This window comes from Pseudomonas sp. B21-040 (assembly GCF_024748695.1).
GTDB lineage: Bacteria > Pseudomonadota > Gammaproteobacteria > Pseudomonadales > Pseudomonadaceae > Aquipseudomonas.
This window is the reverse complement of record NZ_CP087176.1, coordinates 4081992-5004737: the sequence shown is the minus strand read 5'-3', so window position 1 is coordinate 5004737 and position 922746 is coordinate 4081992. Positions and strand designations below refer to the sequence as shown.

806 protein-coding genes, 11 tRNA genes, 3 rRNA genes and 24 pseudogenes (2 of these 844 running past the window's edge) are annotated in these 922746 nt (G+C 58.6%); 473 read left to right on the top strand and 371 right to left on the bottom strand.

From position 1 onward, the window contains the following. Together mazG and LOY55_RS22915 are read left to right on the top strand one after the other, a co-directional pair. Nucleotides 1–601, top strand: the 3' portion of a protein-coding gene (mazG, locus tag LOY55_RS22920; RefSeq protein ID WP_046031628.1) for a nucleoside triphosphate pyrophosphohydrolase. The gene continues 233 nt to the left of window position 1, outside the view; 601 of the gene's 834 nt are visible here — the last part of the coding sequence; its start codon lies off the left edge, out of view; the stop codon is at nt 599–601. Nucleotides 602–629: 28 nt separating this feature from the next. Then, nucleotides 630–1172 carry a DUF2058 domain-containing protein gene (locus tag LOY55_RS22915; RefSeq protein WP_109785180.1) on the top strand — a complete coding sequence of 181 codons (543 nt, stop codon included), beginning with the start codon at nt 630–632 and terminating at the stop codon, nt 1170–1172. Between the two features lie 83 nt (nt 1173–1255). Here LOY55_RS22915 and LOY55_RS22910 read toward each other — a convergent pair whose 3' ends face one another. From LOY55_RS22910 to LOY55_RS22885, 6 genes are all read right to left on the bottom strand, one after another. Continuing rightward, nucleotides 1256–1444 (bottom strand): hypothetical protein, encoded by a 189-nt coding sequence (locus LOY55_RS22910; RefSeq protein WP_046031630.1) that lies wholly within the window; start codon nt 1442–1444, stop codon nt 1256–1258. Between the two features lie 405 nt (nt 1445–1849). Continuing rightward, nucleotides 1850–3070, bottom strand: coding sequence for a beta-ketoacyl-ACP synthase I (gene fabB / locus LOY55_RS22905; RefSeq protein ID WP_046031631.1), 1221 nt, complete (start codon nt 3068–3070; stop codon nt 1850–1852). A gap of 11 nt (nt 3071–3081) precedes the next feature. Further along, nucleotides 3082–3597: a 3-hydroxyacyl-[acyl-carrier-protein] dehydratase FabA gene (gene fabA / locus LOY55_RS22900; protein WP_003227150.1), complete on the bottom strand. Its 516-nt coding sequence runs from the start codon at nt 3595–3597 to the stop codon at nt 3082–3084. 247 nt (nt 3598–3844) lie between these two features. Continuing rightward, entirely contained in the window at nt 3845–5746 is a 1902-nt protein-coding gene (locus LOY55_RS22895) for an ATP-binding protein (RefSeq protein WP_077431474.1), read from the bottom strand. Beyond that, complete coding sequence (locus LOY55_RS22890) at nt 5743–6675, bottom strand: ABC transporter substrate-binding protein (protein ID WP_258666868.1); 933 nt, start codon at nt 6673–6675, stop codon at nt 5743–5745. The genes LOY55_RS22895 and LOY55_RS22890 overlap by 4 nt, the downstream gene beginning before the upstream one ends. Further along, nucleotides 6676–8799 carry a TonB-dependent siderophore receptor gene (locus LOY55_RS22885; protein WP_077431478.1) on the bottom strand — a complete coding sequence of 708 codons (2124 nt, stop codon included), beginning with the start codon at nt 8797–8799 and terminating at the stop codon, nt 6676–6678. A gap of 196 nt (nt 8800–8995) precedes the next feature. On the opposite strand from LOY55_RS22885, the gene LOY55_RS22880 reads away from it, so the two are divergent. The 5 genes and pseudogenes from LOY55_RS22880 to LOY55_RS22860 all read left to right on the top strand — a co-directional run bounded on the left by LOY55_RS22880 (nt 8996) and on the right by LOY55_RS22860 (nt 13094). Continuing rightward, nucleotides 8996–10021: an NAD(P)H-dependent glycerol-3-phosphate dehydrogenase gene (locus LOY55_RS22880; protein ID WP_046031635.1), complete on the top strand. Its 1026-nt coding sequence runs from the start codon at nt 8996–8998 to the stop codon at nt 10019–10021. 32 nt (nt 10022–10053) lie between these two features. Next, nucleotides 10054–10401, top strand: coding sequence for a DUF4389 domain-containing protein (locus LOY55_RS22875; protein WP_046031636.1), 348 nt, complete (start codon nt 10054–10056; stop codon nt 10399–10401). After that, entirely contained in the window at nt 10398–10850 is a 453-nt protein-coding gene (gene sixA / locus LOY55_RS22870; RefSeq protein ID WP_223522242.1) for a phosphohistidine phosphatase SixA, read from the top strand. The genes LOY55_RS22875 and sixA overlap by 4 nt, the downstream gene beginning before the upstream one ends. 96 nt (nt 10851–10946) lie before the next feature. After that, a pseudogene (locus LOY55_RS22865) lies at nt 10947–12615 on the top strand (AMP-binding protein). Between the two features lie 32 nt (nt 12616–12647). After that, nucleotides 12648–13094, top strand: a complete 447-nt coding sequence (locus tag LOY55_RS22860; protein ID WP_046031639.1) for a hotdog fold thioesterase — start codon at nt 12648–12650, stop codon at nt 13092–13094. A 16-nt stretch (nt 13095–13110) separates the two neighbouring features. Here the strand turns inward: LOY55_RS22860 and LOY55_RS22855 are convergent, their stop codons facing one another. Beyond that, on the bottom strand, nt 13111–16131 hold the full coding sequence (locus LOY55_RS22855) for an RHS repeat-associated core domain-containing protein (protein WP_258666866.1): 3021 nt from the start codon (nt 16129–16131) through the stop codon (nt 13111–13113). Between the two features lie 224 nt (nt 16132–16355). Here LOY55_RS22855 and LOY55_RS22850 point away from each other — a divergent pair, with 224 nt between their 5' ends. From LOY55_RS22850 to LOY55_RS22830, 5 genes are all read left to right on the top strand, one after another. Further along, a complete protein-coding gene (locus LOY55_RS22850) occupies nt 16356–17162 on the top strand; it encodes an alpha/beta fold hydrolase (protein ID WP_046031641.1) in 807 nt (268 codons plus the stop codon). Further along, entirely contained in the window at nt 17159–18013 is an 855-nt protein-coding gene (locus LOY55_RS22845; protein ID WP_046031642.1) for an alpha/beta hydrolase, read from the top strand. The genes LOY55_RS22850 and LOY55_RS22845 overlap by 4 nt, the downstream gene beginning before the upstream one ends. 50 nt (nt 18014–18063) lie before the next feature. Next, a complete protein-coding gene (locus LOY55_RS22840) occupies nt 18064–18723 on the top strand; it encodes a glutathione S-transferase family protein (protein ID WP_223522243.1) in 660 nt (219 codons plus the stop codon). 8 nt (nt 18724–18731) lie between these two features. Next, nucleotides 18732–19538 (top strand): DUF4892 domain-containing protein, encoded by an 807-nt coding sequence (locus tag LOY55_RS22835; protein WP_258666864.1) that lies wholly within the window; start codon nt 18732–18734, stop codon nt 19536–19538. A gap of 69 nt (nt 19539–19607) precedes the next feature. Then, nucleotides 19608–20663, top strand: coding sequence for an AI-2E family transporter (locus LOY55_RS22830; RefSeq protein WP_046031645.1), 1056 nt, complete (start codon nt 19608–19610; stop codon nt 20661–20663). 60 nt (nt 20664–20723) lie between these two features. Here LOY55_RS22830 and xopAW read toward each other — a convergent pair whose 3' ends face one another. From xopAW to LOY55_RS22815, 3 genes are all read right to left on the bottom strand, one after another. Beyond that, nucleotides 20724–21599, bottom strand: coding sequence for a XopAW family type III secretion system calcium-binding effector (gene xopAW, locus LOY55_RS22825; RefSeq protein ID WP_258666862.1), 876 nt, complete (start codon nt 21597–21599; stop codon nt 20724–20726). Nucleotides 21600–21820: 221 nt separating this feature from the next. Further along, a complete protein-coding gene (locus tag LOY55_RS22820; protein WP_258666860.1) occupies nt 21821–22873 on the bottom strand; it encodes a HAMP domain-containing sensor histidine kinase in 1053 nt (350 codons plus the stop codon). Then, nucleotides 22873–23631, bottom strand: a complete 759-nt coding sequence (locus tag LOY55_RS22815) for a response regulator (protein ID WP_046031648.1) — start codon at nt 23629–23631, stop codon at nt 22873–22875. Before LOY55_RS22815 ends, LOY55_RS22820 begins: the two co-directional genes overlap by 1 nt. A gap of 293 nt (nt 23632–23924) precedes the next feature. On the opposite strand from LOY55_RS22815, the gene pyrF reads away from it, so the two are divergent. After that, a complete protein-coding gene (gene pyrF, locus LOY55_RS22810) occupies nt 23925–24623 on the top strand; it encodes an orotidine-5'-phosphate decarboxylase (RefSeq protein WP_027924005.1) in 699 nt (232 codons plus the stop codon). Between the two features lie 130 nt (nt 24624–24753). Here pyrF and LOY55_RS22805 read toward each other — a convergent pair whose 3' ends face one another. Next, entirely contained in the window at nt 24754–25758 is a 1005-nt protein-coding gene (locus LOY55_RS22805; protein WP_223522246.1) for an NADP-dependent oxidoreductase, read from the bottom strand. Nucleotides 25759–25994: 236 nt separating this feature from the next. On the opposite strand from LOY55_RS22805, the gene LOY55_RS22800 reads away from it, so the two are divergent. From LOY55_RS22800 to LOY55_RS31270, 4 genes and pseudogenes are all read left to right on the top strand, one after another. Then, on the top strand, nt 25995–26756 hold the full coding sequence (locus LOY55_RS22800) for an SDR family oxidoreductase (protein WP_258666858.1): 762 nt from the start codon (nt 25995–25997) through the stop codon (nt 26754–26756). 183 nt (nt 26757–26939) lie between these two features. After that, nucleotides 26940–28331: a PLP-dependent aminotransferase family protein gene (locus tag LOY55_RS22795; RefSeq protein WP_223522247.1), complete on the top strand. Its 1392-nt coding sequence runs from the start codon at nt 26940–26942 to the stop codon at nt 28329–28331. Nucleotides 28332–28439: 108 nt separating this feature from the next. Next, a pseudogene (locus tag LOY55_RS31275) lies at nt 28440–29543 on the top strand (HAMP domain-containing protein); the annotation flags it as partial. Next, nucleotides 29523–30404 (top strand): methyl-accepting chemotaxis protein, encoded by an 882-nt coding sequence (locus LOY55_RS31270; protein ID WP_408981004.1) that lies wholly within the window; start codon nt 29523–29525, stop codon nt 30402–30404. The pseudogene LOY55_RS31275 and the gene LOY55_RS31270, both read left to right, overlap by 21 nt. 75 nt (nt 30405–30479) lie before the next feature. On the opposite strand, the gene LOY55_RS22785 is transcribed toward LOY55_RS31270, so the two are convergent. Then, nucleotides 30480–31250, bottom strand: a complete 771-nt coding sequence (locus LOY55_RS22785) for a hypothetical protein (RefSeq protein ID WP_109785193.1) — start codon at nt 31248–31250, stop codon at nt 30480–30482. A gap of 378 nt (nt 31251–31628) precedes the next feature. Here LOY55_RS22785 and LOY55_RS22780 point away from each other — a divergent pair. From LOY55_RS22780 to LOY55_RS22765, 4 genes are all read left to right on the top strand, one after another. Further along, nucleotides 31629–31704: transfer RNA gene (locus LOY55_RS22780), tRNA-Glu, on the top strand. Nucleotides 31705–31706: 2 nt separating this feature from the next. Beyond that, nucleotides 31707–31782: transfer RNA gene (locus LOY55_RS22775), tRNA-Gly, on the top strand. A 105-nt stretch (nt 31783–31887) separates the two neighbouring features. Beyond that, nucleotides 31888–31963: transfer RNA gene (locus tag LOY55_RS22770), tRNA-Glu, on the top strand. Between the two features lie 3 nt (nt 31964–31966). After that, nucleotides 31967–32042: transfer RNA gene (locus LOY55_RS22765), tRNA-Gly, on the top strand. Between the two features lie 275 nt (nt 32043–32317). Here the strand turns inward: LOY55_RS22765 and LOY55_RS22760 are convergent. The 4 genes from LOY55_RS22760 to LOY55_RS22745 form a co-directional block, all read right to left on the bottom strand. Continuing rightward, nucleotides 32318–34057 (bottom strand): dipeptidase, encoded by a 1740-nt coding sequence (locus LOY55_RS22760; RefSeq protein ID WP_258666855.1) that lies wholly within the window; start codon nt 34055–34057, stop codon nt 32318–32320. A 195-nt stretch (nt 34058–34252) separates the two neighbouring features. Beyond that, a complete protein-coding gene (locus LOY55_RS22755; RefSeq protein WP_109785195.1) occupies nt 34253–34891 on the bottom strand; it encodes a LysE family translocator in 639 nt (212 codons plus the stop codon). A gap of 1 nt (nt 34892) precedes the next feature. Beyond that, nucleotides 34893–35663, bottom strand: coding sequence for a 2OG-Fe(II) oxygenase (locus LOY55_RS22750; RefSeq protein ID WP_046031657.1), 771 nt, complete (start codon nt 35661–35663; stop codon nt 34893–34895). Nucleotides 35664–35755: 92 nt separating this feature from the next. Then, a complete protein-coding gene (locus LOY55_RS22745; protein ID WP_109785196.1) occupies nt 35756–36382 on the bottom strand; it encodes a hypothetical protein in 627 nt (208 codons plus the stop codon). A gap of 89 nt (nt 36383–36471) precedes the next feature. Between LOY55_RS22745 and LOY55_RS22740 the strand changes: the two genes are divergently transcribed. Further along, entirely contained in the window at nt 36472–37470 is a 999-nt protein-coding gene (locus LOY55_RS22740; RefSeq protein ID WP_109785197.1) for a LysR family transcriptional regulator, read from the top strand. A 57-nt stretch (nt 37471–37527) separates the two neighbouring features. Here the strand turns inward: LOY55_RS22740 and LOY55_RS22735 are convergent, their stop codons facing one another. Continuing rightward, the gene (locus tag LOY55_RS22735; RefSeq protein WP_258666852.1) at nt 37528–37935 is read right to left on the bottom strand and encodes a PA2817 family protein; all 408 of its coding nucleotides are present in this window, start codon (nt 37933–37935) and stop codon (nt 37528–37530) included. Between the two features lie 83 nt (nt 37936–38018). Then, the gene (locus LOY55_RS22730; protein WP_258666850.1) at nt 38019–40466 is read right to left on the bottom strand and encodes an acyl-CoA dehydrogenase; all 2448 of its coding nucleotides are present in this window, start codon (nt 40464–40466) and stop codon (nt 38019–38021) included. A 248-nt stretch (nt 40467–40714) separates the two neighbouring features. Between LOY55_RS22730 and LOY55_RS22725 the strand changes: the two genes are divergently transcribed. The 4 genes from LOY55_RS22725 (at nt 40715) to LOY55_RS22710 (ending at nt 43881) form a co-directional block, all read left to right on the top strand. Continuing rightward, nucleotides 40715–41374 carry a transglutaminase family protein gene (locus tag LOY55_RS22725; protein ID WP_109785199.1) on the top strand — a complete coding sequence of 220 codons (660 nt, stop codon included), beginning with the start codon at nt 40715–40717 and terminating at the stop codon, nt 41372–41374. A 43-nt stretch (nt 41375–41417) separates the two neighbouring features. Then, nucleotides 41418–42041: a glutathione S-transferase family protein gene (locus LOY55_RS22720; protein ID WP_046031663.1), complete on the top strand. Its 624-nt coding sequence runs from the start codon at nt 41418–41420 to the stop codon at nt 42039–42041. 131 nt (nt 42042–42172) lie between these two features. After that, nucleotides 42173–43105, top strand: coding sequence for an ABC transporter ATP-binding protein (locus tag LOY55_RS22715; protein WP_046031664.1), 933 nt, complete (start codon nt 42173–42175; stop codon nt 43103–43105). Further along, complete coding sequence (locus LOY55_RS22710; protein WP_223522253.1) at nt 43102–43881, top strand: ABC transporter permease; 780 nt, start codon at nt 43102–43104, stop codon at nt 43879–43881. Before LOY55_RS22715 ends, LOY55_RS22710 begins: the two co-directional genes overlap by 4 nt. A gap of 72 nt (nt 43882–43953) precedes the next feature. Here LOY55_RS22710 and LOY55_RS22705 read toward each other — a convergent pair whose 3' ends face one another. Beyond that, the gene (locus LOY55_RS22705) at nt 43954–44469 is read right to left on the bottom strand and encodes a DUF2062 domain-containing protein (protein WP_046031666.1); all 516 of its coding nucleotides are present in this window, start codon (nt 44467–44469) and stop codon (nt 43954–43956) included. A gap of 135 nt (nt 44470–44604) precedes the next feature. Here LOY55_RS22705 and LOY55_RS22700 point away from each other — a divergent pair, with 135 nt between their 5' ends. The 12 genes from LOY55_RS22700 (at nt 44605) to LOY55_RS22645 (ending at nt 56072) form a co-directional block, all read left to right on the top strand. Then, complete coding sequence (locus LOY55_RS22700; protein ID WP_258666846.1) at nt 44605–46839, top strand: DNA internalization-related competence protein ComEC/Rec2; 2235 nt, start codon at nt 44605–44607, stop codon at nt 46837–46839. A gap of 98 nt (nt 46840–46937) precedes the next feature. After that, nucleotides 46938–47573 carry a MotA/TolQ/ExbB proton channel family protein gene (locus tag LOY55_RS22695; RefSeq protein WP_046031667.1) on the top strand — a complete coding sequence of 212 codons (636 nt, stop codon included), beginning with the start codon at nt 46938–46940 and terminating at the stop codon, nt 47571–47573. Next, nucleotides 47570–47998 (top strand): biopolymer transporter ExbD, encoded by a 429-nt coding sequence (locus LOY55_RS22690; protein WP_077431504.1) that lies wholly within the window; start codon nt 47570–47572, stop codon nt 47996–47998. Before LOY55_RS22695 ends, LOY55_RS22690 begins: the two co-directional genes overlap by 4 nt. Further along, complete coding sequence (gene lpxK / locus LOY55_RS22685) at nt 47998–49008, top strand: tetraacyldisaccharide 4'-kinase (protein WP_258666844.1); 1011 nt, start codon at nt 47998–48000, stop codon at nt 49006–49008. The genes LOY55_RS22690 and lpxK overlap by 1 nt, the downstream gene beginning before the upstream one ends. A gap of 25 nt (nt 49009–49033) precedes the next feature. Further along, nucleotides 49034–49219, top strand: a complete 186-nt coding sequence (locus LOY55_RS22680; RefSeq protein WP_007945752.1) for a Trm112 family protein — start codon at nt 49034–49036, stop codon at nt 49217–49219. Then, nucleotides 49216–49980, top strand: a complete 765-nt coding sequence (kdsB, locus tag LOY55_RS22675) for a 3-deoxy-manno-octulosonate cytidylyltransferase (RefSeq protein ID WP_077431507.1) — start codon at nt 49216–49218, stop codon at nt 49978–49980. Before LOY55_RS22680 ends, kdsB begins: the two co-directional genes overlap by 4 nt. Beyond that, nucleotides 49980–50444, top strand: coding sequence for a low molecular weight protein-tyrosine-phosphatase (locus LOY55_RS22670; protein WP_027924028.1), 465 nt, complete (start codon nt 49980–49982; stop codon nt 50442–50444). Before kdsB ends, LOY55_RS22670 begins: the two co-directional genes overlap by 1 nt. After that, nucleotides 50441–51460: a UDP-N-acetylmuramate dehydrogenase gene (gene murB / locus LOY55_RS22665; protein WP_258666838.1), complete on the top strand. Its 1020-nt coding sequence runs from the start codon at nt 50441–50443 to the stop codon at nt 51458–51460. Before LOY55_RS22670 ends, murB begins: the two co-directional genes overlap by 4 nt. 238 nt (nt 51461–51698) lie before the next feature. Then, a complete protein-coding gene (locus tag LOY55_RS22660) occupies nt 51699–52172 on the top strand; it encodes a (2Fe-2S)-binding protein (RefSeq protein ID WP_046031673.1) in 474 nt (157 codons plus the stop codon). Further along, nucleotides 52169–54496 (top strand): xanthine dehydrogenase family protein molybdopterin-binding subunit, encoded by a 2328-nt coding sequence (locus LOY55_RS22655; protein WP_258666835.1) that lies wholly within the window; start codon nt 52169–52171, stop codon nt 54494–54496. Before LOY55_RS22660 ends, LOY55_RS22655 begins: the two co-directional genes overlap by 4 nt. Continuing rightward, the gene (locus tag LOY55_RS22650) at nt 54496–55479 is read left to right on the top strand and encodes an XdhC family protein (protein ID WP_109785205.1); all 984 of its coding nucleotides are present in this window, start codon (nt 54496–54498) and stop codon (nt 55477–55479) included. Before LOY55_RS22655 ends, LOY55_RS22650 begins: the two co-directional genes overlap by 1 nt. Then, complete coding sequence (locus tag LOY55_RS22645; protein ID WP_109785206.1) at nt 55476–56072, top strand: NTP transferase domain-containing protein; 597 nt, start codon at nt 55476–55478, stop codon at nt 56070–56072. Before LOY55_RS22650 ends, LOY55_RS22645 begins: the two co-directional genes overlap by 4 nt. A gap of 80 nt (nt 56073–56152) precedes the next feature. On the opposite strand, the gene rne is transcribed toward LOY55_RS22645, so the two are convergent. Beyond that, nucleotides 56153–59362, bottom strand: coding sequence for a ribonuclease E (gene rne, locus LOY55_RS22640; RefSeq protein WP_258666832.1), 3210 nt, complete (start codon nt 59360–59362; stop codon nt 56153–56155). A 700-nt stretch (nt 59363–60062) separates the two neighbouring features. Here rne and rluC point away from each other — a divergent pair. The 3 genes from rluC to sppA are packed head-to-tail and all read left to right on the top strand — an operon-like array spanning nt 60063 to nt 62688. Further along, the gene (gene rluC, locus LOY55_RS22635) at nt 60063–61025 is read left to right on the top strand and encodes a 23S rRNA pseudouridine(955/2504/2580) synthase RluC (RefSeq protein ID WP_046031678.1); all 963 of its coding nucleotides are present in this window, start codon (nt 60063–60065) and stop codon (nt 61023–61025) included. Beyond that, on the top strand, nt 61012–61674 hold the full coding sequence (locus LOY55_RS22630; protein WP_109785208.1) for an HAD-IA family hydrolase: 663 nt from the start codon (nt 61012–61014) through the stop codon (nt 61672–61674). The genes rluC and LOY55_RS22630 overlap by 14 nt, the downstream gene beginning before the upstream one ends. A 24-nt stretch (nt 61675–61698) precedes the next feature. After that, the gene (gene sppA / locus LOY55_RS22625) at nt 61699–62688 is read left to right on the top strand and encodes a signal peptide peptidase SppA (RefSeq protein WP_258666828.1); all 990 of its coding nucleotides are present in this window, start codon (nt 61699–61701) and stop codon (nt 62686–62688) included. Between the two features lie 204 nt (nt 62689–62892). On the opposite strand, the gene LOY55_RS22620 is transcribed toward sppA, so the two are convergent. Next, on the bottom strand, nt 62893–63471 hold the full coding sequence (locus LOY55_RS22620; RefSeq protein WP_046031681.1) for a nucleoside triphosphate pyrophosphatase: 579 nt from the start codon (nt 63469–63471) through the stop codon (nt 62893–62895). A 106-nt stretch (nt 63472–63577) separates the two neighbouring features. On the opposite strand from LOY55_RS22620, the gene LOY55_RS22615 reads away from it, so the two are divergent. The 27 genes and pseudogenes from LOY55_RS22615 to LOY55_RS22485 all read left to right on the top strand — a co-directional run bounded on the left by LOY55_RS22615 (nt 63578) and on the right by LOY55_RS22485 (nt 88199). After that, entirely contained in the window at nt 63578–64105 is a 528-nt protein-coding gene (locus tag LOY55_RS22615; RefSeq protein WP_004371317.1) for a YceD family protein, read from the top strand. A 13-nt stretch (nt 64106–64118) separates the two neighbouring features. Further along, on the top strand, nt 64119–64301 hold the full coding sequence (gene rpmF / locus LOY55_RS22610; RefSeq protein ID WP_003179396.1) for a 50S ribosomal protein L32: 183 nt from the start codon (nt 64119–64121) through the stop codon (nt 64299–64301). A 3-nt stretch (nt 64302–64304) separates the two neighbouring features. After that, complete coding sequence (gene plsX / locus LOY55_RS22605) at nt 64305–65315, top strand: phosphate acyltransferase PlsX (RefSeq protein WP_077431523.1); 1011 nt, start codon at nt 64305–64307, stop codon at nt 65313–65315. Nucleotides 65316–65441: 126 nt separating this feature from the next. Next, complete coding sequence (fabD, locus tag LOY55_RS22600) at nt 65442–66380, top strand: ACP S-malonyltransferase (RefSeq protein ID WP_046031683.1); 939 nt, start codon at nt 65442–65444, stop codon at nt 66378–66380. A gap of 16 nt (nt 66381–66396) precedes the next feature. After that, on the top strand, nt 66397–67140 hold the full coding sequence (gene fabG, locus LOY55_RS22595; RefSeq protein WP_046031684.1) for a 3-oxoacyl-ACP reductase FabG: 744 nt from the start codon (nt 66397–66399) through the stop codon (nt 67138–67140). Between the two features lie 191 nt (nt 67141–67331). Next, nucleotides 67332–67568, top strand: a complete 237-nt coding sequence (gene acpP, locus LOY55_RS22590) for an acyl carrier protein (protein ID WP_003442511.1) — start codon at nt 67332–67334, stop codon at nt 67566–67568. Nucleotides 67569–67677: 109 nt separating this feature from the next. Continuing rightward, complete coding sequence (fabF, locus tag LOY55_RS22585; RefSeq protein WP_046031685.1) at nt 67678–68922, top strand: beta-ketoacyl-ACP synthase II; 1245 nt, start codon at nt 67678–67680, stop codon at nt 68920–68922. Next, nucleotides 68922–69737, top strand: coding sequence for an aminodeoxychorismate lyase (gene pabC / locus LOY55_RS22580; RefSeq protein ID WP_258666824.1), 816 nt, complete (start codon nt 68922–68924; stop codon nt 69735–69737). Before fabF (LOY55_RS22585) ends, pabC begins: the two co-directional genes overlap by 1 nt. A gap of 3 nt (nt 69738–69740) precedes the next feature. Beyond that, nucleotides 69741–70976 (top strand): endolytic transglycosylase MltG, encoded by a 1236-nt coding sequence (gene mltG / locus LOY55_RS22575; RefSeq protein ID WP_109785211.1) that lies wholly within the window; start codon nt 69741–69743, stop codon nt 70974–70976. A 19-nt stretch (nt 70977–70995) separates the two neighbouring features. After that, nucleotides 70996–71628 carry a dTMP kinase gene (tmk, locus tag LOY55_RS22570; RefSeq protein ID WP_046031688.1) on the top strand — a complete coding sequence of 211 codons (633 nt, stop codon included), beginning with the start codon at nt 70996–70998 and terminating at the stop codon, nt 71626–71628. After that, the gene (locus LOY55_RS22565) at nt 71621–72607 is read left to right on the top strand and encodes a DNA polymerase III subunit delta' (protein ID WP_077431531.1); all 987 of its coding nucleotides are present in this window, start codon (nt 71621–71623) and stop codon (nt 72605–72607) included. Before tmk ends, LOY55_RS22565 begins: the two co-directional genes overlap by 8 nt. Nucleotides 72608–72649: 42 nt before the next feature. Next, on the top strand, nt 72650–73006 hold the full coding sequence (locus tag LOY55_RS22560; RefSeq protein WP_046031690.1) for a PilZ domain-containing protein: 357 nt from the start codon (nt 72650–72652) through the stop codon (nt 73004–73006). A gap of 14 nt (nt 73007–73020) precedes the next feature. After that, nucleotides 73021–73806, top strand: a complete 786-nt coding sequence (locus LOY55_RS22555) for a TatD family hydrolase (protein ID WP_077431535.1) — start codon at nt 73021–73023, stop codon at nt 73804–73806. A 342-nt stretch (nt 73807–74148) separates the two neighbouring features. Beyond that, entirely contained in the window at nt 74149–74787 is a 639-nt protein-coding gene (locus LOY55_RS22550) for a TetR/AcrR family transcriptional regulator (RefSeq protein WP_008152317.1), read from the top strand. 137 nt (nt 74788–74924) lie between these two features. Continuing rightward, nucleotides 74925–75893 (top strand): GTP 3',8-cyclase MoaA, encoded by a 969-nt coding sequence (locus tag LOY55_RS22545; RefSeq protein WP_077431537.1) that lies wholly within the window; start codon nt 74925–74927, stop codon nt 75891–75893. A 228-nt stretch (nt 75894–76121) separates the two neighbouring features. Then, a complete protein-coding gene (locus LOY55_RS22540; protein WP_077431539.1) occupies nt 76122–76727 on the top strand; it encodes a DUF4823 domain-containing protein in 606 nt (201 codons plus the stop codon). Nucleotides 76728–76742: 15 nt separating this feature from the next. Then, the gene (locus tag LOY55_RS22535; RefSeq protein WP_046031694.1) at nt 76743–77303 is read left to right on the top strand and encodes a DUF1285 domain-containing protein; all 561 of its coding nucleotides are present in this window, start codon (nt 76743–76745) and stop codon (nt 77301–77303) included. A gap of 89 nt (nt 77304–77392) precedes the next feature. Next, complete coding sequence (locus tag LOY55_RS22530; protein ID WP_046031695.1) at nt 77393–78109, top strand: FadR/GntR family transcriptional regulator; 717 nt, start codon at nt 77393–77395, stop codon at nt 78107–78109. Nucleotides 78110–78139: 30 nt separating this feature from the next. Beyond that, entirely contained in the window at nt 78140–79015 is an 876-nt protein-coding gene (locus LOY55_RS22525; RefSeq protein WP_046031696.1) for an SMP-30/gluconolactonase/LRE family protein, read from the top strand. Nucleotides 79016–79210: 195 nt separating this feature from the next. Next, entirely contained in the window at nt 79211–80029 is an 819-nt protein-coding gene (locus LOY55_RS22520) for an SDR family oxidoreductase (protein WP_258666815.1), read from the top strand. 123 nt (nt 80030–80152) lie between these two features. Next, complete coding sequence (locus tag LOY55_RS22515; protein ID WP_046031698.1) at nt 80153–81157, top strand: substrate-binding domain-containing protein; 1005 nt, start codon at nt 80153–80155, stop codon at nt 81155–81157. Between the two features lie 66 nt (nt 81158–81223). Further along, nucleotides 81224–82768: an L-arabinose ABC transporter ATP-binding protein AraG gene (araG, locus tag LOY55_RS22510; RefSeq protein ID WP_046031699.1), complete on the top strand. Its 1545-nt coding sequence runs from the start codon at nt 81224–81226 to the stop codon at nt 82766–82768. 12 nt (nt 82769–82780) lie between these two features. Beyond that, nucleotides 82781–83749, top strand: a complete 969-nt coding sequence (gene araH, locus LOY55_RS22505) for an L-arabinose ABC transporter permease AraH (protein WP_046031830.1) — start codon at nt 82781–82783, stop codon at nt 83747–83749. A 195-nt stretch (nt 83750–83944) separates the two neighbouring features. Then, the gene (locus LOY55_RS22500) at nt 83945–84658 is read left to right on the top strand and encodes a GntR family transcriptional regulator (protein ID WP_046031700.1); all 714 of its coding nucleotides are present in this window, start codon (nt 83945–83947) and stop codon (nt 84656–84658) included. Beyond that, nucleotides 84655–85653, top strand: coding sequence for an ADP-ribosylglycohydrolase family protein (locus tag LOY55_RS22495; RefSeq protein WP_258666809.1), 999 nt, complete (start codon nt 84655–84657; stop codon nt 85651–85653). Before LOY55_RS22500 ends, LOY55_RS22495 begins: the two co-directional genes overlap by 4 nt. 157 nt (nt 85654–85810) lie before the next feature. Then, nucleotides 85811–87277: pseudogene (locus LOY55_RS22490) on the top strand (purine-cytosine permease family protein). Next, nucleotides 87270–88199, top strand: a complete 930-nt coding sequence (locus LOY55_RS22485) for a PfkB family carbohydrate kinase (RefSeq protein ID WP_258666806.1) — start codon at nt 87270–87272, stop codon at nt 88197–88199. Before LOY55_RS22490 ends, LOY55_RS22485 begins: the two are co-directional and overlap by 8 nt. Before the next feature lie 218 nt (nt 88200–88417). On the opposite strand, the gene LOY55_RS22480 is transcribed toward LOY55_RS22485, so the two are convergent. The 3 genes from LOY55_RS22480 to LOY55_RS22470 form a co-directional block, all read right to left on the bottom strand. Next, complete coding sequence (locus tag LOY55_RS22480) at nt 88418–88741, bottom strand: hypothetical protein (RefSeq protein ID WP_077431553.1); 324 nt, start codon at nt 88739–88741, stop codon at nt 88418–88420. An 82-nt stretch (nt 88742–88823) separates the two neighbouring features. Beyond that, nucleotides 88824–90029, bottom strand: a complete 1206-nt coding sequence (locus LOY55_RS22475) for an MFS transporter (protein WP_223522266.1) — start codon at nt 90027–90029, stop codon at nt 88824–88826. 112 nt (nt 90030–90141) lie between these two features. Continuing rightward, on the bottom strand, nt 90142–90795 hold the full coding sequence (locus tag LOY55_RS22470) for an HD domain-containing protein (protein ID WP_109785220.1): 654 nt from the start codon (nt 90793–90795) through the stop codon (nt 90142–90144). A gap of 251 nt (nt 90796–91046) precedes the next feature. Here LOY55_RS22470 and LOY55_RS22465 point away from each other — a divergent pair, with 251 nt between their 5' ends. From LOY55_RS22465 to LOY55_RS22440, 6 genes are all read left to right on the top strand, one after another. Next, nucleotides 91047–91529: a GNAT family N-acetyltransferase gene (locus LOY55_RS22465; protein ID WP_109785221.1), complete on the top strand. Its 483-nt coding sequence runs from the start codon at nt 91047–91049 to the stop codon at nt 91527–91529. A gap of 156 nt (nt 91530–91685) precedes the next feature. Continuing rightward, nucleotides 91686–92678, top strand: a complete 993-nt coding sequence (locus LOY55_RS22460; protein WP_223522267.1) for a 2-dehydro-3-deoxygalactonokinase — start codon at nt 91686–91688, stop codon at nt 92676–92678. A gap of 19 nt (nt 92679–92697) precedes the next feature. Then, entirely contained in the window at nt 92698–93318 is a 621-nt protein-coding gene (locus tag LOY55_RS22455) for a 2-dehydro-3-deoxy-6-phosphogalactonate aldolase (protein ID WP_046031710.1), read from the top strand. Nucleotides 93319–93381: 63 nt separating this feature from the next. After that, the gene (gene dgoD, locus LOY55_RS22450; RefSeq protein WP_007903915.1) at nt 93382–94530 is read left to right on the top strand and encodes a galactonate dehydratase; all 1149 of its coding nucleotides are present in this window, start codon (nt 93382–93384) and stop codon (nt 94528–94530) included. Nucleotides 94531–94705: 175 nt separating this feature from the next. After that, nucleotides 94706–96016, top strand: a complete 1311-nt coding sequence (locus tag LOY55_RS22445) for an MFS transporter (RefSeq protein ID WP_046031711.1) — start codon at nt 94706–94708, stop codon at nt 96014–96016. Between the two features lie 60 nt (nt 96017–96076). Next, on the top strand, nt 96077–96880 hold the full coding sequence (locus LOY55_RS22440; protein WP_046031712.1) for an IclR family transcriptional regulator: 804 nt from the start codon (nt 96077–96079) through the stop codon (nt 96878–96880). Here the strand turns inward: LOY55_RS22440 and LOY55_RS22435 are convergent. Next, the gene (locus tag LOY55_RS22435) at nt 96877–97929 is read right to left on the bottom strand and encodes an NAD(P)-dependent alcohol dehydrogenase (protein ID WP_223522268.1); all 1053 of its coding nucleotides are present in this window, start codon (nt 97927–97929) and stop codon (nt 96877–96879) included. The two genes, LOY55_RS22440 and LOY55_RS22435, sit on opposite strands and share 4 nt — an antisense overlap. Before the next feature lie 190 nt (nt 97930–98119). Here LOY55_RS22435 and LOY55_RS22430 point away from each other — a divergent pair, with 190 nt between their 5' ends. After that, nucleotides 98120–99010, top strand: coding sequence for an AraC family transcriptional regulator (locus LOY55_RS22430; RefSeq protein ID WP_223522269.1), 891 nt, complete (start codon nt 98120–98122; stop codon nt 99008–99010). A 168-nt stretch (nt 99011–99178) separates the two neighbouring features. Here LOY55_RS22430 and LOY55_RS22425 read toward each other — a convergent pair whose 3' ends face one another. After that, nucleotides 99179–100843, bottom strand: a complete 1665-nt coding sequence (locus LOY55_RS22425; protein WP_046031715.1) for an electron transfer flavoprotein-ubiquinone oxidoreductase — start codon at nt 100841–100843, stop codon at nt 99179–99181. Nucleotides 100844–101390: 547 nt separating this feature from the next. Here LOY55_RS22425 and LOY55_RS22420 point away from each other — a divergent pair. The 10 genes from LOY55_RS22420 (at nt 101391) to LOY55_RS22375 (ending at nt 110931) form a co-directional block, all read left to right on the top strand. Next, on the top strand, nt 101391–102140 hold the full coding sequence (locus LOY55_RS22420) for an electron transfer flavoprotein subunit beta/FixA family protein (RefSeq protein WP_007945693.1): 750 nt from the start codon (nt 101391–101393) through the stop codon (nt 102138–102140). Beyond that, complete coding sequence (locus LOY55_RS22415; protein ID WP_109785225.1) at nt 102141–103070, top strand: electron transfer flavoprotein subunit alpha/FixB family protein; 930 nt, start codon at nt 102141–102143, stop codon at nt 103068–103070. A gap of 196 nt (nt 103071–103266) precedes the next feature. Next, the gene (locus tag LOY55_RS22410; protein WP_223522270.1) at nt 103267–104094 is read left to right on the top strand and encodes an ABC transporter substrate-binding protein; all 828 of its coding nucleotides are present in this window, start codon (nt 103267–103269) and stop codon (nt 104092–104094) included. A 9-nt stretch (nt 104095–104103) separates the two neighbouring features. Next, on the top strand, nt 104104–104460 hold the full coding sequence (locus tag LOY55_RS22405) for a DUF4398 domain-containing protein (RefSeq protein ID WP_046031718.1): 357 nt from the start codon (nt 104104–104106) through the stop codon (nt 104458–104460). Beyond that, a complete protein-coding gene (locus LOY55_RS22400) occupies nt 104457–105269 on the top strand; it encodes an OmpA family protein (RefSeq protein WP_109785227.1) in 813 nt (270 codons plus the stop codon). Before LOY55_RS22405 ends, LOY55_RS22400 begins: the two co-directional genes overlap by 4 nt. A 211-nt stretch (nt 105270–105480) precedes the next feature. After that, nucleotides 105481–106920, top strand: a complete 1440-nt coding sequence (locus LOY55_RS22395; RefSeq protein ID WP_046031720.1) for a PLP-dependent aminotransferase family protein — start codon at nt 105481–105483, stop codon at nt 106918–106920. 88 nt (nt 106921–107008) lie between these two features. Continuing rightward, complete coding sequence (locus LOY55_RS22390; protein ID WP_046031721.1) at nt 107009–107485, top strand: hypothetical protein; 477 nt, start codon at nt 107009–107011, stop codon at nt 107483–107485. Between the two features lie 165 nt (nt 107486–107650). Next, nucleotides 107651–107905, top strand: coding sequence for a YkgJ family cysteine cluster protein (locus LOY55_RS22385; protein ID WP_258666802.1), 255 nt, complete (start codon nt 107651–107653; stop codon nt 107903–107905). Between the two features lie 41 nt (nt 107906–107946). Continuing rightward, entirely contained in the window at nt 107947–108552 is a 606-nt protein-coding gene (locus LOY55_RS22380; protein WP_223522271.1) for an START domain-containing protein, read from the top strand. A gap of 285 nt (nt 108553–108837) precedes the next feature. Beyond that, nucleotides 108838–110931 carry an LTA synthase family protein gene (locus LOY55_RS22375; RefSeq protein ID WP_258666801.1) on the top strand — a complete coding sequence of 698 codons (2094 nt, stop codon included), beginning with the start codon at nt 108838–108840 and terminating at the stop codon, nt 110929–110931. Between the two features lie 60 nt (nt 110932–110991). Here LOY55_RS22375 and LOY55_RS22370 read toward each other — a convergent pair whose 3' ends face one another. Then, nucleotides 110992–111150, bottom strand: coding sequence for a DUF3309 family protein (locus LOY55_RS22370; RefSeq protein WP_172825980.1), 159 nt, complete (start codon nt 111148–111150; stop codon nt 110992–110994). Nucleotides 111151–111429: 279 nt separating this feature from the next. Between LOY55_RS22370 and LOY55_RS22365 the strand changes: the two genes are divergently transcribed. From LOY55_RS22365 to csrA, 3 genes are all read left to right on the top strand, one after another. After that, nucleotides 111430–112245 (top strand): SDR family oxidoreductase, encoded by an 816-nt coding sequence (locus LOY55_RS22365; protein WP_046031725.1) that lies wholly within the window; start codon nt 111430–111432, stop codon nt 112243–112245. Nucleotides 112246–112309: 64 nt separating this feature from the next. After that, nucleotides 112310–112642, top strand: coding sequence for a YnfA family protein (locus LOY55_RS22360; protein ID WP_077431565.1), 333 nt, complete (start codon nt 112310–112312; stop codon nt 112640–112642). Between the two features lie 153 nt (nt 112643–112795). Continuing rightward, on the top strand, nt 112796–112981 hold the full coding sequence (gene csrA / locus LOY55_RS22355) for a carbon storage regulator CsrA (protein WP_077431567.1): 186 nt from the start codon (nt 112796–112798) through the stop codon (nt 112979–112981). A 5-nt stretch (nt 112982–112986) separates the two neighbouring features. Here csrA and LOY55_RS22350 read toward each other — a convergent pair whose 3' ends face one another. The 5 genes from LOY55_RS22350 to mnmC all read right to left on the bottom strand — a co-directional run bounded on the left by LOY55_RS22350 (nt 112987) and on the right by mnmC (nt 120481). Next, the gene (locus LOY55_RS22350; RefSeq protein ID WP_003199186.1) at nt 112987–113214 is read right to left on the bottom strand and encodes a YheU family protein; all 228 of its coding nucleotides are present in this window, start codon (nt 113212–113214) and stop codon (nt 112987–112989) included. Nucleotides 113215–113380: 166 nt separating this feature from the next. Beyond that, on the bottom strand, nt 113381–114571 hold the full coding sequence (locus LOY55_RS22345) for an osmoprotectant NAGGN system M42 family peptidase (protein WP_109785230.1): 1191 nt from the start codon (nt 114569–114571) through the stop codon (nt 113381–113383). A 143-nt stretch (nt 114572–114714) separates the two neighbouring features. Then, nucleotides 114715–116460 carry an N-acetylglutaminylglutamine synthetase gene (gene ngg, locus LOY55_RS22340; RefSeq protein ID WP_258666796.1) on the bottom strand — a complete coding sequence of 582 codons (1746 nt, stop codon included), beginning with the start codon at nt 116458–116460 and terminating at the stop codon, nt 114715–114717. 3 nt (nt 116461–116463) lie between these two features. Then, the gene (locus LOY55_RS22335) at nt 116464–118236 is read right to left on the bottom strand and encodes an N-acetylglutaminylglutamine amidotransferase (protein WP_077431570.1); all 1773 of its coding nucleotides are present in this window, start codon (nt 118234–118236) and stop codon (nt 116464–116466) included. A 265-nt stretch (nt 118237–118501) separates the two neighbouring features. After that, nucleotides 118502–120481 (bottom strand): bifunctional tRNA (5-methylaminomethyl-2-thiouridine)(34)-methyltransferase MnmD/FAD-dependent 5-carboxymethylaminomethyl-2-thiouridine(34) oxidoreductase MnmC, encoded by a 1980-nt coding sequence (mnmC, locus tag LOY55_RS22330; protein ID WP_258666793.1) that lies wholly within the window; start codon nt 120479–120481, stop codon nt 118502–118504. 160 nt (nt 120482–120641) lie between these two features. Here mnmC and pap point away from each other — a divergent pair, with 160 nt between their 5' ends. After that, nucleotides 120642–122156 (top strand): polyphosphate:AMP phosphotransferase, encoded by a 1515-nt coding sequence (pap, locus tag LOY55_RS22325; RefSeq protein WP_046031732.1) that lies wholly within the window; start codon nt 120642–120644, stop codon nt 122154–122156. Nucleotides 122157–122258: 102 nt separating this feature from the next. Then, nucleotides 122259–123443 carry a thiolase family protein gene (locus LOY55_RS22320; RefSeq protein WP_258666790.1) on the top strand — a complete coding sequence of 395 codons (1185 nt, stop codon included), beginning with the start codon at nt 122259–122261 and terminating at the stop codon, nt 123441–123443. A gap of 110 nt (nt 123444–123553) precedes the next feature. Here LOY55_RS22320 and LOY55_RS22315 read toward each other — a convergent pair whose 3' ends face one another. Then, nucleotides 123554–123748, bottom strand: a complete 195-nt coding sequence (locus tag LOY55_RS22315) for a DUF6316 family protein (RefSeq protein WP_046031734.1) — start codon at nt 123746–123748, stop codon at nt 123554–123556. Nucleotides 123749–123946: 198 nt separating this feature from the next. On the opposite strand from LOY55_RS22315, the gene LOY55_RS22310 reads away from it, so the two are divergent. Then, the gene (locus LOY55_RS22310) at nt 123947–124906 is read left to right on the top strand and encodes a DMT family transporter (protein ID WP_258666787.1); all 960 of its coding nucleotides are present in this window, start codon (nt 123947–123949) and stop codon (nt 124904–124906) included. Between the two features lie 131 nt (nt 124907–125037). Here the strand turns inward: LOY55_RS22310 and LOY55_RS22305 are convergent, their stop codons facing one another. Beyond that, nucleotides 125038–126432 (bottom strand): class II fumarate hydratase, encoded by a 1395-nt coding sequence (locus LOY55_RS22305; protein ID WP_258666784.1) that lies wholly within the window; start codon nt 126430–126432, stop codon nt 125038–125040. 192 nt (nt 126433–126624) lie between these two features. Between LOY55_RS22305 and LOY55_RS22300 the strand changes: the two genes are divergently transcribed. The 5 genes from LOY55_RS22300 to LOY55_RS22280 all read left to right on the top strand — a co-directional run bounded on the left by LOY55_RS22300 (nt 126625) and on the right by LOY55_RS22280 (nt 130956). Beyond that, nucleotides 126625–127149, top strand: a complete 525-nt coding sequence (locus tag LOY55_RS22300) for a DUF2059 domain-containing protein (RefSeq protein ID WP_046031737.1) — start codon at nt 126625–126627, stop codon at nt 127147–127149. Between the two features lie 12 nt (nt 127150–127161). Then, nucleotides 127162–127461 carry a BolA family transcriptional regulator gene (locus tag LOY55_RS22295; protein ID WP_008151216.1) on the top strand — a complete coding sequence of 100 codons (300 nt, stop codon included), beginning with the start codon at nt 127162–127164 and terminating at the stop codon, nt 127459–127461. Nucleotides 127462–127562: 101 nt separating this feature from the next. Then, nucleotides 127563–128504: a rhodanese-related sulfurtransferase gene (locus LOY55_RS22290; protein ID WP_046031738.1), complete on the top strand. Its 942-nt coding sequence runs from the start codon at nt 127563–127565 to the stop codon at nt 128502–128504. Between the two features lie 39 nt (nt 128505–128543). Beyond that, nucleotides 128544–129146: a DsbA family protein gene (locus LOY55_RS22285; protein WP_175649043.1), complete on the top strand. Its 603-nt coding sequence runs from the start codon at nt 128544–128546 to the stop codon at nt 129144–129146. After that, nucleotides 129139–130956: an ABC transporter ATP-binding protein gene (locus LOY55_RS22280; RefSeq protein WP_046031740.1), complete on the top strand. Its 1818-nt coding sequence runs from the start codon at nt 129139–129141 to the stop codon at nt 130954–130956. The genes LOY55_RS22285 and LOY55_RS22280 overlap by 8 nt, the downstream gene beginning before the upstream one ends. Before the next feature lie 13 nt (nt 130957–130969). Here the strand turns inward: LOY55_RS22280 and LOY55_RS22275 are convergent, their stop codons facing one another. Then, nucleotides 130970–135442, bottom strand: coding sequence for a deaminase domain-containing protein (locus LOY55_RS22275; protein WP_258666778.1), 4473 nt, complete (start codon nt 135440–135442; stop codon nt 130970–130972). Nucleotides 135443–135795: 353 nt separating this feature from the next. Here LOY55_RS22275 and LOY55_RS22270 point away from each other — a divergent pair, with 353 nt between their 5' ends. Next, the gene (locus LOY55_RS22270; protein ID WP_046031741.1) at nt 135796–138255 is read left to right on the top strand and encodes an EAL domain-containing protein; all 2460 of its coding nucleotides are present in this window, start codon (nt 135796–135798) and stop codon (nt 138253–138255) included. A gap of 78 nt (nt 138256–138333) precedes the next feature. Continuing rightward, a complete protein-coding gene (locus tag LOY55_RS22265; RefSeq protein WP_263295453.1) occupies nt 138334–139095 on the top strand; it encodes an iron-containing redox enzyme family protein in 762 nt (253 codons plus the stop codon). 62 nt (nt 139096–139157) lie between these two features. Here LOY55_RS22265 and LOY55_RS22260 read toward each other — a convergent pair whose 3' ends face one another. The 5 genes from LOY55_RS22260 to LOY55_RS22240 form a co-directional block, all read right to left on the bottom strand. Beyond that, nucleotides 139158–140084 (bottom strand): GGDEF domain-containing protein, encoded by a 927-nt coding sequence (locus LOY55_RS22260; protein WP_258666772.1) that lies wholly within the window; start codon nt 140082–140084, stop codon nt 139158–139160. A 376-nt stretch (nt 140085–140460) separates the two neighbouring features. After that, entirely contained in the window at nt 140461–141201 is a 741-nt protein-coding gene (locus tag LOY55_RS22255) for a YciK family oxidoreductase (RefSeq protein WP_046031744.1), read from the bottom strand. A gap of 75 nt (nt 141202–141276) precedes the next feature. Further along, the gene (mupP, locus tag LOY55_RS22250; protein ID WP_046031745.1) at nt 141277–141948 is read right to left on the bottom strand and encodes an N-acetylmuramic acid 6-phosphate phosphatase MupP; all 672 of its coding nucleotides are present in this window, start codon (nt 141946–141948) and stop codon (nt 141277–141279) included. Between the two features lie 4 nt (nt 141949–141952). Further along, nucleotides 141953–142651, bottom strand: a complete 699-nt coding sequence (ubiG, locus tag LOY55_RS22245) for a bifunctional 2-polyprenyl-6-hydroxyphenol methylase/3-demethylubiquinol 3-O-methyltransferase UbiG (RefSeq protein ID WP_046031746.1) — start codon at nt 142649–142651, stop codon at nt 141953–141955. Between the two features lie 56 nt (nt 142652–142707). Then, nucleotides 142708–144042 (bottom strand): TRZ/ATZ family hydrolase, encoded by a 1335-nt coding sequence (locus tag LOY55_RS22240; protein WP_109785240.1) that lies wholly within the window; start codon nt 144040–144042, stop codon nt 142708–142710. 108 nt (nt 144043–144150) lie between these two features. On the opposite strand from LOY55_RS22240, the gene mtnA reads away from it, so the two are divergent. The 31 genes from mtnA (at nt 144151) to LOY55_RS22085 (ending at nt 181407) form a co-directional block, all read left to right on the top strand. Continuing rightward, entirely contained in the window at nt 144151–145227 is a 1077-nt protein-coding gene (gene mtnA / locus LOY55_RS22235; protein ID WP_077431579.1) for an S-methyl-5-thioribose-1-phosphate isomerase, read from the top strand. A gap of 413 nt (nt 145228–145640) precedes the next feature. Further along, nucleotides 145641–148304 (top strand): DNA gyrase subunit A, encoded by a 2664-nt coding sequence (gene gyrA / locus LOY55_RS22230; protein ID WP_046031749.1) that lies wholly within the window; start codon nt 145641–145643, stop codon nt 148302–148304. 65 nt (nt 148305–148369) lie between these two features. After that, nucleotides 148370–149455, top strand: a complete 1086-nt coding sequence (serC, locus tag LOY55_RS22225) for a 3-phosphoserine/phosphohydroxythreonine transaminase (protein WP_046031750.1) — start codon at nt 148370–148372, stop codon at nt 149453–149455. Beyond that, the gene (gene pheA, locus LOY55_RS22220; RefSeq protein ID WP_007899727.1) at nt 149455–150549 is read left to right on the top strand and encodes a prephenate dehydratase; all 1095 of its coding nucleotides are present in this window, start codon (nt 149455–149457) and stop codon (nt 150547–150549) included. Before serC ends, pheA begins: the two co-directional genes overlap by 1 nt. Nucleotides 150550–150559: 10 nt before the next feature. Then, a complete protein-coding gene (hisC, locus tag LOY55_RS22215; RefSeq protein WP_223522277.1) occupies nt 150560–151672 on the top strand; it encodes a histidinol-phosphate transaminase in 1113 nt (370 codons plus the stop codon). Between the two features lie 28 nt (nt 151673–151700). Then, nucleotides 151701–153908, top strand: a complete 2208-nt coding sequence (locus LOY55_RS22210; RefSeq protein ID WP_258668362.1) for a bifunctional prephenate dehydrogenase/3-phosphoshikimate 1-carboxyvinyltransferase — start codon at nt 151701–151703, stop codon at nt 153906–153908. After that, entirely contained in the window at nt 153905–154594 is a 690-nt protein-coding gene (gene cmk / locus LOY55_RS22205) for a (d)CMP kinase (protein WP_027924112.1), read from the top strand. Before LOY55_RS22210 ends, cmk begins: the two co-directional genes overlap by 4 nt. A 120-nt stretch (nt 154595–154714) precedes the next feature. Then, complete coding sequence (gene rpsA, locus LOY55_RS22200; protein ID WP_046031753.1) at nt 154715–156406, top strand: 30S ribosomal protein S1; 1692 nt, start codon at nt 154715–154717, stop codon at nt 156404–156406. Between the two features lie 224 nt (nt 156407–156630). Next, complete coding sequence (locus LOY55_RS22195; protein WP_109785243.1) at nt 156631–156909, top strand: hypothetical protein; 279 nt, start codon at nt 156631–156633, stop codon at nt 156907–156909. Nucleotides 156910–157051: 142 nt separating this feature from the next. Further along, a complete protein-coding gene (gene ihfB, locus LOY55_RS22190; protein WP_003369729.1) occupies nt 157052–157348 on the top strand; it encodes an integration host factor subunit beta in 297 nt (98 codons plus the stop codon). Nucleotides 157349–157375: 27 nt separating this feature from the next. Further along, complete coding sequence (locus LOY55_RS22185; RefSeq protein WP_258666757.1) at nt 157376–157615, top strand: lipopolysaccharide assembly protein LapA domain-containing protein; 240 nt, start codon at nt 157376–157378, stop codon at nt 157613–157615. A 229-nt stretch (nt 157616–157844) separates the two neighbouring features. Next, complete coding sequence (rfbB, locus tag LOY55_RS22180; protein ID WP_258666754.1) at nt 157845–158921, top strand: dTDP-glucose 4,6-dehydratase; 1077 nt, start codon at nt 157845–157847, stop codon at nt 158919–158921. Next, nucleotides 158918–159811, top strand: a complete 894-nt coding sequence (gene rfbD / locus LOY55_RS22175) for a dTDP-4-dehydrorhamnose reductase (RefSeq protein ID WP_258666752.1) — start codon at nt 158918–158920, stop codon at nt 159809–159811. The genes rfbB and rfbD overlap by 4 nt, the downstream gene beginning before the upstream one ends. After that, a complete protein-coding gene (rfbA, locus tag LOY55_RS22170; RefSeq protein WP_258666750.1) occupies nt 159808–160698 on the top strand; it encodes a glucose-1-phosphate thymidylyltransferase RfbA in 891 nt (296 codons plus the stop codon). The genes rfbD and rfbA overlap by 4 nt, the downstream gene beginning before the upstream one ends. Nucleotides 160699–160733: 35 nt before the next feature. Then, nucleotides 160734–161666, top strand: coding sequence for a glycosyltransferase (locus LOY55_RS22165; protein WP_258666748.1), 933 nt, complete (start codon nt 160734–160736; stop codon nt 161664–161666). Between the two features lie 348 nt (nt 161667–162014). Continuing rightward, a complete protein-coding gene (locus tag LOY55_RS22160) occupies nt 162015–162974 on the top strand; it encodes a glycosyltransferase family 2 protein (protein ID WP_258666746.1) in 960 nt (319 codons plus the stop codon). Nucleotides 162975–163043: 69 nt separating this feature from the next. Beyond that, nucleotides 163044–163898, top strand: coding sequence for an ABC transporter permease (locus LOY55_RS22155; protein WP_258666744.1), 855 nt, complete (start codon nt 163044–163046; stop codon nt 163896–163898). Then, on the top strand, nt 163888–165258 hold the full coding sequence (locus LOY55_RS22150; RefSeq protein WP_258666741.1) for an ABC transporter ATP-binding protein: 1371 nt from the start codon (nt 163888–163890) through the stop codon (nt 165256–165258). Before LOY55_RS22155 ends, LOY55_RS22150 begins: the two co-directional genes overlap by 11 nt. 6 nt (nt 165259–165264) lie before the next feature. Then, the gene (locus tag LOY55_RS22145) at nt 165265–167781 is read left to right on the top strand and encodes an FkbM family methyltransferase (protein ID WP_258666739.1); all 2517 of its coding nucleotides are present in this window, start codon (nt 165265–165267) and stop codon (nt 167779–167781) included. A gap of 3 nt (nt 167782–167784) precedes the next feature. After that, nucleotides 167785–168972, top strand: a complete 1188-nt coding sequence (locus LOY55_RS22140) for a glycosyl transferase (RefSeq protein WP_258666737.1) — start codon at nt 167785–167787, stop codon at nt 168970–168972. Nucleotides 168973–169097: 125 nt separating this feature from the next. After that, nucleotides 169098–170063, top strand: a complete 966-nt coding sequence (locus tag LOY55_RS22135) for an SDR family oxidoreductase (RefSeq protein WP_258666734.1) — start codon at nt 169098–169100, stop codon at nt 170061–170063. Continuing rightward, nucleotides 170063–171088 carry a glycosyltransferase family 4 protein gene (locus LOY55_RS22130; protein ID WP_258668361.1) on the top strand — a complete coding sequence of 342 codons (1026 nt, stop codon included), beginning with the start codon at nt 170063–170065 and terminating at the stop codon, nt 171086–171088. The genes LOY55_RS22135 and LOY55_RS22130 overlap by 1 nt, the downstream gene beginning before the upstream one ends. 448 nt (nt 171089–171536) lie before the next feature. Beyond that, nucleotides 171537–172559, top strand: coding sequence for a glycosyltransferase (locus LOY55_RS22125; RefSeq protein ID WP_258666731.1), 1023 nt, complete (start codon nt 171537–171539; stop codon nt 172557–172559). Next, nucleotides 172559–173722 carry an FAD-binding oxidoreductase gene (locus tag LOY55_RS22120; RefSeq protein ID WP_258666729.1) on the top strand — a complete coding sequence of 388 codons (1164 nt, stop codon included), beginning with the start codon at nt 172559–172561 and terminating at the stop codon, nt 173720–173722. The genes LOY55_RS22125 and LOY55_RS22120 overlap by 1 nt, the downstream gene beginning before the upstream one ends. Further along, nucleotides 173719–174507: a pyridine nucleotide transhydrogenase gene (locus tag LOY55_RS22115; RefSeq protein ID WP_258666726.1), complete on the top strand. Its 789-nt coding sequence runs from the start codon at nt 173719–173721 to the stop codon at nt 174505–174507. The genes LOY55_RS22120 and LOY55_RS22115 overlap by 4 nt, the downstream gene beginning before the upstream one ends. Beyond that, nucleotides 174507–175343: a sugar phosphate isomerase/epimerase gene (locus LOY55_RS22110; RefSeq protein WP_258666723.1), complete on the top strand. Its 837-nt coding sequence runs from the start codon at nt 174507–174509 to the stop codon at nt 175341–175343. The genes LOY55_RS22115 and LOY55_RS22110 overlap by 1 nt, the downstream gene beginning before the upstream one ends. Then, nucleotides 175340–175696: an EamA family transporter gene (locus tag LOY55_RS22105; RefSeq protein ID WP_258666722.1), complete on the top strand. Its 357-nt coding sequence runs from the start codon at nt 175340–175342 to the stop codon at nt 175694–175696. Before LOY55_RS22110 ends, LOY55_RS22105 begins: the two co-directional genes overlap by 4 nt. An 18-nt stretch (nt 175697–175714) precedes the next feature. Further along, nucleotides 175715–176542 carry a glycosyltransferase family 2 protein gene (locus tag LOY55_RS22100; protein WP_258666718.1) on the top strand — a complete coding sequence of 276 codons (828 nt, stop codon included), beginning with the start codon at nt 175715–175717 and terminating at the stop codon, nt 176540–176542. Between the two features lie 5 nt (nt 176543–176547). Then, the gene (locus LOY55_RS22095) at nt 176548–178356 is read left to right on the top strand and encodes a hypothetical protein (protein WP_258666715.1); all 1809 of its coding nucleotides are present in this window, start codon (nt 176548–176550) and stop codon (nt 178354–178356) included. Between the two features lie 608 nt (nt 178357–178964). Next, nucleotides 178965–180959 (top strand): nucleoside-diphosphate sugar epimerase/dehydratase, encoded by a 1995-nt coding sequence (locus tag LOY55_RS22090; RefSeq protein ID WP_258666712.1) that lies wholly within the window; start codon nt 178965–178967, stop codon nt 180957–180959. A 112-nt stretch (nt 180960–181071) separates the two neighbouring features. Then, nucleotides 181072–181407: a helix-hairpin-helix domain-containing protein gene (locus LOY55_RS22085; RefSeq protein ID WP_258666709.1), complete on the top strand. Its 336-nt coding sequence runs from the start codon at nt 181072–181074 to the stop codon at nt 181405–181407. A gap of 191 nt (nt 181408–181598) precedes the next feature. Here LOY55_RS22085 and LOY55_RS22080 read toward each other — a convergent pair whose 3' ends face one another. The 4 genes and pseudogenes from LOY55_RS22080 to LOY55_RS22065 form a co-directional block, all read right to left on the bottom strand. Further along, the gene (locus LOY55_RS22080; protein WP_046027818.1) at nt 181599–181859 is read right to left on the bottom strand and encodes a DUF6429 family protein; all 261 of its coding nucleotides are present in this window, start codon (nt 181857–181859) and stop codon (nt 181599–181601) included. A gap of 69 nt (nt 181860–181928) precedes the next feature. Beyond that, entirely contained in the window at nt 181929–183440 is a 1512-nt protein-coding gene (gene tnpC / locus LOY55_RS22075; RefSeq protein WP_258666707.1) for an IS66 family transposase, read from the bottom strand. Nucleotides 183441–183458: 18 nt separating this feature from the next. Then, a complete protein-coding gene (gene tnpB / locus LOY55_RS22070; RefSeq protein WP_052966798.1) occupies nt 183459–183818 on the bottom strand; it encodes an IS66 family insertion sequence element accessory protein TnpB in 360 nt (119 codons plus the stop codon). Between the two features lie 64 nt (nt 183819–183882). Next, nucleotides 183883–185142, bottom strand: a pseudogene (locus LOY55_RS22065) (IS4 family transposase); the annotation flags it as partial. A 534-nt stretch (nt 185143–185676) separates the two neighbouring features. Between LOY55_RS22065 and LOY55_RS22060 the strand changes: the two are divergent. The 3 genes and pseudogenes from LOY55_RS22060 to fabF (LOY55_RS22050) all read left to right on the top strand — a co-directional run. Continuing rightward, nucleotides 185677–186147: pseudogene (locus LOY55_RS22060) on the top strand (group II intron reverse transcriptase/maturase); the annotation flags it as partial. Nucleotides 186148–186294: 147 nt separating this feature from the next. Beyond that, nucleotides 186295–187089, top strand: coding sequence for an SDR family oxidoreductase (locus LOY55_RS22055; RefSeq protein ID WP_258666702.1), 795 nt, complete (start codon nt 186295–186297; stop codon nt 187087–187089). A gap of 32 nt (nt 187090–187121) precedes the next feature. Further along, nucleotides 187122–188396: a beta-ketoacyl-ACP synthase II gene (fabF, locus tag LOY55_RS22050; RefSeq protein ID WP_258666698.1), complete on the top strand. Its 1275-nt coding sequence runs from the start codon at nt 187122–187124 to the stop codon at nt 188394–188396. On the opposite strand, the gene LOY55_RS22045 is transcribed toward fabF (LOY55_RS22050), so the two are convergent. Then, entirely contained in the window at nt 188393–188950 is a 558-nt protein-coding gene (locus tag LOY55_RS22045; RefSeq protein ID WP_077431588.1) for a TetR/AcrR family transcriptional regulator, read from the bottom strand. The two genes, fabF (LOY55_RS22050) and LOY55_RS22045, sit on opposite strands and share 4 nt — an antisense overlap. Nucleotides 188951–189125: 175 nt before the next feature. Between LOY55_RS22045 and LOY55_RS22040 the strand changes: the two genes are divergently transcribed. Both LOY55_RS22040 and LOY55_RS22035 read left to right on the top strand, forming a co-directional pair. After that, entirely contained in the window at nt 189126–189779 is a 654-nt protein-coding gene (locus LOY55_RS22040; RefSeq protein WP_046031774.1) for a GntR family transcriptional regulator, read from the top strand. Nucleotides 189780–189794: 15 nt separating this feature from the next. Next, complete coding sequence (locus LOY55_RS22035; protein WP_046031775.1) at nt 189795–190646, top strand: DUF1989 domain-containing protein; 852 nt, start codon at nt 189795–189797, stop codon at nt 190644–190646. Between the two features lie 45 nt (nt 190647–190691). On the opposite strand, the gene LOY55_RS22030 is transcribed toward LOY55_RS22035, so the two are convergent. Together LOY55_RS22030 and eat are read right to left on the bottom strand one after the other, a co-directional pair. Next, entirely contained in the window at nt 190692–190859 is a 168-nt protein-coding gene (locus LOY55_RS22030) for a DUF2897 family protein (RefSeq protein ID WP_080943056.1), read from the bottom strand. Nucleotides 190860–190983: 124 nt separating this feature from the next. Beyond that, nucleotides 190984–192348 carry an ethanolamine permease gene (eat, locus tag LOY55_RS22025; protein WP_077431590.1) on the bottom strand — a complete coding sequence of 455 codons (1365 nt, stop codon included), beginning with the start codon at nt 192346–192348 and terminating at the stop codon, nt 190984–190986. Nucleotides 192349–192772: 424 nt separating this feature from the next. Between eat and kdpF the strand changes: the two genes are divergently transcribed. The 6 genes from kdpF (at nt 192773) to LOY55_RS21995 (ending at nt 200841) form a co-directional block, all read left to right on the top strand. After that, nucleotides 192773–192862: a K(+)-transporting ATPase subunit F gene (gene kdpF / locus LOY55_RS22020; protein WP_007899818.1), complete on the top strand. Its 90-nt coding sequence runs from the start codon at nt 192773–192775 to the stop codon at nt 192860–192862. 8 nt (nt 192863–192870) lie between these two features. Next, nucleotides 192871–194565: a potassium-transporting ATPase subunit KdpA gene (gene kdpA / locus LOY55_RS22015; protein ID WP_258666694.1), complete on the top strand. Its 1695-nt coding sequence runs from the start codon at nt 192871–192873 to the stop codon at nt 194563–194565. Nucleotides 194566–194575: 10 nt separating this feature from the next. Then, nucleotides 194576–196633, top strand: a complete 2058-nt coding sequence (gene kdpB / locus LOY55_RS22010) for a potassium-transporting ATPase subunit KdpB (protein WP_046031778.1) — start codon at nt 194576–194578, stop codon at nt 196631–196633. Nucleotides 196634–196776: 143 nt separating this feature from the next. Continuing rightward, on the top strand, nt 196777–197322 hold the full coding sequence (gene kdpC / locus LOY55_RS22005) for a potassium-transporting ATPase subunit KdpC (RefSeq protein ID WP_046031779.1): 546 nt from the start codon (nt 196777–196779) through the stop codon (nt 197320–197322). 128 nt (nt 197323–197450) lie between these two features. Continuing rightward, nucleotides 197451–200102 carry a sensor histidine kinase KdpD gene (locus tag LOY55_RS22000; RefSeq protein WP_258666690.1) on the top strand — a complete coding sequence of 884 codons (2652 nt, stop codon included), beginning with the start codon at nt 197451–197453 and terminating at the stop codon, nt 200100–200102. A 49-nt stretch (nt 200103–200151) separates the two neighbouring features. Continuing rightward, on the top strand, nt 200152–200841 hold the full coding sequence (locus LOY55_RS21995; RefSeq protein WP_046031781.1) for a response regulator: 690 nt from the start codon (nt 200152–200154) through the stop codon (nt 200839–200841). Nucleotides 200842–200886: 45 nt separating this feature from the next. On the opposite strand, the gene LOY55_RS21990 is transcribed toward LOY55_RS21995, so the two are convergent. Next, complete coding sequence (locus LOY55_RS21990) at nt 200887–201927, bottom strand: patatin-like phospholipase family protein (protein ID WP_046031782.1); 1041 nt, start codon at nt 201925–201927, stop codon at nt 200887–200889. A 225-nt stretch (nt 201928–202152) separates the two neighbouring features. On the opposite strand from LOY55_RS21990, the gene LOY55_RS21985 reads away from it, so the two are divergent. The 3 genes from LOY55_RS21985 to LOY55_RS21975 all read left to right on the top strand — a co-directional run bounded on the left by LOY55_RS21985 (nt 202153) and on the right by LOY55_RS21975 (nt 204291). After that, nucleotides 202153–202431, top strand: coding sequence for a hypothetical protein (locus tag LOY55_RS21985; protein WP_046031783.1), 279 nt, complete (start codon nt 202153–202155; stop codon nt 202429–202431). A gap of 46 nt (nt 202432–202477) precedes the next feature. Continuing rightward, a complete protein-coding gene (locus LOY55_RS21980) occupies nt 202478–203245 on the top strand; it encodes a CHAD domain-containing protein (protein ID WP_046031784.1) in 768 nt (255 codons plus the stop codon). A 248-nt stretch (nt 203246–203493) separates the two neighbouring features. Beyond that, nucleotides 203494–204291, top strand: coding sequence for an acyl-CoA thioesterase II (locus LOY55_RS21975; protein WP_077431592.1), 798 nt, complete (start codon nt 203494–203496; stop codon nt 204289–204291). Here the strand turns inward: LOY55_RS21975 and LOY55_RS21970 are convergent, their stop codons facing one another. The 3 genes from LOY55_RS21970 to LOY55_RS21960 all read right to left on the bottom strand — a co-directional run bounded on the left by LOY55_RS21970 (nt 204292) and on the right by LOY55_RS21960 (nt 207309). Continuing rightward, on the bottom strand, nt 204292–204657 hold the full coding sequence (locus tag LOY55_RS21970; RefSeq protein WP_223522760.1) for an Mpo1-like protein: 366 nt from the start codon (nt 204655–204657) through the stop codon (nt 204292–204294). Nucleotides 204658–204899: 242 nt separating this feature from the next. Then, a complete protein-coding gene (locus LOY55_RS21965; protein ID WP_109787136.1) occupies nt 204900–206381 on the bottom strand; it encodes a methyl-accepting chemotaxis protein in 1482 nt (493 codons plus the stop codon). 118 nt (nt 206382–206499) lie between these two features. Beyond that, nucleotides 206500–207309, bottom strand: coding sequence for a TatD family hydrolase (locus LOY55_RS21960; RefSeq protein ID WP_046031788.1), 810 nt, complete (start codon nt 207307–207309; stop codon nt 206500–206502). A 234-nt stretch (nt 207310–207543) separates the two neighbouring features. Between LOY55_RS21960 and LOY55_RS21955 the strand changes: the two genes are divergently transcribed. The 3 genes from LOY55_RS21955 to LOY55_RS21945 all read left to right on the top strand — a co-directional run bounded on the left by LOY55_RS21955 (nt 207544) and on the right by LOY55_RS21945 (nt 210060). After that, nucleotides 207544–208965, top strand: a complete 1422-nt coding sequence (locus LOY55_RS21955) for a transglycosylase SLT domain-containing protein (RefSeq protein WP_046031789.1) — start codon at nt 207544–207546, stop codon at nt 208963–208965. Nucleotides 208966–209068: 103 nt separating this feature from the next. After that, nucleotides 209069–209503: a DoxX family protein gene (locus tag LOY55_RS21950; RefSeq protein ID WP_109787135.1), complete on the top strand. Its 435-nt coding sequence runs from the start codon at nt 209069–209071 to the stop codon at nt 209501–209503. A gap of 248 nt (nt 209504–209751) precedes the next feature. Beyond that, entirely contained in the window at nt 209752–210060 is a 309-nt protein-coding gene (locus tag LOY55_RS21945; RefSeq protein WP_046031791.1) for a hypothetical protein, read from the top strand. A 3-nt stretch (nt 210061–210063) separates the two neighbouring features. Here the strand turns inward: LOY55_RS21945 and greB are convergent, their stop codons facing one another. The 3 genes from greB to LOY55_RS21930 are packed head-to-tail and all read right to left on the bottom strand — an operon-like array spanning nt 210064 to nt 213783. After that, nucleotides 210064–210561 (bottom strand): transcription elongation factor GreB, encoded by a 498-nt coding sequence (gene greB, locus LOY55_RS21940; RefSeq protein WP_033057207.1) that lies wholly within the window; start codon nt 210559–210561, stop codon nt 210064–210066. A gap of 34 nt (nt 210562–210595) precedes the next feature. Next, nucleotides 210596–213100, bottom strand: coding sequence for an ABC transporter permease (locus LOY55_RS21935; protein WP_258666681.1), 2505 nt, complete (start codon nt 213098–213100; stop codon nt 210596–210598). After that, the gene (locus LOY55_RS21930; protein ID WP_046031793.1) at nt 213100–213783 is read right to left on the bottom strand and encodes an ABC transporter ATP-binding protein; all 684 of its coding nucleotides are present in this window, start codon (nt 213781–213783) and stop codon (nt 213100–213102) included. Before LOY55_RS21930 ends, LOY55_RS21935 begins: the two co-directional genes overlap by 1 nt. 10 nt (nt 213784–213793) lie before the next feature. Here LOY55_RS21930 and LOY55_RS21925 point away from each other — a divergent pair, with 10 nt between their 5' ends. The 3 genes from LOY55_RS21925 to LOY55_RS21915 all read left to right on the top strand — a co-directional run bounded on the left by LOY55_RS21925 (nt 213794) and on the right by LOY55_RS21915 (nt 215820). Beyond that, entirely contained in the window at nt 213794–214399 is a 606-nt protein-coding gene (locus LOY55_RS21925; protein ID WP_258666677.1) for an arylesterase, read from the top strand. 56 nt (nt 214400–214455) lie between these two features. Beyond that, entirely contained in the window at nt 214456–214749 is a 294-nt protein-coding gene (locus LOY55_RS21920; protein ID WP_003226812.1) for a hypothetical protein, read from the top strand. Nucleotides 214750–214848: 99 nt separating this feature from the next. Beyond that, entirely contained in the window at nt 214849–215820 is a 972-nt protein-coding gene (locus LOY55_RS21915) for a L,D-transpeptidase family protein (RefSeq protein WP_046031795.1), read from the top strand. 124 nt (nt 215821–215944) lie between these two features. Here LOY55_RS21915 and oprI read toward each other — a convergent pair whose 3' ends face one another. Continuing rightward, nucleotides 215945–216196, bottom strand: a complete 252-nt coding sequence (oprI, locus tag LOY55_RS21910; RefSeq protein WP_003199355.1) for an outer membrane lipoprotei OprI — start codon at nt 216194–216196, stop codon at nt 215945–215947. A gap of 640 nt (nt 216197–216836) precedes the next feature. Here oprI and LOY55_RS21905 point away from each other — a divergent pair. Next, complete coding sequence (locus LOY55_RS21905; protein ID WP_046031797.1) at nt 216837–217118, top strand: GNAT family N-acetyltransferase; 282 nt, start codon at nt 216837–216839, stop codon at nt 217116–217118. A 65-nt stretch (nt 217119–217183) separates the two neighbouring features. Here LOY55_RS21905 and LOY55_RS21900 read toward each other — a convergent pair whose 3' ends face one another. Continuing rightward, a complete protein-coding gene (locus tag LOY55_RS21900; RefSeq protein WP_046031798.1) occupies nt 217184–218260 on the bottom strand; it encodes a 3-deoxy-7-phosphoheptulonate synthase in 1077 nt (358 codons plus the stop codon). A 118-nt stretch (nt 218261–218378) separates the two neighbouring features. Continuing rightward, the gene (locus LOY55_RS21895; RefSeq protein WP_046031799.1) at nt 218379–218822 is read right to left on the bottom strand and encodes a PilZ domain-containing protein; all 444 of its coding nucleotides are present in this window, start codon (nt 218820–218822) and stop codon (nt 218379–218381) included. Here LOY55_RS21895 and LOY55_RS21890 point away from each other — a divergent pair. The 5 genes from LOY55_RS21890 (at nt 218821) to cysB (ending at nt 222776) form a co-directional block, all read left to right on the top strand. Then, nucleotides 218821–219207: a thioredoxin family protein gene (locus tag LOY55_RS21890; protein ID WP_046031800.1), complete on the top strand. Its 387-nt coding sequence runs from the start codon at nt 218821–218823 to the stop codon at nt 219205–219207. The genes LOY55_RS21895 and LOY55_RS21890 overlap by 2 nt on opposite strands. Continuing rightward, on the top strand, nt 219204–220160 hold the full coding sequence (locus tag LOY55_RS21885; RefSeq protein WP_109787133.1) for a putative 2-dehydropantoate 2-reductase: 957 nt from the start codon (nt 219204–219206) through the stop codon (nt 220158–220160). Before LOY55_RS21890 ends, LOY55_RS21885 begins: the two co-directional genes overlap by 4 nt. A 24-nt stretch (nt 220161–220184) precedes the next feature. Then, nucleotides 220185–221090: a 5'-nucleotidase gene (locus tag LOY55_RS21880; protein ID WP_109787132.1), complete on the top strand. Its 906-nt coding sequence runs from the start codon at nt 220185–220187 to the stop codon at nt 221088–221090. Between the two features lie 94 nt (nt 221091–221184). Next, a complete protein-coding gene (locus LOY55_RS21875; RefSeq protein ID WP_109787131.1) occupies nt 221185–221688 on the top strand; it encodes a universal stress protein in 504 nt (167 codons plus the stop codon). Nucleotides 221689–221801: 113 nt separating this feature from the next. After that, a complete protein-coding gene (gene cysB / locus LOY55_RS21870) occupies nt 221802–222776 on the top strand; it encodes an HTH-type transcriptional regulator CysB (RefSeq protein ID WP_046031804.1) in 975 nt (324 codons plus the stop codon). Here the strand turns inward: cysB and LOY55_RS21865 are convergent. Both LOY55_RS21865 and LOY55_RS21860 read right to left on the bottom strand, forming a co-directional pair. After that, the gene (locus LOY55_RS21865) at nt 222773–223255 is read right to left on the bottom strand and encodes a GreA/GreB family elongation factor (RefSeq protein ID WP_109787130.1); all 483 of its coding nucleotides are present in this window, start codon (nt 223253–223255) and stop codon (nt 222773–222775) included. The genes cysB and LOY55_RS21865 overlap by 4 nt on opposite strands. 2 nt (nt 223256–223257) lie before the next feature. Continuing rightward, nucleotides 223258–223665 (bottom strand): hypothetical protein, encoded by a 408-nt coding sequence (locus tag LOY55_RS21860; protein WP_077431598.1) that lies wholly within the window; start codon nt 223663–223665, stop codon nt 223258–223260. Between the two features lie 124 nt (nt 223666–223789). Between LOY55_RS21860 and earP the strand changes: the two genes are divergently transcribed. Next, nucleotides 223790–224932: an elongation factor P maturation arginine rhamnosyltransferase EarP gene (earP, locus tag LOY55_RS21855; RefSeq protein WP_258666667.1), complete on the top strand. Its 1143-nt coding sequence runs from the start codon at nt 223790–223792 to the stop codon at nt 224930–224932. A gap of 48 nt (nt 224933–224980) precedes the next feature. Continuing rightward, on the top strand, nt 224981–225550 hold the full coding sequence (locus LOY55_RS21850) for an elongation factor P (RefSeq protein WP_046031806.1): 570 nt from the start codon (nt 224981–224983) through the stop codon (nt 225548–225550). Between the two features lie 165 nt (nt 225551–225715). Here the strand turns inward: LOY55_RS21850 and LOY55_RS21845 are convergent, their stop codons facing one another. The 4 genes from LOY55_RS21845 to LOY55_RS21830 form a co-directional block, all read right to left on the bottom strand. Then, a complete protein-coding gene (locus LOY55_RS21845; protein WP_258666665.1) occupies nt 225716–226729 on the bottom strand; it encodes an alpha/beta hydrolase in 1014 nt (337 codons plus the stop codon). 33 nt (nt 226730–226762) lie between these two features. Further along, a complete protein-coding gene (locus LOY55_RS21840) occupies nt 226763–227182 on the bottom strand; it encodes an organic hydroperoxide resistance protein (RefSeq protein WP_046031808.1) in 420 nt (139 codons plus the stop codon). A 353-nt stretch (nt 227183–227535) separates the two neighbouring features. Beyond that, nucleotides 227536–227997 (bottom strand): MarR family winged helix-turn-helix transcriptional regulator, encoded by a 462-nt coding sequence (locus LOY55_RS21835; RefSeq protein ID WP_046032417.1) that lies wholly within the window; start codon nt 227995–227997, stop codon nt 227536–227538. A 70-nt stretch (nt 227998–228067) separates the two neighbouring features. Further along, entirely contained in the window at nt 228068–229024 is a 957-nt protein-coding gene (locus LOY55_RS21830; RefSeq protein WP_258666662.1) for a LysR family transcriptional regulator, read from the bottom strand. A gap of 109 nt (nt 229025–229133) precedes the next feature. On the opposite strand from LOY55_RS21830, the gene LOY55_RS21825 reads away from it, so the two are divergent. Then, nucleotides 229134–229883: a sulfite exporter TauE/SafE family protein gene (locus LOY55_RS21825; RefSeq protein ID WP_223522773.1), complete on the top strand. Its 750-nt coding sequence runs from the start codon at nt 229134–229136 to the stop codon at nt 229881–229883. Here the strand turns inward: LOY55_RS21825 and LOY55_RS21820 are convergent. Continuing rightward, nucleotides 229873–230727 carry a LysR substrate-binding domain-containing protein gene (locus LOY55_RS21820; protein ID WP_046032414.1) on the bottom strand — a complete coding sequence of 285 codons (855 nt, stop codon included), beginning with the start codon at nt 230725–230727 and terminating at the stop codon, nt 229873–229875. The two genes, LOY55_RS21825 and LOY55_RS21820, sit on opposite strands and share 11 nt — an antisense overlap. 96 nt (nt 230728–230823) lie before the next feature. Between LOY55_RS21820 and LOY55_RS21815 the strand changes: the two genes are divergently transcribed. Next, nucleotides 230824–231039, top strand: coding sequence for a DUF1127 domain-containing protein (locus tag LOY55_RS21815; RefSeq protein WP_046032413.1), 216 nt, complete (start codon nt 230824–230826; stop codon nt 231037–231039). A gap of 64 nt (nt 231040–231103) precedes the next feature. After that, nucleotides 231104–232333 (top strand): winged helix-turn-helix domain-containing protein, encoded by a 1230-nt coding sequence (locus tag LOY55_RS21810; RefSeq protein ID WP_258666658.1) that lies wholly within the window; start codon nt 231104–231106, stop codon nt 232331–232333. Nucleotides 232334–232427: 94 nt separating this feature from the next. Here the strand turns inward: LOY55_RS21810 and LOY55_RS21805 are convergent, their stop codons facing one another. Then, complete coding sequence (locus LOY55_RS21805) at nt 232428–233774, bottom strand: class II 3-deoxy-7-phosphoheptulonate synthase (RefSeq protein ID WP_109787124.1); 1347 nt, start codon at nt 233772–233774, stop codon at nt 232428–232430. A gap of 162 nt (nt 233775–233936) precedes the next feature. Here LOY55_RS21805 and LOY55_RS21800 point away from each other — a divergent pair, with 162 nt between their 5' ends. After that, nucleotides 233937–234692 (top strand): spermidine synthase, encoded by a 756-nt coding sequence (locus LOY55_RS21800; protein ID WP_046032410.1) that lies wholly within the window; start codon nt 233937–233939, stop codon nt 234690–234692. 111 nt (nt 234693–234803) lie between these two features. On the opposite strand, the gene LOY55_RS21795 is transcribed toward LOY55_RS21800, so the two are convergent. Further along, a complete protein-coding gene (locus tag LOY55_RS21795) occupies nt 234804–235595 on the bottom strand; it encodes a crotonase/enoyl-CoA hydratase family protein (RefSeq protein ID WP_223522776.1) in 792 nt (263 codons plus the stop codon). Between the two features lie 421 nt (nt 235596–236016). Here LOY55_RS21795 and LOY55_RS21790 point away from each other — a divergent pair, with 421 nt between their 5' ends. After that, a complete protein-coding gene (locus tag LOY55_RS21790) occupies nt 236017–237690 on the top strand; it encodes a DEAD/DEAH box helicase (RefSeq protein WP_046032408.1) in 1674 nt (557 codons plus the stop codon). A 71-nt stretch (nt 237691–237761) separates the two neighbouring features. On the opposite strand, the gene LOY55_RS21785 is transcribed toward LOY55_RS21790, so the two are convergent. After that, on the bottom strand, nt 237762–238529 hold the full coding sequence (locus tag LOY55_RS21785; RefSeq protein WP_223522778.1) for a class III extradiol ring-cleavage dioxygenase: 768 nt from the start codon (nt 238527–238529) through the stop codon (nt 237762–237764). 102 nt (nt 238530–238631) lie between these two features. On the opposite strand from LOY55_RS21785, the gene LOY55_RS21780 reads away from it, so the two are divergent. Then, nucleotides 238632–239297, top strand: coding sequence for a thiopurine S-methyltransferase (locus LOY55_RS21780; RefSeq protein ID WP_223522821.1), 666 nt, complete (start codon nt 238632–238634; stop codon nt 239295–239297). A gap of 49 nt (nt 239298–239346) precedes the next feature. Here LOY55_RS21780 and htpX read toward each other — a convergent pair whose 3' ends face one another. Together htpX and LOY55_RS21770 are read right to left on the bottom strand one after the other, a co-directional pair. After that, complete coding sequence (htpX, locus tag LOY55_RS21775) at nt 239347–240237, bottom strand: protease HtpX (protein ID WP_027925729.1); 891 nt, start codon at nt 240235–240237, stop codon at nt 239347–239349. Between the two features lie 317 nt (nt 240238–240554). Further along, entirely contained in the window at nt 240555–241766 is a 1212-nt protein-coding gene (locus tag LOY55_RS21770; RefSeq protein ID WP_109787122.1) for a pyridoxal phosphate-dependent aminotransferase, read from the bottom strand. Between the two features lie 226 nt (nt 241767–241992). On the opposite strand from LOY55_RS21770, the gene msrB reads away from it, so the two are divergent. The 3 genes from msrB to LOY55_RS21755 all read left to right on the top strand — a co-directional run bounded on the left by msrB (nt 241993) and on the right by LOY55_RS21755 (nt 243501). Beyond that, nucleotides 241993–242388 (top strand): peptide-methionine (R)-S-oxide reductase MsrB, encoded by a 396-nt coding sequence (msrB, locus tag LOY55_RS21765; protein ID WP_077432199.1) that lies wholly within the window; start codon nt 241993–241995, stop codon nt 242386–242388. A 169-nt stretch (nt 242389–242557) separates the two neighbouring features. Next, on the top strand, nt 242558–243043 hold the full coding sequence (locus tag LOY55_RS21760; protein WP_046032403.1) for a glutathione peroxidase: 486 nt from the start codon (nt 242558–242560) through the stop codon (nt 243041–243043). After that, entirely contained in the window at nt 243040–243501 is a 462-nt protein-coding gene (locus LOY55_RS21755) for a MarR family winged helix-turn-helix transcriptional regulator (protein WP_046032402.1), read from the top strand. The genes LOY55_RS21760 and LOY55_RS21755 overlap by 4 nt, the downstream gene beginning before the upstream one ends. Here the strand turns inward: LOY55_RS21755 and LOY55_RS21750 are convergent. Further along, a complete protein-coding gene (locus LOY55_RS21750; RefSeq protein ID WP_223522780.1) occupies nt 243485–245806 on the bottom strand; it encodes a response regulator in 2322 nt (773 codons plus the stop codon). The two genes, LOY55_RS21755 and LOY55_RS21750, sit on opposite strands and share 17 nt — an antisense overlap. A 166-nt stretch (nt 245807–245972) precedes the next feature. On the opposite strand from LOY55_RS21750, the gene LOY55_RS21745 reads away from it, so the two are divergent. Together LOY55_RS21745 and LOY55_RS21740 are read left to right on the top strand one after the other, a co-directional pair. After that, nucleotides 245973–246863: an ATP-binding protein gene (locus LOY55_RS21745; RefSeq protein ID WP_046032400.1), complete on the top strand. Its 891-nt coding sequence runs from the start codon at nt 245973–245975 to the stop codon at nt 246861–246863. Then, a complete protein-coding gene (locus tag LOY55_RS21740) occupies nt 246860–247342 on the top strand; it encodes a GAF domain-containing protein (RefSeq protein WP_046032399.1) in 483 nt (160 codons plus the stop codon). Before LOY55_RS21745 ends, LOY55_RS21740 begins: the two co-directional genes overlap by 4 nt. Here the strand turns inward: LOY55_RS21740 and LOY55_RS21735 are convergent, their stop codons facing one another. The 8 genes from LOY55_RS21735 to LOY55_RS21700 form a co-directional block, all read right to left on the bottom strand. After that, nucleotides 247343–250291 (bottom strand): HD domain-containing phosphohydrolase, encoded by a 2949-nt coding sequence (locus tag LOY55_RS21735; RefSeq protein WP_223522782.1) that lies wholly within the window; start codon nt 250289–250291, stop codon nt 247343–247345. It lies immediately after the preceding gene. A gap of 49 nt (nt 250292–250340) precedes the next feature. Next, nucleotides 250341–253985 carry a transporter substrate-binding domain-containing protein gene (locus tag LOY55_RS21730; protein ID WP_258666646.1) on the bottom strand — a complete coding sequence of 1215 codons (3645 nt, stop codon included), beginning with the start codon at nt 253983–253985 and terminating at the stop codon, nt 250341–250343. An 8-nt stretch (nt 253986–253993) separates the two neighbouring features. Then, nucleotides 253994–254620 carry a response regulator transcription factor gene (locus LOY55_RS21725; protein WP_046032396.1) on the bottom strand — a complete coding sequence of 209 codons (627 nt, stop codon included), beginning with the start codon at nt 254618–254620 and terminating at the stop codon, nt 253994–253996. 227 nt (nt 254621–254847) lie between these two features. Continuing rightward, complete coding sequence (locus LOY55_RS21720) at nt 254848–255252, bottom strand: response regulator (RefSeq protein WP_109787118.1); 405 nt, start codon at nt 255250–255252, stop codon at nt 254848–254850. A gap of 151 nt (nt 255253–255403) precedes the next feature. Next, complete coding sequence (locus LOY55_RS21715; protein ID WP_046032394.1) at nt 255404–256735, bottom strand: deoxyguanosinetriphosphate triphosphohydrolase; 1332 nt, start codon at nt 256733–256735, stop codon at nt 255404–255406. 157 nt (nt 256736–256892) lie between these two features. Continuing rightward, entirely contained in the window at nt 256893–257234 is a 342-nt protein-coding gene (locus LOY55_RS21710) for a hypothetical protein (protein WP_046032393.1), read from the bottom strand. After that, nucleotides 257231–257620, bottom strand: a complete 390-nt coding sequence (locus LOY55_RS21705; RefSeq protein ID WP_046032392.1) for a phage holin family protein — start codon at nt 257618–257620, stop codon at nt 257231–257233. Before LOY55_RS21705 ends, LOY55_RS21710 begins: the two co-directional genes overlap by 4 nt. A 1-nt stretch (nt 257621) precedes the next feature. Continuing rightward, nucleotides 257622–257936, bottom strand: coding sequence for a YqjD family protein (locus LOY55_RS21700; RefSeq protein WP_077431665.1), 315 nt, complete (start codon nt 257934–257936; stop codon nt 257622–257624). Between the two features lie 308 nt (nt 257937–258244). Between LOY55_RS21700 and LOY55_RS21695 the strand changes: the two genes are divergently transcribed. Beyond that, nucleotides 258245–259453 carry an ammonium transporter gene (locus tag LOY55_RS21695; RefSeq protein WP_046032390.1) on the top strand — a complete coding sequence of 403 codons (1209 nt, stop codon included), beginning with the start codon at nt 258245–258247 and terminating at the stop codon, nt 259451–259453. A 1-nt stretch (nt 259454) separates the two neighbouring features. On the opposite strand, the gene LOY55_RS21690 is transcribed toward LOY55_RS21695, so the two are convergent. Beyond that, nucleotides 259455–261167: a monovalent cation:proton antiporter-2 (CPA2) family protein gene (locus LOY55_RS21690; RefSeq protein ID WP_046032389.1), complete on the bottom strand. Its 1713-nt coding sequence runs from the start codon at nt 261165–261167 to the stop codon at nt 259455–259457. Between the two features lie 199 nt (nt 261168–261366). Between LOY55_RS21690 and LOY55_RS21685 the strand changes: the two genes are divergently transcribed. The 3 genes from LOY55_RS21685 to LOY55_RS21675 all read left to right on the top strand — a co-directional run bounded on the left by LOY55_RS21685 (nt 261367) and on the right by LOY55_RS21675 (nt 263053). Next, the gene (locus LOY55_RS21685; protein WP_007973483.1) at nt 261367–261603 is read left to right on the top strand and encodes a glutaredoxin family protein; all 237 of its coding nucleotides are present in this window, start codon (nt 261367–261369) and stop codon (nt 261601–261603) included. A 170-nt stretch (nt 261604–261773) separates the two neighbouring features. Then, entirely contained in the window at nt 261774–262091 is a 318-nt protein-coding gene (locus LOY55_RS21680) for a transcriptional regulator (RefSeq protein ID WP_223522785.1), read from the top strand. A 71-nt stretch (nt 262092–262162) separates the two neighbouring features. Further along, a complete protein-coding gene (locus LOY55_RS21675; RefSeq protein ID WP_046032386.1) occupies nt 262163–263053 on the top strand; it encodes a pseudouridine synthase in 891 nt (296 codons plus the stop codon). A 65-nt stretch (nt 263054–263118) separates the two neighbouring features. Here the strand turns inward: LOY55_RS21675 and LOY55_RS21670 are convergent, their stop codons facing one another. Together LOY55_RS21670 and mobA are read right to left on the bottom strand one after the other, a co-directional pair. Continuing rightward, nucleotides 263119–263340, bottom strand: a complete 222-nt coding sequence (locus LOY55_RS21670; protein ID WP_046032385.1) for a YgdI/YgdR family lipoprotein — start codon at nt 263338–263340, stop codon at nt 263119–263121. A 72-nt stretch (nt 263341–263412) separates the two neighbouring features. Continuing rightward, the gene (mobA, locus tag LOY55_RS21665) at nt 263413–264021 is read right to left on the bottom strand and encodes a molybdenum cofactor guanylyltransferase MobA (RefSeq protein ID WP_223522787.1); all 609 of its coding nucleotides are present in this window, start codon (nt 264019–264021) and stop codon (nt 263413–263415) included. A gap of 80 nt (nt 264022–264101) precedes the next feature. Between mobA and moaB the strand changes: the two genes are divergently transcribed. Both moaB and glp read left to right on the top strand, forming a co-directional pair. Then, nucleotides 264102–264641, top strand: a complete 540-nt coding sequence (gene moaB, locus LOY55_RS21660) for a molybdenum cofactor biosynthesis protein B (protein ID WP_077431667.1) — start codon at nt 264102–264104, stop codon at nt 264639–264641. Further along, a complete protein-coding gene (gene glp / locus LOY55_RS21655) occupies nt 264625–265851 on the top strand; it encodes a gephyrin-like molybdotransferase Glp (protein ID WP_223522789.1) in 1227 nt (408 codons plus the stop codon). The genes moaB and glp overlap by 17 nt, the downstream gene beginning before the upstream one ends. Before the next feature lie 64 nt (nt 265852–265915). Here glp and LOY55_RS21650 read toward each other — a convergent pair whose 3' ends face one another. Then, a complete protein-coding gene (locus LOY55_RS21650; RefSeq protein ID WP_223522791.1) occupies nt 265916–266224 on the bottom strand; it encodes a hypothetical protein in 309 nt (102 codons plus the stop codon). A 322-nt stretch (nt 266225–266546) separates the two neighbouring features. Between LOY55_RS21650 and yegS the strand changes: the two genes are divergently transcribed. Beyond that, a complete protein-coding gene (gene yegS / locus LOY55_RS21645) occupies nt 266547–267446 on the top strand; it encodes a lipid kinase YegS (protein ID WP_109787111.1) in 900 nt (299 codons plus the stop codon). On the opposite strand, the gene LOY55_RS21640 is transcribed toward yegS, so the two are convergent. The 3 genes from LOY55_RS21640 to LOY55_RS21630 form a co-directional block, all read right to left on the bottom strand. Beyond that, nucleotides 267447–268106 carry a response regulator transcription factor gene (locus tag LOY55_RS21640; protein ID WP_046032379.1) on the bottom strand — a complete coding sequence of 220 codons (660 nt, stop codon included), beginning with the start codon at nt 268104–268106 and terminating at the stop codon, nt 267447–267449. Further along, the gene (locus tag LOY55_RS21635; protein WP_077431670.1) at nt 268103–268996 is read right to left on the bottom strand and encodes a sensor histidine kinase; all 894 of its coding nucleotides are present in this window, start codon (nt 268994–268996) and stop codon (nt 268103–268105) included. The genes LOY55_RS21640 and LOY55_RS21635 overlap by 4 nt, the downstream gene beginning before the upstream one ends. 406 nt (nt 268997–269402) lie before the next feature. Then, nucleotides 269403–269873, bottom strand: coding sequence for a hypothetical protein (locus tag LOY55_RS21630; protein ID WP_109787110.1), 471 nt, complete (start codon nt 269871–269873; stop codon nt 269403–269405). A gap of 461 nt (nt 269874–270334) precedes the next feature. Here LOY55_RS21630 and LOY55_RS21625 point away from each other — a divergent pair, with 461 nt between their 5' ends. Together LOY55_RS21625 and LOY55_RS21620 are read left to right on the top strand one after the other, a co-directional pair. Continuing rightward, a complete protein-coding gene (locus LOY55_RS21625; protein ID WP_046032376.1) occupies nt 270335–271270 on the top strand; it encodes a chemotaxis protein CheV in 936 nt (311 codons plus the stop codon). Nucleotides 271271–271363: 93 nt separating this feature from the next. After that, nucleotides 271364–272170, top strand: a complete 807-nt coding sequence (locus LOY55_RS21620) for an MOSC domain-containing protein (protein ID WP_046032375.1) — start codon at nt 271364–271366, stop codon at nt 272168–272170. A 68-nt stretch (nt 272171–272238) separates the two neighbouring features. On the opposite strand, the gene LOY55_RS21615 is transcribed toward LOY55_RS21620, so the two are convergent. The 8 genes from LOY55_RS21615 to LOY55_RS21580 form a co-directional block, all read right to left on the bottom strand. Next, nucleotides 272239–272523, bottom strand: a complete 285-nt coding sequence (locus LOY55_RS21615; RefSeq protein WP_007940055.1) for a pyrimidine/purine nucleoside phosphorylase — start codon at nt 272521–272523, stop codon at nt 272239–272241. Nucleotides 272524–272592: 69 nt separating this feature from the next. Then, a complete protein-coding gene (locus LOY55_RS21610; RefSeq protein ID WP_109787108.1) occupies nt 272593–273135 on the bottom strand; it encodes an exonuclease domain-containing protein in 543 nt (180 codons plus the stop codon). 71 nt (nt 273136–273206) lie between these two features. Beyond that, nucleotides 273207–275168: an acetyl/propionyl/methylcrotonyl-CoA carboxylase subunit alpha gene (locus LOY55_RS21605; protein WP_223522793.1), complete on the bottom strand. Its 1962-nt coding sequence runs from the start codon at nt 275166–275168 to the stop codon at nt 273207–273209. 117 nt (nt 275169–275285) lie between these two features. Beyond that, the gene (locus LOY55_RS21600; protein WP_077431674.1) at nt 275286–276083 is read right to left on the bottom strand and encodes an enoyl-CoA hydratase/isomerase family protein; all 798 of its coding nucleotides are present in this window, start codon (nt 276081–276083) and stop codon (nt 275286–275288) included. Continuing rightward, nucleotides 276080–277237, bottom strand: a complete 1158-nt coding sequence (atuD, locus tag LOY55_RS21595) for a citronellyl-CoA dehydrogenase (RefSeq protein ID WP_109787105.1) — start codon at nt 277235–277237, stop codon at nt 276080–276082. The genes LOY55_RS21600 and atuD overlap by 4 nt, the downstream gene beginning before the upstream one ends. A 123-nt stretch (nt 277238–277360) precedes the next feature. After that, nucleotides 277361–278977, bottom strand: coding sequence for a geranyl-CoA carboxylase subunit beta (atuC, locus tag LOY55_RS21590; protein WP_223522795.1), 1617 nt, complete (start codon nt 278975–278977; stop codon nt 277361–277363). A 3-nt stretch (nt 278978–278980) separates the two neighbouring features. Continuing rightward, nucleotides 278981–279850 carry an SDR family oxidoreductase gene (locus tag LOY55_RS21585; RefSeq protein WP_046032369.1) on the bottom strand — a complete coding sequence of 290 codons (870 nt, stop codon included), beginning with the start codon at nt 279848–279850 and terminating at the stop codon, nt 278981–278983. A gap of 12 nt (nt 279851–279862) precedes the next feature. Next, nucleotides 279863–281653, bottom strand: a complete 1791-nt coding sequence (locus tag LOY55_RS21580; protein ID WP_223522797.1) for an acyclic terpene utilization AtuA family protein — start codon at nt 281651–281653, stop codon at nt 279863–279865. Nucleotides 281654–281843: 190 nt separating this feature from the next. Between LOY55_RS21580 and LOY55_RS21575 the strand changes: the two genes are divergently transcribed. After that, entirely contained in the window at nt 281844–282470 is a 627-nt protein-coding gene (locus tag LOY55_RS21575) for a TetR/AcrR family transcriptional regulator (protein ID WP_046032367.1), read from the top strand. Nucleotides 282471–282559: 89 nt separating this feature from the next. Beyond that, complete coding sequence (locus LOY55_RS21570; protein WP_177412267.1) at nt 282560–283354, top strand: ABC transporter substrate-binding protein; 795 nt, start codon at nt 282560–282562, stop codon at nt 283352–283354. 33 nt (nt 283355–283387) lie between these two features. On the opposite strand, the gene LOY55_RS21565 is transcribed toward LOY55_RS21570, so the two are convergent. From LOY55_RS21565 to dsbD, 4 genes are all read right to left on the bottom strand, one after another. Then, nucleotides 283388–283936 (bottom strand): RNA polymerase factor sigma-70, encoded by a 549-nt coding sequence (locus LOY55_RS21565; protein ID WP_077431677.1) that lies wholly within the window; start codon nt 283934–283936, stop codon nt 283388–283390. 256 nt (nt 283937–284192) lie between these two features. Further along, entirely contained in the window at nt 284193–284963 is a 771-nt protein-coding gene (gene dsbG / locus LOY55_RS21560) for a thiol:disulfide interchange protein DsbG (protein ID WP_223522799.1), read from the bottom strand. Further along, a complete protein-coding gene (locus LOY55_RS21555; protein ID WP_077431679.1) occupies nt 284939–285805 on the bottom strand; it encodes a TlpA disulfide reductase family protein in 867 nt (288 codons plus the stop codon). Before LOY55_RS21555 ends, dsbG begins: the two co-directional genes overlap by 25 nt. Then, the gene (gene dsbD / locus LOY55_RS21550) at nt 285805–287538 is read right to left on the bottom strand and encodes a protein-disulfide reductase DsbD (protein ID WP_258666627.1); all 1734 of its coding nucleotides are present in this window, start codon (nt 287536–287538) and stop codon (nt 285805–285807) included. Before dsbD ends, LOY55_RS21555 begins: the two co-directional genes overlap by 1 nt. Nucleotides 287539–287690: 152 nt before the next feature. Here dsbD and LOY55_RS21545 point away from each other — a divergent pair, with 152 nt between their 5' ends. Together LOY55_RS21545 and LOY55_RS21540 are read left to right on the top strand one after the other, a co-directional pair. Then, nucleotides 287691–288371 (top strand): response regulator, encoded by a 681-nt coding sequence (locus tag LOY55_RS21545; RefSeq protein WP_046032361.1) that lies wholly within the window; start codon nt 287691–287693, stop codon nt 288369–288371. After that, on the top strand, nt 288368–289693 hold the full coding sequence (locus LOY55_RS21540; protein WP_223522801.1) for an ATP-binding protein: 1326 nt from the start codon (nt 288368–288370) through the stop codon (nt 289691–289693). The genes LOY55_RS21545 and LOY55_RS21540 overlap by 4 nt, the downstream gene beginning before the upstream one ends. A 134-nt stretch (nt 289694–289827) precedes the next feature. On the opposite strand, the gene LOY55_RS21535 is transcribed toward LOY55_RS21540, so the two are convergent. Beyond that, nucleotides 289828–290286, bottom strand: a complete 459-nt coding sequence (locus tag LOY55_RS21535) for a VOC family protein (RefSeq protein ID WP_223522803.1) — start codon at nt 290284–290286, stop codon at nt 289828–289830. 263 nt (nt 290287–290549) lie between these two features. Between LOY55_RS21535 and LOY55_RS21530 the strand changes: the two genes are divergently transcribed. The 3 genes from LOY55_RS21530 (at nt 290550) to LOY55_RS21520 (ending at nt 293279) form a co-directional block, all read left to right on the top strand. Then, on the top strand, nt 290550–291764 hold the full coding sequence (locus LOY55_RS21530) for an SfnB family sulfur acquisition oxidoreductase (protein WP_223522805.1): 1215 nt from the start codon (nt 290550–290552) through the stop codon (nt 291762–291764). Nucleotides 291765–291767: 3 nt separating this feature from the next. Then, nucleotides 291768–292433: a methionine ABC transporter permease gene (locus LOY55_RS21525; protein ID WP_046032358.1), complete on the top strand. Its 666-nt coding sequence runs from the start codon at nt 291768–291770 to the stop codon at nt 292431–292433. Nucleotides 292434–292508: 75 nt separating this feature from the next. Next, nucleotides 292509–293279, top strand: a complete 771-nt coding sequence (locus tag LOY55_RS21520) for a MetQ/NlpA family ABC transporter substrate-binding protein (protein ID WP_223522807.1) — start codon at nt 292509–292511, stop codon at nt 293277–293279. 84 nt (nt 293280–293363) lie between these two features. On the opposite strand, the gene soxR is transcribed toward LOY55_RS21520, so the two are convergent. Next, the gene (gene soxR, locus LOY55_RS21515; protein ID WP_109787096.1) at nt 293364–293831 is read right to left on the bottom strand and encodes a redox-sensitive transcriptional activator SoxR; all 468 of its coding nucleotides are present in this window, start codon (nt 293829–293831) and stop codon (nt 293364–293366) included. A 94-nt stretch (nt 293832–293925) separates the two neighbouring features. Between soxR and LOY55_RS21510 the strand changes: the two genes are divergently transcribed. Next, entirely contained in the window at nt 293926–294291 is a 366-nt protein-coding gene (locus tag LOY55_RS21510) for an antibiotic biosynthesis monooxygenase (RefSeq protein WP_077431683.1), read from the top strand. On the opposite strand, the gene LOY55_RS21505 is transcribed toward LOY55_RS21510, so the two are convergent. Further along, a complete protein-coding gene (locus tag LOY55_RS21505) occupies nt 294288–295391 on the bottom strand; it encodes a sigma-54-dependent Fis family transcriptional regulator (RefSeq protein ID WP_223522809.1) in 1104 nt (367 codons plus the stop codon). The genes LOY55_RS21510 and LOY55_RS21505 overlap by 4 nt on opposite strands. A gap of 301 nt (nt 295392–295692) precedes the next feature. Between LOY55_RS21505 and LOY55_RS21500 the strand changes: the two genes are divergently transcribed. From LOY55_RS21500 to LOY55_RS21485, 4 genes are all read left to right on the top strand, one after another. Further along, entirely contained in the window at nt 295693–295962 is a 270-nt protein-coding gene (locus LOY55_RS21500) for a hypothetical protein (RefSeq protein WP_077431685.1), read from the top strand. 103 nt (nt 295963–296065) lie between these two features. Beyond that, nucleotides 296066–296680 (top strand): LysE family translocator, encoded by a 615-nt coding sequence (locus tag LOY55_RS21495; RefSeq protein ID WP_223522811.1) that lies wholly within the window; start codon nt 296066–296068, stop codon nt 296678–296680. A gap of 204 nt (nt 296681–296884) precedes the next feature. Further along, on the top strand, nt 296885–298042 hold the full coding sequence (locus LOY55_RS21490) for a cysteine desulfurase family protein (protein WP_223522813.1): 1158 nt from the start codon (nt 296885–296887) through the stop codon (nt 298040–298042). 64 nt (nt 298043–298106) lie between these two features. Further along, the gene (locus LOY55_RS21485) at nt 298107–299915 is read left to right on the top strand and encodes an aminopeptidase P family protein (protein WP_223522815.1); all 1809 of its coding nucleotides are present in this window, start codon (nt 298107–298109) and stop codon (nt 299913–299915) included. On the opposite strand, the gene LOY55_RS21480 is transcribed toward LOY55_RS21485, so the two are convergent. Next, nucleotides 299908–300828 carry a LysR family transcriptional regulator gene (locus LOY55_RS21480; protein ID WP_177412269.1) on the bottom strand — a complete coding sequence of 307 codons (921 nt, stop codon included), beginning with the start codon at nt 300826–300828 and terminating at the stop codon, nt 299908–299910. The two genes, LOY55_RS21485 and LOY55_RS21480, sit on opposite strands and share 8 nt — an antisense overlap. 106 nt (nt 300829–300934) lie before the next feature. On the opposite strand from LOY55_RS21480, the gene LOY55_RS21475 reads away from it, so the two are divergent. Further along, nucleotides 300935–301933, top strand: coding sequence for a zinc-dependent alcohol dehydrogenase family protein (locus tag LOY55_RS21475; RefSeq protein ID WP_109787090.1), 999 nt, complete (start codon nt 300935–300937; stop codon nt 301931–301933). On the opposite strand, the gene LOY55_RS21470 is transcribed toward LOY55_RS21475, so the two are convergent. Together LOY55_RS21470 and LOY55_RS21465 are read right to left on the bottom strand one after the other, a co-directional pair. After that, nucleotides 301930–302520 carry a 2-hydroxychromene-2-carboxylate isomerase gene (locus LOY55_RS21470; protein ID WP_046032347.1) on the bottom strand — a complete coding sequence of 197 codons (591 nt, stop codon included), beginning with the start codon at nt 302518–302520 and terminating at the stop codon, nt 301930–301932. The two genes, LOY55_RS21475 and LOY55_RS21470, sit on opposite strands and share 4 nt — an antisense overlap. A gap of 36 nt (nt 302521–302556) precedes the next feature. After that, a complete protein-coding gene (locus LOY55_RS21465) occupies nt 302557–303285 on the bottom strand; it encodes an SDR family oxidoreductase (RefSeq protein ID WP_046032346.1) in 729 nt (242 codons plus the stop codon). A gap of 90 nt (nt 303286–303375) precedes the next feature. Between LOY55_RS21465 and LOY55_RS21460 the strand changes: the two genes are divergently transcribed. Continuing rightward, nucleotides 303376–303948 carry a TetR/AcrR family transcriptional regulator gene (locus tag LOY55_RS21460; RefSeq protein ID WP_046032345.1) on the top strand — a complete coding sequence of 191 codons (573 nt, stop codon included), beginning with the start codon at nt 303376–303378 and terminating at the stop codon, nt 303946–303948. Here the strand turns inward: LOY55_RS21460 and LOY55_RS21455 are convergent. After that, the gene (locus LOY55_RS21455) at nt 303935–304216 is read right to left on the bottom strand and encodes a hypothetical protein (RefSeq protein WP_046032344.1); all 282 of its coding nucleotides are present in this window, start codon (nt 304214–304216) and stop codon (nt 303935–303937) included. The genes LOY55_RS21460 and LOY55_RS21455 overlap by 14 nt on opposite strands. Before the next feature lie 168 nt (nt 304217–304384). Continuing rightward, on the bottom strand, nt 304385–305272 hold the full coding sequence (gene rhtA / locus LOY55_RS21450) for a threonine/homoserine exporter RhtA (RefSeq protein ID WP_223522817.1): 888 nt from the start codon (nt 305270–305272) through the stop codon (nt 304385–304387). A gap of 613 nt (nt 305273–305885) precedes the next feature. Between rhtA and LOY55_RS21445 the strand changes: the two genes are divergently transcribed. From LOY55_RS21445 to LOY55_RS21400, 10 genes are all read left to right on the top strand, one after another. Beyond that, nucleotides 305886–307422, top strand: a 16S ribosomal RNA gene (locus LOY55_RS21445). 81 nt (nt 307423–307503) lie between these two features. Next, nucleotides 307504–307580: transfer RNA gene (locus LOY55_RS21440), tRNA-Ile, on the top strand. Between the two features lie 30 nt (nt 307581–307610). Then, nucleotides 307611–307686: transfer RNA gene (locus LOY55_RS21435), tRNA-Ala, on the top strand. Between the two features lie 248 nt (nt 307687–307934). After that, nucleotides 307935–310826: ribosomal RNA gene (locus tag LOY55_RS21430) — 23S ribosomal RNA — on the top strand. Nucleotides 310827–310983: 157 nt separating this feature from the next. Next, nucleotides 310984–311099, top strand: a 5S ribosomal RNA gene (gene rrf / locus LOY55_RS21425). Together the 16S, 23S and 5S rRNA genes with 2 tRNA genes alongside form the textbook arrangement of a ribosomal RNA operon. A 213-nt stretch (nt 311100–311312) precedes the next feature. Continuing rightward, on the top strand, nt 311313–313205 hold the full coding sequence (mrdA, locus tag LOY55_RS21420) for a penicillin-binding protein 2 (RefSeq protein ID WP_223522606.1): 1893 nt from the start codon (nt 311313–311315) through the stop codon (nt 313203–313205). Between the two features lie 121 nt (nt 313206–313326). After that, a complete protein-coding gene (locus LOY55_RS21415) occupies nt 313327–315231 on the top strand; it encodes a sigma-54-dependent Fis family transcriptional regulator (RefSeq protein ID WP_223522607.1) in 1905 nt (634 codons plus the stop codon). Then, nucleotides 315231–316949, top strand: a complete 1719-nt coding sequence (locus LOY55_RS21410; RefSeq protein WP_223522608.1) for an ABC transporter ATP-binding protein — start codon at nt 315231–315233, stop codon at nt 316947–316949. The genes LOY55_RS21415 and LOY55_RS21410 overlap by 1 nt, the downstream gene beginning before the upstream one ends. Continuing rightward, nucleotides 316939–317616: a S8 family serine peptidase gene (locus tag LOY55_RS21405; protein WP_223522609.1), complete on the top strand. Its 678-nt coding sequence runs from the start codon at nt 316939–316941 to the stop codon at nt 317614–317616. Before LOY55_RS21410 ends, LOY55_RS21405 begins: the two co-directional genes overlap by 11 nt. Beyond that, nucleotides 317613–318902 (top strand): NAD(P)/FAD-dependent oxidoreductase, encoded by a 1290-nt coding sequence (locus LOY55_RS21400; protein WP_109788165.1) that lies wholly within the window; start codon nt 317613–317615, stop codon nt 318900–318902. Before LOY55_RS21405 ends, LOY55_RS21400 begins: the two co-directional genes overlap by 4 nt. A 51-nt stretch (nt 318903–318953) precedes the next feature. On the opposite strand, the gene LOY55_RS21395 is transcribed toward LOY55_RS21400, so the two are convergent. Further along, nucleotides 318954–320444, bottom strand: a complete 1491-nt coding sequence (locus LOY55_RS21395; protein ID WP_109788164.1) for an aldehyde dehydrogenase — start codon at nt 320442–320444, stop codon at nt 318954–318956. 276 nt (nt 320445–320720) lie between these two features. On the opposite strand from LOY55_RS21395, the gene LOY55_RS21390 reads away from it, so the two are divergent. Further along, nucleotides 320721–320975: a DUF1652 domain-containing protein gene (locus LOY55_RS21390; RefSeq protein ID WP_046032629.1), complete on the top strand. Its 255-nt coding sequence runs from the start codon at nt 320721–320723 to the stop codon at nt 320973–320975. Nucleotides 320976–321023: 48 nt separating this feature from the next. On the opposite strand, the gene LOY55_RS21385 is transcribed toward LOY55_RS21390, so the two are convergent. Then, nucleotides 321024–321380 (bottom strand): hypothetical protein, encoded by a 357-nt coding sequence (locus LOY55_RS21385; RefSeq protein ID WP_109788163.1) that lies wholly within the window; start codon nt 321378–321380, stop codon nt 321024–321026. A 342-nt stretch (nt 321381–321722) separates the two neighbouring features. On the opposite strand from LOY55_RS21385, the gene peaA reads away from it, so the two are divergent. The 4 genes from peaA to peaD all read left to right on the top strand — a co-directional run bounded on the left by peaA (nt 321723) and on the right by peaD (nt 326283). After that, on the top strand, nt 321723–323303 hold the full coding sequence (peaA, locus tag LOY55_RS21380; protein WP_223522610.1) for a quinohemoprotein amine dehydrogenase subunit alpha: 1581 nt from the start codon (nt 321723–321725) through the stop codon (nt 323301–323303). An 81-nt stretch (nt 323304–323384) separates the two neighbouring features. Next, on the top strand, nt 323385–324815 hold the full coding sequence (peaB, locus tag LOY55_RS21375) for a quinohemoprotein amine dehydrogenase maturation protein (protein WP_223522611.1): 1431 nt from the start codon (nt 323385–323387) through the stop codon (nt 324813–324815). Nucleotide 324816: 1 nt separating this feature from the next. After that, complete coding sequence (qhpC, locus tag LOY55_RS21370; protein ID WP_046032633.1) at nt 324817–325140, top strand: quinohemoprotein amine dehydrogenase subunit gamma; 324 nt, start codon at nt 324817–324819, stop codon at nt 325138–325140. A 24-nt stretch (nt 325141–325164) separates the two neighbouring features. After that, entirely contained in the window at nt 325165–326283 is a 1119-nt protein-coding gene (gene peaD, locus LOY55_RS21365) for a quinohemoprotein amine dehydrogenase subunit beta (protein ID WP_046032634.1), read from the top strand. Between the two features lie 105 nt (nt 326284–326388). Here peaD and LOY55_RS21360 read toward each other — a convergent pair whose 3' ends face one another. Continuing rightward, on the bottom strand, nt 326389–326790 hold the full coding sequence (locus LOY55_RS21360) for a lysozyme inhibitor LprI family protein (protein ID WP_046032635.1): 402 nt from the start codon (nt 326788–326790) through the stop codon (nt 326389–326391). 245 nt (nt 326791–327035) lie between these two features. Between LOY55_RS21360 and LOY55_RS21355 the strand changes: the two genes are divergently transcribed. Continuing rightward, on the top strand, nt 327036–327524 hold the full coding sequence (locus LOY55_RS21355) for an SRPBCC family protein (protein ID WP_077431689.1): 489 nt from the start codon (nt 327036–327038) through the stop codon (nt 327522–327524). 291 nt (nt 327525–327815) lie between these two features. Here LOY55_RS21355 and inhA read toward each other — a convergent pair whose 3' ends face one another. Next, complete coding sequence (gene inhA / locus LOY55_RS21350; protein ID WP_109788159.1) at nt 327816–328493, bottom strand: isonitrile hydratase; 678 nt, start codon at nt 328491–328493, stop codon at nt 327816–327818. A 90-nt stretch (nt 328494–328583) separates the two neighbouring features. On the opposite strand from inhA, the gene LOY55_RS21345 reads away from it, so the two are divergent. After that, nucleotides 328584–329567 carry a GlxA family transcriptional regulator gene (locus LOY55_RS21345; protein ID WP_223522612.1) on the top strand — a complete coding sequence of 328 codons (984 nt, stop codon included), beginning with the start codon at nt 328584–328586 and terminating at the stop codon, nt 329565–329567. Nucleotides 329568–329638: 71 nt separating this feature from the next. On the opposite strand, the gene LOY55_RS21340 is transcribed toward LOY55_RS21345, so the two are convergent. Continuing rightward, on the bottom strand, nt 329639–330028 hold the full coding sequence (locus tag LOY55_RS21340; protein ID WP_046032639.1) for a hypothetical protein: 390 nt from the start codon (nt 330026–330028) through the stop codon (nt 329639–329641). Between the two features lie 393 nt (nt 330029–330421). Here LOY55_RS21340 and LOY55_RS21335 point away from each other — a divergent pair, with 393 nt between their 5' ends. From LOY55_RS21335 to LOY55_RS21315, 5 genes are all read left to right on the top strand, one after another. Next, nucleotides 330422–331156: a thioesterase II family protein gene (locus tag LOY55_RS21335; protein ID WP_109788156.1), complete on the top strand. Its 735-nt coding sequence runs from the start codon at nt 330422–330424 to the stop codon at nt 331154–331156. Nucleotides 331157–331607: 451 nt separating this feature from the next. Continuing rightward, nucleotides 331608–334310, top strand: a complete 2703-nt coding sequence (gene mgtA, locus LOY55_RS21330; protein ID WP_223522613.1) for a magnesium-translocating P-type ATPase — start codon at nt 331608–331610, stop codon at nt 334308–334310. Between the two features lie 261 nt (nt 334311–334571). After that, nucleotides 334572–334979, top strand: a complete 408-nt coding sequence (locus LOY55_RS21325) for a chemotaxis protein CheY (protein WP_046032642.1) — start codon at nt 334572–334574, stop codon at nt 334977–334979. Nucleotides 334980–335130: 151 nt separating this feature from the next. Then, entirely contained in the window at nt 335131–335751 is a 621-nt protein-coding gene (locus tag LOY55_RS21320; protein ID WP_109788154.1) for a response regulator transcription factor, read from the top strand. 12 nt (nt 335752–335763) lie between these two features. Beyond that, complete coding sequence (locus LOY55_RS21315; protein ID WP_408980962.1) at nt 335764–338991, top strand: transporter substrate-binding domain-containing protein; 3228 nt, start codon at nt 335764–335766, stop codon at nt 338989–338991. 3 nt (nt 338992–338994) lie between these two features. On the opposite strand, the gene dkgB is transcribed toward LOY55_RS21315, so the two are convergent. The 3 genes from dkgB to LOY55_RS21300 all read right to left on the bottom strand — a co-directional run bounded on the left by dkgB (nt 338995) and on the right by LOY55_RS21300 (nt 341456). Then, nucleotides 338995–339798, bottom strand: a complete 804-nt coding sequence (gene dkgB / locus LOY55_RS21310) for a 2,5-didehydrogluconate reductase DkgB (RefSeq protein WP_223522614.1) — start codon at nt 339796–339798, stop codon at nt 338995–338997. Between the two features lie 114 nt (nt 339799–339912). Continuing rightward, entirely contained in the window at nt 339913–340452 is a 540-nt protein-coding gene (locus LOY55_RS21305; protein WP_046032646.1) for a PaaI family thioesterase, read from the bottom strand. 95 nt (nt 340453–340547) lie between these two features. Beyond that, nucleotides 340548–341456, bottom strand: a complete 909-nt coding sequence (locus LOY55_RS21300) for a LysR family transcriptional regulator (protein ID WP_080943069.1) — start codon at nt 341454–341456, stop codon at nt 340548–340550. A 104-nt stretch (nt 341457–341560) separates the two neighbouring features. On the opposite strand from LOY55_RS21300, the gene LOY55_RS21295 reads away from it, so the two are divergent. The 5 genes from LOY55_RS21295 to LOY55_RS21275 all read left to right on the top strand — a co-directional run bounded on the left by LOY55_RS21295 (nt 341561) and on the right by LOY55_RS21275 (nt 346074). Beyond that, a complete protein-coding gene (locus LOY55_RS21295; RefSeq protein WP_223522615.1) occupies nt 341561–342427 on the top strand; it encodes a pirin family protein in 867 nt (288 codons plus the stop codon). Nucleotides 342428–342520: 93 nt separating this feature from the next. After that, entirely contained in the window at nt 342521–343204 is a 684-nt protein-coding gene (locus LOY55_RS21290; protein ID WP_046032648.1) for an isochorismatase family protein, read from the top strand. Between the two features lie 56 nt (nt 343205–343260). Continuing rightward, complete coding sequence (gene ycaC, locus LOY55_RS21285) at nt 343261–343887, top strand: isochorismate family cysteine hydrolase YcaC (RefSeq protein ID WP_046032649.1); 627 nt, start codon at nt 343261–343263, stop codon at nt 343885–343887. 158 nt (nt 343888–344045) lie between these two features. Next, a complete protein-coding gene (locus tag LOY55_RS21280) occupies nt 344046–345488 on the top strand; it encodes a mechanosensitive ion channel family protein (protein WP_223522616.1) in 1443 nt (480 codons plus the stop codon). Nucleotides 345489–345633: 145 nt separating this feature from the next. Then, nucleotides 345634–346074, top strand: a complete 441-nt coding sequence (locus LOY55_RS21275; protein ID WP_046032651.1) for a carboxymuconolactone decarboxylase family protein — start codon at nt 345634–345636, stop codon at nt 346072–346074. Between the two features lie 141 nt (nt 346075–346215). Here LOY55_RS21275 and LOY55_RS21270 read toward each other — a convergent pair whose 3' ends face one another. Next, nucleotides 346216–347592 (bottom strand): GGDEF domain-containing protein, encoded by a 1377-nt coding sequence (locus LOY55_RS21270; RefSeq protein WP_109788150.1) that lies wholly within the window; start codon nt 347590–347592, stop codon nt 346216–346218. A 327-nt stretch (nt 347593–347919) separates the two neighbouring features. On the opposite strand from LOY55_RS21270, the gene LOY55_RS21265 reads away from it, so the two are divergent. The 5 genes from LOY55_RS21265 (at nt 347920) to LOY55_RS21245 (ending at nt 356920) form a co-directional block, all read left to right on the top strand. After that, nucleotides 347920–350841 (top strand): HD domain-containing phosphohydrolase, encoded by a 2922-nt coding sequence (locus LOY55_RS21265; RefSeq protein WP_223522617.1) that lies wholly within the window; start codon nt 347920–347922, stop codon nt 350839–350841. Nucleotides 350842–351007: 166 nt separating this feature from the next. After that, entirely contained in the window at nt 351008–352402 is a 1395-nt protein-coding gene (locus LOY55_RS21260) for a diguanylate cyclase (protein WP_223522618.1), read from the top strand. 7 nt (nt 352403–352409) lie between these two features. Next, the gene (locus tag LOY55_RS21255) at nt 352410–353738 is read left to right on the top strand and encodes a glycosyltransferase (RefSeq protein ID WP_109788260.1); all 1329 of its coding nucleotides are present in this window, start codon (nt 352410–352412) and stop codon (nt 353736–353738) included. Between the two features lies 1 nt (nt 353739). After that, nucleotides 353740–355866, top strand: coding sequence for a TolC family protein (locus LOY55_RS21250; protein ID WP_408980961.1), 2127 nt, complete (start codon nt 353740–353742; stop codon nt 355864–355866). Nucleotides 355867–355873: 7 nt separating this feature from the next. Then, on the top strand, nt 355874–356920 hold the full coding sequence (locus tag LOY55_RS21245; RefSeq protein ID WP_223522619.1) for an HlyD family secretion protein: 1047 nt from the start codon (nt 355874–355876) through the stop codon (nt 356918–356920). A 39-nt stretch (nt 356921–356959) separates the two neighbouring features. Here the strand turns inward: LOY55_RS21245 and LOY55_RS21240 are convergent, their stop codons facing one another. Beyond that, nucleotides 356960–358552 (bottom strand): DHA2 family efflux MFS transporter permease subunit, encoded by a 1593-nt coding sequence (locus LOY55_RS21240; protein ID WP_109787299.1) that lies wholly within the window; start codon nt 358550–358552, stop codon nt 356960–356962. Continuing rightward, on the bottom strand, nt 358549–359670 hold the full coding sequence (locus tag LOY55_RS21235) for an HlyD family secretion protein (protein ID WP_109787298.1): 1122 nt from the start codon (nt 359668–359670) through the stop codon (nt 358549–358551). The genes LOY55_RS21240 and LOY55_RS21235 overlap by 4 nt, the downstream gene beginning before the upstream one ends. A gap of 337 nt (nt 359671–360007) precedes the next feature. Here LOY55_RS21235 and LOY55_RS21230 point away from each other — a divergent pair, with 337 nt between their 5' ends. The 3 genes from LOY55_RS21230 (at nt 360008) to LOY55_RS21220 (ending at nt 362430) form a co-directional block, all read left to right on the top strand. After that, on the top strand, nt 360008–360358 hold the full coding sequence (locus LOY55_RS21230; RefSeq protein WP_046032654.1) for a hypothetical protein: 351 nt from the start codon (nt 360008–360010) through the stop codon (nt 360356–360358). A 95-nt stretch (nt 360359–360453) separates the two neighbouring features. Continuing rightward, nucleotides 360454–360873: a PAS domain S-box protein gene (locus LOY55_RS21225; protein ID WP_046032655.1), complete on the top strand. Its 420-nt coding sequence runs from the start codon at nt 360454–360456 to the stop codon at nt 360871–360873. 6 nt (nt 360874–360879) lie between these two features. Further along, complete coding sequence (locus LOY55_RS21220) at nt 360880–362430, top strand: sulfite reductase flavoprotein subunit alpha (protein ID WP_223522620.1); 1551 nt, start codon at nt 360880–360882, stop codon at nt 362428–362430. Between the two features lie 147 nt (nt 362431–362577). Here the strand turns inward: LOY55_RS21220 and LOY55_RS21215 are convergent, their stop codons facing one another. After that, nucleotides 362578–366615 (bottom strand): NACHT domain-containing NTPase, encoded by a 4038-nt coding sequence (locus tag LOY55_RS21215; RefSeq protein WP_223522621.1) that lies wholly within the window; start codon nt 366613–366615, stop codon nt 362578–362580. A gap of 662 nt (nt 366616–367277) precedes the next feature. Between LOY55_RS21215 and LOY55_RS21210 the strand changes: the two genes are divergently transcribed. After that, nucleotides 367278–367637, top strand: coding sequence for a DUF6124 family protein (locus LOY55_RS21210; protein WP_223522622.1), 360 nt, complete (start codon nt 367278–367280; stop codon nt 367635–367637). 123 nt (nt 367638–367760) lie between these two features. Here LOY55_RS21210 and LOY55_RS21205 read toward each other — a convergent pair whose 3' ends face one another. Next, a complete protein-coding gene (locus LOY55_RS21205) occupies nt 367761–368942 on the bottom strand; it encodes an acetyl-CoA C-acyltransferase family protein (RefSeq protein ID WP_046032657.1) in 1182 nt (393 codons plus the stop codon). Continuing rightward, a complete protein-coding gene (locus LOY55_RS21200) occupies nt 368942–369721 on the bottom strand; it encodes an enoyl-CoA hydratase (RefSeq protein ID WP_109787295.1) in 780 nt (259 codons plus the stop codon). Before LOY55_RS21200 ends, LOY55_RS21205 begins: the two co-directional genes overlap by 1 nt. Nucleotides 369722–369949: 228 nt before the next feature. Here LOY55_RS21200 and LOY55_RS21195 point away from each other — a divergent pair, with 228 nt between their 5' ends. The 3 genes and pseudogenes from LOY55_RS21195 (at nt 369950) to LOY55_RS21185 (ending at nt 373391) form a co-directional block, all read left to right on the top strand. Beyond that, nucleotides 369950–371053, top strand: coding sequence for a polyamine ABC transporter substrate-binding protein (locus LOY55_RS21195; RefSeq protein ID WP_223522623.1), 1104 nt, complete (start codon nt 369950–369952; stop codon nt 371051–371053). A 30-nt stretch (nt 371054–371083) separates the two neighbouring features. Next, nucleotides 371084–372501 (top strand): annotated as a pseudogene (locus LOY55_RS21190) (aminotransferase). Further along, entirely contained in the window at nt 372498–373391 is an 894-nt protein-coding gene (locus LOY55_RS21185) for a LuxR C-terminal-related transcriptional regulator (protein ID WP_223522625.1), read from the top strand. The pseudogene LOY55_RS21190 and the gene LOY55_RS21185 overlap by 4 nt, the downstream one beginning before the upstream one ends. 122 nt (nt 373392–373513) lie before the next feature. Here LOY55_RS21185 and paaZ read toward each other — a convergent pair whose 3' ends face one another. The 6 genes from paaZ to paaA all read right to left on the bottom strand — a co-directional run bounded on the left by paaZ (nt 373514) and on the right by paaA (nt 379492). Then, a complete protein-coding gene (gene paaZ, locus LOY55_RS21180; RefSeq protein WP_109787291.1) occupies nt 373514–375568 on the bottom strand; it encodes a phenylacetic acid degradation bifunctional protein PaaZ in 2055 nt (684 codons plus the stop codon). Nucleotides 375569–375792: 224 nt separating this feature from the next. After that, complete coding sequence (gene paaE, locus LOY55_RS21175) at nt 375793–376869, bottom strand: 1,2-phenylacetyl-CoA epoxidase subunit PaaE (RefSeq protein ID WP_223522626.1); 1077 nt, start codon at nt 376867–376869, stop codon at nt 375793–375795. Nucleotides 376870–376902: 33 nt separating this feature from the next. Beyond that, nucleotides 376903–377436 carry a 1,2-phenylacetyl-CoA epoxidase subunit PaaD gene (gene paaD / locus LOY55_RS21170; RefSeq protein WP_223522627.1) on the bottom strand — a complete coding sequence of 178 codons (534 nt, stop codon included), beginning with the start codon at nt 377434–377436 and terminating at the stop codon, nt 376903–376905. After that, the gene (paaC, locus tag LOY55_RS21165; protein WP_223522628.1) at nt 377423–378184 is read right to left on the bottom strand and encodes a 1,2-phenylacetyl-CoA epoxidase subunit PaaC; all 762 of its coding nucleotides are present in this window, start codon (nt 378182–378184) and stop codon (nt 377423–377425) included. Before paaC ends, paaD begins: the two co-directional genes overlap by 14 nt. An 8-nt stretch (nt 378185–378192) precedes the next feature. Continuing rightward, nucleotides 378193–378474, bottom strand: coding sequence for a 1,2-phenylacetyl-CoA epoxidase subunit PaaB (gene paaB, locus LOY55_RS21160; protein WP_007943393.1), 282 nt, complete (start codon nt 378472–378474; stop codon nt 378193–378195). 28 nt (nt 378475–378502) lie between these two features. Beyond that, entirely contained in the window at nt 378503–379492 is a 990-nt protein-coding gene (gene paaA, locus LOY55_RS21155) for a 1,2-phenylacetyl-CoA epoxidase subunit PaaA (RefSeq protein WP_046032668.1), read from the bottom strand. 658 nt (nt 379493–380150) lie between these two features. Here paaA and LOY55_RS21150 point away from each other — a divergent pair. Next, the gene (locus tag LOY55_RS21150; RefSeq protein WP_223522629.1) at nt 380151–380903 is read left to right on the top strand and encodes a hypothetical protein; all 753 of its coding nucleotides are present in this window, start codon (nt 380151–380153) and stop codon (nt 380901–380903) included. 593 nt (nt 380904–381496) lie between these two features. Here the strand turns inward: LOY55_RS21150 and paaK are convergent. From paaK to paaF, 6 genes and pseudogenes are all read right to left on the bottom strand, one after another. Then, complete coding sequence (gene paaK / locus LOY55_RS21145) at nt 381497–382822, bottom strand: phenylacetate--CoA ligase PaaK (RefSeq protein ID WP_109787287.1); 1326 nt, start codon at nt 382820–382822, stop codon at nt 381497–381499. Nucleotides 382823–382921: 99 nt separating this feature from the next. Next, nucleotides 382922–384133, bottom strand: a pseudogene (gene pcaF, locus LOY55_RS21140) (3-oxoadipyl-CoA thiolase). Beyond that, nucleotides 384126–384575, bottom strand: a complete 450-nt coding sequence (gene paaI / locus LOY55_RS21135) for a hydroxyphenylacetyl-CoA thioesterase PaaI (RefSeq protein ID WP_046032672.1) — start codon at nt 384573–384575, stop codon at nt 384126–384128. The pseudogene pcaF and the gene paaI overlap by 8 nt, the downstream one beginning before the upstream one ends. Further along, nucleotides 384568–386085 (bottom strand): 3-hydroxyacyl-CoA dehydrogenase PaaH, encoded by a 1518-nt coding sequence (gene paaH, locus LOY55_RS21130; protein ID WP_223522630.1) that lies wholly within the window; start codon nt 386083–386085, stop codon nt 384568–384570. Before paaH ends, paaI begins: the two co-directional genes overlap by 8 nt. 3 nt (nt 386086–386088) lie before the next feature. Continuing rightward, nucleotides 386089–386880, bottom strand: coding sequence for a 2-(1,2-epoxy-1,2-dihydrophenyl)acetyl-CoA isomerase PaaG (gene paaG, locus LOY55_RS21125; protein ID WP_223522666.1), 792 nt, complete (start codon nt 386878–386880; stop codon nt 386089–386091). Nucleotides 386881–386934: 54 nt separating this feature from the next. Beyond that, nucleotides 386935–387708, bottom strand: coding sequence for a 2,3-dehydroadipyl-CoA hydratase PaaF (gene paaF, locus LOY55_RS21120; RefSeq protein ID WP_109787284.1), 774 nt, complete (start codon nt 387706–387708; stop codon nt 386935–386937). Nucleotides 387709–388079: 371 nt separating this feature from the next. On the opposite strand from paaF, the pseudogene paaY reads away from it, so the two are divergent. From paaY to feaR (LOY55_RS21105), 3 genes and pseudogenes are all read left to right on the top strand, one after another. Beyond that, a pseudogene (gene paaY / locus LOY55_RS21115) lies at nt 388080–388676 on the top strand (phenylacetic acid degradation protein PaaY). A 201-nt stretch (nt 388677–388877) separates the two neighbouring features. Beyond that, nucleotides 388878–389801, top strand: coding sequence for a phenylacetic acid degradation operon negative regulatory protein PaaX (paaX, locus tag LOY55_RS21110; RefSeq protein WP_223522631.1), 924 nt, complete (start codon nt 388878–388880; stop codon nt 389799–389801). Nucleotides 389802–389886: 85 nt separating this feature from the next. Further along, nucleotides 389887–390801, top strand: a complete 915-nt coding sequence (gene feaR / locus LOY55_RS21105; protein ID WP_223522632.1) for a transcriptional regulator FeaR — start codon at nt 389887–389889, stop codon at nt 390799–390801. A gap of 124 nt (nt 390802–390925) precedes the next feature. On the opposite strand, the gene LOY55_RS21100 is transcribed toward feaR (LOY55_RS21105), so the two are convergent. Next, entirely contained in the window at nt 390926–391663 is a 738-nt protein-coding gene (locus LOY55_RS21100) for an anti-sigma factor (RefSeq protein ID WP_223522633.1), read from the bottom strand. After that, nucleotides 391656–392168, bottom strand: a complete 513-nt coding sequence (locus LOY55_RS21095) for a sigma-70 family RNA polymerase sigma factor (RefSeq protein WP_046032679.1) — start codon at nt 392166–392168, stop codon at nt 391656–391658. The genes LOY55_RS21100 and LOY55_RS21095 overlap by 8 nt, the downstream gene beginning before the upstream one ends. Nucleotides 392169–392454: 286 nt before the next feature. Between LOY55_RS21095 and LOY55_RS21090 the strand changes: the two genes are divergently transcribed. Further along, on the top strand, nt 392455–393423 hold the full coding sequence (locus tag LOY55_RS21090) for a metallophosphoesterase (RefSeq protein WP_077431711.1): 969 nt from the start codon (nt 392455–392457) through the stop codon (nt 393421–393423). A gap of 15 nt (nt 393424–393438) precedes the next feature. After that, complete coding sequence (locus LOY55_RS21085; protein ID WP_046032681.1) at nt 393439–393747, top strand: cupredoxin family copper-binding protein; 309 nt, start codon at nt 393439–393441, stop codon at nt 393745–393747. Between the two features lie 153 nt (nt 393748–393900). On the opposite strand, the gene tynA is transcribed toward LOY55_RS21085, so the two are convergent. Next, complete coding sequence (gene tynA, locus LOY55_RS21080; RefSeq protein ID WP_223522634.1) at nt 393901–396189, bottom strand: primary-amine oxidase; 2289 nt, start codon at nt 396187–396189, stop codon at nt 393901–393903. Nucleotides 396190–396453: 264 nt separating this feature from the next. On the opposite strand from tynA, the gene LOY55_RS21075 reads away from it, so the two are divergent. Next, on the top strand, nt 396454–397437 hold the full coding sequence (locus LOY55_RS21075; protein WP_177412275.1) for a GlxA family transcriptional regulator: 984 nt from the start codon (nt 396454–396456) through the stop codon (nt 397435–397437). Nucleotides 397438–397480: 43 nt separating this feature from the next. On the opposite strand, the gene LOY55_RS21070 is transcribed toward LOY55_RS21075, so the two are convergent. The 3 genes from LOY55_RS21070 to LOY55_RS21060 all read right to left on the bottom strand — a co-directional run bounded on the left by LOY55_RS21070 (nt 397481) and on the right by LOY55_RS21060 (nt 404298). After that, on the bottom strand, nt 397481–399157 hold the full coding sequence (locus tag LOY55_RS21070; protein ID WP_223522635.1) for an MFS transporter: 1677 nt from the start codon (nt 399155–399157) through the stop codon (nt 397481–397483). 307 nt (nt 399158–399464) lie between these two features. Next, nucleotides 399465–400790, bottom strand: coding sequence for an OprD family porin (locus LOY55_RS21065; protein ID WP_223522636.1), 1326 nt, complete (start codon nt 400788–400790; stop codon nt 399465–399467). 646 nt (nt 400791–401436) lie between these two features. Beyond that, the gene (locus tag LOY55_RS21060; RefSeq protein WP_223522637.1) at nt 401437–404298 is read right to left on the bottom strand and encodes a multicopper oxidase domain-containing protein; all 2862 of its coding nucleotides are present in this window, start codon (nt 404296–404298) and stop codon (nt 401437–401439) included. Nucleotides 404299–404680: 382 nt separating this feature from the next. On the opposite strand from LOY55_RS21060, the gene LOY55_RS21055 reads away from it, so the two are divergent. Beyond that, on the top strand, nt 404681–406054 hold the full coding sequence (locus LOY55_RS21055; protein ID WP_258666107.1) for a transposase: 1374 nt from the start codon (nt 404681–404683) through the stop codon (nt 406052–406054). 381 nt (nt 406055–406435) lie between these two features. On the opposite strand, the gene LOY55_RS21050 is transcribed toward LOY55_RS21055, so the two are convergent. From LOY55_RS21050 to LOY55_RS21035, 4 genes are all read right to left on the bottom strand, one after another. After that, complete coding sequence (locus tag LOY55_RS21050; RefSeq protein ID WP_109787272.1) at nt 406436–407926, bottom strand: DUF1254 domain-containing protein; 1491 nt, start codon at nt 407924–407926, stop codon at nt 406436–406438. Between the two features lie 19 nt (nt 407927–407945). Next, on the bottom strand, nt 407946–409337 hold the full coding sequence (locus tag LOY55_RS21045) for a DUF1254 domain-containing protein (RefSeq protein ID WP_408980960.1): 1392 nt from the start codon (nt 409335–409337) through the stop codon (nt 407946–407948). A gap of 298 nt (nt 409338–409635) precedes the next feature. Next, the gene (locus LOY55_RS21040) at nt 409636–409845 is read right to left on the bottom strand and encodes a hypothetical protein (protein ID WP_223522639.1); all 210 of its coding nucleotides are present in this window, start codon (nt 409843–409845) and stop codon (nt 409636–409638) included. A gap of 120 nt (nt 409846–409965) precedes the next feature. Beyond that, entirely contained in the window at nt 409966–410547 is a 582-nt protein-coding gene (locus tag LOY55_RS21035; protein ID WP_109787269.1) for a hypothetical protein, read from the bottom strand. Between the two features lie 295 nt (nt 410548–410842). On the opposite strand from LOY55_RS21035, the gene LOY55_RS21030 reads away from it, so the two are divergent. Beyond that, the gene (locus LOY55_RS21030; RefSeq protein ID WP_223522640.1) at nt 410843–413140 is read left to right on the top strand and encodes an autotransporter domain-containing protein; all 2298 of its coding nucleotides are present in this window, start codon (nt 410843–410845) and stop codon (nt 413138–413140) included. A 392-nt stretch (nt 413141–413532) separates the two neighbouring features. Here the strand turns inward: LOY55_RS21030 and LOY55_RS21025 are convergent, their stop codons facing one another. Continuing rightward, nucleotides 413533–414162 (bottom strand): DUF3885 domain-containing protein, encoded by a 630-nt coding sequence (locus tag LOY55_RS21025; RefSeq protein WP_223522642.1) that lies wholly within the window; start codon nt 414160–414162, stop codon nt 413533–413535. Between the two features lie 182 nt (nt 414163–414344). Here LOY55_RS21025 and LOY55_RS21020 point away from each other — a divergent pair, with 182 nt between their 5' ends. Next, nucleotides 414345–415718 carry a transposase gene (locus tag LOY55_RS21020; RefSeq protein ID WP_258666586.1) on the top strand — a complete coding sequence of 458 codons (1374 nt, stop codon included), beginning with the start codon at nt 414345–414347 and terminating at the stop codon, nt 415716–415718. Nucleotides 415719–416065: 347 nt separating this feature from the next. Further along, nucleotides 416066–416764 carry an ion channel gene (locus LOY55_RS21015; protein WP_046032693.1) on the top strand — a complete coding sequence of 233 codons (699 nt, stop codon included), beginning with the start codon at nt 416066–416068 and terminating at the stop codon, nt 416762–416764. A 126-nt stretch (nt 416765–416890) separates the two neighbouring features. Here the strand turns inward: LOY55_RS21015 and LOY55_RS21010 are convergent, their stop codons facing one another. After that, complete coding sequence (locus LOY55_RS21010) at nt 416891–417064, bottom strand: DUF2986 domain-containing protein (protein ID WP_077431725.1); 174 nt, start codon at nt 417062–417064, stop codon at nt 416891–416893. Between the two features lie 165 nt (nt 417065–417229). Continuing rightward, nucleotides 417230–418645, bottom strand: a complete 1416-nt coding sequence (locus LOY55_RS21005; protein ID WP_223522643.1) for a DUF2252 domain-containing protein — start codon at nt 418643–418645, stop codon at nt 417230–417232. Nucleotides 418646–419021: 376 nt separating this feature from the next. Here LOY55_RS21005 and LOY55_RS21000 point away from each other — a divergent pair, with 376 nt between their 5' ends. Next, a complete protein-coding gene (locus LOY55_RS21000; protein ID WP_046032694.1) occupies nt 419022–419285 on the top strand; it encodes a hypothetical protein in 264 nt (87 codons plus the stop codon). Between the two features lie 92 nt (nt 419286–419377). Here the strand turns inward: LOY55_RS21000 and LOY55_RS20995 are convergent, their stop codons facing one another. From LOY55_RS20995 to LOY55_RS20955, 9 genes are all read right to left on the bottom strand, one after another. Then, nucleotides 419378–420655 carry a flavohemoglobin expression-modulating QEGLA motif protein gene (locus tag LOY55_RS20995; RefSeq protein WP_223522644.1) on the bottom strand — a complete coding sequence of 426 codons (1278 nt, stop codon included), beginning with the start codon at nt 420653–420655 and terminating at the stop codon, nt 419378–419380. Nucleotides 420656–420714: 59 nt separating this feature from the next. After that, a complete protein-coding gene (locus tag LOY55_RS20990) occupies nt 420715–421398 on the bottom strand; it encodes a bifunctional 2-polyprenyl-6-hydroxyphenol methylase/3-demethylubiquinol 3-O-methyltransferase UbiG (protein WP_046032696.1) in 684 nt (227 codons plus the stop codon). Nucleotides 421399–421468: 70 nt separating this feature from the next. Continuing rightward, on the bottom strand, nt 421469–422050 hold the full coding sequence (locus tag LOY55_RS20985) for a hypothetical protein (RefSeq protein ID WP_046032697.1): 582 nt from the start codon (nt 422048–422050) through the stop codon (nt 421469–421471). Nucleotides 422051–422214: 164 nt separating this feature from the next. Beyond that, nucleotides 422215–422736 carry a hypothetical protein gene (locus tag LOY55_RS20980; protein ID WP_046032698.1) on the bottom strand — a complete coding sequence of 174 codons (522 nt, stop codon included), beginning with the start codon at nt 422734–422736 and terminating at the stop codon, nt 422215–422217. A gap of 248 nt (nt 422737–422984) precedes the next feature. After that, entirely contained in the window at nt 422985–423506 is a 522-nt protein-coding gene (locus LOY55_RS20975; RefSeq protein ID WP_046032699.1) for a methylamine dehydrogenase light chain, read from the bottom strand. Nucleotides 423507–423525: 19 nt separating this feature from the next. Beyond that, a complete protein-coding gene (gene mauD / locus LOY55_RS20970; protein WP_046032700.1) occupies nt 423526–424146 on the bottom strand; it encodes a methylamine dehydrogenase accessory protein MauD in 621 nt (206 codons plus the stop codon). A 3-nt stretch (nt 424147–424149) separates the two neighbouring features. Continuing rightward, on the bottom strand, nt 424150–424689 hold the full coding sequence (locus LOY55_RS20965) for a MauE/DoxX family redox-associated membrane protein (RefSeq protein WP_223522645.1): 540 nt from the start codon (nt 424687–424689) through the stop codon (nt 424150–424152). A gap of 13 nt (nt 424690–424702) precedes the next feature. Next, on the bottom strand, nt 424703–425851 hold the full coding sequence (locus LOY55_RS20960; protein WP_109787257.1) for an amine dehydrogenase large subunit: 1149 nt from the start codon (nt 425849–425851) through the stop codon (nt 424703–424705). Nucleotides 425852–426211: 360 nt separating this feature from the next. Continuing rightward, nucleotides 426212–427693 carry a sensor histidine kinase gene (locus tag LOY55_RS20955; protein WP_046032703.1) on the bottom strand — a complete coding sequence of 494 codons (1482 nt, stop codon included), beginning with the start codon at nt 427691–427693 and terminating at the stop codon, nt 426212–426214. Between the two features lie 241 nt (nt 427694–427934). Here LOY55_RS20955 and LOY55_RS20950 point away from each other — a divergent pair, with 241 nt between their 5' ends. The 9 genes from LOY55_RS20950 (at nt 427935) to feaR (LOY55_RS20910) (ending at nt 435951) form a co-directional block, all read left to right on the top strand. After that, the gene (locus tag LOY55_RS20950) at nt 427935–429098 is read left to right on the top strand and encodes an acyl-CoA dehydrogenase family protein (protein WP_046032704.1); all 1164 of its coding nucleotides are present in this window, start codon (nt 427935–427937) and stop codon (nt 429096–429098) included. A 26-nt stretch (nt 429099–429124) separates the two neighbouring features. Further along, nucleotides 429125–429496, top strand: a complete 372-nt coding sequence (locus LOY55_RS20945) for a hypothetical protein (protein WP_046032705.1) — start codon at nt 429125–429127, stop codon at nt 429494–429496. 3 nt (nt 429497–429499) lie between these two features. Then, nucleotides 429500–429970, top strand: coding sequence for a nuclear transport factor 2 family protein (locus LOY55_RS20940; RefSeq protein WP_046032706.1), 471 nt, complete (start codon nt 429500–429502; stop codon nt 429968–429970). Further along, complete coding sequence (locus LOY55_RS20935) at nt 429967–431115, top strand: amidase (RefSeq protein WP_223522647.1); 1149 nt, start codon at nt 429967–429969, stop codon at nt 431113–431115. The genes LOY55_RS20940 and LOY55_RS20935 overlap by 4 nt, the downstream gene beginning before the upstream one ends. A 20-nt stretch (nt 431116–431135) precedes the next feature. Further along, nucleotides 431136–432419 (top strand): Rieske 2Fe-2S domain-containing protein, encoded by a 1284-nt coding sequence (locus tag LOY55_RS20930; RefSeq protein WP_223522648.1) that lies wholly within the window; start codon nt 431136–431138, stop codon nt 432417–432419. Further along, nucleotides 432416–432916 carry an aromatic-ring-hydroxylating dioxygenase subunit beta gene (locus LOY55_RS20925; protein WP_223522649.1) on the top strand — a complete coding sequence of 167 codons (501 nt, stop codon included), beginning with the start codon at nt 432416–432418 and terminating at the stop codon, nt 432914–432916. The genes LOY55_RS20930 and LOY55_RS20925 overlap by 4 nt, the downstream gene beginning before the upstream one ends. Before the next feature lie 11 nt (nt 432917–432927). Then, on the top strand, nt 432928–433668 hold the full coding sequence (locus LOY55_RS20920; protein ID WP_223522650.1) for an SDR family NAD(P)-dependent oxidoreductase: 741 nt from the start codon (nt 432928–432930) through the stop codon (nt 433666–433668). A 263-nt stretch (nt 433669–433931) separates the two neighbouring features. Next, nucleotides 433932–434882 carry a PDR/VanB family oxidoreductase gene (locus tag LOY55_RS20915; RefSeq protein ID WP_046032711.1) on the top strand — a complete coding sequence of 317 codons (951 nt, stop codon included), beginning with the start codon at nt 433932–433934 and terminating at the stop codon, nt 434880–434882. A 151-nt stretch (nt 434883–435033) separates the two neighbouring features. Then, nucleotides 435034–435951, top strand: a complete 918-nt coding sequence (feaR, locus tag LOY55_RS20910) for a transcriptional regulator FeaR (RefSeq protein ID WP_077431734.1) — start codon at nt 435034–435036, stop codon at nt 435949–435951. Between the two features lie 121 nt (nt 435952–436072). On the opposite strand, the gene LOY55_RS20905 is transcribed toward feaR (LOY55_RS20910), so the two are convergent. After that, the gene (locus tag LOY55_RS20905) at nt 436073–436702 is read right to left on the bottom strand and encodes a response regulator transcription factor (RefSeq protein WP_109787256.1); all 630 of its coding nucleotides are present in this window, start codon (nt 436700–436702) and stop codon (nt 436073–436075) included. A gap of 259 nt (nt 436703–436961) precedes the next feature. On the opposite strand from LOY55_RS20905, the gene hpaC reads away from it, so the two are divergent. Continuing rightward, nucleotides 436962–437474, top strand: a complete 513-nt coding sequence (gene hpaC, locus LOY55_RS20900) for a 4-hydroxyphenylacetate 3-monooxygenase, reductase component (protein WP_077431735.1) — start codon at nt 436962–436964, stop codon at nt 437472–437474. Between the two features lie 122 nt (nt 437475–437596). Here hpaC and LOY55_RS20895 read toward each other — a convergent pair whose 3' ends face one another. The 3 genes from LOY55_RS20895 to LOY55_RS20885 are packed head-to-tail and all read right to left on the bottom strand — an operon-like array spanning nt 437597 to nt 441227. Continuing rightward, nucleotides 437597–438619, bottom strand: a complete 1023-nt coding sequence (locus LOY55_RS20895) for a phosphotransferase enzyme family protein (protein WP_223522651.1) — start codon at nt 438617–438619, stop codon at nt 437597–437599. A 9-nt stretch (nt 438620–438628) separates the two neighbouring features. Continuing rightward, a complete protein-coding gene (locus LOY55_RS20890) occupies nt 438629–439909 on the bottom strand; it encodes an aspartate aminotransferase family protein (protein ID WP_223522652.1) in 1281 nt (426 codons plus the stop codon). Next, nucleotides 439902–441227, bottom strand: a complete 1326-nt coding sequence (locus LOY55_RS20885; RefSeq protein ID WP_223522653.1) for an amino acid permease — start codon at nt 441225–441227, stop codon at nt 439902–439904. Before LOY55_RS20885 ends, LOY55_RS20890 begins: the two co-directional genes overlap by 8 nt. 551 nt (nt 441228–441778) lie before the next feature. Here LOY55_RS20885 and LOY55_RS20880 point away from each other — a divergent pair. Then, nucleotides 441779–442144, top strand: coding sequence for a DUF6124 family protein (locus tag LOY55_RS20880; protein ID WP_223522654.1), 366 nt, complete (start codon nt 441779–441781; stop codon nt 442142–442144). 136 nt (nt 442145–442280) lie between these two features. On the opposite strand, the pseudogene LOY55_RS31265 reads toward LOY55_RS20880, so the two are convergent. The 3 genes and pseudogenes from LOY55_RS31265 to LOY55_RS20870 form a co-directional block, all read right to left on the bottom strand. After that, a pseudogene (locus LOY55_RS31265) lies at nt 442281–442877 on the bottom strand (methyl-accepting chemotaxis protein); the annotation flags it as partial. Between the two features lie 258 nt (nt 442878–443135). Further along, a pseudogene (locus tag LOY55_RS31260) lies at nt 443136–444188 on the bottom strand (HAMP domain-containing protein); the annotation flags it as partial. 424 nt (nt 444189–444612) lie between these two features. Beyond that, a complete protein-coding gene (locus LOY55_RS20870; RefSeq protein ID WP_109787251.1) occupies nt 444613–445935 on the bottom strand; it encodes a hypothetical protein in 1323 nt (440 codons plus the stop codon). A gap of 240 nt (nt 445936–446175) precedes the next feature. Here LOY55_RS20870 and LOY55_RS20865 point away from each other — a divergent pair, with 240 nt between their 5' ends. From LOY55_RS20865 to LOY55_RS20845, 5 genes are all read left to right on the top strand, one after another. Continuing rightward, a complete protein-coding gene (locus tag LOY55_RS20865) occupies nt 446176–446565 on the top strand; it encodes a cytochrome c family protein (protein WP_077431742.1) in 390 nt (129 codons plus the stop codon). 48 nt (nt 446566–446613) lie between these two features. Further along, entirely contained in the window at nt 446614–448104 is a 1491-nt protein-coding gene (locus LOY55_RS20860; protein WP_223522656.1) for an aldehyde dehydrogenase family protein, read from the top strand. 138 nt (nt 448105–448242) lie between these two features. Next, a complete protein-coding gene (locus LOY55_RS20855) occupies nt 448243–448743 on the top strand; it encodes a sigma-70 family RNA polymerase sigma factor (protein ID WP_046032725.1) in 501 nt (166 codons plus the stop codon). Between the two features lie 40 nt (nt 448744–448783). Continuing rightward, nucleotides 448784–449758 (top strand): FecR family protein, encoded by a 975-nt coding sequence (locus LOY55_RS20850; RefSeq protein WP_223522657.1) that lies wholly within the window; start codon nt 448784–448786, stop codon nt 449756–449758. Nucleotides 449759–449866: 108 nt separating this feature from the next. Continuing rightward, the gene (locus tag LOY55_RS20845; RefSeq protein ID WP_223522658.1) at nt 449867–452290 is read left to right on the top strand and encodes a TonB-dependent receptor; all 2424 of its coding nucleotides are present in this window, start codon (nt 449867–449869) and stop codon (nt 452288–452290) included. Nucleotides 452291–452401: 111 nt separating this feature from the next. Here LOY55_RS20845 and LOY55_RS20840 read toward each other — a convergent pair whose 3' ends face one another. After that, nucleotides 452402–453553 (bottom strand): MFS transporter, encoded by a 1152-nt coding sequence (locus LOY55_RS20840; RefSeq protein ID WP_223522659.1) that lies wholly within the window; start codon nt 453551–453553, stop codon nt 452402–452404. A gap of 165 nt (nt 453554–453718) precedes the next feature. Between LOY55_RS20840 and LOY55_RS20835 the strand changes: the two genes are divergently transcribed. Continuing rightward, on the top strand, nt 453719–454711 hold the full coding sequence (locus LOY55_RS20835; protein WP_223522660.1) for a diaminopimelate epimerase: 993 nt from the start codon (nt 453719–453721) through the stop codon (nt 454709–454711). A gap of 105 nt (nt 454712–454816) precedes the next feature. Here LOY55_RS20835 and codA read toward each other — a convergent pair whose 3' ends face one another. The 4 genes from codA to LOY55_RS20815 all read right to left on the bottom strand — a co-directional run bounded on the left by codA (nt 454817) and on the right by LOY55_RS20815 (nt 458653). Further along, entirely contained in the window at nt 454817–456061 is a 1245-nt protein-coding gene (gene codA / locus LOY55_RS20830; protein ID WP_223522661.1) for a cytosine deaminase, read from the bottom strand. Between the two features lie 130 nt (nt 456062–456191). Further along, on the bottom strand, nt 456192–457016 hold the full coding sequence (locus LOY55_RS20825) for an alpha/beta fold hydrolase (RefSeq protein ID WP_223522662.1): 825 nt from the start codon (nt 457014–457016) through the stop codon (nt 456192–456194). Between the two features lie 116 nt (nt 457017–457132). Beyond that, on the bottom strand, nt 457133–457489 hold the full coding sequence (gene queD / locus LOY55_RS20820) for a 6-carboxytetrahydropterin synthase QueD (RefSeq protein WP_077431745.1): 357 nt from the start codon (nt 457487–457489) through the stop codon (nt 457133–457135). An 84-nt stretch (nt 457490–457573) separates the two neighbouring features. Further along, the gene (locus LOY55_RS20815) at nt 457574–458653 is read right to left on the bottom strand and encodes a patatin-like phospholipase family protein (protein WP_223522663.1); all 1080 of its coding nucleotides are present in this window, start codon (nt 458651–458653) and stop codon (nt 457574–457576) included. A 269-nt stretch (nt 458654–458922) separates the two neighbouring features. Here LOY55_RS20815 and LOY55_RS20810 point away from each other — a divergent pair, with 269 nt between their 5' ends. Genes LOY55_RS20810 through LOY55_RS20795 form a run of 4 tightly spaced genes read left to right on the top strand, consistent with a single transcriptional unit; the run spans nt 458923 to nt 461518 of the window. After that, nucleotides 458923–459231, top strand: a complete 309-nt coding sequence (locus LOY55_RS20810) for a PepSY domain-containing protein (protein ID WP_046032734.1) — start codon at nt 458923–458925, stop codon at nt 459229–459231. Then, nucleotides 459231–459536 carry a PepSY domain-containing protein gene (locus LOY55_RS20805; RefSeq protein WP_046032735.1) on the top strand — a complete coding sequence of 102 codons (306 nt, stop codon included), beginning with the start codon at nt 459231–459233 and terminating at the stop codon, nt 459534–459536. Before LOY55_RS20810 ends, LOY55_RS20805 begins: the two co-directional genes overlap by 1 nt. Before the next feature lie 3 nt (nt 459537–459539). Next, nucleotides 459540–460208 (top strand): response regulator transcription factor, encoded by a 669-nt coding sequence (locus LOY55_RS20800; RefSeq protein WP_046032736.1) that lies wholly within the window; start codon nt 459540–459542, stop codon nt 460206–460208. Next, on the top strand, nt 460205–461518 hold the full coding sequence (locus LOY55_RS20795; RefSeq protein ID WP_223522664.1) for a sensor histidine kinase: 1314 nt from the start codon (nt 460205–460207) through the stop codon (nt 461516–461518). Before LOY55_RS20800 ends, LOY55_RS20795 begins: the two co-directional genes overlap by 4 nt. A 149-nt stretch (nt 461519–461667) precedes the next feature. Here the strand turns inward: LOY55_RS20795 and LOY55_RS31255 are convergent, their stop codons facing one another. Both LOY55_RS31255 and LOY55_RS31250 read right to left on the bottom strand, forming a co-directional pair. After that, the gene (locus LOY55_RS31255; RefSeq protein WP_371916734.1) at nt 461668–462423 is read right to left on the bottom strand and encodes a methyl-accepting chemotaxis protein; all 756 of its coding nucleotides are present in this window, start codon (nt 462421–462423) and stop codon (nt 461668–461670) included. A gap of 102 nt (nt 462424–462525) precedes the next feature. Continuing rightward, nucleotides 462526–462672 (bottom strand): annotated as a pseudogene (locus LOY55_RS31250) (HAMP domain-containing protein); the annotation flags it as partial. A 1538-nt stretch (nt 462673–464210) separates the two neighbouring features. Here LOY55_RS31250 and LOY55_RS20785 point away from each other — a divergent pair. Together LOY55_RS20785 and LOY55_RS20780 are read left to right on the top strand one after the other, a co-directional pair. After that, nucleotides 464211–465527, top strand: a complete 1317-nt coding sequence (locus tag LOY55_RS20785) for a Na+/H+ antiporter family protein (RefSeq protein ID WP_185044997.1) — start codon at nt 464211–464213, stop codon at nt 465525–465527. A 144-nt stretch (nt 465528–465671) separates the two neighbouring features. Further along, nucleotides 465672–467354: a methyl-accepting chemotaxis protein gene (locus LOY55_RS20780; protein ID WP_046032740.1), complete on the top strand. Its 1683-nt coding sequence runs from the start codon at nt 465672–465674 to the stop codon at nt 467352–467354. Nucleotides 467355–467517: 163 nt separating this feature from the next. On the opposite strand, the gene LOY55_RS20775 is transcribed toward LOY55_RS20780, so the two are convergent. Next, on the bottom strand, nt 467518–468453 hold the full coding sequence (locus LOY55_RS20775; protein ID WP_223522501.1) for a LysR family transcriptional regulator: 936 nt from the start codon (nt 468451–468453) through the stop codon (nt 467518–467520). A 112-nt stretch (nt 468454–468565) separates the two neighbouring features. Between LOY55_RS20775 and LOY55_RS20770 the strand changes: the two genes are divergently transcribed. The 3 genes from LOY55_RS20770 (at nt 468566) to LOY55_RS20760 (ending at nt 469746) form a co-directional block, all read left to right on the top strand. Continuing rightward, the gene (locus LOY55_RS20770) at nt 468566–469051 is read left to right on the top strand and encodes a DMT family transporter (RefSeq protein ID WP_223522502.1); all 486 of its coding nucleotides are present in this window, start codon (nt 468566–468568) and stop codon (nt 469049–469051) included. After that, nucleotides 469051–469506 (top strand): DMT family transporter, encoded by a 456-nt coding sequence (locus LOY55_RS20765; protein WP_223522503.1) that lies wholly within the window; start codon nt 469051–469053, stop codon nt 469504–469506. Before LOY55_RS20770 ends, LOY55_RS20765 begins: the two co-directional genes overlap by 1 nt. 72 nt (nt 469507–469578) lie before the next feature. Next, complete coding sequence (locus tag LOY55_RS20760) at nt 469579–469746, top strand: metallothionein (protein ID WP_081744005.1); 168 nt, start codon at nt 469579–469581, stop codon at nt 469744–469746. A gap of 68 nt (nt 469747–469814) precedes the next feature. Here LOY55_RS20760 and LOY55_RS20755 read toward each other — a convergent pair whose 3' ends face one another. After that, complete coding sequence (locus tag LOY55_RS20755; RefSeq protein ID WP_109787242.1) at nt 469815–470042, bottom strand: DUF6555 family protein; 228 nt, start codon at nt 470040–470042, stop codon at nt 469815–469817. A 145-nt stretch (nt 470043–470187) separates the two neighbouring features. Between LOY55_RS20755 and LOY55_RS20750 the strand changes: the two genes are divergently transcribed. The 5 genes and pseudogenes from LOY55_RS20750 (at nt 470188) to mnmH (ending at nt 474651) form a co-directional block, all read left to right on the top strand. Further along, a complete protein-coding gene (locus tag LOY55_RS20750) occupies nt 470188–470967 on the top strand; it encodes a helix-turn-helix domain-containing protein (protein WP_177412274.1) in 780 nt (259 codons plus the stop codon). 242 nt (nt 470968–471209) lie between these two features. Next, nucleotides 471210–471383 carry a DUF1427 family protein gene (locus LOY55_RS20745; protein ID WP_077431753.1) on the top strand — a complete coding sequence of 58 codons (174 nt, stop codon included), beginning with the start codon at nt 471210–471212 and terminating at the stop codon, nt 471381–471383. A gap of 28 nt (nt 471384–471411) precedes the next feature. After that, nucleotides 471412–472368 carry a zinc-binding alcohol dehydrogenase family protein gene (locus LOY55_RS20740; RefSeq protein ID WP_223522504.1) on the top strand — a complete coding sequence of 319 codons (957 nt, stop codon included), beginning with the start codon at nt 471412–471414 and terminating at the stop codon, nt 472366–472368. Nucleotides 472369–472514: 146 nt separating this feature from the next. Beyond that, a pseudogene (gene selD, locus LOY55_RS20735) lies at nt 472515–473548 on the top strand (selenide, water dikinase SelD). Continuing rightward, complete coding sequence (mnmH, locus tag LOY55_RS20730) at nt 473548–474651, top strand: tRNA 2-selenouridine(34) synthase MnmH (protein WP_258666569.1); 1104 nt, start codon at nt 473548–473550, stop codon at nt 474649–474651. The pseudogene selD and the gene mnmH overlap by 1 nt, the downstream one beginning before the upstream one ends. A 137-nt stretch (nt 474652–474788) precedes the next feature. Here mnmH and LOY55_RS20725 read toward each other — a convergent pair whose 3' ends face one another. Together LOY55_RS20725 and LOY55_RS20720 are read right to left on the bottom strand one after the other, a co-directional pair. Further along, nucleotides 474789–475844 (bottom strand): permease, encoded by a 1056-nt coding sequence (locus tag LOY55_RS20725; protein ID WP_223522506.1) that lies wholly within the window; start codon nt 475842–475844, stop codon nt 474789–474791. A gap of 91 nt (nt 475845–475935) precedes the next feature. Beyond that, nucleotides 475936–476610 (bottom strand): histidine phosphatase family protein, encoded by a 675-nt coding sequence (locus tag LOY55_RS20720; RefSeq protein ID WP_109786664.1) that lies wholly within the window; start codon nt 476608–476610, stop codon nt 475936–475938. A 371-nt stretch (nt 476611–476981) separates the two neighbouring features. On the opposite strand from LOY55_RS20720, the gene LOY55_RS20715 reads away from it, so the two are divergent. The 3 genes from LOY55_RS20715 to hemB all read left to right on the top strand — a co-directional run bounded on the left by LOY55_RS20715 (nt 476982) and on the right by hemB (nt 479819). After that, nucleotides 476982–477689 (top strand): glutathione S-transferase family protein, encoded by a 708-nt coding sequence (locus tag LOY55_RS20715; RefSeq protein WP_109786663.1) that lies wholly within the window; start codon nt 476982–476984, stop codon nt 477687–477689. A 23-nt stretch (nt 477690–477712) separates the two neighbouring features. Then, nucleotides 477713–478555, top strand: a complete 843-nt coding sequence (locus LOY55_RS20710; RefSeq protein ID WP_109786662.1) for a PhzF family phenazine biosynthesis protein — start codon at nt 477713–477715, stop codon at nt 478553–478555. A gap of 289 nt (nt 478556–478844) precedes the next feature. Next, complete coding sequence (gene hemB / locus LOY55_RS20705; RefSeq protein WP_223522507.1) at nt 478845–479819, top strand: porphobilinogen synthase; 975 nt, start codon at nt 478845–478847, stop codon at nt 479817–479819. Between the two features lie 23 nt (nt 479820–479842). Here hemB and LOY55_RS20700 read toward each other — a convergent pair whose 3' ends face one another. After that, on the bottom strand, nt 479843–481378 hold the full coding sequence (locus tag LOY55_RS20700; RefSeq protein ID WP_223522508.1) for an FAD-dependent oxidoreductase: 1536 nt from the start codon (nt 481376–481378) through the stop codon (nt 479843–479845). 185 nt (nt 481379–481563) lie between these two features. On the opposite strand from LOY55_RS20700, the gene LOY55_RS20695 reads away from it, so the two are divergent. After that, a complete protein-coding gene (locus tag LOY55_RS20695; RefSeq protein WP_223522509.1) occupies nt 481564–482658 on the top strand; it encodes a DUF1615 domain-containing protein in 1095 nt (364 codons plus the stop codon). 80 nt (nt 482659–482738) lie between these two features. Here the strand turns inward: LOY55_RS20695 and LOY55_RS20690 are convergent, their stop codons facing one another. After that, complete coding sequence (locus LOY55_RS20690; protein ID WP_223522556.1) at nt 482739–483140, bottom strand: hypothetical protein; 402 nt, start codon at nt 483138–483140, stop codon at nt 482739–482741. Nucleotides 483141–483359: 219 nt separating this feature from the next. On the opposite strand from LOY55_RS20690, the gene LOY55_RS20685 reads away from it, so the two are divergent. Together LOY55_RS20685 and LOY55_RS20680 are read left to right on the top strand one after the other, a co-directional pair. After that, nucleotides 483360–483980: an isochorismatase family cysteine hydrolase gene (locus LOY55_RS20685; RefSeq protein WP_077431757.1), complete on the top strand. Its 621-nt coding sequence runs from the start codon at nt 483360–483362 to the stop codon at nt 483978–483980. 61 nt (nt 483981–484041) lie between these two features. Next, complete coding sequence (locus LOY55_RS20680; protein ID WP_046032604.1) at nt 484042–484665, top strand: glutathione S-transferase N-terminal domain-containing protein; 624 nt, start codon at nt 484042–484044, stop codon at nt 484663–484665. 131 nt (nt 484666–484796) lie between these two features. Here LOY55_RS20680 and LOY55_RS20675 read toward each other — a convergent pair whose 3' ends face one another. Next, nucleotides 484797–485237 (bottom strand): CBS domain-containing protein, encoded by a 441-nt coding sequence (locus tag LOY55_RS20675; protein ID WP_046032603.1) that lies wholly within the window; start codon nt 485235–485237, stop codon nt 484797–484799. Between the two features lie 221 nt (nt 485238–485458). Between LOY55_RS20675 and LOY55_RS20670 the strand changes: the two genes are divergently transcribed. Continuing rightward, nucleotides 485459–487819, top strand: a complete 2361-nt coding sequence (locus LOY55_RS20670; RefSeq protein WP_258666560.1) for a DNA polymerase II — start codon at nt 485459–485461, stop codon at nt 487817–487819. Here the strand turns inward: LOY55_RS20670 and LOY55_RS20665 are convergent. Both LOY55_RS20665 and LOY55_RS20660 read right to left on the bottom strand, forming a co-directional pair. Beyond that, the gene (locus LOY55_RS20665; protein ID WP_223522510.1) at nt 487784–488254 is read right to left on the bottom strand and encodes a DUF1810 domain-containing protein; all 471 of its coding nucleotides are present in this window, start codon (nt 488252–488254) and stop codon (nt 487784–487786) included. The genes LOY55_RS20670 and LOY55_RS20665 overlap by 36 nt on opposite strands. 29 nt (nt 488255–488283) lie before the next feature. Further along, entirely contained in the window at nt 488284–489105 is an 822-nt protein-coding gene (locus LOY55_RS20660; protein WP_077431759.1) for an aldo/keto reductase, read from the bottom strand. Between the two features lie 232 nt (nt 489106–489337). On the opposite strand from LOY55_RS20660, the gene LOY55_RS20655 reads away from it, so the two are divergent. Both LOY55_RS20655 and LOY55_RS20650 read left to right on the top strand, forming a co-directional pair. Beyond that, entirely contained in the window at nt 489338–490087 is a 750-nt protein-coding gene (locus tag LOY55_RS20655; RefSeq protein WP_258666557.1) for a hypothetical protein, read from the top strand. Between the two features lie 226 nt (nt 490088–490313). Next, nucleotides 490314–491099, top strand: coding sequence for a sulfite exporter TauE/SafE family protein (locus LOY55_RS20650; RefSeq protein WP_077431761.1), 786 nt, complete (start codon nt 490314–490316; stop codon nt 491097–491099). A gap of 20 nt (nt 491100–491119) precedes the next feature. On the opposite strand, the gene LOY55_RS20645 is transcribed toward LOY55_RS20650, so the two are convergent. After that, nucleotides 491120–491488 carry a VOC family protein gene (locus LOY55_RS20645; protein WP_046032597.1) on the bottom strand — a complete coding sequence of 123 codons (369 nt, stop codon included), beginning with the start codon at nt 491486–491488 and terminating at the stop codon, nt 491120–491122. Nucleotides 491489–491667: 179 nt separating this feature from the next. On the opposite strand from LOY55_RS20645, the gene LOY55_RS20640 reads away from it, so the two are divergent. Together LOY55_RS20640 and LOY55_RS20635 are read left to right on the top strand one after the other, a co-directional pair. Beyond that, a complete protein-coding gene (locus tag LOY55_RS20640; RefSeq protein WP_046032596.1) occupies nt 491668–492240 on the top strand; it encodes a DUF4174 domain-containing protein in 573 nt (190 codons plus the stop codon). Nucleotides 492241–492500: 260 nt separating this feature from the next. Beyond that, nucleotides 492501–492872: a DUF6124 family protein gene (locus tag LOY55_RS20635; protein ID WP_046032595.1), complete on the top strand. Its 372-nt coding sequence runs from the start codon at nt 492501–492503 to the stop codon at nt 492870–492872. A gap of 212 nt (nt 492873–493084) precedes the next feature. On the opposite strand, the gene ampC is transcribed toward LOY55_RS20635, so the two are convergent. Beyond that, nucleotides 493085–494251: a class C beta-lactamase gene (gene ampC, locus LOY55_RS20630; RefSeq protein WP_258666551.1), complete on the bottom strand. Its 1167-nt coding sequence runs from the start codon at nt 494249–494251 to the stop codon at nt 493085–493087. A gap of 162 nt (nt 494252–494413) precedes the next feature. Here ampC and LOY55_RS20625 point away from each other — a divergent pair, with 162 nt between their 5' ends. Next, the gene (locus LOY55_RS20625; RefSeq protein WP_046032593.1) at nt 494414–495307 is read left to right on the top strand and encodes a LysR family transcriptional regulator; all 894 of its coding nucleotides are present in this window, start codon (nt 494414–494416) and stop codon (nt 495305–495307) included. Here LOY55_RS20625 and gudD read toward each other — a convergent pair. Both gudD and LOY55_RS20615 read right to left on the bottom strand, forming a co-directional pair. Beyond that, nucleotides 495304–496647: a glucarate dehydratase gene (gudD, locus tag LOY55_RS20620; RefSeq protein WP_223522513.1), complete on the bottom strand. Its 1344-nt coding sequence runs from the start codon at nt 496645–496647 to the stop codon at nt 495304–495306. The two genes, LOY55_RS20625 and gudD, sit on opposite strands and share 4 nt — an antisense overlap. Before the next feature lie 24 nt (nt 496648–496671). After that, nucleotides 496672–498018 carry an MFS transporter gene (locus LOY55_RS20615; protein WP_046032591.1) on the bottom strand — a complete coding sequence of 449 codons (1347 nt, stop codon included), beginning with the start codon at nt 498016–498018 and terminating at the stop codon, nt 496672–496674. A gap of 280 nt (nt 498019–498298) precedes the next feature. Between LOY55_RS20615 and LOY55_RS20610 the strand changes: the two genes are divergently transcribed. Further along, nucleotides 498299–499012, top strand: coding sequence for a FadR/GntR family transcriptional regulator (locus LOY55_RS20610; protein ID WP_223522514.1), 714 nt, complete (start codon nt 498299–498301; stop codon nt 499010–499012). A gap of 41 nt (nt 499013–499053) precedes the next feature. On the opposite strand, the gene LOY55_RS20605 is transcribed toward LOY55_RS20610, so the two are convergent. Together LOY55_RS20605 and LOY55_RS20600 are read right to left on the bottom strand one after the other, a co-directional pair. After that, nucleotides 499054–500373: a hypothetical protein gene (locus LOY55_RS20605; protein ID WP_258666546.1), complete on the bottom strand. Its 1320-nt coding sequence runs from the start codon at nt 500371–500373 to the stop codon at nt 499054–499056. Between the two features lie 178 nt (nt 500374–500551). Next, nucleotides 500552–501469, bottom strand: coding sequence for a DMT family transporter (locus tag LOY55_RS20600; protein ID WP_223522516.1), 918 nt, complete (start codon nt 501467–501469; stop codon nt 500552–500554). 98 nt (nt 501470–501567) lie between these two features. Between LOY55_RS20600 and LOY55_RS20595 the strand changes: the two genes are divergently transcribed. Continuing rightward, nucleotides 501568–502431 carry a LysR family transcriptional regulator gene (locus LOY55_RS20595; RefSeq protein WP_046032587.1) on the top strand — a complete coding sequence of 288 codons (864 nt, stop codon included), beginning with the start codon at nt 501568–501570 and terminating at the stop codon, nt 502429–502431. A 42-nt stretch (nt 502432–502473) separates the two neighbouring features. Here the strand turns inward: LOY55_RS20595 and yegQ are convergent, their stop codons facing one another. Further along, the gene (yegQ, locus tag LOY55_RS20590; RefSeq protein WP_046032586.1) at nt 502474–503799 is read right to left on the bottom strand and encodes a tRNA 5-hydroxyuridine modification protein YegQ; all 1326 of its coding nucleotides are present in this window, start codon (nt 503797–503799) and stop codon (nt 502474–502476) included. A gap of 178 nt (nt 503800–503977) precedes the next feature. Here yegQ and LOY55_RS20585 point away from each other — a divergent pair, with 178 nt between their 5' ends. Further along, nucleotides 503978–505039, top strand: a complete 1062-nt coding sequence (locus tag LOY55_RS20585; RefSeq protein ID WP_077431768.1) for an AI-2E family transporter — start codon at nt 503978–503980, stop codon at nt 505037–505039. Here LOY55_RS20585 and LOY55_RS20580 read toward each other — a convergent pair. The 3 genes from LOY55_RS20580 to LOY55_RS20570 form a co-directional block, all read right to left on the bottom strand. Next, on the bottom strand, nt 505036–505218 hold the full coding sequence (locus LOY55_RS20580) for a hypothetical protein (protein ID WP_046032584.1): 183 nt from the start codon (nt 505216–505218) through the stop codon (nt 505036–505038). The two genes, LOY55_RS20585 and LOY55_RS20580, sit on opposite strands and share 4 nt — an antisense overlap. Before the next feature lie 100 nt (nt 505219–505318). Continuing rightward, the gene (locus tag LOY55_RS20575; RefSeq protein WP_007944773.1) at nt 505319–505513 is read right to left on the bottom strand and encodes a hypothetical protein; all 195 of its coding nucleotides are present in this window, start codon (nt 505511–505513) and stop codon (nt 505319–505321) included. Nucleotides 505514–505744: 231 nt separating this feature from the next. Continuing rightward, entirely contained in the window at nt 505745–506119 is a 375-nt protein-coding gene (locus tag LOY55_RS20570) for a hypothetical protein (RefSeq protein WP_109786652.1), read from the bottom strand. 246 nt (nt 506120–506365) lie between these two features. Between LOY55_RS20570 and LOY55_RS20565 the strand changes: the two genes are divergently transcribed. Next, a complete protein-coding gene (locus LOY55_RS20565) occupies nt 506366–507184 on the top strand; it encodes a shikimate 5-dehydrogenase (protein WP_223522517.1) in 819 nt (272 codons plus the stop codon). Between the two features lie 9 nt (nt 507185–507193). Further along, complete coding sequence (locus LOY55_RS20560; protein WP_223522518.1) at nt 507194–507712, top strand: cupin domain-containing protein; 519 nt, start codon at nt 507194–507196, stop codon at nt 507710–507712. 258 nt (nt 507713–507970) lie between these two features. Here the strand turns inward: LOY55_RS20560 and LOY55_RS20555 are convergent, their stop codons facing one another. Further along, nucleotides 507971–508618, bottom strand: a complete 648-nt coding sequence (locus LOY55_RS20555; protein WP_223522519.1) for a YceH family protein — start codon at nt 508616–508618, stop codon at nt 507971–507973. 312 nt (nt 508619–508930) lie between these two features. On the opposite strand from LOY55_RS20555, the pseudogene LOY55_RS20550 reads away from it, so the two are divergent. The 4 genes and pseudogenes from LOY55_RS20550 (at nt 508931) to LOY55_RS20535 (ending at nt 511954) form a co-directional block, all read left to right on the top strand. Continuing rightward, nucleotides 508931–509669, top strand: a pseudogene (locus tag LOY55_RS20550) (glycosyltransferase family 2 protein). Then, a complete protein-coding gene (locus tag LOY55_RS20545) occupies nt 509666–509944 on the top strand; it encodes a lipid-A-disaccharide synthase N-terminal domain-containing protein (protein WP_109786648.1) in 279 nt (92 codons plus the stop codon). Before LOY55_RS20550 ends, LOY55_RS20545 begins: the two are co-directional and overlap by 4 nt. 3 nt (nt 509945–509947) lie before the next feature. Next, entirely contained in the window at nt 509948–511357 is a 1410-nt protein-coding gene (locus tag LOY55_RS20540) for a glycosyltransferase family 39 protein (RefSeq protein ID WP_109786647.1), read from the top strand. 87 nt (nt 511358–511444) lie between these two features. Next, the gene (locus LOY55_RS20535; RefSeq protein WP_046032575.1) at nt 511445–511954 is read left to right on the top strand and encodes a DUF1993 family protein; all 510 of its coding nucleotides are present in this window, start codon (nt 511445–511447) and stop codon (nt 511952–511954) included. Between the two features lie 186 nt (nt 511955–512140). Here the strand turns inward: LOY55_RS20535 and sstT are convergent, their stop codons facing one another. Beyond that, nucleotides 512141–513373 carry a serine/threonine transporter SstT gene (sstT, locus tag LOY55_RS20530; RefSeq protein ID WP_109786668.1) on the bottom strand — a complete coding sequence of 411 codons (1233 nt, stop codon included), beginning with the start codon at nt 513371–513373 and terminating at the stop codon, nt 512141–512143. Between the two features lie 434 nt (nt 513374–513807). Between sstT and LOY55_RS20525 the strand changes: the two genes are divergently transcribed. Then, nucleotides 513808–514962, top strand: coding sequence for an MFS transporter (locus LOY55_RS20525; RefSeq protein WP_223522520.1), 1155 nt, complete (start codon nt 513808–513810; stop codon nt 514960–514962). Here LOY55_RS20525 and nhaR read toward each other — a convergent pair. Further along, nucleotides 514937–515866, bottom strand: a complete 930-nt coding sequence (gene nhaR, locus LOY55_RS20520; protein WP_046032573.1) for a transcriptional activator NhaR — start codon at nt 515864–515866, stop codon at nt 514937–514939. The genes LOY55_RS20525 and nhaR overlap by 26 nt on opposite strands. A 135-nt stretch (nt 515867–516001) precedes the next feature. On the opposite strand from nhaR, the gene LOY55_RS20515 reads away from it, so the two are divergent. Then, entirely contained in the window at nt 516002–516238 is a 237-nt protein-coding gene (locus LOY55_RS20515; protein WP_223522521.1) for a hypothetical protein, read from the top strand. A gap of 26 nt (nt 516239–516264) precedes the next feature. Continuing rightward, nucleotides 516265–517014 (top strand): TerC family protein, encoded by a 750-nt coding sequence (locus LOY55_RS20510; protein ID WP_077431770.1) that lies wholly within the window; start codon nt 516265–516267, stop codon nt 517012–517014. A gap of 68 nt (nt 517015–517082) precedes the next feature. On the opposite strand, the gene LOY55_RS20505 is transcribed toward LOY55_RS20510, so the two are convergent. Beyond that, nucleotides 517083–517253, bottom strand: coding sequence for a hypothetical protein (locus LOY55_RS20505; RefSeq protein ID WP_175648988.1), 171 nt, complete (start codon nt 517251–517253; stop codon nt 517083–517085). A gap of 221 nt (nt 517254–517474) precedes the next feature. On the opposite strand from LOY55_RS20505, the gene LOY55_RS20500 reads away from it, so the two are divergent. The 3 genes from LOY55_RS20500 to LOY55_RS20490 all read left to right on the top strand — a co-directional run bounded on the left by LOY55_RS20500 (nt 517475) and on the right by LOY55_RS20490 (nt 518680). Beyond that, nucleotides 517475–518146: a peptidase C39 family protein gene (locus LOY55_RS20500; RefSeq protein WP_223522522.1), complete on the top strand. Its 672-nt coding sequence runs from the start codon at nt 517475–517477 to the stop codon at nt 518144–518146. Between the two features lie 94 nt (nt 518147–518240). Beyond that, complete coding sequence (locus LOY55_RS20495) at nt 518241–518447, top strand: DUF6021 family protein (RefSeq protein WP_027925384.1); 207 nt, start codon at nt 518241–518243, stop codon at nt 518445–518447. Between the two features lie 17 nt (nt 518448–518464). Then, nucleotides 518465–518680, top strand: a complete 216-nt coding sequence (locus LOY55_RS20490) for a hypothetical protein (protein ID WP_223522523.1) — start codon at nt 518465–518467, stop codon at nt 518678–518680. Nucleotides 518681–518735: 55 nt separating this feature from the next. Here LOY55_RS20490 and pbpG read toward each other — a convergent pair whose 3' ends face one another. Together pbpG and folD are read right to left on the bottom strand one after the other, a co-directional pair. Next, a complete protein-coding gene (gene pbpG, locus LOY55_RS20485; RefSeq protein WP_046032568.1) occupies nt 518736–519674 on the bottom strand; it encodes a D-alanyl-D-alanine endopeptidase in 939 nt (312 codons plus the stop codon). A gap of 236 nt (nt 519675–519910) precedes the next feature. After that, nucleotides 519911–520765, bottom strand: a complete 855-nt coding sequence (gene folD, locus LOY55_RS20480) for a bifunctional methylenetetrahydrofolate dehydrogenase/methenyltetrahydrofolate cyclohydrolase FolD (protein ID WP_258666525.1) — start codon at nt 520763–520765, stop codon at nt 519911–519913. Between the two features lie 274 nt (nt 520766–521039). On the opposite strand from folD, the gene LOY55_RS20475 reads away from it, so the two are divergent. From LOY55_RS20475 to LOY55_RS20420, 12 genes are all read left to right on the top strand, one after another. Then, nucleotides 521040–521116 (top strand) — tRNA-Arg (locus LOY55_RS20475). Nucleotides 521117–521148: 32 nt separating this feature from the next. Then, nucleotides 521149–521224, top strand: a tRNA-His gene (locus LOY55_RS20470). A 55-nt stretch (nt 521225–521279) separates the two neighbouring features. After that, a tRNA-Leu gene (locus LOY55_RS20465) sits at nt 521280–521364 on the top strand. A 77-nt stretch (nt 521365–521441) separates the two neighbouring features. After that, nucleotides 521442–521517 (top strand) — tRNA-His (locus LOY55_RS20460). Nucleotides 521518–522942: 1425 nt separating this feature from the next. After that, nucleotides 522943–524646 (top strand): group II intron reverse transcriptase/maturase, encoded by a 1704-nt coding sequence (ltrA, locus tag LOY55_RS20455; RefSeq protein ID WP_258666523.1) that lies wholly within the window; start codon nt 522943–522945, stop codon nt 524644–524646. A gap of 129 nt (nt 524647–524775) precedes the next feature. Beyond that, nucleotides 524776–526086: a trigger factor gene (gene tig, locus LOY55_RS20450; RefSeq protein ID WP_223522524.1), complete on the top strand. Its 1311-nt coding sequence runs from the start codon at nt 524776–524778 to the stop codon at nt 526084–526086. Nucleotides 526087–526179: 93 nt separating this feature from the next. After that, complete coding sequence (clpP, locus tag LOY55_RS20445) at nt 526180–526815, top strand: ATP-dependent Clp endopeptidase proteolytic subunit ClpP (RefSeq protein WP_015094302.1); 636 nt, start codon at nt 526180–526182, stop codon at nt 526813–526815. Between the two features lie 112 nt (nt 526816–526927). Continuing rightward, nucleotides 526928–528211, top strand: coding sequence for an ATP-dependent Clp protease ATP-binding subunit ClpX (gene clpX / locus LOY55_RS20440; protein WP_007946893.1), 1284 nt, complete (start codon nt 526928–526930; stop codon nt 528209–528211). A 239-nt stretch (nt 528212–528450) separates the two neighbouring features. After that, entirely contained in the window at nt 528451–530847 is a 2397-nt protein-coding gene (gene lon / locus LOY55_RS20435) for an endopeptidase La (RefSeq protein WP_046032564.1), read from the top strand. Between the two features lie 153 nt (nt 530848–531000). Beyond that, a complete protein-coding gene (locus LOY55_RS20430) occupies nt 531001–531273 on the top strand; it encodes an HU family DNA-binding protein (RefSeq protein ID WP_002552737.1) in 273 nt (90 codons plus the stop codon). A 233-nt stretch (nt 531274–531506) separates the two neighbouring features. After that, complete coding sequence (locus LOY55_RS20425; RefSeq protein WP_046032563.1) at nt 531507–533378, top strand: SurA N-terminal domain-containing protein; 1872 nt, start codon at nt 531507–531509, stop codon at nt 533376–533378. Between the two features lie 227 nt (nt 533379–533605). After that, nucleotides 533606–534439: a DUF2242 domain-containing protein gene (locus LOY55_RS20420; protein WP_046032562.1), complete on the top strand. Its 834-nt coding sequence runs from the start codon at nt 533606–533608 to the stop codon at nt 534437–534439. A gap of 343 nt (nt 534440–534782) precedes the next feature. Here LOY55_RS20420 and LOY55_RS20415 read toward each other — a convergent pair whose 3' ends face one another. The 3 genes from LOY55_RS20415 to LOY55_RS20405 are packed head-to-tail and all read right to left on the bottom strand — an operon-like array spanning nt 534783 to nt 537105. Further along, complete coding sequence (locus tag LOY55_RS20415) at nt 534783–535823, bottom strand: AraC family transcriptional regulator (protein ID WP_223522525.1); 1041 nt, start codon at nt 535821–535823, stop codon at nt 534783–534785. 3 nt (nt 535824–535826) lie between these two features. Beyond that, nucleotides 535827–536957: a nitrilase-related carbon-nitrogen hydrolase gene (locus LOY55_RS20410; protein WP_223522526.1), complete on the bottom strand. Its 1131-nt coding sequence runs from the start codon at nt 536955–536957 to the stop codon at nt 535827–535829. A 10-nt stretch (nt 536958–536967) separates the two neighbouring features. Further along, nucleotides 536968–537105 (bottom strand): hypothetical protein, encoded by a 138-nt coding sequence (locus tag LOY55_RS20405; protein WP_158283926.1) that lies wholly within the window; start codon nt 537103–537105, stop codon nt 536968–536970. Between the two features lie 152 nt (nt 537106–537257). Here LOY55_RS20405 and LOY55_RS20400 point away from each other — a divergent pair, with 152 nt between their 5' ends. The 5 genes from LOY55_RS20400 (at nt 537258) to LOY55_RS20380 (ending at nt 546483) form a co-directional block, all read left to right on the top strand. Further along, a complete protein-coding gene (locus LOY55_RS20400; RefSeq protein WP_258666518.1) occupies nt 537258–537386 on the top strand; it encodes a hypothetical protein in 129 nt (42 codons plus the stop codon). A 218-nt stretch (nt 537387–537604) separates the two neighbouring features. Beyond that, nucleotides 537605–538762 (top strand): HD-GYP domain-containing protein, encoded by a 1158-nt coding sequence (locus LOY55_RS20395; protein WP_223522527.1) that lies wholly within the window; start codon nt 537605–537607, stop codon nt 538760–538762. Between the two features lie 51 nt (nt 538763–538813). Then, a complete protein-coding gene (locus LOY55_RS20390) occupies nt 538814–543223 on the top strand; it encodes a response regulator (protein ID WP_223522528.1) in 4410 nt (1469 codons plus the stop codon). A 217-nt stretch (nt 543224–543440) separates the two neighbouring features. After that, entirely contained in the window at nt 543441–545480 is a 2040-nt protein-coding gene (locus tag LOY55_RS20385; protein WP_223522529.1) for an FAD-dependent oxidoreductase, read from the top strand. An 85-nt stretch (nt 545481–545565) separates the two neighbouring features. Continuing rightward, on the top strand, nt 545566–546483 hold the full coding sequence (locus LOY55_RS20380) for a 1-aminocyclopropane-1-carboxylate deaminase/D-cysteine desulfhydrase (protein ID WP_223522530.1): 918 nt from the start codon (nt 545566–545568) through the stop codon (nt 546481–546483). Between the two features lie 11 nt (nt 546484–546494). Here the strand turns inward: LOY55_RS20380 and LOY55_RS20375 are convergent, their stop codons facing one another. The 3 genes from LOY55_RS20375 to LOY55_RS20365 all read right to left on the bottom strand — a co-directional run bounded on the left by LOY55_RS20375 (nt 546495) and on the right by LOY55_RS20365 (nt 549366). Continuing rightward, nucleotides 546495–547043, bottom strand: a complete 549-nt coding sequence (locus tag LOY55_RS20375; protein ID WP_109786637.1) for a cytochrome b — start codon at nt 547041–547043, stop codon at nt 546495–546497. 188 nt (nt 547044–547231) lie between these two features. After that, nucleotides 547232–548059 (bottom strand): phosphonoacetaldehyde hydrolase, encoded by an 828-nt coding sequence (gene phnX / locus LOY55_RS20370; RefSeq protein ID WP_223522531.1) that lies wholly within the window; start codon nt 548057–548059, stop codon nt 547232–547234. 197 nt (nt 548060–548256) lie between these two features. Further along, the gene (locus LOY55_RS20365) at nt 548257–549366 is read right to left on the bottom strand and encodes a 2-aminoethylphosphonate--pyruvate transaminase (protein ID WP_223522532.1); all 1110 of its coding nucleotides are present in this window, start codon (nt 549364–549366) and stop codon (nt 548257–548259) included. Nucleotides 549367–549475: 109 nt separating this feature from the next. Here LOY55_RS20365 and LOY55_RS20360 point away from each other — a divergent pair, with 109 nt between their 5' ends. Continuing rightward, nucleotides 549476–550336 carry a LysR substrate-binding domain-containing protein gene (locus LOY55_RS20360; protein WP_223522533.1) on the top strand — a complete coding sequence of 287 codons (861 nt, stop codon included), beginning with the start codon at nt 549476–549478 and terminating at the stop codon, nt 550334–550336. A 119-nt stretch (nt 550337–550455) separates the two neighbouring features. On the opposite strand, the gene LOY55_RS20355 is transcribed toward LOY55_RS20360, so the two are convergent. Then, nucleotides 550456–551328, bottom strand: a complete 873-nt coding sequence (locus LOY55_RS20355; protein WP_109786634.1) for a LysR family transcriptional regulator — start codon at nt 551326–551328, stop codon at nt 550456–550458. A gap of 268 nt (nt 551329–551596) precedes the next feature. Here LOY55_RS20355 and LOY55_RS20350 point away from each other — a divergent pair, with 268 nt between their 5' ends. After that, the gene (locus LOY55_RS20350) at nt 551597–552922 is read left to right on the top strand and encodes an MFS transporter (RefSeq protein ID WP_109786633.1); all 1326 of its coding nucleotides are present in this window, start codon (nt 551597–551599) and stop codon (nt 552920–552922) included. 69 nt (nt 552923–552991) lie between these two features. Then, nucleotides 552992–554383, top strand: a complete 1392-nt coding sequence (locus LOY55_RS20345) for an FAD-dependent oxidoreductase (RefSeq protein ID WP_223522534.1) — start codon at nt 552992–552994, stop codon at nt 554381–554383. A 5-nt stretch (nt 554384–554388) separates the two neighbouring features. Here the strand turns inward: LOY55_RS20345 and LOY55_RS20340 are convergent, their stop codons facing one another. Then, a complete protein-coding gene (locus tag LOY55_RS20340) occupies nt 554389–555789 on the bottom strand; it encodes a type VI secretion system Vgr family protein (RefSeq protein WP_223522535.1) in 1401 nt (466 codons plus the stop codon). Between the two features lie 232 nt (nt 555790–556021). Between LOY55_RS20340 and LOY55_RS20335 the strand changes: the two genes are divergently transcribed. Next, on the top strand, nt 556022–556729 hold the full coding sequence (locus LOY55_RS20335; protein WP_046032546.1) for a YebC/PmpR family DNA-binding transcriptional regulator: 708 nt from the start codon (nt 556022–556024) through the stop codon (nt 556727–556729). Between the two features lie 126 nt (nt 556730–556855). Here the strand turns inward: LOY55_RS20335 and LOY55_RS20330 are convergent, their stop codons facing one another. From LOY55_RS20330 to LOY55_RS20315, 4 genes are all read right to left on the bottom strand, one after another. Further along, nucleotides 556856–558169 carry a protein kinase gene (locus LOY55_RS20330; protein WP_223522536.1) on the bottom strand — a complete coding sequence of 438 codons (1314 nt, stop codon included), beginning with the start codon at nt 558167–558169 and terminating at the stop codon, nt 556856–556858. A gap of 80 nt (nt 558170–558249) precedes the next feature. Next, on the bottom strand, nt 558250–559380 hold the full coding sequence (gene zapE / locus LOY55_RS20325; protein WP_223522537.1) for a cell division protein ZapE: 1131 nt from the start codon (nt 559378–559380) through the stop codon (nt 558250–558252). A 124-nt stretch (nt 559381–559504) separates the two neighbouring features. Further along, nucleotides 559505–560257: an anti-sigma factor gene (locus LOY55_RS20320; RefSeq protein ID WP_046032544.1), complete on the bottom strand. Its 753-nt coding sequence runs from the start codon at nt 560255–560257 to the stop codon at nt 559505–559507. Beyond that, nucleotides 560254–560760, bottom strand: coding sequence for an RNA polymerase sigma factor (locus tag LOY55_RS20315; protein WP_109786628.1), 507 nt, complete (start codon nt 560758–560760; stop codon nt 560254–560256). The genes LOY55_RS20320 and LOY55_RS20315 overlap by 4 nt, the downstream gene beginning before the upstream one ends. A gap of 290 nt (nt 560761–561050) precedes the next feature. Between LOY55_RS20315 and LOY55_RS20310 the strand changes: the two genes are divergently transcribed. The 5 genes from LOY55_RS20310 (at nt 561051) to LOY55_RS20290 (ending at nt 566488) form a co-directional block, all read left to right on the top strand. Beyond that, nucleotides 561051–562604, top strand: a complete 1554-nt coding sequence (locus tag LOY55_RS20310) for an amino acid adenylation domain-containing protein (protein ID WP_223522557.1) — start codon at nt 561051–561053, stop codon at nt 562602–562604. Next, nucleotides 562601–563926 carry a hypothetical protein gene (locus LOY55_RS20305; RefSeq protein WP_223522538.1) on the top strand — a complete coding sequence of 442 codons (1326 nt, stop codon included), beginning with the start codon at nt 562601–562603 and terminating at the stop codon, nt 563924–563926. Before LOY55_RS20310 ends, LOY55_RS20305 begins: the two co-directional genes overlap by 4 nt. Before the next feature lie 47 nt (nt 563927–563973). Then, on the top strand, nt 563974–564738 hold the full coding sequence (locus tag LOY55_RS20300) for an enoyl-CoA hydratase-related protein (RefSeq protein ID WP_046032540.1): 765 nt from the start codon (nt 563974–563976) through the stop codon (nt 564736–564738). 122 nt (nt 564739–564860) lie between these two features. After that, a complete protein-coding gene (locus LOY55_RS20295) occupies nt 564861–565946 on the top strand; it encodes a catalase family peroxidase (RefSeq protein ID WP_223522539.1) in 1086 nt (361 codons plus the stop codon). Beyond that, nucleotides 565943–566488 (top strand): cytochrome b, encoded by a 546-nt coding sequence (locus tag LOY55_RS20290; RefSeq protein WP_046032538.1) that lies wholly within the window; start codon nt 565943–565945, stop codon nt 566486–566488. The genes LOY55_RS20295 and LOY55_RS20290 overlap by 4 nt, the downstream gene beginning before the upstream one ends. Nucleotides 566489–566669: 181 nt before the next feature. Here the strand turns inward: LOY55_RS20290 and LOY55_RS20285 are convergent, their stop codons facing one another. Further along, entirely contained in the window at nt 566670–567821 is a 1152-nt protein-coding gene (locus LOY55_RS20285) for a M14-type cytosolic carboxypeptidase (RefSeq protein ID WP_258666512.1), read from the bottom strand. A gap of 486 nt (nt 567822–568307) precedes the next feature. Next, entirely contained in the window at nt 568308–568649 is a 342-nt protein-coding gene (locus LOY55_RS20280; RefSeq protein ID WP_046032536.1) for a DUF6124 family protein, read from the bottom strand. A 129-nt stretch (nt 568650–568778) separates the two neighbouring features. Here LOY55_RS20280 and LOY55_RS20275 point away from each other — a divergent pair, with 129 nt between their 5' ends. Then, nucleotides 568779–569420: a LexA family transcriptional regulator gene (locus LOY55_RS20275; RefSeq protein WP_046032535.1), complete on the top strand. Its 642-nt coding sequence runs from the start codon at nt 568779–568781 to the stop codon at nt 569418–569420. Nucleotides 569421–569459: 39 nt separating this feature from the next. On the opposite strand, the gene LOY55_RS20270 is transcribed toward LOY55_RS20275, so the two are convergent. Genes LOY55_RS20270 through LOY55_RS20255 form a run of 4 tightly spaced genes read right to left on the bottom strand, consistent with a single transcriptional unit; the run spans nt 569460 to nt 575018 of the window. Then, complete coding sequence (locus LOY55_RS20270; protein WP_109786622.1) at nt 569460–571409, bottom strand: acetyl/propionyl/methylcrotonyl-CoA carboxylase subunit alpha; 1950 nt, start codon at nt 571407–571409, stop codon at nt 569460–569462. Then, nucleotides 571409–572221, bottom strand: coding sequence for a gamma-carboxygeranoyl-CoA hydratase (locus tag LOY55_RS20265; protein ID WP_046032533.1), 813 nt, complete (start codon nt 572219–572221; stop codon nt 571409–571411). Before LOY55_RS20265 ends, LOY55_RS20270 begins: the two co-directional genes overlap by 1 nt. A 13-nt stretch (nt 572222–572234) precedes the next feature. Then, nucleotides 572235–573842, bottom strand: coding sequence for a carboxyl transferase domain-containing protein (locus tag LOY55_RS20260; RefSeq protein ID WP_077431854.1), 1608 nt, complete (start codon nt 573840–573842; stop codon nt 572235–572237). Nucleotides 573843–573854: 12 nt separating this feature from the next. Continuing rightward, nucleotides 573855–575018, bottom strand: coding sequence for an isovaleryl-CoA dehydrogenase (locus LOY55_RS20255; RefSeq protein WP_046032531.1), 1164 nt, complete (start codon nt 575016–575018; stop codon nt 573855–573857). Between the two features lie 204 nt (nt 575019–575222). On the opposite strand from LOY55_RS20255, the gene LOY55_RS20250 reads away from it, so the two are divergent. Continuing rightward, nucleotides 575223–576920: an AMP-binding protein gene (locus tag LOY55_RS20250; RefSeq protein WP_223522540.1), complete on the top strand. Its 1698-nt coding sequence runs from the start codon at nt 575223–575225 to the stop codon at nt 576918–576920. Between the two features lie 607 nt (nt 576921–577527). On the opposite strand, the gene LOY55_RS20245 is transcribed toward LOY55_RS20250, so the two are convergent. From LOY55_RS20245 to LOY55_RS20235, 3 genes are all read right to left on the bottom strand, one after another. Next, a complete protein-coding gene (locus LOY55_RS20245) occupies nt 577528–578427 on the bottom strand; it encodes a hydroxymethylglutaryl-CoA lyase (protein ID WP_109786620.1) in 900 nt (299 codons plus the stop codon). Between the two features lie 129 nt (nt 578428–578556). Continuing rightward, a complete protein-coding gene (locus LOY55_RS20240; RefSeq protein ID WP_046032528.1) occupies nt 578557–578955 on the bottom strand; it encodes a MerR family DNA-binding transcriptional regulator in 399 nt (132 codons plus the stop codon). Nucleotides 578956–579124: 169 nt separating this feature from the next. Then, nucleotides 579125–580054: a LysR family transcriptional regulator gene (locus LOY55_RS20235; protein ID WP_109786619.1), complete on the bottom strand. Its 930-nt coding sequence runs from the start codon at nt 580052–580054 to the stop codon at nt 579125–579127. 178 nt (nt 580055–580232) lie between these two features. Here LOY55_RS20235 and LOY55_RS20230 point away from each other — a divergent pair, with 178 nt between their 5' ends. Beyond that, on the top strand, nt 580233–581462 hold the full coding sequence (locus tag LOY55_RS20230) for an acyl-CoA dehydrogenase (protein ID WP_046032526.1): 1230 nt from the start codon (nt 580233–580235) through the stop codon (nt 581460–581462). A gap of 119 nt (nt 581463–581581) precedes the next feature. On the opposite strand, the gene LOY55_RS20225 is transcribed toward LOY55_RS20230, so the two are convergent. After that, nucleotides 581582–582922: a substrate-binding domain-containing protein gene (locus tag LOY55_RS20225; protein ID WP_223522541.1), complete on the bottom strand. Its 1341-nt coding sequence runs from the start codon at nt 582920–582922 to the stop codon at nt 581582–581584. 190 nt (nt 582923–583112) lie between these two features. Further along, on the bottom strand, nt 583113–583925 hold the full coding sequence (gene xthA / locus LOY55_RS20220; RefSeq protein WP_223522542.1) for an exodeoxyribonuclease III: 813 nt from the start codon (nt 583923–583925) through the stop codon (nt 583113–583115). Between the two features lie 309 nt (nt 583926–584234). On the opposite strand from xthA, the gene LOY55_RS20215 reads away from it, so the two are divergent. From LOY55_RS20215 to LOY55_RS20185, 7 genes are all read left to right on the top strand, one after another. Next, a complete protein-coding gene (locus tag LOY55_RS20215; RefSeq protein ID WP_046032523.1) occupies nt 584235–584885 on the top strand; it encodes an N-acetyltransferase in 651 nt (216 codons plus the stop codon). Between the two features lie 66 nt (nt 584886–584951). Continuing rightward, a complete protein-coding gene (locus LOY55_RS20210; RefSeq protein WP_223522543.1) occupies nt 584952–586679 on the top strand; it encodes an autotransporter assembly complex family protein in 1728 nt (575 codons plus the stop codon). Then, nucleotides 586676–590344, top strand: a complete 3669-nt coding sequence (locus LOY55_RS20205) for a translocation/assembly module TamB domain-containing protein (protein ID WP_223522544.1) — start codon at nt 586676–586678, stop codon at nt 590342–590344. The genes LOY55_RS20210 and LOY55_RS20205 overlap by 4 nt, the downstream gene beginning before the upstream one ends. A 238-nt stretch (nt 590345–590582) precedes the next feature. After that, the gene (locus LOY55_RS20200) at nt 590583–591056 is read left to right on the top strand and encodes a MarR family winged helix-turn-helix transcriptional regulator (protein WP_109786615.1); all 474 of its coding nucleotides are present in this window, start codon (nt 590583–590585) and stop codon (nt 591054–591056) included. Then, a complete protein-coding gene (locus tag LOY55_RS20195; RefSeq protein WP_109786614.1) occupies nt 591053–592522 on the top strand; it encodes an efflux transporter outer membrane subunit in 1470 nt (489 codons plus the stop codon). The genes LOY55_RS20200 and LOY55_RS20195 overlap by 4 nt, the downstream gene beginning before the upstream one ends. Nucleotides 592523–592537: 15 nt before the next feature. Continuing rightward, nucleotides 592538–593740: an efflux RND transporter periplasmic adaptor subunit gene (locus LOY55_RS20190; RefSeq protein ID WP_109786613.1), complete on the top strand. Its 1203-nt coding sequence runs from the start codon at nt 592538–592540 to the stop codon at nt 593738–593740. Between the two features lie 64 nt (nt 593741–593804). After that, entirely contained in the window at nt 593805–595334 is a 1530-nt protein-coding gene (locus tag LOY55_RS20185) for a DHA2 family efflux MFS transporter permease subunit (RefSeq protein WP_223522545.1), read from the top strand. A gap of 182 nt (nt 595335–595516) precedes the next feature. Here the strand turns inward: LOY55_RS20185 and lpxH are convergent, their stop codons facing one another. Together lpxH and LOY55_RS20175 are read right to left on the bottom strand one after the other, a co-directional pair. After that, on the bottom strand, nt 595517–596269 hold the full coding sequence (gene lpxH, locus LOY55_RS20180) for a UDP-2,3-diacylglucosamine diphosphatase (RefSeq protein ID WP_223522546.1): 753 nt from the start codon (nt 596267–596269) through the stop codon (nt 595517–595519). After that, on the bottom strand, nt 596266–596769 hold the full coding sequence (locus tag LOY55_RS20175) for a peptidylprolyl isomerase (RefSeq protein WP_034146890.1): 504 nt from the start codon (nt 596767–596769) through the stop codon (nt 596266–596268). Before LOY55_RS20175 ends, lpxH begins: the two co-directional genes overlap by 4 nt. A 250-nt stretch (nt 596770–597019) precedes the next feature. Here LOY55_RS20175 and LOY55_RS20170 point away from each other — a divergent pair, with 250 nt between their 5' ends. Together LOY55_RS20170 and cysS are read left to right on the top strand one after the other, a co-directional pair. Then, entirely contained in the window at nt 597020–598717 is a 1698-nt protein-coding gene (locus tag LOY55_RS20170; protein ID WP_109786610.1) for a glutamine--tRNA ligase/YqeY domain fusion protein, read from the top strand. A gap of 20 nt (nt 598718–598737) precedes the next feature. Beyond that, on the top strand, nt 598738–600120 hold the full coding sequence (cysS, locus tag LOY55_RS20165) for a cysteine--tRNA ligase (protein WP_109786609.1): 1383 nt from the start codon (nt 598738–598740) through the stop codon (nt 600118–600120). 290 nt (nt 600121–600410) lie between these two features. Here cysS and LOY55_RS20160 read toward each other — a convergent pair whose 3' ends face one another. Continuing rightward, a complete protein-coding gene (locus LOY55_RS20160; protein ID WP_223522547.1) occupies nt 600411–602261 on the bottom strand; it encodes a sigma-54-dependent Fis family transcriptional regulator in 1851 nt (616 codons plus the stop codon). 463 nt (nt 602262–602724) lie between these two features. On the opposite strand from LOY55_RS20160, the gene LOY55_RS20155 reads away from it, so the two are divergent. From LOY55_RS20155 to LOY55_RS20130, 6 genes are read left to right on the top strand one after another with little or no spacing between them, the layout of a single operon-like run. Beyond that, the gene (locus tag LOY55_RS20155) at nt 602725–603819 is read left to right on the top strand and encodes an ABC transporter ATP-binding protein (protein WP_046032511.1); all 1095 of its coding nucleotides are present in this window, start codon (nt 602725–602727) and stop codon (nt 603817–603819) included. Continuing rightward, a complete protein-coding gene (locus LOY55_RS20150; protein ID WP_223522548.1) occupies nt 603819–604916 on the top strand; it encodes an ABC transporter ATP-binding protein in 1098 nt (365 codons plus the stop codon). The genes LOY55_RS20155 and LOY55_RS20150 overlap by 1 nt, the downstream gene beginning before the upstream one ends. Continuing rightward, nucleotides 604913–605779, top strand: a complete 867-nt coding sequence (locus LOY55_RS20145) for a carbohydrate ABC transporter permease (protein WP_046032509.1) — start codon at nt 604913–604915, stop codon at nt 605777–605779. Before LOY55_RS20150 ends, LOY55_RS20145 begins: the two co-directional genes overlap by 4 nt. Before the next feature lie 8 nt (nt 605780–605787). Further along, a complete protein-coding gene (locus LOY55_RS20140; protein ID WP_046032508.1) occupies nt 605788–606588 on the top strand; it encodes a carbohydrate ABC transporter permease in 801 nt (266 codons plus the stop codon). Nucleotides 606589–606598: 10 nt separating this feature from the next. Beyond that, a complete protein-coding gene (locus LOY55_RS20135; protein ID WP_046032507.1) occupies nt 606599–606871 on the top strand; it encodes a DUF2160 domain-containing protein in 273 nt (90 codons plus the stop codon). Between the two features lie 47 nt (nt 606872–606918). Beyond that, the gene (locus tag LOY55_RS20130) at nt 606919–608661 is read left to right on the top strand and encodes an ABC transporter substrate-binding protein (RefSeq protein WP_223522549.1); all 1743 of its coding nucleotides are present in this window, start codon (nt 606919–606921) and stop codon (nt 608659–608661) included. Between the two features lie 383 nt (nt 608662–609044). Here the strand turns inward: LOY55_RS20130 and LOY55_RS20125 are convergent. From LOY55_RS20125 to LOY55_RS20000, 26 genes and pseudogenes are all read right to left on the bottom strand, one after another. After that, nucleotides 609045–609980 (bottom strand): annotated as a pseudogene (locus tag LOY55_RS20125) (OprD family outer membrane porin); the annotation flags it as partial. A gap of 176 nt (nt 609981–610156) precedes the next feature. Further along, nucleotides 610157–610471, bottom strand: coding sequence for a DNA-binding transcriptional regulator (locus LOY55_RS20120; RefSeq protein ID WP_046032497.1), 315 nt, complete (start codon nt 610469–610471; stop codon nt 610157–610159). Beyond that, the gene (locus LOY55_RS20115) at nt 610461–610862 is read right to left on the bottom strand and encodes a type II toxin-antitoxin system RelE/ParE family toxin (protein ID WP_223522550.1); all 402 of its coding nucleotides are present in this window, start codon (nt 610860–610862) and stop codon (nt 610461–610463) included. Before LOY55_RS20115 ends, LOY55_RS20120 begins: the two co-directional genes overlap by 11 nt. Before the next feature lie 368 nt (nt 610863–611230). Beyond that, on the bottom strand, nt 611231–612694 hold the full coding sequence (gene nuoN, locus LOY55_RS20110; RefSeq protein ID WP_046032495.1) for an NADH-quinone oxidoreductase subunit NuoN: 1464 nt from the start codon (nt 612692–612694) through the stop codon (nt 611231–611233). Between the two features lie 7 nt (nt 612695–612701). Beyond that, the gene (nuoM, locus tag LOY55_RS20105; RefSeq protein ID WP_046032494.1) at nt 612702–614234 is read right to left on the bottom strand and encodes an NADH-quinone oxidoreductase subunit M; all 1533 of its coding nucleotides are present in this window, start codon (nt 614232–614234) and stop codon (nt 612702–612704) included. Between the two features lie 40 nt (nt 614235–614274). Continuing rightward, nucleotides 614275–616128 carry an NADH-quinone oxidoreductase subunit L gene (gene nuoL / locus LOY55_RS20100; protein ID WP_046032493.1) on the bottom strand — a complete coding sequence of 618 codons (1854 nt, stop codon included), beginning with the start codon at nt 616126–616128 and terminating at the stop codon, nt 614275–614277. After that, a complete protein-coding gene (nuoK, locus tag LOY55_RS20095) occupies nt 616125–616433 on the bottom strand; it encodes an NADH-quinone oxidoreductase subunit NuoK (RefSeq protein WP_007946416.1) in 309 nt (102 codons plus the stop codon). Before nuoK ends, nuoL begins: the two co-directional genes overlap by 4 nt. A gap of 2 nt (nt 616434–616435) precedes the next feature. Beyond that, nucleotides 616436–616939, bottom strand: coding sequence for an NADH-quinone oxidoreductase subunit J (gene nuoJ / locus LOY55_RS20090; RefSeq protein WP_033057072.1), 504 nt, complete (start codon nt 616937–616939; stop codon nt 616436–616438). Between the two features lie 9 nt (nt 616940–616948). Continuing rightward, complete coding sequence (nuoI, locus tag LOY55_RS20085; protein WP_007946418.1) at nt 616949–617494, bottom strand: NADH-quinone oxidoreductase subunit NuoI; 546 nt, start codon at nt 617492–617494, stop codon at nt 616949–616951. 12 nt (nt 617495–617506) lie between these two features. Beyond that, a complete protein-coding gene (gene nuoH / locus LOY55_RS20080; RefSeq protein ID WP_109786602.1) occupies nt 617507–618514 on the bottom strand; it encodes an NADH-quinone oxidoreductase subunit NuoH in 1008 nt (335 codons plus the stop codon). Then, the gene (gene nuoG, locus LOY55_RS20075; RefSeq protein WP_223522551.1) at nt 618511–621225 is read right to left on the bottom strand and encodes an NADH-quinone oxidoreductase subunit NuoG; all 2715 of its coding nucleotides are present in this window, start codon (nt 621223–621225) and stop codon (nt 618511–618513) included. The genes nuoH and nuoG overlap by 4 nt, the downstream gene beginning before the upstream one ends. Before the next feature lie 137 nt (nt 621226–621362). Further along, complete coding sequence (gene nuoF, locus LOY55_RS20070; protein WP_046032490.1) at nt 621363–622718, bottom strand: NADH-quinone oxidoreductase subunit NuoF; 1356 nt, start codon at nt 622716–622718, stop codon at nt 621363–621365. Beyond that, the gene (gene nuoE / locus LOY55_RS20065; RefSeq protein WP_008020715.1) at nt 622715–623212 is read right to left on the bottom strand and encodes an NADH-quinone oxidoreductase subunit NuoE; all 498 of its coding nucleotides are present in this window, start codon (nt 623210–623212) and stop codon (nt 622715–622717) included. The genes nuoF and nuoE overlap by 4 nt, the downstream gene beginning before the upstream one ends. Before the next feature lie 2 nt (nt 623213–623214). Next, complete coding sequence (nuoC, locus tag LOY55_RS20060; RefSeq protein WP_223522552.1) at nt 623215–624999, bottom strand: NADH-quinone oxidoreductase subunit C/D; 1785 nt, start codon at nt 624997–624999, stop codon at nt 623215–623217. Between the two features lie 73 nt (nt 625000–625072). Next, entirely contained in the window at nt 625073–625747 is a 675-nt protein-coding gene (locus LOY55_RS20055; RefSeq protein WP_007946424.1) for an NADH-quinone oxidoreductase subunit B family protein, read from the bottom strand. Between the two features lie 10 nt (nt 625748–625757). Beyond that, a complete protein-coding gene (locus tag LOY55_RS20050; RefSeq protein ID WP_003223812.1) occupies nt 625758–626171 on the bottom strand; it encodes an NADH-quinone oxidoreductase subunit A in 414 nt (137 codons plus the stop codon). A gap of 689 nt (nt 626172–626860) precedes the next feature. Further along, the gene (gene aceA / locus LOY55_RS20045) at nt 626861–628186 is read right to left on the bottom strand and encodes an isocitrate lyase (protein ID WP_008032724.1); all 1326 of its coding nucleotides are present in this window, start codon (nt 628184–628186) and stop codon (nt 626861–626863) included. A 475-nt stretch (nt 628187–628661) separates the two neighbouring features. Then, complete coding sequence (locus LOY55_RS20040; protein WP_223522553.1) at nt 628662–629423, bottom strand: secretin N-terminal domain-containing protein; 762 nt, start codon at nt 629421–629423, stop codon at nt 628662–628664. 216 nt (nt 629424–629639) lie between these two features. Further along, entirely contained in the window at nt 629640–630065 is a 426-nt protein-coding gene (locus LOY55_RS20035) for a GNAT family N-acetyltransferase (RefSeq protein WP_046032487.1), read from the bottom strand. After that, the gene (locus tag LOY55_RS20030) at nt 630058–631227 is read right to left on the bottom strand and encodes a cupin domain-containing protein (RefSeq protein WP_046032486.1); all 1170 of its coding nucleotides are present in this window, start codon (nt 631225–631227) and stop codon (nt 630058–630060) included. Before LOY55_RS20030 ends, LOY55_RS20035 begins: the two co-directional genes overlap by 8 nt. An 86-nt stretch (nt 631228–631313) precedes the next feature. Further along, on the bottom strand, nt 631314–632684 hold the full coding sequence (gene purB, locus LOY55_RS20025) for an adenylosuccinate lyase (protein ID WP_109786599.1): 1371 nt from the start codon (nt 632682–632684) through the stop codon (nt 631314–631316). A gap of 124 nt (nt 632685–632808) precedes the next feature. Continuing rightward, nucleotides 632809–633432, bottom strand: a complete 624-nt coding sequence (gene hflD / locus LOY55_RS20020; RefSeq protein WP_046032484.1) for a high frequency lysogenization protein HflD — start codon at nt 633430–633432, stop codon at nt 632809–632811. Continuing rightward, nucleotides 633429–634562, bottom strand: a complete 1134-nt coding sequence (mnmA, locus tag LOY55_RS20015; protein ID WP_046032483.1) for a tRNA 2-thiouridine(34) synthase MnmA — start codon at nt 634560–634562, stop codon at nt 633429–633431. The genes hflD and mnmA overlap by 4 nt, the downstream gene beginning before the upstream one ends. Nucleotides 634563–634621: 59 nt before the next feature. Further along, nucleotides 634622–635068, bottom strand: coding sequence for an NUDIX hydrolase (locus LOY55_RS20010; RefSeq protein ID WP_223522554.1), 447 nt, complete (start codon nt 635066–635068; stop codon nt 634622–634624). Between the two features lie 237 nt (nt 635069–635305). Then, complete coding sequence (locus tag LOY55_RS20005) at nt 635306–637531, bottom strand: NADP-dependent isocitrate dehydrogenase (protein WP_109786597.1); 2226 nt, start codon at nt 637529–637531, stop codon at nt 635306–635308. A 267-nt stretch (nt 637532–637798) separates the two neighbouring features. Next, nucleotides 637799–638026, bottom strand: coding sequence for a hypothetical protein (locus LOY55_RS20000; protein ID WP_109786596.1), 228 nt, complete (start codon nt 638024–638026; stop codon nt 637799–637801). On the opposite strand from LOY55_RS20000, the gene icd reads away from it, so the two are divergent. Beyond that, entirely contained in the window at nt 638025–639281 is a 1257-nt protein-coding gene (gene icd, locus LOY55_RS19995; protein WP_017339594.1) for an NADP-dependent isocitrate dehydrogenase, read from the top strand. The genes LOY55_RS20000 and icd overlap by 2 nt on opposite strands. A gap of 80 nt (nt 639282–639361) precedes the next feature. Here icd and cspD read toward each other — a convergent pair whose 3' ends face one another. Continuing rightward, the gene (gene cspD, locus LOY55_RS19990) at nt 639362–639652 is read right to left on the bottom strand and encodes a cold shock domain-containing protein CspD (RefSeq protein ID WP_046032618.1); all 291 of its coding nucleotides are present in this window, start codon (nt 639650–639652) and stop codon (nt 639362–639364) included. Nucleotides 639653–639919: 267 nt separating this feature from the next. Between cspD and clpS the strand changes: the two genes are divergently transcribed. Both clpS and clpA read left to right on the top strand, forming a co-directional pair. Continuing rightward, nucleotides 639920–640282, top strand: coding sequence for an ATP-dependent Clp protease adapter ClpS (gene clpS, locus LOY55_RS19985; RefSeq protein ID WP_046032480.1), 363 nt, complete (start codon nt 639920–639922; stop codon nt 640280–640282). Nucleotides 640283–640312: 30 nt separating this feature from the next. Beyond that, on the top strand, nt 640313–642583 hold the full coding sequence (gene clpA, locus LOY55_RS19980; protein ID WP_046032479.1) for an ATP-dependent Clp protease ATP-binding subunit ClpA: 2271 nt from the start codon (nt 640313–640315) through the stop codon (nt 642581–642583). 123 nt (nt 642584–642706) lie between these two features. On the opposite strand, the gene LOY55_RS19975 is transcribed toward clpA, so the two are convergent. The 5 genes from LOY55_RS19975 to trxB form a co-directional block, all read right to left on the bottom strand. Continuing rightward, nucleotides 642707–644125: an IS1182 family transposase gene (locus LOY55_RS19975; RefSeq protein ID WP_223525272.1), complete on the bottom strand. Its 1419-nt coding sequence runs from the start codon at nt 644123–644125 to the stop codon at nt 642707–642709. Nucleotides 644126–645005: 880 nt separating this feature from the next. After that, complete coding sequence (gene infA / locus LOY55_RS19970) at nt 645006–645224, bottom strand: translation initiation factor IF-1 (protein ID WP_002553999.1); 219 nt, start codon at nt 645222–645224, stop codon at nt 645006–645008. A 100-nt stretch (nt 645225–645324) separates the two neighbouring features. Beyond that, complete coding sequence (locus LOY55_RS19965; RefSeq protein WP_223524413.1) at nt 645325–646032, bottom strand: arginyltransferase; 708 nt, start codon at nt 646030–646032, stop codon at nt 645325–645327. Between the two features lie 57 nt (nt 646033–646089). After that, nucleotides 646090–646770, bottom strand: a complete 681-nt coding sequence (gene aat, locus LOY55_RS19960) for a leucyl/phenylalanyl-tRNA--protein transferase (RefSeq protein WP_223524416.1) — start codon at nt 646768–646770, stop codon at nt 646090–646092. 64 nt (nt 646771–646834) lie between these two features. Then, entirely contained in the window at nt 646835–647794 is a 960-nt protein-coding gene (gene trxB, locus LOY55_RS19955; protein WP_046032476.1) for a thioredoxin-disulfide reductase, read from the bottom strand. A 38-nt stretch (nt 647795–647832) separates the two neighbouring features. Between trxB and LOY55_RS19950 the strand changes: the two genes are divergently transcribed. From LOY55_RS19950 to cysG, 7 genes are all read left to right on the top strand, one after another. After that, nucleotides 647833–648105, top strand: coding sequence for a hypothetical protein (locus LOY55_RS19950; RefSeq protein ID WP_223524419.1), 273 nt, complete (start codon nt 647833–647835; stop codon nt 648103–648105). Next, nucleotides 648102–650510 (top strand): DNA translocase FtsK, encoded by a 2409-nt coding sequence (locus LOY55_RS19945; protein WP_046032475.1) that lies wholly within the window; start codon nt 648102–648104, stop codon nt 650508–650510. Before LOY55_RS19950 ends, LOY55_RS19945 begins: the two co-directional genes overlap by 4 nt. A gap of 68 nt (nt 650511–650578) precedes the next feature. Beyond that, a complete protein-coding gene (gene lolA, locus LOY55_RS19940) occupies nt 650579–651202 on the top strand; it encodes an outer membrane lipoprotein chaperone LolA (RefSeq protein WP_223524422.1) in 624 nt (207 codons plus the stop codon). Nucleotides 651203–651339: 137 nt separating this feature from the next. Continuing rightward, nucleotides 651340–652662, top strand: coding sequence for a replication-associated recombination protein A (locus LOY55_RS19935; protein ID WP_109786595.1), 1323 nt, complete (start codon nt 651340–651342; stop codon nt 652660–652662). Next, nucleotides 652662–653036, top strand: coding sequence for a fluoride efflux transporter CrcB (crcB, locus tag LOY55_RS19930; protein WP_046032473.1), 375 nt, complete (start codon nt 652662–652664; stop codon nt 653034–653036). Before LOY55_RS19935 ends, crcB begins: the two co-directional genes overlap by 1 nt. Nucleotides 653037–653052: 16 nt before the next feature. Then, complete coding sequence (gene serS, locus LOY55_RS19925) at nt 653053–654333, top strand: serine--tRNA ligase (protein ID WP_046032472.1); 1281 nt, start codon at nt 653053–653055, stop codon at nt 654331–654333. Next, nucleotides 654334–655728 carry a siroheme synthase CysG gene (gene cysG, locus LOY55_RS19920; protein ID WP_109786594.1) on the top strand — a complete coding sequence of 465 codons (1395 nt, stop codon included), beginning with the start codon at nt 654334–654336 and terminating at the stop codon, nt 655726–655728. A gap of 124 nt (nt 655729–655852) precedes the next feature. On the opposite strand, the gene LOY55_RS19915 is transcribed toward cysG, so the two are convergent. From LOY55_RS19915 to LOY55_RS19875, 9 genes are all read right to left on the bottom strand, one after another. Further along, the gene (locus LOY55_RS19915; protein ID WP_223524426.1) at nt 655853–656854 is read right to left on the bottom strand and encodes a glutathione S-transferase family protein; all 1002 of its coding nucleotides are present in this window, start codon (nt 656852–656854) and stop codon (nt 655853–655855) included. Between the two features lie 90 nt (nt 656855–656944). Then, on the bottom strand, nt 656945–657946 hold the full coding sequence (locus LOY55_RS19910; protein ID WP_223524429.1) for a glycosyl transferase family protein: 1002 nt from the start codon (nt 657944–657946) through the stop codon (nt 656945–656947). Continuing rightward, nucleotides 657943–658278 (bottom strand): TusE/DsrC/DsvC family sulfur relay protein, encoded by a 336-nt coding sequence (locus tag LOY55_RS19905; protein WP_046032468.1) that lies wholly within the window; start codon nt 658276–658278, stop codon nt 657943–657945. Before LOY55_RS19905 ends, LOY55_RS19910 begins: the two co-directional genes overlap by 4 nt. After that, nucleotides 658275–658568 carry a sulfurtransferase complex subunit TusB gene (gene tusB / locus LOY55_RS19900; RefSeq protein ID WP_109786591.1) on the bottom strand — a complete coding sequence of 98 codons (294 nt, stop codon included), beginning with the start codon at nt 658566–658568 and terminating at the stop codon, nt 658275–658277. The genes LOY55_RS19905 and tusB overlap by 4 nt, the downstream gene beginning before the upstream one ends. Continuing rightward, entirely contained in the window at nt 658568–658930 is a 363-nt protein-coding gene (gene tusC, locus LOY55_RS19895; RefSeq protein ID WP_223524432.1) for a sulfurtransferase complex subunit TusC, read from the bottom strand. Before tusC ends, tusB begins: the two co-directional genes overlap by 1 nt. 1 nt (nt 658931) lies before the next feature. After that, on the bottom strand, nt 658932–659324 hold the full coding sequence (gene tusD, locus LOY55_RS19890) for a sulfurtransferase complex subunit TusD (RefSeq protein ID WP_223524436.1): 393 nt from the start codon (nt 659322–659324) through the stop codon (nt 658932–658934). A gap of 212 nt (nt 659325–659536) precedes the next feature. Next, nucleotides 659537–660241 carry a YoaK family protein gene (locus LOY55_RS19885; RefSeq protein WP_109786588.1) on the bottom strand — a complete coding sequence of 235 codons (705 nt, stop codon included), beginning with the start codon at nt 660239–660241 and terminating at the stop codon, nt 659537–659539. A 25-nt stretch (nt 660242–660266) separates the two neighbouring features. Then, on the bottom strand, nt 660267–660596 hold the full coding sequence (locus LOY55_RS19880) for a DUF6388 family protein (RefSeq protein WP_223524440.1): 330 nt from the start codon (nt 660594–660596) through the stop codon (nt 660267–660269). 20 nt (nt 660597–660616) lie between these two features. Further along, complete coding sequence (locus tag LOY55_RS19875) at nt 660617–660865, bottom strand: hypothetical protein (RefSeq protein WP_223524443.1); 249 nt, start codon at nt 660863–660865, stop codon at nt 660617–660619. 149 nt (nt 660866–661014) lie between these two features. Between LOY55_RS19875 and LOY55_RS19870 the strand changes: the two genes are divergently transcribed. Next, nucleotides 661015–661365 carry a hypothetical protein gene (locus LOY55_RS19870; protein WP_046032462.1) on the top strand — a complete coding sequence of 117 codons (351 nt, stop codon included), beginning with the start codon at nt 661015–661017 and terminating at the stop codon, nt 661363–661365. Between the two features lie 5 nt (nt 661366–661370). Here the strand turns inward: LOY55_RS19870 and LOY55_RS19865 are convergent, their stop codons facing one another. Then, nucleotides 661371–661799 carry a GNAT family N-acetyltransferase gene (locus LOY55_RS19865; protein WP_046032461.1) on the bottom strand — a complete coding sequence of 143 codons (429 nt, stop codon included), beginning with the start codon at nt 661797–661799 and terminating at the stop codon, nt 661371–661373. 146 nt (nt 661800–661945) lie between these two features. On the opposite strand from LOY55_RS19865, the gene LOY55_RS19860 reads away from it, so the two are divergent. Both LOY55_RS19860 and LOY55_RS19855 read left to right on the top strand, forming a co-directional pair. Further along, entirely contained in the window at nt 661946–662383 is a 438-nt protein-coding gene (locus tag LOY55_RS19860) for a hemerythrin domain-containing protein (protein WP_046032460.1), read from the top strand. Between the two features lie 111 nt (nt 662384–662494). Beyond that, a complete protein-coding gene (locus tag LOY55_RS19855) occupies nt 662495–663088 on the top strand; it encodes an NUDIX domain-containing protein (protein WP_223524446.1) in 594 nt (197 codons plus the stop codon). A 6-nt stretch (nt 663089–663094) separates the two neighbouring features. Here LOY55_RS19855 and LOY55_RS19850 read toward each other — a convergent pair whose 3' ends face one another. Continuing rightward, nucleotides 663095–663610 carry a methylated-DNA--[protein]-cysteine S-methyltransferase gene (locus LOY55_RS19850; RefSeq protein WP_223524449.1) on the bottom strand — a complete coding sequence of 172 codons (516 nt, stop codon included), beginning with the start codon at nt 663608–663610 and terminating at the stop codon, nt 663095–663097. Between the two features lie 150 nt (nt 663611–663760). On the opposite strand from LOY55_RS19850, the gene ggt reads away from it, so the two are divergent. Next, a complete protein-coding gene (gene ggt / locus LOY55_RS19845) occupies nt 663761–665488 on the top strand; it encodes a gamma-glutamyltransferase (protein WP_223524451.1) in 1728 nt (575 codons plus the stop codon). Nucleotides 665489–665558: 70 nt separating this feature from the next. Next, nucleotides 665559–666092 carry a cysteine hydrolase family protein gene (locus tag LOY55_RS19840; RefSeq protein WP_223524455.1) on the top strand — a complete coding sequence of 178 codons (534 nt, stop codon included), beginning with the start codon at nt 665559–665561 and terminating at the stop codon, nt 666090–666092. Between the two features lie 49 nt (nt 666093–666141). Here the strand turns inward: LOY55_RS19840 and LOY55_RS19835 are convergent, their stop codons facing one another. Further along, the gene (locus LOY55_RS19835; RefSeq protein WP_046032454.1) at nt 666142–667044 is read right to left on the bottom strand and encodes a LysR family transcriptional regulator; all 903 of its coding nucleotides are present in this window, start codon (nt 667042–667044) and stop codon (nt 666142–666144) included. Nucleotides 667045–667189: 145 nt separating this feature from the next. Between LOY55_RS19835 and LOY55_RS19830 the strand changes: the two genes are divergently transcribed. The 8 genes from LOY55_RS19830 (at nt 667190) to LOY55_RS19795 (ending at nt 675967) form a co-directional block, all read left to right on the top strand. After that, on the top strand, nt 667190–668689 hold the full coding sequence (locus tag LOY55_RS19830) for a cytosine permease (RefSeq protein WP_109786582.1): 1500 nt from the start codon (nt 667190–667192) through the stop codon (nt 668687–668689). Continuing rightward, complete coding sequence (locus tag LOY55_RS19825) at nt 668686–669525, top strand: nitrilase family protein (RefSeq protein ID WP_109786581.1); 840 nt, start codon at nt 668686–668688, stop codon at nt 669523–669525. The genes LOY55_RS19830 and LOY55_RS19825 overlap by 4 nt, the downstream gene beginning before the upstream one ends. A 448-nt stretch (nt 669526–669973) precedes the next feature. Beyond that, nucleotides 669974–670540: a hypothetical protein gene (locus tag LOY55_RS19820; RefSeq protein ID WP_223524458.1), complete on the top strand. Its 567-nt coding sequence runs from the start codon at nt 669974–669976 to the stop codon at nt 670538–670540. Nucleotides 670541–671185: 645 nt separating this feature from the next. Further along, nucleotides 671186–671764 carry a hypothetical protein gene (locus tag LOY55_RS19815; RefSeq protein ID WP_408980959.1) on the top strand — a complete coding sequence of 193 codons (579 nt, stop codon included), beginning with the start codon at nt 671186–671188 and terminating at the stop codon, nt 671762–671764. Between the two features lie 132 nt (nt 671765–671896). After that, nucleotides 671897–672739, top strand: coding sequence for a DUF6502 family protein (locus LOY55_RS19810; protein ID WP_046032449.1), 843 nt, complete (start codon nt 671897–671899; stop codon nt 672737–672739). Then, nucleotides 672736–674349, top strand: a complete 1614-nt coding sequence (locus LOY55_RS19805) for a DUF5666 domain-containing protein (protein WP_223524315.1) — start codon at nt 672736–672738, stop codon at nt 674347–674349. The genes LOY55_RS19810 and LOY55_RS19805 overlap by 4 nt, the downstream gene beginning before the upstream one ends. 102 nt (nt 674350–674451) lie before the next feature. Beyond that, the gene (locus tag LOY55_RS19800; RefSeq protein ID WP_046032447.1) at nt 674452–675201 is read left to right on the top strand and encodes a hypothetical protein; all 750 of its coding nucleotides are present in this window, start codon (nt 674452–674454) and stop codon (nt 675199–675201) included. Nucleotides 675202–675406: 205 nt separating this feature from the next. Next, nucleotides 675407–675967 carry a hypothetical protein gene (locus LOY55_RS19795; RefSeq protein WP_046032446.1) on the top strand — a complete coding sequence of 187 codons (561 nt, stop codon included), beginning with the start codon at nt 675407–675409 and terminating at the stop codon, nt 675965–675967. A gap of 45 nt (nt 675968–676012) precedes the next feature. Here the strand turns inward: LOY55_RS19795 and LOY55_RS19790 are convergent, their stop codons facing one another. The 5 genes from LOY55_RS19790 to LOY55_RS19770 are packed head-to-tail and all read right to left on the bottom strand — an operon-like array spanning nt 676013 to nt 681049. Beyond that, a complete protein-coding gene (locus LOY55_RS19790; protein ID WP_046032445.1) occupies nt 676013–676330 on the bottom strand; it encodes a cytochrome C oxidase subunit IV family protein in 318 nt (105 codons plus the stop codon). A gap of 13 nt (nt 676331–676343) precedes the next feature. Further along, on the bottom strand, nt 676344–677057 hold the full coding sequence (locus LOY55_RS19785; protein ID WP_046032444.1) for a heme-copper oxidase subunit III family protein: 714 nt from the start codon (nt 677055–677057) through the stop codon (nt 676344–676346). 6 nt (nt 677058–677063) lie between these two features. Beyond that, a complete protein-coding gene (locus LOY55_RS19780; RefSeq protein WP_223524313.1) occupies nt 677064–677756 on the bottom strand; it encodes a cytochrome c oxidase subunit 3 in 693 nt (230 codons plus the stop codon). Beyond that, nucleotides 677753–679528, bottom strand: a complete 1776-nt coding sequence (gene ctaD, locus LOY55_RS19775) for a cytochrome c oxidase subunit I (protein WP_109788118.1) — start codon at nt 679526–679528, stop codon at nt 677753–677755. Before ctaD ends, LOY55_RS19780 begins: the two co-directional genes overlap by 4 nt. Before the next feature lie 42 nt (nt 679529–679570). After that, nucleotides 679571–681049, bottom strand: a complete 1479-nt coding sequence (locus LOY55_RS19770) for a cytochrome c oxidase subunit II (protein WP_223524310.1) — start codon at nt 681047–681049, stop codon at nt 679571–679573. A 317-nt stretch (nt 681050–681366) separates the two neighbouring features. Here LOY55_RS19770 and LOY55_RS19765 point away from each other — a divergent pair, with 317 nt between their 5' ends. Both LOY55_RS19765 and LOY55_RS19760 read left to right on the top strand, forming a co-directional pair. Then, nucleotides 681367–681705 (top strand): hypothetical protein, encoded by a 339-nt coding sequence (locus LOY55_RS19765; protein ID WP_223524308.1) that lies wholly within the window; start codon nt 681367–681369, stop codon nt 681703–681705. A 333-nt stretch (nt 681706–682038) separates the two neighbouring features. Then, nucleotides 682039–682470, top strand: coding sequence for a glycine zipper domain-containing protein (locus LOY55_RS19760; protein WP_223524305.1), 432 nt, complete (start codon nt 682039–682041; stop codon nt 682468–682470). A 496-nt stretch (nt 682471–682966) separates the two neighbouring features. Here LOY55_RS19760 and LOY55_RS19755 read toward each other — a convergent pair whose 3' ends face one another. Further along, nucleotides 682967–683128: a hypothetical protein gene (locus LOY55_RS19755; protein ID WP_258666442.1), complete on the bottom strand. Its 162-nt coding sequence runs from the start codon at nt 683126–683128 to the stop codon at nt 682967–682969. A gap of 79 nt (nt 683129–683207) precedes the next feature. Between LOY55_RS19755 and LOY55_RS19750 the strand changes: the two genes are divergently transcribed. Then, nucleotides 683208–684593 (top strand): cytochrome c family protein, encoded by a 1386-nt coding sequence (locus LOY55_RS19750; protein WP_258666439.1) that lies wholly within the window; start codon nt 683208–683210, stop codon nt 684591–684593. 117 nt (nt 684594–684710) lie between these two features. Here LOY55_RS19750 and LOY55_RS19745 read toward each other — a convergent pair whose 3' ends face one another. Together LOY55_RS19745 and LOY55_RS19740 are read right to left on the bottom strand one after the other, a co-directional pair. Next, entirely contained in the window at nt 684711–685532 is an 822-nt protein-coding gene (locus LOY55_RS19745; protein WP_223524302.1) for a DUF1254 domain-containing protein, read from the bottom strand. A gap of 159 nt (nt 685533–685691) precedes the next feature. Further along, nucleotides 685692–686117 carry a hypothetical protein gene (locus LOY55_RS19740; protein ID WP_223524299.1) on the bottom strand — a complete coding sequence of 142 codons (426 nt, stop codon included), beginning with the start codon at nt 686115–686117 and terminating at the stop codon, nt 685692–685694. A gap of 168 nt (nt 686118–686285) precedes the next feature. Here LOY55_RS19740 and LOY55_RS19735 point away from each other — a divergent pair, with 168 nt between their 5' ends. Beyond that, on the top strand, nt 686286–686960 hold the full coding sequence (locus LOY55_RS19735; protein WP_223524296.1) for a TetR/AcrR family transcriptional regulator: 675 nt from the start codon (nt 686286–686288) through the stop codon (nt 686958–686960). Between the two features lie 362 nt (nt 686961–687322). Next, a complete protein-coding gene (locus LOY55_RS19730) occupies nt 687323–688021 on the top strand; it encodes a response regulator transcription factor (protein ID WP_223524293.1) in 699 nt (232 codons plus the stop codon). On the opposite strand, the gene LOY55_RS19725 is transcribed toward LOY55_RS19730, so the two are convergent. The 9 genes from LOY55_RS19725 to LOY55_RS19685 all read right to left on the bottom strand — a co-directional run bounded on the left by LOY55_RS19725 (nt 688022) and on the right by LOY55_RS19685 (nt 698237). Continuing rightward, on the bottom strand, nt 688022–689485 hold the full coding sequence (locus LOY55_RS19725) for a sensor histidine kinase (protein ID WP_223524324.1): 1464 nt from the start codon (nt 689483–689485) through the stop codon (nt 688022–688024). Nucleotides 689486–689535: 50 nt separating this feature from the next. Then, nucleotides 689536–690021, bottom strand: a complete 486-nt coding sequence (locus LOY55_RS19720; protein ID WP_046032433.1) for an adenosine-specific kinase — start codon at nt 690019–690021, stop codon at nt 689536–689538. A gap of 178 nt (nt 690022–690199) precedes the next feature. Then, nucleotides 690200–691447 carry an MFS transporter gene (locus tag LOY55_RS19715; protein ID WP_046032617.1) on the bottom strand — a complete coding sequence of 416 codons (1248 nt, stop codon included), beginning with the start codon at nt 691445–691447 and terminating at the stop codon, nt 690200–690202. Nucleotides 691448–691524: 77 nt separating this feature from the next. Then, a complete protein-coding gene (locus tag LOY55_RS19710) occupies nt 691525–692202 on the bottom strand; it encodes a DUF3313 domain-containing protein (protein ID WP_223524289.1) in 678 nt (225 codons plus the stop codon). Between the two features lie 26 nt (nt 692203–692228). Continuing rightward, the gene (locus LOY55_RS19705) at nt 692229–692672 is read right to left on the bottom strand and encodes a hypothetical protein (protein WP_175648994.1); all 444 of its coding nucleotides are present in this window, start codon (nt 692670–692672) and stop codon (nt 692229–692231) included. 322 nt (nt 692673–692994) lie between these two features. Continuing rightward, complete coding sequence (locus LOY55_RS19700; protein WP_223524286.1) at nt 692995–694005, bottom strand: YeiH family protein; 1011 nt, start codon at nt 694003–694005, stop codon at nt 692995–692997. 58 nt (nt 694006–694063) lie between these two features. Then, entirely contained in the window at nt 694064–695380 is a 1317-nt protein-coding gene (locus LOY55_RS19695; protein WP_223524282.1) for an MFS transporter, read from the bottom strand. 141 nt (nt 695381–695521) lie between these two features. Then, nucleotides 695522–697177, bottom strand: coding sequence for a 3-(methylthio)propionyl-CoA ligase (locus tag LOY55_RS19690; protein WP_309475391.1), 1656 nt, complete (start codon nt 697175–697177; stop codon nt 695522–695524). A 37-nt stretch (nt 697178–697214) separates the two neighbouring features. Then, nucleotides 697215–698237, bottom strand: a complete 1023-nt coding sequence (locus LOY55_RS19685) for an alpha/beta fold hydrolase (RefSeq protein ID WP_258666428.1) — start codon at nt 698235–698237, stop codon at nt 697215–697217. Nucleotides 698238–698345: 108 nt separating this feature from the next. Here LOY55_RS19685 and LOY55_RS19680 point away from each other — a divergent pair, with 108 nt between their 5' ends. The 9 genes from LOY55_RS19680 (at nt 698346) to LOY55_RS19640 (ending at nt 712464) form a co-directional block, all read left to right on the top strand. Beyond that, nucleotides 698346–699398 (top strand): AraC family transcriptional regulator, encoded by a 1053-nt coding sequence (locus LOY55_RS19680; protein ID WP_258666425.1) that lies wholly within the window; start codon nt 698346–698348, stop codon nt 699396–699398. Nucleotides 699399–699669: 271 nt separating this feature from the next. After that, entirely contained in the window at nt 699670–700539 is an 870-nt protein-coding gene (locus LOY55_RS19675; protein ID WP_223524318.1) for a TauD/TfdA family dioxygenase, read from the top strand. A 114-nt stretch (nt 700540–700653) separates the two neighbouring features. Next, nucleotides 700654–701130, top strand: a complete 477-nt coding sequence (locus tag LOY55_RS19670) for a 2,4'-dihydroxyacetophenone dioxygenase family protein (protein WP_095964963.1) — start codon at nt 700654–700656, stop codon at nt 701128–701130. Nucleotides 701131–701380: 250 nt separating this feature from the next. Further along, a complete protein-coding gene (locus LOY55_RS19665) occupies nt 701381–703387 on the top strand; it encodes a DUF1302 domain-containing protein (protein ID WP_223524275.1) in 2007 nt (668 codons plus the stop codon). A gap of 36 nt (nt 703388–703423) precedes the next feature. Continuing rightward, a complete protein-coding gene (locus tag LOY55_RS19660) occupies nt 703424–704782 on the top strand; it encodes a DUF1329 domain-containing protein (RefSeq protein WP_258666422.1) in 1359 nt (452 codons plus the stop codon). A 108-nt stretch (nt 704783–704890) separates the two neighbouring features. Further along, the gene (locus LOY55_RS19655; RefSeq protein ID WP_258666421.1) at nt 704891–705964 is read left to right on the top strand and encodes a YCF48-related protein; all 1074 of its coding nucleotides are present in this window, start codon (nt 704891–704893) and stop codon (nt 705962–705964) included. 28 nt (nt 705965–705992) lie between these two features. Continuing rightward, nucleotides 705993–708485: an RND family transporter gene (locus LOY55_RS19650; protein ID WP_258666419.1), complete on the top strand. Its 2493-nt coding sequence runs from the start codon at nt 705993–705995 to the stop codon at nt 708483–708485. 7 nt (nt 708486–708492) lie between these two features. Next, nucleotides 708493–710271: an acyl-CoA dehydrogenase C-terminal domain-containing protein gene (locus LOY55_RS19645; RefSeq protein WP_223524267.1), complete on the top strand. Its 1779-nt coding sequence runs from the start codon at nt 708493–708495 to the stop codon at nt 710269–710271. A 72-nt stretch (nt 710272–710343) separates the two neighbouring features. Beyond that, complete coding sequence (locus LOY55_RS19640; protein WP_258666412.1) at nt 710344–712464, top strand: 3-hydroxyacyl-CoA dehydrogenase NAD-binding domain-containing protein; 2121 nt, start codon at nt 710344–710346, stop codon at nt 712462–712464. 846 nt (nt 712465–713310) lie between these two features. Here LOY55_RS19640 and LOY55_RS19635 read toward each other — a convergent pair. The 3 genes from LOY55_RS19635 to LOY55_RS19625 form a co-directional block, all read right to left on the bottom strand. Beyond that, a complete protein-coding gene (locus LOY55_RS19635; RefSeq protein WP_223524263.1) occupies nt 713311–714177 on the bottom strand; it encodes a patatin-like phospholipase family protein in 867 nt (288 codons plus the stop codon). A gap of 334 nt (nt 714178–714511) precedes the next feature. After that, the gene (locus LOY55_RS19630) at nt 714512–714997 is read right to left on the bottom strand and encodes a MaoC family dehydratase (RefSeq protein ID WP_223524261.1); all 486 of its coding nucleotides are present in this window, start codon (nt 714995–714997) and stop codon (nt 714512–714514) included. Between the two features lie 69 nt (nt 714998–715066). Further along, nucleotides 715067–715690, bottom strand: coding sequence for a LysE family translocator (locus tag LOY55_RS19625; protein ID WP_223524258.1), 624 nt, complete (start codon nt 715688–715690; stop codon nt 715067–715069). Nucleotides 715691–715879: 189 nt separating this feature from the next. Between LOY55_RS19625 and LOY55_RS19620 the strand changes: the two genes are divergently transcribed. Then, nucleotides 715880–716332, top strand: coding sequence for an Lrp/AsnC family transcriptional regulator (locus LOY55_RS19620; protein WP_046032615.1), 453 nt, complete (start codon nt 715880–715882; stop codon nt 716330–716332). 638 nt (nt 716333–716970) lie between these two features. Here the strand turns inward: LOY55_RS19620 and LOY55_RS19615 are convergent. The 4 genes from LOY55_RS19615 to LOY55_RS19600 form a co-directional block, all read right to left on the bottom strand. Next, entirely contained in the window at nt 716971–717174 is a 204-nt protein-coding gene (locus LOY55_RS19615; protein WP_043302433.1) for a hypothetical protein, read from the bottom strand. A 68-nt stretch (nt 717175–717242) separates the two neighbouring features. Next, nucleotides 717243–717467 (bottom strand): hypothetical protein, encoded by a 225-nt coding sequence (locus tag LOY55_RS19610; RefSeq protein ID WP_008019294.1) that lies wholly within the window; start codon nt 717465–717467, stop codon nt 717243–717245. A gap of 28 nt (nt 717468–717495) precedes the next feature. Next, nucleotides 717496–717747, bottom strand: a complete 252-nt coding sequence (locus LOY55_RS19605; RefSeq protein ID WP_223525276.1) for a hypothetical protein — start codon at nt 717745–717747, stop codon at nt 717496–717498. A gap of 362 nt (nt 717748–718109) precedes the next feature. Then, complete coding sequence (locus LOY55_RS19600; RefSeq protein ID WP_223524933.1) at nt 718110–718538, bottom strand: hypothetical protein; 429 nt, start codon at nt 718536–718538, stop codon at nt 718110–718112. A gap of 32 nt (nt 718539–718570) precedes the next feature. Between LOY55_RS19600 and LOY55_RS19595 the strand changes: the two genes are divergently transcribed. After that, complete coding sequence (locus LOY55_RS19595) at nt 718571–719191, top strand: tyrosine-type recombinase/integrase (protein ID WP_223524931.1); 621 nt, start codon at nt 718571–718573, stop codon at nt 719189–719191. 78 nt (nt 719192–719269) lie between these two features. Here the strand turns inward: LOY55_RS19595 and LOY55_RS19590 are convergent, their stop codons facing one another. Further along, nucleotides 719270–720184, bottom strand: coding sequence for a LysR family transcriptional regulator (locus LOY55_RS19590; RefSeq protein WP_223524929.1), 915 nt, complete (start codon nt 720182–720184; stop codon nt 719270–719272). A 174-nt stretch (nt 720185–720358) separates the two neighbouring features. On the opposite strand from LOY55_RS19590, the gene LOY55_RS19585 reads away from it, so the two are divergent. Then, nucleotides 720359–721369: an NAD(P)-dependent alcohol dehydrogenase gene (locus LOY55_RS19585; RefSeq protein WP_223524927.1), complete on the top strand. Its 1011-nt coding sequence runs from the start codon at nt 720359–720361 to the stop codon at nt 721367–721369. Nucleotides 721370–721581: 212 nt separating this feature from the next. On the opposite strand, the gene LOY55_RS19580 is transcribed toward LOY55_RS19585, so the two are convergent. The 4 genes and pseudogenes from LOY55_RS19580 to LOY55_RS19565 form a co-directional block, all read right to left on the bottom strand. After that, a complete protein-coding gene (locus LOY55_RS19580) occupies nt 721582–723435 on the bottom strand; it encodes an ABC transporter ATP-binding protein (protein WP_258666408.1) in 1854 nt (617 codons plus the stop codon). Nucleotides 723436–723563: 128 nt separating this feature from the next. Beyond that, nucleotides 723564–723692 (bottom strand): annotated as a pseudogene (locus tag LOY55_RS19575) (LysR family transcriptional regulator); the annotation flags it as partial. Further along, nucleotides 723693–724226 (bottom strand): annotated as a pseudogene (locus LOY55_RS19570) (Dyp-type peroxidase); the annotation flags it as partial. It abuts the pseudogene before it with no gap. Between the two features lie 293 nt (nt 724227–724519). Next, entirely contained in the window at nt 724520–724915 is a 396-nt protein-coding gene (locus LOY55_RS19565; protein ID WP_109788123.1) for a hypothetical protein, read from the bottom strand. A 272-nt stretch (nt 724916–725187) separates the two neighbouring features. Between LOY55_RS19565 and LOY55_RS19560 the strand changes: the two genes are divergently transcribed. Beyond that, nucleotides 725188–725952, top strand: coding sequence for a type IV pilus biogenesis/stability protein PilW (locus tag LOY55_RS19560; RefSeq protein WP_223524925.1), 765 nt, complete (start codon nt 725188–725190; stop codon nt 725950–725952). 100 nt (nt 725953–726052) lie between these two features. Here LOY55_RS19560 and LOY55_RS19555 read toward each other — a convergent pair whose 3' ends face one another. After that, complete coding sequence (locus LOY55_RS19555) at nt 726053–727270, bottom strand: Xaa-Pro peptidase family protein (RefSeq protein WP_223525261.1); 1218 nt, start codon at nt 727268–727270, stop codon at nt 726053–726055. 160 nt (nt 727271–727430) lie between these two features. Between LOY55_RS19555 and LOY55_RS19550 the strand changes: the two genes are divergently transcribed. The 6 genes and pseudogenes from LOY55_RS19550 (at nt 727431) to LOY55_RS19520 (ending at nt 733962) form a co-directional block, all read left to right on the top strand. Further along, nucleotides 727431–727997, top strand: a complete 567-nt coding sequence (locus LOY55_RS19550; RefSeq protein ID WP_223525260.1) for a helix-turn-helix domain-containing protein — start codon at nt 727431–727433, stop codon at nt 727995–727997. Nucleotides 727998–728260: 263 nt separating this feature from the next. Further along, entirely contained in the window at nt 728261–729862 is a 1602-nt protein-coding gene (locus tag LOY55_RS19545) for an ABC transporter substrate-binding protein (protein ID WP_046032421.1), read from the top strand. 206 nt (nt 729863–730068) lie between these two features. Then, complete coding sequence (locus LOY55_RS19540; RefSeq protein WP_046032420.1) at nt 730069–731079, top strand: ABC transporter permease subunit; 1011 nt, start codon at nt 730069–730071, stop codon at nt 731077–731079. A gap of 4 nt (nt 731080–731083) precedes the next feature. Beyond that, complete coding sequence (locus tag LOY55_RS19535) at nt 731084–732013, top strand: ABC transporter permease subunit (RefSeq protein ID WP_408980958.1); 930 nt, start codon at nt 731084–731086, stop codon at nt 732011–732013. 10 nt (nt 732014–732023) lie between these two features. Continuing rightward, a pseudogene (locus LOY55_RS31245) lies at nt 732024–732991 on the top strand (ABC transporter ATP-binding protein). Continuing rightward, on the top strand, nt 732991–733962 hold the full coding sequence (locus LOY55_RS19520) for a peptide ABC transporter ATP-binding protein (protein ID WP_258666402.1): 972 nt from the start codon (nt 732991–732993) through the stop codon (nt 733960–733962). The pseudogene LOY55_RS31245 and the gene LOY55_RS19520 overlap by 1 nt, the downstream one beginning before the upstream one ends. A gap of 567 nt (nt 733963–734529) precedes the next feature. Here the strand turns inward: LOY55_RS19520 and LOY55_RS19515 are convergent. The 5 genes and pseudogenes from LOY55_RS19515 to LOY55_RS19495 form a co-directional block, all read right to left on the bottom strand. Then, a pseudogene (locus tag LOY55_RS19515) lies at nt 734530–734986 on the bottom strand (transposase); the annotation flags it as partial. Between the two features lie 185 nt (nt 734987–735171). After that, nucleotides 735172–736515, bottom strand: coding sequence for an OprD family outer membrane porin (locus tag LOY55_RS19510; RefSeq protein ID WP_077431894.1), 1344 nt, complete (start codon nt 736513–736515; stop codon nt 735172–735174). Between the two features lie 141 nt (nt 736516–736656). Beyond that, nucleotides 736657–737925 carry an MFS transporter gene (locus LOY55_RS19505; RefSeq protein WP_223524962.1) on the bottom strand — a complete coding sequence of 423 codons (1269 nt, stop codon included), beginning with the start codon at nt 737923–737925 and terminating at the stop codon, nt 736657–736659. Between the two features lie 119 nt (nt 737926–738044). After that, a complete protein-coding gene (locus LOY55_RS19500; protein WP_223524964.1) occupies nt 738045–739118 on the bottom strand; it encodes a M14 family metallopeptidase in 1074 nt (357 codons plus the stop codon). Next, complete coding sequence (locus LOY55_RS19495) at nt 739115–739939, bottom strand: gamma-glutamyl-gamma-aminobutyrate hydrolase family protein (RefSeq protein ID WP_223524966.1); 825 nt, start codon at nt 739937–739939, stop codon at nt 739115–739117. The genes LOY55_RS19500 and LOY55_RS19495 overlap by 4 nt, the downstream gene beginning before the upstream one ends. Before the next feature lie 108 nt (nt 739940–740047). Between LOY55_RS19495 and LOY55_RS19490 the strand changes: the two genes are divergently transcribed. After that, nucleotides 740048–740977: a LysR family transcriptional regulator gene (locus LOY55_RS19490; protein ID WP_158283928.1), complete on the top strand. Its 930-nt coding sequence runs from the start codon at nt 740048–740050 to the stop codon at nt 740975–740977. A gap of 135 nt (nt 740978–741112) precedes the next feature. After that, complete coding sequence (locus LOY55_RS19485; protein WP_223524968.1) at nt 741113–741361, top strand: DUF2790 domain-containing protein; 249 nt, start codon at nt 741113–741115, stop codon at nt 741359–741361. Nucleotides 741362–741663: 302 nt separating this feature from the next. On the opposite strand, the gene LOY55_RS19480 is transcribed toward LOY55_RS19485, so the two are convergent. From LOY55_RS19480 to LOY55_RS19455, 6 genes are all read right to left on the bottom strand, one after another. Beyond that, on the bottom strand, nt 741664–743223 hold the full coding sequence (locus LOY55_RS19480) for an amino acid permease (RefSeq protein WP_046030566.1): 1560 nt from the start codon (nt 743221–743223) through the stop codon (nt 741664–741666). Nucleotides 743224–743362: 139 nt separating this feature from the next. Continuing rightward, nucleotides 743363–744523 carry an iron-containing alcohol dehydrogenase gene (locus LOY55_RS19475; protein WP_109786758.1) on the bottom strand — a complete coding sequence of 387 codons (1161 nt, stop codon included), beginning with the start codon at nt 744521–744523 and terminating at the stop codon, nt 743363–743365. A 3-nt stretch (nt 744524–744526) separates the two neighbouring features. After that, on the bottom strand, nt 744527–745918 hold the full coding sequence (locus tag LOY55_RS19470) for an aldehyde dehydrogenase family protein (RefSeq protein WP_223524970.1): 1392 nt from the start codon (nt 745916–745918) through the stop codon (nt 744527–744529). Nucleotides 745919–745925: 7 nt separating this feature from the next. Continuing rightward, nucleotides 745926–747299, bottom strand: a complete 1374-nt coding sequence (locus tag LOY55_RS19465; protein WP_046030559.1) for a glutamine synthetase family protein — start codon at nt 747297–747299, stop codon at nt 745926–745928. A 115-nt stretch (nt 747300–747414) separates the two neighbouring features. Next, nucleotides 747415–747939, bottom strand: coding sequence for a G/U mismatch-specific DNA glycosylase (gene mug, locus LOY55_RS19460; protein WP_046030556.1), 525 nt, complete (start codon nt 747937–747939; stop codon nt 747415–747417). 8 nt (nt 747940–747947) lie between these two features. Then, nucleotides 747948–748571 carry a TetR/AcrR family transcriptional regulator gene (locus tag LOY55_RS19455; RefSeq protein WP_046030553.1) on the bottom strand — a complete coding sequence of 208 codons (624 nt, stop codon included), beginning with the start codon at nt 748569–748571 and terminating at the stop codon, nt 747948–747950. Nucleotides 748572–748799: 228 nt separating this feature from the next. Between LOY55_RS19455 and LOY55_RS19450 the strand changes: the two genes are divergently transcribed. The 5 genes from LOY55_RS19450 (at nt 748800) to LOY55_RS19430 (ending at nt 754910) form a co-directional block, all read left to right on the top strand. Continuing rightward, complete coding sequence (locus LOY55_RS19450; protein WP_223524972.1) at nt 748800–749936, top strand: HlyD family secretion protein; 1137 nt, start codon at nt 748800–748802, stop codon at nt 749934–749936. Next, nucleotides 749936–751420: a DHA2 family efflux MFS transporter permease subunit gene (locus LOY55_RS19445; RefSeq protein ID WP_223524974.1), complete on the top strand. Its 1485-nt coding sequence runs from the start codon at nt 749936–749938 to the stop codon at nt 751418–751420. The genes LOY55_RS19450 and LOY55_RS19445 overlap by 1 nt, the downstream gene beginning before the upstream one ends. Before the next feature lie 19 nt (nt 751421–751439). Next, entirely contained in the window at nt 751440–752912 is a 1473-nt protein-coding gene (locus LOY55_RS19440) for an efflux transporter outer membrane subunit (protein WP_223524976.1), read from the top strand. 31 nt (nt 752913–752943) lie between these two features. Then, a complete protein-coding gene (locus LOY55_RS19435; RefSeq protein ID WP_046030542.1) occupies nt 752944–753894 on the top strand; it encodes an aldo/keto reductase in 951 nt (316 codons plus the stop codon). Nucleotides 753895–753971: 77 nt separating this feature from the next. Further along, nucleotides 753972–754910, top strand: a complete 939-nt coding sequence (locus LOY55_RS19430; RefSeq protein WP_223524978.1) for a LysR family transcriptional regulator — start codon at nt 753972–753974, stop codon at nt 754908–754910. 51 nt (nt 754911–754961) lie between these two features. Here LOY55_RS19430 and LOY55_RS19425 read toward each other — a convergent pair whose 3' ends face one another. Continuing rightward, the gene (locus tag LOY55_RS19425; RefSeq protein ID WP_077431903.1) at nt 754962–755225 is read right to left on the bottom strand and encodes a DUF2790 domain-containing protein; all 264 of its coding nucleotides are present in this window, start codon (nt 755223–755225) and stop codon (nt 754962–754964) included. 226 nt (nt 755226–755451) lie between these two features. On the opposite strand from LOY55_RS19425, the gene LOY55_RS19420 reads away from it, so the two are divergent. From LOY55_RS19420 to LOY55_RS19410, 3 genes are all read left to right on the top strand, one after another. Continuing rightward, on the top strand, nt 755452–756462 hold the full coding sequence (locus LOY55_RS19420) for a helix-turn-helix transcriptional regulator (protein WP_046030534.1): 1011 nt from the start codon (nt 755452–755454) through the stop codon (nt 756460–756462). Between the two features lie 154 nt (nt 756463–756616). After that, complete coding sequence (locus LOY55_RS19415; protein WP_109786751.1) at nt 756617–758464, top strand: amidohydrolase; 1848 nt, start codon at nt 756617–756619, stop codon at nt 758462–758464. Between the two features lie 273 nt (nt 758465–758737). Continuing rightward, a complete protein-coding gene (locus LOY55_RS19410) occupies nt 758738–760150 on the top strand; it encodes a cytosine permease (protein ID WP_109786750.1) in 1413 nt (470 codons plus the stop codon). Between the two features lie 96 nt (nt 760151–760246). On the opposite strand, the gene LOY55_RS19405 is transcribed toward LOY55_RS19410, so the two are convergent. The 3 genes from LOY55_RS19405 to LOY55_RS19395 all read right to left on the bottom strand — a co-directional run bounded on the left by LOY55_RS19405 (nt 760247) and on the right by LOY55_RS19395 (nt 762942). Further along, nucleotides 760247–760648, bottom strand: coding sequence for a GFA family protein (locus LOY55_RS19405; RefSeq protein ID WP_077431906.1), 402 nt, complete (start codon nt 760646–760648; stop codon nt 760247–760249). A 161-nt stretch (nt 760649–760809) separates the two neighbouring features. Next, nucleotides 760810–761667, bottom strand: a complete 858-nt coding sequence (locus LOY55_RS19400; protein ID WP_077431907.1) for a TauD/TfdA family dioxygenase — start codon at nt 761665–761667, stop codon at nt 760810–760812. 249 nt (nt 761668–761916) lie between these two features. After that, nucleotides 761917–762942 carry an AraC family transcriptional regulator gene (locus LOY55_RS19395; RefSeq protein WP_223524980.1) on the bottom strand — a complete coding sequence of 342 codons (1026 nt, stop codon included), beginning with the start codon at nt 762940–762942 and terminating at the stop codon, nt 761917–761919. A gap of 109 nt (nt 762943–763051) precedes the next feature. Between LOY55_RS19395 and LOY55_RS19390 the strand changes: the two genes are divergently transcribed. Then, entirely contained in the window at nt 763052–764089 is a 1038-nt protein-coding gene (locus tag LOY55_RS19390; RefSeq protein WP_223524982.1) for an alpha/beta fold hydrolase, read from the top strand. A 63-nt stretch (nt 764090–764152) separates the two neighbouring features. Here LOY55_RS19390 and LOY55_RS19385 read toward each other — a convergent pair whose 3' ends face one another. Further along, nucleotides 764153–764632, bottom strand: coding sequence for a 2,4'-dihydroxyacetophenone dioxygenase family protein (locus tag LOY55_RS19385; RefSeq protein ID WP_046030525.1), 480 nt, complete (start codon nt 764630–764632; stop codon nt 764153–764155). Nucleotides 764633–764739: 107 nt separating this feature from the next. Beyond that, nucleotides 764740–765612 (bottom strand): TauD/TfdA family dioxygenase, encoded by an 873-nt coding sequence (locus LOY55_RS19380; protein WP_218278082.1) that lies wholly within the window; start codon nt 765610–765612, stop codon nt 764740–764742. 502 nt (nt 765613–766114) lie between these two features. Here LOY55_RS19380 and LOY55_RS19375 point away from each other — a divergent pair. From LOY55_RS19375 to LOY55_RS19365, 3 genes are all read left to right on the top strand, one after another. Next, nucleotides 766115–766774 carry a hypothetical protein gene (locus LOY55_RS19375; protein ID WP_046030522.1) on the top strand — a complete coding sequence of 220 codons (660 nt, stop codon included), beginning with the start codon at nt 766115–766117 and terminating at the stop codon, nt 766772–766774. 77 nt (nt 766775–766851) lie between these two features. Further along, complete coding sequence (locus tag LOY55_RS19370; RefSeq protein WP_223524984.1) at nt 766852–768642, top strand: SulP family inorganic anion transporter; 1791 nt, start codon at nt 766852–766854, stop codon at nt 768640–768642. A gap of 202 nt (nt 768643–768844) precedes the next feature. Further along, nucleotides 768845–769108 carry a hypothetical protein gene (locus LOY55_RS19365; protein WP_223524986.1) on the top strand — a complete coding sequence of 88 codons (264 nt, stop codon included), beginning with the start codon at nt 768845–768847 and terminating at the stop codon, nt 769106–769108. A 128-nt stretch (nt 769109–769236) separates the two neighbouring features. On the opposite strand, the gene LOY55_RS19360 is transcribed toward LOY55_RS19365, so the two are convergent. The 3 genes from LOY55_RS19360 to LOY55_RS19350 all read right to left on the bottom strand — a co-directional run bounded on the left by LOY55_RS19360 (nt 769237) and on the right by LOY55_RS19350 (nt 772490). Then, complete coding sequence (locus tag LOY55_RS19360; RefSeq protein WP_223524988.1) at nt 769237–770532, bottom strand: OprD family porin; 1296 nt, start codon at nt 770530–770532, stop codon at nt 769237–769239. 146 nt (nt 770533–770678) lie between these two features. Further along, nucleotides 770679–771119: a type II 3-dehydroquinate dehydratase gene (locus tag LOY55_RS19355; protein WP_046030519.1), complete on the bottom strand. Its 441-nt coding sequence runs from the start codon at nt 771117–771119 to the stop codon at nt 770679–770681. Between the two features lie 15 nt (nt 771120–771134). After that, a complete protein-coding gene (locus tag LOY55_RS19350; protein WP_223524990.1) occupies nt 771135–772490 on the bottom strand; it encodes an MFS transporter in 1356 nt (451 codons plus the stop codon). Nucleotides 772491–772656: 166 nt separating this feature from the next. On the opposite strand from LOY55_RS19350, the gene LOY55_RS19345 reads away from it, so the two are divergent. Together LOY55_RS19345 and LOY55_RS19340 are read left to right on the top strand one after the other, a co-directional pair. Then, nucleotides 772657–773541 carry a LysR family transcriptional regulator gene (locus LOY55_RS19345; RefSeq protein ID WP_223524992.1) on the top strand — a complete coding sequence of 295 codons (885 nt, stop codon included), beginning with the start codon at nt 772657–772659 and terminating at the stop codon, nt 773539–773541. 82 nt (nt 773542–773623) lie between these two features. Next, nucleotides 773624–775015 carry an MFS transporter gene (locus LOY55_RS19340; RefSeq protein WP_109786744.1) on the top strand — a complete coding sequence of 464 codons (1392 nt, stop codon included), beginning with the start codon at nt 773624–773626 and terminating at the stop codon, nt 775013–775015. 57 nt (nt 775016–775072) lie between these two features. Here the strand turns inward: LOY55_RS19340 and pcaG are convergent, their stop codons facing one another. The 4 genes from pcaG to LOY55_RS19320 all read right to left on the bottom strand — a co-directional run bounded on the left by pcaG (nt 775073) and on the right by LOY55_RS19320 (nt 777814). After that, nucleotides 775073–775675, bottom strand: a complete 603-nt coding sequence (pcaG, locus tag LOY55_RS19335) for a protocatechuate 3,4-dioxygenase subunit alpha (RefSeq protein ID WP_077431911.1) — start codon at nt 775673–775675, stop codon at nt 775073–775075. Between the two features lie 12 nt (nt 775676–775687). Beyond that, complete coding sequence (gene pcaH, locus LOY55_RS19330; RefSeq protein WP_046030504.1) at nt 775688–776407, bottom strand: protocatechuate 3,4-dioxygenase subunit beta; 720 nt, start codon at nt 776405–776407, stop codon at nt 775688–775690. A gap of 122 nt (nt 776408–776529) precedes the next feature. Further along, nucleotides 776530–777459 carry a pca operon transcription factor PcaQ gene (gene pcaQ / locus LOY55_RS19325; protein WP_223524994.1) on the bottom strand — a complete coding sequence of 310 codons (930 nt, stop codon included), beginning with the start codon at nt 777457–777459 and terminating at the stop codon, nt 776530–776532. Between the two features lie 91 nt (nt 777460–777550). Then, the gene (locus LOY55_RS19320; RefSeq protein ID WP_046030602.1) at nt 777551–777814 is read right to left on the bottom strand and encodes a hypothetical protein; all 264 of its coding nucleotides are present in this window, start codon (nt 777812–777814) and stop codon (nt 777551–777553) included. 258 nt (nt 777815–778072) lie between these two features. On the opposite strand from LOY55_RS19320, the gene LOY55_RS19315 reads away from it, so the two are divergent. Next, nucleotides 778073–778414, top strand: a complete 342-nt coding sequence (locus tag LOY55_RS19315; protein ID WP_046030500.1) for a hypothetical protein — start codon at nt 778073–778075, stop codon at nt 778412–778414. Between the two features lie 246 nt (nt 778415–778660). Here LOY55_RS19315 and LOY55_RS19310 read toward each other — a convergent pair whose 3' ends face one another. Next, nucleotides 778661–779320, bottom strand: coding sequence for a MarC family protein (locus tag LOY55_RS19310; RefSeq protein WP_046030499.1), 660 nt, complete (start codon nt 779318–779320; stop codon nt 778661–778663). A gap of 265 nt (nt 779321–779585) precedes the next feature. On the opposite strand from LOY55_RS19310, the gene LOY55_RS19305 reads away from it, so the two are divergent. Next, nucleotides 779586–780635, top strand: a complete 1050-nt coding sequence (locus LOY55_RS19305; RefSeq protein ID WP_223524995.1) for a metallophosphoesterase — start codon at nt 779586–779588, stop codon at nt 780633–780635. 51 nt (nt 780636–780686) lie between these two features. On the opposite strand, the gene LOY55_RS19300 is transcribed toward LOY55_RS19305, so the two are convergent. Further along, nucleotides 780687–781547, bottom strand: coding sequence for a LysR family transcriptional regulator (locus LOY55_RS19300; protein ID WP_223524996.1), 861 nt, complete (start codon nt 781545–781547; stop codon nt 780687–780689). Nucleotides 781548–781679: 132 nt separating this feature from the next. Here LOY55_RS19300 and LOY55_RS19295 point away from each other — a divergent pair, with 132 nt between their 5' ends. The 5 genes from LOY55_RS19295 to LOY55_RS19275 all read left to right on the top strand — a co-directional run bounded on the left by LOY55_RS19295 (nt 781680) and on the right by LOY55_RS19275 (nt 786153). Continuing rightward, entirely contained in the window at nt 781680–782732 is a 1053-nt protein-coding gene (locus tag LOY55_RS19295; RefSeq protein ID WP_223524997.1) for an agmatine/peptidylarginine deiminase, read from the top strand. Nucleotides 782733–782736: 4 nt separating this feature from the next. Then, on the top strand, nt 782737–783645 hold the full coding sequence (aguB, locus tag LOY55_RS19290; protein ID WP_223524998.1) for an N-carbamoylputrescine amidase: 909 nt from the start codon (nt 782737–782739) through the stop codon (nt 783643–783645). A 1-nt stretch (nt 783646) separates the two neighbouring features. Then, nucleotides 783647–784750, top strand: a complete 1104-nt coding sequence (locus tag LOY55_RS19285) for an extracellular solute-binding protein (protein WP_223524999.1) — start codon at nt 783647–783649, stop codon at nt 784748–784750. Between the two features lie 70 nt (nt 784751–784820). Next, nucleotides 784821–785945 carry an agmatine/peptidylarginine deiminase gene (locus tag LOY55_RS19280; RefSeq protein WP_223525000.1) on the top strand — a complete coding sequence of 375 codons (1125 nt, stop codon included), beginning with the start codon at nt 784821–784823 and terminating at the stop codon, nt 785943–785945. A 133-nt stretch (nt 785946–786078) separates the two neighbouring features. Then, a tRNA-Gln gene (locus LOY55_RS19275) sits at nt 786079–786153 on the top strand. Nucleotides 786154–786227: 74 nt separating this feature from the next. Here the strand turns inward: LOY55_RS19275 and lipA are convergent. From lipA to LOY55_RS19250, 5 genes are all read right to left on the bottom strand, one after another. Beyond that, nucleotides 786228–787214, bottom strand: a complete 987-nt coding sequence (gene lipA, locus LOY55_RS19270; RefSeq protein WP_223525002.1) for a lipoyl synthase — start codon at nt 787212–787214, stop codon at nt 786228–786230. A 52-nt stretch (nt 787215–787266) separates the two neighbouring features. Further along, on the bottom strand, nt 787267–788523 hold the full coding sequence (gene glyA / locus LOY55_RS19265) for a serine hydroxymethyltransferase (protein WP_046030478.1): 1257 nt from the start codon (nt 788521–788523) through the stop codon (nt 787267–787269). Nucleotides 788524–788565: 42 nt separating this feature from the next. After that, a complete protein-coding gene (gene gcvH, locus LOY55_RS19260; protein WP_007942957.1) occupies nt 788566–788949 on the bottom strand; it encodes a glycine cleavage system protein GcvH in 384 nt (127 codons plus the stop codon). Between the two features lie 407 nt (nt 788950–789356). Beyond that, on the bottom strand, nt 789357–790865 hold the full coding sequence (locus tag LOY55_RS19255; protein WP_109786735.1) for a sigma-54-dependent transcriptional regulator: 1509 nt from the start codon (nt 790863–790865) through the stop codon (nt 789357–789359). 79 nt (nt 790866–790944) lie between these two features. Next, the gene (locus LOY55_RS19250; RefSeq protein ID WP_223525004.1) at nt 790945–791859 is read right to left on the bottom strand and encodes a LysR family transcriptional regulator; all 915 of its coding nucleotides are present in this window, start codon (nt 791857–791859) and stop codon (nt 790945–790947) included. A 151-nt stretch (nt 791860–792010) separates the two neighbouring features. Between LOY55_RS19250 and speB the strand changes: the two genes are divergently transcribed. The 8 genes from speB to LOY55_RS19210 all read left to right on the top strand — a co-directional run bounded on the left by speB (nt 792011) and on the right by LOY55_RS19210 (nt 801452). Beyond that, a complete protein-coding gene (gene speB / locus LOY55_RS19245) occupies nt 792011–793009 on the top strand; it encodes an agmatinase (protein ID WP_046030470.1) in 999 nt (332 codons plus the stop codon). Between the two features lie 67 nt (nt 793010–793076). After that, entirely contained in the window at nt 793077–794585 is a 1509-nt protein-coding gene (locus LOY55_RS19240) for an aldehyde dehydrogenase (RefSeq protein WP_046030469.1), read from the top strand. 285 nt (nt 794586–794870) lie between these two features. Continuing rightward, nucleotides 794871–796439, top strand: a complete 1569-nt coding sequence (locus LOY55_RS19235; RefSeq protein ID WP_046030468.1) for a cytosine permease — start codon at nt 794871–794873, stop codon at nt 796437–796439. A gap of 2 nt (nt 796440–796441) precedes the next feature. After that, the gene (gene betA / locus LOY55_RS19230) at nt 796442–798130 is read left to right on the top strand and encodes a choline dehydrogenase (RefSeq protein ID WP_258666380.1); all 1689 of its coding nucleotides are present in this window, start codon (nt 796442–796444) and stop codon (nt 798128–798130) included. Nucleotides 798131–798348: 218 nt separating this feature from the next. After that, entirely contained in the window at nt 798349–799002 is a 654-nt protein-coding gene (locus LOY55_RS19225; RefSeq protein ID WP_046030465.1) for a peroxiredoxin, read from the top strand. Nucleotides 799003–799024: 22 nt separating this feature from the next. Next, nucleotides 799025–799453 (top strand): N-acetyltransferase, encoded by a 429-nt coding sequence (locus LOY55_RS19220; RefSeq protein WP_258666376.1) that lies wholly within the window; start codon nt 799025–799027, stop codon nt 799451–799453. Nucleotides 799454–800568: 1115 nt separating this feature from the next. Then, entirely contained in the window at nt 800569–800787 is a 219-nt protein-coding gene (locus tag LOY55_RS19215) for a BPSL0761 family protein (protein WP_258666373.1), read from the top strand. Between the two features lie 188 nt (nt 800788–800975). After that, nucleotides 800976–801452, top strand: coding sequence for an antitoxin Xre/MbcA/ParS toxin-binding domain-containing protein (locus LOY55_RS19210; RefSeq protein WP_258666369.1), 477 nt, complete (start codon nt 800976–800978; stop codon nt 801450–801452). Between the two features lie 311 nt (nt 801453–801763). Here the strand turns inward: LOY55_RS19210 and LOY55_RS19205 are convergent, their stop codons facing one another. Next, nucleotides 801764–801916, bottom strand: coding sequence for a hypothetical protein (locus LOY55_RS19205; protein WP_258666366.1), 153 nt, complete (start codon nt 801914–801916; stop codon nt 801764–801766). 564 nt (nt 801917–802480) lie between these two features. On the opposite strand from LOY55_RS19205, the pseudogene LOY55_RS19200 reads away from it, so the two are divergent. The 3 genes and pseudogenes from LOY55_RS19200 to LOY55_RS31240 form a co-directional block, all read left to right on the top strand. Continuing rightward, nucleotides 802481–802909 (top strand): annotated as a pseudogene (locus LOY55_RS19200) (transposase); the annotation flags it as partial. Then, nucleotides 802910–803812 (top strand): annotated as a pseudogene (locus tag LOY55_RS19195) (IS3 family transposase); the annotation flags it as partial. Continuing rightward, nucleotides 803754–803897: a hypothetical protein gene (locus LOY55_RS31240; protein WP_408980957.1), complete on the top strand. Its 144-nt coding sequence runs from the start codon at nt 803754–803756 to the stop codon at nt 803895–803897. The pseudogene LOY55_RS19195 and the gene LOY55_RS31240, both read left to right, overlap by 59 nt. A 69-nt stretch (nt 803898–803966) precedes the next feature. Here LOY55_RS31240 and LOY55_RS19190 read toward each other — a convergent pair whose 3' ends face one another. Next, entirely contained in the window at nt 803967–805292 is a 1326-nt protein-coding gene (locus LOY55_RS19190; protein ID WP_258666360.1) for an APC family permease, read from the bottom strand. 95 nt (nt 805293–805387) lie between these two features. After that, nucleotides 805388–806212 carry a carbon-nitrogen hydrolase family protein gene (locus LOY55_RS19185; RefSeq protein WP_258666357.1) on the bottom strand — a complete coding sequence of 275 codons (825 nt, stop codon included), beginning with the start codon at nt 806210–806212 and terminating at the stop codon, nt 805388–805390. A 111-nt stretch (nt 806213–806323) separates the two neighbouring features. Here LOY55_RS19185 and LOY55_RS19180 point away from each other — a divergent pair, with 111 nt between their 5' ends. Continuing rightward, nucleotides 806324–807136 (top strand): response regulator transcription factor, encoded by an 813-nt coding sequence (locus LOY55_RS19180; protein ID WP_258666355.1) that lies wholly within the window; start codon nt 806324–806326, stop codon nt 807134–807136. 259 nt (nt 807137–807395) lie between these two features. Here LOY55_RS19180 and LOY55_RS19175 read toward each other — a convergent pair whose 3' ends face one another. From LOY55_RS19175 to LOY55_RS19155, 5 genes are all read right to left on the bottom strand, one after another. Beyond that, nucleotides 807396–808643: an aspartate aminotransferase family protein gene (locus LOY55_RS19175; protein WP_258666353.1), complete on the bottom strand. Its 1248-nt coding sequence runs from the start codon at nt 808641–808643 to the stop codon at nt 807396–807398. A 102-nt stretch (nt 808644–808745) separates the two neighbouring features. Next, a complete protein-coding gene (locus LOY55_RS19170; RefSeq protein WP_258666350.1) occupies nt 808746–809570 on the bottom strand; it encodes an ABC transporter permease in 825 nt (274 codons plus the stop codon). 5 nt (nt 809571–809575) lie between these two features. Next, the gene (locus LOY55_RS19165; RefSeq protein WP_258666349.1) at nt 809576–810823 is read right to left on the bottom strand and encodes an ABC transporter permease; all 1248 of its coding nucleotides are present in this window, start codon (nt 810821–810823) and stop codon (nt 809576–809578) included. Nucleotides 810824–810833: 10 nt separating this feature from the next. After that, on the bottom strand, nt 810834–811913 hold the full coding sequence (locus LOY55_RS19160) for an ABC transporter ATP-binding protein (RefSeq protein WP_258666346.1): 1080 nt from the start codon (nt 811911–811913) through the stop codon (nt 810834–810836). A gap of 193 nt (nt 811914–812106) precedes the next feature. Next, nucleotides 812107–813162 carry an ABC transporter substrate-binding protein gene (locus LOY55_RS19155; protein WP_258666345.1) on the bottom strand — a complete coding sequence of 352 codons (1056 nt, stop codon included), beginning with the start codon at nt 813160–813162 and terminating at the stop codon, nt 812107–812109. Nucleotides 813163–813549: 387 nt separating this feature from the next. Here LOY55_RS19155 and LOY55_RS19150 point away from each other — a divergent pair, with 387 nt between their 5' ends. Continuing rightward, nucleotides 813550–814185: a cupin domain-containing protein gene (locus LOY55_RS19150; protein WP_258666343.1), complete on the top strand. Its 636-nt coding sequence runs from the start codon at nt 813550–813552 to the stop codon at nt 814183–814185. A 497-nt stretch (nt 814186–814682) separates the two neighbouring features. On the opposite strand, the gene LOY55_RS19145 is transcribed toward LOY55_RS19150, so the two are convergent. Continuing rightward, nucleotides 814683–814967: a hypothetical protein gene (locus tag LOY55_RS19145; RefSeq protein WP_258666340.1), complete on the bottom strand. Its 285-nt coding sequence runs from the start codon at nt 814965–814967 to the stop codon at nt 814683–814685. Nucleotides 814968–815015: 48 nt separating this feature from the next. On the opposite strand from LOY55_RS19145, the gene LOY55_RS19140 reads away from it, so the two are divergent. The 3 genes from LOY55_RS19140 to LOY55_RS19130 are packed head-to-tail and all read left to right on the top strand — an operon-like array spanning nt 815016 to nt 818872. Further along, nucleotides 815016–816449: an aldehyde dehydrogenase family protein gene (locus LOY55_RS19140; protein ID WP_258666337.1), complete on the top strand. Its 1434-nt coding sequence runs from the start codon at nt 815016–815018 to the stop codon at nt 816447–816449. Nucleotides 816450–816453: 4 nt separating this feature from the next. After that, the gene (locus LOY55_RS19135) at nt 816454–817284 is read left to right on the top strand and encodes a shikimate dehydrogenase (protein WP_258666334.1); all 831 of its coding nucleotides are present in this window, start codon (nt 816454–816456) and stop codon (nt 817282–817284) included. Next, a complete protein-coding gene (locus LOY55_RS19130; RefSeq protein WP_258666332.1) occupies nt 817271–818872 on the top strand; it encodes a GMC family oxidoreductase in 1602 nt (533 codons plus the stop codon). Before LOY55_RS19135 ends, LOY55_RS19130 begins: the two co-directional genes overlap by 14 nt. 69 nt (nt 818873–818941) lie before the next feature. Here LOY55_RS19130 and LOY55_RS19125 read toward each other — a convergent pair whose 3' ends face one another. Next, nucleotides 818942–819841 carry a LysR substrate-binding domain-containing protein gene (locus LOY55_RS19125; RefSeq protein WP_258666330.1) on the bottom strand — a complete coding sequence of 300 codons (900 nt, stop codon included), beginning with the start codon at nt 819839–819841 and terminating at the stop codon, nt 818942–818944. Between the two features lie 160 nt (nt 819842–820001). On the opposite strand from LOY55_RS19125, the gene LOY55_RS19120 reads away from it, so the two are divergent. Further along, nucleotides 820002–823055 carry an FAD-binding and (Fe-S)-binding domain-containing protein gene (locus tag LOY55_RS19120; RefSeq protein ID WP_258666327.1) on the top strand — a complete coding sequence of 1018 codons (3054 nt, stop codon included), beginning with the start codon at nt 820002–820004 and terminating at the stop codon, nt 823053–823055. Nucleotides 823056–823157: 102 nt separating this feature from the next. On the opposite strand, the gene LOY55_RS19115 is transcribed toward LOY55_RS19120, so the two are convergent. Then, complete coding sequence (locus tag LOY55_RS19115) at nt 823158–824060, bottom strand: LysR family transcriptional regulator (RefSeq protein WP_258666325.1); 903 nt, start codon at nt 824058–824060, stop codon at nt 823158–823160. Between the two features lie 103 nt (nt 824061–824163). Beyond that, on the bottom strand, nt 824164–824700 hold the full coding sequence (locus LOY55_RS19110; protein WP_258666323.1) for a 2,4'-dihydroxyacetophenone dioxygenase family protein: 537 nt from the start codon (nt 824698–824700) through the stop codon (nt 824164–824166). A gap of 436 nt (nt 824701–825136) precedes the next feature. Here LOY55_RS19110 and LOY55_RS19105 point away from each other — a divergent pair, with 436 nt between their 5' ends. Continuing rightward, entirely contained in the window at nt 825137–825370 is a 234-nt protein-coding gene (locus tag LOY55_RS19105) for a hypothetical protein (protein WP_258666320.1), read from the top strand. A 79-nt stretch (nt 825371–825449) separates the two neighbouring features. On the opposite strand, the gene LOY55_RS19100 is transcribed toward LOY55_RS19105, so the two are convergent. Beyond that, nucleotides 825450–825614 (bottom strand): hypothetical protein, encoded by a 165-nt coding sequence (locus tag LOY55_RS19100; protein ID WP_258666318.1) that lies wholly within the window; start codon nt 825612–825614, stop codon nt 825450–825452. 308 nt (nt 825615–825922) lie between these two features. Beyond that, a pseudogene (locus LOY55_RS19095) lies at nt 825923–826060 on the bottom strand (2-hydroxycarboxylate transporter family protein); the annotation flags it as partial. Between the two features lie 243 nt (nt 826061–826303). On the opposite strand from LOY55_RS19095, the gene LOY55_RS19090 reads away from it, so the two are divergent. From LOY55_RS19090 to LOY55_RS19080, 3 genes are all read left to right on the top strand, one after another. Further along, nucleotides 826304–828988 (top strand): EAL domain-containing protein, encoded by a 2685-nt coding sequence (locus tag LOY55_RS19090; protein WP_258666315.1) that lies wholly within the window; start codon nt 826304–826306, stop codon nt 828986–828988. A gap of 282 nt (nt 828989–829270) precedes the next feature. Then, the gene (locus tag LOY55_RS19085; protein WP_258666314.1) at nt 829271–843202 is read left to right on the top strand and encodes an autotransporter-associated beta strand repeat-containing protein; all 13932 of its coding nucleotides are present in this window, start codon (nt 829271–829273) and stop codon (nt 843200–843202) included. Nucleotides 843203–843598: 396 nt separating this feature from the next. After that, entirely contained in the window at nt 843599–843886 is a 288-nt protein-coding gene (locus LOY55_RS19080; protein WP_258666312.1) for a hypothetical protein, read from the top strand. A 211-nt stretch (nt 843887–844097) separates the two neighbouring features. Here LOY55_RS19080 and LOY55_RS19075 read toward each other — a convergent pair whose 3' ends face one another. The 3 genes from LOY55_RS19075 to LOY55_RS19065 form a co-directional block, all read right to left on the bottom strand. Continuing rightward, the gene (locus LOY55_RS19075; RefSeq protein WP_258666310.1) at nt 844098–844919 is read right to left on the bottom strand and encodes a MinD/ParA family protein; all 822 of its coding nucleotides are present in this window, start codon (nt 844917–844919) and stop codon (nt 844098–844100) included. Nucleotides 844920–845117: 198 nt separating this feature from the next. Then, a complete protein-coding gene (locus tag LOY55_RS19070) occupies nt 845118–846068 on the bottom strand; it encodes a 3-hydroxyacyl-CoA dehydrogenase (protein ID WP_258666308.1) in 951 nt (316 codons plus the stop codon). Nucleotides 846069–846101: 33 nt separating this feature from the next. After that, on the bottom strand, nt 846102–847208 hold the full coding sequence (locus LOY55_RS19065) for an ATP-NAD kinase family protein (protein WP_258666305.1): 1107 nt from the start codon (nt 847206–847208) through the stop codon (nt 846102–846104). 111 nt (nt 847209–847319) lie between these two features. Between LOY55_RS19065 and gcvPA the strand changes: the two genes are divergently transcribed. Together gcvPA and gcvPB are read left to right on the top strand one after the other, a co-directional pair. Further along, nucleotides 847320–848729, top strand: a complete 1410-nt coding sequence (gene gcvPA, locus LOY55_RS19060) for an aminomethyl-transferring glycine dehydrogenase subunit GcvPA (RefSeq protein ID WP_258668358.1) — start codon at nt 847320–847322, stop codon at nt 848727–848729. Then, nucleotides 848722–850260: an aminomethyl-transferring glycine dehydrogenase subunit GcvPB gene (gene gcvPB / locus LOY55_RS19055; RefSeq protein ID WP_258666303.1), complete on the top strand. Its 1539-nt coding sequence runs from the start codon at nt 848722–848724 to the stop codon at nt 850258–850260. Before gcvPA ends, gcvPB begins: the two co-directional genes overlap by 8 nt. 44 nt (nt 850261–850304) lie before the next feature. Here gcvPB and LOY55_RS19050 read toward each other — a convergent pair whose 3' ends face one another. Further along, nucleotides 850305–851708 (bottom strand): aminotransferase, encoded by a 1404-nt coding sequence (locus LOY55_RS19050; RefSeq protein ID WP_258666301.1) that lies wholly within the window; start codon nt 851706–851708, stop codon nt 850305–850307. A 116-nt stretch (nt 851709–851824) separates the two neighbouring features. On the opposite strand from LOY55_RS19050, the gene LOY55_RS19045 reads away from it, so the two are divergent. After that, nucleotides 851825–853279, top strand: a complete 1455-nt coding sequence (locus LOY55_RS19045; protein ID WP_309475413.1) for an NAD-dependent succinate-semialdehyde dehydrogenase — start codon at nt 851825–851827, stop codon at nt 853277–853279. A 62-nt stretch (nt 853280–853341) separates the two neighbouring features. Next, complete coding sequence (locus tag LOY55_RS19040) at nt 853342–854136, top strand: IclR family transcriptional regulator C-terminal domain-containing protein (protein ID WP_258666297.1); 795 nt, start codon at nt 853342–853344, stop codon at nt 854134–854136. Nucleotides 854137–854144: 8 nt separating this feature from the next. On the opposite strand, the gene LOY55_RS19035 is transcribed toward LOY55_RS19040, so the two are convergent. After that, nucleotides 854145–854375 carry a hypothetical protein gene (locus LOY55_RS19035; protein WP_258666295.1) on the bottom strand — a complete coding sequence of 77 codons (231 nt, stop codon included), beginning with the start codon at nt 854373–854375 and terminating at the stop codon, nt 854145–854147. Between the two features lie 162 nt (nt 854376–854537). On the opposite strand from LOY55_RS19035, the gene LOY55_RS19030 reads away from it, so the two are divergent. From LOY55_RS19030 to LOY55_RS18975, 12 genes and pseudogenes are all read left to right on the top strand, one after another. After that, complete coding sequence (locus LOY55_RS19030; RefSeq protein WP_258666294.1) at nt 854538–855305, top strand: SDR family NAD(P)-dependent oxidoreductase; 768 nt, start codon at nt 854538–854540, stop codon at nt 855303–855305. Between the two features lie 142 nt (nt 855306–855447). Next, nucleotides 855448–856254: a transporter substrate-binding domain-containing protein gene (locus LOY55_RS19025; protein WP_258666291.1), complete on the top strand. Its 807-nt coding sequence runs from the start codon at nt 855448–855450 to the stop codon at nt 856252–856254. Nucleotides 856255–856321: 67 nt separating this feature from the next. Next, nucleotides 856322–856996, top strand: a complete 675-nt coding sequence (locus LOY55_RS19020) for an amino acid ABC transporter permease (protein WP_258666288.1) — start codon at nt 856322–856324, stop codon at nt 856994–856996. Continuing rightward, nucleotides 856996–857742, top strand: coding sequence for an amino acid ABC transporter permease (locus tag LOY55_RS19015; RefSeq protein ID WP_258666286.1), 747 nt, complete (start codon nt 856996–856998; stop codon nt 857740–857742). Before LOY55_RS19020 ends, LOY55_RS19015 begins: the two co-directional genes overlap by 1 nt. Beyond that, the gene (locus LOY55_RS19010; protein WP_258666283.1) at nt 857726–858400 is read left to right on the top strand and encodes an amino acid ABC transporter ATP-binding protein; all 675 of its coding nucleotides are present in this window, start codon (nt 857726–857728) and stop codon (nt 858398–858400) included. Before LOY55_RS19015 ends, LOY55_RS19010 begins: the two co-directional genes overlap by 17 nt. A 29-nt stretch (nt 858401–858429) precedes the next feature. Continuing rightward, the gene (locus tag LOY55_RS19005) at nt 858430–860130 is read left to right on the top strand and encodes an FAD-dependent oxidoreductase (RefSeq protein WP_258666281.1); all 1701 of its coding nucleotides are present in this window, start codon (nt 858430–858432) and stop codon (nt 860128–860130) included. Between the two features lie 176 nt (nt 860131–860306). After that, nucleotides 860307–861242, top strand: a complete 936-nt coding sequence (locus LOY55_RS19000) for a dihydrodipicolinate synthase family protein (RefSeq protein WP_258666278.1) — start codon at nt 860307–860309, stop codon at nt 861240–861242. Nucleotides 861243–861255: 13 nt separating this feature from the next. After that, nucleotides 861256–862383: an NADH:flavin oxidoreductase/NADH oxidase gene (locus tag LOY55_RS18995; protein WP_258666276.1), complete on the top strand. Its 1128-nt coding sequence runs from the start codon at nt 861256–861258 to the stop codon at nt 862381–862383. 22 nt (nt 862384–862405) lie between these two features. Further along, on the top strand, nt 862406–863536 hold the full coding sequence (locus LOY55_RS18990) for an FAD-binding oxidoreductase (protein WP_258666273.1): 1131 nt from the start codon (nt 862406–862408) through the stop codon (nt 863534–863536). Nucleotides 863537–863560: 24 nt separating this feature from the next. Next, complete coding sequence (locus LOY55_RS18985) at nt 863561–864301, top strand: SDR family NAD(P)-dependent oxidoreductase (RefSeq protein ID WP_258666271.1); 741 nt, start codon at nt 863561–863563, stop codon at nt 864299–864301. Between the two features lie 576 nt (nt 864302–864877). After that, nucleotides 864878–865936: a 3-keto-5-aminohexanoate cleavage protein gene (locus tag LOY55_RS18980; RefSeq protein ID WP_258666268.1), complete on the top strand. Its 1059-nt coding sequence runs from the start codon at nt 864878–864880 to the stop codon at nt 865934–865936. Nucleotides 865937–866708: 772 nt separating this feature from the next. Then, nucleotides 866709–867578: pseudogene (locus tag LOY55_RS18975) on the top strand (transposase). 703 nt (nt 867579–868281) lie between these two features. Here the strand turns inward: LOY55_RS18975 and LOY55_RS18965 are convergent. Next, nucleotides 868282–868536, bottom strand: a complete 255-nt coding sequence (locus LOY55_RS18965; protein WP_258666267.1) for a helix-turn-helix domain-containing protein — start codon at nt 868534–868536, stop codon at nt 868282–868284. Nucleotides 868537–868646: 110 nt separating this feature from the next. On the opposite strand from LOY55_RS18965, the gene LOY55_RS18960 reads away from it, so the two are divergent. After that, nucleotides 868647–869228 (top strand): hypothetical protein, encoded by a 582-nt coding sequence (locus LOY55_RS18960; protein WP_258666265.1) that lies wholly within the window; start codon nt 868647–868649, stop codon nt 869226–869228. Further along, nucleotides 869225–870610 carry a DEAD/DEAH box helicase gene (locus tag LOY55_RS18955; RefSeq protein WP_258666263.1) on the top strand — a complete coding sequence of 462 codons (1386 nt, stop codon included), beginning with the start codon at nt 869225–869227 and terminating at the stop codon, nt 870608–870610. Before LOY55_RS18960 ends, LOY55_RS18955 begins: the two co-directional genes overlap by 4 nt. Before the next feature lie 469 nt (nt 870611–871079). On the opposite strand, the gene LOY55_RS18950 is transcribed toward LOY55_RS18955, so the two are convergent. Genes LOY55_RS18950 through LOY55_RS18935 form a run of 4 tightly spaced genes read right to left on the bottom strand, consistent with a single transcriptional unit; the run spans nt 871080 to nt 877560 of the window. Further along, nucleotides 871080–872387 (bottom strand): site-specific integrase, encoded by a 1308-nt coding sequence (locus LOY55_RS18950; RefSeq protein ID WP_258666261.1) that lies wholly within the window; start codon nt 872385–872387, stop codon nt 871080–871082. Beyond that, on the bottom strand, nt 872384–873352 hold the full coding sequence (locus tag LOY55_RS18945) for a hypothetical protein (protein WP_258666259.1): 969 nt from the start codon (nt 873350–873352) through the stop codon (nt 872384–872386). Before LOY55_RS18945 ends, LOY55_RS18950 begins: the two co-directional genes overlap by 4 nt. Then, nucleotides 873342–875360 (bottom strand): tyrosine-type recombinase/integrase, encoded by a 2019-nt coding sequence (locus LOY55_RS18940; protein ID WP_258666257.1) that lies wholly within the window; start codon nt 875358–875360, stop codon nt 873342–873344. Before LOY55_RS18940 ends, LOY55_RS18945 begins: the two co-directional genes overlap by 11 nt. After that, nucleotides 875353–877560, bottom strand: a complete 2208-nt coding sequence (locus LOY55_RS18935) for a hypothetical protein (RefSeq protein ID WP_258666254.1) — start codon at nt 877558–877560, stop codon at nt 875353–875355. The genes LOY55_RS18940 and LOY55_RS18935 overlap by 8 nt, the downstream gene beginning before the upstream one ends. Nucleotides 877561–878048: 488 nt before the next feature. Between LOY55_RS18935 and LOY55_RS18930 the strand changes: the two genes are divergently transcribed. Together LOY55_RS18930 and LOY55_RS18925 are read left to right on the top strand one after the other, a co-directional pair. After that, a complete protein-coding gene (locus LOY55_RS18930; protein WP_046030461.1) occupies nt 878049–878240 on the top strand; it encodes a hypothetical protein in 192 nt (63 codons plus the stop codon). Continuing rightward, nucleotides 878230–878499: a type II toxin-antitoxin system RelE/ParE family toxin gene (locus LOY55_RS18925; RefSeq protein ID WP_109786729.1), complete on the top strand. Its 270-nt coding sequence runs from the start codon at nt 878230–878232 to the stop codon at nt 878497–878499. The genes LOY55_RS18930 and LOY55_RS18925 overlap by 11 nt, the downstream gene beginning before the upstream one ends. Nucleotides 878500–878616: 117 nt before the next feature. On the opposite strand, the gene LOY55_RS18920 is transcribed toward LOY55_RS18925, so the two are convergent. Beyond that, nucleotides 878617–879975 (bottom strand): M15 family metallopeptidase, encoded by a 1359-nt coding sequence (locus tag LOY55_RS18920; protein ID WP_258668357.1) that lies wholly within the window; start codon nt 879973–879975, stop codon nt 878617–878619. Between the two features lie 209 nt (nt 879976–880184). Here LOY55_RS18920 and LOY55_RS18915 point away from each other — a divergent pair, with 209 nt between their 5' ends. The 5 genes from LOY55_RS18915 (at nt 880185) to LOY55_RS18895 (ending at nt 884231) form a co-directional block, all read left to right on the top strand. Further along, a complete protein-coding gene (locus LOY55_RS18915) occupies nt 880185–881162 on the top strand; it encodes an NAD-dependent epimerase (RefSeq protein ID WP_109786727.1) in 978 nt (325 codons plus the stop codon). Between the two features lie 43 nt (nt 881163–881205). Next, entirely contained in the window at nt 881206–881946 is a 741-nt protein-coding gene (locus LOY55_RS18910) for a glycosyltransferase family 2 protein (RefSeq protein WP_109786726.1), read from the top strand. Then, nucleotides 881943–882221, top strand: coding sequence for a lipid-A-disaccharide synthase N-terminal domain-containing protein (locus tag LOY55_RS18905; RefSeq protein ID WP_046030454.1), 279 nt, complete (start codon nt 881943–881945; stop codon nt 882219–882221). The genes LOY55_RS18910 and LOY55_RS18905 overlap by 4 nt, the downstream gene beginning before the upstream one ends. Before the next feature lie 3 nt (nt 882222–882224). Then, nucleotides 882225–883766 carry a glycosyltransferase family 39 protein gene (locus LOY55_RS18900; protein WP_258666247.1) on the top strand — a complete coding sequence of 514 codons (1542 nt, stop codon included), beginning with the start codon at nt 882225–882227 and terminating at the stop codon, nt 883764–883766. A gap of 135 nt (nt 883767–883901) precedes the next feature. After that, nucleotides 883902–884231: a hypothetical protein gene (locus tag LOY55_RS18895; RefSeq protein ID WP_046030600.1), complete on the top strand. Its 330-nt coding sequence runs from the start codon at nt 883902–883904 to the stop codon at nt 884229–884231. 165 nt (nt 884232–884396) lie between these two features. Here LOY55_RS18895 and LOY55_RS18890 read toward each other — a convergent pair whose 3' ends face one another. From LOY55_RS18890 to LOY55_RS18870, 5 genes are all read right to left on the bottom strand, one after another. Further along, nucleotides 884397–884798 carry a heme-binding protein gene (locus LOY55_RS18890; RefSeq protein WP_109786724.1) on the bottom strand — a complete coding sequence of 134 codons (402 nt, stop codon included), beginning with the start codon at nt 884796–884798 and terminating at the stop codon, nt 884397–884399. 20 nt (nt 884799–884818) lie between these two features. Beyond that, a complete protein-coding gene (glcF, locus tag LOY55_RS18885; RefSeq protein ID WP_109786723.1) occupies nt 884819–886036 on the bottom strand; it encodes a glycolate oxidase subunit GlcF in 1218 nt (405 codons plus the stop codon). 3 nt (nt 886037–886039) lie between these two features. After that, nucleotides 886040–887104 (bottom strand): glycolate oxidase subunit GlcE, encoded by a 1065-nt coding sequence (glcE, locus tag LOY55_RS18880; RefSeq protein WP_109786722.1) that lies wholly within the window; start codon nt 887102–887104, stop codon nt 886040–886042. Next, the gene (gene glcD, locus LOY55_RS18875; RefSeq protein WP_109786721.1) at nt 887104–888603 is read right to left on the bottom strand and encodes a glycolate oxidase subunit GlcD; all 1500 of its coding nucleotides are present in this window, start codon (nt 888601–888603) and stop codon (nt 887104–887106) included. Before glcD ends, glcE begins: the two co-directional genes overlap by 1 nt. A gap of 174 nt (nt 888604–888777) precedes the next feature. Beyond that, nucleotides 888778–890532: a caspase family protein gene (locus LOY55_RS18870; protein ID WP_158283927.1), complete on the bottom strand. Its 1755-nt coding sequence runs from the start codon at nt 890530–890532 to the stop codon at nt 888778–888780. Between the two features lie 618 nt (nt 890533–891150). Here LOY55_RS18870 and LOY55_RS31045 point away from each other — a divergent pair. The 5 genes from LOY55_RS31045 to LOY55_RS18840 all read left to right on the top strand — a co-directional run bounded on the left by LOY55_RS31045 (nt 891151) and on the right by LOY55_RS18840 (nt 896521). Continuing rightward, a complete protein-coding gene (locus LOY55_RS31045; RefSeq protein ID WP_309475388.1) occupies nt 891151–893154 on the top strand; it encodes an aminotransferase class I/II-fold pyridoxal phosphate-dependent enzyme in 2004 nt (667 codons plus the stop codon). A gap of 27 nt (nt 893155–893181) precedes the next feature. Beyond that, nucleotides 893182–893964 carry a transporter substrate-binding domain-containing protein gene (locus tag LOY55_RS18855; protein WP_109786718.1) on the top strand — a complete coding sequence of 261 codons (783 nt, stop codon included), beginning with the start codon at nt 893182–893184 and terminating at the stop codon, nt 893962–893964. Between the two features lie 132 nt (nt 893965–894096). Continuing rightward, nucleotides 894097–894810 (top strand): ABC transporter permease, encoded by a 714-nt coding sequence (locus LOY55_RS18850; RefSeq protein WP_046030435.1) that lies wholly within the window; start codon nt 894097–894099, stop codon nt 894808–894810. 5 nt (nt 894811–894815) lie between these two features. Next, complete coding sequence (locus tag LOY55_RS18845; protein ID WP_046030434.1) at nt 894816–895514, top strand: ABC transporter permease subunit; 699 nt, start codon at nt 894816–894818, stop codon at nt 895512–895514. Then, nucleotides 895514–896521, top strand: a complete 1008-nt coding sequence (locus tag LOY55_RS18840; RefSeq protein ID WP_109786717.1) for a DMT family transporter — start codon at nt 895514–895516, stop codon at nt 896519–896521. Before LOY55_RS18845 ends, LOY55_RS18840 begins: the two co-directional genes overlap by 1 nt. Here the strand turns inward: LOY55_RS18840 and LOY55_RS18835 are convergent. Further along, nucleotides 896477–896962 (bottom strand): annotated as a pseudogene (locus tag LOY55_RS18835) (TetR/AcrR family transcriptional regulator); the annotation flags it as partial. The gene LOY55_RS18840 and the pseudogene LOY55_RS18835 overlap by 45 nt on opposite strands. 173 nt (nt 896963–897135) lie before the next feature. Between LOY55_RS18835 and LOY55_RS18830 the strand changes: the two are divergent. Continuing rightward, complete coding sequence (locus tag LOY55_RS18830) at nt 897136–898152, top strand: succinylglutamate desuccinylase/aspartoacylase family protein (protein WP_258666237.1); 1017 nt, start codon at nt 897136–897138, stop codon at nt 898150–898152. Nucleotides 898153–898283: 131 nt separating this feature from the next. Then, the gene (locus LOY55_RS18825) at nt 898284–898664 is read left to right on the top strand and encodes a RidA family protein (RefSeq protein WP_046030431.1); all 381 of its coding nucleotides are present in this window, start codon (nt 898284–898286) and stop codon (nt 898662–898664) included. A 66-nt stretch (nt 898665–898730) separates the two neighbouring features. Here LOY55_RS18825 and LOY55_RS18820 read toward each other — a convergent pair whose 3' ends face one another. Then, a complete protein-coding gene (locus LOY55_RS18820; protein ID WP_258666233.1) occupies nt 898731–900443 on the bottom strand; it encodes an amidase in 1713 nt (570 codons plus the stop codon). Nucleotides 900444–900657: 214 nt separating this feature from the next. Between LOY55_RS18820 and LOY55_RS18815 the strand changes: the two genes are divergently transcribed. Both LOY55_RS18815 and LOY55_RS18810 read left to right on the top strand, forming a co-directional pair. Continuing rightward, a complete protein-coding gene (locus LOY55_RS18815; protein ID WP_218278081.1) occupies nt 900658–901089 on the top strand; it encodes a DUF1801 domain-containing protein in 432 nt (143 codons plus the stop codon). A 115-nt stretch (nt 901090–901204) separates the two neighbouring features. Continuing rightward, on the top strand, nt 901205–901540 hold the full coding sequence (locus tag LOY55_RS18810) for a hypothetical protein (RefSeq protein ID WP_046030429.1): 336 nt from the start codon (nt 901205–901207) through the stop codon (nt 901538–901540). A 106-nt stretch (nt 901541–901646) separates the two neighbouring features. On the opposite strand, the gene LOY55_RS18805 is transcribed toward LOY55_RS18810, so the two are convergent. Both LOY55_RS18805 and LOY55_RS18800 read right to left on the bottom strand, forming a co-directional pair. Further along, entirely contained in the window at nt 901647–901943 is a 297-nt protein-coding gene (locus LOY55_RS18805) for a hypothetical protein (RefSeq protein ID WP_109786711.1), read from the bottom strand. A gap of 93 nt (nt 901944–902036) precedes the next feature. After that, nucleotides 902037–902606, bottom strand: coding sequence for a thioesterase family protein (locus LOY55_RS18800; protein ID WP_258666229.1), 570 nt, complete (start codon nt 902604–902606; stop codon nt 902037–902039). A 105-nt stretch (nt 902607–902711) separates the two neighbouring features. On the opposite strand from LOY55_RS18800, the gene LOY55_RS18795 reads away from it, so the two are divergent. Together LOY55_RS18795 and LOY55_RS18790 are read left to right on the top strand one after the other, a co-directional pair. Beyond that, nucleotides 902712–903677 (top strand): GlxA family transcriptional regulator, encoded by a 966-nt coding sequence (locus LOY55_RS18795; protein ID WP_258666227.1) that lies wholly within the window; start codon nt 902712–902714, stop codon nt 903675–903677. 36 nt (nt 903678–903713) lie between these two features. Beyond that, entirely contained in the window at nt 903714–904103 is a 390-nt protein-coding gene (locus LOY55_RS18790; protein ID WP_258666226.1) for a cytochrome c family protein, read from the top strand. Between the two features lie 20 nt (nt 904104–904123). Here LOY55_RS18790 and LOY55_RS18785 read toward each other — a convergent pair whose 3' ends face one another. The 12 genes and pseudogenes from LOY55_RS18785 to LOY55_RS18735 all read right to left on the bottom strand — a co-directional run bounded on the left by LOY55_RS18785 (nt 904124) and on the right by LOY55_RS18735 (nt 919488). Then, nucleotides 904124–904930 (bottom strand): alpha/beta fold hydrolase, encoded by an 807-nt coding sequence (locus tag LOY55_RS18785; RefSeq protein WP_258666223.1) that lies wholly within the window; start codon nt 904928–904930, stop codon nt 904124–904126. 118 nt (nt 904931–905048) lie between these two features. After that, nucleotides 905049–906314, bottom strand: coding sequence for a nitrate/nitrite transporter (locus tag LOY55_RS18780; protein WP_046030414.1), 1266 nt, complete (start codon nt 906312–906314; stop codon nt 905049–905051). Nucleotides 906315–906346: 32 nt separating this feature from the next. Continuing rightward, nucleotides 906347–907420: a sugar phosphate isomerase/epimerase gene (locus LOY55_RS18775; protein ID WP_258666220.1), complete on the bottom strand. Its 1074-nt coding sequence runs from the start codon at nt 907418–907420 to the stop codon at nt 906347–906349. Between the two features lie 112 nt (nt 907421–907532). After that, complete coding sequence (locus tag LOY55_RS18770) at nt 907533–909041, bottom strand: PLP-dependent aminotransferase family protein (RefSeq protein ID WP_258666219.1); 1509 nt, start codon at nt 909039–909041, stop codon at nt 907533–907535. 172 nt (nt 909042–909213) lie between these two features. Beyond that, nucleotides 909214–910428, bottom strand: coding sequence for a sodium/glutamate symporter (gene gltS, locus LOY55_RS18765; protein WP_109786704.1), 1215 nt, complete (start codon nt 910426–910428; stop codon nt 909214–909216). Between the two features lie 272 nt (nt 910429–910700). Further along, nucleotides 910701–911870 (bottom strand): methyl-accepting chemotaxis protein, encoded by a 1170-nt coding sequence (locus tag LOY55_RS18760; protein WP_408981003.1) that lies wholly within the window; start codon nt 911868–911870, stop codon nt 910701–910703. Between the two features lie 93 nt (nt 911871–911963). Further along, nucleotides 911964–912266 (bottom strand): annotated as a pseudogene (locus tag LOY55_RS31235) (PAS domain-containing protein); the annotation flags it as partial. A gap of 247 nt (nt 912267–912513) precedes the next feature. Continuing rightward, nucleotides 912514–912810, bottom strand: a complete 297-nt coding sequence (locus tag LOY55_RS18755; protein WP_109786702.1) for a hypothetical protein — start codon at nt 912808–912810, stop codon at nt 912514–912516. A gap of 108 nt (nt 912811–912918) precedes the next feature. After that, a complete protein-coding gene (locus LOY55_RS18750) occupies nt 912919–913419 on the bottom strand; it encodes a hypothetical protein (RefSeq protein WP_258666216.1) in 501 nt (166 codons plus the stop codon). Continuing rightward, nucleotides 913412–914296, bottom strand: a complete 885-nt coding sequence (locus LOY55_RS18745) for a transcriptional regulator (RefSeq protein WP_046030396.1) — start codon at nt 914294–914296, stop codon at nt 913412–913414. Before LOY55_RS18745 ends, LOY55_RS18750 begins: the two co-directional genes overlap by 8 nt. 133 nt (nt 914297–914429) lie before the next feature. After that, the gene (locus LOY55_RS18740) at nt 914430–915554 is read right to left on the bottom strand and encodes a two-component system response regulator (RefSeq protein WP_258666212.1); all 1125 of its coding nucleotides are present in this window, start codon (nt 915552–915554) and stop codon (nt 914430–914432) included. A 184-nt stretch (nt 915555–915738) separates the two neighbouring features. Then, nucleotides 915739–919488, bottom strand: a complete 3750-nt coding sequence (locus tag LOY55_RS18735; RefSeq protein ID WP_258666211.1) for a PAS domain-containing hybrid sensor histidine kinase/response regulator — start codon at nt 919486–919488, stop codon at nt 915739–915741. A gap of 207 nt (nt 919489–919695) precedes the next feature. Here LOY55_RS18735 and LOY55_RS18730 point away from each other — a divergent pair, with 207 nt between their 5' ends. After that, entirely contained in the window at nt 919696–920088 is a 393-nt protein-coding gene (locus tag LOY55_RS18730) for a GFA family protein (RefSeq protein ID WP_258666209.1), read from the top strand. Between the two features lie 60 nt (nt 920089–920148). Here the strand turns inward: LOY55_RS18730 and LOY55_RS18725 are convergent, their stop codons facing one another. Beyond that, a complete protein-coding gene (locus tag LOY55_RS18725) occupies nt 920149–921033 on the bottom strand; it encodes a ChaN family lipoprotein (RefSeq protein WP_258666207.1) in 885 nt (294 codons plus the stop codon). 275 nt (nt 921034–921308) lie between these two features. On the opposite strand from LOY55_RS18725, the gene LOY55_RS18720 reads away from it, so the two are divergent. Then, entirely contained in the window at nt 921309–922124 is an 816-nt protein-coding gene (locus LOY55_RS18720) for a hypothetical protein (RefSeq protein WP_109786695.1), read from the top strand. 48 nt (nt 922125–922172) lie between these two features. Here LOY55_RS18720 and LOY55_RS18715 read toward each other — a convergent pair whose 3' ends face one another. Continuing rightward, nucleotides 922173–922746, bottom strand: partial view of an arylsulfatase gene (locus LOY55_RS18715; RefSeq protein ID WP_109786694.1) — the 3' portion only. It continues 1085 nt past the right edge of the window; the window shows 574 of its 1659 coding nt (coding positions 1086–1659); its start codon lies off the right edge, out of view — the gene reads right to left on this strand; the stop codon is at nt 922173–922175.

Genomic DNA, 922746 nt, shown 5'->3' with positions numbered 1-922746 from the left:
CTTTGAATTCGCCGGCGTGGTCGACAGCATTACCCGCAAGCTGATCCGTCGTCACCCTCATGTGTTTCCTACCGGTGATCTGTATGCGCCGGTGGACATACCGCGACTGAGTGAAGAGCAGGTCAAGCAGCGCTGGGAAGAGATCAAGGCCGAAGAGCGCGCCGAGAAGTCAGCGGCACCGTTGCAATTGTCGTTGCTCGACGATGTACCGGCCGCGCTGCCGGCATTGTCGCGCTCGGCGAAACTGCAGAAGCGCGCCGGGCAGGTCGGTTTCGACTGGCCAGACGCGTTGCCGGTGCTGGACAAGGTCCGCGAAGAGCTCGATGAAGTGCTCGAAGCGATGGCCGACAATGACTCGGCAGCGATTGCCGATGAGGTTGGTGACCTGTTGTTTTCGGTGGTCAATCTGGCGCGTCATCTCAAGGTCGATCCGGAAACCGCACTGCGTGGCGCCAACGGCAAATTCGAAAGACGCTTCCGTTTTATCGAACAGGCATTGCGCGACACCCACCGTCCCATAGAAGATTGCACCCTCGAAGAGTTGGACGCCCTGTGGGGCGAAGCCAAACGTCAGGAAAAGAATTTGACCAGCTGCGGTTGAGCAGTTGCCTAAGTGAGAAACAAGCACCATGAGCATTTCCCTTCGCGACCAGTTACTCAAAGCAGGGCTGGTCAACCAGAAGCAGGCCAAGCAGGTCAGCAAAGACAAGCAGAAACAGCAGCGCCTGGCCCACAAGGGCCAGATTGAACTCGATGATTCCCAGCAGCGTGCAGCGCAGGAAGCCATGGCCGAGAAGGTCAAGCGCGACCAGGAGCTGAACCGCCAGCAACAGGAAAAGGTCGAGGCCAAGGCTCGCGCCGCTCAGGTCAAGCAATTGATCGAAGTCTCGCGTCTGCCAAAGCTGACCACCGAGGACTACTACAACTTCGTCGACGACAAGAAGGTCAAGCGCATCTGCGTCAATACGCTGATGCGCAACAAGCTCAGCAACGGATCGCTGGCCATCGTGCACCATGCTGGCGGTTACGAAGTGATCCCGCGTGAAGCGGCACTGAAGATTCAGGAGCGCGATCCACAGCGTATCGTGCAGATGAACGTGAAGACTGAAGAAGTGGCGGCCGAGGACGATCCGTACGCGGCCTATCAGATCCCGGATGATCTGATGTGGTAAGCCGTTAAGGGCTTCATCAACGACAAACCCCGCTCATGGCGGGGTTTGTCGTTTTCAATGCTGTAGTTGCTCAGGCGCAGCGGTCAGGCGGATAGCAGCGCTCTTTGCTGTTCCAGTGTTTCGAGTTCCGCTTTGTAGTTATGCGCGTCAGTCTCGGAGTGAAACATCCCCACCAGCATGTCTTGTTGGTGGACATCCCAAATGCGGATACCGGCGGCTACACCCTCATGGGATTTATGTGAATCGTCGCGTTCAGTTACTTTTACAGTCATCTGCTAGCTCCAATCTCAATTACCTGCACCAAGGCATGTGCAGGCCTCTGTTATATGAGTTGTTAGCTTGCTAAGTAAACTGACGGATCTGGAAACAGACTTTTGCAGATTTGAATAAAATCCTGCAGCCCTTTAAGTGCGCGACATTCGGTCGCAGGCCCGTTGGTTTCATGACAAAAGCTTCATGTTCGACGGGCTCTTTGTAGCAGCTGGCGAAGCCTGCGTTCGGCTGCGCAGCAGTCGTGAATCAGGCAATGCGGTGTGCCAGGAAGACTGGATGCTCAGGTTTACGACTGCTGCGTAGCCGAACGCAGGCTTCGCCAGCTGCTACAGGGGATATTTCAGGCACAAAAAAAACGCCCCGAACCAGTCGGGGCGTTTTTCAATACAGCGAAACGGCGGGTATTACTTACCAGCCCAGCGCTTGAGTACCAGCGTGGCGTTGGTGCCACCGAAACCGAAGCTGTTGCTCATCACGGTGTCGATGGTGGCGTTTTCGCGAGTCTTGGTCAGGATTGGCATGTCTGCCACTTCTGGGTCCAGCTCGTCGATGTTGGCGGAGCCTGCCATGAAGTTGCCTTCCATCATCAGCATGCAGTAGATCGCTTCGTGAACGCCGGCGGCGCCCAGGGAGTGACCCGACAGGCTTTTGGTGGAGCTGATGGCCGGAGCCTTGTCGCCGAACAGTTCGCGCACACCTTTCATTTCCATGACGTCGCCGACCGGAGTCGAAGTGCCGTGGGTGTTCAGGTAGTCGATCGGTGCGTCAACGGTGGACATGGCCATCTGCATGCAGCGGATGGCGCCTTCGCCGCTTGGGGCGACCATGTCGTAGCCGTCGGAGGTCGCGCCGTAGCCAACGATTTCCGCGTAGATCTTCGCGCCGCGCGCCAGAGCGTGTTCCAGCTCTTCGACCACGACCATGCCGCCACCGCCAGCAATGACGAAACCGTCACGCTTGGCGTCGTAGGCACGGGAAGCTTTTTCCGGGGTTTCGTTGTACTGGCTGGACAGTGCGCCCATGGCGTCGAACAGGAACGACTGGCTCCAGTGTTCTTCTTCACCGCCGCCAGCGAATACGATGTCCTGCTTGCCCATCTGGATCTGTTCCATGGCGGTACCGATGCAGTGAGCACTGGTGGCGCAGGCAGAAGCGATGGAGTAGTTCAGGCCCTTGATCTTGAACGGGGTGGCCAGGCAAGCGGAAACGGTGCTGCTCATGGTCCGCGTTACGCGGTATGGGCCAACGCGCTTCACGCCTTTCTCGCGCAGGATGTCCAGCGCTTCCATCTGGTTCAGCGTGGAGGCACCACCGGAACCGGCGATCAGGCCGGTACGCGGGTTGGAAACTTGTTCGTCGCTCAGACCGGAGTCAGCGATGGCGTCTTTCATGGCCAGGTAGGCGTAAGCCGCCGCGTGGCCGACGAAGCGATAGATCTTGCGATCGATCAGCTCTTCGAGGGGAAGGTCAATGGAGCCGGAAACCTGGCTACGCAGACCCATTTCGGCATATTCCGGGTTGAACCGGATGCCAGGGCGGCTTGCACGCAGGTTAGCGGAGACGGTCTCTTTGTCATTGCCCAGGCACGAAACGATGCCCAGACCAGTGATAACGACGCGGCGCATGCGAATAACCCTTAGAAGTTGTCAGTGGAGGTAAACACGCCGACCCGAAGGCCTTCGGCGGTATAGATTTCGCGACCGTCGACAGTGACCGAACCGTCGGCGATGGCCAGGTTCAGCTTGCCCTTCAGGACGCGCTTGATATGAATGTTATAGGTGACTTTCTTGGCGGTCGGCAGGACCTGGCCAAAGAATTTCACTTCGCCCGAACCCAGCGCACGGCCACGGCCCGGCAGACCTTGCCAGCCAAGGAAGAAGCCGACCAGTTGCCACATGGCGTCGAGGCCCAGGCAGCCCGGCATCACCGGATCGCCTTCGAAGTGGCAGGCGAAGAACCACAGGTCCGGATTGATATCCAGCTCGGCGACCAATTCACCTTTGCCGTACTTGCCACCTTCTTCGCTGATCAGGGTGATGCGATCAACCATCAGCATGTTCGGGGCGGGCAGTTGCGCGTTACCTGGGCCGAACAGCTCACCGCGACTGCAGCGCAGCAGGTCTTCCCGGGTAAAGGCGTTTTGTTTGGTCATGCGAGCTCCTCAATAGTCCCATGCGGCAGGTGGGGCAAATCTTCCCGGCCGATCGAAGCGTTCATGCCTCGAACCGGCAGCCTACTCATAGACTATTGCGTTGTGGTGAAAGTCACAGCACCAAGGACATGAATGTACACTTGTGCACTGAAATTATTATTCAAGCCCCTTTTCGGGCCTGTTCGGGTGACTAAGACTGCCGCACTTTCGCCTTTCACGCCAGTCGCAGATGGTCGAAAGGCCTGTACTACTGCACCCAGCGCTGCAGAATTTGCTGCAAATCAGTCCGTTTGAAGGGCTTGGCCAGATAATCGTTCATGCCAGCCGACAAGCAGGCTTCGCGGTCGCCCTGCAACGCATTGGCCGTCAATGCGATGATCGGCAAGTCGGTGCAGCCGGGCAATTGGCGGATCTGACGGGTTGCTTCGTAGCCATCGATGATTGGCAGGCGGCAGTCCATCAGAATCGCTTCAAATACCAGGCTCTCGGCACTGCGCACCGCTTGCGCGCCATCGGTTGCGACGCTGACAGTAAAGCCCAGGCTGCGCAACATTGCTTCGATGACGGTCTGATTGACCGGGTTGTCTTCGACCAGCAGCACATTGCGCCCTTCGCCATCATCGTTGCCGGTCTGTGCCCGGGGTGTCAGTACGGGCAGCGGCTGCTTGTACAGTGCCAGCGGGATTTCCAGCGTAAACACCGAGCCCAGGCCTTCTTCGCTCTGAGCCCGCAAGGTGCCGCCCATGCGTTCAGCCAAAGTACGGGCAATCGGCAAGCCCAGGCCGGTACCACCATAGCGTCTTGAAATAGAGCTGTCGGCTTGCTGGAATGCATTGAACATCAGCTCCAGGCTTTCAGCGGAAATACCGATGCCACTGTCGCGCACGGTGCAGGTGAACCACAGCAGTTCGTGATCCAGCGATTGCCACTGCGGTTCGATGCTCACGCGGCCGTGCTCAGTGAACTTCAAGGCATTACCGACCAGATTGACCAGAATCTGCCGGATCCGCGTCGGATCACCCTGCACTTGAAGGGCGCGCATGTCCTCGGGGATTTGCAACTGCAGGTCGAGGCCGCGCTGCAACGCGCTGTGCTGGAACGATTGGGCGCAAGTGCTGATCAAGTCCGCGAGGTTGAACGGGATGTGCTCCAGTTCCAGTTCCGAGCGCTCGATGCGCGAGAAGTCGAGAATATCGTTGATGACCTTGAGCAGGTGTTCGGTGGACTCCGACGCCAAAGCCGCGTATTCGATCTGCTCCTCGGTCATGTCGGTGGTTTCCAGCAATTGCAGCATACCGAGCACGCCATTCATCGGCGTGCGCAGTTCATGGCTCATCATTGCCAGGAAGTCAGACTTGGCATTGTTGGCCTTTTCCGCTTCCTCACGCGTCTGGATCAACTGTGCCATTGCCTGATGCTGTTCGCGGCTGGCTTGTTCGAGGCCGGCGGCGAGGTTGTTGATGTGTTGCGACAGCGCGCCCAACTCGGTGTCGTCGACAATCGGCAGGGGTGTTTTGTAATCGCCTTCCTGAATCGCTTTCACCGCGTCGCCAATATCGCGGATCGGTTGGGAGAGGCTGCCCGCCAGGCGCCGGGCAACGAGAAAGGTAAACAGCAGGGCGAACAGCGCGAGGATCGCAGCCTTCAACAAGATTTCCTGCTGGCGCTGGTTGAAGGCGTCATTCGACAAACCGACGATCACCCGGCCCAGGTAGTCCTCGGAGGGGGTTGTGCTCGCCGCTTTGGACCCCTGGAAAAAATCATTGTTGAGCGCAATCCGCTGTAGCCGCACCGGTGCCTGAAACACTTCGACTTGCTGCGAGCGTCTGTAGGTTTCCGACGGCTGCTCGACATACACCAATATCCGGTTGGCGTTGTCCTGGACCTCCAGAAATCGGACGTTCGGCGTGGCGAGCGTGGCCTTGAGCAAACTTTCGAGCACCTCGTTGTTCCCCGAGATCACTCCGTACTCGGTGGCGGGTGCGAGCTGGTTGGCGATCAATTGCCCGGTGTGGTTGAGCTCCTGGCGCAAGTCCTGGATCCGCACAAAGGTAAAGAAGCTGATCAGCAGCAACGTCAGCAACAGGGCAGGGCCGAGACTGATCATCTGGGTGCGCGTACTGATGTCCCAAGAGCGCCGGAGGGTCATGGACGGCTTTCTCCTTCAGCCAACTGGGTGGCGACAGATGTTTCATTCACCTGTTCAATTCCTAATGAACGAGCCACTTGCGGATTGCTTAACACTTTGAAGTGCTGCGGATAGAGAGCACGCGGCCAGCTCGGGGGTGGCAGGTCGAGCACTTCGTCCAGCACTTGCAGCCAGTCGCTCTGATCGCTGTAAGTGCTGGCCAGGCTGCCCGCCTTGACGAACGCGGCGTTGGGGCCGACTAATGCCAATTGCCGGGAATAGCTGCTCAGCAGCAGATTTTTTGCAGTTTTCGGGTTGTAAAGGTCGGGATCGTCAAGACCCAGCAATACGTCGCAATTTTTCAGCAGGGCCTGCAAAGGACGGCTGTCGTTGATGTTATCCCAACGCTCGGTGACCACTTCCAGGCCCAGCCCAAGGGCGGCCTCCCGTAATTCATTGAGCAGGAATTCGCTGTGACTGTCGTACAGCACACCGATGCGCCTGGCCTGGGGCAGGATGAGCCGGGTCAGGCGCAATTGCCGATCCAGCGGCGGATCGCTCCAGAGCAGGCTGAGGTGCGGTGGGACGTTATTCTCGAAACGTTGCCGGGCTTGCAGGCGGCTGATACGCAGCACCAGCGTCGCCGGGCCCTGGGCCTCTTGCTGGCGCCAGTCGAGGCTCGGCAGATCGAGCAGAATCAAGCGAGTGCCAGCGGGTAATTTGCCGGGCATTGGGAGGCTCGCCAGTGGCTGGAAACGTACACTGTCGGCCGGGCGCATTTCACTCAGCGCATGGACGAAGGATTGCACTCCGGGGCTGTCTTCGGCACCGGTCAATAGAATGTCGGCGGCTTGTGCCGGCACGGCGCCCAACAGGCAACCAACCGCCAGGCACAACCCGACCAGCAGGCGGCCCAGTGGCGGCGATTTCCATGCCAAGCGCTGCAGCATTTAAAACGTCAGCTCCGCACTGAAGTAAAGCACTCGACGCTCGTCGTAATTGTTGTCGATGAACGTGGTGGGCTGGTTATCCAGACGTTGTTGAAGGACACCGGCCAGTTCCAGGTTGGCCTTGCCCAGGCCGATGCGTTTGGCGATGCGCGTGTCGACGCGCTCGAAGCGGTAACCGTTGAGCGCATCGTCGCCATAGTAGAAGAGCGCGCTGTTCCAGCCATAGCCCCAATCGCGCAGCCAACCGGCGGAACCACTGTTGCGCGCAGTCTGCTGCTCATCCAGCGGGTTACTCGCGTCGGCGTCGACATAGGCATAAGTCAGGCGTAGGCGGTCAGCGTTATCAAGACGCCAGTCCAGTTGCGTTTCAGCCCCGGAAAACCGCGCGTTGTTCGAGTTGCTGGCGATGTACTGGTTGTTGCGCAGCGGCTCGCTGATCATGTCGCTGATTTCGTCGTAGAACAGCTTCACATCGACGCTCAGCCCCAGTTTGGCGAAGTAGCCGTTGTAACCCAGCTCTCGCGAGCGCATGTGTTCCTTGTCGAGGTCACCCGGACCTCGGGTCTTGACGAAATAACGGGCGCTGGTCTGACCGTAGGCCGTGGGCCGCAGATTGGTCACCTGGTAACTCCAGTTGACGTTGTTTTCGAACATGTTCGGTGAGCGGATCGCTTCAGAGTATACGGCGCGCAAACCGTGACGCGGAGTGATCAGGTAATTGACCGCCACCCTCGGGGTCAGAGAACTGCCGGTCAACTGCGTGTCCTCGAACATCGCCCCGCCCTGCAACAACCAATGCTCTGTGGCACGCCATTCGAGTTGGCCAAACGTGCGCCAAGTCGTGTCGTCGAGCGTGCCATTGAAATAGGTCTCGGAATCTGCCCGGTCATAACGATAGTTCATGCCGCTGACCAGTCGCAGGCTGTCGGACAGGCTGAGGGTGTCTTGCACTTCGAGGTCGTAGCGCGATTCACGGGCGCTCTGATCGATGTCACCACAGAGTGTTTGCCGCGCGCCGTTTTTCCATTGCGCCAGCACCTGATTGGCCAGCGCTTGTTCCGCTGGCGTGCCGCGAGGTGCGCCGGAACCGGTGAAGCGATCCATGTTGCGCGCCAGGCGTTCGGTGTAGTTTGGATTGAGCTGCCAGAGTCGGGTCAGTTCCGGGCTGAATGACACCTCGGCATCACAGGCGCGCCAGGTTTGCTGGCGATCCCAATGCTGGGCCGAACCCTGGATATAAAGGCTGTGCTCGGGATTCAAGTCCAGGTTCCAGCGCAAGGAGCCGGCGTAGTCTTTGGCGGTGACGTCAGAATTGTCCCCGGCGGCAGTAATCCCGGGGAACACCGGGCGGTAGGTATAGGGCCGCTGGTTGGTGCCTTCCTTCGCATTCAATTGCCAGTCGATGCTCTGGCTTTGCGTGAGCGTCTGGCTGACCGCGAGGTTAAAGCGGTTCAGGCGACGGCTGTCACGATAATCGGCCTCGTTGCGGTCCGAATCGAAACCGTCGTCTTGCTGGCCTGACAGGGACAGACGCAGGTCGCCACCGTCCCAACCGGTACCCTGGCTGGCGTAATAGTCGTTGATGCCGCGCTGGCCACGGGTCACTTTCACTCGCGTGCCATGGCTGTCGGCCGGGTTGCGCGTGATGATGTTGACCACCGCCATCAGCGCATTGGCGCCATAGCTGACGGTGTTCGGGCCGCGAAACACTTCGATGCGCTCGATGTCTTCCATGGCGACCGGGATATCACTCCAGTCCACCGTGGCGAGGCCCGCGCGGTACACCGAGCGACCGTCGATCAGCACTTGCATGCGCCGGGCCCCGGTGACGTTGGTGCCGTGGTAGTTCACGGCGGCCTGGTTGCCGCTGAGGTTGCCGACCATCATGCCGGGCACCAGCCGCAGTAACTCGCTGATGTCGCGCGCGCCGCTGTCGTTGATCAGTTCGCTGTCGATCACCGTCATGCTGCCCGGAACCGCCGCCGGCGACTGCTTCAGGCGGGTGGCCGTCAGCACTTGCGGGAGCGGTTCATTGTCGAGAAACAAGTCGTCGGCCAGCAAGGACGGGCTGAAAATCAGCGCCAGGACCAGCGGCGAGCGGGGTGAAGGAGAAGCAAACGTCACGTCATACCCTTGATCGCGATAGGTTGGCGCGCATGTTAACCGAGCTTGTCTACTTTTCCATTGGCGATACCGGCATTTTCCTAGGATTTATCGGCCTTCTTCCTACATTTGTGGGTAATTGACGCAGGGGCTGGCCGCCACTGGGACGCTCCGTATAATGCCGACATCGCCACTGGTATGGATTAACGGATTGCATATGACTGAACAGCGCCCAATTGCGGTCCTGGGAGGCGGAAGTTTTGGTACCGCCGTGGCTAATCTATTGGCCGAGAACGGGCATCAGGTCCGACAGTGGATGCGTGACCCCGAACAGGCCGAGGCCATTCGGGTCAATCGTGAAAACCCGCGTTACCTCAAAGGCATCAAGATTCTCCCGGCGGTAGAACCGGTGACTGACCTGCAAGCCACGCTGGATGCCTGCGACCTGTGTTTCGTCGCGCTGCCCTCCAGCGCCCTGCGTTCGGTCCTGGTTCCGCACGCCGAGCGGTTGAGTGGCAAGTTGCTGGTCAGCCTGACCAAAGGCATCGAAGCCCACACGTTCAAGCTGATGAGCGAGATCCTTGAGGAAATCGCTCCGCAAGCGCGCATCGGCGTGCTGTCGGGGCCGAACCTGGCCCGTGAAATCGCTGAACACGCATTGACCGCCACTGTGGTCGCCAGCGAAGACGAAGAACTGTGCCAGCGGGTCCAGGCTGCGCTGCACGGCCGGACGTTTCGCGTGTATGCCAGCGCCGACCGTTTTGGCGTCGAGTTGGGCGGAGCGCTGAAAAACGTTTACGCGATCATTGCCGGCATGGCGGTGGCGCTGGGCATGGGCGAAAACACCAAGAGCATGCTGATCACCCGGGCGCTGGCGGAAATGACGCGTTTTGCGGTGAATCAGGGGGCCAACCCGATGACCTTCCTCGGTCTTGCCGGCGTGGGCGATTTGATCGTTACCTGCTCGTCACCGAAAAGCCGCAACTACCAGGTCGGGTTCGCCCTCGGCCAAGGCCTGAGCCTGGAAGACGCGGTCACGCGTCTGGGCGAAGTGGCCGAAGGCGTGAACACGCTCAAAGTGCTCAAGGCCAAGGCTCAAGAGGTCGGCGTCTATATGCCGTTGGTCGCCGGGTTGCACGCAATTCTGTTCGAGGGGCGCACGCTTGAGCAGGTGATAGGGCTGTTGATGCGCGGCGAACCGAAAACCGACGTCGATTTTATTTCCACCAGCGGTTTCAACTAAGCACGCTTTAAAACAAAGCAGGGGACAGCGACATGAACGATCCGAAAACCGAGTCCAAGTACGAATCCATCCTGCTGCGGGTGCTGTGGATGATCGTCTTCCTGCTGGTCTGGCAAGTGGCGCAGTTCATCCTTGGCGCGGTGGTGCTGGTTCAACTGATCTATCGTTTGTTTTATGGCGCCCCGAGCGCCAGCCTGATGAACTTCGGCGACAGCCTGAGCCAGTTCCTGGCCCAGATCGGTCGGTTCGGCACCTTCCACAGCGACCAGAAGCCCTGGCCGTTTGCCGATTGGCCGGCGCCGCGTACACCGGAAGGTGAAGCGCCGCACGTCGTGGCACCCGCACCGCATCCGGTCAGAGATGAGGAACCCAAGCTATGAAACTCTGGGTATTGCGTCATGGTGAAGCTGAACCATATGGCTCCCGTCCTGATTCGGAACGGGAGCTGACCGACCACGGTCGCGAGGAAGTGTTGCGCACTGCTGCGCTGCTGATCGGGCAACCGCTGACGGCGATCTATGCGAGCCCCTACCTGCGAGCGCAGCAGACCGCGCAAGTGGTGCGTGAAGCGTTGGGTTTCGAGCCGGAGATTCGTACGGTCAAGTGGCTGACCCCGGAAACCGATCCGGACAAGGTGGCCGAGCAACTCGTGTCGGTGAGCAATGTGCTGCTGGTCAGTCATAACCCGTTGGTCGGTCACTTGTTGAGCTACCTGCAACATGGCGCCGGGCATCCGCCGGAGAAAGTCAGCACCGCCGGGCTGGCCGAGCTCGACGCCGATGAGCTGCTGATTGGTTCGATGAAGCTCAACGGCATCAAACACCCATAAAATTTGCCGACGGGAAAATTTTGTACGAAATAGTCAACCAAGCACTTGCTTGGTTGGCTACGCTTGCTCCAGAACAAAAATTCAGGAGCGAGTCGCATGTCTGCTGCTTTTCGATTGCCGCTGGATGTTTTCTACGAGCGTGAGGCCCGCCATCCACGCCAGCGTTTCCTGGTCCAGCCCACGGGTGGCGGGCAGGTCGAGACCCTGACCTGGGCCGACGTCGGCCACCAGGCTCGCTGCGCCGCGCATTGGCTGAGGGCTCGCGAACTGCCACAAGGCAGCCACATTGCCCTGATCTCGAAAAAACTGTGCCCACTGGATCATCGCCGACCTGGCGATCTGGATGGCCGGGCACGTCTCAGTCCCGTTGTACCCCAACCTGACTGCCGAATCCGTGGCCCAGGTGCTCGATCATTCCGAAGCGGCACTGGCGTTTATCGGCAAACTCGACGACTGGCCGAACATGTCCCGTGGCGTCAAATCTGACCTGCCGATAATCAGTCTGCCGCTGCACCCGCCCGGTACTTTCGATTTCAGTTGGGCCGACCTGCAGCGCAGTTCGCCCATCCAGGATGACCCCAAGCCCGGCGCCGATCAGTTGGCGACCATCATTTACACCTCCGGCACCACCGGGTTGCCCAAAGGCGTGATGCACAGCTTCGGTAATCTGGGCTTTGCCACCACGCGGGGTACGCAACTGTTTGGGCTCAACGAGTCGGACCGACTGCTGTCTTACTTGCCGCTGTGCCACGTGGCCGAACGGATGTTCGTCGAGCTGGCATCGATCTACACCGGGCAGACGGTGTTCTTTGCCGAAAGCCTCGATACCTTCCTGACTGATTTGCAACGTGCGCGGCCTACCGCATTGTTTGGTGTGCCGCGAATCTGGACCAAGTTCCAGATGGGCGTGTACAGCAAGATCCCGGCAAAACGCCTCGATTTTTTGCTGGGCCTGCCCATTATCGGCAAGCGGGTCGGGCACAAAGTCCTCGCCGGGTTGGGGCTGGATGCGTTGCGTGTCGCCTTGTCTGGCGCGGCGCCTGTGCCGCAGACCCTGCTGCTGTGGTACCGCAAACTGGGGCTGGATGTGCTTGAGGTCTACGGCATGACCGAGAGCTGCGGTTATTCCCACATTGGCCGGCCCGGCGAGAATAAGCCCGGCTGGATCGGCAAGCCCTGCCCGGAGGTTGAAGTACGAATCGACGACTCGGGCGAGGTCATGGTGCGCAGTGGTGCGACCATGCTCGGCTACTTCAAGGAACCGCAGAAAACCGCTGAAACCATCACTGAAGATGGCTTCCTGCGCACCGGCGACAAGGGCGAACAGGACGCTGAAGGCAACCTGCGCCTGACTGGGCGGCTGAAAGAAATCTTCAAGACCAGCAAGGGCAAATACGTCGCGCCCGCACCGATCGAAAACCGCCTGGCAGTGCATTCGCGGATCGAGCAAGTGTGCGTGGTCGGTGATGGTCTGAGTGCGCCCCTGGGGCTGTGTGTGTTGTCGGCAGTCGGGCAACAGGATGCCAGTGGAACGGCGAGGGCAGGGCTGCACTCAAGCCTGGAAAAACTGCTGGACGAGGTCAATGGCGTGCTCGATAAACATGAGCGCCTGCGGCGTCTGGTAGTGGTCAAGGACAGCTGGGCCGTGGACAACGGCTTCCTCACGCCGACCCTGAAGATCAAGCGTAACGTGATCGAAGCGGCTTACGGCGCCCGCTTCGAAGAATGGAGCGAGCGCAGTGAGACCGTGCTGTGGCAGGATTGAGCGACGAACAACACCTACAAAGGAAAGCAGCGATGAGTCTGTGGCGTACCACTCCCAACATCGAGCAGTTGAACGCAATCCAGAAAAACACCATCGGCGAAGTGCTGGATATCCGCTTCGAAGCGTTCGACGAAGAGTCCCTGACCGCGAGCATGGTCATTGACCACCGCACTCACCAGCCTTACGGCCTGCTGCACGGTGGCGCCTCGGTGGTGCTGGCCGAAAGCGTCGGTTCCATGGCCAGCTACCTGTGCATCGATGCCAGCAAGTTTTACTGCGTGGGCCTGGAAATCAACGCCAACCATTTGCGCGGCCTGCGCAGTGGGCGAGTGACCGCCGTGGCCAAGCCGATACACATTGGCCGCACGACCCACGTTTGGGATATCCGCTTGAGCAGTGACGAAGGCAAGGCCAGTTGTGTGTCGCGCCTGACCATGGCGGTTGTTCCATTGGGCGAACAACCGCCGTCTCGTTTGTAGCGTAAAGTCGTTTCGTTTACATATGCGTCATCATATGGCGCAGATTGGATCTCGAATAACTGCGTTGCCTGCGCGTCGTTTCGCTGGTGATGTAGAAAATTTCGGTGGCTGCCGGGTCATAGGCCTCATCGCTAGATGTCGGTATGCCTTCTCGGGTAATGCCGGCGCCGACCGTGTTTTTTTCCAGATCCCAGAATGTTTGTCTCAGTTCTGCACTTAAGCCGGGTGTTGCGGTGGTCACGAAGGTCGATCGCAAGTCGCCGATGGCACTGCCGACAGCTCGTGTCACCGCCGTTCGAGTGTTTTCGTCCAGTGTGTTGTATCCAGGTATCTGTGCGACGGCCAGATTGGCTAATTGTCCCAGAGAGCTGAAGAAGTGCCGACTGCTGGATCCGACAACAGCTTTGGCCGAGTCGAATGTCGGCCCACTGCCTTTGGACTGTTTGGTTGGCGTTCCACGCAACCCCCTCACGGCAGAGGCGCCGGCCGCACCGGCCGCCGTCGCCGTAGAGGCCGCGACGATGCTTTGCAGGGCTTTCCCCGCAGGTTCAGCTCCGAACAGCAGCGAGCCACCAAAGCCCACCGCACCTCCAATGCCTGCGACGGCGCCCATGCTGCCAAGTCCGGTTACGAAGTCTGCACGGCCGACGGAGGGATTGCTCGGGCCGGCATCGGCAAAATACTGGGCGCTCAATTCGCGAAACGCTGTCCCGAAAGCGCTGCCGATTTGAGAGGCAGCAGCTGTATTGCCTTTGGGATTGAGCATCCCTAACAGGGAGGGTGCTGCCCCCAGAGCGGCACCAAGAACAGCACCACCGACTTTCGCGGCAAGAGGCCCCCAGCCGGACGGATCGTCGACGGACACTCGGGATTGCGCCCAGTTCGCGCTCGCATACCCGCTGACGCCGCCTGAAATCGCGCCGGCCGTGGCGCCGGCGACTGTCACGGCCATGCTCATAGGCGACATAAGCGCTGTCACTGCATATTGCACGGCGGCGGCGATCAAGGCGCTTGGAAGTTCTCGGGCCGCGGTTGCACCGACCGCGATGACAGTGTCGACCCCTGCCAAGCCTTGAACATCGACAAGCCTGACAGGATTGCCGTGCACCATCGTAAACAGGTTCAAGCCGTCGGCACTCCCTGCCGGGTCGGCATTGAGCCAGCGTTCCAGCCAGGGAGCGTAGTAACGTTGTCCGTAGTAATACAGGCCAGTGGCATCACGTTCCTGGCCTGAGAATCGCCGGGTTCTATAGCTCGCTTGCACTTTGTCCCGGCCAGCCCACCATGAAGTGCCACCATAGGGGTAGTACATTTCCTCGCTGATCAGTTCTGCCAGTTGATCGAGTTCCAATGTACTGGAGCCCAGGTGATTGCTCAGGCTGTAACGATACTGATCGTCCTTGCCACCGCCCGGTTCCCAATGCAGAACCTGTACCGCACAGCGACCGGCCTGCACTGAAATAACGTGTAGAACTTCTTCGGGAGATGTGCGGATTTCCAGCCCTGGCAAATACCGCACTTCGTGCGTTCGCGTTGAGGAGCCGGCTTGAGCAATGCGGATTTTTCGCTTTCGTTGGCCAGATTCGTCATAACGGTAGATTTCACTGTCATTGGGGCCATTCTCACGCGTCACTTGATCGACCTGCCTCAGGTGGTTGCTCAGGCTCCAAATCAGATCCTGACCCGCCATCAATTGCCTTTTGTTGCCGTTGGCATCGAATCCGGCGGTGATCTCACTCTCTCCGGGCAGCTCGCCGTCAGCTTTTTGCGCCAGTCCCCGATTGCTGTATTTAGATATCGCCGTCTGCTGTGTCCAGCTGTGGCTGGCAGCGCTGTGAACCAGTTTCTTGAGGTTGCCCGCACAATCGTAGGTAAAGGTCTGGCGGTAATTTTCCAGTTGTCCAGGGTCAGGAGGGGAAACGAAGACCGGCTCCTGAGGACCGTTGTGGCTATTGATCCGTTGCCAGCCGTTTGCCTCTATCAACTGATACAAACTGTTGTAGGTAAAGGTGTTGATCGGTTCGATCTTCTGGTTGCGAAAAAAACGGGTGCGCTGAGCCGCGTTTTTGATGCTGAGGATATTGCCGACCCGATCATAGTCGTACACCAAGTGTTGAAGCGGTGGCTGGCTGGGAAGTCCAGCCAGGAGTTCCAGTAATCGGCCGTCCTTCGGGTCGTATCGGGCTTCACTGATCACGCCGTTGCCGGCGGTCTGGCGCTCGATGTTGCCAAATGTGTTGTAGTGGATGTCGCTCAGCAGCGATATGTCTTGCGATCGCCCGGCGATTCTCAAGCGAACCCGACTCAGTTGGCCTGCGATGTCCAGATCCGAGAACCGTGCGTTGCCGTGCGCATCTTCCTGGCAGACCTGTATCCCCAGGGCGTTGTAGAGGGAGCGGGTGGTCGCGCCGTTGCCGGTTTCGTTCAACTGGTTTCTTTCAGTTTCGTCAATGGGCCAGTCTGGTTCGTCCAGCTGTTCGAGAAAATGTCGAGTCTGTGAGCTGACTCCGCCCGTCAGTGCGAAGTCGGTGAAGTGTAGGGTGCCGGCACTGTCGTCATGGCGGATCAGCTGACCGCATTGATTATGCAAGGCAGCTTCCGGGGTGTTGTCACCATAGGTGTAGAACGAACGGTTTCTTGCGGGTCTGCCATGAGCCTGCTCGACAGTTTTGATCGGGCGCAGCAACAGATCGTATTCGGTTCGAACCTGAGTGAGCAGACTGTCCCAGCCGAAGAGGTTTTGACCGGCCACACCGGGTAGGGTCAACCGGCTTCCCGCATCCACGCTCTCACTGTAGAGGGGCGCACCAGTGAGACTGAAAACTGTCATCAGGTTTGGCCGGGCGTCCGGCTCAGTCTCGAGCAGCTTGAGCAGGCGAGGGTCGCAGCTGATCGTCGGTTGACCTGCGCCATTGAAGGACTGGCGGTAAATCCAAGGTTCTGCTGGCTCGCCGGGTGTTTCACGGTAATAGGACACAGTGGCGACGTTTAACCCTCGCGGATCATTCACAGAGACTGTCGGGGTATTTTTGTGCATGGAAACAGCCTCACGAAAGAACTTCGGGTGGGGAATAGTTATTCGCGATTGCTCCCTCGCAGTCAACTGTCAGAAATAACAGGTAAGTTCGGTATTCGACGCAGGCCCGGACTGCTTTTCATCGATGGAACGATGCTGTCATCATTCCTGTCTGTTACGGTCATTGCTGTCAGCCGTCGTCTTACGGACAATCAACGCCTTGTCTCGCTCATGGATTTGCCGGTATGTCGCAACAGATATTTTTCGCCCACGCCAATGGCTTTCCTTCAGGGACCTACGGCAAGTTGTTCGCGGCGCTCGCGCCCGAGTACCAGGTGACGCATCTGGAGCAGCACGCTCATGACCCGCGTTTTCCGGCGGACGACAATTGGTACAACCTGGTGGACGAGCTGATCCATCACCTCAAGCAACAAGCAGAACCGGTGTGGGGCGTCGGCCATTCCTTCGGCGGTGTGCTGCACTTGCACGCGGCACTGCGTTGCCCTGAGTTGTATCGTGGCGTGGTGATGCTGGACTCTCCGGTCCTGACCCGCACCGATCAATGGGTCATCCGCGCCGCCAAACGATTCGGTTTTATCGACCGCTTGACCCCGGCCGGTCGTACCTTGGGGCGTCGGGAAGAGTTTGCCGACCTGGAAAGCGCCCGCCGCTATTTCGCCGGTAAAACCCTGTTCCGCAGTTTTGATCCGGAATGTTTTGACGCCTACCTGCAACACGGTTTGCACAAGGTCGGCGATAAACTGCGCCTGCGCTTCGACCCTGCCACGGAAATCAGCATCTACCGTGGCGTGCCCCACACCAGCCCCGGTCGCACTCGGCAATTGAAAGTACCGCTGGCGGTGGTGCGCGGGCACAAGAGCCGCGTGGTAATGCGTCATCACGCCAGCTCCGTCGGACGCATGCCGCAAGGTGAATCCCTGACCCTGCCTGGCGGCCACATGTTTCCGCTTGAACGTCCACACGACACGGCCACGTTGCTGAAGACCTTGTTCAGTCGCTGGGACGGTCGCCGCCAACAGGATTGCGCATGAGCAACGCCGTCGAAGAAGTCCGCCTGAGCCTGCCGCACATCGAGTTGGCGGCGCATTTGTTCGGTCCTGAAGACGGCCTGCCGGTCATTGCGTTGCATGGCTGGCTGGACAATGCCAACAGCTTTGCCCGACTCGCACCCAAGCTTAAAGGCCTGCGCATCATCGCCCTGGACATGGCCGGTCACGGTCATTCCGGGCATCGCCCGCCCGGTGCCGGCTACGCGATGTGGGACTACGCCCATGACGTGCTGCAAGTCGCCGAACAGCTGGGCCTCAAGCGTTTTGCGCTGATGGGGCACTCCATGGGGGCAATCGCTTCTTTGATCATTGCCGGATCGATGCCGGAGCGTGTCACGCACCTGGCCTTGATCGACGGCATCATTCCTCCTACAGACAAAGGCGAAAATGCTGCCGAGCGAATGGGCATGGCCCTGCAAGCGCAGCTGGACCTGCGGGAAAAACGCAAACCGGTCTACACCACCCAGGACCGTGCCATCGAAGCGCGCATGAAAGGCTTGGTGGCCGTCAGCCGAGAAGCCGCCGAGCTGCTGGCCCAGCGAGGTTTGATGCCGGTGCCGGGCGGTTACACCTGGCGCACCGATAACCGGCTGACGCTGCCTTCACCGTTGCGCCTGACTACCGAACAGGCCATGGCCTTTGTCCAGCGGGTCAGTTGCCCGGCAAAACTGGTGGTCGCAGCGGATGGCATGCTCGCCAAACATCCTGAATTGCTGGAGCGTCTACCCTTTAGCCGTGAACAGCTGCCAGGCGGTCATCATTTGCACCTGAATGACGAACCCGGCGCCGACCTTGTCGCAGACTGTTTCAATCGGTTCTTCGCCGTTCCTTGACTTGCGCCGGGCAACTGTCGAGGCTGGGCGGGTTGAAATGGGAGACAACCATGATAGATCTCTACACCGCTGCGACCCCGAATGGCCACAAGGTCTCTATCGTGCTCGAGGAACTCGGCCTGCCCTACACGGTGCAAACCCTGAGTTTCGACAAGAAGGAACAGAAGTCCGAAGACTTCCTCAAGATCAATCCCAATGGCCGGATTCCGGCCATTGTCGACCGCGCCAATGGCGATTTCGCCGTATTTGAATCCGGCGCCATCCTGATTTACCTCGCAGAAATGACCGGCAAACTGATGCCCTCCGACCCGAAAGGGCGTTCGGTGGTGTTGCAATGGCTGATGTTCCAGATGGGTGGGATCGGTCCGATGCAGGGGCAGGCCAACGTGTTTTTCCGCTACTTTCCGGAAAAACTCCAGGGCGCCATCGATCGTTATCAGCATGAAACCCGGCGCCTCTATGAGGTACTCGATACGCGCCTGCAAACCGAAGAGTTTCTGGCCGGCGAATACAGCATTGCCGATATCGCGACCTTCCCGTGGGTGCGTGGCTATGAGTGGTCAGGTGTTTCCGTGGACGGCCTGACGGCGTTGCAACGCTGGATGGCGACCATGGAGGCGCGTCCGGCGGTGCAGCGTGGGTTGCAAGTGCCCCAACGCTCCGATGAAGCCAGTGTCATCAAGGGTGCCCAGGCCATGCTGATCCGATGAGTCTGACCATGCGTTCACTCAATCTGTTGGTGCTGTGCTGCATCAGTCCCTTATCGTTTGCCGCCGATGTCCCGGGCAGTCAGGACCTGCCGATCCTGCCGCGTATGGAAGATGCGCAGATTGTCGACTTTCGCCCGGCGGCCGAGCTGGAGCGGATCTACCCGTTGGGTTCGATCCGTAAAATCAGCGGTCAATTGCGTTTCGATGGTCAAGTCAGCGCTCGTGGCACGGCCACTTCGGTGACCTACGAATTACCACCGGAACATTCTTCAACCGAGGCTTTCACTGCCGCTCGAGAGGCATTGCAGAAGCAAGGCGCGCAACTGTTGTTCTGGTGCCAGTCTCGCGATTGCGGTGAAAGCAGCCTGTGGGCCAATGAGGTTTTCGGCAACGCCAAGCTGTATGGCGCCGACGATCAGCAGGCGTACTTGCTGTTGCGTCTGGCGGCCCCTCGGGACAATTCGTTGGTGGCGCTTTACAGCATCACTCGCGGCAATCGCAAAGCGTATTTGCACGTCGAACAGTTCGACGCCGCGGCGCCGCTGGGGGAATTGCTGCCGACGTCGGCCACGTTGCTGCGCGAGCTCAAAAACACCGGTGAGCTGGATTTCCTCACGCTGACCGCCGAGCCGGATGAAACCTGGCTGCGTCTGATCTCCCGTGGGTTGAACCTGGACACCACGTTGCGGGTCAGTGTCTCTGGAGCGAAAGCCGAAGCCTGGCGTCAGGCCCTGATCCAGCAGGGCGTGCGTGCGGCCCGACTGGAAACCGGCAACGTCGAAGGCTCTGGCCTGCACATCGAACTGTTGCGATAAGCTCTATCAGGCGAACGTGTCTTGCACGTTCGCCTATTCTTTTTGCGGACTGACTTTTTCGAGATTTAGATGATCAATAACGATCGACTGGTGGTGCAGATTCTGCTCCTGGTGTTGTTTGGCGCGAGCTTCTGGGTGATGGCGCCTTTCTGGTCGGCGATGTTCTGGGGCGCAGTGCTGGCGTTTGCCAGTTGGCCGCTGATGCGTTTGCTGACCCGTTGGCTCCATGGTCGCGAATCCCTGGCGGCCGCTTTGCTGACCCTCGGCTGGATGTTGCTGGTGGCGGTGCCGCTGGTCTGGCTGGGTTTCAACCTGGCAGATCATGTGCGAGATGCCACGGTGTTCATCAAGGATGTACAGGTTGATGGCCTGCCCGAAGCACCGGCGTGGCTGGGCGGTATTCCGCTGGTTGGCGCACGGCTGGTAGGAATCTGGAACAGTATCGACCAGCAGGGCGCGGCGATGATGGCGTCGCTGAAACCTTATGTCGGGCAGATGGGCAACTGGTTACTGGCGCGCAGTGCGCAGATTGGCGGCGGGATTCTCGAACTGACGCTGAGCATTGTCTTCGTGTTCTTTTTCTACCGTGACGGCCCCCGGTTGGCGGTATTTGTACACGGGTTGCTGGAGCGGTTGATCGGCCACCGTGCCGGGTACTACATCGAACTGGTGGCCGGTACGGTACAACGAGTCGTCAATGGCGTGATCGGGACGGCGGCAGCGCAGGCCGTGCTGGCCCTGATCGGCTTCCTGATTGCCGGTGTGCCCGGGGCTCTGGTACTGGGTATTGTGACGTTCCTGTTGAGCCTGATCCCGATGGGGCCACCGCTGGTGTGGATCCCGGCCACGGCCTGGCTGGCCTGGAAGGGTGAGTACGGGATGGCGATATTCCTCGGTATTTGGGGCACGTTCATCATCAGCGGCGTCGACAACGTACTCAAGCCGTACCTGATCAGCCGGGGCGGAAACTTGCCGTTGGTGATCGTTCTGCTGGGCGTGTTTGGCGGGTTGATTGCGTTTGGCTTTATCGGTCTGTTCATCGGCCCGACATTGTTGGCCGTGGCCTACAGCTTGCTGACCGATTGGAGCAAGGGACCGACGCGGCTGGAAGATCCCCGGCTCTGAGTGATGATTGCGCCATGACAAAAAGCCCACTGGACCTGCGAAGGTCAGTGGGCTTTTTGCTTAGGTCGCGACGTTCAGGTACTTGCCCACCGTTGCCACGTTATCGAGCGAGTACTGCTTGCTCAAGTTGGCAATCATCTTGTTCAACGCTTCGTTGACATTGAACTGATCGGTGGAGCTGTCGCTGTTTTGTTCTCGGCCGGCTTGCAGGGCTGCTTTCAGCTCATCGCTGCTGACACCGCCGCTGCTATCTCTGTCCAGAACCTTGAGCAACGCGGCGCTGGTGTCCGTGCTGGTCGATGACGTGCTGTCGCTCGCCTGCAACGCGTTGCTCAATTCGGTGGCGGTCACGCTGCCATCGCTGTCCGAATCCAGTTGGCTGAACAGTTCCTCGCTGGACACCTGTTGTGGCGGCGGTGGCGGTGGGGTCAGGCTGGCGGCGAGTTCGTCCTTGCTGACGGTGCCGTCCTGGTTCTTGTCCAGGGCCGAAAAAATTTCTTTGCTGTCGGCACTGCTGCCGGCGCTGGTCAGGCCGGTGCTCAGCTCGTCGTTGCTGATGGCGCCGTCACCGTCGGTGTCCAGGGCGCTGATCAGCGCATCGGCCAGTTCCGTGCTCGGAGGTTGATCATGCGGCGGAGGCGGCGGTGGCGCCATCGCGGCCATTTCTTCGCTGCTCAAGTTGCCGCTGCTGTCGCTGTCGAGGTCGGCGAAGTTTTTGCTCAGGCTGACCAACAGACCGTCATCGGTTTTTTGTGACAAGGCACTGTTCAGCTCGTCCTGATCCACCGCACCGTCGCTGTTGCTGTCGAGCTTGGCGAGCAGTTCTTTCTGGAACTGCTGGCTGCGGGCGCTGTTGGTCGTGGTGCTGCTGGTGCTGCTGGTGCTGCTGCTGGTGCTGCCGGTATAGCTGATGTAGTTGCTGACGCTACCAATCATTGTGCTCACTCCCTGGAATGGAAAACCGGTGGGTGCACCGGCTTATGCAGCCTCAAGGGGCAAGGTGTCGTGGGTATGTGGGGTTTGTACCGGTCAGTACACAGATCGCCTTTGTAGCAGCTGGCGAAGCCTGCGTCCGGCTGCGCAGCAGCCGCCAGACCATTCACCGCGGTGTTTCGGTAGACGACTGCTGCGCAGCCGGACGCAGGCTTCGCCAGCTGCTACAGGGATCTCGGCAACTCAATGACTGCGGTCAAGCCACCGCCCTGAGTTTCTTCCAGGCTCAATTGTCCACCCAGCCGTTCGGCGGCCTCGCGGGCGATGGTCATGCCCAGGCCTACACCCCCAGAGTTGCGGTTGCGTGAACCTTCCAGGCGAAAGAATGGCTCGAACACGGCTTCACGTTTGTCTGCCGCAATGCCCGGACCGTGATCAATCACTCGGATCACCAGGGTTTCGCGGCTGTCTTCGAGTTTGATCAATGCCTGCCCGGCATAGCGCAACGCGTTATCCAGCAAGTTGTTGATGCAAGAACGCAAGGCCATCGGTTGTACGTGCAGCGGGGCGCAGTGACCACTGGCCTGAACATCGGCGCCCTGGTCCTGGGCGTTTTCGCACAGGGACTCCACCAACGCTTGCACGTCCATCCATTGCAACACCTCGCTGGTGCGCTGTTCGTGCAAGTAAGTCAGGGTGGCGTCGAGCATGTTGATCATGTCGTCCAGATCCTGACGCATCTGACCTTGCAGTTTTTCGTCGTCGATCTGTTCCAGGCGCAATTTGAGCCGCGACAGTGGGGTGCGCAGGTCATGGGACACCGCGCCCAGCATCCGCGAACGCTGCTGCACCTGTTCGATAATGCGTTTCTGCATCAGGTTAAAGGTGTAGGCCGCTTGCCGCGCTTCCCGTGGTCCCGATTCATCGAGTGGCGTGCTGTCGAGGTTTTCGCTCAAGCGCTCGGCGGCATCGCTCAGGCGCTGGATTGGCCGGCTCAGCAGTTTGGCGCCGTACCAGGCCGCAATGATCAGCGAAATCAATTGAAAGGTCAGCGGCACTAACGGTCCGCCGAACCACGGCCGAGGCGGCCGGGTTTCAAAGCGTGGGTCCATCGGCGGGCGTTTCCCGTCAACGCTTTCGGAAAACTCCGGCGGCGGTGGCGGAGGAGGTGGGCCGTAGTGGTGAAACCAGGCAAACGCCAGCAAGTGCGCGAGGACGATCGCCAGCAACAGCACACCGAACAGGCGGCCGAACAGCGTATCGAAGCGCGCACGCATCAGCCGATGTCTCTCGCGTCGAACAGATAGCCCTCGCCGCGAACGGTCTTGATCAGTTGTGGCGCTTTGGGGTCATCACCGAGTTTCTGGCGCAGGCGCGAGACCAGCAGGTCGATGCTGCGATCAAAGGCCTCAATCGAGCGACCGCGAGCGGCGTCCAGCAATTGCTCACGACTGAGCACCCGGCGCGGACGTTCGATGAACACCCAGAGCAGGCGGAACTCGGCGTTGGACAGTGGGACCACCAGGCCGTTGTCGGCAATCAACTGTCGCAACACGCTGTTCAGGCGCCAATTGTCGAAGCGAATGTTCGCACGCTGTTCGGTGCGATCATCGCGCACTCGACGCAGAATGGTCTGAATCCTGGCCACCAGTTCACGGGGCTCGAACGGCTTGGCCATGTAATCGTCGGCGCCCAGCTCCAGGCCGATGATCCGGTCGGTCGGTTCGCAGCGCGCAGTAAGCATCAGGATCGGAATGTCCGATTCGGCACGCAGCCAGCGGCACAATGACAAACCGTCTTCACCGGGCAGCATCAAGTCGAGCACCACCACATCGAAATGCTCGGCTTGCAGCGCCAGGCGCATCTCGGTGCCGTCGGTGACGCCGCTGGCGTGGATATTGAACCGGGCGAGGTAGTCGATCATCAGTTCGCGAATCGGGACGTCATCGTCGACGATCAGGGCGCGAATGCTCCAGCGCTTGTCGTCGCCGGGCGCTTTTTGATCGTCCTTCAAAGGGGCTTGGGAGTTGTGCATGCGTGCGTTCATCTGCCAGAGAGGCTGCCAACCACAAAGATGGGCTGCGAGGTTGTGGCTTCAGCATAGGCGTCCGGCCCGGAGGCGGGAAGTGCTGTAAGGACGTGTTGCGGCTGCCGAGGGTAGTGATGAACGATGTTGTGGACGTGTCGGGAGTGTATCGGGCTCGACACAATTGGCCAAAGGACTAGTCTTGCCTGAGCGGCGATGACGAATTACCGATCATCGGGTCCCGCAGCGTCGCTGGTTCCGCTACAATGCGCGCCGATTTCGTCCTGCCTGAGAGCCCGCACATGTCCGTCTGCCAGACTCCTATCATCGTCGCCCTGGATTTCCCCACCCGTGACGCCGCACTGAAGCTGGCCGATCAGTTGGACCCGAAACTGTGCCGGGTAAAAGTCGGCAAGGAACTGTTCACCAGTTGCGCGTCGGAAATCGTCGGCACCCTGCGTGACAAGGGCTTCGAAGTGTTCCTCGACCTCAAGTTCCACGATATCCCGAACACCACTGCCATGGCCGTCAAAGCCGCTGCGGAAATGGGTGTGTGGATGGTCAACGTTCACTGCTCCGGCGGTCTGCGCATGATGGCGGCCTGCCGTGAGGTGCTGGATCAGCGTACCGGGCCGAAGCCGTTGTTGATCGGCGTGACCGTGCTGACCAGCATGGAACGTGAAGACCTGGCGGGTATCGGTCTGGACATCGAGCCGCAAGAGCAGGTGCTACGCCTGGCCGCCCTGGCGGAAAAAGCCGGGATGGACGGTCTGGTGTGCTCCGCGCTGGAAGCCCAGGCCTTGAAGTCGGCTCACCCGTCGTTGCAACTGGTGACGCCAGGCATTCGTCCAGCGGGCAGCGCCCAAGACGATCAACGCCGCATCCTGACCCCGCGCCAGGCACTGGACGCCGGTTCCGATTATCTGGTGATTGGCCGTCCGATCAGCCAGGCGGCAGATCCGGCCAAGGCACTCGCCGCCGTAGTCGCCGAACTCGCCTGACCACCGCTACCCCTGTGGGAGCGAGCTTGCTCGCGATGAGGGCCTGTCAGTCGACATATTCGTTGTCTGATACGCCGCAATCGCGAGCAAGCTCGCACACATTGGTTTTGGGGTTGCTGAAAGTTTTGGGTTAAACCTTCAACACCAACTTCCCGAAGTTCTCGCCGCTGAACAATTTCATCAGCGTTTCCGGGAATGTCTCCAGTCCTTCGACAATGTCTTCCTTGCTCTTGAGTTGCCCCTTGATCATCCAGCCGGCCATTTCCTGCCCGGCGGCGGCGAACTGGGCGGCGTAGTCCATCACCACAAAACCTTCCATGCGCGCGCGGTTGACCAGCAGCGAGAGGTAGTTGGCCGGGCCCTTGACCGCTTCCTTGTTGTTGTATTGGCTGATCGCGCCGCAAATCACTACTCGGGCCTTCATGTTCAGTCGGCTCAGCACCGCGTCGAGAATGTCGCCACCGACGTTATCGAAATACACGTCGACCCCTTTCGGGCACTCGCGCTTGAGGCCGGCGATGACGTCTTCGTTTTTGTAGTCGATGGCGCCATCAAAACCCAATTCATCGATCAGGAACTGGCACTTGTCCGCGCCGCCGGCAATCCCGACCACGCGGCAGCCTTTGATCTTGGCGATCTGTCCGGCAATGCTGCCCACCGCGCCGGCAGCGCCCGACAGCACCACCGTGTCACCGGCCTTCGGCGCGCCGACATCGAGCAGGGCGAAGTAGGCGGTCATCCCGGTCATGCCAAGGGCGGATAAATAGCGCGGCAATGGCGCCAGTTTCGGATCAACTTTGTAGAAACCTCGTGGTTCGCCGAGGAAGTAATCCTGCACGCCGAGGGCACCGTTGACGTAGTCTCCGACCGCGAACCCCGGATTGTTCGAGGCAATGACTTGGCCTACACCCAATGCGCGCATGACTTCGCCCAAACCCACCGGCGGGATGTAGGACTTGCCCTCATTCATCCAGCCACGCATGGCCGGGTCCAGGGACAGGTATTCGTTTTTAACCAGAATCTGCCCCGACGCCGGCTCGCCGACCGGTACTTCCTGATAGGTAAAAGTCTCGCGGGTGGCCGCGCCCACGGGACGTTTGGCGAGCAGGAACTGGCGATTGGTCTGGGTAGTCATGACAGGCACTCAAGATGAATGAAGCCTTGTTGATAGCCCTTCATGATCAATGCCGCAAGTCTGGCTGATGCGGCGAATGCACCTCGATCCAGTGCAGTGATAGTCGGGGTCGGCGTTCTATCACTGTCACTCATGGGTACCCAACCGGCCACTTGATAGTGCTGCCGTGGCGCAGCCCTCTGTGGCTAGACTGAAATCAGGCAATCCCCCGTATTCTTCTCTTCGAGGACATAACAATGAGCATGACGTTTTCCGGCCAGGTGGCAGTGGTGACAGGCGCGGCGGCCGGTATTGGCCGTGCGACCGCCCAGGCGTTCGCCGCCGAAGGGCTGAAGGTCGTGGTCGCCGATCTGGACACCGCGGGTGGCGAAGGCACCGTGGCGCTGATTCGTGCAGCGGGCGGCGAAGCGACCTTCGTGCGTTGCAACGTGACGCTGGAAAGCGATGTAAAACATCTGATGGACGAAGTGGTAAACACCTACGGGCGGCTGGACTATGCCTTCAACAACGCCGGCATCGAGATCGAGAAAGGCAAGCTCGCCGAAGGCACGCTGGATGAGTTCGACGCGATCATGGGCGTCAACGTCAAAGGCGTCTGGCTCTGCATGAAATATCAACTGCCGCTGTTGTTGGCCCAGGGCGGCGGTGCCATCGTCAACACCGCTTCGGTGGCGGGCCTGGGGGCTGCACCGAAGATGAGCATTTACGCGGCGTCCAAACATGCGGTGATCGGCCTGACCAAGTCAGCGGCCATCGAATATGCCAAGAAAAAGATTCGCGTGAATGCGGTATGCCCGGCGGTGATCGACACCGACATGTTCCGTCGTGCGTATGAGGCGGACCCGAAGAAGGGTGAGTTTGCCAACGCGATGCACCCGGTGGGTCGCATCGGCAAGGTGGAAGAGATCGCCAGCGCGGTGTTGTATCTGTGCAGCGACGGTGCCGCGTTCAACACCGGCCATTCGCTGGCCGTGGATGGTGGCGTTACAGCGTTCTGAAGTCAGGCACTTCACGTAGGAAAAAACCCGCATTTATGCGGGTTTTTTTACAGTTCCGTGATGGTGCCGGGCAATGTGTTTCAAAGGGTTAGAACCGAGGGTTTTAGCGGCGTTGTCGCACATCCACATCGACGCTCCTGTGCTTAACTGTTTCCCGCAAAACAGACAGGAGTTTGCTTGCTCATGGAGTTGAGAATCGATCGACAGGCATTGGTGCCGGTCGTGCAGCAAATCGTCGACGCGCTGGCCGATTGGCTGCGTCAGGGCGACGTGTTGCCGGGAACGCGTCTGCCGTCCGCACGGCAAATCGCGCGGGTCAATCTGCTCAGTCAATCCTGCGTCGTCGAAGCCTGCGAGCGTCTGGTGGCGCAAGGTGTGCTGGCGCCGCGTCAGGGCACCGGTTTCGTTGTTGCCCTTCCAGCATCAATCGCGCAGAAGCGACAGGATGGCCATTGGTTCGAAGGGGCGGACGTGACGCAGGGTGACGTCACGGGCGCACTCAAGCTGGGCTGTGGCTGCCTGCCGGAAAGATGGCGTGAAACCGACGATTTGAGCTACGCCATTCGCCAGGTGAGTCGCACCGACATGGCCGCTTTGTTCAACTACAGCACCCCCCTGGGGTTGCCTGCCTTGCGTGAGCAGATCCGCAAGCGTCTGCATCTATTCGACATCAACGTGGACGATCGACGGATTATGACCACGGCAGGGGCGACCCATGGGCTCGATCTGATCATGCGCACGTTGCTCAAGGCCGGCGACTGCGTGGTGGTCGAAAGCCCGGGGTATTCGTTGTTATTCGATCTGCTCAGGCTGAACGGCGTGACGATGATCGAGGTACCGCGTACCCCGCGCGGGCCTGACACGCAGGCGCTTGAAGCACTATTGCGCAAGCACAAGCCTCGTGCGCTGTTTATCCATAGTTTCTGCCACAACCCGACGGGCAGTAGTCTCACGGCACTGGTGGCACAGCAGGTGCTGCAACTGACCAAAGCCCATGGCATGTTGCTGATCGAGGATGACGTCCATGCCGATTTGCACAGCGGCCCAGGCACGCGCCTCGCGGCACTGGGGATTGACGACAATGTGATCTACCTCGGCAGCTACTCCAAAACCCTCAGCAGTTCATTGCGCATCGGCTTCATTGTGGCCAGTGACGCGGTTGTGTCACGACTGGCCCAGGTCAAGATGACCAGCAGCATGGGCGCCTCGATGTTCTGTGAGGCGGTGTTGGCTAGCCTGTTGGCCAGCGGCGCCTATCGCAAGTTGGTGCAGCGTCAGCGCCAACGATTGCACGCCGACAGAGAGGCCGCCTTGCAAGTGCTCGAAGACGCCGACTGGGAGGTTTTCGGCAAACCGGTGGGAGGGCTTTTCATCTGGGCGCGATCACGGTTGTCCAACTACGCTCAGGTGCGCACACAGGCCCGGCGCTTTGGTGTGTTGCTGTCTTCTGCCACAGCATTCAGTCCCGACGGTGAGGCCACGGACTGGCAACGCATCAACGTGGCTTACGCCTGTGATCCTCGTGCCCGGGCATTCTTTCAGGCCACTGCTTTGAATCGACCTCAAGCGTTCTGAAAACGACGCAGGCGTAGCTTTTTGCCATTATTCCGACGCCAGAGACTTGTGCTGGCGTATGCCCGTTGCGAATCTGCGTCAACAGACTATGTCAGGGGACTAAGTGCAATGATTTCGGCCGTGCAAGGACGTTTTGCCAACCTCGGTATGGCAAAAAAAATGGGTGTGGGATTTGTACTGGTACTGCTGCTGACAGCATTGGTCGCTGCCATCGGTGTATGGTCCCTGCAAACCATCAGTCATCGCTTCGACGGACTCAAGCAGATGTCGTCGCTCAATAGCGGTTTGCTCAAGGTGCGACTGCTTGAGCAGGAGTACGCGTTGCATGGCAACCCGAAAACCGCCGATGCCCTGCACGAGGGCGTTGATGGCCTGATTGCTCTGGCGACCCAGCTCAAGGCTGCATCGGCCGCCAACGTACCGGTGATGAATGACGTCGAACAGTCGCTGGGCGCTTATCGAAAGGCGTTCGATGAGTTCGTCTCTCTGAGTCAGGCCAAGGACCTTGCACTGGAAATGGCCAGTTGGTCGGTGTCCAGCGTGGCCAATAACCTTGATGTGTTGCAATCCGGTCTGGCCGATGACGGCGCCTATACCTTGAAGCAATCCGAAGGCAAGGACGGTGGGCAGTTCATCGAGCAGGCCAGCCAGGTCAGCCAGGTCTCGCGATTGATGTTGCAGGCGATGAACGAAGCGCGCGTGCGTCTGGACCAGAGCCGCAAGGGCGACGACAGCGCAGGCCAGGGCAAGATCGAACAGGCGGATCAAGCGCTGACCCAGGCCGAGCAGCTGAAAACCACGGTCAAGGACGAGGGCTATCAGACGGTCCTTAATGAGGTGACAGGCCACATTAGTAGTTTCAGCGAAAAACTGACGGAGTACACCGGCCTGTTGGCCCAGGAAAAAACCGTCTACGAACAACTGCATCAGCGCGCCGCGCAAGTGGTGGAGCGGGTCGATCTGGCCTATGTTGCCGAAGATCTGTCGATGCAGGCCGAACTGAAAAAGAACTCGTTGTTGATCCTCGGTTCCTCGGCCCTGGCGTTGCTGGTCGGCCTGGTGGCCGCGTGGGTGATTACCCGGTTGATCGTGGCGCCGTTGCGCAGTGTGATCCGTGTCGCCCAGCAGATCGCTGCGGGTGATTTGAGTGCGACTGTTGAAGTGACCCGCCGTGACGAGATCGGCCAGTTGATGCAGGCGATGCAGCAGATGGGCGCGGGGCTCAGCCGTATTGTCAGTGGCTTGCAGGCCGGTATCGAGCAATTGGCGAGTTCAGCGCATTCACTGTCGGCGGTGACCGAACAGACCAACCTGGAAGTCAGCAGTCAGAAAGAAGAAACCGAGCAGGTCGCCACCGCGATGAACCAGATGACGGCGACGGTGCACGACGTTGCGCGCAACGCCGAGGAGGCCGCACAGGCTGCACAGACGGCGGATGGCAAGGTTGAAAGTGGTCAGCATGTGGTGCGCCAGAGCATGGCGCGTATCGAGCAGTTGGCGGATTCCGCGACTTCGGCCAGTTCCAGCATCGAAAGCCTGAGCGCAGAGATCCAGAACATCGGCACGGTGCTCAGCGTGATCAAAAGTGTCGCCGAGCAGACCAACCTGTTGGCGCTCAACGCGGCGATCGAGGCCGCACGGGCGGGTGAGCAGGGCAGGGGCTTTGCCGTGGTGGCCGATGAAGTTCGGGCGCTGGCCAAGCGTACCCAGCAATCGACCGAGGAGATCGAGCGGCTGGTCAGTGCCCTGCGCTCGGCCGCTCAGTCATCGGTGCAGCAGATTCAGAACAGCGGCGAACTGGTGAAGTTGGCGGTCAGTGATGCGTTGCAGACCGAAAGTGCACTGGGAAGTATTGCCGCTGCAGTCTCGTTGATTCAGCAGATGAACCAGCAGATTGCCGCGGCAGCCGAGGAGCAAAGCTCGGTGGCCGAGGAGATCAATCGCAGTGTCACGAGTATTCGTGCCAGCGCAGATCAGTCGTCGCTGGCGATGCAAGGCAACGCAGCGTCGAGTATTGAGCTGGCTCAATTGGGGCTTGAACTGAAAGGGATGGTGGGGCACTTCCGGCTCTGAAGGTTCTCCCGGTCACCCATCAAACACAGTCCAAAAAAAAGCCACCTTCTCAGGTGGCTTTTGTGTTTTTGCTGATCAGTCGTAGATCACTCTCTTCTTCCAGTCGGCATCGGCGTCGACTTGTTTGAGGCCGGTGTTCAGCTGGTTTGCCTCGCTCTCAACGGCTGCGATGTTGTCCATCACCAAGGCGTTGGCGCGAGCCAGGAGTTTCTCCAGGTACTCAAGCTGCTCGGCATAGGCCTGCGGGTCCTGCTGTTTGCGCAGGTATTGCACGCCGCGTTCGAACGCCAGGCGCGCCTGACCTGGCTGGTTTTGTTGCAAGCAATGCTGCCCGAGGTTGTTGAAGAACTCGATGTGCAGCAGCACCAGGATATGACGGACTTCGCGGATCCAGCGCTTGGCTTCGTTGGGTGGCAGGAAGCCGTCTTGTGCTGCGCGGGTGATCTGGCCATGCAGGGCTTCGAGCAGGAAACGTACGTCCTTGGCCTTGGCTTCGGTCTGGATGGGTGACGGCGGGTTGTTGATCGGGATCGATTCACCTTGGCCAGCCAGTGCTTCAAGCTCGGTAATCCGCGCCCTGAGGTTGGCGCTGGTTTTTTCCAGGTTGAGCAGGCGTTGGCAGACGTTGAGCTCCAGGCGGGTCAACAGCAGCTTGAGCGCAGGTGTCATCAACTGACCGGGGAAGGTCTCGGTGATTTCGCCGCAGCGGCGCAGGCGGTCGTTGAGTTCAACCTTGGTGCGGGCCTTTTCCAGCTTGTTGTTTTCCACCACATGGTTCATGTAGCCAATGGCGATCAATAGTGCGATCCCGGCTACAACTAGCAGGGTGATCATGAGTGGTGTCACCGGTAAGACCTCTTTATAGGGTTTGCGTTCGAGTGTAGTGGCTTGCCATTGGGGCGCATAGGCCACTCGACGACTTGAATCAGCTATGGCCATAAATGTATCGGCCGTTGTTCTGCTTATATAAATGGTGGCGAAGATGTTTCAGATTGCCATCATCTTGATGGCGTGGACTATAGCGTCTTGAAGGAGACCGGAATATAGGCGTCGGAGCCCAGGCTGCGCAAAAGCCCGAAACGCGTCTGAAAGCAGGGCGAAGTCATTGATTTAAATAAATTTATATCTGGGGGTTGACGACCCCTCAATCCATCCATAGAATGCGCGCCACTTACAGCGTAAAGCACACAGCGAAACGCGGTAGGGAGTGAATGTTGTACGTGTGTCCCCTTCGTCTAGTGGCCTAGGACACCGCCCTTTCACGGCGGTAACAGGGGTTCGAGTCCCCTAGGGGACGCCAATGCGGGAATAGCTCAGTTGGTAGAGCACGACCTTGCCAAGGTCGGGGTCGCGAGTTCGAGTCTCGTTTCCCGCTCCATTTTTAAGCAGCGTTGCTTTCGGGCGGCGTTGAGTGAAACCAGAACCGACATCTTCGGATGCGGATTTGGGCACTGAAATACACACCATGTGTTTCAGTTAGCGTGTCCCCTTCGTCTAGTGGCCTAGGACACCGCCCTTTCACGGCGGTAACAGGGGTTCGAGTCCCCTAGGGGACGCCATTTGCGGGAATAGCTCAGTTGGTAGAGCACGACCTTGCCAAGGTCGGGGTCGCGAGTTCGAGTCTCGTTTCCCGCTCCATATTTAACGAAAACGCCGCTCAGCAATGAGCGGCGTTTTTGTTTGTGCGTTTTTTATGGCATAGCACGCGACAACGCACTTTGTAGCAGCTGGCGAAGCCTGCGTCCGGCTGCGAAGCAGTCGTAAAACCTGTGTGTGCGGTCTTTCTGAAACACCGCGTCATTTGATTTCACGACTGCTGCGCAGCCGGACGCAGGCTTCGCCAGCTGCTACAGATTGTGTCGTTCTCCGGTTTTGTTGTTTGGACCCGCCAGCAGGGCGGGTCCAAGAGGCGATCAGAGCTTCGGCAGCTGCCCGATGCGCCCCATCATTTCGGTCACGATCTGCAGGTCCAGCAGGAACTGGTCGACCGTCTTGAACTCATTGTCGGTGTGGCCGGTGTATTTCACCTCGGGCCGGGCCAGGCCAAACTGCACGCCATTGGGCAGTTCATGGACCGAGGTGGCGCCGGCAGAGGTGCCGTACTTGTGCTCCATGCCCAGGTTTTCGCTGGCTACGGCCAGCAAGGCCTTGACCCATTCACCCTCAGGGTTGCGGTACATCGGCTCGGCGATCGAGATATCGAAGGTCGGTGCGATGTGGCTTTTCTTGCTCCAGGTGGCCAGCTTATCGGTGATTTCGCTGTTCAGCGCTTCCGGGGACTTGCCCTTCGGTACACGCAGGTTGACCGCCAGCTTGAAAGCCTTTTCATCCATCCCGACAAAAGTCAGGGACGCGGTGAGTGGCCCCATGAATGAATCGGAAAAACCGACACCCAGTTTGCCGCCCAGGTAGTCCAGCCCCCAGTTGTCGGCGGCGTAGCGGGCGGCGTCGGTGATGTGGTTATGTTTGAGCGCGACCTTGCCGTCGAGGCTGTTGATGAAGTCCAGCATCCTGGCCACCGGGTTGACGCCTGACTCAGGCTCGGAGGAGTGGGCGGAAACGCCGGTAACCGTGAGTTTCACGTCCTTGCCGACGACCTTGGCCGTCACCTCAAAATTACCGCCATTGCGCTTCGCATACTCAGTACCCGCTTTGTGCAGGCTGGCGGCCAATTCGTCAGGCTTGTCACTCACCAGGGTGACAACCGATGCCGACGGAATCTGGTTGGTGGCCAGTCCGCCCGTCATTGAGACGATTTCAGCACCCTTGCCCTCGCCATCACGTCGGGCAAAGCTGGCCATGACGGTGCCGTAGCCTTTCTCGGCAATCACCACCGGGTAGCCGCCATCCAGCGCCAGGTTGTAGTTGGGTGTCGGATTGTGTTCGAAGTAGTAGGGAATGGCGTCGCCGGTGGTTTCTTCGGTGGTGTCTACCAGCAGCTTGAAGTTCCTCGCCAGCGGCAGCTTCTCTTCCTTGATGACCTTCATCGCATAGAGCGACACCACGATGCCGTTCTTGTCGTCCTCGGTACCCCGACCATACATGCGATCGCCGATCAGGGTGACCTTGAACGGATCGAGTCGGGTGCCGTCTTTCAGTACCCAGTTCTCCGGCGTCACGGGCACCACATCGGCATGCGCGTGAATGCCCACCACTTCATCGCCGCTGCCCTCAAGGGCGATTTCATAGACGCGGTTGTCGATGTTGCGAAAATTCAGGTTGAAGGACTGGGCCAGGTCTTTGATCTTGTCGGCGATCTTGATGAATTCAGGATTGTCGTACTGAGCGACGCCGTCCACGCGGAAGGTCGGGATGGCCACCAGCTCACGCAGGGTCTCGGTGGCCGCGCTGCCGTATTTCAATCGTGCATAAAGGCCAAGCAGGCGATGGATTTCGTTCTGCTGTTCAGAAGAAAGTGCCTTGTTATCGAGAAAGGCGCTGATGGCCGGGCCGAGGTCGCCTGATTTGGCGACGTCACTCTGGGCCAGGCGTCCCAGGAACTCCCTGAAGTCGGTGACCGATGATTCACTGAACGTCTTGAGGATGGCCGTGCTCTGTTGCGCCGTGATGTTGGCAAATGCAGAAGGGGTGAACGAAGAAAGGCTGGCGATCATCAGGGTGGTCGCGGCCAGGTGCTTGAGTGAAAAGTCCATTGCTGGGGCATTCCTTTGCAGGCAGTTTGTGAGAAATATCTGATCGATTAATCAGAAACATTTCAAAGCTAACACCCGGAAGGCTTGATGCAGAGCCCTTGATGCAGGATCTGTCGCACAGAAACGCAAAAGCGACGCAGATATGAAAAAGGCCCGCGAGTCAGACTCGGCGGGCCTTTTGCGTGGGCGCAGGTTTTACATCGACAGAATCAGACGCCCGGCAAACAGGATCAGAATCACCCCCATCGTCCGTTCAAACCAATGCCCCATGCGCATGAACAGCACGCGCACCCGGGCGCTGGAAAAGAACAGCGCGACGATCACAAACCACAACGCATTCACAAAACACATCCAGACCCCATACAGCGCCTGGATCTTTAGCGGTGTCGTGGCACTGATGATGGTGGTGAAAATCGCCAGGAAAAACAGGGTCGCCTTGGGGTTCGTCGCGTTGGTCAGAAACCCGGTGGTGAATGCCTTCAATAGCGTTTGTTTGACGACAGGTTCGTCCACGGCCTGGTCGCCCTCAAGCGCGGACTTGGGTTTGCTGCGCAACAGGCTGACCCCGAGGTACAAAATGTAAGCGCCGCCCACGACCTTGGCCACGGTCAACAACCAAGGCGTTGTATGCATCAGCGCGCCGACCCCGAGCAGCGTGTAAAGCACGTGCACGGAAATCCCCGCGCCGATGCCCAGCGCCGTGCAGATGCCCACCAGCCGACCGAAGCGCACGCTCTGACGAATCGTGACGGCAAAATCCGGCCCGGGTGCGACCACGGCCAGAAAGTGAATGGTTGCCAGCGCCAGAAACTCGCCCAAGTAACTCGAAAGCATTTCAACTCCAGAAGGTAAGGGGTGAAGCATTGCCGCGATAGCCGACAAAGAACGAAAGGCTCAATCGTGGATCTGCCACACCCGGTGTCACCGAGTGCATGCAGCGCGAATTGAACATGATGAAATCACCCGGCTCGGGACGTATCTCAAGTGTGGGAGGGCCAAGCAGGGCAGGGTCGATGCCGTAACTGTCACCGCGCATTTCGTCGAACTGGTCCGGCGAAATGTCGTCGTCCCACATCTGCAGCGCGCCGCCTTCGGTGGGCATGTTCAGGTAAACGTTGCAGGCGAACTGCGCTTCCAGGCTTCTGGCCTGGTAACTGTCCGGGGCGTCCTTGGCGAAAATGTCATGGTGGGCGAGGAAGCACACCCCCGGTTTCACGACCCGTGACAGCCCGACATACATCTTGCGACCGTAGAGGTTTTCCAGGTGAGCGCCTGCCGGCCAGGATTCGTCGAGCATGCAGCGCAGGGTGTCGACCGGGGACGAATAGGGCGCGCAACGGTTACGTAATTCCGCGATATTGCGGGTGGCGCGTTCGAAGTAGTCCTCGATCAGCAACGGCTGGTTTTCCGCCTCATAAAACGCCATGCCGATACGACCGATACTAGGCGCATTGATATAGCCTTCGAAGCCCGGGGCGAGGATCTTGTCGCCAATCTGAATCGCCAGCGGTTGGGGCAGCAAGCCTTTGACGCGGATGGCGAGGACTTCTTCGTTGGCCAGTTTTTTTATGCACGTCTCATCGAGACGCTCGACGTCAAGCATCATGTCTTAGGTCCATCTATCAGATAGTCAACAGAACCCGCGAGCGCAGGCTCCCCCGGCGTCAGGCGATGACGTTGCCGGCATCGCCCAAATGCTCAATCCACGGAGTAGTGGACTGACAGCGTTCCCTTTTTCAATGAAAGGGAAGCGATCGTGACCGTGCCTAATTCCTTCAGGCTACGTACATGGGTGCCGCCGCAGCCATAGGCGGGCAGTTCACCGAAACCGATTTCCCGGGCGCCTTCACGCAATGACGTCAGGCGCGGCCAATCCTGGCCAATAAACTGTGCGATGCCGAGTTGAACGGATTCGACATCGAGCTCCTGGGCACTTTCCAGCGCTTTGAACTGCACCCGACCTTCGTCCGGCCAGTGATGCGCCTTGGTCGGCATCCAGCCTCTGGCCTGGACGAAATGACCAATCAAATGCCCGGCGGAATGCATGCGCGTATTGAACTGGCGCCGCTCTTCGTCGATACGAATCTGGGTCATGCCGGGTTTAACCGGTTGATCGACGAAATGAATGATCCGGTCGGGATCCTGGACGACACGCAGTACCTGACTATCGCCGATCCAGCCGGTATCAAAAGGCTGGCCGCCACCTTGCGGGTGAAACAGCGTGGCGCGCAGCACCACGGCAAATTCGTTCTCGTGGGGCGTGCACTCCAAGACTTCCACATTAGCCTTGAGGTCATCACTATGGAAAAAGAGGCGGAGCGTCATATTCCATGCCCTGATTAAAGTTTCTTTTTTATTATATGAAGCGTGGAATTGCGTGATAATCCGTTCAAACATCAAAGGACTGTTGCGCTGTGAGCATAAATCTTCCACTGCCGCTGCTCGGTGAAATGGCGATTTTCGTCAAGGTTGTCGAGACCGGCAGCTTCTCCGAAGCAGCCCGCCAACTGGGGGCTTCACCCTCGGCAGTGAGTCGTAGTATTTCGCGACTGGAGAAGGCCCTGGCCACGCGTCTACTGCAACGCACCACGCGCAAACTGCGCCTGAGCGACGGTGGCGAAGAGGTGTTCAAGCGTTGTCAGGAAATGGTCAGCGCGGCCAAGTCAGTGATGGAAATCAGTGGCCAGTTCACTGACGAACCCGAAGGGCTGGTGCGTATCAGCGTCCCGAAAGCGGTAGGCCGGATCGTGATTCACCCGCATATGCCGGAGTTTTTACGCCGTTATCCAAAAGTGGACGTGGAGCTATTGCTTGAGGACCGGCAGGTTGATTTGATCGACGACAACGTCGACCTGGCGATTCGCATTACCGACCGGCCGCCAGCAGGGCTGGTGGGGCGGCAGTTGCTCACCATCGACCATTTGCTCTGCGCGACACCGCAGTATCTGGCTGAACACGGTACGCCGACTCACCCCCATGACTTGCTTAATCACAGTTGCATTTACCTGGGTGAAACCCCGAGCGATGCGCGCTGGAAATTCAGGAAGGGCAGCAAATCGGTGACCGTCGGTGTGCGTGGGCGATATGCCGCCAATCACACCGGCGTACGTTATGGCGCGGTGTTGCAGCATATCGGCATTGGCAGCTTGCCCTATTTCACTGCGCGCCATGCCCTGGAGAAAGGGTTGATGGTGCAGGTGCTGCCGGACTGGACCTTTCTGGCGTCCTACCACGGAGGTGCCTGGTTGCTGCATTCGCCAACCCGGTACCTGCCGCCCAAGATACGGGTGCTGATTGATTACCTGGTGACGTGTCTGGAGAAGGAGCCGACGCTGGGCAAGCCCGGTAAGTCCAATGGTCCGGTTTGGTCCTCATCGGAATATGAAATGCCAGAGAGTGACGGCTTGTTCTGAGCGCAAAAAAAGGCCCGCATGTTAATCATGCGGGCCTTTTTCATTGCTGGGCCGGGATCAGTGCTTGCTGTCGTCGTTCGACATCGACAGCAGCTGTTTTTCCTGATTCCAGTCGAACGGCTCGTCGTTTTGTTCCGCTTCGAAGCGGCGCTCTTCCAGCGCCTGATACATATCGATTTCATCATCGGGCATGTAATGCAGGCAGTCACCGGCGAAGTACCACAGCAGGTCGCGCGGGACCAGGTGGGCAATTTGCGGGTAGCGGGTAATGACCTGGCAGAGAATGTCCTGGCCCAGGTATTGGCTTTCGATCGGGTCGACCGGCAGCAACGCACGCAACTCGTCGAAGCGCTCCAGGAACAAGGCATGGCTTTCTTCGGGAACCTGCTCGGCCTCACCCACGGCGACCAGGATGCTGCGCAAGTGGTCAAGCAAGACGAGATGATCGGCAACGACGTTGGACACGAGATAAGTCCTCAAGAGCAAAACGGGCGCGGGAGTATAAAGCGCCTGCGCCCTTTTTGCATGGACCGACATGTTCGGCTGGATCAGCGGACCTTTCCTTGAGCCAGTGCCAGCTCCTCTTTGTCGAAATCATCGACATCAATCACCTTGCGTCGGGCCGTTTCGGCGATACGCAGAGTCTGCGCTTCCATTGCCTGCAAGACACCGGCCTCCAGCGCGGCATCGATGATGTGTTCCCCGGCGGCCGGTTTGACCTGGCCACTTTTGAGGGCCACGTGCAGCTTTTTCTGCAGCGGCTGCGCGGCGTTGAGCAAATTGCAGGCATGTTGCAATGCGCCGACGGCATCATCGGCCGATTGCGGACGGTAGCAACCGCCCAGCAACTCTTCCAGGGTCGGGTCGCCCTTGGCGCGGCCAATCACGGCGGCCACGTCGGCCCCGAGCTTGTCCGATGGGCCTTTGTGTCGACGACCGAACGGAAACACGATCACCCGTAACAGGCAACCCAACACCCTGTTCGGGAAATTGGTCAGCAGTTCATCCAGCGCACGCTCCGACTGACCCAGGCTTTCCTCCATGGCCCAAGTGAACAACGGCGCCATGTGTTCCGGTGAGTCGAGATCGTGGTAACGCTTGAGGGCGGCAGAGGCGAGGTACAAGTTGCTGAGTACATCCCCCAGTCGTGCTGACAGACGCTCGCGACGTTTCAGTTCGCCGCCCAGCAGCATCATGCTCAGGTCCGCCAGCAGGGCAAACGCCGCAGCCTGACGATTAAGGGCGCGGAAGTAACCCTGGCTGAGCTTGTTGCCCGGCGTGTGTTCGAAATGCCCGAACCCCAGGTTCAGCACCAGTGTGCTGGCGGCGTTACTCATGGCAAAACCGATGTGCTTGAGCAGCAGGCCATCGAACTCGGTGAGCGCCTGATCCTTGTCCTCACGACCGGCGAGGGCCATTTCCTTGAGCACGAACGGATGGCAACGAATCGCCCCCTGGCCGAAGATCATCAGGTTGCGCGAGAGAATGTTCGCGCCTTCGACGGTGATGAAAATCGGCGCGCCATTCCAGCTGCGACCGAGGTAATTGTTCGGCCCCATGATGATGGCTTTGCCGCCATGAACATCCATCGCATGGCTGATGCACTCGCGGCCACGTTCGGTGAGGTGGTACTTGAGAATTGCCGACAGCACCGACGGTTTCTCGCCCAGATCCACCGCGTTGGCGGTCAGCATGCGCGCCGCGTCCATCATCCAGGCGTTGCCGCCGATGCGCGCCATGGCTTCCTGAATCCCTTCGAACGCCGACAGTGGAACGTTGAATTGTTCGCGAACCTGAGCGTATTGACCGGTCACCAGGCTGGTGAATTTGGCGGCGCCGGTGCCAACGGCAGGCAATGAAATCGAACGCCCGACCGACAGGCAATTCATCAGCATCATCCAGCCTTTGCCAAGCATGTCCTGGCCGCCGATGAGGAAGTCGAGCGGCACGAACACGTCCTTGCCAGCGTTCGGGCCGTTCATGAACGCGGCCCCCAGCGGCAGGTGACGGCGGCCGATTTCAACACCGGCGGTGTCTGTCGGAATCAGGGCCAGGCTGATGCCAAGGTCTTCCTTGTCGCCCAGTAAATGGTCCGGGTCATAAGCCTTGAAGGCGAGGCCGAGCAGGGTCGCCACCGGGCCGAGGGTGATGTAACGCTTTTCCCAGTTCAGGCGCAGGCCCAGGGTTTCCTTGCCTTCCCATTCACCTTTGCAGATGACCCCGGTGTCGGGCATTGCCCCGGCGTCGGAACCGGCCAGTGGGCCGGTCAATGCGAAGCAGGGAATGTCGTCACCACGGGCCAGGCGAGGCAGGTAATGGTTGCGCTGTTCATCGGTGCCGTAATGCAGCAGTAGCTCGGCGGGGCCGAGGGAATTGGGGACCATCACGGTGGACGCAAGGTCGCCGCTGCGGGTCGCCAGTTTCATGGCGACCTGTGAGTGGGCATAGGCGGAGAAGCCCTTGCCGCCGTATTCCTTGGGAATGATCAGCGCGAAGAAGCCGTTGTCCTTGATATGCGTCCAGGCTTCGGCGGGCAGGTCCATGTCTTGCCCGATCTGCCAGTCGGTGACCATGGCGCACAGTTCTTCGGTCGGGCCATCAATGAATGCCTGTTCCTCTTCGCTCAGTTGGGCTTTGGGATAGGACAGCAGTTTGTTCCAGTCGGGGCGACCGCTGAACAGCTCACCGTCCCACCACACTGTGCCGGCATCGATGGCGTCGCGTTCGGTTTGCGACATCGGCGGCAGGGTCTTCTGGAACCAGTTGAACAGCGGCGCGCTGAAGAACTTGCGACGCAGGTCGGGCAGCAGCAACGGCGCTGCAACGGCGGCGATCAACACCCAGAGCAACAGCAGCAGCCAACCGGGCGCGCGGCTGAAAGCGCCCATGGCCACCACATAGACGGCAACGATGCAGAGAGCGGGCAGGGGGGCGATGCGACGATGGGCTAACCAGGCGATCCCGACAACCAGAACCAGTATCCACAACAGCAGCATATTTAATCCTCCGTGAACCAGGGTAAAACCAACCTTCAGAGCTTAGACGGCATCCGCCAAACAGGGTGGTCAGAGCGATGTGATTGAATTCGTGGGAAACCTTGGGTGAGTTTTGTAGGTTCGGTTGGCAACACGCTCGGGAAATGGTTCGTTTCCTACGCGACAATGCGCCCAAGTTTGGCCGAAACGTCGTTATCTCTGTGCTGAAGCTGTCGCTAGACTCGAGGCTTCCCCTGGAGATTATTCTCATGCACGAGTACCTGAGCCCCGGCCGCTTCATCGATAGTGACCACCCCTCGGTGGTGGAGTTCGCCGAAATACATCGCGGCAGCCGTCGAGATCCGATCGAGCAGGCGATCAACCTTTATTACGCCGTGCGTGAGGCCGTGCGCTACAACCCCTACACGTTCAGCCGCGATCCGCAGACGTTGTGCGGCAGTTATGCGCTGGCAACGGGGGAAAGCTATTGCGTGCCCAAAGCCACGCTACTGGCGGGCGCTGCCCGGCATTGCGGGATCCCGGCACGCATTGGTCTGGCAGACGTTCGCAATCACCTGTCGACGCCACGCTTGCTCGAATTGCTCAAGAGCGATGTATTCGCGATGCATGGCTACACGGAGTTGTATTTGAATGACCGCTGGGTCAAGGCGACACCGGCGTTCAATCAAAAACTCTGTGAACTGTTCAATGTCGCACCGCTGGAATTCGACGGGATTAACGACAGCGTCTTTCATCCGTTCAATCGCGATGGCGCGCAGTTGATGGAGTACCTGGTTGATCACGGCCAGTTCGCCGATGTGCCGGAAACGTTCTTTTTCGAGCACCTGGAAAAGTGCTATCCGCACCTGTTCAGCGACAAGCTACCCACGTTGCTGGGTGATATGCAGAGCGATTTGAGTCGCGCCTGATCCGGCGTATGCTGCCTGCCCACTTATCGAAAAAGAGGCGGTCATGCTGAAGATCTGGGGTCGGAAAAACTCGTCGAATGTCAGAAAGCCTTTGTGGGCCGCCGAAGAGCTGGGGCTGGCCTACGAGGCCATCGATGCGGGCGGTGCTTTTGGTGTGGTCGATACGCCGCAGTACCGTGCAATGAACCCCAATGGTCGCGTACCGGTGATCGAAGACGACGGTTTTGTGTTGTGGGAATCCAACGCCATCGTGCGTTACTTGATGGCCCGCCATGCCAACAGCACGTCTTGGTATCCAGCGAACCTGCAAGCCCGCGCCACGGCTGACAAGTGGATGGACTGGACCACTTCAAGTTTTGCCGGCCCCTTCCGCACCGTATTCTGGGGCGTGTTGCGCACGCCGGCCGACAAGCAGGACTGGCCGGCCATCAAGGCTGCGATCAAGGAGTGCGACGAGTTGCTGTCGATGGCCAATCAAGCGTTGTCGACCCAATCCTACCTGTCCGGCGATGAGATCGGCATGGGCGACATCCCCCTCGGCAGTTTTATTTATGCCTGGTTCGAGATGCCAATCGAGCGCGCGTCGCAGCCGCACCTTGAAGCCTGGTATGCCCGGTTGAAACAACGTCCTGCCTATCAAAAAGCAGTCATGACCGCGTTGACTTAATACTCACTATCGACACACTTGACTGTACTTGTGTGGCGGCGACAAGCACCATTGCGCCCATGTGCCGCGGTTGTACCTGTCGCCGCCAGCCGTCTTTTATTCCTTTTTTCCTTCTTGGTGCGTAATCCGATATGAGTTCCGCTCTGTCCATCCGGCAGCTAACCAAAACCTACGGCAACGGTTTCCAGGCCCTGAGTGGTATCGATCTGGACGTTGCCGAAGGTGACTTTTTCGCCTTGCTCGGCCCGAACGGCGCCGGCAAATCCACGACCATCGGCATTCTCTCGACCCTGGTGAACAAGACCAGCGGAACGGTGAATATCTTCGGCCACGACCTGGACAAGAATCCTGCGCAGCTCAAACGCTCCATCGGCGTGGTGCCCCAGGAATTCAACTTCAACCAGTTCGAAAAGACCTTCGATATCGTGGTGACCCAGGCCGGTTACTACGGCATTCCGGCGAAAGTCGCCAAGGAACGCGCCGAGCAATACCTGACCCAACTGGGGCTGTGGGATAAGCGCGATACGCCGTCACGCTCGCTGTCCGGTGGCATGAAGCGTCGATTGATGATTGCGCGCGCGCTGGTTCACGAACCGCGTTTGCTGATCCTCGACGAACCGACGGCAGGTGTGGACATCGAGCTGCGTCGTTCGATGTGGACCTTTCTCACCGAGCTGAACAAGAAAGGCATCACCATCATCCTCACCACGCACTATCTGGAAGAGGCTGAGCAGTTGTGCCGCAACATCGGCATCATCGACCACGGCACCATCGTCGAGAACACCAGCATGAAACAGTTGCTCAGCCAGCTGCATGTGGAGACGTTCCTGCTCGACATCAAAAACACCCTGAACAGTGCGCCGCAGTTGCTCGGCTACCCGACCCGGCTGCTTGACGGCCACACGCTGGAAGTCCAGGTCGACAAGGCCATGGGCATCACCGCGCTGTTTACCCAGTTGGCGCAGCAGAACATCGAAGTGCTGAGCCTGCGTAACAAAACCAATCGCCTAGAGGAGTTGTTCGTGTCCCTGGTGGAGAAAAATCTGTCGAAGGTGGCGGTATGAGTTCCGAGCTGCAGCCCAACCTCGTTGCCCTCAATACCATCGTTTACCGTGAGGTCCGGCGCTTTACCCGGATCTGGCCGCAGACATTGCTGCCGCCGGCCATCACCATGGTTTTGTACTTCGTGATCTTCGGCAACCTGATCGGTCGCCAGATCGGTGACATGGGCGGCTTCACCTACATGGAGTACATCGTGCCGGGGCTGATCATGATGTCGGTGATCACCAACGCCTATGGCAACGTGGTGTCGAGTTTCTTTGGCAGCAAGTTCCAGCGCTCCATCGAGGAATTGATGGTGTCGCCAGTGTCACCGCATACGATTCTGATCGGCTACACCCTGGGCGGCGTGCTGCGCGGGTTGATGGTCGGGATCATCGTGACGTTGCTGTCGCTGTTCTTTACGCATTTGCAGGTGCATCACCTGGGCGTGACTATTCTGGTGGTGGTGCTGACGGCGACGATCTTCTCGCTGCTGGGCTTCATCAACGCTGTGTTTGCACGCAATTTCGATGACATCTCGATCATTCCGACATTCGTACTGACACCGCTGACCTACCTGGGCGGGGTGTTCTACTCGATTTCCCTGTTGCCACCGTTCTGGCAGACCGTGTCCCTGGCGAACCCGGTGCTGCACATGGTCAACGCCTTCCGTTATGGCATCCTCGGTGTGTCGGACATCAAGATCAGCATCGCCATCACCTTCATGCTGGTGGCGACTGTCGTGTTGTACATCGGTTGCGCACGTTTGCTGGTCAGCGGTCGCGGGATGCGTACCTGATTCAGGATCGCCAAGACGCTTACCCAGACACCGCATAAAAAACGGCCTCCACATTGGAGGCCGTTTTGCATTCTACAGCCGGCTTTTCTTGCGCCGTTTCCACTGCCGCGCCACCCACCAGCGCCAGTACAGCATGGTCAGGCAGTAGGCGAGGGCGCCCAGCACCAGTCCGGTGACGACCGAGCCCAGCAAAAATGGTTGCCACAGTGTCGAGAGTTCGCTGCTGACCCATTCCCAGGTCAATGCATCTGGCAACTGCCGAGCGGGCACATCCAGCAGCCAGGCACCGGTCTGGTAAGTGCAATAAAACACCGCTGGCATGGTGATCGGGTTGGTCAGCCAGACCAGGCTCACCGCAATCGGTATGTTGCCCCGCACCATGATGGAAAGAACGGCCGCCAGCAGCATTTGAAACGGGATCGGCAGAAACGCCGCGAACAGGCCGACCGCCATCGCCCGGGCCACAGAGTGGCGGTTGAGGTGCCAGAGGTTGGGGTCATGCAGCAAGGTGCCGAGAAAGCGTAAGGACTTGTGTTCCCTGATGCTGGTCGGGTCTGGCATGTAACGTTTGAATAAGCGCCGGGGCATAAGGCTTCTCGGTCGGTTAAGGCGGCAAGTATGTCTGGATTCTACGAAGCGCCCATTCAGACTTTGTGACAATTAATAACGGCGCCTGTGCGGTTAGCCGGCTATGCCTAGGGAGGAACTCTCAAGGATGAGCGTATGCGCACAGGGATGATAGCGCTGGCGTTGGGTTTGCTGGCCCTGAGGTTTTTGCCGGAACTACCGCCGGTTGGGTTATGGGGGTTGCTGCCGTTAGTCGGTTTGATGGTGTTGCCGTTTCGCTCGTATCCATTGGCGTTTTTCCTGTTCGGCTTCAGTTGGGCGTGCGCGAACGCGCAGTGGGCGCTGGATGATCGGCTGCCACACACACTCGATGGCGAGACGCGCTGGGTCGAAGGGCGGGTAACGGGCCTGCCGCAACAGGCAGACGGCGTGGTGCGTTTCGAGCTGACGGACAGCCAGTCACGCCGAACCAAACTGCCCCGACACCTGCGTCTGGCCTGGTATGGCGGGCCGCCCGTCAATAGCGGCGAACGGTGGCGGCTGGCGGTCAAATTGAAGCGTCCTGCCGGGCTGCTCAATCCGCATGCGTTCGATTATGACGCCTGGCTGCTGGCTCAACGCATCGGTGCAACCGGCACGGTCAAGGACGGCGAATTGGTCGCCGAAGCCCGATGGGCCTGGCGCGACGGCATCCGCCGGCGTTTGCAAGCCGTAGATGCCCAAGGCCGAACCGGGGCGTTGACGGCGCTGGTGCTGGGCGATGGCGCCGGGCTGAGCCGTGAGGAATGGCAAGTGCTGCAAGACACCGGCACCGTGCATCTGCTGGTGATTTCTGGGCAGCACATCGGCTTGCTGGCGGGATTGGTCTATCTGCTGATCGCAGGGTTGACGCGTTTGGGGCTGTGGCCAGGGCGTTTACCCTGGCTGCCATGGGCGTGCGGGCTGGCGTTCTCGGCAGCGCTGGCTTATGGGTTACTGGCCGGTTTCGACGTACCGGTGCAACGCGCGTGCGTGATGATCGGGCTGGTGCTGTTATGGCGGCTGCGTTTTCGTCACCTCGGTGCGTGGTGGCCGCTGTTGCTGGCGTTGAATGGCGTTTTGCTGGTGGATCCGCTGGCCAGTCTGCAACCAGGCTTCTGGCTATCTTTTGCAGCAGTGGCGGTGTTGATCTTCACCTTTGGCGGGCGGTTGGGCCCCTGGCGATGGTGGCAAACCTGGACTCGGGCCCAGTGGCTGATTGCAATCGGTTTGTGCCCGTTGTTGTTGGTGCTGGGCTTGCCGATCAGCATCAGCGGGCCTGTGGCCAATTTGCTGGCGGTGCCCTGGATCAGTCTGCTGGTGTTGCCACCAGCCTTGCTCGGCACATTGTTATTACCCGTCCCTTATGTGGGCGAAGGGTTGCTGTGGCTGGCGGGCGGGTTGATCGACTGGCTGTTCAGGGCACTGGCATTAATGGCCGGGCAACTGCCTGCGTGGTTACCGGCGGCGGTACCGCTGTGGAGTTGGGCGCTCGGCACATTGGGGGCCTTTCTACTCTTGATGCCGCGAGGCGTTGCGCTACGCCCTTTGGGCTGGCCGCTGCTGTTGATGCTGGTGTTTCCACCTCGACCGTTGTTGCCTGAAGACCGGGCCGATGTCTGGCAACTGGACGTCGGCCAAGGATTGGCCATCCTGGTGCGTACTCGCTATCACACGCTGCTGTATGACACCGGGCCTCGTTTCGGCGATTTCGACCTCGGTGAGCGGGTGGTCCTGCCTTCGTTGCGCAAACTGGGGGTGAAGGGGCTCGACCTGATGCTGATCAGCCACGCCGATGCCGATCACGCTGGTGGTGCGCGAGCAGTGGCCAATGGTTTGCCGGTCAGTCGGGTACTCAGTGGCGATCCCGAGGGGCTGCCTGCCGAACTGCACGCCGAGGGCTGTGAAAGTGGTCGGCAATGGACCTGGGACGGCGTGCACTTCGAACTGTGGCAATGGACGTCAGCCCATGACCGCAATCAGAAATCCTGCGTATTGCAAATAGAAGCCAGCGGCGAGCGACTGTTGCTGACCGGTGATATCGACACCGCTGCCGAGCGGGCGTTGCTTGAAAGTCCTCTCGCACAAAACACCGATTGGTTGCAGTCACCTCATCATGGCAGCCGCAGTTCCTCGTCGATGGCGCTGTTGAGCGCGCTGCAACCCAAGGCCGTGCTGATTTCCCGTGGGCAAGGCAATTCCTTTGGCCATCCGCACCCCACCGTGGTGGCGCGCTATAAAAAGCTCGGCATGATGATCTACGACAGCGCCGAGCACGGCGCCATTCATCTGCAATTGGGCCGTTTCAAACCGCCGTGGACGATGCGTCTGGATCGGCGTTTCTGGCGCGATCCGCCACCGCTCAACAAATAGCCGAGAGTTATTAAAGCCCGACCGGATGCGACATCACGGTCTTCGGTGCGCTCGGCCCCTATGTTAGAGTGGCGCACTTTTTCGAGGGGACTGTCACTGTGTGGGAATTGGTCAAATCCGGCGGTTGGATGATGCTGCCGATCATTCTGAGTTCCATCGCGGCCATGGCGATCGTCGCCGAGCGTCTCTGGACCCTGCGAGCCAGCCGTGTGACCCCGGAGCATCTGCTCGGGCAGGTCTGGGTGTGGATCAAGGACAAGCAACTCAATAAAGAAAAACTCAAGGAACTGCGCGCCAACTCACCGTTGGGCGAGATCCTGGCGGCGGGCCTTGCGAACTCCAAGCATGGTCGCGAGATCATGAAAGAGTGCATTGAAGAAGCCGCCGCGCGGGTCATTCACGAACTCGAACGCTACATCAATGCCTTGGGCACCATCGCCGCCATGGCCCCGTTACTCGGATTGCTGGGGACGGTGCTGGGCATGATCGATATCTTCAGCTCGTTCATGGGCACGGGCATGACCACCAACGCCGCAGTGCTGGCCGGCGGTATTTCCAAAGCCTTGATCACCACGGCTTCGGGCCTGATCGTCGGCATCCCGTCGGTATTCTTTCACCGGTTCTTGCAACGGCGCATCGATGAACTGGTGGTGGGGATGGAGCAGGAAGCCATCAAGCTGGTTGAAGTGGTGCAGGGCGACCGTGACGTTGATCTGGCTGAGGGCAAAGCGTGAAATTCCGCCGCAAGCAACGGGAGAACGTGGACATCAATCTCGTGTCGCTGATCGACGTGGTGTTTGTCTTGCTACTGTTTTTCGTTGTGACCACCACCTTTACCCGAGAAACCCAGTTGCGCGTCGAACTGCCGGAAGCGGTCAGCGGCTCGCCGGCCGAAGATCAGCAAGTCAAGCAACTGGACATCACCATCAATGCCGAAGGCGTGATCTCGGTGAACAATCATGTGTTGCCCAAGAGTGATCTGGTGACCTTGATGGAAGCGCTGCAAAAAGAATCCAACGGTGACACCAATTTGCCGCTGTCCATCAGCGCTGACGGCAAGACCCAACATCAATCCGTCATCACCGCCATGGACGCCGCCGGGAAACTCGGTTTCAGTCACTTGCGCATGACCACCGTCGAGGCGGCGCCCGCGCCCTGATGGCCATGTCTGATCGCTTGCTCGCCGCGTGGTACGAAGGTCATCCGGCCCTGAAGCTGTTGCAGCCACTGGAGTGGTTGTACCGGTGGGTGGTCATGAACAAGCGCAAGCGGTTTCTGGCGGGTGAGGGCGAGATCTATCAGCCGCCCGTGCCGCTGATTGTGGTCGGCAATATCACGGTGGGCGGCACCGGCAAGACGCCGCTGATTCTGTGGATGATCCAGCATTGCCAGCGCAGCGGCTTGCGGGTCGGCGTGGTCAGTCGCGGTTACGGTGCCAAACCGCCGCAGCTACCCTGGCGAGTCGAAGCCGATCAAAGCGCCGATGTGTCGGGCGATGAACCGCTGTTGATCGTCCAGCGCACCGGCGTGCCCTTGATGATCGACCCGGACCGCAGCAGCGCCATCAAAGCACTGCTCGCGAGCGAGCCGTTGGACCTGATCCTGTCCGATGACGGCATGCAACATTACCGGATGGCCCGTGACCTGGAACTGGTATTGATCGACGCCGCACGAGGTCTGGGCAATCAGCGTTGCCTGCCCGCCGGGCCGTTGCGTGAACCGGTCGAGCGCCTGCAAAGCGTCGACGCGGTGCTGTACAACGGCGCTAGCGATGATCGCGACAACGGTTTTGCCTTCCAGCTCCAACCCACCGCCTTTATCAATCTGCAAAGCGGTGAGCGGCGCCCCCTCGACCACTTTCCCGCAGGCCAGGCGGTGCACGCAGTGGCCGGGATCGGCAATCCGCAGCGTTTCTTCAAAACCCTCGAAACGCTACACTGCAAGCCAGTTCCGCATGCTTTTGCCGACCACGCCGAGTACAGCGTGCAGGCCTTGAATTTCACACCGTCATTGCCGTTGGTGATGACTGAAAAGGACGCGGTGAAGTGCCGTGCCTTTGCCGCCGCCGATTGGTGGTACCTGGCGGTCGATGCTGTGCCATCGCCGGCCTTCGTGGCCTGGTTCGATACGCAGCTGATGCGCCTGTTGCCGGATCGTCTTTTGCCTTAAAACCGTTTTTATCCAGGGAATGCTCATGGACACCAAATTGCTCGATATCCTCGCTTGCCCGGTCTGCAAAGGCCCACTCAAGCTCAGCGCCGACAAGACCGAGCTGATCAGCAAGGGCGCCGGTCTGGCATACCCGATTCGCGACGGCATTCCGGTGATGCTCGAAACTGAAGCGCGCACCCTGACCACCGACGAGCGTCTGGATAAATGACCACAGCCTTTACCGTTGTCATTCCATCGCGTTTTGCCTCCACCCGCTTGCCGGGTAAGCCGCTGCTGCTGATCGCCGGCAAGCCGATGATCCAGCATGTCTGGGAACAGGCCAGCAAAAGCAGCGCACAGCGTGTGGTGGTTGCCACCGACGATGCGCGCATTGTCGAGGCGTGCAACGGGTTCGGTGCTGAAGTGGTGCTGACCCGCGAAGACCACAATTCGGGCACCGACCGTCTGGCCGAGGTCGCAGCAAAACTCGGCTTGGCGCCCGACGCCATCGTGGTCAACGTCCAGGGTGACGAACCGCTGATCCCGCCGAGCGTGATCGATCAGGTCGCCGCCAACCTCGCTGCTCACACCGAAGCTCGCATGGCCACCCTGGCCGAGCCGATCGAAGACGTGGAAACACTGTTCAACCCCAATGTGGTCAAGGTCGTCAGCGACCTTAATGGCCTGGCGCTGACCTTCAGTCGCTCGACCTTGCCGTGGGCCCGGGACGCGTTCGCCAAGAGCCGCGAGCAATTGCCGGAAGGCGTGCCATACCGTCGCCACATCGGCATTTATGCCTATCGCGCCGGTTTCCTGCAGGACTTCGTCAGCTGGGGCCCATGCTGGCTGGAAAACACCGAGTCGCTGGAACAACTGCGAGCCTTGTGGCACGGCGTGCGGATTCACGTCGCCGACGCGCTGATCGCGCCGCCAACCGGTGTCGACACCGTTGAAGACCTTGAGCGCGTTCGTCGCCTGCTGGAGGCCTGATGCGCGTTTTGTTCGTGTGCCTGGGCAACATCTGCCGTTCTCCAACGGCCGAAGGCGTGCTGCGGCACAAACTGCGCGAAGCGGGGCTGGCCGATCAGATTGAAGTCGCCTCCGCCGGCACCGGTGACTGGCATGTCGGCAAGGCGCCGGACAAACGCAGCCAGGCCGCGGCCAAGTTGCGCGGTTACGACTTGTCCGCCCAGCGCGCCCAGCAAGTCACCCGTGCCGATTTCGCCACTTACGACCTGATTCTGGCGATGGACAACAGCAACCTGCGCCACCTCAAGGCGCTGCAACCGGCCAAGGGCAAAGCCGAGCTGGATTTGTTCCTGCGTCGCTACCAGTCGGAACTCGATGAGGTCCCGGACCCGTACTACGACGGTGACCAGGGCTTCGAACAGGTGCTGGACCTGATCGAGCGCGCCAGTGATTTGCTGGTGATCGAATTGAAGGGACGGCTATGAGTTTGCAGGTTCAATCGCAGGTTTCGCTCAAGCCGTTCAACAGCTTCGGTGTCGACGTTCAGGCTCGTCTGTTTGCCGAAGCCCACAGCGATGCTGACGTGCGCGAAGCCCTGGCGTATGCGGCGGCGCATGATGTGCCGCTGCTGGTCATCGGTGGCGGCAGCAACTTGCTGCTGACAGCGGATATCCAGTCGCTGGTGCTGCGCATGGCCACGCGCGGGATTCGCATCCTCAGCGATGACGGCAGCAAAGTCGTGATCGAAGCCGAGGCCGGCGAGCCTTGGCATCCGTTCGTGCAGCACACGCTGGCGCAAGGGTTGTCGGGCCTGGAAAACCTCAGCCTGATTCCCGGTACCGTCGGTGCGGCGCCGATGCAAAACATTGGCGCGTACGGGGTCGAAATCAAGGACGTGTTCTCCGGCCTGACCGCGCTGGATCGCCAGACTGGCGAGCTGCGGGATTTCACTCTCGAAGAATGCAATTTCGCTTATCGCGACAGCTTGTTCAAACAGCAGCCGGGGCGTTGGTTGATCCTGCGGGTGCGTTTTGCGCTGGACCGCGCCGCGCACCTGCATCTGGAATACGGCCCAGTGCGCCAGCGCCTGACCGAGCAAGGCATCGAGCAACCGACGGCAACGGATGTCAGCCTGGCCATTTGCAGCATCCGCAATGAAAAGCTCCCGGACCCGGCCTTGCTGGGCAATGCGGGCAGTTTCTTCAAAAACCCGTTGGTGCCCGCGGCACTGGTCGCACAGCTCAAGGGCGAATACCCGGACCTGGTCGCCTACGCACAACCGGACGGTCAAATGAAGCTGGCTGCAGGCTGGTTGATCGAACGGGCAGGGTGGAAAGGCTTCCGCGATGCCGACGCTGGCGTGCACAAGTTGCAGGCGTTGGTGCTGGTCAATTACGGCAGCGCGACGGGCCTGCAATTGCTCAGCCTGGCGCAGCGTATCCAGAAAGACATATCGGAACGTTTCCATGTCGACCTGGAAATGGAGCCCAATCAGTACTGAGGCTACGCTTTCAAGACTGATCTCAAAGCCCTGTACGCCTTCAACCGTACAGGGCTTTTTTGTTAATGCTGGGTTAACTTAGCCACCTAACGATGCAAACACTTGCTCCACTAAAGGCCCGGTGCAGACGTTCCCGTCGCACAAGAGAGCCTCAGCTTGAGTCGATCTGCGTGTTACGAACCAAGACCCAACGGCAGATTGCTCGACCCCATACCTCAAGAACTATGCGGGCGTGCCCATGAATACCCTGATTCTCAACGGACAACCTTACAAAATGGATGTGGCGGACGAGATGCCGTTGCTCTGGGCTATCCGCGATGTTGCGGGCGGCCATCCTGGCACGAAATTCGGCTGCGGCATGGGCCTGTGCGGCGCCTGTACGATTCATATCAACGGTCAACCCGCACGGGCTTGCATCACGACCGTCGGTTCCGCATTCGGGCAAAACGTCACGACCATCGACGAATTGCACAACGACCCGATAGGCAAGATTGTCCAGCAAGCCTGGCTCGACACCGCAGTGGCCCAGTGCGGTTTCTGCCAGGGCGGGCAGATCATGTCCGCGACGGCACTGCTCAAGACCAATCCCGATCCCACCGACGCGCAAATCGAAGAGGCAATGGTCGGCAACATTTGCCGCTGCGGCACTTACAACCGCATCAAGACTGCCATCCGTCAGGCTTCCATACACTTGAAGGAGGCCAAGGCATGAGCCAGTTACCGAATGATTTTGCCCTGAGTAATCTCAGTAATTTGAGTCGCCGGGGTTTTCTCAAGGGTGTGGGCGCCACCAGCGCATTGGTGCTGGTTGCGAGTTGGGGTTGGCAAGACGCTTTGGCCGAGGAGCCGAAGCAGTTTGGCGCCGAGGGCATGCCGCACGGTTGGGTCGATGATCCGAAGGTGTACATCAGCATTGCTGCCGATGGGATGGTAACGGTGGTCTGCAACCGTTCAGAAATGGGCCAGGGCGTGCGCACCAGCCTGACGATGGTGGTGGCCGATGAACTCGACGCCGACTGGTCGATGATGAAGGTGCAGCAGGCGCCGGGCGACGAAGTACGTTTCGGCAATCAGGACACCGACGGTTCCCGCAGCATGCGTCACTGGTTTGAACCGATGCGCCGTTGCGGTGCCGCCGCGCGAACCATGCTGGAACAAGCCGCTGCCGCGCAGTGGAAAGTGCCGGTCGCCGAGTGCCGAGCGCAATTGCATAAAGTGATTCACCAGCCGACCGGACGTGAGCTGGGCTATGGCGCCCTGGCCGCAGCGGCGGGTGCGCTGGCCGTGCCGGCCCGTGACAGTCTGCGGCTCAAGCAGCCGTCAGAGTTTCGCTACATCGGCAAGGAAGGAATCAAGGCCATCGATGGCGCCGACATCGTCAATGGCCGCGCCATTTACGGTGCCGACGTGCATTTTGACGGCATGCTCTACGCCACCATTGCGCGTCCGGCGGTGTACGGCGGCAAGGTCAAATCCGTTGATTCCAGCGCCGCGCTGCAAGTTCCGGGCGTGATCAAAGTCCTGCAGATCGAAGGCCGCCCGCTGCCGTCCGAGTTTCAACCCTTGGGCGGTGTGGCCGTGGTGGCCAGCAACACATGGGCCGCGATCAAAGGGCGTGATGCGCTGAAGATCGAGTGGGACGACGGTCCGAACGCCAGTTATGACTCCATTGCCTATCGCAAGGAACTGGAAGCGGCGTCCCTCAAGCCCGGCAAAGTGGTACGCAATACCGGCAACATCGAAGAGGCTTTGAGCAGTGCCGACAGTACTTTCGACGCGTCTTACTACTTGCCGCATCTGGCTCAGGCACCCATGGAGCCGATGGTCGCCATTGCCCGCTTCAAGGACGGTGTCTGCCAAGCCTGGGGGCCGAGTCAGGCGCCGCAGGTGACCCGCACCAGGATCGGCGAACGCCTGGGCATTCCCTTCGATAACGTGACGTTCAACGTGACCTTGCTGGGTGGCGGTTTTGGTCGCAAATCCAAACCTGACTTCATCATTGAAGCCGCCATCCTCGCTAAAGAGTTTCCCGGCAAGGCTGTGCGGGTGCAATGGACCCGTGAAGACGACATCCACTGTTCCTATTACCACACTGTGTCGGTCGAGTACCTCAAAGCCAGTCTGAACAAGGACGGCCTGCCATCCGCCTGGCTGCACCGCACCGTGGCCCCGAGCATCACCGCGCTGTTTGCACCAGGCATGAACCACGAGGCGGCGTTCGAGCTGGGCATGGGGTTCACCAACATGGCCTACGCGATTCCCAACGTGCGCCTGGAAAACCCGGAAGCCACGGTTCATACCCGCGTCGGCTGGTATCGCTCGGTATCGAATATCCCGCACGGCTTTGCGATTCAAAGTTTTGTCGATGAGCTGGCGCACAAGGCCGGGCAGGATCCGCTCAAGTACCAGATCAAGCTGATCGGCCCTGACCGTCAGATCGATCCAAGAACGTTGAGTGACGGGTGGAACTACGGCGAATCCCCCGAGCGTTATCCAATCGACACCGCGCGCCTGCGCACAGTGCTGGAAACCGCAGCCAAAGCCGCCGGTTGGGGCCGTGAAATGCCCAAGGGCCGAGGCCTGGGCCTGGCCGTGCATTACAGCTTTGTCACTTATGTGGCTGCCGCGATCGAGGTCGAAGTCAAAGACGACGGCACGCTGATTGTGCACAAGGCCGACATCGCCGTGGATTGCGGGCCGCAAATCAACCCTGAGCGTATCCGCTCGCAGTTCGAGGGCGCTTGCGTCATGGGCCTGGGCAACGCGGTGCTGGGAGAAATCAGCTTCAAGGACGGCAAGGTCCAGCAGGACAACTTCCACATGTACGAAGTGGCGCGCATGTCCCTGGCGCCCAAGGAAGTTGCCGTTCATTTGGTCACGCCGCCAGGGGTTGTGCCGTTGGGCGGTGTCGGGGAACCAGGTGTGCCGCCGATTGCGCCGGCACTGTGCAATGCAATCTTTGCCGCCACCGGCAAGCGCATCCGCAACCTGCCGGTTCGCTATCAACTGCAAGGTTGGCAGAAGGCTACCACCTGATGGATAGCGTCGATCTGAACGTCCTGCGCAGCGTGCTTGAATGGCGCCGCGCCGGTCAGCGAGTGGTGCTGTACAGCGTGGTCCAGACCTGGGGCACCGCGCCTCGGGCACCGGGTGCCATGTTGGCGTTGCGTGAAGATGGGGTGGTGATTGGCTCGGTGTCGGGCGGTTGTGTCGAGGATGATCTGATTGCCCGTCTGCACGACGGGCGTATCCCGGCCGACGGGCCGCCCGTTCAGTTGATCACTTACGGTGTCACTCGCGAGGAGGCCGCGCGGTTTGGTTTGCCGTGCGGCGGTACGTTGCGCCTGACCGAAGAGCGGGTCGGCGACCCGGCCTGGGTCGCTGAGTTGCTGGCGCGCTGCGAAGCCCATGAAATCGTCGCACGTTCGCTGGATATCGCAACCGGCGAAGTGGCTTTGCAGGCGGCGGACAAGGCCGATGTGCTGAGTTTTGATGGCCATACGCTGCGCGCTATTTATGGCCCGCGTTGGCGCCTGTTGCTGATCGGTGCGGGGCAATTGTCCCGTTACGTCGCCGAAATGGCGCGGCTGCTGGATTTCGAAGTGTTGATCTGCGATCCACGCACCGAATTCGTCTACGGTTGGGAAGAACAGCACGGACGCTTCGTACCGGGCATGCCGGACGAAGCGGTGCTGAACATCCAGACCGACGAGCGCACGGCCATCGTTGCCCTGACTCACGACCCGCGTCTGGATGACATGGCACTGCTCACGGCCCTCGACTCCAAGGCCTTTTATGTCGGCGCACTGGGCTCGCGGGTCAACAGCCTGAAGCGCAGGGAGAACCTCGCTCAGTTGGGCTTGTCGGCGCAATCCATCGAGCGCCTGCACGGGCCGATCGGGTTGCACATTGGCAGCCACAGTCCGGCAGAAATCGCCTTGTCATTGATGGCGGAAATTGTCGCGATCAAGAACGGCGTTGAACTGAAGCAGAAAAAGCCGTTGCGGGAGGCTTTATGAATGAACCCATCGGCGTGATTGTGCTGGCGGCGGGGCAGGGCAGTCGTTTTCGTCAGGTGGCGGGGGCTGAGAAGGACAAGCTGTTGGCCGATTGCACGGGGCGCGACGGTGCTGTTCGCTCGGTGATTGAGCAGGTGTTGGTGAACCTGCCGGCTTCGCTGGATAAGCGCGTGTTGGTGACGACTGCGGATCGTCCGCAAGTGATTCGCATGGCTCAGGCGTATGGCTGCGAGATTGTACTGATCGAAGCGACGGGCATGGGTGACAGCATCGCAGCCGGCGTGGCGGCGTGTGCGCAGTTCAGTGGCTGGCTGATGGTGTTGGGGGATATGCCGTTTATCCTGCCGTCCACGATTGAAGCAGTGCTGGCGGGCGTGACTGACGATGCGATCAGCGTGCCGGTGCTGGAGGGTGAGTTTGGGCATCCGGTGGGATTTGGTCGCATCTTTTGCTCGGCGTTGATGGCGCTGTCGGGAGATCGTGGGGCCAAGCCGTTGTTTGCGCAGGGCAGGGTGATCGAAGTGGCAGTGGATGATCCAGGGGTATTGTGGGATGTGGATGTGCCTGAAGCGCTGATCTACAAGCCGGGATAGATCGCCTGTGGGAACGAGACAACAGACATAAAAAAGCCCCACCTGGATCACCAGGCGGGGCTTTTTAATAACCGAGGATGTTAGACGAGTGGTTTAGGCTCGTGCTCTTTTTCCTGGGCTTGTTCGTGTTGCTCTACTGCTTCCTGAACGGAGCGAGGTGCTTCCTCGATGACCGATTCGGCAGGTGCCGCTTCGACCACTTCAGCAACAACCGGCGCTGGCTCTGCAGCGACAGGCGCTTCAACCGGAGCAGCAGTGGCAGCCAGTTCGGCTTCCCTCTGCAGACGCTCTTCTTCACGCTTGCGACGACGCACTTCACGCGGGTCGTTCGGTGCACGGCCGCTTGGCGTCAGGGCGCTGACTGGGGCCACTTCAACAGCAGGTTCAGCCACTTCGGCAACAACCGGAGCCGGTGCTTCAACCACTGGAGCAGGTTCGGCAGCCACGACTACGGGCTCGGAAACCATCGCTTCAGCTACTTCAGCTTCAGCCACCGGTGCTGGCGCTTCAACAGCAACCGGCTCGGCAACCCAGTTGAACGCGGTTTGTTCTTCACGAACTTCGCGAACAGCTTCGGTCACGGTTTCAGTGACGGTTTCGGCAGCAGGCTCGGCAGCAACCACTGGCTCGGCGACGACAGTCGCTTCAACTACAGATTGGGCTTCTTCACGAACGAACGCTTCACGAACCGGAGCCACTTCGATTTCCGGAGCGGCAGTCGCTTCGACCGGAGTCGTTGCTTCAACCACTGGCGCTTCAACCGGAGCCGTTTCCTGAACAGATGCACTGGCGCGTTCAGCTTGCTCGTGAGCTTGTGCTTCAGCCGGTGCGCTGATCACGGTGCTGGCAACGGCTGCGGTAACAGCCAGGCCGGCGGCCAGATCGGCAGTGGTTGGTGCTTCGTTGCTTTCGCCCGCTTCGTTACCTTCGGATTCTTCCGAACCTTCGATCACGTTGCCGTTGGCATCGCGTTGACGCTCGCGACGGTTGCTGCGACGACGCTGGCCACGGGAGCGGCGGCGTGGACGATCGCCTTCGGCGCCTTCCTGACCGTCTTCCTGCAGTTGCTCTTCGTTGGAGGTCAGCTCTTCTTCAGCAACGGCGGCAGCAGCTTGTTCTGCACGTGGCTGACGTTCTTCACGCGGTGGGCGTGGTGCGCGTTCTTCACGTGGCTGACGAGCCGGACGCTCTTCAGCGGTAGCCGCAGCGGCCGGAGCAGCATCCAGAGGCTCGCGCAGTTCACGAACCGGGCGTTCTTCACGATCGCCACGTGGCTTGCGGTCTTCGCGTGGAGCGCGCGGTGCACGTTCTTCGCGAGGGGCGCGTGGTGCGCGTTCTTCGCGTGGAGCACGTTCTTCACGAGCTACGGCCGGGGTTTCTTCACGGACTTCGCGTGGCTCACGTGGTGCGCGTTCTTCACGCGGTGCACGTTCCTCACGAGGCTTGCGCTCTTCGTCGCGGCGACCATTACGGTTGCGGCTCTGCTGACGACCGTTGCGACGTTCTTCGTTACGGGCCGGGCGCTCGGTGGTCGCTGGTTTTTCAACCACAACCGGAGCAACAGGCTCTTCCTTGGTCGCGAACAGGCTGACCAGTGACTTCACCAGGCCTTTGAACAGGCTTGGTTCTGGCACGGCAGCCGGTGCGGCTACTGGAGCGGCAACGACTTCGGTCGGAACCGGAGCGTTGGCGCGGGCCGGAGCGGTCTTGACTGCCGCTTCCTGGCGAACCAGGGTGCGGGTCGCAGCGGCTGGCTGGACTTCTTCGACTTCGGCAGCGGCAGCAGCGATTTCGTAGCTGGACTGATTGATGCCGGCTTCCGGGCTGTCATCGCGCAGACGCTGAACTTCGAAGTGCGGCGTTTCGAGGTGATCGTTCGGTAGAATGACGATGCGGGCACGGGTGCGCAGTTCGATCTTGGTGATCGAGTTGCGTTTTTCGTTGAGCAGGAACGCTGCAACCGGGATCGGCACTTGTGCGCGAACTTCGGCGGTGCGGTCTTTCAGGGCTTCTTCTTCGATCAGGCGAAGAATGGCCAGCGACAGCGATTCAACGTCACGGATGATGCCGGTGCCGTTGCAACGCGGGCAAACGATGCCGCTGCTTTCGCCCAGCGATGGACGCAGGCGTTGACGGGACATTTCCAGCAGGCCGAAGCGCGAGATGCGACCGACTTGCACGCGAGCACGGTCGGCTTCCAGGCATTCGCGGACTTTCTCTTCCACGGCGCGCTGGTTCTTGGCAGGGGTCATGTCGATGAAGTCGATGACGATCAGGCCGCCGATGTCGCGCAGGCGCAACTGACGGGCGATTTCTTCGGCGGCTTCAAGGTTGGTCTGCAGTGCGGTTTCTTCGATGTCGCTGCCTTTGGTGGCGCGCGCCGAGTTGATGTCGATGGACACCAGGGCTTCGGTCGGATCGATAACGATGGAACCGCCGGAAGGCAGTTCAACGACGCGCTGGAAAGCGGTCTCGATCTGGCTTTCGATCTGGAAACGGTTGAACAGCGGAACGCTGTCTTCGTACAGCTTGATCTTGCTGGCGTACTGCGGCATCACCTGGCGGATGAAGGTCAGGGCTTCGTCCTGGGCTTCAACGCTGTCGATCAGCACTTCGCCGATATCCTGGCGCAGGTAATCGCGGATGGCGCGGATGATCACGTTGCTTTCCTGGTAAATCAGGAACGGCGCGGAGCGATCCAGCGAGGCTTCTTTGATGGCGGTCCAGAGTTGCAGCAGGTAATCGAGGTCCCACTGCATTTCTTCGCTGCTGCGGCCAAGGCCGGCAGTGCGAACGATCAGGCCCATGTCGGCCGGGGCAACCAGGCCGTTCAGGGCTTCACGCAATTCGTTGCGCTCTTCACCTTCAATGCGACGGGAGATACCGCCGGCACGCGGGTTGTTCGGCATCAGAACGAGGTAACGACCGGCCAGGCTGATGAAGGTGGTCAGGGCGGCGCCCTTGTTGCCACGTTCTTCTTTTTCGACCTGAACGATGACTTCCTGGCCTTCGCTCAGGACGTCCTTGATATTGACGCGGCCTTCGGGGGCTTTCTTGAAGTATTCGCGGGAGATTTCTTTGAGGGGCAGGAAGCCGTGGCGCTCGGAGCCGAAATCGACAAAGGCAGCCTCAAGGCTTGGTTCGATGCGAGTAATCCGGCCTTTATAGATGTTGGCCTTCTTCTGCTCGCGTGCACCGGATTCGATGTCCAGGTCGTAGAGGCGTTGGCCATCTACCAGTGCAACACGCAACTCTTCGGGTTGAGTTGCGTTAATCAGCATTCTTTTCATGTAGTACCGTCGGTTTCCGGGCTGCCGGAAACGGCGTTCGGCACACACGACTTCTCACGGTCGGTGTCAGGTGCGTCAGGAGTGGTTGGCCACTCCAGTGTCTAGCGAACCCCGACCAATTGGGTCGGTGTCGCGACGTACGCGTCCTGCTTGCTGTGGCTACTTAAGCACTCAGTCAGGAGGAGGAATCAACCAGCGGCTGTGGACGAGATGAAGCGTCTTGATAAAGCCTATTGCTACACAGTCCAGCGGTTGTGCATCTCCACCCTACACGTATCCCTGATAATTCGGGTGCTGCCGCGCGCAGAATCCGCAGCGGGTTGGCATTTACCGTGAGCTCCGAAGGGGGAGGTCACGCATCATGGCTAATTTAGGCGTTGTTTCCGAAGCGTTCGCTCGGGGTCGTTCGTCGCTGACTGCACTTTGTGAACTGGCCGTGAATATTGGCTCGCAAGGCGAGTGAAAACTCTGCTTTGCGGCTTGATTCAGGCCTCATGTCACCTGCGCTCGTTACAGCTGCAAACTCCACCGTTACGTAGCGAAAGCCCCGTAGGACGGCCTCACGTCCTGGTGAATTGCGTTGGTCAGGGCCGGTTTTTGACCGTTGGTCCGCTGTCCAGGCCGCTTTTGGCGGCGTTCGCGACTATAGCAGCAATGATTAAGTGCTTCAATTCCATAAAAAATTGTTATCATCCGCGCCATGACGACTACAACCCCTCCGACCCCAGCGGTACAGCTGCTGGAGGTCTCGCCGGAATATGCCGGCCAACGTATTGACAACTTCCTTCTCGCTCGGCTCAAAGGCGTGCCCAAGACCTTGATTTACCGCATTTTGCGTAAAGGCGAAGTGCGTGTGAACAAGGGGCGGATCAAGCCCGAATACAAGCTGCAGGCGGGCGATATCGTGCGCGTGCCGCCGGTTCGCGTGCCTGAGCGCGACGAGCCGGTGCCGCTGGCCCAAGGCCTGCTGCAGCGCCTCGAAGCCTCGATTGTCTTCGAAGACAAGGCGCTGATCGTGATCAACAAGCCTTGCGGCATTGCGGTTCATGGCGGCAGCGGCCTGACTTATGGAGTGATCGAAGCCTTTCGTCAGTTGCGTCCCGATTGCAAGGAGCTGGAGCTGGTCCACCGTCTCGACCGTGACACCTCCGGCCTGCTGATGATCGCCAAGAAGCGCAGCATGCTGCGCCATTTGCACACGGCATTGCGCGGCGATGGCGTCGACAAGCGCTACATGGCGCTGGTCCGCGGTAACTGGGCGGCCTCGATCAAGCAGGTTCGTGCGTCGCTGGGCAAGAGCAATCTGCGCTCCGGCGAGCGCATGGTCGAGGTCGACGAGGAGGAGGGGAAGGAGTCGGTGACCGTGTTCAAGGTCCTGCGCCGCTTCGGCGACTTTGCCACCCTGATCGAAGCCAAGCCGATTACCGGCCGGACTCACCAGATCCGCGTCCATACCTTGCACGCCGGGCATTGCATTGCCGGCGACACCAAGTACGGCGATGACGATTTCAGCAAAGAGATCCGTGATTTGGGCGGCAAGCGCCTGTTCCTGCACGCCTACATGCTGACCGTGCCGCTGCCCGATGGTGGCGAGCTGAAGTTGCAGGCGCCAGTGGATGAAATGTGGGCCAAGACCGTGGAGCGATTGAGTGCGCCCCTCTGATTACAAGCTGCTGATCTTCGATTGGGATGGCACATTGGCTGATTCCATCGGTCGGATTGTCGAGGCGATGCATGTCGCTTCCGAACGCTCCGGGTATCCGTTGCGTGACGACTTTGCCGTCAAGGGCATCATCGGTCTCGGTTTGCCGGAAGCGATTCGCACCCTGTATCCCGAGATTGGCGACGCCGAACTGGTAGCGTTTCGTCAGCACTATGCCGATCACTACATCGCTTCGGAGGCGGTGCCTTCGCCGTTGTTCGAGGGGGTCGTCGAGTCGATGGAGGCGTTCCGTGCCGAGGGGTATCATTTGGCTGTGGCGACCGGCAAGGCGCGTCGCGGGCTGGATCGGGTGCTGAAGTCTCACGGGTGGGAGGACTATTTCGACATTACCCGTGCCGCCGACGAAACCGCGAGCAAGCCTCATCCGCTGATGCTTGAGCAGATTCTCGCCCACTGCGAGGTTCGCCCTGAGCAAGCGTTGATGGTCGGCGATTCGTCCTTCGACTTGCAGATGGCGCGCAACGCCGGCATGGATTCGGTTGCAGTCAGCTATGGCGCGCAATCGATCGAGGCGCTGAAAGTGTTCGGGCCGGCGCTGGCCATTGATCGTTTTTCAGAATTGCATGCCTGGCTGAATCAGCGGGCTTAACAGGTTTTTGCTGGGGTAGATGTCATGACCGACGAATGGAAGGCGCCTGACAAGTCGAGTGCGCAGAGCGGTGACGAGAAAAGCTGGAAGCTGCTGGAAAAGACTCTGCTGGCGGGTGTGCAGGAACAACGCAGGTCTCGCCGCTGGGGGATATTCTTCAAGCTGCTGACCTTCGTGTACCTGTTTGTCGCGCTGATCCTGTTTACGCCGCTGATGGACATGGAAAAGAGTGCGACCCGCAGCACCAACTACACGGCATTGATCGATGTGACGGGCATGATCGCCGACAAGGAGCCGGCCAGTGCTGACAATATCGTCGGCAGCCTGCGTGCTGCCTTTGAGGACGAGAAAGTCAAAGGTATCGTGCTGCGCATCAACAGCCCGGGCGGCAGTCCGGTGCAGTCGGGTTATGTGTATGACGAAATCGTCCGCCTGCGTGGCCTGCATCCGGATACCAAGGTGTATGCGGTGATTTCGGATCTGGGGGCTTCCGGTGCTTACTACATCGCCAGTGCGGCGGATCAGATCTACGCCGACAAGGCGAGCCTGGTGGGTTCCATTGGTGTGACGGCGGCCGGCTATGGTTTTGTCGGTACCATGGAGAAGCTGGGTGTCGAACGTCGCACCTATACCTCGGGTGAGCACAAGTCGTTCCTCGATCCGTTCCAGCCGCAGAAGCCTGAGGAAACTCAGTTCTGGCAGGGTGTGCTGGACACCACGCACCAGCAGTTCATCAACAGCGTGAAGAAGGGGCGTGGCGATCGTCTCAAGGACAAAGAGCATCCGGAGTTGTTCTCCGGGCTGGTCTGGAATGGTGAGCAGGCGTTGCCGCTGGGGTTGATCGATGGCCTGGGTAATGCCAGTTCTGTGGCGCGTGATGTGATTGGCGAGAAAGAACTGGTGGACTTCACTGTTCAGGAATCGCCGTTCGATCGCTTCTCGAAGAGGCTCGGTGCCAGCGTTGCGGAGCAATTGGCGATGTGGATGGGGTTTCACGGTCCATCAATGCGCTGATCTCCTTTGGCATTAAAAACCGGCCCAGGTGGCCGGTTTTTTAATACCTGTGCGGTCTCTGTAGCAGCTGGCGAAGCCTGCGTTCGAGTGCGTAGCGCTCGCAAATCCGGATTTCGCGGTTTGCCTGGCAGGTCGCGGCATATGGTTTGGCGAGCGCTGCGCACTCGAACGCAGGCTTCGCCAGCCGCTACACGATTGTGGTGGTCAGGGTATTTGCACGCCTTCGGCCAGCAACATATCGATCAGGCGGATCAGTGGCAGGCCGATCAGGCTGGTAGCGTCAGGGCCTTCTGTGCTTTGAAACAGACTCACCCCCAAGCCTTCCGCCTTGAAGCTGCCAGCGCAGTCGTAGGGCTGCTCGGCGCGCAGGTAGCGTTCGATGCGCGCCTGATCCAGCGTGCGCATGTGCACGGTGAACGGCACGCAATCAACCTGGCATTCGCCTGTCTGGCTGTTGAGCAGCGCCAGGCCGGTCAGGAAGGTCACGCTGGCACCGCTGGCGGCCAGCAATTGCTCGCGGGCCTTTTCGAAGGTGTGGGGTTTGCCGATAATCCGCTCGCCGAGTACCGCGACCTGGTCGGAGCCGATGATTAGGTGAGCGGTATGGCTGCCCATCAGTGCCAGGGCTTTTTCTTTGGCGAGGCGCTTGACCAGTTCAATGGCGGGCTCGCCCGGACGATGGTTTTCGTCGATATCCGGCGAGCTGCAGGTGAATGGCAGCTGCAGGCGGGCCAGTAATTCCCGGCGATACACCGAGCTTGAAGCGAGTAGTAAAGGCAGCATGCGCAACTCCAAAAGTCAGGTCCGGATTCTAGCGGAGGCTTGCAAGTGACGGACAGGGCTGAATTTCCTTTGACATGGCCGGGGGCATCCCTATAATGCTGCGCCTATGTTGAATGACCCGATTCCACCTCACGTTGACCCGCGCAAATTGGCTGACCGTGGCACCACCCTTCAAGGTGAACTGCTGCTGGCCGATTTGGAGAGACTCTGCGACCCGCTTTCCGATACTGTCGGTACGGTGCAGGCTAAATTCGTTTTTGAACGAGATGAACGTAAATCTGTGGTCATCCACAGCTTTATCGACACCGAAGTCAAAATGGTTTGCCAGCGTTGTCTTGAGCTGGTCACCCTGCCGATCCATAGCGAATGCAGTTATGCTGTGGTGAAGGAGGGTGCGAATACCCAGTCGTTGCCGAAAGGTTATGACGTGCTGGAACTGGGCGAAGATCCTTTGGATCTGCAGTCACTGATCGAGGAGGAGCTTCTGCTCGCCTTGCCCATTGTGCCTGCTCATCATCCGGAAGAATGCCAGCAGCCGGCGGGTCTCGATGAGCCCGAACCGAGCGAGGACGAGGTAACGCGGTCCAACCCGTTCAGTGTATTGGCGCAGTTAAAGCGTGACCCAAACGTTTAGGAGTTAATCAATTATGGCTGTTCAGCAGAACAAAAAATCCCGCTCTGCCCGTGACATGCGCCGTTCGCACGACGCTCTCGAGGCTAGCACCCTGTCTGTAGAAAAAACCACCGGTGAAGTTCACCTGCGTCACCACGTATCGCCAGAAGGCGTATACCGTGGTCGTAAAGTGATCGACAAGGGCGCTGACGAGTAATCCTTGTCTGCTCAAGTCATCGCGATTGACGCAATGGGCGGGGACTTCGGTCCCCGCAGCATTGTTCAGGCCAGCCTTGCTTGCCTGTCTGCAACACCCTCGCTGCACCTGACCCTCGTCGGTCAACCCTCTCTTCTTGAAGAATTGCTCTCTGGCCAGTCGGCTGTGGATCGCTCGCGCCTGTCGATTGTGCCTGCGTCTGAAGTCATCACCATGGACGAGAAGCCTGCGCAGGCCCTGCGCGGCAAGCCCGACTCGTCGATGCGCGTGGCGCTCGAGTTATTGCGCGATGGCAAGGTTCAGGCCTGTGTCAGCGCTGGCAATACCGGTGCGCTGATGGCGTTGTCGCGGTTTGTGCTCAAAACCTTGCCGGGTATTGATCGTCCGGCGATGGTGGCGGCGATTCCGACTCAGAAGGGTTATTGCCAGTTACTCGATCTGGGCGCCAACGTCGATTGCAGCGCCGAGCACTTGCTGCAGTTCGCGGTCATGGGGTCGGTGGCGGCCGAAACGCTCGGTATTGTCCGGCCGCGTGTGGCGCTGCTGAACATCGGCACCGAAGACATCAAGGGCAATCAGCAGGTCAAGCTGGCCGCCACTTTGTTGCAGGCGGCCCGTGGCATCAATTACATCGGTTTTGTCGAAGGTGACGGCTTGTACCGTGGCGAGGCCGATGTGGTGGTGTGTGACGGTTTTGTCGGCAATATCCTGCTTAAATCCAGCGAAGGTCTGGCGACCATGATTGCCGGGCGCATTGAAGCGCTGTTCAGGCAAAACCTCGCCTCGAAATTGGTCGGCGCCCTGGCGCTGCCGTTGATGAAGCGCCTGCAAGCCGATCTGGCGCCCGCCCGGCACAACGGTGCAAGCTTTCTCGGGTTGCAAGGAATTGTCGTGAAAAGTCACGGATCGGCCGGGGTTCAGGGGTTCCAGAGCGCCATTTCCCGAGCACTGATCGAGATTCAGGAAAACCTGCCGGAGCGTATTCACGGTCGGCTGGAGGATTTGTTGCTTTAGGTGTTTTCGTCGGACAATGCTTAAATGTGACCGCTCAGTTCATTTGGCCATCCAACTGTCAGTTTCTTGCGTCCCCCATAGCGGGACGTCAATTCTCCGACGACAAGATCATTAGGGGCTTGTTACATGTCTGCTTCCCTCGCATTCGTCTTTCCAGGACAGGGTTCGCAGTCCCTCGGCATGCTGGCCGAGTTGGGCGCGCAACATCCGGTTGTCCTCGAAACATTCAAAGAAGCTTCCGATGCCCTGGGTTACGACCTGTGGGCGCTGACCCAGCAAGGGCCGGAAGAGCAACTCAATCAAACCGATAAAACCCAACCGGCCATTCTGACCGCCTCGATCGCCTTGTGGCGTCTGTGGCTGGCTGAAGGTGGCGCGCGTCCGGGTTATGTTGCCGGTCACAGCCTGGGCGAATACAGCGCCCTGGTCGCTGCGGGCAGCTTGAGTCTGGGCGACGCGGTGAAGCTGGTTGAAACCCGGGGTAAGCTGATGCAAGAAGCCGTTCCGGCCGGGCAGGGCGGCATGGCCGCTATCCTCGGTCTGGACGATGCTGACGTGCTGGCAGCCTGTGCCGAAGCGGCGCAAGGCGAAGTGGTCAGTGCGGTGAATTTCAACTCCCCGGGCCAAGTGGTTATCGCCGGTGCCAAGGCCGCGGTCGAGCGTGCCATTGAAGGCTGCAAGGCTCGTGGTGCCAAGCGCGCCATGCCGTTGCCGGTCAGTGTGCCGTCCCACTGCGAACTGATGCGCCCGGCCGCCGAGCGTTTCGCTGCGTCGATCGCCGCGATCGACTGGCAGGTGCCGCAGATTCCTGTGGTCCAGAACGTCAGTGCCGATGTGCCGGCCGATCTGGAAACCCTCAAGCGCGATCTGCTTGAGCAGCTCTACAAGCCTGTACGCTGGGTCGAATCGGTCCAGGCGCTGGCAGCCAAGGGCGCGACCAATCTGGTCGAATGCGGACCTGGCAAAGTGCTGGCCGGCCTGAACAAACGCTGCGCCGAAGGCGTATCGACATCCAACCTCAATACCCCAGACGCTTTCGCTGCCGCCCGTGCAGCGCAGGCCTGAATCAGGAGAAACTTGCATGAGTCTGCAAGGTAAAGTTGCACTGGTCACCGGTGCGAGCCGCGGTATCGGCCAGGCTATCGCCCTGGAACTGGGTCGTCAGGGTGCCATCGTTATCGGCACTGCGACCTCTGCCTCGGGTGCCGAGCGTATTGCCGCCAACCTGAAGGAAAACGGCGTTCAAGGCACCGGTCTGGAACTCAATGTCACCAGCGACGAATCCGTTGCCGCGGTGCTGGCAGAGATCACGGCACAGTTCGGTGCGCCGGCGATCCTGGTCAACAATGCCGGTATCACCCGCGATAACCTGATGATGCGCATGAAAGACGACGAGTGGCATGATGTCGTCGATACCAACCTGAACAGTCTGTTCCGCCTGTCCAAGGGCGTTTTGCGCGGTATGACCAAAGCCCGTTGGGGACGAATTATCAGTATTGGCTCGGTAGTGGGTGCCATGGGCAACGCTGGCCAAGTAAACTACGCAGCCGCCAAGGCCGGTCTGGAAGGTTTCAGTCGTGCACTGGCACGTGAAGTCGGTTCGCGGTCGATTACGGTAAACTCGGTGGCCCCAGGGTTCATCGATACCGACATGACCCGCGAACTGCCCGAGGCACAGCGTGAAGCCTTGCAGACGCAAATTCCGCTGGGCCGTCTGGGGCAAGCACAAGAGATCGCGTCTGTGGTCGCTTTTCTTGCATCCGACGGTGCGGCTTACGTTACTGGGGCTACAATCCCGGTGAACGGCGGGATGTACATGAGTTAAATGTGACGGATCGCTTCAAAAAAATGTCATACGAGCTGTCTAAAATCCGTTATAAAGCTGCAATCTATTTATAGGCAGAGGGCTGTCGGGTTTGAGGAGTGAAGCTTTCAGTTGAAAAGCTGAAAAGTCTTTCTATACACTTACCCACTGGCCAGCTGCCTGAATTTGTCCATTAGGAGTGAAAACAAGGTATGAGCACCATCGAAGAGCGCGTCAAGAAAATCGTTGCTGAGCAACTGGGCGTTAAAGAAGAAGAAGTGGTTAACACTGCTTCCTTCGTTGAAGACCTGGGTGCCGACTCCCTTGACACCGTTGAGCTGGTGATGGCTCTGGAAGAGGAATTCGAGACCGAAATCCCTGACGAAGAAGCTGAGAAGATCACTACTGTACAAGCCGCAATCGATTACGTTACTAACCACCAGGCTTAATAGCTTGTAATCGTTGCTTGCTGTCATGGAAAAACCGCACTGCCATCACGGCGTGCGGTTTTTTCTTTAGGCCTGATGCAAAGTCGTCATTTGAAAAAAGGAGAGTGCTGTGTCGCGTAGACGCGTCGTAGTCACCGGTATGGGTATGTTGTCGCCACTGGGCACGGATGTGCCGAGCAGTTGGCAGGGCATTCTGGCTGGCCGCAGTGGCATTGGTCTGATCGAACACACCGACCTTTCTGCCTATTCCACCCGTTTTGGCGGCTCGGTAAAGGGCTTCAATGTCGAGGAATACCTGTCGGTCAAGGAAGCTCGCAAGCTCGACCTGTTTATTCAATACGGTCTGGCCGCAGGTTTTCAGGCTGTGCGTAACGCAGGTCTTGAAGTCACCGATGCCAATCGCGAGCGCATCGGCGTGGCCATGGGTTCGGGTATTGGCGGTCTGACCAACATCGAAGAAACCAGCCGCACTCTGCATGACTCTGGCCCACGAAGGATTTCTCCGTTTTTCGTGCCTGGCTCGATCATCAATATGATTTCCGGTTTTCTGTCCATCCACCTGGGTGTACAGGGGCCTAACTACGCCATCGCCACAGCGTGTACCACCGGTACGCACTGCATCGGCATGGCTGCTCGCAACATCATGTATGACGAAGCTGACGTGATGATTGCCGGCGGCGCCGAAATGGCGGCATGCGGTTTGGGCATGGGCGGCTTTGGTGCCTCCCGTGCGCTGTCGACCCGCAACGACGAACCGACCCGTGCCAGCCGTCCTTGGGACAAAGGCCGTGATGGCTTCGTGTTGTCCGACGGTGCCGGTGCTCTGGTGCTCGAAGAGCTGGAACACGCCAAGGCGCGTGGCGCGACCATCTATGCCGAGTTGATCGGCTTTGGCACCAGTGGCGATGCTTACCACATGACCTCGCCACCGGCGGACGGTGCGGGTGCCGCACGTTGCATCACCAATGCCCTGCGCGATGCCAAGGTCAATGCCGATCAGGTTCAGTACATCAATGCCCACGGTACCTCGACGTCGGCCGGTGACCTGGCTGAAGCCTGTGCAATCAAGTCGGTGTTTGGCGATCACGCCTACAAGCTGGCAGTCAGTTCGACCAAATCCATGACCGGTCACCTGTTGGGTGCGGCGGGTGCAGTCGAAGCGATCTTCAGCGTGCTGGCGATCAACAGCCAGGTAGCGCCGCCCACCATCAACCTCGATGAGCCGGACGAAGGCTGTGACCTCGATTTCGTGCCGCACACTGCGCGCAACATGGACATCGATGTGGTGCTGTCGAACTCCTTCGGGTTTGGCGGGACCAATGGCTCTTTGGTGTTCCGTCGGTTCGCTGACTGATGGAGAGCTGGGTCGACGGTCAGCCGGCTGACGCTCTGCCGCTGAAGGATCGCGGCCTGGCTTACGGCGATGGTCTGTTTGAGACCATTGCCGTGCATGGTGGGCAACCGCTGTTGCTGGACCGGCATCTGGCGCGTTTGGCGCAAGGTTGCACGCGGCTGGCTATCACCGCCAATCACGAACTGATCCGCAACGAACTGTTGGCCTACGCCGCCACATTGGGTGAGGGCGTGCTCAAGCTCATCCTCACGCGCGGCGACAGCCTGCGTGGTTACGCCCCCGATCCTTCGGCCCAGGCCCGACGTATTATGCAAGGCAATCCTCCTGCTGCTTATCCGGCTGTTCATGCAGAGCAGGGCGTTCGCCTGTTCCCCTGCACCACACGACTGTCCAGGCAACCGCTGCTCGCCGGGCTCAAACACCTGAACCGTCTTGAGCAAGTGATTGCCCGTGCCGAATGGCAAGACACCGAACATGCCGAAGGCTTGATGCTCGATCAGGCCGGGCGTGTCATTGAAGGAGTGTTCAGCAATCTGTTCCTGGTGCGGGATGGCGTGTTGATCACGGCCGATTTGAAACGCTGTGGCGTGGCTGGCGTGATGCGTGCGGAATTATTGTCTCAAGCCGAGTCGTCGGGAATTCCTACACAAATTACTGACATCACGCTGGAACAGCTGCAATGGGCCGATGAAGTCTTTGTCTGCAACAGCGTGTATGGCGTTTGGCCGGTGCGCGCCTATGCTGCGCTGAGCTGGCCGGTTGGGCCGCTCACCCGTAAACTCCAAACCATTGCCCGCGCGCTACTGGATGCTTGATACGTGAGACGTAAATTCTTGCTGCTGCTGGAAACCGGATTGGTACTGGCGGGGCTGTGTCTGGGCGCTTCTGCCTGGAAAATTCATTCGGCGCTGGAACAACCGCTAAACATCACCCAGGAAAAATTGCTGGAAGTGCCCAAAGGCACGACACCCACCCGCACCTTCTATCGACTCGAAGCCGACGGCGTCATCAAGGACGCGTTCTGGCTGCGTGTTTACTGGCGCTTCAATCTCCCCAAACAGCCATTGCACAGCGGCGAATACCGCATGACGCCGGGCATGACGGTCGAGGGGTTGATCGACCTGTGGAAGCGTGGGGAAATGGTTCAGTACAGCCTGACCCTGGTCGAAGGCTGGAATTTTCGTCAGGTGCGCGCAGCCCTGGCCAAAGACGAAAAACTGGAACAGACCCTGGACGGGTTGAGCGACACCCAGGTGATGGAGAAACTCGGTCACCGCGGGATTTTCCCGGAAGGTCGATTCTTCCCGGATACCTATCGGTTTGTGCGTGGCATGACCGACGTCGATCTGCTGAAAAAAGCCTATGACCGCCTCGACGAAGTTCTTGCCAAAGAGTGGGATCAACGCGCCGCCGACGTGCCATACACCGAACCCTATCAAGCGCTGATCATGGCTTCGCTGGTGGAAAAGGAAACCGGCGTGCCGCAGGAGCGCGGGCAGATTGCCGGTGTTTTCGTTCGCCGCATGGCGATCGGCATGTTGCTGCAGACCGACCCGACGGTGATCTACGGCCTGGGTGATCGCTACAGCGGCAAATTGACCCGCGCCCATCTCAGGGAAGCGACCCCGTACAACACTTATGTGATCTCCGGGTTGCCGCCGACGCCGATTGCCATGGTTGGCCGCGAAGCGATCCATGCCGCGTTGAACCCGGTGGCAGGCAACAGCCTGTACTTCGTCGCGCGCGGCGATGGCAGCCATGTGTTCTCCGATGACCTGGACGCCCATAACAACGCGGTGCGCGAGTTCCAGCTCAAGCGTCGTGCCGATTACCGCTCCAGCCCGGCGCCGATCCCTGCGCCTGAGGCGACGAGTGCCGAAACGTCGGATACCGAGGCGCCGATTCCGGCGGCTTCGCCTGATCCCGATCCCGAGGCAATGCCCCCGGTAGCACCGCAAGAAACTGCACCTGCACCGACGCCTGCACCTGAATCCGAGCCGGCTCCCGCACCTGAGCCCGCGCCGGATGCAGTCGCGCCGCAAAGCCCGCAATAATTCTGACTAAGGACTGCCTGTGACTGGCTTGTTTATTACCCTGGAAGGCCCGGAAGGCGCCGGCAAAAGCACCAATCGCGAATACCTGGCCGAGCGTCTTCGCGCTGCCGGTATCGAGGTGGTGCTGACCCGCGAACCGGGCGGCACGCCGTTGGCCGAGCGAATTCGCGAAGTGCTGCTGGCGCCGGTTGATGAAGTCATGAACCCCGACACCGAATTGCTGCTGGTGTTCGCCGCGCGCGCCCAACACTTGGCCGAGGTGATTCGCCCGGCGCTGGCGCGTGGTGCGGTGGTGTTATGCGATCGCTTTACGGATTCAACCTACGCCTACCAAGGTGGCGGTCGCGGTTTGTCGATGGAACGCATCGCAACCCTGGAAACGTTCGTCCAGGGCGATCTGCGCCCGGACCTGACGCTGATCTTCGACTTGCCGGTAGAAGTCGGTCTGGCCCGCGCCAGCGCTCGCGGTCGACTGGATCGATTCGAACTCGAAGGCCGAACCTTTTTTGATGCGGTGCGCAGTGCGTTCCTCAAGCGCGCGAAAGCGGATCCTGCGCGGTATGTCCTGGTTGATGCCGCCCAGCCACTGGCACAGGTTCAACAGTCCCTGGACGCCTTGTTGCCGCGCCTGCTGGAGTTGACCCGTGGCTGAGGCCTATCCGTGGCAGGACGGTCTCTGGCAGCAGTTGGCCGGTCGTAAGCAACACGCTCACGCCTATCTGCTGCATGGCCCGGCCGGGATCGGCAAGCGCGCGCTGGCCGAACGCTTGATGGCCAGCCTGCTGTGTCAGCGGCCCACCGCGCAGGACGCTTGCGGCGAATGCAAGTCCTGCCTGCTGCTGAAGGCTGGCAGCCATCCCGACAATTACATCCTGGAACCGGAAGAGGCCGACAAGGCGATCAAGGTCGATCAGGTGCGCGAACTGGTCAGCTTTGTGGTGCAGACCTCGCAGATGGGCGGGCGCAAAGTCGTGTTGATCGAGCCGGTCGAGTCGATGAACGTCAACGCCGCCAACGCCTTGCTCAAAAGCCTTGAAGAGCCGTCGGGCGATACCGTTTTGCTGTTGGTCAGTCACCAGACCAGTCGCCTGCTGCCGACCATCAAGAGCCGCTGCGTGCAGCAAGCCTGCCCCTTGCCGAGCGAAGCGATGAGCTTGACCTGGCTGGCGCAAGCCTTGCCGGATTGCTCGCAAGAGGAGCGTATCGAACTGCTGACCCTGGCTGCGGGTTCGCCACTGGCGGCGGTTACCTTGCAAGCGCAAGGCGTGCGCGAGCAGCGGGCGCTGGTGGTCGATGGGGTGAAGAAGTTGCTTAAGCAGCAACAGTCGCCGACGCAATTGGCCGAAGGCTGGAATGCGATCCCGTTATTGCTGTTGTTCGACTGGTTTTGTGACTGGTCGAGCCTGATTCTGCGTTATCAATTAACCCAGGATGAAGAAGGCCTGGGTCTGGCGGACATGCGCAAGGTGGTTCAGTACCTGGCGCAGAAAACCAGTCAGGACAAAGTCCTCGGTATTCAGGACTGGATCCTCGCCCAGCGCCAGAAGGTGATGAGCAAGGCCAACCTGAACCGGGTGTTGTTGCTGGAAGCGCTCCTGGTGCAATGGGCATCCCTGCCTACCCAGAAGTGATCGTCCGGGCCTAGACTCTGCTCATCAGCAGTGGAGGCCAGCATGAATGAACTCGTCAACCCTGGGCCGCGTAACGGCATTTTGTCCCTGACCATCAAGGACAAGTCGGTGCTTTACGCGGCCTATATGCCATTCATCAAGAACGGTGGCCTGTTTATCCCGACCAACAAAAGCTACAGGTTGGGCGATGAGGTCTTCATGCTGCTGAACTTGATGGACGAAGCCGAGAAGATTCCCGTCGCTGGCAAAGTGACCTGGGTCACCCCCAAAGGCGCTCAGGGCAACCGGGCCGCCGGGGTCGGCGTGCAGTTCAACGACGGCGACAACACTGCGCGCAGTCGAATCGAAACCCATCTGGCCGGAGCCCTCAAGTCCGACCGTCCCACTCATACGATGTAAGTTGCAGCCCTTTTATGCTCGTAGATTCCCATTGTCACCTTGATCGTCTCGACCTCGCCGCCCACGACGGCTCTCTGGATGCTGCGCTCGATGCAGCCCGTCAGCGCGGGGTAGGGCATTTTCTGTGCATCGGCGTCAGCGTCGACAACGCCGCCGAGGTCAAAGCCCTGGCCGAACGTTATGACGACGTCGATTGCTCGGTCGGCGTGCATCCGCTGGATGTGCAACCGGGCGCAGCGCCGGCGCTGGATTGGTTGTTGCGCGAACTCAATCACCCGCGCGTCGTCGCGATCGGTGAAACCGGTCTGGATTATCACTACGAACCGGAAGCGGCCGAGTTACAGCAGGAGTCGTTTCGCCTGCACCTGCAAGCGGCCCAACAGACTGGCAAGCCGGTCATCATCCACACCCGGGGCGCTCGCGCCGATACCTTGAACCTGTTACGTGAAGCGGCGTTGCCTCAGGCTGGCGTGTTGCATTGCTTTACCGAGGATTGGGACATGGCCAAGGCGGCTCTGGATATGGGCTATTACATTTCCCTGTCCGGTATTGTCACTTTCCGCAATGCCGATGCGCTGCGCGATGTGGCCAGCAAGGTGCCTGCCGACCGGTTGCTTGTGGAAACCGATTCGCCGTACCTCGCGCCGATCCCGTATCGCGGCAAGCCGAACCTGCCGCAGTACGTGCGTGAAGTCGCGGAGTTTCTGGCAATGTTGCGAGGCGAGCCTTACGAGCGATTTGCCGAGCAGACCACGGCGAACTTCAAGCGGCTGTTCCCGCTGGCGCATGTGAAAGGTTAAATCGCAGGCAAAAAAAACCCGGGTTCTGGGGGGTGAATCCGGGTTAAGACCATTAGGAGTAAAACAATGGCACGCGGTCCGTTGGTACCAATATCGGCGCAACACTTGGGGGAGATGTCCCGCCGACATTTCAAGTATTGATCACTATTGCGCCTCGTCCAGTTTCCCGGCCAAGGTTTTTAAACAATTTTGGAATACGCCCGCTTCGGAAGCGTTCTCATCCACTGGCGACTCTGCGGGAAATCATCAAGAAACACAGATATGGTCGGATGATCCGTGCATTTTTGCGTAAGTTAGGCATAATACGCGGCTTCGAATTTTGACCCCAACAGACCTTTTCTTATGCATAAAGAACCTCGTAAGGTCCGTGAGTTTCGTCGCCGCGAGCAAGAAATTCTCGATACCGCGCTCAAGCTGTTCCTCGATCAAGGTGAAGACAGTGTCACCGTCGAGATGATTGCTGATGCCGTCGGTATCGGCAAAGGCACGATCTACAAGCACTTCAAGTCCAAGGCCGAGATTTATCTGCGCCTGATGCTCGATTACGAGCGTGATTTGAACGAGCTGTTGCATTCGGCCGATGTCGACAAGGACAAAGAAGCGCTGTCCCGGGCTTACTTCGAATTCCGCATGCGCGACCCGCAACGCTATCGGTTGTTCGACCGGCTGGAAGAGAAGGTGGTCAAGGGCAATCAAGTGCCGGAGATGGTCGAGGAACTGCACAAGATCCGCGCCTCTAACTTCGAGCGCCTGACCCTGCTGATCAAAGGCCGGATCAGCGAAGGCAAGCTCGAAGACGTGCCGCCTTACTTTCACTACTGCGCTTCCTGGGCGTTGGTGCATGGCGCCGTGGCGCTGTATCACTCGCCGTTCTGGAGCAATGTGCTGGAAGATCAGGAAGGTTTCTTCCAGTTCCTGATGGACATCGGCGTGCGTATGGGCAACAAGCGCAAGCGCGATACCGACACCCCGAGCAGTTGAACCATTCAGCCGCCTGATTGCGCCATGATTTAGCTATATGGCGCAGTACCGCAGGAATATACTCAGGCATGGGACTTGCTAAAACTTGATTTGTGAGTCAAGTTTTAAGCGTTCTATTACTTTCGCCGGAGTGATCCATGATCGTTGACCGTCAAGGCAGGCGTTTTCGCAATTTGCGGATCAGTCTGACCTCCGCCTGCAACTACGCTTGTACCTATTGCGTGCCTAACGGCAAGCGGCTGGTGGCTGCGCAGGATGAGTTGTCGGCCGAGGCCATGGCACGCGGCGTAGCTTATCTGATCGAAGCAGCGGGCATCGAACGCTTGCGCATCACCGGCGGCGAGCCGCTGGTCAGCCCCAAACTCGAAGCCTTCATGACGGCCGTCGGCAAGATGGGCCTGGAAGACATCAGCCTGACCACCAATGGTCAGCTCCTGGCGAAAAAGCTGCCGTTGCTGGTGGATGCCGGCATTCGTCGTATCAACGTTTCCCTCGACACCCTGGACGCCGGCGCCTTTCGCAGCATCGCCCGTGGCGGCGATCTGGCGACCGTGCTCGATGGCATGGATCAAGCCAAGGCCGCTGGCCTGAAGATCAAGGTCAATATGGTGCCGCTGCGTGGCCAGAATCTTGATCAGGTGATGCCGCTGCTCGATTACTGCCTGGAGCGCGGCTATGAATTGCGTTTCATCGAGCTGATGCGCATGGGCCATCTGGCGACCGACTCCAATGCGTTCCTGCAGCAGTTCGTCAGCCTTCAGCAGTTGCTGAGCCTGATCGGCGAGCGTTATGAGTATCTGCAAGCCGATGCGCCGGTCGATGCCACGGCGGTGCGTTACGAGATTTCCGGCCTGGGCCATTTCGGCGTCATCGCCAACGAGAGTGTGCCGTTCTGCCGCACCTGCTCACGCTTGCGTCTTTCGTCCACGGGCTGGCTGCATGGCTGCCTGTCGTCGAGCAATCGCCATTATGTCGGCGACTTGCTGGACAAACCGCGTCATCAAGCGCTGCCCGCCTTGCAGCGCCTGCTGGTGAAAGCCTTGGGCGACAAGCAGGAAGTGGCGTTCTCCGGTGGTGCAACCATCATGAAGATCATCGGCGGCTGAGCAGGCTCCCCTGTAGCAGCTGCCGAAGGCTGCGTCCGGCTGCGAAGCAGCCGTAAATCCTGTAATCAAAATATATCTGGAGCACCGTATCGCCTGATCTTGCGACCGCTGCGCAGTCGAACGCAGGCTTCGCCAGCTGCTACAGGGGCGTGCTTCTCCCGAGCTGGCGCGGAAGCTGCATCCCATGGCCATTCGCCGGTTTTCCGTCACCGGCCTCTGGAGGGTAGGATGCGTAGCCTGGTTTTGCTGCTGGCCGTTTTGGCGCTTGGTGGCTGCATGAAAGTCAGCGACATGGCTGAAGAGACTCACTACCAGATGAGTGACGTGGGACTGCTGGATCACAGCGACAGCCGTCGGGTGAACAATCTGCGCATTCAGCCGGACTCGTTCATTTACATCGCCCAAGGTCCTTTCGCGCCACCAGGTATCGTTTATCCGCGACCAAACGCGGTGGCTGAAGAAGCTTTCAACGGCTTTATCGAATACTTCCCGATGGTGCGCCGCGCCCAAACTCCCGAAGGCCTCGACCAGGCTATGGCGGACGCCCGTGCCGCCGGTGCGCATTACTTGCTTTACACCCGGTTCGCCAAGGCGGACGACCGTATTGGCAACACCGATGAGTGGATCGATCAGGAGTATGTGGACCGTCTCGGCATCGACAGCGGCGTGATTCAGATCATGTTGATCGAGACCAGCACCCAGTATTTGATTGATACTGCACGCATCAAGAGTCGTGGCGGTTTACTGACGTTCCACGACAACAAGCCAGAAGACCTGATTGGCCCGCCGCTGGAGCAATATGCGCGCAGCCTGATCGGGATCAGTAACCAGTAATCCAGGGAGAACGCCATGAGTGGCCCGCAAAAAGCCAACGACTTGTTGGGGCAAATCCCCAAAACCAAAGGCTTGCCGCCGGTCCATCTGTGGAACCCCGATTTCTGTGGCGACATCGACATGCGCATCGCCCGCGATGGCACCTGGTATTACCTGGGCACGCCAATCGGGCGCAAGCCGATGGTCAAACTGTTCTCCACCATCATTCGCCGCGATGGCGACGACTATTTCCTGATCACACCGGTCGAGAAGGTCGGGATCAAGGTCGATGATGCACCGTTTGTGGCAGTTGCCGTTGATGTGGAAGGCGAGGGCGAGGCTCAGATCCTGAACTTCACCACCAACGTCGACGAAACTGCGCAGGCGGGTGCCGAACATCCGATCCGCGTGGTGATCGACCCGGTCACGCAAGAGCCTGCGCCTTACGTTCATGTGCGTACTAACCTCGAAGCCTTGATTCACCGCAATGTGTTCTACCAATTGGTGGAGCTGGCAGTGAGCCGTGAGATCGACGGGCAGCGCTGGTTGGGTGTGTGGAGTGGCGGGGAGTTCTTTCCCATCGGCCTGGAGCCTTGACGCTCCCAGTGTTCATCCAAAAATCAAATTGACACCTAATCGTATGATGATTAGCGTGGGGCTCCATCGCGCCCGGTTCTGAGGTATCCATGTCCAGCAGTTTTCATGCGTCGACCGTCGATTGGCTCGGTTGCTGGATTGCCGCAGGCCAGGTGAAGCCCGGCGAAACCCTCAAGGTAGAAGCCGATCTGGGCGAGCAATTAGGTGTCAGCCGCACGGTCATCCGCGAAGCCATCAAAACCCTGGTCGCCAAAGGCCTGCTCGAAGTCGGGCCGAAGGTCGGCACGCGAGTGTTGCCGGTGCGTCGCTGGAATCTCTTCGATCCGCAAGTCGTCGGCTGGCTGTCACGCAGCGGTTTGCCGGAAAACTTCGTCGACGACTTGCTCGACCTGCGCCGCACCATCGAACCCATGGCCGTACGCTGGGCCTGCGAGCGGGCCACTGTCGAACAGGTGCAAGCCGTGCTGTTGGCCTATAACGCGCTGGCGCGGGCGGTGGACAGCGGCGTCGATTACAACCGCGCCGACCGGATATTCCACGAGTGCATCCTCGCCGCCAGCCACAATCAATTCATCGAGCAAATGGTCCCGGCCCTCGGCGCGCTGCTGGCGGTATCCTTCGAGGTTTCCGCCGCTGATCCGGATGAGCTGCGTCGTACGTTGCCGATTCACAAAGACATGGCCGATGCCATCGCCGCCCGCGATGCTGCGCGCGGGGTGTGGGCCTGCATGACCCTGATCGACAACGCGGAGCTGGCGATCAAGCGTTACTACCCGCAAGTCATGGCCGACAAAAAGGTCAGCTGATCACATAAAAGCAATAAGAATGGAGGTTTCATGGCGTTGAATGCGGTTACCCAGCACCGTGCACGGCTTGGCGAAGGCCCGTTCTGGGACGTGCGCACGCAAGCCTTGTACTGGGTCGACATCGCCGGCAAACAGGCGTTGCGGCTGATCGGTGCCAACGTACAGATCTGGGAAATGCCGGAACACATCTCCGCGTTCATCCCCTGCGAAAGCGGTGATGCGTTAGTCGCGTTGAGCAGTGGCGTCTATCGGCTGGACCTCGACTCCCCAGGCCTTGAGCCGCGCCTGACCTTGTTCTGCGTCGCCGACCCGCAACCCGGCAATCGCCCCAACGAAGCCCGTTGCGATGCGCAGGGTCGGCTCTGGCTCGGCACCATGCAAAACAACATCGGTGAAAACGGCGAAGACTTGCCCGTCACGCGTCGCTCCGGCGGTCTGTTTCGCATCGACCGCGATGCCCGGGTCACGCCGCTGCTGCGGGGGTTGGGGATTCCCAACACGCTGCTGTGGAGCGAAGACGCCACGACGCTGTACTTCGCCGACAGCCTCGACGCCACGTTGTACCGGTATTTCATCCATGCCGACGGCAACCTGGACACCGCTTATGTCTGGTTCGGTCCCGACAAACGGGGCGTTCCCGACGGCTCGGCCATGGATGCCGAAGGCTATGTGTGGAACGCCCGCTGGGACGGCAATTGCCTGATCCGACTGACGCCGGACGGCCATATTGATCGAGTCATCGAACTGCCGGTCAGCCGGCCCACCAGTTGCGTGTTTGGCGGCGAAGACTTGAAAACCCTGTACATCACCAGCGCTGCGAGCCCGCTCAACCACCCGCTGGACGGCGCGATGTTGTCCATTCGAGTGGACGTGGCTGGAAAGCCTTGTACGCGCTTCGCTGGATAAATCCCAAAATATGGGATGCAAAATTATATATTGAGATTTTTTATCGGGCAGGTTTATAGTCGGCCATCAGTTACACGCACTCACACTTAAAAAAACAAAACAGGTGAAGTGATGCAGCGATTTTCCATACAGCCTTTTGACCGGACATCGACAGATGCCCGGTTTTTTTCGTGCCCGAAAAAGGAGTCTTGATTCATGGCTGAACCCCTTTCCTTGCCGCCGGTGCCTGAACCGCCCAAAGGCGAGCGTCTTAAAAACAAAGTGGTCCTGCTGACCGGTGCCGCCCAGGGTATTGGCGAGGCCATCGTCGCGACGTTCGCATCGCAGCAGGCCAAGCTGATCATCAGCGACATCCAGGCCGAAAAAGTCGAGAAAGTCGCGGCGCATTGGCGTGAGCAGGGCGCCGATGTGGTGGCGATCAAGGCCGACGTGTCGAGCCAGCAAGACCTGCACGCCATGGTCAGGCTGGCGATCGACCTTCACGGGCGAATCGACGTGTTGGTCAACTGCGCCGGGGTCAACGTGTTCCGCGATCCACTGCAAATGACTGAAGAAGATTGGCGCCGCTGCTTCGCCATCGACCTCGACGGCGCCTGGTACGGTTGCAAGGCTGTGCTGCCGCAAATGATCGAGCAAGGCATCGGCAGCATCATCAACATTGCCTCGACCCATTCCACCCACATCATTCCGGGCTGCTTCCCGTACCCGGTGGCCAAGCACGGCTTGCTCGGCCTGACACGCGCACTCGGCATCGAATACGCGCCCAAGGGCATTCGCGTCAACGCCATCGCGCCGGGCTATATCGAAACCCAACTGAACGTTGATTACTGGAACGGTTTTGCCGATCCGCACGCCGAGCGTCAGCGCGCCTTTGATTTGCATCCACCACGCCGCATCGGTCAGCCGATTGAAGTGGCCATGACCGCCGTTTTCCTGGCCAGTGATGAAGCGCCGTTCATCAATGCGTCGTGCATCACCATCGATGGTGGTCGCTCGGTGATGTACCACGACTGAACAAAACGGCTTTCAGGCGCGGAATTACGCCTGAAAGCCAATCATCATACGATATGACTATTAGCTTCACCGTTTGCACCGGCTTTCAAATAACGCTCAAAAAAAATAACAAGGAGTCTGCTTATGAATCGTCGTCGTGGGATCCGTTCCCTGTGCTGTGCCGCTTTGGCGGTTACTGCGGTCAGCCTGAGCAGTACGTTGCTGGCGGCCGAGGAAGTGAAAATCGGTTTTCTGGTCAAGCAAGCGGAAGAGCCCTGGTTCCAGACGGAATGGGCGTTCGCTGAAAAAGCCGGCAAAGAGAAGGGCTTTACCCTGATCAAAATCGCCGTGCCGGACGGCGAGAAAACCCTCTCCGCCATCGACAGCCTGGCCGCCAACGGTGCCAAGGGCTTCGTGATTTGCCCGCCCGACGTGTCCCTCGGCCCTGCGATCATGGCCAAGGCCAAGCTCAACGGCTTGAAGGTGATCGCCGTCGATGACCGCTTTGTCGATGCTGGCGGCAAGTTCATGGAGGACGTTCCGTACCTCGGCATGGCCGCCTTTGAAGTCGGTCAGAAACAAGGCCACGCCATGGCCACCGAAGCGAAAAAACGCGGCTGGGACTGGAAAGACACCTATGCGGTGATCAACACCTACAACGAACTCGACACCGGCAAGAAACGCACCGACGGTTCGGTCAAGGCGCTGGAAGACGCCGGCATGCCCAAGGACCACATCCTGTTCTCGGCGCTGAAAACCCTCGACGTACCGGGCAGCATGGACGCCACCAACTCGGCACTGGTGAAACTGCCGGGTGCGGCGAAAAACCTGATCATCGGCGGCATGAACGACAACACCGTGCTCGGCGGCGTGCGCGCCACCGAAAGCGCCGGTTTTGCCGCGGCCAACGTCATCGGAATCGGCATCAACGGCACCGACGCCATCGGTGAACTGAAGAAACCTGACAGCGGTTTCTTCGGCTCGATGCTGCCCAGCCCCCACATCGAGGGCTACAACACCGCCAGCATGATGTACGAGTGGGTCACCACCGGCACCGAACCGGCAAAGTACACCGCCATGGACGACGTGACACTGATCACGCGCGACAACTTCAAGCAGGAACTGGAAAAGATCGGCCTCTGGAATTAACGGCTGGTTGAGTTCAACGGCGGCCCTGGCGACGGGGCTGCCTGACCTGTGTGAAGAGGTGGTTTTATGCACGCGCAACTACAGACACACGAACACAGCGTTGGCGGCAGCCTGCGTTTCAACGGGATCGGCAAGACCTTTCCCGGCGTGAAGGCGCTGGATGGCATCAGCTTCGTCGCGCATCCGGGGCAGGTTCACGCCTTGATGGGCGAAAACGGTGCCGGCAAATCCACGCTGCTGAAAATACTCGGCGGCGCCTACTCTCCAAGCAGTGGCGCCCTGCAGATCGGCGAGCAGACGATGGTCTTCAAGTCCACCGCCGACAGCATCGCCAGCCGCGTCGCGGTGATCCATCAGGAGCTGCACCTGGTGCCCGAAATGACCGTCGCGGAAAACCTGTTCCTGGGGCATCTGCCTGCCAGTTTCGGCTTGATCAATCGCGGCGCCTTGCGCCAACAAGCGCTGGCCTGTCTTAAGGGGCTGGCCGATGAAATTGATCCGCAAGAGAAGGTCGGGCGCCTGTCCCTTGGTCAGCGCCAATTGGTGGAAATCGCCAAGGCACTGTCCCGTGGTGCTCATGTGATCGCGTTCGACGAACCCACCAGCAGCCTGTCGGCGCGAGAAATCGACCGTTTGATGGCGATCATCGGGCGCCTGCGCGATGAAGGCAAAGTGGTGCTCTACGTCTCCCATCGCATGGAAGAAGTGTTCCGCATCTGCAACGCCGTGACGGTGTTCAAGGACGGCCGTTACGTACGCACGTTCGAAGACATGCGCGAGCTGACCCACGATCAATTGGTCACGTGCATGGTCGGTCGCGATATTCAGGACATCTACGATTACCGACCCCGGAAACGGGGTGCAGTGGCGCTTAAAGTCGAAGGACTGCTGGGGCCAGGCTTGCGTGAACCGGTCAGTTTCGAGGCGCACAAAGGCGAGATCCTGGGGTTGTTCGGCCTGGTCGGCGCGGGGCGCACAGAGTTGTTCCGCTTGCTCAGCGGACTGGAGCGCAACACCGCCGGGCGCCTGGAATTACGGGGCCATGAATTGAAACTGCGTTCACCCCGCGATGCCATCGCGGCCGGTGTGCTGCTGTGCCCTGAGGACCGTAAGAAGGAGGGGATCCTGCCGCTCGCCAGTGTCGCCGAGAACATCAACATTAGCGCTCGCGGTGCGCACTCCACCTTCGGCTGCCTGTTGCGTGGCCTGTGGGAAAAGGGCAACGCCGACAAACAGATCAAGGCGCTGAAGGTGAAGACGCCGAGCGCCCAGCAAAAAATCATGTACCTGTCCGGCGGCAATCAGCAGAAGGCCATTCTGGGTCGCTGGCTATCGATGCCGATGAAAGTCCTGCTGCTGGATGAACCGACTCGCGGTATCGACATTGGTGCTAAAGCCGAAATTTACCAGATCATCCATAACCTGGCCGAAAGCGGCATCGCGGTGATTGTGGTGTCCAGCGACCTGATGGAAGTGATGGGCATTTCCGACCGTATTCTGGTGCTCTGCGAAGGCGCGATGCGCGGCGAGGTGTCTCGCGCCGAGGCCAACGAATCCAATCTGCTGCAACTGGCTTTGCCGCGCCAACGCGCTGACGGCGTGGCGAACTGAGAGGTGACTATGATGACAACCCAAAACAACACTTTGCCGACCCAGCGCAAACCGCTCGACCTGCGGCGCTTTCTCGATGACTGGGTGATGCTGCTGGCGGCGGTCGGGATTTTCGTCCTGTGTACGTTGCTGATCGACAACTTCCTCTCGCCGCTGAACATGCGCGGCCTGGGCCTGGCGATTTCGACCACCGGGATTGCCGCGTGCACGATGTTGTATTGCCTGGCGTCCGGGCACTTCGACTTGTCGGTGGGCTCGGTGATTGCCTGCGCCGGCGTGGTGGCGGCAGTGGTGATGCGCGACACCAACAGCGTATTTCTCGGTGTGGTGGCGGCGCTGTTCATGGGGCTGATTGTCGGGTTGATCAACGGGATCGTGATCGCCAAGTTGCGGGTCAACGCGTTGATCACCACGCTGGCAACCATGCAAATCGTTCGCGGTCTGGCGTACATCTTCGCCAACGGTAAAGCGGTCGGCGTTTCGCAAGAGCAGTTCTTCGTCTTCGGTAACGGCCAGTTGTTTGGCGTGCCGGTGCCGATCCTGATCACCATTGTCTGCTTTTTGTTTTTCGGCTGGCTGTTGAACTACACCACCTATGGGCGCAACACCATGGCCATCGGCGGTAACCAGGAAGCGGCCTTGCTGGCAGGGGTCAACGTTGATCGGACAAAGATCATTATCTTTGCCGTGCATGGCGTGATCGGGGCGTTGGCCGGGGTGATTCTGGCTTCGCGCATGACCTCCGGCCAGCCGATGATTGGCCAGGGTTTTGAGCTGACGGTGATTTCGGCCTGTGTGTTGGGCGGCGTGTCGCTCAGTGGCGGGATCGGCATGATCCGGCACGTGATTGCCGGGGTGCTGATTTTGGCGATCATCGAGAATGCGATGAACCTGAAGAACATCGACACGTTTTACCAGTACGTGATTCGCGGTTCGATTTTGCTGCTGGCCGTTGTCATCGACCGCCTCAAGCAACGCTGAGATTCTTGCTGACTGATCGTTCCCACGCTCTGCGTGGGAACGCAGCCAGGGACGCTCCGCGTCCCAAGAGCGGACGCAGAGCGTCCGTTGAGGCATTCCCACGCGGAGCGTAGGAACGATCAGGTGCGGCGCCTCCCGTCACTTCCCTGAAATATCCCTTGCCCGCCGTCGCCCGTTTCGGTTATCACTTTGTACATGATTAGACAGGTACGATTTGACAAGAAACAACGGGTGGTCGACGAACTCATCCGGCGCATCGAAAGCGGCCTCATGGAGGACGGCTTTCTGCTGCCGGGCGAGCATCAGTTGGCTCAAGAATTCAAAGTCAGCCGAGGTACGCTGCGTGAAGCCCTGGCCGAGTTGAAACGGCGCAACTACATCGCGACGCAAAGCGGGGTCGGTTCCATCGTCACCTTCGACGGTGTGGTGCTCGATCAGCGCAGTGGCTGGGCGCAGGCACTGGCCGACAGCGGCGCGCTGATCAACACCGAAGTGCTGCGGCTGGAGGCGGTCACCCGTCCCGATCTGCTGCCACGCTTTGGCACCGACCAGTTCATCACCCTCGACCGTCGTCGCCGCTCCAACGACGGCACGCTGGTTTCCCTCGAACGCTCATTGATGCCCGCCACTGGAGGCCTGGAAAGCCTGCCGCGTGTTGGCCTGATCGACAACTCCCTGACCATCACTCTGGCCGCTTACGGCTACATCGGCGAGCGCGGCGATCAATGGATCGGCGCAGAACCCTTGAATGCCGAAGACGCCGAGTTGCTGGGCCGTCCGGTCGGCACGGTGTTCCTCAAAGCGTTGCGCACCACCTACGACCGGCAAAACCGCTTCATGGAACAGGTCGAAAGCCTGCTCGACCCCGTGCATTTTCGCCTGCACCTGCAATTTGGAACTTCTTCATGACCGCGCTCAATCGTGCCCTGGGCGCGTTCTACGGACTGGCCCTGGGCGACGCGCTGGGCATGCCGACCCAATCGCTGAGCCGTACCGAGATCAAGGCCCGCTTCGGCGAAATCACCGATTTGCAGGATGCCGGCCCCGATCAACCCATCGCCGCCAACATGCCCAAAGGTTCGATCACCGACGACACTGAACAGGCAATGCTGGTCGGGCAGTTGTTGGTTGAAGGGAAGGGCAGGATCGAGCCGTCGATGCTTGCGCAACGCCTGATCGAATGGGAAGCCGAGATGCAGGCCAAGGGCTCGCAAGACTTGCTCGGGCCTTCGACCAAGCGGGCGATCGAGATGATCCTGGCGGGTCATTCGCCTGAAGAGGCGGGGCGCTATGGCACCACCAATGGCGCCGCGATGCGTATTACGCCGATCGGGATTGCGGCGGATGTCGCCGACCCTGAGCGCTTTATCGACGCCGTGGTGCAGGCCTGTCAGGTCACCCACAACACCACGCTGGGCATCTCCAGCGCAGCGGCGGTGGCGGCGGTGGTTTCGGCCGGGATCAATGGCATGGACCTGGGCGAGGCATTGAACCTCGGTCAGCAAATCGCTCAAAAAGCCGAAGGTCATGGCCACTGGGTGGCGGGCGGGCGGATGGCTTCGCGCATCAGTTGGGCGCGCAGCATCAGTGTCGACAGTGACAAGGCTTTGCTGGCAGATCTGCTGTATGACGTGATCGGTACTTCGGTAGCCTCGCAGGAGTCGGTGGTGGTGTCGTTTGCCCTGGCTCAGCAAGTGGCCATCGGCGAGATGAGCGCCTTCGAAGCCGTGTGCATGGCCGCCGGTTTAGGCGGCGATACCGACACCATCGCGGCGATTCTCGGCGCCATGCTCGGGGCCTGCCTGGGCCTCGGGAGTTGGCCAGCGGCGATGATCGACACGGTCAAAGCGGTCAACGATCTGGAGCTGGAACCGTTGGTGCAGGGGCTGTTGGCCTTGCGCTGACCGCGCTGACGCCTTCGCGGGCAAGCCCGCTCCCACAAGTACGATGCATCCCCTGTGGGAGCGGGCTTGCCCGCGATGGGCGCGCCACCTATTTGAATTTTCCACCGCAACTTCCGTCATTGCCCACAACCACAAAAATGGCAACAGGAGCATTTTCATGAGTTCATCAACCGCCGGGCAAAGTGCCGGGCAACTGGAAACACGCGGCATCGAACCGGTGCCGGAAGCGGAGTGCAACGGTCATCCGCTGCAACTGTTCTGGGTCTGGTTCGCCGCGAACATTTCCATCCTCGGCCTGCCGCTGGGTGCCACGCTGGTGGCGTTTCGGGGGCTGGCGATCTGGCAGGCGATCATCGTCGCGATCCTTGGCGCCGCCGGTTCCTTCGCCGTCGTCGGGATCATCTCCATCGCCGGCCGTCGTGGTCGCGCACCGAGCCTGACCTTGTCGCGCGCGATCTTCGGTGTGCGCGGCAACATCGGTCCGACCCTGGTCTCGCTGATGTCGCGTCTGGGTTGGGAAACCGTCAACACCACCACCGCCGCGTTCGTGCTGTTGTCGCTCTGCTCGATCCTGTTCGGCTCGCCGGTAGAAGCCAAAAGCGCGCCGGTCCTGACGTTGGTGTTTATCGCGATTTTCGTGCTGCTGACGTTGTCGGTGTCCGGCCTCGGCCACGCGACGTTGCTGGTGATCCAGAAGTGGGCGACTTAGGTGTTCGGCGCGTTGAACATTCTGGTCGGCGGTTTCCTCTGCGCCACCATCGACTGGAGTGCGGTGTTCAACGCCACGCCGGCGCCGTTGAGCGCGATGATCATCGGCGTCGGCACCATGGCCGCCGGCACCGGGATCGGTTGGGCCAACGCCGGTGCCGACATGTCGCGCTACCAGCATCGCAGCGTCAAAGCCGTGCGCCTCGTGGCCTCGGCAGCGTTCGGCGCGGGGATTCCGCTGGTGTTGCTGATCACCCTCGGCGGCCTGCTGTCGGTGGGTAACAACGACCTGGCCTCGGCCACCGACCCGATCGTCGCGATCCGCGACATGCTGCCGACCTGGATGGCGGTGCCGTACCTGATCACGGCGTTCGGCGGGTTACTGCTGTCGAACAACCTGTCGGTGTACTCCGCCGGGCTGACCACGTTGACCCTCGGTCTGAAGGTCAAGCGCGTGCACGCCGTGGTGGTCGATATCGTCGCGATCTTCGCCGGTTCGATCTACTTCATGCTGATTGCAGACAGCTTCTACGGCCCGTTCATTACCTTCATTTCCTTGCTGGCGGTACCGATCACCGCGTGGGTCGGGATCTTCGTCGTCGACCTGATTCACCGTCACTACTACAGCCCCAAAGATCTGCTCGACGTCAGCCCGAGCAGCGCTTACTGGTACAGCGGCGGTATCGAATGGCGCGCGTTCGGGGCGTGGGCGGTGGCGATCGTGCTGGGCTTCAGTTTCACCACCATCGGCACCACCGAACAAACTGTGTGGTTCCGCGGCTTCCTGTCCGATTCGTGGCTGGGTCATAACGGCCTGGGCTGGATCGTAACCTTCCTGGTGGCCGGCGGGATCTACTGGGTACTCGGCGGCGCAAAAGATCGCCGCGCCGCCATGACCGAGAATGCTCATGCCTAGATTGCTGCACACCGGCCAGGTCATCATCGACCTGGTCATGGCCGTGGATAAACTGCCGCAGGCGGGCGGCGATGTATTGGCCCGGTCCGCCAGTTTCGAAGCCGGCGGTGGCTTCAATGTGATGGCTGCCGCGCAGCGTAATGGCCTGGCCGTGGTTTACCTCGGACGTCACGGCACTGGTCGTTTCGGCGACCTGGCGCGTGAGGCGATGAGCGCTGAAGGCATCCGGATCGGCATCGCCCACCGCGCTGAACGGGACACGGGATTGTGCGTCGCGGTGACGGAAGCGTCGGCCGAGCGCAGTTTCATTTCCTACATCGGTGCCGAAGGCGAGTTGACTGCTGGCGACCTGGCAAGTGTGCCGGCGCAGGCGGGCGACTTTGTCTACGTCAGTGGCTACAGCCTGCTGCAGGTTGGCAAGGCTCAGGCGCTGGTGGATTGGGTGTTGGAACTGCCGAAAGAGATCACTGTGATGTTCGATCCGGGCCCGCTGGTGGATTCGCCGGATGAGCCATTGATGCAAGCCTTGCTGGCGCGCATCGATATCTGGACCAGCAACAGTGTCGAAGCGCTGCGCTTTACCGGCGCGCCGGACATTGCCGAGGCGCTGGATCGCTTGGTCGATCATCTGCCAGCCGAGGTGCTGATGGTGGTTCGCGATGGCCCGCAAGGGTGCTGGATCAGCCAGCGTGGCGATCGTCAGCATGTGCCGGGTTTCAAGGTGGCGGCAGTAGACAGCAACGGCGCCGGTGATGCACATGCCGGGGTGTTTGTTGCCGGATTGGCGCAAGGCTTGTCGGCGCTGGAGGCGGCACGCCGGGCGAATGCGGCCGCGGCGTTGGCGGTGACACGGTGGGGGCCGGCGACTTCGCCGATGGCGGATGAAGTGGATGCGTTGATTCGCGAGACGTTTGGCGTCTGATTTATCGCCTTCGCGGGCAAGCCCGCTCCCACAATGAACGTCGTCGAACACAATTCTTGTGTTCACAACCGAACCTGTGGGAGCGGGCTTGCCCGCGAAGGGGCCAGTGGATTCAACCGCTATTCTGACCTTACCCAGCATTGCGCAACGCCTCGATCAGGGTATGTCTTTGCTTCCACGAGGCATGGGATTTCTCCTGGCTTCAGGGATGTTGATCGTTATGGGCTGAGGCCACCTTTTTTACCGGAGCTATCACTCGAACCGAGACCGCCTTCGCTGGGTGTCTTGGTGTCCGGCAAATTCAACCCGCCCTGGCGGCCGGCGTCATTGCCCTGAGTCCTCGGGTCCGTCCCGGTGGAGGGCGGCAGGCTGCTGTCGACACCTGTGCCATTGGTGTTCATGCCGGGGGCGCTCTGGATAGCGGGTGCCTTCGGGCCCTCGACCGGGTTGGTCGGGCCTGTGCCTTCAGCGAAGGTGGCGGCGAATGTGGCGCAGGACATCAGCGTGGCGAGAGCGAGGGCGGTCAACCTGGACAGGATCATGGCATCGTCTCCATTTAATAGAGTCCTTACCTGATGTTGGTCCGCCCCAATCTGGATTGGTGCCTCATGAACGACGAATGGTCTAGGCCTGCTGCACGACTTTAGGTGCTGCCACCCGACGCCAGATCAACCGGCCCACGGTGATCGACCAGTTGACGAAGGCCACTGCCAGCACGGTCATCAGCAGCGCCGGCATGCCTTGCTCGACGATGATTTTCCCTGCCAGCAACGGAAAGCCAAACACGCCGATGAAGTAGCAGAGGCTGAACAGCAACAAGGCTTGCGACGTGGTGCCATGCGGCGCTTCGTTGGCCGCCAGGCCATTGATCACCGAATAAGTCAGCCCGTATCCGACCCCAAGCATCACGGCCGCCAACACATAGCTGAACCCGCTGTCGACGACGAAACCAAACATCACTATCGACCCCATCATCAGGCCGGACAACAGGCAGGAGGCCCGCAACGGATCGCGCTTGACCACGATCCCGGCAATCAGCATCCGGCTGCTGATCGCCGCGCCCATGAAGCCGAAAAAGAACAGCGAGTAGTCCAGCGAACGCGATGCGGCGTAACTGGTCTGGAAGCTCGACAGCCCGCCGAACACGCACCCGCCGAGGCCGACCATGATGATCGGGAACACCGCTTTGGACGACAGCACCTGCGCCGTCGCCCGCCAGGAAATCCTGGCGGCCGAAGTAGACGGCGCGGGCGATTTTTTCAGCTGTGCATCCAGTCGCCAGAACAGCAAAACACCGATCAGGCTGGCCAGCGCAGCAAGGTAAAACGCTGCCGTCACCGGATAGCCGAGCGCGCTGGCCGCCCGGCCGAGCAACGGCCCGCTGCCGATCCCGGTCATCATGCTGCCCGACAGCAGCGCAAAGTATTTCGCGCGTTGGGCCGGCGTCACCAGACTGGCGACAATGATCGGCCCGAGGGTATAGAACACGCCCCAACCCAGTCCCAGCAGAAGTCCGAAAAACAACAGCAGATTGCCGAAGCCAGGCGTCAAGGCGAAACCAAGGCTGGCCGCTGCCAGCAACACGCCAAACACGGCAATCGAACGCGCAGCGCCGAGCGCATCGGACAAGTGCCCGGAGACAATCACCGCAGCGAAGGTACTGAGCATGGCGGCCGAAATCACACTGCCGGCATCGTGTTCATTGCCGCCGCGTGAGCCGATCAGCAACGACAGCAAAAAGGTCGAGCCATAGGACAGCGACAGCAAATAGCTGGCGAGGCAAAACAAGCCGAACAACCGGCCGGAGACTGGGGGTGTTGCGCTGGACATGAAACGGTTCCTTGACCCGAAAGAAGTGAGCGTCCTCTATCTATCACGCATGGCGTCGATGTTAGGTCCCTGGTTACCGATTTCAGGGTTAGTGCTGGCCGGAGTATTGCCGTCAGCAGGCGCCGATCTCTTCCTTGAACTGCTCCATGAAACCCTTCAATCGTGCATGCCTGATCTGCGCCAGGCCTTGACCGGTCGGGGTCTGGAAACCGTCCGCCAGGTGCAGCAGCTTGGTCTGGAAATGGTCGAGGCAAAAACGCGTGTCGTCGTAGTCGCGGTGCTTCGCCTCCGGGTCGAACGGGTCATACAACGCGCTGCCCATGCGCCCGGCCACGTAGAACGTGCGCGCTACACCGAGCATGCCGAGGGAGTCGAGGCGATCGGCGTCCTGCATGATTTTCGCTTCGAGTGACGTGGGGGGAAGGTTGGCGCTGAAGCTGTGCGCTTCGATGGCGTGGGCAACTGCGCGGATTCGTTCGTTTGGCCAATGCAGGTCGGCCAACACGCCGCACGCCTTCTCGGCAGCCATTCGCGACGCTTGCGATCGCAATGGCGAGTTCTTCTCGATCGCCACGCAATCATGCAAAAGCACCGCTGCCAGCAGCACCTCAAGATCACCCCCTTCTTGCGCGTGAAGTGTGCGCACGGTGTGCCAGACCCGCTGCAAATGCGACAGATCGTGGGCGCCGTCCTCTGAGGGTTCCAGCGCATGGGGCAGCAATTGAGCGGCAAGGGTTTGCAGAGGGGAGAAAGCATGAATTGTCATAACAGTCCTTTGAAGTGTAAGTGTTGTAGCCGCTGGCGAAGCCTGCGTTCGGCTGCGCAGCAGTCGTGAGATCAGACAATGGGGTGTTACAGGAAAACCGCGTGCTCAGGTTTTACGACTGCTGCGCAGCCGAACGCAGGCTTCGCCAGCTGCTACACATGCTCTACAGATCAGCTTTGAATTTCCAGTGTGACGAGCGCCGCGTGGCGACTTAGTATGGCGTTTTTCAACCTTTGACGAAGGCACGTCCCATGACGATCGAGATCCGCCCGGCGACCCCCAGCGATGCTCCGCAAATCCTCGGGTTCATCACTGAACTGGCCGACTACGAACGTGCCCGCCACGAAGTTATCGCCAGCGTCGCGGACATCGAACGCAGCCTGTTCAGCGAAGGCGCCACCGCCCATGGCCTGATCTGCCTGCGTGACGGCCTGCCGATCGGCTTCGCGGTGTTCTTCTTCAGCTATTCCACGTGGCTTGGCAGCAACTGCCTGTACCTCGAAGACCTCTACATCACCCCCGAACAGCGCGGCGGCGGCGCCGGCAAAACCTTGCTGCGCCACCTGGCGAAAATCGCCTGCGCCAATGATTGCGGACGGTTTGAGTGGAGCGTGCTGGACTGGAACAAACCGGCGATCGAGTTTTATAAATCGCTGGGTGCGCAGCCGCAGGAGGAGTGGGTGCGGTATCGGATGGATGGGAAGGTATTGCGCGAGTTTGCCGAGGGCCATTGATCGTCAGCCTTGTCGGTTAAAAGGTCGCAGCCATGAGCTGCGATTTTTTTTGCATGCATCCCAATATATGGGAGTGATATTTATATATTGAGATTATCCCGCTTCCGGGTTTATAGTCCCGCTCACTCACTGCCAATAAACAAAACAGGTGAAGCGATGCTGGCGCAATTGATCGCGCTCGATTGGGGGACAACCTCATTACGTGCTTACAAACTCGCCGACAGTGGCCAGGTGCTCGAACAGCGTGCGCTGTCGTCGGGGATCATGCAGTTGCCCAACACGCCGCGAGTGATTGCCGGTCAGGTGTGCGCTGACGGTTTTGAACTGGCTTTCGATGAGGCCTGCGGTGACTGGCTCGATGCGCAGCCGGATTTGCCGGTGATTGCCTGTGGCATGGTCGGCAGCGCCCAGGGTTGGCTTGAAGCGGCTTACCGCGATACACCGGCGAACGTCGCCACTCTCGGAACTTCCCTACAAACAGTACGCAGTCTTCGCGGTGTCGATGTGCACATCGTGCCGGGTGTGATTCAGCGGTCGCGATTGCCGAACGTGATGCGCGGCGAAGAAACCCAGGTGCTGGGTGTTCTGCAAACCCTGTCGAGCGAGGCGGGCAACGATCTGTTGATCGGCCTGCCGGGCAGTCATTCGAAATGGGTGGAAGTGGCCGATGGCTGCATCGTGCATTTCGATACCTTCATGACCGGCGAAATCTTCGCCGTGCTCAGCGAACACAGCATTCTGGGGCGCACCCAGCAGCAAGGCGCGTCCTTAGATGGCCAGGCTTTTGATCGTGGGGTGCAAGTGGCGTTGTCGGCGGACGGCGAGATCGGCCCGCTGTCGACGGTGTTCAGTGCCCGCAGCCTCGGACTGACCGGCGAACTGAGCGCCACGGCCCAGGCGGATTATTTGTCGGGCTTGTTGATCGGTCATGAGCTGGCGGCGCTGGCGACGGCCCAGCGGCGTCGACGCAACAGCGTGCACCTGCCTTCGATCGTCCTCATCGGTAATGCCCAACTCTGTGCCCGCTACAGCCGGGCCCTCGACGCCTGCGGATTTGCCCGGGTGACGCTGGCCGAACAAGCCACCGAACGCGGGTTGTGGCAACTGGCACTCGCCGCCGCACTGATCACTTCCAACCCATCCCGTTAAACCTGACTGGAGGTCTGACATGCTCAAACACGCCTTGGCGCAAAACGGCCTGATCGCGATCCTGCGCGGCCTGCGCCCGGAAGAAGCGGCGGCCATCGGCGAAGTCCTGTACGCCGCCGGATTTCGCGTCATCGAAGTGCCGCTCAATTCCCCTGAACCGTACGAAAGCATCCGCATCCTGCGCAGTACCTTGCCCGCCGATTGCCTGATCGGCGCGGGAACGGTGCTGACACCGGAGCAGGTCGAGCTGGTGAAAGCCGCTGGCGGCCAAGTGATCGTCATGCCGCACAGCGATCCGAAAGTGCTGCGCGCAGCGAAAGCGGCGGGGTTGTTTCTGTCGCCGGGTGTGGCGACACCGACCGAGGCGTTCGCCGCACTGGCCGAAGGCGCCGACGTGCTGAAGATGTTTCCCGCCGAGCAGATGGGGCCGGCCGTCGTCAAAGCCTGGCTCGCCGTATTGCCGGCCGGGACCATTCTGGCGCCGGTCGGCGGCATCACGCCGGACAACATGCAGGTGTTTATCGACGCGGGCGTCAAAGGTTTCGGTCTCGGTTCCGGCTTGTTCAAACCGGGAATGACCCCAGAGGACGTGGCCGTCAACGCCAAGGCCTACGTGGCCGCCTGGAAAGCCCTTCGCTAAGACTGTTTGGCGCTGTGAGCGCTGCCTCTAATAAGAGCTGCATCTACAAAAAGAGAGCACAAGATGAAAATCACCAAACTGACCACCTTCATCGTTCCGCCGCGCTGGTGCTTCCTCAAGGTTGAAACCGACGAGGGCGTGACCGGTTGGGGCGAGCCTGTGGTTGAAGGCCGTGCCCACACCGTTGCGGCGGCCGTTGAAGAATTGTCCGACTACCTGATCGGCAAAGACCCACGCAATATCGAGGACATCTGGACCGTGCTCTATCGCGGCGGCTTCTACCGTGGCGGCGCGATCCACATGAGCGCGTTGGCCGGTATCGATCAGGCGCTGTGGGACATCAAGGGCAAGGCCTTGGGCGTGTCGGTCAGTGATTTGTTGGGCGGTCAGGTGCGCGACAAGATTCGTGTGTATTCATGGATCGGCGGTGACCGTCCGGCGGACACCGCTCGTGCGGCGAAAGAAGCGGTTTCCCGTGGCTTTACCGCCGTGAAAATGAACGGCACCGAAGAACTGCAATTTCTCGACTCCTTCGAGAAAGTCGACCTGGCCCTGGCCAACGTCGCGGCCGTGCGTGATGCGGTCGGGCCGAACGTCGGCATCGGCGTGGACTTCCATGGCCGGGTGCACAAACCCATGGCCAAGGTGCTGATGAAGGAGCTTGATCCGTACAAACTGATGTTCATCGAAGAGCCGGTGCTCAGCGAAAACTATGAAGCGCTGAAGGAACTGGCGCCGCTGACCAGCACCCCGATTGCCCTCGGTGAGCGGCTGTTCTCGCGCTGGGATTTCAAGCGTGTGCTGAGCGAAGGTTACGTCGACATCATCCAGCCGGATGCGTCCCATGCCGGCGGCATCACCGAGACCCGCAAGATCGCCAACATGGCCGAAGCCTACGACGTGGCGCTGGCGCTGCATTGCCCGTTGGGGCCGATTGCGCTGGCGGCGTGCCTGCAACTGGACGCGGTTTGCTACAACGCGTTCATCCAGGAACAGAGCCTGGGCATCCACTACAACGAGAGCAATGACCTGCTCGACTACGTGAAAGATCCGCGGGTGTTCGACTACGACAAAGGCTTCGTGAAGATCCCTAATGGCCCGGGCCTGGGGATTGAGATCAACGAGGAATACGTGATCGAACGCGCAGCGGTCGGCCACCGCTGGCGCAACCCGATCTGGCGCCATGCCGATGGCAGTTTTGCCGAGTGGTGATTGATCCCTGACACCACACCGCCCCTGTAGGAGCACGGCTTGCCTGCGATGGCGTCAGTACTGACGCCGCTGACCATCCGCTGGACCGTGTAAGGCCCAATCGCGGGCAAGCCTTGCTCCTACAGGGGTGCGTTGCGCCCACTGACCTCAATAACCATAAGAAGAGGCACTCCTCATGCAACCGCAAACCCTCACTGGGCAAGCGTCGTTGGTGACGCCCAGTCGCAAGCGATTTTTCATCATGGTCCTGCTGTTCATCACCGTGGTGATCAACTACCTGGACCGCAGCAACCTGTCCATCGCGGCCCCGGCGCTGACCAGCGAATTGGGGATCGATCCGATCCACGTCGGGTTGATCTTCTCGGCGTTCGGCTGGACCTATGCCGCGATGCAAATCCCCGGCGGCTGGCTGGTGGACCGTGTGCCGCCGCGCATCCTCTACAGCGTCGCCTTGCTGCTGTGGTCGATCGCTACGGTGATGCTCGGTTTCGCCGCCAGTTTCATCGCGTTGTTCGTGTTGCGCATGGCGGTCGGTGCCCTGGAAGCACCGGCATACCCGATCAACAGCCGCGTGGTCACCACCTGGTTTCCCGAGCGAGAACGCGCCACGGCCATCGGTTTCTATACCTCCGGGCAGTTCGTCGGCCTGGCGTTCCTGACGCCGGTATTGGCCTGGCTGCAACACGCCTACGGCTGGCACATGGTGTTCGTCAGCACCGGCGCAGTGGGGATTCTATGGGCGGTGATCTGGTATGCGGTGTACCGCGAGCCCCGGGATTTCAAAGGCGCCAACGACGCTGAAATCGACTTGATTCGCGAGGGCGGCGGGTTGGTGGATATCCAGGCTGAACAAGCCAAAGTCAAAGCGAAATTCAGCTGGACGGACCTCGGGATTGTTCTGACCAAGCGCAAGCTGTGGGGCATCTACCTCGGGCAGTTCTGCCTCAACTCGACGTTGTGGTTTTTTCTGACGTGGTTCCCGACCTACCTGGTGAAATATCGCGGCATGGACTTCATCAAGTCCGGCCTGCTGGCGTCGCTGCCGTTTCTCGCGGCCTTCGTCGGCGTGCTGTGTTCGGGGTTTTTCTCGGATTTTCTGATTCGTCGTGGTTACACCGTAGGCTTCGCCCGCAAGCTGCCGATCATTGGTGGGCTGCTGATTTCCACCTCGATCATCGGCGCCAATTTCGTCGAGTCGACGCCGTTGGTAATTGCATTCCTGGCGTTGGCCTTTTTCGGCAACGGTCTGGCTTCGATCACTTGGTCGCTGGTATCGACCCTGGCCCCGGCACGGTTGCTGGGACTGACCGGCGGGGTGTTCAATTTCATCGGCAACCTGTCGGCGATTGCCACGCCCATTGTCATCGGCTTCCTGGCGACCGGTGATTCGTTTGCCCCGGCGATTACCTACATCTCGGTGCTGGCGTTGATGGGCGCGCTTTCCTACATCTTGCTGGTCGGCAAAGTCGAGCGTATCAAGTTGTAGTCGCAGGCATCGGGCGACCATAATGCCGCCCGTTCACTCGCTCAACGGTAAAGGCTGGATATGCAGGAAGACGCCCCAAAAATCGCCAAGGACGCCGCACCGACCGGCACCCAGACACTGCTTCGTGGTCTGGGTGTGGTTCAGGCCGTGGCCAGCGGCGCCCGCGATCTCAAGGAAATCGCCCGGCTGATCGGCACGACGCGCAGCACCACCCATCGTCTGGCCAGTTGCCTGGTGGACGAACGTTATCTGCGCGTGGTGCCGCAGGTCGGTTACCTGTTGGGGCCCAAGTTGATCGAACTGGGTTTCCAGGCGCGCGAAGAGTTGCCGTTGGTGACGCTGGCCGGGCCGTATCTGGATGAGCTGTCGGCGTTGACTGGCGACACCGTGCACCTGGCGATTCGTGAAGGTGACGAAGTGCTGTACCTGCATAAGAATCCGGGACGCAATGGCCCGGAAATGCGTTCGCGGGTCGGCCATCGCATGCCGTTGGCGCGCACCGGGATCGGTAAGGCGTTGATGCTCGATGACACGCAGCAAGAGTGGCAGCGGCTGTACGAAGTCAGCTTGCCGGCGGGTGGGAAAAATCAGTTCTGGCCGCTGCACCCGGAGCAGTCCTGGGAGCAGTTTCAGCAGCGCATGGTCGAGTACGTGGCGGGTGGTTACGCCTTTGACCTGGAAGACAACGAACCGTCGATCCGTTGCGTGGCGGCACCGATCCGCGATGCGAGCAAACGCATCGTCGCCGGTATCAGCATCGCCAGCACCGTGCCGTACATGCCGCTGGAAAAAATGGCCGAGCTGATTCCCCTGATCAAAGGGGTCACGGCCCGGCTGTCGGCGGAGCTTGGCCTGAAGGTTTAAACCTTGAGGGTCGCCATGTCGATCACGAAACGGTACTTGACGTCACCGGCGATCATACGGGTGTAGGCCTCGTTGATCTGGCGAATGTCGAGCATTTCGATGTCGCACGTGATGTTGTGCTCGGCGCAGAAATCCAGCACTTCCTGGGTTTCGGCAATGCCGCCAATCAACGAACCAGCCAGCATGCGACGGCCCAACACCAGTTTGGCGGCGTGCACGGGCGGGTCCACCGGTTCGATCAAGCCGACCAGAATGTGCACGCCGTCGAAGCGCAGGGTGTCGAGGTAGGGATTGAGGTCGTGCTGCACCGGAATGGTGTCCAGCAGGAAGTCGAAATAGCCAGCCGCTGTTTTCATCTGCTCGGCATCGGTGGACACGATCACATGGTCCGCGCCCTGACGCCGGGCTTCTTCAGCCTTGCTCGCCGAACGGGTGAACAACGTGACTTCGGCGCCCATCGCCTTGGCGAACTTGATGCCCATGTGGCCGAGGCCGCCCATGCCGAGAATCCCGACTTTGTCGCCAGGCTTCACGCCGTAGTGTTTGAGCGGCGAGTAGGTGGTGATGCCGGCGCACAGGATCGGCGCGGCGCTGGCCAGCGCAAGTTTTTCCGGGATGCGCACCACAAAGTGTTCGCTGACGACGATGCTGTCGGAGTAGCCGCCCATGGTGTTGCTGCCATCGACCCGGTCCGGGGTGGCGTAGGTCATCGTCGGGCCTTCCAGGCAATATTGCTCAAGGTTGGACTGACAGGCTTCGCAGCTGCGGCAGGAGTCGACCATGCAACCGACACCGACCAAATCGCCGACTTGGTGTTGGGTAACGTTCGCACCGATGGCGGTGACTTTGCCTACGATCTCGTGGCCGGGCATTAGCGGGTACACGGCAATGCCCCACTCGTTTCGCGCCTGGTGGATGTCGGAATGGCAGACGCCACAGTAGAGAATCTCGATGGCAACGTCGTCGGCGCGAGGGCTGCGGCGTTCGAATTTCATCGGGGCGAGGGGAGTGGAGGGCGACTGGGCGGCGTATCCGATGGCGGTGTACATGAGGAACCTCGCAAAAGCAGTGACAGGTGAGGCGGCGCATTTTGGGCGCCACGCCGATCACCGGCCATGGCGATTCCTCCGGGTGTCATGCCTATTCCTCCGGCATCAGCCTTTGACCGATCCCATTGGTAACCAGACCTGCGATGATGCTTTCATCCCTTTTCTCGCGACTTTTTTGTGAAGAGCTTCCATGCAGTTGACCCGTCACCTCGATGCCAATGCCACCCTGGTTTCGCTCATCGAGCCACTGTCCACCCGTGATGGCTTCGTGCCGACTGCATTGCCGGGCGTGCAGGTTTTACGCGCCAGTTGCGATGTCGCCCGTGGGCCACAGATCTATGAACCGAGCCTGGTGATCATCGCCCAGGGCAGCAAACTGGCGTATCTGGGGCCGCGCACCCTTGAATATGGCGCCGGGCATTACTTGATTCAGGCGCTGCCGGTGCCGTTCGAGTGTGAAACCTTTGCGGCACCCGGCGGGCCGATGCTGGGGGTGTCGGTCGCGATCGACAGGGTGATGCTGGGCGAGTTGGTGCTGGCAATGGGGTTGGCGCCGGGGCGTCATATTGCGGCGCAAACGCCAGAGTCCATGACTTCGGCGGTGCTCGATGATGAAATGCGCGGATGTGTCGAGCGGCTGCTGCGTTGTCTGCACGATCCGCTGGAGAGCCGGATCATGGGCCCGGCGCGATTGCGTGAATTGTTGTTCGTGGCGCTGCGTGGACCTCAGGCCGACGTGTTGCGGGCGCTGGTGGAGCAACAGGGGCAATTCGCCCGGATTGCAGCATCACTCAGTCATCTGCATGCGCATTACACCGAACCGTTGAATGTCGAGACCCTGGCCAGTTGCGCGAACATGAGTGCGTCGACGTTCCACGAGCATTTCAAGCGCAGCACATTGTTGTCGCCGGTGCAGTATCTCAAGCGTTTGCGGCTGCTCAAGGCGCAGGCGTTGCTGATGTCAGAGGGGCTGGGCGTCGCGCAGGTGGCGCACCGTGTGGGGTATCAAAGCACGTCGCAATTCAGTCGCGAGTACAAGCGGTACTTCGAGCGTAATCCTGGGGAAGAACGCGCCGCCTGAGTTGGCAATGGATCCGCCTGTAGGAGCCGAGCTTGCTCGCGATAGCGGATTGTCATCCGACATCATTGTTGTCAGACACACCGCTATCGCGAGCAAGCTCGGCTCCTACAATATTAGCGGGCAACAAAAAGGCCCCCATTCGGGAGCCTTGATGTTCAGGCGTTCGGCTTACATATTCGGGTAAGTCGGGCCGCCAGCACCTTCCGGTGTGACCCAGGTGATGTTCTGTGCAGGGTCCTTGATGTCGCAGGTCTTGCAGTGAACGCAGTTCTGGGCGTTGATCTGGAAGCGCTTTTCGCCGTCTTCCTTGGTGATCACTTCGTACACGCCGGCCGGGCAATAACGTTGAGCGGGTTCATCGTACAGCGGCAGGTTTTTGCCGATCGGGATGCTCGCATCAGCCAGTTTCAAGTGGCACGGCTGCTCTTCTTCGTGGTTGGTACCGGAGATGAACACCGAGCTGAGTTTGTCGAAGCTGATCTTGCCGTCCGGTTTCGGGTAGTCGATCTTCTTGCAGTCGACCGCGAGCTTGAGGCAAGCGTAATCCGGCTTGGTATCGTGCAAGGTGAACGGCAGTTTGCCGCCGAAGATGTTCTGGTCCAGCCAGTTGAAACCACCGCCGACGATCGCGCCGAACTTGTGGATCGCCGGGCCGAAGTTACGGCTGGCGAACAGTTCGTCGTAGAGCCAGCTCTTCTTGAAGGCGTCGACGTAAGTGGTCAGCTCTTCGGTGCCGTCTTTCTCGGCGAACAGCGCTTGGGCCACGGATTCAGCGGCGAGCATGCCGGATTTCATCGCGGTGTGGCTGCCTTTGATCTTGGCGAAGTTCAGGGTGCCGAGGTCGCAACCGATCAGCGCGCCGCCCTTGAAGACCATTTTCGGCAACGAGTTCAAGCCGCCTTTGCAGATAGCACGCGCGCCGTAGCTGATGCGCTTGCCGCCTTCCAGGTACTGCTTGAGCACCGGGTGATGCTTGAGGCGCTGGAACTCGTCGAACGGCGACAGGTAAGTGTTGCTGTAGGAGAGGTCGACGATCAGGCCGACGACCACCTGGTTGTTTTCCAGGTGATAAAGGAACGAGCCGCCGGTGTTCTCGGTGCCCATGATGTCCAGCGGCCAGCCAGCGGTGTGAACCACCAGGCCCGGCTGATGCTTGGCTGGATCGATTTCCCAGATCTCTTTCAGGCCGATGCCGTAATGCTGGGCATCGGCTTCGCTGTCGAGGTTGAAGCGCTTGATCAGTTGCTTGCCGATGTGGCCACGGCAGCCTTCGGCGAACAGCGTGTATTTGCCACGCAGTTCCATGCCAGGGGTGTACAGGCCTTCTTTCGGATTGCCTTCACGGTCAACACCCAGGTCGCCGGTGATGATCCCGCGAACCACGCCGTTCTCGTCGAACAGCGCTTCCTGAGCGGCGAAGCCCGGGTAGATTTCCACGCCCAGGTTCTCGGCTTGCTGGGCCAGCCAGCGGCACAGGTTACCCAGGGAGATGATGTAGTTGCCTTCGTTGTGCATGGTCTTGGGCACAAAGAGGTCTGGAACTTTTTGCGCGCTTTCAGCGTTCTTGAGAACGAAGATGTCATCGCGGGTGACCGGCGTGTTCAGTGGGGCGCCGAGTTCTTTCCAGTCCGGGAACAGTTCGTTCAGAGCCCGAGGTTCGAACACCGCGCCAGAAAGAATGTGTGCGCCGACTTCGGAGCCTTTTTCGACCACGCAGACGCTGATTTCCTTACCGGCTTCGGCGGCCTTCTGCTTCAAACGGCAGGCGGCGGAAAGACCAGCGGGGCCGGCACCGACGATGACCACGTCGAATTCCATGTATTCGCGTTCCACAGGTTATCTCCTACTCAAGGCTCAACAGTTTTTTTTCTAATTGGAGGTTTGGTGTCGCATCCATGAATCCCGGCACAATGCCAGGAGAGGATAATCGATGAGCCACCTTTCTCTCTGGGTGGCGCATTATATCTACACCACTCTCAGCGTCCAATACAAACGTTTGTTTGAATTGGCTCAAAGCCAGAGAAATCAAAGTCACGCGGCTTACGAACGGCCATTTAGCCGTATTGACCGGAATAGGCGTTCCGGTCAATATACGGTCGGTTTTGCGCTCGCCGTAGGCTGGCTGTTGGTTTCAAGAGCACCTCTAAAGACAGGGCGAAGGCCGTACAAGGTGATGCGTAGCGCAGGTTTGGCGCGCAGTTTACACGCCGCGATAATGAATGACTCCTCAGTCACTACTGACGAACGGTCATCATCATCGTGAGCGAAGGTCACTTGACACGATTGCCGGCGTTTTTAGAGGTGCCCTTGCGCCCGATGAGCATCAACCGCCAGGTTCGCCTAGGCGACTTTCTTTTCACCGGAGAGTAACGAGGAATCCATGAAGGTTCTTGTAGCTGTCAAACGCGTTGTGGATTACAACGTCAAGGTTCGCGTCAAGGCGGACAATTCCGGCGTCGACCTCGCTAACGTGAAGATGTCGATGAACCCGTTCTGCGAAATCGCAGTGGAAGAAGCCGTACGCCTGAAAGAGAAAGGTGTTGCGACTGAAATCGTCGTCGTCTCCGTCGGCCCGTCCACCGCTCAAGAGCAACTGCGCACCGCGCTGGCTCTGGGTGCCGACCGCGCCATCCTCGTCGAGTCCGCCGAAGACCTGACTTCCCTGGCCGTTGCCAAACTGTTGAAAGCGGTTGTCGACAAGGAACAGCCTCAGCTGGTGATCCTTGGCAAACAAGCCATCGACAGCGACAACAACCAGACTGGCCAGATGCTCGCTGCATTGAGCGGCTACGGTCAGGGCACGTTCGCTTCGAAAGTCGAAATCAGCGGCGACAGTGTTGCCGTGACTCGCGAAGTCGACGGCGGCGCGCAGACAGTTTCCCTGAAACTGCCGGCGATCGTCACCACCGACCTGCGTTTGAACGAGCCGCGTTATGCGTCCCTGCCAAACATCATGAAAGCCAAGAAGAAGCCTCTCGAAGTGCTGACTCCGGATGCTTTGGGCGTTTCCACCGCCTCCACCAACAAGACCGTGAAAGTCGAAGCGCCAGCTGCACGCAGCGCGGGTATCAAGGTCAAGTCGGTGGCTGAACTGGTCGAGAAACTGAAAAACGAAGCGAAGGTAATCTAAATGACTATCTTGGTTATTGCTGAACACGACAACAAAGTGCTGGCCCCGGCCACGCTGAACACCGTTGCTGCTGCTGCCAAAATCGGTGGCGACATCCACGTTCTGGTTGCAGGTCAGGGCGCTGGCGCCGTGGCTGAAGCCGCTGCGAAAGTCGCTGGCGTGGCTAAAGTGCTGCTGGCCGACAACGCCGCTTACGCTCACCAGTTGCCGGAAAACGTTGCTCCGCTGGTCGCTGAATTGGGCAAGGGCTACAGCCACATCCTGGCTGCCGCGACTTCCAACGGCAAAAACATCCTGCCGCGCGTTGCTGCCGCGCTGGACGTTGACCAGATCTCCGAGATCATCTCGGTTGAAAGCGCTGACACCTTCAAGCGCCCGATCTACGCCGGTAACGCTATCGCTACCGTTCAGTCGACCGCTTCGGTGAAAGTCATCACCGTGCGTGCTACCGGTTTCGACCCGGTGGCTGCTGAAGGTGGTTCGGCTGCTGTTGAAGCCGTTGCGGCTGCTCACGACGCTGGCACTTCGAGCTTCGTTGGCGAAGAACTGGCCAAGTCCGATCGTCCGGAACTGACCGCTGCCAAAATCGTCGTTTCCGGCGGTCGCGGCATGCAGAACGGCGACAACTTCAAACACCTGTACGCCCTGGCCGACAAGCTGGGCGCTGCTGTCGGTGCTTCCCGCGCCGCGGTCGACGCAGGTTTTGTACCCAACGACATGCAGGTCGGTCAGACCGGCAAGATCGTTGCTCCACAGCTGTACATCGCCGTCGGTATCTCCGGCGCGATCCAGCACCTGGCCGGCATGAAAGACTCCAAAGTGATCGTTGCGATCAACAAGGACGAAGAAGCGCCGATCTTCCAGGTGGCCGATTACGGCCTGGTGGCGGACCTGTTCGAAGCCATCCCCGAGTTCGAGAAGCTGGTCTAATCCAGCGGCCTGACTTATAAAGAGCCCGACCTTTTGGTCGGGCTTTTTTTTGTTCTTCTGTAGGAGATGTCGAGTGAAACGAGGCTGCGATCTTTTGATCTTCCGCTTGGGATTCGAGTGGACCTGAAAATTCGCAGCCTCGTTTCACTCGACAGCTCCTACAGGCGATAACAGGGTTTTAGTGGAGAGTGTTGCCATGGATCTGCGCTGCGTATGTGGCTGGTCATTACTGCTGGGCTTGACGGTGTTGCCGGCATTGTCCAGTGCAGCGGGCAAGTGCGAGCGGCTGGTGGTAACCGGAAGTCCGGATGCGCCGCCGTACCTGTGGCAAGACCCGCAAGATCCAAAGCACCTGATCGGTGCCAGTGCTGATCTGTTGCAGCACGTGGCGGGGGAATTGGGCATCAAAGTCGAGTTGCTCTACGCCGGCAAACGCTCCCAGGCGCTGGACGAAGTGCGCAGCGGGCGCATGGACCTGCTGGCGGACACGCCATTGACGGTCACTGAGCTGGAAACCCTCGATTACATTCATCCGCCCCTACTGGAAAACGACTACCTGGTCTGGACACGTAAAGACTCGAAACTGGTCTACAACAACGTGCAAGACCTTCACGGCCATCCCGGCGCATTGTCGGAAAAGTCTCGAATGACCCCGGCATTCAGCACTTTTGCCGAGCAGCAACTGACGCTCAGCCGCACGCCCAACCTGACCCAGGCGTTTCAGAAACTGCTCTTGGGTGAAGTGGAGTTTGTTCTCGCGGGCCGCTATTCAGGCATGGCGGCCGCGCAGGCATTGAGCATGGCCAACGACCTGATCGCCCATGCCGAACCCGTCGACAAACCCGGCCTGTTCCTCGCGGTGTCTCATAACTCCGCCTGCAACGATCCTTGGTTGCGCGGACAGCTGGCCAAAAAGATGACAGAATTGCCCGCCTCAGGACTGGCGGACACCGCATTGCAGCGCAATATCGAGCGTTGGAAAGCGCAGCAACAGCAACAACCTGTCAGCGCCCCAAAACAGTAGGGATTTTTAGTGAGTATTCGACCTCTTTTCGCTGCCCTGGCCGTTCTGGCTCTGGCGGGTTGTGCAGCTGACCCTGCGCCGAATGAACAGATTCGCCTGACCGAACAGGCACTCGTACAAGCCAAAGCCGTGGGTGCCACCGCCGAAGACGTGCCGGAAATGAAGCTGGCCGAAGAAAAATTCGCCCGTGCCCAAGGCAACATGGCTGACCAGTCCTACAAACATGCGCGCATGCGGGCCGAGCAGGCCGAGCTGGACGCGCGTCTGGCTGAAGCCAAAGTGCTGACCCTCAAGAGCGAGGAGCAATTGAATGTGCTCAACACCCGCATCACTCGTTTGCGCAAGCAACTGGGAGATGCCCAATGAGCCTCAAGTCAACAGTTCTCGGCGGCTTGATCCTCGCCGGTTGTGCAAGCCTGTATGGGTGCGCCGGTCAACACAGTGAAGCCGCCTTGCAAGAGGCTGGCGCAGACTTCCAGAAGGTCAAGGAAGACTCCAATGTGCTGCGTATCGCGCCCAAAGACGTGATACGCGCCGGTGAATCCCTGGCCCGCGCCGATCGTCTGTCCAGCTATTGGGGCAGTGGTTGGGACGTCGTGCATTACGCCTACTTGAGCCAGCGCTACAGCGAAATTGCGCGTGAGCACACCAATCAAGTGCTCAACGAAGAGCGCGCGGTGAAGCTCGAACTGGAGCGTCAGCGTCTGCAATTGGCTCTGCGTGAATCCAAACTGGTTAGCGTGCAACAGCAAGGCAAATGGCTCGAAGAACAGATCCTCGCATTGACCACTACTCAGACCGACCGCGGTCTGGTGATGACATTGGGCGATATGCTGTTCGATACGGGCGAGGCGGAGCTGAAGAACTCGGCCAACCGCGTGGTATTGAAGATCGTGCAGTTCCTGCAGCTCAACCCCAACCGCGTGGTGCGGATCGAGGGGTATACCGACAGCACCGGTGGCAAGCAGGACAATATCAAGCTGTCCCGTGACCGTGCACAGTCGGTAGCCGATGTGCTGATGGATCTGGGGATCGATGAAAAGCGCATTCATGTCGAAGGGTACGGGGATGAATACCCGGTGGACGTGAACGCCTCCGAGCGCGGTCGTGCGCAAAACCGCCGCGTGGAAATTGTTTTCTCCGACGAAAAAGGCCAATTGGGCGCTGCTCGCTAAGGGCTGCGTCATTGGAAAGCCCGGCCTGCCAGTCAGCGCCGGGTTTTTTTACGCCTGCAAACGGCTTCACGTTCTCCCAAAAAGCAGTACAGATTTTGCTGACACTGCACTGTATGGTCGACTATTGTGGCAACTGTCCCAGTACACTTCTAAACTGTTCCGGTATTGTTCCCCACAAGAATAAAATGCCCGTGAAATCGAGTGCTGCGTCATGACCAATCTTTTGCTCTACCAACGTATTGCTCAACAACTGGCCGAAGACATCCGCCGTGGTGTCTATCAACCGGGAGAGCGCGTGCCTTCGGTGCGCAAGATGAGTTCGCAGCTCAACGTCAGCCATGCGACGGTGTTGCAGGCGTATGCCAATCTTGAAGATCAGGGCCTGATCCGTGCCCGGCCGCAGTCGGGTTATTACGTTCACCAGACACCGGCCCTGACCGCGCCGACTCCCGACATTGCCCGGGTCGAGCGCCCAGGCCTGGTCACGCGCAGCAGCATCATTCAACAAGTGTTGGTCGAATCCCGCCGCGAAGGCGTTTTTCCGCTGGGCGCCGCGGTGCCCAGCGTCGATTACCTGCCGGTGCGGGCGCTGCATCAGCAATTGGCCAAAGTCACCCGATTCCATAGCCCGCGTGCCTTCAGCTACATGTTCAGCCCCGGCTTCGAACCGCTGCGCCGGCAGGTGGCGATCCGCATGCGCGATGCCGGTGTGGTGGTTGATCCCTCCGAAGTGGTCATCACCCACGGCTGCGTCGATGCATTGCAGATGTCATTGCGGGTACTGACTCGGCCCGGCGACCTGATCGCCGCCGAATCACCGACTTATTATGGTCTGCTGCAACTGGCCGACTTGCTCGGTCTCAAAGTGATCGAAATCCCCAGCGACCCCGCTACCGGCATGAGCCTGGAAGCCCTGCAACTGGCGGCCAATCAATGGTCGATCAAGGCGCTGGTGTTGACCACGCGTCTGAGCAATCCATTGGGCGGAACCATGCCCGAGGAACGCCAGAAACAATTGCTGCGCCTGGCGTCGGATTTCGACATCCAGATTGTCGAAGATGATATTTACGGCGAGCTGATGTTCGAGCAGGGGCGCACCAAATCGCTCAAGGCCTACGATCGGCTGGATCGGGTCATCTATTGTTCCAGCTTCTCCAAGACCTTGTCGCCGGGCGTGCGGATCGGCTGGATGATCGCTGGCAAGTACCAGCAGGAAATCCAGCGCTTGCAGACGTTCAGTACCCATTCGGCCTGCAGCGTCACGCAAATGGGCATTGCGGCTTATCTGGAAAACGGCGGTTACGACCGACACTTGCGCTACATCCGTCAGGAATACCGCAAGAACCTCAGCGCCTTTCAGCTCGCAGTCCAGCAATACTTCCCGGAAGGCACGCAGATGACCCGGCCTACTGGCGGCTTCATTCTGTGGGTCAGTTTGCCGGGACGGGTAAACACACAGGAACTGCACGTACGGGCGTTGCAGCAGGGCATCAGCATCGCGCCGGGGCTGATCTTCAGTAACACCGAGCAGTTCAATCACTGCATTCGGCTGAACTGTGGCATCCCCTGGAATCGAGAAGCCGAACGTGCCTTGATGACCTTGGGGATGTTGGCGACGCAACTTTGCCAGGAGATGGCCGGCGGCTTCTAAGCCGTCGTGCGGTCGTTTTGCGCGGTGCTTGTCATGTGACGTGCAACAGGCGAGCATATGGCCCTCTGCCGTTAGCGCTGTTGGGTTCATGAAGCCGATTTTTCCTGCCGTCTGCCTGTCTTTTTGCCTGTTGATGACCGTTCAAGCCGAAGGCGTCATGGCGGCGGCTGGTCAGGAAAAACCGGCAGTCAGCGCAACGTCGAAAAAGCCGGCACCCGCCAAGAAAGCCGCGCCAGCCAAAAAGAATGCGGCTGTGGTGAAAAAGCGACCACCCATTGCCTCCAAGTCGAAACCGGCCAGTGAAGTGGTGAAAACCCAGCTTCCTTCCGCCAATCTTGATTTGAGACTGCCCCCGCAAATGGCAGAAGAATTCAAACCGCTCGGCACTGTGCCTTTGCCCAGGCACGATCCGTTGTTGCCGCCCATGTTTGGCGAAAAAAAGCCGGACAGCAGCCCTTTTCAATTGAACGGCCGTTTGCTCAGCAACGAAATGCAGTTGCAACTGCGCAATGAAGAGCGCCGGGAAGTCGAAGGGGCGGCGCTGGATTTCGAGTTCAAGCAGTAAATCATTCCCATCCGTGACCCGCAGGCCAGACGCTTTGTCGGAGACTGGTCAGTCACGTTGATTTGAACGAAAAAACCCCGGTTCAGGTAATTTTAAACAACTGTTTTAGCGGTTACTCTGTGCCCCGTCCTTTTACATATCACACCTCGTGAGGAGCTCGTCGTCATGAAATGCCGTGAAGGCTGTGGCGCCTGTTGCATTGCCCCTTCCATCAGTTCACCGATTCCCGGTATGCCCAATGGCAAAGCCGCGGGCGAACGTTGCGTACAACTTTCGGTCGATAACCTGTGCAGCATCTTCGGCAACCCGGAGCGCCCCGCGGTGTGTTCGGCATTTGAAGCCGACGCCGAAGTGTGCGGAAGCAGCAGTGACGAGGCGATCAAATTGCTGGGATGGTGGGAGCAAATGACCGCGGCGTGATGTGTTCAAACAACGGAACTTCAACAATAAGGAATAAGACTATGGGTTCGCTGCATCGTATTGCTGTTTTGTGTGGACTGACCGCCGCGTTGACCACCACGGCCGTTCAGGCTGAAGACTGGAAAGTCGCCAAGAACGAGGACGGCATCAAGGTCTCCCTGAGTGAAGTGCCTGGCTCGGACTACAAGGCCTACCAGGGCGTCGTATTGATGAAGACCACTGTTGCCAAACTGCGCGCACTGCAGGAAGACGTGTCCGGTGCCTGTGCCTGGATTCACGAATGCAAAACCCAAAAGCTGCTCAAGCATGAAGGTGACCAGAGCTGGACCTACACCCAATTCAATACCCCATGGCCGGTTACCCCGCGTGACTCGGTGCTGCACGTCACCACCGTCGAAGGTGCCGATGGCAGCCTGACCCGCAAGCTCGAAGGCGTACCGAAATACGTCCCGGAAGAAAAAGGTTTCGTGCGCGTCACCAAGGTCGACGGCTTCTGGAAGTTCGTACCCAAGGGTGACCAGGTTGAAGTGACCTATCAGGTTCACACCGAGCCAGGCGGCAGCGTGCCGTCGATGGTTGCCAACAAGTTTGTGGTCGATGCGCCGTTCGATACTTTGAAAGCCCTGAAACAACGCGCCGAGAAGTAATCACAGCGTTGTTCTACAAAACGCCCCGACTGGTTCGGGGCGTTTGCGTTTTAACGCAGGCCCCGGTTTTATTGTGTTTCCGGATATGCGTTGCACAAAATTTTCACAATGGCTCCAAGACAATCCGCCCGCACCCGCCAGTCAAACAGTAATCAATGGCAATGAGGCGGGTGATCGTGCAACATTTGCGCACCGCGCAAGCCCCGGGGCCAGGTATTGGCTAACAGAGGGCAGGGCGCCGCAGTATTTTTTGAAACTTCAACTTCCAATGGGTCCTAAAACGACATGGCAAACCCGGACGCCCTGAATCAGCAGCGAGCTTCTAGTCGCCTGCTGCAACCGACCGTCAAATCGCACCTGGCCTACACGCTGCTGTGCGCCTTGATCATGATGGTCATGTTCAGCCTGCTGCGTGTTGCGCTGCTGGTCTACAACCGCTCGATGATCCTCGACACACCGGCTTCCACTTTCCTTGAAGCATTCGCCAACGGTCTGCGTTTCGACCTGCGACTGGTGGTCTACCTTTGCATTCCGCTGTTGCTGGCACTGTTCAGCGCGCGGGCCATGGCTGCGCGCGGCTTCTTCCGTTTCTGGCTGACCATCGCGTCGAGCATCGCGCTGTTCCTCGGCCTGATGGAGATGGACTTCTACCGCGAGTTCCACCAGCGCCTCAACGGTCTGGTCTTCCAGTACGTGAAGGAAGACCCGAAAACCGTGATGAGCATGCTCTGGTACGGTTTCCCGGTGGTTCGCTATCTGCTGGCCTGGGCCTTTGGCACATTGATTCTGACCCTGGCGTTCAAGGGCGCTGATCGTGCGACCCGTCCTCGCGGCCCGTTCAGCGGCGGCAGCATCGGCACTCGCCAGATCGCCCCGTGGTATGCGCGCATCGGCGTGTTCGTCGTTTGCCTGCTGATCTGCGTAGTGGCCGCTCGTGGCACTTTGCGTCAGGGCCCGCCGCTGCGCTGGGGTGACGTTTACACCACCGACTCGAACTTCGCCAACCAGTTGGGCCTCAACGGCACACTGTCGTTGATCGCGGCGGCCAAGAGCCGGATGTCCGAAGATCGCGACAACATCTGGAAAGCTACGCTGCCGCAGCCTCAGGCTCAGCAGACCGTGCGTGACATGCTGGTGATGAAAGACGAAAAACTGGTGGATGCCGACATCGCCGCCGTGCGTCGCGACTACACACCACCGGCCGACAAGACCCTGCCGATCAAGAACGTGGTGGTGATCCTGATGGAAAGCATGGCCGGTCACTCGGTCGGCGCGTTGGGCGGCCCGGGTAACATCACCCCCTACCTCGACAAACTGTCGAAGGAAGGCCTGTTGTTCGACCGCTTCTTCTCCAATGGCACCCACACCCACCAGGGCATGTTTGCCACCATGGCCTGCTTCCCGAACCTGCCGGGTTTCGAATACCTGATGCAAACCCCGGAAGGCAGCCACAAATTGTCCGGTCTGCCGCAGTTGCTCAGTGCCCGCGACTTCGACGACGTATACGTCTACAACGGCGATTTCGCCTGGGATAACCAGTCGGGTTTCTTCAGCAACCAGGGCATGACCAACTTCATCGGGCGTAACGACTACGTGAACCCGGTGTTCTCCGACCCTACTTGGGGCGTGTCTGACCAGGATATGTTCGACCGTGGCCTGGTAGAGCTCAAGGCTCGTGGAAATGGCAAGCCGTTCTATGCCTTGCTGCAGACGCTGTCGAACCACACGCCGTATGCCTTGCCGACGCCATTGCCGGTTGAACGCGTGACTGATCGCGGCAACCTGAACGAACACCTGACCGCCATGCGCTACTCCGACTGGGCGCTCGGGCAATTCTTCGAGAAGGCGCGTAAAGAGCCGTACTTCAAGGAAACCCTGTTCGTGATCGTGGGTGACCATGGTTTCGGCAACGAACAGCAAATCACCGAAATGGACCTGGGCCGCTTCAACGTTCCGATGCTGATGATCGCGCCGGGTATCCAGGAAAAGTTCGGCCAGCGTGACCACACCGTCGGCACTCAGATCGACATCGTGCCGACCATCATGGGCCGTATCGGTGGCGAAGTGCGCCATCAGTGCTGGGGGCGTGACCTGCTCAACCTGCCTGAAGGCGATGCCGGTTTTGGCGTGATCAAACCGTCGGGGAGCGAGCAGACTACCGCCATCCTTACGGCTGACCAGATCCTGGTGCTGCCAAAAGAAAAGGAAATGGAGCCGAAGGTGTACCGCTACGAACTGGGCGCCAACCCGCACGCCGAGATCGTTCCTAACGATCCGCGCACTGCCGAGTTGAAACTCAAGCTCGAGTCGTTCCTGCAAACGGCGACCAAAAGCCTGCTCGACAACACCGCCGGTGTGGTTGACGGCAAACCGGACTAAGTTTCCAGCGCATTAAAAAGAGGCCCTTTTCAAGGGCCTCTTTTTTTGCCTGTTAAACCGTTATATCCGGCCAAGCAAGAGCAAAATCAACAGCACCACCAATACCACGCCGATGATACCCGACGGGCCATAACCCCAACTTCTGGAGTGCGGGAAGACCGGCAGACCACCGATCAGCAAGAGAATGAGAATAACGATCAAAATTGTGCCCATGTCTATTACCTTGTTGGAAGTGTTATGGAAAGACCTGACTTTTAACTGTCTGCTGGAAGGTTAAAATTTCAAGCTGCTTACAAAGTCCGACTGATGCGCGAGTCGGAAAATTCCATGTTTTTTTAATGTTTTTTGAAGACCCGGCTATTTCTTTTTCACAGGATTAGTTGGAGCACACGCGCCCGCGGTTTGCTCGGGCCATTCAGCAATCTGATACAGCGTGGGTCGGGTTATGTCCTTCGCTACACTCAGCGCATCTTCCCCGGAACCACAAGGCTGTTTGCTATGCAAAATCGCATGATGATCACTGGCGCGGGCTCGGGCCTGGGTCGCGAAATCGCGCTGCGCTGGGCGCGTGAAGGCTGGCAACTGGCCTTGTCGGATGTCAGCGAGCCTGGCCTGCAAGAAACCCTCAAACTCGTTCGCGACGCCGGCGGTGATGGTTTTATCCAGCGTTGCGATGTACGCGACTACAGCCAACTGACGGCCTTCGCCCAGGCGTGCGAAGAGAAGCTCGGCGGCATCGATGTCATCGTCAACAATGCGGGCGTGGCGTCGGGCGGCTTCTTCAGCGAACTGTCCCTGGAGGATTGGGACTGGCAGATCGCGATCAACCTGATGGGTGTGGTCAAGGGCTGCAAGGCGTTCTTGCCGCTGCTGGAGAAAAGCAAAGGCAAGATCATCAACATCGCGTCGATGGCCGCCCTGATGCAAGGCCCGGCCATGAGCAACTACAACGTGGCCAAGGCCGGCGTTGTGGCGTTGTCGGAAAGCCTGTTGATCGAACTGGCACAACAGGAAGTAGGCGTGCATGTCGTATGCCCGTCGTTCTTCCAGACCAACTTGCTCGACTCTTTCCGCGGCCCGACCCCGGCGATGAAAGCCCAGGTCGGCAAATTGCTGGAAAGTTCGCCAATCACCGCCACCGACATTGCCGACTACATCTACAAGCAGGTGGCCGCCGGCGAATTCATGATCCTGCCTCACGAACAAGGCCGCATGGCGTGGGCGATCAAACAGAAGAACCCGCAACTGCTCTACAACGAAATGACCGTCATGGCCGACAAAATGCGCGCCAAGGCCAAACAAAACGCTGACTGAACTTGCCCATGGGTGTCGGCGTCGTTAGGGTGGCCGCCATCGGCCATCCTCACGAGGCATCTGCATGCTCAATTACCTGTGGTTTTTCCTCGCGGCGCTGTTCGAAATCGCTGGCTGTTTCGCGTTCTGGATGTGGTTGCGCCAAGGCAAAAGTGTGTGGTGGGTCGTGCCGGCACTGCTCAGCCTGACCTTGTTCGCGCTGCTGCTGACCCGCGTCGAAGCCGCCTACGCCGGTCGCGCCTACGCGGCCTACGGTGGCATTTACATCATCGCTTCAATTGGCTGGCTGGCGGTCGTCGAGCGGATTCGTCCATTGAGTTCGGACTGGATCGGCGTGGCGTTGTGCGTGATCGGCGCGAGCGTCATTTTGTTCGGCCCGCGCTTCTCGGTTTCCTGAAGGATTGTTCCTGCGTCCGAACAATTTGTCGGATGTTTCCGTCAGTGGTGGTCGTCCGGTGCTGTAGGGCCGGACTGATTTGTCGTCATCGCATTGAAGCCCTTCGATGCGCCGGGCATCTTCAAGGACCGGTAATCCTGAAGGACCAATGCCATGCTTGTACTCAGTCGTGTTGTGGGCGAGATGATTTCCATCGGTGACAACATTTCAGTGCGTATCCTCAACGTCAACGGCGCCAATGTGCGCTTTGGCGTCGAAGCGCCGCAAAACGTCAATGTGCATCGCGCCGAAGTCTATGAGCGCATCCAGGCCAAGCGGGCAAAGGCCAAGGGCCGCTGAACCGTTCAGTCAAACAGATGCTTGGGCACATCGTGCTTGAGCATCAATTGGCACTGCTCGCTTTCCGGATCGAAGACAATCAGCGCCTGACCTTTGGTCAATGCCTGGCGAACCCGCAAAACGCGGGTTTCCAGCGGTGTATCGTCACCGTTGTCGGTGCCGTCACGGGTCACAAAGTCCTCGATCAGGCGGGTCAGGGTGTCGACTTCAAGTTGGTCGTGGGGAATCAGCATGGGCACCTCGGCTAAAACAATGTCGGGATGCTACGGCGAATGACCGCTTGCGACTAGTCTCGGCCTCATGCGTTCTGACCTACCGCCTTCGCGAGCAGGGGAATGCGATCAGTTGTAGGAGCGAGCCTGCTCGCGAAGGGATTTACCTGACAACGAAGTACCCGGATCAGCCTTCAGACCGCTGCCCGACCAGACTGTCCACCGACGGCACCCGCGTATCACTTTCCATCTGTGTGTCATGTTCGATCTGATGACTGAACCGGTCCAGCGATCCCGTCGCCGGTTGCGCATCGCTGGCAAACACCGGCGGGCTCAGTAGGTAGGCACCGAGCAATCGACTGAGCGCCGCCAGACTGTCGATGTGGGTGCGTTCGTAGCCATGGGTCGCATCACAACCAAAGGCGAGCAGGGCAGTGCGAATGTCATGCCCGGCGGTCACCGCCGAGTGCGCATCGCTGAAGTAGTAACGGAACAGGTCGCGGCGCACGGGCAGTTCATTGTCACTGGCCAGTCGCAGCAAATGGCGCGACAAGTGATAGTCGTAAGGTCCGCCGGAATCCTGCATCGCCACACTGACGGCGTGTTCGCTGGAGTGCTGGCCGGGTGCAACGGGCGCAATGTCGATTCCGACGAATTCGCTGACGTCCCACGGCAACGCTGCCGCCGCGCCACTGCCGGTTTCCTCGGTAATGGTGAACAGCGGATGGCAATCGATCATCAACGCTTCACCACTGTCGACGATGGCCTTGAGCGCCGCGAGCAGTGCGGCGACACCGGCCTTGTCGTCGAGGTGGCGGGCACTGATGTGGCCGCTTTCAGTGAATTCCGGCAGCGGGTCGAAGGCCACGAAATCGCCCACGCTGATCCCCAGCGAATCGCAATCGGCGCGGGTGGCGCAGTAGGCATCCAGGCGCAGTTCGACGTGATCCCAGCTGATCGGCATTTCGTCCACGGCCGTGTTGAAAGCATGCCCGGATGCCATCAGCGGCAACACGCTGCCGCGAATCACCCCGTTATCGGTGAACAGGCTGACCCGGCTGCCCTCGGCAAAACGGCTGGACCAGCAACCGACCGGCGCCAAGGCCAGGCGACCGTTATCCTTCACGGCACGAACCGCCGCACCGATGGTATCCAGGTGAGCGCAAACCGCACGGTCGGGGCTGCTTTTTTTGCCTTTGAGGGTTGCACGGATGGTTCCGCGCCGGGTCATTTCGAATGGAATGCCCAACTCTTCCAGGCGTTCGGCGACGTAACGCACGATGGTGTCGGTGAACCCGGTCGGGCTGGGAATGGCGAGCATTTCCAGCAGGACTTTTTGCAGGTAATCGAGATCCGGTTCAGGGATTTTGCTGATCATGGAAACTCCTGATGAGTGAAGAGCTGATCGCTCCCATGCTCTGCGTGGGAATGCAGCCAGGGACGCTCTGCGTCCAAGGGGCGGACGCGGAGTGTCCGGTGAGGCATTCCCACGCCGGAGCGTGGGAACGATCAAGCGTGGAGCTAGCCCGCCGGCTGACTGTGCGGAAATAACAAGTCCACAAACCGCTCAGCCGTCGGCTGCGGTTCATGGTTGGCCAGCCCGGCGCGTTCATTGGCCTCGATAAACACATACTCAGGCTGGTCGGCGGACAGCACCATCAGGTCGAGCCCGACCATCGGGATATCCAGCGCCCGTGCCGCCCGCACCGCGGCGTCCGCCAGGGTCGGATGCAGGATCGCCGTGACGTCCTCCAGAATCCCGCCTGTATGAAGATTCGCTGTCTTGCGTACGAACAGCTGCTCGCCCGCTGGCAGGACGCTGTTGTAGTCGTAACCCGCCGCATGCAACGTGCGCTGGGTTTCATGATCCAGCGGGATTTTGCTTTCACCACGGGTGGCGGCCTGCCGACGCCGGCTCTGGGCTTCGATCAATGCGCCGATGGCATGCTGACCATCGCCGATCACTTGCGCCGGGCGCCGAATCGCCGCCGCCACCACCTCAAACCCGATCACCACAATCCGCAGGTCCAGCCCTTCGTGGAAGCTTTCCAGCAGCACGCGACTGTCGAATTGGCGGGCGGCTTCGATGGCGTGCTGCACCTCTTCAATCGTGCGCAAATCCACGGCAACGCCCTGGCCTTGTTCGCCATCCAGTGGTTTGACCACCACGCGCTCGTGCTCATCGAGAAACGCCAGATTGTCATCGGCGTTACCGGCCAATTGTTGCGCAGGCAGGTTCAGCCCTGCGGCCTTGAGCACTTTGTGCGTCAGGCTTTTGTCCTGACACAAGCTCATGCTGATGGCGCTGGTCAGGTCGCTCAACGATTCGCGACAACGCACCCGGCGTCCACCATGGCTGAGGGTGAACAGGCCCGCATCGGCATCATCCACCTGTACGTCAATGCCGCGCCGATGGGCTTCTTCGACGATGATTCGCGCATATGGATTGAAATTGGCCTGCGGCCCCGGTCCGAGAAACAGCGGCTGATTGATGCCGTTCTTGCGCTTGATGGCGAAGGTCGAGAGGTTGCGAAACCCGAGTTTGGCGTAAAGGCTTTTCGCCTGTCGGTTGTCGTGCAAAACGGACAAGTCCAGGCAACTGAGCCCACGGCTCATGAAGTGCTCGATCAAGTGACGCACCAACACTTCGCCCACACCCGGTCGTGAACACTGCGGGTCGACCGCCAGGCACCACAGGCTGCTGCCGTTTTCCGGGTCGTTGAACGCCTTGTGGTGATTGAGGCCCATGACACTGCCAATGATTGCGCCGCTGTCTTCGTCTTCGGCCAGCCAATACACCGGGCCGCCCAGATGCCGTGGGGTCAACAGACTTGCATCGATCGGCAACATGCCGCGCGCCTGATACAGCTGGTTGATGGCCTGCCAGTCCGCCTCGCTTTGTGCCCGACGAATGCGAAAACCACGAAACACGCGAGTGGCCTGACGGTAATCGCTGAACCACAAACGCAAGGTGTCCGAGGGGTCGAGAAATAGCTGAGCCGGCTCCAGCCCGAGTATTTGTTGAGGCGCGGCGACGTACAGCGCAATGTCGCGCTCGCCTGGCTGCTCGTTGAGCAGCGCTTGGGCGAGGCAGGCCGGATCAGGAAAGGTGTGCCCGATCAACAACCGGCCCCAGCCGCAATGCACGGCAATCGGCGCGGCGCTCAAGGCGCTGCCATCTTCGGCCAGACGCGCCTGCAAGCGTTCATAAGAAGGTGGCTGGCCGCGCAACAAGCGTTGGCTATAAGCCGTGGCGTGGGGTTTCATCGATCAGATTCCTTGCTCACTGAGCCACAGGTTCAGGGCCGCCAGTTGCCACAGCTTTGAGCCGCGCAACGGGGTCAATTGACCCTGCGGGTCCGTCAGCAAACGGTCGAGCATGGCCGGGTTGAACAGGCCGCGATCCTGGCTGGGGTCAAGCAACAGGTCGCGCACCCAGTTCAGCGTGTCACCTTGCAAATGCTTGAGGCCTGGCACCGGGAAGTAACCTTTCTTGCGGTCGATGACTTCACTCGGAATCACCGATCTCGCGGCTTCTTTCAAGACGTGTTTGCCACCGCCCGGCAGTTTGAATTTGCCCGGCACGCGGGCTGACAATTCCACCAGGCGATAGTCAAGAAACGGCGTGCGTGCCTCCAGCCCCCAGGCCATGGTCATGTTGTCGACGCGTTTGACCGGGTCGTCCACCAGCATCACCGTGCTGTCCAGACGCAAGGCCTTGTCCACTGCCGCCTCGGCACCGGGCTGTGCGAAATGTTCCTTCACGAAGTCACCGGCGGCGTCATTCGCCGTCAGCCATTTCGGCTGCACAGTGGCTGCGTACTCCTCATGGCTGCGGTCGAAGAACGCCTCGCGATAAGCCGTGTACGGATCGCTTGCGCCATCGACCTGCGGATACCAGTGATAACCGGCGAACAACTCGTCCGCACCTTGGCCGCTTTGCACCACTTTGCAATGCTTGGCCACTTCGCGTGACAGCAGATAGAAGGCGATGCAGTCATGGCTGACCATCGGCTCGCTCATGGCGCGGAACGCCGCTGGCAATTGCTCGATGATCTCTTTTTCGTCGATGCGCAATTGATGATGCCGGGTGCCGTAGTGGGTGGCGATCAGGTCCGAATACTGGAACTCGTCGCCGCGTTCGCCGCCGGCATCCTCAAAACCAATGGAGAAGGTCGACAGGTTTTCCACGCCGACTTCACGCAACAGCCCGACCAGCAGGCTTGAGTCGACGCCGCCCGAGAGCAGAACGCCAACGTCGACCGCCGCCCGTTGGCGGATCGCCACGGCGTCGCGCGTGCTATCGAGGACACGGTCACGCCAGTCTTCGAGGGTCAGGTCGATCTCGTCGGCGCGTGGACCATAGGGCAGCGTCCACCAGGTTTTCTGTTCGGTGCTGCCGTCCGCTTCGATGCGCATCCAGGTCGCCGGTGGCAGTTTTTCAATGCCGGCCAGCAGGGTGCGCGGCGCCGGGACCACGGCGTGGAAGTTCAGGTAATGATTGAGCGCCACCGGGTCGAGAATCGGGTTGATGTCGCCACCCTTGAGCAACGCCGGCAACGCTGAGGCAAAGCGCAGGCGCTGGCCGGTTCGGGACAGGTACAGCGGCTTCACGCCGAGACGGTCGCGGGCGATGAACAATCGTTGGGCGTCGCGCTCCCAAATGGCGAACGCAAACATGCCGTTTAGCTTGGGCAGCAAGGCTTCACCCCAGGCGTGATAGCCCTTGAGCAGCACTTCGGTGTCCCCGCCGGAGTAGAACGCATAACCGAGATTTTCGAGCTCGGTGCGTAACTCGGGGAAGTTATAGATCGCGCCGTTGAAGGCCAGGGACAGGCCCAGTTGATTGTCGATCATCGGCTGCGCCGAGCCGTCCGACAGGTCCATGATTTTCAAGCGCCGATGGCCCAGGGCAATCGGTCCTTGAGCATGAAAACCCCACGCGTCAGGGCCACGAGGGGCTAAGTGATGGGTGATTCGTTCAACGGCCGCGAGGTCCGCAGGTTGATGATCGAAGCGTAACTCGCCAGCTAATCCGCACATAAAATCCTTACCGGTTTTTCCGTTGGGGAGGGTCAATCGATACCCGGCCAAATCGGCGAGTACTCAGAAACTGACCCAGTGGGACTGTGGGAGTTTTAGATCGATAAGTAATAAGCCCGTGTGGTGGACGGGGCGGTCTTACCCGAAAAAAGGTGGGGGCGTGCGGTACATATTGCTGCCAAGCATTGAAAATGCTGCTGCATCAACCACAGAACAGACCAGATTTTCGTGCTGTTAATCGGTCATTGAACGAGCTACTTCGGGGTCATTGACCCCGAATCAAACGCCGCAGCGCAAAACGGTTGGGATGACAGGCTTCGGCCACGGTCCTGGGAAGCGGCAGGGGTTCGTCATCGAGCCAGGCGGCAAGCAATTCGCCTGCTAACGGCGCGGTGATCAATCCCCGTGAACCATGGCCGCTGTTGACGTACAAGCCGTCCAGCCATGGGCAAGGGATGTCCGGCGTTTGCCGGGCATCCTTGCTCAGGGCGATGTAAGCGTCGGCGAAAGCCAGGTGATCGGCCAAGGGGCCGACAATCGGCAAGTAGTCCGGGCTGGTGCAGCGAAACGCCGCGCGACCTTCAAGTGCTTCAGGTTGCAGGGTGTGCGCGCCGAGCCGTTCGACCAGATCCGCCGAAATCTCTTCGAGCATGTTCAGGTTGCCGGCATGCTCGGCCGCCGTGGGTGTCAGGTCATCGCTGTTGAAATCGAAACTGGCGCCCAGCGTGTGTTCACCCAGCCGGGCTGGCGCGACATACCCTTCGGCGCAGACCACAGTACTCAGGCTTTGGCTGCCAGGTGTCTGATGCAGACGAGTGATCTGTCCGCGAATGCGTTTGAGCGGCAGTTCGCCGCTGTAGGGGAAGCGCTTGATCTCGGCTGCGCCGGCCAGCACTACGACCGGTGCGCTCGCCAGCAAGGTCTCGCCGTCCCAGGCTTGCCACTGATTATCCTGGCGACGCAGTTCCAGGACCTCGTGGTGCATCAGGAGCTTGATATTCGGTTGCCCGGCTTGCCATTGGCACAAGGCGGGCGGGTGCACCCAACCGCCTTCGGGATAAAACAGGCCGCCCGATTGCAGGCCGATGCCGGCACGGCTCTGGGCCTGCTCTCGATCCAGTGTGTGCAACAAACCCTCGGGGAACGCCGCCGCCAGTTGCGCCTGACGCTGCGCCTCCTTGGCATTGAACGCCAGTTGCAGGACACCACAACCGTCCCAGTCGAGGCCCCGCTGCAAATGCTCAAGCAAACGTCGGGTGTAGCCAAAACCGCTGACAATCAATTGTGACAGCGCCGTGCCATGGGCCGAAAGCTTGAGGTACAGCACGCCCTGTGGATTGCCCGAGGCTTCCTGCGCCAGCGCGTCGTGGCGCTCCAGCAGGCTCACCTGCCAACCCCGCGCCGCCAGGCTGGCAGCGCTTGCACAACCGGCCAGGCCGGCACCGATGACCAAGGCATGACGCTCGCCCGTCAACGGCGCCGGACGCGCAAACCAGGGTTTTACGGCAATGGGCGCAGCGGCGTCCTCGGGCCATCCGAGGAACACGCCCCGCAGGATTTCCCACTTGTGGCCGATGCCCGGCGTGCGCTTCATCTTGAACCCTGCGCCATTGAGCAAGCGTCGCACCCAACCGGTACTGGTGAACGTGCTGATGGTCGAGCCGGGCGCTGCCAGCCGTGCCAGTTCGGCAAACAGTTCGGCGGTCCACATGTCGGGGTTTTTTGCCGGGGCGAAACCGTCGAGAAACCAGGCGTCAATCTGTGCGTCCAGTTGCGGTAATTGTTCCAGTGCATCGCCAATCAACAGGGTCAGCGTCACGCGGCCGTTGTCCAGAATCAGACGCTGGAAGCCGTGGTGAATTGCCACGTATTGGGCGAGCAATTGATCGGCGAACGGTTTGAGTTCCGGCCACAACGCCAGGGCTCGCTGCAGGTCGGGCAAGCTCAGAGGGTACTTTTCGACGCTGACGAAGTGCAGCCGTGCACCCGCCACGGCGTGCTGTTCGAACAATTGCCAGGCACACAGAAAATTCAATCCGGTGCCGAAGCCCGTCTCGCCAATCACCAGTCGGCCGCCGTCCGCCAACGTGCTGAAACGCTCACGCAGAGCGTTTTGCTCAAGGAACACGTAACGGGTTTCTTCGAGGCCCGACTTGTCGGAAAAATAGACATCGTCGAACACTCGCGAGTACGGACGACCCTGGTCATCCCAGTCGAGTTGGGCGTGAGGCAATACAGGTTTCATGGCAGGCTCGGCAACGGCAAGGCCGCCATTCTAGCCGATCGACGGGACGCTGCCTGATCCATGGCAAGGTCCATGGCGGTCCCGACAGTGAAAATCGGATTTCTCCCCCGCTGGAGGAATCAATCCGCTAGTCTTGCTCACATCTGGAAGGGAGCCGCCCATGTTTGAGTCTGCTGAAATCGACCACGCCATTGACAAAGAAACCTATGACGCCGAAGTGCCGGCACTGCGCGAAGCCTTGCTCGAAGCTCAGTTTGAGCTAGGCCAGCAGAGCCGGTTTCCAGTGATCATTCTGATCAACGGCATCGAAGGTGCCGGCAAGGGCGAGACGGTCAAGTTGCTCAACGAATGGATGGACCCGCGCCTGATCGAGGTCCGCACGTTCGACCAGCAAACCGACGAAGAGCTGTCACGGCCACCGGCCTGGCGCTATTGGCGGATGCTTCCCGCCAAGGGACGCATGGGGATTTTCTTCGGAAACTGGTACAGCCAGATGCTACAAGGCCGGGTCCATGGCGAGTTCAAGGACCCTCGGCTCGACCAGGCCATCAACGCGGCCGAGCGTCTGGAGAAAATGCTGTGCGATGAAGGCGCGTTGATCGTCAAGTTCTGGTTCCACCTCTCCAAGAAACAAATGAAGGCCCGCCTTAAAGCGTTGGCCGACGACCCGTTACACAGCTGGCGCATCAGCCCGCTGGATTGGCAGCAATCGCAAACGTATGACCGGTTCGTGAAGTTCGGCGAGCGGGTATTGCGTCGCACCAGTCGTGACTACGCGCCGTGGCATGTAATCGCCGGAATGGACGCACGCTATCGCAGCCTGGTGGTGGGCAAGATTCTGCTCGATAGCCTGCACGGCGCGTTGAAGCGGCCGAAGATACACCCGGAAAAAGTCAGTGCCGCGCCCGTATTCCCCAGCGTCGATCAAGTGAACCTGCTCGACAGCCTCGACCTGACCCAGCAACTGGACAAAGACGACTACGAAGAGCAGTTGGTAACTGAACAGGCGCGGTTTTCCGGGTTGATGCGTGACAAGCGCATGCGCCGACATGCGCTGGTGGCGGTGTTCGAAGGCAACGATGCGGCGGGCAAGGGCGGGGCGATTCGCCGGGTGGCGGCGGCGCTTGATCCGCGTCAGTACAGCATCGTGCCGATTGCCGCGCCCACCGAAGAAGAGCGGGCGCAGCCCTATTTGTGGCGTTTCTGGAGACACCTTCCGGCGCGGGGCAAGTTCACCGTGTTCGATCGTTCCTGGTACGGACGGGTGCTGGTAGAGCGCATCGAAGGATTCTGCAGCCCGGCGGACTGGCTGCGCGCCTACAGCGAAATCAACGATTTCGAAGAGCAGATCGCTGATGCCGGGGTGATCGTGGTCAAGTTCTGGCTGGCCATCGACAAACAGACGCAGCTGGAACGCTTCCAGGAGCGCGAACAGATCCCCTTCAAGCGGTTCAAGATCACGGAGGATGACTGGCGCAATCGCGACAAATGGGACGCGTACCGCGCCGCGGTCGGCGACATGGTTGACCGTACCAGCACGGAAATCTCTCCGTGGACCCTGGTGGAAGCCAATGACAAGCGCTGGGCGCGGGTCAAGGTGTTGCGCACCATTAATCTGGCGCTGGAAGAGGCGTTCGAAAAGTCCGACAAGAAGGCGAAGAAACACAAGGACTGAGTCGATGGTTGCGCATACGCGGGATGAATGATTGTCGCGGTCGGTTATGAGGTGGACATATGCTCGGTCCACTCTCAACCGATAACAACAATGAGGTATGCCATGCGTGAAGTGGTGATCGTCGACAGCGTGCGGACCGGCCTGGCCAAGTCCTTTCGCGGCAAGTTCAACCAGACCCGTCCGGACGACATGGCGGCGCATTGTGTCGACTCGTTGCTAGCGCGCAACGGCATCGACCCGGCCAGCGTCGAGGATTGCATCGTCGGTGCGGGCTCCAACGAAGGCGCGCAGGGCTACAACATCGGGCGCAATGTCGCCGTGCTCTCGCGCTTGGGCATTGGCACCGCCGGCATGACCCTCAACCGCTTTTGCTCCTCGGGCTTGCAGGCGATTGCCATTGCCGCCAACCAGATTGCTTCGGGGTGCAGCGACATTATCGTGGCCGGTGGCGTCGAATCCATCAGCCTGACCATGAAAAGCGTCAACACCGATAACCTGATCAATCCGCTGCTCAAGGAGCAGGTGCCGGGCATTTACTTCCCGATGGGGCAGACCGCCGAAATCGTCGCCCGTCGTTACAACGTCAGCCGCCAGGAGCAAGACCTGTACGCCCTGCAAAGCCAGCAGCGCACCGCCCAGGCGCAGGCCGCCGGTCTGTTCGATGATGAAATCGTGCCGATGGCGGTGAAGTACCGCGTGGAAGACAAGGCTACCGGTGCGATTCAAATCCTCGATGGCATCGTTGAGCGCGATGACTGCAATCGGGCAGACACCACGCTGGAAAGCCTGGCGGGACTGAAGCCGGTGTTTGCTGAAGACGGCTCGGTGACGGCGGGCAACTCCTCGCAGCTGTCCGACGGTGCCTCGATGACGCTGGTGATGAGCCTGGAAAAAGCCCTGGAACTGGGGCTCAAGCCGAAAGCGTTTTTCCGTGGTTTCACGGTCGCCGGGTGCGAGCCGGATGAAATGGGCATCGGCCCGGTGTTCTCGGTGCCGAAGTTGCTCAAGGCCAAGGGCTTGCAGGTTGCCGACATTGATCTGTGGGAGCTCAACGAAGCGTTTGCCTCGCAGTGCCTGTACAGCCGAAATCGGCTGGAGATCGATAACGAGAAGTACAACGTCAATGGCGGTTCGATTTCCATCGGGCACCCGTTCGGCATGACCGGCTCGCGTCAGGTCGGGCATCTGGTGCGTGAGTTGCAGCGCCGCAATTTGCGCTACGGCATCGTTACCATGTGCGTGGGCGGCGGGATGGGCGCGACGGGGTTGTTTGAGGCGGTGCGTTGAATTCGCAAAGCTGTGTCGCCTGATCAACCGCTATCGCGGGCAAGCCCGCTCCCACATTGGAATGCGATCAACTGTGGGAGCGAGCCTGCTCGCGAAGGTAGCGCCTCGGTCTAAAGCTGGGCACTCGATGCCTGCATCCGCTCGATGTACGCCTGAATCTCGCGCTGCGCCGCCTCTGCATTATTAAACGGCCCCTCCAGCGTGTTTTCACGGGTGCTGAAAAACAACTCCCCATTCACGCGACACAACCGGTCACTGCGAAAGTGTGTCGCGGGGGCTTTGTCCTGGGCGCGCATGCCGTACATGGCGATTCTCCTGAAAGTGATCCGATGAGCTTATGCACGAACCCCTTGGCACGCCTGAGCAACTGATCGACGGCCGATCGTCAATTAGTTGCTGCGACCTGCACAGTTTCATTTGCGCCTGCTCGCCAACTGTCCCTGTGTGCCAGGCCTCTCTGCGCCTAGAATGACGATTCTCGCCATCTGGCTGTTGGGGTTCGCATGCACATTTCATCCGGTCGCTGGGTTTACGGTCTGTTTCTGGCCCTGCTGACTGCGCTGCTGTGGGGAATCCTGCCGATCAAACTCAAGCAAGTGCTGCTGGTGATGGACCCGGTGACCGTCACCTGGTTTCGCTTGATCGTATCCGGCGGGTGCCTGTTCGTTTATCTGGCGGCGACCAAACGCTTGCCGAGCCGTAAAGCCCTCGGCCCGCGCGGTGGCTGGCTGGTGCTGATGGCGGTGCTCGGTCTGGTCGGTAACTACGTGTTGTACTTGATGGGTTTGAACTTGCTCAGCGCCGGCACCGCGCAATTGGTGGTGCAGATGGGCCCAATCATGTTGCTGATCGCCAGTCTGTTTGTGTTCAAGGAACGCTTCAGCGTGGGGCAGGGGATTGGGCTGCTGGTGCTGCTGGTCGGTTTCGCCCTGTTTTTCAATCAGCGCCTGGCCGAGTTACTCACTTCGTTGACCGAATACACCACCGGCGTGCTGCTGGTGTTGCTGGCGTCCACGGTCTGGACCTTCTACGCCTTGGGGCAGAAGCAACTGCTGACCGTGTGGAATTCGTTGCAGGTGATGATGGTGATCTACCTGTTCTGCGCGCTGTTGCTGACGCCGTGGGTGCACCCACTGGAAGTGCTGCAACTGAGCCCGCTGCAAGGCTGGCTGCTGCTGGCGTGCTGCATGAATACGCTGATTGCCTATGGCGCGTTTGCCGAAGCGTTGGCCCATTGGGAAGCTTCGCGGGTGAGTGCGACGCTGGCGATCACGCCGTTGGTGACGTTTGCCGCGGTGGCCGTGGCGGCATGGTTGTGGCCTGATTTTGTGCATGCCGAGACGATCAACGGTCTGGGCTATGGCGGCGCGGTGCTGGTGGTGCTGGGGTCGGCGCTGGTGGCGTTGGGGCCGTCGTTGATTGCCGGGCTCAAGGCCCGGAAGGTGCGGATGGCGGCCGGTTAAACCGCGTCATCGTTCATCGCGGGCAAGCCATGCTCCTACGGGTTTTGTGTCGATACCGGACATTTTGATCGACGCAAAACCCGTAGGCGCATGGCTTGCCCGCGATGGCTGACTGTCAGGCGCTACACATCTCAGCCCTTGGCCCCGGCCTCCAGCATGTTTTCCGGCCGCACCCACGCATCAAACTGTTCATCGGTCAGATAACCCAACTGCAACGCCGCCTCCCGCAACGTCAGCCCCTGCGCATACGCCTTCTTGGCAATCTCTGCCGATTTGTCATAGCCGATGTGCGGGTTCAACGCGGTCACCAGCATCAAGCCCCGCTCCAGATGTTCAGCCATTTTCTCTGCGTCCGGCTCAAGTCCGGCAATGCAGTGCTGCTGGAAGTTGCTGCAGCCATCGCCCAGCAGGCGGATAGATTGCAGCAGGTTGTGGATGATCACCGGTTTGAACACATTCAATTGCAGATGGCCCTGGCTCGCCGCAAACCCGATGGCGACGTCGTTGCCCAGGACCTGGCAAGCCAGCATCGATAGCGCTTCGCACTGCGTCGGATTGACCTTGCCCGGCATGATCGAGCTGCCCGGTTCGTTGGCCGGCAATTTCACTTCAGCAAAACCGGCTCGTGGCCCGGAGCCCAGCAGGCGCAAGTCGTTGGCGATTTTCATCAGGGTCACCGCCAGGGTTTTCAGTGCACCCGACAGGGTCGTCAGCGGCTCATGACCGGCCAGTGCGGCGAATTTGTTCGGCGCCGTGATGAAAGGCAGGCCGGAGAGGGCGGCCAGTTCGGCGGCAATCGCTTCGCCAAAACCGTGAGGCGAATTCAGCCCCGTGCCGACCGCGGTACCGCCCTGGGCCAGCTCACACACGGCTGGCAACGCGCTGCGGATCGCCCGTTCGGCGTAATCCAGTTGCGCAATAAACGCCGAAACTTCCTGGCCGAACGTGATCGGCGTGGCGTCCATCATGTGCGTTCGGCCGGTCTTGACCAGTTTCATGTGGCGCGCTGCCAGCTCGGCAAGGCCTCCCGACAATTCACTGATCGCCGGTAACAACTGCTGCTGAACGGCCTGCGCCGCGGCGATGTGCATGGCGGTGGGGAAACAGTCATTGGAGCTCTGGGAGCGATTGACGTGATCGTTGGGGTGCACCGGCGACTTGCCGCCGCGCGGGTTGCCGGCCAGCTCGTTGGCGCGGCCAGCGATCACTTCATTGACGTTCATATTGCTTTGGGTGCCGCTGCCGGTCTGCCAGACCACCAGCGGGAACTGGTCGTCATGGTTGCCATCGAGCACTTCGTCGGCCGCCTGTTCGATCAGCCGGGCGATGTCGGCGGGCACGTCGCCGTTACGGACGTTGACTCGCGCCGCGGCTTTTTTGATCAGTGCCAGGGCATGCAGCACCGCCAGCGGCATTTTTTCGTTGCCGATGGCGAAGTTAATCAGCGAGCGTTGCGTCTGAGCGCCCCAGTAAGCTTCATCGGGGACTTCCACCTGGCCAAGGCTGTCGGTTTCGATACGGCTCATCATGCACACTCCTGTAGGTCTGATAGCGCAGTTTAGGCCGTGATCGTCGGCCGTGGTTCCATCTGACAGGTTTTTGAGCCTTCAACCCCTCTAATTCAGGCCCGACAAGGCTTGGGGTTGAGCGACACACTTTTTTAGGCGCAGAATGGACGCCCTTGGGGTTTTACCTCGCCTGCTAGAAAAGGAAACTCGATGACTCGTCTTCGTGCCATCTGTACCGCGGTTGCACTGGTTTGCGCCAGCGGCCCTGTTTTTGCCGATACCGCCAGCCATAACGCCAGTGCCGAAGCTTTCCTGACCCTGGCGCACGCTGACAAATTGGGCACTCCGGTGTACATGCAAGTGCAGCAAATGTTCGCTCAGCGCTTTGAACAGACCAAAGCCCCTGAATCGAAAAAAGCGTTGCTGGAAACGTATCAGGCCAAAGCCAACGCTGCGCTGGACCAAGCCATTGGCTGGAACAAGCTGAAACCGGAAATGGTCAAGCTCTACACCGCCAACTTCAGCGAGTCCGAGCTCAAAGACCTGGTTGCGTTCTACCAGTCGCCACTGGGCAAGAAAGTCCTGGAAAAAATGCCACAGCTGACTCAGCAATCGGCCCAGATGACTCAAGCCAAGCTGGAAAGCGCAGTGCCTGTAGTCAACAAGCTGCTGGCTGACATGACGGCCGAGCTGGAGCCGAAAGGCGCCGCCGCTCCAGCCAAGAAAAAGCCTTAAGCGGAGTTCGGTATGACCATGCAACAACGCATCGAATCGACACTGGGCCTGTTACAGCCGCAACACCTGCAAGTGCTGGATGAAAGCCACATGCACAGCCGTGGGTTGCAGACTCACTTCAAGGCCGTGGTGGTCAGCCAGCAGTTCGAAGGGCTGAATCGCGTCAAGCGTCACCAGAAAGTCTACGGCACGCTCGGCGAGTTGATGGGCGAGTTCCATGCGTTGGCGCTGCATACCTACACGCCCGAGGAATGGGCACAGATCGACGCGGCCCCGGCCTCACCGACCTGTGCTGGCGGCAGCAAGCATTAAACCCGCGTTTTTTGCTAGAATCCGCAACGCGCCGCTCACCCGGCGCGTTTTTTTTGAATCCGGTTCACCCTTTGCGAGGGTAGCCACCTGGAGAAACACCCATGACACAACAGATTGTCGTGGCGGCACTGTATAAGTTCGTCACCCTGCAAGATTACGTCGCCCTGCGCGAGCCACTGCTGCAAGCCATGGTCGACAACGGCATCAAAGGCACGCTGCTGATCGCTGAAGAAGGCATCAACGGCACTGTGTCCGGTACCCGCGAAGGCATCGACGGACTGATGGCCTGGCTCAAGAACGACCCACGCATGGACGACATCGATCACAAAGAGTCGTACTGCGACGATCAGCCGTTCTATCGCACCAAAGTCAAACTCAAGAAAGAAATCGTCACCCTGGGTGTTGATGGCGTGGACCCGAACAAAAAGGTCGGCACCTACGTTGATCCGCAGGACTGGAATGCGTTGATCAACGATCCGGAAGTGCTGTTGATCGACACCCGCAACGATTACGAAGTATCGATTGGCACCTTCGAAGGCGCCATCGACCCGAAAACCACCAGTTTTCGCGAATTTCCCGACTACATCAAAGCCAACTTCGACCCCGCCGTGCACAAGAAGGTCGCGATGTTCTGCACCGGCGGCATCCGTTGCGAGAAAGCGTCGAGCTACATGCTCAGCGAAGGTTTCGATGAGGTCTACCACCTCAAGGGCGGTATCCTGAAGTACCTCGAAGAGGTGCCGCAGGAAGAAACCAAATGGCAGGGCGACTGCTTTGTGTTCGATAACCGTGTGACCGTTCGTCATGACCTCAGCGAAGGTGATTACGATCAGTGTCATGCCTGTCGTACGCCAGTCAGTGTTGAAGACCGCGCCTCAGAGCACTACGTGGCCGGCATCAGTTGCCCGCATTGCTGGGACACCTTGAGCGAGAAAACCCGGCGCAGTGCCATTGATCGGCAGAAGCAGATCGAACTGGCCAAGGCGCGCAACTTGCCTCACCCGATCGGCTACAACTACAAGCAAACTCCTTCCGAGGCTTGAACCATGTCAGCGCGCCGCCTGCTTTACGTGATGGATCCGATGTGTTCTTGGTGCTGGGGCTTTGCGCCAGTGGCTAACGCCTTGGTCGCGCAAGCACAGGCGGCAGGCGTCGACGTGCATTTGATCGTCGGTGGTTTGCGCACCGGCAGCGGCGCGGCGCTGGAGCCCACCACACGGCGCTACATTCTTGAACATTGGCAAGCGGTCACCGAGGCCACCGGCCAACCGTTCAAGCTTGAGGGGGCGCTGCCCGACGGTTTTGTCTACGACACCGAGCCCGCGTGCCGGGCTCTGGTCACTGCGCGCAGCCTGGCGCCGGATTGCGCGTGGAAGCTGCTGGGCCTGATTCAGCACGCGTTCTACGCCGAAGGTCGCGACGTCACCCGCGCCAGCGTGCTGGTCGAACTCGCCGAGCAGGCCGGTTTGCCGCGCATTGAGTTTGCCGCCGCGTTCGACCGTGCCGATATGCACGCCGCCACGGCGGCCGACTTCACCTGGGTCCAGGACTTGGGCATCGCCGGTTTCCCAACCTTGCTGGCTGAGCGTAATGGTCAATTGGCGTTGCTGACCAACGGGTATCAGCCTCTGAGTGAACTGTCCCCGTTGCTCGGCCGCTGGCTGGAGCGTGCTGCCTGTGCATGATGTGCCCGATGACGTCCCGGCGCCCAAGCCTGTCGATCGATTGAGCTGGGCCGAAATCCGCCGACTGGCCTTGCACCATAAAAAATCCCTGTGGATCGCCAACGGCGTCGCCGTGCTGGCGACCTTGTGCAGCGTGCCGATTCCATTGCTGCTGCCGTTGCTGGTGGACGAAGTATTGCTGGGGCACGGTGACGCCGCGCTGAAGGTCATGAACCACGCCCTGCCCGAAGGCTGGCAGAAAGCGGCGGGCTACATTGGCCTGATGTTGCTCGTGACCTTGGTGTTGCGCTGCGGGGCCTTGTTGTTCAACGTCGTGCAAGCAAAGTTGTTCGCGGCGCTGGCCAAGGACATCGTCTATCGCATTCGCACCCGGCTGATCGAGCGGCTCAAGCGAATTTCCCTGGGCGAATACGAAAGTCTGGGCAGCGGCACCGTGACCACGCACCTGGTCACCGACCTGGACACGCTGGACAAATTCGTCGGCGAAACCCTCAGTCGTTTCCTCGTGGCGATGCTGACCCTGGTGGGTACCGCGAGCATTCTGATCTGGATGCACTGGAAGCTGGCGCTGCTGATCATGCTGTTCAACCCGTTGGTGATCTATGCCACGGTGCAGTTGGGCAAGCGGGTCAAACACCTGAAAAAACTCGAAAACGACAGCACCTCGCGCTTCACCCAGGCACTGACCGAAACCCTCGATTCAATTCAGGAAGTACGCGCCGGTAACCGCCAGGGGTTCTTCCTCGGGCGCCTTGGCCTGCGAGCCCGGGAGGTGCGCGATTACGCGGTGAACTCTCAGTGGAAAACCGATGCCTCGAACCGCGCCAGCGGCCTGTTGTTCCAGTTTGGCATCGATATTTTCCGTGCCGCGGCCATGCTCACCGTGCTGTTTTCCGACCTGTCCATCGGCCAGATGCTGGCGGTGTTCAGCTACCTGTGGTTCATGATCGGTCCGGTGGAACAACTGCTGAACTTGCAGTACGCCTATTACGCCGCCAGCGGCGCGTTGTCGCGGATTAACGAACTGCTGTCCCGGGCCGATGAGCCGCAGTACCCGGGTGGCGTCGACCCGTTTCAGGGCCGTGACACCGTGGGCATTGAAGTCCAGGGCCTGAGTTTCGGTTATGGCGACGAGTTGGTGTTGAACAAGATGGACCTGTCCATCGCCCCCGGGGAAAAAGTCGCCATCGTCGGTGCCAGTGGCGGCGGTAAAAGCACCTTGGTGCAGTTGCTGCTGGGTTTATACACGCCGCTGGCCGGGACCATTCGCTTCGGTGGTTCGACCCAGCAAGAGATCGGCCTGGAAACGGTCCGCGAAAACGTCGCTGTCGTCCTGCAACACCCCGCGCTGTTTAACGACACCATTCGCGCCAACCTGACGATGGGCCGTGAGCGCAGTGACGAAGCCTGCTGGCAAGCGCTGGAAATTGCGCAATTGCAGCACACGGTTCGAGAATTGCCTGACGGCCTCGACAGCATCGTCGGACGCTCCGGTGTGCGTTTGTCCGGCGGCCAGCGCCAACGCCTGGCGATTGCGCGGATGGTACTGGCCGAACCCAAAGTGGTGATCCTCGACGAGGCCACTTCCGCACTGGACGCTGCCACTGAATACAACCTGCACCAGGCGCTGGCACGGTTCCTGAGCAACCGCACTACGCTAATCATCGCGCACCGCTTGTCGGCGGTGAAACAGGCCGACCGGGTATTGGTGTTCGATGGCGGGCAGATTGCCGAGGATGGCGACCATCAGCAGTTGATTGCCGATGGTGGTTTGTACGCCAAGCTTTATGGGCATTTGCAGCAGTTGTAGCCACGTCGGATGTTTACTTCCATATCACGCCCAGCGCATCAGGGTTGCCGTCATAGCTGAATTGCTTCATGACGATCGCGCATGAATCGCAAGGTGCCATGGTGGTGGCGATCGTGATGGAATCCAGCTCTTTAGGGTCAGGGTATTTGTCTCGTATGGCGCTGATGAGCTTGCTCTCGGTGTCCAGTGAGGTAGGGCGCGACGTGAGCGCAGGTGTGTATGTTTCGATGTTGTCGATGGTGTGAGGGATCGCCCGTAGCTTGCCGGAATCGGAGACGCTAAGTGATGTCTGCGGGAAGTTGATGTCATGATCTATGTTGAAGTAACTGGTGCCGTCTACTTTCACTTCGTTTGTCTGTCTGCTTCTGGAAAACAGGGGCAGGAAATGGGTGTCCCCTTGATTGCCAGAAACACTGACATACACTTCACGCACCCCGGCCTTCGTCTTGATCTCGGCGAACGCAATGTTTCTGGAACTGTGTATCGGCCTATTCAGTTTTTTACTGATCTCTATTTGCAGTTGTCGCATCGTGTTATCGATTTTCAAGGCCTTGGGTGCGCCCCGAACCGACGACTCCACAGTGACAACCGTTTTGCAAAAGAGTGTATTGAAGATTTCAGCAGTGGTTTCACGAGCACTGTCCGGCGCCGTCCGGGACAGTGACCACGTCGCAGCACCGTCGGTTGAATGACGCACGATCATTCTTGTCGAGTGATCGAACAACACGGCTTCCGCGGGGCTGGTATCCACGTTGAGATGTTTAAGGGTCTGGGGTGGATTGGTATGGCCACCGATCGGTATGGCAATGTCATCCATGGCTTTCAAGGCGCGCTCGACGCGGTTAATACCATAAATTCTGGCCATGTTATTGGCATTCAGCGAGCCGATATAAACCTTCTTCAACTCCTCTACCACATCGTGGGGCGATGTTTTTGCCTTGCGCAAAGTCAGGGGCGCGGTGAGGCTTTGCCCCGCAAAGCGCTCGGCGACGTAAAAATCGCCGGCGCCCAGTCGGGTGAAAATATAGTGTTTCGAACCGTCCAGTGCCGGGACAATGATAGCGCCGGTCTTGAAGGTATCAAATTGACTCCCGCGGCCGGAGATGTTCGCTTTGATTCTTCCGTAAATCCCTTTCTGATACTCGATCGTAGCCATGAGCCTGCCAGGATAATTCACGGTCTTCAGTAACGGAACGCGCCCCGTTATGGCTGAGGTATAGATACTGTCCCCGAACCATGGAGCCCAGCCTTTGGTTTCGTCGAATGTGCCGGCGGCCGGCGTCGGAGCGGGATCGCGCCATGCGTAACTGGTTTCGCAAACGGACCCTGGGGCGCGTCGTGGCCGACAAGGTATCGGCTTGAGCGTTTCCCGGGCATCCCGCAGGTCTGCGCGCCGTAGGGCGTCGCCGTCCAGTCGATACGGCACGTCGTCGATGAACAGCGTCGTTCGGCCGTCAATTTCAAGGACTTCGTTTACGCGAGTGTTTTCGGGGATATTGAACAGCAGTGCTTCGCTGTTTTCTCTGACGGTCGGATACATCGATGGCCCGATGGACAGTTCTTTTTCCGACACTTTCAATACAGGCCCATAGGGTTTGGCGGATAGGGGGTCGATCAAATAGTGTGCGGGCTTGGTGGTCGAGCCGATGTTGCGTACAGGGACATCGTCGAGTCCGCGAAAGGTCGCCAATTGATCGCTCTGTGTGAGGGGGCGCCAGCGGCCTGGATCATTGACCTGAGGCAAGCCTTCGATGAAGTTGTACGTGTTTGCTCTACCGAGTGCAGGCTTCAAGCTGTTGTAAGACTTTTTGGCTGCGAATTTAACGCCTGCATACAAACCTCTCAGAGTTCCGCGTGAGAGCCGTAGTGCCAGCGTCGGAAGGCCATAGAAAGGAATTGCGTTTTGTACGGATGAAATAAGCAGTTTTTCAGCCAGTGCGCCAAATCGCGGAAGTGCAGCGCGTACACCCGAGCGGACTGCAATGGAGGCCAGCTTCACTGAGCCCGATACGAATTTCCCCAAGGGAAGCGCGAACGAGGCCGCATCCACAATCAAACCAAAAATGGCCCATACCCTTTTTTTCGGGTCGCCTGAAAGCAGGTCTTCTATGCCTCCCCAAAACGGTATGAACCCTTTGACGGAGACCAGCCAATGAGGGCGCGCGGCGATACGCTCAATCTCGGTTTCGCCCTTGGCCGAAGCATGAAGCAGTTTTTCGTCATGGTAAAAAAAGTGGTCGGCAATGTAGTTTGAAAGTTCCGTTGCTCGGGAACTCGTTACGCTTGGGCGCGCCGATTGCTCATTCTCGATGCCAATGGAAGGGGCGGTAAATGTTTTACCAAACTGATCAATAATTGCCTCACACACTGCATCTTTCTTTGGAAAACTACCGGCTTCATGAGCTTGCCAATCAAACGGCACTCTTGTTTTATGGCGAAAAGAAACGGCTTTAAAGTTAACGAGGGGCACTGGGGTTAGCTGGGAGCTTACTGTTCCGCCAAGCATGGATAATAAAAAATCCGTACGCAGTCTAATAATCCCTGCACGTGGTAAACATTCGTAAAAGGAAGCCCGGGATTTGTAAGAGAGATGCAGAATAAAACCCATTCGAAGCCGCAGCGGTAGCGTGATGTCGGGTGTCTCGTCTTCTAGCTCTATCTCGTTGGTGGATTTTCTCAAGGTGTAGATCTTTACCTCGCCCAACTCTATGGCTTGGCGTTCATCATGGGGGAGTGATGTCAGCAGGCTTTTCAGTAGTGTTTGATACGCGCTTTTACTCAAATCGAGATAGCTTTTGAATTCCGCCTCAAATAACTGCGTCGCATCTGGCAGGGGTTTTCGCTTCAGTGCGGCAGGAAAACTGGGATCATTGGAGTTAATTGTACGGTCTGTGTTGAGGCTGATTCGATACGCGCTTTTGCGTGTTCCATCCTGCTGGGTGATATGCCAGCTTCTGTTCAGCCTCCCTGACATGTAGACGTCTTGAAAGGTGTAGATTTTGTCCCGTAGCGGTGGTGTTCGTAAAAACCCACCTGCTTCACTGGATTCGAAGTCTTCAATTAACTTTCGCCCGTCAGAGATGAACGGAAAGTGGGTTCGGTTGCCAAAGACTTCTCTGAATCCTACAGGCGTCCAGCGTAAAGAGTCCCTGAAATACGTCCTCATCTCCCTCTCGGCGATAGAAAATCTTTTTGGGTAGTCGACGTCCAGTTGAATGATCGCTTTTCTCAAGGCGTCGGTGTGTTCGTCGAGTGACTTGATAGATTGAGTTTTTTCCTCAAGTGAGTAATCCGAGTCGGTTCTCTCAGTAACAACACCATTGGTAATCGCCCATTCGAGAGTTGCAGGCATTCTGCACAGGGTGATGAGTTCCAGCTCTTGTGGACTGGCTTGCATAGACTGCCGAAGCGGAAAATCCACCAATTGCTGGAAGCTCATGCGCTGGATCAAGTCCGGCTCCATGGCTTCAGCGAGCGTGACTCCGTGAACGAAATTGACCCAGACGACGGAACTTCTATAGGGCAGGTCGGGCGGGATGTCGCAGACTTGAAACTCTGTTGGAAATTCGGTTTGGAACAAGCGAGCGAGCAAGATGGCCTCAACCATTGAGGACGCTCGTTTGCTGTCGAATAGATGCTGCTCGAATTCCGCCCAGATGTTCTGGTAACTCTTTCCCCAGTTTGAGCGCTGTTGCCAAGGGTACCCGGAAATGTTTTCTGGCTTGTCGTTCCGTGATGTATTTGTCCAGAGCCGAATGGCTTTACTGATTAATTTGATTCGTACCCCGGCAGAGGCATCCTCACCCGGTTTTCCGCCGTACCAGTTCAATCCTTCCAGCAATAAACTTCCTAGTCGCTGGGACTCCGCAGAGCGCAGAATTTTTTCGAGAAAAACCATCGGCGTCGCGCGAACTTGCTCGATGGTCGGGCGAGGGGAGGTGTTTTTTTCGAAGTGGCTAAAGAGTGAAGTTTGTGATTCGGGGAGGAATCGCTTAACGATGTCGATAATGTCCCGATCCGTCAGTTGAGCGATCAGGCTATCGAGGGTCATGCCATCTTTCGGTGAGGCCTTCTGGATGGTTGCCAGGAGCTTAAGGTCTTTTTTGTCTGGGGTGCGATTGATCGCTTCGATATCAACACCACTGTCCAGTTGCAGCGAGTAGCGGGCGCGCTTTTCTTCCAGGGTGTGAATCGTCGCACGATGTTCAGCGGCGTTTCCCGGATCCCAGGGGGAGATGCCGTAATGGTTGATCATTTGTACAAGCTTGAGGGTGCCTGGTTCTTTATCTTGGGCGCGGAGGAGGGAAGTAGATTGGAGAACTATGAAGGTTTCCAGGTCTTTTGATGAGAAATCGGGCTTTCTCAGAGCGGCGATAAGTGTGTCGTAGTCGGACAACACACCTTGGTACTCCATGGCCGCGGAGAATGGTAGATGTTGTTCTTCTGATAAGTCACTCGGTGATGTTGTAGGTGACGGCATGTTCATGGGTGTCTCTCTATTATTGGCTGGACTCCTGTAAGGCGATGTTCAAGTTGTAAGCGCTTACAGAAAGACGACCAGTTTTACGCCGGCAAAAAATAATAGTGAGGTACATATATATCGCTCCAGATTTTCGGCATGAGGCCCCGACGAGAGCGGTTCATAGGTCGATATCCAGAGTGACTGTATTGGTTTGCGTGCATTGGCTTTTTAGTGTTTGAGAATGCATCCACATGCCTCTCAGGAAGCACGGAGGGTGAAATGTCGACTCTGGCTTGCCTGTAGGGGCAACGCACCCTAGTCTTGGAGGAGCGATCACATTGGGATGATGATCTGGCAGTGCTAAAACAAGGGACCTCATGAATCAAACCCGGACTCTCGGAACGCCGCGGCTATTGGGCATTGTCTGGCCATTTATTGCCGTCGTGCTGTTTCAGGCCCTGTTGGGTGGCGTCAGCCTTTACGTTCTGTCGGCAGTGCGCGGCTATGTGGCCGGTGAAAGTTTGTGGTCGAAGGGGCAAAAAGACGCCATCTATTACCTCAACCTTTACGCGGACAGTCGCGACGAGGCGATTTTTCTCAAATACCAGAAAGCCATTGCTGTACCTCAGGGTGGCCACGAGTTGCGCCTGGCGCTGGACCACCAGCCACCTGATATCGAAGCCGCGCGAGTGGCGATCCTCAAGGGCGGCAACCACCCGGACGACGTTTCCAGTCTGATCTGGCTCTACCTCAACTTTCGGCACTTCAGTTACCTTGAAAAAGCCATCGACCGCTGGACGGTGGGGGACGCGTACCTGCTACAGCTCGATGAGGTTGCGCAAGAGATGCACCGGCGCGTGGCCGACAGTCAGGTCACATCTGCCGATATCAAACGCTGGAGAGACCAGATACTCGCCATCAACGATGCCGTGACGCCAGCCGCCAAAGCGTTCAGCGACGCATTGGGCGAGGGCTCTCGCTTGATTCTCCGGTTATTGCTGGTGACCAACCTCGCCACGGCGCTGGGCCTGATTGCCCTTGCGTTGCTGCGTACGCACAAGTTGCTCAAACAGCGCCATGAGTTCGCCGAGGCGCTGCAACTGGAGAAAGACCGGGCTCAGATCACCTTGCAATCGATCGGCGACGGGGTGATCACCACGGATGTCGAAGGCGCTATCGCCTACATGAACCCCGCCGCCGAGGCCCTGACCCACTGGAAAGCCGAACAGGCGACGGGTTTGCCTCTGGCGGCGCTGTTCAACTTGCTGGACGAAAACGCCCAGGCTGACGGGTTCACCCTGATCGAACATATTCTGAGTGGTCAACTCAGTGGGGGCAGCGAACATTCCAAACTGATTCAGCGGCTCGATGGCAGCACGGTGTCGGTGACGCTGGTCGGTTCGCCGATTCGCAATGCGGGCAAGGTCAGCGGCACCGTTCTGGTGTTGCACGACATGACGCAGGAGCGCCAATACATTGCCAATCTGTCCTGGCAGGCGACACATGACGCCTTGACCGGGCTCGCCAACCGGCGTGAGTTCGAGTTCCGACTGGAGCAGGCACTGCACAACCTGACACGGCATTCCGGGCGCCATGCCCTGATGTTTCTCGATCTGGATCAATTCAAACTGGTCAACGACACCTGCGGCCACGCGGCGGGCGATGAGCTGCTGCGGCATATCTGTGCCTTGTTGCAATCCGGTTTGCGTGAAGGAGACACCCTGGCTCGGCTGGGGGGCGATGAGTTCGGTATCTTGCTGGAAAACTGCGCACCGGAAGCGGCCGAGAAGATTGCCGAAAGTTTGCGTCAGACCGTACAGAACCTGCATTTTGTCTGGAAGGGGCGACCCTTTGTCACCACGGTGAGTATCGGGCTGGTGCATGTCGCGCAACCGCCTACAACCCTGGAGGCTTCCTTGCGCGCCGCGGATATGGCGTGTTACATGGCCAAGGAAAAAGGGCGCAATCGGGTTCAGGTCTATCACGCCGATGACTCGGAACTGTCACTGCGTTTTGGCGAGATGGCGTGGGTGCAGCGCCTGCACATGGCGCTGGAAGAGAACCGGTTTTGCCTGTACTCCCAGGAAATCGCGCCGTTGGGGCATACCGAGCGCGGTGGCGGGCATATCGAGATTCTGTTGCGCCTGCATGATGAAGCCGGTCGTATGATCCTGCCGGACAGTTTTATTCCGGCGGCGGAGCGTTATGGACTGATGACCGCTCTCGATCGCTGGGTGGTGGAGAATGTTTTCAAGATCATTGCCCAATGCAAAGCCGAAGAGCGCAAGGGGCCGTACGCGATGTGTGCGATTAATCTGTCAGGCACAACTATCGGAGATGAGGCGTTTCTGGACTTCCTGCGTGAACAGTTTGTTAATTATTCAATTCCGCCTGAAATGATTTGTTTTGAAATCACTGAAACAAGTGCTATTTCCAATTTGGGCAGTGCAATTAGATTTATCAATGAACTCAAAGGTTTAGGCTGTCACTTCTCGTTAGATGACTTTTGTGCCGGAATGTCCTCGTTCGCTTACTTGAAACATTTGCCTGTAGACTTCCTGAAGATCGATGGGAGTTTCGTAAAGGATATGTTGGACGACCCGATTAACCGCGCCATGGTCGAAGTGATCAACCACATCGGCCATGTCATGGGTAAGCGCACGATTGCCGAGTTTGTAGAGTCACCCCAGATTGAACAGGCATTGCTGGAGATCGGGGTCGATTTCGCTCAAGGGTATGTGATTGAACGCCCGCATCTGTTTACCTGCGATAGTTTGCAAAGTCGTCCTGCCAGGCCCCAGCCTCTGTTGTTCAAGGCCCCGGGCACGTTCCGTTGAAATCTCTTGTTGATCCGAACAATCACAATCAAAAGGAGCCCGACAGTGATCGACACATTCAACCGAACCGGACCACTCATGGAAGCTGCAAGTTATCCCGCCTGGGCGCAACAGCTCATCAAGGATTGCAGCGAGAGTAAGCGCCGGGTTGTCGAACACGAGCTGTATCAACGCATGCGAGACAACAAGCTCAGTGCAAAAACCATGCGCCAGTACCTTATCGGTGGCTGGCCGGTGGTTGAACAGTTCGCGTTATACATGGCACAAAACCTGACCAAGACCCGCTTTGCCCGCCATCCAGGTGAAGACATGGCGCGTCGTTGGCTGATGCGCAATATTCGCGTCGAGCTGAACCACGCCGATTACTGGGTGCATTGGAGCAGGGCTCATGGTGTCAGCCTGGAGGATCTGCAAGCGCAACAAGTCGCTCCCGAACTACATGCCCTGAGCCATTGGTGCTGGCACACCAGTTCAGCAGACTCGTTGATCGTCGCCATCGCGGCCACCAACTACGCCATCGAAGGCGCCACTGGGGAGTGGTCGGCGCTGGTGTGCTCCAGTGGCATCTACGCCGCAGCGTTCCCTGAAGAAGATCGCAAACGGGCCATGAAGTGGTTGAAGATGCACGCTCAGTACGACGACGCGCATCCATGGGAAGCGCTGGAAATCATCTGCACCCTGGCGGGCATGAACCCGAGCGCATCCCTGCAAGTGGAATTGCGCCAGGCCGTCTGCAAGAGCTACGACTACATGCATCTGTTTCTGGAGCGCTGCATGCAACTGGAGCATTCAGAAAAAGCTGCGGTGGTGCGTGAGCGCATGGCGTTGGCGGAAAGTTGATCTGACGGTTGTGCACAAAAAAGGGGAGCCGATTGGCTCCCCTTTTTTGAGTTTTCAAAGGCTTAACCCGCCATCGCCAAACGGTTACGTCCTTCGCGCTTGGCGACATACAACGCACTGTCGGCGCGTCGCAACAGGCTTTCGGCAGACTCACCTGGCAACAGGGTCGAGCATCCAAGGCTGACGGTCAGTTCAACGGCATTGCCATCCGCCTGATAGTCCTGGGACTGGGCCGCAATCCGCAGTCGCTCGCCGACCATGGCTGCTGCTTCCCGAGTGGTGTTGGACAACAGGATCAGGAACTCTTCGCCCCCAAACCGAAACACCATGTCGACATTGCGCAGCTGGTTTTTGATTGCGCCGGCGACTGTCTTGAGCACTTCATCGCCAGCATTGTGACCGTAGCTGTCGTTGACGTTTTTAAAATGATCGATGTCCAGCATCAGCAACGACAAAGGCATCAAGTGGCGCCGCGACATCTCGATTTCGCGCTCGAGGGTCTGGTCCATGGCAATGCGGTTGCCGGTATCGGTCAAGGGGTCGCGTAATGCACTTTGGGTCGCCGCCCGGTACAGCAAGGCGTTGCGTATCGGAAAGAGCAATGCGGACAGCAGTGACTCCAGGTTGCCCTGATCAAGTTCACTGAAACGTTGATTACGACGGAATACCAAGTCACCAAGGGGCTCGCCTTCATGGCTGAGGCTGTAACTGACCGAGTGATGGCCGCGCTGGCCAAACTCCAGGCGCAGGTCACTGGCCTGATGCTCATATTTCAAGGCATCCAGCGGCACCAGGCGCTGAACTTCGCGAAAGAAAAGTCCGAGAATCCGTTGGGGCTCAAGACTGGTTTGCAGCTGCTGGTCCAGTTGCTGACGCAATTGCGCAAGGCTGACGGGCCGCTCCAGAAGGGGTGGCTGCTGACCAAGTCCCAGGCGTTGCAATTTCGCGCTATCGAAGTCAATTGCGTTGGTCTGGGGAGGTGATTTCATATGGCGTGAGCCCCTAAAGCAGTAAGACTGTCTTACAGGCTGGGTGAGAGCGGCTTTGGGCTGCGCGTCGTACTGGTCCATCAGTCCCGTAGGACATTTGGCGCAAGTTTAGTCTGCTTTGCCGAAGATTAGTAACCTATCGACTCAGACATCCCCCCGACTGCTTTCACACTGCGTGTTTGAGCAACGTTAGAGCGAAAGTTGTGCCATTCGGTTCATTCAGATAAAAGGCTATCAAATTCAGCAGGTTGGACTTTGCAGGGAAGACGGCTGGCAAAGTGGGTGGCGGTTGTTTGACAGCTGAGGGAGTGTTTACGACGCGCTTTAAGTGCCGCGACGGGAAGTCGGCGCGGCACGTAAAAGCGACGTGTGGTGATTACTGCGCGTTAAAAGCCTGACCATTGATGCCGGTACTGTCCGGGCCCATCAAGTAGAGATAGACCGGCATGATCTCCTCCGGGGTCGGATTGTTCAGCGGATTTTCCCCCGGATAGGCCTGGGCTCGCATGCTGGTGCGCGTGGCGCCCGGGTTGATGCTGTTGGAGCGAACGGGGGCCACGGTGTCTACTTCGTCCGCCAGGGTTTGCATCAAGCCTTCGGTGGCAAACTTGGACACGCCATAAGCGCCCCAATAGGCGCGCCCCTTACGGCCGACGCTGCTGGAGGTGAACACCACCGAGGCGTCCTGCGACAGCTTGAGCAGTGGCAGCAGGGTGCTGGTGAGCATGAACATGGCATTGACGTTGACTTGCATGACCCGCATGAAGTTTTCGCCGGACAGCTGTTCGAGCGGTGTGCGCGGACCAATGATCGATGCGTTGTGCAGCAAGCCGTCGAGATGGCCGAATTCGGTCTCGATCATCGCCGCCAGTTCATCGTACTGGTGGGGCAGGGCGGTTTCCAGGTTGAACGGGATCACCGCTGGCTGTGGGTGCCCGGCCGCTTCGATTTCGTCATAAACCTGCGTCAGGTTCGCTTCGGTCTTGCCCAGCAACAGTACGGTGGCGCCATGGGCTGCGTAGGTTTTCGCAGCGGCCGCGCCGATGCCACGGCCTGCACCGGTAATCAGAATGACCCGGTCCTTGAGCAATTCGGGGCGGGCGGAATAATCAAACATAAGAAACCTCTACGAGAGTTAGATCGTTCCCACGCTCCGCGTGGGAATGCAGCCAGTGACGCTCTGCGTCGCCGCTCAGCAGCCACACAGCGCGCTATCGAGCACCTTGCGCAACTCCAGCGGATGATCGACCACTACATCCGCACCCCAATGCCGCGGGTTATCGTCCGGATGAATGTAGCCATAGGTCACGGCGGCCGTCTTGGTGCCGGCGTCGCGCCCCGACTCGATATCACGCAGGTCATCGCCGACAAACAACACGCTGGCCGGGTCCAGATCGAGCATCTTGCACGCGAGAATCAGCGGCTCCGGGTCGGGCTTGCTGTTCTTCACATGATCCGGGCAGATCAGCAGCGCGGAACGCTCGGCCAGCCCCAGCTGTTGCATGATCGGCTCGGCGAAACGCAGCGGCTTGTTAGTGACCACACCCCAGATCAGGTTGCTCTTCTCGATGTCGGCCAGTAATTCGCCCATTCCGTCGAAGAGCTTGCTGTGAACCGCACAGCCGGCGAGATAGCGCTCCAGGAATTCCAGTCGCAGCTCTTCAAAGCCAGGCGATTCCGGGTCCATCGAAAAGGTCACGGCGACCATCGCCTTGGCGCCACCGGATATCTCGTCACGAATGTGCTTGTCATTCATGGGGGGCAAGCCACGGTCGGCGCGCATTGCCTGGCAGATGGCAATAAAGTCCGGCGCGGTGTCGAGCAGCGTGCCGTCCATGTCAAAAAGGACTGCTCTGATACGCATCGGCTTACTCCTCGCGCAGGGTCTGGATCATGTAGTTGACGTCCACGTCGGCCGCCAGTTTGTAGTGTTTGGTCAGCGGGTTGTAGGTCAGGCCGATGATGTCTTTGACGGTCAGGCCGGCCATGCGACTCCAGGCGCCGAGCTCGGAAGGGCGGATGAACTTCTTGAAATCATGGGTGCCGCGCGGCAGCAGTTTCATGATGTATTCCGCGCCGACGATAGCGAACATATACGCCTTCGGGTTGCGGTTGATGGTGGAGAAGAACACTTGGCCGCCGGGCTTGACCATGCGGAAGCAGGCGCGGATGACCGAAGAAGGATCGGGCACGTGCTCGAGCATTTCCAGGCACGTGACGACGTCGAACTGCTCGGGCATTTCTTCGGCGAGGCCTTCGGCGGTGATCTGGCGGTATTCGACATTCACGCCCGATTCCAGCTGATGCAGCTGGGCGACCGCGAGCGGTGCTTCGCCCATGTCGATACCCATGACGGTGGCACCGCGCTGGGCCATGGCCTCGCTCAGGATGCCGCCGCCGCAACCGACGTCCAGAACCTTCTTGCCGGCCAGGTTGACCCGCTCGTCAATCCAGTTGACCCGCAGCGGGTTGATGTCGTGAAGCGGCTTGAACTCGCTTTCACGGTCCCACCAGCGATGGGCCAGGGCTTCGAATTTGGCGATTTCGGCGTAGTCGACGTTGCTCATGATTCAGTCCTCTAAACTTGAAAAATCCTGTTGCCCCGGTTTTCGGTCCGGGGATCTTACGATTCGGTACGGCCACTGATGCGCTGGCCCCAGGCTTTGGCGGTGGCACAAAGCTGTTCTTCATCCAGGCGGGTCAGGCGTCGGTCATCGAGCAGTTGCTTGCCAGCGACCCACAGGTGTTTCACGCAATCGCGGCCGGTGGCGTAGATCAGTTGCGAAACCGGGTCGTAGACCGGTTGTTGCGCCAGGCCTGACAGGTCGAAGGCAACGATATCTGCCGCTTTGCCGACTTCCAGTGAACCGGTTTCAGACTCGATGCCCAGCGCGCGAGCGCCATTGAGCGTGGCCATGCGCAAGGCACGATGAGCATCCAGCGCAGTGGCGGAGCCGGCAACGGCCTTGGCCAGCAAGGCAGCGGTGCGGGTTTCGCCCAGCAGGTCGAGATCGTTGTTGCTGGCGGCGCCATCGGTGCCCACGGCCACATTGACGCCCGCCTGCCACAACCGCTCGACCGGGCAAAAACCACTGGCCAGCTTGAGGTTGGACTCCGGGCAATGAATCACACTGGTGTTGCTTTCTACCAGCATCACCAGGTCTTCATCGCTGATCTGGGTCATGTGAACGGCCTGGAAGCGTGGCCCGAGCAAACCCAGGCGCCCGAGTCGGGCCAAAGGACGTTCACCACGCTGCTCGAGGGACTGCTGCACTTCGAAAGCCGTCTCATGGACATGCATGTGGATCGAGGCGTCCAGCTCTTCGGCAATCACCCGGATTTTTTCCAGGTTTTCATCGCCCACGGTGTAGGGGGCATGGGGGCCAAAAGTGACTTTGATGCGTTCGTGATGCTTGAGATCGCCAAACAACTCCACGCCCTGACGAATGGCTTCGTCCGCCGTGCTGGCGCCCGGGATCGGGAAATCGAGGATCGGAATGGCGATTTGGGCGCGAATACCGCTGTTGTGCACGCGCTCGCTGGCAACCTTCGGGAAGAAATACATGTCAGAGAAGCAGGTGATGCCACCTTTGATCTGTTCGGCGATGGCCAGGTCCGTGCCGTCACGTACAAACGCTTCATCGACCCATTTGGCTTCTGCCGGCCAGATGTGGTTCTCCAGCCAGGTCATCAGCGGCAAATCATCGGCCAGGCCGCGAAACAGCGTCATGGCGGCGTGGCCGTGGGCATTGATCAGGCCGGGGCTGAGCAGCACGTCTGGCAACTCGCGTACTTCAGTTGCGTTAAGCTTCAGCGCAGCCGAGCGTGGGCCGATAAACACGATGCGTCCGTCACGGATGCCCAGGCCATGCTCTTTGAGGACAACGCCAGCGGGTTCGACGGGTACCAGCCAGGTCGGCAGCAATAACAGGTCGAGCGCAGCGGCTGTGTTCGGCATCGAAGATCGGTTCCAGTGCTTTTGTAAAGGATGGCGAAGTATACCCGAGCGTCTTCGCGGGGGGATCGCTATAATCGGCGGCTTTTGTGCTTGAGTGCGGGGTGTGGGATGCGCGATCGACTGTTGGCTGCGGAGAAAGTGAAGGCCATCGATTGGCGTGATGGCGCCCTGTACCTGCTGGATCAGCGTATTTTGCCCTTCGAAGAGACCTGGATTGCCTACACCAGCGCGGCCGGTGTGGCCGAGGCCATTCGTTCGATGGTGGTGCGCGGTGCGCCGGCGATCGGTATCAGTGCGGCCTATGCCATGGTGCTTTCCGCCCGCGCCCGAATTGCCGAGGGCGGTGACTGGCAGGCCTCGTGGGAAGAGGATTACGCGTTGCTGGCCGATTCCCGTCCAACGGCGGTGAATCTGTTCTGGGCCTTGAGTCGCATGCGTGACCGCCTGGATCGCCTCAAGGAAGATGCTGATCCGCTGGCGGCACTGGAGGCGGAGGCTATCGCCATTCACGAAAGTGATCGCGAAGCTAACCTGACCATGGCCCAACTGGGTGTGGACCTGATCCGCAAACATCAGGGCAATGCCCAGGCAATCCTGACCCATTGCAATACCGGCGCACTGGCCACCGGCGGCTTCGGCACTGCTCTGGGTGTCATTCGCGGCGCTTTTATTGAAGGCATGGTCGAGCGCGTTTACGCCGATGAAACCCGTCCGTGGCTGCAAGGTTCGCGTCTGACGGCGTGGGAGCTGGCCAACGAGGGGATTCCGGTGACCCTGAATGCCGATTCAGCCGCTGCGCACATCATGAAAACCAAAGGCGTGACCTGGGTGATCGTCGGCGCCGACCGGATCACCGCCAATGGCGATGTCGCGAACAAGATCGGCACCTATCAGTTGGCGGTCACCGCCATGCACCACGGCGTGCGCTTCATGGTGGTGGCGCCGAGCTCGACCATCGACATGAACCTGGCCAGTGGTGATGAAATTCCTATCGAGGAACGTGACGGTCGCGAGTTGCTGGAAGTCGGTGGCAAGCGGGTCGGGGCGGACGTCGATGCGTTCAATCCGGTGTTCGACGTCACCCCGGCGGACCTGATTGATGCGATCGTTACTGAAAAAGGCATCGTCGAGCGTCCGGATACCGCGAAGATGGCGCAGTTGATGTGCCGCAAGCGCCTGCATTGACGCTTTGTGTTGTCGGATAAATTGCTGTCGCGAGCAAGCTTTGCTCCCACAGGGTTCACGTTCCGGTAGGAGCAAGGCTTGCCCGCGATGAACGATTACTCGGTCTGCCCCCGCATTTCGCCTGCAAATCCGGACTTGGCATAGCTCTGAGCCTCTCTCGTCTCCTTCAAGCCTGTCATCGGTCAACTAACTATGCTCCATGCGCATCTGGGGGATAGGTGCGTGGCGGCTCTTGTGATAACATCCGGCGTTTTCCGAGGCTGCCCCACGGGGTTGTCTTTACTGCGCAAATCCAGGGTTCAACTTGTTGATTTGTCGTAAGTCGGTGTATGGCACTCAGCCTGCAGCGGCGAGCTTCGTTCGTCCCATATGGATGTGACGAAGTTTCACCAGAAAAAGGAATCGAGCTTCTCATGGGCGAACTGGCCAAAGAAATCCTCCCGGTCAATATCGAAGACGAGCTGAAGCAGTCCTACCTCGACTACGCAATGAGCGTAATTGTCGGGCGGGCCTTGCCGGATGCGCGCGATGGCTTGAAGCCCGTGCACCGGCGTGTGCTGTTCGCGATGAGCGAGCTGGGCAACGACTTCAACAAGCCGTACAAGAAATCTGCCCGTGTTGTCGGCGACGTTATCGGTAAGTATCACCCGCACGGTGATACCGCGGTATACGACACGATCGTCCGGATGGCGCAGCCATTCTCGCTGCGCTACCTGCTGGTAGACGGTCAAGGCAACTTCGGTTCGGTGGACGGCGACAATGCCGCGGCCATGCGATACACCGAAGTGCGCATGACCAAGCTGGCGCACGAGCTGCTGGCTGACCTGCACAAGGAAACCGTGGACTGGGTGCCGAACTACGACGGCACCGAAATGATCCCGGCGGTCATGCCGACCCGTATTCCCAACCTGCTCGTCAACGGCTCCAGCGGTATCGCCGTGGGCATGGCGACCAACATTCCGCCGCACAACCTCGGTGAAGTCATCGACGGTTGCCTGGCACTCATCGACAACCCTGAGTTGACCATCGATGAGCTGATGCAATACATCCCTGGTCCGGACTTCCCGACGGCCGCGATCATCAACGGTCGCGCCGGCATCATCGAAGCCTATCGCACCGGCCGTGGCCGCATTTATATGCGCGCCCGCTCGACGATCGAAGACATCGACAAGGTCGGTGGCCGCCAGCAGATCGTCATCACCGAACTCCCTTACCAGCTCAACAAGGCGCGTCTGATCGAGAAGATCGCCGAGCTGGTGAAAGAGAAGAAACTTGAAGGCATCACCGAACTGCGCGACGAGTCCGACAAGGACGGTATGCGCGTCGTGATCGAGTTGCGCCGTGGCGAAGTGCCTGAGGTGATCCTCAACAACCTCTACGCCCAGACTCAGTTGCAAGCGGTTTTCGGTATCAACATTGTTGCGCTGATCGACGGCCGTCCGCGGATCCTGAACCTCAAGGACCTGCTGGAAGCCTTCGTTCGTCACCGTCGTGAAGTCGTTACCCGCCGTACCGTGTTCGAACTGCGTAAAGCCCGCGAACGTGGTCACATTCTGGAAGGTCAAGCGGTTGCCCTGTCGAACATCGACCCGGTCATCGCCCTGATCAAGGCCTCGCCAACGCCGTCGGAAGCCAAGGAAGCGCTGATCAGCACTGCCTGGGAATCCTCCGCCGTAGTGGCGATGGTCGAGCGAGCCGGTGCCGACTCTTGCCGTCCAGAGACCCTGGACCCGCAATACGGTCTGCGCGAAGGCAAGTACTTCCTGTCGCCAGAGCAGGCGCAAGCCATTCTGGAACTGCGTCTGCACCGCCTGACCGGTCTGGAACACGAAAAGCTGCTGGCCGAGTATCAAGAGATCCTCAACCAGATCGGCGAGCTGATCCGCATCCTCAGCAGCGCCACGCGCCTGATGGAAGTGATTCGCGAAGAGCTGGAAGTGATTCGCGCCGAATACGGCGATGTGCGCCGCACCGAGATTCTCGATGCCCGTCTCGACCTGACCCTGGGTGACATGATCCCGGAAGAAGAGCGCGTCGTGACCATTTCCCACGGTGGCTATGCCAAGACCCAGCCTTTGGCTGCGTACCAGGCTCAGCGTCGTGGCGGTAAAGGCAAGTCGGCGACTGGCGTCAAGGATGAGGACTACATCGCTCACCTGCTGGTCGCCAACAGCCACACCACGCTGCTGCTGTTCTCCAGCAAGGGCAAGGTGTACTGGCTGAAAACCTATGAAATTCCGGAAGCGTCCCGCGCTGCCCGTGGTCGTCCGCTGGTCAACCTGCTGCCGCTGGACAGTGATGAATACATCACCACCATGCTGCCGGTCGAGGAATACACCGAAGGTCATTTCATCTTCATGGCCACTGCCAAAGGCACCGTGAAGAAGACCCCGCTGGAATCCTTCAGCCGTCAACGCAGCGTAGGTCTGATCGCGCTGGAGCTGGACGAAGGTGACGTGCTGATCTCTGCCGCGATTACCGATGGCGAGCGCGAAGTCATGCTGTTCTCCGACGGTGGCAAGGTCACTCGCTTCAAGGAAACCGACGTTCGCGCCATGGGCCGTACCGCTCGCGGTGTTCGCGGCATGCGCCTGCCGGAAGGTCAGAAGCTGATTTCCATGCTGATCCCGGAAGAAGGCAGCCAGATCCTCACCGCTTCGGCGCGTGGTTTCGGCAAGCGTACGGCGATCACCGAGTTCCCTGAGTACAAGCGTGGCGGCCAGGGCGTTATCGCCATGGTCAGCAACGACCGTAACGGTCGTCTGGTCGGTGCAGTCCAGGTGCTCGACGGCGAGGAAATCATGTTGATTTCCGACCAGGGTACTTTGGTTCGTACCCGTGTCGACGAAGTCTCCAGCCTGGGTCGAAACACCCAGGGCGTGACCCTCATCAAGCTGGCCAGCGATGAAACGCTGGTCGGTCTGGAGCGGGTTCAGGAGCCGTCGGAAGTCGAAGGTGAAGAACTGGAAGGTGAAGAGGGTGTTGAGCTGGAAGGAACCGTAATCGGTGCCGAACCGGACGATGCTGTCGACAACCTGCAGGCCGACGCAGCAGACGAAGAAGAGCCGCAAGACTAACCAAAATCGTAGCAGGGCAGAGTGTTTGCTCTGTCCGCTACCGTGATTGCATAGCGAGAGTGGATGTGAGCAAACGAGCCTATAACTTCTGCGCAGGTCCTGCTGCGCTTCCTGAAGCTGTCCTGTTGCGTGCCCAGTCCGAGTTGCTCGACTGGCATGGTAAAGGTCTGTCGGTCATGGAGATGAGCCATCGCAGCGATGAGTTCGTGTCCATTGCCACCAAGGCCGAGCAGGATCTGCGTGATCTGCTGAATATCCCCTCGAACTATAAAGTGCTGTTTCTGCAAGGTGGCGCCAGCCAGCAATTTGCTCAGATTCCTCTGAACCTGTTGCCGGAAAACGGCTCTGCCGACTATATCGACACCGGTATCTGGTCGCAGAAAGCTATCGAAGAGGCTTCGCGCTTCGGCCACGTCAACGTTGCCGCTACCGCCAAGCCTTACGACTATTTCGCCATTCCTGGTCAGAACGAATGGAAGCTGTCGAAAGACGCGGCCTACGTTCACTACGCACCAAACGAAACCATCGGTGGCCTGGAATTCCAGTGGATCCCGGAAACCGGCGACGTTCCGCTGGTCGCCGACATGTCTTCGGACATTCTTTCGCGTCCGGTCGATGTTTCGCGTTTCGGCATGATCTACGCTGGCGCCCAGAAAAACATCGGTCCGAGCGGTATCGTGGTGAACATCGTTCGCGAGGACCTGTTGGGTCACGCCCGTTCCATTTGCCCGACCATGCTCAACTACAAGGTCGCCGCCGATAACGGCTCGATGTACAACACGCCTCCAACCCTGGCCTGGTACTTGTCTGGTCTGGTGTTCGAGTGGCTCAAGGAGCAAGGTGGCGTTGAAGCCATCGGCAAGCTCAACGAAGTGAAGCAGCGCACGCTGTACAACTTCATCGATGCCAGCGGCTTGTACAGCAACCCGATCAACACGCCTGACCGCTCGTGGATGAACGTGCCGTTCCGTTTGGCGGACGACCGTCTCGACAAGCCGTTCCTGGCCGGTGCCGACGAGCGTGGCTTGTTGAACCTCAAGGGCCACCGTTCCGTGGGTGGCATGCGCGCCTCCATCTATAACGCCGTCGATATCGTTGCGGTCAACGCACTGGTTTCGTACATGGCAGAGTTCGAGAAGGAACACGGCTGATGTCTGAGCAAGAACTCAAGGCACTGCGCCTGCGCATTGATGCCCTGGACGAAAAAGTCCTTGAGCTGATCAGTGAGCGCGCACGTTGCGCCCAGGAAGTTGCGCGAGTAAAGATGGCCTCGCTGGCCGAAGGCGAAGTGCCGGTGTTCTATCGTCCTGAGCGTGAAGCCCAGGTGCTCAAGCGCGTAATGGAGCGCAATCAGGGGCCGTTGGGCAACGAAGAGATGGCGCGGTTGTTCCGTGAAATCATGTCCTCGTGCCTGGCGCTCGAGCAGCCGCTGAAAGTGGCTTACCTCGGCCCTGAAGGCACGTTCACTCAAGCGGCGGCCATGAAGCACTTCGGCCACGCCGTGATCAGCAAGCCAATGGCGGCGATCGACGAAGTGTTCCGCGAAGTGGCGGCCGGTGCGGTGAATTTTGGCGTGGTGCCGGTGGAAAACTCCACCGAAGGTGCGGTCAACCACACCCTCGATAGTTTTCTGGAACACGACATGGTCATCTGTGGCGAAGTCGAGTTGCGGATTCACCACCACCTGTTGGTCGGTGAAAACACCAAGACTGACAGCATCAGCCGCATCTACTCCCATGCCCAGTCCCTGGCCCAGTGCCGCAAGTGGCTGGACGCGCACTACCCGAATGTCGAGCGCGTGGCGGTGTCCAGCAACGCCGAAGCGGCCAAGCGAGTAAAAGGTGAGTGGAACTCGGCGGCGATTGCCGGCGACATGGCTGCCGGCCTGTACGGGCTGACCCGCCTGGCCGAGAAAATCGAGGATCGCCCGGATAACTCCACGCGATTCCTGATGATCGGTAGCCAGGAAGTGCCGCCGACTGGCGACGACAAGACTTCGATCATCGTCTCCATGAGCAACAAACCCGGTGCGCTTCACGAGTTGCTGGTGCCGTTCCACGACAACGGAATCGACCTGACGCGAATCGAAACGCGTCCATCGCGCAGCGGTAAATGGACCTACGTGTTCTTCATCGACTTCGTCGGCCACCACCGTGATCCATTGGTCAAAGGTGTGCTGGAAAAGATCAGTCAGGAAGCAGTGGCACTCAAAGTGCTGGGTTCCTACCCGAAAGCAGTTCTCTAAGGGGTAGCAAATGAGTGGAGACTTCCTCGCTCTGGCACAGCCGGGCGTGCAACAACTTTCGCCTTACGTTCCGGGCAAGCCTGTGGATGAGCTGGCACGTGAGCTGGACCTTGATCCGGCGAGCATCGTCAAACTGGCCAGCAACGAAAACCCGTTGGGCGCAAGCCCCAAGGCGCTGGCCGCGGTTCGCGATGCGCTGGCCGAACTGACCCGCTATCCGGACGGCAACGGCTTTGCACTCAAGACCCTGTTGGCCGAGCAGTGTCGCGTCGAACTGAGCCAGGTGACATTGGGCAATGGCTCCAATGACATTCTTGAGTTGGTCGCGCGTGCCTATCTGGCGCCGGGCCTCAACGCCGTGTTCAGCGAACACGCGTTCGCGGTTTATCCCATTGCGACTCAGGCTGTCGGCGCGCAGGCCAAGGTGGTTCCGGCCAAGGATTGGGGGCATGACCTGCCTGCAATGCTGGCGGCCATCGATGCCAATACTCGTGTGGTGTTCATCGCCAACCCGAACAACCCGACCGGGACCTGGTTCGATACCGAGGCGCTGGACGAATTCCTGCAAGACGTGCCGGAGCACGTGCTGGTGGTGCTGGATGAGGCTTACATCGAGTACGCCGAAGGCAGTGATCTGCCGGATGGCCTGGATTTCCTCGCGGCTTACCCGAACCTGCTGGTTTCGCGCACGTTCTCCAAGGCCTATGGCCTGGCATCGCTGCGCGTTGGTTATGGCTTGTCCACTGCCGTCGTCGCTGATGTGCTGAACCGTGTCCGCCAGCCGTTCAACGTCAACAGCCTGGCCCTGGCCGCGGCGTGTGCTGCGTTGCAGGATGTCGAGTACCTGGCTGAAAGCCGTCGCCTGAACGAATCCGGTATGCAGCAACTGCAAGCGGGTTTTCGTGAACTGGGGTTGAGCTGGATTCCATCCAAGGGCAACTTCATCTGTGTCGATCTGGGTCAAGTGGCCGCGCCGGTGTTCCAGGGGTTGCTGCGTGAAGGTGTGATTGTGCGTCCTGTGGCCAATTACGGTATGCCGAACCATCTGCGCATCACCATCGGTTTGCCGGCTGAAAACAGTCGCTTCCTTGAGGCGCTGACCAAGGTTCTGGCTCGTGGTTGATGTCACTGCACTGCAATCTGCTGCACCTATGATCGGTCGCCTGGTGGTGGTCGGTCTGGGATTGATCGGTGGTTCGTTCGCCAAGGGTTTGCGTGAAAGTGGCCTGTGCCGCGAAGTGGTGGGGGTCGATCTCGACCCGCAGTCGCGCAAACTGGCGGTCGAGTTGGGCGTGGTGGATCGCTGCGAAGAAGACCTGGCTGTTGCGTGCCAGGGCGCTGACGTGATTCAGCTGGCCGTGCCGATCCTTGCCATGGAAAAAATGCTGGCGCGCCTGGCTGCAATGGATCTGGGTGCTGCGATTCTGACTGACGTCGGCAGTGCCAAAGGCAATGTGGTGCGTGCGGCAACTGAAGCTTTTGGCGGCATGCCGTCGCGTTTCGTGCCGGGGCATCCGATTGCCGGTTCCGAGCAGAGCGGGGTGGAAGCCTCCAATGCCGAGCTGTTCCGTCGTCATAAAGTGATTCTGACGCCGCTGGATCAAACCGATCCGGCCGCGCTGGCAGTGGTCGACCGTTTGTGGCGCGAATTGGGCGCCGATGTCGAACACATGCAGGTCGAACGCCACGATGAAGTGTTGGCGGCGACGAGCCATTTGCCACACCTGTTGGCGTTCGGTTTGGTCGATTCGTTGGCCAAGCGCAATGAAAACCTTGAGATCTTCCGTTACGCTGCCGGCGGTTTCCGCGATTTCACAAGAATCGCGGGGAGCGACCCGGTCATGTGGCACGACATCTTCCTCGCCAACCGCGAAGCTGTCCTGCGCACACTCGATACATTTCGCAGCGACCTCGACGCCTTGCGCGACGCGGTCGATGCAGGGGATGGGCACCAATTGTTGGGCGTGTTCACGCGCGCCCGGGTTGCCCGCGAGCATTTCAGTAAAATCCTGGCCCGCCGGGCCTATGTGGACGCTATGAATTCCAACGATCTGATTTTCCTGGCTCAACCTGGTGGCCGCTTGTCCGGTCGGATTCGCGTACCAGGTGACAAATCGATTTCCCACCGTTCGATCATGCTCGGCTCCCTGGCTGAAGGCGTCACCGAAGTCGAAGGCTTCCTTGAGGGCGAAGACGCTCTGGCGACCCTGCAGGCCTTCCGTGACATGGGCGTTGTGATCGAAGGTCCGCACCATGGTCGCGTGACCATTCACGGCGTTGGCCTGCATGGCCTGAAACCTGCGCCAGGCCCGATCTATCTGGGTAACTCCGGTACGTCGATGCGCCTGCTGTCGGGCCTGCTGGCTGCGCAGAACTTCGACAGCACCCTGACGGGCGATGCTTCGCTGTCCAAGCGCCCAATGAATCGTGTGGCCAATCCGCTGCGTGAAATGGGGGCGGTGATCGAGACCGCTGCTGAAGGTCGCCCGCCGATGATCATCCGTGGCGGCAATAAGCTCAAAGGCCTGACCTACACCATGCCGATGGCCAGTGCTCAGGTGAAATCCTGCCTGTTGCTGGCCGGTTTGTATGCCGAAGGCAAGACCACTGTTACCGAACCGGCACCGACTCGTGACCACACCGAGCGCATGCTGCGCGGCTTCGGCTACCCGGTTACTGTCAATGGCGCGACCGCGTCGGTCGAATCCGGTCACAAACTCACTGCTACCCACATTGAAGTGCCGGGCGATATCTCTTCCTCCGCATTCTTCCTCGTGGCGGCGTCGATCGCTGAAGGTTCGGAGCTGGTGCTTGAGCACGTTGGAATCAATCCGACGCGTACTGGCGTTATCGATATTCTGCGTCTGATGGGCGCCGATATCACGCTGGAAAACCAGCGTGAAGTCGGCGGCGAGCCCGTTGCAGATTTGCGCGTTCGTGCAGCTAAACTGAAAGGTATCGAGATTCCCGAAGCGCTGGTTCCACTGGCTATCGACGAATTCCCGGTGCTGTTCGTGGCTGCAGCCTGTGCCGAAGGGCGCACGGTGCTGCGAGGCGCTGAAGAGCTGCGGGTCAAAGAGTCGGACCGGATTCAGGTCATGGCTGATGGCTTGCTGGCGCTGGGCGTCAAATGCGAACCGACCCCGGATGGCATCATCATCGACGGCGGCCAGATCGGCGGCGGTGTGGTGCATGGTCATGGTGACCACCGGATCGCCATGGCATTCAGCGTTGCATCGCTGCGCGCGACTGCGTCGATCCGCATTCATGACTGCGCCAACGTTGCGACGTCGTTCCCGAACTTCCTCGCGTTGTGCGCACAGGTCGGTATCCGGGTTGCTGAAGAGGCTCAGTCGTGATCAACAAGTCGCCAGTCATTACCATCGATGGTCCGAGCGGTTCCGGTAAAGGCACCATCGCCGGGATATTGGCAAAGCGTCTGGGCTGGAATCTGCTGGATTCGGGCGCGTTGTACCGATTGCTGGCGTTCGCTGCGCACAATCATGGTGTTGATCTGACCAATGAAGAGTTGCTGAAAGCACTCGCCGCTCATCTGGACGTGCAATTTATCGCTGCGACCGACGGTCAGTTGCAGCGAATCATTCTGGAAGGCGATGAAGTCAGTGATGTGATTCGCACTGAAAGTGTCGGCGCCGGCGCATCCCAGGTTGCGGCGCTGCCCGCTGTGCGCGAGGCGCTGCTGCAGCGCCAGCGTGCATTCCAGGAAATGCCGGGCCTGGTCGCTGACGGCCGCGACATGGGCACGGTGGTTTTTCCGGACGCGCCCTTGAAGATTTTCCTCACCGCCAGTGCCGAGGAGCGTGCGCGCCGTCGATACTTGCAGTTGAAGGGCAAAGTCGATGGTGTTAGTCTGTCGAGTCTGCTAGATGAGATACGTGTTCGCGATGAGCGTGACACCCAGCGAGCGGTAGCCCCGCTCAAACCGGCGGCTGACGCCATACAGCTGGATTCCACGGAATTATCCATCGATCAGGTGCTGGAACGCATCATGAGCGAGATCGCCATTCGCGATATCGCCGGGTGACCAAGAAGGCCGCAGGGGACCAGTCATAGTCCTGCGGTGGCTTCTTTTAAATGAAACTAACCCATACCGTCTGGGGTGTGGAGATGGGCGTAGTCTTCGCCCTCATCAACAGGAATTAAAATGAGCGAAAGCTTTGCGGAACTCTTTGAAGAAAGCCTAAAAACCCTGAACCTTCAGGCAGGCTCCATCATCACCGGTGTTATCGTTGATATCGATTACCAAGCTCGCTGGGTAACCGTTCACGCTGGCCTGAAGTCTGAAGCACTCATCCCGCTTGAGCAGTTCTACAACGACGCTGGCGAACTGAACATCAACGTCGGTGACGAAGTTCACGTTGCTCTGGACTCGGTTGAAGACGGCTTTGGTGAAACCAAGCTGTCCCGTGAAAAAGCCAAGCGCGCTGAATGCTGGATTGTTCTGGAAGCAGCCTTCGCAGCCGAAGAAGTGGTCAAGGGCGTTATCAACGGTAAGGTTAAAGGCGGCTTCACTGTCGACGTTAACGGCATCCGTGCGTTCCTGCCAGGTTCTCTGGTTGACGTCCGTCCTGTGCGCGATACTACGCACCTGGAAGGCAAAGAGCTGGAATTCAAGGTCATCAAACTCGACCAGAAACGCAACAACGTTGTCGTTTCCCGTCGCAGCGTCCTCGAAGCCGAGAACTCCGCCGAGCGTGAAGCTCTGCTGGAATCCCTGCAGGAAGGTCAGCAAGTCAAAGGTATCGTCAAAAACCTCACCGATTACGGCGCATTCGTCGATCTGGGTGGCGTGGATGGCCTGCTGCACATTACCGACATGGCTTGGAAGCGTATCAAGCATCCTTCCGAAATCGTCAACGTTGGCGACGAGATCGATGTCAAGGTTCTGAAGTACGATCGCGAACGCAATCGTGTTTCCCTGGGCCTCAAGCAACTGGGCGAAGATCCATGGGTTGCTATCAAAGCCCGTTACCCAGAAAGCACTCGCGTTACCGCTCGTGTAACCAACCTGACCGACTACGGCTGCTTCGCTGAGCTGGAAGAAGGCGTTGAAGGTCTGGTACACGTTTCCGAAATGGACTGGACCAACAAGAACATCCACCCTTCGAAAGTCGTACAAGTCGGCGACGAAGTGGAAGTTATGGTTCTGGACATCGACGAAGAGCGTCGTCGTATCTCCCTGGGCATCAAGCAGTGCAAATCTAACCCATGGGAAGATTTCTCTGGCCAGTTCAACAAGGGCGATAAAATCTCCGGCACCATCAAGTCGATCACCGATTTCGGTATCTTCATTGGTCTGGACGGCGGCATCGACGGTCTGGTTCACCTGTCCGACATCTCCTGGAACGAAGTGGGCGAAGAAGCCGTTCGCCGCTTCAAGAAGGGCGACGAGCTGGACACCGTTATCCTGTCGGTTGACCCAGAGCGCGAGCGTATCTCCCTGGGTATCAAGCAACTGGAAAGCGATCCGTTCTCCGAGTACGTTCAAGAGAACGACAAAGGCGCAATCGTTAAAGGCATCGTGAAAGAAGTTGACGCTAAAGGCGCCATCATCACTCTGGCCGACGATATCGAAGCGACTCTGAAAGCCTCCGAAATCAGCCGTGACCGCGTTGAAGACGCGCGTAACGTTCTGAAAGAAGGCGAAGAAGTAGAAGCCAAGATCATCAGCGTTGACCGTAAGAGCCGTGTAATCCAGCTGTCGATCAAGTCGAAAGACGTTGAAGACGAGAAAGAAGCAATCCAGAGCTTGAAAGACAAGCCTGCTGCTGACGTCGCTGCTGGTCCTACCACTCTGGGCGACCTGTTGCGTGCACAAATGGAAAAACAGAACTAAGTTCTGTCAGACCATAGAAAAAGGGCGACTTCGGTCGCCCTTTTTTATGCCTGCGATTTGGTGAGATTGCCGATGTAGTTGGGTTGCGGCAACGTGATTGCTTGTGAAACCAGTATCTCCTATAAGCGGTCTCTTACTTTGGTCGGATCAAACCGTTTGTTTGCAGCTAACCTTTAGCCTGAAGTGAACGACAGCCGGGCAGAGCGTCCGGCATAAGGAAGTGAATGAACAAGCTCATTGTCGCAATAGCAGTACTGACATTGGCGGGTTGTACTACTAATGCCAAGACTCACGTCGTGCGCGGGGTTAGTGGTATCGAGATTGATTGTTCCGGGATGGGATCCGGATGGGAGAAGTGTCGCAAGCGAGCGGACAAGGAGTGCAAAAAGCAGGGGTACAAGGTCCTGGCTCGATCCGATGACGTCAAGGATGAAGATGAATTCCCCTTTGGTTTCAACCCGGCGGGATACTTCACGCGGACCATGCTGGTAATTTGCCGGTGAGGCTGTGTGTCTTGAGGTGACTTGAAATTGAACGGCTCAATTTTGATGGCGATATGTCAAGTCCTGGACTGTTCAAATTCCTCCGGGCATGCTAAAACCTCTGAAGCGATTTTCCTAGCTGCTTGAAAAAGAAGGGAAAAATATGACGAAGTCGGAGTTGATCGAACGAATTGTCACCCATCAAGGGCTGCTCTCATCCAAGGATGTGGAGTTGGCCATCAAGACCATGCTTGAGCAAATGTCCCAATGTCTGGCCACTGGAGATCGTATCGAGATCCGTGGTTTTGGCAGCTTCTCCCTGCACTACCGCGCACCGCGCGTAGGTCGCAATCCAAAAACCGGTCAGTCCGTCAGCCTCGACGGCAAGTTCGTTCCACATTTCAAACCAGGCAAAGAGCTGCGTGATCGTGTGAACGAGGATGAGGAGGAGGGGCTTTGACGGCTGCCGTAATCCAAGGAGCCACTTATGCGTAATCTCAAGCGTGTATTGCTCGCCTTGTTTGTGTTGTTGCTCGTATTGGTGATTCTGGCGTTTGTTTTAGAGAATCAACAATCGGTTTCCCTGCTATTTCTTGGCTGGGCAGGGCCGCAACTACCAGTGTCGCTGGTGGTGGTTCTTGCGTTGCTGGTCGGCATGGTCATCGGTCCGCTGCTTGGCTGGTTTCTGGGGCGCGCGGCCCGTGCTTTACGCAAGCGGCTGGTCTGATTTCGTCAGTCGCATGACGCACGTCGATTTTGCGCCACAGCTTGTCTATATCCATTAGTAAAACCTTCATTAAGCTGTAAAATGCTGCGCTTATCCGATAGTGGCATATTCCCATGTCGGTTCAGGTTGACTCTGTCAGAAGCCTCGGCGAACTTGATGGCTTTTGCATTTATGGATTAGACAGCGCTCGGTTGGCGGCCCTGTCAGCACCTCAAGGGTATGGTTTCGCGTGAAAATTCTAGTTACCGGCGGCGCCGGGTTTATCGGCTCGGCAGTCATCCGTCACATTATTTCCAACACTACCGACTCCGTTGTTAACGTCGATAAGTTGACTTATGCCGGCAATCTCGAGTCCTTGGCAGAAGTTAGCCAGAACTCGCGTTATGTGTTTGAGCGGGTCGACATCTGCGATCGTGACCAGATCGACCGCGTCCTGCGTGAGCACCAACCCGATGCGATTATGCATCTGGCCGCAGAGTCTCACGTTGATCGCTCTATCTCTGGTCCGTCTGAATTTATCCAGACCAACATCATTGGCACTTACACGCTGCTGGAAGCTGCACGCCAGTACTGGGCTGCTATGGATGATGAGCGCAAGGGCAAATTCCGCTTTCACCATATTTCGACTGACGAAGTCTATGGAGACCTGGAAGGTCCAGAAGACCTCTTCACCGAAACTACGCCGTATCAACCGAGCTCGCCCTATTCGGCAAGCAAGGCGAGTTCCGATCATCTGGTGCGCGCGTGGAGTCGTACTTACGGCTTGCCGACCCTGGTTACCAACTGCTCCAACAACTACGGACCATGCCATTTCCCTGAGAAATTGATCCCTCTGATCATTCTCAATGCACTGGAAGGCAAGCCGTTGCCGGTTTACGGCAAAGGCAACCAGGTTCGTGACTGGCTCTATGTAGAAGACCACGCCCGTGCACTGTACAAAGTCGTGACCGGAGGTGTCATCGGCGAGACGTACAACATCGGCGGCCATAACGAAAAGCAAAACATCGAAGTCGTGCATACCCTTTGCGCGTTGCTGGATGAATTGCGTCCAGACTCCGCCCATCGCCCGCACGCGAGCCTGATTACCTATGTCCAAGATCGCCCCGGCCATGATCAGCGTTACGCAATCGATGCCAGCAAAATCCAGCGTGAGTTGGGTTGGACGCCGGAAGAAACGTTCGAAACCGGCATTCGCAAAACTGTCGAGTGGTACCTCAGCAACACAGAGTGGGTAGCGCATGTGAAAAGCGGCAGCTATCAACAGTGGATCGACGAGAATTACGCGGATCGCTCGAGCAAGGCATGAAAATTCTTCTGTTTGGAAAAAACGGTCAGGTCGGATGGGAGTTGCAACGCTCTCTCGCGCCGTTAGGCGATTTGATCGCTCTCGATCGTCAAACCGTCGATGGCTTGAGCGGCGATCTGTTTAATCTCGACGCTTTGCGTGCGACGATTCGTCAGGTTAAACCTGACTTCATTGTCAACGCCGCGGCCTATACTGCCGTCGATAAGGCCGAGTCAGATACTGAGCTAGCCGATCGTGTGAACGGCCAGGCGAGTCAGGTCATGGCTGAAGAGGCCTTGTCCCTGGGGGCTTGGCTGATTCACTACTCGACTGACTACGTCTTCAGCGGGAAGGGTTCGACGCCATGGCAAGAGACTGACGCTGTTGCGCCGGTGAACCGCTATGGGGCCAGTAAACTGGCCGGTGAACAGGCAATTATTGAATCTGGCTGCAAATACCTAATTTTTCGTACCAGTTGGGTTTACGGTGCTCGTGGCAACAATTTTGCGAAGACTATGTTGCGTCTGGCCAAGGATCGAGAAACCTTGAGTGTCATCGCTGATCAGATCGGAGCTCCGACGGGTGCGGATCTGATTGCCGACATCACGGCTCTAGCCGTTCAGCAGGTACAACTGCGCCAAGAGCTAGCAGGGCTGTATCATCTGGCGGCCAGTGGTGAAGTTTCGTGGCACGGTTATGCCAGTCATGTGATCAGCTTTGCTCAGGCCAATGGTGAGCAACTCGCCGTAACATCGATCCATCCGATCGAAACGACCGCTTATCCGACACCGGCTCGTCGTCCTTTGAATTCGCGTTTGAATACTCAGAAACTGCGTGACAATTTTTCTCTACACTTGCCGGATTGGCAAAGTGGTGTAACCCGAATGCTTAGGGAAGTTCTGAACAAATGACCACGACAAATCGTAAAGGCATCATCCTCGCCGGCGGCTCGGGTACACGTTTGCACCCGTTGACACTCGGTGTGTCCAAGCAGATGTTGCCTATCTACGACAAACCGATGATCTTCTATCCGCTGTCGGTGCTGATGCTGGCAGGTATGCGCGAAATATTGATCATCTCCACTCCGGAAGATTTGCCGTGCTTCCGCAAGTTGCTTGGTGACGGTAGCCTGTATGGCATCAAGCTGACTTACGCCGAACAGCCTAGCCCGGACGGTTTGGCACAAGCGTTTATCATCGGCGAAGAGTTCATAGGCAAAGACCCGTGCTGCCTGATCCTGGGCGACAATATCTTTTACGGTCAGCACTTCTCGGATAACTTGCGCTCCGCCAGTTCTCAACAGCACGGTGCGACCGTATTCGGTTATCACGTCTCGGACCCGGAGCGCTTTGGTGTTGTCGAGTTTGATGTGAGCGGCCGGGCGCTAAGTATTGAAGAGAAACCGCTCAAGCCAAAGTCCAGTTACGCTGTGACGGGGCTGTACTTCTACGACAATAAGGTTGTCGAGATCGCCAAGAACATCAAGCCTTCCGAGCGAGGTGAGTTGGAAATTACCGACGTGAACCGCGCCTATCTTGAGCAGAAAACTCTTAATGTTGAAATGCTCGGCCGCGGTTTCGCCTGGCTGGACACTGGGACCCACGATTCGCTTCTGGAGGCGAGTCACTTTGTTCATACCATCGAGCAGCGCCAGGGTCTGAAAGTTGCTTGCCTGGAAGAAATTGCCTATCACAATGGCTGGATTACAGCCGAGCAGTTAGTCGCTCAAGCGGAAGCTTTGAAAAAGACTGGCTACGGTCAATATTTGGCGAAGCTTTTGATTTCCAGCGTGTATTGAGCACCTTTTTTTCGTTCTTACGTGAGAAGCAGTCAGTGGTTAAGCCAAAAATTGCAGTGCTACTGGCTGCCTATAACGGGATGTTATGGATTGAGGCCCAGATCAATTCAATTCAAGATCAGGTAGGCGTAGAAGTAACCATTTTTATAAGTGTGGATCCTTCTACGGACGGTACAGAAAAATGGTGCGCTTCCCTCTGTAAAAGAAACACGAATATCGTCTTGTTGCCTTTCGCCGGAAGCTATGGTGGCGCGGGAAAGAATTTTTACCGCCTGATTAGAGATGTGGAGTTTAGCGATTACGACTTTGTAGCATTCTCTGATCAAGATGATATTTGGTTATCTGACAAACTTAAGCGGGCTACTCACTTTCTGCAAAGCGGGGTGTGTGATGCTTACTCAAGTAGTGTTACCGCTTTTTGGCCAGATGGGCGAAGTTGCTTGCTGAATAAAGCCCAGCCGCAGGTTGCGTGGGACTATCTTTTCGAAGCTGCAGGACCTGGGTGTACGTATGTTTTCAATAAGCGCCTGGCAGCGGGTATAAAAAGTACGTTATGCGATAGCTGGGAAATCATCCAGTCAATAACTCTACATGATTGGTTTTGTTATGGTTACGCGCGCGCTAATAATTACAAATGGTTTATCGATTCTCAGTCGGGTGTGCTTTATCGTCAGCATTCGAATAATCAGGTTGGTGCCAACGTCGGGTTGAAATCCCTTGCCTCTCGTTATAAATCAATCAGAAGTGGTTGGTGGTTCTCTCAAGTATTATTGATGGTACAAGTTTTCAATAAAACGAATCATGCTTTTGTAAAACGGTGGATAACGCTAGGCGCGCCCCAACTACTCTACTTGGCAGCACAGGCTCACAAGTGCCGACGTCGTTATCGAGATAGAGTGCTATTTATCCTCATTTGTTTTGTGAGTATTTCCGCTCGATTTGGAACATCAGATAATCCAGTGAAATAACCCCCCAGCCTGCCCTCCGTTTTCGCCGGGGACGGTGGGCAGAGTGCCATCCTTTTGTTCTTCTACCAACAACTTGGTATCCTTAGCAAGCTGCTGGGGTGCTGCTTGGTTTTTTGATTTGCGCATCCAGTTTTTACCTCCGCATCACGCGGCTGCGGGCTTTGATTGATGGCAAGTGGCTATTAATTAGGGAGGGGAGTGGCTATAATTGTACATTTATACCTGTCTCACCGTGCGTGCGAACGGGAGAAATTCAGAATCAAGCTCTAGCTCGGTGAGCAAGAGAATTGTAGGGAGCTGTGTCGAGTGACAAGCCGTTTTACGTCTGGCTCTCAAAAGAGTTCGGTTATGCCCCAGGAAGGGAAAGATAGCCCGTCGTCCGCTGGATTAGATCACGTTACAGTTATGCTCTGTACCTTCAACGGTGAGCGTTTTTTGGCGCAACAGCTTGATTCAATCGCGGATCAAACACATTCAAGATGGTCGGTCGTGGTATCAGATGATGGATCCTCGGATGCAACACTTGATATTCTACGAAGTTACCAGGCCCGCTGGGGCGTCGAAAAACTTAAAATTCTTGATGGGCCTCGTAATGGCTTCGCACAAAACTTCATGTCTATTGTGTGCGATCTTGCGGACACGTCAGATTATTACTCTTGGGCGGACCAAGATGATATCTGGCATGAAGAAAAAATAGCAAAAGCCCTAGAATGGATCAAAACTGTACCTGATCACGTACCTGCGCTTTATTGCGGGCGTACCGAAACTATTACAGCAAGTGGCGAATCGGTTGGTAAATCGCCGTTATTCAAACGTCCGCCATCATTTAACAATTCGTTGGTACAGAGTTTGGCAGGGGGGAATACGATGGTATTCAATCGTGCCGCTCAGCAGGTACTAAAAAATATTGGAAGGAGTTTTCCGATAGTCTCCCACGATTGGTGGGCATATTTAGTAATTTGTGGGGTTGGCGGCATCGTTCATTATGATGAGCGTCCATTTGTGTGCTACCGGCAACATGGCAGTAATCTTGTCGGTTCCAACTCTGATTTATATTCTCGTCTAAAACGTCTAGGTATGATGTTTAGCGGCCGTTTTCAGGAGTGGAATCAGAATAATATTACTGCTTTGGAGTCGATGCAGTCGCTGCTCACTACTAGTAATAGGTCGATACTTAATGACTTCAAGCGCGCTCGAAACGGTAGTATTGCCAAGCGGTTTTTGAATTTGAAACGATCTGGTGTGTATCGGCAAACAAAGTTAGGAGGCTGCGCGCTCATGTTAGCGGTATTATGCAATGCAATCTGACCAGATATTACTTGCGGTTATGTGCGACGTTAACTCATGCGTAAAATATCCAGATAGGAAGGGTCGGTTATGACTCAAGTACACATAAGCACGAACCCTCATTCCGCTCATTCGATTTCGCCAGTAGCACTTATTAAAAATATGTGGCGAAATAAGCAAATTATTTCTCAAATGACAAGGCGTGAAGTCGCTGGTCGGTATAAAGGCTCTGCGCTAGGCTTGCTGTGGTCACTTTTTAATCCGATTCTAATGCTTGTTGTCTATACATTTGTATTTTCTGAAATTTTCAAAGCTCGATGGGGAGGGGCGGGAGGCGACGATAGTAAGACTCAGTTTGCGGTAGTGTTGTTCGTCGGTATTATAGTGCTGAATTTGTTTTGCGATGTGATCAACAGAGCTCCCTCTTTAATAGTTGCCAATGCCAACTTTGTAAAGAAGGTTATTTTTCCTGTAGAAATACTTTCTCTCGTCACAGTATTTGCAGCGTTGTTTAACAGTTTGATAAACGTAGGTGTCCTGCTTGTGGCGCTTCTTGCGTTCAATGGTCATATTCCGTGGACTGCTGCTTTCATTCCTTTCGTTATGCTTCCTTTGGTAATCTTGATTTTGGGATTGTCATGGTTTCTTGCTGCTCTGGGTGTCTTCATTCGAGATGTTGGGCAGACTGTAACGATTGTTACAACAGTGCTGATGTTTTTGTCTCCTGTTTTCTATCCCCTTGATGCTGTTCCAGAACGCTTTCGTTCCTATATTCTATTAAATCCATTAACGTTTATTATAGAGCAGTGCCGAACTGTGCTTATATGGGGGGCTCTCCCCGATTGGAAAGGTCTGCTGTTGTATTTTCTGGCGTCGGCGGTTGTTGCGTATATTGGGTACGTCTGGTTCCAAAAAACTAGGAAGGGGTTTGCGGATGTCCTTTAATGATTATGCCATTCGTGTAACTGATATCAGTAAGTTCTACGAAGTTTACGCCAGTCCAAGGGATCGATTGAAACAGTTTTTTCTGCCGGTTCTTCGGAAAATTTTTGGTCAATCTGGTAGGCAGTACTACAAAGAGTTTTGGGCTCTTAAAGATGTATCGTTTGAAATAAAAAGAGGCGAAACGGTAGGCATTATTGGTCGAAATGGAGCCGGAAAATCAACATTGCTTCAAATTATTTGTGGCACGCTTCATCCTTCACAAGGAAGTATAGAAACCAACGGGCGAATTGCAGCCTTGCTTGAGTTGGGCTCGGGGTTCAATCCAGAGTTTTCGGGAAGAGAAAACGTTTTTCTAAATGCTGCCGTTTTGGGGTTGAGTCGAAAGGAAGCCGAGTCCCGATTCGACGACATAGTAGCGTTCTCCGAAATCGCTGATTTTATAGATCAACCGGTAAAAACGTATTCCAGTGGAATGTATGTTCGTCTTGCCTTTTCGGTTATTGCTCATGTAGACGCTGATATCTTGATTGTTGACGAAGCATTGGCGGTTGGTGATGTTTTCTTTCAGCAGAAGTGTATGCGCTTCTTGCGTGCTCACCAGGAAAAAGGCGGTACAGTAGTATTTGTAAGCCATGACACCAGCGCCGTTGTCAATTTGTGTGAGCGGGGCGTGCTTCTAACCAAAAATGGCCCGCCGATCGTGGATACAACAGATGTTATATGTAGGACATATATAAAAGACCTTTATGCTGAAAAAGACATACAAAATATTGTAAATGAAGAAGATACCGAACATCTGATCTTACATTCCACTGACGGCAGAGCCGAGCACTATAATGCAAGCGAATTGCCTGAAAACGTAATCAAAGCTTCTCCTTTCAGAGATCAAGCTGAGTGTTTCGGAAGCGAAGGCATAACCATTGTTAATGCTTGGTTTGAAAATGAAATGGGCGACCGAGTCAGCACCTTGGCGGGGGGAGAGTCCGTCAGATTCACGATACTTGCGAAAGCCGCCAAACATATTAAAAATCCTGCCTTCGGCATCATGCTAAAAGATCGATTGGGTCAGTATGTGTTTGCAGAGGGGACGGACCTCGCGTTCCGTAACTCGGGATTGAGTGTGCGACCAACGGAAGAGGTAAGGGTGAGCTTCTCATTCAGAATGCCTATTCTGATTCAGGGCGATTACTCTATCAATATTGCCGTTGCCGATGGTGTGGGCGATGAACATATACAGCATCATTGGTTGAACGATGCTATGGCTTTGCATAGCTTGAACAGTCGACTGGTGCATGGAATTTGCGGGTTGCAGGACCTAAATATGAATATAGTTATAAGTTCTGTCGCCGGTTCGGAGTGAATTGAAGTGATTTCCACTAAATACGGCAAAATGAACGTAATAGCCGCAGACCAAATTGTTTCTCACTCGTTATCACTTTATGGAGAGTGGGCGGGCGACGAACTTGATTTTTTGAGTAAACTTATCAAACCCGGAATGAATGTGCTTGATGTGGGTGCATTTATCGGTACCCACACGCTGGCGTTTGCTCAGTTTGTGGGCGAAAGCGGGCGAGTGTACTCATTTGAACCGCGCAAGGAAATTTATCAGGTACTTTGCTCTAATATTCTTGCCAATCACTTAAAGCATGTCACTGCATTCAATAAAGGGCTCGCGGAAACTACTGGCTACATTGCCCTTGAAGCAATTGATATTACCGAGTCAGTTAATTTTGGCGGTCTATCAATAGACAACCTGATTCCTGAAAAAATTAACAACGTATATCAGGTCGAAATTTCTACAGTTGATTCATTGGGTGTGTCTACCGTTGACTTTATAAAGTTAGACGTCGAGGGAATGGAGCGGCGTGTCTTGGAGGGCGCGATTAAAGTGATTGAAAAAGATCAACCCTTGATCTTTTGTGAATGTAATTCGTTATTCTCTGGTTATGAAATTTTTGAATTCTGTCAGTCGCTAAATTATCGTGTGTTCGGTATGTTGTCGGCAGCCTATAATCCAAATAATTTCAATGGCGTATCTAATAATATTTTTGGTAGTGGCAAAGAGGTTTCGCTGCTGCTGGCCTCCACTTCAAGCGTACAAACGCTTGAGTTGGAAGGTTTCGAAGATCTAATTGAACTGAGGAGTCTAGAGGACTTCGTTTTGCCTTTGCTGCATAAACCACAATATGCTCATGAAGTGCTGGCTCATACGAACCCTGCTGAAAAACTTGGTATTTATTACCCATCCCCTTTGGCGGTTCAACAAAATTCGGATAATGAAAAAGCTCTAGAGGAAGCGGAGAAGAGTAATGCCGCGATAGTCAAGATTCTGTGGCAGCGTGATGCTGAGTTAGTTGAAAAGGAGGATGAGTTAAAAACGTTAGAGTCCCAGATATATGAACTAAGTCAAAGGATCGACTTGCTGTCTGTCGATGTTGAGTCGCGACAACAAGAGATTTATTCGCTTCATTCAGATATACAACGACTGGTTACATCGACGTCTTGGCGCATGACGAAGCCTTTGCGGCGTATCGGTCGAGCTCTTTATAAAGTCAGGACGCTATTCAGTACTTTATTGAGTTACGGGGAAAAAAACCCAGGCCTGAATGGCCAGATTAAACTTCTAAAAACCATCTGGAACGAGCTTCGTAGTGGCGGTTTGCCGTCGTTGAAAAATAAATTTCAGATGTTTCGCCAGGCAGAAAACTCGCCAGTTGAAATTGCTAACGTGGTAGCTAAACAGCAAGCAGGCGAGTTGGAGCAGCTTAAGAGCATGCTGGAGCATTCGGAACTTTGTATTGATACAATCATTTTTGATCATAATGGAGGCGGTGGGTCAAATACATACACTGCCGAATTGATTTCCGCTACTATAGTTGCGGATATTTCTATTTTAAGGGTTTATTGCTGGGACGGAGACTGGTACGTTCAGCTTCGGAATAGTTTGTCGTCTGATAACAGCATCTATATATCGTCCGGCCTTGATGAGCTGTTCGGATGTCTCCGTCATTCTAATGCCAAAAATATAATTATTAATTCTCTGTACGGCTATAAGCATATTGAGGAAGCAATCGATCTGATTATAGGGCTTCAACGTAAGTTGGAAAGTTCTTTGGATTTTAAAGTTCATGACTTTCATTCTCTTTGCCCGTCTCCGCATTTGTCGGACTACGAGCAGAAATACTGCGCTGTTCCCGTTGATCATAATGTTTGTAAGCAATGCCTGCCTAGAAATTTGAGCTGGTACCACACTTGGTTTGATAAAAGCGATTTGGCTGTAGATATTGATGTGTGGCGCAGTCCCTTTCAGCGCCTATTTGATGCATGTAGTGTGATTACCTGCTTTGATAGTTCTTCCATTGATATTTTGCGAACAGATTTTTCTATTGATCAAGAAAAAATTAAGGTGGTACCTCATGCGTCGCAGTACTTTCGCTGTGCAGAGAAGACTCATATTACGAGCGCAGTGAGTATCGGTGTCATCGGCACTCTTTCCCATATCAAGGGTGGGAATGTTATAAGTGAATTGTGCTCCTACATTGATCAACAAAAACTGCACGTCCCTGTAAATATCATTGGTGAAAGCTATACTCAGTTACCCCCTAGCGCGATAATTCATGGGCGCTATTCTCCGAGTGAGTTACCATCGCTCATAGATTCTCTGGGCGTTAGCGTCGTATTTATGGCGTCCATCGTTCCTGAAACATTCAGCTATACGATTTCAGAAGCAATAGAGATGGGAATGCCGATTGTAGCGTTTGATATAGGCGCTCAAGGAAGGCGGGTTCGAGAATATCGCCTGGGCAAGGTAGTGCCCGTCGGTGCGTCGCCTGCAGAGATACTGGCCGCCGTTAACTCTATTCATCAAGCTGCGAAGGAGTAAATCATGCTTGTCTATACTTCCATTACTAAAAGTTATCTGCCCAAAGCTCGAGTACTCGCAAAGTCGGTCAAGAAGTTCCATCCTGACTGGACGTTTGTTTTGCTTTACTCCGATGATCTTCCAGTAGGATTTGACTTGGCTGCAGAGCCATTCGATGAAGTGTTGACTATCGAAAATCTTGGAATTCCCGATTGGAAACGTTGGGCATTCGGCCATACGGTTGTTGAACTATGCACTGCAGTCAAAGGCACTGCGGCAGAAGTTATGGCGCAGCGCCCCGGCGTAGATAAGATTATGTACCTTGATCCAGATATCAAAGTATTCAACTCACTAACTGTTCTTGACGAACTTCTAGATAAGCATGAAATATTACTTACACCTCATTTGTTAGATATGGAGTCTGACGTAGCTTCGATTTGTGATAATGAACTGTCTGCATTGAAACACGGTGTTTATAACCTGGGTTTCTTTGCCGCGCGCACAAATGGTCAGGGTTTAGGTTTTATTCAATGGTGGGCTAATCGACTTCGCCTGTTCTGCCGTGATGATATTCCAGCAGGGATCTTTACAGATCAACGCTGGTGTGACTTGGCCCCGGCATTTTTCAGCAGTTTGCATATAGTAAGAGATCGTGGCTGCAACGTGGCTACTTGGAACATTGCGCATCGCCCTTTGAGCAAAGATGATAATGGTACCTTTCTGGTTGCCGGTGTCCCACTTCGCTTCTACCACTTCACTGGTTATGACAGCGGTGCAGGATTTGGCATGCTAGCGCGTTATGCATCAAGCCAGGCTGTGGCTCAAGAGTTGTGGGATATATATGCGAAGGATATAAAAGCAGAAGGTCAGGGGGATATCGCCCTCAAAGGTTGGTATTTTGGCCAGTTTGATAATGGCGAATCTATCCCGGCGAAAGCTCGTCGCCTTTATCAGCAAAGAGTTGATGTACAAAAAGTCTTTCCTTTTCCTTATAGCTCAGAAGAGCCTAGCTATTTTAGTTGGTGGAAGGCGGAAACGAATAGTGGTATGAATCAACCTGTAGATAGTGGTGTAGGTTCTCCAAGTGTCGGTAGCTTGGTTAAGCAGAGTTTGATGTCGCGGAAAGTTGCGACCCAAAACGTTAAGGCGGTGATTCGGGTACTCAAGCGAGATGGTGTACTTGGTTTGATAAAGAAAATAATCGCTCGATAGTTTTATGCTTTATTGGGGCGCTGTAATAGATCATGATTGAATGATGCTGTTACGGCGTTCTATAGACTTATGGGATCTACCCAACGCGAACATATTTAAGTATTCTAACGTGGATCTAAAGTACGATGAAACGAACCAAAATTCTAGTGACCGGTGCGTCGGGACTTGTTGGTTCAGCACTCGTTACGAGCTTGGCAAAGTTTTCTGGATATGATGTGTTTGCGGCTGTTAGATCTAATGGTGTAACGTTCCCGCCTAATATTACAACGCGTACAGTAGGAGATTTGCGTTCTGGTACTTCATATCGTGGAGCGTTGGCTGATGTCGATGTGATAGTGCACGCGGCCGCTCGCGTGCATGTAATGAGTGATCAGGAATCCGATCCTCTCGCAATGTTTAGGTTAGTAAATGTCGCGGGTACAGTTAACTTAGCTCTTCAGGCTGCAGATTGTGGCGTTAAACGATTTATTTTTCTAAGTTCTATAAAGGTTAACGGTGAGAGTGGAGGAAGTACTCCCTTTACGCCGGAAGACCCTCCTGCACCTTCTGATCCTTACGGTATTTCCAAGTTTGAAGCCGAGTCTGCATTGCTAAAAATTTCTGAAGAAACCGGAATGGAAGTAGTAATTATTAGACCTCCATTGGTATATGGTCCTGGAGTAAAGGCAAACTTTCTCTCGATGATGAACTGGTTAAACCGAGGTTATCCTCTACCTTTCGGAGCGATATTCAATCAGCGTAGTTTTGTTGCAATATATAATCTTGTTGATTTGATTCAGGTTTGTCTTGAACATTCAAACGCTGCGAACGAGATTTTTTTGGTTAGTGACGGAAAAGATTTGTCTACTACCGAACTACTCCGTCATTTAGGACGCTCCTTGGGAAAGCCAGCAAGACTTGTCCCTGTTCCAGTTTGGTTGATGAAACCAGTTTTAGTTTTACTGAGAAAACGCTCTCTTTCTGTTCGGTTGTTTGATTCGTTACAGGTCGATATTAGTAAAACACAAAAATTACTCCGTTGGTCTCCGCCCGTTGATGTGGATAAGGCTTTGGAATTGACAGCTGAGCATTTTCTTAGGGGGAATAAATGATGAATGTTGGATGGTCAGTACTATTTGTTTTTTTGATATCTTTTTTTCTGACTATGCTATTACGGAAATATGCGCTTTCAAAAAGTCTTATGGATATACCTAACGAGCGTAGTTCACATGCAATCCCAACACCGCGCGGGGGAGGTCTGTCTATAGTTATAGCGTTTATACTGTCTTTATTTTTTATGCAGTGGTGCCAATTTATATCATATGAAACGATGTTGGCCGGAGTCATAGGTGGGTCAGTTGTTTCGGTAATCGGCTTCATGGATGATCATGGTCACATTGCTGCTCGTTGGCGTCTATTGGCACATGCCATTGCCTCCATCTGGATATTGTTTTGGGTGGGCGGTTTTCCATCAATAACACTAGGTGGAGTAGTATTTGATTTTAGTTGGTTGGGACAGATTCTAGGCGTTCTTTATTTAATATGGATGTTGAATCTATATAATTTTATGGATGGCATTGATGGAATTGCAGGTGTTGAGGCCGTTAGCGTATGTTTGAGCACATGTGCACTGTATTGGATCGCCGGAGCTGAAAATCTGATTTGGGGACCGCTCCTCCTTTCCGCTGGTGTGGCTGGATTTCTGTTCTGGAATTTCCCTCCGGCTCGTATTTTTATGGGAGATGCCGGAAGTGGATTTCTTGGGCTTATGCTTGGTTTGCTTTCTCTTCAAGCCGCTCGAGTTGCGCCTGATTTTTTTTGGGCATGGCTTATCCTGTTGGGGGTATTCATTGTCGATGCGACGGTCACTTTGCTACGTCGCTTGATCCGTGGAGAAAAAGTTTACGAAGCCCACAGGAGTCATGCTTACCAATTTGCGTCACGTAAATCAGGTGGCCATATGCCCGTAACTATCGGCGTAGGGCTTATCAACATTTTTTGGTTATTACCCTTAGCACTTTTTGTTACGTGTTATGGGCTCGATGGTTCTGTTGGATTGCTCATCGCCTATGCGCCATTAAGTGTGCTTGCATGGAGGCTCAACGCCGGTGGGACAGAGCTGAAGGGTGACGCTTGATGATTTTTCATTCGAATGATTCACCAAGTGATGGAGCCAAACGGAGTTCTGGCTTGGTTAAATCAATGGAATCGACCTCTCATTATCGGTCCCCCGCGGCTGGTTCGCTCGTTCGTGGCCTAGCCTCTGACCTGAAGCTTTTTGTCTAGGTCACATTGTGGCAAAATAACGAGTATTTTCCTTGCAGGGACAAAAGGGCGCAGATCATGCAGTCAGCTGGGTTTAGTAGAGAATCAAGAGAGTGCGAGTGACGAAACTCAACTTATAGCCTGAAGCTTTCATACGGTTCTCGACTTTTCTTTGCAACTTTTGAAGTGCTACGCGAAGGCGCAGCGTACGTTAAACTAGCTAATCGTTTAGAGTTAAATTGGTTTTTGTATTTTGTTACCTGTCTGTAGAAGTACGCTGAAAACTCTACCGCCAGGCATCTTGTAGTCAGGAGATTTATATGAGTAGTTTCCCCGTGTTTCTATCCGTTGTATGTGTTTTACGCAACCAGGGCGAAAATCTTCAAAGTCTTCTTGAAGAAGCTACTGCTGCCATACGACCTCTTACCAGTGACTATGAACTGATTGTTATTGATAACGCTTCTGACGACGATAGCGTCCTTAGGTTAAAAGGGCTGACAGGGGAGTCAGGACTTCCAAATTTACAGATTTATGCGCTGACCAAGGAAGTGGATTGGGATACAGCTTCCTGGGTTGGACTCGAAAATGCTCTTGGTGACTTCGTTGCTGTAATCGACCCGTTAACTGACGATATACGCTATGTCGAAAAAATGCTCGATCATGCCGTCAGTGGTGCTGATGTAGTTTTCGCAAAAAATGAACAAAAGACTACTCAAACATTAGCTTATAGGTTTGCATATTCTATTTTTAATAAGATGTATAGCCGTTTCAATGGCGTTCATTTGGAAAATGAAGCTCCACAGTATCGCTTACTCAGTAAGCGAGTCATAAATTTTATATTGCAGCACCCTCAACCGGCTATTTCTTATAGGCACTTGCCCGCGACAGGTGGTTTTGTTCGTGTGAATCTCAGCTATCACTCTGTACCTAAGTCAAAAACGGTTAAGAGGCTAGCTGAAAGTGTCGATAGGGGAATGCGGTTATTGGTCTCTACAACAAGAGCTCCAATGCGACTAGTCACAACATTATCGATGTTTGGTGCTGTCGCGAACCTTTTTTACTCGGTGTATGTAGTTGCGATCGCACTGTTCAAATCCAACGTTGCCCCAGGGTGGATTAGTTTCTCACTACAACAATCAGGAATGTTTTTCTTGATTTCGTTGGTGCTACTTGTGTTGGGTGAGTACATATTAAATATGGTCAGCTTATCAAACGAGGGACCTCCTTATCATGTAGCCCAAGAGTTTACGAGCGCTTGCATGACCCGTAGGGAAAAGCTAAACATCGAAGAAGACAAGCCATTGAACGCTCGTCTTACCCCCGATGTGTCGGGGAATTTTTGATGCTGGAATTGACGCCTGATGTGGACGCAGTAGTGATCGGTGGGGGGTTTTATGGAACCGCCATTGCTGTCTACCTTGCAAAGCAAAGAGGCGTGAAAAATGTCTTGTTGGTTGAGCGTGAGGGCAAACTGTTAGCGCGGGCGTCATACAACAATCAAGCAAGAGTCCATAATGGTTACCACTATCCAAGAAGCTTTACGACCGCTTATCGTAGTCGCATAAATTTGCCAAAATTTTTGGCGGATTGGCCAAGCATTATTAACGGTGACTTTACCAAACTCTATGCAATTGCTCGGAGAAATTCGAAGGTTACCGCAAAACAGTTTGAAAGATTCTGTCGGGACATAGGTGCCGATTTTCGACCGGCGAAAGCTCAGTTTCGCAGCCTCTTTGAACCGCGATTAGTAGAAGATATATTTGAGGTTGAAGAGTATGCATTTGACTCTACTAAACTTGCGTCTTGGGCAAAGTCACAGCTCGCTAAGTATTCGGTTAATGTTAAACTAAGTACCAGAGTAACTTCAATCGGTAAAAAAACCGACGGGGTGCTGTGTGTCCGTACTCTAGATGGTGAAGGTATTCAGGCAGAAGTTTCCGCGAAATATATATTCAATTGTACATACAGTGGTTTGAATCAGATTAAGGGTGATTTTCCAGGAATCAGAAGCGGGTTGAAGCACGAGGTTACTGAGATGGCTTTAGTTAAGTTGTCCGGTGTATTGAGTGAAGTGGGTATTACCGTCATGGATGGTCCTTTTTTTTCGGTTATGCCGTTTCCTTCTCGATCGTTGCATACGTTATCTCATGTTCGTTATACCCCGCATTTTAACTGGGAAGATAGAGTGGGTTCAGATCCATATCTGCGATTACATGAGTATGAAAAGGCAACAAGAGTAGATCGTATGGTACGTGATGTAACCCGATATATTCCTAGTTTTAAATCTGCGACTTTTGTTGACTCGCTTTTCGAAGTTAAGACGGTATTGATGAAAAGTGAAGTGGATGATGGGCGTCCGATATTATTTGAAAAACATGCTGATATGCCAGGCTGCTTCTCAATTCTTGGCGGGAAAATAGACAATATCTATGACGTGCTCGAGAAGCTGGATTCCGAACAGTTTGATGTAAGCGATGCCTGTAGTCTTCGAGGTGTTAAAATATGAATAAAGCACTTATTGGCTTTTCCGGCTTTGTAGGGGGAACTCTGCTAAAGCAAACGTCGTTCACTCACCTTTACAGATCTACAAATATCGGTGAAATCCGTAACAAGTCGTTTGATACGGTGGTTTGTGCTGGTGCTCCTGCGCAAAAATGGGTTGCTAATCGTGACCCTGAAGCAGACCATCAAAAAATAGCTGAATTAATATCTCATTTGAAATCTATAACGTGTAAGCATTTTATTCTTATTAGTACCGTCGATGTGTTCAAAAATCCTGTAGGGGTCGATGAAGATACTATTGTTGATGTTGACGGGCTTCACGCGTACGGAAATAATCGTCGATTATTGGAAGAGTTTGTTGAGAACAATTTTTCTAATAGCCTAATCGTTCGGTTACCAGGTTTGGTAGGCCCCGGATTGAAAAAGAATGTGATTTTTGATTTTCTTCATGATAACAATGTCCATTCTGTTGATAGTCGGGGCATATTTCAGTTTTATCCTATGGTAAATCTCTGGCCCGATATCGAAATAGCGATGGGCTACAATCTGAAATTGATTCATCTTTCTGCCAGCCCTATTAGTGTTCAGGAAGTATCAGAGCTTGGTTTTGGAAAAAGCTTTGTGAATCGGATTGCTGATTTAACTGCTATCTATGATGTACAAACAAAACACGCTGGGTTATTTGGTGGAACTGGCAGATACCAGTACAGCCAACGCGAGACGGTGCAGGCAATTCGTGCTTATGCACAGTCGGAGCTACCGGTGTTGGTTAGCAAGGGAGTAGTTTGATGCGTCTAGCTATTTCAAATATAGCTTGGGATGTCTCAGAAGATAATTCAATCGCCGAGCTGTTAGTGCGTCATGAGATTGACGCTATTGATATTGCGCCAGGAAAGTACTTTCAATATCCGGAGCAGGCATCGGATACAGAGATACTTTTCGTCAAGGATTGGTGGTGCCAGCGTAATATTAAAATATCAGGGATGCAGGCTTTGTTGTTTGGTACAACAGGATTGAATGTCTTTGGATCCTCACATAGTCGAGATTGCCTGATAAAGCATATCGCTTCTGTTTGTAGAATTGGTGCAGGTATCGGAGCGAAACACCTGGTTTTCGGGTCTCCAAAGAATCGTGATCGATCTGGCATAAAAGATGATGCGGCTAGGCGAATCGCTGTTGATGTTTTTAAGGCCATGGGTGATGTTGCCGCGTCTCATGGGGTTACGGTATGCCTAGAGCCTAATCCCCCTTGTTACGGCGCGAACTTTATGACCACAAGCCTTGATACCGCGGACGTGGTTAGGGCTGTTGCTCATAAGAACATAAAAATGCAATTGGATATTGGGGCTTTGACTATAAATCAAGAGTCGGCTGCGGATATTCTCGAACATTGTGCAGAGCTCATTGGCCACGTGCATATTAGTGAGCCGAACTTGGTTCCCATCGGTGATCTAGACACCAAGCATGAAGACATTGCAGCCGCTGTCCTGAAGCACCTTCCTGATCATACATTGACTATTGAGATGCTTGCTACTACGCAGGAGTCCCATATTCAATCTGTGGAAAGAGCAATTAAGGTGGCTTCTAGCTACTATCGGGCTCCTAAAAAGGTACCCAAAAGATGAAATGGGCAATTCTCCTACTTGGAATTTTGGCAAATGCTTCGGCTAGTGTACTTGTTAAAATGGCCATGATGCCGCCAAGGAAATTTCCTTCCCTTAGTGATCCAATTGGGGCGCTTAGTAACATACCATTTTGGATAGGATTGTTTCTTTATGGTGCTGCCTTTTTATTATATGCGGCATCATTGTCACGACTACCATTGAATGTTGCTCACCCTGTTTTGACGGCTGGCGCTATTGCGACGGTCGCAGTTTTTTCCGCCTTTCTTTTTCACGAGACTTTTCATTGGACAACAATATTGGGAATTGTGATGGTTGTTGTCGGAGTTGGACTAATTACGGTTCGTGTTGTCTAAAAAATTTAGGTGAGTGATATGGGTTTAAAGATAGATGAAGTGCCAAGGGATCAGTGGCAGGTTCCTGAGTTTGTGTCAGAGTTTTTTCTCGGGAAATTGCATTCTTATTGCGTTGTGATCCCGGTTATAAATGAAGGTGATCGTATCAGGAGCTTGTTGGATAAAATGTTCGCTCTGCGTATTCATGAGCAGGCAGACATTATTATTGTAGATGGCGGAAGTACAGATGGTTCTTTAAAGCATGAAATATTGAAAGCGAAAGGTGTTCAAGGTCTGCTACGTAAAACAGGTCCGGGGAAACTTAGTTCTCAATTGCGCTGTGCTTACTCCTTCGCGCTCGATCAAGGCTACAAAGGGATTGTCAGTATCGACGGGAATGACAAAGATGACCCAGAAGCGATTCCCCGCTTTATACAAGAAATCGAGCGTGGGGTTGATTTTGTTCAGGCTTCTCGATTTGTATCCGGAGGAATTGCAGAAAACACTCCAAAAATCAGAGATCTTGCAATACGCCTTATTCATGCGCCTTTGTTAAGCTTAGCATCGGGTTTCAAATGGACTGATACAACCCAGGGTTTTCGAGGTTATAGCAAATCTTTATTGCTGGATCAGAGAGTCGCGCCGTTCAGGGACGTGTTTCTCGATTATGAATTGCTAGCTTATCTATCTTATCGGGCACCGTCGATTGGGTATAAGTGTTTAGAAATAGCAACGATTAGAAAATATCCCAAAGGCGAGGTTCCTACTAAGATATCTAGTATACGAGGGAATTACTCTCTGATGAAGGTTTTGATAAATGCTTGTCTGGGTAGATATAACCCAAGCAAACCAATGAACAAAGGTTGAGAAAAATGAATCGAGGCTTTGTTATCAAAGGTGGGTTTCTTTTTTTGTTCAGCCTGATTGTAGGGTGGGCGATTTATTCCCCGGGTTTTATGTCCGCCGATTCTTTCTCTCAGTATGATATCGCGCAGACCCATAATTATAGTGACTGGCATCCTCCGGTTATGTCTTGGGTTTGGTCAGGATTGAACCTCTTTTTTAACGGGCCTCAAGGTCTTCTATTCTTACATTTATCCTTATTATGCGCAGGGTTGTATCTGATTAATCTTTTTTTTTCGGGATACAGATATGCATGGGCAATTTGGATAGTTTTCTATTTGCCATGGGTCCTCAATTTTTCCGGAGTGCTTTGGAAAGATGTCGGTATGGCATTTTCGTTGTTGTTGGCTGTCGCCATTGGCATTCAGAAAAGAACGCTGGTTAATGTTTTTTTGTTTTTGTTGTTAATGTTTTATGCCATCAATCTTCGATATAACGGTATTTTCGCAGCGTTCCCATTGATGCTGATGGTAGTGAATGGGTGGTGGCCAAACTTAGCGTGGTGGCGGAATGTTTGTGTTTCCTTTTGTACTTTGATTTTTGTGGTTTTTATTGGGGGTTTATTTAATTATAACTATTTGGCTGCCGAAAAGACTAATCCGTCAAGTTATATGATGGTAGATGACCTTGCTTTTATGTCGATTAAGCAGGGTGTCAGTCTTATTCCTGATACCGAATTTGGGGATATTCTGCGCTGTGCAACCCAGGTCGTTGGGCAGGGTAAATTGGTCGGCCGAAGTTTTTGTCTTCCCGGCTCTGCGGATTCAAAAAGTGCCAATATTTATAATGAGAAGGTCAAAAAAGAATGGATTGCTCAGGTAACGACCCATCCTCTCGACTACTTACAATTTAGGTTGGCGGCTTTCTCATATTTAATTAGGTCACCCGGAATGATGCCTTATTTTATATGGCAACCCGGTGTGGACTCAAATTCAATGGGGATTGTTCGCGAAGCGAGCGACGCAACGTCCTTTGTTAATAGCTACGTATCGACATCGGCAGACTATTTTCCATTTTTGTTCAAGCCTTTTTGGTGGTTGTGGTTTGCTAGTATTCTATTAATAGCCAGTTTATACATGATGCGCTCTAGGGCGCGTGCTATTTCTCAAGCTCTGCTGTCGTCGGCAATATTTTATATATGCGGGTATGTGCCGCTAACTGCAATGGCGGATTTTCGATACGTTTATTGGAGTGTGCTGGCCACTACTGTTGCTTTCATTATTATGCTATTAGGCTGTAGGCTCAGAGTTGTTAAAGTGGGCCCTTGGATACATGCGGCTGGTTTGTTCATTGCTGTTTTAGGGACGATGCTAATCTTGAACTTCGATAAAATATTCTTTGTGAATACGGATGCTCTAGTCTTACGGAGTCTTTCTGATGCGCCCGTTTCGCTTAAGGAACCGAGTATCAGTTATCAGTTGGACAAGACATCGTCGAATAGCTACTCGGTAACAGGTATTGATCCAAAATTTATTTACAATATCACGCCAAATGATACTCGCACGGAAGGCCGTACACTCATTGCTTTTGACTTTGAATGTAAAGGCACCGGGGTAGAACCACGTATGCAAATTTTTTGGTGGGGCGGACAAAAAAGTGGTCCGGTCGAAGAAGACAGCATTATGTTGAGTTTGCATAAAGGTTTAAACTTGATTGCCATTCCTCAACTCAAGCAGTATCACGGGGAAGGTTTTTTGAAAGGTTTGAGATTTGACCTTTCTAATCCTGAGGCCTGCTCAAATATTTCGTTTTCTGGTTTGTCAGTTTATGGTATTTGATACTTTGCCTTTTCTTAGTGTTTTTATTTTAGGGTGAACTGATTAGGCAGTCACTGCCGAACGATATTCATCTTCAAGTTTTTCGGGCAGGCTCCTGATTGGTGGCGGGAACTTCCCGCATGATTCTTGTTTATCAATTGCTGAGTTAAAGGATATTTTTACTAATGAACTCAACATGCACATAGCGGCTTTTTGTAGTTGTTCCAATACCCCACATACAAGGATGCAATTCGATGCTGGATGCTGTGCTCCCGATCTTTCTGTGGAGTCAGCCGCCTAACAGCGCTGTCTTTGGGACCGACCGTGGCCTTACGGCGAGGAAGGCGTCATGCGCAAATCTGGCGGCATAGTCTCGTGCTAGAGCAGTAGCGACGATTTTTGTCGTTTGTATTATGGGATTGGCTTAGAATTTGATTTCGCTAGCCAAGGACAATCCCAGATTTCAACTGAAGGTGCTCGCGGAGCCCGGCCCGTTTGGTTCATTTTAGGTTTGGAGTGATGATCTGCACTGATTGGGCTCTCCGAATATCGTTTTCAGTTTCAGTTTCAGTTTCAGTTTCAGTTTCAGTTTCAGTTGAACGGAGCAAGCTGAGGTGGTTGAAAGGCATATGGATAGAGTGAGAGCTTTTTTGGTGGGGCTGCCTCGGCGGCAAAAACGGTTGATCCAGGTCTTTACGGACGTGCTGCTTGTCTGGGCCGCGTTGTGGCTGGCTTTTATTGTTCGCCTGGGTGTGGATGATATGTATAACCCTTTCAGGGTTCATTTCTGGCTTTTTATCAGCGCACCCGTCATCGCCATCCCTCTGTTTATCAGGTTCGGAATGTACCGGGCCGTTATGCGCTATTTCGGAAACGACGCCCTCGTTGCGATTATCAAGGCGGTCAGTCTTTCTTCCCTGATTCTCGCACTCGTAGTGTATTGGTACAGCAACCACGAAGCGGTTGTACCTCGCTCCATCATCTTCAATTATTGGTGGCTGAGCCTGGTTATTATCGGCGGCTTGCGCCTTTGCATGCGCCAGTATTTCGTGGGGGACTGGTTCTCCGCTGCCCAGCATGTCCCGTTCACCAGTCGTGATGACGGTTTGACTAAAGTCGCAATTTACGGCGCTGGGGTTGCAGGCAATCAGCTAGTAGCCGCGCTGCGCATGGGCCGGGTCATGCGTCCGGTCGCGTTTATCGATGACGATTCCAGCATTGCCGACCGCTCTATTTCCGGGCTGCAGGTTTACAAACCCAAGCATATCCAGCAGATGATCGACGTGACCGGTGCGCAGGAAATTCTGCTGGCGCTGCCATCTTCGACGCGAGCCAGGCGCCGGGAAATTCTCAATTTGCTGGAAGGTTACCCGCTGCATGTGCGCAGCGTGCCTAACTTCACCGATCTGGCCAGCGGCCGGGTGAAGGTTGAGGACATTCAGGAAGTGGACATCGCAGACCTGCTGGGACGCGATGCCGTGCCGGCGCAACCGGATCTGCTTGTACGTTGCATCAAAGGCAAGACGGTCATGGTCACCGGGGCCGGCGGTTCGATTGGTTCAGAGCTTTGCCGTCAGATCTTCTCGTTAAGACCGACCACGCTTCTACTGTTCGAACACAGCGAGTTCAACCTTTACAGCATTCTCTCGGAACTGGAACAGCGTGGCATTCGTGAGTCGGTATCGATCAAGTTGCTGCCGATTCTTGGTTCCATCCGTCATCAGCACAAACTTCTCGATGTCATGAAGACCTGGCACGTGGACACCGTCTATCACGCTGCCGCTTACAAGCATGTGCCGATGGTGGAACACAACATCGCCGAAGGCGTGCTGAACAATGTGATCGGGACACTCAATACAGCCCAGGCGGCATTGCAGTCGGGTGTTTCCAACTTCGTGCTGATCTCCACCGACAAGGCTGTTCGCCCTACCAATGTGATGGGCAGTACCAAGCGTCTTGCCGAGTTGACCCTTCAAGCCCTGAGCCGCGAAATCGCCCCCGTCCTGTTCGGCGACAAGGCTAATGTGTCACGCGTTAACAAAACCCGTTTCACCATGGTTCGTTTCGGCAACGTGCTGGGCTCGTCGGGTTCAGTCATTCCGCTGTTCCACCGCCAGATCAAGACCGGTGGCCCGTTGACGGTCACCCACCCGAAGATCACTCGTTATTTCATGACCATTCCCGAAGCCGCCCAATTGGTGATCCAGGCCGGTTCGATGGGGCAGGGTGGCGATGTGTTTGTCCTGGACATGGGCGAGCCGGTGAAGATTGTCGAACTGGCAGAGAAAATGATTCACCTGTCGGGTTTGAGCATTCGGTCGGAAAAAAATCCACAAGGCGACATCTCTATCGAATTTACCGGCCTGCGTCCCGGCGAGAAACTCTATGAGGAGTTGTTGATAGGTGACAACGTCGCGGCCACCCAGCACCCGATGATCATGAGTGCCAATGAAGACCATCTGCCCTGGGACGTCCTCAAGGGACGTTTAACGGAGTTATTGGTGGCAGTTGATCAGGACGACTACGCTCGCGTGCGTCAGCTCCTGCGCGAAACCGTCAGCGGATATACGCCTGACGGGGATATCGTCGACTGGATCTACCAGCAACGCCGCCTCGACCCCTGATTGTTTCACATCCTGTAACCGACACACTTTTGACAGTTCCATCCAATCGCCTAAGTTTAGAGGGCAGCTTCGGAAAAGCTGCTTTCTCAAACGATGTTATGGAGCTTCATCTATGCGTACTGGCTATTTTTACTCTCTGGTTTTTGCCCTGCTCACCAGCGTTTCTGTTGCCACAATTGCTGCGCCTGCGGCGAAACCCGAAGTGGGCAATGCACCTTCGGTGCTGGAAGTTTCCCCTAAGGCACAGTCCGGCAAAGTCGATCTCAATCAAGCCGATGCACCAACGTTGCAGCGTGAGCTGTCCGGTATCGGTGAGGCCAAAGCCAAGGCGATTGTTGCTTATCGTGAGAATAATGGGTCATTTTCGTCTGTAGACGAACTGCTTGAAGTGAAAGGGATAGGCAAAGCGATTCTGGACAAGAACCGCGAAAAGCTTCAGGTGAACTAAGCTTGTAACTCAACGCTAGGGGCCGGTCATTGACCGTAATGCTGTTCACTTAAGCGGAGCAGCCTTACGGTCCACCGGAAACCGGGTTTTTGAAATCTTCACCGTCCTTGGCCTTGAAGGCCTTGGGCGGTGATCCAGAAACAACGTATGCGATCCATAAACCCCACCTACCGTATGGCCGCGGTATGAAGTCAGATATCCGAGTCGGATACATGCTCCACTTGAGTTCTTACCCCAAACAACCGGTCGGCTATCTGCCGACCTCGCTCCAACCCTTCAGCCGTCAACCAAATCGATTTGTTCTTGTTCACCGGATTACTGATGAAACCATGTTCATGTAATCGGTTCATGGTCTCGAAGTCGAACCCTTTCCAAGCATTGCCGTTATCAAAGCTGAAGGTTGCCAACAGGGCAAGCACGGCTTCTTCAATCAGTTTATCGTCGTATTCCATGATCGTTGCTCCGTTCGTACTCTTTAAGCTCACCGTAAACCCCGCCAGCCATCAAGATAAATAGCGCGTTTAACTACGCGATACCGGCGAGCAGTTCCAGGGCAGTAAAGCTTCGTAATCCTCAACCGAAGAAGCCGTCGGCAGGCGCTCAAGTGCGTGGCGCAGCCACGCATAGGGCTCTTGGCCGTTGGCTTTGGCTGTCTCGACCAGGCTGTAAAGTTGGGCACTGGCCGTCGCGCCTTTGGACGTGTCGCTGAACAACCAGTTCTTCCTTCCGATCACGAAGGGCCTGATGGCGCGTTCGGCAGGGTTGTTGTCGATCGGCAAGTAGCCTTCCTCGACATACCGCGCAAGTTTGTTCCAGTTGTTGGCCAGATAACTGATGGCTTTGCCCAGGGCGTTCTGAGCTGTGACCTGAGGCTGTGTCTTTTCCATCCAGTTTTTCAACTGAGCCAGCACCGGCAGGCTGTGCGCGTGACGACCGGTTTTACGCTCGCCGTCGTTGCCGGCCTGTAGATCGCGTTCGATGCCATAAAGCTTGTTGATCAGGTTCAGCGCGATGTCGGCACGTCCCGTCTTGCCTTTGGGCTGCACTTTTTGCGCTTCGACGAATTTGCGCCGTGCATGCGCCCAGCAACCTAGACGTTCAACCCCGTCCTGCGCGCCCAGCGCGTTGTAACCGGCGTAATCATCGGTCATCACATATCCGCGATAGCCATCAAGCAGGCGCGTCGGCACCTCCTGCGCCCGGCTGGTGGAGTAGTCGAAAAGGATCACTGGCTTGTCGGGCGGGCCACCGGTTTGCACCCACATCCAGGACTGGCTGCTGGGTTCCCGATCCTGCTCTTTCAACACCTGCACGCGGGTTTCATCGCAGTGGATGATTCGGCTTTCCAGCAACTGGTCGCGCATTAAATTCAGCAGTGGCTGCAAGTGTTCGCCGCACTGGATAACCCAGCGGGCCAGGGTCTGGCGCGGGATATCGATGCCATGGCGGCCCAGCACTTTTTCGAAACGGTGAAGCGGTAAACCGTCCACGTATTTGGTGGTCAGCAGCATCGCCAGCACGCTTGGGCTGGCCATACTTTTTTCAATCAACTGAGCGGGCTTGTCCGCAGTGACCGGTGCCGTTTCATAGGCACGGCAACCGTAAACCTTACGGACGTGTTTGATCACGCGGATTTGCATCGGCACGATTTCAAGCTGCTCGCTGACCTCCTCGCCGATGGCGTGTTTGCGGCAGCCGCAGGCACAAGTCAGTTCACGCTCGGGCAGTTCGTGGATGATTTCGATACGGGGGAGATCGGCCGGCAGCGGCTTGCGGTTGCCACGCCGCTGGGTCGGCGCAACAGCCTCTTCTTCTGCGGCTTCATCAATGGGTTCGACGACGCTTTCCGCCTCATTGAACAGGGCCAACTGCGGCGTTGCCGGATCAGCCGTTTGCTCGGACTTGCGTCCGAACAGGCGCTGACGTAACAGCGCATTTTCTTCTTCGAGGAAACCGACTCTGGACTGCATCTTCGCAAGCATCTGCTTGAGCAATTCAGGATCATCGGGGAGGTTTTCGGGCATGGAAATCATGCCCTGGATTATACCGAATCAGGCCACGTATCGAGGCGTCAAAACCTGATGAGGACGGTTGCGCCACAGATCAAAACCATCAAGTAGCCAGTTCAGTTCCTGGACAGTCAGGATGATCGCTTCATCGTTGGCATCGGGCGATGTTTTAAATCGTTCGGATTCGAGGCGCTTGAGCCAAAGGCAGAAGCCGTTGCGTTCCCAATACAAAATCTTCACGCGGTTGCGTGGCTTGTTGAGGAAGACGAAAAGCACAGGGTCGAATACAGCGACTTTGATATCCAGTTCGACCAGCGCGGCAAGGCCATCAATGGATTTTCGAAAGTCCACGGGTTTGGGGTAGAGATAGACTTTTTCGACTTTGGCATCGGGTCGCATCATGGCGGGCTGGCTCCTGAGGGAATCGGGAGCAAAGCATCCGGGATCAACTAAGCGCTTTGAATGTGGGGTTCATGGAGCGCTTACGAAACAACCCTCCAACCCCCGCCCTCAATTCTGCCAATCGTCTCCCTGTGGCTGAAATCGGGTTGGCTGCTGCCATCACGATCAATTGAACAGCAATGTACTGGCAGGCCGGTTTGAAACGGATATCCGACGGTGCTCGACCAAATGCTACTGCCGCCTGACTGGCTTCCCGGCGAATGACGTTGTAAGCCAACAAAAGCCCCCACACCTCCTGATAGACCAAGTCGACTTTTTTGCTGCGCAGAGTCATTGCGTTCTGTTGCATCGAGCTCTTGATGTCCCTGAAGCCCAGCTCGATCTCCCAGCGTTCCTGATAAAGCTTGGCGACGGCCTTGGTGTTATAGGTATCGGCTGGCAACGACGTCATGACGGTCTTTAGCTTGCCCTGAATTTCATAGCTGACTTCACGCGCCTCCCAGTGCGTTGGAAGTGTCGGGTTTCGCTTCCTGGCCTGCGGCGAGACCTTCATGCGCAGCAGGCGATCATGCTCGCTGTAACGGGCTACTTCCTCACAGACCAGTCCCTTTTTTGCCGGGATCAACCAATGACGGTGGGTGCCGGCTCTGTTCAGGCTCGACAGCAGTTCGGCCCCCCAGAACCCTTTGTCGAACAGCGTCACGGAGTGGTCGGGGATCTGCTGTAGGAACTCATCGGCCAAGCGCATTTCACTGCGTCGGTAAGGGCTCAATTGAGCATCCAGGATCACGTGCGAGCGCACATTCATCAGCGCGACCAGACGCAGCATGGGGAACGGAGTCTGGCGGTCGCTCGGGGTGTTTCCCGACCCGAAGTGTTCTCGAAGCTCGGACGTATCCGGGGTACGTAAGAGTGCTCCATCCACTGCGAACACCTGCAGGTCGTGCCAGGCATCACCGTCATAGCGCTCCGCTCCCCATTGGGTCCCGGTCTTGCGGAATAACCACTCAACGGGGTCGGCACCGAGCCGTTTACGAGCTTCGGTTACACCGCTACGAGCCAATAAGTGGTCGGAGGCCAGGCCTTGGGCGCAAATGTTCAAGCGTCTGGCCACCTCGTGAACCGGCTCGTCACGAAACAGCGCCATGCCGAGCACCAGCCAAAGCACTTGATCAGCGGGCAGGCGCCGTCGGCGAATGGTGGCCTGACTGGATAGATCCAGCGCAGACGCTACCCACTCTATGGGGATGTTTTGGGTGAAGGTGCTCAGGTCGCAGAAGTTGAAAAGGTCGCCGAGGTCGAGCAGGTCCTGTTGAACAGACATAAAAAATCCGATGCCAGAGGTCTGGCATCGGATTTTCGGGGAAGCCCGGCTGGGACTCAAATACTTAAGTGAACAGCATTACGGTCATTGACCGGCCTTTTTGCTTGTGCGCCATGCATGGCGCGTTGCGCGTAAGCGCAACCAGCTTGGCTGTGGTGGCCACGCTGGTGACTTGGAGGTGCAAGTCCTCTACACACCCGGAAAGGGGGGATGTGTTAGCCAGAGGCAAGGGTGTCGCGGGTGACTGCGAATCTGAAGGAAGCCCGAGGCAAAATGCTGGCCTGACGAACAGGAAGCGGATAGAGGCGGCGCAGCGGGGTAAGGGGGCATGTTTCCTCAAAGCCCAATACTTGCACGGGACGCTGCGACGTAGATCCGACAGGCATAAGCAGGAAGGTCGCGCGAATTACCCTGGGAGATCTGCACGCTGCCATTGTGCTACCGAGCGTCGAGAGGCGACGGGATGAGCGTGCAGCAGTCAGCCGAAGCCGTAGTAAGTGACGAATAACCCCGTCACCAAGGGCCGAAGAGGTTATGTCGCCAGTAGGCGTCAGAGTCTCGTTGAATACCGAAATGCAGAAATTTCTCCCAGAGAAGACTGTTACTCCGAGTCCCGGACAGAGTCCGAGGACGACGGCTGACAGCGCACAGGTATCATCGGCGTCTGTGACGTGGACGAACGCGGAGCCGGACACGCTGATGGAGCGGGTGCTTGCACCGACCAACCTCAAGCGTGCGTATCACCGCGTGGTCAGCAACAAGGGTGCGCCGGGTGCCGATGGCATGACGGTCGACAAATTGGCAGGCTACGTTAAACAGTATTGGCCGATCCTCAAGACTCGGCTGCTGGCTGGCGAGTATCAACCGCAAGGTGTGCGCGCCGTCAACATCCCCAAACCCAAAGGCGGTACAAGGCAGCTGGGCATCCCCAGCGTCGTGGATCGCCTGATCCAGCAGGCCCTGCTACAACAGCTCACGCCGATCTTCGATCCTCTGTTTTCGGATAGGGGTGGTGAGACGCCTTTCATCGGCTGATAAAAAATTATGGCTATCATATGCCTCTAATATTATGCCTATAATTCATTCGCGTGCCGCTGAAGCGTGCCGCTGTTCAGACGCTCACTTTCTCAAATATTTACCTGGAGCACAGTCATGACTTCCACCCAGTCCCAAGGTACGGCCCTTGTCACCGGCGCCTCTTCCGGTATCGGTGCGATTTACGCCGAGCGGTTGGCGGCGCGTGGTTTTGATTTGTTATTGGTCGCCCGTGATCAAGAGCGACTGGAAGCGGCAGCAAGCAAGTTGCGCACCGAGCACGGCGTTCAGGTGGAAGTGCTCAAGGTAGACCTGACACAAAAGGATGATGTGCTGAAGATCGAACAACGACTTCGCAGCGATTCGAGTATTAGCCTGCTGCTGAACAACGCTGGCGTCGCGTCGGATGGTCTCCTCGCGAATGCCGACATGGATTATCTGGAAAAGCTGATCCAACTGAATGTCACTACAGTCACACGCCTGGCATCGGCGGCAGCCGCGGGTTTTGCCAAGGCGGGACGGGGTTCAATTATCAATATCGCGTCGGTGGTGGCCTTGTTTCCCGAGCGCTTCAATGCGACCTACAGCGCCAGTAAAGCGTATGTGTTAAGCCTGACCCAATCCTTGAATGCCGAACTGGATGGCACCGGGGTCAAGGTCCAGGCCGTGTTGCCGGGTGTCACGCGCACCGAAATCTGGGAACGCTCCGGCATCGACGCCAGCCAGATTCCGGCGGAGATGGTCATGGAAGCCGGTGAAATGGTTGATGCGGCGTTATCCGGCCTGGACCAAGGTGAACTGATCACCATTCCATCGTTGCCGAACGCCTCGGACTGGGACGACTTTGTAAAGGCCCGCCTGGTCATGGCGCCGAATCTTTCCAAAAGTACCGCCGCCGCGCGTTACAAATGAAACACCTTCAATCGTATTGAGGTAATTACGGCATGAGTGATCGTCGAGTAGTTGTCACCGGCATGGGCCTGGTGTCTCCATTGGGTAGCGGTGTAGAGGCTGTCTGGGAGCGTCTGTTGGCCGGACGTTCCGGGCTGCGGAATTTGCCGGACGAGGTGGTCGCCGATTTGCCGGCAAAGGTGGGCGGTGTGGTGCCAACTGCCGAGGAGGATGCCGAGGCGGGTTTTGACCCGGATCGGGCGACCCCACCCAAAGAGCAGAAGAAGATGGACCGCTTCATTCTGTTTGCCATGGAGGCCGCACGGCAGGCGTTGGAGCAGGCGGGTTGGCAGGCGCTGGACGCGCAAGCCCAGGAACGTACCGCAACCATCATCGGTTCAGGGGTCGGCGGATTCGGCGCGATTGCCGACGCGGTGCGCACCACCGACAGTCGTGGTCCACGACGATTGTCGCCCTTCACCATTCCTTCGTTTCTGGTCAATCTCGCGGCGGGACATGTGTCGATCCAGCACGGATTCAAGGGCCCGCTGGGCGCCCCGGTGACGGCATGTGCGGCCGGGGTGCAAGCGATCGGTGATGCCGCTCGGTTGATTCGTTGTGGTGAAGCGGACATTGCCGTGTGTGGCGGCGCCGAGGCTTCGATTGATCGGGTCAGTCTGGCCGGGTTCGCGGCGGCGCGGGCCTTGTCCAGCGGTTACAACGACACCCCGGAGCGCGCTTCCCGGCCGTTCGACAGTGGGCGTGACGGCTTTGTGATGGGCGAAGGCGCGGGCCTCCTGGTGATTGAATCGCTGGAGCATGCCTTGGCTCGCGGGGCGCAGCCGATAGCCGAGTTGGTCGGCTACGGCACCAGTGCCGACGCCTTTCACCTGACAGCAGGCCCCGAAGATGGCAATGGTGCGCGCCGAGCGATGTCGTTGGCGTTGGCGCAGGCCGGGATTTCACCGTCTCAGGTGCAGCATCTCAATGCACACGCAACTTCGACGCCGGTTGGCGATCTCGGCGAGTTGGCCGCGATCAAATCGTTGTTCGGTTCTGACAATAAGGTGGCGGTGACATCGACCAAGTCGGCGACGGGGCATTTGCTCGGTGCAGCCGGCGGGATTGAGGCGATTTTCACGTTATTGGCGATTCGCGATCAGATCGTGCCGGCCACCCTGAATTTCGAGAATCCGGACCCGGCGGCTCAAGGCGTGGACATCGTCCATGGTAAGGCGCGGCCAATGGCGATCGAGTATGCGTTGTCCAACGGCTTCGGGTTTGGCGGAGTCAACGCCAGTGTGCTGTTCAAGCGCTGGCAGGGTTAATCCTGTGATCGCTTGAGGTAGGCGCGAGTCACGTCGAGGATCCGCTGAGCCAGTTCCGGATTCTCGACACTGCGCGATAGCAGAAGCGCCCCGACCAGCGTCGACATGATGACAATGCTGTGGTCGGCGGCGTCATCTCGGTCCAGGGTTCCCTGGATTTGATCGAGCCGGGCGTGGAGCACCACATCACTGGTCGGGCTCGGCTGCCCGCGCAAGCCAAGTTCCGACGACATGGTTGGCAACGGGCAACCTTCTTGAGGTGAGGTCTGGTGCCATTCAGATAAGTAAGCGTCGATGAATGCGTCCAGCGGGCGATCCTGGGCGAACAGCTCGGCACATTTGACGTCGACCTGATCGCCAGCGGCCTGGAGCGCCTTTTCCACCAGTTCGTCTTTCGATTTGAAGTGCGAATAAAAACCGCCGTGAGTCAACCCCAGCGCTTTCATGAGTGGTTGCAGGCCAGTCGCACCAATACCGTCACGACGAAACCGCGCCGAAGCTTCCTTGATGATGCGTTTGTGGGTCTGGGCTTTATGGTCCTGCGAGTAACGCATGTGAAATCTCCGCAACAATGCGCCATCTTAACCAATGAAAATTGAATGGTGACTGTACTTCTACTTCTAAAAAGCATGCAGATGCGTCCAACTCCGTCCTGAGTGCGACAAAAACATGGCATGAATAGTGATTACTCGGTAACTGGAGATTGTTGAACAATCAAGGGCGAAGAGCATGAGCAACGGACAGTCCCTGGCCGACCAGATCACATTGGAATTGCGCGCCGACATCATTGGCGGTCGTTTGCTACCCGGCATGGCATTGGTCGAAAACGATCTTGTGCTTGCCTACAGCGCGTCCCGCAACACGATCCGCGAAGCCTTGCATCGGTTGGGGCAGGAAGGGTTGACCGTGTATGTACGCAACAAAGGTGTGAGGGTGCGCAGGCTCGGTGTCAAGGATGTAGTGGACCTGTTCAAGGTCCGTCGCACTCTGGAGTTACAGGCCATCAACGTCAGTCAGCCGTTGGGCGATGACCAGTCCGACCAAATGCTCCTGGCCCTTGAAGCTACTGAATTGGCCAGGGAGCGCGAGGACTGGCGTGCGGTCGGCACCCACAGCCTGGCGTTTCATCAACACATTGTCGGGTTGTTGCGCAGTCCACTATTCGATGAGTTCTTCACCAACGTTGTCGCGCAATTGCGCCTGGTGTTTTTCGTCGCCCCCGATGAGTCGCGTTTTCAATCACCTTGGCTTGCGCGTGACCAGCAGATCCATCAATTGCTGGCCGAAGGCGACCAGCGTGCGGCGATGGAGGCCATGAGCCTTTATCTCGACGACTCCGAACACCTCCTGTTGCAAATGCTTGCCTCTTCATCCCATCACTGATCGAGGACTCGTGCCATGTACAAAGACTATCCGGCGGCCTATCAAGTCAGCAAAGGCTCGGCACTGCAGGTGGACAAGCCGTTCTACGAACGGATTCGTGACGCAAAGGAGGGGCGCACACTGATTGAGCAGTTCGAAGTACCCATCCGCACCGGCCGCGCCTGGAACGTGCCGGCAGGGCATGTGTTTCGGGTGACCACACCGGTGGGCCCGCAAGTGGGAGACTTCAATGTGTGGAATGCACACGACCCACGGGAGCGCTTGTGGGCGGCGCGAACCCGTCAATTGCAAGGTGCCCACGTCAGCACCCATGACCGGCTCTGGTCGAACCTGCCTTTTTTGCGCCCTTTGGTGACCATTACCGACGACAGCCTGGCCAGTTATGGCATCGACGAACATGGCGGGCGCTTGCACGATTTACTCGGCACCCGCTGCGATCCTTATGTGAACAAAATGCTCACTGGCGAGGACTTTCATCATCACTGCCACTCCAACCTGACCCGCGCCGTGTTGCCCCATGGCCTGACCGAGTTCGACGTGCACGACGTGCTGAATATTTTCCAGTGCACGGGCCTGAACCACGACGACCTGTACTTCATGAAAGCCTGTCCGGCGCAGAAGGGCGATTATCTGGAGTTTTTTGCCGAGATCGATTTGCTGTGTGCGCTCTCGACCTGCCCCGGCGGTGACCTGTCGTTGGCCATGTGGGGGCCGGATGCGCAGGATCCGCTGACCGTGTGCCGGCCACTGGGCGTGGAAATTTATCGGTTGGAGGATTCGTTGTTGCAAGGCTGGAGCCAGCCGGAGCGTGCGGCCTACAAGGGGCTGCATGGCTTGCACATCGCCAAGGCCGATTGGGAGCAGTAGGCACGTAAAACCCTGTCATTCACTGAGAATGACAGGGTTTTTGGTTTAACGGTCCTGCGCTTCCTTGGCATCCATTTCCGCATTGCGTTCAGCGACGCGTTTACGTTGTTCGTCGGTCAGTTCGACCTTGTTGGCGGTGTCGCGCAACATCATCAATCCGCCAACGATCGAGCCGATGGCAACGATCAGAATCAACCAGGCATACCAGGGCATAGGGCTCTCCTTGAGGGCAGGCCGATTGGCGGAGATCGTCAATCGATCGTGCATACCACTTTGAGCGATGAGGTTTCGCCGTGGTTCCATTCTATGCCTGATCTGGCCAGTGCACCTGCGCCGTTTATAGCCCGGTCAACATGGCGTCCGCCGGTGCATCCGCGCGCAACTGCGCGGTCATCAGGAAGTACACGAAACCCACCGCCATGAAGCCGAGGAAAATCAGCCCGATCAAGGTGTTGAACCAGGCCATCGCCACCAGGCAGACCACTGCCAGCAACAACGCGATCATCGGCACCAGCGGATAGCACGGCGCGCGGAAAGTGCGTTCCAGGTTCGGTTCGGTTTTACGCAACTTGAACAGGCTGAGCATGCTCATGATGTACATCACGATCGCGCCGAACACCGCCATGGTGATCATCGCCGCGGTCAGCGTCATGCCACCGAGGTTGATCAGGCCATCGCTGTAAATCGCGGCGATTCCGATCACGCCGCCCACGATAATGGCTCGATGCGGGGTCTGGAAACGCGACAGTTTGGCCAGGGAGGCCGGCAGATAACCGGCCCGGGCCAACGCGAAGAACTGCCGCGAGTAGCCGAGAATGATCCCGTGGAAACTGGCCACCAGGCCGAACAGGCCGATCCACACCAGCATGTGCAACCACCCGGAGCTTTCGCCGACTACGGTTTTCATGGCTTGCGGAAGTGGATCGTTGATGTTCGACAGGGTGCGCCAGTCACCCACGCCGCCAGCAAAAAACATCACGCCCATGGCCAGCAATACCAGGGTCAGAATGCCGCTGATGTAGGCTTTTGGAATCGTGCGTTTCGGGTCCTTGGCTTCTTCGGCCGCCATGGCCGCGCCTTCGATGGCGAGAAAGAACCAGATGGCGAAAGGGATTGCCGCGAACATCCCGGCTATTGCCGGGGCGCCAAACACGTCGGAACCGGCCCAGCCATTCAACGCGAAGTTACTGAAGCTGAACGCCGGGGCGACCACACCCATGAACACCAGCAGTTCTGCCACGGCCAATACGCAGACGACCAGCTCGAAGGTGGCCGCGAGTTTCACCCCGAGAATGTTCAGGCCCATGAACACTATGTACGCGCCGACCGCTGCGTGCTTAGGGTCCAGCGCCGGGAATTGCACGTTCAGATACGCACCAATCGCCAAGGCAATCGCTGGCGGCGCGAAGACGAATTCGATCAGCGTCGCCAGCCCGGCGATCAATCCGCCTTTTTCACCAAAGGCGCGACGACTGTAGGCAAACGGGCCGCCGGCATGGGGAATCGCCGTGGTCAGCTCGGTGAAACTGAAGATGAAGCAGGTGTACATGGTGGCGACCATAAAAGAAGTCACCAGAAAGCCCAATGTCCCCGCCACGCCCCAGCCGTAACTCCAGCCAAAGTACTCGCCGGAAATCACCAGCCCGACGGCAATACCCCACAAGTGCAACGTGCCCAACGTGGGTTTGAGTTGTGTGTTCATGCGCTTTCTCCCTGAACGGTTTGGAATGCTCGGGGGAGGGCGTGTGCAGCGGGCGTGCCAGTGTTGTGATGGCAGTCGTAAAGCGCAAAAAGGTGTCGTATGGGGGATGTTCGCCACCGTATGAGCGTTTTTTATGCGCCAGTTGAGGGCGTTGTCGTCTGATCTGCCGTCATCGCGGGCAAGCCCGGCTCCCACAGGATTTGAGCCAACCGCATCATCTGGTTCCACCGCTGAACCTGTGGGAGCCGGGCTTGCCCGCGATGAGGCCCGTCGAGACACCGAAAAAACGGCCTGTAACAAACCCATAAACCCACTCTTTACGCTTTCTTTATGCCCCGCACACACCCTCGATCTCGTTCCTTTACAGCCTTCCTTCCGACAATGACTCCACACGCGGCAATACGCCGTAACACGGAGAACTTCCATGAGCGTTCTGGACGGAGTGTCACTGCTACTGGCAGTGGGGCTGTTCATTTATCTGTTGGTTGCGCTGTTGCGCGCGGACCGGAACTAGGAGCGGCTATGCACAGTTATGACTATTGGCTGATCCTCGCGTTTTTCGCGGTGGTATTGGTCCCGGCGCCGTTTCTGGGGCGCTTCTACTACAAGGTAATGGAAGGTCAGCGCACGTGGCTGACACCGATTCTCGGGCCGGTGGAGCGCGGCTGTTATCGCGTGGCCGGCGTTGATCCGCAGGTTGAACAGAGCTGGCAGAAATACACGCTGGCCTTGCTCGCCTTCAATCTTGCGGGCTTCTTGCTGTTGTTCGCGATCCTGTTGTTCCAGGATCACCTGCCGCTGAACCCGCAAAACCTGCCGGGTCAGGAGTGGACATTGGCGTTCAACACCGCCATCAGCTTCATGACCAACACCAACTGGCAGGCCTACAGCGGTGAAGCGTCCCTGAGCTACTTGAGTCAGATGGCCGGCCTCACCGTGCAGAACTTCGTCAGCGCCGCCACCGGCCTGGCGGTATTGGTTGCGCTGTGTCGCGGTATTGGTCGCAAGTCGACCAAGACCCTGGGCAACTTCTGGGTCGACATGACCCGCGCCACCCTCTACGGCTTGTTGCCGCTGTGCCTGCTGCTGGCGCTGTACCTGGTCTGGCAGTGCGTGCCGCAAACCTTCGCTCAGTACGTGAATGCCGTGACGATGCAAGGTGTCGATCAGGTGATCCCGCTCGGTCCCGCCGCCAGCCAGATTGCGATCAAGCAACTGGGCACCAACGGTGGCGGCTTCTTCGGCGTCAACTCGGCGCACCCGTTCGAGAACCCGACGGCGTGGAGCAACTTGTTCGAAGTGGGCTCGATCATCCTGATCCCGGTCGCGCTGGTATTCACCTTCGGCCACTACGTCAAAGACCTGCGTCAGAGCCGCGCGATCATCGCCTGCATGCTGGCCCTGTTCCTGATTGGCGGCGCGACTTCGCTGTGGGCCGAGTACCAACCTAACCCTGCGCTGAACAACGTCGCCGTCGAACAGACCGCGCCGCTGGAAGGCAAGGAAGCGCGTTTCGGCACCACCGCCACAGTGCTGTGGTCAGTGACCACCACGGCGGCGTCCAACGGTTCGGTCAACGGCATGCATGACAGCCTTAATCCGCTGAGCGGCATGGTCGCGCTGGTCAACATGATGGTCGGCGAAGTGATCTTCGGCGGTGTCGGCGCTGGCCTCTACGGCATGTTGCTGAACGTGTTGATCGCGGTGTTCCTCGCCGGCCTGATGATCGGGCGCACGCCGGAATACCTCGGCAAGAAACTGCAAGCCAAAGAAGTGCAGTTGCTGGTGGTGACGTTGCTGGTGATGCCGGTCGGCGTGCTGGTGCTCGGCGCGATTGCGGCGAGCTTGCCCGGTCCTGTCGCCGCCGTCAGCAACCCCGGTCCGCACGGTTTCAGCCAATTGCTTTACGCCTACACCTCGGCCAGCGCCAACAACGGTTCTGCGTTCGGTGGCTTCGGCGCCAACACCCCGTTCCACAACCTGATGCTGGGGCTTGGCATGTTGATCGGTCGCTTCGGTTACATCCTCCCGGTACTGGCCCTGGCCGGCAGCCTGGCGATGAAGAAATCCGCACCGATCGGCCCGAACAGCTTCCCGACCCATGGCCCGCTGTTTGTGACGTTGTTGACCGTGACCATTTTGCTCGTGGGTGGTTTGACCTTCTTGCCGACGTTGGCGCTGGGTCCGATTGCCGAACACTTGAGCTTGGGCTTCTGAGGAATCAATGATGAATATGCCCGCAACTAAAGCCGCTGCCGTCAAGGCGCCGGAACAACCGAAAACCGCAATCTCGGCCCTCTGGCGACCGGCGCTGGTGCAAGCCTTCGTCAAGCTCGACCCACGCCAATTGCAGCGTGCGCCGGTGATGCTGGTGGTCGAACTGACGGCCATCCTGACCACTGTGCTGTGCTTCATTCCCGACAGCAGCGTGCCGACCTTTGTCGCCGCGCAAATCGCCTTGTGGCTGTGGTTCACCGTGCTGTTCGCCAACTTCGCCGAAGCCTTGGCCGAAGGTCGCGGCAAGGCCCGCGCCGACAGCCTCAAGGCCGGCAGCGAAGGCTTGAGCGCCCGTCGTAAAACCAGCAATGGCACATTCCAGGTCGTGCCGGCCACGAATCTGCGCAAGGGCGATGTGGTGCGCGTCGAAGCGGGGGAAATGATCCCCGGTGACGGCGAGGTCATTGAAGGCATCGCGGCAGTCAACGAAGCGGCGATTACCGGTGAATCCGCACCGGTGATTCGTGAGTCCGGGGGCGACCGCTCGGCCGTCACCGGCAACACTCGCCTGGTGTCCGACTGGCTGCTGGTGAAGATCACCGCCAACCCCGGCGAGTCGACGCTGGACCGTATGATCGCGTTGGTCGAAGGCGCCAAACGCCAGAAGACACCCAACGAAGTCGCGCTCGATATTTTGCTGATCGGCCTGACCCTGATCTTTCTGCTGGTGGTCGTCACCCTGCAACCGTTCGCCCACTTTGCCAATGGCAGCCTGCCGCTGGTGTTCCTCGTGGCGTTATTGGTCACGCTGATCCCGACCACCATTGGCGGTTTGCTGTCCGCCATCGGCATCGCCGGGATGGACCGTCTGGTGCGCTTGAACGTGATCGCCAAGTCCGGTCGGGCCGTGGAAGCGGCGGGGGACGTGCACGTCCTGTTGCTGGACAAGACCGGCACCATCACCTTCGGCAACCGTCGTTGCACGGCGGTGCATCCGGCACCGGGTGTCAACGCCAGGGAACTGGCCGAGGGCGCGTTGTTCGCTTCGCTGGCCGATGACACGGCGGAAGGTAAATCCATCGTCGAGTACCTGCGCGGCACTCAGCCTCAACCTGAACCCGCCACCGAATTGCTGACGGCCGTACCGTTCAGCGCTGAAACCCGCTTGTCCGGTGTCGACTATCAGGGCCGTGTGTATCGCAAGGGCGCGGTGGATTCGCTGCTGGCGTTTCTCGACCTGAAGCGCGCCGACCTGGCCGCGCCGCTGTCCCGGGAAATCGACAAAATCGCGCAGAGCGGCGGCACCCCGTTGCTGGTCTGTGCCGACGGTAAATTGCTCGGCGTGATTCACCTCAAGGACGTGGTTAAACCCGGCATCCGTGAGCGTTTCGCCGAGCTGCGCAAACTGGGGATTCGCACGGTCATGGTGACCGGCGACAACCCGCTGACCGCCGCCGCGATTGCCGCCGAAGCGGGCGTCGATGACGTGTTGGCCGAAGCCACACCGGAGAAAAAACTCGCGCGCATTCGTCACGAGCAAAACGACGGTCGCCTGGTCGCCATGTGCGGCGACGGTGCCAACGACGCCCCTGCCCTGGCCCAGGCGGACGTTGGTATGGCGATGAACGACGGCACACAAGCGGCGCGCGAAGCGGCGAATATGGTCGACCTCGACAGCGACCCGACCAAGCTGCTGGACGTGGTGCAGATCGGCAAGGAATTGCTGGTGACGCGCGGTGCGCTGACGACGTTTTCCATTGCCAACGACGTGGCCAAATACTTCGCGATTTTGCCGGCGCTGTTTGCCTCGATCTATCCGCAACTGGGTGTGCTGAACGTCATGCACCTGACCAGTCCGCAGAGCGCGATTCTGTCGGCCATCGTATTCAACGCCCTGATCATCGTGGTGCTGATTCCTCTGGCATTGCGCGGCGTACGCGTGCAGGCGGCCAGTGCGGCGGCGTTGCTGCGACGCAATCTGCTGATTTATGGGCTGGGCGGGATCGTGGTGCCGTTCGTGGGCATCAAGGCGATCGACATGCTGCTGACGGCGTTGCATCTGGTTTGACCGTGGCGAGCGCTTCGCGCTCGATCGCGGGCAAGCCTTGCACCTGCGACGCCAACCCGTAGGAGCAAAGCTTGCTCGCGATGAATGCACCACGGCGCAGCTGAATAAACGCTGACTTGTTCACTGATTACGAGGATTTTGAAATGACCACAATGATACGTCCGGCCTTGAGCCTGCTGGTGCTGATGACCCTGATTACCGGCGTTGCCTACCCATTGGTTGTCACCGGCGTCGCGCAGGTCGCGTTCCCTGATCAAGCCAATGGCAGTCTGGTGCGCGATGCCGACGGCAAGGTCCGGGGTTCGTCGCTGATTGCCCAGGACTTTGTCGGTGACGCCTGGTTCCACCCGCGTCCATCGGCCGGTGCCTTTGCCACGGTGTCGAGCGGCGCCAGCAACCTGTCGCCGAGCAATCCGGCGCTGGCCACTCGGGTGATCGACGAGGCCAACAAGCTTCTGGTGCCAGGGCAGGGACCCGTACCGTTGGCCTTGCTGACCACCTCGGGCAGCGGCCTCGATCCGCACTTGCCACCGGCCGCGATTGCCTATCAACTGGCGCGAGTTGCCGCAGCGCGTAATCTGCCGGTGTCTACGCTGCAACAATTGTTGGACGCGCACATTGAACAGCCGTTGGTGGGGCCGCCGGTGGTGAATGTGTTGGCGCTGAATATTGCGCTGGAAAAGTTGTAAATCGGTGGCGCTGTCAATCGCGGGCAAGCCCGCTCCCACATTGGAATGTATACCCTTTGTGGGAGCGGGCTTGCCCGCGATGACGGTAGAAAGGTCACCCCATCAACACCTGAATAAAGAGAGCAAGCATGAGTGACTCCGGCCGCGCCGACGCGCTGTTAGCAGACCTGCCCCGCGATGGTCGAGGCCGGCTCAAGGTCTTCCTCGGCGCCGCGCCCGGGGTCGGCAAAACCTACGCCATGTTGCAAGCGGCGCACACTCAATTGCGCCAGGGTGTGAAGGTCATCGCCGGTGTGGTCGAAACCCATGGCCGCGCCGAAACCGAAGCGCTGCTCGGCGGTTTGCCGCAGCAGCCGTTGGTGCGTTCGGAATACCGTGGCGTAATGCTTGAAGAAATGGACCTCGACGGTTTGCTCGCAGCCAAACCGAAACTGGTGCTGGTCGATGAGCTGGCCCACAGCAACGCCCCCGGCAGCCGCCATACCAAACGCTGGCAAGACATCCAGGAATTGCTCGCCGCCGGCATCGATGTCTTCACCACGGTCAACGTCCAGCACCTCGAAAGCCTGAATGACCAGGTCCGTGGTATCACCGGCGTACAGGTTCGTGAAACCCTGCCGGACTGGGTGCTGCAAGAGGCCTACGAACTGCTGCTGATCGACCTGCCTCCGCGCGAGCTGCTTGAGCGCTTGCGTGACGGCAAAGTCTACGTGCCGGAGCAGGCGCGAGCGGCCATCGATGCGTTTTTCACCCAGACCAACCTGACCGCCCTGCGCGAAATGGCGATGCAAACCGCCGCCGCCCAGGTCGACAACGACCTGGCCCAGGGTTATCGCCAACTCGGTCAGGCGGCGCCAGCGGTGCGTGGGCGATTGCTGGTCGGCGTCGATGGCGATGCACAAGCCGAGCGCCTGGTGCGCCACGCCAGCCGCGTTGCCCAGCGCCGGCATTTACCGTGGAGCCTGGTGCATGTCGACAACGGCAGCGTGCGCGACGAGCAATCGCGCCTGCGTCTGCAAAGCGCCCAGCAATTGGCCGAACGCCTCGGGGGCGAGGTGGTGTTGCTGCGGGCAGGCGAGGTCTCGAAAACGCTGATCCAGCACGCCGCTGAACGCCGCGCCAGCCTAGTGTTGGTTGGCCAGTCCCGGCAGCGTTTACGTCGACGGTTGTTCGGCGGTGGCTTGGCGTCACGCCTGCTGCGCGATGCGCGCGGGCTGGAAATCAACGTCCTCGACAGTAATCACACACCGCATCAGCCGCGCCAGCGGTCGGCGCAGACGCTGGTGTGGTTCGACTACGCACTGGCGGTGGTGGCAACGGTGTTGGCCAGTGCGCTGGCCTGGGGCGTGGCGAGTCTTTTGCCGCTGCCCAATATCTCGCTGGTGTTTCTCGCCGCCGTATTGCTGGTGGCGGTGCGCAGCAGCCTCGGCCCGGCGCTGGCCTGTGCGGCGCTGTCGTTTTTGACCTATGACTTCCTGTTCATCCCACCGAATTTTTCCTTCGCCATCCAGCGCGAAGAAGACGTGCTGACCTTGCTGTTCTTCCTGCTGATGGCGGCGCTCACCGGCAACCTCGCGGCCCGGCAACGGCGGCAATTGCAGGCGCTGCGTGACACTCAGGAAGAGACCACCGAACTGCTCGACCTGTCGCGCAAACTGACCGCCGCCACTGACCGTCAAGCCGTGGTCAGCGCCGCCGCACAACACCTCAATGGCTGGAGTGACCTGCAATTGTGCCTGCTCAATCAAGACGGGCAGGGTGGCTGGAAAGTTGAAACCGGCGGCCCGCTGGAGTTTTCCGAAGCCGAGCGCGCGGCCGCCGATTGGGCCTGGCAGCACGATCAACCCGCCGGTGCAGGCACCGGAACATTGCCAATGGGGCGTTGGTGGTGGTGGCCGTTGTCGGTGGAAGACGGGCCGTTGGCGTTGCTCGGCGTGTGCGCCAAAGAAGGCCAGACTTTAAGTGGCCAACGTCGGCGTTTGTTGACCGCGTTGAGCCAGCCGCTGGCGCAGGCGCTGGCCCGTGCGCAACTGGCCGAGGACCTCGAAGCGGCGCGACTGCATGGCGAAACCGAGCAACTGCGCAGTGCACTGTTGGCCTCGGTGTCCCACGATTTGCGCACACCGCTGACGTCCATGCGCGGTAGCATCGACAGCCTGTTGGCCCTCGGTGAAGCCATTCCACTGGAGGATCGCCAGGAATTGCTCGAAGGCACCCGTGACGAAGCCGAGCGCCTGGATCGCTATATCCAGAACTTGCTGGACATGACCCGCCTCGGTCACGGCGCGCTGAAACTGGCGCGCGATTGGGTGTCACCGGCCGACATTGTCGGCAGTTCGCTCAATCGACTGCGCGCAGTGCTGACGCCATTGCAGGTCAGCACTGAAGTGCCGGCAGAGTTGCCATTGCTGTTCGTCCACGCGGCGTTGATCGAACAGGCACTGGTCAACGTATTGGAAAACGCTGCACGATTTTCACCGGCGCATGGGCGTTTGCAGTTGCGCGCCGGGGCCGCCGACAGTGAGCTGTTTTTCTCGGTGAGTGATGAAGGGCCGGGGATTCCGCAGGAAGAGCGGGCGAAGATTTTCGACATGTTCTACACCGCCGCGCGCGGTGATCGGGGCGGGCAGGGCACCGGGCTGGGGCTGGCGATTTGTCAGGGGATGGTGGGAGCGCATGGTGGGCGCATCAGCGTCGGCGATGGCATCGATGGGCGTGGGACCTGCATCACCCTTCACTTGCCGTTGCAGGAACAGCCTGCATTTGAGGGTGAGCGATGAAAGTGAAGCCTGATACCCTTTGGACATCTTCACGCCGCGATCAGAAACCATGAGCCAGACCGCGACCATTTTGGTCATCGACGATGAGCCGCAAATCCGTAAATTCCTGCGTATCAGCCTGGTCTCCCAAGGCTATAAAGTGCTGGAAGCCGGCACCGGCACCGAAGGCTTGGCGCAAGCCGCGCTGAACAAACCGGACTTGCTGGTACTCGACCTCGGTCTGCCCGACATGGACGGCCAGCAAGTGCTGCGCGAGTTTCGCGAATGGTCGACAGTGCCGGTGCTGGTGCTGTCGGTACGCGCCAGTGAAGGGCAGAAAGTCGAGGCACTGGATGGCGGTGCCAATGACTACGTGACCAAGCCGTTTGGTATTCAAGAGTTTCTGGCACGGGTGCGCGCCTTGTTGCGTCAGGCACCGGTCGGGGAGGCTCAGCAAGCGGCGTTGACGTTCGGTCCGTTGACCGTTGACCTGGCGTATCGACGGGTGCTGCTCGATGGCAGCGAAGTCGCGTTGACCCGCAAGGAGTACGCAGTGCTGGCGCAGCTGGCGCGACATCCGGGGCGGGTGATTACGCAGCAGCAGTTACTCAAGGATATCTGGGGGCCGACCCATACCGAGGACAGTCATTACCTGCGGATTGTGGTGGGGCATTTACGCCAGAAGCTGGCGGATGATCCAACACAACCGCGGTTTATCGTGACCGAGGCGGGGGTTGGGTATCGGTTGCTTGATACCTGATCGCTGATCGTTCCCACGCAGCGCGTGAGAACAATCCTCAGAATCTCAGGGCTCGCGCTCATTCTCATAGCGGTCCAGCGTATCCCGCGCAATCTCCCGTCCCAGCGCGATCAGCTCCGGCGCCTTGTAGAACTCGAAAAACCGGCAGACCCGCTTCGGCACGTTGATCAGAATATCCGGTGGGTAACCGGCGATCTTGTACTGCGCCAGCGACGTTTGCATCACCTCGAAACTCTGGTTGATCAGGTCAAGCAGCGAGGCGGGGCCGACGTTGTCGATGATGAATGAGCCGGTGGCCGATTTCGGCGCACCGTCGCGTTCAGGGGCCGCGGCCGGTTGCTGCGCTGCGGGCTCGGCAGATTCGACCCAAGGGTTGATCTCGGCCGCTTCTGCCATCAGAGCTTCCTTCTCCAGCAGCAGCAATTGTTCGGCCTGTTTGCGGCGGAAGGGCAATTTTGAACCCAGCGAATTGATCAGGCTGTCGAAGCGGGTCTTGAACGCCGCCGGGCGCTGAATGACCGGCAGTTGATAATGGCGCTGGTTGGTGGAGTTGAGATTGACCGCGATGATCAGGTCGCAATGACTCGACACCACCGGCACGATCGGTAAAGGGTTGAGAATGCCGCCATCGACGAGCATCCGGTTGCCCTGCATCACCGGGGTGAAGAGGCTGGGGATCGCTGCCGAGGCGCGCATGGCCTGGTGCAGGCAGCCTTCCTGGAACCAGATTTCCTGCTGGTTGGTCAGGTCCGTGGCCACGGCCGTGTAAGGAATGCGCAGGTCTTCGATATTGATCTCGCCGACGATCTTGCGGATCTGCCCGAAGACCTTCTCACCGCGAATCGCGCCAAGCCGAAAGCTGACGTCCACCAGGCGCAACACATCGAGGTAATCCAGGCTTTCGATCCAGTTGCGATACTCGTCAAGTTTGCCAGCGGCATAAATCCCGCCAACCACCGCGCCCATGGAACAACCGGCGATGCAGGCGATGTCGTAGCCACGCCGTTCGATCTCTTCAATGACACCGATATGGGCATAGCCTCGGGCTCCACCTGAGCCCAGTACCAGTGCGATACGCTTTTTCATGAATCGCCCTCGTCTGACAAGGTTCAACAATGCACCCATTGAAGGGCGGGCTTCAATCGCCAAGGTCGCTCGATGGGCCGGGCGCGTCGTTTTTTCGACACTCCGTGGCGGCACATGGCTATTCTTCGCACGCTATAGTTTTGTTTGCCTTGTGTGGCCAAGGCACTTTTCACGTGCCGGACCGTCATACCTGCACGACTGTTGACCTATCTTGAGGTGGTATTGATGAAAGCCTGGATTTGCGTACCTTTGATTGCCCTGGCGCTCGCCGGTTGTGCCGGTAAAACGGCTTACCGCGAAAGCTGTGGAAGCCAGATCGATGCGGCGTGGCATGAGCTAGACTTGGCCAAGGCCGAAGGTTTCGCCGGGACCGTCAGCTACTCCAAGGCTCTGTCGTTGCTGACCGGTGCCAAGACCCAGCAACAATTCGAAGCTTACGAAGGCTGTGCCAGCAAGGCCCAGAAAGCACGGTTCTATATTCGTGAGTCTCGTGCCGGCCGTTGAAGGCATGACGTAGGCAAGAGGGGAAGTTCGACTCAGGGAGCAAGCGATGTCTGATTTGGTTGATCGGTTGGTGGCTCATGTCCTGGGCCTTGAAGTCCGCTTGTTGGCCTGTCAGGCACGCTTGAGTGCTCGCACTGACCCTGAAGCGTTACACGACCTGCGCACCACGGTTCGCCATTTGCGCAGCCTGTTGCGACCCTTGCGTGGGCTGCCCGGCGTCGAGCAGGTAGAGGCAGCGGCGGCGCGGGTCGGCGAACTGACCACGCCGTTGCGCGATCGTGAAGTACTGGCGGCCTATTTGCTTGAACACGGTCAGTCCGAAGCCGCACATTGGCGGTTGGCGCAAATGGTCGAGGCTTATCCGGCGGTGGCGGTCAGCCCCGAGCTGGCGCAGCTGCTGATGATCTTCGACGCCTTTCCGCGTTTTTTACGCGCGTCCCAGCGTCAGGGTTTGCTCAAGGGTTTGCGTAAGCGCATCGAAAAACGCTTGGGCAAACAGTGGAAGAAACTGGACGTGGCGTTGCACGATCCGGCCCATGACCGACACCGTTTGCGCCTGTTGATCAAGCGCGTGCGCTATGGCATCGAAGCCTATCCCGAGCTCGACCGTTTGCCGAAGTCCGCGTTGTCCCGATTGAAGTCGGCGCAGAGTGCCTTGGGCGATTGGCACGACAGCTGGCAATGGCTGGCCAGGGCGCAAGAGGAAGCTGATTTGCAGCCGTGTGTCGCCGTCTGGAAAACCACCTTGGCCGAGGCCGAAAGCCGCGCCGATCGCGTTCTCGACAAACTAAGCGCCCGCTGTTTCAAATCCTGAAAGCACAACCGATCAAAAATGTGGGAGCGGGCTTGCCCGCGATGGCGGCAGCACAGACACCTTAATAGTGACTGTCAGACCGCTATCGCGGGCAAGCCCGCTCCCACATTTGTTTTGTGTCGGGTGTGCAATCCGTGTTCGCACCAGTCACGGCCCTTCTGTCAGTGCTTTTGGCCGGAATAAGTGCTGTATCCACGTCGCTGGCTGGTTAAGATCCCTCTCTACTTTTTTCCGTCTCTGAGGTTTTCATGCGCTTTTGCGATCTGCTCGACGCCGTCCGCCGGCAACCGCTGGAGCTGTCTATTCCGGCCGGATGGGCGCAGGGGCGTGCCAGTTTCGGTGGCCTGGTGGCGGCGTTGCAATACGAAGCCATGCGCGCAAAAGTCCCGGCAGACCGGCCGGTGCGTTCGCTGGCGATCACCTTTGTCGGCCCCGTTGAGCCTGAAGTGCCTGTCAGCTTTGAAGTCGATGTATTGCGCGAAGGTAAGGCTGTCAGCCAGGTGCTCGGCCGGGCGATGCAGAAGGGGCAAGTGGTGACGTTGATTCAGGGCAGCTTTGGTGCCTCGCGGCCCTCCGAAGTGGCGATCGCGGCAAAACCGGCACCCGACATGAAGCACTGGGACGAATGCCAGGAGTTGCCCTTCATTCCCGGCGTGATTCCAGAGTTCATGCAGCATCTGGCGATGCGCTGGGCGGTAGGTGGCATGCCGTTCACCGGCAACGACTCTCGCGAAATGGGCGGCTGGGTGCGTTTGCGTGGGGACGTGAAGGAGGAGGCTGTCACTGAGTCACATATTCTCGCGCTGGTGGACGCCTGGCCGCCGTCCTTGTTGCCTCATTTGAAAAAGCCGGCAATGGGCAGCACGCTGACCTGGACCATCGAATTCGTCCAGCCATTGCTGCCATTGAGCACGCTGGACTGGTGTAAATACCGGGTGGAAACCGAGCACGGCGCAGACGGCTACGGCCATGCGGCTGCAAAACTCTGGAGCGCGGACGGTCAGTTGATCGCCATGAGCCGGCAGACGGTCACGATTTTCGCCTGATCAGTGCCGACCGTGGCGCTCACGCCAGGCGCGCCACCAGCCGCCGCTCAGAAAAAACCGTGGGAACGTCAGGAACTGCTCGACCAGCAAGCGTGACACCGCGTCTTTGCGATCACTGAACGGCTCGGAGGCTTGCGCCTCCAGACGGTGACCGTGACGTTGCAGGGCCAGGGCCGCGAACAGGCCGACCACACCGATGGCGATGTTTGCCAGGCTCAGGTTGAACACACCGGAAACAATCAATAGAAACGCCACAATGAACAGCGGCACGGCAATCAGGTGCAGCACCAGGTTGGTCGGGTGCTGATGATTGTTGGGGTACGCTCGCCATTGCCAGGCGGGTAGGTTGGGGTGACGTTTGCCCATGTTGGAACTCCTCAATCCGTGTTGACCATATGATTGAAGAATAGGCGGGGGGAGGACGGTCGGCGAATCGAGGTTGGCTATAGGGTTAATAGGTGGGCATGGCCAGGTTTGATGTGCCCCGGCTGACGCTATCGTCGGATCGCCGCCCGGACCAAGCCCGCTCCCACAGTGTATGTGTGTTGTCACCTAACGAGTGGTCACTGAAATCACATGTGGGAGCGGGCGTGCCCGCGATGGGGCCCTTACAATTTGAGCTGTCCGATCGCCTTACTCAATTCCCCGGCCAACGCCGCGAGTTCATGACTGGTGGTGGCTGAGGTTATGGTCTGCTGCACGGTGTTCTCCGTCACATCCCGAATACTCACCACCGCCCGGTTCATCTCTTCCGCCACATGGCTCTGCTGTTCAGCTGCCACCGCAATCTGCGTGTTGCTTTCACGCATCTGCGCCACGGCGCCGGTGATCTCCGCCAGCGCGGCGCCGGCCTCTTGAGCCTGCTGCACGCAGTCGTCGGCCTTGAAGGAGCTTTCCTGCATGAAGTCCACCGCGTCCCGGGTCCCGGCCTGCAAGGCGGACACCATCAAGGTGATCTCGTCGGTGGAGGTCTGGACGCTTTTGGCCAGGTTGCGCACCTCATCGGCGACGACGGCAAAGCCCCGGCCCATTTCACCGGCCCGTGCCGCCTCGATGGCCGCATTTAGGGCCAGCAGGTTTGTTTGCTCGGCGATGCTGTGAATCACGCTGACCACACCGTTGATTTTCTGGCTGTCCTCGGCCAGACGTTGAATCATCTCGGCCGTCTGCTGCACGCCGCTGGACAGCCCGGCAATCGACTTCTGTACCCTGATGACCACTTCCTGCCCGCTGCCGGCCAAGGTGTCGGCGGTTTGCGAGAGGTCGCGGGTCGCGCCGGCATGTTGGGCGATGTGGTGGACCGTCGCGGTCATTTCGTTGATCGCCGTGGCGGCCTGATCGGTTTCGCTTTGCTGGCCGAGCATGCCGTGGCGCACGTCGTTCATGCTTGAGGCCAGGCGTGCGGCGCCGATATCCAATTGCCGAGCCGTGCTGGCGACGGTGGTTACCACCCGTTGGTAACCGGCCTGCATCGCGTTGAAGGCATGCGCCATCTGCCCGACTTCGTCCTTGCTAGCCAGTGGCACACGGGCTGACAGGTCGCCGGTTTTCTCGACGTGAAGCATCACATCTTTCAGAGTGTTGAGCTGACTCAGCAGGAAGCGGATGAGCAGTTGCGATGCACCCAGCATTGCCAGCATCAGGATAAAAACGGCGACTGCGTAGTGGGTGAATCGCTCGCTGAATACCTGGTTCAGGCTCGGGCCAAAAGCGAGCAGCGCCACCTGCTGGCCATCGGGACGAGCGAACACTTCGGCGCCCATCAACGGGTTATCACCGAACAGCGGCATTGAGTTGATCTCGACCCAGCCATGGCTATCCGTCAGTTCCAGCAGCGGCTGACCGTTCAGCAGCGGCGCCTGCCCGTGCCCGAAGGTCAACAGGTTGTCGGCCTTGGGCAGCGGTTGCCCGGATGGCCAGGCGCTGAGCAATCGCACTTGCGCCTGAGCGCTCGCCTGAGCGGCATGACTGCGCGCCTGTTGTTCGAGCTGCACGGCGTACAGCACCAGCAGCAGGGTCGTGAAGAAGGCAACCGCGTTGACCGCCCAAAATTTGTATTTCAGCGAGATGTTGCTAAGCCAGGCACCCATGGAGGTCTTCTCTGATAGCGGAAACAGCATTGGCAAGGTGCCAGCATTGTGTCGCTATCGTGGGGTTCTGCATTTGATATGGATCAACAACCCTCACCGTCCCCTGTAGGAGTGGTGGTTACTGGGCGATGGTGGGCAGACCGAAGAATGCTCGTGCACAGGCGGTGCTGTGGGCGGCGAGATCTTCTTCGCTTTCCCCGCGATGCAACGCCACTTCCCGTAAAACTTCAGTCAAATACGCCGGTTCATTACGTCCATTTTTTGGCTTGGGCCGCAGGCTGCGTGGCAGCAGATACGGAGCATCGCTCTCCAGCATCAGGCGTCCGCGCTTGATCTCCTTCACCAACGGATGCAGGTGCGTGCCGCGGCGTTCATCGCAGATCCAGCCGGTGATACCGATGTGCAAATCCAGATCGAGGTAGCTGAACAAGGCTTTCTTTTCGCCGGTGAAGCAATGCACCACGGCGGCCGGCAATTGGTCACGGTAATCACGCAGGATTTCCAGCAGTCGCTGACTGGCGTCGCGCTCATGCAGGAACACCGGCAACTGCAACTCGACTGCCATCGCCAGGTGTTCTTCCAGGACTTTTTCCTGCTGTGGGCGGGGCGAGAAATCACGATTGAAATCCAGCCCGCATTCACCCACGGCCACCACGTTCGGCTCCTTGAGCAAACTGCGCAGACGCTGCGCGCTGTCAGCATTCCAGTCAGTCGCCGCATGGGGGTGAATGCCAGCAGTGGCGAACAGCCGTTGAGCTGTTTCGTCCAGTTGTTGGCACAGCTCCAGGGCTTGTTCACTGCCCTCGACATTGGTGCCGGTCAGTACCAATTGGCAGACCCCCGCGGCATACGCGCGGTCGAGTACGGCCTGGTGTTTGTCGGCAAAACTGGGGTTGGTCAGGTTGACGCCGATATCGATGAGTTGCATGGTGCTACCTCGGACCAAAGGCCGGAAAGCATATCAGAGCTGTAGATTTATAAGAAAAGCCAAGAACTACAACGAGTTGAAGCTGTCTCTTGATGCCGCGAGACAGGTCAGGGTGGTCAAGGTGCCATCACTGTGCCAGTCTTTCGCACTTTGCCAGCGCTCATGGCGCCCTGTTTCTGTCGTTCGATTCCATGAAACTTGAGGAGTCGGCCCAGTATTCTTTCCGGAGAGTGGATGATACGTCCCTCGATATTGCTATTGCTGTGCTGTTCGTTGCTGCTGCCGATGCCGGCGGTTGCGCGTCTGGCCGGGCCGCTGCAAGCCGTGCCGGCGGCGCAGGTGCGCGACCTGGCAGAAATACGCAGCAGCCGCATATTGCGGGTGCTGGTCAACCAGAGCCGCAACAGCTCCGGCGAAGTCCAGGGCCAGGCCATCGGTGTCGAATACCACCGCTTGCGCGCCTTCGAGCAATACCTCAACGGTCATGCCCGTGACGGTCAGGAAGTCACCCTCAAGATCATCCCCAAAGCCAAGGATCAATTGCTCGGTGCCCTGCAGCGTGGAGAGGGGGATCTGGTCGCACCGGGGGAGTTGCTTGATTTACAGCCGGGCCACGCAGTCAGCAGCAGTGAGCCGATCGCCAGCAACATCCCGTTGGTGCTGGTGGGGATTAAAGGCGAGCGTCGCTACACCAAGGTCGAACAACTCTCCGGCAAAACCCTGGCGTTGCCCACGGGCAGTGCGGCCGGGGATGCGGTGAGCCAGATCAATTCCAAACTCGCACTGCACAAGCTGGCACCGATAACGATCGAGTGGGTCGATCCCAGTCTTGCCGTCGAAGATGTGCTGGAGATGGTTCAAGGCGGGATCTTTCACCTGACCATCGTCGAGCAACCGATTGCCGAGCGCTGGGGCAAGATCCTGCCCAAATTGCGCTTCGACAAACAGGTGCTGATCAGCGATCCGGGCGAAGAGTTCTGGTTTGTGCGCCGCGATGCGGCGATGCTGCGGGCGAGCATCGATCGGTTTTTGACGACGTACAAGAAGCCTTCAGACCAGGACGTGGCGTTTCTGCGGATCTATCGGCGTCTGTACCAAGTGCACTATCCACTGGCCAAGGCCGATCGCCAACGCCTGGAAAAACTGCGGCCGGTGCTGCAGAAACACGCCGATGCCCAAGGCATGGACTGGTTGAACCTGGCGGCGCTGGCGTTCAAGGAGTCAGCCTTGCAGCCCAATGCCCGCGGCAGTGGCGGTCCCACCGGCCTGATGCAAATCACCCCGTCCGCCGCCCAGCGGGTCGGGGTCAACAACATTCAGGAGCTCGACGCCAATGTCCAGGCCGGTGCCAAGTACCTGGCCATGATCCGTCGCAAGTTCTTCGCCAGCCCCAAACTCAACGAACGTGAGCGCATGGCGTTTGTACTGGCGGCCTACAACATTGGCCCGGAGCGGGTTCAGGGAATGCGCGCCGAAGCCCGGCGGCGTGGACTTAACCCTAATCAATGGTTTTTCCAGGTCGAGCGCATTGCCATGGAGCAGGTGGGAATGGGACCCGTCAGCTACGTTAATAGCGTCAACAAGTACTACTTGGCATTCGATCGTGAGAGGGAATCGCTGGAGCCGCAGGGGCAAAAAGTTGTTTCTCGTAAATGATCGACTAAGCTGATTGTTATGGCGCAATTATTGCGCTTTTAGCATTCGTTTTATCGATTAATATGGCGCCCGACGAACACACACTGACAATGGATGACACAGCATGAGCTCACTGATCAACAAGGTACTGTTTACCCGCGCCGGTTTCGGCCTGACCGCCATACGGATCGTTGTCGGGATCATTTTTGCGGCTCATGGCGCACAGAAGCTCTTCGGCATGTTTGGTGGCTACGGCATCGCCGGCACCGCGCAATACATGGAAAGCGTGGGCCTTGCACCGGGTCATCTGATGGCGATTCTGGCCGGGGGGACGGAGTTCTTTGGCGGTCTGGCCCTGATTATCGGTCTGCTGACACGTCCTGCGGCGCTGGGGCTGACCATCCTCTCGCTGGTTGCGATTTTCTCCGTGCATATCCACAACGGCTTGTTCATGGCCAACAACGGCTATGAATTCGCCCTGGCCCTGCTCGGTGGCAGTATCGCGGTATTGATCGAAGGTGCCGGCAAGCTGTCGCTGGACGGTGCCATCACCGACTGACCGCTCTGGCTCAACTAAAAGGCCCGCACTGCGCGGGCCTTTTTTGTTGCGCGTGATTCTTGACACTGCTGTGTCGGCTTCTCTAGGATGCTGCTCATGCGCCGATTTAAACAGCTACTTGCGGGGCGCCAGGTGACTCATTCAGTTGCCGATAGAAGCTTGAAACAGGCTTCGAAATACCGCTAAAGCGCTGGTTCGGTGTTGCCTCTCACCTGCCATGCAGACTTTTGAGGCAGAGACACGATTCGATGAACGCACTTAGCCCCGTTGTACGTCCCGCGCCGATCACGGCACATCTCACCCAGCGCAATCCAAAAATCCTGCTTGGCGGTCAACATCAGCCGACACTTCTGCGTTATCTCGATGGCTGGCCACGCCGTACCGGCGGCCCTGCGGCATTTCTGATCCAGTTTGTCGAAGACGGTGAATCGCTGGCTCGATTTGCCAACGACAGCTTTGATCTGGCAGTGATTCAATCGCCGAGTCTTGAAGACGCCCCTGAAGTGATCAGGCAACTGACCCGCGTTGCCCGGCAAGGTTTGATTACCCGACGCTAAGGTTCAAAGGTACTCAATCGCCACGATATACACGCATTGCTCACCGGTAGGTGTCTGGACGCGAACTTCGGCGTCCAGCGCCTTGCCGATCAGCGCGCGAGCGAGCGGTGAGTCGATGCTGATCAGCCCCAGTTTCAGGTCTAGCTCGTCCGGGCCGACGATGCGGTAGCGCGACTCTTTGCCGTCCTCGTCTTCGATGGTGACCCAGGCGCCAAAATAGACTTTGTTCGGGTCGCTGGGTTTCTCGCTAACCACTTTGAGCGCTTCCAGCCGTTTGGTGAGGAAGCGCACACGGCTGTCTATTTCGCGCAGCATTTTTTTGCCGTAGGTGTATTCCGCGTTCTCGGAGCGATCACCCTGAGCTGCGGCCTCGCTCACAGACTGCGTTACTTGCGGTCGCCGTACATGCCAAAGTTCGTGAAACTCGGCCCGCATCCGCGCCTCCCCTTCGGGGGTGATCAGCGCGGTGCCAGCGGTGCGGGGAGGGCGATAGCGGCTCATGACAACTTCTTGTGATGGAGAAGCCTTGAGTCTATCAACCCTCGCGCAACACTGTCAGTGGGCTGGCGTTCAAGGCTCGACGCGTACCGAACACACCGGCGCCGCCAATCAGCACTGCGCCGATCAATGGCAGCACCAACAACCACGGATGCGGATGCCACGGCAGGTCGAAGGCATAGCGGTAGAGCACCAGGCTCACCAGTTCCGACCCCAGTGCTGCCAATAGCCCGCTGACTGCGCCGAGTAATCCGAACTCGATCCGTCGGGCTTTCACCAGCAATTGCCGTTCGGCCCCCAGTGCTCGTAACAGGGCGCCTTGGCGAATGCGTTCATCGAGTGTTGCCTGCAAGCCGGAAAACAACACCGCCATCCCCGCTGCCAGTACAAACAGCAACACATATTCCACCGCCAGCGTGACTTGGGCGAGGATGCTGCGTAGCTGCTGCAGCAAGGCTTCGACTTGCAGAATGGTGACCGCCGGGAAGCTGCGCGACAGGTCGACAATCTGCTGATCATGCCCGGCCGCCAGATAGAAACTGGTCAGGTAAGTCGCCGGCAAATCCTTCAGAGTGCCGGGCTGGAAGATCATGAAAAAGTTTGGCTGGAAGTTGTCCCAGTTGATGTCTCGCAGGCTGGTGACTTTCGCTTCACGGTTGACCCCGCCCACGGTAAACACCATATGATCGCCGAGCTTGAGTTTTAGGCTTTCGGCGACTTTGCCTTCAACAGAAACGCCAGGTACTGCTTCGGGTGCCTGTTCGCTCCACCAGTTGCCCGCCTTCAGTTTGTTACCTGCCGGCAAGTCGGCCGCCCAGGTCAGGCTCAGGTCGCGCTGAATCGCTCGATCACCCGCCGAATCCTTGCTGACGATGTCTTGCACGGGCACGTCATTGATGCTGATCAGTCTCCCTGGCACCACGGGATAGAGCGGCGCGGACTGCGCCGACAGTTCGATCAGGCGATCAGTAAAGGCCTGTTTGTCCGCCGGCAGAATGTTCAGCGCAAAATAGTTCGGCGCATTTTTCGGCAGTTGATTTTGCCAGGTATCCAGCAGTTCGCCCCGCAGCAACGCGATCAGCGCCATGGACAGTAGAATCAGGCCGAAAGCCAAGGCTTGTCCCGCGGCCGCCAATGGATGACGCAGCAGTTGGCCGAGCCCTAGGCGCCAGGGTAGCGAAGCACGGGCCAGCAGCCGCCGTAGGCTTTTCAGCAGCAGCAGGAGCAAGCCGCCGAGCACCAGCGCGGCGATCACGCCACCGCCGAGCAGAGCGAAGGTCAGCACCAGGTCGAGGCTCAGGCGCCACATGATCAGGCCTAGGGCACCCAACGCAGCGCCATAAACCATCCAGGTGCTGGAGGGGATCGGCAGCATGTCCCGACGCAGCACCCGCAGCGGTGGCACGCGACCGAGTGCGGCGAGCGGCGGCAAGGCGAAACCGGCCAGCGCCACCAGCCCTGTACCGATCCCGGCGATGGCCGGCAGCAGACCTCCCGGTGGCACATCGGTTGGTAACAAGTCATGCAGCAGTGCAAACAGCCCAAGCTGTGCCAGCCAGCCCAGGAGAGCGCCACTAAGGCTGGCGAGCAGTCCCAGTACCGCCAACTGCAAACTGAACAGCATCATGGTTTCCCGGCGCGACAGGCCCAGGCAGCGCAGCAAGGCACTGGCATCGAATCGGCGGGTAGCGAAGCGTGTTGCCGACAGCGCGACTGCCACGCCGGACAAAAGAACGGCCACCAGGCTCGCCATGTTGAGGTAGCGCTCGGCCTTGCCCAATGCGCCGCCAATTTGTCGGTTGCCGTCGCGGGCATCCTGCAGCCGCTGGTTGGCGGCCAGTCCTGGCTTGATCAATTGACGATAGGTTTCCAGCGCCTCGGCTTTGCCGCGCCAGAGTTCACGGTAGCTGACCCGGCTACCCGGTTGCACCACACCGGTGGCGGTTAGGTCGTCGAGGTTGATCAGCACGCGTGGTGTCAGGCTGTAGAAGTTGCCCGCCCGGTCGGGTTCGTAGGTCAGCACCCGTGCCAGCTTCAGGGTTTTCAGGCCGACGTCGATGCTGTCGCCGATCTTCAGGTCCAGTGCTGTCAGCAAGCGCGCTTCGACCCAGGCTTCACCGGGTTTCGGTCCGCCACCGGGTTCTTCCGGGGCGAAGGGTGTCGGGGCGCTTTTCAGTTCGCCGCGCAGTGGGTAGACCGCGTCGGCCGCCTTGATGCTGGACAGTTGAATGCCATTGTCGGTGGCGATGACGCTGGAGAACTCCACCACTTGAGCGTGTTCGAGCCCTAATTCCAGGCCACTGTTGATCTGTTCGGGACGCGCCGGTGAGCTGCCTTCGAGCAGCAGGTCGGCACCGAGAAACTCGGTGGCGCGCAACATCATGGCGCCGTTCAGGCGGGCGCCGAAGTAACCGATGGCGGTGCTCGCCGCTACGGCCACCAGCAAGGCGAAGAACAACACCCGCAATTCACCGGCGCGGGCGTCGCGCAGCAGTTGGCGGATGGCAAGACTGAACAGGCGCAACAGCGGCAGGCGTGCCATCAAGGCTCCAGAGGGGCGACCAGCAGGCCGGCTTCAAGGCGGATCAGACGCCGGCAGCGATGTGCCAGGCGTTCGTCGTGCGTCACGAGCACCAGCGTCGTGCCGCGTTCCTGATTGAGTTCGAACAACAGATCGCTGATGCGCTCGCCGGTGTGGCTGTCGAGGTTGCCGGTGGGTTCATCGGCAAACAGCACGTCGGGTTCGGCGGCAAACGCCCGGGCAATCGCCACACGTTGCTGTTCACCTCCCGAGAGCTGGCGCGGCGAGTGCGTCAGGCGCTGGCCCAGGCCGACCCGTTGCAGCAATTCGGTGGCCCGCTCGCGGGCGTCTTTGCGGCCATCGAGTTCCAGCGGCAACATGACGTTTTCCAACGCGTTGAGGCTGTCGAGCAGCTGAAAGGACTGGAAAACAAAACCGACATGCTCGGCCCGGATGCGTGCACGTTGATCCTCGTCGAGTGCGCTCAGCCCTTGCCCGGCCAGCGTGACTTCGCCGCTGCTGGGCAGGTCGAGGCCGGCCAGCAGGCCGAGGAGGGTGGATTTGCCGGAACCGGAGGCGCCGACGATGGCCAGGCTGTCGCCCTTGTTCAGTTCCAGGCTGAGTTCGTGCAGGATAGTCAGTTCACCTTCCGCGCTGGGGACCACTTTGCTGAGGTTCTTCGCGGTGAGAATGCTTGCGCCCATGGAGAATCCGATGCGTGTGTGGTTTTTGAGTGCTGGCCTGGCCTTGATGTGCATGGCCCAGAACGCAGCGGCGGGTACTGTCCTGATCGTTGGCGATAGTATCAGCGCCGGTTTCGGGCTGGATACCCGGTTGGGGTGGGTCTCACTGCTTGAACAACGGCTCAAGCGCGAAGGTTTCGACGACAAAGTGATCAATGCGTCCATCAGCGGCGACACCAGTGCCGGAGGCCAGGCACGCCTGCCCGCGCTGCTTGCAGAGCATAAGCCTGAGTTGGTCATCCTTGAGTTGGGCGGCAATGACGGTCTGCGTGGATTGCTTCCGACGCAATTGCAACAAAACCTTGCGGCGATGATCGACAACTCTCAGGACAGCGGTGCCAAGGTGTTGCTGTTGGGCATGCAATTGCCACCCAATTACGGCGTTCGATACACCGAGGCCTTTGCCAAGGTCTACAGCAACCTGGCCAATGAGAAGAAAATCCCGCTGGTGCCGTTTTTTCTCGACGGTGTGGGCGGTCATCCAGACCTGATGCAGGCCGACGGCATACACCCGGCGGCCGGGGCTCAGGACAAGTTGCTGGAAAATGTCTGGCCTACGCTAAAACCACTGTTATGAGACTTTTCTAGAAGCAGGCTTTCGGCTAAGGTGGCGCCCCCGATTTGGAGCCCCCGATGCCGCGTCCCGCCTGGTCACTTTTTGCCTACCAACTGATCGAGCCTGACGAACAGCTGGATCTGTTCGCCTGCCAGGAAGTGCGGGTGCATCTGGTGACGCGTCAGCTGGAACTGGGCGGCTCGGCGGACCGAACCTTGTGCGGCAGCCTGTTGCCGGCACAGCCACGCTGGTCGAGCGTCGACCGTCGTGTGTTTCAGGACCAGCGACTGTGCTCGCTGTGCCGAGCCATTCTGGAATCGCAAAAGCGCGGCACTTCGCCCATCTGGCCAGAGCTGCGCTTCGAGCTCTAAGGCGTCAAGGATAGCTTGCTATCGACCAACTCCCCGAATTTACGGGCGGCGGTGTACAATCGCGCTTTTACCCTAGTCGACCTGCGAAGGACTTTCCGGATGTTGCCGCGTTTTCCTGCCGTTACCCGCTGCCTGACTCTTGCTGCGTTGTTTGCGGCCGGTCCAGTTGCAGCATTGGAGTTTCCCCTGCCACCGCCCGGTGAAGACATCATCGGTCAGGTGCAAGTGATCAAGGCCAAATACGAAGATACCTTCGCCGACCTTGGTACCGCCTACGACCTGGGCTACACGGAAATGGTCGCGGCCAACCCTGGAGTTGATGCATGGTTGCCGGGCGCCGGCACCGAAATCATTCTGCCAACACGTTTCATCCTGCCACCGGGACCGCGTGAAGGCATCGTGATCAACCTGGCCGAGTACCGCCTCTACTACTACCCGAAAGGCAAGAACGTGGTGTACACGTTCCCGTTGGGTATCGGTCGTGAGGGCTGGGGTTCGCCGATTGCCCACACCAGCATCACCGCGAAGACGCCGAACCCGACCTGGACGCCTCCAGCGTCGATCAAGGCCGAGCACGCCGCCGACGGAGATCCGCTGCCTAATGTGGTGCCGGCAGGCCCAGACAACCCTCTGGGGCCGTTCAAGTTCACTCTGGGTACACCGGGCTACCTGATCCACGGCTCTAACAAGAAGTTTGGCATCGGCATGCGTACCAGTCATGGCTGCTTCCGCATGTTCAACAACAACGTGCTGGAAATGGCTGGCATGGTGCCGGTCGGTACGTCGGTGCGGATCATCAACGACCCGTACAAGTTCGGTGTGAGTGCCGGCAAGGTTTATCTGGAAGCGCACACGCCACTGGATGACAAGGGCAACCCTTCGGTGGTCGACAAGCACACTGCGGTTATCAACGCGATGCTCAAGCGTGAAGACATCACTAACAACCTACGTATGAATTGGGATGTGGTGCGCGACGTGGTCGCCGCTGAAGATGGCCTGCCGGTGGAAATCGCTGTGCCGAACGGGGCTGCGCCAATGATGTCGAGTGCACCGCTCGATCCATTGCAGTAAGGCTTGAAAGAAACCCGCCGACGCAGGTTGCGTCGGCGGGTTTTTTATTGCCGGAAGAAAACACCCGGCAACAAAAAAGCCGACCCATAAAATGGGTCGGCTTGATAACAATCCCGAGGGATTATTACTTGCGGCTAGCTTTGTCCAGCATGCGCAGAGCACGCTCGTTAGCTTCGTCAGCAGTCTGTTGTGCTTTTTGAGCAGCAGCCAGAGCTTCATCAGCTTTACGGTAAGCTTCGTCTGCACGAGCTTGGGAGCGAGCTGCTGCGTCTTCAGTAGCGGTCAGACGTGCTTCTGTTTCTTTCGATGCGCTGCTGCAACCGGTAGCCAGAACTGCGGCCAGAGCCAGAGCAGAGAATTTCAGAACGTTGTTCATCGTGTTCCCCTTCAAGGACTTTCAATTAAGTAGCTGTCTCCTCAGAGTGAGGAAATAGCCGGCGTACATACTACTCATTACTACTCGTAAGTAAACTGACGTAACGCAAGAAGCAAAAAAAATTGTAGGCGTTGATTCTTTTTCGAGCAACTTTTAACTGCATTGTTTAAAAAATATCCAGCTACGAGGCCCGAGCCTGAGCGAAGCGGTGAGGAAAAGTTCCCGGCACTCACGGCGTTTTTTTTCAGTCTTGGCTAAAGTCTGGCTAGATGAACTCGTCCATACTTTCGTTCGAATTTTGCGCAGCGGCCCTCATAATCTTTATCCATGTAGAGGTGACTTTAAAATCGCGGGTTCGTCTTAAGTCTCAACATCCGGCAATGTTCAGGCTTTCGACCCGCAAAGACCGCCGGTCGAGCCGTCCCTGCGTTCCCTGAAGCAGCACCCGCCAGTTGAGCATGATGACGAGCGTACCTTGAGCATTTTTGCCAATGGTGCCTACTATTTGATACGTGCTCGGTTGCGCGAGATCGGTGCAGTTCTTCTCGGTGTCCATTGGCACGGGGTGGCGTAGATGTTCCTTCGCCGGAAAAACATCGGTAAGGTAGGGGTCAGAATTCAAGACCCGCGAGGAGTAGTGATGAGCGAGGCGTTGTCCATCCACCATGACCAGGCTGGTCATCAGTTCGAGACCAGTGTGGACGGTCATCGTGCCTACCTGACCTATATGGATCTGGGGAAACAGACCCTGGATATCTATCGCACATTCGTGCCCAACGCATTGCGGGGACGCGGCATTGCAGCAGCCTTGACCGAGAAGGCGTTGGAGTACGCAGACGAAATGGGTTACACCGTCATTCCATCGTGCTCCTACGTTGAGCGCTACATGGAGCGTCACCAACGGCACGCTGCCAAGCTGTGATCAAAACGAACGCATAAAAAAACGCCAGGTTTAAGCCTGGCGTTTTTGTGTGCGCTAAACGTTGATCAGTTGCGGTCACGTTTTGGCAGCACGTCCTTGAGCTTGGCATGCATGCTGCGCAAGGTGTTTTCGGTGGCGGACCAGTCGATGCAGGCGTCGGTGATCGATACGCCGTATTGCAGGTCGGCGAGGTCTTTCGGGATGGCCTGGCAGCCCCAGTTCAGGTGACTCTCGACCATCAAGCCGATGATCGACTTGTTGCCTTCCAGAATCTGGTTGGCGACGTTCTCCATCACCAGTGGTTGCAGGGCCGGGTCCTTGTTGGAGTTGGCGTGGCTGCAATCAACCATGATGTTTGGCTTGATCTTCGCCTTGTTCAGCGCTTGCTCGCAGAGCGCGACGCTGACCGAGTCATAGTTCGGCTTGCCGTTGCCGCCGCGCAAGACCACATGGCCGTAAGCGTTGCCCTTGGTGGTGACGATCGACACGCCACCCTCCTGGTTGATACCCAGGAAGCGGTGCGGGCTGGATACCGATTGCAGGGCGTTGATCGCCACTGTCAGGCCGCCGTCGGTGCCGTTCTTGAAGCCGACCGCCGAAGACAGGCCGGAAGCCATTTCGCGGTGGGTCTGGGATTCGGTGGTGCGTGCGCCGATGGCCGACCAGCTGATCAGGTCCTGCAAGTATTGCGGGGAGATCGGGTCGAGGGCTTCGGTGGCGGTCGGCAGGCCTTTTTCGGCCAGGTCCAGCAACAACTGGCGACCGATGTGCAAGCCGTCCTGGATCTTGAACGAGTCGTCCAGGTAGGGGTCGTTGATCAAGCCTTTCCAGCCGACGGTGGTGCGTGGCTTCTCGAAATACACGCGCATGACCAGATACAGGGTATCGGACACTTCGGCGGCGAGCACTTTCAGGCGCTCGGCGTATTCGTGGGCGGCCTTGATGTCGTGGATCGAGCAAGGCCCGATGACGACGAACAGGCGGTGGTCGGTGCCATCCAGAATGTTGCGAATGACTTCGCGGCCCTTGGTGACGGTGCGCAGGGCAGCGTCGCTCAGGGGGATATCGCGCTTGAGCTGATCAGGAGTGATCAGAGTCTCGTTGGAGGCGACGTTTAGGTCGTTGATCGGTAAATCAGCCATCGTTTACTCGTCAGGTCACGGGTGCCGGCCGCCAGCGAACCCGCGCGGCGGAGCACAGCAAATTAAGCGCGTCGGGGAGCCGAACCTTAGCGCGTTATCCGCCTGCTCGACAATGGGTTTAATCCAGCATTGGCTGCGCAAATGCCTTGCGTACGGTGTCGTGAGAGAACTCGTCGGCATGCTGCTGGACCCATTCGAGGGCCAGCGCCTGAATACCCTGCAAGTCGTCATGCGCGTCATGCAGGCGGCAATAGCGTTCGATCTGGCACACCTGCTCGCCCATCCGGGCGCTGAACAGCATCTGTTCATCGACGAAAGCAATACCCACCAGATAGCCGCGTTTGCGTCGCAGGCACCAGGCCACATAGCCCAGATAACGCATGTCGGGGTTTAAGGTGGGCATGCGCACTTCCAGCGCCGTGCCGTGGCGCCAGGCCCGGTGATAATTGCAAGCCATGCCCCCGAGGCTGATAGTGTGCAAGCGCTGTCGCGAGATGCACTCATGCGTCAGTAACGTTAATTCGACGGGCACATCGTCAGGATGAGGAATAAAACGTCCCATGAACACGGACTCCCTGTGTCGGCCATCTGACATTGTTTCCCCCAGTATAGTGGTCGAATTGGAACTGACCGATTTCGATGCCGACCAACGGCTGCTGGCGATGAGCGGCGTATCCCTGGTGATTTTCACCAGCGTCGGTTGCGCCAGTTGCCGATTTGCCCGTGAGCAACTGCCAGGGCTCGATCTAAACGTTGATCGACTGTGCTGGATCGATGCCGGGAACAATGGCGGGGTGGTCGAGCGTTATCAGGTTTTTCATTTGCCAGCGCTGTTTGTCGTGCGCGACGGCGAGTTTTTCGGGGCACTAAAATCGCGCCTGACCGGTACCGAACTCAATGAAGCGGTCGGGCGGGCGCTGATGAAAACAGCAGAGGAGTTGCCATGATGGGGGCAGTCACCAAGCCGACAATCGGTGTAATCGGAACCGGTGCAATCGGCGGGTTCTACGGGATGATGCTGGCGCGTGCCGGTTTCGATGTGCACTTCTTGCTGCGCAGTGAGTTTTCAGTGGTGGCCGAGCGTGGGCTGCAACTCGACAGCGCGGTTCATGGCGCGCTGACATTGAACCCGGTGCAGGCCTATTCGTCGGCCGAAGACATGCCGCCCTGCGACTGGTTGCTGGTGGGCGCAAAAACCACCAGCAACGCGGACCTGGCACCGGCGATCCTTCAAGCCGCAGCACCCAACGCCAAGGTGTTGGTGTTGCAAAATGGCCTGGACGTTGAAGACAGTCTGCGTGAGAGGCTTCCCGATTCGCTGCATGTGCTCGGTGGGCTCTGTTATATCTGCGTACATCGCGAGGGCCCGGGTGTCATTACCCATCAAGCCCTTGGCGCGGTGCATGTCGGTTACCACAGCGGCCTCGCGGCCGATGAGTTAACGCGCACCGCAATTGTCGAGGAGGGTGTTGGCCTGTTCCGTACGGCCGGCATCGATTCCCAGGCCATGGCTAACCTGCACCAGGCGCGCTGGCAAAAACTGGTCTGGAATATCCCTTACAACGGCCTGTCGGTGTTGCTGGGAGCCAGCACCACGCCTTTGATGGCCGATGCCGACAGCCGGGAACTGATCAAGGCCTTGATGGCCGAAGTGGTTCTGGGGGCAACCGCCTGTGGACACGACGTGCCGGCCGGTTACGCCGACCATCTGTTCATGGTGACCGAGAAAATGCCGGATTACTGGCCGAGCATGTACCACGATTTTCTGCACAAACGACCGCTGGAGCTGGCCGCGATTTACGCACGGCCCCTGGCGGCGGCCAAAGCGGCGGGGTGCGAGTTACCGCTTATCGAGGCCTTGTATCGCAGTTTGAGTTTTATCGATCGACGTAACACCTGAGTCGATCAATCTGGGGGGAAGGGCATGGTAAAGGGCATAGACGACAAACTGGTGCTGGCGATTTCTTCGCGAGCACTGTTCGACCTGAGCGAGAGCCACAAGGTTTACCTGTCGAGTGGCGTCGAGGCTTACCGGCAATATCAGATTGAACACGAAGACGAAATCCTCGAGCCCGGTGATGCCTTCCCTCTGGTGCAAAAACTCCTGAACCTCAATACCCATCTCGGCCGCTCACGGGTCGAGGTGATCCTGGTGTCGCGCAACAGCGCCGACACCGGTTTGCGGGTGTTTAACTCGATTCACCATTATGGGCTGGCGATTTCTCGTGCGGCGTTTGTCGGCGGGCGCAGTCCTTATCCGTATCTCAAAGCCTTTGGCTGCGACCTGTTTCTGTCGACGCATGCCGAAGACGTGCGCAGTGCGCTGGACGCCGGTTTCGCGGCAGCAACCATTTTGTCGGGCGGTGCCAGCCGCGCGGCCAGCGATGAATTGCGGATTGCCTTCGACGGTGATGCGGTGCTGTTTTCCGACGAGTCGGAGCGTGTCTACCAGTCTGGTGGCCTGGAAGCGTTTCAGGCCAGCGAGCGCGAAGCCGCCCGTGAGCCGTTGCGCGGAGGGCCGTTCAAAGGCTTCCTGGCAGCTCTCAATCTGTTGCAGCGCGAGTTTCCCGACGACGACTGCCCGATTCGCACGGCGTTGGTCACCGCGCGTTCGGCGCCGGCCCATGAGCGAGTCATTCGCACGTTGCGCGAATGGGACATCCGGCTGGACGAGTCGCTGTTTCTGGGTGGCCTGACCAAATCGGCCTTTCTCGAAGCCTTTGCCGCCGACGTGTTTTTCGACGATCAGGCCGGTCACTGCGAATTGGCCCGCGAAGTCGTCGCCACCGGTCATGTCCCGCATGGCATAAGCAACGAGCAAAAGATTTAAGCCCATCGTTCAACGCGTTACGCAGAGCATCGCACTCGCCAAGGCACTGCTAAGCTGAATCAATCTCCACCATGTTGGCTCGCGAGGAGGTCATATGATTCGGTCGATGCTGTATGCCACTGACCTCGGCCTGTACGCACCGTTTGTAATGCAGCACGCCTTGGCGCTGGCGCGGACATTCAATGCCGATTTGTATGTGGTGCATGCGGTTGAACCTATGGGCCTGTTTGCCGAGTCGGTGCTTCAGAGTTACCTCGATGAGCAGGCGTTGAACGAATTTCACAGCCAGGGACTGAGCACGGTGATTGCCAGTATCGAGCAGCGGGTGCTCGACAGTTTTCGCGAAGAGTTGGGGGACGAAGGGGAGCAGGACCTGGCGCGGATTCAAGCCGTGCGGGTGCTACAGGGGGATCCGTCGCAAGTGATTCTCGACCAGGCGCAGAAACTCTCGGTGGATTTACTGATCGTAGGTAGTCACAGCCATGGTGCCGGCGCGGAAACGCCTTTGGGCAGGACCGCCGCACGCGTGTTGCAGCTGGCGAGAGTGCCGGTTTATCTGGTGCCGCTGGTGGAGCGTCGCCGCCAAGGTGATCGCTAGAACACGAATAGTGGCAATTTGACAAAAAAGTTCTAGATTTATTCTTCACGCCATTAATATAGTTATATACCGTCGCTGATGCCCGTGGCGTCTACCTGCTTTGAGGGATTCATATGAAGCTTCAACAATTGCGCTACATCTGGGAAGTGGCGCACCACGACCTCAACGTTTCCGCTACCGCCCAAAGCCTTTACACCTCGCAACCGGGTATCAGCAAGCAGATCCGTCTGCTGGAAGACGAATTGGGGGTTGAGGTTTTCGCTCGCAGCGGCAAGCACCTGACCCGTGTCACCCCGGCCGGCGAACGCATCATCACGACCGCTGGCGAGATTTTGCGCAAGGTTGAAAGCATCAAGCAGATCGCCCAGGAATTCTCCAACGAGAAGAAGGGCACCCTGTCGATCGCCACCACGCATACCCAGGCGCGTTATGCGTTGCCGCCGGTGATCAGCAGTTTCATCAAGCAGTATCCGGACGTTGCCCTGCACATGCACCAGGGTTCGCCGATGCAGATCGCTGAAATGGCCGCTGACGGCACTGTGGATTTCGCCATCGCCACCGAAGCACTGGAGTTGTTCGGCGACCTGGTGATGATGCCGTGCTATCGCTGGAACCGCTGCGTCGTAGTGCCCCAAGGCCACCCGTTGACCAAGCTGTCGAAGCTGACCCTCGAAGCGCTCGCCGAATACCCGATCGTGACTTACGTGTTCGGTTTTACCGGCCGCTCGAAACTCGACGAAGCGTTCAGCCATCGCGGCCTGACACCCAAAGTGGTATTCACCGCCGCCGACGCTGACGTCATCAAGACGTATGTGCGCCTGGGCCTGGGCGTGGGTATCGTGGCGAAAATGGCGGTCGATGCCAAACTCGACAGCGATCTGGTGGTGCTCGATGCCAGTGAGCTGTTCGAATCCAGCATCACCAAGATCGGCTTCCGTCGCGGCACTTTCCTGCGTGGCTTCATGTGCGACTTCATCGAGAAATTTGCCCCGCACCTGACTCGCGAAGTCATGGCTAAAGCCATTGCGTGCCACAACAAGCAAGAACTGGAAGAGCTGTTCGACGGCGTCGAACTACCGGTTCACTAGACCACCTCTGTAACAGAAAACTGTTGCCGGGCACCCGCCACCAGAATCTCCACGTCATCCCCTTCGTATTTGCCCAGCAGGCTTTTGCCCAGCGGCGAACGGGGGGTGATGACGGTAATCCATTGCCCCACCAGATCGACCTTCAGACCAGCGGCATCGGGGGCCAGAAATAGCCATTGCTCGCGACCTTTTTCGTCTTCCAGGCCAAGCAATGCGCCGACCTCGATGCCGCGCTGATCGTCATAGGGGCGCAATGTCAGGTTCTGGCACAGCGTCAGTGACTGCCTGATTTCTTCCACCCGTCTGGCCTGTCCGGCCGCCAGATAGGAGGCTTCCAGGCCCAGGGTGTCGTACTTGTTTTCGGCGATGTTCTCTTCGTGGGTCGCGGTTTCGTACGCGGTTTGCGCGGCACGTTCGGCGATGTCGAGATCAACCCGCAGCTTGTCGAGAATCAATTGGTGGACGGTCTGTTTGTTCATGGTCAATCGCAAAACTGCAGGACATTGGCGCGGCTTTTTTCGCTCGGCGCGGTATGGTCCTGTTGCAGCCAGAACTGGCATTTTGGATTGGACAGATTGCGGCTGCTGCTGCGGGCCTGATCCATGCGTACCTGCTGCTCGTTCTTGCGCAGGTTCTCTTCATATTGTTCGAACAGCGGGCTCTGCGGCGGAATGTCCGGTACCGGTTGCACCACGGGCGGTTTGGCCAATTGCTCCACGGCGGCGGCCACTGGCGCCAGTTGCTCGCTGAAAAACAGGCGAGAGACGAGCCAGCAGGTCAGCGCGATGGCGAGAAATCCCAGCCACAATCCGAGGGCAATGCTGCCGATCAGTTGCAAGGCATTAGGCTGGATCTGCAACGTGCGGCGCGGAGTGGGACGAAAGGGCATGGCTGCCTCCTGGCGGATGGTCGCGGGATAGTGGCGATTGTCGCACGAAGATTAATCGCCGTCGGCTCTTCTGCGCGAGGTAATTTATGCGGACAATTGGTGCCTTTGCCAACGGGAATCCGCAATGCCTGAACTGAAAACCCGCTGGGATATTTTTTGCACCGTGGTCGACAACTTTGGCGACATCGGCGTGACCTGGCGCCTGGCACGACAACTGGTGGCCGAGTACCCGGTCGACGTGCGTTTGTGGGTCGACGACCTGCGCGCCTTCGAACGCCTGTGCCCCCAGATCGATATCCATGCGGCGCAGCAATCGCAGGCCGGTGTCGACGTGCGCCAATGGCCGGCAGCGTGGTTGGCCACCGAGGCGGCGGATGTGGTCATCGCCGCGTTCGCCTGCCAGTTGCCAAGTGCCTACATGGACGCCATGGCCGCACGGGAAAAACCGCCGCTGTGGATGAATCTCGACTATCTGAGCGCCGAGGATTGGGTGAGCGGTTGCCACGGTTTACCGTCGGTGAAATACAAAACGGTGCAGAAGTACTTCTTCTTCCCGGGATTCCACAAGGGCACCGGTGGTTTGTTGCGTGAAAAAGGATTGCTTGAGCGTCGACGGCAGTTTCAGCAAAGTCGCGAGGCGCAACGAGAATTCCTTCAAGGCCTGGGGATAGATCCGGCCCCGAATGCCCAACTGATTTCGCTGTTTGCCTATGAAAATACCGGGCTGTCGAGTTGGCTGGACGTGATGGCGGCTGATCCGTTACCTACGCATTTGCTGGTGCCCGAAGGGCGCATTCTCGGCGATGTCGAACGCTGGCTCGGTGTTGAAGGGTTGGCAGCAGGCGCTCTGCATGTCCGCGACGAATTGACCGTTCAGGTGTTGCCGTTCGTCCGACAGGATCAATACGATCATTTGCTCTGGTGCTGCGATTTCAACGCTGTGCGTGGTGAAGATTCATTCGTCCGCGCTCAGTGGGCGGGCCGGCCAATGCTCTGGCACATCTATCAGCAGGAGGAAGACATCCACCTGGACAAGCTTGAAGCCTTTCTCGAGGTGTACACAAAAGGCCTGTCCGCCCCTGCCAGCGAGGCGATCAGCGGTCTTTGGCGCGCGTGGAATGCGGGGCATGATATGTCCGGCCACTGGCGCATGGCCCGCAAACACTGGCCAGAGCTGCAAAAACACGCCGAGGCGTGGTGTCTGGAACAAGCCTTGCAGGCTGATCTTGCCGCAGCGCTGGTACAGTTTTATGTAAATTGGATATGATACGCGGCCTAGATTTTTGTAAATCCCATCCAAATTCGGATATTCGTAATGAAAACTGGTAAAGAACTGAAACCCGGGATGGTGATCCGTCTCGAAAACGATCCTTGGCTGGTTCAGAAAGCTGAATTCACCAAGTCGGGTCGTAACAGCGCGATCATGAAGACCAAGCTGAAAAACCTGCTGACCGGTTACAAGACTGAAATCGTTTACAGCGCCGACGACAAACTGGACGACGTAATCCTCGACCGTAAAGAAGCGACCCTGTCCTTCATCAGCGGCGACGCCTACACGTTCATGGACACCACTGACTACACCATGTACGAGCTGAACGCTGAAGACATCGAAGCCGTTCTGCCTTTCGTTGAAGAAGGCATGACCGATGTTTGCGAAGCGATCTTCTTCGAAGAGCGTCTGGTTTCCGTAGAACTGCCGACCACTATCGTGCGTCAGGTTGACTACACCGAAGGTTCCGCTCGCGGTGACACTTCCGGCAAGGTGATGAAGCCTGCCAAACTGAAGAACGGTACCGAGCTGTCGGTTGCTGACTTCATCGAAATCGGCGACATGATCGAGATCGATACCCGCGAAGGCGGTTCCTACAAAGGCCGTGCTAAATAAGCACTGCTTCAGGAATGAAAAAGCCCGGCCATTGAGCCGGGTTTTTTTATGCCTGAAAGGTGAAGATCATAAGATTCGCAGCCTCGTTTCACTCGACAGCTCCTACAAGGAAATGCAAAACCCATGTAGGAGCTGTCGAGCGAAGCGAGGCTGCGATGCTTTACTTCATTTCAAATGTTGCTTGAGTTCTTGCGACGCCTGCAGCATCGCGGAGCGCACCGCTGGCACCTGACTCACCACGTTAAGCAAACCGTAGTCGTGGATCATGCCGTTGTAGCGAACCGACGTGACCGGCACCCCGGCCTCATCGAGTTTACGGGCGTAAGCTTCACCTTCATCGCGCAGAACGTCGGCGCCCGCTGTCTGCACCAGCGCAGGTGGCAAGCCCTTCAGTTGTGCGGTGGTAGCCCGCAACGGCGAGGCGTAAATCTCATTACGCTGCTTGGCGTCGGTGGTGTAGTTGTCCCAGAACCACTTCATCATGTTTTTGGTGAGGAAGTGCCCCTCGGCGAACTGGTTGTAAGACGCCGTCTCGAAGCTCGCATCCGTCACCGGCCACAACAACACCTGGTATTTGATAGCCGGCGAGCCCTTGTCTTTGGCCATCAGCGCAACGACTGCCGCCATGTTGCCACCGACACTGTTGCCGGCCACGGCCAGGCGTTTGCCGTCGACGTTGATCTCTTTACCGTGCTCGGCCACCCATTGGGTCGCCGCATAAGCCTGATTGATCGCCACCGGGTAGTGCGCTTCCGGGGACGGGGTGTAATTGACGAACACCGCCGCAGCCCCTGAGCCGACTACCAGATCACGGACCAGTCGTTCGTGAGTCGGGAAGTCCCCCAATACCCAGCCACCGCCGTGGAAGAACATGAACACTGGCAACTCGCCCTTGACTCCGGCCGGCCGGACGATGGTCAGGCGCAGCGGTTGGCCGTCGACTTGAATGGTCTTCTCGCTGACATCGGCTCTTGGCAGCGTCAGTTTTACCCCGGATTGCGCACCCACCAGTACGGCGCGCGCGTCTTTGGGGGTGAGCTGTTCCATCGGTTTGCCGGTGCCGGCATTCAGAACGTCGAGGAATGCCTGGGTGTTGTGTTCAACACCCTCGCCCGCGAACGCGTTACCGATGGACAGGGCGAGAAGGGTGCCGGTCAAGACTTTGCTGAAAGTGTTCATGTTCGTTTCCTGTACGGGCCTTGGGATCAACGGTTAGACGGTAACGTGCAGGCGCACATCGACGTTGCCACGGGTGGCGTTGGAGTACGGGCAGACCTGGTGGGCGGCGTCGACCAGGGCTTGCGCATCGGCTTGTTCCAGGCCTGGCAGGCTGATGTGCAGGTCGATGTCCAGGCCGAAACCGCCAGGGATTTGGCCGATGCCGACATGGGCAGTGATCGAGGCGTCGTTCGGGATGCTGCGTTTGGTCTGGCTGGCGACGAACTTCAGTGCGCCGATGAAGCAGGCGGAGTAGCCGGCTGCGAACAGTTGTTCAGGGTTAGTCGCTGCGCCGCCGGCACCACCGAGTTCTTTCGGGGTGGCAAGTTTGACGTCGAGGATGTTGTCGCTGGAAACAGCACGACCATCACGGCCACCGGTGGAAGTTGCGATTGCGGTGTAGAGAGTTTGCATGGTGTGAGCCTCATTTTGGTTTGGGTGTTTTGCGCTAAATATTTGCGCGCTAAGTAAGTGCGAGGTGAATGTATCGCGCGAATATTTAGTGCGCAAGATAAAATTTTGAAAAAGTTGTGTTCGAAATTTTGGCGGATGATGTGAAGGGCCGAGCTAGAGCTTTGGAGGCGGGATTTTCAGGGCTGAAAATTTTTTCTGGGAGGGGGGCGAACGTGGCTGGAAGGGTCGCCACAAAACCAATGTGGGAGCGAGCTTGCTCGCGATAGCGGTGTATCAGTCAACATCAATGCCGAATGTCAGACCGCTATCGCGAGCAAGCTCGCACACACAGGGGATCTATGTTGACTGGGGAATTAGAGGCTGTCTTGCAGATTGCTGCGCAGCACTTGCAGTTCCGCCTGCAGCTTTTGCAGTCGCTCCAGCGTCATCCCGCTGGCGCCGAGGATGCACTGAGGAATGCTGCGCGCTTTTTCCCGCAAGGCGCGGCCCTGTTCGGTGAGTTCGACGATCACCACCCGTTCGTCTTCGCGACTGCGGGTGCGGCTGAGTAAACCTTCGACTTCCAGGCGTTTGAGCAGTGGCGTCAGGGAGCCGGGATCGGTCAGCAGGCGCGTGCTGATTTCACCTACGGTCAGACCATCGCGTTCCCACAACACCATCATCGCCAGGTATTGCGGATAGGTCAGGCCCAGCGCTTGCAACAGCGGCTTGTAGACCTTGGTCATCAGCAACGAAGTCGAGTGCAGGGCGAAACACGCCTGATTATCCAGCAGCAGGTGGTCGCAGTTATCCAGGGTGTCGCGTTCGGTGGTCATCTCAAAAGCCTTGATCGGTAATCTTCATGAATCTAGCGGGCGAATCTTTAATGCGCCAGATAATTTTCGACTAGTGGCGGTCCAGCGTGCTTTGCAGCGCCAGGTCCCACGGTGGAATCGGGCTGAAGCGCGTCTTCAAGTATTCCAGCAGCAAACGGCTGCGTGAGTTGGGCTGTTGCGCCAGCCGCAGCGCATAGATGCCGGCGGACTCAGGTTTGGGCAGGCCCTTTTCGCAGAACAGCGGCAGCAGTTCACCCCGCAGCAAGTATTCGCTTGCCAGCCAGGTCGGCAGGTGGGCAATACCCAGTCCGGCCAATGCGCCGCAGACCAGCGCCTCGGCATTGTTGGCGCTCATGCGGATCCGCGCCGGGCGGTGCAGATGCATCTGCCCATCGCGTTCGAAGCGCCAGGCGAAGGGCGGGGCCAAGCCGTCCCAATCGAGGCCGTCGTGATCGACTAACTGCGCAGGCTCGGTCGGCACTCCGCGGCGTTGTAAATACTCCGGGCTGGCGCAGGCAATACGCACCATGCTTGCCAGCGGTGTGGCGACCAGGCGGGTGTCGGCCATTTGCCCGGCGCGCAGCACCAGATCGACCTTGCCCAGGTTCAAGCCTTGCATGTCGACAAAGCTGTCGATCAGGTGCAGTTGCACATCGAGGCCGGGGTAAAGCATCAGGAAGTCGGCAATTACCGGTGCCAAATGCCGGCGTCCGAACGCCGCGGGCGCATCCACTCTGATCAAGCCTTCTGGCGCACTGCTCAGGGACACCGCTTCGGCCCGGGCCAGCCGAAGCTCGGCGACAATTCGCCGCGCGCGCTCGGCAAAGGCCAGGCCTGCCGGGGTCGCCATGACGGCATGTGTACTGCGAATGAACAGCTGGCTACCGACGGCCTTTTCCAGGCTGTCGATGCGCCGCGCCACGGCCGAAGGGGTCAGCGGATGTCGGCGCGAGGCAGCAGAAAAACTCCCGGATTCCAGCACATCCAGAAAAAGCCCGAGCTGTTCGGTCAATTGATTGGGGTTCATGGGGTGTCCGCGCTTGTGCGAAGTTGGCACAGCCATTGTGCGTTGCTGTGCGTTTCCGCGCTATCGCCGACTGCGTAGGATGAACACCCTGACAAAAGGGAAATCGCTTGTGATCGAGTTCGTGATGTATCTGGTGTTTGGCGCGGCGTTGGGCACCCTCGGCGGGTTGTTCGGCATTGGTGGCGGCTTGATCGCCATTCCATTGTTGGGTGTGCTGTTCGGTCTCGATCAACAGATCGCCCAAGGCACGGCGCTGGTGATGGTGGTGCCCAATGTGATGCTGGCGCTGTGGCGCTATCACCAACGCAATCGCATCGAATTGCGTCACGCCTTGCCTTTGGCGTCGATGGGGTTCTGTTTTGCGTGGATCGGTTCGATTTGGGCGGTCGGCATCGATGCGCACACCATGCGGATCGGTTTTGTCGCGTTCCTGGTGGTCTTGTCGGCCTACAACCTGGTGCGAATGTTCGCTGCCAGCACGCCGGCCTCGACGCAAATGCATTTCGCATGGCCATGGCTGGGCGTGCTTGGCGCAGCCTCCGGGACCATGGGCGGCTTGTTTGGAGTGGGTGGGGCGGTGGTGGCGACGCCGGTGCTGACCAGTGTGTTTGGCACCAGCCAAGTGGTGGCGCAAGGCTTGTCGCTGGCGCTGGCCTTACCCAGTACCGGCGTGACCCTGGTGACCTACGCGGCGCACCATCAGGTGGACTGGCTGATCGGTGTGCCCTTGGCCGTCGGCGGGTTGATGAGCATCAGTTGGGGCGTGAAAATCGCCCACGCCCTGCCGGAGCGACTGCTGCGCGGGTTATTCTGCGGTTTTCTGGTGGGCTGTGCGGTGATGCTCGCGTTTAAAGTTTGAAGCCATCGACGATGTGTTCGGCCAGACACTCGGTGATCGGTGACGGGTTGTGCAGGTTGCGCACGAGCATGATGCAGGCTTCCGGCAACAGCGGCAGGTCTTCGGCGGCACCGAGAATGCGCATGTCCGGCGTGATCAGGCTTTCAAGTTGCGCGGTCACGGCCAGGCCGGCACTGACCACGGCCATCAACGCTGACAGGCTCGAACTGTTGTAGGCAATGCGGTATTCGCGGCCCATGGCATCCAGCGCATTACACGCCCACAAGCGGCAGAAACAATCACTGTTGAACATCGCCAGGGGCAGGGGCGTCTGCTCATGGGCGTTGAAACATTGCGCCTCGGCCCAGACGAAGCGCTCCTTGCGCAGCAACTGGCCAATTTCGGTGCCGGGCTCGCGGGTCACGATGGACAGGTCCAGATCCTGACGTTGCAGCAATTGTTTTGATGATTCGCAGTGAACCTCGATCTGGATCAGCGGATAGCTCTTGGCGAAGCGCGACAAAATGCCCGGCAGAAAGCGCATCACGTAATCGTCCGGCGTACCAATGCGCACGGTGCCAATCATGTGCGGTTCGCGCAGCGTATTGAAGACTTCGCTGTGAAGTTTGAGGATGCGCCGCGCATACCCCAGCAAAACCTGGCCTTCGGCGGTCAGCTTGACCTGACGCCCATCGCGTTCGAACAACTGGCGCTGCAAGACGTCCTCTTCCAGACGCTTCATTTGCATGCTCACCGCCGACTGCGTGCGATTGACCATTTCACCGGCGCGGGTAAATCCGCCCTGGTCGGCGATCGCGACAAAGGTGCGCAGCACATCGGTATCGATACTGGGGTACGCCGACATCCATCAATCTCCGAGATGGTTACCATCAGAAACATTCGTTGGATTGATCTTAACGCTGGCGCGAGACTTGGGCCATCCCCAACGGAGGACAACGAGATGAAAGGTCATAACGAGGTTGTAACGGAACAAAAATTCTCAACCCATGTGGTATCTGATCTGCTGCACAAGTTTAGTCGCTGGTACGAACTTCATCGTGAACGCGAGCTGCTGGCGAGTTTGAGCGATGAAGCACTGAAGGACATCGGTATGAGTCGTGCGGATGTGGAACATGAATCGGTCAGGCCGTTCTGGGATGATCCGATGCATAAATGATGAGGCCATTGCTACACAAACCCCTCTCTGGTGAGGTAGGTTGCGAGCAGACACGGAGGTATTCATGCCCGCAACGCTGTCCTTTTCCAACCAACAGGCTCGACGTCTGGCACTGGCTGCCCAAGGGTTCAACGGGCGCCAGCCGCCAGCGACGATCAAACCGGTGCAACTCAACCGACTGATCGAGCGGTTGGGCATCCTGCAGATCGATTCGGTCAATGCGTTGGTGCGTTCGCACTACCTTCCCTTGTTTTCCCGCCTCGGTAACTACTCCTCCGATTTGCTAGACCAGGCCGCCTGGAGTCAGGGTCGACGTCGCACGCTGTTTGAATATTGGGGACATGAAGCCTCGTTGCTGCCGTTATCACTGTATCCGCTGATGCGTTGGCGCATGCAGCGCGCAACGCGTGGTGAAGATATCTATCAGCAACTGGCGAGTTTCGGGCGCGAGCAGCAGGACACGATCCGCCGGGTATTGGCCTCGGTTGAACAACTGGGGGCGTTGGGTGCGGGAAGCTTGTCGACCCGTCAGGAACGGGCAGGGCCGTGGTGGGACTGGAGCGCTGAAAAGCATGCACTGGAATGGTTGTTTGCCGCCGGAGAAGTGACGGTTGCCGGCCGCCGTGGTTTCGAACGACTTTATGATTTGCCCGAGCGGGTGATTCCTTCGGCGATTCTGCAGCAGCCATTGCTCAGTGAAACCGAGGCTCAGCGTGGGCTGTTATTGCACGCAGCGACGGCATTGGGTGTCGGTACGGAAAAGGACCTGCGCGACTATTTTCGTTTGAGCCCGACCGACAGCCGTCCGCGTCTGGCGGAACTGGTCGAGGCCGGGGCGTTGCTGACCTGCCAGGTGCAAGGCTGGCGGCAACCGGCTTATTGCCTGCCTGAGCCGAAAGTACCGCGCAAGGTCGAGTCCAGTGCGTTGCTTTCACCGTTCGACTCGCTGGTCTGGGAACGCAGTCGCACCGAGCGGCTGTTCGACTTTCGTTATCGGCTGGAAATTTACACGCCGCAAGACAAGCGTGTTTACGGGTATTACGTGCTGCCGTTCCTGCACAACGAACGGATTGCCGCACGCGTGGATCTGCGGGCTGAGCGGGCGTTGGGGCGGCTGGCGGTGCACGCCGTGCATGAAGAAGAGCCGGGGCTGGATGACGAAGGGATGCACGCTTTGGCTATCAATCTGCGGCAGATGGCGGATTGGTTGGGGCTTGCGCAGGTGCAGTTGAATTGTCAGCGGGAGAGTGCCAGCAGGTTAAGAGTGGCATTGGCTCAATTCAGTGGTGTTTGAGATGACGCAATCGCGAGCAAGCTTTGCTCCTACAGGTTGAGGTCAACTCAAAACCTGTAGGAGCAAGGCTTGCCCGCGATGGGCTCAACGCGGTTTAGCGCCGAACCTGCTTCAGCGTCTCGGCAATCAAAAACGCCAATTCCAGCGACTGATCAGCGTTCATCCGCGGATCGCAATGGGTGTGATACCGATCCGACAGCCCGTCCTCGGTAATCGGCCGAGCGCCGCCAATGCATTCGGTGACGTTCTGCCCGGTCATCTCGATGTGAATACCACCGGCATAACTGCCTTCAGCTTCGTGCACCTGGAAGAACTGCTTCACCTCGCCCAGGATCTGCGCGAAGTCGCGGGTCTTGTAGCCGCTGCTCGCCTTGATGGTGTTGCCGTGCATCGGGTCGGAGCTCCACAGCACCTGCTTGCCTTCGCGCTGCACGGCGCGAATCAGCTGCGGCAGGTGATCGCCGACCTTGTTGGCACCCATCCGCGCAATCAGGTTCAGGCGGCCCGGATCGTTGTCCGGGTTCAGCACATCGATCAGGCGAACCAAGTCTTCAGGGTTCATGCTCGGGCCGACCTTGACCCCGATCGGGTTATTCACCCCGCGCAGGAACTCAACGTGCGCACCATCGAGCTGACGGGTGCGATCGCCGATCCACAGCATGTGCGCCGAGCAATCGTAGTAATCGTTGGTCAGGCTGTCGCGACGCACGAAGGCTTCTTCGTAGTTCAGCAGCAACGCTTCGTGGGCGGTGAAGAAACTGGTTTCGCGCAGCTGCGGTGAAGTGTCCATGCCGCAGGCGCGCATGAACGCCAGGGTTTCATCGATGCGATTGGCCAGGTGGCTGTACTTCTCGGCCAGCGCCGAGTTGGCGATGAAGTCCAGGTTCCACTTGTGCACCTGATGCAGGTCGGCAAACCCGCCTTGAGCGAAAGCGCGCAACAGGTTCAGGGTGGCGGTGGACTGGTGGTAAGACTGGAGCAGGCGCTCCGGGTCCGGCACGCGGCTTTTCTCGTCGAAACCGATGCCGTTGACGATGTCGCCACGGTAAGCAGGCAGCGTCACGCCGTCGATGGTTTCGTCATTGGCGGAGCGCGGTTTGGCAAATTGCCCGGCCATGCGCCCGACTTTGACCACCGGGCAACCGGCGGCAAAGGTCATGACGATCGCCATTTGCAGCAAGACTTTAAAGGTGTCGCGAATTTTCGCGGCCGAGAACTCGGCGAAACTTTCGGCGCAATCGCCACCTTGCAACAGGAACGCGCGGCCTTGGGTGACCTCGGCAAACTGACGGCGCAACTCCCGGGCTTCACCGGCAAACACCAGTGGCGGATAGCTGGCCAGGGTTTGCTCTACCTGCTGCAAATGCGCAGCGTCAGGGTAGAGGGGTTGTTGCTGGATCGGCAAGGCGCGCCAGCTGTCAGGGCTCCAGGGTTGGCTCATCACGTTCTCTAGTGTTTTACGCTCGGACGGTCATGTTATCAGCAATTAGTGCGTGACCTGTTCCCGTCGCTTCGCGGACAATCGCGCCTTTGCCGCGCGCCTCGCGGTTTAAGTGCGCTGCTGTTTATTGCATGCAGGCCCGGTAACGATTCAGGAGACGAAATGACTGAGGAGCGCGTCGAGCATTTGCTCGCCGAGGTACAGGATGAGTTCGGCGTGATACGCGTGCTGGAAGTGGCCGATTACCGCTTTCTCGAGTTCGGTGACGCCATTGAACAGAGCTGCGTGTTTACCGCTGATCCGAGCTGGCTCGAGTACGACTACACCCGGGCGATGCTGATTGGCGCGTTGTGCCACGAACAACCGGAAAGCGCGCTGTTTCTGGGCCTTGGTGCGGGCACGTTGACTCAGGCCTGCCTCAAGTTCCTGCCGCTGGAAGATGTCGAGGCGATCGAATTGCGCCCCGACGTCCCGCGCCTGGCAATCGAATACCTTGGGCTGGATGATGATCCGCGCCTGTATATCCGCGTCGGCGATGCCCTGGAACTGCTCGATACCGCTGAGTCGGCGGACTTGATTTTCGTCGACCTTTATACCGATGTCGGGCCTGGTGTCGGGCATCTGGCCTGGAGCTTCCTGGAGAACTGTCAGAAACGCCTGAATCCGGGTGGCTGGCTGGTGATCAATCAGTGGGCCACCGACGACGGCAAACCGTTGGGTGCGGCGTTGCTGCGCGGGCTTTATCACCGGCACTACTGGGAGCTGCCGGTGAAGGAGGGCAATGTGATTTTGATCGTGCCTTCGGAGCTGGATCAGGTGCTGGACATGGACGGCTTGATGGCCAGGGCGGAAGGATTGGCGCCGCAATTGGGTTATTCGTTGCAGTCGTTGATCAAGGCGATTCGTCCGGCGACATAATGTGTTGTCTGCAATGGCCTCATCGCGGGCAAGCCTTGCTCCTACAGGGGGACGCGCAACCTGTAGGAGCATGGCTTGCCCGTGATGGCATTATCCGCATCAACACAAATCTCAGACTCCTTTGAAGATCCCGGGTCGCTTCTCAATCATCGACCGCACACCTTCCTTGGCATCCTCACTGTTCAACAACTTCTTCACCATCGCCGGCAAGCCCTGTGCCGCAGCGGTTTCTCCTTCATAGCGCGCCTGCCGGGCAGACATCAGCGTCGCCTGTACCCCGAGCGGTGCCTGTCGGGCAATCCGCTCGGCCAATTCAATCGCCCTTGGCAGTAAGTCCTCGCTGGCCATGACTTCCTGCACCAGCCCCAGACGCAAGGCGTCATGCGCATCGAACTCATCCCCGGTCAGCAACCAGCGCATGGCATTGCCCCAGCCAGCCAATTGATGCATGCGCAAAGTGGCGCCGCCGAACGGGAAGATTCCGCGCTGGACTTCCATTTGGGCGAAGCGGGTGTTGCTGGCGCACAGGTTGATGTCGGCGGCCAGCATCAACTCGATGCCGATGGTCAGGCAATAACCCTGAGCGGCCACTATCACCGGTTTGCTGACGCGGGGGCCAGCAAAAACACCCCACGGATCGCAGCCTCCTGCCGGTGCTTGCCAGCCTTCGGCCAATGCCGCGCTGGTGTTGACCAGATCGAGCCCGGCGGTGAAGTGTTCCCCATGGCCAAACACCACGGCCACCCGCGCCTCGTTGTCCGCTTCGAACTCGCCATAGGCCAGGCTCAGCTCGTTGAGCAGGTCGAGGTCAAAGGCGTTGCGTTTGGCGACCCGATCCAGGCCGATCAGCAGCACATGGTCACGTCGTTCACGGGTTACACGACTGGAGCAGGGCTGATTCATGCTGCATTTCCTCGGGAGGGAAGGGTGTGTCAGACCTCAGGTCTGCGTGATAACAGTGAACCGTTTTAGCGCCATCGCCAGCAGGGCCGGGCCTTTGAAAAATAGACTGCTGCACGATTATCCGCAAAGCCTGTGACACAACGGTGTATCCGTCAGTTTTCCGACAAATAATGCTCCCTTTTTGGGCGAATTCCGGTATAGTGCGCGCCGGCCTTTAACCGGGCCGCGTTTAGGTAGCGCAATTCCCCGAAGTCAGCTTCGGCTGCACGTCCGCACAGCGGACTCTTCCTTGACGAATCTTTTTCATTCATTCGTTTTCGCAAATCCCCGCCGACAAAGCAGCCAGGGCGACTCTTGAGTCTTACACGGCATGCGCAGCTTTGGAGCATGGGTCTTTGCGGATGCACTTAGAGGCAGACCCATGACCCAGGAAACCGGCGGCTTCGCCGCTTTTAATCTTAATCCGAATATTCTTGCAGCCGTCATTGCGACTGGCTACGAAGAGCCTTCGGCTATTCAGCAGCAATCGATCCCGATCATCATGGCCGGCCAGGACATGATTGGTCAGGCGCAAACCGGTACGGGTAAAACCGCCGCGTTCGCTTTGCCTATCCTGCATTGCATCGATCCTGCCAAGCGCGAGCCGCAAGCCCTGATCCTGGCGCCAACCCGTGAGTTGGCGCTGCAAGTAGCAACCGCTTTCGAAACCTATGCCAAGCAAATGCCGGGCGTTACCGTTGTGGCCGTTTACGGCGGCGCCCCTATGGGTCCACAACTGAAAGCAATCCGTAATGGCGCACAGATCGTTGTCGCCACTCCGGGCCGTCTGTGCGACCACCTGCGTCGTGACGAAAAAGTCCTGTCGACCGTGAATCACCTGGTCCTCGACGAAGCTGACGAAATGCTCAAACTGGGTTTCATGGACGACCTCGAAGTTATCTTCAAGGCCTTGCCTGCAACCCGTCAGACCGTATTGTTCTCGGCCACCCTGCCGCAGTCGATCCGTGCCATTGCCGAACGCCATCTGCGCGATCCGCAACACGTGAAGATCCAGACCAAGACTCAGACCGTTACCGCGATCGAACAGGCTCACCTGTTGGTTCACGCTGACCAGAAGACCTCGGCTGTATTGAGCCTGCTGGAAGTGGAAGATTTCGACGCCCTGATCATGTTCGTGCGCACCAAGCAAGCGACCCTGGACCTGGCCAGCGCCCTGGAAGCCAAAGGCTACAAAGCCGCTGCGCTGAACGGTGACATTGCCCAGAACCAGCGTGAGCGCGTGATCGACTCCCTCAAGGATGGCCGTCTGGACATCGTTGTGGCGACCGACGTTGCTGCTCGTGGCCTGGACGTTCCGCGCATCACTCACGTGTTCAACGTTGACATGCCGTACGATCCGGAATCCTACGTTCACCGTATCGGCCGTACCGGTCGTGCCGGTCGCGAAGGTCGTGCACTGCTGCTGGTGACTCCACGTGAGCGCCGCATGCTGCAAGTGATCGAGCGTGTAACGGGTCAAAAGGTTGCTGAAGTTCGCCTGCCGGACGCTCAGGCCGTTCTCGATGCCCGCATCAAGAAACTGACCAACAGCCTGTCGCCGCTGGTTGGCGATGCCGAATCGACTCACGGTGATCTGCTGGATCGCCTGACTGCCGACATCGGTTGCACTCCGCGTGCACTGGCCGCTGCTCTGCTGCGCAAGGCAACCAACGCTCAGGCGCTGACCCTGGCCGCGATCGAGAAAGAACGTCCATTGGTGCCGAACAACGCTCCGCGCGGTGATCGTCCAGAGCGTACTGGTGATCGTCCGGACCGTGGTGATCGTGAGCGTCGTGCTCCGGTTCCATTGGCTGAAGGTCGTGCTCGTTGCCGTACCGCGCTGGGTGCGCGTGACGGTATCGCTGCCAAGAACCTGCTGGGCGCCATCCTGAACGAAGGTGGCCTGGCTCGTGAAGCGATCGGTCGCATCCAGGTGCGCGACAGCTTCAGCCTCGTCGAGTTGCCGGAAGATGGTCTGGAGAAGCTCCTGACCAAACTGAAGGACACTCGCGTTGCCGGTAAGCAGTTGAAGCTGCGTCGCTATCGCGAAGATTAATCCGCTCTTGAGCTGATTGATCGCACATAAAAAATCCCCGACTGGTTCGGGGATTTTTTTTGCCTGCGTGATCAGCCGAAGCGATAAATGTCCATGCCCAGCGCCCCCATGGTGAAACCCTGGTGAGCAACGCTGAACTCGCCCCCGGCACTGCGGGCGAAATACAGTGGCAGTAAATGCTCGTCGCTAGGGTGGTTGCGCACTGCGTTTGGCGCTTGCTGGCGATAATCGTGCAGGGCCGTTTCGTCGTTGGCGGCCAGTTTCTCTACGATCCAGTCGCGAAATGCCTTGGCCCAGGGCTCGACGCTTTCCGGGCCGGCCTGCCAATCCAGTTCGCGCAGGTTATGGGTGATGCTTCCGGAGCCGATCAGCAGCACGCCGTGTTCACGCAGGCTGGCCAGCGCGTGGCCAACACGGGTTTGCAGGGCAGGGCCGCCACGGGTGGGCAATGAGACTTGCACCACCGGGATATCGGCTTGCGGGTACATCAAGGTCAAAGGCACCCACGCTCCGTGGTCGAAGGGGCGCTTGGTATCGATGCGCGCCGGCAGGTCGGCGGCCTTCAGCAATTCGACGATGTCCGCTGCCAATTGAGGATTTCCGGGGGCCGGGTATTGAACGTCGAACAGCGCCTGTGGGAAGCCACCGAAGTCGTGCCAGGTTTCCGGTTGTGGATGGCCGCTCACCAGCAGTTCGTGGCTTTCCCAGTGCGCGGAAACAATAACGATAGCCTTGGGTTTCGGCAATTCTGCGGCCAGGCGCGCAAGGGCTGGCCCGCTGGCGCCGGGTTTCAGGGCCAGCATGGGGGAGCCGTGGGAAATGTACAGGCTGGGGAACATGAATCAGCTCCTGAGAGTAAGATGGCTCCATCTTCAGTCAGATCATTGATCTAAATCTAATATAAGTTTTAGCGTCTTTTGATCGAATTTTTGGGATTAATTATGCAGCCGGAGTTTTGGCACAAGCGGTGGACGACGAATCAGATCGGCTTTCATCTGCCGGAAGTGAATCCTTATCTGCAGCGGCACTGGCCGCAATTGCGCCTGGAAGAGGGCGTGCGCGTATTGGTGCCACTGTGTGGGAAAAGTCTGGATCTGTTGTGGCTGGGAAAATGCGGTCACGAGGTGTTGGGCATTGAGTTGTCCGAAAAGGCGGTGGAAGACTTTTTTCGCGAGCATCAATTAGATCCGGACGTCAGCGATCAAGGCCCCTTCACTGTCTATCGGGCTGGTTCGATCGAGGTCTGGTGCGGTGATTTCTTCGCATTGACCGCCGGCGACGTTGCTGACTGCAGCGCGTTGTATGATCGTGCCGCGTTGATTGCACTGCCGCCGGCAATGCGCGAGCAGTATGCCGCTCACCTGAACCGGATTTTGCCGAAGGAGTCTCAGGGGTTGTTGATCACCCTGGATTACGACCAGGCGCAAATGGACGGCCCCCCGTTTGCTGTGCTGGATGACGAAGTGCAGCGCTTATTGGGCGGATCGTGGAAACTGAAGATTCTGGAAGATCAGGACGTGTTGAGTGAGAGCGGGAAGTTTCTCGAGGCAGGTGTCACTCGACTTGAAGAGCGGGTGTATCGAGTGTCCAGTCGAGGAATAAAATAGACAAAAAAAAGGCCCGCATTTCTGCGGGCCTTGTTTTATTGCTGAACGATCAGCGCTGAAGACGATGCAGGGCGTTGATACGTTCTTCCAGCGGTGGGTGGCTCATGAACATCCGGGCGAACCCTTGTTTGATGCCACCGTTGATGCCGAAGGCGTTCAGGGTGTCCGGCATGTGCACCGGCAGGCCCTGTTCGGCGCGCAGGCGTTGCAGGGCGCCGATCATCGCGGCAGTACCGGCCAGGCGTGCACCGGCTTCGTCGGCACGGAATTCACGCTTGCGCGAGAACCACATGACGATGGAGCTGGCCAGAATGCCCAGGACCAGTTCGGCGAAGATGGTTGCCACGTAGTAGGCAATGCCTTGGCCTTCTTCGTTCTTGAAGATCACCTTGTCGACAAAGTTGCCGATGATCCGTGCGAAGAACATTACGAAGGTGTTCACCACGCCCTGAATCAACGCCAGGGTGACCATGTCGCCGTTGGCCACGTGGCCAATTTCGTGGGCCAGAACGGCTTTCACTTCATCGGGCGAGAAACGCTCCAGTAACCCCTGGCTGACCGCGACCAGTGCGTCGTTCTTGTTCCAGCCCGTGGCGAAAGCGTTCGCCTCATAGGCCGGGAAAATCCCGACTTCAGGCATCTTGATCCCGGCTTCCCGGGACAATTGCTCGACGGTTTGCAGCAGCCATTGCTCGTGACGGGTGCGCGGCTGGGTGATGATCTGGGTGCTGGTGCTCATCTTCGCCATCCACTTGGAGATGAACAGCGAGAACAGCGAACCGGCAAAACCAAAGACCGCACAGAAAATCAGCAGCTGATTGAGGTTCAGATCAACCCCGTTGGCCGCCATGAACCCGTTGAAGCCAAAAAGGCTCAGGGTGATGCTGGCAATCAGCACGACCGCCAGGTTAGTGGCCAAAAACAGCAGGATGCGCATCATGGTTGTAGAAGTCTCCTCGTGCTAAAGATGTAGCGTACTGCGGGGTATATAAGGTGATGCACCGGGCTATTCAACCGGGTGACTATTTCAAACTGTGTCCTACATCAACACTTTAGTCAGTTGCAGGGCTTTTCCGACTTTTTTGCAGGAGATTTTTGTAGGCCTAATGCAGTCGCTACCCCCGCCATTGTTAGGCGAGAGCGGGAGGTGTGTCATCAGCCGTCGGTTCGAGTGGTGAAAGCCGGCCGGGACAGCAGATATGTTGCTGAATCAATCAACGTGCGACTTTAACCCAAAGTCGCACGTAGACCCGCCGCTTACTGGCGATAGGTCTTGAGGAAGCCGCCGATACGTCCGATGGCCATCTCCAGCTCATCCACTCGCGGCAGGGTCACCACACGGAAGTGGTCCGGCCAAGGCCAATTGAAGGCCGTGCCCTGAACAATCAACAGCTTCTCGGAGAGCAGCAGGTCGAGGACGAACTTCTCATCGTTGTGGATCGGGCAGACTTTCGGGTCGATCCGCGGGAACGCATACAGCGCGCCCATCGGCTTGACGCAGCTCACGCCCGGAATGTCGTTGAGCAGTTCCCAGGTGCGATTGCGCTGTTCCAGCAAGCGGCCCTGTGGCAGTACCAGATCATTGATGCTCTGGTAGCCGCCCAATGCGGTCTGGATCGCGTGCTGGCTCGGCACGTTGGCACACAGGCGCATGTTCGCCAGCATGTCGATGCCTTCGATGTAGCTTTGGGCGTGGTGTTTCGGGCCGGAGATGGCGATCCAGCCGGAACGGAAGCCCGCCACGCGATAGGACTTGGACAGACCATTGAACGTCAGGCACAGCAGGTCCGGAGCCAGGGAGGCGGTGCAAATGTGCACGGCATCGTCGTACAGGATCTTGTCGTAGATTTCGTCGGAGAACACCACCAGGTTGTGCTGGCGGGCCAGTTCCAGCATGCCCAGCAGGACTTCCTTGGAATAGACGGCGCCGGTCGGGTTGTTCGGGTTGATGATCACCAGGGCCTTGGTGTTCGGCGTGATCTTGGCCTTGATGTCGGCCAGGTCCGGCCACCAGTTGGCTTGCTCGTCGCACAGGTAATGCACCGGGTTGCCACCCGACAGGCTGACCGCGGCCGTCCACAGCGGATAGTCCGGGGCCGGCACCAGTACTTCGTCGCCATTGTTGAGCAGGGCCTGCATCGACATCACGATCAGTTCGGAAACGCCGTTGCCCAGGTAGATGTCTTCGATGCCGACGCCTTCCACCTGCTTTTGCTGGTAGTACTGCATCACGGCCTTGCGCGCACTGAACAGGCCCTTGGAGTCGCTGTAGCCCTGGGCCGTCGGCAGATTGCGGATTACGTCCTGAAGGATTTCATCCGGCGCTTCGAAACCAAACGGTGCCGGGTTGCCGATGTTCAGCTTGAGGATGCGATGACCTTCCTCCTCCAGGCGTTTGGCGTGCTTGAGCACTGGGCCGCGAATGTCGTAGCAGACGTTGGCGAGCTTGTTCGATTTGCTGACCTGCATGGCGATGTGTTCCCGAAAATGAACGATCCAGGCGGCGTATGAACAACCGTGCTGGGAATCCTGCGTATTCACACAGGCCTGACGCCTTCAGTGGCGGCACTCATAAATCCGTTTGAATGCGCGTGGTCTGGCTGCCAGACTGGCGTTTGACGAGGCGCAATCATACGTGCCGCCCGATCCGTGGAAAAGGTACAGATCGGGCTTTTTCAGCTGCTGAGGTGTGATGATGGAAAAGTTGGAAAAAACCCTGGAAGAATGGAGAGCAATGCTCGATCCAGAGCAGTACAACGTGTGCCGTCTCAAAGGCACCGAGCGACCGTTCTCGGGCAAATACAACGCAACCAAAACTGACGGTGTCTACCACTGCATCTGCTGTAACGAGCCGCTGTTCGACTCCAGGACCAAGTTTGACTCTGGCTGCGGCTGGCCGAGCTTCTACGCGCCGATTGGCGACAGCGCGATGACCGAAATCCGCGATGTCAGCCACGGCATGATCCGCACCGAGGTGGTCTGCGCCAAATGCGATGCGCACTTGGGGCACGTATTCCCGGATGGCCCGCCGCCGACCGGCCTGCGTTATTGCATCAACTCGGTGTGCCTGGACCTGGTGCCGCGCGAATAATGTGAGCCCTGTAGGAGCACGGCTTGCCGGCGATGGCAATCTCAAGGACGCCATCGCCGGCAAGCCGTGCTCCTACAGGGTTTTCGTGCTCCCATTGATTTATTAAATTGCACACAATTCAATTGCTCGCTATGTTTGTCTCAATCTATCCCATACAGAGTCAGAAACCATGAGCGACAACCTGCTGAACATCCCTTGCACCACCATCAAGGGTGAACAAAAGACCCTGGCTGATTTCGCCGGTAAAGCAGTGCTGGTGGTAAATACGGCGAGCAAGTGCGGCTTCACTCCGCAATACAAAGGGCTGGAAGAGTTATGGCAAACCTACAAGGACCAGGGGCTGGTCGTCCTTGGTTTTCCGTGCAACCAGTTCCGTAAACAGGAGCCAGGCAACGAAGAGGCGATTTCCGAATTTTGTGAGTTGAACTTTGGTGTCAGCTTCCCGCTGTTCAAGAAGATTGAAGTCAACGGTGCAGGCGCCCATCCGTTGTTCGTTCAACTGAAAAAACGTGCTCCGGGGGTGCTGGGTTCGCAGGGCATCAAGTGGAACTTCACCAAGTTCCTGATCGGCAAGGACGGTCAGCTGGTCAAGCGCTTTGCTCCGGCGACCAAACCGCAGGACTTGAGCCGCGAGATTGAAGCTCTGCTCAAATGAACAGCGTGTCAGTTGATTCGTTGAAGCTGGACAGCCAGCTCTGCTTCAAGCTGTACGCCGCGTCCCGGGCGGTGATCCGGGCCTACAAGCCGATGCTCGATCAGCTCGGCCTGACTTACCCGCAATACCTGGCCATGCTGGTGTTGTGGGAATGGCAGGAGGCTGCCCCCGAGCAACCGACGGTCAAGGCGCTGGGCGAGCGTCTGGCGCTGGATTCCGGCACCTTGACGCCGTTACTCAAACGTCTTGAGCAACTGCAACTGGTGCAGCGTCAACGTTCGGCCCGCGATGAGCGAGAGGTGCACCTGAGTCTGTCGCCTTCTGGCAAGGCATTGCGTGATCAAGTCGGCCCACTCAAGGCGAGCCTGCTGTGTGACAGCGGAGTGGATCTGGACCGCCTGAATGATCTGCGCGAGGGGCTTGACCATTTGCTGGGGCAGATCAAAGCGCTGTCGTAGTGGGAATCCACAAATCGAGCAGGGCGGCCAGCTCTTCGCGGCGGAAGGGTTTGGCCAGGTAGTCGCTCATGCCCGCCGCACGGCAGCGTTCGCGTTCTTCGGACATGGCGTTGGCGGTCAGCGCGACGATGGGCAATTGTGGCCAGCGTCCGCTGTGGCGAATTTGCCGGCTGGCTTCGTAGCCATCCATCACCGGCATGTTGCAGTCCATCAACACCAGATCGAAATCGCTGTATTCAAGCTGATCCAGCGCTTCGGCGCCGTGAGCGGCGACGATGACCTCGCAGCCGAGTTTTCCGAGCATGCCCTTGGCCACTAATTGATTGACCGGGTTGTCCTCGACCAGCAACACGCGCCCGCGCCGCTGATGGGGAAGGGCTTCGGTGCGCGCTCCGTTGATTGTCGTGGTTTGCGCAAACAAAACCCGTTGCAAGGCCTGGTATAGCGCATTGCGCGCCAGCGGACGTGCCTGTTGCTGCAGCGGCGCGAGGGCGCTCACCTGTTCGCTGGGCATGAAGTTGCCATAAGCGGTCACCAGCAGAATCGGCGCGGCAAGGGTAGGGCGCAGGCCAAACAGGCATTCGGGGCAGTCGGTGATCAGTACATCAGGCTCAAGCCCTAGTAACGAGTCATCAATGGAGCGCTGTTGATAGTCGAGCCCCCAGGCGGGTAACAGGGCTTTCAGCAGTTCAGCCAGACCGCTGCTGGCGGCGGTGATCGCAATGACCTTCCCGGGCAGCGGTGCCGGAGATACGGCGCGGGTGTGGACGGGCAGCGGCAGGTCGGCGCAGAACTGGCTACCGAAACCGGCTTCCGAGCTGATGCTCAGACGTCCCTGCATGGCTTCGCAGAGGTTATAGGTGAGGGCCAGGCCCAGTCCCGTACCGCCGAACTGTCGGGTAATACCTGCGCCTGCCTGGGTAAACGGCTGGAAGATCTTGACCTGGGCATCGTGGGCGATCCCGATACCGGTGTCGCAGACTTCGATTCTGACGCCGTCTTCGAACGTGGACAGGCGTAAATCGACCCGACCGAAGCGGGTGAACTTGAGCGCGTTGGACAACAGATTGCTGACGATCTGCCGCACGCGAGTCGGGTCCCCCAATACCAGCGCCGGAAATTGCGGCTCGATCAGGCATGTCAGCTCTACACTGGGCGCCGCATTCTGAGACAGCAGGTTGGCGGTGTCTTCGACCAACGCGCCAAGGTCGAACGGAATGTGTTCGAGTTCCAGCTGACCGGCATCGAACTTGGACAGGTCGAGAATATCGTTGAGCAGTTCCACCAGCACTTTGCCCGAGTCATGGGCAATCGACAGTTGTTGCTGTTGCTCGGCCGTAAGTGGACCGTCCAGCGACAACGCGATCATCCCCAACAGGCCGTTAAGGGGGGTGCGAATTTCATGGCTCATGTTGGCCAGAAATACCGAGCGTGCTTCTGCCATCTCGATGGCGGTGGTGCGAGCGGTTTCCAGTTCCTGATTGGATTGGCTGAGCCGGGCATTGATCGCCTTGAGTTCCGCTGTGCGTGCCGAGACGATGTTTTCGAGTTGACTGAGGTAGTCGGTCAGGCGGTTTTCGGCGTTGCGTCGTTGCTGGATTTCGGTGGCGATGTTTTCGAATTGTTGGTTGGCGACTTTGACCAACACACCGATTTCGTCGTGTTCATGCCCCGCCGGGTATTCCAGCCAGGTCGGCTGCGCGCTACGCGGATCGCGGCCACTGAGTTCGCGAATAACCCGCACCAAGGGCTTGGTCAGCATCACGTAGAACAGCGCCAGAAGAATGCCTGTCAGGATCAGGCTTCGCGCAAAACCGTTGAGTAGCGTCACCTCGGCCCGACGCAGGAAGCGGCTGCCGAAGGCATAGGTATCGACTTCAAGTTGCAAGGTCCCAAGGGATTCGTCAGGCAGATGATCGAGAAAGAGGCGGTCTTCGAACTGCCGGTTGGCCCCAAACAGGAAGTCGCTGATCACTCGATAACCGCTTTGCAGACCCGGGCGCTTGACGCTGGCGAGCACGACATTGTTGTTGTCGGTCAGTTTCGCGCCGATGATTGCCGGCGAGCGCATCAGGCCCAGGGTCAGTTCCTGGGCGAGTTCGGCGTCGATGTTGTAGGCGATGCGTGAGGCTGGGTTGTGGCTGATTTCCAGCAAAGACAATATTTCGCGGTTGATGGAGGCGTCTTCGCTGGCATAATCGATGCCTATTTGCAGCAGGCTGAGCAGCGTGCCCAGAATGAAACCGACCAGCACAGTCAGCCGGGCTTGCTTGTATGACAGCCGGTGGGTGAATTTGATATCCATGGGGTGTTGAACCACTTCCGTTTCCTTTCGCTGCTCAAGCATAGTCGATCATGCATGGATTCCGATGTTCTCGCGAACCCCTGAGCCTGGGATGAACCGGGCACCGAACGCTGTGTAGTCGTCGCTGTATCGCCATCATTACTGTGAACGTGCCCGAGGAGAAGACGTGGACGCCCGATTGAATGCTTTTCTTGAACGCGCCGATGCCGTCCTGGCCCGTATCGAACCGCTGTTGCCGGCCCACCGGCAAGCCATCGACTGGAATCAGTGCCTGGCGGCGCGCTGGCAACGAGAGGGGCGCAGCGGTTTTCTGTTGCCGCTGCACGTCAGCCTCGACATGCGCCTGTCCGACCTGATCGGCGTGGATCGTCAATTGGAGCAGTTGGGTCGAAATACCCAACAGTTCCTCGACGGCATGCCGGCCAACCACGCCTTGCTCTGGGGCTCGCGCGGCACCGGTAAATCGTCGCTGGTGCGTGCCTTGCTGGCCGAGCACGCCAACGCCGGCCTGCGCCTGATCGAGATCGAGCGCGATCACTTGGCCGACTTGCCGCGAGTGGTCGAGCAGATCGCCAAGTTGCCGCAGCGCTTTGTGCTGTTCTGCGATGACCTGTCGTTTGAGTCGGGTGAGGGCGACTATCGCGTGCTCAAGAGTGTACTCGACGGTTCCCTCGAGCAAGCGCCGGACAACGTTTTGCTGTACGCCACTTCCAACCGTCGCCATTTGGTACCGGAGAAGGAAAGTGATAACGAAAACTGGAAGCGCGTCGACGGCGAACTGCACCCCAGCGAGGCAGTGGAAGACAAGATCGCGTTGTCGGACCGCTTCGGCTTGTGGTTGTCGTTTTATCCATTTACTCAGGAACATTTCCTCAACGTCGTTGAACACTGGATCGGTCAACTGGCCGGCAAGGCCGGCCTTGAGTGGCAGCGTGACGAAGCACTGGACATCCTCGCGGTGCGTTGGGCCGGCGGCCGAGGCAATCGCAATGGACGTTGCGCTTATCAATTTGCCCGCTATTGGGTCGGGCTCAAGCTGTTGGAGCACAAAGCATGATTGATTTACAGAAGAGCGGCCAAGGGCTGGATGGTTACGGCATGTTGTGGGCGCAGCTGGAATCATTGCTGGCCGATGAGCGTGATTTCATTGCCAATGCGGCACAGTTCTCGGCATTCCTGTTCAACCAGCTCGATGACTTGAACTGGGCCGGTTTCTACCTCAATCGCAATGAAGAACTGGTGCTCGGTCCGTTCCAGGGCCAGATCGCTTGTGTACGCATTCCATTCGGCAGGGGGGTGTGCGGCACAGCAGCGGCAACATTGCAGACCCAGCTTGTTGAAGATGTGCACGCATTTCCCGGTCACATCGCTTGTGACAGTGCGTCGAACAGCGAGTTGGTGGTGCCCTTGGTCAAGGACGGTCGATTGATCGGTGTGCTGGACCTCGACAGCCCGAAGCTTGCGCGTTTTACCGCTGAAGATCAGGCCGGTATCGAACGGTTGGCAGCGATATTCCTGCGCCTGACCGATTGCTGATCACGCTGTCAGGCCTGCCTTGGCCAGCAGGCTTGACGAGTCGACGGCGTCAATCTGCGCCGGATCGAGAAATCGTTTCGCGTACTGCAAATAGATTTGTGAGTTGATGAATAGCCCGAACAGCTCTGGGTCAATGTGGGCGTCACGGCACATGAAGGCCATGATGCCCAGCGCTTCGCTCAGGGTTTTGGCCTTCTTGTAGGGGCGGTCGGCAGCGGTCAGCGCTTCGAAAATATCGGCAATCGCCATCATCCGCGCCGGCAGGCTCATTTCTTCTCGTTTCAATTGTTTTGGATAACCGGTGCCGTCCATTTTCTCGTGATGGCCGCCGGCGATTTCCGCGACGTTGTTGAGGTGCGCGGGGAAGGGCAGGTGGCTGAGCATCAGGATCGTTTGCACCATGTGATGATTGATGATGTAACGCTCCTCGCGCGTCAGCGTGCCTCGGGTAATGCTCAGGTTGTAGAGTTCGCCGCGGTTGTACTTGTAGTGCGGTACATCGAGTTTGAAACCCCATGGGTTATCAGCCGGGATCAGCTCGCTTTCGGCGCGTTCGAACACGTGCTCGGGTTTGTCCGCCAGCAATGGCTCGCTGACCGGTAGCGTCGGCGCCGGAGTACGTGACTGGCGGCGATTCTCCTCCCATGAAACCCCGAGCCGATCATCCAGGGTTCGGGTCCAGGTGCGTTCAGCAATGCTGCGCAAACGTTGCAGGTCGGATTCAGCCATGGCCTCGCCGCCCAGATTGCAGTGGGCGATGAAGGCAAAATCATCATCCAGTTCTGCCAGGCGAGTATCGCGCAATTCGCTAAGCTGGCGTTCGTCGCCGCCCTGGGCGATGGCCTGCCAGTAGTTGACCCAGGCATCGCGCTTGAGCACTTCGAAACGCGTGCGGATTTCGTGGATGCGGTCGTTCAGGGTTTCAAGTTTGGTGGCTTTGTCGACCACGTACTCAGGGGTCGTGACCTTGCCGCAATCGTGTAGCCAGGCGGCAATGTGCAGGGCTTCCCATTCATCTTCCGTGGGCTGATAACCACTGAAGGCCGGCTCCTGACTGGCGGCGGCAGCCTGAGCGAGCATCAGCGTCAACGCGGGCACCCGCTGACAATGCCCACCGGTGTAAGGACTCTTGGCATCGATGGCGCCAGCCAGCAGTTGAATAAAGGAGTCCAGCAGCTGTTTTTGTCTGGCCTGCAGGCGCTGGCTTTCAATACTCACCGCCGCTGCGCCGGACACTGCCTGGAGAAACGCGATGCGGTCAGGACGAAGCTTTTCCAGGTCGCTTTGTGTGCCGCTGTCGGCCAACAGGAAGATCAGCAGGCCTACGGTTTCGTTGTGGCGATTGTGCAATCGGATGCCGATCAGATGAACCCGTGGACATTCCAGTGCGAGCATCACTTTTTGCAGGTCGGCGGCATTTTCGTAGCCCAGGCTAGTGACGACGTTGTCGGCGCTCGACAACTGCTGCATCCACTGAGGGCTCTGTGGGTCATGAAGTGCGTGGCCTTCAATGCCGAACGCCTGCAACGCCTGGGAGGTATCGTTGATCACCAGACCATGAGGCTCCATGCGATCGCCATCCTGTTCGCGCAGGTAGATCAGACCCGCCTGGGCCTGCCCGATTTTCACGGTTTCGAACAACACTCGTTGCAGCAGTGGGGCGAAACGGGTCTCGGCGCTCAAGCTGTCAGTGATCTGGAAAAAGCTCGCCAGGGTGTCCTTCATGCGCGCCATCGACACGCTCAATTGGTCAACTTCAAGTACTGGCGAGCGCCGGCTGACGGGAAAGTTGAAATCGAAACTGCGGATCGCATCGGCTTCCTGCACCAGTGCGCGCAGGGGCTTGACCAGAATCCTCGAGGTAAGCCAACCCAGCGGCAGGCACAACAGCAACGTGGCCAACGTCACCAGCGCCCCTTGCCAGCGCATGCGGTAGGCATCGACGAGCAATTCATCTTCCGGCACCAACAGCGCCAGCTGCAATCCTTCAGGCCCGCCTTCCTGCATGCTGCTGCGGGCCACGATCCATTGGCGACCGGCCGTGTCCAGGCGACTACCTTCGGGTGGATGGGTGAGCAAGGCAGCGAGTGCCGGGTTCAAATCGGTCGCCTTGATCAAGCGTGCAGTCTGGTCGTCGACGATCAGCCTGCTGCTATCGGGGTAGGCAACGGCATTGCCCTTGCTATCGAAGAGGACGATCTCGGTATGCGGCGTCACCACATGCTTGGCCAGCGTCGCGGAGAGTTCGGCGAGGGTAAGGTCGGCGCCCATTACCGCGTTCTCGCCACTGCGCAGGGCGAGGGTGGTGCCGACATTGTGGGTGGAGAAAAACACATAAGGTTCGGTCGTGATCTGGCCTTCATCGCGGCGCGCGCTGGTAAACCAGGCGCGAGTGCGCGGATCGTAGGTTTCGTCGGGGTTATCCTGGCGGTTGATGAGGGCCAGCTTCTGATCAAAAAACAGTGACAGGGACCGCGCTTTCTCACCGCTAGCCGGACGCTCAATGCTCCAGACTTGATAGGCCGCCGAGTCCGGGGCATTAGTGAGTGTTCTCAGGGCCGGGGTTCGCAGGGGGCGTACCATGAAAAAGTCGCCATTGCTGTATCCCAGGTACAGCGAGGCCAGGTTGGGATTGCTTTTGAGCGACTGGCTAAAGGGCTTGAGCAGTGCGAGTCGTTGCTCCAGCGCGGGCGCCTCGGTTGCCGGATTGTCCACCAACAAGCTCAGCAGGTGGCGAATCGGTTCATAGGTGCCTTGCAGGTCCAGCCGGACATCCTGCTCGATGCGGTTGAACAGTTTTTCGCTGCTGGACAGGATGATCTGCGTGGTTTGGTGGTAATTAAAAATGCCCAGCACCACGCCCGTGAGCAGCAGCAGGAAAGTAAACATCACGCTGATATGGACGTGCAGCGGAAGCCGTCGTTGATCGGTGCGCAGTGGGCTGGACATTACTGGTCTCTCCGTGATGGTTAACACACTGCTCAGCGCTCAAGCATAGTTAAGGCTCATTCTTTCTGCTTCGGTCGTTGTGCCCTATTTGTTGCTGCAATGCCTGCTCCAGTTCGAGCATGGTGAGCTCTATCGCCTTGGTGCAATTGGCGACATCTTCGGGGTGGAAAACGTCATGGCAGGCGCTTTCGAGTGCCTCACAACTGTCGATCACTCGACTCGCCTGGACGATGCGGGCCGCGCCCTTGATTTTGTGAGCGACGTCCAGGAACGACTGGCGGTCTTTGCATTGTGATAGCGCCAGCAATTCCTGGCGGTCCAGTCGATTGCTGTTCAGCAATTCGGACAACAAACGCTGGTCCAGCTTCGGATTGCCGCCGGTCAGCAGTTGCAACCCTTCGAGGCTGAATGCCGGCTCGCGGGCGATCGGTTTGATGCGCTCAATCCAGTGCCTCAACGCCATCAAGCTGAGGGGCTTGAACAGGCAGTCGTCCATTCCGGCATTTTTGCAGCGCTGTATTTCTTCCGGCTGCGCGTTGGCGGTGAAGCCCAGCAAGGTGCAGGCCGCGCGCGGCTGTTGCCGTTCGTGTTGGCGAATCAGACGGGCCAGTTCATAGCCGTTCATGACCGGCATGTTGCAATCGACAATCACCAGATCGAACCCTCCGTTTTTCCATGCATCCAGCCCGGTCTGGCCATCCGTTTCAGCGCAGTAGTGGTGCCCCAGAAACTCCAGTTGCTGACACATGAGCAAGCGATTGGCCGGGTGATCATCGACCACCAGGACATTCAAGGGGGATGAGGTGGGGGGAACAGGCGCTTCGGCGGTGTTCGTTACCGGCTCGGGCGGCAACGTGGCCATTTGCAGCGAAATCTCGACCTGAGTACCGACACCGGGCTGACTGCGCAATTGCAGGCTGCCACCCATCATCTCGCACAACGTGCGGCTGATCACCAGACCCAGCCCCGCCCCCCCACGAGTCGACTGCGCGCTATGGGTCGCCTGAGCGAAGGGTTCGAACAGGCGCTGTTGATCCTGTTCGCTGATGCCGATTCCGCTGTCCTGAACCTGCAAACGCAACAAAACCCGATCGGTTTCGTCAGTGGCATGCAACTCACTCACAATCCGGACCTGACCTTGTTCGGTAAACTTGATGGCGTTGCTGACCAGATTGGACAGCACCTGCTTGAAGCGCATCGGGTCTAACAGGACGTCGGTTGGCATTTGGGCAGGGTTGAAGTCGAGCAGCAGGCGCAGGTTTTTCTGGCGGGCAAGGCCGTCGAAGATCCTGACCACCGAAGCCATCGTTTCGCCCAGGTTGACGCGTTCCGGGTTCAAACTCAGGTGCCCGGATTCGATTCGCGCAATATCAAGAATGTCCCCGATCAGTTCCAGCAGGTCTCTTGCCGAGTTGTAGGCGACGTCGATGGCGGGTCGGTCTGGATGATTCGCTTCGATACGTTTGAGGGTCAGTTCCAGCATGCCGATGATTGCATTCATCGGGGTGCGAATTTCATGGCTCATGGTCGCCAGGAAGGTGCTTTTGGCCCGGTTCGCTTCATCGGCACGTTCCTTTGCGGCGCGAAGTTCATCGAACAGTTGTCGCCGGTCGCTGATATCGATCCAGCCGCCGATGATGCCCTGCACTTCACCGCTTGAGTCCCGGTAAGGCAAAACCCAGTGATAAATCGTCATCTGGCGATTGCCGATGTGCAGCGTGCGATCGAGAATCAGCGGTATCCCTTCACTCATGACGCGCTGGTAATCCGTCTCGTATTCACGCGCTTCGAAAGCATTGCTCATCTTGCCCTCAATGACGCTTTTGCCGATCACGTCTTCGTATTTCGCACTAAAGGCCTCCAGGTAACTGTCGTTGCAGCTTTGCAGTAACCCCTGCCGATCACGCACGTAGATTGGATGCGGCGTTCCATTGACCAGCGACCGCATGAACTCAAGTTGATCATTCAGCGCTAGCTCGGCCGACTGACGCTGTTTTATCTGACGACGCATGTAAGCGTTCCAGGCAATGGAAATCAGCAGCAGCACGCCTACCCCCAGGACCACCTGATAGAACACCCGGTGATAGCTTTGCCAGGTGTTTTGCGAAGTCGACGCGTAACCCCGCCAGCGGCTGTTGATGATGCCCAACTCTTCCGGGGTAATGCTCAGCAGCGCCTTGTCGAGGATGGCACTCAATTCCTTGGCATCACGCCCGGTCGCCAAAGAGAACGCCGCCTGCTGAGTGCCAAGAGTGGAAGTGATCTGAAGGGTGTCTTCGAAGATTCTGGATGAAACAAAGTAGTTGGCGATCACCAGTGAATTGATCGCACCGTCAGCCTGGCCCTCTGCAACTAGTTGCACGGCACTGAAGGTGTCCGGTGTTTCGATCAGATTGATGTGCGGATACTGATGGCGCAGGTAATCCACCATCGGGTTACCTTGGGCAATCGTCAGGCGCTTGCCTGAAAACTGTGTGAGGTTTGTCGAGCTGCCAGCCCCTTTGCGCGTCAGCAGGACAAAGGAGTTTTCCAGATAGGGACGGCTGAAGTTCAGCAGCGTTTCACGTTGTGTGCTGGGTAGCAGCGCGGCAATCAGGTCGGCCTGATGGTGACTGACTCGCTCGATCATCTCGTCATCGCTTCGAGTTCGATGGATCTCGAAGCGCAGTCCGGTGCGTAACCTGATCAGCTCCAGCAGGTCGGCGGTGACTCCCCGAAAGTTGCCGTCATTATCGAAAAACGTCAGCGGCGCAAACGCTTCATTGACCACTACGCGCACGACCGGATGTTGCGCCAGCCAGCGTTCTTCGCGACCGGTCAGTTGCAGCTTGTGATCGGTGAGAAGAATGTCACTGCCGGCACTCCAGCGCTTGGCGATGTTTTCTCGCTCGCTGGTGGGCGTGGCAATCAGTATCGCGTTGATAATCCCAAGAAGGTCCGGGTTGTTCCTGTGCACGGCAAAACTGAAGCCGTGGACTTCGTGCTTACCGAAGTTCGCCATCCGGATGTTGTTCAGGTAGCCCTTGTTGATCAGGTAATGGGTGGAAATGGTGTCGCCAAGAAAGACATCGGCCTGGTCGAAAGCAACGGCGTTGATTGCATTCTGGTAAGAGGGGTAGGACGTGATGATCGCCTTTGGATACAGGGCTTTGACTTCTTCCATGGGCAAATAGTGGTACACCATGCTCAATCGCAACCCGGCAAGGCCATCGGTCAGGGATCGGGTTTCACCTTCCCGTGTCACCAGAACAGGTTGATCCGCGGCGTAAGGTGCTGAAAGCACAATATTGGCGTTACGTGCCTCGAATCCGTTGGCACTGCCGAGCATGTCGACTGCGCCGCTTTCCAGTGCCCCGATCGCGTCTTCCCGGGAGGCATAGCGCTGAACCTTGACTGGCAGGCCGGTGGCCTTGCCAAGGATACCCGCATAATCGGCGGTGAAGCCTTCATAGTCGTTGCCACTTTGCGTCAGGTCGAATGGCGGGTAGTCGGGGGCTGAAGTACCGAGGATCAGTTCACGTTTATTGTTGATCCAGTGTCGTTGTGATGAATCCAGTTGGACTTCCATGTGCCCGACCATTGATCGACTGAGCAAGGTGAAATGTTCGCTGGCGGAATGTGCCGCAGACACTGAGGGGCTCAGACAAAAGCCTGCGGTTATCAGTATTAGATAGTCCTTTAAACGACTGGGCATCCGGTCTCTCACACTAAGGCGTTACGTTTTGCCATATCGATGAGTTCAACCAGTGATTTGGCTTTGAGTTTTTGCATCAGGCGCTTTTTATAGGTGCTGACCGTCTTGTTGCTCAGGAACATGCCCTTGGCAATTTCCTTATTGGTGCGACCTTGTGCAAACAGTTGCAATACCATCAACTCCCGGTCGTTGACCGACTTGAAGAGTTCCAGATCGGCGTATCGCGAGTCATCGCTACGGACAGGGTTCAATGCCTGGCTGGGAAAGTAGTTGTAGCCCGAGAGCACCGCTTTGATTGCACTCACCAGTTCACTGAGGTCTTCCTGTTTGCATACATACCCCGAGGCACCGGATTGCATGCAGCGAATACCGAACAGTGTCGGGCACTGAGCGGTTAACACCAGCGTTTTTAACGGGGTGCACATGGCGTTGAAACGCGAGAGGACTTCCAGTCCATCCAGTTTGGGAATGCTGATGTCGAGAATCACCAGGTCCGGCATGCATTCGCGAACCATCTGCATGGCGTCGACCCCATTATCAGTTTCGCCGACGACTTTATACCCCTCATGTTCGAGCAACATTCGGACGGCAAGACGGATAACGGGGTGATCGTCGACAATAAATACGGAGTTCATAATCAGATCCCATGCGAGCTCAAATAAAGCGCGCACCTTAGCTCAGATAGTTGAGGGGGCGCATGAACTGACAAGCCGATAGCAGTGATATAGGACAAATCCTACAATCAAAGAGGATATGGACTACACCTCAACTAGGTTTTTAATGAAGATCAATGGATATGTTATATGTGTGAGCCGGACTCTAAATCTATAGTTAGTGTATTAAGTGTGTTGGATTAAAGGACTTATAGTGAGGCCAGGGTCAACAGATTTCTAAAATCTGATTGTTGCAATGGTTTTATCAAGTAACCCAGTAAGGGGAGATCATGTTCGTCGGCTGTTTTTTTGAGCTCGTCCAGTTCTCGGGGTGTCAGACTGCTTAGAAGTATCGCTTGCTTGATCATTCCCTGGTGGCTGGCGAACTCGATCAAATCAAGGCCCGGGAGATCCGGCAGGCATTGATCACACAGAAGAATGTCGAAGGGCTGTGAAGACTCGAGCATCCGGCGTAAAGCGCTCGCGGCACTGTCCGAGGCGGTGAGTTGGGTGAAGCCATAACTCTCTAGCAGGCATTGGGTCGCTTTGAGCTGAAAGGGATGATCTTCCACCAGCAAGATGCGCCAATCGTGTTTGAACCTGACATTTTTCATGCTTCATGTGTCGAGCAGAGTGGACGGTGATTATTGCGCCAGCAGGGCAGGCAGTCGATCAGCCAGCGCTGCGCACGATGTAGGGCGATTCTGTTTGCGAGTGAACATCAACCAGCTCTTCAGGCAATCTGAACAGCTGGTCGAGGGGGATTCACCCGCGGCTTGAACGACCGGTCATTTCCAGGGCCATTTCACTGGCGTAGCTGTCGGTCATACCGGCGATGAAGTCGATCATGCGCAAGAAAGACGTATGCAAAGGCCCGCGAGGATCGGGTGCATTGTTCCCCAATAGATCAAGGATGCGACGACTTTTGAACGAGGGCGTTCGACCGTTGTGTTGTTCCAGCGCCGCTCCGCAAAACGCGTTCAGAAGAATTTCCAGCGTGGTGTAGGCGCCGATTTCATGCAGCGTCTTGCGTTTGTCCTGGAAAATCTTTTTTCTGGCCATGTCTTTGGCATTCAAGACGCAACGCTTGGCCGGGCCATGCATGTGCTCCACCAGATCACCGGGCAGTGTGCCGGCCAACAGGGCGTCCTGTTGTTCGACGAAGGCGCGCGCCGCAGCATTGGTCAAGTGTTCGATGGCTTTGCCCCGCAGGATGGCCAGTTTGCGACGCCGCGAATCCAGTGGACCGAGTTGGCGATAGGTTTCCGGAAGGTCGTCGCCCACAAGGTTGAGTAGCAAAGACTCGACTTCGGCGTATTCCAGCAACTCCATTTCCAGACCGTCTTCCAGGTCGATCAGCGCGTAGCAGATGTCATCGGCGGCTTCCATCAGGTACACCAATGGGTGGCGCGCCCAGCGCTGCTCTTCCAGTTGTGGCAGGCCGAGTTTGTGAGCGATCTGCTCCAGCAACGGCAGTTCGCTCTGATAACAGCCGAACTTGTGCTTTTTGTAACCCAGTGAGTCCGCGTGCTTCGCCGTCCAGGGATACTTCAGGTACGTACCCAGCGTGGCATACGTCAGCCGCGTGCCACCGTCGAACTGATGGTACTCAAGCTGAGTGAGCACCCGGAAGCCTTGGGCGTTGCCTTCGAAATTGAGGAAATCGTTGCGTTCGACTTCGCTCATGGCATCCAGCCAACCACGGCCTGCGGCCTGCTGGAACCAGTGTCGGATGGCGTCTTCGCCGGAGTGGCCGAAGGGTGGGTTGCCAATGTCATGGGCCAGGCAGGCCGATTGCACCACCATTCCCAGATCGCTCGGGTCGCACCAGTCGGGCAGGGCGTCGCGAATGGTTTCGCCCACACGCATGCCCAGTGAGCGGCCGACGCAGCTGACTTCCAGTGAGTGGGTCAGGCGCGTATGGATATGATCGTTGCTGGTGACCGGATGGACTTGGGTCTTGCGTCCAAGCCTGCGAAAAGCGCCTGAGAAAATAATGCGGTCATGGTCTTTATGGAAAGGGCTGCGGCCGAGTTCTTCCGGGCTGTGCAGAGGTTTTCCGAGGCGTTCGCGGGTAAGCAGGGTTTGCCAATCCAAGGCGGGTCTCTCCGTCAGGTGACTGAGCCCTTAGCTTCCGGGTTCGCGCCGGTGCCTGCAAGTGGAACTGGCGCCCGGCGGCGTCGATGTCGATGGACACGCAGGATCGAACCTCTCGATAAAGAGGTTCGTCCCGCGGGTGTTGCAAGCATGCCATTCAGTCTTTACGTGAATTGCTTTGCAGGACCAGTTTGATCAAGGGCGCCAGGCTGGTGCCCAGCCGTACCAGGCGAGTCAGGCTGCTGACGCCACCGCGTCTGGCGCCTTTGCCGGTCAGGAAGCCCAGCAAAGTGACAGCCGCCACGCCCCAGAGCGGAGCATGCTTGATGCCAAAATTCTCCTGCAGGTTTTGCGTCATACCGCGCATCCGCTGCAAGGGCAGCAGCAGTTCCCTGGATTCATGGCGAATTTCCTGACGGTGCATTTCCATGCGCAGGCGAATCAACGCCTTGCGCATTTCCGCGCGCGAGCTGTTATGAGGCAGTTCAGGCAGGCTCATGGCAGCAGACGCTCCCGATCGTTGGCCAATTCTTGCAGGGTGCCATGGAAAGGCGAGGACTCATCGAAGACCGCTGCTTTCAAACGCAGCCCACAGAATATGGCGGCCAAGGTATAGAACACGCAGAGCCCGATGATGGCGGCCAGGCGATAAGTGTCCCAGAACACGATCAACACCAGTGTCGACAACCCCACCAGCAGCAATAATGCAAAGACCAGCGCCAGGCCCGCAAACAGCAGCAGGCTTACGGTGCGCGCTTTTTGTTCCTGCAACTCGATGCCGAACAGTTCGACATGGCTGTGCAACAGTCCAAGAAAAGCGGCGCCCAGGCGTCGCGATGTAGCGCTTGTGCCCGTCGCAGACGAGCTGGATTCGCCGATAGACATATCAGCGCCGAGAAGCCAGCAGGCCAATCAGGAAGCCCACCCCGGCGGCGATCCCGACCGATTGCCATGGGTTGGCCTGAACATAATCCTCGGTCGCGGTGACCGCTGCCTGGCCGCGCTCTTTCAATGAATCTTCGGTCAACTTCAAGGTTTCCCGGGCACGCAACAGGCTGTCGTGGATCTGGTTACGCAGCTCATCAGCCTGATCACCGGCCAGGGTGGCGGTGTGTTCCAGCAACCGTTCGGTGTCGCTGACCAGAGTCTGAAAATCGTTCATCAGGATTTCTTGAGCAGTCTTTGCCTTGATGCTGGCCATGGGTGGATCTCCGTCTGTGGCTTCTGATGGGTTCGAGTATGAGCCTTGCGCGAAGGTTCATTACAAATGACTGGTACAACTTTTGCTGTGTCGTGGTGCGTTTGCCGGTGCTGATGCGCCGTTGCCGGGCATGATTTCAGTAAAGCCCTGACGCAAACAATCAAAACTCGCGCGAGGGTGACGCTTCTATGCGCCAAAACGGTTCGCAGGGATCAGTGATTCGATCCAGGCGAGCCGCAAACTGGTGCATCGTTTGCCTGCGCGAACTGCTTTGGTGCTTTTTTCAGCCTTAAGGTCTGCCAAACTCCATGGAAAATCTGCAAAGCGCGGTGGACAGTCTGGTCCACAGCTCCAATACATTGTTCATCCTTATCGGCGCAGTCATGGTGTTGGCCATGCACGCCGGTTTCGCCTTTCTTGAGGTTGGCACGGTTCGGCAAAAGAACCAGGTCAACGCCTTGTCGAAGATTCTCAGCGACTTCGCCATTTCGACCCTGGCCTACTTCTTTATAGGCTATTGGATTTCCTATGGCGTTACCTTCCTGCAACCGGCAGCGGTGATCAACGCCGACCATGGTTACGCACTGGTGAAATTCTTCTTTTTGCTGACCTTCGCCGCGGCCATTCCGGCGATCATTTCCGGCGGCATTGCCGAGCGCGCCAGGTTTGTCCCGCAGTTGTGTGCGACAGCGCTGATCGTGGCGTTCATCTACCCCTTCTTTGAAGGCATGATCTGGAATGGCAATTTTGGTTTGCAAGCCTGGTTGCTGGTCCATGTGGGGGCCAGCTTCCATGATTTTGCAGGTTCGGTAGTGGTTCACGCCATGGGCGGCTGGCTGGCGCTCGCGGCGGTGTTGTTGCTCGGGCCAAGACAGGGGCGCTATCGCGACGGTCGTCTGGTGGCGTTTGCGCCGTCGAGCATTCCATTTCTTGCGTTGGGTTCGTGGATCCTGATTGTCGGCTGGTTTGGCTTCAACGTCATGAGCGCACAGACGCTGCAAGGCGTGAGCGGACTGGTGGCGGTGAATTCGCTGATGGCCATGGTCGGCGGAACCATGGCGGCGCTGATTGTCGGACGCAATGACCCTGGCTTCCTGCATAACGGCCCATTGGCCGGTCTGGTGGCCATTTGCGCTGGCTCCGACCTGATGCACCCGGTGGGTGCGCTGGTGACGGGGGGCATCGCTGGCGCGCTGTTTGTCTGGTGTTTTACCGCGGCGCAGGGCAAATGGCACATCGACGATGTGCTGGGTGTGTGGCCGTTGCACGGTCTGTGTGGTGCGTGGGGTGGCATCGCGTGCGGCATTTTTGGTCAGACCGCGCTGGGCGGTTTGGGTGGGGTGAGCCTGATCAGCCAGTTGATCGGCACCTCTTTGGGTGTGGTCGTGGCGCTGGCCGGTGGCTTTGCCGTGTATGGGACGATCAAGGCGTTTCACGGGCTGCGCTTGAGCCAGGAAGAAGAGTATTACGGCGCGGATTTGTCGGTGCACAAGATTGGCGCCGTCAGTCAGGACTGAATCAGTTCTCTTCATCTACAGCCCCGGGATAGAAACCGTGGAGCATCCGGTAGCGATCGTGCCGTATCTGATCGACTCGTTCCTGTACCTGATGGGCGGGTAGTCCCAGCATGATCAGCGCATGGGAGGCGAGCATCAGGCTGGACTCCAGCAATTCGGGCACGACTTCGTTGGCGCCGGCCTCTTTCAATTCGGCCAGCTGACTGTCGTCCCGGGTGCGGACCAGAATCGGCACACTTGAATTGAGCCGGCGGGCCTCCTTGAGGATCTCCAGCGCGATTTCAGCCTGGTCCACGGCGATCACCAGCAGTTTGGCGCGCGCCAACCCGACGGCCTCCAGCAGTTCGCCGCGTCGGGAGTCTCCGTAATGTACGCAGCTTTCACTGACGGCCGCTTCTTCGATCCGTACCGAATCGTGGTCCAGCGCAATGTAAGGTTGTTGCTGTTGGCGCAGGCAGCGACCGATGGACTGACCAACGCGACCGTAACCACAAATGACGACATGCTTGTCCAGCTCTGCGTTCAAGGCGCTGATTTCTTCAAGTTTTGCTTCCCTGTTGGACTTGCGGTGCAGGCGCTTGGCAATAGTCGGGGCCGCACGTAGCATCAATGGCGTGACCAGCATCGAACAGAAGGTGGCGGCCAGCAGCAGGCCGCTAAGTTGTGCGGGAATCAGATCGTTTTGTTGCATTTGCGCCATCAGTGCAAAGCAGAACTCCCCCCCTTGGGCCAGCGCCATGCCGCTGCGCCAGGCGGTTTCGCCATCGCTGCCACGCCATTTGACCAACAGCGCCACCACGGTGCCCTTGATCAGCAGTAACCCCAGTGTCATAGCGAGGATCAGCGGGGCGTGACTGGCAAACAAATTCAAGTCGATGAGCATGCCAATGCTGACGAAGAACACCCCGAGCAGAATGTCGCGAAACGGACGGATATCCGCCTCGACCTGGTGTCGGTAATGACTTTCACCCAACAGCATGCCGGCGAGAAACGCGCCCAAGGCCGGGGAAAGGCCCAGCAAGTGAGTCAGCCAGGCGGTCAGCAGAACAATGACCAGCGCCAGCAGTACGAACAGTTCGGGAGAACGGGCAGCAGCGACTTCGTGGAACAACCGTGGCAGCAGCCAGCGACTGACCAGCATCAGACCACCAAACAACACCACGGTTTTTACCAGTGTCAGGGGCAGCGCCCAGTACCAGGCTTGATCGCTGCTGCCGGCGAACACGGGCACCAGGGTCAGCAGCAAGACGGCCACAACGTCCTGGAACAGCAGTACCGCGATGGCATTCTGGCCATGACTGCTGAAAATTTCGCCGAGGCTGCTCAACTCCTTGCTGACAATGGCGGTGGACGACAGCGACAGTCCCGCGCCCAGTAATAAAGCAGGTGTGGTCGGCATCCCGAACATTATCAACAAAACACCCAGCAAGAGTCCGCTGACCAGCACTTGCAAACTGCCAAGACCAAACACCACACGGCGTAATGCGATCATTTTCGTCAAGGAAAACTCGAGACCGAGCGAGAACAGCAGGAACACCACACCGAGCTCGGCAAGGTATGGCAGCCCTTCGCTTTCATTCACCCAGTCGAAGGCGGTCGGACCAATCATCAACCCAACGCACAGATAGCCCAGAACCGGTGGCAATCGCAGGCGCTGGAACAGCGCGATGACCACCAGAGAGGAAACGAGGATTATCAAGAGATTGGCAAACACGAATAACTCCGCTGATAGACGCTGGCTACTCAAGCGTAGAAGCAAAAAAAACCAGCATCGCTTAAATGGCACCGATCACGAGTGATATGCGTCAAACCGTCGTCATTACGGTTCATGTTCCAGAGCAGAGGAATCAACGGCTCGACGGTTTTTCAGGGCAGGCCTAGAATAGACACTTAATTTTTTCGGTTGAGCGCTCATGCTTCCTGAATGTCAGCTGTTCGGCACTCTTGGGTGCCACCTCTGTGAAGTCGCCGAAGCCATGCTGATGGAGTTTGTCGAACGTGGCCTGTTGGTCGAGCTGGTCGATATTGCTGACGACGAAACCTGGTTCGCCGCCTACAGCCTGCGCATTCCGGTGTTGCGACGAGTCGATACCGGCGCTGAATTGGGGTGGCCATTCAGTGCCGATGAGGTAGTGGCGTTCTTGCGTTAAGCGTTTTTTGTGTGGTCGGCGGTCCCGCCCGTCGAACTTTGCGATTGACCCCCTTGGCTTAATCGATACTCTTCGGATACTGTATGCGCATACAGCTATTCGTAATGCTGCCATTCCGTCCCGGGTTTTCGGGGATGGGCAGGTGGTTCGGGGTATGAGAGGGATAAATCGTGGTCAATGTCGAACAACTGAAAAACAGCGTGAACCGGATGTCGGTCGATGTTGTGCGCGAGGCCGTCCTCGAATTGCGTCTGGACGGTCTGGTGACGGAAGGCAAAACGCCCTTCAATAAAGTGCATTTCAATACCTGTTTTGCCGAAATCGAGGCGTTGTTCCAGCGTGCGGGTTACCACCGGCAGCTGGATGTCGTGGGCTATCAGGGGTTGTTGTATGCGCTTTACGATCCTGCTCGCTGGGAAGCCGTCGATGTATTGCGCTGGCTCAAGGAGTTCACCGACGCGGCGGCGCGCGCACAAATTCCGGCATGAGGATTCTCTGCTAGGTTCGACTCGGCTGCTGTTGGATAATGCCGGCCTGTATCGAGGGTCAGAACGTTCGTATGTCCACTTCAACTTTTTCTGCGGCACACAACCAGGCCAGCACACTCTATCTGCCGCCTGGTTCGTGGCAGACCGTCATCGATTGCCTGTGCGAACACTTCAGCGCTATCGGCCGTGACCAATGGCTGGACAGAGTGGCGCGTGGTCGGGTGCTGGACGGGCACGGAATGCCGATCACGCTTGATCTACCCTACAAGGAAGGCCTGCGGATTCATTATTTTCGTGAGGTGCCGGACGAGAAGCCGATCCCGGTAGTCGAGACGATTCTCTATGCCGACGAGCACTTGGTCGTCGCAGACAAGCCGCACTTTCTGCCAGTGACGCCGGCTGGCGAATACGTGGAGCAGACGCTGCTGCGCAGGCTGATTCGTCGACTGGATAACCCTCATCTGGTGCCGTTGCATCGCATTGACCGGCATACGGCGGGGCTGGTGCTGTTTTCGGCCAACCCTCAGAGCCGTTCAGCGTATCAGTCGTTATTTCCAACACGACAAATCGAGAAACGCTACGAAGCAATCGCCCGTGCCTTGCCTGGGCTGACTTTTCCTTTGGTTCATAAAAGTCGTCTCATCGATGGCGAACCGTTTTTTCGCATGCAGGAAGGTCCAGGCATTTGCAACACCGAGACAGCAGTCGAGGTTCGGGAGAAGAACGGAGATCTGTGGCGATATGCGCTTTACCCGGTGACGGGCAAGAAACATCAATTGCGGGTACACATGACTGCGCTGGGTGCGAGTATCTGCAACGACCCGTTTTATCCGCAGGTGCTCAAGGACATTGAAGATGACTATGCCAATCCGCTGAAATTGCTCGCGCAGGGCTTGCGGTTTCTGGACCCGGTCACCGGCCAGGAAAGAGTCTTTGAAAGCACTATCACGTTGCAGTGGTGAAAAATACCGCCCACGAAAATGCCCGCATTAAGCGGGCTTTTTGTATCCGGTTGGAGCGGCAAAGATTACAACTCTTTAACGGTGCGAACCTGATCCTTGTTGATGCGGGTTTGCTTGCCGTCCAGCTGTTCGAATTCGTAGAAGCCTGATTCTTCATCGTACCGTGGCGAGTCGACGGCCTGGATTTCGCGACCGTCATTCAGGGTAATCACTGATGGCGATGCGCAGCCGGCGAGGGTCGCGATGCCCGCGGCGAGCATGAAAGTGGCGAGGATCCGTTGAGTCATGAGAGTGTCTCCAAATATGAATTCTTTTGATTACTGAGCTTGAGACGTATACAGCGCACGCAAGTTCCTTGGCTAGAGTCGTTCTGACTCGGGGCTGTGCGTGCTTAGCAGTTCCGGGGTATTCAGGTTGGCCAGGCGAGGGTCGTTTTCGGCGCATTGCAGAGCGCTGGCCCCCAGCTTGCGCATAATGCGCCCCGGACTGCGTTCACCGTCATTCCATGCGGAGTCGAACGCCGCGCAAAGCGCGACCGGGATGATACACAGCAGCGGCTCCCAGTGTTCGCCCTGGCGCAGCATCAGCGGTTTGTCCGGATGCTGGTTGGCAGTTTCGCGCATGCTCTGGAGCAGGGCGGCGCTAATGCGAGGTACGTCGCACGGCAACACCAGCAGATGAGCGTGGCGCGCAGCTTTGAGACCCGCGCGAATCCCGGCCAACGGTCCAGGGAAATCACCTTCGTCGTCATGGACCAACTGATCGGCATACGGCGCGTACGTGTCCAGGTTCCTGTTGCACGAGATGATCAAGTCATCGCTCAGGCCACGGGTTTTTCGATGCAGGTGCGCAATCAGCGGCTCGCCATGCCATTTCAGCAAACCTTTGTCCTGACCGCCCATGCGTTGGCCGCGACCACCTGCCAGGAGCAGAATGGAGCAGGGTGGCAATGGTGAATTCGAGGTCATGGCAGGTCTCCATGGGACGCTGAAAAATTGAAGCGCTGTGATATAACACCGAGCTGTTTTTCCTACAACTGGACGAGCCTATGAAAGCCAAGGCTGATGTACCGTTCGCACCGCTTAACATCGCGGTGCTGACGGTCAGCGATACTCGAACTCTGGAAACCGATACGTCAGGCCAGGTATTTGTCGACGGCTTGAGCGCAGCCGGTCACAACCTGGCCGCTCGAGTGTTGCTTAAAGATGATCTCTACAAAATTCGTGCGCAAGTCGCCAATTGGATTGCCGATGAAGTGGTTCAGGTGGTGCTGATCACTGGCGGTACCGGGTTTACGGGGCGCGACAGCACGCCGGAGGCGGTGAGTTGCCTGTTGGATAAGCAAGTGGATGGTTTTGGTGAACTGTTCCGGCAGATTTCCGTTGCCGATATCGGCACCTCGACCGTGCAGTCACGGGCTCTGGCCGGTTTGGCCAACGGGACGCTGGTCTGCTGCTTGCCAGGTTCTACCAATGCCGTTCGCACCGGCTGGGATGGCATTCTCGCCGAACAGCTGGATTCTCGTCATCGTCCCTGCAATTTCGTGGCCCACTTGAAGCAGGCGGCACCCTGTGAATCCCGCGGGTAAGCCAGGTAAAAGCGGTAGCCTGATGCCTGTCGAGGTGGCGCTGGCGCGTCTGCTGGAAATGGCGGACGCCTCGCCCATCCACGACCGTGAACGTTTGCCGCTGGCACAGGTTCAGGGGCGTGTGCTCGCCGATGACCTGGTCTCGACGCTCGATCTGCCGCCTTGGCCGAACAGTGCCATGGACGGTTACGCCTTGCGAGTTGCTGACTGGACGGGAGAACCGTTGGTGGTCAGCCAGAAGGTATATGCCGGTCAGGCGCCTGAACCGTTGAAGCCGGGTACTTGTGCCCGAATCTTCACCGGTGCGCCCGTGCCAGCAGGCGCCGACTGTGTCGAAATGCAGGAAAATGCCGAGGTTCTGGAAAATGAACGGATCCGCTTCATCGAACCGATGAGCCCCGGTCAAAACATCCGGCCACAAGGTCAGGAAACGACGGTCGGCGAACTGATTTTGCCGGCCGGCACGCGACTTGGGGCTATCGAACAGGGGCTGGCGGCATCGCTGGGTTGTGCTGAACTGGACGTGGTTCGCAAGGTTCGTGTTGCGGTTCTCTCCACCGGAGATGAATTGGTTGAACCGGGTCAGGCCCTGGGCCCGGGACAGATCTACAACAGCAATCGGGTGTTGCTGTGCAGTTGGTTGCAGCGGCTGGGCTGTGAAGTCATCGATGCCGGCATTCTTCCTGATGATCTGGCGATCACCCGTGCCCGTTTGGGCGAGTTGAACGATGTCGATTTGATCCTCTCTACGGGAGGGGTGTCTGTAGGTGAAGCGGATTTCCTGGGCATGGCGCTGCGCGAAGCGGGCGAACTGTCGCTTTGGAAACTCGCCATCAAACCTGGCAAGCCGCTGACATTCGGGCATTTCCGGGGTGTACCTGTGATCGGGTTGCCCGGCAATCCGGCGTCGACACTGGTCACTTTTGCTTTGTTGGCAAAACCCTATCTGTTGCGCCGCCAAGGTGTAAAAGAGGTCGAGCCATTGAAGTTTCAGGTGCCCGCAGGGTTCGACTGGCCTAAAGCTGGCAATCGCCGAGAATACTTGCGTGGGCGCCTGGAGAACGGCCGGGCAATCATTTACAAGAATCAGAGCTCTGGCGTACTTCGTAGTGCTGCCTGGGCCGATGGTTTGGTTGAGGTGTTGGAAGGGCGGACGTTGATCTCGGGTGAATATGTCGTGTTCATTCCGCTGAGCGAAATCCTGAACTGACCTCAAAGCACGCTCTTGCCGCAAGCCCGGTGAAACGGCCGGGACTTGCGTGCATGTCCAACGCTTAACGGACCAGAAGTGTCACGACCTGGTCAAAGCGGCTATTGGCGACCCAACCCAACAACCCGAGAACTACTGCTGCGCCGCCAGCCGAGTAGGCAAGCCTGTGCTTGATGGATTTGACGTCACTGCGCACTTCATCCATGTCTCTTCGGATGTATTTCAGATGGGTCTCCAGCTCAATGACGCGAGGTTCCATATCAACTGCTCCAGCGGGTTTTGCGTTTTTGTTGAGTTCAGTCTGATGATTGGCGCGGCTTTCCGAGAACGGCATCACCGGGCTCATCGGTAACGTGATGTCATGAGCTTGCATGGAGAAAAGCGCTCCTTGCATCAATGCCCTTCGGGTCGCCGAAACTCGAATTGATTGTGTCTTTTAAGGCCCTTGAAGGGTGTCTACTCATTGCTTGCACATCCCTGTGTGATTGCTGTTGATGGCTGATATTCGCCGACACCAAAGTGTACCAATCGTCCAGGTTGGTCAATTGAGCCGATTCCTCACATGTCGTAAGAAAATATCCCGCCCTGTAGGAACACAAACCTGTGCGCGTCGAAAAAACTCAATGCGTTGCGACCTTTCCAGGGCTCTGTGAGGTCAACATCTCCAGAATGAATCCCAATCAGGAGCGACAACAATGGGTGAGCGCAAGGCGCTGTTGATTCTGCATGGCAAGCAGGCACTCAATGAGGCAGTTCGTGCGGCCGTCGAAGGCAAGCGCGAGCAGGGTTGGGATCTGGCCGTCCGATTGACCTGGGAGGCGGGTGACGCACAGCGGTTGGTGGAAGAGGCGTTGAGCGCAGGCTATAAGCAACTGATTGCCGGTGGCGGCGATGGCACTTTGCGCGATATCGCCGAGGCCATGTCGATGCACCCGAATCAGGCCAGTCTGGTCTTGATGCCGTTGGGCACCGCCAACGATTTTGCTTGCGCCGCCGGTGTGCCGCTTGTGCCAGCACTGGCACTGGAACTTCTGGATGTTGCGCCGCACGCTATCGATTTGGGGGAGGTGGGGGGGCAAATCTTTCTGAACATGGCCACCGGCGGTTTCGGCAGTCAGGTCACGGCCAATACATCGGAAGAGTTGAAAAAAGTTCTCGGCGGCGCAGCCTACCTGTTTACCGGTCTCTCACGCTTCAGTGAGTTGCATGCCGCTTATGGCGATTTGCAGGGGCCAGGTTTTCATTGGAGCGGCGAACTGTTGGCACTCGGCATCGGCAATGGTCGGCAAGCGGGGGGTGGGCATGTGCTATGCCCGGAAGCGCTGGCGGACGATGGTTTGCTGGATATCAGCATTTTGCCAGCGCCACAGGAAGTGATCGGGACCTTGAAAAACCTGCTGGCCGATGGTTTTGGCATCGACAACATGTTTGTGCGCGCTCGATTGCCCTGGGTTGAGATCAAGGTTTCGGAAGGACTGCACATCAACCTTGATGGCGAGCCTCTGGAAGGCGACAGCTTGCGTTTTTCTGCGCGTCCAGCGGCATTGCGCGTGCACTTGCCGGAGAATTCACCGCTATTGCGAGCATCGCGGTAGCTAATCGTCCAGGCTGATGATTTGCTCGCGTACCGCGAACAGGACCAGGCCAGCCACGTCGTAGATCTGCAGGCGTTTCATGATCTGCGAGCGGTGGGTTTCAACGGTCTTGATACTAAGGCCCAAGCCGTTGGCGATTTCCCGGGTGGATTTTCCGCGAACAATCAGTCGCAGGATTTCCAGTTGCCGTGCCGTCAGGTTGTGTGAGTCGGGTACTTCCGGTTGCTGCTTCTGGTTGCGGATCAGCGCCTGGTTGATAACGGTGTGGGCGATGGCAGGGCTCAGGTAGCGTTCGTTGTTGCGCAAGGCATCCAGGGCGTGTTCCAGCTCGGTGGCCGTCGTGTCTTTGAGCAAATAGCCATGAGCGCCGGACTCCAGGGCTTGCATGATCAGTGCAGGATCAGTGTGCATCGACAGAATCAGTACTTTGCTTTGAGGGCGCACTTGTTTGAGTCGCTGCAAGGCTTCAAGGCCGCTGGTCTCCTTCATGGAAATATCCAGCAGAACAATGTCAGGGGACAGTTTCTCGACCATTTCGAGCAACTGTGCGCCGTCGTTGGCCTCGCCAATAACTGCATAGCCGGGAATATCCAGCACCAGAGCGCGCACGCCTGCCCTGATAAGCGAGTGGTCATCCACCAGAAGTAAGTTACAAGTCAATGCATAACCTTATTCGTACTGGCCCGTTCGAGCGCGCGGGGCGCCCAGGGGAAGAGTGCTTCGATTTGAGTACCTTTACCCGGCTCGCTGGTCACGGCCAACGTTCCGCCCAACTGATCGATCCGCTCCCGCATCCCGGCCATCCCACGCTGGCCCTCTCGACCAGGATCCGCCGCCGGTGCGAAACCCTGGCCGTCGTCGCTGATCAATAATGACAGGCCTTGGGGCATACGTTGCAGGCGAACCAGCAGATTTTTTGCTTCAGCGTGACGCTGGATATTGGTCACTGCTTCCTGGGTAATTCGAAACGCTGCCACCGCCATTTCCTCTGGTATGCCGGTCAAGCGTTGATGGCATTCCAGGCTCCAGTGCATTGATGTATTGGCCAGGGTCTTGAGCAGATGCGCACGAAGGCTGGCTTCCAGCCCGAGACTCGTCAACTGCCTGGGATTGAGAATGGCCGAGACGTCACGAACCTTGGTCAGGGTTTCTTCCAGTGTGTCGCAAAGCACTGAACACTGGCCCTGCATGTCTTCTGGCATCCGGCGCTTGAGCCATTCACTTTGAAGTTTTGCAGCGGTCAGCAATTGGCCAATATCGTCGTGCAATTCTCTGCTCAGCCGATGGCGTTCGTTTTCCTGTACTTCCAACAGGCGGTCCGCCAGCTCTTGCGGCTGAAATTTTATGGACGTGCTCGAGAGGCGATGCTGCACCCAGACGCTGGTCAATGCCGCGATATTGAGCAGCAGCAAGCTCAATGGAAGGGGGGCGGACAAACCGAAGACCAGCAGGGTGCCAAGGGTCGAGCAAACGCACAGCAACAGCGTGAACCGTCGCGCGTTATTTTGGGAAGGTGGCCATTGGGTGAGTGACTTGAGGCTGGCGTACATAGCGGATGGAGCCAATGAATGTTCGCTGCGGGCAGACCGGCCATAGTGGCTGACGGGTCTCTGTCTGAAAAACTGTAGTGGTCGTCTTGAACAGGGCGCGGTCCAGTGGTGGAACTTCAACCTTTATCGGCCTGCTCTCATCTGGCGTCACTTTGCCATTAATTGGCGTCAACTAATGGTCGGCATAATACCACCTAAGATACCGTTGGTCGCGTTTGGTATATATGTCCACAGAGTCAGGAAACAAGAAGGCTGGACGATAGTTCCACAATAGAAAAAGTTTTACGGAGGGGGCGATTAATGACTGTCGTTTGCAGGTACGAAGTATTCAATTGCGACATGAGCGCTCATATAGGGAGCTGCATCAGGGCAATAAGAATGCGCACTGCAAAGTTGTCTGACTAATTTAAGCCTGTCGTTCCGAATAGGTAACGAGCGTAAAGGGTTTGGAATTAACCGGTAACTGAAAATGACTTTGTCCGATCTGGACCGCAAAGGCTTCGATCAGGGACGTCTGTTCACTGTCATCAAGGCTGAGTTGGCCGGTGGTCTGGTCGATGAGTTCGAGCTGCCAGGCCATCAGCGTGAAGCAGTCCTTCAGTGCACCCAGTGCCTGCTCGTGCAGGTCAATGTGGTTGTGGCCCAGGTTGAGCAAACCGTGGATATGCAGGGAAAACTCCGACACGGCTTGCAGTGCGAGGGCGTCGGCCCGGCTCGCCAGTTTGAGCAGGCTGCTGAGCATGCAATCGATTGCGTCCTGGTCATTACTGATCAGTTGCAAGTGGTTCAGGCACTCCTCCGATTTGGCCAGGAGGGTTTCCGCCTCAACAAGAAACTCGGGTAGACGCTGAGCCCACTGCTTCGATTTGTTCGGCATGCTTATCTCCACAACGTCATGTCAAATGAGGGGATGTCGCGTATGTCGACGAGGACGTCTTGCGTCCCGGCGCTGCCATGCCGGCATGAGATCGCGCTCCGGCAGGCCTGGGCTAAGGCTGGGGAACTCGAGCGGGTGGGTGGCCACTTACCTGCGATCGCACACAAAAGCCTGACTCCGTTCATGCAATGAGAATGGCGTCACATTAATGGCTATTGGATATTGCGAATATCAGGTTGGGCCTGATTGTTACTAGGGGAATCCCTTACGTGAGGGAACCTAACGTGCAAACCGTGGTCGCGCCGCAGGGAGTAAAGCTGATTGAGTGCGGATGCAGTAAAGCATGATGTTAATGTGACATCAATGCTCGATCGTGGCATTTTGTCTCAAGGTCAAGATCTGGCAATAACAGCCGATAAACCCTTTTAGTGAATTAATCAGAACAAGCCCAGGAGTCATTAATGGCCGGCATTCTCGACACGGTAGACCAACGCACGCAACTGGTGGGTGAGAATCGCCTGGAAATTCTCATGTTTCGCCTGGCCGGCCGGCAATTATTTGCGATCAACGTCTTTAAAGTGCAGGAAGTGCTGCAACTGCCGAAACTGACCCTGATGCCGCAACGCCATCCTTTTGTTTGTGGCGTGGTCAACCTGCGTGGCCAGACTTTGCCGGTGATTGATCTGTCCCAGGCCATCGGCATGCGTCCGCTGGTGCCGAGCCCGACCAGCACGATCATCGTCACTGAATACAACCGGTCGGTGCAGGCGTTTCTGGTCGGGGGCGTGGACCGCATCGTCAACATGAACTGGGAAGCCATCCTGCCGCCGCCGACCAGTGCCGGTCGCCAGCATTATTTGACGGCGATCAGCAAGGTTGACGACCAGTTGGTCGAAATCATCGACGTCGAAAAAGTCTTGGCCGAAATCGTGCCGTACAACGCCAAAGTCTCTCGCGAAAAACTCGAAGACCCGGTGCTGGAGCGCGCCCGTGGCAGGGAAGTGCTGCTGGTCGATGACTCCAACGTCGCCCTGTCGCAATTGCGCGACACCCTGGGTCAGTTGGGCGTGAAGATGCACATTGCCAGCGACGGTCTGAAAGCACTGAATATGCTCAAGGCCTGGGCTGATACGGGCGTATCGATGACCGACAAATTGCTGATGGTGTTCACCGACGCAGAGATGCCGGAAATGGACGGCTATCGCCTGACCACAGAAATTCGCAATGACCCACGTCTACGCGGCCTTTATGTCGTCCTGCACACCTCGCTGTCGGGCAGCTTCAACGACTCGATGGTCAAGAAAGTCGGCTGTGACAACTTCCTCTCCAAATTTCAGCCGGACAAACTCGTCGACGTGGTGCGCCAGCGCCTGATGCTCGACGAAGTGCCGGCCTGATTTCGGTGCGACAGGCTGGCGGTTACGTCAGCCTTTGATTCGGCGATCAAGCTCGTATAGGGTGGGTTTTTTTTGCCCACCAAGGAGCTGGCCATGCTGCGTCTGAGCGCGCTTTATCGTTATCCGTTGAAATCCGGCAAGGGCGAACCCTTGCAACGCGTCGGCCTCGACAAGCTGGGTTTGGACGGTGATCGACGCTGGATGCTGGTCGATGAGGCCAGCGGGCGCTTCCTGACCCAGCGCGCGGTAGCGTCAATGAGCCAATTGTCGGCGTTGTGGAATGCCGATGGCGGGCTGACCCTCAATGCACCGGGCCACACGTCAATCGATATCGCCTTGCCCGGTAACGACGCGCCACTGCGTGGTGTGACTATCTGGCGTGACACCTTGCGGGTGCCGGATGCCGGTGACGCAGCAGGTGCCTGGGTCAGCGAGTTCATTGGTAAACCGACGCGGCTGGTGCAAGTTCCTCTGGATCGTGCACGCACCACGGAGGCCGGTTACGGCAACGACGATGATCAGGTTGCGTTCGCCGACGGCTACCCGTTATTGCTGATCGGGCAGTCGTCCCTGGAAGACTTGTCGCAAAAGGTCGGGCGTCCACTTGAGATGCTGCGCTTTCGACCGAACCTGGTGATCGAGGGCAGTGAAGCTTTTGCCGAAGATGGCTGGAAGCGTATTCGCATCGGTGACGTCGAGTTCCGGGTGGTCAAGTCCTGTTCGCGCTGCATTCTGACCACCATCGACCCGCAAACTGGCGAGCGCAGCGAAGACCGGGAGCCGCTGGCCACGTTGCAGAAGTACCGTGCCCAAGCCGACGGCGCGATGTTTGGTCAGAACCTGGTTAACGATAGCAACGGTCATCTGGAAGTCGGGATGTCGGTGACGATTCTCGAATGAGAACCCCGAAATGAAAAATGCCCGTGTCCAAGGACACGGGCATTTTTTTGCGATGAGAACCCGGGGGTTTAGCCGCGGTATTCACACAGGTAAGCGGTGTCGACGGCCACTTTCAGCTGGAACTTGCTGTTGGCAGGCACATTGAACTGGCTGCCGGCGGCGAAGGTTTCCCAGTCGCTGCTGTCAGGCAGTTTAACGGTGAGAGCACCGCTGACCACGTGCATGATTTCACGCTGGCTGGTGCCGAATTCGTACTCGCCCGGAGCCATGACGCCGATGGTCGCAGGACCTTCAGCAGTGCCAAAGGCGATCGACTTGACGGTGCCGTCGAAGTACTCGTTGACTTTAAACATGGGCGATTCCTCGAAAAGGGCTAAAAAGGGCCGGCCAGTATGCACAAGGCCTCGAACGCCGTCACCTCTCTAGGTGGGGAAAACCAGTGGCAACAGGCGTGCTGTATTGCGCGCATCTTCCAGTGCCCGGTGTTGCTGCCCGGTGAACTGCAGGCCCGCCAGTTGCAAGGCGCCATTGAGCCCCAGCGGACGTTCCAGCCGTCTGGCCTTGGCAAAGCGTTGCTTGAGGTTCATGTGCGGTATCCGGCTCAGGGCGCTGTCGAGTTGCAGGCGCTCCCACTCCTGAACCAATTGTTTGCGATCGTAATCGCCCCAACTCGCCCAACCATCCAGACAAGAATGATGCGGCTCCAGCCAGCGTTCGAATGACGGCCAAACCTCGGTCAACGGTTGCGCGGCATCGATATTGCCTTGGGTGATGTGAGTCAGCTCCCGGCAAAACGGTGTCAGCAAAGGCCGCCGCAGCGGTCGCACGAAACGCTGGAAGTGGTCCAGTTCGCGACCTTTGCGGTCCACCAGGGTGGCACCGATTTCGATGATTTCCATTTCCGTTACTGGCCAGCCACCTTCATCGGTGGTGGCTTCCAGATCTATCACCAGCCAGTGAGGCATCGCAGGGTTCCTGGTATCCGCGTCCTGATAGGGCTTGAGCGTAGCCAAACCCGGCGGATCCGCCTAGCGGCTTATTCGACCTCCAACAAAATCTGACGATTTTTGACCTGATCGCCGACCTGCACCTGCAAGCGTTTCAGCACGCCGTCGATGCCTGACTTGAGCGGATGCTCCATTTTCATGGCTTCGAGCACCACCAATAGCTGGCCTTTGCTGACCTGGCTGCCCTCACTGACCAGAACGTCGACGATGGCACCGTCCATAGGTGCCTTGAGCGTGCCGTTACTGACGCTGGCCTGAGCGCTGACCAGCGCCTGGGTCCGATCCACCAGTTGCAGGCTGCCGGGGCGAGTGAACAACCACAGTTGCCCGGCTTGGAGACGATAGGCATGACGCTGGCGGATGCCGTCGATGTCCAGCGTTGCCCAGCGCCCGTCGCACTGGATGATCTTCAATTGCAGCGCTTGCCCGGCGACACGAATGCGCATGGGTGCGTCAGGTGTGGCGTTCAGTTCCACCGGCCAATCCTGTTCATTCAGGCCGATGCGGTAGTGCAAGGGCACACTGGCATTGTTGCGCCAGCCAGTCAGTGGTGCCGGGTGAGCCTGTGCCGAGGCGTGATAGAACAGTGCGGCAGCGATGGCCAGTTCTGAGGCATTCGGGACATAGGCCTGCAAACACGGATGGTCAACGAAGCGGGTCGGTATAAAACCGGTGCTGAATTCACCGCTGATGAAGTGCGGGTGGTCGAGCAGGCTGGCGAGCAAACGCTGGTTGCTCTGCACGCCCAGCAACACGCTGTCCTGCACGGCCCGCAGCAACTTGCGCCGCGCCTCTTCGCGAGTCGCGCCGTGGGCGATGATCTTGCCGAGCATCGGGTCATAAAACGGGCTGATGCTCTGGCCTTCTATCAGGCCATGATCGATCCGTACACTGCCCGGCAATGCGGGTTCCCAAGCCGTGACCTGACCGGTTTGCGGCAGAAAACCGTGGGTCGGGTCTTCGGCGTAGAGGCGCACTTCCATGGCATGCCCGTTGAGCTGCACCTGTTCCTGTCGTAACGGCAGGGGTTGTCCTTCGGCGACGAGTAACTGCCAGGCCACCAGGTCCAGCCCGGTGATCAATTCAGTGACCGGGTGTTCCACTTGCAGCCGGGTGTTCATTTCCAGAAAGTAGAATTGCCCGCGCGCATCCAGCAGAAACTCCACGGTGCCTGCGCCGACGTAATTCACCGCCCTGCCAGCCTTGAGCGCGGCCTCGCCCATGGCCTGGCGCAACTCGCTGGTCATCACCGGGCAGGGTGCTTCTTCGATGACTTTTTGATGGCGGCGCTGGATCGAACAGTCGCGTTCTCCGAGGTAGATGAGGTTACCGTGTTGATCGCCGAACAGCTGAATCTCGACGTGGCGCGGGTCGATCAACGCTTGTTCGAGGATCAGTTCATCGCTGCCAAAACCATGCTGCGCTTCGGAGCGTGCGGTGCGCAGTTGTTCCAACAACTCGCCGGCATCCGGCACCAGGCGCATGCCACGTCCGCCCCCGCCAGCGCTGGCCTTGATCATCAGCGGATAACCAATGCGCTCGGCTTCCCGGCTCAGGGTAGTGTCGTCCTGTTCGGCGCCTTGATAGCCTCTGACACACGGCACGCCGGCCTCGATCATGGCGATTTTCGACAGACGTTTACTGCCCATCAACTTGATGGCTTCGGGGCTGGGGCCGATGAAGGTGATGCCGGCGTCGCGGCAGGCAAGGGCGAAGCCGGCGTTTTCCGAGAGAAAACCGTAGCCGGGGTGGATCGCATCGGCCCCCGTGCGCCGGGCGGCGTCGATGATGGCCGGGACGTTCAGATAAGACTGCTGCACCGGGGCAGGGCCGATGTTGATGGCTTCGTCGGCCATGTGCACATGCAGGGCATCGGCGTCGGCATCGCTGAACACTGCAACCGTGCGATAGCCCAGCGCTTGCGCAGTACGCTGGATACGGCAGGCGATTTCACCGCGGTTGGCAATCAGGATTTTTCTGAGTCCGGGCATATTCTGTTCCCTTGGTTTGCGGTGAATGTGATGACCTCATCGCGGGCAAGCCCGCTCCCTCATTTGATCTCTTTACGCTGAAGATCTCTTGTGGGAGCGGGCTTGCCCGCGATGCTTTCAGGAGGCCCATCCCGGTTTACGCTTTTGTACGAAAGCCATCGTCCCCTCGACACCTTCCGCCCCGGTCACTGCCTCGCTGAACCACTGCGCCGCTTCATCCAGCAACGCGTCCGACGGTTGCCCGGCACTCGCCAGCAGCAGTTTTTTGGTCGTCGCATTAGCACCCGGCGCGCAGCACAGCACATGGGCGAGGATTTCATCGAGGCGCTCGGCCAGTGCTTGCGCGTCATGTTCGACAAAATGCACCAGGCCCATGCGCCGCGCCTGCGTACCGTCGAAACGCGCGGCAGTCAGCGCCAGTCGCCGGGCCTGGGTCAGGCCGATGCGCTGGACCACGAAGGGGGCTATTTGCGCGGGCAGCAAACCGAGGCTGGTTTCCGGCAAACCGAATTGTGCCAAGTGATCGGCCAGGGCGACATCGCTGACGCACGCCAGCCCCAGGCCGCCCCCTAACACCGCGCCTTGCAGCACCGTGATCACCACTTGTGGCGCGTGTTGTACTTCTTGCAGCAGGGCGCCGAACGCCCGATTCAACTCGCGGTAGGCGCTCGGGCCTTGAGCGCGAGCGTTGGCCATGTCCTTGATGTCGCCACCGGCACAGAAATGCCCGCCGGCGCCGCCGATCACCAAGGCCCGAACCGCGCGATCATCGCGCACCGCCCCGAGTACAGAGCGCAGTTCGGCGACCATTTGCAAACTCATGGCATTGCGACTTTCCGGGCGATTGAGGGTGATGTGCAGCACGCCGTTATGCGGCTCCAACAGCAATGTCTGGCAATCGGGCAGGGGGCTCATTTCTTTTTCCCCGGCAGAATGCCCATGAGTTTGCAGATGATCCCCAACATGATTTCGTCGGCGCCGCCGCCAATCGATACCAGTCGCACGTCACGGTAAGCACGGGCGACCGGGTTGTCCCACATGAAACCCATGCCACCCCAATATTGCAGGCAGCTGTCGCTGACTTCGCGGCCCAGACGCCCGGCCTTGAGTTTGGCCATGGAGGCAAGGCGGGTGACGTCCTGGCCTTTGACGTATTGCTCGGTGGCCTGATAGACCAGCGCCCGCAGGCATTCGATTTCGGTTTGCAGCTCTGCCAGGCGGAAGTGAATGACCTGATTGTCGATCAGTGCACTGCCAAAGGTTTTGCGTTCCTTGCAGTACTCGACGGTGCTGTCGACGCAATACTCCAGGCCCTTGATCATGTTTGCCGCGCCGAACAGGCGTTCTTCCTGGAACTGCAGCATTTGCATCATGAACCCGGCCCCTTCATGGCCGACGCGGTTACGCTGAGGCACCCGCACGTTGTCGAAAAACACTTGGGCGGTTTCCGAACTGCGCATGCCGAGTTTGTCCAGGTGCGAACTGAGGCTGATGCCTGGCGTGTTCATCGGCACCATGATCAGCGATTTGTTGATGTGCGGCTTGTCGTCCGAAGTGTTGGCCAGCAGGCAGATGAAATCGGCGCTTGGCGAGTTGGTGATCCACATCTTGCTGCCGTTGATCACGTAGTCGTCGCCGTCCTTGCGGGCGGTGGTTTTCAGCCCGGCGACGTCGGAACCGGCACCGACTTCCGAGACGCCGATGCAGCCGACCTGTTCACCGGTAATGGCCGGGCGCAGAAACTCGTCGCGCAATTCATCGGAACCGAACCGCGCCAGCGCCGGGGTGCACATGTCGGTCTGCACGCCGATGGACATCGGAATGCCGCCGCAATGGATAGTGCCGAACTCTTCGGCGGCGACAATGGAGTAGCTGTAGTCCAGCCCCATGCCGCCGAATTTTTCCGGTTTTGATATGCCCAGCAGGCCGAGATCGCCGGCCTTGCGGAAGATCTCGTGGATCGGAAAACGACCGGCCTTTTCCCATTCTTCGACGTGAGGGTTGATCTCGTGATCGACGAATTGGCGGACGGTGCGGCGCAGTGCTTCGTGTTCCTGGGTGAAGATCATTTTTGTTGTTCTCCTGATCGTTCCCACGCTCCGCGTGGTAATGCCTCTATGGACGCTCTGCGTCCGCTTTGGGACGCAGAGCGTCCCGGGCTGCGTTCCCACGCAGAGCGTGGGAACGATCTATCAAAAACGCGCGACGCCAAAACTGTTGGCTTGCAATGGCCGCACTTCGGCCTCGTGGCAGATATCCAGCAAGTAACCCAGCAACGTCCGGGTGTCCCGCGGATCGATCAGCCCGTCATCCCACAGATTGGCGCTGCCATAGAGAGCGGTGGACTGGCTGTCGAGTTTTTGCGCGGTGACCTGTTCCAGCATGTCGAGCATTTTCGGGTCGGGCACCAAGCCGTCCTTGAGCTGCTTGGCCTCGGTGACGATTCGCAGCACCTTGCCGGCCTGGGCGCCGCCCATGACGGCGGTGCGACTGTTGGGCCAGGCGAAGATGAAACGCGGGTCGAGGCCGCGACCACACATCGCGTAGTTGCCGGCGCCATACGAGCCACCGACGACAATCGTCAGTTTCGGCACCCGAGCGTTCGCCACGGCTTGAATCATCTTGGCGCCGTGCTTGATCACGCCTTGTTGTTCCGATTCGGTGCCGACCATGAACCCGGTGGTGTTGTGGAAAAACAGCAGCGGCGTCTGGCTTTGGTCGCAGAGCTGGATGAACTGCGCAGCCTTGCTGGCGCCCTTGGGCGTGATCGGGCCGTTGTTGCCGATAAAACCGCAGGCTCGCCCTTGAATTTTCAGTTGGCCGCAAACGGTCTGTTGATCGAACTCACCCTTGAACTCAAGGAAATTCGAACCGTCGGCGATACGGGCAACGATGTCGCGCACGTCATAGGGTTTTTTCGGGTCGTCAGGGATCAGGCCCAACAGCTCATCGATGGGGTAGAGCGGTTCTTCATATTGACGTTCGGGTAACCAGGGCAACTGTTCGTTCCACGGCAGCAGGCTGACGATTTCGCGCACGTGTCGCACACCGTCGGCATCGTTCTCGGCCAGGTATTCGGCGGTGCCGGCGGTTTGCGCATGCATCTCGGCGCCGCCCAGTTCTTCATCGGTGGCGACTTCGCCGGTCGCCGCTTTGAGCAGGGGCGGGCCGGCGAGAAACAACTTGGCCTTGCCGCGTACGACCACCACGTAGTCCGATAAGCCCGGCTGATAAGCACCCCCCGCAGTGGCCGAGCCGTGCACCACCGTGATCTGGGGCAAACCCATGGCCGACATCCGCGCCTGGTTGGCGAAGCTGCGCGCGCCTTCGACGAAAATGTCCGCGGCGTAGTTCAGGTTGGCGCCACCGCTTTCGGCGAGGGTGATCACCGGCAGTTTGTTCTCCATGGCGATCTGTTGCAGGCGCAGGGACTTTTTCAATCCGCTGGGGGAAATGGTGCCGCCCTTGATCGCGCTGTTGTTCGCCACCACCAGCACCCGTACGCCGGACACGTAACCGATCCCGGCAATCAAGCCACCGCCGGCAGCGCTACCATCCTTGTCATCGTGCAGCTTGTAGCCGGCCAGGCTCGCCAGTTCGAGGAACGGTGCGCCGGGGTCGAGCAGCAGGTTGAGACGTTCGCGCGGTAGCAGTTGCCCGCGTTTGTCGAATTTTGGTTTGGCTTCGGCGGCCTTGTTCAACAGGTTCTGTTCGAGCTGGCGGACGTGTTCGATCACGGCCAGCATCGCGTCACGGTTCTGGGCGAACTGGGCGCTGAACGGGTCCACTTGCGATTGAATCACCGGCATGGCTTATTCCTTGTCCTTGAGCACTTCTGGTAAGTACGCGCGGTGAAAACCGTTGTACGACTCACTGTTGGTAGCCTTGTGGATCGGCCAGGCGCGACCGCCCAGGCTGGCAGCACCGTCGATGCGCAAGGTGCTGCCGCTGACAAATGCCGCGGCCGGGCTGAGCAGGAACACAATCGCCGCGCTCACTTCCGATTCCGTCCCGATGCGTTTCAGCGGCACGTGTTCGCGCAAGGTCGGAATCACCGCTTTGAAAGCGCCTTCGTAAGTGTCCATACCGCTGGACGCGACCCACCCCGGCGCCACCGCGTTGACCCGCACCCCGGCGTAACCCCATTCGAATGCAGCGGTCTTGGTCAGGTTGTCCATGCCCGAACGCGCTGCACCGGAATGCCCCATACCAGGCATGCCGCCCCACATGTCGGCGAGCATGTTGACGATGGCGCCGCCATGCTTGCTCATGGATTGATTGAACACTTCCCGGGCCATCAGGAAACCGCCCACCAGATTGGTGCGCACCACGGTTTCGAAACCTTTCTGATTGATCGAGGCCAGGGGTGACGGGTATTGCCCGCCGGCATTGTTGACCAGCCCGTGGATCGGCCCGTGTTTGCGAATCAGCTCGCTGACCAGGTGCTTGACCGCTTCTTCCTCACGAATATCGCAGGTGGCCCAATCCGCCTTGCCACCGTCTTCGGCAATCTCGGCGGCGACGCTTTTCAGCTTGTCGGCCTTGCGCCCGACCAGCAGCACGTGCGCGCCGAGGGCCGCCAGTTCATGCGCGGTACACCGGCCGATGCCGCTGCCGCCGCCGGTGACAATGATGGTTTGGCCCGCAAACAAATCGGCTTTGAAAATCGAATCGTAAGCCATGGCGACAGTCCTCTAGTTGACCTGGTCGGCGATGCGCTGAGGCACCGGAATCTGGATCTCCAGCAGCTGCTGGGCGAAGGCTTTGCCTTGCGGATCGATCCGCAGGCTGGCCACGCCACCGCCGCCGAGGGCGTTTTCCAGTAGAAAATTCAGGCTGTGGGTGCCGGGCAAATACCAACGTTCCACGCGCCCGTGAAGAGGATCGAGGACGTGGCTCATCCAGTCGACCATCACCTCGGGTGTCAGCGCTTCGGCGATCCACGGCAGGTACTCGGGATCGCGGGCCATGACGCCGATGTTGCTGTGATTGCCCTTGTCGCCAGAGCGGGCCACGGCGAGTTTGACCAGGGGCACGCTGGCATCGGCGCGGTCTGTGGGTGTGGGCGGTTCGAAGGCGACGGGCAGGTCTGCGGTGTCGAGCACATCGAGCGCGGGCAGGGCGCAGGCGTAGCGCTGGCCGTTGAGGTTAATGTCCGGCGTGCAGAAGGTTTTGTCGATAAGGAAGGAGAACAGGCGGATCAGCGGATACACCGTTGGCCGTCCACCGACGATTCCGGTCAGCCCCGGCGCCATGCCCGTTGCGGCTTGGGCGATTTCCCGGGAGAACATGATCAATGCTTGTTTGTTCGGGTGGCGCACGGCGAGTTTGATCACCACTTCGCGGGTGTCCCGGCGCTGGCCGTGGGGGCCGTAAGTGGCTTCGCTGCCGAGCAGTTCAATGTTCACTTCGCTGTAGGGCGCCCACCCACGCTGGCTGAACATTTGCGAGGTCTTGTTGATGATCGCTTCGCTGACCCGATGTGCCTTGGCGACTGCATCGATGCCCGCGATCAGGCAACTGGCGGTGCAGCGGAAGCCGTCCGGATACGTCGCGCTGACTTTGTACTGACCGGTCGGAGGCAGGCCTTTGGCACCGTGCACCTGAACCGCGTTTTTACCGTGTTGCCGGAGTTTGACCTGGGTGAAATCGCACACGACATCGGGCAGCAGGTACGCCCGTGGGTCGCCGATTTCATAGAGCATTTGCTCGCCAACGGTCAGGGGCGTGACCAGGCCACCAGAGCCTTCGGGCTTGCTGACGATGAACTGGCTGTCGGCACCTACCTCGACGATGGGGAAGCCGATGTGTTCGTAATCGGGTACGTCGCGCCAGTCGGTGAAATTGCCGCCGGTGCATTGGGCGCCGCATTCGATGATGTGGCCGGCCAGCGCGGCTTGCGCCAGCTTGTCGTAGTCATGCCAGGACCAACCGAACTCATGCACCAGCGCAGCGCTGACCACGGCACTGTCGACCACGCGACCGGTGATGACGATGTCCGCGCCTAGGCGCAAGGCTTCGACGATGCCCGGCGCGCCCAGGTAGGCGTTGGTCGAGACGCACATGGGCGGCAACGGTGCGCCGCTGAACATTTCATGAATGCAGCTGTTTCTCAGTTGTTTGAATTGCGGTTGCAGGTCATCGCCCAGTAGCACCGCGATTTTCAGGGCGACGCCGGCCTTGTCGCACGCCGCCTGAAGCGCGGCAGCACACGCTTGCGGATTGACACCGCCGGCATTGCTGATGACGCGAATGTTCTGTTCGGCGAGGCGGGTGAGCAGTGGGCTGAGCACTTCGATGAAGTCGCCCGCATAGCCGGCCTGCGGATCTTTCATCCGGGCACCGGCCATGATCGACATAGTGATTTCAGCCAGGTAGTCGAAAACCAGATAGTCCAGGCGTCCACCTTCCACCAACTGCGCGGCGGCGGTCGAGGTGTCACCCCAGAAGGCGCTGGCGCAGCCGATGCGAATCGTTTTAGGCACAGTCAACTCCATAGCCACCTCCCACTGAAGTGGATCGAGACTACCAAGCAAGCGCTTGGTTTGTAAACGTCTGAAATATCTTCTGCCCGAGCGCTTGCTTGGTTGCCGCGGCCAGCTTAAATTGCCCGCGCAACCCCGCAGTTTTAGCGGCGAGCGGTGTATTTGATTGATCGACTGTAGGAGAGAACGGGTGGACGAGCAAAAAGCCCTGAGGGTCATGCGCGAATTGGTCGACAACGGCCAATTGACCGACCCGGACAGCGCCCGCGGCAAACTGCTGCAAGTGGCGGCTCACCTGTTCCGCAACAAAGGTTATGAACGCACCACGGTGCGCGACCTGGCGGGGGCCGTGGGCATACAGTCAGGCAGCATTTTTCATCACTTCAAAAGCAAGGATGAAATCCTGCGGGCCGTGATGGAAGAGACCATCCGCTACAACACGGCATTGATGCATGCAGCCCTGGCCGACGCCGGTAATGTGCGCGAGCGCGTGCTGGCACTGATCCGCTGCGAATTGCAGTCGATCATGGGGGGCAGCGGCGAGGCCATGGCGGTGCTGGTGTATGAATGGCGCTCGTTATCCGAAGAAGGGCAGGCGCAGGTGTTGGCGCTGCGTGACATTTATGAAGAGCTCTGGCTGCAAGTGCTGGGTGAAGCCAAAGAGGCGGGTTTTATTCGCGGCGATGTGTTCATCACGCGTCGTTTCCTGACCGGCGCGCTGTCCTGGACCACGACCTGGTTTCGCGCTGGCGGCAGCATGAGCCTCGATCAATTGGCCGATGAGGCATTGATTCTCGTACTGGAAGAAAAGCAGTAAGGTTGTGCCGGACCAGGGAAACTGGCTAAGTGGCCGAAACCGCCTAGCTTGAATGCATTGATGCGTATTTTTGGGGAGTGGTTGTTTTGATGTCTTCGCCAATCAGGACGGCTTCGCGGCTTTTGCTGGCGTCGCTTGCGGCGCTCTGGGTTTTGCCGTCCCAGGCTGCGCAACTGGTGCGGGTGGGTGCCGCCCATTTTCCGCCTTACACGATCCGCCCGGAATCCGGTGCCGACACCGGCCTGCTGCCCCAATTGGTCGAGGCGTTGAATCGCCAGCAAAGTGATTATCAGTTTGTCCTGGTGCCCACCTCCATTCCCCGGCGCTTCGGTGATTTCAAGCAAGGCCGGGTCGACATGGCGATTTTCGAGAACCCGCTATGGGGGTGGCAGGACATTCCCCACACCAACGTTGACATGGGCCTTGAAGACGCCGAGATTTTTGTCGCGCAACGCCTGCCGGATCGACAGCAGAGTTATTTTACCGACCTCACCGGCAAGCGCCTGGCCCTGTTCAGCGGCTATCACTACGAATTCGCCAACTTCAACGCCGAGCCTAAATTCCTCGCGCAGAACTACAACGCTACGCTGACCTATTCCCACGACAGCAATTTGCTGATGGTGCTGCGCGGTCGAGCGGACATCGCCTTGGTGACGCGCTCTTATCTGAGCGATTACCTGCTGCGCAACGATAAAGTTGCCGATCAGTTGCTGGTGTCCCAGCGCATCGATCAGGTCTATCACCACTACGCCATCCTGCGCCCGACCGCACCCATCAGTGGCGAGGCATTCGGCAAGTTGTTGCAAGGCCTGCGGGACAATGGCGAGATGCTGAAGATTTTCGACCCGTACAAGATCGCGGTAGTGCCGGTGCCGCGAACCTGATGACGAACGTCACGGGTGGCTGAAATTCAGATGTTAGCGACGGATAAATGTATCCGCCTGACGCCCCGACACTTTGCGGCAGTGCACCAGCGCATCGCGGATCATGAAGTTCACCAGGGTCGGCGAAACGCCGAGTTCCTTGGCAATATCCTTTTGCGGTACTCCGTGCAGCCGGTACATCTCGAAAGCGTAGCGGGTACGGCTCGGCAGTTCCGTCAGCGCGTCGGCAATGTGCTCAAGGGTCGAGAAATTGATGTGCGAGGTTTCGGGTGACGCACCTTGAATCATCACGTTCAAACCTTCCTCTTCAGGGCCGGAATACTTCTGCTCCAACGCCTGTTTGCGGTAGTGGTCGATCGCCAGGTTGCGCACGATCTGGAACAGATAGCTGAGTTGGGCCTTGAATGAAGTCGTGATCGGCGGCGCTGATTGCAACCGGAAAAACGCATCCTGCACGACGTCTTCAGCACGTGACCTGCAACCGGTGATGCGAGCGGCAATCTTGACCAGTATCAGTCGATTCTCGACGAAGGCCTGAAGTAGCGGTGAGTCGCACCTGCTTGTGAATACTTGTTCCGTCATGGAAATCACCTTGCTGCCAATAGGTTGGTGGGACGGCACGCAGACTTGAGCCGTCCGACACATTGAGCAATAAGCTAGGCTTGATGATAATGATTGTCAATTGAGAAGAAGAATTGATACTGAGACTGGGTGCGACGTGCGAACACCGGCATGCGGTGCCCTCGTTTGCAGCCACTGGCCTGTCAGCGCCTATTTCGGCGCAATGCAGTACGTGCCGCAAAACGTGCCATGCCGTCGGACTGGCGCACCAGTGGGTTCACTTCGGCCCGAGGATTTTCGCCAGTTTGTCCGGCGAAGGCGCACCTTGCTGTTGTTGCAGTTCACCCTTGTCGTCCATATAGAAAATCGCTGGCGTGGCCTGCAACTCCAGGTCTTCCATCAACTGCATGTTCGCCGCCAGTTTTGCCTGAATCGCTGGAGGGACTTCTTTCAGCGCTTTGAGTGAGCTGTCCTTGCCAGCCTTTTCGTGTTCTTCCAGCGCTTTGCCCGGGTCTTTGGCCGCCAGCAGTGCAGCCGATTTACCCGGGCTGTCTTCGCGAATGATGCCGACCATGATGTGGCGCAATTGCACCTTGCCAGCCTTGACCCACGGCCGCGCCTGCTCCCAGAAGACGTTGCAGTAAGGGCAGTTCGGATCGCTGAACAGGTAGACGACACGCGGGGCATCTTTTTTGCCGTCGCCGATCCAGTTACTGGCTTCCATCTTGCCCCAGACCTCCTTCGACATCGGTGCGTAGACCAGCTTCTGCAACGGCGCGGAGGTCAGGTCGTTGCCGTCAGCATCGTAGAGATTGCCGAGCAACACATGCTTGCCATCCGGGGTCAGGTACAGCGCCATGCCACGGTTTTGGTATTGCGCCGCATAACCGCGCAAGCCGTCAGGCGCGTCGAACTGGCCGACGATTTTCGCACCCTTGGCTTCGATCTTCTTGATCGCTTCAGGCAGTTCTTCGGCGGCCTGTACCGACGGCAGGTGCAGCAGGGCTGCGCCCAGGGTGAGCGTCAGCAGGTGGCGGAGGCGTGGCATGGCAGTTTCCTTGAAGGGGTGGACGGTGTGGCAGAAGGAGGGGTGTCGAAGTTTTCCAGGGCACGGGCCAGGCTGGCTTGCGAGAGTTCGCCCAAATGGCTGCCCAGCAGGCGACCGTCATTGCTATAGAACAGCGTAGTCGGCAATGCCATGGAACCCACGGCTTGGCCCAGGCGACCGCTGCCATCGAACAACACGTTGCTCAGGCTCAGGCCCTGGGTTTCCAGGAACGTGCTGACGCTTTGCATGCTTTCAGCCTGATTGACGAACAGGAAGGTCAAGTCCGGGCGTTGCTGCTGGGCGTTTTCCAGCACCGGCATTTCCCGACGGCAGGGCGGGCACCAGGTCGCCCAGAGATTGATCACCAGCGGGCCACCCTTGTAATCGGCCAGTTGCACCGTTTCGCCGGCGGCATTGCGCAAGGAGATTTCAGGCAGGCGCGTGCCTTGTTCGTAAATGCTCAGGGAGAACGTTGCCAGCAGCCAGAACGCCAGGCCGCTGCCTACGCCAAAGCCCAGCGGCCGGCGTAAACCCGGACGGCGCCAGCCGCGATACAGGCTGGCAAGCAGCAGCACAATCACGCCAGGCCAGGCCAGGAAACCACCGTCGCGCAGGTCGATGATCTGCCACGGATCGTTGCGATAGTGTGCCCAATACACCGCCACGAAACTGACCCTGGCCGCCAGCATGCCGATCAGGAACAGGCTGAACAGCACCGACTCGGGATTATCGCCACCGCGCTTGGCCACCCGCCAGCCGACAAACGTTGCCAGCGCCAGAGCACTGATCAGCAGCAGGTGGTTAAGCGCGATGGCAAAGGTGCCGAGGGTGAAAGTCAGCATTAACGGGCGTCTCGGGTAGTGGTCCAGCGTTGCAGGAAGGTGTCGGCATCGACCTCGCCGGTGATGCGCTGGCTGCGACGCTCTTCGCCGTCGGCGCCGATCCACAGGAAACTCGGTGGCCCCGGCACTTTATAACGGCCGAGCAGTTCGCGGCTGGCGGCATTGTCGGCGGTGACGTCGAGCCGGAGCAAGCGCACATCGCTCAACGCTTGCATCACGTGGGCTTTACCGAAGACCTGTTTTTCCATGACTTTGCAGGAGGTGCACCAGTCGGCGTAGTAATCGAGCAGCACCCATTGGCCCTGCGCCCGCGCCGCGTCCAGTTCCTGTTGCAGCGCATTGGGGTCTTTGATCGTAGTGAATGCCTCGTGGCCGGTCGATGTAGAGGCACTCGCCGTGTTGGAGCCGCGATAGACCTGCAGCGGTTGAAACAGGTCATCGCTGCCACCTGCAGCGCCGATCATCAGCAGGCTGCCCCACAAACCGAGCAGCAATGAACCGGCGCCGAACACCTGCGCCGTTCGACCAAAACCACCGGACTGGCGCCAGGCGCTGTAAGCGGCAATCAACAGCAGCGCGCCGCACAAACCGATCCAGAGCGATTGATCCAGTACCGGGCGCAACATCAGCAGTGCAGTGGCGAGGAACAGGAAACCAAACACGCCTTTGAGCAGGTTCATCCAGGCGCCCGGTTTGGGCAGGAAGCGGTTGCCGATCGTCACCAGCAACAGCAGTGGCACACCGATGCCGATGCCCATGGCAAACAGAATCAGTCCGCCATGCAGTGCATTACCACTTTGCGCGATATAGAGCAGGGCGCCGGCCAACGGCGCGGTCATGCACGGCCCCACCAGCAGACCAGACAAGGCGCCCAGTGCACCGGCACCGACCAGACTGCCGCCACGCTGATTGCGTGAAACATTTTCCAGGCGGTCGCGCACGGCCACCGGCAGTTGCAGTTCGAAGAAACCGAACATCGGCAATGCCAGCAACACGAACACCGCCGCGAAACTGCCCAGCAGCCACGGGTTTTGCAGCAACGCTTGCACGTTCGCACCGAGCAGTGCGGCCAATACGCCCATCGCCGCATACACCAGCGCCATGCTGACCACATAGCTGCCCGCCAGGGCAAAACCACGTTTAGAGGTGGCGCCGCTGCCCACAATCAAACCAGCCAGGATAGGCAGCATCGGCAACGAGCAAGGGGTGAACGCCAGCAACAGCCCCAAACCGAAAAACACCAGCAAACTCCAGCCCAGTGCCCGCTGTTGCAGGTCGCTGGCCAAGGCTTGATCCGGTGCTTCGTTTGCGGCAACCGTGACGTTGCCGCCCAAATCCACCACCTGCGTTTGCGGCGGGTAACACAAGCCTGCATAGGCACAGCCCTGGAAACCGACTTTGATCTGACCGGTCGCGCCGGCCGGGATCTTCAGTTCCAGGCCCTGGCGGTAAACCTGTTGTTCGCCAAAGAACTCATCACTGTGCGCTTCGCCTTCAGGTAGCACGGGGTGCTGCTCAGCAGGCAAGCCGTCGAATTTGAGGCGCTTCTGATAAAGGTAATAACCGTCCGTGATCTGCCAATAGAGCTGGGTCTCACCCGTCTCAAGGCGTTCAGAGGTGAAAGCGAACGCCTTTTCCACCGGCAGAAATTCAGGTTTGGTATCGAACGGATTGGTCCCTGCCTGGGCCAGACCCGAGATCAAGAGGACAAAAAATAGAAACAGACGACGCATGGGTAAGCCTTATCCCTGTGCAGGTGAGGTGCACAATGGGAGGTGGCGATTAACCAGTGATTAACCGTGCCGGCCTTGTTGTCATGGTGCTTGCGGCATAATGTCCGCTTAATCGGCCAACGGCTTAATCACCTTTTTTCTGCGGGGCTCCCATGCACGTACTGGTTTGTGAAGACGATGAGCTGATTGCCAGCGGCATTGTTGCCGGGCTCACCGCACAGGGCCTGACGGTCGAGCACGTCGCCACCGCGTCGTCGGCGCGAGCGATGCTCAAGGTCGCGGAGTTTGACGTCATGGTGCTCGACCTCGGTCTTCCCGATGAGGATGGCCTCAAGCTGCTACAACAGCTGCGTCACAATGGCCTGGAGATTCCGGTGCTGATTCTCACCGCGCGCGATTCAGTAATGGATCGCGTCGATGGCTTGCAAGCCGGTGCGGATGATTACCTGCTTAAACCTTTCGATCTGCGTGAGCTTGCCGCGCGCCTGCACACCTTGTTGCGACGCGTGGCGGGGCGCAGTGTCAACTTGATCGAGCACGGTCGCCTGACGTACGACCCCAGCAGTCGCGAAACCTTGCTCGGCGGTCAACCGGTGGACCTGTCGCGCCGCGAGCAGGCGTTATTGCAGGCCTTGCTGCATAACCGCGGGCGCGTGCTCTCCACCGAGCAACTCAAGGACAGCGTCTACGGTTTCAACGACGAACTGGAAAGTAACGCCCTCAACGTGCACATCCATCACCTGCGGCGCAAACTCGGCAACGGCATCGTCGAAACCGTGCGCGGCCTGGGCTATCGCCTGGGGCCGGCTGATGGCGGAGAACAGTCGAAGTGATGAGCCTGCGTTTGCGCCTGAGCCTGACTCTTGGCGCCGCTTTTGCCTTGATCTGGGCCCTGGCGGCAGCCTGGATGCTCAGCGACTTGCGTAACCAAATGATGTTTTCCCTCGACCAGCGGCTGGTGGCTTCAGCGCGGATGGTCGCCGGGTTGCTGGAACAATTGCCGGCATTGCCGAGCAAAGGCGAGGGCACCCATTTCAGTGCGGAACAACTGAACATTCCTGGTGGCATGGCCTGTCAGGTCAGTTCATTGCGTGGGGAAATTCTCGCTCGCAGTCACAGCGATCCCGAACAAAAACTGGAAGCCGAGAAAATGGGTTTCCACGATCAGATGATTGATGGTGCGCCGTGGCGCAGTTTCACGTTGGCCCGGGGTGACCTGCGCATTACCACGGCCGACCGGCAAATCGAGCGCGAGGCATTGAACATGTCGATTCTGCTGGCGGCGTCGGTGCCTGTCGGGGTGGCGTTGCTCGGTTGTCTGTGCCTGTTGTGGCTCGGTATCGGACAAGGTCTGGCGCCGCTCAACCGGATGCGCGATGCCTTGATGCGCCGCAGCGCCGACTCCCTTGAACCCTTGCAGATCCAGCCGCTGCCGAGTGAACTGCAACCGCTGCTGGAAACCCAGAATCAGCTGTTGCAGCGCATCGGCAAGACCATCGAGCGCGAAAGACGCCTGACCGGCGACGCGGCGCACGAACTGCGCAGCCCGCTGACCGCCATCAAGACCCACCTGCAAGTGGCGCGCATGACCGACGGCGCGTCTCGGGATCAATCACTTGCCCGGGCCGAAGAGGGCGCTGACCGCATGCACCGCACCCTTGAACAATTGCTGTTGCTGGCGCGGGTCGAGGGCAGCCTGTCGTTTGACGACGGTGTGCAGTGCAGCGCCGAGCAAGTGGCGAAACTGGCGATTCAGGATGCGGCCAGCGGTGATCACCAACGCATCAGACTGCAGATGCCGAGCACATTCTCCACTGCGCCGGTGCAGATGCCCGCCGTGTTGTCGATTGCTGCGTTGCGCAACCTGCTCGATAACGCCTTGCGCCACACCCCTGGGGATGGGGCGGTGGAGTTGAGCCTGGAAACCACCGGCAACCGTGTGCGTTTTCTGGTTCGCGACCATGGCCCGGGTATCGCCGAAGAGGACTTGCAACACCTGACCCAACGCTTCTGGCGCAACGGTCAGAGCACCGGTTGCGGGTTGGGGCTGGCCATTGTCCAGGCGATAGTCCAGCGTTGCGGCTGCACGTTGCATTTCAACAGTCAGCCGGACGGGTTGCGGGTTGAGCTGACCATGCCGTTGCAGTCCATCTGAGTCGCATGGGTTCCATGTTGCGCGTAAAAAAAGCCCGCTGAACCGGTGGCCCGTCAGCGGGTTTTTTCAGGTCTGAAATGTGTGTTGACGGTGAGGCCTCTTTCGCGAAGGGGCCAGAAGTGGCAACAACGATCTCAACCCTGCTGGAACATCTCCTTCGCCCGCTGCTCAATCTGTTGCTGAGTCAGGTCTTCCTTGCGCGTGGCCAGGAACCAAAGGTGCCCATACGGATCTTTCAACGTCCCGGAGCGGTCGCCGTAAAACTGATCCTTGACCTCGGACACCACCGTGCCGCCCGCGTCAATCGCCTGTTTATAGGACTTGTCCACGTCCGTCACATACAGATGCAGGCCCACCGACGGTGACTTGTCCGGGTTGCTCAATGGACCCTGGTCGCAAGGTGTGCCGAGCATGACCGGGCAGTCGCCGATCCGCAGTTCGGCATGCCCGATCCCGCCGTCCGGCATGGCCAGGCGCATGACTTCTATGGCACCGAAGGCCTTCTTGTAGAACTCGATGGCTTCGGCGGCTTTTTGAATGCCCAGGTACGGGGTGATGCTGTGATAACCCTCTGGAATGGGTTTGACGCTCATGATGGATCTCCCTGTTTGTTGTTGTGGGTGAAAAGGTGTCCTGTGCCGATTTCCGACCGGATAAATATAGGTCACTCCCTTGTTGGCATCCGCGTACCCGACGAGCAGCAACACTGTTCAGCCATCAACAGCGAAGCAGCAGATTGCTGGGCTGCGTGACGCCAGGACTTGAAAAACCCCGTCAACTGCCCGAAAACATTGGCGCGGGACCTCGGCACAGAAGCTGCAATGGCTCTGATAAACACTGCTGCCCGGAAGCCCACATGCCCGAATCTGCCGTTTATCCGATTAACCCGCCGGCTGCCCATCGGATCGCCGATGACGCCGAAGCCTTGCGCGTCGCCGAGCGCGTTGCCGCTGTATTGTTGGAGCAGGACGCCGAACGCGACCGCACCCGACAGGTGCCCGCCGAGATCGTCGATCTGTATTCCAACAGTGGACTGTGGGGTATCAGCGTGCCGAAGGCATTTGGTGGTGCTCAGGTGTCCTGTGCGGTGCTGGCGCAGGTCATCGCGATCATCTCGGCTGCCGATCCTTCTCTGGGGCAGATCCCGCAAAACCACTATTGCCTGCTCGAAGACATCCGCCTGCAAGGCACACCCGAACAGCAGGCGCATTTTTTCGAGCTGGCGCTGCAAGGGCATCGCTTTGCCAATGCCTTGTCGGAAACCGGCGGCAAAAACGTGCAGGACATCCAGGCGACGATCCGCCGCTATGGCGATGTTCATGTGATCAACGGGCGCAAGGGTTATTGCACCGGTTCGCTCTATGCTCACTGGCTGGCGGTGCTGGCGCTGGATGAAGAACAGAAGGGCCAGTTGGCCTTCGTCGAACGCGGATCAAAAGGGCTGGTGATCGTCGATGACTGGGACAGCATCGGTCAGCGCACAACGTCCAGCGGCACCGTGCTCGCCGAAGACTTGCACGTGTCGGCGTTCAATCTGTTCCCGACCTATCGGTCCTATGAAACGCCAACGCTGGCCGGCCCCTTCGCGCAATTGACCACGGCGGCCATCGACGCCGGCATTGCCCGTGCGGCACTGCGTGACACCATTGCTTTCGTTCAGCAATACGCTCGGCCGTGGATCGACGCGGGCGTGGAGAAGGCCAGTGAAGATCCGCTGACCATCATTCAGATCGGTGGCCTGGAGATCCGCCTGGAAGCCGCCGAAGCCTTGCTGGAGCGGGCAGGGCGAGCGCTGGATGCGGCGCGTCCGGCGCCCGATGAAGACAACGTCGCCCAAGCCTCCCTGGCGGTGGCCAAGGCCAAAGTGCTGACCACCGAAATCGCCATCGAAACCAGCAATAAACTCTTCGAGCTCGGTGGCACCCGCTCGACCTTGAAGAAGCACAATTTCGACCGGCACTGGCGCAACGCCCGGGTCCATACCCTGCACGATCCGGTGCGCTGGAAGTACCACGTCGTTGGCAACTGGCTACTCAACGGCGTGAAACCGCCGCGCCACGACTGGTCGTGATTGATGGCCGAGTTGCTGAAAAATATCTATTGGGCCGACATCGCCCAGGCCTGCCTCGACACCCTGAGCATGCTCGGTGCGGCGCTGGGGTTCACCGTGCTGCTGGGGTTGCCGTTGGGGGTGGTGCTGTTTCTGACCGGCAAGCGCCAGTTGCATGAAGCGGTCGGCGTTTACCGTGTGCTGTCGGTGGTCGTGAATATGCTGCGTTCGCTGCCGTTCATCATTTTGCTGATCGTGTTGATTCCCCTGACCACACTGCTGGTCGGCACCTCGCTCGGTGTGCCGGGGACCATTCCGCCACTGGTGGTCGGCTGCACGCCGTTTTTTGCACGGCTGGTGGAAACCGCGTTGCGCGAAGTGGATCGCGGTGTCGTGGAAGCGACCCAGGCGATGGGCGCGAATACGTGGCAGATCATCCGCCACACCTTGTTGCCCGAAGCACGGGGAGGGCTGTTGGCGGCGGTCACCGTGACTGCGATCGTGCTGGTCGATTACACGGCGATGGCCGGTGTGATTGGCGGTGGCGGACTGGGCGATCTGGCGATTCGTTACGGTTATCAGCGTTTTCAGACTGACGTCATGGTGGTCACGGTGGTGCTGTTGCTGATTCTGGTTCAGGCCCTGCAAATGACCGGCGACCGACTGGTGGCGCGTTACAGCCGACGTTAAATATTCGATCCAAAAAAATACAACAGGCCCCACGTCCACCCCACGACGGCCACTTAATCTGTCTAGGAGCAAAGCATGAAAAAGACCCTGGCCATTCTGGCTGCCTTAGTGTCGTTGAGCGCTCACGCCAACGAAAAACTCATCGTCGGCGCGACCCCGGTGCCGCACGCGGAAATCCTCGAGTTCACCAAACCGACCCTGGCCAAGGAAGGCGTGGACCTGGACATCAAAGTCTTCACCGATTTTATCCAGCCCAACCAGCAATTGGCCCTGAAGAACCTCGACGCCAACTATTACCAGTACCGCCCGTTTCTCGATGATTACAACAAGACTCGCCACACCGATCTGGTGCCGGTCGTCGGCGTGCACATTGAACCGTTCGGTGCCTACTCGACCAAAATCAAAAACATCGCCGAGCTCAAGGATGGCGCCACCGTGTCGATCCCCAACGACCCGGTGAACACCGGCCGTGCGCTGGTGCTGTTGCACGAAGCCGGGCTGATCAAACTCAAGGACCCGAGCAACACCTTGGCCACCCAGCGGGACATTATCGAAAACCCCAAACACCTGAAGATTCGTGAGCTGGAAGGCGCATTGCTGGCGCGCTCGGTGAGTCAGGTCGACCTGGCCTTTGTCTTCGCCAACTACGCACTTGAAGCGGGGATCGACACCAACAGCGCGTTGATCGTCGAGAAGGGACAGAGCTTGTACATCGAGTTTCTGGTGGCGCGGCCAGACAACATCAATGATCCTGGATTGCAGAAACTGGCAAAAGCATTGAATTCGGATGAAGTGCGGCAGTTCATCTTGACCCGCTATAAAGGGCAAATTGCGCCGGGGTTCTAAACACTCGCCGACCAGAAGGTCGCCTTCGCGAACAAGTTCACCACTGTACCTGTGGGAGCGGGCTTGCCCGCGAAGGCCGCGTCGCTATTTCGGTTCTGCAGCGGATTCCAGTAGCTGCGCTCCCGGCCCACGCTCCCCCAGCACATCGCCAAAATTGCGCAGTGGACACGCCTCCATCGACAGACACCCACACCCGATGCAGCCATTGAGCTTGTCGCGCAGCAACATCAACTGATTGATCCGCGCGTCCAGATCCCGGCTCCACTGCGCTGACAACGCCTTCCAGTCTGCCGCCGTCGGCGCCCGGTTATCCGGCAACGATTTCAGCGCCTCACCGATCTCCACCAATGGAATTCCCAGACGCTGGGCCACTTTGATCAACGCCACCCGCCGCAACACTTCTCGTGGATAGCGCCGCTGATTGCCCTGATTGCGGTTGCTTTTGATCAAACCCTTGGACTCATAAAAGTGCAGCGCCGTGACCGCCACACCGCTGCGGGCGGCCAGTTGGCCGACGGTGAGTTCTTTATGCAGATTTTCCGGGGTGATCATTTGAACATTGCCTGTTGACCTCTAGTTAGCTAGAGGTTTTACCCTGCAGGCCTTCGGATCGCAACAATCGGTTTACACATGAAGGGGACTGTTCATGCAATTGTCAGCAAACAACCGCGGCTTCACCCAATTGATCGAATTCGAGATCGAGCCCCATCGGCAACCGGCGCTGGTGACGGCCCTGTCCCTGCAGACCGAGCGCCTGGCCCGGGATTTCAGTGGCTTCTTGAGTGCGAGTATCCAGGCCAGCGATGATGGCCGGCGGGTACTCAACTACTTGCAATGGCAAACGCGCGAAGCCGGAGAAGCCGCATTTCGCAGCTTTGAACGGGGTGAGCAGGATTTCTGGGGTTTGATCCGCGCCCACCAGGCGAAAACCGTGACGTTCGGTTCGTTCCAGGTGCTGCACAGCTTGGCGCTTGGCCCCGATGATGCGCTGCACTGCAATCTGGTGGGCTAAATCGACAACTGCATCACGCGCTCGCCCTGGACATTCTGCGTGGCCCGACGCTTGTTGACTGCCAGTTCGCCGATTTTGATCAGCCGCGTGCGGGTTACGTTACGGCTCAGACCCAGCAGGGCAGCGGTGTGCACCTGGTTGTAATGACAGAAGCGATAGGCTGCGCGCAACAACGCATCTTCGACTTTTTCATGCAGCGCACCGGCCTGTTCTGCGAAGAGTTTTTGAAAGGCCTGATTCAGCATGGCTTCCGGTGAATCATCGGTGCCGACGTGTTGGTCATCCTGACGCTCGATGCGCATGTTGGACAGGCGCAGGTCATCGCGTTCAATCACGCCGTTACGGCAGATCAACAGCGTGTGGTGAATAACGTTTTCCAGCTCTCGGATGTTGCCCGGCCAACTGTAGCCTCGCAGTTTCAGTTCGGCTTCTTTGCTGAGGGTGATGCTGCCGTAACCCAAGCGTTGACTGTAGACCTGGATGAAATGCCGGGTCAGCGGCAGGATGTCGCCGGGGCGTTCGCGCAACGGGCTGAGGTCCAGGCTGACCACGTCGAGTCGGTAATAAAGGTCCTCGCGAAAATGCCCGGCGTTGATGGCCTTTTCCAATTGCACGTTAGTCGCCGCCACTACGCGCACATCGATGGGAATGCTCTTGCGCGAGCCGAGTCGGACCACTTCACGCTCCTGCAGCACCCGCAGCAGCTTGACCTGGATCGCCATTGGCAGGTCGCCAATTTCATCGAGAAACAGCGTGCCGCCGTGGGCCTCCTCGAACCAGCCGGCCTTGGCGTTCAGCGCGCCGGTGAATGCACCTTTTTCGTGACCGAACAATTCGGCCTCAACCAGCGATTCGGAAAATGCGCCGCAATTCACCGCCACGAAGGGCCGGTTGCGTCGGGTACTCAGGTTGTGGATGTGCCGCGCCACCAACTCCTTGCCAGTGCCGGTTTCGCCACTGATCAGTACGCTGGCTTCGCTGGGCGCGACCTGCTGCACATGGGCAAGCAAGGCTTGGGATTTCGGATCTTCGAACACCTGCGCGGTGGCGCGGATCGAGGTCGCCAGCGCGGGTGAGGGCGGCAAGGTCAGCAGTTGCATGGGGGTCGCTCCATGAGGAAATGGCTATGAAAACAAGTCCTGACTCAGCCTCTCGTTTGAAAGACATGGGACGGGGGCCAGTCGGCAGTGGGTGAGGCGCTGGAGGTGTTATAAAGAGAGTCTTTTATTTCGTAAAAGAACATAAATAAATATTTATAGATCTTTTGGAGATATGCCGGTTGAGAGCAGAACGACGTTTGCCAAAGTCGATAGCCACTATCGAGAGCGTTGATTTCTGCCCCTGAAGCCGTGCGGGTAGCCTGTGTTCATTGCCCCGAACCCAGATGCCAGGACGCTAACAATGAACACTCTCACCGCCACTTTCCTGCTGCTCGCGCTCTCTGTTCTCGCCGGTTGTGCCAGCCATGTGTCTCCGGAATTGCGGCCATATACCGCCGAAGAATCCAAGGAACTGGCGCTTGAGGAATTGAACCGTCGTGGTCTGTCTTTTGAGGAGTACCACGCCAGGAAAGCCGCCTTGCTCGGGCAGCCGCAAAAATCCTTTGGTTTCGATAAACAAGGCGAGATGAACGCCGAGCGTGCTGTACAGCTTCACGGTCGACCAAGCTGATCAAGAACTGTACCGCTCGAAGTTTTCCGTAACTGTCCGTGGGTTTCCCGCAAGGCGTGCGATAGGGTCTTAACACCCGATTGACCCTTATGGACTGCCGCTCATGACGCTTTCACTCGATCTGCTGATGGGCCTGGCCCTGTTTGCGCTTGTCACCTCGATTACTCCCGGCCCCAACAACACCATGTTGCTGGCATCGGGTGTGAACTTCGGCTTTAACCGCACCATCCCGCACATGTTGGGCGTCACCTGTGGTTTCTTTGTCCTGGTGGTCGCCGTCGGGTTCGGCCTCGGCGCCGTGTTTCAAACCTATCCTTTGCTCTACACCGTGTTGCGCTACGTCGGCGCGGCGTATTTGCTTTATCTGGCATGGAAAATCGCCCATTCAGGTCCGGTCTCCGAGAGCGAGAACGGCGAAAGCAAACCCATCACTTACCTGGGCGCAGCGGCGTTCCAATGGGTCAATCCCAAGGCGTGGATCATGGCCATCGGTGCCATCAGTACCTACACGCCGATGCAGGGCTATTTCACCAATGTGATCATCATTGCGGCGGTGTTTGCCGTGATCAACCTGCCGAGCGTTGGTATCTGGGCCGGGTGCGGCACGTTGTTACGCAATGTGTTGAAGGACCGCCGCTGGTTGCGCCTGTTCAATTGGGGCATGGCCCTGCTGTTGGTGGCTTCTCTGTATCCGTTAATTCTTGAAAGCTTTAGCTGACGCATTGCTTCATCCGGTTGCCCGATGCCTGTTAAGCTCGACTTCAGGAGCGTTCCTACGCACTTTTAAATGAAGTTGTTCTTCTTTAACGGCTTCCGATCAGGTATTTCTAACGTGCTGAAGTATCGGCGCAGCTCACAAGGCTGCGCTTTGACGTTTCCGTTATGAGCTTCCTGATCCCGGAACACGCTCTGCGAGTCTTTTATGAATAAACGTCCGTTGTATTTCGACTACGCCGCCACCACGCCGGTGGATGAGCGGGTCATCAAGGTCATGGTCGAGTGTCTGGGTTTTACCGGCAACTTCGGCAACCCGGCGTCCAGCTCCCATGCTTATGGCCAGCAGGCTCGGCGGTCGGTGGACCACGCACGGCAGCAGGTCGCCGAACTGGTGGGCGCTACCGCTGACCAGATCGTCTGGACCTCCGGCGCCACCGAATCGAACAACCTCGCGCTCAAGGGCGTGGCCCCGGCACACGGCGTCAGTGGCGGGCACCTCATTACCAGCCAGATCGAACACAAGGCGATTCTCGACACGGCCAAACAGTTACAGGACGCCGGTGTGGCGGTGACGTATCTGGTGCCAGACACCGACGGTTTGATCACGGCGCAAGCGGTCAGCGAAGCGATGCGCGAAGACACCTTCCTGGTGTCGCTGATGCTGGTCAACAACGAACTGGGTACGCTCAATGACATCGCGGCCATCGGCGAAGTCGTGCGCGCCCGCGATGCGCTGTTTCACGTTGACGCGGCTCAAGGTGCAGGGAAAGTGGCCATCGATCTGGCCCGCCTGCCCGTGGATTTGATGTCGTTTTCCGCCCACAAAATCTACGGCCCCAAAGGCATCGGCGCGCTGTACGTCGGCCCGCGCGCGCAGCCACGCTTGCAGGCGCAGATTCACGGCGGCGGTCACGAGGGCGGTTTACGTTCCGGCACCCTCGCGACTCATCAGATCGCAGCGATGGGTGTGGCCTTCGCCTTGGCTGGCGCTGCGTTCGATGAAGAGAAAGCCACGATCGTCCGGTTGCGGGAGCGCTTGCTTGAGCAACTGCTGAGCCTTCCCGGCGTTCGTCTCAATGGCAGCCCGACCCAACGCATTCCCCATACTCTGAGCCTGACCTTCAGCGAAGGCGAGTTCAACTCCACGGCATTGAGCCATTCGATCGCATTTTCCGCGACATCGGCCTGCAACTCTGCCAGCAACGTTCCATCCCATGTGTTGCTGGCCCTGGGGCATGACGCCCGCTCGGCGAGCCGCACGATTCGCTTGAGTCTCGGGCGGTTCACCACCGAGCAAGACATCGACCAAGCGGTGCACCTGATCAAAGCCGCCTGCGCCAGTGCCCCGGCATTCTGGCAGTAGCGCCTTAAAGCGCCGACTCAGATCGGCACTCAACAATAAGCTGAAGTGATTAGCAGGAGACATGATGAGTACGCAGCCTTCGATCAATGGATCGGTGCCCCAGCGCCTGGCGCAAACCCGCGAACTGATGAGCCGCGAAGGCATTCATGCCTTGCTGGTGCCGTCGGCCGATCCGCACCTCTCGGAATACTTGCCAGGCTACTGGCAGGGACGGCAGTGGTTGTCGGGCTTCCATGGCTCGGTCGGCACACTGATCGTGACGCCGGACTTTGCTGGCGTCTGGGCCGACAGCCGTTATTGGGAGCAAGCGACCAAGGAGCTCAAAGGCAGCGGCATCGAGTTGGTCAAGCTGCAGCCGGGCCAGCCAGGCCCGCTGGACTGGCTGGCCGAGCAAACCCCAGAAGGTGGCGTCGTCGCGGTGGACGGTGCGGTCATGGCCGTGGCCTCGGCGCGAACGCTGGGTGGCAAGCTCGAAGAGCGTGGCGCCCGCCTGCGTACCGATATCGATTTGTTGAGCGAAGTCTGGAGCGATCGCCCGACGTTGCCGAACGAGCCGATCTATCAACATTTGCCACCGCAAGCGACGGTCAGCCGTGGCGAAAAGCTCGCGAAGGTGCGCGAGGTAATGAAAGATCGAGGCGCTGACTGGCATTTTGTCGCCACCCTCGATGACATCGCCTGGTTGTTCAACCTGCGCGGCGCAGACGTGTCGTTCAACCCGGTCTTCGTGTCCTTCGCCCTGGTCAGCCAGGAGCAGGCAACCCTGTTCGTGGCACTGAGCAAAGTCGATGCCGAGCTGCGTGCGGTACTGGAACAAGACGGTGTGATCCTGCGTGATTACAGCGAAGTGGACGCTGCCTTGCGCGCCGTTCCGAGCGGCACGAGCCTGCTGGTAGACCCGGCGCGTGTCACCGCCGGTTTGCTGGGCAACCTCGATGCCGGCGTAAAACTGGTCGAAGGCCTGAACCCGACCACGCTGGCCAAATCGCAGAAAAGCCTGGCCGATGCCGAGCACATTCGCCAGGCCATGGAGCAGGACGGTGCCGCCCTCTGTGAATTCTTCGCGTGGCTGGACTCGGCCTTGGGTCGTGAACGCATCACCGAGCTGACCATCGACGAGCACCTCACTGCCGCGCGTACCCGACGTCCCGATTACGTGTCGCTGAGCTTCAATACCATCGCCGCGTTCAACGCCAATGGCGCGATGCCGCATTACCACGCGACCGAAGAAGAGCACGCGGTGATCGAGGGTGACGGCCTGTTGCTGATCGACTCCGGCGGTCAGTACCTGGGTGGCACTACCGATATCACGCGAATGGTGCCGGTGGGGACTCCGACAGATGAGCAGAAGCGCGACTGCACGCGAGTACTTAAAGGTGTGATTGCACTGTCCCGCGCGCAATTCCCCAAAGGGATCTTGTCGCCGCTGCTGGATGCCATCGCACGCGCTCCAATCTGGGCAGAAAACGTCGACTACGGTCACGGCACTGGCCATGGCGTTGGCTATTTCCTCAATGTTCACGAAGGCCCGCAGGTCATCGCCTATCAGGCCGCTGCTGCGCCGCAAACCGCGATGCAGCCGGGCATGATCACTTCCATCGAGCCGGGCACTTACCGTCCGGGGCGTTGGGGCGTGCGGATCGAGAACCTGGTGCTGAACCGTGAGGCGGGCAAAAGCGAGTTCGGAGAGTTCCTCAAGTTCGAAACCCTGACGCTATGCCCGATTGACACCCGCTGTCTGGAGCCGTCGCTGCTGACTCTGGAAGAGAAGCAGTGGTTCAACGCTTACCACGCCGAGGTGCGCGAACGCTTGAGTCCATTGCTCGATGGCGCCGCCCTTGAGTGGTTGAACACCCGCACCGCGGCTATTTGACGGGTTGGAGGTCAGGCGCTTGGTCGAGCGCCTGGCTCATGTAGTCGACAAATGCTTTAACCCTGGCGGATTGGCGACGATTCGCCGGGGACACTGCATGAATCGGCAGTGACTGCGTCGTGTAGTCTTGCAAAATGGCTTTCACCCGGCCGGCCTTCAGATCCTCACTGAACAGCCAGACTGGCGACAACGCAATCCCCAATCCCCCCAGCACCATCTCGCGGATCGCCTCGGAGTTGTTGCTTTGCGCGTTACCCTTGATGCGTACTTCGTGTTGCCGGGCGCCTCTTTTGTAAATCCATAGGTTTTGACTGTTCAGCAAGTTGAATTGCAGGCAGTTGTGCGCGCCGAGGTCTTCCGGGGTTTGGGGCTGGCCGAATTGCTTGAGGTACTCAGGCGCTGCAACGGTTATCCGGTGGGTGGTGCCGATGTGGCGTGCGAGCAGACCGCTGTCGCTCAGCTCACCGATTCTGAATGTCACGTCCAGCCCTTCACTGACCAGGTCCTGGTTTTGATCGCTGAGTTGCAGGTCAATTTGAACCTGAGGGTGCGTTTTTAGAAAGTCGGGGAGGCGCGGTGCAATCTGCAGGCGCCCGAAACTCACGGATGAGCCGATTTTCAAGTTGCCGGAAATGGATTCGCGTCCTGATTGAAAACGATGTTCTGCCGCGTCCACCGCTGCAAGGATTTGGCGACATTCGTCGTAGTACCTCTGACCTTCATCCGTCAGTGACAGTTGACGGGTGCTGCGGCTAATCAGCTTTGTGCCGAGTTTGGTTTCGAGCGCTTTTAAAATTTTGCTGATGGTCGGCTGGCTGGTCTGCATCTCCCGGGCGACGGCCGAAAAGCTGCCGCGTTCGACGACACGGACGAAGGTTGCCATTGCGTTGAGTGTGTCCACGGGAGTTCTCATTGATGCCAAATGGGCATACGTACTATAGCTATATGGTGTCTTATCGGCATGAGTGATCTGGACGAAGATGAATCCCGCACACACACTTCTGACGGGAATCTGCGAAATGACTGACTCACTTGAAATGCGCGCTCTGATTGTTGACTCGGCCAATGGGCCTTTACGCTTGGTTTCCCTGTCGCGGCCCGTGCCGGGAGTGGGTCAGGTGCTGATCAGGATCAAGGCCAGCGGGGTGAACCCTTTGGATGGAAAGATTCGTGCGGGGCAAGCTGCTCATGCGCGTCAGCCGTTACCGGCCGTATTGGGCATGGATTTAGCGGGGACAGTTGAGGCGCTGGGAGAGGGCGTCAGTGGATGGATGCCTGGTGATGAAGTCTTCGCGATGGCGACCGGTATCGGTGGCGCGCAGGGTTCCCTGGCGGAGTTCGCGGTGGTCGATTCGCGGCTTCTGGCACGCAAACCGGGCAACTTGAGTATGCGCGAGGCCGCAGGGCTGCCTTTGGTATTGATCACCGCGTGGGAAGGGCTAGTTGATCGGGCTCGGGTGCGGGCCGGTCAGAAGGTGCTGATCCATGGCGGCGGCGGCGGTGTCGGACATGTGGCTGTGCAAATTGCCCGGGCGTTCGGTTCTGACGTGTTCGCAACCGGTTCAGCGGGGCAGCGGGCAACTATCGAAAGTTTCGGTGCAACGTTTATTGATTACCGCGCGTCTTCGGTTGAAAGCTATGTGGCTGAATTCACGGCCGGGGAGGGCTTCGATATCGTCTATGACACGGTGGGTGGCGCGGTGCTGGATGACTCGTTCAAGGCCGTTCGGGTTTATGAGGGGCATGTAGTGAGCTGTCTGGGTTGGGGGCAGCACAGCCTTGCGCCGCTCTCGTTTCGTGGGGCGAGTTATTCCGGGGTGTTTACGCTATTGCCGTTGCTGACGGGGAAGGGACTTGAACGTCATGGCCAGATTCTTAATGAAGCGGCGCGGTTGATTGAGGCGGGTCAGTTGAAGCCGTTGCTCGATTCTCGGCAGTTCACGCTGGAAACTGCCGAGGCTGCTCATGAACTGCTCGTTTCGGGAGCAGCGAAGGGGCGGTTAGTGATCGAGATTTAACTCAGGGCTTCAATCACGAAGTCCAACCGATCCTGGCCGAAGAACAGCTGATCGCCGACGAACATACTCGGTGCGCCGAATACACCGCGCTGTATGGCTTTCTCGGTATTGTCCTTGAGAGCGGCTTTGACCTCCTCATCGGCCGTCAGGGCGAGCACTGTTTGCGGGTCAAAACCGTTTTGAGTCAACACGGCGGCAACGGTGGCAGGATCATCAAGGCTACGGCCTTCGACCCAGAGGGCAGTGAACAGGCAGTCGATAAACGCCGGGAAACGTTCGGGCTGACGTAACTGAATTCCAGTCACTGCGCGCATGAGCATCAGTGTGTTGATGGGGAAGTGCGGATTGAATTTCAGTGGTACACCGTAACGTTTTGCGTAGCGGTCGAGATCTTGAAACATATAACGACCCTTGGCCGGGATGGTCGCCGGTGAAGCGTTGCCGGTGGCTTTGAACACGCCGCCCAGCAGCATTGGCTTGTAAATCAGTTGGCTGTCGGTTTGTTCGCAGATTTTCGGTAGCTGGGTATAAGCCAGGTAGGTGGCTGGGCTGCCGAGGTCGAAAAAGAACTCCACGGTTTTGCTCATGGTCGGTGCACTCTGTTTATTGTTGTAGGGGAGGGCTTACCAGCGTTCGCTCCAGGGGCGTAAATCCAGCTCGAATGTCCAGGAGTCCCGTGGCTGGCTGTGCAGATACCAATAGTTTTCGGCGATGTGCTCGGGGTTAAGAATGCCGTCTTCGTCCTTGGTTGCGTACTTTTCCGGAAAGCTCTCACGGATGAAGTCAGTATCGATGGCGCCGTCGACAACGACGTGAGCAACGTGAATATTCATCGGGCCGAGTTCTCGCGCCATGCTTTGCGCCAAGGCACGAATACCATGTTTGGCACCAGCGAACGCAGCAAAGCCCGCAGCACCGCGCATGCCTGCTGTAGCCCCGGTGAACAGGATCGTGCCCCGCTGACGCTTGGCCATGCGCTTGGCGACTTCGCGAGCATTGAGAAAACCTGAGAAACAGGCCATTTCCCAAATCTTGAAATACTTGCGGGCGGTTTCTTCAAGAATGCTGCAGGGCACGTTGGCGCCGATATTGAAGACAAATGCTTCGATGGGCCCGATCTGGCTTTCGATTTGTTCGACTAGCGCGATTACATCTTCCTCCTTGCGTGCGTCGCAGGCAAAGCCATGGGCATCTCCGCCATCAGCTTTGATGGCATCGACCAATGGCTGAAGTTTGTCTGCGCTGCGCCGGGTGACACAGGCGACGAAGCCTTCCTGTGCAAAACGCTTGGCAATGGCGCCGCCGGTAGCATCACCAGCGCCGACAACCAGTACGACTTTCTTATTATTCATAGGTGGCCCCTTTGATAAACGATCGTTAACTAAACGAACGTTATGCTACGATTCCACAGACGTCAAGACGATCAATCCTGAGGACTTGCAATGCGCTACTCGGCCAATCACAAGTTGGAAACCAAACAAAAGTTGCTGGAAAGCAGTTCGGTGTCTGCCAAGAAGTCAGGTTTTTCCACGGTCGGCGTCGACGGATTAATGAAGGCAATCGGTTTGAGCGGCGGGGCTTTCTACAGTCACTTCTCGTCAAAGGATGAACTGTTCTCTTCAATCGTCGAGCGTGAACTGGGCCAAAGCGTGGAACGATTAGGCACCGATGGGGGGAGCGAAAAACTTGAGCGATGCCTGAAGCATTACTTGAGCATGGCGCATGTCGAACATCCGGAATCCGGATGCGCGCTGCCCGCGTTGGGCGCGGAAATTGCTCGTTCGGACATGGTGGTTCGCAAACAGGCAGAGCGCTGGATTTGTCAGCTACAGGAGAGTTGGGCGCGTATTCTGGAAAGCGACAGCCTGGCTTGGGCAATTCTGTCGCAATGCATCGGTGCTTTAGTTGTCGCACGGATGCTGGCAACGCCAGACATCCAGCGCAATGTGTTGAAATCCAGTTACGACGAGATTGGCCGTCAGATTGCGGGGCGGCATCAGCCTATTTGCAAATGACGATCATGCTGCGGCTGGTGTAACCGGCAGGGTTGAGACCGAACGGATAATCGCCTGGCTCCTCCACCGCGTCCCCCGACTTGGCAATGACCTTGTACCCTTTGGGTGCGCAAGAGTTGGCGGCGCTGGTGTAGCACTTTTCCCACGAGGATGAGAGCCCCGAACAGTTGATATGCAGCCCTTTCTTGCCATGTTTGACTTGTGTTTTCGAGGTCGCCGCACAACCCGCAACTGCCAGAACGGCGATCAATATCAAAATTCGTTTCATTGCTGTCCTTACTAGCGTTCCCGGATCTTGTGCCCGGGTCTGGCTGCATTCGCTTTCGCTTAAGCGTTTTGGTATCCCTATCCTGAAAAATCCATGTCTGGCGCTGGGTTACGGGCCTAAACATGGCCTAATTGAGCGTCAATTACCAGACCTGCGTTAAATCCTGTATCAATCTGCCGCAACTGCTGGCTTGGCAGCACTGCCCATAGTCATGGTTGCGCCCACGGAAGCCAGAATGATGCACAAGATAGCCATCCACTGTGACAGCGATAGATACTCATGCAGGAACAACAAGCCTGACAAGGCGCCAATCGCAGGTTCGATGCTCATCAATGTGCCGAAAGTCCGTGCGGGCATGCGGGTGAGGGCGACCATCTCCAGCGTGTAGGGCAGGGCGGTGGATAAAATGGCGACCCCTATGGCCACGGGGATCAACGAAGGAGTCAGCAGCGCGGTCCCTGCATGGACGATGCCGATAGGGGCCACGAACAATGCGGCAATCATCACGCCCAGTGCTGCGGTCTGTACACCATTGTCGGCACCGGCCTTCTGGCCGAACAGAATGTATAGGGCCCAGCAGACTCCCGCTCCCAGGGCGTAACCGGCCCCTACCAGGTCGATTCCCATGGTTGATGCGTCTGTGGGGATTAATAGCAGCAAGCCCGCTGCCGCCAGCGCTATCCACAAAAAGTCGATTGCCCGGCGCGAAGCATAGATCGCCACTGCCAATGGCCCGGTGAACTCCAGGGCTACTGCAATTCCCAAAGGGACAGTGCGTAAGGACATATAGAAGAGGAAATTCATGCCGCCCAGTGCCATGCCATAGATGATGACGGTGCGCAGGGATTTTGCAGTGAGCTTCGCCCGCCATGGACGAAGCAGGAGCAGCATGATCACGCTGGCGAAAATGAGGCGTAGGGTGGTGGTTCCTTGAGCTCCGATAACCGGGAACATGCTTTTAGCCAAAGAAGCTCCGGACTGGATCGACGCCATGGCTATTATGAGCAGGCCTACCGAAAACAAGGTCGAGGCAAGGCTGCGGGGTTGATCGTTCATTACGTGGAGTCGTCCGAAGTAGGAAGCGGAAGTTCTTTGTTGTGCAGTTGGGCAATATAGTGCGCATTCGTGGCGTGTACGTCTATATATGGCAATGATTTTGGGCTGTTTGATAGAAAAGCCAAATCAGTGCTTGACGGCAGATTCAGGATGTCTATAATTCGCCCCACTTCCGGCGCAGTCGAAACGGAAAACTCCTTGGTAAACAAAGAGTTACGCAGTTTTCGGCAGTGAGTGGCTTCAGTTCATCGAAGTCCGAAAGGAGTTGAAAAAGAGGTGTTGACAGCAGCGTGTAACGCTGTAGAATTCGCCTCCCGCTACCGAGTGATCGGAAGCGCAAGTGGTTGAAGTTACAAAGGAAACTTTGAAAACTTCTGAAAATAACCACTTGACAGCAACAGAGGCTGCTGTAGAATGCGCGCCTCGGTTGAGACGAAAGATCTTAACCAACCGCTCTTTAACAACTGAATCAAGCAATTCGTGTGGGTGCTTGTGGAGTCAGACTGATAGTCAACAAGATTATCAGCATCACAAGTTACTCCGCGAGAAATCAAAGATGTAACCAACGATTGCTGAGCCAAGTTTAGGGTTTCTTAAAAACCCAAAGATGTTTGAACTGAAGAGTTTGATCATGGCTCAGATTGAACGCTGGCGGCAGGCCTAACACATGCAAGTCGAGCGGTAGAGAGAAGCTTGCTTCTCTTGAGAGCGGCGGACGGGTGAGTAATGCCTAGGAATCTGCCTGGTAGTGGGGGATAACGTTCGGAAACGGACGCTAATACCGCATACGTCCTACGGGAGAAAGCAGGGGACCTTCGGGCCTTGCGCTATCAGATGAGCCTAGGTCGGATTAGCTAGTTGGTGAGGTAATGGCTCACCAAGGCGACGATCCGTAACTGGTCTGAGAGGATGATCAGTCACACTGGAACTGAGACACGGTCCAGACTCCTACGGGAGGCAGCAGTGGGGAATATTGGACAATGGGCGAAAGCCTGATCCAGCCATGCCGCGTGTGTGAAGAAGGTCTTCGGATTGTAAAGCACTTTAAGTTGGGAGGAAGGGTTGTAACCTAATACGTTGCAATTTTGACGTTACCGACAGAATAAGCACCGGCTAACTCTGTGCCAGCAGCCGCGGTAATACAGAGGGTGCAAGCGTTAATCGGAATTACTGGGCGTAAAGCGCGCGTAGGTGGTTCGTTAAGTTGGATGTGAAATCCCCGGGCTCAACCTGGGAACTGCATTCAAAACTGTCGAGCTAGAGTATGGTAGAGGGTGGTGGAATTTCCTGTGTAGCGGTGAAATGCGTAGATATAGGAAGGAACACCAGTGGCGAAGGCGACCACCTGGACTGATACTGACACTGAGGTGCGAAAGCGTGGGGAGCAAACAGGATTAGATACCCTGGTAGTCCACGCCGTAAACGATGTCAACTAGCCGTTGGGAGCCTTGAGCTCTTAGTGGCGCAGCTAACGCATTAAGTTGACCGCCTGGGGAGTACGGCCGCAAGGTTAAAACTCAAATGAATTGACGGGGGCCCGCACAAGCGGTGGAGCATGTGGTTTAATTCGAAGCAACGCGAAGAACCTTACCAGGCCTTGACATCCAATGAACTTTCCAGAGATGGATCGGTGCCTTCGGGAACATTGAGACAGGTGCTGCATGGCTGTCGTCAGCTCGTGTCGTGAGATGTTGGGTTAAGTCCCGTAACGAGCGCAACCCTTGTCCTTAGTTACCAGCACGTAATGGTGGGCACTCTAAGGAGACTGCCGGTGACAAACCGGAGGAAGGTGGGGATGACGTCAAGTCATCATGGCCCTTACGGCCTGGGCTACACACGTGCTACAATGGTCGGTACAGAGGGTTGCCAAGCCGCGAGGTGGAGCTAATCCCAGAAAACCGATCGTAGTCCGGATCGCAGTCTGCAACTCGACTGCGTGAAGTCGGAATCGCTAGTAATCGCGAATCAGAATGTCGCGGTGAATACGTTCCCGGGCCTTGTACACACCGCCCGTCACACCATGGGAGTGGGTTGCACCAGAAGTAGCTAGTCTAACCTTCGGGAGGACGGTTACCACGGTGTGATTCATGACTGGGGTGAAGTCGTAACAAGGTAGCCGTAGGGGAACCTGCGGCTGGATCACCTCCTTAATCGACGACATCAGCTGCTCCATAAGTTCCCACACGAATTGCTTGATTCATTGAAGAAGACGAAAGAAGCAGCCCGAAATTGGGTCTGTAGCTCAGTTGGTTAGAGCGCACCCCTGATAAGGGTGAGGTCGGCAGTTCGAATCTGCCCAGACCCACCAATTTTGTGTGGGAAACGCCTGTAGAAATACGGGGCCATAGCTCAGCTGGGAGAGCGCCTGCCTTGCACGCAGGAGGTCAACGGTTCGATCCCGTTTGGCTCCACCACTACTGCTTCTGAAGTTTGAAAGCTTAGAAATGAGCATTCCATCGAGAGATGGTGAATGTTGATTTCTAGTCTTTGACTAGTTCGTTCTTTAAAAATTTGGGTATGTGATAGAAAGATAGACTGAACGTTACTTTCACTGGTAACGGATCAGGCTAAGGTAAAATTTGTGAGTTGCTCTTAATTGAGTATTATCGAATTTTCGGCGAATGTCGTCTTCACAGTATAACCAGATTGCTTGGGGTTATATGGTCAAGTGAAGAAGCGCATACGGTGGATGCCTTGGCAGTCAGAGGCGATGAAAGACGTGGTAGCCTGCGAAAAGCTTCGGGGAGTCGGCAAACAGACTTTGATCCGGAGATGTCTGAATGGGGGAACCCAGCCATCATAAGATGGTTATCTTGTACTGAATACATAGGTGCAAGAGGCGAACCAGGGGAACTGAAACATCTAAGTACCCTGAGGAAAAGAAATCAACCGAGATTCCCTTAGTAGTGGCGAGCGAACGGGGACTAGCCCTTAAGTGGCTTTGAGATTAGCGGAACGCTCTGGAAAGTGCGGCCATAGTGGGTGATAGCCCTGTACGCGAAAATCTCTTGGTCATGAAATCGAGTAGGACGGAGCACGAGAAACTTTGTCTGAATATGGGGGGACCATCCTCCAAGGCTAAATACTACTGACTGACCGATAGTGAACTAGTACCGTGAGGGAAAGGCGAAAAGAACCCCGGAGAGGGGAGTGAAATAGATCCTGAAACCGTATGCGTACAAGCAGTGGGAGCCCACTTTGTTGGGTGACTGCGTACCTTTTGTATAATGGGTCAGCGACTTATTTTCAGTGGCGAGCTTAACCGAATAGGGGAGGCGTAGCGAAAGCGAGTCTTAATAGGGCGTCTAGTCGCTGGGAATAGACCCGAAACCGGGCGATCTATCCATGGGCAGGTTGAAGGTTGGGTAACACTAACTGGAGGACCGAACCGACTACCGTTGAAAAGTTAGCGGATGACCTGTGGATCGGAGTGAAAGGCTAATCAAGCTCGGAGATAGCTGGTTCTCCTCGAAAGCTATTTAGGTAGCGCCTCATGTATCACTGTAGGGGGTAGAGCACTGTTTCGGCTAGGGGGTCATCCCGACTTACCAAACCGATGCAAACTCCGAATACCTACAAGTGCCGAGCATGGGAGACACACGGCGGGTGCTAACGTCCGTCGTGAAAAGGGAAACAACCCAGACCGTCAGCTAAGGTCCCAAAGTTATGGTTAAGTGGGAAACGATGTGGGAAGGCTTAGACAGCTAGGAGGTTGGCTTAGAAGCAGCCACCCTTTAAAGAAAGCGTAATAGCTCACTAGTCGAGTCGGCCTGCGCGGAAGATGTAACGGGGCTCAAACCATACACCGAAGCTACGGGTATCACTTAGGTGATGCGGTAGAGGAGCGTTCTGTAAGCCTGTGAAGGTGAGTTGAGAAGCTTGCTGGAGGTATCAGAAGTGCGAATGCTGACATGAGTAACGACAATGGGTGTGAAAAACACCCACGCCGAAAGACCAAGGTTTCCTGCGCAACGTTAATCGACGCAGGGTTAGTCGGTCCCTAAGGCGAGGCTGAAAAGCGTAGTCGATGGAAAACAGGTTAATATTCCTGTACTTCTGGTTATTGCGATGGAGGGACGGAGAAGGCTAGGCCAGCTTGGCGTTGGTTGTCCAAGTTTAAGGTGGTAGGCTGGAATCTTAGGTAAATCCGGGATTCTAAGGCCGAGAGCTGATGACGAGTGTACTTTTAGTACACGAAGTGGTTGATGCCATGCTTCCAAGAAAAGCTTCTAAGCTTCAGGTAACCAGGAACCGTACCCCAAACCGACACAGGTGGTTGGGTAGAGAATACCAAGGCGCTTGAGAGAACTCGGGTGAAGGAACTAGGCAAAATGGCACCGTAACTTCGGGAGAAGGTGCGCCGGTGAGGGTGAAGCATTTACTGCGTAAGCCCATGCCGGTCGAAGATACCAGGCCGCTGCGACTGTTTATTAAAAACACAGCACTCTGCAAACACGAAAGTGGACGTATAGGGTGTGACGCCTGCCCGGTGCCGGAAGGTTAATTGATGGGGTTAGCTAACGCGAAGCTCTTGATCGAAGCCCCGGTAAACGGCGGCCGTAACTATAACGGTCCTAAGGTAGCGAAATTCCTTGTCGGGTAAGTTCCGACCTGCACGAATGGCGTAACGATGGCGGCGCTGTCTCCACCCGAGACTCAGTGAAATTGAAATCGCTGTGAAGATGCAGTGTATCCGCGGCTAGACGGAAAGACCCCGTGAACCTTTACTATAGCTTTGCACTGGACTTTGAATTTGCTTGTGTAGGATAGGTGGGAGGCTTTGAAGCGTGGACGCCAGTTCGCGTGGAGCCAACCTTGAAATACCACCCTGGCAACTTTGAGGTTCTAACTCAGGTCCGTTATCCGGATCGAGGACAGTGTATGGTGGGTAGTTTGACTGGGGCGGTCTCCTCCTAAAGAGTAACGGAGGAGTACGAAGGTGCGCTCAGACCGGTCGGAAATCGGTCGTAGAGTATAAAGGCAAAAGCGCGCTTGACTGCGAGACAGACACGTCGAGCAGGTACGAAAGTAGGTCTTAGTGATCCGGTGGTTCTGTATGGAAGGGCCATCGCTCAACGGATAAAAGGTACTCCGGGGATAACAGGCTGATACCGCCCAAGAGTTCATATCGACGGCGGTGTTTGGCACCTCGATGTCGGCTCATCACATCCTGGGGCTGAAGCCGGTCCCAAGGGTATGGCTGTTCGCCATTTAAAGTGGTACGCGAGCTGGGTTTAGAACGTCGTGAGACAGTTCGGTCCCTATCTGCCGTGGACGTTTGAGATTTGAGAGGGGCTGCTCCTAGTACGAGAGGACCGGAGTGGACGAACCTCTGGTGTTCCGGTTGTCACGCCAGTGGCATTGCCGGGTAGCTATGTTCGGAATAGATAACCGCTGAAAGCATCTAAGCGGGAAACTAGCCTCAAGATGAGATCTCACTGGGACCTTGAGTCCCCTGAAGGGCCGTCGAAGACTACGACGTTGATAGGTTGGGTGTGTAAGCGCTGTGAGGCGTTGAGCTAACCAATACTAATTGCCCGTGAGGCTTGACCATATAACACCCAAGCAATTTGACTACTCGAGAGAGCATCAGATTGCGGTGTGTGAAGACGAAACGAACCGAAAGTTCGAGATACTCACAAAACACCCAACTATCGCATACCCAATTTGCTGAAGCGCGGCCAGCTGGCCACGATTCGGTACCCGAATTTCTTGACGACCATAGAGCATTGGAACCACCTGATCCCATCCCGAACTCAGCAGTGAAACGATGCATCGCCGATGGTAGTGTGGGGTTTCCCCATGTGAGAGTAGGTCATCGTCAAGATTAAATTCCGAAACCCCAATTGCGAAAGCAGTTGGGGTTTTGTTTTGCCCGCAGGAAAATCGGTATTGTCCTTTTGACGCTCAAGAACAACCGTTCGAGGAAATCGCACTCAAGTGACCGGGCAGTTTTTGGTATGGTGCAGCTCGTTTTTTAACGGACTGATTTCACGCCTACGGATCGGCACCCTTTTTTAGTCAAAGAGTTGCCGCAGAAATGCCCGAACCGATTCCGATCAAAGACCACGAAAAAGAAACGCGCCTGGTTAACAAAAGGCTGATGGCTTGCGGCTTGTTCGTCGCCGCCATTACCTGCGCGCTGGTGGTGCGCATGTATGTCCTGCAGGTGGTCGAATTCGACTATCACTCAACCATCTCCGAAAACAACCGCGTCCACGTCCTGCCAATTACTCCCACCCGTGGACTGATCTACGACCGCAACGGTGTGGTGCTGGCAGACAACCGGCCAAGCTTCAACCTGACGATCACCCGTGAACGCGCTTCCGACGTGAAAGAAGAACTGGATGAGGTGGTAGACCTCCTGCATCTGCCGACAGAAGATCGAACACTCTTCGACAAGGCGATGAAGCAGGCCCGTCACCCTTTCGTGCCGGTCACCCTGTTCTATGAACTGAGCGAAGAGCAGATCGCGATACTGGCGGTCAATGAGTTCCGCCTGCCGGGAATCGATGTCGAGCCTCAATTCGTTCGCCATTACCCGATGGGCGCGCACTTCGCGCATTCGATCGGCTACGTCGGTCGCATCAACGAGAAAGAATCCAACGCCCTGGATAACGTGGAGTACCGTGGCACTCAATCGATCGGTAAAACCGGCATCGAAAAATTCTACGAGTCCGAGTTGCATGGCCACGTCGGTTACGAAGAAGTCGAAACCAACGCCCAGGGCCGCGTGCTGCGCGTACTCAAGCACACCGACCCAATCCCCGGTAAAAACATTGTCCTGAGCCTGGACGTCAAACTCCAGGAAGCCGCCGAAGAAGCCCTGGGTGATCGTCGAGGTTCAGTCGTTGCGCTCGACCCCTCCACCGGTGAAGTGCTGGCAATGGTCAGCAAGCCAAGCTTCGACCCGAACCTGTTCGTTACCGGGATCAGTTTCAAAGAATACGCGGCGCTGCACGACTCCATCGACCGCCCACTGTTTAACCGCGTGCTGCGCGGTCTCTACGCGCCGGGTTCGACCATCAAGCCGGAAGTGGCCATTGCCGGCCTCGATGCGGGAGTCGTCACGCCCCAGACCCGTGTCTTCGATCCGGGTTACTACCAGCTCCCGGATTTCGATCACAAATACCGTAACTGGAACCACAGCGGCGACGGTTGGGTCGACATGGACGCCGCGATCATGCGCTCCAACGACACCTACTTCTACGACCTGGCGCACAAGCTGGGCATCGATCGGCTCCACGACTACATGGCGATGTTCGGCCTCGGAGAGAAGGTCTCGATGGACATGTTCGAAGAGTCTGCCGGCTTGATGCCATCCCAGGCCTGGAAACGAGCTACGCGCCGACAGGCCTGGTTTCCTGGCGAGACGGTGATCCTCGGTATTGGTCAGGGCTACATGCAGGTCACACCGCTGCAATTAGCCCAGGCCACCGCGCTGATTGCCAATAAGGGTGTCTGGAATCGTCCGCATCTGGCCAAGTCAGTGGACGGTGTTGCGCCAGTAGATGAGCATCCGATGCCCAACATCCTGCTTAAGGATCCACGTGACTGGGAACAGGTCAACCACGGCATGCAGATGGTGATGCATGACGCTCGCGGGATTGCCCGGGCGGCAGCGCTCGGGGCGCAATACCGCATTGCTGGCAAGAGCGGTACTGCGCAAGTCGTTGCGATCAAACAGGGCGAGCGCTACAACCGGGCGAAAACCCTGGAACGTAACCGCGACAACGCCTTGTTCGTCGGATTTGCCCCGGCTGAGCACCCGAAGATTGTCATCTCGGTGATGATTGAAAACGGCGAGGCGGGTGGTCGCGTCGCAGGTCCCGTGGTGCGACAGATCATGGACGCCTGGCTGCTCGATCAGGAAGGTCACCTCAAGCCGCAATACGCCGCGCCGAGCAAAGCCCCGGGTGATCCACACGTTTAAGTGGCCGTTCTGAAACCACAAGTGCTGTAAGGCACTTGCCATCGCCCTGACGTTAACGTAAAGATTGCGGCAGGGCGCTGATTTTAAAAATAGCGCAGGGCGGACCGACTCGGAGCGCTTGATGACGCTAATAAAAACAACACCACCCACACTGCACCGTGAAGCTCGCCTGGCCCGGGAAAAACTCCATCTCGAGGGCGAAGTTCCCGACGGTGTGTTGCGCGCGGAAATCGACGCCTCGTGGCGACGCAGTCTCAGCCACGGTGTGCATTTCAATGGCAAACACGAACTGGCGCTGGAATCGAGCGCGAGCCTCGACGTGTTGCTGGCGAGCAACCGACTGCTAATCGACGCAGCATTGCCAGCCATCGATTACCTGGCCGAACGTCAGGGCAAGGAAGGGCTGGTTATCCTCGCCAACTCCGATGCCACCATCCTCGCCGTCGAAGGGCGCGCCGATCGCCTTAAAGGCAGCGGCCTGCAAGACATCACCTTGGGTGCCTGCTGGAGCGAAGCCGCTCGCGGCACCAACGCTCTAGGCACCGCCCTGGTCGAAGCCCGGCCAACGATGATCGATTGCGGCGAGCATTATCTCGATCGCCTGACTGATTTCTCCTGTACCTCGGTGCCGATTTATTGCCCTCAGGGCGACATCCTCGGCGTGCTCGACCTGACCCGTGAAGGCCCGCTAGGCCGCGTCCATGACAGCACCGCGTTGTTAGCCATGGCGGTCAGCCAGATTGAAAGCCGCGTCTTCAACGCCAGCTACCCGGACGAAATCGTCCTGGCGTTCCACAGCCGTCGCCAATACCTCGAATCTCCATGGCAAGGCCTGCTGGCAGTGAGCCTTGGGGGCCAGATCCTTGCGGTCAGCGCCCAGGCCTGTCAGTTGCTTCACGCCGAACGCTCGGCGTTGGTGGGCCGACGTTGCGAAGAGTTTTTGGGCGTCGATGGCCTGCAATTGCTGGCTCGCCTGCACCAGGGCGGTGTCGGCAGCCTGCAAACCGCCAAAGGCGAATTCTTCTACAAAACCCTGCGTGCACCGCAACGCTCGATCAGCGTCAGCAGCCCTCCACGCAGCACCGTCAAAACCGCCAAACCGCAACCGGACCTGGAGTCCCTGGCCGGCAGTAACGTGCGATATGCCCGAGCGTTGCGCATGGCTCGTCAAGGCCTGGCCAATGAATTGCCGGTGTTGCTGCTCGGTGAAACTGGCACCGGCAAAGAAGTCATCGCCCGCGCTTTGCACCTGGCCGGTGCTCGCTGCGACAAACCCTTTGTGGCGGTGAATTGCGCCGCCATTCCCGAGGGTCTGATCGAGTCGGAACTGTTCGGTTACCGCGAGGGCGCGTTCACCGGTTCCCGTCGTGGTGGCATGGTCGGTCGCTTGCAACAGGCTCATGGCGGCACCTTGTTTCTCGATGAAATCGGCGACATGCCGCTGGCCCTGCAAGCGCGTTTGCTGCGGGTGCTGCAAGACCGCAAAGTCGCGCCATTGGGTGCTGGCGAAGAGCAGGACATCGACGTCGCGCTGATTTGCGCCACCCATCGTGACCTCAAGCGCCTGGTGGATGAAAAGCACTTCCGAGAGGACCTGTTCTACCGGGTCAACGGCATCAGCGTGATGCTTCCGGCCCTGCGCGAACGTGAGGACTTCAGTGGTCTGGTCGGTCGATTGCTGGCCAAGCTCGATGCGCCGGCCGTCGTGCTGCATGACGATTTGAGCCGCTTGCTCGGCGGTTATCACTGGCCCGGCAACATCCGCCAACTGGAGATGGTATTACGCACCGCGCTGGCCATGCGCGAACCGGGAGAGATCGTCCTCACTCTCGATCACTTGCCCGACAGCATGCTCGACGAGTTGAGCGCGAGCGAACGACCACAGGCTGGCAGCATCCGCGAGAACGAACTGGAGCTGATTCGGCAGTCCCTGGACACTCACCAGGGCAATGTCTCGGCGGCCGCGGACGCGTTGGGCATCAGCCGCGCGACGTTGTATCGCAAGCTCAAACAGTGGCGTTCGTGATGCAGCGCTTGATCGTCCGGCTGATCGACAGCCAGCACCCCGAAGCCTTGCAAGCGGCATTGCGCTGGCTCTACAGTTTCGTGCGTCCGCATCGTTTGGCCATTGTCGGGCTGCTCGGTTTATCGGTGTGCGCCTCGCTGCTGGTGTTGGTGCAACCGTGGCTGACCAAGCTGCTGATCGACGATGGCCTGCTAGCCCGCAATTTCCCGATGCTGGTGTTGATTGCCGGGTTGATGATCGTTGCCGGGCTGCTCGGCACGGCACTGTCGGGCATCAATCGTTACCTGCACACGCGGTTGTCCGGGCGGATTCTGTTTGCTTTGCGCGATGATCTCTACCGGCATTTGCAGACACTCTCACCGAGCTTCTACGGTCAACGGCGTATCGGAGACTTGATGTCGCGCCTGGATGGCGACGTCGCGGAGATCCAGCGTTTTGCCGTGGATTCATTATTCTCTGCGGTGTCGAGCGTGATCGGCCTGGTCTGCGCGGTGGCGATGTTGTTGACCCTGTCATGGAAGCTGTCGTTGCTGGCCCTGGTGCTGATTCCCCTCGACGTGCTCTGGCTGCGCTGGATGCGGCGCAAAGTCGAGCGCGACGTACGGCAATTACGCGAGCGCTCGGCGGACATGTCCTCGTTCATGGTCGAGACCTTGCCGGTGATGAAATTCATCCAGTCCGCCGGCCAGCAACAACGTGAATCGCGGCGTCTGCAGACGCTGGGCCAAGGCTACATGAGCCAATTGCTGCGCCTGCAAGTCACCGAGTTTTTCACCCAGGCCGTACCGGGCACATTGACCTCATTGTCCCGCGCCTGTGCGTTTTTGATCGGCGGTTACTGGGTGGTGCAGGGCACTTGGCAATTGGGTGCCTTGATTGCATTTTCGACCTACCTGGGCATGGCCGTCGGACCGGTCCAGAGCCTGCTCGGCCTCTACGTCGCCATTCAACGGATGACCGTCAGTCTCGGACGCGTGATGGAGCTGCGCGGTGAAGAGCCCACAGTTTTGACGCCGGTCCAACCGCAACCGATGCCGACCTGTGGTGACCTGCGATTCGACGACGTGCACTTCAGTCATCCCGGCCGCCCGACGACTTTGCGGGGTATCGAAGCGCGAATTCCCTACGGCTTGAAAGTCGCCCTCAGCGGCGGCTCCGGGGTCGGCAAATCTACCCTTATCGATCTGCTGCAGCGTCATCACGATCCGCAGTCCGGTCGGGTGTTGCTGGGGGAGGTTGATCTTCGCGAGCTGGACCTGTTCCAGTTGCGGCAGCGGATTGCCGTTGTCAGCCAGGACATCGTGCTGTTTCGCGGCAGCCTCGCCGATAACCTCGCTTACGCGGTGCCGGACGCCAGTCGCGAGGCCATTGCCGACGTCGCGCGCCTGGCACAACTCGACAGCCTGATCGAGTCGTTGCCCGAGGGGCTCGACAGTCCGTTGGGCGAGCGTGGCCAGCAGTTGTCCGGCGGCCAGAAACAGCGCATCGCCATTGCCCGTGCACTGCTGCAGGATCCGTTAATTCTGGTGCTGGACGAGGCCACTTCGGCGGTGGATGAAGCCACCGAGCGCGAGGTCATCGAGGCCATCGACCGACTGTTTGCCGGGCGCACACGCATCTTGATCAGCCATCGTCCCTCAACCCTGGCCGATGCCGACCTGCGCTTTGAATTGCTCGATGGCGTACTCACGTCGAAAACGGTGCTGCATGAAGCCTGAACTACGCATCGGGGTGGTCGACAGCGGGCATTCGGCGGCGCAACGGGTGCAGGTCGTGGCCGGGCGACGATTTTCGTTGTTGGAGGATGGGCTGGCCGAAAGCGACTTGCGTGATGATCCATTGGGTCACGGTAGCGCAGTCATCGAAGCCATCGGACGTCGGGCACCCTCAGCGGTATTTTGCGTGGGGCAGGTGTTTGACCAGCGCGGCGTCACCAGCGCCTTGCAGATCGCCAGCGCCATCGACTGGCTGGTGGCACAGGACGTCCGGTTGATCAATTTGAGCCTCGGTTTGCGTCAGGACCGCAGCCTGTTGCGCGAAGCCTGCGCGGCGGCGGTGAGCCAGGGCGTTTTGCTCTGCGCCTCCAGCCCGGCGCAAGGTGAAGGTGTGTTCCCGGCGAATTATCCACAGGTGTTGCGCGTCACCGGCGACGCGCGATGCGCTGAGCAGGAGTGGTCATGGCTCAACAGCGCTCAAGCGGATTTCGCCGCGTGTGTGCATGGGACTTATCCGGGGCAGTCCGGCGCCAGTCTTGGCTGCGCGGCGTTGAGTGGACACATTGCCGGTTTCCTGGTGGCACACCCTGAGGCGAGCAACGAGCAGGTCATCGAGTGGCTGCGCGAAAACGCTCGTTATCGCGGTCCTGAACGGCGCGTTGGCCCATGATTGTGATTCTCGGCGCAGGACCGGCGGGGGCCGCCGTCGCCCTGGGTTTGCGCCGACTCGGCTATCCCGTCACGCTGGTCAGCGAGTGGCGCCGATTTGCGGCGCTGGAAGGCGTTTCGGTCCGTGTGCTGGAGGCCTTGCGCGGTGCGGGTGTGCATCAGGCGCTGGCGGACGCGGCGTTGCCTTCCCAACGGCAGGTGTCGTGGAACGGCCAGCAGCACGCGCAGAACATTGAGTTTTTACTCGATCGCCCATGCTTCGACCGAGGCCTGCGCGAGGATCTACGCCTGGCTGGCGTCGAGCTGATCGAAGGCCGAGTGTTGACCGTTGAGACCGACGCGACGGGCCATCGGATCGACATTGATGGGCGCGAAACGCTGCTCGCAGACTTTTTAGTGGAAGCCCGCGGTCGCCAGGCCCCGGCGCTCGGCAAAGGCCTGCGCGGGCCCGAGACGGTCAGCTTGCTCAATCGCTGGCAAGGCCCTCGGGGCACCACCGCCAGCGCCGTGGAAAGCCTTGAAGACGGCTGGGCCTGGATGGCGCGGCGGGCTGACGGCCAGTGTTACTGGCAATGGACGGTGGACGTGGCGAGCGCCGACCTGCCGGGCAAGGCGCAGTTGCTCGACTATTGTCGTCAGCGGCGCCAGGGTTCGGCGTTGGCTCAGGCGTTTTTCGCTGACCAGGCCGAAGTCGATCTGCAATTGCATGCCCGCAGCAGCACCGCGATTCTATGCCCGCAGGTGTGCGGCGATCACTGGATTCGGGTTGGCGATGCCGCCATGGCGGTGGACCCGCTGTCGGGCAACGGGATTTTTCAATCACTGTCTTCGGCGCTCCAGGCGCCGGTGGTGATCAACACGTTGTTGCGCAAACCCGAACGAGCGGCGTTGGCCCAGCGCTTTCATCAGCAGCGGGTCGAGCAGTTGTTTTTGCGCTTTGCACGAATCGGTCGGGATTTTTACGCCGATGAACTGCGTTGGCTGGATCAGCCATTCTGGCAGGCGCGGCGGCGTTGGCCGGATGCTGAAGTCGCCCATGCCGAGGCTGATTTTTCAGCATTGAGGATCGAGCGAGCACCGGTGCTCAAGGACGGGTTTGTCGATGAGGCCGAGGTGGTGATCACTGCGGATCAGCCATTGGGCATCTGGCATGTGCAGGGGGTTGAATTGGCGCCGCTGGTGCGGCGGTTGCGCACTGAGCCGGCGGAGCAGGCGCTGGCCGGGCTGACGGTGGAGCAGGGCAGGGTGGTTCGCAGTTGGTTGCTGGCTCAGGGCTACAAGCCCTGACTGATGACTGATCGTTCCCACGCGGAGCGTGGGAACGATCTAACAGCGCGATTAGAGCTTGATCAACACCGACTTCAACTCGGTGTAATGCTCAATCGCCGCATACCCCATTTCACGCCCGACCCCCGACATTTTGTACCCGCCAAACGGCAGGGCCGGGTCCAGTGCGCTGTGGCAGTTGACCCACACTGACCCCGACTTGATCCGCGGAATCATCCGGTGCACCGCCGCCAGGTCATTCGACCAGATGCTCGCTCCAAGCCCATAAGGGCTGTCATTGGCCATGCGCAACGCATCGGCCTCGTCATCGAACGGAATCGCTACCAGTACCGGGCCAAAAATCTCTTCCTGCACCAGCGAGTGTTTTTGATCGACGTCGACAATCACGGTCGGCTTGACGAAAAATCCCGGTCCGAATTGCTCACCACCGCAGGCGATGGTCGCACCACTTTCCCGGCCCTTTTCGATATACCCGTAAACCCGTTCCTGTTGGCGCCGGGAGATCAATGGCCCCATTTCAACACTGGGGTCCAGCCCGTTGCCGAGCTTCATGGCATTGGCGATATCGCTGATGTCCGCCACCACATTGTCGAAATGTTTGCGCTGCACATACAGTCGCGAGCCGGCGCAGCACACCTGTCCCTGATTGAAGAAAATCGCGCTGGCGGCACCGGCCGCGGCGGATTTCAGGTCGGCGTCGGCCATGACGATGGTCGGTGATTTTCCGCCCAGCTCCAGGGTTACACGGGTCATCGAATCCATCGCAATCTTACCGATCTGTTTGCCCACGGCAGTGGAGCCCGTGAAGGTCAGCTTGTCCACCAACGGGTTGTGCGTCAGGGCCGAACCGGCGGTAATACCGGTGCCAGTGACCACGTTGAACACGCCTTCGGGGTAACCGGCCTCCAGCACCAGTTCGGCAAGTTTCAGCGCCGTGAGCGGGGTTTCATCTGCGGGTTTGAGCACCACGGTGCAGCCGGTGGCCAGGGCCGGGCCGAGCTTCCAGCAAGCCAGCAGCAGCGGGAAGTTCCAGGCGACGATGGCGCCGACCACGCCCACCGCTTCGCGACGGATGAAACTGTGGAACTGATCGTTGGGCATCAACGGCAGCGACACTTCGACACTGGAGCCTTCAATCTTGGTCGCCCAGCCGGCCATGTAGCGCAGGAAATCGATGGCCAGTTGCACGTCCATCACTTGCGCCACCACCGCGCTTTTACCGTTGTTGAGGCATTCCAGCTGCGCCAGCAGTTCGGCGTCGCGCTCCATCAGGTCGGCGAGTTTCCACAACAGGTTCTGCCGCTCGCGTGGGCGGGTGCGGGTCCAGGTCGAATCATCAAAAGCCTGGCGGGCGGCCAGCACGGCGCGGTCGACATCCTCGGGCATGGCCCGTGGCACCACACACAACACTTCGCCGGTGGCGGGGTTGTGCAGGGGCATGGTCTGGCCATCGGCGGCCTCGACCCAGTCACCGCCGATCAGCATGCGCGGGGCGCGCTGGATAAACGCGGAAGTGGCGGGAAGCAAATTAGGGAGCGACATGGCGAGGCCTCTTATTATTCGTGAGAACAGGGCTTTCGCAATGGCTGTGCCAAGTCGCCGCAAGGTCAGGCGAACCGTTGATTGGCCGGGGTTCGCCAGGTGAAAAGGGTTGGTAACGGCGGTGATTTTTTTCGCAAATTGCGACAACGGCTGAGACGACGAGCAACCCGGTTGCGCCCTTGAGACCCCTCGTGTTGAGGAATAGAATTTTCTCGCTCGGTGGGTGAAGTGATGGAGCACTCTCCCGGCCACACATCTCACGCAAGGGAGGTAGTGATGAACCTTTCAACCCTGGAGATTCAAAGCATCATTGAGCAGAGTTTTCTGCCTTCGGTATGCACCTGCAGTATGGCGCCGGATCAGTCGATGACGATTCGGGTCTGCGATTGCACCACCGGCAAAGTGGACCTGGTGAGCCACGTTGCAGTCTGGGAACTGGACACTGCCCACGCGATCACGGCGCTGGTGACGCAGATGCAGCAAGAGATCAGCGCACACAAAGGCCTCCTCCCCCCTACGTTTCCAGGCTGAACTGGCCAAGCCGCACCACCGCGCGTGGTGCGGCTCGCGTTGACGTATTCAAGACGGTATCTTTCGGGAAATTTCCTCGAACGTGTCGCTATCAACGGCGGCCAATAGCTTTTTGTCGTCCTTGAGTGTGGCCAGGAAGGTCACTTCGGTTTCCTTGCCAGCCAGCATGAACCCCGCAATCGCGCCGATAGGGCCCAGCAGCATGGCGCCGGCCACGCCGAACCCGATGGCGTCCTTGAAGTTGTTGATCGACTCCTCGTTGGCCACTTCCACACGCTTGAACGATGAAAGCGGGAGGCAGAGACCGGGCCACGGGTGAAGCGGCGTCCTGAGGGTAAAAACGCCGTCCCTGTACTCTCCATCACCCTGCAGAAAGTCCCCCGCCAAGACAGTAATGTTTGCCATTTTTGATCCCCTGTCGGCATTCCGTGAACAACCATTTCGCCCCTTGATCCCGATGCCGTCAATCGTCGAGCGATGAGCTGTTCCGTGCGGGCATCTATGCTTGTCGCAGACTGCAACAACTGTCGCGATATTAGACGCAGGTGATCTGGTCGACAGCGCTTCGAGCAACCGGTTTTTAACGCAACTGATTGATAAAAAAGGATATCGGCAAGCTGGCACGCTCCGTGTATTGCTCATCGCAGACGTTTCTCTTGCCTGCGTCGGTGGTTCGCCGCTGACGCTAGAAACCATAAAAACGATAAGCCACAAAAATAAGAAAGCACCGTGCGAGGTTCGACGTTGATGAAGAGAAAACTCCGATCAGGCCTGAGCGCCAGCCTGCTGGCCGTAGCCGCTTGTGTGGCGCTGCATGCGCCGGACAGCCAGGCAGCCCGAGACGCCCAGACCATCCTCAAGGAAACCTGTCAGGGCTGTCACACGCCCGAAGCCGGTAACGCCCTCAGTCGTATCAGCCACCAGCGCAAGACCCCGGAAGGCTGGCTGATGAGCATCGCCCGAATGCAGACCATGCACGGTTTGCAGATCAGCGATGAGGACCGCCGCACGCTGGTCAAGTACCTGGCCGACACCCAGGGCCTGGCGCCAAGCGAAACCGACGGTGTGCGTTATGCCCTTGAGCGCCGGCTCAATACCGTCGAAAAATTCGACGACCAGACCAGCCAGATGTGTGGCCGCTGCCACTCCGGTGCACGGGTTGCACTGCAACGCCGTCCGGCCCAGGAATGGGAGCGTCTGGTGAACTTCCACCTCGGCCAGTGGCCGTCGCTGGAATACCAGGCCCTGGCCCGCGACCGTGACTGGTTCGACATCGCCCGCAAAGACATGGTGCCGTTGCTGGCCAAGCGTTATCCGCTGGATAACCCGGCCTGGAAAAAATGGCAAAGCGTCGCGCCCAAATCCGATGCACTGGTGGGGGACTGGAGCTTCAGCGGTCACTTGCCAGGCAAGGGCGAACTGGCCGGCGTGATGACCGTCAGCGCCGATGGCAGCGACACCTTCAAGGTCAGCATCAAAGGCCAATACGCCGACGGCAGCCCGTTCAACGGCGACGGCAGCGCGATTCTCTACACCGGCTATGAATGGCGCGGCAACGTGACCATCGATGGCGTGACCCTGCGCCAGGTATTCGCCGCCCAAGGCAATGCCATGCAAGGCCGCATGTTCGAGGCCGAGCATGACGAGCGTGGCCTGGACTTCGTCGCCGCCAAGCAAGGCTCCAGTCGTTTGTTGGCGGTGCAACCGGGTTACGTGAAAGCCGGCAGCGAAACCGAAGTGACCCTGATCGGCAGTGGTCTCACCGGCAAACCGAGCTTCGGCAAAGGTGTGGAAGTGCTCGAAGTCGTCGAACAGAGCCCGGACCGGATCAAGGTCAAACTCAAGGCCGCCGCCAATGCCCAACCGGGCCTGCGCACGGTGACGGTGGGCACGTTGAAAGGCCCGAGCCTGTCGGTCTACAACTCCATCGCCGAAGTCAAAGTCGTGCCGGAGTTTTCGGTCTCGCGGATCGGTGAGGGCGGTGGTTCGACGCCGAAAGTCCAGGGGCGTTTCGACGCCGAGGCATGGGGCAAAGGCGCCGACGGCAAGCCTTATCGCATCGGTGTATTCCCGGCGCAATGGAAAGTCGAAGCCTTCGATGACCGCGCCAAGGAAGACGAAGACGTCAAGTTCGCCGGCACCATGCAGGCTGACAGCGGCGTGTTCACGCCGGGCGATGCCGGGCCGAACCCGCAACGCAAAATGTCCACCAACAATGCCGGCAACCTCAAGGTGATCGCCGCCGTCGACGACGCAGGGAAATCCCTGACCGGCGAAGGCCACATGATCGTCACCGTGCAACGCTGGAACAATCCACCCATTCCGTGATGTGCCCTGAAACCCAAGGCTTCAGACACTTTTCGGAATGACCGCAGGCCCCGTCGAACGGGGTTTGCACAGGAGGTTGCAATGGGCGCTATTTTGAATCTGGTCGAACGGAACCTGCACGAAGTGCACGTCGATGCCGACCGCATGCTGTTCCACATTCCCAGCAGTTCGCTGTTTGCCAGTGATGAGCTGACGGGCACCATCATCGATACCTTGCGCGGTCCGGGCTGTTCGTCCGATGACCTGATCCAGCGTCTGGCCGCGCGCTTCAACGGCGAAGAAGTCACCGAAACGCTGCGTGAATTGATCTCGCTGGAACTGGTCAGCGACGGTTCGCCGCTGACCCCGGACATCGGCACCAAACGGGTCGAACGCACGGCGATCAATACCGTGGTGCTCAACGTCAACACCGGCTGCAATTTGAGCTGCACCTACTGCTACAAGGAAGACCTCGACAAGCCCTCGGCCGGCAAGAAAATGGACGTGGAAACGGCGATCGCCTCGGTGGAAATGCTGCTGCGCGAATCCCCCGACGAAGAGCGTTTCACCGTGGTGTTCTTCGGTGGCGAACCGCTGAGCAATCGCAAGCTGATCGAGTACATGGTCGACTACTGTGAGAAACGTTTTCGCGAGGCGGGCAAGTTCGTCGAATTCGTCATGACCACCAACGCCACGCTGTTGACCGAGGAAACCGTGGATTACCTCAACGCCCACCGCTTCGGGCTTTCGGTGAGTATCGACGGGCCGAAGACCGTGCACGACCGCAACCGCATTACCGTGGGCGGGCAGGGCACGTACGACGTGGTGCGGCGCAAGGCCGAGATGCTGCTGTCGCGCTACAACAGCCGCCCGGTCGGTGCCCGTGTGACGTTGACCACCGGCGTCACCGATGTCGAAACCATCTGGGACCACCTGTTCAACGAGCTAGGGTTTGCCGAAGTCGGTTTCGCTCCCGTGACCTCCGGCGATATCAGCACGTTCAACCTGACCAGCGACGAGCTGATCGAAGTGTTCGCCAACATGAAAAAACTCGGTCGTCGTTACCTGGAAGCCGCGCTGGAGCACCGCAACATCGGTTTCTCCAACCTGCACCAGCTGATCACCGACATCCACGAAGGCCACAAAAAAGCCCTGCCATGCGGCGCGGGCCTGAAGATGCTGGCGGTGGATCACAAGGGCGAGCTGAACCTGTGCCATCGCTTTACCGGTTCCAGCCTGCCGACGTTCGGCAACGTCCACAGCGGTGTGAAGCAAGTCGAGTTGAACGACTTCCTGTCCCAGCGCCTGGACCGCACCAACACCGGTTGCGAAGACTGCCAGATCCGCAACCTGTGTTCCGGCGGCTGCTATCACGAGAGCTACGCCCGGTATGGCGACCCGACCCATCCGACCTATCACTACTGCGAACTGATGCGTGACTGGGTCGACTTCGGTATCGAGGTCTACACCCGGATCATGGCCAATAACCCTGCGTTCATCAGCAGCTACATCACTCCGCGCAAGGCTCACTGATATGAAACATCTCAAGGCAATCAATAACAAAGCGCTGAAAATGGATCAGGCCGCGGCCGAAAACCGCATCGAAGAAGTGGTCGCGATGAGTTCCGTGGCGGGCTGCGCCTCGACCACCGACCCGGGCTGGGAAATCGACGCGTTTGGTGGTGTGTCGTCGCTCTGCCAACCGATGGAAGCCGACCTGTATGGCTGCTCCGACCCGTGCTGGTGGCCGGCCCAGGTGCCCGACATGATGAGTACCTACCCGGACTGGAACAAGGATGCCCAGGCGTCCAACGAAAACTGGCGCAACCTCGGCACTGTCTTCCCGAAAGACAAGTGATCAGATAAGAAGAAGGATTCCAGCATGCACAGCATCAAAGCCTGCGGCCTGGCCGCATTCGCCGCCCTGAGCACGTGTTCGTTCACTGTTCTGGCCGATGAAAACACTGCATTGCAAGACGGTCACGAGTACATGTTGACCACCAATTACCCGAACAACCTGAACGTGATCGACCTGGCCACCGACACCTTGCTCAAGACCTGCAAGATGCCTGACGCCTTTGGCCCCGGCACCGTGCAATTGTCACCGGACCGCAAGACCGCCTACGTGTTGAACAATCACTATGCGGATGTCTACGGCGTCGAACTGGACAACTGCAAGCAGGTGTTCCACGCCAGCATCACGCAAAAAACGGGGGAGAAAGCGCGCTCGATGTTCGCCTTCACACTTAGCCACGACGGCAAGGAACTGTACACCGTCGCCAACCCGACACTGATGCTCAACGACCGCTACGAAGTGCAGCAACCGCGGCTCGATGTGTATGCCACCGATGCCGGGATGGACGCCAAACCGGTGCGCAGTTTCCCGGCACCACGGCAACTGACCATCATGCAGAGTGGCGATGACGGCACGCTGTATGTGGCGGGGGCGGACGTTTACAAGGTCAATGTGAAAACCGGCAAGTTCGACGTGCTGATCCCCAGCCGTCACTGGAAACGCGAGAACTACAGCGCGCCGGACGTGCTCTACGTGTGGAACCAGCAGACCTATCGTCATGACTTCTCGCTGCTCTACACCGCCGCGAAATTCAAGGACAAGAAGCAGGACCCGGCCACTGCCGAGTACCTTTACGGACTGTTCAGCATCGACCTGAAAACCGGCAAGACCGAAACCACTGACTTCGGTCCTTTGACGGAAATCTACTTCAGCGGCATGCGCTCGCCGAAGGATCCGAACCTGATGTTCGGCGTGCTGAACCGCTTGGCCAAGTACGACATCAAGGAAAAGAAAATGCTGCAGGCGGCGACGCTGGATCATTCCTACTACTGCATTTCCTTCAACAAGGACGGCAGCAAGATCTACCTGGCCGGGACGTTTAACGACGTGGCGATTTTTGATGCCGACAGCCTGAAGCAGATCGGCAGCATCAAGATGCCGGGCGGGGACATGGCGATTACCACGGCACAGGTGTTTGTCCGGTAATCATTTTTGCCTGATCAGACGCCATCGCGAGCAGGCTCGCTCCTACGCACATCCAATGTAGGAGCGAGCCTGCTCGCGATGAGGTCCTTGAGAACGCTGGAAACCTTACTGTCCCGGCACCGGGCAGCCCAAATCCCCCTCCTGACACTTCAAGTAAGTCTTGAAGGTCTCGGCTCGCGCCTTGGTCAATTCAGTCACGCAATTGCTGTAGATCAGTGGATAAACACTCCCGCCTTCCACCCCGGACGCCGAAAAATTGCATTCGGCATCCCGAAACGCAATCCACGCACGCTGCGCACCCACTAGCGACTTCTTGCGCTCGGGCTCGCTTTTGAGTCGCGTGGTGATTTGCTGATACAGCGCATTCAACTCCTTGTCAGCCGCCGCATGCTGCTGCGCCGCGCACTGGTTCATCGTGGCCTGGTCGGCGGCATTGTCGCAGTCCAGGGCGAAGGCCATCGAGGTAAACAGCACGGGTGTCAGTGCCAGGAGAACGCGTGAGTACATGGAGGAAAACTCGCTGTGGCAGAGGAGATTGAGGTGCAGTGTAGCGAATCGTTTTTGCCTTGCGCCGACAGAAGACCTGCCACCTGTGAGGCCCCGCCAGCCAACAGTCTCGTCCGTCTGTCAGAACTTATGCATGCAAATGCGGCCGAATATTGCGGGCAAGGTTGATCGCGGCAAGCGATTGATACATTTTAGGGTTGGTCTTGTGGTCTTACTGACCTACTGTTCAATACAGGAGGTGACTTATGAACGCAGCATCTGATCGCATCGAAAGGAAAGTCCTGCTCAAGGTCAAGCGTTCGCACGTCTGGCGCGTGCTGGCCAACGCAGAGGCATTCGGGCAGTGGTTTGGCGTGGCACTGGAAGGCAAGCGTTTCATCGCCGGTGAGTGGACTCAGGGGCAGATAACCTATCCCGGTTATGAACACTTGCGGTGGAATGTCCTGGTGGAGAGCGTTGAGCCGGAGCGGCTGTTTTCGTTTCGCTGGCACCCTTATGCCGTCAACCCGGACGTCGACTACTCCCAGGAGCCGACCACACTGGTGAAATTCGAGCTTGAAGACGGGGACGACGGCACGTGGCTCAAAGTGTCCGAGTCCGGTTTCGATCACGTCCCCCAAGCTCGTCGTGAAAAGGCTTTCCGTATGGACAGCCGCGGTTGGGAAGAGCAGATGAACAACATCGAACAGTATCTGATCGAAAACGCCAAGGCCCATGAGCGTGAGGGTGGCTGATTGGCTGGAAGTCTCTGTACCGAAGCTCTCCGGCGAGATGCCTGAGGCGTCTAGGGGTTTTCGGAAGGGTGGCTATAGCGAATGTCTTACACACGGTGGTAGCTATGTCGACTATTGCAGATTGGATCCGACGCGTAATCTAGCTCCATCAACTGAAGCACAGGAAGCGCTTCAGGATCACGGATGATCGACCATCAGCAAGGATTGGCTACCGACAGGGAGTCGATAATGGTCTTGGGAAAAACCCGCTTCGGCGGGTTTTTTTTTGCCTGTCGAAAAGTCTGGCAGTGCTTAGAGCCTGGCCGCTGCCCGTTGGGTGATCAGTGCCCGTTGCTCAATCGAGGCGGCGGCACGGCGATGCGCTTCAGCCAGAACACTCTGCGGCGCGGTGTCAGGGCTGCCCGACTGGAACGGCGGTGCCGGGGCATATTCAAGCTGCAACTGCAGCAGTTGCGCCGTGTCCTTGTCGAACAACTCTGCCGCCAGGGTCAGGGCAAAATCGATCCCCGCGGTGATCCCGCCACCGGTCAGCAGATTGCCGTCGCGCACCACCCGGTCCTTGACCGGGATCGCGCCCAGCGGCTTGAGCAATTCGTGATAGGCCCAGTGCGTGGTCGCCCGTTTGCCCTGGAGTAAACCCGCTGCGCCGAGCACCAGCGCCCCGGTGCAGACCGACGTGACATACCGCGCGTTGACGGCTTGAGCCTTGAGGAAAGACAGGGTTTGCTCATCCTCCATCAACGGCCCGACGCCGCTGCCGCCGGGAACGCAAATCACGTCCAGCGCCGGGCAATCGTCGAACGTCGTGGTCGGTTTGAGCATCAGGCCGGTGCTCGCGGTCACCGGCACCAGGTCCTTCCAGATCAAATGCACCTTCACGTCCGGCAATGAGGCCAACACATCGTAAGGGCCGGTCAGGTCGAGTTGCTGAACCTGGGGAAACAACAGAAAACCGATCTGCAACGTCATGGCTTATTTCTCCTGAAGTGGGTGGACGTCTTCACTGTAGGCTCGTAGGATTTGGCGTATCCGCCAATCACCCCACGAATTACGCCAACCATGCCGAAATCCATTCACGTGCTCGCGTTTGCCAATGTGCAACTGCTCGACGTCACCGGGCCGTTGCAAGTGTTTGCCTCGGCCAACGACATCTGCCGTCAGAAAGGGCTGCCACCGCCGTATGCACCCTCGGTGATTGTCAGCGGCGGCGGGGCGGTGATGTCGTCGTCGGGGTTGGCGTTGTTGGCTGAACCGTTACCCGAAAACGGCAGTGACACGCTGATCATTGCCGGTGGCTGGGGCATTTATGCGGCGGCGGAAGACGCGTCGCTGGTGGCCTGGGTGCGTGAGCATGCGTCGGGTTGTCGGCGAATCTCGTCGGTGTGTACCGGGGCCTTCTTGTTGGCGGCCAGCGGCTGGCTCGATGGTCGTCGAGTGGTCACGCACTGGACGCGTTGCGAGCAGTTGGCGCAAAAACATCCACGCCTTCAAGTCGAGCCCAATCCGATTTTCATCAATGACGGCCCGGTCTGGACCTCGGCGGGCGTCACGGCTGGCATCGACCTGGCGCTGGCCATGGTCGAAGAGGACCTGGGCCGCAACACCGCGTTGGAAGTCGCCCAGCAACTGGTGGTGTTCCTCAAGCGTCCGGGCGGCCAGTCACAGTTCAGCGTGACCTTGTCTTTGCAGAAGCACGGTGACCGTTTCGACGAGCTTCACGCCTGGATCAGTGAAAACCTCACCCAAGACCTCGGCATCCCGACCCTGGCATTGCAGGCGGGCATGAGCGAACGCAGCTTCGTGCGCCACTACCGCGCCGACACCGGCCAAACCCCGGCACGCGCCATTGAGTTGATTCGGGTCGAAACGGCGCGACGGTTGCTCAGCGACACCGGCGTGCCGATCAAGCGGGTGGCGGTGCAGTGCGGGTTTGGCAGCGAAGAGACGCTGCGCCGTAGTTTTCTGCGAGCGATGGGGGTGACACCGCAGGCTTATCGCGAGCGTTTCAGCGTCAGTCCTCAAGTCGAGCCGGTCATGCTCTGATGTCAGGTTGGGGCGATTGGCCGCCAAGTAGTGGACGAAGCTCGTGATGCAAGTCGACCCTGTGCCTCTCCCTAAGCGTCCACTTCCGCCACCTGATTAAAGTACTTCGACCGATCCGGTGTAAACGTCACCACCATACCGGTCCTGGAGCAGGCCAACGCCCGCTCTTTGCCCAAATCAACATCCAGATCCTCCCCGCGCAACCCTTGCCATTGGGCGAGGTATTTGAGAGATCCGTATTTTTCGAGTTTTTTCAGGCTACGACTGACGCCACCCTTCCAGCCGAGCACCGGCAGTTCACCGGCTAGGCTGCGTCGGGCGAGTTCGGGGAAGCGGGTGGCGCGTTGACGGCCGATTTCCCAGCATTTGATCAGGCCCTTGTCCGGACCTTCCCACAATTCATCGCGGTTCAGGCCGGACCGGAGGGGGGCGTCAATGCTGCGGTGGATGCGCTGGTTCATTCTGGTTCCTTGAATTCGGGTTTTGTTGGACAGCTCCGCTGTACCCGTTGACGCTGGATGTTAGGGGGCGATGTAACGACTGGCAACAAGGTATTTCCGAGTGTAGGAATGTGCTGTGCCGGAGGAGGACGGGGCTCATTGTTTGGGTTTTGTCGGCTACAAGACCACAGCGCCCGCCAGCATTAGGGTGTTATGCCTTTGGGGGATGTTTAAGTTCCTTGTAGGTAGGTCTCATTCCTACAATTGGCGGCGTAAAACGGGAAAATTCCTACGGGTTTTGTCGGTTGCAGGGGCCCCTGCAGCAAAGGATCTCCCACAGGGTTATCGGTACGCCTAATTCCAGGTGTGCTTCATCCGTTCTTCTATACAGACTAATTTTTTGAGGAAAGCCCGGTGACCCAGCTGACATTGCTGTGCTTGCCCTATTCGGGCGCCAGCGCCATGGTTTTCAGCCGCTGGCGGCGCAAACTGCCGCAGTGGCTGGCGTTGCAACCGGTGGAGCTGCCCGGCCGCGGCGCGCGGTTTGGCGAGCCGTTGCACACCGACATGCGGCGGCTGGCGCTGCAACTCGCACACGAACAAAAAGCCACGCTCAAAGCCCCTTATGCACTGTTCGGCCATAGCCTTGGGGCATTGCTGGCTTGTGAAATGGCCCATGCGTTGCGCTCGCTGGGCTGTCCGGAGCCCGTGGCGCTGTTCGCTTCAGGCACGGCCGCGCCGACAATGCGTGCTGACTATGATCGCGGTTTTGCCGAAGCGAAAACCGATACCGAGTTGATCGAGCAACTACGCACGTTCAATGGCTCCCGCGAAGAGGTGTCGGCCAACGAAGAGCTGATGAGCCTGACGCTGCCGGTCTTGCGCGCCGACTTTTTGCTGTGCGGACGCTTCGAGCCGCAGCAGCGCCCCTTGCTTAAATGCCCGGTGCACGTGCTGGGTGGCAAGGCCGACCGCGCCACCACTGAACAGTTGATCGGCTGGAGCAAGGAAACCCACGGCAGTTTCTCCGTGGACATGCTGGCGGGTGGTCACTTCTTTATTCATGAGCAAGAGGCCAAGGTGTTGCGCGTGATCAAGGACCATCTCGATGTTCACCATCGCCGACATGCCCTGGCCGCCAGCGCCTGAGCCTGAGCCTGCAAAAAAATCGGGCGCTTGCTCCGGCGGCGCTCCGACGAATAAGCCCTGAAGAACACGCCCCAACCTCAATGCTGAACCCTTCCTGAAGAACCCTGCGATTCCCCCGTCTCACGCCGTTCCTTCGTTTACTCTGAAAAAATCGGGGCGTAAGCTTCGCGCGTTTTCATCAATAGCGGAGACCCACAGTGGGTACGTGTTCGAGTGACAGTAGTCGGCCGGTTTCAGTAACCGGCACCTTCTCGGCAAGCTAACGCGCAGCTTTTTTTGTGCCGTTGTCTCGCCGTACAGCGAGTAGCGGCCTCCCGGTCGAGCCAGTCCTGGCCCGGCTCCCGATGTCCTCTCATCGACACACTATCGTGTGATGGCGACTGCCCTGTCGTCATCGCCGCGACTCGACACGCCTGCTCGAAGGTTTCCCGGCTGACCCTGGGGCAACGCCATGAACCTGACCCTGCTAAAGGAATTCTTCGCCGGATTCCTGCGCACCCGCCACATCGCCCGGCACTTCCGTCGCCTGGCATTGCTTGAATCCTTGACCGATACCACGGTCAGCCGTGAAGTGCCGCCGGCGCTGGCGCAAACCCTGGTAAGCGCGGCCAACAGCGACACCGGTCAACTGCTGGAAAAATTGGGTACGCACACCGATGGCTTGAGCGAACTCGAAGCCGACACCCAGCGCGAGCGTTTCGGCCTCAACGAGGTTGAGCATGAGCAGCCGCTACCCTGGTGGACCCACCTGTGGCACTGCTATAAAAACCCGTTCAACCTGTTGCTGACGCTGCTCGCGGTCATCTCCTGGCTGACCGAAGACATGAAAGCCGCCATTGTGATTTTCTCCATGGTGGTGCTCTCGACCTTGCTGCGGTTCTGGCAGGAAGCCAAGTCCAACCAGGCCGCCGATGCGCTGAAAGCGATGGTCAGTAACACCGCGACGGTACTGCGTCGCGATGCACTGCGCACCGAGTTGCCGATCAAACAATTGGTACCGGGCGACCTGATCGTGTTGTCGGCCGGCGACATGATCCCGGCCGATTGCCGGGTTCTGAGTGCCAAAGACCTGTTCGTCAGTCAGGCCGCGATGACCGGTGAATCGATGCCGGTGGAGAAGTTTCCCCGCCAGCAAGACAGCGACACTTACAATCCGCTGGACCTCGACAACATCCTGTTCATGGGCACCAACGTAGTGTCCGGCACGGCGATGGCGGTGATTCTCGCCACTGGCAACAACACTTATTTCGGTGCCTTGGCCCAACGGGTCGGTGCCACTGATCGCGCACCGACGTCGTTCCAGACCGGGGTCAACAAAGTCAGTTGGTTGCTGATCCGCTTCATGTTCGTGATGGCGCCGCTGGTGCTGTTCATCAACGGTTTCACCAAAGGCGACTGGTCCGAAGCATTGCTGTTCGCGCTGTCGATTGCCGTGGGCCTGACCCCGGAAATGCTGCCAATGATCGTCACCTCGACCCTGGCCAAGGGCGCGGTATTCCTGTCACGTAAAAAAGTCATCGTCAAACGCCTGGATGCGATCCAGAACTTCGGTGCCATGGACGTGCTGTGCACCGACAAGACTGGCACCCTGACCCAGGACAAAATCTTCCTCGCGCGCAATGTCGATGTCTGGGGCAACGACTCCGACGACGTGCTGGAAATGGCCTACCTCAACAGCTATTACCAGACCGGTCTGAAAAACCTGCTGGACGTGGCCGTGCTGGAACACGTGGAAATCCACCGTGAGCTCAAGGTCGGCACGGCGTTTCGCAAGATCGACGAGATCCCGTTCGACTTCACCCGCCGGCGTATGTCGGTGGTGGTCGCCGAGCGCGAGCATGCGCATCTGCTGATCTGCAAGGGCGCGGTAGAAGAAGTGCTGGCGGTGTGTACGCGCGTGCGTCACGGCGTTGTCGATGAAGCACTGAGTGATGAACTGCTGGCGCGGATCCGTCAGGTGACTGCTGCCTTCAACGCCGAAGGGCTGCGGGTCGTGGCCGTGGCCGCGCGTCCCATGATCGAAGGGCGTGACACTTACAGCCTGGCCGATGAACAGGCGCTGACGCTGATCGGTTACGTGGCATTCCTCGACCCTCCCAAGGAAAGCACCGCACCGGCTCTAAAAGCGCTGGCGGCTCACGGCGTGGCCGTGAAAGTGCTGACCGGCGACAACGAGCTGGTGACCGCGAAAATCTGTCGCGAAGTCGGTCTTGAGCAGCAAGGCCTGCTGATGGGCAACGACATTGAGCGCATGAGCGACGCTCAATTGGCCGTGGCGGTCGAGACCACCAACGTCTTCGCCAAACTCACGCCGTCGCACAAGGAGCGCATTGTCCGGTTGCTCAAAGGGAACGGCCATGTGGTCGGCTTCATGGGCGATGGCATCAACGACGCCCCGGCGCTGCGTACCGCCGACATTGGTATTTCGGTGGACAGCGCCGTCGACATCGCCAAGGAAGCCGCCGACATTATCTTGCTGGAGAAAAGCCTGATGGTGCTGGAGGAGGGCGTGCTGGAAGGGCGCCGCACCTTCGCCAACATGCTCAAGTACATCAAGATGACTGCCAGTTCGAACTTCGGCAACGTGTTCTCGGTGCTGGTGGCCAGCGCGTTCATCCCGTTCCTGCCGATGCTGCCGATGCACCTGTTGGTGCAAAATCTGCTCTACGACATTTCGCAGATTGTCATCCCGTTCGATAACGTCGATGAAGAAATGCTCAAGCAGCCCCAGCGCTGGCAACCGGCGGACGTCGGGCGCTTCATGTTGTTCTTCGGACCGATCAGCTCGATCTTCGACATCAGCACGTTTGCGCTGATGTGGTACGTGTTCGACGCCAATACCCCGGATCACCAGACCTTGTTCCAGTCCGGCTGGTTCGTGGTCGGGCTGCTGACCCAGACGCTGATCGTGCACATGATCCGTACCCCGAAAATCCCGTTCCTGCAAAGCCGTGCAGCGATGCCATTGATGGTGATGACCGGGATCATCATGGGCGTGGGCATTTTTCTGCCGATGGGGCCGTTGGCGCATTACTTCAAATTGCAGGCCCTGCCTTCGATGTACTTTGTGTTTCTGCCGGTCATCCTGTTGGCGTACATGGCGCTGACACAGGCTGTGAAGGGGTTCTACATTCGGCGGTTTGGCTGGCAGTAGTACCTGTCGTTGTGTTGCCCAACGCCAGCAATTGCTGGCGCTGGGGTGCACGCCAGGGCAGCAGACCGGTATGCGCGGCCGATGAGCGGTGAGGATTTCATGTGCTGGCTGCAACGACGCGATGCTCCCGTGACTCAGCATTGAGCTCACGTTTACATCAGATTGAATGACGTGACATTTAGGAAAAGTCCTACATCAACCGTTATGGGTCTTCCGTAGTCTTTGCGCCTCACGAATACATCAGCCTACGCAGGCTTTATCATGAAGAACAAAGCTTTACGTATCCTGATCGCCGACGAACAACACTTTAACCGAATGAAAATCGAACGCCTGTTCAATCAGCTCGGTTACTACGGGGTGGCACCGGTTCAACACCTTGAAGAATTGCTGAGCCTGGTCGAGTACGGCTGTTTGCCATTCGATCTGGTGGTCATCAATGCTTCACTTACGCAGGGAGCCTTGGACCTGCCAGGTCTGTTTCTCGACAACCCGCAGGTTCGTCATACCCTGATCTTCAATGTGCCACGCGAGCCATCAGCGCCGATGCCTGCCCGCGGGCGACAGACGATTCATGTGAGCCACGCAGGGTATCCCGACCTGATGTGCATCCAGCAATTGATGTCCTCCCTCGACTCGTTGGTGCCTGCCGGTCAGCAAAAGGCCGGTTGATCCGGGGTGACCATTCGTCGGAACTGTCATTTCTGACAGGTAGTTTTCATCTGCCCGCCATGCAAGAGTTTTCTCGCACCTGCTGCGTGTATTCGGCCTTTTGTAGCGGGCATTCGTGGCGTCATCGTCGATTTTTGCACAGGGAGTTTCCATGAAGTCAGTGCTGATTGTGGACGATCATCCGGTGGTTCGCGCCGCAGTCAAACTGGTACTTGAGCAGGAAGGTTTCAAACAGATTCATGAAGCCTCCAGCGTCAGTGAGGCGTGGTCGATACTGCGTGAGCACAGCATTGATCTGGTGATTCTGGATCTGGTGATGCCCGGCGGTAACGGGCTGGATGTGCTGGAGCGAATCAAGGCCGGCAACCTGTCGTGTGTGGTGCTGGTTTTCACGTCGCTTGAACCGCTGTTTTTTCAAGAGCGCTGCATGCGTACCGGCGCCTTGGCCTATGTCGCCAAGACCAACGAGCTAAGTCAACTGCACAAGGCCGTACACGCCTTGAAGGCCGGATATACCTATTTCACGCAGCTGCCCAGCGGATCAATGAACACGCTGCAGCGCAGCGAAAAACAATTGATCGATCATCTCTCCAACCGCGAGTTGACCATCCTCCAGTACCTCGCCCGGGGGACTCCAAACAAGGAGATCGCCACGGCGATGCACTTGAGCCATAAGACGGTCAGCACCTACAAGATCCGGTTGATCGAAAAACTCGGCGTGAACGCGGCCGTGCATCTACGTGATTTCGCCAAGCGCAACCAATTGATCTGAGGGTGCCAGAACGTGCGTGTCCTGTTATGCGCCTTGATGTTGTGCCTGATGCCAGCGGCGCAGGCGGCCTGGGGGGACGGGCCGAAGTCCTTGCAATTGCTGGGGCGTTCCACCGTGGAGGGTTACGAGGCCGCTCTGGATGACAAGGACCGGCAATGGCTGCGCAGCAAGCGTGTCTTGCGCCTCGGGGTCAGTGGCGCGGACTACCCGCCCTTCGAAGTGACGCGCAGCATGGATGAGCTGGAAGGCATCACCGCCGATTACGCTCAACTGATCGCGCAACTGCTGAGCGTTCCGATTGAAGTGCAGCGTTATGCGACGCGGGAAGCGGCCATGGAGGCCCTGAAATTCGGCGAGCTTGATCTTTTGGGGACCTCGAACAGTTTCGAAGCGGCCGACCCTGAACTGACTCTGTCCAGCCCCTACGCTGAAGATCAACCCATGCTGGTGACCCGACTGGACGAGCGCATGCCCGAAGATCTGGCGGGTAAACGCATCGCCATGGTCGATGACTATCTGCCGGCGAAAACCGTTGAAACGTTTTATCCCAAGGCCAGCCTGCAGCGTTATCCATCGGCGCTCGATGCGCTGGGAGCGGTGGCCTATGGGCAAGATGACGTGTACCTCGGGGACCTCATCAGCGCCAATTACCTGATCAACAATAACTACCTCAATAACGTTCAACTGATGGGACCGTCCGGTCTCGACGCCAACCCGTTCGGCTTTGCTTTGGCGCGGGACAACCTGGTGCTCAAGGACATCATCGACAAGGCGCTGGCAGCGATCCCCATGGATCAGCGCGCAACCATCGACCTGCGCTGGAGCGCCGGCAGGGTCAACAGGCTGGGGCAGTCACGGGTCAATCTGAGCGCCGGCGAACAGGAGTGGCTGGACCGTCATCCACAGGTGAAAGTCGGGGTGGTCGAGAACTTTGCACCGCTGACATTCTTCAATGCCGAAGGGCAATTCAATGGCTTGACCGCGCAATTGCTGACACTGATCAGCCAGCGCAGCGGATTGAATTTCAATGTGCTGCGGGGCCGCTCCCTTGACCAGCAGATCGAGCGACTCAGGGCCGGCGAGATCGACCTCATACCCGCCATCATCCCGGCGACTGAAGGTGTAGCAGACCTGCATTTTACCAGCCCCTATGTGACCAATCCGTACACACTGGTCAGCGCCGACACCCCCGATAGCCCGAAGACACTGGGCGAGCTGACCGGTAAACGTCTGGCTATTTATCACAGCCACCCGGCGCGCGCGTTCATTCTTGCGCAGGTGCCGGGCGTGCGGACGGTGGATGTTGACAACCCGGCGCAAGGCCTGGAGTTGGTCATGAACGGACAGGCGGACGCGGCCGTCAGCTCATTATTCATGACCCGTTACCTGATTGCCCGGTACTACCCGGGACGTTTGCGCATCCGCAGTACCGTGGGCGATGAACCGGCGCGCATCGCCATGGCCTCCGATCGCGGTGCCGTGGAATTGCATTCGATTTTAAACAAAGCGTTGCTGAGCATTTCGCCTGAAGAAATGGACGGTCTGGTCCTCCGTTGGGGCAATGATGTGGTGGAGGATGACAACTATTGGCTGCGTTATCGCCCCACCATTTTGCGGGCGTTTGCCGCTGCTGCTGTATTGCTCACGCTGGCCCTGAGCTGGATCGCCTGGCAGCGCCGGCAGATCCGCCAGCGCCAACAATGGTTACAGCAATTGCAGGACGCCAAGGACGCCGCCGACGACGCCAATCGCGCGAAAACCACCTTCCTGGCCACCATGAGCCACGAAATCCGTACGCCGATGAATGCCCTGATCGGCATGCTTGAATTGGCCGAAATGCGAGCGAAAGAAGGGGTGGCGGACCGTACCGCCCTGGAGGTGGCGTCCACGGCCGCGCAGCAGCTACTGGCATTGATCGGCGATATCCTGGACATCGCCCGCATCGAATCCGGACATCTATCCCTGACCCCCGAACGTGTCAATTTGCAGGCTCTGGTGACATCGGTGTGCCGGGTGTTCGAAGGCCTGGCCCGGGAGAAAGACCTGGTATGGCGTGTTGATCTGGACGCACGCAGTGACCGTGACGTGTTGATCGACCCCACGCGTTTCAAGCAAGTGTTGTCCAACCTCTTGAGCAACGCGGTCAAATTTACCGATGAAGGTGAAGTGAGCCTGACACTGCGGGTGGTGCCAGGGATTTCAGGTCATCTGGCGGTGAACATACACATCGAAGACAGCGGCATCGGCATCAGCGCGGTTGATCTGCAGCGCTTGTTCAACCCGTTCGTCCAGGCTGGCAACAACCAGCAGTCGGGCCGCAAGGGCTCCGGGCTGGGGTTGGTGATCAGTCGTACCCTGTGCGAAATGATGGGTGGGCGGCTGGTGCTTGGCAGCGTCCTTGGACGGGGCACAGAGGCTGAAATCAGCCTGTCGCTGGTGGTGTTGAAAGCCTTGCCGGCCAGTGACGTGGCGGACACTGGGCTGGCGGTTTCCACCCGTCCCCTGACGATTTTGGTGGTCGATGACTATCCGGCCAATCGCTTGTTGCTGACGCGTCAGCTGAGCTATCTGGGGCACTATGTCCTGGAAGCCGAGGATGGCGAGCAAGGGCTCGAACAGTGGCGCGCGCAGACGTTTGATGTCGTCATCAGCGACTGCAACATGCCCCGGTTCAGTGGTTATGAACTGGCAGGTGCGATTCGTGATGAAGAGCGCGCCTACGGCATGCCGCCGACTCTGATACTGGGCTTTACCGCCAATGCGCAGCCTGAGGAAAAGGTTCGATGCCTGGAAGCGGGCATGGACGATTGCCTGTTCAAACCCATCCTGCTGGCGGATTTGAGTGCCTGGCTGGCATCGCGATTTACCGGTGAATTGCCGGCACCGCTTGAGCCGGTTGAAGCGCCACCAACAAGCGAAATCGACTTGAGCGGCCTGGAGCTATACGTCGGTGAAGACCGGACCCTAATCAATCAATTGTTGCGCGAACTGGCCGAGTCCAACCGTGAGGACCGAATTGAGTTGCTGCAAGCGCACGTTGGCGACAACCGCTTTCGTCTTGAAGAGTTGGCGCACCGCATCAAGGGCAGTGCGCGGATGGTCCGCGCAGCGCGATTGATCGAGTGTTGCGAGGATCTGGAGCGAGCCTGCGCCGAAGGCTGTGCGGCACTGATCGATGAAGCGGTCGACCGGTTGCAGCGCGCCATGAAAAGTCTTGGGCAGCACCTTAAGCGCGACTGACGCTTAGTCCCAATGCGGTGCAATGCCTTTTGGGTTGGTCAGCCGTTGGTTGCGATCAAGACCGGCGATCAACGCCATGTCGGCCTCGCTCAAGATCAAGGTGCAGGCCTTCAAATTGCTTTGCAGGTTCGCGTGTTTGGTCGAGGAGGGGATCACCGAGTAACCCGACTGCATGGCCCACGCCAACGCGACTTGCGCTGCGCTAGCCTGAAGGCGTTCGGCGATCTGCTGGATGATGGGGTCCTTGAGCACTTCGCCATAAGCCAGGGTCATGTACGACGTGATGTGGATGCCCTGGCTTTGCGCGAACTCGACCACCTTGCGGTTTTGCAGGTACGGGTGCAGTTCGATCTGGTGGGTGGCGATGTGTTCGGCACCGACGGCGGCGATGGCTTGTTGCATCAGGTCGACGGTGAAGTTGGAGACACCGATCAGCCGGGTCAGGCCCAGTTGTTTGGCTTCGAGCAGGGCCCCCATGAATTCTTCAACCGGCACCTGGTTTTCCGGGGACGGCCAGTGGATCAGCGTCAGGTCCAGGTAGTCGGTTTGCAGTTTGCGCAGGCTCTCTTTGAGGCTGCCGATCAACCGCTCTTTGGCAAAGTTGGCGACCCAGATTTTGCTGGTGATGAACAGTTCGTCGCGGGCAATACCACTCGCGGCAATGGCCTCGCCGACCTCGGCTTCGTTTTCGTAGATTTGCGCGGTGTCGATCACCCGGTAGCCCAGCGCCAGGCCTGTGCTCACCGAATCGATGAGCACCTGGCCTTGCAGGCGAAACGTACCGAGACCGAAGGCGGGAATAGACATCTATGACTCCAGGGGTTGCTGTAGGAATGGGCACGAGTATCCGCGCCTGCATCCGTGAGAAAAACCGCTGGAGCGGCAAAGCAATGTTTACCGAAAGTCATGAATCCGCGGAACCTACCCCCGCGCCTCAAGAATCATGCAAGTCGTCGACCCCGTGGCATACAACCGTCCATCCACATCATAAATGCGCCCTTCGGCCAACGCCGTGGAGCGTCCCAGATGCACAATTTTCCCCTCGGCCCGCACCGGTCCACTGGCGCCCGTCAGCGCACGAACATAGCTGATGCGCAGATCCAGCGTCGTATAGCCCTGGCCCTTCTTCAGCTGGGTATGAATCGCACACCCCATGCACGAATCCAGCAACGTCGCCGCATACCCGCCATGCACACTGCCCAACGGGTTGTAATGCCGTGCGTCCGGTGTGCCCTGAAAGATAAACAGCCCGGCCGACCATTCGATGGGGATGAAATCCATCAGCGCACCAATCGGCGGTGAGGGCAGTTCACCGCTGCCAATGCCTTCGAAGAATTCGGTCGGCGACAATGCGCTGACATCAGCCATGGACAGGCTGCCAGGGCCAGCGAGGCGGGCACGCATGGCCTGTTCCTGAGCGATCCATTGAGCGAGCGTGGCTTCGCGGGTGGGACTTTGCATGATCGTGTCCTCGGACGGGGCGGATATTATGGTTGTAATTCCGATCGATATTATGTCCGAAATAAAAACTCCGCCAGCCCCGCGTGTCGCGTCATTCAGGCAATGTCTGCGTGATTGAATTCCTCGCCCAGAAAATCGATCAATGCCCGCACCGAGGGCAGCAGCCCACGGCGAGACGGGAAGATTGCATGGATGATTCCGCACTTTGGCGCCCAGCCCGGCACCAGATCCACCAGCTTGCCGGCCGCAACGTCATCACGTACCACCACGCTGGGCAGGTGCACGACGCCAATCCCCGCGACGGCTGCGTGACGCAACGCGAGCAGATCGTCCGTCACCATGCGGGGCGCATGCCGAATCAGCGCGCTGGCGTCATCGGGACCGAACAATTCCCACTGATATTCACGCTGCGCCGCGCCCCAATGCAGGCTGGGCAAACCGCTGAGATCAGCCGGGGAGGCGGGTGACGACAGGCGTTCGGCAAAGCTCGGGCTGCCCACCAGGCATTGAGTGCTGTTGCCCAGCACTTTCATCACCATGTCGGTGTTTTCCAGCGGTGGAAAGCGCACGCGCAAGGCGATATCAAACCCTTCGTGGATCAAGTCGACCCTTCGGTTGGTGCTTTCGATGAAGAGCTCCACCCGCGGGTACTTGAGCATGTACCGCGTCAACATCGGCCCTACCCAGGAGTTGAGCAGTGCCGTCGGACAACTGATGCGCACCAGGCCTTGGGGTTCGGAGCGATTGCGCTCGATCAGTTCGGCGGCGCTTTCCGCTTCCACGCGCATGGCCAGGCAGCGCTGGTAGTAGGCCTGGCCGATTTCGGTCAGTGAACAATGTCGGCTGGTGCGATGCAGCAGCCGGACCCCGAGGCGTTCTTCAAGCTCGGCAATTCGCCGGCTGAGCTTCGATTTAGGCATGTCCAGCGCGCGTCCGGCCGGGGCGAAACCGCCGTGTTCCACCACTTGGGTGAAGTAGTAGAGGGTGTTGAGGTCTTCCACCATCGTTCTCCAGATAGAACGCTAAGACTGATTTTTGCAGTCTAGTGCACTAATGGTTGCGGTTTTAAGCTTTGTCCATGGCTTCACTCACCTCATCAGGAGACACCATGAAAAACATCATCGGTATCTACACCAGCCCACGTGCCCATTGGGTCGGCGACGGTTTTCCGGTTCGCACGCTGTTTTCCTACGACAACCTGGGCAAGCACATCAGCCCGTTCCTGCTGCTGGATCATGCCGGCCCTGCAGAGTTCACCCCGACCACCGAGCGGCGTGGCGTTGGTCAGCATCCGCACCGTGGGTTCGAAACCGTGACTATCGTTTATAAGGGCGAACTGGAGCACCGCGACTCCACCGGCAGCGGTGGCAAGATCGGCCCTGGCGACGTGCAATGGATGACCGCCGCCTCAGGGATCCTGCATGAGGAGTTCCACTCCGAAGGTTTCGCCAAGCGCGGCGGCATTCTGGAAATGGTGCAGCTGTGGGTCAACCTGCCGGCCAAGGACAAAATGGCCGACGCCGGTTACCAGACGATTCTCGATGGCGACATCCCGAGCATCCCGCTCAAGGACAGGGCTGGCAGCCTGCGCCTGATTGCCGGTGAGTTCGATGGCTACACCGGCCCGGCGCGCACGTTCACCCCGATTGATGTCTGGGACCTGCGTCTTAATGGCGGCAAATTGCTGACTCTGGACCTGCACGAAGGTCGCAACACCGCATTGGTGGTGTTGCGCGGTACGGTTCAGGTCAATGGTCTGGAGTCGGTGCGTGAAGGGCAGTTGGCCCTGTTCGATCGCAAGGGTGACAGGCTGACGCTGCAAGCCAGCCAGGACGCCGTGGTGCTGTTGCTCAGCGGTGAGCCGATCGACGAGCCAATTGTCGGTCACGGCCCGTTCGTGATGAACACCGAGCAAGAAATTCACCAGGCGTTCGCCGACTTCCAGTCCGGTCGCTTCGGCCAGATGCACGGTTAACCCGTAGCGCCTCAACAACCCGCTCTACACAGGATGCGTAGGCCGGTTCTCAGGCCAGGGATGGCTGTTGCCCAAACGAAAGAGGAAACGCACATGAATACCGTCAACGCGGCTAACTTCAACGGCCTGAAACCGACCATCGACCCCAATGACAGCGCCATGCTGTTGATCGACCACCAGAGCGGACTGTTCCAGATCGTCAAGGACATGGATGTACCGCAATTGCGCGCCAACGCGATTGCCCTGGCCAAGGCCGCGACCCTGTTGAACATGCCGGTGATCACCACCGCCTCCGTCCCGCAAGGACCGAACGGACCGTTGATCCCCGAGATTCATGAAGCCGCACCGCATGCCCAATACGTGGCACGCAAAGGTGAAATCAATGCCTGGGACAACGCCGAGTTTCATGCAGCAGTCAAAGCCACCGGCAAGAAAACCCTGGTGATCGCCGGCACGCTGACCAGTGTTTGCCTGGCGTTTCCTTCCATTGCGGCGGTGCATGAAGGCTACAAAGTGTTTGCCGTGGTCGATGCCTCGGGCAATCACTCGAAACTGGCCACTGATCTGACTGTGGCCCGTTTGACGCAAGCCGGGGTGGTGCCGATCGACATCATGGCTACGCTCTCTGAGCTGCAAGGCTCGTGGAACCGTCCGGATGCCGAGCAGTGGGCCGCTGTCTACGCCCAGGCCATGCCGCATTATCAATTGCTGATCGAAAGCTACCTCAAGGCTCAGCAAGTGGCGAATGAACACGAAGTGCTGGACTCCCAGCGCTGAACGGCAACCCCACGCCGATTTCCACTCGGCATCGATAACACGCGAGGACTATTGCAATGACCACTTCCTACAAGCGTCTCGACAAGAACAACGCCGCCGTTTTGTTGGTTGATCACCAGGCGGGGCTGCTGTCACTGGTGCGCGACATCGAACCGGACCGTTTCAAGAACAACGTGCTGGCCCTGGCTGACCTGGCCAAGTACTTCAAGCTGCCGACCATCCTCACCACCAGTTTCGAGACCGGCCCCAACGGCCCGCTGGTGCCAGAGCTCAAGGCGCTGTTTCCGGATGCGCCGTACATCGCCCGTCCTGGCCAGATCAACGCCTGGGACAACGAAGACTTCGTCAAGGCGATCAAGGCCACCGGCAAGAAACAACTGATCATCGCCGGCGTGGTGACCGAAGTCTGCGTGGCATTCCCGGCACTCTCGGCGCTGGCCGAAGGCTTTGAGGTGTTCGTGGTGACGGACGCTTCCGGCACCTTCAACGAGCTGACCCGGCAATCGGCCTGGGACCGCATGTCGGCCTCGGGTGCGCAGTTGATGACCTGGTTCGGCCTGGCCTGTGAGCTGCATCGCGACTGGCGCAATGACGTGGAAGGGTTGGGCACTTTGTTCTCCAACCACATCCCGGACTACCGCAACCTGTTTACCAGCTACAACGCGCTGACCAACAGCAAGTAAATCCGGCAACACCTATTCAATGTGGGAGGGGGGCAAGCCCGCTCCCACATTGATTTTTGGTGTTTAGAAAATTGCATTCATCTTGCAGAATCAAACACTCCTACACTGTGGCCAATGTGTGCGATCTTTGCGCCATCGGTCCTTGATGGAGTTGCTCGATGCTGGCTTTTTTCACCAATCACCCGTTGATCTGCGCACTGGTCCTGATCCTGATCGATCTTGGGCTGTGGCGTTTGATTACCGCCAGCGGCAGCAACTGGAAGCTGCTGGTCCGGCTGGTGATTTTCTCGTTGTTCAGCGTTCTGCTGTTCAACGAAGGCTTGAACCCACTCGAGATAGCCCCTTGGCCCGACAATGTGCCGTTGCACCTGGCGGCCACCGGTTTGCAGATCGGTTGGTGGCTGTTCGGCGCGCGGACCCTGACGGTGCTGATCGGTGCGGTGATGATGCAACGGGTCGGGCACACCGGGCGCTTGCTTCAGGACTTGCTCGGGGCGGTGATCTTCCTGATCGCGATCATCGCGGCGTTGGCGTACGTGCTCGATCTGCCCGTCAAAGGCGTGCTGGCAACCTCCGGCGCCGTTGCGATCATCGTCGGCCTGGCCTTGCAAAGTACCCTTAGCGACGTGTTCTCCGGGATTGTCCTCAACACCACCAAACCCTATCTACTGGATGACTGGATCTCCATCGACGGCACCGAAGGCCGGGTCACCGACATCGACTGGCGCGCCACGCGCATGCAAACCGCCCAAGGCAGCATGGCGGTGATCCCCAACTCGTTGGCGGCCAAGGCCAAGATCATCAACTTCAGCCGGCCGAGCGACATTTTCGGCGTGTCGATCAGCCTGCAACTGAGCCCGCACGCGCGCCCGCAAACGGTGATCGACGCGCTGGAACGAGCGATGCAGGGCTGTCGTTATTTTTTGAGTCATCCGGCACCGTGCGTAGCCCTCAAGGGCTCCAGCGCCGCGGGCGTGGAATATGAAATCAGTGGTTTCGTGGTCTCGATGGATCAAAAGCGCATGGTGCGCAATCTGCTGTATGACCTGGCCTACCGGCATTTGCAGGCGTCTGGTATCAACCTGTTGTCGAGCGTTGAGCCCAATGCGCCGGCGAACCTGTCGCGGGCACGCGCTTTGCTGGACAGCTCGAACATTTTCTCGACCCTGCGCCAGGATGAGAAAGAGACTTTCAGCCAGCACATGACCCTGCAAAACTTTCGTGCCGGGGACATGATTCTGCCGGCGGGGGAGATCAGCGATCATTTGTTCATCATCGAATCCGGGGTGGTTTCGGTGGAGATGAGCCGTGGCGGGGTCAAGTTCGAGCCGGGACGCATGGGGCCGGGCGAGGTGATCGGCGAGGGCGGGATTTTACTGGATGCCGCGATGCCGGCAGACTTCGTCGCCAAAACGGCCTGCAGCTTGTACCGGATCGAGAAGGAGTACCTCAAACCCTGCCTGGAGGCGCGGCATGACATCGGCGAGTCGATGAAGGCGCTGCTGGATTTCCGCTTGAACAAGGCACAGACATTGACTCAGGAAGTGCCGAAGGTGGTGGCGAGGAAGGGGTTTTTGCAGTGGCTGCGTAACAGGGCTTAGTGGACTGCGGAGGATGGCAATTTCAGACCCGGTTAATTTCTCATTGGTCTCCAATGGCCTCCTCGACTTCTGGAATATTGGCTATTTGTCAGAAGGGCGGGCGGGATTAACTTAGCTCCACGCCCACTTGCTATTGGAGTCCACCATGAAACCTCGTATCGATTTCTACACCGCTTCCCCAGATGCGCTCAAAGCCATGATCGCCCTGGAGACCGCTGTTTCGAAGCTGCCGCTGGAAAAAAACCTGATCGAACTGGTCAAGCTACGGACCTCGCAGATCAACGGCTGCGCCTTCTGCCTCGACATGCACAGCGCCGATGCCCGCAAGGGCGGGGAAGATGAGCGCCGTCTGTTCACGTTGTCGGCCTGGCGCGAAACGCCGTTCTTCACCCCGCGTGAACGGGCGGCACTGGCCTGGACTGAGTCCATGACGCTGGTGAGCCAGACTCACGCTCCAGATGAAGACTATGAACTGGCCGTGTCCGAGTTCAGCCCGAAAGAAATGGTCGACCTGACCGTGGCCATCACCACCATCAACGCCTGGAACCGCCTGGCGATCGGCTTTCGCAAAATGCCTCAAGCCTGATCAGTGAGCATCTGCTGACGGCGCGGCCGGTGGTTGCACCTTGCGCATCAAGGGCGCCATCGCCGTGGCGATGATGAAGCAGATGTTCCAGGTTTGAATCCTTATGGCTCGTTGTGCCCCTCAATTGATAGTTGATAAGTGTCAATCACTCACATAACGGTCACGCCCTTGCTGTTTGGCCTGGTAAAGCAAAAGATCGCCACGGATAAGCATGGCTTGAATGTTGTCTTCGGGCCCACGCCAAGCGGTGACACCTATGCTGCAGGTGACGCCAATGCGTGTTCCGGCATAGTCCAGCGTCGAATCGCGCAAGACTTGCAACAATCGCTCGGCCATCGATTGTGCACCTGTCAGATCAGTATCCGGGAGCAGGATGAGGAACTCTTCCCCGCCAGTTCGGGCGACCAGGTCATGTTGGCGTACGGCCTGGTTAAGTAGCTGGGCAAAAAACTTCAGCACCTCATCTCCCCCGTCATGACCGTAGGTATCATTGACCCGTTTGAAGTGGTCGATATCCAGCATCAATATGCACAACGAACTGGGCGTACGGATGGCCCTGGCTAACTCTGCCTCTGCCAGTGCCATCGCCTCCCGTCGGTTGTACAACCCGGTAAGAAAGTCGCGGGTAGCCGCTCGATGTTGTATCCCGTAGGCATCAATCAATCGCCCCGACAGCCAAATGATCAAGAACACACTGGCAAGCATGCCAACCATCATTAATAAGCCGAGACCATTCCAGCTCAGGAACAGCGACAGGAAACTCGGTGTCAGTGGTTCACTATAGAATTCCAGGTGCAGGGCCTGTTGTGGATCCACGATGTCCCGGACAAAACGCTCCTCGCCTTGCTCCTCGGAAAGGTGTGTGGTGGGCCAGCCGGCGTCTTTGACAGGTATCAGATCTGCCTTTTCGTCGGTGAAATGAATGTCGACATACAAAGGTGGTTCATTGCCGTGGCTCACGGAGACATGCACGATAAGTGCATCGACAAACGCCGGCCCGATGGCCGAGCGCGGCGGCAGCGGTAACGGCTGCAACCGGGTCCGGGTTTCCCGGATCACCGCGTAGCGCCCAATGCAGCTGTAGCCCAAAAGTTGACGGCTGGTCATCTGAATGCCGCCCTTTGTCAGGCGCATTTGTGGCGCCAGCGGACTGGGCAATGCTGCTACTTGATGGCTAGGCACCCGTAATGTGTACTGAGACAGCTCTTCGATACCTTCACTCAGGACCTCTGTGGCACGCTGCTGCTCGGCAATGTACTTGTCTGGCAGACACCCGGTCGGTAGGGGATTTGCCAGAAGTAGCGAATATTGCAGTTTATGGGTCGCCAGTTGGCGTACCAGGGTGGCATAGCCCCAACTGCTTCGATGAGCCAGCAATATTTGCTGCCCTTCCAGCAGCAGAACGCGCTGACGGTGATAGCGGTCGGCCACCCCGATAACGGCAATCAAGATCAAGACTGCCCCTATAATCCAGCTGCCAACCTTTACGGCGCGCGCATACTCGATTACCCACCTCATGATTGTCACTCCGACAGGGCATTGGCAGTGCTTGTTTTGCGATCCCGTTGCCAGGCAGTCGAGCACCTGCTCAGAGTAGATCATTTAAAGGGGTAGTCATCCCGCCGCGTCATGCCGGTATCACAGCGATTTCGCTCCCACTGCACATTCCTGAGATGACAACGAACTACGCGTAAACATCGACTACACCCCTTGGCACTTTAGTAGGCGGTCGGCAGTAGCTTTTTTGTTGGTTTGCTAGACTGACCGTGCGCAGGACTCAGGCCTGCCGCAGATAACCCAGCAGTTCTCTGGAGATTTCGTGCTGCACCCGTCGAGGGAAGGTAGATGCAAACGCACAGAAATTACCCGCTTCACATTCATCTCTGGGCGCTGTTCGGGGCCGTTGTGCTGGTGGTCGGAGCGCTGACGTGCGGCATCAACTTCATGATGACCAAGACAGCCCTGGAAGTCGCAGCATCCGAAGCAATGAATCAGATCAGCGATGATACGCGCGACAAAATAGAAGAGACTGTGACGCCGGCGCGGATCGCGGTTGAGCTGATCAGCCACAGCTCCCTGGCCGATGCAACCTCTCTCGATCAACGCCTGCAGCATCTGGCGCTGGTTCGTGATGCGTTGGGATTATCGCCACTATTGCTATCGCTCTACGTCGGTTATGCAGACGGTAGCGTCTTCGTTGTTACGCCGCTGCGCGACGATTCAACCCGCTTGACCTTTCACGCTCCGCCGCAAGCCAGCTACGTCATTAACAGTGTCGAACGGGGCAGTGGTGCGCAGCAAGGCAAGCTTTACTTTCTCGATTCCAATCTCACGACACTCTCAGTCCAAGACGACATGGATTTTGCGTCCCACTTCGATCCCAGACAACGGTCGTGGTACACCAGGGCAATGGCCGCGGGCTCCCTCATTCGCACCGAAGCCTATACGTTCTTTATCGACCGAGTGGTCGGCGCAACGTTCGCTATCCCCACTGATAACCGCCGCGCAGTGGTGGGAGGCGATTTTCGACTGGACTCACTCGGGCAAATGCTCGCGCGCAAGGGGACCACCGCGCGTTCGGTGGCCGCTGTACTGGATGCCAGTGGCCAAGTCATCGCGATCGACAGGAAACTCCCTGAATCGGTATCGAGCACAGATTCCATCCGGACGGACCGACTCACGGTCGCCAGTGAGTATGGGGTTCCCATCCTGACGCTTCTTGCTAACGATATCGGGGCGTTAGGTAATACACCCCGCCGGCAAGAAGTGACAGCCGCGGGCGGCGAGATGTGGTACACGACCATCGAACGGTTGACGTCAGACGACGGCAAATCCCTCTTCCTGGTCTCCGCTATTCCAAAAGACGAGTTGCTCAAGGGCGCCAGGCAGCAGGCGTGGATAGGGATGGCGGCTACCGTCATTGTCATATTGCTTGCGATACCCTTGATCTGGTTTGCGGCGCGCTACATCTCCCGGTCCTTGCAAGCTCTTGCGGATGGGGTCGAAGCCATACGCAGGTTCGATTTCCACCAGCCGGTTTCCGTCCCGTCGCGCATCAGTGAGGTGCATGATCTTGGCAACGCAACCGAGGAAATGCGGCAAACGATCCAGCGCTTCTTGTTGATAGCGCAAGCCGTGTCCGCGGAAACCCGGCTCGATCACCTTCTGCCTTTGCTTTTACGCAAAACCCTCAATGCAGCGGGTGGAAATGCAGGCGTTCTGTACCTGGTGGAAGGCAGCGCTTTGTCGGTCGCCGCAGCGTTTGATCGCGATGGCAAAGATGTAACGCAAGCTGTGGCGAACACTTCAATTGAGTTAGCACTGCCTGTGATCGGCTCCGCTGCCCGCGGAAACGCTCCACAAACGCGCCACTTCACGGTAGATGAGATCCGTGATGCGAACCTCGAAATGTTGACGTCGGCTCAGTCGTCTCACTTTGCAGCCATCCCGCTTGCCACCCGCCAGGACGAACTGTTGGGCGTTATTCTGATACTGCGCGACACCCCGCTTGAAACTGCGCAGCTAGCCTTTGTCAGTACACTGGCCGGCCTGTTCACAGGCTCACTTGAGATGCAGGGGCTGACGAAAGCTCAGCGTGATCTGTTCGACGCGTTCATTCGCCTTCTGGCTGGCGCCATCGATGCGAAAAGCCCGCACACCGGCGGCCACTGCGAGCGCGTGCCAGAAATGGTCAAGATGCTGGCCAAGGCAGCCTGCGATGCCACCGACGGTCCTTATGAATCGTTCGGGATGACGGACAAACAATGGGAAGCCCTGCACGTCGCCGCCTGGTTACACGACTGCGGCAAGGTGACGACCCCCGAGTACATTATCGACAAGGCGACAAAGCTGGAGACCCTCTACGACCGGATTCACGAAATCCGTATGCGTTTCGAAGTGCTAAAGCGCGATGCCGAGATAGCGTATCTGCGTTCGGTCGCCGCCGGCGAAGCTGACGAGGCCTCGCGCGCGCGACGTGACGCCGAGTTCAAGGCGCTTGACGACGACTTCGCGTTCGTCGCCACTTGCAATCAGGGCGGCGAGTTCATGGACGCCGCGCATAAAGCGAGATTGCTGCAAGTCGCTGGCCGTACGTGGCTGCGGACCCTGGACGACCGCATCGGCCTCTCGCAAGAAGAACAGGCACGCAAGGCACACCATCCGGCAGCGCCGCTACCTGCATTGGAGCCACTGCTGGCCGATAAGCCCGAACACGTGATAGCGCGAACAGCGCATGACACGATCCCGGCGGACAATCCGTGGGGCTTCAAGCGCGATACGCCCAAGGATTTGTACGATCGGGGCGAGCTGCACAACCTGCAGGTGGGAAGGGGAACTCTCTCGAACGAAGAACGCTTCAAGATCGAAGACCACATCGTGCAGACACAGATTATGCTGGCGCGCTTGCCGTTCCCCAAGGAACTACGTCAGGTACCGGAGATCGCCGGCAATCATCACGAGAAGATGGATGGCACCGGATATCCCCGGCAACTGCATCGGGACGAAATGAGCCCGCTTGCGAGAATGTTGGCTATTGCGGATGTCTTCGAGGCGCTTACGGCAGCAGACCGGCCATACAGGCGGGCGAAGAGCCTTTCGGAGGCGGTCCACATCATGTCGATAGCCAGGGCGCAGCAGCATATCGATCCGGAACTGTTCGATCTTTTTCTGACATCCGGGGTGTACCGCCACTATGCCGAGCTCTATATGCAACCCGAGCAGATCGATGAAGTTGATATTGCACAGTACCTGGGGGCGAACGTATGAACATGCAGCAGGCCAACCGGCGCGGCGCTACAAATCCGGAATTAGCCACGCCTCTGAAATGATCATATGAGCCTCATTTTGAAATAGCCGATTGGCTGGCGGCAATGCTGCTATCTTTCAGTGGTGCAGGCTACGAGCTATTTGGCTGCCCTTCAGGGACTGCATCATGCCCACTTCATCTCCCCACATTGCTGTTCTTGGTAGTTTCACTTCGGGATTGGGTTCCATTGAACTGGAACGCTTTGCCGACCTGGACAGCCTCTTAGCCGTTCCCGCGTTTGATGTGTTGTTGCTTGACATGCCAGGTGCCTCGGCAGGGAAATTGCTTCGCAAGCTGCGCATAGATACTTCCTATCGATTCAGTTTGATTTACTGCTGCCGTGATTTGGATGGTTGGTGCGAAGCGCTGGGCGATGGTGCTCCCCCTGCAGATCTCCAGGAAGTCACACCCCTCTGGAACTTGTGGAAAGCACGGTTCAGTCTCTTTGATAGCGCAGGGGCGTCTGATCGATTTGAAAGCCGGGTGCTTTCGTGGTTGTGGTTTCGCTCCAGCGCAGAAGTGCACGCGCTGCGCGATCCAGAGGTGCCTCAGCATTATCGCTACCCATTGCTGGAGGTTTTGGCCGAGGACGAACAGGTCAATACCTTCGTCTGGCTGACACTGATGGCCGAGCAGGACTGGCTTGAAGAGGGGGTACTGGTCGATCGCGTCCGACTCTGTTCAAGCTGCGGTTCGGGCCGTTTGAACTATGTTGATGTATGCCCCGAATGTCAGGCCCTGGACATTTCCCGTCAGCCTTCACTGCACTGCTTTACCTGCGGCCATGTGGGTGCCCAAGAGAACTTTCTGAAAGACGGGATGTTACTTTGCCCTAACTGTCTGAACCGATTGCGACACATTGGCAGCGACTATGATCGACCGCTGGAGAATTACCGCTGCCGGTCATGTCAGGCTTTTTTCGTTGACGCCGATGTTCAAGCGCGCTGCCTGGATTGTGTCTTGGCGCACGCACCCGACAAGTTGCGGGTACGCGAAATCCGGCACTACCGCTTGACTGAAGCAGGACGTTTGCGCTGCCGCCAAGGCTTCAGCAATGAGCTGGGTGGGGTCAATCACTTTGGTCGACTTAACTTACTGGGCGGCAAGGATTTCTATGAGCTGCTCACGTGGCAAATTCAGATCGTACGCCGCTATAAACTGCCGGATTTTTCACTGATTGGTCTGCGCTTTGTCAACTTGACCGATACCCTGCTTCGACTTGGCGAGCACCGCGGGCATGCCTTCGTCGACAGTCTGGTCGATCGTTTGCAGGAAACCGTCAGGGAAACCGATCGTTGCTCTCGAAGCTCGGAAGAGTTTCTCTGGCTCATGCTCCCGAATACCGGGGCCGAGGGACTAGTGAGTGTCAAACGACGTTTGGAGCAGGTCGCCGAGTTGTTCTCGGGACCTGAAGTCAGCCAGATATCTCTTCGTGTCGTCAGCTTCACTGCGCCGCAGGATCTGCTTGAACAAGAGGACGGCGAATTGTTGCTGGCCCGTCTCGCCAGCGAACTGGCTTGAGGCTGCGATGTATCCACTCTTTGATCAGACTCAGGAAATTCTCAATCAACTGTCGGGCCCCGGCGGTTTGAGACGATTGTTTTATATGCTCTTTCCGTTTTTCCTGCTGCTTGAACTGCCGTTCAATACGCTGGTGTTGCTGGGCGTCTTGCGCTGGTTCGTGCGACGGCAATCCCACCGCCCACAACATAGCCTTTATCAACCGAAAGTGTCTTGCATCATCACCTGTTACAGCGAAGGGATGGACGTGCAGAAGACGCTGTTAAGCCTGTGCGAACAAACCTATCCCGGACACATCGAGATGATACCGGTGGTGGATGGCGCTACCTTGAACCAGCCTACACTGCATGCGGTACGGGACTTTCGGGTAGACCCTCTTTTGTATCCACGGCGGCATCTTCGTCCGATTGCCAAGTGGCAACGTGGTGGCCGAGTGTCTTCATTGAATGCCGGTCTGGCCCATTCCAGCGGTGAGATCGTGATGGCCCTGGATGGTGACACGTCGTTTGACAACAACATGGTCAGCGCCATTGTGCGGCATTTTGAGGACCCGGCTGTGCCGGCGGTGGCTGGCAGCTTGCGAGTCCGTAATGCCTGGAGTTCCATGATCGCAGCGATGCAAGCGCTGGAATATTTGCTTTCGATCCATATGTCGAAAATCGGTTTGGCCGAGTGGAATCTGGTCAATAACATTTCTGGTGCTTTCGGCGCGTTCCGTCGCAGTTTTCTTATAAAAATTGGTGGCTGGGATACTCACACAGCGGAAGACCTCGACATAACACTGCGCATCAAAAGTTATTTCGGGCGTCATGATTTAAGAATTCCATTTGAGCCTGAAGCCATCGGCCATACCGATGCACCAACGACGCTCAAGCAGTTTCTCATGCAGAGGCTACGCTGGGATGGTGACCTGTTTTTTCTGTACGTTCGTAAGCACAGCCACAGTATTAATCCGACGCTATTAGGTTGGCGGAGCTTTTTGATGATGCTCCTCAGTGGCTTCTTTTTTCAGTTGGTGCTGCCATTCATCATTTTTGGCTACACTTTGGTGGCCTTGTTCATCCTGCCTGGCTCAACGCTGTTGATCTTGTCGTTTCTGGTCTATCTGCTGTATTTGACGATCACCGCAATATTGTTCGGGGCCTTGCTGTTAATAGTTTCCGATCGACCTCGGCAGGACCTGCGCTTAGGGTTGCTAGTGCCGATTTATCCGCTATTCATGTTGCTCATGCGCTGCTGGAGTGCAGTCGCCATGCTCAACGAGATGTTCCGTCGTGGCCATGAGGAAAGCGGCATGGCGCCATGGTGGGTCTTGAGAAAAGCCACAAGGTTTTAAGATGCGATCGGTACTTTTGGCTCTAACTTTATCGCTGTCATGTACTTCGTTGCTGGCTCAACCGCTGACACTTCAAGAATTGATAGATAAGCAACAATCAGATCCTCTGCTTCGTGCAGGCCAGGCTGACCTTCGAGCCCTCGACGCAGAAGCCAGGCTTCACCAGGACCGGGCGGGATGGCAAGTGTTCGCCGGTGCTGGCGCGGGGCGTTTTGAAGAGTTGGTCACCCCTGACGTTCGCGATGATTATTTCGGTCGAAATTTGAGTCTTGGTGTACGCCATCCTCTGTTGGGTAGCCTTAAGCGTCAGCTCGACCTACTGCAAGCTAATCAGTACGAACGCCAACGACAGCAATCGCGCGTTGCTTTGGAGGTTGCAAGCCAGCGTCTGGCTTTGCGTAGTGCTTACGCTGACTGGTGGCGTGTGCAACAGGAAGTCGCTTTTTGTGATGCGCTCATTCCAACGGCCAAGAAGGCTGATCAGGCGATTCGCCTGCGTATGGAAAAAGGTTTGTCACGCACTTCCGAAGGTCAGTTGCAGTTGGATGAGTGGGAAGGGCTTTCAACCCGATGCAAGGCGCTGACCAAAATCGAAGTAGACGTACGCGAAGATTTGGCTAGCATCAGCATGAGCGGGTTGCCAGCAGGCGCCCAAGCGGTAGCCGAGCCTCTCGCGCCACAACCACAACCATTGGTTCAATGGCAGGCGCTGTTGAATCAGCATCCAAGGGTCACGGAAAAACAAAGCCTTCGTGATTTGGCCGACAAAGAGCGAGAAAACCCCTGGTATTCGTCTATTGATTCCGATGTTGCGCTGGCCAGCACTCGGGAGTATCGCAGCGATTCGGATAAAGCGGGCAGCGGCTTGGTGGCCAGCCTCTATTTTTCTACGCCTTTCGACTTGGTCGGCAATACGCGGGCTCGCCAACAAGTCGCCGACGCACGCTACGAAGCGGCGAGCGACCGTGTCGAGGCCGAACAACGTGCGTTGGGTCTGGAGCTGAGTAAGGCATTGCGTGCCCAAAACACTGCGCAAGCGTCGATCACGCAGCGCAGCCAGCAATGGCATACCGCTGCGTTGGCTCTCGATGAGGAAAAGGCTCGGAGCACGCTGGACGCGAATGGAAACCTCACTGCCCTATTGACCGCCGAGCGCGTTTATTTCCAGTCAGGATTTGAATTGATTGCGGCGTGGCATGCCGCCTGGTTGCGTCAGGCCGAGTTGAATCTCTTCACCGAAGACAGCCCACAATTTGCTGCGTTGTTGGGTGATGAACGATTGGAGTGGTGGCCGATGATCAAGCCGCAACCCGCTGCGATTGCTGCTACCTCAACCTCTGCGGTGCGGCGTAAAAATGTTCCAGTCGAGCCAGAAAAATGGCTTCAGGCCACCTATGTCTGGAACAGCGAAGCGTTGCTGGATCCAGTGCGTCGTCAGGCGGAACTGCAAGCATTACGCAAAGCCGGGATGCAGAAAATCTATCTCGGCCTCAACGCCGTCCAGGTGGCCAATCTGTCGGCGACCCGCCAGCGGCTTGAGCAATTGCTCCAGGATGCTGCACGTAGCGGTCTGCAAGTGAGTCTGCTTCTCGGCGACCCAAGCTGGATTGAACCGCAGCACCGCAAGCAACTGACGGAATTATTGGGCAAGCTTGATGGATTACCGTTTACCAGCCTTCACCTGGATCTCGAAGTCGAACAGTTGGGCATGCCGGTCCCCGATCAACGCCTGAAAGACTGGCTCGACACGTTACGTGCGGCAACAGTGGCAAGCCAGTGGCCGGTAGCAATATCGAGCCACCCTCGCTGGTTCGTTGCGGCTCAGGCCGGGCACCCCTGTGTGCCTTGTGCTCTGCCAGCAATCGGGGTACGTCAAGTCAGCCTGATGATTTACACCCGTAACCCGCAACGCAGTGCGCAATTGGCAGGGGAGATAGCGCAACGTTGGCCTGATCTGCAATTTCGCCTGGCTCAGAGCACCGAACCGCAGTTGCCATCCACCGAAAGCTGGGCAGGCGCCTCCGCTGAACAATTACAACGCCAGGTAGCGAAGTGGCGTGACCAGCTACAACCTCAGGGCGTTGCCGGTATCGATTGGCAAGCCTGGCGAGACTTCCCCAAACGGTGAGAGGCTCATGAAGATTCGTTTCGATAGTCAAAAAGAGCACAACCCCACTGAGGAGCATGGCCTGAACGTGCTCTACGCTCCCGGTAAACGTATGGCATTTCGCCTGCGCTGGTACCTGATCCTGTTCCTGGTAGCCAGCCCATTACTCTGGCTTTTCGGCAAGCTGTTGTACGGCATCTTGGTGGTTGACGCGCCGGCGCAGTTGTTCTTGCCTATTCAGGAGGTGCGCGCACGAGATGCTGGTCGGGTCGAGCAGCTATTCGTCACGGTGGGTGATCACGTGCAAGCCGACCAACTGCTGGTCAACCTCGACAATCCGGAGTGGCGTGCCCGGCTGATGCAACTTGCCGCCATGCCCGTTGAAGCTACGCGGCTTGGCGATTCCGATTTGGGCATGAAAGTGCGTCAATTGCTCAGCGCCAAGGTGGGCAGGGCAGAGCAACGTGTTCAGCAGTTGGACAGTCTTGTTCGGCAAGGCGCTGCCACTCGAGGTGAAGTGCTGGCCGCACAGACCGAGCGCGATGGGTTTCGATCGGAGTTGTTGGCTTTCGAGCGTCGTGAGCAGTTAGCTCATCAATCGCCTCAAGGATTTGATCGGGAAGTGATCCAACAAAATACTGAACAGCAATGGCTGAAGACACGGCTGGCCGCCTTGTCAGTGACGGCGCCGCAGAGTGGTCGTATAGCAGAAGTGCTTGTTACCCAAGGTGAGAACGTCGGCCCGGGAACGTTGCTGATGCGTCTGGAACGTTTGGCCGACCCATTGCTCTGGATTTATCTGGAACCGCTTAACATCAACTACGCGCAGATAGGTCAGCCACTGAAAGTCCATATGCCGGACGGAGAATGGCTGGATGCTCACGTGGTGCGGGCCGCAGACAGTGCCGCTCGCACGCCGACGGTTCTGCGCGGACCATTCGCCGCGAACGAAATGGGATTGCAGGTTGCTGCCAGGTTTGATCAACCACTGCCGGCGCGCTGGAGAATCGATCAACTGCCGTTGAGTGTTCATTTTCCCTATGATTGGCTGCGGATGCTGGGGATCAACAAATAAGCAAGCCGTCGAAACGGGATGTATAGGCCCTGCGAATTCTCAATGAGCATCGGCACTCGGCGCGGCCGGTGGTTGCACCTTGCGCATCAAGGGCACCATCGCCGTGGCGATGATGAAGCAGACCATGATCATCAAGAACGCGTCGCCATAGGTTTGGGTCTGGGCTTCGCGGTAGGTCAACAGCCATAGCTGATGCAGGCTGGCGGTGACGCCCGTGTCGCCGCTTTGGCCGAGGGCAGTGAAGTTGTTGCCGACCTGTGACAGCCACTGGTTGAGCGCTTCGTTGGTGCTGTTCAGGTGTTCCGCCAGCCTTGTGAAATGCAGGTTGGTGCGGTCGTTGAGGATGGTTGCGCAGGCGGCGATGCCGATGGCGCCTCCCAGGTTGCGCATCAGATTGAACAACCCCGACGCATGCTTGAGCCGTGCCGGCGCCAGACCACCCAGGGTCAACGTCACGGCCGGCGGCACCGCCAGTTGCTGGGCAATCCCGCGCAATGCTTGCGGCAGCATCAATTCCCTGGCCCCCCAGTCATGGGTGATCGGGCTGAAATCCCACATCGATAACGCGAACAACCCAAGGCCGGTCATCATGATCCAGCGCAGATCGACGCGGTTGGCCAGAAAGGCATACAGCGGAATCGCCATGATCTGGAACACCCCGGTGGAGAAAACCGCCAGGCCAATGTCCAGCGCGCTGTAGCCACGCACCCGTCCGAGAAACAGCGGCGTCAGGTAAATCGTGGCGAACAGGCCGATGCCGGTGACGAACGAAAAGAAGCAGCCGAGGGCGAAGTTGCGGTCTTTCAAGGCGCGCAGATCGACGATCGGGTTGGCCACGTGCAAGGTCCGGCCGATGAAAGCGAGGCCGGCGAGGCCGCTGATCCAAGCGGTGATAAGAATGGTGCTGTCGCTGAACCAGTTCCAGCGCGGGCCCTCTTCGAGGGTGTATTCCAGGCAGCCGAGAAACAGCGCCATAAACACCATGCTGAGGTAATCGGCGCCCTTGAGCAGCGACAGTTCCGGCTGGTCGATTTTCACCAGCATCGGCACTGCCACGGCAACGAAAATCCCCGGCACCAGGTTGATGTAGAACAGCCAGTGCCAGGACGAAATATCAGTAATCCAGCCGCCGATCACCGGCCCGAGGGTCGGCGCCAGCGAAGCCACGGCGCCAATGGTGGCGGCGGCAATGACGCGTTGTTTGCCGGTGAAGAAAAAGAACGCCGTGGTGAACACCAGCGGGATCATCGAACCGCCGAGAAAGCCTTGCAGGGCGCGGAAGGCGATCATGCTCTGGATGTTCCAGGCCACGCCGCACAATAGGCTGGCCAGGGTAAAACCTACCGCCGAAGCGCAGAACAGCCAGCGGGTGGAAAACACCCGAGACAGCCAGCCCGAAAGCGGGATCACAATAATCTCGGCGATCAGGTAACTGGTCTGTACCCACGCTGTTTCGTCGGTGCCGGCCGAGAGCCCGCCGCCGATGTCACGCAACGAGGCCGAAACGATCTGAATGTCCAGCAGCGCAATGAACATGCCGATACACATGCTGGCGAACGCAAACACCTTGGTCGCCGTCGCCATGTTGGCGGGATTGAACGGTGGCGCCGGGACAGCGAGGGCGCGGCTCATGGTGCGCTGGCCACGGCTGGGGTGTCAGCGCTTTTGCGGGTGTCGACTTCAGCGGTCACGGACAGGCCGGGGCGCAAGTGGCCGAGCACACCGTCGGCCGGATCGAGGACGATGCGCACCGGTACGCGCTGGACGATCTTGGTGAAGTTGCCCGTGGCGTTTTCCGGTGGCAGCACGCTGAACTGCGAACCGCTGGCCGGTGCGAGGCTGCCCAGATGACCGTGGAATTCCTGACCCGAGAGCACGTCGGCATGAATGATCACGCGTTGGCCCGGAATCATCCGCGCCAGTTGATCTTCCTTGAAGTTGGCGTCCACCCACAAGCCACTGGAAGGCACCACTGAGAGTAATTGCGAACCCGCCTGCGCATACGCGCCGACCCGCGCCCGGCGATTGCCGATCACACCATCCACCGGGGCTTTCAGTTCGGTGTAACCGACATTCAATTGCGCCAGGTCCCGTTCGGCCCGTGCCTGCATCAGTGCGGCGCGGGCTTGCTGTTTCTGGGTTTCGATCACGTTCAACTGGCGCTGCGCCGCCAGCAACTCGGCCTGGGCTCGCGAGCTGAGCGCCTGAGCGGTCTTGAAGGTGGCATCGGCCCGTTGCGCGCTTTCTACCGAGACGGCGTTGGTGCTCACCAGTTTTTTGTAGCGGGCATTGTCATCCCGCGAGCGCGCGGTTTCGGCACCAGCGGCCTCGATCCCGGCGCGGGCCTGGCCGATGACCGCGTACTGCAATTGTTCAGTGGCGTCGAGATTGGCCAGCAGGGCTTCTTCGGCGGCAACCGCGCCTTCGGCTTTGGCGAGATTAGCGCGATAGTCGCGGGAATCGAGGCGAATCAGCACATCGCCGGCCTTCACTGGCTGGTTGTCGGTGACCAGCACTTCTTCGATATACCCGGCCACTTTCGGGCCGATTACCGTGACGTCGCCGCCAATGTACGCATCGTCGGTTTCTTCGATGAAACGACCGGCCGTCCACCAGTGACTCGCATACAGACCGGCAAACACCAGGGCTGCAATAACCGCCGTCAGCAGGATCAACCGTTTGAGCAGGGGAGGCTTGGGTGTGCTCACCGGGACTGCAAGGTCGGATTCAAGGCTGGGCATGCTGGTCATGGAGTTTACCTGTAGGAAACGGGTGTTTATTACGCAGGTAATATGACGCATGTAATATTTGGTGGCAATTGATTTTTGCTGCCGGTCGTCAGGATGTTCGCCGACCGGGCATCCACCACCGCCAACCCATCCCGCGCGTCCCGATTACCTCCCCCTGTCAGTCAGTCCTGCAATATTGCTGGCTTTGTCATATTGACTATGTTGGTGTCATAAAGACTCATTTTGTACGGAGTCCTTATGACAACGTTATTTTTTAACTTGCTGATTTATAAGTGTTAATAAGTTGGCATGCTTCATGAAGTGACGAGAGCAACGTAATCGAAACAAGGAAGATGTCATGCCTCGTTCAATCCCGCTCAGCTTCACATTGTGTTTGTTGATCTCACCCCTTTGCATGGCCGATCAGGTCGTGCGCGAAGTCCCTGATACCACCGCTGGCAAAGGTTTCGGTGCGCTCACTGGAATGATGGTCGGCGCGGTGGGCGGTCCTGCGGGCGCGCTGGTCGGCCTTGGGGCTGGATTCTTTGCCGGCAGCGCTGTGCAGCAAGCGTCCGGCCATACGGAAACCGCCTACGAAGTCAAAAACGCCCAAGGCGAAATCAGCACCGTGCGCTCGCCCAATGCGCGCTTCGAGGTGGGGCAGCAGGTCACGCGTAAAGGTCCGCGTCTGGTGGCTCAGGACAACTGAGTCGCCACTCCATAAAAAATAGAAATGCATACACCGTGGGCTGGCCCGATTTGAATTTGATGTACCAACTTTTGATCCTTTAAGGGGGCAACACAATGCAAGCCATCAACGCCAAAGTATTGGGCGCGCTGGAAAACGTCATGGTGATTTCCACCACCGACTTGCAAGGCAACATCACCTACGTCAACGACCTGTTCTGCAAACTGACCGGCTACAACAAGGAAGAACTGCTGGGCCAACCCCACAGCATCGTCCGCCATGCCTCCGTGCCAAAAAGCACCTACAAGCAGATGTGGGACACCATCAAAAAAGGTGAAATCTGGACCGGCGTTATCCCAAATGTCGGCAAGGGTGGCGGGCTCTACGTGGTCGACACCACGGTGCAACCGCTGTTCGACGAGCAGGGCAACATCGTTGAGTACATCAGCATTCGTCGTGTGATTAACGACTTGATGGGGGACTTCGAAGCACTGGAATTTTCCAAGGAGCAATTCGACGAACACTACGACAGGTAATCGGCCATGCCAGGGTTAATCGAACGCATCGTGATCGGTTATGGCTCTGAGTCCGGCAATGCACGCGGGTTGACGCAACGGTTGTTGCGTCTGCCCTGTGTGCAGCCGTATGCATTGGCCGTGCAGGATCTGAATGCACTTGAGCTTGAAACGCTGACCACTCGGGATCTGTTGATCGTTGTGTGCAGCTCGTTCGGCGACGGCGAACCGCCGGGCAACGCCGATCGTTTTCTGGATCAACTGATCCAGTGCGAACACCTCAGTAGTGTGCCTTACGCGATCTTTGGTCTGGGTGACACTGCTTACCCGACTTTTTGCGGTTTCACCAAAAGCCTGGACGCTGCACTGCTGCAAAAGGGCGCAGCGCCCTGGATCAATCGCGTGGACGCCGACACCGATTTCGAGGGCTTTTTCGAGACCTGGTGCGCCACCCTCGAAGCGGTCTTGAAGGGCGACCGCCGGGCCGGCACCACGTTGCAATTGCAAGTCACCGCCTACGGCGAAAACGCCGCGTGGCCAGCGCGGGTGATCTCCCGTACGCGGCTCAATGCGACGGCGCCTTATGCCTGGCAGGTGCGCCTCGATATCGAAGGCAGCGGCATCAAATACCGCGCAGGGGACAATCTTTATGTGCTGGCGCAAAACGATCCACAACTGCTGGCGCAGATCGGTCAATGGTTCGGTCGCGACGATGCCCATACGCTGCTGGCGACCAAGGAGCTGCGACAACTGGGCAAATCGCTGTTGCGCGACATGGCTCGGGTCAGTCAGCACGACACCTTGAAAACCTTGCTCAAAGTCAGCAACCGTAAAGAGCTCGAAGGTTATTTGTACGGCAAGGACTTGCTCGATGTGCTCAGCGACTTCTGTGAGCCAGGGCAAATGAGTCTGGAAGAATTGGCCGAGTGGCTGCCGGATGTTTTGCCGCGTGCCTATTCCATTGCCTCTCACGACCAGCCGCACTACGTCGATCTGTGCATTCGGGAAATCGCCTATCAATTGGCCGACCGTCCGCGTATCGGCACCGCGACCGGCCATCTGGCGGGCAAGCTTGCCCAGGTTCAAGTGTTTGCCCGCAGCAACGTGCGTTTTCACCTGCCACGACAGGCCGATCATCCCGTCGTGTTGATTGGCACGGGGACTGGCATTGCACCGTTGATCGCATTGCTGGAGCAGATAGAGCAACAAAGCAGCCCTGCACAAACGTGCCTGATCTTCGGTGATCGACGCCGGGCATCGGACTTTCTCTACCAGCCGCGCCTCGAAAAATGGCAGGAAACGGGCGTGCTGGATCAGCTCATCACCGCGTTTTCACGAGACGCTGACCGTCGCTATTACGTGCAGGATGCCATGCTCGAACACGGTGCCTATCTGTGGGCCTTACTCAGTCAGGGCGCGCATGTGTATGTGTGCGGCAATAAAAGCCACCTGGAGCGAGCCATCGATGAGGCGCTGGTGAACATTGCCATGAGGTACGGCCATTTGGCCGAAGAAGACGCGCAGCAGTTTGTGGCCGACCTGTCGAGCTCGGACCGGGTACACAAAGAGCTGTATTGAGGGCGTGGGGTTTGAAATGAACAAAGGCCGGTGATCTACCCGATCACCGGCCTTCGTTGTTTTAACGCTTAAACCCGCTTGGAAAGCAGTTGTCTATGATCCAATCAGCGAAAGCGATGAGATTGGCTGGAGAGGCTATAGCAAGCTCTACAGGGCATTCGAATGGGGCTTTGATACATCCAAAACGAACACATCAATAAGCCCTGTGAGTTCTGGCGGTAGGGTTGCTTCGATTTTGCTTTTTAGTTGCTGGGCACTTTCAATTCCATGGTTCTTACGCCCAGCAACCTCTTCGCTCGCACCAAACCAAATCGCGAGGAAAATACCTTGCTGCTCTGCGTCGGGGTGTATGGAGTAGAGTTCATTCAATTGACTGGAAGCAGCTGTAAAAAGCTCCCTATGCCATTGTCCTTTAACTTCAGTAACAAGAAGTTTTCTTTTGCCGCCGATAAGCTTCGCGACAGTGAAGTCACTTCGCTTCGAAGCTTTAAGATGATGTTCCGGTGTCACGGTGATGTTTTGTGGTTGTAGTCTCAGGCTGAGTCGCTCAGCGATGATTTCTGTACACGGTTCTTCATCAAGCCGCTCACCCTTCTGGTAGAAGCGATCTGCAGAGTTGAACTCCCAACCATCGATGGCTTTCTGGAAGTCTTGGAGCTCTTGGATTACGAGTTGACGCAGCCCTTCCACGGTAACCACCGCGTCGCGATCCAGTCGATTTACGATTTCCCGAGGTGTCGGCGGTTCGAAATCTCTTAATGCTTTTTTCCTGATTTGAGCGGCGTGTATGCTTTTCAATTCATTGTGCAGGCCGGCGAGTCGCGGGTCGGCAAGGAGTCGGTCGAGAACAGGAATTGAATCGTTGGGTTCAGCTGAGTCAATTGACCAGATGATGTCAGACAAAAAACGGTATGCATTCTCTTCTTTGGGGCTTTCCGACCCCCAATGACTAGGCAGGTCTATCTTGGGCCACTTATCGAAAAAGGCTACTAGAATGGCCTCTATCCTGCTTGGCGTGAGCTTGGGCCAATAGGAGCGAGTGTTAGAACTCATTCGCCCAGAATGCTCATTAAGTATAAGTACTGTTTCTTTATCGGCTTTGAGCCAATTCCAGTATGTTTCTGGTGCGTCGTCCAGGAAGTACCACGCGCGGGTAAGCCAGAAGGTGCGTTTTTGTTCTATTTCGTCATTCCCGGTCGGGATAGGCCAATCGGACATGAGCACTGCGCAATGCTCTTTAATGATTTCTTGCAGCTCAGTTCGATTGCCATATTGAGCGGCAATCTCAAAAAGTGTATCTAGGGGAGTAAGAGCTAAATCACGAAAACGCCTAAGCCATTCAATTGATAGCGTGGCGCGCGAATGGCTGAAGATATCTTCGCCACGCAGTAGCCAAATTTCAGGGGTACTACATTCAAACCGCTCAAGTTGTGGCTCAACATATTGTCGGAGAAAACTTTCGGCACTCGTGGCGTCGGGAAATATTAGACGATCAACCTCAGTTTTCAACGCGTTTCGGTCTTCCATGGAAACAGCACTGTAGCCCATGTCAATGTTAGTTCGCAGCGCTATCAGGAGCCTGAGATCAACGCTTTCCAAGTCACCGTTGGCACGAAAAATCTCCATACAAGCCGCATAGAGGATCGTTTCAGATTGTTGCGACAGGGAAGCACATTGCAGTTCAGCGAGCTTAGGCAGATCCGGTACGTTTGGAGAAATGAAGTTAAGACAGTTTTTGAGTGCGTTTCGAACAAGTGACTCGTCGCCAAACTCGTGCTCGATTTTGTCTGGGGCCATGAGCACCAACTGGGCGAAGCGGACAAGACAACTCCAGTGGCGTCCGTCTTCGACAAGTCCCCGGTTGTCTTGTACGTATTTGATGTTCGCTACGCGGATCTCGTCTCTTTGCCTGCGACTGCGTTCTATCCTTCGTGTATGCCTTAGCATTGGCATTCGGTTTTTTCGTTCTGATTGCGCCGCAGCCCTGTTGGACTTGACCCATTCTTGCATGAATGAAGGTTTCACCAATGCTTGGCCACGCATATGACGCCGCAAGCTGTCTACGCCTCGTTCTGCTTTATTTCGATGGTACTGATGTGCAGCCATGAAACTTGCCCATAAATCTGGGTTGTCGGTTTCAAATGCTAGATCGATTATGAACTTTTGATCTTCAGCATATAAGTGAAGGCCGGAGTGGGTGTGCCCATAAAATTTATTTATCCTGGTTTTGAAAATTTGGTCACGGTCAGTTAGCTTTCCGAATGCAAGAGCGATAATGCCTTGACGTAAGTCGCTGCGCTCTTGAAGCACTTGAACTGCTTTGCTTTGGCCCGCGGACTTTTGCTCATGAAAGTTTAGATTTTTAATCCATTGCCAAACGCGTTGTGAATCAAATGGAGGTGTTTTCAGTTCAAAATACCGGTCTAGTAATGAACCTATGATCTTGCTGATGCCGTTTCGACAATCACACTCGTAATGCGATTTATTACATTTACAGTAGAGATTTTTTGTTAGTTCATCCAGCAGCCATTCGATAGGCGCTAATTCTAATCCATCGATGAAAAGCTTAATGAAGTAGCGATCACCTATTGTGCGCTCACTTTGCTCCTGGTGGCCTGGGTAAAGGTTTGCGCAGGCCCGAAAGAAATCTGCAAGAAAAGCCCGTTCGAACATTTTCGGACCCAGAGTTTCGATGATTTTGGACGCAATTTTCAATGAGTTCTGACTTGCTTCAGAAACGAGAACAACCAAGTCAGCGTGATGGTCATACTCGGCGATACCCAGCAAACACATACTCGCCAACAGACGCGTGCTCTCGTTTTCGTTCGGCGTTAAAGCGAGCAGGCGCAATTCGTCTCCTAATTGCACAATTGCTGGTGATCCCGCTAAAAGTTCAAGAATAAGGTCACGCAATTGCCCATCGCTTCCTGGCGCGAGAAGTGGTTTTATCTTCTCCATGACGTCTTGGGTGAAGAACCCTGCAACACTGAACCTGCGCCAGAAATCACCCCTCCGAAAGTAGGGGTCCTTGGCTTCAATTTCTTTTAGCTGTTTTATAAGCAAGAGCTTTGACGAGTGTTCAAGCTGAGAAGGGTCGCCATTGGCAAGCACAGCATAAGGGTCAAGCTCGATTGCCGATTCCTGGATAAATTTGTTGCCTAGCGATGCCATCCAGCCCAACAGTCCCCGGAGTTCATCTCGTACTATAGAGTTCGGGGCGATGATAGGTAGACACTTGGGAAGTGTCAGAGGGTCCACGGGATCCGCTATCCGATTTATAAGGTAGTCCGCCGCACAGTACTCAGCGACGATTTTGTGGACTGGACGATGTTGATCCGCACTGCTGCCTGGCTTGAAAAGTCGAGTTTTTAGGATACCGTCGGCTGCGGTGATGCCACTAAATAGTGAAGCCAACTGCGGATACATCCGGTCTTCACTGGCTTCGCTCGTGCTAATGCCTTCAGCGCCAGACAACAAAAGTTTTGCAAAAATTTCCGACGATAGATGGATTTTTTGATTGATTGAAAGTGTCGAGGTAGCTTGCACCACGTTAACGTTTGCTTCTTTCGACAAGTGTTCAACCGCTTGTGAAAAAATAGATCGTTTGTCAGTGAAATGTTTTTCGCTTTCGATATAAGCGTCCGCAAAAAGCTTAAGAAATTGTGGGTTCGGGAGCAGTGTTTCTAAGTCAAATCGAGCAACCTCGGCTTGGAATACTGAAAAGTCTTCGCCTTGCACATGATGCTCAAAAATCTGTCTCTGTTCCGTCACATCGAACTCAAACAGCCTTACGACCAGAGGTGGGCTTCCGAGAAAGTCTTTAAATGCGTTTGTTGTAGCGTTATCCCACTCACTAGACCGACTCGAAATGATAACGTGCGTAGGGTTTGCTTTTTTGGCGTTAGCAAAAAGTCTGTAAACCCCAGTTTGGTCGATCTTGGCCAGCTCATCAAATGCATCAATTACGAGCGGGGAATTCTCTGCAGGGGCGCCTAGGTGTGTAAACACATTTGCGGTTACGACTGAAGCTGCTAGCTGTTGGGCAAGGCTTTCCAAAAGCTCAGTTTTTCCGCCGCCGGGCTCTGCTAAGACAACGACAAAATTCGAAGCGGCTAGCAGTGCTGCTTCCGTGAGTATTCTGTTATTGCTCGTGAGTTTGCGTGGAAGGTAGAAAATCGAACTCATAGACGAAGTTATCGTGAGTTGAATCCACACCGGAAATTCCGGTGACCATTTTGTTGAGCCCGGCTGTCCACTGGCTCTTCCTGCTGGCGATAGTACGCCATTTTTCACTCCGCTCAGCACTCTGTTCTGTTGAATTCAGCAGATGGCGTTTATTGAGCTAAGCAATCCATCCAGTGCGGAGATATCCAATCAAATCTGTTGCTTGTTGTGGCCCCAATAATGGATGACTTCGGCTTTGACTCTAGAGGTGCCGCCTCCTGTAGGACAGGTTCTTCATGTCAATCAACGTCTTCCGTTATTGCTTGTTTAAAGCCACTCAAGCTTACTTCCTGAAAGCTACAAAACCTTGCGCCGTTGCCTACGGCTACGCCAGAATCCGCTGGCTTGTGCGCCTTGGGGCTGCTCGGTAACTTGATTCGTGTCACTGCCCATCAGTGATCGGGTTTCGCAGCCCGGGCAATCTCTAGACGCACAACGTCTACCGTCCGTGAACAGATGCTTCGTCAGGTCTGTCACTCATGTCATGTCATGGCGGCTGTGCGTGGGAGACCTTCGGGTCTGCCGGGTTCCTAGAGTCCTGGTCTGCGAACCCGCGTACAGTTGCCACCTTATTTTCGTTTCGCAGCGAATCGTGGCAGCTCCATTTCTCTAGGAGTTACACCATGTTCAAAGTTACGCCTAATCCTCCAGACACCGATCCGGTTTCCCCGTACGAATCCGATTCAAAAAAACTCAATGAAGCTGCCGAGCGCGCACTCAACTTCCACTTCCCGTCGAATGCCGACATCAAAGCCACCGCGCGTAAACCCAGCAAACTGTTTGCCGTGGACCCAGAGGCCACAGCCGAAACCCTGGCGGTTTTTTTGGTCGAGACGCTGGCCTCGGTCGATGTGATGGTCCATCACTTGGTGGATCATCTGGAGGGAGAGTCTCGCCACGCCCTGTTGGGGATTTCCAACAGCATCATGGTGGCGGAGATCACGGCGAATCGGGTGCTGGATAAAATTGAGTTACCTGCGTAACCACTGTCCGGTGGCGAGGAAGCAAGCTCCCTCGCCACCGGTATATGTTTGATGTTGGTTCGTTATTGAGGGAGCGGTTTGTCCCCGGAACTGCCGCAGTTCCGGGGTAAATAGCTTGGAGATTTAAACCCGCTCAAAAATCGCCGCAATCCCCTGGCCGCCACCGATGCACATGGTCACCAGCGCATAACGGCCGTTGGTGCGGTGCAGTTCGTGGATGGCTTTGGTGGCGATGATTGCGCCTGTCGCGCCGACCGGGTGGCCCAGGGAAATACCCGAACCGTTCGGGTTGACCTTGGCCGGGTCGAGGTCCAGTTCCTGGCTGACCGCACAAGCCTGGGCGGCGAAGGCGATGTTGGCTTCGATCACGTCCATGTCGGCGACGGTCAGGCCGGCACGCTTGAGCGCCAGGCGGGTGGCAGGCACCGGACCGAGGCCCATCAATTCCGGTTCAACACCGGCGTGGGCGTAGCTGACCAGACGGGCCAGCGGGCGCAGGTTGTTGCTCTGTACAGCGGCACCGGTGGCCATGACCAGCGCAGCGGCGCCGTCGTTCAGGCCAGAAGCGTTGCCGGCCGTCACCGAGCCGTCTTTCTTGAACGCTGGCTTCATGCCCGCCAGTTGTTCCAGCGTGGTAGCGCGAGGGTGTTCGTCGACGCTGAACAGCTTGGTTTCCTTGCGATCACGGATTTCCACGCCAACGATTTGTTCGCTGAAGTAGCCATTGGCGATGGCGAAGGCCGCGCGTTTCTGGTCTTCCAGGGCCAGGGCGTCTTGCATTTCACGGGTGATGCCGTTGCGCTCGGCGACGTTCTCGGCGGTGATACCCATGTGGATGCCGTGGAACGGGTCATGCAGGATGCCCAGCATGTAGTCGATGGCCTGGATGTTGCCCATGCGCGCACCCCAGCGGGCGGCTGGCATGATGTAAGGCCCGCGGCTCATGGATTCGGCGCCGGCACCGACGACGATGTCGGCATCGCCCAGCATCAGGGTTTGCGCGGCATTGATGATCGCTTGCAGGCCGGAACCGCACAGGCGGTTGACGTTGTAGGCCGGGGTTTCTTTCGGGATGCCGGCGTTCATGGCGGCAACGCGGGAGATGTAGGCGTCGCGGGTTTCGGTCGGGATCACGCTGCCCATCACCAGATGGCCAACTTGCGCCGGGTCTACGCCGGAGCGTTGCAGGGCGGCCTTGACGGCCGTGGTCGCCAGGTCGGCCAGCGGAACGTCTTTGAGCGAACCACCAAAGGTGCCAATGGCGGTACGTGCGGCGCTGACAACAAAAATATCCGGGGTGTTCATTACGGCTTTCCTCTTGGTGAATGCTTTTCTGTACTGCGATTGAGTAGGGCGGTCAACGCTGTTTGCGCTTCAGGCGAATTAACGCGCTCGATGAACAACAGGTTTTCCTGACGAATGGTGGCTTTGAGCTCCGGCAATGACGCCTGTTTGAGCAGTTGCCGGGTCTGGCGCAGGGATTCTTGTGGCAATGCCAGCAGGCGCCGGGCCAGAATTTGTGCGGCGGCGAGGCATTGTTGGCCGTCGTCGAACAGTTCGTTGGCCAGCCCACACGCGACCGCCGCAGCGCCGTCGAGGCTGTCGCCCCATAACAATAGACGCGCGGCGCGAGCGTGGCCGAGCAGGCGCGGCAACAACAGACTCGCGCCGAATTCCGGGCACAGCCCCAGGTTTACAAACGGCGTGCGCAGCTTGGCGTTACGCGTGACCAGCACCTGATCGCAATGCATCAGCAACGTGGTGCCAATGCCGATGGCCGCGCCGCAAACAGCAGCGATCAGCGGCTTTTGCAGATGAATGACGACATTCATCAAGCGAAACGCCGGGCTGTCCAGATGCGTCGGCGGATGTTCGAGAAAGTCCGCCAGGTCATTGCCGCTGGTAAAGCACGTAGGGCCACCGGTGAGCACAATCACGCCGACGTCGTCGTCTTCATCAGCGGCCAGCAAGCGGTCGGCCAACTGCGTGTACAGGCTGTTGTTCAGTGCATTGAGCTTGTCGGGGCGGTCAAGGGTGAGCGTCAAAACGCCTTCGTTTCGATCGTGTTTGATCAGCTCGCTCATGAAATGCCCCCGCCTGTTTTGTCCGGCAGCCACTCTAAGCGCCCGGCCCGCGCGGGAGCTATGACAAAACGAGTCAACGAATCTGCTGCTTTTTGCCATGTTGCACCACGGCGCTGCCGGTCAAACGGTTCACACACCCATTCGGGTATGGTGCCGTTTGCCCAATTGCTCAATAGTGGAGTCAACCGGTCATCCAGAACCGACTTCGCTTGATAAGGTGAATTTGCTATGCGCAAGGCCCTCATGGTGATTTCCAGTCTGTTGCTTGCTCCGCTGACATTGAATGCCCACGCCGACGACGTGAACGAGAGCAATACCCTGCGGCTTTATAACTGGGCCGATTACATTGGCGAAAAAACCATTGCCAATTTCGAGAAAGCCTCCGGCATCAAAGTGATCTACGACACGTTTGATGCCTATGAAACGGTGCAGGCGAAGTTGCTGACCGGGCACTCCGGTTACGATCTGGTGGTGTTGAATGCCTCCCTTGCGCCGCCCTTGATCAAGGCCAAAGTGTTCCAGCCGCTGGACAAGAAGTTGCTGCCAGGCTGGACCAACCTTGACCCGAAAGTCTTGCAGGACTTGCAGGGCTTTGATGCCGGAGCGGTGTACTCCGCGCCTTACACCTGGGGCAGCAACGGCATCACTTACAACGTCGACAAGATCAAGGAACGCATGCCGGATGCGCCAATCGGTTCGCTGGCGATGATTTTCGATCCAAAAATCGTCTCGCGCTTCGCCGACTGCGGCGTCACCCTGGTCGATGCGCCCACTGAAGTCATTCCCCTGGCCTTGAAGTACCTGGGACGCGATCCGCGAAGTGCGGCCCCGGAAGATCTGAAAGCCGCGCAAGAGTTGCTGTTGACGGTCAGGCCTTACATCAAGAAGTTCGATTCGGTGAACTACCTGACCAGCCTGCCCAATGGCGATGTCTGCATGGCCATGACCTGGTCTGGCGACTACGCGACGGCTATGGCCCGCGCCGAAGAAGCCAAGTTGAAGATCAAACTGGCCTATTTCATTCCCAAGGAAGGTTCGCTGATCTGGTTCGACAACATGTACATCCCCGCCGATGCCCCGCATGTCGCCAATGCCCACAAGTTCCTCGAGTACTTGATGCAGCCGCAGGTGATGGCCGACGTCACCGACTTCATTCATTACGCCAACAGTAACGCGGCGGCCACCCCGTTAGTGGATGCCGACGTGCGCAACAACCTGGCGATTTATCCCGATGAAGAAACCCGCCGGCGGTTGTTTCCGCAAAAGACTCAGGACGCGAAAGAGATGCGCGCCATTACCCGTGTCTGGAGCACGGTGAAGAGCGGGATTTGATCGTTTAACCCTTCGGTTTGAGGTTTTTGTATGGCTACTCCAACGTTGAAAGTACTGCCGACCGTGAATGACGCCCATTTGATCAAGGCCGATAAAGCCCATTACATGCACGGCTATCACATGTTCGACGAGCACGCCGAACAGGGGCGCTGAACATTGTGGCCGGTGACGGTGCCTACATCTACGACGCTCAGGGCAACCGTTTTCTCGATGCGGTGGGTGGCATGTGGTGCACCAACATCGGCTTGGGCCGTGAGGAAATGGCCCTGGCGATTGCCGATCAGGTGCGGCAACTGGCGTATTCGAATCCGTTTTCCGACATGTCCAACAACGTCGCCATTCAGTTGTGCGAAAAACTCGCCAGCCTGGCGCCGGGCGATCTCGACCACGTGTTCCTGACCACTGGCGGCTCCACCGCTGTGGACACCGCGTACCGCCTGATTCAGTACTACCAGAACTGCCGTGGCAAACCGGAAAAAAAGCACGTCATCGCCCGTTTTAACGCGTATCACGGCTCCACCACGCTGACGATGTCGATCGGCAACAAGGCCGCCGACCGCGTGCCGGAGTTCGATTACGCCAACGACAAGATTCACCACGTGTCCAACCCCAACCCGTACCGCGCACCGGACGGCATGGACGAAGCACAGTTTCTCGAATTTCTGATCAAGGAGTTCGAAGACAAGATTCTTTCCATCGGCGCGGACAAGGTGGCGGGCTTCTTTGCCGAGCCGATCATGGGTTCCGGCGGGGTGATCATTCCGCCCAAGGGTTACCTCAAGCGCATGTGGGAAGTCTGTCAGCGCTACGACATTCTGTTTGTGGCCGATGAAGTGGTGACCTCGTTCGGTCGCCTGGGCAAGTTCTTCGCGTCTTATGATCTGTTCGACGTGCAGCCCGACATCATCACCACGGCCAAGGGCCTGACCTCGGCCTACCTGCCGCTGGGCGCGTGCATTTTTTCCGACCGTATCTGGAAGGTTATCGCCGAGCCCGGCAAGGGCCGCTGCTTTACCCACGGTTTTACCTACAGCGGTCATCCGGTGTGCTGCACGGCGGCGCTGAAGAACATCGAAATCATCGAGCGCGAACAGTTGCTGGCGCATGTCGATGTGGTCGGCGCTTATCTGGAGGAACGGCTGGCGACGCTCAGCGACTTGCCGCTGGTGGGCGATGTGCGCTGCCAGAAGTTCATGGCGTGCGTGGAGTTCGTGGCCGACAAACGCACCAAGGCGTTGTTTGCCGACGAGGTGAATATTGGCGAAATGATTCACTCCCGTGCCCAGTCTCGCGGCTTGCTGGTGCGGCCGATCATGCACCTCAACGTCATGTCGCCGCCGCTGATCCTGACGTGCGCCCAGGTCGATGAAATCGTCGAGATTCTGCGGGTGTGCATTCTTGAAGTGGCGGCCGAACTTGAGAAAAACGGCCAGTACTTCGGGCAATGAATTCGCTCAATCTGCGGTTACCCGGTGCCGGTTCTCCCGCTAGACTGCGGGGCATGAGCAAACCCAACGACGAAACGCTGATCGCATTGCCCTTCGGGGCGTTGCACAAATGGCACGGCGACATGCGCGAAGCATTCGCCCATGTCGACGAGCCTGATGCGCTGCAATACCTGGCGTCGGCGTTCGGGCACCTGGTGTCCATCGAGTCGGTGATGATCAGCCTCGAACACAAGGACCGGCCGCCGCAGTTGCTGTATCAGCGCGGCATCCCGGAGGAGTATCGGGAGTCGATCATCGACCGTTATTTTTCCGGTGGTTACCTGCTCGACCCGTTTTGCCTGGCGGTGGAGCAGGGCTTGGCCGAAGGGTTTTATCACCTGGAGGAAATAGCCCCGGACAACTTCTTCGACAGCGAGTACTACAAGACTTATTACGTGAAGGCCGGGTGTTCGGAGGACAGTTTTTACCTGATCGATACCGGCCATGACAGCCAGGTCTCGGTCAGCCTGTTTCAGGGTTTTGGTGGGGAAAGCCTGCGGGCGGAACAACTGAACCTGTTGCGGGCGGTCGAGCCGTTGGTTCGCGAGTTCATCAGCGAGTTCGGCCGTCGAGGCCTGGCGCGCAGCACGGTGATTGAAAGTGTGCGTGATGATCTGAAGCAGCGCGTGCAGTGCGCCTTCGAAAACTTTGGCTGCGAGGTGCTGACCGAACGCGAGCGGGAAGTGGCGCACATGGTGCTCAGGGGGCACTCGGTGAAATCCACCGCGAGCCAACTGAGCATTTCCCCGGAAACCGTGCGCATGCACCGCAAGAACCTGTACCTGAAACTGCAGGTCGGGTCGCAGTCGGAGTTGTTTGCACTGTTTATCGAGTGGTTGCGCCAGCACTGACCCCAAAATTGATCGTTCCCACGCTCTGCGTGGGAACGCCTGTTAGGACGCTCTGCGTCCACTGTGACGCGGAGCGTCACGGGCTGCATTCCCACGCAGAGCGTGGGAACGATCAGTGGAGATCAATCCTCGCGTTTAACGACCAGGGTCAGAATGTCGTAACTGGCCACCAGCTCTCCCAGCTGGTTAGTCACCTCAACATCCCACGCCACCACCCCTTGCGGAATGCCTTGCGGGCTCTTCTTCCCTTGGTCGATTTTGCGTTTGCAGGTCAATCGCGCCTGAATCGTGTCGCCAATCCCCACCGGATTGATAAAGCGCAATGTATCCAGGCCGTAGTTGGCCAGTACCGGCCCCGGCGCTGGGGAAACGAAAAGCCCGGCCGCTGCCGACAACACGAAGTAGCCGTGGGCGATGCGTTTGCCAAACTGCGATTCCTTGGCGGCGATGTCGTCGAAATGCATGTAGAAGTGATCGCCGGACAGGCAACCGAAGTTCACCAGATCGGCTTCGGTCACGGTGCGACGGTGGGTCAGCAGCGACTCACCAATCTGCAGATCCTGGAAGAACCGGCGGAATGGATGCACCTCGGTTTCGATGACCTGGGCGCCGCGTACGTATTCACCGGTGACGGCGGCCAGCATGGTCGGCGAGCCTTGTACCGCTGCGCGTTGCAGGTAGTGTTTCACCGCGCGCAGACCGCCGAGTTCCTCACCGCCACCGGCACGACCCGGGCCACCGTGCTTGAGTTGCGGCAGTGGCGAGCCGTGGCCGGTGGACTCGGCGGCGCAATTGCGATCCAGCACCAGCAAGCGACCGTGCCACGCCGCTGCGACAGGGATGGCCTTGGCGGCGATCTGCGGATCCTTGGTGATCAGACTCGCCACCAGGCTGCCTTTGCCGCGAGCGGCCAGCGCCAGGGCTTCGTCGAGATCGTCGTACGCCATCAGGGTGCTGACCGGGCCGAACGCTTCGATATCGTGCGCGCCACCTTCGGCGTGCGGATCGCGAGCTTGCAGCAAGGTCGGGGCGAAGAACGCGCCCTGGCTGACGTTCTCGCCGCGCGGTTCGAAACCGTCACGGGCGCCGAACAGCATGTCGCTGCTCTGCAACAGGCTTTCCAGGCGCTCGGCCACGTCTTTCTGCTGATCGTGGGACGCCAGCGCACCCATGCGCACGCCTTCCACTGACGGGTCTCCGACCACGACTTTGGCCAGGCGATCACGCAAGCGGGTCGCGACCGCGTCAATGTGTTTGGCCGGCACGATGGCGCGGCGAATGGCGGTGCATTTCTGCCCGGCCTTGGTGGTCATCTCCCGGGCGACTTCCTTGATGAACAGCTCGAATTCTTCGTCGTCCGGGGTCACGTCCGGGGCGAGGATCGCGCAGTTCAGCGAGTCGGCTTCGGCATTGAACGGCACCGAGTTGCGGATCAGGTTCGGATTGACCCGAAGCTTGGCGGCGGTGTCGGCGGAACCGGTGAAGGTCACCACGTCCTGGCCCTGCAAGCGGTCGAGCAAGTCACCGGTACTGCCGATGATCAACTGCAAGCTGCCCGGTGGCAGCAAGCCGGATTCGTCCATCAGGCGCACCACGGCTTCGGTCAGGTAGCTGGTGGCGCTGGCCGGTTTGACGATGCACGGCATGCCGGCGAGAAAGCTCGGTGCAAACTTTTCCAACATGCCCCAGATCGGGAAGTTGAAGGCGTTGATGTGCACGGCCAGGCCACCGCGTGGCACCAGAATGTGCGTGCCGGCGAAGGTCCCGAGTTTGCTCAGCTGCATCGCCGGGCCTTCATGGACGATGTTGCCCGATGGCAATTCCCGCGAGCCCAGGCTGGCGTAGGTGAAGAGGGTGCTGTTGCCGCCTTCGATGTCGATCCAGCTGTCGGCACGGGTCGCGCCGCTGTGGTGGGAAATCGCGTACAGCTGTTCCTTGCGCTCGCTCAGGTACAAGGCCAGTGCCTTGAGACGTTGGGCGCGTTGCTGGAAGTCCAGCGCCATCAAGCCACTGATGCCTTGGCGGCGGCCGTGCTCGATGGCTTCGGCGAAATCCGGGCGCTCTTCGTGAGTGCGGGCGATTTCATGGCCGTCGATGGCGCTGCGCAGGATCTGTGCGCCTTGTTGACCGATCCAGCGACCGGCGATGAAACTCTGCAGGGTAGGGGCGTGAGGCATCACGATTGCTCCGGGTTATCAAATTGTTGGTCGTGCACGATCCCGTAGCAGCTGTCGAGCCCCAGCGAGGCTGCGTTCGGCTGCGAAGCAGTCGTAAAACCTGAGGACGCGATGCTCCTGAAACACCACCGCGCCTGATTTCACGACTGCTTCGCAGCCGAACGCAGCCTCGCAGGCTCGACAGCTGCTACAAGTCGGACGCCGCTGCTACGAGCGTCAGGGGGTTAGAGTTGATCGAAATCCAGCACCACTTTGTCGCTGATCGGGAACGCCTGGCACGACAGCACATAGCCGGCGGCCACTTCGTAGTCTTCGAGGGCGTGGTTGCTGTCCATTTCCACTTCGCCTTCGATGACCTTGCACTTGCAGGTCGAGCACACGCCGGCCTTGCACGAGTAGGGCAGTTCGGCACCCTGGGCGTTGCCGGCATCGAGGATGCTCTGGCTGTTGCGCGGCAGATCAAAAGCCAATGCGCGGCCATCGCTGATGACGGTGATCTGGCTGACCGCCGCATCCACCTGGCGGGCCGCCTCGCGGGCTTCACGTTTCTGCTGGCTGCCAGCGGCGGCGAACAGTTCGAAATGGATACGCTCAGACGCCATGCCTTTGGCCTTGAGGCTGTCGCGCACGGTTTCGGTCATCTCTTGCGGGCCGCAAATGAACGCGGCGTCGAGGGCTTTGACGTCAAGCCAGCGGGAGAACAACTGTTCGCATTTCTCGGCGTTGATCCGGCCGTTGTACAGGTCGACATCCTGCTGCTCGCGGCTGAACACGAAAATCAGGTTCAGACGCTGCAAGTAGCGGTTTTTCAGGTCTTCCAGTTGCTCGCGAAACAGCGCGCCAGAGCTGGAACGGTTGCCGTACAGCAGGGTGACGCGGCTGTGCGGCTCGGTTTCCAGGGTGGTCTTGATGATCGACAGGATCGGCGTGATGCCGCTGCCCGCTGCTACGGCCAGGTACTGGCCGTGGCGCGCCGGGTCGAGTTCGACACTGAAGTGCCCGGCGGGCGGCATGACGTCCAGCGTGTGCCCTGCCTTGAGTTGCTCGTTGGCAAACGCCGAGAAGCACCCACCCGTCACCCGCTTGACCGCGATGCGCAGCTCACCGTCATTCACGCCGGTGCAGATCGAGTAAGAACGGCGGACTTCTTCGCCGTCCAACTGGGTGCGCATCACCAGGTGCTGGCCCTGGGTGAAGTGAAAACTGTCCTGCAGGTGTTGCGGAATCTCGAAGGCGATGGACACCGCGTCACGGGTCTCGGTGCGCACGTCCTTGATGGTCAGGCTGTGAAATTTACTCATTATTGTTCTCCAGCTGGGACGGCCGATTGCCGCTCAGATGCACTTGAAATAGTCGAACGGTTCCCGGCAATCGATGCAGCGATACAGGGCCTTGCACGCGGTGGAACCGAACTCGCTGAGCACTTCGGTGTGGGCGCTGCCGCATTGCGGGCAGACGACCACTGGGCTTTCACCGAGCAGGCTGCGCTTGCTGGTGCTGCCCTCCGGCGGGGCGATGCCATAGGCGCGCAAGCGTTCACGGCCACTGGCGCTGATCCAGTCGGTGGTCCACGCCGGGGTCAACTTGCGCTCAAGTTGCGGCGCTCTGAACCCGGCCAGTTCCAGTGCCTCGCGGATGTCGCTTTCGATTACTTCGGTGGCGGGGCAACCGGAGTAGGTCGGCGTGACCACCACGTGCAAGTGACCGGCCTGCCAGTCCAGGTCGCGGACGATGCCGAGGTCGACCACGCTGACCACCGGCACTTCCGGGTCCATGACCTGCGCCAGGGTTGCCCACGCAGCGGCCAGGTCGGTCGGTTGTGGCGCCCGGGCGCCCTGGTCGCTGGCGATCAGCTCACCAGGTTGCATCGGGGTACGCTCGTGGCAGGAATTGCATCTCTGCCAACAGGATGCCGAGGTGTTCGGTGTGCAGCCCTTTGCGTGCGTTCAGGTAGAAATAATTTGGCGCGGCGGGTACGGGCAGGGTGGCACTGGCGAAAATTGCGTTGACCTTGGCTTGCCACTGCGCGGCAACGCTGGCGATGTCAGGGGTGATGCCGGCTTCGCACAGGCGCTGCTCGCTGTCATCGACGGCAATCAGTTCGACGGTGAAGCGCCAGACCTCAGGGATCGCCGCCAGCATGCGCCGATGGCTTTCTTCAGTGCCGTCACCCAGGCGCTCGACCCACTCGCCGGAGCGGCGCAGGTGATAGGTCACTTCCTTGACCGCTTTGGCGGCGATCCCGGCAATGCGCTCGTCGCTGGACTGGCTCAGACCCTGCAGCACCGGCAAATGCCAGGCGTCATAGAGGAACTGCTTGAGCATGGTCACCGCGAAGTCGCCGTTGGGTTGCTCCACCAGCAGCAGGTTGCGATAAGCGCGCTCGTCACGGCGGAACGCCAGGTCATCGGCGCTGCGGCCGTCGTTCAGCAGTTCGGCGGCGTATTCCAGCCAGTTGCGTGCCTGACCCACCAGGTCGAGGCCGACGTTCATCAACGCCAATTCTTCTTCCAGCGCCGGGGCCTTGCCGCACCATTGGCACAGGCGCTGGCCCTGGATCAGGGCGCTGTCGCCGAGGCGCAGCAGGTATTCGATCAGATCAGTCTGGTTGTTCATGGTCGACCTCACATGTGCCCGACTTCGGCCGGCAGCTCGTAGAAGCTGGCGTGGCGATACACCTTGTCGTCCGACGGATCGAACAGCGGGTCTTTTTCATCCGGCGACGAAGCGGTAATCAGTGCCGACGGCACCACCCACAGGCTCACGCCTTCGCTGCGACGGGTGTAGAGCTCGCGCGCGTTCTCGATGGCCATGGTGGTGTCGGCGGCGTGCACGCTGCCGACGTGCTTGTGGTTGAGGCCGTGCTTGCTGCGCACGAAGACTTCAAAAAGGGTCCATTCAGACATTTCAATGACTCCACATCAGGTGGCCGGATCAGGCGGCGTTCTTGTTTTGTTTTTTGCGGGCGTGGGCGACGGCGGCTTCGCGAACCCAGGCACCGTCTTCAATCGCCTTGCGGCGGGTGGCGACGCGTTCCTGGTTGCATGGGCCGTTGCCCTTGAGCACTTCGTAGAATTCGCTCCACTGGATCTCGCCGAAGTCGTAGTGGCCGGTTTCGGCGTTCCACTTCAAATCCGGGTCCGGGCAGGTGCAGCCCAGCAGTTCCAGTTGCGGGATGGTCTGGTCGATGAAGCGCTGGCGCAGTTCGTCGTTGCTCTGGCGCTTGATTTTCCAGGCCATGGACTGAGCGCTGTTCGGCGAGTGTTCGTCGCTTGGGCCGAACATCATCAGCGATGGCCACCACAGACGGTTGATCGCGTCCTGGACCATGTCTTTTTGCGCCTGATTGCCGTGGCGCATCATGGTCAGGAGGATTTCGTAACCCTGGCGCTGGTGGAAACTTTCTTCCTTGCAGATCCGCACCATGGCCCGGGAGTAGGGGCCATAAGAGGTGCGCTGCAACACCACCTGATTGACGATCGCCGCGCCGTCCACCAGCCAGCCCACCGCGCCCATGTCGGCCCAGTTCAGCGTCGGGTAATTGAAAATGCTCGAATACTTGGCCTTGCCGCTGTGCAGCTTGGCGATTTCTTCATCGCGGTCGGCGCCCAGGGTTTCCATGGCGCTGTAGAGGTACAGGCCATGACCGGCCTCGTCCTGAATCTTCGCCATCAATTGCAGTTTGCGTTTCAGCGTCGGCGCGCGGGTGACCCAGTTGCCTTCGGGCAGCATGCCGACGATTTCAGAGTGGGCGTGCTGGGAAATCTGCCGGATCAGGGTTTGCCGGTAAGCATCTGGCATCCAATTCTTGGCTTCGATCTTTATTTCTGAATCGATTTTTTCCTGGAAGGCGCGTTCCTCCTCGGACATCTCCGAGAGGTCTTTGATGCGCTTTACGCCGGTTTCTACGAGCTGTGCGTACATTTTTGGTCTCCCGCCGTGAATCTGTTTGATGGCATGGAGAACTTTATAAGCGATACAGAAATTAATATCAAACATAAAATGGTGTGTCGTATGTGTTTTTGTATCGCTTTGGGATGGGTGGTTGGTTTGGTCGGGGGCATATCCGTTTTTTTTGTGATGGCTTCTATTGGTTCCGCTCTTACAGCGGGTCACTTTGGAAGAGCGCCAAAGTAACCAAAGCGTGTTTGCCCCTTTCGTTCGGTGCCTCGCCTAGGCTCGGCATACCCTCGCTCCGGTCCTGCTCCGTGGGCCCGCCGCCATCGGCCATCCATGGCCGGGGGCGGCTAACCCGGCATCCTTGCCGGGTTGCCCACTGCGCAGAACCTGCGCTCGGCCTCTCGAGGGGGCGGTGCGTCAAGATCAAAGGCTGCAGGCGAGCTAACGCTCGGCCTTGAGTGGTGGGGAGCAAAAGATGTACGCCGATTTTTTTTTGCAGGAGTGAGCCTGCTCGCGATGCTTTTGCTTGATCGTTCCCACGCTCTGCGTGGGAATGCATCCCCTGACGCTCCGCGTCACAGAGGCTCCGATTTCTGGACAGCCTGATGGCTACTTAGTAGCATCCGCCGCATACGGATTTTCTCCTGCGCGTCGACTGACGTGGGTCTATCAAGGAATCGAAATGCACACTTTCACCCATGGCGATAAATCGGTTGTTTTCACTGTCCTGAGCGGTGAAGTGGTGGGCAGCGAAAAGCTCAGCGAAACCCGCGTAACATCCACTGGCGGCGTTCATGTGAACGGCAAGGACAGTGAAGTGACGCCGGTGCGTGTCAGTTCGGTTTCGATCATTAATCATGAGTTCTGGGTCAAAACCCCGGACGGCGTCGAGCACGACGTGAAGTTGCGCGGTGTGGATATTCCGTTGCGCACCGGCCAGGACATCTCGTTGATCAGCGCTTTGAAAAAGGATGGTTCGCCGCTGCATGCCATTTTGCAGAACCACACCGCCTTCAAACGCTGGGTGTTGCGCGACGGCAACGCGCTGCACACCGAGCTGGAGCTGGCGCCCTTCAACTGGAATACCGTGCTGATCGTGTCTGGATTGTGTGTCGCCGGTATTGCGACCGCAGGTCTGGGGCTTTTAGCGGCAGCGGGCTATTTGTTCTATGCGATTTATCAGGGCTCTCAGCGCAAGAAGCTGCTGGTCAGCGATTTGAACGCCTACCTCGAGAAGCTGGAAAATCAGGTCGCCAGTCGCATTCAGGCACCAAGCCCTGCACAGGTTATGCAACCGGCCCAGGCCGATCTTTTTGCCCTGGCAGAAGTCATTGTTCAGGAAGAAGAGGTTGTGCAGGCAAGCGTCGAGGCTCCCGCAGAAAACGCAGTGCTCAACAGCGACAGCGTACGCCGGGCGCTGTCACGCAAACTCTGAGCAATAGGCCTTTGAGGGTTCTTGCGCAGACCCAAACCTCGCATCGATAACGGGACGCAGAGCGTCCCCGGCGGCATTCCCACGCGGAGCGTGGGAACGATCAAAGCAAAAGCATCGCGAGCAGGCTCACTCCTACAAAAAATCGGGGTGCGGCTTTGGCTTCTCACCACTCAACAGGCCGAGTGTTAGCTCGCCTGCCGCTTTTGATCTTGACGCACCGCCCCCTCGAGAGGCCGAGCGCAGGTTCTGCGCAGTGGGCAACCCGGCATGGATGCCGGGTTAGCCGCCCCCGGCCATGGATGGCCGATGGCGGCGGGCCCACGGAGCAGGACCGGAGCGAGGGCATGCCGAGCCTTAGCGAGGCACCGAACGAAAGGGGCAAAAGCGCTTTGGTTACTTTCGCGCTTTTCGAAAGTGACCCGCCGTAAGGGCGGAACCAATAGCCGCCGTAACCGCAAAAATGGATATGTACACCCGATAGAAAATGGCCGGCTGCCAGAAAGCTATCGCGAGCAGGCTCACTCCTACAGAGGGCGTACGCGTTCCAGCTAAAAAAAAGCCCCGCAATTGCGGGGCCATAAAGGGTGCAGCAGTCATGCTTTAGGGCGTTTGTCCAGAACGTGGCAAGCCTTGCCCTCAGATCGCTTGATCGAGTGAAACGGCTGCAAGACGATCCGCGAACTGATCCCGATATACGTCTTGATGTGTTTGCTCAATTCACCGCAAACAGCCTTCTGCTGATCATCGGTCAGGTGCTGGTGCTCAGCCTTCAACTCGACATGCACATCAACACTGTCCATGTTGCCATTGCGATACAAATGGATCTCGTAACATTCGGCCAGTTGTTTAACTTTTAAAACCTGCTCCTCAATCTGCGTCGGGAACACGTTGACCCCACGAATGATCAGCATGTCATCGCTGCGTCCGGTGATCTTGTCGATACGACGCATTGGCCGCGCGGTGCCGGGCAGCAAGCGCGTCAGGTCGCGGGTGCGGTAGCGGATCATCGGCAAGGCTTCTTTGCTCAGCGAGGTGAACACCAGTTCGCCCATCTGACCGTCCGGCAGCACTTCGCCGGTCACCGGGTCGATGATTTCCGGGTAGAAATGGTCTTCCCAGATCGTCGGTCCGTCCTTGGTTTCAGCGCATTCCATGGCGACACCTGGCCCCATGATTTCCGACAGGCCATAAATATCCAGTGCAGTAATGCCCAAGCGGTTCTCGATGGCACTGCGCAGCTCGCCGGTCCACGGCTCTGCGCCGAAGATGCCCAGGCGCAGGGCCAGTTTGTGCGGGTCGATGCCCTGGCGCTCGATTTCATCGGCGATGTTGAGCATGTACGACGGCGTGACCATGATGATGTCCGGCTGGAAATCCTTGATCAGTTGCACTTGTTTTTCAGTCTGCCCACCGGACATCGGAATCACCGTGCAACCCAGGCGTTCGGCGCCGTAGTGGGCACCGAGACCGCCGGTGAACAGGCCGTAGCCATAGGAAATATGCACCTTGTCGCCACGACGACCGCCTGCCGCACGGATCGAACGGGCGACCACGTTGGCCCAGGTGTCGATGTCGTTCTGGGTGTAACCGACCACGGTCGGCTTGCCGGTGGTGCCGCTGGAGGCGTGCAGGCGCACCACCTCGTTCATCGGCACGGCGAACATGCCGTAGGGGTAGTTATCGCGCAGATCGGATTTGGTGGTGAACGGGAACTTCGCCAGGTCTTCCAGTGATTTGATGTCGTCCGGGTGCACACCCAGCGCATCGAAACGCTGACGGTACAGCGGCACATTGTTGTAGGCGTGAGTCAGGCTCCAGCGCAGGCGATCCAGCTGATGTTGACGCAATTCGTCGATGCTGGCGGTTTCCAGCGGGTCCAGCACAGGATCAAGCACGGCTTTGGCAATTGGCATGTTCATGAATTCACTCGAATTGTTTTTGTGTTCCGGCCCGGCCGCGGCAGGGCTTTGAGTGCATGCCCCAAGGATACCTCTGGGCGCCTTGGGAATCGCGGTTCTTTAGTCGGATATACGCTCAATGATCAGCGCGATTCCCTGGCCGACGCCGATGCACATGGTGCACAAAGCGTAGCGGCCCTGACGTTCTTCCAGTTCATGCAGGGCGGTGGTCACCAGGCGCGCGCCACTCATGCCCAGCGGATGGCCAAGGGCAATCGCGCCACCGTTCGGGTTGACCCGAGGATCGTTGTCGCCAAGGCCCAGTTCACGCAGCACCGCCAGGCCTTGTGCAGCGAAGGCTTCGTTGAGTTCGATCACGTCCATGTCGGCCAGGCTCAGGTTGGCCAGTTCCAGCACTTTGCGGGTCGCCGGCACCGGGCCGATGCCCATGATGCGTGGCTCGACACCGGCGGTGGCCATGGCGACCACCCGGCCGCGCGCTTTCAAACCGTGGCGTTTGGCGACTTCCGGGCTGGCCAGCAGCAGCGCACACGCGCCATCGTTGACCCCGGACGCATTGCCAGCGGTGACGCTGCCGCCTTCGCGAAACGGCGTACCGAGTTTCTGCAGTTGCTCAAGCGTGGTATCGCCGCGCGGGTGCTCATCGTGCTCGACGATTTTGGCCGGGCCTTTGCGTTGCGGGATGTCGACCGCGACGATTTCCTTGGCCAGACGGCCACTGGCTTGAGCGGCACCAGCGCGCTGCTGGCTGCGCAGGGCGAAGGCGTCCTGGTCGGCGCGGGAGACATTGAACTGCTCGGCGACGTTCTCGGCCGTCTCCGGCATGGAGTCGATGCCAAAGGTTTTCTTCATCAGTGGATTGACGAAGCGCCAGCCGATGGTGGTGTCGTAAATCTGCGCATCGCGGGAAAACGCCTGTTCGGCCTTGCCCATCACCAGTGGCGCGCGGGACATCGATTCAACGCCGCCGACCAGCATCAGGCCAGCCTCGCCACAACGAATCGCTCGCGCCGCGGTGCCGATGGCATCCAGCCCGGAGCCGCACAAGCGGTTGAGCGTGGTGCCGGGCACGCTGACCGGCAAGCCGGCCAACAGCGCTGACATGCGGGCGACGTTGCGGTTGTCTTCGCCGGCCTGGTTGGCGCACCCGTAAATCACGTCATCCACGGCATTCCAGTCGACCTACGGGTGACGGCGCAGCAGTTCACGCAGTGGCACCGCGCCGAGGTCGTCGGCACGTACGCTGCTCAAGGCTCCGGCGTAGCGACCGATCGGGGTCCGCACCGCGTCGATGATCAAGGCGTCATTCATTCGGGGTCTCCTGCGCCAGCACCGAGCCGCGCACTTTGTAGGATTTGCCATGGAACAGGGCGATCAATTGCCCCTGTTGGTTTTCGATACGTACGTCGTAGTTGCCGGTGCGCCCGGAACGGCTTTGCTCGGTGCACTCGGCAGTCAAGGTGTCGCCCAGGCGGGCCGGGGCGATGTAGTCGATGCTGCAACCGATGGCCACCGTGGCGTCGTTGTAGCTGTTGCAGGCAAAGGCAAACGCCGAGTCGGCCAGCGCAAACAGGTAGCCGCCGTGGCAGGTACCGTGGCCTTGAAGCATGTCGGCGCGCACGCTCATGCCCACGCGGGCACAGCCGGGGGCCGCCGAGAGCAGGCGCATGCCCATCGCCTGGCTGGCGGCGTCGCGGTTGAACAGGGTTTTTGCGCAGTCGCTGGCCAGGTTCATCGCTTCGTGATTAGTCATGGAAAGTCCTCCCTTCGGCGACCCGACGGCGCAACAGCAGCGAGGGCCGATAGCGCTCTTCGCCGTAACTGGCTTGCAGGTTTTCCAGCACCTTGAGCACGTGCGACAGGCCGACGGCATCCGCCCAGGCCAGCGGGCCTTGCGGGTAATTGACCCCGGCGCGCATTGCCAGATCGATGTCGGCGGCCGACGCCACGCTTTGCAGCACAGCGTCGGCGGCTTCGTTGGCGAGCATAGCGACAGTGCGCAACACGGCGAGGGCCGGGCTGTCGTTGAGCAGGCTTACGTTGAAACCGGCCCGTTGCAGCAGGGCAACGCCTTGTTCGAGGGCCACCGGCTCAATGTCCGCTGTGCAACTGATCGCGATTCGGCTGGCGTTGCCGTAATCGAGCACGAGGTCGAGCAGGATCAGATTGCGCAACCCGTCTTCCCTGGCGCGCTGACAGGCCATGCGCCCATCGCTCAACGCCAGCACCGCGTCGCCCACCCGCAACAGGCCTTGGCCGTCGCGTTGAATGACTTCGATGTTGTGTGTGCGCAGGCGCGGGATCAGCGCATTGGCAGCGCCGAGATCACCTTCGATCACGCAGCTTTCAACGGTCTGCTCGCTGCTGATGGTGGTCGGCTGCGGGCGTTCGGCGTTCTCGGCGTAGCTGTAGAAACCGTGACCGCTTTTGCGCCCCAGACGCCCGGCGTCCACCAGGTCTTTCTGGATCAGCGAAGGCTGGAAGCGGGTGTCGGCGTAATAGGCGTCGAACACTGAGCAGGTCACCGCATAGTTGACGTCATGGCCAATCAGGTCTGTCAGTTCGAAAGCACCCATCGCAAAGCCACCGGCATCGCGCATCAGCGCATCCAGCGTCGAGCAATCGGCAACGCCTTCCTGCAGCAGGCGCAGGCTCTCGGCGTAAAACGGCCGGGCCACGCGGTTGACGATGAACCCCGGCGTTGAACGGGTGTGCACCGGTTTTTTGCCCCAGGCCTTGGCGGTGTCGTACAGGCAATCGGCCAAGGCTGGATCGCTGGCCAGCCCCGAGACGATTTCCACCAGCGCCATGATCGGCGCGGGGTTGAAAAAGTGCAGGCCCAGCAGGCGTTCTGGGTGATCCAGTTGTGCGGCGATGCTGGTGATCGACAGCGACGAGGTGTTGCTCGCCAGAATGCAGCGCTCGCCGCAGATGCCTTCCAGTTGGCGGAAGAGGGCGCGCTTGACCTCAAGGTTCTCGACGATGGCTTCGATGACCAACTCGCAATCGGCCAGCGCTTCGATGGCTTCCACAGGCAGCAAACGAGCGATGGTCGCGGTGCGGGCGTCGGCCGAGAGCTTGCCTTTCTCGACGCGTTTGCCCAGTTGGCGGTCAATGCCGTCGATGGCTTGAGCCGCGGCGCCGGGGCGATTGTCCAGCAGCAGCACGGTGTGGCCGGCCTGTGCCGCGACCTGTGCAATCCCGGCACCCATGGCGCCGGCGCCGATCACGGCGATGCGTGCGTTGGTGTTCAGTGCGGTCATGACTCAGCGCCCCTTGAAGCTTGGGCTGCGTTTTTCCATGAAGGCGCTGACGCCTTCACGGTAGTCCTCGCTGCGCCCGGCCAGGCGTTGCAAGTCTTTCTCCAGCTCAAGCTGCTCGTCGAAGGTGTTGCTCAGGCTGGCATTGAGGCTGCGTTTGATCAGTGCCAGGCCGTAGGTCGGTTGCGTGGCGAGGTGACGGGCCAGTGTCAGCGCTTCATTACGCAGTTCGGCGTCGTCCACGCAGCGGTAGATCAGGCCCCATTGCTCGGCCTGTTCGGCGCTCAATCGATTGCCGAGCAAGGTCAGGGCCTTGGCGCGGGCCATGCCGACCAGGCGCGGCAAGGTCCAGGTGCCACCGGAGTCGGGGATCAGGCCAAGTTTGCAGAAGGCCTGGATGAAGCTCGCCGAACGCGCCGCCAACACCAGGTCGCAGGCCAGCGGGATGTTGGCGCCAGCGCCAGCGGCCACACCGTTGACCGCGCAGATCACCGGCATTGGCAGGTCGCGCAATTGGCGGATCAGCGGGTTGTAGAACTTCTCGATGGACTCGCCCAAGTCCGGCGCGGCATTGCCCGGCGCCACATTGCGATCGCCCAGGTCTTGCCCGGCACAGAAGCCGCGACCTTCACCGGTCAGCAGCAAAACGCGTACGTCCGGGTTTTGCCGAACCTGCTTCAGGGCTTCTTTGACTTCACCGTGCATCTGCGCGTTGAAGCTGTTCAGTTGCTCGGGGCGATTGAGGCTGAGCAGGGCGACACCGGCCTCGATGGAAAACAGGATGTGTTCGAAGTTCATGGTCATGGCGCTCTCTGGGAGGTCGTTCGCTTTTTTGTAAAAAGGGCGGGGTGATTACTGGCCCGTGAAGTTCGGTGTGCGCTTTTCCTGAAAGGCCTGAATGCCTTCGTCGCGGTCGCGGGTGCCGGCCAGCACGGTGAAGGCATGGCGCTCGAAACGCAGGCCGCTGGCCAGGTCGGTGTCCATGGCCTTGAGCAGCGCTTCCTTGGCCAGGCGCACCGCCAGCGGTGCTTTGCCGGCAATGTTGCGGGCGATCTGCAAGGCGCGTTCGACGGTGAATTCCGGTTGGGTCACTTCGCTGACCAGGCCGGCGCGTTGCGCCTGGCGGGCGTCGATCGGCTCGCCGGTCAGGACCATTTGCATGGCCATGGATTTGCCGACGGCCCGCAGCAGGCGTTGGGTGCCGCCGGCGCCCGGCATGATCCCGAGGTTGATTTCCGGTTGGCCGAAACGCGCGTCTTCCCCGGCAATGATGATGTCGGCGTGCATCGCCAATTCACAGCCACCGCCGAGGGCGAAGCCGTTGACGGCGGCGATCAGCGGTTTGTTGAAGCGGGTAATGGTTTGCCACGACGCCTGGCGCGGGTCGTCGAGGATGCCGACCAGATCGCGCTCGGCCATTTCCTTGATATCGGCGCCGGCCGCGAAGGCTTTGCGGCTGCCGGTCAGGACCACGGCGCGGGTGTTGGCGTCAGCTTGCGCGGCGTTCAGTTCATCGGCCAGCTCACCGAGCAATTCGGTGGTCAGGGCGTTCAGCGCTTGCGGGCGCTGCAACGTAATCAGGCGAACGCCCGGTTCGATGATCTCGACAACAAGGGTTAGAGGCATGGCGGATGCCCTCACGGTGCACGCTCGGCTGTACTGCCGGCTCATTATTGGATCGGCGCGGTGGGCCGGTTTTGCCTGAGTATACCTACAACGTGATACGCAATAACAACATAAAAGTTCATTTAATGTGTCTTATTGATGAGCGGTCGGTTTCTTTCAGTCCGCGTCTCAGGGAGCCTTGTGAACGAGTAATCACTGGTTTTTCTGGCTTTAATGCCCGGTTTACAGCGTGTGAGGTGCGGTTATTCGGCGCCTTGACTAAGTGATACGGATTTTTGTCTTTGTGCTGTTAAAAGTGATGTGATACAAAATGAGCCTCTATCGGCATCGCTTTGCGAAGATGCCCGGCACTGCGCTTGAAGGAATGTCCAATGACCTGCTACAGCCTCGATGGCTTGACCCCGGTGGTTGATCCCACCGCTTACGTTCATCCGTCAGCCGTACTGATCGGCGATGTGATCGTCGGTGCCCATTGCTACGTCGGGCCGCTGGCGAGTTTGCGCGGGGACTTCGGCCGGATCGTGCTGGAGGAGGGCGCCAATGTGCAGGACACCTGCGTGATGCATGGTTTCCCCGAGAGCGACACGGTGGTCGAGCGCAATGGCCACATCGGGCATGGCGCGGTGCTGCACGGTTGCCGCATCGGCGCCGATGCGCTGGTGGGCATGAACGCCGTGGTGATGGACAACGCACGGATCGGCCCGCGCTCATTCGTGTCGGCGGCGGCGTTCGTCAAGGCCGGGTTCGAATGCCCCGACCAGTCACTGGTGATGGGCGCACCGGCCAGCGTCAAGCGCGGCCTCAGCGACGAAGAAGTGGCGTAGAAGCAGGCGGGCACCCGCGAATATCAACAACTGGCCAAGCGTTGCCTTGAGCGGATGCAAGTTTGCGAGCCACTGACCGAGCCGGAAGCGGATCGACCGCGCATCAATGACAGCGGCTTTCGCCCAAAAGGCAATACCCTGTGAATGCCTCTGTAGCCGCAGCCGAAGGCTGCGTCCGGCTGCGAAGCAGTCGCCATCGGGTCGATACGATCTTCCTGAAACACCGCATGTTCAGGCTTTACGACTGCTTCGCAGCCGGACGCAGCCTTCGGCAGCTGCTACACGGGTACGTGTGAGTCATATGAAACCGGTATATTCCTTTTCTTTTTTCAGCCCGGTACGCCCATGTCGTCCCTGACACCCTTGAACCAATTGATCACCCGCTTCCAGGAGCAGACGCCCATCCGCGCCAGCTCGCTGATCATTACCTTGTACGGCGACGCCATCGAGCCCCACGGCGGAACGGTCTGGCTGGGCAGCCTGATTCAATTGCTCGAGCCTATCGGCATCAACGAGCGGCTGATCCGCACGTCGATTTTCCGCCTGACCAAAGAAGGCTGGCTGACCGCCGAGAAAGTCGGGCGCCGCAGCTATTACAGCCTCACCGGCACCGGTCGCCGGCGATTCGACAAGGCGTTCAAACGCGTCTACAGCTCCACTGTCCCTGCGTGGGACGGTTCCTGGTGCCTGGTGATGCTCACGCAACTGACTCAGGACAAGCGCAAACAGGTGCGCGAAGAACTGGAGTGGCAAGGTTTTGGTGCGATTTCGCCGGCGGTGCTGGCGTGTCCGCGCAGTGACCGCAACGATCTCAACGCCACGTTGCTCGACCTCGGCGTTCAGGAAGAGACCATCGTCTTCGAAACCACCGCGCAGGACGTCCTGGCCTCCAAGGCCTTGCGTTTGCAGGTGCGCGAAAGCTGGAACATCGAAGAACTGGCGACCCATTACAGCGAGTTCATTCAACTGTTCCGACCGCTCTGGCAAGCGCTTCGCGAGCAAGAGAACCTGCAACCGAGTGACTGCTTCCTGGCACGCGTCCTGCTTATTCATGAATACCGCAAGCTGCTGTTGCGCGACCCGCAACTGCCGGACGAGTTACTGCCCGGCGATTGGGAAGGTCGGGCCGCTCGCCAGTTGTGCCGCAACATTTACCGGCTGATCTACGCCAAAGCCGAAGAATGGTTGAACAGTGCACTGGAAACCGCCGATGGTCCGTTGCCGGACGTGGGCGATAGTTTCTATCGACGGTTTGGCGGGCTGAAGTAGCCCGTCATTGTGGTGGGAGTGTGTTGGTTAGGGAGGACCTGTGGATTGGCGTAGATAATAAAAATAAGCCTGCGTGAGGCCCGACATGATTTCTGCAAATGCACAGCGCCGTGATGGATTTGATCAGTGGATTCATCAGATCAACCAGATCTGCGGCGCCTTCAATGCGCAAACCCTGGGCGATGAGTTTTCCGGCCAGATTCGCGAATACCAAAGCGGCGCGCTGAAACTCAGTTTTGTCGACGCCTGCCAGGCGCGGTTGTACCGCACACCTGCCGAAGTCGCGGTGGGCGAGGGCGGTAAATACTTTGCGGTGTTCCAACTCGACGGTACGGCAGGCATGGCTCAGGGCGACGACAAGGTGTTGCTGTCGGCCGGTGACATCACCCTGATCGACGCCTCGCGCCCCAGCGACTTCACCTACAGCGAAAACTCCCGGCAGTTGTCGCTGATTTTGCCTGCGCCGTTGATTGAGCAATCCTTGCGCTTCAACCAGATCAAGTGCGGTCACCGGATCGCCGCAACGTCACCGATGGCGATGCTCTCTCACCATCTGATTCTCGATGCCTCGCGCCAGAGCAGCCTCAGCCTGCCCGAAAGTGAGGCGACGCTGGAGGCGATTGTCAGTCTGCTGCGCCCGGCCATCAGCCAAGCCGAAGACAGCAACGATTTGCACGAGCGCATCTTTCGCAAGACGCTGGAATGCATCGACGAGCACATTCGCTCCGAAGAGCTGTGTCCGGAATGGCTGGCGCGGGAAGTTGGCATGTCGGTTCGAGGGTTGTACCGGATCTTTGCCAAGAAGGGCCTGGTGGTCGCGAAATACATCAAGAATCGTCGGCTGGACTTGTGCGCCCAATCCCTGCGCCAATCGCGCACCGAACAGAAACTGTCCGTGCTGGGCTACTCCTGGGGCTTCTCCGATTCGAGTCACTTCTCCACGGCATTCAAATCGCGGTTTGGCATTTCCCCCGGTGAGTACCGAAAAAACCGCGCCTGATCATCCCTCAACTACACCGTAATTCCCCTGTAGGAGCATGGCTTGCCCGCGATGGCGTAGTGTCAGACAGCTTCAATTTATCTGACACCCCGCCATCGCGAGCAGGCTCACTCTTACAGGGGGGCTACGGCTTGAGCAACTGGCTGAACGCCTTCAGCTCGCTTTTCTCCAGATCGGATACCAGCACAAATCGCATGTGATTCGCTTGCCAGGACATCACGTTAAAACCACGAATGGACTGACTCTGTAGTGGCTTGTCCGCCTCCGGCGTGGGCAGGATAAACACGTTGATAATGTGTTTGGCCCGTCCATAACTCAGGGCCGCCGTGGTCTGGTGCTGCAAGTAATCCAGCCGTCCGCCCAACAGCACAAACCCTTGTGCCGAGTAATCGACGACCGGTGGCGAGAAGTCGAGTTTGCCGGTGAACCAAGGCTTCACGGTGTGACGGTCGGACGACACCACATCATTCAAATGCTCACCCATCAACGAGCGGACATGACTGGAGACAGCTTCGTCCATCAATGGCTGCTCGCTGGCCGGCGTAGCCACATAAAGCACCACCGCCAGGCCCAACGCTGCCGCAGAAAAGGCCGGTGCGAACCATGTTCGCCAGCGCTCGACAATGTTTGGGCGCGGGGCAGCAGCGGCGAACACACTGGCGGTCAACGATGCCGGGGCCGTGTAATACGGCGCCTGGCGTTTCACGCCGAGCATCAGCAGCCTCGCCTGATCGTGCAAGCGCGCGCATTCGGCGCACTCGGCCAAATGCCCGGCTACCGTTGCCGTCGTCGGCGGGTCAAGTTCCTTGTCCAGATAGCCGTGCATCAACGTCTGGCAAACCGTGCAGTCGAGTTCATTCATGATCGTGCAACTTCAGTAGTTCGAGCTTGAGCATGGCGCGCGCCCGAGCCAGTCTCGACATGACGGTGCCGATGGGAATATCGACCACCAGGGCGATGTCCTTGTAGGGCAGGTCTTCGAGTTCTTTCAGAACAATCACCTCACGAAATGCCGGCGGCAGGGCGCACAGGGCTTGCTGGATCAGCGCCGCATTTTCCGTATGAATGGCCAGCAGTTCCGGGGTTTGGCCATGACCCAGCGCGGCGTCCTCTTCGGACAATTCATCGCCGATCGCCACCCAATGGCGCCCGGCCGACGCCTTGAGCCAGGTGTAGCTTTCGTTGCGCACGATGGTCAGGAACCACGCCTTGGCGTTGCCATCGGCGAAGCGGTGTAAAAAGCGGAATGCGCGCAGGGCACTTTCCTGGACGACATCGCGCGCGGCGCTGTCGTTGCCGGTGAGCCAGCGCGCGAGGTTGTAGGCCGCGTCCAGGTGGGGCGCAAACAGTTCCTCAAATCGCTTCATAGTGGTTCCCGCACTGTCCCACCTCTATAACCGCGCTACTCCGCATTTTATTCCCGAAAAAAACAACTTTTCCAACACACAACTCATTTCCCTGTAGCCGCTGTCGAGGCACGAGGCTGCGTTGGGCTGCGTAGCGGCCCCCGAAGGGCGGTCCTGCGGACACGCAACGCAGCCTCGTGCCTCGACAGCGGCTACAGACGTTCAATGTCGTGGAATAAAACGCCGTCCTGATGGGTTGTACCTCGTGTCAGCACCATCACTGTAGTTCGCCAGCGAGGGAAAACCGATGGACATTCAATCAAGACACCCGCTTCGCACCGACGGCCCGCTCAACCCCGACCGCCGGACACTGCTGAAATGCTCGGCGTGGGCCGGAGCGGGGGTCATCTGGGCCTTGAGCGGCGGCATTCCCCGGGCCTTTGCCCTGGATGCGACGGGCAACGTTTCCGACCCCAAGGCACTGGCCAGCACCTTCCACTTCGTGCAGATAAGCGACTCGCACATCGGCTTCAACAAGGAGGCCAACCCGGAACCGGTGAAGACCTTGCAGGTGGCGATCGACAAGGTCATCGCGCTGCCAAAACCACCGTCGCTGATTCTGCATACCGGCGATATCACCCACCTGTCCAAACCCGAGGAATTTGACACGGCCGCGCAACTGCTCAAGGGCCTGCCGTCCACCGTGCACTACGTCCCGGGGGAGCATGACACCCTCGACGAGGGCGGCGGCAAGCTCTACCTGGAGCGTTACGGCAAAGGCACCAAAGGCAATGGCTGGTACAGCTTCGACGACCACGGCGTGCATTTTATTGCGCTGGTGAATGTCTTCAATTTCCAGGCGGGCCGTGAAGCGACCCTCGGCGCCGATCAACTGGCTTGGCTGGCCGATGATTTGCGCGCCGTGACCAGCAGCACGCCCATCGTGGTGTTTACCCACATCCCGTTGTGGACGGTTTATCAGCCGTGGGGCTGGGGCACCGAGGATGGCGATCAGGCGATTGCCATGCTGCGCAAGTACGGTTCGGTGACGGTGTTGAACGGGCATATCCACCAGGTCATCCAGAAAGTCGAAGGCAATATCACCTTCCACACCGCCCGTGGCACCGCTTATCCACAACCCGCACCGGGTGCGGCACCGACGCCTGGGCCGATGACGGTGGCGGCTGATCAGCTGCGCAATTACCTGGGGATCACCGATGTGCGAGCGACGCAGGGTGATCATCCGCTGGCGCTGATCGATTCGACACTGGTTTAGGGGGAGGATACTCGGATGAAAAAGCGACTGTTGGCTGCGGCCTGCCTGATGCTGTCGATGCCGGTGTGGGCTCAGGAGGTGAAAATCGATATCAAGGAGTTCATGTTCGGGCCCAAGGATTTGAACGTGGCCGTGGGCACCAAAGTGACGTGGGTGAACGACGACCAGATTCCGCACACGGTGGCGGAAACCCACAAGGTGTTTCGCTCAGGGGCGCTGGACACCAATGACAGCTTTTCCTGGGTGTTCAATACGCCGGGAGAGTTTGAATATTTTTGTGCGCTGCATCCGCAGATGATTGGGAAGATTGTGGTTAGCCAGTGATGCTGCAAGCACCTGCGACCAATCCACCTGAAGAAACCCGCCCCCCCCTGTAGGAGCATGGCTTGCCCGCGATGGCGGTGTGTCAGATGACTGCGATGTCGACTGACACACTGTCATCGCGGGCAAGCCATGCTCCTACAGGTTTTCGTGTGTTTATTTTGGGGCGTTGAGGTTCAACGTCGGCGTCTCGTCAAAGAAGTTCCACGGCTTCAACAGCACGTGAACCCACTCGGTCGGCATGATCGGCCATTCCTCGGCCCGCGCAATGTGCGTGGTGCCGGTGGTCAGCCAGACCACATCGTCCGAGTTTTCGATGGACTGGTTATCCGCGGTGAACTGCCCGAGCCCGGAGTCTTTATCCGAACGGTTCGGGTATTTGCCTTCCGGGTACTTCTCCTGCGGATCGTAGCGCGTCACCCACAGTTGTTTGTCCATGAAGCTGAGGCGGTGATAGAGCCATTCGTCCTTGCCGAAGTTGGCGCCCTTGGCCACCGGGTGCGTGCCGCCGGCATACGGAATCAACTGATAGGAAACCGGATTGCCGACTTTGTTTTCCTTGCTGAAGTTGGTCATCAGGCGAACGGTCGAAGGGTCGAATTTCTGTGCAGCTTGCTGTTCGTTGCTGACCACGTTGTGCTCGGTCTGCATCGTGCTGGTGCGCGGGCCGCCACGGTCGTTGGGCAGTACCACCGGGTTCACTTCAACCAGCGAGTTGCTTTCGCCATCCACGTCCATGTCCAGGCGGAAGTTATAGATGTGCTGGTGCGTGGTGCCGACGATGTTGTGGTCCAGCAGGGTGCCGTAGCGCGTGTCTTCCTTGGCCGTGGCTTCGTGCATGGTCTTGGACTGCACGCCCTTGACCGCTTCGATCCCGGTGGCGCCGGCATCGATGCCGATGGTGCCGTTTTGCTGGAAGACCCAATCGACGATGTAGTCGTAGTTGCCCACGGTGCTGATCCAGCGCACCACCAGTTCACGCCGCTCGGTGCTGAGGTTGGGCTGGCCCATTTCCTGGTGTTTGTATTCCGGGCCGGCGTAGCGTTCGAACACCGCTATGGCGCGGGGAATCGACTGCGGCGCGCCGGTGTAGTCGGCGATTGTGGCGTCGAGCAGCACGGCGTTTTGCGGGGCGTCTTTGCCGCGGGCAATCGGCGAAGTCAGGGTACCCATGCCGTATTCGCCTGAGTCCAGGTAAGCCTTGAAGTACCAGCCGGCGTCGGGGTCGCCGTAAGGCACGATCATCCCGCCCAGCGAGCCTTCGTACATGATTTTGCGTTTCTTGCCCTTATCGTCGTACGTGACGGTGGACAGGATCGGGCCGACCCGCGAATCGAGGCGAACATGGAAGTCCCAGTTCTGCCAGTGAATGCTGTTGCCGGTGATGGTGTAGTTTTTCCCTTCCGGCTCGATGATTTCCAGCGGCTTGACCTGCACACCCTTGCGGCCACGGCCGTCGTACGGCGTCGGCTTCATCGGTACAGGAATCAGTGCCTCGTCTTCGATCTTGATCAGCTTCTTTTGCTCAAGGTCGACAATCGCCACCAGGCCCTCGATCGGGTGCGCCCAGTAGTTGCCGTCATCGGTGTTGAGGTAGCTGACGATTTTCAGCAGGCGTTTGTCCTGCGTCAGCCCGTCCTTGCCATCGAAGTAACCGACCGTCAGCGGCGTGGCGACGACCTTCTTCACATCATTGATGCCACGCTTGGCCAAGGCTTGCGCGTACTCGGGGCTGTTCTCGACGGCCGACTGCACGGTGGCGAAATCGTCCAGCAGGACCATGCCGTGTGCACCTTCGATCGGCTTCCAGGACTTGAGCGCCTTGGCGTCGAGATCGACCAACGCTTCAATCACGTGCTTGCCGTCCAGCACCACGATGTTGGCCTGGCGCGGTTGCGTGACATTCTGGCCAGTGAAGACGAAGTTCCAGACCTGATCCTTGGGCGGCTCATTGACGGAGACTTCGGTGAAACGAAAGCCGGGTTGGTAATGCTCGGACTGCTTGACGATGTCCACCGCTGCCTTGATTTCGTCCGCGCTCAACGGGTTGAGCGGGTTAGGGCGGGTTTCGACGACAAAGGTTTTATCCAGGCCGGACTGGAACACCTGATTGATGAAGTCCTTCGACATGTACGCGGTGTTGTGTTTGAACACCACCGGGACCGACAGCTCCATGCGCTTGCCATTGAGCATGGCGACTTTGCTGTCCGGTTTGACCTTGAGGTAGACACCGTCCTTGGCAATCACGAACAGGTTGGCGTAACTGTCCCATTTGACCGTGGCGCCAAACTCTTCAAGAGTCGATTGCAGCGGCACCATCTCGGCAGCCCCGCCGTGGGCCTGTGCGCTAGACATCAAACCCGGCAAGCCGAAGGTACTCAGGGAAATGGCCAGCGCGAGCCGGGCCAGTGGTTTTCTTTTTAACGAGACAATGGAGGTGAACATTTCTGAGTTCCTTGGTAAACCGGTGACAGCACAGCACACTTTGCTACAGCCAGTGGATGGCTTCTTGTGAATTCCTGCCAGATTTCTGTCTCTGCGTGCCTAAATGAGCGGTTGACCAAGGTTAATCCACAAACAACAACGTGGCGTCGGCCGGCTTCCAGTTGGCCTGATCTGTCGCATAATGAATACGCGTGTCTTGGCTTCCAACGTTAACGTAATCAAGTGGGTCGTACATTGATCGAACGACGGCAATTCAGCGGCGGCATGAAAGGCAAAAACCTCCGCTACCTCAATGAGCATTCCAACGCGCCGGCGCAACTGACGCGAACCGGTTTTTTGCTGCTCGAACACTTTTCGCTGCCGGCGTTCACGCAAGCGCTGGACACGATTGTCACGTCCAACCTGCTACGCCCCGGGTTGTTCTCGTCCCGCACGTTTGGCTTGAATGACGGGGAGGTGGTCAGCGATCTGGGGTTGGTCATTCGACCCGATGCCCGATTCAATGCGGGGGCGCTTCAACAGCTGGATCTGCTGGTCATTTGTGGCGGCTACCGGACTGAACTGAAGGCAAGCGATGAACTGATCAGCGTGCTCAAGGCTGCGGCAGAGCAGGGCATCACCCTGGCCGGACTGTGGAACGGCGCGTGGTTTCTGGGCAGCGCCGGCCTGCTGGACGGCTACCGTTGCGCCATTCATCCAGAGCACCGGCCTGCGCTGGCGGAGGTTTCCAAGGCTGCTCATGTCACCAGCGAGCCCTTTGTGATTGACCGGGACCGACTCACGGCGTCCAGCCCTGCGGGGGCTTTCCATATGGCGCTGGACTGGATCAAGGGGCTGCACGATAAAGCGCTGGTCGAGGGTATCGAGGACATTCTGGCTTTCGAAGAATCTCGCTACCGGCGCATCAAACCGGCGGAAAACATCTGCGTGAGTGCGCCGTTGCGTGAGGTGGTCAAGCTGATGGACGCCAACCTCGAAGAACCTTTGGAGCTGGAACAACTGGCGGTCTACGCCGGGCGTTCACGTCGCCAGCTCGAGCGCTTGTTCAAGGAGCAACTGGGCACCACGCCGCAGCGCTATTACATGGAGCTGCGCATCACCGAAGCGCGTCGACTGCTTCAGCACACGGAGTTGTCCCAGGTGGACGTGTTGGTGGCGTGCGGGTTTGTTTCGCCGAGCCATTTCAGCAAGTGCTATAGCTCGTATTTTGGCTACCGGCCGTCCAAGGAAACACGGCTCGTCAAATAAACAGCCATGCCCTCTCCCCGGCAGGAGAGGGCGGTTGTTCACCTTAAGTGTGATGAATCTCGCGGTCCTTGGTTTCCGGCAGGAAGAACGTGCCGAGTACGGCCGTCATCACCGCGATCACGATCGGATACCACAGCCCGTAATAGATATCCCCCGTGGCCGCGACCATGGCGAAGGCCACCGTGGGCAGAAAACCGCCGAACCAGCCGTTGCCGATGTGGTACGGCAGCGACATCGAGGTGTAGCGGATGCGTGCCGGGAACAGCTCCACCAGCCAGGCGGCTATCGGGCCGTAGACCATGGTCACGTAGATCACCAGGATGGTCAGCAGCAGCAACACCATCGGGTAGTTGGTCTTCGCCGGATCAGCCTTTTCAGGGTAACCGGCGTCCTTGAGGGCGGTGCCTAGGGTGGCGACGAAGGCATCGTTCCTGGCCTTGAAGTCGGCGGCCGGCAGGCTGGTGCCCTCGAAGCTCGGCACCACCTTGTCGCCGATGCGGACCTGCGCGACGGTACCCGGTTCGGCCTTCTCGTTTTTGTAGGGGATGGCTTTCTTCGCCAGTACGCTCTTGGCGAGGTCGCAGGAACTGGTGAATCTGGCCTTGCCCACCGGGTCGAACTGGAACGAGCACTGGCCGGGATCGGCGATCACCGTCACCGGGTTCTTTGCCTGCGCGGCGAACACGTCGGGGTTACCGTATTGGGTCAACGCATGGAAGATCGGGAAGTAGGTCACCGCCGCGAGGATGCAGCCGGCCATGATGATGCCTTTGCGGCCGATGCGGTCGGACAGGCTGCCGAATATGACGAAGAACGGCGTGCCGATCAGCAGCGAACCGGCGATCAACAGGTTGGCGGTTTGCGGGTCGATCTTGAGCATCTGCAACAGAAAAAATAGCGCATAGAACTGCCCGGTGTACCAGACCACCGCCTGGCCGGCCGTACCGCCGAGCAAGGCCATGATGACGATTTTCAGGTTGCCCCAGCGGGCGAAGGACTCGGTCAGTGGTGCCTTGGAGGCTTTGCCTTCCGCCTTCATTTTCTTGAACACCGGCGACTCGCTCAGTTGCAGGCGGATGTACACCGAGACGATCAGCAGCAGGATCGAGAGCAGGAATGGAATCCGCCAGCCCCAGGCCTCGAACGCTTCGGTGCCGAGCAGGGTGCGGCAGGCGAGAATCACCAGCAGCGAAAGAAACAGGCCCAGGGTCGCCGTGGTCTGGATCCACGACGTAAAGTAACCGCGCTTGCCGGGCGGCGCATGTTCAGCCACGTACGTCGCGGCGCCGCCGTACTCACCGCCCAGGGCCAGGCCTTGCAGCAGGCGCAGGCTGATCAGGATGACCGGCGCTGCCACGCCGATGGTGGCGTAGCCCGGTAGAAAGCCGACGATGGCGGTGGAAATACCCATGATGACAATGGTGATCAGGAAGGTGTGCTTGCGTCCGATCATGTCACCCAGCCGACCGAACACGATGGCGCCGAAAGGCCTTACGGCGAAGCCTGCGGCGAACGCGAGCAGTGCGAAGATGAAGGCCGTGGTCTCATTGACCCCCGCGAAGAAGTGCTTGGCGATGATGGCGGCGAGGGAGCCGTAAAGGTAGAAGTCGTACCATTCGAAAACGGTGCCCAGGGAAGAGGCAAAAATGACCTTGCGCTCCTCCTTGGTGATCCCGCGTTTGGGCGTGCTGCCCGTGGTTGTGCTGTCGATTACGGCCATGAGTGTTCTCCGTCTTGCTCTTGTTATAGGCCGGAGTACCTCACACCATTTACCGCACCCAGGCCCTGGGGCTGATGTCGTCGGATTGCAAATTGCACGAAGTCTGGATGCAGCTGACCGCCTCGGATAGGTGCCGGGTTAGTTGAAGCATAATCACCTTCGCGTAGATATCCACTCGCCATCACGCAGACTACAAATCAGTGCCCCAAAAAAACCGAAAACCTTCGTAATGCTCAAGCCAAAGCGAACCCTGTAGCAGCAGGCTTCGCCAGCTGCTACAGATCGTGGGTTCCTTAAAGGCCGGTGCTTACAGCAGCGAAATCGTGTAATTGACGATAAAGCGATTCTGGTCGACGTTGCGCCCGGCGTCCGTATTGGACTTGGCGTTACGCACGGTAAAGCCCAGGCCCTTGAGCGTGCCCGATTGCAGTACGTAGTCCAGGGTCATGTCGCGCTCCCACTCGGACTGGTCACCGGCGTTGCGGGCCTTGATTTCCGTGCCTTTGAGGTACGCCACAGAGGCTTTCAATCCTGGAATGCCCAGGGGCGCGAAGTCATAGGTGTACTGACCGAAATTAGTCTGCTCACCGGCGCGGGCAAAGTTCTGGATCATCTTGTCCGTGGGCAGGTAAACGCTGCCGCCACCCGCGCCCTTGTCCACCAGGCTGCCCTGGTTGGGCTGGACGAAGTTGCTGCCGTCGCTCACGCGTTGATGCCCCAAAGACACCGCATGACCCCCGTTCACATAGGTGATCATCGCGGACCAGGTGTTGTTGTCGATCTCACCGTTGTTGTTCTCGGTGAAACCGGACATGCCATAACCTTGCGCCCGGCCGGCGGCGGTGCTGTTGGCGCCGGTCGAGGTCGTGTTGAAGTAGCGCAGGTCGGTGGTGAGCGAGCTTTTGCTGTCAATCGGCAGGACGTGGACCAGCCCCAGGAAGTTCTGGTTGTAGAAGTCTTCCAGCTGCGCGAAGTAGTACTGGGCCTTCAAGTCTTTGGTGATGCTGTAGTCGCCACCGGCGTAGTAGAACTTGTTGCTGTCCTGAGTCGCGCCAGGCACTGACAAACCGGTACGGTCGGTGGAGGCTCGGCCGACCGCGTGTTCAATCACGCCACTGGTCAGGGTCAGGCCATCGATGTCGTTCGAGGTGACTTGGGCACCGGTGAACGACTGCGGCAATACCCGGGCATCGTTGGCAATGAGGATCGGCAACTTTGGCAGCAGGGTGCCGTAGCGAAATTCTGTTTTTGAAATGCGCATCTTCGCCGTCGGGCCGAAGCTGCTCCAGGCGTCAGCCGCACCGTCGCCGTCAGTCGGGATCATGCCGCTGCCGACATGCCGGCCTGCGCCACTGTCCAGCGTGATGCCCTGCAGCGCCTGCGCATCCAGCCCGAACCCGACCGCGCCTTGCGTAAACCCGGATTCATAGCGCAGCACCAAACCCTGGGCCGCTTCTTCGGTTTTCGAGGGGGCGGCGGTGCCGTCGCGGTAGTCGCTGTTGAAATACAAAGTGCGCATCGAGAGGGTGGCTTTACTGTCTTCCAGAAAGCCGTGTGCGGCGGTGTCTGCTGCCTGCGCGCACATGGAACTGGCGGCCAGCAAGAGGGCGGTGGGGACTGCTCGTTGGTACATACGGTGCTCCTGGTGAATTCTTATGATTGTTCTGGAGGTTCACCGCCAACCCGAAACCGGCGCGCAACAGGGCGCACCCGATGAGCGACCCTGAACATCAGGCCGTCGGGATGACGTGTTTTTTTGGTTCGACCGGAATACGGTTAAATCAGGCAGGAAAGTCCGAAGGACAGGGTCATGCGGTACTCCTCGAAAGGGTCACGTCGAATGGATTGTGAAACTCTTAAAACATTTCGAGAGGTGATTTTCAAACGAGGCGAAAGTAATTTTCGTGGAGGGATAAGGCTTGTCGTACAGAGGTATGGGGCGTCGGTGTTTTTGAAACTCGGCCGGGCGGATTTTCATCCATCTGCGCCTGCACTGTGAGCTTAATTTCCTGGTACTTGATCCAGATGGCTATCTATTGCGGTTCACTCAAAGCTTGGGAATCAGGGCGGTCGAGCATCATGTAACAGCCTGAGAGCATGATGTTGCGTAGCGTGAGGGCTGAGGATTTTAATGTTCATTTCTGGTCGTTTTCTGCCTGTCGTGATGGGCAGCAAACAAGCCGAAGCCGACTTTGATGATAGGCGGCTTTGGGATTGAAACGGTCATATAAGCTTTTTTGCGTTTGCTGACGACCTGACCTGCCGTTTGATAGACGACGCTAGCCTTTACCTCCGCCGCTACCGCTACCGCTACTGCCGCTGTTTTCGACCTTGATCTGCGGCCCGACGCCATCTCCCGTACGGAATGTCGGTAACGCAACCGAGTCCACGAATTTCACGCCGTCCCAGCTCGGCAACGGTGTGGGCATCAATTGGAACTGGCCCGGGTGCTCAGAGTCCCAGCGCAGCAGCATCGAGGTGTCCTCATGCTGTGTGTTGTGGCAGTGCTCCAGGTAGGTACCGGCAAACTCACGGATGCGTATGGCCATTTCGACATTGTCGAGGCTGTCAGGATCGGAGCCAATACGGTAGACATCCTTGCGCGCCCCTTTTTCCCATTCGGGTGGTGGTTTGCCTCCTCGAGTGAGAATGATCCCTTCCTCGAAATGCACATGCACCGGGTGACTCCAGCCATTGCCGCCGTTCTGGATCTTCCAGACTTCCAGCGTGCCTTCACCCTTGAACCCTGCCGGTGTCGGGCCAGTGGCCAGTTGTGGCGCGGCTGAAATCCGGCGCGGGTCCATGTTGAAGCCTTCGCCGCCATCGGTCTTGATCGTCCACGGCTTGAAGTCCGTGCCGTCGGAGCGGCCAAAGATAAAGGTTCGGTGCCGAGCCTGGGCGAGCCGGGCGATATCGGCAGGGTCATCACGGTGCAAGGGCAGCGGGATCATGAACCTGCCCTCGGGTTTGCCAGGCTTGGCGGGCTCGAAGTCGACGGGGTTCATGCTGACATCCTGGCCAGTGTAAGGCCTCACGTTCAGTTGCATGAACACGCCCACGCCCGGGTCGCCGTTGATCCACTGTGGCCCGTGGCTGGTTTGCCTGACGACGGGAAGGTACTTCTCGGAGAGTACATCTGCCAATGGAATGTCACGTTTGGGAAGCTTGCCGTTTTCATGCTCCTCGATGTTGACGAAGAAAATTTTGTCGCCCGGCTTGATGCCGTTTTTCGCGAAGTCGACGACGATGTCATAGCGCTCAGCAATACCCAGTATCGGCAGAATGGCATTGTGGTCCTGTTTGTCTCCGTCACCATCGAGGTCCAGGCTGCCATCGAACGGCACCGCGTGCTCCATGATATTGCCGTCGTTGGCAATCATGTGGAACGGCACCCGGTTATAGGAAACCCCGGAGTTTCTCGGGCCAGGGAACTCGCCACCATTACCATTGACCTGACGCACCACCGCCAGCGTGAAGAAGCGAGAAACCGATCCGTTGAGAATCCTGAAACGGTAGCGGCGGGCACGTACGTCCAGGAAGGGCTTGTACTCCCAGTTGGTCAGCACCTGGTCACCGAGAAAGCCGTCGGTGTTGAAGGGGTTGAACCACAACTGGCCGGCCTTGTCCCAGGCCTTGTCGGCGATCGTCAAGTTGATGTCATAGTCGCGGTTACCCCAGCCCAGCGCCGAACCACTGGGCAAGCGCAGGTTGACCCCGTCGTCGACCGACTCGTTGCCACGGTCCACGGCGCTGTAGTAGTTCATCATCGTCGCATTGCCCTTGTAGACATTTTGCGCGGTGAAATCGAGCATGTGGTCGTGGAACCAGTGGGTGCTCATGGTTTCGCGCCAGTCGCCGCGGATCTTGATGGCGCCGTTGTTGCAGGTTTTGAAGCCGGGGTTGGCGTTGTTGACGAAAAGCTTTTCACCGGGCTCGCAGGGGAATGCCGCACGCGGATCCTCAGCGCTGGTATTGATGGTGTCGTAACCGGCCAACTGGATCGGCCAGCGATAGTCGTAGTACTGGCCCGGGAAGAAGAACGCGTTGGTAAAGCCGTCGCTTTCCGCGGGGGAGTGACCGTTATGTTCATGGGTGGTGAGGGTGTGCAGGCCAAAGCCCCGGTTGGCCGACGGGTCAATGGGCAAGGCATCGTAATGACGCATCAGCATCGCCTGGCCATAGCGTACTTGAAGCAGTTTCGGCGGAAAGGTGCCGTCGAACGTCCACAGTGCATTGTGGTCCTGGACAGGGAGGTTGGGGTGAAACTGCACTTGAATGCCCTTGGTTGTGCCCTCGTTGGCCGGGTTGCCGTTGGTGTTGTGATAGAGCCCGCCTGGCGCAAATTCCCCCACGGCGTAGTTATGCCGTTGCATACGATCACGCAAGCCGCTGTTGACGTGCGCGCCGGCTTGCACAGTCTTGAAGGCGTCGCGCGGGAAAAACTCATTGAAACGCTGGTGCGACCAGCCTTTTCCCGGTGGCCGGCCCTCTGCGGGCGAATCGACCCGGCGATTGAGGAAATCCTCGATCTGTGCCCTCCAGGGGTTGCGGTCCAGTACGTTGGAGAACTCTGTCGGGAAGGGCGTCAATGCCGGCTGCCTGAGAAAGGCATCCAGTGCAGCCGGTGACGGGCCACTGCGCGCCACCTTCAATGGATCTTGCGCCGGTGCGGGGCCCACCGTCGGGACCGGAAACGGCACGGGTGATGGCGGGTCGGCCGCATCCAGTTTGTTCGAACCGAATTCCTCGAACAGTTCTAGCTTCTGTGAGAACGGTTGAGCCCCGAATACCGGGCTGGCATTACCGTTGGTGGGGATATTGAAGCTGGGTTGCAGATCGGGTGGCAGCACATTGTCGACCAAGGGCGTCTTGCGGTTACCGACCACGCCATTGGGCAAGTCGAAGGCGCCGACGTTTGCAGGCGGCTGCTTGAGCAAGTCCCTCAATGCGGCATTGGGGTCGGCAGGCTGATTGGTGAACGCCGATGGGTCGGTAGGAGGCGGTGGATCGGTATTGTCGAGGGGGGCTGCCTGGGTCTGGGACAAGCCCAGCCCAAACATGAACACGGCAGCAGAGATACTCAGCGCCAGCCTGGTTTTGGACAATGGACTAGGAGTCAACCTTCCGGTATCTAGTTTCATTGCAAACACCTCTGACGGGTTCTGCGGAGCGCGTGGCAATACTCGAGCAATGAGCCACGGCTACTAGCCCAGCTGGCGAAATGTTTGATTTCGAGCCGGGATGGGAACGATGCAAGCTTTCTGCCAAAAGTGACAGGAGGTGACTAATGACTCTACGCCGCGCTCCTCTTGGCTACAGGCTTTGAACAGACGTATGAGAAACCCCGGTGAAGGGGGAATAGTCCCCAATACCGGGTGCGATTGTGCGGAGTATTTGGGTCAAGAAAAGTGGCCGCTTTCTGAATGTATCGATGTCCCCTTGTGGCCGATTCTGTTGAAAAAGTAGCTCCCATGTCTGGGCTGCGGCAAAATTGCTGCATTGGCCGGCGGGGGATCACACAGCATGATGGGACAGTTATCGAGTGGGCAGGAGCGACTGTTTTACTCGTTCAACCTTGAAGATCACATCCCAGCCAATCACCTTCTGCGCAGCATTGATCGGTGTCTCGATCTGAGTGATTTGCGCCATCACCTCGCCGACTTCTACAGCCCGATTGGGCGCCCGTCGATTGATCCTGAATTGATGATCCGCATGCTGATCGTGGGTTATTGCTACGGCATTCGCTCAGAGCGCCGGTTGTGCGAAGAGGCCCATTTGAACCTGGCGTATCGCTGGTTCTGCCGGTTGAGCCTTGAAGATGAAGTCCCCAATCACTCGACCTTTTCCAAAAATCGACACGGCCGTTTTCGGGACAGCGATCTGTTTCGCTGGCTGTTCAACGAGGTGCTGCGTCGTTGCATGGACGCTGGGTTGGTCAAGGGCGAAGGCTTTGCCGTGGACGCCAGCATCATCAAGGCGGATGCCAGCCGGCAACGCGGCGTACCGGGCGATGAGCCGATCAACTGGAGCGATCCGGCCTTTAGCACCCGCGCTGTACGTGAGTATCTTGAGGCGCTCGATGAAGAGGCTTTGGCCGAAACGCTGCCGAAGCGCCTATCGCTGACTGATCCTCAAGCCCGCTGGACCGCAGCTCCAGGCGGCCCAGCGTTCTACGCTTACTCTACGAATTATCTGATCGATACCGAGCACGGCGTCATCATGGATGTGGAACCCACACCGGCTCATCGCACGGCTGAGGTCGAGAGTACAAAGACCATGATCGACCGGGTCGAAGCGCAGTTCGACATCAAGCCGGATCGCCTCATCGGCGATACCGCTTACGGTACAGCGCCGATGTTGGCCTGGATGGTGGAGGAAAAAGACATCGAGCCGCATGTGCCGGTATGGGACAAAACCGAGCGCAAGAACGACAGTTTTTCGAGTAACGATTTCCACTGGAATGAAGAGGCCGAGGAATACCGCTGCCCAGCTGGCAACGTATTACGCAGTGAATGGCGAGCCTTCAAGAACGAGCGTTCGCACGTCACCAAAGCCAACACCATCATCTTCCGCTCCAGACAGACCGACTGCGCGACGTGTCCGATGAAAGCCAAGTGCTGCCCGAACACGTCGTTTCGCAAGATCGCTCGCAGCGTTCATGAAGCCGCTCGTGATGTCGCTCGACGCATCGCAGCGACGCCGGAGTACGTGCGCTCTCGCCATGAACGTAAGAAGGTCGAAATGTTGTTTGCCCACCTCAAGCGCATCCTGAAATTGGATCGCTTGCGACTACGTGGCATGAGTGGCGCGACCGATGAGTTCACGCTGGCAGCCACAGTGCAGAACCTACGTCGGCTGGCCAAACTGACATCTCAAGGGCCACCAGTCACGGGATAGGTGCGCCTGCACTAAGCCAAAAACCTCAAATTAACCCAATAACGACGCAGCAAAGGTCAACGAAGGGCCGAGAAACCACACAAAGTGGTGAGTAGGCTATCCGGTGGTAGCTGTGCTTGATTTTACTCAGGCTGAAAATCCGACTTTTTCAACAGAATCGGCCGATGGCGGTCTGTCACGAATGGCAGCTAATGGCTGTGACAGCCTCGGGCAAAGAGCTGCAAACAAACAGTCAGGACCGTCGCCATAAGTGTTGAATCGACCGGTTGAATCCACCCCCCATTGCTGCCACTGACCGGCGGTAAAACATGGTTCCGTCAAACCAACCCCACGGCGATATGAGCACTCTGATGTGCTCATATCGCCTGGCGGTGTCTCTCGTTACTGTTTCTGCAAATCGCCAGGTTTCCAGGCTTTATCGAAGAACGCCTTGGTCGGGCCGTACAAACGCAGGATGACGAAGAAGCCCTTGTCAGGCAGAGTCCGAATCCAGTTTTTTCCAGCCCCCGGTGACTCGGGGCCGAAGTGGACGTCGATCGAGCCGTCGGCGTTGGCCACTGGTTTGTCCATGGTGTTCAGCGATGGGAAGGGTTGCCCGTTATCCAGACCGGAGGCGGTCACCGAGTCATAGGCCGTGACCGACCAGAACAACGCCGCCGGAATGCCTTTTGGCAAGTTCAGCGTGTAAACGTTACTGCCCGACAGGAATTCCCCTTTGGCATCGACGAACGTCGCCGGGTACTTGGCCCCGACGTTCTCCATGTTCACCGCCATGCCTGGGCTCGCCGAATAGGCGTTGGTGAAGAATCCTGTGCGCGGGTCGATGTAGTTGAAAGTGTCGGCAGTAAAAGTGGCGTTGCCGGGGAATACATTCAGCCACTTGCGATCCGGATACCAGGTGCCACCGGTGACAATGGTCTGCGGGGTATAGGAAATGGCGTGGCCGATCTTGCTGGCGGTTTTCGCGGCCTTGTCGAGCAGCTCCCGCGTTGCCGAGTCAGGCTGGAACGGTTTGCCCTTGACGATGCCCAGGGCGGCGAGCATGCCGCGCATTTCCATGTCTTGCGGGTCGACATATTCATGGTCGATAAAGCGCGAGAGCATGTCGAATGCGCTGCCATCGGTAGGGTAGAGCATGTTGACCGGAGTTTTCGAAGCGTTCGGGAACGCCATTGCCTTGGCCGTGGCTTCTTTACCCAGCGGATAGATGCGCGTCTGTTCCATGACCTTCACTGGCCCCTCAAGTTGCTTCGGATCCTTGAAGAACCCGCGCCAGAACACAAACACCCCGTAAGTGCGCGAGCGGTAAGTCAGGTAACCGGGCGGCACTTCACCTTTGTAGTCCGGTGGCAATACCAGGTACTTGGCGCCCTTGCCCTTGTCCGGCCCGGGCAAGCCGACATCGCCGCACCACTGACGACCTTCAATCTGGCCCTCGGAGCAGATCGGGCGCTGGAAGAAATCGTCGAGAATGCCCTGCAAGCCCGGCGGAACCTCGATCACCATCGGACCTTCCTGCTTCAGGTCGAGATAGCCCATGGCATAGATCACGTCGGAGTTCGGCGTGGTCACGAGTGTCCTGGCATTGAGTCGGTCTTTCCAGATCGGCAACACGTTGTAGCCCGCGCCGAAGGTTTTCTCCGAGCCTTCTTTCATGGCGTACATGTTCAGCGCGGGCAAGGCCCAGATGTAAGACTGCACGGCGCGCTGGAACAACAGCTCGTTTTTCAGTTGCGCCACACCGTCGAGTGTTGGATAGCCGCCGGCAAACGGCAGATCGGCCAGTTGCTCGTAGTGCGTGGCGGCCTGGGCGCTGATGCTGATTGCAATGCCCAGGGTCAAGGCAGTCAGGGTTTTACCTGAGGTACTCATGATTGACGTCCTGTTCTGATTAATCGGCTTTGACTACGGCTGGCGGAACCCACTGGCCATTCAGTGCGGCGGGCTCTGGCCAATAGGCACGGATATACAACGAGTAGTCCGCGTCTTTGGGCGAAGGCAGCCAGTTGCTTTCCTTGTCCTTGCCCGGCGATTCGCTCTGCACATAAATCGTCAGCGAGCCGTCGGCGTTGGCTTGCAGGGATTTGTTCTTGGTGCCGATGGAATAACGCTTCAGGTCATTGGGCGCGAAAAAGTGTTGTTCGTTGTACAGCGTCAGCGACCAGAAGCCTTTGACCGGGGGCAGCTTGTCTTTGGCGAAGGTCACGCTGTACCCGTTCTGACCATTGAGACGCGCGCCAGCCTGATCCAGATCCTGATAGAAGTATTTGGTCTCTTTCTGCTGGTTAACGAAAATGTTCGAGCGTGCCACGGCCGTGCGGGTGAAATAGTCGGTACCGAACGCCGCGCCGTTACTGACGGTACTCCAGTGATCCGGCAATTGCAGGCCGTAGTTGCGGAACTGCAACAGCGGATCGATCACTTCGCTGTCGGCTTTTTTCGCCTCGTCGATCATCGCTGCCTTGAGCTGCGGATCTGCCTTGGCGATAGCACTCAGGGCGGCCATTTGCGCATAACGGGCTTCTTCACCCGGCAATGGCTTGGCATCTTTGAGAAGGGCAGGCAGTTCGTCGAAGAACTTCTCTGGCATCACCCACTTGGTTTCGGCGTTGCCTTGCGCTTGGGCGGGAAATTTCGGCAGCTTGGCCCAGTCACGTTTTTTGACCTTGCCGTCGTACTTGGACAACGGGTACATGTCGATCCCGGCCAGCGCCGGTTGCACTGTCTGGCGGTCGGCGGCGGTGTCGTCCTGGACCACGCGGGGAATCACGAAACCGGTGTTGGTGCGCGCACGAAACACTTTGGTAATGCCGGCCGGGACCTTGCCATTCCAGTCCGGCCCGACCAGCAAGTAGAAGCCAGGTTGAGTGCCGTACATTTTGCCCAGCTCGGCGAAGCTGTCCGAGCGCAGATCAACCACCTGATACACCCAAAACCGACTGCCGAAATCCGGCACTTGCAGCACCACGGGCTCAAGGTCCAGGGCAATGCTGCCGGCGCCGTACACGACGTCTTGATTGGGACACGCCACCAGCCGCTCGGCGGGGTCGATGTAGTCGCTCAACAGCGACAGCTGATTGATCGGTGCCACTGGCACAATGCCGCCCATCAAACCCGGCTGGGGAAGGTCTTTGAAGGCCTGGCGACGGTTGAAGATATTGGCCATCGGCCAACCCCAGAAGTACGCCTCACGCGCCATCATGCGCACGTACGGCTCAGTCACCTTGGTGCCGGCTACAGGCCCGGCGATGGTGGCCTCGGCGGCGTAGCCCTGAGTGGCCAACAAAGCTGCAGTGGAGAGTGTCGTGATGAACGTCAGTGCAAAGAGGGCGTGGCGATAGGGGGGGGCGATTCATAAAGCATCCTTACTTGATGGCGATCACCTGATGGCGGTGAGTCGCTGACAAGATAGCTCATCTTTACCGAGTCATGATTTGGGTCTGTTTACATGCCTGCTATTGGCTGGATTCAACCGGCACCTCAATAGCTGAATGCTCGCTATGTCGCGATTTGTCATAGCGCTGGCGCGATTTTAAAAGTCCATTGCGGACGTAGCGAGCGACAGTGGCCTGCGAATGCCGTTACTCCGGCGTCATCATCAACGCGAGCGTTATCTTGATGAACTCTTCATTCTTGTCGATGGCTTCAAGAGCGTAGCGCACGTTGTCGGCGACATCAGCCGCACCCTGTAGCTCGACCCAGTTTGAAAGCTCCATGATGGCGGCTTCGAGTGCAAGTTGGTTTTCGTTGATCTTGAACAGCAGGGAAGGGAGCAGGTCTGAGTTTGGCATCGCGATTTTTCCATGAAGACATCAGCTTGGCAGGAGAGATATTGGAAGGAACGAGGTGTCCCCGCCGGGTGAATTCTGTCACTCAAGAAGTGCCTTCAGGGCGCGTCCTGTGTTTCTTTACTACGTTAGTTCAAGTCGCTCTAACGCATAGTCCTTGCCTGCCAAGGTAAGTTCAAAAATGGTGGCGCCGAACGTACCCCGTGTCACTTTTTGCTTAACAAGACGTTTGACCTGGAGTTGCTTAAGCCCTTCTTCAACTTCCAACTTGCTGAGTGACACAAGTTTGCAAACCGAGTCTAAGTTTGCAATTTTTCTGAAGTTTGCATGATAGGCCAACGCTTCCATCAACAGTGTTTGGTTCTCTGTCAGCTGTGGAAACTGAGGGTTGTTCGCTTTGTAAATTTTTCGCTCTATCTCATGTAGCTCGCCACAAGCTCCGTCAGTGGTGCGGTAGTAGTAAATTGCTACAGCCAGAGTGCTGATCAGCGCCGCGATAAACATCAGCAGCGACCAGTTCGGCATGGGCGTTTCTAACAGAAGCCAGTTCCACGCACGTAGCAGCCAGCCCTTGATAACGGCCAGCAACGTCAGCTCGAAGTAAGTGTCGAGCAGCTTTGTGGCAGCCCAAGCGACAAGGACGCCTCCAGCCGAGCCGGCCATAACCTTGAAAGTGAGCAGGGAATGCTTGCCTTCTGCTGCCATGCTGCTCGTCTCTAGTGAAGGAAAAAGATGCTATCAGCATAGCAGTGGAAAAGTGGCACTCCGGCATTGGCCTTTGCATTTGCATTTGCATTTGCATTGGGAAATTATCCTGGGCGCGAATTTCGACCAGGTACTTTTGCGGTTCCAGGCATCGCCTAAGGATCCGGCTCGTGAATTCGGGAAACCTTGTCTAATCTCTTCACTGCCTTCTCGTCAAGGAGGCCGACGCGACTAACTGGCGACTTACTGCACTGCGGATGACGCAATCAGCCGCCCTGTCCCAGAGGTGAGCAGCGTGACACGATACCTACCTATCCTGGTGCTCACGGTCGGATTGACGCAGGTGTCACCGGTACTCGCCGAGACGTTCACTTGGGCGGGGGCTAGTTGTTATACGTGCCCGGAGTCCTGGACGCCGCAAGGGGTCCCTGAAAATCAGGGTGACATCGCATCATTCACCAACGTCGGCAATGACAGTATTTCCGTGGACCTCCCAGTCAACCCCTCATCCTGGGAATTCGTAGACAGCGGCAACAAAGGCCACGATTACGCGATATCCGGGCTTCCGGTTGCTTTCGACGGCCCCGGCCTGATCGTCAATTCCCCCGAGCTGATCACTATCAATAACAACCTCGGCGGGATCGGGGGTGTCATTCAGAACGGCGCCGGCGGGACGCTGGTGCTGACCGGGGACAACACGTACACGGGTGGCACCACCATCAACGCCGGCACTCTCTCAATCAACACCGACAGTAATCTTGGGGCCCCTGGTGGGACGTTGACCATTGGTAACGGCACACTGAGAACCAAGCAGACTTTCGCGACAAATCGCCCAGTAACCCTGACCGGAAACGCCACACTCATACAAGCTGTCGATACCGGTTTTACCTTGAATGGTGTGATCAGTGGCTCCGGCTCTTTGGCCCTGGACGGTGACGGCGGTTCCGGCGGGCTTGTCACGCTCAATGCCAGTAATACCTACACAGGGGCGACAAACCTGAACGCCGGATTCCTGTTCATCAATGGCTCAATCGCAACCTCCAGTCAGTTGATAACCAACCAGGGAACCTTCCTCGGCGGCACCGGCACACTGCCGCAAACCACCGTCGGCGGTTTTGTTTCACCGGGCCCCGCCCGCGACACAACCGGCACCCTCAATATTGCCGGGAGCCTGACCACCGCCCCCACGGCCAATTACATCGTGGACTTCAACCCCTCCGGCGCGCATGACCTGATCCACGCCACTGGAGTCGCTACGCTGAACAATGCCGACGCCACCACCTTACTCAACGGTTTTATCCCGGTGGTGAACCAGCGGTACGCGATCCTCACCGCTGACGGTGGCGTCAACGGCACGTTCAATTACCCGACCCGACAGCTGCCGCTGTCGACCGTCAGCCTCACCTACGACCAGAACAATGCCTACTTCCTCGTCGCCCGCAATCAGGTACCTATTGGCGGCACACCCGAACACCCGATCGTCATCCCGCCACCAGGGGGAACACCAGACCCCCCGATAGCGATCACCCCACCTCAAGAATCAACAGGGGGCGCCGTGGATGAGTTACCGCCGGACAACCCGATCCTCGGCGGGATCATCCTGTTGCCCACCGTGGGTGAAATCCGGGTTGCTCTCGATCAATTGTCGGGTCAGATCAACCCATCGCTCATGACCGTGATGCTGGAGGACAGCCACTTCGTGCGGGACGCGGTCTTTGACCGTCTCGACACGCCATTGGGGGCGCCGGTCACCCCCCACCATGCTGCGGACAATACGGTGCAACTGACTTCGAACCTGACCGCATGGATACAAGGTGTCGGCGCACACCGCGAACAAGGTGACCTATCGGTTGATACCGGCGGGACGTTTCTGGGGATCGACTCGCGCATCACCGACACCACCACACTGGGCGTTTTGTTCGGCTACACACGGTCCAATGTGGACGCGCGCTACAGTTCGGCCGATGGCGATAATTACACCGTTGGCGCGTACGTCGGTACGCTGCTCGGGCCGTGGTCGCTCAAGGCGGGCACCAGCTACACGTTCAACGAAATCGATACGCGCCGGACCGTGAACTTCGGCGATTTCAGTGACTCCCCTCACGCCGACTACTCGGCCAATACCGGCCAGGTCTTCAGCGATGTCGGATACAGGTTCAATGTGGGGCCGATGATACTCGAGCCCTATGCCGACCTCGCGTGGGTGAAGGTGAACGCCGATGGGTTCACCGAACACGGTGGGCCTGCTGCACTCTCCGTGGACAGCAGCGACAACGATGTGACGTACAGCACATTGGGAATACGGCCCAGCTACGCCTTCCTCGCCAATAACGTGCCCATGAGGGTGAAAGGCGGGTTGGGCTGGCGCCATACATTTGGCGATCTCGAACCTGTCGACACACAATCGTTCACCCGCTCAGCAAACACATTCTCGATACCCGGCGTACCGTTGGCCGAGGACGTGACCATCGTGAATCTGGGGATGGAAGCGGCGCTGACCCCGAGTACCAACCTGAGTCTGATCTACAACGGCCAATTAGCCAGCGACGCTCATGAGAACGGCCTTGTGGGGTTGTTACGGGTAACGTTCTAATACCCTTCCATCTATGCAGGTTTGCCGGCAAACGGAGCGTACGATCGATAGCGGCTGATAAGCACTCGTCGTTTGGCATTCTCACGTAGCGTTCATTGCGAGCCTCAATGAACGTTACAGGGATATCTTCGACGGGCCGCTATTGGCCGATTCTGTTGAAAAAGTCGGCCATCGTTTGCGCATCAGAAAAGTACGCGTCCGAGATTGAAATCTTTACTTTTGGCAAAGGCTTCCGGACTCGGATTTCACGTAGCAGCGTGCAAAACAGGCGTTTTCACCAGTCAATGATCAGGCAGTTTGGGCAGACCGACTTTTTCAACAGAATCGACCCAAAGGAGACAGTGGAACTATCGTCTGTAGACACGGTTTCATCTCCAATGCACGCAATAATGTTAGCGCGCAGGCTCTGCGAATGTGGCGTCCATTTCGTGTCGGTCGTAGTCCAGCAGGTATGTATGATGCTGACGATACAGCTGTGAAAGCAGATCTTTGTTCGGGCCAACCACATCCATACCTCTGTCGTCATAGGGAAAAACCATGACCTGCTTCTTCAAATTGAAGAGGTAGAAAACACAGTTGGGTCTAGGCTTGATTTCGGCGAAATCGGTAGCCAAAGCACACCAAAGAAATGCTTGAAGCAAGGTCACAGGTGCTTCAAATGCGATGTTGATCCAATACTCCGGCTCAATTTCGCTACACCATTCCTCCGGATCTATCTCCTCACTCCAGACCATACATTCCGCGGGTATGAAGATGCCGGCAGATCGAAGAGCGTGTATTACGGGCCGATGAGCAAATCGGTTCCTGCAAGAATGAATGCGCAGACAAGCAACAAACGTCGCGTCGGCAAGGAAAACGTCGCTGCAGATCTTTGTTGATTTTCGTAGTGCAGTCAGAAATTGCTCAATCACTCCACCAGTTTCAGAGAGCTCAAAGCGCAGGCCTCCTGGATAGGAATAGAAAAGAGGTCTGGCAAACGCTTCACCCCCAAAGATCCTCTCAATTTCAAGTTGTAGATTCACTTGATCCCTTCATGGCAAATAGCCCGACTCCATAGATTGGATGGTGCAGACGGATACTACTGTATACGTAGGATCTGAGCTAAGCCGCGAGCGTCTGCTTCTGGCCGATTCTGTTGAAAAAGTAGCTCCCATGTCTGGGCTGCGGCAAAATTGCTGCATTGGCCGGCGGGGGATCACACAGCATGATGGGACAGTTATCGAGTGGGCAGGAGCGACTGTTTTACTCGTTCAACCTTGAAGATCACATCCCAGCCAATCACCTTCTGCGCAGCATTGATCGGTGTCTCGATCTGAGTGATTTGCGCTATCACCTCGCCGACTTCTACAGCCCGATTGGGCGCCCGTCGATTGATCCTGAATTGATGATCCGCATGCTGATCGTGGGTTATTGCTACGGCATTCGCTCAGAGCGCCGGTTGTGCGAAGAGGCCCATTTGAACCTGGCGTATCGCTGGTTCTGCCGGTTGAGCCTTGAAGATGAAGTCCCCAATCACTCGACCTTTTCCAAAAATCGACACGGCCGTTTTCGGGACAGCGATCTGTTTCGCTGGCTGTTCAACGAGGTGCTGCGTCGTTGCATGGACGCTGGGTTGGTCAAGGGCGAAGGCTTTGCCGTGGACGCCAGCATCATCAAGGCGGATGCCAGCCGGCAACGCGGCGTACCGGGCGATGAGCCGATCAACTGGAGCGATCCGGCCTTTAGCACCCGCGCTGTACGTGAGTATCTTGAGGCGCTCGATGAAGAGGCTTTGGCCGAAACGCTGCCGAAGCGCCTATCGCTGACTGATCCTCAAGCCCGCTGGACCGCAGCTCCAGGCGGCCCAGCGTTCTACGCTTACTCTACGAATTATCTGATCGATACCGAGCACGGCGTCATCATGGATGTGGAACCCACACCGGCTCATCGCACGGCTGAGGTCGAGAGTACAAAGACCATGATCGACCGGGTCGAAGCGCAGTTCGACATCAAGCCGGATCGCCTCATCGGCGATACCGCTTACGGTACAGCGCCGATGTTGGCCTGGATGGTGGAGGAAAAAGACATCGAGCCGCATGTGCCGGTATGGGACAAAACCGAGCGCAAGAACGACAGTTTTTCGAGTAACGATTTCCACTGGAATGAAGAGGCCGAGGAATACCGCTGCCCAGCTGGCAACGTATTACGCAGTGAATGGCGAGCCTTCAAGAACGAGCGTTCGCACGTCACCAAAGCCAACACCATCATCTTCCGCTCCAGACAGACCGACTGCGCGACGTGTCCGATGAAAGCCAAGTGCTGCCCGAACACGTCGTTTCGCAAGATCGCTCGCAGCGTTCATGAAGCCGCTCGTGATGTCGCTCGACGCATCGCAGCGACGCCGGAGTACGTGCGCTCTCGCCATGAACGTAAGAAGGTCGAAATGTTGTTTGCCCACCTCAAGCGCATCCTGAAATTGGATCGCTTGCGACTACGTGGCATGAGTGGCGCGACCGATGAGTTCACGCTGGCAGCCACAGTGCAGAACCTACGTCGGCTGGCCAAACTGACATCTCAAGGGCCACCAGTCACGGGATAGGTGCGCCTGCACTAAGCCAAAAACCTCAAATTAACCCAATAACGACGCAGCAAAGGTCAACGAAGGGCCGAGAAACCACACAAAGTGGTGAGTAGGCTATCCGGTGGTAGCTGTGCTTGATTTTACTCAGGCTGAAAATCCGACTTTTTCAACAGAATCGGCCGTTTTTTGCCCGTCGCGAAGGACAGAAAACGACTCAGAGTTGTCTGTCAGGCTGAATCCTCTCCTATGCATTCGCGACTAGAGTTTCACTGCCGACTATTCTAAAACCAGATTCTAAAATCAGGTCCTGTTTCAACGGTACAACGTCAGGACACGAGCGCTATTTCAGCCTCTGGGAAACCGGTATGACAAGTCCGCAAGATAAAACCGAACCTGAGGAGGATTTAGCTCAGATGGTTATAGGGCTAGGGCCCTGCACCTATCTATTGCTGCTCTTACTAGGGTTGATCCTTGTGTTTCCCTTTCTTGAGGAGGGCACGTTTGCTCGCACGTTGCTCGGCATTCTGTTTTCCATCGTGCTGCTCGTGGGTGCTTTCGCCACCAGGCAGACTCGGCAAGGGTTCATCCTCAAACTGGGCCTGGCATTGCTTGGGGTTGGCCTTCAATGGGCCGCTTTGTGGGCTGAGAGCATCGCCATTCTTAACCTCGCCGGAATATCTTATGCGGCGTCTCTTGCCGTCTCGTTTAGCGCAGTGCTTAGCTATATTCTCAAGCGCGGGCCAATTACAGCCGACAAACTGCATGGCGCGCTTGCGGGGTACATCATGCTGGCCTTCGTTTGGTCCTTCGTTTATGCCCTGGTCGAGATATCCAACGCTGGCTCATTCGGCCCTGGTCACCTCGATTTCGTACAGCCCGGCACTTTCTTCAAGCTGATTTATTTTAGCCTCACGACGCTCACAACCACCGGTTACGGTGATGTTATCCCGTTGACTAACCACGCCCGCTCACTTGTGATGGTCGAAGAGTTTTCAGGCGTCTTTTACGTTGGTGTTGTGATTGCGCGGCTTGCCGGTCTTTATCCATCGAATCAGATGAAGTGACTCTCGATTTGCCTGAGCCACCTCCGACCGAATGCAAATGGCCGGTTTCAGTCCATCACCACCGGCTGCAAACAAACCCTGGTGGGTAAAAAAGAACGTTTTTACAGCTCCCGTGAGGGGCCGATATCAGCCTTGAGAGCCGCTCTCAGAGGAAATGATGACGTCTTGACCGGACTCAGCCGCAAGCTTCAATCGGTCCGCTTTACTGATGTATTTAGAGGTGTTTCGTGGTGCCAGTTTGGCGCTGGCCTTTTTGGCGTGGGCCTTCAATAACTGCTTTATTTTTTTCTGGCGGTTCATCTTTTTCAACTCGGCTCGTAAATGTTTGAATGATATCAGCTTAAGGTATTGGGCCAGACTCCCGTGGCGCGCACCGAGTGCATAACGTTACACACCTTGCGATATGGACTGGACGCGTCGGCAACTCAAGCGCACGAGGTAAAACAACGCAACGGATCTGCTTCATCACTCCTCTTCTCGAAGTGCATTAATCCGCCCTGATTTTTCTGCGGCGATAAGCGCGGCATGATCTTTCGCATTCTGATTGGCATAGGCGATGGCAAATTTGCCGATGACCTGGTCGAAGGAGTCCGACTTGCCCAAGTAACCACTGATCAGTGCCGCATCCCCGGATTTGGCGTGGGCACGCGCCAGGGTATGACCGCACCACTCGGCATACATTTTCATCCGTGCGGCGGACATGCCTTCAATGGGCGCTGACATTTTCATGTCTCGTAACTGGCGTACAAAAAAATGCCGATCGTTTTTACCGCGTGTCCAGCCCAGAAAAATGTCGCTGGAAGACTGCATCAACCGTTGCCCCGTGACCACGCGTTGCCCTTGGTTCTCGTACTCGCTCTTGCCGGCATAGGGCGCCAGTACCGAGGGGCAGGCTTCCTTGAATTGCAGGAGCAACGGGTGGTTTTCCGCGGAAAAGAACAGGCCGACGAAACAATAGGTGCCGACGCTGCCGATCCCGACCGCTTTGACTGCAATGTCCTCGAGGCGGTAACGATCGAAAAGCACGCGTCGTTCATGGGGCAGTGACAAGCGATAATCCAGCAGTGCCAAACGGACGCGCTGGTTGAAGCCTTTTTCATACACATGGAACAGTAAGGGCGGTTGATCGATCAGCCGTCGACGCCCACCCACTTCGCTGCTGATTTTTGGAAAAAGGTAATCGCCAAGACGCGTCTTGGCCTTGGCGACCACCTGCTCACGAGTTTTCTTTATTTCAGCATTGGGCGCCATATCGATGATCGCTTGGGCATCCAGGCAGTCATACCAGACCTCCAGCGGGCCCATTTTCGAAAATTTGCGCAGGCCTTCGCGGTAGGCACAAACGCATTTGGCGGCAATGGCCCGAGCGTCTTTATCGCTGAGTCGGTTATCGCGTGCGGCCACGGCAAAACTGATCGCCAGGCGTTTCACATCCCACTCCCAGGGGCCGGGGAGTGTTTCGTCGAAATCGTTGATGTCAAAAATCAGATTGCGCTCGGGTGTCGCGAACAACCCGAAGTTCATCAGGTGGCAATCCCCGCAGGCCTGCACCTCAATGCCAGTGGTCGGGATCGTGGCCAGGTCATGGGCCATCAAACCTGCAGAACCGCGCAAAAAGGTGAAGGGACTGCGCAACATGCGCCCGTAGCGCAGTGGCACCAGGTTGGGCAGTCGATAGCGGTTGGACTCTTCGAGAAGCTCTATGGGGTCGCGGTGTTTGCTCGGTGGTTTCCAGACGGAGTGAACCGCATGTGGCAGACGCTCGCGTAATTGCTCACCCGCGTACAGACGCTCCTTGCGCGAGAGAAAGATTGACTCGTCACCGGTGTTTTCCGATGGCCTTGCCAGGCTGCTGGCAGGCCTGCTTTTGCGGGGGGGCATGTCCACTCCTTTGCTCAACGAAGTCAAACTTGCGCGGGCACAGGATCTGGTAATGCGACTGTTCCATCAGCCCACAGAGCGCGCGTGCACCGGTGTCCAGGAAAGCGCTAAAAGGCTATTTGTTTGAAGCGTAGCAGCTGGTAAAACCGGCGCCTGTAGAAATGAGGTGGTTGTTACAGCGGGTACTTCTGACAGTTATTCCAGCTCTCACCGACCAGCGGAAACCCGCTTCCTTGTAGGGCCGCCTACGTCGTCTATCGTTAAATTCCACCCTGTGAGGAGTGTTTCGGTTTGCACGCTACAACAGCTCCCGTCCGCCCTGTGCGATGAGTGATTGGGGCACAACGGGATCGATGACTCTGGAAGGAGGAACATCATGATTCGCAAACGTTATTTGCCTGTGTTGGTCACGCTGGCCATTGCTGCGGGCAGTTGCTGGGCGCCGACGCTGGCCTACGCGACCGACCAGGCTGACCAGCGCCGGGATTCGCGCGACACCAAGCAGGAAGGGCGCGACACTGCCCGGGAAACCAAGCAAGCCTGCAAGTCTGGCGATGAAAAGAGTCGTCCTGATTGCCGCCAGGACAAGCGCGACACCAAGCAGGACACGCGCGACACTGCGCGTGACATCAAATATTAATAATCTGGATCATGCCCCCGAGCATCGCTGGGGGGCTGAGAAGGTTGATCCTGCCGGCCATTGAATGCCGACCAGGTCTGTAGCTACCGCGATCACTGGGCGCTGGCGTTGACTTCGTGCTCGTCTGCAAAGGCCATGAGCACCTCCAGATCGAGCACATCCAGCTTGATTCGGGAGATAAACGCCGAGAAGGCCAGGTTGGCGGCGAGCAGGCGCAGGTCGCTGGCCCAGGCCGGAAGATGGGTGGGGCCCTGAAGCCAGCCGGATTCGAACAGTGGCGCCAGACGCACGGTGTCACCCAGAGTGAGGCGCCCCGCAAACAAGTGGCTCACCAGTTCCGGACGGTTGTCGCGGATGGCAATGCGCAACAGCGTGTGGACCCCGATCAATCCGGTCAAGTAAGCGGCATCCTTGGTAAACGCCGAGCCGCCCTGCAGGTTGGCGCCCCGAAAAATCCGTTGGGTGGAACGGAAAGACTCCTCTTGGGATTGCCCGGCCGCCAGAAAACCTTCGAATACCTGGATAAAATCGGCGCCATCCAGCGCTTGCTGAACCGCGAGCACGCGCAGGGCGAGGCGACGCAAGCGGTTGATGTCCATGCTGCCGGTGAACAGTTCGGCCAGCGTGGCGATGCCCTCTTGAGTCTGGGTTGTACGTGGTGCTCCCAGGCCCAGGCTTCGAAGGTTGGGTTGGAGCGCGCCGTTTTGGGCCGTGGCGACATGCACGAAGGCCTCATGCTGCAAAAGCTGATGCTTGTCCAATTCGCTAAACAGAGCACTGGTACGCAGGCGGATGCGGCTTGAGCCGGCGATGGCCTTGGCGGCCAGACTCGAATCGAGCACCACCGTGATCCGGCCCGGGCCGAAAAACCGGTCCAGTTCCGGCTGCATCCAGGCGGCGAAAGCCTCGGCCGGGATGTCGGCCTGGCTCGCTGGAATTCGGGCATTGCCCAGCAGGGCGTCAGTGGTCTTGAGGAAAAAGCGGGCCGCGTCGAGCATGCTCAGGTTCAGGCGTGGGTAGTAGAAATCCGGCCGCCGGTACAGCGCTGATGAATACTGAGTAAACGCGGGAGTGCCTATGGCGCCCAACAGGCGGCCGGCCGTGGCATAGCTTTGCGCGGTCATGGCCAGGTGATTCCCGGCCGGATGTCCCAGGTCGCAACGGCTGACAAAATCTTCCAGGGCCGCAATGTCGGAGCTGTGGTCGCGCGGGTGCAATTCGACGGCGGGCAGTTTTGCCCGTCCGCCGCGCCAATGCGCCAGGAAGCTTTCCTCGACGCCATCCGGCCAGGACAGCGCATCCAGCACGCGAATCTTGCGCGCCAGGCAGGGCAGGGCTGCATCGAGTTCGGACAGGGGCGCGGCGCTCATGGACGTCTCCTTGAGAGGCGAGGTTCAGTCGCTAAAGCTTAGTCGTTGTCGTCCCGGAATCATTTATTGTGGTCACTGCGTTTCTCGGCCACCAACAACAACGACTGCGGAACAGGACTTTGCGGGTGCTGCGGCTCTTGCAGCGCGGCGAGGCAAAAACCGGCCATGTCCAATGCATTGAACCAACTGGACAAGGTCCGCAAATACCACGGCATGGGTTGCCATTGCCCGTTGAACCCGGCAAAGGTTTCTTCGCGCCAGCCATCCTGATAGTCGCCCGCCGCGACGCTCCATGGATGCAACGTCTGGATCACCAGCGCGCCGCCGGGGGCGAGCAGTGCGTTCATGGCGGCAAGCAGCGCAATGATGTCCTGATGCAGCAGGGCGAAGTTGGCGCAGATCAGATCGTAGTCGCGGCCGACGTCCACCTTCGCCTCCACCAGATCTGCATAGCTCGCCAAATACACTGGCGAAGCGCTCGCCGCCCGCGCGGCCTCCACCAGCGTCGCATCGCCATCCACGCCGACCGCGGTGATGCCTCGTTCAGTCAGCGCCCGCAACAACCAGCCCTCGCCACAGCCCAGGTCGAGCACGCGTTCGGGCTGGCGGCCCAGAACCGCCAGCACCATGGCCTGGTCGGTGACCTGAACGCGGCTTGCGAGGGTGCCACTGCGAATGGCTTCGATCCAGGCGCGGGCGTTGTGGTGCCAACTCTGGAGGAGGGTGGATTCGGGATCGGGCATTTCATTGTTCGCATCGATGGGTTTGATGCAAGGATAGGACACATGCCGGTGGCGCGGGAGCCAGGGCCGGTTAAATGACGCTGCAGCAACCATAAACGAGTGCCAGCACCGCAGCGATGGCAAAGGCTCCCACTGCTTTTTCAATGGCATGGTGCGCGGGCTCGGACTCGGTCGATTGTTGCCAGAAGGGCTCTGAATACGCCGACTGTTGGGAGCGGCGTTGGGCGATGACCTTGTAGGCGTATCGCGAACTGATCAGCAGAAACAGAGCGATCAGGCTCAAGACAATCCGGCGAGTGACAACCGGTTTGAGGTCTGACTGGTATTCGTGAAGGCAGGCAGCGCTCTCGACTTCCACAACGCTGATTCGCCCTAAGGCCATTGGGGACTGCTGGGCGCCAGTGTGGATGATCGGCTGTTGTTCCATGTCCAGCGCCTGATACTTCCAGAGTGTTAACGAGCCTTCCCGGCAGTAGGTGAACGTCATGGGAGTCGCCGCCGCAATAATGCAAGCGTCGTTGATGTTCAGTTTTTTCAGCGTTTGGTCAGCTGACCTTGTGAAATCGAGATCGATGACAGGAATGACCCCGTTGGCAGAAACCATGGCCGAAAAGAGCACGCTGAACGCAAGGCACACTGTTGAAGCCTTCAAGGTTAGCTTTCCTTGTTTTTCATCAACATAGGGGATGGCGTATGGAGCGGGGCTCCGCCTGATTCGATGAGTCTAGAAGACGGTTGGCCGCTGAATGAGTGATAGCAATTAAAGCGTCTAAAATGGCGTAAATGGCCTCAATAGGGGGGTGGCGGTCGGGCGACTCAATTGCTCATTCCATCTTCGATCGCGATCCCTTGCGCGCGCATTTCCTTGATCAACTCTGCCCGTGTACCCGGCAGGTTCAGCATGGCTTTGTGGCGTAACTCCGCAACTTCCTCCGCGCTGTAAGGCTGGTAGTTTGCTGGCGTGCTTTTGCCCGCCAGGCCATCTTCGCGCATCAACCAGTTGAGCAGATCGGCCAACTGCGCATTGTTCAGCGCCGATTGCGACATGCCCGGCACACGCACCAGAAACTCTCGGCCCCCCGGCACCTTCAGAAAGTTGCCGACAAATCCTGTGAGCCGAGGCGTGTCATTGGCGGCCGAGCCCATGCCGTTGCCCAAGTGGCAGCCAGCGCATTGCAGTTGGTAGTTCACGCCAACGCCGTAGCCGGCCTCGGCGATGGGTTTTTGCGGTGCTTCGTTGCCCGGCGCATGTCGCTGCGCCGGGTCGGGAATGGCACGGGCATAGGCGAGCGGGGCGCTCATGACACAGACCAGACCGAGAAAGAGCAACTTACGCATGACAAGCACCTCTACGGTAAAACACACGTTTATGTAGCAGCTGGCGAAGCCTGCGTCGGCCGGTCCGCGCTCGGGCGCAGCAGTCGTAAAATCAGCGCACGCGGTTTTTCAGGAAGACCTTGTTCACAGGGTTTACGACTGCTTTGCCCGAGCGCGGACCGGCCGACGCAGGCTTTGCCAGCTGCTACAGGGATTGCGTTGGGCAAAAAAAAGCCGTCGATTGCGTGAGCAACCGACGGCAATGCGCGTTAAACGGCGACGCCACGGATGACCGAAACGGTGCAGTGGTAGATGTGCGATTTGGCGGCCAGGCACCAGTTCACATCGTTGTTGTTGAACGGGCGATAAGCCGGTTCTTCACTGTCGTTACGGGTGCAGGCGCACTGGGCGCAGCTTTGCTTACCGCAGCAGTCGTTGTACGAAATGATGTAGTCCTTGCCGTCCGCCGGGTTGCGGCAGGTGCCGATCCAGGTCACTTGCGAGGCTTCGGTGCCCGGCGGGCAGGACGTTACCGATCCGCCGCAGCAGCTGCACAGAAAGCCGTCGATGGAGCAGTAACGCCAGTAGTCGCAGCTGTTCGGATCGCCCGGGTCACCGGCTTTCGGGTTATCGGCGGCCAGGGCTTTGCTGGTGCGGTCCAGCGGCAACAGCAGCGGCAATGCGGCACCGGCGACCATCAAGGAACCCATGCGCGACAACAATTTGCGGCGTGAGGTGGTGTCGGCCACTCGACGTGTCGAGCGCTCGAACAGCAGGTCTAGCAGTTTCATAAAAATCTCCCTGCCTTAATCAGTGGCTATGGCCGTGGCTGTGGTCGTGTGGGTGCGGCTGGCTGTTGAGGTATTCCTGCAGCGTGGACTTTTTCAGGTGCTCGACTTCGAACAGGCTGTCCAGGTGCTCGCGGGAATTGACCAGGCCTTTGGCGCGCAGGGTGCCGGACTTATCGATCAGGGCGGCGTAAGGGAGCTTGCCGATCTGATAGGTCATGCCGACTTCCGGCCCGACCACGTAGGTGGCGTCTTCCAGTTTGTGTTCGCGGATCAGCTTTTGTTGGGCGTCCATGTCGCCGTCACTGATAAACACCACGTCCAGGCGATCAGCCTGCTCCTTGGCAATGGACTTGATCGCCGGCAACAGCGATTTGCAGATCGGGCAGGTCGGCGAGAGGAAGAACAGCAGCTGATTCTTTTCGCCGGCATAACCGAAGTTCACCGGGCGACCGTTACGGTCGGACGCGGTGACTTGCGGCGCGGCTTCGTTGACCGCCACGCCTTTGTCCATCATCAGCGCCCCGGCCGGAGCCAGGCGGCCGTGCAGGACACCAATCTGACGCACCAGGCCCATGACGGCAAACGCCACGGCCGCGAGCAGAATCCAGAGCAAAACGTTGGAAACAATTAAGCCTTCCATTGATCACCTACCAATCAGTTTGAGCAGAAGAGGGGCGTTCGCCAGCAAGCCATCGGCTGCGGCGTACAGGAGCAGCGCAACGGCGCTGGCGGCAACGGTGACGAAGCCATCAAAAAAACCAAGGTCGCGAGCCATCGGCAGGGTGCTGGCCAACAGCGCCAACCCCACTAGCACGCTGTTGCGCAGCAGCAGGACCGGGCGCAGCGGTTGCGCCTGGTCCGGACCGGCACAGCCGCAGTCGATGTCGCGGCGACCGCGCCACAGGTTGATGCCAATGGCGGCGGCATACAGCGCAATCAGGCTGGCCGCCGTCAACGCTGCCCAATGCCGGCTGACCGGCACCAGCAGCGCAAACGCGATCGCCAGCTCTACCACCGGGATCACACGGGCAACGGGACGCACCAGCGCGTCGGGCAGCAGTTGGTAGTCCGCCAACTGTTTGGCAAAGCGTGCCGGAGCGCGCACCTTGTGCGTCGCGGCACTGGCCAGCAACACCGCAATGGTGAGGGCGCAGGCAATGATGAAGATCGGATCTAAAAGCATGGCCGAACCTCGTTTAGTAGCTCATGACCTGAGTCGCGGTTTTGGCGACTTTTGGCATGCTGGCGGTGAGCTTGTTGGTCTTCAGATCAAAAATCTGCAAACCGCCCTCGACGTCGGCGCCCAGCAACAGCGGCTTGTCATCGCCAGTGGCTTGCATGCTCCAGACCGGCGCCGGCGCTTCCAGCGTCGCCACTTTTTTGTGGGTCTTGAGGTCGAACGCCCAGATCAGCGGGCTCGGGTCTTCCCACTTCATCGGTTCGTGCGCGTCATGCATCAGCACGTACAAACGGTCGAGCTTCGGCGCCACGGCCATCAACTGCCAGCCACCTGGTGCCCAACCGGCTTTCTTTTCCGCGTCGGTGGTCAACGACCACGACGGCAGGATCTTTGGCGCATCGGCCGAGAAATCCACCGGGCGAACGGTGCCGGTCGTGGTGGTGAAGTAGTACGTATCGCCGACGTTTACCGCGCGCTCGATGAGCTTTTCAGCATTCGGGTCGAAGAACGGCGTGCGGCTGCGCGCGGTTTCCTGGCCCTGATCGTTCAGCGTGATCACCTGCAAACTGCCATCGCCGCACAGAGAAGCGAAGCGACGAGCGCCGACCGGGTAGTTGAGCACGCAGCCCGGAATCGCCAGTTCACCGGCGACCGACTTGGTCTGGGTGTCGACCACGGTCACCGACGTCGACGGCGTGAAGTTGTAGACGTAGACGAAGCGGTCATCGCTGCTGGTGCCCAAGCCAAAGCGCTGGGTCAGCGATTCGGCCCGCTTGGTCGGAATCAACAGCTCCCAGGCCGGCGCCAGGGTCGACGTGTCCCACGCGGTCAGCACATCGGTGCGCGTGCCGCGGGTGCCGCGCGAGTAAAAGATGTCGGCGCTGTAGAGGGTTTTCTTGTCGCGGCTGAGCGTCGAAGGCGCGGCAAAGCCCGTCGGCACCATACCGAGGATGCGTTTTTTGTCGGGGTCGACCACGGTGACGCGGCCAGCCACGAAACTGTCGAATTCGACGTCGACGATATACGCCCGGTGAGCTTCTGGCGGAAACGCCAAAACGGTCTGGCCGATGGTGTCAGCCGGCAGGTCCGCACGGGCGCTGGTCAAGCCGAGTACAAGCAGGCTCAGACCTAGCGCTGACTGTACGTTGATCCTGTTGGTTCGCATTAGGGGAACTCCCTGAATTGTTATTCACGCAGATCGCGGGTGCTTGGGCAGATTTTTACAATTCGATTCTGCCTCGCCGGGAAACCCCTGGAATTGCTGTGGCTGCCAAGTGTTTGTGTGTCTGTGCCAGTCGCGGAAAACCGGCGAAAAGCACTGCAAACGCGGCGCACCTGTGGCTTCTGCCGAAGCCTGCAACGCGGCATACCTGTAGCAGCTGCCGAAGGCTGCGTCCGGCTGCGAAGCAGTCGTAAACCCTGATGACACGGTCCCTCTGACACACCGCGCGCTCTGGTTTTACGACTGCTGCGCAGCCGGACGCAGCCTTCGGCAGCTGCTACAGGCCGGCGTGGGATTTGGGTGTCAGGCGGGGTTTGCGAGGGGAAGGGAGAAGGTAAACACCGCGCCACAAGGCTCCAGGTTTTGCGCCCAGATATCCCCGCGATGGCGGCCGATGATGTTTTTGCACAGCGCCAGGCCAATGCCGTTGCCGCTGACTTTGGACGAGAAGAACCCGTCGAAGAGTTTCTCTTGCGCCTGGGCCTGGATGCCGCGACCGCAGTCTTCAATGCGCACCAACGCAACCTCGTTGTCGGCGCTGGCATGAATGCGCAGCACGCGTCGTTCCGGCGGTAAATCGCTCATCTCTTCAATGGCATTAAAGGCCAGATTCAGGATGACCTGTCCGATCAACACCTTCTCGCAACTGATCAGCAGCGGTTCAGGGCTGGTGACGATCTCGACCTTGATCAGGCTCGGGTCGGCACGCAGGCTGATGAAATACTGGGAATCGCGTAGCAGCTCATTGAGGTCGATCAGCTCTTCGGATTGCTCCAGCTTGACCACGTATTCACGCACGCTCTTGATGATCACCGACGCATGCTCGATTTGCCGCACCGCGTTCTGCAAACCCCAGGCCACGCCTTGCTCGGTGGTGTCAGCATGGCCCAGACGGATCACCGCGCCTTCGATGAAGTTGCGCGTGGCCGCCAACGGTTGACTCAACTCATGGGCAATCGCCACGGCCATTTCGCCCATGGCGTTATAGCGCGCCAGGTATTCAAGCTTTTGCTCACTAACCCGCCGCGCTTCTTCGGCTTGCACCTGTTCGGTGACGTCGCGAAACAGCAGCAGATGCCCGACCAGATCATCTTCAATTTCAATAAAACGACACGTTGCCTCATGCCAGCGCCATTCACCGTCACGTCGCTGCACGTGGTAGTGGACGCTGAAGGGCGCGTGCTCGGGTGTCTCGCCGGCCAACTGTTGCAACAGGCGCTGGCGCGAATCGTCGTCGCACCAGGTCAGGAAATTTTCACCGATCAGCGCCGGCTCCTCGCTGTGCAGCAAGTGCGCACCGGAGTCGCTGATAAAACGAATCTCACCGTCCGGCCCGAGCACCGCCACCCCTTCGGCCAGGTCCTGCATAAAAGCCTTGAGGCGACTTTCGAAGCGCTTGAGGTCGCGCTTGACCCGGTCTTCCTTGGAGATGTCGCGGAACTGCACCATCAGTACATCGCGACCTTCCAGGTGCACCAGCGTCGCCACCGCCTCGGAGAGAATTTCCACGCCTTGCTTGGAGCGATAACACCACTCGATGGCGCGCTGACCCGTGCGCGCGGCGCCTTCCAGCCAGCGCAAACCCACCGAACGTCGGTATTTGGGCTCATTGCGGGTCATGTCCGGGGCTTTGAGCGGCGTCAGTTCTTCCAGGGTAAAGCCGAGCGCCGCCAGGGCCGCGGCGTTGGCCCACAGGATCTCCTTGCTCTGCGCGTCGTGAAGAATGATGCACAACGGCATGGCTTCGATGAGGGTGTAGAAGTCATTCGGTTTTGGCAGGTACATCGCGCAGCCCTTGACGACGGAGGGATCCACTACGGGTGAGGTAGAAGTATGGCGTTTTATACCGGCTTGCGCTTCGGGATGCGCTCAGAGGTAACCCGCCTGGGCCTAGGGGTTTTCTTTAGCAGGGAGGCTACACGCACCAATAGTGGCGAGCGGATGCGGTTTTTACACTGAACCCATCAACGGTCGCCTCGCCCCGAGGCAGGCTCCGTCTAATAACAAGTCAACGGAGAAGAAGCCCATGCTGCGTTCAGCTACCGCGCAGAAAGACCCTCTGCCAGGCGTCGACGACACCAGCGTCCACTGCCAGGAATTTCAGCGGGTGCTGGATGAAGTGCGCCAACGTCGCGATGAATTCGACGCCGGCTCCCATGTGCCACGGGACATGATCGAGCGCTTCAAGCAAGTGGGCATCTACCGCGCCGCCACGCCGAAATGCTTCGGCGGCGATGCGCTGGCCCCCGCGCTGTTCCTGCAGATGATCGAACGCATTTCTGAAGCCGACGGGTCCGCCGGCTGGGTGGCGAGCTTCGGCAGTGCCGGTGTTTATCTCGCTGCGTTGCCGCCAGAAACCCTCGCTGAAATCTACGCGGACAGTCCTGATCTGGTGTTCGCCGGCGGCCTGTTCCCGTTGCAACCGGCGGAAGCGGTTGATGGCGGCTGGCAGGTCAACGGCACCTGGAAATTCGCCAGCGGCTGCAAAGGCGCCGACCTGCTCGGTGTCGGCATCGGCGCGGCCGGCGGCAAACCACGCACCGCTGTGTTCCGTGCGGATCAGGTCGACATCATCGAGAACTGGGACGTGGTCGGCCTCAAAGGCACCGGTAGCCACGACCTGCGCGTCACCGACAAACACGTCGATGAGCGCTGGACCTTCATCCGTGGCGGTGCTGCCACCATCGACGAGCCGTTGTTCCGCTATCCCTCGATTGCCTACGCTGCGCAAGTGCTGGCCGTGGTCAACCTCGGTCTGGCCCGCGCCGCCCTCGACGAAGTCAGCAGCATGGCCGCCGGCAGCGGCATCACAGGCGCGCCGAAGATGGCTGACCGCGCTTACGTGCGGATTGAAATCGCCAAGGCCGAAGCGCAACTGGCCGCCGCACGCGGGTTCTTCTACAACGCCACCGAGCAGGTGTGGAACTCGATCCTCGCCGGCAACCCGGTCACGCCAGAGCAAACCAGCCTGCTGCGCCTGTCCGCCATTCACGTGTCCCAGGCCGGTGCGGCCGTGGTGCAGAGCGCATACAGCCTGGCCGGCACCACCGCCATTTATCTGCGCCATCCACTGCAGCGCTACCTGCGCGATTCGATGGTGGTCACCCAGCACGCATTTCTCAGTGAAGGCCTGTACGACGGCGCCGGTTCGGTGTTCCTCGGTGTGCCGCCATTCCCTGGCTACATCTGAACCCTCTATTTCAAGGATCAAGTCCCATGTCCCAGACCACTCAAGAACCGCTGCGCGTCGTCTTTTGCATCGGCATCACCCAGAACTTTTTCGACCTGCCAACCGGCGAAGGCCTGAGCGTGTGGAAAGGCTTCAGCCAGATGATGGGCTCGCTCGGCGCCCTGCCGGGTATCACCGTGCTGGGCGCGATGGACGATGACCGCTTGATGGTCGGCCCGTCCACCACCTCGCCGTGGACCGTCTACATCATGGCCGACGTCGACTGCCATCAAACGGTGATCGACGCCTGCAACCTGTTCCGCACTACGCCGGTGAACGAATACAGCCTGTGGCGCTACGCCAAGGTCGAAGCGCGCATCGGCCGCCCACTGACCATTCCTGATGCAGCCAAGGTTTAAACCATGAACGAGGCCGTGCTGCAGCGTCTTGAAACGCTGGAAGGGGAGAGCCAGGTGCGCCGCTTGATGGCGCGCTACATGGACCTGTGCGATGTGCCGAGGGCACCGACGCAGGTGCGTGAACTGGCTGAATTGTTCAGCGAAGACGCGATCTGGGAAGGCATCGGCAGCCAGACGGTGCAGACCTTTGGCCAGCATCGCGGACGTGACGCCGTGGCTGCGTTTGTCGGCAGCTACTTGCCGCCGTCCGAACACTTTGCGCTGAACCTGCATTACCTCACCAGCGAGTCGATTGTGGTCGACGGCAGCACGGCCCAAGGGCAGTGGATCATGCAGCAGATTTCAACCTATGCCGATGGCCGCAGCGAATTGTTCGGCACGCGCTTGAACATCGATTTCCAGCGCGTCGACGGTGTCTGGCTGATCGCGCATTTCCGCACACAACGTTTGTTCAACACGGTGCTGGGCGCATGAGTACGTTTATCAGCGAATTTCTACTCGGTGGCAGCGGCAAGCGGGTCGCGATCAAGGATTCCATCGACATTGCCGGCCACCCGACCCAATCCGGCAGCCGCGCCTTTGCTCGCGCTTTGCCGGCCCTGAAAAACGCCGAGGTGGTCGATGCGATCCTCGCGGCGGGCTGGCAAATCGTCGGCAAGACCAACATGCACGAGCTGGCGTTTGGCGTCACCGGCATCAACGACTGGACCGGCACTCCGATTAATCCGCAAGCGCCGGACCGCGTGCCCGGTGGTTCTTCCAGCGGTTCGGCGGCAGCCGTCGCGGCCGGGCTGGCAGACATCGCCATCGGCTCCGACACGGGTGGTTCGGTACGTGTACCGGCAGCGTGCTGCGGCATTGCCGGGTTGAAACCGACCTATGGCCGTGTCAGTCGGGTCGGTGCGCATCCGGCTGAATCCAGCCTCGATTGCGTGGGCCCCTTCGCGGCGGACATGGCGGATTTGATCGCTGCGATGCAAGTGATCTGCCCTGGCTTTCAGGCTCAGGGTTTGCCATCGGCCAATGCCTCGGTGGGCTTTCTCGATGTCGCCTGCGATCCGCATTTGCAAGCGTGTCTGGGCGCTGCTGCCGACCGTGCCGGTTGGCGCCGCAGCACCGTGCAACTGAGTGAATTCGAAGCCGCATTTGCCGCCGGCCTGACCGTGATCAATTTTGAAAACTGGGCCGCGTTCGGTCATCTCACCGGTCAAGGCTTGATCGGTGCGGACGTCGAACTGCGTCTGCTGGCCGCCAGCCGCACCAGCGCTGCCGAACTGGCAGAAGCCGAAAAGGTCCGTGAGCGCTTCACCCGGCAGGTGGATGCCGCGCTGGAAAACGTTGAAGTGCTGCTATTGCCGACGATGCCGGGTTTGCCGCCGACACTGGTCGAAGCCCGCAGCGCGAGCAAAGCCGTGGCCGGCATGACGCCGCTGGTACGGCCATTCAACCTCAGCGGCCATCCGGCGCTGACGGTGCCGGTGGAACTGGATTGCGGCGGGCTGAAAGTCGGCCTGCAAATTGTTGGCCGCAAAGGTCAGGACGAAGTGGTCTGCGCCTTTGGTGCGCAGTTGCAACAGAGCATGACCGGTGAACGGTCGATCCCTAACAAGAAGTCATAAAAAGCCATGAGGAGAACCGCATGAGCACTCATGAATACCGGCTGATCGCTACGTCGAAAAGCCCTGACGAACTGGTCGAGCACGACCGCGTCGACGTCTCGCTGTACAACGACCCGGCGCTGTTCGAAGCCGAGCTGGAAAAGATTTTCTACCGCACCTGGGTGTGGGTCGCCCACGAAAGCGAAGTGCGCAACAGCGGCGACTTCAAGACCGCCACCATTGGCCGTCGCCCGGTGATTGTCGTGCGCGACAAGAAGAACACCATCAATGTTCTTGAAAACCGTTGCCGGCACCGTGGCGCCACAGTGTGCGAAAAACACAAAGGCAACGCCACCGGTTTCACCTGCCCGTACCACAGCTGGTCCTATGGACTGGACGGCAAACTGCGCGCGCTGCCGTACCCGGACGGCTACGAAGGCATTCTGGAAAAGTCCGAACTGCCGCTGACCAGCCTGCGCGTTGAACGCTACGCCGGTATGGTTTTCGCCAGTTACAACGACGAGATCGAACCGCTGGAAGACTTCCTCGGCGGCGCCAAACACTGGATGGACCTGTTCATGAAACAGGGCGCCGGCTACCCGATCAAAACCCAGGGCGAACACAAGTTCAGCTTCAAGGGCAACTGGAAGATCCAGCTGGAAAACACCACTGACGGCTACCACTTCCCGATCGTGCACAAGTCGTTCATGTCGTCGGTGGATGAAGAAACCTCGGAAATGCTCTCGTTCATGACCGACGAACAAGCCGTAACCCATTCGTTGGGCAACGGCCACAGCGTGATGGTGATGGTGCCGGAACACGTCGATCTCGATCACGACGACGGCACCGAACAGCTGCAAGAGCGCTTTGCGCATGTGACTGAAGAACTGTCGAAAACCCTGCCGGCGGATCAAGTGCGCCGCATCGTGCGCTCGCTGCACGGCGCCGGGTTCAACTTGAACCTGTTCCCGAACGTGGCGATGTCGATGTCGTTCTTCCGCGTGCTGCGTCCGGTATCGGTCACCGAAACCGAGATCCGCCACGTCGCCCTCGGCATGGACGGTGGCCCGGAAATCGCCAACCGCGAACGCATGCGTATTCACGAACACTTCCAGGGCCCGTTCGGTTTCGGCAGCCCCGACGATGCCGAGGCCTGGGACCGCGTGCAGCGCGGCTCGTACGCCGGCGTCGATGCGCCAATCCTGGTCAACCGCGGCTTGAACCGCGAAATCATCGCTGAAAACGGCGACAAGGTCAGCCACGCCACCGATGAAGGCGGCATGCGCGGTGCCTACGACATGTGGAAAAGGATGATGAGCCAATGAGCAATCACGACACCCTGAACGGTTTTTCCGGCCCGTTGGCCCAGGCCATCGAATTCATCTGGCGCGAAGCCGAACTGCTCGACCACAAGAACTACGCCGAATGGGCGACCCTGTGGAGCGAAAGCGGCAAGTACATCGTGCCGATCGACCCGGACACCGAAGACTTCGAAGCGACCCTCAACTACGCCTATGACGATGCGCGCATGCGTGACCTGCGCATCGAACGCCTGACTGCGGGCTACTCGCCGTCGGCGGTGGACGCGGCGACAACCATTCGCTCGGTCTCGCGTTTCCGTCTGGTGGAAGCGGCGGGGGATCTGGTTGAAGTGAATTCGGCGCAGGTGCTGTACGCCTACAAACGCGGCGTGCACACACCGTTCGTGGCCGACCTCAACCACCGGATTCGCTTCACCGACGGTGTGGCGAAACTGGAGCGCAAGGTCGTGCGCCTGATCAACTCCACCGACAGCCTAAGCGCGCTCGGCTTCCTGCTGTGAGGGCCAACACCATGAACCGAGTAGCCCTGGTGACCGGCGCTTCGCGCGGTCTCGGCGAATGCATCGCCCGTCGCTTGCACGCGGCGGGTTATCGCGTGGCCCTGGCCGACGTGCGCCTTGATGGCGTGCAGCGGTTGGCGGCGGAGCTTGATAGCAGCGGCGCGAGTGCCGTCGCCGTCGAACTGGATGTGCGTAATAAGGCCGACTTTGTCCGTGCCCGCGATCTGCTCGCCGAGCGTTGGGGCGGCACTGACATTCTGGTGAACAACGCCGGTCAATCGAAAGTGGCCGCGCTGATGGACATCACGCCCGAAGAGTTCGATGAGTCGATGGCGATCAACCTGCGCGGCACGTTCGTGGCTTGCCAGGTGTTCGGCGCGCACTTTGCCGAGCGCGGCTTTGGTCGCATCGTCAACATCGCCTCGCTGGCCGGGCAGAACGGCGGCACCGCCACCGGCGCGCATTACGCGGCGGCCAAGGGCGGCGTGGCGACCCTGACCAAAGTATTCGCCCGCGAACTGGCGTCACAAGGGGTGACGGTCAACAGCATTTCGCCAGGACCACTGGACTTGCCGATCGTGCACGAAACCGTGGCCCCGGAGCGTCTGGAGCAGATTCTGAAGGTGATCCCGGCCGGCACCCTTGGCGCCCCCGAATACATCGCCGACAGCGTCTTGCTGTTGGTCGCCGACCACGCCGCCTCTGTAACCGGCGCGTGCTGGGACATCAATGGCGGGTTGTTCATGCGCTGAAAAAGCGTTCGACGCAGCTTATGTAGCAGCTGTCGAGCAGCGCGAGGCTGCGTTCGGCTGCAAGGCAGTCGTGAAATCAGGCGATGCGGTGTTTCAGGAAGATCGCGTTTTCAGGATTGACGGCTGCTTCGCCCGAGCGCGGACCGAGCCGAACGCAGCCTCGCGGTGCTCGACAGCTGCTACCGGCGAACGCAGCCTCGCGGTGCTCGACAGCTGCTACAGGGCTGCTCATTTAACAAAATCAACCGAATTCAGGTGATGCAATGATGAAAGTGAGGATCGAAAGGATCGTCGACGAAGCGCTGGATATCCGTTCCTTTCGCCTCGTGCGCAGTGATGGTCAGCCGCTCGACGCTTATGAACCGGGGGCGCATGTCGACCTGACCGGGCCGACCGGCGTGACTCGTCAGTATTCGCTGTGCAGTCCGCCGCAGGATCGCCGTGCGTATCTGGTGGCGGTCAAGAAAGAAGCGCAATCGCGCGGTGGTTCCGCGGCCCTGCACGAGCAGGTGGAAGAGGGCATGGAGCTGGAAATGGGTGCCCCGCGCAACCTGTTCCGCCTCGACCCGACCGCCACCGAGCACGTGCTGTTCGCCGCCGGTATCGGCGTCACGCCACTGTTGAGCATGGCCTATCGACTGGCAGAAAGTGGCCAACCGTATCGTTTGCATTACTTCGCCCGCTCGCCGCAGTACGCGGCATTTTCCGAATTGTTGGCCAGCACCTTTGCCGATCACGTTCAGTTCCATTACGGCGTCGAGCCGGGTGACATGGACGCTGCATTGACGCAAAGCCTGAACCAGGCCGGCAGCGATGCCCACGTCTACACGTGCGGCCCGGCGCCGTTCATGAACAAAGTGGTGGAAGTGGCCGCCCGCAGCCGTAGCGAAGACGCGATTCACCTGGAGCATTTCCAGGCCGACCCGGCCGCCAATGCCGGCCCGAGCGGCGGTTTTGAAGTGGAACTGGCCAGCTCCGGCGTGGTGCTGCAGATTCCGGCCAATACCAGCCTGGTCGACGTACTCCAGGCCCACGGCTGCGACATCGACACCGAGTGTCGCGAAGGTATCTGCGGCACGTGCATCGTCGAGGTCCTGGACGGGGTTCCGGAACACCGGGATAACTGCTTGTCGAGCAAAGAAAAAGCGGGCAACAAGCAAATTTGTGCCTGCGTTTCACGAGCGTTGTCCGCTCGTCTGGTATTGGACCTGTAAGCGCAAATCCCTGGAAACATTGCGTGGGAGTCGATTAAATCGACGCCCCACGACCGTCTAAGGAGGCGACGGTCACGAAACCGGTATTCATCGAACCGCTCGACGAAGCGGTCGAAAAATAACAATAAAACTGACGTGAGGCCTTGCGGTCATGATTACTTCATCGGCACTGCGCAACGATGCATTTGAAAGTTGGTTAAGTCAGGTCAATCAGGCCTGTGGGCGCTTCGACGCCCGCGCACTGGACACGAATTTCTACGGTGAACTGGCGGAGTTTCGCAGCGGCGCGATCAACCTCAGCGTGGTCGACATGGCCCACGTGCATTTGTATCGCACCAGCAAAGACGTCAGCACCAGCAGCGACGGCCACTACTACGCAGTGTTCCAACTGCGCGGCAGCTCGCAACTCGAACAGGGTGACAACCGCGCCCAATTGGGCTGTGGTGACATTGCGCTGATCGACGCCTGCCAACCCAGTGACATGACCTACAACGAAGACTCCCGGCAGTTGTCACTGATTTTGCCGCGCCAGGTGGTGCAGCGCGGTTCGCACTTCAACGCGCTCAACTGCGCCACGCGCATTGCGGCCACCACGCCACTGGCTGCGCTGGCCAACCGCATGGTCCTGGAAACGCGGCAGCATCAAAGCCTGGACATGCAGGAAAGCGAAGCGGTGCTCGACGCGCTGGTCAGCCTGTTGTTGCCGGGTATCAGCGCTCGCGACGCCAGCGTGGATGCCCACGAGCGGCAATTTCGTAAAACCATCGCTTACATCGACGAGCACATCAGTGCTGAAGAACTGTGCCCGGAGCTGATTGCCCGTGAGGTGGGGATTTCGGTGCGCGGGCTGTACCGGATGTTTTCCAAGCGTGGTCTGGTGGTGGCGCAATACATCAAGCATCGACGCCTGGATTTCTGCGCCGAAAACCTGCGCCGTTCGGATGTCGAGCAGAAGCTGTCGGCGCTGTGCTACGCGTGGGGATTCTCGGATTCGAGCTACTTTTCCTCAGCGTTCAAGTCGCGCTTTGGCGTGTCACCAGGTGAATATCGCAAGCGCTACAGTCACTGACTAATTGTGACGACCTCATCGCGGGCAAGCCCGCTCCCACAGTGATTTTGTGAACGCCACAAATCAACTGTGGGAGCGGGCTTGCCCGCGATGGCGGCCTGAAGACCGCCGAAGATTAAGGTCAGTGCCGGGCAGGTTCATCCACCGGCAAATGCAACACCTCGCGCACCAGCATCGCAATGCTGGTCACGCCCATCTTTTCCTTGATCTTGGTGCGGTGCACATCAACGGTTTTGACGCTGATGTTCAGCTCGCGGGCGATTACCTTGCTGGCCTTGCCATCGATCACCAGCATCAACACTTCCCGTTCCCGGCTGGTCAGCAGCGCCAGTTTGCCTTGCAGGTTCTGACGTTGCTCCTGATCGGCCTGGGCATGCACGGCGGTCTTCAGCGCCGCCTGAATGCGGTCGATCATCTGCTGCGGGTTGTAGGGCTTCTCGACGAAATCCAGCGCTCCGTTTTTCATCGCCGTGACCGACATCGGAATATCGCCATGGGCCGACACGAAAATCGTCGGCAGGGTGCTGCCGCGCTGGTTGAGGATTTCTTGCAACTGAAAGCCGCTGGTTTCCGGCATGCGCACGTCCAGCACCAGGCACGCCGGTTGCTTGGGGTCGTACTGGCTCAGGAACTCTTCAGCGCCGGCAAAGCATTGCGCCTGCACACTGACCGACTCCAGCAACCACGCCAATGAGGTGCGCAGGTCTTTGTCGTCATCGACGATATACACAATCGGTTTGCGGGTTTCCATCTGGGACTGCCACGAGAATTTCTAATTATTGTTTTCGCACGCGTGCACGCTGCGGCGGACATCAGCTCATCACTGAGCTTAGTAGCAGAATACCCACTGCCGTGGGCCCTGACGATAAAGAAACCACCTAGTCGACTAGCGGAAAGCCTACCTCGCCATGGGGATCGTCAGAATGGTCGCGCGCCGCGCCGGGCCTTAATCTTGTTCCAACAACAAGGGGCCGCGCAACGACGGTCCTCCTGAAGGAAGGGGCATCGACATGGCCGACCTGAGCCAGCAGCAAATCGACTTTCGCAACGCCATGGCGCAGCTGCCTGCTGCGGTGAACATCATCACCACCAACGGCCCCGGCGGACAATGCGGCATCACCGCCAGCGCCGTGTGCTCGGTCACCGATTCGCCACCGACCGTGCTGGTCTGTGTGAACCGCAACAGCGCCACCCACGATGTGTTCCGCACCAACGGCCACTTGTGCGTCAACGTGCTGTGTGGCGAGCAGGAAGAGCTGGCCCGACACTTCGCCGGCATGACCAAAGTGTCGATGGCCGAACGTTTTGCCTGGGACCTGTGGGACGAAGGCGACACCGGCGTGCCGTTGCTGCGCGATGCGTTGGTGCAGCTGGAAGGACGGATCACCGAATGCAAGGAAGTCGGGTCGCATTCGGTGATGTTTGTTGAGCTGTCGAATGTCGGTGTGCGCGGGGAGAGGGACAGCCTGGTGTACTTCAACCGGTTGTTTCATCGCCTTGAGCATGCCGGGGCGCATTGCTGATACACCGCGTTATCGTTCATCGCGGGCAAGCCACGCTCCCACAGGGTTTTGCGCAATACACAAATTTGGTGTTCACGCTGACCACTGTGGGAGCGGGCTTGCCCGCGATGGCGGACTAACAGTCACCGCACCTGTTGCAGATACTCCCGAGCCAACAAGCAAGCCCGATCAATCAACATCGGTGCCATTTCGATCGCGGTCGGTGTGCCTTTGCGGGTATGAATCCAGCCCAGGTACGTCGTGCCGCGCAGCATCAGAAACAGCGCCAGCGTCTCCCGGTCGGCATCCGTCAGCGGTTTGACTGCGTGATACCCCTTCAGCAGCGCCGCTTTGATCTGCTCATAACGCGGGTCGTCCAGGCAGAAGTACAGTGCCGTCGCCAACTCAAACATGTGCCAGCCAAAACCCGCATCGTCGAAGTCGATCAGGCGCAAGTTTGCGCCCTCGATCAGCAGGTTCTCTGGCACCAGGTCAGCGTGGATCATGCCGAAGTTGCCCAGCTGTCGACCGTATCGACGCAAGTCGCTGCGCGCACGGCGGCGGGCCTGTTGCAGCAGTTCACGTTGATCGACGCTGAGCTGTTCCAGGTCCCAGAACCGCCCCCAGAACGGATTGGCGCCGATCAAGCCATCCTCATCCCAGGCATGCCGGACAAACTCGTCCGGCTGTTGCCAATCCGCCGCGTGCAAATGAATACGCGCGGCGAGCGCGCCGGCTTCGGCAAACAGAAAGTCGATTTCGGTGTCCGCCTGCACGCCCGCTTCAGAGGTGCCCGCCGTGGCGCCGGGCAGCCAGGCGAGCATGTCGACGTGGCGCGGTTCGCCGATGTCGGCATGCAGCACTTCGACCAGGTGGCGCTGGTTTTGCGCGCGGATGATCTGCGGCACGGTAATGCCGGCCGTGGCCAGCGCTTCCATCCATTGCAGCTCCGAACGCAGCGCCGCTTCGCAGTGATAGCCGTTGCGGTGGATGCGCAAGGCGACCCGTTGGCCGTCCTCACGGCGCGCCGAGAACACCGCGTTCTCGCGGAATTTCACCAGTTCGATCTCGGCAAAGGCGCCGTCCCACTGTTGCAGGGCGTGCCGGGCCAGATCGTGCAGTTTGGCGACTTGCTGGTCGTGGCTCAGGGTGTGGAAATCAGTCATGGCATGGCCTCAGATAGCGCTCAGGGCGGTGTCCAGCGTGTCGACGAAGAGGTCGGCGTGCTCGCGGTTGAACACCAGCGGCGGCCGTAGTTTGAGAATGTTGTCGCCGGCGCCGATCTTGCTGATCAGCACCCCCAGCTCACGCATGTGGTTGACCACCCGCCGCGCCTCCAGCCCGGCGGGCTCTTTGCTGGCGTGGTCGCGCACCAGTTCCATGGCGAAGAACAACCCTTTGCCGCGCACATCGCCAATGATCGAGTGCTTGCTGGCGAGCACCTGCAAGCGTTGTTGTACATAAGCGCCGACGGTGTGCGCATTGCGCAGCAACTGTTGCTCTTCAATGACATCGAGTACCGCCATGCCAACCGCCGCCGCCACTGGCGAGCCGCCGAAGGTGTTGAAGTACATCGCGTTACGACCGAACGACTCGACCAGCTCCTTGCGGGTAATCAACCCGGCCAGGGGATAACCGTTGCCCATCGGCTTGCCGAGGGTAACGATGTCCGGCACCACGGCGTGGGCCTGATGCCCCCACAAGTGTTCGCCGGTACGCGCAAACCCGGATTGCACCTCGTCGGCAATGAACAAGCCGCCCGCCGCACGGATCAGCTCAGCGGCTTTTTTGACGAAACCGGCCGGCACCCGTGGCAAGCCTTCGTTGGCAAACAAGGTGTCGATCAGCAACGCGGCAGGGCGAATGCCTTGGGCTTGCATCGAGGCGATGGCGGCTTTGATGTTGGCGGCATATTGCTCCGCCAATTGCGCTTCAGTGGTGCCAGCGGGCGCGTGATAAAGACACGGGATCGGCACGGCGCGGGCATGCGCGCCGAACGGTTCCGGTGACGGTAACGCGGTGGTGACTTCGGCCAGCGACGCCGAGTTACCGTGGTAGTTGTAATCGCTGACGATAATGCCGGTGCCGCCGCTGGCGAAGCGTGCCAGGCGCAACGCCAGCTCATTGGCTTCGCTGCCGGTGCAGGTGAACATCGCGGTGTCCAGCGGGTCGCTGAAGGTTGCGGTCAGGCGCTCGGCGTAGCGCACGATTTGCTCATCCAGATAACGCGTGTGGATGTTCAGCGTTTCGGCCTGGCGGTGCATGGCCGCCACCACGTGCGGGTTGCAATGGCCGACGCAGGGCACGTTGTTGTAGACGTCGAGGTAGCGCTGGCCATCGACGTCATACAGCCAGACGCCTTCGCCGCGCACCAGGTGCAAGGGCTTGTCGTAGAACAAAGGGGAAGCGCTGCCGAGTACGCGATGGCGGCGCTGCAAGAGCGTGTCTTCAGGCATGGTCTGGGGTCTCGATCAGTGGCGCGTTGCCTTGCAGACGGGCACGCAGCAGGAAGTTGAAAATGCTCAGCACGAAGGTCACCGCGAGGGCGATCAGCATCAGCATGTCGAGCTGGAAGCAGGCAGCGATCACCAGCAGCGTCAGGGCCAGGCCCAGCCAGGCGATCACTTTGCCGCCGGCCAGGCAAAACGGCCGTGGCAGGTCCGGTTGACTGCTTTTGATGCGCAGGTAGGCGCCGAAAATGAACAGGTAGCAAACGTTGAGCAGCAGCACGACCGCGAGCATCACTGTGGCCGGGTCGACGGCGGACAACGGCAGGCCGATGGCGCCGATCAACAGCAGTGCCGGGAACGGCGTGCCGCGCTTGCCGGTTTTGCCCAACCACTGCGGGAACAAGCCGTCGCGGGCCATGGCAAACAGTTGTCGCGAGGCGGCGTAGATCAGCGAGAAGAAGGTCGCGATCAAACCGAACACCGCGCCGCAGCCAATCACCTTGGCCAGCCACGAAGCGTCGCCGTAGACATTGGTGCTGGTCATCGCGGCGTACAGCGGGTCGCCTGCCGAACCGACCAACTCAACGCCACCGGCGCCCGGTGCGCACACCAGCACCACCAATGCGGTCACCAGCAACGTGGCGATGGCGGCAAGAATTCCGCGTGGCATGCTGCGCCCGGGGTTTTGCGCTTCTTCGGCGGCCGAGCCGGTCTGCTCGACGGTGATGAACAACCAGATCGCGAACGGCACACAGGCGAAAATACCGCCCAGGCTAATCGACGGCCCAGCGATTGCCGCCGGCATTGTCAGCAGGTTGGTCAATTCGACATGCGGTGCCATGGCCACGCCAAAGGTCAGCAGGGCGACGACCGCGATCACGCCGGCAATCATGGTCAGGCCCATGGCCTCACCGACGCCGCGCATGTGGATGCCGATGATGATCGCGAACAGGGCGATTTTGACCGGCCAGCCACCGAGGCCGAACATCGACTCGGTGTAGGCGCAAATAAACGTCGCCGCCGCGCCGGTGCCGATGGTCAGTGCCAGCGCGCAAGCGACGCCGACCAGGTAACCCACGAACGGTCCGAAAGCGTTTTGCGCATAGACGAATACACCGCCGGCACTTGGCAACGCGGTGGACAGCTCCGCCACACACAACGCCAGACCGCCGCACAGCAAGGCCATCAACAAGGTGGCGATCAGCATGTTCAGCCAACCGCCGGCCATCAACCCGAAGTTCCAGCCGGAAAACTGCCCGGCCACCACCAACGCAATTCCGAGGCCGGCAATCTTTGGCCAGCCCAACGCACTTTTCTTAAGCACAAGCGTCTCCCGCGACCCTGGGGTCGATTTATTGTTTTTGGGGGTTAGAAAAGGGATCGGTTTTGATACTACGCGGGGGTGGTGGTGGGGCTTGTTTGCGTGGATGCCATCCGGTTGTTTGTGGATGCCAGATTTGGTTGGGTGGAGGGCAGGGGGATCGCGTTATCGTTCATCGCGGGCTTGCCCGCGATGGCGCCCTCAAATCGAAGCACATGTTTAACGGCGTTTAAGGTTACTTCCTGAAAGCCACAGCACCTTGCGCCATTACCTACGACTACGCCAGAATCCGCCGGCTTGTGCGCTTTGGACGCCCTCGGTAACTTGATTCCCGTCACTGATTCCCAGTGATCGGGTTTAGTAGCCCGAGGTTCGAGTAGTGCGTCAGGCGTCTGTCAGACAGGTATTTCATTGCCTGCATTTGATGGTGGCTGTTCGCAGGGCGCCCTCGGGCGCGCCGGTCTTCTATTCGTTCCCCGGTCTACTAACCTGCGTACAGCCGCCACCCCTCGTATTAGTAGCGAGGCGTGGCTGCCCAATCAGGAACGCATAATATGTTCAAGGTAACGCCAAATCCGCCAGACACAGATCCGGCATCCCCCTACGAATCAGTCGATTCAAAAAAACTCCACGAAGCCGCCGAGCGCGCGCTGAATCACTACCTCAACCCCGCGGCCCTCAAATCCCCCGCTACCCGCAAACCCAGCACAATGTTCATGCTCGCACCGAATATCAGAGACGAAGACCTGCTCGCCCATACCTGTGAGTCATTGGCCCAGGCCAGTGTCATGGCCAGCGATTTCGCGGGGTACCTGGAAGGACCGCATCGGCACACGGCGATGGCGATTCAGCAGATCATCATGCTGGCGGAATTGGCGGCGAACCGGATGATGGATAACGTTGAGGTGCCGAAGTCATAGGCTGAGACCGTGTCATCGTTCATCGCGGGCAAGCCACGCTCCCACAGGTTTTGTAGTGTTCAGTCATTTTGTGATGACCTCAAAACCTGTGGGAGCGAGCTTGCCCGCGATGGCGATGTGTCAGGCAACATCAATCTCAGATCCGAAAACTACCAACAAGCTGATTCAACCGATCCGCCTGCCGCTCCAGCTCGGTACAAGCCTGCAACGTCGAGTGCAGGTTTTCCACGCCTTGCTGGTTCAAAGTGTTGATTTCGGTGATGTCGACATTCAACGCCTCGACCACTGACGTCTGCTCTTCCGTAGCAGCGGCGACTGATTGGTTAACGTTGTCGATCTCACCGATGCGCTGCGTCACGCTGCCCAAGCGCTTGCCGGCGAGGTTGGCGATGTTGACGCTTTCTTCGCTGTGCTGCTGGCTCTCAGTCATGGTGGTGACCGAGTCGCGGGCGCCGATTTGCAGTTCTTCGATCATCTGCTGAATCTCCGCCGCGGACGTCTGGGTGCGTCCGGCCAGGCTACGCACTTCGTCGGCGACCACCGCAAACCCGCGACCGGCTTCACCGGCGCGTGCTGCCTCGATCGCGGCGTTGAGCGCCAGCAGGTTGGTCTGCTGCGAGATGCCTTTGATCACTTCGAGGATCTGCCCGATGTTCACGGTTTTGCCGTTCAGCACTTCGATGTTGACGCACGAGGCGCTGATTTTTCCGGACAATTCGTTCATCAGTTCAATCGTGCGCTCCACCACTTGCCGGCCATCCTCGGCTTGTTCCCGTGCGACGGACGCCTTCTGTGAAGCATCGGACGCGTTATGTGCGATCTCCTGCGCGGCGGCACCCAGTTGGTTGATCGCGGCGGCGACGCTGTTGGTGCGGGTCGATTGTTCGTCGAAGTTGCTCATCGACGAATTGGAGGCGAGCAGCACACGCTTGGCCACTTCATTCACGCCAATCGCTGCCAAAGACACCTCGCGAATTGACTGGTGAATGCGTTCGACAAAGCGGTTGAACGCAGTCGCCAGTTGGCCGATTTCATCCCGCGACTGCACCTCAAGACGCCGCGTCAGGTCGCCTTCGCCTCGGGAGATATCTTCCATGACCCGCGTCAGCACTTGCAGTGGCCGGGTGATGCGAAACGCCGTGTACCAGATCAACAGCAAACCGAGCAGGGCGGAGCCGCCACCCACCAGCATTTCGAGTGCGGTGCTTTGCACGCCTTGGGCATCAAGTTCTTTTTGCAGCGTGGTCACCGGCGCCAACAGCACGTCTTGCGGCACACCCACCAATACACCCCACGGCGCGGCGCCGGCAATCGGTGCCAACGGTTCGAGGACTTTGATTTGTTGCTGATCGATAAAGACCTTCGGTTGCCCCTGACGCAAGGCGTCGATCACCTCGGCATTGTCCAACGGTTGCCCGAGGCGGCTGACGTCCTGGCTGTTGGCCGAGATCACGCCACGCGGGCTGACGATGCTGATCTGCCCATGGCCGTCGAACAGTTGATGGGCGCTGGCTTCGCTGTTCTGTTGCAGGGCGGCGAGGTTGATGTCGAGGCCGACCACGGCGATGACTTTGCCGTTGTCCATCAGCGGGAACGCGACGCTGGTCACCAGTTTGCGGCTACCGGAGGCTTCATCGAAATAGGGTTCGAGTACACAGGCCTGACGGGTGTCGCGGGCGCAGGTGTAGAACGCGTTGTACGGTGCGCCGCTGGGGCCGGGTGAGGTGTTGGCCAGCAATGATTCATCGCCGATCACCGCTTGCAGTTCGCCGGGTTTGCTTTGCACCCAGTAGAGGGAGAAGCGCCCGGTTTCGTTGCTGCCCATGGCGGCCTGGTCGGTGAAACCGGCGTCGGCACCGTCGAGGGCATCGGGTTCGAAAATGACATAAAGCCCGAGCAGGTCGGGCTTGTCGATCAGGGCTTGATGAAGCTGGGTGCTCAGCTCCTGGCGCAGTTGCGAGCGGGTCAGATGACCCTGCTGTTGCAGCTGCCGGAGGTAGAGCAAATACCGCGACAACCCTTGGCCATATTCGTGAGTCTGCATGAAGGTGCGTTGCACCTGCATCGCCTGCACGGTGCCCAGCGCTTGCATGTGTTCCCTGGCCGCGTTGGCGAGCATGTCGCTGCTGGCCTGGGCCACTTGCTGGCTGCTTTGATGGGTTTGGTACAGCGACAACCCCATCAACAAACCCACCACCAACAACAGGCAGAGGCCGGCGAGCAGGGCGATTTTGCTCTGAATCGTCAGAAATCTTGAGCGCATTGGAAACTCCGTTTCCGTTGAAGAACAATGTTTGCCTCAACCCGTTCCCTGTAGCAGCTGGCGAAGCCTGCGTCCGGCTGCGAAGCAGTCGTAAAACTTGAATGCGGGGCCTTCCTGACATGCCGCATTGTCTGTCTTGGCGACTGCTGCGCAGCCGGACGCAGGCTTCGCCAGCTGCTACAGGGATCGTGTTGGGCTTACAGACTTAGAACGAAGTGGCGAACACCACTTGGCTGTAGACGTTCTGGTCGTTGTTGCCCAGCTGGGTGCCACCCTGTTCGGCGCTCTTGTCCGGCTGGTAGATACCAACCAGCGGCATCACCGTCAGGTGGTCGTTGACGTGCCATTCGGCGTACAGGTCGACTTCGTGGCCATCGGTGTTGCCGAGGTTGCGATCGATGGTGTCGTAGTTGAAATACATCACGCCGACGTTGAGGTTCTCCAGTGGCGAAACCTTCATGGAAACGTTCTGGATGCGCGAGTTGCTGTTGAACGGCCCGGCATAGTTACCGGCCACTTCACCCTGGAACCAAGTGCCATAGCCGCGGCTGAAACCGTAGAACAACGTGTCGTAATTTTCCGAGAAGCGGCTGTAGCGGTAGCTGACATACGGCGTCCAGAGGGCGTCGGAAAAGGTCCATCCCGCTTCCAGGTACCAGGCGTCTTCGTTGCCGGTGTGCGGTTTGTCCTGCTCGGCGTATTCACCGGACAGGAACAGGTTTTTCACCCCGGCATTGCCGGTCGCGCGCAGGCTGTAGGTCTTCATGCCGTCGCGTTCAGCTTGCAACGGGGACGCGAATTGCTCGTCGACATCGGTGGTGTCGATGTAGGTCAGGCCGACGGTGCCTGCTTCGGCCACGTGCTCAAGGGTGCCGACGTACATTTCGGTCTTGGCCTGGGCGCGGTTATCCGACTTCAACCACATCAAGTCGCTGCGCCAGCCTTGCTTGCCACCGAGGCGCAGCACGGCGGTTTCGTCGAAGGCTTTACGCGCGGCCAGGTAGTAGGCGCCGCCGCGGTTGAACTCACCGTCGGCCAGACCTTTGCCGATGTTCAGCGCGTCGCCATCAATCAGGAAACCATCGCCGACCACGATGTTCTGGCGACCGAAGGACAGGTCGACGCCGTCATCACCCATCGCTTCGAACAACTTGCCCGAGCGCCAGCCGAGGTAGGCGTCTTCGAACTTGGTGGTGCGTTCCGAGCCGTCGGTGAAACCGGCGGCATCGCCATCACCCCAGGTGCCGGAGCTGAGCATGTTGCCGGCGCCGTAAGCGGTGCCGACACCGCCCAGGGCCTGGTCGAAGCTCAGGCCGTATTTGATGTAGCCCTCTTGCCATGAAGAAGAGCCTTCACTGAGACGACCCGACAGCGCGTAGTTTTCCTGGCTGTGGAACGCGCCGAAGACGGCTTCCAGGGTGGCGTTCAAATGACTGTCGTCATCGGCATAGAGTTCGTAGGCATGAGCCTGGGTGGCGCTGATCATCAGCGCGAGCGTCGAAAGACGAAGCAAGGGGGACTTGAGCATGGTGTGGCATCCATTCTTGTTCATGACCACAGGGTTGAGGTCTGTTTCGATACTAAGGCGAGGAACTTTTTCGGCCTTTTGTGTGGTTGCCAAAGAGTTGCCTGTGCTTGCCAAAAAGCGTGGTTTGGCAGCCGGGCCAACACGACTGGCACGCAGGGCAAAACCTGTGCGTGAGTCAGCGCTGACAATCCGTTTCAACCCTGCTGTTGCTTCCCCCACGGATTTTCAAGGTCGCTTCTTATGTTCACTTCACACAAATGCTCGCTCATTGGTTTGCTGACACTGGCGCTGGCGCAAACCGTCGTGGCCGCCGACTGCGCGCCGGATCAAGCCCATGGCGCCCAGGTGTTCGCCAATGAATGCGGGGTTTGCCATTCGGTGAGCAAGGGCATGGCCGGCATGATGGGGCCGAACCTGTCGGGTGTGGTCGGACGCAAATCCGGCTCGCTCGAAGGCTTCAGCTACTCCCAGGCCATGCGCAGCAAGGACGTGACCTGGCAAGCCGAAACCATCAGCCAACTGATCACCCAACCCCAGGCCTATGTGCCCGGGACCTACATGCCCTACATGGGGCTGGCCTCCGCCGATGATCGCCAGGCGGTCGTTTGCTATCTCAAAGAACAACGCTAATCAGCCGGACTTCCAGGCTGAACCACACGTTTGAATGACAGGTGAATTATGAGCAACGTTGAAATTCTGCCGCAGGTTGCTGCCTTCCTTGAACGCCGCCATGGCTGCTTCATTGACGGCCATTGGGTGTTGGCCGACGGCCCGCAAATCGCCGTGGTCAACCCGGCCACCGGGCAAACCCTGTGCGAAACCCTGGACGCGCCGCTGGAACTCGTCGAGCAAGCCGTGCAGTCGTCGCACAAGGCGTTCAAATCCGGCGTCTGGTCGGCACTGCGCCCGGCGGACCGCGAACGCATCCTGCTGAACTTCACCGCACTGGTAGAAGCGCACGCCGAAGAACTGGCGCAGCTGGAGACCCTGAGCCAGGGCAAGTCGATCAACATGGCCCGCGCGCTGGACTTGAACGCCACCGTGGAATTCATGCGCTACATGTCGGGTTGGGCGACCAAGATTGAAGGCCAGACCTTTGACGTGTCGATCCCGCTGCCACCGGGCGCCAAGTTCACCGCGTTCACCAAGCGTGAGCCAGTGGGTGTGGTGGTCGGGATTGTGCCGTGGAACTTCCCGCTGCTGATCGCGGCCTGGAAGCTGATGCCCGCGCTGGCCACCGGTTGCACGGTGATCATCAAGCCGGCAATGGAAACCCCGCTGACCGCCATGCGCCTGGCCGAACTGGCCCTTGAAGCGGGCATCCCGGCCGGCGTGTTCAACGTCGTCACCGGTGGCGGTGCTTCGGTGGGCGGCGTGCTGACCGCGCATCCGCTGGTGAGCAAAGTGTCGTTCACCGGTTCCACTGCCGTGGGCAAAAGCGTCGGCGTGGCGTGCATGGAAAACATGACGCGCTTCTCGCTGGAACTGGGCGGCAAAAACCCGATGATAGTGCTCGCTGATGCCGACATCGAAAAAGCCGTGCAGGGCGCGATCCTCGGTGGCCTGCTGAACAATGGCCAGGTGTGCGCGGCGGCTTCGCGCTTCTATGTGCACCGCTCGATCCACGATCAATTCGTCGAAGCGCTCGCCGCAGCGGTATCGGCCATGCCGATCGGTGCCGGCATGAACTGCAATGCCGCGATCAACCCACTGGTGTCGCGCAAGCAACAGCAAAGCGTGCTCAAGCACATCGAACTGGCTCGCCGTGAAGGCGCGCGCGTGGTCTCGGGCGGGGAGTTGGTGGAAGGCGAGGGCTTCTATGTGCAGCCCACCATTCTGGCCGACATCGACCACAGCATGGCCGTGGCCCGTGAAGAAGTGTTCGGCCCCGTGCTGGGCGTAATGCCGTTCGACGACGAAGATGCCGTCATCGCCTTGGCCAACGACAACCGCTACGGCCTGGCCGCCAGCCTGTGGACCAACGACCTGGGCAAAGCCATGAACCTGGTGCCACGCATCGAAGCCGGCACGGTGTGGGTCAACGCCCACGTGCTGCTCGACCCGGCCATGCCGTTTGGTGGCGTCAAGCAATCGGGCATGGGTCGTGAGTTTGGTCGTGCGGTGATTGAGGCGTATACCGAGCTGAAGTCGGTGTGTATTGCGCACTGATTGAGTAATTGGCAACGGCCCCTGCAATGGGGGCCGTTGGTTTGACTGACTGGCGGCGACGTTGGCGACGTAGTATCCATTGCTTCCAGTTAATAGGAAGCATTACTATTCGCGCCTCCGTCCCCACAGCACACCGCAATGACCCCCAAGCTGCCCCGCAGACACGGCTTTTTCGAGCATTACGAAGAGTTGGTTGGCACCTGGACCCGTCGCCTGAGAAATCGTCAGCAGGCCGAGGACCTGGCCCACGACACCTTTGTGCGGGTGCTTGAGTCCGATTCGGCGGTGGTGGAGCAACCCCGGGCCTATTTGCACCAGACCGCGCGCAACATCGCGGTGGATGGTTATCGGCGTGAGGATCGGCGGGGCGCCATGGAGTCGCAGGCGAATGATCACAGTGTGTCGTCGTCCGGCGACCCGGAGCATTTCATGCAGGCGGTTCAGTTGGCTGATTCCATCGAACGGGCGCTCACCGAGTTGCCGATCAACTGCCGCAAAATATTCGTGTGGCAGAAGATCGAAGGCCTGACCCAGGCTGAAATCGCCGAACGCCTGGGCCTGTCCAAGAACATGGTGGAAAAGTATATGATCCGCACCCTGCGGCATCTGCGCGACCGCCTCGACGGACTGTACCCATGACTGGCCGCGCATTCTCATCCCCAGCCAAACAGGAACTTCCATGATGGATACTCGTGATTGTGCGTGCGGGCAAACAACCGTTCGCGACGAGGCGGCGCGCTGGTTTGTGCGTTTGCAGGAGCGGGCGATGGGCGTCGAAGAGGTCCAACGCTTTGAAGCCTGGCTGAGCGAACATCCTCAACACTGCGACGAATTCAAGATTCTTCAGGGCTTGTGGACGGCTGCAGATAGGCTGCCGGTCAAACGCCTGCAAGCCTTGTGCGAAACCCCGCCAGCACGCCGCAAACGCCAGCCGCTGATGCGTTATGCCGTGGCGGCGAGCATCGTCGCGGTAGCACTGGGGCTGGGATTGTTCAGCGGTTTGAATCATCCGCCAGCGTATACGGCGGAATATTCCACGGCGCTGGGCGAGCGTCGTCATGTGGCCTTGCCGGACGGTTCGGTGATCGACATGAACAGCCGCAGCCGCGTGCAGGTGCGCTATGAAAAGAATCGTCGGGCCATCGAATTGACGGAAGGCGAGGCCATGTTCAGCGTTGAACATGACACCGGCCGGCCGTTTGTGGTCGAGGCCGGCAACGGCAAGGTCACGGTCACCGGTACGCGTTTCGATGTACGTCGCGACCCCACGCAAACCCGGGTGGCGGTGGAGCAGGGCACGGTCAAGGTTCAGGGGCAGGGCGCTGATTTCATCACCGTCACTGCCGGCCTCGGTACCCGCATCGATGCGCAAGGGGTGGTCGCAGCCGCCTATGCGATCAATCCCGAGGAACTGACCGCATGGCGCAGCGGCAAACTGGTGTTCAACAACGCCAGCCTCAGCGAGGTGGTTGCCGAAGTGTCGCGCTACCGGGCCAACCCCCTCACGGTCGGCAACGATAAAGTGGGCAATTTGCGCCTGACCAGCGTGTTCAAATCCGACAACACCGATGCACTGCTCAAGGCCTTGCCGAGCATCCTGCCGGTGGCCGTGCGCACGCTCGATGACGGCAGTCAGGAAATAATTTCCAATTAATTTCCAAACCGATTCAGGTTTTTTTTGAGTTCATCGTCTTCTTGTCCAACTGCAACTGGTTTGCATTAACAGACGCACACTCTTGCGATTCTCAGGACACTGTTCGACGTGAAGAAAACCACCGCTAAAAACAACAATTCCCCTTGGCTGCGGCTCGCGCTTGCCCTGGCCATCAGCTCGGCGCTGCCTCAGGCATTCGCCGCTGACGCCATCCGCATTCCGGCCCAGCCGTTGGGCGAGGCCTTGAGTGAACTGGGTCAGCAAACCTCGCTGCAGGTTTTTTTCAGTCCAGAACTGGTGGCCGGCAAAACAGCCCCGGCGGTGGACGGCAACTTCTCGCCTGAAGAAGCCTTGCGTCAATTGCTGCAAGGCAGCGGTCTGCAATACCAGATCGATGAAGGCTCGGTCACGCTGATGCCAGCACCGACTTCCGCCGCCAATGGCCCGATCGAACTGGGCGTGACCGACATCAAAGTGGTCGGCGACTGGCTTGATAATGCCGATGCCGCCCTGGTGCAGAACCACCCTGGCGCGCGGACGGTGGTGCGCCGCGAAGCGATGATCGAGCAGGGCGCGATGAACGTTGGCGACGTGCTCAAACGCGTTCCCGGCGTGCAAGTGCAGGACGCCAACGGCACCGGCGGCAGTGATATTTCCCTGAACGTCGGCGTGCGCGGCCTGACATCGCGCCTGTCGCCACGCTCCACGGTGCTGATCGACGGCGTCCCCGCCGCGTTCGCCCCCTATGGCCAGCCGCAACTGTCGATGGCGCCGATTTCCTCAGGCAACCTCGACAGCATCGACGTGGTACGCGGCGCCGGTTCGGTACGTTACGGGCCACAGAACGTCGGTGGCGTGATCAACTTCGTCACCCGCGCCATCCCGGAAAAGGCCACTGGTGAAATCGGCACCACCCTGGAAACGTCCCAGTACGGTGGCTGGAAACACATCGACACCGCGTTCCTCGGCGGCACGGCGGACAACGGCATCGGCATGGCGCTGTTGTATTCCGGCGTCAACGGCAACGGTTACCGCGAAAGCAACAACGGCAACGACATCGACGACGTGATCCTCAAGACCCATTGGGCACCCACCGATGTCGACGATTTCAGCCTCAATTTTCACTACTACGACGCCAGCGCCGACATGCCCGGCGGCCTGACCCAGGCGCAGTACGACGCCGATCCGTTCCAGTCCGACCGTGACCACGACAATTTCAGCGGCCGTCGTAAAGATGTGTCCTTTCGCTGGGCGCGGCAGATCGACGACCGCACCCAGGCCGAAGTGCTGACGTATTACACCGACAGTTTTCGGGGCAGCAACATCGCCGCCCGCGACCAGAAAACCCTCAGCTCGTACCCGCGCACTTACTACACGTACGGCATCGAGCCACGGGTGTCCCATGTGTTTGATGTGGGCCCGACCACTCAGGAAGTCAGCGTCGGCTATCGCTACCTGAAGGAAGCCATGCACGAAGAATCGAGCCGCGTGGCGTTGGTGAACAATCAGCCGGTGATCACCAAGACCTCCGATGGCCACGTGTTCCAGGACCGTACCGGTGGCACCGAAGCCAACTCGGTGTATGTCGACAACAAGATTGATGTCGGCAACTGGACCGTGACCCCGGGTATTCGCTTTGAACACATCAGCACTGACTGGCACGACCGCGCCGTGCTCGACACCGCCGGCAAGCGTGTACCGGCGAAAAGCCGCAGCATCGAGAGCAACGAGCCGCTGCCGGCCCTGAGCGTGATGTATCACATGTCCGAAGCGTGGAAGCTGTTCGCCAACTACGAAACGTCGTTCGGCAGCCTGCAATATTTCCAGCTCGGCCAGGGTGGCATTGGCGACAACCCGGCCAATGGCCTGGAGCCGGAAAAGGCCAAGACCTACGAAATCGGTACGCGCTACAACGATGACGTGTGGGGCGGCGAAGTGACGCTGTTCTACATCGACTTCGACGACGAACTGCAATACATCAGCAACGATGTGGGATGGACCAACCTCGGCGCGACCAAGCATCAGGGCATTGAAACGTCGGTGCATTACAACATGGCGGCGCTGAACCCGATGCTGGAAGGCCTGACGGCCAACGCCGGTTTCACTTACACCCGCGCGACGTATGAGGGTGAGATTCCGGGCTTCAAGGGCCGTGACCTGCCGTTCTATTCGCGCCAGGTGGCCACCGCCGGGTTGCGTTACGACATCAATCGCTGGACTTACAACCTCGATGCGTTTGCCCAGTCCAAGCAGCGCTCGCCGGGTACAGGCGTGAACGCCGATGGCAGTTTCAACGGCAATTACATCACCGAAGGGACTGCGGACGGCCAGTTCGGCGACATTCCGGGTTACGTGACCTGGAACGCGCGCGGCGGGTATGACTTCGGTGCGCAGTTGTCAAACCTGAAACTGGCGGCGGGGGTGAAAAACATCTTCGACAAGCAGTACTTCACTCGCTCCAGCGACAACAACTCGGGGATGTACGTCGGAGCGCCGCGTACGTTCTTTGTGCAGGCCAGCGTCGGCTTCTGATAGAGCGAGGTGACTTCAACGTCGGAACGCCGCCCGGACCAAGCCCGCTCCTACAGGTTTTGTGAACGACACAAAACAAATGTGGGAGCGGGCTTGCCCGCGATTGCTGTTTCAGGCTCTCAACACTTTCCCGCCAATCGCCACCGCCACCAGCAGCAATGCCATCAAGCCGAAGGCAAAACTCAAGCTGCTGCCATGGGCGATAAATCCGATCACGGCCGGGCCGGCGAGGATGCCCGCATAGCCCAACGTAGTGATGGCCGGCACGGCAATGTGTTCGGGCATGACCGTTTGTTTACCGACGGCGGTGTACAGCACCGGCACAATGTTGGAACACCCCGCGCCCAATAACGCATAACCGGCCAGCGCTGCTTCCCAGGCCGGTGCGAACGTGGCCAACGCCAGGCCCGTCGCGGCTGTCAGCCCGCCAAACACAATCACCCGCGTCGAACCAAGGCGTCGGACAATCCGGTCACCGGTTAAGCGCCCGGCCGTCATGGTCAGTGCAAATGCCGCATACCCAAGTCCCGCATACGCGGTATCGATCCCGCGTTCCTGCGCCAGAAATACCGCACTCCAGTCGAGAGCCGCGCCTTCGGCCAGGAACACGATGAAGCACATCCCGCCAATAAACAGCACGATGCCATGGGGCACGGCAAACGCAGGCCCTGTGCTTTCGCTGCCATAGGGCAACAGGTGGGGCGCCGCCTTGAGCAACGCCAGTACCAGCACCACAATGACCACGGCCATCGCGCCCAGCGGTGAAAACCCAAGGCCAAGCAGGCCACTGACACCGGCCGCGCCAACAATCCCGCCCAGGCTGAACATCCCGTGAAACCCCGACATCATGTTCTTGCCGCTGGCTCGCTCGACGATCACCGCTTGCAGGTTGACGGTCGAATCCACCGTGCCGAGACCGGCGCCGAACATGAATAACGCGGCGATCAACCCCGGTATGGACGACACCGTCGCCAGTAGCGGTAATGCCACGCAAATCAACAACGCCCCCCCGGTGGCCACTCGCCGGCAACCGAAGCGCGCGGCCAGCAACCCGGCCATCGGCATCGCCAGAATCGAACCGACCCCCAGGCTCAACAGCAGCAAACCGAGCGTCCCTTCCTCCAGCCCGGCCCGTGCCTTGGCGTAAGGCACCAGCGGCGCCCAGGCGGCGATGCCGAGACCGGCGATGAAGAACGCGATGCGCGTGGACATCTGCTCCAGACGGCCGGGAACCAGCGGGGTTTGGGTGTGAAGGTTGGTCATATCAATCCTTGGCAAAAAACGTCGCGTCCCCAAAGGACACCGACTGACCCGCGGGGTTCGGTCAGTGTCCGCAGCGGTTCGCGGTCAGGCAGGTCCACATCCTTGCACAGCCAGCGGTTGTTTCGCGATATCGTCGACACTTTGATTGCTCAGGCAGGAGGCGACATGGCGGGGATGTACGATGCGCGAGGCAATATTTATATCGTCGTGGCGCCTGACGCCGTGCGCGCAAGCGGTATCGAATTACCTGAACAGGCCGACCTTGCCGCGCAAACCCGTGAGAAATGGGGACTGGCGGCCATCGAGACGTTCTGCGCCTGGGCGCCCGGTACTCAACCGCCCGGCAGCAAAGATCATCGCAGCGACGGTTTGCTGGTCGGGCCGTTTCAATCGGCGCCACCTTATGACCTGCTGATCGTCAACACCGACGGCACACTGGCCGAACGCAGTGGCAATGGGCTGACGATCTTTTCCCAGTCACTGAGCGAGCAAGGCTTGATGCCGAAGGAGGGTGCCTGCCTGCTGCGGGTTCATCACGACAAGGCTGACGCGGTTTCGCCGGTTGAAACGACCGTCATACCGGCCGAGGTCGAGGGCGTGCACGGGTTCTGGCTGGATTTGGGCAAACCGTCGTTCGGGCCGCAAGCCGTGGGTGCGCAGGGGATTGAAGGCGAGTTGTTGAAGGGGTGTGATGTCAGCCATGTGGCGCCATTGGCCGCGCTCGAACCGGCGTGGAGCCGCAGCCAGTTTGTGCGCATCGGCAATCCTCATTGCGTGACGCTGGTGGCGGACGCTGCCGCGTTGCCGAGTAATGAGCAGATGCGTGAAGCACCGTTGGCGCAAGGACTGCTGCTCATTGCGTATGCCTTGCCGACCGGGGCAGGGGCGCCGTGTCCGGCGGGGGTGAACCTGCAATGGGCGATGCTTGAATCTGAAGGCCGGGTGGTTGCGAGGGTGTTTGAGCGCGGGGAAGGGCCGACGGCGTCATCGGGCACCAGCGCCAGTGCGGTGGCGTGCGCGGCGTGGTCGGTCGGTTGGGTGGCGGCGGGGGCCGTGAGCGTTGTGATGCCTGGGGGCACGGCGCCGATTTTGTTGGAAGAATCAGCAGGGGAATTGACTCGAGTCAGGCTGTTTGGTACGGCGCGGTTGATGGGTTGAATTCAAGATTGCTATCGCGGGCAAGCCACGCTCCCACATTTGGAATGCATTCCACTGTGGGCGCGTGGCTTGCCCGCGATGAGGCCATCAACGTCGACGCAGTTTTCAGCTCAGACCAATGAACTCGACCACGGGCATCGTCCGCTTCATCAGCAACTTGCCCCCGCGAACCGAATACAGCGGCAGGCCCTGACTGCGAATCACCTCATAATCGCTGTCCGCCGACAGCACCAGCAAGTTCGCCGGCCGCCCGGCTTCCAGGCCATAACGATCGCCGAGGTTCATCGCCCTGGCGCTGTTGTCGGTGACCAGGTCCAGTGCGCTTTGCAGGTTGCGATACCCGAGCATATGGCAGATGTGCAGCCCCGCTTCGAGCACCCGCAGGATGTTGCCATTGCCCAGCGGATACCACGGGTCAACGATCGAGTCCTGGCCGAAACACACGTTCATCCCCGCTTCGAGCAACTCGTTGACCCGTGTCACGCCACGGCGTTTCGGAAAGGTGTCGAAGCGTCCTTGCAGGTGAATGCTTTCGGTCGGGCAGGAGACAAAACTGATTCCCGAATGCCCGAGCAGGCGAAACAGCTTGGCGCAGTAAGCGTTGTCGTAAGAGCCCATCGCCGTGGTGTGGCTGGCGGTGACCCGCGAGCCCATGTCGCGACTGCGGGCTTCTTCGGCCAGCACTTCGAGGAAACGTGAATGCGGGTCGTCGGTTTCGTCGCAGTGCACGTCCACCAGGCAGCCGGTGCGTTCAGCCAGGTCCATCAGGAACTTCACTGAGCTGACACCCTGATCGCGGGTGTACTCGAAGTGCGGAATGCCACCGACCACATCGGCGCCCATGCGGATCGCTTCTTCCATCAACTCGCGGCCATTGCGGTAGGACTCGATGCCTTCCTGCGGGAACGCGACGATTTGCATGTCGATCAGGTGACGGCTTTGCTCGCGCACCTCGAGCATGGCCTTGAGCGCGGTGAGTTGCGGGTCGGTGACGTCGACGTGGGTGCGCACATGCTGAATGCCGTGGGCGGCGAGGGTCTGGATGGTTTTTGTGGCGCGGGTCCTGGTGTCTTCCTCGGTGATCGTGACCTTGCGCTCGCCCCAGCACTCGATGCCTTCGAACAGTGTGCCGCTCATGTTCCAGCGCGGCTCGCCGGCGGTCAGGGTGGCGTCGAGGTGAATGTGCGGTTCGACGAAAGGAGGCACCACCAGGTTGCCACCGGCGTCCAGATCGTCGGGCCCCAGGGTCGGGGCTTCGGTCTGGCGGGCAATGGTACGGATCAGGCCGTTTTCCAGGTGCAACTCATGCAGGCCTTCTTGGTTGCGCAGGCGGGCGTTGATGATGTGCATGAGGTGAGTCCTTTGGGTTGATGACTCTAAATTAGCGCGGCAGTGGCGATCCTTGCTAGTGCCGCGTGACGAAACACAACACTGCTCTTGTAGGAGTGAGCCGGCTCACTCCTACAGGGGGATTGTGGGGTCATTGCGCCAGGGGCAAGAATTTCAGCAATGCGGCGACAATCGCTTCCGGCACATCTTCCTGAACCAGATGCCCGGCATTGGGGATCGGGTGAAATTGCGAGCCAGCAATCATCTGGTGCAAGGCCCGTCCTCGCTCGATGGGGATCCACTGGTCATCCTCGCCCCACAGAATCTGCACCGGGCATCGAATGGTCGGGTACAACCCTTCGACCTCGCGGGTATAGCGTTCGTCCATCTGCGCAATCTGCCGGTAAAACGCCGCTTGCCCCGGATCACCCAGCCAGGGTTGCACGTAAGGCGCGAGTTCTTCATCGGTCATGTCGCGTTTGATCGCCCCGCGAATGTAGGCCGGCACGATGGCCTGCTGAATGTAATCGGGTACGCCACTGAACGCCGCTTCATGCTGACGCACATGCTGCACGAACGGCGAACCCCAGGGCGACAGCGCTACCGGGTCGATCAGCGTGAGGCTGCGGTAATCCTTGCCGTTCAACAGATGCGCGCGCAGGGCCGTGGCGCCACCGAAATCGTGGGCCACCACGTCTGGCCGTTCGATTGCCCAGTGATCGAGCAAATGCGCCAACAACTCGTTCTGCACGCCCAGCGACACGTCGCCGTCGATTTTCTCGGATTGGCCATAACCCAGCAGGTCGAAATAATGCACGCGGTGTGTGGCGATGAAGTGCGGGGCGATCCGGTGCCACACATAAGAAGAGAAGGGGGTGCCGTGTACGAACACCAGCGGCGGGCCATCGCCGTGAACGGCGTAGTGAATCCGGTGCCCATTGAAGCGGTATTGGCGGTCCAGCAACCAGTCAGCCATGTGCCTGTCCTCTTGGCGGGTGCGAACCCGAAAAGCATAGGCATAAAAAAACCACCGCTGAGGGTGGTTTGATCATTCACTGACGAAACGCCGTTTCATTGTAGGAGTGAGCCGGGTTACTCGCCGTGATAGATGCAGCCGCTGGTGCACGTCTCGTGGATACGGATCGCGCTCAGTTCCGGCAGCAGGGGCTTCAATTCATTCCAGATGAATTTGGCCAGGACTTCACTGGTCGGGTTTTCCAGACCGGGAATGTCGTTCAGGTAGTTGTGGTCCAGACGCTCGTAGAGTGGCTTGAAGATCGCCTTGATTTCCGAGAAGTCACGGATCCAGCCAGTGTGCGGGTCGATGTCGCCGCTCAAGTGGATCGCCACTTTGAACGAGTGACCGTGCAGGCGACCGCACTTGTGGCCTTCCGGTACGTGAGGCAGGCGGTGGGCGGATTCGAACGTAAACTCTTTGAAGATTTCCACAGTGATTTGAGCTCTGTCAGGTGGCGATCGCCGCGGCGATGTGGGCAGGTGGCGAGTTTAACAGAGCTCTGGGCAAAACACTGACTAAAGGGTCAGCAAGCGCTCGCCGAGGCGACCATTGGCGGCCAGTTCGAGGAACTCATCACCGAGGCGACGGCTTTCATCCATCGCGGCACGCCAGTATTTCTGCCGGCCCGGCGCGTCGCCCATGAAACGCTTGAAATCGTTACGGTCCGGCAGTTTGCCGTAGGGCAAGCGCGCCAGATAATCCTTCGACGGCGCCAGTAGCAGAACATCTTGCAACCGCGCGGGGCAGGCACGGCGCCACGGCAACGTCTTGTCGAACCAGCCGGGAATCACCCGGTCGGTGAAGTGCGGGTACAGCACGATGTCGTTGCCGCTGTAGGGCAGATCAAGGTGGTAATCCAGCAAGCCGCCATCGCGGAACGTCCCCTTGCCGGCCCCTGGCAAATCGCGCACGCCTTCCATCACCATCGGGATCGAGCCCGACGCGAGCAAGGCCTGGCGCAGGTTGCCGGCACTCAATGCGACAAAGCGCGACGGGAAGTCATTCAGTGCATTGACCGGCGGGGCCAGGCGCGGGTCGTGGATGATCAGCCGTTCGAAATGCCGCGACAGCCGCGCGCGAGCACGCAAGTTGTCGGCGATCACTGAGCCGAGCGCCAACCCGAGCCGGCCACGATGATCGTCGGCCAGGCGTCCGTGGCTTTTGACCACCATGATGTTCAGCCGGTAATGGGCGTTGCTCAGGATCGAGGCGTCGCGGCCGTCGAGCAATTCATCGAGCATGCGCCGGGAACTCTGGCTGATCTGCGCCATGGTCACGCCCTTGGCAAAGTTCTGCTCGGTGTACAAGTGACCGAGGCGCCGGATGCCTTCGGCGGCATCCGGCAGGCACGCGCTGGCAAAGCGCCAGGAACCGACCGAGGCGCCAATCAGCGAACGCTCCCGAGGCGCGGCCGGCAGCCATTCGCCAAACAACGCCAGGTCCAGACCTTGAATCCCCAGGGCCTTGGGGCCACCGGCGGCACCCGGCAGCGTGCCGACATCGGCGGCGCTCAAGCCGTTTTCACGGATACGCGCCATGGCACGCGGGCCGGCCTTGAGGGTCAGGGAGGGGAACTTGATGTGGATAGCGGTCATACCGGTCTCGATTGTTGGCAAGCGCAAGATTATAAGCAGTTCAGGCAACACCACCCATCCACTGTGTGCGAGCTTGCTCGCGATTGCGGTCTCAAATTCACCACTGATGGTGACTGATACACCGCTATCGCGAGCAAGCTCGCTCCCACAGGGTTTGTGCAGATCTGCAATTTCGTGGTGTGTTGTTCCAATGATGGCCATTCAGTTTCAATTAAGTTCAGCTCGCTAAGGTGTCCGGTGCTGCAACACATAAAAACCCGGAGACACCCATGAACACCCAGACTGCCCTGTTCTGCGCCTCGATCATCGCCATGACCGCCAGCCTCGCCCACGCTCGCGACCTGGGCCCCGACGAAGCCCTGAGGCTGCGTGACGCTGGTACCATTGTGTCTTTCGAGAAGCTCAACGCCACGGCGCTGGCCAAACACCCCGGTTCGACCGTTACCCAGACCGAACTGGAAGACGCGTATGGCAAGTACATTTATCAGGTTGAGCTGCGCGACCCACAGGGCATCGAGTGGGAACTGGAATTAGACGCTGTCAGTGGGCAGGTTCTCAAGGATCATCAGGATACGTAATGAAGGTGTTTTCATTTTCACGCATGGCGCTGGTGCTTCTGGCGTTTTGTTCGGTGGCCCTGGCCCGCGACCTTGATCAGGACGAAGCCCTGCGCCTGCGTCAACAGGGTGTGATTCTGCCGCTGGAGCAACTGCTGCAGCAGGCACTGGATCGCTACCCCGGCTCGAAATTGCTGGAAGCCGAGCTTGAAGAAAAACACGACGTCTACATTTATGAAGTCGAACTGCTGACCGCCGAAGGTGTGGTCCGCGAACTGGACATCGACGCCACCACCGGGCGTTTACTCAAAGACAAGGAAGACTGATCGATGCGATTGCTGCTGGTGGAAGACCACGTGCCGCTGGCCGACGAATTACTCGCCGGCCTCATTCGCCAGGGTTACGCCGTGGACTGGCTGGCCGACGGTCGCGATGCGGTGTATCAGGGCAGCAGCGAGCCCTATGACCTGATTATTCTCGACCTCGGCCTGCCCGGTTTGCCGGGGCTTGAGGTGTTGGAGCAATGGCGCACCGGCGGCTTGTCGACGCCGGTGCTGATCCTCACCGCGCGCGGGTCCTGGGCCGAACGCATTGAAGGCCTCAAGGCCGGTGCCGACGATTACCTGACCAAGCCGTTCCACCCTGAAGAACTGCACCTGCGGGTCCAGGCGCTGCTGCGTCGCTCCCACGGTCAGGCCAATCAACCGACGCTCAAGGCCGCCGGGCTGCACCTGGACGAAGGCCGCCAGTGCGTGACTCGCGACGGTGCCGACATTCAGCTCACAGCCGCCGAGTTTCGCCTGCTGCGCTATTTCATGCTGCACCCCGAACAGATCCTTTCCAAAAGCCACCTCGCCGAACACCTCTACGACGGTGAAACCGAGCGCGACTCCAACGTGCTGGAAGTTCACGTCAACCACCTGCGGCGCAAGCTGGGGCGCAGTGTGATCGAAACCCGTCGCGGTCAGGGTTACGTGTTCGGCGGGGCGGCTCAGTGAAGTCGATTCAGCGCAGCTTGAGCCTGGGCCTGATCAGCGTCATGGTCGTTGTCGGCCTGGTGCTGGCTCAAACCAGTTTGTGGTTGTTTGAAATGGGCTTGCAGCGTTACCTCGAAGCGGGGCTGCGCAATGACAGTGAAAACCTGCTGTTGGCGCTGGTACGCGGGCCGCAAGGGTTGCAACTGGAGGAGCGGCACCTGTCGCCAGCCTACCAACGACCGTTTTCCGGGCACTACTTTCGCATCGATTTCGACGATACCCACTGGCGCTCCCGTTCGCTGTGGGATCAGGAACTGCCCATGCTTGAACATCCGGGCATGCACAGCAACTTGCAGCTGGGGCCCGAAGGCCAGCAGTTGCTCGTGTTGCGGTCAGACTATCGGCGCCTTGGCCAATCGATTTCCATCAGCGTCGCTCAGGACTACACCCCGGTGCGCGAGAGTTTCAAGCGCATGCAGCAGGTGGGGCTTGGCCTGGGATTGGCCGGGCTGCTGCTGATTTTGCTGCTGCAACGCTTCACTGTGCGCCGCGCCTTGCGTCCCCTGGAACAGGCCCGCGAACAGATCGCCCAGTTGCAGCAGGGCCAGCGCTCGCAACTGGATGATCAGGTGCCGGTGGAGTTGGAGCCGCTGGTGGCGCAGATCAACCATTTGCTCGCGCACACCGAAGACAGCCTCAAGCGTTCGCGCAACGCCTTGGGCAACCTCGGTCACGCCTTGAAAACCCCGCTGGCGGTGTTGTTGAGCCTGGCGTCCAGCGACAAACTCGACGCTCATCCAGCGTTGCGCAAGCTCCTCAAGGAGCAGTTGGAACAGGTGCAGCAACGCCTAAATCGCGAACTCAACCGCGCCCGATTGGCTGGCGACGCGCTGCCGGGGGCATTGTTTGATTGCGATGAAGAACTGCCGGGGTTGTTGGCGACACTGAACATGATTCATGGCGAGCACCTGGCGCTCAGCTACCGCGCGCCGACGGGTTTGCAGCTGCCGCGGGATCGTGAGGACCTGCTCGAACTGCTCGGTAACCTGCTGGACAACGCCTGTAAATGGGCGGATGCCGAGGTTCGCTTGAGTGTGGCCGAGACGCCGGGAGGGTTTGAACTGAGCGTCGAAGATGACGGGCCGGGGATTCCCGAAGACCAGCGCGAGCAGGTGCTCAATCGCGGCACGCGACTGGATGAACAAACGGATGGCCACGGGTTGGGGCTGGGGATTGTGCGCGACATCGTCGACACGTGGGGCGGGGTGATGCGATTGGAGGAGAGCGAGTGGGGCGGGTTGAAAGTGGTGATCGAGTTACCTCGGCACTGATCGTTCCCACGCTCCGCGACGTTGATCGTTCCCACGCTCTGCGTGGGAATGCATCCCGTGACGCTCTGCGTCACATCCCACAGCGGAACGCGGAGCGTCCCAGGCGGCATTCCCACGCAGAGCGTGGGAACGATCATGAGGGGCGGATCTCAGACGCGGAACTGATCCATCAAGCTCTGCTGCTGATTCGCCAGGCTGTTCAGCGATTGGCTCACCCGTGCCGATTCGTTGGCCTGCCCCGACAACGATTCCGTCACGTCCCGAATGGTCGCCACGTTGTTGTTGATCTCCTCGGCCACCGCGCTCTGCTCTTCCGCTGCCGACGCAATCTGCAGGTTCATGTCGCTGATCACCGTCACCGCATCACCAATCTGGCGCAGCGCGGTCACCGCCTGGCTGACTTGATCGACACTGCCCTGGGCCTGGCGATGGCTGTTGTTCATCGAACCGACCACGTCCTGGGTGCCGCTCTGCAATTGCTCGATCACCAGGCGGGTTTCTTCGACCGACTCTTGCGTGCGTCGCGCCAGGTTGCGCACTTCATCGGCGACCACGGCAAAACCGCGCCCGGCTTCACCCGCACGGGCAGCTTCGATGGCGGCATTGAGGGCCAGCAGGTTGGTCTGCTCGGCAATCGCGCGAATCACTTCCAGTACCGAACCGATTTTCTCGCTGTTCGCCGCCAGACCCTCGACTTGCACCATGGCGGCGCTCATGTCGGCGGCCAGACGGTCGATGCTGGTGGTGGTCTGGTCGATCACGGTCAACCCGCGACGGGTCGCCTGGTCCGCATCTTTGGCGGCTTGTGCCGCTTGCGCGGCGCTGCGGGCAACGTCCTGGGCGGTGGCGCTCATTTCGTGGGACGCGGTGGCGACCTGATCGACCTGGCGGTATTGCTGCTCCATGCCGGCGCTGGTCTGGGTGGCAATGGCCGATGATTGGTCTGCGGTGCTGCGTGCGTCCTGCACCGAGCGTTTTACCTCGGCAATGATCGGTTGCAGCTTGTCGAGAAAACGGTTGAACCAGCCGGCCAACTGGCCCAACTCATCCTTTTTGTCGTAGGCCAGGCGCCGGGTCAGGTCACCTTCGCCGCTGGCGATGTCTTCGAGCATGTGCGCCACGCCGAGGATCGGATTGGTCACGCTGCGGGCCATCAGCCACACCAGCATCAGGCCAATCAACGCGGCCAGCACGCCGAGGCTGAGCTCAATCAGGGTGCCGGAGGTGTTGCTTTCATCGAGTTGTTTTTTCAGCGCTTCGGCTCGGCCGACCAGGACTTTTTCCGGCACGTCCAGCAGCACGCCCCAGGATTTACCCCCGGGAATCGGCTGGAATGGCGACAACACTTTCAACTGATGATCGTTGTGCAGGCTTTCGGTTTTGCTGCTGCTGGCAAGCATGCGAATCAGCTCGGCACCATTGGCTTTGTCCACGGTGTCCAGGCGCTGGCTGAGTTTGCTGGCGTCGGCGCTGTAGCCGGCGAGCAAACCGACCGGGCTGAGGATGCTGACATTGGTCTGGCCATCGTAGAGCTTTTTGCTCGCGCCCTGACTCATGGCTTGCAGGCTGTTGAGGTTGATGTCCACCGACAGCGAGGCGATGACCTTGCCGTTGACCATCAACGGGAAAACGATGCTGGTCATCAGCACGTTCTGGCCGTCGATCACGTAGAAGTACGGTTCGATCACGCACGGCTTGAGCGAGGTGCGCGGGCAGGTGAACCAGGCGTTGGCCGGTTCGCCGCTGGGGCCGGTGCTGGTGTCGGCCATGTCACTTTCCGGCAATGCCATGGAGGTGACCTTGCCCGGTGTCGGTTGCGACCAGTACAGGGCAAAACGGCCCTTGTCGTTGCTGCCCAGTTCCGCCTGACCGGTGAACAGTTCGTCCTTGCCGTCCAGTGCGTTGGCTTCGAACACCAGCGACAGGCCGAGCAGTTCCGGGTTGGCTTGCAGCGCCGACTTGACCTGGCGAGTCAGGTCTTCACGCAGGTCGAAGGCGTCCAGAAAACGCTTTTCTGCCTGATCGCGCAGGAACAACACCTGACGCGAGAAGCCGTGGCCATATTGATAGGCATCCATGAACTGCTGACGAATCAGCAGCGCCTGGTTTTCACCCTGGGATTCGATCCGTGCCTGGGCGGCTTCGGTGAGCATCTCCATGCTTGAGGCTTTCACCATCTCGGAGCTGTGCTCCATGCGATACAGCGAAAGACCCACCAACAGGGTCACGATGCCGGCCAGGCAGAGCCCGGCCAACAGGGTGATTTTCCATTGAATGGAAAGTTGTCTTAGCGACATGGAGACGTCCTTTATTCGATAAATATCTGAGACTTTGCACTGTAGCGGCCGTGATTTGGCTTTCTTTATCCATGCGCTCAAATAAGAAACGAAACAAAACTTGTAGCAGCTGGCGAAGCCTGCGTCGGCCGGTCCGCGCTCGGGCGTAGCAGCCGTAAACCCTGTGATCTCGGTTCATTTGATTCACCGCGCTGCCTGATTTCACGACTGCTGCGCCCGAGCGCGGACCGGCCGACGCAGCCTTCGGCAGCTGCTACAGGGACGGTGTTCACTTTGACAAGGCGCCGGTGCTGCGGCACAGTGCGCGCCCTCTAATAAAACCCATTCTTAACTTCGCTGGCGGCTCTTCGCAGACTGCCGGCTGAGCTCATTTCGCTTGCCCAGAGGTAACGATGATTAATGCTGTAATTGCCGCGGTCGGCATCATGCTGATCCTCAGTCTGTCGCGCGTGCACGTGGTCATCGCGCTGATCGTCGGCGCGCTGGTGGGTGGTTTGACCGGCGGCCTGGGCATCGACGCCACGCTCAAAGCCTTTAATAGTGGCCTCGGTGGCGGCGCAACAGTCGCGTTGTCGTATGCCTTGCTCGGTGCGTTCGCGGTGGCGATTGCCAAGTCCGGCATGGCCCACGCCCTGGCGGACAAGGCCCTGGCGATGGTTGATCGCCAGCACGCCAGCGGTGGGGGGCAAGTCAAGTGGCTGCTGATCGGTTTGCTGTGGGTGGTGGCCATCGCCTCGCAAAACATTCTGCCGATACATATCGCGTTTATCCCGTTGCTGGTGCCGCCGCTTTTATATGTGCTGACCAAGCTGCAACTGGATCGCCGGTTGATTGCCTGCGTCATGACCTTCGGTTTGATCACCCCGTACATGTTCCTGCCGGTGGGCTTCGGCAACATCTTCCTCAACGAGATTCTGCTGGCCAACGTCGCCCGCAGCGGCGTGGACATCAGCGGCATCAACGTCACCCACGCCATGGGTATTCCGGCACTGGGCATGGTGTTCGGCCTGGCGGTGGCGTTTTTCAGCTATCGCAAGAAACGCGTCTACGACCTGGAGAAAATCGAGCAAGTCGAACAGGTCGCGGTGCAATACAACCCGCTGAGCCTGATGGTCGCGGGCGTCGCCATCGTGGCGGCCTTCATTATTCAGTTGCTGCTGGACTCGATGATCATCGGCGCGCTGGCCGGGTTCCTGATTTTCTCGGTGTCGGGCATTGTGAAATGGCGTGAAACCGACGACCTGTTCACCGAAGGCATGAAGATGATGGCGATGATCGGCTTCATCATGATCGCCGCGTCCGGGTTCGCCGAAGTAATGAAAGCCACCGGTCAGGTGCAGACGCTGGTGGAATCGTCGGCCTCGTGGATCAACCACAGCAAAGGCATTGGCGCACTGTTGATGCTGTTGGTGGGGTTGCTGGTGACCATGGGCATTGGTTCGTCGTTCTCCACCGTGCCGATCCTGGCGGCGATTTTCGTGCCGTTGTGCGTGCAACTGGGTTTCAGCCCGTTGGCGATCGTGTGCATCGTCGGCACGGCCGGCGCCCTGGGTGATGCCGGTTCGCCGGCCTCCGACTCGACCCTGGGCCCGACCTCGGGTTTGAACATTGACGGCCAGCACCATCACATCTGGGACACCGTGGTCCCGACCTTCCTGCACTACAACCTGCCGCTGCTGGCGTTCGGCTGGGTGGCGGCGATGATTCTCTAACCTGGCCCACCCTGTAGGAGCACGGCTTGCCGGCGATGGCGTCCTTGAAATCGCCATCGCCGGCAAGCCGTGCTCCTACAGTTTTTTGTTGGCGTGCCGTTAAAGCCTTTAACCACGCCAACAAAACCAAAAGAGTGAACCGTCATGCGCATGAGCCTGAAGGCTAAAGTCCTGTCCCTTGCCGTTCTCCCGGTGTTGCTCTTTGCCTTGGTTATCAGCCTGACCACGCTTTTCGTCCTCCAGGAACAGGCGCACAAGGAAGTCGAAGAAACCCGTCAGCGCCTGCTCAACGATGCCAAGGCCACGCTGCAAAGCTACGTTGCCGTGGCCATGACCACGATCAAACCGCTCTACGACGCGGCCGCCCCCGGTGATGATGCCGCGCGCGCGCAGGTGATCAAGTTGCTGTCGAGCATCACCTACGGCAAGGAAGGCTACTTCTTCGGCTACGACTCCAACACAGTGCGCCTGTTCAAGGCCAACAGCCCCGAAGGCGTGGGCCAGAGCTTCAAGGACAACCGCGACCCGAACGGCGTCTACGTCAACCGCGACCTGGTGAAAGTCGCCAAGGACGGTACTCACTACCTGCAATACAGCTCACCGCTGCCCGGCAACACCCAGGTGCTGGTGCCTAAACTCGGCTACACCGAATACCTGTCGAAGTGGGACATGGCGGTGGGCACGTCGGTCAACCTCGATGGCATCGAAGCGCAAGTCGCGCTGGTGGAGGCCAAGGTCCAGGAACGCATGGAAGGCGTGGTGCTGAGCATTGTCGGGATTGCCGCGGTGCTGCTGTTGGTGATTGCGGCGGTCGGCCTGCTGCTGGCCAACACCATTCTGCGTCCACTGAACCTGATGAAAGCCAACCTCGATGACATCGCGGCGGGCGAGGGCGACCTGACGCGCCGCTTGTCCATCACCAGCCAGGATGAACTCGGTGAACTGGCTGGCTCGTTCAACCGTTTTGTCGACAAAATCCACAGTCTGGTGCGCCAGATCACCGAAATGACCTCGCAACTGACCGGTCTGGTGAATCAGGTCTCCGACCAGGCCCAGCGTTCGGACCAGGCCATGGAACGTCAGCGCCATGAGACCGATCAGGTTGCGACGGCGATCAACGAAATGTCGGCGGCGGCTCAGGAAGTGGCCAAAAGTGCACAAAACGCAGCCGTGGCTGCACAGCAAACTGACGAAGAAGGCCAGGCCGCCAAGCGTGTGGTGGCCGGCAGTATCGTGAAGATTCATGCGTTGGTGGACGACATCCGCAGCAGCGGTGTGTCGTTGGACAGCCTGCAAAAAGACGTGTCGTCGATTGTCAGCGTCCTCGGTGTGATCCGTTCGATTGCCGACCAAACCAACTTGCTGGCACTCAACGCCGCCATCGAAGCGGCCCGTGCCGGCGAAGCGGGGCGCGGGTTTGCGGTGGTGGCCGATGAAGTTCGCGCGCTGGCCAGTCGTACGCAAATCAGCACCCAGGAAATCCAGGGCATGATCGACCGCTTGCAGGCCGGGACCCAATCGGCGGTGGAAGCCATGCGCCGTTCCAGCGAAGCCGGCGACGGCACGTCCGCGCAGGCCAACGAGGCGGGCGCCTCACTCGACACCATGGCGCAGTTGATCGGCACCATCAACTCGATGAACGCACAGATCGCCAGCGCCGCTGAAGAACAAACCGCAGTGGCCGAAGAGATCAACCGCAGCGTGCATCAGATCGCGGTCGCCGTGGACAATGTGGCGGATGAAACGCAGCTCGGTGCGCAGACTTCGCGCAGCCTGGCTGACCTCGGCCAGCGCCTTGGCAAACTGGTCGGCCAGTTCCGTATCTGAGCCGTTAAGCATTCTTTGTAGCAGCTGGCGCAGCCTGCGTTCGGCTGCGAAGCAGTCGTAAACCTTGAGTGCGAGGTCTTCCTGAAACACCGCATCGACTGATTTCACGACTGCTGCGCAGCCGAACGCAGGCTGCGCCAGCTGCTATAGATTTATGTTGATGCTACGGTCTGTCCCAATACGGCACAGCCCCAAAGCATTCAACAAAGAAATCAATCACCGTCCGCACCTTCACCGACAACCGTCGGCTGCCCGGCCACAACACCGCAATCTGCTGCGGCTCCAGGCTGTTGGATACCTGAAAGTCCCCCAGCACCGGCACCAGCGTGCCTTCGCGCACTGCCTCGCCAATCAACCATGACGGAAACATCACCAACCCCAACCCTTGTTCGGCGGCTTGAACCAGGGTGTCAGCGTGATTGCCGGTGATCGGCCCTTTGACCGAGTAGGGCGTCCAGTCCTGCTGATCCTTGCGGAAAAACCAGCGTTGCAGGCCTGTCGCGCCTTTGTAGGCCAGGCATTGATACGCTGCGAGGTCTTCAGGGTGTTGCGGTGTGCCGTGGCGTTCTAGGTAGGCCGGGCTGGCGGCGACTTGAAACCGGTGAGGCGCCAGAATGCGCGCCTGCATGCTGGAGTCGTGCAGCGGGCCGATGCGAAACAGCAGGTCGGCACCTTCTTGCAGCGGGTCGATGTAGTGGTCGGTTTGCTGGATATCCAGTTGCAGCTCCGGATAGCGCTCGCACAATTGCCCCAGCCACGGCGTCAGGTGCCGTTGGCCGAAAACCACCGGGGCGTTGATCCGCACCAGCCCGCTAGGTTCGCTTTGCTGTTCTTGCAAGGCTTGCTCGGCTTCTTCCAGTTGCACCAGCACCAGCCGCGCATGATGACCGAGCATGCGCCCGGCTTCGGTGGGCGTTACGGCGCGGGTGTGGCGGTAGAGCAATTGCTGGCTCAGGGCTTGTTCCATTAGCTGGATCTGCCGGGAAATCGAAGAGGGCGCCAGGCCTTCGCGCCGCGCCACTTCGGAAAAACTGCCATGGTCGAGCACCGCGACAAACAGCCGAAGTGCCTTGAATCCGAGGTCGTTGAGGCCGTGCATGATTCGTCCTGCTGTGCGAGTTGCGCAAAAGTGTTGTCAGGCTACTCCCATTTATCGCAAAGCACTGCCACCGGATAATGCCGGCCATTGTTTCTACAGGCAGGTTTCCCTTATGCAAGCGTCTTCAATCAACACTGCGGTCACACCCGCGACCAAACCAGGGCTGCGGCTATTGCTGTTGCCGCTGGTGATCCTCGCCGGCATGGGCCTTTCCGTGGAGGCCGGGTTGCTCGGGCCGCTCGGGGTTCAGGTCGGGCATTTGTGGGCGACATTGAGCATTTTCGGAGTCGGCTCGGCGATTCTGTTTTTGCTGCTGTTGTTCAGCGGCCCGCAACAAGGTCCGGCGTTGAACACCTTGCCGCGCTGGCAGTTGATCGGCGGCTTTCTCGGGCCGATTTATGTGGTGGTGCTGACCCTGGCCACGCCGCACATCGGCATTGCAATGACCATGATCGCGATCCTCTGCGGGCAGGTCGGCAAAAGCGTACTGATCGACCACTTTGGCTGGTTCGGCGCCAGCCGCAAAAAGGTCAACGGTGAACGCTGGCTGGCGTTGCTGTTGATTGTCTTGGCACTTGTTCTGATCGCTCGGGGTTGATGATGAATCTGATTATTTTGTTGGCCGTAATCGTGGCGGCCGGTGCGGTGTTGAGTGTGCAGGCGGCGATCAATGGCCGTCTGGGCGAAACGGTTGGCGTGTTGCGCAGCAGTTTGCTGACCTTCGTGGTGGGGGCGGTGGTTACCGGGCTGCTGATCCTGTTTTTCGAACCGGCGCAGGCCGTGAGCTTGCTGGACGTGCCGAAGTGGCAACTCAGTGGCGCGCTGTTTGGGGTGGTGTACATGATGGTCATGGTCGGCGCGGTGCCAAGGGTCGGTACGGCGGTGGCGACTGTGGCGGTGATTGTCGGGCAACTGGGCATGGGCATGTTGATCGACAATTTCGGCTGGCTGGGTAATCCGGCCATCGACCTGTCGAACAGCCGGATCGTGGCGATGGTGTGTCTGGGACTGGCGTTGGTGTTCATGTATCGCAGCAGCAAGCGGCAGGGCTGACGCAAACTCCTACACTGGTAAGACGGGCCGCGCGTGCGGCACCCCGACGACCACACCAATGGAGTCAGACTCATGATCAGCAGTGACAGTATCTGCGATTGTCCCAAATGCTCGTGCAAGCTGGGCGAGCATCCGATAGCGCGCCACGGTAAACACTATTGCTGCGAAGCCTGCGCCAAGCACCATGAACATGGCGAAGAATGCTCCAGCAAGGGCTGCAAGTGTGCTCACGAGAAATAGTGCTAAAACCTGATCTTGTGGCGCGGGAGCAAGCTCCCTCGCCGCAGGTATTCAATCGCTCTTTTTTATTAACTCGCTGGCCGCCAGGTCACGTTCTCGACGCCGAACTTCTCTGCCATCGGCTTGCTGGTCTTTTGCACCTTCTCCCGGCCGAAACGCGGGATCCGGCCCACCCCGGCGTCGCAGCTCGCCCAATGCCAGGCCTCCGCGTTGTCCATCTTGTCCAGGCGGATGATGAATGACTTGGGGGCGCCATGAAGGGTGTATTCAATGACGAAAAGTTTTGTGTTGTTCATAAAGCCCGTATTCCTCCCGGTGGTAATAGAGGGATCGTCGGTGTCGCGGAAAATTCAGTTGGATTGTCAGGTGGCGGCGACCAGTGGCGACCAGACGTTGGGCTGGTTACCATGCAATGTCTCAATACCCCAATGAATGCTGCCCATGGCCCTTGCTGCGCCCCCCGACCTGAGTGATACCGATGTGCCCGTGCAACCACTGGCACGGACCTATCCGCGCGGCTTGTTCATCGAGCCACACGAGCACGTCTGGGGCCAGTTGCTGTATGCGATGAGCGGGGTGATGTGGGTCGAAACGCCCCATGAAGCGCTGGTCGTGCCGCCGCAACGGGCGGTGTGGCTGCCACCGGGCGTGCCCCATGGGATTCGCGTGGTCTCGGACTTGCAGATGCGTAACATCTACCTGCGACCGTCCCTCGCCGCGACGCTGGACGAAACCGTTCAGGTCATCGAGGTTGGCGGCTTGCTGCGCGAGCTGATCGTCGGGTTGGTGGAGCAGGGCGACAACGGCGCGCCCGAGTATTACGAGGCGCTGGTCGGCCTTGCACTGCTGGAACTCAGGCGCGCCAAGCGCTCCGAGTTGAAAATCCCGATGCCGGATGATTCCGACCGACGCCTGATCAACCTCTGTCAGGCCGTCATGGCCGCGCCATCGCTGGACATCTCTTTTGAACAACACGCCGAAAGCGCCGGTGCCAGCGTGCGCACCCTGGCGCGCTTGTTCAAGGACGGTCTGGGCATGGGGTTCGCCGAGTGGCGGCGACAGGTGCAACTGGCGACAGCCGTGGCCGAGCTGATTCAGGGTGTGCCGGTCAGTGCCATTGCGCGCGAATTGGGCTATTCGCCGAGCAGTTTCAGCGACATGTTCCGCCGGGAACTGGGCATTGCACCCTCACAATTTTCCAGCCATCACCAAACCCTGTAGCAGCTGGCGAAGCCTGCGTCCGGCGGCGAAGCAGTCGTAGAACCTACTAGCACGGTATTACTGACCGACCGCGTTGCCTGATTTTACGGCTGCTTCGCCGCCGGACGCAGGCTTCGCCAGCTGCTACACGTCGTCTTGTATTCGGCATTAGTGCTTTGGCCGGAAAGCAGAAGCACTTGGCCGATGCCCGGTGCAACCTGCCATTAGACTCTGGCCTATCTTAATAGCCCACGGAGTCAGCCATGAGCTACCTCATCTCACTGGCCATTGGTCTGGGCGTCGGTTTGCTCTACGGCGCACTGGATTTTCGTTCCCCCGCACCGCCGGCCATCGCGCTGGTCGGGCTGCTCGGCATGCTGGCCGGTGAAAAGTTGTGGCCCATGGGGCGGCAACTGGTCGCTGGCTGGATCTCCTGAACCGTTTATTTATTCGATGGAAACGCTCATGAAAGCATTGCAGTTCGACAAAACCGGCGACCTCTCGGCCCTGCGCTACGTTGACGTGCCCACTCCGGTACCCGGCGCCGATGAAGTGCTGGTGCAGATCAAGGCCGCGGGCCTCAACCCCAGCGACGTGAAGAATGTGCTGGGTCGATTTCCCTACACCACGTTGCCACGGATTCCCGGTCGGGATTTTGCCGGTGTCGTGGTTGAAGGTCCGCAGGCGTTGATTGGTCAGGACGTCTGGGGCACCGGGCGTGAGCTGGGGTTCTTTGCCGATGGCTCCCATGCGCAATTCGTCAAACTGCCGGCCAACGGTGTCGCGCTCAAACCGACCCACCTGAGTTTTGCCCAGGCCGCCAGCCTCGGCGTGCCGTACACCACGGCCTGGGATGCGTTGGAGCGCAGCCTGGTGACGGCGCAAACGCGATTGTTGGTGATCGGCGGCGGCGCGGTGGGCAGCGCGGCGTTGGCGCTGGCCAAGGTGCGCGGAGCTCAGGTGCTGGCGGCGGCGCGGCGACCGGAGCAGGTCAAGGAATTGCAGGCTCAGGGCTATCAAACCCTGCAACTGGATAATCCGGAAAACCTGGGCGCTCAGGTGAACACCGTGTACAGCGGCGGCGCTGACGTGATCTTCGACACCACCGGGTTCTGGCTGCCGGCCTCAGTCCCGGCACTGGCGACGTTCGGCCGCATCGCCATCATCGCCGCACCGGTGGACGGCATGGTGCAATTGCCGGCGCTGGCGCTGTATCGCAAGGGTGGCTCGGTGGTCGGGATCAACTCATTGTTGTACGGGGTTCAGGCGTGCGCGGCGATGCTCGATCAGTTCGGCAAGTTCTTCGATCAGGGGTTGTTGCCATTGCCCGAGGGCTTGTTTGAATCACCGCTGTCCCAAGGCCTGGAGCGGTATTCAGAAGTGAATCAGGGCAGTGGCGACAAAGTGATCCTGTTGCCGTAACGGTGATCGTTCCCACGCTCTGCGTGGGAATGCAGCCCGGGACGCTCCGCGTCTCTAGCTGAACGCGAAGCGTCCGTTGAGGCATTCGGAACGATCACCAGACACAATGCTAGAATCGCTCGCACTGACTTCCCAAGGTGCCTCCCATGAGCGAGCCGATTCGTCTGACCCAATACAGCCACGGCGCAGGTTGCGGCTGCAAGATTTCCCCCAGGTGCTGGAGGTGATTCTGGCCGGCAGCGGGGCGCAGAACCTGGACCCGAAACTCTGGGTCGGCAACGCCTCGCGCGATGACGCCGCGGTCTATTCCATCGATGAAGAACGTGGCGTGGTCTCGACCACTGACTTCTTTATGCCCATCGTCGACGACCCGTTCGATTTCGGCCGCATCGCCGCCACCAATGCCATCAGCGACATCTACGCCATGGGGGGCGACCCACTGATGGCGATTGCGATCCTCGGCTGGCCGGTCAATGTGCTGGCGCCGGAGATTGCCCGGGAAGTGATTCGCGGTGGCCGTTCGGTCTGCGATGAAGCCGGGATTCCACTGGCCGGTGGGCACTCCATCGATGCGCCGGAGCCGATCTTCGGCCTGGCCGTGACCGGGCTCGTGGAAAAGCGCCACATGAAGCGCAATGACACGGCCACGGCCGGTTGCCTGCTCTATCTGACCAAGCCGCTGGGCATCGGCATCCTCACCACCGCCGAGAAGAAGGGCAAGTTGCGCCATGCCGACATCGGCCTGGCCCGTGACTGGATGTGCACCCTGAACAAACCCGGCAGCCGTTTCGGCAAGCTCGACGGCGTGACCGCCATGACCGACGTCACCGGGTTTGGCCTGCTGGGGCACCTGGTGGAAATGGCTGACGGCAGCCACCTGACTGCCCGCATCGAATACGACCGCGTGCCGCGCCTGCCAGGGGTTGAGTATTACCTCGACCAAGGCTGCGTACCGGGCGGGACGCTGCGCAACTTCGACAGTTATGCCAGCAAACTGGGGCGGCTTCAGGAAATGCACAAACGCGTGTTGTGTGATCCGCAGACCAGCGGTGGCCTGCTGATTGCGGTCACGCCCGAGGGCAACGAACAGTTCCTGGCAGTGGCGGCCGAGCTGGGCCTGAGCCTTGAGCCGATCGGCGAACTGGTTGAGCGACAGACACACGCGGTTGAGGTGTTTTGATGTCGATCGACTTCACCGATTACCGCGACATCTTTCTCAACGACCGGCCGATGATGGATGCCCGCGCGCCGGTGGAGTTCAGCAAGGGTTCATTCCCGGGGGGGGTCAACCTGCCGCTGATGAATGACAGCGAACGCCAGCGCATCGGCACCTGTTACAAGCAGCACGGGCAGCAAGCGGCCATTACGCTGGGGCATCAACTGGTGTCCGGCGAGATCAAGGCTGAACGCATCCAGGCCTGGGCCGATTTCGCCCGGGTGCATCCCGAGGGCTATTTGTATTGTTTTCGCGGCGGCTTGCGTTCGCAGATCGTCCAGCAATGGCTCAAGGACGAAGCCGGCATTGACTATCCCCGGGTCGGTGGCGGCTACAAGGCCATGCGCACGTTCCTCCTCGACACGCTCGATCAGGCGGTGACCCAGTGCGATTTCGTCTTGCTGGGCGGCATGACCGGCACCGGCAAGACCGAAGTGCTGACGCAGTTGAGCAACGGGCTGGACCTTGAAGGCCACGCCAATCATCGCGGCTCCAGCTTCGGCAAGCGCGCGACCGGGCAGCCGTCCAACATTGATTTTGAAAACCGTCTGGCGGTGGATGTCCTGAAAAAGCGTGCCCACGGCATCGAGCAGTTTGTGCTGGAAGACGAGAGCCGGGCAGTCGGCAGTTGCGCATTGCCGTTGCCGCTGTATCAGGGCATGCAGCAATTTCCGATGGTCTGGCTGGAAGACAGCCTCGAAGGGCGTGTCGAACGAATATTGCGCGACTACGTGGTGGACCTGTGTGCCGAGTTCATCGGCGTGCATGGCGATGAAGGGTTTGCGTTGTTTTGCGCACGTATGCTGGAAAGCCTCAACAACGTGCAGAAACGCCTGGGTGGCGAACGCCATCGGCGGATGTTGATATTGATGGAAGAAGCCTTGGCCGAGCAGGGCCGAAGCGGTGCAGTGGATTTGCACCGAGGCTGGATTGAAGGGTTGCTTCGTGAGTATTACGACCCGATGTATGCGTTTCAGCGGGAGAAGAAAGGCGCGCGGATCGAGTTTGCTGGGGAGAGGGTAGCGGTACTCGAATACCTGCGCGAGCGAGTCAATCAGCAAGGTTGAGGTTGTATTGACTGGCCCCAATCGCGGGCAAGCCCGCTCCCACATTGAATCTTCAGTGAACACAGATTGTGTGTACTGCCGAGATCCACTGTAGGAGCGAGCCGCTCGCGAAGGCGATCTGACCGGTGTTACAAAACCTAGAGCAACGCCGCCCCGATCAACCCGCTGATCACACCAATTGCCATGGTCATCAGCGCCACGCTCACCAGCACCCGCGCATCGAAATCCTTGCGCAGCATCAGCAGCGACGGCAGGCTGATGCTCGGCAGGGTCATCAGCAATGCCACGGCCGGGGCGGTGCTCATGCCCAACGTCATCATGGTTTGCACGATAGGGATTTCTGCTGCGGTAGGAATCACAAACAACGTACCGATGATTGCCAGCGGCACCAGCCACAGCAGGCCGTTGGCCATGGCCCCGTCAATGTGCGGGAACACCCAGACCCGCACCGCGCCCAGCACCAGGACTGCCAGGATATAGATCGGGATGGTGCTCCAGAACAAACTCCACAGGGTTTTGGCCCAGCGTGTCAGGAATGGTTGGGTATCTTTTTCGCTGACTTCGGCCACTGCCTCGACGGCAGCTTCAGGCAGTGTTTCCGGGCCGCTGATGCGTTGAGCGATCATCGACACCCCGAACACCAGCACAATCCCGGCGACCAATCGCAACGCGGTGAACCCCCAGCCCAGCACGAACCCCATGAACACCAGCGTCGCGGGGTTGAGCACCGGGTTGCCGATCCAGAAGGCCAGCGCTGCGCCGACCGAGACATTCGAGCGACGCATGCTCGCGGCCACCGGGGCGGCGCAGCACGAGCACATCATCCCCGGCAGGGCGAACAGGCCGCCACGCAAGGTTGAAGCGAAGCTGGCGCGACCGAACAGGCGCAGCAGCCAGTCTCGTGGAATCAGGACTTGCAGGAGGGAGCCGAGAATCACGGCCAGCACGGCGGCTTTCCAGATCGCCAGGAAGTACACCTTCGCGTACGTCAGCGCGGCGGCCAGCGGGGCGGTCTGTTCGTCATTGAGGATGGAGGCGCCGATGCTGTGATTGTCAGCGGCGATGAAGGCTTTCAGGTAGTAAGGCGACCACTTGACGTAATAGAGGCCGATACAGGCGACCACGACGAAAAGGGCAGGTTTCCACCAGAACGACCAACCCCGGGCGGGGACAGCTGCGGATGAGAGTGACATGGAGAGAGTCCAGACAAGGGGAAGTTGCATACATGATAGCCCGCCCCTTGGCTGTCGTGGTCTTCACCGGCTGTGGGATGTTGCCGACCGCTTAGGTCGGACAAGTCTGAGACCCGTTATCCAGCCCTTGTTTGTAGCTGTGACTGACGAGGCTGGCCTTGCCGTTTTGCCAGGTCAACGTGAGTACGAACACCGAATCGTAGTCGCTGGACGCCCAGTCTTCGGTGATGCTCTGCTTCTTGCCGACGGCGTCTCCAGCGACCTTGTTGATCAACTCTGGCAAGTAGCCATGGGACCAGGCGGTGTAGATGATGGAGTTGTGGTACTTGTCGTGCAGTAATTCTTCGGCGAGGTCGCTGGTGTCGTTGGCCGAGAATGAGATGTTCACCGGCAAACCGAGCTTGATCGCGCTGGGGCTGATGGTCATCAGTGGACGGATATAGCTGTAGGAGTTGTCCAGTTCACCTTCCTCGACATTGCGCGTCGGGTTGGCGGCAAACACGTAGTTGGCCTTGCCGAACTTTTCCGGCAACAAGGTGGCCAGGTCGATGGCGCGGTTGAGGCCCTGGCAATTGAGTTGGCCCAAACCACCGGCGGGTTTCTCTGCGTGACGCAGGAACACCAGTGTCTGGGTGCCGTCCGCCGGTTGGGCACGACTTTCGCGGGACTCCAGCAACAAAAACACTGCGCTTGCCGCCAGCAGCACCGGCAGAACAATAAACGCACGGTGCTTGAAGCGTTTAGCGAATTTAAAAAGTTTGGTCATTGGTATAAGTGATCTTCAGCGCATTCGGTTAAGGCTGACAAACCTTTACACCACGAGCTCCCAGCTTCGAGTGTTTTCCATGTCGTTGAGTCGGTCCGAGTCCGAAAGGGCATTGCTCAGAGTCCTCCGATGCCCATTTGGTTCGCGTCCGGTGGTTGCGCAGCACTGTATCGACAACCTTGAGCGGGTTGCAGCGAAGGTTATCGACAAGATGTTGCGAATTTGTGGACACCCTACACCTTGAGGCTCGGGCAAAGGCTGAGATCTTTCGATCGTGTTCATCAATGGTTTTGATAACGCGAAAAGATCGCAAGCAACGGGCGCTAATCCTGGATTATGCTCATCCCTTTCTTTAGCGACGGATGTTCCCGATGACCGATTTGTCCGCGTTCCCCATCACCCAAAAATGGCCAGCCCAATACCCCGACTGGATCCAGCTTTACTCCTTGCCGACCCCCAATGGCGTCAAGGTGTCGATCATGCTTGAAGAGATCGGCCTGCCCTATGAACCGCATCGTGTGGGCTTCGACACCAATGATCAGATGTCGCCCGAGTTTCTGTCACTGAGCCCCAACAACAAGATTCCGGCCATCCTCGACCCCCATGGTCCCGGGGACAAACCCCTGCCATTGTTCGAGTCCGGGGCGATTCTGATTTACCTCGCCGACAAGAGCGGGCAACTGCTGGCTCAGGAATCGGCCGCGCGTTACGAGACGATTCAATGGCTGATGTTTCAGATGGGAGGCATCGGGCCGATGTTTGGCCAGCTCGGTTTCTTCAACAAGTTTGCCGGCAAGGACTACGAGGACAAACGACCGCGCGACCGCTACGTCGAGGAAAGTAAACGTTTGTTAAAGGTTTTGGATGGACGCCTTGAAGGGCGTGACTGGATCATGGGCGAGCGCTACACCATCGCCGACATCGCAACGTTCCCGTGGGTGCGCAACCTCATCGGTTTCTACGAAGCGGGCGATCTGGTGGGCATCAAGAATTTTGCGAATGTCACACGCGTGCTGGAGCGTTTCCTGGCGCGGCCGGCCGTCATGCGCGGGCTGGAAATTCCCAAATCGATCCTTTGATTTATTCAAGACCAAGGCAGGCAATGAGTTCATTCGATTTCAAGCAAGTAGATGTCTTCAGCCGCGTCGCCCTCAAGGGCAACCCATTGGCAGTGGTGTTCGGTGCGGACGAACTCAGTGAGGAACGCATGGCCGCGTTCGCGACCTGGACCAACCTCAGTGAAACCACGTTCGTGCTGGAACCGCGCGATCCGCGGGCCGACTATCGGGTGCGGATCTTCACCACCCTGAACGAGTTGCCATTTGCCGGGCATCCGACCCTGGGCACCTGCCATGCGTGGCTTGAGGCCGGTGGCGTGCCCAAGGGCGAGGAGATTATTCAGGAGTGCGGCGTCGGACTGGTGCGTATTCGTCGACAAGGCGCGCAGTTGGCCTTTCTCGCGCCGCCCCTGATTAACGCCGGGCCGGTGGACGCCGAACTGGTGGAGCGCGTGCGACGCGGCCTTGGCCTGGAGGTTGGGGCGATTGTGCGGGCGCAGTGGGTGGATAACGGTGCCGGATGGCTGGCAGTCATGCTCGAAGAGCGCCAACAGGTGCTGGACTTGCAGCCGGATCATTCGCAAATGCTGGGCCTGGCCGTCGGTGTGATTGCGCCGTGCAATCCCGAGCGCGATGGTGATGACGCACAGTTCGAAGTGCGGGCGTTCATCTCGGGTGACGGCATGCCGGAAGACCCCGCCACGGGCAGTCTGAACGCAGGGATTGCGCAATGGTTGCTCGCTGAAGGGCTGGCGCCTGCCTCCTATGTGGTCAGCCAGGGTTTGACGATGGGACGAGCGGGGCGCATCCAGGTGGATCAGGTGGGTGATGAGATCTGGATTGGCGGTGCTGTGGTGACCTGCATTACCGGCACCCTGATGCTTTAACCGCCCTGTAGCAGCTGCCGAGCGTGCGAGGCTGCGTCCGGCTGCGCAGCAGTCGTGGCCCGGTGAACGCGGTTTGACTGAAAGAATTCGGTTGCAGGTTTTGCGACTGCTTCGCAGCCGGACGCAGCCTCGCACGCTCGGCAGCTGCTACGAGGGATGTGTTACAGGCGCGGATTATTGCTGACCCGGTAAGGGTTTTTCCGCTCTTGAGGTTTGTGCCTGGCGCCTTGCAAGGCATAAGCTTCGCTCCCTACGACGTTTATCTTGTCCTCCGTTTTCAGGAATGCCCATGTCCAGTCAGTTCCCCGAAGCACGTCCACGCCGTCTGCGCCGCAATGCGAGCCTGCGCAGCCTGTTCCAGGAAACCGAATTCAGCCTGAACGATCTGGTACTGCCGATTTTCGTCGAGGAAGAAATCGACGACTTCGTGCCGATCAAAAGCATGCCTGGCGTGATGCGCATTCCGGAGTCGAAACTGGCCGGCGAGATCGAGCGCTACGCCCGCGCCGGCATCAAATCCGTGATGACCTTCGGCGTGTCGCATCATCTGGACAGCAGTGGCAGCGACACCTGGAACGACAACGGGCTGGTGTCGCGCATGGCGCGGATCGCCAAGGATGCCGTGCCAGAGATGATCGTGATGTCCGACACCTGCTTCTGCGAATACACCGACCACGGTCATTGCGGCGTGCTGCACAACCACGAAGTCGATAACGACCAGACCCTTATCAACCTCGGCAAGCAAGCCGTGGCCGCCGCGCGGGCTGGCGCCGATGTGATTGCGCCCTCGGCGGCCATGGACGGGCAGGTCCAGGCGATTCGCCGGGCGCTGGATGACGCGGGTTTCAGCCAGACCGCGATCATGGCGTATTCCACCAAATTTGCCTCTGCACTCTACGGCCCGTTTCGTGAAGCCGGCGGCAGCGCGCTCAAGGGCGACCGCAAAAGCTATCAGATGAACCCGATGAACCGCCGCGAAGCGGTGCGCGAATCGCTGATGGACGAACAGGAAGGCGCGGATGCACTGATGGTGAAACCGGCCGGTGCCTACCTGGACATCATCCGCGACATCCGCGAGGTGTCGCGTTTGCCGTTGTCGGCGTACCAGGTCAGTGGCGAGTACGCGATGATCAAATTCGCGGCGCAAGCGGGGGCGATCGATGAGGATCGCGTGGTGCGTGAAAGCCTCGGGGCGATCAAGCGCGCGGGGGCGGATTTGATTTTCACCTACTTCGCGATGGACCTGGCCCTGGCTGGCATCTGAACCCCATTGCCAATGTGGTGTTCTCAGGGGCAGCCAAAAAATGGCCGAATCCCGTGATCCCTGAAGTACCGCTCGATCACTTTCGGATCGGAACACGTCTCGGCAATCGCCACATACGTATCCGGCCGTAACAGGTAAAACCCGTTACGGCCCAGCCCCGCGGCTTCAAACGCGGGCCTCCAGCCGAAAACCTGCAGCGGCAGGTGATGCTCATTACACCAAGCGATCATTTCGTCGCTGGTGTCGCCATATACATGCACTTGCCAGTTCGGGTTCTTCAGCGACCCAAAATTATCGCCCTCACCGTCGTGGGCCCAGGGCAGGCGATCACCGCCGTGAACGTGCCCGGCAACGCCAGTGCTCAGCGGCATGCCGCGATAATTGAGGGTGATCTGCGAGACCGTGCGAAACAGGAACTCGCGGGTCGCTTCAAACGAAGCCATTTTGGGAATCACAAACGGTGCCAGCCGTGTACGCAGCACATCGGCCAGGCGACCTTCGGCGGTGACGAACGTGAATACACGGTCGGTGGTGGCGACCAGTTTGCGGGCGAACGCGATACGCTCGGTTTCGTACGTGTCCAGCAGCTTGGCCGTAGCGCCGCCGCTTAACACCGCCGCGAGTTTCCATGCCAGGTTGATGGCATCGCCGATTCCGGTGTTCATGCCCTGACCACCCGCCGGGCTGTGCACATGGGCGGCGTCACCCAATAGAAACGCGCGTCCGGTGTGAAAGTGGTCGGCCACCCGATGATGCACACGGTAGGTCGAGAACCAGTTCACCTGTTCGATCTGCACCTTCAGATGTTCGATGGCCCGGCTGCTGACGTCCTCAAACTGCAGGGTTTCAGCCTGCTCGGCACGTTCGTCGCGCACGGTGCCGATCAACCGGGCACGGCCTGTGCCGCCGAGTGGAAATATGGCGAGGAAGTCCGCTTCATCCAGATCCACATGCAGTTCGCCATTGAAGGTCGGCCCGCTGGCTTGTACGTCGGCGACATAGAAAATCTGCTGGTAGGTCCCGCCCGGAAAGCCGGTGTCCAGGGTCTTGCGCACAATTGACCGGGCACCGTCGCAACCCGCCAGATAACAGGCCTGACAGGTTTCCTGCTGGCCGTCGGGCAAGCGCAGTTGGGCGGTGATGCCATCGCCGGTGTCTGTGAAGCTTTCCAGTTCCGTGTTGCGCTCCACTTGAATGCCAAAGGCTTCGAGGCGTTTTATCAGCAGTCGCTCGTGCTCGTCCTGAGGGTATATTTCGAGGAAGGCGTAGGGCGTCAGTCCCTCGCCGACGCGGCTCAGGGGCAAGCGCGCCACCGGTTCGCCCTTGACCCAGAAATTCGCCGCCTCAACACGATGACCGTTTTGCACCACGGCCTCGCTGAGATCGAGCTGGCGATACAGCTCCAGTGTCCGGGCCTGGACCGCGAGTGCCCGCGACGTCGTGCCGGGTGCCGACGTCTTGTCGAGAATCCGCACGCGAACGCCCAGTTTGCTCAACCACAGCGCGAGTACCAGCCCGGTCGGGCCGGCGCCGACGATCAGCACGTCACTACGATTCATCAACCTGTCCTCCTCGGTGACTGGCTCAAGTATGGTCCACTCGTGCAGCGCAGGCAGGCTGACTGCCCAACGGAAAACGGCCGTGCTGCTGCGACCGGGGAACGGGGCGCGGCGGCAGGAGTCATAGCCTGCGCCATGCCATTGGTCGTATGGTTAACCCGGTTCAACGGATTTGATGGAGCACCATGCAAGCCAATCGATTGCTCACGGGGGTTGCGGTGCTGTTGCTTTTGGCCGGTTGCGGCACTCAACGCTCGCAGGAACAGCCTGCGCGCACGCCCGCCGAGGTCAAGGCCGAGATCGTGCGGCTATTGCCGGTTAAAACCACCGATCGGCAGGGCTGGGCCACGGACATATACACCGCATTCGCTACCCGGAAACTTGATCCCTCCACGCAAAACCTGTGTTCGGTGATCGCCGTCACCGAGCAGGAATCCACATTTCAGGTCGACCCGCCGGTGCCGGGCCTGGGCAAGATCGCTCGGGAAGAGATCGATCGTCGCGCCGCTAAAGCTCATATCCCCAGTCTGTTGGTCAGTGGCGCATTGCAGTTGCGTTCACCCAACGGCAAAAGCTACAGCGAGCGCCTCAAAGCAGCGCGCAGCGAGAAAGAACTCAGCGCGATTTTCGATGACTTCATTGGCATGGTGCCATTGGGCAAGACCCTGTTCGGTGGCTTCAATCCGGTGCACACCGGCGGGCCAATGCAGGTCAGCATCGATTTCGCCGAGCAGCAGGCGCGGGGCTATCCGTACCCGGTGAACGGCTCGATCCGGCATGAAGTGTTCAGCCGCCGAGGCGGCATGTACTTCGGCATCGCCCACTTGCTGGGTTACCCGGTGAGCTATACGCAACCGCTGTATCGCTTCGCGGATTTCAATGCCGGCTGGTATGCCAGCCGCAATGCGGCGTTTCAGAACGCGTTGAGTCGGGTGTCAGGCATTCCGCTGGCGCTGGATGGCGATCTGGTTCGCTATGACTCGATCATGCCCGGCACCACTGAATTGGCGGTGCGCAGCCTCGGCAAGCAGTTGGGCATGCGCAATACGACCATTCGCAATCAATTGGAGGAGGGCAAAAGTCTGACATTAGAGAACACCGAACTCTATCGGCGGGTGTTCGCGTTGGCCGACCAGGCCGAGGGCCGGTCATTGCCTCGTGCAGTGTTACCGGGGATCAAGTTGCAAAGTCCGAAAATCACCCGAAAACTCACGACGGCGTGGTTCGCCAAACGGGTCGATGAGCGTTATCAGCGCTGCCTGGTGCGGGCAGGCCAGTGAGCGGAAGCAAAAAACAGACGTAAAAAAACCCGGCGGGTGAGGCCGGGTTTTTCATTGAGTCCTGCGGTAAAACCCTGCATTTATGCAGCACGGCTTTCGATCAAGCGGTCGGAGCCACCTTCAGCAACGCGGTTCTGCATCAGACGGTCGGAACCATCAGCGGCAACGCGGTTTTCGATCAGGCGGTCGGAGCCACCTTCGGCAACGCGGTTCTGCATCAGACGGTCGGAACCATCAGCGGCAACGCGGTTTTCGATCAGACGGTCGGAGCCACCTTCAGCAACGCGGTTCTGCATCAGACGGTCGGAACCATCAGCGGCAACACGATTCTCGATCAAACGATCCGAACCTCCTTCAGCCACACGGCTTTCAATCAGGCGATCCGAGCCGCCTTCGGCGACGACAGGTTGAGCAGAGGTAGCGGCAAAAGCGTTAACTGCAAAAACCGAGAAAGCGATGCTGAGAAGAGTTTGGCGTTTCATGAGGGTGTGCTCCGGGGTGTTATTGGTTGGTATGGAGCGGATGTTACGCCGACGATTTTTTATGAGAACTTCATTGCTGTGATTGTGAACATCGACGGTATTGATAGGTGATGAAAGTAACCCCACGCAGGTGTGATGGTTCAGTCGTCGGATAGCGCGGGTAGGGTTGAGCGGCACTTCTACACTGGTTAGCTGGCGCGTGCCCCCGAGGAGCCAATCATGAATACCAGTTCTTATGTTGCCGAACACACCGGCCTACTGCTGGTTGACCCTTACAACGACTTCCTCAGCGAAGGGGGCAAACTTCACGGTCGGGCCAAACCGGTGGCTGACAGCGTCGGCACGCTGGCCAATCTGAAGGCCGTGGTGTCGGCCGCTCGCCATGCCGGGATCCGGGTTTTCTATGTACCCCACCACCGCGCCGAACCGGATGACCTGGCCCACTGGCAGCATCCCAGCCCTTATCAACAAGGGGCCAGCAGCGCGCAAGTGTTTGCGGCGGGAGCCTGGGGCGGGGAATGGCACCCGGACTTCCATCCCGAGGCGGGCGACGTGATCGTCAAGGAACACTGGGGCGGCAGCGGTTTCGCCAACACCGACCTGGACTTTTTGCTCAAGCAACACGGGATCGACAAGGTCGTGGTGGTGGGGATGCTCGCCAATACCTGCATCGAAACCACCGGCAAGTTTGCCGCTGAACTGGGCTATCACGTGACGCTGGTACGCGACGCCACCGCCGCGTTCAGTGCAGAAGCCATGCATGCCGCGCATGAGATCAACGGGCCGACGTATGCGCATTCGATCGTCACAACGGCCGAGTTGATCGCAGCGCTGGGCTAGTACGGCCAGCAGATGGCGCCTCTCTTGATCCTTCATTTTTGTCACGCCAGGAGGCCGCACCATGTACCAACTTTATGGACACCAGAATTCCGGCGCGGCGGCGATAGAGGCTGCCCTCGAACTCTGTGAAATTCCTTATCGCTTCATTGACGTCGAATCTTCGCTAGAGGCCGCCCACGCGCTGGAAAAACTCAACCCGCTCAAACAAATCCCAACCCTGCAATTGCCCGATGGCAGTGTGCTGAGCGAAAGCGCGGCGATCCTGATTCATCTCGGGTTGACCTTTCCCGAGTCAAACCTGCTGCCGAAGCTGGCCGCTGATCGCGATCAAGCCATTCGGGGCCTGGCGTTCATCATCTGCAATTGCTACACGGCCATCGGCATTATCGATTACCCCGAACGCTGGTTGATCGAGGCGGATGAGTCGTCCAGACAAAATCTCATGGCCGGCGCCCGCACACGTTTGCACTGGAGCTGGGAGGTGTTTGCCGATCAGTTTTCCGGCGAGCTGTATCTGGGCGATGAGACGCCGGGAGCGCTGGATGTGCTGGCGGCGGTGGTGTCGAGATGGGCGGGCAGCCGGGAGCATTTACGCCGTACCCGGCCCGGTTTTTTTGCATGGCTTGAGCGTATAGACCGGCACCCGACCTTGGCACCGGTCTTCGCGCGGCATTGGCCAACCTGAACACAAAAGATCAACGGTGAGCTGTAGGCGCCGGGCTTGCCCGCGATGCAGGCGACCCGGTTTGACGTCGAACCGGGTTGATCCCATCGCGGGCAAGCCCGGCTCCCACAGGTTTTTGTAGTGTGTTCGGATTATTCGCCGCGGATGTACTGCTCCAGTTGTTGAATCAGTTCAGCCTGCTCGGCAATGGCCTCCTTGACCAGGTCGCCGATCGACAACAAACCGATCAACTTGCCGTTCTCCACCACCGGCAAGTGACGCAGGCGCCTGTCGGACATGATGCCCAGGCACGTATCGACGGTTTGATGGGTGTCCACGGTAATGACTGGGGACACCATGATGTCGCGCACCGGCGTACCGACCGAGGAGCGGCCATGCAGCACCAGTTTGCGGGCGTAGTCGCGTTCACTGATGATGCCCAGCACTTCGTCATTTTCTACCACCAGCAAGGCACCGACGTTTTTCTCGGCCATCTTCATCAGTGCTTCCAGCACCATATGATCAGGCTTGATCTGATGCACTTCCTGATTCTTCTGATCTTTGAGCTTGAGCAGTTGAGCGACGGTTTTCATGGCGGTTTCTCGGGTGTTGTCGTTGTTCTTGAAGAATCGTAGACGCAAGCGCTGAGGGCAAGGGAGAAAGCGGCAGATAACACTCAAAAAACGTCATTCGGCGGTTTTTCTTTGGTAAAGCTTCGTCGAAAGGGGCGTGCCAAGGGAAATTCTCACCCCTGACCCGCTGGCCCTTGATGACGGGTAGAATTGCAGCCTGAACAAAACGTGAGGTTGCAGTGGTGGACTTACAGCAGGGCTTCGTCCTGACCCGGCATTGGCGCGACACCCCGGCCGGTACGGAAGTCGAGTTCTGGCTGGCGACCGACTCCGGTCCCCGGCGCATCCGCTTGCCTCATCAGCCGTCGGTGGGGTTCATTGCGGCGCAGCAGCGCGAGCAGGCTGAGGCAGTGCTGCACGGCGAGAAAAACGTCGAGCTCAAGCCCCTGGCGCTTCTGGATTTCGAGCACCGCCCGGTGCTCGGCTTGTATTGCCAGCAGCACGGTCAGTTGATGCGCCTGGAAACCGCGCTGCGCAAGGCCGGCGTCGAGATGTTCGAGGGCGACGTGCGCCCGCCGGAGCGCTACATGATGGAGCGGTTCATCACGGCGCCAGTGATTTTTGGCGGCACGCCCGATGCGCAGGGCCTGTTGCTCGATGCGCAGATGAAACCCGATCCAGACTACCGACCAACGCTGCGCCTGGTCTCGCTGGACATCGAAACCACCGCGCAGGGCGAGTTGTATTCCATTGCGCTGGAAGGCTGCGGCGAGCGGCAGGTGTACATGCTCGGACCGCCCAACGGCGACGACAGCCAGGTGGATTTCCAGCTCGAGTACTGCGACTCGCGAACCGTGCTGCTGAAAAAGCTCAATGAATGGTTTGCCCGCCACGACCCCGACGCAATCATCGGCTGGAACGTCGTGCAGTTCGACCTGCGCGTGCTCCATGAACACGCCCGGCGCCTGGCGGTCCCGCTCAAGCTGGGGCGTGGTGGTGAAGAGATGCAATGGCGCGAACACGGCAGCCGCAACCATTACTTCGCCTCGGCGGCAGGGCGGTTGATCATCGACGGTATTGAGTCCCTGCGCTCGGCGACCTGGAACTTCCCGTCGTTCAGCCTGGAAAACGTCGCGCAAACCCTGCTCGGTGAGGGCAAGTCAATCAGCACGCCTTACCAGCGCATGGACGAAATCAACCGGATGTTCGCCGAGGACAAACCGGCCCTCGCCACGTACAACCTCAAAGACTGCGAACTGGTGACACGGATTTTCGCCAAGACCCAGTTGCTGACTTTCCTGCTGGAACGGGCCAGCGTCACCGGTTTGCCGGCCGATCGCAGCGGTGGTTCGGTGGCGGCGTTCACCCACTTGTACATGCCGCTGATGCACCGCCAGGGCTTTGTCGCGCCCAACCTTGGCCGCCAGTCACCGCAGGCCAGCCCCGGCGGCTTTGTCATGGACTCACAGCCGGGCCTGTACGAGTCAGTGCTGGTGCTCGACTATAAAAGCCTCTACCCGTCGATCATCCGTACCTTTCTGATCGACCCGGTCGGGCTGATCGAAGGCTTGCAACATCCCGACGACAGAGACTCGGTACCGGGTTTTCGCGGGGCACGTTTTTCCAGAACCCGGCATTGCCTGCCGGCCATCGTCGCCCGGGTGGCCGAAGGTCGCGAAACCGCCAAGCGCGAACACAACGCACCGCTGTCCCAGGCGCTGAAGATCATCATGAATGCCTTCTACGGCGTGCTCGGTTCCAGCGGCTGCCGCTTCTTCGACACGCGCCTGGCTTCGTCCATTACCTTGCGCGGTCACGAAATCATGCTGCGCACCCGGCAGTTGATCGAAGCCCAGGGCCACACAGTGATTTATGGCGATACCGACTCTACCTTCGTCTGGCTGCGCCGGGCCCACGGACAGGAGGAAGCCGCGCAGATCGGTTTTGCGTTGGTCGATCACGTCAACCAGTGGTGGCGCGAGCATGTGCGAGCCGAGTACGGACTGGAAAGTGCGTTGGAGTTGCAGTTCGAAACCCACTACAAGCGCTTTCTGATGCCAACCATCCGTGGCGCGGAGGAGGGCAGCAAGAAGCGTTATTCCGGCCTGGTCACGCGCGCCGATGGCTCTGATGAAATGGTCTACAAAGGCCTGGAAACCGTGCGCACCGACTGGTCGCCACTGGCCCGGCAATTCCAGCAGGAGCTGTACTCGCGGATCTTCCATCGCAAGCCGTATCAGGATTACGTTCGCGATTACGTGCGCAAGACCCTGGCCGGCGAGTTCGACGACCGTTTGATTTACCGCAAGCGTCTGCGCCGCACCCTCGATGACTACGAGCGCAACGTGCCGCCCCACGTGCGCGCCGCGCGCATCGCCGATGATTTCAATGACCGGCAGGGTCGCCCACGTCAGTACCAGAACGGCGGCTGGATCAGCTACGTGATCACCGTCGCCGGGCCCGAGCCGCTGGAGATCCGCAGCGCGCCCATCGACTATGACCACTACGTCACCCGGCAGCTGCAACCGGTGGCGGATGCGATCCTGCCGTTTGTGGACGACGACTTCTCAACGCTGATTGGTGGGCAAATGGGCTTGTTTTAGGTCCAGCAGAGACAGCGTCCAGTCATCCCGTATGCCGTGGAAATATTGCTCGAGGGCTCGATGGAAAACGCTGTCGTCGGGGGCGACCTGGGCAAACAGGGTCATCGAGGAGTGAAACTTCAGGTCATCAGGATGGCCGAAGATATCGGCGATCGAGCGTTGTTTGACGTTCAGGACCAATTGCGTGCAGGTCCGCAGGCGCGGGCCCAGCAGTGGATGCTCCAGATACGCCGCGGCTTCCTCATCGGAGCGTATGGCGAAGTGGCGGGACATCTCGCTCCCGCCTAACCCGGCAAGCTGCGGAAAGATGAACCACATCCAGTGACGGCGTTTTTTACCGGCGTGCAGTTCTTCCTGTACCCATTCGAATACCGGGTCTTGAGCCTGGACGAAGCGTGGCAAATTAAAAGCGTCGAGCTGATCGGTGCTTCTCATGCACATGCCCTCTGGCAATCGGCGATGGTTCAGACCATGGCCAACCGATGTTTGCGTTGTGGCGCGTGAAACGCGTGATCCAGCGCCTCCAGATCCCCGGGTTCGAGCCGCAACTGCGCGGCTTGCGCATTCAATTGCACGTGTTCAGGTTTGACCGCTTTGGGGATGGCGATCACGCCGCTCTGCCGCAGAATCCATGCCAGCGCTACTTGAGCCGGTGACGCCCCATGACGGGCGGCAACCTTTTTCAGCGCCGGATGGGCCAGCATTTGCCCGCCCTGACCGATCGGGCAGTAAGCCATCAATGGCTGGCGATGCTGTTGGCTCCAGGGCAGCAAATCAAATTCGATGCCGCGCTCTTCCAGGTTGTAGAGCACCTGATTGGTGGCGCAGGCCGGTGAGTCGAGTTCTTGCAGGTCGTCCACATCGAAATTGGACACGCCCCAACGACCGATCTTGCCGTCTTCACGCAGGCGTTCGAAGGCTTCGACGGTTTCCTCCAGGGAATACTGGCCACGCCAGTGCAGCAGGTACAAGTCAATGTAATCGGTGTTCAGACGCCGAAGGCTACGCTCGCAGGCCTGGGGAATGCCTTTGCAGCTGGCGTTGTGGGGGTAGACCTTGCTGACCAGAAAGACGTTGTCTCGCAGACCACTGATGGCTTCAGCGACCACTTCCTCGGCACCGCCTTCAGCATACATTTCGGCGGTATCGATCAACGTCATGCCTAACTCGATACCCAGCCGCAGGGCGGCGACTTCATGCCGGTGCGCCGAGCGATCCTCGCCCATGCGCCAGGTGCCCTGGCCGATGACCGGAACCTGGGAGCCGGCCAATTCGAGGGTCCGCATGAAAACCTCCTTTTTGTAACTCGGTGGATATTAAATGGGCAGCAAAATGCCCCGGTGGTTCCGCAGCGCACTAGATAGTTGGTGATAGCGAACACGACGAAATCTCAGCTGCAGATTGTCGGTATCGTTGCCCACGGACCACCGGCACTGCACTTTTCTGGTTTTGGTGGCTCTATCCTTGGGCAGCCGGCGGCGATCCCCACCGTCGGCCCATGCCCAAGTTCAAGAACCCATGGCTCGAGTTTTACCCCGTATCACCTCACCGATCCACCGCTGTTGCCTGCTTTCGACCTGCCTGACAATGCTCTTTGTCAGCGGTTGCAGCCAGCAGCAGGGCAACGACATCGTCAGCCAGTTCCGTGAAGGCAGGCCGCAGGAATTCCTGCAGACCAGCGTCGACCGCATGGCCACGCTGACAATGCGTGACAACCTCGACAGCCTCTACCTGCTGATGAGCAAGCTTTACCTGCGCAACCCCGATGAGCTGAAGAAATCCGGTTTCCTCGATGCCCGAACCGCTGGCAAACAAGTGCGCATGGCCATCGAGCTGCAAACGCCGTTGCCCACCCTGGGCGGTAAAAAAGACCTGGCGGCCCTTCGGTATGCCATGAGCCCGGAATTTCTCGGTGACCGGGTCGGTGCGTTTATCTATGCCATTGGCAGCATGCTGGTGACCGCTCACGGCAATCGTCTGGAGTTCTACATGACGGATGCGATCAACCCGACGTTCGTCAGCAATGCCGCGCGCAACATCGAGATCGCCACGTGGATTCTCAGCCAACGGCAAAACAGCAATGGTGAGCCGTTGCTTTTTTCCAATGAAATTTCGGAGGAGGGCAGCAATCTGAGTTTTGCCGTGGAATTCGGCAAAATCGTCGCACGCCTGGATTTACTGACGCAGATGCTGGACGAACGCTACCGGCGCATCGGCTTGAACTACGCGCAGAGTCTGTTGTTTCTGAATTTCCTGCCGGTGCAATAAACCCCGACACAAACCCTGTAGGAGCTGAGCTTGCTCGCGATAGCGGACTTTGAGCCACCACATATGTTGAATGTTATACCGCTATCGCGAGCAAGCTCAGCTCCTACAGGGGAATGGGGTGTTGTTATGTCTCGGGTATAACGATAGTTCGCATCGATATAAGTGGTTATAAGAAAAATCGCTATGCTGCGGGCCAGTTTTCCCTGCGATCTTTGTGGACGTATCAATGGAATTAGTGAACATCGGGTTGGTCATTGCCGGGTTGGTCGTTGGCTTTATTGTCGGCATGACGGGCGTCGGTGGCGGGTCATTGATGACCCCGATCCTGTTGTGGTTCGGTATCAACCCCGCGACGGCAGTCGGCACCGATTTGCTGTACGCGGCAATCACCAAATCCAGTGGCGTGCTCGTTCACCGGAAAAACAACAACATCGACTGGGCGATCACCGGCTGGCTGACCCTCGGCAGCGTACCGGCAGTGGCGTTGACGTTGTGGTTCCTGAGCAGCTTGCACACCGCGCCTGAAACGATGAATGCCATCATCAAACAAGCGCTGGGGTTCGTCCTGTTCGCCACGGCGCTGGCGATTCTGTTCAAGAAGCGCCTGCTCGATTTCGCGCACAAACGCGCGGGTGGCAACTATAACCCCAGCGGTTCGCGCCTCAATGTAATGACCGTCATCACGGGCCTGGTGCTGGGCACCATGGTTGCGTTGACGTCCATTGGTGCCGGCGCCCTGGGCACCGTCGCATTGTTCATCCTGTACCCGCTGTTGCCAACCCGCCGCCTCGTCGGCACGGAAATCGCCCACGCCGTGCCACTGACGCTGGTCGCCGGGCTTGGCCATGCGAGCATGGGCAACATGGATTGGCATGTGCTGGGTTACCTGCTGATCGGTTCGCTGCCGGGTATCTGGTTGGGCAGCCATTTGACCGGGCGCATCTCCGATGAACTGTTGCGCCCTTGCCTGGCAACCATGTTGGTTTTGATCGGTTACAAACTGGCGTTCTGATTCAACCCCATGCGCCAGCTTCACTCGCGGGTGAAAATTTCCAGCAGATGCCCGTCCGGGTCATCGAAATACACCCGCCGTCCCCCTGCGTACTCATTGATTTCCTTCGGCCGCTGCTTGCCCGGATCAGCCCACCAAGGCTGTCCGCATGCTTGCAGGCGCGCGAACGCGTTGTCGAAGTCATCGTCACCGATCAAAAACGCATAGTGCTGGGACGCAATCGGCGGCTCATTGTTGTAGAAATCCAGCGACACACCGTTATCGAACTTGACGACCAGCATGGGGCCGAAAGGCTCGGGAGCGGGCAGGCCGAGGAGTTCGGCGAGGAAATTCGCGGAAACCTGTTTGTCGCGGCACCAGACGATGGTGTGGTTCAACTGAGCGCTCATGGAGTTGTCCTCACGGCGGTTCAGGTGGGTCGTTTTAAGTGATGAGAGTAGCTCAGCCTGTTGCGCAATGACCGCCCTGACCTAAGCTTGGGTCAAGGCGAAACACAATTGCGGTGCGTCACCGGAACGAACGCCGCGATGCGCAATCATTAGAGCGTGGTTATCAAAAGGAGATGCGCATGCTCATCAGGTTTTTGACCCTGACAACCTTGCTGGCTTTCGCCGGTCCCTTGTTCGCAGCCGAGGGCGATTCACCGCTGGATATAGACAAGGGCAGGTTTAGGCCATTGATTGTTATCGCGCCCAGTACCGTCGACCCGGTCTGGACGGGACTGAAAAAGTCGCTGGCTGATCCGGCCAACAAAGAGGGGATCGCTCAACGCAATATCAAGGTGTACAGCGTGCTGAACATGTTCGGGCAGCTTGACGGCAGGGACCTCGGTCAGCAGGACACCATGGCACTGATCCGCTCGCTGAAACTTGGTGCGGGGGCGTTGCCCAAAGTGATCCTGATCGGCAAGGACGGCGAGAAGAAGCTTGAGAGTTCGGGGGATGAGTCAAAGTCCGTCGATTTGAAGAAGATTTTCGACACCATCGATGCCCTGCCAGCGGCTGAGAAAGAAGCCACCGCGCCGGCGGTCGTAGCCCCCCCGGCTGAAGCCGAACCCGTCAATGGGGCCAAAGGCACCAAGGGCGCAAAGGCTGGCAAAGCGGGCAAACCGGCCAAGCCCCCGGAAATGCCGGATGACTGAAACGGTGAGGGCGTCTGTTCCTTTTGATGGGTGGGATTGAACGCCGATTTCAGTCTCCGTCATGACAATGGGCGATCTAAACGATCGCCCATTTTTTTTGCAGGTGAAGTACCCGCCTTCACGGGCCTCGGACATTTCCTTCAAGTTGTGTAGCACTTGATGAACTGGTGCCCTACAGCGCGCACCGCTAGCCTTTGTTGAAGTCCGCGATATTGAGGGACCCAAGGACGAAACCCCCCGTGGAAAAAGGAGCCCCGCCTGTGAAAAAGATCAGTAAGCCTCAACAACCGCAAACGCCCACCGATGCCGATCATCCCGATTCTGTGAAGGTGTGTGGTACCGCAGAAGTGGCGGTCATTCCACGCCCCAGGCGTGTTCCCACTGCTCGGCAGATATTCGCCGTTGTCCCCGGCGTCGACACGCTGACGCTGCTAAGGCAAGCCAGCGAAACCCTCGCATCGCTGAATGCCCTGCTCGAGAATTTTGCGGCAAAACTGGACGCGCCGAACCGTGGTGAAATCTTTTCGATCCAGCAGTTGGCGATGATCGCTGAGTTGTTGGTGACCCAGGTGCGGGACAACCTTGTTCCGCAGGACGATGCGTCTGACGGTTCGCCAGTGACTCGGCATTAAGCGAGCGACATAACGACAATAGGTGACCTCAAAGGGTCACCCATCCGTCTGTAGCTGCCGAGCCTGTGAGGCTGCGTTCGGCGACGAAGTCGTCGTAAACCCGGCGGACGCGGTTTTCCTGAAAAACTGCATCGTCTGATTTCACGACGACTTCGTCGCCGAGCGCAGCCTCGCGGGCTCGGCAGCTGCTACAGGAGTCGCGTTGCTCTTGGTTATTCAGTCAGGGCACTCAATATCGTGTGGGCGATTTTGATGCGTTCCGGGTTTGGGTAATTTTTGTTGGCCAGGATCACGATGCCGATGTCCTTCGAGGGTACGAACGCGACATAGGCACCAAAGCCACCCGTTGAGCCGGTTTTGTTGAACAACAGGTTTTCCTGTTGTGGCTGCGGCGGGTTCAACCAATTGACCTTGTGCGCTTCCATTGCCATCTCGGTCGAATTACCGGCAAGCAGCCGATCCAGCGTGACCGGGTAGGGGTAGAACTCCCAGGCCAGCCCCTGCGTCATGTTGCCCACGGTGTAATAACCGGTGTGGGTGGTGGCAATGGCTTGCTGTAGCGGCTTTTCCAACCCTGCCGGTTTCATGTTCGCTTCGACAAAACGCAGTAAGTCCGAGGCGCTGGTTTTCACGCCGTAGGCTTCGGAGTCCAGAGCACCCGGCTCGACACGCACCGGCTTGTCGTCTTTGTTGTACCCCAGCGCGTAAAGCCCCATCTGGTTTTTGGGGACATTGAGGTAGGTGTGCTCAAGGCCCAGTTTCGGCAACAAGGTCTTTTCCAACAGGGTATCGAACGGCTGGCCCATGCTGTAGGCGGCGAGGTAACCGGATAGCCCTATGCTTGGGTTCGAATACTGGCGATGGGTTCCGGCGGGATACACCGGTGTCCACTGCTTGAAATAACCCAGCATCTTATCCGCGTGGTCTGCGTTGTCGGGGAACTGCAGCGGCAACCCGCCAGCGGTGTAAGTGGCCAATTGCAATACGCTGATGTGGTCGAACGCACTGCCGCGCAAGGCTGGTAAAACAGCGCTGGCTGTATCGGACAGGGACAGTTTGCCGCTGGCCTGTGCATAGGCGGCCAGCGTGGCAGTGAAGGTTTTGCTGACCGAACCGATTTCGAACAGGGTGTCCTGGCTGACCGGTTTGCCATCCTCTTTGGATGCTACGCCGTAATTAAAGTAATGCTGCTGACCATTTTGGGTGATCGCAACGGCGAGTCCCGTGATGTTCTGTTGCTGCATCACCGGGCCGACGGTGGCGTTGACCAAGGCTTCGAGCTGCTGGTCGGACGGTGTTGCAGCGAAACACGGCGCTGTGCCGAGCAGAAGTGCGAAAACGCTGTAGGTCGCTAGCCTTGGCAGTTTGTATTGATACATGTCTGATTCACTCTTCATGAGTTGTGATGATGTTAACCCGCTACACTCCATGCGCTCTTGCAAAACGGGCTAGCTAACAGGCGAGCAGAATCTAGGCAGTCTGCCGAACTTCGACAAACGACGAAATCTCGGGTTAGCCATTAGAAAAATTATGGAGTTGGCATGATTCGTCCTCACTTGCCGCTAAATGCATTGCGCGCTTTCGAGGCGTCCGCGCGTCATTTGAGTTTCACGCGGGCGGCGGTGGAGCTGTTCGTGACGCCGGCGGCGGTGAGTCATCAGGTCAAAAGTCTTGAGGCGCAACTGAACGTGACCCTGTTCAAACGCTTGCCACGCGGGCTGATGCTGACCAGCGAGGGGGAAACCTTGCTGCCGGTATTGCGCGAGTCTTTCGACCGAATCGCTGAAACCCTCGAACGCTTTGAAGGCGGGCATTATCGGGAGGTGTTATCGGTGGGAGCGGTGGGCACGTTTGCGGTGGGGTGGTTGCTGCCACGCCTGGCGGATTTTCATGTGAAACATCCGTACATAGATTTACGCCTGTCGACCAACAATAACCGTGTGGACGTCGCCGCCGAAGGTCTGGATTACGCCATTCGATTTGGCGCCGGCGCCTGGCATGGCGTTGAAGCGTTGCGGTTGATCGATGCGCCGCTGTCGGTGTTATGCGTTCCTGAACTTGCCCGGCAATTGCAGTCGCCTGAGGATCTGTTGCAACAAACCTTGTTACGTTCCTACCGTACAGACGAATGGTCCGAGTGGTTTCAGGCCTGCGGATTACCGGCCAATACACCGCCCGCCAAGAGCATCGTTTTCGACTCTTCACTGGCGATGATGGAGGCCGCGCTTCAGGGCGCCGGTATCGCACTGGCGCCGCCGCTGATGTTTTCCCGGCAACTGGCGGCAGGTGCGATCGAGCAGCCTTTCGCAATTGGTATCACTACCGGCAGCTACTGGCTGACCCGCTTGCAGTCCCGCACTGAAACGGCGGCCATGACGGCGTTCAAGGACTGGCTGCTGCAAGCGGCCCAACAAAACATAACGACAGAGAATTAGCGCACCAGGCACGGCCGTTTGTTATCGAACTTCCAGCCCGGGATCAAAAACTGCATCGCCACGCTGTCATCCCGTGCGCCCAACCCCATGCCTTTGTACAGCTCATGGGCCTTGGCCAACTGATCCATGTCCAGTTCAACCCCTAGCCCCGGTTTCTTCGGCACTTGCACACAGCCGCCGACGATTTGCAGCGGAGCTTTGGTCAGGCGCTGGCCGTCCTGCCAGATCCAGTGGGTGTCGATGGCGGTGATGTCGCCCGGTGCGGCCGCCGCGACGTGGGTGAACATCGCCAGGGAAATATCGAAGTGGTTGTTGGAATGCGATCCCCAGGTCAGGCCCCATTCGTGGCACATCTGCGCCACGCGAACCGAGCCCTGCATCGTCCAGAAATGCGGATCGGCCAGAGGAATGTCGACCGATTGCAATTGGATGGCGTGGCCCATTTCCCGCCAGTCGGTGGCGATCATGTTGGTGGCGGTTTTCAGGCCGGTGGCACGGCGGAACTCGGCCATGACTTCACGGCCCGAGTAACCGTTTTCCGCCCCGCATGGGTCTTCGGCGTAAGCGAGGACGCGATGCTGGTCCCGGCACAGGCGGATCGCTTCCTTGAGTGACCATGCGCCATTCGGATCGAGCGTAATTCGCGCATCCGGAAAGCGTTCGGCCAGCGCGGTGACCGCTTCGATTTCCTCGTCGCCGCTGAGCACACCGCCCTTGAGTTTGAAGTCCTTGAAACCATAACGGTCGTGCGCGGCGACCGCCAGGCGTACCACTGCGTCGACGGTCATGGCTTTTTCGTGACGGATGCGGAACCAGTCGTTGTCGGCCTCCGGTTCGCTGCGGTAGGCCAGATCGGTTTGCCGGCGATCACCGAGGTAAAACAGATAACCCAGCATTTTCACTTCATCGCGCTGCTGACCTTCGCCGAGCAGGGCGGCGACCGGCACGTCGAGGTGCTGGCCGAGCAAGTCGAGCAGGGCGGCTTCAAGTCCCGTGACCGCGTGAATGGTGATGCGCAGGTCGAACGTCTGCAAACCGCGACCACCGGCATCGCGATCGGCGAAGGTCTGGCGCACTTGATTAAGGATCTTCTGATAAGTGCCAATCGGGCTGCCGACGACCAGTGAACGGGCGTCTTCCAGTGTCTGGCGAATCCGCTCACCACCCGGGACTTCGCCGACACCGGTGTGACCGGCGTTGTCCTTGAGGATCACGATGTTGCGGGTGAAAAACGGGCCATGGGCGCCGCTCAGATTGAGCAGCATGCCATCGTGGCCGGCCACCGGTACCACCTGCATGCTGGTGATGATTGGCGCTTTTGCAGTGTCTTGTGAGTGCATTTTCTTATCCTTCAAAACAAAAGATCAGGCGTGATTGGGCGCTGGATTGCCCAGTGCGGTGGTAGGCGCGGTTTTCGGTTTGTTGCGGGCGGCGAAGACAATGATCGCGGCGATGATTGAGGTCGCTGCCAACCCGTACAGCCCGCCCTGAATCGAGCCGGTGTGTTCTTCCAGCAGGCCGAAGGTGGTCGGTGCGACGAAACCGCCGAGGTTGCCGACCGAGTTGATTAGCGCGATCACGCCCGCGGCGATCCGCGCATCCAGATACGCCTGCGGGATTGGCCAGAACAGCGATGAAGCGGATTTGAAGCCCAGCGCGGCAAAGCAGATCGCAACGAAGGCAAAGATCGGCCCGCCCGTGGTGGACATGAACATCCCGGCGGCGGCGATCAGCAGCGCGGCGGCGACCCAGGCTTGCTGGTGTTTCCACTTGGTCGATAGCGTTGCGAACGCGTACATGCCGACGATCGATAGCAACCACGGGATGGAGTTGAACAGCCCGACCTGAATGTCGCTGAGATCGCCCATCTTCTTGATGATGCTCGGCAGCCAGAAGGTCGCCGCGTAAATGGTCAGTTGGATAAAGAAGTAGATCAGGCAAAACAGAATGATCTGGCGATCCTTGAGCAGCTTGCCCAGCGACGGTTTGATCGGTGTCGCGGCTTCGCGGGCCTGTTGCTCGTCGTCGATGGCATTGACCAGCGCATCCTGTTCTTCGCGGCTCAGCCATTTGGCGTCGTGGGGTTTGGAGTCCAGCCAGAACCAGACGAACACGCACAACCCGACCGAAAACATCCCTTCAATGAAGTACATCCATTGCCAGCCATGCAGGCCAAAGCCGCTGATTTGCAAGAGTAACCCGGACAGCGGGCCGGAGATCAGCGACGCGATCGCCGAGCCACTGAGGAAGATCGCAATCGCCTTGCCGCGCTCAACCCCCGGCAGCCAGCGAGTGAAGTAATAAATCACCCCAGGGAAAAATCCGGCTTCGGCCACGCCCAGCAGGAATCGCAGGATGTAGAAGTGGGTTTCGTTCTGGATGAACGCCATGCCAGCGGCCACCAGGCCCCAGGTCAGCATGATGCGGGTCAGCCAGATTCGTGCGCCGACTTTTTGCAGGAGGAGGTTGGAGGGGACTTCGAACAGCGCGTAACCGATGAAGAACAGCCCGGCCCCGAGGCCGTAGGCGGCAGCGCCAATCCCTAGGTCATGTTCCATGTGGGCGCGGACGAAACCGATGTTCACACGGTCGATGTAGTTGACGATGAACATGATGACGAACAGCGGAAGGACATGTCGTTTCACTTTCGCGATGGCTGATTTCAAGGCGCAATCGATGCCATCGTTCATCCCGGGTATGGATGTATTCACTGGATTTTCTCCCACTCGTTATTGTTATGCGGGGTGTATCTGGTGTTGCGTTGTTGATAGACATCATACAACTAGGTTTTTTGGCTTCGCAATAGGTGTTGCTCAACAAAATGGCACTTGTTTGGCAGATGCGGCTTCTGTTTCAGGGCTGTGCTTGTGTCTTTAAAGGGGCTGTTTGGTTGTTTTGTTGAGTGTTGTCATACAAGATGGTGAGGTTTAGTCGAGATTCCCGCCCGGCGCAGTGCTACGATTCAACCAGCCCTGTTTCTGGATGATCGCCATGCAAGAAGACTTCGACGCGCCTGCCCGCAAGCGCACTCACAACCTGGCCCATGACCTGGTGGCCAAGTTGACCCAGAGCATCCTGCTCGGGCAGATGTCGCCGGGCGACAAGCTGCCGTCGGAGAACACGATTGTTCAGGAGCATGGGGTGAGTCGCACCGTTGTGCGCGAGGCGCTTTCGAAGTTGCAGGCTTCAGGCCTGGTGGAAACCCGACATGGCATCGGCACCTTTGTGCTGGAGCGTGCCCCTGAGCAAGGGTTGCGGTTGAATGTCGACACTGCACTGGGGGTGCGCAGCATTCTGGAATTGCGCATGGGCCTGGAAACTCAGGCCGCCGCATTGGCGGCGACACGCCGTACGCCAGCGCAGTTGGCGCAAATGCGTGAAGCGCTGGACGACTATCAAAGCCTGCTGGCCAATAACGACAGCTGCGTCGAGGCTGACAGGCGTTTTCACCTGTTGATCGCCGAAGCCACCGGCAATGTGTGTTTCACCGAAATCATGCAGCACCTGGGCAGTGCGATGATTCCCCGGACTCGCGTCAACGCCGTCGAGCGCGGTGCGGCAGATTTGAGCAAGCTCGGGCAGCTTGCCAACCTCGAGCACGAGGCGATTCTCAATGCCATCAAACGGCAAGACCCGGATGCGGCGCGTGCGGCGATGTGGCTGCACCTGACCAACAGCCGCGACCGGTTTTCACCGGGTGGCTGAAACTGTGTGGCGAAGGCGCTTGCCACAGGTTCTGTGTCAGTTCACTCGATAGCTAGCAAGGTCGTTCGCACATCCGTTATCGATCCAGCCTGATAGCGCGACCGGAAGAAGTAACCGTAATCCTGAAGGTAATACATCGTCACGCTCACTTTGAGCTCACCCCCTTCAATCGTGCACGCCAGTTCTTTTGCGCCGCCTTGCAATGAAGTGTTGACCTGTACGGCGTCAATCTGGCGCTCGACCACACACTCGAGTTTTTCGCTGTTGAGCGAGGTGCCCTTGAGCGTGCTGCGACGCTGTTGGGTGATGTGATAGCCCAACGATGAACCGACAGCCATCGTTCTCCAGTCGCCGGTGAATGTGAGGTTTTCGGTATCGATTGCGTATGACACGGGCAGTTTTCGGTCGGTGTATTGGCTGTCGAGGCGTAGCGTCAACAGCCCGCGGAAATTGACCGAGTAGGTGTCTATCACCTTGCCAGGCCACTGCAATTTCAACTGGCCACTTTGTGGATCGATTTCGTAGCGTTGCTCGCTCTGCGACGGCGCGCCGCCCAGGTATCCGACGTTTTTCGAGTGAATCTCGATCTTTTTGATCGCCTTGGCCGGCGGTGCCAGGTTCAGGTCGGCAATCGACTTGAGTACGTTTGCCGCAACGGGTCTGGATTGATAGACCTGCGCCACTTTACGGCGGGGAGAGTAGGGCGCCAGGGTCGACAGTTGGGAGGCCGGGGCGCAGGCCGCTTTCAACAAAGGCCGGACATCCGCACCTTGCTCGAAGGTTGTTTGCGGGGCGTCGGCAAGCAGCGTTCCTCGGGTGATCTGGTCTTTTTCGTCCAGTTTGAACTCGCTCAATACGCGGTAGGTCTGGCCCTTGCAATCGACTTGATAACGGCTGCGAGTTTGTCCGAATAACACTTTATAGCTCGCGTCGGTGAGCAATGCCGGCTCATCAATCGCGCCCCAGAACAACACGGAACTGCCTTGTGCCTTGAAGCTGTTGCGGTCGATCAGCAGCCGGCGTTCCGTGTCGCCGCCCAAGGCCACACGCCAATCCGCAGGGGGCGTTCCCGCGCAGGCATCGACGAAGCTCGGGTTCTGCGCCAGGCGTGCCAGCAGTGGCGCAGACAATGGAGTGTTCTTGGGCGACTTGTAGGACCCTGTGCTGGAACCGGAGACGATACGTGTGTCGAGGAACAGGGCGGTGGCACCGGTGGCGTCGCAGTTGGCTTGCATCTGCAAGGTCGATTGCGTGTTTTTCATGTTTCGCTCGGGAATGCTCACCAGATAGCTGAGCAGGTCTGCATCACGCATGACCGAGTGAGTCAGCAGTGGCTCGTCGAGCATTTCCTCCGTTGTCATGGGCGGTATCTTGGGCGCGGGGGCAGGTATTGGCTTGCTGGCGCAACCTGAAATCAACGTCAGCAAACCGATAACAACAAAGCGGGTCATAGGCAATCCATGGCGATAAGTGCCACATACATGTGAACTGAAAAGGTCGGCAGCCCCCAGTAATTCTTTAACCCGGCGCTACCGCCGTTCAGGGGCGCACCGGGCCGCTCGCGGTAACGGTGGCGCGTCGTTCCATATTCAATGCCAGCACACTGATCAAAATCACGAGGGCGCCGACGCCGACCATCAGTGTTGGCTGTTCACCCAAGGCGTAAGCGGCGATGGCCATCGCGGTCGGCGGGATCAGATACAGCGTCATGGTTGCGCGGCTCAAGTCCACATGGGCCAGTACAAACGCCCACGCCAGATAGGCGAGCGCACTGGGAAATATGCCCAACGCCAGCACCGCCCACTGCACATGAACCGGCGCGCTGACGACCTCGCTGGCCAATCCCGGCAGGTAAATCAATAACAGCGCCGTGCCCGACCAGACCGTGTAACACACCAGCGTCAGGCCGTCATAGCGCGTGGAATGATGCTTCTGCAAGGCGAAGTAAAAACTCCAGGACACTGCTGCCAGCAAGATCAACAAACCGTAAACATCGAGGCCGCCCAGTCCGTGATCACCGGCCACCACAATCACCACGCCAATCATTCCCGACACGATGCAGCCCCAGCGCCAGAGGCTGACCCGATCCTTGAACACAAAACGCGCCAGCAGCGTGCTGAACAACGGTGTCGATTGTGCCAACACGCTGGAAGCCCCGGCAGTGACATGCTGCTGGCCTATGTTCAGTACGACGTGATGCAGGCTCACCGCGAAAAACCCGAGAGCAACCAGCCACGGCAGGTCGCGAGGCCTGGGCAGGCGGATGCCTTTGAACGCGGCGACGACCGCCATGAACACCGAGGCCATCAGAAACCTCAGCAGTGCCAGGTGTCCGGGGTCATAGGCCTGCAATCCGATATGAATGCCGGTCGGTGAATAGCCCCAGCACGCGACGACAAAAGCCATCGCGAGGATGATTTTCCAGGGCGAGCGGGGAGCGTGCGTGCGTGAATTCATGGTCGTGCACCATCAGGTAGGTGCATTGAGTATCAGAACTCGGATTGCTCTCCACAACTGACTTATACTGCGTAGACCGTTCACTTTTGGTGATGATTATGGAGCTGGCGCAGATTCGCATGTTCAAGACCGTGGCCGATGTCGGCAGCATCGCCCGGGCCGCCGAGTTGCTGCATTGCGTGCCATCCAATATCACGGCGCGGATCAAGGCGCTGGAGACGGAATTGGGGGTGGCGCTGTTTCTGCGCGAGGGTCGAGGGCTGCGCATCAGCGCGGCGGGGCAAACGTTTTTGTCCTACGCCTCAAAAATTCTGGCGCTGACCGTTGAGGCCAAGCGCGCATTGGACCCGTCAGCCGACCCCTCCGGGCCGCTGCGCATCGGCGCCATCGAGTCCTCGGCCACCGGTCGCTTACCGCGGCTGCTGGCGAAATTCCACAAGCGCTATCCCGCAGTTGCGCTGGAATTGACCACGGGCAGCTGGGGCCAATTGCTCGACGACACACTCAACCACCGGCTCGACGGCGCCATCGTCGCCGTGGATGTCGAGCGCGCTCAACTCAAGCGCACACCGATGTACCGCGAAGAGCTTTTGTTGATTGCCTCAACGTCGCTGGGAGCGGTGCACAGCATTGCGGATTTGCAGGACAAGACCGTCTTCATGTGGCCCCAGGGTTGTCCGTATCGGGCGGCGCTGGAACATTGGTTGTTGCGTCAGGGGCTGGCGCTGCCGATTGTCAGTCTGGCGAGTTATGGCGCGATTGTCGGGTGTGTCAGCGCGGGTGCCGGTGTCGCGTTAGTGCCCAAAGGGGTGTTTGATCAGTACGCCAAGGGGGCGGGGTGCGCGGGGTATGAATTTCCTGAGCTGACGGCTATCGACAATTTGTTTTACTGGCATGAAAACGCCGGGGTTCACCCGGCGCGCGAAGCGTTTGTGGCGATGCTGCGCGAGGAGTTCGCGTGACTGGCAAACTCGCTCCCACAGGGTTCCGTTCGTGTTTGGAGCTCAGGTCACGCGGACGTCGCGCATCAGCAATCCGAAGTTCAGATCCACCGCATCCGGAATCGGCAAGTACACCGTGTGCCCATCCCCCGGCGCGACTTCAATCGGTTCGCCTTTGGCGTTCTGAAGCTGATGTAAATCGAAATGGAAGTTGCCCTTGGGGGTCATCAGTTCCATGTGATCGCCCAGGCCAAAGCGGTTTTTCACCTTGACCTCAGCCAGCCGATCGCGGCGCTCTCCGGTCAGTTCACCGACAAACTGCTGTCGTTCCGACACCGAGCTGCCGTTCTGGTAGTTCTGGTATTCGTCATGCACATGCCGTCGCAAAAATCCTTCGGTGTAGCCACGCTGCGCCAACGACTCCAGGTCGGTCATCAGGCTGCGGTCGAATGCTTGCCCGGCCACGGCGTCGTCGATGGCCCGGCGATACACCTGCGTAGTGCGCGCGCAATAAAAATGGGACTTGGTCCGGCCTTCGATTTTCAGCGAGTGCACGCCCATGTGCGTCAGACGCTCGACGTGCTGAACGGCGCGCAGGTCCTTGGCGTTCATGATGTAGGTGCCGTGTTCGTCCTCGAAGGCCGGCATCAGTTCGTCTGGCCGATTGGCTTCCTGCAACAGGAACACCTGGTCGGTGGGGGGGCCGAGGCCCAGGGTCGGTTCGGGTTGATATTGCTGGACGATTTCGCCGAGCTGATTTTCCGTGGCCTCCTGCGCCGAATATTTCCAGCGGCAGGCGTTGGTGCAACTGCCTTGATTGGCATCGCGCTTGTTCATGTAGCCCGACAACAGGCAGCGCCCGGAATAGGCCATGCACAACGCGCCATGGACAAACACCTCCAGCTCCATGGCCGGCACCTGTTCGCGGATTTCGCCGATTTCTTCCAGCGAGAGTTCCCGCGACAGGATGATCCGGCTCAACCCCTGTTGCTGCCAGAACTCGACACTGGCCCAGTTCACGGTGTTGGCCTGCACCGACAGATGAATCGGCATCTGCGCAAAGTGTCGCCGCACCAGCATGATCAGGCCCGGATCCGACATGATCAGCGCGTCCGGCGCCATGGCGATTACGGGTGCCAGGTCCTTGAGGAAGGTCTTGAGCTTGGCGTTATGCGGCGCAATGTTCACCACCACGTAAAAACGCTTGCCCTGGGCCTGGGCCTCCTTGATGCCGAGGGCGAGGTTGGCGTGATCGAATTCGTTATTGCGTACCCGCAAGCTGTAGCGCGGCTGGCCGGCGTACACCGCATCGGCGCCGTAGGCGAAGGCATAACGCATGTTTTTCAAGGTGCCGGCAGGGGCGAGCAGTTCGGGGGCGAGGGGAGTCATGGCAGTGTCGGTCGCAAAAGCCAGGGAGCGTAATCGGCTTGCCCGAGGGGTTTATTGATCTGGATCTATGCTTGATGAACAAACGGATGGCACTCGCGCGAACCGTGGCGGACTAAGTATCAGAAAGGCTCGTCAGTACAAGAGCCTGCGTCCCCCTGCGCACTGACACGGACCGGACATGAGCGAAGAAACCGTACACAACCGATCACTGGTGATCTTGCTATGGCTGGTGACCGCCGCCTTCATCTGGATTCTGCTGCCGTTTTACGGTGCGGTGTTTTGGGCGGTGATCCTCGGCATCCTCTTTGCGCCGATGCAGCGCCGACTGCAATTGAAACTGGGGTGGGAGCGCAACCTGACGTCACTGTTCACGCTCAGTATCTGTCTGGTGATTGCGATCCTGCCGGTGATCATCCTTGGCTTCCTGCTGGTTCAAGAGGGGACCACGCTGTACAAAAGCATCGAAAGTGGTGAGCTGGATATCGCCGGGTTCGTCTCGCATTTCAAGCACAGCCTGCCGCCGTACTTCCAGCACCTGCTTGACCGGTTCGGGGTGGGCGAATTGAGCGGGCTGCGGGAGAAAATCATCAAGAGCGCGGTGACGGGCAATGAGTTTTTCGCCACTCAGGCGTTCAGCTTCGGCCAGGGCACGTTTGATTTTGTGGTGAGTTTTTTCATCATGCTGTATTTGCTCTATTTCTTTTTGCGTGACGGCGCCGAACTAGCACGCAAGGTTCGCGCGGCGGTGCCGCTGGAGGAGCACCAGAAGCGTCGCTTGCAACTCAAGTTCAATCGCGTGGTGCGGGCGACGGTCAAGGGCAACCTGCTGGTGGCGATCACGCAGGGCGCTTTGGGTGGGGCAATATTCTGGTTTCTGGACATCCCGAGCGCGTTGCTCTGGGCGGTGCTGATGGCGTTTTTGTCGCTGTTGCCAGCGGTGGGGGCAGGGATCGTCTGGGCGCCGGTGGCGGCGTTATTCCTGCTCAGCGGGGCGATCTGGCAGGGTGTGGCGTTGGGGCTGTACGGGGTTTTTGTGATTGGCCTGGTGGATAACGTCTTGCGACCGATCCTGGTGGGCAAGGACACCAAGATGCCGGACTACCTCATCCTCATCTCGACACTGGGCGGTCTGGCGATCTTTGGCCTCAACGGTTTCGTTATCGGGCCGCTGATCGCGGCCCTGTTCATGTCGAGTTGGGACATTTTCATCGAAACCAAACCGCGGGTGCAGTTGCCTTAGGCGCTGAGCAGGCCTTGGCCGATGCGCTGCGACAAGGCCTGGGCGGCGGGTAGCGAGGTGAGCGGACCGCTGATCGCTTCGCCGTCCTGCACCAGATACCAACAGGCAAGCAAACCCAGTTCTCTAAGCGATGAGGGAACGGCGCTGCCGATAACGGACATGATCTGAACCTGGGACATAAGTACCTCCATCAATCTATGGAGCTACCTTAAGGACTTCGCGCAGGAACGGACAATCAACACGTTCGATAGTGGTCATTGACGCCGATGAGTGTTCGCCTCAGTCGACGACCAGATCCAGCATGTGAACCACTTCGTGTTCGTTGAGCAGGCCCTTGCGTACCAGGTTTTCCGCCAGCAGCGAAAGAAACTTGGCGCTGCGATGGCCTTCCAGGTGCTTGAGTTCGGTCAAAGCGTTGTACACCTTGCTGGAAGTGCACAAACCGACAATGCGGTGCGGGTTTTGCGTAGGCATGAGGTCGTCCTTGTTGTTATCAACCTGTTGTTTGCGGACAGATCCAAGCTTGCGGACCTGATATGACAAAAATATGACCGTTTGGCGCAAGGCGAGGGCGGGTCATGTCAATCTTGCCCATTTGAACCACCCACTCTGTCCCCACAGCGACCTTGACGCGATTTATCCAGACGTTCGCCGACGAACGGTCACAAAAAAGCCCCGCTGTTGAGGCGGGGCCGGGGAATGTTGTTACCAGTGGCCATAACCACGGGGAGGGCCATAGTAACCGCGCGGCGGGCCGTAATAACCACGTGGGGGACCGTAGTAAACCGGTGCCGGGGCGTAGTAGACCGGCTGTTGCACGTAGACCGGTGCAGGCTGGTAATAAACCGGTGGCGGTTGTTGCATGTAAACCGGCGCCGGCTGAGCGTAAACCGGTTGTTGAACATAGACCGGCCGGTTGGCGTTGATCACGGCCGAACCGACAATGGCCGAGCCGACGAGCGCACCAAAAATCGCCGGACCTTGCCAGCAGTTACCACAACCACCGCCATGGGCTTGTGCCTGCCCTGCGACAGCGAGTGCGCCGATCAGCAAGGCCACTGTGGTGATTTTACGGTTCATGATAAATCCTCGTCTTTTCGACCCGGCGCTTGCGTCTGCAATAGACCCAAGGATTGTCGCGGGGATACCTCTAAGACAGCTTTTTTTTGAAAAACAGCACGGCCGATAGGTAAATTTTGTGTAAGGTCTGTACCGGTTTCCTGACGGACCCGCGCTACCTCGCGCAGGCCTTTGATTATGATCGATCAGACCCGATGGATTGGCTAATCCCGTCCATCTGAAAGTGCTATTGAAGGAGAAAGTTTCATGCAGATGAACCCCAACCGAGACACTCAGCTGTGCATGTCGCTCTCGGGGCGCCCCGGCAACTTCGGCCTGCGGTTTCACAATCATCTGTATGAACAACTGGGCCTGAATTTCTATTACAAGGCCTTCAGCAGCCAGGATTTGCCCGGCGCTGTCGGCGGTATTCGCGCCTTGGGCATTCGTGGCTGCGGGGTGTCGATGCCGTTCAAGGAAGCGTGTATCGAGCTGGTTGATGAACTGGACGCCTCGGCGGCGGCCATTCAATCAATCAACACCATCGTTAATACCGATGGCCATTTAAAGGCGTACAACACCGATTACATTGCCATCGAACAACTGCTCAAGACCCACGAAGTGCCCAAAGAGTCGACCTTTGCCCTGCGCGGCAGCGGCGGCATGGCCAAGGCCGTGGCCAGCGCGTTGCGTGATGGCGGCTACAAAAACGGTTTGATCGTCGCCCGAAATGAACGCGCCGGACGCGCCCTGGCTGAGTCGCTGGGCTACAAATGGCAAGCGGAACTGGGCGCACAGCGCCCGCAAATGCTGATCAACGTCACACCGATTGGCATGACGGGCGGTCCGGAAGCTGATCAACTGGCGTTTGATGCGCACGCGATTGCCAGCGCGCAGACTGTCTTCGATGTGGTGGCAATTCCCTCGGAAACGCCGCTGATCGTGAGCGGTCGTGCGCAAGGCAAGCGAGTCATCACGGGGCTGGAAGTGATCGCGATCCAGGCACTGGAGCAGTTTGTGTTGTACACCGGTGTAAGGCCCACGGATGAGCAGTTTCACAAAGCCGTGGAATTTGCCCGCAGCTAGGAGGTGCCTATGCACCCGCGCATTCTCAATCTGAACCAGGTCGATCTTGAACCGTTGCCCGAAGCCCTGGCTCCTACCGGCGACACGGCCGGTCGCTACCAGCAGCGTTTCGCCCGCGTTGGCCAGCAATTGGGCGCGCAAAAGCTTGGGTATCGGCTGTATGCGCTGGAACCGGGCATGCGTGGCAGCCCGTTTCATAGCCATCGGGTCAACGAGGAGATGTTTTACGTCGTGGCCGGGGCAGGGGAGGTACGCCTCGGGACCGAGCGTTTTCCCATCCGTGCGGGCGACGTGATTGCTTGTCCGCCAGGTGGTCCGGAAGCGGCGCATCAGATCATCAATACCAGCAACGCTGAACTGCGCTATCTGGCGGTGAGCACCCAGCAATCACCGGAAATTTGCGAGTACCCGGATTCCGGTAAATATGCGGTGATGGATGATTTCAAGGTGGATGCCGAGGGCAATGCTTCGGGCTTCGTTGCCATCGCCCGGCCGGGCGACGGCGTGGATTATTGGGACGGTGAGTAACCTGTAGCAGCGTGTAGCAGCTGTCGAGCCGCGCGAGGCTGCGTCCGACTGCGAAGCAGGCGCTGAACCAGAACTTGCGGTGTTTCAGACAGACAGCGTTAGCCTGACTCACGACGGCTTCGCCGCCGGACGCAGCCTCGCGCGGCTCGACAGCTGCTACAAGCCGGACGCAGCCTCGCGCTGCTCGACAGCTGCTAAAAGCCGGACGCAGCCTCGCGCTGCTCGACGGCTGCTACAAGCCGGACGAGCTGCTACGGGTTATTCGAGGCGCGCCAGGCGTTCTTCCAGCGCGGCAATTCGCGCTTCAAGCTCTTCGATTCGCTCAACCGACACCCCGCTGGCATTGCCTCGCTCCACCGGATTGTGCCGTGCCGCCAGAATCACCTCGATGTCTGCCGGATCGCCCAACGCATGCATATACCGGTCCTCCCGCTGGCCGGCCTGCTTTGGAATCAACAGTGCCAAGCCCCGGGCAATCAAACGCTCCAGCTGATGCACCACCTGTTCGGCGTCTTCAAACTCATGCATGCGCCCGCTGCGGGTCAGTAATTCATTGGTCGTCTGCGGGCCGCGCAAGAACAACAGGCCTGTCAAAATCACTTGTGCCGGCACCAGTTCCAGGGCTTTGTCGACCTTGTGCTCCCAGCGATCCGCGCGGCTGCCCATCACCAGTTTGGCGAAGCCGCGTCCTTCCAGCGCCCGCAGGCTCTGGCCGACCTGACCCTGGGTCAGGTTCATCACCGGTTCGCGGCTGGTTTTCTGGTTGCAGGCGATCACCAGGGCATTGAGGGTCAGCGGATACGTTTCGGGGCTGGTGGCCTGTTTCTCGATCAGCGAGCCCAAAATTCGGATTTCCGCGCTGTTAAGCCGCGGTCCGTCAGAGGTCGTTTCTTGCTCAGTGTTCATGGTTGCGAATCCTTGCCCGGTTCATGTTTTTCACGTGCCTGGATGCACTTTAGAGGGGCGAGCGCCAATGGCAACTGAATTCGTTGTGCCTGCGCCATAACGATGACGAAACCTAAATGAAATATTAACGACTTTTTTACAAATGCGCGGGCACCTTATGCGGGCTCGCGCGACGTCGCGCGCGCCATTCACGGCGTTGTGGTCATTGGCTGTATCGCCCCCGAACTTCTGCCCCATGCATCGAGTCACTCGGTGTACGACACCTTCATTCGCCTCTGCTTACAAAAAACCAATAAAGGCGAGAGAGACTCCATGAACCAAGACATTTTTGTATCTGTACTGATTCCAGCCAAAAACGAAGCAAACAACCTCAGGCCACTGCTTGAGGAAATCCGCGTGGCGTTGGCCGATGAGGCTTACGAAATCATCGTCGTTGACGATGGCAGCACCGATGCCACCTTGCACGAACTGCGGCAAATGCGGCACAACGGGCTGGACGCATTGCGCATCCTGCACCATGAACGTTCGCTGGGGCAGAGCACTTCGCTTTACCACGCGGCGTTCGAGGCGCGTGGACAGTGGTTGGCCACACTCGATGGCGACGGGCAAAACGACCCGGCGGACATCCCCGGTATGCTGGCGCTGGTGCGCGGTGAGCCGGGACGCGTCGATGTACAGTTGGTGGCCGGGCACCGGGTCAATCGCCGTGATACCGCGAGCAAGCGCTGGGCTTCGCGTTTCGCCAACGGCCTGCGCAGTCGCCTGCTCAAGGATTCCACCCGGACACGGGTGCGGCTTGAAGTTGATCGAGCGTGCGGCGTTTTTGCGCCTGCCGTACTTCGACCACATGCATCGCTATATCCCGGCGCTGATCCAGCGCCATAACGGCCGAATGATCGTTCATCCGGTCAACCACCGACCGCGCACCGCCGGGGTGTCCAAGTACGGCAATCTCGACCGCGCCCTAGTGGGCATTCTCGACCTGATCGGCGTCTGGTGGCTGATCAAACGCACGCGCCTGAACACCCATGCGCAGGAGATTGAAGGATGAATCTTTCCCGCGAAGCCATGTGGCTGGCAGTCGGTTTTATTGGCCAGATCGCCTTTACCGGCCGCTTTATCCTGCAGTGGCTGTACAGCGAGTACAAAAAACGCAGCGTGATCCCGGTGAGCTTCTGGTACCTGAGCATCGTCGGCAGCACCCTGTTGCTCGCGTACGCCATTTACCGTGAGGACCCGGTGTTCATTGTCGGGCAGGCCTTCGGTTCAATCGTCTATTTTCGCAATTTGCAGTTGATCGCCAAAAGCAAAAGCCTGAAGGAGTAGGTCATGCGCGGATCGTTATCGACCCGGAATATCACGTTACTTGCGGCGATCGCCATTGCGCTGCTGTTTTTCTGGGGATTGGGCAGCGTGCCGTTCCTCAGTGTCAACGAGGCTCGTCGCGCTGTCACCGTGCGGGAAATGCGCGAAGCGGGGAGCTGGTTGCTGCCGTACATGAACGGCGATTTGTACCTGTCCAAACCGCCGTTTTTCTATTGGGCGGGCCTGGTGTCGACGGCCGTGCTGGGCAGTTTGTCCGAGTGGAGTGTGCGCCTGCCGTCGGCGCTGGCCGCGATGTTGTGCTGCCTTGGCACGTATTGGTACGGCGTCAGGCAGGCCGGGCGCCAGGTCGGTTTGTTCGCCGTGGTGTTTCTGGCCGCCAACGGTGCTTTCAGTCTGTTCGCCCGCCGCTCTGAAATCGAAATGCTGCTGACCCTGCTGTGCTTTGGCGCATTGCTGGCAGCGTGGCAGTTCATCTTCCTGCAGGGCCGGGATGTCTGGCGCCGCCTCAGCTACGTCCTTCTTGGCTGTGCACTGCTGACGAAAGGCCCGGTGTGCCTGTTGTGGGTGACGGCGCCGATTCTGACGTACGCCTTGATCTACCGCGATGCGCGGGCCAAGGCTTACCTGTGTGACGGTTGGGGCTGGTTGATTGCCGTGGTGCTGGGCAGTTCCTGGTACGTGGCGGTGTCGGTAAGTCAGGGCTGGGGCATCTGGGCGTCGATCATCAGCGAAGACATCGTGAAGAAGATTGACGGGCAGGGCGCCGAGGCCTGGTACGCGTATCTGCTGTACCTGGCCGGTGATTTCTTTCCATTCTGGCTGATTGTGTTTGTGCAGCCGCGCAAGTTCTGGGCAATGATCCGCTCGCGCCGTGAAGCGGCCATGCTGCTGTGTTGCACGCTGCTGCCGCTGCTGGTTTTCTCGATGTTCACCGAAAAGCACGGGAAGTACCTGTTGCCGGTTTACCCGTCCATGGCGTTGCTGCTGGCCATGCACTGGGCGGCAGTGCTCGATGATCTGAAGGGGCGCTGGCGCACGGTCCTGGCCGTTGTACCCTACGTGATGCTGGCCGGGTTCGTTGTGTTCTACATGTTCGTTGAAGCGCGGGTACTGGCTCACCGGGTCGCTGGCCTGGAACAGGTCGCGACATTGGCCGCAGGGCAACCGGGCCAAAAAGCCTACACGCTCGGCGAGCCGGATATCCGTCTGGTCTATTACCTGGGCCGGCCGGTTGCTGCGTTGACGGTGGAGCAGTTGCAGGGAGAGTCCCGGCCCGCGGGGTTGTTGTTCATGCAGGAGCCGCTCCAGCCAGAGCTACAGAACCTGGTGTCGTGCGCCGTTGGCGCGGTCAAACCTTATCTGAAACCGGAACGGGGTGCGGTCCTTGTGCGTTTGGGTGGCGAGTGCCGTTGATCGCCGCTTAAAAAGAGCGGTCGGAGGAGGGCTGCGCATGGCTATAATCGGCCGACGTTTCCCTCCTGTCACCACACGAGACCTGCCATGACCATCGCCCTGTACGACGCTTCTGTTCCTGTTTTCAAGCAAATGCTCAATGCCCTGAGCGATGTGCTGAACAAGGCCGAAGCCCACGCCACTGCCAAGAACATTGACCCGAACGCATTCCTGCAGGCACGTCTGTACCCGGACATGTTCCCGCTGGTGCGTCAGGTACAGATCGCCGTTGATTTCGCCAAAGGCGTTTCCTCGCGCCTGGCCGAAATCGAGCTGCCGAAGTACGACGACACCGAAACCACCTTCGCTGAGCTGCAAGCACTGATCGCCAAGGTTCTGGCCTTCATCGGCGAGATCAAGCCGGAGCAGATCAACGGCAAGGAAGGCATCGAGATCGTTACCCGTCCGGGTACCCCTAAAGAGAAGCGCTTCAGTGGCCAGGCTTACCTGCTGACCTACGGCCTGCCGCAGTTCTTCTTCCACGTCACCACCACTTACGCATTGCTGCGTCACAACGGTGTGGAAGTGGGCAAGCGCGACTTCATGGGCGCGTTCTAAACCGTCCAGGTACAAAAAAGCCCCCGGAGCCTTAGGCTGCGGGGGCTTTTTCATGTGTACGCATTTATCAGCTACACCACGGTTCCTGTAGGAGTGAGCCTGCTCGCGATGGTGGAGTATCAGGCGACATCTATGTTGAATGATTGAACGCTATCGCGAGCAGGCTCACTCCTACAAGGGTTTGTGTCAGGCCAAACGCTCGGCTTTCTGTTCTTCGCCCAGGCACGCCGCGGCGGTAAACAGCACGTCCGTGGAGGAGTTCAGCGCGGTCTCCGCCGAATCCTGCAATACACCAATGATGAAACCGACCGCCACCACCTGCATGGCGATTTCGCTAGGAATGCCGAACAGGCTGCACGCCAGCGGAATCAGTAACAGCGAACCGCCGGCCACGCCCGAAGCGCCACAGGCACAGATCGCTGCGACGACGCTCAGCAGAATGGCCGTCGGAATGTCCACGGCGATGCCCAAGGTGTGCACGGCTGCCAAGGTCAACACAGTGATGGTGATCGCCGCGCCGGCCATGTTGATGGTCGCGCCCAGCGGGATCGATACCGAGTAGGTGTCTTCGTGCAGGCCCAGGCGCTTGCTCAGCTCCAGGTTGACCGGAATGTTCGCCGCCGAACTGCGCGTGAAGAACGCGGTAATGCCGCTCTCACGCAGGCAGGTCAGCACCAGCGGATAAGGGTTGCGACGCACCTTCCAGAACACGATCAGCGGGTTCATCACCAGCGCCACGAACAGCATGCAGCCCAGCAGCACGGCCAGCAGGTGTGCGTAGCCGATCAAGGCACCAAAACCGGAGGTGGCCAGGGTCGAGGACACCAGGCCGAAGATCCCCAGCGGGGCGAAGCGAATCACCACGCGCACGATCACGGTCACGCCATTGGACAAGTCACCCAGTACTTCGCGGGTGGTGTCGCCGGCGTGGCGAATGGCGATGCCCATGCCGATCGCCCACGCCAGGATGCCGATGAAGTTGGCGTTCATCAGTGCGCTGATCGGGTTATCAACCACGCTCAGCAGCAGGCTTTGCAGGACTTCGCCAATACCGCCCGGTGCCGTCACCGCGACGTCCTGGGTGGACAGCACCAGACTCGACGGGAACATCATGCTGGCCACGACGGCGACCACCGCGGCAGCGAAAGTCCCCAGCAGGTACAGGAACAGAATCGGCCGGATATGTGTTTCCTGACCGTGTTTATGGTTGGCAATCGAGGCCATGACCAACACGAACACCAAAATCGGCGCGACTGCTTTCAATGCGCTGACGAAGACTTTGCCAATAAACGCCGTGGACTTCGCCACTTCAGGCGCGAACAGGGCCAAGGCAATACCGGCGAGCAGGCCGATAACGATTTGCGTCACCAGGCTGGTGCGTTTCAGGCGTTGCAATAGAGAAGGGGATGAAGCAGTCATAAACAGCATCTCTGATTTTTTATAAGTGCAAGGTTTCGCAGGTTTGCGGCAATAAACGGGGGCAGGCCACAGGCGGGAAACCGGAAAGGGGTGTGATGCCGATCAGTCAGCCATCACACGATTTGTAGCTGCTGGCGAAGCCTGCGTTCGGCTGCGCCGCCGAACGCAGGCTTCGCCAGCGGCTACAAAAATTGCGTTTTGGTTTAACTGATCGGCATTAACCACAGGGTGTACATTTTGCAGGGCGCGGACTTTATCACAGCGCAGGACCGTTCTTTCAGACCTGTGACCAACTGACGCTATGGCGTTCAACGAGATAGGCAGGTTCGTGCAACCCTGTTTTGAATCACTCTGTTAAGATTCGCCATCCTCACTTTCAAGTTGCCAGTGGGCCTTCGGGCTATCGCTGGTGTCGTCGTTTTCTGGAGCTCTGCATGCTGTTGCCCATTCTTCTGTTGTCCGCCGCCGGTTTTACGGTGCTGACCACGGAATTCGTCATCGTTGGCCTGTTGCCGGCCATTGCCCGGGACCTGGACGTCTCGATCCCGCAAGCGGGTTTGCTGGTGACGTTGTTTGCCTTCACCGTCGCTGCCTTCGGGCCGTTCCTGACTGCCTACTTCGCCAGGTTTGAGCGCCGTAAACTGTTCATCAGCGTGCTGATCATGTTCGGTCTGGCCAATACCCTCGCGGCCTTTGCGCCCAATATCTGGGTGATGGCATTTGCCCGGTTGATTCCTGCGCTCGGGTTGCCGGTGTTCTGGGCCCTGGCCAGCGAGACGGCGGTGGATATCGTCGGCCCCGATTACGCCGGGCGGGCCATCGCCAAGATCGGTTTCGGGATTGTCTGCGCCACGGTGTTCGGCATTCCGGTGGGCACGCTGATTTCCGATGCATTCGGCTGGCGCAGTGCCTTCGGTATTCTCGCTGTCATTGCCTTTGCCAAAGCCTTGCTGCTGTTCATTTACCTGCCCAAAACCGATCTGCATCAGCATCAGGTGAGTTTCCGTTCGCAATTCAAAATCCTGCGCAGCCCGCTGATGCTCGGCCACGTGCTGCTGTCGATTGTGGTCTTCAGCGGGATGTTTACCGCGTACACCTACCTGGCGGACATTCTTGAGCGCCTGGCCGGTTTCAACGGCACGGTGGTCGGCTGGTTTCTGATGGGCTTTGGCGCGGTCGGGCTGATCGGTAACTCGCTGGGCGGTCGCGCGGTGGATCGCCATCCGCTGATCGCTTCGATGATGTTCTGCGCCTTCATGATTTCCGGCCTGGTAACGCTGGTGCCAAATATCCATTCGCCCCTCGGTCTGGCGGCGGCGATGGGTATCTGGGGCGTGACTCAGGCGGCGCTGTTCCTGGTCAGCCACGTGCGCCTGATGAAGGCGGCGCCCGAGGCCCCGGCGTTCGCCGCGTCGCTGAACATTGCCGGGGCCAACCTCGGCATCGGCCTGGGCGCGATCGTTGGCGGCCGGGTGATCGACAGTGTCGGGTTGCAAGGCCTTGGTTTTGCGGCGGCCGGTTTTATCCTTGCTTCGATTCTGCTGGCCATTGCGCTGATGACCTTCAAGCCTCGTGAGATTTACGCCTGACGGTTGAAAGGTCGGTAAACAACTGGCGTCGGGCGCCTTCGGTAATCGCCACGATGCCGGGGTGCTTGACCTTGCGCTCCACTGAAATGGCGTAGAACGACTCGGTCACGGCGTCGGTCTGGCCAATCAACTCCACGCCACATTGGCGTTTCACTTCATCGGCAATCACGCTCGGGCCGATGAAGATCCCGCTGCCGGACTGACCGAAAGCCTGCATCAGCGCACTGTCGTCGAACTCGCCGACAATGCGCGGCTGGATTTGCTGCTCGGCGAACCAGCGCTGCAAGCGGTTGCGCACCACGGTTTCCGGCCCCGGAATCAACAGCGGCGCGCCGTGCAGGCCGCGGGGGAAATCCTGACCGTGCTGCGCGGCCAGTTCCGCCGTGGCAAAGAAGCTGATCCCGCATTCCCCGAGTTTCTGGCTATAGCCCTTGATGTCCAGGTGCGAGGGCATTGGGCTGTCGGAAATCACCATGTCCAGGCGCTGGATTGCCAGGTCGGCGAGCAACCGCTCGAGCTTGTCCTCGCGGCAGGTGATGCGCAGCGGCTCGCTCAGCTCCATGGTCGGCGCGATCAGCCGATAGACGATCGACTTGGGCACGACGTCCGCGACCCCCACACGAAATTGAATCTGCTGCTCGTTGGGCTGTGCGCGCAGCATCAACTCCAGTTCACCGCCCAACTGAAACATCTGCTCGGCGTAGGGCAGGGCCTGACGGCCCGCCTCGGTGAGTTCAAGCTGTCGGCCGACCCGTCGAAACAACTCGATGCCGTAGGTTTGTTCGAGCAGGGAAATCTGCCCGCTGATGGTCTGTGGTGTCAGGTTGAGCTGCTCGCAGGCGCGCACGATGCTGCCGGTCTTGGCTACCACCCAGAAGTAATGCAATTGCCGATAGTTGAGCATCGCGGTCTACAGTTCGTAAAAATCGAAGTATAACCGCTAAAAATACGAATTTTCCTGAAGTGTTTGTCTCCCTAGAATGCGTCGCTATCAACGGGCCATCGTTTTGGTGCCGTTTGTTCTAACGAGGGAAACATCATGAAGCTTAAAACCACGGCTGTGCTGTTCGCGTCTTTACTGCTGTTGGCCGGTTGCGACCAGGCGGAAAAAAGTGCTCAGCAACTGATGGGCAAGGCTGCCGAAAGCGCCAAACAGGCGATTGACGAGACCCACAAAGCCGCCAAACAAGCGCTCAGCGACGCCACTAACGGTGTTATCAGCAAAAAAGAGTCATCGGGTGAAGAGAAAGACAAAGCCCAATCCCAGGAAATCTAACGTCTAATACGAGTCAGGACTGACCCATGGAATACCTTTTAGAACTTGCTGCAAGCCCTACCGCCTGGGTCGCCCTGGCTACTTTGGTGGTGATGGAAATCGTGCTCGGCATCGATAACCTGATCTTCATCTCGATCCTGACCAATAAGCTGCCTGAGCAGCACCGACAGAAAGCCCGCCGTATTGGTATCGGCATGGCGTTGATCCTGCGCCTGGCACTGCTGAGCACCATTGCGTTCATCGTCCAGTTGACGGCGCCTGTGATCGAAGTTCTCGGCCATGCGTTCTCCTGGAAGGACATGATCCTGATTGCCGGCGGCCTGTTCCTGTTGTGGAAGGCGACCACCGAGATCCATCACAGCATGGACCCGGCGCCGGAAGATCCGAAATCGGCGACGTCCACTGTGACCCTGGGCTTTGCGGCTGCGATCGGTCAGATCCTGATGCTGGACATGGTGTTTTCCATCGACAGCATCATTACCGCTGTCGGCATGACCGAGCATTTGCCGATCATGATCATTGCGGTGGTGGTGTCGGTCCTGGTGATGTTGCTGGCGGCTGATCCATTGGCCAAGTTCATCAACGACAACCCGACGGTGGTGATGCTGGCGCTGGGCTTCCTGATCATGATCGGCATGACGCTGATCGCCGAAGGCTTCGGCGCCCACGTACCGAAAGGCTACGTCTATGCGGCCATGGCGTTCTCGGCCACGATTGAATGCTTGAACATGATGTCCCGCCGCGCCAGGCAGAAGCGCGTAGCGACTGAAGCTTAATTGGCAATAAACGAAAAGGCCGCCTGAGTGTTCAGGCGGCCTTTTTTTTGAAGGCTGAAATAGGCCGATCAGTGCACGGTGGCGTGATGCTCAGCTGGTTTTTCGCTTTTGGCCACAGGCGCTGATTGCACCGGGTGGTGATGGTGCCGTCGGGTAATGCGCAGGACTCCCCACAACATGGCGGCGGCAACGGCCAGCCAGCCGGAAATCAACATCACGATCGTCATAACAAGGCTCATCGTGCCTCCTCTTTGCCCTGCATCGGGCACACACGCTTTGCAACTGTCAGTCTAGTCGGTGCTGTGTGTCAGACAATTGACCAAAGGTCGCCTGTCACTAACGAGTTCGCTCTATCGAATGCGCGCAACTGCCGGTTAAAGCTATACCGGCACCGCGCGTCGTCCTATGATCGACGGCCAAGCCGGGAGTGTGGTGCCTGGCGCCTGAACAGAGAGTGAACATGGAGCGGGTATTTTCTCGAATTCGAACGGCAGCACTGATCGTTGGCTGCGTTGCCGGATTGGCGGGGTGCGCCGGGAGCGTCGCACCTGAGATCAAGCGTCTGCCGGAGCGGGTGGAGCTCAGTGGTACGTTCTACCGCGGGCAAGCCTTTCAAAGTGGACCGCAAGTGCTGGCCAGCCTGTTGGCGCAACAGGGCATAGTCATTACCCCTGGCTTGCTGGAAAAGCCCCTGCATTTGCCGGGCGCCGAAGACAAGTTACAGCAGAACATGCAGAACCTGGCCCGAGAGTACGGGATGGTGGTTTACCCCCTCGACAACACTTTGCCCGCGCTGCTGACTCAGGTCGCCGCCGGCTATCCGGTGATGGTGCGTTTCACCGAAGGTACGGCGCTCTGGGCTGAGCCGCGCTACGCCATTCTCGCTGGATACAACAGTAAGAAGCAGACCGTGTTGCTGCGCGCGGGGATGAATCGTCGGGACTTGATGAGTTTCAGTTCGTTTGAATCGTCATTCAAGGACGCTGGCGGCTGGGCCGTGCTGATCCTGAAGCCGGATCAGATTCCGACCAACGTCGATCAGCAGCGTTGGCTCAAGGCGGCCAATGAGCTGGGGCAGGCCGGTCAGGAGCAAGCAGCTGCGCGGGCAAAAAAGGCCCTGACGGCGCAGTAGGTCTCCGTTCGTCATTCTGCAGGGCACTGCCGTGCACAGCGGCTCTCTAAAGGACAGGACCCGGATTTGTCCGGGCCGTACCAAGGAGGCGCCCATGGCACATTCCACTACCCCTGTCGGCCCGCATTCGTCTGAGCATTCTTCGGGCGATGAGCTGGGTTTCGATCCCGATTCGCCAGACCTCGCCGATCCCCAGGTCGATCCCATCGGTCCGGCCAAGGCACCCAGGGACGTGAAGCCAGGTGACAATCCCAAGGCACCAGCGAAGCCTTACGACCCCTTGGCTGATCTGAAACCCTGAGCCCTGATGAGGTGCCTATGTCTACCGATTCGAGTTTCGACGACAAGCGTCCGGACAGCGTTCCTACAACCCCCGAAGGGACCGCGACGGACCCTGTGATGGATCCGAACAGCCCGCTGCGCGATCCTTTGGCACGGCCGGTGTTGCCAAAAGCGCACCCTGAGGGCTGGAGAGACCCGAGCAAGGGGGACGGTATTCCTGACGACGATCAGATGCCGCTGCCCAACGATTAACCCTCAGACAAAAAAAGCCCCGATTTTTCGGGGCTTTGTTTTTGGGAGCGCTGGTTTACTTTGAGGCTTCAATCACACCGCTCTGACGTTGCTTGAGGTTCTTGTCAGACTTGTACTGCAAGGCCACCGACGGCACGTCTGCGCCTTTGCCGGTTTCGACCCAATTGCGAATACGGGTGGCGTCGGCAAAGTGAGTGTACTTGCCGTAAGCGTCGAGGATGACCAGCGCAACCTGGCGGTTACCCATGCTGGTGACCAGCACCAGGCAGTGACCCGCCTGATTGGTGAAGCCGGTTTTCGTCAGCTGGATGTCCCAATCGTCTTTGCGCACCAAGTGGTCGGTATTGCGGAACTGCAGGCTGTAGTTGGGCTTGCGGAACGACACGATTTTTTCTTTGGTGGTACTCAGTTCGGTCAATAGCGGTTGCTTGTGCGCTGCGACCAGCAGTTTGCTCAAGTCGCGAGCGGTGGACACGTTGTGCGGGGAGAGACCGGTCGGCTCAACGAAGTGGGTGTTGGTCATGCCCAGTGCCTTGGCCTTGGCGTTCATGGCGGCAATGAATGCCGCATAGCCACCCGGGTAGTGGTGGGCCAGGCTTGCCGCCGCGCGGTTTTCCGAAGACATCAGCGCAATCAGCAGCATTTCCCGGCGTGGCATCTCACTGTTGAGCTTGACCCGGGAAAACACCCCTTTCATTTCCGGGGTGTCACTGATGTTGATGTTGATGATTTCGTCCATGTTCTGGCGCGCTTCAACCACGACCAGGCCCGTCATCAGCTTGCTCACGGAAGCGATAGGGACCACCACGTCGGGGTTGCTGGCGTAGATGATTTTGTTGGTCTGCATATCCATGACTAATGAACTGCCCGACGCGAGTTTGAGATGTGTTGCATCTCGAGGCGCGGCGGTCGTATCGCCAGCGTTGGCGATTGGCGTGATGAAAGTCCCTGTAACTGCAAAAAATAGGCTCAGGATCGAAAGACGGATTTTCACGCTGGCAGACTCATTATGTGTTGATAAGCCGTTTTGTAACGGGCTATTTCGTAAAAAGCGCGACATTCTGGAGTATGGCTGAATAACTGTCGATGGTTGTTCCAGTAAGAGATGAAAGTGTTTGGAAACATGAAAAATATGTCATTTTCCGGCAGGTGGTCAGGCTTTTTCTGCAGGCAAAAAAAACCCCGCCAGTAGCGGGGTTCTTGATTGGCCATTTACGTCTGCTTTGTCACTTAGCTGTGCAGGGTTTCGGCCGCGTACAGCGTGTTTTCCAGCAGGCAGGCACGGGTCATCGGGCCAACACCGCCCGGTACGGGTGTAATCCAGCCAGCACGGGGCAGGGCGGTTTCGTAGATTACGTCGCCGACCAGTTTGCCGTCTTCCTGGCGATTGATGCCGACATCGATCACGATCGCGCCTTCCTTGATCCATTCACCCTTGACCAGGCCTGGCTTGCCAGCAGCAACCACCACCAGGTCAGCGCGGCCGACATGGCCAGCCAGATCCTTGGTGAAGCGGTGGGTAACGGTCACGGTGCAACCGGCCAGCAGCAACTCCATCGCCATCGGGCGGCCAACAATGTTGGACGCGCCGACAATCACGGCATCCATCCCGTAGAGATCGGCACCGGTGTTTTCCAGCAAGGTCATGATGCCTTTAGGGGTGCAGGGGCGCAGCAGCGGAATACGTTGGGCCAGGCGACCGACGTTATAAGGGTGGAAGCCGTCGACGTCTTTGTCCGGACGAATGCGCTCCAGCAATTTGGAGGCGTCCAGGTGTTCCGGTAAAGGAAGCTGAAGCAGAACGCCGTCAATTGCCGGGTCGTCGTTCAGACGATCGATCAGATCGGTCAGTGCTTCTTGAGTGGTTTCGGAAGGCAGGTCATAGGCTTGGGAGATAAAGCCGACCTCTTCACAGTCTTTACGCTTGTGCGAGACATAAACCTGAGAGGCGGGATCGCTGCCGACCAGGATCACCGCGAGCCCCGGCGTGCGCAGACCTTGCTGGCGACGTTCGGTAACGCGTTTGGCGATCTGCTGGCGCAGGCTGGCGGCGATCGATTTGCCGTCGATTAGTTGTGCAGTCATTGCGCGTGATTAACCATCGAGAGGGGAAAAAAAGAGAACGCATTCTCGCATGTCATGAGGTGAGGGCAAAGGCGCTTGGTCTGCAAATTCCCCTAACTCCTTTAATTAAATGAATTTTTTTTAAAAAGGATTTGACGACCTCCGGGGGGCTCTATACTATTCGTCGCACTTGTCGGGCACAGCCTAGCACTGGTTGGGAAGGTCGAACGGAGTTACGATTCCGCAAGACTGGAAAGCACTTAGTTTGTAGTCCTCCAAGGTTACAGCTAACAAGGCGCCCGTAGCTCAGCTGGATAGAGCATCCGCCTTCTAAGCGGATGGTCGCAGGTTCGAGTCCTGCCGGGTGCGCCATTAGGCAGCTTTGGCACAAGTAGCGCAATATGGTGGGCGTAGCTCAGTTGGTAGAGCACGGGATTGTGACTCCCGTTGTCGTGGGTTCGATCCCCATCGTCCACCCCATATTTCGAAAGGCGCCAGATTAACAGTCTGGCGCCTTTGCTTTAAAGGCTTCAATGCGGATGTGGTGGAATTGGTAGACACACTGGATTTAGGTTCCAGCGCCGCGAGGCGTAAGAGTTCGAGTCTCTTCATCCGCACCAAATAAAGCTTCATTCATGCCGATTGGCGTGGTTGGGGTTTACAAAGAGGTTGTTTGGCTTCTTTGACAGGCAATATGGTGGGCGTAGCTCAGTTGGTAGAGCACGGGATTGTGACTCCCGTTGTCGTGGGTTCGATCCCCATCGTCCACCCCATATTTCGAAAGGCGCCAGATTTAACAGTCTGGCGCCTTTTTTGTTTCAGTGGTTCGAGTATTTGGCGGCTGCAGGTTCTGGGTCGCAGGGGTGGGGCGTTTCGTCGTATTTTTGTTTCTCGATGATGCCGCGCTGCCCGCCGACCTTGCTTGCAAGATCGGCTGTCAGGGAGATGATTGGCAGCCTCTTCTATATATAGAAGGGTTGGCGCAGAGCCCTGGCGTAATTGGCTGTATTTGCCATCGGGGCGAGGTGCATTCGTGCATTCGCACCTATAAATTGCCTGCTGCGTTTTTACCCGTTTTCAGTAGGGTGACTTCTTGAGTTTGACCCACTAGAATGCATGCCCTTGGTGCGACACGCGTGGCGTGTCTCCTAAACTTCGAGGTGTAGAGTCATCTTGAAGGGTTTTCGAAAGAGAGCCGAGAGCTTGGGTACCCAACCCCAAGAAACAAAACCCTCCCAGAAGTCCAATGCCTTCAAGGACTTGCCGCAGCGGCGGTGGCAAACTCAAGGTCGATTAGCGCTCGGTGGCTCGACCGCAGTACTGGATTTTCCGGTATTGGAGTGCCTACTACACATCAGTCCTATTCAGGGCTAAACCCATGCGGGAGAGAATCCCCGCTGGGGTTCCCTCCTGCTTTTGAAACAGGAGGTAACAATTCTTTGGGCATGCTGCCTCGGCAGTCCCTGCTCACATCAAACCGGAGACATGAGCGAAAGCTCTGTCTGTCATTGTCCAACCATTGCCTGTTTGGAGTGGCAGCGGACTCGTTGTGCGACCAACGATAGCCTAGGAAGACATGCGTCACTGGTAACGGTGGGGTGTGAAGCTCTTCCAACAATGTAGCCCCCGTATGGGTGCGTCTTCGCCGTGAGGCGGAGCGCAGATGCTCGGAGCAGTACCGGGTTGAGGCGCTAGGCTGGCTGGTATGGGTAACACAAGTGAACTGCTAATAAACGTCGTCAGCATTACGGTGCCTAATCTGCTGATAGGCATTAACCAAAAAGGTGATGCGACCGGTTGTTCTGGTCAAGGGTCGGAACACGTCGTCACATAAGGTCGCCGGCGAATAGGCAGACTCTAACCCAGTCGTGTGACAGGCAGGGAACGTGGTAAGCCCGTATGGCTGCCTTCGGGCAGGTGATCCGTAAGGTGAGCTGTTGGCTGTGCGGGTATGGGATCGCAGAGAAAGCGAAAGCCGGGCTGTAATGGCTCGGATAGGGGTTGGGACATTACCCCGCGGGAAACCGGGCAGACTTCTGCGTGGTCTTTCGTCGCATGAACTCTGAGTAAACCTGTCTCAATGAACGTAGAGGTCCAGCTGTAACGGACCTTTCATTAATCTAGCCCTGACGGGAGCGTCCATTCCCGTCAGGGGATGCGTACGTCTTTCGCTTGGGGAAACTTGAGAGGAAGGCAGCATGTTAGAACATAGCCAAATGGCCGTGTCTGCGCCTTCCGGCGCTCCGCAGCACTGGCATGACATCGATTGGTGGCGTGTCCAGCGGAATGTCCGGGCGATGCAGATACGGATTGCGAAGGCTTGTCGGGAAGGCAACTGGCGCAGGGTGAAAGCCCTGCAACGGATGTTGACCCGCTCACGCTCGGCCAGATACTTGGCCGTACGGCGAGTCACTGAAAACCAGGGTAAGCGCACGGCGGGAGTCGACCGCGTGCTCTGGGATACACCCGATGCCAAATGGAAGGCGGCAAATGGGTTGAAGCGCCACGGATATAAGCCGCGGCCTTTACGGCGTGTGTTTATTCCGAAGTCAAATGGAAAGGAGCGTCCTCTGGGCATCCCGACCATGACGGACAGGGCAATGCAGGCGTTGTATTTGCTTGCTCTGGCGCCCATTGCAGAAACCACAGGTGATCCAAATAGCTACGGCTTCAGGATCGAACGTGCTACGGCGGATGCGATGGGGCAGCTGTTCGTTTGCCTATCCAAGAAGGTTTCGGCCCAATGGGTTTTGGAGGCGGACATCAAAGGCTGCTTTGACCATATCAATCATGATTGGCTAATCGCCAACGTCCCAACGGACAAGGTGGTTCTCCGGAAATGGTTGAAAGCTGGTGTGATTCATAAAGGCCAGCTACAGGCAACGGATGCCGGTACGCCACAGGGCGGGATTATCTCGCCCACCTTGGCAAATTTGGTGCTGGATGGGCTGGAATCACAACTCAAGCTGTACTGGGGGGTGACAAAGGCCAAGAAGCTGAAAATCAATGTGGTGCGTTATGCGGATGACTTTGTGATAACTGGAACCTCGCGAGAGGTGCTGGAAACTGAAGTCAGACCTTGGGTAGAGCAGTTCCTAGCGGTACGAGGGCTGCAGTTGTCACTCGAGAAGACGCGTGTCATCCATATAAAGGAAGGCTTTGACTTTCTAGGTTGGAATTTCCGCAAGTACGATGGGAAACTTCTGATCAAGCCAAGCAAGAAAAACGTGAAAGCGTTCTATAGCAAGGTAAGGGGGGTTATCAGCACCAGCAAGACGGTAAGGCAGGAGGATCTGATCCGACAGCTGAATCCGATACTGCGTGGTTGGGCGTTTTATCACCAGCCAGTAGTCGCCAAGAAAGCGTATAGCCGCATGGATCACATGATCTTTCTGGCTTTATGGCGTTGGGCGAAACGGCGACACCCTAAGAAAACGCTCCAGTGGATCGGAGCGAAATACTTTAGACCCATGAAGGGGCGGACAGGGGTGTTTGCCACCGCGACGATGAATGACAAGGGAGAGATGCGAACGATCGAGCTGTACTCGCTAGCGAGCACTCCAATCGAACGACACAAGAAGGTGAGTGGGGAGTACAACCCCTTCGACCCTTCTATGGAGGAAATGGGTGAGAAAAGGCGTATGGAACAGATGCTCAAAAGGCTGGCGTACCGTAAGCAAATCTTGAGCCTTTTCCAGAGTCAGAAAGGATTGTGTCCAATGTGTAAGTTACCGATTACGAAGGAGACGGGGTGGCATGATCACCACATTCTGTACCGCACAAAAGGCGGTGGAGACTCCCTAAATAACCGGGTACTATTGCACCCCCTTTGTCACCAGCGGCTACACGCTCGCGGATTGACAGTGAACAAACCGGCTCCCCTTACCGGGGGTTTTGATTAGGCCCGAGCCGTATGCGGGGAAACTCGCACGTACGGTTCTTAGGGGGAGGTGGGCCAGTAATGGCCCATCTCTACCCGACATTCTGGGGTCGGAAACGGCCGGCTAACGTCTGTGCAACGAGGAATATCCATGCAAGTTTCTGTTGAAAATACTACTGCTCTTGAGCGCCGCATGAGCGTCACCGTGCCGGCTGAGCGCATTGAGAGCCAGGTCAACAAGCGTCTGCAGCAGACTGCCCAAAAGGCCAAGATTGCTGGCTTCCGTCCAGGCAAAGTGCCAATGAGCGAAATCAAGCGCCGTTTCGGTGCTGACGCTCGCCAGGAAGCTGTAGGCGATGTGATCCAGTCTTCCTTCTACGAAGCTGTGGTTGAGCAGAAGCTGAACCCGGCTGGTCAGCCTTCGATCGAGCCTAAGTCCCTGGAAGCGGGCAAGGACCTGGAATACGTTGCTGTATTCGAAGTGTTCCCTGAGTTCACTGTTGCCGGTTTCGAAGGTATCACCGTAGAGCGCCTGAGCGCTGACGTGGCTGATGCCGATCTGGACAAAATGCTGGAAATCCTGCGCAAGCAGAACACCCGTTTCGAAGTGGCCGATCGCGCTGCCCAGAGCGAAGACCAACTGAACATCGATTTCGTCGGCAAAGTTGACGGTGAAGTGTTCGCTGGCGGTTCCGCCAAGGGCACTCAGCTGGTGCTGGGTTCGGGTCGCATGATCCCTGGTTTCGAAGACGGTCTGGTTGGCGCTAAAGCCGGCGAAGAGCGTGTTCTGAACCTGACCTTCCCTGAGGACTACCAGAACCTGGACCTGGCTGGCAAAACCGCCGAGTTCACCGTGACTGTCAACACCGTTTCCGAGCCAAAACTGCCAGAGCTGACCGAAGAATTCTTCGCACAATTCGGCATCAAGGAAACCGGTCTGGAAGGCTTCCGCACCGAAGTTCGCAAGAACATGGAGCGCGAACTGCGCCAGGCGATTAAATCCAAGGTCAAGAATCAGGTAATGGACGGTCTGCTGGCCACCAACCCGATCGAAGTGCCTAAGGCTCTGCTGTCCAACGAAGTTGACCGTCTGCGCGTGCAGGCTGTTCAGCAGTTCGGCGGCAACATCAAGCCGGACCAACTGCCGGCCGAGCTGTTCGAAGAACAAGCCAAGCGCCGCGTAGTACTGGGCCTGATCGTTGCTGAAGTGGTCAAGCAATTCGACCTCAAGCCTGACGAAGCCCGCGTTCGCGAGATGATTCAGGAAATGGCTTCGGCCTACCAAGAGCCTGAGCAAGTCGTGTCCTGGTACTACAAGAACGAGCAGCAACTGAACGAAGTCCGTTCGGTTGTGCTGGAAGAACAAGTTGTGGATACTGTTCTGCAGAAGGCTAGTGTGACCGACAAATCGGTCTCTTACGAAGAAGCAGTCAAGCCGGTAGAAGCTCCACAAGCCGACTGATCGTTTTTGCGATAAGAAGTACACACCATAAGCCAGCCTTCGTGCTGGCTTATGCGTATTCAAGACATAACTATTTGGGAGTGACTGCAGAGCATGTTCCGTAATTCGTATATTCAGCAGAACTCTGATATCCAGGCCGCAGGCGGCCTGGTCCCGATGGTTGTCGAGCAGTCCGCTCGTGGCGAGCGCGCCTACGACATCTACTCGCGCCTCCTCAAGGAGCGAGTGATCTTTCTGGTTGGCCCGGTAGAGGACTACATGGCCAACCTGATCTGTGCGCAATTGCTGTTCCTTGAAGCGGAAAACCCGGACAAGGACATCCATCTCTATATCAACTCCCCGGGCGGTTCGGTGACGGCTGGCATGTCGATCTACGACACCATGCAGTTCATCAAGCCAAACGTGTCGACCACCTGTATCGGTCAGGCGTGCAGCATGGGCGCGTTCCTGTTGACCGCCGGTGCCCAGGGCAAGCGTTACTGCCTGCCGAACTCGCGTGTGATGATTCACCAGCCACTGGGCGGTTTCCAGGGCCAGGCTTCGGATATCGAAATCCATGCCAAGGAAATCCTCTTCATTCGTGAGCGTCTCAACACGCTGATGGCCAAGCACAGCGGGCGCACGCTTGAGGAAATCGAGCGCGATACCAACCGCGATAATTTCATGAGTGCAGACGCTGCACGTGAGTACGGGTTGATCGATGAAGTGATCAGCCAGCGCCCCGCTTAATATAAGCAACTCAAAATAGGGTTGGTCGGCTCGTCCGATCACCAGCGGGCTTGAAAAAGCCCGCAATAGCCTTCATCTTGTGTTGCAAGCCTATCGGATTTGGATCGAACGAATGACTGACACCCGCAACGGCGAGGACAACGGCAAGCTGCTCTATTGCTCCTTCTGTGGCAAAAGCCAGCATGAAGTACGCAAATTGATTGCCGGCCCCTCGGTCTTTATCTGCGACGAGTGCGTCGACCTGTGCAATGACATCATCCGTGAGGAGGTGCAGGAAGCCCAGGCCGAAAGCAGCGCGCATAAATTGCCTTCGCCTAAAGAAATCAGCGGCATCCTTGATCAGTACGTGATTGGTCAGGAGCGTGCGAAAAAGGTTCTGGCCGTAGCGGTGTACAACCACTACAAGCGCCTGAACCAGCGTGACAAAAAGAATGACGACGTCGAGCTTGGCAAGAGCAACATCTTGCTGATCGGCCCGACAGGCTCGGGTAAAACCCTGCTTGCCGAAACACTGGCCCGCTTGCTGAACGTTCCGTTCACCATCGCCGACGCAACCACCCTCACCGAGGCGGGTTATGTGGGTGAAGATGTCGAGAACATCATTCAGAAGCTGCTGCAGAAGTGCGATTACGACGTAGAAAAAGCCCAGATGGGCATTGTCTACATTGATGAGATCGACAAGATCTCGCGCAAGTCTGACAATCCGTCGATCACCCGGGACGTTTCCGGTGAGGGCGTGCAGCAGGCCCTGCTCAAGTTGATCGAAGGCACGGTCGCTTCCGTTCCGCCGCAAGGTGGCCGCAAGCATCCGCAGCAGGAATTCCTTCAGGTCGACACCCGTAACATCCTGTTCATCTGCGGTGGTGCGTTCTCTGGTCTGGAAAAGGTTATTCAAAACCGTTCCACCAAGGGCGGCATCGGTTTCAACGCAGAAGTGCGCAGCAAGGAAGAAGGCAAGAAAGTCGGTGAGTCCCTGCGTGAAGTCGAGCCTGACGATCTGGTCAAGTTCGGTCTGATCCCGGAATTCGTCGGTCGTCTGCCGGTACTTGCCACGCTGGACGAGCTTGATGAGGCTGCGCTGATGCAGATCCTCACCGAGCCGAAAAATGCTCTGACCAAGCAGTACGCCAAGTTGTTCGAGATGGAAGGCGTGGACCTGGAATTCCGGGCCGACGCACTGAAATCGGTCGCCAAACGTGCCCTGGAACGCAAGACCGGTGCCCGTGGACTGCGTTCGATTCTCGAAGGTGTATTGCTCGACACTATGTATGAAATCCCCTCGCAGTCCGAGGTGAGTAAAGTAGTGATCGACGAAAGCGTTATAGAAGGCAAGTCCAAGCCACTGTATATCTACGAAAACAGTGAGCCTGCTGCCAAGGCCGCGCCAGACGCTTAAGCGTCATGCAGCCGGAACAAAGAAGGGGCCTTCGGGCCCCTTTGCTATTGTGGGCGCTGGATTGTCGGATCGCCGCACCGCAGCGAAAGCGGCCTGACAACCATCCATTCCCTTAGCTTCCTAAGGTTGCGATCTTTTACTGCTTTTATCCGCTTGTTTTTTTCCAGAGCAGCCCCCATCTTGGTTTCAAGCTTACTTCCATCTGTTTACGGCCTTATGGCCGCCGTAGAGGCGAAATCATGAAGACAACCATCGAATTGCCTCTCCTGCCATTGCGTGATGTTGTGGTTTATCCGCACATGGTTATCCCGCTGTTCGTGGGGCGCGAGAAATCCATCGAAGCCCTCGAGGCAGCGATGACGGGCGACAAGCAGATCCTTCTGCTGGCTCAGAGAAACCCTGCTGACGACGATCCCGGTGAAGATGCACTTTATCGCGTAGGTACTATTGCAACCGTTCTACAGCTGCTCAAGCTGCCTGACGGCACGGTCAAGGTTTTGGTCGAAGGCGAGCAGCGGGGCGCCGTGGAGCGCTTCAGCGAAGTGGACGGCCACTGTCGTGCCGAAGTCTCGCTGATCGATGAAGTCGACGCGCCTGAGCGCGAGTCGGAAGTCTTTGTTCGCAGCCTGCTGGCTCAGTTCGAACAATATGTACAGTTGGGCAAGAAAGTCCCGGCTGAAGTGCTGTCGTCGCTCAACAGCATCGACGAGCCAGGCCGCCTGGTCGACACCATGGCCGCGCACATGGCCCTGAAGATCGAGCAGAAGCAGGAAATTCTCGAAATCATCGATTTGTCGGCCCGTGTCGAGCACGTTCTGGCGCTGCTGGATGCCGAGATTGACCTGCTGCAAGTTGAAAAACGCATTCGTGGTCGCGTCAAAAAGCAAATGGAGCGCAGTCAGCGCGAGTACTACCTGAATGAGCAGATGAAGGCCATTCAGAAGGAGCTCGGCGACAGCGACGAAGGCCACAACGAAATCGAAGAGCTGAAAAAGCGCATCGATGCCGCTGGCCTGCCTAAAGATGCCTTGGCCAAAGCCCAGGCTGAACTGAACAAACTAAAGCAAATGTCGCCAATGTCTGCGGAAGCGACCGTGGTGCGTTCGTATATCGACTGGCTGGTTCAGGTGCCGTGGAAGGCACAGAGCAAAGTCCGTCTGGACCTTGCGCGCGCCGAGGACATTCTCGACGCCGACCACTACGGTCTGGAAGAAGTCAAAGAGCGGATCCTCGAATACCTCGCCGTGCAAAAACGCGTGAAGAAAATTCGTGGCCCGGTGTTGTGCCTGGTCGGTCCTCCGGGCGTGGGTAAAACCTCGCTGGCGGAGTCGATTGCCCACGCCACCAACCGCAAATTCGTGCGCATGGCCCTTGGTGGTGTGCGTGATGAGGCTGAAATTCGTGGCCATCGCCGTACTTACATCGGTTCGATGCCAGGAAGATTGATTCAAAAGATGACAAAGGTGGGCGTCCGCAACCCGCTGTTCCTGCTTGATGAAATCGACAAGATGGGCAGCGACATGCGTGGCGATCCGGCGTCGGCGTTGCTGGAAGTGCTCGACCCCGAGCAGAACCACAACTTCAACGATCACTACCTGGAAGTCGACTACGACCTGTCCGATGTGATGTTCCTGTGCACCTCGAACTCCATGAACATCCCGCCGGCATTGCTGGACCGGATGGAAGTGATTCGTCTGCCGGGCTACACCGAAGACGAGAAAATCAACATCGCCGTCAAATACCTCTCGCCGAAGCAGATCACTGCCAACGGCTTGAAGAAAGGCGAGCTGGAATTCGACGCCGAAGCGATCCGCGACATCATCCGTTACTACACCCGCGAAGCCGGTGTGCGTGGGCTGGAGCGCCAGATTGCCAAGGTTTGCCGCAAGGCGGTCAAAGAGCATGCGATGGAAAAACGCTTCTCGGTGAAGGTCACTGCCGAGATGCTCGAACACTTCCTGGGCGTGCGTAAATTCCGCTACGGCCTGGCTGAGTCGCAGGATCAGATCGGTCAAGTGACCGGGCTGGCATGGACTCAAGTGGGTGGCGAGCTGCTGACCATTGAAGCCGCCGTGGTCCCGGGTAAAGGTCAATTGATCAAGACCGGTTCCCTGGGTGATGTGATGGTCGAATCGATCACTGCAGCGTTGACCGTGGTTCGTAGTCGTGCGAAGAGCCTGGGGATCCCCCTGGACTTCCACGAGAAGCGCGACACGCATATTCACATGCCGGAAGGGGCGACCCCGAAAGACGGTCCTAGCGCTGGCGTAGGCATGTGCACGGCCCTGGTATCGGCACTGACCGGGATCCCGGTGCGTGCGGACGTCGCCATGACGGGTGAAATCACCCTGCGTGGTCAGGTGCTGGCCATTGGTGGTTTGAAAGAAAAACTGCTGGCCGCTCACCGTGGCGGAATCAAGACAGTGATCATTCCTGAAGAGAACGTACGCGATCTGAAGGAAATTCCTGACAATATCAAGCAAGATCTGCAGATTAAACCGGTTAAATGGATTGACGAGGTCCTGCAAATTGCGCTGCAATACGCGCCGGAGCCCCTGCCTGATGTGGCTCCTGAGATAGTTGCAAAGGATGAAAAGCGCGAGTCTGACTCTAAGGAAAGAATTAGCACGCATTAGTACGCATTTGGCCGGGTGGCTTCCTTGACAGCTTTTTAGAGCCCTTGTTATAAAGCGGCTCTTAAGTGTCTGTAGGCCATTCAGCACACGTTTTTGCTTTCACCAAAAAAACTTAGAATCATACTCAAATAGATAGATATAAGGGGACTTAGAGTGAACAAGTCGGAACTGATTGATGCTATCGCTGCATCCGCTGATATCCCGAAAGCTGCTGCTGGCCGTGCGCTGGACGCAGTAATCGAATCCGTCACTGGCGCTCTCAAGGCTGGCGACTCCGTTGTTCTGGTTGGTTTCGGTACTTTCTCCGTAACTGATCGTCCAGCTCGCATTGGTCGTAACCCACAGACCGGTAAGACACTGGAAATCGCGGCAGCCAAAAAACCAGGTTTCAAAGCCGGTAAAGCACTGAAAGAAGCTGTCAACTAAGTTCGATTCAGGTTTTTGCCTATCCGGGTCGGGGTCATGCCTGACCTGGCAGCGGAGCGGTAGTCCAGCCGGCGAATGCCGGTCTGAGACACTGAGGGTCGCAAGTTCGAACCCTCGGTCCGCTCCGCCAGTTACGAGAAGGCGCATCCCCGGATGCGCCTTTCTTCTATCCGGATTCTACCCACGCTCCACGGTTGCCTAATTTTTGAAGTTCAACCGTTTCTGGGGGACGCATGCTGCAGAATATCAGGGACAATTCACAAGGCTGGATTGCCAAGACCATCATCGGGGTCGTCGTTGCATTGATGGCTTTGACCGGTTTCGATGCCATTTTCAAGGCCACCACGCACAGCAATGATGCGGCCAAGGTCAATGGCGAAGAAATCAGCCAGAACGAGCTGAGCCAAGCGGTTGATATGCAACGCCGTCAGCTCATGCAACAGCTGGGCAAGGATTTCGACGCTTCCTTGCTGGATGAAAAAATGCTGCGCGAATCGGCCCTCAAAGGCTTGATCGACCGAAAATTGCTGCTGCAAGGCGCACAGAACTCGAAATTCGCTTTCTCCGAAGGCGCCCTGGACCAAGTGATCCTGCAGACGCCTGAATTCCAGGTCGACGGCAAGTTCAGCCCTGAGCGTTTCGATCAGGTGATCCGTCAGCTCGGTTACAGCCGTATGCAGTTCCGCCAGATGCTGGCTCAGGAAATGCTGATTGGTCAGCTGCGTGCGGGCCTGGCAGGTAGCGGATTCGTCACCGACGCCCAGGTGCTGGCCTTCGCTCGTCTGGAAAAACAGACCCGCGATTTCGCCTCCCTGAACGTCAAGGTTGACCCGGCGGCTGTGAAGCTGACCGACGATGAAGTCAAAGCCTACTACGACGAACACGCCAAGGAGTTCATGACGCCGGATCAGGTGGTCATCGATTACCTGGAATTGAAGAAGGCTTCCTTCTTTGATCAAGTCAGCGTCAAGGACGAAGACCTGCAAGCGGCGTATCAGAAAGAAATCGCGAACCTGTCCGAACAGCGTCGGGCTGCGCACATTCTGATCGAAGTGAACGACAAGATGACCGAGGCGCAAGCCAAGGCCAAGATCGAAGAAGTGCAGGCGCGCCTGGCCAAAGGTGAGAAATTCGAGGCCTTGGCCAAAGAGTTCTCCCAGGACCCGGGTTCGGCCAACAATGGCGGCGACCTTGGCTACGCAGGTCCAGGTGTCTACGACCCGGTCTTCGAAAAAGCCCTGTATTCGCTGAACAAGGATCAAGTCTCCGAGCCAGTTCGTACTGACTTCGGTTTCCACCTGATCAAGCTGTTGGGTGTGGAAGCACCTGAAGTGCCAACGTTTGCCAGCCTGAAAGACAAGCTGACCCGTGAGCTGAAAGCCCAGCAAGTGGAGCAGCGGTTCGTCGAGGCGACCAAACAATTGGAAGATGCCTCGTTCGAAGCGTCCGATCTGGCCCAGCCAGCACAAGACCTGAAGCTGACTGTTCACACCTCCAAGCCGTTTGGTCGTGAAGGCGGTGAGGGGATTGCAGCCAACCGTGCCGTGATCACCGCTGCGTTCAGTCCTGAAGTGCTGGATGAAGGTGCCAACAGCACCGCCATCGAGCTCGATCCGGAAACCGTGATCGTGCTGCGCGCCAAGGAACACCTCAAGCCTGCACAATTGCCGCTGGAAAGCGTGAATGTCGCCATTCGCACGCAATTGGCCAAGGAGCACGCCAGCTCTGCCGCCAAGACCAAGGCTGAACAGCTGATTGCCAGCCTGCGCGACGGCAAGACCCCGCTGGACAAAGCCATTGAAGGCCAGAACTGGAAAGTGATCGAAGCAGCGACCCGCGCTCAGGAAGGGGTTGACCCAACTGTGCTGCAAGCGCTGTTCCGGATGCCAAAACCAGCCGCCAAGGATAAGCCGTCCTTCAGCAGCGTGACCCTGGCCGATGGTAGCCTGGTGATCGTGCGCTTGAATAACGTGAACGAAGCGGCTGCGCCGACCGATGAAGAGAAGGCTCAGTACCGTCGCTTCCTCGCCTCGCGCATTGGCCAGCAGGACTTCGCGGCTTACCGCAAGCAGTTGGAAAGTGAAGCTGACATCAAGCGTTACTGATGCCTGATTAGCTCTTTGCTGCAAAAAGACCCTGGCCGAAAGGCCGGGGTTTTTTTTGCCAGGGGAAAGGCGAAACGGTTATCCGTCGCCCGATGTGGATGCGGATCGACTTTTTTACGTCAAAGGCAGTCTTTACACTTGTAACTGTTTTAAGACACTAATCGATACGCCGCTAAGCATCGATCTGTTGCACAATACGCCCCGGACCGTTTTCCTCAGGATGTTCAATGTTTAAATCAATTCCCATGCGCCTCGTCGGGTTGGCACTGGTGCTCGCTGCTGCTGCCGGCTGCTCGTCCAAGAAAGCCGCGATCTATGAGCATGAGAACTTCTCCGACTCCGGCACCTTTTCGCGCAATTACCCGGTGAGCGATGCGCAGACCTGCGAAGCCGCCCGTCGCGCCTTGCTCAGCCAGGGTTACATCATTACCAGCAGCGACCCCAAGTTGATCAGTGGGCACAAAAGTTTCCAGCAGACTGGCGAAACCCACATGGAGATCAGTTTCAGTGTGGTCTGTGCCGATGATGGCAGCGACGGGCACCACGCGACCATGTTTGCCAACGCCCTGCAGGACCGTTACGCGCTGAAGAAGACCAATAACTCCGCCAGCCTCGGTGTCGGTGTGTTGGGCTCGGTGTCGATGCCGATCGGCTCGTCCGACGACTCGATGGTCAAGGTCGCCAGCGAAACCGTTTCGTCGGCGAAATTCTACGAGCGTTTTTTCACGCTGGTCGAATTGTTCCTGCCACCGGAAGCGAAGAAAGCCGCACACATCGTCGAGAAACCGAAGACTGACCTGGGCGTGCCTGAAGCCAAAGCGGCGCCTGCAGCGTTAGCGCCAACGCCTGCGGAACCGACGCCAGCGCCAGCACCGGCTGCTGAGCCTGCACCGGCCCCTACGGCCTCTGAACCTGTTGCACCGCCGGTCGAAACCGCTCCGATTACCCCGGCACAAAACAGCGAACCGGCACCGACCGCAGAAGCTGTCACGCCGCCACCACAGTCGGACCTGCCGCCACCTAGCGAGCCGATTCCGGCCATGCCCATCTCTGGTCATTAAGCGTTTATCTACGGGGTCGGGTCAGACGACATCGATCCCGTAGGCGCTTAACGTTGATCTGCGTCAGCCGGGCCGTAGTCCTACAGCCTGTATCGAAAAAAACCTGTGATAAATTCCTGACCGCCTGCTACGTTTTATTGAGTAGCCGCTGAGCGGTGCACCTGCGTCATTTTTCTTTCACGGGGGCACTTTATGCTCAGGGTGTTGGTCATTTATTCAGGCATTTTTCAAGCGAGCACTGGGGGATTCAAAAATGGACGATTATCAAGAAGAGCTGCTCGAGTACCAGGCGTTTGAACTGGATCCGCTGGAACCCGCCGAAGACGCTACCGAGCTGTAAGCGTCAAGCGGATTGGCGATGACTGCGGCGAAACTCGCCAGGGGTCTGACCATTCCAGCGTTTGAAGGCCCGCTGGAAGGCTTCAGCTGAAGCGAAACCCAGCAGATAAGCGATTTCTCCGAACGCCAGTTCAGTATCGCGAATGTAGGTCATGGCCAGGTCGCGACGCGTGTCGTTGAGAATTGCGCGAAATTGCGTGCCTTCCTCGGCGAGTTTGCGGCGCAAGGTCCAGGTGGGCAGCTTCAGGCGTGCCGCCACTTCTTCCAGGTCGGGTTCCCGACCACCATTGAGCAACGGCCCCAGTAACTGAGTGATGCGTTCACGCAGGCTGCGGGTGCGGGTCAGTTGTTCCAGTTCCCGTTCACAGAGTTGCAGTAAATGCCGCCAGGTACTCGGGCAATGCTGCGGGTTGCGTTGGGCGAGGCTGGGCAGGCTCAGGCGCAGTTGGTTGTGCTCGGCGCCAAACTGGATCGGACAGTCGCCCAGCAGGCCATACGCCTCGCGATAATCCGGAGCATCGAATTCGATTTCTATGCGCTCTGCGCGCAGCGGGGCAGGGCTCAGGCTGGACAACTGCTGCAACCAGCCGGCGATGATCGAATCCACCACGAAGCGGTTGTAGGCGTTGTAGGGGGTGATGGAATAGAAGCGCAGCCATGCACCCTGAGCGTCTTCATGAAAACTCGACTGGCCGCGATAGTTAGAGCCGTACAAGGCTTCGAAGCGAATCAGGCAGCGCGCGGCTTCTCGAACGGTAGGCGCCTGGGCGGCCGTGACCCCGGCCAGACCCGCCTGGCTCAGGCGACTGAGCTGGCCCATGCGCAAACCCAGAGCCGGGTCATCCGTCAGTTGAATTGCACTGTGGCCCAGGCGCATGTAACGCGGGATCGACAGCCGGGCACCGGGCTCCGCCAGTCGGGCCGCATCCAGTCCGTATTGATCGAGCAACGGTTGAGGATCTACGCCATGGTTGTGCACGGCATCGGCCAGGCTATGGACGAAGCCCACCGACAAATCCCCGAGGCGCATCGGCTGCGGTTTCATGGGTTACAACCAGAGGTTCAACAACCGCGCGCCGCGGGCATTGCCGTCGGCGAACTGTTGACCGTTGTTGCTGAGAAAGCTTTGCCCGGCGCTGCCCCTGTCCCAGAACTGGCCGCGCAGGAACACGCTCATCCCGGCAATGGCCTGGCTGGAAGGCGATTGGCTTGTCAGTGTCAGGCGATGCCAGGCTTGACCTTCGCTCAGTTCGCCGGCCTTGAGGGTGACGGATTCGGGTGTCGGCAACCCTCGGTATCCCCGCCACGGTTTATCCCAAGTGTCGCGCCCGATAACGTACGCCGGAACGGCCACCAGTCGCACGCCCTGAGCATCGAGTTTTCGGTAGTTTTCCGGGTACCAACTGTCGCTGCCGATCAACACACCCAAGCGTCCGGCGGGCGTATCGATGACGTTGAGTGCCTGCAGGTCATTGGCCTTGATGTCGTCATGTTCCTCGAACACCGGATGCATCTGGCGTTGGGGTTGGCCGATCGGCACGCCGTCGCGCCCGAATATCACGCTGCTGTTGTACAGCGCACCGCGTCCGATTTTCAGCGTACCGTCAATGATGCTGGGCTCCGGCAGCACGATGGTGCCCGCCACCAGCGTCACATGAAACTCTTTCGCCAGCCCCCCGAACAGTGCCTGGTAATCCTTGGCCATGCCTTTGGCCTTCATCCGCAAATGAGCGTCGTCGAGACGGCTGCCGCCGTTGGCACTGAACAGTGCGCGGACAAACTTCAGGGGATTGCTCGCCGCCAGCCAGTTCATCGCTTCCTGGAGCGTGGTGGCCTGGTACAGCTCATCTTTTTCACCGCTGATCATCAGCCAGGTGCCGACATGTTCAGGCAGCACGACGATGGTCTTGTCATTCAACAGGCCCTCATCCAGGGCCTTCTGAAGATAGGCCGCGAGTTTGCGATGCAAGCGTTCGGGGCTTTGATAGTCGGTAGGGAACAGCTCAGGCTGGATGCCCAGCAGATTGCCGCGATCGGCGGGTTCGCCTTGATCAATGGCCAGGTTGATGCGCAGGTCCGACAGGTAATGGCCCACCGGACGATCCGCGGCCCACATGGCGTAGGTTGTCAGGGTGGCAACGATGGCCATGGAAAAGGTCAGGTACAAAAGTTTGCGCATGGGGGAGCAATCAACAGCCGTGTTCAGGGCATGGCTTTTCACCAGGATTTGGATCGAGGATAAAGCGAATCAATGGGTTAATGGGCAATTTTCTTTTTTCTCCGGACAATTCTTCGCTTTTTGGCCGAATGGAATCGGTGCTGGTCATGCTGCCGCCAAGTTACATAACGTACAGCGACCCTTAGTAAAGATCATCGCGCCGAAATTGAGGCAAGTGATCGCTGTGGGTGTTTTTACTGCTTAAGTGTGTTTTAGCCCGCAGAGGCATTCGTTCTGCCTGGCCCCTACACTGCGCGTAATGTGCCCCATGAACACCGCCAGTTGATGGATGCGGCGCTGGCCAAAGACATCGACAAGGCTTGCGAGTTGCTGGCCAGTCATTATCAGACCACGACCGATTCGGTGCTCAAGCATGCACTGCTGGGATAGCGGTGATGGCCTCTCGCTCAAGCTGCGTTGCAATGTTCGGGTTGGAAAGTAGCGGCGCATCACGACGTTGGCGCAACGCCTTGCGTGGTCATCGAGCATCTTTGTACGCGGCTTGACGCCGGGCAGCCCTGAAGAACTGCAGCTAAGCTCTCCTGCGCTGGGGCGGCGGTGGAAGTGTTGCCTCGGGATGTCTATTTCCGGCAAGGGAGCCCCCCGTCATGAGCGTCGAACAGCGTCATTACAGTCCGCCGACCCTGCTGGTGGTCGATGACACGCCCGATAACCTGATGCTGATGACGGATCTGCTCAAGGATCGCTACCGGGTCAAGGCCGCCAATAGCGGTGAAAAGGCCTTGCGCATACTTCAGGGCGACACACTCCCTGACCTGATCCTGCTTGACGTGATGATGCCCGGGGTGTCCGGCCATGAAGTGGCGCAGCAGCTCAAGCGCGACCCGCGTACCCGCGACATTCCGATCATCTTTCTGACGGCCATGGCCGCCACCGAAGATGAGATCCATGGCCTGGAACTGGGGGCTGTCGACTACATCACCAAACCGATCCGGCCGGCGCTGGTCCTGGCGCGGGTGGAGACCCAACTCAAGCTCAAGGCGGCGGCAGACTTCCTGCGTGATCACAGCGACTATCTGGAAAAGGAAGTAGCGCGCCGGACCCTCGAGGTGATTGCGATCCAGGATGTGGCCATCCAGGCCATGGCTTCACTGGCCGAGACGCGCGATAACGAAACCGGCAACCATATCCGGCGGACCCAGCATTACATCAAGGTGCTGGCGGAGCATCTGCGTGACCATCCGCGCTTCAGTCACTTTCTCACCGAGGACACCGTCGCCTTGTTGTTCAAGTCGGCGCCGCTGCACGACATCGGCAAGATCGGCATCCCCGACCATATCCTCCTCAAGCCGGGACGCTATACCGAGGAAGAGTTCGAGATCATGAAGACACATACTACGCTGGGGCGTGACGCCATACAGCATGCCGAGGACCAGCTCGGCATGCGCGCCGAGTTTCTCAGCCTGGCCAAGGAAATTGCCTACAGTCACCAGGAAAAATGGGACGGCAGTGGCTATCCGCAAGGGCTGGCGGGTGACGACATCCCGATTAGCGCCCGGTTGATGGCGGTGGCGGACGTCTATGACGCGTTGATCAGCCGTCGGGTCTATAAAGCGGGGATGCCCCACGGGCAGGCGGTCGAGATTATTCGTCAGGGGCGAGGCACGCACTTCGACCCGGACATCTGTGATGCCTTCCTGGATTGCCTCGACCAGTTCCAGACCATTGCCGAGCGTTTCGCTGATACCGATCAGGACATGGCCGTCCAGCGGGCGGCCCTGGAGCGTCTCGGCCAGACTCCGTGAACCCGCAATGGCCCCTTTGTCAGTAATTTCATCAGGTCCACGAGGATAGTCATGGCTGGATTGCGTACCCTGCTTGAGCGCCTCGCGCTACGGCACAAACTGATCCTGGGTTTTTCAGCGCTGCTGCTGTTGGTGTTGGTGCTCGGCGTGCAAAGCCTGCGCACCCAGCAATCGCTGAAGCAAAATATGCAGAACCTTTATCTGCAGGAACTGGTCGGCATGGAGCACTTGCAGGAAGCACGTGTGCAATTGCCGCATATGCTGCAAGCGCTGCAACGCGCGGTGGGCACCGACAGCGCGCAGATTCGCGTCGAATCCCTGCAGCAGTTGCACGAGATCCAGGAGCGCCTGCAACAGGCGGTGGCCCACGCCAAAGTGACCCTCAGGCGCGCGGAGAATCTGGCGCGACTCTCCGAGTTCGACCTGCTGCTGCAACAGTTGCAGCGTCAAAGCGACCAGGCCTTTGTAATGATCGACCAGGGCCAGCAGAACAAGGCGTTAATGCTGCTCAATAGCAGTGAATTCCAGCAACTGGCCCAGCAGGCCGATGGCCTTTTGTACGCGATCGCCCAGGTCAAGGAAGCCTCGATTCGCGACACGGCCAAGGACATTGCCGAGTTTGCCGAACGCAGTACCCTTCTGACCTACATCCTGTTGTTCGGTGGCTTGTCGCTGGCGTTGCTGTTGTCCTGGGTCGTCAGCCAGTCGATCCGCAATCCGCTCAACCGGGTGCGGGTGGCGGTAGACCAATTGGCCGCGGGGCAGCTCGATCAACCGATTCCCCACACCGACATGAACAACGAAACCGGCGATCTGGCGCGGGCCATCGCCAAATTGCAGACCGAGTCCCAACAACTTGAACGTCAGCGCTGGATCAAGGCGCATACCGCCCAATTGCAGGTCGATCTGCAGCAGGCAGAAACCCCGGCCGAACTGGCGCAGGTGTTCTTGCAATGCATGGCCGGCCTGCACGGAATCGGCCAGGGGGTGCTGTACAGCGCGCAGGAGGATTCTGGCACGCTGGCGCTGATGGGGGGTTATGCCACCGATTCCGAGCGGCCACCCGAAGCGCAGGTCAAGTTCGGCGATGGCCTGTTGGGGCAGTGCGCGGTGGATCGCGTGCCGCGTCAGTTTCAGGCGATGCCGGAGCAATACTGGCGGTTGCGCTCGCCGCTTGGCGAGGTCCCGGCCCGTTGCCTGCTGCTGCAACCCATTGTGCGTGGCGAGCGTTTGTTGGGCGTGCTCGAGCTGGCCGGGCTGGAACTCTTGGGCGAGCGTGAACTGCTGCTCTTGCAGGAAGCCACCCCGCGCCTGGCCGCGGCCATGGCGATTCTGGAGCGTAATCAGGCGGTCAAGACCCTGTTGGCGGAAACCCGGCGCCAGGCCAATGAAATGGCGGAACAGGCGCTGCAGCTGGAGCAGCAGGCGCAGGCACTCGAATCCCAGCAATCGGCGTTGCGCGCCACCGAGGCCTGGTATCGCGGCATTATCGAAGCGGCGCCGGACGGCATGCTGGTGGTGGATGCCGAAGGACAAATCCTGCGCACCAATCGCCAGCTGGATCAGCTGTTCGGCTATAGCGCCGGTGAGCTGCTCGGCGAAACCATCGATCGCCTGGTGCCATTGGCCAGTCGCGGGCGCCACGAGGCATTGCGCAAGGGCTTCATGGCCCACGGCGCCACTCGCCAGATGGGGGCCAACCTGGACGACCTGCAAGGCGTGCGCAAAGACGGCAGTCTGTTCTCGGCAGAGATCAGCCTGTCGCATCTGCCGAGCCTGGAAGGGGGCGGAGACTGCGTGTGCGCGTCGGTGCGCGACGTGAGCGAACGCCGTCATCTGCAGGCGGCACTCAAGGCCAGCGAGGCACAGTTGCGCGCAGTACTCGACAGCAGCCCGGTGGCCATGGAGATCAGGGACGTTGATGGCCGCCCGACCTACTGCAATCCGCAGTTCGACAGTTTGTTCGGGACTCGTCTGGCTGAGCTCGAAGGCACGGATCCAGCGCAGTTCTGGGTCGACCCGCAGGCCCACCAGCGCTTTCTCGAAGCGGCATCGCAAGGTGCAGTGCTGAACTTCGAGACCACTCTGCAGCGCGCAGGAGGCGAGCGCTTCGACGTACTGGTTTCGGCCATCACGATGACGCTGGGGGAGCGGGGCATGGGGGCCAATTGGTACTTTGACATCACCGACCGCAAGACCGCCGAGGCCGAGGTGCAGCGCGCACGGGAGGCTGCAGAAGAGGCGACCCAGGCCAAGAGCAACTTCCTGGCCACCATGAGCCACGAGATCCGCACGCCGATGAACGCCATCATCGGCATGAGCTACCTGGCATTGCGCACCGAGCTCGACCACCGCCAGCGCAACTACATCGAAAAGGTCCATCGCTCGGCGGAATACCTGTTGGTGATCATCAACGACATCCTCGACTTCTCCAGGATCGAGGCCGGCAAGATGCACCTGGAGCACATTCCCTTCCACCTCGAGGCCGTGCTCGACAGCTTTGCGAGCATGATTGGCTTGAAAGCCGAGGACAAAGGCCTGGAGTTGCTGTTCAGCACCGATGCCGAGCTGCCGACCGCCTTGATCGGCGACCCGCTGCGTCTTGGCCAGGTGCTGATCAACCTGGGCAACAATGCGACGAAGTTCACCGAGCAGGGTGAGATCGTGCTCGGCGTAGAGCAGCGGGGCTCTGCGGGAGAGCAGGCGCAGTTGCATTTCTGGGTACGTGACACTGGCATCGGCATGAACGCCGAACAATGCTCGCGCCTGTTTCAACCCTTCAGCCAGGCTGATAGCACCACCACCCGCAAGTACGGTGGCACCGGGTTGGGCCTGGCCATCTCCCGGCATCTGGTGGAGTTGATGGGCGGGCGCATTTGGGTTGAGAGCGAGCCGGGCCAGGGTTCCACTTTCCATTTCGAGGTGAGTCTGGGCGTGCAGCGTGACAGCCAGTTGCGGCGCATGGTGACCGCCGACGAATTGCTTGGCAGCCGTGTGCTGGTGGTCGATGACAACGCCAGCGCGCGCGAGATCCTGTCCAGCATGGCGCGCAGTTTTGGCGTGGAGGTGGACGTCGCGCAAAGTGGCAGGGCCGCACTGGCCATGCTGGTGGACGCTGAAGCCAAGGCGCTGCCCTATGATCTGGTGCTGATGGATTGGCGCATGCCTGGCATGGACGGTGTGGAGACGGTGCGGCAGATGCAGGCCGCTAAACTGGCGCATACGCCGTCGGTGATCATGGTCACGGCGTTCGGTCGCGAGGAGGCCCGCGAGGAAGCCAGTCGGCACGGCATTCAATTGCCGGTGGTACTGACCAAACCGGTGACGCCGTCTACGTTGCTTGAGGCACTGGGTACGGTGCTCGGCAAGACTCCCCAGGCCGATACCCGGGCCAGTGAGCGATTGGGCCAGAGCGCCGGCGCCATGGCCCGCCTGCGTGGCGCGCGACTGCTGTTGGTGGAAGACAATGAGCTGAACCGCGAGCTGGCCTGTGAGCTGCTGGAGAGCGCCGGAATCGAGCTGTGCCTGGCCGTTCACGGCGCAGAGGCGCTCGACCAACTGGAATATGACGCAGACTTCGATGGTGTGTTGATGGACTGCCAGATGCCGGTGATGGACGGCTATACCGCGACCCGCAAGATTCGTGAGCAGCCACGCTGGGCGAATCTGCCGGTGATCGCCATGACGGCAGACGCCATGATGGGGGACCGTGAGCGGGCGCTGGCCTGCGGCATGAACGACCACATCTCCAAACCCTTGAACGTTGATGACATGTTCGCCACGTTGGCCAAGTGGATACATCCGCGCGCTGACCGTGGCGCGATGTCGGCCGACGTTTCGCCGGCCACCTCGGTGTCAGCAACGAGCCTGCCAGCCAGCCTTCCCGGTATTGATTTGAACGCGGGCCTGGGCACCTGCATGGGCAAGGTCGAGCTCTACCTGCGCCTGCTGCGCAAGTTTCGCTCCAGCCAGCAGGATTTTTGCGCTGAGTTCCTGGCTGCCCAAGGTCAAGGCGATCCGTTGGTGACGGTCAGGCTGGCCCATACCTTACGCGGTACGGCGGGCAACATTGGTGCCGTTGAAGTGGCGAACGCAGCCGCCGCGCTGGAGCAGGCGTGTCTGAACGATGGGGCGAGCGATGGAACGGAGCAGGTGCTGGCTGACCGGCTGGCGGAGGTTGAGCGCTGCCTGACAACAGTGCTGGAAGGATTATCGGTGATCGACGAACCGACATCGTCCGCAGACTCATCAATCGCGCCACCGGGCAGCGAATGGCATGCGCAGTTGGCCCAAGCCCGGTCGCTGCTGGCCGAGAGCGACACCCAGGCGCTGACGGCCTTGCTCAAACTGCAGGGGCTGGTTTCAGACCCGCGGATGACCGAGCAGCTGCTTCGGGTTGTCCGGCAAGCGGAGCGCTTCGATTTTGATCAGGCGCTGGAGTTGCTTGAAAACCTGTCCTGATAATTGAAGTGGATTGAGCCCACTCCTGGTCATTCATGCACTTGCGAAGTAAAGCGGCATTGCGAGATTAGTCATGGGGTGCTGCACATTTCGATCATTAAGTTGTCAGTTTCGGTCATTGAGCGGTAGTGGTTCGACTCTTAGTCTGTCCACCATGACTGACGGGAGCCAAAGAGCTCCTGCACTTTTTCCGTGATCGCTCGATGTGGAGTTACAAATGGCCGCCGCTCACTACCCGCACCTGTTGGCCCCGCTGGACCTGGGTTTTACCACGCTGCGTAACCGTACCCTGATGGGGTCGATGCACACTGGCCTTGAGGAAAAGCCCGGTGGATTCGAGCGCATGGCGGCGTACTTTGCCGAACGTGCCCGTGGCGGCGTTGGCCTGATGGTCACCGGCGGTATCGGCCCGAACGATGAGGGCGGGGTGTATTCCGGTGCCGCCAAGCTGACCACCGAGGAAGAAGCGCTCAAGCACCAGATCGTGACGCGCGCGGTGCACGAGGCGGGCGGCAAGATCTGCATGCAGATCCTTCATGCCGGGCGTTATGCCTACAGCCCGAAACAGGTCGCACCGAGCGCCATCCAGGCGCCGATCAACCCGTTCAAGCCCAAAGAGCTGGACGAGGAAGGCATCGAGAAACAAATCAGCGATTTCGTCACCTGTTCGGTACTGGCGCAAACCGCCGAATACGACGGCGTCGAGATCATGGGCTCCGAAGGTTATTTCATTAACCAGTTCCTCGCCGCCCACACCAACCACCGCACCGACCGTTGGGGCGGCAGCTACGAGAACCGTATGCGCCTGCCGGTGGAAATCGTGCGCCGGGTGCGTGAAGCGGTCGGTCCGAACTTCATCATCATCTTCCGCCTGTCGATGCTCGACCTCGTGGAAGGCGGCAGTACCTGGGAAGAAATTGTGACGCTGGCCAAGGCGATCGAACAGGCCGGCGCGACCATCATCAACACCGGCATCGGCTGGCACGAAGCGCGGATCCCGACCATCGCCACCAAAGTACCGCGCGCGGCGTTCAGTAAAGTGACCGCCAAGCTGCGCGGCTCGGTGAGCATTCCGCTGATCACCACCAACCGTATCAACACCCCGGAAGTGGCCGAGCAGATTCTGGCCGAAGGCGATGCCGACATGGTGTCGATGGCGCGGCCGTTCCTCGCCGATCCGGACTTCGTCAACAAGGCCGCTGAAGGTCGCGCCGATGAAATCAACACCTGCATCGGTTGCAACCAGGCGTGCCTGGATCACACCTTCGGCGGCAAATTGACCACTTGCCTGGTCAACCCACGCGCTTGCCATGAAACCGAGCTCAACTACGTGCCGGTGCAGCAGATCAAGAAGATCGCCGTTGTCGGTGCCGGGCCTGCGGGCCTGTCCGCCGCGACCGTGGCCGCCGAGCGTGGTCATCAGGTAACGCTGTTCGATTCGGCCAGCGAAATTGGCGGTCAGTTCAACATCGCCAAGCGTGTGCCGGGCAAGGAAGAGTTCTACGAAACCATCCGCTATTTCAACCGCAAACTGCAGACCACCAACGTCGAGGTGTGCCTGAATACCCGTGTCGATGTGGCGAAACTGGTGGAAGGCGGTTATGACGAGATCATCCTGGCCACCGGCATCGCGCCAAGAACGCCGGCGATTCCAGGTGTTGAAAACGCCAAGGTGCTGAGTTACCTGGACGTGATCCTGGAGCGCAAGCCGGTGGGCAAGCGTGTGGCGGTGATTGGCGCCGGCGGTATCGGTTTCGACGTGTCGGAATTTTTGGTGCACCAAGGCGTGGCCACCAGTCAGGATCGCGAAGCGTTCTGGAAGGAGTGGGGCATCGATACACACCTTGAAGCCCGCGGTGGTGTCGCCGGCATCAAGGCTGAGCCACATGCACCGGCACGTGACGTGTTCCTGCTGCAACGCAAGAAATCCAAAGTCGGCGACGGCCTGGGTAAAACCACTGGCTGGATTCACCGGACCGGTCTGAAGAACAAGCAAGTGCAGATGCTCAACAGCGTCGAGTACTTGAAGATCGACGACGAAGGCCTGCACATCCGCATCGGTGAAACCGGCGAGCCGCACGTGCTGCCGGTGGACAACATCGTGATTTGCGCTGGCCAGGATCCGTTGCGTGAGTTGCAGGACGGACTGGTCGCGGCTGGCCAAAACGTGCATTTGATCGGTGGCGCCGACGTGGCGGCAGAGCTGGACGCCAAGCGGGCGATCAACCAGGGTTCGCGGTTGGCTGCCTTGCTGTAATCCACACACTCCTGTGGTGAGGGGCCAAGCCCTTTCACTACAGGGCTGCTGCTAAGATGCCGGATCTTCTCGTGGATCCGGCATCATGCTTTTTCCTTCCAGCCACTGGCTGCCCCAAGCCCCCCTCGAACCCCTTCATCTCGATTGGCTCACCGCCGCCGGTATCGAGGTCGCGATCCTGCGCCTGGACCAGATCGATCCGCTGATCAGCGGCAACAAGTGGTTCAAGCTCATCGAACACCTCAACGCCGCTGACCTCGCGGGTGCCAACGGCATCATCAGCCTGGGCGGTGCGCACTCCAACCATCTGCATGCATTGGCTGCTGCAGGCAAACGCTTCGGTTTCCGTACCGTCGGGCTGCTGCGCGGGCATGCGCAAGACACGCCGACGGTGACGGATTTGCAGGCGTTCGGCATGCAATTGCATTGGTTGGGGTATGGCGGTTATCGAGCGCGCCATGAGCCGGGTTTCTGGCTGCCATGGACAGAACAGTATCCCGACCTGCAACCCGTGCCCGAAGGTGGCGGGGGGCTGCGTGGCGCGCTTGGCTGCATGCAACTCAAGGCCCAGGTCTGTGAGCGACTGAACGACCTGGGCTGGAGCGATTACGACGGCTGGTGGCTGGCCTGTGGCACCGGCACGACCCTGGCGGGTCTGGTGCTGGCCGAGGCCGGTGAGCGCAAGGTGTATGGGGCGATGGCAGTGCCCGATGATCACGGCGTTGCGCAAAACGTCGAATCCATTCTGCAGGAGGCGGGTTTGCGACTGCACAACTATGAGCTGCTGGACGCCAGTCGAGGCGGTTTTGCCAAAGTCGATCAGCCGTTACTCGACTTCATCGAACAGACCGAACTAGCCGGCGGCGTGCCTCTGGAGCCGTTGTACACCGCCAAGGCGCTGCTGACGCTCAAGCAGAACGTCGAGGCTGGACGCTTCAAAAAGGGCATGCGGCTGATCTTCATCCACACCGGCGGCTTGCAGGGCCGCCGGGGATTTGTGTAGCAGGGCTGCGTTCAGTTGCGCTTGGGCATCATGCGCAGCAAGGTGTTATCCCGCACCACGTAATGGTGATAAATCCCGGCTACCGCGTGCAGGCCAATCAGCCAGTAGCCGATAGTGCCACCGAGCTCGTGCCAGCCCTGGAGTTCTTTGGCGAATTCCTTGTTTTCGGCGACCAGCAACGGCAGATCAAAACCGTAAAACATCACTTGATTGCCCTTGGCGCTGGTCACCAGCCATCCCAGAATCGGCATGGCGATCATGAAAATGTACAGCGCCCAGTGCATCAGCTTGGCCAGCGTGGTTTGCCAGTGAGGCGAGGCGGGGAAGATCTGCGGCGCCGGGCCGAAGCTGCGAGCGAACAGCCGCAGCCACACCAACACGAACACGGTCAGGCCGAGCATGAAGTGTGATTCGACGATCAGGGTCCGGCCGCCACTGCCTTTGGGAAAGATCCCGCGAAACTCGATAGAGGCGTAAACCAGCGCCAGCAAGACCAGCATCAACCAATGCAGCGTGATCGATACCGTGCTGTAGCGTGATTCGGAATTCTTCCAGGGCATACGGTGTTCCTCACAGGTCTGGTCTAAAGCCACCGTTCTTGTTCGACGGTGTTCCTTTACTGTAATCCGCTTTGATGGATTTGCCTGCGGCTATTTGTCGTTGCAACGCTCTGGATCAAGTGATTGGCCAAAAAAAAGCGCCCGTTCCGCGAAGAACTGGCGCTTTGATCAGCGGCAAAATTTCAACATCAGCTGTTTTGCGGCATTTCACCCTTGGCCAGACGCTTGTTGATGTCGGCGATGACTTCTGGCAAATCGGTGATGGTGTCGATCATGTAGTGCGGGCGCGAGTCTTCGAACATGGCATGGATGCGCTTGCGTTCGCTGTCCAGTTTATCGCTGCCCAAGGCGCGGTAGCCTTCGTAGTCCAGGCCCAGCGCGTTGCCCGAGCAGATCAGCGCCACGGTCCACATGCCGGCGCGGCGACCTTCGAGAATGCCCGGCACGGTGTCGTCGATCTTCACGCAAGCTGCGACATCGTCGATGCCCAGCGCAATCACGTTGGCCAGGGCTTGAGCCGGCCAAGGGCGGCCGTTGGGCACTTCGTCAGTGGCCACCACGTGATCGGCGACGTAACCATTGGTGGCCGCCAGCTCGACCACTTTGTCCATGACCTGTTTCGGGTAACCGGAGCAGGAACCGATCTTGATCCCTTGCTGGCGCAGGTTGGCGATGGTGTCCAGGGCGCCTGGAATCAACGCCGAGTGCTCGGCGATTTTTTCGATCTGCAGCGGCATGAAGCGTTGGTAGATGGCGGTGACGTCATCGTCGGTTGGCGTGCGGCCGAACACGGCGCGATAACGCTCCGCGACTTGCGGCTGATCGCACAGGGTGCGGATGTGGTCCCACTTGCCCATGCCCATCGGTCCACGGGCTTCTTCGATGGAAACCTGGACGTCGAATTCGGCGAAGGCTTCGACAAAAATCTGGGTAGGCGCGAAAGAGCCGAAGTCTACGACGGTGCCGGCCCAGTCGAGGATGGCGGCTTGCAGCTTGGTTGGGTTTGCGTAGTTCATGTCTCAAATCCTGTCTGTTGGAATGATGAGCAAATCTATGTAGCAGCTGCCGAGCTTGCGAGGCTGCGTTCGGCTGCGAAGCAGTCGTGAATTCGGGCGCTGCGGTCTATCAGGTAAACCCTGTGTAATGGGTTTACGACTGCTTCGCAGCCGAACGCAGCCTCGCAGGCTCGGCAGCTGCTACAGATGCCTTTGAATCAGATTTCGAGGACTTCCATCTCGCGCAGCACTTCGGCGACGGCCGCCACGGCCGCGTGCATCTCGGCCTGGTTGACGTGGCCGATGCAGCCGACGCGGAAGGTTTCAACCTGGGTCAATTTGCCCGGGTAGAGGATGAAACCCTTGGCCTTGACCCGTTCGTAGAATTCCTTGAACTGGTAGCGCGGATCTTTCGGTGCGTGGAACGTGACGATGATCGGTGCCTGGATCGCGGCGGGCAGAAAACTGCGCAGCCCCAGCTTCGCCATGTCATCGAGCAGCACCTGGCAGTTGTTGGCGTAGCGTTGATGCCGCGCCGGTAAGCCACCTTCTTCGTTGTATTGCAGCAACGCTTCGTGCAGCGCCGCGACCACGTGGGTCGGCGGGGTGAAGCGCCATTGACCGGTCTTGGCCATGTAGGTGTGCTGGTCGTAAAGGTCCATCGCCAGCGAGTGCGAGTTGCCGGCGGCGTTGGCCAGGGACTCTTTGCGGGCGAAGACAAAACCCATGCCCGGCACGCCTTCCAGGCATTTGCCTGAAGCGGCGATCAGCGCATCGAATGGCACCTGTTGGGCGTCAACCGGCAGGGCGCCGAACGAACTCATGGCGTCGATGATCAGGCGTTTGCCGTGTTGCGCAATGACGTGGGCGATTTCCGGCAGCGGGTTGAGGATGCCAGTGCTGGTTTCGCAGTGAATCAGGGCGACGTGCGTAATGCTGGTGTCGGCGTGCAGCAGGCGGTCGACGTCGGCGGCGGTGGTGGGTTCGTCTTCAGCGGTTTCGAAGGTGCTGAAGGCGCGGCCGAGCACTTCGCAGATTTTCGCCAGGCGTTTGCCGTAGGCGCCGTTGATCAGCACCAGCACCTTGCCGTCACGAGGCACCAGCGTGCCGATCGCGGCCTCGACAGCAAAGGTGCCGCTGCCTTGCAGGGGCACGCAATGGTGGCTGTCGCCGCCGTTGATGATTGCCAGCAGTTGTTCACACAGGCTGGCGGTCAGTTGATTGAAGCGGTCATCCCATGAACCCCAGTCGACCATCATCGCCTGACGGGTGCGGGCCGATGTGGTCAGTGGGCCGGGGGTGAGCAGGATGGGTTCGGCAGTACTCATTCTCGTGTCCTCGCATTCGATGGGATGAAGCTACGGGACATAAATTGCAATTTGCGGTTGTATCAATCAAATTGTTTGTTGTTATGCCAGCCATCAGTGAGAGTTATTCATGAACCTGTTCCAGCTTCGGGCCTTTGATGCGGTGGCCCGTGAAGGCAGCTTCACCCGTGCTGCCGCGCGGTTGTTCATCAGTCAGCCGGCGGTGACCGGGCACATCAAGGCCCTGGAGGAGCATTACCAGATCACCTTGTTGCGACGTACCGCTCGTCGAGTGGAACTGACGGAGGAGGGCACCAAACTGGCGGCGATCACCCGGGCCATGTTCGGCCTGGCGGAAGAGGCGCAAGTGATGCTCGAAGCGAATCGGCAGTTGCTGACCGGGCGCCTGGAAGTGGCAGCGGACGGCCCGCACATGGTGATGCCGATGCTGGCCAGTCTGCGCGCACGCTATCCGGGGATCACCGTGAACCTGCGGCTGGGCAATGCTCAGGAAACCCTGGCGGCGTTATTGTCCGAGCATGCCGACGTGGCAGTACTGACCGAGGTTGAACCGCGCAAAGGCCTGCATTTGCAAGCGTTGAATGAATCGCGAATTTGCGCGTTGGTGCCGCAAAATCATCCGTGGTCCAAGGCACCCAGCGTCAAGCTCAAGGAGCTGGATCAGGTGATCATGGTGTTGCGTGAGCCGAGTTCGATTACGCGACGCACGTTCGATGACGCGTGTGCGACGGCGAAGGTCAATCCACGGGTGTTGCTGGAGCTGGACAGTCGTGAAGCGGTGACCGAAGCCGTGGCCGCCGAGTTGGGGGTCGGTGTGGTGTCGTCGGTGGAAGTCAGCCATGACCCACGGGTGGCGGCAGTGCCGATCATCGGCGAGGGGCTGGTGAACCGGCACATGATCGGGTGCATGGAGCGGCGGCGGGATTTGCGCTTGATTCAGGCGTTTTTCGGGTTGGCGCCTGTCAGTTAGACCGCGGCGCGGCTATCGCGGGCAAGCCCGCTCCCACAGGATGCGCGGTGGAATCGGCTTCTGTGATCGACTCAAATCCCTGTGGGAGCCGGGCTTGCCCGCGATGGGGCCTGACCTGCCTACACCAGACTCTCGCGAACCATCTCCAGAAACGTCGCCACGACCCGTCGCGAACTCTGCTCGCGCAAGCACACCAGCGTCTCCGTCAGACGCCGCGTGCAATCGGTAATCGGCAACGCGCAAACCCTTGAGTCGGCACCGAACTCGGCGGCCGACACCACGCCAACCCCAATCCCCACGACCACCGCTTCGCGCGCCGCTTCGCGGCCTTCAACCTGAATCGCCGGGCGAATGCGGTACCCGGCGCGGGCCATTTCCTCTTCCAGTGTCTGGCGGGTCACCGAGCCGATTTCCCGTAGCACCAACGGTGTGTCGTCCAGGTCCGCGAGGCAAATCGACTCGCGATCGGCCCACGGGTGATTGCGTGAGACAAACGCCACCATCGGGTCATTGCGCAGGGGCAACGAGATCAGCCGCTCATCACTGACATCCCGACCCAGCAGCGCCAGGTCGGCCTGATAGTTGAACAGGCGAAACAGCGACTCATCGGTATTGCCGGTTTCAATCTTTACGCTGATGCCGGGGAAGCGTTCGCAAAACCTTGCGATCTGCGGCAGCACATGCACCGGCGCATCCACCGCGAGGATCAGGCTGCCGGTCTTCAACGCCTGGGAGTCGTGAAGCAACTCCTGCGCCTCGGCTTCAATGACGAACAACCGCTGGGTGATGCTCAACAAGCGTTCGCCCAGGTCGGTCAGGCGCACCGAGCGTTTGTTGCGGTGGAACAGCAACACAGCAAATCGCTCTTCAAGTTTGCGCACCTGGTCGGAAATGGCCGGTTGTGTGAGAAAGAGCCGTTCGGCGGCTTTGGTAAAGCTTCCGTGGACGGCCACGGCGTGGAAGGCTTTGAGCTGGGCGTGGGAAACCGACATCGAAAACCTCCAGTAACAAGCTGAGCTTATTTTGGAAATACGATAAATCGATTTCACTTATTATTCAGTAATTGTTTCTATCCGTTTCAACCCCGTGACTGCTCAGTCGATCAGCATCGGTGGCCATGAGCCTGTGCGTGTAACAGCAGGACTCATCTGACCGGTATCGCTACAGGGAATCCGCGATACCGCAGTGCTCAACAATAAAAACACAGGCGTTTTCTTCCAAATTCTGCCGGCACACTCACACCCTGAGGTCAGAACCACAATGAATAATCACATCGGCACCATCAAGCGTTGGCGCGTGCAGATCTTCGCGATCACCTGGCTCGCCTACGCTGCTTTCTACTTCACCCGCAAAGCGTTTTCCGTGGCAAAACTGGGGATCGCCGAAGACCCCACCTTCATGCTCGACAAAATGGCCATGGCCAACCTCGACGCGATCTACCTGGCGGCGTATGCCCTCGGGCAATTCACCTGGGGCCTGCTTGCCGACCGCTTTGGTCCCCGGGTCGTGGTGCTTGGCGGGTTACTGATTTCGGCGGCGGCTGCGCTGGTGATGGGCAGCTTCGCGACACTGCCGATCTTCGCCACCTGCATGTTGATTCAAGGCCTGGCGCAGTCCACCGGTTGGTCGGGGCTGTGCAAGAACATCGGCAGTTTCTTCCCTGCACAGCAGCGCGGAAGGGTGCTTGGGTTGTGGAGCTCCTGCTACGCCTTTGGCGGGTTGGTGGCCTCGCCGTTTGCCGGTTGGTGGGCCTACACGCTCATCGGCACCTGGCATGCGGCGTTCATTTCCAGTGCGGCGGTGGTTGGGCTGGTCGCCGTGCTGTTTTTTATTTTTCAACGCAACAAACCGCAAGACGTCGGTCTGCCGGCGGTGGACATCGAACCTGAGTTGACGGCTGAAGAGGCTGACGCCCAAAGCAGGATCAGCGTTCTGCAACCCCTGAAGGAAATCCTGCGCAACCGCACGGTGCTGGTGTTGGGTCTGGCGTACTTTCTGCTGAAACCGGCGCGTTACGCCATTCTGTTGTGGGGCCCGGTGATCGTTTTCGAACAGATGCCGACGGTGGGCAAGGTCGGCGCGGCGATAATTCCGACTGCGTTCGAACTGGCCGGATTGCTCGGGCCGATTCTGCTGGGGCTGGCCTCGGACAAACTGTTCGGCGCTCGCCGCATGCCGGCCTGCGTGATCAGTCTGTTGGCGCTGACCGTGTCTCTCGCCTTGTTCATGGGCGCCCTGCATACCGGCAGTGTCTTGCTGGTGGTGGCCTTGCTGTTTGTCATGGGCCTGACCCTGTACGGGCCGGACTCGATGATCAGCGGCGCGGCGGCGATTGATTTCGGCACCGCCAAGGCAGGCGCGACGGCGGCAGGTTTCGTCAACGGTTGCGGTTCGGTCGGGGCAATTCTCGGTGGGTTGCTGCCAGGTTACTTCGACTCGGTCACGGTGTTCATTGTCTTCGCCGGCTGCGCGTTGTTCTCGGCCCTGGTGTTGATCCCCCACTGGAACAGCCGCCCGGCTGGCCTGCGTGCCAATTACCCGTTCGTGCCCAATCGGGCGATGGCCATCAAACCCCTGCGTACCTGAACCCTGTCCCTTGCAGCCTGCTGCGCTGGCGGCAGGCTTGCGTGTGGGTATCTGACTGGAGATTTTCCCATGAGACCCTTTTGGCTGGACCAAGCCTTAAAGGCTGATACGTCCGACACCTGCCCGGCGCTGGAGGGCAACACCCGCGCGGATGTGTGCATTGTCGGTGGCGGCTACACCGGGTTGTGGACTGCGATCATGCTCAAGGAGCAGAACCCGGAACTCGATGTGGTGCTGATCGAAGCGGACATTTGCGGTGCCGGCGCCAGTGGCCGCAACGGCGGTTGTGCGTTGTCGTGGTCGGCCAAGTACTTCACGCTGGAGCGGTTGTTTGGCGTCGAAGAGGCGGTGCGCCTGGTCAAGGAATCCGAGCGCAGCATTTACGCGATTGGCACCTTCTGCGAGCAGTACGGCGTGGACGCCGATTTCCGCCTCGATGGCACGCTCTATACCGCGACCAATCACGCCCAGTGCGGCTCGACCGATGCGGTGATTGCCGCGCTGGCGCGCAACGGCATCAACTCGTTCACCCAACGGCCGGTCGCCGACGTGCAACGCATGGCCGGTTCCCGAAAGCACTTGGAGGGCTGGTTTTCGCCGGCCGCCGCCAGTGTGCAGCCGGGCAAACTGGTGCGCGGCTTGCGCCGGGTGGCGTTGCAATTGGGCGTGAGAATTCACGAAAACACCGCGATGACCGGGCTGGAGGAGGGCACGCCGGCAGGGGTGGAAACGCCGAAAGGAACGGTCTGCGCGGATCGGGTAGTGCTGGCGATGAACGCGTGGATGGCCCGGGCGTTCCCGCAGTTCGAACGCAGCGTGGCGATTGTTTCCAGCGACATGTTGATCACTGAACCGCGGCCTGATCTGCTCAATGAAATCGGCCTGACCAGCGGTGTCACCGTCCTCGATTCGCGGATTTTCGTGCACTACTACCACAACACCCCGGACGGGCGAATCATGCTCGGCAAGGGCGGCAATACGTTTGCCTACGGCGGGCGAATGCTGCCGGTGTTCGATCAGCCGTCACCGTACGCCGGGTTGTTGAAGGACAGCTTGAGTGAGTTCTTTCCGGCGTTTGCCGGGGTCAAGGTCGAGGCCACCTGGAACGGTCCGTCGGATCGCTCGGTCACCGGTTTGCCGTTCTTTGGCCAGATGAGCGCCAGCGGGAATGTGTTCTACGGGTTCGGGTATTCCGGCAGCGGCGTTGGTCCGTGTCACATGGGCGGGCAGATTCTTGCCTCGATGGTCCTTGGGCTGGACAACGCCTGGACTCGTTCGCCATTGGTGAACGGCCCGCTGGGGTTCTTCCCGCCGGAGCCGATCCGTTACCTCGGTTCCCTGATGGTGCGCAACGCCATCCGCCGCAAGGAGCGCGCTGAAGATCACGGTCGCCGACCACGGCATCTGGACGTGCGCCTGGCCAAATTGGCGGCGGCGGCCGGCAAAGCGGACAAGGGTTGAGGGCTTTAGCGACGGATCAGCCAATCGAGCAGTAAACGCCCGTCGCTGCGTGGTCGATAAGCGGCACCCGGTTTGGGCGGGCGGCCAGCGGTGGCGCACAACACCGGGCGATCCGGGTCGCTGTCGAGAAAACTGATGAGCACCTCGGTGCCGGCGATTGGCAGCCAGTGCGGATCCCTCCGGCCGTCCGGCAGGGTGAGGGCTACAGGCAGCCACAGGCCGGCTGATTCGTCCCCGTCGTCTTCGAGCGTTGGCCATAACCTGATGTGTATCCGGCCTTGGTCATCCAACTGCGCCGGCTGCCCGATCGGCCCTAGCACGCGCGCCGTCTGATACCCCGGAATGCTCGGCCGGGGCTGTGTGCGCGGGGGCCTGAATTCCGTTGACCAGGGAATCGCGGTGAATTGATTGCTGTAGCGCCGGGGACGTTGATCGGCAAGGATTGAAGGCTGCTGTCCCTGGTGCCGGACTTCTGTGATCAGCCACTGATCGTTGAAGCCCGCCAGTGGATGCCCCGTCACTTGTACGATGCTTCCACTGCGCAAGTCGGATTCATTGCATCGGCCTTCAATCTGCTGATGGTGGCAGCGCATTCGCTCCAGCAACCGCCGACTGAGCTGCTCACTGTGCGCCTGCTCGGGGGACGGACGAGCGGTTGAAGGAGATGTGGCTGCAATGGCGTGGTTGGCCGCGCCGTCATCGATTGCCTGAGTGCCGAGGTTGTGGACAATGCGGCGTTCAGGTTGGGCGCGCGCGCCATGACGCTGGAACAGCTCATGGATTACCGGCGCAGAAATCTGCTCAATCGAAGTGTCCTGGAAGGGCAGCCGCAGCGGTTCCTGCGGAAATTTCTGAGTGTCATCGGCCAGCACCAACACATGCCCGTCGTGCCGATGTTCGAAGTGATAGTGGATGCCTTCTTCTTCGCAAAGTCGCTGCAGCAGTTCCAGGTCGGTCTCTTCGTACTGAATGCAAAAAGGTCGGGGTGGGTAGTGCCCGGTTGCCAGATCCAGGCGATAGCTGGTCTCGGGCAGTGCATGTTCCTGGAACAACCGATGCAGGATCGCCGGCACACTGAGGCGATCGAACACCCGACGTGAGCAGTGACGGTCGAGGTTTTGCAGGTAGGGCACCAGGACAAGGTGATAGCCAATGCGATGCGGGCCGCGATGTTCAAGGCTGGCGCTGTGAACAATACCGTGAATGCCGCTGTGATCGCCCAAGTTCAGATAAGCCGGTTGTTGCAGCAGCCGGTCGAGGTTGATCGCCGGTGCCAGGCTGATCATTTCAATGCTGAACCGATAGGGCTGGTTCAGGCCTTCAGCGCCACTGAACTGCAACACCTGCAGGCGCAATCCGCTTTTGAGGAGGGTCAGGGTGTAGAGACTTTCCTTGTCGTTGTGCATTGAACACGCTTCTGCCATGGAATGGGACGCGAAGGGTACGAAACCAAGCCCCACAATGGTCACCGCAAATCGGCATTTCAGAATCGTCCTACGAGTGCTGGTGAATATGTCGATCGGCGAGGGCGCTAAATCAGTCCGCATTTTTTGGTCGATTGCCAACTTTAGGCCGTATAAACTTGCACAACGCGTCGGCCAATAGATGTCTCGGCGCCACAGATCAAGAGAGTGAGTAATGGGCGCACAGTGGAAGGTTAAACACAAAGAAGCGGCATCCAACGCCAAAGGCAAGATTTTCGGCAAACTGGTGAAAGAAATCACCATTGCTGCGCGCAACGGTGCCGATACCGCCACCAACGCACATCTGCGACTTGTGGTTGAACAGGCCAAGAAAGCCTCGATGCCCAAGGAAACCCTCGATCGCGCGATCAAGAAAGGCGCGGGCCTGTTGGGCGAAACCGTGCAATACCATCGCGTGACTTACGAAGGCTTCGCCCCGCACCAGGTGCCGCTGATCGTTGAATGCGTGACCGACAACATCAACCGCACCGTGGCGGAAATCCGCGTGGCGTTCCGTAAGGGCCAACTGGGTGCTTCCGGCTCCGTGGCGTGGGACTTCAACCATGTCGGCATGATCGAGGCGTCCCCGGACAGCCCGGACGCCGACCCTGAAATGGCGGCGATTGAAGCCGGTGCCCAGGACTTTGAGCCAGGTGAAGAAGAGGGCACGACCCTGTTCCTGACTGAACCTGCGGACCTCGACGCGGTGCAAAAAGCCCTGCCGGAGCAAGGTTTCACGGTGTTGTCGGCGAAACTGGGCTATCAGCCGAAGAACCCGGTCAGCGGATTGAGCGATGAACAAATGGCTGAAGTCGAAGCGTTCCTGGAAGGCCTCGACAACCATGATGATGTGCAGGATATGTTTGTGGGTCTGGCTGGGTAATTTGACTCTTCAGTAATACCGCTATCGCGAGCAGGCTCACTCCTACATTGGATCTCCGTCATACACAGATCCAATGTAGGAGCGAGCCTGCTCCGGGCGGCGTTGCGACGAATGACCGCGAAGCGGTCACCGATCCTGCAGCTCCCGCACAATCTCGCTGAACCCCGGTCGTTTCAGCACATCTGGCTGACAGCAGCGCTCCTGCAACACTTGCAGCTCCTCGCGCGCGATATTGCTCAACCCCGAGTCGATGCGTTCCAGCAGTTCCCCCAGCAACACACCAAATGCCCGCACCTCGATGCGCTGCAGCGCCCGGCTTTCATGGCTGTCCACCGTCGCGTGGAAAGACGCGGCGCCAAAATCGCCCAGCAGGCAATCGCCGTGCTCGTTCCACAGGATGTTGTGGCCATAGAGGTCGCCGTGGGTGATGCCTTGGCGGTGCAAATGCCTGGCCGCCGAAGCAATGCCATGGGCAATGCGTAAGGCCACGCCCGCACTGAAACGGGTGTTTTCGGTGTAGATGTCGCGGGTGCAGGACGCCAGGCTTGGCAGCGCGGCCAGGTTGCGATAACTCGGGTCGATCAGTTGCATCACCAGCCCGGCCTGCTGCTCGGGATGACCGACGATTCGGCCTTTGACCTGGATCAGGTTGGGGTGAAGGCCTGCGGTGATGCAGGCGTTCATTTCGTGCAGCGGTGAACCATCGCTGGTCATTTCGCCCTTGTAGAGCTTCACCGCGACCGATGTCTGCGGATGCCCCTCCGGGCTCCAGGTCGCCCGATGAATCACCCCCGAAGCGCCTTCGCCCAGCAACTGTTCCAGACGCAATTGGTCCCACTGGATAAGCGGCGTGGCTTGCAGCGCAGCCGCATCGGCTTCGGTTTCCAGGGGGTTACCGGCGTACGCCAGCCAGGTCAGGCTGGGCAAGGTCAGCAGCCATTCGGGAAGTTCGCTGAGCTGATTGGCGGCGATGCGGATCAGTTCGAGCCGATGGCACTGGCTCAAGCTTCGCGGCAGGCGCTGCAAGCGGTTACCGGCGAGCATGAGTTTTTGCAGGTAGGGCCGCTCGCCCAGTTCCATTGGCAGTTCGGTGATGCGGTTGTCGGTCAGGATCAACCAGCGCAGCAACGGTGGCAGCGCGGCGGCCGGGACCGTTTCGATGGCATTGGCCTTGAAGCCGATCATCGTCAGCGCGGCGCATTGGCCCAGGCACGCAGGCAGCTCGGTGAACAAGTTGTCCGAGCAGAACAGCACGCGTAAACGGGTCAGGCGATGGAGGTCATCGGGCAGGCTGCTCAGGGCATTGCCGCTGAGGTTGAGCACTTCCAGCGAGTCCGCCAGGTCGAAGATTTCCCGGGGGAACTCTGTCAGGCCGCAGGCCAGGTCCAGGCGGGTGATGCCAGTCAGTTGGCCGGCGCGCAGTTGGGCGAGGGTATCCATGAGCGGGTTCGCTTTTGATCAAGTGAAGGCGCAGGGCCCCGGAAATGGGCGACATGATAACGGTAAAGGGGGCGCGCTTGTCAGGCCGTTGCGCGCACTTCCAGCAACTGCCCCAGACGGCTACGCGTGCGGGCCAGATCGATGGCATCGCCGCCCAGGTTTTCGCGCAGTGATTGCAGGCCGAGCAATGTCAGGTGCTTGTCCTGATCGTATAAAACGTCGATCAAATTGATGAAACGCTGCTGCGCGGCGATTGAACAGTCGGCCAGGTTGGGCAGTTCGTCGATGATCCAGTGATCGAAGCGCCGGCACAGCTCCAGATAATCCATGACGGCGGTAGGGTGTTCGCACAGGTCGCCAAAGGTGAACGCGATGGTCCGTTCTGCGCAGTGCTGCGCTTGCAGGTGGCGGGTGCCGACCGCTAGTTGCAATGGCGTGGGGTTGCGTTCGGGCAGGTTCAACGCCTGACGTTGTGCGACGCTGCCCGGCCAGACATACCGGCCCTGGGTGAACACCTGTTGCACGTGCGTTCGCACCTGACTGCGGTAGTCATGCGGGCCGCCGACTTCCATCACGTGCATGCGGGCGTGGATCAGGTCGATGACCGGTTTGAAACGCGCATGGTAGAGCGGGTTGGGCAGCAAGCCTTCCGGCGGGTAGTTGGACGTCACCAGCAACAGGATGCCGCGACGAAACAGTGCCTTGAACAGTCGCGTGATGAGCATCGCATCGCCGATGTCATGGACGTGAAACTCGTCGAAACACAACACCCGGCAATCGTTCAGCAGCTCATCGAGGGTGGATGCCAGCGCATCGGGCTGATCGCGATGGATGAACATGCCCTGGTGCAATTGCGCAAAAAACTCATGGAAGTGCAGGCGCTGTTTTGCCTCGATAGGGATCGCCTGGAAGAAACCGTCGAGCAACCAGCTCTTGCCGCGCCCGACCGCACCATGCAAGTAAAGACCGGGCGGCGTTTTCGCCGACGCACCCAGCAGCGCCGTGGCGTGCTGTGCCATGCAGTCGATCACGCGCTGCTGGCTATGGCTGAGGGTATAACCCTGGGCATGGGCCTTTTGCCGAAAGTAGTCGTGGACGGCTTTACCTGCCGCCATCCCGCAGGCAGGGGCCGCGAGCGTCTTGCCGAACAGGCCGCGCAAGGAAGGCAAGCGCGGTGTGAGTCGCGAACGGTCAGGCGGTCGAGCGGCCATGGTCATGTCACCCCGAAATCGTCAGGCCGGCTCCCCGAGCAGCGGCGGCGTAGTGTAACCAGTTGGGGAATTTCCCTTCCAGTCATGTCGACGGACGCCGCGTTTTACACCCACCTGAAACGAATCAGAACTGCACCGTTTTCTTGAGCATCTGCGCTGCTGGCGTGTCGCTCGGGCTGACCATCGCATAGTTGTAGCCGCCGCCGGACCAGTACTCGGCCTGCAACTCGCCGTCGCTGCGACTGCCTCGTGGCAGCAAATTGTTTTTCGGGCCTGGTGGGCGCACGTAGAAGCTGATCTTGTGCCCGCCCTGATCCTCGTAAACCACCATGGCCGCCGGCCCTTGTTCGGTACTGAGCAAACGGCCGCTGACCGGTTTGAAGCCTGAACTCGACAAGTCAGGCAGGCGATGGGCCTGGGTGAAATAACGGTCGAGCCAACCTTGCATGTCGCCGTCGGCGACGGCTTTGTAGTCCGCCGGCAGGATGCCTTGCTGGGCGATCAGGCGATAAGCCTGCATGGCATCGGCCATCGGCGTCTGGGCGCTGGCCAGGGTCATCTCGCGCGCTTGCCAGCCGCTCAATCCACCCACGGCAACAGCGATCAACAGCACCGCCGCGCTGGCCAGATGACGACGGGACTGGTGTTTTAGGCGCTGGCGAATCAGCGCCGGGTCGAGGTCCTGATTGACGGGGAGTTGCAGCGTGCCGCTCAGGGCGGCGCGCAATTGTTGAGCATCCTGCTGCCAGGCGCGCACTTGCACGGCCACTTCAGGGTGACTGGCCAGATAGGTTTCCATCAGGTGTCGGTCGGCGTCGTTGAGCTGGTGATCGACGTAGGCGTGCAGGTCACGCTCGCTCGGGGGCATGCTGATCATTTGAGTATCCGCAGAGAAGGGCTGGTGATTTCGCCGTCGCTGAGCTGGCGCAAGGCCTGGCGTGCGCGGGACAGGCGGGACATCACGGTGCCGGTAGGGACGTTGAGAATCGCGGCGACCTCTTTATAACTCAAACCTTCCACCGACACCCAGAGCAGCAGCGCGCGCTGTTCGGTGGTGAGCTGATCGAAGGCTTGCAGTGTCGATTGGGCAATCACCGTGCGCTCGACCGATGGTTGTGCGTCGTCACGCCCGGTAAAGAATTCGAGCATCCGCGCATAGCGCCGGGAACGGCGGTGGGCATCCAGAAACTGGCGATAAAGGATTGAAAACAGCCAGGCGCGCAAGTCGCCCTCGGGGCGTTTGTCGCCCCAACTCGACAGGGCGCGCTCCAGGCTCGACTGCACCAGATCGTCGGCAGCGCTGGGATTGCGCGTCAGCGACACCGCGAAACGCCGCAGCCTGGGAATGATTTCTCTGAGTTGTTCGTCGATATCGTTCATGGGGAAGGGTGTGTCTTGAGTCAGTGAAGGGCGGCATTGACAAGGAAGACGCCGGCTACTGCAGGTTATTCCCTCTACTGGAAAAGAAAATCCCACGGTCCACTTTCTGTAGGACTGTTCCTGTCTGGTTGTAATCCATGTAACGGCATCAAGCGTCGTGGCTCAACCCTCATAACAAGCGCAACCGGCACTCAGTTCAGCCGGCCTTGAGCTTACACATTGAGCCCGTTGAGACTTTTTTCATGCAAGAGCACGCAATCACCCTCAAACCAGCATTAGCCTATTGTGCGATGCCTGTGTCCGCAGTCGATCAGGAGCTTTGGCAGCCTTTTGCTTGTGGGCCGACGGTCAAGCCAGCGTTCTCCTTGATTCATCATGCAATCGAAGCGCAAGCCGTGACCAACCCACAAGGTGTTGCGGCCCATTGCCTGGGTGAATCCATCACCTACCGAGAATTGAACAGACAGGCCAATCGACTGGCTGCCTTGTTGATAAAGGAAGGCGTCAATCCAGGTGATCACGTTGCCTTGTTCGTGGAACGGTCGATCCCCATGCTGGTAGGCATGTTGGCTGCGTTGAAAGCAGGTGCGGCCTACATTCCCCAGCACGTGGGGATCACCCCTGCGACGCAATTGCGCCACATCATGGAGGTTGCCGACACACGTTTGGTGCTGACGCTGTCGAACCTGCAGTCGCAGATTCCCCTGACTGCGGCGCAGCACTGCATTTGCCTTGATACGTTCATGTCCGAGGCGTCAATGCAATCGGACGAATTGAACGTGGCCTGTACGCCGTTAATGACCCCGGATCACCTGTGCTTCCTTTTGTTCACCTCCGGTACCACCGGACAGCCCAACGGGGTTCGGGTTACCCAGCGTAATGTCTGCAATATTCTGCTGACGGAACCTGGCAACCTCGGCATGAAGCCTGGGCTCAAGGTCGGGCAGATTCTAAACATCGCCTTCGATATGGCCGCCTGGGAGATTTTGGGTTGCCTGGCCCATGGCGCGACGTTAATGATCCGTGGCAAAGACATTGCTCAGACTGCCGAACAATGCGATGTACTGATCGCCACGCCGTCGATTCTCGGCACACTCGATCCGGCACGTTGCCAGCAGGTCAAGGTCGTTGCCGTTGCCGGTGAGCCGTGTCCACAGCCCCTGGCCGATCGCTGGTCTTCGTTCTGCATTTTTTTCAATGCCTGCGGACCGACCGAAACCACCATCGTCAACACCATGCAGCGCTACCAGACCGGTAAGGCCCTGACCATCGGCAAACCCACGCCCAATAACACGGTGTACGTACTCGATGAAAACGGTCGACCTTGTGCCACAGGGGTGCAAGGGGAGATGTGGGCTGGCGGGGATTGCGTGACGGCCGGATACCTGGGGAATACCGCTCTCACTGCCGAACGTTATCGCCCCGATCCCTTTCTCGGTGAGAACCGGATGATGTTTCGCACTCGCGACCTGGGACGCTGGACAGAAGATGGCGAGCTCGAACACTTGGGGCGCGTCGATGATCAAGTCAAGGTGCGGGGTTTTCGGGTTGAACTCGATAGCGTGTCCGCGGTGCTGGAGTCGTGCGCCTCCTGCGAGAGGGCGGTCACGCTGAAACTCGACAGTCGTCATCTGGTTGCCTTCGTCAGCCCCGCGTCCACCGATGTCGAAGAGGCGAGACGTCTCTGCGAGGAGCGCCTCGCCTACTATTGCGTACCTTTGTTGATCATCGCTGTGGACCACATTCCCCTGACGTCACGGGGTAAAGTCGACAAGCGGCTGCTGCTGGAACAAGCGCAACAGGCCAGGCTTGATGTCAATGTTGTACCAACGGTGAGCGCATGAGCACCGCCGGCGGTCTACCCGCCAAGCGTGCGATTTGGCGACGGCTCGGAACGCTGTCGGTGTTCTCTCATTACAACCGCCTTGTGGCATTGGTACTGGTACTTAATGGTGCCGCGCTGGCGCATGGGTTGAACGCGGGGCAATGGTGGACCCCCTCCGGTGTTGCACTGGAAATGCTGGCGGGGTTGGTGTTGGCGAATCTGTCGTTGGCGATTTTGATTCGTCAGCAATACGTCATCAACCTGCTGTTCTGGCTAGCCACCCGGGCTCCCACCCGTTGGCCGCTGCCGATTCGTCGTTCATTGGCCAAGGTCTATCACTTTGGTGGGCTGCACAGCGGCGCAGCCTTGGCAGCCATTGGCTGGTTCGTGGCATTGCTAGGCTCATTGGGTTGGCATTGGATTGATGACAAGGGCGGCGTTTCGGCAGCGCTTCTGTGGGTGAACGCAGCACTGCTGGGCGTGTTGTTGCTGATAGCGACCATGGCGCATCCCGGGATTCGCTCACGTTTGCACAATGGATTCGAACGAACACATCGCTTCGGTGGCTGGACGGCGCTCGCTTTGTTTTGGGTATCGACCTTTGTGTTTGCCCGTGATCAGAACCCGCAAGTGCCGTTGCAAGAAGTACTGGCCACTTCTGTTCCCTTTTGGATGCTGGTGGTCCTGACGTTCAGTATTGCGCTGCCATGGCTGCGTTTACGCAAAGTGCCGGTGCAGTTACTCAGGACTTCATCCCACGCTGTGATTGCCCGGTTCGGGCATGTCACGCCGTTTGCAGGTTCGTCAAACGCCATCAGTCTCAATCCGCTGCTGGAATGGCATTCGTTTGCCAACATTCCCGCGCCGGGGCAGGCCGGTTTCCGCCTGATCATTTCCCGTGCCGGGGACTGGACCGGCGAATTCATCGAGCAAATGCCGACTCACGTCTGGGTCAAAGGCATTACCACCGCCGGTGTGGCGCACATAGAAACCCTGTTCAAGTCGGTGGTGTATATCGCGACCGGTAGTGGTATTGGCCCGGTGCTGCCTCATCTTCTTGCCAGGCAGGTACCGATACATCTGATCTGGTCGACCCGCAACCCACGCAAAACCTACGGTGACGAACTGGTGGAGGAGATTCTCCGGGCCGAGCCCGACGCCTTGATCTGGGACACCGATGTGCTCGGCAAACCCGATCTGGTGCAACTGGCCTATGACGCAGTTCAAGCGACCGGTGCAGAGGCCGTGATCTGCATTTCCAACCAGGCACTGACTCAACGTGTGGTCGAGGAAATGGAAGGTCGGGGTATTCCGGCCTATGGCGCGATCTGGGATTCCTGAGGTGTGAGCAAGTGCTCGCCATTCAACCATTATTCAACGAGGTCACCATGTACACATTGATCGAACGTCATGATCGAGTCGTATTGATTCGTCTCAACCGCCCGCAAGCCCGGAACGCCCTGAATGATGAACTCATGCGCGAATTGCTGGACATCCTGCAACGACTGGATCGGGACCCGCAGGTGGGGTGTTTCGTCCTGACGGGTACGGAGGATTTTTTCGCCGCTGGCGCCGATATCAAGGAAATGCAGCAAAAGTCATATCTGGACATGGTTCACGAGGATTACTTTGCCGGGTGGGAAGCCTTTGCCGCGTTACGTACCCCCAAACTGGCAGCCGTCGCCGGATATGCCTTTGGCGGCGGTTGTGAGTTAGCCATGATGTGCGACCTGATCTTTGCTGCCGACAACGCGCAATTTGCTCAACCGGAGATCAAACTGGGCGTGATGCCAGGCATCGGGGGCACCCAGCGTCTCACGCATCTGATCGGCAAATCCAAAGCCATGGACATGATTCTGACCGGACGTTCGATGTCTGCCCAGGAAGCCGAACGGGCGGGGTTGGTGTCGAGAGTGATTGCCGCCGCCGATCTGCTGGAGGAGTCCCTGGCAGCGGCGCAGACCATCGCCGGTTTTGCCAAGACCGCTACCATGGCGGCGCGCGAAGCGGTTGATCGTGCGCTGGAGTCTGGATTGCGCGAAGGTCTGCTGTACGAGCGAAGGGCGTTCCATGGGTTGTTTTCCACCCCTGGGCAACAAGAAGGCATGCAGGCTTTTCTCGATAAACGTGAGGCGCGTTTTAACCCCGTGTAACGGGCCTCTGGTATTCGTCGCTCGCGGTGATTTGAAAGAAACTACAGTTCAGGGGGAATAATCCTACGTGACGTTCGTCTCATAGGTCCTTCCCCCTATGGCCGATGGCCCTGGAGTCTTTCATGGTTGATCGCTCAACACCGCCCACACGGCCACCGCTGAGTGGCGCAAGCCTGACACTGCGTTTGACCGGCATCGCCGTGGTGGTCGCCGCGTTGGCCGGGGCCTTTGCCTACGTCAACGGCACCTTTGACCCACAGCGTCTGACACCCAAAAAACTGATCAATGTGCTGGAAACCAACAACGGTGTGCACCCTGGATTCCGTCGTAACCATGCCAAAGGTGTGTGCGTGATCGGTCATTTTGAAAGCACCGCCGAGGCGCGCCCCTTTTCCAGCGCCCAAGTGTTCAGCGAGGCTCAGACCCCGGTGGTCGGGCGGTTCGCGTTGCCTGCCGGCAATCCTTACGCACCGGACAGCGCCGTGCCGATTCGTAGCCTGGCGTTGCGTTTCACTCAGGCCAACGGTCAGCAGTGGCGCACCGGCATGAACAGCATGCCGGTATTCCCGGTGGGCAGCCCTGAGGCGTTCTACCAACTGCAGCAAGCCCAGTCGCCGGATCCCGCCACCGGCAAACCCAACCCTGCGGCGGTTCCGGCGTTTTTCGGCTCCCACCCGGAAGCGGTGCCGTTCCTGGCCTGGATCAAAACCGCCAAGCCGTCGGCCAGTTATGCGACAGAGTCGTACAACAGCGTCAACGCGTTTTACCTGGTGAATGCTGCCGGTCAACGCCAGGCAGTGCGCTGGAACATGGTGCCGGTGGCTCAGGATGTGGCGGGTGCCGCCGCGCCTGAGGGCAGTGATTTTCTTGAGAAAGACCTGGTTCAGCGCTTGTCGGCCGGGCCGTTGCGTTGGCAGTTGAAGATCACGCTGGCGAACCCGGAAGACCCGGTCAACGACGCCAGCAAGGCCTGGCCCGACGGTCGTAAAGTACTGAACGCCGGTACCTTGGTGCTGGAGCGCACTCAGCCACAGCTCAATGGCGAGTGCCGCGACATCAACTACGATCCGCTCGTGCTGCCCAGCGGTATCGAAGGTTCCGATGACCCGTTGCTCGCTGCTCGTTCAGCCGGTTACGCCAGTTCCTACTTGCGTCGCACCAGTGAAGTCAGTCAGTTGCCCGCCGCTAAACAGGAGGCTCGACAATGAGCGCTCAACCGAACCATTTCGCGCCATTGGCGCGGCTGCTGCATTGGCTGATGGCTCTGATGATTATTGCGATGCTGTTTATCGGTGCGGGAATGGTGGCCTCGGTGTCCGAGCGCCATGAGTGGTTGATTCATCTGCACAAGCCGTTGGGCATTGCGATATTGCTGCTGGTGATCGTGCGTGTGTTCGTGCGCTTTTCCACGCAACAGCCACCCTTGCCAGAAGACCTGCCGGGGTGGCAGGTGCTGGCGGCCAAGGCTTCGCACCTTTTGCTGTACGCATTGATGTTTGTGTTGCCGTTGCTCGGTTGGGCAATGATTTCGGCAGCGGGCGACCCGGTGATGCTAAGCCATTCAATCCAGCTTCCGTCGATCCTGCCGGCCAATGCTCAGGTGTTCGCGTTCCTGCGCAAGGCGCATGGGTACTTGGCGTACCTGCTGTTTTTGACCGTGTTGCTGCACTTGGCGGCGGCGTTGTTTCACGGTTGGGTGCGGCGTGATGACGTGCTGGACAGCATGTTGCGGGGTAAGGATCGCGGGTAATCCCTGTAGCAGCTGGCGTAGCCTGCGTTCGGCTTATGTAGCAGCTGCCGAAGGCTGCGTTCGGCTGCGAAGCAGTCGTCATCAAAAACACCGCGGTTGATCTGAAACACCGCGGTGTTGGTTTTTACGACTGCTTCGCAGCCGAACGCAGGCTACGCCAGCTGCTACATGAGCCGGGTAATCAGCGCAGGGTGTCGATCATGTCGGCGACGGTGGTCAACACGTCTTTACCCAATTGCTTCGAGCGTTTTCCGGACCAGCCAGTGAGCGCATTCGGCGAATCGTTGTTGTCCTTGAACGGCATTTCCAGGGTCAAGGACAGGCAATCGAATTTCTGACCGACGCTGTTGCAGGCCAAGGTCATGTTGGCTTTACCCGGCTCATCACGGGTGTAGCCATGCTTGGTCTGGAAGTCCTTGGTCAGGTGTTTCAGATGGCTGCGGAAATGCTCTTCGAGTTTTTCGATTCGCGGCGTGTATCCAGGGTTGCCTTCACAGGCAGCGGTGAACACGTAGGGGATTTCTTCATCGCCGTGAATGTCGAGGAACAGGTCGACGCCATACTTTTCCATCTGCTGCTGAACGAACAGCACTTCCGGGCTGGTTTCCTGACTGGCGCTCTGCCAGGCACGGTTCAGGTCCTGCCCCATGGCGTTGGTGCGCAGATGACCATGGAAGGCGCCGTCCGGGTTCATGTTCGGCACCAGGTACAGGTCGGCGCTGGCCAGCAGTTTGTTCAATACCGGGTCATCGTGTTTTTCCAGGCGTTCGATGACGCCCTCCATGAACCATTCGGCCATGTGTTCGCCGGGGTGTTGCTGAGCGATCATCCAGACTTTGCGCCGGCCTTCGGCACCCGTGCCTTTACGCAGCAATTGAATGTCACGCCCTTCGACGCTCTTGCCGGTGGCCAACAGTTCGGTGCCAGCTTTGGTCAATGCCTGTTCGATCAACCAGTCGTGACGGCCACGGCTATAGGGTTCGAAGTAGGCGAACCAGGCGTGGGTCGCGGTGGCTTCGAGGCTGAAGCGCAGGCAGTCGCCTTCGAAGATGGTGGGTACGCGGAACCAGTTGACGTGGTCGTAGGACGCAACGGCCTGATAGCCGTGCCAAGCCTTGTTATAGGAGGACTTGCTGGCGTTGTTCAGGCGAAACCAGTGCTCCTGACCGACGTGAAGACCGCTGGCCTTGAAGTGGAACCATTGAAAGTGTTGGCTGCGGGTGTCGGGTTTGATGGCCAGCAATGCTTGAAGCGGATTGCTGATATCCAGCACTTCAATGTTGCCACTGTCGAAGTTTGCACTGATGTCGAAGGAAGATTTAGCCACGGTCATAATCGATATCCAGAATATGATTTTATGGCGGCTACTTTACACGCAAGACAGGGGGGAAACCGAGGGAAATTGCGGGGTGCAGAGGGGGGCGTCCTCCTTGACGCCGACGCAGCTTAGAGATTGTGCGATTGATTCTCAAGTGCTATTTTTACATTGGTTTGGCCCAATGATGCCGGGCTTCTCTTGCCAACCGATATTCTTTTGATATTATCCGCGCCATCGAATTTGCAGCACCCAAAGACTTCATTAGCCTGAAGGTAAAAGCCAGAATAACTGGCAAAAAAAAGACCCGGCAAAAAGCCGGGTCAAAAACCGTGATTAGCCTGATGAGGAGATAGTCCAGAAGACCGACCTAAGGTCATTTGGACAATCGACTGATCTCGCGACCAGCTGCATGCAATAATAATCATTCTCGTTTGCAAGTCAAATGAATTTATCTGCACGATGGGAAAATTCTTTCCCGTCTTCCCCAGAAGTACCTTCGCTTCACACGTTCTGATGCGCTTGCAATGACCGATCGATCATCGCCTTGGCCATGTCGATCATGTGCACCGTCGAAAACGCCAGGTCGCGGCTTGCACCGTGCAGGTTACTGGCGGACTCGTGTGCAGTCGCCGCAGCGCATCGCAACAAATCCGAGGCATGAACCAGTGCTTCTTCAGCACTGATACCCGGGTTCACATCAAAGAAACGCTCGACCGTCGCGGCTTCGGACACAGTTGGTTTCAAGTAGTAATCCAATGCTCGTTGCGCGGCAGCACTGCCTTTTGGCGAGGTCAGGGTGGTATCGATTTGCATGTCTGGCAGGTCGTTGCTGGGTAACGTCATGACGATGGCAAGCTCCGTGATAGATTCAGATCCGTGAATCCATCCTAGTACGAACTGTATTTGTGACAGGGATTTAAATACTACAATTTGTGTTTTGTTGGTCGGAGTACCCCACGTATCGTGCCGCACATGGATAAATGGATTGAGTTGGTCAAAGCCAAGATGAGTGAGCTCAAAGTCACTCAAGAGGTACTCGCCGACCGCCTCGGGATGTCCCAGGGTGGCGTGGGTCACTGGCTGAATAAACGCCGTTCGCCGAGCATCGAAGACATGAATCGTGTCTTGCGCGCGCTCGGGATGGATTTTCTGGAAGTGGCGATGGTGATTCGCGAGGTCTTGCAGGATGACGAGCCTTGCCTGACACACAAGTACAACCCGTACTTCCGCTACCCGGTCAGTGACTGGCGGGAGCCCGCGCAAGTGCGTGACGGTGAGTTATCGGTCTACGGCAAGCCGCGTTTCGAGCTGACCGATTACCACGCGCAGGGTGCTGCGTTTTGGCTGGAGGTGGTGGGCGATGCGATGACTGCGCCGACGGGCATAAGTATCGCCGAGGGCATGATGATTCTGGTCGATCCGGCCATTGTGCCGGAGCCCGGAAAACTGGTGATCGCGCAGTGGTCGGACAGCACCGAGGCGACCTTTCGCAAACTGATCGAAGAGGGCGGGCAGCGTTACCTGGTCCCGCTCAATCCGACGTATCCGAAAGCCCTTTTCACCGAGGAGTGTCGAATACTCGGCGTAGTGGTTCAGGCAACGGCCAAATTCTAATCAGATCGGTCCTCGCAAAACGTAGGACCGATCTTCATTTCACGCTTCTTCCAGTTCGACCAACGCACTGCCTTCGCTGACCATTTCGCCTTCCTGGCAATACAAGGCCTTGATCACACCCGCGTGGGGCGCACGAATGCTGTGCTCCATTTTCATTGCTTCCAACACCACCAATTGCGCCCCGGCTTCGACCGTTTGCCCGGCCTCCACCAGGACTCGCACGATGCTGCCGTTCATCGGGGCCGTGAGACCGCCCTGATGGCTGTGGCTGGCTTCGACGGCGCTGATCGGGTCGTAGGACTCGATACGGCGCAGTTCACCTTCCCATTGCAGATAGACAGAGTCGCCACGACGGAGGGTCCGATGCTGGCGGCGCACGCCGTTGTGCTCGGTCAGCAATTGCTCACCTTTGAGTTGCGCCGTGCAGATGTCGCCTAGGGTCAACGCCCGGTCCTGGTTTTCGCAGCTCAGGTGCAGGGTGATTTCCTTCGGCAATCCGGCACGGAAACCATTACTGATCCCCCACGGCGAACTCACGTCATCAGCGCGCGGTGAAGCTGGCTGACTCTGGGCAACCGCCTGCGCAGCGGCTTGCCAGAACGCGTCATCGAGGTCCGAGGGCGCTGGCAACAATTGCTCCTGAAAACGCGGGATAAACCCGGTGTCCAGCTCTGCCGCCGCAAACGCAGGGTGCGCGATGATCCGGCGCAGGAAGTTGATATTGGTCTTGAGCCCGCCAATCGCAAACTCATCGAGCATGCTCAGCAAGCGCAGACGCGCCTGTTCGCGGTCCTCGCCCCAGGCAATCAGCTTGCCCAGCATCGGGTCGTAGAATGGCGAAATTTCATCGCCTTCCTCGACACCGCTATCAACCCGACGTCCCGGGCCTGCGGCGGATTCGCGATACAGGTCCAGGCGGCCGGTGGCCGGCAGGAAGTCATTGGCCGGGTCCTCGGCGTACAGCCGCACTTCAATCGCGTGACCGATCAGCGGAACCTCGGCCTGGGACATCGGCAGCGCTTCGCCACGAGCCACACGAATCTGCCAGGCCACGAGATCGAGCCCCGTGATGGCTTCGGTGACCGGGTGTTCCACCTGCAGGCGCGTGTTCATCTCCATAAAGAAGAACTCACCGCGCGAATCCAGCAGAAACTCCACGGTGCCGGCGCCGACATAACCGATGGCTTGCGCCGAACGCACAGCCGCCTCGCCCATGGCACGACGCAGTTCCGGGCTCAAGCCTGGCGCGGGGGCTTCCTCGACGACTTTCTGGTGCCGGCGCTGAATCGAGCAATCACGTTCATTCAGATACAGGCAGTTGCCATGCTGATCGGCGAAGACCTGGATTTCCACATGACGCGGTTTGAGGAGGTACTTCTCCACCAGCATCCGCGAATCGCCGAAGGACGATTTCGCTTCACGCTGTGCCGAGGCCAGGGCTTCGGCCAACTGGCTGACATCCTCGACCACTTTCATGCCTTTGCCGCCACCGCCGGCGGTGGCCTTGAGCAGCACCGGATAACCAATGCGTTCGCAGGCATCGCGGAAGGTGTCGAAGTCTTGCGCTTCGCCGTGATAGCCGGGGACCAACGGTACGCCGGCGGTTTCCATCAGCGCTTTGGCCGCGGATTTACTGCCCATGGCGTCGATGGCCGAGGCCGGTGGGCCGAGGAAAATCAGGCCTGCCTCTTCAATCGCGCGGGCGAACCCGGCGTTCTCCGACAAAAAGCCATAACCCGGATGAATCGCCTGAGCACCGCTGGCCTTGGCGGCAGCAATCAGTTTGTCGATTTGCAGGTAACTGTCGGCGGCTTTGCTGCCACCGAGGTCGACGCGGATATCCGCTTCGCGGCTGTGGCGCGCGTCACGGTCAGTGGCGCTGTGCACGGCCACGGTGGTCAGGCCCAGGGCTTTGGCGGTGCGCATCACGCGGCAGGCGATTTCGCCACGGTTGGCCACCAGCAGGGTGGTGAGAACAGGTGCGCTCATCAACGCGGCTCCTTCGTGGTGGGGGCTTGCCAGCTCGGCGGACGTTTTTGCAGAAAAGCGCGCAGGCCTTCCTGACCTTCAGGGCTGACGCGGATGCGGGCGATGGCATTTTCGGTGTAGCGGCGCAGTGCCGGAGTCAATTCGCCGTGACTGACTTCGCGCAGCAGATCCTTGCTGGCGCGCATGGCGGCCGGGCTGTTGAGTAGCAGGTTGTCGATCCACTGATCGACCTTTTGCTCCAGCTCAGTGGCCGGATAGCTCTCCGACAACAAGCCGATTTCCCGCGCCCGTTGCCCGCCGAAACGTTCGGCAGTCAGGGCATAACGGCGTGTCGCGCGTTCGCCAATGGCTTGCACCACGAACGGGCTGATGACCGCCGGCGCCAGGCCGATGCGCACTTCCGACAGGCAGAACTGCGCGTCATCGGCGCCAATGGCCATGTCGCAGCAACTGATCAGGCCCAGTGCACCGCCGAATGCCGCGCCTTGCACCACGGCCACTGTCGGGATTTTCAACTTGGCGAGGTTGTACATCAATTCCGCCAGTTCCCGGGCGTCGTCGAGGTTGGTGTTGTAATCGAGCTCGGCCGACTGCTGCATCCACGCCAGGTCTGCGCCGGCGCTGAAATGCTTGCCGCGCCCGCGCACCAGCAAAAAGCGCAGGCTGGTGTCGCTGGCCACGGTATCCAGCGCGAGGATCAGTTCGCGGATCATTTCAGCGTTGAACGCGTTGTTCTTTTCTTCGCGGCTGAGCCACAGGGTGGCGAAACCCCGTGGGTCGGTCAGCAGTTCGAGGGTATTGAAGTCGCTCATGGTTTTCTCCCGATCACATCCGGAACACGCCGAAGCGGCTCGGTTCGATAGGCGCGTTCAACGACGCGGACAAGGCCAGGGCCAGCACATCGCGGGTCTGCGCCGGGTCGATGACACCGTCGTCCCACAGCCGTGCGCTGGAGTAGTAGGGGTGACCCTGTTCTTCATATTGATCGAGGATTGGTTGCTTGATCTCGGCTTCCTGCTCGGCGCTGAAACCATGGCCACTGCGCTCGGCCTGCTCGCGTTTGACCTGCACCAACACCCCGGCGGCTTGCTCGGCGCCCATCACGCCGATGCGAGCGTTCGGCCACATCCACAGGAAGCGCGGGTCGTAGGCTCGCCCGCACATGCCGTAGTTGCCGGCACCAAAACTGCCGCCAATGATCACGGTGAATTTCGGCACTTTGGCGCACGCCACAGCGGTCACCAGTTTCGCGCCATGCTTGGCGATGCCACCGGCCTCGTATTTCTGGCCGACCATGAACCCGGTAATGTTTTGCAGGAACAGCAACGGAATGCCGCGCTGACAGGCCAGTTCGATGAAGTGCGCGCCTTTCTGCGCGGCTTCGGCGAACAGGATGCCGTTGTTGGCGAGAATCGCGATCGGGTAACCGTGCAAGTGGGCAAAGCCGCAGACCAGTGTGGTCCCGAACAGTGCCTTGAATTCGTCAAACACCGAACCGTCGACCAGGCGCGCAATGACTTCGCGTACATCGAACGGTTGCTTGGCGTCCGCCGACACCACGCCGTACAGCTCGTCGTTGCTGTACAGCGGAGCAATCGGCGCACGTTGTTGCAGTTCGCCGAGTTTGCGCCAGTTGAGGTTGGCGACACTGCGTCGGGCAATGGCCAGGGCGTGTTCATCGCTCTCGGCGTAGTGGTCGGCCACCCCGGAAATCTTGCAATGCACATCGGCCCCGCCAAGGTCTTCGGCGCTGACCACTTCACCGGTCGCGGCTTTCACCAGCGGTGGGCCGGCGAGGAAAATCGTCGCCTGCTGACGAACCATGATCGCTTCGTCAGCCATCGCTGGCACATACGCGCCACCGGCGGTGCAGGAGCCCATGACCACCGCAATTTGCGGAATGCCCATGGCGCTCATGTTGGCCTGGTTGAAGAAGATTCGTCCGAAGTGCTCGCGATCCGGGAACACTTCATCCTGGCGCGGCAAATTGGCGCCGCCAGAGTCCACCAGATAGATGCACGGCAGGCGATTCTGCTGGGCGATGGTTTGGGCGCGCAGGTGTTTTTTCACGGTCAGCGGGTAGTAAGAGCCGCCTTTCACCGTGGCATCGTTGGCGACGATCATGCACTCGACGCCTTCCACGCGGCCGATCCCGGCGATCACGCCAGCGGCTGGAACGTCTTCACCGTACACCTCGTAGGCCGCCAGCTGGCTGATCTCAAGAAACGGCGAGCCCGGATCGAGCAGGCGGTTGATCCGCTCGCGGGGCAGCAACTTGCCTCGCGAAGTGTGGCGTTCTTGTGCCTTCGGGCCGCCACCTTGCTGCACTTGGGCGAGCAGGGTGTGCAGGGCGTCGACCTGTTTGAGCATCGCCGCGCTGTTGGCCGCGAATTCCGCCGAACGGGGGTTGAGCTGGGTATGCAGGATAGCCATGGACAGCTCCGTTTAGCGGGTTTCGTTGAACAGTTCGCGACCGATGAGCATGCGACGGATCTCACTGGTACCGGCGCCGATTTCGTACAGCTTGGCGTCACGCAGCAGACGACCTGCCGGGAATTCATTGATGTAACCGTTGCCGCCCAGAATCTGGATCGCGTCGAGGGCCATTTGCGTGGCGCGTTCGGCGCTGTAGAGGATCACACCGGCAGCGTCCTTGCGCGTGGTTTCGCCACGTTCGCAAGCCTGGGCCACGGCGTACAGATAGGCGCGACTGGCGTTGAGTTGGGTGTACATGTCGGCAACTTTGCCCTGGATCAGCTGGAATTCGCCGATGCTTTGGCCGAACTGCTTGCGGTCGTGGATGTACGGAACGATCAGGTCCATACAGGCCTGCATGATGCCGGTCGGGCCACCCGAAAGGACGACGCGTTCGTAGTCGAGGCCGCTCATCAATACTTTCACGCCGCCGTTGAGCACGCCGAGGATGTTTTCTTCCGGCACTTCGACGTCATCGAAAAACAGTTCGCAGGTGTTCGAGCCGCGCATGCCGAGCTTGTCGAACTTGTTGCTGCGGCTGAAGCCTTTCCAGTCGCGCTCGACGATGAACGCGGTGATGCCGTGCGGGCCTTTTTCCAGGTCGGTCTTGGCGTAGATCACGTAGGTGTTGGCGTCAGGACCGTTGGTGATCCAGGTCTTGCTGCCATTGAGCACGTACTTGTCGCCACGTTTGTCAGCGCGCAGTTTCATCGAGACCACGTCGGAACCGGCATTCGGCTCGCTCATGGCCAGGGCGCCGATGTGCTCGCCGCTGATCAGCTTCGGCAGGTACTTGGATTTTTGCTCGTGGTTGCCGTTGCGGTTGATCTGGTTGACGCAGAGGTTGGAGTGGGCGCCGTAGGACAAGGCGACCGACGCCGAGCCGCGGCTGATTTCTTCCATGATCACCACATGGGCCAGGTAACCCAGGCCAGCGCCGCCGTACTCCTCTGGCACGGTGACGCCGAGCAGGCCCATGTCGCCGAATTTGCGCCACAGGTCAGCGGGGAACAGGTTGTCGATGTCGATCTGAGCAGCGCGCGGGGCGATCTCTTTGGCGACGAAGGACTGAACCTGATCGCGCAACATGTCGATGGTTTCACCGAGGGCAAAATTCAGGGATGGGTAGCTCATGGGTCACCTTTTGGCTTTTTTGTAGGGTGGGGAGGGCAGTGATTCGGCTCTCACCTTTACGTTAACGTAAGCCTGTGACGAATGGCTGTCAATCACCCTTTACGTTAACGTCAACTTGAGCGAGAGTAGAGGCAGTTCTGAACGATCGGGGCTACTCATATGCCTCGGTCCAACAACCCACTAATAAAGACAATAGGGGTCGTCATGGATCAACCCAGTGCAAGCCCGCAGCGCAGCTATACCCGAGGTTCCCAAAACAAAGCCTTGCTGGCGATGACCATCGGCCAGGCATTCGATAACACCGTTGCGCAGTACCCGACCGGGGAGGCGCTGGTCGTGCGCCATCAGCAGTTGCGATACACCTGGCAGCAACTGGCCGACGTCGTAGACCTGCACGCCAGAGCGCTTCTGGCGCTGGGCCTGCAAGCGGGTGACCGTCTCGGCATTTGGGCACCGAACTGCGCCCAGTGGTGCATCACCCAATTCGCCACGGCGAAAATCGGCGTGATTCTGGTCAACATCAACCCGGCGTATCGCAGCTCCGAACTCGAATATGTGCTCAAGCAGTCGGGTTGCCAATGGCTGGTCTGCGCCGGCGCGTTCAAAACCTCCAACTATCACGGGATGCTGCAAGGCCTCGTTCCCGAACTGGCCGAGCAATCCATCGGAAAGTTGCACAGTGAACGCCTGCCCGACCTGCGCGGTGTCATCAGTCTGGATGCGCAGCCGCCTTCAGGTTTCCTGCCGTGGTCACAATTGGCCGATCTGGCCGCCAGCGTTTCGACTGAGCAGTTGCAAGAACGCCAGGACAGCCTGCATTTCGATCAGCCGGTGAACATCCAGTACACCTCCGGCACCACCGGGTTCCCGAAAGGCGCGACCCTCAGTCACTACAATATTCTCAACAACGGTTACATGGTCGGCGAAAGCCTGGGCCTGACCGCCAATGATCGCCTGGTGATCCCGGTGCCGCTGTATCACTGCTTCGGCATGGTCATGGGCAATCTCGGCTGCGTCACTCATGGCAGCACCATGATTTACCCGAGTGATGCCTTCGATCCGCTGCTGACCCTGACCACTGTCGCTGAAGAAAAAGCCACAGCGTTGTATGGCGTACCGACCATGTTCATCGCCATGCTCGATCAGCCCAGCCGGGCCGAATTTGACCTGTCGAGCCTGCGCACCGGGATCATGGCCGGTGCAACGTGCCCGATCGAGGTGATGCGCCGGGTCATCAACGAAATGCACATGAACGAAGTGCAGATTGCCTACGGCATGACGGAAACAAGCCCGGTGTCGTTGCAGACCGGTCCGTCAGACGAACTGGAGTTGCGCGTAACCACGGTCGGTCGCACCCAGCCGCAACTGGAAAGCAAAATCATCGACGAGGCCGGCAACCTCGTGCCGCGCGGCACCATTGGCGAACTGTGCACCCGTGGTTACAGCGTGATGCTCGGCTATTGGAACAACCCGCAAGGCACGGCGGAAGCCATTGATCAGGCCGGCTGGATGCATACCGGCGACCTGGCGAGCATGAACGACGAAGGCTATGTGTGCATTGCCGGACGCAACAAGGACATGATCATCCGTGGCGGTGAAAATGTTTACCCACGGGAGTTGGAAGAGTTCTTCTTCACCCACCCGGCGGTGGCTGACGTGCAGGTGATCGGCATCCCGTGCTCGCGTTATGGCGAAGAGATTGTCGCCTGGATCAAATTCCACCCTGGCCACAGCGCTACCGAGCAAGAGCTGCAAGCCTGGTGCAAGGATCGCATCGCGCACTTCAAGACGCCGCGTTACTTCAAATTCGTCGAGGAGTTTCCGATGACGGTGACTGGCAAGATCCAGAAATTCCGTATGCGTGAGATCAGTATCGAAGAATTGCGCGAGAACAAAGCCTGAGCATATTTCCCTGTGGGAGCAGGTGTGCTTCCACAGGGAAATTGGGGAAACACAAATGCCGGAAAGCACAAAGGGGAGCCGAAGCTCCCCTTTAATTTTGTCGTTGCGCGTGCTCTTTTTTTATTATTGAGGGGCGGTCTGTTTTTGTTTTTAGTGACCGTGACCCTTTACCGCTGTTTTTGTCGATCCCCATCCGGGATCAAGAGCAAACGTATTTTTTTGAGCGCTGATCTACTTTTTCGCTAAGCGATCCAACCAGTTCGGGAGCTACCTGAGGGTAGTTTTATTGTTCTCTGCCCGGTTGCGGGTTACTCCGAAAAGCACCCTGAAAAGCACACCTTCTCCAAAAAAATCTGTTAGCTGCGTCTCTGCCGTGTTGTTTTTGTTATGTCAGAGTCGTTACGTCTTATTTTTATTAGGTTTGCTGCTTTTTTTGTTCTTGTTATGCAGTAGTGATAGCAGAAGCCGTGCCAACTTTTAAAAACCCTTTAAAATCAATGCTTTGTGATTTTGTAAGGTTTTGCGCCTCAGGTAAAACCCTAGAATCTGTTTCCGTGTTACTCGCTTGCGCCCACCATTGAGACCGCGCGGTAACACCCAGACACACTCACTGTGCGCTGCGAGCCTTGGCCACGCGCGAACCGGTCACACGCCCCAACACCGTGCAAATCTGCTGACCGGCCAGAATCAATGCATCCAGATTGATACCCGTCTCGATTCCCAGGCCGTTGAGCAGGTAAACCACATCTTCAGTGGCAACGTTACCGCTGGCGCCCTTGGCGTACGGGCAGCCGCCGAGGCCGGCGATGGAACTGTCGAACACCGAGATACCTTCCAGCAGGCTGGCGTAGATGTTGGCCATGGCCTGGCCGTAGGTGTCGTGGAAGTGCCCGGCGAGTTTTTCGCGGGGCACGCTGGCCGAGACCACTTCGAACAGCTTGCGGGTGGCGCCAGCGGTGCCCGTGCCGATCGTGTCGCCCAATGACACTTCATAACAGCCCATCGCATAGAGCTCGCGCGCAACCAGGGCGACTTGCTCGGGGGCGACGTTACCTTCGTAAGGGCAGCCCAGCACGCAGGACACGTAACCGCGCACGCTCACGCCGTGTTGTTTGGCCGCCTCCATGATGGGCACGAAACGCTCCAGGCTTTCGCTGATCGAGCAGTTGATGTTGCGTTGGGAAAACGCCTCGGAGGCGGCGGCGAACACGGCCACCTCCTTTACACCCGCCGCCATTGCGTCTTCAAACCCGCGCAGGTTGGGGGCGAGCGCGCCGTAGGTGACGCCCGGCTTGCGCTGGATCTGCGCGAAGACCTCGGCGGAACCGGCCATTTGCGGCACCCACTTTGGCGAAACGAAACTGCCGACTTCTATATAGCCAAGGCCGGCGGCGGTCAGCGCGTCGACCAGTTGCACCTTGTCGGCAACGCTGATGGGCTGGGCTTCGTTTTGCAGACCGTCGCGTGGGCCGACTTCGACAATGCGTACGTGGGTAGGAAGGGACATGGCGTTGGACCTGTTGTAATTGTCTGAATGTTCACAGAACCCTGTAGGAGCCAAGCTTGCTCGCGATAGCGGTATGGCCTTCAACATCGATGTCGACTGACCTGACGCTTTCGCGAGCAAGCTCAGCTCCTACACGACCTGTTGGCTCTTGATCGTTTGCTCCAGCGCCTGGACGCAACGCTCCTGCGCGGTATCCAGTTCCAGCTTCATCTGTTCGATGTCGAGCATTTGCTGCTCCAGCTGTTCGCGGCGTTCGGCGATTTTGGTCAGCATGGTTTGCAGTTGTTTCTGATTGCCACCGGTCGGGTCGTATAGCTCGATCAGCTCGCGGCATTCGGCCAGCGAGAAGCCTATGCGCTTGCCTCGCAGGATCAGTTTCAGACTGACCTTGTCGCGGGGCGAATAGATGCGTTCCTGACCGCGACGTTCGGGGCTGAGCAGGCCTTGCTCTTCATAAAAGCGGATGGCCCGCGTGGTGATGTCGAGCTCGCGGGCGAGGTCGGAAATGCTATAGGTCTGGCTGCTCATGGAGGCGCTCGAAAAAGGTCATGGCGCTAAGCTAATGGCAGGTTGACGTTTACGTCAAGGGGCAGCGGTTTTCGCTGTCAATGCGGGCCTCTTCGCGGGCAAGCCTCGCTCCTACAGGATCTGAGCCGAACCTGTAGGAGCAAGGCTTGCCCGCGATGAACGATGATGCCTACGCCTTTTCGAGCTTCTTCTCATGCGCCGTCACCTGCTGGCACAACTCGATCATCTGCTCGCGCATCCAGCGGTTGGCCGGGTCCTGGTCGGTGCTTTCATGCCAGTAGAGGTGCGTTTCCACCGGTGGCACGTCGTTGACCGGCAGGCTGAAGGCGTGCAAGTCATTGCGACGGGCGAAGCGCTCCGGCACGGTCATGACCATGTCGGTCTGCTGTAACACTTGCGAAGCCATCAAATAGTGCTGGGACCGAAGCGCGATCTTGCGCTGGATGCCCATCTTCCCCAGAGCCAGATCGACATGGCCCAGACCGCTGCGGCGGCTGGATATGTGGATGTGGGTCAGCGACAGGTAATCATCCAGGGTGAATTTCTCTTTACCCGCCAGCGGATGCCCCTTGCGCATGGCGCACACGTAGCGGTCTTCCATCAACTTGACGTGACGCACCTGCGGGTCGGTGTTGAGCGGCGCATCCACCGCGAAGTCGAGACGCCCGGCCGCCAGTTCCTTGGTGGTCTCGCGGCGCTTGGACAGGAAGCTTTCGATGATCACTGTCGGGGCCAGACGGCGCAGGCGCTGGAACAGCGGCGGCAGGATCACTGCTTCAGTGAGGTCGGTCATGCTGATGCGGTAGGTCTTGACCGCCTGCAGCGGGTTGAATATGCGGCTTTCCTGCACCGATACGCGCAGTAGAGAGAGGGCGTTACGCACCGGCCCGATGATGTTCTGCGCCATCGGCGTCGGCACCATGCCTTGGGCGGTGCGTACAAACAACGGATCGTTGAAGGTCTCGCGCAGGCGAGCCAGAGCGTTCGAGACCGCTGGCTGAGTAATGCCGACAATCTGCCCGGCACGGGTCAGGTTGGCTTCGGTGTAGATCGCGTCGAAGACGATGAAAAGGTTGAGGTCGACCTTGCTCAGATTCATTGCGCTGCACTCTTATTGTTTGGGGCATTTCGTTGTGGCCGGAGGCCTTGGCGATCACCCGATCATATATCGGTGATGAATGTTAATACACGCCGAGAATAGGCTAGGTAAATTATCAGCGCTGTTCTAGCATCAATCGCATGACCTAAACAACCTCTGCCCAAGAAGGTAATTGCTCATGGATTTCGCTTATTCGCCCAAGGTGCAAGAACTGCGTGAGCGCGTGACCGCGTTCATGGACACTTACGTTTATCCCGCCGAAGCCGTGTTCGAGCGCCAGGTTGCCGAAGGTGATCGCTGGCAGCCGACCGCGATCATGGAAGAACTTAAACTCAAGGCCAAGGCTGAAGGTCTGTGGAATTTGTTTCTGCCTGAGTCCGAACTCGGTGCCGGCCTGACCAACCTCGAATACGCGCCATTGGCTGAAATCATGGGCCGCTCGTTGCTGGGGCCAGAGCCGTTCAACTGCTCGGCACCCGACACCGGCAACATGGAAGTGTTGGTGCGTTACGCCAACGAAGAACAGAAACAACGCTGGCTCGAACCACTGCTGCGCGGCGAGATCCGCTCGGCGTTCGCCATGACCGAGCCGGACGTCGCGTCCTCCGACGCCACCAACATGGCCGCCCGCGCTGTGCGTGATGGTGACGAGTGGGTCATCAACGGCAAAAAATGGTGGACCTCAGGTGCCTGCGATCCACGCTGCAAAATTCTGATTTTCATGGGCCTGAGTAACCCGGATGCACCGCGCCACGCGCAGCACTCGATGATTCTGGTGCCGGTGGATGCCCCGGGCGTGAAGATCGTGCGTCCGCTGCCTGTGTTCGGTTATGACGACGCGCCTCACGGCCACGCCGAAGTGCTGTTCGAAAACGTCCGCGTGCCGTATGAAAACGTCCTGTTGGGCGAAGGGCGCGGCTTCGAAATCGCTCAGGGCCGCCTTGGCCCAGGCCGGATTCACCACTGCATGCGTTCGATCGGCATGGCTGAACGGGCGCTGGAATTGATGTGCAAACGCTCGGTCAGCCGTACTGCGTTCGGTAAGCCGTTGGCACGCCTGGGCGGCAATATCGACAAGATTGCCGACTCGCGGATGGAAATCGACATGGCACGCCTGCTGACGTTAAAAGCGGCGTACATGATGGACACCGTGGGCAACAAGGTGGCGAAGAGCGAAATCGCGCAGATCAAGGTGGTTGCGCCAAACGTGGCATTGCGGGTTATCGACCGGGCGATCCAGATCCATGGCGGGGCCGGGGTGTCCAACGATTTCCCGCTGGCCTACATGTATGCGATGCAGCGCACCCTGCGCCTGGCCGACGGCCCGGACGAAGTACACCGCGCAGCCATTGGCAAGTTCGAGATCGGCAAGTACGTGCCTAAAGAGATGATGCGTAGCGGGCAGTAAGTTAGACCGCGTCATCGTTCATCGCGAGCAAGCTCGGCTCCCACAGGTACAGCGTGACCCCTGTGGGAGCCGAGCTTGCTCGCGATAGCGTCAGCCGATCCACCGTATCAGCATCTGACTCAATACACCCAAACCTCAACCCGCCGATTCTTGATCCGCCCCTCATCGCCGCTATTGGTCGCCACCGGCATTTCGGCGCCAAAACCGCGGATCTCGCGAAACACCACACCGCTTTTCACCAATTCCCGCCGCACGGCCATCGCCCGCAGCTTCGACAGCAGATCGGCACGCGCCGGGTCACTCTTGGCGTCACCAAACCCTACCAGCGTGACCTCGCGGTTGGTCTTGTCGTGCTGCTTTATATAGTCGAGCACCCGTGACAGGTCTTGCTGGGCCTTGTTGTCCAGCGTGGCACTGCCTTCTTCAAAGCGGAAATTCACCGACAGTCGCTGAGCATGGCGACTGAGCGCCTGGTAAGCCTCGGGCATCAGCGCGTTCGGCGTCACCGTGATGGCCTGGACGGTCTGAGCGATAAAACCGTTGGCCGCGACAATCGCCTGGCCTTTATTGCTTTGAGCGAACGTCGCCAAGGCCTCGGCCCAAGGGTTTTGGGCGTGGGGCGGCAGGTAAAAGAACAGCCGGCGCGACAGCGGATAGTCTTCCGTGGCGATCAGGCTATTGAGTGGCAGCATTGCCTGGGATTGGCCGTCGACGATGGCCACGGCTTTGGCCTGGCGCACATAAGGCAGGCCGATGAAACCGATGCCTTGCGGGTCCAGACTGACCGCGTCGGACAATTGCTCACTGGATTCGAAGCGTTTCGCAGCGCTGTTGAGCGTTTTTCCACGACGGCTGAGGACTAATTCCTTGAAGGTGTCGTAGGTGCCCGATTGGTCATCCCGCGCATACAAATGAATGGCGCCGCCTCTGCCGCCGAGTTCTTCCCAGGTTTTGACTTCGCCACTGAAAATTCGCGCCAGTTGTTCGGTATCGAGTTGGTTCAGCGGGTTTTGCGGGTGCAGGATGATGGCCAGCCCATCGATCGCGATGACTTGTTCGGCGTCGGGGCTTTTGAAGTCGCCCAAGGGTTCGAGGTCGACCCGTTCGCTGTCCTTGATCGGGCGCGAAGACGCGGCGAGGTCGGCGGACCTGTTTTTCAGCGCGGTGAAACCGGTGCTGGAACCGTGGGCCGCGACCTCCACCACGACGCGATGGCCTTGGGCCGTTTCGCCGACAACTTGCAGTTCGTTGGCTTTGTCCGGTGCTTCGCTGTGAACCTTGAGCAGGCCCTGTTCGCGCAGCATGCCTTCGACCAGCGCCGGACCCAAGGCCGCACCGATGGTGTTGGAACCCTGGATGCGCAGCACCGGGCCATTGGCGGTTGTCGGTAAATCACCGGCCGATGCCGTCAATGGCAGGCCGGCGCACAGCATCAACACAAACAAAACGCGCAGCGTCATGCCCGCACCTTAAAAAAACAAAGAAAGTGCGGGGACAATAAGTCAGCAAGGTTTCCGAAAGATGACAGTTAACTAATGTGGGAGCGAGCTTGCTCGCGATGACGGTGGCACTTCCAACATCTATGTTGGCTGAAAGTCCCCAATCGCGAGCAAGCTCGCTCCCACATTTTGATTTGTGTAAAGCCTGGGATCAGCTCAACTCAAGCCAGATCGGCGCGTGATCGGACGGTTTTTCCATCCCGCGCAGGTCGTAATCCACGCCGGCGTCCTTGATCCGTGGCAACAAGCCATGGGAGGCCATGATCAAGTCAATCCGCAGCCCGCGCTTGGGTTCATCTTCAAAGCCACGACTGCGGTAGTCGAACCAACTGAAACGATCGGCCACGTCCGGGTTGAGGTGACGGAAACTGTCCACCAGGCCCCAGTTTTTCAGGCGTGCCATCCATTCGCGCTCTTCCGGCAAGAAACTGCATTTGCCGGTTTTCAGCCAGCGTTTCATGTTGTCCGGGCCGATGCCGATGTCGCAGTCTTCCGGGGAAATATTCACGTCACCCATGACGACCACCGGCTGATCGTTGCTGAACTGGCTTTCCAGCAGTTGCTGCAGGTCGCTGTAGAAACGTTGCTTGGCCGGGAACTTGGTCGGGTGATCGCGGCTTTCGCCCTGTGGGAAATAGCCGTTCATGATCGTCACCGGCACGCCGTTGGCGTCGGCGAATGTGCCCCAGATGAAGCGGCGCTGAGCGTCTTCTTCATCGGTGGCAAAGCCTTTGTGCAGTGCCAGCGGTTCTTTGCGCGAGAGCAGGGCGACGCCGTAATGGCCTTTCTGCCCATGAAAGTACACGTGATAGCCCAGCGCCTGAACCTCGGCCAGGGGGAACTGGTCGTCGTGAACCTTGGTTTCCTGCAAGCCGATGACGTCTGGCTGATGTTTTTCAATCAGCGCCGCCAGCTGATGCGGGCGAGCACGCAGCCCGTTGATGTTGAAGGAGACGATCTTCATGGTCGGCAGTCCTGGCAAAAGGGCGATGCTAGCTGACATGTAGGAATCGGGCCAGCGTGGGGTGAGGGGATTCGTGTCCGGAGGTAGGTCTTTCATCGCCAATGCGGGCCTCATCGCGAGCAGGCTCACTCCTACAGTCCGAGTCTGGTCTATACCTTTGTGGGAGCCGAGCTTGTTCCGGGCGGCGTTCCGACGATGGCGTCATCACAGTCAACACTGATATCGATCAGTAGGGAACTGTGTCAGCACCGATAGGCTCGTACCAAGAAGAGCACAGCCATTTGAGCTGTACCGGGGAGATTAACCGTTATGCCTGAAACCTCTACCGCCCTTGCCGATATCCACATGCTCGACAGCGGCTATGCCCACGAAGCGCGCTCCCTGCTTTACCACGCTTACCGCCACGAACCGACCTTCGGTTACCTGTTCGAGGCCGAACGCCCCGGTTATGAACATCGCGTGCGGGCGACCGTGCGTGAGCTGGTCAAACAGCACTTTGTCCAGGAGTTGCCGGCCATTGGCTTGCTGGTCAACGACCGTTTGATTGGCATCGCGCTGATCGCGCCCCCACAACGACGCCTGGGCATCACCGAAAGTTGGGCCTGGCGTTTACGCATGGTGCTCAGTGCCGGTTTTCGTTGCACCCGCCGCTACCTCGACTACCACGCCGCCGTCGCGGCCTGTCTGCCCACGGACTCGGTCCATGTGTTGCCGCTGCTGGGCATTCACCCGCAATTTCAGGGCAAACATTTTGGCGAGCAACTGCTGCAAGCGGTGCATAACTGGTGCGCCGTCGATGAAACCTCCGAGGGTGTGATCCTCGACACCGGGAATCCTCGCTACCTGGAGTTCTATAAACGTCAGGGTTACGAGGAAATCGGCGAGGTCGCTGTAGGCCCCATCCGCGAGCACGTTTTTTTCCATGCCAATCCGCAGGTTTTGCACACCGCGACGGCATAAACAGTAGAACTTTAACGCCTCCCCACGCTCTATCACGCTCCCAAGCTCGTGATAGCATCCGTGCCTATGAAGTTTCCAGGAAGATTTACCAGTGGCGTACTGATGCTGTTAACCAGCAGTGCGGCACTGGCCCAAAGTGAATTGGATGTGCGGATCAAACCGTCCAATGATGAGCTGAAAGCCAATGTAGAGGGCTATATCGGCAACCTTGGCGATCGTGACGAAGAAGCGCTGCTGCGCTTCAGTCGTGGCGCCGAGCAGCAGGCGCGCAAGGCCGCCCAGGCCTTGGGTTATTACCAGCCGCAGATCGACAGTAATGTGAAGGGTGGCAAGACGCCGCGCCTGGTGCTCAACATCGACCCCGGCGAGCCGGTACACCTGCGCAATGTCACGATTCGCGTCGACGGCCCGGCGGCAGACCTCAAATCCTTTCGTGTGCCCCAAGGCGCTTCGCTGAAAACCGGTGCGGTGCTCAATCATGGTCATTACGAAGACGCCAAGCGCCTGATCCAGAATCAAGCCTCGCGCTTCGGCTTTTTCAGTGGTCACTTCACCAGCCAGAAGTTGTCGGTGGACCCGCGCGCCGGCGTGGCCGATATCGAACTGATCTACAACAGCGGCCCGCGTTATGCGCTGGGCAAGGTCAGTTTCGAAGGCGACACGCCTTTCGATGAAGACCTGCTGCAACGCATGGTGCCGTTCAAGGCCGGCGCGCCTTATGACTCTGAGCTCATCGCCGAGCTCAATCAGGCGTTGCAATCGAGTGGCTATTTCGAAGGTGTGCGCGTCGATGCAGCACCCACGGCATCCAAAGATGACGTGATCCCGGTGGACGTCAAACTCGAAACGCGCAAGCCGCGAACCATGGGCCTGGGCCTGGGTTATTCCACGGACGTCGGTCCCCGGATCAAGGCCAACTGGACCCGGCACTGGGTCAATCCGCAGGGGCATAGTTATGGCTGGGAAGCCGAGCTATCGGCGCCCCGGCAAAACGTCGGGCTGTTCTACGACATCCCGCTGGACCCGCCACTGACCGACAAACTGCGTTTTGCCGGTGGTTACCAGAACGAAGACATCGCCGGTACCGACACCCACAGCAAGCTGCTGACCCTCGGCCCGGAATGGCACAGCAAGTTACCCAGTGGCTGGCAGCGCGTGGTGTCGTTGAAATGGCAGCGTGAGGATTACTCACTGGGTGACGACGCGGGTTTGAGTACGTTGCTGATGCCCGGCGTCAGCTATTCCTACCTGAAAAGTGACAACCGCATCGACCCGCACAACGGCTATCGCCTGCAATTCGAGTCCAAAGTGGCGAAAGAAGGCCTGGGTTCAGACAGCAACTTGCTATACGGCACCGCGTTGGTGAAAGGCTTGACCACGGTCTTTGACAAACACCGCTTTCTTGGCCGGGTGCAGGTGGGCGGCAGCGCCACCAATGGCTTCAGCTCAGTCCCGCCGTCGCTGCGGTTTTTCGCCGGTGGTGATCAGAGCGTGCGCGGTTACGACTATCAAAGCCTGTCCCCGGAAAACTCCGAGGGCGACCGCATCGGCGGCCGCTACATGGTCGCAGCCAGCGCCGAATACCAATATTCCGTCGCCGAAAAATGGCGGGTCGCGACCTTCGTTGATCAGGGCAACGCCTTCAATACACTCGAATTGCCGAACCTCAAGACCGGTGTGGGTATCGGCGTGCGCTGGGTCTCGCCGGTAGGGCCGATCCGTCTTGACCTGGCCCATGCGCTGGACGACGACGGCGGCATTCGACTGCACTTTTCCATGGGGCCTGAGCTTTGAATCGTGGTTTGAAAATAACGCTGCTGGCGATTCTGGCGCTGCTGATGCTGGTGCTGCTGAGCGTGGTGTCGGTGCTGGGTACAGCCACGGGCAGCCGCTGGGCATTGGGGTTCGTGCCGGGTCTGACCGTCGAGAATTTCCAGGGCCGTTTGGGCGGACAGTGGAGCGCCGATCATGTGCTGTGGCAGCAAGACACCCGCCGGGTTGAACTGAGCAAGGTGATTTTCGCCTGGTCACCGTTGTGCCTGACGCGCATGACCCTGTGCCTTGAGCAAGTGAAGGCTGACCAGGTCAGCCTGCAATTTCCCCCGGGCGCTGAAGAGCAAAGCAGCGGGCCGCTCAGCCTTCCGGAATTGAAGTTGCCCGTGGCGATCGAGCTGGGTGACGTCCAGGTCGGCAGCCTGCTGTTCAATGGCAGCGAAGCGCTCAAAGGCCTGCAATTGGCGGCGCACTGGACGGTGCAAGGCTTGCAGATCGACTCGGTGAAGTTGCAACGCGATGACCTGAGCCTGAACCTCTCCGGCCTGTTGCAGCCCAGCGGTAATTGGCCACTCAAGGCTGAAGGCAATCTGACCCTGGCGACCCCGGGGCCTTGGACACTGGCGTTGAAGGTTGACGGCGATCTGCTGAAAACCCTGAACTTGAAAGCCGACAGCAGCGGTTACCTGAACGGGCAACTGACCGCTGAACTGCAACCCTTGGTGGAAAACCTGCCGGCCAAGGTGCGGATCACCGCCGATGGCTTCAAGGCCAGTGCCGACCTGCCGGACACGCTGCAACTCAATCAACTGGAACTGACCGGCGACGGTGATCTGAAAAACGGTTATCAATTGCTCGGCAAAGCCTCTTTGCCCGCCGAGCAAGGCCCGGTCGCGTTACTGCTGCAAGGCAAGGTCGACGCCAAGGGCGCGCAGATTGCCGGGTTGGACCTGACGGCCAACGACAAGCAATCCCTCAAACTCACCGGGCAGTTGGACTGGAGCAAAGGCCTGAGCGCCGATGCGAAGATCGACTGGCAGGATTTCCCGTGGCACCGACTCTATCCGCTGATCGACGAACCGGACGTCGCGTTGCGCCGCTTCAATGGCGACATCTCCTACACCGACGGAAAATACCTTGGCAGCTTCAACGCTGCACTGGATGGGCCGGCCGGCGCTTTCACCCTGAACAGCCCGTTCAGCGGCGACCTGACGAGAATCTACCTGCAACAGATTGAGCTCCAGGCGGGGCAGGGCAAGGCCGAAGGGCATCTGAACCTGCAATTCGCCGACGGCATTGCCTGGGATACGGCGCTCGACCTCTCGGCGATCAACCCGGCGTATTGGGTGGCGGAACTGCCGGGCACTCTCGCTGGGCCCTTGCGCAGCAAAGGCGAGATGAAAAATGAACAGCTCAGCCTGACCGCCGACCTCGATCTGAAAGGCAAACTGCGTGGCCAGCCGGCGGTGATTCAGGCCAAGGCTGACGGTGGCGGCGAGCAATGGAACCTCAATGCGCTGCACGTTCGTCTGGGCGACAACAGCATCAATGGCAAAGGCAGCCTGCAGCAGAAACTCGCCGGGCAGATCGACATCAACCTGCCGCGTCTGGCGCAACTCTGGCCGCAACTTCGTGGGCAACTGAACGGGCGCATCGATGTCGCCGGTACGCTGAAGGCGCCGCAAGGCAAGCTTGGGCTGCAAGGTTCGCAACTGGCGTTCCAGGACAATCGCCTGCAAAGCCTGAACCTGGACGCGACCCTCGACAGTGCGCAACGGGCGAAAATCGAGCTCAAGGGCAGCGGCATCCAGGCCGGTGATACGTCGCTGGGAACGCTGACCGCCAGCGGTCAGGGCGACATCAAAAACCAGAAACTGACGCTCGACCTGCAAGGGCCGAAGCTCAAATTGGCGCTCGGCCTCGATGGCAATCTGAATCAGGGCAACTGGCGCGGGCGCTTGGCCAACGGCGATATCCAGGCCGGCGGGCAAGACTGGAAGCTGCAAAGCCCGGCGAAACTGGAACGACTGGCGGACGGCCAAATCACCTTCGGGGCACATTGCTGGGCGTCCGGCCCGGCCAGTCTGTGTGGTGAGGATTCGCGCCTGATGCCTGAGCCGAAGTTGCGTTATCACCTCAAGCAGTTCCCGATCGACAGCCTGGCGCAGTGGTTGCCGAAAGATTTCGCCTGGAAGGGCAGTCTCAATGCCGACCTGCAACTGGACTTGCCGGCCAGCGGTCCGAACGGTCAGATCAGCATCGACGCCAGCGGCGGTACGTTGCGCATGAAGGAAAAGGACCAGTGGCTGGACTTCCCGTACCAGACGCTGAAAATCACCAGCAAACTCACGCCCAAACGCATCGACACTGACCTCAACTTCGTCGGCGGCAAGCTCGGCGAGCTGATGGTCCAGGCGCAGATCAATCCGCTGCCCAAGAGCAAACCTGTGAGCGGCTCGTTCCGCCTCAGTGGGCTGGACCTGTCGGTGGCGCGGCCATTCGTGCCGATGGTCGAAAAGCTGACCGGGCGTTTGAATGGCAGTGGCACGATTTCCGGTGGCCTGTTGGCGCCGCAGGTCAACGGCAGCCTGCTGCTCAGCGACGGTGAAGTCTCCGGGGCCGAGTTGCCGATGGCGCTGCAAGCCTTACAACTGCGCGCGGTAATTGCCGGTGAAACCGTGCAATTGAACGGCGACTGGAAAAGCGGCAAGACCGGGCAGGGCACGCTCAACGGCAACATCGACTGGGGGCAGGCGCTCATGGTCGACCTGGCGCTCAAGGGCTCACAATTACCAGTCACCGTCGAGCCGTACGCCAAGCTGGAAGTCGCGCCTGACCTGAAGATCTCGATGAAAGGTGACGAGCTGGCCATCGCCGGCAAAGTACTGGTGCCCAGAGGCGAGATCACCATTCGTGAGTTGCCGCCTTCCACGGTCAAGGTGTCCGATGACGTGGTGATCGTCGGTCAGCAGACCGAAGAGGGCAAACCACCCCTGGCCATGAAGATGGACATCGATGTGGTGGTCGGCGAAGACAAACTGAGCTTTGCCGGGTTTGGCCTGACTGCGAATGTGCAGGGCCATGTGCACATTGGCGACAACCTGGACACGCGCGGCGAGTTGTGGCTCAACGACGGGCGTTATCGCGCCTACGGCCAGCGCCTGTCCGTGCGTCGGGCACGATTGCTGTTTGCCGGCCCGCTCGATCAGCCTTACCTGGACGTCGAGGCGATTCGCCAGACCGACGACGTGATCGCCGGCATTCGCCTGAGCGGCAGCGCCGAGCAGCCAACCACGCAGATCTTCTCCGAACCGGCCATGAGCCAGGAACAGGCCTTGTCCTATCTGGTGCTGGGTCGTCCGCTGAGCAGCAACGGCGAAGATAACAACATGCTTGCCCAAGCTGCGCTTGGGTTGGGCTTGATGGGAAGTGCGGGAGTGACTGGCGGGCTGGCCAAGGACCTGGGGATTCAGGATTTCCAGCTCGATACCCAGGGCAGTGGCAGCACCACCAGCGTGGTTGCCAGCGGCAATATCTCCGAGAAGCTCAGTTTGCGTTATGGCGTTGGCGTGTTTGAACCGGCCAACACCATTGCCTTGCGCTACAAGCTGAGCAAGAAGGTCTACCTCGAAGCCGCCAGCGGCGTGGCCAGTTCGCTGGACATCTTCTACAAGCGGGATTTCTAAGACCCCGTCACTTTTTCAAACCGAGTCGCTGCCATCGCGGGCAAGCCCGCTCCCACAGGGGATTACACCGATCCTGTGGGAGCGAGCTTGCCCGCGATAGCGTCCGTGCGCGCGCCACAATATCCGACGCCTTTGGTCAACTAAATACGAAGCAACCTAACTATTGCGTTGACATTGGCTGCCTAGGCAGTAACATCTCGTCATACATTCTCTGCCTAGGCAGCTAATTGGTGGCCAGATGAAACATTTCTCTCCGGACGATTTCCAGAATTGCCACCTCGGGCTCCTGCTCGGGCGCGCCGCGCTGCTCAAGGACCGGATTCTCGACACCCATATGGAACCCCACGGCATCACCGCCGCGCAGTTCAAAGTGCTGATCATCATTGGCCAATACGGCGTCGATACGCCGGCCGAGCTGTGCCGTCATCTGTCGCTGGACAGTGGTTCGATGACCCGCATGCTCGATCGTCTGGAACAGAAGGGTTTCCTCGCCCGCCAACGCAGCGAGGCGGATCGCCGTCAGGTTCAACTGGTGCTGACCGAAGACGGCCAGAAGCTCGCCGACCGCCTGCCGCACATCGGTGCAGAAGCGATGAACGAACTGGCCGGCGCCATCACCCCCGATGAGCTCAAGACCCTGGAACACATCCTCAAGAAAATCCTGGTGGCTGCCGGTGACTCGATCACCCTGCTGCGGGTAGGTGACAAATGAACAGTAAAACCCTGCGTACGAGCCTGAGTCTGGTGCTGTTGGCCATGACGCTGGCGGGTTGCGCCAGCTACAGCGGCCTGACCACCGAAGGCGTCAGCCTCGATGCGAAAAACCTGAAGGCCGGACAATCGTTGAACGGCGTCACGTTGTCGCCAGCGGCCTGGCCAAAAAACGATTGGTGGAAAAGCCTCGGTGATCCGCAGCTGGACGGTTTGATCCGCGAAGCTTTGCACGACAGCCCGGACATGCAAATTGCCGACGCTCGTGCCCACCAGGCCAGCGCTGCCGCTTACGCCGCCGACGCCGCCCGCATGCCGACCCTCGACGCCAGCGCTGGCGTCAGCCGTTCGCGACTCTCTCGGGATCAGGACCCGAGCGGGCAGGGCGGTACTTACGCCACCGTGCGTAACATCGGTGCCAGCTTCAATTACAACTTCGACCTCTGGGGCGGTCAGCGTGACGCCTGGGAAGCGGCGTTGGGCGAAGCCCGCGCTGCCGAAGTCGATCAGCAGGCCGCCCAGTTGACCTTGTCCGCCGATGTTGCCCGCGCCTACAGCGATCTGGGTCAGGCGCACATCGTTTACGACCTGGCCAACGAGGACCTCAAGCGCACCCGGCAAATGCTCGATCTGGGCCAGCGTCGCTTGAGTTCGGGCATCGACAGCCAGTATCAGTTCCAGCAAACCGAAAGCCTGGAAGCCACTTCCGAAGCCAGCCTGATCGACGCTGAAAAACGCCTGAACAGCGCAAAAATCGCCCTGGCGGTGTTGCTCGGCAAAGGCCCGGATCGCGGCAACGAAATCGCCCGTCCAAAAATCCTCCAGGCCAGCGCCGTGGCATTGCCGTCGGTATTGCCCGCCGAGTTGCTGGGTCGCCGCCCGGACCTGGTGGCTGCACGCTGGCGGGTCGAGGCGGCGAGCAAGAACATTGCCGCCGGCAAGACCCAGTTCTATCCCAACTTGAACCTCAGCGCCGCCGCCGGTGCCGAATCGTTGTTAGGGGATGCCATGTTCGGGTCGGCCAGTCGCTTCTTTAATGTCGCGCCGACCATTTCGGTGCCGATTTTCGACGGCGGCCGGCTGCGCGCCGACCTCGATTCGCGCGATGCCGATTACGACCTCGCGGTGGCGCAGTACAACAAAAGCCTGGTGAAAGCGCTCGGCGATGTCAGCGACACGATCAACCAGTTACGCGATATCGGCCGGCAAATCGGTGCTCAGCAGCACGCCACCGACATTGCCCAGGATTCTTACAACACCGTGGTCCAGCGGTACGGTTCCGGCATCGGTAACTACCTGGACGTGCTCAGCATCGAGCAGCAATTGCTCCAGGCCCAGCGTCAGCTGGCCAACCTGAATGCCGAGCAGATCGACTTGTCGATCCAATTGATGCAAGCGCTGGGCGGCGGATTTCAGGGCGACACCCTGACCGCAGCCAACGCCATCCCAGCCACGCAGCACAACTAATTCAAGGTATTTGTCATGGCCACCGTCGATACACCTCAAGCCCCGGATAACGCTCAAGACACGGGCAATCCGCGTAAACGCAAAGTCATGCTGGTCGCTCTGGCCATCGTGGTTGTCCTCGCCGGAGTCGGCGTCTGGGGTTATCACGAACTCTACGGGCGCTGGAATGAAAGCACCGACGACGCCTACGTCAACGGCAACGTCGTGGAAATCACCCCGCTGGTGACTGGCACCGTGGTCAGTATCGGCGCTGATGATGGCGACCTCGTCCACGAAGGCCAGGTGCTGATCAACTTCGACCCGAACGACGCCGAAGTCGGCCTGCAAAGTGCCCAGGCCAATCTGGCCCGCACCGTGCGCCAGGTGCGTGGTTTGTACAGTAACGTCGATGGCATGAAGGCTCAGGTCAACGCGCAACAAGCCGAAGTGCAGAAGGCGCAGGACAACTTCAACCGCCGGAAAAACCTCGCCGCCGGCGGTGCGATTTCCCAGGAAGAGCTGTCCCACGCTCGCGATGACCTGACTTCGGCGCAAAACGCCCTGGCCAACGCCAAACAGCAGCTGAAAACCACCAGCGCGCTGGTCGATGACACCGTGGTTTCGTCGCACCCGGACGTGATGTCGGCCGCCGCGCAACTGCGTCAGGCCTACCTGAACAACTCGCGCAGCACCTTGATCGCGCCGGTCACCGGTTACGTGGCCAAACGCTCCGTGCAATTGGGTCAACGGGTTCAGCCGGGCACTGCGCTGATGGCCGTGATTCCACTGGATCAGCTGTGGATCGATGCCAACTTCAAGGAAACCCAACTGCGTGACATGCGCATCGGTCAACCTGTGGACATCGAAGCCGACCTGTACGGCAGCGACGTGAAATTCAGCGGCACCATCGACAGCCTTGGCGCCGGCACCGGCAGCGCGTTTGCCCTGCTCCCGGCGCAAAACGCTACCGGTAACTGGATCAAGATCGTGCAACGGGTGCCGGTGCGGATCCACATCAACGCCGAAGAACTGGCCAAGCATCCGCTGCGGGTTGGTTTGTCGACGCTGGTCAATGTGAACCTGCGCGACCAGAGCGGCCCGGTACTGGCACAACAACCGCCGCAAAAGGCCTCGTTCAGCACCAATGTCTACGATCGTCAGTTGGCCGAGGCCGACGCAATGATCACCCAATTGATCCACGACAACAGCGCCGCGGTCAGCAAAACCGCGCAACGCTGATTCGCCAATCCGTCAGTTGCGCCCGTAGTGGGCGCAGCGCCTGCGTTGTTTCAAAGGATTCGCGATGAGCAATAACGCCTCTTTCACGCCGCCCAGCCTGTTGCTCAGCACCATCGGCCTGTCGCTGGCGACCTTCATGCAAGTGCTCGACACCACCATCGCCAACGTGGCGCTGCCGACCATTTCCGGCAACCTGGGCGTGAGTTCGGAGCAGGGCACCTGGGTGATTACTTCATTTGCCGTGAGCAACGCCATTGCGCTGCCGCTGACCGGTTGGCTCAGTCGGCGCTTTGGTGAAGTGAAGCTGTTTCTGTGGGCCACGGTGCTGTTTGTGCTGGCCTCGTTTCTCTGCGGTATCTCGACCTCGATGCCGGAGCTGATCGGCTTTCGGGTGTTGCAAGGGCTGGTCGCCGGTCCGTTATACCCAATGACCCAAACGCTGCTGATCGCGGTTTATCCGCCCGCCAGGCGCGGCATGGCCCTGGCGTTGTTGGCGATGGTCACGGTGGTGGCGCCGATTGCCGGGCCGATTCTCGGTGGCTGGATTACCGACAGTTACAGCTGGCCGTGGATCTTCTTCATCAACGTGCCCATCGGCATTTTCGCGGTGATGGTGGTGCGCCAGCAGCTCAAGGCACGACCGGTGGAAACCAGCCGTCAGCCGATGGATTACGTTGGTTTGATCACGCTGATCATTGGCGTCGGGGCCTTGCAGGTGATTCTCGACAAGGGCAATGACCTGGACTGGTTCGAGTCGAACTTCATCATCCTCGGCGCGGCCATTTCAGTGATTGCGCTGGCGGTGTTTGTGATCTGGGAAATGACCGACAAGCATCCGGTGGTCAACCTGCGGCTGTTTGCCTATCGCAACTTCCGCATCGGCACGCTGGTGCTGGTGTTGGGGTACGCCGGGTTCTTCGGCATCAACCTGATCCTGCCGCAGTGGCTGCAAACCCAAATGGGCTACACCGCGACCTGGGCCGGTCTGGCCGTGGCGCCAATCGGGATTCTGCCGGTGATCCTGTCGCCTTTTGTCGGCAAGTATGCGCACGATTTCGACCTGCGGTTGTTGGCCGGGTTGGCGTTTTTGGCGATTGGCCTGAGTTGTTTCATGCGCGCCGGGTTCACCAATGAAGTCGACTTCCAGCACATTGCCCTGGTGCAACTGTTCATGGGCATCGGCGTGGCACTGTTCTTCATGCCGACCCTGAGCATCCTGATGTCAGACCTGCCACCGCACCAGATCGCCGATGGCGCGGGCCTCGCGACCTTCCTGCGCACCTTGGGCGGTAGTTTTGCGGCGTCGTTGACCACCTGGATCTGGATTCGCCGGGCGGACCAGCACCACGCGTACCTGAGTGAAAGCATCACCACTTACGACCGGGCAACCCGCGATGCGTTGAACACGCTGGGCGGGGCGGGGAGTCCGGCGTATGCGCAACTCGATCATGTGCTGACCAGTCAGGCGTACATGCTCTCCACCGTGGATTACTTCACGTTGCTGGGGTGGGGGTTCATGGGGTTGATTCTGATTGTGTGGCTGGCGAAACCACCGTTTGCCGCCAAAGCAGGCCCTGCGGCATCCGGGCATTGAGTGAAGATCGTTCCCACGCTCCGCGTGGGAATGCAGCCCGGGACGCTCCGCGTCCCATCCAAAGCCGAACGCGGAGCGTCCGTTGAGGCATTCCCACGCAGAGCGTGGGAACGATCAAATGATGTTGAATTTGAGTCCGCTATCGCGAGCAGGCTCGCTCCTACAGGGTGTGTGTCCGGCAGTCAGCTCGTGGGGGCTGCCAGTTGCGGCGGCGGGGCGAAGTCGAACGGTGCCAACGCAAACCCGTTCTCATCCACCTGCAACGCCCAACCCTGACGATCCCAATCCCCCAACACAATGCGCTTGGCCGCCTGCTCGCCAAGTTGCAGTTTATGGATGGCAGGGCGGTGGGTGTGCCCGTGGATCAAGGTCTTCACCCCGTATTCCTGCATGATTCGCGGAATTTCCTCGGGCGTGACATCAACAATGTCATTGGCCTTCATCCGCGTTTGCGTGCGGCTTTCACTGCGCAGCTTGCGGGCCAGTTTATGGCGCGTGCGCAGCGGCAAGTGACGCAGGATGAACAGGGTGACGGGGTTGCGCAGGTAACGACGCAGCTTCATATAGGCTTCGTCGCGGGTGCAGAGGCTGTCGCCGTGCATCAACAGTACCGGCTCGCCATAAAACTGCACGACACTCGGGTCCTTCAACAACGTGCAGCCGGCCAGTTTGCAGAAGGCCTGGCCGAGCATGAAGTCGCGATTGCCGTGCATCAGAAAAATGGCCGTGCCGCTGTCGCTCAATTCGCGCAGGGCCTGGCAGATGGAGCGCTGAAAGGGCGTCATGGCATCGTCGCCAATCCACGCTTCGAAAAAGTCGCCCAGAATGTACAACGCACTCGCCGAGCGGGCGCGTCCGGCGAGCAAATCCAGAAACGCCCGGGTAATGTCCGGGCGCTCCTCTTCCAGATGCAAGTCTGAAATCAGCAATATCACTCAATGATCTCGGCTTTCTCGATGATCACGTCGTCTGCTGGAACGTCCTGGTGGCCGGACTTGGAGGTGGTGGCCACGCCTTTGATCTTGTCGACAACGTCGGTGCCGGCAGTCACTTTACCGAATACCGCGTAGCCCCAACCCTGGACATTCTTGCCGCTGTGGTTCAGGAAGCTGTTGTCAGCCACGTTGATGAAGAACTGGGCGGAAGCCGAATGCGGCTCCATGGTGCGGGCCATGGCAACGGTGTACTTGTCGTTGGAAAGACCGTTGTCAGCTTCGTTCTGGATGCTTGGGCGCTTGTCTTTCTTTTCTTTCATGCCTGGCTCGAAACCGCCGCCCTGGATCATGAAGTTACCGATGACGCGGTGGAAAACGGTGTTCTCGTAGTGACCGGCTTTAACGTATTCGACGAAGTTAGCCACGGTGATCGGGGCTTTCTCGGCGTTCAGTTCCAGGACGATGTCGCCATGGTTGGTGGTCAGTTTGACTTGGGTCATGATCGGTACTCTATCTGGGAATTCGTGGGTTTCGGGGCATTACAGCCCCCAACCGGTTTGGCCAGTAACAGCCAAGGTGCGCAGTTTAGCGTGCCGGACGCGAATTTCGAGGCTGTTTTTCATTTATGGCCTATTAAATACGACCGTTTGCAGGCGCGCTCTGTCAGGTGCTTGACAGCATCGGCTATGATAGCGGCTTTGTTTTATCTGGCCCTTCTTCTGGCCGCGCACTTGTACGTTCAAGGATCCTATGAGCAAGCCCACTGTCGACCCTACCTCGAATGCCAAGACCGGCCCTGCCGTGCCGGTCAATTTCCTGCGCCCGATCATCCAGGCGGACCTGGACTCGGGTAAGCACACGCAGATCGTCACCCGTTTCCCGCCTGAGCCCAACGGCTACCTGCACATCGGTCACGCCAAGTCGATCTGTGTGAACTTCGGCCTGGCCCAGGAGTTCGGCGGCGTCACGCACCTGCGTTTCGACGACACCAACCCGGCCAAGGAAGACCAGGAATACATCGACGCGATCGAAAGCGACGTCAAATGGCTGGGCTTCCAATGGTCCGGCGAAGTGCGCTACGCCTCGCAGTATTTCGACCAGTTGCACGACTGGGCCGTCGAACTGATCAAGTCCGGTAACGCCTATGTCGACGACCTGAGCCCTGAACAGGCCAAGGAATACCGTGGCACCTTGACCGAACCGGGCAAGAACAGCCCGTTCCGCGAGCGTTCCGTGGAAGAAAACCTGGACCTGTTCGCCCGCATGAAGGCTGGCGAGTTCCCGGACGGCGCACGCGTGCTGCGAGCCAAGATCGACATGGCCTCGCCGAACATGAACCTGCGCGACCCGATCATGTACCGCATCCGTCACGCTCACCACCACCAGACCGGTGACAAGTGGTGCATCTACCCGAACTACGACTTCACCCACGGTCAGTCGGACGCCATCGAAGGCATCACCCACTCGATCTGCACCCTGGAGTTCGAAAGCCATCGTCCGCTGTACGAGTGGTTCCTCGAAAACCTGCCAGTGCCGGCCAACCCGCGCCAGTACGAGTTCAGCCGTCTGAACCTGAACTACACCATCACCAGCAAGCGCAAGCTCAAGCAACTGGTCGATGAAAAGCACGTCAACGGCTGGGACGATCCGCGCATGTCCACGCTGTCGGGCTTCCGCCGCCGTGGCTACACGCCGAAATCGATCCGCAACTTCTGCGAAATGATCGGCACCAACCGTTCCGACGGCGTGGTCGACTTCGGCATGCTCGAATTCAGCATCCGCGACGACCTCGACCACAGCGCCCCGCGTGCCATGTGCGTGCTGCGCCCGCTGAAAGTCGTGATTACCAACTACCCGGAAGGCCAGGTCGAGAACCTCGAACTGCCGTGCCACCCGAAAGAAGACATGGGCATGCGCGTTCTGCCGTTTGCCCGTGAAATCTACATCGACCGTGAAGACTTCATGGAAGAGCCGCCAAAAGGCTACAAGCGCCTGGAACCGGCCGGCGAAGTGCGTCTGCGTGGCAGCTACGTGATCCGTGCCGACGAAGCGATCAAGGACGCCGACGGCAACATCGTCGAGCTGCGTTGCTCCTACGACCCGGACACCCTGGGCAAGAACCCTGAAGGCCGCAAGGTCAAAGGCGTGGTGCACTGGGTGCCAGCGGCCGCCAGCGTCGAGTGCGAAGTGCGTCTGTACGATCGCCTGTTCCGTTCGGCCAACCCTGAGAAAGCCGAAGACAGCGCCAGTTTCCTGGACAACATCAACCCTGATTCGCTGCAGGTACTCACCGGTTGTCGTGCCGAGCCTTCGCTGGGCAACGCACAGCCGGAAGACCGTTTCCAGTTCGAGCGCGAAGGTTACTTCGTCGCGGATATCAAGGACTCGAAACCAGGTCAGCCGGTATTCAACCGTACCGTGACCCTGCGTGATTCGTGGGGCCAGTGATTTAGCGTCAAGGAACTAACGTGCTTACGATCTACAACACGCTCACCAAGAGCAAAGAAGTCTTCAAGCCGCTGGATGGCAACAAGGTGCGCATGTACGTCTGCGGGATGACCGTGTACGACTACTGCCACCTGGGCCATGGCCGCAGCATGGTTGCGTTCGACCTGGTGACCCGCTGGTTGCGGTTCAGCGGTTACGACCTGACCTACGTGCGCAACATCACTGACATCGACGACAAGATCATCAATCGTGCCCGCGAGAACGGCGAGTCGTTCGAAGCCTTGACCGAGCGCATGATCGCGGCGATGCACGAAGACGAAGCGCGCCTGAACATCAAGAAGCCGGACATGGAACCGCGTGCCACCGGGCATATCCCCGGCATGCACGCGATGATCCAGACCCTGATCGACAAGGGTTACGCCTACGCCCCGGGCAATGGCGACGTGTACTACCGCGTCGCCAAGTTCATGGGCTACGGCAAGCTGTCGCGCAAGAAGATCGAAGACCTGCGTATTGGCGCACGGATCGAAGTCGACGAGTCCAAGCAGGACCCGCTGGACTTCGTGCTGTGGAAGGGCGCCAAGCCGGGCGAGCCGAGCTGGGAATCGCCGTGGGGCGCCGGGCGTCCGGGCTGGCACATCGAGTGCTCGGTGATGTCGACCTGCTGCCTGGGCGAGACGTTCGACATTCATGGCGGCGGCAGCGACCTTGAGTTCCCGCACCACGAAAACGAAATCGCCCAGAGCGAAGCGGCCACCGGCAAGACCTACGCCAACGCGTGGATGCATTGCGGCATGATTCGTATCAATGGCGAGAAGATGTCCAAGTCCTTGAACAACTTCTTCACCATTCGCGACGTGCTCGACAAGTACCACCCGGAAGTCGTGCGTTACCTGCTGGTGTCGAGCCACTACCGCAGCGCGATCAACTACTCGGAAGACAACCTCAAGGACGCCAAAGGCGCACTCGAGCGTTTCTACCACGCGTTGAAAGGCCTGCCGAACGTGGCACCGGCTGGCGGCGAAGCCTTCGTCGAGCGTTTCACTCAGGTGATGAACGACGACTTCGGCACGCCAGAAGCCTGCGCCGTGCTGTTCGAGATGGTGCGTGAGATCAACCGCCTGCGCGAGAACGATCTCGATGCAGCGGCCGGTCTGGCGGCGCGCCTGAAAGAACTGGCCAGCGTGCTGGGTGTGTTGCAGCTCGAAGCCGATGACTTCCTGCAAGCGGGCGCCGAAGGGCGTGTCGATGCCGCTGAAGTGGATGCGCTGATTGCTGCGCGTCTGGCGGCACGTGCTGCCAAAGACTGGGCCGAATCCGACCGCATCCGCGACCAGCTCACCGCCATGGGCGTGGTGCTGGAAGACGGCAAGGGCGGCACGACCTGGCGCCTGGCTGACTGATGATCGTTCCCACGCTCTGCGTGGGAATGCCTCATTGGACGCTCCGCGTCCGCTTCGGCATGGGACGCGGAGCGTCCTTGGCTGCATTCCCACGCGGAGCGTGGGAACGATCAAACAAAACCCGCCTTGTGCGGGTTTTTGTTTTTTTGGGGGGGGGCTCAAGTGCAGCAGTGGCTCGGCTGATGCTATCGCGGGCAAGCCTTGCTCCTACGGGACAGAGTCGTTCACCGAACCTGTGTACGGCGCAATCCTGTAGGAGCAAGGCTTGCCCGCGATTGACTGCGCAGCAGTCAGCTTTCTGACTGGCGCAATCGCTTGTAAAGGGTATTACGACTAACCCCCAGTCGCCGCGCCAGATACGAAATGTTCCCCCCGGCCGCCTGCAGCTGTCGATTCAAGTCTTCGACATCATTGAGATCCACCTCCAACGCCTGCGGCGAATCCACCGGCTCCATCTCCAGATCGACAAAAAAATCATCCGGCAAATGTTCCGGTCGCACCGGTTGTTCCTCCGCCATGGCCAGCGCCACCTGCATTACGCTGCTGACCTGACGCAAATTCCCCGGCCACGGGTGGCGGCCGAACAACTCCAAAACTTCCCGGCTCAACCCGGCCCATTGCGTCGGTTCGCGATGTTGCTCCCACAGCCGCTTGAACAGTGCTTCCTTGTCACTGCGTTCCCTTAGCGGCGGCAGCTCCAGGGTCAGGCCGCCAATGCGGTAATACAGGTCTTCACGAAAGCGACCGAGCTGCACCTGTTCACGCAACGCACGGTTGGTGGCCGAAATAATCCGGATATCGACCGGGAACAGTTCGCTACTGCCCACTGGTTGCACGCAGCGCTCCTGCAAAACCCTCAACAACCGGGCTTGAGTCGGCAACGGCATATCACCGATTTCATCGAGGAAGAGGGTGCCTTTGTCGGCCTTGCGAATCAGCCCGATGCTGCCTTTCTGATTGGCACCGGTGAATGCACCTTTCTCATAGCCAAAGAGCTCAGACTCCACCAGTTCGGCGGGGATAGCCGCACAATTGACGGCAATAAACGCTTGTTTGCTGCGCGAACTGGCCTGGTGCAGGGCTTTGACGAAAACTTCCTTGCCGACCCCGGTTTCGCCGTGGATCAACAGCGGAATGTCTTTCTCCAGCAGGCGTTCCGCCTGACGCACAGCCTTTTCCACGCGGCTGTCACCAAAATGCAGGGTGTTGAGGCTGATGGCTTCGGGCGCCGCCACCACCGGCTCGGCGCTCTTGGGTTCAGAAAACAGTCGAGGTTGTATGGGCACTTGTTTCGGCCGCTTCAACAGGCACTGAAAGCGGTTGCGGCCGGAGGCTTGCAGGGCAAACGGCAGGCCGTCGGGTTGGTTCAGCAGTTCCAGCAACGAGACCTTGAACAGGCTTTCGATGCTGACCCGCGACAGGCTGATGCCTAACAGATTGTCGGCCCGGCGGTTCGCCGACAGCACCTGGCCGCTCTCATCAAAAATCAGCAAACCGGCCCATTGGCTGTCGAGGTTGTTTAGCCCGGTGTTGAAGGTCAGTTGAAAATGCTGGCCATGGAACAGGTTGAGGATCAGCCGGTTTTCCACGGTCTGGCTCATCATCTTGACCATGCCCAGGGTGTGCGATGGCGGCAGGTAGCTGTCGCTGGACACATCCAGTACCGCGATCACTTTGCGCTCGGCATCGAAAATCGGTGCGGCGGAACCGGTCATGAAGCGGTTGGCTTTCAAAAAGTGTTCATCGTGTTCAATGTGCACCGCCTGCTCACAGGCCAGGGCGGTGCCGATGGCGTTAGTGCCGCTGCAACGCTCCATCCAGCTGGCGCCCGCGCTGAAACCACGGGCCAGGGTCGGCTCGATAAAGCGCTGAGTGCCCCACGACGTCAGCACCTGGCCCTGATTATCGGCAAGCATGATCAGGCAGTTGGAATTGCTCAGGATGTTTTCGTAATACGGCAGTACTTCCTGATGCGTGGTTTGCACCAATGAATGCTGACTCTCCAGCAACTGCGCAATGCCTTCGGCCGGCAGTTGATCAAACGCCGGGGCGCTTTGGTGATTGAGGCCGAACGCGCGGCAACGGGACCAGGAGTCCTGAATGATGGCGTCGTGGGAGAGCGGCGTGGCGGGTGCGGCCATGGCAGTCGATCTCTAAGCATTTATTGTTTTTGTTTTGGGTAAACGCAATCTGCACGCATCTCGACATACCGCCGAACGCGATTTTGTAGCAGCTGGCGAAGCCTGCGTCCGGCGACGCAGTCGTCGTAAAACCTGTATTCGCGGTCTTTCTTATACACCGCGACACCTGATCTAACGACGACTGCGTCGCCGGACGCAGGCTTCGGCAGCTGCTACAAGGTTGTGCGTAATTCGGAAATTTTCGCAGTAAAACGGTTTGTAGAGTGTTGTTCACTATTGTTCATTGTCAACCGGCGGATTGTTCAGTTGTTCAGTCCAGGTTGTTCATTTGTGTTCAGCAACGAAAGCGATGACGCCGTCCATTCGAGGTTTTTCAAGCCAGATCAATGGCTTGTGATTTTTGGCACGAAAGTCGCTCTGTAGCTCCGGTCGCTTGACTCCAAATAATAAAAAAGGCCGAGCCATGTCATTAACCCTGGAGCACGTCAGCCGCACCGTCGAGGGCCAGACCTGGATCGATGATGCGTGCCTTAGTTTTGAACCCGGTTCCTTCAACGTTTTGCTTGGGCGAACACTGTCCGGCAAAACCAGCCTGATGCGCTTGATGGCCGGTCTGGACAAGCCCGACAGCGGCCGCATCCTCATGAACGGCGTCGACGTCACCCAGCGCCCGGTGCGTTTGCGCAATGTGTCGATGGTCTATCAGCAATTCATCAACTATCCGACCATGACGGTGTTCGAGAACATTGCTTCGCCGTTGCGCCAGGGTGGTGTTTCCAACGAACTGATCCAGAGCAAAGTGCTGGAAACCGCGAAGATGCTGCGCATCGAGAAGTTCCTCCAGCGCCATCCCCTCGAACTGTCCGGCGGCCAGCAACAGCGCACGGCTATGGCACGGGCGCTGGTCAAGGATGCCGAACTGATTCTGTTCGACGAACCGCTGGTCAACCTTGATTACAAGCTGCGCGAAGAGCTGCGCCAGGAAATGCGCGAGCTGTTCAAGGCGCGGCACACCATCGCCATTTACGCCACCACCGAACCCAACGAAGCGCTGGCGCTGGGCGGCACCACGACGATTCTTCACGAAGGCCGGGTGATCCAGAGTGGCAAGTCTTCCGAGGTCTATCACCAGCCGCAAACGGTGCTGGCGGCCGAGCTGTTCTCCGAGCCGCCGATCAACCTGATGCCCGGCCGGATTGCCGGCAACGAAGTGAGCTTTGCCAACTTCGTGCACTTCCCGTTGAACGTGGATTTGCGGCCAGTGGGCGAGGGCGAGTTCCGCTTTGGCGTGCGGCCCAGCCACATCTCGTTGGTGCCGAGCAACGACGATGACCTGGAGCTGGCCGTGACCGTCGAGGTCGCCGAGATCAGCGGTTCGGAAACCTTCCTGCACGTGCGCAATGAGCATTTCCTGCTGGTGCTGCACCTGCCCGGTGTTCACGAATACGACGTCGATGCGCCGATTCGCATCTATATCCCCACCCACAAACTGTTTGTGTTCGATGCGCAGGGGCGTTTGGTCCAGGCGCCCGGTCGCCGTATCGCGAGGGTTGCCTGATGGCCGAAATTCGTTTGCAAAACCTCGCCCACAGCTACACCCGCACGCCAACCGGCCCTGAGGATTACGCCATCCGCGAGATGGACCACATTTGGGAGCAGGGTGGTGCCTACGCGTTGCTCGGGCCTTCGGGTTGCGGCAAATCCACCTTGCTCAACATCATTTCCGGATTGCTCAGCCCGTCTCAGGGGCATGTGTTGTTCGACGGCAAAGCGGTCAACGACCTGACCCCCGAGAAGCGCAACATCGCCCAGGTTTTCCAGTTTCCGGTGGTCTACGACACCATGACGGTGTTCGATAACCTGGCATTTCCGCTGCGCAATCAAGGCATGGCCGAGGCAAGAATTCACAGCAAGGTGCAGGAAATTGCCGAGGTGCTGGACCTTCAGGCGCTGCTGAGCAAGAAGGCCAGCAACCTCACCGCCGACGAGAAACAGAAAGTCTCCATGGGCCGTGGGCTGGTACGCGACGACGTCTCGGCCATCCTGTTCGATGAACCACTGACCGTGATCGATCCGCACTTGAAGTGGAAGCTGCGGCGCAAGCTCAAGCAGATCCACGAGCAGTTCAACATCACGATGGTCTACGTGACCCACGATCAACTGGAGGCCTCGACCTTCGCCGACAAAATCGCCGTGATGTACGGCGGGCAGATCGTGCAGTTCGGTACGCCGCGAGAATTGTTCGAACGCCCAAGCCACACCTTTGTCGGCTATTTCATCGGCAGCCCGGGGATGAACCTGATTGAGGTCACGCCGCAGGCCGGGGGCGTGGGGTTCGGTTCGACGCATCTGCCGCTGTCCGAGGCGCAGCAAAAGCGCATCGCCGAATCCGAGTGGAAAACCCTGAAAGTCGGTATCCGTCCGGAGTTTGTGCATGTCTGGGAAGAGCCCTTTGATGATGCGATGAAGGCTCAAGTCGTACACATCGAAGACCTTGGCACCTACAAGATCCTGACCCTGAACCTCGACGGCGCACCGTTGAAAGTGCGCCTGGCCGAAGACAAACCGGTACCCGAAGGCACCGCGTACATCAGTTTTCCGGCGCAGTGGTTGATGGTGTATGCCGATGAATACTTGCTGGAGGCACAGCCATGAACAAGGTGCAAAACAACAAGGCCTGGTGGCTGGTGTTGCCGGTGTTCCTGCTGGTGGCCTTCAGTGCGGTGGTCCCGATGATGACGGTGGTCAACTACTCGGTGCAGGACATTTTCGACCAGTCCAGTCGCTACTTCGTCGGCGCCGACTGGTACAAACAAGTGCTGCTCGATCCGCGCCTGCATGACTCGCTGCTGCGCCAGTTCATCTACTCCGCCTGCGTATTGCTGATCGAAATTCCGCTGGGCATCGCCATCGCACTGACCATGCCCACCAAGGGACGCTGGTCGTCGCTGGTGCTGATCGTCCTGGCCATTCCGTTGCTGATTCCGTGGAACGTGGTCGGCACGATCTGGCAGATTTTCGGTCGAGCCGATATCGGCCTGCTTGGGTCGAGCCTCAATGCCATGGGCATCAGCTACAACTATGCGGCGAACACCATGGACGCCTGGGTCACGGTGCTGGTGATGGACGTCTGGCACTGGACGTCGCTCGTGGCGCTGTTGTGTTTCTCCGGGTTACGGGCGATTCCGGACGTGTATTACCAGGCCGCGCGGATTGACCGAGCGTCCGCCTGGGCGGTGTTCCGCCACATCCAGTTACCCAAGCTCAAAAGCGTGCTGTTGATCGCGGTGATGCTGCGGTTCATGGACAGTTTCATGATCTACACCGAGCCGTTTGTGTTGACCGGTGGCGGCCCGGGGAATGCGACGACGTTCTTGAGTCAGACGCTGACCCAGATGGCGATAGGGCAATTCGACCTGGGGCCGGCAGCGGCATTCTCGCTGGTGTACTTCCTGATCATCCTGTTGGTGTCCTGGCTGTTCTACACCGCCATGACTCACTCTGACGCCAACCGCTGAGGCCCGCCATGAGTAAAAGAAAGCTCATCCCGCTGCTGATCTACATCCTGTTCCTGCTGGTGCCGATCTACTGGCTGCTGAACATGTCCTTCAAGAGCAACACCGAAATCCTCGGTGGCCTGACGTTGTTTCCCCAGGATTTCACTTTCCACAACTACAAGGTGATCTTCACCGATCCGGCCTGGTACACCGGTTACCTCAACTCGCTGTATTACGTGAGCCTGAACACGGTGATCTCCCTGAGCGTGGCGTTGCCGGCGGCGTATGCGTTTTCACGCTACCGTTTCCTGGGCGACAAGCACCTGTTCTTTTGGCTGCTGACCAACCGCATGGCGCCACCCGCCGTATTCCTGTTGCCGTTCTTCCAGCTGTATTCCTCGATCGGGTTGTTCGACACCCACATCGCCGTGGCACTGGCTCACTGCCTGTTTAACGTACCGCTGGCGGTGTGGATTCTTGAAGGCTTCATGTCCGGCGTTCCCAAGGAAATCGACGAAACCGCCTACATCGATGGCTACAGTTTTCCCAAGTTCTTCGTCAAGATTTTCATCCCGCTGATCGGTTCCGGCATCGGTGTCACGGCGTTTTTCTGCTTCATGTTTTCCTGGGTTGAACTGCTCTTGGCGCGCACGCTGACGTCGGTCAACGCCAAGCCGATTGCCGCGGTGATGACCCGCACGGTCTCGGCATCCGGTATCGATTGGGGCGTGCTGGCAGCGGCGGGGGTGTTGACCATTCTGCCGGGCATGCTGGTGATCTGGTTTGTTCGCAACCACGTGGCCAAGGGCTTTGCCCTGGGTCGGGTATGAGGAGCTGATGATGGAATGGATGAGTTGGACCGGTCCCACGGCGGCGTTCTTCTGTGTCATTGCCCTGATCCTGGTGGGGATGACGACCTGGGAGTTGCGCTCGCCGAGCATTCTCAAACGAGGTTTCTTGCCGATTGCCACCACCCGTGGCGATCGGCTGTTTATCGGTCTTCTCGGCAGCGCCTACCTGCATTTGCTGGTAATTGGCGTCACCGACTGGAGCATCTGGGTAGCGTCCGCGTTGTCCCTGGTGTGGCTGTTGGCTGTGATGCGTTGGGGCTAGTCGAATCGCTCGGCAATGTTGCTCCGAAAATCAAACAGGAGGTCTCTATGTTCGACAAAAACAATAAGCTGCGACATAGCATTTCATTGGCAGCCATTCTGGCACTCAGTGGGTTGAGCGCTTCGGCCTGGGCCGACGCCTATGAAGACGCTGCGAAGAAATGGATTGGCGACGAGTTCAAACCGTCCACCCTGACGGCCGATCAGCAACTCGCGGAGTTGAAGTGGTTCATCAAGGCCGCCGAGCCGTTTCGCGGGATGGACATCAAGGTCGTCTCGGAAACCCTGACCACTCACGAATACGAGTCCAAAGTGTTGGCCAAGGCGTTCACCGAGATCACCGGGATCAAAGTCACCCACGACCTGCTGCAAGAAGGCGACGTGGTGGAGAAGCTGCAGACGGTGATGCAGTCGGACAAGAGCATTTATGACGGCTGGGTCAACGACTCGGACCTGATCGGTACGCATTTTCGCTACGGCAAGACTGAAGCGATCACCGACCTGATGGCGAACGAAGGCAAGAACTTCACGTCGCCGACGCTGGACCTCAAGGACTTCATTGGCACGTCTTTCACCACGGCCCCGGACGGCAAGCTCTACCAACTGCCCGACCAGCAGTTCGCCAACCTCTATTGGTTCCGCGCCGACTGGTTCGAGCGGCCGGAGCTGAAAGCCAAGTTCAAGGAGAAATACGGCTACGAGTTGGGCGTACCGGTGAACTGGTCGGCGTATGAAGACATCGCCAAATTCTTCAGCGAAGACGTCAAGGAAATCGACGGCAAGCGCGTCTATGGGCACATGGACTACGGCAAGAAAGACCCGTCCCTGGGCTGGCGTTTCACCGACGCCTGGTTCTCCATGGCCGGTGGCGGCGACAAGGGCCTGCCCAACGGTTTGCCGGTGGACGAGTGGGGCATTCGTGTCGAGGATTGCCATCCGGTGGGTTCCAGCGTGACGCGTGGTGGCGACACCAACGGTCCGGCAGCGGTGTTCGCCACCACCAAGTATGTGGACTGGCTGAAAAAGTACGCGCCACCGGAAGCCGCCGGGATGACCTTCTCCGAATCCGGCCCGGTCCCGTCCCAGGGCAACATCGCCCAGCAGATCTTCTGGTACACCGCCTTTACCGCCGACATGACCAAGCCAGGCCTGCCAGTGGTGAACGCCGATGGCACGCCGAAATGGCGCATGGCGCCGTCGCCGCGCGGTCCGTACTGGGAAGAGGGCATGAAACTGGGTTATCAGGACGTGGGCTCATGGACATTCATGAAGTCCACGCCTGAGAAACAGAAACTTGCTGCCTGGCTCTATGCGCAGTTCGTGACGTCGAAAACCGTGTCGCTGAAGAAAACCATCGTTGGCCTGACGCCGATCCGCGAATCGGACATCAACTCGCAAGCGATGACCGACCTGGCACCGAAACTCGGTGGTCTGGTCGAGTTCTACCGCAGCCCGGCCCGTGTGCAATGGACCCCGACCGGGACCAACGTGCCGGACTATCCACGCCTGGCACAACTGTGGTGGAGCCACATCGCCGAAGCCGCCAGTGGCGACAAAACCCCGCAAGAAGCCCTGGATGGCCTGGCCAAGGATCAGGACGCCATCATGACCCGTCTGGAACGTTCCAAGGCGCAGCTCACCTGCGCACCGAAAATGAACCCGGAGCGCGATGCACAGTACTGGTTCGACCAACCGGGCGCACCGAAACCGAAACTGGCGAACGAGAAACCGAAAGGGGAGACCGTGAGCTACAACGAACTGCTGAAATCGTGGGCGGACGCGCGTAAGTAACTGCCTGGTCTGTGAACAGCGAACGGCACCGAAAGGTGCCGTTTTTTTTGTGCCTGTTCCAGCGTCTTCGCGGGCAAGCCCGCTCCCACAGGTTTCAGTGGTGTTTACACATTCCACGGACGACGGTGATCACTGTGGGAGCGGGCTTGCCCGCGAATGCGGTGGTTCGGGCAGCGAAAATCTCAAGTCTGATACCTCAGAGAGCTACACCCTTAACCCTGTGGGAGCCGGGCTTGCCCGCGATAGCGGTGGGTCAGTCGGTGAGGATGCTGAAGGCGCCGGCGCCATCGCGGGCGAGCCTGAACTGGTCAAGTAATCTCGGACACCGATTACGGTGTTTATGCCGCTTTTTGCTCCATGGCTATTGGCGACAGGTAGTCGTTATAGCTATGGAGTCTGGTGCCGTTGTTGCGCTGGTGCGACAGCGCGACGGAATGGGCGCCGAGTTTCACGCCAACCCGACCGCTCCAGATGTTGTTGTCGAACTGGCCGAGTAATTGTTTGCCCTCGTCGACGGCCTTGTAATAGTTAAGGCCGCCAAACAACGACAGGTCGTCCATCAACGGGTAAGTCCATGCGGTGCCCGCGTAGTATTGATTCCAGGCGTCTTTGAGGCGACTGGAGTACAGGCTGACACTGAGGTTCTGGTTCAGCGCGTAGTCGCCGCCACCGTAAGCGATCCACGGCGAATTGACCGGGCCGGCGTAAAACGTCGCGAAGTTCTCGCGCAGGTCGCTGGACACCGGTTGGCTCATGGCATGCAACCGACCGCCCTGAACCGATAAGCCTTCGATACTGGTGTTGGTGGCCGTGACGCCGCGGAAACTTTCCGGCAGCAACCGCGAGTCACCTGCCGCGACGACCGGGGTGGCGGGGAACACGTCGCCGATTTTTATCTCCGTGTCAAAGGCCCGGACTTTGGCGGCGCCACCGACCTTGGTGTATTCGTCCTGCGCTTGGCCGTCACTGTCGACCGGCAGCACGTCGAACGAACTGTTGCCACCGTTGCGACCGTCACCGGTATCGAGTTTCAAGCCGATCATCGCAAACGCATCGATCCCGAACCCGACGGTGCCTTGGGTGTAACCGGATTCGAACTTGCTGATGATGGCCTGGGCCCAGGCTTCGGAGTAGCCATTGCCGGTGGGGCTGGACTGGCCTTTGCGGTAATCACGATTAAAGTAGAAGTTGCGGTTGAGCACCGTCAGGCTGCTGCCTTCGACAAACCCCTCGGCTTTATCTTGCGCCAACACCATGGACGGCCCGGAGCCGATCACCACCGCTAAAGCGGCCATCGACATTTTTGTATGGTTAACCATCAATCACTCCTTGGGTTCGGCAGAACAGGAACGTGCTTCGGCATGGGTTTTATTGTTCGGCGGACAAAGGCCCGCCGGCATGGTCGCCGGGTGACATCGTTGCAAGCTGCGGATAACGCCAAGGTGATGGGGGAGTTACAATTTCGTCATGTGGGTCGGGTTGACGCCTCGGCGGGTCAGGTCAAGGCTGCGAGCTGCTCGATGGTTTGCGGGAAGCGTTCAACGAGGCGGATCAATGTCGTGGCTTGAGCATTGGGTGTTGCCCGTCCTTGTTCCCAGTTTTCGAGGGTGCGGGTGTTGGTGCGCAGATACATCGCGAACACCGACCTGGAGAGGTTGAGCTGTTGGCGGATGGCGACCACTTCCTCGGCAGTGATCGGCATCAGTTTCGGCAATTGGACCTTGTGGCTTCGCAGCGTGATCTTGCCTTGGCGCTCGTCGGCCAAGGCGTCGAGGCCTTCGATCAGTTCGGAAAAAATGTCACGTTTCATAGTGGGTTCTCGTATTGATTTCTCTATTCAGCATTTGTCTGAACAGTTTTTTCTGGGCCGGCGACAGATCGTCGTGCTCGTTTTTGCTGTACACGGTGAACAGCCAGAACTGCTCGAAGCCTGACCACCAGTAATAAATCACCCGCAGTCCACTGCGCTTGCCCTTGCCGCGACGTTGATCGAAGAAGCGGATTTTGCGCAGCCCACCTGTACCCTCAATGAGATCTCCCGCTGCTGGGTTTTTCAGCAGTTCCAGTTGAAAGCTGCGAAACAGATCGTCATCCAGATAGTCGTCTCGGTGTTTCTGAAACGCAGGTAATTCGATAAAAAGAGCATCCCTGTTCTGTACGTTGCCTGCGTATAGTGTTGTCTCGATAACCGAATAGGTCAAGGCATAGAAGCCGTCCTTTTCGTCCCTGTTCTCAAGATAGATCCCGGTCGCAAAAACACCTGTAGGACGAGTCGACCGGTGTGGTGAGAACGTTCGATCAAAGAGAGGGGAGACTTCGCAAATGAAGTGTCGGAACAATGCCTCCAGCGAGCAGCAAATGCTGGACTGGATCTAGGGTTGGCTGAGGACGGTTACGGTGTACTCATGGGAACGCATTTTTATCTGGGGGGAGGAGCTTGCGATCTACCATGCCCCCTTCGGACTTCAACTGGCCTGCGTGCCCATGGTGAAGAAACTGTGATGGTATAAACGCAAAAACGGCACCCGAAGGTGCCGTTTCTGTTTTTTACCGAGTGTCGCTTAAGCGATCAACCCGCCAGACCCGCCTGCTGAACCAGCACCAGCAACGGCTGCGGATACAGGCCCAGGAAGAACGCCAGTGCGGCGATGGCCAGCAGCATCACGCCGCCTGCACGTTGTTCCCAGTGCAGTTGTGCATCGTGGCGACGCAGGTTCGGCTCGATCAGGAACAGAGTGACCATCACACGCAGGTAGTAGAAAACGCCGATGGCGCTGCCCAGTACCAGGGAACCGACCAGCCACCACTGATGCGACTCGACGCCAGTCGCGATGATGTAGAACTTGCCGATGAAGCCCGCGGTCAGCGGGATACCGGCCAGGGACAGCATCATCACGGTCAGCACGGCGGTCAGGTACGGACGGCGCCAGAACAGGCCGCGGTATTCGTACAGGGCATCCGCGTCACGGCCGTTGTACGGCGAGGACATCAGGGTGATCACGCCGAACGCGCCCAGGCTGGTGATCACGTAGGTGACCAGGTACACGCCGATGGCTTCCACGGCCAGACCCTTGCTCGCCACCAGGGCGATCAGCAGGTAGCCGAAGTGCGCGATGGACGAGTAACCCAACAGACGCTTGAGGTTGCTTTGGGTCAGTGCCAGCAGGTTACCGAACAGGATCGACGCAATGGCGATGATGGTCAGTACGTCGCTCAGCACACCACTGCTTGCCGCTGGAGAGATCTGGAACAGACGCACCATCACGGCGAACACAGCAACCTTGGAAGCGGTAGCGAGAAACGCTGCAACCGGCGCCGGAGCACCTTCGTAAACGTCCGGGGTCCAGAGGTGGAACGGTACCAGCGACAGCTTGAACGCCAGACCGATCAGCATCATGCCCAGGCCCAGTTGTGCCAGCGAGCTTGGCAGACCGGTAGCCGCCAGGGCCTGACCGATACCGACGAAGCTCAGGGAGCCGGAGTCGGCGTACAGCAGGGCCATACCGAACAACAGGAACGCGGAACCGGCAGCCGACAGCACCATGTACTTGATACCGGCTTCCAGCGAACGCTTGTTGAAGAAGGCATACGCCACCAGACCGTAGACCGGTACCGAAAGCAGTTCCAGACCGACGAACAACCCGGCCAGGTGCTGCGCGCTGACCAGAACCAGGCCACCGGCGGCGGACATCAGAATCAGCAGGTAAAGTTCTTCACGGTTGCCCGGGTAACCCGAACCGCCATCGCCGAGGTAGGCGTGGGCGAGGGTTACACAAGCGAGGGTGGCGACCAGGATCAGCGCCATGTACAAGCAAGCGAAGCTATCAATCTGCAGCAGTGGGGTCACCGCCAGGGGCGCGACTTTCAAGGCTGGCAGGATCGACAGTAACGCCAGGTTCAGGCCCGCCACGGAAATCAGGAAGGTCTGCGAGTGGTTGCGGCGCCAGGCGATCGCCAGCATCACCACGATGATCGTGGCGCTGGTGATCAACAACGGCGCTAGCGCGATAAAGTGTTGAGTCGTGAATTCCATAGCGCTCTTACCGGGCCGAAGCGAGTTGAGTGAAGGCGGTGCCAAGCCACTGCTGCACGCCATGCATCGTCGCGGCAGAGGTGTCGAGGAACGGCTGCGGGTACACGCCGATGAAAATCAGCAACGCTGCCAGACCGACCACCATGATCAGTTCGCGACCATCCATGCCATGCAGCACCGCGTCCGATTTGGACGGGCCGAAGTAGGCACGGTGGATCATGATCAGCGAGTAGACCGAACCGAACACCAGGCCGGACGTCGCGAGGATAGTGATCAATGGAGCGCTCGGGAACGTGCCGATCAGGATCAGGAACTCACCCACAAAGTTACCGGTAGCCGGCAAGCCCAGGGACGCGGCGGCGAAGAACAGGCTGATGGCCGGCAGGTAAGCGATCTTCGACCACAGGCCACCCATTTCACGCATGTCGCGGGTGTGAGTGCGTTCGTACAACTGACCGCTGAGGATAAAGAGTGCCGCGGCCGACAGACCGTGCGCCAGCATCTGCATCACCGCGCCCTGCAGCGCCAGTTGGCTGCCGGAGTAGATGCCGATCAACACGAAGCCCATGTGGGAAACGGAGGAGTAGGCGATCAGACGCTTGATGTCGGTTTGGGCGAAGGCCAGGAACGCACCGTAGAAGATCCCGACCAGACCCAGGCTCATGGCAACCGGCGCGAACTCGGCCGACGCATTCGGGAACAGCGGCAGGGCGAAACGCAGCAGGCCGTAAGCAGCTGTCTTCAACAAGATACCGGCCAGGTCGACCGAACCTGCGGTTGGCGCCTGGGCGTGAGCGTCAGGCAACCAGGAGTGAAACGGTACGACGGGCAGCTTGACCGCGAAAGCGATGAAGAAGCCGAGCATCAGGATGTACTCGGTGGTCATCGACATCTTGGTTTTCAACAGGTCGGCGTAGTTGAAGGTAATCACGCCAGTGCTGTTGAAGTTGACCAGGACCAGGCCCAGGATCGCCACCAACATGATCAGGCCGGACGCCTGAGTGAAGATGAAGAACTTGGTCGCCGCGTAGATCCGGGTTTTCTTGCCGTCCGAAGAACTGTGACCCCAGAGCGCGATGAGGAAATACATCGGCACCAGCATCATTTCCCAGAAGAAGAAGAACATGAACAGGTCGAGGGCGAGGAACACGCCGACGACACCGCCCAGGATCCACATCAGGTTCAGGTGGAAGAAGCCAACGTGACGTTGAATCTCTTTCCACGAGCACAGTACCGAGAGGATACCCAGCAGACCGGTCAGCAGGATCATCAGCAGCGACAGGCCGTCGAGGGCCAGGTGGACGCTGATGCCAAAACGCTGGATCCAGATGTGCTTGAACTCAAGCGCCCAGGTCGGATCGGCGCCAGGCGCCGGTGCAAATGAGTAGTTACCGTGGGCCCACAGCCAGAGGCCGAGTGCGAGTTCCAGGGTCATGGTCAACAGCGCAATCCAGCGCGGGAGGGTAGAGCCGAAGCGCTCACCCATCCAGCACAGCAGGCCGCCGATGAAGGGGATCAGGATTAGCCAAGGCAGAATCATGACGGGCTCAATTCCTTTCGCAAGTTCGCAAGGTTCATATTCAGACCGCTACCAGCACGATGGCGCCGATGACCAGCACGGAGCCGGCTGCCATCGATGCTGCGTACCAACGCAGTTGACCGGTTTCGGTACGGCTCAGGGCGGTGTGACCACCTTTGGCCATACGCGGGATCAGACCGATGGTCTGGTCGAGCGGGTCTCTGCGCAGTGCGTGGCTGATCGCCAGGTATGGCTTGACGAACAGTTTGTCGTAGATCCAGTCGAAGCCCCAGGCAGCGAACCACCAGGCCGAAAGGAAACGGCCGATGCCGCTGTTGGCGATGGCGGTGACGAAACGACGCTTGCCGAGGAACAGCAGCGCGGCCAGCAGGATACCGGCCAGGGCGATGGCGCCCGACGCGATTTCCAGACTGTGCTTGGCTTCGCCGCCGGCATGGCCGACGCTTTCTGGCAGTACACCGTGCAGCGGCGGAACGATCATCGCGCCGATGAAAGTCGACAACACGATCAGCACCGACAGTGGCAGCCAGTGAGCAATACCGTGACCGGCGTGCGCTTCGGTCTTCGCTTCACCGTGGAACGCGATGAAGATCAGGCGGAAGGTGTACAGCGAGGTCATGAACGCGCCGACCAGACCTGCGTACAGCAGACCGTGGTTGCCGCTGGCGAACGCTTCCCAGAGGATTTCGTCCTTGGAGTAGAAGCCTGCGGTCACCAGTGGCAGGGCAGACAGTGCCGCGCCGCCGACGATGAAGCTGGTGTAGGCCAGCGGCAGTTTCTTCCACAGGCCGCCCATCTTGAAGATGTTCTGCTCGTGGTGGCAGGCAACGATCACCGCACCGGAGGCAAGGAACAGCAGCGCCTTGAAGAAGGCGTGGGTCATCAGGTGGAAGATCGCGCCATCCCACGCACCAACGCCCAGCGCCAGGAACATGTAGCCGATCTGGCTCATGGTCGAGTAGGCGAGGATACGTTTGATGTCGGTCTGGACCAGTGCGGCAAAACCGGCGAGGACCAGGGTCACGCCACCGACGATGCCTACCAGGTGCAGGATTTCCGGCGCCAGGGTGAACAGGCCGTGGGTACGGGCGATCAGGTAGACACCGGCGGTTACCATGGTTGCGGCGTGGATCAGTGCCGAAACCGGAGTAGGACCGGCCATCGCGTCCGCCAGCCAGGTTTGCAGCGGCAGTTGCGCCGATTTACCGACAGCGCCGCCCAGCAGCATCAGGGTGGCCATGACCATCCAGAAGTCGCCAGCCTGGAATTTCTGCGGTGCCAGCACCAGCAGTTCCTGGACGTTCAGCGTACCCAGTTGAGCGAACAGGATGAACAGGCCGATGGCCATGAACACGTCGCCGATACGGGTGACGATGAACGCCTTGAGTGCCGCGTTGCCGTTGTTGCGGTTGCTGTAGTAGAAACCGATCAACAGGTACGAGCACAGGCCCACGCCTTCCCAGCCGAAGTACAGGAACAACAGGTTATCGCCCAGGACCAGAAACAGCATGCTGGCGATAAACAGGTTGGTGTAGGCGAAGAAACGCGAGTAACCGGCTTCACCGCGCATGTACCAGGACGCGAACAGGTGGATCAGGAAGCCGACACCCACGACCACACCGAGCATGGTCACGGACAGGCCGTCGAGGTACAGCGCGAAGTTCGGCGTAAAGCCTTCCACCGCCATCCACTGCCACAACACCAGGGTGTAGTGACCGCCCTCAGGCGGGGCGACCTTGAATTGCCAGATCACGTAAGCCGTGACGATGGCCGACAGACCGATGGAACCGACGCCGATCAGCGCCGACAGGTTTTCCGAGAGGCGCCCGCGTGAAAACGCCAGCAGCAGGAAACCTATGAGAGGGAATACGAAAGTCAGATAGAGAAGATTCATCCGCGCATCTCGCTGGCAGCGTCGATATCGAGAGTGTGGAAGCGGCGATACAGCTGCAACAGAATCGCCAGGCCAATACTGGCCTCGGCGGCTGCCAGGCTGATCACCAGGATGAACATGATCTGTCCATCCGGCTGCGCCCAGCGGCTACCGGCAACGATGAACGCCAAAGCGGAGGCATTCATCATGACCTCCAGGCTCATCAGCACGAAGAGAATGTTGCGGCGGACCATCAGGCCGACCAGACCGAGGCAGAACAGGATGCCGGCGACCGCCAGACCATGCTCCATAGGGATAGCAGGCATCGTCATTGCTCCTTGGCTTCGTTGCGGCCCAAGTGGAACGCCGTGACAGCTGCGGCGAGCAGCAACATCGAGGCGAGTTCGACCACCAGCAGATAAGGACCGAACAGGCTGATGCCCACGGCCTTGGCGTCTACGGTAGTGTGGCCGACGGCCTGGCCGCTGGAATGGCTGAACAGCACGTACAGCAGTTCAACCAGCAGCAGGGCGCCGAGAGCAACCGGGCCAAGCCAGATACCGGGCTTGAGCCAGACGCGCTCTTGCTGAACCGAAGCCGGGCCCAGGTTCAGCATCATCACCACGAACACGAACAGCACCATGATGGCGCCAGCGTAGGCGATCACTTCCAGTACACCGGCAAACGGTGCGCCGAGGGCGAAGAACGTCATGGCCACGGCGATCAGCGAAATGATCAGGTAGAGCAGGGCGTGCACAGGGTTGGTGTTGGTGATCACGCGAAGCGTGGACACCACAGCGATACCCGATGCGAAATAGAAAGCGAATTCCATCTTTCTTCCTTAAGGCAGCAAGCTCTTCACGTTGATCGGCTGGGCTTCATTCTGCGCGGAGCCTTTCGGCTTCCCGGCAATCGCCATACCTGCAACACGATAGAAGTTGTAATCAGGGTTTTTGCCGGGGCCGGAGATCAGCAGATCTTCTTTCTCGTAAACCAGGTCCTGACGTTTGAACTCGGCCATCTCGAAATCCGGTGTCAGCTGGATCGCGGTGGTCGGGCAGGCTTCCTCGCAGAGGCCGCAGAAAATGCAGCGCGAGAAGTTGATGCGGAAGAAGTCCGGGTACCAGCGACCGTCTTCGGTTTCAGCTTTCTGCAGCGAGATGCAACCCACCGGGCATGCCACGGCGCACAGGTTGCAGGCTACACAACGCTCCTCGCCATCAGGGTCGCGGGTCAGGACGATACGACCACGGTAGCGCGGCGGCAGGTACACGGCTTCTTCCGGGTACTGCAGCGTGTCGCGCTTGCGGAAGGCGTGGCCGAAAATCATCACCAGGCTGCGAAGCTGGGTGAAGAAGCCATGCACGATGTCAAATATGTACTTCATGATTCTCTATCCTCACTGAGCCGCGACGGCGGGCGTGTTGAGCAACACGATCGCAGCGGTCACCAGCATGTTGACGAGGGTCAGCGGCAGGCAGAACTTCCAGCTGAAGTCCATCACTTGGTCATACCGTGGGCGCGGAATCGAGGCGCGCAGCAGGATGAAGATCATGATGAAGAACGCGGTTTTCAGTGCAAACCAGATGAACGGGATCTGCGGCAGGATGCCGAACGGGCCGTGCCAGCCACCGAAGAACAAGGTCACCAGCAGCGCCGAGATCAGCACGATGCCGATGTACTCACCGACGAAGAACATGCCCCATTTCATGCCGGCGTATTCAATGTGGTAACCGTCGGCCAGTTCTTGTTCCGCTTCCGGCTGGTCGAACGGGTGACGGTGAGTCACGGCCACGCCAGCGATGAAGAAGGTCAGGAAACCGAAGATCTGCGGAATGATGAACCACAGGTTCTGAGCCTGGTAATCAACGATGTCGCGCATGTTGAACGAGCCGACCTGGATCACGATGCCCATCAGCGACAGGCCCATGAACACTTCGTACGACACAGTTTGCGCCGAGGCCCGCAAGCTGCCCAGCAGGGCGAACTTGTTGTTACTCGACCAACCGGCGAACAACACCGCGTAGACCGACAGACCGGCCATGGCGAAGAAGAACAGGATACCGATGTTCAGATCCGCCACGCCCCAGGTCGGGGTGATCGGGATGATCGCGAAGGCAATCAGCAGGGCGCTCATGGCCACGACCGGTGCCAGGGTGAAGATCATCTTGTCGGCGAACGGCGGGGTCCAGTCCTCCTTGAAGAACATCTTGATCATGTCGGCCGCGATCTGGAACGCGCCGAACGGGCCGACGCGGTTCGGACCGTAACGGTCCTGCCAGAGGGCGAGCAAACGACGCTCGACCCAGCTCAGCAGCGCGCCGCACACCACCACGGCGAGCAGAATCACGATGGCCTGGATGACCGAGATGATCACGGCGATCACTTCAGGAGTGAACCAAGTCATTGCGCTGCCTCCTGCAGACCATCAACGGATTTGCCAAAGATCGCTGGCGGAATGCCGGCGATGCCCGCAGGCAATGCAACCAGACCGGCACCCAGTTCTTCGTTGATGCGCAGCGGCAGACGCAAGGTCTGGCCAGCGACGTTCAAGCTGAGCATGGCGCCGTCGTTGACACCCAGGCGGTCGGCTTCGGACTTGGCCAAAGCGACGTAGGCGGCTGGAATGCGTTCCTGAACCGGCGCGGCTTTCGAAGAGGTCTCTTCGCTGCCGAACAGGTGGAAGAACGGCACAACCTGCCAGGTGCCCGGAGCCGGGTTGAACGCGCGCGGAACACTGGCGAACCAGTTCAGCGAGTCACCGGTGCTTTCGATCAGGCGGGTGCCCGGGTCGCCAGCGCGGATGTGACCACCGACTTCGTCCTGGAACTTGTTCCAGGCTTGCGGCGAGTTCCAGCCCGGAGACCAGGCGAATGGCACTTGCTGACGTGGTTCGACCGAGCCCGAGTAACCTTCCATCGAGAAGTTGAACGCGGTGTCGTTGTCTTGCGGAGTACGCGGTTCGTGCACGTTGATGTCGGCGCGCATGGCGGTACGACCGGAGTAACGCAGCGGTTCGCGGGCCAGCTTCATGCCTTTGATGCGGAACGAGGCGGACGGTGCGGCATCGACGATGGGGTTCAGAATCGAAGTGCTGGAAGCAACGGCGGCGGTGACGTGGTCCAGTTGGGTCCAGTCGATCGGCTGGTTCAACAGGGTTGCGCGCAGGGCATGCAGCCAGCGCCAGCCTTCGTGAACCAGGATGCTCGCGTCCATGTACTTCGGATCAAACACCTGGAAGAAGCGCTGGGCGCGGCCTTCCTGGCTGACCAGAGTACCGTCGCCTTCAGCGAAGCTGGCGGCTGGCAGAACCAGGTGCGCGCGATCGCTGGTGGCAGTCTTCTGGTGGTCGGCGACGATCAGCACTTTGGCGGCGGTCAGGGCAGCATCGACTTTAGCTTTGTCGGTTCGGGTGTACAGATCGTTTTCCAGCACGACGATGGCGTCGGCTTTACCGTCGATCACGGCTTGCAGCGCAGCGTCGACCGATTCGCCACCGAGCATGGCCAGGCCGAGGCTGTTGGCCTCTGGCACGATCAGGCTGATGGAACCGTTCTTCTCGCGCAGCTTCAGAGCCTTGGCGATGTTCGCGGCGGCTTCGATCAGCGCTTTGGAACCCAACGAGGTGCCGGCGATGATCAATGGTCGCTTGGCGGCGAGCAGGGCGTCGGCAATGCGCTTGGCCAGTTCGAGGGCTTCAGCGTCCAGGCCTTCAACGGCCGGAGCGCTGGCGTCGAGGGCGTGAGCCACGGCGAAACCGATGCGGGCCAGGTCGTCGGGAGCGGCGTGAACGCACTCTTCGGCGATGTCGTCGAGCTTGGTTTCAGCCAGGCTGGCGATGAACAGCGGGTTCATCGCGTGCTGACCGATGTTCTTCACGGCGGCGTCGAGCCAAGGCTGAACGCGCATGGCGTCGGCCATGTCTTCGGCTTTGCCTTTGACCGATTGACGCAGGGACAGGGCCATGCGGGCTGCGGTCTGGGTCAGGTCTTCACCGAGGACGAACACGGCGTCGTGGTCTTCGATGTCGCGCATGTTCGGGATCGGCAGCGGGCTGTCTTTCAACACCTGCATGACCAGACGAATGCGCTCCAGCTCGGCCGCTTCGATACCGGAGTAGAAGTGCTCGGCGCCGACCAGTTCGCGCAACGCGTAGTTGCTTTCGAGGCTGGCACGTGGCGAACCGATACCGACGATGTTGCGACCGCGCAGCAGGTCAGCGGCTTTGTCCAGCGCTTCGTCGAGGCTCAGCTTGGCGCCGTTGGCCAGCAGTGGCTGACGCGGGCGGTCTTCGCGGTTGACGTAGCCATAGCCAAAACGGCCACGGTCGCACAGGAAGTACTGGTTTACCGAACCGTTGAAACGGTTTTCGATACGACGCAGTTCGCCGTAACGCTCGCCCGGGGAGATGTTGCAACCGCTGGAGCAGCCATGGCAGATGCTCGGCGAGAACTGCATGTCCCACTTGCGGTTGTAGCGCTCGGAGTGAGTCTTGTCGGTGAACACACCGGTCGGGCAGACCTCGGTGAGGTTGCCGGAGAACTCGCTTTCCAGGGTGCCGTCTTCAACGCGACCGAAGTACACGTTGTCGTGGGCGCCGAATACACCCAAGTCGGTGCCGCCGGCGTAATCCTTATAGAAGCGTACGCAGCGGTAGCAAGCGATGCAGCGGTTCATTTCGTGGGAAATGAACGGGCCCAGTTGCTGGTTCTGGTGAGTACGCTTGGTGAAGCGGTAACGGCGCTCGTTGTGGCCGGTCATTACCGTCATGTCTTGCAGGTGGCAGTGACCGCCTTCTTCGCACACAGGGCAGTCGTGCGGGTGGTTGGTCATCAGCCATTCAACAACACTGGCGCGGAAGGCTTTGGATTCTTCATCTTCGATGGAGATCCAGGTGCCATCGGTTGCAGGGGTCATGCAGGACATGACGATACGACCGCGGGTGTCGTTTTCGTCGGTGTACTGCTTGACCGCGCACTGGCGGCAAGCGCCAACGCTGCCTAGGGCTGGGTGCCAGCAGAAATACGGGATATCGAGGCCTAGCGACAGACATGCCTGTAACAGGTTGTCTGCCCCATCGACTTCGAGCTCTTTGCCGTCTACGTGGATAGTGGCCATGGTTCAAAGTTCTTCGTTGGCCCGGTGTCAGCGGGCGTGGCTAATGGAATCTTGTTATTCGCGTGAATCAACACAGCCGTTCAAGGCGTCATCACACGAGAAGGCGAACGGCACGGACCGTTCGCCTTTTTTAAGCGTTAAGCGCCGACTACGATCGGCCTTGCCAGAGGCGGGACGACGGCGCTGACAGGCGCGATGCCGGCTTCGAACTCATGGCGGAAGTATTTGATTGCGCTGCCCAACGGCTCCACGGCGCCCGGTGCGTGAGCACAGAAGGTCTTGCCTGGGCCGAGGAAACCGACCAGACCCAGCAGAGTCTCGATGTCGCCGGCTTGCCCTTCACCGTTCTCGATCGCACGCAGGAGCTTGACGCTCCACGGCAAACCATCACGGCAGGGGGTGCAGAAGCCGCAGGATTCGCGGGAGAAGAACTCTTCCATGTTGCGCAGCAGGGAAACCATATTGACGCTGTCGTCGACCGCCATGGCCAGGCCAGTACCCATACGGGTGCCCACCTTGGCGATGCCGCCGGCGTACATTTGTGCGTCCAGGTGTTCCGGCAACAGGAAACCGGTACCGGCGCCGCCTGGCTGCCAGGCCTTGAGCTTGTAACCGTCGCGCATGCCGCCGGCGTAGTCTTCGAACAACTCGCGACCGGTGACGCCGAACGGCAATTCCCACAGGCCCGGGTTCTTGACCTTGCCGGAGAAGCCCATGAGCTTGGTGCCCATGTCTTCACTGCCTTCGCGGGCCAACGATTTGTACCAGTCCACGCCGTCGGCAATGATCGCCGGCACGTTGCACAGGGTCTCGACGTTGTTCACGCACGTCGGCTTGCCCCACACGCCAACGGCGGCAGGGAAGGGCGGCTTGGAGCGTGGGTTGGCGCGGCGGCCTTCGAGGGAGTTGATCAGTGCGGTTTCTTCACCGCAGATGTAACGCCCGGCACCGGTGTGGACGAACAGCTCGAAATCGAAGCCGCTGCCCAGGATGTTCTTGCCCAAAAGGCCTGCTGCCTTGGCTTCTTCCACGGCACGGTTCAGGTGCTTGGCGGCGGTGGTGTACTCGCCACGCAGGAAGATGTAGCCACGGTAGGTTTTCAGCGCGCGAGCACTGATCAGCATGCCTTCGATCAGCAGATGGGGCAGTTGCTCCATCAGCATGCGGTCTTTCCAGGTGTTCGGTTCCATTTCATCCGCGTTGCACAGCAGGTAACGGATGTTGATGGATTCGTCTTTGGGCATCAGGCCCCACTTCACGCCAGTGGGGAAGCCTGCACCGCCGCGACCTTTGAGGCCGGAGTCTTTCACGGTCTGGACGATATCGTCCTGAGCCATGTCGGCGAAGGCCTTGCGCGCTGCGGCGTAACCGTTCTTGGCCTGGTACTCGTCGAGCCACACGGCTTCGCCGTCGTCACGCAGACGCCAGGTCAACGGGTGAGTCTCGGCCGAACGCTTGATGCGGTTGGCAGGACCGAAGGAAGTCAGGGTCATACGTAGCCCTCGAGCAATTTGGCAACGCCGGCAGGCTGCACATCACCGAAAGTGTCGTCGTCGATCATCAACGCCGGCGCCTTGTCGCAGTTGCCGAGGCAGCAGACCGGCAGCAGGGTGAAACGACCGTCGGCGGTGGTCTGACCCAGGCCGATGCCCAGCTTGCTCTGGATTTCGCTGACCACGGACTCGTGGCCGCCGATGTAGCAGACCATGCTGTCGCAGACGCGAATGATGTGACGGCCCACTGGCTGACGGAAGATCTGGCTATAGAACGTAGCCACGCCTTCAACGTCGCTGGCCGGAATGCCGAGGATCTCGCCGATGGCGTACAAGGCGCCGTCCGGCACCCAGCCACGTTCCTTCTGGACGATCTTCAGGGCTTCGATCGACGCCGCGCGCGGGTCTTCGTAGTGATGCAGCTCGTGCTCGATGGCCGAGCGCTCGGTTTCACTCAAGGTGAAACGGTCTGTCTGGATAAGCGTGCTGTTCATGCTTAGCGGTCCACGTCGGCCATAACGAAATCGATACTACCCAGGTACGCAATCAAGTCCGCGACCATGCTGCCTTTGATCACCGAAGGGATCTGCTGCAGGTGCGGGAAGCTTGGGGTACGAATCCGGGTGCGGTAGCTCATGGTGCCGCCATCGCTCGTCAGGTAATAACTGTTGATGCCCTTGGTCGCTTCGATCATCTGGAAGGATTCGTTGGCCGGCATGACCGGGCCCCACGAAACTTGCAGGAAGTGCGTGATCAGGGTCTCGATGTGTTGCAGCGTGCGCTCTTTCGGCGGCGGCGTGGTCAGCGGGTGATCCGCCTTGTACGGGCCTTCCGGCATGTTGCGCATGCACTGCTCGATGATCTTGATGCTCTGGCGCATTTCTTCGACGCGCACAATGCAGCGGTCGTAGGCATCGCCGTTGGCCGCCAGCGGCACTTCGAATTCGAAGTTTTCGTAACCGGAGTATGGACGAGCTTTACGCAGGTCGAAGTCGCAACCGGTCGAACGCAGGCCGGCACCGGTGACGCCCCATTCCAGGGCTTCCTTGGTGTTGTAGGCGGCGACGCCGATGGTCCGGCCACGCAGGATGCTGTTGTCCAGGGCGGCTTTCTGGTATTCGTCCAGTCGCTTTGGCATCCACTCGACGAAGTCTTTCACCAGTTTTTCCCAGCCGCGCGGCAGGTCGTGAGCGACGCCACCAATGCGGTACCAGGCCGGGTGCAGACGGAAACCGGTAATGGCTTCGATCACCGTGTACGCCTTCTGACGGTCGGTGAACGTGAAGAACACCGGGGTCATGGCGCCGACGTCCTGGATGTAAGTCCCCAGGAACAGCAGGTGGCTGGTGATACGGAAGAACTCGGCCATCATGATGCGGATGACGTCGACCTTCTCGGGCACCTTGATGCCGGCCAGCTTCTCGACCGAGAGCACGTACGGCAGGTTGTTCATCACGCCGCCGAGGTAGTCGATACGGTCGGTGTACGGGATGAAACTATGCCAGGACTGACGCTCGGCCATTTTCTCGGCACCACGGTGGTGGTAACCGACGTCCGGCACGCAGTCGACGATCTCTTCACCGTCCAGCTGCAGGATGATGCGGAACGCACCGTGCGCGGAAGGGTGGTTGGGACCGAGGTTGAGGAACATGTAGTCCTCGTTCGCACCGGAACGCTTCATGCCCCAGTCTTCAGGCTTGAAGCGCGCGGCTTCTTCCTCAAGCTGTTGCTTGGCCAGGTTCAGGGTGAACGGGTCGAACTCGGTGGCACGGGCCGGGAAGTCCTTGCGCAGCGGGTGACCTTCCCAGGTCGGCGGCATCATGATGCGGGTCAGGTGCGGGTGACCGGCAAAGTTGATGCCGTACATGTCCCACACTTCACGCTCGTACCAGTTGGCGTTCGGCCACAGACCGGTCACGGTCGGCACGTTGAGGTCGCCCTCGGACAAGGCGACCTTGATCATTACGTCACTATTACGTTCGATCGACATCAAGTGGTAGAACACAGTGAAGTCGGCGCCACTTGGCAGCCCTTGACGCTTGGTGCGCAGACGCTCGTCCACGCCGTGCAGGTCATAGAGCATGACGTACGGCTTGGGCAGGTTACGCAGGAATGTCAGGACTTCGACGAGTTTGGCACGCGCAACCCAAAGCACCGGCATGCCGGTGCGGGTAGGTTGGGCGGTGAACGCCTCCGGGCCAAAATGGTTGTTCAGTTCGACGACCACATCCTGGTCGTCTGCCTTGTAAGGCGGGATGTACAGAGCACTGCCTGTAGTCATGGTTATTTATCGCTTTCGGTCAACGTAAAGAATGAAGCCAGGTTCTCGTTCTATAGAAAGAAGCAGATCTGGATCAGACTTCGTCGGGGCTGCGCAGGTTGGTGACTGCGATTCGCTGTTCGCGGCGCTTTTCCTTTTCGGAAGGCATCTCGGCGCGATACACGCCTTGATCACCAACGACCCAGGAAAGCGGACGACGCTCCTGTCCAATCGACTCTTGCAAGAGCATCAAACCTTGCAGAAAAGCTTCAGGGCGGGGCGGGCAGCCAGGCACGTAGACGTCCACGGGCAGGAACTTGTCCACCCCTTGAACGACGGAGTAGATGTCGTACATGCCACCGGAGTTGGCGCACGAACCCATGGAGATAACCCATTTAGGTTCGAGCATTTGCTCGTAGAGACGCTGAATGATCGGCGCCATCTTGATGAAGCAGGTACCGGCGATAACCATGAAATCCGCCTGACGCGGCGATGCCCGGATAACCTCGGCGCCAAAGCGCGCGATGTCGTGGGGCGCCGTGAAGGCGGTGGTCATTTCCACGTAGCAGCACGAAAGACCGAAGTTATACGGCCACAGGGAGTTCTTGCGCCCCCAGTTGATCGTGCCGTTAAGCACGTCTTCGAGCTTGCCCATGAAAATGTTTTTGTGGACTTGATCTTCTAACGGATCGGAAACGGTTTCCCGTTCGCCAATCGGATACTGCTCGTTAGGAGCATCGGGGTCGATCCTGGTGAGATTGTATTGCATTGCCAAAGCCTCATTGTTTCAGCTTCGCTTGTCGCTTACGACGAGCTTCCGGAGCCCAGTCAAGGGCGCCCACTCGGAATAGGTAGACAAGGCCTGCCAACAGAATTGCTATGAAAACGAGAGCTTCGACGAATCCGGTCCAGCCGCTTTCGCGGACGGACACAGACCATGCAAAGAGAAAGAGGGCTTCGATATCGAAGATCACGAAGAGCATCGCGACCAGATAGAATTTGGCTGAGAGCCGCAGACGGGCGCCACCTGTAGGCAGCATGCCGGATTCGAACGGTTCGTTTTTGCTGCGGCCCCAGGCTTTTGACCCGAGGAGGCTGGAAACGCCGAGCATGAAGGCGCAAAGGCCGACGACGCCCAGAAGGAAAATGGCAAAGCCCCAGTTGTGGGCCATGAGTCCTGTCGCTTCGGGCATGCTGGTAATCCTTAACAGAGAGCAAAGGTCTCTGAGCTTAAAAAAGTAACAACGCAGTGACGATATGTCGCAGCAATCAATCCCGCTGATTTTATGGCTAAACACCCAGCAAGTAAAATTCCTATAGCGAAATTATTTATAGGAATAAGGACATAGCGCACCTCCAAAGCCCCGCAGCCCATGCGCTTCGGGCATTAGCCGGGATTTCATTAATTATGTTTTGCGCAGCGCGTAACGAACATAGCTGCGGCTAAATGATAATCAATATTGTTTGCAGTGATTTTTAAACAGTTTAGCGAGTAGGCGATCAGGAAGTTGCCTTATATGCGCGTTACTGCAAGTAGCGAGCGGGGTTGTTTTACCCTGTTTTCCTAATCGGGAAAATGCTCAGGATCAATGATTTTCCGCACAAAATCCGGCGTGCACGATCCCTGTAGCAGCTGCCGAAGGCTGCGTTCGACTGCGCAGCAGTCGTAAAACCCGAGTGCACGGTGAAACAGGCACAACACGGTGGATGGTTTCGCGAGGACTTCGTCCTCGAACGCAGCCTTCGGCAGCTGCTACAGGGTTGTGATGGCCTACAAATCACAGGCAAAAAAACGCCCCGAACCAGTCGGGGCGTCAGATGTGCAGCGTTGCGGTTAGCTTTTTACTCGGTCCGCAGCGGCCACTTGTTCAGGTGAAGCAGATCAGTGGAACTGTTCTTCTTCAGTCGAACCGGTCAGTGCGGTTACCGAAGACGAGCCGCCCTGAATCACGGTGGTCATGTCGTCGAAGTAGCCGGTGCCCACTTCCTGCTGGTGAGCCACGAAGGTGTAACCCTTGGCAGCGTCAGCGAACTCTTGCTCTTGCAGCTTCACGTAGGCAGTCATGTCGTTGCGGGCGTAGTCGTGCGCCAGGTTGAACATGCTGTGCCACATGTTGTGAATGCCGGCCAGGGTGATGAACTGGTGCTTGTAACCCATGGCGGACAGTTCGCGCTGGAACTTGGCGATGGTCGCGTCGTCCAGGTTTTTCTTCCAGTTGAAGGAAGGCGAGCAGTTGTACGACAGCAGTTGGTCCGGGTATTCCTTTTTGATCGCTTCAGCGAAGCGACGAGCCTCGTCCAGGTCTGGCTTGGCGGTTTCGCACCAGATCAGGTCGGCGTACGGAGCGTAAGCCAGGCCGCGAGCGATGGCCTGGTCCAGACCGGCGCGCACTTTGTAGAAGCCTTCCTGGGTACGTTCGCCAGTGACGAACGGCTGGTCGTACGGGTCGCAATCGGAAGTCAGCAGGTCAGCTGCGTTAGCGTCGGTACGGGCCAGAATGATGGTCGGAGTACCGGCAACGTCAGCGGCCAGGCGAGCAGCGGTCAGCTTCTGTACGGCTTCCTGGGTAGGAACCAGTACCTTGCCGCCCATGTGGCCGCATTTTTTCACCGAAGCCAGTTGGTCTTCGAAGTGAACGCCGGCGGCGCCTGCTTCGATCATGCTCTTCATCAGCTCGTAAGCGTTCAGTACGCCGCCGAAACCGGCTTCGGCGTCAGCTACGATCGGAGCGAAGTAGTCGATGTAGCCTTCGTCGCCCGGGCCTTTGCCGGCTTTCCACTGGATCTGGTCAGCACGACGGAACGAGTTGTTGATGCGCTTGACCACGGTTGGAACCGAATCCACCGGGTACAGCGACTGATCCGGGTACATCGATTCAGCGGAGTTGTTGTCCGCCGCAACCTGCCAGCCCGACAGGTAGATCGCCTGGATACCGGCTTTAACTTGTTGTACAGCCTGGCCGCCGGTCAGGGCGCCCATGCAGTTAACGAAATCTTTCTCAGGGCGGAAGGACGGCTTGGCACCCTGGGTAACCAGGTTCCAGAGCTTCTCGGCGCCCAGTTTTGCAAAGGTGTGCTCAGGTTGAACCGAGCCACGCAGGCGGACGACGTCAGCAGCGGAGTAAGCGCGTGTCACGCCTTTCCAGCGTGGGTTTTCAGCCCAGTCTTTTTCGAGGGCTGCAATTTGCTGTTCGCGTGTCAGTGCCATGGAGATAAACCTCGTCGCGTCTTTACGGAAAGTTGTGCTGCTGTGGAAAATTCATGCTGCGCGCTGACCAGAAGCTTTGGCGGTCAAGTCGGATTTGGCGGGGGTGGCGACGGGATGAACGATGGGCTCGAGGGGAAGTGAGCAGGTAAGGGCGAGCTGGCGAGCGCATTCGGGCATCGTGGGCCTTGGTGCGAACTACAGTGAGTAGCCGGGTTACCTAATTACGCTTCCGTCCCTCGGGACAACTTCGTTCCAGTCGGCAACCTCGTCAAACACACCTTGTGGGCGGTACAGACACGAAGCGGCTCGCGGGGTAGGTGCGAGCATCGCCTCGAAGGCCCTTGCCAGGGCCTCTGATTAGCGGGAGCGAGGCCATCATGCCTTTGCTTTTTTCGATCGTCAAACGTTTTGTAGTGCTTTTTTTCAAGCACTACATCTTTGGTCTAATAAGACTAATCAGTCAGTTATTGGTGCTTTAGTCCAAGGTGTCGACTTTTACCCGCAAAGTCATGTCGTTGCGACTCTGGGTTGAGTAGCTGCGGGTCATGGCCTGTTTGTCGGCCTGGGTCTGGCCGTTCATCCCGGCCAGCAGGATCCACTCACCGAGGCGTCCGGTGACAGTTGTGTCGGTACTTTGCACGTTCACTACATCGGGCCGTTCCTGGCTCATGCGGTCACGGTTTGTGCTGATTGCCAGGTGAACGATGTCGCCGGTGACGCTGGCGGTGACGTAGAAGCCTTGAGTGACGTTGCGGTATTCGGTCTGGCTGCGCAAATCACCGTAGGAGTCGGTTTGCGAGCTGATGAGTGGAACGCTCTGGCCCACCTGAATCAGTGCGGGGGTGCCTTCGCTGGCCTGGACCTGTTGGATGCCGCCGTCACGGCTGTCAGTGCTGTGATTGATGATTCGGGTCTGGCTCGGCTTGGCGCCGTTTACCGAGTAGCCCTGATCGCCCTGGAAGTTGTTTTCATTGGTGTCGACGGTGATCAGCAGGCGTTTGGGCTGGGTATCAAGTTGTGCGATCAGCGCTTTAAGTTCGTCGATTTTGCGTTGATCGGCATTGATGATCAGTTGATTGCCGTAGGCGCTGACCTGTCCTTCCTTGCCAATGAAATCCTGCGCCATGGGCAGCATGTCAGCACTGGTACGGAAGCTCAGCGGCACGATCTCGGTGGCCGCCATGGCCGAAAAACTGCAAGCCAACAGCAAGGTGGTGAGCAGGGTGCGTAGGGACATATCCGTTATCTCCGACATCTTGAAGTGTTGATAGTGCCAGTTTGTCGGCCCGGCGTGGGGCAAGTTGAATTTTAGACAGCAAAACGCCCCGACATCCGAAGATGGTGGGGCGTTTTGTGTGTTCTTGCGGGCCTCATCGCCAGCAAGCTCGGCTCCTGCAGGTATCGCGCTGAATCTGTAGGAGCCGGGCTTGCCCGCGATGGCAGCGCTTCGGTCTCACGCGGAGTGCCGCACCATGTCCACATGCGGAATCCCGGCTTCCAGGAACTCCTCGCTGACCATGCTGAAACCCAGGCGCTCATAGAACGCCGTGGCTTGCACTTGTGCGCTGAGCATTTGCTGCTTCAGCCCACGTTTTTCGGCTTCGCCGATCACCGCTTGCATCAGTGCATCGCCGACCTTCAAGCCGCGCCAGTCCTTGAGTACCGAGACCCGGCCAATGTGCCCATCGGGCAGCAGGCGGGCGGTGCCTATCGGAAAGTCGCCTTCGAAGGCCAGGAAATGCACCGCGGTTGCGTCATCAGCATCCCATTCCAGCTCAGGTGGAACGGATTGCTCGGCGATGAACACCGTCTCACGAATGCGCCGGATCTCGGCGATATCCTTCTGCCAGTCTGCGACACGTACGTGAATTTTATTCATCAGCAAACCCCAGGCTGCCTTGCTTGATCAGTTCGCACAGCAGGCCACGACCGTCTTCATCGGTCAGCCACGCGCCGAGGTTGTCGATGTGCAGTGCGTCGGCAGCGCAAATCAACTTCAGCAGTTCGCGCAGCTTGCCTGGCAGGTAACGGCTTTGGCCGCTGGCAAACAGCAGCAGGTCGTCATCGACTTCGGACCAGGCCAGGCGCGCACTTGGGTTGCGGATCAGTACGGCACCTTGCTCCAGGCTGGCGAGCAGGTCGTCTTCTTCGATCTCTTCCGGGCCGACCACCAGTTCTGGATAGCGCGGCTCGGTCATGTACTGGCCAAACCAGGTCAGCAGCAGACGCTCGTCGCTCATGTGCTCGGCCAGCAGGCTTTTGAGGCGATCAAGAGCGTCATGCTGGATCTGGTGAGGATCAACCGCTGGCAGGGCGTCGGCGTCGGTGTAACGCTCTTCGTCGGTCAGGAACTGGCTGAGGAAGTCGGTGAAGTGGGTCAACACTTCAGCGGCGCTCGGCGCACGGAAACCCACGGAATACGTCATGCAATCATCGACAGCCACGCCGCAGTGGGCCAGGCGTGGCGGCAGATACAGCATGTCGCCCGGTTCCAGGACCCATTCAGCGGTCTCTTCGAATTCCGCCAGGATGCGCAGGTCGGCGTGTTGCAGCAGCGGGCTCTCGGAATCGCACATCTGGCCGATTTTCCAGTTGCGCTTGCCATGGCCTTGCAGCAGGAATACGTCGTAGTTGTCGAAGTGTGGACCGACGCTGCCACCTGGGGCGGCGAAACTGATCATCACGTCGTCAACGCGCCAGCTCGGCAGAAAGCGGAAGTGTTCCAGCAGCTCGCTCACTTCAGGCACAAACTGATCCACCGCTTGAACCAGCAGGGTCCACTCGCGTTCCGGCAGTTTGCTGAACTCGTCTTCGGCAAACGGGCCGCGACGCAATTCCCAAGGGTGCTCGCCGTGCTCGATCACCAGGCGCGATTCGACTTCTTCTTCCAGCGCCAGGCCGGCCAGTTCGTCGGCGTCGATCGGGCTTTCGAAATCAGGAATCGCCTGGCGGATCAGCAGCGGTTTTTTCTGCCAGTAGTCGCGCAGGAACTCGCGTGCCGTGATACCGCCCAGAAGTTGAAGAGGAATGTCAGGATTCATGTGTAACCTATTGAAAAAAAGCACTTTTGAGGCAGGAATAAAAACGCCCGGCGCTGCCGGGCGTCTCAAGCGGGGCAAGCGGTCAATCAGATGCGTTTGGCTTGCTCTACAGCGTTACCGATGTAGTTCGCCGGGGTGAGCAATTTCAGCTCGGCCTTGGCGGCGGCTGGCATGTCCAGGCCGTCGATGAAAGTCTGCAACGCTTCAGGGCTGATGCCCTTGCCGCGGGTCAGTTCTTTCAGTTTTTCGTACGGGTTTTCGATGTTGTAGCGGCGCATTACGGTCTGGATCGGCTCGGCCAATACTTCCCAGCAAGCGTCCAGGTCGGCAGCGATCTTCTGGGCATTGAGCTCCAGCTTGCTGATGCCTTTGAGGCTGGCTTCGTACGCGATCACGCTGTGGGCGAAGCCGACACCGAGGTTGCGCAGCACGGTGGAGTCGGTCAGGTCGCGCTGCCAGCGGGAGATTGGCAGCTTGCTCGCCAGGTGCTGGAACAGTGCGTTGGCGATGCCCAGGTTGCCTTCGGAGTTTTCGAAGTCGATCGGGTTGACCTTGTGCGGCATGGTCGACGAACCGATTTCGCCAGCGATGGTGCGCTGTTTGAAATAACCCAGGGAGATGTAGCCCCAGATGTCGCGGTCGAAGTCGATCAGGATGGTGTTGAAGCGCGCGATGGCGTCAAACAGCTCGGCAATGTAGTCGTGCGGTTCGATCTGCGTGGTGTACGGGTTGAAACCCAGGCCCAGCTCGTCTTCGATGAAAGCGCGGGCGTTTTCTTCCCAGTTGATCTCAGGGTAGGCCGACAGGTGAGCGTTGTAGTTGCCGACAGCGCCGTTGATCTTGCCCAACAGCGGAACGGCAGCGACCTGAGCAATTTGACGCTCCAGGCGGTACACCACGTTCGCCAGCTCTTTGCCCAGGGTGGTCGGTGAAGCCGGTTGACCGTGGGTGCGCGACAACATTGGCACGTCGGCAAAACGGATGGCCAGTTCGCGGATGGCTTCGGCGGTCTGACGCATCAGCGGCAGCATCACGTCATCACGGCCTTCGCGCAGCATCAGGGCGTGGGACAGGTTGTTGATGTCCTCGCTGGTGCAGGCAAAGTGGATGAATTCGCTGACGGCAGCCAGTTCTGGCAGCTTGGCCGCTTGCTCTTTGAGCAGGTATTCGATGGCTTTAACGTCATGGTTGGTGGTGCGCTCGATCTCTTTGACACGCTCGGCGTGCTCCAGAGAAAAGTTTTCCGCCAGGGTGTTCAGTACAGCGTTGGCTTCGGCGGAGAACGCCGGTACTTCGCTGATGGCAGGATGAGCGGCCAGGCGCTGGAGCCAGCGCACTTCAACCAGAACGCGAGCACGGATCAGGCCGTATTCGCTGAAAATTGGGCGCAGGGCCTGGGTTTTGCCGGCGTAGCGGCCGTCAACAGGGGAAACCGCAGTGAGCGAAGAAAGCTGCATGGGGTGTTCTCGGACAGTCGGGCAACGAAATGGGGCGCGTATCATACATGAAAAAATCCGCCGGTCCGTCGCCAACTGACCGGCGTATTACGCGTAACTCGGTGTAAAGGTCTGCCGATGCGAGTTATTCGTTACGCATCAACGGGTAAAGCTCTTTGAGCAATTTGCGGCGGCTGATCACCAGCTGCCAGCGGTGACCGCCCAACTGTCGCCACAAGCGCGCCGAACGAATACCGGCCAGCAACAGGGCGCGGATCTTCGAGGCGTTGCTCGGTTGCTGCAGGTTGCGCATGTCGCCATGGACCTGGATGCGTTGGCGCAGTGTGCTCAAAGTGTCCTGATACAACGCGCCGCACGCGGCGATCACGTTTTCATGAGCGGGGCCGAAGTGTTCGACCTGGGATTGAATCTGCGGCAAGCGCTTGCCGATCGCGTCCAGCATGTCGCCACGTTTGGCCAGCTGGCGCTCCAGCCCCAGCATCGCCAGCGCGTAACGCAACGGTTCGCGTTGCAGGGCGCTCGGGTCGCGCTCCAGGGCGCCGATCAGTGCGCGATAACCTTCGCGCAGGTTGAGGTCGTCGCCGCCGTAGACTTCCAGCGTGTCCTTGGGGTCGCGAATCAGCAGGCTGCCGAGCATGCAGGTCAGGCCGGCTTCAGAGGTCTGGCCGCTCTTGGCAATCTTGTCGACGAGGACGGCGGCGAGAAACACGCCGCCCAGTGCCGTCAGTTGCTCCTGGGTCGGGCTCATTGAGGCTGGCCTTTGCTGGTCCACGGCTCTGCAATTTCGATCACGCCACCGCCGAGGCAGATTTCACCGTCATAGAACACCACGGACTGGCCTGGAGTGACCGCACGCTGCGGGTCATCGAAGGTCGCGCGGTAGCCGGTGGCGGTTTTCTCCAGCGTGCAAGGCTGATCGCTTTGGCGGTAGCGGACCTTGGCGGTCAACTTGCGCGGTTCGGTCAAATCAATCGGGTTGACCCAATAGATGTCCGAAGCGAGCAGGGCGCGGGAAAACAGGTAAGGGTGGTCATTGCCCTGGCCAACAATAAGCTCGTTGTGTTCCAGGTCTTTGATCAGCACGTACCATGGCTCGTCACTGGCGTCTTTCAAGCCGCCGATGCCCAGGCCCTGGCGCTGACCGATGGTGTGGTACATCAACCCGTGGTGGCGGCCGATGACTTCGCCTTCGGTGGTCTTGATCTCGCCAGGCTGCGCGGGCAGGTACTGCTTGAGGAAGTCGCTGAAGCGGCGTTCGCCGATAAAGCAGATGCCGGTGGAGTCCTTTTTCTTCGCGGTCGCCAGCTCGTATTTCTCGGCAATTGCGCGTACTTCGGGTTTTTCCAGTTCGCCGACCGGGAACAGGGTCTTGGCAATCTGTTCACCGCCCACGGCGTGCAGGAAGTAGCTCTGGTCCTTGTTCGCGTCCAGGCCCTTGAGCAGTTCGGTGCGGCCGTCGATATCGCGGCGGCGCACGTAGTGGCCGGTAGCAATCAGGTCGGCACCGAGCATCATGGCGTAGTCGAGGAACGCCTTGAACTTGATCTCACGGTTGCACAGGATGTCCGGGTTTGGCGTGCGGCCGGCCTTGTATTCGGCCAGAAAGTGCTCAAACACGTTGTCCCAGTACTCGGCGGCGAAGTTGGCGGTGTGCAGCTTGATACCAATTTTGTCGCACACGGCCTGGGCATCCGCCAGGTCGTCCATGGCGGTGCAGTATTCCGTTCCATCGTCTTCTTCCCAGTTCTTCATGAACAGGCCTTCCACCTCGTAGCCCTGCTCGATCAGCAGGAGGGCGGAAACGGAAGAGTCCACGCCGCCGGACATACCGACAATGACGCGCTTCTTTTGTGTGTCAGAAGGGGCTGGATCACGCATAGGGATTCAATGAGTGTCTTGAAAAAGGACGCGATTCTAACAGGCCGGAGCCCGCAAGGCTAAAGAGAAGGGCGGATCAGTTCGAGACTGAAGTGATTGCCGTCCAGATAATCATCGATACAGCGGATGATCAGCTCACTGCGCCAGTTTGCGCGCTGTTCCAGCAATTCGTCACGCGTCAGCCACTTGGCGCCGACGATGCCGTCGTCCAATTGATAGTCCGGGTGGTGCTTGAGCGGTTTTGCAATGAAGCAGACTCGCTGGTAAGTCACGCCATTGCTGGGGGCGGTATAGAGATAAATGCCGACGACGCCGGTCGGCTCGACGTCCCAGCCGGTTTCTTCGAGGGTTTCGCGGATGGCGGCTTCTGTCAGGGTTTCGTCCGGGTCGAGGTGGCCAGCGGGCTGGTTCAGCACGTTGCGACCGGCTTTGTGTTCCTCGACCATCAGGAAGCGGCCGTTATCCTCGACGATCGTGGCGACGGTGATGTGGGGTTTCCAGTCCATGAAAATACCTCGGTTTTTTGTAGGGGGTAGCAGCTGCCGAGCTTGCGAGGCTGCGTTCGACTGCGCAGCAATCGCAAGAAGTCATGCCGGGTGGGGCATGGAGCACTACATTGCCTGATTTGTGGCCGCTTCGCAGCCAAACGCAGCCTCGCGGGCTCGGCAGCTGCTACAGAAGTGGTGATGTCAGAAACACAAACCCCGGCACAGGGCCGGGGTTTGTGATGTTCCCTTACAACCTTAAACCAGCGCAGCAACCGCCGCGTTGAAGGTTGCGCTCGGGCGCATGGCCTTGCTGATCAGCTCGGCGTCGGCGTGGTAGTAACCGCCGATGTCCACTGGCTTGCCCTGAACGGCGTTGAGTTCGGCAACGATGGTTGCTTCGTTCTCGGTCAGGGTTTTGGCCAGGGTCGCAAACTGCGATTGCAGTGCAGCGTCTTCAGTCTGGGCGGTCAGGGCTTGAGCCCAGTACAGCGCCAGGTAGAAGTGGCTGCCGCGGTTGTCGATGTTGCCGACTTTGCGCGATGGCGACTTGTTGTTGTCCAGGAACTGGCCGGTGGCCTGGTCCAGGGTCTTGGCCAGAACCAGCGCCTTAGGGTTGTTGTAGGTCACACCCAGGTGCTCAAGGGATGCGGCCAGGGCCAGGAACTCGCCCAGGGAATCCCAGCGCAGGAAGTTTTCTTCCAGCAACTGCTGAACGTGCTTCGGAGCCGAACCACCGGCGCCGGTTTCGAACAGACCGCCACCGTTCATCAGTGGAACGATCGACAGCATCTTGGCGCTGGTGCCCAGTTCCATGATCGGGAACAGGTCAGTCAGGTAGTCGCGCAATACGTTGCCGGTCACCGAGATGGTGTCCTTGCCTTCGCGGGTGCGCTGCAGGGTGAACTTCATTGCGTCGACCGGCGACATGATCTGGATGTCCAGACCGGCAGTGTCGTGATCCTTCAGGTAGGCCTGAACTTTCTCGATCATCACGCCGTCGTGGGCGCGCATTGGGTCCAGCCAGAAGATCGCTGGCGTGCTGCTTGCGCGAGCGCGGTTGACGGCCAGTTTGACCCAGTCCTGGATCGGCGCGTCTTTGGTCTGGCACATGCGGAAGATGTCGCCGGCTTCAACCGATTGCTCCAGCAGCAGGGCGCCTTTGCCGTCGGTGACGCGGACAACGCCGTTGGCCTTGATCTGGAAGGTCTTGTCGTGCGAGCCGTACTCTTCGGCTTTCTTCGCCATCAGGCCAACGTTTGGCACGCTGCCCATGGTGGTTGGGTCGAAAGCGCCGTTTACCTTGCAGTCTTCGATGACGGCCTGGTAGATGGTCGCGTAGCAGCGATCCGGGATCACAGCCTTGGTGTCGTGCAGCTGGCCGTCAGTGCCCCACATTTTGCCGGAGTCACGGATCATCGCCGGCATCGAGGCGTCGACGATCACGTCGCTCGGCACGTGCAGGTTGGTGATGCCTTTGTCGGAGTTGACCATGGCCAACGATGGACGAACGGCATAGACCGCTTGAATGTCAGCTTCGATCTGAGCTTGCTGCTCGGCCGGCAGGGCCTTGATGCGAGCGTACAGGTCGCCAATGCCGTTGTTCAGGTTGAAGCCGATCTGTGCCAGCACGTCAGCGTGCTTGGCCAGTGCGTCTTTATAGAACTCGGCAACGATCTGGCCGAACATGATCGGGTCGGAGACCTTCATCATGGTGGCTTTGAGGTGAACCGACAGCAGCACGCCTTGTTGCTTGGCGCTTTCGATCTCGGCGGCAATGAAGCTGCGCAGAGCGTTTTTGCTCATGACTGCGCAATCGAGGATCTCACCGGCTTGTACGGTGGTTTTTTCTTTCAGGACGGTGGTGGTGCCGTCTTGAGCGATCAGCTCGATTTTTACAGCGTCAGCGGCATCGATCAGGGCGGCTTTTTCGCTGCCGTAGAAATCGCCGGTGCTCATGTGCGCGACGTGAGACTTGGAGTCTTTAGCCCAGGCACCCATTTTGTGCGGGTGCTTGCGAGCGTAGTTCTTGACCGACAGTGGTGCGCGGCGATCCGAGTTGCCTTCGCGCAGAACCGGGTTCACGGCGCTGCCCTTGATCTTGTCGTAGCGCGACTTGGCGAGCTTGTCGGCGTCGCTGGTCACGGTTTCCGGGTAGTCAGGAAGCGCGAAGCCCTGGGCTTGCAGTTCCTTGATCGCTGCTTGCAGCTGAGGAACGGAAGCACTGATGTTCGGCAGCTTGATGATGTTGGCTTCAGGCGTAACGGCCAGGTCGCCCAGTTCGGCGAGGTGGTCGGCTACGGCTTTGTCACCCAGTTGCTCGGGGAAGCTGGCCAGAATGCGTCCTGCAAGAGAGATATCGCGGGTTTCAACGGCGATATCAGCCGAGGCGGTGAAGGCCTCTACGATAGGCAACAGTGAATAGGTGGCGAGGGCTGGGGCTTCGTCGGTGAAGGTATAGATGATCTTCGAGCGGGTGGGCATATTCGGATTAACTCTCTCTTCTTTGCTAAAGCGTGCGCAGAAACTCGAGGTGCGCCGGGTAAGCGCGTTCGTTCAAAGTCATCCATGAGCCGAATATCGAGGTTTCGTTGCTGTGATGTTGGGTGCATCAGTAGGGCGTCAAGCGTTCGGGCTGCGGTAACAGACCGGCTTATCGGGCTGAAAGTCTCGTCATAGAGCCCCTCAGTCGTCGTGACCCTTTGGTCAGCGGCGGCATTATACATAGGTAGCTGGCAATCTGCCGATGGTTCATGAGTAACGATTCTCGTCCATTGGTCTAAAGGTCGCAGGGGCGAGGGCGGCGTAGAGTCGTTCGGCGTGCTTGAGTTTGGCGCTTTTCCCTTTGCTTTCAGGCTTGTAGCTCGCAAGTAATGCAGCTTTGCGGCAGATGGATGGAACATAGGGTTTGCGCGCCGATTTAACTGGGTTACGCTCGAACGAAGCCAGATGTTCAATCCAAACAATGGAGTTCAGCATGGGATACAAGAAGATTCAGGTTCCAGCAGTCGGCGACAAAATCACCGTCAACGCGGACCATTCTCTCAATGTTCCTAACAACCCGATCATCCCCTTCATTGAAGGCGATGGTATTGGTGTTGATATCAGCCCGGTCATGATCAAGGTTGTCGATGCTGCTGTTAAGAAGGCTTACGGCGGCGAGCGCAAAATTTCCTGGATGGAAGTCTACGCCGGGGAGAAAGCGACTCAGGTTTACGATCAGGACACCTGGCTGCCCCAGGAAACCCTGGACGCGGTCAAGGATTATGTAGTTTCCATCAAAGGCCCCCTGACCACTCCGGTCGGCGGCGGCATCCGCTCGCTGAACGTGGCGCTGCGCCAACAACTCGACCTGTATGTCTGCCTGCGCCCGGTGCGCTGGTTCGAAGGCGTGCCAAGCCCGGTCAAGAAGCCAGGCGATGTCGACATGACGATCTTCCGTGAGAACTCGGAAGACATTTACGCCGGTATCGAGTGGAAAGCCGGTTCGCCGGAAGCGACCAAAGTCATCAAGTTCCTTAAAGATGAAATGGGCGTCACCAAGATCCGCTTCGACGAAAACTGCGGTATCGGCATCAAGCCGGTTTCGCTGCAAGGCACCAAGCGTCTGGCACGCAAGGCTCTGCAGTATGTGGTCGACAACGACCGCGACTCGCTGACCATCGTGCACAAAGGCAACATCATGAAGTTCACCGAAGGTGCTTTCAAGGAATGGGCCTACGAAGTGGCGGCTGAAGAGTTCGGTGCGACCCTGCTCGATGGCGGTCCGTGGATGCAGTTCAAGAACCCGAAAACCGGCAAGAACGTCATCGTCAAGGACGCCATCGCTGACGCCATGCTGCAGCAGATCCTGCTGCGCCCTGCCGAATACGATGTGATCGCGACCCTGAACCTGAACGGCGACTACCTCTCCGACGCCCTGGCGGCGGAAGTGGGCGGCATCGGTATCGCACCGGGTGCCAACCTGTCCGACACCATTGCCATGTTCGAAGCGACCCACGGTACTGCGCCGAAGTACGCTGGCAAGGACCAGGTCAACCCGGGTTCGCTGATCCTGTCGGCTGAAATGATGCTGCGTCACATGGGCTGGACCGAAGCGGCTGATCTGATCATCAAGGGCACCAACGGCGCGATTTCCGCCAAGACCGTGACCTATGACTTCGAACGTCTGATGGAAGGCGCGAAGCTGGTTTCGTCTTCCGGGTTTGGCGATGCGCTGATCTCGCATATGTAAGAAAACGCAGGCACACAAAAACCGCCTGATTCAAGTGATTGAGTCGGGCGGTTTTTTTATGACTGGATGACGCTGCGGTCTTAGGCTGTCACGGTCTGTTGCACTGCAGGCGCGTCGGTATTCAAGACATCCACGGGGTTGCCGATGTTGATCGCGTGCAGGCCTTTGGGGCCCTGGATGATATCGAATACGACAGCTTGCCCGGCTTTCAGGGTTTTATATCCGTCCATCTTGATGGCTGAATAATGGGCGAAGAGGTCTTCGCTATCACCATCCTTATTGATGAAGCCATAACCCTTGGCATTGTTGAACCATTTGACCTTGCCTTTTACAGTGCCTTTGGCTGCTGGCTTGTCACCCTTGTTTTCTATAGTGCCTTTAGCAACCGGCTCATGACCCTTGACACCTGACATACCCAACTCCCTCTGCAACAGACTCCATCACTGGAGTATCATCCAGTACATCCGCAGTCTAATCTTGGAATTAAGATTGACTCCGCGGACCTTTTTTACCCACTGTGGGCTCTATTGGTTGTAACACCGTTTTCCCGATAGTCAAGGTGACCGGGCGGTCGGTGTTGAAATCGTCCATAGCCGCCCCCACCACTGTATTCGCACAACTGACGAACCTTTCTTTCCATGCATGCAATCAGCCAGATTCGACTAACATTCAATCAGGATCGCCCTGATTCACACGACGACGATTCAGCGGGTATTGCTGTTCAGGAGGCAAAGCCTGCGTTACAGGCGCCGCCGATGTACAAGGTGGTTTTGTTCAACGATGACTACACGCCGATGGATTTCGTCGTCGAAGTGCTCGAGGTGTTTTTTAACCTGAATCGCGAGCTGGCGACCAAGGTCATGCTGGCCGTCCATACAGAAGGACGGGCAGTATGTGGAGTGTTTACCCGCGACATCGCCGAGACAAAGGCCATGCAGGTCAACCAGTACGCCAGGGAAAGCCAGCATCCGCTACTCTGTGAAATCGAGAAGGACGGTTAATCGCCGACCACTTGGGTATGAGGTGAAGCTATGTTAAACCGCGAGCTCGAAGTCACCCTCAATCTTGCCTTCAAGGAGGCTCGTTCGAAGCGTCATGAGTTCATGACCGTCGAACATCTCCTGCTGGCCCTATTGGACAATGAGGCTGCCGCCACCGTTTTGCGTGCCTGCGGCGCAAACCTCGACAAACTCAAGCATGACCTGCAGGAGTTCATTGACTCCACCACGCCTTTGATCCCCGTGCATGACGAGGATCGTGAAACCCAGCCAACCCTGGGCTTCCAGCGTGTACTGCAGCGTGCTGTGTTCCACGTACAGAGCTCGGGCAAGCGTGAAGTGACTGGCGCCAACGTGCTGGTCGCGATCTTCAGTGAGCAAGAGAGTCAGGCGGTGTTTCTGCTGAAACAGCAGAGCGTAGCGCGCATTGATGTCGTCAACTACATCGCTCATGGCATTTCCAAAGTGCCGGGGCATGGCGATCACTCTGAAGGTGAGCAAGATATGCAGGACGACGAGGGCGGTGAGTCTTCTTCTTCAGGCAATCCGCTGGATGCTTATGCCAGCAATCTCAATGAACTTGCGCGCCAGGGTCGAATTGATCCATTGGTAGGTCGTGAGCTGGAAGTCGAGCGCGTTGCTCAGATTCTGGCGCGTCGTCGCAAAAACAATCCGCTGTTGGTGGGCGAGGCGGGCGTGGGTAAAACCGCGATTGCCGAAGGCCTGGCCAAGCGCATTGTCGACAACCAGGTGCCGGACCTTCTGGCCAACAGCGTGGTGTATTCCCTCGACTTGGGCGCCTTGCTGGCCGGGACTAAATACCGTGGCGATTTCGAGAAGCGCTTCAAGGCGCTGCTCAATGAACTGAAAAAACGTCCGCAGGCGATCCTGTTCATCGACGAAATCCACACCATCATCGGTGCAGGTGCCGCGTCCGGTGGCGTCATGGATGCCTCGAACCTGCTCAAGCCGCTGCTGTCCTCGGGTGATATCCGTTGCATCGGTTCGACTACGTTCCAGGAATTTCGCGGGATTTTCGAGAAGGACCGTGCCTTGGCCCGGCGCTTCCAGAAAGTCGATGTGTCGGAGCCTTCGGTGGAAGACACCATTGGCATCCTGCGCGGCCTGAAAGGCCGTTTCGAGGCACACCACAACATCGAATACAGTGATGAAGCGCTGCGTGCGGCGGCTGAACTGGCTTCGCGCTATATCAATGACCGTCACATGCCGGACAAGGCCATTGACGTGATCGACGAGGCGGGCGCCTATCAGCGTCTGCAACCGATCGAGAAACGTGTGAAGCGCATCGAGGTGCCTCAGGTCGAGGACATCGTTGCGAAAATCGCGCGGATTCCGCCTAAGCACGTCACCAGCTCCGACAAAGAGCTGCTGCGTAACCTTGAGCGTGACCTGAAGCTGACCGTATTTGGCCAGGATGCCGCCATCGATTCGTTGTCGACGGCGATCAAACTGTCCCGTGCCGGCCTCAAGTCGCCTGACAAGCCTGTCGGTTCGTTCCTGTTCGCAGGGCCGACCGGTGTCGGTAAAACCGAAGCGGCGCGTCAGTTGGCCAAGGCGTTGGGCATCGAGCTGGTTCGTTTCGACATGTCCGAGTACATGGAGCGCCACACCGTATCGCGTCTGATCGGTGCACCTCCGGGTTATGTCGGGTTCGATCAGGGCGGCCTGCTGACCGAAGCCATCACCAAGCAGCCTCACTGCGTGCTGTTGCTCGATGAAATCGAGAAGGCGCACCCGGAAGTCTTCAACCTGCTGCTGCAGGTCATGGACCACGGTACGCTGACCGATAACAACGGGCGCAAGGCGGATTTCCGTAACGTGATCGTCATCATGACGACCAACGCCGGTGCCGAAACAGCTGCGCGTGCTTCGATTGGTTTCACGCACCAGGACCACTCGTCCGATGCGATGGAAGTGATCAAGAAAAGCTTCACGCCGGAGTTCCGCAACCGTCTGGACACCATTATCCAGTTTGGTCGCCTCAGTCACGAGGTCATCAAGAGCGTGGTGGACAAGTTCCTTACCGAGCTTCAGGCGCAGCTGGAAGACAAGCGCGTGCAGCTGGAAGTAACGGACGCCGCGCGCAGTTGGCTGGCAGCAGGTGGTTACGACACGGCAATGGGCGCTCGACCAATGGCGCGTTTGATCCAGGACAAGATCAAGCGTCCGCTGGCCGAAGAGATCCTCTTTGGCGAACTGGCCGACCATGGTGGCGTGGTGCACATCGACCTGAAGGACGGCGAGCTGACCTTCGAGTTCGAGACCACGGCTGAAATGGCCTGACGGCTGTAAAGCGAAAAGGCGCCTTCGCAGACTGTGTGAAAACGCGCTGAAGGCCGGCCCAACAAACGCCCCGACTTGTTCGGGGCGTTTGTTTTGGTGCGGGCGACAGGCGAAAAAAGCCTTTCAGCCCATTAACGCCATCAATTGGCGGGCCCCGAGCACACTAATTGCGCGTTTTAGGTTGTAGGCACTCACTGCCAAGGCCATTTCCGCTCTCGCGCCCTCCAGTTGACGCAACAGGAAGCGAGCATTGCCAAACAGCCATTGCTTCAGGTTGCCGAAGGGGTGCTCAACAATGGATCTTCGGTTGGCCATCATCTGCGGATGGGCCAGCATTCGTTGCTCCATTCGCTCAAAGGCTTCTTCATGGGCGTGGCGTGAGACGTAGCGGCGCTGAGCGCCAGTGCATTGGGATTTGAGCGGGCAGGCGGCGCAGTCGCTGACATCTGCCTGATAGATCCGATCGCCCTTGTGGCGCTGTTTGAGCGTTAACCACTTGCCTGCCGGGCACTGATAACGATCGTGTTCGGCTTCGTAGATAAAGTCTTTGCGCTCAAAAAAGTCCTCACCACCAGGATTGACCGAGCGGTTGGGCGGCACATAAACGGTAATCGCAGCCTCCTCGCAGGCCTGAAACTGCTGGCCGTTGGAGTAGCCGGCATCGGCAGTCACGGTCAGGGCATCTTGTTCCAGCTGTTCTTTGGCGGCTTTAGCCATTGGTTCGAGTTGCTTGCGGTCGTCGCCATCCTGGGTAACCTCATGATGCAGAATCAGGCAATGCTTGGCATCCACGGCGCTCTGCACGTTATAGGACACACGCGGCCCCTTGGGCGTGCGCATCATTCGGGCATCGCTTTCGTGGGTGTTGAACTGCTCCAGGCCCATCGAGTTCATCAGCGCTTGGCAGCTCTGATTGTCCTGCTGGCGAACTTTAAGCTGCACCAGTGCTGTTTTGATCGCGCCGCGATCAATCACCTCTCCCGCATCGAGCCTGTCAGCCTCATCCAGTTCGGCCAGATACTGAGCGATGCGCTTATCCAGTTTTTCTTCCTGACGCTTGAGTTGCTTGAGGTTCATATGGCGCCGCGAGGAAGCGACTGCCTGAAACTTGCTGCCGTCGATGGCCACCAAGTCTCCTGCGATCAGACCGGCCATGCGGCAAAACCGGACGAAGGCACCGCACGTCGCCACAAAGGCGGATTTGTTGTTTTTGCGAAAGTCGGCGATGGTCTTGAAGTCGGGCTTAAGCCGGTTGATCAGCCACATCACTTCGATGTTGCGCTGGCACTCGGCTTCGAGACGCCGCGATGAGCGAATCCGCTGAAAATAGCCATAGAGGTAGAGCTTGAGCTGATCGGCAGGATCATAAGAAGGACGACCTGTGCTTTTGGGCAGCGCTTTATCAAAGCCCAGTTGCACCAGATCCAGCTTGGCGACGTACAGGTCAATAACCCGAACGAGATGATCCTCGGGGATCAGTTCTTCCAGCGAGACCGGGAACAGACTGGTCTGGCTACGGGACTCACCTTGGATGTAAGCCATAACGAAAAATGCTCCGTATCTTTCGATACGGAGCATTTTCTTTGAGCTTTGCGCAGATTGCTAGGTTTTCACACAGTCTGTTCGGGCGCCTTTTTGTTGTCTATTAGATTTGGTGTATATCCGTTGCTGCGGTAACGGCTGCTTAGGGTTTCGCCCTTACGGCGACTCACTTTTTTTACAAGCGCCTAAAAAAAGTAAGCAAAAAAACGCTCGCCCCGAGCGTCCGGCCCCTCGCTTGGGCTCGGCGTTCCTTCGCTCCGGTATCCATCTTGGGGCATTGCCCTCCGGTCTGCTTCGCTACGACCTACATGCAATGTGTTCGACTGCGTCGAACGGCGCTGCGCGCCAATCCCCAGATGAATACCTCCACTCAGCCTCCCGAAGGGGCGGGCAGATCAAAATCAGCCGAGGCGGCCTGATAGCCGGCCTCTTGCGGGTGTGCGTGAACTCCATGTAGGAGCTGACGAAGGTTGCGATCTTTGATCTTGCTTTGACTTTGGTTTTTGACGTTGATCTTGATTTTGATCTTTTGCCCCTTCGGCAGGCCGAGCGTAGGTGTTCATCAGGGGATTAGGCGCGTAGCGCCGTGCGGCGAAGCCGCACACATCGAGAGGAGGTCGTAGCGAAGCAGACCGTAGGCGATGTCCCCTGATGGATACCGTAGCGAGGGAACACTGAGCTTTAGCGAAGTGCCGTACGCCGGGGCAAAGCCTTTTGGTTCCTTTTTGGCGTTTGAAAAAGGGACTCGCTGTAAGAGCGAAACCATAATCAGCCATCACCGCAGCAACGGATATACACCCAAAACCCAAAACCCAAAACCCCACCAAATCGCAGGCAAACAAAAACGCCCGGCAGAGCCGGGCGTTTTGTATTGACTTGATTAGCGAGCGCGGTAAGTGATGCGCCCTTTGCTCAAGTCATAGGGCGTCAGCTCGACGCGCACTTTGTCGCCGGTAAGAATACGAATGTAGTTCTTGCGCATCTTGCCGGAGATATGCGCGGTTACGACGTGCCCATTTTCCAACTCCACACGAAACATGGTGTTGGGCAGGGTGTCGACGACAGTGCCTTCCATTTCGAAGCTGTCTTCTTTCGACATGCAGTAAAGCCCTCGGTGTCCAATGAATGGCCCGGTGCAACTGCGCCAGGCAAAAGCGGCGTGCATTGTGCCCGAAAAATGGGGTTTAAGCCAAGGGGTTCTAGTTCAGGATGACCCAGCGTTGATTAATCAGTAGCTCGATTGGGCGATATTGGGTCTTGTAGCTCATTTTTTTGCAGTTTTTGATCCAGTAGCCGAGGTAGACGGCTTCCAGTCCGAGGCGTCGGGTCTCGGCAATCTGCCAGAGGATCGCGTATCGCCCCAGGCTACGGCGTTCTGCATCGGGTTCGTAAAAGGTATAAACCGCCGACAGACCGTTGGGCAGTAAATCGGTGACGGCTACCGCGAGCAGTCGGCCTTCAAGGCGAAACTCATAGAAGCGCGAGAACGGCAGGTCGCGAACCAGGAAGGTCGAAAACTGATCGCGACTCGGCGGGTACATATCGCCGTCGGCGTGACGCTGTTCGATGTAGCGCTGATAGAGGTCGAAATACTCTTCGCTGAACTGTGCCTTGGCGGGGCGGACCTGCAGGTCGGCGTTGCGTTTGAAGATACGTTTCTGTTGGCGGTTGGGGGTGAATTGCGCCACGGGGATGCGCGCCGGCACGCACGCATTGCAGTTTTGGCAATGAGGCCGGTAGAGATGATCGCCGCTGCGCCGAAAACCCATTTCAGACAAATCTGCGTAGACATGCACGTCCATGGGCTGGCTAGGGTCGAGAAACAGGGTCGTGGCCTGTTCATCTGGCAGATAGCTGCAAGAGTGGGGCTGAGTGGCATAAAACTTCAAACGCGCCAACTCGGTCATGATCAACCCTCGGAATAAGCTTGTGAATTAAGTGTAAGCCACACGCGCAAAAGCCGCTCAGGAAACCCATGTGGCGCGGTTGGGTTGATCCAGGTGTTGCGCCAGATAGCCGGCAAATTCACGGCGAGGAATCGCCCGGGCGCCAAGGCTGTGCAGATGGTCGGTCGGCATCTGGCAGTCGATCAGCACAAACCCCGAGTCTTTCAGGTGCCGTACGAGCGTCGCAAAACCAAATTTCGAGGCGTTATCGGCTCGGCTGAACATGGACTCGCCGAAGAACAGCTGTCCCATCGCCAGGCCGTAGAGTCCGCCGACCAGCTCGTCCTGATCCCAGACTTCCACCGAATGGGCATGGCCACGCCTGTGCAGTTCAGTGTAAGCGTCCTGCATGGCTTGGGTGATCCAGGTGCCGTCGGCGTAATCACGCGGTGCGGCGCACGCGCGGATGACGGCGGTGAAATCCTGATCGAAGGTCACGGTATAGCGCTGTTGACGCAGAAATTTGGCCAGGCTGCGGGAAACATGCAGTTCGTCGGGAAACAGCACGGTGCGTGGATCTGGCGACCACCAGAGAATGGGCTGGCCCTCGGAAAACCACGGAAAACAACCGTGGCGATAGGCTTGAATCAGACGATCGGCAGACAGATCGCCACCCGCCGCCAGCAGCCCGTTGGGGTCGCGCATGGCTTTTTCCAGCGGGGGGAAGGTCAGGGTATTGCGTTGTAACCAAGTCAGCATGGCATCCGGGCTTGCAGAAGGGGAGGGCGGTGGCGGGCTGCTAGGCCCGCCTTAAAGTGTGCCGTTAAACGGCGGGAATGTCGTCGAGGTATTTCTCGGCATCCAGCGCGGCCATGCAGCCAGCCCCGGCCGATGTGACGGCTTGGCGGTAAACGTGATCGGCGACATCGCCGGCGGCAAACACGCCGGGGATTTCGGTGGCGGTGGCGTCGCCGTCGTTGCCGCTCCTGACCCGCAGATAACCGTCGCGCATGGGCAACTGATCGATAAACAGATCGGTATTGGGTTTGTGGCCGATGGCAATGAATACGCCGGCCAGCGCCAATTCACGGGTTTCGCCAGTGAGGCTGTCGCGCAGTCGGGCGCCGGTCACTCCGCTGGCGTCACCCAACACTTCATCCAGATGCTGGTTCCAATGCAGGCGAATGTTGCCGTTGGCGGCTTTTTCGAACAGTTTGTCCTGCAGGATCTTTTCCGAGCGCAACTTATCGCGACGGTGAATCAAATGGACTTCCTTGGCGATGTTCGACAGATACAAGGCTTCCTCGACAGCGGTATTGCCGCCGCCGACCACTGCGACCACCTGATTGCGATAGAAGAAACCGTCGCACGTGGCGCAGGCTGAAACCCCTTTGCCGGCAAATGTCTCTTCCGAGGGCAGTCCCAGGTATTGCGCCGAAGCGCCAGTGGCGATTATCAGTGCGTCGCAGGTGTAGGTGCCGCCGTCGCCGATCAGTTCGAAGGGGCGTTGTTGCAACTTGGCGGTATGGATGTGGTCGTAAACGATCTCTGTGTCAAAGCGTTCGGCGTGGCGTTGCATGCGCTCCATCAATACCGGGCCGGTGAGTCCTTCGGCATCGCCGGGCCAGTTGTCGACTTCGACGGTGGTGGTGAGCTGGCCACCGGCCTGTATGCCGGTAATGACAACGGGTTTGAGGTTGGCGCGGGCGGCATAAACGGCTGCGCTGTAACCGGCAGGGCCGGAACCCAGAATGATCAGGCGTGAATGCTTCGCTTCGCTCATAAAAACACCTCATAAGCCTTTGTCACAAAAGAGAATGCATGCTCAAATTGAACGCATATCATGGTGCTTTTGACTATGCTACACCTAGCGCCACAAGCATGGCATCGGACGAACAAACCCGTACAATGCCTGCCTGTATAGAGGGTTGTAACAAAATAAGCAGTGCGCGCCGTGTTTATAAAAGACGGGGTGCAGTGTTAAAAGTAGTCCCAGTTGCGCCTGTTAACTTTTTTACCTGCCTGGATTGGGCAGTTTTTTATAGTCTTTCAACAGATGGACGCGCCCCAGGCGCAGGAAAAGTAGCGTTTTGAAGAAATCCACCGCAGCACCCAAAACAGTCGTTCCACTCTGGCGCCAGCATTTGCACTACCGGCTCAAGGAAGGTGCATTGATCGCCATCGGTGCCTTGTGCCTGTTCCTGATGATGGCCTTGCTGACCTACGGCAAGGACGATCCGGGCTGGAGCCATAACAGCAAGATTGATGACGTGCAGAACTTCGGGGGGCCGGCTGGTTCCTACAGCGCCGACATCCTGTTCATGGTGCTGGGTTACTTCGCCTACATTTTCCCGTTGCTGCTGGCGGTCAAGGTGTATCAGATCTTCCGTCAGCGTCACGAGCCGTGGCAATGGAGTGGCTGGCTGTTCTCCTGGCGCCTGATCGGCCTGGTGTTCCTGGTGCTGTCCGGCGCGGCGTTGGCGCACATCCATTTTCACGCTGCCACCGGTCTGCCGGCGGGCGCTGGCGGTGCTTTGGGCGAAAGCCTCGGCGATCTGGCCAGGAATGCGCTGAATATCCAGGGCAGCACACTGCTGTTCATCGCGCTGTTCCTGTTCGGCCTGACGGTGTTCACCGACCTGTCGTGGTTCAAGGTGATGGACGTCACCGGCAAGATTACCCTCGACCTGTTCGAGCTGTTCCAGGGCGCGGCCAATCGCTGGTGGGCGGCTCGTACCGAGCGCAAGCAACTGGTTGCGCAGCTGCGTGAAGTTGATGATCGCGTCCATGACGTGGTCGCGCCGACCGTCACCGACAAGCGCGAGCAGGCCAAGGTCAAGGAGCGCCTGATCGAACGTGAGCAGGCCCTGAGCAAGCACATGTCGGAACGCGAAAAGCAGGTACCACCCGTCATCGCGCCAGCCCCGCCGAAGCCGGTGGCACCGAGCAAGCGTGTGGAAAAAGAGAAACAGGCCCCATTGTTCGTCGACAGTGCGGTGGAAGGCACCTTGCCGCCGATCTCGATTCTCGACCCCGCAGAAAAAAAACAACTCAATTACTCGCCCGAATCCCTGGCCGCGGTTGGCCATTTGCTGGAAATCAAGCTCAAGGAGTTCGGCGTCGAAGTCACGGTGGATTCGATTCACCCGGGCCCGGTGATTACCCGTTACGAAATTCAACCGGCCGCCGGTGTGAAAGTCAGCCGCATTTCCAACCTGGCGAAAGACCTGGCGCGTTCCCTGGCCGTGACCAGCGTGCGTGTGGTTGAGGTGATTCCCGGCAAGACCACCGTCGGTATCGAGATTCCCAATGAAGACCGCCAGATCGTGCGCTTTTCCGAAGTACTGTCGACTCCCGAGTACGACAACTTCAAATCGCCGGTTACCCTGGCTCTGGGTCATGACATCGGTGGCAAGCCGGTCATCACTGACCTGGCAAAAATGCCTCACCTGCTGGTGGCGGGTACCACCGGTTCCGGTAAGTCGGTGGGTGTGAACGCCATGATCCTGTCGATCCTGTTCAAGTCTGGCCCGGAAGACGCCAAGCTGATCATGATTGACCCGAAAATGCTTGAACTGTCGATCTACGAAGGCATTCCGCATTTGCTGTGCCCGGTCGTGACCGACATGAAGGACGCGGCCAACGCCCTGCGCTGGAGCGTGGCGGAGATGGAGCGTCGCTACAAACTGATGGCGAAGATGGGCGTGCGTAACCTGTCCGGCTTCAACGCCAAGGTCAAGGAAGCCCAGGACGCCGGCACGCCGCTGACCGATCCGCTGTACAAGCGCGAAAGCATTCACGACGAAGCCCCGCTGCTGACCAAGCTGCCGACCATCGTCGTGGTCGTCGACGAATTTGCCGACATGATGATGATCGTCGGCAAGAAGGTGGAAGAGCTGATCGCCCGTATCGCCCAGAAGGCTCGTGCCGCCGGTATCCACTTGATCCTCGCGACCCAGCGTCCGTCGGTTGACGTGATCACCGGCCTGATCAAGGCCAACATCCCCACGCGCATGGCGTTCCAGGTGTCGAGCAAGATCGACTCCCGGACCATCATCGACCAGGGTGGCGCCGAGCAACTGCTGGGTCACGGTGACATGCTGTATATGCCGCCTGGCACCAGCCTGCCGATTCGTGTTCACGGCGCCTTCGTGTCCGATGATGAAGTTCACCGCGTCGTGGAAGCCTGGAAGCTGCGCGGTGCACCTGAATACAACGACGACATCCTCAACGGTGTCGAAGAGGCCGGCAGTGGCTTCGAAGGCAGCAGCGGTGGCGGCGACGGCGACGATCCTGAAGCCGACGCCTTGTACGACGAAGCAGTGCAGTTCGTCCTGGAAAGCCGTCGTGCGTCCATTTCTGCGGTTCAGCGCAAACTGAAAATTGGCTACAACCGCGCCGCACGCATGATCGAAGCCATGGAAATGGCCGGGGTCGTGACGTCCATGAACACCAACGGTTCGCGTGAAGTCCTGGCGCCTGGCCCGGTACGCGACTGATTTGATTTGAAGCAGGGTGGCGCAGTGACGCGCCACTCGCATCCCCCACGAATATCAAGAGGACTCCCATGCGTCTTATCCGCATGCTGTTGCTGCCGGTACTGGCTTTGACCACGCTCTCGGCCCACGCCGATGACAAAGACGTGGCGCGTTTGACTCAATTGCTGGAAAAATCCCAGACCCTGACCGCACGCTTCTCCCAGTTGACGCTTGATGGCAGTGGCACCCAACTGCAAGAAACCACCGGCGATATGACCCTCCAGCGTCCGGGCCTGTTCTACTGGCACACCAATGCGCCGGCCGAGCAGACCATGGTCTCCGATGGCAAAAAAGTCACCTTGTGGGACCCGGATCTGGAGCAGGTCACTATCAAGACCCTCGACATGCGTCTGACCCAGACTCCGGCGCTGCTGCTGTCCGGTGATGTGTCGAAGATCAGCCAGAGCTTCGAGATCAGCGCCAAGGAAGCCGGCGGCGTGATTGATTTCACCTTGAAGCCGAAAACCAAGGACACCTTGTTCGACAGCCTGCGCCTGTCGTTCCGCAATGGTTTGCTCAACGACATGCAAATGATCGACAGCGTCGGTCAGCGCACCAATATCCTGTTCACCGGCGTGAAGGCCAACGAAGCGGTTCCTGCGTCCAAGTTCAAGTTCGACATCCCCAAGGGTGCCGATGTAATCCAGGAATAAACGCTTAACCTGTAGGAGCGAGCCTGCTCGCGATTCGATGGGTCAGTCACCGCTTCACTGTCTGACCCATCGAATCGCGAGCAGGCTCACTCCTACAGGGTTAATGATCGGCAAAATAGAGGTTTCAACAGTACGTCATGGACCTGTTTCGCAGTGCCCCGATCGCTCAACCCTTGGCCGCTCGCTTGCGAGCAGCCAATCTGGACGAGTACGTCGGTCAGGAACACCTGCTCGCTCGCGGCAAGCCATTGCGCGAAGCCCTGGAGCAGGGAGCCCTGCACTCGATGATTTTCTGGGGCCCGCCAGGTGTGGGCAAAACCACCCTGGCGCGGCTGTTGGCGGAAGTCTCGGATGCGCACTTCGAAACGGTCTCGGCCGTGCTGGCCGGCGTCAAGGAAATCCGTCAGGCGGTGGAAATCGCCAAGCAACAGGCCGGGCAGTACGGCCGGCGCACCATCCTGTTCGTTGATGAGGTGCACCGCTTCAACAAATCGCAGCAGGATGCATTCCTGCCGTACGTTGAAGACGGCACGTTGATTTTCATTGGTGCGACCACCGAAAACCCCTCTTTCGAACTCAATAACGCGTTGCTCTCCCGGGCACGCGTCTATGTGCTCAAAAGCCTCGACGAAGCGGCCCTGCGCAAGTTGGTGCAACGCGCACTGACTGAAGAGCGTGGTCTGGGCAAACGGCAACTGAGCCTCAGCGATGAAGGCTTCCAGATGCTGTTGTCTGCCGCCGATGGCGATGGCCGGCGGCTGCTCAACCTGTTGGAAAATGCCTCTGACCTGGCCGAAGACAACAGCGAGATCGGTACCGACCTGCTGCAAAGTCTGCTCGGCGATACCCGTCGACGTTTCGACAAGGGCGGCGAAGCGTTCTACGACCAGATTTCGGCGCTGCATAAATCCGTACGGGGTTCCAACCCCGATGGCGCGCTGTATTGGTTCGCGCGGATGATCGACGGCGGGTGCGATCCGCTGTACCTGGCGCGGCGTGTGGTGCGCATGGCCAGCGAAGATATTGGCAACGCCGACCCGCGCGCCCTGAGCCTGTGCCTGGCGGCGTGGGAAGTGCAGGAACGTCTGGGCAGCCCCGAAGGCGAGCTGGCGGTGGCCCAGGCCATCACCTATCTGGCTTGTGCGCCGAAAAGCAATGCGGTGTATATGGGCTTCAAGACCGCACTGCGCGCCGCCGCCGAACACGGCTCGCTGGAGGTGCCGCTGCATCTGCGCAATGCGCCGACCAAACTGATGAAGCAGTTGGGTTATGGCGATGAATACCGCTATGCCCACGATGAACCGGACGCCTATGCCGCCGGCGAAGATTATTTCCCGGAAGAGCTGGACCCGATTCCGTTCTATCAGCCGGTGCCGCGTGGCCTGGAATTGAAGATTGGTGAAAAGCTCAATCACCTGGCCAAACTCGATCGTTTAAGCCCCCGGCAGCGGAGAAAATAGTGCTTCCAGTGATCGTTGCGGTTTCCGTCGGCGGGATGGCCGGTACGTTGTTGCGCTTTGCCACGGGCAACTGGATCAACGCTAATTGGCCGCGGCACTTCTATACCGCGACGCTGGCCGTTAATATCGTGGGCTGTTTGCTGATCGGCGTTCTATACGGTCTGTTTTTGATACGCCCGGAGGTGCCGTTTGAGGTGCGTGCCGGGTTGATCGTCGGCTTCCTCGGAGGGCTGACGACTTTTTCATCCTTTTCACTGGATACGGTGCGCTTGCTGGAAAGCGGGCAAGTGCCGCTGGCCCTGGGCTATGCGACGCTCAGCGTATTCGGCGGGCTGCTTGCCACCTGGGCCGGCCTGTCCTTGACCAAACTTTGATAAACGAGAAACCGACATGCTCGATTCCAAACTGTTACGTAGCAACCTTCAGGACGTAGCGGACCGCCTGGCATCCCGTGGCTTTGTGCTGGATGTTGCGCGCATCGAAGCGCTGGAAGAACAGCGCAAGACCGTCCAGACCCGCACCGAAGCACTGCAGGCTGAACGTAATGCCCGTTCCAAATCCATCGGTCAGGCCAAGCAGCGCGGTGAAGACATCGCGCCGTTGATGGCGGATGTCGAGCGCATGGCGAACGAATTGAGCGCTGGTAAAGTCGAGCTGGACGCGATCCAGACCGATCTGGATTCGATCCTGCTGGGCATCCCGAACCTGCCGCACGAATCGGTGCCGGTGGGCGATGACGAAGACGGCAACGTCGAAGTGCGCCGCTGGGGCACCCCGACCGCCTTCGATTTCCCGGTTCAGGACCACGTCGCCCTGGGCGAAAAGTTCGGCTGGCTGGACTTCGAAACCGCCGCCAAGCTGTCGGGTGCGCGTTTCGCCCTGTTGCGTGGCCCGATTGCCCGTCTGCACCGCGCCCTGGCGCAGTTCATGATCAACCTGCACGTCACCGAGCACGGCTACGAAGAGGCTTACACGCCTTATCTGGTTCAGGCCCCGGCGTTGCAAGGCACCGGTCAGTTGCCGAAATTCGAAGAAGACCTGTTCAAGATCACTCGCGAAGGCGAAGCCGATCTGTACCTGATCCCGACTGCTGAAGTGTCGCTGACCAACATCGTGGCCGGCGAAATCGTCGATTCGAAACTGCTGCCGATCAAATTCGTTGCCCACACGCCATGCTTCCGCAGTGAAGCCGGTGCGTCGGGTCGTGATACGCGCGGCATGATCCGTCAGCACCAGTTCGACAAAGTCGAAATGGTCCAGGTCGTTGAGCCATCGACCTCGATGGAAGCACTGGAAGGCCTGACCGCCAACGCCGAGAAAGTCCTGCAACTGCTGGAACTGCCTTACCGGACCCTGGCGCTGTGCACCGGCGACATGGGCTTCAGCGCGGTCAAGACCTACGACCTGGAAGTGTGGATTCCGAGCCAGGACAAATACCGCGAGATTTCGTCGTGCTCCAACTGCGGCGACTTCCAGGCCCGTCGTATGCAAGCGCGTTTCCGCAACCCGGAAACCGGCAAGCCTGAGCTGGTTCACACCCTGAACGGTTCTGGCCTGGCAGTCGGTCGTACCCTGGTCGCGGTGCTGGAAAACTATCAGCAGGCCGACGGTTCGATCCGTGTGCCAGAAGTGCTGAAGCCATACATGGGTGGCATTGAGGTCATCGGCTAAATGAACTATCTGCCGCTGTTTCACAACCTGCGCGGCAGTCGTGTGTTGGTCGTCGGTGGGGGGGAAATTGCCTTGCGCAAATCCCGCCTGCTGGCCGATGCCGGTGCGCTGCTGCGGGTGGTTGCACCTGAAATCGAACTGCAACTGCGCGAACTGGTTGCCGGCAGCGGTGGCGAGTGCCTATTGCGTGGTTACATCGAGGCGGATCTGGACGGTTGCGGGCTGATCATTGCCGCCACCGACGACGAATCGTTGAACGCACAAGTCTCCGCCGATGCTCATCGGCGGTGTGTGCCGGTCAATGTGGTAGATGCACCTGCGCTGTGCAGCGTGATTTTCCCGGCGATTGTCGATCGTTCCCCCTTGATTATTGCCGTGTCCAGCGGCGGCGATGCGCCGGTGTTGGCACGCTTGATCCGCGCCAAGATCGAAACCTGGATTCCTTCCACTTATGGTCATCTGGCCGGACTGGCCGCTGGCTTTCGCCATCAGGTGAAAAAACTGTTCCCGGATGTGCAGCAGCGCCGCGCGTTCTGGGAAGACGTATTCCAGGGGCCGATTGCCGACCGCCAGCTAGCCGGACAGGGCGCCGAAGCCAAGCGTCTGCTGCAAGCGAAAGTCGATGGCGAGGCGCCAGTGACCACCGGTGAGGTATATCTGGTGGGCGCAGGCCCGGGGGATCCCGATCTGCTGACGTTCAAGGCGCTGCGCCTGATGCAGCAAGCCGATGTGGTGCTGTACGACCGTCTGGTGGCTCCGGCGATTCTGGAGTTGTGCCGCCGCGACGCCGAGCGGGTCTACGTCGGCAAGCGCCGCGCCGATCACGCTGTGCCGCAGGATCAGATCAACCAGCAATTGGTGGTCCTGGCCAAGGCCGGCAAGCGTGTAGTGCGGTTGAAGGGCGGTGATCCGTTCATCTTCGGTCGCGGCGGTGAAGAGATCGAAGAGCTGGCGGCCCAGGGCATCCCGTTCCAGGTGGTGCCGGGTATCACGGCGGCCAGCGGTTGCGCGGCCTATGCCGGAATTCCGTTGACTCACCGCGATTACGCGCAGTCCGTGCGATTTGTTACCGGACATTTGAAGGACGGTTCCACCGATCTGCCGTGGGCCGATCTGGTCGCGCCGGCGCAGACGTTGGTGTTCTACATGGGCCTGGTGGGCTTGCCGATCATCTGCGAGCAATTGATCAAGCACGGTCGCGGGGCGGACACCCCGGCAGCGTTGATCCAGCAGGGCACCACCGTTAATCAGCGTGTATTCACCGGTACCTTGGCGGATTTGCCACAGTTGGTGGCGGAGCATGAAGTGCATGCGCCGACGCTGGTGATCGTGGGCGAAGTGGTGCAACTGCGCGAGAAACTGGCGTGGTTCGAAGGGGCTCAGGGGCAGGTCTAGAAACCGGCTAACTGATCATTCCCACGCTCTGCGTGGGAATGAATCCCTTGACGCTCCGCGTCACAAACGGGACGCGGAGCGTCCTTGGCGGCATTCCCACGCGGAGCGTGGGAACGATCAGCTGTCAGGCCCAGCGCCAAACCCCTTTCCCGTTCAACCGCGCCCGATCATGCGGCGCCGTGAAATCCTGCGCCGGCCCTTTCGGCACAACCCCCGTCGGGTTGATGGTCTTGTGGCTGCCGTAGTAGTGGTTCTTGATGTGGGTGAAGTCCACCGTCTCGGCGATTCCCGGCCACTGATAAATCTCACGCAACCAATTCGACAGGTTCGGATAATCGGCAATCCGCCGCAGATTGCACTTGAAGTGCCCGTAGTACACCGCGTCAAAACGGATCAGCGTGGTAAACAGCCGAATATCCGCTTCAGTCAGGTATTCACCCGTCAGATAGCGGTTGGCGCCCAATAGCTGCTCCAGTCGATCCAGTTCTTCAAACAAGCCATCGAACGCTTCTTCATAGGCCTGTTGCGACGTTGCAAATCCAGCCCGGTAAACGCCGTTGTTCACCGCGGGGTAAATTCGCTCGTTCAACGCATCGATCTCGGCGCGCAGTGGCTGCGGATAGAAATCCAGGTCATTGCCCGTCAGGTCATCGAATGCGCTGTTGAACATGCGGATGATCTCCGCCGATTCATTGTTGACGATGCGATTCTGCTGCTTGTCCCACAAAACCGGCACCGTGACGCGGCCGGTGTAGTGGGCAGTGTCGGTGGTGTAGCGCTGGTGCATGAAGTCGAGGTGATCGAGCTTGTCGCCGGTGGAGCCCAGGCTCTGGTCGAAGGTCCAGCCGTTTTCCAGCATCAGCCAACTGACTACAGAGACGTCGATCAGGCTGTCGAGGCCTTTGAGTTTGCGCAGGATCAGCGTGCGGTGGGCCCACGGGCAGGCGAGGGACACGTAGAGGTGATAGCGACCGGCCTCGGCGGCAAAGCCACCGACGCCCGTCAGCCCCGGCTTGCCGTCGGTGGTCACCCAGTTGCGACGTTGCGCCTGTTCACGCTGGAAAGCGCCGTCCTTGCTGCTTTCGTACCACTTGTCTTGCCAACGGCCATCGACTAACAAACCCATGTTCAAGACTCCTGAACCAATAATCGTTGGAGTTGAGTCTATTCCCATGAACCTGAACAAAAAGCGCAAAGATCGGGAGAAAATGATCGGTTAAATAGATTTGTTGCGTGCAACCCAAAACTGCTCGGCGGTTTCGAAGGCTTGCTCACGGCTCTGACCGAGCCCGCGCAAGGCCAGGGCCATGGTCGAAATCAGGGCCATTTGCGGATAGCTGTCGACCACGTCGCCGCGCCAGACGGCCTTCAAATGCTCGGGGTCGAGGGACGCCGGTTTGACGTGACGCTGGGCCGACAGTTGCGGCCATTCTTCATCCCAGCTTTCGCCGCCCGTGGTGCCGTACAAATGGCTGTCGGCGTCCGGGTTGATCTCGATCTCGCCGCCGTCGCCCTTGACCACAATGGCCGTGTCGCCCAGCAAGCCGCTGGCATCGCGATGCACGGCCTGATAGCCGGGGTGGAAAATACTTTGCAGGCCGCAGCGAGCGCCCAGCGGATTGAGGATGCGCGTCAGGGAATGGATCGGCGAACGCAGGCCCAAGGTGTTGCGCAGGTCGATCATGCGCTGGAGTTGCGGCGCCCAATCCACCAGCGGCATGAACGCCAGGCCACCGTTATCGAGTGCATCACCGACCTGTTGCCAGTCGCGGCACAGGGGGATGTTCAGGTCATTGAGCAATTGTTCGCTGTACAGCCGACCGGCCGTGTGTGCGCCCGCGCCGTGCATGAAGATACGCACGCCGTTCTGCGCCAGGCACTTGGCCGCCAGCAGGTACCACGGCAAATGACGTTTCTTGCCGGCATACGTCGGCCAGTCCAGATCGACATTTAAGACGGGAGCTTGCAATCGTTCACGCAGGGCCTCGGTGAAACCGGCCATTTCCTCGGCGCTTTCTTCCTTGTGTCGCAGCAACATCAAAAACGCCCCGAGCTGGGTGTCTTCGACCTTGTCGTCGAGCACCATGCCCATGGCTTCGCGGGCTTCTTCACGTGTCAGGTCGCGGGCGCCGCGCTTGCCTTTACCGAGGATTCGCACGAACTGGGCGAACGGATGCTCGGCGGGTGTTTCGAGGGTCAGCGCTGGGAAGTCGGTCATAAGCAATTCGTCGGTTTGGGCAGGCCCGCCAGTTTCGCGGCGAGTTTGGCGGGGGTGCCTTTGAACAGTCGGTTGAGGTGCAGGCTGTTGCCTTTTTCCGGGCCGAGCTTCAATGCGGTGTATTTGATCAAGGGGCGGGTGGCCGGCGACAGCTGGAACTCGTCGTAGAAACGGCGCAGCAGTTCGAGGATTTCCCAGTGCTCGGGGCTCAACTCGATGTCTTCGGCGGCGGCCAGGGCGGCAGCGACGTCGGCAGACCAGTCACTGAGTTCGACCAGAAAACCGTCCTTGTCCAACTCGATGGCGCGGGCGCCGACCGTCAGGGAATTCATAGCCAACTGTTGACCTTGTCATGGTGAATCGACAGATCGACGAAGGCCGGGTAATCGATGGCCTTGGCCCAGTCCGGGGTTTCAATGGACCGGGCTTGAACATCCTCGGCCAGCACGAAAAGGTTCAGGGCGCGAGTGTTCAACGTATTGAACGGCGCAGTGCCCGGCTGCAGGGCATACACCGCGTCGCCGCTCAGCAAGAGCGCATCGTTCGCGCCGATCACGCGCAGGCAACTGCTCAGGCGATCGTCGCCGAACGGGGAGTGAGACAACACATGCAAAGTCGACATCAGAGGGTGATCACCTGGTCGTAGCGGTCAATAAGGGCGGTGATTTCGTGAGCGGTCAGCGCCCGGGCTTCTTCGAGCGGCAGGCTGTTCGGGTCCAGCCCACGTTCTGCGGCACTGTCGGCACACACGAACAGCTCGTCGACACCGAACATCGGCAAGGCTTGCAGGTTGGCGCTCAGGTCTTTTTGTTGCAATGCCTTGGCGTCCTGTTTCGCGGCGAGCTGGAACACCCCGTCATCGAGAAACAGCAGGCCGATGGGCAGGTCGAAGGCGCCGCCGGCGAGGACGATGTCCAGTGCTTCGCGTGCATTCGGTCCGGACCAGGGTGCCTGACGGCTGATAATCAGCAAGGATTTGGCCATCTTACGCGCCTCCAAAGCAGATCAAACGGTCGGCGTCCTGCACCGCGTCATGCAATTGACCCAGACCGGACAATTCCCATGGTGCGCCCACGGCAACGGCGTCACGTTGATAACGCCCGGCTTCTTCTTCGTTCAATACCCCGCGACGCAGGGCCGCGGCGATACACACGACGCCATCCAGTTGGTGCTCGCTGACAAAGGTGCGCCATTGCTTGGGCACGTCCAGCTCATCTTGCGGCGTGACCACGCTGGCGGACGCGTTGTAGACGCCATCCTGATAAAAAAACAACCGGACAATCTCATGCCCGCCGGCCAGCGCAGCCTGAGCGAACAGCAAGGCGCGGCGCGAGGAGGGCGCATGGGCGGCGGAAAACAGCGCAATGGCGAATTTCATGACGGACTCGATCAACAAACTGCGGCCATGATAAAGCTTTATCGGCGGGGCGGCTAAATCGATGTTGTCTGGGCGGGCCTCATCGTCGGAACGCCGCCCGGAGCAGGCTTACTCCTGCAGGAGGTTGGGTGATGCCTGAGATTGCAGTTTCACCACAACCACCTGCAGGAGTGAGCCTGCTCGCGATAGCGGTCTAACAGGCAACGCCTGAATCAACGCGGCATATACCCCAACTGCCAGCGCCGCGGAATCTTCAACGACACCACCCCCAGCACACCCGCCAGCAATCCGCTGGCGAACAATGCCTGAAGCCCCAAATGATGTTCCAGCACCGCCCCAAGGACAGCCCCGGCGAACATCCCGGTCCAGGGGATCAGTTGCACGCGCCAGCCATTGCGCCGTTCGCCGAGCATCCAGCGCCCCAGCCCCCGTCCGAAGCGCGACAGGGCGCCGGTGACATAGGTCAGGCCAACCGGCAGGCCGTTCACTTCCTCGACGGCGGCATTGAGCATGCCCATGGCGATGATCGCCGCCAGCAGCGCGGGCAATTGTTCGTCGTAAGGCCAGGTGGCGGCCGCGCACAGCAACGCGGCGATGGTCAGCATCAAGGGCAGCGCCCGTCGCCCGCCGAGGCGGCTGACGACAATGCCCAAGGCGTTGCCGACGATGAAGGTGGCCACGAGCAGCAGCAAACGCCCGGTCAGCCCCAGATCGCCGACGCTGATGGCCACGGCGAGCCGCGTGGTGTTGCCGCTCATGAACGAGACAAAATCGCCGCTGGCCATGAAGCCGATGGCGTCGGTCATTCCGGCGAGGACCGAGAGCATGGCCACCAGTGTCATGCCTATGCGCCCACGCCACTTTTGCGTGCGCAGGTGACCGGGGCTGGCGTGGGAGGTTGAGGCGGAAGGCAGCATGGGCGATGACATCCTTGAACGGTGGTTACGGTTGTATCCCGTACAACTCGCAATAGTCCAGCCATTCCATGCCCGCCATTTCCGCCACTTCCTTATGCACTTCCAGGCGTTGGGCTTGATAGTCCGCAGGCGTGGCGGCAGTCATTTGCAGCGTCAGTTCCCAGGCGAACAACCCTTGGCGCTCGGCCTCATCTTCGAACGCTTCATGCAAGCGCTCGTCGCGATACTGCGCCTGGGTTTCACCCTTGGCTTGTGCCAGCAGCGGGTTGAGGTTGTCGAGTTCGTGGCGCAGTTCAGGGCGCTCTTCGAGAAACTTCTTCAACGCTTGCTCGTGTTGCTGTTCGGTTGCCGCCATGGTCGCTCCTTGAGAATGGATTACGAAGACTGCTTCTTGCTGGCCTTGGCCGCTGCCGCCAGGCATTCGAGGGCGAACTGTTCGGTGTAGGTCATCTGGATTGGCGTGGTTTCGCCTTTGACGGTGCGTTCGCCGTCGAGGATGTAACGAATGCGCTTGTCGGTGACGCCAATGCGCTTGGCGATCCAGGAAGGCGTCTGGCCGATCTGGCTGATCAGTTTGTCGGCGTATTCGGTGGTCGGTTTGTAGAGTTCGGCGTTGGGTGTCATTGGGCTTTCCAGAAATAGACGCGATGCGGCATGAATGGCGCGACAGGGTGCGCGAATCATCGCGCGGTGTCGCGGTATAAATGAAGTAAAGCAGAACGAAACGGCGCGCCACGATGATACAGTCCGCTTTTTCTTGATGAGCGAATGCAATGCGAATTCTGATGGTGGCGCTGGCCGTAACGTTGCTGGCGGGATGCGCGGGCTCGGTGATGGACGATGCTCGTACCAAGACCCCGTACAAAACCCTGAACTCGGACAAGCCGTCATTGGCCGTGGCCCAGTGCGTGCAGTTTTCCTGGCAGGACGAAGCGGTATTCGGCGTCGATGCCGCCGCTTATCTGCAGCCTGGCAAAAAGGGCGGGTCGACCGTCTACACGCGGTCGGCGGAGTCCTTTGTGGACGTGACCACCGATGCGTCCGGCACCGTGCTGAGTTACTACGCGCAACATGACGACTTCGTCGCCAAGCGCCGTTTGGCAGCGTTGGCGACCTGTTTGTAAGCGATTCAGGCGTTTATCAGGCGCTTCTGAAAAAAGAAGCGCTTGTGGCCGGGCGGGTAGTCGGCAATCTGGCCCAGCTCGCTGTAGCCGAGCTTTTCGTAAAACTTCGGCGCCTGAAAGTCGAAGGTGTCCAGCCAGATCCCCACGCATTCCTTTTCCCGTGCGAGATCTTCGGCCATCTGCATCAACTTCGAGCCCAGGCCCTGTCCCCGGCCCTGTTCGGGCACCGACAGCAATTCGATGTACAACCACTGGTAAAAGAAGCGGCCATACAACCCGCCGAGAATCTCGCCGTGGTCGTCGCGCACCAGCAAGGCCAGCGGTTGCGCATTGGACGGGCCGGCCTGAGCCGCGTTGTAGGCGCGCAGTGGTGTGAGGATGGCCTCACGTTGTTCATCAGTGGGGTTTTGCGACTGTTCAATTCGCAGGGGCATGAGCGACATCCTTATGGCAATGAATCAGGAGCCTAGCGTGGTGATGGCGTTTGTTCTATCCCTGGCGCACCAAAGGAACCGTCGTGGTGGCACGGATGTCTAGCCTAAACAGCGTCACCCCGGAACGCCGCCGATGAGGACAACCCGTGAATATTTTCGAAGCCCTGCGCGAAAGCCACGAACGTCAAAGGACCTATGCCAAGGCACTGATCAAAACCAGTGGTGACACCCCGGAGCGGGTCGAGGCTTACCAGCAACTCAAGTCTGAGCTTCAAGCCCACGCTACTGCCGAAGAACGCCACTTCTATATCCCGCTGATGGAATTCGACAACGGCGTCGACCTGAGCCGCCATGCCATCGCCGAACACCACGAGATGGACGAAATGATGGAGGAACTGGACGGCACCGAGATGTCCAGCCCGTCATGGCTTGTGACCGCGAAAAAGCTGTCCGAGAAGGTTCATCATCACCTCAAGGAGGAAGAGCAGAAGTTCTTCCAGATGGCCGGCAAACTGCTCGATGACAAGCAAAAAGAAGCGCTGGCCGGCCAGTACGAGAAGGAATACAAGGCTCAGTTGTCCTGAGCCTGTGGCTGGACCCGTTAAGGAGCTGCTACAAGGTTCGCATTAGGGAGATGCCAGGCTTTTTCGTTTTCGCCTACCATGAGCACTTTTCACGAAAAAGGATGCGGTGTCATGGCGAACACAGCCGAACGGGTCAACATCATCCAATCCCAGGTGTTGTCCCACGACTGGTACTTGCTGAAGAAAATCACCTTCGACTATCTACGCAACAACGGCGAGTGGCAGCGCCAGACCCGCGAGGTCTATGACCGTGGCAACGGCGCGGCGATTCTTCTGTTCAATCGCCAGAAGCGAACCGTGGTGCTGACCCGGCAGTTCCGCTTGCCGGTGTTCGTCAACGGCCATGACGGATTACTGATCGAGGCAGCCGCCGGCTTACTTGAAGGTGCCGCGCCGGAAGAACGCATCCGCGCCGAAGCCGAAGAAGAAACCGGTTACCGCGTGCACCATGTGCAGAAGGTCTTCGAGTCGTATATGAGCCCCGGCTCGGTCACTGAAAAACTGCATTTTTTCATCGCCGAATACGACGCTGCTTCAAAAGTCAGCGAAGGCGGTGGGCTGGAAGAAGAGACCGAAGAACTGGAAGTGCTGGAGTGGGCGTTCGATGAGGCACTTGAGGCGTTTTATCGCGGGGAGATCTGCGACGCCAAGACCATCATGCTGCTGCAATATGCGGCGATGAAGAACATCTTCGCGACACCTTAGCGTCCATCAAAACAAATCATCCATCCTGCTGGCGCCTGCCCATTCGCAACCCTCAAGCGTCAGCAAACGTTCCTTCGCCTCAAGCCCTCCGGCGAACCCGGTGAGTTTTCCCGAGGCCCCGATCACCCGATGGCAGGGCGCCACAATCGATATCGGGTTCTTGCCATTCGCGGCTCCCACTGCCCGAACTGCGCTCGGATTGCCGATTTGCTCGGCTATCTGGCTATAGCTGCGCGTTTCTCCGAACGGGATGGTCAGCAGCGCCGCCCACACCTTCTTCTGAAATTCCGTTCCGGCAAAATCCAGTTCCAGCTCGAAGCGATCGCGCGTGCCGGCAAAGTATTCCTGCAACTGCTGAGCGGCGCGTACCAGAATCGGGTTGTCCGGGGCTTCGTGCATCGGGCCAAGCCGAACCCGGTTCGGTTTGTCGTTTTCCCAGAGGATGGCCGCCAGTCTTGCGTCTTTCGCTACCAGCTTCAGTTCGCCAACCGGAGACGCCAGAGTGGTGAAGGTGTAGGTCATGCTGGCGGACTCCGCAGAAGGGCTGAATAGAGGCCCAGCATACTGTTCCGACGGGGAGGCGCAATACGTAATCCCGACCATACTTGCCTGTGCTTTTGAACTGCTCACTCTGTTTTGTGCAGAGCCCAAAAACAAAAAAGAGACCGACTGATGAAGTACGAACCTTTTGCCAAATCGCTCATAGCGACCTCCTTGGCGCTTAGTTGCCTGACTGCCCATGCCGCTTCCGTAGCCCCGGTTGCGGCCGAAAACGGCATGGTGGTCACCGCCCAACATCTGGCCTCCCAGGTGGGGGTCAATGTGCTCAAGAACGGCGGCAACGCCGTGGATGCCGGCGTCGCGGTGGCGTATGCGCTGGCGGTGGTGTATCCCGCAGCGGGCAACCTCGGTGGCGGCGGTTTCATGACCATTCAACTGGCGGACGGGCGCAAGACGTTCCTCGATTTCCGCGAAAAAGCCCCGCTGGCTGCCACCGCCAACATGTACCTCGACAAAGAAGGCAATGTCGTCCCCGACCTCAGTACCCGTGGCCACCTGGCCGTCGGCGTGCCGGGGACTGTGTCCGGCATGGAACTGGCCCTGACCAAGTACGGCACCAAGCCGCGCAAGGAAGTGATTGCCCCGGCGATCAAACTGGCGGAAGACGGTTTTGTCCTGGAGCAGGGCGATGTCGATTTGCTGGACTACGCCACCGACGTGTTCAAGAAAGACATGAAGGACTCGGGCTCGATTTTCCTGAGCAAAGGCGAGCCGATGCAGGTCGGACAAAAACTGGTGCAGAAAGACCTGGCCAAAACCCTGCGGGAAATTTCCGAGAAGGGTGCCGACGGTTTCTATAAAGGGTGGGTCGCCGACGCCATCGTCACGTCCAGTCAGGCCAACAAAGGCATCATCACCCAGGCCGATCTCGACAAATACAAGACCCGAGAACTGGCGCCGATCGAGTGCGATTACCGGGGCTATCACGTGGTGTCGGCACCGCCACCGAGCTCCGGCGGGGTGGTGATCTGCGAGATCATGAACATCCTCGAAGGCTACCCGATCAAAGACCTCGGCTACCACTCGGCCCAGGGCATGCACTATCAGATCGAAGCCATGCGCCACGCTTATGTGGACCGCAACAGCTACCTCGGCGACCCGGACTTCGTGAAAAATCCGATCGCGCATCTGCTGGATAAAAATTACGCCACCAAAATCCGCGATGCCATCGACCCGAAAAAGGCCGCTATCTCCAGCGAGCTCAAACCCGGCGTAGCGCCGCATGAGGGCAGCAACACCACGCACTTCTCCATTGTCGACAAGTGGGGCAATGCGGTGTCGATGACCTACACCCTCAACGACTGGTTTGGCGCTGGCGTCATGGCCAGCAAAACCGGGGTCATCCTCAACGACGAAATGGACGACTTCACCTCGAAAATCGGTGTGCCGAACATGTACGGCCTGGTGCAAGGGGAGGCCAACGCTATCGCACCCGGCAAAGCACCGCTGTCGTCGATGAGCCCGACCATCGTCACCAAGGACGGTAAAGTCGTGATGGTCGTCGGCACCCCGGGCGGCAGCCGCATCATCACTGCGACCTTGCTGACCATGCTCAACGTGATCGACTACGGCATGAACATCCAGGAAGCGGTGGATGCACCGCGGTTCCACCAGCAATGGTTGCCCGAAGAAACCAACCTGGAGACCTTCACCACCAGCCCGGACACGGTGAAAATCCTCGAAAGCTGGGGTCACAAGTTTGCCGGGCCACAGGATGCCAACCACGTGGCGGCAATCCTGGTTGGTGCGCCTTCGCTGGGCGGCAAACCGGTCGGCAAAAACCGTTTCTACGGCGCCAACGACCCACGCCGTAACACCGGGTTGTCACTCGGTTACTAAGGGTTGTGTTTAACAGGGGACGGATCTGCTTTTTCGTCCCCTGATCTACCGACTGATCAAGGAAGGGGCCATGGCTACCGCACTGCTAATTATCGACGTCCAGAGGGCACTGTGCTCGGGCGAGTACGCGTGCTTTGAGATCAACCGCGTCATCGAGAACATCAACCACCTCAGCACCCGAGCCCGGATAGCCGGGGTGCCGGTTGTTTTCATTCAGCACGAAGAAGAGGGCAGCCCTCTGGCATATGGCGCCGACGGCTGGCAACTGGCCGAAAGCCTGGAAGCCGAGCCCAAGGATTATTACGTACGCAAAACCACACCGGATTCGTTCTATCAGACCAACCTTCAACAACTGCTGTCGAAAGAGGAATTCGAGCGTCTGATCATCTGTGGTTTGCAAACCGATTATTGCGTCAACGCGACCGTGCGCCAGGCACTGAAAATGGGATATGACGTGGTGCTGGCGGCCGACGCGCACTCCACCGTCGACAACGGTAACCAAAGTGCCGAAGACATCATCGTCGAGCACAATAAGGATTTGGCGCACTTGACCGGTTCGGTGGCGCGGATCGACGTCATGCCGGCGGGTGAGATCAAAATCTGAACCGCGGCGAAACGACCCGCCACGCAGGCACATTCAGTTGTTTGTGAACTTACGTTGCAGCAAAAATCTCGATCAGCTCCGTCAGGAATGCACTCACCACGTCGCGCTGCCGCGCCGAATGCCGAACGGCCGCATGGAAGCCGACTTCATAGCGCAACTGCTCAGGGTTCAGCGGATGCAACTGCCCCAGTTGTTGATGCTTGGCCGCGTAGTGCTGTGGCAGAAAGCCCAGGTGCTGGCCCGACAGAATGAGCAGGGCGGCACCGTCCATGCTGTCGGTGAGTACGGTCAACCGCTCGAGGGTGGTGGGCGCGGGCATTTCCGGCAGTGGGTGGCTGGGCCAGACCCAATCGTAATCGCGGACGTCATCGCGGGTCAGTGCGCCGACGTGATCGAACAATGGGTGCGCCGGGGCGCAGTAGGCGATTTGGGTTTCCTGAAACAAGGGGAAGTAATCGATGTTGGGTAAACGATGCCAGAAGTACCCGATGGCCAGATCGATATGGCCGTTGATGATTTTTTCTTCCAGCAAGGATGACGACAGCTCGGTGAAGTGGAAGTACAGGCCTTCATGTTGCGAGCGCAAACGCGCGATGGCCAGGGCGATGTTCTTGTTGGCGGATGGATCGATTTGACCCAGCAGGCCGATGTTGATGTTGCCCGACACCTTGCGATTGATGTGCTGGACCTCAACCCGAAACCCTTCGGCCGCCGCCAGCAATCGACGGGCCGCTTCGACAAACTGCCCCCCTTTGGGCGTCACCGAAAACCCTCCGCGACCTCGCTCGCACAGACGAAACCCGACCCTCGCTTCGAGCGTCGCCAATTGCGCACTGATGGTGGGTTGAGTGGTGTTGAGCGCCGTTTGCGCGGCCGATATTCCGCCCGCCTCAACGACAGTCAGGAAGACCCGGATCAAGCGCAAATCCAGTTCCGATACAGTGCCCAGCATGTGTGCCCCCCTGTTTGCCACATAGATGCCGATCTATGTAAACAGTGTGCCTGCGATATTTTACCGCCCTGACTAACGCCCTACATTGCAATGAAACCGGCGCTTTGCCCATAAAAACAACAATTACCAGCATAGGAACAATCGTATGTCAGGTTCTCCACAGTCTGTGCACGCCATTGCAGCGAGCAGCGGGTTGGCCATCGAAGGCCACTCGATCGATTACATTCCGGAAAATGAACGTCACGCCAAACTGAGCAGCCAGGGACCTTTCTGGTTTCTGGGCAACTTCCACTTCTTCACCATCTCCATCGGTTTTGTCGGCCCGAGCCTTGGGTTGTCGGCGTTGTGGACCCTGCTGGCCGGTGCGCTGGGCATTATGTTCGGCACCATTTTCATGGCGTTTCACGGCTCGCAAGGTCCGGAGATGGGCCTTCCGCAAATGATCCAGTCCCGCGCCCAGTTTGGTTATCGCGGTGTGATCCTGGCCTTGATGGCGACGATGTTTGTGTTCGTCGGTTTCAACGTGGTGAACATCTCGCTGATCATGAACGGCCTGGAACATGTCTTCGGTTTCGACCCGACGATTGTCGCCGTGGCGGTGGTACTGATTGGCGCGCTGTTGTCGATCTACGGCCATGACCTGATGCACAAAGCGTTCAAATGGGCATTGTTGGCGACGTTGCCCCTGTATGCACTGGTGACCATCGCCTTGATGTTCGGTGCCGGCCAGGAAGGCGTCACCCCGGCGACAGACCTGGGTTTCAACTGGGTTGCGTTTGCCACGCTGTTTGCCATCGGTGCGAGTTACAACATTTCCTATGCGCCCTATGTGTCCGACTATTCCCGATACCTGCCGAAAAACACCAGCCGCCCGAAATTGATCGCCGCGGTGTTCATCGGCGCTTCGCTGTCCGGTGGCTGGATGATCGGCCTCGGTGCGTGGCTGGCGCAGCAACTGAAAGCGGCGGATGCGCTGGTGGCGTTGAACCAGGTCGGCTCTTCGATGATTCCGGGCTTGGGCAATGTGCTGGTCATTGTCTCGGTGGCGGGCTTTCTGCCGATCATCGCGCTCAACACTTACAGCGCCATGCTGACGTTGCTGACCGGTGTCGACTCGATCAAAAAGATCACGCCGACACCGCGTGCCCGAGTCATGTCCATCAGCGTGATCAGCATCATCCTGTTGACCTGCGTGTTGTCGATCAAAGGTGATGGCATCGCGTTGTTGAACACCTTCCTCGTGTTGTTGCTGTACTTCCTCGTGCCCTGGACCGCCGTCAATCTGGTGGACTACTTTTTCGTGCGCAAGGGCCGCTACGCGATCCCGCATTTCTTCACGCCGAAGGGCATCTACGGCGCTTGGCAATTTCGCGGCATCGTCTCGTACCTGATCGGTTTTGCCGCGATGGTGCCGTTCTTCTACATCTTTGATGCGTCTGCCAACAAAGAGGTATTCGTCGGTCCGCTGGCGCGCATGCTGGAAGGTGTGGACATTGCCTGGCTGGTGGGACTGGTGGTGTCGGGCCTGACGTATTACCTCCTCAGTCGTTCGATAGACCTCGCGGCCGAACGCCGGATCATCGATTCGATTACCGAGGACGACATTATTTCCATGGCTAAACAGCCTGTTGAGGAGGCGCGTTGAACAGCGCAAAGAAAACGGTGGTCGCCTGCTGCCAGGTGGCACCGAGAGTCGGCGATCTGGCTTACAACCGGACGCTGTGCGAACGCGCGATTCGTTCAGCGGCGAATCAAGGCGCACAGATTGTGGTGCTTCCAGAACTGGTGCAGAGCGGTTACGTGTTCAACCACCGTAGCGAGGCCTTGTCCTTGGCAGAACCGACAGAGGGGCCAACCTTGCGCCTGTGGGAGGCACTCGCCCGCGAACTGAACATCGTCGTAGTCGGTGGATTCTGCGAACGCTTGCAGGGCGATGAGTTGGCCAACAGTGCCGCCCTGATTGATGCCCAAGGCCTGCGCGCCGTGTACCGCAAAGCGCACCTCTGGGATGCCGAGCGTGAAATATTCAGTGCCGGTAACGCCGCGCCGCCGGTGGTTGAAACGGTTCATGGGCGAATCGGCATGCTGATTTGCTATGACCTGGAGTTCCCTGAGTGGGTGCGGCTCCCGGCACTGGCCGGCGCGGATTTGCTGTGCGCTCCGGTCAATTGGCCGGACGGACCGAGGCCTCCCACCGAGCGGGCGGCGGAAGTGGTGCGGGTTCAGGCCAATGCTTCAGTTAACCGGATGTTCATCGCCGCGTGTGACCGGCATGGGCATGAGCGCGGTGTCGGGTGGGTGCAAGGCTCGGTCATCGTCGATGCGGATGGTTATCCGCTGGCAGGACCGGCCGAGCAGGGTGGTGAGCAGATTCTGCTGGCAACCCTCAACCTTGCCGAGGCGCGAAACAAACGCATCAGTGCACGCAACGATTTGCACCGGGATCGGCGGCAGGGGTTGTATGGGGGCGTCGAGGGATGAAGCGCTAGATCGCCGCTGTTTCTGTCACCGGGTGCGGTGGCAGGGAAGGGGCGACTGTTGGACGATTCTCAAAAGGGATTGATTGAGATTTTTGCTCCTGCGCGTTCCTTGGTCCTGATATTCGGTTGTTGACACCCGGGCTGACAGTACTAACCTATAGTTGTGGGAATATTTCCCACAAGCGATGCTGACTGGCTCTGAAGGACCGTGCGGAAACCGCAGTTGCTCGTTGTTGCTGCATATTCATGGCCGCGCCGGTTGGCTGGCCGCTTCAATGGGCGGCCGGGAACTCATTGGATATTGCGTTCGATACGGAGATGACTTCGCAACTCCAAGTGGAGGTGCATCATGCTGCTCAAGAAATGTTTATTGGCTCTGGCAATCGGCGGAGTCCTGTCGGCATCGACTGTTCTGGTGCCTGATTACATCAATAGTTTCTCCAGCGTGTATGCCAAAGATGGCGGCAGCGGCGGTGGTGGAGGAGGCCACGGCGGTGGCGGTGGTCACGGTGGAGACGGCGGAGGCGGTCACGGTGGCGGAGGCTCTGGTAATGGAGGCTCCGGCGGCGGTGGTGGTCACGGTGGCGGCAGCGGTGGCGGTGGCTCCGGCAATGGAGGCAATGGAGGTTCCGGAGGCGGTGGTCACGGTGGCGACGGCGGTGGCTCCGGAAGTGGTGGTCACGGCGGCGGCGACCATGGCGCTGGCGGCGATCATGGTGCTGGAGGCCATGACGGTAACGGTCATGCAGGCCCGGGGCGCGGCGATGCTGACCATGGTGGTGTTGCTGGGAACAGAGGCCCAGGCAATGCGCGTGACAACGATGACAACGATGACAACGATGCCGCAGATGCAGCTAGGGACGCTGCCAGAAACGATGCAAATGCAGCCAGAGATGCTGCCAGAAATGATGCAGATGCAGCCCGGGACGCTGCAAAAGCTGCTGCAGATGCAGCTAGAGATGCCGCCAGAGCCGAGGCGGATGCAGCCAGGGATGCTGCAAAAGCTGCTGGCGTAGCGGGCGCAGATGCAACCCGAGACGCTGCCAGGGCGGCTGCCGATGCAGCCAGGGACGCCGCACGGCGAGATGCAGATGCAGCAAGAGATGCTGCAAGGGCTGCTGCCGATGCAGCCAGGGACGCAGCTAAAGTTGACGCGAACGCAGCCCGAGAGGCTGCCAAAGCTGAGGCGAGGGCCGCCAGAGAGGATGTGGCGGACGCCCCAGATGCCCCGGACGCGCCGGATTTCGACGCGGTTGAGGTACAGAACTAGGCCAGCACGTTCCGAACGAACACGGCTGGCATACCCGAAGAAAACGTCCCGAGCGTTTGAGGGACGTATCGGCAATGAGTCGCAAGCCCTGAATAGACGCGGGGTTTGCGACTTTTTTTCGTATGGCGATCAAGAAACGCGCCAGACATACAGCGCATACCACGCCGTAAGGGCAACCCCCATCTCCATTCGTGCCCCTAGCCATCGGTCGGCTTTCTCCTGCGCGGGTTGACCCGGAGTCAGAAAGGACTAACTTACGTCTAGTGGGAAAAATTCCCACGAAAATTATTCTTAAGAAATTTTAAAGCTACGGGGTTGATCCCATGCCGCTCCCGGATTGCAACCTGATTGCGTTGGCTCAGCTCGTGGCAAATCACCTGGAGAATGCACGATGAACACTTACCTGCTTTTCAAGAGAGGGTTACTGGCGCTGGCAATCGGTGGCGTCCTTTCGGCTTCCATTGTTTTAGTACCAGATTCCATTTCCCATGACTCGAGTGCCTATGCCAAAGATGGTGGCGGTGGCGGTGGTGGTGGTGGTGGTGGTGGTGGTGGTGGTGGTGGTGGTGGTGGTGGTAATGGTGGCGGCGGTGGCGGTGGCGGTGGCGGCAACAGCGGTGGCGGTAATGGTGGCGGTGGAAACAGCGGCGGTAATGGCGGCAACAGTGGCCACAGTGGTAGCGACCATGGGAACGGGAATGGGAATTCAGGCCATGCCAGTTCCGGAAGCTCGAACTCCGGTCGCGGTGGTACCCACGCAGAAGCGGGTGACGACCACGGCAACCACGCCCGAGGCGAGCCCGGTGACGATCATGGCGTTCATGTTGGCGGTGAACCCGGTGACGACCACGGCGTCCACGTAGGCGGCGAGCCTGGTGACGATCATGGCGTCCACGCAGGCGGCGAGCCTGGTGACGACAATGGCAACCATGTTGGTGACGAACCCGGTGACGACAACAGCCGTATCTGACGCGGCTTGACGACCTCATACAAGACCCAGGGGGCCGGTTTTGTATGAGGTATGGCAAAAAATACGCGCTTGTGTTCATGGGATTATTTCCCACGCAGCTATACTGGGGTTAACTGTCTAGGAATGCGCTGAATGCAATCGTCTACCCTGCCCATGTCCCTTCTAAAAGCCCTGCGGCATGTCATGCGGCCGCTGGTTCGTTTGATGCTGCGCAAAGGCGTCACCTACCTGGTGTTCGCCGACCTGCTCAAAGAGGTTTTTGTCGATGTCGCGGACCGTGAGTTCCGTCTGGACGACAAGGCTCCAACCGACAGCCGTATCAGTCTGCTCACCGGTGTGCACCGCAAGGATGTACGGCGCTTGCGCAACACCAGCGACCCCGCTTCCTCCACGCTTCCGGCAAACGTCACCTTCGGTGCGCAACTGGTCAACGCCTGGTCCAGCGCGCCCTTTTGTGACAACGCGGGACAGCCACTGCCTCTGCCTCGATTGGCCAGTGTCGGTGGCGACCGCTCCTTCGATGCCTTGGTGGCGATGGTCAGCACGGACATCAGGGCGCGGGTGGTGTTGGACGAGTGGCTGCGCCTGGGCGTCGTACGTCTTGACGAACAAGAGTGCGTGCACCTCGAAGTCCAGGCCTTTGTGCCGCAAAAAGGCTTCGATGAGAAAACAGCGTACCTGGGGCATAACTTGCACGATCATGCCTGCGCTGCGGTACACAACCTGAGCAGCGAAGGTCCGGCCTTTTTTGAACGCAGCGTTCACTATGACGCACTGGCCCCGACGAGCGTCGAGGCGTTGCGCGAGGCCGTTGCCAGCGAGGGAATGCAGGCCCTGTTGAGCTTCAACCGACTTGCCGCCGAGCTGGAATTCCAGGACCTGCCCAGCCCTGAACCGCGCCAGCGCATCACGGTCGGCTTGTACTTCTACACTGAAGCTTCTGATCCCAATCCGCCAACAGCCCCTAAACCATGACCGTCCATGTGCGCCTGACTCGTGCAATCGCCCTCGTTCTGGGCCTCGGGCTTCCCATTGTGTTGCAAGCCGCCCCAGCCTGTGTCAGTCAGAATGATGCCGGCATAAGTGAAGTGCCGATCATCAATGCCCCGGGTGGCACCGGCGGCACGGGCGCAGCACCTGGCGGCATGGGTGGCACCGGCATCAGCACCGACAACGGTGGGGTCGGTGGTACCGGCGCACCGCTGAAAAAGCACCCTGGCGGCATTGGCGGCACCGGTGCCGTTGCAGGCGGTGTGGGTGGCACGGGCATCAGCAACGACAACGGCGGCATCGGTGGCACCGGCATTGTCGGCACCATCACCGGGTTCGCCTCGATTTGTGTCAATGGCGTGGAAGTGCACTTCACCCAAAACGTTCCGATCAGCGAGAACGGCGTTGCCGCCTCCAGTACCCACCTGGCGGTAGGCCAAGTTGTTGCCGTGGAAGCATTCAATTCCCGGCGTGGCCTGGAAGCCGGGCGCATTTCCATCTTGCACGTCTACGAAGGCCCCTTGACCGCTCTGCCACGCGATTCCATGCCCATGCGTGTCATGGGGCAACCGGTACGTCTGGCCAACGGTGCTCAAGTCGCTGCTGGTCTGCGTCCGGGTGATCCGGTACGGGTCAGTGGGCTGCGCGATGCTCGCGGCGAAGTAGTGGCCAGCCGCATCGACCGAGCGCCCGGCCTCAAGGAGGCCAGTGCTATCGGCTCGGTGGATCGCAGCGGCTATCTCGAGGGGCTCAAACTCGGCAATCAACCGCGCCCGGCGCAGGAAATGCTGGTACGCGGCCAGTGGACCGGCCGCGAGTTGGACGTCACCCAAAGCCGTCCCGACCCGAGCCTGCCCTTCAATGGCAGGGCACGCAATGCGGTGATCGAGGGCCTGGTACAGGGCCGACAGGACCGCCAATTGATGGTCGGTGGCTTTAAGGTGACGCTGGCGAACGACACCGTGTTTGTCGGTGTGCAGCCTTCGGGGCTGGCGCTGGATCGACGCGTGCGGGTCAGCGGCGTGTTCACCGGCGCGCGGGAGGTGCAGGCAACGCGCATCGAATTGCCCCGCGAGCGCGCCGATTCGCCGGCCAGCAACCGGCACGGACCTCCCGGCACCAGCGAGCAGAGCACGGACGATTCAAGTGGTTCGAGCAACTCGAGCGGCTCCGGTAACTCTGGCAACTCTGGCGGTTCGGGGAATTCAGGGAGTTCAGGGAGTTCAGGCAGTGACAGGAGCGGGCGCTCCGAGAGCGAGGGCAGCGTTGTCGACGATACTCGCCACGGGGGCAATGACAGTCATGGCGGTGGCGAGAAGACAGAGCGCGTGGACGTGGACAAGTCCGGTAAGTCAGAGCGTATCGAGAAGGTCGAGCAATCCGGCAAAGTCGAGAAGGTGGAGAGGGTAGAGAAGGTCGAAAAGGTCGAGCGTCCGGAGAAAGTCGAGAAAATTGATCGGCCAGAAAAAGTCGAGAAGGTAGAGAAAGTCGAGAAGGTAGAGAGGGTCGAGAAAGTCGAAAAGGTAGAGAAAGTAGAGAAGGTCGAGAAAATCGAGAAGGTTGAAAAAGTCGATCACTCTGGCAAATCGGGTTAAACCGTGCAGGCATGATGCACTATTGTCATAAGTAACTAGGCTGGGTAAGTCACGCAACTCAGCATGCGTGTGAACTTCGATGACGGAACACACGAGGTGAACATGGGCCCCAAGCGCATCCTGCTCGTCGGCTTGCTTGCCTGCCTGGCCATGCCAGTCCTGGCCGATACCTTCACGACCTCAATCGGAACCGACTACTCTCGAGGCGACTACGGTACCGGTACTACTTCTGAAACCTGGTATGTCCCGCTGGTGGGCAAATACGAAACCGGTCCCATGACCTACAAGCTCACGGTGCCCTGGCTGCGCATCACCAATCCTTCGGTCGGCCCTGATGGCGACCCGCTGCCCGGCGGTTGCGGCAAAGTGGAAAGCGGTCTGGGCGACACCGTTGCCGGTGCAAGCTATGCCGCGATTGATGGCAGCGTTGGCGGGTTGTTCGTGGACTTGATCGGCAAGGTCAAGCTACCCACGGCCGACGAAGACAAGTGCCTGGGCACCGGCAAAACCGACTATTCCGCTCAGGTCGATGTCGCCAAAGCCTTCGGTGCTGTGACCGGGTTTGCCACCCTGGGCTGGAAAAAATACGGTGACCCGTCGGACACCAACTTCGACAACCCGATATTCGCCGGCCTGGGCTTCGCCATGCCCGTGTTCGCGCGCACCACGGCGGGCGTGTCCTACGACTGGCGGCAAAAGGTCGTTTCCACGGGCGACCAGATCAAGGAACTCACTCTTTTTCTCACGCACAAGCTCAATCAGAACTGGAAGATTCAGTTGTATGCCGTCAAGGGTTTTTCCGACGCCAGCCCGGATGGCGAGGCTGGACTGTTGTTCAGCCACACCTACTGATTCCCCACGGGTCCAGGCGCAGCGGTGGGCTTAGGCAGCGCCAGTGAGGCTCATCAGATCGTCTGATCCGCATACTGTGGACTGCTATACTTTTTTCAGATTGCATGAAGTGTGCGACGTTCCTCGCGGTACATCGACTGCAAATCTCAGTTAGCGGCTGCCGGACAGAGGAGGTCTACAGCAAACTCGAGATGGGAGGTGTGACATGAATCGGCACTATTACATCAGTGACAATCTCAACGATCTTGAAACTGTTGAAAATGAACTGGAAGCCAGCGGCATTAATTCCGAACAAATTCATGTGCTCAGTGAAGAAGTTGCTGAAGTTGAAGAGCATCACCTCCACGAAGTTAATTCGTTAATGAAACAAGATACGGTTCACTCTGGAGAGATTGGTGCGGTGGTCGGAGTGCCTCTCGCGCTGCTGATCCTGGGTGGCGCCTATTGGATGGGGTGGACCGAATCCGCCGCCGGCTGGGTGCCGTTTATCTTCCTTGCCATTGTTGTATTTGGCTTTTGCATCTGGGAAGGCGGATTGTTTGGTATCCAGGTGCCGAACGCTCACTTCCGCAGCTTTAAACAGATAGTTGAGGAGGGCAAACATGTCTTCTTCGTTGATGTCGAACCGCATCAGGAATCGGTTCTGGACCGGGTAATCGAGCATCATCCAACGCTGATGGTCGCCGGCATGGGAGCGGCAGCCCCCCACTGGACAGTGGCCTGGCAGCACAAATGGCATCAGTTCAAGCGAGTAATATCGGGTTAGCTCCCGCAGACTCCGGGCCATCCGAAAGCTATTTCCGAAAGCCATTTATTGGCCGAAGGATATGACCCGGCTGAGGAAAACATAGTCTGCCTCGCTGGCCATCAGCCCGACGAGCACCAGTAAACACAACGGTGGCACCAATATCGCGTAGACCATGGCCAGCCGCTCCCAAGCCATATGCATGAAGATGGAGACAATTAAACCCGCCTTCAACAACATGAACGTGATAATCAGGGACCACCGAAGGTAACCATGGAAGTGGAAATAGTCGACAAGGTACGACAGCGTGCTGAGGACGAATAACAGCCCCCAGATCTTAAGGTACAAACTGATTGGATGTTGCTGACCCTGAGCATGTGCCATCACCCGTGCTCCTCTACCATAAATAGAAGAAAGCAAAAATAAATACCCACACCAAATCCACGAAGTGCCAGTAAAGCCCGGCTATCTCGACATTCTGATAGTTTCCGGAGCGCTCATAATCTCCCCGAAATACTTTCAGCGCGACAATGCTGAGGTAGATGGCGCCGATCGATACATGCAGTCCGTGAAAACCGGTAATCATGAAAAAGCTGGCACCAAATTGCGCCGCCCCCATGGGATTCCCCCACGGACGCACGCCTTCTGCGATGAGCTTGCTCCATTCAAATGCCTGCATGCCGACGAACGTCACACCCAAGGCTGCAGTCGTCAGCATCAGGGCCGTGGTTTTCGCGCGATCACGGCGATAGGCGAAGTTAACGGCCATAGCCATGGTGCCGCTGCTACTGATCAGTACAAAGGTCATGATGGCGATCAGAATAAGCGGGATTTCTCTACCGCCGATCGTCAATGCGAACACTTCACTGGGGTTCGGCCAGGCGGTGGTGATGGTCATGCGTACCGACATGTAGCCGGTCAGGAAACAGGTGAATATAAACGTATCGCTGAGCAAGAATATCCACATCATCGCCTTGCCCCAGGGCACCTGCTTAAAGGCCTCTCTATCCGAGGACCAGTCGCTGGCGATGCTCTGCCATCCCGGTGCAGGCGGCGAGCCTGGTGGATTGGAAGAACTGGATTCGACTGGGGCTTGTGGGTGCGATGCCATGGCTTTTCACCTCAGGCCGCAGAATCTGGCAATGGCGTCATAGGTTTGAGGCGTGCTGGCCAGCAGTGCGAATAGCACGAACCAAAGACCCAGTAAGTAATGCCAATAGATGGCACAGAGCTCTACGCTGGCGCTCAGTTGCGCCAATGGCACATGACGCAGGAATTTAGCGACGATCCAGCACCAGGCGATCAGCCCGCCCAGCAGGTGGAGCCCATGCAGGCCGGTCAACAGGTAGAAGAAACTGTTGGCCGGGTTGCTGGCGACAAAGTAGCCCCAGGCGACAAACTGTTGCCAGACCCAGAGTTGCCCGGCCAGAAAGGCCATTGCAAAGACGCCCCCCAATGTAAAACCAATGACAGTAGCGATCAGTCGAGCCTGTCGGGCGGTCATGCGTGACCACTGCAGTGCGATGCAACTCAACACCAGAAAAGCCGAATTCAGCCAGAGTGGACGGAGATTGCCTAACGGCGCCAAAGGCTCTGTCAGGGGGAGCCAGTCGGCCATTTGCGAACGGGCAATAAAGGCGATCAGGAAGAGAAAGAATAACGAACTCACCACCACCAGAAACAAGCGCAGGCCGACTCTTGCGGTTTGCCTTCTGTCGGCGCCCTCGGTGGCGTGAATACCCTCAGGGCCGCGACTCCAACTACCGCCGGGGTCAGAGCGGTCGGCGTTTCTCAATAGCAGCCTGTTCATGTCTTGGCGTCCGCTATTTTAGTTCCGGCACCGAGTTGTCGCATGTGCTCCAGCTCCTCGGCGGAAACCGTTTGCGGAACGAAGTCCTGCTCTATCCCCGGCACACTGTAGTCATAGGCCCAGCGATGCACGACCGGCAACTTCTCTCCCCAGTTACCGTGTTTCGGCGGGGTGTCCGGCGTTTGCCATTCCAGGCTGGCCGCGCCCCAGGGATTACTGCCTGCGGGCTTACCCTTGAACACACTCCAGGCCATATTGAACAAGAACAGCAGCTGGGAAACCCCGACAGTCAGTGCGACCACCGTAATGAAGGCATTCAATTCTTGCGCGGACTGCGGGATGAACGCGTAGTTTTCATAGGCGTAGTAGCGGCGCGGCATGCCCTGGAAACCCAGGTAGTGCATGGGGAAGAAGATGGCGTAGGTGCCCAGAAAGGTAATCCAGAAATGCAGCTTGCCCAGGGTGTCGTTCCACATGCGCCCAGTGACTTTCGGGAACCAGTGATAAATGCCGCCGAACACCACCAGAACCGGCGCGACCCCCATGACCATATGAAAATGGGCTACGACGAAATAGGTGTCCGAGAGCGGTATATCCACGATCACATTACCGAGAAACAATCCGGTCAGACCGCCGACCAGGAAGGTGACGATAAAGGCCAGGGCAAACAGCATCGGCACGGTCAGGTGAATGTCGCCCTGCCACAGGGTCAGTATCCAGTTATAGACTTTCAGCGCGGTCGGCACCGCGATAATCAAGGTGCTGATGGCGAAAAAAAAGCCAAAGTACGGGTTCATTCCGCTGACATACATATGGTGCGCCCAGACCACAAAACTGAGCACGCCAATTGCAATAATGGCCCACACCATCATTCGGTAACCGAAGATGTTTTTACGCGCATGCGTGCTGATCAAGTCGGAGACCAGGCCAAATGCCGGGAGAGCAACGATGTAGACCTCCGGGTGGCCAAAGAACCAGAACAGGTGCTGGAATAATATCGGGCTGCCACCTTGGTGATTGAGCTGCTGCCCCAGAGAGATCATCGCCGGCATAAAGAAGCTGGTGCCCAACAGCTTGTCAAACAGCATCATGACCGCACTGACAAACAATGCCGGGAAGGCCAGCAAGGCCATGATCGAGGCCATGAAGATGCCCCATACCGAGAGTGGCATGCGGAACAATGTCATACCGTGCGTGCGCGCCTGCAACACCGTGGTGACGTAGTTCAACCCGCCCATGGTGGCCGCGACAATAAAAATAGCCAGTGAGATGAACATCAGGACAATGCCCCACTCGACCCCCGGTGTCCCCTGGCTAATGGACTGTGGCGGATAGAGCGTCCAGCCCGAACCAGTGGGGCCGCCAGGGACAAAAAAACTGCTGAGCAACACCAGTACCGCCACCAGGTAAAACCAGTAGCTGAGCATATTGACGTAGGGGAAGACCATGTCGCGGGCGCCCACCATCAGCGGGATCAGATAGTTGCCGAAGCCACCCAGAAACAAGGCCGTCAGCAAGTAGATAACCATGATCATGCCGTGCATGGTCATCGCCTGATAGTAAGTACTGGCGTCCATGAACGACAAACTACCGGGGAAGCCTATCTGCATGCGCATCAAGTCGGACAACACCAAAGCGATAAGACCCACGAACAGAGCCGTCAAGGAGTATTGAATGGCTATGACCTTGTGGTCCTGACTCCAGATGTATTTGGTCAGGAAACTTTTGGGTTCGTGCAGTACTTCTGTTTCGGCATGCTCCGCATAGGCCATCACGTCATCCTCCTGCTGAAGTTTCAGTGTGTTTCTGGCTCCTTACGGCTGCTTTCCTGGCTCCGCTTTGCTCGTATCAGTTTCGGTGTTCGCTTTGGATTTGATAAAGGCGATCAGTGCGTTCAAGTCCTTATCACTCGGAGCAAAGGCCGGCATGACGGCTGCAAAGCCTTTGACGATTTTTGCGTTGGGATGAAGAACCGACTCTTTTAGATAGCCCTCATCGACCTTTACACTCGTATCGTCGGCGAGGGTTTCTGTCTTGCCATACAGGCCCAGCCAACTGGGGCCCACGCCCTTGGTGCCATCAACGCTGTGGCAGGCCAGGCAGCCAAGCGACCCGGCCAGCCGCTGACCCTGAGCCGCCAGGTCTTCACCTGGGGCCGATGCTTCGCCGGTCGAAGGTTCATCGCCTTGCTGCGCAGCACCCAGTGACTTGATCAGGGCGATGACAGCACCCAGTTCATCGTCATTGAGAGTATAGGCCACCATCACCGGCGGGTAGCCCTGTACCAGTCGGGCCTTCGGATCGAGAATCGACTCTTTCAGGTAGGCCTCGTCGACTTGCACACGGGTGCCATCGGCGAGTTGTTCAGTGCGGCCGTACAGCCCCTTCCATCCCGGGCCGAGACTGGCAGTACCATCCTGGCTATGGCAGGCCTTGCAGCCATGTTGTTCGACCAACTGGCGGCCTTTTTCCAGCACGCTGTCCCGACTCGGCTTAGCAGCGGTCGTTAATGTCTGCGCAAAAGTCGGTTGGCCTTTTAGCCATTGATCGAAGACGTCCTGTTCTACCACGATCATATGACCGCGCATGTTGTAATGCCCTACGCCACAATACTCAGCGCAAAGGACTTCATAGTTCCCGGTTTTAGTTGGCGTAAACCAAAAGTACGACACCATGCCGGGCACCATGTCCATCTTGCTGCGAATTTGCGGTACATAGAAATCGTGCAGCACATCTTTTGAGCGCAGTAAAACTTTCACCGGCTTGTCGAGTGGAAGGTGAACTTCATTGTTTATTACAAGCACATCGTCCTGCCCTGCAGGATCCTTGGGGTCAAGGCCAAAGGGATTGGCGGAATCAATAAACCTGACATCCGATTTGCCCAGCTTTGCGTCTTGGCCGGGGAAACGAAAGGCCCACTGCCACTGCTGGGCGACCACTTCAAGTTCGTAAGCATTTTTCGGCACCCGGATGAAATCGTTGTAAACAACCAGACCTGGCGCCAACATCGCGGCAATACCTACGGAAGTAACGATGATTAACCAAAATTCCAGTTTTTTACTTTCTGGCTGGTAGGCCGCCCTGACACCCTCCTTGTGACGAAAGCGCATCACCGCTACAGCCATGAATACCGTGATGGCAATAAAAAATATCCCGCAAATAATCAGGGTGATGAACAGGGTGGTGTCTATGGAGCCCCAGTTGGAAGCGGCCGGTGTCGCCTGCCAGGGCGCTAGTATGTCGAATAGCACTGACGCAATAACGATTAGTATCAGGACAATTGCTATTGCCATTTCCTCTTCATCCTATTCCTGTTGTTCATTGGTTATGCAAAAGCATCGCCACTGACATCCAAGCAGGGAAGACAAATACCACCCGTCCGGGTGGCAAAGTCAGTAAGAAGTATAGAACCATCGGGTTGTACCGTGAGGCTGGCAAGCGAGGCCCGGCGACCAGCTATACTGAATTTCTGATGACGGACGGCAGGGTTCGGCCAGAAGCGGCGCCAAAAAAGACGAACTCTGCCCTTGTGCAGTCATCAAACGTAAGTGATGGCATTGAGCAGGGACGATAGCTACAGAGTCCAGCAATCCACATGGGAGGTTTCGTCATGAGTGCCCTGACGATCGAAGGCTGGTGCAAAACCAGCGGCGCCCAAAAGTCCACCCCGATGGGGGAAGTCCATTTCTACGTCGACGGACCTCTCCATCTCCGTCTGGAAGAGGCCGAAGAGCGCTTGCAGAAGACCCAAGAGCCTGAAGCCATGGTCGATGTCGATATGAGCTCGATGGAGTTAAGAATGCCCGAGGGATACGCCCCCTTGTCCGACTGCCAGATGCGTGTCTATCTGCAGCACAAACGCGGACAGTTCCATATGGTCGGGCACCGAGCGAGCGATGGCAGCTTGATCTATACCAACGCGGTTTTGATTGATCAGCTGATTGAGTAGTGGCTACGTGATGCTCGGCATCGGTCTTTCTCTTCGGGGGGAGGGCGGTGCCGAGTGTGACCGTATAGACCTTCAGTCGTAAGGAATACAACCGGGTGGCGCATGATCCGAGTCGAGCCGATTGTCGACTCGCGCAAAGACGTGCGCTCATCCCCGGCGCGCTATCGACCCCCCGGTTTAGCGGGGTCGCCCACAGGTCATATTTCATCGATAAACGGTTTTACAACTCACCGATTGATTGATCCAGGTTACTGCACGGCCGAATAAGTATTGACCTGACTGTTTCGTACCAACAGACTTTTCTTCTTTTGTGTATTTCTTAAGGTCTGTCTGATGCGTAAATCATTCTCCATCGTTGCAATTAGCCTTCTTGTATCGCAGTACTCCCTCGCCGGCGAAACTACCAACACGGCTATCGGTGGCGGTGTCGGCGGCGCCCTTGGAAGCGTGGTCGGTCAGGCCATGGGCGGTAGCACGGGCGCCGCGATCGGAGCGGGAGTAGGTGGCGCGGCTGGGGGCGCAATGACGGCGAAGAGCGGCAAGAAGACTGAATCAGCTATTGGTGGGGGGCTCGGGGCAGCGGGTGGCCAGGTGATTGGCAACAGCGTCGGTGGCTCAACCGGTGGCCTGATCGGCGCTGGACTGGGCGGTGCTGCAGGGGGGGCTGTCGGCAACAATATGGCCGATGACAACGACCAACACAGTTCTGACTACAAGCATAAGAATAAAAATAAGGATAAACATAAACACAAGCATGGCGATTGATCGCGGGTGCAGAGTCAGAACTAGTGGAAACTTTGTTTCAACCAGGGGGGCGGGCATAACCTTCCCCCTAGGGGCGTCTTTTAGGCCGTGGAGTGGTGGTCTTCAACGAATCGGGCTGTAATCACGGGGAGTTTGCGTAAAACGCGGCATGTCCACATACGCGACGCCACCCCCGGTTTCGGCGTGAGTCCCCCCCCACTAATGAGCGCCATTCCCCGGCAGCATTCGCGTCTCCATCAACACACTATTTCAGCCAGTGGCCAATGTGTGCGGGGCGTTCAGTTCATCGCACATGTTTGCCGCAGTGCTGGCAAAGTAATTGCTACGTCAGCTTATCCCATCCACCAAAGGCGCAGAGTCGGGAAGCTTTGGAGCTGAAAGTACCCCCGTTGAGTGATTACATATAACCATCGGTTTGCGTCATAAAATTCCCCTGGCTACTCAATAGAAGTGCCGCAGTCATCCTCTGCAACCGTCTAGGGGGAATTCTTATGAATCACTCTAAACGTACGTGTACACCGGCAGCGTTGCGCTGGTTATCGGCCTTGATGGTTCTATGGGTAATGTGCGCCGGCTCTTGCACGGCCTCGTTCAATGTCTCGGCTGGCGTCAAGCTGGCCCTTGTCGGCTTGAGTATTTCGCTCACGATATTGTTCATACTGTTTTTCCTGGTGATCAAACCTTTCGTTCGCCGTTTTTTGTGCTTTCTGGCTTGCCTGCTTACGGTCACTCTGGTCGTGGCCGATGAACCTCAGGGCAATGACACTCAAGCCAATGAGAAGTGGCTGGAGCCGGAACGCTCCAAGCTCATGCATGTGAATGGTGGGATGCCGTTCTTTCCGCACCGGGCCAATACCACTGGCAACCTGGTTTTGAATGTTAAGGACTTCGACAATGCCCAGGTATGTGGCGCTTGCCATACGGAGATTTACAAGCAGTGGCGCTCCTCGATGATGTCCCAAGCCTGGGATGAGCCCATCTATCGAGCCTTGCTCAAGCGTGCGAGTTCGGCCACCGACGGGAAGGTCGATAACTTCTGCACCGGCTGCCATACCCCGATTGGTCTCACGACCGGTCAGATCACTTCGGAAATCAACCGCTCATCGATTGAAGACAGCACCCAACATCATCCAATGCCCGGGGTCGATTGCGAGACCTGTCACAACATCAGTGCCCGCACGGGCCTCGATAACGGCGCTTATGTCTTGAGCCCTCGAGCGCACGGTAAACCCACCAAGTTCGGCCCGCGTAAAGATGCCGTTTCGCCTTATCACGACACCGTGTATTCCGCTCTGCACACGCGCTCGGACTTTTGCGGCACTTGTCACAACGTCACGCACCCGTTCAGCAGTGTGGCGGTCGAGCGAACCTATGACGAATGGCAGGAGAGTGCCTACAGCCTTAACGATGTAACCTGCCAGAGTTGCCATATGCAGGGTTTTGCGGGTAAGGCCGCGATCATGGGGCCGGACCGCGAGCAAGTCGCCTCGCATTGGTTCAGCGGAGCCAACGCCATGATGCTCAAGCACCTCGGTCAGGACGAGGGTGCGCAACGCGCGCGCGACATGCTCGTGCGTGCGGCGCAAATACAATTCCAGCAACTGCCGGCAACTGTCATTCCCGGGCAATACACCTCGGTTGCGGTCAAAGTTGCGAATGTCGGCGCAGGGCACAAGCTACCGACCGGCTTTCCAGAGGGACGGGAGATGTGGATTGATTTCCGGGTACTGGATGCCAGTGGTCGCGAGCTCTATCGGCTGGGTTCGATCAAGGACGGCAAGACCGAGGACAACACCCGAAACTTCAAAGTGCACATTGGCGACAAGGACGGCAATCCGTTGGACGTCGAAGTCTGGAATGCCACGCAAATTCTCTCGGACAACCGCATTCTGCCCAAGGGCTACGATATTGGGGAGTTCTCCTTCCTGGTGCCGGCCGACGCCGTCGGGCCGATCACCGTGACTGCCGAACTGAACTACTGGCCGTTTTCGCAGAAGCTGGCCGACTACCTGCTCGGCAAGGATCAGTTGCAGGTGGAAATTACCCAGATGGCCAAGGTCACGCAGAGCGTTCCTCTCTCGACCAGCCTGCCAGTCGCCAAGGCGGACACTGCGCACTTTTAGCTGCACAGTGTCGAGGTCCAGCGGGGGCTGATCTCTATATACGCCTTGCCGAAGGAGAGGGACGTTAGAGGAGGGTTCGTTGCACAGCAATCGACGCATGGCAAACGGTCGCGGACGTTATGAAGCCTTGACGATCTGCGGCGGGCTCCACGTTCCTTTGCCAGGCGGCAAGATGGAAGGCGCCTGCGTCTTCGGCCAATAGAGACGCATCACCAGGTAGATCCGATCATTCGGTGCGGGCAGCCAGTTGCTTTCCTTGTCCACGCCGGGTGAGTTTTTCTGCAGGTAGAGCGTTAGTGAGCCGTCCGCATTCTTCTTCATACCGGGCAACATTGGTGAGTTGATGAGGTAGCGATTGATCGGGTTTTCGATCAGCAATTGCGTCTTGCCGTCGTACATCGTCACTGACCAGAAGGCATTAACCGGTGGAAGTTGTCCGGCAGCAAAGGTGATCGTGTAGTTGTGCTTGCTGCCGTCGAGCGGTTCGCCATTTGGCAAGGTATTGGCCAGCGAGTACGTGGCCTCATCGGCATCGTTGGCGTATATGCCTGCTTGCGCAACAGCAGCACGGTTGAGCCAGTCGCCATTGTAGAAGGCGTTGTCGCCGCCGGCACCGACAACGTTCCAGCCATTAATCCTGGTGCCCAGATTTTTAATCCCTTCCTCAACCTTTGCATACCCAGCCTGCAGGCCTTGAACCACCGCGGTTTTCTGTTCGGCGGACAGGTTCTGGAAGTTGAAGTCCTTGCCGACGCCGATTCGGGCAAGTTTCTCGCGGATCGCTACTTCGTCCGGTGTGGCCGGGTCGAACTGCAAGGCAAAGCCCAGATACTTGAAGAAGTCAGTCTTCACCAGGTCTTTATCGATCTTCGGGAAATCAATCGCGGGTGCTGCAGGTGGCGCGGGCTGCTGGAGATAAGCGGAAAGCGGCTGCACCATCACTGTCTGTCGGTATCATCGCCTGCGTCCTACGCTTTGACGTGTTCAAAGAACAGTGAGAAATCACTATGATTCCCGGTCGCAAAGGGCAGCATCCGATCCAGGGAGGACACACCCTGCACCGATACGCTGCCTAAATACGACTAGAAGTAACCTGCGTCATGACTGACGCGATTCACCGTTCGCACCGCTAAAATTTTCGAATGTTACGCCGATGCGCGAGAACACCTGCCACACGAAGAGCAGCACACTGAAACCGATGAGAATTGATGCGAACGCAATCAATGGCTCGACTGAGGGGAAGCCCTTGATACGCAGTGTCAGTGCGCCGAGCATCACCGGTACGCCAACGTTGTACGTCCAGAACTGTGCGCTAGCGATGCGTCCTTCAGTGATTGACGGGTGCAACGTGCCGAACAGCCCGAACAGTGCCATCGACATCCACCCCAACAGATTGATATGGGCATGTACCGCGAAGAGTGAATGGTCGCCGGAAGCGCCCATCGTCACGCCCAGCGCCACGCCACTGGCAAAGTAGAGGGCCGCGAGCCGAAACCAGGTCCGTGAACGGGGATTGTGATTCATGGCATTCACCTCATGCGCCCTGAGGCGCGCTCAGTTGCTGAAAAAACGATGTGGAATCGTTATGCCCGGCGCGCCGATTGTGCTTCGCAAAGCGCCATTGGCATATCCTGCGTTGCGTGTCTATTATGAGACTTAAGTCTCATTACAAGACGGAGTATCATTTATTCCATGCCGACCTCGAAGTCAAGCCCGCCTGTCCGTGATACTGATACGCAAGGCCGCGCCAACCAGCGGCAACGCACGCGTCAAGCGCTGATCGATGCCGCCATCGCCTTACGCGACGAGGGCCACAACCCGACTGTCGCGCAAGTCGCCGAGCGCGCGATGGTGTCGCGGGCCACGGCGTATCGTTACTTTCCCTCGCCTGAGGCGTTGATCAGCGAGACGGCGGCCGATCGCGACATGACGCCGCTGGAGAACCTCTGGCGGCCGGGAGACGATCCGGTAAAGGGCATCGGCCTGGCGGCGAACGCGTTGAACACACTGCTGCTCGACGACGAGATTGGCCTGCACGTGATGGAACGCTCGTTCATGACGGTGTGGCTCGAAACGGAACCCCACGAACCCTTGCGGCCGGGACGACGCATGAGCTACATCGAGCCGATTGTCGACTCGCTGAAAGACGTGCTCTCACCCCGCGCACGCAAGCGACTGAAACAGGCACTGTCGATCGTGATCGGCACCGAAGCGTTGATCGCCGTGCGCGATATCGGTGGCGCGAGCATCGAAGAATCGCTCGACACCTGCGTTTGGGCCGCTCGAGCGCTCGTCCGCCAGGCGCTGGCGGAGGATGAGCCGGCGCGGCAAAAGCGCAAGGCTGTGTCCGCAATATTGCGAAAGTGAACCCGCATTTCACTGGGGGCGCACTCGAGTAGCCCGTCGACGCAAGTCCAGGCGGGGCCGGTGCTGCCGCTGTATGTGCCTGATCGAAGAAGAGCGACGGTTGGTCGAATGAATGATGAATCCGGGTGAATGAGACTGTCTGTTTTTTGATGGGCGTAGCGGCCTTTTAAAACAATGGGTTGGGGTACAGAGGTTCAGAATCCCCACGTCGTGATTGCTTACTGACGATCGAAATTTATCCGACCTAAGTCTGATTTCTTGACGCCCGGAGCCTTGGACACTCGACGGATAACCAGCGGGGTCCCTGGTTCCCTGCTATTAATCAATGAGTGTTCGAGTGCTAATCCTTTCGGGAGCGCGTTATGAGTCCATCCATTCGCATCGGCATTGCCGACGATCATCCTTTGTTGCGTGAGGGCGTTGCCAATACGTTGAAAAGGCGGGCGGATCTTCAGGTCGTGGAGCAGGGCGCCAATGCGGAGGAAGCCAGGGATATTGCGGTGAGGGTTCGTCCGGACGTGATGTTGATGGACGTCAATATGCCGGGCGATGTTTTCGCCGCGGTACGATTCATTGCCACTGAGCTGCCGGAAGTGAAGGTGCTGATGCTGACCGTTTCGGAATCCGAAGATGACGCCTTTTCGGCACTGGAGGCCGGCGCGCGCGGGTATGTGTTGAAAGGTGTCAGTGGACCGGAACTGGTCCTGGCGATCAGGTCGGTTGCCAAGGGCGAGTCATACATCACCCCCGAATTCGCCAATAAACTGCTCAATAACATCAAGAAACACAAAGCGGAAAATCAAACGTTTGATCTCACCCCTCGCGAGGAGGAAGTCATTTGTGAAGTTTCAAAGGGGCTGACCAATAGAGAGGTTGCGTCAAAGCTGTCGATCAGCGAAAAAACCGTCAAGCATCACATGGGCTGCGTGATGCAGAAACTGCACGCCCGAAATCGTGTCGAAGCGGTCACGGCCCTACGGCATTACAGGGCGCACGAAGCTGTCGGGCGGCTTCACATCGACGCAGGGAAAACACAAGCGGATGCCGGGAATGGCTCCTGACTAGATCTTGAACTGTGCATTGACCGACGTACCCGAGGCGCAAGAGTCGATGCTGAACAACCCGCCCAGCGATTCAACGCGATAACGCAAACCGGCGAGCCCCAATCGGGTTCTGCCGGATGTCTCGAGCAGCATGGCGTCCTCCGTCATGCCGGGACCCCTGTCCCTGACGCTGATATTCAATACTTCATCAATGTATTGCGCCTGGATGACCTGACCCTCGCCGTTGGCATGACGGTAAGCGTTGTTGAGGGCTTCTTGCACAAAACGGTACAAACAGAGTTTGAGTGGTAGTGACGCGGCCTTCGGTAGTCGCCCCAGGGCTAACGTGACCTTGGTGCCCGTGCGTTGCTCGTGCCGTTGCGCCACCAATTGCAACTCTTCCACCAGGCTCAAATCGTTGATTTCCGGAAGTGCCAGGCCTCGTGATAGTTCGCGGACCTCCCGCAATGCGTCGGTAGCGGCGCCACGAATGGTTTCCATCGACTCCTGATCGACCGCGGAGCAGTTTTCGGCCAAGTCGTCGAGCCGGATCAGAATCAAGGTCAATAACTGCGCCGGCCCATCGTGCAGGTCTGCACCAATGCGCCGCAAGGTGAGTTCGTTGACCCGGGAAAACTCCTGGGTCGCCGTCGCCATCTTGCGCTGGAGTTCGACATTGCTGACGTGTAAACGGGTTTGCTCCTGCAGCCGTAAGTGCAGTGCCACTTGTTGGCGCTGGATAATCTTGTCACCGCGTCGCACGATGAAGAAAAGCAGCGTCAGCATTGCCAGCGTCGCGGCGCCGACAACCTCCCATACCTGCTGTCGGACACGATTGATCTCGCGCTTGAGGCTCTCGGCCTTTTCATAAAACTCGCCCACCGCGATGACTTTCCTGGAGTTTGAATCCCGCAGAGGCGCGTAGATCTCATAGAGCGGCAGGTTGAGCTTGCGTTCGAACTCGTTCTCCTGCTGGCTCAGCTCTTCAAGGTCGGTGACCACTTTGCCTTTGAATGCCTCGGTGATCTCATCCACGGGGAATTGGTGGTTGGTGATGGCTTTATTCGTGCTGTAGACAACTGTGCCATCCGCCCGCCAGATCTTGATCGAAACAATGTGCTGTTTTAGCGCACGACTTTGCGTGAGGCGGTCCAGGGCCTGGACACTTTCAGCCGAGAGGTTGTTGTCCCGGCTCATCTCCTGCACATAGGGCTCCAGAAACGTGTCCATGTACTGAGCAGCGGCTTCTGCCGCGCTATGTACCGCGGCACCTTCTATTCGTAGGCTCACCAAATTGCCGACGAAGAACATGGTCAGTCCCAGGATCACCGCAGCGGCAATGACAAACTGGGTCGAGTGACTCAGATTGCGCGCCTGGACTCTGATTCGTCTGTGCCAGATAGGGGAGGGGGCGCTCAGCGCCTCAGCCTCTTGCGCGATAAACGTCTCGTTTTTGGATTCGACTTTTGCATCGTTTGCCATCGATTGGGTTCCCTGAACATCCTGATAGGTCGATTGGACAACCCTGCAACTCACTGTTTGTAGCCAATTTGTCGCAACAGATTCTTGCGCCACTGAATGTCTTCATCGCCTTCAATGTCATTGGCACAAAAGCCATCCACTACGCCCAGGATTGCTCGCCCTTGTTCCGTCTCAGCGAGAATCACCTCGGTTGGATTGGCTGTTGCACAAAAGATACGGCAGACCTCTGGAACCATTTTGATGGTGTTTAACACGTTCAGCGGATAGAAACCGTCGCCCAGGAAAATGATGAAGCTATGGCCTGCGGCGATGGCTTTCGCATTCTTCTGTGCAAGTTCAATCATTGGGGTATCGGTGCCGGACCATCGCACCAGGCATTTGCCAGAGGCTTCACAAAAGGCCACACCAAACTGGATACCTGGTACAGCATTGACCAGCGCTTCGTGGATGTCCTCGACGGACTTGATGAAGTGCGTCTGACCTAAAATGAAGTTCGTCACTTCCGGTTTATCGATTTTCAACGTGATGAGTTGCATCTCAAACCCCTCCATTCACGAAGTCGTTACCAGCGTCTGGCAACACACCAAGCATAGCTACTCATTTGTTATTGCTCCGGCCACTGACGGTTTCTGGCCGTTTGCTACCTGTTGTGAGGGGTTGCAATCGACCAACGTCAGACGGACTTGTCGTCCTGATGGTCGTGACTGGGCGTTGTTATCGAACCTGGACTTTCGATCGGATCACCCACAACCCCAAAAAAGTCAAAACAGCAAAGCCCCCTCCCATCAAGAAGGTCGCTTGGTAGCCTGCCGTATCCCATAGCGCCCCCGCGATGACACTCGCCATCAGCAAGGCCAGTCCGGTCAACAAATTGAACATGCCAAATGCCGTCCCACGCAGTTCAGCCGGCGCGCAATCGGCGATGAGGGCGGCGAATATCCCCTGGGTAAACCCCATGTGCAGCCCCCATAGAACGACGCCGACGACCAGCCCCGCGATACCCGGCACAAACGCCAGCGTCAAATCGGCAGCCATCAGAAATATCAGACCTATGCCGAGCACCGGCACACGGCTGACACGATCAGACAATGCCCCGGCGGGATAGGCTGACAGCGAGTACGCCACTGCCATCAGGACCAGTACCGCTGGCGCCCACATCGGCGCCAGCCCAACAGCCTGGCCGCGCAGGATCAGAAAGGCCTCGCTGAATCGCGCCAGGGTGAACACCGAAGCGACACCCACCACCCACCAGTAACCGGCGCCCAGTCGGGCCAGTTCCCGCCGACTCAAGGGCGTACGCACCCGTTGCGGCCCTTGCACTTGTCTGGGCTCATGAACGAACAAAAGCAGCACAGCGACGGCGAGGAAGGCCGGGATGACAGCCACCCAGAACACGGTCTGGAAGTGGTTCGCGGTCAGCCACATCAAACCAATCGCCAGCAACGGCCCCAGGAATGCACCAACGGTATCCAGCGTCTGACGCAGGCCGAAAGCCGCCCCGCGTACCGCGGGTGGTGTGATGTCGGCCACTAATGCATCGCGCGGGGCACCGCGAATCCCTTTGCCGATACGGTCGATAAAGCGAGCCCCGGTCAGCCAGTCCAGCGAGCCCGCCAAAGGAAAGATTGGTTTGGACAGCGCCCCCAGTCCATAACCCAGCGCCGCCAGCAGCTTGCGTTTGCCCAATCGATCACTGAGCGCCCCGGAGAATACCTTGGTGATCGAGGCTGTAGCCTCGGCTATTCCCTCGATGAGACCCACCGCCAGGACGGAGGTACCCAGTACTGTCACCATGTAGAGCGGCAACAATGCATGGATCATCTCTGAGGAGATGTCCATCAGCATCGAGACGAAGCCGAGCGCCCAGATGCCACCAGGCAGGGTGCGCCAGACATTGCCGGTTGACGCCTTCTGGATTGGCGCAGTAGTGGAAGTACCGCCCGACTTGTCAGTGGTTTTCATCATGAGCCTCACACTCCTTTAGCCGCGTCGGCAGGATGCCAGAGGAGGGAGAAAAAAAGCTGAAAGGTTTGTAACGGTCAACTGTGGATGAACGTCCAGAGATCAGTACTCAGTTTGTCGATAGCGGCTTTAAAGTCCTTAGTGGTGATGCGCTGGCTCTCGTTCTCTAGCTGGCTGCCGAATACCTTGCGTACCACTTTGGCCATGGTCTGATTGGTTCTCGCGTCAATGAACTCGGCTTCGAAGTAGATATTCGTGTCTTGATCCCGGTGCCCGGTGGCAGCCTGTGTCGCTCCGACAACGGCTGCGATCGGCATCACTTCATACCACTTCATGCCTTCGTTCGAGGCACTGACGCCCGTGATCGCCGCACGCAGGATCAGGGGGCGTGAGCCGGCCGGTGCAGCGGCCGCGTTAGATACCCTCCGGTATTTCTGGCCCAGCACGATTTTGGCCTTCCTGGACATGTAGTCCTGCAATTCGACCAGCGTCTGCTGATTGACTTGTTCATTGGGCTTCGGCGCGGGGTAAAACTCCAGCGTTCTGAACGCGATGGTGTCATACGCATTCGGGTTCCAGGACGGGCTCACCCAGCGCATTGCCTTCTCACCGGTGGCGGTGGTCACTTCTTCCAGGTTGTTGTAGTTGGACAGGAAGCCGGAGTACTGCTCGCGCTCAGTGACCTGGGAGGTGCAACCGCCAAGTAGCAGGCTGGCCATTGCAACGCCAACAAACAGTTTATGGGCCGGGGTCATAGTGAATTCACTCCTTGGAGCCAGGACTAATTACAGGACTCAGTTACAGCCTTCTCGGTGCGTTTGATTTCCTGCTTGATGTCCGTGGTTATTCGCTGTTCTTTGAGTTGTTGTTCGAGAAAATGCTGACTCCCCAGGTTTTTCAGTTCTGCATCGGTCGCTGCGTCCTTTGCCTCCAATTTTGCGGCGTGTGCGTCTATGACCGCTTCAACCTCCGCGTCATTGTTTGCGGTATCCAACGCGCTGACTAATTCGTCCACCTCAGAACTCTCCGCCTCGGCGTAAGCTTCCATAGACAGCCCCGCAGTCATCGCTCGTGCTCGAGTTTCCAGGGTTTTCATATGCTGCTGTACTGACCTGCACAGGGCCTCCTTTCGCTCGTTCTCGAACGATTTCCACTCCATGAACCTCTGCGTTGTTACACCCATCACCGTGATGATGACGGCGGCCCCAATCAATCCGGCTCTCACGTTTCGCAACCTCAACAAGATTTTGTGAGTGGTTACCTTAAATCTACTCGAGAAATTAAAAAGCGTAGCAGGACGGTGCTAAAAATCGCTTCGAGCCGTTTCTTGGCATGCTGACTGATTCGGGCCGTTTTCTGTCTGTCGCGGAGGGTAGTAAACGACCCATACGGACATTCGTAAGAAGGCGAGACGGCTCATAGCAGGAAAGCCGAAACAAGCAAATCTCGATATAAAAAAGCCGCGTAACGGAGCAACTGGTACACAGCTCCGACGCGGCAAAAAGCTCTGTTTGACCAGAGCGGCGATGACCCCGCAGGGGTTCGGTTTACATGGCCCAGTGCAGCATTGCCAACACCAGTGCGCCAAGGAATACGGTTTCTCCCACCATCAATAGAATGGGTTTGATCCCCACCGAGGCCAGCTCCTTGAGCTGCGTCTTCATGCCCAGTGCGCTGATGGCGATCACCAGGCACCAGCGTGACAGGCTGTTGCCGGCGTCCTGAACCATCTGTGGAATGACCCCGGTGCTGTTGACTGCGGCAAAGATTACAAATCCCACCGCGAACCACGGCAGCAGCGGTGGTCGCTTGCTGCCAGGTTCGACGCCGCGGGCGCGGGTGATCATGGCCGCACACAGAATTACCGGTAGCAGCATCGCCACGCGCATCAGTTTCACGACCGTGGCGCTGTCGCCGGTCTCGTGTGACATGCCGTAGCCGGCGCCAACCACCTGGGCTACATCGTGAATGGTGCCGCCGAGGAAAAAGCCTGCGTGGAGCGGGCTCAGGTTGAAAAACTGGGCAATCATCGGGTAAAGGATCATTGCCATGGTGGACAGCGCCGAAACGCCTATGACTGTGAAGAGCGTCGCCCGCTCTTTCTTCTCATGGCTGGGCAGCGCTGCCGCCAGGGCAAGGGCCGCCGACGCGCCACAAATTGCGGTGGCGCCGCCGGTAAGCAGGCCGAACAAGGTGCTGAAGCCCATGGCGCGAGCCGCGACGATGGACACCAGGATCGTCACCACCACTAGCGTCACCACCATCACAACCGGCTGCCAGCCAAGGGCAACGATCTGCTCCAGGGTGATGCGAATGCCCAGCAACGCAACACCGACCCGGAGGATCTCGCGGGCTGTGAACTCGATGCCCGGCTTGCACACCCCGTCACCGGAAAGGAAATTCATCGCCATGCCCAGTAGAAGTGCGAAGAGCATCACCGGCGCGCCGTAGTGCTCGGAGAGGAATGTGGCCGCAGCGGCGACCATGGCGCTGACGATAAAGCCGGGCATCAGCAATTGGCTGCGTACCCCCAGCGAGGCAATGGTTGCGGAGCTCATGCAAGACTCTCCTGGGGGCAGGGCAGTGGTTGTGTCACGGGCAGTTTGATGGGGGCGTTCATGACATTCTTCCGGCCGGCGTCGCACCTGCGACTGTCGGCATCAGTTTCTGGATATCGCGTTGGTAGTGGCGCTTGCCGTAGCAGAACACGAGGGCTGCTGCGATGCTGATCAGTGGGATCATCTGGAAAGCACGATCAAGGCCAAAGGCGTCAGCCAGCAGGCCCGTGACATAGGGGCCGGGCCCTTGGCCAAGCAGGTTATTGGACAAGGCCAGAATGGCAAAGGCCGTGCCGTGCACTGAAGGGTGGGTCAAGTTGGCGATGGCGGCGCCGGCGGGGCCAAACGTGCCAGTGACCACCAACATGGCCAGAGCGATGACTACCAGTTGTGCCACTCCGGGGGGCAACAGCATGGCCGCTGACAGCAATAGGCTAGTGATCAGGCAGTAGGCGACGGCCAGGGAAATCTTGCGCTCGGGAGCTTTGCGGCACAGGCGGTCGCTGAGGATGCCGCAGAGGATCATGCCGGCGCCACCCGCCAGGATCAGGGCGGCGGAGATCAAGCCAGCCCGATCGGTGCCCATGTGGTAGTAACGGTTCAGGTAGCTGGGCAACCAGGCTATCAACGAGGCGCCGATGAACATCTGCAGGCCGCTGCCGATATAGGCACTGATGACCGAACGACTGGCAAACAGCGAACGTAGTGGACTCTTGCCGTTTGCTTCGGCGTGTTGGTTTGCGGTCTGAGTGCAGTTGCCAAGGCGCCGCTCTTTTACGACAAGTGGATAGATGATGGCGAGCGTCAGGCCGAATATCGCCATAACGATGAAAGCAGAGCGCCAGCCCAGGTGCGCGGCGATGATGCCACCAAGCGCCATGCCCAGTACGGAGCCAAACATGGCGCCAGCCATGAAGGTGCTGATGAGGGTCGCACGCATCTGCTTGGGAAAGACGGAAAGCACCACAGCTACGCCGACGCTGGCATAGGCTGCCTCGCCGATGCCGACCAACGACCTGGCGAGAAGCATGTGTTGGTAATTTTGTGCAAAGCCGGAGCCCAGTGTAGCCAAGCTCCAAATCGCGGCCATCAGTACCAGGCTGCGGACCCTGCCCCAGCGGTCGGCCATTAATGACATGGGTACGGTCAACAGACCCACCATCAGACCGACGATGCCGCTCAGCAGGCCGAGCTGGGAGTCGCTCAGTGCCCACTCGGATTTGAGCAGCGGAAAGATTGCGTTGAGCACTTGTCGTGACATGTAGTCTGAAATCAGCAGACCGAAACTGAGTGCAAATACGCACCAGGCATACAGTCGGGGCGTGCTGGCGGTTGAAGTTTCGATAGTGTCAGCAAGGGCGTGGTGAACATTCATGGCGATTCCTTGTATCTGCGCTTCTTGTTGTTATTGGATTGTCTTGATCGGACTCGTGAACCGGGCCTTGAGTAGCGCCCGGCTCGGGCAAGCATGGGAACGTGTTACTACCCGCCCGAGCGTGTTGAGGGAGGCAGGCCCTCAGGCGGTGGGCAGTCGGTAGTCCTGGAACATCTCGCGAAGCTTGTTCTTCAACATCTTGCCGGTCGCGCCGAGCGGGATGCTGTCGACGAATACCACATCATCCGGGGTCCACCATCTGGCGATCTTGCCTTCATAGAATCCAAGCAATTCGTCGCGCGAAAGTTCGCTGCCGGGTTTGCGGGTCACGACCAGGAGCGGGCGTTCATCCCATTTCGGGTGGTAGGCCGCAATACACGCAGCCATCGCAACCGCCGGGTGAGCCATGGCGATGTTTTCCAGATCAATGGAACCGATCCACTCACCTCCAGACTTGATGACATCCTTGCTGCGGTCGGTGATCTGCATGAAGCCCTCGGCATCAATAGTCGAGACATCGCCTGTCGGGAACCAGCCATCCACCAGCGAATCGCCGGCGTCGCTCTTGTAGTAGGAGGAGATGATCCAGGGACCGCGCACCATCAGTTCGCCCGAGGTTTTGCCGTCGCGGGGGAGTTCCTTGCCATCATCGCCGACGATCTTCATGTCGACGCCGTACACGACCCGGCCTTGTTTGGCCTGCAGGACGCGGCGGTCGGCGCTGTCCATGGCGAGGTGCCTGGCCTTGGGGGTGCAAACGGTCCCGAGCGGACTTAGCTCGGTCATGCCCCAGACGTGCAGCACCTGTACGTCATAGCGATCCTCGAAGGCCGCCATCATGGCCGAAGGGCAGGCCGAGCCACCGATTATCGTCCGGCGCATGGTCGAGAATGTCTTGCCCGTTGCCTCGACATGGGCGAGCAGACCTTGCCAGACGGTGGGCACGCCGGCGGACAGGGTGACTTTCTCCGCCTCGAACAACTCGTAGAGCGATGCGCCGTCGAGCAACGGTCCGGGTAGAACAAGTTTTGCGCCGACCATGCAGGCCATGTATGGCAACCCCCAGGCGTTGACATGGAACATCGGCACCACCGGCAGGACGGTGTCGCGCGCCGAGCAGTTCAAGGCATCGGGGAGGGCGGCGGCATGGGTGTGCAGAAGCGTCGAGCGGTGGCTGTAGAGCACGCCTTTGGGATTGCCAGTAGTACCTGAGGTATAGCAAAGCGACGATGCGCTGTTTTCGTCGAAGGTTGGCCACACGAAGTCATCGGTGTGGGTTGCGATCAAATCTTCGTAGCACAGCAGATCGGGGATCGAGGTAACCGCCGGCATATGCGCTCGATCGGTCATGAGCACGAAGCGGGTGATGGTCGAGACTTTGTCGGCGATGGATTCGACCAGCGGCAGGAAGGTCAGATCGAAGAAGAGCACGCGGTCTTCAGCGTGGTCGGCAATCCACTGCACCTGGTCGGCATGCAGGCGTGGGTTCAACGTGTGCAGCACGGCACCCGAGCCGGATACAGCGTAGTACAGCTCCATGTGGCGGTAACCGTTCCAGGCGAGCGTGCCGACGCGGTCACCAAAGCTGACGCCGAGCGTGGCGAGCGCATTGGCCAGGCAGCGTGCGCGCTGCCCGAGGTCGCGATAGGTTTGCCGATGGATATCGCCTTCGACCCGGCGAGAGACGACTTCCTGGTCGCCATGGTGGCGCTCGGCATGGGTGAGGAGCGTCGAAATAAGCAGCTGCTGTTGCTGCATCAGTCCATTCATGTTGGACACCGTCTTATTGTTGTTCATGTGAAATACCTTGGCGTATAGCCAACGAGGGACCGACTCAGTTGTCGTCCAGTTGTTCGAGGAACTCGAGAAGCAACGCGTTGATCTGCTCTGGCGCTTCTTCCGCCGCGGCGTGGCCCACACCGGCTAGCAGTAACTTTTTGCGCAGCCCGACCAGGTAGGTTTCGAGCTGGTCATATAGCCCGTGAATCTGTGGCGGTTCGATGGAGGGGTCGTTGGCACCGCCGATGAACATGCTGGGCTGCTTTATCACTGCGCCATCGAGAAAAGCGGAGATCTCCCAGTTGCGGTCGCGGCAGCGGTAGTAGTTCAGGGGGCCGGTGAAACCGGCACGGGTGTACTCATCCACGTAGTAGTCAATCGCTTGCGGGCTCAACCAGGCGGGGAACGCAACAGGGTCGGTGAAAGCATTGAGGATGGGCTCGTCCGGCTCGATGAACAGGCGCCAGCGCTCGGCACCGACCGCATCGCCCGAGACCGAGTAGAAGATGCTGCGCAAGGTCTTGCGCGTGTCGGCGGCCAGTTCACGGTCCGGCTTTTCCAGCTGCTGGAAGTACAGGTGGTGGTAGCCCTTGCCCTTGGCCATCGCCCGCAGCCCATCCGTGGGCCTGATCCGTCCGCGCGGAGGCACCGGCGTGTTCAGCATGACCAGTGCACGAAACAGCTCGGGCCGCAGCATGGCGCAGGCTTGGGCTACCCACGCACCGAGGTCGTGGCCGACGACGATCGCCGAGGTTTCATCCAAGGCTTCCATCAGGCAGACGATGTCACCCACCGCTTGGCTCATGTCATAGGCCTCTACCGCCGCTGGGCTATCGGACATGCCGAAACCTCGCAGGTCAGGCGCGACCACCCGATAACCAGCAGCTGCCAAGGCCGGGATCTGTCGCCGCCACATGTACCAGAGGTAGGGGAATCCATGTAGGAGGATGATCAGGGGGCCCTGGCCTTCCTCGACGTAGTGCATCCGGATGCCGTTGATCTCAACGAAGTGGTGAGCGAACGCGTCTGGAGCGTCAACGTCCCGCAGGGGCTGGTCCTGGAAATGTTCCAAATTCATCGCAGTACTCGTCATCTTGTTGTTGTATGGGAAGAGCTTGACGAGATAGGGGTGGTTGAGTTTGGCTATTCAGGACACCAACTTATCAAAACGGGACGGGGTGATCGCATGTCCAGCCTGATTCGCAGTGCCTGTTTGACCGGCTATGCGTCCATCGCCCACGCAGTTGGGCTGGACCCGTTCCGGATGTTGCGGCTGGCCAAATTGCCCCCCCGCGTGCTTGACGATCCGAATCTTCTGATCAACGGCTATTCGGTTTGCTGGCTGCTGGAAGAGTCGGCACGGCTTTCCGGCCAGGAAGCCTTCGGCCTGTTGATGGCGGAGCGCCGAGACTTGGCCGACTTTGGCATGCTGGCCCTGATGATGCGTGAGGAGCCCACTCTGCGCGCGGCGATGGAGTCGTCTGCGCGCTATATGCGGCTTCATAACGCCGGTGTGCAGTTGCGCCTTGAAGACGCCGGAGATCTGGTGCTTCTACATGTGGATATCCAGCAGAAATACCCGGGGCTTTTGCGTCAGGTGGTCGAAATCTCAACAGGTATTATTTTTCGGTCCTATCGGGCGCTCGCGCACGATGCTTTCAAACCGGTGAACATCTGTTTCAGCCACGAACGTCCAGCCAAGATGGACGTTCATCGCCGGGTGCTCGGAACGGCAATCGACTTTGGGCAGGAGTTCAACGGCATTGTCTGTCGGGCTCGCGACGTGGACCTGCCCATTGCCGCTGCCACACCCAAGCTCAATCGAGAAGTGAAGCGCTGGCTGGACATGCAGTTGACGGACGAGGGCGATGAGCCTCTGGATCAGGCGCGCCAGGTCATCAGGGTACTGCTGCCCACCGGAACCTGTTCGATCGATCGTGTCGCCGAGCACTTGGGGTTGCATCGCCGCACACTCAATCGGCGCCTGGCGGAAGTTGGCGAGACGGGGCTTTCCGTGGTCAATGCGGTGCGCGTCGAACTCGCCGAAGAGTATCTGTTGACCAGCAAGCGCAAGCTCTACGAAATCGCGGGGCTGGTGGGTTTTTCATCCGGTGCGGATTTCTCTCGCTGGTTCCGTCACCAGTTCAGCATGTCCCCGTCGGAGTGGGCCATACAGCATCGTGGGCGGGCGGCAACCGGGTCCACCCAAATCGCACCGAGCCCTCCCGGAAAGCCTTGACGAAGCCGGATACCCAGCCGCCCTCGTTGTCCGAAAATGCCAACAAGTTGTCCCGTCTTGCAAAAGCCGGGGCGACGGCAATCCCTAGCATCTCTCCAAGGAACCGAAACGGTGCCACTGGCTCGCTTTGATCCTGTCTGATTTGCCGGGCATGCGATTGCATGCCGGCGTACGCCAGAGACTGGAGATTTCAATGATAAAAAAAACAGCTTTCCAAAACAGTTCATCGCCATCCCCGGCGATTGTCCGTCCTTCGGCTCTTCGACATTCGATTAAGGTTGAACTGTGCACGCCGAACATCGGCGCCGAGATCAGCAACATCAGCCTGGCCGACGCTGCCCAAGACCCTGAAATGATCGCAGAGATCCGGGCGCTGTGGCTCAAACACAAAGTGCTGTTCTTTCGCGATCAGGACATCACTCCGATGGAGCAACAGAATTTCGCGGCGCAATTCGCCGAACTGGAAGCTCATCCCGTTGCGCCCAGCCATCCTGAGGCGGACAAGTTGCTGATGCTGTACCGCAATCTCGACCCCAACAAGCAGAATATGGTCGAAAAGATCAGCCGCGAAAACCTGTGGCATGCCGATGTCACTTTCAAGAAGGCGCCGCCCCGCGGCGCGGTGTTGCGCTGTGAACTGGGTCCGGAGTCCGGCGGCGACACCATTTGGTCCAACATGGTGATGGCCTATGAAAGCCTGCCTGAGGCCATCAAACAACGAATCGATGGTATGTACGCCAAGCACGATGCCGAGCACGCCTTTTTCGCCCAGATGCCGATCGCTGATCGTCACGCGATGGCCGCGAAGAACCCCGTCGCTGAGCACCCGGTTGTGCTTATCCATCCTGAGACGGGCGAAAAGGTGTTGTTCGTCAACTCGGCGTTCACCACCCATTTCTCGAACTTTTACACCTTCAAGGACGTCCGCTGCGGCCAGGACTTCAAGCCAGAAGCCAATACTCTGTTGAATTACCTGATTTCCCAGGCCGCGATTCCGGAATACCAGGTGCGTCTGAAGTGGCGACCCAACACGGTCGCGATGTGGGACAACCTGCTGTGCCAGCACTACGCAGTAGCCGATTACGGCAATGCACCGCGCAAGATGCTGCGCGCGACATTGACCGGTACCCCTCTTAACTGATTCACCCAATTCCCAGAGGTCTTCGCCTCGTGCTGGATCAGTCGAGCGCGTGCATCGCCGTCGGTCAAACCGCGCGGTCAGCTTCTGGAAAAAACAATAGAAACGGAGATAGTTATGCTTTTTCAACAAGTTGAAACAGCCGTCATGCACGGCGAGTCGCTGCCTTGGGTTCCCTTCACCCCTTTTGCAGACAACGTCCTGCTGAAGTACTTCAAGCTCGACCCAATTCGCGGCGAGATCATTGTGATGATGAAGGCGCCCATCGACATGGTCCTGCCCAAGCACCATCACTCTGGCACCGTCATCGTCTACACCATCGAAGGCCACTGGAAGTACAAAGAGCACGACTGGATTGCGGGTCCGGGCAGCGTTGTCTACGAGACCGCCGCATCCACTCACCAGCCGGAAGTGGTCAGCACTGAAGACGGTGACTACATGGTGACGCTGGTGATCGTGAGCGGCGACCTCATCTTCGTCGATGAAAACGACAAGGTCCTGGCCATCGAGAACTGGAAAACCTCGCTTCAGCGCTACATGAATTACTGCGAGGCGAACGGGATCGAACCACAGGATCTTACAGCCTTCCACTAAGGCTAAAGGGCCCTCGACACCGATAGCTATCCACGAAGCTGGTGTCGGGGCCGCCCGCCATAACCGAGCAGTTCAACTAACTGTTCGGGTGTCAGGTTACTACGTCCTTTCTGCTGCTTGCCGGTAACAGGTGACAGGTTCAACGACAGCGATCTCTGGTGTCGACCCGTCAGCTCCTGTTTGTCAGGCCGTGGGCGGGATTTCGTTGATCCAAGCATCCCTAACAATAATAAAAAGTGGAGCTAGCCATATGAAACACAGTCAGCCCTTCACCTTGCGTCGCAGTCCGCTGGCCATTGCTGTTGTCGTTGCAATCATGCCGGTCGCCGGCCACGCGTTCGAGTTCGATACCGGTAGCCCGGATTGGTCTGTGCGCCTGGACAACACCGTCAAGTACAACTACGGCGTACGCACCGAAAGCGCCGACAAGCGCATGCTCGGCTCGCCGAACAACAATGATGGTGATTACAACTTCCGCAAGTCCGGGACCAACATCACCAACCGTGTCGACCTGTTGACCGAGATGGATGTTGTTTATAAACAGAACATGGGCTTTCGTGTCAGCGCCGCCAGTTGGTACGACAAAGCCTATGAGAACACCGGTTCCAACTCCAACCCGTTCGTCAACGGCAATGATGCACGCTCTGGCCTGGTCGCCAACGACCCGCGCCTGGCCGGTGTCACCAACGACAACGTCGGCAATGGCAGTCCGCACCTGAGCAACTACGCCCAGCGTTACTACACCGGTCCGTCCGGGGAAATCCTCGATGCCTTCGTGTTCTACAGCACCGAAGTGGGCGAGGAGTCGATGCTGAGTGTCAAGGCCGGCCAGCACAACGTGTTCTGGGGTGAGACCATTCTCAACCCGGTGCATTCGGTCAGCTACGGCCAGTCCGGCCTCGATCTCGCCAAGCTCGCCGCATCGCCGGGTACTGAAGCCAAGGAGCTGTTCGTTCCGCGTAACCAGCTGTCGATGTCGTTCACTGTCAATCCGGAGTTGACCGTGGGGGCCCAGTATTTCCTGAAATGGGATGCTGCGCGTCTCCCGGAAGCGGGCACCTACTATGGCGGTTCCGACTTGGTGGGCTTCGGCGCGCAGTCGTTCCTGCTCGGCAACACCAACTCCATCACGCCGGGCAGCCCGCTCGGTTGCGGCGTCGCCCCCTGCAACGCATTGACCAACGTGGTTCGTGGTCATGACCTGAACCCTGGCAATCAAGGCGACTGGGGCGTAATGGCCAAGTGGTCACCGGAGTGGCTGGACGGCACCCTCGGCGTCTACTACCGCAAGACCTCGGACATCCTGCCGCAGGCCTGGCTCGACACTCGCGGGGTCACCTCGGCCAACCCCAATGGCACGCGTCCAGCGGGCCAGGTGCCGGCTGTTGTCAACACGTTGAACTCGTTGAGCACCGCCACTTATCAACTGGCGTACTCCGACGATATCGATATCTACGGTTTGAGCCTGTCCAAGGATTTCGGCGGCATCAGTGTTGGCAGCGACCTGAACATTCGCGAAAACATGCCGCTGGCCAGTATCCCGGCCATCGTCAGTTCCACCAGCCCGCTGGGCTTCGGGCAAGGTCTTGGCCTGTTGCCAGCACGTACCGCGGCCACTGGCGTCATTTATGACGTCCCGCACAACGGCGACAGCATGAGCGCCACCGGCGAAACGCTGCACTGGACGCTCAACGGTTTGATGACCCTGCCCAAGACGCCGGTGTACGACCAGGCCGTGCTGCTCGCCGAACTGTATTACAGCAACCTGCTCAAGCTCGATGACAAGAACTCGGCACTCTACAAAGGCAAGAGCACTTACCGCGGTATCGATGCGCCGACCCGCGACAACTGGGGTATCGCCGTCAACTTCACACCGACCTGGTACCAGGTGTTTCCGGGCGTGGACTTGAACACGCCGATGTCCGTGAACGTTGGCCTCGATGGTGTTTCCCCTGTGGTCGGCGGTGGCGCCAAGGACACTGGTACCTACGCCGCTGGCATCGGCGCCATCGTTTACAACAAATACTTTGTCGATCTCAAGTATGTGGATTCCTTTGGCAAGACTGACAAGTGCAACGTCAGCGGCAACAGCACCGGTGCAGCCAACGCCGGAAGTGGCGATGGATCGACCCCGAACGCCTTCAGTGGCAACGAAAACTATGCCTGCTACGCCGGTGGCTATTCGGCCTTCTCGGGAGGCGGCGCAACCACAGAAGACCGTGGCGCTGTGTACCTGACGCTGAAAACCACCTTCTGATACACCCATTGCTTAGATACTAAGCAGGAGAACAACATGAAATTCGTCAAAACTTTACTGGCCGCTTCCCTGGCCATGACGTTGGGCGCACATGCGCAGGCGGCCGTAACCGCCGAGGAAGCTGCCAAGCTCGGCACCAGCCTGACGATGGTCGGCGCTGAAAAAGCCGCCAATGCGGATGGATCGATTCCTGCCTACGCCGGTGGCCTGACCACCGCGCCGGCCAGCTTCAAATCGGGCGACACCCTGCGTCCGGACCCCTTTGCCAGCGAGAAGCCGCTGCTGGTGATCGATGGCAAGAACGTCGACAAATACAAGGGCATGCTCACTGCCACCACGGCTGAGCTGGCCAAGCGTTTTCCCACGTTTCGTGTTGATGTCTACCCGACTCACCGCACCGTTGCGTTGCCTCAGAATGTGCTGGACAACAGCGTGAAAAACGCCAGCGGCGCCAAGTCCCTGCAAGGCGGACTGGCCATCGATAACGTTCTGCCTGGTGTGCCGTTCCCGGTCCCGCACAATGGTGCCGAAGCGATGTGGAACTTCCTGCTGCGTTACCAGGGCGTCAACATCACCACCAAGTATGATTCCTGGAACGTTGACTCGGCGGGGGTGCCAAGCCTGGCCACTACCGGACAGACGTTCATCAACTACCCAATCTACGAGAACATGTCGCAGCCGATCAGCAGTGCCGACGTGTACTACCAGATCAAGGTGGCCTACACAGGTCCCGCACGTCGTGCCGGCGAGGCGCTGATGATCAAGGACGCCGCCGACCCGTTGCAACAACCACGCCGCGCCTGGCAGTACCTGCCGGGCCAGCGGCGAGTCAAGTTGGCTCCCAGCCTGGCCTATGACACGCCTAACCCAGGTACCTCCGGTGCCGGGACCTTCGATGACGGGTTTGTGTTCAACGGCGCGCTGGACCGCTACGACTGGACGCTGGTGGGCAAGCAGGAAATGATCCTGCCTTACAACACCTACAAGCTGACCTACGTTGCAGACCCCAAGTCGCTGACCACCCCTAACCACCTGTCACCCGACTTCGTGCGTTGGGAGAAACACCGTGCGTGGGTCGTTGAAGGCAATCTCAAGCCAGGTGCTCGTCACATCTACCAGAAGCGTCGCTTCTACCTGGATGAAGACAGCTGGACAGCTTTGGCTTCCGACCAGTACGACGCACATGGTCAGCTCTACCGTGGTTCCTTCGCTTTCCTCAGCCAGAGCTATGACAAACAGGTGCCGGACTCTACGCCGTTCATGATCTACGACCTGGTCGGCGGGTCCTACAACATCAATGGTGTGGTAGGTCCCTACGGCGGCATCAAGTACATCGAGCCGCTCTCCAAGGCGCAGTGGTCAGCTGAGTCCCTGGCCGGTGCAGGCATCCGCTAAGCATCCCGCGATAAAGCGCCCAGATGATTCACACCCTAACTGGGCGCCTGACTCCAGCGCCGGGTGCGCCTTGCGCGCCCCAGCGCAGTTTTCTCAAGAGGATGCAGTATGGGTTCTTACAAAAAGTGCCTGTTGCTGGCACTGGGCGCCTCACTGGTTCTGTCACAGGGAATCGCCCAGGCCACCAACTTCATTGACGTGCTGGACCAGCCAGCCAGGCTCAGTACCCTGGCCGTGCGCAGCCCTTTGCTGGCCACGGCCCGCGCGGGTGATCGGCTGGTCGCTGTCGGGCAGCGTGGTCACATTCTCTACTCCGACGACTCCGGCAAGAACTGGCTTCAGGCCAGTGTGCCGGTCAGTGCTGACCTCAATGCCGTCTCGTTTCCTACGCCACAACAAGGTTGGTCCGTGGGTAGCGATGGTGTCGTGCTGCACAGCAGCGATGCCGGCGCAACCTGGAGCAAACAACTCGATGGCCGCCAGATCGGCGACTTGCTGGTCAAGCACTACAGCGCCCTGGCCCAGGCAGAACCTGGCAATGAACAATGGCCGCAGCTCGTCGAAGACGGCCAGCGGTTGACGAAAGAGGGCGCCGACAAGCCGCTGCTCGACGTCTGGTTCGCCAATGACCAACTCGGTTATGTGGTGGGTGTATTCAATCTGATCCTGCGCACTGAAGACGGTGGCAAGCACTGGACCCCGTTCCAGGACCGTATCGATAACCCGCAGGGGCTGCACCTCAATGCCATCGCCGCTGCCGGCGATGCGCTGTACATCGCCGGCGAACAGGGCTTGCTGCTCAAATTCGATGACACGCAGCAGCGTTTCCTGGCTCTGCCAACACCTTATCAAGGCAGCTTTTTCGGTGTGGTCGGCAAGCCTGGCGAAGTCCTGGTCTACGGGCTGCGCGGGCATGTGTTTCGCAGCACCGATGGCGGCGCCAACTGGGCCCCACTCAATACGGGGCTGCAAGTGAACATCACCGCCGCCACCCTGGACACCGACGGCCATTACGAGCTGTTTACCCAGGCCGGGCAACGGTTGGTCAGCCAGGATGGCGGGCAAGGCTTGAAATTGATGGCTCAGCAAAACCCGTCACCGGTTGCCGGCGCCGTTCAGGCAGCCGACGGCACATTGGTGTTGGTCGGCAACCGTGGTGCGCGCGTGCTTTCACAAGAATAAGAACTGTATCAATTCGAGGTACCCAGACATGGGCAATATCCAACAAGACACGATGCCGGTGATTTGCAACTTGCAAGACTTCGATCGAAGTTCCGGAAACCGGCTGGAAAGGTGGGTCTTCAATCACCGCCCCCTGTTCATGTTGCTCATGGCAGTGATCACCCTGGTACTGGGTTACATGATGGCGACCCGTCTCGAGCTGCGTCCCAGCTTCGAGAAGATGATTCCGCAGAGCCAGCCGTACATTAAAAATTTCCTGGAGAACCGCAAGTCTTTGCGCGGCTTGGGCAGCTCGGTGCGGGTGGTGGTTGAAAACACCGAAGGAGACGTCTTCGACCCCGATTACCTGAACGTGCTCAAACAGGTTAACGACGAACTGTTCCTCACCGAAGGCGTCGACCGCGCATGGATGAAGTCGCTGTGGAGCCCGTCGGTACGCTGGACCGAAGTCACCGAGGAAGGTTTCCAGGGTGGACCGGTGATGCCCGACACCTATCAGGGTACGCCGGCGGATATCGAACAACTGCGCGAGAACATCAACCGCTCCGGCATTGTCGGTAATCTGGTAGCCAGCGACTTCAAGTCCACCATGTTGATCGTGCCGTTGCTCGACACTGCTTCGGCAACCGGACACAGCGTCGACTACCACACGTTCGCCAAGAAACTTGAAAGGCAAATGCATGACAAGGAGGGCTCCGGCAAATACAAAGTCCACGTGATCGGCTTCGCCAAGTTGGTCGGCGACCTGATTGACGGCCTGATCCAGGTAATGATGTTTTTCGGCCTGGCCGTGGTCACCTCGCTGGTGATCATCTACGCCTACACTCGCTGCGTGCGCAGCACCCTGCTGGTAGTTGGCTGCTCGCTGATCGCAGTGGTCTGGCAGCTGGGCATCGTCGCCTGGCTGGGTTATGCGATAGACCCGTACTCGGTGCTGGTGCCGTTTTTGATCTTCGCCATCGGCGTGTCCCACGCCGCGCAGAAAATGAACGGCATCATGCAGGACATCGCCCGCGGCACCCATAAACTGATCGCTGCGCGCTACACCTTCCGCCGCCTGTTCATCGCCGGGGTCACTGCGCTGTTGGCCGACGCCGTGGGTTTTGCGGTGCTGATGCTGATCGACATCCCGGTGATCCAGGACCTGGCCATTACCGCCAGTATTGGTGTCGCGGTCCTGATCTTCACCTCTCTATTGCTGATGCCGGTCGCGCTGTCGTACGTCGGCGTTGGCAAGAAGGCCGCCGAGCGCGCCTTGAAGATCGACAGCCGCGCTGCAGCGCATCGTGGCTTCGGAAAATTGTGGGACTTGCTCGACCGCTTCACCACTCGCAACTGGGCTATCGGCACTGTACTAGGTGCCTTGGTGTTGGGTATTGCCGGTTTCGCCGTCAGTACGCATCTGAAGATCGGCGACCTCGACAGTGGTGCTCCGGAGCTGCGTGCCGACTCGCGCTACAACCGCGATAACGCCTACATCACTGGCCATTACGCGCTGTCCAGCGACCTGTTCGCAGTGATGATCAAGACTCCGCCAGAGGGCTGCCTGAATTATCAGACGCTGGTCCTGGCCGACCGCCTGGCCTGGGAACTGCAGCAATATCCGGGAGTGCAAGCGACCTCATCGCTGGTCAATGCGGTGCGCCAGATCACTGCCGGATCTTTCGAGGGCAACCCCAAGCTCAATAACATCCAGCGCAATCAAGACGTGTTGAACTACGGCGCGCAACAGGCCTCGGTCAATGCGCCGGAGCTGTTCAACAACAACTGTTCGGTCATGCCGGTCATTGCCTACCTCAAGGACCACAAGGCCGAAACCCTGGATGCGGTGGTCGCCATCGCCGACAAGTTCGCCAGGGAAAACAGCACCCCGGATCGCCAGTTCCTGCTGGCCGCCGGAACTGCGGGTATCGAGGCGGCAACCAATATCGTGGTGCGTGAAGCCAATCACACCATGCTGCTGTACGTGTACCTGGCGGTGACGCTGTTCTGCCTGATCACCTTCCGCAGCTGGCGCGCCACGCTGGTGGCGCTTTTGCCGCTGGTACTGACCTCGATCCTCTGCGAGGCCTTGATGGTCGCCATGGGCATCGGCGTGAAAGTCGCCACCTTGCCGGTTATTGCCCTGGGTGTGGGTATCGGTGTGGATTACGCGCTGTACCTGCTCAGCGTGCAGTTGCATTACCAACGCAGCGGTATGCCGCTGTCCGAAGCCTACCGCAACGCCGTGGCCTTCACCGGTCGGGTGGTCGGCCTGGTCGGCATCACGCTGGCAGCCGGTGTAGTGAGCTGGGCCTGGTCACCGATCAAGTTTCAGGCCGACATGGGCATCCTGCTGACCTTCATGTTCCTGTGGAACATGCTCGGCGCGCTGATCCTGATTCCGGCCCTGTCCTACTTCCTGTTGCGTGGGCCCTCGCTGAACCGTCGTGCTGCGCCGGCTGAGCCGGGGAGGCAGACCAGCGATAGCGACAATTCCAACAAACCGGGCGTGCCACATGCCCTCACAATGTCCGAGTAAGCCAATCATGTCTGTTTACAAAGCCCCCCTGCGCGACATGCGCTTCGTTCTCAATGAAGTCTTCGAGGTGTCCAGACTTTGGGCTCAATTGCCCGGGTTGGCCGAGGTGATCGACGAAGAGACGGCAGCCGCGATCCTTGAAGAGGCCGGCAACATCAGCACAGATATCATCGCTCCGCTGTTGCGCAGTGGCGACGAGCAAGGCTGCACCTGGAACGACGGTGAAGTGTCCACGCCGGACGGTTTCCCGGCAGCCTATCGTGCCTTTGCCGAAGGTGGCTGGGGCGGTGTCGGTGGCGATCCTGAGTTTGGCGGCATGGGCATGCCCAAGGCGATCTCCGCCCAGATTGAAGAAATGGTCAACTCGGCCAATCTGTCGTTCGGTCTGTACCCAATGCTGACGGCGGGTGCCTGCCTGGCACTCAAGGCCCACGCCAGCCATGAACTCAAGGAACGCTATCTGCCAAACATGTACGCCGGCACCTGGACCGGTTCGATGTGCCTGACCGAAGCCCACGCCGGCACCGATCTGGGGTTGATCCGCACCAAGGCCGAGCCCCAGGCTGATGGCAGCTACACAATCCGCGGCAGCAAGATTTTCATCAGCGGTGGCGAACACGATCTGAGCGAAAATATCATCCACCTGGTACTGGCCAAACTGCCGGGTGCTCCCGCCGGGGCAAAAGGCATTTCGCTGTTTTTGGTGCCGAAGGTGCTGGTCAATGGTGACGGCTCGCTGGGCGATCGTAACGCGCTGTCCTGCGGCTCCATCGAGCACAAGATGGGCATCAAGGCCTCGGCCACTTGCGTGATGAACTTTGACGGCGCCACCGGCTGGATCGTCGACGCGCCGAACAAGGGGCTGGCGGCGATGTTCACCATGATGAACTACGAGCGTCTGGGCGTCGGTATTCAGGGTCTGGCACAAGGCGAGCGCTCCTATCAGAACGCCGTCGAGTATGCCCGCGAGCGTATTCAGAGCCGTGCCCCGACGGGTCCGCAGGAGAGTGAAAAAGCCGCTGATCCGATCATCGTGCACCCGGACGTGCGCCGTATGTTGCTGACCATGAAGGCCTTAAATGAAGGCGGCCGTGCGTTCTCCAGCTACGTGGCCCTGCAACTCGACACGGCCAAGTACAGCGAAGACGAAACCGCCCGCGCACGCGCCCAGGAACTGGTCGCGTTGTTGACACCGGTGGCCAAGGCGTTTCTCACCGACATGGGCCTGGAAACCACGTTGCACGGTCAGATGATCTTCGGCGGCCACGGCTACATCCGCGAATGGGGCCAGGAACAACTGGTGCGCGACGTGCGCATCACCCAGATCTACGAAGGCACCAACGGCATCCAGTCGCTGGACCTGGCCGGGCGCAAAATCGTCGGCAGCGGCGGGGCGCTTTACCGCTTGTTCGCTTCAGAAATTCGCCACTTCACCGCCAATGCCTGTGCCGATCTCGGCGAGTTTACCCAGCCGCTGAACGCAGCTGTCGATACCCTCGATGAGCTGACTGCGTGGCTGCTGGATCGGGCGCAAAACAACCCGAATGAAATCGGCGCCGCCTCGGTCGAGTATCTGCACGTGTTCGGCTACACCGCGTACGCCTATATGTGGGCGCGCATGGCCAAGGCGGCCATGGGCAAACAGGCCGAGGATGATTTCTACGCCAGCAAGATGGGTACGGCACGCTTCTATTTCGCTCGCGTGCTACCCCGTATCCACTCGCTCAGCGCCTCGGTCAAGGCCGGCAGTGACAGCCTCTATTTGCTGGATGCCGCACAGTTCTGAACATGATCAGTTTCAGGAAGAACCAACTGGGTGAAGACAGCTTGTTTGCTTCATCCGCCAGAGAGATCACCTATGAATAGCTTAATCAATTATCGCTGCGAAGGACCGCTGGCCTTGATCGGCCTTGCCAGTGCTCCCGTTAACGCTCTCGGCCAGGCGTTGCGCGAACAATTGCTGGAGGCCTGTGAACGCGCCGCCGCGGACGCCAGCGTGAAAGCGATTATTCTCCACGGCGAAGGTTCTGTGTTTAGCGCCGGCGCTGACATTTCCGAGTTTGGTAGCCCTGCGTCCTTCGCCGCGCCGGACCTGCCAAGTCTGCTGAGCCGTCTGACCGAGTTAGACAAACCGCTAATCGCCGCCATCGGTGGGCCGGCATTGGGTGGTGGGCTTGAGCTCGCCATGGCCTGCGGCTACCGGGTGGCTGAAGCCGGCGCGCGCTTGGGCCTGCCGGAAATCAAGCTTGGCTTGCTGCCCGGCGCTGGTGGTACGCAGCGTTTGCCGCGTCTGATTGGCGGCGCTGCGGCGCTGAAATATATTGCGTCCGGCGAGCTGATCGGCACCCATCGAGCACAGGTGCTGGGGCTGCTGGATTGGGTGGCACCCACCGCGGATAGTTTGCTCGAAACGGCCAAGACACTGGCCTTGGCACTGATTCACAGACAGGCGCCGGGCCGCCCGTGCCGCCCGAACTGGCCGCACCCAACCCCGGGTACAGCCTTGCTGCCGGGTTATTTCGCCGACTATCGCGCGGCGAATCAGTCGCGCTGGAAAGGCCAGAGCGCGCCGCAACGGGTGGTGGCGGCGATTGAAGCAGCCTGCAATCTGCCGCTGGCCGAGGGCCTGGCCCGCGAGGGCGAGCTGTTCAAAGAGGCCGAGGCTTCCACCGAGTCCGAGGCCCTGCGCCATGTGTTCTTCGCGGAGCGTGAAGTCGGCAAGTTGCCGGGGCTGGACGCCGGCACGTCGATTCGTCCGGTCAACCGGGTCGCGGTCATTGGTGCCGGCACCATGGGCGCAGGGATTGCCATGAACTTCGCAAACACGGGCATGGCGGTGACGCTATTGGAACTCAGGGCCGATGCCCTGGAGCGCGGTCTAGCGCTGATCCGCAAGAACTACGAAACCAGTGTCGAGCGCGGCAAGCTCACCTCCGAGCAGATGGAGCAGCGACTGGCGCTGATCCACGGCACTCTGGACTACGCCGATATCGCCGACGCTGACCTGGTGATCGAGGCGGTGTTCGAGAACCTGGCCATCAAACAACAGGTGTTCCGAACCCTGGACGAGGTGTGCAAGGCGGGGGCGATTCTCGCCAGCAATACTTCTACTCTGGATGTCGACGCCATTGCCGCTGTTACGTGCCGACCGCAGGACGTGGTCGGCTTGCATTTTTTCAGTCCGGCCAATGTCATGCGCCTGCTTGAAGTAGTGCGCGGCGCGGCCACAGCCCCGGATGTCCTGGCCACTACGCTGAAAGTGGCCAAGCGCATTGGCAAGATCCCGGTGGTTTCCGGGGTGTGCTTCGGCTTCATCGGCAACCGCATGCTCGAACCCTATTCCCGCGAAGCACATCGGCTGCTGTTAGAAGGCGCGACACCAGCGCAAATCGACAGAGTGCTAGTCGGCCTGGGTCTCGCGATGGGGGTGTTTGCGATGCACGATCTGGCCGGTATTGATGTGAGTTTTCTGGTCCGCGAGTCGCGCCGCGAAGTCATCGCTCATGATCCCGGCTACTGTAAGCTGGCCGACGCGCTCAATGCCCTTGGCCGTTATGGTCAGAAGAGCGGCCGTGGCTATTTCCACTATGAAGGCCGCGAGCGCAAGGATGACCCTGAAGTGGTCGTTTTGGCCGAGCGCATTGCAGGCGATCTGGGCATCCCGCGTCGCATTATCAGCGATCAGGAAATCCATGAACGTTGTGTGTTGATGCTGGTTAACGAAGGTATCCAGCTTCTCGACGAAGGCATCGCCCAGCGCAGTAGCGACATTGATCTGGTCTGGATCAATGGCTATGGCTTCCCTGCCTGGCGCGGTGGACCGATGCATTACGCCCAAGGGCTGGGGCTTGCACGTGTGCTGGAGCGTATCGATCATTACCGAGAGGTACTTGGTGCCTATGGAGACATGTGGTTCCAGCCAGCACATTTGCTGGAGCGCCTGGTCGCATCTGGCAGGACCCGCGTCGAAAGTATTTGATCTTTGCGGCTATTGGCGGCCATCGCAAACTGGCCGCCCTTTGCTATTCCTTGGAATCCGGAACAGAAAGTATTAGGGGAATGCGGGGCGGGCATAGTAACTACATTGGATAAATGCCGATCGTTTGGCTCTAAACCTTTAGCCCATTAGCCAAACGATGGAGTTCTACGGCGCCTCCAACAACGTTATGAAAGAGTTGATTGCCTGTGCCCTGCAACCCGTAGAGGTTCAGCCAGTCCCTACCGGTAGCGTCTGATCAAATGCAGCCCTCGGACCTTTCCCAGCCCACTCGCTGTCTTAGCCGATTTGGCCGACTGCCTTTGGCCGATCTCTGCCGGTCGTGTCCGGCAGCAGTCGACCCAGAGCAGACTGCGAGCACTGGCAAGAGTCGGAGATCAGTAGACGATTGGCTGCGTCTACGAAACCTGAGCGACTAACTTCGTCTATGTTCCCTGTTCCTCACTGGACTAAAAAATGGGGCTGTTAATCAATTAAATTAAGCATTTGCTCTGTTTAGGCTGCCCAGCGTAGTCCGGCGACGCTCAGCAGGATCATGCCGATCCAGACAAGTTTCCAGAACGATACCGCATCACCCATCCAATACATTCCGACGATGGCTGTGCCGGCAGCCGATGCCGGTCCAGACCGCATAGGCGGTTCCTACAGGTAGCACCCGCAACGCCATCCCGGCCGAATTTGTCGAACTGGCGCGCATCGATGCGGCCAGACGGCTAATCGAAGGTAGGGCGAGCTGAGTTGGGTTGATCTTGAAAAGCAGGCATCGTTCTGGGTGCTCCGACCTGAAGGTTCGCTGGTGCGGGCCTCTTTTTTGGTAATTCACATTACTCAATGCTCATGGGCATGCGAATGGATGGTGAGGGCACCAGGTACCTTGGTGCGTTCGAGCCCCCCACGTTCCAGCCACCGGAGGGTCTGCTCGTAGGCACGCTGCAGCAAAGACTCGGTCTGGTCAAAGTTGAAAACCGAGACATCCACCGGGCACAAAGGCGGGACGATGTGCAGACTGGTGAAAGTGCGGAAGTGTTCGATGTCGCTCACCAGTTGGCGCATGCTCATCAGATTGACGGTGTGCAGGGCTAAGGCGACCAGTCCTCGGGGAGGTTGCATTAGGTCGCAACTCATTCCGGTGGGGATTACCACGACGTTGGTGGCTCCCAGGGCAACGGCAGTCGAAATCGGTGTATTGCTTGCCACGCCACCGTCAACCAGGAACTGATCGGCGATTTGTACGCAGGGGAACACCAGCGGAATGGCAGCGCTGGCCAGTAACGCCTGCTCGAGTTCGCCACTGGACAGAACTGTCTCGGCACCACTGAGCAGGTTGGTGGTGACGATGTACAGGGGTAGCACCGCATCCTCAATGCGGTGAATGGGCAGTGCCTGACCCAGCAGCCGATTCAAGGCCGACGGCTGCAACAGATAGCCACGCCGTTTGATCAATCCTCTACAGGTATCGAACCAAGAGAGGGGGAAGATGTCAGTTTTACTCAGCCCGCGCCAGAATCCGGCGAGAGCCTCGACGCCATCGGAATCGGGTCTTGCTGCAAAGTAGGCACCGTTGATAGCGCCTACCGAAGCACCAACCACCATGTCGAATCGAGCATTGGCTTCGACCAGGGCCCGCAACATACCCACCTGCACCGCCCCCAAACTGCCACCGCCAGCGAATACGATTGCGGTTTTGGTCGCCATGGCGGAAGTCTCTGTGCGGAAATGTATCGAATGAGTGTAGCTGGAGGGTCGGCATTGCTTCCGGCAGCCCGCCAGATGATCGATATTTCGCAAGTCAGGAGTTACGGTCCATGCCGAATCCCAACGGAAACGGGATGAGTGCGTAACATTTTCGGTGATAGGAGATCAGTCTCTTGCGACCACGTTCCGGGAGGCCCCCGAGGTTGGGGTTCCTTTGAGCATATCGAGCAGGTCAAGCTTCATATGATCGTCTGCTTTTGGCTGTGGATCCAACCGGTCGTGAGGACGTGAATCGGCCGGTCTCGAATGGCCGAGATTGCCCCGTTGCAGACCATCAACTCGTGGGCCGGAGAGCACCATTGGTGGGATCTCCCTCAGAGAGCATCTGAGTGAGGCGTTCACGTTCCACCGTTCTTGGCAGCACACCCGAGGTTGTCGCCTCCACCACAGTGACACCTTGCGGGTTGACTATCCTGACTTCGGCCTTTGCGTGACCCCGCTCATCAATCTCCGCGATGAGCCAGTGGCAGGTGATCTGTTCTCCCGCGTAAACGGGATGTTTAAACTCAAAACGCATCCCGGTCGCCAGCCAACCAATTTGCCCGCCAATTTCGGTGACCAGGCTGGCAGTCAGCAGACCATGGGCAATGGGTGCCTTGAACCTGCGCAGCTGCGCGTAGCGTGCATCACAATGAACCGGATTGTAGTCGCGTGAAATCTGCGCGAATTGGCGAATATCGTCATCTGAAAAGCAACGGACTACCGTGAACCGGTCTCCGACCTTGAGACCTTCGGCGGCGCGTTCTCTTGGGCTATTCATTACGACTTCCTGTAAGGCGAGGGTGGGGAAATCAAACAGTATGCTCGGGCCCGGGAAATTCTCCTGGGCTCACCTCAAGTGCAAAGTTCCTTCGGCAAACAGAGCCAGTGCGATGAGGATCATGGCCGCGCCGGAAAAACGACTGACCCGTTGAGCGGCGGCTGGACGTGCCCGCAGAACAACCTGCGAGCCAAATCCGACTAGAAGGTAGATCACGCCACAGCTGATAGTGTGGACGAGCCCGAGCGCAATCATCTGCATCGGTACAGGCCAGGGGGCCGTGGCGTCGGCAAATTGCGGCAACAGCGCGAGGAACAGCAGGAACACTTTCGGATTCAGCCCGCTGACGCAAAGCCCCTTGAACGCCCAGCGCTTCCAGGAGCCTGACGCCTGAACCTCATCCGCGTGCGGAGTAGAGGGGCGCACGAGCATGTTGATGCCCAACCAAAGCAGATAACTCGCCCCGGCCATCGTCAGCACTGACAGGGCCAGAGGGTGGTTGGCGACCAAGGTGCCAACACCACCGGCTACCACCAGTGTGGCAATCAAGTGGCCGGATAACAGTCCGCCCACGGCGGGTATGACAACTCGATGCTTCAAGCCCGCGGATATCGCGTGGGCCCAATCGGCTCCAGGCGTGATCACAAACAGTATCGACACCGCCCAGAAGGCCACAAAAACACTGAAGGTCATGGCGTCACCCACGCCCGTTCATCACTCAACACTTCATTCATCATTCCACCTCTCAATTCCAAGGCCGTTCCTCTTGTTTCATTTTGAGGAGTACGGTTGTTAATGGTGGGAGGAAGATTAATGAAATCTGGTTAGAATTAGCTTTCAAAGACGGTCGCAATGGCGTTGCAGGTTAGGAGATTATTCTGCGTGGATAGAATTGATCGGAAGATTCTTGCTGAGCTGCAAAAGGATGGCCGCCTTTCGGTCACTGAGCTTGCCGAGCGTGTAGGGCTGAGCCTCTCACCTTGTCACCGGCGAGTGCGGGCACTGGAGGAGTCCGGTGTGTTGCTGGGCTATCGCGCGCAACTTGATCCCGGCGCATTGGGCCTGAATTTTTCCGCCATGGTGTTTGCCACGCTTAGGGAGGGTGACAGGCAGGCGGTCGAGGCGTTCGAATCGGCACTCATTGATATACCTCAGATAGTCGATGCCCAGAGGTTATTTGGCGAGCCGGACTACCTGCTGCACGTCATCACTCAGGATCTACCGGCCTTCCAAAGGCTTTACGATGAAAGCCTCTCGACATTGCCCAATGTGCAGCGGCTGACTTCGACGCTGGTCATGAAGCGGGTTGTCCAGGACAGGCCGTTGCCTTTGTGATGGTGTTTGGTACTGCTTCGCCTTTAAAACAGGGTCTTGCGCCAATCAGGGATGACCGCTCTTGGCCGGTTGTTGCCTTTTGCGAACGACTGCAAAGGGTCGTTCTCTACCGATCATGGTTACAAAGCGTGCTGGTCAAATCCGATGCAATCGGTGGTCAGAACGAATGCAACGGACTGGTCAGGTCGAATGCAAGCGGGTGGTCAAGTGGAGTGCAATTTCGCAGTCATCTGACATGGTCGCTTCTCCAGTTCTTGTAGAAATCGTGGCAGCGACCAAAAAAATGGCCCGCATGCGGGCGGGCCAAATGGGAATTCTTCAAAGGAGCAGGGTTAATCTGCGCTCCACCATGTGAGCGATTGGTGAAAAGCATGTTGCAGAAACGAAAAAGCCCGGCACATTAGCCGGGCTCTCTGTAGATGGGCCAAATCCCTTTGGCTGACTGCATTGTGCTTGGTAGGTGTGACGAAGGCATGACAGGGGCAGATACAAGAAGCCCGGCTCTGGACCGGGCATTTGAGTTACATCGGTACGACAGCCAAGCCGCTACAACATCTCGCCGTCATACCACGTGCCTACTCCGCCTTCCCCCGCACACTTCTTCACGCCTTCATAACCCGCCAGCTAGTTTCTGCCGTTCAATGGAGAACCCTGCGACTCTCTCCAATCCTGATCCGATCAAGCGCCCGGTTTAATGCGTCCAAGGCATCGAGGAGAGCTTTCGCCTCGGCTTCCCGGCCATCCCCCCATAGGCGTTCAGCCATTTTGTTCAGGGCTTGGATAGAACGCTCAATTTCAGCAGCAGTCACTGCTGCTTTACTGTCCGTCAGCTTCTTCTTCATTGAGTAACCGTTTACAGGGCATTGCTTGTATTTCAGATCTAGCGCGAATACGCCCGCCAGACGCATGGCTATTCAGCCTTCCGGACAATCCTTCCCGCCTTCACCTCATCTGTGTAAGCAGTCAGCCGATCAGCTTGCTCATGCAGCTTTTCGATCGTCTCCATTGCCTCCAGAAGCTCTGTATCCCCGCGCTGTTTTGCAAGCCTGAACATTTCCAGGGCAGCTTCTTCGAGGGAATATGCAGCGGCTTTCAAGTCGCGGCGTAACTCTTGATTGGGTTTGTTAAGTGCCATGACAACCTCCTGCCAATCCCTTCCGCGATCATTGGCAGTGGTCTGCCTTCGCCGGCCGGACTACCTGACCTGCACCGATTTCTTTAATCCAGACATCTAACCGATTCTCACCTTGCTGGAAGATTGTGATCATCCTTCGAAGCGCCTCAGCGTCTGGTCCATTACCTGCGTGGCTTAGCCGCTCGGCAATCCGAACTAACTCCACGGCCGACCACTTCAGATCAGAGGCGACACCCTGCAGATCGCGCTTCAGGTCCGGCACTGGTTTGTTGAGCCCCATCATCACCCCTTACAAGCCCCCACAACACTAATCCGATATTCAGCTGCGAAATTGCACTCTACTTGATCACCCGCTTGCATTCGACCTGACCAGTCCGTTGCATTCGTTCTGACCACCGATTGCATCGGATTTGACCAGCACGCTTTGTAACCATGATCGGCAGAGAACGGCCGATTGTGTTGAAAAAGTCGACCCGGCCCAATGGGCAATGCATTGAGCGGTGAAAACGTAATTTTTGTACGCTGCTACGTAAAATCTGAGCCCTGATCCTTCTGCGCGTAGTGCGGATTTCAATCTCAGACGCGTTCTTTCCTGAGCCGAAAACCGCAGCCGACTTTTTCAACAGAATCGGCCAGAAGCAGTCATCTAGATGGAGCGCTATCCGGAATGACTCTGGCCTCGACGTCAAACCTGCTCAACAATGCGGCACCATCAGTAACACTAAGAATCTGATCGATCGCAGCGATTTTAAGGCTTGCGTGGTCGATCTGAAATTCTGCGTCGTTGTATGCAGCCTCCGCCTCATTGTGGAGTGCATAGGCCAAATGTGCCGCGACACGGACGCTCATGGGAGCATTAACATCGCTGCCCAGATAATCAGCAAGCAACGTCCTAATCTCAAGCAGTGCGAGCGCGAGCAGCTTGGTCTGGTCAGTCTGCATAAAGGGAGTCCGGGTATTAAAAGCTAGAGTGCGAACGGATTTCGTGAGGTTATATAAACTCTTGGTCAGGCAAAAGCGAAAGACCGCTTTGGGTCGGATAGCGACCACCAGCCATTGTGACTGATCCACCCTTGTCCTCCCCTCAACGTGGAAGACGAGCCATGAACACTATTGCTAGATACAGCCATCAGCCTTGGAATAAGGGAAAGCTTCTCGGGCAGAAAGCCCCACTTCGAGTCAGAGATATCTGGGCCATCCGCGTGAGACTCCAGCTTGCTGAGAAGACGCGTGATTTGGCGCTCTTCAACTTGGCCATCGATAGCAAGCTGCGTGCCTGTGACTTAACCAAGTTGCGAGTCCGAGACATTGCCCATGGGGAGCATGTGTCGTCACGGGCCATCGTGATGCAGCAGAAAACTCAGCACCCAGTGCAATTTGAAATCACTGAGCAAACCCGAACAGTTCTGGAGGCGTGGATGCATCAGGCGCGTCTCCGCAGCGAGGACTGCTTGTTCCCGAGCCGGTTGCACGCCTCAGACCATCTTTCCACCAGACAATACGCTCGAATAGTCAAAGCATGGGTGACAGCCATTGGCCTTGATCCAACTATGTACGGTACCCACACGCTACGGAGAACCAAGGCATCGTTGATCTATCGCAGGACGAAGAACCTGAGAGCTGTCCAACTCCTGCTTGGTCATACGAAGCTTGAAAGCACTGTCAGATACCTGGGAATCGAGGTCGATGATGCCCTGGAAATGGCAGAACAGACGGAAGTCTGATCATCCATAGTGACGGTCGATGCTAGACCGTCGCGATCCGACCCAAAGCAGACGATCACGGAACTGGTTCAATGATCGCTATGGGTTCAGCCAGTCAGAATGAAGCTGCGGAAAACGCTCTTGCAGCCACTCAATAAAAACTTGAACCTGTGGGGCCAGATGCGTCCGGCTTGGGTACAGCAACGACACGGGGCGAGGGGCTGGCCGATAGGGCTTTAGAATTTCCACCAAACCGCGACTGTCCAAATGCTCGGCCACGGTGATTCCTGGTGCCTGGATTATTCCGAAGCCCGACACCCCGCACTGAACGTACGCATTCGACTCGGTGACGGTGATGCCGGCGTTACTCACAAACGCGCGATCCTGACCTTTTACCGAGAAATGCCAAGGTAATGTCCTGTTGCTCTGACCGGACAAGAAGTTAACGCCACGATGGGAGGCCAGATCGTCGAGTGTTTCGGGTTCACCATGCTCGTGCAGATACTCGGGCGCTGCACACGTCACCATGGTCGCCATCGCAATAGGGCGAGCGATCAAAGTCGAATCCGGTAGATCGCCGATACGCAACGCACAGTCGATGCCTTCACCGATCAGATCGACGGCCCGGTCAGTCACGCCCAGTACCATGTTGATACCAGGGTAGGAGGCGGTGAATTCTTTAAGGCTTTTGATGAATTCCAATTGCGCGAAAGCGGTCGGGATATCGACGCGAAGTCGGCCTGCGAGCGTTGCTCCGGATCGGTCGAACATCGAGGTCGCAGCAGAAATACCCGCCAGAATTTCCTGTACCCGCTCATAGAACCTCTCGCCTTCGGCGGTGAGTGCCACCTTTCTCGTGGTGCGCTGGAACAGGCGCACACCTAATGACGTCTCCAACTCCTGGATATATCGAGTCACCTGAGGTCGCCCGATCTCCAGCGATTCGGCGGCTTTGGTAAAGCTGCCGAGTTCGGCAAGTTTGGCGAACAGTCGCATCGATTGAAGTAATTCCATGACGCTTTCCTATGAACCCCGTCTGACTCACGAAGTTGAACATGATTGTTGTCCAAGAGTAGAACAATCATGTCTTTTTCCACGCATTTATTGCGTACCACCAATGGCGAAAAATGCACCCAAGGCAGAACCGGCTCTGGTTCGAAGCCACTGACGTGTATTTGGAGATTCGCAATGAAAGCCTGGTTATTGAAAGATTTCGGACTCGACAACCTGCAATTGGGAGAGGTAGCGACCCCGCAACCCAAGGCTGGCGAGTTGCTGGTCAAGGTCGGTGCTGTCTCGCTCAACTTTCGCGACAAGGCAATCGTCGACGGCATTTATGAGCCGCACATGGTGCCCAAACCACTTATCCCAGTGAGCGATGCCGCCGGCACGGTGGTAGCGGTCGGTGACGACGTCACACGTTTCAAAGTCGGTGATCGCGTCAACTCGCATCTTTATTCGCGTTGGCTGGATGGCGAGCCAGGGCCGAACGAACCCGATTACTGCTTCGGTTCGCCGTTGCCCGGCGGTCTGGCCGAATACATGATCATCCATGAAGACAGCGCTGTCGGTGCACCCGACAACATGAGTGACGAAGAGGCCGCAACACTTCCTATCGCTGCGCTCACGGCCTGGTATTCGCTGGTGGACTTTGGACAAATCCAGCCGGGCCAGACCGTGTTGGTTCAGGGCACTGGAGGTGTGTCGATATTTGCCGTGCAGATCGCAACTGCGCTTGGCGCGAAGGTAGTTGCGACGTCGAGTAGCGACCAGAATTTGCAAATCGTGAAGGGGCTGGGGGCCGTGGCGGGCATCAACTACAGAACGACTCCGAAATGGGCGGACGAAGTGCTGAAGCTGACCGAAGGCAAGGGTGTGGATCTGCTGCTCGATGTGGCCGGCGGCAGCGGTATCAATCAATCGGTCGCTGCAACCAAGGCATCGGGGCGTATTGCGCAGATCGGCTTTCTAACAGGGCAAAGCGTTGAACTCAATCTGATGCCACTCATTTTCCGCCAGACGACCATTCGCGGTATCGCTGTAGCGCCGCGCTCATCGTTCGACCGGATGAATACGTTCCTCAACGAACACAAGATTCGTCCCGTGATCGACCAGGTATATCCGTTCGAGAAAGCACGAGAAGCTTACGAGCATCTCGCGAAGGGAGCATTTGGAAAGGTTGTGATCAAAATCGCTTAATAACGTTAAGGCGCCAATACGGCGCCTTTTTTCGCCTCTCGCAGGAGATTCAACTCCATAGTTGAGCCGGGCGAGACTCAGGCTCAAACGTCCGCTTCTGGCCGACTGCTGCTTCTCGAAGAGCGCAGCGCTCGACCCATCCTGACGTTCTTGAGGGTGTCCGATTGGGTGTCGTGCTGGATGATTGTCTCGCCAGCAACGGCCGCTCATGCCTACTCCATCGTCTCAGCCACCCCCTGATCCTCGCCCAGAAACCCACCGCTCTGATGATGCCAAAGCCGCGCATAGGTGCCGTTTTTACGCAGCAATTCGGCATGGGTACCCTGTTCGATGATGCGTCCGTCATCCATGACAATCAGCCGATCCATGGCCGCGATCGTTGACAGCCGATGGGCGATGGCGATGACGGTCTTGCCCTCCATCATTTCATCGAGGCTTTCCTGGATGGCGACTTCGACTTCCGAATCCAGGGCGCTGGTGGCCTCGTCAAGCAAAAGGATCGGGGCGTTCTTGAGCATCACCCGGGCGATGGCAATGCGTTGGCGCTGGCCACCCGAAAGCTTGATACCGCGCTCACCCACCAGGGTGTCATAACCGGTATGGCCTTGCCGGTCGCTCAGTTGACTGATGAAACCATCGGCCTGGGCGTTGGCGGCGGCCCTGCGGACTTGCGCGTCGGTCGCATCCGGGCGACCGTAGGCGATGTTGTCGCGAATGGAACGGTGCAGCAGGGAGGTGTCCTGAGTGACCATGCCGATGGCGCTGCGCAGGCTGTCTTGTGTCACCTGAGCGATGTTTTGTCCATCGATGCGAATCTCGCCACTGTCCACGTCGTAGAAGCGCAGCAGCAGGTTGATCAGCGTGGACTTGCCGGCTCCGGAGCGGCCCACCAGGCCGATTTTTTCGCCCGGGAAGATGTTCAAGCTAAGGCCATCGAGCACCTGGCGTTCACCGTTGTAGTTGAAACCGACATTGTCGAAGGTCACCGCGCCGCCGGCGGGCACCAGCACTCCGGCGTCTGGCGCATCCTGCACCTTGGGGCCACGGGTCAAGGTCGCCATGCCATCCTGCACGGTGCCGATGCTTTCGAACAGCGAGGTCATCTGCCACATGATCCAATGCGACATGCCGTTGATACGCAGCGCCATGGCGGTAATCGCCGCAACGGCCCCCGTGCCGACTTCGCCCTGGTGCCACAGCCACAGGGCATAGCCGCCAGCTCCAATAATCAGCGCGACCACCAGCGCCTGGTTGACGATCTCGAACTGGCTGACCAGACGCATCTGGCGAAAGCCGGTCAGCTTGAAATCCTCCATCGCCGCGCGCGCGAAGTGTGCTTCGCGATTGGAGTGCGAGAACAGCTTCACAGTGGTGATGTTGGTGTAGGCGTCCGAGATGCGCCCGGTCATCGACGACCGCGCATGGGCCTGTTCCTGCCCGACTTGCCCCAAACGTGGCACAAAGTACAGCATGGCCAGGCCGAACAAGGCGATCCAGGCAATAAAAGGCAGCATCAGTTTCAGGTCGAAGCCGCCGGCCAGTGCGATGATCGCGATGAAATAAACCCCGATCCCGGGGGCGATTTCGATGACGGTGAACAGGACCTCGCGCACGCCGAGTGCGGTCTGCATCACCTTGGTCGTCACCCGGCCGGAGAACTCATCGGAAAAGAATGAAAGGCTTTGCCGCAGCATCAGGCGATGGAAATCCCAGCGCAGCCGCAGCGGCAGATTAATCGCCAATATCTGGTGCTGCACCATGGTGCCTAGTGCTACCAACCCGATGCTGGTGATCAGTACGATGCCGATGCCCCACAGCACTCGACTTTCCTGCGCCTGTGCATCGCCGCCGGCCTGCCAGGTGGAGAGCAGGTCCACGACCTGCCCGAGAAAGGAAAACAACCAGGCTTCGTAAATCGACACACTGGCACTGAGCAGCGCAAACGCCAGGATATAACCGCGGGCGCCGCGGGTGCAGGCCCACAGGAACCGCACCAGGCCGACAGGTGGCGGCGGTGCTTCATCGGGTGGGAAAGGGTCGAGTCTTCGTTCAAGCACGCGAAGCATGGTGGCCTCAAAAAGGATCAAGTTAAGGCAATTCTGCCATTTAACGATTGTTTTGAGGCTTTTGCAGGTCAGGGGTTCGGCAAGGTGGGACCATTGTAAGTAATGGCCTGGGCAATTCAGACGACACTTTAGATCGGGTTCTTTGCTGCAAACAGTTTTCGGGCTTCAGCAAAACATTTTTCGGCGATGGCCGAGCGCGGTTCGGTTTTGCGCATGACCAGGCCCAGGGGGGCGAGCACGCTGGCATCCGGCAGGTTGCTACCGCCGCTGAACGCCCGATCTTCATCGCCAATGATTGTGAAGTCGACTGCATGCCGACCCACCGGGTTTTCGGTGCCATCCACAAAGCCGACCATGTTGCGCATGTCGAAGTGACGGAAACCCTGGACCTCATCAACGACTGAAATCGCATCGCCCAGCGCCGAAAGCAACTGCGTCGCCAATTCGAAACACAGGTCCATCTGGTCCGCACGAATGTGCAGCAAAATGTCCCCCGACGTTGCCATCGCGCGACGTCCCTCAGTGCCAAACTCGCGAAACGGGTGGAGTGAGGCGGGGCGCGGCTGACCAAAGAGTAAGTCCCAGGCACTGGAACCAAAACCGCAGACGCACGACAAATTTCCGGAGGGCACTCGTTTGCCGACTGATCGCGTAAGGGCCGCGATGTCTGCGCACTAGCCCCGTACTTTCTCCGCGCAGTCGCTACCCGGAGCCACCGTTGCAACGATGAAGATCGCGCTGCTGGAGATGGGGCTGTAGACGGATTGAGGCTCAGGCGTTTGGTTAGTCATGGGGTGAGTATTGTCATTGAAAAGGCCACAAGTGGCGAAAGAGAAAGGAAGGAACGAGCGTAACAGATCAGATAGACCGCTGCCTTTGTGAGGGTACGGTCCCATGCCTCTCCTATTGGCGTTCAAAGCTGAAGGCACGGGTCTAAGGAAGGAGCGCGGCACGCACGCCGGGGGCGGCGCCGAGGTGGCGACGGCGTCGCAGGCTGCGGATTGAGCGGGGCCTTTCGCCGGGGTGACCACCTCAGGCTTACCCCAGCCGTGAACTTCAGCGTCCTCTACGCCGTGGATTCGCACTAGCGACGATAGTAACGGTGATCATCCTCGTAACGATGCCGCATGGCCCGATCCTGGTGGCGCTCCCAATCACGACGTTCAGCTTCTCGGCGGGCTTGCTCTCTACGCCAATTATCTCTGCGCCATTCATCTCGGCGCCAATCGTCTCTACGATCGTGCCAACGGCCGTCATGCCAGTATCGATCGTCATGGGCTAGCAACGGCCCTGGCTGCTTGCCGGTCATACTGGCCAAGGTCGGCCAAGGGTTGCCGGCGGCCTGGACAGGCGATTGAATGGCTGTGACTTCAGTGGCGAAAACCGGGGTTGAGGTTTTCATCTGTGTGGCGGATGCCGAGCTCACTGCCGCGAACGCGAACAGGCCGACGAGCACTATCCGTGGGACATGGAATTTCATGAGCGAAGGCAACCTCTGATGGACAATTGGACGTGTGGCGATCTGGTTGTGGTAAGCCTGCGGGGGGGCGTGCTTACCGAGCGGATGTGCCTATCCACATAGACCGATAAATAGGGAAAAGTTCTAGGAAACCGTTGCTTAAATAGTCCCCGTTGCCCCAGGAACTTCAGGGTGTTGGCCAGGTCAATAGCGGCCCTGTATCGGAAATGCCGAGCAGCGCTGTGGTCTGTTTTACGCCAGTGCCGTCCGAGTTCAGTCGAGTCAGCCCCCTGATGCCAACCAAGAGTTTTCTGCCAGGCCTCATCCTGGTGTTCTGTGCCGTCGCGTCGTTTTGTTCTGTCGCTGCCGAGCGAAGAGCTCCCGCGCAAAGCAACAGCGCATCAACCACCTTGATCGAAACAGCCTCGCGGCAGTATGGAAATGGCCATCTGGACCAGGCCGCCGCAACGCTGGAGCGTGCCCTGCATATCCAGCCGAACAATCCCGCGACGCTGCATTACCTCGGTGTATTGCGTCTTCAGCAGGGGCAATACCAGCAGGCTGAAACCTTGGCGGCGCGTTCGAACATGAGGGTTGGTCGCAACGTCGAGTTGCGCAACCGTAACTTCCAATTGATCCAGGCGGCGCAGCAGGCCCAATCCTCGGGTACCCCACCCATTGGCAAAGAGGACCAGGTCGAAGTGCAGAAGGGGCTGGAGGAGGAGACCCAAAGGCGCCGCGAAGCGCAGATGGCGGTTGTTGAGCCATCCACTCCGGACACTGGGCGTGACGCGGGCAACTTCGCTAGTGCAGGGGCAGATCGGGTTTCGGATGTACCGACGGCTGGCAGAGCCGGGGCCGAAGGAAACTTGCAAATGGTGAATGTCGAGCCAGAGCGGGCGTACGCTGAGCTTGAGATTCCCCGCGGCCATATGCCGCCTCCGGGCAAATGCCGAATTTGGTTTCCTGATCGCCCGCCGGGGCATCAGCCTGCATCCGGCAAATGCAAGAAGCTGCGATATCGGGTTCCTTCAGGGGCCTACCTGGTGCGCGGTTGAGTTTCCGAGTGTCCACTCCTTGCCGATAGCTGCCTGAAGTGAAGGGCCGCTACCGACCCTTCGTGACAGGCAGCTAGCCACCTCGGACAATCGCCTGCCCTCAGGCCTCCAACCCGAACGGGTCGTCTACGGAATAGCTCGGCTGGGTAAACCAGCGCGGGCCAGTGGCGGTCATGTAGAAATGATCCTCCAGGCGAATACCGAACTCGCCCGGTACGCAAATCATCGGCTCATTGGAGAAGCACATGCCCTCGGCCAGCGGCGTCTGGTCACCACGCACCAGGTAGGGCCCTTCGTGAATGTCCAGGCCGATGCCATGTCCGGTGCGGTGCGGCAGGCCGGGTAACTGGTAGTCCGGGCCGAGACCGGCGGCTTCCAGGCTAAGCCGCGCAGCGGCATCCACCACCCGGCAGGGTTCGCCCAGGCGCGCGGCGTCGAAGGCGGCCTGCTGGGCGGCCTTTTCCAGGTTCCACATGGCGCGCTGGCGGTCGCTCGGGGTGCCGAACACGTAACTGCGAGTGATATCCGACTGGTAGCCGTGGAGCAGGCAGCCCGTGTCGATCAGCACCATGTCGCCGTCCTTGAGCACCTGCGCGTGCTTCACCCCATGGGGGAAGGCGCTGGCCTCGCCGAACAGAACGATGCAGAAGGTCGAACCCGGCGCGCCCACCTTGCGGTGCGCCTCGCGGATGAACTCGGCAACCTCGGTGGTGCTGATACCTGCGCGCAGGATGCTGGCGGCAGCCTTGTGCACTTCCAAGGTCATGTCTTTGGCGCGCTGCATCAACGCCAACTCTGTAGCGGACTTGTGATAGCGACACTGGTTTATCACGCAAGAAGCGTCTACGAACTCGAAACCCGATCCGAGGCGGCGGATTGCGTCGAACATGAAGAACGCCAGGGATGGGCACAGGCCCACCACTGCGTCGGCGGCGATGCCCATTCCAGCGAGCATGTCGAGCAGCAGGCGGTAGGGACTCTCGTGCTCATGCCAACCATGGATAACCCCATCCACCTCGCGGAAGTCGCGGATGGTGCCCTCTTCGAAGGCCGGGGCGATATAGGCCAGCGGGCCGTTGGCAGGCAGCACGGCGCCGACCATGCGTTCGCTCGGGCTCCACTTCACTCCGGTGAAGTAGCACAGGTTGCTGCCAGCGTTCAGGTAGAGGGCAGCGATACCCTGCTCGAGCATCAGGCTCTGGGCCTTGGCAATGCGTGACTGGTATTCGTCGAGGCCGATGGGCTGCATGCCCGCGGTCATCTTCGCCAGGCCGGCCAGCGCCTGTTCCGGAGTTTTGCCACCTACACCCACTGTCATCTCGTTCTCCTGAGTTATGTTGCAGTGCGCGAAATTTAAGCCTGACTTAAAAAGCGGTCAAGACGTTTTTTTAGCCCCACTTAATTTCAATATGGCGAAAAGCCTTTTCGACAATGCGCTGCCCGTTATACTGGCGCCTTTCAGCACACGAGCCACGCCAATGACCGCAGAACAGATCGGGGAACGGTTGCGCCGCTACCGCCGTGCCGCCAACAAGACCCTGAATCAAGTCGCCACTGAAACAGGCCTCACAGCCAGCTTCCTGTCCCAGGCGGAGCGTAACCTCACTGGCGTGTCCATCTCCTCGCTGGCGAGAATCGCAAATGCCTTGGGCATTCCGCTCAACACCCTGTTCGACCAGCCCACCCAGCCCCAGCCCGACTCCCACCAGGGCCAGCGCGTGCGGTACTCCATCGGCAGCCAGCCGCTGGTCTACGAGCGCCTGTCCAGCAACTTCCCCGGCAACCTGATCAATGCGATGAAGATGACCATGGCAGTGGGCTACCAGTCCGAGCTCATCTCCCACGAAGGCGCAGAGTTTACCTATGTGCTTTCCGGGCAAATCGTCTACACCATCGAAGGCCACACCTACCCGCTCGGCCCTGGGGGATCGGTGCATTTTGACTCCACCAAGCAACATTCCATCGCCAATTCTGGCAACGAAGTTGCCGAAGTGCTGGTCGTCACCACCATGGGCGGCCTGCTCGACGATCACCCCACGGCCTGACCGTGCGCCCTTAAAATGTAAGTATTACTTAATTTAAGTTGAAATTAATTTTAGATTGACTTAATTTTTGCCTCGGCCGGTGGCGGCGCGAGCGTCCCTCTCCCCACTTCAGCGCTACCGCCCGAGCCAGGACGTCGGCCTTCGGCTGCCTGTTCGCAAATGACAGGCAGCCTACAGCCCGTAAAGCCGCAGGGTCAGGTGCATCCCCCCAGGAATGGACTACCTGATCTGCCGCCCTCAAAAATAACAACAATGAGGTTCGCATGCGCAAAAAAACCACGCTCAAGACCATGATCGCCGCCGGCCTGATCCTCGGTTCCGGCTTCACCCACGCCGCCAGCAACCTGGTGTTCTGCTCCGAAGGCAGCCCGGCTGGCTTCGACCCAGGCCAATACACCACGGGGACCGACTTCGACGCGTCAGCCGAAACCGTATTCAACCGTCTCTCGCAGTTTGAACGTGGCGGCACCAAGGTCATCCCGGGCCTGGCAACCAGCTGGGACGTTTCTCCCGATGGCCTGACCTACACCTTCCACCTGCGTGACGGGGTCAAGTTCCACACCACCGACTACTTCAAGCCGACTCGCGACTTCAACGCCGACGACGTGCTGTTCACCTTCAACCGCATGCTCGACAAGGACATGCCGTTCCGCAAGGCCTACCCCACCGAATTCCCCTACTTCACCGACATGGGGATGAACGAAAAGATCACCAAGGTCGAAAAAGTCGACGACCGTACCGTCAAGTTCACCCTCAAGGGTGTCGACGCAGCCTTCATCCAGAACCTGGCCATGAGCTTCGCCTCGATCCAGTCGGCCGAATACGCCAACCAGTTGCTCAAGGAAGGCAAGGCCCAGGACATCAACCAAAAGCCGATCGGCACTGGCCCGTTCGTGTTCAGCAAGTACCAGAAAGACGCCCAGATTCGCTACAAGGGCAACAAGGATTACTGGAAGCCTGAAGACGTGAAGATCGACAATCTGATCTTCGCCATCACCACCGACGCCTCGGTGCGCATGCAAAAGCTGAAAAAGAACGAATGTCAGATCACCTCCTTCCCGCGCCCGGCCGACATCAAGCCGCTGCAGGAAGACAAGAACATCAAGATGCCTAGTCAACCAGGCTTCAATCTTGGCTATATCGCCTACAACTTCACCCACAAGCCGTTCGACAAGCTCGAAGTACGCCAGGCGCTAGACATGGCGGTAAACAAGAAAGCCATCATCGAAGCCGTTTACCAGGGCGCCGGCCAGTTGGCCGTCAACGGCCTGCCGCCGACCCAGTGGTCCTACGACGAGTCCATCAAGGACGCCGGCTACAACCCGCAGAAGGCCAAGGAGTTGCTGAAGGCTGCAGGCGTGAAAGAAGGCACAGAAATCACCCTCTGGGCCATGCCGGTGCAGCGCCCCTACAACCCCAACGCCAAGCTGATGGCCGAAATGCTCCAGGCCGACTGGGCCAAAATCGGCATCAAGGCCAACATCGTCAGCTATGAGTGGGGCGAGTACATCAAGCGCGGCCACGCCGGCGAGCACGACGCCATGCTGATCGGCTTCACTGGCGACAACGGTGACCCGGACAACTGGTTGGGCACCCTCTACACCTGTAACGCGGTCAACGGCAACAACTTCTCCAAGTGGTGCGATGCTGGCTACGACAAACTGGTGAAGGCCGCCGAGGCCACCTCCGATGTGGACAAGCGCACTGCGCTGTACAAAGAAGCACAGCATGTCCTGAAAGCGCAGGTGCCGATGACCCCGATCGCCCACTCCACGGTCTACCAGCCGATGCGCACCAGTGTGCAGGACTTCCAGATCAGCCCCTTCGGACTCAGCAGCTTCTACGGCGTCTATAACGAACAGTGAGCGACAGGGGCCGGCCAAACGGCCCCCTTCGCCTTCCTCGAGCCGGCGCCAGACCGGCGAGGACTTTCTCACCTGCTACAACGAAAAAAATTAAGCGCCACACCGGGAAACGTCGAGCCGGAGCCTTTACTCACGCAGCCTAAATTGCTGAGAACGGCCAGCACGCTGACCGGCATTACAAAAATAATAAAGAGTGATAAGCCCTAATGCTGAGTTTTATTACCCGCCGATTGGGGTTATTGATCCCCACGTTTTTCGGCATCACCTTGCTGACTTTCGCGCTGATTCGCATGATTCCAGGCGACCCGGTGGAAGTCATGATGGGCGAACGTCGCGTCGACCCCGAAATGCACGCACAGGCAATGGAACGCCTTGGTCTGAACAAGCCGCTGTATGCCCAGTACCTGGACTACATCGGCAAACTGGCCCACGGCGACCTCGGCGAATCGCTGCGTACCCGTGAAAGCGTGTGGAGCGAGTTCACCTCTCTATTCCCCGCGACCCTGGAACTGTCCATGGCCGCCCTGTTGTTCGCCGGCATCCTGGGCCTCCTGGCCGGGGTGATCGCGGCACTCAAGCGAGGATCCCTGTTCGACCATGGGGTGATGGGCGTCTCCCTGGCGGGGTACTCGATGCCGATCTTCTGGTGGGGCCTGATCCTGATCATGTTCTTCTCGGTGAGCCTGGGCTGGACCCCGGTATCGGGGCGGATCGACCTGCTCTACGACATCGAGCCGCGCACCGGTTTCATGCTGATCGACACGCTGCTGGCCGATGACGTCGGTGCGTTCCTCGATGCCCTGCATCACCTGATCCTGCCGGCCATCGTGCTGGGCACTATCCCGCTGGCCGTTATCGCGCGGATGACCCGTTCGTCGATGCTCGAAGTGCTGCGTGAAGACTACATCCGTACCGCCCGCGCCAAAGGCCTCTCGCCATCGCGCGTGGTGTTCGTGCACGGCTTGCGTAACGCACTGATTCCGGTACTGACCGTGGTCGGCCTGCAAGTCGGCACATTGCTGGCCGGTGCGGTCCTGACCGAGACCATCTTCTCGTGGCCCGGCATCGGCAAATGGCTGATCGAAGCCATTGGCGCCCGGGACTATCCCGTTGTGCAAAACGGCATCCTGCTAATCGCCTGCCTGGTGATTGTGGTCAACTTCGTAGTGGACATCCTCTACGGCTTTGCCAACCCACGCATCCGTCACCAGCGCTGAGATCATGACCATGACCACTCCAGCTTCAACTCAAAATCAAGCGGTAGCAGTCGATCAAAGCCTGCTTTACCCGTCCCCGTACAAAGAATTCTGGCAAGCGTTCTCCAAAAACAAAGGCGCCGTTGCCGGCCTGATGTTCATGTTGCTGGTGATTTTCTGCGCGATCTTCGCGCCATGGGTTGCCCCGCATAACCCGAGCGAGCAATACCGCGATTTCCTGCTGACCCCGCCAGCCTGGCTGGAAGGTGGGCAGATCCAGTTCCTGCTCGGCACCGATGAACTGGGTCGCGACCTGCTGTCGCGCCTGATCACGGGCTCGCGCCTGTCGCTGATGATCGGCTTGTCGTCGGTGGTGATGTCGTTGATTCCTGGGATCCTGCTGGGTCTGTTCGCCGGTTTCTTCCCGCGCCTTCTGGGCCCGACCATCATGCGTCTGATGGACATCATGCTGGCCCTGCCGTCGCTGCTGCTGGCCGTGGCGATTGTCGCCATCCTCGGCCCTGGCCTGATCAACACCGTGATCGCGATCGCCGTGGTGTCCCTGCCGTCCTATGTTCGTCTGACCCGCGCCGCGGTGATGGGCGAACTGAACCGCGATTACGTGACCGCCGCCCGCCTGGCCGGTGCCACGTTGCCACGCCTGATGTTCATCACCGTGCTGCCGAACTGCATGGCACCGCTGATCGTTCAGGCGACCTTGAGCTTCTCTTCGGCGATTCTCGATGCCGCGGCACTGGGCTTCCTCGGCCTTGGCGTACAACCGCCAACCCCTGAGTGGGGCACCATGCTGGCTTCGGCTCGCGACTACATCGAACGCGCCTGGTGGGTGGTCAGCCTGCCGGGTCTGACCATTTTGCTCAGCGTGCTGGCAATCAACTTGATGGGCGACGGCCTGCGCGATGCGCTGGACCCGAAACTCAAGAACGCCGCCTGAGGAGATTCAAATGTCACTGTTAGAAATCAAGAATCTCAACGTTCGCTTTGGCGACAAAAACGCCGTTCCGGTGGTCGACGGGCTCGACATTACCGTGGAGAAGGGCGAAGTCCTGGCCATCGTTGGCGAGTCGGGTTCGGGTAAATCCGTGACCATGATGGCGCTGATGGGCCTGATCGAGCATCCAGGGATCGTCACTGCCGACGCCCTGAATTTCGACGGCAAGAACATGCTCAAGCTCAGCAACCGTCAGCGTCGGCAAATCGTCGGCAAAGACCTGGCCATGGTCTTCCAGGACCCGATGACCGCGCTGAACCCGAGCTACACCGTCGGTTTCCAGATCGAAGAAGTGCTGCGCCTGCACCTGAAAATGTCCGGCAAGCAAGCGCGCAAGCGTGCCATCGAGCTGCTGGAAAAAGTGGAAATCCCGGCGCCGCCAGCCGTATGGACGCCTACCCGCACCAACTGTCCGGCGGTATGAGCCAGCGTGTTGCGATTGCCATGGCGATTGCCGGCGAGCCGAAATTGCTGATCGCCGACGAACCGACCACCGCGCTGGACGTAACGATTCAGGCGCAGATCATGGACCTGCTGCTGGCGTTGCAGAAAGAGCAGAACATGGGCCTGGTGCTGATCACCCACGACCTCGCGGTCGTGGCCGAAACCGCCCAGCGCGTGTGCGTGATGTACGCCGGTCAAGCGGTTGAAGTCGGTCAGGTGCCCCAGCTGTTCGACATTCCGGCGCACCCTTACAGCGAAGCGCTGCTCAAGGCGATTCCGGAACACAGCCTCGGTGCCACACGCCTGTCGACCCTGCCGGGCATCGTTCCCGGTCGCTACGACCGTCCGCAAGGCTGCCTGCTGTCGCCGCGTTGCCCGTATGTGCAAGACAGCTGCCGCGCCACGCGCCCGGCCCTGGACCCGAAAAGCCACAGCCTCGCCCGCTGCTTCTACCCGCTGAACCAGGAGGTGGCGTAATGGCCGTCGTACTTACCGCCCGGGACCTGACCCGTCACTACGAAGTGTCCCGCGGCCTGTTCAAGGGCCATGCGACCGTGCGCGCCCTCAACGGCGTGTCGTTTGAACTGCATGCCGGCAAAACCCTTGCTGTCGTCGGTGAATCGGGTTGCGGCAAATCCACCCTGGCCCGTGCCCTGACCCTGATCGAAGAGCCGTCCTCCGGCTCCTTGAAAATCGCCGGCCAGGAAGTCACCGGCGCCGACAAGGCCCAGCGCAAGCAACTGCGCAAAGACGTGCAGATGGTGTTCCAGAGCCCGTACGCGTCGCTCAACCCTCGGCAAAAAGTCGGTGATCAGCTCGGTGAACCGCTGCTGATCAACACCAACCTGAGTGCGTCCGAACGTCGCGAGAAAGTCCAGGCGATGATGAAGCAGGTGGGCTTGCGTCCCGAGCACTACCAGCGTTATCCGCACATGTTCTCCGGCGGTCAGCGCCAGCGGATTGCCCTGGCCCGCGCGATGATGTTGCAGCCTAAAGTGCTGGTGGCGGATGAGCCGACCTCGGCATTGGACGTGTCGATCCAGGCGCAGGTGTTGAACCTGTTCATGGATTTGCAGCAAGAGTTCAACACCGCCTACGTGTTCATCTCGCACAACCTGGCGGTGGTGCAACACGTGGCTGATGACGTGATGGTGATGTACCTCGGTCGCCCGGTGGAAATGGGGCCGAAGAACGACATCTACGAGCGTCCGCTGCACCCGTACACCCAGGCGCTGCTGTCGGCCACACCGACCATTCACCCGGACCCGAACAAGCCGAAAATCAAAATCGTCGGCGAGTTGCCCAACCCGCTGAACCCGCCGTCCGGTTGCGCTTTCCACAAGCGCTGCCCGTATGCCACCGAGCGCTGCAGCACCGAAGAGCCAGCCCTGCGCCCTCTCGATAACCGCCAGGTGGCTTGCCACTACGCGGAAGACATCAGCGACTGAGCCACCGGGGTTGACAGGCCGCGTCCTTGTCCATCCCCCACGCCAGCCGACGGACTGAGCGCCCCGGGTGTCCTGGACAAATCTGACGGACAACCCTGCGAAAGGAGATCTCCGTCAACGTCCGCTATTGGCCCAGAGTGTGTAAAAACGCTCATGGCCTCATCGCTTTCGATCATCGACGTTCGTTGGCTGAGCGATTGCGCAGTCAACGCCGTGGGTCGCATAAGTCTCGACCTAGAACACGTCAACGCTGTTTTTACAGCCTCAGGGATGGGCCAAAACCAGCCTTTTTTATGCCAACAGCACCTTCATCAAACCGTGAGCACCGTTGATTTTCATGACCCGTTTCAGGTTGTAGGCGAGCACATTCAAACTCATCACCGCGCTCACCCCGGCCCGTTTTCGGGTCAGGGAGTGCGCCGCACCAGATCAGCGCCTCTCCAGCCGGGCAGATGTATTGGTTTTTTCCGCGTCATAGATGAACGCATCGTTATTAAAACGCCCGTCAGCCTTGGCTCCAGAGATCATCGGTTTGGGCACATAGGCGGTGATGCCGGCATCGTGACAAGCGACCAGATTTTCTCCGAACAGTCCCAACTGCTGACACAGCACAACGAACTGGCGACAGAAGCCTCGGATGGCCTTGCTGTTGTCTTTTCGGAAGTTGGCGATGGTCTTGAAATCGGGTGCAAAACGCCCGATCAGCCACATTGGTTCGACGTTGCGCTGGGCTTCTCGCTCCAAACGTCGGCATCGACTGGATGCGGTTGAGATAGCCATAGATGTAGATCTTCAGCATGATCGCGGGGTGGTAAGCGGGCCGGCCAGTATCGGCTGGAACGGCACCTTCAAAACCCAGATTGACCAGATCAAGTTCGTCGACAAAGACGTCGACTACGCGCACCGGATTGGTATCGCTGATGTAGTCGTCGAGGCTCTCTGGAAGTAAGGTGCCTTGGCCTCGATGTTCACCTCGGATAAAGCGCTCATGGGCGATCCCTGCGATGAAATCCTCAGAAATCATAGCAAGGGTTCGCGAAGGCGTTTTGACACACTCTGGGCCGATTGCTGCCCTTGGCGAGAGACAGAAAACGGCCAAAAGCAGTGAGTGCTTTTGAATCAAAAGCTACCCTGTTTATACAAAACCAGAATAAGTCCGTACGCGCCTTATTCTCCTCCAGTATTGCTGATTACTGGCATTTGCTCGGGTTACAGAATTTTGAAGGGAACGTTGATAATCAAGCGGAACTCTTCGATATTGTTTTCCAGCTGGAGTGGGCTGGACCGGTGCCAGACATAGCCGCTCATCACACTCGCACCCTTGAAATTACCAGACTGCAAGGTGTAGCTGGCCAGCGTGCCGACTTCATACTCGTTTTCGTTGTCCTGTTTTTTAAAGTCGGCATACATTCCGTTTGAGCCACCATTGTAGTGGGTAGCATCGATGCCCCAGCCCTTGATGTACCAAATAGAGGTCTTCAAGCCTGGCAGGCCGTAAGCGGCAAAGTCGGTCATATAATTAACCTGGAACGACTTTTCGTTTGGCCCGTTATAGTTCGAGAGCCCGAGGTTGGGCAGGTTGATCGCATTCGACTCACCGACAAAGTCGAAGAATTCGTCGCCATCGATTTTCTGCAGTCCAAACTTCAGCGTATGGTTTTTCCAGGTCGGGGCGACGCTCAGGCCGTAGGCCTGCTGGTCGATATAACCCCCTTTCTCGGCTCCACTCGACTGAGTGTTATAGACATCCAACTGCATGTCGGTACTGATCGGGCCCCACTGGTATTTCTTGCCCAGGCCGAAGTATTCACGGTCCCAGATATCGTCGAAGCGCGACAGGTAGGCACTGGCGCGCCATCCACCTTTGGTCACGTAGTCTGCGCCACCGTAGGCAATGAAATCGCCGGTGACGTGCCTGTACGTATAGGTCGGGGTCAGATCCTGAGTGCCCGCGCCGGTCCTGGGGGATGCTCTGTCAAAGTACCCGGACTTGACCGTCAGACCGTCGATATCATGGCTTTCCAGCGAAACACCGTCGAAGGAAGCAGGCAGAGTCCGGGTGTCTGCGTAACCCATGACCGGCGTTCTGGACATCTGCTGCCGACCGACTTTGAGCGTTGTCTGCGCGAGTTTTACCTTCAACGCCGCCACGCCGATTTTGCTCCAGTCGTCGACCACATTGCCGTCCTTGTCCACCAGCACGCGGTTGCTGCCGCCAGCCGTTGCCAGCTGGCTGCGCTCCAGCGCCACTGCCGAATAGGTTGAGACGTCGAGACCAAACCCCAGGGGGCCTTGAGTGAAACCGGATATGTAATCCAGCTTGAAACCCTGCACCCAGGCAGTACGGTCTCGCACCGCGCGGGGGCCTTCATTGGTCTGTGCGCGGAAGTGCACAGCCTTGCTGCCGATTTCATGGGAATACCACTGACGGGTATTGAGCGTCAGGGTGCTGTCTTTGGCAAACCCATGTTCCTCTGCATAAACCGGCGACGCTGAAATAACAGCCGCGAGCATACCCGCCGACCATACTGGCAACTTTTCTGTGCGGTACATTGACTGTGCCTATAACTGTGGTGTTAACAGACAAACGTCTGAAATTATTGTTGTTGTTTTATAGGGAGGCCGAAGGCGCTTTTTGAGCGCTTTTCAAACTCCCTCTTCGCAAAAATTCAATCTTCCACGGGGTGCCAGCGGTTATTCCTGAACGTTGGTGTCACGTGATTCAGGCAGCATCCGCATGGCAATAAGGCTAACTATGCTGATACCGACCAAGTACCAGGCGGGGGCCATGGGGCTGCCGGTTGCAGCAATTAGCCAAGTGACGATGAATTGGGTACTGCCACCAAATATCGCGGCACCAATGGCATAGGTAATTGACAGGCCGGTGCTGCGCACAGCGATCGGCAACAGCTCCGGTACCTGGACGATACCCGCCGCGCCAAACATGGCAGTCAGGGCTGCAAGTACCGCATTAACGGTTAGCAACGTGACCAGGCTTGGTGAACCCGTGAGCCACAGGAACAGCGGGACGATCAGCAAGGTCAGCGCGACCCGAGGCAAAATGTTGGTCAGGCGCCGTCCGTAACGATCACTCAGGTGCCCACCAATCAGGGAAAAGGCAAAGGTCACAATCCCACCGATCAGTACACTGCTTTGAGCAACCGCTGCCGGCAGCTTCAGGACCTGTACCGCGTAGCTCACCATGTAGTTGCCAATCTGCGATGCGACCGCGATCGAGGCGAACAGCATCATGCCGAGGATCAAAATCTTTTTGTGGTTACGCAGCACCTCGCCGACTATCGCGCTACCGCTGCGTTCTTGCGTGTCCTGATGGGTTTCGGGCAGGGACTTGCGCATGTACACCACCAGAGGGATCAGCACCAGGCTCAGCAGGAACGGAATCCGCCAGCCCCAACTCGCCAATTGCTCAGTGCTCAGGCTCAGGGACAGCACCACCCCGAGCATGCCACCCACGGCAACGGCCAAGCCTTGGCTGGCGACTTGCCAACTGGCGTAGAAGCCACGGCGGCCGGGGGGTGCAGCTTCAATCAACAGTGAGGTCGCAGGACCCAGCTCGCCGCCCAGGGCCAGGCCCTGCAGCAGACGGCAAAAAACCACGAAGATGGGGGCCGCGATACCGATCGTTTCGTAGCTCGGCGTGATGGCGACGCCCAGCGTGCCGAGGGTGATCAGGGCCGCTGTCAGGATCATTGCCGGTTTGCGCCCGGCCTTGTCGGCAAAGGTGCCGATCAGCACACCGCCCAGTGGCCGCGCGAGAAAGCCGACGCCAAAGGTCGCTGCCGCTGCCATCAGGCTGCCGTACTCGCCTGACACCGGGAAAAAGGCTTTGCCGATGTAGATTGCGAAATACGCATAGATGACAAAGTCATAGAACTCGAGCGCATTACCAGCCACCGCGGCGGCAACTGATTTCTTGCTGAGGGTGGGGTGTGGAATTGCCATTTCAGGACTTTCCTCACTCGGGTTCTCAGTGATCGATACTGTCGAGTAGTTCATAGATCAAGATCTCTGTATTTATTAGAATTAATCTTAAACAAGTCCCTGTTTTCCGATGTTTGCCCTTACCAGTTTTCCAGCCCTTGTAGTGCCTGAGTCACGACATGGCTGGCTTGCGTCCAAACGGGTGTTTTCCAGTCCGCGTGGTTGGGGTAGAACAAATCCTTGAGTCGTTGGGTGATCTCGCTGCTTTGCGCCGTGTTCTGCTTGCCGTGACGGAAAACCCAGTGATCGGCCCGCAGCGTCGTGATTATTTGCTCAATCGGGTAGGTACCAAACTCCAGGCAAATGCCGATGTGTTTGGCCGCTGGGCATTCCTGCGAAATGGCCACCTGAATGGGGCCGCTCATCGGCACGCTGGTAGAGCTGCCGGCATGTACGTCGGTGATCTCACCCCACCAGTTCCTGGCTTTCTCCAGGGTGCAGATGTCGCGGGTGGCGAATATTTTTTCCCCGTAGCCATAGGGGCCGAGTCCGGTATGGACGTCCACAGAAGCGATGACCGTGGCGTTTGCCGCATAGGTACGCAGGATCTGCCGGAAGGTGGTGTTGCTCCAGGTCGGCGTCAGTCCACCAAAGAACATGCCATCCGGGTAATGGTACTGGCCCAGGGAGATGGCGCACTGGAACTTCTTATCACCGTGGGTCATACGGTATTGCTGCAATACCTGATCATCCTCGGGGGGCCATTGCGCAGGAAGCAGGGCCTCATGAATTTCGTGGTAACCCTCGTTTTCCGGAAGCGGACCGTCGAACTGAATAAAGTTACGGTTCAGGTCTACGTTTTCCTGGGTCACTCGGCGCAGGTGGGAAAAGCCGTGCGGATTAATCGCGTGAACATAGAGAATCGCCGTGTCGTCCGGCTTGGGCGGATCGAGCTGTAGTGCGCCAGTCTGCACGGCCGATCCAGGGAAACCTTCCACGCCATGGACGCCACTGAGCACGATCAGCACCTTGGAAGCGTCCCTTGGACCGTCGAACACGACATCCGTTGCCAGCGTTTCGTCCCTGCCACCCTTGAGATTCAGCTCATAGCTGTCGATCGACAGGCTTCGCTGGTTGGCAGCCGCAAAAAACTTTTCGCGTGCTTGTGCATACGAATCACTGAATAGATCGTCGATGTGTTCTGCGTTCATCATGAAGTCAAAGTCTCGACGTGTGCAGCGTGTACGATTGAACGCAGGCGCGTTTCGCGGCGGCGTCGGCAGGCATCACCAAATGCCTCGAATATGTCGCGGGACAGTCGATCATCGTGCACGCGCATCTCCGGATGCCACTGCACCGCCAGGGCGAAGCTGCTGGCGCCAGTGACCGAAAACGCCTCAATCAGCCCGTCCGGTGCGGTGGCCTCGACAGTCAGGCCGGTCCCTAGACTTGCGATGCCTTGATGGTGCAAGGAGTTGACTTGCGCATCATCCGCGGCGTGCAGTCGGGACAGTAGTCCACCCGCAGCAACCTTGATGCCGTGACTGTACTGATACCACTCGACAATGGGTCTGGAATGGTCACCTTCGCGGTGGTCAATGGCCCTGGGGCGCTGATGAACGGCACTGTCCAGCGTGCCACCCCAGGCAACATTCATCTCCTGGAAGCCGCGGCATATGCCCAATACCGGGACACCCGCATCCACCAGCCTTCTGACGAGCGGTAGAACCGTTGCGTCTCTGGCCAGGTCCAGCGTCGATATGTCCGGCGTAGCGGTGCCGCCATAACGCAGAGGCGAAATATTTGACGGGCTGCCGGTGAGCACCAGCCCATCGACGTTGGCCAGCAGGCTGTCGAAGTCGATGGCATCGGGATCAGCGGGCAGCGCCAAGGGCAATGCGCGAGCTGTACTCGCCACTGCGTCCACGTAGCCGTGCAGCAAGGTATGCGCAGGATGGCCATAGCGATCCACGCGATCGGTGGCGATGGCAACAAGTGGTCTGGCACCGTCCGCGAATAGTGGCGATCTGGTCATGGTCAAGTCCCGTAGGGGTAAACGAGAACCCAGTCTATGAGATGGTTAAATCATGGTAAATTGCATAATAAATTCAGATTTAATGCATTAACTGCAAGTGAGAAACCCATGAACACCCGACAGTTGCAGCACTTTCTTGCCCTGATGAACACCGGATCGCTCAGCGCCGCGGCTGATGCGGTGCACCTGAGTCAACCGGCGCTCTCCAGAAGCATCAAGGCGCTGGAGGACGAACTGCGGGTGTCGCTCTTTGACCGGACTAATCGTCGCTTGCATCCCACGCCATTCGCGATGGAATACCTCGAGCGGGCAAAGCGCATCGTTTTCGAAGAGCGTGACGGGGCGCGAACGCTGAATCTGATGAAGAATGGGGCCTATGGTCCGCTCGCGTTCGGCTTGGGCTCCTCGGTTGCCCTTGACTTCCTGGCCTCGCTAATCCGGCAACTGCTTGCTACGGGCCCGGGCTTGAAGATCCAGGCTCAGGTACACAGTACCGATGTGCTGCTGGACGCCCTGCAAAAGGAAAAGCTCGACTTCTTCATTGGTGATGTTGGTGCGGCAGCCCGCTACCCGGAGCTAATGGCCGAGCCTTTGTACACATGCAGTTTTGGCTGGTTCGCCCGGGCCGGGCACCCACTGGCCGGGCGCAAGGGCCTGACCATGGATGACCTCAAAGAGTACCCGCTGATCGGCTCGGGATACATCAGTGAGATGTTGGCACTGAAGATGGCCCATCTCTATGGCATGCAGTTGCCCATCGAGACCAACTTTGCCGCGAGCATCAATAACATCGAGACGGCGCACGACCTGATTCTCAGTACCGACGTGCTTTTTCCCACCACCTTCCTCGCCATGATCAAACTGCTCAGGGAAAAGTCCGTCGCAATCCTTAATGTGCAGCCACCCTTTGAACTAGACCTGACCCTGGGCATCGTAACGATCCGGCATCGGACACTGACACCCGCTGCGAAGCAGTCGTTCAGTATCATCCGTTCGTACTTCCAGGAGGCGGAGCAGGAGATCGCGGCTTATCTATAGTCGCGCCTGATGGGGCGCGTTACCCATCACGGGTCCATACTGGTTGATTGCATCGACCACAAAAGTGACTCAGGCAGTCACTCGATCAACTGGACAGGGAATGCGAAGCGCTACAGAAATACTGAGGAAACGAAAATGAAAAAAACATTGTGTTTCGTCATGCTGGTGCTGACTACAGGTCCGGTGCTGGCCGTCAGCCCGTCACCTGTCGCCGACACTCAGTATAAGTATGGGATGCACCTGGATATCGCCGAGGTGGTCTCGGTGACGGCAACACCCGTCGAGGATGCAGTTTATCCGGTGACCATGGAATACATTGACCATCAAGGCCAGACGCAACGGCTTGCGTACATCGTGACGGACACCACCTGGGGTGGTAAGTAGTTCCAGTCAGGGCGCGCGTCGCGATTGATGCCGGGTGTGTGGAGTTGATCGGCAAGGTCGCGGCCGCTTTCTGCCCGTGCTGACCGGCAGCAATTGACCGGCAGCCGGCTGATACAGAGACCACGTCACCACCACCCTTGCGACGTTGCCTACGGGTACGCCAGAATCCGCCGGCTTTGCTAGCTTCCCCGGTCGACTAACCTGCGTACAGCTGCCTCCCTCTCGTTTAGTCATTGATCTATTTACTCGCATAAAAAACGGGACGTTCAGCGTCCCGTTTTTTATGGCGAAGGCGATCAGCTTCAAGCGCGCTTGTTCAACGCCGCCTCAGCCGCTGCAATTTCTGCCTGACGCTTGACGATCATGTCGCCCACCGGCGGCCCCTGGAAGCGGCGGGCTTCAAAGCCGAACCAGACGATGGCCGTCAGCACCAGGAAACCAATAGTGATGTACAGCGCCCAATCGTTCGGTGGCTGGATGCCGATGACGAAAATAATGATCATCGACAGAACCGAGAGCAGGGCAAACACGGTGTACCAGAAGCGCCCCATGTTCCACGGGCCCATGGTTGGCCATTTCGAGGTCCCGTAGGTGAACAGGCCCAGCACGATGGGAATGATGAACGAGAAGAACAGGAAGATCACCGTGCAGGACACCACGATCGTATAGACCGGCGTTGCCCCCACCGAGATCACCGACGATCCCCAGTCGAACAAAACGGCGAGGGTGGCACCGGTCCAGATCGCGGCCACCGGGCTGCGAAAGGTCGGCGAGACCGAGGCCAGCGCTTTGGAGCAGGGCAGGCCGCCGTCACGTGAGAACGCGAAGATCATGCGCGAAACCGAGGTTACCGTCGCCAAGCCGCAGAGGATCTGCGAGATGAAGATCGCCACATACAGTGCGATTTTCAGCGTCGGGCTGACCTGCGCGTTCATGGCCCAAAAAAATACGTTCCAGCCTTGTTTGGCCGCCTCGTCCATGTTCGGCAGCATCAGTACGAACGAGCTGAGCATCACCCAGCCGAACAGCAACGACCAGACCACCGACATGACCATGCCGCGTGGCACTGAAACGGCCGCATTGCGGGTTTCCTCGGAGGTGTGCGCAGAGGCGTCATAGCCGGTGATGGTGTAGATCGGCAGCAGCAGGCCGAGCATGAAAATCCAGCCGTTCGACACTTGTGGCCAGACACCGCCGCCGGCATCGCCGGAGTAATTGCTGAAGGTCCACAACCGCGCGACTTCATAGCTGGGCGCCGAGATCAGGCAAACGATGGTCAGCGCCAGCGCTGTGGCAAAAATCAGATACCCGGAAAAGTCAGTCAGCTTGGCGGTCAGGCCGATTCCCAAGTGATTGCACAAGGCCTGGAGACCCGTCAGCACCGCGAGGAAAATCACCCGGACGGTGGTCGTGTCTTCCATGCCCAGTGCCGGTCCGAAGGCACCGAAAAAGAAGTAATAGGTGCCGACGTTGATCGCACCCAGCACGGTGACCAACCCCAAGAGGTTGAACCACGCGGTCAGCCATCCGGTAAAGCGGTTGCCGAGAATCGAGCCCCAGTGATACAGGCCGCCAGCGGTGGGGTACGCCGAGGAAATCTGCGCCATGGCCATGGCGAACACCCCGGAGATCAGGCAGCCAATCGGCCAGCCGATGCCGATGGACGCGCCGCCCGCGCCGGAGGTGCCCTGGGCGAGTGAGTTGATCCCGCCCGAGAGGATGCAAATGATCGAGAAGGAAATCGCGAAGTTGGAGAAAACCCCCATTCGTCGCGAGAGCTGCTGGGCGTAGCCCATGCTGTGCAGCACCTTGACGTCGTCGTCATGCGGCGTGTCGGTGCCGGGTTGGCTTGCTGGATTCATGTTGTGTGCCCCATCAGGTTTTGATACGCATCCATCCGGGGTTCCGGACGGTCTGGCTTTCAACCCCTTGTCGTACTGCTCCTGTCTCCCACCTGTCCGTGCGCTGCATTCAAAAGTCGGGCGCCGACAGTCAACTGCTCTACAGGCGGCCGTGATACGCCGCGTCGAAAATTTCCGCCGCACCGGCCCGCGTCAATGGCAGCGGGTTGCCGCCGGCAGACGGGTCGACAATCGCCATGTCCGCGATCAGGTCGGCCTGTTGATCATCCACCCCCAATTCGACCAGCGTGTGTGGTACGCCGATGTCTTTGCGCAGTTTGAGGATGAAGGCCAGAAAACTGTCGAAGCTGGGGGAGGGCAGGCGTAAATACGCGGCTAAGCGCGTGATGCGTTCTTCGATGGCCGGGCGATTGAATTTCAGGACATACGGCATGAAGGTCGCATTGGTCATGCCGTGATGCGTGTCGTACAGCGCGCCCACCGGATGCGACAGGGCATGCATCCCACCCAGTCCTTTCTGGAACGCGGTGGCGCCCATCGCTGCCGCCGCGAGCATGTGCGCGCGCGCCTCAAGGTCGGACGGCATGTGCACGGCGCGCACCAGCGCGTTGGCCACCAGGCGCATGCCTTCCACGGCGATGCCATCGGCCAGCGGGTGAAAGCCGGGGGCGCAGTAGGATTCCAGGCAGTGGGCCAACGCGTCCATGCCCGTGCCGGCGGTGATTTTGGCCGGCATGCCGACGGTCAGGGCCGGGTCGCTGATGACCACGCGCGGCATCATTTTCGGGTGGAAGATGATGCGTTTGGTGTGGGTGCGTTCATCAATGATCACCGCCGCACGGCCCACTTCCGAACCGGTGCCCGCGGTCGTCGGCACGGCAATGACCGGGGCGATGCGGCTTTCGTCGGCGCGGGTCCAGTAGTCGCCGATGTCTTCGAAATCCCAGACCGGGCGCGTCTGGCCGCTCATGAAGGCGATGAGCTTGCCCATGTCCAGGCCACTGCCGCCGCCGAAGGCGACCACACCGTCGTGGTTGCCGGCGCGCCAGGCGTCGAGCCCCCCCGCCAGGTTGGCTTCCACCGGGTTCGGCTTGAGGTCGCAAAACAACGCGACGCCGAGGCCGGCAGCGCGCAGGGCATCCAGTGTGGCGATGGTCATCGGCGCACGCGCCAGGCCGCTGTCGGTGACCAGCAGCGGTCGCTCGATACCCTGGCTGCGGCAAGTGTCGGCGAGTTCGGCGATGCGGCCGACACCAAAGTGGACGCTCGTGGGGTAATTCCAATTCCCGGTCAGGCTCATGGCTCAGATCTCATGGCGCAAATGGAAGGATTTGGCACGGGTCAGGTGTTCATAACCGAGGCGCGACAGGGTGACGCCGCGCCCGCTGTTTTTCACCCCGGTCCAGGCCAGGGCCGGGTCCAGGTAATCGCAGCGGTTCATGAATACGGTGCCGGTGTCGATTTCGTTGCCGATACGTTCGGCGGCGGCGAGGTCTTGGGTCCAGATCGAGGCGCTAAGCCCGAACTCGCTGTCATTCATCAAGGCGATGGCTTCGTCGTCGCTGGCCACCGGCATGATGCCGACCACCGGACCGAAGCTTTCATCACGCATCACCGACATTTGATGGGTGACGTCGACCAGAACCTGCGGCGCGAGGTAAGCACTGCCCGGCGCGTCAGCCGGGAACGTGGTCGGGTCGATCAGTGCCTTGGCGCCCAGGGCCAGCGCTTCGGCGATCTGACCACGAACGAACACCGCAGCGCCCGGTGTCACCAGTGGGCCGAGGGTGGTGGCTTCGTCCAGAGGATTGCCGAGCACGTATTGGCGAGTCAGCGCGGCGAAGCGCTCGACAAATACCGGGTAGATTTTCTCATCGACATAAATGCGCTCGACGGCGCAGCAGCTCTGCCCGGAATTGAAAAAGCTGCCGTCCACCAGGTTTTCCACCGCGTGGTCGAGGTGGGCGTCTGCCCGCACGTAGGCCGGGTCTTTTCCGCCGAGCTCCAGGCCCAGGCCGAGGAAGCGCCCGGTGGCCGCGTTTTCCATCGCCTGGCCGGCGCCCACCGAGCCGGTGAAGTTCACCTGCTGCACGCGTGCGGAACCGATGATCGCGGCGGTCTGGTCGTGATTCAGCAACAGATTATTGAACAGGCCGGCGGGCAGATGGGCGCGGGCCGCCGCTTGCGCAAAGCGTTCACCGACCAGCAGCGTTTGCGAGGCGTGTTTGAGGATGACGCTGTTGCCGGCCATCAACGCCGGAATGATCGTGTTCACCGCCGTCAGGTAAGGGTAATTCCAGGGTGCAATGACCAGCACCGTACCCAGCGGTTCACGCTGGATAAGCCGACGAAACCCCGCGACCGGTGTGGGTTCAATCGCGGCCAGCGCTTCGGGGGCAATGGCGATCATGTGGCGGGCGCGTTCTTCGAAACCACGCAATTCCCCAGCGCAATATCGGACCGGGCGGCCCATTTGCCAGGCCAGTTCCGGGACGATGTCGTCTTTCATCGCCAGCATTGCGTCCACCACGGCGCTGCACAGGGCGGCGCGCTCGCTCAGAGGCCGGCGTTTCCAGTGCGCCTGGGCGTCTGCGGCAGCCGCCAGCGTGTGTTCGATCTGCGTCGCGTCGGCGTATTGGCGTTCGGCATAAATCCGGCCATCGACCGGTGAGATGAGTTGGATCATGGCGGTCATGCTCTGCTCAATAGCGCTCGAATCCGCGCTGCAATTCCCAGTCGGTGATCCGCCGGTCGTACTCTTTCTGCTCCCATTCGGCGGTGTGCACGTAGTGGTCGATCACCTCATCGCCGAACGCTTCACGCAACATGGTGGAGGTCTGGAGCGCGGCGCTGGCTTCGCGCAACGTCTTGGAGACTTCAGGCAGGTGTTCGTCGAGGTAGGCGTCACCTTCAAAGGGCGGCGCAAGGTTGAGCTGCTCGTCGATGCCGGCCAGGCCCGCCGCGATCAGGGCCGCAAAGGCCAGATAGGGGTTGAGGTCGGCGCCGCCGATGCGGCATTCGATGCGGATGGATTTGCTGCTTTCGGCACACAACCGGAAGCCGGCGGTGCGGTTGTCGCGGCTCCACACGGCCCGCGTCGGAGCAAAGGTGCCAGCCTGAAAGCGTTTGTACGAGTTGATGTAGGGCGCGAGAAAGCAGGTGATGTCGTTGGCGTACTTGAGCTGCCCGGCCACCCAGGATCGCATCAGTGTCGACATGCCGAACTCGGCCTTGGCGTCGAAGAACAGCGGCTTCTTGGCGTTCTTGTCCCACAGCGAGTTATGGATGTGGCTGCTGGAACCGGCGGCGTCATAGCGCCACTTGGCCATGAACGTGATCGCCTTGCCTTGCAGTTGCGCTATTTCCTTGCAGGCGTGTTTGATGATGACGTGGTGGTCGGCCATGGTCAGGGCATCGGCGTAGCGGATGTTGATCTCTTCCTGCCCCGGGCCCCATTCACCCTTGGAATTTTCCACCGGGATGCCGCAGGCCTGCAGATGCTTGCGAATCGCCCGCAGCACCGGCTCTTCGCGGGTGGTCTGCAGGATGTTGTAATCCTCGATGTAGTGGCCGGCGGTTTTGGGCTTGTAGTAGTTGCGCTTGTGGATGGACTCGTAGGTCTCGTCGAACAGATAGAACTCAAGCTCCGAGGCGAACATGCCGGTATAGCCACGCTCGCGCAGGCGCTCGACCTGCTTTTTCAGGATCGCCCGCGGGCTGTGCGGCAAGTCGCGTCGATGGTGGTGATCGAGCACATCACAGAGCACCAGCGCCGTGCACTCCAGCCACGGCACCTTGCGCAACGTGCTCATGTCGGGTTTGAGCACGAAGTCGCCATAGCCCTTGCTCCAACTGGCGGCGGCGTAACCCGGCACGGGTTCCATGTCGATGTCGTCGGCCAGCAGGTAGTTGCAACAGTGGGTTTCTTCATGGCCGCTGTCGATGAAAAATTCGACCTGGAATCGTTTGCCGACCAATCGGCCTTGCATGTCGACCATGCAGACCAGGACGGTATCAATTTCGCCGGACGCGGCGGCACGCTTCAGTTCATCAAAGCTGAGTTGGGGCTCGGTCATCACGTCAGTCCTGCGTGAATAGTGTGGGCCTGTCTGAAATAGCTGTTGCAGACGCTCTTCAGAAAAACCCAAACCCTGCCGGAGCGAGCATCGTGCGCAATAAGCTGCCCTTAGCTTAGCCTACTGTCGATTTGTGCAAGTTTTGATGGAGTTGGCGATACGCGCCCACCAGTTGATCAAGCGAGAACGCAAGATTTCGCCCGCTCGGATTGGGCAAGACCCAGACCTGTGCATGACCGAAGGTGTCGGGTTGTAGTCCCCAGGGAATGTCGCGCCGGCCCGATAGCGCGCAGTACGCCGCTTTGCCGAGAAACGCCACAACGCGCGGCCCGTAGCGGGCGATCTTCTGTTCGAAGCTTGCCGCGGCGGCCATGAACTCATCGCGCGACAGCTGATCTGCGCTCGCTGTAGGCCGTTCGACCACGGCGGTCAAGCCGCAGCGATACTGCAAAATCGTCCGGTCGTTTTCCGGGCGCACCTGCTCGGGGGTGAACCCGGCGAGATGCAGGGTGCGCCAGAAACGATTGCCCCGGCCTGCAAAATGATGCCCTTGGGCGGCGGCCGTCAAACCCGGATTGATCCCGCAAAAAATCACGTCGAGCTGTTCGGCCAGAATGTCTTCGAGTCTTTCGCCCGCCATAAAATCTCTCAACCGCAGATCACGTTGACTGCGTTGCGTGCCAGTTCAGTCAGTTCTTCGCGGGATTTTCCCGCCCGTGCCCGTATCGAAATGCTGTGCAGCAGGGAGGAGGCGAGGACGGCGAGGGCTGTCGGGTCGACGTCGTCTTTCAATTCTCCGGTGGTGATTGCGGTTTGCAGGCGTGCTTCGAGATCGGCATCGAGTCGGCTCAGGCGATCTGACAACACCTCACGGATTTCAGAATCTTCCACGGCTTCGGTCGTTGCTGTGCCGATCGCAAAGCAGCCACGGGGTTGGCCTTCGCCCGAGAAGTAGATCGACAGCTGACCTTCATAGAAACGCATCAACGCTTCACGCAGGGTCAGTTGCTGGTCCGTCAACGCCTCGTGCATGGCGGCGGCGGCAAATTCCCAATATTGCTCAAGCGCTTTGATGTAGAGCGCGTGTTTGTCACCGAAAGCGGCATAGAGGCTGGGGCGATTCATGCCGGCCGCGGTGGCGATGCTGTCCAGGGAAGCGGCGGCATAACCGGTACTCCAGAACACACCAAGCGCTTGCTGCAATGCGGTCTGCGGGTCATAGGCGCGGGGTCTTCCCCGGACTTTTGCTTCGGTAATCTTTTTTTGTGCCATGGCGTACAAAATCCTTGTGCGGAGGTGGGTCGAGGCATATTCTTACACCATCGCACAAAATTAAGGAACCAGAAGTTCCTGATTTCAAGGTTTGTTGTAGCGGAGCTCGAACTGGGTATTGCGGCGACGAAACACGGTGCGGCGGAGCGATCCTTCTGACTGCGCACGGCATGGCTGTTTCTTTGTGGGTATTAGCCCCCGACTTCCCGGTTAAAGGTGTATTCGATCATGACCAAACAGTTCGACATTCCAGCGACACAAACCTTTGAGCACCCAGGGCCGAACCCAACAGGCACGCCTGCCAGGAAACTGCTTAAAGCGACACTGCGTCCCCTGCTGATGGTGGGCCTGCCGGCGCTCTTTGCGGCGATTGGCTACGCACACTACATGGCCGGCCAGCCTTTCATGTCGACCGATAACGCCTACGCCCGTGTGGCGAAGGCCTCGATTAATGCGCGCACGTCCGGCCAGGTGATCGACATTGCAGTCGAGGACAACCAGCCGGTTCGCAAGGGCCAGGTGTTGTTCCGCATCGACCCCAAGCCATTGCAAATCGCCGTTGACCGCGCACAAGCGCAGTTGAGCGTTGCCCGGTTGCGCATCGATGGGCTCAAGGCCAGCTACCGCCAGCAACAGGCGGAACTGCAATCGGCCAAAGAGTCGGCCGATTTCGATCAAAAGGAGTTTGGCCGCAAGAAGGCGTTGGTCGCTTCCGAGTTCGTTTCGAAGTCCCTTTATGAACGTGCAGACACCGACCTGAAAGTGTCACGGCAACGAATCGTCTCCATCGAACAGCAGATCGCGAGCACGGTGGTTGCCTTGAACGGCAACCCGAACATCAACGTCGACAGCCACCCGACCGTTCGCGAGGCCCAGGCGCAGCTTGATGAAACGCAGCTCAATCTGTCCTACGCAACGGTGTATGCACCGGACGATGGCATCGTGGCCAAAGTCGACGATTTGCAGGTTGGCAACTATGTGAACAACGGTGCGCCGGCGTTTGCGCTGCTGTCTGATCGCCAGGTGTGGATCGAGGCCAATTTCCGTGAAACGCAGGTGGCGCACATGCGCCCGGGCCAGAGTGCGACGATCCGCATCGATACCTATCCGGATCACGAATTCAAAGCCCACGTGGTCAGCATGAGCCCCGGCGCCGGTTCGGATTTCGCACTGCTGCCGCCCGAAAACGCGACCGGCAACTGGGTCAAAGTGGTGCAGCGGGTACCGGTACGCCTCGAACTCGATGAGGTCGACCCGCAGATGCCGCTCTACTCGGGGATCAGCGCCACGGTCAAGGTCGATACCGGGCATCGCACGTCGTGGTGGTATCCAATCAAAGCATTGTTGACCGCAGGTGCCTCCTGATGAACGCCATTCCTGCCAGACCTCAAAATGCGGGCGCGTTAAGGTTTGCCGCGTTGCTTGCGACTTATATGCAATCGGCCAACCTGCCGTTGCCCAATGCCGTGCTCCGGTTGATCCAGGGCAGTATGTCGATGACCGACGACCAGGCTGGGTGGATCTTCACCTCGTACCTTGCCGCCAGCGCGATCACGATGCCGATTGCTCAATGGCTCGCCGGGCGCTATGGCTTGAAGCGGGTTTACCAAACCGCGTTGTTCATGTTCATGCTGGGCTTATGGCTTGCCACCCTGGCGACGACGCCGCTGGAATTCATCGGCGCGCGCATCATTCAGGGCCTGGCGAGTGGCGTGCTGGCACCGCTGTCGATGGCGATTGCCATGGAAACGCTGCCACTGGAGAAACGCGCGAAGTTTGGCGCGACGTGGACCGCCATCGTGCTCTTGGGCATCGTCAGCGGCCCGAGCATCGGCGGCTGGGTGGCCGAACATTTCGACTGGCGCCCGATCTTCTACATCAGCCTGCCGCTGTCGGCGTTTATCTTCCTGGTGATGGCGCTGCTGCTTGCCGAGAAAAAGGCCGAGAAACGTCCCACGTTCGATTTCTTTGGTTTCGGCACCTTCACGCTGTCGTTGATCAGCCTGCAGATGTTGCTCGATCGCGGTGAACGCCTGGACTGGTTTGCCTCCCCCGAGATCTGGCTGGAAGCGATCGGCTGTGCACTGGGGTTCTACCTGTTCGTGGTGCATGTGCTGACCGCGAAGGTGCATTTTCTCAACAAGCGCTTGTTCAACGACCGCAACTTCATGCTGTCGACCGTGATCTTTTTCGCCGTGGGTTTCGTGCTGCTGTCGACCATGGCACTGACCTCGCCGATGCTCGATGAAATTCTCGGCTACCCGCCTGACACCACCGGTGCCCTGACGATACCGCGTGGCATGGGACTGGTCGGTGCGTTTCTGTTGATGGGGCGAGTGCCCGAGCGTTTCGACCGTCGGCTGTTCGTGGCAGCAGGTGTCGCCATCGTGGCGTATGCCAACTGGATGATGCTCGGCTATTCGCCGCTGATGGACGCGTCGCCGGTGGCGGTGGCCGGGGCGGTGCAGGGCATTGGAATCGGCATCTTGATGCCGTCGCTGACCAAGGTCGCGTTCAGCACGCTCGACCCCGCGTTGCGCCCGGAAGGCACCGGTTTTTTCAATTTGTCCCGCGTGTACGGAAGCACCCTGGGCGTTGCGATTGTGCAGCTGTTTTTCTTCAACAACATGCACGCGATGCACATGGCGCTGGCCAGCAATATCACGCTCTACGGCGCCGTCGCGCATTCCGCACCGGGCTCGCTGCAAGCACTGGCGGGGCTTAACGAAATGATCACCGGGCAAGCGGCGTTTATTGCCGTGATCGACCAATTCAAGATTTTGATGTTCGCGATGCTGGTGGTGAGCCCACTGGTGATCTTTCTTCGCAAGCCCGTTGCGACCAACTAGTTTTCGTGGAGTTTGCCTCATGAAATCCAATGCGCGCTTCATCAATGCACAGCCGTTGAAAACCACGTTTGGCGCAGTGTCGGTGCTGATGTTCCTGTCCGCCTGTGCGGTTGGCCCTGATTATCAGATGCCGCCACCCAGCCAGTCGCAGCACTTTGACCAACAGGCCGAGCAGCGTCTTGGCCAGAGCGGCAACATTGATCTGGGCAAGAAGGTCACTGGCGATTGGTGGTCTGCGTTTCGCTCACCAAAACTCGATCAGGTAGTGCGCCGGGCCATCGACGGCAATCTTGAACTCGTGGCTGCCGATGCCACGATCCGCCAGGCCGCGTCGTCCGTTGCAGCGGCGCAAGGTGCGCTGTATCCGCAGGTCGATTTCGGCGCTCAGGCCGGTCGCGTACGCACCCACAACGGGCCGGAGCCGGTTGTCTCGAACTTCTATGCCATCGGTCCACGGGTTGGTTTTGACCTGGACGTGTTCGGCGATAACAAGCGACAGGTCGAACAGCAGGAAGCGCTGACAGCCTTCCAGAAACATCGCTACGAAGCGGCGTACCTCACCCTGACGGGAAATGTCGCCAGCCAGGCTTTGTTGATGGCCTCTGCCAACGCGCAGATGCAAGCCGTGGAAAAACTGTTGGCCAATGACACCAAGAACCTCGAACTGGTGCGCATGGCGCATGCCAATGGCGCCACCACGCAGATCGATGTGTCGCTGGCCGAAACCCGGCTTGCACAGGACCGCACGCTGCTGCCGCCCCTCGCTCAACAGCGCGATTCGGCCCGGCATGCGTTGTCGATTCTGACGGGCAAAGGCCCGGCCGACTGGATTGCACCGGACTTCGACCTTGGCGAGTTTGCCTTGCCGTCGGGCGTGCCGGTCAGTTTGCCCTCGGAAATGGCCCACACCCGGCCGGACGTGCTGCAAGCCGAAGCGCAACTGCACATGGCCAGTGCCGCCGTCGGTGTCGCGACCGCCAGCCTCTATCCCCACGTGGAGCTGACAGCGTTTCTCGCACAGTCGGCATCCGGCAATGGCGGTGCCGCACTGTGGGGGTTCGCCGCCGGGGTGGCGGGGCCGATCTTCAATGGCGGCACACTCAAGGCTGAGCGCCAGGCGGCGGTCGACGGCTACAACGCGTCGCTCGCTGACTACCAGCAAACCGTCATCACATCGTTCGGTCAGGTCGCCGACACGCTGCAAGCCATCAACCATGACGCCGAGGCAAACCTGGCCCAGGAGGACGCCTTACGTGCCGCCGACAGTAGTTTTCGCTTGAACCAGCAAGCGTATGCCCAAGGCGAAAACAGCATTCTCCAGGTGCTGGAAGCAGAGCGCGCCTATGAGCAGGCGTTGCTCTGGCACATCCGGGTGAAGACCGCCCAGTACCTCGACACCGTTCAGTTGTTTGTGGCGCTCGGCGGCAATTCCGTTGGCGTTTTCGAGCAACGGGTGGCCAGTCGTGAAGCACCGAAACGTTCATATCAGTAACGGCTGCGGCCAGAGAGAGTGGAGTCAAGACATGTCATATGAAGCCTTTCACGATGAACTTCGCGAAACAAAATTTGCGCTCAATCATGGATCGGTAGCGATGCCAGCCGTTGGGTTCGGCACATTGTTCCGGGACCTCAGCGTTACCACCCAAGCCGTCACTCACGCGCTGGAAACAGGCTTTCGTCATTTCGATTGCGCCGAGCGTTATCGAAACGAGGAGGGCGTGGGCGTGGCGATCAAAGCGTTCCTCGACACGGGCAAAGCCCGGCGCGAGGATTTGTTCATCACCACCAAGCTGTGGAACACCAACCACCGTCCGGAGCGCGTATTGCCGGCGTTCGAGGCCAGTTGCCGACGGCTTCAGGTGGATTACATCGATTGCTATCTGATCCATACGCCTTTTGCCTTTCAGCCCGGCGATGACCAGGACCCAAGGGACATCTACGGCCACATCATTTATGACGGGGGCGTGACGCTGATCGAAACCTGGCAGGCCCTTGAACGCCTGGTGGATGAAGGACGCTGCAAGACCATCGGTTTGTCCGACATCACTTTGCCGGCGCTTCAGAAGATTGTCGAAGTGGCGCGGATCAAACCTGCCGTGGTGCAGGTGGAAGCCCATCCGTATCTGCCGGAATGGGAGCTGCTGGAGTTTTGCAAGCAACATGGAATTATCGTCCTCGCGTTTGCCCCACTCGGCCACGGCATGGAGCCTGCCGTACTCGAAGACCCGGTGATTACCGGCATCGCAAAACACGTGCAGAAAACCCCGGCGCAAGTCGCGTTGGCCTGGTCGGTACAGCGTGGCGTGGCGTTTCTGACCACCTCTGCAACACTGAGCCATATCCAGGAAAACTTTGATCTTTCCACGTTGCCGCATCGGGCCATGCGTGAAATTCAGGACGATATTACGACCCGGGTGCGCTTCAACTCGGTCGTGGAAACGGGTGTCCCCGGATTCATCCCGCGCCAAAAGTAATGCACGCCAAAGTGCCGGCCTGATGCCTGGCCGGCGCTATTATTCCTGCACATCAATCTTGCGCTGAGGCGAAAACGATGGACGTTTTCCAGACCATGCGATGTTTCATAGCCGTTGCCCAAAGCGGCAGCTTTACGGCGGCGGCCAAGACGCTGGACACCACGACCACCCATATTTCCAAAGCCGTCTCCAGCCTGGAGGCCAGGTTGCAGGCACGCCTGATCAACCGCACGACCCGGCGCCTGGCCCTGACCGAGGCGGGGCTGCGCTATTTGCAACGCTGCGAGAAGATCATCGACGAGATGCGTGATGCCGATGAGGAAGCCGGGACGGCGAAAATCAGGCCCATGGGCCGCCTCAAGATTCATGCGATGTCCGCCATTGGCAATCACTACGTGATCAACGCCATCGCCAAATACAGAGAAACCCACCCATCGGTGATGTTCGATTTGACCCTGACCAATCGGCTGCCTGATTTGCTGGAGGAGGGCTATGACATGTCGATTGTGTTGGCACGGGATCTGCCCGATTCCGGGTTTGTCGCGCAGAGGCTGGGCATTACCTACAGCATCCTGTGCGCCTCGCCCGCGTACCTGAAAAAACGCGGCATCCCTGACGCGCCCGACTCACTGGGCGAACATGATTGCCTGCGGATCGTGAATACCGTGATGCCGACTGAGAACTGGGTATTTGAAGGGCCTGAAGGCGTGGTGACAGTGAGTACGCCGTTGTCTCCCTTTCACGTCAACACGGCCGATGCGATGACGGTTGCCATTACTCAAGGGATGGGCATCGGGATTCAACCGATTGCTTCTGCAGTAGAGGGTTTGAAAGCGGGGACGTTGGTGCGGGTGCTGCCTGAGTATCACTTTGAAGAGCTGAATGTCTTCGCCATTTACCCGTCACGAAAGTTCGTCGATGCGAAAATAAAAACCTGGGTAGAGTTTCTTAAACACTACATTCCGGTCTTGCTGGCCTCAGATGAAAAAATCGTCGGCTCGGCAATCAGCAGATAGTCGCCAGTGCCGTCGGTATGGAGTGTCGACCCTCCATCGCCTGCACCTGTCTCAACCGTTTGAACACCCGGTGCCCATCACTTGATATTGAAGGACGTGTTGTTGACCGTGGGAGTCTTCATACGTCATTTGCGCGGGCCCCGGGCCGCATTGGTCTCCGACGTCGCTCACGCTAATCACCCGTTTGATGTCCAGTTGAGTGGCGTAGGTATAGGTTTCAACCGAGAGCCTGGTAGTTGAAGCGCTATCGTCGGCCCAAGCCTGTGTTCCGGCACTGGCAAACGCCAGCAGGATTGCGATTTTCGAAAGGTTCATGGTGTTCACCGTATCGTTTGAGGATGACCGGATTGATCATCCCTTTGCTTCCTGTGAGCACAGGCTGAATGCTCATCGGGTAGGGACGATGCTAGGGGTTTGTCCAACCCCCAAACAGCGGCTCGCAAGACAAACACTGTTGCCGGATGGCGCATGAATACAGGGCTGCTGGACGCCATCGCGACCGCTGTGGCATGGTCGGCGAAAAACCAACGGGATCAAGATGATGGAGGAGGGTGTAGAGCTCGGCGGCACACCGTCGATGGCGATGCTCAAGGCATTCAATCGTTGTGTGTTGCACCTCGGGCGGCTGGCTCGGGAGCGTGGTGCCTCGCAATTCATCGAAGACGGACTGCAAGCCTTTCGCCAACTGGTGCCATTTGCTTCCGCCTGGTGGGGCGAGATGTCCACGTCGCACGCCAACGTGGCGCCCAAAAGCTGGATGCACGGGCGCATCGACCTGCCTGAATCGTTTGCTGCTGAATGGCACAAGAGTGCGGGCAGCGACAAGTTTTCCCATGACACCTTGAACCAGCCCGGCGAAGTGGTGCGCGACAGCGGGTTCACCGATCCCGATGAAGAGGTCGACGCATTCGCTCGCCGTCACGACCTCTACCACCCGATGTGCATCACCTTCGAGCTGCCCGAAAGCGGCTTGATGTTTTTTGTCTGCCTCTATCGCGGTGCACACGCCCCCGGATTCAACGACAGTGAAGCCGCGTTGTTTTCAGCGTTCTGCGACCACCTGTTGCAGTTATGGCGATTCCAGGTGCAAGACATGATTCGCTTCGACACCGGTAACGGCGCCAGCGACTTCGGGGTCGCGCGGCTGGACGGCACGCTGCTGTACGTGGGCGCCAATCTCTGCGCTGTCATTCAGCGCGAGGTGGCGGGGTGGCACGGTTCAATGCTGCCCGCGCCCGTGATCGCGCAACTGCAAAAGGCACCGTGTGTCATGCGTCTCGGGCGGTGTGCGCTGACCCTCACCCCGAATGCCGAGCACGTCATTCTGTCTCTCGAAGCGCAGTCGCGCGGGGCAGTACTGGCCCCACGCGAACGAACGGCGGCGATGCTGTTCGCCGCCGGGCACTCCTACAAGGAAATTGCCAGGATCCTGGGCTTGAGCCCCTCGACCGTGCGCACCTATCTGCGCAACTGCTATTTGCAACTCGGGGTGAAGAGCAAGATCGAGTTGGGGTCTGTCCTGTCAGTGCAGGCACGCCGCGAATCACCGTGACGCCCCCCGATTTCGCCTGATCAATCACTGACCCCTCCTCATTTGCAGAGGTCCATATAACCGCCGCGCGCTATAGGGTATGCCCTGCATATCAAGGGCTTGTGCGCAGGCTGTTCGGGCCACTTCGAAAACTATAAAAACAGAGGTGAGGCAGTTGAAATTTTCCAGGCTTTTTATCGCCATGGCGGCGACAACCGCAGTGTCCGGTATGGCGTTGGTGGGGTGTCAGACGCAGGGTTCCCATCCGGCCGACATGGTCATGCGCAACGGTTATGTCTACACCGTCGATGGGCAGAATTCGGTGCAGCAAGCGATCGCCATCACGGGCGGGAAGATTGTCTATGTCGGTAACGACGAAGGGGCGGCCTCGTACATCGGCCAGCAAACGCAGCTGATCGATCTGGCGGGGCGCATGCTGATGCCGGGCTTCATTGATGCGCACATGCACCCGGGGGACGGCGGCCGCGCCATGACCTTGTGCGACCTGAAATATCAGACCATGACCCGCAAGGTGTTCCAGGAAACCATTCAGGCATGCCTGGATGCCGACAAGGGCAAGGGCCCCGATGTCTGGCTTGAAGTGGGCAGCTGGGATCGCATGGGCATGGATGGCCTCGACGGTGACCCTGACAAGTCGACGCTGGACGCACTCAAGACGGATCGGCCGATTCAGGTCCGCTCCACCGATTTCCATACCGTGCTGACCAACTCTCGCGGCCTGGCGGTCGCCGGCATCAACAAGCACACGGCCAATCCAGGTGACGGCAAGTACGTGCGCGACAGCGCCGGCAACCCGACCGGCATCTGCGAAGACGGCGCTGCCGATGCCATGGCCGCCGTGGTGCCACCCGCCACCGACGCAGAAAAACTCAACCAGACCCGCGCCGCGCTCGATGCCATGCGCCAGCAGGGCATCACCAGTTTCTTCGATGCCTTGTCGGGGCCGGAGAATGGCAAGGCGTTCACCACGTTGCAGCAGTCGGGTGAACTGACCGCGCGGGCCTTGCTGGCGATCAAACTGGACCCGGCTGCGGCAGCGGCGGATCCGGCCAAGACCATCGCTGAGGCCAAGGCAATGGCCGCCACCTACGATCAGGGCGAAGCCAACGTCGCGCCGGGTGTGAGCATGCGTCACGTCAAATTGTTCATGGACGGCATCATCAATGCCCCGGCGGACACCGGTGCGATGTTGGCGCCGTACCTGCACAACGCCGGCACCGACAAGGCGCCGAAATGGGCGCCGGGCAAAAACGTCGGCGAGCTGTATTTCCCGCCGCAAGTGCTCAAGCCGCTGCTGTTGCAAGCCGTGCAGGCCGGTCTCGACCCGCACCTGCACGCCACCGGAGACCGCGCCGTGCGTGACTCGCTCGACGGCATCGAATACGTGCGCCAGCAATTGCCCGGCAACGGCTTTCGCCCGGCCATTACTCACAACGAGTCCGTGGACCCCGCCGACTACGGACGTTTCAAGGCGCTCGACGTGACCGCCAACATGTCCTTCCAATGGGCGCAGCAGGCGCCGTCCACAGTCGACGGCACCAGCGATCACCTCGGCCCTGCGCGTTTTGCCCGCATGGAGCCGTCGGGCAGCATCGCCCGCGCTGGCGGCCGTGTGGCGTATGGCAGCGACTGGCCGGTTGACCCGCTCGATGAGTTCCTGGCGCTGAAGATCGGTGTCACCCGTTCAGGCGACCCGCTGAACCCGCACAGCTATGGCCCCAAGTACGCCGGCCGACTCAACGCCGCCCCGGCGCTGTCGCGTGCCGAGGTACTGCGCACCATCACGGTCAACGCCGCCGAGCAACTGAAACTGGAGAAAGTCGTGGGTTCGGTCGAGGTCGGCAAGTTTGCTGACGTGATCGTGCTCGACAAAAACTTCATGCAAGTGCCCGAGGACGAGTTGGCCCGTAACTCGGTGCTGATGACGGTAGTCGGCGGCAAGGTGGTGTGGGCCAAGGCACCGTTCGCGGGACAAGTGGCCATGACCGAACAACAAAAATAGCCCATGCCGGCTAATGCCGATCAGCTAAGCAATTTTTGCTGTAACGCAATGTCTGTAGCAGCTGGCGAAGCCTGCGTCCGGCTGCGCAGCAGTCGTGAAATCAGACGATGCGGTGTTTCAGGAAGAACGCAAACTCAGGTTTAACGACTGCTGCGCAGCCGGACGCAGGCTTCGTCAGCTGCTACGGATCGCGTCATGGCTTAGCTGTTCGGCATTACCCATGCCCACATTGGATTGTGTGGATGCCTTTTACCTTTGAAGAGAATAAAAATAATGACCCAGGTCCGCGATAGTCAGCAACGAAGTCCCCTGATCGAGACACGCTCGATCGATTACATTCCCGAGGCCGAGCGTCATGGCAGCCTCTACAGCCAGTTCACCCTGTGGCTGGGTGCCAACCTGCAAATCACCGCGATTGTCACCGGGGCGCTGGCCGTGGTGTTGGGCGGTGATGTGTTCTGGTCGTTGATCGGCTTGCTGATCGGCCAATTGCTCGGCGGTGCAGTTGTCGCGCTGCACGCCGCTCAGGGACCGAAGCTTGGGCTGCCGCAGATGATCTCCAGCCGTGTGCAATTCGGGGTCTACGGCGCGGCGATCCCGATTGTGCTGGTGTGCCTGATGTACCTCGGTTTCAGCGCGACCGGCGCGGTCCTGTCGGGGCAGGCGATTGCCCAGTTGATCAGTGTCAGTGACAGCACCGGCATCCTGATATTTGCTGCTTGCATCGCGTTCCTGACGATCTTCGGCTACCGGGTGATTCACCTGGTCGGACGGGTAGCGAGCGTGCTCGGCATCATCGCCTTCGCTTACCTGTTTACTCGGTTGATGACCCTCAACGACATCGGCCTGCTCCTGGAAAACCGCCACTTCGGTTGGAGCACATTCCTGCTGGCGGTGTCGTTGTCGGCCTCTTGGCAGATCGCGTTCGGCCCGTACGTGGCCGACTACTCGCGCTACTTGCCGAGCAAAACGTCGTCCTGGAAAACCTTCGCAGCCGTCGGCCTGGGAACCGTACTCGGCGCCCAGGCTTCCATGGTGCTCGGCGTGTTCGCTGCCGCGTTGGCCGGCGCCAATTTCCGCGGTCACGAAGTGGCGACTATCGTCGGCCTGGGCAGCACTGGGGTGATGGCATCATTGCTGTACCTGAGCGTGGTGTTCGGCAAAGTCACCGTGTCCACACTCAACGCCTATGGCAGCTTCATGTGCGTGGCCACCATCATCAGCGGTTTTCGCAGTCGCCTGGAAATCACCGCCCGCCAGCGCATGCTGTTTGTGCTGCTGATCGTCGCGGCGTCCACCACGCTCGCACTGGTCGGCCAGTACTCGTTCCTGAATTCGTTCAAGTACTTCATCCTGTTCTTGCTGACGTTCTTCACCCCGTGGAGCGCGATCAACCTGGTGGACTACTACTTCATCAATAAAGAGCGCTACGACATCCCGGCGTTGTCCGACCCGGCGGGGCGTTATGGTCGCTGGAACGTGTTGGGGATCAGCGTGTACGTCAGCGGCGTATTGATCCAGCTGCCTTTTGTCGACACGCATTTCTACTCCGGGCCGATGGTCGCGCAACTCGGCGGGGTGGATATTTCCTGGATCGTCGGGTTGGTGGTGCCGGGTGTTCTTTACTATCTGCTGGCCAGGAAGTCAGTGGTGGCGGTGCCGGTTGTACGCAGCACCAAGGCCTGACCGAGGGGCGACAGTGCATTGATCTACGCTGCACTGTCGCCGTTGCCTGAGGGCACTTTGATCTTTGAGGTACAGAGCATTTCCGACCCATTGCGATCACTGGTGTTGCGGCCATTGATCCAGAATTTCGTACCACGAAGCCTTGGACATCACCTGAACGTGTTTTTGTTTGGCCGAGGGCAGTGTTGTATCCAAAGTCCCTAGCGCTATCGAGATCCAGTCAGAGTATTCGCCTTGGCTCGCTGACCAGAACAGCGACGAGCCGCACTGATGGCAAAATTGCCGAAGTACGGATTCAGAGGACGGGTACGACTTGAGGCTATCGGCGCCTTGAATAAGTTGCAGATCATCGCGCAACACACTGCCATAGCTGGCAAAGGCTGCCCCATGGCTTTTGCGACATTGGCTGCAATGGCAGTGAGACAGCGCTTTAGGTTGTGACAAGACCCGATACTTGACGGCGCCGCAAAGGCAGCTGCCCTGGAAGGCATCAGTCATTCAGGGGGGATACCTTGTATTGAGAAGGCCGCAAATTTAAACAGCCAGTGTTGTCGTTGTCGACCGACGCTTTCTGGTTGTTTTCTGCCTGTCGTAAAAGGCTATAGTCGGCCCAAAGTAGACACTCTGAAGCATCTCTCGTCTCTGGGCCGCTTTACTTGTCAGTAGGGTTTGTCGCCGATGATGGCCGCGCGCTCCATCTTGCGATGGCAGGGCGGATAGTCCATCACTGCATAGTGCTGGGTGCAACGGTTATCCCATATCGCCACGCTGTTTTGCTTCCAGCGCCAACGGACTTGGTACTCGGGGTTGTAGGCCTGGCTAATCAGGTACTTCAGCAGGTCGACGCCTTTTTGGTTGTAGTCCTGGCCGACACGGACGCGTCCCTGGCTGTGGTAGTTCACGAAGTGCGTCGCGTAGGCATTGACGAAGAGCACCTTTTCGCCGGTTTCGGGATGGGTACGCACTACCGGATGCTCGGCATCGGGGTATTGAGCCTTCATCGCCAAGCGCTTTTCCTTCGGCATGGCGGCAGCGAAGGAAGCGTTGAAGCTGTGGCTGGCGATCAAGCTGTCGATTTCCTGCTTCACATCGATTGGCAGTTTTTCATAGGCCATCACCATGTTGGCCCACATGGTGTCGCCTCCGGTGGGTGGGCATTCGATACAGCGCAACACAGCGCCCATCGGCGGCGACTCCCGCCAGGTGGCATCGCAGTGCCACGCATTCTCGTAGCGATCCGCCGGATTCTCCGGGGTCTTGTAGATTTGCACGAGACCGGGGGCTTCCGGGTGGCTGGGGAGCATCGGATGGGTTTCGAGCTGGCCGAGGCGCAGGGCAAATGCTTCGTGATCGCGGCGTGAGAGCTTGTCCAGATCCTGATCGCGCAGGAACAGCACCTTGTATTTCAATAGTGCCGCATACACTTCGTTGAACAAGCCGTCGTCGCGCACTGCGTCGCCCAGATTCACGTTGTGCAGTTCCGCGCCAATGGCACAGGTCAATTGTTCGACTCGCATTGCGTCTCCATTTCGATGGTTCTTGGCCGGGCCGTGGGCAGGCAGGAGAAATCGTGCCTTGATAGACGGCGGCGCTTGTTATTGTTGATCCGGTCTTTGCAGGTGCGGCAAGGCGGGAGATGGGTATCCGGCGCATGTACTGGCCCCTCTCAGTTAAGAAGGGACCGCGGACCCATAGTAGGAAGCGCGAGAGTCATGCCATGGGCATGGCGGGACATTTTCTTCGCTTATTGGGACACAGCAGGCGGGTTAAAGCGGTGGTGTTGCCTTGCTCTCTCGATAGCAGGCAGCCCAATCGGAAGGTGTCTTGCCAAACTGACTGCGAAACCAGCGTGAAAAATCACCGGCAGAGGAAAAACCGAGAAGTTCGGCAACTTCATACAATCGGCGTTTGCTGTTAGCCAGATACTCTTCGGCGAGTTCAGCACGCACAGCATTGATGATCGTTGTGACACTCTCTCCCTCGGTCGCCAGGTGTCGGTTAAGGGTGCGTCGATGCATGCCAAGATGCTGGGCAACCCCGTCGACAGAACACAGTCCGCTTGGCAGCAGCATCTTGACGATCTGGCGTACGCGCTGCGCCGGTTCGTCGCGCAGGTTAGCCAATTGCATGTCCAGCGTTCGCTTCACCTCGCGATGCAACGCGGGGTCAGCCGCGGGAATGGGCATGTCCAGGTCGCGCGCGCGGCAAACAATGGCGTTGAATTCCTGGGAAAACTCGACAGCGGCCCCCAGCACTCGTTGGTGCACTTCAAGGCTGGAAGGGCGCTCGTGAGTAAAACTGACCCTGACCGGGCGAAACGTATTGCGCGTCAGTACGCTCAACGTCCGCAGGCCAATGCCTGTCGACTGTTCGATAGCCTGGCGCCAGACACCGTGCCCACCCTGCATATTCACACCCACATGTAGCAGCACCAGGTCGCCTGCGTCTTCAAGTCGCAACTGCACCCCGGCGTTATGCAGACGCATGTACCGCGCACACGATTGCAAGGCGGCACGAAGTGTTGGTTCTTCGCGGATGAGCAACGCCAGCATGCCGAAATTGGACAGGTGTCGCGTTTCCGCGAGCAACAACCCGAAGGCCTCCTGGCCGGACAGGCGGGCTGATTCCTCCAGCAGCCAACCCACCGAATCGATGCTGATCATGATATTCGGATCGTCGAGGACACTGGCCGGCAACTTGGCCAAACGCAGCATACGAAAGGGATCGAGCCCCACTGAACGGGCAACCTGCTCATAGTCGGTAAGGCTGGCACTTCGCGTCAGGGTATACATGTGTCCCCGTGTCCCAATTTCACAAGATTGTGTCCTGCGCAGCTTAGTGCAGGACGCCTTGTCACGGCTACCTTCAGGCCAACAACCAAAAAAGGATGGAGGTAGATAAATGAACAAGCGCCCCGCTATGCGCGTCGGTCAGAAGCAAGTGGCAATAGAGCGATCGGACGCCGACGATCCCGATGCATTCAATCACTGCTTTGCCGAACTCAACGGTATTCGCATGCATTACATCGACGAGGGGCAGGGCCCGCTCGTCATTCTGCTGCACGGTTTTCCTTATCTTTGGTACATGTGGCGGCGCCAGATCGGGGCGTTGGTCGAGGCCGGGTATCGAGTCGTGGTCCCCGATCAGCGGGGGTTTGGGCAAACCGATCGACCCGATGCCATCGAAGCCTATGACATGAGTCAGGCAGTCGGCGACATGGTGGGCTTGATGGCGACTCTGGGCGAAACGTCAGCGGTGATCATTGGGCACGACTTGGGTGCCTGGGTGGCCCAGGCGGCGGCCATGCTGCGGCCGGATCTGTTCCGTGGCCTGGTGATGCTCAATACGCCGGTGCCACCGCGTGGCAAGATCAAGCCGACCGTAGCTTTGCAGGCAATGGCCAAGGGCAGGGTGTATCACCACCTGTATTTCCAGCAGCTCGAAAAGCCGGATCGCGAATTGGCCTGCGACCCGCGCAAGACCTTGCGTAGTGTTTTCTATTCGATTTCCGGCAGTGCTGTCGGCGCTGAACGCTGGCGTCTGTTCGTCGAGCCAGGTGAGCCCATTCTCAACGCCTTCACGGAACCGAAGGGCGAGTTCCCGTCATGGCTGAGCGAGCGGGCGCTTGATTACTACGTCGCCGAATATTCCCGCACCGGGTTTAGCGGTGCCCTGAACTACTACCGCTGTCGCGACCGGAACTGGGAAATCACCGCGTTTCTCGACGGTGCGGTGGTGCGCCAGCCAAGCCTGTTCATCGGTGGTGCTGCCGACCCTTCACTGGAACCGGTCGAAATCCGCGGTCTCTACGACCAGCTCGACACTTATTTACCCGGGCTGCAGAACAAGGTGCTGTTACCCGGCGTGGGTCATAGCGCCGCGGAAGAAAGCCCCGAACAGGTCAACGAACTGCTCCTAACGTATCTCGAACAGTTCTAACGACGAGGGCGAGCGCCTTGGCGCGCCCGCCCGATTCGCGATGTTCGCGGCAATACCTGTTACTCAGTTGAATGCCGTGAGGTCTTTCGGCGCGATGTCATGTTGCTCGCACCAGGCGAGATAACGCTTCAACCCGGACTTCCAGTTTTCGAGCGCGACGATGTTGTCGTTCCCGTCCAGGAACGCCAGATCGCCGGTCACGTGAACCAGCGTGAGCACATACCCATCTGCGCTTCCCGTGCTGACGACTTCAGGCGTGTGAGTCGATGCCGCCGTCTCGTACACGATGCTGCCAGGGCCGGCGATCCAGTCATGCTCCTTGTATTTCCACTGGCCTTCGATCGTGTAAACCATCACCGTCCCGGTGTGGTGATGCTTGGGCAGTTGCATGTCCAGCGGTGCCTTCATCATGACGATCCATTCACCCCGGATCGGGTCAAGTTTGAAGTACTTCAGCAGGACGTTTTCCGCATAGGGCGTAAAGGGTATCCACGGCAGCGATTCGCCATCGATGACTGCGGTGTCGACGTGTTCGTAGAGCATGTCTTTCTCCATTGATGCGGTTCAGGTCGAGTATTCGTCGGCAGCCAAAGCCGCCCGACCCTCTCTGATGGTCGGGTGCTCCGGATTTTCTGAAGGGGGTGTCGGGATCAGGTGAGCGGGGTGCCCGCGAGAGTCGCGCGTAGCATCTTTCTTGGCGCATTGCCGTAGTCAGCAACTGCGTAGTGCTGGACTTGCAAGTTGTCCCACATGGCAATCGTGTTGGTTCGCCACTTCAGACGTACCTGGTACTCGGGAATCGCGGCCTGCGACGTCAGGTAGTTCATCAGGTGATGAGCCTCGGGCATGAAGTCCTGGCCGTAGCGGATATCCTCGAAGTTGAAGAAATTCGAGAAATGGGTGGTGAACGCGGAGTTGACGAACAGCACCTTTTCGCCTGTTTCGGGATGAACAAGCACCACAGGATGTTCAGCGGCGGGATTCTTCGCGGCCATGGCGTGACGTTGTTCACGTGGCAACTGGGCACCAAAGGAATGCTCGGCACTGTGCTTTGCGTACAGACCTTCGATCCGTTGTTTGACCGCTTCGGGCAGGTTTTCGTAAGCCATGACCATGTTGGAGAACAGGGTGTCGCCGCCGGATTCAGGGCCCTGCTCGCAGCGCAATATCGCTCCGCGAGGCGGCGCTGGCTTGAAGGTGACATCCGTGTGCCAGAGGTTTTCTCGGCTGGCCTTTTCGACAAAACTCTTGGGCTTGTTCGGGTCAAGGTTGCGATAAAGCATCAGCAACTTGTCCGCCTCCGGATGGCTCGGTGCCAGGGGATGACCTTCCAGTTCGCCGAATTGCGCGGCGAAGTGCTGTTGCTCCAGGGGAGAAATGTCCTGATCGCGAAAGAACAGCACTTTGTGCTTCAACCACAGCGCCCGGATTTGTGCGATCAGTTCGGGATCCCGGGTAGCGTCGGCCAGGTTGATGTTGCTCAGTTCGGCACCGATGGCGGGGGAGCAAATCTCCACCTTGATCGAATGCTGACGCACTGACGACCGAATAATGGCGGGTGCCGAGTGGGGATGTGGTGAAGGAGTGTCTTGGGTTGTGGCGACTGTCGTCATTGTTGTCTCCAATCCGGGCTTGTACAGCGGTGCGCAAATGTGTGCATCCGGCATAAGTAACTGGCCCCTGCCAGCGGGGCAGAGGTACCGGTCCTATAGTAGGTAGCGCGGGCGCAATACCATGGGCTTGGCGGGACAGTTTCTTCGCATGCTGGGACACTGGCAGAGAGGACATCGAACAATAGTGCGATGGAGGGCGCACGGTGTAGTTGCATTCTGCTACGCAGGGTGTCGCTTCTTGACTGATCGATATCAGGCAAGCATGCCGCCATTGGAGATTCGCACACGATGGCGGCGACAATTATTTTTGTCACTACAATGAAGTGAAATCGAAAGGAGCTCCGCCCGAACGCGTGGTGCTCTGGCCCAGGAAGTTTGCACCCCGCAGGTACTTTTCAGCGAGGAAGGACGTATGCCAACCCCCGTAGAACAGAAGCGGGCGCGGATTCTCGACCCCGTCGACCGCGTCACCGAGGTGATCTTCGGCCTGCTCATGGCGATGACGTTCACGGGGACGATCAGCGTGGCGACCTCGGGCCAGGAGGCCGAACGTACGATGATGTTCGCCGCGCTCGGTTGCAATCTTGCCTGGGGGCTCGCCGACGGGGTGATGTATCTACTCAGGGCATTGGTCGACCGCACGCGCAAAAGCACGTTATTCGAAAAACTCGCCAGGGCGGACGCGGCCACCGGGCAGGCGCTGGTGGCGGGGGCATTACCGTCGCACGTGGCGGCAGCCGCCAAGACCGAGACCCTTGAATTGTTACGCAGCCGCCTGGTCGAGTACCCGGCCACGTCAGTGCAGTCGGGCCTCGGCTGGGAAGATTTCAAGGGGGCATTGGGCGTTTTTCTGCTGGTGGTGTTATCGACCTTTCCACTCGTCATACCTTTCCTGTTACTCGAACAGACGGCGCTCGCCGTTCGTTTATCCAATTTGATCGGGCTCGTGGTGCTGTTCATCGCGGGTTGGATATTGGCGCGGTACGCAGGCGCAAAGCCGTGGCAAGGCGGGATTGCGCTGGCGGTCACTGGCGCATTGCTGATCGCCGCGATCATCGCACTCGGCGGATGAAGACGAGAGGCGGGCACGGCCAATCCGCGGCTGCCCACTAAGCCAAATTGTGCTGTACACCAAGGGGTTACAGTTCTATGAGCGATTCGAACTCTTCACCTTCCACCCCGGAACCGGGTCGTATTGCCCGTCGGGAAGCAGGCGCCAATCAGAGCGCCTGGATCCGCTGGCTGCCGGGGCTGAACACCCTGCGACACTATCAAATAGCCTGGCTGCGAAATGACATCGTCGCCGGGCTCGTGCTGACCACCATGCTGGTGCCGGTGGGTATTGCTTACGCTGTGGCCTCGGGCGTCCCGGGCATCTATGGCCTCTACGCGACGATCATTCCACTGCTCGCCTATGCGTTGTTCGGCCCCAGCCGGATTCTGGTGCTGGGACCGGATTCCTCGCTGGCCGCGGTCATCCTTGCTGTCATCCTGCCGCTGTCGGGCGGCGACCCGTATCGGGCCGTCGCCCTGGCGGGAATGATGGCGATTGTGTCGGGGCTGGTCTGCATTCTGGCGGGCATAGCGCGCCTGGGCTTCATCACGGAGCTGCTCTCCAAACCGATCCGCTACGGGTACATGAACGGTATCGCACTGACCGTATTGATCAGCCAACTGCCGAAAGTCTTCGGTTTCAAGATCGAGTCCGCCGGGCCTCTGAGGAACCTGTGGGCGATCGCCTCCGGGGTGATGGAGGGAAAAAGCAACTGGATCACGTTCGCGGTCGGCGTCGCCACGTTGGTGGTGATCCTGTTGCTCAAGGGGCACAAACGCATTCCGGGTATTTTGATCGCCGTGGCCGGCGCAACCATCGTGGTCGGTGTGCTGGAGCTTGGCACGAAATACGGCGTATCGGTCCTCGGCACGCTTCCACAAGGCATGCCGGCGTTTGCCATTCCGTGGATTACCCAGGCCGATATCGTCCCGATCGTGATCGGAGGCTTCGCCGTGGCGATGGTTTCGTTTGCTGACACTAGCGTGCTGTCGCGCGTCTATGCGGCGCGCTCGCGTACTTACGTTGACCCGAACCAGGAGATGGTCGGGCTCGGCGTTGCCAATCTGGCGGCGGGGTTTTTCCAGGGCTTTCCCATCAGCAGCAGTTCGTCACGCACACCTGTAGCCGAGGCCGCCGGCGCTAAAACCCAGTTATCCGGGGTCGTCGGAGCGCTGGCTGTGGCCTTGCTGCTGATGGTGGCGCCGAACCTGTTGCAGGACTTGCCCAACAGCGCGCTGGCCGCGGTGGTGATTGCATCGGCCATCGGCTTGATCGAGGTCGCTGACCTGCGCCGTATCTACCGCATTCAGCCCTGGGAGTTCTGGCTGTCCATCGCCTGCACCGTCGGCGTTGCTGTGTTCGGCGCCATTGAGGGTATCGGCCTGGCCATCCTGCTCGCGGTGATTGAATTCCTGTGGGACGGCTGGCGGCCGTACTCAGCCGTGCTGGGGCGTGCCGATGAGGTTCAGGGTTACCATGACATCACGCGCTTTCCCGATGCGCGACTCATCCCCGGCCTGGTCTTGTTTCGCTGGGATGCACCTTTGTTTTTCGCCAACGCCGAGTTGTTCAATGAACGGGTGCTGGACGCGGTGGCGACGTCGCCGACGCCGGTGCGCTGGATTGTCATTGCGGCAGAACCGATGACCAGTGTGGACGTGACGTCTGCCGATATGTTGGCGGAATTGGACGAAACCTTGCGCAACGCGAGCATCGAGTTGTGTTTTGCCGAGATGAAAGACCCGGTCCAGGACAAACTGAAGCGATTCGGGATTTTCACGCAGTTTGGCGCCACCGCGTTTTTCCCCACGATAGGCACTGCCGTCAACAGCTACCTGGCGACGTATGCGGTGGATTGGGTCGTCCGCGAGGGCGAGGAACACTGAGCGTAACGCTTGATTTTGGCGGCTATCAACGACCGTCTCGCCTTGCAGGACGGTCTAAGTGGTCCTATCGTCGGATTTCAGGTGCTACACCGGTTGGGTGGTTGAGAATGAAGGATGCAAGAAGACTTTCCCCTGGACATCCTCGGCGAGGGGACTGATTGGCGAGCGAGACGACCGAGTGTTTTTGAATTGGAGGAACATCATGATTCGCAAGCACTGCTTGATGGCCCTGGCGACACTGATTGTCGCCGCTGGTGTGCAGTGGGTGTCGGCGCCCGCGTACGCAACTGAACAGGGAGAGCAACGGCGCGAAGCGCGGGATACCAGGCAGACAGGGCGCTCCGATGCACGTCAAACCAAATATGATTGCCGCAAGGACAATGACAAGAGCAATGCAAACTGTCGCCAGGACAAGCGCAGCAGCAAGCAGGACACACGCCGCACGGCTCGGGACATCAAATATTGATGGCTGAGATAAATCCCGTTCTCAACGGGATTTATCAGGGATGGATTTGTGGTTGCACTTGAAGCGGCTGCTACTGGCGGGTTTGGCTTGCCAAAACGGTCAGTTGCAGCGCGTTTATGTGTGTCGCCTTACAGCAACGATATCGGGTAGCTGACAAACAGCCGGTTTTCGTCAAATTCATTGGTGCTGAAATTTTTCCGGATACTGGAGTTTCGCCATTTGACGCTCAGGTTTTTCAAGGCTCCAGACTGAATGACATAGGCCAGTTCCGACTCCCGACCCCATTCCTTGCCATCGGTGAAAGCACCCGTGTGCACGTTATCGCCACTCAAATAACGATTCATCATGGTGAGTCCGGGGATGCCGACGGTGGCGAAATTGAAATCGTGACGAACCTGCCAGGAATGCTCTTGGGCGTTATCGTAGCTGGAGTTATAGCTGTCGTTCGCCAGCGTGCCGCCACTGGCACCATTGACCCGCATCCACGCGGTATCTCCGGTCAGCTTTTGCAAGCCAACATAAAACGTACTGCCCCCCAGTTTTGCAGATAACAGGCCAAACATTGTTTTGTTGTCCATGTCTCCGGCCAGGCTGGCACCGTTTTCCTTGCCGGTGAAAAAGCCCAGATTGGCGCCCAGTGTCCAGTCACCCACAGGTTGGCTGTGATTGAGGCTGAAGTATTGTTGCTGATAGATGTCCTTGAGTTCGTCGTACCAGAGCCCAACCGTAGTGCGCTTGTCGTTGAAGGTGTATTCACCGCCGCCGAAGTTAAAACGGTCGGAAGTAAACGCCGCTTTGCCGTTCATGGACATGTCTTCCATGCTGGCGTCGTTGCGCGGGCTGTTTTGCCTGATTTGACCGCCATATAACGCCAGCCCGCCAATTTCCTGGGAGGTGATCTGAGCGCCACGAAAGGTTTGCGGCAACGAACGGCCATCATCTGAACGCAGGATGGGCAGCGTACTGACCCATTCGCCGACTTTGACCACCGTTTTTGAAACCTTGGCCTTGGCGGCAACGCCCAGGCGTCCAAAGTTGTCAGCAGGGCGCCCATCATCATGGATAGGCAGAAGTTGCGTGCCGCCCGTGCCTTTGCCTCCGTCGAGCTTTTGCGAATAAAGCCCCAGTACATCGACACCGAACCCTATGGGGCCTTGGGTATAGCCGGAGCGGGCATCGAGGATAAAGTTTTGCGTCCACTCCTCGGCTTTGTTCTGTGGCGCGGCCCTGTTTGGGTAGGCGGGATTGACGAAGTTGCGATTGATGTAGGCGTTGCGCAGATTGAGGGTAGCGGTAGCACCCTCGACAAAACCGCTATTTTCGTCGGCATGAACGACTGCTGCCGAGCCGGCGCTGAGTGCCAGGGTCAGGCTGATCAATGAGTAATGAGCAGGTACGTTGCAGCGAAAAATAGTGTGGCGCATGGTGGTTTTCTCGCAGTGAATTATTATTTTTTTTGGCGGTTTTTGTGGCCCACACCTGAAATTCAGGCGCAGGCGGCCCTGGCAACCATCAGCCGGGAGGCCGCCGTGTAAGCGTCTAGCGATCAGCTGTGTCGGGGCGTGGGCAACTAGCGACGCAGCAGGTCATTAATGGCGCGGAGTGCGAGGGGATAACCGTCCGCACCCATGCCGCAAATCACCGCGTTCACTACGCCAGACATGATTGAGTGGCGATGCAGTTCGTCCCGTGCATGGATGTTCGACAGGTGCAGTTCAATCAGTGGTGCGTCGATCAACTTCAGGGCGTCCAGCACCGGAATCGAGTGAAACGAAAAGCCGGCCGGGTTGATGATCAAGGCCGCGCCTTGCTCGAAGGCCTCCTGAATCCAGTCGACCATCACGCCCTCGTGGTTGGTCTGGCGAAAGTCGCATACCAGGCCAAGTTCCTCGGCCAGCATTTCTGTACGTTGCCGGATTTGATCGAGCGTGGTGTGCCCGTAAATGTGCGGCTCACGACGACCCAGCAAGTTCAAGTTAGGGCCGTTAAGGATGAAGACGGTGCGGTTCATGGTCGTCCTGGTGCGTTATTTGGAAAGAATGGCGGCAGAAGTGGTATCGACAGCGTCTGATGCGGCGACGGCATTGAGGTCGACGCCGCGGGTTTCAGGGCCGATGACGATCATTGCCAGCGAGATCAGGTTGATCACGGCGCACAGCGTCACCAATGGCCACGGCGAGTTGTTCGACTGGCTCATCAGCCAGACCGCGATCATCGGCATCGGGCCACCGATCACCAGGTTGGCGCCGGTGTAGGCCAGGGCGGAGCCGGAGTAACGGACCTGGGTCGGGAATGCTTCGGCGAATGCCACCGGCTGGATGCCGCTCTGGAACTGGGTAAAGCCCAAAAACAGCCCCATGATCGCCATGATCGCGGTGACGTTTTGAGTGTTGAGGATCGGGAAGTAGACGAACAGGATCAGCAAGGTCATGCACGAGCCCAGGGCCAGCGCCTTTTTACGGCCCCAGCGATCCGACAGATAACCACCGGCTAGCGCACCGAAAATCGCGCAGACGTTGGCGACCATGAGGGACATGAAGCCCATCGATTGGCTCATGCCCAGATGCTTGGTCAGGTAGCTCAGGGAAAAAATCACGATCAAATAGAACAGCGCAGCGGGCGAGCAGAAAAACAGCATCAAGCGCAGGATGGTTTTGTAGTGGCTGCCCAGTGCGGATTTGAGCGGGCTTTTTTCTTTCTTCGCTGGCGTCTTTTTCAGAGCCACGAACGCCGGGGTTTCATCGACCTTCAACCGGATGAAAATCGCGACCACCACCAGTACGAAACTCATCAAGAAGGGGATTCGCCAGCCAAAACTTTCAAACTGCTCACTTGAAAGCGTCGCTGCCAGGCCCATCAACACACCGTTGGCCAATATCTGGCTGAGCGGTGAACACAACCCGAGCATGCCGGAATAACGCCCTCGGCGTTCGGGGGATGCGTGCTCCAGGGCCATCAGTTGCGCCCCGGTGGACTCACCGCCCAACGCGAAGCCTTGAATGATCCGCAGCAGCACCAGCAGGATCGGCGCCCAGATACCCACCTGGCCATAAGTAGGCAACAGGCCCATCAATACCGACGCCAACCCCATCATGGTCACTGTAGCCAGCATCAGGTTGCGTCGACCGAGTTTGTCACCCAGGTAACCGCAGGTGATGGCACCCAGTGGCCGCGCTGCCAGGCCAACGCCGAACGTCGCCAGCGAAGCCAGCAGCCCCGCGGTCGGCTCCATGGCCGGGAAGAACAACTTGGGCAAAATGGTCGCCGACACCGCGCCATACAGCGTGAAGTCAAACCATTCCAGGGCGGTGCCAATGGTCGCGGCGGTCACTGCTTTGCGAGGCATGCGCAAATCATGAGTCTCGTTACTGGTCGTGCTCATAGAGGTGCTCGTCATTGTTTTTATGGTTATGGATTACCCACACGATCCTGCTCGGGCAAAGGCTTTGGCAGGACGCGTCGAAGTGAGTAGACGTTAGCGCATCCTGCTTGCAGAATAATTATCGAAATCCAGATAAATTAATAAGCCAGCCTTATGGATAAGCCTTATGGAACTGCGTCACCTGAAAGCCTTTGTCGTGGCGGCCGACCTGCAACACTTCAGCCGGGCTGCCGAGCAGTTGGGCATTGCCCAACCGGCACTCAGCCAATTGATGCGCACGCTTGAGTCCGAACTGGGCCTGGCACTGTTTCGCCGGGAAAATCGCGGTGTGACGTTGACGGCTGCTGGCGAGGCGTTTCTGCCTCACGCGCGCCAATCCATCGATTCCAGTGAACTGGCGGCGGCAGCGGCGCGACGTGCCCGGCGTGGAGAAGTGGGCGAGATCAACATCGGTTACCACTCGGCGTTGTTCGAGGCCAATTTGCCGCAACTGCTGCGCCATTACTTCAGCTCGTTTCCCGAGGTCAAAGTGTCGCTGGTGGATGCGGGTATTCGTATGCAGTTCGACATGTTGCTCGATCATAAACTCGACCTGGCCTTTGCCAGGGTGTTCAAGGATCACCTGCCCGACCGGTTGCGCACCCACCATTTCAGCCAGTCCAGGCTCGTTCTGTTGATCCCGGACAACCATGAATTGGCGGAAAGTTTTACCGGTGAACTCGCGACGTTGCGGCACGAGAAGTTCGTATTTCTTCAGGACGTTGCCGGCATTGGTCTGACGTCTCACACACTCCAGGCCTGCCGGCAAAATCAACTGCATCCCAAAAACATCATGTACGTACCGTCGCTGATGAGTATTCCTGGACTGGTCGCAGCCGGCATCGGCCTTAGCATCGTGCCGGAAACCATGACCCGGTTAACCATGCCTGGCATACGGATAGTGCCGCTGGATCAGCCGGAGATGGTCAGTGAACTGTCGCTGATTTCACGAATTGACGAGCGTTCCAGTGCGGTGCTGCATTTTATCGAGGAGGCTCATGGGTGGGGGTAACCTTGCCCTAAGGGCCTTTCGACTTTCATTCGTTTTCGATAGTAAAGTGTCGGCCAATGCCTTGGCTGATCCGGGATGACCCATGTCTCAACGCCGCTCAACGTTGATTGCCCTGTTGGTAGCGGTCACGTTCTTTATGGAGAATCTCGACGCCACCGTGATCGCGACCGCGCTGCCTGACATGGCCAGGACGTTTGGTGTGCCGGCGGTGGATGTGAACATTGGCATGAGCGTCTATATGCTCGCGGTTGCGGTGTTCATCCCCATCAGCGGCTGGCTGGCTGATCGCTTCGGTTCACGCTTTATATTCAGTTCGGCGATCGTGCTGTTTTGTCTGTCTTCATTGCTGTGTGGGTTGAGTGACAGCCTGCCAACCTTTGTCGCCGCGCGCGTGCTGCAGGGCATCAGCGGAGCGATGATGGTACCGGTCGGGCGCCTGGCAGTGCTTCGTACGACCGAGAAGAAAGACCTCGTGCGGGCTATCTCTGTGATTACCTGGCCCGGTCTGGTCGCGCCGGTTCTTGGCCCCCCGTTGGGTGGTTTCATCGTCACCCACGCTTCCTGGCCGTGGATTTTCTACCTCAATCTTCCGCTGGGCGTGTTGGCCATGATTGCCGCGCTCGTCTTGATTCCCAAGCGAGACCCTGTCATTGCCCGGTCTTTCGATTTCAGTGGTTTTCTGCTCGTTGCTGGCGCCAGCGCCGCGCTGCTGTTTGGTGTCGAGCTGCTGGGGCAAAGCCGTGCCAATGTGTGGCCGGCACTGTCACTCGGTTGCGCAGGCGTGATGCTCGGTGTCTTAGCCTGGCGACATCTGCGTCGGCAGGACCAACCGTTACTGGCGCTGGATGTCTTGGGAGTCCGCACCTTCAGTGTCTGTCTGTGTGGCGGGTCGATTTTTCGGATCGCCATCAGCACCTTGCCGTTTCTCCTGCCGCTGATGTTTCAACTGGCCTTCGGTCTTTCTGCGTTGGATGCGGGGTTACTGGTGTTGGCTGTCTTTGCGGGCAATCTGGCCATGAAGCCGTTCACCACGAGGGTGATGCAACGCTTCGGATTTCGCCCGGTGCTGATGATCAACGGCATCCTCGGCGTAATGGCCATCGCGGCCTGTGCGTTGCTGGATGAGCGCATGAGTTGGGCGTTGGTCTTGTTCATTCTGTTTGTCGGTGGCTTGTCACGGTCCATGCAATTCACCGCGTTCAACACGTTGGGTTTTGCCGATGTCCCAAAGGAGCAGATGAGCGATGCGTCGACCCTGTTCAGTATGTTCTTCCAGCTGAGCATGGCGATGGGGGTTGCCACGGGGGCGCTGCTGCTACGGCTCGCGATGAACATTCATGGCAATAACGGCCACGCAGAGACGGTCGACTTTCAGCTGACGTTCCTGTGTGTGGCGGTGATTGCAGGGATTGCTTTGCTGGACAACCGGCGATTGCCACCGAAGGCGGGTGAGGCGGTGTTGCAGCGAGCATGAACAGGGGAAAATGCCCACGGTGTTGAGCGTTTGCATCTCAACACCGTGCCTGCATCGTTAGAAGTCGAAGAACACCGTTTCCGATTCGCCTTGCACATGAATGTCGAAGCGGTAGGCCAACTTGCCATCAACGGTACAGCGCCTGGCAATCAGGGATTCGCGCCGATGGGGTTGTTCTATCAGATTCAATACGGGGTCCACGGCATTCGCCTCGGGTTCATCGTCGAAGTACAGGCGGGTCTGCAAGTGGATGTTGATACCCCGGGCAAACAGCGCCACGTTGATATGCGCGGCCATGGCAACGCCTGAGGCATTTTTCAGCGTGCCCGGCTTGATGGTTTTGATCGTCCATTCACCGATATCTGTCGTGGCGGTGCGGCCAAAACAGTTGAAGGGTTTTTCCAGGTCGTAAGCCGTGTCGAAGTCGCCTTCGTGATTCGCCTGCCAGAACTCCAGAAACGCGTCACGAATCAGGTGGCCGTTGCCGTCATACACCTGGCCCATCAATAAAATGTGCTCACCTGGCGCGTCAGGTTTAGCCATGTGGTTCCAGATTTCCTGTTCGCGCGGCGCGTTGCCGGCAGCCTCCAGCGCCAAGCCGATATGGACATAAGGGCCGGCCGTTTGCGACGGGGTTTCAGGCAGAAGTTGAACGGGCATGTGCAGGCCTCCTCAGCGGTTTTCGAAGTGGGTCTTGCGCTGGCCGCGCAGGACGATATCAAAACGATAAGCCAGGCAATCCATTGGATTGGCCATGCTCATATCCAGCTTGGCGATCAAACTCTGCACCGCTTCCTGATTCGAAATCGACTTGACGATGGGGCACATCGGGATGAGCGGATCACCTTCGAAATACAGCTGAGTAATCAAACGCGTGGCAATTGACGGGCCACTGATGGAGACGTGGATATGGGCCGGTCGCCAATCGTTGGGGCCGTTGCGCCATGGGTAGGGGCCGGGTTTGACGGTGCGGAAACTGTAGTTGCCATCGCGGTCCGTCAACGCTCGGCCAACCCCGCCGAAATTCGGGTCAAGGGGGGCCAGGTAACTGTCTTTTTTATGCCGATAACGGCCGCCGGCATTGGCCTGCCACATCTCCACCAACGTGTGAGGGATCGGCTTGCCGTACTGATCACACACTCGACCTGCGACGATGATTCGCTCTCCGATCGGCAGGCCACCATGATTGAAGTTCAACAGCAGATCGTTATCGTGCTGACCCAGCTTCAGATGGGAAAAATCCGGGCCGCTGGTTTCGGATAATGACTGGGGGATGCTTACCAGTGCCTGGCGGGGAGATCGCAGGATGGATGTCTTGTAGTCCGGTGTCAGGGCTTTGGGATGCCAATTACGGTCACGGATGACGAAGCGGCTGTCGTGCGCATCAGACATGTCGTTTTTCCTATTGTTATGGTTGGAGGCAGAGACTGCGTTGGCAGCGACTCGACACCCAGTTTCCGCTGATGCGGCCCAACCCAAAATTGAAAAAAACGACCTTATTCATGTCCAAATGGTTATGGATATTCTCCGTCACGATATTCCTGGCCAACCTCGCGCAAGGCCTCCACGCACCATTGCGCCGCGGGTGTCACCGGCAACGCAGGGTTTGTGCATAGCCCCACGGAACCGCCTGGCTCACGCATCCCCAGATCCAGCTCCACCAACTCTCCTTGCCGCAAATCCTGCCTGACCGCATCAAGTGGTGCGACCCAGATGGCCTGACTGCATTGTACGTAGCGCCGGCTCAGGGCTACCGACAAGGTTTCCAGGCGTTGGCGTGAAGGCGTTATCCCGTGTTGCACAAACAGACTGTCGGCGAACTGGCGGATGGTGGTCCCCGCCGACGGCAATACCAGCGGATAGCGTTCGAGGTTTTGATGCCCCGCTGGATCGGCGAGCACCGGATGGCCAGTGCGGACCACCAGGGTCATGGACTCGCTGTAGAGATGTTCGAACGCCAGCCCGAAAATAAAGGGGCTATCGGTCATTCTGCCCACCACCAGATCCAGTTCACCGACACGCAGTCGGGACAGCAAATAGGCACTTGGCCCGGTCACGACACTGACCACCAATGCGGGGTGCCTGTCGTGTAAACGGCAGACAACTTCAGGCACCAACTGACTTTCGACAGTGGACAGTACGCCGAGCTGCACGGTAATGGGCTCATGTACACCGGAGCGCAAACTGTTAACCCCTTCGCGCAGCGATTGCACGCTCGGTCCTGCGTATCGCAAAAAAGCCACGCCGGATTCGGTCAGCGTCGAGCCTTTTTTACCCCGTTCAAACAGTGTGGCTTCCAGCAGGGTTTCCAGTTCCTTTAGCGTCTTGGACAGTGCCGGTTGGCTGATTGCCAACTTGTCGCAAGCACGTGCGAGGCTGCCCTGGCGCGCCACCTCGAGAAAACACACCAGATGACGGAATTTGATGCGGGTATCGATGTTCAATCGGGGTGCTCTGCCTTCTTGGTATGGCACCCATTAGTGCTGGATGCGAAGCGTTAGAGCAGCTATACGGAGCTGCGCTGTTTTAATGTCGCTATTCGAGCCCGTGTTTGTCCAGTTGCTGAAGCCACGTATTCACCACCCTGCGATCCAGCTCCTCCCAATCCGCCATGCCCAACACCCGCATGGTGTTCAACCCGCGTAAATAACCGCGCAACTGATGGGCGGTGTCTCGGACAAGCTCCGGGTCGGACGCGTTTTCGCCCAACAGAACGCTTTCGTACTGGATCAGGTAGTCGGCCACCCGGTCACGGAAGTCGGGCAAAACGGCATCGCGAATCAGGTCAAAAGTTCTCAAGGAGAGATCCTCATCAATCTTTTCCAGTTGTGATTGAGTGCGCATTCGTCTGCCCGGCGCACAACTATTGTTAGAAGTAATAGTGACCATTACGAAACGCAAGTTCTGATTTGTCGGAAATAGTCGGAAAATCGCGTCCATCGAACACGCCGCTCAAGAAATTCAGGCGATGAGACATTGACCCGATGGCAATGGCGGCGCCCTTGAGGCTGTTCCGTTGCTGGATGAACCGAACCGTTTATTTTCAGGATGAGCCCGATGCGCCGTTTATTCGTACCCGTCATGGCGTTTGCCTCTTTGTTGCTCGCCGGTTGTGCGTCGGCGCCGAACGATCCGACGCTGACCTTGCAGACCAGCAAGACCCCAGCTCAATACGCTGACTGCGTCGTGCCGAAATTGCAGGGCAATGCGTTGACCCCGACTGTCTCGCAGACCCAGCGCAGCTACCGGATCGTGGTGCCGAGCAAAATCTCGACGGATAACGTACTGGAAGCCTACAAGGCCGGGAACGGCGGCAAGGTGTTCATCTACGAGCGGCATCTACTGGCTTCGAACTTGCTGCCTTCGAGTTTTCAACGCGCTGCACAGGATTGCATCTGACCCTGACTCGTAAACGCTTTTCACCGTGCTCCTTTGGTTGGCCGCAACCAACCAATTCTTTGCCCCGCACCGCATTCGGTAGCGGGGCTTTTTTTGTCTGAGAATGCTCATGGTGAGTTCAAACCAGTCAATTGTCTGTTGGGCCGAACTCAATGCTGAAGATTTTTGATGAACCGCTTAAAGGCTGTTTTGATCGTGACGGGGCGGGAAAGCTATGGATTAGATCAACGACCGCCAAGAACGTGCCTACTTCGCCACCGCATTGAGGAGCACGCCGTACGACTGGAGGAACTCCACCGTGCCGTGGAAGATAAGGCCCACGCCCATGGCCGAGACAAAAAAACCGACGATGCGGGTCGCGGCATCGATGCCTTGCGGGCCGATCTTTTTCAATATGCCCTTGGCGTAGACCAGTGACAGGTAGGTGGTGAACATCGTGGCGCAGATGGCCAGGGCCACGACAGCGAACGACATCACCGCGCGATTGGAGTCCTTGATGGTGCTGGTCAAGCCGATAACGGTAGCGATCGCGCCGGGGCCAAACATGATCGGCATGGCCATCGGGATGAACGCAATGTCCTGGTCACCCTTGACGCTGCTGGGAATCAGGCTGCTGTTGGGCGAGGGGGCGAAAAGCTCGAAGCCGATTTTCATCAGGATCAACCCGCCGACCACCCGAATCATGCTCAGGGGCACCTCGAACAGACGCAGCAGCAGGTTGCCGAAAATCAGAAAAAAGAACATCAACAACAGCGCATAGAGGCACGCTTTGCGCGCTACTCGGCGCAACTCGGCGGCGTCCTTGTCATGTAGCAACCCCAAGAACACAGGAATGGCCTCCAATGGATTGATGATCGCCAGGAGGGTGGTAAACATTCCGAAGAACAGCGTGAGGTACGAGTTCATGGGGGGTGCCTGAGAAGGGGCTTGCGATTCACCCTAGCTGATCGGGAGGCAACTCACCTCGAACGGTGCCGAAAAAAAGCCGGACTTGCGGACGGGAGGTCTTCCGAGCGGCGCGCAACGTCGAATGGAGGCGGGGCAGGGCGCAAAAGCAGACTTGAAAATGAATACGGTACGAATTTTTAACGAAGTACCAACAACTGGAGTGATCTATTGAAGGGAGGTTGAACCTGACTTCCCCGCCTGCCGATACCCAGTGAGTGACCGATTGAAACGCACGACTTCATCCTCTATTGCAAAACGTTCGGTGTTCAGGAAAGTGGTGATTTGCTCTGGCGTCACCTTTGTTCTTCTGCTGATCGCCGGGGGGGATTGGCTGTATACGCCCCCAGAGCCTTATGTTCCGTTGAGTGCGCAGGACCCTGCGTCGGTATCGATGATCGCTGTGGGCGATCAAGGCAGCGGTGACCTGCAGCAGTGGCGGGTGGGGCGGGCCATGGAGCGAGTCGCCGCCAATGAGGGGCGACTGAACATGGTGGTGTTTCTGGGCGACAACTTCTACGGCAAGCCGTTAGCCAGTACCCATGACCTCAACTGGCAGACCCGATTCGAGCGTGTCTATTGGGGCCATTGGCTCAGTCATGTGCCGTTCTATGCGGTGCTGGGCAATCACGATTACCCGGCGTCGCAGCAGTATGAGATCGAATACGGACAGCAGCACAAGGGATCGGGCCGCTGGCAGATGCCGGCGAACTTTTACGTCAAGGATTTCGGTGACGTCGACGGGCGCCCCTTGGTGCGAATGGTGTTCCTCGACACGTCGGCACCGCGTGAAAGTTTGCAGCAGCAAATCGACATGATCGATCAGGCATTCCAGGCACCCGGTCCGGCTCCGGTGTGGCGGATCGCTGCGTCCCACCACCCGGTGCGCAATCAGGGGCAACATGGTGAGGAGTCGGATCTGGTTGCCAGGCTTCTGCCGGCCTTGCAACGCAACAATGTCGATCTGCTTTTGTCAGGCCATGATCACAATCAGCAATTACTGCTGCGCGCCGGGGAGCCCGCGTGGGTCATCTCCGGTGCGGGAGGGCAGAGACTTTATGCCCTGAATACACCTGCGCCGGACAGCGCGTTCGCCGCATCACGGGCCGGGTTTGCCAAACTCGACCTGAATGCCCGTCAACTGCGTTTGGCTTATTACAATGATCGCGGTGATCTGGAAACCGATTATCGCTGGGCCAGAGACTGCCCATGGATGGCCAAGGGCTGTTTACTGCCCGGGGCGTCGCAAGGGCGCATCGCGCAGTCGGCACAATGACGGAAAACCGGGGCGCCAGTCATTTACGAGGCGCCAGCGCAGTGGTATCGGTCACGAATCTGCCCCCTCCAACTGACTCACCAGCCACTCACTGAAACTCTTCGCATTGCTCTCGCTGTCACGGTGGGTCAACAACGCCCAGTTCGGGCCGCGAATGGTTTGTTCCACCAAGGGTTGCAACAACCCGCAAGCGCACGCCTGCCGGCTCAGTAACTGGCTGACCAGGGCGATGCCAAGCCCCGCGCAGGCAGCGTCCAGCAGCAGGCCGGGGTCGGAGAAGTTCAGCCCCTGATCTTGCTGGCCAACATCGATCCCGGCTTCCACCGCCCAATGGCTCCAGTCCATTTCCCGCTCGCCATGCAGGGTGCTGCGCTGTTCGCTCGCCAGCGCCAATTGGCTCGGATGGCAGGCCGGGAAGAGGCGGTCGGCGTGCAGCACTTTGAAGCTGCATTCGGCCTGGGAGCTGATGTCGTCGCGCACCGCAATGTCGATGGTCTGGGTGGTCATGTCCGGGACTTCATCGGTGCTGTAAATCCACAGGTCCACCTCCGGATGCTGACGGCGGAAGTCCCCCAAACGTGGCAACAGCCAATGACGCGCGAACGCCGGCGTGGTGTTGAGTACCAATTGGTTGGGCTTCTGGTATTGCCCGAGACGCCGAATGCCGACGGCCAATTGTTGCAGCAGTGCCTGGGTGGTGCTGAGCAGATCGTGGCCGGCATCGGTCAGGCTGACACTGCGACCGCTGCGAAAGAACAGGGGTTGTTCCAGGTACGCCTCAAGGCTGCGGATCTGCTGACTGATGGCCGACTGAGTGAGGTGCAACTCGTCGGCCGCCTTGTGAAAACTGCCCAAACGGGCGGCGGCCTCAAAGCCGCGAAGGGTGCCGAGCGGGGGCCAGTGCTTGAGCATCGATAAGGTTTCCTAATCAGTTTTCCACTAAATCCATCGTTTGTTCGCCCATTTTTACAGCCGTAGCATGCATGCCAAGACCGCCAAGGCAGTTTTCGTTGAACACAATGGCTTAACTTAAAGGTGCTTGTCATGCAGCAGAACGAAATTCGAAACAGTGGCTGGTGGATGCCGGCTGAGTGGGCTCGACACGCCGCGACCTGGATGGTCTGGCCGCACAACCAGGCACTTTGGGAATCGGGTTGGGGCGTGACGCTGGCACTGGTGCAAGAAGACTTCGCCCGTGTAGCCAATGCCATTGCCCGTTTCGAGCCGGTGAAAATGGTCGTCGATCCATCAGCCATTGCCAGTGCCAAAGCCTTGTGCGGGCCCAACATCGAATTGATCGCCTTGGCGGTAAACGACAGTTGGTGCCGCGACTCCGGCCCGAGTTTCGTCTGCCATCCGCAACAAGGCCTGGCCGGTGTGAGCTGGCGCTTCAACGCGTGGGGCGGCAAGTCGGCGCATGATCTGGACGAAAGCCTGGCGCGCCGCGCGCTCAATCATCTGGGCTTGCCGTGCTTTGGCACACCGCTGAGCAACGAAGGCGGGGCCATTCATGTGGACGGCGAGGGCACGCTGATCACCACCGAGTCGGTGCTGCTCAACCCTAACCGCAACCCGATTATGAGCAAGGCTGACATGGAGGAGATCTTCACGCGTTTGCTGGGCGTGAAGAAGACCATCTGGCTGCCGGGCGATCCGGACTATGTGACCGGCGACATGACCGATGGCCATGTCGATGGCGTCTGTGCATTTGCCCGCCCTGGTGTGTTGCTGGTCGACGCCACCCGCGATCAAGGCTCGGTGTATGCCGAAGTGGTCCGCGAAAACCGTTGTGCGCTGGAGCTGGCAACCGATGCCCAGGGGCGCAAGTTCGAGCTGATCGAATTGTATGAAGCCACCGATGCCGTCGACACCGACGCTGAAGTGTTCTGCGCCTCCTATACCAATTTCTACATCGCCAACGGCGCGATCATCATGCCGGCCTACGGCATCGATGCCGACCACGTCGCGGCCGATGTGTTGCGTGAGGCGTTCCCCGGACGTGAAGTGGTGCCGGTGCGGATCAATCATCTGGCCCATGGCGGCGGTGGGGTGCATTGCATCACCCAGCAGCAACCGGCATGGCCAGTGGAGGGTTGATCTGATGACACTTTTGACGATTGCCACCACCCAGATGCCATGCACCTGGAACCTGCAACACAACCTCGATCAGGCCGAGCAGTTAGTGCGCGACGCGGCGGCCAAGGGCGCCCGGGTCATCCTGCTGCAGGAGCTGTTTGCCACGCCGTATTTTTGCATCGAACAAAGCCACAAACACGTGGCGCTGGCCGAAGAATATCGCGACAGCCCTGTGCTCAAGCGTTTCGCCGCGCTGGCCAAGGAGTTGGGCGTGGTGTTGCCGCTGAGCTGGTTCGAGAAGGCCGGCAACGCGTACTTCAATTCGTTGAGCGTGGCCGATGCCGACGGGCGCTTGTTGGGTGTGTATCGCAAGACCCACATCCCCAACGCCATCGGTTATCAGGAGAAGGAATATTTCAGCCCCGGCGATACCGGTTTCCGTGTCTGGGACACCGCGTTCGGCCGCCTCGGCGTGGGCATCTGCTGGGATCAGTGGTTTCCCGAAACCGCGCGTTGCCTGGCATTGATGGGCGCTGAAGTCCTGCTGTTTCCCACCGCCATCGGCTCTGAGCCCGGCTGCGCGACCCTGGATTCACGGGACCACTGGCAAATGACCATGCGCGGTCATGCGGCGGCCAACATCCTGCCGGTGGTGGCTTCCAACCGTGTCGGCCGCGAGGTGGCGACCACCGATCCCGAGCTGCAAATGAGCTTCTACGGTTCGTCCTTTATCTGTAACCACAAGGGCAAGTTGCTCGCCGAAGCCGACCGCGACAGCACGGGCGTATTGGTGCACAACCTGGACCTGGCCGCGATGCGCGAAGAACGCTTGAGCTGGGGCATTTACCGCGATCGCCGCCCGGACATGTACGGGGCGTTGTTGAGTCAGGACGGTCGTCACCTCAATGCACGCTGGAATACTCAAGGGGTTTGACATGCAAATCGCCAACAAACGCTTGCTCGGCGCCTTGGGCCTGGCCCTGTGCTGCGCGATACCGTCGCTGCACGCCGAAGAGAAAACGCTGCGGCTGTACAACTGGGCTGATTACTTTGCCGAGGACACGCTCAGCCGATTCACCGCCGAAACCGGGATCAAAGTGATCTACGACGTCATGGACGGCAGTGAAACGCTGGAAGCCAAGATGCTCGCTGGCGGCAGCGGTTACGACTTGATCTTCCCCGGCGACACCGTCGCCGAACGCTTGATGCGTGCGGGCAGCCTGCAGCCGCTGGATCAGTCAAAAGTCATCGCGCTGGATGACGTCGAACCCGGTTTGCAGAAGTTGCGTTCGCACTATGAGCATTCGAGCAAGGCCACTGTTCCCTACACCTGGGGCACCATCGGCCTGACCTACAACGCCGAGCAGATCAAGCAGCGTATGCCGGATGCACCGGTCAACAGCCTGGACATGCTGTTCAAACCGGAGCTGGCCGCTCGGTTCGCCGATTGCGGTATCTCGATGATCGATTCGCCGGACGAAGTGCTGGCGGTGGTGCTCAATTACCTGGGCAAGGATCCCCGTAGCGCCAAGCCTCAGGACCTTGCTGCGGCCAGTGACTTGCTGATGAAACTGCGACCGCACATTCGCAAGTTCCAGTCGCAACCGGTGACTGATCTGGTCAATGGCAACCTGTGTCTGTCGCTTGGCTACAGCGGCGACATGACACAGGCGCAACGGACCTCGGACGGCGCCGGCAAGAACACCACGTTCCAGTATCGCGTGCCCCGTGAAGGCACCACGGTGTGGATGGACACCATGGCGATACCGGTCGACGCCAAACACCCGGAGTACGCCTACGCGTTCATCAACTTTGTCATGCGCCCGGAGAACATGGCCGCCATCAGCAACTTCACCGGCTACCCTACGTCCAACGCGAAGGCGCGTCCGAGCGTCGATGCGGCCATGCGTAATAACCCGGACATTTACCTCGATGAAGCCACGTATGAACGGCTGATTCCGGGCAAGGACATCCCCCAATCCGATATGCGCGTGCGCATGCGCACCTGGACCAAGTTCAAAACCGCCACTGCCCAGTGACGTTCGGCCGGCACCCGGTGCCGGCCTTCAATCTTTCAGCAATAACGAACAGCTATTCAAGGATTCACACATGTCGACGCGTCGCCAGTTCATCAAACACGCATCAGTAATCGCAGGTATAGGCGCCGCTGCGTCCATGGGGTTCAGCCTCTCGCCGGTGTCAGCACACGCTGCCACCGGGGGGCAATGGTTCATGCCGGACGAAGGCGACAAACATCAGCGTGCGTTCATTGCCTTTGGCGCACAGGAGGCGATCTGGGAAGACTTTACCGCCGACGTGCAAGAGGCCCTTGGCCTGATCGCGCGCACCGTCGCCGACTACGAGCCGGTGACCGTGTTCTGCCGCGCCAGCGAGCGGGAACTGGCCGAAGAGCACTGCGGCACGTCGGGCGTCACCTACGTCACCACTGAGCTCGACGATATCTGGATGCGTGACATCGGCGCCAACTTCGTCATCGACGGGGACGGCGGATTGGGCGCCGTCGACTTCAACTTCAATGGCTGGGGCAACAAACAACGGCATGCCAAGGACGCGAAACTGGCCGCGCTGGTCGCCAAAAACGCCAAGGCCAGCTACCTGCGCAGCGAACTGGTGGGCGAGGGCGGTGGTATCGAAGTGGACGGTCACGGCACCGGGATCATGACCGAAAGCAGTTGGATCAACAGCAATCGCAACCCGGACTGGAGCAAAGCCGAGGTCGAGCAAGAGCTGAAGGAACGCCTCGGCTTGCGCAAAATCATTTGGCTGCCGGGCATCAAAGGCAAGGACATCACCGACGCCCATGTCGATTTCTATGCGCGCTTCGTCAAGCCGGGGGTGGTGATCGCCAACCTCGACAACGACCCCGAATCCTACGACCGCAAAGTGACATTGGCCCACCTGGACATTCTGAAAAACGCCACGGACGCCGATGGCCGCAAGTTGCAAGTGCGCACCGTGTCGCCGCCGCTGAACCCGCGCAAAAGCAAGTTCAACAAAAACAATCCGGATTTTGCCGCCGGTTACATCAACTACTTCGTGATCAACGGGGCGGTCATTGCGCCTGAGTTCGGCGACAAAGCGGCCGATACCAAGGCCTTCGACCTGTTGTCCGAGCTCTACCCGGACCGTGAGGTGGTACAGCTCAACATCGATGCAATCTCGGCCGGTGGCGGCGGCATCCACTGTGTGACCAATCATCAGCCACGGGTTTAATCTGGCGTCGTGCCCGTTGTAACTAAACTTGATTAATGTTAAGTGGCTGTTTTAGAACAAAAATATGTTCGGTAGGGGCTTCCCATGTTGCGGGAAAGTTGATAAATTTCCGCCCGTTCGTAGCAATTGCTACAGGGGCGTCGCCAAGCGGTAAGGCAGCAGGTTTTGATCCTGCCATGCGTTGGTTCAAATCCAGCCGCCCCTGCCATATTTCAAGAAACGCCAGACCTGACCGGTCTGGCGTTTTTTTATGCCTGTGATTTTCTCTCCAGGCGATACGCCTCAGCGTTCAACTGACTTCGTCCCTTGAACTTGTTGGTCGGCATGGTAAGACGAGCGCACCAACGGGCCAGACGCGACGTTCTTGAAACCCATGCGCGCACCTTCCTCGGCAAACCAGGCAAACACGTCCGGGTGCACGAAGCGCTGGACTGGCAAGTGACTGCGTGACGGTTGCAGGTACTGGCCGAGCGTGAGCATGTCGACATCGTGCTCGCGCATGCGCTGCATCACCTCGATGACTTCCTCGTCGGTTTCGCCGAGGCCCAGCATCAGGCCGGATTTGGTCGGCACGGACGGAACCATTACTTTGAACTTCTGCAGCAGGTCCAGTGACCACTCGAAATCCGAACCCGGTCGCGCCGCTTTATACAAGCGCGGCACGGTTTCCAGGTTGTGGTTGAACACATCGGGTGGCTCAGTGGCGGTGATCGCCAGCGCGACGTCCATGCGCCCGCGATAGTCCGGGACCAGGGTTTCCAGTTGCACGCCCGGCGACAATTTGCGGATTTCGCGCAGGCAATCGACAAAGTGTTGGGCGCCGCCATCGCGCAGATCATCGCGGTCCACCGACGTGATGACCACGTACTTCAGGCGCAGGTCGGCGATGGCCACGGCGAGGTTCATCGGCTCATCGGCGTCGAGCGGTTTCGGCCGGCCGTGGCCGACATCGCAGAACGGGCACCGGCGGGTGCAGATGTCACCCATGATCATGAACGTCGCCGTGCCGCCGGAAAAACACTCGCCAAGGTTCGGGCAGGACGCTTCTTCGCAAACGCTGTGCAGCTTGTGTTTGCGCAGCAGTTGCTTGATCCGGTCGACCTCGGGAGAGATCGGCATGCGCACCCGGATCCAGTCGGGTTTGCGAGGGAGTTCATCGGTCGGGATGATCTTGACCGGAATCCGCGCGACCTTCTCTGCACCGCGCAGTTTGACGCCAACTTGCATTTTCGCCGGGGCGGTGCCGGTTGGTTCCATCACTGTACTCATGTGTTTCTTCCTTTGGCGCGAGCGGGAGGGCGGTTAACCCTCCCGTGGCTGATCAGTCGCGGTAGACCGGGAAGTCACTGCACATTGCAGCGGCTTGTCGGGCGACGTGCGCCTCGACATCGGCATCGCCGAGGTGATCGAGCAGGTCGCAGATCCATCCCGCCAACTCGATACTCTGCGCTTCCTTGAAACCACGGCTGGTGATCGCCGGCGTGCCGATGCGCAGGCCCGAGGTCACGAACGGCGATTGCGGATCATTGGGCACGGCATTCTTGTTCACGGTGATCCCGGCGCGGCCGAGGGCGGCGTCGGCGTCTTTGCCGGTCAGGCCCTGGCGAATCAGGCTGACCAGGAACAGGTGGTTGTCGGTGCCACCGGAAACGACGTCGAAACCCCGGTCGATAAAGACCTTGGCCATCGCTTGGGCATTGCGGATCACCTGCGCCTGATAGGTTTTGAAACCGGGCTCCAGCGCTTCCTTGAAGCACACCGCTTTGGCCGCGATCACGTGCATCAGCGGACCGCCCTGACCGCCCGGGAACACCGCCGCGTTGAGTTTTTTCTCCAGTTCCGGATTGGCCTTGGCCAGGATCAGGCCGCCACGCGGACCGCGCAGGGTTTTGTGCGTGGTGGTGGTGACGACGTCGGCGAAGGGGATCGGGTTCGGGTACAAACCGGTCGCCACCAGCCCGGCGACGTGGGCCATGTCGACGAACAGGTAAGCCCCGACTTTGTCGGCGATCTGGCGGAAACGCGGGAAGTCCAACGTCTTGGAATAGGCGGAGAATCCGGCGATGAGCATTTTCGGTTTGTGCTCGACGGCCAAACGCTCGACTTCGTCGTAATCAATCAGCCCGGTGGCGGTGTCGATGCCGTACTGCACGGCGTTGTAGAGCTTGCCGGAAAAACTCACTTTGGCACCGTGGGTCAAGTGGCCGCCATGGGCCAGGCTCATGCCCAATACGGTGTCGCCCGCTTGCAGCAGCGCGAGGAAGACGGCGGCGTTGGCCTGACTGCCGGAGTGTGGCTGGACGTTAGCGTAATCGGCGCCGAACAATTGTTTGGCCCGGTCAATCGCCAGTTGTTCGACCACATCAACGTGTTCGCAGCCACCGTAATAGCGCTTGCCTGGATAACCTTCGGCGTATTTGTTGGTCAGGCCACTGCCTTGCGCTTCCATCACCCGTTGACTGGTGTAGTTCTCGGAGGCGATTAGTTCGATGTGGTGCTCTTGCCGTGCGTCTTCGGCATTCATCGCCGCCAGCAGTTCGTCGTCGTAGCCTTTGATCTGGTCGTGTTTGCTGAACATGGTGTGGTCCTTTTTCGTATTCAGGAAATGCGTGGGGGGGCTTCAAGCGTCGGCGTGTTCTGCGGTCAGGCGTTCATAGGCGTCTTGATCCAGCAAGTCGCTCAATGCCTCGACATCGACCGGTTTGAAGCGAAAGAACCAGCCTTCGCCCAATGGGTCTTCGTTGACCCGTTCCGGAGTGCTCTCGAGCGTTGCGTTAATCTCGACCACTTCACCGTCCAGCGGCATGCCGATACTGCTGGCCGCTTTCACCGATTCCAGTACCGACACTTCAGCGCCTGCATCGAAGGCGCCCAGTTCAGGCACCTGAACGAACACCACATCCCCCAATGCCTGCTGGGCAAACTCAGTGATGCCAACGGTGACCAGGCCATTGCTCTCAAGGCGCAACCATTCGTGATCGACGGTAAAACGCAATTCGCTCATAACAACTCCTCATTGTTCAGACTCATCCACTGCTGGTGGCGGATGACGTTTACAGGCTCGTGCGGGGCAGCGAGCGTGGCTGGAACAGTGATAGCAAGGGCGGTGCCAATGTTGGTTAGTTGTTTAAAATCAAAGAGTTGTTATGTTATTGAAAGTACCAATAGGGTTTTCCTGTATTGAAATCAATACGGACAAGAGGAGGGCAACGAGCAGGGCAGGAAAAAATGGGGTCGCAGAAGGTTGTCTTGAATTCGATACGCTGTAGCGATTTCAAGACGACTACAAATCCCTGTGGGAGCGGGCTTGCCCGCGATGAGGGAGTGTCAGTCAACATCAATGCTGAATGTCACACCGCTATCGCGGGCAAGCCCGCTCCCACAGGGTCCTTGTGTTGTTTGGGGCAGGGCTCAGGGCTTGGTGGGAATGCCGTACTTGCGCAGGCGAATGGCGATGGCGCTGTGTGACGTTTGCAGCCGCGCCGCCAGCAAGCGGCTGGAGGGATAACTGCGGTAAAGCTGTTCCAGCAGGTGCTTTTCAAAGCCTTCGACGGCAGCTTCGAGGCTGCCCACTTCACCGTCGTTTTGCCGCTCTACAGCGGTTCTGGCAATGTCCAGATCGTCGATGTCCACCAGCGGGTTTTCGCAAATCGCCGCCGCCCGGAAAATCACGTTTTGCAGCTGCCGAACGTTGCCCGGCCAGCGGTTGCCGAGCAGGGCAGGAAAGGTGCTTGGGGCCAAACGGCACACCGGACGCTGGATCTGTGCGCAGGCCTGCTGCATGAAGTGGTTGGCCATCAACAGGATGTCGTGGCCGCGCTCACGCAGCGGCGGCACTTGCAGGTTGAGGACATTGAGACGGTAGAACAGGTCCTCTCGAAAGTGACCTTCAGCGACCATTTTTTCCAGGTCGCGGTGGGTGGCGCTCAGCACCCGAACGTTGACCTTGACCTCGCGATCGCCACCGACCCGACGGAAGCAGCCATCGCTCAAAAAACGCAGCAACTTGGCTTGCAGGTAGGGCGACATTTCACCGACTTCGTCGAGGAACACTGTGCCTTGGTCTGCCAGTTCCAGCAGGCCGAGTTTGCCGCCACGCTGGGCGCCGGTGAAGGCCCCGGCGGCGTAGCCGAACAGTTCGCTTTCGGCGAGACTTTCCGGGAGGGCTGCGCAGTTCAACGCCAAAAACGGCGAATCGCGCCGCGTGCTGATCGCATGGCAAGCGCGGGCCACCAGCTCTTTGCCGGTGCCGGTTTCACCCTGGATCAACAGCGGCGCGTCGAGCGTGGCCACGCGCTGGGCACGGGCCTTGAGCGTGCGAATCGCCGGGGATTCGCCCAGCAACGCATCGAACCCTTCGGCATGGTCATGGTGCAGCGCCGACAGGCGTTCGCCGATGCGGTTCGGGTGATACAGCGTCAGCAGGGCGCCGGCATCGGTGATCGGCATGGCGTCCAGCAGCAACGTCTGGCCGCCCAGGCTGACCTCGTGCATGGGCAGGCGGAAGTGGTGTTCGATCAGCGTCTGTTGCAGCGACGGATCATCGAACAACGCGGTCAGCGATTCACCGGCCGGTTCGCGACCACACAAAGCGATCAGCGCCGGGTTGGCCAGCAATACAAAACCGCGGTCATCCACCGCCAATACCGCATCGGTGCTGGCCGCCAGCAAGGCATCGAGTTGCAAGCTTCGGCGTTGCCCCGGAAGGATGTCGACCATCGTCACCGCTTGCACACCTTGTACGCCGAGAAACGCCTCGCGCAGCTCTTCCAGAACATCGACGCCGAGGGTCGGTGCATCGATGTAAACGTTCGGTGGCACCATCTCGACGGCGTCCAGATTGAACCGGCGCCCACCGAGCAGGGCCAGTACTTCCTGGGTGATGCCGACGCGGTCGATGAAGGTGACGTGGATGCGCATAACGGGCCTGCAAGGGTGGCGAACGGGGTGGTGGCGTCAATGAGTATGCCGGGCAGTGTTGACCTGTGGCGAGCGCAGATCAGCCATTGCCGGTTTTACGCGAGCACGCGGCCAGGTCTTCGAGGAACGCCTGGAGGATCGGCGGCGGCGCGGTGCCGCGTCGGGTAATCACGTCGAACGGCGACATCAATTGCAAGCTGTTCGGCGCCAGTTGATGCATCTCCCCGGTCTTGATCCACTGGCTGGCGAAGTGCGCCGGAAGAAACCCCAGATAGGCCCCGGAGATCAGCAAAATGGCGAGCGCCTCGATGTTGTCGACGGTGGCCGCGGCTTTGCTGACGCCCAGGTGTTCAAGGTCGTATTGCTGCATGTAGCCGCGCACGACAATCCGGCTCGCGGCGATTTCTTCGAGCAGTTCATCACCTTCGGTCTTACTGCCATACAGCGGATGCCGCCGCCCGCAATACAACCCCAACGCTTCCTGATACAGCGGTGTGTGCAGCAGGCCTGGAACGTGGATCGGGAAGTGCCCGATGGCCAGGTGCAACCGGCCGTCGAGTACGCGTTCTTCGAGTTCGGCGGGGGTGCCCACGTACACGTTGAGGTGCACGTCGTGCCCCCGGGACACAAAGCGCTGAGTGGTGCGCGGCAGCGGCGAATCGGGGTCGGTGATGGTGGTGTCGATGATCCCCAGGTTGAGTTTGCCGCTGATGTGCTGCTTGAGCACGTCGGCGTCCATGCAGAAATTTTCCACCGCCGACAGCAGGCGCTGGGTGGCTTCATGAATGGCCACGCCTTGCTCGGTCAAGCGAAAGCCGCTGCGCCCGCGCTGACAGAGTTTGACCCCCAGTCGGGTCTCCAGATGAGTCATCTGTTCGCTGATGGTTGACTGGCCGGCGTTCAACGCCGCTTGCGCTGCGGAAAAACCGCCGCACCTGACAATCGTGGCAAACACCCTGAGTAATTTCAGATCGACATCGTGCAGTTGAATCACGTTGGATCTCCCGCGTGTGGATGCATCGGTAATGCCGATATGAGTATCTGATGTTTAGCATTTTTTCCACGAAAACCTGCGCCCATAGTCATTCCAACGGCGGTCGCCTTGCAGTCCGCCCAGCCGATAACAAAAAGTGGAGAGGCTTGAAATGTCGAACAACGGTTATGAATCCGGTCGTCTGAACCTGCCATTCGTGGGTCATTGCACCTTTGGCAAATCCCCGGTGTGCACCGATTGGGACGCGCTGGATGCCGACGTCGCGGTGCTCGGCGTGCCCAACGACATGGGCACCCAATGGCGCTCCGGCGCACGCTTCGGACCACGCGGGATTCGCGAAGCATCGACGCTGTTTTCCTTCGGCCATGCCGGCGCCTATGACCACGAAGACGACGTGATGTACCTGACCGCCGCCGACGTGCGCATGGTCGATGTCGGCGATGCCGATATCGTGCACACCGACATGGTCACCAGTAACAAGAACACCGAATACGCCGTGCGCAAGATTCTCGATGCCGGTGTCATGCCGGTGGTGCTCGGCGGCGATCACTCGGTGCACGCGCCGGTGATCAAGGCGTTCGAGGGCCGTGGCCCGATCCACATCATCCACTTCGATGCGCACCTGGACTTCGTCGATGAACGCCACGGTGTGCGCTACGGCCACGGCAACCCGCTGCGCCGCGCCTCGGAAATGAACCACATCGTCGGCATGACCCAGATGGGCATCCGCAACGTGTCGTCCTCCAACCGCGATGACTACGAAGCGGCCCACGAGGCGGGTTCGAAGATTCTCTCGGTACGTGATGTACGTCGCCTCGGCGTCGAGGGTGTGCTGGCGTTGATCCCGCAGAACATCAATTACTACATCACCATCGATATCGACGGTTTTGACCCTTCCATCGCCCCGGGCACTGGCACGCCAAGTCACGGCGGCTTCCTCTACTACGAAGTGCTGGAAATCATCCAGGCCCTGGCCAAGCGCAGCAAGGGCAACATCGTCGGCATGGACCTGGTGGAGGTTGCACCGGTGTATGACCCGAGCGGCATGACTTCGATTCTCGCCGCGCAACTGCTGCTCAACAGCATCGGTTTCATCTTCCACGAGCGGGCCAAGGTGCGTGCGGCCGAAGGCGAAGCCACTCCGGCCTGACGGCACGGATCGATCCTCGAACCACAGTGACCCGGCAGGACCTGACTGCCGGGCAGAGAGAATAAAAATGGACACGATCGTTAAGCAGTACCTGCAGAAATTTGGCGTCTCCGAAGCGACCCAGACCTTCCTCAGCAAGGTGCAGAAAATGTTCATCGGCGGTGCTTTTGTCGAGGCCAGCGACGGGCAGACGTCCGATGTCATCGAGCCGTCGACCGAAGGCCTGATCACGCGCATTCCGATGGGCACCACCGATGACCTGGACCGCGCCGTGCAAGCGGCTCGCGCGCAGTTTGACGGCGGCGCCTGGCGCCAGGCCAAACCGGCCGAACGCGAACGGCTGATCCAGCGCCTGGCTGACCTGATTGAACAGAACGCCGAGGAGCTGGCGCAAATCGAATCGATCGACATGGGCAAGTCCGTAGCGTTTGCCAAAGACGTCGATATCCAGGGCACAGTCGACACCCTGCGTTATTTCGCCGGTTGGGCGACCAAGCTTCACGGGCGCACCGTCGAGCCCTCGCTGCCCGGCAATTACCTGGCCTATACGCGCAAAGAACCGGTGGGTGTGGTCGGCGCTATCGTGCCATGGAACTTCCCGTTGCAAACCATGGCCTGGAAGCTCGGCGCCGCCCTGGCGACCGGTTGCACCGTGGTGGTCAAACCCGCCGAGCTGACCTCGCTGTCGGCCCTGCGTTTTGCCGAACTGGTGCAGGAAGCCGGCATCCCGGATGGCGTCATCAACATCGTGTCCGGGCGCGGCAGCGTGGTCGGCGCCGCCATGGCCACGCACCCTGGCATCGACAAACTGACCTTCACCGGCTCGACCCCGGTCGGCCAGACTGTCGGCCGCGCAGCGCTGGAAGACATGAAGCGCCTGACGCTCGAACTCGGTGGTAAATCGCCGGTCATCGTCTGCGCCGACGCCGACATCCCGGCCGCCGCTCAAGCGGTCGCCAACGGCGTGTTTTTCAACTCCGGGCAGGTATGCGACGCCGGTACACGGGCCTATATTCATAGCAGTGTCTACGACGAATTCCTGCGTGAACTGATCGCCTATACCCGCACGTTGAAAATCGCACCGGGCCTGGACCCTGACTGCTTCATCGGTCCGCTGGTGTCGGCGCTGCAAAAACAGCGCGTGACCGAGTACATCGAAACCGGCAAGCAGGAAGGTGCCGAACTGGTCTACGGTGGCCAGCCCGTCGATGGCCCGGGCTTCTTCGTCGAGCCGACCATCTTCGCCCATTGCCGCAACGACATGCGCATTGTCCAGGAAGAGATCTTTGGCCCGGTGCTGGTCACCGCACCGTTCGACGATGAGGAAGAGGCGCTGGCCTTGGCCAATGACTCGGTGTACGGCCTGGCCGCAGCACTCTATTCCAATGACCTGGGCAAGGTGCACAGCCTGATTCCACGGCTGAAGGCCGGTTCGGTCTACGTCAATGCCCACGGCACCCTCGACCCGTCGATGCCGTTCGGTGGCTACAAGCAGTCCGGATTCGGCAAGGACCTGGGCGCCGAGCAGCTCGATTACCTGCTCGAAACCAAGGCCGTCTGGATCACGCTGCCCTGAGTCACGGCTGACGTCTTTCTGTCGGTTCAGCCGCAACGCAATCCGTAGCAGCTGGCGAAGCCTGCGTCCGGCGGCGCAGCCGTCGTAAAACCAGTGAGGGTGGTGTGTCTGGTAAGCCTTGGTCATCGGGTTTACGACGGCTGCGCCGCCGGACGCCGCCTTCGGCAGCTGCTACACGGTTCGCGGCATCTTCAACAACAGGGAACGGCAAGGATGCGCCCGGGCGTCGTTCACCCGAAAGAATGCAGTTATTCCGTCATGATCTTCCAACAATAAGAGTCCATCATGAACACTGACGCCAAAGCCGCTCCTAGCGTGTCGCTTCTCGACGACAAACCGATCGTCGAAAGCCATTCGATCGACTTCATCCCGGAACACGAACGCACCGACAAACTGTCCAGTCAAGGCCCGTTCTGGTTCCTCGGCAACTTCACCTTCTTCACCATGACCATCGGCTTCGTGGGCCCAAGCGTCGGCCTGACCGCGCTCTGGACCACACTCGCCGGCACGCTGGGCATCATGTTCGGCACGCTGTTCATGGCGTTTCACGGTTCGCAAGGTCCGCACCTGGGCCTGCCACAAATGATCCAGTCGCGCGCGCAGTTCGGCTATCGCGGGGTGATTCTGGTCCTGCTGGCGACGCTGTTTGTATTTGCCGGGTTCAACATCGTCAACCTGGTGTTGATGATGCAGGGCCTGCACACGCTTTTCGGTTTCAACCCCGCCGTGATCGCGGTGGCGGTGACGATACCGGCGGCGGTCCTGGCCATCCTCGGTCATGACTGGATGCACCGCAGTTTCAAATGGGCGTTGTACTTGTCGATTCCGCTGTACGGGCTGGTCACGCTGGCGGTGATGATGGGTTGGGTGCCTGATGCGGCGATGCCAGTGCTCGCCGCCGGTGAGGTGGCGCCTGCTCCGTTGGGCTTCAACTGGACCGGTTTCATCGCCCAGTTCGCGGCGGCGGCCAGTTACAACATCGCCTACGCGCCTTACGTCTCCGACTATTCGCGTTACCTGCCGAAAAACACCTCCAGCGGCAAGCTGATTGCGGTGGTGTTCCTGGGCGCGTCGTTGTCCGGTGCGTGGATGATTTCCGTCGGTGGCTGGCTGGCCGATCACCTGCACTCCACCGATGTGCTGGTGGCCCTTGGACAAGTCGGCAACACCGTTTCACCGCTGATCGGTACGGCGGTGGTGGTGATCACGATTCTGGCGTTCCTGCCGGTGATTGCGATGAACATCTACAGCGCGAAACTGACCACGCTGACCTGCGTCGACTCCATCAAGCACATCGAGCCGACGCGCAAGGCGCGGATCCTGGCGATCGGTTTTGTGATCCTGCTGCAACTGGGCGTGGCCCTGAGCATCCAGAGTTCGGGCAAAGGCTTGTCGGTGCTGGGGATCTACCTGGTGGTGATGTTGTACTTCCTGGTGCCCTGGACCTCGGTCAACCTCACCGACTATTTCTTCGTGCGCAAGGGCCGCTACGCCATCCCGCACTTTTTCATGCCTCACGGCAACATTTACGGCAGCTGGGGCCTGCGTGGCATCGCCGCGTATGCCATCGGTTTCATCTCGATGATCCCGTTCTTCTACATCTACGACGGCGTTGAGCAGCGTGAGGTCTATGTCGGCCCGCTCGCCAAGGCGCTGGGCAGCATCGACATCGCCTGGCTGGTCGGGCTGATCGTATCGGGCCTGGTTTACTACTGGTTCAGCCGCTCGATCGACCTCAAGCGTGAAGAAGCCGTCATTCAGCACATCGAGAAAACCTCTCCTCAATACACCACTGGCGATTCGCTGACCCAACGTTCGACGCCGGTATTCAACGAATCGACGGCCGGGAGATAACCATGGCTACGCAAAATTACGACTACATCATCATTGGCGCAGGCTCGGCGGGTTGTGTGTTGGCCAACCGCTTGAGCGAAGACCCGGACACCTCGGTTCTGGTCCTGGAATTCGGTGGTAGTGATCGCAGTGTGGTGATCCAGATGCCCAGCGCGTTTTCGATTCCGATGAACACCAAGAAATACAACTGGCGCTACGAAACCGAGCCGGAGCCGTTCCTCAACGGCCGGCGCATTCACTGCCCGCGCGGCAAGGTGTTGGGCGGCTCCTCTTCGATCAACGGCCTGGTCTATATCCGTGGCCACGCCTATGACTTTGACGAGTGGGAATCGCTCGGCGCACAGGGCTGGGGCTACCGCAATTGCCTGCCGTACTTCAAACGGGCAGAACATTACGAGGAGGGTGGCGACAGCTACCGTGGGCAAACCGGGCCGTTGCACACCACCAACGGCAACCACATGAAAAACCCGCTGTACGGGGCGTGGGTCGAAGCCGGCGCGGAAGCGGGTTACATCAAGACCGACGACTGCAACGGCTACATGCAGGAAGGGTTTGGCGCCATGCACATGACCGTGAAAAACGGCGTGCGCTGCTCTACCGCCAACGCCTATTTGCGCCCGGCGATGGGCCGTCCGAACCTGACCGTGATCACCCACGCGATGACCCGTCAGATCCTCCTTGAAGGCAAGCGCGCCGTTGGCGTGATGTATGACCACCAAGGCCAGACTCATAAGGTTTTTTGCAACCGCGAAGTGCTGATCGCGTCCGGCCCGATCGGTTCGCCGCACCTGCTGCAACGCTCCGGGATCGGCCCGGCCGAGGTCCTGCGCAAAGCCGGGATTGGCGTGCGTCATGACCTGCCGGGAGTAGGGGAGAACCTGCAGGATCACGCCGAGGTGTACATCCAGTTCGGTTGCAAGGAACCGGTGACCCTCAACAGCAAAATGGACCCGCTGAGCAAGTTGATGATCGGTTTGCGCTGGCTGCTGTTCAAGGACGGGCTCGGCGCCACCAACCATTTCGAGGCGGGTGGTTTCATTCGCTCGGACAAGGGGTTGCGCTGGCCGGACATTCAGTTCCACTTCCTGCCTGCTGCGATGCGCTACGACGGCAATAAACCGATCAAGGGCCATGGCTTCATGGTGCTCACCGGGCCGAACAAACCCAAGAGCCGCGGCTTTGTGCGCGCGGTTTCAGCCGACCCGTATGAGCATCCGCAGATTCAGTTCAACTACCTGCAACGGGAAGAGGACCGCGAGGGCTTCCGCCGCTGCATCCGCCTGACCCGGGAGATCATTGGCCAGAAGGCGATGGACCGCTTCCGCGATGGCGAAATCGCACCGGGCGCACACGTGACCAGCGATGAAGACCTGGATGCCTTCGTGCGTGAAAACCTCGAAAGCACCTACCACCCCTGCGGCTCGTGCCGCATGGGCGAGGACGACATGGCGGTGGTGGATTCCGAGCTGCGGGTGCATGGCATCGCCGGGTTGCGCGTGATCGACTCGTCGGTGTTCCCGACCGAACCGAACGGTAACCTCAATGCACCGACCATCATGCTCGCCGAGCGGGCCAGCGATCTGGTGCGCGGACGCACCATGCTGCCGGCTTCCGACGCGCCTGTCGGCCTTGTGCAAGATTGGGAAAACAGCCAGCGGTCGATGCTGCCGGGACGCAACGTCCGGGTTTGATGTGTTCGACAAGAATCAGGTCGCCGGTCGGGCGACCTGATTGGTTTTTCTCTTATGAAATCAAAGGCTTATTGATCCAGTGCGACGGTCACTGCCGTGTCTTGAAGCGTCTCCTATACTGATCCGCGTTGGCAGGTTCAACACCGATCCTGAATGCCGTTGGAGACGTCCCCCATTCCGACGGTTTTCCCTACGACCCCACAGTAAGGAGAACGAACATGGCAATCCGCATTGGCGACGAGGCACCGGACTTTACCGTCGAAAGCACCGAAGGCACGCTGAACTTCCACGAGTGGATTGGCGACAAATGGGCCATCCTGTTTTCCCATCCCAAGGACTTCACCCCGGTATGCACCACTGAGCTGGGCTACATGGCAGGGCTAAAACCGGAGTTCGACAAGCGCAACACCAAGATCGTCGGACTCAGCGTCGACCCGGTCAGCAATCATGCAAGCTGGGCCAAAGACATCGAAGAAACCCAGGGGCACGCCGTCAACTACCCGATGATCGGTGACGAAAACCTGGTCGTGGCGAAGCTCTACGACATGATCCATCCGAATGCCAGCGGCGGCGCCCGCACCGCCGTAGACAACGCCACCGTGCGTTCTGTGTTCATCATCGGCCCGGACAAAAAGGTCAAGGCCATGCTGATCTACCCAATGAGTGCCGGGCGAAACTTCGATGAAGTACTGCGTCTGCTGGATTCCCTGCAATTGAACGCCAAACACACCGTTGCGACTCCGGTGAACTGGCGTCCGGGTGAAGACGTGATCATCCCCACGTCGGTGTCCGATGAAGACGCACGCAAGAAATACCCCGATGGCTTCAAAACCATCAAGCCTTACTTGCGCACGGTTGCGCAGCCCAAGTAATGCCTCGCTGAGGAGCCTCAACATGGTCGTACAAGCCCTTCGTGTCGACGCCACCCACCTCGACGAGGTGGCGCGTCTTTTCGACGCCTACCGAGGCTTTTACGGCCAGCCCTCGAACCTGACGCAATCGCGCGAATTCATCGCCGAGCGCATCGTCCGGGACGAATCGGTGATGTTCCTCGCCGAAGATGCCACGGGGGACGCGCTGGGTTTTGTGCAGTTGTACCCCACCTTTTCCTCCATCGACGCCCACCGCACATGGTTGCTCAGCGACCTGTTCACCAGCCCCCAGGCCCGAGGGCGAGGGGTCGGGACGTTGCTGATGAACACCGCTCGCGAATTTGCGGTGTTGAGCGGTGCCAAGGGCATGGTGCTGGAAACGGCCACCGACAATCTTGGTGCACAGCGTTTGTATGAGTCGTTGGGGTATGTGCGTGACGGAATTTCTTAGTTCCCTCTGAAGCATCTCGTAAACAAGATCTCCTCGAATTCTGAATTGGTTGAGAGTTTACGAATCCCTAATAATTTCGGTAATGAATGCGCCTCCTTGGATCATTTTGCGGAGACTATGAGCTCCGTATTTTATTTTAATGTAAACGCCGTAAATAGTTTTCGGTGGTCACAGAAAATGTAAACAAGAACCACACAGACATGCTGCACCATACATCAGCGGATCTGTTTTGGATCTTGGGGATGACCACCACAATACCGCGCTGAAGTGGTGTTCCGCCGAGAATGGCTGATGCTGTCAAAATTATCGGTCAGAGCGAATTATGCCGTTCGATAGGGGCCAATCAAGGTCTTGGCTGACACAACTGGCCGGTGGTTTTATTGCGGATTCTGTCCCCGGCCGTGGTGTAACCCCCGTGTTCTTGGCTATTGAGTTTGATGTTTCAGTCAATCGTGGCTGACAATTTCGACCCAATATAGATAGTGGCGATAGGCATTAATTGGCCGATATTTATTCGTCGTGTGTTGCCGCTAACTGTTGGCGCCACCGCCGATTTGACCTAGTTGCCGAGATTTCACTGACCCGTCTGTTCAACGCGAATCATTGCCTTTATTGGATTTGTGCAGATTTTGGGGTAGGTCAATGTTGCGTCAGTAGGTGAGGCAATTCGGCCTCAGCGTCACAGTATTTCGACTGGCGCGACGTGCACACCGCCATGCGCTACGTGGAGGCTGTCGCGCCGTTTGGCGACTGTCAGCGGCACTCGGGTGAGTCAGAGTGACTGCGCGAGTAATGATTTCATACTGAGCTATGGCCTACGTTATTACAGCTGTACAACGTGACCATTTGACGATGAAGTAAGCGATTCAATAGGTTTTAGAACACAAGATTCTCAAACCTCAGCGCGCTTTTTTGCCCGCGGGCCTTGATGGACGGTACGCCGAGGCGGACAGGGGCGTGATTCACAAACAGCCCGGGCCGATCCCGGTGATAGACTCAATGGGTCGTCTTGGTTTAGGTGTAGGCTGTAGGCGATTTACCAGGTAAAAAACTGCGTCGGACGCCATCAAGCGCGGAGCGGCTGGACCGTGCACGGTGTGTGCGAGGAGGACACCATGACAATGCCCAACGAGCGCACGCGCGCACTCATCCAGACGCGAGACTTTCTGGTCGAACTTGCAGAAGATTCCGTGCTTTCAGCATCCATGCGACGTCAGGCCCGCCAGCTGTTACGGCATTATCCCCATGCCAACGAGATCCTGCGGGCCGGGCAGCTCGAAGAACGAAGGCTCGACCGACTGACCGAGCCCTTCCTGAGCTCCAGCATCGATTGACCGCCGTGGCCACTCATCATCAGCCCAAAGCCGCTGATCCTGAGCCATGGATAGATAGAAGGTAAATCGCTCCCTCGCCTTATCGACCCAGGGCGTTATGGAATTCCACTGGCGCTCAATGGCGCTTCCGCTTAGACCGGTGTCAGCTTATGTTCCATTGGATGGGCAATCATTGGGGGGAAGTGTTAATGAGCACTTCAACTGCGACTCGACGTCCGGTAAAAAAGAAAGAGGTGTCTCGAGAGGTGGCGATCGCGGCCTTTTGGCGGTTCAGTTCCGATCGAGCGTCGCTGACGGAGTCGGAGAGGCTGCACCAAATCAAAGTAGGGTTGCCCGCTGCCCTCATCGATGTTGTTCGCTGGGCCTTCGACCTTCAGGACCGCCACCTGGAAACGCTGTTCAATGCCTCAATTTCGACCCTGGAAAGACGACGGCGAGAGCAAAAGAACCTTGATCCTGTCGCCTCCGAGCGTGTGGACCGAATTGCTACGCTCAGTCACTTGGCCGAGAGGATCGTTGAAAGCCAAGCGGCTGCCACACAGTGGATGTCGGCACCGAATAAAGCGCTCGGTGGGACGGCACCGATCATGCTCTGCGAAACCGAGATCGGCGCTAAACAAGTTCGTCGTATTCTTCAGGCCCTTGAGTGGGGCGGTGCTGCCTAATGGCACCTGGCGACGACCCGCTGGTACGAAATACGCGACGGGTTCAGGATGCGTCCTGGGAAATCCGACGGGTCGGTGTTGCCATTGTCGACCAACCACCGCCAGTCGAGTGTTGAGAAAAAACGAAAGTTTCATTGAGACCCGCTGACGCGGCGTCAGCTAAATGACTGGGCAGGTGCTGATTTGCGGCTTTTCGTTTAGGGGGACGCTGGAGCGTGTTTGTCTAACGGTTTCGATTATAGGTGCGACGCGTTGCACTGCACGTGAGGGCTGCATGACGCTACGCCCTAGAACCCCATACAGGAGGTGCCTCAGTTATGTTGACAACCGTCAGCTGTAGCCAGGCTCGCCGGCGACTCCGGCGCCTTATTGCGCTGGTCGCCCAGGGGCACAGTTTCGTCATAACCAAGAACGGGCGAGCATTTTGCCGGTTGGAGGGCATCGAAGCGATTCAGCTTGATCATGGCGCCTCCTGCAAAGCCTCACTGTGATGCCTACTGGACGTGTCTACGCAACTTGGAGTTAAGCGTCCGTCCAGCTCACCTTGCACAATTTAAGGTGAGTACCTACATGCGCAGTCAGCCCAACCTTCCCTAGCCAACCTAGCGCTGATTATCGTATTCGCTCAGAGCAGGTGAGATCGAAGCCGATTTCTGCCTGTCGCCACCCTCTCTTTGGGTCGACTTCGACTACTCGTGATACCGAGAAACCAAACGACGACGAGACTCATCGCGCGCTGGTTGATGCGTCGTTTTGTTTCTCCACTTTGCACTTAAATATCAGCTCTAAGGGAAAGGAATCTTTTCTCTAAATGCATAAATCACCCGTAAGGACAAAATTTCTTTACTTAATCAGCTAGGCGTTTTCAATTACGCGAACCCAGTGATCGTCTCGCGTGGCCATTCAACGCTGCACAAATTTTGTAGCGGCGCCAACGATCTGATTGGTACCGAGCGTCTGGCACTGGCGTGTGCGTTGGTTGGGAATGAACCGGCGTTTGCTATCCAGCAGTCACTCGCCCTGTTCGGAGGTTGGTCGCCGAATTCGGTACAGATCTGAGCCGATGGCGCACTTGTCATCATTTCACTTCGTGGCTGACGCTCGCACCTGGATGTCGGATCAGTGGCGGTAAGGTACTTTCCGCTCATACTCGGAAAACCAAGAATCGAGTTACCGCTCACCTGCGCTTGGCTGCTGTCACGGTAGGTAGAACGAGTACTGCGCTTGGGGCCTTCTATAGACGCCTTGCAGCTCGAATCGGAAAAGCCAAAGCAGTAACCGCGACCGCCCGAAAAATTGCGATTCTGTTCTACAACGCGATGCGTTTCGGCATGAGCTATCAAGACCCCGGAGCAGGTCAGTACGAGCAAAGATATCGGGAACGAGTCGTAAAGGGTCTACATCGCCGCGCTGCCGAATTTGGCTTCACTCTTCAGCCAACGGAAGGTGTTTCTTAGGAAGGCTACCGCGCTCTTGATGTCGGAAGATCACGAGCGTTCGCGCTGATTGACCAGTTGAGCGCCCATGAGCCGGCTGATTGGCTGCGCAAGGTGTTTGACGTCACTCGCTCGTGTTACTACGCCCAGCGCCTGCGGCGCCGCACGCCCGATGTTGAACGGCTTCGATTGCGTAGTCGCGTCAGTGAGCTGTTCTCGCAAATTCGCAGCTCTGCGGGCAGTCGCAGCATCCTGTCGCTGATGCGTGAAGACGGTGAGCAACTCGGTCGATTCAAAGTGCGTAGCTTGATGCGCGAGCTTGATTTAGTCAGCAAACAACCCGGCTCCCATGCCTACAAACGAGCAACAGTAGAAAGACTGGATATCCCGAACATATTGAACCGCGAGTTCGACGTGCCAGCGCCCAATCAAGTCTGGTGCGGCGATATCACCTACATTTGGGCGCAAGGAAAGTGGCATTACCTGGCTGTCGTCCTGGATCTTTGTACGCGTCGGATCGTGGGCTGGGCGCTGTCGGAAACGCCAGACGCTGAGCTGGAGATCAAAGCGCTGGATATGGCTTACGAGCAGCGTGGAAGGCCTTCGGATCTGCTATTCCACTCGGACCAGGGATCGCAATATGCAAGCCGACTCTTTCGCCAGCGGTTGTGGCGATACCGCATTCGCCAGAGCATGAGTCGACGAGGAAACTGCTGGGATAACGCACCGATGGAGCGCGTATTTCGCAGCTTGAAAACAGAATGGATACCGACCGTGGGCTATCGAACTGCGCAGGAAGCACAGCGCGATATCAGCCATTTTTTGATGCATCGCTACAACTGGATTCGGCCTTACCAATTCAACGATGGGTTGGCGCCAGCGCGGGCCGAGGAAAAACTTAACGTCGTGTCCCGGATTAGTTGATCACTACAACCACAAGACGCTGAAGGAATGGAAAGCAGAGCATGGCTCCGCGACCGTTGAGTCTGACCAGGTGATTTTGGTTTGAGTACAAAAGGGCCCAGCGAGGGCCCTTCTGTTGTTGAATAGATGTTGAAATGGCGGCGTAGCAGACGGGCTAGATTGCCTCTTCCAAAACCAATTCTGGCGGCTGGTTACGAAGTCCACCTGTAAGAAAAATCAAGTAAACGAAGCCGATCACCAGCCACGATAAGCCCAGCTCCACAGCCTTGCGATCCAAGCTGAACATTAGCCACAGATCAGCAACCATTCCTGCGACGGGAAGCATCAGGTACAGAATAAAGGCCTGAAATCCTCTGCGTTTTTCGGTGCGCCAGTAGTGGAAAACTACAGAGAGGTTGACCAGGATGAAGGTCAGAAATGCCCCGAAGTTGATGAAAGAGGTCGAGGTAGTCACGTCCATGTTGAGAGCAAGCAAGGCTACTACTGCGCTTAATATCAAGCACCAGATTGGGGTGCCAAAGCGTGGAGAAAGGTAGCCGAAGAAAGCTTTTGGCAGCACAGAGTCTCGTCCCAGCACGTACAACAATCTTGAGCCGCTCGCCTGAGCAGCAATGCCGGATGTGAACTGTCCAAGCACCAAGCCAATCAGGAAGATCGAGACGAACATGTCGCCTCCGATATTGCGAGCGATCTCGTAAGCGGCAGAATCTACATTAGCAAACTCAAGTGATGGTTGAGCCAGTTGCACAACGTATGAGGTGCCTACAAAAATCAATCCACCGATCAAGGTTACCCAAAGGATTGCCCTTGGCATGTTGCGCTCTGGATTATGGGTTTCCTCAGTCAAGGTGCTGACAGCGTCGAAGCCAAGATATGAATAGCATGCGATGGCTGCGCCGCTCATGATCATTGGCCATTGGATGCCCCCGCTTACAAATGGCGCCAAACTGAATAGTGGTTTAGAAGGGTCTCCAAGGGTGTAGTGGATGCACATAACCACGAACGCACCTAAAATTAGAACCTGCAATAGCAGCAGTAGAATGTTCACCGCCGTGGCCAATTTAAGGCCCACCACGTTGATCAGCGTTGTCAGCCCAATAAACGTTAGCAGCCACACGAACGCAGGCACTCCAGGAAAAGCCGAGTTGAGATACGCTGTCCCGATCAACCATATCGCCATTGGAAGGAACAGATAGTCTAGGAGGATCGCCCAACCCGTCATGAAGCCAAGGCGTGCATCAATCGCTTTACGTACGTAGGTGTACGATGATCCAGAAACCGGGAAAGCCCGGGCCATGTGGGCGTAGCTCAACGCTGTCAGTAACATGGCTACAAGGGCTGCAAGATAAGCCGTCGGAACATGTCCTCCACTCGACTGTGCCAAGATGCCAAATGTGCCAAGCACGATGATAGGGGTCATGAGCCCGACCCCGAAAATCACTAGCGTGCTCAGCGACAAGGTGCGTTTTAAGTTAGCCATTGACGTCTCCGATTATGTTTTTATCGTCCGCCAGGAGCGGCCGGATACACGGTAGATATTTCAAAAAAAGCTGCTTGCTGTATCTGTTGGATTGGCTATTTGTGCTTAGTGATAATTAGCTCGCGGCGCCCACCGTCTTCCCGCAATTGCCCGCTCAGGCGCATTCGTTGATCGTTGCCGTAGATGTAGGGGATACGTGCCTTCGCAAGCAGAGATGTGTCCAAGGACATGTGAATACGTGCTTCCTCTCGACCTGCTTCAACCAGTAGGTCGCCAAAGGGATTCACGACAGCAGAACCACCGGCAAACACTAATCCGTCATCGCTAGGGCCGACTCGGTTAACCATGATTGCGAACGCTTGATTCTCTAACGCGCGAGCCATGATGCAGGTTCGGTGATTTGGCCCGTAAGGATCAAAATTGCCGTTTGTAACGATCAACACCTCAACGCCTAGCTGACCAAGCGCGCGGGCGGTTTCGGGAAATTCGATGTCGTAGCAAATCAAGAGGCCAACTCGAAGTCCGTTCCACAGTCCCGTCACCATGCGGTCGCCCGGTTCAAAGACATCCCGCTCACCTGACCAAAGATGAGTCTTTCTATAGTGGAGGACTATGCCGTGATCCGGAGTTATCAACACCGTGGTGTTATAGAACCGACCACCATCGTTTTCAGCTAAACCTACGGCTACTGATAAGCCCTTTTTCTTCGCCGCTTGGCATATAGCTTTTAAACTTGGGCCGTCGAGAGGCTCAGCGATTTGCGCAACATTCGCCTTGGTAGGAAATCCCGTGAGGTACGTTTCAGGTAGCACCAACAATTGCGTTTCGCTCGCGCACGTTTCGATGACCCCCAGCGCCCGAGCAAGGTTGTAAGCCGTATCGCCATCACGCCCGGTAATTTGGGCTAACTCAACATTCATTCTCGCACTCCACTAGACTTTAATCAGGTCTCAACCTGTGACACTGCGGTATTATGGCTAGTCGCCGTTAGCGCGGTAATCGCACGAGATAGGTAATCCTAAGGAGTGACAATGACCCCCGCATTGCGAGAGATCGCCTGGCACCGAGCTTTTGGCATTCTCATTGAATCCATTGACCAGCCAGGGTTCTGGCAGACTGTGGTGAGGCGAGTGGGTGATGTCCTTCACTTTGATAATTGGGTCGCACTGCTTTTTCAGGATGGCCGTCCCCATTTGTTGGCGGAATCTACTGCACCCGGCGGTGGCCCTGACCCACTATTCCAAGACTACTTAAGCGGAATCTATCTGATAGATCCGTTTTACCGTGTGAACTGTGAAGATGCCCGCAGTGGGTTGTTTCAGCTTCGGGACGTTGCACCGGATTGTTTTGAGGAAACGGATTACTATCAACGCTACTTCCATCTGAATGTGGTAGCCGACGAAATCCAGTTCAACTGCCGTTTGGATGAACGACGTTTGATCTGCCTGTCGTTCGGATCTCAGCGCAGGATCACTGATGAAGAGGTTGCTTGGCTGACATTGATGCAGCCTTGGCTGTTGGCCTTGATGAGGCAACGAATGGCTTACGAGCGGCAAGATTTTGCAGGCGGGGAGCCCAATGATGGGCTTGATGGTTTGAGAGCGGCTTTGACTTCGCGAGAGTTCGACATTTGCCAGCTCATGCTGAGTGGACACTCCAGCAAAGGAATTGCCGACAAGCTTTTAATCTCGGTTGATACAGTGAAAACACACCGACGGCACATTTACAGCAAACTGAACATAAAAACCCAGTCGGAGCTTTTTGCCAGTTTCCTGAATAGTCACGCCTCAACGGAAAAACCGCATTCTCAGGCTATGTGCGCGACGAAAAAAATAGGCGAATAGGCCGAGATATTTCCAATGGCTAGCATACCTAAATATTGGGCCATTTCGACGGTTCAGGCGCACTGAGCCATTCGAGCTGCGAAAGCGCATTTGTCGTTTTTATGGGCCTAATGGCAGTGGGAAAACCAGTCCAGACTTTCAATCGGGAATACCGGGAACCGGACGTCTCTGTTGCCAGTGTCGCGATACCTAACGTCGTACGCAAATAGTTGCCACTTATTAGGTGGGGAAAAGGAGGTCTTAAGACCTCCTTTCTGGATCAAGCGTTCGCGAATTCAGCGCTTAACTTGGCAGCAGCTTTCTCAAAGGCAACTTTCATTTCTTCGATCACGAAGCTGTTGTGCTCAAAGGAAATGTAAATGCGGCCGTACGGAGACGGCATCATCAACACTCCTGCTTCGCGCAGCGCCAGGTGCAGGGCCGTGGTGAAGGCAGGGTTCGCTTTCTCGACTGCCTGCTCGTACGTCACCGGGGAAGTCATTCCCAACCAAACACCAAACACATTCCCGTAGCCGCTGGTTGAAATGATCACGCCATGGGATTCGAAAATGGCCTCAATCGCAGCGCGTAGATCGTTGCCGCGCTGGATGAGACTCTCGTAATCGTTGTCGTCCAGTTGAGTCAGGGTGCTCGTCACGGCTGCGCACGCCAAAGGGTTACCGCTGAATGTTCCCCCGCGAAGGACACGGCCTTCTTCAAAGCCTGCCAGGATATGAGGTTTGCCGACGATGGCGGAGACTGGGACACCATTACCTATCGCTTTGCCGACGCTCGCGATATCAGGGCTCAAACCTTCACGCAGCCCTGCCAGACCCGCATATAGCCGAAAGCCCATCAGAACCTCATCACAAATCACCAGTGCGCCGTGCTTATGAGCAATGTCCTGTACATGTTTGAGATAACCTGGCAATGCCATGATGCAACCAGCGTTGGCCAGCATCGGCTCAAGGATGACCGCCGCGATGTCATTGTCTTCTGCAAATAGCCGCTCTACATCTGCGAAATCGTTGTAGCGGATCAGCGTTGTACGTTCGGTAGATGGGCGCTTGCCGTCCTGGAAGCTCGCTTCGTTGGACGTGACGTTGCCGTAGCTGACATCATCGAACCAGCCATCGAAACCGGCAGCCATCTTGGCAATTTTTCCACGGCCGGTATAAGCCCGAGCTGCACGGCAGGCGAGGTGAACAGCTTCGCTACCGGAGTTAGTGAAGATCACCTTCGTAAGATCGCCGGTATGTTTGGCCAGTTCAGTTGCGGCTCCATGCTCACGGACATGAGCCCAGGATGGCGCGGCACTGTCGCCTAATGCTTCAGTAACTGCAGCATTTACCGAGTCATTCGAGTGACCAAGCAATACCGCACCAAAGCCCAGTGCGGTATCGATGTATCTGCGACCTTTGTCATCCCAAAGGTAAGCGCCTTTACCTTTGCTAATGAACAGTTTTTCACCATTCAGGTCAGGCAGGATACGAGCAGCGCTGGAAACATCACCAACTAAATTAGGCATAAAAACCTCTGAATTTTGACAGTAGTTAGCCGTCCCGGGTATTGGGCCCGAGAGGGGTTTTACGTAGCTTTTAACGAGCCTGAACAGGCTGCGTATGCCTTCTTATTCTTGTTTTATCTTCATTTTTTCGTTGCGACGGCGGAGTAACTCCAGTGTCAGCAACATCAGTACGGACAGGATGACCATGATGGTGGCGACAGCCGCGATGTTTGGACTGATGTTCTCTCTGATACCCGAGAACATCTGAAGCGGAAGTGTTCTTTGCGACGGGCTGGCCAGGAAAAGAGTGACCACCACCTCATCGAAAGACGTGGCAAACGCGAACAGTCCTCCCGAGATCACTCCTGGGGCAATCAAAGGCAACACGACCTTAAAAAACACCGTGAGCGGCGGGGCGCCAAGACTGGCAGCTGCTCTGCTCAGGTTGGTGTTGAAACCCTGCAAAGTCGCGTTAACCGTGATGACTACGAAAGGGACACCCAGCATCGCGTGCGCCAGTACCAATCCAATGTAGCTATTGAGCAACTGTAGTTTGGCGAAGAAGAAGTACAGACCTACTGCGACAATGATCAGAGGCACGATCATTGGCGAGATGAGAAAGGCCATAACCACGTTTTTGAACGGGAAGTTGCCCCGACACAAGCCAACGGATGCCATCGTCCCAAACACCATCGCCAGAAAGGTGGCGCCTGGAGCGATGATGAAGCTGTTCTTGAATGCTTGGCGCCATTCTTGAGACGTCATCAGCTCTTCATACCAACGGAAGGAGAAGCCATCCATTGGGTATGTGAGAAAAGACGACGAATTGAACGATAAAGGAATTATCACCAGTATCGGAACAATCAAAAACAGCAGTACAAGGATTGAGGTAGAGACCAATCCAAACCTGGCCAGTTTCTCTGCTGAGGAAGCGTAAGGCTGCAACATGTCGATTACCTCGCCTGGGTTTGGTTGGTGAGCTTTCCGTACACCACATAGAGCAGCAGTGTTGCGATCAGCAGCAGGCTACCAAGCGCCGATGCCATGCCCCAGTTGACGGTTTTGTTGGTGTAGAACGCGACGAAGTAACTGACCATTTGATCCGCTGCACCACCTACCAACGCTGGCGTCACGTAGTAACCAATCGCCAGAATGAAGGTGAGCAAACCGCCGGCTGCCAGACCCGCGAAGGTCTGGGGGACATACACCCGCCAGAAGGCAACGAAAGGGTGTGCCCCAAGAGAAATGGCGGCGCGAACATAGTTCGAAGGAATGCTTTTCATCACGCTGTAGAGCGGCAAAATCATGAACGGCAGAAGGACATGCGTCATCGCGATGATTACGCCAGTCCGGTTGAAAACAAGCTGGACAGGTGCGTCCACAATCCCAAGGAACATGAGCGAGCGGTTGATCAGGCCATCTGATTGCAACAGTACGATCCACGCCGCTGTGCGAACAATCAGAGACGTCCAGAAGGGCAGCAAAACGCAAATCATCAACAGATTGCTTTTACCCTCTGGCAAAGTGGCCAGCCAGTAAGCGACTGGAAAACCGAGTAACAGGCAGAGGATGGTTACAACGCCGCCGATATAGAAGGTGCGTGTGAAAATATCCAAGTAAATCGATTGGTTCGGCTCTGCTTTGACAATGCTACCGGTGGCGGAATCAACACGATGATCGAGGGCCGCAAGCAAGAAATAAGGCGTCAGCTTCGACGATGCTTGCTTCAGGGCCTTCCAATAGTTCACTTCTCCCCAGGCACTATCCACAGCGATCAGCGCCTCACGCTTAGACGTTGCGGTGCTGTCCGGGAGCTTGTGCAGTGTCTTAGTGATAACGGTTCGGTAAGCAGGGATTTCGTAACTCAAGCGTTTGGTAAGAGCTCCGATCTGACCGCTCTCTTTTGCGCTAGCCAGGTCTTTTACCAACGCATCGTAAGTGCCCTCGCTCGGCAGCGAGGTACCGTCCCAGGATCCGAGCGCCTCTGTTGTTGCAGGCATGGCGCTATGCACGTCGGGGTTGTCCACGCTTCGAGTAAGCATGGTGCCGATTGGAAAGGCAAAGCACACGAGTACGAACAGAAACAGTGGCGCGATGAGCGCTAGCGATTTCAGTTTGTATGAGCGTTCGGCTTTTCTAAGCTTGGCTCTAAGATCTACCGCTTCGGCCTTGCCTGAAAGAATTGCTACTGAATGACTCATGATCTGCGACTCAGTGTGTGGTCACGTCCAGGGCACGTATGTGCTCTGGCGCCCAAGAAATGGAAATCGAGCTACCTACAGTCCAGCTGCTATCCATTTGCGAGGCAGGAAGCTTGATCATGAAATTCGGTTGCCCTGCAATTTCAGTAATCATTCGAACGTGGTCACCCAGGTAGATGTACTCCTGAATGCGAGCAGTCAATGGCGTACTGCCAGCCGGCCCAACCACAACGCGCTCTGGTCGAATGCAAAGCGCGACCTGATCTCCAGGCTTAGCCCCAACTACCGAAATCGCCCGGATTAAGCTGCCGTCAGCCAAGCGTGCGATAGTGTGACTGTCGTCTCTGGAAACAGATGTTGCGATCAGGGTGTTGTTTTCACCGATGAACTGAGCAACGAAACTTTTGGTCGGAGCTTCATAAATTGCCGCAGGACTGTCGATCTGTTGGATCACGCCGTCATTGAAGACAGCGACACGGTCGGACATTGTCAGTGCTTCGCTTTGGTCGTGTGTCACGTAAACAACGGTCAGCCCGAGCTGCTTGTGGAGGTGTTTAATCTCCAGTTGCATGTGTTCGCGCAACTGTTTGTCCAGGGCACCCAGTGGTTCATCCATCAATACAAGTTTGGGTTCAAACACCAGGGCCCGAGCCAGCGCGACTCGTTGTTGTTGGCCACCCGACAGTTGAGCGGGGTAGCGTTTTGCGAAGTCGGTGAGCTTCACCATGTCCAATGCACGGCGGACTTTTTCCCTTCTGTCGACGCTGTTCATTTTGCGGACGGAGAGCGGGAAGGCGAGGTTTTGCTCGATCGTCATGTGAGGGAACAATGCGTAATTCTGAAACACCATGCCGATATCGCGCTTGTGGGGCGGGAGGTTGTGAAGCGGCTTGTCTTTCAGAAAAATTTCGCCGTGTGTCGGTGTTTCGAAACCGGCCAACATCATGAGGCTCGTGGTCTTACCGGAGCCTGATGGGCCGAGCAACGTCACGAATTCGCCCTCTTTGATATCAAGGTTCAGATCCTTAACGACGGGCCGAAAACCATCGTAGGTTTTCTGGATGTTTTTGAAGCTGACCAAGTGATTCATATGGCAACCCTCATTCGGGAGTAGGCAGAAATAATCTTCGCTACTCATCCGCCTATTCATTCAAAAAAAGAGAAGCAATCGTTATTTGTTCAAGTCGCAGGTTGGGACTAGGTCTTGCTCGTAGTTGACCTGCCACCTGCCACCTGTCACCTGCCACCTGGTAACTGGTGGCAGGAGCACCTTTATGGATCGGTTACTTCTGGGCGATCCAAGCGTTGAAACGCTCGGTCAGTGGTTCAGTGTTTTCGACCCAGAACTGGACATCCAGAGGCACCGATTGAGCAAGGTTTTCGGGGGTCGTTGGCAGGTCAGATTTCAATTCTGCCGGTACAAGTTCGTTGGCGTTTTTGTTGGTCAGGCCGTAAGCGATGAACTTGGGCAGCTTTGCCTGGTTTTCAGGTTTGCTGGCATAGCCAATGAAATCCATGGCGGCTGCTTTGTTTTCGCTGCCTTTGAGAACAGTCCACGAGTCGATGGCCGAAACGCTGCCATTCCACAGGAACTTGAAGTGTTTGCCCTCGTTACGGTTGAAGCCGGTGATTCGGCCGTTGTAGGCAGAGCTCATGACAACGTCACCCGCAGAAAGCATTTGCAGCGGCTGTGCGCCGGCTTCCCACCAGACGATGCTCGACTTGATCTCATTGAGTTTGTTGAAGGCTCGGTCGACTCCTTCTGGAGTGCGCAGTACGTTGTAGACTTCGGCTGGTTTTACACCGTCTGCAATCAATGCAAATTCAAGTGAATATTTTGGCCCCTTTCGCAGACCACGTTTCCCTGGGAATTTTTTGGTGTCGAAGAAGTCGGCCCAAGAAGTTGGAGTGGCCTTCAGTTTGTCGCCGTCCCAGGCCAGACCGGTGTTCCAAACGATGGCGCCTACGCCGCAATCGTTCACAGCTTCGGGGATGAAATCGGATTTGTTACCGACCTTTGCCCAATCAATTTTTTCGTAGAGGCCGGAGTCGCATCCGAGAGCCAGATCCTCGGCTTCGACTTCAACGACATCCCAGTTCGGTGTTCCTGCTTTTACTTTTGCATCGAGGACACCGACGCCGCCGTCCCAACTCTGGTCGAGGACGTTCTTTCCGATCTGTTTCCCAAATGGGGCGAAAAATATCTCACGTTGCGCATCCTGAAAATTTCCTCCCCAGGAAACAATCGTGAGGTCGCGGGCGTTGGCAGCTTGTGATGAAGCTGCAATCCCAACGAGGGCAAATCCAAGTGCTGCTACAGCGTGGCATGGCTTGTGCATTTTTAAACCTCGACGCAGATTGTTGTGTTGTTGTGGTAAAAATTTTTACCACTCAAAAATAACCTAGGCAAGCTTTATTTTTTAGCGTCGAGAAAATCTTCAATCGCCCGGATAAACGGTAAGCGATTGTTTTTTAATGCTTAAAATTTAAAATTTTGAGTGTTAGGTGGCTAGATATTGTTGGTTTTTGTTACCTGGCTAAGAGTTCTTGGCATGGGCGAGCGATTTTGAAATCGTGTTACTTTGCTTCCCTTTAGGTGCATTGCATGGTGCGAAACAACCCAAATTAGTGTGTATGATTCGTGTTGGCTTCAAAGAGAGTGGGCAGTTCAAGTCATCGAACTGAAGTTTGGCCCCCTCGGGTGCCGTTTATCTGAGGATTTAACCGTGATAGAAACACCGGCGATTAGCCGAAGCCCCCACGCCCCAGAAGATCCGTCTGAAGACCCTTCAGAAATCCAGGAGACTGCTTCGGTGGGGGCGAGACTGAAAGCATTGCGACAAAGTCGCGGGCTTTCAATTCGAGGGTTGGCTGAGCAGGCCGGAGTTCCTCATGCCACGCTTTCGATCATCGAACGAGACAAATCCAGCCCATCCGTAAGTATTTTGAAGCGCTTGCTACGCCCCCTGAATGTCACCCTTAGTGTGTTTTTTTCAGATTCGGCAGTTGTAGATCGGGCAGTTTTCTACAAAGCCGATGAATTGGTGGAGCTTGCTGATGGCAAGAAACTCTCTTATCGACAGGTGGGAGCGAACCTGGCGAACAGCTCCATGATGATCCTGCACGAGCGGTACGAGCCAGGAGCTGACACTGGACAAGAGGGTGAGGAGCTTTATTCTCACGAGGCCGAGGAGGGCGGAATCATCATCGAGGGCAAGCTTGAAATGACCGTTGGGGATGAGGTGCGAATCCTTTCGGTGGGTGATGCTTACTACTTCGACAGCAGACTCCCGCATCGAATGCGCAACCCTTTTGACGAGGTTTGCATCGTGGTGAGCGCGGTTTCTCCCCCAACGTTCTGACCGATCTACTTCCTTGAGTTTGGGTGCTTGGCTGCACGCTCGCGATTGGCTGTGCGTGCAGACTCCAGGCCTGATCCCATAAGCACCTCCATTGTGTTCTTGCTCCGCTCGGAGCTTACGACTCGGTAAACTTTGCTCGGATGCCGGGTTCTCGCTGAAGACAATCTTCCTTCCTAGCCCATACGGTAATTCGTGTTCTGCATGGAGATTAGGCCTCCCCGATTCACATTCGGTGTGAATGCTCGTCACAGGCGGCAGGGGCGATCGAGCTTGAATAGTCTTTTCAAGGCGACTCATATTGATGACGGCTTTGAGGTGTCTATGGGGTAAAGGCACATTGGTATGGGTGTTAGATGGCATGAATTCGAGTCGTCGCTGGAATAAACTTTTGCTCATTGCTGGTTTATCAATGATCGCTTATATCGGGAGTTTGTCGTTTAGATCTCAGTAAGCGTGTGGGTCTTAATAAAAGTAGTTACATCGACCCCCGGTTTCTTTTAGATCGGTGTCCTTCGCTGTATGGAAGAGATCGCTGCACCCTTTTGTTCTTTTTCTTCATACTGGGTGTGAACTGCAGGCACAGCTAGGCCGTAGACAGTAATGGGGCGGGGGGATAAGGTTTTATTCAGTGTTTGAAATGCTCGCAAGGCCATCATCACTGCAGCCCGAATTGATTGTGAAAGCTCACCGGCTCGAATGTAATTCATTGGCATCATTTTGTTAGAGCCAAAACACAGCTTGTTACATGCTCGTTTGATTAATCTGCGCTGACGAAAAGTCATATTTACCCTTCAGTTCACCTACATAAATATTAGTGTCTGGGAGAATGCATGAATAAGAATTTTATTGCCGGAGAGTGGCTCGAAGGCGCCGATATCAATCTGAATATCAATCCTTCCGATACTAATGATGTGGTCGGTGAGTACGCGCGCGCTGATGCTTCTCAAGCTGCGATGGCTGTTGATGCGGCTTTTGAGGCGGCTCCGAGCTGGGCTCGATCTACCGCCGAGGTGCGAGGTGACGCGCTCGACCGCATTGGCACTGAGATTTTGGCTCGTCGTGAAGAGTTGGGCCGGTTGCTAGCGCGTGAGGAAGGGAAAACCCTGCCTGAGGGTATTGGTGAAGTGGTTCGCGCGGGCAGGGTTTTCAAGTTTTTTGCGGGCGAAGCATTACGCCTTTCGGGCGAACGCCTGGCATCCATTCGCCTTGGGGTTGAGGCCGATGTACGGCGCGAGCCAGAGGGCGTGGTCGGCATCATCACTCCCTGGAACTTCCCGATCGCAATCCCGGCCTGGAAGATCGCTCCTGCACTGGCGTTCGGTAACGCAGTTGTTTTCAAACCAGCTGATCTGGTGCCTGGCAGTGCGTGGGCACTGGCGGAAATTATTGTTCGCGCAGGTGCGCTTCCCTCCGGAGTGTTCAATCTGGTCATGGGGCCCGGCTCGAAAGTGGGTGATGTCTTTGCAAAGTCTAAAAAAGTACGGGCTTTGACGTTCACGGGTTCCACTGGCACAGGCCGCAGTATTGGTATGACCTGCATGGAGCGCGGTGCCAAAGTCCAGCTGGAAATGGGCGGCAAAAACCCGCTCATTATTTTGGATGATGCAGATCTCAATCAGGCAGTTGAAGTCGCGGTCTCCGGCTCCTTCTTCTCTACAGGCCAGCGATGCACCGCCTCCAGCCGTTTGATTGTCCAGGATGGCATACACGATCAATTTGTTGAGGCCGTGATAAAGCGTCTCTCTTCGCTCAAGGTTGACCACGCATTGTCTGAAGGCTGTGACATGGGCCCTGTCGTGTCACAGGCGCAGCTCAAGCAAGACTGCGATTACATCAAGAGCGCCCAGGAAGAGGGTGGGGAGCTCGCTTATGGCGGCGAACTGCTGACAAGGGGCACACCAGGTTTCTATCTTTCTCCGGCGCTGATCACTGAAACCACTAACCAGATGCGTATCAACCGGGAGGAAGTTTTCGGCCCGGTGGCGAGTGTCATCCGCGTTAAGGATTACGAAGAGGCGGTCACGTTGGCTAACGACACCGAATTCGGTTTGTCATCCGGGATTTGCACCACTTCTCTAAAGCACAGCTCGGACTTTAAGCAACGCTCTACCGCCGGCATGGTGATGGTCAACGTCCCAACAGCAGGAGTGGATTACAACGCACCTTTCGGCGGTCGAAAAAACTCAAGCTATGGGCCTCGCGAGCAAGGTGGGTACGCAAAGGAATTTTATACCTCCGTCAAAACCACCTACACATTGGCCTGAACTCATGGAAAATAAAAACAAGATCAGTGGCACCACACGGGTATACGCGATTATCGCTGACCCAATCCATCATGTGCAGACACCAGATGCGATGAACCGCCTGTTCACTGAGCGCGGTGATGATCGGGTAATGGTGCCATTTCATGTCAGCACAGACGGTCTCCACGGCGTTGTTGCAGGACTGCGCGGAATTCAAAGCCTGGATGGATTCATCGTTACGGTGCCGCACAAATCTGCAATCGTTGAGCTATGCGATTCTGTGTCAGATGCTGCGCGACTCGTAGGTGCGGTCAACGTAGTGAGACGCAACGAAGATGGAAGCCTGCATGGCGACATCCTGGACGGCGCGGGTTTCTTGGCAGGTCTACGTCAACGGGACGTAGAACCGGCCGGCATGTCGGTCTATTTGGCAGGTGCCGGGGGCGCAGCAAAGGCAATCGCGTTCGCTCTCGCCGCCGCAGGCGTCAGAAAAATCACCATCTTCAATCGCACCACATTTAAGGCAGAGGAACTTGTCCAAAGACTCGCCATAGTCTTCCCCGCTGTGGAGCTGTGTGTCGGCTCAGATGATCCATCTGGCCATGATTTGGTAGTAAACAGCACATCCCTTGGGCTCTCTGTGGATGACATTCTGCCCTTGAATGTAGCGTTGCTCACCTCATCGCAAATTGTCGCAGAAATCATTATGAAACCTGCGATCACTCCCCTGTTGGCAGCCGCAACTGAAAAGGGCTGTCGAGTGCTTGATGGAATGCCAATGCTGCTTTGTCAGATTGAGTTGATGGCTGCGGCGATGGCAACTAATAAGAACGAGCAAAATCATGAGTACATTTGATTACGTCATTGTTGGTGGCGGAACTGCTGGCTGTATCCTCGCCAATCGGCTCACTGCTTCCGGAAAATACAAAGTTTTGGTGCTGGAAGCGGGGGGCGAACCGAACGGTTTCTGGATTCCTATTCCTGCTGGCTTCACCAAGCTGCTAGTGGACAAGCGTTACAACTGGCGATTTAAGACCCAGGCTGAGGCGAACACGCGCGGAAGGGAAATTTCCGTACCCCGTGGTAAGGGCCTCGGCGGATCTACTCTCATTAACGGGATGATCTATGTGCGTGGGCAGCCAGGGGATTATGACGCTTGGGAGTCCACAGGGGCGAAGCAGTGGAATTTCGCCACGCTCAAGCCCTACTTCAAAAAATTCGAGACTTATGCTCAAGGCGATGACTCGCGTGGGCATGAAGGCCCGATGCATATTCAACAGGTCACAGAGCGCTATCCCGTGTCGGACGCCTTCTTAGAGGCGAGCATTCAAGATGGACACCGGCACAATAAAGATTACAACGGCGATGATCAGACGGGATTTGGTTACTACCAGGTTGCCCAGCACAAGGGGCGGCGTTGGAGCGTTGTGGACGGCTATCTCAAGCCGGCAAGAGCACGTGCTAACCTGCAAATCGAGACCAATGCACATGTGTTGCGCCTCGAACTTGAGGGCTCACGTTGCACTGGTATCACTTACCGTCGAGGCGGTCGCGAGGTCACTGTCAATGCCCGACAGGATGTCATTCTGTGTGCCGGAGCCATTCAATCGCCGCAAATCCTGGAGCTGTCGGGAATCGGGCGACCTGATGTGCTCGACAAGGCGGGCATCCCACTCAAGCACCGTCTTGATGGTGTAGGGGAAAATTACATCGATCACTTTGCCACCCGTATGAACTGGCGGCTGAAGAACACGGTGACTCTCAATGAGCTGGCACGCGGATGGAGACTTGGTCTTGCCGTGGCTGAGTACTTCACCAAGCGCACGGGAATTCTGACACTGGGTACCGGCTTGGTTCATGGTTTTGTGAAGACCAAGCCTGAAATGCCTACGCCGGATGTGCAATATTTCGTCGTACATGCAAGCTATGCCAATGCCGCCGAGCGAATTTTGGATAAGCACCCAGGCTTCACGATTGGAGTCAGTCAGCTACGTCCCAAGTCTCAGGGCAGCATTCACATCCAATCAAAGGATCCTGATGTTATGCCGGCGATTCGTCCGAATTTTCTGACCGAGGATGAAGACTGCACGAGCCTGATCCAGGGCATGAAAATCGCGCGAAGAATTATGGAACAGCCGGCGATGAGTGCATTCGTCGATGCAGAAACCAGTCCGGGCTCCCAAACCAAGAGCGATGAAGATTGGCTCGAATTTGCACGAGATAATGGCCAGACGATTTATCACCCCATCGGCACCTGCAGGATGGGCGAGGACGAGGGTGCCGTGGTCGACTCACAGTTGCGAGTCCATGGCCTAAGTGGTCTTCGTGTCGTCGATGCCTCGGTCATTCCATCTATGATCTCCGGCAACATCCAAGGTGCGGTAATGGCTGTTGCTGAGCGTGGGGCCGACTTGATACTTGGCTCCGCGCCAATTCATTACTGAGAGCGGGCTCGCTGCAGCAATGCTTGAAGTACCACTAAGCATTGCTGTGGTGTTGTGTTCCATGGATCTTTAATCCGGGAACGGTAGGGACAGCAGCCAAGCACTGAAGGTCTTTAGTGCAGGCAGATGTTGATAGCGTGTGGCATACGCAAGGTAGTAATTGCGACCGCTTTCCATCGGGTCGAATAGTGCTACCAGCGCTCCGGATTTGAGTTCGTCCTGCACCAGAATGTCGGGAACCAGCCCGATACCAATGCCCGCTGATACGGCCTGAATGAGGTGGGCAGTGAGCTCGAAACTTGGGCCGGTACGCATACTTCTATGGCCGAGGTTGTTGCGGTCAAACCAATCAGACCACGCATTGGGTCGAGAGACGACATTCAACAAAACTTGATCAGCGACGTCCGGTGGTGACATGGCGCGAAAATCCGCAAGCGCTGTAGGGCTCGCTATAACGACCAGTTTTTCTTTGAGTAATAGATGCGAAATGTAGCCTGGCCAGTCTCCTTTGCCGGCGCAGATGATTGCCTGCATGTCGCTCGCGCTGGACTGGATGTCGGCGTGAATAATCCTTGAATGGATGTGCACCAGGTTCCCTGGGTGGAGTGCATAAAACTCATGCATTTTGGGGAGGAGCCACTTTGATCCCAATGTCGGAAGTACAGCGAGGTTTAGCGGGCCAGCCTCAGCCTTGTAAGCAATTGTCTGCAGCGTTGCACTTCGAATTCGACCCAGTGCAGCGGCAAGCTCATGTTGGTACAGGGCACCGGCTGCAGTTAACTCGATCTTCCGTCCATCACGGCGAAAGAGTTCGATCTCAAGCTGGGCTTCCAGGGATTGCACTTGCCGGCTGACGGCGCTTTGAGTCAATGCCAGTTCGTCTGCAGCTTTGGTAAAGCTGCAATGTCGAGCGGCTGCTTCGAAGGCAATCAGCAGGGACATGGAGGGCGTCAGTCTTCTTGGGTTCATTCATAAAGCTCATGCAAAATCTGCAGGTTTTACGTTTGTTCGAGTCATCGTGTCCCGACAAAATCGAAGGTAAAACCCCTTATGGTTTGTTAGCACCTTGGTGCTGAGCATACATAACGAGAATGTTTAGATTAGCTGCATTACCCGAAGGAACTCCACCATGATTGCTCGGCTGTCTTCCCCTGATGTCCAAAACGTATCCTACGAAGGTTTTTTAAGTCGGCTTGAGGAAGAGGGCTTTCAGGGAGAAATTGCGCGTAGTTATGGCGATAGGACGGTGTTGGCAACCGACAACTCGATCTATCAGCGCCTACCACAAGCGGCGGTGTTTCCACGGCATGCTCGGGATGTCGAGACCTTGGCACGCCTGGTGGCCCGTCCCGAGTTTAGATCAGTTGTGCTCACACCCCGTGGAGGTGGAACCGGTACCAACGGCCAATCACTAACAGAGGGGGTTGTTATCGATCTGTCTCGCCATATGAACAGTATTCTTGAGATCAATGTCGAGGAGCGTTGGGTTCGTGTGCAGAGCGGTGTGGTTAAGGATCAGCTCAACGCTGCATTGAAACCACATGGATTATTTTTCGCGCCCGAACTATCCACATCAAACCGCGCCACCATCGGCGGAATGATTAATACCGACGCGAGTGGTCAGGGAAGCTGTACGTATGGCAAAACCCGTGACCATGTCTTGGAACTTTCTACCGTTTTGCTGGGTGGCGATCGACTCAACAGTTCGGTTTTGGAACGCGACTGTTGGTGGGCGGAAACAGGTCGCGCAGATCGTGTAGGAGAGGTCTACCGATGTGCCACGGACATCGCGCGCAATCATGCTGATCTGATCCAGAGTACATTTCCGAAACTCAATCGTTGCTTGACTGGCTATGACCTGGCTCACCTGCAAGAGCCAAATGATCGATTCAATCTCAACAGCGTTTTGTGTGGCTCCGAAGGCTCCCTTGGCTTCATCGTTGAAGCCAAGCTCAACGTGTTACCGATCCCCAAGTATTCGATCCTGGTGAACGTGCGTTATGCGGGGTTCATGGATGCTCTGAGGGACGCCAAGGCGTTGATGCTGTTGAAGCCGTTGTCTATCGAGACAGTCGATTCCAAAGTGCTCATGCTGGCCATGAAGGACATAGTCTGGCACGGCGTCGCAGAATACTTCCCGGAAGACCCAGATGCACCGACACTCGGAATCAATCTTGTTGAATTTAGCGGCGACGATGAAGAGGCAGTTCAGCAGAGTGTTCATGAGTTTGTTTTGCACCTGCAGCGCGATACCAGCGTCGTGCGATTGGGTCACACGTTTGCAATAGGTGCTGACGCCCTCAAACGCGTTTATGCGATGCGTAAGCGAGCAGTAGGGCTGCTCGGCAACGTCAAAGGAGAGGCCCGGCCGCAACCCTTTGTCGAAGACACCGCCGTTCCGCCTGAGAATTTGGCTGACTTCATCCTGGAGTTTCGAGCGCTTCTGGACAGCTATGACTTGGAGTACGGAATGTTTGGACACGTCGACGCGGGCGTCCTCCATGTGCGTCCGATTCTCGACATGAAAGACCCTGTTCAGGCGGCCCTGATTCAGCCGATTTCCGATGCCGTCGCCGGGTTGACACAAAAGCATGGCGGCTTGTTGTGGGGTGAGCATGGAAAGGGGTTGAGATCCCAGTATGTGCCCGATTATTTCGGCGAACTTTATCCGGCATTGCAGGAACTCAAAGCTGCTTTTGATCCACACAACCAACTCAACCCCGGCAAGATCGCTACGCCGAAGACTGTGCCTAGCGCTCGGTTGACGCGCGTTGACGAGGTCAAGTTGCGAGGCGAGCTTGATCGGACAATTGATGAGCGGGTTTGGAAAAGCTATGACACTGCCGTCCACTGCAACGGCAATGGTGCCTGCTACAACTTCGATCCTGATGACGCTATGTGTCCTTCCTGGAAAGGCACTCGTAGCCGAGTCCATTCACCCAAAGGTCGCGCTTCGCTCATCCGGGAATGGTTGAGATTGCAGGGCCAACAAGACATCGATGTATTGGCTACCAGTGATCGGCTGCGCTCGACTTCCAACGTACTTAGTATTGCCAAACGAACTGCGAATACCGTCGCGCAAAAGTTGGGACAACAGGATTTTTCCCATGAGGTTTATGAGGCCATGGCGGGGTGCCTCGCCTGTAAATCTTGTGCTGGTCAGTGTCCGGTGAAGGTCAATGTGCCGGAGTTCCGATCGCGATTCCTGGAGCTGTACCACAGCCGGTATCTGCGCCCCTTGAAGGACTATCTCATCGGCTCGCTGGAATACACGATTCCCTACATTGCGCGCGTGCCGCGTTTATACAATTTCATCATGGGCGCCCGGCCAGTTCGCTTCTTTCTTGAGCATGTCGCCGGAATGGTCGATAGCCCATTGCTCAGCTTGATGGACTTTAACGACGTATGCCGTCGCTGGAACGTTCAGATGGCGACGCCCGAGCGTATTGCTGCATTGGGGGAGGGGGAGCGTAAACGCAGTGTGATTCTCGTGCAGGATGCCTTTACACGTTACTTCGAAACCCATGTGCTTGCCGACTGGGTTGAGCTGATCTCAAGGCTCGGGTTCCAGGTGTACATCGCACCGTTCTCTCCGAACGGTAAACCCCTGCAGGTTCAGGGTTTCCTCAAGGCATTTGAAAAAGCCGCGTATTTCAACGCCGAATCGCTGAGTAAACTTCACCAATACCAGGTTCCATTGGTTGGCTTGGATCCCGCTATGACCTTGGTGTATCGACAAGAGTACGCCAAGACGCTTGGCAGCGATCAGATCCCAACTGTCTTTTTGCCGCAGGAGTGGCTTGCGGAGGTGCTCCCGTCATCGAATGCAATCAAGGAGACAGAGACCTACTACTTCCTTCCTCACTGCACCGAGAAAACTAATGAACCCGGCAGCATCGGCCTTTGGCAGCAAATTTATGCGCGGATGGGATTGAAGCTGCAGGTTCAAGCGAGTGGTTGCTGTGGCATGTCTGGCACATATGGACATGAGACACAAAACGCTAAGACGTCAGACGTTATCTACAGCCAGTCTTGGGGGCCGCTGGTGGAGAAGTTCAACCGTTCAGGTCGCTTGTTGGCGGACGGGTACTCATGTCGAAGCCAAGTTAAACGCAAGGATGGGGCGACGATTCTGCATCCGATACAGGCTTTGCTTGCGGTCGTAAGGGATGTCGCCGGGTAATCGTTAGGTCGCCGATTTACCCCGTGGCTTGGGCGGTTTAACCGCCTCGCTTTTTCGCGTGAGGCTGCATGGTAGATGGGGCGCGCTGTTTCTGGGCGATGCCTATATGGCCCAAGGTTGCTCAGCAATTTTGGTCTCAAGGAAGTCTCGAAAAACCCTGATCCTTGGACTGAGGTGCTTGCGATTTGAGTACACCATGTAGATGGGTTCTTTTTCATCCAGGGCGTACTCCTCAAGCAATGGGATCAGGCGCCCTTTCCTGATATCCGCCCCGATATGGAATTGCGCAAGCTTCACGATACCTGCCCCCGATAGTGCCATCTGACGCAGCAAATCACCCTGGGCAAAACACGCTTTGGCGCTGACAGGGATCAAGGTCTTGTGGTTGTCGATTTCAAACTCCCAGTTATTCCATGCGCTTTTGAAGCTGAAGTTAAAACAGTCATGGTTCACAAGGTCTTGTGGGTGATTGGGTCTACCGCAACGCTCGATATATTCCGGCGAGGCGCAGATGACCCAAGCACTTTCACCCACCTTTCTGGCAATCCGTGATGAGTCGGGTAAGACACCGCTGTGGATGGCTATATCAAGACCCTGTTCAAATTGGTCGATGTATTGGGGGCCAACTTGAATGTCGACGCTCAGGGCAGGGTATGTGGCAAGGAACTCTGGTAGCCAGGGCAAAATTTGATGCTTGGCGAAGGTTGTCATCGTATGGATGCGCAGAGTTCCGCTCACGCGCGTAGGGAACGCTTCAGCCAGGGAATCTGCCTCTGCCATGGCGTTGACCACTTCCCGCGCGCTGACCAGGTAAGCAGCACCTTCTTCAGTGAGTGTGAGATTGCGAGTGCCTCGCTGGAACAGGCGAGTTTGCAGCCGATCCTCAAGGCGAGTGATGAGCTTGCTGATGGCCGAGGGTGTAAGTCCGTTTGAGCGCGCTGCTGCAGAAAAATTTCCGTGCTCGGTGGCCCAAATGAAGGCCAGCATCTGCGAGTAATTGTCCATTCATCTACCTTGTCGGCGGGCTTTTCAAAAATCAGCGTGCCACTTTTCTGGGGCTGAAACAACAAGCGCGCCATAGGCGCGCTTATGATCTTCAGATCACTGATCAGCGAATAAATTGCTCGATGTAGTCATCAGGTAGACCCAGCTCTTTGTAGTGCTTGCGGGCCGCTTCAAGCTTGGTGAAAACGTCTTCGTAGCCGACCGCCACGCCTTGTGGATCGACGTAGGTGTATCCGCCCTGGACGTGGAACCAGGTGATCATTTCGTCAACGTCTTCTGGAACGAAAAGGGTATGGGTTTCGCCTGGAGGCTCGTACGCAAAGGAGCCTTCGGATGCGACCCAGTCGTGCTCCAGATAGTACCAGCGGCCCTTGAGTACGATGGCATGAACGCCGCCGGTGTGTCGATGGCGGGACAGCACGCCGGCCTGGCGCACTCGTAGCAGGTTGATGTAGTAACCACCAGTGACGCTCAGCAGCAATGGCTTGAAGGAGACGGAACCGGTAACAGGTACCCACAGCTTGTCGTCTTCCAGCCAGTTCGTCAGGACCCCTGGGTGCACCATGTCTGGCGACATGAATGGAACCTGAGGCAGTTGATAGGGGATCGCAAGTTCATCAGGCTTCGGTGCAGAGCTCATTTTTATGGTTTCCACGGCTAGGTTAGTGGGGCCCTGGTGGTATCGCTTGGGCTTGAACCAAAGAGTAAGGCAGTAAAACAGGGTGGAGAAAGGCTCCAAACTTCACAGCATGTGTGAATTCTCGTCACAGTTCAGAAGGTTATTGAATTTAGAGTCGCTGAATTAGGAGGTAATATGGGCGAATGCGTAATCAGCACAGTGGTAGGAGCGGATTTAGCCCTTGGCATCGGCGATTCCTTCGTAAGGACAGATCCCGCTCTTGAGCCAGATATCCATGGACTCGGTACCCTGCTGAGATACGTCTCAATGGAACAAGTCAGTGATCTCCCGACTTATGACTGGGGGGCTGGTAATTGAACACGCTGTGAGTTATTAGATTAAAGCGGCTGAAAAAAGACGGATCAGCTACAAACTAATAAAAAATAATGGTGATCCCATGAGCTGTCTTATTTGTGCAGGTGTCGCTGAACGCATTCAGTGTCACGGCCCATGGGAAGAGAGAGATTGTCCGGTCTGTGGTCGCTATCGAGTTGCAGATGCACTCGTGTTGACGCTGATGGAGCAGGGGCAAATTTTCGATGTGAGCAAAACAAGGATCTGGCTCGCCAGCAAGCGCAAGGAAGAAGCTATTCCGGCCATTGAGATCCACGAGGCGCTACTGGTGCTGTGAGTTGGTTTTTTGACCAAGCAAGATGGGTACCCGATCACTCGAGGGCCATCAGCATGGCGAGCGTTAGGTTGATGAAATCCTAGTTCTTGCCGATTGTGTCCAAAGCACCACGAACGTTACCACCAACCTCTGCTGATCCGCGTTGTTCGACCCAGAGCGACAATTCCGTGATCGCGGCTTCGAGGGTTAATTGGTTCTGATTGATCTTGAAGAGCAGAGAAGGGAGCAGGTCTGAGTTTGGCATCGCGATTCCTCCGTGGAGAGGACAGCGTAGCAGGTGAGTAATTGCGCAGACTTGCCCACCCATTTGCATTCGACCTGACCAATCATTTGCATCGGGTTTGACCATCACGCGGCCTGGCCATGACCGGTCGAGAACGATCCAATTGGCTCGGGGTTTTCAATCGCGTCGAATGCTTTTTTATGCAACAGAGTGTACCGCCGAGACGAATTCTTCGATGCCATTCTTTCGGAGTAAAAATGGTGTTCACTGGAAAGTGAACACCATTGCGTTAACTGAGGGGTTGATGAATGAGTGTCATGCACTCGCTATCAAGCAAAAATACGCAAGAGAATAGTAGCCAGGATCACCGTTGAGGCGCCGCCGATGCGTGTCGAGATCTGCACGAACGGCATCAGCGACATACGGTTGGACGCTGACAGGATAGCCACATCCTTGGTGCCGCCAACCGCTTTCTGCAGGTCATGCCCTCTGCTAAGGTTTGGTCGAAGCAAGGCATTTGAGTTTACTAACCCCATCGACCACCATCAAGTCACCTTCCCCACCCCGTGCGTAGCATGGAAAACATCGATTTTGCGCGTTGCTATGCAAAATTTGATCGTGTAATTCAAATTGTTGACGCCAATATTTTCTGACCGACTAATCTAAGTATTGAACTGCAAGCCCCCAATTGGATTTGTCGAGGCTTTCTCATGCAGCGGCGTTCACATTCCTTAGCGATCCGTCTTACGGCAGGTATTGTTTCCATCATTTTGTGTGTCTACGCGCTGGCGGGCCTGGCGCTCTACCAGAGCAAGCAACAGCATGAACTTCAAGCGATCATCACAACGGAGAACCTGGCGCGATCCTTGGCAATAAACGTCTCTGGCATCCTTGATAAAGTTGATGTCGCCCTGTTTGCTGTCACCAGCGAAATCGAGCGGCAAATGGCTGCCGGAGGCATTGATGGGGCGTTGCTCAACGAGTATCTGACACAGCAGCAGGCACATATTCGCGATTGCGAAGGGCTGTGGGTGGCGGATGAGAAAGGTGATGTCCCTTGGGGGACAATAATGACCGCCGGCAAGGTAACGAATATAACCGACCGAGAGTATTTCCAACGCCTGCGTGAGAATTCGCATCTCGGAATGGTCGTATCCAAGCCCGTGATAGGACGCAGCACAAAAGCCTGGTCGGTTCTCCTGTCCAGACGCATCAACCACGCTGATGGCTCCTTTGCAGGTGTGGCGCTGGGCTCGTTGCGCATGATGGAGTATTTCACCGACATGTTTTCCACTATTGATGTTGGCAAACAAGGCGTCATCTCTATTCGTGATGAGGACATGGCGCTCATCGTCCGGTATCCGAAAGTAGCGAATGAAAGCGGGCAGGTGGGCGCCAGGCTGGTTTCAGCCGAGGCTGCCGCCGCGATTCGATTGTCCCCGGAGGCCGGGAACTACACAGCAGTTGCTCCAGTAGACGGCATCAAGCGACTCTACAGCTATCGAAAAATTGCGAATTACCCTCTCTATATTTTCGTCGCGCAGAGCACCGACGACTTTCTTGTTTCCTGGCGAAAGGAAGTGGTCATCACGCTGTTACTGGCGACAGTTTTCACGTTGGCAATTCTTGTTTTCACACGTACCAGCTATAGGCGTGAAACTGAATCGCGCAAGGCGAAAAAAATGGAGGTCTTTCGGACCGTGTTCCGCACCAGCCCGGACAGTCAAGTCATCACCCGCCTTGAGGATGGGCGACTGATTGAGGTCAATGACGGATTTACGCCTGTATTTGGCTGGACACGGGAAGACACTGTTGGCAAAACGGTTTTTGATATCGATATCTGGCGCTATCCGGAAGATCGTCATGCCGCAGTTCGTCTCTTGCAGCAAAACGGATATTTCATTGATCGTGAGGCTGAATTTGTCAGCAAGGATGGCCGGAAGTGGCCCGGTCTGATTTCGGCGCACGTGATGACCCTGAATGACACCCTGTGCATTCAGGCGACTATCCGCGACATCAGCGACCGAAAGGCTGCCGAGCAGCAAATCCAGCGACTGTCGTTCTCTGACCAGCTCACGGGGTTGCCAAATCGGCGCCTCTTTATGGATCGGCTGGAACAGGCTTTGATTTCCAGTGCTCGCCATCAATGGATGGGGGCATTGATGTTTGTCGATCTTGATGACTTCAAGTCCATCAACGAAACCCTGGGCCATGGCCAGGGAGACTTTTTTCTAAATGAAATCGCCCAACGACTGAGGCGTTGTGTGCGCGAGGGTGACACCGTCGCCCGCCTTGGTGGCGACAAGTTCGCGATAATTCTGGAGAGCCAGAGCACTTATCCGCAGGAAGCGGCGAGCCATGCTGAAAACATGGGCGAAAAAACGCTGCGGGAGATCGGACAGCCTTTTGAACTGCTTGCATCCACACTGCATCGAACCTGCAGTATCGGCATTACTCTGTTCGGCGAGCAGCATGAAGATGCCAGCGAGCCGTTGAAACGCGCCGAGTTGGCCATGTACCAGGCCAAAGCCTGCGGGCGCAACGTCTTGCGCTTTTTCGACCCCCAAATGCAGGCGGCCGTCAGCGCTCGAATCACCCTTGAAGATGGCCTGCGCGAGGCTATCAAGCAACACCAGATCCTGCTGCACTATCAGCCGCAGGTCACGGACGAAGGTCGCATTACAGGGGTGGAAGCGTTAGTGCGCTGGGAAGACCCGCTCGGCGGTATGATTTTTCCGGCAGATTTCATTCCACTGGCAGAGGCGAGCGGCTTGATCATTGCGCTAGGCCGGCAGGTGTTGGAAATGGCCTGTCAGCAGTTGGCGGTATGGGCAGGCAGACCCGGGTTCTCGCACCTGATCATCGCCGTCAATGTCAGTACTCGCCAGTTTAATCAGGACGACTTTGTCGAACAAATCCGGACTGTACTCAAGCGCTACGGTGCCAATCCTCATCGTCTCAAGCTGGAAATTACTGAAAGCATGCTGGTCTCCAACGTCGAGGATGTGATTGCCAAGATGATTGCGTTGAAGTCCATCGGCGTTGGCTTTTCGCTGGACGACTTTGGCACCGGTTATTCCTCCCTGTCGTATCTCAAGCGCCTGCCGCTGGACCAGCTCAAGATCGATCAGGGATTTGTACGCGATATCCTGGTGGACCCAAACGATGCTGCAATCGCCAAGACGGTGGTCGCGCTGGCCAGCAGCATGAGTTTGTCGGTCATTGCCGAGGGTGTTGAAACGCAAGCGCAGCGTGACATGTTGGCGGCTTTGGGTTGCCGTAACTATCAGGGGTATTTATTTGGTCGCCCCATGGCAATAGATGCATTAGAGGATTACATCGAAGGCGCAATGGGCCTCGTCCTTACAGATCGCTCGGGGTATCGGCGTAAGTGAGACCCCCCATAGTCTTGTAGCGGGTTTTGACCCGGCAAAGCGCTGGCCGACTTTGCCGGGCATCACCGAACCGATGTAATCGTGATGGGAATTGCGCATTGCAAGGGCTGGGAAAATGGGTGGGCGACACGGGCTATTCGCACATTTTCAGAATTTTCTTAGTGATATATCTGCCTGGATTTGACGTATCGGCGTGCACTGGGTGCGTGTGGTTGTCAGCACGTACGTGTTGAGCGGGCAACTCGACAGGGCACAACCCAATAAGAAAAAAAGGGAAAGACCATGAATCATGTATTTCGCCTTGTCTGGAGTGCACATGCATGTACTTTCGTAGCCGTCAGCGAGTATGCGAAATCCCATGGAAAAGGTCGCAGCGGTGGGCGGCGGGGTCGCAGACTCCGGACGCTGACCTTGTTGCTGTCGGCGGGCATGGCGTTCAGCCCGATACTGCAGGCAGCCGATCGGTATTGGGATACCAACGGCACGGCACTGGGCTCGGGGGGGGCCGGCACCTGGAATCTCTCCGCGGCTTTCTGGAGCCCCAACAGCGACGGCGTCAGTGGCCCCTACAGCGCCTGGAACAACGCCGCGCTGGACGACGCCTTCTTCGGCGGCACCGCCGGCACCGTGACCCTGGGCACGCCGATCACCGCGCACAACCTTACCTTTCAGAGCACCGGTTACACGCTCAGTGGCAGCACCCTGACCCTGGCGGGGATCACGCCCACCATCAACGTTACCGGCGCCGCCACCATCAACTCGATTCTGGCTGGCGGCGCGGGTCTGACCAAGGCGGGGGCCGGTACCCTCAGCCTCAACGGCGCCAACACCTTCAGTGGTGGTGTCGTGGTCAATACCGGCGGCCTGGCCCTCAACGGCGATTCCGCGTTGGGCGCGGCGGGCAACGGTGTCACCATGGCCAGCGGCACTAGCTTGAGCAGCACCGGTGCCCTCGCAACGAGCCGGAACATCTCCCTCGCCGGTGGCAGCGTCTTGTTGAGCGGCGCGGGCGTGGGCTCGGCCCGCTTCACCGGCGCTGGCGGCCTCAGGCTCAATAGTGGTGTCAGCCTCACCAACGCCGCCAGCAACTATACCGGGGCGACCATTTTCGGCAACGGGAATGGCGGCAGCTTTTCGTTCAACTCCATCGCCGATCTGGGTGTGGCCAGTTCCCTGGGGGCGCCAACGACGGTGGCCAATGGCACCATCACGCTTGGGTCCGGCGGTGGTGTCGGTTCAACACTGAGCTATTTTGGTGCCGGCAGCAGTTCCAACCGCAACTGGCAGTTAAACGCCGCGGGCACCGTGGCGCCGCTCACCTTCCGCAACATAGGGACGGGCACGTTGACACTGACCGGCAACATGGTCGTGTCCGGTGGCAGCACCTATGGCACCAACTTCTTTGCCAGTTCGGGTGACATGTCATTGCTGGGCATCATTTCAGGCAATGGGTTGGTCTCCTATACCGGTGGCGCCGGAAGAACCATCACGCTTGGCAACATCAATACGTATACGACCGCCACCGGCATCAACGGCGTGACCGTGCGGGCCGGTTCGCTCAAGGACATCGGCACCGCCAGTTCCTTTGGTGCCGGCGCAGTGGGGAATGGCATCGGCATCACCAATGGCGCCGTGACCTACACCGGCGCTGGCGACAGCAGCAATCGGACATGGGGGCTAAACGGCGGCGCGATCAACAACGACGGCACTGGCGCGCTTGCGCTCAGCGGCACACTGGCACTCACCAACACCGGCACGCTTGGCGGCAGCTACAGTGGTGCCGACAACCTCTTCTCGGGCGTTATTTCAGGTTCGGGTGGCCTGGCCAAGAACGGCGCCTCCACCTGGCTGGTCAGTGGCGCCAATACCTACACCGGTAGCACCACGGTCAATGGCGGCACGCTCCGTGCCGGCAGCACCACAGCTTTTGGAGCAACCAGTGGGGTCGCCGTGAACAGCGGGGGTACGCTGGACCTCAACAATCTGGACATCACGGTGCGCTCGTTGGCCGGTACGGGTGGCACCGTCGACCTGGGATCGGGGACGCTGACCCTGAATGATGCTGCGGGTATCAGTACCGCCTACGCCGGCAACATCACCGGCAGCGGTGGCCTCATCAAAACCGGAGCCAGCACGCAGACCCTCACCGGGACCAACACCTATACAGGTGCGACCACCGTCAACGGTGGCACGCTGCGGTTGGACTACAGTGCAGCCACCGCGCCCACCAGCAACATCATTTCCAGCGCCTCGACCCTGAACATGGGCGGCGGGGTGCTCAATGCGATCGGTGCCGCTGGCGAGGCCAACACGCAGACGTTCAACGGTCTCTTGGTCACCGCAGGCAACAACACGATTGGCGCGACATCCGGTACCGGCGGCAGCATGGCGCTCAACCTGGGGGCGATCACCCGCACCAATGGCCTGGTCAATTTCAACTTGCCGGGCAGTGGCAACATCACCACCACGAATACCACCCTAGGCGGTTGGGCTACGGTCAACGGCACCAATTACGCCAAGGTGGTCGGTGGCAACATCCTTGCTTTCACCACGACGGACTATGTCAACAAGGACAATGCTTCTACCTGGCTGAACAACGAGATCCTCAGCGATGCGGGTGGCACTGCGAACTCGCCCTTTTTCGGCACGGTGAGCGGCAGCAAGCAGATTGGTGGCTTGCAGTACACCGCGGCAGCCAACTCCACCGTGACCGTGGGCGCCGGTAATACCCTGGGTGTGGATGGCACCATCATCGTTGCGCCGTCGGTCGGGGCCAACAATCAGACGATCACGGGCGGTTCGCTCACCGGTACCTCCGGCGGTGGTGTGCTGGGCATCCAGCAGAACGGCACCGGCAACTTCACCATAGCGTCCCAGATCGTCGACAACGGCGGCGCAATCGGCTTGACCAAGGCCGGTACCGGGCTGGTCACGCTGACCAACGCCAACAACACCTACACCGGCGCCACCAGCGTATCGCAGGGGATCCTCTCGGTCGGCAACATCACCAACGGCGGCACGGCGAGCGGCATCGGTTCCTCGTCCGCGGCGTCGTCCAACCTGTTGCTGGAAGGCAGCACGCTGCGCTACACCGGTGCCACGACGACCAGCGACCGTGGTTTCACCATTGCCAAATCCGGCTCGATCCTGGGCAGTACCGTCGATGTCACCAGTGCCGCCAGCAACCTGACGTTCAACGGTCCGGTCACCAGCGCCGATGGCGCCACTTTCACCAAGACCGGCGCCGGCACGCTGACGCTGGGCAACGCGGGCAACGACTACACCGGCATCACCACTGTCTCCGGTGGCACGCTGGCGGTCAACACCCTGGCCAATGGCGGCCTGGTCAGCGGCATCGGTGCGTCCGGCAATGCTTCGGGCAATCTCATCCTCAATGGCGGCACGCTCGATTATCTCGGTGGTACGTCCAGCACCGATCGTGGTTTCACCGTCGGCACCCCCGGTGCTGGCGGCAGCGTGGGTGCCATTGGCGTCAGCAACGCGGCCACCACCTTGACCGTCAGTGGTACGGCAGTGGGTGATGATGGTTTTCGCAAGGACGGGGCGGGCACCCTGGTGCTCTCCGGCACCAATACCTACTCGGGCGGTACCTCGGTCACTGCCGGCACGCTGCGCGCAGGGTCCACCCAGGCTTTTGGCAGCACAAGCAACAACCTGAGCGTGGTGAGCGGCGCCACGGCGGATCTCAACGGTTTCAACACCTCGATCGGGGCGCTCCAGGGCGCCGGCAACGTGACCCTGGGCTCCGCCACGCTAACGGCGCTCGCCGGCGGGAGCTTCAGCGGGGTCATCAGCGGTAGCGGCGGCTACACGCAGGGGGCTGGCACCCAGGTCATGTCCGGTTGCAACAATACGTACACCGGCGCCACCGCCATCAACAACAACGGCCAGGTCACCGTCGATTGTCTGGCCAATGGCGGGCAGGCAAGCGGTATCGGTGCATCGACTAGTGCTGCTTCGAACCTGCTGTTCAATAGCGGCTTTCTCAATTACACCGGTGGCAACGTCAACATCGATCACGGACTCACGATACAGAGCGGGTTTGGCGTGCTTAACGTCACCAATGCGGCGACCACCCTGGGCATCAGTGGGGCGGTGGGCGGCGCCGGCACCCTGTACAAGCGAGGGCCCGGCACGGTGGTGCTGTCCGGCAACAATACGTACACCGGCGGCACAGTGGTTGATCAGGCCGGTATCCTGCGCGCCGGCTCAGCCACGGCCTTTGGCAACGGCTACCTGAACATGGGCAACGTGGCCGGCGCCACGCTGGATGCCAACGGCTTCAATCCGTCGTTCACATGGTTGCAAGGTGGCGGCACCACGGGCGGCAACGTCAACCTGGGTGGGCAGACGCTGACCATCAGCTCCGGCAACAACACGGCTGGCGTTGCTTATGCAGGCAACATCAATGGCACCGGCAACCTGGTCAAGAACGGCGTGCAGGTCCAGCGAATGTCCGGATGCAACAACAGCTACACCGGCACCACCACGATTAACGGCGGCACCCTGGCCGTCGACTGCCTGGCCGACGGCGGCAGCAACAGTGGCACCGGCGCCAGCAGCGCGGCGGCGAGCAACCTGGTCGTCAACGGTGGCGCCACCCTGTCGTACGTCGGCACGGGCCAAAGCAGCGATCGCCTGTTCACGCTCGGCGCGGGCGGTGGCTCGCTGGATTCTTCGGGCACAGGAGCATTGAACCTGACCAACGTCGGCGCCATTGCGTTGACCGGCACCGGCGTCGCGCGCACGTTGACGCTCAACGGTACCAACACCGGCAACAACACGCTGTCGGCGCAGCTCGACAACAACGGTGCGGGCGTCAGCTCGCTGACCAAGACCGGCGCCGGCACCTGGATCCTGACCAACAACACCAGCAACTACACCGGTGTCACCACCATCAACGGCGGCGTGCTCGGGGTCAGCAAACTCAGCAATGGCGGCACGGCCAGCGGCATCGGTGCAGCGTCCAGCGCGGCTTCCAACCTGGTGATTGGCAACGGCTCGACCCTGCGCTACACCGGCGCGGGCGACAGCAGCAACCGACTGTTCACGCTGGCGGGCGGCGTTTCGTTCATCGAATCGTCGGGTACGGGCGCGATCAACCTCACCAATACCGGCACAATCGGGCTATCGAATCCGAACGTGGCGCGCACCGTCGCCTTGGGCGGCACCAACACTGGCAACAACACCGTGGCCGGCGTGATCGGCAACAGTGGCACTGGTATCACCACGCTGGCCAAAAACGGTAGCGGCACTTGGGTCCTGACCGGCAACAACACGTACACCGGCAACACCGTCATCAACGACGGCAACCTGACAATCGGCGACGGCAACACGTCGGGCAATCTCGGCACCGGAAACGTGATCGTCGACGCGACGACCTCGACATTGTCGATGAACCGCAGTGACACGGTCATCTTCAATGCCACCATGAGCGGTCCGGGCACGTTTGCTCAAGTAGGCATCGGCACCACCACGCTGACCGCGGACAACAGCATCGGCGCCACCACGGTGAGCGCGGGCACGCTGGACGTGAATGGTGTGCTGAACACTGGCGCCATCGCCATGACTGGCACCTCCACCCTCAACGTGGACGGCACCGTGCAAGCGGCGGGCGCAACGACTGCCGCGATCACCGGCGACGCAGGCGCCAGCACGATCAACGTCAACAGCGGTGCGACCCTGCGCGCCAACGGCGACCTGGGCGATGGCAGCGATGCCCTCAACGTGACCGGTACGCTGGACACGGGTGCCGCGGTGTTGAACCTGGGCGCTGGCAACGACACCCTGACCATCAATGATGGCGTGATCAACGGTGCCGGCGTCGACGCGGGTGCCGGCACCGCCGACAGCCTGGTAATCAACAACGCCCTGGCGAAGACCTTCGGTGGTTTCAGTGGCTTCGAGCAACTGACCAAGCAGAACACGGGAACGCTGACCCTGACCGGCATCCAGAGTTACAGCGCCGGCACCGCGATCAACGGCGGCACGCTGGATGTGAGCGGCACGCTCGATACCTCGACCGTCTCGATGACGGACGCCACCACCTTGAACGTGGATGGCACGGTGCAGGGCATGGGCGGGACGCCTACAACCCTCACCGGCAGCGCCGGCGCCAACACCCTCAACATCAACAGCGGCGCGACGCTGCAAGCAAACGGCAGCCTGGGCGATGGCACCGACAACGTGTCCCTCGCAGGTACGCTCAACACGGGCGGCGCCGCCCTCGACCTGGGCGCGGGGGACGAAACCGTGACCCTGCATGACGGCGCCGTGATCAGTGGCGTGGGCATCAACGCCGGAACCGGCAATGACCAGTTGGTGCTCGACAATGCCCTGGCGCTGACCTTCAACGGCGGCGCGACCGCGGGTTTCGAAAGCCTGCTCAAACAAAATAGCGGCGTCGCCACCCTGACCGGCAGTCAGAGCTTCAGTGTCGGCACCACTCTCAACGGCGGCACGCTGGATGTGGCGGGTGCGCTGGAAACGCCCTCCGTGAACCTGGCCGACAATGTGACGCTCAATGTCGATGGCTCACTGCAAGGGGCTGGCGGAGCCGCGGCCACGATCACCGGCAGTGCCGGCGCGAATACCTTGACGGTGGGGGCTGGCGGCCACCTGGTCGCCAGTGGCGATCTGGGGGGCGGCGACGATGTCCTGGACGTCGCCGGCACGCTCGACACCGGTGGCGGCACGTTCGCACTCGGCGACGGCGATGACACCCTGAGCATCCACGACGGCACCCACATCATCGGCGCCGTGACAGCGGGCGCGGGCACCGATACTTTCGCCACTGATATCAGTACCAGCGCAGACGTGGGCGCCGTGCAAGGGTTTGAAACCCTGACCAAGACCGGCGTTGGCTCACTCAACTTCAATGGCCCGACGGGTTCGGACTTCACGACCGTCAACGTGCTGGCCGGCATCTTGAACATCAATGCCGCTGCCAGCTTTACCGGTGTAACGGACGCGACGGTCGCCAGCGGCGCGGCGCTGAACGTCAACGGCATCCTGGGTTTCACCACCGGCTCTGACAGCCTCACCGTTGCAGGCAATGTTGCGGGAACGGGCACCATCGACATGCTCGATGGCGACGATCAGTTAACGCTACAGGATGGCGCGGATCTGAGCGGTCTGACGACCGCGATCGATGGTGGCCTCGGCATCGATACGCTGACGGCCGACATCGCCACCACCGCGGTCCTGGGTGGCGCGGTCAATTTCGAAACCCTGATCAAATCCAATGTCGGCACGCTCAACATCAACGGCCCGTCGACTTCGCAGTTCGATACGGTGCTGGTGCAGGGCGGGACGCTGCACATCGCCGCGGGCACCATCGTCGATCCGCAAACCACCGTGGTGTCCTCGGGCGCAACCATGACCGTGGACGGGACGTACCAAGGCACCACGGGCAACGACACGTTCACGGTGTCGGGCACGGTCAATGGCACGGGCACGATCAACCTGCTCGGCGGCGACGACATACTGACCTTGAACGACGGCGCTGACCTGAGCGGGCTGGCCAATCCACTCGACGGTGGCGCGCATGGCGCAGGCGACACGGTCGTGTTGAACAACGCCGGCGCATTTGCCCTTAACGGCGGCAACATCGTCAACTTCGAATTTCTGCAGAAGGACAATACCGGCACGGCGACGCTGACCGGGACACAGAGCTTCAGCGGCGGCACCGCGATCAATGGCGGCACACTGGATGTGGACGGTGCGATGACGACCCCGACCGTGACGCTGGCCGACAACACAACGCTTAATGTCAATGGCTCGCTGCAGGGCGCGGGCGGTACGGCCTCGACGATCACGGGCAGCGCCGGCATCAACACGGTAACGGTCAATGGCACGCTGGTTGCGACCGGCGACCTTGGGGCCAGCGACGATGTGCTCGACGTGGTCGGCACGCTCGACACGCAAGGCGGGACCTTCGCTCTGGGCGATGGCGACGACACCTTCACCGTGCACGACGGTTCCAATGTCATCGGCACCATCGACGGTGGTGCCGGCGTGGATACCCGCGTCTACGATATCAATCTGACCGCCAACCTGGGCCAGTTGGTCAACTTCGAAGGCGTGACCAAATCCGGTAGTGGCACTCTCAACCTCAACGGCCCCGGCGCGACCGATCTGCAGGAGGTCAGCGTGCTGGGCGGTACGTTGAACATCGGACCCGCCGGCAGCGTGGTGGCGACCCCGGGCAGCACGCTCACCACCTTGGTTGGTAGTGGTGCGACGTTGAACGTGGACGGCAGCTATGGTTGCGGCGACGGCAACGATGCCATGACGGTGTCCGGCACGGTGTCGGGTTCCGGCACCATCGACCTGTGTGACGGCGATGACACGCTGACCCTCAATGATGGCGCAGTGCTGAGCAGCGTCGTCAGCGGCGGCAACTCCGTCGCCGTCGGCGACACCGTAGTGCTGAACAACGCCAATGCCTTTACGTTCGACGCTGGCAACACGACCAACTTCGAACTCCTGCAGAAGGAAAACACAGGTGTCGCGACCCTGATCGGAACCCAGGGATTCAACAGCGTCAACGTGTTGGCGGGCACGCTGGATGTGGACGGCACGCTGGAAACGTCGAATTTGGTTCTGTTTGGCGGCACGACGCTCAACGTTAACGGCGTGGTAAGAGGTTTCAATGGCGCCGAAGCGGTCGTCGTCGGTGACGATGACGTCAACACGGTAAAGGTTGGGGCCGGTGGCTTGCTGTTCGCGACAGGCGATCTGGCGGGCGGCAACGACGTGCTGGACGTGTTCGGTGAGCTCAATACGAATGGCAGCAGTTTCAGCGGCGTTTTCTCGCTGGGCGACGGCGACGATTTATTCACCCTGCACGACGGGGGGGTGGTGAATGGCGTCGTCTACGGCGGCGATGGCACCGACACCGCCATCGCCGATATCAACCTGACTGCCGACCTCGGCGCATTGGCTCAGTTTGAAGTCCTGACCAAGACCGGTGTTGGCACCCTGAACATCAACGGCGATACCGTCGGCGTGTTGTTCCCGTCCACCATCCAGAACGTCAACGTGCTCGAGGGCACATTGAACATCGGGCCGGATGGCATCGTGGCGGGGCCCGCCGACGGTAGTCCGTTCAATACGCTCGTCGCGAGTGGCGCCACCCTCAACGTAGACGGCAGCTACGGCTGCGGCACCGGTAACGATACGATGACCGTCGGCGGCACGGTGACCGGCAGCGGTACCATCGATCTGTGTGACGGCGACGACACGCTGATCCTGAAAGACGGTGCGAATCTGTCGGGTCTGGTCAACGCGCTGAGTGGTGGAAACGGAACGGATACGGTGTTGGCCGACATCGCCGGCAGTGCGATCCTGGGGGGCGTAGTCAACTTCGAGACGCTGACCAAGACCAACATTGGCACGCTCAATGTCGATGGTCCCGCGTCTTCGTCGTTCACCACGGTCAATGTCCTCGGCGGCACGCTGGATATCGGTGCCGCTGGTGCGATCAACGGCGTGGTTAGCACGACGGTGGCGAGCGGTTCGACCTTGAATGTCGATGGTGTCTACACAGGCAGCGCAGGCAACGACAGCTTCGACGTGTCCGGCACGGTCAGTGGCAGTGGGACCATCGACCTGGCCGCCGGCGACGACACGCTGACCCTCAACGACGGAGCGGTGCTGAACAACGTCATCGACGGCGGCGCGCATGGCACAGGCGACACCGTCGTGCTGAACAATGCCAACGCTCTGAGCTTCAATGCCGGCAACACAATCAACTTCGAATTTCTTCAGAAGGACAACACCGGCACGGCGACGCTGACCGGGACACAGAGCTTTAGCAGTGGCACCACCCTCAACGGCGGCACGCTGGATGTGGACGGTGCGCTGAGTACGCCGACCGTGGCGCTTGCCGACAACACCACGCTCAATGTCGATGGTTCGCTGCAGGCTACGGGCGGCACGGCCGCGACGATCACCGGCAGTGTGGGCATCAATACCGTCACTGTGGGGGCGGGTGGCACGCTGCTGGCCAATGGCGACCTGGGCGCGGGCAACGATGTGCTCGATGTCGCCGGCACACTCGACACCGGGGGCGGAATCTTTGCGCTGGGCGATGGCGACGATACCTTCACCGTGCACGACGGCACCCATATCATCGGCACCATCGACGGTGGCGCCGGCCTGGACACCCGAGTCTATAACATCAACCTGACCGCTGATCTGGGCTCGCTGGTCAATTTCGAAGGCGTGACCAAGACCGGTGTCGGCACCCTTAACATCAACGGCCCCGCCGCGACCGACCTGCAGCAAGTCAATGTGCTCGGCGGCACGCTGAACATCGGTCCAGGCGCCACAGTATCCGCGCAGGACACCACGGTCGGAAATGGCGCGAGGTTGAACGTGGACGGCAGCTTCACCGGCACGAGCGGTAACGACACAATGACCGTCGCCGGTACGCTGACCGGCACGGGCGCCGTCGACCTGCTCGACGGCGACGACACTTTCATTGTCCAGGATGGCGCCGATCTTTCGGGCCTGGCGAATGCCGTAGACGGTGGGGCGGGCACCGATACTTTGCTGGCGGACATCGCAGGCAACGCCACGCTGGGCGGCGCAATCAATTTCGAGACCCTGACCAAGACCAACACCGGCACGCTCCACGTCGATGGGCCGGCGAGTTCGAGCTTCACTGCCGTCAATGTGGCGGGCGGCACGCTGGACATCGGTGCCGGCGGTGCGATCAACGGCGTGGTCACCACAACGGTGGCGAGCGGCACGACCTTGAATGTCGATGGCGGCTACACAGGCAGCGCGGGCAACGACAGCTTCGACGTGTCCGGCACGGTCAGCGGCAGTGGTGCCATCGACCTGGCCGCCGGCGACGACACATTGACCCTCAACGACGGCGCGGTGCTAAACAATGTCATCGATGGTGGCGCGAACGGCGCAGGCGACACCGTCGTGTTGAACAATGCAGCGGCGATGACGTTCGATAGCAGCCATACGATCAACTTCGAGTTCCTCACCAAGAACAACGTCGGCGCCGCGACCTTGGTCGGCACCAGTACCTTCTCCGGTGGTACCACGCTCAATGCCGGCACTCTGGATGTGGATGGCACGTTGAATACGCCGACCGTCGCGCTGGGTGACAACACCACGCTGAATGTCGACGGCAGGTTGCAGGCAGTCGGCGGTACCGCGGCGACGATCACCGGCAACGTCGGCACCAATACGGTGTCGATCGGTGCAGGCGGCACCTTGCTGGCCAGTGGCGATCTGGGCGCGGGCAACGACGTGCTGGATGTCGCCGGCACACTCGACACCGGGGGCGGGATCTTTGCACTGGGTGATGGCGACGACAGCTTCGTGGTGCACGACGCCACCGTGGTGCTGGGCACGATCGACGGCGGCTCCGGGCTCGATACCCGCGTCTACGACATCAACCTGACCGCCGACCTGGGCGAATTGGTGAACTTCGAGGGCGTGACCAAGACCGGGACCGGCGTGCTCAACATCAACGGGCCAGGCGCGACCGATCTCCAGGAAGTCAGCGTGCTGGGCGGCACCCTGAATGTCGGCCCCAACGCCAGTGTGGTGGCGACCGCTGGCAGCACGCTTGCCACCGTGGTGGGCAGCGGTGCGACGTTGAATGTGAATGGCAGCTTCGGCTGCGGCGCCGGCAACGACACAATGAGCGTGTCGGGCACCGTCAGTGGTAGCGGCACCATCGATCTGTGTGGCGGCGACGACACGTTGACCCTGAACGACGGCGCGGTGCTGAACACCGTCATCGACGGTGGCGTGAATGGCGCAGGCGACACAGTCGTGTTGAACAATGCAGCGGCGATGACGTTCGACGGCCTCCACACGACCAACTTCGAATTCCTCACCAAGGACAACGTCGGCGTCGCGACCCTGGTCGGCGCCAGTACCTTTTCCGGTGGTACCGCGCTCAATGCCGGCACCCTGGACGTGGCTGGCACGTTGAATACGCCGACCGTCGCGCTGGGTGACAACACCACGCTGAATGTCGACGGCAGGTTGCAGGCGGTCGGCGGTACGGCGGCGACGATCACCGGCACTGCCGGCACCAATACGGTGTCGATCGGTGCGGGCGGCACGCTGCTGGCCAGTGGCGATCTGGGCGCGGGCAACGACGTGCTGGATGTCGCCGGCACACTCGACACCGGGGGCGGGATCTTTGCACTGGGTGATGGCGACGACACGCTGATCATCCACGACGGCACTCATATTCTGGGTACGGTGGCAGCAGGAGCAGGCAACGACGTCTTTAATGCCGACATCGCGGTGAGCGCCGATCTGGGCGCCGTGCAGGGCTTCGAGACCTTGAGCAAGAGCAATGTCGGCGTGCTCAACATCAACGGCCCGTTGGGGTCGGAATTCACCACGGTCAACGTGCTCGCCGGCACTTTGAACGTGGGCGCCAATGGCAGCGTCACGGCGCAGAACACGACCGTCGCCGCCGGTGCCACGCTCGACGTGCAGGGCCGTTACACGGGTACTGCCGCAGATGACAGCTTCACCTCCAAAGGCACCGTGCGCGGCGCGCTGGACTTCGGTGCCGGTAATGACTCGGCCAGCTTCATCGGTGGCGATCTGAGCGGTCTGCGCAGCCTGGGTGGGGGGGAAGGCGATGACCACCTCAGTTTCAGCGGTCTGGACCTCAGTACCGGTGCTCCGGCGCTAAACAATTGGGAGCAGGTCGAATTACACGACGGAAGCGTTTTCGCGCTGGCCAGTCCACTTGACCTGAACGCGGGTCTACTGACCATAGACAGCACTTCGCGCCTGCTTGCCCGCTCCGGTGCCAGCGTTGGAGGTAGCGTTCATAACGACGGTCTGATTGATGTCGGATCGCACCGTCTGGCGATCAGCGGCGACTACGGCGGTAACGGCGCCCTCGACGTCCAGGTCGCGGCCTCCGCCGGTACGTCTGGTGGGTTGGACATAGGCGGTGATGTGGTCGGTACGACGCGCGTCAATTTCGCCAACGATGGTACTGAGGCCAAGCCGGGGACAACGATCCGAGTCATCAGCAGCCCCAATGACAATCCGTCAACCGCCGGAGGCTTCGTGTCGGACAAGACCGTGCGTTTAAACGGTAGTGTCCTGGCCTGGAATTTCGCTCAGGGCAAGAATGACTCGGACTGGTATTTGAGTTCAGCCGACAAGCTGCTGTTGCCGGAGATTCCCGGCTATACGGTGGTGCCGGATATCGGCTATAGCATGACTCTGGATAACAACCGACTGCTGTTTGACCGCATGGCCGGCGGTCGTGGGGATAACCCCTATTGCAACCGCAGCGAGGAAGAGCGCACGCGCATTGGTCTGGAGTGGTTCGGCACCTGCGAAGGGCTGTGGCTGGCCGCCATCGGCAGTCACTTGTCGATGGAATCGAATCCGGGGTTCGAGTTCGATGGCAACAGCACCGGGCTCTACGCCGGCTACGACCATCTGTTTGTGGACGAACAGGCTTACCGCATGCGAGGCGGTCTGTTCATCGGCCAACAGCGGGGCAATTACTCGACCACAGGCGAGGGTTCGACCGGCCAGGTGAGTGTGGGCAGATCCAACGTGGACATGGACGCACTGGCGTTTGGCGCCTATGGAAGCCTGGATTGGCAGAGCGGCACCTATGCCGACCTGAGCCTGACGGCGCTGCTGCCCGATGCGCATGTCCGTTCGGCCGATGGCTTCAGCGAGCAGGTGCACGGCGACATCTTGAGTCTCAGTGGACAAGTGGGGCACAGGTATCCCCTGAGCAACGGATGGGTCGTGGAGCCGCAGTTCCAGGCGAGTGCCATCCACATGCGCTGGGACGACAAGACCGACTCAAGCGGCAAGCAACTGAATATAAAGGACGATGTACTGGGGTTAGTGAGGACTGCGGTGCGCCTCGAAAAGACCCTCAAGACGGATGGCGGTGCGAACCTGAAGCCTTGGCTGGCCGTAGGATTGCAGGACACTTTGGGGGAGAACTCGACAAACCTGCAAGTCACACTGCCGGGCGGGACACGGCAGGACTTCTCCGGGCATGACCTGGGATTGAACGCAACCCTGGATGTGGGGCTGGAGGCCCAGGTCACTCAGGATCTGAAGGTATTTGGCACGGCTTCGGTAATAGGCGCGAACCTGGGCGGCAGCGATGTGAGTCAGCAGCAGGTTAGCCTCGGCGTGCGCTGGACTTGGTAGGGGAGGCTGACGAGTTGCGAGGCTACGACATCTCTGCCCTGTAACAGTGATGGTGAAGGTGCCAAGGCTTTTTAGCCGCGACTCGTAAGCGCACAACGTTTAGTCGCGAAGAGCCTCGCAGATGGATCAGCAGCTTTCTGCGCGGGATATATGCACAAAATCATCACGCTAGCAATTCAGCAGGCGGGCAGGAAACAGCATCAGTTTCGTGAAGAGGTGAATCATCACTGATGGCCGCGTGATGGTGCGTGAATAGCATGTTTGCGGGCATCTGAATCCACTGTGATCGCTAGATAGTGTTTCATCAAGCCAAGGTTCGATTTAGAAGCGCAAGCGCCTGAGTGTTGTAGACACGCCACTCTGGTTGGTACCTGCCTGCGGCTCCTGGCGTCGCTGTTGATCGTCTGGATCAGAGAAATACCGGTGGCGGCCATCGAGCCCAGCGCCCATCAACTGGGTCTCAGTAACCCGTTTGTCGGTATTTTGGTTGTCGCGGTGCTTGGAAATGCGACGGAGCATTCTTCCGCCGTGTCAGCTGCGATGAAAAATCGCATGGGCCTCTCGCTGTCGATTGCGATTGGTTCCAGCGTCAAGGTCGCCTTGTTTGTGGCGCCCGCTCTCGTATTGTCAGCTACGCCTTTGATGCCGCATGGATCTAGCGTTCTGCGGTGGCTTGCTCCTTAGCGTGCTGCTGGCCGTTCCGATTACCGGAAGGTGGCAGGGACGGGCGATCCGACTGATTGAAAAGGGTACAACTACTCGCCGTGTACTTAATACTATGCCCTGAGGAAGCTCGGTTCACCGCCCGTGAAGAACCTCAATTTAAGTTGACTGACTTCCTAAGGGCGTGAGGCTGTCGGTGAGGACAGGCAGAAACCGGCCAAGACGGTACTAATCACCTGCTCGAATTACGGACGAGTCGGTCTGCGAAGAACTCCACGTGTCCTCTGGGAGAAGCCAGCGAAGGCCAAGCGTTGACCTTTAAAGCGATTTCCTGAAAAGCTTGGGTGCACTTGGATTGCGGAAAGTGTTCGTAGACTGCTCGCTGCTTCTGCACCGCTTTACGCGCGCACTCATCGTACGGAATCGCACCCACATACCACAGGGTTACGTCTAGGAAGCGATCAGTGATTTTAGCCAATTTAGCGAACAGCGCGCGACCTTCATTCGGGCTCCGCATCATATTGACCAGAACCCGGAAACGGTACAATCCGTAATCACGATTAAGCAGTTTGATCAGTGCGTACGCATCGGTGATCGAGGCCGGTTCATCGCAGACCACCAGCAAGACCTCATGGGCCGCCTGGACGAGACTGACCACCGACGCGCCGATGCCCGCAGCGGTGTCAATCACCAGCACATCGAGGCTGTCACCGATTTCACAGAAGGCCTGAATCAGGCCTGCGTGCTGAGTTGGAGACAAATGCACCATACTCTGGATGCCTGAAGCCGCGGGGACGATTCGTATCCCGCCCGGACCGCGCAAAAGTACTTCGGATAGCTCACAGCGACCTTGGATTAAGTCGGCAAGCGTGTACTGCAGGGAAAGCCCCAACAGGACATGGATATTCCCCAAGCCAAGATCGCCATCAAGCAATACGACTCGCCTGCCAAGTTTCGCCAGCGCCAATGAAAGATTCACAGCCACAGTCGTCTTACCGACGCCGCCCTTTCCGCCAGTCACAGCGACAACCTGTACAGAACGCACACCACCCATGTTATTAACTCCTTTCCATATGCACGCGCGACACAGCGGCCGAGTGGAATCGATCAGTTGCTGCCGCATAAGTGGCAATCGGTCTAATCACGCAAGGCGCGATGCCCAGACGCATAGGCAAATTCGACAGCTCGTGCAAAAAGTCTGCGACACACGAGCAAAGTTTAGCGGTCCGCATGATAAAAATTGACAGTTCGTCTACTTCTTCTTTTCTCGCTTCAATTCATCACTGGCTCGCTCCATTAGCGCACGGTCTCGCCATGCGACCCGCTCTTCCCAATTCTCTAGCGGCACCAATGCCCGACGTTCTGCTTCGACCTTGGCCACTAGATCGGCGGTCCACGGATCATGCTGCCCGCGATCCGCGCCCATGCGCGCGTAGGCCGGGCCCATTTTTAGAGCGTGCGAACCGATGCCGCCCCGAGTATTGAGGTCGACGGTTTCGAAGGGGCCCATGAATGTCCAGCGCAAACCCAAGCCCTTGCTCACGACTTTGTCGATGTCGGCGACTGAGGTAATGCCATCACGCACCAAGCAATATGCTTCACGCAGCAATGCGCCTTGCAGGCGATTGAACACAAAGCCTTCTATTTCCTTTTGCAGGCGCACGGGCGTCAGGCCCGCTTCGGTATAAAGAGCTAGAGCTCGGTCGACATGTTGCGCATTGGTGAACGGCGCGGGAACGATTTCGATCACCGGCAACAAGTAAGGTGGGTTGCCCGGATGCGCAACCAGGCAGCGATCGCGACCGGGCAGCCCTTTCGCGAAGCTTGAAGCCGTCAGTGCGGAAGATGAACTGGCGAGAATCGCACTGGGAGGGGCGAGACTGTCAAGCTGTCGAAATAGCTCGATCTTGAGGTCGAGCCGTTCCGGGGCGCATTCCTGAATCAGGCTGGCGTCAGTCACTGCGGAGGGGAGATCTTCAAATAGCTCGACCCGGGTGCTGAGGGCTTCTGGCGTTTCTTGGAGTAATCCGAAGGTAGCCAGCTCCGAGCAACGGCTGAATATTTCCTGGCGGGCCAGTTGCAGGCGTTGGGCGTCCGGGTCTTGTAGGCGCACGCTCCAGCCGGCACGGGCGAAGACGATGGCAAATGCCACACCAATGCTGCCAGCGCCAATTACGGCAACCACGTGAGAGGATGAGTGCATGGGGTCTCCTGTTGTTTTTTTAGGGCAAAAAAGTCAGTGAACGACACGCACAATGGCGCTGCGTCCAGGGGCGGTGTGCACGCGGATAAATCCGCTGAGACGGGTGTCGATTACCGGATCGCCGCTGTCGACAAACAATTGGCCCTGGGGCAGCGCGGCGATTTTTTCGCTGCTCGCCAGTACGTGTAGATGTCCCGGGCTAATCGATGCGAGAACTGCTGCGCTGATTTGCTGGTTGCCGCGACCGAACAGGCAACCCTGGCCTCCAGTAAGGCTGACCACCACGTGGGGTGGATATTTCGCTGCGAGTGTCAACAAGTCGCTTTCGTTGGCGTCGCGACAGATCAAGGTTTTACCGAGGTAGGCGTCGACGCCCAGCAGCGTGCTGTCACCGTTTAGATGTTTGGACAAAGCTTGAATCGTCCGGCCGGGACCCAGGAAGTAAACGTGCCCTGCCTGCATCTGCGCGGCAAACAACGCCGCTTCAGCTTCTACGGCTCGGTCCGGATTGGAGCTGCCCGACTTGGCGCTTTGCATGTGTCGTGGCTCGGCTGGCGCCCGTGCGTAGCCGTAAAGGCGGGTGCTGACGCGGTCTTCACGGGAAGCTTGTTCATCGATGTCGAGCAGTTCGGCTTCGTGACTTGCGACACCGCCATTGGCGCAGTGACGGGCGAGTTCACCGGCATGTTCTGGCGAGCGTGCAAACACCCCGGAATACATTTTCACTCCGCAGGGAATACCGAGCACAGTGGTCGTCATCGAAGATACGGCCGCCGCCACATCGCGGGCGGTGCCATCCCCCCCGCCGAACAGCAGCAGGTCAACCGACTGGGCGAGCAGTGCATGGCAGGCTTCAATTGTGTCTCGCGACGAGTGCTCGGCGGCCGGAGTAGCAACAATCTGCGCCTGCAAGCCCGCTGCAGCACAGGCGTCCTCACCCATTTCGCCGGGCACAGTAAAAATCTGCGCGTCACTGCCGATCAGGCGCCGCAACGCCCGCACGCACCGATCGTGGGCTTGCGGCCGAGCGCCCAGTTGCAGCGCCAGAGCGACCATCTCGGCACCGTCACTACCCTTCAGGCCAGTTGTTCCGCCGAGCCCGGCAAAGGGATTGATTAACAGGCCAACCTTGAACGTCATCGAGACTCGCCTCGGGTCATTGAACGGTTGCGAGTGTCAGTATTGCCACGTAGATTGTGCGCAGTACAAACAAAAGTTCGCATAAGACCTAATATTGCGTCCGGAGGTAAGATGAGTCAACCAAGATCTGCCCATCCTTTTATGGCCAATGCTTTGCCTGATATCAAGCAAGAGATGCTAGATATCCTAGGGATTGAGTCTGTCGAATCGCTTTTCGAACAGATTCCTGAAGCGCACCGTTTGAAAAAAAATCCCGAACTTATGGGCGGTATGCGCTCAGAAGTAACATTGAGCCGGCACCTTCGCGAAATCCTCGGTCGAAACCGTAACTGCAGCGATATGTTGAGTTTTCTCGGGGGTGGGTGCTGGCAGCATCACGTGCCGGCTATTTGCAACGAGATTGCCAGTCGCAGTGAATTCCTGACGTCGGTATGGGGCACGCCTTCGTCCGATCAGGGCCGCTGCCAAGCGTGGTTCGAGTTCAGCAGTCAGTTGGGTGAGCTGGTAAGTTGCGAGTACGTTGGTCTGCCGGTCTACAGCTGGGGCTGTGCTGCCGGTCATGCATTACGCATGGCTTCGCGACTGAACGGTCGCAATACATTGTTGCTTCCGGCGATCATCGATCCAGAGCGGCTGGCGGTGATTCGCAATTACTGCGAACCCAACATGGCCAATGAACTGAATTTAGAGTTCATCGCCGCTGATCCCTTGACTGGGACCATGGATTTGCAGGATCTCAAGCGAAAACTCGGTAACCATGTCTCGGCGGTATACCTGGAGGCGCCGAATTACTTTGGCCTGATCGACGGTGCCGCAGCTACCATTGCGGAGATGACTCATGCCCATGGTGCTGAGTTCGTTGTCGGCGTCGATCCGATCTCTCTCGGTGTGCTGGCGGCTCCACCAGATTACGGTGCCGACATTGTGGTTGGTACCATTCAGACCCTGGGCATCCCTATGTACGGTGGCGGTGGCCTGGGCGGGTTTATCGCTACCCGTGACGAAGAGCGCTACGCTCGCGAATACCCGACGCTGCTCATCAGCATCACCACAACCATGCGACCAGGTGAAGTTGGTTTCGGCCTGTCGCTGGCTGAGCAGTCTTCTTATGGGTTACGGGAAAACGGTAAAGACTGGACTGGCAACTCGGTGTACCTGTGGGCAATCGCCAATGCGGTGTACATGTCGCTAATGGGGCCGCAAGGGTTCGTCGATGTAGGCGAGTTGATCTTTGCGCAGGCGCATCAGGCTGCGCGACGTTTGAATGAGCTGCCGGGAGTTTCGATCCGTTATGGTGACGGTTTTTTCAAGGAGTTCGTGGTCGATTTCAACGCCAGCGGTCAGTCGGTGGCGACGATCAATCAGGCGTTGCTGGCGCGGGGGATTTTCGGCGGGCATGACTTGAGCCAGGAATTTCCGGAGCTCGGGCAGAGCGCATTGTACTGCGTCACTGAACTGCACCAGGACGCCGACCTCGACCGCTTGGTAGACGCCCTTCGTGAGGTATTGATCCATGAATGAATCCATCAAGTTGCGCCGATTCCAGGCTGCCGTGTGGGACGAGCCGGTGGTGATGACCTTGTCTCGCACTGGGCGCCGTGGCGTAGTGTTTCCCGTAGCCCAAGTTCCCGGCGATCTGAGCGCAATACCGGCGTCGATGCGCCGAAAAGTTATGCCACAACTGCCGGAAATGTCCGAGCCCGATGTGTTGCGCCACTACCTGCACTTGTCGCAACAGACCCTGGGGATGATGGGCATCTCCCTGTTTGGCACTTGCACCATGAAGTACAACGCACGTGTCAACGAAGCGATTACCGCACGTGATGATGTCGCGCAGTTGCACCCGCGTCAGCCTGATTCAAGTTTGCAGGGTTCGTTGCAGATCATGCACAACCTGGATTTGAATCTTCGGGCATTGTCGGGTATGGATCGCTTTGTGTTTCAGGCCGCTGGTGGCGCCGATGCGGCGTTTCTGCACGTGTGCGTGACTCGTGCCTACCACGCGGCACGCGGTGAACTTGAGACGCGCGACGAGATCATCACCTCGATCCAGTCGCATCCGTGCAATCCGGCGACGGCGGCCACGGCGGGGTTCAAGATCATCACTTTGCCGCTGGAGGAGAATGGCTATCCGTCCCTCGAAGCGCTCAAGGCGGCAGTCTCGTCGCGCACGGCGGCATTGATGATCAACAATCCGGACGACATGGGTATCTACAATCCTGACATTGCTGAGTGGGTGCGCGTGGTGAAGGAGGCAGGTGGTCTGTGCTTCTACGACCATGCGAATTTCAACGGTGTGATGAGCAAGGTTCGGGCGCGGGATCTAGGCTTCGATGCTTGCATGTTCATGCTGCACAAAACCTTCGGTGCACCGAAGGGCGGTGGCGGGCCGGCCGTGGGCGCCTACGGTTGCAGCGACGAATTGATCCCTTATCTGCCGGGGCCTGTGCTGGTTGAAGAGCAGGGGGCGTTTCGACTGGAGGCGGGCAGCGAGCTGGGTATTGGTCGGGTGCGCGAGTTCCTCGGTAACCTGCCGCAGATCATCAAGGCTTACGCGTGGGTGCGGGCAATGGGCATTGACGGGATCGCAGAGGCGTCGGATTTGTCGGTGCTGGCCAACAACTACATGGGCAAGAGACTCAGTCAGATTCGTGGGGTGACTTGTTCGCATCCGCACATCAAGGCATGGCGGCTGGAGATGACGCGCTACAGTCTCGAAGTGCTGACGCAGGAGACCGGTATCAGTGCCTATGACGTGCAGAACCGAATGGTCGATTACGGCGTTGATGCCTTCTGGCTGGCTCATGAGCCTTGGGTGATTGCCCAGCCGTTTACCCCCGAAGCGGGCGAGATGTGGTCGAAGGAAGACATCGATTACTGGGTCGCAGTGCTGGCCCAAGTGTGCCAGGAAGCCTACGACAACCCCGAACTAGTGCGTACTGCGCCGCACAATCATCCGATCGGTCGTCTTGATACCGGCCCTCTGGAAGACCCGGCCCGCTGGGCTACTACTTGGCGCGCTTACCAGCGTAAGCACCCCGGCGCTCAGTAGTGTTTAGTCGCCGGCGCACACTGCGCCGGCGACTACCGTCTGTTTCAGCCTTTCCAGTGACCCTCGGCGTGCAGTTGGGTGAACACCTTGTCCACGGCGCGTCGTGCGCGCGCGACCATTTCGACCACTTCGTCTTCGCTGATCACGAACGGCGGCGAAAACGAGATCGAATCGCCTTGGGGCAACGCGCGGGTTATGAGGCCTTCTTCGAGCGCGGCGCGGGCGATCCGTGCTGCGACCTTCAGCGAAGGGTCGAATGGCGTGGCTGGATCGCGAAGAGCAACAAACTCGACCGCTCCCATCAGCCCGACGCCGCGTATCTCGCCCACCGCCGGATGATCGGCGAAAGCGTCGCGCAACAAACGATGCATCAGTTCGCCGCGCGCGCCGGCTTGGGCGACCAGGCCTTCGTCTTCGATGATCTGCAGGTTGGTCAGCGCAACGGCGGCGGCCAGTGGGTGAGCGCTGTAGGTGTAGCCGTGGGCGAATGCGCCATACTTTTCGCCACCGAGCAACAGGCCTTGCCAGATTTTTTCGGAAATTATGCACGCCGACAATGGCACGTAAGCCGAGGTAATGCCTTTGGCAACCGTCATCAGGTCAGGACGCATGCCCATTTTTTCGCTGCCGAACTGGGTTCCCAGGCGACCGAAACCGCATATCACTTCGTCAGCGATCAGCAGCACGTCGTATTTATCCAGCACCGCTTGCATCGCGGCGTAGTAGCCGGGTGGCGGGACGATCACTCCGCCGGCGCCCATCACTGGCTCCATGATCATCGCTGCCACGGTGTCCGGGCCTTCGGCGAGGATCAGGCTTTCCAGGTCAGCGGCCAGGCGTGCGACGAATGCCGCATCGCTTTGACCGGGTTCGGCTTGCCACAACCGGTGCGGCGCAGTGGTATGGCGGATAAAGGGCAGTGGCAGATCGAAGCCAGCATGCATCCCCGGCAAGCCGGTCAGGCCAGTAGCCACCATGGTGACGCCGTGGTATCCGCGATTGCGCGCAATGATTTTTTTCTTCTGCGGCAATCCTCGAGCATTGTTGTAGTACCAGACCAGTTTGACCTGTGTGTCGTTGGCGTCGGAGCCGGAGTTGCCGAAGAACACCTTGGACATCGGCACTGGCGAGAGTTTGATCAATTTCTCGGCGAGCAATATCGGCGTGTCGGTTGCCATCGATGAGAACGAGTGATAGTAGGGCAGCCGCATCGCCTGGGCGTGCAGAGTGTCGGCGATTTCCCGGCGACCGTAGCCGACGTTGACGCACCAGAGGCCTGCCATGGAATCGATGTAGCGCCGGCCGCTGGTGTCTTCCAGCCAGACACCTTCGCCCTTGACCATCACCAACGGGCCATTGCGTTCATGCTCGGCAAGTGCGGTGAACGGGTGCAGAAAATAACGCCGGTCCAAGTCATGCAGATCGGTCGATGGAGTATGTGAATCCATGGTCTCTCCTGTTGCGAACTTAGTTTTCGGTTGATGGTTTGTGCGCATTGCGGTGTTATGGGCGTTGTGCGAACATAAATGTACACCTTAATCCCGCAACGAGGAAACAAATCATGCTGAACTTGAAAGACCCTTCACTGCTCAAGCAAGCGATCTTCGTCAATGGTGTGTGGTCGGTTCCGCCCGGTTGCGGTTGGATTGAGGTGACTAACCCGAGTACTGGAGAGTTGGTCGGGCGGGTTCCGAAGGCGGGGCGTGCACAGACTATCGAGGCCATTGAAGGCGCCGAGGACGCATTCCGGTTGTGGGCGGCGCGCCCGGCTGGCGAACGGGCCCGGATAGTCAAGCGTTGGTATGACTTGATCGTGGAAAACGCCGACGACCTGGCGCTGATCCTCACCGCAGAGCAAGGCAAACCTTTGGCCGAAGCCAAGGGCGAGATCCTGTATGGTGCTGCTTTTTTCGAGTGGTTCGCTGAAGAAGCAAAGCGTGTTTATGGCGAAATTCTTCCCGCGCCGCAGCAGGGCCAGCGCATGCTGGTATTGCGTCAGCCGATCGGCGTGTGTGCGGCGATAACACCGTGGAACTTCCCGATGGCGATGATTCCGCGCAAGGCTGGCCCGGCGATTGCGGCCGGTTGCAGCATGGTCCTCAAGCCGGCCAGCGCCACGCCGTTCTCGGCATTAGCACTGGCGGAGCTGGGCCACCGCGCTGGGTTGCCAGCCGGAGTGTTCAGCGTGGTGACCGGCGCAGCCGGGGAAGTGGGCGACGAATTGTCGACCCATCCCCTGGTGCGCAAAGTGACCTTCACTGGCTCGACCGAAGTCGGCCGTTCACTGATGGCCAAGGCTGCCGGGACCATTAAGAAAGTTGCACTGGAACTGGGCGGCAACGCGCCGTTGATCATTTTTGATGATGCCGATATCGATGTTGCTGTTACCGGCGCCATTGCTTCGAAGTTTCGTAACATGGGTCAGACCTGTGTCTGTGCCAACCGCATCTATGTGCAGAGCGGCATTCATGATCGCTTTCTGGAGCGTTTTGCCGCGGCAGTCGCGTCGCTCAAAGTCGGAGACGGCCAGGTTGAAGGCGTACAGCAAGGGCCGTTGATCGACGAAGCGGCAGTGCAGAAAGTTCAGCAACATATAGATGACGCAATTGCGCAGGGCGCCCGCATCGTCACTGGCGGTCGTCGTCATGCCTTGGGCAAGACGTTTTTTGAGCCAACGGTACTCGCGGATGTGACGGCCAATATGCGCATTGCTGTGGAAGAAACCTTCGGTCCCGTGGCTCCGGTGTTCCGCTTTGAAACCGAAGCTGAAGTGATCGCGGCTGCCAATGACACTGAGTTCGGCCTGGCGGCATACTTTTTCACGCGCGACAACGCCAGGGTGTGGCGGGTCAGCGAAGCGCTTGAGGTCGGCATCGTCGGGGTCAACACCGGTGCTACCTCTTATGAAGGTGCGCCCTTCGGCGGGGTGAAATCGTCAGGCATCGGTCGCGAAGGCTCTCATCACGCCATCGAAGAGTTCACTGAGCTAAAATACGTATGCGTTGCACAGGTGAGCTGATATATTCCTAACTAAACTTCTGTGCGCATGTCGCACAGAATTCTTAAGGAAAGGTGTCCAAAATGCTCGAATCAGAATCACCAATCGACGACCTTGAGAACCGTGATCGCGATTATGTGGGTTCTTTCGCTCGCGGCCTCGAAGTCATCAAGACCTTCACCCGACATACACCACGCCGCACCCTCAGTGAGGTCGCGGAAGCGAGCGGCATGAGCCGAGCGACTGCACGACGTTTTCTGCTGACCCTGGTGCGTGAAGGTTACGCTGAAAGCGATGGCAAATTTTTTAGCCTTAAACCGAAAATTCTCGAGATTGGCTTTTCAGCCTTGTCCTCGATGAATATTTGGGACGTAGCCCAGCCGATCATGAGTGCTTTGTCCGATCGTCTGCAAGAATCCTGCTTCGCGGCCGTGCTGGACGGAGACGCCGTGATTTATGTGGCTCGGGCCAACTCGACGCGGGTTGTCAATATTAGTATCTCGATTGGCAGTCGCTCGGCGGCGCACAGCGTTTCGACCGGGCGAGTGCTGTTGGCGGCGCTTCCAGAGGCTGAGTTGCAGGAATACCTGGACAAAACCACGCTGACTAAATTCACCCAGCACACCGTGACCTCCAAGGTGAAGCTGCGCGAATTGATCAATGAAACCCGCTTGCGGGGCTGGTCGATTGTCGATCAGGAACTGGAGATCAGTCTGCGCTCGATATCAGTGCCCATACGTGATCGTGATGGCAAGGTTGTGGCGGCACTTAACGTCCCTTGCCCCACCGAGCGCGTGACCTTGCAGGACATGAGTACGCGGATTTTGACCGAATTGCTGGAGGCTTCAAAAAACATCACGCAAGCGCTCCAGGGCTAAACCTCACCTCAGCCGGTTTCGCGATTTTTCGCGCTCTGATCGTTGATCGGGCGCGATTTTTTTTGCCCGAAAATCGTCTCCCGGCTCTGTGAAAAATCCTTTGAAAATATTGCGAACAGAAGTTTGCAATGCGCACAATTGTGCGATAAGTTAACGTCTACATCGAAAATAAAAAACACTAAATGATGGAGCCGTAGCCATGCATTCAACTGTGCATAAATCACCTTCGCGAGGCTCATGGCCCGCGCCTCCGCTCGCCCTTTGGGCTCTGTCTCGACGTTGGCATGCCCATAACGGCAGCGCGTTATTTGATCTGTGTATCGGCGGTCGGTAATTCGGCCAGTCAACCTTCGCCCGCGTATTGGCACCGTCAATGCCCGGGCTAATTCATGGAGTATCCAATGTTTGAGTTGAAGGGTAAGACGTTGCTTGTAACCGGCGCATCCAAAGGTATCGGAGCGGCTATTGCCACAGCCTTGGGTGAGGCGGGCGCACGAGTCATAGCGCATTACGGCAGTGATCGTGAAGGTGCTGAACAGGCACTGGCCGATGTGGCTGCAGAGAACAAGCTGTTTATACAGGCTGATTTGCATGACCTTGCCGCTGTTGAACGTCTGTGGGATCAGGCGCAAGCCTGGCAGGGGCGCATCGATGGCTTTGTCAATAATGCGGCGATCATGCGCTGGCACGGTGGCTTGGCAGCCGATGATGAGACTTGGGATAGCGTCTGGGAGGAAACCCTTGGCGTCAATGTTCTAGCCCCGGCGCGCTTGATCCGGCGTGCGGTGAAGCACTTTCAGGCCAATGGTGGCGGCATCCTGATCACCATTTCCAGTTGGGCAGCCCAGCGCGGTGTGACCAACCCGGACACTATTGCCTACGCTGCGTCGAAAGCCGCCGTGCGCTCGATGACCCAGACTGTGGCGCGGGCGTATGCCAAGCAGGGCATCCTCGCCTACATCGTGGCGCCTGGCGTGGTTCGTACACAGATGTCTGAGTCGTTTGCTCAGACCCAGGGCGGCGAGGCGGGTGTTACTGCTCAGTTGGCCATGGGCGAGTGGGTGCCACCCAGTGACATTGCGGCCTTGGTAGCGTTTTTGGCCAGCGGTCGCTCCAGGCACCTGAGCGGTGCAACTCTGGATGTGAATGGTGCCAGCTACGTTCGTTAAGTGAATTATTGCTATCAGAATGTGCGCAATGACATAAAATGTTCGCATTGCGCGTAAAGATATTGACATGTATGCGGCGAAGTCAGACATTGAGATTCCAGCCTGCGCTGGCGTCGCCTGCCCTCCAAATCAGGAGTTTCACATGCTGAAATTGAAAGCTGTCATTCTCTCGCTGGCTGTTGTCGCGGTGGCCGTCTCTGGCGCGGTGCAAGCACGCAGCCTCGATTCGATCATTCAGAGCGGTACCTTGCGCGTTGGGGTTAACCCGAACTTTCCGCCGATGAGTTCCTATAACGATAAAAACGAATTGGTGGGCTTCGATATTGATGCCGCTAACGAAATCGCCCGCAATCTCTCCGTTAAAGTCGAGTTCGTGCCCACCGAAAGTGCTCAGCGAGTACCATTCCTGCAATCGGACCGGATCGACATTTCCCTTGGTGCCCTCACGCGTAACTCCGAGCGCGGCAAACTGATCGATTTCACTGTGCCGCTGCACACCGAATCGATGGCCGTACTGACCACCGACAAGCTCAAGGTTGATAGCTGGAAACAGCTCGACAGTCCGGATATCAAATTGGTCAACATGCGCGGGAACTGGTCGGTCGACTACTTGAAAAAAGAGCTGCCAAAATCCAACGTCCTGTTGGTTGAAACCATTGCCGATACGGTGCGAGCGGTGGCTCAAGGTCGTGGCGATGCGATCGTGGAGAACATTGATTTCTTCATGAACTTCACCAAGAACTACCCCGATGTCAAATGGCGCGTGCTCAAAGACCCGATTTCTGTGGGTTATGACTGCATCGGCGTGGCGAAGAACAGCGCCGGCCTGCGCGACTACCTGAACGTTCTGCTGTTCGAAATGCACAGTAACGGCTTCATCAATACCGCTTGGCAGAAAGCATACGGTGCGCCGATGCTCAAGCCTGTGGAAGCAACCCCGTACTTCTAACTCCTGCAATGACTCGTAGGCAGCCCGTTGGCTGCCTGCGGGTCGGCGAAAAAAGACGGATAGCCTCGTGGACTACACCTTTCAGTTCTCCAACGTAATCCAGAACCTGCCCTATCTGTTGAAAGGGGCGGTGCTGACCCTGGAAATCGCGTTTGTTTCCTTTTGGCTCGGGTCTGCCATCGGTCTGGCGGGTGCCATGGCCAAACTGCATGGCGGGCGCCTGCTGCGCGCTTTGGTCAGCGTTTACATCACGCTGTTCACTAACACGCCGGCGCTGGTGCAGATTTTCTTTCTGTTCTACGCGTTGCCGGATGTCGGCATCGTGCTGGAGCCGATGACGGCCGTGCTGATAGGTCTGACGCTCAACTCTGGTGCGTACCTGACCGATATCTTGCGCTCCGGCGTCGAGTCAGTGCGCAAGGCCGAGATCGAAACCGCCGTGACCCTCGGCATGTCCGGGTTGCAAACGGTCCGCTATGTGATCTTGCCGCACATTGCCAAGACCATTTACGCACCGCTGTGCAACTTCTTTGTGTGGCTAGTGCTGGGCAGCTCTCTCGGGGCCATTTTCGGTGTCGAGGAACTGACCGGCCGGGCCATTAACATTTCGACCGCCAACCTGCGAACCATTGAAACCTTCTCGGTGGTGGCGGCGATTTACGTGGCATTGACCTTTATTGCGTCGATTGCTTTGGGGCTGGTTGGCCGTCACCTGTTTCGCGCAAAAATCAAGGTGTTCTGATGTTCGATCTGATCATTTCCCAGGCCCCGCGATTCTTCACCTGGTACACCCTTGTCTTCGTGCTGGAAGCAATGGGCAGGACCCTGATGATGACCGTGATCGGCTGTTCAGTGGGGGCTGTCGCCGGTTTTGCAATCACGGTGATCCGCAGTACCACCAGCAATTGGATGATGTTGTTCCGGCTGGCGGTAACGGTGTACGTCGAGGTGTTCCGGCGCATTCCGTTTCTGGTGATCCTGTTCATCGTGATGTACGCCTCGCAAGGCCTGGGCTCAAACATTTCGTTGTCGGCAATTGCCACCGTGTCGATCTGCCTGGTCGCCACCGCATTCCTCTCGGAGATTATCCGTGCGGGGCTTGAGTCGGTGCCTCGGCAGCAGCTTGAAGCGGCGCAGGTGATGAACTTCGGCTTTGCCCGCACTCTGTTCATGGTGTTGCTGCCTCAGTCCTGGAAAGTCATCCTGCCGCCGGCTTTCGCCTTCATGGTGATGTTCATCAAAGACACCTCGCTGGCGTCGCAGATGGGCGTCGTCGAGTTGACTTTCACCGGCAAAGTGCTGATGAACCGGGGTTATTCACCGTTCCTGGTGTACGGCGTCATCCTTGCTGCTTATTTCGCCCTGTCTTACCCGCTCAGTAAATTTGGCGCTTATTTGGAGAATCGTCTTGGCTCACCTCAACGTCGTAAATCTGTCGAGCGCGTACGCGCAAATTCCGGTCCTGAAAAACGTGAGCTTGTCGGTTGATCGCGGTGAAGTGATCAGCCTGATCGGGCCATCTGGCTCGGGTAAAAGCACGCTGTTGCGAGTATTGATGGGCCTGTTGCCGCCTACGGCAGGGCGCGTGTTGATCGATGATGAGCCACTCGACTATGTGTCGAAAAGCAGCCTGCGGGCCGCGCGGGATAAAATGGCCATCGTCTTTCAGCAGTACAACCTGTTCCAGAACATGGACGTGTTGCGCAACGTCACGATTGCACCCACCAAAATCAAGAAGCGCCCGCATGCCGAAGTCGAAATCGAAGCCAAGGCGTTGCTGAAGAAGGTCGGGCTTGGCGAGAAATACCATGCCTATCCGGATGAGTTGTCCGGCGGTCAGCAACAGCGAGTGGCCATCGCCCGGGCGCTGGCGCTGCGTCCACAGATCCTGCTGCTGGACGAAGTGACGGCGGCCCTCGATCCAGAACTGGTCAACGAAGTATTGGACACGGTACGGGCGCTGGCCAAGGAAGGCATCACCATGTTGCTTGTCTCGCATGAAATGTCATTCGTGCGGGAAGTCTCGACCCGCATCGTGATGATGGACAAAGGCCAGGTGGTCGAGATCGGCACGCCGCAGCAGATTTTCGAGGCCCCGGTCGAGGCGCGGACTCGCGAGTTCGTCGGCAAGATCCTGCGCCACTGAGCCACGACATTGTTTCATGGAGACGCTGGATGAAAGGCATTGCCATCACCTTCGAAGGTACCGAGTTAACCGCGCGTCCCGGCGAGTCGTTGGCCGCAGCGTTGATCGCGGGCGGTGTGAAGCATTTTCGGGAAACTCGCAGCGGTGCTTGTCGAGGAATTTTCTGCGGCATGGGTGTCTGCCAGGAGTGCCTGGTAGAGATCGATGGGCGGCCTAATCAACGGGCCTGCATGACCAAAGTCGTAGCACCCATCAGCGTCAAGCGCAGTGTTGGCAATGCGCCGCTGCCGCTGGACGTAGCGCAAAGCGTGGTGATCGAGCCGATGCTAATACGCGCCCCTGATGTGCTGGTTATCGGAGCGGGGCCGGGGGGCTTATCTGCAGCACTGGCGGCGCGTCAGGCTGGGGCCGACGTGGTGATCCTCGACGAGCGTAGTCTTGCCGGTGGCCAGTATTACAAGCAGTTGAGTGTCGAGGGACCGGACATTGCGCCGCCGGACCGTCAGCATCGGCACGGCGCCGAACTGATCGCCCAAGTGCAAGCCAGCGGTGTGGAAATGATAGGCGATGCGCTGGTTTGGGGCGCGTTTGAACCCGGCGAATATGGCGTCGCGATCAACGGCCATACCCAGCGCTGGAAACCGCGCTGCACGGTGATTGCTACCGGTGCTTATGAGCGCGCCTGGCAGGTACCTGGATGGACCTTGCCAGGGGTGATGACCACCGGAGCCGCGCAGACGTTATGGCGCACCGCCCGACGTTTGCCTGGGCGCCGGGTGCTGATCGCCGGCAACGGTCCGCTGAACCTGCAATTGGCCGCGGAGTTGCGAGCAGGCGGGGCGACGGTGGTGGCGGTGGTCGAAGCGGCGGCCGCGCCGGGGCTCTCGACGTTGTCCAGCGTGCTGCGCATGGCTGTCACTGCGCCTCGATTAATCCTCGATGGCTTGGGCTATCGGCTTGCTTTGCAGCGGGGCAAGGGGCAAATAATTCACCGGGCGTTGGTGTCTGGCATCGAAGCTCGGGGCGAAGCGTTACGGGTCAGTCTGTGCGACGCCGATGGCCAGAGGTTGGAGCAGGTTTTCGAAGTGGATTGTGTGTGTCTCGGCTATGGTTTCGAGCCTGCCAATGAGCTGCTGCGCGCCTTGGGCTGCAGTCACGATTACGACGCTGAACGCCGGCAATTGGTGACTCGCCGTGATACGCGTGGCCAGACTGATATCGACGGTGTGTTTGCCCTCGGCGACTGCACCGGATTGGGCGGGGCCAAAGTCGCGTTGGCCGAAGGGCGCATGGTGGGCCTTGAAGCGGCAATGGCTTGCGGCTTCAAGCTCAGCGGTGAACTGCACGAAAGTGGCCGCGAAGCCGAAGCCGAGCTCAAACGCCAGCAGGCCTTTCAGAAAGCCCTGTGGACCTTTTATAAGGCTGATGCCAAACCGCCCGCAGTGACTTCGGGCACCAAGGACGGATGCCTGGTTTGTCGCTGCGAAGAAGTCAGCTTTGCCACGCTGCAGCAGGCACTGGATGACGGCATCAGCACCGTCGGCGCGATCAAGCGTCACACACGAATCGGCATGGGCCGCTGCCAGGGTCGTTACTGCGCAGCGACACTCGATGAAAAGGTCTGCGCCCTTACTGGCGTTCAGCGTTCCGAGATGTCCGGGTTCGCGCCACGTTTGCCCGTCAAGCCAGTGACCATCGCTGAATTGGCTGGCTCCCTGGGAAAAAGTTAAACACGCTTATCGCGAACAATTGTTCGCTATGGTAACATTCGTTTGCGGGCGTGTTGGATTTTATCGCTTTGAATAAGCATTTACGGGTCTTGTCCGCTGTTAAAACGTCATTTATGACATCTATGCGCGAACATGTATCGCTTCCGCGCACAATCTAAGGGAAAGTGGAGTCAAACATGAGTAAAGAATTTCGCGGCAGTTACGGCGTCACGGTCACGCCTTTTACAGCTGACGGCAGCCAGATCGACTACAAGGCTCTGGCAGCGTTTATCGAATGGCAAATCGCGGCGGGCTCACCGGGCATCATCATCCTCGGCACTACTGGCGAATTCCTGACGATCTCGGATGATGAGCGCACCCAGTACATCGAAACCACGGTGAAACTGGTCAACGGTCGTATCGATGTTCTTGTCGGCACTGCAGACGCCTATACCCCTAACGCCGTGCGTTATACCCGTGAAGCAGAGGCCCTGGGCGCGGATGGATTCATGATTGCACCGCCGTATTATTACACCCCGACCGAGGACGAGATCTTCAATTACTACCGGGCGATTTCTGAGTCGACCTCGTTGCCGATCATGCTCTACAACAACCCGGTGACCACCAATGTCGATATGTCTGCTGCGCTTGTCGCTCGTATGACCAAGGCCTTCGACAACGTGCGTTACATCAAGGAAGCGAGCATGGACGTCGGGCGGATCTACGACATCGTAGAAGGCACGCAGGGTGTGATGAACGTGTTTGCCGGGGAGCGTCCAGTCGAGAGTTTCTTGCTTGGCGCGGTCGGTTATGTGAACCCTTACGCCAACTATATTCCACGAGCCTCGACGCGACTCTGGGAAGCGCTGGTGGAAGGTAAGCTGCAAGAGGCGAGCAAGATTCAAGCAATGATCAGCAGCTTCGATCACATCATTGCCGAAGGCCATCCGACCTACGGTCATCAATGCTACTCCAAGGCATTGGCAGCATCGCAGGGATACCCTGTCGGTGACGTGCGCGCGCCCTTGACGCAATTCGCTGACTTGGGGCAGGAAGGCGTGGAGCGCCGTACACGCATCGTTAGTATCCTCGACGACATCAATAGCTACGTGGCTGCTGAAGCTGCGAAATGAGCGAGGAATAGTGATGAGCCGTCCACCGTTGTTCACCCCTTTCGAATCTCGCGGCGTGCATTTTCGCAATCGACTGGTGGTCTCGCCAATGTGTCAGTACCAGTCTACTGAAGGCCTGGTCAACGATTGGCACTATGCCCATCACGCCCGGTTTGCCCTGGGCGGAATCGGCGGCGCGCTGCTTGAAGCCACCGCGGTGATGCGCGACGGTCGCATCAGCCCCGGTTGCCTGGGGATCTGGAACGACGACCAGATCGCCGGCCTTCGGCGCATCGCCGGGCTCTATCATCAGCAAGGTGTGCCGCTGGGCGTGCAACTGGCGCATGCCGGGCGCAAGGCCAGTTCGGCGGTGCCGTGGCTGGGCAGCGGGCCATTAACAACCGACAGTCCGAGCCCCGCATGGCCCACATTGGCGCCCTCGGCACTGGCCCATAACGTCGACTGGCCGACTCCGGCCGCCGCCAGTCACGATGACATTCAGCAGGTCATCCAGGCGTTCGCGCAGGGCGCTCGTCGTGCGGTAGAGGCGGGGCTGGATTTTGTCGAGATCCATGGCGCCCATGGCTATTTGATTCATGAGTTTTTTTCGCCGCTCGCCAATTTGCGTACCGATGCCTATGGCGGCGATTTCGCCAACCGCGCACGGCTCGCGCTCGAGGTGGTGCGAGCCGTGCGTGCAGTGGTACCTTCGAGTATGCCGGTGTGGTATCGCGCATCTTGTGTGGACGACGGGGAGGGCGGCATCAGCCTCGACGATAGTGTGCGTCTGGCCGCGTTGTTGGCTGCTGATGGCGTTGACCTGGTCGATTGCTCGGCGGGCGGGATCCTGGGACCGGTCGCGCGTTCTGCCACCGTCGCCACTGCGGGGCACCAAGTGCCTTATGCAGCACGAATTCGTGCCGAGGCCGAGGTGGCAACCATGGCGGTCGGGATGATCACCGAAGCGCAGCACGCCAACCAAGTGATCGCCGAGGGCGCCGCCGATCTGGTGGCGTTGGGTCGGGCATTGCTGGATGATCCAAGTTTTGCATATCACGCAGCGCTGGAACTGCAAGTGCCGGATGCCCATGATCTGCTGCCGCAGTCTCACGGTTTTTTTCTCGCCCGACGACAGGCGCGCACGAAGGTGAAAGCCACATGAGTGATGATCCGGAGTTGTTTCCATGGCCGATGTGATTGTCATCGGCGGCGGTCTTGCCGGATGTGCCACGGCCTACTATCTAGCAAAGGATGGGGTGGACGTGCTGGTGCTTGAGCGCACAGAGCTCAACACTCAGGCGTCGGGCTCGAATGCTGGCAGCCTGCATGCACAAATTCCCCATGACCCATTCGTCAACAAGGGCCCCGAGTGGGCGCGACGGTTCGCTCCGAGCATCGAGTTGATGGCGCGTTCCATTGCAATGTGGCACGAACTGCCAAACGAGCTTGGCGTCGACCTTGAAGTCTCAACCAAGGGTGGCCTGTTGGTAGCCACAACCGAGCAGCAAATGCGCGAAATCGCGGCCAAGGCTGAACTTGAGCGCGAGCACGGGCTGGAGGTCAATCTGCTCGATCAGATTGCGGTCCGCCAGCTCGCGCCGTATCTCTCGGATCGGGTAATCGGCGGTGCTTTTTGTCCAATCGAGGGCAAGGCCAGCCCACTGATTACAACGCTGGCGTATGCCGATGCGGCAAAACGTCTGGGGGTTAAATTCCGCCGCCACAGCGAGGTCGTCGGCCTCGAGCGTGATCAGCAGAACTACCGTGTGCGGCTGGCCGATGAAGAGCTGATCGCTCGTCGTGTAGTCAACGCAGCGGGTGCGGACGCCGGGCGAATTGCCGCGATGCTTGGCATCCATACGGACGTGCAGGGCTTTGCGATTCAAGTCGCAGTGACCGAACAGACCGGGCCATTGATTCCGCACCTGGTGTACTCGGCAGGGGAAAAACTTACGCTGAAGCAAAACGCCATCGGTTCGGTGCTGATAGGAGGCGGTTGGCCGGCGCGCTGGCACGGCCGTGGGCATCCGGTGACTGACCCGGACTCGCTGGCACAGAATATGGCACTGGCGTTGCAAACGGTTCCGACACTCGGCCCGTTGCGTGTGATCCGTACCTGGGCAGCGGTCGTCAACGGCACCGATGACTGGCGGCCGATCCTCGGTGAAGTACCCGGAGCGCCCGGTTTCTTTATGAATTTTTTCCCGTGGATGGGATTCACCGCCGGGCCAATCATCGCTCGAATCATCGCCAGCCTGGTGCAAGACAAACCGGTGCCACTGGATATTGATTACCGACCTTTCCTATGCCGCTAGTGGCTGGGCCTGCGGAGCTGACCTATGACTGAACAAGTAGTCCTGATCACCGGCGGCACGGGCGGTTTTGGGTTGGCTTTCGCCAAACGTTTCCGCCAAGCCGGGGCCCGAGTGTATTGCGCAGACTTGCCGGGCTCGGCCAGCGAAAACGCTCTGGATTTTATTGCCTGCGACGTCACCGGCGACCAAGACTTGCAACGGACCGTGGCTCATATTCTCGCGCAAAGCGGTCGACTCGACGTGTGCATCGCCAATGCCGGCTGGGTGCCGCCGTGGCGCAGCACTGGCGAACTTGATGTTGCCGAGTGGGAACAGGCGCAAGCGATCAATGTGCGTGGAGTGGCGTTCACCCTTGCCGCGAGCGCTGAAGCGCTAAAGGCGAGTCGAGGCGTGGCGCTTCTGATGTCATCGGTCAACGGCCGCTTTGCCCACGGCCAACAAATGGCCTATAGCGCGTCCAAACACGCGGTTCTTGGAATTATGCGCTCTGCGGCCCGCGATTTGGGGCCACACGGTGTGCGCGTCAATGCTATCGCCCCCGGGCCGGTCGCCACGCAAGCCTTGCTCGGTCGCGTCGCGGCACGAAATCATGGGCTCGAAACTGCTCCGCAACATGCTCTGCATGCGATGGCCGAAGGCAACGCCCTTAAGCGTTTGGTCAGCGTCGAAGAGGTAGCTGAAGCCGTTTACTTCCTGTGTTCGCCGGCCGCCAGTGGAATCAGCGGTGTGGTGTTGCCGGTGGATGCGGGTATCGAGAGCTTTTGAGCTATCTATCTCTTTCGGCTAATGGGAGTTATGGGGATGACTTGGGATGAGCTCCAAACGTGGCGTAGGTTCCCCCTATTTTCTTGGGCGATAATAACGGGCCAAGCTGAATCTAGAGAGCAGCGACAGTCCGCTTGTGGCCGATTCTGTTGAAAAAGTCGGTCATCCCAAACGGCCTAATCATTGAATGTTGAAAACGCCTTTTTTGCACGCTGCTGCGTGAAATCTACTTATGGAAACCTTTGCCGGAAGCAAAGATTTCAATCTCGCGCGCGTACTTTTTAGCTGCGAAAACCATGGCCGACTGTTTTCAACAGAATCAGCCGATTTGTGACTGTCGCGAAAGGCTAAAAACTGGCTACCGGCGGCAATTATTAGAAAATTTACTCTTCTCAACACATGTCATGAAATGAAATGCCATTGTCGTTTAATGAGAAGCGACTGATCAGGCCCTCGGCCTACAGTCCAATCAGCAAATATACCTACCCTGTCATCGCAAAATGGAGCGCGCCACCATCATAGGTACCAAACCTTTCTGGCGTTCCGCTCAACAATAATAAATATTTAGAGACCCCTATGAACTTCCTTGACGGCCACCTCTTTACCGAAAACCAGCAGCCCCTGATCATCACTGCAGCGCCCTATGCACCGTCGTGGCAGCCCTCTGACTTTCCTGAGGACATTCCAGTAACCATGGAAGAGCAGGTGCAGAAGGCCGTGGATTGTTACAACGCTGGGGCGACCGTGCTGCATTTGCACGTGCGTGAACTGGACGGCAAGGGCTCTAAGCACCTGTCGAAGTTCAACGAACTGATAGCCGGTGTGCGTAAAGCTGTACCAGAGATGATCATTCAAGTGGGCGGCTCGATCAGCTTTGCGCCGGAATCGGAGGGCGCCGCTGCCAAGTGGCTGAGCGACGATACGCGCCATATGCTGGCCGAACTCGATCCAAAGCCCGACCAAGTCACAGTCACGGTGAACACCTCGCAGATGAACGTCGTCGAGCACTGGGATAACAACGACATCAAGGGCACCTCGATGGAAGACCCTGCTGTCTACAACGCCTACAAGGAAATGACGGTGCCGGCGCAGCCGGGCTGGGTGGAAGAGCACGTACGACGCCTCACGGCCGCGGGCATCCAGAGCGCCTTCCAGTGCTACAATATCAATAGTTTCGACTCGGTCGAACGGCTGATGCGCCGCGGCGTCTACAAGGGCCCGTTGGTAATGAACTGGGTGGCGATCGGCGGCGGGATGGATGTGCCTAACATCTACAGCCTGGCTAACATCGTGCGTGCCGTGCCGGATGGCGCAGTGCTCACCGTGGAAAGCTCGACGCGCAACGTACTGCCTATCAACATGATGGGCATTGCGATGGGCCTGCACGTGCGCTGCGGCATCGAGGATAACCTCTGGAATCAGGCGCAAACGGGGAAAATGTCCACCGTTGAACAGATCGAGCAACTGGTGCGCATCTCCCTCGAGTTCGGTCGCCCGATCGCCACCGCCCAGCAGGCGCGTGAGATCAGTAAGATCGGCGTGTTCTACGACACTGTGGAAGAAAGCCTAGAGGCCAATGGCTTCGCGCCTAACCGCAACGGTGGCCAGCAGGGATTCTTGCGCAAGAAGGCCTGAGCCATTTTGTGAGGGGAACGAGTATGGGGCTGGACTGGATGGAATAGATGCCGTTCGCTCATGAGATATGAACGGCCGCTTTTGGCATCGGCGGCGTGAAAACCCCGCCGATCAGTTGAGCCTTGCAAAAAACAGAACAAGTATCTTACCTCCAAGCAAGATCCAGATGCGTTCAGTGGGCCAACGCTCGCAGATGTTACTTAGAGGATCGGAGCTCAAATCCAGTGCTAGCGTTTCACGCAGCCTGGGTCGATTTCGGCCAGTCATAACAGGCAGAAACCGGCCCAGAGTGTGTCAAAACCTTTGTTAGCCGCTTTCATCCGGAATGTTTCGCCCTACTCAGCCCTGGTTAGACATCAGTTGCTCAGATTCAGTATAAAATTCCGGCGATCAGCAGGCACGCCGACAGCGTGGGCTAGAGGCTAGAAATCTGGGGTTGGATGATTGCAGGCAACGTTTCATATCTTTGTCCGGTTTGTGGATACGCCGGGCTTGAAGATCCTCCATACGACGACGTTGGTTGCTCTTCGTTTGGCATCTGCCCGTCCTGCGGTACACAGTTTGGCTACGATGACGCGACATCTGCTCATGCTGATCTTCGGAGATTATGGATCTCTAAAGGAATGCTTTGGTGGAGCAAAGCTCAAGCGTCACCGAGTGGTTGGGACCCGGTAAGGCAACTACAGGCGGTCGAAAAAGGCATTAATGTCTGAACATAACGCCGCCGTTAGCCCTGCTATGATTTCTGAGGATTTCATCGCAGGGATCGCCCATGAAGCGCTTTATCCAAGGTGAACATCGAGGCCAAGGCACCTTACTTCCCGAGAGCCTCGACGACTACGTCAGCGATACCAATCCGGTCCGCGTAGTCGACGTCTTCGTCGACGAACTCGACCTGGTCACTCTGGATTTTGAAGGTGCCATTCCAGCCGATACTGGCCGGCCTGCTTACCACCCCGCGATCTTGCTGAAGATCTACATCTACGGCTATCTCAACCGCATCCAGTCGAGCCGACGTTCGGAGCGAGAAGCCCAACGCAACATCGAACTGATGTGGTTGACCGGGCGTTTGATGCCGGACTTCAAGACGATCGCCAACTTCCGAAAAGACAACAGCAAAGCCATCCGAGGCGTCTGTCGCCAGTTCGTTGTGTTGTGTGCCCAAGCCGATGACCTCTGGAGCCAAGGCTGACGGGCGTTTCAATAACGACGCCCTCATCTATAACGCGGCAAAAAAACGAATACATTTGTCCAGCTGGCAATGCGCTGATCTGGCATTTTTCCAGCGTTAAAAAAGGCCTGAAGTTGCACCGCAACTGGAGTTCGAAATGCCAGAACTGCACACTGAAATCGCACTGCACACCGAGCACGGAACGACGAGTTCGACGCTGGGAGCATGAAGATGTATTGGAGGGGATGCAGCTTCGGCTGAGCAAAGCACCAGAGATGATGCGAGTCCGAAAACGGACGGTTGAGCATCCCTTTGGGACGCTCAAACAATGGATGGGGGCGACGCACTTCCTGACGCGAAAGCTGGCCGGGGTGCGTACGGAGATGAGCTTGAATGTGCTCGCCTACAACTTGAAAACGGGTCATGAAAATCATCGGTCCCCATCACTTGATGAAGGCGCTAACGGCCTAAAAACCGCCTGTTTTTACGTGACCCGATGATCTGGCGCGTTGCTGGGGCGGTTTAGCTCATCAGAAAGGGAAGTCGTGGCTTGATCAGGCTACGAAGCCGCTCAGCCTTGAAGATCGAAGCGGGATCTAGCGTTTTTTCACACTCTGGGCCGATTGCTGCCGCCGCAAAGGGGGGCCGACATGCTTACCTGTTTTAAGAACTAATGACTTCATTTTATTTTCTAATGACCACTAAAGGGAAGGTAGGTAGTTAATGCAATAGGCCGTCTAAACCACAAGTTTATAGTGGCGCCTATGGAAACCTATATCGAATGCGTTGTGCGCAGCGCCGGAATCGGCAGCCTCGCGGAGGTCGCTCGATGTTTGAGCGATACTAGCAGGGGAGCTAAGAGTATTGCCAAGCAGGAGGGGGGCTTCGGAGTGCGGCTGTTCAGCGCCGCACCGCGGAAATTCTTCTAGCAACGATCCGACTTCACGACATAAAAACTTTCACAAACGGCGCCCATGTTGGCGTTCAAGGTTTTCGCGACGCGCTGGCTGTGGATGGCTGGTTCCATTCTTAATGAAAAAATTCCAATCGTAGTGAAAACTCATGGGGGAGTTTGCGGCTAGGGTAGGGCACCTGTTGGCGCTTACCAAGCGGTGCTGCGCATTTTGATCATTAACTTGTCAGTTTCGGTCATTGAGCGCCGACTAAATATGGTTCAGTCGCTTGCGGCCGGATTAGAAGCCAACTCGTGGAGAGAAAGCGTTTCAGGCAACAGGTACTGAGGCTCGCATTCCAGAACGTTGGCTATGCGATATAGCTTTTCTACGGTGATATTCACTTCGCCGCGCTCAATTCGACCCATATAGCTACGATCGACAGTACAGGAGTGCGCCAAGGCATCTTGGGAAAACCCTTTGGCCTTGCGTTGTGTCCGTATTCTTTCGCCCAATGCCTTTGCAAGCTGATGCATATCCGCCTCGTCTCCACTGAGGCGGCACTATCTTGCGTTTGCGGATGAATCGGCCACGGACTATAATCCGCATTTTGACCGATCCGCGAATTTCCCTTCCAGGTGCCTGCATGAAACCCGATTCATTCATTTTAGACAGGCGGCTCTACGACCTGCTTCAGCAGGGGCACCTACGCCAATTTACGACAAACGACCTGCGTAACGCTTACGCCACTCACCTGGAGGGTATTACATTCAACAGCAGCGACCTGCGCAGATATGTCTATGAGCAGATCAGACGGATGCTGCGTACCGGATGGGTTATTCAGGATGAAAAACGACAAAAGCGGGGGCAGATCTATCACTGGCAGGGTATTCCAGCGAATCTACAGGTGGAGCTTATCGATAATGGGTACGAGAACAGAGTCAAGTCGGTGAATAAGCCGCTGCATCAACCCTCACAAGGCATCAACTCAGAGGAGCCTGGGCCAGATGTGGTAGAACACCTGGAATCCATACTAAAAGAGATTCGGCTTGACTTCCTTTCCTCCATGGGAGAAACGGAGCGATATAAGCAACTGCTCGACGAAATGCCGCATCTGAAAGACCAAGTCGAAGGTGATTATCTCGAAGCTCGAGACCGAAGCTCTCGTCTTCTAGGACATCTCCGAGCGGTCGAAAAGACGCTCAAGACAGTCATGACCGCACGATGAAAGTATCGCCGAGAAAATGGCAGAGCCAATGCATTGACATAGCGCTGGAGCACTACACCACAACGCCGCACTTCTTCTGTCAAGCCACTCCAGGGGCCGGGAAGACACGCATGGCCGCAGAGCTGGCTCGACAACTGTTGGAGCAAGGCAAGATTGATCTCGTGCTGTGTTTCGCTCCGTCTTGCCAAGTAGTCGACGGCTTTCGCTCGACATTCTCCGCTGTACTTGGGAAGCGTCTGGATGGGCTTATCGGTGCCGTAGGAGCCGCGAGTACCTATCAAGCGATGGAACACCAGGATGAAACTTTCTGGAGGCTTTTCGATGACTACCGCGTGTTTGCAGTATTCGACGAGATCCATCACTGCTCAGGATACGATCCGCTGTTGAGCAACGCTTGGGGTCAACAAATTCTTTTAAAAATGCAGGATCGCGCTGCCTTTACCTTGGCGCTATCGGGCACACCATGGCGCTCGGATGATAGAGCCATTGCTCTGGCTCGTTACTCCAATCCGGAGGGTCGATTGATTTGCGACTATCGCTATGGCCTTAAAGAAGCAATTTCCGACGGCGTTTGCCGGTCACCTCGTATCGTTCTCTTAGATAACCAGATGCTGAGGCTCAAAGAGGATTTTTCTAATAATAGTACCGTTAAACAGTTTCCAAGCATCGCTACGCTATTACGTGAATCTCCGGTCTCTTACGAAGACTTAATTTGTCATGAGGACGCACTTAATCAATTACTCGATCTGGGAAGCAAGAAGCTCGATGAAGTGCGAAAACTCAAGCCGGACGCCGCCGGGTTAGTCGTTGCCACCAATATCGAACATGCTCAACAAGTCGCTTTGGCGCTCAAGAGTAAGGGTGAAAGTTTCCAAGTTGTGACCACTAGAACCCCAGACGCACAGCAGGTCATCAACGGGTTTAAAAATAGCGACTGCCGATGGGTTGTTGCTGTGGGAATGATAAGTGAGGGAACTGATATTCCTCGGTTGCAAGTATGTTGCTACCTTAGTCGGATTCGCACAGAACTGCATTACCGCCAAGTCTTGGGAAGGGTTCTTCGACGTATGGGTGGAATTGATGATCAAGCTTGGTTGTTCGTATTGGCGGAGCCGACGCTGAAGCAATTTTCCCAACGTATTGCTGATGATTTACCTGATGATTTGGCTGTCGTGTCTGCTGTACGTGTATCTCGGGGGGAGGTTTTATCCACAGAAGGCGAGTTGGGTACTTTCATGCAAGATAGCGAGGAGGAAGAATGCAGCTCATTAGGCACCACCATTGTGCAGAAATTTTTATCGGCCGGTGATTCGGCGTCTTTATCGTCTTATCACTTAAGCTTTTCGAAAAACTATCGTCAGCAGTTGCTGGCTGTATTCTGACGTGTTTGTACTATCCGTCACGAAGCCGTATTAGTCTGACTAAAAAATTAAAGGATTTCTGTGGGTTGAAACCCTTGAATCGCCGACGTCTGAGTGCCGTCGACTCTCCCCCACGCCCGACTGTCTTTGAGCATTCTTTGAGAGAAGCATGAGAACTCAGCACGCTAGGATGGGGGACATTTGCAGGACGGGGCGCGGTGAATGCGAAAATTTTGGGAGATAGGCGTTATCCGCGCCAAAATTACTCTTAAAAAATCAATAAATTCATTCGATTATATATTTTATATTAATTATTGGACTTCTTGGGGGGCACTACTGCTGACATCCCATCCACTTGGCGGACAATGTCGCCGATATTCTTTCTGGCGGGTTAGGCTTCCATTTCTCTTGCCGATTCTGCGCTGGAGTAGATGTAGTACGCGTCCTGGTCAAGTTGATGTAATTACCCGGGCGCACGAAGGTGGGCGGATCATGGTGTTTTCAGTCGCTGTTCGCGCAGATAATCAAGTAAGCGCAGGGTGCTTTGGCTGGAGCACGCCAGCACCTCCTCGACGTTGTTGAGATTCAAATACAAAATCAGCCGCGCCAGGTCGACGTAATGCTTGAAGGTCGTCGACAGTTGACTGTGCCCCATCTGATTTTGCAACATTTGGGCGGCGGCTAGGTTGAATAGCCTTGAATCGCTGTTGATTAGCTTGTCGCCAAAAAAACGGATTAGAAATTGGGTCGGCCACCAATGCCTCGCAGCATAAAAGTTGAGCTGAGGTCGAAATTCAGGATCCGTCACTATGGCACGTCGTTTCGCGCTGTAACTGCGCGCGGCAATCATTTTCGGCGTAATGGGGTGCCCGTTCTCGGTTAAAAACAATATATCTGGGGGGCAAGCTACGCCGTGTCGAGCGCGATATTTGGCTGCCCGCTGAACGTAGTATTGATCAGTGTACTCGGTTTGCAGGCGCTTCAAATCATCGACATGAATCACTATTTGCCGTGTCTTCCGTCCCTTACTGAGGTGGACCACATAGTCAACGGTCGTGCTCAGGTAGCGCTGATCCATCTCGGTGTACGGGACAATATGGCTATTGACGCCATTACCCACATAGGGGAAACGACAGACGTCCATGGGGCGCATTGCGGTGCCTAGGGACAGCATGAACATGCAGACATAGACGGGATCGGCGAAGCTGTGCATGAACACCGCGATTTCCTGGGGAGTGATTAGCCCGTCCATTCGGCGTTGCCGGTTTTCCTGGTCCAAGACTCGAATGCTGTCGGTATTCACCCGCTCCTGGGCTTTTGCCGCAATGTAGTTGAGCATCCGTTCGCTTTTATAATTTGGCAGCCAAGTCGTGGAGGTGAGTTTGACCAGGTGCGGGATGGCTTTGCGGTCCAGCCACAGAAAAAAATTCAGCACGATTTTGGCATCTTCAAAAATCGTTGCCGACGACGGCCGGCAGGTGCCTTGGGCTTGTCGCCTGATAAGGCGCATGACTTGCCAGCGGCGAATGTCCTGGTTGGTACAGATCACATGATATTGTGATGCCGAAAGCGGTTTGAATCGAGACAGCTCACTGAGGTAGGCATAGAACATCACGATCGTGGCCGCATAGCGCTCCGACGTTTTGATTGACGAACGCGACTTGTCGTATAGATATAGGTTCGGGTAACTCAGCAGGACGGTCTTGCCCTGCTCTTCGGCGGTCACGATGTAATGTCGAACCTTGAGGCCAATGTCGACGCTCTCATAGTCAATGAGACGCTTGCGAAAGTTCCTCACTCGCCACTCCTGACTAAAAAGTAGGTAACCTGGTCGATGCCTTTTCTAAGATAAAAATGATCCGCGTGATCGGCTGCATTCAACACTTCAGCGGGCACGTTGCGCGCAAAAAAAGCGCGTTGCGCCGCAGCTGCGGCGTTGGACTCGCATTGCGGGACATGGAGGGCAATGCGGCACGGTGATGTGACGTAATCGAGAAACGTGGCCTGCAGTTCGGTCAGGTCGTAAATGGGCGCACACACCACACAGAGCGCTGTATCCTGGCGCTCTCGGAATCTATGCTTGAAGTTTGAAAACTGACTGATGTATTTGTCGATGTAGATGACCAGTTCAAAGGCTGACGGGTGAAGCGCGTTGATTTTATGCGCGATCTTGAGCATTTCACTATCTTTGTGCGCTTCGTACTCTTTGATGTCGTGGGAAGTTTGAAACTGCTGATAGGCCTTGTTTAGCTTGGGCTGGAAAAACAGTACCTGCGCCAGGCTGTACTCCACCGAAGTCTGGTTGCGCAGCTCGTTTTGGGTGAGTTGGGTTTTGAGAGCCTGGATCTGCGCGACATAGTCGGCGATGACCAATGATTGTTTTTCCGACGCCGAACGAATGCTGTCGGCTTCGAAGATCGCCAGGTCATTGTTCATCAAGCTGGTAATATGCTGATCCACTGTGCGTCGTAATTGAGTGGCGTGGAGACGCTCTACGTTATTGAGTTGGTTCGTCAGCTCCGTAATGCGTTGATGGGCTTTGCTCAAGAGATCTTTGCTGGTCAAGAAGTCCTGATCCAATAGTTCGGTCGCGGGCCGGGTGCCATTCGCATAGGGCTTGAGGTCGCTGTAGTAACGATGAAAAGCTTGTCGGGAGATTCCGGCCGCCGTGGCCAGGTCGCCTATATTGATGGTACGCGCCGCGCCGCTCAGCAACCTGTCGGTGATGATAGTCATTAACCGTTGCCGGGTTTCACTGCTCATGGCTCAACTCCACCACGGCGATATTGTGGGGGGCACTCAGGTTGGACAGGTGCGCGCGATAGGCACTGATCTTATCCAAGATCTGGCGTTTGGCCGGTGCCGGCAGCGCGCAATTTTGATCTGCAAGGATCTTTTCATAAAAGTGAATGTTGTCTTCCAGGGCTTGTTTGGCTTTCAGGAACACGACGATCTTGCGGCACGTATAATCGCAGTTCGACGGGTTGGGGCGATGCTCGTGATGCCGCTCGGCGTTCCCGGCGATACAGGGCGGGGCATTGTCGTCAGAGAATTTCTCGGCTGTCACACAATAGGTGCCCAGTGCGGTGCGTTTAATGAGCAGCGGACTGCCGGATCTTAAGATGTGAATGATGTAATTGTGTAGCGTGAGTTTGAGTTGAGATCCGGTGAACTCGAGAGGCCGTGCTTGTATGTGTTGCGCAATCCTATCCGCCACTTCACCCGAGTAGACGCCGTAACGAATTTGCGAAACGATTTCTTGAAAGTCAGCGGTAAAATTTTGCTCCAACACGGCTGCGATACAGCGCACCATCGCGGGATTTCTAGCGATGTACTTGAGGGTCATGTCGTAGCTTTTGTGTCCGAAGAGGGCGCGTATAATGTCGATGTTGCGTTCGTCGCGATTGATCAGGATTTCGGCAATGCTTTTTCTGAACCGGTGGGGATGGATGTGTTGGACGCCGGTATTCTCCGCAATTTGATTGACCACGAATCTCAGAAGTTGTGGGTCGGCTTTAATATTGGCTCTGCGTCCGGCGTTGGATTGAAAAAGAAAACGCGCCTGTTCAAAACCGGCGAGCTCTTTGAGTTTATACAAGCTGAGTATCGCTTCGGCAGCAAAGCGCGGAAGGGGTAATTCTTCGGTTTGTCCGTTGTAATTAGGGTCGCTTGAGGTCTTCCAACGCGTGATTTGAAGCCAAAAATCGCCTGATTGGTCGGGACGTTCATTGCGCAGGTGCTGTCGTTGAAGGGGGGCTAGCTCCGAAGACCGGGCCCCTGTTAATAGCGCGACTAGGATAAAAATGGCATTGCGAACGTGGTCAAGCATCTCGGCGTAGCGCGTCTTCCACGTATACAAGTATGCGGGACGACCTTGGCGAGAGCTGTCTGTTCTAGCGATCTCCATGAGTACCTCACCTTCCACTTCAATGTGGAATAACCGTTCCAGGGCTGCATCTCTTGAATATCGATCAATCTTACCTTTTGGGTAGCGCTCGAGCAGACCACTGTCTAACAGTCGTTGATTGAAGTCGAGCAGGACAGGCAGGGCTTTTTCCAGCCAGAATAGCGCGTACTCGATAAGGCTCTGCAATTCTTGTTCAGAAAAGGGTACCCAGGACTGTATGGAGCCTTCATGAACGGCAATGACGTCCCGGCGGCGCTCCTCATAGTTGAAATGACTGAGGGGGACGTCGAGTCTTAACGGCTCGGGAATCAGTTTTTGAACGGAGAGCGCCGACCAAAAACGAAGGATGGTGAACAGCGTGAAATAGTTGGATTTCGCCTCGCTGTCGCGGGCCATATCCAGGGCTTGGTTGATCATTTTAGGGGTGATCAGCCGGATGTGCTCAGGCAAGCAGGTCAGGTGGTTCGCTATAAATAGGAATTTTTCCAGGGCGATAAAATCCCGCGAACGCGTCGCCGTGGTGCGGTAGCTCTTGATGTTGTGGTAAGAGAATTCCGGAATGCGATAGAAACTTAGGGCGCGCTTCAACGTATTGGCACCTGGTGTCAGGTGATTAAAAGGCACTTGGGGGGTTGTACCGATGGATTTGGAGTCAAAGACCCATTGTTGACTTTGATAACGGCACCGCTCATTGATTGGGAAATCACCGCCACCGGCGCTGAGCATCGCCACCAAAACACTCTCTTTGTTCGGCGACAAGTCAGCGCTTCGCTGAACATAATTTTCCAGCTCGGTCAAAGAGCCATCGATGAGTTGACGTTCGAAGTCATCAATCAATTCGTCGTAGAACTGAGTGTCACTCATTCATCTCTCCTGTTTTGAAGATCACATTCAGGTCGGATAAATTTCTGGGAAGCAGTGGCTTGTGCCGGTTACGATAGCGCACGGCATGTTTGATTGCGTCGTTGTCTTGCCAGTTGTCCAGGATGAAATGGAGGGTCGTGAGCTCATCCTCCAGTCGCCCCATCTGCGGCAGATCTTGGGCGTCACTGAGCTGCTCTTCGATGTGAGCGCGGCGCTCGATCAGATAGGGCAACGAGTCTTGAAGAATGCGCACACGGCTGCAGAAACAGCATTGCTCCAGGTGGGCGCACGGTTCCCCGTCCCTGACCTGCGATCGATGGCCGTACCAGTCGGGTGTATAACGGTCCGTACACCCCCATAAGGCCAACTCATGCCCAGGAATGTGAAAGATGTGAAGGTCCGCATTTGCACGGCTTTCTGCATGAGCGCTGAGCAGGCCCTTGAATTTTCGAATGCGCAGCAGATGCAACACCTCCTCCAACTCTCCTCTGAGTCGCGTGAGCCGATCACGGTGAGCTTGGGGCGATGAGTCGTAATAGATATCGGTGGTCGCCTCGAATTCGTGGCCCAGCATTTGGGACACCAGCTCCAGGGAGAATTGCTGTTTACGGTGGGCAGTCCAGGTGGGGCGCAGGCGACGGGTAAGGTCGGCGGTGCGCATGAGGCGTTCCCCGTTGTCCACCACGGGGTAGAGCTGGAGAAATTCGGCGACAGCTTGAGATAATCGATAGTCCCGTCCATCAAGGGTGGAAACCAGTTGATTTTTCCAAGTGTAGTACTTGTTCAGATAGCTGAATAATGGGTTCCCATTATCAACTTGATCATTACTGTCGGGCGGCTGTTGAATGTCGTAAAGCGGCTTGATCAGGTCTTTCGCGAGCAGAATCAGGTTGTAGAGCGAATAGGGATCCTCGGCATTGCTCGGAGAATACATTCGCTTGGGTGTCTGCGGGGCCTTGTTTGGTGAATAGGGACCGGTGCGGGTGCTACCGCGGACCTTCTCCGAGAAGATGATTTTAATGTTGGACTCAATCACGCCGGTCAAGGCGTGCTCAAAGTCGTCGGAATTGATGGCCATTACCGTTTCTTTGTTCCAGCCTGATTGCAACATCATCATCAAAACAATGGCGCCGACGTCCACTTGGCTTGGGTAATACTGATACAGCACTTGCGAGAGTCTCGGGCTGTCCTCATATTTTCTTTCGAAGTATTCGCAAGATCTGGTCAGGCGAAAAATGATGAGTTGTACCACATTAGTACATTTACTCGTGCTGCTCAGTGAGTAATTGGAGTAATAGGTTTGGCGTTGCGTGCGGGTCAAGTTAAACGGAAAATCGTGAACTATAAAGGTTTTCAGGACACGAAACCAATCGGGCTTCCAGTTATAAATATTATCTTTGAGCCCCATCTCAGGATCAAAATCAGGTGGGATCAGTACATCGCCCTGTTTAATTTCATACTCCTTTAATAGTTTCATCGCCACGAAAGGTGAGGTCATCACGCCATGAAGCGCCACGCAGCGTTTGGTTCGAGTCGCTAACCTGTACCGGCTCATTTTGTTGTTGTGGATGGTGTGATGTTTCACCCAGATCATGACCTGATGTTCGGTGAACGACTTCTCTATTAAGTGCGATAGCTCTTCGAATGTGTACGGTGTCGAGCAATGAATTTCGTCGCGAAAGCGCAGTTTTTCGTAAATCAGGTCGATTTGACGGTTCAAACTTTCCTGTATGGAGGCCGTTCCGTCTGCGGCTAATGGATGGGTGGGGTTTGCTTGGGTGGCCGAAATCGCTGGTAAATCTAGTAAGGGGATGTTCTCCGTTTCACGCGCCACGATGGAGAGGGCAGAGCGCAAGACAGCCGCCGATTCGGATTTTTCACCCCGTCTTAATACATAACTGGCAAAGCTTTTAAATACGGGGGCGGTAATGTCCGTCAGTGCTTTCAGGTGAAGGGGTTTAGGATTCAGCGCTGTATGCGCCGCAAAAAAATCAAAAAAAAGATTGATACTTTTTCGCAGCAAATATGCCGACGAATCGAGTCTCTGCGGGACGTAATGGATGAACGTCAAGTGCAGTGACTGGCAAAGGTTGGAGTGTTCATCAAAAGCTGGGTGTTCTAGGTAGGTGCAGTCGATTGGCGGACCGCTGGAGCTCCGAACCTGTCGGATTTTGGTGGTAGACGTTTCGACTCGAGTCACCAGCACCACCTCAGTCTTGATAACGCTGCGGGCAATACCTCAACGTTTATCTAAAGGATTCGGCCAATTAACGCGCGCTATGTGTGACCAGCACATCAAAGGGTTGGCGCTGGTTTACAAGCTGGCCCAGGAAACACTAAGACTAGTCGGTTTACTCGACACCGCAAGGGGAACTAAGGGGTATTACACGTATTGCCTTGATTTGAAGCAGGGTTGAGAAGGAGCCGGGCCTTACGAAAGTGGCTGGGGCGGCAACCGTGCGTCATAAAACAGGCACCGTAAGACGTGCGACTGCTTTCAAATAATCGAAGAAATATCCCACAGGGTTTTAGGCTTGGCGCTCGGAAGCGAGGCGGGTAGCGTGGTCGCTGCAATCAGGAAGGAGTGAGCGGATTGTCGGTAGCAGGCATGAACGCCCTTCATCTTGCCAGCGACGACAGCAAGCCACTTACCGATTAGACTGCTAAACATCAAATCCGGAGGTCACTATGAGCGCCGAACTTTCCCCCATCGTTTCAGAGTTTGAAACTGAAGAGCAGGCTGCCAGCTACGACCATTGGTTTCGTGCCAAAGTGCAAGCCTCGCTCGATGATCCACGCCCGAATGTCCCACACGATCAGGTGATGGCTGATATGCGAGCCTTGATCGAATCCAAGCGCAACAAGCGCGATGCTGGTTGAGTGGCGGCCCGAGGCTCGGGCTGAACTCTGGCAAATTCTGGATTATATTGGCGACCGTCACCTTGTAGCGGCTAGTGAGTTGTACCAAGCTATTGAAGTTGCTACCTCAGCACTTCCTCAACATCCTTACCTTTATCGATTTGGCCGTGTGCCCGGTACACGGGAAATTGTTGTGCACCCCATTTATCTGGTGGTCTATAGAGTGACGGATCGAATTGAGATCGTGACCGTTTTGCATGCCCGGCAGGAATATCCCTGACTTTTGATTGGGCTGTTCTGTACACGACGCTCCGCTTATTCAGCTCCTTTGTTTTGGCGGTTGGCGAGCTTTGGTAACAGTACCTTTCCAGTTGATCCAACCCAAGCGCCACCAACGTCACGGCAAATTCCAGCCCTCTTGAAACCGCTCGTATTGCGCCTGCGGCATTTGCACCAGCAACGGTGACTCGCGAGGGTCCAGCCATTTGAGCAGCGCGGCAATATCTCCCTGATCCATGGCCGTGCAGCCCAGCGTCGGCGAGGTCGGGCCGCGCCAGATATGGAAGAAAATGCACGAGCCCGAGCCCGCATTGGCCGGGGTGTTGTGCTCGATGAAAATGCCTTGGCGGTAACCTGGCTCGTTGCGCATGTGCTCAGAACTGCTCCAGTCCTTGGCAATCTCCGCGCTGTCGACCAGTTCGTTGTAGCGTCTGGACTGGCCGTCATCCACGCATTCGGTGCTCGGTGTCAGCGAGAGGTACGGTAAGTGGGTGTCGGCCGTGGTGTCGTAACCGAATGCCGTTCCGAGTTTGAAGACCCCGGCCGGTGCCTTTCCGTCGCCTTCGCGTTTGACCGGGCCTTCACCGGCGTCAACGCTGGCAAGTCCCTTGCCCCAACCCATGCCGTTTTTACCCACCATCACTGGAAACGCATCCCCAACTTTTCGAAAGGAGGTGCCGTCGCGCTCATAGCGCTGTGCGGTGCCCTGGATGTCATCCCAGTTTTTGCTGGTAACCACAATCAACTGGCCACTGGCAGCGATCGCGTCGCGGGTGCTGATGGGTGTAATCGGGAAGTCCATCACGTCTTTTGGCGCGCCTTCGCCACCGAACGTGAAGTGCCACCATTCCTTCGAATACCCGCTAAACCCTTCTTTCTCCATGGCGTTGCTCAGGCGCTGACGGTTTTCTTTTGCGGTGGCATTGATCGAAGGGTTGGCGGTGTGCGCGCGTTCATCGAAGCAATCGAACCCGGTGCCCATATCGAGTGCGCCGTCATGCCAGCGCTGTTCATAGGGGGCCGTGCAATCGATGGGTGCGGCCAATGGCGTCCATTGGACGGCGGGCAAGGCGTTCGGACCGGTCAGTGTCAGGTCCACGGTCGAGCCTCTGGAGTGCCCCGACACCCGCGCCACATAGCCCAGGCGCCAGAAGTCCTGTTTGTCCACCCGTGGATAGAACTCGGCCTTGCGTGGGTCGCCCGGTTCTGTCGCGAAGCGGCCCATGTCGGCGACGGCGCGGCTGGGTCGATAGCAATCGAATACCTTCAAACCGTAGCCCTGCAGGCGCAAGGCCGCCTGGACCCGGGCGAGGGCCTTGGCGGTGTCCACGGACAACAGGCATTCCGCAGCGTCGTAACCGTCGAGCCGGTGCCCGGTGAAGTTGTGAGCACCGGCATAACGCATATCCTGTTCTATGCTCGGGTCGATGGTGCGCAAATACACCATGTTCGCAGGCTTTTGTTCGGCACTGGCCATGCCGCAAATGACAAGGCTTATCAGTACCGTCAAAACGCGACTGCGCACCCTTGTCGTCTTCATACAATTTAAATAAATATGTAACAAGATTTCACCATTGGACAGGCAGGGTAACGGTGGCTTCGTGTCAACGATGTCACGGGCCTCAATGACTTATCAATGGTGCAGGGGATGAAGTTGAAGCGGGTCTCGAAAAATAATGAGGTGCTATGACTGTTCTGGTTACCGGAGCTGCCGGTTTTATTGGTTATCACACTGTTAAGCGTTTGTGTCAGCAAGGTCTTGAAGTGATCGGTATCGACAACCTCAACGACTACTACAGCGTAGAGCTCAAAAGGGCACGGCTCAAAGAGTTGGAGTCCTTGCGGGGTTTTCGTTTCCAGCGACTCGATATTGTCGATAAACCGGCCTTGATGACGTTGTTCAAAGAGCATGCTTTCACCGAGGTCGTGCATTTGGCAGCGCAGGCGGGTGTTCGCTATTCGCTGGACAACCCGGACATTTATGCGCAATCGAACCTGGTGGGTTTTCTGAATGTATTGGAAGCCTGTCGGCACCATCGCCCGGAGCATTTGATCTATGCGTCGAGCAGTTCGGTGTACGGCACTAACAGCAAAATGCCGTTCAGCGTCGAAGACGCCGTCGATCACCCGGTTTCGCTGTATGCCGCCAGCAAACGCGCCAATGAGATGCTCGCGCACAGCTATAGCCATCTCTATGGAATTCGTACCAGCGGCCTGCGCTTTTTCACCGTTTACGGGCCGTGGGGCCGGCCGGACATGGCCTTGTTCAAGTTCACCAAGGCGATCCTCAATGACGAGCCGATCGATATCTATAACTACGGCGAGATGGCCCGCGATTTCACGTATGTCGATGACATCGTTGAAAGCATTGCGCGCCTGCGGACAAAACCGCCGGTACAGGGCAATGACGGCGAAGCCGCCAACCGAATCTTCAATATCGGCCGGGGCGAACCCGTGCCGTTGCTGGCGTTCGTCGACTGTCTGGAAAACGTGCTGGGCATCAAGGCCCGGCGCAATTACTTACCGCTACAGGCGGGCGATGTGATCAAGACCTGGGCCGATGTGTCGGTGCTGGCGGACTGGGTCGATTTCCGCCCGCAAGTAGCGGTTGAAACCGGTGTGGCGGAATTTGTGAAGTGGTATCGCCACTTCTATCAGCTATGAAGCGTTCACCCTTGATGTCAACCAATAGCGGCGGGCGAACCCTGTGAGCCAAGATATTTTTGTATCGGTACTGATTCCGGCAAAGAACGAATCCAACAACCTCAAGCCCTTGATTGAGGAAGTGCGCGCCGCGTTGGCGGATGAAGCGTACGAAATCATTGTGGTCGACGATGGCAGTACCGACGCCACCTTGCACGAACTGCAACAGATCAAAAACGGCGGCCTGAGCACGCTGCGCATTCTGTGTCATGAGCGTTCGCTGGGCCAAAGCACCTCGCTTTACCATGCCGCGCTCGCGGCTCGCGGGCAGTGGCTGGCGACGCTCGATGGCGACGGTCAAAACGACCCGGCGGATATCCCCGGCATGTTGCAACTGGTGCGTGGCGGTCATGGTCCGGTCGACGTTCAACTGGTGGCCGGTCACCGGGTCAACCGCCGCGACACCGCGAGTAAACGCTGGGCGTCGCGTTTCGCCAATGGTCTGCGCCGGCGCATGCTCAATGACGCCACGCCGGACACCGGTTGCGGGCTGAAGCTGATCGAGCGCGCAGCGTTTTTGCGCTTGCCGTACTTCGACCATATGCATCGATTCCTGCCGGCGCTGATCCAGCGTCACAACGGCCGAATGATCGTCCACCCGGTCAACCATCGTCCCCGTACGGCCGGGGTGTCCAAGTACGGCAACCTTGACCGCGCGCTGGTGGGCATTCTGGATCTGGTCGGTGTCTGGTGGCTGATCAAGCGCACGCGCCTCAATACCAAGGCACTGGAGATCGAAGGATGAGTTTCTCCCGCGAAACCCTGTGGCTGGCGGTCGGTTTCATTGGCCAGATCGCCTTCACCGGTCGTTTTGTCTTGCAATGGTTGTACAGCGAGTACCAGAAGCGCAGCGTGATTCCCGTGGCGTTCTGGTACTTGAGCATCATCGGCAGTGCATTGCTGCTGGCCTACGCCATTTACCGCCAGGACCCGGTGTTCATTGTCGGTCAGGCGTTTGGCTCGATTGTTTATCTGCGCAATTTGCAGCTGATTGCCAAAAGCAAACTGGTGAAGGAATGAGTCATGCGTAGATCGCTATCGCCCGGTGTTGAATGCCTGGGCCTGATGTTGCTGGCGCTGCTGTTGATCGGCGCCGGATTGGGGCTGCGTCAGCCGCAGAATGTCGACGAGGAACGATTCCTGGGCGTTGCTCTGGAGATGTTGCACAACAGTTCGTGGCTCATTCCGCACCGGGCGGCAGAGATTTACGGCGACAAGCCACCGATTTTCATGTGGACCGTGGCGTTTTTCAGTTGGTTGACCGGGAAACCGGCCATTGCCCTGTATATTCCGGGCCTGTTGTCGGGCGTGACTGTTACCGCGGTGGTCTACGATCTGGGCCGCCGTTTGTGGAATCAGCGTATTGGCCGGATCGCGGCGCTGTTGTACCTGGCCACGTATCAGACTTACAGCATTCTGCAGACCGGTCAGATCGACAGCTTTCTGGTGCTGTTCACCTCGGTCGGCTTGTACGGCCTGACGCGGCACCTGTTGCTCGGCCCGGCCTGGCGCTGGTTTTACCTGGGCTGCGCCGCCATGGGCGTGGGCGTGATCACCAAAGGCGTCGGGTTCGTCCCGGCATTGATGTTGATTCCCTATGCCTATGCCGTGCGCAAAGACTGGTCCGGCGTGGTGGCGATGCCGGGCGAGGCGCGCAAGTGGTGGCTGGGGTTGGCGGTGATATTGGGTGCCACGGCGATCTGGTTGCTGCCCCTGGCGTTGTCCATCGTGCTCAACGGTGGTGCTGATGAAATCGCCTATGCCAAGGAAATACTGCTGCGTCAGACCGCAGGGCGATATGCCGCGGCCTGGGACCATCGCGAACCGTTCTGGTATTTCTTCGTTTATGTGATCCCGCAATATTGGCTGCCGCTGGTGCTTGCGTTGCCGTGGCTGGTGCCCGCGTGGCGTCGGCAGTTGCGCAAGCATGATGGTCGCGTGTTGGTGCTGCTGGGCTGGGTCATGCTGGTGGTGCTGTTTTTCTGCATCAGCAGCGGCAAGCGCAAGTTGTACATCTACCCGGCGCTGCCCGGGCTGGTGCTGGTGGCGGCGCCGCTGATTCCCTGGTTGCTCAAACGCTGGTTCAGCCAGCGCCCGCGCGGTCGGCAGGTGTTCCAGGCGGTGGCTGTGATCTGGTTTGCGCTGTGGTTCGCCCGAGGGTTCATCGAACCGGTCAGGGACGGTGCCAACCCGCATAACGCGATCATGGAACAGGCCGCGACAATGACCGGTGGCGCGGAGCTGGTGTTGGTCAACTGGCGTGAGGGTCACTGGTTATACGCCCGGCAACCGATTGTGCATTTCGGCATGGCCGGCTCCTCGGTCGAGCAAGCGGCCCAATGGTTGCGCGATCACCCCAAGGCATTCGCCCTGGTCCCCGACGAGGAGCTGGGCAAGTGTTTCAATGCCCAGACCGCCCGTGAGCTGGGCGAGACCTCGCGCGCGGAGTGGTCGATTGTGGGCGCCGATGCGGACAACGGAACCTGTCATCCCGAGCCGCCTGCCAACGTCTATCACTTCACCTGGAACGAGCGGGTGAATGAGATGAGGGCGGCGCTGCGCTGAGGATGCGTTATCGGGCTCAGGGCTGATCCTGAGCCCGTTTACTGTTGTTTGATCAAATAAGGCAATTTGCTGGCCCCGCAAGCGCAAAACTATCGCCAAAATCACTTTATTTTCAGGTGGTTAGGGCTAATGCAAGTGCGCAACGTAGCTGTCACGATGATCTCGTTTGCCCTGGCAAGCACTGCCGGCGCTGTCCAGGCCAGGGAATTGATGCCCAATGACCGGTATATGTGCGACTGGGGTGCAGGAACGGCGGCGAGAGCGCAGGAACTCAAGCTGTCCGGGGTGTCGCTGTATGCCGCGCGCCAGAAGATTCAGGTTTATAAATTCAACAAATCGTGGATGCGCATGATGGCGATGGGCATTACCGAGCAAACCTACGACAGCCCTTCGCGCTACACGCCTGCTGCTGTGCGGCAGAGTTTCTATGAAGAATGCGTGCGGTTTAAGTTGGCGCGTAAATAACAACGCCCGAGCATGTAGCAGCTGGCGAAGCCTGCGTTCGGCTGCGTAGCAGTCGTAAATTCTGTACGCGCGGAGTTCCTGAAACACAGCATCGTAGGATTTCACGACTGCTTCGCAGCCGAACGCAGGCTTCGCCAGCTGCTACAGACTGCTTCGTTGAAGGTGTCACTTCAGGCATTGCGCGCCGGCCCTGGCCACTTGTGCATCCTGCTCGGCCTTGACGCCGGACACGCCGACCGCGCCAATCACTTGCCCACCGACAATGATTGGCACGCCCCCTTCAAGTGACGTCAGTAGCGGCGCTGATAAAAAGGCGTAGCGCCCACCGTTGACCATCTCTTCGTAACCCTTGGATTCGCGCCGGCCCAACGCCGAGGTGCGGGCTTTTTCGGTGGCAATGTAGGCGCTGATGGCCGCGCAACCGTCGAGGCGTTCGAGCGCCAGGGGATGCCCGCCGTCATCGACAACAACGATGGTCACGGCCCATTGATTGTTCTGTGCTTCGGTGCGGGCGGCGGTGAGGATCTGGCTGACCTCGATCTGGCTCAGTACGGCTTTGCTGTTCATGGCGATTCTCCATTGCGTGGTCAGGGCAGAGCGGCTTCAACCAGTTCGATCCAGTGCCGGACGGGGGTTCGACCGGCACCGTCGAGATGGGTCTGACAACCGATATTGGCGGTAACAATGACTTCGGGGTGCCCGCTTTCCAGCGCATTGAGTTTGTTATCGCGCAGTTGTCGGGACAGTTCGGGTTGGGTCAGCGAATAGGTGCCCGCCGAGCCGCAGCACAGGTGGCTGTCGGGCACGGGCGTGAGGTTGAACCCCAGGCTCGTCAGCAGAGCCTCCACCGCGCCACCGAGTTTTTGCGCGTGCTGCAAGGTGCAGGGGCAGTGGAACGCCAGGCGCTGATCGCTGTGGATGCCGAGTGTTTCCAGCGGTTCATCGCGCAGCACTTCGACCAGGTCCTTGGCCAGTGCGCTGACCTTTTTCGCCTTGTCGGCATAGGCCGGGTCGGCGCGGAGCAAGTGGCCGTAGTCCTTGATAAATGCACCGCAACCGCTGGCGGTCTGCACGATGGCTTCGGCACCGCTCTCGATGCTCGGCCACCACGCATCAATGTTGCGACGGGCGCGGTCCAGTCCAGCCGCCTGGGCGTCGAGGTGATAGTCGACGGCGCCGCAGCAACCGGCCTCGCGGGCCGGTATGACGCTGATGCCCAACCGGTCCAGCACGCGTGCGGTGGCGGCATTGGTGTTGGGTGACAGACCCGGCTGAACGCAGCCTTCCAGGATCAATACCTGCCTGGCGTGGCGCACCGTCGGTCGTGGTTTCGCCGGGTACACACGGCGCGGCAGTTTGGCCTGCAAAGTGTTTGGCAGCAGTGCACGGAACACTTGCCCACTATTGACCAGCGCTTTGAACAGTCCGGGATTGGGCACGACGCTGCGCAAACCTTCACGCAACAAGCGCTGCTCGAGTGAACGCGGTACGGCTGCATCCACCACCGCGCGACCGATGTCGAGCAAGTTGTGGTAATCGACGCCGGAGGGGCAGGTGGTTTCGCAGTTGCGGCACGACAGGCAGCGGTCCAGGTGCTGTTGGGTTTTGCTGGTGACCTCGTGGCCTTCCAGCACCTGCTTGATCAGGTAGATGCGCCCCCTCGGCCCATCCAGTTCATCGCCCAGCAACTGGTACGTCGGGCAAGTGGCGTTGCAAAAACCGCAGTGCACGCACGTGCGCAGAATGCTTTCAGCTTCTTCGGCGCGGGGCAGTTGGCGGGCGTGTTCGCTGAGTGTGGTCTGCATGGTTCAACACTCCGCGTACAGGCGACCGGGATTGAAGATGCCCCGTGGATCGAGCTGCTGCTTGAGGTTTCGGTGGTACAGCATCAGCGCCGCCGGCAACGGTTGGAAGGGGCTATCGATCAGGCCGTGGCTGTAACAGGTCACATGCCCGCCGACCTCGCTCACGATCTTGCGAATGAACGATGCCTGCGCCTCGGATTTGAGCCAGCGCTGGGCGCCGCCCCAATCGATCAGTTGCACACCGGGCAGGGAAAGCCGAGGCGTGTTGTGAGGCAGGGACAAGCGCCAAAGGGGTTGGTCCTCATCGAAAAAACTCAGTCGATGTTCATTGAGGTCTTCCCAGTACGACGCGTCCAGCAACTCGCCGCCCAAACGGTCATGGGCCGCCGCCACCGAGCCTTCGCCGCCTTCCAGCCGCAGGTGCAGGCGTTGCCCGTCGTGGCTCGCCGCGCTGATCGGCAGCGGCTGTTGGCCCCATTCCGCCAGAAGCAGCAAAGCACGGTCACTGTCCATTTCCAGGCTGATGCTCAGGCACTGACGTGGTTTGGGCAGGACCTTGAGCGAGACCTCCGTCACCACACCCAGCGCCCCGAAACTGCCAGCCATCAAGCGCGAGAGGTCGTAGCCTGCGACGTTCTTCATGACTTCGCCACCGAAGCGCAAATGCTTGCCTAGCCCGGTGATCACCCGCGTACCGAGGACAAAATCCCTGACCGATCCAGACCACGGGCGCCGTGGCCCCGACAATCCGCAGGCAATCATGCCGCCGACGGTGGCGTCGTCACCGAAGGAGGGCGGTTCGCACGCCAGCATTTGCTGCGCGTCGTCCAGGACGTTGGCCAGTTCTGACAACCGCGTACCGCAACGGGCGGTGATCACCAGCTCGGTCGGGTCATAACTGACGATGCCTCGATGAGTGCGTGTGTCGAGGACTTCGCCCGCGACGATGCGCCCAAGAAACGCCTTGCTGTTGGAGCCCTGAATGCGCAACGGCGTGGCGTTTTGCAGCGCCTGATTGACCTGCTCCAGCAGGGCATCGCTATCATCCATATCGTAGGGTTCAAGCATCAGAAACGCTCCAGATCAGGGAAGGGCATCTGACCCGAATGCACGTGCATGGCGCCAAACTCGGCGCAGCGGTGCAGGGTGGGGATGTTCTTGCCGGGATTGAGCAGGCCGCCCGGATCGAAGGCGGCTTTGACCGCATGGAACAGTGTCAGCTCATCGCTGTTGAACTGCGCGCACATCTGATTGATTTTCTCGCGGCCCACACCGTGTTCACCGGTAATGCTGCCGCCGACCTTCACACACAACTCAAGGATTTTGCCGCCCAGGGCTTCGGCGCGATCCAGCTCGCCGGGCTGGTTGGCATCGAACAGAATCAGCGGATGCATGTTGCCGTCGCCCGCGTGGAAAACATTGGCGACCCGCAGGCCATATTCGACCGACAGCGCAGCAATCGCCTGCAACACGCCGGGCAGTTCGCGGCGCGGGATCGTCCCGTCCATGCAGTAATAATCGGGTGAGAGGCGTCCCACCGCTGGAAAGGCATTCTTGCGCCCGGCCCAGAAGCGCACGCGCTCCGCTTCGTCACGGGCCTGGCGGACTTCGGTGGCGCCGGCCTGTTCCAGCACCCGGCGCACGCGGTTGCAGTCATCGAAAACGTCGGCCTCAACGCCATCGAGTTCGCAGAGCAAAATGGCTTCGGCGTCGACGGGATAACCAGCGTGGATAAAGTCCTCGGCGGCGCGAATGGCCAGGTTGTCCATCATCTCCAAACCACCGGGGATGATCCCGGCCGCAATGATGTCGCCCACTGCGCGACCGGCCTTTTCGACGGAATCGAACGCGGCCAGCAGTACCTTTGCCGTTTGCGGTTTGGGCAGCAGTTTGACGGTGATTTCGGTAATCACCCCGAGCATGCCTTCAGAGCCGGTGAACAGGGCCAGAAGGTCGAAGCCCGGTGAATCGAGTGCTTCGCTGCCCAGCGTCAGGTGCTCGCCATCGACGGTCAGGATGTCGACCTTGAGCACGTTGTGCACGGTCAGACCGTACTTCAGACAATGCACGCCACCGGCATTTTCGGCGACATTACCGCCGATAGAACAGGCGATCTGCGAGGACGGGTCCGGCGCGTAGTACAGGCCGAAGGGCGCGGCCGCCTGGGAAATCGCCAGATTACGCACCCCCGGCTGAACCCGCGCAGTGCGGGCGGCGGCGTCGATATGCAGGATGTTGTTGAAGCGCGCCATCACCAGCAATACGCCTTTTTCCAGCGGCAATGCACCGCCGGACAACCCCGTACCGGCGCCACGGGCAACCACCGGGACGTGCCGTTCATGGCAGAGTCGAAGGATGCCCTGGACTTCGTCGAGGTGGCGGGGCAGCACCACCAGCAGCGGCGTGGTGCGGTAAGCGGAGAGCCCGTCGCATTCGTACGGTCTGAGTTCCTCCTGCTGATGTAGGATTTCCAGATCCGGCAACCGTGCTCGCAGCGCCTGGAGCAGGGCGGCTCTGTCGACTTCGGGCAAAGCGCCGTCGACGCGTTCATCGTAAAGAATGTTCATAGCCTGATCGCGACCCTCAGTTATTTTTATTAGAGGTCAGTTTCCGGTGATAGGTCCTTGGCAAACGTTAGCTCAGTTGCGCGCTTGAGCAGATTTGATTTTGACGCACCCATAAAAAAACGGGCGCCTTCAAGACGCCCGGTTGGATTTTCAGCGTTGCCGGGGAATAACGGCTTATGGAACAACTTTGCCGAGCAAATCCTTGGGTCCGACGATGGCCGGTTTCTGGTCATAACCCAGTTCGGCCAGGAGCTTGCCCGTCGCACGAACCAGGGCATTGAACGTTGGCCGTTGTTTGGATGAGCGCAGCGTTTGGGCGAGTGCGTAAGTGAATGCACCGTACGAAATCACGCCGTGACGGTATTCATACGACAATTGGGATTCGCCACAGGCGTACATCAGGATCGGCAGAAACGGGCCGTTGTGCTTATAAACAGCACGACGTTTGTTGTAGAGCTTGTCGTCGTACCCACGCTCCGCGATGGCTTGTCCGACTCGGCGAATGCCGTTGCGATTGCTCACGGTATTGGCGGCTTCGGCCTGCTGTGCACTTTTGCGCGCCTGTTTGACCCAGTCGCGCTCGACCCACATCTGCAACTTGGCCTCCCAGCGCAGGGCGCGATGGCGGATGTCATCCGGCGGTGTCAACCCGCGGGCACGCCGTGCGCCTTCGCGCGTCATGCCGCCCGAATGGCAGCAATCGAAGATCGTAATGAACTGCGTGTCGTATGGCAGCTGGATGTATAGGTCGCGAAAGTCGTTGTCGACGATGGCGTGCTGCGGTGTCCAGTCGAAATCCCATGGGCACAGGCATTCGTCGATGCGATCGGCTTCGCCTGCGGCATTGGTATTGGGGATCTGCGCACCGTGCCCCGAGTAGAAGAGCACCCGGCGATCACCCGCCTGAGCATCGTCGAGCAGCCAGTGCAGGCGATCGCGAATGCCGGCCGTGGTGGCGCGGTCATCGAGCACCACGCGGATGTCATCCGGCGAGAAGTTCGATTCTTGCAGCAGCGAACTCATCAGAAACACGTCATTGACGCAGCCTTCGAGCCGGTCCGCAGGGTTGGGGTAGTTGTTGATCCCGATCAGCAGGGCCTTGTCCCGCGAGCGACGCGCGGTGCGCGCCTTTGGCACTGCAAGCCCCAGGGACTTGTCGACAGCAAGCAGGCGTTTGTCGAATCCTCTGGCAAGGCCTGCCTGCAACAGGGGCCCCCATACATTGGACCGGGTTTCGACGTGGCCCAGATAGAACGTCGCATCGTGATTGAGCGCGTCGCCCGGCTTGTCGAACGGCGTCATGACCTGGGTGAAGTTTGCATCGCGCAAGTACAGCGGTGCGGTGAACACATGGTCGTGTTCGTTGTAGAGGTGATACCACTTGTACGCCGTCTCGATGCCTTCAATGCGCCCGCCGAACGTTTCGCGCACGGCGGGGTTGGCAATCTGCGAGCCGAAGGTGATCAACACACGATTGCTCATCAGTGACGAATCTCGCCGGAACGTGTCGTAGGCGACCAGCGTACCGAGGCTGTGGGCGCAGACGATGTCCGGCTGGAAATCGTTAACGCGGTTGGCGAGGTCTTTACGCAATGTGGTCCGCAGCGCCTCGTCCGCCGTCCACTGCGCCACCATGCCGGCCGTCCAGCGCAGGCGATCGGGAAATTGCCCGATGCCGCGGTCGCGCCGGAACACGTCGCCAACCGAGTGGATCACGGAACTGGTCAGGAGTCGCAGCGTCGCTTCGGCAATTTCCGGCGCGCCGAGGCCGCTGTTTGCAAAACGCGCGTCATATTCGAAATAGTCCAGTTCGATGACGGCGTTCGGCGCCGCGCTCAGTACCGCGTTGGTAATGGCTCGCTTCCAGGATTGCTCAAAAGTCTCGTCCGCTTCCTCGTGGCCGATGCCATGCACGCACAAAATCTTCATTTCCATTTCCTTGTTGTCATGTTGAGTTTGCTGGCGTTTTTTAGGCAGGCGAACTTGGAGTCGTGGTCGAGGGAAGAGTGGTGCACGTTAATAACTAATCACTTGTTCGCATGTGGTGTTGAGCATATTAGATAAACAAAATTCGTCCGGAAGTTTTTATGAATATTCGGAATGAATGGTTTGTTTTTAATTTTGATAGTTGCTATGGGGATGCGGGTCACGTTATTCGCTGCCTGTGGGGTCGGTAGGGTAGGGCTTTTGATATTCATGCTGGCGCGCCAAGTATCAATTTTTTATGGTGTATTACTTGCATTACAAGTGCAGGATTATTTGTTTTAGGGCCGTTGTATTAATTGAAATTTCGACGGGGTGCTTGCGTTTTTTTTAAACATTAACGGTTGTAATACACCCGCAAAGTCATCGGGGTTTCTACTCGCGACCCTTTTGTGTTTCCTTGCTGAAAAACGCCTCGACTGTCGTAAAAACGACCTGTTTGCGCCGAACGCGAAGCCTCGTGACTTTTCTGTTGAACGACTGTTCAGCTTCGACTATGTTGGTGGCCACCTCCCCGGCTGGTTGCGCGGGCTTGCGTTTCTTCATTTCGAACGAGGCACTGGCATGCGGTTTTCACCCTTTGTTGAGCGGATTTCAGGCGACGGTGTCGCCGCCTGGGATATTCACAATGCAGCCTTTGAAGCCCAGCGCCGTGGTGAGGATGTGATCATTCTCAGTGTCGGTGATCCGGATTTCCCCACACCCGATTTCATCACCGATGCCGCCATCGAAGCGCTGCGCGAAGGCGACACTCACTACACCGAAATCGCCGGGCGCCAGGCCTTGCGCGAAGCCATCGCCGCTCGTTACAGCCCACTGTTCGACCGTGAGGTGTCAGCGCCCAACGTAATCGTCGCGGCCGGGGCGCAGAACGCGCTGTTCATCACGTCGATGTGCCTGCTCAACACCGGCGATGAAGTGATTGCCCTGGACCCGATGTACGTGACGTACGAGGCCACACTCAAGGCGTCCGGTGCGACGCTGGTGCGGGTGCCGTGCTCGGCGGATTCCGGTTTCAGGCTCGATGCCGCTGTGTTGGCCAAGGCCATTACCCCGCGCACCCGGGCAATTTTCTTCTCCAACCCGAACAACCCCACCGGCGTGGTGCTCAATCGCGAAGAGCTGCAAGCCATCGCCGATCTCGCCATCGAGCATGACCTGTGGGTCGTGGTCGATGAGGTCTACGAAAGCCTCGCGTTCGAACGCGAACACCTCAGTCTCGCGGCGTTGCCGGGCATGGCCGAACGCTGCGTGGTCATTGGCAGTCTGTCGAAGTCTCATGCCATGACCGGTTGGCGCATCGGCTGGATCGTCGCCGCCCCCGCCCTGATCGAACATGCCGAAACCCTGGTGCTGAGCATGCTGTATGGCTTGCCGGGGTTTGTCATGGAGGCGGCGCTCAAAGCGGTGCAGGCCCACGACGACGTGACCCACGGCATGCGCGAGATCTATCGCCGTCGTCGTGATCTGGTGGTCGCGAGCCTGGCGGATTGCCCGGGCATTTCAGTGCTCAATCCCGATGCCGGCATGTTCGTGCTGGTGGACGTGCGCGACACCGGGCTGGCCTCGCTTGAGTTCGCCTGGCGCCTGCTGCGCGAGGCGCGCGTGTCGGTCCTCGATGCGGCAGCGTTTGGCGAACCCGCGCAAGGTTTTGTACGGCTCTCGTTCACCCTGGGTGAAGAGCGACTGGCCCAGGCTTGCCAGCGTATTCGCGATTTCGTCCTGGTGTTGAAAGGTGAGGCTCCACGGCCCGTAATCAGCCGCGTTACTTGTGAGGCAACCGTTGCACCGGTTGCGGCCAAGACCATGATCGAAGTCGATGGCCTGCACAAACGCTTCGGCAATATCGAAGTGCTCAAAGGCGTATCCCTGACGGCTCGCGAAGGCGATGTGATCTCCCTGATCGGCGCCAGCGGCTCGGGCAAAAGTACCTTGCTGCGCTGCATCAACATGCTCGAAGTGCCGGATCAGGGGCGGATTCTGGTGGACGGCGAAAGCATCAAGCTCAACCACGACCGTCCCGGCGCGCCGCTGGTGTCTGACGCCAAACAGTTGGTGCGGATCCGTTCGAGCCTGGGCATGGTGTTTCAGAATTTCAATCTCTGGCCCCATCGCACGGTGCTGGAAAACCTCATCGAAGCGCCGACCCAGGTCCTGCGTGAAAGCCGTGCCGAGGCCACCGAACGGGCCGAAGCGTTGCTGGAACGCGTCGGGCTGGCGGCCAAGCGCAACGAGTACCCGGCGTTTCTCTCCGGGGGACAGCAACAACGGGTGGCCATCGCCCGGGCCCTGGCCATGCGGCCCAAGGTCATGCTGTTCGATGAACCCACCTCGGCACTCGACCCGGAACTGGTCGGCGAAGTGCTGCGGGTGATCCGCTCCCTCGCGGAAGAAGGCCGGACCATGATCCTGGTGACCCATGAGATGGCTTTTGCCCGCGATGTCTCTTCCAAAGTTGCCTATTTGCACCAAGGGCTGATCGAGGAAACCGGTTCGCCGGATGAAGTGTTCGTACACCCACGCAGTGAACGTTGCCGACAATTCGTCAACGCGCATCAGACTCGCTAATACATCATAAAAAGACGGGGAAAAATCATGGGAAATCGACGTTTGGCAAACTGGTTTACAGGCGCGGCCTGCTTGTTGCTGGCCGGCATGAGCGCGGCGCAAGCCCAGCCGATCAGGTTCGCGGTCGCAGCCGAACCGTATCCGCCGTACACCGAAAAGCAGGCCAACGGTGAATGGAAAGGCTTTGAGGTCGACCTGATCCACAAGCTGTGCAGCGAAATGAAAGCCGAGTGCGAGATCAAGGAAGTGGCGTGGGACGGGATCATTCCGTCGCTGCTGGCGAAGAAGATCGACGTGATTTTTTCCTCGATGTCGGTGACCGAAGAACGCGAAAAACAGATCGCCTTCAGCAAGGCCTACTACGACTCGGTGATCGCGATTGTCGGTCCGAAGGGCACTTCCGTTAAAAAGTACCCGGATGACCTCAAGGGCAAGACCATCGGCGTACAGAACTCGACGGTCAGCGCCAGTTTCCTGAAGACCTACTACGAGAAAATCGCCGACGTTAAGTATTACGACACCCAGGACTCGGCCAACGCTGACCTGATTGCCGGTCGCATCGACCTGATGATGGCGGACGGCACGGCCATGGCGGCGTTCGTACAGACGCCGGATGCCAGCAACCTGGCCTACCTCGGCGCAGTGCCTTATGACCCGATCTTCGGCAAAGGTGTGGGCGCCGGCCTGCGCAAGGATGACACCGAGCTCAAGGCCAAACTCGACAAGGCCATCCAGGAACTGTTGGCGAGCAAGGACTATGACGACCTCTCCCAAAGCTACTTCGGTACCAGCGTAAAACCTGCGTTCTGACGCAACCGCTATTCCCTGTAGGAGCCGGGCTTGCCCGCGATGGGGCCCTCGAGGCCGCCCAAAAGCATCGCGGGCAAGCCATGCTCCTACAGGGGTAGGTGATGCCGTGAACGTCGCTAACTGGAGAGTGAAATGCCAGCAATGTTCGAGTTGATCAACTTCAGCGAGCAAGGATGGGGCGGTGCGCTGCTGAAGGGGCTCTGGATGACCCTGCAGATTTCGGCCGGGGCGTTTGTGCTCGGGCTTTTGATCGGGCTGGTGGTGGCCTGCCTGAAGCTGAGTGCGCCCAAACCCATCGCGGCACTGATGCGCAGCTACACCACCTTGTTCCGCGCGGTTCCGGAGTTGTTGCTGATTCTCTTGCTGTACTACGTCGGCTCCATGCTCCTCAATTCGCTGATGACGCAGATGGGTTACGGCACCGTGGATGTCAGCGGCCCATTGGCGGCGATCGTGGTGCTGGGCCTGGTGCAAGGGGCTTACGCGTCGGAGATTTTCCGCGCGGCGATCCAGGCCATTCCATTCGGCCAGATCGAGGCGGCCAAGGCGTTTGGCTTGAACGGCTTCGGCCTGTTCCGGCGAGTCACGCTGCCGATCATGGCGCCTTACGCAATGGCCGGGATGGCCAACTTGTGGATCAACCTGATCAAGGACAGCGCATTGATCAGCGTGGTCGGCACTAACGAACTGCTCTACACCGCCAAGCAAGGCGCGGGTTCGACGCGGCATTACTTGTTGTTCTACCTCACCGCCGCGGCGATGTATTACGCGGTGACACTGGTGTCCAACTACCTGTCTGGACGGCTTGAGCGACGCATCCGTCGCTGGATGCCTTTGGCTGAGTAAACGAAATGATTCCAGCGTGGATAATTGAATACGCGGCGCTGTTGGGCCGAGGGCTGCAAACGACCATCACCATCCTGTTGATCTCCAGCGTGTTCGGCTACGCACTGGCGGTGTTGGTGGCACTGGCGCGGATTTCAAAGAACCGGGTGATTGCCAAGGTCAGCCTGTTCTACACCAGCGTGACGCGCGGTACGCCATTGCTGATCCAGATCTACATTTTCTACTACGGCCTCGGCAGCCTGTTTGCGCAGTTTCCGTTGATTCGCGGCAGCTTCCTCTGGCCGTACCTGCGTGACGGTTACTGGTACATCGTGTTTGCCCTGGTGGTGTCGGTGGGGGCCTATGTCGGCGAAGTGATTCGCGGTGGCCTATTGGCGGTACCCAAGGGTGAGATGGAAGCGGCGTCGGCCTTTGGCATGACGGCGCGTCAGTCCCTGCTTCGCGTGCGCTTGCCTCGGGCCCTGCGCTTGCTGTTGCCGACGCTGGCCGGGGAGACCGTGATGCTCCTCAAGTCGACGGCGCTGGCCTCGACCATTGCCATTATCGATCTGTTGGGGGCCGCCAACGTGGTGCGGGCGCAGACGCTGCAAGTCTATGAGCCGCTGTTGCTGGTGGCCGGCGTGTATGTTTGCCTGACGTTCCTGATCGAGGCGCTGTTTGCCTTTGCCGAGCGGCGCGGGACGCCCGTGCGCAGGTCGGCGTAATGAGCACGACACGGATCGTCGACCGGTCGTTGCAAGGCATCGGCCTGTGCACGTTGGGATATACGTTTCTGGCGTTGCAGGACGCCGCCATCAAATGGCTGGTCGCCGATTATTCGGTGGTCAGCATTCTGTTCTGGCGTGCGTTCGTGGTGGTGCTGGCCTGTCTGCTGGCGGGGCGGTTGCGCCTGGTCCAGCGCGCCTGGCACTCACCGAGCCGACGCTTGCTGGTGGTGCGCGGGCTGCTGTCGATTGTGGCTTGGGTGTTGTATTACACGGCGGCCCGCGACCTGAGCCTGGCGGAAATGACCACCCTGTATTTCTCCGCACCGATCATGGTCACGGTGCTGGCGGCGGTGATTCTCAAGGAACGCGCCAGCGCTTGGCAGTGGGTCAGCCTGATCATTGGATTTGCCGGTGTGCTCATTGCCTGTCGCCCAGGCAACATGACCGACCCGCTGCCGGTGGCGCTGACGCTGTTGGCCGCGGTGTGCTGGGCGTTCACCTACATTCAATTGCGCCAGGTGGATGAGCAGACATCCGTGCTGGAGCAGATGCTGATCACCAACGTGGTGTTTGTCATTTGCATGACAGTGGCCTTGCCCTGGACCTACACCCCGGCGCCGACCCCGGCCTGGCTGGGGATGCTCGGGGCCGGGCTGGTCGGCGGTATTGGTCAGTTTCTATTGTTCGCCAGTTTCCAGCGGGCCACCGCGACGTTGCTGGCACCGTTCGAGTACACCGGGCTGATCTGGGCGTTCCTGCTGTCGAGCCTGATCTGGGGCACGCTGATGGATGTGTCGCTGATGATCGGTGCCGGGCTGATCGCGGTCAGTGGCACCCTGGCGATGATCTTCGGTCGTCATCCCTCACACGACGTCGTCGGTGCTGAATGCTCCGTGACGCAGCCCCTTTATCCAGCAACGACAGATATGGAGGCCGTTGGCGGGGCTGAAGGTTTCGGGGTTCAGGCACCACTCGATCCAGAGTCCGTCGAGCATCGCCGATAAACCGATGGCGGCCAGGCGCGTGTCGTGGATCACGAACCCTTCGCTGGTTGCCATGTCATCGAGCAATTGGCGGAGCAGGTCGAGGTAGGCGCGATAGCTTTTTTCGTGGGACTGGCTGACGTGTTCGGAGTGACGAATCAGGCTCCAGAACACCACCCAGACGCCGAGCAGTTGCGGGTCCATGACCCGGGGCGAGAAGGAGCCGGTGAGGAAGGCGTCCATCTTTTCGGCAGGGGTGCCGGCCTGCTGGATTTCCTGGAGCAGGGCGGTGGTCAGTTCGCTGGCGATCTTTTGGTAGGTGTCGGCGATCAACGCATCGATGCTGCCGAAATGGTGATTGAGCAACCCTACGGACACGCCGGCTTCGGTGGCGATGCGACGCACGGAAATACCGGCGTGACCATCGCGCACCAGGCAACGCAGGGTCGCGGCAACCAGCATTTCGCGGCGTTCGTCAGGTTCGGCACGACGGTTTTTCGGGGCGGGGGTGGTCACAAGCGAATCCTTGGGTGTATTGCCTGGTTCGCGAGCTTAGTTGAACGTGCGTTCAATCACCAGTCTCGACGCCGGCAATGCAGGTTTTTTAAACGTGGGTGACGCGGGAGGACAAACCGATGGCGCAGGATGTTTCGTTCAGTGTTCGCAACAATAACGGCGACGCGGTGCAGGTCGGTGCCTGGCGTTTCGAGGGCGATGGCAGTGGACCGACCGTGCACCTGCAAGCCGGGGTGCACGCCGATGAAATTGCCGGGATGCTGGTGCTGCATCTGTTGATGCAAAAGCTTCAGGTCGCCGATGCCCACGGTCGGCTCAAAGGCAGCGTGACGGTAGTGCCGCAAGCCAATCCGCTGGGCATCGGGCAGTTTCGCCAAGGCCGGCTTCTCGGTCGCTTTCATGACGCCACCGGGCACAACTTCAACCGCTCGTTCGACCAATCGGCGGCCATGGCCCAACCGTCGACCAACGTTCAAGCGTGGCAAAAAAAACTGGTGCAACTGGCGGCGCCGGCACACGTGGTGCTCGATCTGCACACTGATGACGAGGCGCTGCCCTACCTCTACGTTCACCGCCGTTTCTGGCCACGAGGCCGCGAACTGGCCGCCGCGATGAAGATGGACGTGGCAATCATTTGGGATGACGGCGGCGATGGCTCCTTCGAAGAAACCATCATTGCGCCATGGCTGCGTGACGGCGTCACCGACCAGCGCATGGCCGCGACACTGGAGCTGCGCGGGCAGGGCGATGTCAGTGACCGGGTTGCCAAACAGGATGCCGAGGGGTTGTATGCGTGGCTGTGCGGTTGCGGGGTCATCGACGAAGCGCTGACACCCGCTGACTGGCCCGTCGAGGCGATGGAAATGGGCCACATGGAAACCATTCTGGCGCCACAGCCCGGGGTGCTGATCTTCGAAAAAGAGCTCGGTGATTTCGTCGAGGAGGGGCAGCGCTTTGCGCGGATTCTACGGCGGCCGGGGGATCCGTCCTCCGAAGTGGTGCTGCACGCCGAGCAAGCAGGGCGAATGGTCACCCGCTATCGGGATCGGCTGGTGCCTCAGGGCATGGTGGTGGCGAAATTCACCGGCAACCGGGTCTCGCGCAACTGGAGCGGCGGGTTGCTCGACCCTGACTAGGCCTCGTTGGCGAGTGTGGCGGCAACACCGCCCACGTTCACCACACGATCTTGAACAGCGGTGCGCCGTGGGGTTGTAAACTGCCCGCCTGATACGCGACAGCCCTTTACCCTTTCAAGCACGAGATCCCCATGGCAAACCAAGACATCACATTCACCCCTGATCCTGACCAGGACTCCATTTCCTCCGACGTCGCCGGATTCGGCGGCCTGTTGGTCTCCACTCAGATTCCGACTCGCGTCGACGGCAGTCTGGAGTTGGGCGGCATCGTCGAGCAGAGCGAATGCACGCTGCAAGCACTCAAGGTTGCACTGGAGCGCGCCGGCAGTTCGATGGACCGGGTGTTGCACCTGACCATCTACCTCACCGACATGGCTGATCGCGCCGCCTTCAACGAAGTCTACAAGCGCTTCTTCGCCAAACCGTGGCCGGTGCGTGCCGCGGTGGGCGTCGCCGCGCTGGCAGTCGAAGGCATGCGTGTGGAAGTCACCGCGATGGCAGCCAAGGCCTGATGCATCAGATCGGCTGAATCGTTGGCCGGGAGAGGGGCATGTACAGCCCCAATCCCGGCCTTCTTTTTAGCGCTGACCCGACAGCGCCGGGGTACGCGGCGGGATCAAGCGTTTTGTCCCGGTCGCTTCAAACGCCGACGCCAGGCGCAGCAGCGACGAATCGTCATAGGCGCGGCCGGCGAAGGTCAGCCCGACGGGCATGCCAATGTCCGGCATGACGCCCATCGGCACCGTGACCGTGGGAACGCCCAAGTGGCGGATGGCGAGGTTGCCGTTGGCCACCCAGACACCGTTGCTCCACGCGATGTCCGCGGACTGCGGATCGACATCGGCATTCGCCGGCCCAACGTCGGCGACGGTCGGGAACAGCACCGCATCGAGCCCCAGGCGATCCATCCACTCCTCAAGATCGATACGGCGCGTGTGTTCAAGCCCGCGCAAGCCATCCGGCACCGTGGTGATCTCATTCCATGGGGTGATGCCGCGCTCGGCCATCCGCACATACTCGTCCATGCCGGCGGCAAGGTCGCCCTCGCGGTTGGGCAGGGTGCCGGGGTCGTGCGGGAAAATCAGCGGTCCGTCGACGTCGACCAGACGGTTCAATGTCGGGTCGCCGTTGGCCTGGAGAAAATCATCGAACGCCCAGGCCGTCAGGTCCCACAACTCGTGGTGCAGGAACTCTTTAGAGACAATGCCGCGATTGAACACGGTCGGCGCGCCCGGACGGTCGCCTTCGCAATTGGATACCAACGGGAAATCGACCTCGATGACTTCGGCGCCGGCGGCTTCGAGTGCCTGGCGAGCCGCTTCCCACAGTCCGATCACCGAGGCCCGGGTGTTGATTCGCTGCCCCGTTGGCCCGCCGATGCCCGGCGCTTCGCTGGTGCCTGCTTCCAGGTCCTTGTTGATGTACATGCGCGGCACGCCGAAACGCTTGCCGGCCAGTGCGTCAGGCTTCGCCGCCAGCTCGTGATAAGAGGCCGGGCGTACCGAGGTGACGCCCGGAATCGGCACCCAAGGCTGCATCCGCCACAGGTCGCCGCGGGTGTCGGGGTCTTCGGCCACGACCACGTCGAGCACCTCAAGCAGGTCGGCCATGGTTCTGGCAAACGGCACGACAACGTCCATGGTCGGGGTCAGCGGCCAGTTGCCGCGCACCGAAATCACCCCGCGCGATGGCGTGTAGGCGCACAAACCATTGTTGGAAGCGGGACCGCGTCCACTCGACCAGGTTTCTTCGGCCAGGCCAAACGCCGCAAAACTGGCAGCGGTGGCCGTGCCGGCACCGTTCGACGAACCCGAGGCGAACGGCGCGGTGAGGTAGTCAGCGTTGTACGGGCTTTCGGCGCGGCCATAGACCCCGCGTTGCATGCCGCCATTGGCCATGGGCGGCATGTTGGTCTTGCCCAGGCAAATGGCGCCGGCGCCGCGCAGCCGCTCGATGGTAAACGCATCGCGATAAGCGATCAGGTTGGCGAAGGCCGGGCTGCCGGACGCGGCGGTCAGGCCCTTGACCAGATAACTGTCCTTGGCCGTGTAGGGGATGCCATCGAGCGGCCCCAGCGTTTCGCCTTTGGCCCGGCGGGCATCGGATGCCTGCGCTTCCTTGAGTGCGTCGGGGTTACGCACCACGACCGCGTTGAGGGCGGTGGGTGTGTCCGCACCGTCGTAGGCATCGATCCGGGCGAGATAAGCATTGACCAACTCAACCGCGGTGGTCTGGCCGGATTCGAGCGCAGTGCGCAGTTGCGCAATGGAAACCTCGGTTACCTCAATCATGCTGTCACCGCCGACGGCTGGGAGACGTGGGATTTCGGAGCATCACTTGGCTGAAAATGGGTGTTCATATCAATTCTCGTTGCACTGCATTACGCGACAAGGGCTGGACGGGTGACCTGAGCGTCGCATTTTGGCATCAAGCCGGGAGCAGGGGAAACGCCCGGCAACTATCATGAGGCGGGTAAAAACCATCATGAAGAAGGTGACGACCATCATGAAGAAGGAAGCGAGCGCTGAAAAGGATGGCGAAGGGCAAGTGGCGGCCTCTGAGCTGATAGACGCGAGAATCAAGGAACTGAATGATTGGCGGGGCGAAACACTCGCCAGAATCCGGGCGCTTATTCGCCAGGCCGACCCCGAGGTGGTGGAGGAGTGGAAGTGGCGCGGTGTGCCGGTGTGGTCTCACGCCGGCATCATCTGCACCGGCGAGACCTACAAAAGCGTCGTCAAAATGACCTTCGCCCAAGGCGCTTCGCTGGAGGACCCTTCGGGTCTTTTCAACTCCAGTCTTGAAGGCAATACCCGACGAGCCATTGATGTGCATGAGGGTGAACAGCTGGATGAAACGGCATTGCAGGCACTGGTTGGCGCCGCCGTGGCGCTCAATCTTTCGCGGATGGCCGCTCGGCGAAAACCGGCCAAATGAACACGCGAGGCCGCTAAATCAAGTGTCTCATGGTGATACCAATTAGCCATCAACTCCGTTAGAGTGTGCGCCGCCCGAGAGACGGATCCCGGGCACATTCTTATGGAGTTTTTCAGTGAAGTACCTCAGCAAAGTTGTTGCCGTCGCTCTGTTTGGCCTGGTTCTGGCGGGTTGCACCGGCACCCCGATGAATACCCAGCACTATGAAAGCAGCCAATACACGGTCCTCGGCCATAGCGAAGCAACCGCCACTGGCCTGCTGCTGTTCGGCGTCATCCCGATCCAGCAGAACAACCGTTTTATCCGCGCGCAGGACGCCGCGATCAAAGCCAAGGGCGGTGACGCGATGATCAACACCCAGGTGCAGGAAAACTGGTTCTGGGCCTGGGTCCTGACCGGTTACACCACCAAGATTTCCGGTGATGTGGTCAAGCTGAAAAACGTACAGTAAGCGCCGGAGCCTGCCGTTTGGCGGGTCTGCGTTGACATGAAAAAGCCCGGCTTGGCCGGGCTTTTTCGTCTGCGGTGTTTGCCGATCTGAAAACCGGGCGCGGTGCTCAGCCTCCGGCCAGCAATCGCTCGATCTGCGTCAGTTCCCACGCGCTGAGAAAACTCACCGGGTCAGTGCCAAAACGTTGCCAGCTATCGAGGTCACCCTCGCGGCCATCGGGGCTGAGGCAATACTGACAGCGGCGCAAATGAATGCCATCGACATCGAGCGTCAGGCGCCAGCCTTCGATATCGACCTGCACCTGAGCGGGTTCGGGCTGTTCATCAAGGCGCAGAAAAGGGCGGATGCCCAGTGCGGCGTCACGCAATGTCTGGTAAACCTCGCGGGCGGTCAGCGGTGGCACAGGTGTCTCCAGTGAAAGGTCGGTCAGGCGCCGATGCGCGCGGCACAGGATAGAGTCTGCGCCCGAGGCTGTCAGCGGCTACCCCGCCGTTTCTTAAGCGACCGTCTGCGGACGCCGAATCGGCTGACCCTCTTCCTCGCGCAACTGAGCGCTCATGTCGTTGCAGCTTTGCGACCAGTCCGTCAGCCACGTCGGCATCGGCGGCGACTGCTCGTCCAATCCCAGCTCACGGGCAAACTCGCCGGGTGCCACCGTGCCTTTGCCTGCGCGGAACACACCGCGCATCACCACCACCCCGATCACACGCCCTTTGCTGACAAAACGGTGCTCCATGAAGCTCCACTTGTCGTCCCAGCCCAGCATCCGCGTGTGAATCTCGAACGCTTCGAACAGCTTCAACTCACGACGGAACTTGCCCCAGGTGTCCCCGACGATCGGCACGGCTTTGTTACGCAGCGCCACGCGGAATGCGCCGCTGCGAAGCACGTAATCCATGCGCCCGAGATCGGCCAGGGTGAAATAGCGACCATTGGTGACGTGGCGATTGAGGTCGAGGTCGAGCGGCCAGACGCGCAGACGGATAACCGTGGTGGCCATGGCGTCGACCGGCTTGCGCCACGGACGACGAAACAGCATGAGGAGCAGTCGGAACCAGAGATTCATAAGTACGCCGATGATTGAATGATCGGTGCACTTTATGCAGCGGGGATCGGGTAAGGTAGGTGCACAAATGACTTTTTACATGCGATATGCGCAATTGGATCATTTATGCACGTCACGCTTTTATTGACCAACCAATGTTCTGCCGCCAGCGCCACGATGGCCCTGGAAGTGCTCAGTGCCGCCAACCTGTTTGCGGACACGGCCAGCTCGCCGTTTGAAGTGGTCATTGCCTCTCTGGACGGTGAAGAGGTTGCCGCGTGGGGAGGGCAGACGCTGCGCGTGGACCAATCCACCCGCGAGATTGCGCAGACTGATCTGGTGCTGATTCCCGGTTTTCTCTTCACCCTCAAGGATGCCTTGCCGGCCTTTTCGGCGTATGGACCCTGGCTGCGTGAACAGCACGCTCAGGGTGCGGTGGTGGCGTCGATGTGTACCGCGGCGTTCATGCTGGCGGAGGCAGGCTTGCTCGACGGAGTTCGAGCCACCACGCACTGGGCGTTTGCCGACCTGTTTCGTCGTCGTTATGCCGACGTTTTCCTGGACGACTCGCAGATCATCTGCGAGGACAATCGTCTGGTCACCAGCGGTGGCGCGAGCGCGGCCATGGACCTGTTGCTGCACCTTGTGCGCCGGTTCGCGTCGCTGGAACTGGCGCAGAAATGTGGCAAATACCTGCTGGTCGACAGTGTACGCAGCGAGCAGTCGGTGTATGTGATGTGGTCACTGCCCAAGCAGCATGGTGATGCCGGCATCCTGCAGGTTCAAAACTGGCTGGAGCAGCACTTTGACCGTTCAGTGATGATTGATGACGTCGCCCGGCAGTTCGGATTCGGCATCCGAAACTTCAAGCGGCGTTTCAAGGACGCGACGGGGTACACGCCGATTACTTACCTGCAAACGCTGCGGCTGGAAAAGGCCAAACAGCTGCTTGAGACGACTCGCATGACCCAGGACAGCATCACGTATGCCGTGGGCTACGAAGATGGCAATTCTTTCCGTAGACTTTTCCGCCAGCGAGTGGGCTTGCTGCCCGCGGCTTACCGGAAGAAGTTTCAACCGGGCGCCCACTGATTGACGCGCCTGGCCTTACACCATTGGGAACAGAACATGCACAAAGCCGCCGTACTCACCTTGTCCTTGCTGCTTGGCGCAGGGGTATTCAGCCTTCAGGCACACGCGGCCGGCGATGCCGAAGCGGGGGCGACGCTGTTCAAGCGGATCTGCGGAGGATGCCATCAGGTCGGCGAATCGGCACGGGGTTCATTTGGTCCGCAGCTCAACGGCATCTTTGGACGACACTCCGCCAGTACCACGGACTACCAATATTCCGATGCGATGAAAGCCGCGAACATCATCTGGACCCGCGAAACACTGACCGCGTACCTCGAAGACCCGAAAAAGGTGGTCCCCGGCACCCGCATGATTTTCTGGGGGCTCAGCGATCCGGAAAAGATCGAAAACCTGTTGGCCTACCTGCAAACCTTTCAACCGCGGTAGTGTCTTGCAAGATCAGGCACTCAGCCGGCGTTCGATTCCAGGTGTTGTTTGACCACGTCCAGCACTTCGTTCGGCGCTTCGCGATGGGGGACGTGATGACGGTTTTTCAGGATCACGCTTCGGCTCGACGCCGTTCCCAGCGTGGCAATCCGCTGCGGGTGCAACACGGACCCGTACTCGTCGTTCTCGCCATGTAGCGCCAGCAACGGGCACTGAATCGAGGCTGCGCTGCTTTCGAGGGTCCATTGCTCGAAGGCCTTTGATAACCAGGTCTCTGTCCAGGCAGACAGCACCCAGGCGGCCTTGTCGCCGTGGTACTTGTGCAACCGCTCCATTTGTCCTGGCTCCTCGAACTGGGCTTTGGCAATGCGAATGCCGTTCAACGTCCGGTCTTCAACAAATGCCTGTGCCGACTCGGTGATCAACGACTGGCAACTGTGCGGATACAGCGCCGCGCACGTCGCCGCCATTGCCCCGCCAACGCTGTGACCGAAGGCCACGAACCGGTCGATTTGCCACTGCTGGCGCAGCAGCGGAAAGAAGCATTCAGCTTCATCCCGAATAAACCGAGTGGGCAGGTCACCGGGGTAGGCATCGGACTGCCCGAAGCCGAGCCGGTCGTAGGCGACAACTATGCGCCCCGTGGCCTGGCACAGTTGTTCTGGAAAATCCCGCCACAGTGCGACGCAACCCAGAGAGTCATGAAACAGAATGATCGGTGGCTGGGCCGTTTCGGCACGCTCGCCGGCAGGCGACCAGCGTTGGGAGAACAAACGACCGTGAGGCGTCTCGATCCAACGGGTTTCTTCACTGACAAACAACGGCATTGCTGACCTCGACCTGGCGCTCAAGCGGATAACAGATCACGCAGCGTACCCGTTTTGAACCAGCGCTTGAACAGCTGCCGGAAGAGAAGAGGGTCCCTTCCGGCAGCTCCGGAGCTGATCAGGCTTGTGCTGCGCTCACCCCGCCAGTCGCCGTGGATTTTTTGCGCACCGATTGATACAGCAGGCTGGACACCATGAAGCCGATAATGGCCAGCACGCTCATCAGGCTGAAGACATAGTTGTAACCCTGTTCACCGGGGAAGTGATCGAGGATGGCGCCATAGATGACGTAGGCGAACATGCCCGGTGCGTAGCCGATCAGGCAACCGATGCCGAAGGCCGAGCCGGTGATGTGTTGAGGAATGCCGACTTCACCCATGGGCGCCCAGAACACACCGCGCATCGAGAAAACGATCAGCGCGAACGACAGAGTGGCGGCCATGCCCGCGTAGATGAAGCTCGGGCTTTTCGGGATCAGCATGATGACGCCCATCAAGGGCAGCAGCGCCAGGAAGGCCCACTTCAGGTAGCGGCTGGTGCTCTTGAATTGTTTGTCGGCGATGAAGCCGCCGGCAGGGCCACCGAGGATCTTGAGGAAGTATTGGTTGATGATGCCGTAGGCGCCCACCAGTGCCACGGGCAACCCGTACATTTCCTTGAGGTAGGGAATGAAATAGGTCAGGCCGCAGTAGACGATGTAGACCATGAACACGTTGAGGCTGACCAGCCAGATACCCGGCACCTTGATCGCCTCGACCAGGTTCGCCAGGCCGTTTTTCGGTTTGGCCACCGACTGCGCGGTGCCACCCTTGAGCAGGAACCAGGTGACGGTCCCGGCGAGGATGTCGATCACCGAGTAAAACAGGATGGCCGATTTCAGGCCGGCTTCGCCCGACCCCATGGCGACGAACACGCCCAGCGCGGAAAAAGCCACCAGGGTATCGATCACACCACGTCCGCCTTCCAGCAGGCCGAACAACCGGCCTTGTTCCTGATCGTCACCCAGGTTGCGAATCGCCTTGAGCAGCGAAGGCCAGAAGATGCAGTCGGCACAGACCGCCAGCAGGCTGAACACGATCAGCAGGTTGCTGAAGGGTGGAAAGGTCGCCAGGTACAACCCCAGACCACCCGTACCGATCAGGCCGATGGGGATCAGTTTGCGGGTATCGTAGCGATCGGCGAGCAGCCCGCCGACGACGAACAACGCCGTGGCAATGATGGCGTTGGCACTCAGCAGCATGCCGATTTCAGTGTGGGTCAGGCCCATGAATTCCTGCATGGGCACATAGAAGGCGTCCTTTAGGTTTGCCAGTTTGTAGATGGTGCCGCCACCGAGGATGAGGATCAGGAATCTGAACCATTTGGCCTTGTTTTGAATTGTCATTATTGTTCTCCGGGCGTATCGGGTCGTCAGGTTCAGGCGTGGGAGGAGTGGGCCAGGGTCAGTTCGGCCAGGGTGCGAAGTTCGGCTAGCAGGCTGCGCACATAGGCCACCTGGTTGTTCGCCCAGCGGTGTTCATCGGCGAGCATTCGCTCAAGCGAGTAGCCATTGGGGAGCGGTGTGTCGCTCATTTCCCGATAGGCAATGAAGGGGTCAGTCGCCTCGTCGGTCTGACGGAAGGCCGGGGCCACATAGTGGTTTTCCTGCTCAAGAATGAATGCGATCACCTGAGGAGTGGCTGCGTTGCCCAGCATCAACAGTTCGAACAGCATGCGGGCGCTGGGCAGGTCGTCTTCGTCGCTGCCCTGCAGCACGCCGTAGTGGCCAAAACCGTTTTGCTCGGGCACAACGCGCACGCCCTTGAGGTGGGTCTGGCGGATGTGTGGCGCCAGATTGCGCAGCGCCTGTAAAGGCTGCTCGCAGGCATTGATCATGTTGCCGAAGTCGAACAAGGCGTGCAGGCGAGGGTGGTCGAGTCGCTTGAGCAATTGCGCGATCTCGCCGCTCTTGAGTTCTTCATGCTGCTCGAAATCGAAGTACAGGTCGTGCTCGTCGGCCTGCTGCGCCAGGTAGTGCAGGTCGGTCTCGATCACGTCCATGACGCGCGACAGCGCGCCCTCATAACGTGAGTAAACGCGGATGTTGCGTACTCCCAACGCCCTGGCGATGGCGATCACCTGGTCGACATCTTTTTTCAGTGTGCTGCTGATTTCCAGGTGCACATCCAGCCCCAGCGCCTTGGCCTTGTTGGCAAATGCTTGCAGTTGCTCGGGGGACATTTGGCTCAGGCTGTTTTCCTCACCGTCCAGCAGGTGCAGGCTCAGCCCCTGCAACTCGTGGCGATAGGCGAAGTCCAGCAGGTCGGCGGGGGTGACGCGGCCGTGGGTGAGGTTGGTCAGCAGCGGGTAGGCGTGGGCAAACAGGCGCATATGCCCCAGACGTTCGAGCAACTGCCGGGCCAGTGCTTCGGTCAGTACCGGGGCTGTACCGTCCTCGACCACGTTGTGGCTCAGCAAGGCGTTGAATCGTTCCTGGATCTTATTGTTCATTAGAGTCGTTCCTGGTTCAGACACCGGGTCTACCGGCGCAGCCTTTATCGCGCCAGTCAGGAACTCTCGATAGATCCATTATCAGTTAATTCATAAGACCACTTGCCTTGCTTCAAGTGATTTGCGGCAGGCACCCGATTGCGGACAAGGCCCGGGCCAGCGCTTCGACGCGTTCGCGGGCCTGGTTTTCCGACGTACCGGCAAAGCCGATCAACAGGGCCGGCGGCAGGACATGCGTGATGCGGTAGTCGCTCAGTGCATAGGTGTGGATGTTGTGTCGGGCCAACGCCTTGGCGATGGCGTCGTCATCGAGCTCGGTCGGCAGCCAGGCGATCAGGTGCATGCCAGCCTCCACCGGGGTGATCTTGAAGAAGTTGCCGAGCTGCTTTTCGAGCTGCTCGATCAATGCCTGCTGGCGAGCCTGATACAGCGCACGCATGCGACGGATATGCCCCAGGAAGTGGCCTTCGATCATGAAGTCCGCCGTCGTCGCCTGAAGCAGCGTGGGCGGGCTGCGATCCATGACTGCGCGCAGGGTGCAAAAGGGTTCGACCAGGGCTTTTGGCAGAATCACGTAACCCAGGCGCAGCGACGGGAACAGTACTTTGCTGAAGGTGCCGACGTAGATCACCCGGGCCATCTGGTCCATGGCGTAGAGCGCCGGAAGGAGGCGGCCGCTGTAGCGAAACTCACTGTCGCAATCGTCCTCGATGATCCAGCTCTGATGTTGCGCGGCCCAGTCAATCAGGGCCTGGCGTCGCGCATAGCTCAGGGTGACGCCCAATGGATGCTGGCGAGAAGGGGTGGTGAACACCAGGCGGGCGTCGGGGCACTCGTCCAGGCCTTGCTGGACATCGATGCCCTGTTCATCGATACGCAACGGCACCACGCGGGCGCCTTGGGCTTGCAAGGCAATGCGCGCGGCGATGTGGCCCGGGTCTTCCATCCAGACGCTGTCCTGCGGATTGAGCAGCAACATGCCCAGCAGGTTGAACGCTTGCTGCGCACCGGAAACGATCACCACTTGCCCGGCATCACAGTCGATGCCACGGGCGTCGAACACGTATTCGGCAATCGCCGTGCGAAACGCCTGCAAGCCTTGCAGCTCGCCATAGCCGAGCATGGCCTTGGTCGGCTTCAGCAGGTGACGGTTCATCAGGCGCCGCCAGATGACTTGGGGGAAGGCATCGTAAGTGCTGTGGCTGGGCAGGAATGAGGTCGGGGTCGCGGGGTCCCAGTCGGCATAAGACACCCCGCGAAAATGATCGCTACGCAGCGACAGCATCGACTGGCTCAAGTCGGACAGGCGCGGAGGCGGGCGCTGTTGCCCATCGTCGGTGATACCGCGATTTTCCCACTCGTTGCCGACATAGGTGCCGGCGCCGGTGCGCGAGGCCAGGAAACCTTCAGCAATCAGTTGATCGAACGCATTGAGAATGGTGATCCGCGACAACGCCAGTTCCTTGCTCAGGGTCCGGGTCGACGGCAAGCGCACGCCGCCCTGGAGCCGGCCACTGAGTACCTGTTTGCGAATCTGCAGGTACAACTGGCGGTACAAGGGGATGGCGCTGGCACGGTCCAGTTCGATAGCCGACAGCAGCAAACCTGCGGGGGATTTCATGACATGGCTCGTCTGGGTGGAGGAGGGTTTTACCGTCGGGCGACGTGGCGTGCAAGGGTATCGAGCGACGCCGGATAAGTCATCCACCCCGGGAGTTTGTCATTTTACGCTCGCGGCTCAGGCGTCATGGGTCGACGCCGAGCCGGGCTTTGATCGATCGAAGGGGCCGTCGCTAAATACCACTGAACAGGCCGATGATCACGGCATTGACCAGGTCAATGAAGAAGCCACACACCAGCGGCACGATCAGGAAGGCTTGGTGGGCTGCGCCGTATTTTTGCGTCACGGTGGTCATGTTGACGATGGCCGTGGCCGTGGAGCCAAGGGCAATCCCCCCGAACCCGGAAGCAATCACGCTGGCTTCGTAATTGCGTCCCATAAAGCGGAACACCACAAAATACGTGTAGAGCACCGTCAGCAGAATTTGCAGGGTCAAGGCGCACAAAATGAACATCAGCGCGCCGCTGAGCTGCCACAGCTGAAGCCCCATCAGGGCCATGGTCAGGAACATGCCCAGGCAGATGTCGGAGATCAGCGCCAGCCCCAGGCTGGCGCCGCTCCAGGTTTTCAGCCGTTGATCACCTACCACGGCGAGAACGATGTGGTGAATGACGATACCCGCGAACAGACAACTGACGAATTTGGGCAGGGTGATGCCGGCGTTTTCCAGCAGCAGGTTGAGTCCATAGCCGAGCATCAGGGTCAGGTTGAGCCACATCCACGCCCAGAGCACGTCGTAGTAGTCCAGTCCCTTGCTCGGTTGTTGCTCGAGAATGCCGACTTCCAGCGTCGCATCCCCGGAAGTCTTCAGGCGATAACGGCTGATCAGTCGATTGGCGATAGGGCCGCCGATCACGCACGCGGCAATCAGGCCGACGGTGTTGCTGGCCATGCCCAGTTCATGGGCGTTACTGATTCCCAGCTTCTCGATGAAAAGCGGCGCCCAGGCCAGCGTGGTACCCGCCCCACCCGTGAGGGAAATGGAGCCCACCATCAATCCTGCCTTGGGATCTAGCCCGAATGCCTCGGCCACCCCCATGCCCAGCGCGTTTTGCAGGACGATGAACACACCGGCGAGCAACAGCAGGACCAGTAGCGGGCGTCCACCCTTGAGCAGTTGGCGCATGTCCGATTTCAAGCCAATGCCGGCAAAGAAATAGAGCAGCAGGGTGTCGCGAACCTGCAGGTCGAATTCGATCTGGATCTTGAGTCCGAAGTACAGCAGGCTCGTCACCGCCGCACAGACGAAGCCACCGACAACCGATTCGGGAATACAGTATTGGCGGAGCAAGGTGCTGCGCTGGACAAGGGTTTTGCCGAGGAACAGCAGGAGGATGGCGAGGGTAAAACTCACGAGGCCGTGAACCGAAAAGAGCTGGGGAGTCATGTCAACCTGCCTAAAAATCTAAAAGCATTATCAGGATTCACCGTTCAATGTTCAGACCTTTATCAATGAACGGGGGATACAGCCAGGCAGTCTGGTCAGCGCCTTCCCGCTGCCCTCAATGCACGCCTGGCCAGTTCAGGTCGCTGCCCGATCACTCAGTAAACGCCTGATGCTTACACCCCAGTGTGTTGCATATTCCCGTTCCATTGATAGCCGATAGCTGCCAGTCAAGACCGGCAGCAGGCAGCCATGGAGATTAGTTGCTTTTTTGGCTATCGGTTGAAACGTTCGGCCAGGCTGTGCAGGTAATCGGCCATTCCCTCGAGATCGCGGCTGATCGCGGCGCCTTGCTCGGCCTGCCCGGCACTGTGGTCACACAGTTGCGCGATGCGCGTGATCTGTTGATTGATATCTTCCGTCACGTGACTTTGCTGCTCTGATGCCGATGCCATTTGCTGGCTCATGGCGGTGATGCGGCTGACGGCTTGACTGATGCCGACCAGCGCCGACTGCACCGCCTCGACACGCTGCATGCTGTCGCGGGAAATCTGCTCGCCCCGCGCGGCCGTGGAGACGGCGCGATCGGCTCCGTTGTTCAGCGACGCGATGAAGCCATGGATCTGCTCGGTGGAGGTGCGGGTGCGCTGTGCCAGGGAGCGCACCTCGTCGGCAACCACTGCAAAACCCCGGCCTTGTTCACCTGCCCGGGCCGCCTCGATCGCTGCATTGAGCGCCAACAGGTTGGTCTGTTCGGCAATGGAAGTGATGACATCCACGACACTGCCGATCGATTGCGTCTCGCTCGCCAATGCGTTCACCGCCAGGCCGATTTCGTTGACGGCCTCATTCATCGCTTCCATGGCGTGCAGGCTTTGCCGGGCCAGCTCACTGCCTTCTTGAGTCAACTGGTCGGCTTCGGACGCGGCATGCGCCGTCGTGATGACGTTTTGAGTCACCTCCTGATTCGTTGCCGCCATCTGCGCGATGGCGGCGGCGGACTGATCCGTTTCACTGCGCTGGCGATCAAGCGACTGCGCTTGCGAGCCGGACAGTTCGGATGACTGGGCTGCCTTGGCCTTTACGCTGATCCCGGCATCGACAAGCCGGCTCAACGCCGTTTGCAAACGGGCTTCCTCGCTGAGCATGGCCATATCCAGCCGGCCTTGGGGGCCGTAGTTGTCGCTGTAGGTCAGCGCGACCAACGGGTCGGCAAATGCTTTTGGATGCTCGGCGAGGGTGCGCTCGATGGAGCTGCGATGTCGGGACTCGATGCGGTACCAGGCAAGACTCAGGCTCGCCACCAGGACACATTGAGCCGCCGTGTCCGGTAGCCAATGAGCACCCAGCAGTGAAAGCACGCCAGCCGCAAATAATGGAAAACCGTTTCGCAGTGGCCGCAGAATCCGGGCACTGCGCGCCACAATCGGCTTGCCGGCGCGCATCCTTGCATAGAGCGCTGATGCCCGACGGACCTGGTCGCGGCTGGGCACCGAGCGTACCGACTCGTAACCACTCATTCGCCCGTTTTCATACATGGGCGTGACGTAGGTATTGACCCAATAAAAATCGCCATTTTTCGAGCGGTTTTTTACAATCCCCATCCAGGGTTTGCCTTGCTTGAGGGTGTGCCACATATGAATGAATACCCCGGGTGGCATATCGGGGTGTCGAATCAGGTTATGAGGCTGGCCGACCAATTCGTCGGCAGTGAACCCGCTGATGGCCACAAATGCGTCATTGCAGTAAGTGATTCGGCTATCAAGGTCGGTCGTGGAGATCAAACGCTGGTTGGCAGGGAACGCTCTTTCTTGGTCAGTGACGGGCAGATTCACACGCATTAACGCGATCCTTTTGCGGATTATTATTCTGGTGTTGAGCGTGTAAATCGGAACCATGGCGCACGGCAAGCACTGAACAGTGCTTGTGCTACAACATCCCCTTGTACTCGTTTCAGCGTGGCACCGATTCAGCTCGCGATTCGTTCTACGCGTTTTTTCGGGTGGACAGCCGTACATTCGGCGACAGTTTTTTTTCATTTCATGACAGGTTCACGGCGCTGACGTGGAGTGTTGCGCCGTGTTCACGCTATTGGTTTTTGCACTCCGACACCACCACTTGGCAGGTGTTGGGCGTGCCCCCGGACCGGCCGGCATAGCGCATGCAGTTGTTCATGGATTTTTGCTGAGCAATGTTCAAGGTGGCGCCCCAGGCCAGGCCGCCCTCGCCAGCTGTGGGGAGCGATTTTGCGTAGCAATTTGAGCCGGCGACCTGATAGGGGTCCCTGGAGTGTTTACCTGAACATCCCGCCGTCAGCGCCAGGCTGATGGCGAGCAGGCAGGGGAGAACCCATGACCCGCATTGGCGCGCTGCTGTTTTGGTCATTGCGTTTCCCCCGATCAAGAGGCTGAAGGCGTGTCCTTCCTTTCAAAGATTAGACGCTCTCGCGCCTGCCTTTAGATCGGTTTAGCGGGTATGGGGCGTTTATCGCTGTCATCGTTTGCTGCACAGAATGAACATGTCGTTGCCATCATCGAACAGGTAACGCGTCTGTGAGAGCGAGCGCATCCAGTAACTCACGCTGGTGTCCGAGCGGAAGATAAACAGGCCGAGTGTCCCCGCCAGCTCAGGCGTTGCGCTGTCCGCTTCGCCCTTGGCGCTCCGTACGACAGTGACCTGCAAGCGGTGTCCCTGTTGTTGCACCCTAAAGGCACTGTTGCGGCGCAGGGTGTCAATTTCAGCACCGGAGCCGGTATCGATCAGTTGGGCCACCATGCGCATGTGACTGAGCCCGCTGGGCCTCAAGTCCAGTCTGAAGCGCGTCGTCAGCCACGCAGCAGGCAATGCCGAGGGCACTTGATGCGCGCTCTCCCCGGTGCACCAGAAGTCCAGGTTGGCCTTGTGCTCGCCGGTCAGGCGTCCCAGTGCAACACCCAACAGCCCCACGACGACGAAGGCCAGGCACCAAGCTGAGGTGGCGGCGCGTCTAGTCATGTTGTTGTACACCGATGCAGCGACTGCTCGCCGTTTCCAGCGCGCCATCGCAGAGAATCTGATCGGCCCCCCGACGCGACGGTAACAAGTACAGGTGCATGTTTTGCGTCGAAAGACCTAGAATCCCCGCCAGTTTTCGACTGTTCTCGACCATCAATTGCAAGTGGGGCGCCACTGGCGGCTGTACGTCCTGAGTGGGCAAGTGCACGAGCACATCATCCATCGTTACGGGAGCGGCGAACGCTGGCGGTTCCACCTCAAGCGGCGGTGCCAGCCAGATTCTTCCCAGCACAAATGCACAGGCTCCCCACACGGGCAATGCGAGCCACAAGTGCCAACGCCTTGGGGTTGCAATCGCAGACGTAGGTATCGGCCCGGGAGCGGGTTCCGTTGAGGCAGGGATTGGCTTGATCGAAGGCGGTTCGCCAGCTTCTCCCTCTGCATCAGCGATGGCCGATACGGTAGGCTCAAGGGGCAGGGGGGCTTCGTTGCCAGTGACCATCGTGCATGATGGCAGCGCCGGTTTCGGGTGCGCAGTCAGTTCTTCGACTGTCACCCCGTCGGCAAGCTTGTAGCCGATGCGTGGCAAGGTCTGGATGAATTCTCGATCAGGCTGCAGTTTTTCCAGCGCCAGCCGCAATTGGCGGACCACCTGGGCCAGGCTGTTGTCGGTCACTTCCAGCCCGTATTGTCCCCATGCCCCGGCCATCAGTTCGCGCTTGCGCACCACAGCCCCCCCGGACCTGAGCAGCATGGCCAGGCATCGGCTGGCGATTGCACCCAGGCGCAAAGGCTCCTCATTGGCGGCGTCGACACGAAACAACAGGAAGTTGTTCTCGTCGAACACCAAGTGTTCATCAATCAGCAGTTGGCCCATGGCGAGCTTCCGTGCGTGGCAAGAAGACAAGTCGGATTCGTGTCGTTGGCTTCTAGAGTTAAGCGGCCATTCCTTGCTTTGGCCAACCTCTGCGCTGAATAGGTGGCGAGCTCAGTCGTTGTTTGCCAGTGGTCTACCCGGCCAAGGCCTCAAGGGCATCCTCGGCAGGGGCGTCGGCATAGCGCTCGGCGATCCGCTCAAACTCTTTTTCCAGGTCGATGAAGGCGGCCACCACATCCGGATCAAAATGCCGTCCGGCACCCTCGCAGATGATCGCGAATGCCTTCTCGTGGCACATCTGCGACTTGTATACCCGTCGGCTGATGACCGCGTCGTAGACATCGGCAACCGCCATCAAGCGGGCGCTGACAGGAATGGCGTCACCGGCCAGGCCATTGGGATAACCGCTGCCATCCCATTTTTCGTGGTGGCACAGGGCAATTTCCTTGGCGATACGCAGGAACGGCACTTGCGCGCCCAACAGTTCCTCGGCATGTACCAGGGCCTGGTAACCCAGCTGGGCGTGGGTCTTCATGATTTCGAACTCGGCAGGTTCAAAGCGCCCCGGTTTGAGCAGGATATGGTCTGCAATACCGACCTTGCCGATATCGTGCAGCGGCGCCGACTTGAACATCAGCTCAATGCTTTGATCATCTAGATGCACGCTGAATCGCGGGTGATCGCTTAATTTTTCTGCCAGTAGCCGAACATAGTGCTGTGTGCGCCGCAGGTGGTTGCCTGTCTCGTTGTCGCGAGTCTCGGCCAGCGAGGCAAGGGCCAGGATGGTCACGTCATGGGTGGCCTGCAGCTCACGGGTTCGCGCCAGGACTTCCTGGTCGAGGTAGGCATTGTGCGAACGCAACAGGTCCGTCGTCGCCTTGAGGCGCAACTGTGTCTGCACCCGTGCGAGCAGAATGGCCGGATTGATCGGCTTGAACAGATAGTCGGCAGCTCCCAGTGCGAAACCCTGGCACTCATCCTCATGCTGAATCCTGGCGCTCAGAAACATCACCGGCACATCACGTGTCTGCGGATTTTGCTGGAGACGACGACAAACCTCATAGCCATCCATTTCGGGCATCATCACATCCAGCAGAATCAGGTCGGGTATTGTCCGATCGACGATCTTCAAGGCCTGGGCACCGCTGGTAGCAATTCGTACGTGATAAAGCTCACGCAACAGCTCACTGATCAGCTGCAGATTGGCCGGCACATCGTCGACCACCAGCACGATGGGTCTTTGGGTTGAGCTGTTCACGGGGTTTCCTTGTGACGGCTGTCACGGATGTGTCGATAAAGTACTTTCAGTAACGCATGCCACTTGCACCTCTGCTCTGAAATGGACTGAGCCTTTTCCGCCGGGTGCTGAAAAACGCTGAAAACTTCTGAACAGCCTGCTTTTGAGGTCATGAAGTGTGTATTGCCTCAACGTTTCTATTCGTTCATTGCGCGGGTTCCACCGCCTGCATCGCCTCCTTCAGACAGACCTGCGCCCGCTCAAAATCGAAACGTTTCACCGCGTCGTCCAGTGGCTGGAAGCGTTGCGCGAACGCGCCTCGCAATACACCCGCATTTGAGGACAAATAGGGCACTGCCTGCGCATCAAAATCACTCAGCAGGGTTTCGAGATGTCGGCAGATCCGTCGTAACTCGACGTAGTCGACCGCTGTCGGTGCCGTCTCGATTTCACCGGGCAACCGCTCCCGCATTTGCCTCAGCAGGGCTTCCAAGGGTTCAGACAATGCCTGAAGAGCGATTTGCAGCGCTTCATTGGGGCGCTTTGTGCGAAGTGCTTGCTCCAACTCGTTTGCCGCCTGCGCGACGATGTCGGCACCGATGGTCGCTGACACGCCTTTGCAGCTATGGGCCAACAGTTCGGCTTTAGCCAGGTCACCCTGCATCAACGCCGTGCGTAACTGCTTGAGCAAGTGGCTCTGGTGGGTCTGGTAACTGCGCAGCAAATTCGCATACAGAGTGTGCCGGCCCAGTACCCGTCGCAGGCCCGCAACCGTGTCCACGCCGTCGAGTTTGAAGCTCGCCTCGGCGCAACTCTGCGTTGCCAACGGCGCCAGCGCCGCGTCGCACGCAGGCTGGACCGATGTCTCAGGCTGCCAGCGACGCAACACCGCGTAGAGCGTCTGCGGTTCGAAGGGTTTGCTGACAAAGTCATTCATGCCGGCTGCCAGACAAGCGTCTTGATCACGCTGGCTCGCATTGGCGGTAATGGCAATGACGGGCAGTGTGTCCATGCCGGGCAACCGACGCAGCAGGCGGGTGGCCGTCAGACCATCGAGCACCGGCATCTGCATGTCCATGAACACCAGGTCGTAGCGCTCCTCGGCCAATCGATCCAGCGCCTGGCGGCCATCCGTCGCGATTTCGACCCGACAACCGGCCGCCCGCAGAAATTCGGTGGCCACTTGCTGGTTTAACTCGTTGTCTTCCACCAGTAAAACGCGGGTCCCTTCGGTCGCCTGCCAGTCGCTGTGATGCTCCGCTGCGCACAGGCCTTCAATGACCGTGTTGCGGGCCAACAACAGGCGCACCTCAAACCAGAAATGACTGCCTTCCCCCAGCACGCTCTGAACACCCACCTGACCGCCCATCAACTCGGACAGCTGTTTGGCGATGGCCAGCCCCAGGCCCGTGCCACCAAAGCGTCGTGTGGTGGAGGCATCGGCCTGCTGGAAGCTCTGGAACATGTGTTTCAACTGCTCGGACGACAGGCCGATGCCGGTATCGCTCACGCTGAAGCAAAGCAAGGCGTCATCGGCGGCGGCCTGGCGCAGACTTACTTCAATACGGATCTGCCCACGTTCGGTGAATTTCACCGCATTACTCAGGTAGTTGAGTAATATCTGCCGCAGTCGCAGCGGATCGCCACACACGCGATCGGGTACGTCCGCCCCCATGTTGAGCCGCACATCCAGGCCTTTATCGGCAATACGCGCACGTACCTGGTCAAGGGCTTCCTCCAGCAGTTGGGTCAGGCTGAAGTCGCGGACCTCCAGTTGAAGCTTGCCGGCCTCGATCTTGGAAAAATCCAGAATATCGTCAAGCACGCCCAGCAAATGGCGGCTGGAGCTCTGTACCTTGTTCAAGTAGTCGCGCTGAGATTCGTTCAGCTCCGTCCTCAAGGTCAGGTGTGTCATGCCAATGATGGCGTTCATCGGCGTGCGAATCTCGTGACTCATGTTGGCCAGGAACTCAGCCTTGATACGCGCACTGTCTTCGGCCAGTTGCCGCGCCTGCTGCATCTCGTTCGCCGCGGCGTGCTGGGCGGAAATGTCTTCGATGATCCAGATCGAGCCTCGGGAGTTGTTTGCGGACGTGATGGCTCGCGCACTGACGCTGGCCCAGAAGCATCGGGCGTCCTTGCGACGCAGTTGCAGCTGCTGCTGATAGATTTCGCCACGGTCCAGCGCCTCGCGAATCTGTGCTTCCAGTGTCTGCACTGTTTGCGCCGAAATGACCTGATCCAGCCAGATCAGCGGGGACCGCTGCAGTTGCTCACCGGGTGCGTAACCCAGCAATTCGTCCAGACGCGAATTGGCCTGTGCGATCAATCCACCCTGTACGAGTGCAATGCCATAGGGCGCCGAGCCGACAATGGCCTGCTGCTGCTCATGCGCTTCACGCAGGCAGCGCTCTTCGGCTTTACGCTGGCTGAGATCGCGTATCGCAATGCACAGGCATTGCCCACGATCCTCGCGCACGGGCAGCAGGCACAGGCGCAACTCAGCGGGAAACTCACTGCCATCGGCTCGCCGCGCAATCACTTCGGCGGTGTCGAGCACCTTGTTCAGGTGCACTCGCTCAAGCATGCGATCAACGGTCTCGAGCTGGCTGTCCGGCACCAGCGCGCGGTAACTCTGGCCAAGCAAGGTGCCGGGGGCATAACCAAAGGTTGCTTCGCTTTCCTGGTTGGCGAGGATCACGCCGCCCTCGTCGAACACCAGCAGTGCTTTGGGGGCAAACTCGACGATGCTGCGATACCAGCCCTCAGTGGCTTCCAGCGACTGTTGGCGTTGTTGCAGAATCAGCGCCTGGCGCTCCAGCAGCCGGGCCTGCAGGTGGGCCTGGTGCAGCAATCGCTGATTGTGCGTGCTCTGATCCAGCAAATTCAGGAGCGTGGCGAGTCGGTTGGGCAGGGTGTCGAGCAACTGGAGCTGAGCGCAATCCGGGCGATGGGCAAAATCGAGTTCAAGGCTCGCCAGCTGCTGCCCGTCCTGCTGCAGTGGCAAACTGTAGTGCAAGTGGCCTGCCGGCATGTCGAAGGACTCAGCATCGAATAGCAAAATCGCCTTGCAACCCAGGCACTCGCCCAGCTTTTGCTGCAACGTTGCGGCGAATGCCTCCCGACTGGTGCACAACTGCAACGCTTGGACCAGCTCGCCGAGGTGCCCCTTGACCCAGTGCTGTCGGTGCAGCTCTTCATTGACGTCGACATAGGCATCGAATGCCTCGGCCAGCGCCACGACTTCAGCAAGCCCCTGGCGCTGCGCCGGCTCACCAAGGGCTTCGCCGGCGTGCAGGCGGCGCATGCGCTCGGAAAGACGCAACAACGGGATCATCAACTGGCGACGCAGGACCACCAGAAATGCCAATAGACCTGCGCCCAATGTGATCAATTGCATCAAGACATTGATGTGGCTGGCCAACTGGGCTTTGTTTCGCGCAGCCTCGAAGTCGCTATTAAAACGTTGGGTCGTCGAGGTGGTCAGTTGATTCAGCGCGTCGGCAAAATTCCACTCGGTATTGATGTAAGTGGTGCTTGCAAGCTGTGTCGGACCGCCTCGATGAAAACTTTGTTTCATCGCGAGGCGCTCCATGCTCGTTTGCCTGAGATCCATGTCCTCGACCGTCGCCAGCAATCGGGCTTCCTGATCATTCAGTCCGACGGCTTGAAGCTCCAGTTTGGTGTCGTGGAAAGTCCGGCCTTTTTGCCACTTTTCGTTGTATTGGGTGAGAAACAGCTCGTCGCCCGTGCCGACATACAGGCGTGCCAGTTGGGTCAGTTCACGGTTGAGGGTCGCCATTCGGGCAACGGCGGTGATGGTCTGGTGCCGTCGATCCGTGGCGCGCGCGGCTTGGGCACCGTAATACTCATCCAGGGACAGGGTCAGCAGGCAAGCAATCACCGCCATGCCAAATCCTGCCGAAATGAGTTTGCTCAGACGTTCCAGACTCATGGGCTCTCCTGCGACAACCGCTCCGGACACGCGCCGGAAGCTTAGGTCTGCAGTAAACCGCCACGCCTGCGCCGGTGCTGTGAAAACACCTGATTCAGTGGGATCGATTCGATGAAAAACGCTGAAAAGTCGTGAAACGACCCCAGACTGGATCGCTGCTATTTTAAAAGGGCCGTTCCAACCGCGTGATTGACGAGGAGGTGCAACATGGACCGATTCACCGGTGGTTGCCTGTGCGGCAACGTCAGGATTGTGGCTTCAGGGCGCCCATACCGCGTGGGCCTTTGTCACTGCCTCGATTGCCGCAAGCATCATGGGGCGCTTTTTCATGCATCCGCGATATTTCCTCAGGAGTCTGTGACGATCGAGGGCGAAACGCGCGATTACGCCGGGAGGTTTTTCTGCCCTCGCTGCGGTTCGTCGGTTTTCGCCCGCACCGCCGACGAGGTCGAAGTCAACCTGGGTTCCCTGGATGCCCCTGACCAACTGACGCCAACCTACGAAAGCTGGACCGTTCGGCGCGAGTCCTGGTTGCCGGTGTTTGCGCTTACGCGGCGATATGAGCACGACCGTGAGACCGCCGGGCGTTTCGAGGGGTAGTCCACGGAGCCCCTCGCTGGTCGACGGGCGGCCAGGCTTGTGCCTGACACTAGCCGATCCTCAACGGCGCAACGTCGCGCAATAGTCCTGTTCCGGTTGTGCAGCGCTATACCACACGTAATCCGCTTGCTCGACGGTCACCGTCTTGCCCGCCTCAGCCAGGATCAGCACCGCGTTGCCTTCGCCAGCGCCGAGGTCCGTCAGGTGCAGTGGCACGCCCAGATCCTTGCGCACATGGAAAGCCCCGGCCAGTAACAGCGCCGGTGTCGGTGCAGCCATCAGGTGTTCGGCCATGCGTCGGTCACGCTGCTGTTGCACGGCGAGCATCGCGGGCATTTGCGCTTCAGCCAGCAATCCGCAATGGGACTCTCTGATATTCGCCAGCAAGGTGGCTTGCACGGCTTTCGTGGTGGACGCTGTACCCGTGAGTGCCGGGCGCTGTTGGTAGATTTGCATGATTTGCGCCCTGTCCAGGTTGGCCGCCAGCAGCGGATAGGGTTGGCGCAGCGCGTAAGTGACCAGCGCGCCGTAGACACTCCAGTCCCAATTGGCCTGCCAGGCCAGCGCCTTGAACGCGTCGGCCGGTGGTTGCCCGGCACGGGTGGCGGTTTGCGCCGCGTCGACCCTGGTTTGCTGATCGGGATTGAGCATTTCCATCAGCAGGCTGCCCTGAGGGCGTTGAATCGCCAGCTCACGCAACAGCCACAATTGCAGGGCGTGGTGATCCGGATTGTCATGCTGTTCGCCGACCAGCACACGCGGCGCAACGGCGAGACGTTCGACCAGTTCCTGTGGTGTCAGCGTTCGACCGGTGGCGAGTTCGCGGATGGCGCCAAGGTCGGCATGGTCCCGTCCTTGCGGGGCGATGGGCGCCGGGGGCGGCGAGACGTGATGGGATTGGCAGGCAGCCAGCAGGCTGAACAGGCAGAGCAACAGAAGCCGCATCGTTTTTCCTTGGTAGACGGTGGCCTCCTCGATCAATAGAGGAGGGGGATTATCAGCGTGCGATGATCAAAGGGTGGCCGCGTTCCGGGTGCTGGTGAATCAACGCACGACCTGACAGCGCTCCGTAACGCTCGTGCCCACGCTGAATAAAGATGGAACGCGAGCGTCACTCGTCGCAAAAACACTCAGAAAAATCTCAACTAAGCTAATTGGGTTACAGGTCATTCACCTTGATTGGGGAGAGGTCGGTTCCCGATTTCTGATACGAGGTTCTGATGAATAAACGCTTTCAACTGGCTCCTGTTCTGGCGTGTGTGGTGGTTTGGCCACAAACCGGTTTCCCTGACGATAGTCAGGCCGAACTGGCCAAGCAAACACTGAATCCCGTCGCCGCGCTGTACAGCCTACCGATTCAGTACAACTGGAATCAGAAACTCGGCCCGAGTGGCGAGGGTTACCAAAGCGTCACCAACATCCAGCCGGTGCTGCCATTCAGCCTCAATGACGAGTGGAACCTGATATCGCGGACCATCCTGCCGATCATTGATCAGCATGGTCTGGTGCCTGGCGGGCAGGCAGATAAATCCGGAGCCGGTGATGTGACCCAGAGCTTCTTTTTCTCACCCCAAAAACCAACCGCGAATGGCTGGATATGGGGGGTGGGACCGGCCATTCTGGTGCCGACCGGCAGCAATGATCTTTTGAGCAATGAGCAATGGGGGTTAGGCCCTACGGTGGTGCTCCTAAAACAGAGCAATGGCTGGACCCGCGGAATATTGGCCAATCACATCTGGTCACTGGAAAACAGCCCACCCGATGACAAGGAAAAGGTCAACGCGACGTTCCTGCAACCGTTTTTCAGCTACACCACCCACACCTACACCACCTTCGGCATCAACACCGAATCCACCTACGATTGGCAGACCCGTGAATGGTCCGTGCCGATCAACCTGTCGGTCACCCAGTTGTTCAAAGTGGGTCATCAACCCATGACCGTGCAAGTTGGACCGCGTTATTGGGCTGACAGCCCGAAAGATGGCGCTGAGGGCTGGGGGTTCAGGGTGGCGTTTACGCTGTTGTTTCCAAAGTAAGCGCCACCCTGATTATCCTTCCATGTATGAACCGCCGTGCCTGACTAACTAGTTGCCGGCTGGCATTGGCAGGTTAATGCCTTCTTTCTGCAATTCCTCGCGAACCGACTGGAATTTTTGATACTGGGACAACTCGATCGGTCCGTCATAGGTCATGCTTTGCATCTTGCGAGGTGGGTATTTGACATAGGTCTGCATGAGCTTGGATATCGCCTGGCTGATCGGCACCATCGTCCAGGTACGCTCAGTAAAGTTGTTCATGAACAGGTCATAGCGCTCTTGCGGGTCTTGCCACAAGTCAAAGACTTGCGGCACCGTGGCCACATATTTTACGGCGCCTTTCCAGCCCAGGTTGGAGTCCACCGCCAGACCACCGGTTTGCGCGCCATCATCGCCCCGCAGGTTGAACACGGCCTTATAGTTTCCAACACGGGCCGCACCCGGGGACAATTCGTTCTCGGTGAAGTAGAACCACTCTTTGCGTGGAGAGGGGCCTTTGCCGGTGAGAACTGGCGTCATGTCGTAACTGTCGAAGATGATCGGCTGACCCTCGCGATCTTTCTCGGGCAGCTTCACGCCGGCAACAGAAGCGAATGTCGCCATCAAATCCAGGCCACCGAGA

Coding starts and splice junctions, on each gene's coding strand:
- LOY55_RS22915 (WP_109785180.1), top strand. CDS start 630: ATGAGCATTTCCCTTCGCGACCAGTTACTCAAAGCAGGGCTGGTCAAC.
- LOY55_RS22910 (WP_046031630.1), bottom strand. CDS start 1,444: ATGACTGTAAAAGTAACTGAACGCGACGATTCACATAAATCCCATGAG.
- fabB (WP_046031631.1), bottom strand. CDS start 3,070: ATGCGCCGCGTCGTTATCACTGGTCTGGGCATCGTTTCGTGCCTGGGC.
- fabA (WP_003227150.1), bottom strand. CDS start 3,597: ATGACCAAACAAAACGCCTTTACCCGGGAAGACCTGCTGCGCTGCAGT.
- LOY55_RS22895 (WP_077431474.1), bottom strand. CDS start 5,746: ATGACCCTCCGGCGCTCTTGGGACATCAGTACGCGCACCCAGATGATC.
- LOY55_RS22890 (WP_258666868.1), bottom strand. CDS start 6,675: ATGCTGCAGCGCTTGGCATGGAAATCGCCGCCACTGGGCCGCCTGCTG.
- LOY55_RS22880 (WP_046031635.1), top strand. CDS start 8,996: ATGACTGAACAGCGCCCAATTGCGGTCCTGGGAGGCGGAAGTTTTGGT.
- LOY55_RS22875 (WP_046031636.1), top strand. CDS start 10,054: ATGAACGATCCGAAAACCGAGTCCAAGTACGAATCCATCCTGCTGCGG.
- sixA (WP_223522242.1), top strand. CDS start 10,398: ATGAAACTCTGGGTATTGCGTCATGGTGAAGCTGAACCATATGGCTCC.
- LOY55_RS22860 (WP_046031639.1), top strand. CDS start 12,648: ATGAGTCTGTGGCGTACCACTCCCAACATCGAGCAGTTGAACGCAATC.
- LOY55_RS22855 (WP_258666866.1), bottom strand. CDS start 16,131: ATGCACAAAAATACCCCGACAGTCTCTGTGAATGATCCGCGAGGGTTA.
- LOY55_RS22850 (WP_046031641.1), top strand. CDS start 16,356: ATGTCGCAACAGATATTTTTCGCCCACGCCAATGGCTTTCCTTCAGGG.
- LOY55_RS22845 (WP_046031642.1), top strand. CDS start 17,159: ATGAGCAACGCCGTCGAAGAAGTCCGCCTGAGCCTGCCGCACATCGAG.
- LOY55_RS22840 (WP_223522243.1), top strand. CDS start 18,064: ATGATAGATCTCTACACCGCTGCGACCCCGAATGGCCACAAGGTCTCT.
- LOY55_RS22835 (WP_258666864.1), top strand. CDS start 18,732: ATGCGTTCACTCAATCTGTTGGTGCTGTGCTGCATCAGTCCCTTATCG.
- LOY55_RS22830 (WP_046031645.1), top strand. CDS start 19,608: ATGATCAATAACGATCGACTGGTGGTGCAGATTCTGCTCCTGGTGTTG.
- xopAW (WP_258666862.1), bottom strand. CDS start 21,599: ATGATTGGTAGCGTCAGCAACTACATCAGCTATACCGGCAGCACCAGC.
- LOY55_RS22820 (WP_258666860.1), bottom strand. CDS start 22,873: ATGCGTGCGCGCTTCGATACGCTGTTCGGCCGCCTGTTCGGTGTGCTG.
- LOY55_RS22815 (WP_046031648.1), bottom strand. CDS start 23,631: ATGCACAACTCCCAAGCCCCTTTGAAGGACGATCAAAAAGCGCCCGGC.
- pyrF (WP_027924005.1), top strand. CDS start 23,925: ATGTCCGTCTGCCAGACTCCTATCATCGTCGCCCTGGATTTCCCCACC.
- LOY55_RS22805 (WP_223522246.1), bottom strand. CDS start 25,758: ATGACTACCCAGACCAATCGCCAGTTCCTGCTCGCCAAACGTCCCGTG.
- LOY55_RS22800 (WP_258666858.1), top strand. CDS start 25,995: ATGAGCATGACGTTTTCCGGCCAGGTGGCAGTGGTGACAGGCGCGGCG.
- LOY55_RS22795 (WP_223522247.1), top strand. CDS start 26,940: ATGGAGTTGAGAATCGATCGACAGGCATTGGTGCCGGTCGTGCAGCAA.
- LOY55_RS31270 (WP_408981004.1), top strand. CDS start 29,523: ATGCAGGCGATGCAGCAGATGGGCGCGGGGCTCAGCCGTATTGTCAGT.
- LOY55_RS22760 (WP_258666855.1), bottom strand. CDS start 34,057: ATGGACTTTTCACTCAAGCACCTGGCCGCGACCACCCTGATGATCGCC.
- LOY55_RS22755 (WP_109785195.1), bottom strand. CDS start 34,891: ATGCTTTCGAGTTACTTGGGCGAGTTTCTGGCGCTGGCAACCATTCAC.
- LOY55_RS22750 (WP_046031657.1), bottom strand. CDS start 35,663: ATGATGCTTGACGTCGAGCGTCTCGATGAGACGTGCATAAAAAAACTG.
- LOY55_RS22745 (WP_109785196.1), bottom strand. CDS start 36,382: ATGACGCTCCGCCTCTTTTTCCATAGTGATGACCTCAAGGCTAATGTG.
- LOY55_RS22730 (WP_258666850.1), bottom strand. CDS start 40,466: ATGCTGCTGTTGTGGATACTGGTTCTGGTTGTCGGGATCGCCTGGTTA.
- LOY55_RS22725 (WP_109785199.1), top strand. CDS start 40,715: ATGCACGAGTACCTGAGCCCCGGCCGCTTCATCGATAGTGACCACCCC.
- LOY55_RS22720 (WP_046031663.1), top strand. CDS start 41,418: ATGCTGAAGATCTGGGGTCGGAAAAACTCGTCGAATGTCAGAAAGCCT.
- LOY55_RS22715 (WP_046031664.1), top strand. CDS start 42,173: ATGAGTTCCGCTCTGTCCATCCGGCAGCTAACCAAAACCTACGGCAAC.
- LOY55_RS22710 (WP_223522253.1), top strand. CDS start 43,102: ATGAGTTCCGAGCTGCAGCCCAACCTCGTTGCCCTCAATACCATCGTT.
- LOY55_RS22705 (WP_046031666.1), bottom strand. CDS start 44,469: ATGCCCCGGCGCTTATTCAAACGTTACATGCCAGACCCGACCAGCATC.
- LOY55_RS22700 (WP_258666846.1), top strand. CDS start 44,605: ATGCGCACAGGGATGATAGCGCTGGCGTTGGGTTTGCTGGCCCTGAGG.
- lpxK (WP_258666844.1), top strand. CDS start 47,998: ATGGCCATGTCTGATCGCTTGCTCGCCGCGTGGTACGAAGGTCATCCG.
- LOY55_RS22680 (WP_007945752.1), top strand. CDS start 49,034: ATGGACACCAAATTGCTCGATATCCTCGCTTGCCCGGTCTGCAAAGGC.
- kdsB (WP_077431507.1), top strand. CDS start 49,216: ATGACCACAGCCTTTACCGTTGTCATTCCATCGCGTTTTGCCTCCACC.
- LOY55_RS22670 (WP_027924028.1), top strand. CDS start 49,980: ATGCGCGTTTTGTTCGTGTGCCTGGGCAACATCTGCCGTTCTCCAACG.
- murB (WP_258666838.1), top strand. CDS start 50,441: ATGAGTTTGCAGGTTCAATCGCAGGTTTCGCTCAAGCCGTTCAACAGC.
- LOY55_RS22660 (WP_046031673.1), top strand. CDS start 51,699: ATGAATACCCTGATTCTCAACGGACAACCTTACAAAATGGATGTGGCG.
- LOY55_RS22655 (WP_258666835.1), top strand. CDS start 52,169: ATGAGCCAGTTACCGAATGATTTTGCCCTGAGTAATCTCAGTAATTTG.
- LOY55_RS22650 (WP_109785205.1), top strand. CDS start 54,496: ATGGATAGCGTCGATCTGAACGTCCTGCGCAGCGTGCTTGAATGGCGC.
- LOY55_RS22645 (WP_109785206.1), top strand. CDS start 55,476: ATGAATGAACCCATCGGCGTGATTGTGCTGGCGGCGGGGCAGGGCAGT.
- rne (WP_258666832.1), bottom strand. CDS start 59,362: ATGAAAAGAATGCTGATTAACGCAACTCAACCCGAAGAGTTGCGTGTT.
- rluC (WP_046031678.1), top strand. CDS start 60,063: ATGACGACTACAACCCCTCCGACCCCAGCGGTACAGCTGCTGGAGGTC.
- sppA (WP_258666828.1), top strand. CDS start 61,699: ATGACCGACGAATGGAAGGCGCCTGACAAGTCGAGTGCGCAGAGCGGT.
- LOY55_RS22620 (WP_046031681.1), bottom strand. CDS start 63,471: ATGCTGCCTTTACTACTCGCTTCAAGCTCGGTGTATCGCCGGGAATTA.
- LOY55_RS22615 (WP_004371317.1), top strand. CDS start 63,578: ATGTTGAATGACCCGATTCCACCTCACGTTGACCCGCGCAAATTGGCT.
- rpmF (WP_003179396.1), top strand. CDS start 64,119: ATGGCTGTTCAGCAGAACAAAAAATCCCGCTCTGCCCGTGACATGCGC.
- fabD (WP_046031683.1), top strand. CDS start 65,442: ATGTCTGCTTCCCTCGCATTCGTCTTTCCAGGACAGGGTTCGCAGTCC.
- fabG (WP_046031684.1), top strand. CDS start 66,397: ATGAGTCTGCAAGGTAAAGTTGCACTGGTCACCGGTGCGAGCCGCGGT.
- acpP (WP_003442511.1), top strand. CDS start 67,332: ATGAGCACCATCGAAGAGCGCGTCAAGAAAATCGTTGCTGAGCAACTG.
- pabC (WP_258666824.1), top strand. CDS start 68,922: ATGGAGAGCTGGGTCGACGGTCAGCCGGCTGACGCTCTGCCGCTGAAG.
- LOY55_RS22560 (WP_046031690.1), top strand. CDS start 72,650: ATGAATGAACTCGTCAACCCTGGGCCGCGTAACGGCATTTTGTCCCTG.
- LOY55_RS22555 (WP_077431535.1), top strand. CDS start 73,021: ATGCTCGTAGATTCCCATTGTCACCTTGATCGTCTCGACCTCGCCGCC.
- LOY55_RS22550 (WP_008152317.1), top strand. CDS start 74,149: ATGCATAAAGAACCTCGTAAGGTCCGTGAGTTTCGTCGCCGCGAGCAA.
- LOY55_RS22545 (WP_077431537.1), top strand. CDS start 74,925: ATGATCGTTGACCGTCAAGGCAGGCGTTTTCGCAATTTGCGGATCAGT.
- LOY55_RS22540 (WP_077431539.1), top strand. CDS start 76,122: ATGCGTAGCCTGGTTTTGCTGCTGGCCGTTTTGGCGCTTGGTGGCTGC.
- LOY55_RS22535 (WP_046031694.1), top strand. CDS start 76,743: ATGAGTGGCCCGCAAAAAGCCAACGACTTGTTGGGGCAAATCCCCAAA.
- LOY55_RS22530 (WP_046031695.1), top strand. CDS start 77,393: ATGTCCAGCAGTTTTCATGCGTCGACCGTCGATTGGCTCGGTTGCTGG.
- LOY55_RS22525 (WP_046031696.1), top strand. CDS start 78,140: ATGGCGTTGAATGCGGTTACCCAGCACCGTGCACGGCTTGGCGAAGGC.
- LOY55_RS22520 (WP_258666815.1), top strand. CDS start 79,211: ATGGCTGAACCCCTTTCCTTGCCGCCGGTGCCTGAACCGCCCAAAGGC.
- LOY55_RS22515 (WP_046031698.1), top strand. CDS start 80,153: ATGAATCGTCGTCGTGGGATCCGTTCCCTGTGCTGTGCCGCTTTGGCG.
- araG (WP_046031699.1), top strand. CDS start 81,224: ATGCACGCGCAACTACAGACACACGAACACAGCGTTGGCGGCAGCCTG.
- araH (WP_046031830.1), top strand. CDS start 82,781: ATGACAACCCAAAACAACACTTTGCCGACCCAGCGCAAACCGCTCGAC.
- LOY55_RS22500 (WP_046031700.1), top strand. CDS start 83,945: ATGATTAGACAGGTACGATTTGACAAGAAACAACGGGTGGTCGACGAA.
- LOY55_RS22495 (WP_258666809.1), top strand. CDS start 84,655: ATGACCGCGCTCAATCGTGCCCTGGGCGCGTTCTACGGACTGGCCCTG.
- LOY55_RS22485 (WP_258666806.1), top strand. CDS start 87,270: ATGCCTAGATTGCTGCACACCGGCCAGGTCATCATCGACCTGGTCATG.
- LOY55_RS22480 (WP_077431553.1), bottom strand. CDS start 88,741: ATGATCCTGTCCAGGTTGACCGCCCTCGCTCTCGCCACGCTGATGTCC.
- LOY55_RS22475 (WP_223522266.1), bottom strand. CDS start 90,029: ATGTCCAGCGCAACACCCCCAGTCTCCGGCCGGTTGTTCGGCTTGTTT.
- LOY55_RS22470 (WP_109785220.1), bottom strand. CDS start 90,795: ATGACAATTCATGCTTTCTCCCCTCTGCAAACCCTTGCCGCTCAATTG.
- LOY55_RS22465 (WP_109785221.1), top strand. CDS start 91,047: ATGACGATCGAGATCCGCCCGGCGACCCCCAGCGATGCTCCGCAAATC.
- LOY55_RS22460 (WP_223522267.1), top strand. CDS start 91,686: ATGCTGGCGCAATTGATCGCGCTCGATTGGGGGACAACCTCATTACGT.
- LOY55_RS22455 (WP_046031710.1), top strand. CDS start 92,698: ATGCTCAAACACGCCTTGGCGCAAAACGGCCTGATCGCGATCCTGCGC.
- dgoD (WP_007903915.1), top strand. CDS start 93,382: ATGAAAATCACCAAACTGACCACCTTCATCGTTCCGCCGCGCTGGTGC.
- LOY55_RS22445 (WP_046031711.1), top strand. CDS start 94,706: ATGCAACCGCAAACCCTCACTGGGCAAGCGTCGTTGGTGACGCCCAGT.
- LOY55_RS22440 (WP_046031712.1), top strand. CDS start 96,077: ATGCAGGAAGACGCCCCAAAAATCGCCAAGGACGCCGCACCGACCGGC.
- LOY55_RS22435 (WP_223522268.1), bottom strand. CDS start 97,929: ATGTACACCGCCATCGGATACGCCGCCCAGTCGCCCTCCACTCCCCTC.
- LOY55_RS22430 (WP_223522269.1), top strand. CDS start 98,120: ATGCAGTTGACCCGTCACCTCGATGCCAATGCCACCCTGGTTTCGCTC.
- LOY55_RS22420 (WP_007945693.1), top strand. CDS start 101,391: ATGAAGGTTCTTGTAGCTGTCAAACGCGTTGTGGATTACAACGTCAAG.
- LOY55_RS22415 (WP_109785225.1), top strand. CDS start 102,141: ATGACTATCTTGGTTATTGCTGAACACGACAACAAAGTGCTGGCCCCG.
- LOY55_RS22410 (WP_223522270.1), top strand. CDS start 103,267: ATGGATCTGCGCTGCGTATGTGGCTGGTCATTACTGCTGGGCTTGACG.
- LOY55_RS22400 (WP_109785227.1), top strand. CDS start 104,457: ATGAGCCTCAAGTCAACAGTTCTCGGCGGCTTGATCCTCGCCGGTTGT.
- LOY55_RS22395 (WP_046031720.1), top strand. CDS start 105,481: ATGACCAATCTTTTGCTCTACCAACGTATTGCTCAACAACTGGCCGAA.
- LOY55_RS22390 (WP_046031721.1), top strand. CDS start 107,009: ATGAAGCCGATTTTTCCTGCCGTCTGCCTGTCTTTTTGCCTGTTGATG.
- LOY55_RS22385 (WP_258666802.1), top strand. CDS start 107,651: ATGAAATGCCGTGAAGGCTGTGGCGCCTGTTGCATTGCCCCTTCCATC.
- LOY55_RS22380 (WP_223522271.1), top strand. CDS start 107,947: ATGGGTTCGCTGCATCGTATTGCTGTTTTGTGTGGACTGACCGCCGCG.
- LOY55_RS22375 (WP_258666801.1), top strand. CDS start 108,838: ATGGCAAACCCGGACGCCCTGAATCAGCAGCGAGCTTCTAGTCGCCTG.
- LOY55_RS22365 (WP_046031725.1), top strand. CDS start 111,430: ATGCAAAATCGCATGATGATCACTGGCGCGGGCTCGGGCCTGGGTCGC.
- LOY55_RS22360 (WP_077431565.1), top strand. CDS start 112,310: ATGCTCAATTACCTGTGGTTTTTCCTCGCGGCGCTGTTCGAAATCGCT.
- csrA (WP_077431567.1), top strand. CDS start 112,796: ATGCTTGTACTCAGTCGTGTTGTGGGCGAGATGATTTCCATCGGTGAC.
- LOY55_RS22350 (WP_003199186.1), bottom strand. CDS start 113,214: ATGCTGATTCCCCACGACCAACTTGAAGTCGACACCCTGACCCGCCTG.
- LOY55_RS22345 (WP_109785230.1), bottom strand. CDS start 114,571: ATGATCAGCAAAATCCCTGAACCGGATCTCGATTACCTGCAAAAAGTC.
- ngg (WP_258666796.1), bottom strand. CDS start 116,460: ATGAAACCCCACGCCACGGCTTATAGCCAACGCTTGTTGCGCGGCCAG.
- LOY55_RS22335 (WP_077431570.1), bottom strand. CDS start 118,236: ATGTGCGGATTAGCTGGCGAGTTACGCTTCGATCATCAACCTGCGGAC.
- mnmC (WP_258666793.1), bottom strand. CDS start 120,481: ATGAAACCTGTATTGCCTCACGCCCAACTCGACTGGGATGACCAGGGT.
- pap (WP_046031732.1), top strand. CDS start 120,642: ATGTTTGAGTCTGCTGAAATCGACCACGCCATTGACAAAGAAACCTAT.
- LOY55_RS22320 (WP_258666790.1), top strand. CDS start 122,259: ATGCGTGAAGTGGTGATCGTCGACAGCGTGCGGACCGGCCTGGCCAAG.
- LOY55_RS22315 (WP_046031734.1), bottom strand. CDS start 123,748: ATGTACGGCATGCGCGCCCAGGACAAAGCCCCCGCGACACACTTTCGC.
- LOY55_RS22310 (WP_258666787.1), top strand. CDS start 123,947: ATGCACATTTCATCCGGTCGCTGGGTTTACGGTCTGTTTCTGGCCCTG.
- LOY55_RS22305 (WP_258666784.1), bottom strand. CDS start 126,432: ATGAGCCGTATCGAAACCGACAGCCTTGGCCAGGTGGAAGTCCCCGAT.
- LOY55_RS22300 (WP_046031737.1), top strand. CDS start 126,625: ATGACTCGTCTTCGTGCCATCTGTACCGCGGTTGCACTGGTTTGCGCC.
- LOY55_RS22295 (WP_008151216.1), top strand. CDS start 127,162: ATGACCATGCAACAACGCATCGAATCGACACTGGGCCTGTTACAGCCG.
- LOY55_RS22290 (WP_046031738.1), top strand. CDS start 127,563: ATGACACAACAGATTGTCGTGGCGGCACTGTATAAGTTCGTCACCCTG.
- LOY55_RS22285 (WP_175649043.1), top strand. CDS start 128,544: ATGTGTTCTTGGTGCTGGGGCTTTGCGCCAGTGGCTAACGCCTTGGTC.
- LOY55_RS22275 (WP_258666778.1), bottom strand. CDS start 135,442: ATGAACATGCCGTCACCTACAACATCACCGAGTGACTTATCAGAAGAA.
- LOY55_RS22270 (WP_046031741.1), top strand. CDS start 135,796: ATGAATCAAACCCGGACTCTCGGAACGCCGCGGCTATTGGGCATTGTC.
- LOY55_RS22265 (WP_263295453.1), top strand. CDS start 138,334: ATGGAAGCTGCAAGTTATCCCGCCTGGGCGCAACAGCTCATCAAGGAT.
- LOY55_RS22260 (WP_258666772.1), bottom strand. CDS start 140,084: ATGAAATCACCTCCCCAGACCAACGCAATTGACTTCGATAGCGCGAAA.
- LOY55_RS22255 (WP_046031744.1), bottom strand. CDS start 141,201: ATGTTTGATTATTCCGCCCGCCCCGAATTGCTCAAGGACCGGGTCATT.
- mupP (WP_046031745.1), bottom strand. CDS start 141,948: ATGCGTATCAGAGCAGTCCTTTTTGACATGGACGGCACGCTGCTCGAC.
- ubiG (WP_046031746.1), bottom strand. CDS start 142,651: ATGAGCAACGTCGACTACGCCGAAATCGCCAAATTCGAAGCCCTGGCC.
- LOY55_RS22240 (WP_109785240.1), bottom strand. CDS start 144,042: ATGCCGAACACAGCCGCTGCGCTCGACCTGTTATTGCTGCCGACCTGG.
- mtnA (WP_077431579.1), top strand. CDS start 144,151: ATGCGCGATCGACTGTTGGCTGCGGAGAAAGTGAAGGCCATCGATTGG.
- gyrA (WP_046031749.1), top strand. CDS start 145,641: ATGGGCGAACTGGCCAAAGAAATCCTCCCGGTCAATATCGAAGACGAG.
- pheA (WP_007899727.1), top strand. CDS start 149,455: ATGTCTGAGCAAGAACTCAAGGCACTGCGCCTGCGCATTGATGCCCTG.
- hisC (WP_223522277.1), top strand. CDS start 150,560: ATGAGTGGAGACTTCCTCGCTCTGGCACAGCCGGGCGTGCAACAACTT.
- LOY55_RS22210 (WP_258668362.1), top strand. CDS start 151,701: ATGATCGGTCGCCTGGTGGTGGTCGGTCTGGGATTGATCGGTGGTTCG.
- rpsA (WP_046031753.1), top strand. CDS start 154,715: ATGAGCGAAAGCTTTGCGGAACTCTTTGAAGAAAGCCTAAAAACCCTG.
- LOY55_RS22195 (WP_109785243.1), top strand. CDS start 156,631: ATGAACAAGCTCATTGTCGCAATAGCAGTACTGACATTGGCGGGTTGT.
- ihfB (WP_003369729.1), top strand. CDS start 157,052: ATGACGAAGTCGGAGTTGATCGAACGAATTGTCACCCATCAAGGGCTG.
- LOY55_RS22185 (WP_258666757.1), top strand. CDS start 157,376: ATGCGTAATCTCAAGCGTGTATTGCTCGCCTTGTTTGTGTTGTTGCTC.
- rfbD (WP_258666752.1), top strand. CDS start 158,918: ATGAAAATTCTTCTGTTTGGAAAAAACGGTCAGGTCGGATGGGAGTTG.
- rfbA (WP_258666750.1), top strand. CDS start 159,808: ATGACCACGACAAATCGTAAAGGCATCATCCTCGCCGGCGGCTCGGGT.
- LOY55_RS22160 (WP_258666746.1), top strand. CDS start 162,015: ATGCCCCAGGAAGGGAAAGATAGCCCGTCGTCCGCTGGATTAGATCAC.
- LOY55_RS22155 (WP_258666744.1), top strand. CDS start 163,044: ATGACTCAAGTACACATAAGCACGAACCCTCATTCCGCTCATTCGATT.
- LOY55_RS22150 (WP_258666741.1), top strand. CDS start 163,888: ATGTCCTTTAATGATTATGCCATTCGTGTAACTGATATCAGTAAGTTC.
- LOY55_RS22140 (WP_258666737.1), top strand. CDS start 167,785: ATGCTTGTCTATACTTCCATTACTAAAAGTTATCTGCCCAAAGCTCGA.
- LOY55_RS22135 (WP_258666734.1), top strand. CDS start 169,098: ATGAAACGAACCAAAATTCTAGTGACCGGTGCGTCGGGACTTGTTGGT.
- LOY55_RS22130 (WP_258668361.1), top strand. CDS start 170,063: ATGAATGTTGGATGGTCAGTACTATTTGTTTTTTTGATATCTTTTTTT.
- LOY55_RS22125 (WP_258666731.1), top strand. CDS start 171,537: ATGAGTAGTTTCCCCGTGTTTCTATCCGTTGTATGTGTTTTACGCAAC.
- LOY55_RS22120 (WP_258666729.1), top strand. CDS start 172,559: ATGCTGGAATTGACGCCTGATGTGGACGCAGTAGTGATCGGTGGGGGG.
- LOY55_RS22115 (WP_258666726.1), top strand. CDS start 173,719: ATGAATAAAGCACTTATTGGCTTTTCCGGCTTTGTAGGGGGAACTCTG.
- LOY55_RS22110 (WP_258666723.1), top strand. CDS start 174,507: ATGCGTCTAGCTATTTCAAATATAGCTTGGGATGTCTCAGAAGATAAT.
- LOY55_RS22105 (WP_258666722.1), top strand. CDS start 175,340: ATGAAATGGGCAATTCTCCTACTTGGAATTTTGGCAAATGCTTCGGCT.
- LOY55_RS22100 (WP_258666718.1), top strand. CDS start 175,715: ATGGGTTTAAAGATAGATGAAGTGCCAAGGGATCAGTGGCAGGTTCCT.
- LOY55_RS22095 (WP_258666715.1), top strand. CDS start 176,548: ATGAATCGAGGCTTTGTTATCAAAGGTGGGTTTCTTTTTTTGTTCAGC.
- LOY55_RS22090 (WP_258666712.1), top strand. CDS start 178,965: ATGGATAGAGTGAGAGCTTTTTTGGTGGGGCTGCCTCGGCGGCAAAAA.
- LOY55_RS22085 (WP_258666709.1), top strand. CDS start 181,072: ATGCGTACTGGCTATTTTTACTCTCTGGTTTTTGCCCTGCTCACCAGC.
- LOY55_RS22080 (WP_046027818.1), bottom strand. CDS start 181,859: ATGGAATACGACGATAAACTGATTGAAGAAGCCGTGCTTGCCCTGTTG.
- tnpC (WP_258666707.1), bottom strand. CDS start 183,440: ATGATTTCCATGCCCGAAAACCTCCCCGATGATCCTGAATTGCTCAAG.
- tnpB (WP_052966798.1), bottom strand. CDS start 183,818: ATGATGCGACCCGATGCCAAAGTCGAAAAAGTCTATCTCTACCCCAAA.
- LOY55_RS22055 (WP_258666702.1), top strand. CDS start 186,295: ATGACTTCCACCCAGTCCCAAGGTACGGCCCTTGTCACCGGCGCCTCT.
- fabF (WP_258666698.1), top strand. CDS start 187,122: ATGAGTGATCGTCGAGTAGTTGTCACCGGCATGGGCCTGGTGTCTCCA.
- LOY55_RS22045 (WP_077431588.1), bottom strand. CDS start 188,950: ATGCGTTACTCGCAGGACCATAAAGCCCAGACCCACAAACGCATCATC.
- LOY55_RS22040 (WP_046031774.1), top strand. CDS start 189,126: ATGAGCAACGGACAGTCCCTGGCCGACCAGATCACATTGGAATTGCGC.
- LOY55_RS22035 (WP_046031775.1), top strand. CDS start 189,795: ATGTACAAAGACTATCCGGCGGCCTATCAAGTCAGCAAAGGCTCGGCA.
- LOY55_RS22030 (WP_080943056.1), bottom strand. CDS start 190,859: ATGCCCTGGTATGCCTGGTTGATTCTGATCGTTGCCATCGGCTCGATC.
- eat (WP_077431590.1), bottom strand. CDS start 192,348: ATGAACACACAACTCAAACCCACGTTGGGCACGTTGCACTTGTGGGGT.
- kdpF (WP_007899818.1), top strand. CDS start 192,773: ATGAGCGTTCTGGACGGAGTGTCACTGCTACTGGCAGTGGGGCTGTTC.
- kdpA (WP_258666694.1), top strand. CDS start 192,871: ATGCACAGTTATGACTATTGGCTGATCCTCGCGTTTTTCGCGGTGGTA.
- kdpB (WP_046031778.1), top strand. CDS start 194,576: ATGAATATGCCCGCAACTAAAGCCGCTGCCGTCAAGGCGCCGGAACAA.
- kdpC (WP_046031779.1), top strand. CDS start 196,777: ATGACCACAATGATACGTCCGGCCTTGAGCCTGCTGGTGCTGATGACC.
- LOY55_RS22000 (WP_258666690.1), top strand. CDS start 197,451: ATGAGTGACTCCGGCCGCGCCGACGCGCTGTTAGCAGACCTGCCCCGC.
- LOY55_RS21995 (WP_046031781.1), top strand. CDS start 200,152: ATGAGCCAGACCGCGACCATTTTGGTCATCGACGATGAGCCGCAAATC.
- LOY55_RS21990 (WP_046031782.1), bottom strand. CDS start 201,927: ATGAAAAAGCGTATCGCACTGGTACTGGGCTCAGGTGGAGCCCGAGGC.
- LOY55_RS21985 (WP_046031783.1), top strand. CDS start 202,153: ATGAAAGCCTGGATTTGCGTACCTTTGATTGCCCTGGCGCTCGCCGGT.
- LOY55_RS21980 (WP_046031784.1), top strand. CDS start 202,478: ATGTCTGATTTGGTTGATCGGTTGGTGGCTCATGTCCTGGGCCTTGAA.
- LOY55_RS21975 (WP_077431592.1), top strand. CDS start 203,494: ATGCGCTTTTGCGATCTGCTCGACGCCGTCCGCCGGCAACCGCTGGAG.
- LOY55_RS21970 (WP_223522760.1), bottom strand. CDS start 204,657: ATGGGCAAACGTCACCCCAACCTACCCGCCTGGCAATGGCGAGCGTAC.
- LOY55_RS21965 (WP_109787136.1), bottom strand. CDS start 206,381: ATGGGTGCCTGGCTTAGCAACATCTCGCTGAAATACAAATTTTGGGCG.
- LOY55_RS21960 (WP_046031788.1), bottom strand. CDS start 207,309: ATGCAACTCATCGATATCGGCGTCAACCTGACCAACCCCAGTTTTGCC.
- LOY55_RS21955 (WP_046031789.1), top strand. CDS start 207,544: ATGATACGTCCCTCGATATTGCTATTGCTGTGCTGTTCGTTGCTGCTG.
- LOY55_RS21950 (WP_109787135.1), top strand. CDS start 209,069: ATGAGCTCACTGATCAACAAGGTACTGTTTACCCGCGCCGGTTTCGGC.
- LOY55_RS21945 (WP_046031791.1), top strand. CDS start 209,752: ATGAACGCACTTAGCCCCGTTGTACGTCCCGCGCCGATCACGGCACAT.
- greB (WP_033057207.1), bottom strand. CDS start 210,561: ATGAGCCGCTATCGCCCTCCCCGCACCGCTGGCACCGCGCTGATCACC.
- LOY55_RS21935 (WP_258666681.1), bottom strand. CDS start 213,100: ATGGCACGCCTGCCGCTGTTGCGCCTGTTCAGTCTTGCCATCCGCCAA.
- LOY55_RS21930 (WP_046031793.1), bottom strand. CDS start 213,783: ATGGGCGCAAGCATTCTCACCGCGAAGAACCTCAGCAAAGTGGTCCCC.
- LOY55_RS21925 (WP_258666677.1), top strand. CDS start 213,794: ATGCGTGTGTGGTTTTTGAGTGCTGGCCTGGCCTTGATGTGCATGGCC.
- LOY55_RS21920 (WP_003226812.1), top strand. CDS start 214,456: ATGCCGCGTCCCGCCTGGTCACTTTTTGCCTACCAACTGATCGAGCCT.
- LOY55_RS21915 (WP_046031795.1), top strand. CDS start 214,849: ATGTTGCCGCGTTTTCCTGCCGTTACCCGCTGCCTGACTCTTGCTGCG.
- oprI (WP_003199355.1), bottom strand. CDS start 216,196: ATGAACAACGTTCTGAAATTCTCTGCTCTGGCTCTGGCCGCAGTTCTG.
- LOY55_RS21905 (WP_046031797.1), top strand. CDS start 216,837: ATGAGCGAGGCGTTGTCCATCCACCATGACCAGGCTGGTCATCAGTTC.
- LOY55_RS21900 (WP_046031798.1), bottom strand. CDS start 218,260: ATGGCTGATTTACCGATCAACGACCTAAACGTCGCCTCCAACGAGACT.
- LOY55_RS21890 (WP_046031800.1), top strand. CDS start 218,821: ATGAACACGGACTCCCTGTGTCGGCCATCTGACATTGTTTCCCCCAGT.
- LOY55_RS21895 (WP_046031799.1), bottom strand. CDS start 218,822: ATGGGACGTTTTATTCCTCATCCTGACGATGTGCCCGTCGAATTAACG.
- LOY55_RS21885 (WP_109787133.1), top strand. CDS start 219,204: ATGATGGGGGCAGTCACCAAGCCGACAATCGGTGTAATCGGAACCGGT.
- LOY55_RS21880 (WP_109787132.1), top strand. CDS start 220,185: ATGGTAAAGGGCATAGACGACAAACTGGTGCTGGCGATTTCTTCGCGA.
- LOY55_RS21875 (WP_109787131.1), top strand. CDS start 221,185: ATGATTCGGTCGATGCTGTATGCCACTGACCTCGGCCTGTACGCACCG.
- cysB (WP_046031804.1), top strand. CDS start 221,802: ATGAAGCTTCAACAATTGCGCTACATCTGGGAAGTGGCGCACCACGAC.
- LOY55_RS21865 (WP_109787130.1), bottom strand. CDS start 223,255: ATGAACAAACAGACCGTCCACCAATTGATTCTCGACAAGCTGCGGGTT.
- LOY55_RS21860 (WP_077431598.1), bottom strand. CDS start 223,665: ATGCCCTTTCGTCCCACTCCGCGCCGCACGTTGCAGATCCAGCCTAAT.
- earP (WP_258666667.1), top strand. CDS start 223,790: ATGCCTGAACTGAAAACCCGCTGGGATATTTTTTGCACCGTGGTCGAC.
- LOY55_RS21850 (WP_046031806.1), top strand. CDS start 224,981: ATGAAAACTGGTAAAGAACTGAAACCCGGGATGGTGATCCGTCTCGAA.
- LOY55_RS21845 (WP_258666665.1), bottom strand. CDS start 226,729: ATGAACACTTTCAGCAAAGTCTTGACCGGCACCCTTCTCGCCCTGTCC.
- LOY55_RS21840 (WP_046031808.1), bottom strand. CDS start 227,182: ATGCAAACTCTCTACACCGCAATCGCAACTTCCACCGGTGGCCGTGAT.
- LOY55_RS21835 (WP_046032417.1), bottom strand. CDS start 227,997: ATGACCACCGAACGCGACACCCTGGATAACTGCGACCACCTGCTGCTG.
- LOY55_RS21830 (WP_258666662.1), bottom strand. CDS start 229,024: ATGAACCCCAATCAATTGACCGAACAGCTCGGGCTTTTTCTGGATGTG.
- LOY55_RS21820 (WP_046032414.1), bottom strand. CDS start 230,727: ATGTCGGCGTACCCCAGTATCGATACCGATGTGCTGCGCACCTTTGTC.
- LOY55_RS21815 (WP_046032413.1), top strand. CDS start 230,824: ATGAAAGGTCATAACGAGGTTGTAACGGAACAAAAATTCTCAACCCAT.
- LOY55_RS21810 (WP_258666658.1), top strand. CDS start 231,104: ATGCCCGCAACGCTGTCCTTTTCCAACCAACAGGCTCGACGTCTGGCA.
- LOY55_RS21805 (WP_109787124.1), bottom strand. CDS start 233,774: ATGAGCCAACCCTGGAGCCCTGACAGCTGGCGCGCCTTGCCGATCCAG.
- LOY55_RS21800 (WP_046032410.1), top strand. CDS start 233,937: ATGACTGAGGAGCGCGTCGAGCATTTGCTCGCCGAGGTACAGGATGAG.
- LOY55_RS21795 (WP_223522776.1), bottom strand. CDS start 235,595: ATGAATCAGCCCTGCTCCAGTCGTGTAACCCGTGAACGACGTGACCAT.
- LOY55_RS21790 (WP_046032408.1), top strand. CDS start 236,017: ATGACCCAGGAAACCGGCGGCTTCGCCGCTTTTAATCTTAATCCGAAT.
- LOY55_RS21785 (WP_223522778.1), bottom strand. CDS start 238,529: ATGTTCCCCAGCCTGTACATTTCCCACGGCTCCCCCATGCTGGCCCTG.
- LOY55_RS21780 (WP_223522821.1), top strand. CDS start 238,632: ATGCAGCCGGAGTTTTGGCACAAGCGGTGGACGACGAATCAGATCGGC.
- htpX (WP_027925729.1), bottom strand. CDS start 240,237: ATGATGCGCATCCTGCTGTTTTTGGCCACTAACCTGGCGGTCGTGCTG.
- LOY55_RS21770 (WP_109787122.1), bottom strand. CDS start 241,766: ATGCAGGTCAGCAAATCGAACAAGCTCGCCAACGTCTGCTACGACATT.
- msrB (WP_077432199.1), top strand. CDS start 241,993: ATGGAAAAGTTGGAAAAAACCCTGGAAGAATGGAGAGCAATGCTCGAT.
- LOY55_RS21760 (WP_046032403.1), top strand. CDS start 242,558: ATGAGCGACAACCTGCTGAACATCCCTTGCACCACCATCAAGGGTGAA.
- LOY55_RS21755 (WP_046032402.1), top strand. CDS start 243,040: ATGAACAGCGTGTCAGTTGATTCGTTGAAGCTGGACAGCCAGCTCTGC.
- LOY55_RS21750 (WP_223522780.1), bottom strand. CDS start 245,806: ATGGATATCAAATTCACCCACCGGCTGTCATACAAGCAAGCCCGGCTG.
- LOY55_RS21740 (WP_046032399.1), top strand. CDS start 246,860: ATGATTGATTTACAGAAGAGCGGCCAAGGGCTGGATGGTTACGGCATG.
- LOY55_RS21735 (WP_223522782.1), bottom strand. CDS start 250,291: ATGTCCAGCCCACTGCGCACCGATCAACGACGGCTTCCGCTGCACGTC.
- LOY55_RS21730 (WP_258666646.1), bottom strand. CDS start 253,985: ATGCCCAGTCGTTTAAAGGACTATCTAATACTGATAACCGCAGGCTTT.
- LOY55_RS21725 (WP_046032396.1), bottom strand. CDS start 254,620: ATGAACTCCGTATTTATTGTCGACGATCACCCCGTTATCCGTCTTGCC.
- LOY55_RS21720 (WP_109787118.1), bottom strand. CDS start 255,252: ATGAAAAATGTCAGGTTCAAACACGATTGGCGCATCTTGCTGGTGGAA.
- LOY55_RS21710 (WP_046032393.1), bottom strand. CDS start 257,234: ATGAGCCTGCCTGAACTGCCTCATAACAGCTCGCGCGCGGAAATGCGC.
- LOY55_RS21705 (WP_046032392.1), bottom strand. CDS start 257,620: ATGTCTATCGGCGAATCCAGCTCGTCTGCGACGGGCACAAGCGCTACA.
- LOY55_RS21700 (WP_077431665.1), bottom strand. CDS start 257,936: ATGGCCAGCATCAAGGCAAAGACTGCTCAAGAAATCCTGATGAACGAT.
- LOY55_RS21695 (WP_046032390.1), top strand. CDS start 258,245: ATGGAAAATCTGCAAAGCGCGGTGGACAGTCTGGTCCACAGCTCCAAT.
- LOY55_RS21685 (WP_007973483.1), top strand. CDS start 261,367: ATGCTTCCTGAATGTCAGCTGTTCGGCACTCTTGGGTGCCACCTCTGT.
- LOY55_RS21675 (WP_046032386.1), top strand. CDS start 262,163: ATGTCCACTTCAACTTTTTCTGCGGCACACAACCAGGCCAGCACACTC.
- LOY55_RS21670 (WP_046032385.1), bottom strand. CDS start 263,340: ATGACTCAACGGATCCTCGCCACTTTCATGCTCGCCGCGGGCATCGCG.
- mobA (WP_223522787.1), bottom strand. CDS start 264,021: ATGACCTCGAATTCACCATTGCCACCCTGCTCCATTCTGCTCCTGGCA.
- moaB (WP_077431667.1), top strand. CDS start 264,102: ATGAAAGCCAAGGCTGATGTACCGTTCGCACCGCTTAACATCGCGGTG.
- LOY55_RS21650 (WP_223522791.1), bottom strand. CDS start 266,224: ATGCAAGCTCATGACATCACGTTACCGATGAGCCCGGTGATGCCGTTC.
- yegS (WP_109787111.1), top strand. CDS start 266,547: ATGGGTGAGCGCAAGGCGCTGTTGATTCTGCATGGCAAGCAGGCACTC.
- LOY55_RS21635 (WP_077431670.1), bottom strand. CDS start 268,996: ATGTACGCCAGCCTCAAGTCACTCACCCAATGGCCACCTTCCCAAAAT.
- LOY55_RS21630 (WP_109787110.1), bottom strand. CDS start 269,873: ATGCCGAACAAATCGAAGCAGTGGGCTCAGCGTCTACCCGAGTTTCTT.
- LOY55_RS21625 (WP_046032376.1), top strand. CDS start 270,335: ATGGCCGGCATTCTCGACACGGTAGACCAACGCACGCAACTGGTGGGT.
- LOY55_RS21620 (WP_046032375.1), top strand. CDS start 271,364: ATGCTGCGTCTGAGCGCGCTTTATCGTTATCCGTTGAAATCCGGCAAG.
- LOY55_RS21615 (WP_007940055.1), bottom strand. CDS start 272,523: ATGTTTAAAGTCAACGAGTACTTCGACGGCACCGTCAAGTCGATCGCC.
- LOY55_RS21610 (WP_109787108.1), bottom strand. CDS start 273,135: ATGCCTCACTGGCTGGTGATAGATCTGGAAGCCACCACCGATGAAGGT.
- LOY55_RS21605 (WP_223522793.1), bottom strand. CDS start 275,168: ATGCCCGGACTCAGAAAAATCCTGATTGCCAACCGCGGTGAAATCGCC.
- LOY55_RS21600 (WP_077431674.1), bottom strand. CDS start 276,083: ATGAGCCCCCTGCCCGATTGCCAGACATTGCTGTTGGAGCCGCATAAC.
- atuD (WP_109787105.1), bottom strand. CDS start 277,237: ATGATCTTCACCCAGGAACACGAAGCACTGCGCCGCACCGTCCGCCAA.
- atuC (WP_223522795.1), bottom strand. CDS start 278,977: ATGCCGGTGATTCAATCGCAAGTGGACCCGTTCAGCGCCCAGTTCGCC.
- LOY55_RS21585 (WP_046032369.1), bottom strand. CDS start 279,850: ATGGCTTACGATTCGATTTTCAAAGCCGATTTGTTTGCGGGCCAAACC.
- LOY55_RS21570 (WP_177412267.1), top strand. CDS start 282,560: ATGTCTTCGCCAATCAGGACGGCTTCGCGGCTTTTGCTGGCGTCGCTT.
- LOY55_RS21565 (WP_077431677.1), bottom strand. CDS start 283,936: ATGACGGAACAAGTATTCACAAGCAGGTGCGACTCACCGCTACTTCAG.
- dsbG (WP_223522799.1), bottom strand. CDS start 284,963: ATGCCACGCCTCCGCCACCTGCTGACGCTCACCCTGGGCGCAGCCCTG.
- LOY55_RS21555 (WP_077431679.1), bottom strand. CDS start 285,805: ATGCTGACTTTCACCCTCGGCACCTTTGCCATCGCGCTTAACCACCTG.
- dsbD (WP_258666627.1), bottom strand. CDS start 287,538: ATGCGTCGTCTGTTTCTATTTTTTGTCCTCTTGATCTCGGGTCTGGCC.
- LOY55_RS21545 (WP_046032361.1), top strand. CDS start 287,691: ATGCACGTACTGGTTTGTGAAGACGATGAGCTGATTGCCAGCGGCATT.
- LOY55_RS21535 (WP_223522803.1), bottom strand. CDS start 290,286: ATGAGCGTCAAACCCATTCCAGAGGGTTATCACAGCATCACCCCGTAC.
- LOY55_RS21530 (WP_223522805.1), top strand. CDS start 290,550: ATGCCCGAATCTGCCGTTTATCCGATTAACCCGCCGGCTGCCCATCGG.
- LOY55_RS21525 (WP_046032358.1), top strand. CDS start 291,768: ATGGCCGAGTTGCTGAAAAATATCTATTGGGCCGACATCGCCCAGGCC.
- LOY55_RS21520 (WP_223522807.1), top strand. CDS start 292,509: ATGAAAAAGACCCTGGCCATTCTGGCTGCCTTAGTGTCGTTGAGCGCT.
- soxR (WP_109787096.1), bottom strand. CDS start 293,831: ATGATCACCCCGGAAAATCTGCATAAAGAACTCACCGTCGGCCAACTG.
- LOY55_RS21510 (WP_077431683.1), top strand. CDS start 293,926: ATGCAATTGTCAGCAAACAACCGCGGCTTCACCCAATTGATCGAATTC.
- LOY55_RS21505 (WP_223522809.1), bottom strand. CDS start 295,391: ATGCAACTGCTGACCTTGCCGCCCTCACCCGCGCTGGCGACCTCGATC.
- LOY55_RS21500 (WP_077431685.1), top strand. CDS start 295,693: ATGAACACTCTCACCGCCACTTTCCTGCTGCTCGCGCTCTCTGTTCTC.
- LOY55_RS21495 (WP_223522811.1), top strand. CDS start 296,066: ATGACGCTTTCACTCGATCTGCTGATGGGCCTGGCCCTGTTTGCGCTT.
- LOY55_RS21490 (WP_223522813.1), top strand. CDS start 296,885: ATGAATAAACGTCCGTTGTATTTCGACTACGCCGCCACCACGCCGGTG.
- LOY55_RS21485 (WP_223522815.1), top strand. CDS start 298,107: ATGAGTACGCAGCCTTCGATCAATGGATCGGTGCCCCAGCGCCTGGCG.
- LOY55_RS21480 (WP_177412269.1), bottom strand. CDS start 300,828: ATGAGAACTCCCGTGGACACACTCAACGCAATGGCAACCTTCGTCCGT.
- LOY55_RS21475 (WP_109787090.1), top strand. CDS start 300,935: ATGACTGACTCACTTGAAATGCGCGCTCTGATTGTTGACTCGGCCAAT.
- LOY55_RS21470 (WP_046032347.1), bottom strand. CDS start 302,520: ATGAGCAAAACCGTGGAGTTCTTTTTCGACCTCGGCAGCCCAGCCACC.
- LOY55_RS21465 (WP_046032346.1), bottom strand. CDS start 303,285: ATGAATAATAAGAAAGTCGTACTGGTTGTCGGCGCTGGTGATGCTACC.
- LOY55_RS21460 (WP_046032345.1), top strand. CDS start 303,376: ATGCGCTACTCGGCCAATCACAAGTTGGAAACCAAACAAAAGTTGCTG.
- LOY55_RS21455 (WP_046032344.1), bottom strand. CDS start 304,216: ATGAAACGAATTTTGATATTGATCGCCGTTCTGGCAGTTGCGGGTTGT.
- rhtA (WP_223522817.1), bottom strand. CDS start 305,272: ATGAACGATCAACCCCGCAGCCTTGCCTCGACCTTGTTTTCGGTAGGC.
- mrdA (WP_223522606.1), top strand. CDS start 311,313: ATGCCCGAACCGATTCCGATCAAAGACCACGAAAAAGAAACGCGCCTG.
- LOY55_RS21415 (WP_223522607.1), top strand. CDS start 313,327: ATGACGCTAATAAAAACAACACCACCCACACTGCACCGTGAAGCTCGC.
- LOY55_RS21410 (WP_223522608.1), top strand. CDS start 315,231: ATGCAGCGCTTGATCGTCCGGCTGATCGACAGCCAGCACCCCGAAGCC.
- LOY55_RS21405 (WP_223522609.1), top strand. CDS start 316,939: ATGAAGCCTGAACTACGCATCGGGGTGGTCGACAGCGGGCATTCGGCG.
- LOY55_RS21400 (WP_109788165.1), top strand. CDS start 317,613: ATGATTGTGATTCTCGGCGCAGGACCGGCGGGGGCCGCCGTCGCCCTG.
- LOY55_RS21395 (WP_109788164.1), bottom strand. CDS start 320,444: ATGTCGCTCCCTAATTTGCTTCCCGCCACTTCCGCGTTTATCCAGCGC.
- LOY55_RS21390 (WP_046032629.1), top strand. CDS start 320,721: ATGAACCTTTCAACCCTGGAGATTCAAAGCATCATTGAGCAGAGTTTT.
- LOY55_RS21385 (WP_109788163.1), bottom strand. CDS start 321,380: ATGGCAAACATTACTGTCTTGGCGGGGGACTTTCTGCAGGGTGATGGA.
- peaA (WP_223522610.1), top strand. CDS start 321,723: ATGAAGAGAAAACTCCGATCAGGCCTGAGCGCCAGCCTGCTGGCCGTA.
- peaB (WP_223522611.1), top strand. CDS start 323,385: ATGGGCGCTATTTTGAATCTGGTCGAACGGAACCTGCACGAAGTGCAC.
- qhpC (WP_046032633.1), top strand. CDS start 324,817: ATGAAACATCTCAAGGCAATCAATAACAAAGCGCTGAAAATGGATCAG.
- peaD (WP_046032634.1), top strand. CDS start 325,165: ATGCACAGCATCAAAGCCTGCGGCCTGGCCGCATTCGCCGCCCTGAGC.
- LOY55_RS21360 (WP_046032635.1), bottom strand. CDS start 326,790: ATGTACTCACGCGTTCTCCTGGCACTGACACCCGTGCTGTTTACCTCG.
- LOY55_RS21355 (WP_077431689.1), top strand. CDS start 327,036: ATGAACGCAGCATCTGATCGCATCGAAAGGAAAGTCCTGCTCAAGGTC.
- inhA (WP_109788159.1), bottom strand. CDS start 328,493: ATGACGTTGCAGATCGGTTTTCTGTTGTTTCCCCAGGTTCAGCAACTC.
- LOY55_RS21345 (WP_223522612.1), top strand. CDS start 328,584: ATGCCGAAATCCATTCACGTGCTCGCGTTTGCCAATGTGCAACTGCTC.
- LOY55_RS21340 (WP_046032639.1), bottom strand. CDS start 330,028: ATGAACCAGCGCATCCACCGCAGCATTGACGCCCCCCTCCGGTCCGGC.
- mgtA (WP_223522613.1), top strand. CDS start 331,608: ATGAACCTGACCCTGCTAAAGGAATTCTTCGCCGGATTCCTGCGCACC.
- LOY55_RS21325 (WP_046032642.1), top strand. CDS start 334,572: ATGAAGAACAAAGCTTTACGTATCCTGATCGCCGACGAACAACACTTT.
- LOY55_RS21320 (WP_109788154.1), top strand. CDS start 335,131: ATGAAGTCAGTGCTGATTGTGGACGATCATCCGGTGGTTCGCGCCGCA.
- dkgB (WP_223522614.1), bottom strand. CDS start 339,798: ATGTCTATTCCCGCCTTCGGTCTCGGTACGTTTCGCCTGCAAGGCCAG.
- LOY55_RS21305 (WP_046032646.1), bottom strand. CDS start 340,452: ATGCAAAGTCCCACCCGCGAAGCCACGCTCGCTCAATGGATCGCTCAG.
- LOY55_RS21300 (WP_080943069.1), bottom strand. CDS start 341,456: ATGGTGGAAGACCTCAACACCCTCTACTACTTCACCCAAGTGGTGGAA.
- LOY55_RS21295 (WP_223522615.1), top strand. CDS start 341,561: ATGAAAAACATCATCGGTATCTACACCAGCCCACGTGCCCATTGGGTC.
- LOY55_RS21290 (WP_046032648.1), top strand. CDS start 342,521: ATGAATACCGTCAACGCGGCTAACTTCAACGGCCTGAAACCGACCATC.
- ycaC (WP_046032649.1), top strand. CDS start 343,261: ATGACCACTTCCTACAAGCGTCTCGACAAGAACAACGCCGCCGTTTTG.
- LOY55_RS21280 (WP_223522616.1), top strand. CDS start 344,046: ATGCTGGCTTTTTTCACCAATCACCCGTTGATCTGCGCACTGGTCCTG.
- LOY55_RS21275 (WP_046032651.1), top strand. CDS start 345,634: ATGAAACCTCGTATCGATTTCTACACCGCTTCCCCAGATGCGCTCAAA.
- LOY55_RS21270 (WP_109788150.1), bottom strand. CDS start 347,592: ATGAGGTGGGTAATCGAGTATGCGCGCGCCGTAAAGGTTGGCAGCTGG.
- LOY55_RS21265 (WP_223522617.1), top strand. CDS start 347,920: ATGCAAACGCACAGAAATTACCCGCTTCACATTCATCTCTGGGCGCTG.
- LOY55_RS21260 (WP_223522618.1), top strand. CDS start 351,008: ATGCCCACTTCATCTCCCCACATTGCTGTTCTTGGTAGTTTCACTTCG.
- LOY55_RS21255 (WP_109788260.1), top strand. CDS start 352,410: ATGTATCCACTCTTTGATCAGACTCAGGAAATTCTCAATCAACTGTCG.
- LOY55_RS21250 (WP_408980961.1), top strand. CDS start 353,740: ATGCGATCGGTACTTTTGGCTCTAACTTTATCGCTGTCATGTACTTCG.
- LOY55_RS21245 (WP_223522619.1), top strand. CDS start 355,874: ATGAAGATTCGTTTCGATAGTCAAAAAGAGCACAACCCCACTGAGGAG.
- LOY55_RS21240 (WP_109787299.1), bottom strand. CDS start 358,552: ATGAGCCGCGCCCTCGCTGTCCCGGCGCCACCGTTCAATCCCGCCAAC.
- LOY55_RS21235 (WP_109787298.1), bottom strand. CDS start 359,670: ATGACCAGCATGCCCAGCCTTGAATCCGACCTTGCAGTCCCGGTGAGC.
- LOY55_RS21230 (WP_046032654.1), top strand. CDS start 360,008: ATGCCTCGTTCAATCCCGCTCAGCTTCACATTGTGTTTGTTGATCTCA.
- LOY55_RS21225 (WP_046032655.1), top strand. CDS start 360,454: ATGCAAGCCATCAACGCCAAAGTATTGGGCGCGCTGGAAAACGTCATG.
- LOY55_RS21220 (WP_223522620.1), top strand. CDS start 360,880: ATGCCAGGGTTAATCGAACGCATCGTGATCGGTTATGGCTCTGAGTCC.
- LOY55_RS21215 (WP_223522621.1), bottom strand. CDS start 366,615: ATGAGTTCGATTTTCTACCTTCCACGCAAACTCACGAGCAATAACAGA.
- LOY55_RS21210 (WP_223522622.1), top strand. CDS start 367,278: ATGTTCAAAGTTACGCCTAATCCTCCAGACACCGATCCGGTTTCCCCG.
- LOY55_RS21205 (WP_046032657.1), bottom strand. CDS start 368,942: ATGAACACCCCGGATATTTTTGTTGTCAGCGCCGCACGTACCGCCATT.
- LOY55_RS21200 (WP_109787295.1), bottom strand. CDS start 369,721: ATGAGCGAGCTGATCAAACACGATCGAAACGAAGGCGTTTTGACGCTC.
- LOY55_RS21195 (WP_223522623.1), top strand. CDS start 369,950: ATGCGCAAGGCCCTCATGGTGATTTCCAGTCTGTTGCTTGCTCCGCTG.
- LOY55_RS21185 (WP_223522625.1), top strand. CDS start 372,498: ATGAATTCGCTCAATCTGCGGTTACCCGGTGCCGGTTCTCCCGCTAGA.
- paaZ (WP_109787291.1), bottom strand. CDS start 375,568: ATGCCTCACGCCCCTACCCTGCAGAGTTTCATCGCCGGTCGCTGGATC.
- paaE (WP_223522626.1), bottom strand. CDS start 376,869: ATGAGTAAATTTCACAGCCTGACCATCAAGGACGTGCGCACCGAGACC.
- paaD (WP_223522627.1), bottom strand. CDS start 377,436: ATGCAACCTGGTGAGCTGATCGCCAGCGACCAGGGCGCCCGGGCGCCA.
- paaC (WP_223522628.1), bottom strand. CDS start 378,184: ATGAACAACCAGACTGATCTGATCGAATACCTGCTGCGCCTCGGCGAC.
- paaB (WP_007943393.1), bottom strand. CDS start 378,474: ATGTCTGAATGGACCCTTTTTGAAGTCTTCGTGCGCAGCAAGCACGGC.
- paaA (WP_046032668.1), bottom strand. CDS start 379,492: ATGTACGCACAGCTCGTAGAAACCGGCGTAAAGCGCATCAAAGACCTC.
- LOY55_RS21150 (WP_223522629.1), top strand. CDS start 380,151: ATGCACACTTTCACCCATGGCGATAAATCGGTTGTTTTCACTGTCCTG.
- paaK (WP_109787287.1), bottom strand. CDS start 382,822: ATGAACATGCCAATTGCCAAAGCCGTGCTTGATCCTGTGCTGGACCCG.
- paaI (WP_046032672.1), bottom strand. CDS start 384,575: ATGACTAATCACGAAGCGATGAACCTGGCCAGCGACTGCGCAAAAACC.
- paaH (WP_223522630.1), bottom strand. CDS start 386,085: ATGACCGCACTGAACACCAACGCACGCATCGCCGTGATCGGCGCCGGC.
- paaG (WP_223522666.1), bottom strand. CDS start 386,880: ATGAACTTCGAACACATCCTGTTTTCCATCGAGGCCGGTGTCGCCCTG.
- paaF (WP_109787284.1), bottom strand. CDS start 387,708: ATGCCTCTAACCCTTGTTGTCGAGATCATCGAACCGGGCGTTCGCCTG.
- paaX (WP_223522631.1), top strand. CDS start 388,878: ATGTCGTCCCTGACACCCTTGAACCAATTGATCACCCGCTTCCAGGAG.
- feaR (WP_223522632.1), top strand. CDS start 389,887: ATGATTTCTGCAAATGCACAGCGCCGTGATGGATTTGATCAGTGGATT.
- LOY55_RS21100 (WP_223522633.1), bottom strand. CDS start 391,663: ATGAATGAACTCGACTGCACGGTTTGCCAGACGTTGATGCACGGCTAT.
- LOY55_RS21095 (WP_046032679.1), bottom strand. CDS start 392,168: ATGAAGCGATTTGAGGAACTGTTTGCGCCCCACCTGGACGCGGCCTAC.
- LOY55_RS21090 (WP_077431711.1), top strand. CDS start 392,455: ATGGACATTCAATCAAGACACCCGCTTCGCACCGACGGCCCGCTCAAC.
- LOY55_RS21085 (WP_046032681.1), top strand. CDS start 393,439: ATGAAAAAGCGACTGTTGGCTGCGGCCTGCCTGATGCTGTCGATGCCG.
- tynA (WP_223522634.1), bottom strand. CDS start 396,189: ATGTTCACCTCCATTGTCTCGTTAAAAAGAAAACCACTGGCCCGGCTC.
- LOY55_RS21075 (WP_177412275.1), top strand. CDS start 396,454: ATGAAAGGCAAAAACCTCCGCTACCTCAATGAGCATTCCAACGCGCCG.
- LOY55_RS21070 (WP_223522635.1), bottom strand. CDS start 399,157: ATGGCCGTAATCGACAGCACAACCACGGGCAGCACGCCCAAACGCGGG.
- LOY55_RS21065 (WP_223522636.1), bottom strand. CDS start 400,790: ATGTACCAACGAGCAGTCCCCACCGCCCTCTTGCTGGCCGCCAGTTCC.
- LOY55_RS21060 (WP_223522637.1), bottom strand. CDS start 404,298: ATGAAACTAGATACCGGAAGGTTGACTCCTAGTCCATTGTCCAAAACC.
- LOY55_RS21055 (WP_258666107.1), top strand. CDS start 404,681: ATGATGGGACAGTTATCGAGTGGGCAGGAGCGACTGTTTTACTCGTTC.
- LOY55_RS21050 (WP_109787272.1), bottom strand. CDS start 407,926: ATGAGTACCTCAGGTAAAACCCTGACTGCCTTGACCCTGGGCATTGCA.
- LOY55_RS21040 (WP_223522639.1), bottom strand. CDS start 409,845: ATGCCAAACTCAGACCTGCTCCCTTCCCTGCTGTTCAAGATCAACGAA.
- LOY55_RS21035 (WP_109787269.1), bottom strand. CDS start 410,547: ATGGCAGCAGAAGGCAAGCATTCCCTGCTCACTTTCAAGGTTATGGCC.
- LOY55_RS21020 (WP_258666586.1), top strand. CDS start 414,345: ATGATGGGACAGTTATCGAGTGGGCAGGAGCGACTGTTTTACTCGTTC.
- LOY55_RS21015 (WP_046032693.1), top strand. CDS start 416,066: ATGACAAGTCCGCAAGATAAAACCGAACCTGAGGAGGATTTAGCTCAG.
- LOY55_RS21010 (WP_077431725.1), bottom strand. CDS start 417,064: ATGAACCGCCAGAAAAAAATAAAGCAGTTATTGAAGGCCCACGCCAAA.
- LOY55_RS21005 (WP_223522643.1), bottom strand. CDS start 418,645: ATGCCCCCCCGCAAAAGCAGGCCTGCCAGCAGCCTGGCAAGGCCATCG.
- LOY55_RS21000 (WP_046032694.1), top strand. CDS start 419,022: ATGATTCGCAAACGTTATTTGCCTGTGTTGGTCACGCTGGCCATTGCT.
- LOY55_RS20995 (WP_223522644.1), bottom strand. CDS start 420,655: ATGAGCGCCGCGCCCCTGTCCGAACTCGATGCAGCCCTGCCCTGCCTG.
- LOY55_RS20990 (WP_046032696.1), bottom strand. CDS start 421,398: ATGCCCGATCCCGAATCCACCCTCCTCCAGAGTTGGCACCACAACGCC.
- LOY55_RS20980 (WP_046032698.1), bottom strand. CDS start 422,736: ATGCGTAAGTTGCTCTTTCTCGGTCTGGTCTGTGTCATGAGCGCCCCG.
- LOY55_RS20975 (WP_046032699.1), bottom strand. CDS start 423,506: ATGAAACTGCTAGACCTGCTGTTCGAGCGCTCGACACGTCGAGTGGCC.
- mauD (WP_046032700.1), bottom strand. CDS start 424,146: ATGGAAGGCTTAATTGTTTCCAACGTTTTGCTCTGGATTCTGCTCGCG.
- LOY55_RS20965 (WP_223522645.1), bottom strand. CDS start 424,689: ATGCTTTTAGATCCGATCTTCATCATTGCCTGCGCCCTCACCATTGCG.
- LOY55_RS20960 (WP_109787257.1), bottom strand. CDS start 425,851: ATGCGAACCAACAGGATCAACGTACAGTCAGCGCTAGGTCTGAGCCTG.
- LOY55_RS20955 (WP_046032703.1), bottom strand. CDS start 427,693: ATGTACCTGCCAAAACCGAATGACTTCTACACCCTCATCGAAGCCATG.
- LOY55_RS20950 (WP_046032704.1), top strand. CDS start 427,935: ATGCTGCGTTCAGCTACCGCGCAGAAAGACCCTCTGCCAGGCGTCGAC.
- LOY55_RS20945 (WP_046032705.1), top strand. CDS start 429,125: ATGTCCCAGACCACTCAAGAACCGCTGCGCGTCGTCTTTTGCATCGGC.
- LOY55_RS20940 (WP_046032706.1), top strand. CDS start 429,500: ATGAACGAGGCCGTGCTGCAGCGTCTTGAAACGCTGGAAGGGGAGAGC.
- LOY55_RS20935 (WP_223522647.1), top strand. CDS start 429,967: ATGAGTACGTTTATCAGCGAATTTCTACTCGGTGGCAGCGGCAAGCGG.
- LOY55_RS20930 (WP_223522648.1), top strand. CDS start 431,136: ATGAGCACTCATGAATACCGGCTGATCGCTACGTCGAAAAGCCCTGAC.
- LOY55_RS20925 (WP_223522649.1), top strand. CDS start 432,416: ATGAGCAATCACGACACCCTGAACGGTTTTTCCGGCCCGTTGGCCCAG.
- LOY55_RS20920 (WP_223522650.1), top strand. CDS start 432,928: ATGAACCGAGTAGCCCTGGTGACCGGCGCTTCGCGCGGTCTCGGCGAA.
- LOY55_RS20915 (WP_046032711.1), top strand. CDS start 433,932: ATGATGAAAGTGAGGATCGAAAGGATCGTCGACGAAGCGCTGGATATC.
- feaR (WP_077431734.1), top strand. CDS start 435,034: ATGATTACTTCATCGGCACTGCGCAACGATGCATTTGAAAGTTGGTTA.
- LOY55_RS20905 (WP_109787256.1), bottom strand. CDS start 436,702: ATGGAAACCCGCAAACCGATTGTGTATATCGTCGATGACGACAAAGAC.
- hpaC (WP_077431735.1), top strand. CDS start 436,962: ATGGCCGACCTGAGCCAGCAGCAAATCGACTTTCGCAACGCCATGGCG.
- LOY55_RS20895 (WP_223522651.1), bottom strand. CDS start 438,619: ATGACTGATTTCCACACCCTGAGCCACGACCAGCAAGTCGCCAAACTG.
- LOY55_RS20890 (WP_223522652.1), bottom strand. CDS start 439,909: ATGCCTGAAGACACGCTCTTGCAGCGCCGCCATCGCGTACTCGGCAGC.
- LOY55_RS20880 (WP_223522654.1), top strand. CDS start 441,779: ATGTTCAAGGTAACGCCAAATCCGCCAGACACAGATCCGGCATCCCCC.
- LOY55_RS20870 (WP_109787251.1), bottom strand. CDS start 445,935: ATGCTCAAGTCCCCCTTGCTTCGTCTTTCGACGCTCGCGCTGATGATC.
- LOY55_RS20865 (WP_077431742.1), top strand. CDS start 446,176: ATGTTCACTTCACACAAATGCTCGCTCATTGGTTTGCTGACACTGGCG.
- LOY55_RS20860 (WP_223522656.1), top strand. CDS start 446,614: ATGAGCAACGTTGAAATTCTGCCGCAGGTTGCTGCCTTCCTTGAACGC.
- LOY55_RS20855 (WP_046032725.1), top strand. CDS start 448,243: ATGACCCCCAAGCTGCCCCGCAGACACGGCTTTTTCGAGCATTACGAA.
- LOY55_RS20850 (WP_223522657.1), top strand. CDS start 448,784: ATGATGGATACTCGTGATTGTGCGTGCGGGCAAACAACCGTTCGCGAC.
- LOY55_RS20840 (WP_223522659.1), bottom strand. CDS start 453,553: ATGACCAACCTTCACACCCAAACCCCGCTGGTTCCCGGCCGTCTGGAG.
- LOY55_RS20835 (WP_223522660.1), top strand. CDS start 453,719: ATGGCGGGGATGTACGATGCGCGAGGCAATATTTATATCGTCGTGGCG.
- codA (WP_223522661.1), bottom strand. CDS start 456,061: ATGCACATCATCAACGCCCGCCTGCGCAACCAAGAAGGCCTGCATGAG.
- LOY55_RS20825 (WP_223522662.1), bottom strand. CDS start 457,016: ATGGCTGACTGGTTGCTGGACCGCCAATACCGCTTCAATGGGCACCGG.
- LOY55_RS20815 (WP_223522663.1), bottom strand. CDS start 458,653: ATGACCGCTATCCACATCAAGTTCCCCTCCCTGACCCTCAAGGCCGGC.
- LOY55_RS20810 (WP_046032734.1), top strand. CDS start 458,923: ATGAACACCCAGACTGCCCTGTTCTGCGCCTCGATCATCGCCATGACC.
- LOY55_RS20805 (WP_046032735.1), top strand. CDS start 459,231: ATGAAGGTGTTTTCATTTTCACGCATGGCGCTGGTGCTTCTGGCGTTT.
- LOY55_RS20800 (WP_046032736.1), top strand. CDS start 459,540: ATGCGATTGCTGCTGGTGGAAGACCACGTGCCGCTGGCCGACGAATTA.
- LOY55_RS31255 (WP_371916734.1), bottom strand. CDS start 462,423: ATGGAGCAGCAATACCGCCAGGTCGATCAGGTCGCCACCGCGTCCCAC.
- LOY55_RS20780 (WP_046032740.1), top strand. CDS start 465,672: ATGCGCATGAGCCTGAAGGCTAAAGTCCTGTCCCTTGCCGTTCTCCCG.
- LOY55_RS20775 (WP_223522501.1), bottom strand. CDS start 468,453: ATGCACGGCCTCAACGACCTCGGATTCAAGGCACTTCGGCTGTTTGTC.
- LOY55_RS20770 (WP_223522502.1), top strand. CDS start 468,566: ATGCAAGCGTCTTCAATCAACACTGCGGTCACACCCGCGACCAAACCA.
- LOY55_RS20765 (WP_223522503.1), top strand. CDS start 469,051: ATGATGAATCTGATTATTTTGTTGGCCGTAATCGTGGCGGCCGGTGCG.
- LOY55_RS20760 (WP_081744005.1), top strand. CDS start 469,579: ATGATCAGCAGTGACAGTATCTGCGATTGTCCCAAATGCTCGTGCAAG.
- LOY55_RS20755 (WP_109787242.1), bottom strand. CDS start 470,042: ATGAACAACACAAAACTTTTCGTCATTGAATACACCCTTCATGGCGCC.
- LOY55_RS20750 (WP_177412274.1), top strand. CDS start 470,188: ATGGCCCTTGCTGCGCCCCCCGACCTGAGTGATACCGATGTGCCCGTG.
- LOY55_RS20745 (WP_077431753.1), top strand. CDS start 471,210: ATGAGCTACCTCATCTCACTGGCCATTGGTCTGGGCGTCGGTTTGCTC.
- LOY55_RS20740 (WP_223522504.1), top strand. CDS start 471,412: ATGAAAGCATTGCAGTTCGACAAAACCGGCGACCTCTCGGCCCTGCGC.
- mnmH (WP_258666569.1), top strand. CDS start 473,548: ATGTCGATCGACTTCACCGATTACCGCGACATCTTTCTCAACGACCGG.
- LOY55_RS20725 (WP_223522506.1), bottom strand. CDS start 475,844: ATGTCACTCTCATCCGCAGCTGTCCCCGCCCGGGGTTGGTCGTTCTGG.
- LOY55_RS20720 (WP_109786664.1), bottom strand. CDS start 476,610: ATGACCAAACTTTTTAAATTCGCTAAACGCTTCAAGCACCGTGCGTTT.
- LOY55_RS20715 (WP_109786663.1), top strand. CDS start 476,982: ATGACCGATTTGTCCGCGTTCCCCATCACCCAAAAATGGCCAGCCCAA.
- LOY55_RS20710 (WP_109786662.1), top strand. CDS start 477,713: ATGAGTTCATTCGATTTCAAGCAAGTAGATGTCTTCAGCCGCGTCGCC.
- hemB (WP_223522507.1), top strand. CDS start 478,845: ATGTCCAGTCAGTTCCCCGAAGCACGTCCACGCCGTCTGCGCCGCAAT.
- LOY55_RS20700 (WP_223522508.1), bottom strand. CDS start 481,378: ATGAATCGTAGTGACGTGCTGATCGTCGGCGCCGGCCCGACCGGGCTG.
- LOY55_RS20695 (WP_223522509.1), top strand. CDS start 481,564: ATGCAAGCCAATCGATTGCTCACGGGGGTTGCGGTGCTGTTGCTTTTG.
- LOY55_RS20690 (WP_223522556.1), bottom strand. CDS start 483,140: ATGAAACGCCAAACTCTTCTCAGCATCGCTTTCTCGGTTTTTGCAGTT.
- LOY55_RS20685 (WP_077431757.1), top strand. CDS start 483,360: ATGAATACCAGTTCTTATGTTGCCGAACACACCGGCCTACTGCTGGTT.
- LOY55_RS20680 (WP_046032604.1), top strand. CDS start 484,042: ATGTACCAACTTTATGGACACCAGAATTCCGGCGCGGCGGCGATAGAG.
- LOY55_RS20675 (WP_046032603.1), bottom strand. CDS start 485,237: ATGAAAACCGTCGCTCAACTGCTCAAGCTCAAAGATCAGAAGAATCAG.
- LOY55_RS20665 (WP_223522510.1), bottom strand. CDS start 488,254: ATGAGAAGCACCGATCAGCTCGACGCTTTTAATTTGCCACGCTTCGTC.
- LOY55_RS20660 (WP_077431759.1), bottom strand. CDS start 489,105: ATGCGGACCCTCGAATTGGCCGGCTCCCAGGTTCCGGTCATCGGCCAG.
- LOY55_RS20655 (WP_258666557.1), top strand. CDS start 489,338: ATGGCTCGAGTTTTACCCCGTATCACCTCACCGATCCACCGCTGTTGC.
- LOY55_RS20650 (WP_077431761.1), top strand. CDS start 490,314: ATGGAATTAGTGAACATCGGGTTGGTCATTGCCGGGTTGGTCGTTGGC.
- LOY55_RS20645 (WP_046032597.1), bottom strand. CDS start 491,488: ATGAGCGCTCAGTTGAACCACACCATCGTCTGGTGCCGCGACAAACAG.
- LOY55_RS20640 (WP_046032596.1), top strand. CDS start 491,668: ATGCTCATCAGGTTTTTGACCCTGACAACCTTGCTGGCTTTCGCCGGT.
- ampC (WP_258666551.1), bottom strand. CDS start 494,251: ATGTATCAATACAAACTGCCAAGGCTAGCGACCTACAGCGTTTTCGCA.
- LOY55_RS20625 (WP_046032593.1), top strand. CDS start 494,414: ATGATTCGTCCTCACTTGCCGCTAAATGCATTGCGCGCTTTCGAGGCG.
- gudD (WP_223522513.1), bottom strand. CDS start 496,647: ATGCACTCACAAGACACTGCAAAAGCGCCAATCATCACCAGCATGCAG.
- LOY55_RS20610 (WP_223522514.1), top strand. CDS start 498,299: ATGCAAGAAGACTTCGACGCGCCTGCCCGCAAGCGCACTCACAACCTG.
- LOY55_RS20605 (WP_258666546.1), bottom strand. CDS start 500,373: ATGACAACGGAGGAAATGCTCGACGAGCCACTGCTGACTCACTCGGTC.
- LOY55_RS20600 (WP_223522516.1), bottom strand. CDS start 501,469: ATGAATTCACGCACGCACGCTCCCCGCTCGCCCTGGAAAATCATCCTC.
- LOY55_RS20595 (WP_046032587.1), top strand. CDS start 501,568: ATGGAGCTGGCGCAGATTCGCATGTTCAAGACCGTGGCCGATGTCGGC.
- yegQ (WP_046032586.1), bottom strand. CDS start 503,799: ATGACTCCCCTCGCCCCCGAACTGCTCGCCCCTGCCGGCACCTTGAAA.
- LOY55_RS20585 (WP_077431768.1), top strand. CDS start 503,978: ATGAGCGAAGAAACCGTACACAACCGATCACTGGTGATCTTGCTATGG.
- LOY55_RS20580 (WP_046032584.1), bottom strand. CDS start 505,218: ATGTCCCAGGTTCAGATCATGTCCGTTATCGGCAGCGCCGTTCCCTCA.
- LOY55_RS20575 (WP_007944773.1), bottom strand. CDS start 505,513: ATGCCTACGCAAAACCCGCACCGCATTGTCGGTTTGTGCACTTCCAGC.
- LOY55_RS20570 (WP_109786652.1), bottom strand. CDS start 506,119: ATGAACCGTAAAATCACCACAGTGGCCTTGCTGATCGGCGCACTCGCT.
- LOY55_RS20565 (WP_223522517.1), top strand. CDS start 506,366: ATGCAGATGAACCCCAACCGAGACACTCAGCTGTGCATGTCGCTCTCG.
- LOY55_RS20560 (WP_223522518.1), top strand. CDS start 507,194: ATGCACCCGCGCATTCTCAATCTGAACCAGGTCGATCTTGAACCGTTG.
- LOY55_RS20555 (WP_223522519.1), bottom strand. CDS start 508,618: ATGAACACTGAGCAAGAAACGACCTCTGACGGACCGCGGCTTAACAGC.
- LOY55_RS20545 (WP_109786648.1), top strand. CDS start 509,666: ATGAATCTTTCCCGCGAAGCCATGTGGCTGGCAGTCGGTTTTATTGGC.
- LOY55_RS20540 (WP_109786647.1), top strand. CDS start 509,948: ATGCGCGGATCGTTATCGACCCGGAATATCACGTTACTTGCGGCGATC.
- LOY55_RS20535 (WP_046032575.1), top strand. CDS start 511,445: ATGACCATCGCCCTGTACGACGCTTCTGTTCCTGTTTTCAAGCAAATG.
- sstT (WP_109786668.1), bottom strand. CDS start 513,373: ATGACTGCTTCATCCCCTTCTCTATTGCAACGCCTGAAACGCACCAGC.
- LOY55_RS20525 (WP_223522520.1), top strand. CDS start 513,808: ATGCTGTTGCCCATTCTTCTGTTGTCCGCCGCCGGTTTTACGGTGCTG.
- nhaR (WP_046032573.1), bottom strand. CDS start 515,866: ATGCTCAACTATCGGCAATTGCATTACTTCTGGGTGGTAGCCAAGACC.
- LOY55_RS20515 (WP_223522521.1), top strand. CDS start 516,002: ATGAAGCTTAAAACCACGGCTGTGCTGTTCGCGTCTTTACTGCTGTTG.
- LOY55_RS20510 (WP_077431770.1), top strand. CDS start 516,265: ATGGAATACCTTTTAGAACTTGCTGCAAGCCCTACCGCCTGGGTCGCC.
- LOY55_RS20505 (WP_175648988.1), bottom strand. CDS start 517,253: ATGAGCCTTGTTATGACGATCGTGATGTTGATTTCCGGCTGGCTGGCC.
- LOY55_RS20500 (WP_223522522.1), top strand. CDS start 517,475: ATGGAGCGGGTATTTTCTCGAATTCGAACGGCAGCACTGATCGTTGGC.
- LOY55_RS20495 (WP_027925384.1), top strand. CDS start 518,241: ATGGCACATTCCACTACCCCTGTCGGCCCGCATTCGTCTGAGCATTCT.
- LOY55_RS20490 (WP_223522523.1), top strand. CDS start 518,465: ATGTCTACCGATTCGAGTTTCGACGACAAGCGTCCGGACAGCGTTCCT.
- folD (WP_258666525.1), bottom strand. CDS start 520,765: ATGACTGCACAACTAATCGACGGCAAATCGATCGCCGCCAGCCTGCGC.
- ltrA (WP_258666523.1), top strand. CDS start 522,943: ATGTTAGAACATAGCCAAATGGCCGTGTCTGCGCCTTCCGGCGCTCCG.
- tig (WP_223522524.1), top strand. CDS start 524,776: ATGCAAGTTTCTGTTGAAAATACTACTGCTCTTGAGCGCCGCATGAGC.
- clpP (WP_015094302.1), top strand. CDS start 526,180: ATGTTCCGTAATTCGTATATTCAGCAGAACTCTGATATCCAGGCCGCA.
- clpX (WP_007946893.1), top strand. CDS start 526,928: ATGACTGACACCCGCAACGGCGAGGACAACGGCAAGCTGCTCTATTGC.
- lon (WP_046032564.1), top strand. CDS start 528,451: ATGAAGACAACCATCGAATTGCCTCTCCTGCCATTGCGTGATGTTGTG.
- LOY55_RS20425 (WP_046032563.1), top strand. CDS start 531,507: ATGCTGCAGAATATCAGGGACAATTCACAAGGCTGGATTGCCAAGACC.
- LOY55_RS20420 (WP_046032562.1), top strand. CDS start 533,606: ATGTTTAAATCAATTCCCATGCGCCTCGTCGGGTTGGCACTGGTGCTC.
- LOY55_RS20415 (WP_223522525.1), bottom strand. CDS start 535,823: ATGAAACCGCAGCCGATGCGCCTCGGGGATTTGTCGGTGGGCTTCGTC.
- LOY55_RS20410 (WP_223522526.1), bottom strand. CDS start 536,957: ATGCGCAAACTTTTGTACCTGACCTTTTCCATGGCCATCGTTGCCACC.
- LOY55_RS20405 (WP_158283926.1), bottom strand. CDS start 537,105: ATGACCAGCACCGATTCCATTCGGCCAAAAAGCGAAGAATTGTCCGGA.
- LOY55_RS20395 (WP_223522527.1), top strand. CDS start 537,605: ATGAGCGTCGAACAGCGTCATTACAGTCCGCCGACCCTGCTGGTGGTC.
- LOY55_RS20390 (WP_223522528.1), top strand. CDS start 538,814: ATGGCTGGATTGCGTACCCTGCTTGAGCGCCTCGCGCTACGGCACAAA.
- LOY55_RS20385 (WP_223522529.1), top strand. CDS start 543,441: ATGGCCGCCGCTCACTACCCGCACCTGTTGGCCCCGCTGGACCTGGGT.
- LOY55_RS20380 (WP_223522530.1), top strand. CDS start 545,566: ATGCTTTTTCCTTCCAGCCACTGGCTGCCCCAAGCCCCCCTCGAACCC.
- LOY55_RS20375 (WP_109786637.1), bottom strand. CDS start 547,043: ATGCCCTGGAAGAATTCCGAATCACGCTACAGCACGGTATCGATCACG.
- phnX (WP_223522531.1), bottom strand. CDS start 548,059: ATGAACTACGCAAACCCAACCAAGCTGCAAGCCGCCATCCTCGACTGG.
- LOY55_RS20365 (WP_223522532.1), bottom strand. CDS start 549,366: ATGAGTACTGCCGAACCCATCCTGCTCACCCCCGGCCCACTGACCACA.
- LOY55_RS20360 (WP_223522533.1), top strand. CDS start 549,476: ATGAACCTGTTCCAGCTTCGGGCCTTTGATGCGGTGGCCCGTGAAGGC.
- LOY55_RS20355 (WP_109786634.1), bottom strand. CDS start 551,328: ATGTCGGTTTCCCACGCCCAGCTCAAAGCCTTCCACGCCGTGGCCGTC.
- LOY55_RS20350 (WP_109786633.1), top strand. CDS start 551,597: ATGAATAATCACATCGGCACCATCAAGCGTTGGCGCGTGCAGATCTTC.
- LOY55_RS20345 (WP_223522534.1), top strand. CDS start 552,992: ATGAGACCCTTTTGGCTGGACCAAGCCTTAAAGGCTGATACGTCCGAC.
- LOY55_RS20340 (WP_223522535.1), bottom strand. CDS start 555,789: ATGCACAACGACAAGGAAAGTCTCTACACCCTGACCCTCCTCAAAAGC.
- LOY55_RS20335 (WP_046032546.1), top strand. CDS start 556,022: ATGGGCGCACAGTGGAAGGTTAAACACAAAGAAGCGGCATCCAACGCC.
- LOY55_RS20330 (WP_223522536.1), bottom strand. CDS start 558,169: ATGGATACCCTCGCCCAACTGCGCGCCGGCCAACTGACTGGCATCACC.
- zapE (WP_223522537.1), bottom strand. CDS start 559,380: ATGGCCGCTCGACCGCCTGACCGTTCGCGACTCACACCGCGCTTGCCT.
- LOY55_RS20320 (WP_046032544.1), bottom strand. CDS start 560,257: ATGATCAGCATGCCCCCGAGCGAGCGTGACCTGCACGCCTACGTCGAT.
- LOY55_RS20315 (WP_109786628.1), bottom strand. CDS start 560,760: ATGAACGATATCGACGAACAACTCAGAGAAATCATTCCCAGGCTGCGG.
- LOY55_RS20310 (WP_223522557.1), top strand. CDS start 561,051: ATGCCTGTGTCCGCAGTCGATCAGGAGCTTTGGCAGCCTTTTGCTTGT.
- LOY55_RS20305 (WP_223522538.1), top strand. CDS start 562,601: ATGAGCACCGCCGGCGGTCTACCCGCCAAGCGTGCGATTTGGCGACGG.
- LOY55_RS20300 (WP_046032540.1), top strand. CDS start 563,974: ATGTACACATTGATCGAACGTCATGATCGAGTCGTATTGATTCGTCTC.
- LOY55_RS20295 (WP_223522539.1), top strand. CDS start 564,861: ATGGTTGATCGCTCAACACCGCCCACACGGCCACCGCTGAGTGGCGCA.
- LOY55_RS20290 (WP_046032538.1), top strand. CDS start 565,943: ATGAGCGCTCAACCGAACCATTTCGCGCCATTGGCGCGGCTGCTGCAT.
- LOY55_RS20285 (WP_258666512.1), bottom strand. CDS start 567,821: ATGACCGTGGCTAAATCTTCCTTCGACATCAGTGCAAACTTCGACAGT.
- LOY55_RS20280 (WP_046032536.1), bottom strand. CDS start 568,649: ATGACGTTACCCAGCAACGACCTGCCAGACATGCAAATCGATACCACC.
- LOY55_RS20275 (WP_046032535.1), top strand. CDS start 568,779: ATGGATAAATGGATTGAGTTGGTCAAAGCCAAGATGAGTGAGCTCAAA.
- LOY55_RS20270 (WP_109786622.1), bottom strand. CDS start 571,409: ATGAGCGCACCTGTTCTCACCACCCTGCTGGTGGCCAACCGTGGCGAA.
- LOY55_RS20265 (WP_046032533.1), bottom strand. CDS start 572,221: ATGAGCGACTTCAATACCCTCGAACTGCTGACCGACCCACGGGGTTTC.
- LOY55_RS20260 (WP_077431854.1), bottom strand. CDS start 573,842: ATGGCTATCCTGCATACCCAGCTCAACCCCCGTTCGGCGGAATTCGCG.
- LOY55_RS20255 (WP_046032531.1), bottom strand. CDS start 575,018: ATGAGCTACCCATCCCTGAATTTTGCCCTCGGTGAAACCATCGACATG.
- LOY55_RS20250 (WP_223522540.1), top strand. CDS start 575,223: ATGGATCAACCCAGTGCAAGCCCGCAGCGCAGCTATACCCGAGGTTCC.
- LOY55_RS20245 (WP_109786620.1), bottom strand. CDS start 578,427: ATGTCCCTTCCTACCCACGTACGCATTGTCGAAGTCGGCCCACGCGAC.
- LOY55_RS20240 (WP_046032528.1), bottom strand. CDS start 578,955: ATGAGCAGCCAGACCTATAGCATTTCCGACCTCGCCCGCGAGCTCGAC.
- LOY55_RS20235 (WP_109786619.1), bottom strand. CDS start 580,054: ATGAATCTGAGCAAGGTCGACCTCAACCTTTTCATCGTCTTCGACGCG.
- LOY55_RS20230 (WP_046032526.1), top strand. CDS start 580,233: ATGGATTTCGCTTATTCGCCCAAGGTGCAAGAACTGCGTGAGCGCGTG.
- LOY55_RS20225 (WP_223522541.1), bottom strand. CDS start 582,922: ATGACGCTGCGCGTTTTGTTTGTGTTGATGCTGTGCGCCGGCCTGCCA.
- xthA (WP_223522542.1), bottom strand. CDS start 583,925: ATGAAGATCGTCTCCTTCAACATCAACGGGCTGCGTGCTCGCCCGCAT.
- LOY55_RS20215 (WP_046032523.1), top strand. CDS start 584,235: ATGCCTGAAACCTCTACCGCCCTTGCCGATATCCACATGCTCGACAGC.
- LOY55_RS20210 (WP_223522543.1), top strand. CDS start 584,952: ATGAAGTTTCCAGGAAGATTTACCAGTGGCGTACTGATGCTGTTAACC.
- LOY55_RS20200 (WP_109786615.1), top strand. CDS start 590,583: ATGAAACATTTCTCTCCGGACGATTTCCAGAATTGCCACCTCGGGCTC.
- LOY55_RS20195 (WP_109786614.1), top strand. CDS start 591,053: ATGAACAGTAAAACCCTGCGTACGAGCCTGAGTCTGGTGCTGTTGGCC.
- LOY55_RS20190 (WP_109786613.1), top strand. CDS start 592,538: ATGGCCACCGTCGATACACCTCAAGCCCCGGATAACGCTCAAGACACG.
- LOY55_RS20185 (WP_223522545.1), top strand. CDS start 593,805: ATGAGCAATAACGCCTCTTTCACGCCGCCCAGCCTGTTGCTCAGCACC.
- LOY55_RS20175 (WP_034146890.1), bottom strand. CDS start 596,769: ATGACCCAAGTCAAACTGACCACCAACCATGGCGACATCGTCCTGGAA.
- LOY55_RS20170 (WP_109786610.1), top strand. CDS start 597,020: ATGAGCAAGCCCACTGTCGACCCTACCTCGAATGCCAAGACCGGCCCT.
- LOY55_RS20160 (WP_223522547.1), bottom strand. CDS start 602,261: ATGGCCGCACCCGCCACGCCGCTCTCCCACGACGCCATCATTCAGGAC.
- LOY55_RS20155 (WP_046032511.1), top strand. CDS start 602,725: ATGTCATTAACCCTGGAGCACGTCAGCCGCACCGTCGAGGGCCAGACC.
- LOY55_RS20150 (WP_223522548.1), top strand. CDS start 603,819: ATGGCCGAAATTCGTTTGCAAAACCTCGCCCACAGCTACACCCGCACG.
- LOY55_RS20145 (WP_046032509.1), top strand. CDS start 604,913: ATGAACAAGGTGCAAAACAACAAGGCCTGGTGGCTGGTGTTGCCGGTG.
- LOY55_RS20140 (WP_046032508.1), top strand. CDS start 605,788: ATGAGTAAAAGAAAGCTCATCCCGCTGCTGATCTACATCCTGTTCCTG.
- LOY55_RS20135 (WP_046032507.1), top strand. CDS start 606,599: ATGGAATGGATGAGTTGGACCGGTCCCACGGCGGCGTTCTTCTGTGTC.
- LOY55_RS20130 (WP_223522549.1), top strand. CDS start 606,919: ATGTTCGACAAAAACAATAAGCTGCGACATAGCATTTCATTGGCAGCC.
- LOY55_RS20120 (WP_046032497.1), bottom strand. CDS start 610,471: ATGAAACGTGACATTTTTTCCGAACTGATCGAAGGCCTCGACGCCTTG.
- nuoN (WP_046032495.1), bottom strand. CDS start 612,694: ATGGAATTCACGACTCAACACTTTATCGCGCTAGCGCCGTTGTTGATC.
- nuoM (WP_046032494.1), bottom strand. CDS start 614,234: ATGATTCTGCCTTGGCTAATCCTGATCCCCTTCATCGGCGGCCTGCTG.
- nuoL (WP_046032493.1), bottom strand. CDS start 616,128: ATGAATCTTCTCTATCTGACTTTCGTATTCCCTCTCATAGGTTTCCTG.
- nuoK (WP_007946416.1), bottom strand. CDS start 616,433: ATGCCTGCTATCCCTATGGAGCATGGTCTGGCGGTCGCCGGCATCCTG.
- nuoJ (WP_033057072.1), bottom strand. CDS start 616,939: ATGGAATTCGCTTTCTATTTCGCATCGGGTATCGCTGTGGTGTCCACG.
- nuoI (WP_007946418.1), bottom strand. CDS start 617,494: ATGAAGTACATATTTGACATCGTGCATGGCTTCTTCACCCAGCTTCGC.
- nuoH (WP_109786602.1), bottom strand. CDS start 618,514: ATGACTTGGTTCACTCCTGAAGTGATCGCCGTGATCATCTCGGTCATC.
- nuoG (WP_223522551.1), bottom strand. CDS start 621,225: ATGGCCACTATCCACGTAGACGGCAAAGAGCTCGAAGTCGATGGGGCA.
- nuoF (WP_046032490.1), bottom strand. CDS start 622,718: ATGACCCTGACTTCCTTCGGTCCTGCCAACCGCATCAAGCGTTCGGCC.
- nuoE (WP_008020715.1), bottom strand. CDS start 623,212: ATGAACAGCACGCTTATCCAGACAGACCGTTTCACCTTGAGTGAAACC.
- nuoC (WP_223522552.1), bottom strand. CDS start 624,999: ATGACTACAGGCAGTGCTCTGTACATCCCGCCTTACAAGGCAGACGAC.
- LOY55_RS20055 (WP_007946424.1), bottom strand. CDS start 625,747: ATGCAATACAATCTCACCAGGATCGACCCCGATGCTCCTAACGAGCAG.
- LOY55_RS20050 (WP_003223812.1), bottom strand. CDS start 626,171: ATGCCCGAAGCGACAGGACTCATGGCCCACAACTGGGGCTTTGCCATT.
- aceA (WP_008032724.1), bottom strand. CDS start 628,186: ATGGCACTGACACGCGAACAGCAAATTGCAGCCCTCGAAAAAGACTGG.
- LOY55_RS20040 (WP_223522553.1), bottom strand. CDS start 629,423: ATGTCCCTACGCACCCTGCTCACCACCTTGCTGTTGGCTTGCAGTTTT.
- LOY55_RS20035 (WP_046032487.1), bottom strand. CDS start 630,065: ATGAATAAAATTCACGTACGTGTCGCAGACTGGCAGAAGGATATCGCC.
- LOY55_RS20030 (WP_046032486.1), bottom strand. CDS start 631,227: ATGAATCCTGACATTCCTCTTCAACTTCTGGGCGGTATCACGGCACGC.
- purB (WP_109786599.1), bottom strand. CDS start 632,684: ATGCAGCTTTCTTCGCTCACTGCGGTTTCCCCTGTTGACGGCCGCTAC.
- hflD (WP_046032484.1), bottom strand. CDS start 633,432: ATGAGCCCGACCCAGGAGCAACTGACGGCACTGGGCGGCGTGTTTCTC.
- mnmA (WP_046032483.1), bottom strand. CDS start 634,562: ATGCGTGATCCAGCCCCTTCTGACACACAAAAGAAGCGCGTCATTGTC.
- LOY55_RS20010 (WP_223522554.1), bottom strand. CDS start 635,068: ATGGACTGGAAACCCCACATCACCGTCGCCACGATCGTCGAGGATAAC.
- LOY55_RS20005 (WP_109786597.1), bottom strand. CDS start 637,531: ATGCCCACCCGCTCGAAGATCATCTATACCTTCACCGACGAAGCCCCA.
- icd (WP_017339594.1), top strand. CDS start 638,025: ATGGGATACAAGAAGATTCAGGTTCCAGCAGTCGGCGACAAAATCACC.
- LOY55_RS20000 (WP_109786596.1), bottom strand. CDS start 638,026: ATGCTGAACTCCATTGTTTGGATTGAACATCTGGCTTCGTTCGAGCGT.
- clpS (WP_046032480.1), top strand. CDS start 639,920: ATGCATGCAATCAGCCAGATTCGACTAACATTCAATCAGGATCGCCCT.
- clpA (WP_046032479.1), top strand. CDS start 640,313: ATGTTAAACCGCGAGCTCGAAGTCACCCTCAATCTTGCCTTCAAGGAG.
- LOY55_RS19975 (WP_223525272.1), bottom strand. CDS start 644,125: ATGGCTTACATCCAAGGTGAGTCCCGTAGCCAGACCAGTCTGTTCCCG.
- infA (WP_002553999.1), bottom strand. CDS start 645,224: ATGTCGAAAGAAGACAGCTTCGAAATGGAAGGCACTGTCGTCGACACC.
- LOY55_RS19965 (WP_223524413.1), bottom strand. CDS start 646,032: ATGACCGAGTTGGCGCGTTTGAAGTTTTATGCCACTCAGCCCCACTCT.
- aat (WP_223524416.1), bottom strand. CDS start 646,770: ATGCTGACTTGGTTACAACGCAATACCCTGACCTTCCCCCCGCTGGAA.
- trxB (WP_046032476.1), bottom strand. CDS start 647,794: ATGAGCGAAGCGAAGCATTCACGCCTGATCATTCTGGGTTCCGGCCCT.
- LOY55_RS19950 (WP_223524419.1), top strand. CDS start 647,833: ATGCTCAAATTGAACGCATATCATGGTGCTTTTGACTATGCTACACCT.
- lolA (WP_223524422.1), top strand. CDS start 650,579: ATGCGTCTTATCCGCATGCTGTTGCTGCCGGTACTGGCTTTGACCACG.
- LOY55_RS19935 (WP_109786595.1), top strand. CDS start 651,340: ATGGACCTGTTTCGCAGTGCCCCGATCGCTCAACCCTTGGCCGCTCGC.
- serS (WP_046032472.1), top strand. CDS start 653,053: ATGCTCGATTCCAAACTGTTACGTAGCAACCTTCAGGACGTAGCGGAC.
- cysG (WP_109786594.1), top strand. CDS start 654,334: ATGAACTATCTGCCGCTGTTTCACAACCTGCGCGGCAGTCGTGTGTTG.
- LOY55_RS19915 (WP_223524426.1), bottom strand. CDS start 656,854: ATGGGTTTGTTAGTCGATGGCCGTTGGCAAGACAAGTGGTACGAAAGC.
- LOY55_RS19910 (WP_223524429.1), bottom strand. CDS start 657,946: ATGACCGACTTCCCAGCGCTGACCCTCGAAACACCCGCCGAGCATCCG.
- LOY55_RS19905 (WP_046032468.1), bottom strand. CDS start 658,278: ATGAATTCCCTGACGGTCGGCGCCCGCGCCATCGAGTTGGACAAGGAC.
- tusB (WP_109786591.1), bottom strand. CDS start 658,568: ATGTCGACTTTGCATGTGTTGTCTCACTCCCCGTTCGGCGACGATCGC.
- tusC (WP_223524432.1), bottom strand. CDS start 658,930: ATGGCCAAATCCTTGCTGATTATCAGCCGTCAGGCACCCTGGTCCGGA.
- tusD (WP_223524436.1), bottom strand. CDS start 659,324: ATGAAATTCGCCATTGCGCTGTTTTCCGCCGCCCATGCGCCCTCCTCG.
- LOY55_RS19885 (WP_109786588.1), bottom strand. CDS start 660,241: ATGCTGCCTTCCGCCTCAACCTCCCACGCCAGCCCCGGTCACCTGCGC.
- LOY55_RS19880 (WP_223524440.1), bottom strand. CDS start 660,596: ATGGCGGCAACCGAACAGCAACACGAGCAAGCGTTGAAGAAGTTTCTC.
- LOY55_RS19875 (WP_223524443.1), bottom strand. CDS start 660,865: ATGACACCCAACGCCGAACTCTACAAACCGACCACCGAATACGCCGAC.
- LOY55_RS19870 (WP_046032462.1), top strand. CDS start 661,015: ATGCGAATTCTGATGGTGGCGCTGGCCGTAACGTTGCTGGCGGGATGC.
- LOY55_RS19865 (WP_046032461.1), bottom strand. CDS start 661,799: ATGCCCCTGCGAATTGAACAGTCGCAAAACCCCACTGATGAACAACGT.
- LOY55_RS19855 (WP_223524446.1), top strand. CDS start 662,495: ATGGCGAACACAGCCGAACGGGTCAACATCATCCAATCCCAGGTGTTG.
- LOY55_RS19850 (WP_223524449.1), bottom strand. CDS start 663,610: ATGACCTACACCTTCACCACTCTGGCGTCTCCGGTTGGCGAACTGAAG.
- ggt (WP_223524451.1), top strand. CDS start 663,761: ATGAAGTACGAACCTTTTGCCAAATCGCTCATAGCGACCTCCTTGGCG.
- LOY55_RS19840 (WP_223524455.1), top strand. CDS start 665,559: ATGGCTACCGCACTGCTAATTATCGACGTCCAGAGGGCACTGTGCTCG.
- LOY55_RS19835 (WP_046032454.1), bottom strand. CDS start 667,044: ATGCTGGGCACTGTATCGGAACTGGATTTGCGCTTGATCCGGGTCTTC.
- LOY55_RS19830 (WP_109786582.1), top strand. CDS start 667,190: ATGTCAGGTTCTCCACAGTCTGTGCACGCCATTGCAGCGAGCAGCGGG.
- LOY55_RS19820 (WP_223524458.1), top strand. CDS start 669,974: ATGCCAAAGATGGCGGCAGCGGCGGTGGTGGAGGAGGCCACGGCGGTG.
- LOY55_RS19815 (WP_408980959.1), top strand. CDS start 671,186: ATGAACACTTACCTGCTTTTCAAGAGAGGGTTACTGGCGCTGGCAATC.
- LOY55_RS19810 (WP_046032449.1), top strand. CDS start 671,897: ATGCAATCGTCTACCCTGCCCATGTCCCTTCTAAAAGCCCTGCGGCAT.
- LOY55_RS19805 (WP_223524315.1), top strand. CDS start 672,736: ATGACCGTCCATGTGCGCCTGACTCGTGCAATCGCCCTCGTTCTGGGC.
- LOY55_RS19800 (WP_046032447.1), top strand. CDS start 674,452: ATGGGCCCCAAGCGCATCCTGCTCGTCGGCTTGCTTGCCTGCCTGGCC.
- LOY55_RS19795 (WP_046032446.1), top strand. CDS start 675,407: ATGAATCGGCACTATTACATCAGTGACAATCTCAACGATCTTGAAACT.
- LOY55_RS19790 (WP_046032445.1), bottom strand. CDS start 676,330: ATGGCACATGCTCAGGGTCAGCAACATCCAATCAGTTTGTACCTTAAG.
- LOY55_RS19785 (WP_046032444.1), bottom strand. CDS start 677,057: ATGGCATCGCACCCACAAGCCCCAGTCGAATCCAGTTCTTCCAATCCA.
- LOY55_RS19780 (WP_223524313.1), bottom strand. CDS start 677,756: ATGAACAGGCTGCTATTGAGAAACGCCGACCGCTCTGACCCCGGCGGT.
- ctaD (WP_109788118.1), bottom strand. CDS start 679,528: ATGGCCTATGCGGAGCATGCCGAAACAGAAGTACTGCACGAACCCAAA.
- LOY55_RS19770 (WP_223524310.1), bottom strand. CDS start 681,049: ATGGCAATAGCAATTGTCCTGATACTAATCGTTATTGCGTCAGTGCTA.
- LOY55_RS19765 (WP_223524308.1), top strand. CDS start 681,367: ATGAGTGCCCTGACGATCGAAGGCTGGTGCAAAACCAGCGGCGCCCAA.
- LOY55_RS19760 (WP_223524305.1), top strand. CDS start 682,039: ATGCGTAAATCATTCTCCATCGTTGCAATTAGCCTTCTTGTATCGCAG.
- LOY55_RS19755 (WP_258666442.1), bottom strand. CDS start 683,128: ATGAACAATATCGTGAGCGAAATACTCAAGCCGACAAGGGCCAGCTTG.
- LOY55_RS19745 (WP_223524302.1), bottom strand. CDS start 685,532: ATGGTGCAGCCGCTTTCCGCTTATCTCCAGCAGCCCGCGCCACCTGCA.
- LOY55_RS19740 (WP_223524299.1), bottom strand. CDS start 686,117: ATGAATCACAATCCCCGTTCACGGACCTGGTTTCGGCTCGCGGCCCTC.
- LOY55_RS19735 (WP_223524296.1), top strand. CDS start 686,286: ATGCCGACCTCGAAGTCAAGCCCGCCTGTCCGTGATACTGATACGCAA.
- LOY55_RS19730 (WP_223524293.1), top strand. CDS start 687,323: ATGAGTCCATCCATTCGCATCGGCATTGCCGACGATCATCCTTTGTTG.
- LOY55_RS19725 (WP_223524324.1), bottom strand. CDS start 689,485: ATGGCAAACGATGCAAAAGTCGAATCCAAAAACGAGACGTTTATCGCG.
- LOY55_RS19720 (WP_046032433.1), bottom strand. CDS start 690,021: ATGCAACTCATCACGTTGAAAATCGATAAACCGGAAGTGACGAACTTC.
- LOY55_RS19715 (WP_046032617.1), bottom strand. CDS start 691,447: ATGAAAACCACTGACAAGTCGGGCGGTACTTCCACTACTGCGCCAATC.
- LOY55_RS19710 (WP_223524289.1), bottom strand. CDS start 692,202: ATGACCCCGGCCCATAAACTGTTTGTTGGCGTTGCAATGGCCAGCCTG.
- LOY55_RS19700 (WP_223524286.1), bottom strand. CDS start 694,005: ATGAGCTCCGCAACCATTGCCTCGCTGGGGGTACGCAGCCAATTGCTG.
- LOY55_RS19695 (WP_223524282.1), bottom strand. CDS start 695,380: ATGAATGTTCACCACGCCCTTGCTGACACTATCGAAACTTCAACCGCC.
- LOY55_RS19690 (WP_309475391.1), bottom strand. CDS start 697,177: ATGAACAACAATAAGACGGTGTCCAACATGAATGGACTGATGCAGCAA.
- LOY55_RS19685 (WP_258666428.1), bottom strand. CDS start 698,237: ATGAATTTGGAACATTTCCAGGACCAGCCCCTGCGGGACGTTGACGCT.
- LOY55_RS19680 (WP_258666425.1), top strand. CDS start 698,346: ATGTCCAGCCTGATTCGCAGTGCCTGTTTGACCGGCTATGCGTCCATC.
- LOY55_RS19670 (WP_095964963.1), top strand. CDS start 700,654: ATGCTTTTTCAACAAGTTGAAACAGCCGTCATGCACGGCGAGTCGCTG.
- LOY55_RS19665 (WP_223524275.1), top strand. CDS start 701,381: ATGAAACACAGTCAGCCCTTCACCTTGCGTCGCAGTCCGCTGGCCATT.
- LOY55_RS19660 (WP_258666422.1), top strand. CDS start 703,424: ATGAAATTCGTCAAAACTTTACTGGCCGCTTCCCTGGCCATGACGTTG.
- LOY55_RS19655 (WP_258666421.1), top strand. CDS start 704,891: ATGGGTTCTTACAAAAAGTGCCTGTTGCTGGCACTGGGCGCCTCACTG.
- LOY55_RS19650 (WP_258666419.1), top strand. CDS start 705,993: ATGGGCAATATCCAACAAGACACGATGCCGGTGATTTGCAACTTGCAA.
- LOY55_RS19645 (WP_223524267.1), top strand. CDS start 708,493: ATGTCTGTTTACAAAGCCCCCCTGCGCGACATGCGCTTCGTTCTCAAT.
- LOY55_RS19640 (WP_258666412.1), top strand. CDS start 710,344: ATGAATAGCTTAATCAATTATCGCTGCGAAGGACCGCTGGCCTTGATC.
- LOY55_RS19635 (WP_223524263.1), bottom strand. CDS start 714,177: ATGGCGACCAAAACCGCAATCGTATTCGCTGGCGGTGGCAGTTTGGGG.
- LOY55_RS19630 (WP_223524261.1), bottom strand. CDS start 714,997: ATGAATAGCCCAAGAGAACGCGCCGCCGAAGGTCTCAAGGTCGGAGAC.
- LOY55_RS19625 (WP_223524258.1), bottom strand. CDS start 715,690: ATGACCTTCAGTGTTTTTGTGGCCTTCTGGGCGGTGTCGATACTGTTT.
- LOY55_RS19615 (WP_043302433.1), bottom strand. CDS start 717,174: ATGAAGAAGAAGCTGACGGACAGTAAAGCAGCAGTGACTGCTGCTGAA.
- LOY55_RS19610 (WP_008019294.1), bottom strand. CDS start 717,467: ATGGCACTTAACAAACCCAATCAAGAGTTACGCCGCGACTTGAAAGCC.
- LOY55_RS19605 (WP_223525276.1), bottom strand. CDS start 717,747: ATGGGGCTCAACAAACCAGTGCCGGACCTGAAGCGCGATCTGCAGGGT.
- LOY55_RS19595 (WP_223524931.1), top strand. CDS start 718,571: ATGAACACTATTGCTAGATACAGCCATCAGCCTTGGAATAAGGGAAAG.
- LOY55_RS19590 (WP_223524929.1), bottom strand. CDS start 720,184: ATGGAATTACTTCAATCGATGCGACTGTTCGCCAAACTTGCCGAACTC.
- LOY55_RS19585 (WP_223524927.1), top strand. CDS start 720,359: ATGAAAGCCTGGTTATTGAAAGATTTCGGACTCGACAACCTGCAATTG.
- LOY55_RS19580 (WP_258666408.1), bottom strand. CDS start 723,435: ATGCTTCGCGTGCTTGAACGAAGACTCGACCCTTTCCCACCCGATGAA.
- LOY55_RS19565 (WP_109788123.1), bottom strand. CDS start 724,915: ATGAAATTCCATGTCCCACGGATAGTGCTCGTCGGCCTGTTCGCGTTC.
- LOY55_RS19560 (WP_223524925.1), top strand. CDS start 725,188: ATGCCAACCAAGAGTTTTCTGCCAGGCCTCATCCTGGTGTTCTGTGCC.
- LOY55_RS19555 (WP_223525261.1), bottom strand. CDS start 727,270: ATGACAGTGGGTGTAGGTGGCAAAACTCCGGAACAGGCGCTGGCCGGC.
- LOY55_RS19550 (WP_223525260.1), top strand. CDS start 727,431: ATGACCGCAGAACAGATCGGGGAACGGTTGCGCCGCTACCGCCGTGCC.
- LOY55_RS19545 (WP_046032421.1), top strand. CDS start 728,261: ATGCGCAAAAAAACCACGCTCAAGACCATGATCGCCGCCGGCCTGATC.
- LOY55_RS19540 (WP_046032420.1), top strand. CDS start 730,069: ATGCTGAGTTTTATTACCCGCCGATTGGGGTTATTGATCCCCACGTTT.
- LOY55_RS19535 (WP_408980958.1), top strand. CDS start 731,084: ATGACCATGACCACTCCAGCTTCAACTCAAAATCAAGCGGTAGCAGTC.
- LOY55_RS19520 (WP_258666402.1), top strand. CDS start 732,991: ATGGCCGTCGTACTTACCGCCCGGGACCTGACCCGTCACTACGAAGTG.
- LOY55_RS19510 (WP_077431894.1), bottom strand. CDS start 736,515: ATGTACCGCACAGAAAAGTTGCCAGTATGGTCGGCGGGTATGCTCGCG.
- LOY55_RS19505 (WP_223524962.1), bottom strand. CDS start 737,925: ATGGCAATTCCACACCCCACCCTCAGCAAGAAATCAGTTGCCGCCGCG.
- LOY55_RS19500 (WP_223524964.1), bottom strand. CDS start 739,118: ATGATGAACGCAGAACACATCGACGATCTATTCAGTGATTCGTATGCA.
- LOY55_RS19495 (WP_223524966.1), bottom strand. CDS start 739,939: ATGACCAGATCGCCACTATTCGCGGACGGTGCCAGACCACTTGTTGCC.
- LOY55_RS19490 (WP_158283928.1), top strand. CDS start 740,048: ATGAACACCCGACAGTTGCAGCACTTTCTTGCCCTGATGAACACCGGA.
- LOY55_RS19485 (WP_223524968.1), top strand. CDS start 741,113: ATGAAAAAAACATTGTGTTTCGTCATGCTGGTGCTGACTACAGGTCCG.
- LOY55_RS19480 (WP_046030566.1), bottom strand. CDS start 743,223: ATGAATCCAGCAAGCCAACCCGGCACCGACACGCCGCATGACGACGAC.
- LOY55_RS19475 (WP_109786758.1), bottom strand. CDS start 744,523: ATGAGCCTGACCGGGAATTGGAATTACCCCACGAGCGTCCACTTTGGT.
- LOY55_RS19470 (WP_223524970.1), bottom strand. CDS start 745,918: ATGACCGCCATGATCCAACTCATCTCACCGGTCGATGGCCGGATTTAT.
- LOY55_RS19465 (WP_046030559.1), bottom strand. CDS start 747,299: ATGACCGAGCCCCAACTCAGCTTTGATGAACTGAAGCGTGCCGCCGCG.
- mug (WP_046030556.1), bottom strand. CDS start 747,939: ATGGCGGGCGAAAGACTCGAAGACATTCTGGCCGAACAGCTCGACGTG.
- LOY55_RS19455 (WP_046030553.1), bottom strand. CDS start 748,571: ATGGCACAAAAAAAGATTACCGAAGCAAAAGTCCGGGGAAGACCCCGC.
- LOY55_RS19450 (WP_223524972.1), top strand. CDS start 748,800: ATGACCAAACAGTTCGACATTCCAGCGACACAAACCTTTGAGCACCCA.
- LOY55_RS19445 (WP_223524974.1), top strand. CDS start 749,936: ATGAACGCCATTCCTGCCAGACCTCAAAATGCGGGCGCGTTAAGGTTT.
- LOY55_RS19440 (WP_223524976.1), top strand. CDS start 751,440: ATGAAATCCAATGCGCGCTTCATCAATGCACAGCCGTTGAAAACCACG.
- LOY55_RS19435 (WP_046030542.1), top strand. CDS start 752,944: ATGTCATATGAAGCCTTTCACGATGAACTTCGCGAAACAAAATTTGCG.
- LOY55_RS19430 (WP_223524978.1), top strand. CDS start 753,972: ATGGACGTTTTCCAGACCATGCGATGTTTCATAGCCGTTGCCCAAAGC.
- LOY55_RS19425 (WP_077431903.1), bottom strand. CDS start 755,225: ATGAACCTTTCGAAAATCGCAATCCTGCTGGCGTTTGCCAGTGCCGGA.
- LOY55_RS19420 (WP_046030534.1), top strand. CDS start 755,452: ATGGAGGAGGGTGTAGAGCTCGGCGGCACACCGTCGATGGCGATGCTC.
- LOY55_RS19410 (WP_109786750.1), top strand. CDS start 758,738: ATGACCCAGGTCCGCGATAGTCAGCAACGAAGTCCCCTGATCGAGACA.
- LOY55_RS19405 (WP_077431906.1), bottom strand. CDS start 760,648: ATGACTGATGCCTTCCAGGGCAGCTGCCTTTGCGGCGCCGTCAAGTAT.
- LOY55_RS19400 (WP_077431907.1), bottom strand. CDS start 761,667: ATGCGAGTCGAACAATTGACCTGTGCCATTGGCGCGGAACTGCACAAC.
- LOY55_RS19395 (WP_223524980.1), bottom strand. CDS start 762,942: ATGTATACCCTGACGCGAAGTGCCAGCCTTACCGACTATGAGCAGGTT.
- LOY55_RS19390 (WP_223524982.1), top strand. CDS start 763,052: ATGAACAAGCGCCCCGCTATGCGCGTCGGTCAGAAGCAAGTGGCAATA.
- LOY55_RS19385 (WP_046030525.1), bottom strand. CDS start 764,632: ATGCTCTACGAACACGTCGACACCGCAGTCATCGATGGCGAATCGCTG.
- LOY55_RS19375 (WP_046030522.1), top strand. CDS start 766,115: ATGCCAACCCCCGTAGAACAGAAGCGGGCGCGGATTCTCGACCCCGTC.
- LOY55_RS19370 (WP_223524984.1), top strand. CDS start 766,852: ATGAGCGATTCGAACTCTTCACCTTCCACCCCGGAACCGGGTCGTATT.
- LOY55_RS19365 (WP_223524986.1), top strand. CDS start 768,845: ATGATTCGCAAGCACTGCTTGATGGCCCTGGCGACACTGATTGTCGCC.
- LOY55_RS19360 (WP_223524988.1), bottom strand. CDS start 770,532: ATGCGCCACACTATTTTTCGCTGCAACGTACCTGCTCATTACTCATTG.
- LOY55_RS19355 (WP_046030519.1), bottom strand. CDS start 771,119: ATGAACCGCACCGTCTTCATCCTTAACGGCCCTAACTTGAACTTGCTG.
- LOY55_RS19350 (WP_223524990.1), bottom strand. CDS start 772,490: ATGAGCACGACCAGTAACGAGACTCATGATTTGCGCATGCCTCGCAAA.
- LOY55_RS19345 (WP_223524992.1), top strand. CDS start 772,657: ATGGAACTGCGTCACCTGAAAGCCTTTGTCGTGGCGGCCGACCTGCAA.
- LOY55_RS19340 (WP_109786744.1), top strand. CDS start 773,624: ATGTCTCAACGCCGCTCAACGTTGATTGCCCTGTTGGTAGCGGTCACG.
- pcaG (WP_077431911.1), bottom strand. CDS start 775,675: ATGCCCGTTCAACTTCTGCCTGAAACCCCGTCGCAAACGGCCGGCCCT.
- pcaH (WP_046030504.1), bottom strand. CDS start 776,407: ATGTCTGATGCGCACGACAGCCGCTTCGTCATCCGTGACCGTAATTGG.
- LOY55_RS19315 (WP_046030500.1), top strand. CDS start 778,073: ATGCGCCGTTTATTCGTACCCGTCATGGCGTTTGCCTCTTTGTTGCTC.
- LOY55_RS19310 (WP_046030499.1), bottom strand. CDS start 779,320: ATGAACTCGTACCTCACGCTGTTCTTCGGAATGTTTACCACCCTCCTG.
- LOY55_RS19300 (WP_223524996.1), bottom strand. CDS start 781,547: ATGCTCAAGCACTGGCCCCCGCTCGGCACCCTTCGCGGCTTTGAGGCC.
- LOY55_RS19295 (WP_223524997.1), top strand. CDS start 781,680: ATGCAGCAGAACGAAATTCGAAACAGTGGCTGGTGGATGCCGGCTGAG.
- aguB (WP_223524998.1), top strand. CDS start 782,737: ATGACACTTTTGACGATTGCCACCACCCAGATGCCATGCACCTGGAAC.
- LOY55_RS19285 (WP_223524999.1), top strand. CDS start 783,647: ATGCAAATCGCCAACAAACGCTTGCTCGGCGCCTTGGGCCTGGCCCTG.
- LOY55_RS19280 (WP_223525000.1), top strand. CDS start 784,821: ATGTCGACGCGTCGCCAGTTCATCAAACACGCATCAGTAATCGCAGGT.
- lipA (WP_223525002.1), bottom strand. CDS start 787,214: ATGAGTACAGTGATGGAACCAACCGGCACCGCCCCGGCGAAAATGCAA.
- glyA (WP_046030478.1), bottom strand. CDS start 788,523: ATGTTCAGCAAACACGACCAGATCAAAGGCTACGACGACGAACTGCTG.
- gcvH (WP_007942957.1), bottom strand. CDS start 788,949: ATGAGCGAATTGCGTTTTACCGTCGATCACGAATGGTTGCGCCTTGAG.
- LOY55_RS19255 (WP_109786735.1), bottom strand. CDS start 790,865: ATGCGCATCCACGTCACCTTCATCGACCGCGTCGGCATCACCCAGGAA.
- speB (WP_046030470.1), top strand. CDS start 792,011: ATGTCGAACAACGGTTATGAATCCGGTCGTCTGAACCTGCCATTCGTG.
- LOY55_RS19240 (WP_046030469.1), top strand. CDS start 793,077: ATGGACACGATCGTTAAGCAGTACCTGCAGAAATTTGGCGTCTCCGAA.
- LOY55_RS19235 (WP_046030468.1), top strand. CDS start 794,871: ATGAACACTGACGCCAAAGCCGCTCCTAGCGTGTCGCTTCTCGACGAC.
- betA (WP_258666380.1), top strand. CDS start 796,442: ATGGCTACGCAAAATTACGACTACATCATCATTGGCGCAGGCTCGGCG.
- LOY55_RS19225 (WP_046030465.1), top strand. CDS start 798,349: ATGGCAATCCGCATTGGCGACGAGGCACCGGACTTTACCGTCGAAAGC.
- LOY55_RS19220 (WP_258666376.1), top strand. CDS start 799,025: ATGGTCGTACAAGCCCTTCGTGTCGACGCCACCCACCTCGACGAGGTG.
- LOY55_RS19215 (WP_258666373.1), top strand. CDS start 800,569: ATGACAATGCCCAACGAGCGCACGCGCGCACTCATCCAGACGCGAGAC.
- LOY55_RS19210 (WP_258666369.1), top strand. CDS start 800,976: ATGAGCACTTCAACTGCGACTCGACGTCCGGTAAAAAAGAAAGAGGTG.
- LOY55_RS19205 (WP_258666366.1), bottom strand. CDS start 801,916: ATGATCAAGCTGAATCGCTTCGATGCCCTCCAACCGGCAAAATGCTCG.
- LOY55_RS31240 (WP_408980957.1), top strand. CDS start 803,754: ATGGGTTGGCGCCAGCGCGGGCCGAGGAAAAACTTAACGTCGTGTCCC.
- LOY55_RS19190 (WP_258666360.1), bottom strand. CDS start 805,292: ATGGCTAACTTAAAACGCACCTTGTCGCTGAGCACGCTAGTGATTTTC.
- LOY55_RS19185 (WP_258666357.1), bottom strand. CDS start 806,212: ATGAATGTTGAGTTAGCCCAAATTACCGGGCGTGATGGCGATACGGCT.
- LOY55_RS19180 (WP_258666355.1), top strand. CDS start 806,324: ATGACCCCCGCATTGCGAGAGATCGCCTGGCACCGAGCTTTTGGCATT.
- LOY55_RS19175 (WP_258666353.1), bottom strand. CDS start 808,643: ATGCCTAATTTAGTTGGTGATGTTTCCAGCGCTGCTCGTATCCTGCCT.
- LOY55_RS19170 (WP_258666350.1), bottom strand. CDS start 809,570: ATGTTGCAGCCTTACGCTTCCTCAGCAGAGAAACTGGCCAGGTTTGGA.
- LOY55_RS19165 (WP_258666349.1), bottom strand. CDS start 810,823: ATGAGTCATTCAGTAGCAATTCTTTCAGGCAAGGCCGAAGCGGTAGAT.
- LOY55_RS19160 (WP_258666346.1), bottom strand. CDS start 811,913: ATGAATCACTTGGTCAGCTTCAAAAACATCCAGAAAACCTACGATGGT.
- LOY55_RS19155 (WP_258666345.1), bottom strand. CDS start 813,162: ATGCACAAGCCATGCCACGCTGTAGCAGCACTTGGATTTGCCCTCGTT.
- LOY55_RS19145 (WP_258666340.1), bottom strand. CDS start 814,967: ATGACTTTTCGTCAGCGCAGATTAATCAAACGAGCATGTAACAAGCTG.
- LOY55_RS19140 (WP_258666337.1), top strand. CDS start 815,016: ATGAATAAGAATTTTATTGCCGGAGAGTGGCTCGAAGGCGCCGATATC.
- LOY55_RS19135 (WP_258666334.1), top strand. CDS start 816,454: ATGGAAAATAAAAACAAGATCAGTGGCACCACACGGGTATACGCGATT.
- LOY55_RS19130 (WP_258666332.1), top strand. CDS start 817,271: ATGAGTACATTTGATTACGTCATTGTTGGTGGCGGAACTGCTGGCTGT.
- LOY55_RS19125 (WP_258666330.1), bottom strand. CDS start 819,841: ATGAACCCAAGAAGACTGACGCCCTCCATGTCCCTGCTGATTGCCTTC.
- LOY55_RS19120 (WP_258666327.1), top strand. CDS start 820,002: ATGATTGCTCGGCTGTCTTCCCCTGATGTCCAAAACGTATCCTACGAA.
- LOY55_RS19115 (WP_258666325.1), bottom strand. CDS start 824,060: ATGGACAATTACTCGCAGATGCTGGCCTTCATTTGGGCCACCGAGCAC.
- LOY55_RS19110 (WP_258666323.1), bottom strand. CDS start 824,700: ATGAGCTCTGCACCGAAGCCTGATGAACTTGCGATCCCCTATCAACTG.
- LOY55_RS19105 (WP_258666320.1), top strand. CDS start 825,137: ATGAGCTGTCTTATTTGTGCAGGTGTCGCTGAACGCATTCAGTGTCAC.
- LOY55_RS19100 (WP_258666318.1), bottom strand. CDS start 825,614: ATGCCAAACTCAGACCTGCTCCCTTCTCTGCTCTTCAAGATCAATCAG.
- LOY55_RS19090 (WP_258666315.1), top strand. CDS start 826,304: ATGCAGCGGCGTTCACATTCCTTAGCGATCCGTCTTACGGCAGGTATT.
- LOY55_RS19085 (WP_258666314.1), top strand. CDS start 829,271: ATGAATCATGTATTTCGCCTTGTCTGGAGTGCACATGCATGTACTTTC.
- LOY55_RS19075 (WP_258666310.1), bottom strand. CDS start 844,919: ATGGGTGGTGTGCGTTCTGTACAGGTTGTCGCTGTGACTGGCGGAAAG.
- LOY55_RS19070 (WP_258666308.1), bottom strand. CDS start 846,068: ATGCACTCATCCTCTCACGTGGTTGCCGTAATTGGCGCTGGCAGCATT.
- LOY55_RS19065 (WP_258666305.1), bottom strand. CDS start 847,208: ATGACGTTCAAGGTTGGCCTGTTAATCAATCCCTTTGCCGGGCTCGGC.
- gcvPA (WP_258668358.1), top strand. CDS start 847,320: ATGAGTCAACCAAGATCTGCCCATCCTTTTATGGCCAATGCTTTGCCT.
- gcvPB (WP_258666303.1), top strand. CDS start 848,722: ATGAATGAATCCATCAAGTTGCGCCGATTCCAGGCTGCCGTGTGGGAC.
- LOY55_RS19050 (WP_258666301.1), bottom strand. CDS start 851,708: ATGGATTCACATACTCCATCGACCGATCTGCATGACTTGGACCGGCGT.
- LOY55_RS19040 (WP_258666297.1), top strand. CDS start 853,342: ATGCTCGAATCAGAATCACCAATCGACGACCTTGAGAACCGTGATCGC.
- LOY55_RS19035 (WP_258666295.1), bottom strand. CDS start 854,375: ATGAGCCTCGCGAAGGTGATTTATGCACAGTTGAATGCATGGCTACGG.
- LOY55_RS19030 (WP_258666294.1), top strand. CDS start 854,538: ATGTTTGAGTTGAAGGGTAAGACGTTGCTTGTAACCGGCGCATCCAAA.
- LOY55_RS19025 (WP_258666291.1), top strand. CDS start 855,448: ATGCTGAAATTGAAAGCTGTCATTCTCTCGCTGGCTGTTGTCGCGGTG.
- LOY55_RS19015 (WP_258666286.1), top strand. CDS start 856,996: ATGTTCGATCTGATCATTTCCCAGGCCCCGCGATTCTTCACCTGGTAC.
- LOY55_RS19005 (WP_258666281.1), top strand. CDS start 858,430: ATGAAAGGCATTGCCATCACCTTCGAAGGTACCGAGTTAACCGCGCGT.
- LOY55_RS19000 (WP_258666278.1), top strand. CDS start 860,307: ATGAGTAAAGAATTTCGCGGCAGTTACGGCGTCACGGTCACGCCTTTT.
- LOY55_RS18995 (WP_258666276.1), top strand. CDS start 861,256: ATGAGCCGTCCACCGTTGTTCACCCCTTTCGAATCTCGCGGCGTGCAT.
- LOY55_RS18990 (WP_258666273.1), top strand. CDS start 862,406: ATGGCCGATGTGATTGTCATCGGCGGCGGTCTTGCCGGATGTGCCACG.
- LOY55_RS18985 (WP_258666271.1), top strand. CDS start 863,561: ATGACTGAACAAGTAGTCCTGATCACCGGCGGCACGGGCGGTTTTGGG.
- LOY55_RS18980 (WP_258666268.1), top strand. CDS start 864,878: ATGAACTTCCTTGACGGCCACCTCTTTACCGAAAACCAGCAGCCCCTG.
- LOY55_RS18965 (WP_258666267.1), bottom strand. CDS start 868,536: ATGCATCAGCTTGCAAAGGCATTGGGCGAAAGAATACGGACACAACGC.
- LOY55_RS18960 (WP_258666265.1), top strand. CDS start 868,647: ATGAAACCCGATTCATTCATTTTAGACAGGCGGCTCTACGACCTGCTT.
- LOY55_RS18955 (WP_258666263.1), top strand. CDS start 869,225: ATGAAAGTATCGCCGAGAAAATGGCAGAGCCAATGCATTGACATAGCG.
- LOY55_RS18945 (WP_258666259.1), bottom strand. CDS start 873,352: ATGAGCAGTGAAACCCGGCAACGGTTAATGACTATCATCACCGACAGG.
- LOY55_RS18940 (WP_258666257.1), bottom strand. CDS start 875,360: ATGAGTGACACTCAGTTCTACGACGAATTGATTGATGACTTCGAACGT.
- LOY55_RS18930 (WP_046030461.1), top strand. CDS start 878,049: ATGAGCGCCGAACTTTCCCCCATCGTTTCAGAGTTTGAAACTGAAGAG.
- LOY55_RS18925 (WP_109786729.1), top strand. CDS start 878,230: ATGCTGGTTGAGTGGCGGCCCGAGGCTCGGGCTGAACTCTGGCAAATT.
- LOY55_RS18920 (WP_258668357.1), bottom strand. CDS start 879,975: ATGGCCAGTGCCGAACAAAAGCCTGCGAACATGGTGTATTTGCGCACC.
- LOY55_RS18915 (WP_109786727.1), top strand. CDS start 880,185: ATGACTGTTCTGGTTACCGGAGCTGCCGGTTTTATTGGTTATCACACT.
- LOY55_RS18905 (WP_046030454.1), top strand. CDS start 881,943: ATGAGTTTCTCCCGCGAAACCCTGTGGCTGGCGGTCGGTTTCATTGGC.
- LOY55_RS18900 (WP_258666247.1), top strand. CDS start 882,225: ATGCGTAGATCGCTATCGCCCGGTGTTGAATGCCTGGGCCTGATGTTG.
- LOY55_RS18890 (WP_109786724.1), bottom strand. CDS start 884,798: ATGAACAGCAAAGCCGTACTGAGCCAGATCGAGGTCAGCCAGATCCTC.
- glcF (WP_109786723.1), bottom strand. CDS start 886,036: ATGCAGACCACACTCAGCGAACACGCCCGCCAACTGCCCCGCGCCGAA.
- glcE (WP_109786722.1), bottom strand. CDS start 887,104: ATGCTTGAACCCTACGATATGGATGATAGCGATGCCCTGCTGGAGCAG.
- glcD (WP_109786721.1), bottom strand. CDS start 888,603: ATGAACATTCTTTACGATGAACGCGTCGACGGCGCTTTGCCCGAAGTC.
- LOY55_RS18870 (WP_158283927.1), bottom strand. CDS start 890,532: ATGAAGATTTTGTGCGTGCATGGCATCGGCCACGAGGAAGCGGACGAG.
- LOY55_RS31045 (WP_309475388.1), top strand. CDS start 891,151: ATGCGGTTTTCACCCTTTGTTGAGCGGATTTCAGGCGACGGTGTCGCC.
- LOY55_RS18855 (WP_109786718.1), top strand. CDS start 893,182: ATGGGAAATCGACGTTTGGCAAACTGGTTTACAGGCGCGGCCTGCTTG.
- LOY55_RS18850 (WP_046030435.1), top strand. CDS start 894,097: ATGCCAGCAATGTTCGAGTTGATCAACTTCAGCGAGCAAGGATGGGGC.
- LOY55_RS18845 (WP_046030434.1), top strand. CDS start 894,816: ATGATTCCAGCGTGGATAATTGAATACGCGGCGCTGTTGGGCCGAGGG.
- LOY55_RS18840 (WP_109786717.1), top strand. CDS start 895,514: ATGAGCACGACACGGATCGTCGACCGGTCGTTGCAAGGCATCGGCCTG.
- LOY55_RS18830 (WP_258666237.1), top strand. CDS start 897,136: ATGGCGCAGGATGTTTCGTTCAGTGTTCGCAACAATAACGGCGACGCG.
- LOY55_RS18825 (WP_046030431.1), top strand. CDS start 898,284: ATGGCAAACCAAGACATCACATTCACCCCTGATCCTGACCAGGACTCC.
- LOY55_RS18820 (WP_258666233.1), bottom strand. CDS start 900,443: ATGATTGAGGTAACCGAGGTTTCCATTGCGCAACTGCGCACTGCGCTC.
- LOY55_RS18815 (WP_218278081.1), top strand. CDS start 900,658: ATGAAGAAGGAAGCGAGCGCTGAAAAGGATGGCGAAGGGCAAGTGGCG.
- LOY55_RS18800 (WP_258666229.1), bottom strand. CDS start 902,606: ATGAATCTCTGGTTCCGACTGCTCCTCATGCTGTTTCGTCGTCCGTGG.
- LOY55_RS18795 (WP_258666227.1), top strand. CDS start 902,712: ATGCACGTCACGCTTTTATTGACCAACCAATGTTCTGCCGCCAGCGCC.
- LOY55_RS18790 (WP_258666226.1), top strand. CDS start 903,714: ATGCACAAAGCCGCCGTACTCACCTTGTCCTTGCTGCTTGGCGCAGGG.
- LOY55_RS18785 (WP_258666223.1), bottom strand. CDS start 904,930: ATGCCGTTGTTTGTCAGTGAAGAAACCCGTTGGATCGAGACGCCTCAC.
- LOY55_RS18780 (WP_046030414.1), bottom strand. CDS start 906,314: ATGACAATTCAAAACAAGGCCAAATGGTTCAGATTCCTGATCCTCATC.
- LOY55_RS18775 (WP_258666220.1), bottom strand. CDS start 907,420: ATGAACAATAAGATCCAGGAACGATTCAACGCCTTGCTGAGCCACAAC.
- LOY55_RS18770 (WP_258666219.1), bottom strand. CDS start 909,041: ATGAAATCCCCCGCAGGTTTGCTGCTGTCGGCTATCGAACTGGACCGT.
- gltS (WP_109786704.1), bottom strand. CDS start 910,428: ATGACTCCCCAGCTCTTTTCGGTTCACGGCCTCGTGAGTTTTACCCTC.
- LOY55_RS18760 (WP_408981003.1), bottom strand. CDS start 911,870: ATGCGCGCCGGCAAGCCGATTGTGGCGCGCAGTGCCCGGATTCTGCGG.
- LOY55_RS18755 (WP_109786702.1), bottom strand. CDS start 912,810: ATGACCAAAACAGCAGCGCGCCAATGCGGGTCATGGGTTCTCCCCTGC.
- LOY55_RS18750 (WP_258666216.1), bottom strand. CDS start 913,419: ATGACTAGACGCGCCGCCACCTCAGCTTGGTGCCTGGCCTTCGTCGTC.
- LOY55_RS18745 (WP_046030396.1), bottom strand. CDS start 914,296: ATGGGCCAACTGCTGATTGATGAACACTTGGTGTTCGACGAGAACAAC.
- LOY55_RS18735 (WP_258666211.1), bottom strand. CDS start 919,488: ATGAGTCTGGAACGTCTGAGCAAACTCATTTCGGCAGGATTTGGCATG.
- LOY55_RS18730 (WP_258666209.1), top strand. CDS start 919,696: ATGGACCGATTCACCGGTGGTTGCCTGTGCGGCAACGTCAGGATTGTG.
- LOY55_RS18725 (WP_258666207.1), bottom strand. CDS start 921,033: ATGCGGCTTCTGTTGCTCTGCCTGTTCAGCCTGCTGGCTGCCTGCCAA.
- LOY55_RS18720 (WP_109786695.1), top strand. CDS start 921,309: ATGAATAAACGCTTTCAACTGGCTCCTGTTCTGGCGTGTGTGGTGGTT.